At 68.9% G+C, this 905804-nt stretch carries 844 protein-coding genes, 6 tRNA genes, 1 other RNA gene, 2 pseudogenes and 2 riboswitches (2 of these 855 only partly in view); of the genes and pseudogenes, 445 read left to right on the plus strand and 408 right to left on the minus strand.

Annotation, left to right across the window (positions count from 1 at the left end; all coding sequences use genetic code 11):
- Together ACYVIO_RS08380 and ffs are read right to left on the minus strand one after the other, a co-directional pair.
- Positions 1 to 534: the 5' portion of a TIGR03620 family F420-dependent LLM class oxidoreductase gene (locus ACYVIO_RS08380; RefSeq protein WP_460650079.1), read on the minus strand. It extends 336 nt beyond the left edge of the window; 534 of the gene's 870 nt are visible here — the first part of the coding sequence; it begins with the start codon at positions 532 to 534; its stop codon lies beyond the left edge, outside the window.
- A gap of 128 nt (positions 535 to 662) precedes the next feature.
- Positions 663 to 759: signal recognition particle sRNA small type (gene ffs / locus ACYVIO_RS08385), an RNA gene on the minus strand.
- 130 nt (positions 760 to 889) lie between these two features.
- Between ffs and nadE the strand changes: the two genes are divergently transcribed.
- Entirely contained in the window at positions 890 to 1705 is an 816-nt protein-coding gene (gene nadE / locus ACYVIO_RS08390) for an ammonia-dependent NAD(+) synthetase (protein WP_460650080.1), read from the plus strand.
- A 31-nt stretch (positions 1706 to 1736) separates the two neighbouring features.
- Here the strand turns inward: nadE and ACYVIO_RS08395 are convergent, their stop codons facing one another.
- Positions 1737 to 2606, minus strand: coding sequence for an alpha/beta fold hydrolase (locus tag ACYVIO_RS08395; RefSeq protein ID WP_460650081.1), 870 nt, complete (start codon positions 2604 to 2606; stop codon positions 1737 to 1739).
- 94 nt (positions 2607 to 2700) lie between these two features.
- On the opposite strand from ACYVIO_RS08395, the gene ACYVIO_RS08400 reads away from it, so the two are divergent.
- Entirely contained in the window at positions 2701 to 3873 is a 1173-nt protein-coding gene (locus ACYVIO_RS08400) for an acyl-CoA dehydrogenase family protein (protein ID WP_460650082.1), read from the plus strand.
- 39 nt (positions 3874 to 3912) lie between these two features.
- Here ACYVIO_RS08400 and ACYVIO_RS08405 read toward each other — a convergent pair whose 3' ends face one another.
- Both ACYVIO_RS08405 and ACYVIO_RS08410 read right to left on the minus strand, forming a co-directional pair.
- Positions 3913 to 4311: an SRPBCC family protein gene (locus tag ACYVIO_RS08405; protein ID WP_460650083.1), complete on the minus strand. Its 399-nt coding sequence runs from the start codon at positions 4309 to 4311 to the stop codon at positions 3913 to 3915.
- Between the two features lie 2 nt (positions 4312 to 4313).
- Positions 4314 to 4781 carry a MarR family winged helix-turn-helix transcriptional regulator gene (locus tag ACYVIO_RS08410; RefSeq protein WP_460650084.1) on the minus strand — a complete coding sequence of 156 codons (468 nt, stop codon included), beginning with the start codon at positions 4779 to 4781 and terminating at the stop codon, positions 4314 to 4316.
- A gap of 142 nt (positions 4782 to 4923) precedes the next feature.
- On the opposite strand from ACYVIO_RS08410, the gene ACYVIO_RS08415 reads away from it, so the two are divergent.
- The 7 genes from ACYVIO_RS08415 (at position 4924) to ACYVIO_RS08445 (ending at position 13624) form a co-directional block, all read left to right on the plus strand.
- Positions 4924 to 6549: a long-chain fatty acid--CoA ligase gene (locus ACYVIO_RS08415; protein WP_460650085.1), complete on the plus strand. Its 1626-nt coding sequence runs from the start codon at positions 4924 to 4926 to the stop codon at positions 6547 to 6549.
- 120 nt (positions 6550 to 6669) lie between these two features.
- Positions 6670 to 7548 (plus strand): glucose-1-phosphate thymidylyltransferase RfbA, encoded by an 879-nt coding sequence (rfbA, locus tag ACYVIO_RS08420; RefSeq protein ID WP_460650086.1) that lies wholly within the window; start codon positions 6670 to 6672, stop codon positions 7546 to 7548.
- Between the two features lie 62 nt (positions 7549 to 7610).
- Positions 7611 to 8027, plus strand: coding sequence for a nuclear transport factor 2 family protein (locus ACYVIO_RS08425; protein WP_460650087.1), 417 nt, complete (start codon positions 7611 to 7613; stop codon positions 8025 to 8027).
- Positions 8028 to 8163: 136 nt separating this feature from the next.
- Entirely contained in the window at positions 8164 to 11397 is a 3234-nt protein-coding gene (locus ACYVIO_RS08430) for a DNA polymerase III subunit gamma and tau (RefSeq protein ID WP_460650088.1), read from the plus strand.
- A 518-nt stretch (positions 11398 to 11915) separates the two neighbouring features.
- On the plus strand, positions 11916 to 12386 hold the full coding sequence (locus tag ACYVIO_RS08435; protein ID WP_460650089.1) for a YbaB/EbfC family nucleoid-associated protein: 471 nt from the start codon (positions 11916 to 11918) through the stop codon (positions 12384 to 12386).
- Between the two features lies 1 nt (position 12387).
- On the plus strand, positions 12388 to 12987 hold the full coding sequence (recR, locus tag ACYVIO_RS08440) for a recombination mediator RecR (RefSeq protein WP_460650090.1): 600 nt from the start codon (positions 12388 to 12390) through the stop codon (positions 12985 to 12987).
- Positions 12980 to 13624: a DUF5063 domain-containing protein gene (locus ACYVIO_RS08445; protein WP_460650091.1), complete on the plus strand. Its 645-nt coding sequence runs from the start codon at positions 12980 to 12982 to the stop codon at positions 13622 to 13624. The genes recR and ACYVIO_RS08445 overlap by 8 nt, the downstream gene beginning before the upstream one ends.
- Here the strand turns inward: ACYVIO_RS08445 and ACYVIO_RS08450 are convergent.
- On the minus strand, positions 13524 to 14549 hold the full coding sequence (locus ACYVIO_RS08450; RefSeq protein WP_460650092.1) for an SLAC1 family transporter: 1026 nt from the start codon (positions 14547 to 14549) through the stop codon (positions 13524 to 13526). The two genes, ACYVIO_RS08445 and ACYVIO_RS08450, sit on opposite strands and share 101 nt — an antisense overlap.
- Positions 14550 to 14669: 120 nt before the next feature.
- Here ACYVIO_RS08450 and ACYVIO_RS08455 point away from each other — a divergent pair, with 120 nt between their 5' ends.
- From ACYVIO_RS08455 to ACYVIO_RS08470, 4 genes are read left to right on the plus strand one after another with little or no spacing between them, the layout of a single operon-like run.
- Positions 14670 to 16112, plus strand: a complete 1443-nt coding sequence (locus tag ACYVIO_RS08455; protein ID WP_460650093.1) for a protein kinase domain-containing protein — start codon at positions 14670 to 14672, stop codon at positions 16110 to 16112.
- A 52-nt stretch (positions 16113 to 16164) separates the two neighbouring features.
- Positions 16165 to 16821, plus strand: coding sequence for a hypothetical protein (locus ACYVIO_RS08460; RefSeq protein WP_460650094.1), 657 nt, complete (start codon positions 16165 to 16167; stop codon positions 16819 to 16821).
- Positions 16822 to 16856: 35 nt separating this feature from the next.
- Entirely contained in the window at positions 16857 to 17432 is a 576-nt protein-coding gene (locus tag ACYVIO_RS08465) for a TetR/AcrR family transcriptional regulator (protein WP_460650095.1), read from the plus strand.
- A 24-nt stretch (positions 17433 to 17456) separates the two neighbouring features.
- Complete coding sequence (locus tag ACYVIO_RS08470; RefSeq protein ID WP_460650096.1) at positions 17457 to 18656, plus strand: Cmx/CmrA family chloramphenicol efflux MFS transporter; 1200 nt, start codon at positions 17457 to 17459, stop codon at positions 18654 to 18656.
- Here the strand turns inward: ACYVIO_RS08470 and dinB are convergent.
- Positions 18631 to 19833 carry a DNA polymerase IV gene (gene dinB, locus ACYVIO_RS08475; RefSeq protein ID WP_460650097.1) on the minus strand — a complete coding sequence of 401 codons (1203 nt, stop codon included), beginning with the start codon at positions 19831 to 19833 and terminating at the stop codon, positions 18631 to 18633. The two genes, ACYVIO_RS08470 and dinB, sit on opposite strands and share 26 nt — an antisense overlap.
- Positions 19834 to 19934: 101 nt before the next feature.
- Between dinB and ACYVIO_RS08480 the strand changes: the two genes are divergently transcribed.
- Entirely contained in the window at positions 19935 to 21140 is a 1206-nt protein-coding gene (locus tag ACYVIO_RS08480; protein WP_460650098.1) for an MFS transporter, read from the plus strand.
- Positions 21141 to 22151: 1011 nt separating this feature from the next.
- On the opposite strand, the gene ACYVIO_RS08485 is transcribed toward ACYVIO_RS08480, so the two are convergent.
- A complete protein-coding gene (locus ACYVIO_RS08485) occupies positions 22152 to 22673 on the minus strand; it encodes an SRPBCC domain-containing protein (RefSeq protein ID WP_460650099.1) in 522 nt (173 codons plus the stop codon).
- Positions 22666 to 23079 (minus strand): ArsR/SmtB family transcription factor, encoded by a 414-nt coding sequence (locus ACYVIO_RS08490; protein WP_460650100.1) that lies wholly within the window; start codon positions 23077 to 23079, stop codon positions 22666 to 22668. The genes ACYVIO_RS08485 and ACYVIO_RS08490 overlap by 8 nt, the downstream gene beginning before the upstream one ends.
- 272 nt (positions 23080 to 23351) lie before the next feature.
- Between ACYVIO_RS08490 and ACYVIO_RS08495 the strand changes: the two genes are divergently transcribed.
- Positions 23352 to 24620 (plus strand): aspartate kinase, encoded by a 1269-nt coding sequence (locus tag ACYVIO_RS08495; protein ID WP_460650101.1) that lies wholly within the window; start codon positions 23352 to 23354, stop codon positions 24618 to 24620.
- Positions 24617 to 25717, plus strand: a complete 1101-nt coding sequence (locus tag ACYVIO_RS08500) for an aspartate-semialdehyde dehydrogenase (RefSeq protein WP_460650102.1) — start codon at positions 24617 to 24619, stop codon at positions 25715 to 25717. The genes ACYVIO_RS08495 and ACYVIO_RS08500 overlap by 4 nt, the downstream gene beginning before the upstream one ends.
- Positions 25718 to 25924: 207 nt before the next feature.
- Here ACYVIO_RS08500 and ACYVIO_RS08505 read toward each other — a convergent pair whose 3' ends face one another.
- The gene (locus ACYVIO_RS08505) at positions 25925 to 26917 is read right to left on the minus strand and encodes a TrmB family transcriptional regulator (RefSeq protein WP_460650103.1); all 993 of its coding nucleotides are present in this window, start codon (positions 26915 to 26917) and stop codon (positions 25925 to 25927) included.
- A 440-nt stretch (positions 26918 to 27357) separates the two neighbouring features.
- Between ACYVIO_RS08505 and ACYVIO_RS08510 the strand changes: the two genes are divergently transcribed.
- Positions 27358 to 28485: a trypsin-like serine protease gene (locus ACYVIO_RS08510; RefSeq protein WP_460650104.1), complete on the plus strand. Its 1128-nt coding sequence runs from the start codon at positions 27358 to 27360 to the stop codon at positions 28483 to 28485.
- On the opposite strand, the gene ACYVIO_RS08515 is transcribed toward ACYVIO_RS08510, so the two are convergent.
- From ACYVIO_RS08515 to ACYVIO_RS08540, 6 genes are all read right to left on the minus strand, one after another.
- On the minus strand, positions 28475 to 29929 hold the full coding sequence (locus ACYVIO_RS08515) for a nitrilase-related carbon-nitrogen hydrolase (RefSeq protein WP_460650105.1): 1455 nt from the start codon (positions 29927 to 29929) through the stop codon (positions 28475 to 28477). The two genes, ACYVIO_RS08510 and ACYVIO_RS08515, sit on opposite strands and share 11 nt — an antisense overlap.
- Positions 29913 to 30494, minus strand: coding sequence for a TetR/AcrR family transcriptional regulator (locus ACYVIO_RS08520; protein ID WP_460650106.1), 582 nt, complete (start codon positions 30492 to 30494; stop codon positions 29913 to 29915). The genes ACYVIO_RS08515 and ACYVIO_RS08520 overlap by 17 nt, the downstream gene beginning before the upstream one ends.
- Positions 30495 to 30608: 114 nt before the next feature.
- Entirely contained in the window at positions 30609 to 32549 is a 1941-nt protein-coding gene (locus tag ACYVIO_RS08525; protein ID WP_460650107.1) for a CocE/NonD family hydrolase, read from the minus strand.
- Positions 32550 to 32707: 158 nt separating this feature from the next.
- Complete coding sequence (locus ACYVIO_RS08530) at positions 32708 to 33235, minus strand: hypothetical protein (RefSeq protein ID WP_460650108.1); 528 nt, start codon at positions 33233 to 33235, stop codon at positions 32708 to 32710.
- Between the two features lie 54 nt (positions 33236 to 33289).
- Complete coding sequence (locus tag ACYVIO_RS08535) at positions 33290 to 34165, minus strand: NAD(+)/NADH kinase (protein ID WP_460650109.1); 876 nt, start codon at positions 34163 to 34165, stop codon at positions 33290 to 33292.
- 61 nt (positions 34166 to 34226) lie between these two features.
- The gene (locus ACYVIO_RS08540; RefSeq protein ID WP_460650110.1) at positions 34227 to 35222 is read right to left on the minus strand and encodes an SPFH domain-containing protein; all 996 of its coding nucleotides are present in this window, start codon (positions 35220 to 35222) and stop codon (positions 34227 to 34229) included.
- A gap of 78 nt (positions 35223 to 35300) precedes the next feature.
- On the opposite strand from ACYVIO_RS08540, the gene ACYVIO_RS08545 reads away from it, so the two are divergent.
- On the plus strand, positions 35301 to 35984 hold the full coding sequence (locus ACYVIO_RS08545; protein ID WP_460650111.1) for an NUDIX hydrolase: 684 nt from the start codon (positions 35301 to 35303) through the stop codon (positions 35982 to 35984).
- Here the strand turns inward: ACYVIO_RS08545 and ACYVIO_RS08550 are convergent.
- Complete coding sequence (locus tag ACYVIO_RS08550; protein ID WP_460650112.1) at positions 35981 to 36865, minus strand: carbohydrate kinase family protein; 885 nt, start codon at positions 36863 to 36865, stop codon at positions 35981 to 35983. The genes ACYVIO_RS08545 and ACYVIO_RS08550 overlap by 4 nt on opposite strands.
- Before the next feature lie 78 nt (positions 36866 to 36943).
- Here ACYVIO_RS08550 and ACYVIO_RS08555 point away from each other — a divergent pair, with 78 nt between their 5' ends.
- The gene (locus tag ACYVIO_RS08555; RefSeq protein WP_460650113.1) at positions 36944 to 37600 is read left to right on the plus strand and encodes an SDR family NAD(P)-dependent oxidoreductase; all 657 of its coding nucleotides are present in this window, start codon (positions 36944 to 36946) and stop codon (positions 37598 to 37600) included.
- A 69-nt stretch (positions 37601 to 37669) separates the two neighbouring features.
- Complete coding sequence (locus ACYVIO_RS08560) at positions 37670 to 38890, plus strand: alpha/beta hydrolase family protein (RefSeq protein ID WP_460650114.1); 1221 nt, start codon at positions 37670 to 37672, stop codon at positions 38888 to 38890.
- A gap of 15 nt (positions 38891 to 38905) precedes the next feature.
- Here the strand turns inward: ACYVIO_RS08560 and ACYVIO_RS08565 are convergent, their stop codons facing one another.
- From ACYVIO_RS08565 to ACYVIO_RS08600, 8 genes are all read right to left on the minus strand, one after another.
- Positions 38906 to 39535, minus strand: a complete 630-nt coding sequence (locus ACYVIO_RS08565; RefSeq protein WP_460650115.1) for a CoA transferase subunit B — start codon at positions 39533 to 39535, stop codon at positions 38906 to 38908.
- Between the two features lies 1 nt (position 39536).
- A complete protein-coding gene (locus ACYVIO_RS08570) occupies positions 39537 to 40325 on the minus strand; it encodes a CoA transferase subunit A (RefSeq protein ID WP_460650116.1) in 789 nt (262 codons plus the stop codon).
- A gap of 138 nt (positions 40326 to 40463) precedes the next feature.
- Entirely contained in the window at positions 40464 to 41498 is a 1035-nt protein-coding gene (locus ACYVIO_RS08575; RefSeq protein ID WP_460650117.1) for a hypothetical protein, read from the minus strand.
- A gap of 45 nt (positions 41499 to 41543) precedes the next feature.
- Complete coding sequence (locus ACYVIO_RS08580; protein WP_460650118.1) at positions 41544 to 42242, minus strand: carbohydrate-binding family 9-like protein; 699 nt, start codon at positions 42240 to 42242, stop codon at positions 41544 to 41546.
- Positions 42235 to 42753, minus strand: coding sequence for a hypothetical protein (locus tag ACYVIO_RS08585; protein ID WP_460650119.1), 519 nt, complete (start codon positions 42751 to 42753; stop codon positions 42235 to 42237). The genes ACYVIO_RS08580 and ACYVIO_RS08585 overlap by 8 nt, the downstream gene beginning before the upstream one ends.
- A gap of 17 nt (positions 42754 to 42770) precedes the next feature.
- Complete coding sequence (gene lipB / locus ACYVIO_RS08590) at positions 42771 to 43409, minus strand: lipoyl(octanoyl) transferase LipB (RefSeq protein ID WP_460650120.1); 639 nt, start codon at positions 43407 to 43409, stop codon at positions 42771 to 42773.
- A 69-nt stretch (positions 43410 to 43478) separates the two neighbouring features.
- Positions 43479 to 43552 (minus strand) — tRNA-Pro (locus ACYVIO_RS08595).
- 46 nt (positions 43553 to 43598) lie between these two features.
- Positions 43599 to 44534 carry a metallophosphoesterase gene (locus tag ACYVIO_RS08600; RefSeq protein ID WP_460650121.1) on the minus strand — a complete coding sequence of 312 codons (936 nt, stop codon included), beginning with the start codon at positions 44532 to 44534 and terminating at the stop codon, positions 43599 to 43601.
- 26 nt (positions 44535 to 44560) lie between these two features.
- Here ACYVIO_RS08600 and ACYVIO_RS08605 point away from each other — a divergent pair, with 26 nt between their 5' ends.
- Positions 44561 to 45028 carry a GatB/YqeY domain-containing protein gene (locus tag ACYVIO_RS08605; protein ID WP_460650122.1) on the plus strand — a complete coding sequence of 156 codons (468 nt, stop codon included), beginning with the start codon at positions 44561 to 44563 and terminating at the stop codon, positions 45026 to 45028.
- 58 nt (positions 45029 to 45086) lie between these two features.
- Here the strand turns inward: ACYVIO_RS08605 and ACYVIO_RS08610 are convergent, their stop codons facing one another.
- The 4 genes from ACYVIO_RS08610 to ACYVIO_RS08625 form a co-directional block, all read right to left on the minus strand.
- Entirely contained in the window at positions 45087 to 47480 is a 2394-nt protein-coding gene (locus tag ACYVIO_RS08610) for a penicillin-binding protein (protein ID WP_460650123.1), read from the minus strand.
- 253 nt (positions 47481 to 47733) lie between these two features.
- Positions 47734 to 50088, minus strand: coding sequence for an endopeptidase La (gene lon, locus ACYVIO_RS08615; RefSeq protein ID WP_460650124.1), 2355 nt, complete (start codon positions 50086 to 50088; stop codon positions 47734 to 47736).
- A 96-nt stretch (positions 50089 to 50184) separates the two neighbouring features.
- The gene (locus ACYVIO_RS08620) at positions 50185 to 51306 is read right to left on the minus strand and encodes an ArsA family ATPase (protein ID WP_460650125.1); all 1122 of its coding nucleotides are present in this window, start codon (positions 51304 to 51306) and stop codon (positions 50185 to 50187) included.
- Positions 51303 to 52253 (minus strand): ArsA-related P-loop ATPase, encoded by a 951-nt coding sequence (locus ACYVIO_RS08625; RefSeq protein ID WP_460650126.1) that lies wholly within the window; start codon positions 52251 to 52253, stop codon positions 51303 to 51305. The genes ACYVIO_RS08620 and ACYVIO_RS08625 overlap by 4 nt, the downstream gene beginning before the upstream one ends.
- Positions 52254 to 52315: 62 nt before the next feature.
- Between ACYVIO_RS08625 and ACYVIO_RS08630 the strand changes: the two genes are divergently transcribed.
- The 5 genes from ACYVIO_RS08630 (at position 52316) to ACYVIO_RS08650 (ending at position 55899) form a co-directional block, all read left to right on the plus strand.
- A complete protein-coding gene (locus tag ACYVIO_RS08630; protein ID WP_184801652.1) occupies positions 52316 to 52477 on the plus strand; it encodes a DUF4177 domain-containing protein in 162 nt (53 codons plus the stop codon).
- Positions 52474 to 52935, plus strand: a complete 462-nt coding sequence (locus tag ACYVIO_RS08635) for a RidA family protein (RefSeq protein WP_460650127.1) — start codon at positions 52474 to 52476, stop codon at positions 52933 to 52935. Before ACYVIO_RS08630 ends, ACYVIO_RS08635 begins: the two co-directional genes overlap by 4 nt.
- An 88-nt stretch (positions 52936 to 53023) precedes the next feature.
- Positions 53024 to 53821, plus strand: a complete 798-nt coding sequence (locus ACYVIO_RS08640) for an NUDIX hydrolase (RefSeq protein ID WP_460650128.1) — start codon at positions 53024 to 53026, stop codon at positions 53819 to 53821.
- Positions 53821 to 54609, plus strand: a complete 789-nt coding sequence (locus tag ACYVIO_RS08645; protein ID WP_460650129.1) for an MBL fold metallo-hydrolase — start codon at positions 53821 to 53823, stop codon at positions 54607 to 54609. Before ACYVIO_RS08640 ends, ACYVIO_RS08645 begins: the two co-directional genes overlap by 1 nt.
- 339 nt (positions 54610 to 54948) lie before the next feature.
- Positions 54949 to 55899 (plus strand): type IV toxin-antitoxin system AbiEi family antitoxin domain-containing protein, encoded by a 951-nt coding sequence (locus tag ACYVIO_RS08650; RefSeq protein ID WP_460650130.1) that lies wholly within the window; start codon positions 54949 to 54951, stop codon positions 55897 to 55899.
- Positions 55900 to 56180: 281 nt separating this feature from the next.
- Here the strand turns inward: ACYVIO_RS08650 and ACYVIO_RS08655 are convergent, their stop codons facing one another.
- Positions 56181 to 56858: a Crp/Fnr family transcriptional regulator gene (locus tag ACYVIO_RS08655; RefSeq protein WP_460650131.1), complete on the minus strand. Its 678-nt coding sequence runs from the start codon at positions 56856 to 56858 to the stop codon at positions 56181 to 56183.
- 184 nt (positions 56859 to 57042) lie between these two features.
- Between ACYVIO_RS08655 and ACYVIO_RS08660 the strand changes: the two genes are divergently transcribed.
- The 7 genes from ACYVIO_RS08660 (at position 57043) to ACYVIO_RS08690 (ending at position 63702) form a co-directional block, all read left to right on the plus strand.
- Positions 57043 to 59109 carry a hypothetical protein gene (locus ACYVIO_RS08660; RefSeq protein ID WP_460650132.1) on the plus strand — a complete coding sequence of 689 codons (2067 nt, stop codon included), beginning with the start codon at positions 57043 to 57045 and terminating at the stop codon, positions 59107 to 59109.
- Positions 59110 to 59154: 45 nt separating this feature from the next.
- Positions 59155 to 59940, plus strand: a complete 786-nt coding sequence (gene nth / locus ACYVIO_RS08665) for an endonuclease III (RefSeq protein ID WP_460650133.1) — start codon at positions 59155 to 59157, stop codon at positions 59938 to 59940.
- A 158-nt stretch (positions 59941 to 60098) separates the two neighbouring features.
- Positions 60099 to 60503, plus strand: coding sequence for a TlpA disulfide reductase family protein (locus tag ACYVIO_RS08670; RefSeq protein WP_460652073.1), 405 nt, complete (start codon positions 60099 to 60101; stop codon positions 60501 to 60503).
- On the plus strand, positions 60500 to 61267 hold the full coding sequence (locus ACYVIO_RS08675) for an NUDIX hydrolase (RefSeq protein WP_460650134.1): 768 nt from the start codon (positions 60500 to 60502) through the stop codon (positions 61265 to 61267). Before ACYVIO_RS08670 ends, ACYVIO_RS08675 begins: the two co-directional genes overlap by 4 nt.
- Entirely contained in the window at positions 61264 to 62436 is a 1173-nt protein-coding gene (locus tag ACYVIO_RS08680) for a MarP family serine protease (protein ID WP_460650135.1), read from the plus strand. The genes ACYVIO_RS08675 and ACYVIO_RS08680 overlap by 4 nt, the downstream gene beginning before the upstream one ends.
- 58 nt (positions 62437 to 62494) lie before the next feature.
- Positions 62495 to 62989 carry a SigE family RNA polymerase sigma factor gene (locus tag ACYVIO_RS08685; protein WP_460650136.1) on the plus strand — a complete coding sequence of 165 codons (495 nt, stop codon included), beginning with the start codon at positions 62495 to 62497 and terminating at the stop codon, positions 62987 to 62989.
- On the plus strand, positions 62986 to 63702 hold the full coding sequence (locus ACYVIO_RS08690; protein ID WP_460650137.1) for a hypothetical protein: 717 nt from the start codon (positions 62986 to 62988) through the stop codon (positions 63700 to 63702). The genes ACYVIO_RS08685 and ACYVIO_RS08690 overlap by 4 nt, the downstream gene beginning before the upstream one ends.
- A 32-nt stretch (positions 63703 to 63734) precedes the next feature.
- On the opposite strand, the gene ACYVIO_RS08695 is transcribed toward ACYVIO_RS08690, so the two are convergent.
- From ACYVIO_RS08695 to nhaA (ACYVIO_RS08705), 3 genes are all read right to left on the minus strand, one after another.
- Positions 63735 to 64523, minus strand: a complete 789-nt coding sequence (locus tag ACYVIO_RS08695) for an alpha/beta fold hydrolase (protein ID WP_460650138.1) — start codon at positions 64521 to 64523, stop codon at positions 63735 to 63737.
- Between the two features lie 113 nt (positions 64524 to 64636).
- Positions 64637 to 65038 (minus strand): phage holin family protein, encoded by a 402-nt coding sequence (locus ACYVIO_RS08700; protein ID WP_184801666.1) that lies wholly within the window; start codon positions 65036 to 65038, stop codon positions 64637 to 64639.
- A 72-nt stretch (positions 65039 to 65110) separates the two neighbouring features.
- The gene (gene nhaA / locus ACYVIO_RS08705) at positions 65111 to 66325 is read right to left on the minus strand and encodes a Na+/H+ antiporter NhaA (protein WP_460650139.1); all 1215 of its coding nucleotides are present in this window, start codon (positions 66323 to 66325) and stop codon (positions 65111 to 65113) included.
- A 286-nt stretch (positions 66326 to 66611) separates the two neighbouring features.
- Between nhaA (ACYVIO_RS08705) and ACYVIO_RS08710 the strand changes: the two genes are divergently transcribed.
- The 3 genes from ACYVIO_RS08710 to ACYVIO_RS08720 all read left to right on the plus strand — a co-directional run bounded on the left by ACYVIO_RS08710 (position 66612) and on the right by ACYVIO_RS08720 (position 69341).
- Positions 66612 to 67058: a CBS domain-containing protein gene (locus tag ACYVIO_RS08710; RefSeq protein WP_460650140.1), complete on the plus strand. Its 447-nt coding sequence runs from the start codon at positions 66612 to 66614 to the stop codon at positions 67056 to 67058.
- Positions 67059 to 67095: 37 nt separating this feature from the next.
- Positions 67096 to 68385, plus strand: coding sequence for an ArsB/NhaD family transporter (locus ACYVIO_RS08715; protein ID WP_460650141.1), 1290 nt, complete (start codon positions 67096 to 67098; stop codon positions 68383 to 68385).
- Positions 68386 to 68579: 194 nt separating this feature from the next.
- On the plus strand, positions 68580 to 69341 hold the full coding sequence (locus ACYVIO_RS08720) for a GntR family transcriptional regulator (protein WP_460650142.1): 762 nt from the start codon (positions 68580 to 68582) through the stop codon (positions 69339 to 69341).
- A 7-nt stretch (positions 69342 to 69348) separates the two neighbouring features.
- Here the strand turns inward: ACYVIO_RS08720 and ACYVIO_RS08725 are convergent, their stop codons facing one another.
- The 5 genes from ACYVIO_RS08725 to ACYVIO_RS08745 form a co-directional block, all read right to left on the minus strand.
- Positions 69349 to 69789, minus strand: a complete 441-nt coding sequence (locus tag ACYVIO_RS08725; RefSeq protein ID WP_460650143.1) for a hypothetical protein — start codon at positions 69787 to 69789, stop codon at positions 69349 to 69351.
- Positions 69786 to 70439 (minus strand): type III secretion system chaperone family protein, encoded by a 654-nt coding sequence (locus tag ACYVIO_RS08730; protein WP_460650144.1) that lies wholly within the window; start codon positions 70437 to 70439, stop codon positions 69786 to 69788. The genes ACYVIO_RS08725 and ACYVIO_RS08730 overlap by 4 nt, the downstream gene beginning before the upstream one ends.
- 95 nt (positions 70440 to 70534) lie before the next feature.
- Entirely contained in the window at positions 70535 to 72511 is a 1977-nt protein-coding gene (acs, locus tag ACYVIO_RS08735; RefSeq protein ID WP_460650145.1) for an acetate--CoA ligase, read from the minus strand.
- Positions 72512 to 72716: 205 nt separating this feature from the next.
- Positions 72717 to 72935: a hypothetical protein gene (locus ACYVIO_RS08740; protein WP_460650146.1), complete on the minus strand. Its 219-nt coding sequence runs from the start codon at positions 72933 to 72935 to the stop codon at positions 72717 to 72719.
- Between the two features lie 85 nt (positions 72936 to 73020).
- Positions 73021 to 73404 (minus strand): winged helix-turn-helix transcriptional regulator, encoded by a 384-nt coding sequence (locus tag ACYVIO_RS08745; protein WP_460650147.1) that lies wholly within the window; start codon positions 73402 to 73404, stop codon positions 73021 to 73023.
- A gap of 79 nt (positions 73405 to 73483) precedes the next feature.
- Here ACYVIO_RS08745 and ACYVIO_RS08750 point away from each other — a divergent pair, with 79 nt between their 5' ends.
- The gene (locus ACYVIO_RS08750) at positions 73484 to 74146 is read left to right on the plus strand and encodes an NAD(P)-dependent oxidoreductase (protein WP_460650148.1); all 663 of its coding nucleotides are present in this window, start codon (positions 73484 to 73486) and stop codon (positions 74144 to 74146) included.
- Positions 74147 to 74286: 140 nt separating this feature from the next.
- Here the strand turns inward: ACYVIO_RS08750 and ACYVIO_RS08755 are convergent, their stop codons facing one another.
- A complete protein-coding gene (locus tag ACYVIO_RS08755; protein ID WP_460650149.1) occupies positions 74287 to 76845 on the minus strand; it encodes a tetratricopeptide repeat protein in 2559 nt (852 codons plus the stop codon).
- Between the two features lie 169 nt (positions 76846 to 77014).
- Between ACYVIO_RS08755 and asnB the strand changes: the two genes are divergently transcribed.
- A complete protein-coding gene (gene asnB, locus ACYVIO_RS08760) occupies positions 77015 to 78859 on the plus strand; it encodes an asparagine synthase (glutamine-hydrolyzing) (protein WP_460650150.1) in 1845 nt (614 codons plus the stop codon).
- Entirely contained in the window at positions 78820 to 79293 is a 474-nt protein-coding gene (locus ACYVIO_RS08765) for a MarR family winged helix-turn-helix transcriptional regulator (protein ID WP_460650151.1), read from the plus strand. The genes asnB and ACYVIO_RS08765 overlap by 40 nt, the downstream gene beginning before the upstream one ends.
- A 3-nt stretch (positions 79294 to 79296) precedes the next feature.
- Here ACYVIO_RS08765 and ACYVIO_RS08770 read toward each other — a convergent pair whose 3' ends face one another.
- On the minus strand, positions 79297 to 80268 hold the full coding sequence (locus ACYVIO_RS08770; protein WP_460650152.1) for a superoxide dismutase: 972 nt from the start codon (positions 80266 to 80268) through the stop codon (positions 79297 to 79299).
- Between the two features lie 97 nt (positions 80269 to 80365).
- Here ACYVIO_RS08770 and ACYVIO_RS08775 point away from each other — a divergent pair, with 97 nt between their 5' ends.
- A complete protein-coding gene (locus tag ACYVIO_RS08775; protein ID WP_460650153.1) occupies positions 80366 to 81358 on the plus strand; it encodes an ArsR/SmtB family transcription factor in 993 nt (330 codons plus the stop codon).
- Here the strand turns inward: ACYVIO_RS08775 and ACYVIO_RS08780 are convergent.
- A complete protein-coding gene (locus tag ACYVIO_RS08780; protein WP_460650154.1) occupies positions 81282 to 81953 on the minus strand; it encodes a Pr6Pr family membrane protein in 672 nt (223 codons plus the stop codon). The genes ACYVIO_RS08775 and ACYVIO_RS08780 overlap by 77 nt on opposite strands.
- A gap of 109 nt (positions 81954 to 82062) precedes the next feature.
- Here ACYVIO_RS08780 and ACYVIO_RS08785 point away from each other — a divergent pair, with 109 nt between their 5' ends.
- Positions 82063 to 82884 (plus strand): hypothetical protein, encoded by an 822-nt coding sequence (locus tag ACYVIO_RS08785; protein ID WP_460650155.1) that lies wholly within the window; start codon positions 82063 to 82065, stop codon positions 82882 to 82884.
- 199 nt (positions 82885 to 83083) lie between these two features.
- On the opposite strand, the gene ACYVIO_RS08790 is transcribed toward ACYVIO_RS08785, so the two are convergent.
- From ACYVIO_RS08790 to pseB, 9 genes are all read right to left on the minus strand, one after another.
- Positions 83084 to 86695 carry a discoidin domain-containing protein gene (locus tag ACYVIO_RS08790; protein ID WP_460650156.1) on the minus strand — a complete coding sequence of 1204 codons (3612 nt, stop codon included), beginning with the start codon at positions 86693 to 86695 and terminating at the stop codon, positions 83084 to 83086.
- Between the two features lie 180 nt (positions 86696 to 86875).
- Positions 86876 to 88516 carry a solute symporter family protein gene (locus ACYVIO_RS08795; RefSeq protein WP_460650157.1) on the minus strand — a complete coding sequence of 547 codons (1641 nt, stop codon included), beginning with the start codon at positions 88514 to 88516 and terminating at the stop codon, positions 86876 to 86878.
- Complete coding sequence (locus tag ACYVIO_RS08800) at positions 88513 to 88854, minus strand: DUF485 domain-containing protein (RefSeq protein WP_460650158.1); 342 nt, start codon at positions 88852 to 88854, stop codon at positions 88513 to 88515. Before ACYVIO_RS08800 ends, ACYVIO_RS08795 begins: the two co-directional genes overlap by 4 nt.
- Before the next feature lie 104 nt (positions 88855 to 88958).
- Positions 88959 to 89759, minus strand: coding sequence for a class I SAM-dependent methyltransferase (locus tag ACYVIO_RS08805; protein ID WP_460650159.1), 801 nt, complete (start codon positions 89757 to 89759; stop codon positions 88959 to 88961).
- Between the two features lie 84 nt (positions 89760 to 89843).
- Positions 89844 to 90575 carry a cytidylyltransferase domain-containing protein gene (locus ACYVIO_RS08810; RefSeq protein WP_460650160.1) on the minus strand — a complete coding sequence of 244 codons (732 nt, stop codon included), beginning with the start codon at positions 90573 to 90575 and terminating at the stop codon, positions 89844 to 89846.
- On the minus strand, positions 90572 to 91435 hold the full coding sequence (locus ACYVIO_RS08815; RefSeq protein WP_460650161.1) for a hypothetical protein: 864 nt from the start codon (positions 91433 to 91435) through the stop codon (positions 90572 to 90574). The genes ACYVIO_RS08810 and ACYVIO_RS08815 overlap by 4 nt, the downstream gene beginning before the upstream one ends.
- Positions 91435 to 92907 carry a hypothetical protein gene (locus ACYVIO_RS08820; protein ID WP_460652074.1) on the minus strand — a complete coding sequence of 491 codons (1473 nt, stop codon included), beginning with the start codon at positions 92905 to 92907 and terminating at the stop codon, positions 91435 to 91437. Before ACYVIO_RS08820 ends, ACYVIO_RS08815 begins: the two co-directional genes overlap by 1 nt.
- Before the next feature lie 37 nt (positions 92908 to 92944).
- Positions 92945 to 94069, minus strand: a complete 1125-nt coding sequence (pseC, locus tag ACYVIO_RS08825; protein WP_460650162.1) for a UDP-4-amino-4,6-dideoxy-N-acetyl-beta-L-altrosamine transaminase — start codon at positions 94067 to 94069, stop codon at positions 92945 to 92947.
- Positions 94070 to 94073: 4 nt separating this feature from the next.
- The gene (gene pseB / locus ACYVIO_RS08830; RefSeq protein WP_184801701.1) at positions 94074 to 95057 is read right to left on the minus strand and encodes a UDP-N-acetylglucosamine 4,6-dehydratase (inverting); all 984 of its coding nucleotides are present in this window, start codon (positions 95055 to 95057) and stop codon (positions 94074 to 94076) included.
- A gap of 196 nt (positions 95058 to 95253) precedes the next feature.
- On the opposite strand from pseB, the gene ACYVIO_RS08835 reads away from it, so the two are divergent.
- Complete coding sequence (locus ACYVIO_RS08835) at positions 95254 to 96282, plus strand: PseG/SpsG family protein (RefSeq protein WP_460650163.1); 1029 nt, start codon at positions 95254 to 95256, stop codon at positions 96280 to 96282.
- On the opposite strand, the gene ACYVIO_RS08840 is transcribed toward ACYVIO_RS08835, so the two are convergent.
- Positions 96267 to 98516, minus strand: a complete 2250-nt coding sequence (locus tag ACYVIO_RS08840; RefSeq protein ID WP_460650164.1) for a hypothetical protein — start codon at positions 98514 to 98516, stop codon at positions 96267 to 96269. The genes ACYVIO_RS08835 and ACYVIO_RS08840 overlap by 16 nt on opposite strands.
- Positions 98517 to 98740: 224 nt before the next feature.
- Positions 98741 to 101068, minus strand: a complete 2328-nt coding sequence (locus ACYVIO_RS08845) for a hypothetical protein (RefSeq protein WP_460652075.1) — start codon at positions 101066 to 101068, stop codon at positions 98741 to 98743.
- 64 nt (positions 101069 to 101132) lie between these two features.
- On the opposite strand from ACYVIO_RS08845, the gene ACYVIO_RS08850 reads away from it, so the two are divergent.
- From ACYVIO_RS08850 to ACYVIO_RS08875, 6 genes are all read left to right on the plus strand, one after another.
- The gene (locus ACYVIO_RS08850; protein ID WP_460650165.1) at positions 101133 to 102128 is read left to right on the plus strand and encodes a glycosyltransferase family 2 protein; all 996 of its coding nucleotides are present in this window, start codon (positions 101133 to 101135) and stop codon (positions 102126 to 102128) included.
- A gap of 11 nt (positions 102129 to 102139) precedes the next feature.
- Positions 102140 to 103279: a dTDP-4-amino-4,6-dideoxygalactose transaminase gene (rffA, locus tag ACYVIO_RS08855; protein WP_460650166.1), complete on the plus strand. Its 1140-nt coding sequence runs from the start codon at positions 102140 to 102142 to the stop codon at positions 103277 to 103279.
- A 1-nt stretch (position 103280) separates the two neighbouring features.
- Entirely contained in the window at positions 103281 to 104042 is a 762-nt protein-coding gene (locus ACYVIO_RS08860) for an N-acetyltransferase (RefSeq protein WP_460650167.1), read from the plus strand.
- A gap of 191 nt (positions 104043 to 104233) precedes the next feature.
- Entirely contained in the window at positions 104234 to 106564 is a 2331-nt protein-coding gene (locus tag ACYVIO_RS08865; RefSeq protein ID WP_460650168.1) for a glycosyltransferase family 2 protein, read from the plus strand.
- The gene (locus ACYVIO_RS08870; RefSeq protein ID WP_460650169.1) at positions 106564 to 107394 is read left to right on the plus strand and encodes a hypothetical protein; all 831 of its coding nucleotides are present in this window, start codon (positions 106564 to 106566) and stop codon (positions 107392 to 107394) included. Before ACYVIO_RS08865 ends, ACYVIO_RS08870 begins: the two co-directional genes overlap by 1 nt.
- Entirely contained in the window at positions 107387 to 109159 is a 1773-nt protein-coding gene (locus tag ACYVIO_RS08875) for a hypothetical protein (protein ID WP_460650170.1), read from the plus strand. Before ACYVIO_RS08870 ends, ACYVIO_RS08875 begins: the two co-directional genes overlap by 8 nt.
- Positions 109160 to 109207: 48 nt before the next feature.
- On the opposite strand, the gene ACYVIO_RS08880 is transcribed toward ACYVIO_RS08875, so the two are convergent.
- Complete coding sequence (locus ACYVIO_RS08880; RefSeq protein WP_460650171.1) at positions 109208 to 109786, minus strand: TetR/AcrR family transcriptional regulator; 579 nt, start codon at positions 109784 to 109786, stop codon at positions 109208 to 109210.
- A 92-nt stretch (positions 109787 to 109878) separates the two neighbouring features.
- Between ACYVIO_RS08880 and ACYVIO_RS08885 the strand changes: the two genes are divergently transcribed.
- On the plus strand, positions 109879 to 110253 hold the full coding sequence (locus tag ACYVIO_RS08885; RefSeq protein ID WP_460650172.1) for a DUF4267 domain-containing protein: 375 nt from the start codon (positions 109879 to 109881) through the stop codon (positions 110251 to 110253).
- On the opposite strand, the gene ACYVIO_RS08890 is transcribed toward ACYVIO_RS08885, so the two are convergent.
- Both ACYVIO_RS08890 and ACYVIO_RS08895 read right to left on the minus strand, forming a co-directional pair.
- Positions 110254 to 111744 (minus strand): class I SAM-dependent methyltransferase, encoded by a 1491-nt coding sequence (locus ACYVIO_RS08890; protein WP_460650173.1) that lies wholly within the window; start codon positions 111742 to 111744, stop codon positions 110254 to 110256.
- A gap of 2 nt (positions 111745 to 111746) precedes the next feature.
- Positions 111747 to 112700 carry a glycosyltransferase family 2 protein gene (locus tag ACYVIO_RS08895; protein ID WP_460650174.1) on the minus strand — a complete coding sequence of 318 codons (954 nt, stop codon included), beginning with the start codon at positions 112698 to 112700 and terminating at the stop codon, positions 111747 to 111749.
- A 42-nt stretch (positions 112701 to 112742) separates the two neighbouring features.
- Here ACYVIO_RS08895 and ACYVIO_RS08900 point away from each other — a divergent pair, with 42 nt between their 5' ends.
- Complete coding sequence (locus ACYVIO_RS08900; RefSeq protein WP_460650175.1) at positions 112743 to 113219, plus strand: GtrA family protein; 477 nt, start codon at positions 112743 to 112745, stop codon at positions 113217 to 113219.
- A 277-nt stretch (positions 113220 to 113496) separates the two neighbouring features.
- The gene (locus tag ACYVIO_RS08905; protein WP_460650176.1) at positions 113497 to 113919 is read left to right on the plus strand and encodes a hypothetical protein; all 423 of its coding nucleotides are present in this window, start codon (positions 113497 to 113499) and stop codon (positions 113917 to 113919) included.
- A gap of 50 nt (positions 113920 to 113969) precedes the next feature.
- Here ACYVIO_RS08905 and pseI read toward each other — a convergent pair whose 3' ends face one another.
- Complete coding sequence (gene pseI, locus ACYVIO_RS08910) at positions 113970 to 115025, minus strand: pseudaminic acid synthase (RefSeq protein WP_460650177.1); 1056 nt, start codon at positions 115023 to 115025, stop codon at positions 113970 to 113972.
- On the minus strand, positions 115022 to 115546 hold the full coding sequence (locus ACYVIO_RS08915) for a GNAT family N-acetyltransferase (protein ID WP_460650178.1): 525 nt from the start codon (positions 115544 to 115546) through the stop codon (positions 115022 to 115024). The genes pseI and ACYVIO_RS08915 overlap by 4 nt, the downstream gene beginning before the upstream one ends.
- 188 nt (positions 115547 to 115734) lie before the next feature.
- Between ACYVIO_RS08915 and ACYVIO_RS08920 the strand changes: the two genes are divergently transcribed.
- The 3 genes from ACYVIO_RS08920 to ACYVIO_RS08930 are packed head-to-tail and all read left to right on the plus strand — an operon-like array spanning position 115735 to position 119164.
- Positions 115735 to 117300, plus strand: coding sequence for a glycoside hydrolase family 10 protein (locus ACYVIO_RS08920; protein ID WP_460650179.1), 1566 nt, complete (start codon positions 115735 to 115737; stop codon positions 117298 to 117300).
- Between the two features lie 18 nt (positions 117301 to 117318).
- Positions 117319 to 118251: an RNA polymerase sigma factor gene (locus ACYVIO_RS08925; RefSeq protein ID WP_460650180.1), complete on the plus strand. Its 933-nt coding sequence runs from the start codon at positions 117319 to 117321 to the stop codon at positions 118249 to 118251.
- Positions 118252 to 118276: 25 nt separating this feature from the next.
- A complete protein-coding gene (locus ACYVIO_RS08930; protein WP_460650181.1) occupies positions 118277 to 119164 on the plus strand; it encodes an alpha/beta fold hydrolase in 888 nt (295 codons plus the stop codon).
- An 84-nt stretch (positions 119165 to 119248) separates the two neighbouring features.
- Here ACYVIO_RS08930 and ACYVIO_RS08935 read toward each other — a convergent pair whose 3' ends face one another.
- Complete coding sequence (locus ACYVIO_RS08935; RefSeq protein ID WP_460650182.1) at positions 119249 to 121504, minus strand: hypothetical protein; 2256 nt, start codon at positions 121502 to 121504, stop codon at positions 119249 to 119251.
- Between the two features lie 158 nt (positions 121505 to 121662).
- Between ACYVIO_RS08935 and ACYVIO_RS08940 the strand changes: the two genes are divergently transcribed.
- The 6 genes from ACYVIO_RS08940 to ACYVIO_RS08965 all read left to right on the plus strand — a co-directional run bounded on the left by ACYVIO_RS08940 (position 121663) and on the right by ACYVIO_RS08965 (position 125606).
- Positions 121663 to 121887 (plus strand): hypothetical protein, encoded by a 225-nt coding sequence (locus ACYVIO_RS08940; RefSeq protein ID WP_460650183.1) that lies wholly within the window; start codon positions 121663 to 121665, stop codon positions 121885 to 121887.
- A 199-nt stretch (positions 121888 to 122086) separates the two neighbouring features.
- Positions 122087 to 122338 (plus strand): acyl carrier protein, encoded by a 252-nt coding sequence (locus ACYVIO_RS08945; protein ID WP_012918196.1) that lies wholly within the window; start codon positions 122087 to 122089, stop codon positions 122336 to 122338.
- A complete protein-coding gene (locus ACYVIO_RS08950; protein ID WP_460650184.1) occupies positions 122335 to 123591 on the plus strand; it encodes an AMP-binding protein in 1257 nt (418 codons plus the stop codon). Before ACYVIO_RS08945 ends, ACYVIO_RS08950 begins: the two co-directional genes overlap by 4 nt.
- Positions 123584 to 124330: an SDR family NAD(P)-dependent oxidoreductase gene (locus ACYVIO_RS08955; RefSeq protein ID WP_460650185.1), complete on the plus strand. Its 747-nt coding sequence runs from the start codon at positions 123584 to 123586 to the stop codon at positions 124328 to 124330. Before ACYVIO_RS08950 ends, ACYVIO_RS08955 begins: the two co-directional genes overlap by 8 nt.
- The gene (locus ACYVIO_RS08960; RefSeq protein ID WP_460650186.1) at positions 124314 to 124742 is read left to right on the plus strand and encodes a hypothetical protein; all 429 of its coding nucleotides are present in this window, start codon (positions 124314 to 124316) and stop codon (positions 124740 to 124742) included. Before ACYVIO_RS08955 ends, ACYVIO_RS08960 begins: the two co-directional genes overlap by 17 nt.
- Positions 124743 to 124802: 60 nt before the next feature.
- Positions 124803 to 125606, plus strand: a complete 804-nt coding sequence (locus ACYVIO_RS08965) for an LLM class flavin-dependent oxidoreductase (protein ID WP_460650187.1) — start codon at positions 124803 to 124805, stop codon at positions 125604 to 125606.
- Here ACYVIO_RS08965 and ACYVIO_RS08970 read toward each other — a convergent pair.
- The gene (locus ACYVIO_RS08970) at positions 125600 to 125875 is read right to left on the minus strand and encodes a hypothetical protein (RefSeq protein ID WP_460650188.1); all 276 of its coding nucleotides are present in this window, start codon (positions 125873 to 125875) and stop codon (positions 125600 to 125602) included. The two genes, ACYVIO_RS08965 and ACYVIO_RS08970, sit on opposite strands and share 7 nt — an antisense overlap.
- A 151-nt stretch (positions 125876 to 126026) precedes the next feature.
- Here ACYVIO_RS08970 and ACYVIO_RS08975 point away from each other — a divergent pair, with 151 nt between their 5' ends.
- From ACYVIO_RS08975 to ACYVIO_RS08985, 3 genes are read left to right on the plus strand one after another with little or no spacing between them, the layout of a single operon-like run.
- Positions 126027 to 126962, plus strand: a complete 936-nt coding sequence (locus ACYVIO_RS08975; RefSeq protein WP_460650189.1) for a sigma-70 family RNA polymerase sigma factor — start codon at positions 126027 to 126029, stop codon at positions 126960 to 126962.
- A gap of 13 nt (positions 126963 to 126975) precedes the next feature.
- Positions 126976 to 128181: a DUF2786 domain-containing protein gene (locus tag ACYVIO_RS08980; protein WP_460650190.1), complete on the plus strand. Its 1206-nt coding sequence runs from the start codon at positions 126976 to 126978 to the stop codon at positions 128179 to 128181.
- Positions 128182 to 128224: 43 nt separating this feature from the next.
- A complete protein-coding gene (locus tag ACYVIO_RS08985) occupies positions 128225 to 129181 on the plus strand; it encodes a helix-turn-helix transcriptional regulator (RefSeq protein ID WP_460650191.1) in 957 nt (318 codons plus the stop codon).
- 49 nt (positions 129182 to 129230) lie between these two features.
- On the opposite strand, the gene ACYVIO_RS08990 is transcribed toward ACYVIO_RS08985, so the two are convergent.
- Together ACYVIO_RS08990 and ACYVIO_RS08995 are read right to left on the minus strand one after the other, a co-directional pair.
- Entirely contained in the window at positions 129231 to 129959 is a 729-nt protein-coding gene (locus ACYVIO_RS08990) for a glycosyltransferase family 2 protein (protein WP_460650192.1), read from the minus strand.
- A gap of 56 nt (positions 129960 to 130015) precedes the next feature.
- The gene (locus tag ACYVIO_RS08995; RefSeq protein ID WP_460650193.1) at positions 130016 to 130699 is read right to left on the minus strand and encodes a class I SAM-dependent methyltransferase; all 684 of its coding nucleotides are present in this window, start codon (positions 130697 to 130699) and stop codon (positions 130016 to 130018) included.
- Between the two features lie 181 nt (positions 130700 to 130880).
- Between ACYVIO_RS08995 and ACYVIO_RS09000 the strand changes: the two genes are divergently transcribed.
- The 3 genes from ACYVIO_RS09000 to rfbD are packed head-to-tail and all read left to right on the plus strand — an operon-like array spanning position 130881 to position 134541.
- Entirely contained in the window at positions 130881 to 133154 is a 2274-nt protein-coding gene (locus ACYVIO_RS09000) for a hypothetical protein (RefSeq protein WP_460650194.1), read from the plus strand.
- Positions 133154 to 133717 carry a dTDP-4-dehydrorhamnose 3,5-epimerase family protein gene (locus ACYVIO_RS09005; RefSeq protein ID WP_460650195.1) on the plus strand — a complete coding sequence of 188 codons (564 nt, stop codon included), beginning with the start codon at positions 133154 to 133156 and terminating at the stop codon, positions 133715 to 133717. Before ACYVIO_RS09000 ends, ACYVIO_RS09005 begins: the two co-directional genes overlap by 1 nt.
- The gene (gene rfbD / locus ACYVIO_RS09010) at positions 133714 to 134541 is read left to right on the plus strand and encodes a dTDP-4-dehydrorhamnose reductase (protein ID WP_460650196.1); all 828 of its coding nucleotides are present in this window, start codon (positions 133714 to 133716) and stop codon (positions 134539 to 134541) included. The genes ACYVIO_RS09005 and rfbD overlap by 4 nt, the downstream gene beginning before the upstream one ends.
- A gap of 12 nt (positions 134542 to 134553) precedes the next feature.
- On the opposite strand, the gene ACYVIO_RS09015 is transcribed toward rfbD, so the two are convergent.
- On the minus strand, positions 134554 to 135162 hold the full coding sequence (locus ACYVIO_RS09015; RefSeq protein WP_460650197.1) for a TetR/AcrR family transcriptional regulator: 609 nt from the start codon (positions 135160 to 135162) through the stop codon (positions 134554 to 134556).
- 133 nt (positions 135163 to 135295) lie between these two features.
- On the opposite strand from ACYVIO_RS09015, the gene ACYVIO_RS09020 reads away from it, so the two are divergent.
- On the plus strand, positions 135296 to 136786 hold the full coding sequence (locus ACYVIO_RS09020; protein WP_460650198.1) for an MFS transporter: 1491 nt from the start codon (positions 135296 to 135298) through the stop codon (positions 136784 to 136786).
- A 221-nt stretch (positions 136787 to 137007) separates the two neighbouring features.
- On the opposite strand, the gene ACYVIO_RS09025 is transcribed toward ACYVIO_RS09020, so the two are convergent.
- The gene (locus tag ACYVIO_RS09025; protein WP_460650199.1) at positions 137008 to 137991 is read right to left on the minus strand and encodes a GNAT family N-acetyltransferase; all 984 of its coding nucleotides are present in this window, start codon (positions 137989 to 137991) and stop codon (positions 137008 to 137010) included.
- Between the two features lie 103 nt (positions 137992 to 138094).
- Between ACYVIO_RS09025 and ACYVIO_RS09030 the strand changes: the two genes are divergently transcribed.
- Complete coding sequence (locus tag ACYVIO_RS09030; protein WP_460650200.1) at positions 138095 to 138682, plus strand: TetR/AcrR family transcriptional regulator; 588 nt, start codon at positions 138095 to 138097, stop codon at positions 138680 to 138682.
- Between the two features lie 3 nt (positions 138683 to 138685).
- Here the strand turns inward: ACYVIO_RS09030 and argS are convergent, their stop codons facing one another.
- Both argS and ACYVIO_RS09040 read right to left on the minus strand, forming a co-directional pair.
- Positions 138686 to 140368 carry an arginine--tRNA ligase gene (gene argS, locus ACYVIO_RS09035; protein WP_460650201.1) on the minus strand — a complete coding sequence of 561 codons (1683 nt, stop codon included), beginning with the start codon at positions 140366 to 140368 and terminating at the stop codon, positions 138686 to 138688.
- 122 nt (positions 140369 to 140490) lie between these two features.
- Complete coding sequence (locus tag ACYVIO_RS09040; protein WP_460650202.1) at positions 140491 to 142713, minus strand: bifunctional glycosyltransferase/CDP-glycerol:glycerophosphate glycerophosphotransferase; 2223 nt, start codon at positions 142711 to 142713, stop codon at positions 140491 to 140493.
- Positions 142714 to 142903: 190 nt separating this feature from the next.
- Here ACYVIO_RS09040 and ACYVIO_RS09045 point away from each other — a divergent pair, with 190 nt between their 5' ends.
- Positions 142904 to 143686 (plus strand): Fic family protein, encoded by a 783-nt coding sequence (locus tag ACYVIO_RS09045; protein WP_460650203.1) that lies wholly within the window; start codon positions 142904 to 142906, stop codon positions 143684 to 143686.
- A 280-nt stretch (positions 143687 to 143966) separates the two neighbouring features.
- Here ACYVIO_RS09045 and ACYVIO_RS09050 read toward each other — a convergent pair whose 3' ends face one another.
- Positions 143967 to 144773, minus strand: a complete 807-nt coding sequence (locus ACYVIO_RS09050; RefSeq protein WP_460650204.1) for an HAD family hydrolase — start codon at positions 144771 to 144773, stop codon at positions 143967 to 143969.
- Positions 144774 to 145239: 466 nt separating this feature from the next.
- On the opposite strand from ACYVIO_RS09050, the gene ACYVIO_RS09055 reads away from it, so the two are divergent.
- Positions 145240 to 146937: a chitinase gene (locus ACYVIO_RS09055; RefSeq protein WP_460650205.1), complete on the plus strand. Its 1698-nt coding sequence runs from the start codon at positions 145240 to 145242 to the stop codon at positions 146935 to 146937.
- The gene (locus ACYVIO_RS09060; protein ID WP_460650206.1) at positions 146937 to 147857 is read left to right on the plus strand and encodes a TrmB family transcriptional regulator; all 921 of its coding nucleotides are present in this window, start codon (positions 146937 to 146939) and stop codon (positions 147855 to 147857) included. Before ACYVIO_RS09055 ends, ACYVIO_RS09060 begins: the two co-directional genes overlap by 1 nt.
- 4 nt (positions 147858 to 147861) lie before the next feature.
- Here ACYVIO_RS09060 and ACYVIO_RS09065 read toward each other — a convergent pair whose 3' ends face one another.
- Both ACYVIO_RS09065 and ACYVIO_RS09070 read right to left on the minus strand, forming a co-directional pair.
- Positions 147862 to 148311: an aminoacyl-tRNA deacylase gene (locus tag ACYVIO_RS09065; protein ID WP_460650207.1), complete on the minus strand. Its 450-nt coding sequence runs from the start codon at positions 148309 to 148311 to the stop codon at positions 147862 to 147864.
- Between the two features lie 4 nt (positions 148312 to 148315).
- Positions 148316 to 149524, minus strand: a complete 1209-nt coding sequence (locus ACYVIO_RS09070) for an MFS transporter (RefSeq protein ID WP_460650208.1) — start codon at positions 149522 to 149524, stop codon at positions 148316 to 148318.
- 71 nt (positions 149525 to 149595) lie between these two features.
- On the opposite strand from ACYVIO_RS09070, the gene ACYVIO_RS09075 reads away from it, so the two are divergent.
- Complete coding sequence (locus tag ACYVIO_RS09075; protein ID WP_460650209.1) at positions 149596 to 150498, plus strand: LysR family transcriptional regulator; 903 nt, start codon at positions 149596 to 149598, stop codon at positions 150496 to 150498.
- Here ACYVIO_RS09075 and ACYVIO_RS09080 read toward each other — a convergent pair.
- Positions 150462 to 151241: an alpha/beta fold hydrolase gene (locus tag ACYVIO_RS09080; protein ID WP_460650210.1), complete on the minus strand. Its 780-nt coding sequence runs from the start codon at positions 151239 to 151241 to the stop codon at positions 150462 to 150464. The genes ACYVIO_RS09075 and ACYVIO_RS09080 overlap by 37 nt on opposite strands.
- 86 nt (positions 151242 to 151327) lie before the next feature.
- On the opposite strand from ACYVIO_RS09080, the gene ACYVIO_RS09085 reads away from it, so the two are divergent.
- Positions 151328 to 152044 carry an SGNH/GDSL hydrolase family protein gene (locus tag ACYVIO_RS09085; protein WP_460650211.1) on the plus strand — a complete coding sequence of 239 codons (717 nt, stop codon included), beginning with the start codon at positions 151328 to 151330 and terminating at the stop codon, positions 152042 to 152044.
- Positions 152045 to 152149: 105 nt separating this feature from the next.
- Here the strand turns inward: ACYVIO_RS09085 and ACYVIO_RS09090 are convergent, their stop codons facing one another.
- Both ACYVIO_RS09090 and ACYVIO_RS09095 read right to left on the minus strand, forming a co-directional pair.
- Complete coding sequence (locus ACYVIO_RS09090) at positions 152150 to 153700, minus strand: glycoside hydrolase family 18 protein (protein WP_460650212.1); 1551 nt, start codon at positions 153698 to 153700, stop codon at positions 152150 to 152152.
- Between the two features lie 8 nt (positions 153701 to 153708).
- Entirely contained in the window at positions 153709 to 155448 is a 1740-nt protein-coding gene (locus ACYVIO_RS09095) for a glycosyl hydrolase family 18 protein (protein ID WP_460650213.1), read from the minus strand.
- 214 nt (positions 155449 to 155662) lie between these two features.
- On the opposite strand from ACYVIO_RS09095, the gene ssd reads away from it, so the two are divergent.
- From ssd to ACYVIO_RS09115, 4 genes are all read left to right on the plus strand, one after another.
- Positions 155663 to 156985: a septum site-determining protein Ssd gene (ssd, locus tag ACYVIO_RS09100; protein ID WP_460650214.1), complete on the plus strand. Its 1323-nt coding sequence runs from the start codon at positions 155663 to 155665 to the stop codon at positions 156983 to 156985.
- A complete protein-coding gene (locus tag ACYVIO_RS09105) occupies positions 156982 to 158142 on the plus strand; it encodes a TadA family conjugal transfer-associated ATPase (protein ID WP_460650215.1) in 1161 nt (386 codons plus the stop codon). The genes ssd and ACYVIO_RS09105 overlap by 4 nt, the downstream gene beginning before the upstream one ends.
- Positions 158139 to 158942, plus strand: coding sequence for a type II secretion system F family protein (locus ACYVIO_RS09110; protein WP_460650216.1), 804 nt, complete (start codon positions 158139 to 158141; stop codon positions 158940 to 158942). The genes ACYVIO_RS09105 and ACYVIO_RS09110 overlap by 4 nt, the downstream gene beginning before the upstream one ends.
- Positions 158943 to 159051: 109 nt before the next feature.
- Positions 159052 to 159867, plus strand: coding sequence for a type II secretion system F family protein (locus tag ACYVIO_RS09115; protein WP_460650217.1), 816 nt, complete (start codon positions 159052 to 159054; stop codon positions 159865 to 159867).
- On the opposite strand, the gene ACYVIO_RS09120 is transcribed toward ACYVIO_RS09115, so the two are convergent.
- Positions 159856 to 160923 carry an ArsR/SmtB family transcription factor gene (locus ACYVIO_RS09120; RefSeq protein ID WP_460650218.1) on the minus strand — a complete coding sequence of 356 codons (1068 nt, stop codon included), beginning with the start codon at positions 160921 to 160923 and terminating at the stop codon, positions 159856 to 159858. The two genes, ACYVIO_RS09115 and ACYVIO_RS09120, sit on opposite strands and share 12 nt — an antisense overlap.
- A gap of 94 nt (positions 160924 to 161017) precedes the next feature.
- Here ACYVIO_RS09120 and ACYVIO_RS09125 point away from each other — a divergent pair, with 94 nt between their 5' ends.
- From ACYVIO_RS09125 to ACYVIO_RS09150, 6 genes are all read left to right on the plus strand, one after another.
- Entirely contained in the window at positions 161018 to 161845 is an 828-nt protein-coding gene (locus ACYVIO_RS09125) for an aldo/keto reductase (RefSeq protein ID WP_460650219.1), read from the plus strand.
- A gap of 101 nt (positions 161846 to 161946) precedes the next feature.
- On the plus strand, positions 161947 to 162186 hold the full coding sequence (locus ACYVIO_RS09130; protein ID WP_460650220.1) for a DUF4244 domain-containing protein: 240 nt from the start codon (positions 161947 to 161949) through the stop codon (positions 162184 to 162186).
- A 51-nt stretch (positions 162187 to 162237) separates the two neighbouring features.
- The gene (locus tag ACYVIO_RS09135; RefSeq protein ID WP_460650221.1) at positions 162238 to 162645 is read left to right on the plus strand and encodes a TadE family type IV pilus minor pilin; all 408 of its coding nucleotides are present in this window, start codon (positions 162238 to 162240) and stop codon (positions 162643 to 162645) included.
- Complete coding sequence (locus ACYVIO_RS09140) at positions 162642 to 163016, plus strand: Rv3654c family TadE-like protein (protein WP_460650222.1); 375 nt, start codon at positions 162642 to 162644, stop codon at positions 163014 to 163016. The genes ACYVIO_RS09135 and ACYVIO_RS09140 overlap by 4 nt, the downstream gene beginning before the upstream one ends.
- 4 nt (positions 163017 to 163020) lie before the next feature.
- Positions 163021 to 163542, plus strand: a complete 522-nt coding sequence (locus ACYVIO_RS09145) for an NYN domain-containing protein (protein ID WP_460650223.1) — start codon at positions 163021 to 163023, stop codon at positions 163540 to 163542.
- 1495 nt (positions 163543 to 165037) lie between these two features.
- A complete protein-coding gene (locus tag ACYVIO_RS09150) occupies positions 165038 to 165424 on the plus strand; it encodes a hypothetical protein (RefSeq protein WP_460650224.1) in 387 nt (128 codons plus the stop codon).
- On the opposite strand, the gene ACYVIO_RS09155 is transcribed toward ACYVIO_RS09150, so the two are convergent.
- The 11 genes from ACYVIO_RS09155 to ACYVIO_RS09205 form a co-directional block, all read right to left on the minus strand.
- A complete protein-coding gene (locus tag ACYVIO_RS09155) occupies positions 165398 to 166639 on the minus strand; it encodes an MFS transporter (protein ID WP_460650225.1) in 1242 nt (413 codons plus the stop codon). The two genes, ACYVIO_RS09150 and ACYVIO_RS09155, sit on opposite strands and share 27 nt — an antisense overlap.
- A 162-nt stretch (positions 166640 to 166801) precedes the next feature.
- Positions 166802 to 167884: a LacI family DNA-binding transcriptional regulator gene (locus ACYVIO_RS09160; protein ID WP_460650226.1), complete on the minus strand. Its 1083-nt coding sequence runs from the start codon at positions 167882 to 167884 to the stop codon at positions 166802 to 166804.
- 161 nt (positions 167885 to 168045) lie between these two features.
- Positions 168046 to 168666, minus strand: coding sequence for a response regulator (locus ACYVIO_RS09165; protein ID WP_460650227.1), 621 nt, complete (start codon positions 168664 to 168666; stop codon positions 168046 to 168048).
- Positions 168667 to 168924: 258 nt separating this feature from the next.
- A complete protein-coding gene (locus tag ACYVIO_RS09170) occupies positions 168925 to 170175 on the minus strand; it encodes a CehA/McbA family metallohydrolase (protein ID WP_460650228.1) in 1251 nt (416 codons plus the stop codon).
- Positions 170175 to 171326, minus strand: coding sequence for an ABC transporter ATP-binding protein (locus tag ACYVIO_RS09175; RefSeq protein ID WP_460650229.1), 1152 nt, complete (start codon positions 171324 to 171326; stop codon positions 170175 to 170177). Before ACYVIO_RS09175 ends, ACYVIO_RS09170 begins: the two co-directional genes overlap by 1 nt.
- On the minus strand, positions 171326 to 172147 hold the full coding sequence (locus ACYVIO_RS09180; protein ID WP_460650230.1) for a carbohydrate ABC transporter permease: 822 nt from the start codon (positions 172145 to 172147) through the stop codon (positions 171326 to 171328). Before ACYVIO_RS09180 ends, ACYVIO_RS09175 begins: the two co-directional genes overlap by 1 nt.
- Positions 172144 to 173067: a carbohydrate ABC transporter permease gene (locus ACYVIO_RS09185; protein WP_460650231.1), complete on the minus strand. Its 924-nt coding sequence runs from the start codon at positions 173065 to 173067 to the stop codon at positions 172144 to 172146. Before ACYVIO_RS09185 ends, ACYVIO_RS09180 begins: the two co-directional genes overlap by 4 nt.
- Positions 173067 to 174494, minus strand: a complete 1428-nt coding sequence (locus ACYVIO_RS09190; protein WP_460650232.1) for an extracellular solute-binding protein — start codon at positions 174492 to 174494, stop codon at positions 173067 to 173069. Before ACYVIO_RS09190 ends, ACYVIO_RS09185 begins: the two co-directional genes overlap by 1 nt.
- 526 nt (positions 174495 to 175020) lie before the next feature.
- Positions 175021 to 175788: a ricin-type beta-trefoil lectin domain protein gene (locus ACYVIO_RS09195; RefSeq protein WP_460650233.1), complete on the minus strand. Its 768-nt coding sequence runs from the start codon at positions 175786 to 175788 to the stop codon at positions 175021 to 175023.
- 387 nt (positions 175789 to 176175) lie between these two features.
- Positions 176176 to 176601 (minus strand): hypothetical protein, encoded by a 426-nt coding sequence (locus ACYVIO_RS09200; RefSeq protein ID WP_460650234.1) that lies wholly within the window; start codon positions 176599 to 176601, stop codon positions 176176 to 176178.
- Between the two features lie 39 nt (positions 176602 to 176640).
- The gene (locus ACYVIO_RS09205; RefSeq protein ID WP_460650235.1) at positions 176641 to 178950 is read right to left on the minus strand and encodes a DEAD/DEAH box helicase; all 2310 of its coding nucleotides are present in this window, start codon (positions 178948 to 178950) and stop codon (positions 176641 to 176643) included.
- A gap of 171 nt (positions 178951 to 179121) precedes the next feature.
- On the opposite strand from ACYVIO_RS09205, the gene ACYVIO_RS09210 reads away from it, so the two are divergent.
- The 7 genes from ACYVIO_RS09210 (at position 179122) to ACYVIO_RS09240 (ending at position 187325) form a co-directional block, all read left to right on the plus strand.
- Positions 179122 to 179481, plus strand: coding sequence for an STAS domain-containing protein (locus ACYVIO_RS09210; RefSeq protein WP_460650236.1), 360 nt, complete (start codon positions 179122 to 179124; stop codon positions 179479 to 179481).
- 215 nt (positions 179482 to 179696) lie between these two features.
- Positions 179697 to 182000, plus strand: a complete 2304-nt coding sequence (locus ACYVIO_RS09215; RefSeq protein WP_460650237.1) for a sodium-translocating pyrophosphatase — start codon at positions 179697 to 179699, stop codon at positions 181998 to 182000.
- Between the two features lie 389 nt (positions 182001 to 182389).
- Positions 182390 to 183379 (plus strand): ABC transporter ATP-binding protein, encoded by a 990-nt coding sequence (locus tag ACYVIO_RS09220; protein WP_460650238.1) that lies wholly within the window; start codon positions 182390 to 182392, stop codon positions 183377 to 183379.
- On the plus strand, positions 183379 to 184134 hold the full coding sequence (locus tag ACYVIO_RS09225; protein WP_460650239.1) for an ABC-2 transporter permease: 756 nt from the start codon (positions 183379 to 183381) through the stop codon (positions 184132 to 184134). Before ACYVIO_RS09220 ends, ACYVIO_RS09225 begins: the two co-directional genes overlap by 1 nt.
- Positions 184135 to 184306: 172 nt before the next feature.
- Entirely contained in the window at positions 184307 to 185095 is a 789-nt protein-coding gene (locus ACYVIO_RS09230) for a DUF2785 domain-containing protein (protein WP_460650240.1), read from the plus strand.
- The gene (locus ACYVIO_RS09235) at positions 185092 to 185874 is read left to right on the plus strand and encodes a class I SAM-dependent methyltransferase (protein WP_460650241.1); all 783 of its coding nucleotides are present in this window, start codon (positions 185092 to 185094) and stop codon (positions 185872 to 185874) included. The genes ACYVIO_RS09230 and ACYVIO_RS09235 overlap by 4 nt, the downstream gene beginning before the upstream one ends.
- A gap of 14 nt (positions 185875 to 185888) precedes the next feature.
- Positions 185889 to 187325, plus strand: a complete 1437-nt coding sequence (locus ACYVIO_RS09240) for a DUF7059 domain-containing protein (RefSeq protein WP_460650242.1) — start codon at positions 185889 to 185891, stop codon at positions 187323 to 187325.
- Here the strand turns inward: ACYVIO_RS09240 and ACYVIO_RS09245 are convergent.
- The 5 genes from ACYVIO_RS09245 to ACYVIO_RS09265 form a co-directional block, all read right to left on the minus strand.
- Complete coding sequence (locus ACYVIO_RS09245) at positions 187319 to 188194, minus strand: hypothetical protein (RefSeq protein WP_460650243.1); 876 nt, start codon at positions 188192 to 188194, stop codon at positions 187319 to 187321. The two genes, ACYVIO_RS09240 and ACYVIO_RS09245, sit on opposite strands and share 7 nt — an antisense overlap.
- Before the next feature lie 54 nt (positions 188195 to 188248).
- A complete protein-coding gene (locus ACYVIO_RS09250; protein ID WP_460650244.1) occupies positions 188249 to 189805 on the minus strand; it encodes a GGDEF domain-containing protein in 1557 nt (518 codons plus the stop codon).
- Positions 189806 to 189824: 19 nt separating this feature from the next.
- The gene (locus ACYVIO_RS09255) at positions 189825 to 191339 is read right to left on the minus strand and encodes a GGDEF domain-containing protein (protein ID WP_460650245.1); all 1515 of its coding nucleotides are present in this window, start codon (positions 191337 to 191339) and stop codon (positions 189825 to 189827) included.
- A gap of 204 nt (positions 191340 to 191543) precedes the next feature.
- Positions 191544 to 192848, minus strand: a complete 1305-nt coding sequence (locus ACYVIO_RS09260; protein ID WP_460650246.1) for a cytochrome P450 — start codon at positions 192846 to 192848, stop codon at positions 191544 to 191546.
- A gap of 294 nt (positions 192849 to 193142) precedes the next feature.
- Entirely contained in the window at positions 193143 to 196826 is a 3684-nt protein-coding gene (locus ACYVIO_RS09265) for an NPCBM/NEW2 domain-containing protein (RefSeq protein WP_460650247.1), read from the minus strand.
- Positions 196827 to 197037: 211 nt separating this feature from the next.
- On the opposite strand from ACYVIO_RS09265, the gene ACYVIO_RS09270 reads away from it, so the two are divergent.
- From ACYVIO_RS09270 to ACYVIO_RS09295, 6 genes are all read left to right on the plus strand, one after another.
- Entirely contained in the window at positions 197038 to 198315 is a 1278-nt protein-coding gene (locus ACYVIO_RS09270; protein WP_460650248.1) for an alpha/beta hydrolase family protein, read from the plus strand.
- A 282-nt stretch (positions 198316 to 198597) separates the two neighbouring features.
- Positions 198598 to 201360, plus strand: a complete 2763-nt coding sequence (topA, locus tag ACYVIO_RS09275; protein ID WP_460650249.1) for a type I DNA topoisomerase — start codon at positions 198598 to 198600, stop codon at positions 201358 to 201360.
- A gap of 11 nt (positions 201361 to 201371) precedes the next feature.
- A complete protein-coding gene (locus ACYVIO_RS09280; protein ID WP_460650250.1) occupies positions 201372 to 201830 on the plus strand; it encodes a Fur family transcriptional regulator in 459 nt (152 codons plus the stop codon).
- Positions 201831 to 201923: 93 nt separating this feature from the next.
- On the plus strand, positions 201924 to 204719 hold the full coding sequence (locus tag ACYVIO_RS09285; protein WP_460650251.1) for a glycoside hydrolase family 2 TIM barrel-domain containing protein: 2796 nt from the start codon (positions 201924 to 201926) through the stop codon (positions 204717 to 204719).
- Between the two features lie 154 nt (positions 204720 to 204873).
- Positions 204874 to 205044, plus strand: a complete 171-nt coding sequence (locus tag ACYVIO_RS09290) for a hypothetical protein (protein ID WP_460650252.1) — start codon at positions 204874 to 204876, stop codon at positions 205042 to 205044.
- 60 nt (positions 205045 to 205104) lie between these two features.
- Positions 205105 to 205479: a DUF4913 domain-containing protein gene (locus tag ACYVIO_RS09295; protein ID WP_460650253.1), complete on the plus strand. Its 375-nt coding sequence runs from the start codon at positions 205105 to 205107 to the stop codon at positions 205477 to 205479.
- On the opposite strand, the gene ACYVIO_RS09300 is transcribed toward ACYVIO_RS09295, so the two are convergent.
- Together ACYVIO_RS09300 and ACYVIO_RS09305 are read right to left on the minus strand one after the other, a co-directional pair.
- The gene (locus ACYVIO_RS09300) at positions 205476 to 206069 is read right to left on the minus strand and encodes a biotin transporter BioY (protein ID WP_460650254.1); all 594 of its coding nucleotides are present in this window, start codon (positions 206067 to 206069) and stop codon (positions 205476 to 205478) included. The two genes, ACYVIO_RS09295 and ACYVIO_RS09300, sit on opposite strands and share 4 nt — an antisense overlap.
- 107 nt (positions 206070 to 206176) lie before the next feature.
- A complete protein-coding gene (locus ACYVIO_RS09305) occupies positions 206177 to 207496 on the minus strand; it encodes a hypothetical protein (RefSeq protein WP_460650255.1) in 1320 nt (439 codons plus the stop codon).
- A 125-nt stretch (positions 207497 to 207621) separates the two neighbouring features.
- Between ACYVIO_RS09305 and tmk the strand changes: the two genes are divergently transcribed.
- The 6 genes from tmk to ACYVIO_RS09335 all read left to right on the plus strand — a co-directional run bounded on the left by tmk (position 207622) and on the right by ACYVIO_RS09335 (position 215548).
- The gene (gene tmk, locus ACYVIO_RS09310) at positions 207622 to 209607 is read left to right on the plus strand and encodes a dTMP kinase (protein WP_460650256.1); all 1986 of its coding nucleotides are present in this window, start codon (positions 207622 to 207624) and stop codon (positions 209605 to 209607) included.
- Positions 209608 to 209726: 119 nt separating this feature from the next.
- Positions 209727 to 210896: a DNA polymerase III subunit delta' gene (locus ACYVIO_RS09315; protein WP_460650257.1), complete on the plus strand. Its 1170-nt coding sequence runs from the start codon at positions 209727 to 209729 to the stop codon at positions 210894 to 210896.
- Between the two features lie 359 nt (positions 210897 to 211255).
- Positions 211256 to 211915, plus strand: coding sequence for a DUF4190 domain-containing protein (locus ACYVIO_RS09320; RefSeq protein ID WP_460650258.1), 660 nt, complete (start codon positions 211256 to 211258; stop codon positions 211913 to 211915).
- A gap of 17 nt (positions 211916 to 211932) precedes the next feature.
- A complete protein-coding gene (locus ACYVIO_RS09325; protein ID WP_460650259.1) occupies positions 211933 to 212865 on the plus strand; it encodes a DUF4190 domain-containing protein in 933 nt (310 codons plus the stop codon).
- A 71-nt stretch (positions 212866 to 212936) separates the two neighbouring features.
- On the plus strand, positions 212937 to 214016 hold the full coding sequence (locus tag ACYVIO_RS09330; RefSeq protein ID WP_460652076.1) for a PSP1 domain-containing protein: 1080 nt from the start codon (positions 212937 to 212939) through the stop codon (positions 214014 to 214016).
- A gap of 14 nt (positions 214017 to 214030) precedes the next feature.
- A complete protein-coding gene (locus ACYVIO_RS09335; RefSeq protein WP_460650260.1) occupies positions 214031 to 215548 on the plus strand; it encodes an alpha/beta hydrolase in 1518 nt (505 codons plus the stop codon).
- 96 nt (positions 215549 to 215644) lie between these two features.
- Here ACYVIO_RS09335 and ACYVIO_RS09340 read toward each other — a convergent pair whose 3' ends face one another.
- The gene (locus ACYVIO_RS09340; RefSeq protein ID WP_460650261.1) at positions 215645 to 216265 is read right to left on the minus strand and encodes a hypothetical protein; all 621 of its coding nucleotides are present in this window, start codon (positions 216263 to 216265) and stop codon (positions 215645 to 215647) included.
- An 85-nt stretch (positions 216266 to 216350) separates the two neighbouring features.
- Here ACYVIO_RS09340 and ACYVIO_RS09345 point away from each other — a divergent pair, with 85 nt between their 5' ends.
- Positions 216351 to 216731 (plus strand): sterol carrier family protein, encoded by a 381-nt coding sequence (locus tag ACYVIO_RS09345; protein ID WP_460650262.1) that lies wholly within the window; start codon positions 216351 to 216353, stop codon positions 216729 to 216731.
- Here ACYVIO_RS09345 and ACYVIO_RS09350 read toward each other — a convergent pair.
- Positions 216683 to 217483, minus strand: coding sequence for a hypothetical protein (locus ACYVIO_RS09350; RefSeq protein WP_460650263.1), 801 nt, complete (start codon positions 217481 to 217483; stop codon positions 216683 to 216685). The genes ACYVIO_RS09345 and ACYVIO_RS09350 overlap by 49 nt on opposite strands.
- A gap of 159 nt (positions 217484 to 217642) precedes the next feature.
- Here ACYVIO_RS09350 and ACYVIO_RS09355 point away from each other — a divergent pair, with 159 nt between their 5' ends.
- From ACYVIO_RS09355 to ACYVIO_RS09385, 7 genes are all read left to right on the plus strand, one after another.
- Positions 217643 to 218932: an MFS transporter gene (locus tag ACYVIO_RS09355; protein ID WP_460650264.1), complete on the plus strand. Its 1290-nt coding sequence runs from the start codon at positions 217643 to 217645 to the stop codon at positions 218930 to 218932.
- A gap of 78 nt (positions 218933 to 219010) precedes the next feature.
- Positions 219011 to 219601 carry an RBBP9/YdeN family alpha/beta hydrolase gene (locus tag ACYVIO_RS09360; RefSeq protein WP_460650265.1) on the plus strand — a complete coding sequence of 197 codons (591 nt, stop codon included), beginning with the start codon at positions 219011 to 219013 and terminating at the stop codon, positions 219599 to 219601.
- A gap of 83 nt (positions 219602 to 219684) precedes the next feature.
- The gene (locus ACYVIO_RS09365) at positions 219685 to 220659 is read left to right on the plus strand and encodes a hypothetical protein (protein ID WP_460650266.1); all 975 of its coding nucleotides are present in this window, start codon (positions 219685 to 219687) and stop codon (positions 220657 to 220659) included.
- Positions 220660 to 220809: 150 nt separating this feature from the next.
- Positions 220810 to 220998, plus strand: a riboswitch (cobalamin riboswitch).
- A 24-nt stretch (positions 220999 to 221022) separates the two neighbouring features.
- The gene (locus ACYVIO_RS09370) at positions 221023 to 222051 is read left to right on the plus strand and encodes an ABC transporter substrate-binding protein (protein ID WP_460650267.1); all 1029 of its coding nucleotides are present in this window, start codon (positions 221023 to 221025) and stop codon (positions 222049 to 222051) included.
- Positions 222052 to 222218: 167 nt separating this feature from the next.
- Positions 222219 to 223187 carry a FecCD family ABC transporter permease gene (locus tag ACYVIO_RS09375; protein WP_460650268.1) on the plus strand — a complete coding sequence of 323 codons (969 nt, stop codon included), beginning with the start codon at positions 222219 to 222221 and terminating at the stop codon, positions 223185 to 223187.
- Positions 223184 to 224215: a FecCD family ABC transporter permease gene (locus tag ACYVIO_RS09380; RefSeq protein ID WP_460650269.1), complete on the plus strand. Its 1032-nt coding sequence runs from the start codon at positions 223184 to 223186 to the stop codon at positions 224213 to 224215. The genes ACYVIO_RS09375 and ACYVIO_RS09380 overlap by 4 nt, the downstream gene beginning before the upstream one ends.
- Positions 224216 to 224217: 2 nt before the next feature.
- Entirely contained in the window at positions 224218 to 225012 is a 795-nt protein-coding gene (locus ACYVIO_RS09385; RefSeq protein ID WP_460650270.1) for an ABC transporter ATP-binding protein, read from the plus strand.
- Positions 225013 to 225697: 685 nt separating this feature from the next.
- On the opposite strand, the gene pdxR is transcribed toward ACYVIO_RS09385, so the two are convergent.
- On the minus strand, positions 225698 to 227176 hold the full coding sequence (pdxR, locus tag ACYVIO_RS09390; protein ID WP_460650271.1) for a MocR-like pyridoxine biosynthesis transcription factor PdxR: 1479 nt from the start codon (positions 227174 to 227176) through the stop codon (positions 225698 to 225700).
- A 28-nt stretch (positions 227177 to 227204) separates the two neighbouring features.
- Between pdxR and ACYVIO_RS09395 the strand changes: the two genes are divergently transcribed.
- Genes ACYVIO_RS09395 through ACYVIO_RS09405 form a run of 3 tightly spaced genes read left to right on the plus strand, consistent with a single transcriptional unit; the run spans position 227205 to position 229672 of the window.
- Positions 227205 to 228005 carry a methyltransferase gene (locus ACYVIO_RS09395; protein ID WP_460650272.1) on the plus strand — a complete coding sequence of 267 codons (801 nt, stop codon included), beginning with the start codon at positions 227205 to 227207 and terminating at the stop codon, positions 228003 to 228005.
- Positions 228002 to 228175, plus strand: coding sequence for a hypothetical protein (locus tag ACYVIO_RS09400; protein ID WP_460650273.1), 174 nt, complete (start codon positions 228002 to 228004; stop codon positions 228173 to 228175). Before ACYVIO_RS09395 ends, ACYVIO_RS09400 begins: the two co-directional genes overlap by 4 nt.
- Before the next feature lie 9 nt (positions 228176 to 228184).
- Entirely contained in the window at positions 228185 to 229672 is a 1488-nt protein-coding gene (locus ACYVIO_RS09405) for a CYTH and CHAD domain-containing protein (protein ID WP_460650274.1), read from the plus strand.
- 27 nt (positions 229673 to 229699) lie between these two features.
- Here the strand turns inward: ACYVIO_RS09405 and ACYVIO_RS09410 are convergent, their stop codons facing one another.
- Positions 229700 to 230050, minus strand: a complete 351-nt coding sequence (locus tag ACYVIO_RS09410) for a cupin domain-containing protein (protein WP_460650275.1) — start codon at positions 230048 to 230050, stop codon at positions 229700 to 229702.
- A 75-nt stretch (positions 230051 to 230125) separates the two neighbouring features.
- Here ACYVIO_RS09410 and ACYVIO_RS09415 point away from each other — a divergent pair, with 75 nt between their 5' ends.
- Positions 230126 to 230590, plus strand: a complete 465-nt coding sequence (locus ACYVIO_RS09415; RefSeq protein ID WP_460650276.1) for a MarR family winged helix-turn-helix transcriptional regulator — start codon at positions 230126 to 230128, stop codon at positions 230588 to 230590.
- A gap of 32 nt (positions 230591 to 230622) precedes the next feature.
- Here the strand turns inward: ACYVIO_RS09415 and ACYVIO_RS09420 are convergent, their stop codons facing one another.
- The 10 genes from ACYVIO_RS09420 to ACYVIO_RS09465 form a co-directional block, all read right to left on the minus strand.
- Positions 230623 to 231153 carry a flavoprotein gene (locus ACYVIO_RS09420; protein WP_460650277.1) on the minus strand — a complete coding sequence of 177 codons (531 nt, stop codon included), beginning with the start codon at positions 231151 to 231153 and terminating at the stop codon, positions 230623 to 230625.
- Positions 231154 to 231364: 211 nt separating this feature from the next.
- Positions 231365 to 233008 (minus strand): solute symporter family protein, encoded by a 1644-nt coding sequence (locus ACYVIO_RS09425; protein WP_460650278.1) that lies wholly within the window; start codon positions 233006 to 233008, stop codon positions 231365 to 231367.
- A complete protein-coding gene (locus tag ACYVIO_RS09430; protein ID WP_460650279.1) occupies positions 233008 to 233346 on the minus strand; it encodes a DUF485 domain-containing protein in 339 nt (112 codons plus the stop codon). The genes ACYVIO_RS09425 and ACYVIO_RS09430 overlap by 1 nt, the downstream gene beginning before the upstream one ends.
- Positions 233347 to 233530: 184 nt before the next feature.
- On the minus strand, positions 233531 to 235066 hold the full coding sequence (locus ACYVIO_RS09435; protein ID WP_460650280.1) for a sodium/solute symporter: 1536 nt from the start codon (positions 235064 to 235066) through the stop codon (positions 233531 to 233533).
- A gap of 12 nt (positions 235067 to 235078) precedes the next feature.
- A complete protein-coding gene (locus ACYVIO_RS09440) occupies positions 235079 to 235519 on the minus strand; it encodes a hypothetical protein (RefSeq protein ID WP_460650281.1) in 441 nt (146 codons plus the stop codon).
- Positions 235516 to 236262, minus strand: coding sequence for a LytR/AlgR family response regulator transcription factor (locus ACYVIO_RS09445; RefSeq protein WP_460650282.1), 747 nt, complete (start codon positions 236260 to 236262; stop codon positions 235516 to 235518). The genes ACYVIO_RS09440 and ACYVIO_RS09445 overlap by 4 nt, the downstream gene beginning before the upstream one ends.
- 9 nt (positions 236263 to 236271) lie before the next feature.
- Positions 236272 to 237402: a histidine kinase gene (locus ACYVIO_RS09450; RefSeq protein WP_460650283.1), complete on the minus strand. Its 1131-nt coding sequence runs from the start codon at positions 237400 to 237402 to the stop codon at positions 236272 to 236274.
- Between the two features lie 17 nt (positions 237403 to 237419).
- Positions 237420 to 238154 carry a metallophosphoesterase family protein gene (locus ACYVIO_RS09455; protein WP_460650284.1) on the minus strand — a complete coding sequence of 245 codons (735 nt, stop codon included), beginning with the start codon at positions 238152 to 238154 and terminating at the stop codon, positions 237420 to 237422.
- Positions 238155 to 238211: 57 nt separating this feature from the next.
- Positions 238212 to 239336, minus strand: a complete 1125-nt coding sequence (locus tag ACYVIO_RS09460; RefSeq protein WP_460650285.1) for a hypothetical protein — start codon at positions 239334 to 239336, stop codon at positions 238212 to 238214.
- On the minus strand, positions 239336 to 240508 hold the full coding sequence (locus tag ACYVIO_RS09465; RefSeq protein WP_460650286.1) for a hypothetical protein: 1173 nt from the start codon (positions 240506 to 240508) through the stop codon (positions 239336 to 239338). The genes ACYVIO_RS09460 and ACYVIO_RS09465 overlap by 1 nt, the downstream gene beginning before the upstream one ends.
- Before the next feature lie 171 nt (positions 240509 to 240679).
- Between ACYVIO_RS09465 and ACYVIO_RS09470 the strand changes: the two genes are divergently transcribed.
- Positions 240680 to 242146 (plus strand): serine/threonine-protein kinase, encoded by a 1467-nt coding sequence (locus ACYVIO_RS09470; protein WP_460650287.1) that lies wholly within the window; start codon positions 240680 to 240682, stop codon positions 242144 to 242146.
- Here the strand turns inward: ACYVIO_RS09470 and ACYVIO_RS09475 are convergent.
- Positions 242143 to 243090 carry a hypothetical protein gene (locus ACYVIO_RS09475; protein ID WP_460650288.1) on the minus strand — a complete coding sequence of 316 codons (948 nt, stop codon included), beginning with the start codon at positions 243088 to 243090 and terminating at the stop codon, positions 242143 to 242145. The genes ACYVIO_RS09470 and ACYVIO_RS09475 overlap by 4 nt on opposite strands.
- Positions 243091 to 243174: 84 nt before the next feature.
- On the opposite strand from ACYVIO_RS09475, the gene ACYVIO_RS09480 reads away from it, so the two are divergent.
- The 4 genes from ACYVIO_RS09480 to ACYVIO_RS09495 all read left to right on the plus strand — a co-directional run bounded on the left by ACYVIO_RS09480 (position 243175) and on the right by ACYVIO_RS09495 (position 247512).
- Positions 243175 to 244500: a M20/M25/M40 family metallo-hydrolase gene (locus ACYVIO_RS09480; RefSeq protein ID WP_460650289.1), complete on the plus strand. Its 1326-nt coding sequence runs from the start codon at positions 243175 to 243177 to the stop codon at positions 244498 to 244500.
- 218 nt (positions 244501 to 244718) lie between these two features.
- A complete protein-coding gene (locus ACYVIO_RS09485) occupies positions 244719 to 245843 on the plus strand; it encodes an NAD(P) transhydrogenase subunit alpha (protein WP_460650290.1) in 1125 nt (374 codons plus the stop codon).
- Positions 245840 to 246145 carry an NAD(P) transhydrogenase subunit alpha part 2 gene (locus ACYVIO_RS09490; protein WP_077017778.1) on the plus strand — a complete coding sequence of 102 codons (306 nt, stop codon included), beginning with the start codon at positions 245840 to 245842 and terminating at the stop codon, positions 246143 to 246145. The genes ACYVIO_RS09485 and ACYVIO_RS09490 overlap by 4 nt, the downstream gene beginning before the upstream one ends.
- Positions 246142 to 247512, plus strand: coding sequence for an NAD(P)(+) transhydrogenase (Re/Si-specific) subunit beta (locus ACYVIO_RS09495; protein ID WP_460650291.1), 1371 nt, complete (start codon positions 246142 to 246144; stop codon positions 247510 to 247512). The genes ACYVIO_RS09490 and ACYVIO_RS09495 overlap by 4 nt, the downstream gene beginning before the upstream one ends.
- Here the strand turns inward: ACYVIO_RS09495 and ACYVIO_RS09500 are convergent.
- Genes ACYVIO_RS09500 through ACYVIO_RS09520 form a run of 5 tightly spaced genes read right to left on the minus strand, consistent with a single transcriptional unit; the run spans position 247431 to position 253885 of the window.
- Positions 247431 to 249272, minus strand: coding sequence for an ABC transporter ATP-binding protein (locus ACYVIO_RS09500; protein ID WP_460650292.1), 1842 nt, complete (start codon positions 249270 to 249272; stop codon positions 247431 to 247433). The genes ACYVIO_RS09495 and ACYVIO_RS09500 overlap by 82 nt on opposite strands.
- A gap of 1 nt (position 249273) precedes the next feature.
- Complete coding sequence (locus tag ACYVIO_RS09505) at positions 249274 to 250176, minus strand: ABC transporter permease (RefSeq protein ID WP_460650293.1); 903 nt, start codon at positions 250174 to 250176, stop codon at positions 249274 to 249276.
- Positions 250173 to 251168: an ABC transporter permease gene (locus ACYVIO_RS09510; RefSeq protein ID WP_460650294.1), complete on the minus strand. Its 996-nt coding sequence runs from the start codon at positions 251166 to 251168 to the stop codon at positions 250173 to 250175. The genes ACYVIO_RS09505 and ACYVIO_RS09510 overlap by 4 nt, the downstream gene beginning before the upstream one ends.
- 1 nt (position 251169) lies before the next feature.
- Complete coding sequence (locus tag ACYVIO_RS09515; protein WP_460650295.1) at positions 251170 to 252849, minus strand: ABC transporter substrate-binding protein; 1680 nt, start codon at positions 252847 to 252849, stop codon at positions 251170 to 251172.
- A gap of 43 nt (positions 252850 to 252892) precedes the next feature.
- Entirely contained in the window at positions 252893 to 253885 is a 993-nt protein-coding gene (locus tag ACYVIO_RS09520) for a LacI family DNA-binding transcriptional regulator (protein ID WP_460650296.1), read from the minus strand.
- 124 nt (positions 253886 to 254009) lie between these two features.
- On the opposite strand from ACYVIO_RS09520, the gene ACYVIO_RS09525 reads away from it, so the two are divergent.
- Positions 254010 to 256298 carry a beta-galactosidase gene (locus ACYVIO_RS09525; protein ID WP_460650297.1) on the plus strand — a complete coding sequence of 763 codons (2289 nt, stop codon included), beginning with the start codon at positions 254010 to 254012 and terminating at the stop codon, positions 256296 to 256298.
- A gap of 475 nt (positions 256299 to 256773) precedes the next feature.
- On the opposite strand, the gene ACYVIO_RS09530 is transcribed toward ACYVIO_RS09525, so the two are convergent.
- On the minus strand, positions 256774 to 257757 hold the full coding sequence (locus ACYVIO_RS09530) for a helix-turn-helix transcriptional regulator (RefSeq protein ID WP_460650298.1): 984 nt from the start codon (positions 257755 to 257757) through the stop codon (positions 256774 to 256776).
- A gap of 282 nt (positions 257758 to 258039) precedes the next feature.
- Here ACYVIO_RS09530 and purF point away from each other — a divergent pair, with 282 nt between their 5' ends.
- Both purF and purM read left to right on the plus strand, forming a co-directional pair.
- Positions 258040 to 259599 carry an amidophosphoribosyltransferase gene (gene purF / locus ACYVIO_RS09535; RefSeq protein ID WP_460650299.1) on the plus strand — a complete coding sequence of 520 codons (1560 nt, stop codon included), beginning with the start codon at positions 258040 to 258042 and terminating at the stop codon, positions 259597 to 259599.
- 114 nt (positions 259600 to 259713) lie between these two features.
- Positions 259714 to 260784 carry a phosphoribosylformylglycinamidine cyclo-ligase gene (purM, locus tag ACYVIO_RS09540; RefSeq protein ID WP_460650300.1) on the plus strand — a complete coding sequence of 357 codons (1071 nt, stop codon included), beginning with the start codon at positions 259714 to 259716 and terminating at the stop codon, positions 260782 to 260784.
- A gap of 242 nt (positions 260785 to 261026) precedes the next feature.
- Here purM and ACYVIO_RS09545 read toward each other — a convergent pair whose 3' ends face one another.
- From ACYVIO_RS09545 to ACYVIO_RS09555, 3 genes are all read right to left on the minus strand, one after another.
- Entirely contained in the window at positions 261027 to 261221 is a 195-nt protein-coding gene (locus ACYVIO_RS09545; protein WP_425842184.1) for a DUF3073 domain-containing protein, read from the minus strand.
- Between the two features lie 217 nt (positions 261222 to 261438).
- Complete coding sequence (locus tag ACYVIO_RS09550; protein ID WP_460650301.1) at positions 261439 to 262254, minus strand: ABC transporter permease; 816 nt, start codon at positions 262252 to 262254, stop codon at positions 261439 to 261441.
- A gap of 27 nt (positions 262255 to 262281) precedes the next feature.
- Positions 262282 to 263169, minus strand: coding sequence for an ABC transporter ATP-binding protein (locus tag ACYVIO_RS09555; protein ID WP_460650302.1), 888 nt, complete (start codon positions 263167 to 263169; stop codon positions 262282 to 262284).
- 143 nt (positions 263170 to 263312) lie between these two features.
- Between ACYVIO_RS09555 and ACYVIO_RS09560 the strand changes: the two genes are divergently transcribed.
- Both ACYVIO_RS09560 and ACYVIO_RS09565 read left to right on the plus strand, forming a co-directional pair.
- Complete coding sequence (locus ACYVIO_RS09560) at positions 263313 to 264524, plus strand: sensor histidine kinase (RefSeq protein ID WP_460650303.1); 1212 nt, start codon at positions 263313 to 263315, stop codon at positions 264522 to 264524.
- Positions 264521 to 265177 carry a response regulator gene (locus ACYVIO_RS09565; RefSeq protein WP_460650304.1) on the plus strand — a complete coding sequence of 219 codons (657 nt, stop codon included), beginning with the start codon at positions 264521 to 264523 and terminating at the stop codon, positions 265175 to 265177. Before ACYVIO_RS09560 ends, ACYVIO_RS09565 begins: the two co-directional genes overlap by 4 nt.
- A 128-nt stretch (positions 265178 to 265305) precedes the next feature.
- Here ACYVIO_RS09565 and ACYVIO_RS09570 read toward each other — a convergent pair whose 3' ends face one another.
- The 3 genes from ACYVIO_RS09570 to ACYVIO_RS09580 form a co-directional block, all read right to left on the minus strand.
- Positions 265306 to 266151, minus strand: coding sequence for a C40 family peptidase (locus ACYVIO_RS09570; protein ID WP_460650305.1), 846 nt, complete (start codon positions 266149 to 266151; stop codon positions 265306 to 265308).
- Positions 266151 to 266339: riboswitch (cyclic di-AMP (ydaO/yuaA leader) on the minus strand. Its footprint overlaps the gene before it by 1 nt.
- A 203-nt stretch (positions 266340 to 266542) precedes the next feature.
- Positions 266543 to 267547: a threo-3-hydroxy-L-aspartate ammonia-lyase gene (locus ACYVIO_RS09575; RefSeq protein WP_460650306.1), complete on the minus strand. Its 1005-nt coding sequence runs from the start codon at positions 267545 to 267547 to the stop codon at positions 266543 to 266545.
- Positions 267548 to 267566: 19 nt separating this feature from the next.
- Positions 267567 to 269387 carry a choice-of-anchor Q domain-containing protein gene (locus ACYVIO_RS09580; protein ID WP_460650307.1) on the minus strand — a complete coding sequence of 607 codons (1821 nt, stop codon included), beginning with the start codon at positions 269385 to 269387 and terminating at the stop codon, positions 267567 to 267569.
- Positions 269388 to 269563: 176 nt separating this feature from the next.
- Here ACYVIO_RS09580 and ACYVIO_RS09585 point away from each other — a divergent pair, with 176 nt between their 5' ends.
- Positions 269564 to 269926, plus strand: a complete 363-nt coding sequence (locus tag ACYVIO_RS09585) for a YciI family protein (RefSeq protein WP_460650308.1) — start codon at positions 269564 to 269566, stop codon at positions 269924 to 269926.
- Positions 269927 to 269980: 54 nt separating this feature from the next.
- Here ACYVIO_RS09585 and ACYVIO_RS09590 read toward each other — a convergent pair whose 3' ends face one another.
- Positions 269981 to 270166, minus strand: coding sequence for a YegP family protein (locus ACYVIO_RS09590; RefSeq protein ID WP_363667998.1), 186 nt, complete (start codon positions 270164 to 270166; stop codon positions 269981 to 269983).
- Between the two features lie 118 nt (positions 270167 to 270284).
- Between ACYVIO_RS09590 and ACYVIO_RS09595 the strand changes: the two genes are divergently transcribed.
- Positions 270285 to 270944, plus strand: coding sequence for a VOC family protein (locus ACYVIO_RS09595; protein WP_460650309.1), 660 nt, complete (start codon positions 270285 to 270287; stop codon positions 270942 to 270944).
- Here the strand turns inward: ACYVIO_RS09595 and ACYVIO_RS09600 are convergent.
- Complete coding sequence (locus ACYVIO_RS09600; protein WP_460650310.1) at positions 270922 to 271494, minus strand: GNAT family N-acetyltransferase; 573 nt, start codon at positions 271492 to 271494, stop codon at positions 270922 to 270924. The two genes, ACYVIO_RS09595 and ACYVIO_RS09600, sit on opposite strands and share 23 nt — an antisense overlap.
- Complete coding sequence (locus ACYVIO_RS09605) at positions 271491 to 272150, minus strand: TetR/AcrR family transcriptional regulator (RefSeq protein WP_460650311.1); 660 nt, start codon at positions 272148 to 272150, stop codon at positions 271491 to 271493. The genes ACYVIO_RS09600 and ACYVIO_RS09605 overlap by 4 nt, the downstream gene beginning before the upstream one ends.
- A gap of 84 nt (positions 272151 to 272234) precedes the next feature.
- Between ACYVIO_RS09605 and ACYVIO_RS09610 the strand changes: the two genes are divergently transcribed.
- Complete coding sequence (locus tag ACYVIO_RS09610) at positions 272235 to 273665, plus strand: MFS transporter (RefSeq protein WP_460650312.1); 1431 nt, start codon at positions 272235 to 272237, stop codon at positions 273663 to 273665.
- 9 nt (positions 273666 to 273674) lie between these two features.
- Positions 273675 to 274553, plus strand: coding sequence for an aminoglycoside phosphotransferase family protein (locus tag ACYVIO_RS09615; RefSeq protein WP_460650313.1), 879 nt, complete (start codon positions 273675 to 273677; stop codon positions 274551 to 274553).
- On the opposite strand, the gene ACYVIO_RS09620 is transcribed toward ACYVIO_RS09615, so the two are convergent.
- The 5 genes from ACYVIO_RS09620 to ACYVIO_RS09640 are packed head-to-tail and all read right to left on the minus strand — an operon-like array spanning position 274529 to position 277054.
- Positions 274529 to 275125: a class I SAM-dependent methyltransferase gene (locus ACYVIO_RS09620; RefSeq protein ID WP_460650314.1), complete on the minus strand. Its 597-nt coding sequence runs from the start codon at positions 275123 to 275125 to the stop codon at positions 274529 to 274531. The genes ACYVIO_RS09615 and ACYVIO_RS09620 overlap by 25 nt on opposite strands.
- Positions 275126 to 275163: 38 nt before the next feature.
- A complete protein-coding gene (locus ACYVIO_RS09625) occupies positions 275164 to 275409 on the minus strand; it encodes a type II toxin-antitoxin system RelE family toxin (RefSeq protein WP_460650315.1) in 246 nt (81 codons plus the stop codon).
- On the minus strand, positions 275406 to 275696 hold the full coding sequence (locus tag ACYVIO_RS09630) for a DUF6247 family protein (protein ID WP_460650316.1): 291 nt from the start codon (positions 275694 to 275696) through the stop codon (positions 275406 to 275408). The genes ACYVIO_RS09625 and ACYVIO_RS09630 overlap by 4 nt, the downstream gene beginning before the upstream one ends.
- A 9-nt stretch (positions 275697 to 275705) precedes the next feature.
- On the minus strand, positions 275706 to 276215 hold the full coding sequence (locus ACYVIO_RS09635) for a GNAT family N-acetyltransferase (RefSeq protein ID WP_460650317.1): 510 nt from the start codon (positions 276213 to 276215) through the stop codon (positions 275706 to 275708).
- A gap of 41 nt (positions 276216 to 276256) precedes the next feature.
- Entirely contained in the window at positions 276257 to 277054 is a 798-nt protein-coding gene (locus tag ACYVIO_RS09640) for a TolB family protein (protein ID WP_460650318.1), read from the minus strand.
- Between the two features lie 96 nt (positions 277055 to 277150).
- On the opposite strand from ACYVIO_RS09640, the gene ACYVIO_RS09645 reads away from it, so the two are divergent.
- The gene (locus ACYVIO_RS09645; RefSeq protein ID WP_460650319.1) at positions 277151 to 277441 is read left to right on the plus strand and encodes a hypothetical protein; all 291 of its coding nucleotides are present in this window, start codon (positions 277151 to 277153) and stop codon (positions 277439 to 277441) included.
- A gap of 7 nt (positions 277442 to 277448) precedes the next feature.
- Here the strand turns inward: ACYVIO_RS09645 and ACYVIO_RS09650 are convergent, their stop codons facing one another.
- On the minus strand, positions 277449 to 278291 hold the full coding sequence (locus ACYVIO_RS09650) for a nucleotide excision repair endonuclease (protein ID WP_460650320.1): 843 nt from the start codon (positions 278289 to 278291) through the stop codon (positions 277449 to 277451).
- Between the two features lie 2 nt (positions 278292 to 278293).
- Entirely contained in the window at positions 278294 to 278812 is a 519-nt protein-coding gene (locus ACYVIO_RS09655) for a nucleoside/nucleotide kinase family protein (protein WP_460650321.1), read from the minus strand.
- Positions 278813 to 279172: 360 nt separating this feature from the next.
- Here ACYVIO_RS09655 and ACYVIO_RS09660 point away from each other — a divergent pair, with 360 nt between their 5' ends.
- Positions 279173 to 280021, plus strand: a complete 849-nt coding sequence (locus tag ACYVIO_RS09660; protein ID WP_460650322.1) for a carbon-nitrogen hydrolase family protein — start codon at positions 279173 to 279175, stop codon at positions 280019 to 280021.
- Between the two features lie 51 nt (positions 280022 to 280072).
- On the opposite strand, the gene ACYVIO_RS09665 is transcribed toward ACYVIO_RS09660, so the two are convergent.
- Complete coding sequence (locus tag ACYVIO_RS09665) at positions 280073 to 280792, minus strand: hypothetical protein (RefSeq protein WP_460650323.1); 720 nt, start codon at positions 280790 to 280792, stop codon at positions 280073 to 280075.
- 55 nt (positions 280793 to 280847) lie between these two features.
- Here ACYVIO_RS09665 and ACYVIO_RS09670 point away from each other — a divergent pair, with 55 nt between their 5' ends.
- On the plus strand, positions 280848 to 281264 hold the full coding sequence (locus ACYVIO_RS09670; RefSeq protein WP_460650324.1) for a GNAT family N-acetyltransferase: 417 nt from the start codon (positions 280848 to 280850) through the stop codon (positions 281262 to 281264).
- Positions 281265 to 281314: 50 nt separating this feature from the next.
- On the opposite strand, the gene ACYVIO_RS09675 is transcribed toward ACYVIO_RS09670, so the two are convergent.
- A complete protein-coding gene (locus ACYVIO_RS09675; RefSeq protein ID WP_460650325.1) occupies positions 281315 to 282124 on the minus strand; it encodes a hypothetical protein in 810 nt (269 codons plus the stop codon).
- A gap of 220 nt (positions 282125 to 282344) precedes the next feature.
- Between ACYVIO_RS09675 and ACYVIO_RS09680 the strand changes: the two genes are divergently transcribed.
- Entirely contained in the window at positions 282345 to 282854 is a 510-nt protein-coding gene (locus ACYVIO_RS09680; RefSeq protein WP_460650326.1) for a GNAT family N-acetyltransferase, read from the plus strand.
- Here ACYVIO_RS09680 and ACYVIO_RS09685 read toward each other — a convergent pair.
- The gene (locus ACYVIO_RS09685) at positions 282761 to 283981 is read right to left on the minus strand and encodes a hypothetical protein (protein WP_460650327.1); all 1221 of its coding nucleotides are present in this window, start codon (positions 283979 to 283981) and stop codon (positions 282761 to 282763) included. The genes ACYVIO_RS09680 and ACYVIO_RS09685 overlap by 94 nt on opposite strands.
- Complete coding sequence (locus tag ACYVIO_RS09690) at positions 283981 to 284943, minus strand: hypothetical protein (protein ID WP_460650328.1); 963 nt, start codon at positions 284941 to 284943, stop codon at positions 283981 to 283983. Before ACYVIO_RS09690 ends, ACYVIO_RS09685 begins: the two co-directional genes overlap by 1 nt.
- 645 nt (positions 284944 to 285588) lie before the next feature.
- On the opposite strand from ACYVIO_RS09690, the gene ACYVIO_RS09695 reads away from it, so the two are divergent.
- Positions 285589 to 285981 (plus strand): hypothetical protein, encoded by a 393-nt coding sequence (locus ACYVIO_RS09695; protein ID WP_460650329.1) that lies wholly within the window; start codon positions 285589 to 285591, stop codon positions 285979 to 285981.
- Positions 285982 to 286059: 78 nt separating this feature from the next.
- On the opposite strand, the gene ACYVIO_RS09700 is transcribed toward ACYVIO_RS09695, so the two are convergent.
- The 5 genes from ACYVIO_RS09700 to ACYVIO_RS09720 form a co-directional block, all read right to left on the minus strand.
- Positions 286060 to 287562 carry an esterase-like activity of phytase family protein gene (locus tag ACYVIO_RS09700; RefSeq protein ID WP_460650330.1) on the minus strand — a complete coding sequence of 501 codons (1503 nt, stop codon included), beginning with the start codon at positions 287560 to 287562 and terminating at the stop codon, positions 286060 to 286062.
- Positions 287563 to 287752: 190 nt separating this feature from the next.
- Positions 287753 to 288415 carry a hypothetical protein gene (locus ACYVIO_RS09705; protein WP_460650331.1) on the minus strand — a complete coding sequence of 221 codons (663 nt, stop codon included), beginning with the start codon at positions 288413 to 288415 and terminating at the stop codon, positions 287753 to 287755.
- A 112-nt stretch (positions 288416 to 288527) separates the two neighbouring features.
- Positions 288528 to 289109 carry a dihydrofolate reductase family protein gene (locus ACYVIO_RS09710; RefSeq protein ID WP_460650332.1) on the minus strand — a complete coding sequence of 194 codons (582 nt, stop codon included), beginning with the start codon at positions 289107 to 289109 and terminating at the stop codon, positions 288528 to 288530.
- Positions 289110 to 289233: 124 nt separating this feature from the next.
- Positions 289234 to 290061, minus strand: a complete 828-nt coding sequence (locus ACYVIO_RS09715) for an alpha/beta fold hydrolase (RefSeq protein ID WP_460650333.1) — start codon at positions 290059 to 290061, stop codon at positions 289234 to 289236.
- 261 nt (positions 290062 to 290322) lie between these two features.
- Positions 290323 to 292458 carry an MMPL family transporter gene (locus ACYVIO_RS09720; RefSeq protein WP_460650334.1) on the minus strand — a complete coding sequence of 712 codons (2136 nt, stop codon included), beginning with the start codon at positions 292456 to 292458 and terminating at the stop codon, positions 290323 to 290325.
- Between the two features lie 154 nt (positions 292459 to 292612).
- Between ACYVIO_RS09720 and ACYVIO_RS09725 the strand changes: the two genes are divergently transcribed.
- The 7 genes from ACYVIO_RS09725 (at position 292613) to ACYVIO_RS09755 (ending at position 299386) form a co-directional block, all read left to right on the plus strand.
- On the plus strand, positions 292613 to 293746 hold the full coding sequence (locus ACYVIO_RS09725; RefSeq protein ID WP_460650335.1) for a sensor histidine kinase: 1134 nt from the start codon (positions 292613 to 292615) through the stop codon (positions 293744 to 293746).
- Between the two features lie 49 nt (positions 293747 to 293795).
- Positions 293796 to 294443, plus strand: a complete 648-nt coding sequence (locus ACYVIO_RS09730) for a response regulator (protein ID WP_460650336.1) — start codon at positions 293796 to 293798, stop codon at positions 294441 to 294443.
- Positions 294444 to 294585: 142 nt separating this feature from the next.
- On the plus strand, positions 294586 to 295032 hold the full coding sequence (locus tag ACYVIO_RS09735; protein ID WP_460650337.1) for a hypothetical protein: 447 nt from the start codon (positions 294586 to 294588) through the stop codon (positions 295030 to 295032).
- A gap of 336 nt (positions 295033 to 295368) precedes the next feature.
- The gene (locus tag ACYVIO_RS09740; RefSeq protein WP_460650338.1) at positions 295369 to 296787 is read left to right on the plus strand and encodes a hypothetical protein; all 1419 of its coding nucleotides are present in this window, start codon (positions 295369 to 295371) and stop codon (positions 296785 to 296787) included.
- Between the two features lie 5 nt (positions 296788 to 296792).
- Positions 296793 to 297140 (plus strand): hypothetical protein, encoded by a 348-nt coding sequence (locus ACYVIO_RS09745; RefSeq protein WP_460650339.1) that lies wholly within the window; start codon positions 296793 to 296795, stop codon positions 297138 to 297140.
- Between the two features lie 20 nt (positions 297141 to 297160).
- Positions 297161 to 298015, plus strand: a complete 855-nt coding sequence (locus ACYVIO_RS09750) for a hypothetical protein (RefSeq protein ID WP_460650340.1) — start codon at positions 297161 to 297163, stop codon at positions 298013 to 298015.
- A 285-nt stretch (positions 298016 to 298300) separates the two neighbouring features.
- Positions 298301 to 299386: a methyltransferase domain-containing protein gene (locus ACYVIO_RS09755; protein ID WP_460650341.1), complete on the plus strand. Its 1086-nt coding sequence runs from the start codon at positions 298301 to 298303 to the stop codon at positions 299384 to 299386.
- Between the two features lie 567 nt (positions 299387 to 299953).
- Here the strand turns inward: ACYVIO_RS09755 and ACYVIO_RS09760 are convergent.
- Positions 299954 to 300934, minus strand: a complete 981-nt coding sequence (locus ACYVIO_RS09760; protein WP_460650342.1) for a hypothetical protein — start codon at positions 300932 to 300934, stop codon at positions 299954 to 299956.
- Between the two features lie 437 nt (positions 300935 to 301371).
- Here ACYVIO_RS09760 and ACYVIO_RS09765 point away from each other — a divergent pair, with 437 nt between their 5' ends.
- Positions 301372 to 302439, plus strand: a complete 1068-nt coding sequence (locus ACYVIO_RS09765) for a hypothetical protein (protein ID WP_460650343.1) — start codon at positions 301372 to 301374, stop codon at positions 302437 to 302439.
- Positions 302440 to 302505: 66 nt separating this feature from the next.
- Here the strand turns inward: ACYVIO_RS09765 and ACYVIO_RS09770 are convergent, their stop codons facing one another.
- The 4 genes from ACYVIO_RS09770 to ACYVIO_RS09785 all read right to left on the minus strand — a co-directional run bounded on the left by ACYVIO_RS09770 (position 302506) and on the right by ACYVIO_RS09785 (position 307017).
- A complete protein-coding gene (locus ACYVIO_RS09770; RefSeq protein ID WP_460650344.1) occupies positions 302506 to 303522 on the minus strand; it encodes a DNA cytosine methyltransferase in 1017 nt (338 codons plus the stop codon).
- The gene (locus tag ACYVIO_RS09775) at positions 303519 to 305327 is read right to left on the minus strand and encodes an ATP-dependent nuclease (RefSeq protein ID WP_460650345.1); all 1809 of its coding nucleotides are present in this window, start codon (positions 305325 to 305327) and stop codon (positions 303519 to 303521) included. The genes ACYVIO_RS09770 and ACYVIO_RS09775 overlap by 4 nt, the downstream gene beginning before the upstream one ends.
- Before the next feature lie 164 nt (positions 305328 to 305491).
- Positions 305492 to 306169, minus strand: a complete 678-nt coding sequence (locus ACYVIO_RS09780; protein WP_460650346.1) for an HAD family hydrolase — start codon at positions 306167 to 306169, stop codon at positions 305492 to 305494.
- The gene (locus tag ACYVIO_RS09785) at positions 306166 to 307017 is read right to left on the minus strand and encodes a GntR family transcriptional regulator (protein WP_460650347.1); all 852 of its coding nucleotides are present in this window, start codon (positions 307015 to 307017) and stop codon (positions 306166 to 306168) included. Before ACYVIO_RS09785 ends, ACYVIO_RS09780 begins: the two co-directional genes overlap by 4 nt.
- Positions 307018 to 307223: 206 nt before the next feature.
- Here ACYVIO_RS09785 and ACYVIO_RS09790 point away from each other — a divergent pair, with 206 nt between their 5' ends.
- From ACYVIO_RS09790 to ACYVIO_RS09840, 11 genes are all read left to right on the plus strand, one after another.
- Complete coding sequence (locus ACYVIO_RS09790) at positions 307224 to 307472, plus strand: DUF6284 family protein (protein ID WP_460650348.1); 249 nt, start codon at positions 307224 to 307226, stop codon at positions 307470 to 307472.
- The gene (locus ACYVIO_RS09795) at positions 307469 to 308089 is read left to right on the plus strand and encodes a Pycsar system effector family protein (protein WP_460650349.1); all 621 of its coding nucleotides are present in this window, start codon (positions 307469 to 307471) and stop codon (positions 308087 to 308089) included. Before ACYVIO_RS09790 ends, ACYVIO_RS09795 begins: the two co-directional genes overlap by 4 nt.
- 8 nt (positions 308090 to 308097) lie before the next feature.
- Entirely contained in the window at positions 308098 to 308325 is a 228-nt protein-coding gene (locus tag ACYVIO_RS09800) for a hypothetical protein (RefSeq protein ID WP_460650350.1), read from the plus strand.
- Positions 308322 to 309173, plus strand: coding sequence for an ABC transporter permease (locus tag ACYVIO_RS09805; protein ID WP_460650351.1), 852 nt, complete (start codon positions 308322 to 308324; stop codon positions 309171 to 309173). The genes ACYVIO_RS09800 and ACYVIO_RS09805 overlap by 4 nt, the downstream gene beginning before the upstream one ends.
- Positions 309174 to 309175: 2 nt before the next feature.
- Positions 309176 to 311374, plus strand: a complete 2199-nt coding sequence (locus ACYVIO_RS09810; RefSeq protein WP_460650352.1) for a cell division protein FtsK — start codon at positions 309176 to 309178, stop codon at positions 311372 to 311374.
- A 194-nt stretch (positions 311375 to 311568) separates the two neighbouring features.
- The gene (locus ACYVIO_RS09815; protein WP_460650353.1) at positions 311569 to 311925 is read left to right on the plus strand and encodes a hypothetical protein; all 357 of its coding nucleotides are present in this window, start codon (positions 311569 to 311571) and stop codon (positions 311923 to 311925) included.
- Entirely contained in the window at positions 311922 to 313178 is a 1257-nt protein-coding gene (locus ACYVIO_RS09820) for a DNA cytosine methyltransferase (protein ID WP_460650354.1), read from the plus strand. Before ACYVIO_RS09815 ends, ACYVIO_RS09820 begins: the two co-directional genes overlap by 4 nt.
- A 27-nt stretch (positions 313179 to 313205) precedes the next feature.
- On the plus strand, positions 313206 to 314087 hold the full coding sequence (locus tag ACYVIO_RS09825; RefSeq protein WP_460650355.1) for a bifunctional DNA primase/polymerase: 882 nt from the start codon (positions 313206 to 313208) through the stop codon (positions 314085 to 314087).
- Positions 314084 to 315394, plus strand: coding sequence for a DUF3631 domain-containing protein (locus ACYVIO_RS09830; RefSeq protein ID WP_460650356.1), 1311 nt, complete (start codon positions 314084 to 314086; stop codon positions 315392 to 315394). The genes ACYVIO_RS09825 and ACYVIO_RS09830 overlap by 4 nt, the downstream gene beginning before the upstream one ends.
- 32 nt (positions 315395 to 315426) lie before the next feature.
- On the plus strand, positions 315427 to 315633 hold the full coding sequence (locus tag ACYVIO_RS09835) for a helix-turn-helix domain-containing protein (RefSeq protein ID WP_460650357.1): 207 nt from the start codon (positions 315427 to 315429) through the stop codon (positions 315631 to 315633).
- Positions 315630 to 316841 carry a tyrosine-type recombinase/integrase gene (locus tag ACYVIO_RS09840; protein ID WP_460650358.1) on the plus strand — a complete coding sequence of 404 codons (1212 nt, stop codon included), beginning with the start codon at positions 315630 to 315632 and terminating at the stop codon, positions 316839 to 316841. Before ACYVIO_RS09835 ends, ACYVIO_RS09840 begins: the two co-directional genes overlap by 4 nt.
- Positions 316842 to 316915: 74 nt before the next feature.
- Here ACYVIO_RS09840 and ACYVIO_RS09845 read toward each other — a convergent pair.
- The 4 genes from ACYVIO_RS09845 to ACYVIO_RS09860 all read right to left on the minus strand — a co-directional run bounded on the left by ACYVIO_RS09845 (position 316916) and on the right by ACYVIO_RS09860 (position 318705).
- Positions 316916 to 316988: transfer RNA gene (locus ACYVIO_RS09845), tRNA-Phe, on the minus strand.
- A gap of 46 nt (positions 316989 to 317034) precedes the next feature.
- Positions 317035 to 317111 (minus strand) — tRNA-Asp (locus tag ACYVIO_RS09850).
- Between the two features lie 59 nt (positions 317112 to 317170).
- Positions 317171 to 317243 (minus strand) — tRNA-Glu (locus ACYVIO_RS09855).
- A gap of 214 nt (positions 317244 to 317457) precedes the next feature.
- A complete protein-coding gene (locus ACYVIO_RS09860; RefSeq protein WP_460650359.1) occupies positions 317458 to 318705 on the minus strand; it encodes a hypothetical protein in 1248 nt (415 codons plus the stop codon).
- Positions 318706 to 318928: 223 nt separating this feature from the next.
- Here ACYVIO_RS09860 and ACYVIO_RS09865 point away from each other — a divergent pair, with 223 nt between their 5' ends.
- The gene (locus ACYVIO_RS09865; protein ID WP_460650360.1) at positions 318929 to 319279 is read left to right on the plus strand and encodes a metallopeptidase family protein; all 351 of its coding nucleotides are present in this window, start codon (positions 318929 to 318931) and stop codon (positions 319277 to 319279) included.
- A 3-nt stretch (positions 319280 to 319282) separates the two neighbouring features.
- Here the strand turns inward: ACYVIO_RS09865 and ACYVIO_RS09870 are convergent, their stop codons facing one another.
- From ACYVIO_RS09870 to ACYVIO_RS09905, 8 genes are all read right to left on the minus strand, one after another.
- The gene (locus tag ACYVIO_RS09870) at positions 319283 to 319408 is read right to left on the minus strand and encodes a hypothetical protein (protein ID WP_460652093.1); all 126 of its coding nucleotides are present in this window, start codon (positions 319406 to 319408) and stop codon (positions 319283 to 319285) included.
- Complete coding sequence (locus tag ACYVIO_RS09875) at positions 319381 to 320112, minus strand: polyprenol monophosphomannose synthase (RefSeq protein WP_460650361.1); 732 nt, start codon at positions 320110 to 320112, stop codon at positions 319381 to 319383. Before ACYVIO_RS09875 ends, ACYVIO_RS09870 begins: the two co-directional genes overlap by 28 nt.
- Positions 320113 to 320259: 147 nt before the next feature.
- Positions 320260 to 321288, minus strand: coding sequence for a LacI family DNA-binding transcriptional regulator (locus ACYVIO_RS09880; protein ID WP_460650362.1), 1029 nt, complete (start codon positions 321286 to 321288; stop codon positions 320260 to 320262).
- Between the two features lie 18 nt (positions 321289 to 321306).
- Complete coding sequence (locus tag ACYVIO_RS09885; protein WP_460650363.1) at positions 321307 to 323148, minus strand: CheR family methyltransferase; 1842 nt, start codon at positions 323146 to 323148, stop codon at positions 321307 to 321309.
- A 9-nt stretch (positions 323149 to 323157) separates the two neighbouring features.
- Positions 323158 to 323949, minus strand: a complete 792-nt coding sequence (locus ACYVIO_RS09890; RefSeq protein ID WP_460650364.1) for an ATP-binding protein — start codon at positions 323947 to 323949, stop codon at positions 323158 to 323160.
- Positions 323946 to 324950 (minus strand): chemotaxis protein CheB, encoded by a 1005-nt coding sequence (locus tag ACYVIO_RS09895; protein ID WP_460650365.1) that lies wholly within the window; start codon positions 324948 to 324950, stop codon positions 323946 to 323948. Before ACYVIO_RS09895 ends, ACYVIO_RS09890 begins: the two co-directional genes overlap by 4 nt.
- Positions 324951 to 325005: 55 nt before the next feature.
- Positions 325006 to 325398, minus strand: a complete 393-nt coding sequence (locus ACYVIO_RS09900) for an STAS domain-containing protein (RefSeq protein ID WP_460650366.1) — start codon at positions 325396 to 325398, stop codon at positions 325006 to 325008.
- A gap of 163 nt (positions 325399 to 325561) precedes the next feature.
- A complete protein-coding gene (locus ACYVIO_RS09905; RefSeq protein ID WP_460650367.1) occupies positions 325562 to 326935 on the minus strand; it encodes an LVIVD repeat-containing protein in 1374 nt (457 codons plus the stop codon).
- A gap of 97 nt (positions 326936 to 327032) precedes the next feature.
- On the opposite strand from ACYVIO_RS09905, the gene ACYVIO_RS09910 reads away from it, so the two are divergent.
- From ACYVIO_RS09910 to ACYVIO_RS09920, 3 genes are read left to right on the plus strand one after another with little or no spacing between them, the layout of a single operon-like run.
- On the plus strand, positions 327033 to 327671 hold the full coding sequence (locus ACYVIO_RS09910) for a DUF305 domain-containing protein (protein WP_460650368.1): 639 nt from the start codon (positions 327033 to 327035) through the stop codon (positions 327669 to 327671).
- Positions 327671 to 328414 (plus strand): SDR family oxidoreductase, encoded by a 744-nt coding sequence (locus ACYVIO_RS09915; protein ID WP_460650369.1) that lies wholly within the window; start codon positions 327671 to 327673, stop codon positions 328412 to 328414. The genes ACYVIO_RS09910 and ACYVIO_RS09915 overlap by 1 nt, the downstream gene beginning before the upstream one ends.
- Positions 328415 to 328416: 2 nt before the next feature.
- Positions 328417 to 329142 carry a DNA alkylation repair protein gene (locus ACYVIO_RS09920; protein WP_460650370.1) on the plus strand — a complete coding sequence of 242 codons (726 nt, stop codon included), beginning with the start codon at positions 328417 to 328419 and terminating at the stop codon, positions 329140 to 329142.
- A gap of 58 nt (positions 329143 to 329200) precedes the next feature.
- On the opposite strand, the gene ACYVIO_RS09925 is transcribed toward ACYVIO_RS09920, so the two are convergent.
- Positions 329201 to 331174 carry a tachylectin-related carbohydrate-binding protein gene (locus tag ACYVIO_RS09925; protein ID WP_460650371.1) on the minus strand — a complete coding sequence of 658 codons (1974 nt, stop codon included), beginning with the start codon at positions 331172 to 331174 and terminating at the stop codon, positions 329201 to 329203.
- A 265-nt stretch (positions 331175 to 331439) separates the two neighbouring features.
- Here ACYVIO_RS09925 and ACYVIO_RS09930 point away from each other — a divergent pair, with 265 nt between their 5' ends.
- Both ACYVIO_RS09930 and ACYVIO_RS09935 read left to right on the plus strand, forming a co-directional pair.
- Positions 331440 to 341108: a polymorphic toxin-type HINT domain-containing protein gene (locus tag ACYVIO_RS09930; protein WP_460650372.1), complete on the plus strand. Its 9669-nt coding sequence runs from the start codon at positions 331440 to 331442 to the stop codon at positions 341106 to 341108.
- 20 nt (positions 341109 to 341128) lie between these two features.
- Positions 341129 to 341572: an SMI1/KNR4 family protein gene (locus tag ACYVIO_RS09935; RefSeq protein ID WP_460650373.1), complete on the plus strand. Its 444-nt coding sequence runs from the start codon at positions 341129 to 341131 to the stop codon at positions 341570 to 341572.
- A gap of 72 nt (positions 341573 to 341644) precedes the next feature.
- Here ACYVIO_RS09935 and ACYVIO_RS09940 read toward each other — a convergent pair whose 3' ends face one another.
- Entirely contained in the window at positions 341645 to 342457 is an 813-nt protein-coding gene (locus ACYVIO_RS09940) for a CPBP family glutamic-type intramembrane protease (protein ID WP_460650374.1), read from the minus strand.
- Positions 342458 to 342604: 147 nt separating this feature from the next.
- Here ACYVIO_RS09940 and ACYVIO_RS09945 point away from each other — a divergent pair, with 147 nt between their 5' ends.
- Positions 342605 to 344593 (plus strand): neutral/alkaline ceramidase, encoded by a 1989-nt coding sequence (locus tag ACYVIO_RS09945; RefSeq protein ID WP_460650375.1) that lies wholly within the window; start codon positions 342605 to 342607, stop codon positions 344591 to 344593.
- Here ACYVIO_RS09945 and ACYVIO_RS09950 read toward each other — a convergent pair.
- Positions 344580 to 346082 carry an MFS transporter gene (locus ACYVIO_RS09950; protein WP_460650376.1) on the minus strand — a complete coding sequence of 501 codons (1503 nt, stop codon included), beginning with the start codon at positions 346080 to 346082 and terminating at the stop codon, positions 344580 to 344582. The genes ACYVIO_RS09945 and ACYVIO_RS09950 overlap by 14 nt on opposite strands.
- A gap of 23 nt (positions 346083 to 346105) precedes the next feature.
- The gene (locus ACYVIO_RS09955) at positions 346106 to 346816 is read right to left on the minus strand and encodes a hypothetical protein (RefSeq protein ID WP_460650377.1); all 711 of its coding nucleotides are present in this window, start codon (positions 346814 to 346816) and stop codon (positions 346106 to 346108) included.
- A 222-nt stretch (positions 346817 to 347038) separates the two neighbouring features.
- Here ACYVIO_RS09955 and ACYVIO_RS09960 point away from each other — a divergent pair, with 222 nt between their 5' ends.
- The 3 genes from ACYVIO_RS09960 (at position 347039) to ACYVIO_RS09970 (ending at position 348696) form a co-directional block, all read left to right on the plus strand.
- Positions 347039 to 347845, plus strand: a complete 807-nt coding sequence (locus tag ACYVIO_RS09960; protein ID WP_460650378.1) for a DUF4397 domain-containing protein — start codon at positions 347039 to 347041, stop codon at positions 347843 to 347845.
- Between the two features lie 8 nt (positions 347846 to 347853).
- Positions 347854 to 348480 carry a class F sortase gene (locus ACYVIO_RS09965; RefSeq protein WP_460650379.1) on the plus strand — a complete coding sequence of 209 codons (627 nt, stop codon included), beginning with the start codon at positions 347854 to 347856 and terminating at the stop codon, positions 348478 to 348480.
- Positions 348481 to 348570: 90 nt separating this feature from the next.
- The gene (locus tag ACYVIO_RS09970) at positions 348571 to 348696 is read left to right on the plus strand and encodes a hypothetical protein (protein ID WP_460650380.1); all 126 of its coding nucleotides are present in this window, start codon (positions 348571 to 348573) and stop codon (positions 348694 to 348696) included.
- A 21-nt stretch (positions 348697 to 348717) separates the two neighbouring features.
- Here ACYVIO_RS09970 and ACYVIO_RS09975 read toward each other — a convergent pair whose 3' ends face one another.
- The gene (locus ACYVIO_RS09975) at positions 348718 to 349338 is read right to left on the minus strand and encodes an L-threonylcarbamoyladenylate synthase (RefSeq protein ID WP_344176240.1); all 621 of its coding nucleotides are present in this window, start codon (positions 349336 to 349338) and stop codon (positions 348718 to 348720) included.
- A 119-nt stretch (positions 349339 to 349457) separates the two neighbouring features.
- Here ACYVIO_RS09975 and ACYVIO_RS09980 point away from each other — a divergent pair, with 119 nt between their 5' ends.
- Genes ACYVIO_RS09980 through ACYVIO_RS10000 form a run of 5 tightly spaced genes read left to right on the plus strand, consistent with a single transcriptional unit; the run spans position 349458 to position 352612 of the window.
- On the plus strand, positions 349458 to 350417 hold the full coding sequence (locus ACYVIO_RS09980; RefSeq protein WP_460650381.1) for a penicillin-insensitive murein endopeptidase: 960 nt from the start codon (positions 349458 to 349460) through the stop codon (positions 350415 to 350417).
- A gap of 12 nt (positions 350418 to 350429) precedes the next feature.
- A complete protein-coding gene (locus ACYVIO_RS09985) occupies positions 350430 to 351074 on the plus strand; it encodes a nitroreductase family protein (RefSeq protein ID WP_460650382.1) in 645 nt (214 codons plus the stop codon).
- Between the two features lie 31 nt (positions 351075 to 351105).
- Positions 351106 to 351624, plus strand: a complete 519-nt coding sequence (locus ACYVIO_RS09990; RefSeq protein WP_460650383.1) for a CGNR zinc finger domain-containing protein — start codon at positions 351106 to 351108, stop codon at positions 351622 to 351624.
- On the plus strand, positions 351621 to 352319 hold the full coding sequence (locus ACYVIO_RS09995; protein WP_460650384.1) for an AzlC family ABC transporter permease: 699 nt from the start codon (positions 351621 to 351623) through the stop codon (positions 352317 to 352319). Before ACYVIO_RS09990 ends, ACYVIO_RS09995 begins: the two co-directional genes overlap by 4 nt.
- Entirely contained in the window at positions 352316 to 352612 is a 297-nt protein-coding gene (locus tag ACYVIO_RS10000) for an AzlD domain-containing protein (protein ID WP_460650385.1), read from the plus strand. Before ACYVIO_RS09995 ends, ACYVIO_RS10000 begins: the two co-directional genes overlap by 4 nt.
- Here the strand turns inward: ACYVIO_RS10000 and ACYVIO_RS10005 are convergent.
- The 3 genes from ACYVIO_RS10005 to ACYVIO_RS10015 form a co-directional block, all read right to left on the minus strand.
- Entirely contained in the window at positions 352599 to 353111 is a 513-nt protein-coding gene (locus ACYVIO_RS10005) for a DNA polymerase ligase N-terminal domain-containing protein (protein ID WP_460652077.1), read from the minus strand. The genes ACYVIO_RS10000 and ACYVIO_RS10005 overlap by 14 nt on opposite strands.
- Before the next feature lie 59 nt (positions 353112 to 353170).
- Positions 353171 to 353995, minus strand: coding sequence for a SigB/SigF/SigG family RNA polymerase sigma factor (locus ACYVIO_RS10010; protein ID WP_460650386.1), 825 nt, complete (start codon positions 353993 to 353995; stop codon positions 353171 to 353173).
- A 220-nt stretch (positions 353996 to 354215) separates the two neighbouring features.
- On the minus strand, positions 354216 to 355088 hold the full coding sequence (locus ACYVIO_RS10015) for a LysR family transcriptional regulator (RefSeq protein ID WP_460650387.1): 873 nt from the start codon (positions 355086 to 355088) through the stop codon (positions 354216 to 354218).
- Positions 355089 to 355180: 92 nt separating this feature from the next.
- On the opposite strand from ACYVIO_RS10015, the gene ACYVIO_RS10020 reads away from it, so the two are divergent.
- From ACYVIO_RS10020 to ACYVIO_RS10030, 3 genes are all read left to right on the plus strand, one after another.
- Entirely contained in the window at positions 355181 to 355921 is a 741-nt protein-coding gene (locus tag ACYVIO_RS10020; protein WP_460650388.1) for a class I SAM-dependent methyltransferase, read from the plus strand.
- 50 nt (positions 355922 to 355971) lie between these two features.
- Positions 355972 to 356139 (plus strand): hypothetical protein, encoded by a 168-nt coding sequence (locus ACYVIO_RS10025; protein ID WP_460650389.1) that lies wholly within the window; start codon positions 355972 to 355974, stop codon positions 356137 to 356139.
- Between the two features lie 122 nt (positions 356140 to 356261).
- Positions 356262 to 357218, plus strand: a complete 957-nt coding sequence (locus ACYVIO_RS10030) for a TIGR03557 family F420-dependent LLM class oxidoreductase (RefSeq protein WP_460650390.1) — start codon at positions 356262 to 356264, stop codon at positions 357216 to 357218.
- A gap of 58 nt (positions 357219 to 357276) precedes the next feature.
- Here ACYVIO_RS10030 and ACYVIO_RS10035 read toward each other — a convergent pair whose 3' ends face one another.
- The 3 genes from ACYVIO_RS10035 to ACYVIO_RS10045 are packed head-to-tail and all read right to left on the minus strand — an operon-like array spanning position 357277 to position 358471.
- A complete protein-coding gene (locus ACYVIO_RS10035; RefSeq protein WP_460650391.1) occupies positions 357277 to 357552 on the minus strand; it encodes a DUF4235 domain-containing protein in 276 nt (91 codons plus the stop codon).
- Positions 357549 to 358031: a DUF3618 domain-containing protein gene (locus ACYVIO_RS10040; protein WP_460650392.1), complete on the minus strand. Its 483-nt coding sequence runs from the start codon at positions 358029 to 358031 to the stop codon at positions 357549 to 357551. The genes ACYVIO_RS10035 and ACYVIO_RS10040 overlap by 4 nt, the downstream gene beginning before the upstream one ends.
- Positions 358028 to 358471, minus strand: coding sequence for a phage holin family protein (locus ACYVIO_RS10045; protein ID WP_460650393.1), 444 nt, complete (start codon positions 358469 to 358471; stop codon positions 358028 to 358030). The genes ACYVIO_RS10040 and ACYVIO_RS10045 overlap by 4 nt, the downstream gene beginning before the upstream one ends.
- 131 nt (positions 358472 to 358602) lie before the next feature.
- Between ACYVIO_RS10045 and ACYVIO_RS10050 the strand changes: the two genes are divergently transcribed.
- A complete protein-coding gene (locus ACYVIO_RS10050; protein WP_460650394.1) occupies positions 358603 to 358974 on the plus strand; it encodes a glyoxalase superfamily protein in 372 nt (123 codons plus the stop codon).
- Between the two features lie 273 nt (positions 358975 to 359247).
- The gene (locus tag ACYVIO_RS10055; RefSeq protein WP_460650395.1) at positions 359248 to 359421 is read left to right on the plus strand and encodes a hypothetical protein; all 174 of its coding nucleotides are present in this window, start codon (positions 359248 to 359250) and stop codon (positions 359419 to 359421) included.
- 4 nt (positions 359422 to 359425) lie between these two features.
- Here the strand turns inward: ACYVIO_RS10055 and ACYVIO_RS10060 are convergent, their stop codons facing one another.
- On the minus strand, positions 359426 to 360559 hold the full coding sequence (locus ACYVIO_RS10060) for a serine hydrolase domain-containing protein (protein WP_460650396.1): 1134 nt from the start codon (positions 360557 to 360559) through the stop codon (positions 359426 to 359428).
- 58 nt (positions 360560 to 360617) lie between these two features.
- Between ACYVIO_RS10060 and ACYVIO_RS10065 the strand changes: the two genes are divergently transcribed.
- The 11 genes from ACYVIO_RS10065 to ACYVIO_RS10115 all read left to right on the plus strand — a co-directional run bounded on the left by ACYVIO_RS10065 (position 360618) and on the right by ACYVIO_RS10115 (position 374499).
- The gene (locus ACYVIO_RS10065) at positions 360618 to 361553 is read left to right on the plus strand and encodes a LysR family transcriptional regulator (RefSeq protein WP_460650397.1); all 936 of its coding nucleotides are present in this window, start codon (positions 360618 to 360620) and stop codon (positions 361551 to 361553) included.
- A gap of 94 nt (positions 361554 to 361647) precedes the next feature.
- Positions 361648 to 362388, plus strand: a complete 741-nt coding sequence (locus ACYVIO_RS10070; RefSeq protein ID WP_460650398.1) for an SDR family oxidoreductase — start codon at positions 361648 to 361650, stop codon at positions 362386 to 362388.
- 100 nt (positions 362389 to 362488) lie between these two features.
- On the plus strand, positions 362489 to 363382 hold the full coding sequence (locus tag ACYVIO_RS10075; protein WP_460650399.1) for an SDR family oxidoreductase: 894 nt from the start codon (positions 362489 to 362491) through the stop codon (positions 363380 to 363382).
- A 46-nt stretch (positions 363383 to 363428) separates the two neighbouring features.
- Entirely contained in the window at positions 363429 to 364361 is a 933-nt protein-coding gene (locus ACYVIO_RS10080) for an amidohydrolase family protein (protein ID WP_460650400.1), read from the plus strand.
- Between the two features lie 273 nt (positions 364362 to 364634).
- On the plus strand, positions 364635 to 366980 hold the full coding sequence (locus ACYVIO_RS10085; RefSeq protein WP_460650401.1) for an MDR family MFS transporter: 2346 nt from the start codon (positions 364635 to 364637) through the stop codon (positions 366978 to 366980).
- A gap of 57 nt (positions 366981 to 367037) precedes the next feature.
- The gene (locus ACYVIO_RS10090; RefSeq protein WP_460650402.1) at positions 367038 to 368345 is read left to right on the plus strand and encodes an SWIM zinc finger family protein; all 1308 of its coding nucleotides are present in this window, start codon (positions 367038 to 367040) and stop codon (positions 368343 to 368345) included.
- A 43-nt stretch (positions 368346 to 368388) separates the two neighbouring features.
- Complete coding sequence (locus ACYVIO_RS10095) at positions 368389 to 369780, plus strand: DUF5691 domain-containing protein (protein WP_460650403.1); 1392 nt, start codon at positions 368389 to 368391, stop codon at positions 369778 to 369780.
- Positions 369777 to 370859, plus strand: a complete 1083-nt coding sequence (locus ACYVIO_RS10100) for an ATP-binding protein (RefSeq protein ID WP_460650404.1) — start codon at positions 369777 to 369779, stop codon at positions 370857 to 370859. The genes ACYVIO_RS10095 and ACYVIO_RS10100 overlap by 4 nt, the downstream gene beginning before the upstream one ends.
- On the plus strand, positions 370859 to 373027 hold the full coding sequence (locus tag ACYVIO_RS10105; protein ID WP_460650405.1) for a DUF5682 family protein: 2169 nt from the start codon (positions 370859 to 370861) through the stop codon (positions 373025 to 373027). The genes ACYVIO_RS10100 and ACYVIO_RS10105 overlap by 1 nt, the downstream gene beginning before the upstream one ends.
- Positions 373027 to 374178, plus strand: coding sequence for a VWA domain-containing protein (locus ACYVIO_RS10110; protein WP_460650406.1), 1152 nt, complete (start codon positions 373027 to 373029; stop codon positions 374176 to 374178). The genes ACYVIO_RS10105 and ACYVIO_RS10110 overlap by 1 nt, the downstream gene beginning before the upstream one ends.
- Before the next feature lie 36 nt (positions 374179 to 374214).
- Entirely contained in the window at positions 374215 to 374499 is a 285-nt protein-coding gene (locus ACYVIO_RS10115; protein WP_460650407.1) for a hypothetical protein, read from the plus strand.
- Between the two features lie 44 nt (positions 374500 to 374543).
- On the opposite strand, the gene ACYVIO_RS10120 is transcribed toward ACYVIO_RS10115, so the two are convergent.
- Positions 374544 to 374885 carry a YciI family protein gene (locus ACYVIO_RS10120; protein ID WP_460650408.1) on the minus strand — a complete coding sequence of 114 codons (342 nt, stop codon included), beginning with the start codon at positions 374883 to 374885 and terminating at the stop codon, positions 374544 to 374546.
- Between the two features lie 134 nt (positions 374886 to 375019).
- A complete protein-coding gene (locus ACYVIO_RS10125; protein WP_460650409.1) occupies positions 375020 to 375472 on the minus strand; it encodes an SRPBCC family protein in 453 nt (150 codons plus the stop codon).
- A gap of 96 nt (positions 375473 to 375568) precedes the next feature.
- Here ACYVIO_RS10125 and ACYVIO_RS10130 point away from each other — a divergent pair, with 96 nt between their 5' ends.
- Positions 375569 to 376150 carry a TIGR03086 family metal-binding protein gene (locus tag ACYVIO_RS10130; RefSeq protein ID WP_460650410.1) on the plus strand — a complete coding sequence of 194 codons (582 nt, stop codon included), beginning with the start codon at positions 375569 to 375571 and terminating at the stop codon, positions 376148 to 376150.
- Here the strand turns inward: ACYVIO_RS10130 and ACYVIO_RS10135 are convergent.
- Both ACYVIO_RS10135 and ACYVIO_RS10140 read right to left on the minus strand, forming a co-directional pair.
- Positions 376119 to 377327 (minus strand): hypothetical protein, encoded by a 1209-nt coding sequence (locus ACYVIO_RS10135; protein WP_460652078.1) that lies wholly within the window; start codon positions 377325 to 377327, stop codon positions 376119 to 376121. The two genes, ACYVIO_RS10130 and ACYVIO_RS10135, sit on opposite strands and share 32 nt — an antisense overlap.
- A complete protein-coding gene (locus ACYVIO_RS10140; protein ID WP_460650411.1) occupies positions 377311 to 378354 on the minus strand; it encodes a glycosyltransferase family 2 protein in 1044 nt (347 codons plus the stop codon). Before ACYVIO_RS10140 ends, ACYVIO_RS10135 begins: the two co-directional genes overlap by 17 nt.
- A 70-nt stretch (positions 378355 to 378424) precedes the next feature.
- On the opposite strand from ACYVIO_RS10140, the gene ACYVIO_RS10145 reads away from it, so the two are divergent.
- Both ACYVIO_RS10145 and ACYVIO_RS10150 read left to right on the plus strand, forming a co-directional pair.
- The gene (locus tag ACYVIO_RS10145) at positions 378425 to 378988 is read left to right on the plus strand and encodes a TetR/AcrR family transcriptional regulator (protein WP_460650412.1); all 564 of its coding nucleotides are present in this window, start codon (positions 378425 to 378427) and stop codon (positions 378986 to 378988) included.
- Complete coding sequence (locus tag ACYVIO_RS10150; protein ID WP_460650413.1) at positions 378985 to 379845, plus strand: LLM class F420-dependent oxidoreductase; 861 nt, start codon at positions 378985 to 378987, stop codon at positions 379843 to 379845. Before ACYVIO_RS10145 ends, ACYVIO_RS10150 begins: the two co-directional genes overlap by 4 nt.
- Here the strand turns inward: ACYVIO_RS10150 and ACYVIO_RS10155 are convergent.
- Complete coding sequence (locus tag ACYVIO_RS10155; protein WP_460650414.1) at positions 379842 to 380849, minus strand: LacI family DNA-binding transcriptional regulator; 1008 nt, start codon at positions 380847 to 380849, stop codon at positions 379842 to 379844. The two genes, ACYVIO_RS10150 and ACYVIO_RS10155, sit on opposite strands and share 4 nt — an antisense overlap.
- A gap of 130 nt (positions 380850 to 380979) precedes the next feature.
- Between ACYVIO_RS10155 and ACYVIO_RS10160 the strand changes: the two genes are divergently transcribed.
- Genes ACYVIO_RS10160 through aceB form a run of 6 tightly spaced genes read left to right on the plus strand, consistent with a single transcriptional unit; the run spans position 380980 to position 389125 of the window.
- On the plus strand, positions 380980 to 382278 hold the full coding sequence (locus tag ACYVIO_RS10160) for an ABC transporter substrate-binding protein (RefSeq protein WP_460650415.1): 1299 nt from the start codon (positions 380980 to 380982) through the stop codon (positions 382276 to 382278).
- A gap of 6 nt (positions 382279 to 382284) precedes the next feature.
- Complete coding sequence (locus ACYVIO_RS10165; RefSeq protein ID WP_460650416.1) at positions 382285 to 383214, plus strand: carbohydrate ABC transporter permease; 930 nt, start codon at positions 382285 to 382287, stop codon at positions 383212 to 383214.
- Positions 383211 to 384026, plus strand: coding sequence for a carbohydrate ABC transporter permease (locus ACYVIO_RS10170; RefSeq protein WP_460650417.1), 816 nt, complete (start codon positions 383211 to 383213; stop codon positions 384024 to 384026). Before ACYVIO_RS10165 ends, ACYVIO_RS10170 begins: the two co-directional genes overlap by 4 nt.
- Positions 384023 to 385489: a hypothetical protein gene (locus ACYVIO_RS10175; RefSeq protein WP_460650418.1), complete on the plus strand. Its 1467-nt coding sequence runs from the start codon at positions 384023 to 384025 to the stop codon at positions 385487 to 385489. Before ACYVIO_RS10170 ends, ACYVIO_RS10175 begins: the two co-directional genes overlap by 4 nt.
- Positions 385486 to 387543 (plus strand): alpha-amylase family protein, encoded by a 2058-nt coding sequence (locus ACYVIO_RS10180; RefSeq protein ID WP_460650419.1) that lies wholly within the window; start codon positions 385486 to 385488, stop codon positions 387541 to 387543. Before ACYVIO_RS10175 ends, ACYVIO_RS10180 begins: the two co-directional genes overlap by 4 nt.
- Before the next feature lie 10 nt (positions 387544 to 387553).
- The gene (aceB, locus tag ACYVIO_RS10185) at positions 387554 to 389125 is read left to right on the plus strand and encodes a malate synthase A (RefSeq protein WP_460650420.1); all 1572 of its coding nucleotides are present in this window, start codon (positions 387554 to 387556) and stop codon (positions 389123 to 389125) included.
- On the opposite strand, the gene ACYVIO_RS10190 is transcribed toward aceB, so the two are convergent.
- The 4 genes from ACYVIO_RS10190 to ACYVIO_RS10205 form a co-directional block, all read right to left on the minus strand.
- Entirely contained in the window at positions 389107 to 389763 is a 657-nt protein-coding gene (locus ACYVIO_RS10190) for a Rid family hydrolase (RefSeq protein ID WP_460650421.1), read from the minus strand. The genes aceB and ACYVIO_RS10190 overlap by 19 nt on opposite strands.
- Positions 389760 to 391340 (minus strand): flavin monoamine oxidase family protein, encoded by a 1581-nt coding sequence (locus ACYVIO_RS10195; protein WP_460650422.1) that lies wholly within the window; start codon positions 391338 to 391340, stop codon positions 389760 to 389762. The genes ACYVIO_RS10190 and ACYVIO_RS10195 overlap by 4 nt, the downstream gene beginning before the upstream one ends.
- Before the next feature lie 137 nt (positions 391341 to 391477).
- On the minus strand, positions 391478 to 392281 hold the full coding sequence (locus ACYVIO_RS10200) for a S1 family peptidase (protein ID WP_460650423.1): 804 nt from the start codon (positions 392279 to 392281) through the stop codon (positions 391478 to 391480).
- 49 nt (positions 392282 to 392330) lie between these two features.
- Positions 392331 to 393254, minus strand: a complete 924-nt coding sequence (locus ACYVIO_RS10205) for an iron-containing redox enzyme family protein (protein WP_460650424.1) — start codon at positions 393252 to 393254, stop codon at positions 392331 to 392333.
- Between the two features lie 102 nt (positions 393255 to 393356).
- Between ACYVIO_RS10205 and ACYVIO_RS10210 the strand changes: the two genes are divergently transcribed.
- Both ACYVIO_RS10210 and ACYVIO_RS10215 read left to right on the plus strand, forming a co-directional pair.
- Complete coding sequence (locus ACYVIO_RS10210; RefSeq protein WP_460650425.1) at positions 393357 to 393557, plus strand: CDGSH iron-sulfur domain-containing protein; 201 nt, start codon at positions 393357 to 393359, stop codon at positions 393555 to 393557.
- Positions 393558 to 393620: 63 nt separating this feature from the next.
- On the plus strand, positions 393621 to 394370 hold the full coding sequence (locus tag ACYVIO_RS10215) for a GAF and ANTAR domain-containing protein (protein WP_460650426.1): 750 nt from the start codon (positions 393621 to 393623) through the stop codon (positions 394368 to 394370).
- Here the strand turns inward: ACYVIO_RS10215 and ACYVIO_RS10220 are convergent.
- On the minus strand, positions 394323 to 395150 hold the full coding sequence (locus tag ACYVIO_RS10220) for an EamA family transporter (RefSeq protein WP_460650427.1): 828 nt from the start codon (positions 395148 to 395150) through the stop codon (positions 394323 to 394325). The two genes, ACYVIO_RS10215 and ACYVIO_RS10220, sit on opposite strands and share 48 nt — an antisense overlap.
- 69 nt (positions 395151 to 395219) lie before the next feature.
- Between ACYVIO_RS10220 and ACYVIO_RS10225 the strand changes: the two genes are divergently transcribed.
- From ACYVIO_RS10225 to ACYVIO_RS10265, 9 genes and pseudogenes are all read left to right on the plus strand, one after another.
- Positions 395220 to 396188 (plus strand): TIGR03885 family FMN-dependent LLM class oxidoreductase, encoded by a 969-nt coding sequence (locus ACYVIO_RS10225; RefSeq protein WP_460650428.1) that lies wholly within the window; start codon positions 395220 to 395222, stop codon positions 396186 to 396188.
- Positions 396185 to 397858 carry an alpha-amylase family protein gene (locus ACYVIO_RS10230; protein ID WP_460650429.1) on the plus strand — a complete coding sequence of 558 codons (1674 nt, stop codon included), beginning with the start codon at positions 396185 to 396187 and terminating at the stop codon, positions 397856 to 397858. Before ACYVIO_RS10225 ends, ACYVIO_RS10230 begins: the two co-directional genes overlap by 4 nt.
- Positions 397859 to 397949: 91 nt before the next feature.
- Positions 397950 to 399959 carry a DUF1906 domain-containing protein gene (locus tag ACYVIO_RS10235; protein ID WP_460650430.1) on the plus strand — a complete coding sequence of 670 codons (2010 nt, stop codon included), beginning with the start codon at positions 397950 to 397952 and terminating at the stop codon, positions 399957 to 399959.
- Positions 399960 to 400027: 68 nt separating this feature from the next.
- Positions 400028 to 402145, plus strand: a complete 2118-nt coding sequence (glgX, locus tag ACYVIO_RS10240) for a glycogen debranching protein GlgX (RefSeq protein WP_460650431.1) — start codon at positions 400028 to 400030, stop codon at positions 402143 to 402145.
- Positions 402142 to 404559, plus strand: a complete 2418-nt coding sequence (gene treY / locus ACYVIO_RS10245; protein WP_460650432.1) for a malto-oligosyltrehalose synthase — start codon at positions 402142 to 402144, stop codon at positions 404557 to 404559. The genes glgX and treY overlap by 4 nt, the downstream gene beginning before the upstream one ends.
- Positions 404560 to 404563: 4 nt before the next feature.
- Positions 404564 to 406282 carry a malto-oligosyltrehalose trehalohydrolase gene (treZ, locus tag ACYVIO_RS10250; protein ID WP_460650433.1) on the plus strand — a complete coding sequence of 573 codons (1719 nt, stop codon included), beginning with the start codon at positions 404564 to 404566 and terminating at the stop codon, positions 406280 to 406282.
- 125 nt (positions 406283 to 406407) lie between these two features.
- Positions 406408 to 406596: a hypothetical protein gene (locus ACYVIO_RS10255; protein WP_460650434.1), complete on the plus strand. Its 189-nt coding sequence runs from the start codon at positions 406408 to 406410 to the stop codon at positions 406594 to 406596.
- A gap of 108 nt (positions 406597 to 406704) precedes the next feature.
- Positions 406705 to 407202, plus strand: a pseudogene (locus ACYVIO_RS10260) (class I SAM-dependent methyltransferase); the annotation flags it as partial.
- 12 nt (positions 407203 to 407214) lie between these two features.
- On the plus strand, positions 407215 to 408294 hold the full coding sequence (locus ACYVIO_RS10265) for a hypothetical protein (RefSeq protein ID WP_460650435.1): 1080 nt from the start codon (positions 407215 to 407217) through the stop codon (positions 408292 to 408294).
- On the opposite strand, the gene ACYVIO_RS10270 is transcribed toward ACYVIO_RS10265, so the two are convergent.
- Genes ACYVIO_RS10270 through ACYVIO_RS10285 form a run of 4 tightly spaced genes read right to left on the minus strand, consistent with a single transcriptional unit; the run spans position 408250 to position 413490 of the window.
- Positions 408250 to 409914, minus strand: coding sequence for a right-handed parallel beta-helix repeat-containing protein (locus ACYVIO_RS10270; protein ID WP_460650436.1), 1665 nt, complete (start codon positions 409912 to 409914; stop codon positions 408250 to 408252). The genes ACYVIO_RS10265 and ACYVIO_RS10270 overlap by 45 nt on opposite strands.
- Positions 409914 to 410561, minus strand: coding sequence for a helix-turn-helix transcriptional regulator (locus tag ACYVIO_RS10275; RefSeq protein WP_460650437.1), 648 nt, complete (start codon positions 410559 to 410561; stop codon positions 409914 to 409916). The genes ACYVIO_RS10270 and ACYVIO_RS10275 overlap by 1 nt, the downstream gene beginning before the upstream one ends.
- Positions 410558 to 411832 (minus strand): hypothetical protein, encoded by a 1275-nt coding sequence (locus tag ACYVIO_RS10280; RefSeq protein ID WP_460650438.1) that lies wholly within the window; start codon positions 411830 to 411832, stop codon positions 410558 to 410560. The genes ACYVIO_RS10275 and ACYVIO_RS10280 overlap by 4 nt, the downstream gene beginning before the upstream one ends.
- Entirely contained in the window at positions 411829 to 413490 is a 1662-nt protein-coding gene (locus ACYVIO_RS10285; RefSeq protein ID WP_460650439.1) for a BTAD domain-containing putative transcriptional regulator, read from the minus strand. Before ACYVIO_RS10285 ends, ACYVIO_RS10280 begins: the two co-directional genes overlap by 4 nt.
- Positions 413491 to 413543: 53 nt before the next feature.
- Here ACYVIO_RS10285 and ACYVIO_RS10290 point away from each other — a divergent pair, with 53 nt between their 5' ends.
- The 7 genes from ACYVIO_RS10290 (at position 413544) to ACYVIO_RS10320 (ending at position 424435) form a co-directional block, all read left to right on the plus strand.
- The gene (locus ACYVIO_RS10290; RefSeq protein WP_460650440.1) at positions 413544 to 414215 is read left to right on the plus strand and encodes a response regulator transcription factor; all 672 of its coding nucleotides are present in this window, start codon (positions 413544 to 413546) and stop codon (positions 414213 to 414215) included.
- Positions 414215 to 415474, plus strand: coding sequence for a sensor histidine kinase (locus ACYVIO_RS10295; RefSeq protein ID WP_460650441.1), 1260 nt, complete (start codon positions 414215 to 414217; stop codon positions 415472 to 415474). The genes ACYVIO_RS10290 and ACYVIO_RS10295 overlap by 1 nt, the downstream gene beginning before the upstream one ends.
- Before the next feature lie 61 nt (positions 415475 to 415535).
- The gene (locus tag ACYVIO_RS10300; protein ID WP_460650442.1) at positions 415536 to 417908 is read left to right on the plus strand and encodes a fibronectin type III domain-containing protein; all 2373 of its coding nucleotides are present in this window, start codon (positions 415536 to 415538) and stop codon (positions 417906 to 417908) included.
- A complete protein-coding gene (locus tag ACYVIO_RS10305; protein WP_460650443.1) occupies positions 417908 to 418870 on the plus strand; it encodes an AAA family ATPase in 963 nt (320 codons plus the stop codon). Before ACYVIO_RS10300 ends, ACYVIO_RS10305 begins: the two co-directional genes overlap by 1 nt.
- Before the next feature lie 38 nt (positions 418871 to 418908).
- Positions 418909 to 421140, plus strand: a complete 2232-nt coding sequence (locus ACYVIO_RS10310; protein WP_460650444.1) for a fibronectin type III domain-containing protein — start codon at positions 418909 to 418911, stop codon at positions 421138 to 421140.
- The gene (locus ACYVIO_RS10315) at positions 421140 to 422276 is read left to right on the plus strand and encodes a DUF58 domain-containing protein (RefSeq protein ID WP_460650445.1); all 1137 of its coding nucleotides are present in this window, start codon (positions 421140 to 421142) and stop codon (positions 422274 to 422276) included. The genes ACYVIO_RS10310 and ACYVIO_RS10315 overlap by 1 nt, the downstream gene beginning before the upstream one ends.
- Positions 422273 to 424435: a transglutaminase family protein gene (locus tag ACYVIO_RS10320; RefSeq protein WP_460650446.1), complete on the plus strand. Its 2163-nt coding sequence runs from the start codon at positions 422273 to 422275 to the stop codon at positions 424433 to 424435. The genes ACYVIO_RS10315 and ACYVIO_RS10320 overlap by 4 nt, the downstream gene beginning before the upstream one ends.
- Here the strand turns inward: ACYVIO_RS10320 and ACYVIO_RS10325 are convergent.
- Genes ACYVIO_RS10325 through ACYVIO_RS10335 form a run of 3 tightly spaced genes read right to left on the minus strand, consistent with a single transcriptional unit; the run spans position 424389 to position 426935 of the window.
- Positions 424389 to 425750, minus strand: a complete 1362-nt coding sequence (locus ACYVIO_RS10325) for a protein kinase domain-containing protein (RefSeq protein WP_460650447.1) — start codon at positions 425748 to 425750, stop codon at positions 424389 to 424391. The genes ACYVIO_RS10320 and ACYVIO_RS10325 overlap by 47 nt on opposite strands.
- 13 nt (positions 425751 to 425763) lie before the next feature.
- A complete protein-coding gene (locus tag ACYVIO_RS10330) occupies positions 425764 to 426321 on the minus strand; it encodes a hypothetical protein (protein WP_460650448.1) in 558 nt (185 codons plus the stop codon).
- Complete coding sequence (locus ACYVIO_RS10335) at positions 426321 to 426935, minus strand: hypothetical protein (protein ID WP_460650449.1); 615 nt, start codon at positions 426933 to 426935, stop codon at positions 426321 to 426323. The genes ACYVIO_RS10330 and ACYVIO_RS10335 overlap by 1 nt, the downstream gene beginning before the upstream one ends.
- Before the next feature lie 154 nt (positions 426936 to 427089).
- Here ACYVIO_RS10335 and eccD point away from each other — a divergent pair, with 154 nt between their 5' ends.
- Together eccD and eccB are read left to right on the plus strand one after the other, a co-directional pair.
- Positions 427090 to 428472, plus strand: coding sequence for a type VII secretion integral membrane protein EccD (gene eccD, locus ACYVIO_RS10340; protein WP_460650450.1), 1383 nt, complete (start codon positions 427090 to 427092; stop codon positions 428470 to 428472).
- 1 nt (position 428473) lies between these two features.
- On the plus strand, positions 428474 to 429898 hold the full coding sequence (gene eccB / locus ACYVIO_RS10345) for a type VII secretion protein EccB (RefSeq protein ID WP_460650451.1): 1425 nt from the start codon (positions 428474 to 428476) through the stop codon (positions 429896 to 429898).
- 62 nt (positions 429899 to 429960) lie between these two features.
- Here eccB and ACYVIO_RS10350 read toward each other — a convergent pair whose 3' ends face one another.
- From ACYVIO_RS10350 to eccCa, 3 genes are all read right to left on the minus strand, one after another.
- Complete coding sequence (locus ACYVIO_RS10350) at positions 429961 to 431691, minus strand: hypothetical protein (RefSeq protein WP_460650452.1); 1731 nt, start codon at positions 431689 to 431691, stop codon at positions 429961 to 429963.
- Positions 431691 to 432071 carry a hypothetical protein gene (locus ACYVIO_RS10355; RefSeq protein ID WP_460650453.1) on the minus strand — a complete coding sequence of 127 codons (381 nt, stop codon included), beginning with the start codon at positions 432069 to 432071 and terminating at the stop codon, positions 431691 to 431693. Before ACYVIO_RS10355 ends, ACYVIO_RS10350 begins: the two co-directional genes overlap by 1 nt.
- Before the next feature lie 61 nt (positions 432072 to 432132).
- Entirely contained in the window at positions 432133 to 436095 is a 3963-nt protein-coding gene (gene eccCa / locus ACYVIO_RS10360) for a type VII secretion protein EccCa (protein WP_460650454.1), read from the minus strand.
- Positions 436096 to 436243: 148 nt separating this feature from the next.
- Here eccCa and ACYVIO_RS10365 point away from each other — a divergent pair, with 148 nt between their 5' ends.
- Positions 436244 to 436555, plus strand: a complete 312-nt coding sequence (locus ACYVIO_RS10365) for a hypothetical protein (protein ID WP_460650455.1) — start codon at positions 436244 to 436246, stop codon at positions 436553 to 436555.
- A gap of 22 nt (positions 436556 to 436577) precedes the next feature.
- Positions 436578 to 436874 (plus strand): hypothetical protein, encoded by a 297-nt coding sequence (locus ACYVIO_RS10370; protein WP_363667727.1) that lies wholly within the window; start codon positions 436578 to 436580, stop codon positions 436872 to 436874.
- A 61-nt stretch (positions 436875 to 436935) separates the two neighbouring features.
- On the opposite strand, the gene mycP is transcribed toward ACYVIO_RS10370, so the two are convergent.
- Positions 436936 to 438213, minus strand: coding sequence for a type VII secretion-associated serine protease mycosin (gene mycP / locus ACYVIO_RS10375; RefSeq protein WP_460650456.1), 1278 nt, complete (start codon positions 438211 to 438213; stop codon positions 436936 to 436938).
- 119 nt (positions 438214 to 438332) lie between these two features.
- On the opposite strand from mycP, the gene ACYVIO_RS10380 reads away from it, so the two are divergent.
- Genes ACYVIO_RS10380 through ACYVIO_RS10395 form a run of 4 tightly spaced genes read left to right on the plus strand, consistent with a single transcriptional unit; the run spans position 438333 to position 453277 of the window.
- A complete protein-coding gene (locus ACYVIO_RS10380) occupies positions 438333 to 438716 on the plus strand; it encodes a YbaB/EbfC family nucleoid-associated protein (protein WP_460650457.1) in 384 nt (127 codons plus the stop codon).
- Entirely contained in the window at positions 438716 to 439069 is a 354-nt protein-coding gene (locus ACYVIO_RS10385) for a hypothetical protein (RefSeq protein WP_460650458.1), read from the plus strand. Before ACYVIO_RS10380 ends, ACYVIO_RS10385 begins: the two co-directional genes overlap by 1 nt.
- 35 nt (positions 439070 to 439104) lie before the next feature.
- Positions 439105 to 452760 (plus strand): WXG100-like domain-containing protein, encoded by a 13656-nt coding sequence (locus ACYVIO_RS10390; protein ID WP_460650459.1) that lies wholly within the window; start codon positions 439105 to 439107, stop codon positions 452758 to 452760.
- 13 nt (positions 452761 to 452773) lie between these two features.
- Positions 452774 to 453277: a hypothetical protein gene (locus tag ACYVIO_RS10395; protein WP_460650460.1), complete on the plus strand. Its 504-nt coding sequence runs from the start codon at positions 452774 to 452776 to the stop codon at positions 453275 to 453277.
- Here the strand turns inward: ACYVIO_RS10395 and ACYVIO_RS10400 are convergent.
- A complete protein-coding gene (locus ACYVIO_RS10400) occupies positions 453259 to 455304 on the minus strand; it encodes a penicillin acylase family protein (RefSeq protein WP_460650461.1) in 2046 nt (681 codons plus the stop codon). The two genes, ACYVIO_RS10395 and ACYVIO_RS10400, sit on opposite strands and share 19 nt — an antisense overlap.
- A 66-nt stretch (positions 455305 to 455370) precedes the next feature.
- Here ACYVIO_RS10400 and ACYVIO_RS10405 point away from each other — a divergent pair, with 66 nt between their 5' ends.
- Positions 455371 to 455829 (plus strand): GNAT family N-acetyltransferase, encoded by a 459-nt coding sequence (locus ACYVIO_RS10405; RefSeq protein ID WP_460650462.1) that lies wholly within the window; start codon positions 455371 to 455373, stop codon positions 455827 to 455829.
- Here the strand turns inward: ACYVIO_RS10405 and ACYVIO_RS10410 are convergent.
- Both ACYVIO_RS10410 and ACYVIO_RS10415 read right to left on the minus strand, forming a co-directional pair.
- Positions 455798 to 456661, minus strand: a complete 864-nt coding sequence (locus tag ACYVIO_RS10410) for a serine/threonine-protein kinase (RefSeq protein WP_460650463.1) — start codon at positions 456659 to 456661, stop codon at positions 455798 to 455800. The genes ACYVIO_RS10405 and ACYVIO_RS10410 overlap by 32 nt on opposite strands.
- Before the next feature lie 178 nt (positions 456662 to 456839).
- Positions 456840 to 458519: an ABC transporter ATP-binding protein gene (locus ACYVIO_RS10415; protein ID WP_460650464.1), complete on the minus strand. Its 1680-nt coding sequence runs from the start codon at positions 458517 to 458519 to the stop codon at positions 456840 to 456842.
- Positions 458520 to 458623: 104 nt separating this feature from the next.
- Between ACYVIO_RS10415 and ACYVIO_RS10420 the strand changes: the two genes are divergently transcribed.
- Genes ACYVIO_RS10420 through ACYVIO_RS10430 form a run of 3 tightly spaced genes read left to right on the plus strand, consistent with a single transcriptional unit; the run spans position 458624 to position 461029 of the window.
- The gene (locus ACYVIO_RS10420; RefSeq protein ID WP_460650465.1) at positions 458624 to 459952 is read left to right on the plus strand and encodes a sensor histidine kinase; all 1329 of its coding nucleotides are present in this window, start codon (positions 458624 to 458626) and stop codon (positions 459950 to 459952) included.
- The gene (locus ACYVIO_RS10425) at positions 459949 to 460578 is read left to right on the plus strand and encodes a response regulator (RefSeq protein ID WP_460650466.1); all 630 of its coding nucleotides are present in this window, start codon (positions 459949 to 459951) and stop codon (positions 460576 to 460578) included. Before ACYVIO_RS10420 ends, ACYVIO_RS10425 begins: the two co-directional genes overlap by 4 nt.
- A 49-nt stretch (positions 460579 to 460627) precedes the next feature.
- Positions 460628 to 461029, plus strand: a complete 402-nt coding sequence (locus ACYVIO_RS10430; protein ID WP_460650467.1) for a hypothetical protein — start codon at positions 460628 to 460630, stop codon at positions 461027 to 461029.
- Here ACYVIO_RS10430 and arfA read toward each other — a convergent pair.
- From arfA to ACYVIO_RS10470, 8 genes are all read right to left on the minus strand, one after another.
- Complete coding sequence (gene arfA / locus ACYVIO_RS10435; protein ID WP_460650468.1) at positions 461015 to 462514, minus strand: arabinosylfuranosidase ArfA; 1500 nt, start codon at positions 462512 to 462514, stop codon at positions 461015 to 461017. The two genes, ACYVIO_RS10430 and arfA, sit on opposite strands and share 15 nt — an antisense overlap.
- Positions 462515 to 462544: 30 nt before the next feature.
- A complete protein-coding gene (locus ACYVIO_RS10440; protein ID WP_460650469.1) occupies positions 462545 to 463369 on the minus strand; it encodes a carbohydrate ABC transporter permease in 825 nt (274 codons plus the stop codon).
- Entirely contained in the window at positions 463369 to 464307 is a 939-nt protein-coding gene (locus ACYVIO_RS10445; protein ID WP_460650470.1) for a carbohydrate ABC transporter permease, read from the minus strand. Before ACYVIO_RS10445 ends, ACYVIO_RS10440 begins: the two co-directional genes overlap by 1 nt.
- A 12-nt stretch (positions 464308 to 464319) precedes the next feature.
- Positions 464320 to 465642: an extracellular solute-binding protein gene (locus ACYVIO_RS10450; protein ID WP_460650471.1), complete on the minus strand. Its 1323-nt coding sequence runs from the start codon at positions 465640 to 465642 to the stop codon at positions 464320 to 464322.
- Between the two features lie 143 nt (positions 465643 to 465785).
- Positions 465786 to 466781 carry a LacI family DNA-binding transcriptional regulator gene (locus ACYVIO_RS10455; protein WP_460652079.1) on the minus strand — a complete coding sequence of 332 codons (996 nt, stop codon included), beginning with the start codon at positions 466779 to 466781 and terminating at the stop codon, positions 465786 to 465788.
- A 98-nt stretch (positions 466782 to 466879) separates the two neighbouring features.
- On the minus strand, positions 466880 to 467086 hold the full coding sequence (locus tag ACYVIO_RS10460) for a hypothetical protein (RefSeq protein WP_460650472.1): 207 nt from the start codon (positions 467084 to 467086) through the stop codon (positions 466880 to 466882).
- Entirely contained in the window at positions 467083 to 467328 is a 246-nt protein-coding gene (locus ACYVIO_RS10465; RefSeq protein WP_460650473.1) for a hypothetical protein, read from the minus strand. Before ACYVIO_RS10465 ends, ACYVIO_RS10460 begins: the two co-directional genes overlap by 4 nt.
- A gap of 94 nt (positions 467329 to 467422) precedes the next feature.
- On the minus strand, positions 467423 to 467818 hold the full coding sequence (locus ACYVIO_RS10470) for a VOC family protein (protein ID WP_460650474.1): 396 nt from the start codon (positions 467816 to 467818) through the stop codon (positions 467423 to 467425).
- Positions 467819 to 467879: 61 nt separating this feature from the next.
- Between ACYVIO_RS10470 and ACYVIO_RS10475 the strand changes: the two genes are divergently transcribed.
- Together ACYVIO_RS10475 and ACYVIO_RS10480 are read left to right on the plus strand one after the other, a co-directional pair.
- Positions 467880 to 468317, plus strand: coding sequence for a MarR family winged helix-turn-helix transcriptional regulator (locus tag ACYVIO_RS10475; protein ID WP_460650475.1), 438 nt, complete (start codon positions 467880 to 467882; stop codon positions 468315 to 468317).
- A 63-nt stretch (positions 468318 to 468380) separates the two neighbouring features.
- Positions 468381 to 469547, plus strand: coding sequence for a glycoside hydrolase family 75 protein (locus tag ACYVIO_RS10480; protein WP_460650476.1), 1167 nt, complete (start codon positions 468381 to 468383; stop codon positions 469545 to 469547).
- A gap of 6 nt (positions 469548 to 469553) precedes the next feature.
- On the opposite strand, the gene ACYVIO_RS10485 is transcribed toward ACYVIO_RS10480, so the two are convergent.
- A complete protein-coding gene (locus ACYVIO_RS10485; RefSeq protein ID WP_460650477.1) occupies positions 469554 to 470603 on the minus strand; it encodes an aldo/keto reductase in 1050 nt (349 codons plus the stop codon).
- Positions 470604 to 470710: 107 nt separating this feature from the next.
- On the opposite strand from ACYVIO_RS10485, the gene ACYVIO_RS10490 reads away from it, so the two are divergent.
- Entirely contained in the window at positions 470711 to 471748 is a 1038-nt protein-coding gene (locus ACYVIO_RS10490) for an aminotransferase class V-fold PLP-dependent enzyme (RefSeq protein ID WP_460650478.1), read from the plus strand.
- A gap of 48 nt (positions 471749 to 471796) precedes the next feature.
- On the opposite strand, the gene ACYVIO_RS10495 is transcribed toward ACYVIO_RS10490, so the two are convergent.
- The 9 genes from ACYVIO_RS10495 to alr form a co-directional block, all read right to left on the minus strand.
- On the minus strand, positions 471797 to 472234 hold the full coding sequence (locus tag ACYVIO_RS10495) for a MerR family transcriptional regulator (protein ID WP_460650479.1): 438 nt from the start codon (positions 472232 to 472234) through the stop codon (positions 471797 to 471799).
- Between the two features lie 220 nt (positions 472235 to 472454).
- Positions 472455 to 473651 carry a molybdopterin molybdotransferase MoeA gene (locus ACYVIO_RS10500; RefSeq protein WP_460650480.1) on the minus strand — a complete coding sequence of 399 codons (1197 nt, stop codon included), beginning with the start codon at positions 473649 to 473651 and terminating at the stop codon, positions 472455 to 472457.
- Positions 473651 to 473872 carry a formate dehydrogenase subunit delta gene (locus ACYVIO_RS10505; RefSeq protein WP_460650481.1) on the minus strand — a complete coding sequence of 74 codons (222 nt, stop codon included), beginning with the start codon at positions 473870 to 473872 and terminating at the stop codon, positions 473651 to 473653. The genes ACYVIO_RS10500 and ACYVIO_RS10505 overlap by 1 nt, the downstream gene beginning before the upstream one ends.
- A complete protein-coding gene (gene fdhF / locus ACYVIO_RS10510) occupies positions 473872 to 476682 on the minus strand; it encodes a formate dehydrogenase subunit alpha (RefSeq protein WP_460650482.1) in 2811 nt (936 codons plus the stop codon). The genes ACYVIO_RS10505 and fdhF overlap by 1 nt, the downstream gene beginning before the upstream one ends.
- Positions 476679 to 478214, minus strand: a complete 1536-nt coding sequence (locus ACYVIO_RS10515; protein ID WP_460650483.1) for a formate dehydrogenase beta subunit — start codon at positions 478212 to 478214, stop codon at positions 476679 to 476681. Before ACYVIO_RS10515 ends, fdhF begins: the two co-directional genes overlap by 4 nt.
- Positions 478211 to 478705, minus strand: coding sequence for an NADH-quinone oxidoreductase subunit NuoE family protein (locus tag ACYVIO_RS10520; protein WP_460650484.1), 495 nt, complete (start codon positions 478703 to 478705; stop codon positions 478211 to 478213). The genes ACYVIO_RS10515 and ACYVIO_RS10520 overlap by 4 nt, the downstream gene beginning before the upstream one ends.
- 70 nt (positions 478706 to 478775) lie before the next feature.
- Positions 478776 to 479441, minus strand: a complete 666-nt coding sequence (locus tag ACYVIO_RS10525) for a M15 family metallopeptidase (protein WP_460650485.1) — start codon at positions 479439 to 479441, stop codon at positions 478776 to 478778.
- Positions 479422 to 480399, minus strand: a complete 978-nt coding sequence (locus ACYVIO_RS10530; protein WP_460650486.1) for a D-alanine--D-alanine ligase family protein — start codon at positions 480397 to 480399, stop codon at positions 479422 to 479424. The genes ACYVIO_RS10525 and ACYVIO_RS10530 overlap by 20 nt, the downstream gene beginning before the upstream one ends.
- The gene (gene alr, locus ACYVIO_RS10535) at positions 480396 to 481580 is read right to left on the minus strand and encodes an alanine racemase (RefSeq protein ID WP_460650487.1); all 1185 of its coding nucleotides are present in this window, start codon (positions 481578 to 481580) and stop codon (positions 480396 to 480398) included. The genes ACYVIO_RS10530 and alr overlap by 4 nt, the downstream gene beginning before the upstream one ends.
- A 183-nt stretch (positions 481581 to 481763) precedes the next feature.
- On the opposite strand from alr, the gene ACYVIO_RS10540 reads away from it, so the two are divergent.
- A complete protein-coding gene (locus ACYVIO_RS10540; RefSeq protein WP_460650488.1) occupies positions 481764 to 482309 on the plus strand; it encodes a CGNR zinc finger domain-containing protein in 546 nt (181 codons plus the stop codon).
- Here the strand turns inward: ACYVIO_RS10540 and ACYVIO_RS10545 are convergent.
- Both ACYVIO_RS10545 and ACYVIO_RS10550 read right to left on the minus strand, forming a co-directional pair.
- Positions 482296 to 482928: a GNAT family N-acetyltransferase gene (locus tag ACYVIO_RS10545; RefSeq protein ID WP_460650489.1), complete on the minus strand. Its 633-nt coding sequence runs from the start codon at positions 482926 to 482928 to the stop codon at positions 482296 to 482298. The two genes, ACYVIO_RS10540 and ACYVIO_RS10545, sit on opposite strands and share 14 nt — an antisense overlap.
- A gap of 42 nt (positions 482929 to 482970) precedes the next feature.
- On the minus strand, positions 482971 to 484110 hold the full coding sequence (locus ACYVIO_RS10550) for an ROK family transcriptional regulator (protein WP_460650490.1): 1140 nt from the start codon (positions 484108 to 484110) through the stop codon (positions 482971 to 482973).
- An 87-nt stretch (positions 484111 to 484197) separates the two neighbouring features.
- Between ACYVIO_RS10550 and ACYVIO_RS10555 the strand changes: the two genes are divergently transcribed.
- Positions 484198 to 485001, plus strand: a complete 804-nt coding sequence (locus ACYVIO_RS10555) for a GNAT family N-acetyltransferase (RefSeq protein WP_460650491.1) — start codon at positions 484198 to 484200, stop codon at positions 484999 to 485001.
- Here the strand turns inward: ACYVIO_RS10555 and ACYVIO_RS10560 are convergent.
- A complete protein-coding gene (locus tag ACYVIO_RS10560) occupies positions 484998 to 485573 on the minus strand; it encodes a TetR/AcrR family transcriptional regulator (protein WP_460650492.1) in 576 nt (191 codons plus the stop codon). The genes ACYVIO_RS10555 and ACYVIO_RS10560 overlap by 4 nt on opposite strands.
- Before the next feature lie 36 nt (positions 485574 to 485609).
- Between ACYVIO_RS10560 and ACYVIO_RS10565 the strand changes: the two genes are divergently transcribed.
- On the plus strand, positions 485610 to 486008 hold the full coding sequence (locus ACYVIO_RS10565; protein WP_460650493.1) for a nuclear transport factor 2 family protein: 399 nt from the start codon (positions 485610 to 485612) through the stop codon (positions 486006 to 486008).
- 29 nt (positions 486009 to 486037) lie between these two features.
- Here the strand turns inward: ACYVIO_RS10565 and ACYVIO_RS10570 are convergent, their stop codons facing one another.
- From ACYVIO_RS10570 to ACYVIO_RS10580, 3 genes are all read right to left on the minus strand, one after another.
- Positions 486038 to 486742, minus strand: coding sequence for a GAF and ANTAR domain-containing protein (locus ACYVIO_RS10570; protein WP_460650494.1), 705 nt, complete (start codon positions 486740 to 486742; stop codon positions 486038 to 486040).
- 421 nt (positions 486743 to 487163) lie between these two features.
- Positions 487164 to 487634, minus strand: coding sequence for a nuclear transport factor 2 family protein (locus ACYVIO_RS10575; protein ID WP_460650495.1), 471 nt, complete (start codon positions 487632 to 487634; stop codon positions 487164 to 487166).
- Between the two features lie 142 nt (positions 487635 to 487776).
- Positions 487777 to 488088 carry a hypothetical protein gene (locus ACYVIO_RS10580; protein WP_460650496.1) on the minus strand — a complete coding sequence of 104 codons (312 nt, stop codon included), beginning with the start codon at positions 488086 to 488088 and terminating at the stop codon, positions 487777 to 487779.
- Positions 488089 to 488155: 67 nt separating this feature from the next.
- Between ACYVIO_RS10580 and ACYVIO_RS10585 the strand changes: the two genes are divergently transcribed.
- From ACYVIO_RS10585 to ACYVIO_RS10600, 4 genes are all read left to right on the plus strand, one after another.
- Entirely contained in the window at positions 488156 to 488755 is a 600-nt protein-coding gene (locus ACYVIO_RS10585; protein WP_460650497.1) for a TetR/AcrR family transcriptional regulator, read from the plus strand.
- Between the two features lies 1 nt (position 488756).
- Positions 488757 to 490652: a Na+/H+ antiporter NhaA gene (gene nhaA / locus ACYVIO_RS10590; RefSeq protein WP_460650498.1), complete on the plus strand. Its 1896-nt coding sequence runs from the start codon at positions 488757 to 488759 to the stop codon at positions 490650 to 490652.
- Positions 490653 to 490730: 78 nt separating this feature from the next.
- Entirely contained in the window at positions 490731 to 491186 is a 456-nt protein-coding gene (locus tag ACYVIO_RS10595; RefSeq protein ID WP_460650499.1) for a rhodanese-like domain-containing protein, read from the plus strand.
- Positions 491187 to 491237: 51 nt separating this feature from the next.
- Complete coding sequence (locus tag ACYVIO_RS10600) at positions 491238 to 491822, plus strand: dihydrofolate reductase family protein (RefSeq protein ID WP_460650500.1); 585 nt, start codon at positions 491238 to 491240, stop codon at positions 491820 to 491822.
- A 15-nt stretch (positions 491823 to 491837) separates the two neighbouring features.
- Here ACYVIO_RS10600 and ACYVIO_RS10605 read toward each other — a convergent pair whose 3' ends face one another.
- From ACYVIO_RS10605 to ACYVIO_RS10620, 4 genes are read right to left on the minus strand one after another with little or no spacing between them, the layout of a single operon-like run.
- Positions 491838 to 492347, minus strand: coding sequence for a tetratricopeptide repeat protein (locus tag ACYVIO_RS10605; RefSeq protein WP_460652080.1), 510 nt, complete (start codon positions 492345 to 492347; stop codon positions 491838 to 491840).
- A 7-nt stretch (positions 492348 to 492354) separates the two neighbouring features.
- A complete protein-coding gene (locus ACYVIO_RS10610) occupies positions 492355 to 494019 on the minus strand; it encodes an MOSC domain-containing protein (RefSeq protein ID WP_460650501.1) in 1665 nt (554 codons plus the stop codon).
- Positions 494020 to 494035: 16 nt separating this feature from the next.
- Positions 494036 to 494875, minus strand: a complete 840-nt coding sequence (locus tag ACYVIO_RS10615) for a pyridoxamine 5'-phosphate oxidase family protein (protein WP_460650502.1) — start codon at positions 494873 to 494875, stop codon at positions 494036 to 494038.
- Positions 494872 to 495459, minus strand: coding sequence for a CGNR zinc finger domain-containing protein (locus ACYVIO_RS10620; protein ID WP_460650503.1), 588 nt, complete (start codon positions 495457 to 495459; stop codon positions 494872 to 494874). Before ACYVIO_RS10620 ends, ACYVIO_RS10615 begins: the two co-directional genes overlap by 4 nt.
- A 55-nt stretch (positions 495460 to 495514) precedes the next feature.
- Here ACYVIO_RS10620 and ACYVIO_RS10625 point away from each other — a divergent pair, with 55 nt between their 5' ends.
- From ACYVIO_RS10625 to ACYVIO_RS10635, 3 genes are all read left to right on the plus strand, one after another.
- Positions 495515 to 496354: a DUF427 domain-containing protein gene (locus tag ACYVIO_RS10625; protein ID WP_460650504.1), complete on the plus strand. Its 840-nt coding sequence runs from the start codon at positions 495515 to 495517 to the stop codon at positions 496352 to 496354.
- 1 nt (position 496355) lies between these two features.
- Positions 496356 to 497093: an SDR family oxidoreductase gene (locus ACYVIO_RS10630; protein ID WP_460650505.1), complete on the plus strand. Its 738-nt coding sequence runs from the start codon at positions 496356 to 496358 to the stop codon at positions 497091 to 497093.
- A 67-nt stretch (positions 497094 to 497160) separates the two neighbouring features.
- Entirely contained in the window at positions 497161 to 497571 is a 411-nt protein-coding gene (locus ACYVIO_RS10635) for a VOC family protein (RefSeq protein ID WP_460650506.1), read from the plus strand.
- On the opposite strand, the gene ACYVIO_RS10640 is transcribed toward ACYVIO_RS10635, so the two are convergent.
- The 3 genes from ACYVIO_RS10640 to ACYVIO_RS10650 are packed head-to-tail and all read right to left on the minus strand — an operon-like array spanning position 497561 to position 500441.
- Positions 497561 to 498139 (minus strand): DUF3105 domain-containing protein, encoded by a 579-nt coding sequence (locus tag ACYVIO_RS10640; RefSeq protein ID WP_460650507.1) that lies wholly within the window; start codon positions 498137 to 498139, stop codon positions 497561 to 497563. The two genes, ACYVIO_RS10635 and ACYVIO_RS10640, sit on opposite strands and share 11 nt — an antisense overlap.
- Positions 498136 to 499350 carry a hypothetical protein gene (locus tag ACYVIO_RS10645; protein WP_460650508.1) on the minus strand — a complete coding sequence of 405 codons (1215 nt, stop codon included), beginning with the start codon at positions 499348 to 499350 and terminating at the stop codon, positions 498136 to 498138. Before ACYVIO_RS10645 ends, ACYVIO_RS10640 begins: the two co-directional genes overlap by 4 nt.
- The gene (locus ACYVIO_RS10650; protein WP_460650509.1) at positions 499347 to 500441 is read right to left on the minus strand and encodes a HesA/MoeB/ThiF family protein; all 1095 of its coding nucleotides are present in this window, start codon (positions 500439 to 500441) and stop codon (positions 499347 to 499349) included. Before ACYVIO_RS10650 ends, ACYVIO_RS10645 begins: the two co-directional genes overlap by 4 nt.
- Before the next feature lie 474 nt (positions 500442 to 500915).
- Here ACYVIO_RS10650 and ACYVIO_RS10655 point away from each other — a divergent pair, with 474 nt between their 5' ends.
- The gene (locus ACYVIO_RS10655; protein ID WP_460650510.1) at positions 500916 to 501311 is read left to right on the plus strand and encodes a VOC family protein; all 396 of its coding nucleotides are present in this window, start codon (positions 500916 to 500918) and stop codon (positions 501309 to 501311) included.
- An 18-nt stretch (positions 501312 to 501329) separates the two neighbouring features.
- Here ACYVIO_RS10655 and ACYVIO_RS10660 read toward each other — a convergent pair whose 3' ends face one another.
- The gene (locus ACYVIO_RS10660; RefSeq protein ID WP_460650511.1) at positions 501330 to 501806 is read right to left on the minus strand and encodes a very short patch repair endonuclease; all 477 of its coding nucleotides are present in this window, start codon (positions 501804 to 501806) and stop codon (positions 501330 to 501332) included.
- Between the two features lie 94 nt (positions 501807 to 501900).
- Here ACYVIO_RS10660 and ACYVIO_RS10665 point away from each other — a divergent pair, with 94 nt between their 5' ends.
- The 3 genes from ACYVIO_RS10665 to ACYVIO_RS10675 are packed head-to-tail and all read left to right on the plus strand — an operon-like array spanning position 501901 to position 509938.
- Complete coding sequence (locus ACYVIO_RS10665; protein WP_460650512.1) at positions 501901 to 503655, plus strand: ATP-binding protein; 1755 nt, start codon at positions 501901 to 501903, stop codon at positions 503653 to 503655.
- A 32-nt stretch (positions 503656 to 503687) separates the two neighbouring features.
- A complete protein-coding gene (locus ACYVIO_RS10670) occupies positions 503688 to 505004 on the plus strand; it encodes a hypothetical protein (protein ID WP_460650513.1) in 1317 nt (438 codons plus the stop codon).
- Positions 505001 to 509938 carry an FtsK/SpoIIIE domain-containing protein gene (locus tag ACYVIO_RS10675; RefSeq protein WP_460650514.1) on the plus strand — a complete coding sequence of 1646 codons (4938 nt, stop codon included), beginning with the start codon at positions 505001 to 505003 and terminating at the stop codon, positions 509936 to 509938. Before ACYVIO_RS10670 ends, ACYVIO_RS10675 begins: the two co-directional genes overlap by 4 nt.
- A gap of 410 nt (positions 509939 to 510348) precedes the next feature.
- On the opposite strand, the gene ACYVIO_RS10680 is transcribed toward ACYVIO_RS10675, so the two are convergent.
- Positions 510349 to 510879 (minus strand): DinB family protein, encoded by a 531-nt coding sequence (locus ACYVIO_RS10680; protein ID WP_460650515.1) that lies wholly within the window; start codon positions 510877 to 510879, stop codon positions 510349 to 510351.
- Between the two features lie 130 nt (positions 510880 to 511009).
- On the opposite strand from ACYVIO_RS10680, the gene ACYVIO_RS10685 reads away from it, so the two are divergent.
- The 4 genes from ACYVIO_RS10685 to ACYVIO_RS10700 all read left to right on the plus strand — a co-directional run bounded on the left by ACYVIO_RS10685 (position 511010) and on the right by ACYVIO_RS10700 (position 515559).
- A complete protein-coding gene (locus tag ACYVIO_RS10685; RefSeq protein WP_460650516.1) occupies positions 511010 to 511666 on the plus strand; it encodes a hypothetical protein in 657 nt (218 codons plus the stop codon).
- Positions 511667 to 511798: 132 nt separating this feature from the next.
- The gene (locus ACYVIO_RS10690) at positions 511799 to 512095 is read left to right on the plus strand and encodes a hypothetical protein (protein WP_460650517.1); all 297 of its coding nucleotides are present in this window, start codon (positions 511799 to 511801) and stop codon (positions 512093 to 512095) included.
- A gap of 134 nt (positions 512096 to 512229) precedes the next feature.
- Positions 512230 to 513213 carry an alpha/beta hydrolase gene (locus ACYVIO_RS10695; protein WP_460650518.1) on the plus strand — a complete coding sequence of 328 codons (984 nt, stop codon included), beginning with the start codon at positions 512230 to 512232 and terminating at the stop codon, positions 513211 to 513213.
- Between the two features lie 93 nt (positions 513214 to 513306).
- On the plus strand, positions 513307 to 515559 hold the full coding sequence (locus ACYVIO_RS10700; RefSeq protein WP_460650519.1) for an ATP-binding protein: 2253 nt from the start codon (positions 513307 to 513309) through the stop codon (positions 515557 to 515559).
- Here the strand turns inward: ACYVIO_RS10700 and ACYVIO_RS10705 are convergent.
- Positions 515546 to 516598, minus strand: coding sequence for a LacI family DNA-binding transcriptional regulator (locus tag ACYVIO_RS10705; RefSeq protein ID WP_460650520.1), 1053 nt, complete (start codon positions 516596 to 516598; stop codon positions 515546 to 515548). The two genes, ACYVIO_RS10700 and ACYVIO_RS10705, sit on opposite strands and share 14 nt — an antisense overlap.
- 148 nt (positions 516599 to 516746) lie before the next feature.
- Between ACYVIO_RS10705 and ACYVIO_RS10710 the strand changes: the two genes are divergently transcribed.
- Complete coding sequence (locus ACYVIO_RS10710; protein WP_460650521.1) at positions 516747 to 518585, plus strand: ricin-type beta-trefoil lectin domain protein; 1839 nt, start codon at positions 516747 to 516749, stop codon at positions 518583 to 518585.
- Positions 518586 to 518635: 50 nt separating this feature from the next.
- Here ACYVIO_RS10710 and ACYVIO_RS10715 read toward each other — a convergent pair whose 3' ends face one another.
- From ACYVIO_RS10715 to abc-f, 5 genes are read right to left on the minus strand one after another with little or no spacing between them, the layout of a single operon-like run.
- Positions 518636 to 519616, minus strand: coding sequence for an ABC transporter substrate-binding protein (locus ACYVIO_RS10715; protein ID WP_460650522.1), 981 nt, complete (start codon positions 519614 to 519616; stop codon positions 518636 to 518638).
- A gap of 32 nt (positions 519617 to 519648) precedes the next feature.
- Positions 519649 to 520500, minus strand: a complete 852-nt coding sequence (locus ACYVIO_RS10720) for an ABC transporter permease (RefSeq protein WP_460650523.1) — start codon at positions 520498 to 520500, stop codon at positions 519649 to 519651.
- Positions 520497 to 521408 (minus strand): ABC transporter ATP-binding protein, encoded by a 912-nt coding sequence (locus ACYVIO_RS10725; protein WP_460650524.1) that lies wholly within the window; start codon positions 521406 to 521408, stop codon positions 520497 to 520499. The genes ACYVIO_RS10720 and ACYVIO_RS10725 overlap by 4 nt, the downstream gene beginning before the upstream one ends.
- A 14-nt stretch (positions 521409 to 521422) precedes the next feature.
- Complete coding sequence (locus tag ACYVIO_RS10730) at positions 521423 to 522256, minus strand: hypothetical protein (RefSeq protein WP_460650525.1); 834 nt, start codon at positions 522254 to 522256, stop codon at positions 521423 to 521425.
- Between the two features lie 40 nt (positions 522257 to 522296).
- Positions 522297 to 523919, minus strand: a complete 1623-nt coding sequence (gene abc-f, locus ACYVIO_RS10735; protein ID WP_460650526.1) for a ribosomal protection-like ABC-F family protein — start codon at positions 523917 to 523919, stop codon at positions 522297 to 522299.
- Positions 523920 to 524166: 247 nt separating this feature from the next.
- Here abc-f and ACYVIO_RS10740 point away from each other — a divergent pair, with 247 nt between their 5' ends.
- Both ACYVIO_RS10740 and ACYVIO_RS10745 read left to right on the plus strand, forming a co-directional pair.
- Entirely contained in the window at positions 524167 to 526920 is a 2754-nt protein-coding gene (locus ACYVIO_RS10740; RefSeq protein WP_460650527.1) for a helix-turn-helix transcriptional regulator, read from the plus strand.
- Positions 526921 to 527033: 113 nt separating this feature from the next.
- Complete coding sequence (locus ACYVIO_RS10745) at positions 527034 to 528041, plus strand: hypothetical protein (protein WP_460650528.1); 1008 nt, start codon at positions 527034 to 527036, stop codon at positions 528039 to 528041.
- 7 nt (positions 528042 to 528048) lie between these two features.
- On the opposite strand, the gene ACYVIO_RS10750 is transcribed toward ACYVIO_RS10745, so the two are convergent.
- The 3 genes from ACYVIO_RS10750 to ACYVIO_RS10760 are packed head-to-tail and all read right to left on the minus strand — an operon-like array spanning position 528049 to position 531413.
- Positions 528049 to 529077, minus strand: a complete 1029-nt coding sequence (locus ACYVIO_RS10750) for an ArsR/SmtB family transcription factor (protein WP_460650529.1) — start codon at positions 529075 to 529077, stop codon at positions 528049 to 528051.
- A gap of 52 nt (positions 529078 to 529129) precedes the next feature.
- Positions 529130 to 530230: a winged helix DNA-binding domain-containing protein gene (locus ACYVIO_RS10755; protein WP_460650530.1), complete on the minus strand. Its 1101-nt coding sequence runs from the start codon at positions 530228 to 530230 to the stop codon at positions 529130 to 529132.
- Entirely contained in the window at positions 530217 to 531413 is a 1197-nt protein-coding gene (locus ACYVIO_RS10760) for an epoxide hydrolase family protein (protein WP_460650531.1), read from the minus strand. The genes ACYVIO_RS10755 and ACYVIO_RS10760 overlap by 14 nt, the downstream gene beginning before the upstream one ends.
- On the opposite strand from ACYVIO_RS10760, the gene ACYVIO_RS10765 reads away from it, so the two are divergent.
- Positions 531412 to 532362, plus strand: a complete 951-nt coding sequence (locus tag ACYVIO_RS10765; protein ID WP_460650532.1) for a helix-turn-helix transcriptional regulator — start codon at positions 531412 to 531414, stop codon at positions 532360 to 532362. The genes ACYVIO_RS10760 and ACYVIO_RS10765 overlap by 2 nt on opposite strands.
- 1831 nt (positions 532363 to 534193) lie before the next feature.
- Here the strand turns inward: ACYVIO_RS10765 and ACYVIO_RS10770 are convergent.
- A complete protein-coding gene (locus ACYVIO_RS10770; protein ID WP_460650533.1) occupies positions 534194 to 535222 on the minus strand; it encodes a hypothetical protein in 1029 nt (342 codons plus the stop codon).
- A gap of 384 nt (positions 535223 to 535606) precedes the next feature.
- Between ACYVIO_RS10770 and ACYVIO_RS10775 the strand changes: the two genes are divergently transcribed.
- Together ACYVIO_RS10775 and ACYVIO_RS10780 are read left to right on the plus strand one after the other, a co-directional pair.
- Positions 535607 to 536266 (plus strand): hypothetical protein, encoded by a 660-nt coding sequence (locus tag ACYVIO_RS10775; protein WP_460650534.1) that lies wholly within the window; start codon positions 535607 to 535609, stop codon positions 536264 to 536266.
- Between the two features lie 240 nt (positions 536267 to 536506).
- On the plus strand, positions 536507 to 537694 hold the full coding sequence (locus ACYVIO_RS10780) for a pentapeptide repeat-containing protein (RefSeq protein ID WP_460650535.1): 1188 nt from the start codon (positions 536507 to 536509) through the stop codon (positions 537692 to 537694).
- A 511-nt stretch (positions 537695 to 538205) separates the two neighbouring features.
- On the opposite strand, the gene ACYVIO_RS10785 is transcribed toward ACYVIO_RS10780, so the two are convergent.
- Positions 538206 to 538976, minus strand: coding sequence for a tyrosine-type recombinase/integrase (locus tag ACYVIO_RS10785; RefSeq protein ID WP_460650536.1), 771 nt, complete (start codon positions 538974 to 538976; stop codon positions 538206 to 538208).
- Between the two features lie 247 nt (positions 538977 to 539223).
- Positions 539224 to 539382 (minus strand): annotated as a pseudogene (locus ACYVIO_RS10790) (hypothetical protein); the annotation flags it as partial.
- Positions 539383 to 540057: 675 nt separating this feature from the next.
- Between ACYVIO_RS10790 and ACYVIO_RS10795 the strand changes: the two are divergent.
- The 21 genes from ACYVIO_RS10795 (at position 540058) to ACYVIO_RS10895 (ending at position 554918) form a co-directional block, all read left to right on the plus strand.
- The gene (locus ACYVIO_RS10795) at positions 540058 to 541341 is read left to right on the plus strand and encodes an SIR2 family protein (RefSeq protein ID WP_460652081.1); all 1284 of its coding nucleotides are present in this window, start codon (positions 540058 to 540060) and stop codon (positions 541339 to 541341) included.
- Between the two features lie 727 nt (positions 541342 to 542068).
- Positions 542069 to 543589, plus strand: a complete 1521-nt coding sequence (locus ACYVIO_RS10800) for an AAA family ATPase (RefSeq protein WP_460650537.1) — start codon at positions 542069 to 542071, stop codon at positions 543587 to 543589.
- Positions 543589 to 544443 carry a hypothetical protein gene (locus ACYVIO_RS10805; protein WP_460650538.1) on the plus strand — a complete coding sequence of 285 codons (855 nt, stop codon included), beginning with the start codon at positions 543589 to 543591 and terminating at the stop codon, positions 544441 to 544443. The genes ACYVIO_RS10800 and ACYVIO_RS10805 overlap by 1 nt, the downstream gene beginning before the upstream one ends.
- 34 nt (positions 544444 to 544477) lie before the next feature.
- Complete coding sequence (locus ACYVIO_RS10810) at positions 544478 to 545320, plus strand: phosphoribosylaminoimidazolesuccinocarboxamide synthase (protein WP_460650539.1); 843 nt, start codon at positions 544478 to 544480, stop codon at positions 545318 to 545320.
- A 2-nt stretch (positions 545321 to 545322) separates the two neighbouring features.
- Positions 545323 to 545514 carry a hypothetical protein gene (locus tag ACYVIO_RS10815; RefSeq protein WP_460650540.1) on the plus strand — a complete coding sequence of 64 codons (192 nt, stop codon included), beginning with the start codon at positions 545323 to 545325 and terminating at the stop codon, positions 545512 to 545514.
- A 67-nt stretch (positions 545515 to 545581) separates the two neighbouring features.
- Positions 545582 to 546349, plus strand: a complete 768-nt coding sequence (locus tag ACYVIO_RS10820; protein ID WP_460650541.1) for a GntR family transcriptional regulator — start codon at positions 545582 to 545584, stop codon at positions 546347 to 546349.
- 131 nt (positions 546350 to 546480) lie between these two features.
- The gene (locus tag ACYVIO_RS10825) at positions 546481 to 546798 is read left to right on the plus strand and encodes a hypothetical protein (protein ID WP_460650542.1); all 318 of its coding nucleotides are present in this window, start codon (positions 546481 to 546483) and stop codon (positions 546796 to 546798) included.
- Positions 546799 to 546845: 47 nt separating this feature from the next.
- Positions 546846 to 547160 (plus strand): hypothetical protein, encoded by a 315-nt coding sequence (locus ACYVIO_RS10830; RefSeq protein ID WP_460650543.1) that lies wholly within the window; start codon positions 546846 to 546848, stop codon positions 547158 to 547160.
- Positions 547161 to 547319: 159 nt separating this feature from the next.
- Positions 547320 to 547685, plus strand: a complete 366-nt coding sequence (locus ACYVIO_RS10835; RefSeq protein ID WP_460650544.1) for a hypothetical protein — start codon at positions 547320 to 547322, stop codon at positions 547683 to 547685.
- Positions 547673 to 548155: a hypothetical protein gene (locus ACYVIO_RS10840; protein ID WP_460650545.1), complete on the plus strand. Its 483-nt coding sequence runs from the start codon at positions 547673 to 547675 to the stop codon at positions 548153 to 548155. The genes ACYVIO_RS10835 and ACYVIO_RS10840 overlap by 13 nt, the downstream gene beginning before the upstream one ends.
- Positions 548148 to 548990, plus strand: coding sequence for an FtsK/SpoIIIE domain-containing protein (locus ACYVIO_RS10845; protein WP_460650546.1), 843 nt, complete (start codon positions 548148 to 548150; stop codon positions 548988 to 548990). The genes ACYVIO_RS10840 and ACYVIO_RS10845 overlap by 8 nt, the downstream gene beginning before the upstream one ends.
- Positions 548987 to 549193, plus strand: coding sequence for a hypothetical protein (locus ACYVIO_RS10850; RefSeq protein ID WP_460650547.1), 207 nt, complete (start codon positions 548987 to 548989; stop codon positions 549191 to 549193). Before ACYVIO_RS10845 ends, ACYVIO_RS10850 begins: the two co-directional genes overlap by 4 nt.
- The gene (locus ACYVIO_RS10855; protein WP_460650548.1) at positions 549190 to 549507 is read left to right on the plus strand and encodes a hypothetical protein; all 318 of its coding nucleotides are present in this window, start codon (positions 549190 to 549192) and stop codon (positions 549505 to 549507) included. The genes ACYVIO_RS10850 and ACYVIO_RS10855 overlap by 4 nt, the downstream gene beginning before the upstream one ends.
- On the plus strand, positions 549504 to 549812 hold the full coding sequence (locus ACYVIO_RS10860; protein WP_460650549.1) for a hypothetical protein: 309 nt from the start codon (positions 549504 to 549506) through the stop codon (positions 549810 to 549812). Before ACYVIO_RS10855 ends, ACYVIO_RS10860 begins: the two co-directional genes overlap by 4 nt.
- A complete protein-coding gene (locus ACYVIO_RS10865; RefSeq protein ID WP_460650550.1) occupies positions 549812 to 550111 on the plus strand; it encodes a hypothetical protein in 300 nt (99 codons plus the stop codon). Before ACYVIO_RS10860 ends, ACYVIO_RS10865 begins: the two co-directional genes overlap by 1 nt.
- Positions 550108 to 551157, plus strand: a complete 1050-nt coding sequence (locus ACYVIO_RS10870; RefSeq protein WP_460650551.1) for a hypothetical protein — start codon at positions 550108 to 550110, stop codon at positions 551155 to 551157. Before ACYVIO_RS10865 ends, ACYVIO_RS10870 begins: the two co-directional genes overlap by 4 nt.
- Before the next feature lie 100 nt (positions 551158 to 551257).
- Positions 551258 to 551500 carry a hypothetical protein gene (locus ACYVIO_RS10875; RefSeq protein ID WP_460650552.1) on the plus strand — a complete coding sequence of 81 codons (243 nt, stop codon included), beginning with the start codon at positions 551258 to 551260 and terminating at the stop codon, positions 551498 to 551500.
- Positions 551501 to 551529: 29 nt separating this feature from the next.
- Positions 551530 to 551781: a hypothetical protein gene (locus ACYVIO_RS10880; protein WP_460650553.1), complete on the plus strand. Its 252-nt coding sequence runs from the start codon at positions 551530 to 551532 to the stop codon at positions 551779 to 551781.
- A 139-nt stretch (positions 551782 to 551920) separates the two neighbouring features.
- Positions 551921 to 553483, plus strand: coding sequence for a replication initiator (locus ACYVIO_RS10885; protein WP_460650554.1), 1563 nt, complete (start codon positions 551921 to 551923; stop codon positions 553481 to 553483).
- 29 nt (positions 553484 to 553512) lie between these two features.
- On the plus strand, positions 553513 to 553710 hold the full coding sequence (locus ACYVIO_RS10890) for a helix-turn-helix transcriptional regulator (protein ID WP_460650555.1): 198 nt from the start codon (positions 553513 to 553515) through the stop codon (positions 553708 to 553710).
- Positions 553711 to 553712: 2 nt separating this feature from the next.
- A complete protein-coding gene (locus tag ACYVIO_RS10895; RefSeq protein ID WP_460650556.1) occupies positions 553713 to 554918 on the plus strand; it encodes a site-specific integrase in 1206 nt (401 codons plus the stop codon).
- A 42-nt stretch (positions 554919 to 554960) separates the two neighbouring features.
- On the opposite strand, the gene ACYVIO_RS10900 is transcribed toward ACYVIO_RS10895, so the two are convergent.
- A tRNA-Lys gene (locus tag ACYVIO_RS10900) sits at positions 554961 to 555036 on the minus strand.
- Between the two features lie 212 nt (positions 555037 to 555248).
- Between ACYVIO_RS10900 and ACYVIO_RS10905 the strand changes: the two genes are divergently transcribed.
- The 4 genes from ACYVIO_RS10905 (at position 555249) to ACYVIO_RS10920 (ending at position 557914) form a co-directional block, all read left to right on the plus strand.
- A complete protein-coding gene (locus tag ACYVIO_RS10905; protein WP_460650557.1) occupies positions 555249 to 555656 on the plus strand; it encodes a DoxX family protein in 408 nt (135 codons plus the stop codon).
- A 13-nt stretch (positions 555657 to 555669) separates the two neighbouring features.
- On the plus strand, positions 555670 to 556212 hold the full coding sequence (locus ACYVIO_RS10910; RefSeq protein WP_273482674.1) for a sigma-70 family RNA polymerase sigma factor: 543 nt from the start codon (positions 555670 to 555672) through the stop codon (positions 556210 to 556212).
- On the plus strand, positions 556209 to 556871 hold the full coding sequence (locus ACYVIO_RS10915) for an anti-sigma factor family protein (RefSeq protein ID WP_460650558.1): 663 nt from the start codon (positions 556209 to 556211) through the stop codon (positions 556869 to 556871). Before ACYVIO_RS10910 ends, ACYVIO_RS10915 begins: the two co-directional genes overlap by 4 nt.
- A 368-nt stretch (positions 556872 to 557239) precedes the next feature.
- Positions 557240 to 557914 (plus strand): GAF and ANTAR domain-containing protein, encoded by a 675-nt coding sequence (locus ACYVIO_RS10920; protein ID WP_460650559.1) that lies wholly within the window; start codon positions 557240 to 557242, stop codon positions 557912 to 557914.
- A gap of 195 nt (positions 557915 to 558109) precedes the next feature.
- Here ACYVIO_RS10920 and ACYVIO_RS10925 read toward each other — a convergent pair whose 3' ends face one another.
- On the minus strand, positions 558110 to 558349 hold the full coding sequence (locus ACYVIO_RS10925) for a hypothetical protein (protein WP_460650560.1): 240 nt from the start codon (positions 558347 to 558349) through the stop codon (positions 558110 to 558112).
- 63 nt (positions 558350 to 558412) lie between these two features.
- Positions 558413 to 559117, minus strand: a complete 705-nt coding sequence (locus ACYVIO_RS10930; RefSeq protein WP_460650561.1) for an ArsR/SmtB family transcription factor — start codon at positions 559115 to 559117, stop codon at positions 558413 to 558415.
- A gap of 65 nt (positions 559118 to 559182) precedes the next feature.
- On the opposite strand from ACYVIO_RS10930, the gene ACYVIO_RS10935 reads away from it, so the two are divergent.
- A complete protein-coding gene (locus ACYVIO_RS10935) occupies positions 559183 to 559818 on the plus strand; it encodes a flavin reductase family protein (RefSeq protein ID WP_460650562.1) in 636 nt (211 codons plus the stop codon).
- Here the strand turns inward: ACYVIO_RS10935 and ACYVIO_RS10940 are convergent.
- Entirely contained in the window at positions 559778 to 560575 is a 798-nt protein-coding gene (locus ACYVIO_RS10940; RefSeq protein ID WP_460650563.1) for an arylamine N-acetyltransferase family protein, read from the minus strand. The two genes, ACYVIO_RS10935 and ACYVIO_RS10940, sit on opposite strands and share 41 nt — an antisense overlap.
- Before the next feature lie 264 nt (positions 560576 to 560839).
- Here ACYVIO_RS10940 and ACYVIO_RS10945 point away from each other — a divergent pair, with 264 nt between their 5' ends.
- Positions 560840 to 561235 carry a RidA family protein gene (locus ACYVIO_RS10945; RefSeq protein ID WP_460650564.1) on the plus strand — a complete coding sequence of 132 codons (396 nt, stop codon included), beginning with the start codon at positions 560840 to 560842 and terminating at the stop codon, positions 561233 to 561235.
- Here the strand turns inward: ACYVIO_RS10945 and ACYVIO_RS10950 are convergent.
- On the minus strand, positions 561232 to 562128 hold the full coding sequence (locus tag ACYVIO_RS10950; protein WP_460650565.1) for a serine hydrolase: 897 nt from the start codon (positions 562126 to 562128) through the stop codon (positions 561232 to 561234). The genes ACYVIO_RS10945 and ACYVIO_RS10950 overlap by 4 nt on opposite strands.
- A gap of 43 nt (positions 562129 to 562171) precedes the next feature.
- Positions 562172 to 563044, minus strand: coding sequence for a LysR family transcriptional regulator (locus ACYVIO_RS10955; protein WP_460650566.1), 873 nt, complete (start codon positions 563042 to 563044; stop codon positions 562172 to 562174).
- Positions 563045 to 563162: 118 nt separating this feature from the next.
- Between ACYVIO_RS10955 and ACYVIO_RS10960 the strand changes: the two genes are divergently transcribed.
- On the plus strand, positions 563163 to 564098 hold the full coding sequence (locus ACYVIO_RS10960) for an MBL fold metallo-hydrolase (RefSeq protein WP_460650567.1): 936 nt from the start codon (positions 563163 to 563165) through the stop codon (positions 564096 to 564098).
- Between the two features lie 51 nt (positions 564099 to 564149).
- Here ACYVIO_RS10960 and ACYVIO_RS10965 read toward each other — a convergent pair whose 3' ends face one another.
- Positions 564150 to 564923, minus strand: a complete 774-nt coding sequence (locus ACYVIO_RS10965; RefSeq protein WP_460650568.1) for a GntR family transcriptional regulator — start codon at positions 564921 to 564923, stop codon at positions 564150 to 564152.
- A 100-nt stretch (positions 564924 to 565023) separates the two neighbouring features.
- On the opposite strand from ACYVIO_RS10965, the gene ACYVIO_RS10970 reads away from it, so the two are divergent.
- Positions 565024 to 566079 (plus strand): YeiH family protein, encoded by a 1056-nt coding sequence (locus ACYVIO_RS10970; RefSeq protein ID WP_460650569.1) that lies wholly within the window; start codon positions 565024 to 565026, stop codon positions 566077 to 566079.
- On the opposite strand, the gene ACYVIO_RS10975 is transcribed toward ACYVIO_RS10970, so the two are convergent.
- Entirely contained in the window at positions 566076 to 567893 is a 1818-nt protein-coding gene (locus ACYVIO_RS10975) for a glycoside hydrolase family 2 protein (RefSeq protein ID WP_460650570.1), read from the minus strand. The genes ACYVIO_RS10970 and ACYVIO_RS10975 overlap by 4 nt on opposite strands.
- 301 nt (positions 567894 to 568194) lie before the next feature.
- Here ACYVIO_RS10975 and ACYVIO_RS10980 point away from each other — a divergent pair, with 301 nt between their 5' ends.
- Complete coding sequence (locus ACYVIO_RS10980; protein WP_460650571.1) at positions 568195 to 568986, plus strand: epoxide hydrolase N-terminal domain-containing protein; 792 nt, start codon at positions 568195 to 568197, stop codon at positions 568984 to 568986.
- Here the strand turns inward: ACYVIO_RS10980 and ACYVIO_RS10985 are convergent.
- Positions 568966 to 569835, minus strand: a complete 870-nt coding sequence (locus ACYVIO_RS10985; protein ID WP_460650572.1) for an amidohydrolase family protein — start codon at positions 569833 to 569835, stop codon at positions 568966 to 568968. The two genes, ACYVIO_RS10980 and ACYVIO_RS10985, sit on opposite strands and share 21 nt — an antisense overlap.
- 61 nt (positions 569836 to 569896) lie before the next feature.
- Between ACYVIO_RS10985 and ACYVIO_RS10990 the strand changes: the two genes are divergently transcribed.
- The 4 genes from ACYVIO_RS10990 to ACYVIO_RS11005 are packed head-to-tail and all read left to right on the plus strand — an operon-like array spanning position 569897 to position 572393.
- A complete protein-coding gene (locus tag ACYVIO_RS10990) occupies positions 569897 to 570289 on the plus strand; it encodes an ArsR/SmtB family transcription factor (protein ID WP_460650573.1) in 393 nt (130 codons plus the stop codon).
- Between the two features lie 3 nt (positions 570290 to 570292).
- Positions 570293 to 571324 carry a serine hydrolase domain-containing protein gene (locus ACYVIO_RS10995; RefSeq protein ID WP_460650574.1) on the plus strand — a complete coding sequence of 344 codons (1032 nt, stop codon included), beginning with the start codon at positions 570293 to 570295 and terminating at the stop codon, positions 571322 to 571324.
- A complete protein-coding gene (locus ACYVIO_RS11000) occupies positions 571321 to 571653 on the plus strand; it encodes a hypothetical protein (protein WP_460650575.1) in 333 nt (110 codons plus the stop codon). Before ACYVIO_RS10995 ends, ACYVIO_RS11000 begins: the two co-directional genes overlap by 4 nt.
- On the plus strand, positions 571650 to 572393 hold the full coding sequence (locus ACYVIO_RS11005) for a class I SAM-dependent methyltransferase (protein WP_460650576.1): 744 nt from the start codon (positions 571650 to 571652) through the stop codon (positions 572391 to 572393). Before ACYVIO_RS11000 ends, ACYVIO_RS11005 begins: the two co-directional genes overlap by 4 nt.
- Here the strand turns inward: ACYVIO_RS11005 and ACYVIO_RS11010 are convergent.
- From ACYVIO_RS11010 to ACYVIO_RS11025, 4 genes are read right to left on the minus strand one after another with little or no spacing between them, the layout of a single operon-like run.
- Positions 572374 to 573609: an ATP-grasp domain-containing protein gene (locus ACYVIO_RS11010; RefSeq protein WP_460650577.1), complete on the minus strand. Its 1236-nt coding sequence runs from the start codon at positions 573607 to 573609 to the stop codon at positions 572374 to 572376. The two genes, ACYVIO_RS11005 and ACYVIO_RS11010, sit on opposite strands and share 20 nt — an antisense overlap.
- A 36-nt stretch (positions 573610 to 573645) precedes the next feature.
- Positions 573646 to 574392, minus strand: a complete 747-nt coding sequence (locus tag ACYVIO_RS11015) for an esterase family protein (RefSeq protein ID WP_460650578.1) — start codon at positions 574390 to 574392, stop codon at positions 573646 to 573648.
- 45 nt (positions 574393 to 574437) lie between these two features.
- Positions 574438 to 575568 carry an MFS transporter gene (locus ACYVIO_RS11020; protein WP_460650579.1) on the minus strand — a complete coding sequence of 377 codons (1131 nt, stop codon included), beginning with the start codon at positions 575566 to 575568 and terminating at the stop codon, positions 574438 to 574440.
- Between the two features lie 10 nt (positions 575569 to 575578).
- Positions 575579 to 576619: an alpha/beta hydrolase gene (locus tag ACYVIO_RS11025; protein ID WP_460650580.1), complete on the minus strand. Its 1041-nt coding sequence runs from the start codon at positions 576617 to 576619 to the stop codon at positions 575579 to 575581.
- Positions 576620 to 576706: 87 nt separating this feature from the next.
- Between ACYVIO_RS11025 and ACYVIO_RS11030 the strand changes: the two genes are divergently transcribed.
- The gene (locus ACYVIO_RS11030; RefSeq protein ID WP_460650581.1) at positions 576707 to 577045 is read left to right on the plus strand and encodes an MmcQ/YjbR family DNA-binding protein; all 339 of its coding nucleotides are present in this window, start codon (positions 576707 to 576709) and stop codon (positions 577043 to 577045) included.
- Positions 577046 to 577297: 252 nt separating this feature from the next.
- Here ACYVIO_RS11030 and ACYVIO_RS11035 read toward each other — a convergent pair whose 3' ends face one another.
- Together ACYVIO_RS11035 and ACYVIO_RS11040 are read right to left on the minus strand one after the other, a co-directional pair.
- Positions 577298 to 578038: a response regulator gene (locus ACYVIO_RS11035; protein WP_460650582.1), complete on the minus strand. Its 741-nt coding sequence runs from the start codon at positions 578036 to 578038 to the stop codon at positions 577298 to 577300.
- A 10-nt stretch (positions 578039 to 578048) separates the two neighbouring features.
- Positions 578049 to 579362 carry a sensor histidine kinase gene (locus tag ACYVIO_RS11040; protein WP_460650583.1) on the minus strand — a complete coding sequence of 438 codons (1314 nt, stop codon included), beginning with the start codon at positions 579360 to 579362 and terminating at the stop codon, positions 578049 to 578051.
- A gap of 196 nt (positions 579363 to 579558) precedes the next feature.
- Here ACYVIO_RS11040 and ACYVIO_RS11045 point away from each other — a divergent pair, with 196 nt between their 5' ends.
- From ACYVIO_RS11045 to ACYVIO_RS11055, 3 genes are all read left to right on the plus strand, one after another.
- Positions 579559 to 580260 (plus strand): M15 family metallopeptidase, encoded by a 702-nt coding sequence (locus tag ACYVIO_RS11045; protein ID WP_460650584.1) that lies wholly within the window; start codon positions 579559 to 579561, stop codon positions 580258 to 580260.
- A 21-nt stretch (positions 580261 to 580281) separates the two neighbouring features.
- Positions 580282 to 580665: a hypothetical protein gene (locus tag ACYVIO_RS11050; RefSeq protein WP_460650585.1), complete on the plus strand. Its 384-nt coding sequence runs from the start codon at positions 580282 to 580284 to the stop codon at positions 580663 to 580665.
- A 72-nt stretch (positions 580666 to 580737) separates the two neighbouring features.
- Positions 580738 to 581121, plus strand: coding sequence for a pilus assembly protein CpaE (locus ACYVIO_RS11055; RefSeq protein ID WP_460650586.1), 384 nt, complete (start codon positions 580738 to 580740; stop codon positions 581119 to 581121).
- Between the two features lies 1 nt (position 581122).
- Here ACYVIO_RS11055 and ACYVIO_RS11060 read toward each other — a convergent pair whose 3' ends face one another.
- Positions 581123 to 581812 carry a YqeB family protein gene (locus ACYVIO_RS11060; RefSeq protein ID WP_460650587.1) on the minus strand — a complete coding sequence of 230 codons (690 nt, stop codon included), beginning with the start codon at positions 581810 to 581812 and terminating at the stop codon, positions 581123 to 581125.
- Between the two features lie 151 nt (positions 581813 to 581963).
- On the opposite strand from ACYVIO_RS11060, the gene ACYVIO_RS11065 reads away from it, so the two are divergent.
- The 3 genes from ACYVIO_RS11065 to ACYVIO_RS11075 all read left to right on the plus strand — a co-directional run bounded on the left by ACYVIO_RS11065 (position 581964) and on the right by ACYVIO_RS11075 (position 585253).
- Positions 581964 to 582977 (plus strand): ornithine cyclodeaminase family protein, encoded by a 1014-nt coding sequence (locus ACYVIO_RS11065; RefSeq protein ID WP_460650588.1) that lies wholly within the window; start codon positions 581964 to 581966, stop codon positions 582975 to 582977.
- Entirely contained in the window at positions 582977 to 584377 is a 1401-nt protein-coding gene (locus tag ACYVIO_RS11070) for an aromatic amino acid lyase (RefSeq protein WP_460650589.1), read from the plus strand. The genes ACYVIO_RS11065 and ACYVIO_RS11070 overlap by 1 nt, the downstream gene beginning before the upstream one ends.
- Before the next feature lie 96 nt (positions 584378 to 584473).
- Positions 584474 to 585253, plus strand: coding sequence for a DUF2382 domain-containing protein (locus tag ACYVIO_RS11075; protein ID WP_460650590.1), 780 nt, complete (start codon positions 584474 to 584476; stop codon positions 585251 to 585253).
- Positions 585254 to 585313: 60 nt separating this feature from the next.
- On the opposite strand, the gene ACYVIO_RS11080 is transcribed toward ACYVIO_RS11075, so the two are convergent.
- From ACYVIO_RS11080 to ACYVIO_RS11105, 6 genes are all read right to left on the minus strand, one after another.
- Positions 585314 to 586081 carry a polysaccharide lyase family 7 protein gene (locus ACYVIO_RS11080; RefSeq protein WP_460650591.1) on the minus strand — a complete coding sequence of 256 codons (768 nt, stop codon included), beginning with the start codon at positions 586079 to 586081 and terminating at the stop codon, positions 585314 to 585316.
- A 50-nt stretch (positions 586082 to 586131) separates the two neighbouring features.
- Positions 586132 to 586917, minus strand: coding sequence for a D-2-hydroxyacid dehydrogenase (locus tag ACYVIO_RS11085; RefSeq protein WP_460650592.1), 786 nt, complete (start codon positions 586915 to 586917; stop codon positions 586132 to 586134).
- 167 nt (positions 586918 to 587084) lie between these two features.
- Positions 587085 to 588074 carry a hydroxyacid dehydrogenase gene (locus ACYVIO_RS11090; protein ID WP_460650593.1) on the minus strand — a complete coding sequence of 330 codons (990 nt, stop codon included), beginning with the start codon at positions 588072 to 588074 and terminating at the stop codon, positions 587085 to 587087.
- Complete coding sequence (locus ACYVIO_RS11095) at positions 588074 to 589195, minus strand: hypothetical protein (protein WP_460650594.1); 1122 nt, start codon at positions 589193 to 589195, stop codon at positions 588074 to 588076. The genes ACYVIO_RS11090 and ACYVIO_RS11095 overlap by 1 nt, the downstream gene beginning before the upstream one ends.
- A complete protein-coding gene (locus ACYVIO_RS11100) occupies positions 589189 to 590454 on the minus strand; it encodes a glucarate dehydratase family protein (RefSeq protein WP_460650595.1) in 1266 nt (421 codons plus the stop codon). The genes ACYVIO_RS11095 and ACYVIO_RS11100 overlap by 7 nt, the downstream gene beginning before the upstream one ends.
- Complete coding sequence (locus ACYVIO_RS11105) at positions 590451 to 591326, minus strand: 5-dehydro-4-deoxyglucarate dehydratase (protein WP_460650596.1); 876 nt, start codon at positions 591324 to 591326, stop codon at positions 590451 to 590453. Before ACYVIO_RS11105 ends, ACYVIO_RS11100 begins: the two co-directional genes overlap by 4 nt.
- Positions 591327 to 591505: 179 nt before the next feature.
- Here ACYVIO_RS11105 and ACYVIO_RS11110 point away from each other — a divergent pair, with 179 nt between their 5' ends.
- The 6 genes from ACYVIO_RS11110 (at position 591506) to ACYVIO_RS11135 (ending at position 596184) form a co-directional block, all read left to right on the plus strand.
- Entirely contained in the window at positions 591506 to 592516 is a 1011-nt protein-coding gene (locus ACYVIO_RS11110) for a LacI family DNA-binding transcriptional regulator (protein WP_460650597.1), read from the plus strand.
- A 21-nt stretch (positions 592517 to 592537) separates the two neighbouring features.
- Positions 592538 to 593512 (plus strand): hypothetical protein, encoded by a 975-nt coding sequence (locus ACYVIO_RS11115; protein WP_460650598.1) that lies wholly within the window; start codon positions 592538 to 592540, stop codon positions 593510 to 593512.
- A 516-nt stretch (positions 593513 to 594028) separates the two neighbouring features.
- Complete coding sequence (locus ACYVIO_RS11120; RefSeq protein WP_460650599.1) at positions 594029 to 594670, plus strand: hypothetical protein; 642 nt, start codon at positions 594029 to 594031, stop codon at positions 594668 to 594670.
- A 169-nt stretch (positions 594671 to 594839) separates the two neighbouring features.
- Positions 594840 to 595163: an ArsR/SmtB family transcription factor gene (locus tag ACYVIO_RS11125; protein WP_460650600.1), complete on the plus strand. Its 324-nt coding sequence runs from the start codon at positions 594840 to 594842 to the stop codon at positions 595161 to 595163.
- Positions 595163 to 595633 carry an SRPBCC family protein gene (locus ACYVIO_RS11130; protein ID WP_460650601.1) on the plus strand — a complete coding sequence of 157 codons (471 nt, stop codon included), beginning with the start codon at positions 595163 to 595165 and terminating at the stop codon, positions 595631 to 595633. Before ACYVIO_RS11125 ends, ACYVIO_RS11130 begins: the two co-directional genes overlap by 1 nt.
- Positions 595634 to 595635: 2 nt before the next feature.
- On the plus strand, positions 595636 to 596184 hold the full coding sequence (locus tag ACYVIO_RS11135) for a dihydrofolate reductase family protein (protein WP_460650602.1): 549 nt from the start codon (positions 595636 to 595638) through the stop codon (positions 596182 to 596184).
- Here ACYVIO_RS11135 and ACYVIO_RS11140 read toward each other — a convergent pair.
- From ACYVIO_RS11140 to ACYVIO_RS11150, 3 genes are read right to left on the minus strand one after another with little or no spacing between them, the layout of a single operon-like run.
- Positions 596177 to 597115: an ornithine cyclodeaminase family protein gene (locus tag ACYVIO_RS11140; protein WP_460650603.1), complete on the minus strand. Its 939-nt coding sequence runs from the start codon at positions 597113 to 597115 to the stop codon at positions 596177 to 596179. The genes ACYVIO_RS11135 and ACYVIO_RS11140 overlap by 8 nt on opposite strands.
- A complete protein-coding gene (locus ACYVIO_RS11145; protein WP_460650604.1) occupies positions 597115 to 598275 on the minus strand; it encodes an NAD(P)/FAD-dependent oxidoreductase in 1161 nt (386 codons plus the stop codon). The genes ACYVIO_RS11140 and ACYVIO_RS11145 overlap by 1 nt, the downstream gene beginning before the upstream one ends.
- Positions 598272 to 599816: an aldehyde dehydrogenase family protein gene (locus ACYVIO_RS11150; protein ID WP_460650605.1), complete on the minus strand. Its 1545-nt coding sequence runs from the start codon at positions 599814 to 599816 to the stop codon at positions 598272 to 598274. The genes ACYVIO_RS11145 and ACYVIO_RS11150 overlap by 4 nt, the downstream gene beginning before the upstream one ends.
- 69 nt (positions 599817 to 599885) lie before the next feature.
- Between ACYVIO_RS11150 and ACYVIO_RS11155 the strand changes: the two genes are divergently transcribed.
- Together ACYVIO_RS11155 and ACYVIO_RS11160 are read left to right on the plus strand one after the other, a co-directional pair.
- On the plus strand, positions 599886 to 600473 hold the full coding sequence (locus ACYVIO_RS11155; RefSeq protein WP_460650606.1) for a hypothetical protein: 588 nt from the start codon (positions 599886 to 599888) through the stop codon (positions 600471 to 600473).
- An 84-nt stretch (positions 600474 to 600557) separates the two neighbouring features.
- Positions 600558 to 601043, plus strand: coding sequence for a DnaJ family domain-containing protein (locus tag ACYVIO_RS11160; RefSeq protein ID WP_460650607.1), 486 nt, complete (start codon positions 600558 to 600560; stop codon positions 601041 to 601043).
- Here the strand turns inward: ACYVIO_RS11160 and ACYVIO_RS11165 are convergent.
- Positions 601036 to 603282, minus strand: a complete 2247-nt coding sequence (locus tag ACYVIO_RS11165) for a thiamine pyrophosphate-dependent enzyme (protein WP_460650608.1) — start codon at positions 603280 to 603282, stop codon at positions 601036 to 601038. The two genes, ACYVIO_RS11160 and ACYVIO_RS11165, sit on opposite strands and share 8 nt — an antisense overlap.
- An 18-nt stretch (positions 603283 to 603300) precedes the next feature.
- Positions 603301 to 603777, minus strand: a complete 477-nt coding sequence (locus ACYVIO_RS11170; protein ID WP_460650609.1) for a MarR family winged helix-turn-helix transcriptional regulator — start codon at positions 603775 to 603777, stop codon at positions 603301 to 603303.
- Between the two features lie 97 nt (positions 603778 to 603874).
- Between ACYVIO_RS11170 and ACYVIO_RS11175 the strand changes: the two genes are divergently transcribed.
- Positions 603875 to 605182 carry an MFS transporter gene (locus ACYVIO_RS11175; RefSeq protein ID WP_460650610.1) on the plus strand — a complete coding sequence of 436 codons (1308 nt, stop codon included), beginning with the start codon at positions 603875 to 603877 and terminating at the stop codon, positions 605180 to 605182.
- On the opposite strand, the gene ACYVIO_RS11180 is transcribed toward ACYVIO_RS11175, so the two are convergent.
- The 4 genes from ACYVIO_RS11180 to ACYVIO_RS11195 all read right to left on the minus strand — a co-directional run bounded on the left by ACYVIO_RS11180 (position 605140) and on the right by ACYVIO_RS11195 (position 608267).
- Positions 605140 to 605595 carry a GNAT family N-acetyltransferase gene (locus tag ACYVIO_RS11180; protein WP_460650611.1) on the minus strand — a complete coding sequence of 152 codons (456 nt, stop codon included), beginning with the start codon at positions 605593 to 605595 and terminating at the stop codon, positions 605140 to 605142. The two genes, ACYVIO_RS11175 and ACYVIO_RS11180, sit on opposite strands and share 43 nt — an antisense overlap.
- 12 nt (positions 605596 to 605607) lie before the next feature.
- Positions 605608 to 606282 carry a hypothetical protein gene (locus ACYVIO_RS11185; protein ID WP_460650612.1) on the minus strand — a complete coding sequence of 225 codons (675 nt, stop codon included), beginning with the start codon at positions 606280 to 606282 and terminating at the stop codon, positions 605608 to 605610.
- Between the two features lie 126 nt (positions 606283 to 606408).
- Positions 606409 to 607368, minus strand: a complete 960-nt coding sequence (gene ku, locus ACYVIO_RS11190; protein WP_460650613.1) for a non-homologous end joining protein Ku — start codon at positions 607366 to 607368, stop codon at positions 606409 to 606411.
- Positions 607369 to 607400: 32 nt separating this feature from the next.
- Positions 607401 to 608267, minus strand: coding sequence for a hypothetical protein (locus ACYVIO_RS11195; protein WP_460650614.1), 867 nt, complete (start codon positions 608265 to 608267; stop codon positions 607401 to 607403).
- A gap of 35 nt (positions 608268 to 608302) precedes the next feature.
- Between ACYVIO_RS11195 and ACYVIO_RS11200 the strand changes: the two genes are divergently transcribed.
- Positions 608303 to 608617 carry a mycothiol transferase gene (locus ACYVIO_RS11200; protein ID WP_460650615.1) on the plus strand — a complete coding sequence of 105 codons (315 nt, stop codon included), beginning with the start codon at positions 608303 to 608305 and terminating at the stop codon, positions 608615 to 608617.
- A 66-nt stretch (positions 608618 to 608683) separates the two neighbouring features.
- On the opposite strand, the gene ACYVIO_RS11205 is transcribed toward ACYVIO_RS11200, so the two are convergent.
- Positions 608684 to 608857, minus strand: coding sequence for a CsbD family protein (locus tag ACYVIO_RS11205; RefSeq protein WP_460650616.1), 174 nt, complete (start codon positions 608855 to 608857; stop codon positions 608684 to 608686).
- A 67-nt stretch (positions 608858 to 608924) separates the two neighbouring features.
- On the opposite strand from ACYVIO_RS11205, the gene ACYVIO_RS11210 reads away from it, so the two are divergent.
- The 5 genes from ACYVIO_RS11210 (at position 608925) to ACYVIO_RS11230 (ending at position 614619) form a co-directional block, all read left to right on the plus strand.
- Positions 608925 to 609968: a DNA topoisomerase IB gene (locus ACYVIO_RS11210; RefSeq protein WP_460650617.1), complete on the plus strand. Its 1044-nt coding sequence runs from the start codon at positions 608925 to 608927 to the stop codon at positions 609966 to 609968.
- Between the two features lie 100 nt (positions 609969 to 610068).
- Positions 610069 to 610674 (plus strand): flavodoxin family protein, encoded by a 606-nt coding sequence (locus ACYVIO_RS11215; protein WP_460650618.1) that lies wholly within the window; start codon positions 610069 to 610071, stop codon positions 610672 to 610674.
- A 51-nt stretch (positions 610675 to 610725) separates the two neighbouring features.
- On the plus strand, positions 610726 to 611049 hold the full coding sequence (locus tag ACYVIO_RS11220; protein WP_460650619.1) for a plasmid stabilization protein: 324 nt from the start codon (positions 610726 to 610728) through the stop codon (positions 611047 to 611049).
- A gap of 10 nt (positions 611050 to 611059) precedes the next feature.
- Positions 611060 to 612232, plus strand: coding sequence for a zinc-dependent alcohol dehydrogenase (locus ACYVIO_RS11225; protein ID WP_460650620.1), 1173 nt, complete (start codon positions 611060 to 611062; stop codon positions 612230 to 612232).
- An 8-nt stretch (positions 612233 to 612240) separates the two neighbouring features.
- Complete coding sequence (locus ACYVIO_RS11230; RefSeq protein WP_460650621.1) at positions 612241 to 614619, plus strand: phosphoketolase family protein; 2379 nt, start codon at positions 612241 to 612243, stop codon at positions 614617 to 614619.
- Between the two features lie 3 nt (positions 614620 to 614622).
- Here the strand turns inward: ACYVIO_RS11230 and ACYVIO_RS11235 are convergent, their stop codons facing one another.
- Positions 614623 to 615429, minus strand: a complete 807-nt coding sequence (locus ACYVIO_RS11235) for a sigma-70 family RNA polymerase sigma factor (protein WP_460650622.1) — start codon at positions 615427 to 615429, stop codon at positions 614623 to 614625.
- A 163-nt stretch (positions 615430 to 615592) separates the two neighbouring features.
- Between ACYVIO_RS11235 and ACYVIO_RS11240 the strand changes: the two genes are divergently transcribed.
- On the plus strand, positions 615593 to 616216 hold the full coding sequence (locus ACYVIO_RS11240; RefSeq protein WP_460650623.1) for a UdgX family uracil-DNA binding protein: 624 nt from the start codon (positions 615593 to 615595) through the stop codon (positions 616214 to 616216).
- On the opposite strand, the gene ACYVIO_RS11245 is transcribed toward ACYVIO_RS11240, so the two are convergent.
- On the minus strand, positions 616199 to 617161 hold the full coding sequence (locus ACYVIO_RS11245; RefSeq protein ID WP_460650624.1) for a TIGR03557 family F420-dependent LLM class oxidoreductase: 963 nt from the start codon (positions 617159 to 617161) through the stop codon (positions 616199 to 616201). The genes ACYVIO_RS11240 and ACYVIO_RS11245 overlap by 18 nt on opposite strands.
- 184 nt (positions 617162 to 617345) lie before the next feature.
- Between ACYVIO_RS11245 and ACYVIO_RS11250 the strand changes: the two genes are divergently transcribed.
- Positions 617346 to 617489 (plus strand): GPGG-motif small membrane protein, encoded by a 144-nt coding sequence (locus tag ACYVIO_RS11250; RefSeq protein WP_012918574.1) that lies wholly within the window; start codon positions 617346 to 617348, stop codon positions 617487 to 617489.
- 94 nt (positions 617490 to 617583) lie between these two features.
- Here ACYVIO_RS11250 and ACYVIO_RS11255 read toward each other — a convergent pair whose 3' ends face one another.
- On the minus strand, positions 617584 to 618075 hold the full coding sequence (locus tag ACYVIO_RS11255; RefSeq protein ID WP_460650625.1) for a hypothetical protein: 492 nt from the start codon (positions 618073 to 618075) through the stop codon (positions 617584 to 617586).
- Positions 618076 to 618202: 127 nt separating this feature from the next.
- Between ACYVIO_RS11255 and ACYVIO_RS11260 the strand changes: the two genes are divergently transcribed.
- Both ACYVIO_RS11260 and ACYVIO_RS11265 read left to right on the plus strand, forming a co-directional pair.
- Complete coding sequence (locus tag ACYVIO_RS11260) at positions 618203 to 618892, plus strand: NIPSNAP family protein (RefSeq protein WP_460650626.1); 690 nt, start codon at positions 618203 to 618205, stop codon at positions 618890 to 618892.
- 150 nt (positions 618893 to 619042) lie between these two features.
- Positions 619043 to 619960, plus strand: coding sequence for a serine protein kinase RIO (locus tag ACYVIO_RS11265; protein WP_460650627.1), 918 nt, complete (start codon positions 619043 to 619045; stop codon positions 619958 to 619960).
- On the opposite strand, the gene ACYVIO_RS11270 is transcribed toward ACYVIO_RS11265, so the two are convergent.
- Positions 619957 to 621114 (minus strand): tannase/feruloyl esterase family alpha/beta hydrolase, encoded by a 1158-nt coding sequence (locus ACYVIO_RS11270; RefSeq protein ID WP_460650628.1) that lies wholly within the window; start codon positions 621112 to 621114, stop codon positions 619957 to 619959. The two genes, ACYVIO_RS11265 and ACYVIO_RS11270, sit on opposite strands and share 4 nt — an antisense overlap.
- Before the next feature lie 223 nt (positions 621115 to 621337).
- On the opposite strand from ACYVIO_RS11270, the gene ACYVIO_RS11275 reads away from it, so the two are divergent.
- On the plus strand, positions 621338 to 621817 hold the full coding sequence (locus tag ACYVIO_RS11275; RefSeq protein WP_460650629.1) for a hypothetical protein: 480 nt from the start codon (positions 621338 to 621340) through the stop codon (positions 621815 to 621817).
- Between the two features lie 9 nt (positions 621818 to 621826).
- Positions 621827 to 622426, plus strand: coding sequence for an acyltransferase (locus ACYVIO_RS11280; RefSeq protein ID WP_460650630.1), 600 nt, complete (start codon positions 621827 to 621829; stop codon positions 622424 to 622426).
- 563 nt (positions 622427 to 622989) lie between these two features.
- Here the strand turns inward: ACYVIO_RS11280 and ACYVIO_RS11285 are convergent.
- Positions 622990 to 624645 (minus strand): FAD-binding dehydrogenase, encoded by a 1656-nt coding sequence (locus ACYVIO_RS11285; protein WP_460650631.1) that lies wholly within the window; start codon positions 624643 to 624645, stop codon positions 622990 to 622992.
- 88 nt (positions 624646 to 624733) lie between these two features.
- Between ACYVIO_RS11285 and ACYVIO_RS11290 the strand changes: the two genes are divergently transcribed.
- Positions 624734 to 626620 (plus strand): DUF5107 domain-containing protein, encoded by a 1887-nt coding sequence (locus ACYVIO_RS11290; protein WP_460650632.1) that lies wholly within the window; start codon positions 624734 to 624736, stop codon positions 626618 to 626620.
- A 165-nt stretch (positions 626621 to 626785) separates the two neighbouring features.
- Positions 626786 to 627190, plus strand: coding sequence for a hypothetical protein (locus ACYVIO_RS11295; RefSeq protein WP_460650633.1), 405 nt, complete (start codon positions 626786 to 626788; stop codon positions 627188 to 627190).
- Between the two features lie 156 nt (positions 627191 to 627346).
- Here the strand turns inward: ACYVIO_RS11295 and ACYVIO_RS11300 are convergent, their stop codons facing one another.
- Positions 627347 to 627979, minus strand: a complete 633-nt coding sequence (locus ACYVIO_RS11300; RefSeq protein WP_460650634.1) for a TetR/AcrR family transcriptional regulator — start codon at positions 627977 to 627979, stop codon at positions 627347 to 627349.
- Positions 627980 to 628124: 145 nt separating this feature from the next.
- On the opposite strand from ACYVIO_RS11300, the gene ACYVIO_RS11305 reads away from it, so the two are divergent.
- Both ACYVIO_RS11305 and ACYVIO_RS11310 read left to right on the plus strand, forming a co-directional pair.
- Positions 628125 to 629348, plus strand: a complete 1224-nt coding sequence (locus tag ACYVIO_RS11305; RefSeq protein ID WP_460650635.1) for a phosphatidylinositol-specific phospholipase C1-like protein — start codon at positions 628125 to 628127, stop codon at positions 629346 to 629348.
- Between the two features lie 5 nt (positions 629349 to 629353).
- Entirely contained in the window at positions 629354 to 629794 is a 441-nt protein-coding gene (locus tag ACYVIO_RS11310; RefSeq protein ID WP_460650636.1) for an OsmC family protein, read from the plus strand.
- Positions 629795 to 630247: 453 nt separating this feature from the next.
- Here the strand turns inward: ACYVIO_RS11310 and ACYVIO_RS11315 are convergent, their stop codons facing one another.
- Entirely contained in the window at positions 630248 to 631402 is a 1155-nt protein-coding gene (locus ACYVIO_RS11315; RefSeq protein WP_460650637.1) for an FUSC family protein, read from the minus strand.
- A 69-nt stretch (positions 631403 to 631471) separates the two neighbouring features.
- On the opposite strand from ACYVIO_RS11315, the gene ACYVIO_RS11320 reads away from it, so the two are divergent.
- Positions 631472 to 631975, plus strand: a complete 504-nt coding sequence (locus ACYVIO_RS11320) for a DUF5709 domain-containing protein (protein ID WP_460650638.1) — start codon at positions 631472 to 631474, stop codon at positions 631973 to 631975.
- 81 nt (positions 631976 to 632056) lie between these two features.
- On the opposite strand, the gene ACYVIO_RS11325 is transcribed toward ACYVIO_RS11320, so the two are convergent.
- Positions 632057 to 633382 carry a cytochrome P450 gene (locus tag ACYVIO_RS11325; RefSeq protein WP_460650639.1) on the minus strand — a complete coding sequence of 442 codons (1326 nt, stop codon included), beginning with the start codon at positions 633380 to 633382 and terminating at the stop codon, positions 632057 to 632059.
- A 54-nt stretch (positions 633383 to 633436) separates the two neighbouring features.
- Positions 633437 to 634627: a PucR family transcriptional regulator gene (locus ACYVIO_RS11330; protein ID WP_460650640.1), complete on the minus strand. Its 1191-nt coding sequence runs from the start codon at positions 634625 to 634627 to the stop codon at positions 633437 to 633439.
- 107 nt (positions 634628 to 634734) lie between these two features.
- Here ACYVIO_RS11330 and ACYVIO_RS11335 point away from each other — a divergent pair, with 107 nt between their 5' ends.
- Together ACYVIO_RS11335 and ACYVIO_RS11340 are read left to right on the plus strand one after the other, a co-directional pair.
- Positions 634735 to 635562: an SGNH/GDSL hydrolase family protein gene (locus tag ACYVIO_RS11335; protein WP_460650641.1), complete on the plus strand. Its 828-nt coding sequence runs from the start codon at positions 634735 to 634737 to the stop codon at positions 635560 to 635562.
- Positions 635562 to 636395 carry a poly(ethylene terephthalate) hydrolase family protein gene (locus ACYVIO_RS11340; RefSeq protein WP_460650642.1) on the plus strand — a complete coding sequence of 278 codons (834 nt, stop codon included), beginning with the start codon at positions 635562 to 635564 and terminating at the stop codon, positions 636393 to 636395. The genes ACYVIO_RS11335 and ACYVIO_RS11340 overlap by 1 nt, the downstream gene beginning before the upstream one ends.
- 45 nt (positions 636396 to 636440) lie before the next feature.
- Here ACYVIO_RS11340 and ACYVIO_RS11345 read toward each other — a convergent pair whose 3' ends face one another.
- A complete protein-coding gene (locus ACYVIO_RS11345) occupies positions 636441 to 639455 on the minus strand; it encodes an alpha-mannosidase (RefSeq protein WP_460650643.1) in 3015 nt (1004 codons plus the stop codon).
- Positions 639456 to 639636: 181 nt separating this feature from the next.
- Between ACYVIO_RS11345 and ACYVIO_RS11350 the strand changes: the two genes are divergently transcribed.
- The gene (locus ACYVIO_RS11350; protein WP_460650644.1) at positions 639637 to 640632 is read left to right on the plus strand and encodes a TAXI family TRAP transporter solute-binding subunit; all 996 of its coding nucleotides are present in this window, start codon (positions 639637 to 639639) and stop codon (positions 640630 to 640632) included.
- A 65-nt stretch (positions 640633 to 640697) separates the two neighbouring features.
- Here ACYVIO_RS11350 and ACYVIO_RS11355 read toward each other — a convergent pair whose 3' ends face one another.
- Together ACYVIO_RS11355 and ACYVIO_RS11360 are read right to left on the minus strand one after the other, a co-directional pair.
- Positions 640698 to 642068 carry a sensor histidine kinase gene (locus tag ACYVIO_RS11355; RefSeq protein WP_460650645.1) on the minus strand — a complete coding sequence of 457 codons (1371 nt, stop codon included), beginning with the start codon at positions 642066 to 642068 and terminating at the stop codon, positions 640698 to 640700.
- A 3-nt stretch (positions 642069 to 642071) separates the two neighbouring features.
- Entirely contained in the window at positions 642072 to 642737 is a 666-nt protein-coding gene (locus tag ACYVIO_RS11360; protein WP_012918592.1) for a response regulator transcription factor, read from the minus strand.
- 117 nt (positions 642738 to 642854) lie between these two features.
- Here ACYVIO_RS11360 and ACYVIO_RS11365 point away from each other — a divergent pair, with 117 nt between their 5' ends.
- Both ACYVIO_RS11365 and ACYVIO_RS11370 read left to right on the plus strand, forming a co-directional pair.
- Positions 642855 to 644879, plus strand: coding sequence for a TRAP transporter permease (locus tag ACYVIO_RS11365; protein WP_460650646.1), 2025 nt, complete (start codon positions 642855 to 642857; stop codon positions 644877 to 644879).
- The gene (locus ACYVIO_RS11370; protein WP_460650647.1) at positions 644876 to 645856 is read left to right on the plus strand and encodes a TAXI family TRAP transporter solute-binding subunit; all 981 of its coding nucleotides are present in this window, start codon (positions 644876 to 644878) and stop codon (positions 645854 to 645856) included. Before ACYVIO_RS11365 ends, ACYVIO_RS11370 begins: the two co-directional genes overlap by 4 nt.
- 214 nt (positions 645857 to 646070) lie before the next feature.
- Here the strand turns inward: ACYVIO_RS11370 and ACYVIO_RS11375 are convergent, their stop codons facing one another.
- The 3 genes from ACYVIO_RS11375 to ACYVIO_RS11385 all read right to left on the minus strand — a co-directional run bounded on the left by ACYVIO_RS11375 (position 646071) and on the right by ACYVIO_RS11385 (position 649106).
- Positions 646071 to 646721: a hypothetical protein gene (locus ACYVIO_RS11375; protein ID WP_460650648.1), complete on the minus strand. Its 651-nt coding sequence runs from the start codon at positions 646719 to 646721 to the stop codon at positions 646071 to 646073.
- A 163-nt stretch (positions 646722 to 646884) separates the two neighbouring features.
- Complete coding sequence (gene mgrA, locus ACYVIO_RS11380) at positions 646885 to 647919, minus strand: L-glyceraldehyde 3-phosphate reductase (protein WP_460650649.1); 1035 nt, start codon at positions 647917 to 647919, stop codon at positions 646885 to 646887.
- Between the two features lie 68 nt (positions 647920 to 647987).
- Positions 647988 to 649106 carry a phosphotransferase family protein gene (locus ACYVIO_RS11385; protein WP_460650650.1) on the minus strand — a complete coding sequence of 373 codons (1119 nt, stop codon included), beginning with the start codon at positions 649104 to 649106 and terminating at the stop codon, positions 647988 to 647990.
- A gap of 63 nt (positions 649107 to 649169) precedes the next feature.
- On the opposite strand from ACYVIO_RS11385, the gene ACYVIO_RS11390 reads away from it, so the two are divergent.
- The 4 genes from ACYVIO_RS11390 (at position 649170) to ACYVIO_RS11405 (ending at position 653917) form a co-directional block, all read left to right on the plus strand.
- Positions 649170 to 649790, plus strand: coding sequence for a flavin reductase family protein (locus tag ACYVIO_RS11390; RefSeq protein WP_460650651.1), 621 nt, complete (start codon positions 649170 to 649172; stop codon positions 649788 to 649790).
- A 982-nt stretch (positions 649791 to 650772) separates the two neighbouring features.
- Positions 650773 to 651294 (plus strand): ROK family protein, encoded by a 522-nt coding sequence (locus tag ACYVIO_RS11395; protein WP_460652082.1) that lies wholly within the window; start codon positions 650773 to 650775, stop codon positions 651292 to 651294.
- Positions 651295 to 651541: 247 nt separating this feature from the next.
- Complete coding sequence (locus ACYVIO_RS11400) at positions 651542 to 653089, plus strand: molybdopterin-dependent oxidoreductase (protein ID WP_460650652.1); 1548 nt, start codon at positions 651542 to 651544, stop codon at positions 653087 to 653089.
- 153 nt (positions 653090 to 653242) lie between these two features.
- Positions 653243 to 653917 (plus strand): fasciclin domain-containing protein, encoded by a 675-nt coding sequence (locus ACYVIO_RS11405; RefSeq protein ID WP_460650653.1) that lies wholly within the window; start codon positions 653243 to 653245, stop codon positions 653915 to 653917.
- Positions 653918 to 653945: 28 nt separating this feature from the next.
- Here ACYVIO_RS11405 and ACYVIO_RS11410 read toward each other — a convergent pair whose 3' ends face one another.
- Together ACYVIO_RS11410 and ACYVIO_RS11415 are read right to left on the minus strand one after the other, a co-directional pair.
- Positions 653946 to 655343, minus strand: coding sequence for a pyridoxal phosphate-dependent decarboxylase family protein (locus ACYVIO_RS11410; RefSeq protein WP_460650654.1), 1398 nt, complete (start codon positions 655341 to 655343; stop codon positions 653946 to 653948).
- 36 nt (positions 655344 to 655379) lie between these two features.
- The gene (locus ACYVIO_RS11415) at positions 655380 to 656291 is read right to left on the minus strand and encodes a DUF1444 domain-containing protein (RefSeq protein WP_460650655.1); all 912 of its coding nucleotides are present in this window, start codon (positions 656289 to 656291) and stop codon (positions 655380 to 655382) included.
- Between the two features lie 118 nt (positions 656292 to 656409).
- On the opposite strand from ACYVIO_RS11415, the gene ACYVIO_RS11420 reads away from it, so the two are divergent.
- Together ACYVIO_RS11420 and ACYVIO_RS11425 are read left to right on the plus strand one after the other, a co-directional pair.
- The gene (locus tag ACYVIO_RS11420) at positions 656410 to 656931 is read left to right on the plus strand and encodes an acyl-CoA thioesterase (protein WP_460650656.1); all 522 of its coding nucleotides are present in this window, start codon (positions 656410 to 656412) and stop codon (positions 656929 to 656931) included.
- Positions 656915 to 657574 (plus strand): ion channel, encoded by a 660-nt coding sequence (locus tag ACYVIO_RS11425; RefSeq protein WP_460650657.1) that lies wholly within the window; start codon positions 656915 to 656917, stop codon positions 657572 to 657574. Before ACYVIO_RS11420 ends, ACYVIO_RS11425 begins: the two co-directional genes overlap by 17 nt.
- Positions 657575 to 657577: 3 nt before the next feature.
- Here the strand turns inward: ACYVIO_RS11425 and ACYVIO_RS11430 are convergent, their stop codons facing one another.
- Positions 657578 to 658204 (minus strand): TetR/AcrR family transcriptional regulator, encoded by a 627-nt coding sequence (locus ACYVIO_RS11430; protein WP_460650658.1) that lies wholly within the window; start codon positions 658202 to 658204, stop codon positions 657578 to 657580.
- A gap of 37 nt (positions 658205 to 658241) precedes the next feature.
- On the opposite strand from ACYVIO_RS11430, the gene ACYVIO_RS11435 reads away from it, so the two are divergent.
- From ACYVIO_RS11435 to ACYVIO_RS11475, 9 genes are all read left to right on the plus strand, one after another.
- Positions 658242 to 659189 (plus strand): DMT family transporter, encoded by a 948-nt coding sequence (locus ACYVIO_RS11435; RefSeq protein WP_460650659.1) that lies wholly within the window; start codon positions 658242 to 658244, stop codon positions 659187 to 659189.
- Positions 659168 to 659653, plus strand: coding sequence for a MarR family winged helix-turn-helix transcriptional regulator (locus ACYVIO_RS11440; RefSeq protein ID WP_460650660.1), 486 nt, complete (start codon positions 659168 to 659170; stop codon positions 659651 to 659653). The genes ACYVIO_RS11435 and ACYVIO_RS11440 overlap by 22 nt, the downstream gene beginning before the upstream one ends.
- Before the next feature lie 25 nt (positions 659654 to 659678).
- Positions 659679 to 660914 carry a glycoside hydrolase family 3 N-terminal domain-containing protein gene (locus tag ACYVIO_RS11445; protein ID WP_460650661.1) on the plus strand — a complete coding sequence of 412 codons (1236 nt, stop codon included), beginning with the start codon at positions 659679 to 659681 and terminating at the stop codon, positions 660912 to 660914.
- Positions 660911 to 661264 (plus strand): YidH family protein, encoded by a 354-nt coding sequence (locus ACYVIO_RS11450; RefSeq protein WP_460650662.1) that lies wholly within the window; start codon positions 660911 to 660913, stop codon positions 661262 to 661264. Before ACYVIO_RS11445 ends, ACYVIO_RS11450 begins: the two co-directional genes overlap by 4 nt.
- Complete coding sequence (locus ACYVIO_RS11455) at positions 661261 to 661569, plus strand: DUF202 domain-containing protein (RefSeq protein ID WP_460650663.1); 309 nt, start codon at positions 661261 to 661263, stop codon at positions 661567 to 661569. The genes ACYVIO_RS11450 and ACYVIO_RS11455 overlap by 4 nt, the downstream gene beginning before the upstream one ends.
- Before the next feature lie 138 nt (positions 661570 to 661707).
- On the plus strand, positions 661708 to 662340 hold the full coding sequence (locus ACYVIO_RS11460; RefSeq protein WP_460650664.1) for a DUF47 domain-containing protein: 633 nt from the start codon (positions 661708 to 661710) through the stop codon (positions 662338 to 662340).
- A 2-nt stretch (positions 662341 to 662342) separates the two neighbouring features.
- On the plus strand, positions 662343 to 663341 hold the full coding sequence (locus tag ACYVIO_RS11465) for an inorganic phosphate transporter (RefSeq protein WP_460650665.1): 999 nt from the start codon (positions 662343 to 662345) through the stop codon (positions 663339 to 663341).
- 75 nt (positions 663342 to 663416) lie between these two features.
- Entirely contained in the window at positions 663417 to 664541 is a 1125-nt protein-coding gene (locus ACYVIO_RS11470) for an inorganic phosphate transporter (protein WP_460650666.1), read from the plus strand.
- Positions 664542 to 664554: 13 nt separating this feature from the next.
- On the plus strand, positions 664555 to 664788 hold the full coding sequence (locus tag ACYVIO_RS11475; protein ID WP_460650667.1) for a hypothetical protein: 234 nt from the start codon (positions 664555 to 664557) through the stop codon (positions 664786 to 664788).
- Here the strand turns inward: ACYVIO_RS11475 and ACYVIO_RS11480 are convergent, their stop codons facing one another.
- A complete protein-coding gene (locus ACYVIO_RS11480; RefSeq protein WP_460650668.1) occupies positions 664789 to 665325 on the minus strand; it encodes a hypothetical protein in 537 nt (178 codons plus the stop codon).
- A gap of 210 nt (positions 665326 to 665535) precedes the next feature.
- On the minus strand, positions 665536 to 666276 hold the full coding sequence (locus tag ACYVIO_RS11485) for a lysophospholipid acyltransferase family protein (RefSeq protein ID WP_460650669.1): 741 nt from the start codon (positions 666274 to 666276) through the stop codon (positions 665536 to 665538).
- A gap of 262 nt (positions 666277 to 666538) precedes the next feature.
- On the opposite strand from ACYVIO_RS11485, the gene thiC reads away from it, so the two are divergent.
- The 5 genes from thiC (at position 666539) to ACYVIO_RS11510 (ending at position 670786) form a co-directional block, all read left to right on the plus strand.
- Positions 666539 to 668167, plus strand: a complete 1629-nt coding sequence (thiC, locus tag ACYVIO_RS11490) for a phosphomethylpyrimidine synthase ThiC (protein ID WP_460650670.1) — start codon at positions 666539 to 666541, stop codon at positions 668165 to 668167.
- Between the two features lie 79 nt (positions 668168 to 668246).
- Entirely contained in the window at positions 668247 to 668489 is a 243-nt protein-coding gene (locus ACYVIO_RS11495; RefSeq protein WP_460650671.1) for a hypothetical protein, read from the plus strand.
- A gap of 1 nt (position 668490) precedes the next feature.
- Positions 668491 to 669459: a WD40 repeat domain-containing protein gene (locus ACYVIO_RS11500; protein ID WP_460650672.1), complete on the plus strand. Its 969-nt coding sequence runs from the start codon at positions 668491 to 668493 to the stop codon at positions 669457 to 669459.
- Between the two features lie 176 nt (positions 669460 to 669635).
- Positions 669636 to 670235, plus strand: coding sequence for a transposase (locus tag ACYVIO_RS11505; RefSeq protein ID WP_460650673.1), 600 nt, complete (start codon positions 669636 to 669638; stop codon positions 670233 to 670235).
- A complete protein-coding gene (locus ACYVIO_RS11510; RefSeq protein WP_460650674.1) occupies positions 670232 to 670786 on the plus strand; it encodes a hypothetical protein in 555 nt (184 codons plus the stop codon). The genes ACYVIO_RS11505 and ACYVIO_RS11510 overlap by 4 nt, the downstream gene beginning before the upstream one ends.
- Here ACYVIO_RS11510 and ACYVIO_RS11515 read toward each other — a convergent pair.
- Together ACYVIO_RS11515 and ACYVIO_RS11520 are read right to left on the minus strand one after the other, a co-directional pair.
- Positions 670783 to 671445, minus strand: coding sequence for an RDD family protein (locus ACYVIO_RS11515; RefSeq protein WP_460650675.1), 663 nt, complete (start codon positions 671443 to 671445; stop codon positions 670783 to 670785). The two genes, ACYVIO_RS11510 and ACYVIO_RS11515, sit on opposite strands and share 4 nt — an antisense overlap.
- Before the next feature lie 87 nt (positions 671446 to 671532).
- Entirely contained in the window at positions 671533 to 672402 is an 870-nt protein-coding gene (locus tag ACYVIO_RS11520; protein ID WP_460650676.1) for an RDD family protein, read from the minus strand.
- Positions 672403 to 672522: 120 nt separating this feature from the next.
- Here ACYVIO_RS11520 and ACYVIO_RS11525 point away from each other — a divergent pair, with 120 nt between their 5' ends.
- The gene (locus ACYVIO_RS11525; RefSeq protein WP_460650677.1) at positions 672523 to 672966 is read left to right on the plus strand and encodes a DUF2752 domain-containing protein; all 444 of its coding nucleotides are present in this window, start codon (positions 672523 to 672525) and stop codon (positions 672964 to 672966) included.
- A 70-nt stretch (positions 672967 to 673036) separates the two neighbouring features.
- Here the strand turns inward: ACYVIO_RS11525 and pstB are convergent, their stop codons facing one another.
- The 7 genes from pstB to ACYVIO_RS11560 all read right to left on the minus strand — a co-directional run bounded on the left by pstB (position 673037) and on the right by ACYVIO_RS11560 (position 681042).
- The gene (gene pstB, locus ACYVIO_RS11530) at positions 673037 to 673813 is read right to left on the minus strand and encodes a phosphate ABC transporter ATP-binding protein PstB (protein ID WP_460650678.1); all 777 of its coding nucleotides are present in this window, start codon (positions 673811 to 673813) and stop codon (positions 673037 to 673039) included.
- A 20-nt stretch (positions 673814 to 673833) separates the two neighbouring features.
- A complete protein-coding gene (gene pstA, locus ACYVIO_RS11535) occupies positions 673834 to 674757 on the minus strand; it encodes a phosphate ABC transporter permease PstA (protein WP_460650679.1) in 924 nt (307 codons plus the stop codon).
- A complete protein-coding gene (gene pstC / locus ACYVIO_RS11540) occupies positions 674754 to 675806 on the minus strand; it encodes a phosphate ABC transporter permease subunit PstC (RefSeq protein ID WP_460650680.1) in 1053 nt (350 codons plus the stop codon). Before pstC ends, pstA begins: the two co-directional genes overlap by 4 nt.
- 113 nt (positions 675807 to 675919) lie before the next feature.
- Positions 675920 to 677056 (minus strand): phosphate ABC transporter substrate-binding protein PstS, encoded by a 1137-nt coding sequence (gene pstS, locus ACYVIO_RS11545; protein WP_460650681.1) that lies wholly within the window; start codon positions 677054 to 677056, stop codon positions 675920 to 675922.
- Positions 677057 to 677353: 297 nt separating this feature from the next.
- A complete protein-coding gene (locus tag ACYVIO_RS11550) occupies positions 677354 to 677827 on the minus strand; it encodes a bifunctional nuclease family protein (protein WP_273482675.1) in 474 nt (157 codons plus the stop codon).
- 150 nt (positions 677828 to 677977) lie between these two features.
- Entirely contained in the window at positions 677978 to 678856 is an 879-nt protein-coding gene (locus tag ACYVIO_RS11555; protein ID WP_460650682.1) for an NUDIX hydrolase, read from the minus strand.
- A 23-nt stretch (positions 678857 to 678879) separates the two neighbouring features.
- Positions 678880 to 681042 (minus strand): RNA degradosome polyphosphate kinase, encoded by a 2163-nt coding sequence (locus tag ACYVIO_RS11560; RefSeq protein WP_460650683.1) that lies wholly within the window; start codon positions 681040 to 681042, stop codon positions 678880 to 678882.
- A gap of 87 nt (positions 681043 to 681129) precedes the next feature.
- Between ACYVIO_RS11560 and ACYVIO_RS11565 the strand changes: the two genes are divergently transcribed.
- A complete protein-coding gene (locus ACYVIO_RS11565) occupies positions 681130 to 682188 on the plus strand; it encodes an alpha/beta hydrolase (RefSeq protein ID WP_460650684.1) in 1059 nt (352 codons plus the stop codon).
- Between the two features lie 2 nt (positions 682189 to 682190).
- Here ACYVIO_RS11565 and ACYVIO_RS11570 read toward each other — a convergent pair whose 3' ends face one another.
- From ACYVIO_RS11570 to mshD, 4 genes are all read right to left on the minus strand, one after another.
- Positions 682191 to 682709, minus strand: a complete 519-nt coding sequence (locus tag ACYVIO_RS11570) for a hypothetical protein (RefSeq protein ID WP_460650685.1) — start codon at positions 682707 to 682709, stop codon at positions 682191 to 682193.
- 59 nt (positions 682710 to 682768) lie between these two features.
- Entirely contained in the window at positions 682769 to 683515 is a 747-nt protein-coding gene (locus tag ACYVIO_RS11575) for a PKD domain-containing protein (protein ID WP_460650686.1), read from the minus strand.
- Between the two features lie 158 nt (positions 683516 to 683673).
- Positions 683674 to 684282, minus strand: coding sequence for a DUF6318 family protein (locus tag ACYVIO_RS11580; RefSeq protein ID WP_460650687.1), 609 nt, complete (start codon positions 684280 to 684282; stop codon positions 683674 to 683676).
- A 211-nt stretch (positions 684283 to 684493) separates the two neighbouring features.
- Positions 684494 to 685402, minus strand: a complete 909-nt coding sequence (gene mshD, locus ACYVIO_RS11585; RefSeq protein WP_460650688.1) for a mycothiol synthase — start codon at positions 685400 to 685402, stop codon at positions 684494 to 684496.
- Positions 685403 to 685624: 222 nt separating this feature from the next.
- On the opposite strand from mshD, the gene ACYVIO_RS11590 reads away from it, so the two are divergent.
- Entirely contained in the window at positions 685625 to 687292 is a 1668-nt protein-coding gene (locus ACYVIO_RS11590) for a bifunctional metallophosphatase/5'-nucleotidase (RefSeq protein ID WP_460650689.1), read from the plus strand.
- Between the two features lie 65 nt (positions 687293 to 687357).
- On the opposite strand, the gene ACYVIO_RS11595 is transcribed toward ACYVIO_RS11590, so the two are convergent.
- Together ACYVIO_RS11595 and ACYVIO_RS11600 are read right to left on the minus strand one after the other, a co-directional pair.
- Positions 687358 to 687669, minus strand: a complete 312-nt coding sequence (locus ACYVIO_RS11595; protein ID WP_460650690.1) for a hypothetical protein — start codon at positions 687667 to 687669, stop codon at positions 687358 to 687360.
- A gap of 205 nt (positions 687670 to 687874) precedes the next feature.
- A complete protein-coding gene (locus ACYVIO_RS11600; RefSeq protein ID WP_460650691.1) occupies positions 687875 to 688588 on the minus strand; it encodes a winged helix-turn-helix domain-containing protein in 714 nt (237 codons plus the stop codon).
- Between the two features lie 142 nt (positions 688589 to 688730).
- On the opposite strand from ACYVIO_RS11600, the gene ACYVIO_RS11605 reads away from it, so the two are divergent.
- Entirely contained in the window at positions 688731 to 688991 is a 261-nt protein-coding gene (locus ACYVIO_RS11605; protein WP_460650692.1) for a MoaD/ThiS family protein, read from the plus strand.
- Positions 688992 to 689364: 373 nt separating this feature from the next.
- Here ACYVIO_RS11605 and ACYVIO_RS11610 read toward each other — a convergent pair whose 3' ends face one another.
- Positions 689365 to 690123: a class I SAM-dependent methyltransferase gene (locus ACYVIO_RS11610; protein ID WP_460650693.1), complete on the minus strand. Its 759-nt coding sequence runs from the start codon at positions 690121 to 690123 to the stop codon at positions 689365 to 689367.
- Positions 690124 to 690206: 83 nt separating this feature from the next.
- On the opposite strand from ACYVIO_RS11610, the gene ACYVIO_RS11615 reads away from it, so the two are divergent.
- A complete protein-coding gene (locus tag ACYVIO_RS11615) occupies positions 690207 to 691595 on the plus strand; it encodes a hypothetical protein (protein ID WP_460650694.1) in 1389 nt (462 codons plus the stop codon).
- Here the strand turns inward: ACYVIO_RS11615 and ACYVIO_RS11620 are convergent.
- From ACYVIO_RS11620 to arfB, 4 genes are read right to left on the minus strand one after another with little or no spacing between them, the layout of a single operon-like run.
- Positions 691549 to 692154, minus strand: a complete 606-nt coding sequence (locus ACYVIO_RS11620; protein WP_460650695.1) for a hypothetical protein — start codon at positions 692152 to 692154, stop codon at positions 691549 to 691551. The genes ACYVIO_RS11615 and ACYVIO_RS11620 overlap by 47 nt on opposite strands.
- Positions 692151 to 692729, minus strand: a complete 579-nt coding sequence (locus ACYVIO_RS11625) for a hypothetical protein (protein WP_460650696.1) — start codon at positions 692727 to 692729, stop codon at positions 692151 to 692153. The genes ACYVIO_RS11620 and ACYVIO_RS11625 overlap by 4 nt, the downstream gene beginning before the upstream one ends.
- Positions 692726 to 693343, minus strand: a complete 618-nt coding sequence (locus tag ACYVIO_RS11630; RefSeq protein WP_460650697.1) for a hypothetical protein — start codon at positions 693341 to 693343, stop codon at positions 692726 to 692728. Before ACYVIO_RS11630 ends, ACYVIO_RS11625 begins: the two co-directional genes overlap by 4 nt.
- 36 nt (positions 693344 to 693379) lie before the next feature.
- Positions 693380 to 693805: an alternative ribosome rescue aminoacyl-tRNA hydrolase ArfB gene (gene arfB / locus ACYVIO_RS11635; protein ID WP_460650698.1), complete on the minus strand. Its 426-nt coding sequence runs from the start codon at positions 693803 to 693805 to the stop codon at positions 693380 to 693382.
- Positions 693806 to 693865: 60 nt separating this feature from the next.
- Between arfB and ACYVIO_RS11640 the strand changes: the two genes are divergently transcribed.
- From ACYVIO_RS11640 to ACYVIO_RS11670, 7 genes are all read left to right on the plus strand, one after another.
- Complete coding sequence (locus ACYVIO_RS11640) at positions 693866 to 694294, plus strand: HIT family protein (RefSeq protein ID WP_460650699.1); 429 nt, start codon at positions 693866 to 693868, stop codon at positions 694292 to 694294.
- A gap of 45 nt (positions 694295 to 694339) precedes the next feature.
- Positions 694340 to 694786: a thioredoxin family protein gene (locus ACYVIO_RS11645; RefSeq protein WP_460650700.1), complete on the plus strand. Its 447-nt coding sequence runs from the start codon at positions 694340 to 694342 to the stop codon at positions 694784 to 694786.
- 306 nt (positions 694787 to 695092) lie between these two features.
- Positions 695093 to 695545 (plus strand): DUF4395 domain-containing protein, encoded by a 453-nt coding sequence (locus ACYVIO_RS11650; protein WP_460650701.1) that lies wholly within the window; start codon positions 695093 to 695095, stop codon positions 695543 to 695545.
- A gap of 11 nt (positions 695546 to 695556) precedes the next feature.
- Complete coding sequence (locus tag ACYVIO_RS11655) at positions 695557 to 696405, plus strand: sulfurtransferase (RefSeq protein ID WP_460650702.1); 849 nt, start codon at positions 695557 to 695559, stop codon at positions 696403 to 696405.
- Position 696406: 1 nt separating this feature from the next.
- Positions 696407 to 696703 carry a DUF1416 domain-containing protein gene (locus ACYVIO_RS11660; protein WP_460650703.1) on the plus strand — a complete coding sequence of 99 codons (297 nt, stop codon included), beginning with the start codon at positions 696407 to 696409 and terminating at the stop codon, positions 696701 to 696703.
- Between the two features lie 272 nt (positions 696704 to 696975).
- The gene (locus ACYVIO_RS11665) at positions 696976 to 698199 is read left to right on the plus strand and encodes a choice-of-anchor P family protein (RefSeq protein WP_460650704.1); all 1224 of its coding nucleotides are present in this window, start codon (positions 696976 to 696978) and stop codon (positions 698197 to 698199) included.
- A 265-nt stretch (positions 698200 to 698464) separates the two neighbouring features.
- Positions 698465 to 698812, plus strand: a complete 348-nt coding sequence (locus tag ACYVIO_RS11670) for a hypothetical protein (RefSeq protein WP_460650705.1) — start codon at positions 698465 to 698467, stop codon at positions 698810 to 698812.
- A 4-nt stretch (positions 698813 to 698816) separates the two neighbouring features.
- On the opposite strand, the gene dtd is transcribed toward ACYVIO_RS11670, so the two are convergent.
- Complete coding sequence (gene dtd, locus ACYVIO_RS11675) at positions 698817 to 699242, minus strand: D-aminoacyl-tRNA deacylase (protein WP_460650706.1); 426 nt, start codon at positions 699240 to 699242, stop codon at positions 698817 to 698819.
- Between the two features lie 94 nt (positions 699243 to 699336).
- Between dtd and ACYVIO_RS11680 the strand changes: the two genes are divergently transcribed.
- Entirely contained in the window at positions 699337 to 700167 is an 831-nt protein-coding gene (locus tag ACYVIO_RS11680) for a beta-keto acid cleavage family enzyme (protein WP_460650707.1), read from the plus strand.
- On the opposite strand, the gene ACYVIO_RS11685 is transcribed toward ACYVIO_RS11680, so the two are convergent.
- Positions 700104 to 700562, minus strand: a complete 459-nt coding sequence (locus ACYVIO_RS11685) for a hypothetical protein (RefSeq protein WP_460650708.1) — start codon at positions 700560 to 700562, stop codon at positions 700104 to 700106. The genes ACYVIO_RS11680 and ACYVIO_RS11685 overlap by 64 nt on opposite strands.
- Positions 700559 to 701836 carry a molybdopterin-dependent oxidoreductase gene (locus ACYVIO_RS11690; protein ID WP_460650709.1) on the minus strand — a complete coding sequence of 426 codons (1278 nt, stop codon included), beginning with the start codon at positions 701834 to 701836 and terminating at the stop codon, positions 700559 to 700561. The genes ACYVIO_RS11685 and ACYVIO_RS11690 overlap by 4 nt, the downstream gene beginning before the upstream one ends.
- Positions 701837 to 702159: 323 nt before the next feature.
- Between ACYVIO_RS11690 and ACYVIO_RS11695 the strand changes: the two genes are divergently transcribed.
- On the plus strand, positions 702160 to 702723 hold the full coding sequence (locus tag ACYVIO_RS11695) for a hypothetical protein (protein ID WP_460650710.1): 564 nt from the start codon (positions 702160 to 702162) through the stop codon (positions 702721 to 702723).
- Positions 702723 to 705155, plus strand: a complete 2433-nt coding sequence (locus ACYVIO_RS11700) for a hypothetical protein (protein WP_460650711.1) — start codon at positions 702723 to 702725, stop codon at positions 705153 to 705155. Before ACYVIO_RS11695 ends, ACYVIO_RS11700 begins: the two co-directional genes overlap by 1 nt.
- 378 nt (positions 705156 to 705533) lie before the next feature.
- On the opposite strand, the gene ACYVIO_RS11705 is transcribed toward ACYVIO_RS11700, so the two are convergent.
- Complete coding sequence (locus ACYVIO_RS11705; protein ID WP_460650712.1) at positions 705534 to 705896, minus strand: DsrE family protein; 363 nt, start codon at positions 705894 to 705896, stop codon at positions 705534 to 705536.
- 173 nt (positions 705897 to 706069) lie between these two features.
- Here ACYVIO_RS11705 and ACYVIO_RS11710 point away from each other — a divergent pair, with 173 nt between their 5' ends.
- Positions 706070 to 706564, plus strand: coding sequence for a heme-binding beta-barrel domain-containing protein (locus tag ACYVIO_RS11710; RefSeq protein WP_460650713.1), 495 nt, complete (start codon positions 706070 to 706072; stop codon positions 706562 to 706564).
- Between the two features lie 30 nt (positions 706565 to 706594).
- Here the strand turns inward: ACYVIO_RS11710 and ACYVIO_RS11715 are convergent, their stop codons facing one another.
- Together ACYVIO_RS11715 and ACYVIO_RS11720 are read right to left on the minus strand one after the other, a co-directional pair.
- Positions 706595 to 707275 (minus strand): response regulator, encoded by a 681-nt coding sequence (locus ACYVIO_RS11715; RefSeq protein WP_460650714.1) that lies wholly within the window; start codon positions 707273 to 707275, stop codon positions 706595 to 706597.
- Positions 707268 to 708524 carry a sensor histidine kinase gene (locus tag ACYVIO_RS11720; RefSeq protein ID WP_460650715.1) on the minus strand — a complete coding sequence of 419 codons (1257 nt, stop codon included), beginning with the start codon at positions 708522 to 708524 and terminating at the stop codon, positions 707268 to 707270. Before ACYVIO_RS11720 ends, ACYVIO_RS11715 begins: the two co-directional genes overlap by 8 nt.
- A gap of 193 nt (positions 708525 to 708717) precedes the next feature.
- On the opposite strand from ACYVIO_RS11720, the gene ACYVIO_RS11725 reads away from it, so the two are divergent.
- Positions 708718 to 710094, plus strand: a complete 1377-nt coding sequence (locus ACYVIO_RS11725) for a cation:dicarboxylate symporter family transporter (protein WP_460650716.1) — start codon at positions 708718 to 708720, stop codon at positions 710092 to 710094.
- Between the two features lie 60 nt (positions 710095 to 710154).
- On the opposite strand, the gene ACYVIO_RS11730 is transcribed toward ACYVIO_RS11725, so the two are convergent.
- Positions 710155 to 710982 carry an LLM class flavin-dependent oxidoreductase gene (locus ACYVIO_RS11730; RefSeq protein ID WP_460650717.1) on the minus strand — a complete coding sequence of 276 codons (828 nt, stop codon included), beginning with the start codon at positions 710980 to 710982 and terminating at the stop codon, positions 710155 to 710157.
- Between the two features lie 106 nt (positions 710983 to 711088).
- Between ACYVIO_RS11730 and ygfZ the strand changes: the two genes are divergently transcribed.
- The 5 genes from ygfZ to ACYVIO_RS11755 all read left to right on the plus strand — a co-directional run bounded on the left by ygfZ (position 711089) and on the right by ACYVIO_RS11755 (position 714965).
- Positions 711089 to 712093, plus strand: a complete 1005-nt coding sequence (gene ygfZ / locus ACYVIO_RS11735; RefSeq protein ID WP_460650718.1) for a CAF17-like 4Fe-4S cluster assembly/insertion protein YgfZ — start codon at positions 711089 to 711091, stop codon at positions 712091 to 712093.
- Between the two features lie 221 nt (positions 712094 to 712314).
- Entirely contained in the window at positions 712315 to 713316 is a 1002-nt protein-coding gene (locus ACYVIO_RS11740; protein WP_460650719.1) for an asparaginase, read from the plus strand.
- 132 nt (positions 713317 to 713448) lie between these two features.
- Positions 713449 to 713934: a helix-turn-helix domain-containing protein gene (locus ACYVIO_RS11745; protein ID WP_460650720.1), complete on the plus strand. Its 486-nt coding sequence runs from the start codon at positions 713449 to 713451 to the stop codon at positions 713932 to 713934.
- A gap of 28 nt (positions 713935 to 713962) precedes the next feature.
- The gene (locus ACYVIO_RS11750; protein WP_460650721.1) at positions 713963 to 714496 is read left to right on the plus strand and encodes a hypothetical protein; all 534 of its coding nucleotides are present in this window, start codon (positions 713963 to 713965) and stop codon (positions 714494 to 714496) included.
- A 112-nt stretch (positions 714497 to 714608) separates the two neighbouring features.
- Entirely contained in the window at positions 714609 to 714965 is a 357-nt protein-coding gene (locus ACYVIO_RS11755; RefSeq protein WP_460650722.1) for a DUF2516 family protein, read from the plus strand.
- A 137-nt stretch (positions 714966 to 715102) separates the two neighbouring features.
- On the opposite strand, the gene ACYVIO_RS11760 is transcribed toward ACYVIO_RS11755, so the two are convergent.
- Entirely contained in the window at positions 715103 to 715939 is an 837-nt protein-coding gene (locus ACYVIO_RS11760) for a L,D-transpeptidase family protein (protein ID WP_460650723.1), read from the minus strand.
- Between the two features lie 323 nt (positions 715940 to 716262).
- Between ACYVIO_RS11760 and ACYVIO_RS11765 the strand changes: the two genes are divergently transcribed.
- Positions 716263 to 716766, plus strand: coding sequence for a macro domain-containing protein (locus ACYVIO_RS11765; protein WP_460650724.1), 504 nt, complete (start codon positions 716263 to 716265; stop codon positions 716764 to 716766).
- Positions 716767 to 716797: 31 nt separating this feature from the next.
- On the opposite strand, the gene ACYVIO_RS11770 is transcribed toward ACYVIO_RS11765, so the two are convergent.
- Positions 716798 to 717379 carry a L,D-transpeptidase gene (locus tag ACYVIO_RS11770; protein WP_460650725.1) on the minus strand — a complete coding sequence of 194 codons (582 nt, stop codon included), beginning with the start codon at positions 717377 to 717379 and terminating at the stop codon, positions 716798 to 716800.
- Positions 717380 to 717516: 137 nt separating this feature from the next.
- The gene (gene typA, locus ACYVIO_RS11775) at positions 717517 to 719379 is read right to left on the minus strand and encodes a translational GTPase TypA (protein WP_460650726.1); all 1863 of its coding nucleotides are present in this window, start codon (positions 719377 to 719379) and stop codon (positions 717517 to 717519) included.
- A 371-nt stretch (positions 719380 to 719750) separates the two neighbouring features.
- On the opposite strand from typA, the gene ACYVIO_RS11780 reads away from it, so the two are divergent.
- Positions 719751 to 720389: a TetR/AcrR family transcriptional regulator gene (locus tag ACYVIO_RS11780; protein ID WP_460650727.1), complete on the plus strand. Its 639-nt coding sequence runs from the start codon at positions 719751 to 719753 to the stop codon at positions 720387 to 720389.
- Between the two features lie 56 nt (positions 720390 to 720445).
- Here the strand turns inward: ACYVIO_RS11780 and ACYVIO_RS11785 are convergent, their stop codons facing one another.
- Together ACYVIO_RS11785 and ACYVIO_RS11790 are read right to left on the minus strand one after the other, a co-directional pair.
- Positions 720446 to 721555 (minus strand): FAD-dependent monooxygenase, encoded by a 1110-nt coding sequence (locus ACYVIO_RS11785; RefSeq protein WP_460650728.1) that lies wholly within the window; start codon positions 721553 to 721555, stop codon positions 720446 to 720448.
- Positions 721556 to 721613: 58 nt separating this feature from the next.
- Positions 721614 to 722360: an SDR family NAD(P)-dependent oxidoreductase gene (locus ACYVIO_RS11790; RefSeq protein WP_460650729.1), complete on the minus strand. Its 747-nt coding sequence runs from the start codon at positions 722358 to 722360 to the stop codon at positions 721614 to 721616.
- Positions 722361 to 722436: 76 nt separating this feature from the next.
- On the opposite strand from ACYVIO_RS11790, the gene mshA reads away from it, so the two are divergent.
- From mshA to ACYVIO_RS11810, 4 genes are all read left to right on the plus strand, one after another.
- Positions 722437 to 723729 (plus strand): D-inositol-3-phosphate glycosyltransferase, encoded by a 1293-nt coding sequence (gene mshA, locus ACYVIO_RS11795; RefSeq protein WP_460650730.1) that lies wholly within the window; start codon positions 722437 to 722439, stop codon positions 723727 to 723729.
- A complete protein-coding gene (locus ACYVIO_RS11800; protein WP_460650731.1) occupies positions 723726 to 724214 on the plus strand; it encodes a type III secretion system chaperone family protein in 489 nt (162 codons plus the stop codon). The genes mshA and ACYVIO_RS11800 overlap by 4 nt, the downstream gene beginning before the upstream one ends.
- A gap of 10 nt (positions 724215 to 724224) precedes the next feature.
- Positions 724225 to 724971 (plus strand): phosphoglyceromutase, encoded by a 747-nt coding sequence (locus tag ACYVIO_RS11805; RefSeq protein ID WP_460650732.1) that lies wholly within the window; start codon positions 724225 to 724227, stop codon positions 724969 to 724971.
- Positions 724972 to 725145: 174 nt separating this feature from the next.
- Positions 725146 to 726465 carry a hypothetical protein gene (locus tag ACYVIO_RS11810; protein ID WP_460650733.1) on the plus strand — a complete coding sequence of 440 codons (1320 nt, stop codon included), beginning with the start codon at positions 725146 to 725148 and terminating at the stop codon, positions 726463 to 726465.
- On the opposite strand, the gene ACYVIO_RS11815 is transcribed toward ACYVIO_RS11810, so the two are convergent.
- From ACYVIO_RS11815 to ACYVIO_RS11830, 4 genes are all read right to left on the minus strand, one after another.
- Positions 726452 to 727285: an SDR family oxidoreductase gene (locus ACYVIO_RS11815; RefSeq protein WP_460650734.1), complete on the minus strand. Its 834-nt coding sequence runs from the start codon at positions 727283 to 727285 to the stop codon at positions 726452 to 726454. The two genes, ACYVIO_RS11810 and ACYVIO_RS11815, sit on opposite strands and share 14 nt — an antisense overlap.
- Positions 727286 to 727296: 11 nt before the next feature.
- The gene (locus ACYVIO_RS11820) at positions 727297 to 727944 is read right to left on the minus strand and encodes a TetR/AcrR family transcriptional regulator (RefSeq protein WP_460650735.1); all 648 of its coding nucleotides are present in this window, start codon (positions 727942 to 727944) and stop codon (positions 727297 to 727299) included.
- A gap of 38 nt (positions 727945 to 727982) precedes the next feature.
- On the minus strand, positions 727983 to 729056 hold the full coding sequence (locus ACYVIO_RS11825; protein ID WP_460650736.1) for a serine hydrolase domain-containing protein: 1074 nt from the start codon (positions 729054 to 729056) through the stop codon (positions 727983 to 727985).
- A gap of 64 nt (positions 729057 to 729120) precedes the next feature.
- On the minus strand, positions 729121 to 729291 hold the full coding sequence (locus ACYVIO_RS11830; RefSeq protein ID WP_460650737.1) for a hypothetical protein: 171 nt from the start codon (positions 729289 to 729291) through the stop codon (positions 729121 to 729123).
- A gap of 133 nt (positions 729292 to 729424) precedes the next feature.
- On the opposite strand from ACYVIO_RS11830, the gene ACYVIO_RS11835 reads away from it, so the two are divergent.
- On the plus strand, positions 729425 to 729940 hold the full coding sequence (locus ACYVIO_RS11835; RefSeq protein ID WP_460650738.1) for a hypothetical protein: 516 nt from the start codon (positions 729425 to 729427) through the stop codon (positions 729938 to 729940).
- A 53-nt stretch (positions 729941 to 729993) separates the two neighbouring features.
- Here the strand turns inward: ACYVIO_RS11835 and phoU are convergent, their stop codons facing one another.
- Positions 729994 to 730704 carry a phosphate signaling complex protein PhoU gene (gene phoU / locus ACYVIO_RS11840; RefSeq protein WP_460650739.1) on the minus strand — a complete coding sequence of 237 codons (711 nt, stop codon included), beginning with the start codon at positions 730702 to 730704 and terminating at the stop codon, positions 729994 to 729996.
- A gap of 205 nt (positions 730705 to 730909) precedes the next feature.
- On the opposite strand from phoU, the gene ACYVIO_RS11845 reads away from it, so the two are divergent.
- The 3 genes from ACYVIO_RS11845 (at position 730910) to ACYVIO_RS11855 (ending at position 733896) form a co-directional block, all read left to right on the plus strand.
- On the plus strand, positions 730910 to 732130 hold the full coding sequence (locus ACYVIO_RS11845; protein ID WP_460650740.1) for a sensor histidine kinase: 1221 nt from the start codon (positions 730910 to 730912) through the stop codon (positions 732128 to 732130).
- The gene (locus tag ACYVIO_RS11850; protein WP_460650741.1) at positions 732127 to 732804 is read left to right on the plus strand and encodes a response regulator; all 678 of its coding nucleotides are present in this window, start codon (positions 732127 to 732129) and stop codon (positions 732802 to 732804) included. Before ACYVIO_RS11845 ends, ACYVIO_RS11850 begins: the two co-directional genes overlap by 4 nt.
- Before the next feature lie 72 nt (positions 732805 to 732876).
- Positions 732877 to 733896, plus strand: coding sequence for an iron-siderophore ABC transporter substrate-binding protein (locus tag ACYVIO_RS11855; protein ID WP_460650742.1), 1020 nt, complete (start codon positions 732877 to 732879; stop codon positions 733894 to 733896).
- Between the two features lie 427 nt (positions 733897 to 734323).
- Here the strand turns inward: ACYVIO_RS11855 and ACYVIO_RS11860 are convergent, their stop codons facing one another.
- Positions 734324 to 734887, minus strand: coding sequence for a copper chaperone PCu(A)C (locus ACYVIO_RS11860; RefSeq protein WP_460650743.1), 564 nt, complete (start codon positions 734885 to 734887; stop codon positions 734324 to 734326).
- A 251-nt stretch (positions 734888 to 735138) separates the two neighbouring features.
- On the opposite strand from ACYVIO_RS11860, the gene ACYVIO_RS11865 reads away from it, so the two are divergent.
- From ACYVIO_RS11865 to ispF, 3 genes are read left to right on the plus strand one after another with little or no spacing between them, the layout of a single operon-like run.
- Positions 735139 to 735624, plus strand: coding sequence for a CarD family transcriptional regulator (locus ACYVIO_RS11865; RefSeq protein ID WP_112244668.1), 486 nt, complete (start codon positions 735139 to 735141; stop codon positions 735622 to 735624).
- 60 nt (positions 735625 to 735684) lie between these two features.
- Positions 735685 to 736380 carry a 2-C-methyl-D-erythritol 4-phosphate cytidylyltransferase gene (ispD, locus tag ACYVIO_RS11870; RefSeq protein WP_460650744.1) on the plus strand — a complete coding sequence of 232 codons (696 nt, stop codon included), beginning with the start codon at positions 735685 to 735687 and terminating at the stop codon, positions 736378 to 736380.
- Entirely contained in the window at positions 736377 to 736847 is a 471-nt protein-coding gene (gene ispF / locus ACYVIO_RS11875) for a 2-C-methyl-D-erythritol 2,4-cyclodiphosphate synthase (protein ID WP_460650745.1), read from the plus strand. The genes ispD and ispF overlap by 4 nt, the downstream gene beginning before the upstream one ends.
- Positions 736848 to 736970: 123 nt before the next feature.
- Here the strand turns inward: ispF and ACYVIO_RS11880 are convergent, their stop codons facing one another.
- Positions 736971 to 737921, minus strand: a complete 951-nt coding sequence (locus tag ACYVIO_RS11880; protein WP_460650746.1) for a nitrilase family protein — start codon at positions 737919 to 737921, stop codon at positions 736971 to 736973.
- 89 nt (positions 737922 to 738010) lie between these two features.
- On the opposite strand from ACYVIO_RS11880, the gene ACYVIO_RS11885 reads away from it, so the two are divergent.
- Positions 738011 to 738871: a LysR family transcriptional regulator gene (locus ACYVIO_RS11885; protein WP_460650747.1), complete on the plus strand. Its 861-nt coding sequence runs from the start codon at positions 738011 to 738013 to the stop codon at positions 738869 to 738871.
- A gap of 48 nt (positions 738872 to 738919) precedes the next feature.
- Here the strand turns inward: ACYVIO_RS11885 and ACYVIO_RS11890 are convergent, their stop codons facing one another.
- The 3 genes from ACYVIO_RS11890 to ACYVIO_RS11900 are packed head-to-tail and all read right to left on the minus strand — an operon-like array spanning position 738920 to position 745442.
- Positions 738920 to 740278 (minus strand): M1 family metallopeptidase, encoded by a 1359-nt coding sequence (locus ACYVIO_RS11890; RefSeq protein WP_460650748.1) that lies wholly within the window; start codon positions 740276 to 740278, stop codon positions 738920 to 738922.
- Positions 740278 to 744192: a Pls/PosA family non-ribosomal peptide synthetase gene (locus tag ACYVIO_RS11895; protein WP_460650749.1), complete on the minus strand. Its 3915-nt coding sequence runs from the start codon at positions 744190 to 744192 to the stop codon at positions 740278 to 740280. The genes ACYVIO_RS11890 and ACYVIO_RS11895 overlap by 1 nt, the downstream gene beginning before the upstream one ends.
- 59 nt (positions 744193 to 744251) lie before the next feature.
- On the minus strand, positions 744252 to 745442 hold the full coding sequence (locus tag ACYVIO_RS11900; protein WP_460650750.1) for a neutral zinc metallopeptidase: 1191 nt from the start codon (positions 745440 to 745442) through the stop codon (positions 744252 to 744254).
- A gap of 80 nt (positions 745443 to 745522) precedes the next feature.
- Between ACYVIO_RS11900 and ACYVIO_RS11905 the strand changes: the two genes are divergently transcribed.
- Complete coding sequence (locus tag ACYVIO_RS11905; protein ID WP_460650751.1) at positions 745523 to 747208, plus strand: DUF2207 domain-containing protein; 1686 nt, start codon at positions 745523 to 745525, stop codon at positions 747206 to 747208.
- Between the two features lie 57 nt (positions 747209 to 747265).
- Here ACYVIO_RS11905 and ACYVIO_RS11910 read toward each other — a convergent pair whose 3' ends face one another.
- The 3 genes from ACYVIO_RS11910 to ACYVIO_RS11920 all read right to left on the minus strand — a co-directional run bounded on the left by ACYVIO_RS11910 (position 747266) and on the right by ACYVIO_RS11920 (position 751753).
- The gene (locus ACYVIO_RS11910; RefSeq protein WP_460650752.1) at positions 747266 to 748423 is read right to left on the minus strand and encodes a neutral zinc metallopeptidase; all 1158 of its coding nucleotides are present in this window, start codon (positions 748421 to 748423) and stop codon (positions 747266 to 747268) included.
- A 726-nt stretch (positions 748424 to 749149) separates the two neighbouring features.
- Positions 749150 to 750277 carry a neutral zinc metallopeptidase gene (locus ACYVIO_RS11915; protein ID WP_460650753.1) on the minus strand — a complete coding sequence of 376 codons (1128 nt, stop codon included), beginning with the start codon at positions 750275 to 750277 and terminating at the stop codon, positions 749150 to 749152.
- Between the two features lie 120 nt (positions 750278 to 750397).
- Complete coding sequence (locus ACYVIO_RS11920) at positions 750398 to 751753, minus strand: neutral zinc metallopeptidase (RefSeq protein WP_460650754.1); 1356 nt, start codon at positions 751751 to 751753, stop codon at positions 750398 to 750400.
- A gap of 230 nt (positions 751754 to 751983) precedes the next feature.
- Between ACYVIO_RS11920 and ACYVIO_RS11925 the strand changes: the two genes are divergently transcribed.
- Positions 751984 to 753663 (plus strand): DUF2207 family protein, encoded by a 1680-nt coding sequence (locus ACYVIO_RS11925; RefSeq protein ID WP_460650755.1) that lies wholly within the window; start codon positions 751984 to 751986, stop codon positions 753661 to 753663.
- A gap of 15 nt (positions 753664 to 753678) precedes the next feature.
- Here the strand turns inward: ACYVIO_RS11925 and ACYVIO_RS11930 are convergent, their stop codons facing one another.
- A complete protein-coding gene (locus tag ACYVIO_RS11930) occupies positions 753679 to 754971 on the minus strand; it encodes a peptidase C39 family protein (protein ID WP_460650756.1) in 1293 nt (430 codons plus the stop codon).
- Between the two features lie 73 nt (positions 754972 to 755044).
- Entirely contained in the window at positions 755045 to 755602 is a 558-nt protein-coding gene (locus ACYVIO_RS11935) for a GNAT family N-acetyltransferase (RefSeq protein ID WP_460650757.1), read from the minus strand.
- A 370-nt stretch (positions 755603 to 755972) separates the two neighbouring features.
- On the opposite strand from ACYVIO_RS11935, the gene cysS reads away from it, so the two are divergent.
- Both cysS and rlmB read left to right on the plus strand, forming a co-directional pair.
- Positions 755973 to 757406 (plus strand): cysteine--tRNA ligase, encoded by a 1434-nt coding sequence (gene cysS, locus ACYVIO_RS11940; protein ID WP_460650758.1) that lies wholly within the window; start codon positions 755973 to 755975, stop codon positions 757404 to 757406.
- A gap of 2 nt (positions 757407 to 757408) precedes the next feature.
- Entirely contained in the window at positions 757409 to 758374 is a 966-nt protein-coding gene (gene rlmB / locus ACYVIO_RS11945; protein ID WP_460650759.1) for a 23S rRNA (guanosine(2251)-2'-O)-methyltransferase RlmB, read from the plus strand.
- Between the two features lie 214 nt (positions 758375 to 758588).
- Here rlmB and ACYVIO_RS11950 read toward each other — a convergent pair whose 3' ends face one another.
- The 4 genes from ACYVIO_RS11950 to ACYVIO_RS11965 all read right to left on the minus strand — a co-directional run bounded on the left by ACYVIO_RS11950 (position 758589) and on the right by ACYVIO_RS11965 (position 762977).
- The gene (locus ACYVIO_RS11950) at positions 758589 to 759470 is read right to left on the minus strand and encodes a S1 family peptidase (RefSeq protein WP_460650760.1); all 882 of its coding nucleotides are present in this window, start codon (positions 759468 to 759470) and stop codon (positions 758589 to 758591) included.
- A gap of 228 nt (positions 759471 to 759698) precedes the next feature.
- A complete protein-coding gene (locus tag ACYVIO_RS11955; protein WP_460650761.1) occupies positions 759699 to 760574 on the minus strand; it encodes a S1 family peptidase in 876 nt (291 codons plus the stop codon).
- Between the two features lie 153 nt (positions 760575 to 760727).
- Positions 760728 to 762362 (minus strand): DUF7800 domain-containing protein, encoded by a 1635-nt coding sequence (locus ACYVIO_RS11960; protein ID WP_460650762.1) that lies wholly within the window; start codon positions 762360 to 762362, stop codon positions 760728 to 760730.
- Between the two features lie 30 nt (positions 762363 to 762392).
- Positions 762393 to 762977, minus strand: a complete 585-nt coding sequence (locus ACYVIO_RS11965; RefSeq protein ID WP_460650763.1) for a TetR/AcrR family transcriptional regulator — start codon at positions 762975 to 762977, stop codon at positions 762393 to 762395.
- Between the two features lie 86 nt (positions 762978 to 763063).
- On the opposite strand from ACYVIO_RS11965, the gene ACYVIO_RS11970 reads away from it, so the two are divergent.
- The 12 genes from ACYVIO_RS11970 (at position 763064) to ACYVIO_RS12025 (ending at position 776312) form a co-directional block, all read left to right on the plus strand.
- A complete protein-coding gene (locus tag ACYVIO_RS11970) occupies positions 763064 to 764215 on the plus strand; it encodes an acyl-CoA dehydrogenase family protein (RefSeq protein WP_460650764.1) in 1152 nt (383 codons plus the stop codon).
- A complete protein-coding gene (locus ACYVIO_RS11975; protein ID WP_460650765.1) occupies positions 764212 to 764979 on the plus strand; it encodes an SDR family NAD(P)-dependent oxidoreductase in 768 nt (255 codons plus the stop codon). Before ACYVIO_RS11970 ends, ACYVIO_RS11975 begins: the two co-directional genes overlap by 4 nt.
- Before the next feature lie 293 nt (positions 764980 to 765272).
- Complete coding sequence (locus ACYVIO_RS11980; protein ID WP_460650766.1) at positions 765273 to 767453, plus strand: sensor histidine kinase; 2181 nt, start codon at positions 765273 to 765275, stop codon at positions 767451 to 767453.
- Entirely contained in the window at positions 767426 to 768094 is a 669-nt protein-coding gene (locus tag ACYVIO_RS11985; protein WP_460650767.1) for a response regulator, read from the plus strand. Before ACYVIO_RS11980 ends, ACYVIO_RS11985 begins: the two co-directional genes overlap by 28 nt.
- Before the next feature lie 197 nt (positions 768095 to 768291).
- Positions 768292 to 768855 (plus strand): hypothetical protein, encoded by a 564-nt coding sequence (locus ACYVIO_RS11990; protein ID WP_460650768.1) that lies wholly within the window; start codon positions 768292 to 768294, stop codon positions 768853 to 768855.
- A complete protein-coding gene (locus ACYVIO_RS11995) occupies positions 768852 to 770072 on the plus strand; it encodes a hypothetical protein (protein ID WP_460650769.1) in 1221 nt (406 codons plus the stop codon). The genes ACYVIO_RS11990 and ACYVIO_RS11995 overlap by 4 nt, the downstream gene beginning before the upstream one ends.
- Positions 770073 to 770198: 126 nt before the next feature.
- Complete coding sequence (locus ACYVIO_RS12000) at positions 770199 to 771392, plus strand: OmpA family protein (protein WP_460650770.1); 1194 nt, start codon at positions 770199 to 770201, stop codon at positions 771390 to 771392.
- A gap of 299 nt (positions 771393 to 771691) precedes the next feature.
- On the plus strand, positions 771692 to 772300 hold the full coding sequence (locus ACYVIO_RS12005) for a hypothetical protein (protein WP_460650771.1): 609 nt from the start codon (positions 771692 to 771694) through the stop codon (positions 772298 to 772300).
- A 27-nt stretch (positions 772301 to 772327) separates the two neighbouring features.
- Entirely contained in the window at positions 772328 to 774817 is a 2490-nt protein-coding gene (locus tag ACYVIO_RS12010; RefSeq protein ID WP_460650772.1) for a tetratricopeptide repeat protein, read from the plus strand.
- Positions 774811 to 775206 (plus strand): hypothetical protein, encoded by a 396-nt coding sequence (locus ACYVIO_RS12015; RefSeq protein WP_460650773.1) that lies wholly within the window; start codon positions 774811 to 774813, stop codon positions 775204 to 775206. The genes ACYVIO_RS12010 and ACYVIO_RS12015 overlap by 7 nt, the downstream gene beginning before the upstream one ends.
- A complete protein-coding gene (locus ACYVIO_RS12020; RefSeq protein WP_460650774.1) occupies positions 775199 to 775852 on the plus strand; it encodes a hypothetical protein in 654 nt (217 codons plus the stop codon). The genes ACYVIO_RS12015 and ACYVIO_RS12020 overlap by 8 nt, the downstream gene beginning before the upstream one ends.
- Before the next feature lie 187 nt (positions 775853 to 776039).
- A complete protein-coding gene (locus ACYVIO_RS12025; protein WP_460650775.1) occupies positions 776040 to 776312 on the plus strand; it encodes a hypothetical protein in 273 nt (90 codons plus the stop codon).
- A 62-nt stretch (positions 776313 to 776374) separates the two neighbouring features.
- Here the strand turns inward: ACYVIO_RS12025 and ACYVIO_RS12030 are convergent, their stop codons facing one another.
- Positions 776375 to 777337, minus strand: coding sequence for an ArsR/SmtB family transcription factor (locus ACYVIO_RS12030; RefSeq protein WP_460650776.1), 963 nt, complete (start codon positions 777335 to 777337; stop codon positions 776375 to 776377).
- A 273-nt stretch (positions 777338 to 777610) separates the two neighbouring features.
- On the opposite strand from ACYVIO_RS12030, the gene ACYVIO_RS12035 reads away from it, so the two are divergent.
- A complete protein-coding gene (locus ACYVIO_RS12035) occupies positions 777611 to 777883 on the plus strand; it encodes a type II toxin-antitoxin system Phd/YefM family antitoxin (RefSeq protein ID WP_460650777.1) in 273 nt (90 codons plus the stop codon).
- Positions 777883 to 778284, plus strand: a complete 402-nt coding sequence (locus ACYVIO_RS12040) for a type II toxin-antitoxin system VapC family toxin (RefSeq protein ID WP_460650778.1) — start codon at positions 777883 to 777885, stop codon at positions 778282 to 778284. Before ACYVIO_RS12035 ends, ACYVIO_RS12040 begins: the two co-directional genes overlap by 1 nt.
- Positions 778285 to 778959: 675 nt before the next feature.
- On the opposite strand, the gene ACYVIO_RS12045 is transcribed toward ACYVIO_RS12040, so the two are convergent.
- Genes ACYVIO_RS12045 through ACYVIO_RS12085 form a run of 9 tightly spaced genes read right to left on the minus strand, consistent with a single transcriptional unit; the run spans position 778960 to position 788156 of the window.
- On the minus strand, positions 778960 to 779895 hold the full coding sequence (locus tag ACYVIO_RS12045) for a hypothetical protein (protein WP_460650779.1): 936 nt from the start codon (positions 779893 to 779895) through the stop codon (positions 778960 to 778962).
- A gap of 7 nt (positions 779896 to 779902) precedes the next feature.
- Positions 779903 to 781033 (minus strand): hypothetical protein, encoded by a 1131-nt coding sequence (locus ACYVIO_RS12050; RefSeq protein ID WP_460650780.1) that lies wholly within the window; start codon positions 781031 to 781033, stop codon positions 779903 to 779905.
- Positions 781030 to 782154, minus strand: a complete 1125-nt coding sequence (locus ACYVIO_RS12055; protein ID WP_460650781.1) for a hypothetical protein — start codon at positions 782152 to 782154, stop codon at positions 781030 to 781032. The genes ACYVIO_RS12050 and ACYVIO_RS12055 overlap by 4 nt, the downstream gene beginning before the upstream one ends.
- A gap of 9 nt (positions 782155 to 782163) precedes the next feature.
- Positions 782164 to 783168: a hypothetical protein gene (locus ACYVIO_RS12060; RefSeq protein ID WP_460650782.1), complete on the minus strand. Its 1005-nt coding sequence runs from the start codon at positions 783166 to 783168 to the stop codon at positions 782164 to 782166.
- Entirely contained in the window at positions 783168 to 784175 is a 1008-nt protein-coding gene (locus ACYVIO_RS12065) for a hypothetical protein (RefSeq protein ID WP_460650783.1), read from the minus strand. The genes ACYVIO_RS12060 and ACYVIO_RS12065 overlap by 1 nt, the downstream gene beginning before the upstream one ends.
- A gap of 8 nt (positions 784176 to 784183) precedes the next feature.
- Positions 784184 to 785269 (minus strand): hypothetical protein, encoded by a 1086-nt coding sequence (locus ACYVIO_RS12070; protein WP_460650784.1) that lies wholly within the window; start codon positions 785267 to 785269, stop codon positions 784184 to 784186.
- Positions 785266 to 786381: a hypothetical protein gene (locus tag ACYVIO_RS12075; protein ID WP_460650785.1), complete on the minus strand. Its 1116-nt coding sequence runs from the start codon at positions 786379 to 786381 to the stop codon at positions 785266 to 785268. Before ACYVIO_RS12075 ends, ACYVIO_RS12070 begins: the two co-directional genes overlap by 4 nt.
- Positions 786378 to 786875, minus strand: a complete 498-nt coding sequence (locus tag ACYVIO_RS12080) for a SigE family RNA polymerase sigma factor (RefSeq protein ID WP_460650786.1) — start codon at positions 786873 to 786875, stop codon at positions 786378 to 786380. The genes ACYVIO_RS12075 and ACYVIO_RS12080 overlap by 4 nt, the downstream gene beginning before the upstream one ends.
- Positions 786876 to 786932: 57 nt before the next feature.
- Positions 786933 to 788156, minus strand: coding sequence for a DUF4032 domain-containing protein (locus ACYVIO_RS12085; RefSeq protein WP_460650787.1), 1224 nt, complete (start codon positions 788154 to 788156; stop codon positions 786933 to 786935).
- A 126-nt stretch (positions 788157 to 788282) separates the two neighbouring features.
- Between ACYVIO_RS12085 and ACYVIO_RS12090 the strand changes: the two genes are divergently transcribed.
- The 5 genes from ACYVIO_RS12090 to ACYVIO_RS12110 all read left to right on the plus strand — a co-directional run bounded on the left by ACYVIO_RS12090 (position 788283) and on the right by ACYVIO_RS12110 (position 794361).
- A complete protein-coding gene (locus tag ACYVIO_RS12090) occupies positions 788283 to 789290 on the plus strand; it encodes a LacI family DNA-binding transcriptional regulator (protein ID WP_460650788.1) in 1008 nt (335 codons plus the stop codon).
- A 224-nt stretch (positions 789291 to 789514) separates the two neighbouring features.
- Positions 789515 to 790894, plus strand: a complete 1380-nt coding sequence (locus tag ACYVIO_RS12095; RefSeq protein WP_460650789.1) for an ABC transporter substrate-binding protein — start codon at positions 789515 to 789517, stop codon at positions 790892 to 790894.
- A complete protein-coding gene (locus ACYVIO_RS12100) occupies positions 790894 to 791823 on the plus strand; it encodes a carbohydrate ABC transporter permease (RefSeq protein ID WP_460650790.1) in 930 nt (309 codons plus the stop codon). The genes ACYVIO_RS12095 and ACYVIO_RS12100 overlap by 1 nt, the downstream gene beginning before the upstream one ends.
- Positions 791820 to 792788: a carbohydrate ABC transporter permease gene (locus ACYVIO_RS12105; RefSeq protein ID WP_460650791.1), complete on the plus strand. Its 969-nt coding sequence runs from the start codon at positions 791820 to 791822 to the stop codon at positions 792786 to 792788. The genes ACYVIO_RS12100 and ACYVIO_RS12105 overlap by 4 nt, the downstream gene beginning before the upstream one ends.
- 28 nt (positions 792789 to 792816) lie before the next feature.
- Positions 792817 to 794361 carry a glycoside hydrolase family 13 protein gene (locus tag ACYVIO_RS12110; protein WP_460650792.1) on the plus strand — a complete coding sequence of 515 codons (1545 nt, stop codon included), beginning with the start codon at positions 792817 to 792819 and terminating at the stop codon, positions 794359 to 794361.
- Positions 794362 to 794413: 52 nt separating this feature from the next.
- On the opposite strand, the gene ACYVIO_RS12115 is transcribed toward ACYVIO_RS12110, so the two are convergent.
- From ACYVIO_RS12115 to ACYVIO_RS12135, 5 genes are read right to left on the minus strand one after another with little or no spacing between them, the layout of a single operon-like run.
- Positions 794414 to 794878 (minus strand): DUF4396 domain-containing protein, encoded by a 465-nt coding sequence (locus tag ACYVIO_RS12115; protein WP_460650793.1) that lies wholly within the window; start codon positions 794876 to 794878, stop codon positions 794414 to 794416.
- A gap of 1 nt (position 794879) precedes the next feature.
- On the minus strand, positions 794880 to 797114 hold the full coding sequence (locus tag ACYVIO_RS12120; protein ID WP_460650794.1) for a heavy metal translocating P-type ATPase: 2235 nt from the start codon (positions 797112 to 797114) through the stop codon (positions 794880 to 794882).
- A gap of 13 nt (positions 797115 to 797127) precedes the next feature.
- A complete protein-coding gene (locus ACYVIO_RS12125) occupies positions 797128 to 798126 on the minus strand; it encodes a hypothetical protein (RefSeq protein ID WP_460650795.1) in 999 nt (332 codons plus the stop codon).
- Entirely contained in the window at positions 798123 to 798347 is a 225-nt protein-coding gene (locus tag ACYVIO_RS12130) for a heavy-metal-associated domain-containing protein (RefSeq protein ID WP_460650796.1), read from the minus strand. The genes ACYVIO_RS12125 and ACYVIO_RS12130 overlap by 4 nt, the downstream gene beginning before the upstream one ends.
- Before the next feature lie 31 nt (positions 798348 to 798378).
- Positions 798379 to 798696 carry a metal-sensitive transcriptional regulator gene (locus ACYVIO_RS12135; RefSeq protein ID WP_460650797.1) on the minus strand — a complete coding sequence of 106 codons (318 nt, stop codon included), beginning with the start codon at positions 798694 to 798696 and terminating at the stop codon, positions 798379 to 798381.
- A gap of 230 nt (positions 798697 to 798926) precedes the next feature.
- Here ACYVIO_RS12135 and ACYVIO_RS12140 point away from each other — a divergent pair, with 230 nt between their 5' ends.
- Both ACYVIO_RS12140 and ACYVIO_RS12145 read left to right on the plus strand, forming a co-directional pair.
- Positions 798927 to 799880 carry an ABC transporter ATP-binding protein gene (locus tag ACYVIO_RS12140; RefSeq protein ID WP_460650798.1) on the plus strand — a complete coding sequence of 318 codons (954 nt, stop codon included), beginning with the start codon at positions 798927 to 798929 and terminating at the stop codon, positions 799878 to 799880.
- Positions 799877 to 800866 (plus strand): ABC transporter permease subunit, encoded by a 990-nt coding sequence (locus tag ACYVIO_RS12145; RefSeq protein WP_460650799.1) that lies wholly within the window; start codon positions 799877 to 799879, stop codon positions 800864 to 800866. The genes ACYVIO_RS12140 and ACYVIO_RS12145 overlap by 4 nt, the downstream gene beginning before the upstream one ends.
- 78 nt (positions 800867 to 800944) lie before the next feature.
- Here the strand turns inward: ACYVIO_RS12145 and ACYVIO_RS12150 are convergent, their stop codons facing one another.
- Positions 800945 to 802024 carry an ABC transporter ATP-binding protein gene (locus ACYVIO_RS12150; protein ID WP_460650800.1) on the minus strand — a complete coding sequence of 360 codons (1080 nt, stop codon included), beginning with the start codon at positions 802022 to 802024 and terminating at the stop codon, positions 800945 to 800947.
- A gap of 225 nt (positions 802025 to 802249) precedes the next feature.
- On the opposite strand from ACYVIO_RS12150, the gene ACYVIO_RS12155 reads away from it, so the two are divergent.
- Complete coding sequence (locus ACYVIO_RS12155) at positions 802250 to 803272, plus strand: LacI family DNA-binding transcriptional regulator (RefSeq protein ID WP_460650801.1); 1023 nt, start codon at positions 802250 to 802252, stop codon at positions 803270 to 803272.
- 486 nt (positions 803273 to 803758) lie between these two features.
- On the opposite strand, the gene ACYVIO_RS12160 is transcribed toward ACYVIO_RS12155, so the two are convergent.
- From ACYVIO_RS12160 to soxR, 5 genes are all read right to left on the minus strand, one after another.
- Complete coding sequence (locus tag ACYVIO_RS12160) at positions 803759 to 804091, minus strand: hypothetical protein (protein ID WP_460650802.1); 333 nt, start codon at positions 804089 to 804091, stop codon at positions 803759 to 803761.
- A gap of 144 nt (positions 804092 to 804235) precedes the next feature.
- Positions 804236 to 804586, minus strand: a complete 351-nt coding sequence (locus ACYVIO_RS12165; RefSeq protein WP_460650803.1) for a hypothetical protein — start codon at positions 804584 to 804586, stop codon at positions 804236 to 804238.
- Positions 804587 to 804737: 151 nt separating this feature from the next.
- Entirely contained in the window at positions 804738 to 805073 is a 336-nt protein-coding gene (locus ACYVIO_RS12170; RefSeq protein WP_460650804.1) for a hypothetical protein, read from the minus strand.
- 580 nt (positions 805074 to 805653) lie between these two features.
- Positions 805654 to 806295 (minus strand): snapalysin, encoded by a 642-nt coding sequence (snpA, locus tag ACYVIO_RS12175; protein ID WP_460650805.1) that lies wholly within the window; start codon positions 806293 to 806295, stop codon positions 805654 to 805656.
- 200 nt (positions 806296 to 806495) lie between these two features.
- Positions 806496 to 806969, minus strand: a complete 474-nt coding sequence (gene soxR / locus ACYVIO_RS12180) for a redox-sensitive transcriptional activator SoxR (RefSeq protein ID WP_460650806.1) — start codon at positions 806967 to 806969, stop codon at positions 806496 to 806498.
- A gap of 374 nt (positions 806970 to 807343) precedes the next feature.
- On the opposite strand from soxR, the gene ACYVIO_RS12185 reads away from it, so the two are divergent.
- A complete protein-coding gene (locus tag ACYVIO_RS12185; RefSeq protein WP_460650807.1) occupies positions 807344 to 809548 on the plus strand; it encodes a DEAD/DEAH box helicase in 2205 nt (734 codons plus the stop codon).
- Between the two features lie 50 nt (positions 809549 to 809598).
- Here ACYVIO_RS12185 and ACYVIO_RS12190 read toward each other — a convergent pair whose 3' ends face one another.
- Together ACYVIO_RS12190 and ACYVIO_RS12195 are read right to left on the minus strand one after the other, a co-directional pair.
- A complete protein-coding gene (locus ACYVIO_RS12190; RefSeq protein WP_460650808.1) occupies positions 809599 to 810690 on the minus strand; it encodes an aminotransferase class V-fold PLP-dependent enzyme in 1092 nt (363 codons plus the stop codon).
- Between the two features lie 197 nt (positions 810691 to 810887).
- Positions 810888 to 811478: a TetR/AcrR family transcriptional regulator gene (locus tag ACYVIO_RS12195; protein WP_460650809.1), complete on the minus strand. Its 591-nt coding sequence runs from the start codon at positions 811476 to 811478 to the stop codon at positions 810888 to 810890.
- Positions 811479 to 811625: 147 nt separating this feature from the next.
- On the opposite strand from ACYVIO_RS12195, the gene ACYVIO_RS12200 reads away from it, so the two are divergent.
- From ACYVIO_RS12200 to ACYVIO_RS12225, 6 genes are read left to right on the plus strand one after another with little or no spacing between them, the layout of a single operon-like run.
- Positions 811626 to 814814 carry a penicillin acylase family protein gene (locus ACYVIO_RS12200; RefSeq protein ID WP_460650810.1) on the plus strand — a complete coding sequence of 1063 codons (3189 nt, stop codon included), beginning with the start codon at positions 811626 to 811628 and terminating at the stop codon, positions 814812 to 814814.
- A gap of 27 nt (positions 814815 to 814841) precedes the next feature.
- Positions 814842 to 815459 (plus strand): YbjQ family protein, encoded by a 618-nt coding sequence (locus tag ACYVIO_RS12205; protein ID WP_460650811.1) that lies wholly within the window; start codon positions 814842 to 814844, stop codon positions 815457 to 815459.
- The gene (locus ACYVIO_RS12210; protein ID WP_460650812.1) at positions 815449 to 816798 is read left to right on the plus strand and encodes a GH1 family beta-glucosidase; all 1350 of its coding nucleotides are present in this window, start codon (positions 815449 to 815451) and stop codon (positions 816796 to 816798) included. The genes ACYVIO_RS12205 and ACYVIO_RS12210 overlap by 11 nt, the downstream gene beginning before the upstream one ends.
- A complete protein-coding gene (locus ACYVIO_RS12215) occupies positions 816795 to 818018 on the plus strand; it encodes an MFS transporter (RefSeq protein WP_460650813.1) in 1224 nt (407 codons plus the stop codon). Before ACYVIO_RS12210 ends, ACYVIO_RS12215 begins: the two co-directional genes overlap by 4 nt.
- A 10-nt stretch (positions 818019 to 818028) precedes the next feature.
- Positions 818029 to 818556 carry a gamma carbonic anhydrase family protein gene (locus tag ACYVIO_RS12220; RefSeq protein WP_460650814.1) on the plus strand — a complete coding sequence of 176 codons (528 nt, stop codon included), beginning with the start codon at positions 818029 to 818031 and terminating at the stop codon, positions 818554 to 818556.
- A 58-nt stretch (positions 818557 to 818614) separates the two neighbouring features.
- Positions 818615 to 819139, plus strand: a complete 525-nt coding sequence (locus ACYVIO_RS12225; protein WP_460650815.1) for a type 1 glutamine amidotransferase domain-containing protein — start codon at positions 818615 to 818617, stop codon at positions 819137 to 819139.
- Here ACYVIO_RS12225 and ACYVIO_RS12230 read toward each other — a convergent pair.
- Positions 819132 to 819989 (minus strand): LysR family transcriptional regulator, encoded by an 858-nt coding sequence (locus tag ACYVIO_RS12230; protein ID WP_460650816.1) that lies wholly within the window; start codon positions 819987 to 819989, stop codon positions 819132 to 819134. The genes ACYVIO_RS12225 and ACYVIO_RS12230 overlap by 8 nt on opposite strands.
- 69 nt (positions 819990 to 820058) lie before the next feature.
- Here ACYVIO_RS12230 and ACYVIO_RS12235 point away from each other — a divergent pair, with 69 nt between their 5' ends.
- Positions 820059 to 821072 carry an EamA family transporter gene (locus tag ACYVIO_RS12235; protein ID WP_460650817.1) on the plus strand — a complete coding sequence of 338 codons (1014 nt, stop codon included), beginning with the start codon at positions 820059 to 820061 and terminating at the stop codon, positions 821070 to 821072.
- Here ACYVIO_RS12235 and ACYVIO_RS12240 read toward each other — a convergent pair.
- The 3 genes from ACYVIO_RS12240 to ACYVIO_RS12250 all read right to left on the minus strand — a co-directional run bounded on the left by ACYVIO_RS12240 (position 821029) and on the right by ACYVIO_RS12250 (position 828247).
- The gene (locus tag ACYVIO_RS12240; RefSeq protein WP_460650818.1) at positions 821029 to 821598 is read right to left on the minus strand and encodes a dihydrofolate reductase family protein; all 570 of its coding nucleotides are present in this window, start codon (positions 821596 to 821598) and stop codon (positions 821029 to 821031) included. The genes ACYVIO_RS12235 and ACYVIO_RS12240 overlap by 44 nt on opposite strands.
- Positions 821599 to 821669: 71 nt before the next feature.
- Entirely contained in the window at positions 821670 to 827156 is a 5487-nt protein-coding gene (locus ACYVIO_RS12245; RefSeq protein ID WP_460650819.1) for an ATP-binding protein, read from the minus strand.
- 59 nt (positions 827157 to 827215) lie between these two features.
- Entirely contained in the window at positions 827216 to 828247 is a 1032-nt protein-coding gene (locus ACYVIO_RS12250) for a saccharopine dehydrogenase family protein (protein WP_460650820.1), read from the minus strand.
- 71 nt (positions 828248 to 828318) lie between these two features.
- Between ACYVIO_RS12250 and ACYVIO_RS12255 the strand changes: the two genes are divergently transcribed.
- Positions 828319 to 829257: a helix-turn-helix domain-containing protein gene (locus ACYVIO_RS12255; protein ID WP_460650821.1), complete on the plus strand. Its 939-nt coding sequence runs from the start codon at positions 828319 to 828321 to the stop codon at positions 829255 to 829257.
- Positions 829258 to 829278: 21 nt separating this feature from the next.
- On the opposite strand, the gene ACYVIO_RS12260 is transcribed toward ACYVIO_RS12255, so the two are convergent.
- The 4 genes from ACYVIO_RS12260 to ACYVIO_RS12275 are packed head-to-tail and all read right to left on the minus strand — an operon-like array spanning position 829279 to position 831677.
- On the minus strand, positions 829279 to 829644 hold the full coding sequence (locus tag ACYVIO_RS12260) for a hypothetical protein (protein WP_460650822.1): 366 nt from the start codon (positions 829642 to 829644) through the stop codon (positions 829279 to 829281).
- A 1-nt stretch (position 829645) separates the two neighbouring features.
- Positions 829646 to 830308, minus strand: a complete 663-nt coding sequence (locus ACYVIO_RS12265) for a DUF6766 family protein (protein WP_460650823.1) — start codon at positions 830306 to 830308, stop codon at positions 829646 to 829648.
- A gap of 22 nt (positions 830309 to 830330) precedes the next feature.
- A complete protein-coding gene (locus ACYVIO_RS12270) occupies positions 830331 to 830717 on the minus strand; it encodes a VOC family protein (RefSeq protein WP_460650824.1) in 387 nt (128 codons plus the stop codon).
- Between the two features lie 54 nt (positions 830718 to 830771).
- On the minus strand, positions 830772 to 831677 hold the full coding sequence (locus ACYVIO_RS12275; protein ID WP_460650825.1) for an NmrA family NAD(P)-binding protein: 906 nt from the start codon (positions 831675 to 831677) through the stop codon (positions 830772 to 830774).
- A gap of 58 nt (positions 831678 to 831735) precedes the next feature.
- Here ACYVIO_RS12275 and ACYVIO_RS12280 point away from each other — a divergent pair, with 58 nt between their 5' ends.
- The 4 genes from ACYVIO_RS12280 to ACYVIO_RS12295 all read left to right on the plus strand — a co-directional run bounded on the left by ACYVIO_RS12280 (position 831736) and on the right by ACYVIO_RS12295 (position 834980).
- The gene (locus ACYVIO_RS12280) at positions 831736 to 832116 is read left to right on the plus strand and encodes a MerR family transcriptional regulator (RefSeq protein WP_460650826.1); all 381 of its coding nucleotides are present in this window, start codon (positions 831736 to 831738) and stop codon (positions 832114 to 832116) included.
- A gap of 102 nt (positions 832117 to 832218) precedes the next feature.
- Positions 832219 to 833841 (plus strand): alpha-L-fucosidase, encoded by a 1623-nt coding sequence (locus ACYVIO_RS12285; RefSeq protein ID WP_460650827.1) that lies wholly within the window; start codon positions 832219 to 832221, stop codon positions 833839 to 833841.
- 10 nt (positions 833842 to 833851) lie between these two features.
- Entirely contained in the window at positions 833852 to 834244 is a 393-nt protein-coding gene (locus ACYVIO_RS12290; protein WP_460650828.1) for a VOC family protein, read from the plus strand.
- A gap of 196 nt (positions 834245 to 834440) precedes the next feature.
- Positions 834441 to 834980 carry a GNAT family N-acetyltransferase gene (locus ACYVIO_RS12295; RefSeq protein WP_460650829.1) on the plus strand — a complete coding sequence of 180 codons (540 nt, stop codon included), beginning with the start codon at positions 834441 to 834443 and terminating at the stop codon, positions 834978 to 834980.
- Between the two features lie 50 nt (positions 834981 to 835030).
- Here the strand turns inward: ACYVIO_RS12295 and ACYVIO_RS12300 are convergent, their stop codons facing one another.
- The gene (locus tag ACYVIO_RS12300) at positions 835031 to 835444 is read right to left on the minus strand and encodes a MarR family winged helix-turn-helix transcriptional regulator (RefSeq protein ID WP_460650830.1); all 414 of its coding nucleotides are present in this window, start codon (positions 835442 to 835444) and stop codon (positions 835031 to 835033) included.
- A gap of 51 nt (positions 835445 to 835495) precedes the next feature.
- Between ACYVIO_RS12300 and ACYVIO_RS12305 the strand changes: the two genes are divergently transcribed.
- The 3 genes from ACYVIO_RS12305 (at position 835496) to ACYVIO_RS12315 (ending at position 837542) form a co-directional block, all read left to right on the plus strand.
- On the plus strand, positions 835496 to 835891 hold the full coding sequence (locus tag ACYVIO_RS12305) for an SRPBCC family protein (protein WP_460650831.1): 396 nt from the start codon (positions 835496 to 835498) through the stop codon (positions 835889 to 835891).
- Positions 835892 to 835925: 34 nt separating this feature from the next.
- A complete protein-coding gene (locus ACYVIO_RS12310; RefSeq protein ID WP_460650832.1) occupies positions 835926 to 836489 on the plus strand; it encodes a hypothetical protein in 564 nt (187 codons plus the stop codon).
- A 108-nt stretch (positions 836490 to 836597) separates the two neighbouring features.
- Complete coding sequence (locus ACYVIO_RS12315; protein ID WP_460650833.1) at positions 836598 to 837542, plus strand: DUF1996 domain-containing protein; 945 nt, start codon at positions 836598 to 836600, stop codon at positions 837540 to 837542.
- A gap of 70 nt (positions 837543 to 837612) precedes the next feature.
- Here the strand turns inward: ACYVIO_RS12315 and ACYVIO_RS12320 are convergent, their stop codons facing one another.
- Positions 837613 to 838338, minus strand: coding sequence for a hypothetical protein (locus ACYVIO_RS12320; protein WP_460650834.1), 726 nt, complete (start codon positions 838336 to 838338; stop codon positions 837613 to 837615).
- Positions 838339 to 838673: 335 nt separating this feature from the next.
- Here ACYVIO_RS12320 and ACYVIO_RS12325 point away from each other — a divergent pair, with 335 nt between their 5' ends.
- On the plus strand, positions 838674 to 839225 hold the full coding sequence (locus ACYVIO_RS12325) for a sigma-70 family RNA polymerase sigma factor (RefSeq protein WP_460650835.1): 552 nt from the start codon (positions 838674 to 838676) through the stop codon (positions 839223 to 839225).
- The gene (locus tag ACYVIO_RS12330) at positions 839225 to 839938 is read left to right on the plus strand and encodes an anti-sigma factor family protein (protein WP_460650836.1); all 714 of its coding nucleotides are present in this window, start codon (positions 839225 to 839227) and stop codon (positions 839936 to 839938) included. The genes ACYVIO_RS12325 and ACYVIO_RS12330 overlap by 1 nt, the downstream gene beginning before the upstream one ends.
- 105 nt (positions 839939 to 840043) lie before the next feature.
- On the opposite strand, the gene ACYVIO_RS12335 is transcribed toward ACYVIO_RS12330, so the two are convergent.
- Together ACYVIO_RS12335 and ACYVIO_RS12340 are read right to left on the minus strand one after the other, a co-directional pair.
- Entirely contained in the window at positions 840044 to 840445 is a 402-nt protein-coding gene (locus tag ACYVIO_RS12335; protein ID WP_460650837.1) for a PPOX class F420-dependent oxidoreductase, read from the minus strand.
- 69 nt (positions 840446 to 840514) lie between these two features.
- Complete coding sequence (locus ACYVIO_RS12340) at positions 840515 to 841315, minus strand: NPP1 family protein (protein ID WP_460650838.1); 801 nt, start codon at positions 841313 to 841315, stop codon at positions 840515 to 840517.
- A gap of 208 nt (positions 841316 to 841523) precedes the next feature.
- Between ACYVIO_RS12340 and ACYVIO_RS12345 the strand changes: the two genes are divergently transcribed.
- From ACYVIO_RS12345 to ACYVIO_RS12355, 3 genes are all read left to right on the plus strand, one after another.
- Entirely contained in the window at positions 841524 to 842816 is a 1293-nt protein-coding gene (locus tag ACYVIO_RS12345) for a hypothetical protein (protein ID WP_460650839.1), read from the plus strand.
- 129 nt (positions 842817 to 842945) lie between these two features.
- Positions 842946 to 844010 carry an acyltransferase family protein gene (locus ACYVIO_RS12350; RefSeq protein ID WP_460650840.1) on the plus strand — a complete coding sequence of 355 codons (1065 nt, stop codon included), beginning with the start codon at positions 842946 to 842948 and terminating at the stop codon, positions 844008 to 844010.
- Positions 844007 to 845035: a CapA family protein gene (locus ACYVIO_RS12355; protein ID WP_460650841.1), complete on the plus strand. Its 1029-nt coding sequence runs from the start codon at positions 844007 to 844009 to the stop codon at positions 845033 to 845035. The genes ACYVIO_RS12350 and ACYVIO_RS12355 overlap by 4 nt, the downstream gene beginning before the upstream one ends.
- 21 nt (positions 845036 to 845056) lie before the next feature.
- On the opposite strand, the gene ACYVIO_RS12360 is transcribed toward ACYVIO_RS12355, so the two are convergent.
- Genes ACYVIO_RS12360 through ACYVIO_RS12370 form a run of 3 tightly spaced genes read right to left on the minus strand, consistent with a single transcriptional unit; the run spans position 845057 to position 847336 of the window.
- Positions 845057 to 845494 (minus strand): TIGR03618 family F420-dependent PPOX class oxidoreductase, encoded by a 438-nt coding sequence (locus tag ACYVIO_RS12360; RefSeq protein ID WP_460650842.1) that lies wholly within the window; start codon positions 845492 to 845494, stop codon positions 845057 to 845059.
- A gap of 39 nt (positions 845495 to 845533) precedes the next feature.
- Positions 845534 to 846292 carry an AfsR/SARP family transcriptional regulator gene (locus tag ACYVIO_RS12365; RefSeq protein ID WP_460650843.1) on the minus strand — a complete coding sequence of 253 codons (759 nt, stop codon included), beginning with the start codon at positions 846290 to 846292 and terminating at the stop codon, positions 845534 to 845536.
- Positions 846293 to 846325: 33 nt separating this feature from the next.
- The gene (locus tag ACYVIO_RS12370) at positions 846326 to 847336 is read right to left on the minus strand and encodes a DMT family transporter (RefSeq protein WP_460650844.1); all 1011 of its coding nucleotides are present in this window, start codon (positions 847334 to 847336) and stop codon (positions 846326 to 846328) included.
- 152 nt (positions 847337 to 847488) lie between these two features.
- Here ACYVIO_RS12370 and ACYVIO_RS12375 point away from each other — a divergent pair, with 152 nt between their 5' ends.
- Genes ACYVIO_RS12375 through ACYVIO_RS12395 form a run of 5 tightly spaced genes read left to right on the plus strand, consistent with a single transcriptional unit; the run spans position 847489 to position 851402 of the window.
- A complete protein-coding gene (locus ACYVIO_RS12375; RefSeq protein WP_460650845.1) occupies positions 847489 to 848424 on the plus strand; it encodes a patatin-like phospholipase family protein in 936 nt (311 codons plus the stop codon).
- Positions 848411 to 849262 carry an alpha/beta fold hydrolase gene (locus ACYVIO_RS12380; RefSeq protein ID WP_460650846.1) on the plus strand — a complete coding sequence of 284 codons (852 nt, stop codon included), beginning with the start codon at positions 848411 to 848413 and terminating at the stop codon, positions 849260 to 849262. The genes ACYVIO_RS12375 and ACYVIO_RS12380 overlap by 14 nt, the downstream gene beginning before the upstream one ends.
- 60 nt (positions 849263 to 849322) lie before the next feature.
- Positions 849323 to 849979 carry a TetR/AcrR family transcriptional regulator gene (locus ACYVIO_RS12385; protein ID WP_460650847.1) on the plus strand — a complete coding sequence of 219 codons (657 nt, stop codon included), beginning with the start codon at positions 849323 to 849325 and terminating at the stop codon, positions 849977 to 849979.
- 3 nt (positions 849980 to 849982) lie between these two features.
- Positions 849983 to 850861, plus strand: a complete 879-nt coding sequence (locus tag ACYVIO_RS12390) for an AfsR/SARP family transcriptional regulator (protein WP_460650848.1) — start codon at positions 849983 to 849985, stop codon at positions 850859 to 850861.
- 49 nt (positions 850862 to 850910) lie between these two features.
- Complete coding sequence (locus ACYVIO_RS12395) at positions 850911 to 851402, plus strand: GNAT family N-acetyltransferase (RefSeq protein ID WP_460650849.1); 492 nt, start codon at positions 850911 to 850913, stop codon at positions 851400 to 851402.
- Positions 851403 to 851457: 55 nt separating this feature from the next.
- On the opposite strand, the gene ACYVIO_RS12400 is transcribed toward ACYVIO_RS12395, so the two are convergent.
- The 9 genes from ACYVIO_RS12400 to ACYVIO_RS12440 all read right to left on the minus strand — a co-directional run bounded on the left by ACYVIO_RS12400 (position 851458) and on the right by ACYVIO_RS12440 (position 862800).
- The gene (locus ACYVIO_RS12400) at positions 851458 to 852882 is read right to left on the minus strand and encodes a glycosyl hydrolase family 18 protein (RefSeq protein ID WP_460650850.1); all 1425 of its coding nucleotides are present in this window, start codon (positions 852880 to 852882) and stop codon (positions 851458 to 851460) included.
- A gap of 179 nt (positions 852883 to 853061) precedes the next feature.
- Positions 853062 to 853772: a class I SAM-dependent methyltransferase gene (locus tag ACYVIO_RS12405; RefSeq protein ID WP_460650851.1), complete on the minus strand. Its 711-nt coding sequence runs from the start codon at positions 853770 to 853772 to the stop codon at positions 853062 to 853064.
- 265 nt (positions 853773 to 854037) lie between these two features.
- Positions 854038 to 854110 (minus strand) — tRNA-Thr (locus tag ACYVIO_RS12410).
- Between the two features lie 27 nt (positions 854111 to 854137).
- Positions 854138 to 855283, minus strand: a complete 1146-nt coding sequence (locus ACYVIO_RS12415; protein WP_460650852.1) for an MFS transporter — start codon at positions 855281 to 855283, stop codon at positions 854138 to 854140.
- A gap of 18 nt (positions 855284 to 855301) precedes the next feature.
- Positions 855302 to 858196: an AfsR/SARP family transcriptional regulator gene (locus tag ACYVIO_RS12420; protein WP_460650853.1), complete on the minus strand. Its 2895-nt coding sequence runs from the start codon at positions 858194 to 858196 to the stop codon at positions 855302 to 855304.
- A gap of 42 nt (positions 858197 to 858238) precedes the next feature.
- Complete coding sequence (locus tag ACYVIO_RS12425) at positions 858239 to 859534, minus strand: gluzincin family metallopeptidase (protein WP_460650854.1); 1296 nt, start codon at positions 859532 to 859534, stop codon at positions 858239 to 858241.
- A 132-nt stretch (positions 859535 to 859666) separates the two neighbouring features.
- On the minus strand, positions 859667 to 860722 hold the full coding sequence (locus ACYVIO_RS12430) for a DUF1353 domain-containing protein (RefSeq protein WP_460652083.1): 1056 nt from the start codon (positions 860720 to 860722) through the stop codon (positions 859667 to 859669).
- 33 nt (positions 860723 to 860755) lie between these two features.
- The gene (locus ACYVIO_RS12435) at positions 860756 to 861427 is read right to left on the minus strand and encodes a hypothetical protein (RefSeq protein WP_460650855.1); all 672 of its coding nucleotides are present in this window, start codon (positions 861425 to 861427) and stop codon (positions 860756 to 860758) included.
- A gap of 404 nt (positions 861428 to 861831) precedes the next feature.
- On the minus strand, positions 861832 to 862800 hold the full coding sequence (locus ACYVIO_RS12440) for a class I SAM-dependent methyltransferase (RefSeq protein ID WP_460650856.1): 969 nt from the start codon (positions 862798 to 862800) through the stop codon (positions 861832 to 861834).
- Between the two features lie 46 nt (positions 862801 to 862846).
- Here ACYVIO_RS12440 and ACYVIO_RS12445 point away from each other — a divergent pair, with 46 nt between their 5' ends.
- A complete protein-coding gene (locus ACYVIO_RS12445; RefSeq protein ID WP_460650857.1) occupies positions 862847 to 863491 on the plus strand; it encodes a hypothetical protein in 645 nt (214 codons plus the stop codon).
- Between the two features lie 153 nt (positions 863492 to 863644).
- Here the strand turns inward: ACYVIO_RS12445 and ACYVIO_RS12450 are convergent, their stop codons facing one another.
- From ACYVIO_RS12450 to ACYVIO_RS12470, 5 genes are all read right to left on the minus strand, one after another.
- Positions 863645 to 864289: a response regulator gene (locus ACYVIO_RS12450; RefSeq protein ID WP_460650858.1), complete on the minus strand. Its 645-nt coding sequence runs from the start codon at positions 864287 to 864289 to the stop codon at positions 863645 to 863647.
- Entirely contained in the window at positions 864286 to 865461 is a 1176-nt protein-coding gene (locus ACYVIO_RS12455) for a sensor histidine kinase (RefSeq protein ID WP_460650859.1), read from the minus strand. Before ACYVIO_RS12455 ends, ACYVIO_RS12450 begins: the two co-directional genes overlap by 4 nt.
- Before the next feature lie 3 nt (positions 865462 to 865464).
- Entirely contained in the window at positions 865465 to 867579 is a 2115-nt protein-coding gene (locus tag ACYVIO_RS12460; RefSeq protein WP_460650860.1) for an MMPL family transporter, read from the minus strand.
- 96 nt (positions 867580 to 867675) lie between these two features.
- Entirely contained in the window at positions 867676 to 868719 is a 1044-nt protein-coding gene (locus tag ACYVIO_RS12465) for a LacI family DNA-binding transcriptional regulator (protein ID WP_460650861.1), read from the minus strand.
- Between the two features lies 1 nt (position 868720).
- Complete coding sequence (locus ACYVIO_RS12470; RefSeq protein ID WP_460650862.1) at positions 868721 to 869857, minus strand: glycoside hydrolase family 99-like domain-containing protein; 1137 nt, start codon at positions 869855 to 869857, stop codon at positions 868721 to 868723.
- A gap of 184 nt (positions 869858 to 870041) precedes the next feature.
- On the opposite strand from ACYVIO_RS12470, the gene ACYVIO_RS12475 reads away from it, so the two are divergent.
- The 4 genes from ACYVIO_RS12475 to ACYVIO_RS12490 are packed head-to-tail and all read left to right on the plus strand — an operon-like array spanning position 870042 to position 875674.
- Positions 870042 to 871130, plus strand: a complete 1089-nt coding sequence (locus ACYVIO_RS12475; RefSeq protein WP_460650863.1) for a sugar ABC transporter substrate-binding protein — start codon at positions 870042 to 870044, stop codon at positions 871128 to 871130.
- Positions 871127 to 872155, plus strand: a complete 1029-nt coding sequence (locus ACYVIO_RS12480) for an ABC transporter permease (protein WP_460650864.1) — start codon at positions 871127 to 871129, stop codon at positions 872153 to 872155. Before ACYVIO_RS12475 ends, ACYVIO_RS12480 begins: the two co-directional genes overlap by 4 nt.
- On the plus strand, positions 872152 to 872922 hold the full coding sequence (locus ACYVIO_RS12485) for an ATP-binding cassette domain-containing protein (RefSeq protein WP_460650865.1): 771 nt from the start codon (positions 872152 to 872154) through the stop codon (positions 872920 to 872922). Before ACYVIO_RS12480 ends, ACYVIO_RS12485 begins: the two co-directional genes overlap by 4 nt.
- Positions 872923 to 872974: 52 nt before the next feature.
- Positions 872975 to 875674, plus strand: a complete 2700-nt coding sequence (locus ACYVIO_RS12490) for an apiosidase-like domain-containing protein (RefSeq protein WP_460650866.1) — start codon at positions 872975 to 872977, stop codon at positions 875672 to 875674.
- Between the two features lie 2 nt (positions 875675 to 875676).
- On the opposite strand, the gene ACYVIO_RS12495 is transcribed toward ACYVIO_RS12490, so the two are convergent.
- Both ACYVIO_RS12495 and ACYVIO_RS12500 read right to left on the minus strand, forming a co-directional pair.
- Positions 875677 to 881868 (minus strand): hypothetical protein, encoded by a 6192-nt coding sequence (locus ACYVIO_RS12495; protein WP_460650867.1) that lies wholly within the window; start codon positions 881866 to 881868, stop codon positions 875677 to 875679.
- A 145-nt stretch (positions 881869 to 882013) separates the two neighbouring features.
- A complete protein-coding gene (locus tag ACYVIO_RS12500) occupies positions 882014 to 882613 on the minus strand; it encodes a TetR/AcrR family transcriptional regulator (RefSeq protein ID WP_460650868.1) in 600 nt (199 codons plus the stop codon).
- Positions 882614 to 882723: 110 nt separating this feature from the next.
- Between ACYVIO_RS12500 and ACYVIO_RS12505 the strand changes: the two genes are divergently transcribed.
- Complete coding sequence (locus ACYVIO_RS12505) at positions 882724 to 883695, plus strand: aldo/keto reductase (protein WP_460650869.1); 972 nt, start codon at positions 882724 to 882726, stop codon at positions 883693 to 883695.
- A 128-nt stretch (positions 883696 to 883823) separates the two neighbouring features.
- On the opposite strand, the gene ACYVIO_RS12510 is transcribed toward ACYVIO_RS12505, so the two are convergent.
- The 3 genes from ACYVIO_RS12510 to ACYVIO_RS12520 form a co-directional block, all read right to left on the minus strand.
- On the minus strand, positions 883824 to 884567 hold the full coding sequence (locus tag ACYVIO_RS12510) for an SDR family NAD(P)-dependent oxidoreductase (protein WP_460650870.1): 744 nt from the start codon (positions 884565 to 884567) through the stop codon (positions 883824 to 883826).
- A 101-nt stretch (positions 884568 to 884668) separates the two neighbouring features.
- Positions 884669 to 885061, minus strand: coding sequence for an ester cyclase (locus tag ACYVIO_RS12515; RefSeq protein WP_460650871.1), 393 nt, complete (start codon positions 885059 to 885061; stop codon positions 884669 to 884671).
- 135 nt (positions 885062 to 885196) lie between these two features.
- The gene (locus ACYVIO_RS12520; RefSeq protein ID WP_460650872.1) at positions 885197 to 885847 is read right to left on the minus strand and encodes a GntR family transcriptional regulator; all 651 of its coding nucleotides are present in this window, start codon (positions 885845 to 885847) and stop codon (positions 885197 to 885199) included.
- A gap of 131 nt (positions 885848 to 885978) precedes the next feature.
- On the opposite strand from ACYVIO_RS12520, the gene ACYVIO_RS12525 reads away from it, so the two are divergent.
- Together ACYVIO_RS12525 and ACYVIO_RS12530 are read left to right on the plus strand one after the other, a co-directional pair.
- The gene (locus tag ACYVIO_RS12525) at positions 885979 to 886674 is read left to right on the plus strand and encodes an alpha/beta fold hydrolase (protein ID WP_460650873.1); all 696 of its coding nucleotides are present in this window, start codon (positions 885979 to 885981) and stop codon (positions 886672 to 886674) included.
- Between the two features lie 27 nt (positions 886675 to 886701).
- The gene (locus ACYVIO_RS12530; protein WP_460650874.1) at positions 886702 to 887367 is read left to right on the plus strand and encodes a trimeric intracellular cation channel family protein; all 666 of its coding nucleotides are present in this window, start codon (positions 886702 to 886704) and stop codon (positions 887365 to 887367) included.
- Here the strand turns inward: ACYVIO_RS12530 and ACYVIO_RS12535 are convergent.
- From ACYVIO_RS12535 to ACYVIO_RS12545, 3 genes are read right to left on the minus strand one after another with little or no spacing between them, the layout of a single operon-like run.
- Complete coding sequence (locus tag ACYVIO_RS12535; RefSeq protein ID WP_460650875.1) at positions 887364 to 888125, minus strand: isocitrate lyase/PEP mutase family protein; 762 nt, start codon at positions 888123 to 888125, stop codon at positions 887364 to 887366. The genes ACYVIO_RS12530 and ACYVIO_RS12535 overlap by 4 nt on opposite strands.
- A 25-nt stretch (positions 888126 to 888150) precedes the next feature.
- Entirely contained in the window at positions 888151 to 889149 is a 999-nt protein-coding gene (locus tag ACYVIO_RS12540) for a proline racemase family protein (RefSeq protein WP_460650876.1), read from the minus strand.
- Positions 889146 to 890225 carry a winged helix-turn-helix domain-containing protein gene (locus ACYVIO_RS12545; protein WP_460650877.1) on the minus strand — a complete coding sequence of 360 codons (1080 nt, stop codon included), beginning with the start codon at positions 890223 to 890225 and terminating at the stop codon, positions 889146 to 889148. The genes ACYVIO_RS12540 and ACYVIO_RS12545 overlap by 4 nt, the downstream gene beginning before the upstream one ends.
- A 77-nt stretch (positions 890226 to 890302) precedes the next feature.
- Here ACYVIO_RS12545 and ACYVIO_RS12550 point away from each other — a divergent pair, with 77 nt between their 5' ends.
- A complete protein-coding gene (locus ACYVIO_RS12550) occupies positions 890303 to 891301 on the plus strand; it encodes an aldo/keto reductase (protein ID WP_460650878.1) in 999 nt (332 codons plus the stop codon).
- Between the two features lie 67 nt (positions 891302 to 891368).
- Positions 891369 to 892220, plus strand: a complete 852-nt coding sequence (locus tag ACYVIO_RS12555) for a helix-turn-helix domain-containing protein (RefSeq protein ID WP_460650879.1) — start codon at positions 891369 to 891371, stop codon at positions 892218 to 892220.
- 174 nt (positions 892221 to 892394) lie between these two features.
- Here the strand turns inward: ACYVIO_RS12555 and lexA are convergent, their stop codons facing one another.
- A complete protein-coding gene (lexA, locus tag ACYVIO_RS12560) occupies positions 892395 to 893054 on the minus strand; it encodes a transcriptional repressor LexA (RefSeq protein WP_460650880.1) in 660 nt (219 codons plus the stop codon).
- Between the two features lie 78 nt (positions 893055 to 893132).
- Between lexA and ACYVIO_RS12565 the strand changes: the two genes are divergently transcribed.
- Positions 893133 to 893972, plus strand: a complete 840-nt coding sequence (locus ACYVIO_RS12565; protein ID WP_460650881.1) for a phosphotransferase — start codon at positions 893133 to 893135, stop codon at positions 893970 to 893972.
- 139 nt (positions 893973 to 894111) lie between these two features.
- Here ACYVIO_RS12565 and ACYVIO_RS12570 read toward each other — a convergent pair whose 3' ends face one another.
- From ACYVIO_RS12570 to ACYVIO_RS12600, 7 genes are all read right to left on the minus strand, one after another.
- Positions 894112 to 895377 carry an erythromycin esterase family protein gene (locus ACYVIO_RS12570; protein WP_460650882.1) on the minus strand — a complete coding sequence of 422 codons (1266 nt, stop codon included), beginning with the start codon at positions 895375 to 895377 and terminating at the stop codon, positions 894112 to 894114.
- A gap of 99 nt (positions 895378 to 895476) precedes the next feature.
- A complete protein-coding gene (locus ACYVIO_RS12575; RefSeq protein ID WP_460650883.1) occupies positions 895477 to 896052 on the minus strand; it encodes a hypothetical protein in 576 nt (191 codons plus the stop codon).
- 1 nt (position 896053) lies between these two features.
- Positions 896054 to 896587, minus strand: coding sequence for a DUF6286 domain-containing protein (locus ACYVIO_RS12580; RefSeq protein WP_460650884.1), 534 nt, complete (start codon positions 896585 to 896587; stop codon positions 896054 to 896056).
- Positions 896584 to 896925 (minus strand): Asp23/Gls24 family envelope stress response protein, encoded by a 342-nt coding sequence (locus ACYVIO_RS12585; protein ID WP_460650885.1) that lies wholly within the window; start codon positions 896923 to 896925, stop codon positions 896584 to 896586. Before ACYVIO_RS12585 ends, ACYVIO_RS12580 begins: the two co-directional genes overlap by 4 nt.
- Positions 896918 to 897100, minus strand: a complete 183-nt coding sequence (locus ACYVIO_RS12590) for a hypothetical protein (protein WP_460650886.1) — start codon at positions 897098 to 897100, stop codon at positions 896918 to 896920. Before ACYVIO_RS12590 ends, ACYVIO_RS12585 begins: the two co-directional genes overlap by 8 nt.
- A complete protein-coding gene (locus ACYVIO_RS12595) occupies positions 897097 to 897417 on the minus strand; it encodes a hypothetical protein (RefSeq protein ID WP_460650887.1) in 321 nt (106 codons plus the stop codon). Before ACYVIO_RS12595 ends, ACYVIO_RS12590 begins: the two co-directional genes overlap by 4 nt.
- Positions 897414 to 897911 carry an Asp23/Gls24 family envelope stress response protein gene (locus ACYVIO_RS12600; RefSeq protein WP_460650888.1) on the minus strand — a complete coding sequence of 166 codons (498 nt, stop codon included), beginning with the start codon at positions 897909 to 897911 and terminating at the stop codon, positions 897414 to 897416. The genes ACYVIO_RS12595 and ACYVIO_RS12600 overlap by 4 nt, the downstream gene beginning before the upstream one ends.
- A 124-nt stretch (positions 897912 to 898035) precedes the next feature.
- Between ACYVIO_RS12600 and ACYVIO_RS12605 the strand changes: the two genes are divergently transcribed.
- Together ACYVIO_RS12605 and ACYVIO_RS12610 are read left to right on the plus strand one after the other, a co-directional pair.
- Positions 898036 to 898623 carry an RNA polymerase sigma factor gene (locus ACYVIO_RS12605; RefSeq protein ID WP_460650889.1) on the plus strand — a complete coding sequence of 196 codons (588 nt, stop codon included), beginning with the start codon at positions 898036 to 898038 and terminating at the stop codon, positions 898621 to 898623.
- Positions 898620 to 899048 (plus strand): hypothetical protein, encoded by a 429-nt coding sequence (locus tag ACYVIO_RS12610; protein WP_460650890.1) that lies wholly within the window; start codon positions 898620 to 898622, stop codon positions 899046 to 899048. Before ACYVIO_RS12605 ends, ACYVIO_RS12610 begins: the two co-directional genes overlap by 4 nt.
- Here ACYVIO_RS12610 and ACYVIO_RS12615 read toward each other — a convergent pair.
- Positions 899045 to 899542 (minus strand): MarR family winged helix-turn-helix transcriptional regulator, encoded by a 498-nt coding sequence (locus ACYVIO_RS12615; protein ID WP_460650891.1) that lies wholly within the window; start codon positions 899540 to 899542, stop codon positions 899045 to 899047. The genes ACYVIO_RS12610 and ACYVIO_RS12615 overlap by 4 nt on opposite strands.
- Positions 899543 to 899583: 41 nt before the next feature.
- Between ACYVIO_RS12615 and ACYVIO_RS12620 the strand changes: the two genes are divergently transcribed.
- Complete coding sequence (locus ACYVIO_RS12620) at positions 899584 to 900489, plus strand: DMT family transporter (protein WP_460650892.1); 906 nt, start codon at positions 899584 to 899586, stop codon at positions 900487 to 900489.
- Here the strand turns inward: ACYVIO_RS12620 and ACYVIO_RS12625 are convergent.
- Positions 900455 to 900736 carry a hypothetical protein gene (locus tag ACYVIO_RS12625; RefSeq protein ID WP_460650893.1) on the minus strand — a complete coding sequence of 94 codons (282 nt, stop codon included), beginning with the start codon at positions 900734 to 900736 and terminating at the stop codon, positions 900455 to 900457. The two genes, ACYVIO_RS12620 and ACYVIO_RS12625, sit on opposite strands and share 35 nt — an antisense overlap.
- A 112-nt stretch (positions 900737 to 900848) precedes the next feature.
- Here ACYVIO_RS12625 and ACYVIO_RS12630 point away from each other — a divergent pair, with 112 nt between their 5' ends.
- Positions 900849 to 901553: an alpha/beta hydrolase gene (locus tag ACYVIO_RS12630; protein WP_460650894.1), complete on the plus strand. Its 705-nt coding sequence runs from the start codon at positions 900849 to 900851 to the stop codon at positions 901551 to 901553.
- Between the two features lie 133 nt (positions 901554 to 901686).
- Positions 901687 to 904542, plus strand: coding sequence for an AfsR/SARP family transcriptional regulator (locus ACYVIO_RS12635; protein WP_460650895.1), 2856 nt, complete (start codon positions 901687 to 901689; stop codon positions 904540 to 904542).
- 59 nt (positions 904543 to 904601) lie between these two features.
- Here ACYVIO_RS12635 and ACYVIO_RS12640 read toward each other — a convergent pair whose 3' ends face one another.
- Positions 904602 to 905804, minus strand: partial view of an AfsR/SARP family transcriptional regulator gene (locus ACYVIO_RS12640; RefSeq protein WP_460650896.1) — the 3' end only. Its footprint extends 1590 nt past the window's final position; only the last 1203 of its 2793 coding nucleotides appear in the window; its start codon lies off the right edge, out of view — the gene reads right to left on this strand; it ends in the stop codon at positions 904602 to 904604.

A 905804-nucleotide genomic window follows, 5' to 3' on the forward strand; every position in this document is an offset into this window, starting at 1 on the left:
GCCAAGGATGGCCCGTGCCTCGGCTGTGTAGTCCGCGGTCACTAGGAACGGGTACGCGCCGGCAGTCCGCTCGGCTGCGAGCTTCAGCATCCGCGGTCCGAGGGCGGCCAGCAGCCGATGCTCTGCGGGGACGCCGAAGCGCTGAGGCGCGTCCGGCCCGTCGAGCGGCTGCTGATCGCCCGATACACCGTCGAGTTGGTCGAGGTACTTCCCGAGCGCGGCCAAGGGACTCGGTCCGTGCGCCCCGCCGAGGCCTATGGTGAACCGGCCTGGCGTCTCCGCCTCGATCTCGGCGTACGTCGCCGCTACCTCGGAAGCCGGATAGCTGTCGATCGACAGGATGCCGCTGACGTACCTGATCGTGCTCGTCGCCTCGACCAAGTCCGTGATCGTCTGGAGTCCTGGCAAGGGTCCGCCGGAGAGCCAGATCGCTGGATAGCCCAGCTGCTCGGCAATCCGGGCCGCTTCCAGCGACTCCGGTGAACTGGTCAGCCCAGTGGTGATCCCGAACGGCCCGAACGACGGCTTGTTCATGCGGCCCACCTTAGGTCGCCGACCAAGTGCTCAGGCGGGTGGTGGGAGCGGGCAGCTCGAGCGGCACGGTTCGACCGGGAGACTCAACGGTTTCCGTTGCCAGGAGGACGCACCTGGCCGGGGCCGGACATAAGGATTCCCCGCGCACCCGGAAGAGCTCACTTACCCTTGCTGCCTTCCGGCCCTGGGGGAGTTGGGCGAGATACCGCCACGCGGGGAACCAGTCAAGAGTGTACGGGATCGTCGCCGCGGATCGGGAATCGGCTCCGGCGTGAGCTCGGGCCGGGGGTGGACACGGGGTGCCGTGAGCCGACTTGGATACTGGAGGCCGGGATTCGAACGGTGAGGGAGATCGATGAGCGAGGACCGTCGCTACCTGCAGGAACTGATCATCGCCGAGCTCGGGGTGTCGCCGTCGTTCGATGCGGACCTCGAGATCGAGCGGCGGATCGGATTCCTGGTCGACCGGCTGCGGCTGGCCCGCTCCTCGGCGTACGTGCTGGGGATCAGCGGCGGCGTCGACTCGAGCACGGCCGGCCGGCTGTGCCAGCTCGCCGTCGAACGGGTCCGGGCCGACGGACGTGACGCGAGCTTCGTCGCGATGCGGCTCCCCTACGGCGTGCAGCACGACGAGGACGACGCCCAGCGGGCGCTCCAGTTCATCAAGCCGGACGAGACGCTCACTGTCGACATCAAGCCGGCCACCGACGCGATGGTCGGATCGGTCGCCCACGCCGGACTCGGCGACCGGGCCGACTTCCACACGGGCAACATCAAGGCGCGCCAGCGGATGATCGCCCAGTACGTCGTCGCCGGCGCGCGCGGCGGCCTGGTCGTCGGCACCGACCACGCCGCGGAGGCCGTCATGGGCTTCTTCACCAAGTACGGCGACGGCGCGTGCGACCTGACGCCGCTCTCCGGCCTGACGAAGCGCCGCGTCCGCGCCCTGGGCGAACGCCTCGGTGCTGCCCCGGAGATCACCGGCAAGGTCCCGACTGCCGACCTCGAGTCCGACCGGCCCGGCGTACCGGACGAGACCGTGCTCGGGGTCACCTACGACCAGATCGACAACTTCCTCGAAGGCCAGGAGATCGAGCCCGAGGCGGCCGAGATCATCATCGGCTACCACCGCCGCACGATTCACAAGCGCGCGGTGCCGATCGCCGTCTGATCCTGCGCGGACCGCAGGGCGGGCCCGCAGCTCAGCGGAGCACGAAGTCGGTGACGACATCGGTGTACTCCGCGGGCTGCTCGGCGTGGACGAAATGGCCCGCGCCCTCGAAGAGGCGGTAGGTGCCCTCGGGGACGTCAGTGCCGAAATGGCGGATCTCCTCGGGGCTCGTGACCGGATCGTGCTCACCCTTGATGAGCAGGGCGGGTTGGGGCAGGCGGGCCAGCAATGGGACAAGCGACTCGTTGAAGCTGGTGCTCTGGGCAATGGTCTGGGCGAAGTACCCGGCGCGCTCCTGGATCTCCTCCGGGAGATCGCCGGCCGGGAGCACCAGGTCGCGGGAGGCTGGGCCGAGATAGATGTCCATCCGGCGCTCCCCTAGTTGCTGCAGCAGAGTGGTCCGATCGGTCCACATCTCGGTGGTCGCCGGGCCGGTCCAGGAGAGCAGCCTGTTCGCCTCGTCCAGCAGGCCGAGCTCCGTGAGCAGCGGTTTGGCGGACTCGACCAGCGTGCGGGTCGCCAGGACCATGTCCCACGGTGGGTTCTCGAAGACCACCTGGCTGACCGACGAGGGATGGTTCGCGGCGTACCGCAGCGCCAGGCGGCCGCCGTACGAGTGACCGAGGATCGCCCACTGCTCGAAGCCGAGCCGCTCCCGCAGCGCCTCGAAGTCCGCGATGACGATGTCCTCGGTGACCGGCCCGTCGATCGGGTCGGACTGCTGAACGCCGCGTTGGTCGACGCCGATCACCTGGAGCCGCTCGGCCAGTCGATCGCCTTGGAAGGCGAGGAAGTCGTACGACCCGGCGCCTGGGCCGCCGTGGATGTAGAGCAAGGGCGGAGCGTCGGCGGCGCCGCGCTGGTCGACGTACAGGCGGGTATCGCGAATCTCGGTCAACATGTGATCGAGAGTAGATCGGCCTAAGGTGGCAAAGAATGCACTCAGGAGGACTTCTTCAGGCATTCTTCCGGACGCAGAACCCAGGAGGCGTTGCATGGTCGACTTCTCGCTCACCGAGGAACAGCAGGCGATCCGGGCCACCACCCGGGAGTTCGTACGGCGGGAGCTGATGCCGCTGGAGAACGACGTCCTGCGGCGCGAGCGGGAAGGGCTGCCAGGCGTCGAGCCCGAGGTGGTGAAAGCCCTGCGGGAGAAGGCGAAAACCTTCGGGTTCTGGGGGCTGAGCACGCCTGAGGAGTACGGCGGGATGGACCTCTCGGCGGTCGACCAGGCACTGATCACGAGCGAGCTCGGGCGGACCTTCGTACCGTTCTCCTTCGGTGGCGAGGCCGACAACATCCTCTACGAGTGCAACGAGGAGCAGCGCAAGGAGTACCTGCTGCCGACCATCTCCGGCGAGCGCAGGTCGTGCTTCGCGATCACCGAACCGGGCGCGGGGTCGGACACGCGCGCGATCCGGACGACGGCGCGGCGCGACGGCGACGACTGGGTGATCCGCGGCGAGAAGACGTTCATCACCGGCGGCAACGAGGCCGACTTCGCGATCGTGATCGCGGTGACCGATGCGGAGAAGGGCTCGAAGGGTGGGTTCACCGCGTTCCTGGTCGATCGGGAGCGGGGCTGGACGTCCGACCCGATCGTGACGATGGGACAGGCGGTGCCGGCGACGCTCAACTTCGATGAGGTCCGGGTGCCCGCCGATCATGTGCTCGGCGAGATCGGTCAGGGGTACGAACTGGCGATGCGCTGGATCATGAAGGGGCGGTTCCTGATTCCGTCGCGCGGCATCGGCGCCTGTGAGCGGCTGATCGAGCTGGCGGTCGAGCACGCGAACAGCCGGGAGACCTTCGGGCGCGCGATCGGCGACAACCAGGCGATCCAGTGGATGATCGCCGACTCGGAGGTCGAGCTGGAAGCGGCTCGCTGGCTTGTCCTGTACGCCGCGTGGGTGGTCGATCAGGGGCGGCATCCGCAGCACGACAGCGCGATCGCGAAGCTGTACGGAACCAATACAGTCAACCGGGTCGCGGATCGCGTGCTGCAGATCCACGGTGGGATGGGCTACACGAAGGAGCTGCCGATCGAGCGGTGGTTCCGCGAGGTCCGGCTGTGGCGCATCTTCGAGGGCACGGACGAGATGCAGCGGCTGATCATCTCCCGAGACCTACTCCGCGGCTACCGCAAGCCGGGGGCGCACTTCCACTAGGGCTCAGGCCGTCACTAGGACTCAGGCCGTCACTAGGGCTCAGGCCGCGCGGGCGAGTTGGGTCAGGCGGTTGGTGAGGCGGCCGAGGCGGACTGCGGCGATTCCTCGGTATGCCGGACGCAGGATCGTGGCGAGCGGGCCGGACTGGCTGAAGGCGTGGGTGACCTCTCCGTCGGGGCCGATCATCCAGCTTGCGGTCTCGTGGAAACCCGGGACCTCCCAGACGAACTCGACGCGGTCCAGCTCGATCACGGTGTACTTCAGTTCGCCGGTGAAGCGCGGGCGGACCTTCAGCTTGTACGCCGTACCGACTGTCGGCGTGGTCGGTCCCTCGACGGAGACGAAGGCTTCGTTCCACTCGGGCAGGGCGTGCGCGTCGAGCAGTGCACGCCGGATCGCGTCCCGGGAGGCTGGGATGGTCGAGCTCGCGTACTCCATGGCTATTTCTCCTTCACGGTGTCGCGCCGGCGAGCCAGGGCCGCTCCGGCCGGGAAGGCCTCGGCGACGGCTCGTAGCGTGCTGATGGTTTCGTCGACGGGCAGCCCGACGACCAGGTCGTCGATCCGCCGGTGCAGCCGCTCCTCGGCCGTGACGATGCGCCGGCAGAGCTGACGCCCGCGTGAGGTGAGGCTGAGCGCCAGGTAGCGACGGTCGACCTTGTCGGTCTCACGCCGTACGAGACCTTGGGCGACCAGTCGGTCGACCAGGCGGCTCGGGCTCGTGCCGGTCTCGCAGACGAGCAGGCCGCCGAGCGCGTTGAGCGTCAGCGGGCCGTGGTCGCGCAGGACGCGCAGCACCTCGGCCTGTGACGGGGTGACGCCGAGCGGGCGGAGATCGGCGGCGAGCAGGCGATTTCCCTCGCGCTGGATCGCGAGCACCAGGTACCGCAGCTCCTCGGACGCCTTCACGAGAAACATATTACACGACACGTGTGTCATGTCATCTGTTGCTTCCGGCACCGCAACGCCCTGGGTGAGTGCGTGGAAAGTGCGCAGAGAGTGCGCGGTGAGGTCATGGTCAAGGCGCCACCGGAACTGGCACAGTGGGGCCATGAAGGGTCTGATGCAGGACTACCAGCTGTCCCTGGACACCATCTTCCGCCGGGCGGAGCAGTTCTTCCCGGACAAGACCGTGCACACCGGCGGCCCAGCGCCCGTGACCATGACGTACGGCGAGTGGGCCGCGCGGACCAGACGCCTGGGCGGCGTGCTCGACAACCTGGGAATCAGCGCCGACGGCCGGGTCGGCACGTTCGCCTGGAACTCGGGGCGCCACCTCGAGCTGTACTTCGGCGCGCCCTGCACCGGGCGGGTCCTGCACACGCTCAACATCAGGCTCTTCCCCGACCAGGTGGTGTACATCGCCAACCACGCCGAGGACGAGATCGTCTTCGTGGACCGTTCGATGCTGGGGCTGTTCCTCCCGCTGCTCGATCGGCTGCCGCTCTTGCGCCACGTGGTCGTGATGGACGACCTGCCGGCCGGGGCGCCGGGGGCCGAACTGCCGGACGACGATCGGTTCCACGACTACGAGGAGCTGCTGGCCGCGGCCGAGCCGGTCGAGTTCCACGTCGAGGACGAGAACCAGGCGGCCGCGATGTGCTACACGAGCGGTACGACGGGCAATCCCAAGGGCGTCGTCTACTCGCACCGGTCGACCTGGCTGCACTCGATCGGCGTACTGACCAACGCGGGGATCGGGTTGCACGAGACCGACACGGTGATGCCGGTGGTCCCGATGTTCCACGCGAACGCGTGGGGGCTCGCGCACGCGGCGCCGATGGCGGGGGCGAGCCTGGTGTTCCCCGGGCCGGACATGTCGCCGCAGGGGATCTTGAAGCTCCTGCAAGAACAAGAGGTCACGCTATCGGCCGGCGTACCGACGATCTGGCAGGGGCTGCTGCCGTTGCTGGACGGTGTCGAACTGCCGAAGCTGCGGCGAATCCCGTGCGGTGGGTCGGCGGTGCCGCTGGCGCTGTCGGAGGCGTTCCGGGAGAAGCTGGGCAAGCCGATCCTGCAGGCGTGGGGCATGACAGAGACCAGCCCGGTCGCGACGGCCTCGCACGTTCCCGTTCGCGATCAGGGTCTGCCGGAGGACGAGCAGGCGAAGCTGCGGGCGCGGCAGGGGTTGCCGTTGCCGGGAGTCGAGGTTCGGATCGTGGAGCCTGGGTCGACCGAGCCGCTGCCTTGGAATGACGAGGCGACCGGTGAGCTGCAGGTTCGTGGGCCGTGGATCGCGGCGGAGTACTACCGGCCTGACGCGGGCGTGGAGCTGAACACCGAGGACGGCTGGATGAAGACCGGCGACGTCGCGGCGATCGATCAGTACGGGTCGGTGCGGCTGGTCGACCGGACGAAGGACCTGGTGAAGTCCGGTGGGGAGTGGATCAGCTCGGTGGAGTTGGAGAACCTTCTGATGGCCCACCCGGCCGTGAAGGAGGCGGCGGTGATCGGCGTACCGCACCCGAAGTGGGACGAGCGGCCGCTGGCGTGTGTGGTCCTGCAGGAGGGCGAGTCGGCGACGGGCGAGGAGATCCTGGCCTACCTCGAGCCGCTGGTGGCGAAGTGGTGGTTGCCGGACGCGGTCGAGTTCATCGACGAAGTGCCGAAGACGTCGGTCGGCAAGTTCTCGAAGAAGGACCTGCGGAGCCGGTTCGCGGAGTACCACTTGGAGTGAGCGGAGGCCTCGGCGTCGAGGGTGTGGCTGGAGTTCGGCGTGGGTTGGATGCGGTCTGTGACGGGAGGGGACCAGTGGTCGATGTGGCATGGACACCGAACGTCGGTAAGGTGCGGTCGCATGCGAGGGATCATCCTGGCCGGCGGTTCCGGCACCCGACTGCACCCGCTCACGATGGCCGCGAGCAAGCAACTGCTCCCGGTCTACGACAAGCCGATGATCTACTACCCGCTGTCGACGCTGATGCTGGCCAACATCCGTGAGGTCCTGGTCATCACCACGCCGGACGACGCGGCGCAGTTCCAGCGGCTGCTCGGTGACGGTTCGCAGTTCGGGATGGAGATCTCGTACGCCGTACAGCCGAGCCCGGACGGGCTGGCGCAGGCGTTCCTGATCGGTGAGCAGTTCATCCAGAACGAGCCGGTCGCGCTCGCGCTGGGCGACAACATCTTCTACGGGCCTGGGCTCGGCGTGCACCTGCAGACGTTCAACGAGGTCGACGGCGGCGTGGTGTTCGCCTACCGGGTCGCGGATCCGACGGCGTACGGCGTGGTCGAGTTCGACGCCGAGGGCAAGGCGCTGAGCATCGAGGAGAAGCCGAAGGAGCCGAAGAGCAACTACGCGGTTCCGGGGCTGTACTTCTACTCCGCCGACGTCGTCGACATCGCCAAGGAGATCAAGCCGTCCGCGCGCGGTGAGCTGGAGATCTCGTCGGTGAACGAGGTCTACCTGGAGGCCAAGCGGCTGCAGGTCGAGGTGCTGCCGCGGGGTACGGCTTGGCTGGACACGGGGACGTTCGACTCGTTGATGGCGGCCGGCGAGTTCGTGCGCGCGGTCGAGATGCGGCAGGGACAGAAGATCGGCTGCCCGGAGGAGATCGCCTGGCGGCGTGGGTTCATCGACGACGACGGGCTGAAGGCTCGCGCGGACACGTTGGCCAAGTCGGGGTACGGCACGTACCTGCACGGGCTTCTGGAGGAAGACGGCCCGCTGGGCTGAGCTCGAACCTGGCGGCGTGATCTCGCCAGACGCGGCGGCGGGCGGGAAATACGGTCGTCGGCATGACGTCTGCGGGAGTTGTGCTGGAGCGGTTCTACCGGGCTGAGGCGGAGTACGTCGCTGGAGGTGGGCGCGGGCTGGCGGACTTCGGGCCGGTGGCGGCGTTGCTCGACGACGAGGTCTGTCTGTGGTCGCAGCCGGGGCTGCCGTACGGCGGGGTCTGGCGTGGCCGCGACGGGATCGAGAACTTCCTGGGTGAGTTCAGTGCTACCTGGTCCGGGCTCGACTTCTTGTCGACGCGGCAGGTTGCGGCCGGGGATCAGGTCGCGGTGCACCTGGAGGTTCGGTTCACGGCTCGGGCGAGCGGGCGGTCGTTGGAGACGTCGCTCGTCCAGGTGAACCGGGTTCGCGACGGTCTGGTGACGGAGTTCCGGCCGTACTACTGGGATCCGGCCGCTGTCACCGCGCTGGCGGGTTGAGCGAGCTGCGCGATCGCGGGAGGCGTTGACCGAGCCGTGTGCTGCGTGGGAGTTCTGGTGGGGCTGCGCGGTGTGCGGGAGACGGTTGGTACGTCGTACCGAGTGGAATCGCTGGGCGTGACGGGCTGGGGAGGAAATGTCGGCGCTCGGCGCTAGGGTTGCGGTCGTGGAAGCACCTCTTGCGTTGTACCGCCGGTATCGCCCGGAGACGTTTGCCGAGGTGATCGGGCAGGACCATGTCACGGCACCGCTGCGCAACGCGCTGAGCAACAACAGGGTGAACCACGCCTATCTGTTCTCCGGTCCACGCGGGTGTGGCAAGACCACCAGCGCGCGGATCCTGGCGCGGGCGATCAACTGCGAGAAGGGCCCGATCGCCGAGCCGTGCGGGGTGTGCAAGTCCTGCACCGACCTCGCGCGCGGTGGGCCGGGCAGCATCGACGTGATCGAGATCGACGCGGCCTCGCACGGTGGTGTCGACGACGCGCGGGACCTGCGGGAGCGGGCGTTCTTCGCGCCGGTCGAGAGCCGCTACAAGATCTACATCATCGACGAGGCGCACATGGTGACGACGCAGGGCTTCAACGCCCTGCTGAAGCTGGTCGAGGAGCCGCCGCCGCACCTCAAGTTCATCTTCGCCACGACCGAGCCGGACAAGGTGATCGGGACGATCCGGTCCCGGACCCACCACTACCCGTTCCGTCTGGTGCCGCCGAAGGCGCTGGGGGACTACATGGCGACCCTGTGCGAGGCCGAGGGCGTGGCGATCGCGCCGGCCGCGCTGCCGTTGGTGGTGCGTGCTGGTGCCGGGTCGGTGCGTGACTCGCTGAGTGTGCTCGACCAGCTGATCGGTGGAGCCGGGCCGGAGGGCGTGACGTACGAGTTGGCGGTCGCGCTGCTCGGGTTTACGCCGGACTCGTTGTTGGACGCGTGCGTTGACGGATTTGCGGCGCACGACAGCCGGGCTGTGTTCGAGACGGTCGAGAAGGTGATCGAGACGGGGCAGGATCCCAAGCGGTTCGCGGAGGATCTGCTGCGGCGGCTGCGGGACCTGGTGATTCTGTCGGCGGTGCCGAATGCGGTCGCTTCCGGGTTGATCGAGGCGGCGGAGGACCAGGGCGAGCGGCTGCAGACCCAGGCCGCTGGGATCGGCGCGGCTGAGCTGACTCGGGCCGCGGACATTGTCGCGGCAGGGTTGCTGGAGATGCGCGGGGCGACTGCGCCTCGGCTGCAGCTCGAGCTGATCTGCGCGAAGGTGCTGCTGCCGGGAGCTGATGACTCGACCAACGGGATTCAGGCCCGGCTGGATCGGATGGAGCGACGGTTCACGATCGGGGTGCCTGCTGGTACGGCGGAAGCGGCGCCGGCTGCGCCGGTTGCGCGGCCGGGTGGTACGGCGGCTGCGGATGGGCGTGGCTCGGGGTCGGCTGAAGTGGCTGGGCCGGGTGCTGGTCGGGGTGCGGCGGCGGGAGCTGTTGGTGGGCCGGGCGGGTCTGGTGCTGGCGAGTCGGCTGGCACTGGTGCAGCGGGTGCTGTTGGTGGCCCGGGCGGAGCTGGTGCTAGCGGGTCGGCTGGAGCTGGTGCGCCGGGTGCTGGCGGTTCGGCTGGAGCTGGTGCGCCGGGTGCTGGCGGTTCGGCTGATGGTCGGGGTGCTGGCGCGGACGGTGGATCGGCGGCGGGCGATGCGAGCCCGGCCGGAACGGCGGCGGGAGCTGCTGATGGCTCGGCGCCGGGTGCTGGTGGACCGGCTGGCGCTGCCGGGGCTGGTGGTTCTGGTTCCGGTGGTGGGGCTGGCAGTACTGGGGCTGGTACGGCGGGTGGGGCGTCCCCGGCGGGTGGCAACGGTGGAGCCGGTTCGGCGGGTGCTGCGGCTGGAGCTGGGCGTGGGGGTTCGGCGCCTGCGAGTGCTGGTTCGGGTGGTGGGAATCGGACTGGGGCTTGGGCTGATGAGTCCGGTTCTGCTGCTCCGGTGAGTGGTGGGCAGTCAACGGCGGCTGCGCAGGTGGCGCCGGCTGCGGCTGCGCCGGTTTCGAGCGGACCGGTGGGGCTGGCGGATGTTCGGCGGTTGTGGCCCGAGGTGCTGGAGGCGGTGAAGAGCAAGCGGCGGTTCGCTTGGATCATGCTCAGCCAGAACGCTCAGGTGATCGCCGTCGATGAGCAGATCCTGACGTTGGGGCTGGTGAACGCGGGGGCTCGGGAGAGCTTTGCGCGGTCCGGCAGTGACGAGATCTTGCGGCAGGCGATGATCGACACGATCGGGTTGAACCGGCGGGTCGAGGCAGTGGTTGATCCGTCGACCGATCCAGGGGCTGGGTCGGGAGCGGCGCCTCCGCCTGCGCCGCCGTCCGCGCCGCCTAGTTCGTCGTGGGATCAGGCTCCGTCGGTGGGTCAGCCGGGGGCCGGTGGTCCGGGTGCTGGTGGGTCGTACGGCGATGCTGGTGGTGCCGGCGGCGATGGGAGTGGCGCTGCGGGCTACGGCGACCAAGGTGGTGCTGCTGGTTCGCACGGTGGCGGCGCGGCCGGTGGTTCGTATGGCGGTGGTGCGGGAGCCGCGGGTGCAGGGACCGACGGGCTGGGCGCCGGAGGGTCGGGCGACGGAGGGTCGGGCTCTGGAGGCGTTGGTGCTGACGGGCCGGGCGCCGGGCCGGCTGCGCACGAGGCGCCGGGAGGTGGCGCTGGGGTCAATGGTTCAGCGGGGTACGGCGAGCCAAGCGGGACGAGCGGGGCCGCGGACGATGGGTTCGCTGGTACTGGCGGTGCGGAGGTCGCCGGTGCTGGTGCGAACGGTGCAGGTGGCGCGGCGGGCGGTGGCATTGCAGGCCCGGGCGCCGGAGGCGTCGGAGGCGCCGGGGCGGCTGCGCAGGAGGTTTCGGCCGGCAGCGGTAGCGCGGGCAACGGTGGCGCCGGCAGCGCCGGCAGCGCGGCCAGCGGTGGCGGCAGCGCGGGCAGCGGTGGCGCGGGCGGCGGTGGCGCCGGCTGGGGTGATGGGGCGGTTGGTGCGCCTGGCCCCGGAGGTGTTGGGGCCGCGGCGGGTGGGGCGGTCGCCGTACAGGAGTTTGCTGGTGAGGTGAGGGTTCCGCTGCAGGCGGATCAGCAGGCGGGTGGGCCGCCGGCTCCCTCGGCGGCGCCTGAGGTTGACCGGCGGGAGCAGGCCGCCAGCAAGCGGCGGGCGGCTGAGGCTGCGGTGGCGGCTGAGCAGGCGCGGAAGGCTGCGGCGGCGCCGGAGGTTCAGGAGGTGCCGTTGACGCCTGAGGAAGAGGCGATGGCGATCGGGGACGACGACGTCGTCCTCGAGGAGGACTCCCGGTCGCACACCGATCTGCTGCGGGAGACGCTCGGGGCTTCGATCATCAACGAAGAGCCGAACTAGCGAGGAGCCGAACTGAGGTTCGGCAGGTGCGGTCGCCGAGGTAGCCGGCGGCTTGGGGGAAGCAGCCCGTCCTGGCGATGGGCTGCTTCGGCATGCCCGCAGGATTGCCGGGGCGGGGCCGGCCGGCGAAGCGGGTCGGGGCCAGCAGGCCGGTGAGGCGGGTCGGGGCGGGCAGGCCGGTGAGGCGGGGCAGGGCGGGCCGGGCCGGGCCGGGAAGTGGGCTGAGGGCGGCTGGCGGCACGAGCCGCGTCGGCCGAGGCGTCGGCCGCAGGGCCCGGGTGCCGGCCGCAGGGCGCGGGTGTCAACAGGTTGTCCACAGGGTTGGGGACGGGGTGTGGATGAGAAAAGGCGGCGATGAGCGCGCTGAGGTGTGCACATGTTTTCCACATCTTGTGGATAAGTGCCGCCCACAGGGTGTGGACACATATCGGTTTCCGCTCGGTCACTGACCGGGGCTGGGGTTGTCGGAACGACCGGCTAGGCTCAGGGGCAAGCGGAAGAGTCCGACGGGAGATCGCGTGTTCGACGATGGCGGTGGGCAGGGCGGGGGCTTTGACATGTCCGAGCTGCTCGCACAGGCACAAGCGATGCAGAGCCAGCTGATGGAGGCTCAGGCCAACCTGGAGAACCAGGAGGTCGAGGGCACCGCGGGTGGTGGTCTGGTGACCGCGATGGTCTCCGGGACGGGCGAGCTGCTCAGCCTGACGATCAACCCGCAGGCGGTGGACCCGGACGACACCGAGACGCTGGCCGATCTGATCGTGGCCGCCGTACGGGACGCCTCGGAGAACGCCAAGGAGGTGGCGGCCCGCGCGATGGGGCCGCTCGCCGGTGGTCTGGGTGGAGGTCTGCCCGGATTCGGTGGCGGTGCTCCGGAGACCGTGCAGAGCAACGATCAGCTCCCCGGCAAGCAGTTGCCGGGCAACGACCAGGGCCCGAACTTCGGGTTCACGCGTCCGGGCTCCGAGCCCGGTCAGAACCCGGTCTGACGTGTACGAAGGGGCCGTCCAGGACCTCATCGACGAGCTCGGCCGGCTCCCCGGCGTCGGTCCGAAGTCCGCGCAGCGGATCGCGTTCCACCTGCTCGCCGCTGACGAGACCGACGTCCGCCGGCTGTCCCACGTGCTGATCCAGGTCAAGGAGAAGGTCAAGTTCTGCGAGATCTGCGGCAACATCTCGGAAGAGACGCAGTGCCGGATCTGCCGTGACCCGCGCCGCGACCTCGCGCTGATCTGCGTGGTCGAGGAGGCCAAGGACGTGGTCGCGATCGAGCGGACCCGCGAGTTCCGCGGCCGCTACCACGTGCTCGGCGGCGCGATCTCGCCGATCGAGGGCATCGGGCCGGACGAGCTCCGGATCCGCGAACTGATGCAACGGCTGGCCAGCGGCGAGGTGACCGAGATCATTCTCGCCACCGATCCGAACCTCGAAGGTGAGGCGACTGCCACGTACCTGAGCCGGTTGCTCAGGCCCATGGGGTTGCGGGTTACTCGTTTGGCCAGTGGACTACCTGTAGGCGGTGACCTCGAGTACGCCGACGAGGTCACACTCGGACGGGCGTTTGAAGGGCGACGATCGATCGATGACTGAATCAACCGATATTGCGGAACGCGCGTTGGACACCGACAACGAGGACCTGACCGAGTTCGCGGAGCAGATCGCGGACCAGGTGCAGAGCTTCCTCATCTCGGTGCGTGACATCGCGGCCCAGCCCGACGAGGACGGTGTCGACGAGGGACTCGCCTCGCTGCCGTACCTGCTGCTCGAGGTCAGCCAGCTGCTGCTGGCCGGTGGCCGGCTCGGTGCGTTCGAGGACTTCGTCCCGGCGGAGCGCTTCGAGAGCGACGCCGGACCGGATCCGGACCTGGACGCGATGCGCGACCGGCTCGCGGTGCTGTTCGAGGGACTCGACGAGTACGCCGAGGTCTTCGACCCGTACGCCGCGCCGCCGGAGATCACCGTCAACCGGCTCTCCGACGACCTGACCGCGATCGCGACCGACCTGGTGCACGGCCTCGCGCACTACCAGTCCGGCCGGATCATCGAGGCGCTGTGGTGGTGGCAGTTCTCCTACGTCTCCACCTGGGGCGCCGCGGCGAGCGCCGTACTGCGGGCCATCCAGTCGCTCATCGCCCACGACCGGCTGGAGCCGGCGCACGATCCGGAGACTGAGGCGTCCGACCGTGAACTGGTCGAGGTCGCCGAGGAAGCCGTCCAGCGCCGCTGAGCACGAGCCGCACGGACTGTACGGCGATCCAGCCGATCACCGCGGTCACGAGGACCAGTACGACGACCGTCAGGACGTCCGCGCCCGGTACTCCGGTCGCGGCGAGCCAGTGGATGCCGTACGTCCCGCTGGCCGCGGTGGTGAAGGTCAGGGCCCAGAAGCCCAGGCCGAACGGCAGCCGCGCGTACGTCGGGACCAGCGCGAGCTGCGCCAGGATCAGGAGCACGAATGCGCCGAGGAGCGCGTGCTGGAACAGGTCAGGCTTCCCGCCGTCGAGAGCGAACCAGGCGTTCCCGCCAACGGCCGGCGGCGCCGCGAAGATGGCCAGCGTCGGGACGAGCGCCGCAGGTAGCGCCGGCCGGAAGGCCAGGCGACCGAGCAGCACAGCGCCGAGCAGCAGCCACATCAGGATGCCGACGCCGAACGACCCGTAGCCGAGCCCAGGCAGTCCGACGGTCGCCAGACTCTGCCCGCCGATCAGACCGGCCGCCACAGTCGGCAGCAGGTACCCGGCGTGCAGCTGGTCGATGTCACGCTGGCGGACCAGCAGCCTGGTGAAGAACAGCGTCGCCACGGCCAGGCCGAGGACGAACATCACCAGTACGACGACCCGCCCGGCAGTCGGGGCGTAGTGGCTCAGCGCTGCGCCGTACAGCATGCCGGTGGTCGGTACGAGTGAGGCGAACGGGCCGAGGACCGGGTGATCGAGGTCAGCGAGCACCTGCTTCGGCGTACGGGCTCCGCGGAAGTAGCGGACCAGACTGATCAGCCAGACGGCCAGGGCGACCAGCCAGAGAACGTTGGCGGCGGCCCGGTTGAGCTCGAGTGCGTCGCTCGCGGCGGTCCAGGTACCGGCGAGGCCGGTCAGACCGAAGGCGATGCCGAAGTAGTTCAGCGGGAACGCCTTCACAGCCGGTGCGGTCATCACGATCATCCCTCTCCCAGAAAGCAAAATGACCAGTCGTCTCAACGGAGCGTGCGCAGGCCTCCGAATATTCCCCGGGGTGGGATAGCGTGAGTCGCCGGTGAGGCCGAGGAGGCGCGAGTGCAGCACGAGGACCCGGCGGTGGTCGGTCCGTTCGTGGTCCAGTCGCGGCTGGGCAGCGGTGCGATGGGGACCGTTCACCTGGCGCGGTCGCCGGGCGGGCGGCTGGTCGCGCTGAAGGTGATCCGGCCCGAGCTCGCCGACGATCCGGGGTTCCGCGCGCGGTTCGGACGAGAGGTCGAGGCGGTTCGGAAGGTCGGTGGAGCGTTCACGGCCGCGGTGGTCGACGCCGATCCGGATGCCGCGCGGCCGTGGCTTGCGACGGAGTACCTGCCGGGTCCGACGTTGCAGCAGGCGGTTGATGGGCAAGGGCCGCTGCGGCCGGACGGTCTGCGGTACGTCGCCGCGGGGCTGGCGGAGGCGCTGGTCGCGATCCATCGCGCCGGGGTGGTGCATCGCGATCTCAAGCCGTCGAACATCCTGCTCACCGACAACGGGCCGCGGGTGATCGACTTCGGCATCGCGCGGGCGCTCGAGGACGTGAACCTGACCGCCACGGGGATCGTCGTCGGTACGCCGGGCTACCTGTCGCCCGAGCAGATCACCGGCGGCGCGATCGGGCCGGCGTCGGATCTGTTCTCGCTCGGTGGAGTGCTGGTGTTCGCGGCGAGCGGGCAGGGGCCGTTCGGGCGGGGGCCGTTGAGCGCGATGATGCATCGCGTCGTGCACGAGGAGCCGCTGATTCCGCCGCTGCCTGATGACGTCGGCGGGGTGGTTCGCGGGTGTCTGCAGCGCAGGCCGGAATTGCGGCCGACGCCGGGCGAAGTACTGAAGGCGTTGAGTCCGGCGCATCCCGTTCCGTTGCCTATGGCAAGCACCATGCAGCTGCCCGCGCCGGCGCCGACGCGGGTGGAGCAGAGGCCGTTCGCGGACCCACCAGCTCCGGCTCGCTTGCCGATCGAAAGAGAGAAGAAGCAACCACCCGTACGACAAGTACCCGTCGGCCCTACCTTCACCACCAGCCGGACGTACTCGATCCTGATGTCCCTTTGGCTGTTGACGTTCACCATCGCCACCGGCCGGTTCTCCTCGTACTCCGCCGAGATGGGCTTCGGTGGGCAAGCCCTGGTCTGCTGGCTGATCAGCCTCGTCGGCCTCTGGTTCCTCGCCTTCCGAGTGCCGTTCCTCTTCGCCCGCAAAGTCCGCCTCGTCGTGAACGCCGACGGCCTGACCGCCACTCGCTCCGGCCGTACCGGCTTCGTCCCGTGGGCAGGCGTCTCGCGGATCCGCCTCGTCGGTCACTCCCGACGCGTCTGGCTGGTCGTCTGGCTCGACCCGGCCCGGGCCGCCGACCTGCCCGCGTCACCTCGCCGCTTCCACGGTGGTCACCGCGTCTTCCCGGTTGCGCACGGCGCCACCAGCCGCCGCCGGCTCCGCCAGATCGGCGAGCTCCGCTCCGCGCTCACCTGGTACGCCGGCCGCCTGTTCGACGAGAACCACTGATCCACCGGCGGTCGGTGATGGAGATGTCGGCACGAACCGGTTGAATGACCGGGTGTCTGTTCACGAACTGCTGCCCCGGCTGCCCGATGTCGCGACCGTACGGCGGATCAGCCGCGCGCTCGCCGTACTGGACCTGATCGTCTGCGAGGACCCGGCGTACCGGTACTACTCGTTCGATGCGCGCTGGTCGGCGACCGAGGAGGCCGCGCTGATGGTCGACGGGTCGGGCGACGAGTACTCGATCGTGTTCTCGCCGGACGGGGTGTTCGCGCGCGGGTTCGCGCACGAGTCGGAGATGTCGCCGTACGGGAACAACGGCGAGCTCTGGCCCGGGCTGGTCGACGGCCTCCCGCCCGAGCTGCACGCGGCGCGGGACGAGCCGGCCTTCCGGGACGACGAGGGCGGCGTCCTGAACGCGACGGTGTGCTTCTGGCGCACTCCGGAGAAGGACCGTTGGGTCTCCGGGCCTGTCGAGCCGAAGGGCGACGACGGCGCCGAGCGGCTCTTCGGGCTGCTGACCGAGGGACCGGAGGGCTATCTCACCTTCGCCGAGGAGTACTACGAGGTCGCGCTCGATCTGGACGCGATCCGGCACGTCTACGCGCTGATGCCGCTCTCGGAGTACGTCGTGACGATCCTCAACCGGAACCGCCGGCTGGGCGATCTCAAGGAGGACCTGGCCGAGATCGGCTACCCGAGAGAATTCTGAACTGATCGATCCAAAATCGTGCTAACCTGGTGCGCATGGCCAGACCCAGGACGTTCGACGAGGACGCCGCGACCGAGGCGGCGATGCGCGCTTTCTGGGCGCACGGGTACGAGGGCACCTCGACGCAGGACCTGTGCGAGGCGACCGGGCTCGGGCGGAGCAGCATCTACAACACCTTCGCCGGCAAGCACGAGCTGTTCGAGCGGTCGCTGGCGCGGTACATCGACCGCAAGACCGGGTCGACGCTGGAGCTGCTGGCCGGCGACCTGCCTTTAGCGGTCAAGATCCGGACGATGCTGGACGGCGCTGTGGACCCGCCTGTTGATGAGCCGGCCGGCTGCCTGGTGGTCAACTCGCTGATCGAGCTCGCGCCGCACGACGCTGTGATCGCCGAGCAGTTGCGGGTGGATGAAGAGATCCGCCTGATCGCGCTCACGACGGCCATCGAGGCCGGCCAGCGTGATGGGGAAATCGCTGCGGACAAGGACGCCCGCAGCCTGGCGCAGTTCGTCGTCGCGACGATCTGCGGGATCCGGGTGCTGGCGCGCGGTGGGACCGATCGGGCCGCGCTGACCGCGGTCGCGACGACCGCGCTGACCGCCCTGGTCTGACTGAACTTTCTGAGGGGACCTTCGATGCCGCCTGCCATTTTCGTGCTGGGCCTTGCGATTTTCGCCCAGGGAACGTCCGAACTGATGCTCGCCGGGCTGCTGCCCGAGCTGTCGAGCGACCTCGGCGTCTCGATTCCGACCACGGGGTTGCTGATCTCGGCGTTCGCGATCGGGATGCTGGTCGGCGCGCCGGTGCTCGCCGTCGTCACGTTGCGCTGGCCACGGCGTACGGCGTTGCTGAGCTTCCTTGCCGTGTTCGTGCTGGCCCACGTAGCCGGCGCACTGACGCCGAACTACGAGGTCCTGCTGGTGACCCGAGTCGTCGGGGCCTTTGTGTACGCCGGGTTCTGGGCTGTCGCCTCGGTCACCGTCATCGGTCTCGTGCCGTCGGATCGACGGGGTCGGGCGATGAGCATCCTCGCCGGTGGGTTGACCGTGGCAACGATTCTGGGGCTGCCGCTGGGGACAGTGATCGGCCAGCATCTCGGGTGGCGCGCGGCGTTCTGGGGAGTCGCGGCGATGTCGACGATCGCCATGGCCGGGGTCGTGGCGACGGTGCCGGGTGGTCGGTCGGCGAACAGCGTCCCGAAGATCCGCGACGAGTTCCGCGCGATGGCGAATCCTCCGCTGTGGCTGGCCTACGGGACCACGGCGTTGTCGGTCGGCGCGTTGCTGGTGATCTTCAGCTACCTGGCGCCGCTGCTGGTCGAGGTGACCGGGCTGAGCAGCGACTGGGTGCCGGCGGTGCTTGCCCTGTACGGCGTGGGCGCGCTGGTGGGCATCTCGATCGGTGGGCGGACTGCGGATGCGCGGCCGTTCAAGACCCTGTACGTCGGGCTCTCGGCTGTCGTGGTGCTGTCCGTCGTACTGGCTGTGTGGACTGCGCAGCCGGTCGTTGCTGTTGCTGCGATCGCGTTGCTGGGTGCGGCCGGATTCGCGACCAATCCGGCGGTGAACACGCGGGTGTTCAGCTTGGCCGGGGAGGCGCCGACGCTGGCGGCTGCGGTGAACATCTCGGCCTTCAACGTCGGGATCACGGTGGCGCCGTGGGTTGGTGGTTTGGCGCTCGACGCGGGGGCCGGGTACTCGGTGCTGGGGTGGATCGGTGCGGTGTTCGGGGTGCTCGCTCTGGTGACGGTCGTGGTCGCGGGGAAGCTGCGGGCCGTCGTACGGGACGACCTTGAGGCCGAGGTCGCGGTCAGTCCGGCAGCATCGGGACGGTGAGGCCCTGGTCGCGGCCGAGCAGGATGCCGCGGGTGATCGCGTTGATGCCGAACTTGTCCTTGACGTGGTCGAGGGCGCTGTCCAGCTCGTCGTTGCTGGCCTTGTCGAACGGCAGGGCCAGCTGGGTGGCGGACTCGTTCTGCAGATTGCCGACCGCGATGCCGACGAGCGTGACGCCCTGCTTCTCGATCATCGGCGTGGCCTCGGCCATCAGAGCGCGAGCGGTGACCAGCAGGGTGCGTGTGTGATCAGTTGCCTGAGGCAACGTATGGGAGCGGGTCGCGCGGGTGAAGTCGTCGAAGCGCAGTCTCAGCGTGATGGTCCGGCCCGATCGTCCGGCCGATCGCATCCGGCGGGTGACTCGGTCGACGAGACCGGCCAACACGGCGTCGAGGGTCTCGGGTGACTTCGGTGAGCGGCCGAGTGCGCGCTGGGATCCGATCGAGCGGCGGCGCTTGCCGACCTCGATCGGGCGCGGATCGCGGTTGTGGGCGAGGGCGTGCAGGTGTCGGCCGGACGCGCGGCCGAGCATCGCGATCAGTGCGGCCTCAGGCAACATCGCGACGTCGCCGACCGTCGACAGGCCGCGGGAGCGGAGCTTCTCGGCGGTGACTTCGCCGACGCCCCACAGACGCTCGACGGCGAGCGGGTGCAGGAACTCGAGCTCCTGGTCGGGCGGCACCTCGAGCAGGCCGTCGGGCTTGGCGACACCGCTCGCGACCTTCGCGAGGAACTTGGTCCGGGCAACGCCGACGGTGATCGGAAGTCCGACCTCGCTCAGCACTCGGGCTCGAAGCCTTGTGGCGATCTCGACCGGCGTACCGGCGATCTTGCGCAGGCCCGCGACGTCCAGGAATGCCTCGTCGATCGACAGGCCCTCGACCAGCGGGGTGGTGTCCTCGAAGACCTTGAAGACCGCCTTGCTGGCTTCGGAGTACGCCGACATGCGCGGCTGGACGACGATCGCCTGCGGGCAGCGGCGCATCGCCTGGCCGCCGTTCATCGCCGTTCGCACGCCCAGGGCCTTGGCCTCGTAGCTGCAGGCGAGCACGACGCCGGCGCCGACGATCACCGGGCGGCCGCGCAGGCGCGGGTCGTCCCGCTGCTCGACCGACGCGTAGAACGCGTCGAGGTCGGCGTGCAGGATCGTCGCCTCGCCGGTTTGGGGCACGAACATATGTTCGCATACACTGTCGGTGACAGCTAGGGATGGTATTTGTTCTGCGTAGGGAAAAATCCTGAGGCGGGGGGTTGAGGTGACAGGACAGAATGCGGTCCATGGACCTGTCGGCGTACCGCGCACTCTGGAGAACTCGTGGGGTGGCGTCGCTGCTGGCCTCGGCCTTGGTGGCGCGACTGCCGGTGATGGCGTCGGCGGTGCCGATGTCGTTCCTCGCGAAAGACGCGGCCGGGAGCTTCGGCTGGGCGGGCGTGGTCGCGGGCACGTACTCGATCGGTACGGCGCTGGGCGGGCCGATCTGGTCGCGGCTGGCGGACCGGCGAGGCGGCAAGTGGGTCGTCATCGGGACCGGGATGGGGTGGAGCCTGGCGATGTTCGTGCTGGCTCTGCTGCCGAACGATTGGTACCGGTTGATGCCGGTGGTGTCCGCGCTCGCGGGGGCGTTCGTGTCACCGATCACCGCGACACTGCGGGCGGCCTGGCCGCGACTGGTCCAGGGGCCGCGGTTGCGCGCGGTCTACGCGCTGGACGCGACCGCGCAGGAGGTGCTGTTCGCGATCGGGCCGATGTTGGGTGCTCTGGTGGTCAGCTTCGTGAACCCGCGGGCCGGCGTGCTGTCGGCTGCGGCCCTCGCACTGGTGTCGGTCTGGTGGTACGGCGTTCAGCAGCAGCCGGCGATGCGGCACGACGAGACCGTACGGCGGTTGACCGCGCCGCAGTTGCTCTGGCATCGGCATCGGTTGCCGTTGATCCTGGCGTTCGCGTTCTGTGTGACCGCATTCGCGTCGGTGTCGCTCGGGATCGTCGCGTTCGCCGACGACCACGGGAACCGGTTGATCGCCGGTGTCCTGGAGACGGTGTGGGCCGTTGGAAGCCTCGCCGGCGGGTTGATCGTCGGCGCGCTGCCGGGTCGACGGAACTCGTTCGTCTGGCGCCGTTCGCTGCTGGTGTCGGTCGGCATGCTCGCGTGTGTCTTCGCGACGTGGTCGCCGGTGTCGCTCGGCATCGCCCTGCTGCTGTCGGGCTGCGTCCTCGCGCCGACGGTCGGCGCGTTGTACGAGCGCCTGGGAGCGATGACGCCTGACTCGGTCCGCACCGAGATCTTCGGCTGGATGGGCAGCGGCGCGATGGTCGGCGGAGCCGTCGGCTCGGCTGTCGCCGGCCTCGTCGTCGAAACCTTCGGCGTCCGCTACGTCTGGCTACTAGCCGCAATCCTCACCCTGCTGGCCACACTGTCGCTGCTCCACATCCCACCCCACCGCCCGTCCGAAGAGGCGACGGTCGAAGAGGTAGCCGTCGCCTGAGCCGGCCGCACCGGTGGACAGCGCGGGGGACTGCACCTGCACGCCAATAGCCGAGCCCGCACCAACACCCCGCGCGTGCGGACACCGCACTAACACCTGCGTGTGCGCACACCACGTACGGCGTGAGCACGCCCGCCGCACCACCACACGCATCTCACACACGGCGCATGCGTCGCGTGTGTTGCCCGATGCCCACTCCGCCGAAGGCTCCACGTGCGTGCGCCGCTCACTCCGCCGAACGCACTGTGCCGATCCGGCATCCGCGGCAGAAGCCCACCCAGCACCCACGTCGCCTGTCCCCTCGCGCAGGCGTGACCTGCGCGCCGATGATGACGCCGAACGGCTCGTGCCCAGCCGCGCACGCGGTACGTCGCGCTGTCGGTCTACACCGACTGGCAGGTCGAGGACCCGCGCGAGCCAGGTGAGTTCGTGCCGGCGGCGCAGTTGCACGACACGGTCGGGGAGGTCGTCCGTGCTCCGCTCCGCACCCGGGTTGGCCTGCCCTGCACCCGCGTGCCACGTGCGTGCACGCGGCACGTGTCCGACTCTGCGCCCGCGTCGCTTGCCCCGCGCCCACGCGTCACGCGAGCTCAGCCGCGATCGCCACTCAGGGGGGGCGTGCTGGTTCTGCGGGTGGCAGCCAATGGGTGAGCTCGTCCGCGTTCGCCGTACAGGTCGCCGCCGTGCTCATCGCGGGGCTTGCTGGGTATGCCGGCAGGAGCCAACCGAGGTGTTTGGTGGCATCTCGGTGTGGTCTGTCCAGGGACTCGGATGCAGGGTGCGACTTTGTGCATGGGTCAGCCACGGGTGGGGGGTTCTCGGTGACTGGTTGGTGCACAGCGTGGGGCTTCGGTGGTGGTGAAGTCGGGTGCTGGGGCCGAGGGGGTAGCGCGTGCTGATGTGGGCCCCGGCTGCGGTGGACGGTGGTGCCGAGGGGGCGGTGCTGGGGAACTCGCTGGCTGGGTTGGGCTCCGGGGTGCGGGTGGCTGGCTGCGTGGAGTGCGGTTCAGGTCACGCTTGTTGGAAGAGGGCTTCCCAGATCGGCTTCAGGTGTTGCTGGGCGTCGGACCAGGAGACTGCTGCTGGGTCGCGGTCGGCGAGGAGGTGGGTGAGGCGGTTGAGGAAGTCCTCCCAGCCGTAGCCATACTCGACTGCTGTTTTCTCGGTCACCTGGGAGTGGGTGAGCGTCAGGACCGTGGTGCTGCCGTCGGGTTCTAGGTGGAGGTCGACGGTGGAGTCGGGCTCGCCTGGCCAGGTCCAGCGGGCCTGGAGGTTGGTGGGGGCGGCGCAGGCGGTGATGTGGAGGGTGGCGACGTCCTGGTCCGGTGGGGACATGGTCAGGTGGACGGTGCCGCCGGCCTCGCGGGTGCCGGTGACCTGACCTAGCCAGCGGCTGAGGCGGGATGGAGTGGTCCAGGCGGACCAGACGTCCTGGATGTCGGCGTCGTAGGTGCGTCGCAGTACGACGGAGTAGGTGTCGGCCGCCTGCGTGAGGCTGCGGGTGGTGCCGAGGAGTTGGCCGAGGTCAGGCATCGGGAGCCTCCGACGAGGATGCGGACGACGCGGACGACGAGGACGCGGACGACGAGGACGCGGACGACGAGGACGGCGGGGAGGACGCAGCCCGCCGGCCTCGGCGCAGCTCGGTGTCCAGCGCGTCCAGGCGGTTGGTCCAGAACTTGCGGTAGCGGTCCAGCCAGGCGTCGATCTCGCGCAGCGGTTCGGTGTCGACGGCGTACAGGCGCCTGGTCCCGTCGACGGTGACCGTCGCGAAGCCGTTGTCGCGGAGCACGCGCAGGTGCTGGGAGACGGCCGGCTGGCTGATGCCGAACTCGGTGCCGATGGTGGCCGCGATCTGCCCGGCCGGCAGCTGCCCGTCGGCGAGCAGTTCCAGGATCCGGCGCCGGACCGGGTCGCCGAGGATGTCGAAGGCGTGCATGCGCCCAGTATTTCAGTGATGACTTATATAAACAAGTGGTCCACTCCCCGGAAGGTCTTCGGTGCCGGGCAGTCACCGCCAGCGTTCCTGCGCGCCGTACCGCCGGCCGCCGAACGGGTGGCCCAGGTCCTGGTCAGGCAGGAGACAACGAGAAGGTCACGGCTAGAATGAGCCGAACGAACACGCCTGGTGCTGCCCCGAGGAAGCGACCGCACGGCGTAACCGCAACCAGTGTGAGCTGCTGGGGAACCAAGCTTTGAGGAGACACAGCTGTGGGTCGCGTCGTGCACAAGTACGGCGGTTCGTCGGTCGCTGACGCCGATTGCATCAAGCGTGTGGCCCAACGGATCGTCGCGACGAAGAAGGCCGGGAACGACGTGGTGGTGGTCATCTCCGCCATGGGAGACACCACCGACGAACTGATGGACCTGGCCCAGCAGGTCTCACCGCTGCCGCCGCCGCGCGAGCTCGACATGCTGCTCACCTCGGGTGAGCGGATCTCGGCCGCCCTGCTGGCGATGGCGATCGCGAACCTGGGCTACGAGGCGCGGTCGTTCACCGGTTCGCAGGCCGGCGTGATCACCACCTCCGCGCACGGCAACGCCCGGATCATCGACATCACGCCGAGCCGGATCGAGGACGCGCTGGCCGAGGGCCACGTCGCGATCGTGGCCGGGTTCCAGGGCGTCGCGCAGGACACCAAGGACATCACCACGATGGGCCGCGGCGCCTCCGACACGACCGCGGTCGCGCTGGCCGCCGCGCTCGAGGCGGACTACTGCGAGATCTACACCGACGTGGACGGCATCTTCACCGCGGACCCGCGGATCGTGCCGGCCGCGCAGCAGATCCCGATGATCTCCTACGAGGAGATGCTCGAGATGGCTGCCTGCGGTGCGAAGGTCCTGCACCTGCGTTGCGTCGAGTACGCGCGGCGCTACAACGTCAAGGTCCACGTGCGGTCCTCCTTCTCGCAGAAGGAAGGCACCTGGGTCGTCGATGCGAAGGATATTGAGAACATGGAACAGGCGATCATCTCCGGCGTGGCCCACGACCGTGGGGAGGCCAAGATCACCGTGGTCGGCGTACCGGACAAGCCGGGCGAGGCCGCGCGGATCTTCGAGACCGTCGCCAACGCCGAGACCAACATCGACATGATCGTGCAGAACGTCTCGGCCGTCGCCACCAACCGGACCGACATCTCCTTCACGCTGCCGCGCTCGGACGGTTCGCGGGCGATGTCCGCGCTGGCGCGGATGAAGGACGAGGTCGGCTACGAGCAGCTGCTGTACGACGACCAGATCGGCAAGGTCTCGGTGATCGGCGTCGGGATGCGCTCGCACCCCGGTGTTTCGGCGAAGTTCTTCTCGGCGCTGGCCGACGCCGGCGTGAACATCGAGATGATCTCGACCTCGGAGATCCGCATCTCCGTGGTCGTGGACGAGAACCTGGTGGACGCCGCCGTGACCGCGGCGCACACCGCATTCGACCTCGACGACGAGCACACCCAAGCTGTCGTCTACGGAGGAACAGGACGGTGACCCCGGTGAACGCTGCGGACTCCACGATCGACGAGCGGGCCGGCCTGCCCACCCTGGCGGTGGTCGGCGCGACCGGCGCCGTGGGCACGGTCATGCTCACGCTGCTCTCCACCCGCGAGAACGTCTGGGGGGAGATCCGGCTGATCGCGTCCGAGCGTTCCGCGGGTAAACGGTTGAAGGTCCGCGGCGAGGAGGTCGAGGTGGTCGCGATCTCCGAGGCCGCCTTCGACGGGATCGACGTCGCGATGTTCGACGTACCGGACGAGATCTCCGCGCACTGGGCGCCGATCGCGGCGGCCAAGGGCGCCGTCGTGGTGGACAACTCCGGCGCGTTCCGGATGGACCCCGAGGTGCCGCTGGTGGTGCCCGAGGTGAACGCCGAGGCCGCGCGCAACCGGCCGAAGGGCATCATCGCCAACCCGAACTGCACGACGCTGTCGATGATCGTCGCGATGGGTGCGCTGCACCACCGGTACGAGCTGGAGCAGCTCGTCGTCGCGTCGTACCAGGCGGCCTCCGGTGCTGGTCAGGAAGGCATCGACGCGCTGTACGACCAGCTGATGAAGGTCGCGGGCAATCGTGAGCTCGGCACGACGCCGGGCGACGTACGCCGGGTGATCGGCAACGCGCTCGGGCCGTTCCCGGCGCCGCTGGTGATGAACGTGGTGCCGTGGGCCGGGTCGCTCAAGGAGGACGGCTGGTCGTCCGAGGAGCTCAAGGTGCGCAACGAGTCGCGCAAGATCCTCAACCTGCCGGACCTGAAGGTGTCCGCGACGTGCGTGCGGGTGCCGGTGATCACGACGCACTCGCTGTCGGTGCACGCGGTGTTCGCGCGCGAGGTCGACGTCGACGAGGCCCGCGAGGTGCTGCGCGACGCACCGGGCGTGATCCTGTTCGACAACCCGGCCGAGGGCGAGTTCCCGACGCCTGCTGACGTGGTCGGCACCGACCCCACCTGGGTCGGCCGCATCCGCAAGTCGCTGGACGATCCGCAGGCGCTGGAACTCTTCGTCTGCGGCGACAACCTCCGCAAGGGCGCAGCGCTCAACACCGCCCAGATCGCCGAGGTCGTAGCCAAGGAATTCGTCAAGGCCTGAGCAGCAGTACGTCCAGCGCCCGGTGTCCCCTGCGGGGACACCGGGCGCTGGTGTTGGGTGGGAAAGGCGGTGCCGCCCCGAGGCCTGGCCGGCCCCGGCCTCCGGCCGGTCCCAGCCGGCCGAAGCTCCGCCTGGAGCGGAGGTTGATCGGAGCCGGCGACGAAGTCGCCAGGGCGGGGCGGACCCCTCCCTCACCCCTCCTCTTGTCTACAGCCAGTTCTCGCGGGCTGCGTGGAGGGCCAGTTGGAAGCGGGTGCTGGCTCCGGTGCGGTTCATCAGGCGTTCCAGGTACCGGAAGAACGTGCGGCGGCTGATGCCGAGGGTGCGGGCGATGGTGTCGTCGGCGGCGCCGGTGGCCAGGAGGGCCAGGAGGCGGCGTTCGATGGGTTCGAGGCGGTCGTCCTCGGCGCCGACCGAGGCGTGCAGGGGCAGGGCGTTGCGCCAGCAGAGCTCGAACATGCCGATCAGGGCCGTGAGCAGGCTGCTCGGGCGGATGATCAGCAGGGACCGGTTCACGTCGGTGTCGCGCACCGACATCGACACGAACGCGATCGAGCCGTCGATGATCGTCAGCTTCGCCGGTACGTCGGGCAGCACGCGCGCCTGCTCACCGGCCTCGACGCAGGGCAGGATGTTCTCGGTCAGGTACCCGGGCACCTCGACGGACTCCGGCGAGTAGACCACTCGGTAGGCGACGCCGCGGTTGAGCTGTTCGATCTCCATCTGGTTCGGCCCCGCGCCCAGGTAGTACGGCGGGGAGTCGATCGCCAGGATCTCGCGCTGCGCGCTGCCCTTGATCTGGTTGATCCGCTCGACGATCGCCGTCCCGCTGACCACCTCGATCAGGTGCGTGGTCGACTCGTTGTGCACGGTCCGGCGGAACTCGTCGTACGCGTTCAGCACCTCGATCCGGGCCTGCTTCAGCTCGGACTCGCGGCGCAGGGTCAGCGCCTCGAGGCCCGCGTCGGGAGGCACCGGCAGGAAGCGCGCGTGGTCCGATCCCGACCGTCGCGCCAGGCCGGCCTGGACCAGCCCGCCGAGTACGTCGTCGATGCGGACCCCGCGGCCGGCGACGGCCGCGTCGAGTTCACCGATCGACGAGGGGCCGGCCCGGAGCAGGTGCTGGTAGACCAGGATCTCGTCGTCGTTGAGCCCGAGCACGCGCAAGTGCTCGGCACGCTCCGTGTCGGTCGAGCTCATGGCTGTCCCCTCCCTCCCGTGCGCGGTCACCGTGGGCTACCGCCACTCCAGGGTAGAACGATCCGCAAGAGGCGGATCGTACTGTCCGTGTTCCGAGCACTGCACTGAGCGATATTTGTTGTCCTGTCAGCATTCTTGTGCCGTGTCACCATCTGGCCACCATTTCTGCGCAGTTGTGAGCGAGAATTGAGGTCCAGCAGCCCGGCGACGGACCACCTGAGCGCCGCCGGGCTGCTGTTCCAATTCTGGCCTGAGTTCGCGGCCGCGGCAGCGCCCCCCGTTTCGGTTGGGTCTCGATCCCGGCGCATCGGTGCCCTCGCACTCCCGTGCCATCACCGGCTGTGCCGGAGGGTGTACAAACTGTGCAAACCGCAGCAGTTTTCGAGGAGGCACCGCCCATGCTTCTGACCAGAATTTTCCGATCCGCCGTCTTGTGCGCGATGACCGCCGCCCTGGTCATCGTGCCCGCCCACTCGGCGAGCGCCGCGCCCACCTCCGCCCAAGGTGAGCCCGGTCCCCGAGTCGTCGGTGGAACCCGCGCGCTGCAAGGTGAGTTTCCGTGGATGGTGAGGCTGTCCATGGGATGTGGTGGTGCGATGTACACCAATCAGCTTGTGCTGACCGCCGCGCACTGCGTGGGTTCCACCGGCAACAACACGTCGATCACCGCGACCGTCGGTGTCGTCGATCTGCAGGACACGTCGGCCACGAAGGTGAAGTCGACGTACATCCACCGCTCGCCCACCTACGGCACGAGCACCGGTGGTGACTGGGCGCTGATCAAGCTGGCCACGCCGATCACCGGCGTCGCGACGCTGCCGATCGCCACCACCACGTCGTACGACACCGGCACCTTCACGGTGGCCGGCTGGGGTGCGGCCAGTGAGGGCGGCGCGCAGCAGCGGTACCTGCTGAAGGCGAACGTCCCGTACGTCGACGACGTGACGTGCCGGGATGCCGGCGACTACTACAGCGACCTGATCTTCCCGGCCGAGCTGTGCGCCGGGCAGATGGCCACCGGTGGCGTCGACACCTGCCAGGGTGACTCCGGCGGCCCGATGTTCCGCCGGGACAACTCGAACGCGTGGATCCAGGTCGGCATCGTCAGCCACGGTGACGGTTGTGCCCGGCCGAGCGCGCCGGGCGTCTACACCCAGGTGAGCACGTTCGCGTCGGCCATCGCCGCCGCGGCCGCGAACCTCGGCGGAGGCGGTCCCACCCCGACGTGCGGGCCGTTCAGCAACAGCGCCGACGTCAACATCCCGGATGCCGGCGCCGCCGTCACCAGCTCGATCACCGTGAGCGGCTGCACCGGGAGCGCCACGTCGGCGCAGGTCGCGGTCAACATCGTGCACACCTACCGCGGTGATCTGGTGATCGACCTGATCTCGCCCGACGGTTCGTCGTACCGGCTGAAGAACTCCAGCAACGACTCGGCCGACAACATCAACCAGACGTACACGGCCACCCTCAGCAGCGAGACCCGCAACGGCACCTGGAAGCTCCAGGTCCGCGATGTGGCCCGTGCGGACACGGGCTACATCAACTCCTGGTCGATCAGCTCGTAGCAGCGTCACCCGGTCGGCGTCTTGGTCGCAGCAGGGCCAAGGCGCCGATCGCGGTGAGCAGGATGGACAGGTACGCGAACCAGTCGCCCCAGCGGGTGTACGGCGTGCGCGCGATCCCTGGGTTCAGCTCGCCGACGAGCGTCACGGACTGGTTCGAGGCTGCCGGGAGTTCGCTGACCAGGCGACCGTGCTGATCGGTGAAGGTCAGTCGGCCCTTGCTGCCGTTGCGGGCGATCGGGATGCCGTTCTCGACTCCGCGCAGGAGTGCCATCCGGCTGTGCAGCCAGCCGTCGTTGTCGAAGTCGAGGCCGGGGACGAGCAGCAGGTCGACGCCGACCTTGCCGTACTGACGTGACAAAGCCGGGAAGTCCAAGTCCTTGCAGATCAGCACGCCCCACTGCTCGCCGTCCGGGCCGTCCATCAGCCCGAGATGGTCGCCGGAGGTGTACGGCTCGATGCCGGGGATCAGGTGGTGCTTGTCGTACGCCGTGGGCGCGCTGCCGTCGGGTGAGAGCACCAGCGCCCGGTTGTAGTCGTTGTCGCCGAAGACGGTCAGTCCGACGACGAGCACGACCTTGTTGCTAGAGGCAAGCTTCTGGAAGGAGTCGGTCAGTCCGGGCAGGGCCGAAGACTGGACGTCGATGATCTTCTCGGGCAGCAGTACCACCGTGGCGCCCTGCTGTGCTGCCGCCTGGATGCCGCGGGTGTAGTTCGCCAGGATCGACGGCCCACCCGGCGAAGTCCAGCTCGAGTCGTCGTCGGTGCTGTCCGACACGATCGCGATCCGGACCGGCGAGTGTGTGGACGGAGCGTCGTTCAGGCGCCAAGTGCCATAGGAAAAAACGCCCAGGGCAACAACCAACAGGCCGACCGAGGCCTGCAGCACGGCCGGTCGCCGTACGCCGGGAGCACAGCAGATCGCCAGTACGGCGGCGGGAAGCATCAGTAGGAAGGAGATTCCCCAAACCCCGGTGAGCGAGACGAGCTGGATCACAGGGCGCACATCGGCCTGCGTGTACGCGAGGCTGGTGAAGGCGCCGTGCGGTGAGGCCGTGGCGATCAGGTAGTCGCAGGCCGCCCAGCAAGCGGGCGCTGCGACCGCGGCAAGAACGAAGTGGTGGCGGACCGCCAAGGCGCGGAACAGCAGCACCGTCAGCGTGAACACACCGGCGAGCAGCAGCAGGAAGGCCAGCGCGGCCGGTGGCAGCTCGAGGTCCTCGAGCAGGTAGCGCCACAGGTTCGCCAGTCCGAGCGACCAGCCGGCGAAGGCCGTCAGCGCCGCCAGCCGGGCGCTGATCCGAGGCGCCAGCAGAAGGACCGGTACCGGCGCGAGCCAGGTCAGAGCGGGCAGAGTGTTGAGGCCGGACCCGAAGTACAGGGCCGCGCCGGTGAGCAGGACCGCCAGTACGGCGTACCGGCGGGGGTGGTCAGACACGGAGTCCATCGATCATCCTTTCGCCCAGGCTCAGGCACAGGGCGCGGAAGTCGTCGGCGGGCATGCCGATCCGGTCACCGTGGTAGAGCTGGATCAGGCCGTGCACGAAGGCGGCGATCATCAGGCTGGACTCCCAGATGTCGTCGTCGCGGAAGAGTTGCTGGTCGACGCCGGCCGCGATCGCGTCGGCGAGCAGCGTGAAGGTCGGCGAGCGACGTGCCTTGAAGTCGGCCGGGAACTGCCGGGCCTGGTCGCGCCGTTCGGTGAACATGTACGCGTAGAGCCGCGGCTGGGCCAGCGCGAAGTCGACGTGGTCGACGAGCATCTCGTGCAGCCGGGTGTCGGCCGCCGTACTGCGTGGTTCGGCGGCCCAGCGGGTCATCAGCTCGGCGAACGCGGCGTCGGCCACCTCGTGCAGCAACGCGTCCCGGTCGGGGAAGTACTGGTAGATCGCCATCGGCGTGATGCCGACCGCGGCGGCGACCCGGCGCATGCTGACGCCCTCGGCGCCCTTCTCGGTGAGCAGCCAGCTCGCGGCTGCCGTGATGCGGTCCTTCGTCGTCACCTCGGTCATACCGAGCATTCAACGGCAAATGCCTATACGGCGTATAGGGGAATGACCCTGAATCACCCCTGAACGCACCGCGACCCCCGATCCGCAGGGGATCGGGGGTCGCGACTGCTCAGATCAGCGTGAGGCTTCGACGAACTGGCGCATCAGCTCCACCGGGTCCTTCGAGGGCTCGGGCTGGGCCAGCGAGTCGGCCGGGATCCGGGACTGCGGGGTGTCCGCGGTCGCGAGGTCCGGAGCGTTGGTCAGCGGGAGGGTGAGGGACGACTTGGCCGGGTCGAGCGTGACGGTCGCACCGGTGAACGGGACCGACGGGTTGTCGGGCTCGACGGTGAGCACCAGACCGAGCCGGTGGCCGGCGGTGAAGACGACGTCGTCGGCGTTCAGCTCGAAGGACAGGTCGTACCACTTGCCGGACTGCAGGGACTCCTTGCGGTTCAGCGACTTGTAGTGACCGATGTCGGCCAGCGTGCGGACCGCGATCGACGCGTCGGAGACCGCCGTGTTGATCTGGGTCTTGGCGTAGCAGCCGGTGTCGAGGGTGTTGCCGTCACCCCAGCAGACGCTGGTGTTCGGCACGTTGGTGACGTCGCGGTAGCGGGTCGCCGTACCGTAGTCGACCAGGCGTGCCTTGATGCCTGCGGCAACCTTGTTGACCTTGACCCGGACGCTGACCTTGCCGGTGCCGGACATCCGGACCGACTGCTCCAGGTCGTTGCTGAGGAACACCGCCCGGTCGGTGCGCTGCGCGGTCGGATCCAGTACGACGGTGTCGGCGGACTCCTGGCTGGTCCCGGTGAAGCTGATCGGGTCCGACGAGGCGGCCGCGATCGACAGCCCGCCGGTCTTGGAGTTCAGCGGCTTGCTCAGGTTGAGCTTCGTCGTCTTCACCCCGGGAGCCGGCCAGCGCGGCTCGTCGACGAACGAACCGTCCTCACGCTGCACGGTCGCCTGCGGAGTCTTCATCACGTCGTTCTTCAGGCCCTGCAGCCAGTAGTCGAACCACGGGTGCAGCTTGTCCACCCACTCGTCGCGGAAGCTGAAGCCGTCCAGGTGCACGCCCTGGTGCAGGAAGATCTTGCGCGGCACGTTGCGCTTGGCCAGCTCGTCCCACCACTCGCCGAAGTGCCGGGTCTTCACGTTCTCGTCGCCGAGCCCGTGCACGACGTACACGCTGGCCTTCACCTTGCTCGCGTCGAGCCGGTAGTTCCGGGGGTCCCAGAACTTGCTGTACGAGCCGGTGCGGGTGTCGGAGTCCTGCTCGATCTCGCCGGTGAGCTCCTCGCAGCGCGGGGACGCGTCGTTGCTCACGTAGTCGTGCAGGAAGCCCATGTACTCGTCGTAGAAGGGCACCCCGAAGCCGCGGGTGTAGTCGTACCAGCTGGAGATCGCGGCGATCGGGACGATCGTCTCGAGGCCCTTGACGCCGGTGCTCGCGACGGAGTTCGCGATCGTGCCGTTCCAGGAGACGCCGATCATCCCGGCCTTGCCGGTCGACCAGTCGGCCTTGGCCTTCGCGCCGTCCGGGGTGTGGCCCGGGACGCGGTTGTTCAGCCAGTCGATCACGGCCTTGGTGCCGAGCACCTCGTAGTCCGCGCCGACGTCGCTGCAGCCGGTCGAGCGGAACGTGCCCGGCATGTCGACGAAGGCCACGGCGTACCCGCGCGGGACGAAGTAGTTGTCCAGCCAGCTGCCGTACACCTGCCGGGTGCCGGCGTCGTCGAAGTAGTTCTTCGGGTCGCCCGCGTAGTACGGCGACGCCTGGATGATCACCGGGATGTCGATCCCGGCCTCGGCCGCCTCACCGGGCCGGATGATGTCGACGGTGACCTGGTCCTTGACGCCGTTCGCGTCGGCGTCGACCCCCGGTACGTCGACCTGGATCCGCTCGTGGATCGCGTTGTCGTAGTCGTACGCCGCGACCGTCTGCGTCCCCTGGACGAACGGCTTGCTCGGCGGGCCGGCGGTCGCGGACAACGACGCGATCGGCGCCAGTGCCGCGGTGGCGAGCAGGGCCACTCCGGTACGGAAGGCCGAGCCCCTTCTGGATCTGCGCATGCGTGTAGCTCCCCTGTGGGCGGTGGGTGGAGCACGCCGGCCCTCCCTCGACAGGGCCGTTGTGGTGAACGCACCTTATGCAGAACGTGACACCGCTGTCAGCACAGATCTCACCCGAGTGGTCACCATCCGTGGAGATCACGGGAAATACTTCGCGGCTAGAACACACCCCAGGTGGCACCGGGCAGCGCGCCGGTGAAGGTGACGACGTAGCGATTCTGCGCCGCCCAGCTCTCGGCGGTGCGCGACAGCCGCTGGTTTCCCGAGTTGAGCATGTCGGTGCACAGCTTCTGGGCCGTCCCGCGCGAGGCCCACAGGGTCTGGATCATGCACTCCTCGGTGCCCTCGCGACCGAGCTTCACCGCGAGCACGAACGCTCGGTGCGCCGTCCAGGCGTTCCCCGTCAGGGCGCGGGCGAGGGCTGTCTGGTACGCCGGGAGCGGTGTCCGGAGCAGTTCGTCGTACGCCGCTCGTCCGCCGCGCCGGTCCAGCCAGTTGCCGTGGTCGCCGAGCAGGAGCGTCGTACTGGTGATCAGCGTGGTCGCGGCGTCGGCCTGGAGATCACCCTGCGAGCGCGGCCGGACAGCCATCGGGCGGGCCGACTCTCGCGGAGTCCGGGCCAGGGCGACCAGCAAGACGATTGCGCCGACGATGATCGCCACCACGATGACCAGGTCCCAGCTCACGGGCGCCACGGTAGCGATGATTCGGTCCGCGTCGGGAGCGTTGGCCGCTAGCTGTCAGCGGACCAGGCGCAGGCGGGTGTCGGCGACGGTGAGGTCGAGGCGTTGGCCCCAGGTGATGGTGAGGGAGTCGGCTTCGATGCCGTCGCCGAAGACGACCAGGTCGGCCTCGGCGGTGACGGTCAGGTGGTCCTGCGCGGTGAGGACGCCTTCGGTGTACGACGTACCGGTCGCCGGTGAGGGCCAGGCCTCGCGGACGAACCAGCACAGGGCCGGGTCGAGCGGGCCGGGCAGGGCGAGGTGGCTGCGGCGTTCCTGCCAGGCTGAGCGGCACCACCCCGTGGATCCTGTTCCGGTGCCGACCAGCAGGCCGGAGGACGACTGGCGTTCCTCCAGGCCCTCGGGCGAGGCGAGGCGGTAGCGGGCGGACTGGTGGGTCCGGTGGCCGACGTACACCTCGTTGAGCGCCAGCAGGCGCTGGCCGTCGTCGGTGCCGGCGACGACCATCGTGCGTTCCTCGACGTGCCGCGTACGAAGCAGGTCGGCGATCGCTTCCGGCGGGTGCGGCACCAGTACGCCGGGGTTGCGGGTCGGCTCCGGGTTGATGCCGATCACCGGCTGCCCGTCGAGGTACTTGGCGACGTTCGCCACCAGCCCGTCCTGCCCGACCGCGATCACCACGTCCTCTGGGCCGAAGACGAACCGATCGAGATCACCTCGCTCGGCCACCGCCCGCCGCCAGTCCAGCGGGACCGCCGCCGACACTGCGGCCAGCGCCTTTTGTTGGGCCTGGTGCCGATCGTCCAGCTCGGCCAGGTCCCGCCCGCGGGTCTGCAGGAAGAACCCGGCCTGCTGGCGAGTCCCATGCCGAGCAATGAGCTCGCTCAGCTCGGTTGCACGGTGCACGAGCACGGCCCTGGGAGGAAGGCTCATCGCGTGACTCCCTGTCTAAGCTGCCGACCGAGGTCAGCCTTCCGCCGACTTGGTGTGGTGGTCATGCGTTGTCGCCAACCAGCTTGCTGAGCAGCGGGGTGATCAGGTCCGGGGTCAGGTTCAGTGTTCCGATCTCCGGTAGGGCACCTTGCTTGACCGCCAGGGCCAGGATTGTCGCCTGGTCCATTTCGGCGTACGCGTCGAGCAAGGCCTTCTCCGCCGCAGCCTCAGCAGCACCGATCACTCGCTTGGCGTCCGCCTCCGCCTGGCTCAGAGCCCGCGTGCGGTTGGCGGCCGCCTCGGTTTCGATGCGCCCGGCGGCAGCGGCCTCGGTCGCCCGCTGGCGTTCGTTCTGACCCTTCTGTGTCACCAACTGCTCCTCGCGCCGAGCCAGCTCGATCTGGTTCTGCAGCTCGTTCTCCGCGATCGACCGCTCCCGCTCGACCGCCATCGCGCGGCGCTCGTACGTCGCCTTGTCGGCCGCCTGCTGCACCATCTCGCGGGTCGGAGTCTGCAACGCCCGCTCCACGTCGTTCTCAGCCCGTACGGCGACCACGCGCACGTCCTCGACGCCGATCCCGAGCCCGGTCAGCCGCTGGTCCTCGCGCAGCCCGGTGCTCACCGCCAGCCGCAGCGACGCCATCCCCTCGGACAGCGCCTGCGTCAGCGTCATCCGCGCCAGCAGGTCGAGCGCGGTCTGCTGCGCCAGCTCGGTCAGCAGTCCGCCGAGCTGCTCGAGCGGAGTCGCCCGCCACCTCCCCGTGTCCGGGTCGATCCCGAAGTCGAGCCGGGTCGCGGCCAGCGCGGGGTCGGTCACCCGGTACGTCACGGTCGCCTGCACCACGACGTCCTGGAAGTCGATCGTCCGCCCGTGGAACAGCAACGGCTGCTCGCGGTCGTCGACCGGCACCTCGCTCAGCGCCGAGTTCAGCGCCCGGAACCAGAACGCCTGCCCGGCGCCGTCGTGCACCAGCTTCCCGTTCCGCAGGTGCCGGACGTGGGTGGTGGGGTTCGCCCGCAGGTGGCTGATGAACCGGAACCGCGTGATGTCTGCCATCGCTCTGTCTCCTTTGTCGTCACTTTGACGATAAGGCTTCGGATCGCTTTTCGTCAAGGTGACGATTAAGGTGCTCTCATGGACTTCGACCCGATGGGTGTGGCCACCGACCTGGTGATCCTGACCGTCCAGAACGGCTCGTTCGAGGTGCTGCTGATCCGTCGCGGCATCCCTCCGCATCGCGGCCGCTGGGCGCTGCCCGGCGGTTTCGTCCGCGCGGGCGAGGGCCTGGAGAAGGCCGCCCGTCGCGAGCTCGCCGAGGAGACCGGCGTCGGTTCGGACCGGATCCACCTCGAGCAGGTGGCGACGTACGGCGAACCCGGGCGCGATCCGCGCGGTCAGGTGATCAGCGTCGCCTACCTCGCGCTCGTCCCCGACCTGCCGACACCGGTCGCCGGGTCGGACGCGGCGTCGGCGTCCTGGATCCCGGTCGCCGAGGTGCTCGACGATCCCGGCCGGCTCGCGTTCGACCACCACCGGATCCTCACCGACGCCGTCGAACGCGCGCGGGCCAAGCTCGAGTACTCGCCGCTCGCGACCGCCTTCTGCGCCGACGAGTTCACCGTCTCCGAGCTGCGCGGCGTCTACGAGGCCGTCTGGGGGATCCCGCTCGATCCGCGAAACTTCCACCGCAAGGCCACCCGGACGGAAGGCTTCGTCGTACCGCTCGGTGCGACCACCACTCGCGACGGCGGGCGCCCGGCGCAGCTGTTCCGTCGCGGCCCGGCGGCCACGCTCCATCCGCCGCTGACGCGCGGCTAACGGTTGAGCAGCATCAACTGTTCGGCGGTGATGAGGTCGGTGTGCGTGCCGGGGGAGCCGCAGGCCCACGCGCCCGCGATCGTGCCCGCCGTCGCGGCTTCGTAGTACGAGCGACCGTCCAGCCAGGTGGTGAGGAAGGCGGCGACGTAGGCGTCGCCGGCGCCGTTGGTGTCGATCACCGGGCGCCCCGGGAGGTCGACCGCGGGCAGGTGGACCGGGTCCTCGCCGCGGACGTACAGGTAGCTGCCGTCGGCGCCCGCCATCGCGACCACCACCTGCGCCCGCCCGCACGCGAAGATCCAGTCGACCGCCTTGTCGCGCAGCGCGCTGGTCGACACGAACACGACGTCGGCGCACTGGGCGAAGTCGCGGTGGTACTCGTGGTCACCGTCCCAGTCGTGGAGATCGGTCGACACGGTGCAACCGGCCGCCAGTACGTCGGGCAGCGCGCGCCGCGCAAAGTCCATGATCGAGACGTGCACATGGCGCGCGTGGTCGACCCACCCGCGCCACAGCTGCGGGTCCACCCGCATCCCCGCGGGGTGGCGTCCGTCGTACAGGGAGGTCCTGGTCCCGTCTGGCGCGACCAGGTTGACGCTGCGCCTCGTCCCGCTCGGGTGGACGACCGTCGCCAGCGGCAGTCCGAGCTCGTCGTACGTCGAGCGGATCCGCCGGCCCTCAGGGTCGTCGCCGATCACGTCGGCGAGGGCGGGCTGGAGCCCGAGCCGGTGACAGCCGAGGGCGACGCCGTGGCCGGTGTGGCCGACGTACGTCTGCACGGGCTCGACGTGAATGGTCTCCCAGTCCGGCAACGGCAGGCCGGGAACGCGCACGATGGTATCGATGCCAACGCCGCCGATCACGAACACGTCCAAGTCCATGGACCCATCCTCACCGAGCAGCACAAGACCTGGGGAGGGGTTGACCTCGACAGCTCTTGAAGTGATCTGCTTCTTTACATGAAACACGTATTGATCACCGGCGCCGGCCGGGACACCGGGCGCCTGCTCGCGCTCGCCTTCGCCGCGTCCGGAGCGCACGTGATCGCGACAGCCCGTACGGCGGCCGCCGCGGAGGAGACCGTCGCGCTCGTGCGCGCGGCGGGTGGATCGGCGGAGGCCGCCGTGCTCGACCTCGCGTCGCCGGAGTCGATCGCCGCGCTGGAGATCGAGCGGCTCGACGTACTGGTGAACAGCGGTGCGCGCTATCTGGAGGGTGACGCCTCAGCCGCTGACATCGCGGACACGATCGGCGGTGCCGCGATCGGGACGACGCTGCTCACGGAGCGTCTCCTGCCGTTGCTCAGGGCATCCGATCGGGCCGATGTGGTCAATCTGATCTCCGCCGCGGGCGAGCCCGGGCAGCACCGGTCGTCGGCGCACCCCGCCTTCTACGCGGCCAAGCATGCGCAGGCCGGCTACGCCGAGATCCTGTCCGCCCGCCTGCGGCCCGAAGGCATCCGCGTGATCTCGCTCTTCCCACCCGACTTCGTCCAGTCCGGCCCCCGCGAGGGCGGCGCCGAGCTGACCGCCCAGTCGGTGGTCGACTGCGTCCTGTTCGCGGTGGGTCAACCGCGCGACTGCTTCATCCGCGCCTTCCACTTCGAACAGCTCTGACTTTCGACAGGGGTCCCACCTGGCCTTCGGCAGCGGCGGCGACAGCTCGTCGAAGGGCAAGGTCGGCACATGCTCACTCGCCGCCTCCTCCTCACCGGCACCGCAGCCGCCCTCCTCGCCCCGTCTACTGCTACTGCTTCGGTACGTCGACAAGCTGTGCAACTGAAGTTCCCTCAACCGACTGGACCTTTTCCTGTCGGCACCACCGAACTTCATCTCGTGGACGCCGGGCGGGACGACCCATTCCTCCCCGGCCGTCCACGCGAGCTGATGATCAGCATCTGGTACCCAGCAGCCCGTCGCACCGACCAGGCGTCGTACCTCCCACCCCTCACCGCCCAGGTGTACGCCGAAGGCGCCGCGATCGCACTCCAACAACCGGCGGACGCAGTCGACTGGGCCGGCGCTCGCGTCCACGCCGGACTGTCAGCGCCGGTGAGCCGCAGCTGGGGCCGCCGCCCGGTCGTGCTGTTCTCACCCGGCTTCGGCGTACCGCGCGGCCTGGCCTCGATCATAGTCGCCGAGCTGGCCAGTCGCGGGTACGTCGTGGTCACCGTCGACCACACCTACGAAGCGGCGGCCGTCGAGTTCCCCGGCGGCCGGGTCGCCGTACAGACGTTGCCGCCGGAGCCGTTCTCGCAGCTCGCCCGGTCGACGCGCATCGCCGACGTACGACATGTGCTGGACGCCCTCCAACGACTGGCCCACGGGCACAACCCGGATGCCGACGCGCGGCGCCTGCCCAGGGATCTCGGCGAGATCCTCGACCTGACCCGCATCGGCGCGTACGGCCACTCGGCCGGCGGCATCACCTCGGCCGACGTGATGCTCGTCGACCGCCGGGTGAAGGCCGGCATCGACCTCGACGGCACCCTCGGCTACGGCTACGCCGATCCCGCCGACTGCCCGGTCGTCGCCCAGGGCCTCGACCGCCCGTTCCTCCTGCTCGGCGCCGGCGGCACCGGCCCGAACGGCGGTCCGCAGACTCACCGCACCGACCCGTCCTGGGGTCTGTTCTGGGAGAACTCGACCGGCTGGAAGCGCGACCTCAACGTCCCGCACGGGCAGCACTACACGTTCATCGACCACCAGGCGCTGATCCCGTGGTTCCAGCGGCACTTCACCGTCCCGCCGGAACTGATCGCCAACAGCATCGGCACGGTCGATCCGCAGCGGATCCTCAAGACGCTGAACACCTACATCCCGGCGTTCTTCGACCAGCACCTGCGCGGCCGTCCGGGCACCTGGCGCGACTCGCCGCGGCACCCGGACCTCCGATTCATCGCTTGACCGGCGTACGGCGGTCTACTGCTTGATCGGTGCCCCGGTCTTGTCCTGCAGCTCGTCGAAGGTGACCCCTTCGGCGAGCTCGACCAGCTGCAGCCCGTCGTCGGTGATGTCCAGTACGGCGAGGTCGGTGATGATCCGGTTGACCACACCGCGACCCGTGTACGGCAGGTCGCACTCCTGGAGGATCTTGTGCGACCCGTCCTTGGCGACGTGCTCCATCAGCACGATCACCTTCTTGGCGCCGTGCACGAGATCCATCGCGCCGCCCATGCCCTTGACCATCTTGCCGGGGATCATCCAGTTCGACAGGTCGCCGGTGGCCGACACCTGCATCGCGCCCAGGATGGCGGCGTCGATCGCGCCGCCGCGGATCATCCCGAACGACAGCGACGAGTCGAAGAACGATGCCCCCGGCAACGTCGTCACGGTCTCCTTGCCGGCGTTGATCAGGTCCGGGTCCTCGTCGCCTTCGACCGGGTACGGGCCGACGCCGAGGATGCCGTTCTCGGACTGCAGTACGACGGTGACGCCGTCCGGGATGTAGTTCGGGACCATCGTCGGCAGGCCGATGCCGAGGTTGACGTACGAGCCGTCCTCCAGCTCGGCGGCGGCCCGGGCGGCCATCTGCTCACGGGTGAGTGGCATCTCAGGCCTCCAGCTTCTCGCGCTGGGCCTCGTAGGCCTCGCGGGGTTGGACCGTGCGCTTCTCGATCCGCTTCTCGATGTCCTTGCCAACGGCAACTACTCGCTGGACGTAGACGCCGGGCAGGTGGATCTCGTCGGGGTCCAGCTCACCAGGCTGGACCAGCTCCTCGACCTGCGCGATCGTGATCCGGCCGGCCATCGCGGCCAGCGGGTTGAAGTTGCGCGCGCTGCGGTCGAAGACCAGGTTGCCGTGGGTGTCGCCCTTGAGCGCGTGCACCAGGCCGAAGTCGGTGGTGATCGACTCCTCCAGCACGTACGTCGTGCCGTTGATCTCCCGGGTCTCCTTCGGCTCCGAGGCCTTCGCGACCGAGCCGTCGGTGTTGTACAGCTGCGGCAGCCCGCCGTCGGCGACCTGGGTGCCGACGCCGGCGAGCGTGAAGAACGCGGCGATCCCGCAGCCGCCGGCCCGCAGCTTCTCGGCCAGCGTGCCCTGCGGCGTCAGCTCGACCTCCAGCTCGCCGGACAGGAACTGCCGGGCGAACTCCTTGTTCTCCCCGACGTACGACGACGTCATCTTCGCGATCCGCTTGTCGGCGAGCAGGATGCCGAGACCCCAGTCGTCGACACCGCAGTTGTTCGACACGACGCTGAGCCCGCTCACCCCCTTGGCGTGGAGGGCGTCGATCAGCTGCATCGGGTTCCCGCACAGCCCGAACCCGCCGACCGCCAGGCTCGCGCCGTCGCCGATGTCGTCGACCGCGTCCCGCGGCGACCCGTACGTCTTGTCCATCCGGCTGCTCCGTTGCAGTTCGAGGGCTCAGTCAGCTCGACTCTAACCAGCCCCGACCTCCCCGGCGACCCCCACTCGCTGTGGCCGAAACCACAGGCAGTACGCCGCCACACCCCGTCGTGTGTCCTCACTACATAGCTAAGCCGTGGCCTCAGCTGAGCACAGCAGGCGCAGCTCGTGAGCTGCTTCTTCCCGGGCGTCAACCAGCTCTTCCGGGCAAGTCCCCAGTACGACGCTCAAGTGCTCGCGGGCGCACACCAAGTTCCCGGCGTGCCGGGCTGTGCGGGCCAGGCCGATCTGGGCGGCGGCTGCCGCTTCGGCGCAGTCGGTGTGCTCGGCAAGCGTCAGTGCCCGCGTGAAGTCGGCTCGGGCGGCCTCCACAGCTCCCGCACGCAGCTGGAGGCCGGCACGCTCGCACAGGAGCAGCCCGGCCTCCTCCTCCAGCCCCAGCTCCTCCGCCAGCTCCACAGCCTCACTGGTGACCGGCAGGAGGTCGTCGGTGATCTGCCGCAGTCCGGTCAGCGCCAGGAACATCGCCCAGCGGTCCTCCAGCATCCGGAAGCGCGCCAGCGCGATCCGCAACGACTGCTCGGCCTCCGCCGGACCGATGTCGACCAGTCCGGGATACCCCTTGATCAGCTCGACCGCAGCCCGGGTCCACGCGTCCCCGTCCCGCTCGTGCCGAGCCAGTACGTCGGCAACCGTCGTACTGGACTCGAACGGCCCGAACACCAGCGACCACAGCAGCACCGTCACCGGGTACTTGAACGGCCCCACGCCATCCAGCACCACCTGCTGAGCCAGCTCCAGCTGCTCCTGCTCGGCCGACGAGGCCCCGTGCAGCACGGTGAGCAGGTACTCCTCCTCCAGCCCGGCCGGGACAGTCCGCCCGAGCATGCCGAGCACCCGCTCAGCAGCAGCCGACGCCTCGTCCTGCAGCCCGCGCGACCACCAGTAGCTCGACAGCCCGGCCACCAGCCGCAGCGCCATCCGCGGATCGCTCTCGCAGGCCCGCTCGATCGCGGCGACCACCTGGTCGCCCTCGGCCGCGGACCGGATCGCCGACCGCGGCAAGCTGGTTGCTGTGCGCAACGGATCCGGGTGCTCGACCAGGTCGATCAGGTACGACAGCTCGTCGTCGTACCCTCCGCCCCGGAACTCCACATCACTCATTGTCACCCCGGCGGGTTCACCGCCGGGGCAGGGGGTCCTAAACCGTCAGAACTCCAGCACGCCCCAGTGCTCGGGCTTGTGCATGTCGACCTCGCCCTGCGGCGACCAGACCCAGAAGTCCTGCTGCGAGCCCTTGCGGTACGCGCCGTCCACGACGTCGTGCGACCACTCGACCCGCATCAGGTTCATCCGCCACTCGTCGCCGGGCTTCGGCGGCATCGAGGCCTTGGTGTGCTGCGCGAGCTCGGCCCACGGGAAGGCCGCCTCGACGGTCCAGCCGGCGTCGGCGTCGCTGGGGTCGTTCAGCGTGCCGTCGACGTGGATCGCGGTCCGCAGGCCGGGCAGGTTGGTCGGGTCGATCGCGACGCCGCCGTCGGCGTACGGCTTGGGCAGCGTGAGCTCCCAGATCGTGCCGAGCGGGTTGATCTCGAACTCGTAGTAGTTCTGCCGGTCGCCGTCCGGGTCGACGAACAGCTCGAAGTTGTTCTCCTCGTACAGGAACGTGTTCTGCTCGGTCATCGTCGACCAGACGTGCGGCTCCTCGAGCCGGGCGCCGAGGTACAGGTACTCGTCGTCGTACAGCAGCTTGGCCTGGGTCTTGTACGCCGGCGCCGGCTGGTCGCCGCGGATGTCGACGAAGTCGCTGGTCCAGGCCGCCTCCGCCCAGGCCGGGTGGGTCAGCGTGCCGTCGATCGGCGGCGGGGTGGTCGTGCGGTGGGCCTTGTAGCGGGGCAGATCAGGCATCGGCGCGCTCCAGCAGTCCGGCGAGCAAGTGGGCGAGCAGGAAGGTAGTCGCAGTCAGGACCGGGACGACCAGCAGGGTCCAGGTGCTGAACAGATTGTCGGCGAGGAAACCGAGGACGACGAGCAGCATGAAGCCGACGCCGAGGAACGCGACCAGCCGCGGGTGCGGTACCGCGAGCCGGCTCAGCGCGGTCGCGCCGAGCACGATCGTGACCACGACGGTCAGCACGAGCAGCGGGAAACCCCAGGCGCCGCAGTTCGAGGTGTCGCGGAACCGTTCGCAGCCGCGCTCACTCAGCCACACCATGCCGATCGTGACGAACCCGGCCAGCACGCCGACCACCGCGAGGATGAGTAGCGGAGGCACCGGCGGTACGTCGAACCGCCAGGCTGGCTTCTCGTCGGTCTCCTCGACCTCGACGGGCGAGGCCGCCTCGTCTTCGCGGGCAGCGGACGTCTCGTCGTCCGCCCCCGGCAGCGGCCGGGTGACCTCGTCGTCGGCATCGCCCATGGCCGCAGGCTACTGGGTCAGACGGCTCCGAGGGTGGCTGCCACCGCGTCGCGGACCTCGGCGTCGGTGGGAACCGGCCGGCCCTGCTCGGCCGCGAGCTCGGCCAGGGAGACCATCGTGACGTCGTGCAGCCCGCAGGTCGTGAACGTGTGAAACACGTCCATCGCCGGGTCCACGTTGATCGAGAACCCGTGGCTGGTCACGCCGCGGCGGATCCGCATCCCGATCGAGCAGAGCTTGCGGTGGTCCTCGGTCCAGACGCCGACCAGGCTGCTCTCGCCGCGCGGCGTCTCCCGTCGTACGAGCGGGAAGCCGAGCTCACCGAGGGCCGTGATCAGGCCGTTCTCGACCCAGCGGACGATGTCGACCGCGCCACGCTGCTTGAGGTCGATCACGAGGTACCCGACCAGTTGCCCGGGGCCGTGGTACGTCGCGAAGCCGCCGCGGTCGACCGCCACTGCTGGGATCCCCGCCGCTTCGGCCGGGAGGTCGTCCAGCGGCGTCCGCGACCCGTAGGTGATCACCGGCGGATGGCTCAGCAGGAACAGCCGGTCTCCGGCCGTCCCCTCGGTCCGCTCCTCGACCCAGGACAGCATGTCCTTGGTGGCGACCTCGTACTCGACCTCGCCCAGATCCACTCGCTGCAGCACGCTCACCTGGCAAGGGTAGAACTGCCCAGAAAATGACTGAGGGCGGCGACTCTTGCGAGTCACCGCCCTCTTCTGTCGGGCTGACAGGATTTGAACCTGCGACCTCGTCGTCCCGAACGACGCGCGCTACCAAACTGCGCCACAGCCCGAAGCCGGAGTCAGCTTACATGCGCTGTGGGCTGGGACGAAATCGGGTTAATCACCGGTGTGAATCCGGGGGACTAACGTGAGCAAAGTCGCCTCCGGACGGCACGCGAACCGCACCGGCGCGTACGGCGAAGTGCCCAGTCCGGCCGACACGTGCATGGCCGCCTGCCGGCCCTCGAAGCCCCACGTGCTCAGGCCTTTGACCCGGGAAGCGTCCAGGTCGCAGTTGGTCACGAGAGCGCCGTACAGCGGCACCGCGAGCTGTCCGCCGTGCGTGTGCCCGGCCAGGATCAGCGGGTACCCGTCGCCGACGAACGCGTTCAGGACCCGCTGGTACGGCGCGTGGGTGACGCCGATCGACAGGTCGGCCGTGGGGTCGACCTCACCGGCCACCTCGGCGTACCGGTCGCGCTTGATGTGCGGGTCGTCGGTGCCGGCGAAGTCCAGGCGCAGGCCGTTGACCTTCAGCGTGGACTTCAGGTTGTTCAGGTCGGCCCAGCCGGCCTCGGTGAAGGCGCTGCGCATCTCCTCGAACGGCAGGTCCGGACCGTGCGGCTTGTGCTTCTGCTTGTTGGCCGGGAGCAAGTAGTTCACCGGGTTCTTGAAGTGCGGCTTCCAGTAGTCGTTGGAGCCGAACACGAACACGCCGGGCAGGTCGAGCAGTGCGCCGTACGCGCGCAGCAGCGGGAGCACCGAGTCGGGGGAGGAGAGGTTGTCGCCGGTGGTGACGACCAGGTCCGGCTCCAGCTGGGCCAGCTCGTTGACCCAGCGGATCTTCTTCTCCTGGGTCGGCATCAGGTGCAGGTCGGACAGGTGCAGCACCTTGAGCGGGTCGGCGCCCGGCGGCAGCACCGGCACGGTGAAGCGGCGCAGCGTGAACCAGCGCACCTCGATGGCCGCCGCGTACCCGACGCAGGCGGCTCCTACCGCGCCGATCACACCCGCGGTCTTCAGCGTCGTTGTGGCCAGCCCCCGGAAACTCATTGTTCCAGCCTGCCACAATCTTCCCTATGTCCAACTCCGAGCTGAAGCAACGCCTGCACGACGACATGACCGCGGCCCTCAAGGCCCGCGACGACATCCGCAAGTCCACGCTGCGGATGGCACTGACGGCCGTGACGAAGGCCGAGGTGGCCGGCAAGGAGGCCCGCGAGCTGTCCGACGCCGAGGTGCTCGAGGTCCTGACCGCCGAGGCCAAGAAGCGCCGCGAGTCCGTCACCGCCTACCGCGACGCCGGCCGTGCCGAGCTGGCCGACAAGGAGCAGGCCGAGGCGGACATCCTGGCCGAGTACCTGCCCGAGCAGCTCACCGCCGAGGAGATCGCCGCCCTGGTCACCGAGACCATCGCCGCCACCGGTGCCGCCGAGCTGGGCCCGCGCGGCATCGGCAAGGTGATGGGCGCCCTGCAGCCCAAGGTGAAGGGCAAGGCCGACGGCGGCGCCGTCTCCTCCGAGGTCAAGCGCCAGCTCGGCGCCTGAGTCACCTCCAACGACAAGAGGGCCTCCCCTGCTGGGGGAGGCCCTCTTGTCGTTCAGCTCAGCGCCGTGGGCAGTTCGGGAACTGCGGGTGCCACGGCGGGCACTGGGGATTCGGCTTCCCCGTGTTCGGTGGGTTCGGAGGCTGCGGACTGTTCGGCGGGTTGGGCGGCTGCTGGCCGTCCTTGCCGTTGGAGATGTAGATCGTCACCGACGATCCCTCCGGAGCGCCGTCGCGCTGCCGGGGAGACGTGTAGGCGACGGTGCCCGCGGTCTCCTTGGAGTCGACCTGGCCGGGGGCCACGGTGACCTGGAAGCCCGCGCCCTGCAGCCTGTTGGTCGCGTCCTGGACCGACATGCCGGTCACGAACGGCAGGTCCTTCACGTCACCGCGGATGGTCTTGTCGCTCGGGGCGACGAAGTGGGTCTCCGCGGATCCCTTGAGCGCGGCGCGCATCGCGGCTTCCCAGATCGGACCGGCCGTGCCCGAACCGCTCGGGTCGGCGATGTCGCGGCCGTTCAGCGTGTGGCCGTACATCAGGTTGGTGTACGGCAGTTTCGCGTCGGCGACCACCGAGGCCGCGGCCATCGTCGAGGAGTAGCCGGAGAACCAGACGGCCTTGTTGTCCTGGATCGTTCCGGTCTTGCCGGCCAGGTCGCTGGTGCCGAAGTTCAGCCTGTTGCCGGTACCGCCCGACCCCATGACCTCGTGCAGCACCCGGTTCACACCGTCGGCGACCGGCTGCTCCAGCGCCTGCGTGCACTCGACGCCCGGCGTCTTGATCGGCTTGCCGGCGGCGCTGGTGATCGAGGTGACGGCCAGCGGCTTGCAGTACTTGCCGCGGGCGGCGAAGGTCGCGTACGCGTTCGCCAGCATCATCGGGCTGACGTTGTCGACGCCGAGCGTCATCGAGATGACCTGCTGCAGCGGCTGCAGGGTCTGCGCGTCCTTCATGCCGAGCTTCGCCGCGATGTTCGCGACCGCGCACAGTCCGGTGCGCTGGGACAGCTGCAGGAAGTACGTGTTGGTCGAGGCCTTGGCCGCCTCGATCATGGTCAGGTCACCGCTGCGGGTCGAGTTCTTCGGGTGGTAGTCGGGGTCGCTGGTGGTCCCGGTGCAGGTCTTGAACTTGACCCCGCTCAGGTCGATCGGCGACGGCGAGTTGATCCGGTAGTTCAGCGGGATGCCCTGCTGGATCGCGGCGGCGATGGTGAACGCCTTCATCGTCGACCCGTTCTGGAACCCGCCGTAGCCACCGGGGTAGGTCTTCTCGACGTTGTAGTTGTACGACGTGGTGTGGTTCGTCCCGTCGCCGTACGGCTTGCTCTGCGCCATGCCCTTCACCAGGCCGCTGCCGGGCTGAACCATGGTGACCGCGGCGATCGTCGTGTCGGCCGGCTTCGACTTCGCCTTGATCGCGGACTCGGCCGCGGCCTGGATCTTCGGGTCCAGCGAGGTCTTCACGGTGATGCCGGCGGTCTTGATGTAGTGCGCCCGGCTCTTCTCGTCGGGGCCGAAGGCCGGGTTGTCGAGCAGCGTGGAGTACGCCCACTCGCAGTAGAACGGGTACTTCGACGCGGCGCAGCCGTTCGGGACCTTGTTGACCTTCTTCGGGTCGTAGACCGGGGTGCGGATCGCGTCGGTCGCCTGCTTGGCGGTGATGACGTTGAGCTCCTGCATCCGGCGCAGCACCACGTCGCGGCGGTCCTTGGCCCGCTTGGCGTTGTTGGTCGGGTCGTAGCCGCTCGGGTTCTTCACCAGGCCGGCCAGCATCGCGGCCTGGGCCAGCGTCAGCTTGTTCGCGTGGGTGGAGAAGTAGTGCCGCGCGGCGGCCTCGACGCCGTACGCGCCGTCACCGAAGTTGGCCAGGTTCAGGTACTTCTCCAGGATCTCGTCCTTGGAGAACTCCTTCTCGATCGCCACCGCGTAGCGCAGCTCGGCGATCTTGCGCTGGTACGTCGACGCGGTCGCCTGCTGGTACTCCTCGGGCGTCTTCGCCTTCGCGATCAGGCTCAGCTTCACGTACTGCTGGGTGATGCTCGATCCACCCTGCTGCACCGAGCCCTCGGACTGGTTGCGCAGCATCGCGCGCAGCGTGCCCTTCGCGTCCAGCGCGCCGTGGTCGTAGAAGCGGTCGTCCTCGATCGCGACGATCGCCTTGCGCATGATCGGGTTGACCTGCGCGAGCGTGATCGGCACCCGGTTCTGCTCGTACAGGTAGGCGATCAGCGAGCCGTCGGCCGCGACGATCTTGCTGGTCCGCGCCGGTGGAGCGGTCTTCAGCTCCTGCGGCAGGTCCTGCAGGGTCTCGTGGGTCTTCTCGGTCGTGAAACCGGCCAGTCCCGCGAACGGGATCGCGAGACCGGCGGCGAGTGCGCCGGACAGCACGCTCACCCCGAGGAACAGAACAACCGACTGGACGACGCCGCGGTCGCCCTTCTCCCTGACGCGCATGCGTCAGAGCCTACGGGATCGCCGAGCCACGCCGTAGTCGAGCATGTGATCTACGTCACGCCAACCTTCGGGACCCTTCAGACGTCTGCAGCGCACGCAAAGCAGCCCGTACGACGTACAGCCCCAACCCTGCCGCGAAAAATCATCCGAAAGGAGGACGGCCGACCGATCCACCGGGACAGGTGGGTCGGTCGGCCGTCAGGGGATTCCTGCTCCGGCCCGCCGGCCACGAGGGCCGGCGGACCGGGATCGATCAGGCGGCGTACTGCCGCGCGTCGACCTGTGCGGGGACCAGAGCCAGCTCCAGCACCTCGCGGACGTCGCTCACCGGGTGAACGGTCAGCTCCGCCAGGACGGACGCGGGGACGTCCTCCAGGTCCGGCTCGTTGCGCTTCGGGATCAGGATCGTGGTCAGTCCGGCCCGGTGGGCGGCGAGCAGCTTCTGCTTCACGCCACCGATCGGGAGCACCCGGCCGGTCAGCGACACCTCACCGGTCATCGCGACCTCCGAGCGGACCGGCCGTCCGGACAGCAGCGACGCCAGCGCGGTCGTCATCGTGACACCCGCCGACGGCCCGTCCTTCGGGACCGCTCCGGCCGGTACGTGGATGTGGGTGTTGCGCTCGGCCAGGTCACCGACCGGCAGTCCCAGCTCCGCGCCGTGCGAGCGCAGGTAGGACAGCGCGATCTGCGCCGACTCCTTCATCACGTCACCCAGCTGACCGGTCAGCGTGACACCGGTCGGACCGGTCTCCTTGTCCGCCAGCGACGCCTCGATGAAGAGCACGTCACCACCGGCACCCGTCACGGCCAGGCCCGTCGCCACTCCGGGCAGCGCCGTCCGCTCCGCCGACTCCGGCGTGAACTTGGGCGACCCCAGGTAGGTCTTCAGGTTGTCCGCGGCGACCGTCACCGATCCACCGAGGTCCTCACCGAGCGCCAGCTTGGCCGTCACCTTCCGCAGTACGCGGGAGATCGACCGCTCCAGCTGCCGTACGCCGGCCTCGCGGGTGTACTCGCCGGCGAGCAGGCGCAGCGCCGACTCCTCGACGACGACCTCCTCGGCGGTCAGACCTGCCCGCTCGAGCTGCCGCGGGAGCAGGTGGTCGCGAGCGATCACGACCTTCTCCTCCTCGGTGTACCCGTCCAGCTGCACCAGCTCCATCCGGTCCAGCAGCGGAGCCGGGATCGAGTCGAGCACGTTCGCCGTGGCCAGGAAGACCACGTCGGACAGGTCCAGCTCGACCTCCAGGTAGTGGTCCCGGAAGGTGTGGTTCTGTGCCGGGTCCAGGACCTCCAGCAGAGCCGCGGTCGGGTCGCCCCGGTAGTCCGCGCCCACCTTGTCGATCTCGTCCAGCAGCACCACCGGGTTCATCGAACCGGCTTCGGTGATCGCCCGGACGATCCGGCCCGGCAGCGCACCGACGTACGTCCGGCGGTGACCACGGATCTCGGCCTCGTCCCGGACACCGCCGAGTGCGACCCGGACGAACTTCCGGCCCATCGCACGGGCCACGGACTCGCCCAGCGAGGTCTTGCCGACACCAGGAGGACCGACCAGGGCCAGTACGGCGCCACTGCGGCGTCCACCGACCACTCCGAGTCCACGGTCCGCGCGGCGACGCCGTACGGCCAGGTACTCGGTGATGCGCTCCTTCACGTCGTCCAGGCCGGCGTGGTCCGCGTCCAGGATCGCCCTGGCCTCACGGATGTCGTAGCCGTCCTCGGTCCGCTCGTTCCAGGGCAGCTCGAGCACGGTGTCCAGCCAGGTGCGGATCCAGCCGACCTCGGGGGACTGCTCCGCGGTCCGCTCCAGCTTGTCGACCTCGGCGAGCGCGGCCTTGCGGACGTGCTCGGGCAGGTCGGCCGCCTCGACGCGAGCGCGGTAGTCCTCCTCCTCGGACTCGGCCTTGCCGTCCAGCTCGGCCAGTTCCTTGCGGACGGCCGCGAGCTGCTGGCGAAGCAGGAACTCACGCTGCTGCTTCTCCATCCCCTCCTGGACGTCCTTCTGGATGGACTCCGACACCTCGAGCTCGGCCAGGTGGTCCTTCACCCAGCCGATCAGCTTGGTCAGCCGCTCGGTGACGTTCGCGTTCTCCAGCAGCTCCAGCTTCTGGGCGTCGTTCAGGTACGACGCGTAGCCGGCCAGGTCGGCCAGCTCGGCCGGAGCGTTCACCTGCTTCACCGAGTCGATCACCTGGTAGGCACCGCGCCGTTCCAGCACGCTGGTGACCAGGGTCTTGTACTCGCGGGAGAGCTCCGCCGACTGTGCGTCGGTGATCTCGTTCAGCACCGTGGCGCCGACCCACAGGGCCGCACCCGGACCGGTGGTCCCGGCGCCGATCAGGACCCGGGCGGTACCCCGGATCACCGCTGCCTGGGCTCCGCCCGGCAGCCTGCCGATCTGCTCGATCTCGCCGAGCGTCCCGGCCTTCGCATATTTGCCGTCCAGGCGCGGTACCAGCAGCACCTTGTCCTGTCCGGACGCCTGCGCCGCGTCGATCGCAGCCCGGGCCTCGGTGTCGGCCAGCCGAACCGGCACGACCATTCCAGGCAGGACCACGACGTCGTCCAACGGCAGAACAGGAAGATTCAACGTCTCAGTCACGCTGTCACACCCTCACTTGAAGATTGAGTCTGACAGGCTCAACGGTGGACGTGACCTGGTCATTCCCGAGGGCTTTCGAGTTCGCTGACGGTGAAATCAAGCGGTCAGCAGGTCGCCGATCGTGCGGAGGCCGGTGAGGTCGTGGACGTCGTCGGGCAGAGCCGGGACGTCGACGGTCGCGATCGAGCGGTGGCCGCGGCGGAACCGGTCGGCGCGCTTGGTCTCGCCGACGACCTGCTGCATCCGGTCCGCGTGCAGCAGCAGTACGGCGGCCGTCAGCTCCGACTTCTCCGCCTCGGTCAGCTTCTCCGCGGCCGCCAGGGACCGCTCGGCCGACAGGTCAGGAGCGTGCGTGGTCGTCACGCGGTTCAGTACGACGCCCGCGAGCGGCATCCGCTCCTCGCGCAGCCGGTCCGTGAAGTACGAGGCCTCCCGGAGCGCGTCGTTCTGCGGCGCGGCCACGACCAGGAACGCCGTGTGCGGCTCCCGGAGCAGCGCGACGGTCTTCTCCGCCCGCTCCCGAAACCCGCCGAACAGCGTGTCGAAGGCCGCCGCGAACGTCTGGACGTCGGTCAGCACCTGCGCGCCGAGCACCTTGTTCATCACCGACATCGCCAGGTTCACCCCCGCGGACATCAGCCGCAGCGGACCGCGAGCCGGCGCGAGCAGCAGCCGCAGGAACCGGCCCTCCAGCAGCGAGGCCAGCCGCTCGGGCGCGTCCAGGAAGTCCAGCGCGGAGCGCGACGGCGGGGTGTCGACCACGATCAGGTCCCACTCGCCGGTCTTCTCGGCGTGCTTGTGCAGCTGGCCGAGCTTCTCCATCGCCATGTACTCCTGCGTGCCCGCGAACGACGACGACAGCGCGACGTAGAACGGGTTGGCCAGGATCTGCTCGGCCTTCTCCGGCGTCGCGTGCGCCAGTACCACCTCGTCGAAGGTGCGCTTCATGTCGAGCATCATCGCGTCGAGGCTGCCGCCGTTCGCGCCGTCGACGTCCTTGACCGCGCGCGGGGTGTTGTCCAGCTCGGTCAGCCCGAGCGACTGCGCGAGCCTGCGCGCCGGGTCGATCGTCAGTACGACGACCTTCCGGCCGCGCTCGGCCGCCCGCAGCCCCAGCGCCGCGGCGGTCGTGGTCTTGCCGACCCCGCCCGCGCCGCAGGTGACCACGATCCGGGTTTTCGGGTCGTCGATCAGGGCGTCCAGGTCCAGGGAGGTCATCCGCGCAGCTCCTCGGCCATGTCGAACAGGGCGCCGTGATCGATCCCGTCCGGGACCAGCCCGAGCTCGGTCACTTGCTTGCCCAGGGCATCGATCCGGTCGCGGTTCTCCCGCTCCAGGCCGATCCGTACGGCGTGGTCGCGCGCCTCGGCCGCCAGCGTGCTCACCATCTGCTTGCTGGACGAGATCCCGGCCGCCTTCAGGCCGCGCGCCAGCTCGGCGGCGGGCAGTTTCTCCTTCACCGCAAGGGCGAGCATCTCGTCGTCGAGCGGGCTGTGCCGGACCATGTTGACCACGATCGAACCGATCCGCAGGTCCAGCGCCTCGAGCTGCCCGACCGCGTCCAGGGTTTCCTGGACCGGCATCTCCTCCAGTAGCGTGACCAGGTGGATCCGGGTCACGTCCGAGCGCAACATGCCCATGATCGCGTCCGCCTGGTTGCGGATCGGGCCCATCTTGGCCAGGCCGGCGACCTCGTGGTTCACGTTCAGGAACGGGCCGATCCGGCCGGTCGGCGGCGCGTCCAGCACCACCGCGTCGTACGCGAGCCTGCCGTGCGCCTTGCGCCGCGTCGCCTCGTAGACCTTGCCGGTCAGCAGCACGTCGCGCAGGCCGGGCGCGATCGTGGTGACGAAGTCGACCGCGCCGACCTTGTCGAGCGCCTTCCCGGCGCGGCCGAGGTGGTAGTACATGTCGAGGTACTCCAGCAGCGCGGCCTCGGCGTCGACCGCGAGCGCGTAGACCTCACCGCCCGCGGGGCCGACGGCGATCCGGCGCTCGACGTACGGAAGTGGAGGTACGTCGAACAGCTGGGCCAGTCCCTGGCGCCCCTCGACCTCGACGAGCAGCACCCGCTTGCCCTCGTCGGCCAGTGAGAGCGCCATGGCGGCTGCCACTGTCGTCTTCCCGGTGCCGCCCTTGCCGGTCACCACATGCAGCCTCGCCATGGTCCCCAGCGTAGGACGTGGCCCACAGCACACCGTCCACGACGCCCGTTAGAGTCCACCTCATGAAGAAGTTCGAGTACTTCACCGCGCCGCTGCTGGTCCACTCGACCAAGGAGATCCTGGACAACTTCGGCCAGGACGGCTGGGAGCTGGTCCAGGTCGTCCCGGGGCTGAACCCGGAGAACCTGGTCGCCTACTTCAAGCGGGAGATCACCCAGTCATGAGCCACCCCGAGGAGAACCTGGCCGCGCTCGGGCTGAAGCTGCCCGACGTCGCCAAGCCGGTCGCCGCATACGTCCCGGCGGTCCGGACCGGCAATCTGGTCTACACCTCCGGCCAGCTGCCGCTGCGCGAGGGCGCCCTGATCGCCACCGGCAAGGTCGGCGGCGAGGTCACCCCCGAGGTGGCCGCCGAGTGCGCCCAGCAGTGCGCCCTGAACGCCCTGGCCGCCGTCAAGGCCGAGATCGGCGACCTGGCGAACGTCAAGCGCATCGTCAAGGCCGTCGCGTTCATCGCCTCCACCCCGGACTTCACCGGCCAGCCCCAGGTCGCCAACGGCGCCTCCGAGCTGTTCGGCCAGGTCTTCGAAGAGGCCGGCCAGCACGCCCGCAGCGCCGTCGGCGTCCCGGTCCTCCCGCTGGACGCCCCGGTAGAGGTAGAACTCATCGTCGAGGTCGCCTGACCTGTACGCCGTACGCCGGGCAGGGGAACAGCAGTCAGAGAGGGTACGAGTAGTGCGTGATCTGAGGTCTGAGCTTCTGTCCGGGCGGATGGCGGAGGTGGCTCTTGCTCATGTGCGGGAGGGGCTGACTCCGAGTGAGCCTCGGCCTGCCTCGACGGTCATCTTGCTGCGGGACACCTCTGCAGGACCCGAGGTCTACCTGCTCAGACGGCAGCAGTCGATGGCGTTCGCGGCGGGGATGACCGTCTTCCCCGGCGGACGCGTCGACGCGACCGACTCGAGCATCGCCGACTCCTGGTCGGGCCCGAAGCCCGAGTGGTTCGGGGAGCGTCTCGGGTGCTCGGCTGAGACAGCCGCGGCGTACGTCGCGGCCGCCGTACGGGAGACGTTCGAGGAGTCCGGCGTCCTGCTCGCCGGCCCCTCCACCGAGACCGTCGTCAGCGACACCACCGGCGCCGACTGGGAGGCCGACCGGGTAGCGCTCGAGGACCGCTCGCTGGGGTTCGCCGAGTTCCTTCACCGCCGCGGTCTGGTGCTGCGGGCCGACCTGCTCGCCCCCTGGGCGCACTGGATCACCCCCGAGTTCGAGCCGCGCCGCTACGACACCCGCTTCTTCGTCGCCGCGCTCCCACCCGGCCAGGTCACCCGCGACGTGACCAGCGAGTCCGACCAGGTCGCCTGGATGCGCCCGGCCGACGCAGTCGTGGCCGTCGACGCCGGCCAGATGCTGATGCTGCCCCCGACGTACCTGTGCTGCCGCGACATCACCCCGTACGCCGACGTCGCCGCCGTACTGGCCTCGGCCACCGACCGCCGGATCACCCCGGTGCAGCCGACCGTGCGGGTGGAGAACGACCAGGCCTACCTCGAGACCCCGGAGGCGTGATGACCGCCGAGCAGATCACCCCGTACGCCGCCCGCGTGCTCGCCGCGAACCCGGGCCCGATGACGCTCGACGGCACCAACACCTGGATCCTCCGCGCCCCCGACTCCGACCGGGCCGTCGTCGTCGACCCCGGCCCGCTGCTCGAGGAGCACCTGCGCGCCGTACTGGACGCCGTCCAGGCCGCCGGCGCGACCGTCGAGACGGTGCTGCTCACCCACAACCACCCCGACCACTCCGAGGGCGCCGCCTGGTTCGCGAACCAGGCCAACTGCCCGGTCCGCGCCGTCGACCCGGCGTACAGGATCCCGACCGACCACGCCCACGGCCTGTCCGAAGGCGACGTGATCGGCGCCGGCGACCTGCGGATCGAGGTCCTCCCGACCCCCGGCCACACGCTCGACTCGGTCTGCTTCTGGCTCCCGCAGGACGGCTCGCTGCTCACCGGCGACACCGTCCTCGGCCGCGGCACGTCGGTCGTCGCCCACCCGGACGGTGCCCTGGGCCCCTACCTGGACTCCCTCGAAAGCCTCCGAGCCTTCGCCAACTCACCCGCCGGCGTAGCCCGTCTCCTCCCCGGCCACGGCCCGGTCATCGACGACCCGGCCGGCGTCCTCACCTACTACCTCGACCACCGCCGCGACCGCCTCGCCCAGGTCCGCGCCGCAGTAGCCGCCGGCCACACCACCGCGGAAGCCATCGTCGAGAACGTCTACGCCGACGTCGACAAATCCCTCTGGCCTGCCGCCGAACGCTCAGTCCGAGCCCAGCTCGACTATCTGAACTCCTGACCCCGGCACCATCCCACCGCCTGACCCCGGCACCATCCCAACGCCTGACCCCGGCACCATCCCAACGCCTGACTCCGGCATCACCTCAACTCCCGATCCCGGCCCAGCCCGGTCCAGCTCCAGCCCTCGGTCCCGCTCCCACCCCAGCCGCAGCCCTCGGCCCAACTCCAGAGCCTTGAGCAATTTGGTGGGTTAACGCACCGTCTGGCCCGTTGGCCCACCGAAATACCGCTGGCCAACGGTCCATTTCGTGGGCCGACCCAGGAGATGGTTGGCGGTTGTCCACAGGAGGACCACAGGACCCAGCGGGGACCGGGCGGTTTCGCCGACCCTGGGGTGATGGATGCCCAACTGACGAGACTGGCCGGACGCCAGGGCGGGGTCTTCAGCCGGCGTCAGGCGCTGTCATGTGGCTATTCGCCTCGCCAGATCGCGCACCGCCTGGGCGATGGACGGTGGGAGCGAGTCCGCCACGGCCAGTACGCCGCGGCTGTCGACCTGAGTACGACAACCGCGTGGGATCGGCGGCTGATCCGGCACCGCCGCCTGGTGTACGCGGCCCTGAACTCGATGAGGCCCGGCAGCGTTGCCGTGAGCCACCAGTCGGCGCTGGTACTGCACGACGTCCCGATCTGGGGCATGGACCTGGCGGAGGCACATCTGACCCGGCTGAGCGATCAGCGGACCGGACTGGCGGCCGGCGTACGGCATCATCGCGGCCTCCTCGACCCAGCTGATCTGACACTGCTCGACGGCATCCTTGCCACCACACCGGCGCGAGCCGTGGTCGAAGCGGCGTGCACGGCGTCCTTCGAGGCAGCCGTCGTCGCTGCGGACGCCGTCAGCCGAACGAGCGAGAACCATCGGCTGGAGTTCGACCGGTTGCGCGATGTCACGGAGTTCTGGCCAGGCGGTACGACGGCCCGACGGGCGTTGGCATTCTGCGATCCAGCTGCGGAGTCGGTTGGAGAGTCTCGGCTGAGGGTGCTGATGCACGAGCAAGGGCTCCCGCGCCCGGTGCTGCAGGCGTCCTTCGAGGACGCGGCGGGCTTCGTCGGGCGGGTCGACTTCTACTTTCCGGAGCTGTCCACGGTGATCGAGTTCGACGGCCTGCTGAAGTACGCCGCAGGGTCGGCCGACGTACTGGTTCGCGAAAAGCTGCGTGAGGATCGGCTCCGCGGGCTGGGCCTGGAGATCGTCCGAGTGACCTGGTCCGATCTCGCGACACCAGATCGCGTCAGCGCGCACATCCGCCAAGCCTTCAACCGAGCTCACCGCGCCGCAGCCTGACCCCGTTCACATGGTCCGCCCACGCCTGCGGCAGCCGCTCGGCCCCTCTGTCGTTTGATGGGCCAACCCACCAAATAGCCCGTTGGCCCATCGAATTCCGGTGGGCCAACGGGCAAGTGCATGGGTTAACCCACCAAATTGCAGCGGTATGCAGAGGCGGGCGCTGGGCTGGTGCGGTCGGCGTGGGTGCAGGTACGGCGTAGTGGCAAAGCCGGGCGCGGCCCGGCGTGTTACCCGTACGGCGGATCGACAGCTGGGCGCCGGGCCCGGCGCCCGCACTGTCAGCGGGCTCGGCGCTGGAGGCGTTCTACGTCGAGGAGGACGACCGAGCGGGGCTCCAGGCGGACCCAGCCTCGGGAGGCGAAGTCGGCGAGGGCCTTGTTGACGGTCTCGCGGGAGGCGCCGACCAGCTGGGCGAGCTCCTCCTGGGTGAGGTCGTGGTGCACGTGGACGCCGTCGTCCGCCGTACGGCCGAAGCGGCTGGCGAGGTCGAGCAGCGCCTTGGCGACACGGCCCGGTACGTCGGAGAACACCAGGTCCGCGACGACGTCGGAGACCTTGCGCAGCCGGGACGCGAGCTGCAGCAGCAGACCGCGGGCGACCTCGGGACGCCCGGCGAGCCAGCGCAGCAGCTCGTCGTGGGTCAGCGACATCATCGACGCGTCGGTGACGGCGGTGACGGTCGCGGAGCGCGGTCCCGGGTCGAACAGCGACAGCTCGCCGAACATCTGGCCCGGGCCGAGCACGGCGATCAGGTTCTCCCGGCCGTCCGCGGAGGTCCGGCCGAGCTTCACCTTGCCCTCGACGACGACGAACAGCCGGTCGCCGGAGTCGCCTTCGTGGAACAGCACCTGGCCGCGACGCAGCCGATTCTCGGTCATCGACGCGGCGAGCGCGGTCGCTGCCTCCTCGTCGAGCTGACTGAACAGCGGTGCCTGTCGGAGCACTGCGGCGTCCACGAAATGGCCTCCTCGGACCTCTACTGCAAGCTTCGAAAGGGGCTGCGAGCCCCCTCGGCGCCGGGCAGAAAGCACCCGGCCGCCTCAAAACCGTACTTCCTCCGGTCACGGAACCGCCACGTAGGTCGCCCGGGACGCGCCGAGGAGCCCGTACGACGGCCGCCCGCACGGGGCAGGATGAGGCGTGCTCGATTGGCTGAGGAGACGGTTCGCAGGCGCCAAGGGTCCGGTCGAGCAGGGCCCGGACGTGATCCGTGAGGCGTGGCTGCTGGCCGAGCAGGGGGAGGTCGATCGGGCCGCCGACCTGCTGCGCGGCGTCGACGACGCGAAGCATCGCGGCGTACTGGTTCTCCTGCTCCGCAAGTACGGCCGCCTGGACGAGGCGATCCGGCTGCTCGAAGCCGATCCGGACGCCGATCAGGCCCGGCTGCGGCAGTTCGTCGGCGAACGAGGCGCGGAGCTCGTCCAGCTCACTCGTGGGCTGAACATCGGCATCTACCCGCCGGAGAAGACGACGGCGATCGACGACCTCCTCCTGAACGGGCAGCTCGACGAGGCGGTCGAGCAGCTGAAGGCGAGCCGGCTGCCTGCTGATCGGCCCAGGCTCCTGACACTGCTGCGTGAGCTCGGTCGGACCGATGAGCTGCGCTCGCTGGCCGACAACTCGGTTCGGCTGGCGACGCTTCGGGCTGAGGAGCGGGCTGACGACCTGCGGCCGCTCGCTGACGGTGGTGACGACGAGGCCCGGGTGCTGCTGATCCAGACGCTCGCCAAGCAGGGGGAGGTGGAGGAGCTGACGGCGCTCGCTGCCGGCGACGAGTACGCGACTGGGCTGCTGGTCGAGTTGCTCGGTCGGCTGGAGCGGGTCGAGGAGCTTCGGCCGTACGTCGCTGCTGGGAACACCCGTGCTCGGGATCTGCTCGTGGGGCTGCTGGTCCGGCAGGAGCGGGTGGACGAGCTCAGGAGCCTTGGTGACCCGTACGCCGACGGGAAGCTGGCCGAGCTGCTCGCTGGGCTCGACCGGGTCGAGGAGGCGGTCGCTGTACTGCGGGGGCGGGCTGAGGCGAGTGGTGCGGAGCAGGACTGGTACGAGCTGGCTCGGCTGCTGGCTGACCACGGGCGGCAGGATGAAGCGATTGCTGTGTTGCGGGACGGGCCTCGGGCGGCGCCGGACCTGCTGGTGGAGCTGCTGACGGGCCGGGGACGGGTTGACGAGGCGCTGAAGGTGCTGGACGCGTCGGACCAGCGTGGTGCGCCGAGGAGGGCGGCTCGGTTGCGGGCGGCGCATGGGCTGGTGGACGAGCTCCGGGCGCGTGCTGACGCTGGTGAAGGTCCGTCGGTCGAAGTGCTCGCCGCGTACTTGGCCGACCAGGGTGAGATCGACGAACTGTGCCGCCGGTCGGCTGTGGCCGACCAGCAAGTGACGGATGCCGCGCCGGCGGCTGATGCCGGGAAGCCGACTGGCGCCGACCGGCCCCCGGCGGCCGGCGATCTGCGGGCGGGCCGGATCTTCGGGAATCAGTTGGTGCGGGCGCTCGGTCGGTTGCGGCGGCTAGACGAGCTTGCCGAGCTGGCCGGCGGTGGTGATCGGATGGCCGGTCTGACCTGGTGGGCTGCTGTGCTGGCCGACGCAGAGGACGTCCCTGCGGCGTTGGCTGAGCATGCGGCGTACAGCACCTGGTACGGCGACGAGGGCCGGATGCGTGGCGTGATCGATCTGCTCGTCGAACAGGCCCGGATCGGCACCGCCGTCGAGTTCGCCCAGGCTCGCGTCGAGGCGGGCGATGCATGGGCGAGCGCGTGGGCGCCGCAGCAGGACCGGCCGGGGCTGTCCTCCTACGACGACATGCTCGCCACCAAGGTCGAGGCCGCCGTACGGGAGTTGCTGCCGGGCGAGGCCGATGGGCAGGAGCACGCGACCACGGCTCGGATCGCCGACGAGGGCTCCTCCTACTACGGCGACGTACGGGTCAGCATCCCGGCGCTCGGACACGTGCGGATCTCGCTGGCCTGCTGGCTCGTGGGGACGGATACAGCGCGCTACCTCGGCGACGACCCGCCGACCGAGGCGGAGCGGATGCTGCCGCCGGACGGTACGGCGATCACGGATCTCCGCTCGACGGTCGGCGTACTGGACGAGCTGGCGATCCGGCTGAACGCGATCGACCCACCGGTCCCGCACCCCGGCGGGCGGCACCTCACCATCAGCGTCCCGCTGCGCACCGCGCCGCTGACCGCCGTACCGGACTGACGAGCCGCGGATATCGAGTGGAGTGCCGCACGTAGGCTGGCCTGCATGACCCAGCGCGTCGCGGACCCCAATCCGCACCCGGTTCCGGCCCCGGTTCTGCACCCGCCCGTGAAGCTCCCGCGGAAGGCTCCGGTGTACGTCGACGAGACGCCGACGCAGCTGGTCCGGCGGGCGCGGAAGATGCACAAGGTGCTGACCGACACCTACCCGGACGCGCACTGCGAGCTGGACTTCACCTCGCCGCTGGAGTTGCTGGTGGCGACGATCCTGTCGGCGCAGACCACCGACGTGACGGTGAACAAGGTGACGCCGACGCTCTTCTCGCGGTACCCGACGGCGCAGGCGTACGCCGAGGCCGACCGCGAGGAGATGGAGACGATCCTCAAGCCGACCGGGTTCTTCCGCGCCAAGACGAACAGCCTGCTGAAGCTCGGCCAGGCGCTCGTGGACGACTACGACGGGGTTGTGCCGGGCACGCTGGAGGAACTGGTCAAGCTCCCCGGCACCGGCCGCAAGACCGCGAACGTCGTACTGGGCAACGCGTTCGGCGTCCCCGGCATCACCGTCGACACCCACTTCGGCCGCCTGGTCCGCCGCTTCGGCTGGACCACGGAGGAGGACCCGGTCAAGGTCGAGCACTTGATCGGCGCGCTGTTCCCGAAGAAGGACTGGACGATGCTGTCCCACCGCCTGATCTTCCACGGCCGCCGCCGCTGCCACGCCAAGAAGCCCGCCTGCGGCGCCTGCCCCATCGCCCAGTGGTGCCCGTCCTACGGCACCGGCCCCACCGACCCCGACCTGGCCGCCAAACTGGTCAAGGTCCCCGCGTGAGACACGCCCGTACGGCGGTGCTGCTGGCCGCAAGCCTTCTTCTGCTCACTGCCTGTGGGACCGAGAAGACCAGCAGCTCGCCGACGAAGGCTCCTGAGCAAGCGTTGGCTTGTGAGGTTGAGCCTTCCAAGCCGCCGGTCAGCGGCGGCCTACCTGATGTGAGTTTGCCGTGCCTGGGGGACGGTCCCGATATTCGGCTGGCTGACTTGCGTGGTCCGCTCGTGGTCAACGTCTGGGCGCAGTGGTGCGGCCCGTGTCGCGAGGAAGCGCCGTTCCTCGCCGAGTTGCAGAAGAAGTCCGCCGGGAAGCTGAAGCTGATCGGCATCGACTACGCCGATCCGCGGCGCGAGCTGGCGGTCGAGTTCGCCGGGCAGAACGGCCTCGCCTACCCGCACCTGGTCGACGCGGACAAGGCCGTTCAGCAGCCGCTCAAGGTCGGCGGACCGCCGTTGACCGCGTTCGTCGACCAGGACGGGAAGGTCGTCTACGTGCATCGCGGCGTACTGAAGTCCCAGCAGGAGCTCGACCAGCTGGTGAAGGACAAACTGGGGGTCGACCTGTGACCGCGACGACGTTCGACACCGACCTGCCGGCCTGGCTCAACCAGTTGCTCACGGCCTCGAAATCCGTTGATCCCAACGAGCTTTCGCGGTTCCTCCCACCCGACGACCCGGCCGTCCGCGAGTCCGCCGTCCTCATCTTGCTTGCCGACGGCAACGACACCGACGGTCCCGACGTACTGCTCACCGAACGCTCCTGGACGCTGCGCTCGCACGCCGGCCAGATGGCGTTCCCCGGCGGCCGCAGCGACGAGGAGGACGGCACCGGCGTCGAGGGCCTGATCCGTACGGCGTTGCGCGAGGCCGAGGAGGAGACCGGGCTCGACCCGACCGGCGTCGAGGTGTTCGCGGTGTGGCCCGCGCTCTGGGTCCCGGTCAGCAACTTCGGCGTCTCCCCGGTGCTCGCCTGGTGGCGCGAACCGTCTCCGGTCGCGGTCGTCGACCCGGCCGAGGTCGCCTCGGTGCACCGCGTCGCGCTCTCCGCGCTGGCCGACCCGGCGAACCGCGTCAACTGCGTCCACCCGTCCGGTTTCACCGGGCCGGCGTTCGTGATCGACGACCTGTTCATCTGGGGCTTCACCGCCGGTCTGCTGGACAAAATGCTGCTGCTCGGCGGCTGGGCGCGCGACTGGGACCCGGCTCACGTCGTACCGTTGCCCGACCGACTGGTCGAGGCGGCCTGGCGGAGTGAGGGGCAGCGGTCGCAGGAGGAGCGGCGGCTGACTGCCATCGAACACGACTTGGGGCGTCCGGAGGGTGTGGAGTGAGCATTCTCGATTGGGTGCTGGTGGCGGTCACCGTGCTGGTGGCCATCTCCGGGTACGTCGAGGGCTTCATCCTCGGTGCCTGCGCGACGCTCGGCCTGCTGGCCGGCGCGGCTGTCGGCGTGTACGGCGTACCGAAGATCCTGGACAACTTCTCGCCGAGCGTCGAGGTCTCGTTCGCCGCGCTGGTGCTGGTGATCCTGCTGGCCTCGGTCGGGCGGACGATCGGCGCGCTGCTCGGGTCGCGGCTGAGAAACAAGATCTCCTGGAAACCCGTCAAGGCCGTCGATGCGCTCGGCGGTGCTGTGCTGGCCGCCGCCTCGGTGCTGGTCGTCTCGTGGGTGCTCGGCGTCGCGGTGAGCGGTGCGCGGATCCCGGACGTCACGTCGGCGGTGCGCGGCTCGCAGGTGCTCGCCAAGGTCGACGAGGTGCTGCCGAACCGCGCTGACCAGGCGCTGCAGGCGTTCAACGACGTGGTGAACACCGATCTGTTCCCCCGCTTCCTCGACCCGTTCGTGCCGGAGCGGATCCGCGAGACCCAGCCGCCGGACGGCGGGATCGGTCGGACGCCGGCGGTCAAGGCGGCGTTCAGCCGGATCGCGAAGGTGACCGGCGTCGCGAACTGCTCGCGCGGTCTCGAGGGGTCCGGTTTCGTCTACGCGCCGCAACGCGTGATGACCAACGCGCATGTCGTGGCGGGCGTCGAGAACCCGAAGGTCGAGGTCGACAAGCGTTCGTACGACGCGACGGTGGTGCTGTTCGATCCCGAGGTCGACGTCGCGGTGCTGTACGTGCCGAAGCTGAACGCCCAGCCGCTGGTCTTCGACGACAGCGGCAAGGCCGACGCGGCGTCCGTCGTACTGGGGTATCCGGAGAACGGCCCGTTCAACTCCGAGCCGGCCCGGATCCGCTCGGAGGAACGCCTCCGCGGCCCGGACATCTACGGCGACCGCACGGTCACCCGCAAGGCGTTCTCGATCTGGGCCTCGGTCCGCCCCGGCAACTCCGGCGGGCCTCTCATCTCCACCCGAGGCACCGTGTACGGCGTCGTCTTCGCCGCCTCGGTCGAGGACAACCGCACGGGCTACGTCCTCACCGCCGCCCAGGTGGCCGAGGCGGCAGACCAGGGCAACAAGGCGACAAAGGAAGTCTCCACGCGTACTTGCACCTAAAAACTTCTTCCGGCGATGCAGCAGATCAAGTGGGCTGCGGCGTTGGGAGAGTGTGACGGTGACCAGCGAGGTGGCTTCGGGGTTCGACGACGTGGTGCGGTCGAGCGAGCGACGGCTGCTGCGGGTCGCGCTGATGCTGGCGGGGAACGTGCACACCGCCGAGGACCTGGTGCAGACCGTGTTCGCCCGCGCCCATCGCAAGTGGAAGCGGATCGGGCGGCTGGAGCACCCGGAGGCGTACCTGCGGACGATGGTGGTGAACGAGTTCCTCAGCTGGCGGCGCCGGCTGAAGAACCGCGAGCTGCCGCTGGCCGAGCTCGACGAGACACCGTCGACCGAGGACGTGAGCGGCCGGCAGGTCGAGCGTGACGCCGCCTGGCGACTGCTCGCGAAGCTGCCGCGCCGGCAACGCGCCGTACTGGTCCTGCGGTACTACGAGGATCTTCCGGACGACGAGATCGCGAGCGTGCTCGGCTGTACGGCGAGCACCGTGCGGTCCAACGCGGCCCGGGGCCTGGCGGCCCTGCGCGCCGACCTAGGAGCGACGAGATGACCAAGTCCGACGACGAGCTCGGCGACCTGCTGCGCGAAACCTTTGCGGAGAAGGAGAATCAGGTCGAACACTTGCCTGAGGCAATCAAGATCCCGTCGGGCGGGTCGAGGGCCGGAAGCCACGGCGTGTCGGGTGCCGGCCGATCCGGAAACCGCCGGTTCACTCCGGTGCTCGCCGGGGCGGCGGCGGTGGTGATCGTGTTCGGCGGCGCGGTCGTCGTCCGGCAGAACCTCCCGCAACCCACCAACTTCCCGGCCGCCACACCGAACACGCCCAGCACGAGCACAGACGACCCCCTGGGCCTCGCGCTGCCGGCTGAAGAGATCCGCATCTGGGCCGCCGCGGTCGCGGGCATCGTCGAGCGCGAACCCGGCGCCGCGACGTACTACGTCATTGATGCACCACAGGAGAACGAGGGCGGTGCTCGCGGCAAGCCCTTCACCGACGCCGAGAAAGCCGGGATCAGGACGCTGCTGGCACCGACGAAGGTGGAGTGGATCGCGAAGCGCCCGACGGCTGCCGACCCCTGCGCTCCGGACGCAGGCGGGCCGTACGTCAATGTCGGCTCGATCGTCCGGACCTCCGGCCACGTCGAGATCGACGCGGGCATCTGGCGCGGGTGCCTGTCCGCGCGGTGGCTCACCTTCCGCCTCGACCAGAAGGCCGGCGACTGGAAGGTCACCGGAACAGTCGGCCCGGAAGCGATCTCCTAGACCGTCCCGGCGACCCGTCGCCCAATAATCTCCTAGACCGTCCCCAGCCAGTCCAGCAGGACCTCGGTGAACTGGTCCGGCGCCTCCTCGTGCGGGAAGTGCCCGACCGTCGTCAGCACCTCGTGCCGCAGCGGCGCGGTGATGAGCTCCGGCGGCGTGATCCAGCTCGCCGGCGCGACAGCACCATCCAACCCACCATGCACCTGCAGAACCGGTACGTCGATCGGCTCGCGCATCCGCGCCGAGTACCGCCGCCCGTCCGTCCGCAGCCGAGACCGCACGAACCACCGGTGGTACTCCAGCGCACAGTGCGGCGCCGGCCAGACCTGCAGCGCCGCCCGGTACCGCCGCGACGCCTCCGCATCCGGGAAGTCCCCGCCCGGCGCAGCCCACGCCCGCAGCAGCTGCTCGATATGAATCCCGTCGTGCGCCAGCAACCGCCGCTCGGGCAGGATCGGCAGCTGGAACCACCCGACCTGAGCCGCCGCCCGCGGCCGCCCCGACCGCAGCAGCATCAACGGGTGCGGCGCCGACACAGCCGCCACCGCCCGGACCTGCCGAGAAGCCAGTACGGCGGCCGACCACGCGACGAACCCGCCCCAGCCGTGCCCGACCACGACCGCCTCCGACGCGCCGAGCGAGCGGATCACGCCGGACACGTCGGCCGACACCGTGAACGGGTCGTACCCGCGCGGCGTCTTGTCGCTCGCGCCGTACCCGCGCAGATCCATCGCGACCGCCCGGTACCCGGCCGCGGCGACGACCGGCAGCTGGTGCCGCCAGGCCCACCAGAACTCGGGGAAGCCGTGCAGGAACAGCACCAGGGGATCGTCCGCCGTACCGCACTCGGCGACGTGGAACCGGGCCCCGTTGGCCGCGACCAGGGCGTGCGACCAGGGCCCGTCGACGAGCAGGTCGGAGACTCCGGCGGGGCTCAGTCGCCCTTCCCGACCGCCTTGAGCGCCTCGACCGACTCCTTCGAGGTCTCGATCGCGCGCTGCGGGCCCTTCGCCTGGCCGAGCTGGTTCTTGCCGATCAGCACGAGGACGGCGGCGATCAGCAGGTACACCACCGCCACGATCAGGAACGCCAGCGCCGGGTGCAACCCGAGCGCGCTGACGCCGTACGCCGCGGCGATGGACAGCAGGATGATCGCGAGCAGCCCGAGGAACGCGGCGCCGCCGAACAGCCCGGCCCCGGTCCCGGCCTTCACCGCGGTCTTCTTCAGCTCGGCCTTGCCCAGCTCGATCTCGCTGCGCACCAGGCTGGACAGATCCCGGCTGGCGTTCGCGACGAGCTGCCCGACCGTCGGCTCGTCCTCTTGCCCCATCGACATGGCGCTCCTTCCGTCCCTGCCCCGACCCTACCGTCGCGTACGACGAACAGCCGGTACCCGCACCAGATCGGTTCAGTCGGCGTACACGCGGTTGCGCTTGAACAGCAGCACGGACGCGATCAGCGCGGCCAGCAGCGACGCGACCAGTACGGCGGCCTTCGCGCGCTCGACCTGGGCGATGTCGCCGGCGAACGCGAGCTGCGCGATCAGCAGCGCGACCGTGAACCCGATCCCGGCCAGCACCGAGACGGCCGCGACGTCGCGCCAAGCAAGGTCCGAGTTGAGCTCGGCGCGGGTGAACCGTGCCGTCAGCCAGGCTCCGCCGAAGACGCCCAGGAACTTGCCGACCACCAGCCCGGCGACGATGCCGATGGCGACCGGGTCGGTGAGCATCTCCCGGACCGCACCGCCGCTCAGTGTCACCCCGGCAGCGAACAGGGCGAACAGCGGCACGGCCAGCCCGGCGGACCACGGCCGCAGCCGGTGCTCGATCCGCTCGGCCGGTGCGTGGTGCTCGCCGGGATCGGCGACCACCCGGGTGACCAGGCCGAGCGCGACCCCGGCGATCGTCGCGTGGATGCCCGACTCGTGCATGAACCACCAGGCACCGAGCGCCACCGGGACGTACAGCAGTGGCGTCCGGATCCGGAACCGCTGCAGCACGGCGAAGACCGCGATCAGCGCCAGCGCGGCCAGCAGCGCGATCAGGTGGAACCCGTGCGAGAAGAACACCGCGATCACCAGAATGGCGCCGAAGTCGTCGACGACCGCCAGCGTCAGCAGGAACGCCCGCAACGCTCCCGGCAGTGAGGACCCGACGATCGCCAGCACCGCGAGCGCGAACGCGATGTCGGTCGCGGTCGGCACGGCCCAGCCCTCGGTCCGGCCGTCGGCCGCGGTCAGGTTGACCACCACGTAGATGATTGCCGGAAGCACCATTCCCGCCAGGGCGGCGACCACCGGTACGACGGCCTCGCTCAACTTCGACAAGGTGCCGACGACAAGTTCCCGCTTGAGCTCGACCCCGGCCAGGTAGAAGAAGAGGGCCAGCGCGCCGTCGGCCGTCCAGGCTTCGACCGTCAGCGGACCCAGCTGCACCTCGCGCAGGTGGTGATAGGCGTCCTGCCAGGGGGAGTTGGCCCAGATCAGCGCGATCACGGCCGCGCCCAGCAGCAGCAGACCACCGGTGGTCTCCGCGCGCAGGGTGTCGGCCAGGAAGGCGCGTTCACCGGCCAGGACGCGGGGGAACGCACGACGACGGCGGCGGACAGGCGTGACTCGGGGCATGAACAACCCTTTCGTTCCGGGATCGGTCGGACGACTCGCCGACCAGACTTCCCGGCACACCGTGTTGCGTTCGGCACCAGTCTAGGCGATCGGCGGTGATTGCGCCCGGCTCCTCGATGGGAGAGGCTTACCGCTGGAGCGCCGGGAAGTCTGGTCGGCAGTGCCCGTCCCCGACCGGGGTGCGGGCCGGTCGACGATCCTGGAGGCGCTGTGGCACGGCCCGAGTCCTGTCAGAAGGTTGTGAGTGACCTCACCCCGGCGCGCCACTGCCGCGTACGCTGCAGGAGTGCACGCAGAACAGATGGCCGAGGAGTTTCCGGTAGTCGGTCTGGACAGCGATGCGCTCGAGGCGGTCGAGCTGCTGGCCTCGCGCCGACTGCCCGGGCTGATCGTGGTCGACGAGAAGGGCAGCCCGTACTCGGTGCTCCCGGCTTCCCAGGTGGTCCGCTTCCTGGTGCCCAGCTACGTGCAGGACGACCCGTCGCTGGCCCGGGTGATCGACGAGTCGTTGGCCGACCAGGTCGCCGACAAGCTGAGCGGTGTCACGGTCCGCAAGCTCCTGCCGGCGGAGCACGCCGAACTGCCGGTGGTGAACCACGACGACACGGTGCTGGAAGTCGCGGCGATCATGGCCCGGCTGCGCTGCCCGCTGGTCGCGGTCGTGAAGGACAAGGCGATCACCGGGGCGATCAGCGCCTCGCGGCTGCTCGAGCTGGTCGTCCAGCCGCACTGAGCGCCGTACGGCCTCGTGGTCACCTGGAGGTGACCCGATGACCGTCATCGCGGTGATCGTGTTCGTGATCGCCTACGTGCTGATCGCGACCGAGTGGACCCACAAGCTGCTCGCGGCGCTCGGCGGTGCGGCCGTGCTGCTCGCGCTCGGCGTGACCGATTCCGAGCACGCGTTCTACTCGCACGAGACCGGCGTCGACTGGGACGTCATCTTCCTGCTGCTCGGGATGATGGTGATCGTCGGCATCCTGCGCCGGACCGGTGTGTTCGAGTACATCGCGATCTGGGCGGCCAAACGGGCCAAGGGGTCGCCGCTGCGGGTGATGCTGCTGCTCACCCTGATCACGGCGCTGGCCTCGGCGTTCCTCGACAACGTGACCACCGTGCTGCTGATCGCGCCGGTCACGCTGCTGGTCTGTGAGCGGCTCGGGATCAACCCGGTGCCGTTCCTGATCGCGGAGGTGATGGCGTCCAACATCGGTGGCGCCGCGACGCTGATCGGCGACCCGCCGAACATCATCATCGCCAGCCGGTCCGGCCTGACCTTCAACGACTTCCTGATCCACATGGCGCCGCTGGTCGTGATCGAGATGATCGTGTTCTGCCTGGTGGTGCCGTGGCTGTTCCGTGGCTCGTTCACGGTCGACCCGGCCAGGGTCGAGAACGTGATGCGCCTGAACGAGCGGGAGGCGATCGAGGACAAGCGGCTGCTGGTGAAGAGCGGCATCGTCCTGGCCGCCGTACTGGTCGGCTTCGTGGGGCACTCGGTGTTCCACGTCGAGCCGTCGGTGGTCGCACTGCTCGGCGCCGGCGTACTGGTGCTGATCTCCGGGGTCGCCACCCGCGACTACATGAGCGCCGTGGAGTGGCAGACCCTGCTGTTCTTCGCCGGGCTGTTCATCATGGTCGGCGCGCTGGTGAAGACCGGGGTGATCGGGACGCTGGCCGGCAAGGTCCAAGACATCACCGAGGGCCGGGCGCTGTTCGCGGTGATGCTGATCCTGGTCGTGTCGGCCGTCCTGTCCGGAATCGTCGACAACATTCCGTACGTCGCGACGATGAGCCCCGTCGTGCTGGAGCTGACCAAGAGCATTCCGGACCCGACCCAGGCCGATGCACTGTGGTGGGCCCTCGCGATCGGTGCGGACTTCGGCGGTAACGCCACCGCGGTCGGGGCCAGCGCCAACGTGGTCGTGATCGGGCTGGCGCTGCGGGCCGGGCACCCGATCTCGTTCTGGGAGTTCACCCGCAAGGGAGTGGTGATGATGGCGATCACGATCGTGGTCGCCGCGCCGTACTTGTGGCTGCGGTACTTCGTACTGGGTTGATCGGGCGAGCGTTTTCCCGTGCGGATCACACCCTCCGCCGCTCGACGCGGGGGCCTGCGTTTGCGAGGATGATCGCTGGCCGTCCTGGGGCTCCGGCCAGTACTGTCGGTGAACGGTCGACCGACCGCAACGATGACGAACGACCGAGTCCCGGCAACCGGTTTGCCGGCCAGATCCCCAGGGAACACGACACCATGGCCCGCCCAAGGAACAACCCCGGCGACCTCGCCGAGCTCCCCACCGAGCTGCGGACCGACCGGCCGAAGGGGGACCAGATCCGCGAGATCCTGGAGCGCCTCACCCGGAGCCTGTCGGCCGGGACCGTGCTGCCGTCGGAGCGGGTGCTGGCCGAGCGGTTCGGGGTGGCCCGGATGACGGTCCGCCAGGAGGTCGACCGCGTCGTCGCCGAGGGCCTGGCCGCGCGGCGTCCCGGCGGGGGCACATTCGTCGCCGAACCACGCCCGAACAAGCTGCTCGCGTCGTCGTTCAGCGAGGACATGCGCGCCCGCGGCATCACGCCCGGCGCGAAGGTCCTCGAGCACCGCGTAGGTGCCGCCGACGCGACCCTCGCCGCCGAGCTGGAGGTGCCGGTCGGCACGCCCGTCCTCCACCTCGTCCGCCTCCGCACCGCCGACGGCGAGCCGATGGCCATCGAGCGCACCAACCTCTCGCTGAACCGCTACCCGGGCCTCGACGCGCTCTCCTTCGACGAGCTCTCCCTGTACGGCGAACTGGCGGCCCGCTTCGGCGTCTCCCTCGGCATGGTCTCCGCCTCGATCGTCGCCGCCCCACCCGACACCCCCGAGGACGCCGCGCTCCTCGGCATCGAGCCGACCACCCCGTGCCTGATCATCACCTCGGCCCCCCGCACCGCCACCGGCGACGTCATCGAGTGCGGCCGCTCGACGTACCGCTCCGACCGCTACGACATCACCGTCGCGTACCGAACAACCTGATCAAGTATCAAATGTGCGCCGCGGCGACGCCGAGGGCGAACGCCGTGCCGGCGAGGGCGAGCATGATGGTGGCCAGGAGGCGCAGGCGGCGCTGGTACGTCGGGACCTCGGCTGAGGTGGCGAAGACTCGGTGGGGCCAGTGGCGCCAGGAGACGTGCCAGAAGATCGCGCTCGCGGCGAGGAGCAGGACGGCTTTCACGCCGTGGATCCACCAGTGGTCGGTGTCGAGCAGCAGCAGGACGAGGCCGCTGGCGGCGATGACGCCGATCAGGCCGAGCACCTTCCAGCGGTTGCCTGAGGCAATGATTATGGTGAGGGCCTCGCGGGACTCGGCGTCGCGGGCGTAGAACTTCGCGAGCTTCGGCTGGATGACGAACAGGGAGTAGGCCATGCCGCCGACCCACGCGGCGGCCAGGCCGGCGTGGAGGATGGCTACCAGGGCGGTCATCGGTACTCCTCGAGGGCGGGGAGCGGCAGGAGCGAGATCAGACCGGCCAGCCTGTCGAGGGTTTCGACCAGGTCGTCGGGCTTGGTGCGGGTGAAGATCGGGAACGTGGTGAAGAGCAGTTCGTTGTGCATCAGCGCCCAGGTGCGCAGCTTGCTCTTGCGCAGGTACTTCGTCAGCGCCGGGTGCAGGACCTGGGCGGCCACCTGCGGGTCGGTGTTCACCAGCCGGTACCAGCGGTTGAAGTTCGGGTTCGGAGTGATCGGCTCCGGCAAGCCTGTGACGTCGTACGCCGGGTCGACCTGCTCCACGATCTGGAACCACGGCACCTTCGCCGGCAGCTCGATCACCCACACCGTGTTGATCCGTACGGCGCCCGCTTTCGGCACCTCCCCGTCCTTCCAGGCGTCGCGCACCGCCTCCAGCGTGACCTGACGGTGGTAGTCGAACGCCGTGAACCGCAGCCCGTAGTGCCGCCCGCTGACCACCCCGAACGCGAGTTCGTCCTTCCCGCGCAGACTGAACGGCAACGCGTACCGCCACCGGTCCACCAGTTCAGGCCCCGCCGGCGCGAAGCCCCAGCCACGCCGGGCCGCCAACGCCGCCCGCTCGTCGTTGGTCTTCGAGATCCGCCGCGCCTCCAGGTTTCCCACCAGCTCAGGCTAGGGGGCGGTGCGGCTCACTTCGACCACACCCGAACAGCCTGTACGCCGCCGAGCTCGGCGGCGTACAGGCTGTGGGCGGTCGATCAGTCCTCGTCGGCCTTGCCGGACTCGAGGTTGGTCTTGATCAGGTCCATCACCGTGGAGTCGGCCAGGGTGGTGACGTCGCCGACCTCGCGGTTCTCGGCGACGTCGCGGAGCAGGCGGCGCATGATCTTGCCCGAACGGGTCTTGGGCAGCTCGGCGACGACCATAATCTGGCGCGGCTTCGCGATCGGGCCGATCTCCTTGGCGACGTGGTTGCGGAGCTCCTGTACGACGTCCGGCCCGCCGTCGCCGGCCTCCGAGCGCAGGATCACGAACGCCGCGATCGCCTGACCCGTCGTCGGGTCGGAAGCGCCGACCACGGCCGCCTCGGCGACCTTCGGGTGCGAGACCAGCGCCGACTCGATCTCGGTCGTGGACAGCCGGTGGCCCGACACGTTCATCACGTCGTCGACCCGGCCGAGCAGCCAGATGTCGCCGTCCTCGTCCTTCTTGGCGCCGTCGCCCGCGAAGTACACGCCCGGCCAGCGCGACCAGTACGTCTCCTTGAAGCGCTCGTCGTCGCCCCACAGCGTGCGCAGCATCGCCGGCCACGGCTTGTCGATGATCAGGTAACCGCCGGAACCGTTCGGCACCGACTTGCCCGCGTCGTCGACGACGTCGACGCTCACACCCGGGATCGCCTTCATCGCGGCGCCCGGCTTGCCGGACGTGACGCCCGGCAGCGGGGAGATCATGTGCATGCCGGTCTCGGTCTGCCACCAGGTGTCGACCACCGGCGCGTTGTTGCCGCCGATGTTCTCCCGGTACCAGATGTAGGCCTCGGGGTTGATCGGCTCACCGACCGACCCGATCACGCGCAGCGTGGACAGGTCGAACTTGGCCGGGATCTCCTTGCCCCACTTCATGAAGGTCCGGATCGCGGTCGGCGCGCAGTACAGGATCGAGACCTTGTACTTCTGGACGATCTCCCACCAGCGGCCCTGGTGCGGGGTGTCGGGCGTGCCCTCGTACAGCACCGAGGTGGTCGCGTTCGCGAGCGCGCCGTACACGATGTAGCTGTGCCCGGTGACCCAGCCGATGTCGGCGGCGGTCCAGTAGACGTCGGTGTCGGCCTTGAGGTCGAAGACCGCCCACTGCGTGTACGACGTCCCCACCAGGTAGCCGCCGGTGGTGTGCAGGATGCCCTTCGGCTTGCCCGTGCTGCCCGACGTGTACATCACGTACAGCGGGTGCTCGGCGTCGAACGCCTCGGGCGTGTGCTCCTCGGACTGCTTGCCGACGAAGTCGTCCCACCACAGGTCGCGGCCCTCGACCATCGCGGTCTCCTGGCCGGTCCGGTTCACGACGAGCACGTTGCGCACGTCCGGGCAGTCCTCGAGCGCGGTGTCGACGGCCGGCTTCAGCGCCGCCGGGGCGCCCCGGCGGTAGCCGCCGTCGGAGGTGATCACGACGCGGGCGTCGCAGTCCAGGATGCGGCCCTTGAGCGCGTCCGCGGAGAAGCCGCCGAAGATGACGGTGTGCGGGGCGCCGATCCGGGCGCAGGCGAGCATCGCGACCACGGTCTCGGGGATCATCGGCATGTAGATCGCCACGATGTCGCCGGGCTTGACGTTCAGCTCGAGCAGCGCGTTCGCGGCCTTGCTGACCTCGTCCTTCAGCTGGGCGTAGGTGATCTCGCGGGTGTCACCCGGCTCGCCCTCGAAGTAGTACGCGACCCGGTCGCCCAGGCCGTTCTCCACGTGCCGGTCGACGCAGTTGTACGCCGCGTTGAGCTTGCCGTCGGCGTACCACTTCGCGAACGGCGGGTTGCTCCAGTCCAGCGTCTGCGTCGGCTCGACCGCCCAGGTCAGCCGCTTGGCCTGCTCGGCCCAGAACCCCTCCAGGTCCGCGGCGGCCGTCTCGTAGGCGTCGGCCTTCACGTTCGCCTGCGCGGCGAGCTCGGCCGGCGGGTCGAAACGCCGTTCCTCGTGCATCAGGTTCGACAGCGCTGGGGACTGTGGCTCGGAACTGGTCACGGTCGCGGACTCCTCGTCGATAGCCGGTCGGCGCGCCCGGGCGCCGCCCCCTTTCTACCAACGGCAGACCACCCGCGGTACTGGTGGTTCGCTGAGTAGACCTCTTCCTGCGCCGAACGGGGCGTTCAGTGAACGACGTCACACCGCGGTCCGGCCTGAGGTGACGGGAACCGGATGAGGGCGTCGCGCATCGGATCCGTGCCGCCTACCGCCAGGAGATCCGATGCGCCAGCAAGCCCAGTACGCCGCCCAACCGGTCGCCCAGTACGCCGGGCAGCCGGTGCAGCAGGTTGTTCAGTACGCCGGGCAGCCGGTGCAGCCGGTCGTTCAGCACGCGGCCCAGCCTGCGGGCGGGCTTCCAGCGGACCACCCGTTCGCTGGTGCCCAGCGCCGCGTCTCCCGGGCGGCCCGGCGTCGGGTGCACAGCCGCGAGCGCCGCGTCCGCCGTACGCGGGCCGCCGCGTGGAGCCAGGCGCCTAGCTGGTGATCCCGGGCGTGGAGCCAGGCGCCTAGCTGGAGCTGGTCGCTGAATTGGTGACCTCGGCTTCGCGTGCGTCGAGGAGTTCGTCCCAGTGGTCGGCGGTCCAGCGGCAGGCGGTGCGGATCGGGCCGAGCATGCTGTGGCCGAGCGGGGTGAGCTCGTAGACCACGCGGCGTACCGGTACGGCGTACTCGGTGCGGCTGATCAGGCCGTCCTGCTCGAGGTGGCGCAGGGACTGGGTCAGGACCTTCGGGGTGACGCGGTGCAGCGGGACGCGGAGCTCGGAGAAGCGGCGCGGGCCGTCCTCCAGGCAGGCGATCACCAGGGCTGCCCACTTGTCCCGGCCGAACCGGAACGGGTTCAGCGTCGAGGGGCAGATCTCGTCGAACATGTCCGCGCGCAACGGCTCCATGTCACCAGCCTAGCCAGTATCCGGGCGGTAACCGCCCGTCCGTCTACCTTCGCCGGACACGACGAGAGGGGACCGGAAGATGAGCAGGATCCTGGTGTTCGGCGCCGGCGGACGGGCCGGAGGTGCGGCGGTCGAGGAGGCGCTGCGTCGCGGCCACGAGGTCACCGCCGCCGTACGAAACCCGAGCAAGTACGCCGCGGCCCGCGATGCGGCGACCACCCCCGGCGGTCCCCGCGATGCGGCGACCACCTCCGGCGGTGGCAGTCCGACGGTCGTCGCCGCCGACGTCACCGACTCCGAGGCCGTCGCACGGCTCGCGGCCGAGCACGACGCGGTGATCGCCGCCGTGTACGACGCAGCGCCCGACTTCTTCCCGCAGGCAGGCAAGGCCCTGGCCGAAGGAGTCGGCAACACCCGGCTGGTCTGGGTCGGCCTCGCGTCGATCCTTGCCACCGACAACGGAACGCTGCTGATGGACTCGCCCGGCTACCCCACGGAGTACCGCGCCTTCTTCGAAGCCCACCAGCAAGCAACCAACCGGTTGGCTGCTTCTGAGGCGGACTGGGTCTCGATCACCCCGAGCGGCGACTTCGACCACGAGAACCCCGAGCGCACCGGCTCCTACCGCTTCGCCCCGGGCAACGCGACCAGCCGCATCTCGTACGACGACCTGGCAATCGCCCTCCTCGACGAGATCGACAACCCGAAGCACCACGGAGTCCTCCTCGGCGTGGAGTCGTAACCCCGGGAGGAGCGCGCGCGGCGGCGGGCGAAGGGGCGTGGGCGGAGAGCGCGGGCACAGGGCGCGCAGCGGCGAGTGAGGGGCCGAGGACGAGGGGGCGCGCGACCGGCGCGCGGCGGCGAAGCGGGCGCGGCTCGCCGTCAGCCCAGGGCCGCGAGTCGCTCGCGCAGTTCCTCGGCTGCGGGCGAGCCCAGTTCGGCGTACAGCGTGATTGCCTGCTCGTAGTGCCGGCGGGCCTGCTCGATCTCGCCGAGGCTCTCGCGGGCTCGCCCGAGCCCCGCGTTCGCGCGGGCGATGTGGTCCGGCGCCCGGTTTTCCGTCGCGATCGCGAGCGCCTCGGCGTGCTGCGCGATGGCCTCGGTGGCCTGGCCGTCCTCGAGCATCGCCTCACCGAGGCCGTTCAGCGCCCAGACCTGACCGTCGCTCTCGCCGATCTCCCGGAAGATCGTGAGGCTCTGCTCGTAGCGCTCCGCCGCCTCGCGACGCCGGCCGAGCTGGAGCAGCGCCGTACCGATGCTGTCCAGCGTCGCGGCCTCGCCGCTGCGGTAGTTGAGGCGCTGCCAGATCTCCAGGGCGGTGTCGAGGGATTCCAGCGCCTCGTCGAACCGGCCGAGGCTGCCGAGGACAGCGCCGAAATCGCCGCGCGCGTTGGCCTCGCCGGCCAGGCTGCCGCTGGCCTGGTACAGCTCGAGTGCTCGCCGGTGCCGCCCGGCGGCCTGCTCGTAGAGACCACGGCGCTCCTCGATCTGGCCGAGGTGGACCAGCGCGCTGGCCTCGCCGGTGAGGTCTCCGGCCCGCTGGAACCAACTGATGGCCTCTTCGTGGTGCGCGACGGACTCGTCGTACCGGCCCGTCAGCTTGAGCGCGTTGCCGATCATGCCGAGCGCGATCGCCTGTCCGAGCGGATCGCCGACCTGACGGAAGAGGGTGAGTGCCTCACCGCAGTACTCGGTGGCCTGTTCCACGCGCCCGAGCGCGGACTCCAGCATGCCGAGATGGGTGAGGGCTCTGGCCCGATCGGCAGCGCCGGTGCGATCGGCGGCCCGCAGAGCGTTCCGGTGGACGGTCACCCCGTCCGTGTTGTGGGCGCCGGAGAAGTAGCGCACCAGCGTCGTCGAGAGCGCCGTCGCGTGCGCCGGCCACTCCCGGTCGGCCGAGTACGACGAAACCGCGACCAGCGTCACCCGCTCGGCGTTCAGCCAGTCGAGCGCGGCGGCAGCATCGGTCAGGACCGGCGCGGGGCCGGGAGCCGGCGCAACGCTCGGCCGACGCATCCGCTCCGACGGGTGCAGCACATTCATGGCCGCCGCGGCCGTCGCCAGGTAGTAGTCGAACACGCGGGTCAGCGCGGCCTTCCGCTCCGGCGGCCGTTCCTCGTCCCCGGCCCGTACGGCGGCATAGGCGCGGACCAGGTCATGGAAGGTGTACCGCCCCGGCGTGTTCGCCTGCAGCAGGTGGTCCTCGTGCAGTTCACGCAACGTCGTCTCGGCCGTGGCCAGATCTGTCTCCGTGAGCGCCGCGGCCGCGTAGGCGTCGAGATCCTGGCCAGGATGCAGCGCGGCGAGCCGCAGGAGTCGTTGGTGGGTGCTCGGCAGATGCTGGTACGACAGGCCGAGCGCGAGCTCCACGTCGCTGTCCATCCGGCGTTCCCGGTGTCGTTCCTCGAGCCGGTCGGCGTGATCGGACAGCGTCCAGCCGGAGCTGCCGCGGATCCGTCCGGCGACCAGACCCAAGGCCAGCGGCAGATAGCCGCACCGCGCAGCGATCCGGCTCAAGGCATCCGGATCGACCTCGAAGCCGGGCACGGCCTCAGCCAGGTAGTCGATCGCCTCCGCCGGGGTGAACACGTCGACCGCCACCCTGGTCGCGGCGTCCAGCGCGAGCAGACTCCGGCGGCTGGTGACCAGCGTCAGACAGCCCTCGGCGTACGGCAGCAGCGCGCGGACCTGCGCCTCGTCCGCCGCGTTGTCGAGCAGCACGAGGGTCCGGCTGCCGACCAGACTGTTGCGATAGGCATCGATCCGGGCGTCGGGCGAGGCCGGGATCTGATGCTCGGACATCCCGAGCAGCCGCAGGAATCCGTCCAGTACGGCGTGCGGGTCGGCCGGCGGCTCGGCCGGGTCAGGGTGGAAGCCGCGCAGGTTCACGAACAGCACCTGGTCGAAGGCCTTCTCGTCCGCGAGCAGATGTGCCGCGTGCACGGCCAGCTGCGTCTTGCCGACGCCGGCCATCCCCTCGATGGCCGAGACGACCACCGGACCGCCGGCCGTCAGTGCGGCCCGTACGGCGTCCAGCTCGGCAGCGCGGCCGGTGAACGCGGGCAGGTCCTCCGGCAGGCTGTCCTGCACCTTCACCTGGGCAGCCGCCTGCAGCTCGCCGGTCAGCACCCGCAGGGCCTGCCGCCACTCGTTCAGGTAGCCCGCGTCGTCGTGCAGCGTCCGCACGATCGCCAGGACGAGGTCGCTGCTGATCCGGCGGCGACCGGTCTTGAAGCTGTCGGCAACGGTCGACTTCCGCGCCAGCTCGTGCTCCGGACGTCCGGCGGCCCGCCAGTGCTTGCTGATCCGCCCGGCGATCGTCTCGTACGACGGGTTGCCGGCCCAGACCTTCAGCAGCCGCAACTGCTCGGCCAGCTCGTCCAGGCTCTTGGCCTGCCCGGGGTCGGGCAGCGCCGTGAAGGCGTCCGTCGAACTGTCCACGGTGGCGGTTCCTCTCGCTCGGGCGCACCGAGTCTGTCCGATGCCGCGGTCGTCGCGGGCGGCGGCTCGCTGCCCGAGATGAGCTACCTCACCTTCAGCGGCGTTGTCGTCACCGTCGGTGCGAAATACATTGGGCGCGAATGCATTTCTGCGACGACAGGAGAACCGCATGTGTGGCATCACCGGATGGGTGGCCTACCGGCGTGACCTGGCGGCCGAAAGGGCGACCGTCGACGCGATGACCGAAACCATGGCCTGCCGTGGGCCGGACGCGCGCGGGACCTGGTGGGCCCCGCACGTCGCCCTCGGGCACCGGCGACTGGCCGTCATCGACCTGCCGGGTGGCGAGCAGCCGATGACGGTCGACGTACCGGCCCGCGACGGCGGTACGACGACGGTCGGCATGGTCTACAGCGGTGAGGCCTACAACTACCTGGAGCTGAAGGACGAGCTGCGGTCCCGCGGGCACGCGTTCACGACCGACTCCGACACCGAGGTCGTGCTGCACGCGTACCTCGAGTGGGGCGAGGCGTTCGCCGAGCGGCTGAACGGGATGTACGCGTTCGCGATCTGGGACCCGCGCGAGGACAAGCTGGTGATGGTCCGCGACCGGATGGGCATCAAGCCGTTCTTCTACTACCCGACCGACGACGGCGTGCTGTTCGGCTCGGAGCCGAAGGCGATCCTCGCCAACCCGATCGCCAAGCCGGCGGTGGACGACAACGGGCTGCGCGAGTTGCTCACGATGAGCAAGACGCCCGGCCTGTCGCTGTGGGCGGGGATGGCCGAGGTCGAGCCGGGCACGGTCGTGACGGTCGATCGCAACGGCGTACGGAAGAGCACGTACTGGCGGCTCGAGACCCGGCCGCACACCGACGATCAGGACACGTCGATCGCGCACGTCCGCGAGCTGCTCGACGACATCACGCGGCGGCAGTTGGTTGCCGACGTCCCGCGATGCGTGCTGCTGTCCGGTGGACTCGACTCCAGCGCGATCACGGGCCTGGCCGCGCAGCAGCTCGCCGAGGAAGGCAAGAAGGTCCGCAGCTTCGCGGTCGACTTCGCCGGCCAGGCCGAGAACTTCGTGGCCAGTGAACTCCGCACCACGCCGGACACGCCGTACGTGCACGACGTCGCCGACCTGGTGAAGTCGCAGCACTCGGACATCGTGCTCGACAACGCTGCCCTGACGGATCCGGCAGTACGGCGTACCGTCGTACGCGCCAATGACGCGCCGCTCGGCGGGGACATCTTCAGCTCGCTCTACCTGCTGTTCAAGGCGATTCGCGAGCAGTCGACGGTCGCGTTGTCGGGGGAGTCGGCCGACGAGATCTTCGGCGGGTACCTGTGGTTCCACAAGGCCGAGGTGCAGCAGGCGAAGACGTTCCCGTGGCTGGCCTTCCGGGGGTTCCGGCGCAGCAACGGACCGGGTGGGCTGCTGCGCGACGACCTGCTGCGGCGGCTCGACCTCCGGTCGTACGTGCAGAGCCGGTACGACGAGGCCGTCGGCGAGATCGACCGGCTGGACGGCGAGAGCGACCACGAGTGGACGATGCGCAAGATCTGCTACCTGCACCTGACCCGGATGGTCCGCGTGCTGCTCGACCGCAAGGACCGGATGTCGATGGCTGTCGGGCTGGAGGTCCGCGTGCCGTTCTGCGACCACCGGCTGGTCGAGTACGTCTTCAACACACCCTGGTCGCTGAAGACCTTCGACGGGCAGGAGAAGAGTCTGCTCCGTGCCGCTACGCGGAACGTTCTGCCGTCGTCCGTTGCCACTCGCACCAAGAGCCCGTACCCGCAGACGCAGGATCCGGCGTACGTCGTCGCCCTGGCCGAGCAGGCGCGGCAGTTGCTCAGCGACGATCACCCGGTGTTCGCGCTGGCCGATCGCGCGAAAGTCTCAGCGAGTCTTCAGGGTGAATCCGCTGCCGATGCGCGGCAGAACCTGGAACAGTTGCTCTCACTGGCAACATGGGTGGACATCTACCGTCCCGAGATCCGGGCGGCCTGACCGACGGGGTGATCGTGCTGGACGAGAAGGCAGTCCACCTGATGGTGGCGATGCACCGGATCGTCCGGCACCTCCGGAAGACCGCGATGTCGACCTCGATGCACCCGACCCAGTTCATCGCGCTGCTGGTGATCGCCCGCGAGCAGCCGGTCCGGATCGGCACGATCGCGAACAAGGTGCCCTGCTCGCAGCCGACCGCGACCACGACCGTCGCCGTACTGGAGACGTCAGGACTGGTACGACGCCGGCCCGACACGCTCGACGGCCGGGCGACCGCGGTCGAGCTGACCGAGCAGGGCGCCGAGACCGTCGCGCACATGCGGGCCGACGCCGGGCAGGCGCTCACCGCGATCCTGACCAACCTCACGCCCGAGGACCGGGAGAAGGTGCTGGAGGCGGGCGAGATCCTGTACGGCGTGGCCGACGACTTGTAGGGCTCAGCGCAGTCCGGGGACGACGGACACCGTGTACGGCGGGGTGCCGGGCGCCACGTCGAGCTGGCTGTTGACCCAGATCAGCCGGTTACCGTCGCGGGCGATCGTGGTCGGAGTCGCTCCGGGCGCGCCTGGCTGGGAATCGGCCACGAGTGTTGCTCGGCTCAGGCTCTTGTCGAGCAGGGCCAGCCGGGTGACGTACTTGCCCGCGCCGGCGTTGTAGACGGCGTACAGGCGGTGTCCTTCGAGCAGGTAGCCGTCGCCGGAGAGGATGCCGTCGACCTCCAGCGGGCGGACCTGCTTGGTGCGAAGGTCGATCCGGTAGGTGAGGTCCTGGCCTTGCTCGCCGACCAGGAGGACCTTGCCGTCGCTGACGATCCCGTTGAGGAAGTAGGGGATCGGCTCGATCTTGTCGCGGGTCAGCCAGGGCTCGAGCTCGCCCAGGCCGCGCCGGGTGAGTCGCGCGCGCCAGATCTGGTTATGGGCGGAGTCGGTGACGTAGACGTGGTCGCCGACGATCACAAAGTCGTTGAGAAAGGCCCCTTCCTGGGCTGACCTCGTCACCAGGAGACGGCCGCGGGCGTCGTACAGGAAGAGCTTCGCGGTGCTCGCTCCGGCGACCAGGACGCGGCCCCACCGGTCGGTGTGGATGCCGGTCGCGGAGGTTCGCCCGTCGCGGCCCGGCGGCAGCCAGAGTCGCAGCCGCGGGTCGCGGACCGAGCCCTTGAAGACGGCGCCGGTGCCGACGCTGGTGACGTAGACGGTGCCGTCACGGGTGACCTCGATTCCTTCCGGGGTGTCGCCGGGAGTGGTCGACACGACGTACGTCGCGGGCCGGCCGGGATGGTGCTTGGCCTGAGCCGTGACGGGTGGGTCGTCCGCCGGCGGCCGGTCCGGCTGGTGAGCCTGGGCGGTGACCGGCTGGGCAGCGGCGACGACGGTGAGGACGAGGGCTGCGAGTACGCGGAGTCTCATCGGGTCAGGGTGGATCGCGTCCGGTGGTGCGGCGACCGGTTTCGGTTGGGGCCGAAGTACTCGCCGGATCGGCCTGCCGATGGGCACAATCGAGCCTGTGATCCGGATCCAGTTCACGGCGGCGGACCTCGGGCGGGTGGTGTTCCCGGTCGAGCCCGAACCGCTGTGGGAGGCGGCGCTCGCGGCCCGCGTGCTCGGTGACCGCGCGATCCCGCCCGTCGCGCGGCGCTGGCGGCGGATGGCCGGGCCGCGCGTGCGGCCGTCGATGCGGCCGCTGTTCAAGCTGATCGCGCCCGGTGGGCAGTTCCCGGACTTCCTGACGCCGGTGGTCGAGGCGCCCGGGCTGGAGCCGGCGGTCGAGGTGCTCTGCGATACGCCGGCCGAGGTCGTCAGGGACCAGCTCGGGCCGTGGCTGCCTGCGCAGGTGGAGCCGTTCATGGAAGGGCTGCTGGCTGGACGGGCCGGGGCGCGTCGTGCGCTCGGCCACGCCGTACGGGACTTTCATCAGCAGGTGCTGACGCCGTCCGGGAGCGAGCTCGAACGCCGGTACGGCGCGGACCTCGCACTGCGGTCCCGTGCGTTGCTGCACGGCGGGGTCGACGCGATGCTCGGCGGGCTGCACCCGGACATCACGTGGGCCGATCCGGTGCTCACGTCGTACGGGCTGAGCGCGGGGCCGACGCTCGACATCCGGCTGGAGGGACGAGGCTTGCAGCTGTACCCGTCGCCCTTTACCGCCGAGTGTCTGGCGCTGGACGTGCCTGGCCGGCGGCCGGTCCTGGTCTATCCCTGCGCGGACCTCGAGCTCGATGACCTCGACTCCGACGCACTGGCCGACCTGCTCGGCCGAACCAGGGCCACCGTGCTCCGATCTCTGTCGAGCTCAGCCAGTACGACGCAGTTGGCGCGCCGCTGCGGGATCTCGCTGGCCTCGACCTCCGACCACACTCGCATCCTGCGGGCGGCGGGTCTGATCACCACGCACCGGGCGGGCGGAACGGCCTTGCACTCGCTCACTCCGACGGGGCACCGGCTGCTGCAGACTCCGAATCGCCTGAATCTCGGCGCAGTTTGGAGTCCAGGGTCTTGAAGCCGGCCGCGAGCGCGATGCCGAGGACGAGCACGAACGTGGAGTTGCGGAGGGCAACGCCGAGGCCGAGGTCGTTGGCGTCGAGGAACGGATACGGGTACCAGTCGGTGAAGGCGCCCTGGACGAAGATGTAGACCAGCCAGGCGACGGGCCAGACGAACGCGAGCCCGACTGTTGCCCAGGACATCCTTGGGCGGGGGCCGAACACCAGCCAGCCGATGAGGGTCGCCCAGGGCGAGATGTAGTGGAACCCGATCGTTGCCGCCAGCGCCCACCCGGTCAGGTGCACCTGCGGCGCGAGCACGATCGCGAACACGAGTCCGGTGATCACGATGCCGAGCAGGGCGTCGAGATGCAGAACGCGCCAGAACTTGCCGTCGTACGTCGGCCTGCGGACGAGGACTGCCAGCGCCGCGAGGACGATCAGGTTGCTCTCGATCGTGAAGAAGCTGACCAGACGCCAGAGCCTGACCCCGATCGACTGACCGGTCTCCCCGGAGTTGGCGTCGGCACCACCGGTGAAGATCAGCACCAACTGAATCACCAACGAGACGACAATCACCACCACGATCGCCCCGCGCCATGTGCGAGCCACTGTCCCCGTCGTACCAGCCATCCCCACATCGTGCCCGCGGCCGCACGACACTGCTCCCCGCCACGCGGAAAACTCCGGGATTGCCCCGCGGTCCTGAGATCCTCACTCCATGCGCCGACTGCTGCGAAGGATCTTCCTCGTCGGCCCCTGCCGCCTGTACCAACTGGGCGAGTCCACCGGCGGGTCGGTCCCGTTCGTCTTCGTCTTCGCCCTCTTCGGCTTCGCCGCCGCCCTGGGCGGCATCTTCGCCCTGATCGCCGTCTTCACCGGCGCTTCCACCGAGGACTACTTCTTCACCGGCGCCATCACGGGCCTGCTCACCGTCACAGCCTGGGCTGCCTATTCCCTGCTGGTCATCGTCGTCCTCTGGGCCCGAGGTATCAGCCCCGCCACGTACGTCACCCTCCCCGCCTCCACGGGCAAGCACGCCGCCACAATCTCGGACGACCCCACCTGGCGCCGCCGAGGCGACCCGCTGATCCCGGCCGGCCTGAGCGGCTTCTTCGCCCTGCTGGCCGCCGCCTTCTTCGCTATCGGCTACTTCAACGCCGACCAAGGCCCGTTCGAAGCCCCCTTGGCCACCGCCCCTGCCCAGATCCTCCGCTACGACGACGGCCCCGCCGGCTTCGGCGACCGCTACCTGGAAGTCCGCTTCACCGCCAACGGCCAGGAAATCACCACCAAGATCAAAGCCGAAGACCGAGTAGAAGAATCCCGAGTCCCCGCCCCCGGCGGCACCCAGCAGGTCGAGTACGTCGTCACCAACCCCACCCAAGCCCGCCCCGCCGGCGCCACCCAGTCCAAGAAGTCAGACGCCCAAGGCAGCCTCTACTTCAGCTACGCCTGCCTAGCCCTCACAGCCCTCACCGGCGCCGCGTACCTGATCTCCCGCCACCGCCGCAGGGCAGATCCCGATCAACCCCAGCCATAACAGCCCGAAGTACGGGGCAGATGGCGAAGTGCCCTGGAAACAAGGGGTTTTGGCGGTACGGTCGGTGGTGCTTGGGGCAGTAGAGCTCTCTGAAGTGGGCTCGGCAGCCCACCGGACGGTGGGTGAGCCGCGTCGGCGTGCGAGGTACAGCGGAACGGCCGCCGACCTGTTGGTCGGCGGCCGTTCTGTTGGGGGCGGGCTAGTTGCGGGTGATGGTGAAGGTTGTGGTGGTGTTGCGGATGTCTACCGCGTTGTTGGTGAGGGTGAGGTTGTTGAAGACCGCGGTGCCTCGGGCGGGGCCCTCGCCGGGTTCGGGGAGTTCGTTGGCCCAGATGCCGAAGCCGGACTTGGCGTCGTAGGCGTCGCCGGACTTGCGGGCGCCGGAGATCGACACGTTGGTGAGGATGGTGTCGGCGACGGGGAAGAGCGGGCTGCCGCCGACGTAGTCGGTCTGGAACATGATGCCGGAGTACGTCGGATCGACGATGTCGACATCGGTCAGGCGGATGCCTTGGAAGATCTTGGTGGCGGAGTAGATCCAGATGCCGGGGAACGTCTGGGCTCCCCAGAAGTGGCCGCCGGAGCGGACCACCGAGATGTTCTCGAAGCGGGTGGGCGGTGTCGCGCCGAAGCCGGCCATCGGGATGCCGAAGTCGAGCGAGCTGATCGTGATGCCGGAGTACACGAGCGTGTCCGCGACGTACAGGTTGCGGAAGACGTTGTTCGTGCCGCCGTACACCGCGAAGCCGGCCGCCCGCCAGGTCAGCGTCGACGAGAGGTTCTCGAAGACGTTGTCCCGGACCTCGCCACCACCGGAATCGGTGGCGTTGAACAGGGCGAAGCTGTCGTCCCCGGTCGCGCGGGCGTCGTTGTTGCTGACGGTGTTGCCGGCCGAACCATTGGTCATGTTGATGCCGTCGGCAAACATGTTCCGGATCCGCGAGTTCTTGATCGTGGAGTTGTCGGTGTTGGCACCCCAGTACAGGCAGACCATGTGCTCGACCCAGATGTTGTCGATGGTCATGTTCGCGGTGGACGAGAAGTCGAACACCTTGCCCGGCCCGTCGATCCGTGAGGTGTAGTTGCCGAAGTAGGCGAAGCCGGTGAACGACGACCCGTTGGCCGAGGCCTCCGCGCGGAACCCGACGTCGGTGTTGTCCTGCGTCGTCGGCGCCCGGAACTTCGTGTACCAGGGGCCGGCGCCGAGCACCTTGACCGCCTTGCCGTAAACCTGGAACTTGCTCGACGTCTGGTAGTCACCCGGCGGCAGGTAGACGCCGACGAGGGTGCCGGTGGTGTCCATCCGGACCCGGTCGAGCGCGTTCTGCACGTCCTGGTGACCGAAGCCGGCCGGCACCGCGTACGTCGAACCCGGGTTCGCGGTCGGCGCCACCTGCTCGGTGTCGACGAAGTCGATCGCGTAGTTCGTGGTGTTCGCGGCGTCCTTCTGGAGCTTGATCTTCGTGCCCGCCGGGAAGGTCCCGTCGAGCATCAGGCTCGCCTCGTCGTAGATGTGGCGGGGATCGCCGCCCGGCGAGTTGCCCGGGCTCGCTTCCGCGCCGTACAGCCAGGCGTACTTCGAGGTCAGCGGCAGTGCCTTGTGGAACGCGCCGTTGACGTACACGTTGACGGTCGAGTTGATTCCGCCACCGCCGGCCGCGTCCGGGATGGAGAACCTGGTCACCAGCGTGTTCGTGCTGCCCCGCGTGGTGAACTCGACGAACGCGCCGTTCGAGTTCAGCGTGACGGCCTTCCGGCCGGACGCCTCCCCGGCGAGATCACCGATGGTCCGGTTCGGGCCGACCACCGTGGCGCCACCGCCGACGGATGCGTCCTCGGCCTCCAGGTGGTCGTACGGCATGTTCGCGCCGCGACCCACGAAGAACGGCCGCTCGGACGTGTTGTTGGTCCGCTTCACCGGCAGCTCGTTGGCATCGTCAGCCAGGACGACGCGGACGGAGTACCGCCCGTTCACCGCCGGCCAGCTTCCCAACGAAACAGCCGGAGCCGTCGCGCCAGCAGCGATCGCACCGGAGTACGACCCCGTCAGAGTCCGTACGACGGTGCTCCCGTTCAGCAGCGTCAACGTGATCCCGTGCGCCCCCGAGGCCGACGCGATCGACCCCTGGTTGCGAATGGCAACGGAGAACGCGACGTTGGTCCCGGCCGCCGGGTTGCCCGGCGTCCAGGTGACCGCGCCCGCCACCAGGTCGGAGCTCGCCACCGGAGTCACCACCAACGGCGATGCGCTGCTGGCCGAGTTGTTCGCGTCGTTCTGCTCGATGATCGTGTTCGCTTCGTCGACCTTCGCGCTCAGCGGGTAGCTGCCCGCGTCGCGGGTCCCGATCGACGCGGTCACGGTCGTCGAAGCGCCGGCCGCGAGTGCACCGACCGAAGCCGTACCGACCTTGGTCTCACCGAGGTAGAAGTTGACGTTGGTCGCGCCCGAGGCCGCCGTACCGGTGTTGTTGACGGTCCCGCGGACGGTGATCGCGTCGGTCTCGACCGGCGACGTCGGCGTCCACGACACCCCGGACAGCGTGAGGTCCGGGTTCGGGGCGGGCACGCCCATCACCTGGAGCTCGGCGACCTGGCCGCTCGGAGCGCCCGTGTTGCCGGTGAAGTTCAGCCGTACGTCGGCCGCTCGCGCGCCGATCGGGATCGTCACGGTGTTGCCGGACGACGGGCTGAAGTTGTACGACGCCGAGGCCGCGATCGTCGTGAACCCCGATGCGCTCTGCTCCCGGCCCAGGATCGAGAAGGTCTGCGTCCGGTTGCCCCACGCGCTGTCCGGGTTGAGCCGGACGACGACCGAGCTGAGGTCGGCGTTCGAGCCGAGCTCCGTGGTGAGCGTGGCCGGGTTGGCGTTGCCCTCCCAGTACGTCGTGACGTTGTCGTCGTTCGCGTTCGTCGCCACGAAGGTGTGCACGAACCCGGACGCCGTGATCGGCTTGCGCAGCGCGAGGTTGCTGCCCGGGCCGGTGCTGCCGCCGCGGGTGACGCTGTTGCTGTTCGGCGACTGGTTGCCCGCGGCATCTTTCGCCCGGACGAAGTACGTCACGGACGTCGAGGCCGGCTGGGTGTCCGTGTACGTCGTGACGCCACCGCCGAGGCTGGTGCGCAGCTGGCCGTTGGCGTACAGGTCGTACCCGGTGACGCCGACGTTGTCCGTCGACGCGGTCCAGGTGAGCCGGATCTGGCCGGTGCCGGGCTCGGTGAACGACAGGTTGCCCGGGGCGGTGGGAGCCTGGGTGTCACCGGTGGCCGGTCCGTAGACCTCCAGCTCGGACAGCTGACCCGCGGGCCAGCCGGTGTTCGCGGTGATCCGGATCCGGAGGTACCGGACGGTGGCCGCGCCGTAGTCGATGGTCACGGTGTTGCCGGGCGCGGTGAAGGCCCGGGACGCCGAGGGGGACAGGTCGGTGAAGTTCTGGCCGTCGATGCTGCCCTGGACGGCGATGGTTTGGTTGCGCGAGCCCCAGCCGGAGCTCGGCAGCTTGAGCACGGCCTGGTTGGTGCTGACCGAGGAGCCCAGGTCGACCTGGACCCATTGCGGGAAGGCGTTGTTGGCGCTCTCCCAGTAGGTGTTCTGGTTCCCGTCGGTCACGTTGGACGCGGCGTAGTTCTGGGTGCTGGTACTGGCCGAGGCGGCCTTGCCGGCGGCGAGGTTCGGGCCGGCCAGTACGGCGGCCGACGCGGTGCTGCCGGACGGGACGTGCTGGGCGGAGCCGAAGACGGGACCTGCGGACAACAGCAGGCTGCCGGCGAGCATCGAGGCGAGCAAGCGCCTCTTCACTGACTTGGTTCTCATGGGGCCTCTCCGGTGGGCGGGTGGTAAAGGCACAGAGGACTATCAAGAAATTTCTCAAAACTATGAAATTTTTGCGCAGCGCTGGCTTATTGTTACGGCAGCTTCACCGCAGCGTCAACGGCTCGAGGGCGCCACTCCGGTCGGAGCGACGCCCTCGAGGGGGTAGAGCAGCGGGACGGGTCAGTGCTTGGCGGCACCCTCCGCGCCGGCGCCGGTCAGCGCGCGGACGGACAGCTCGTTGTAGCGCAGCTCGCTGCCGCGGTCCTTGCCGACGAACGTGCCGATCACACCGAGCAGGAAGCCGAGCGGGATCGAGACGATGCCGGGGTTGGACAGCGGGAACCAGGAGAAGTCCGCGCCGGTGATCATCGAGGTCGGCGAGCCGGACACGACCGGCGAGAAGATCACCAGGACGACGGCCGAGATCAGACCGCCGTAGATGCTCCACACCGCGCCGGAGGTGTTGAACCGCTTCCAGAACAGGTTGAACAGCAGCGCCGGCAGGTTGGCCGAGGCGGCGACGGCGAAGGCCAGCGCGACCAGGAACGCGATGTTCAGCTTCTGCGCCGGGATCGCCAGCCCGATCGCGACCGCGCCGATCCCGATCGCGGCGAACCGGGCGACCCGGATCTCGTTCCTCTCGGTCACCTTGCCCTTGGCGATCACGTTCACGTACAGGTCGTGCGCGAACGACGAGGCCGAGGTCAGCGTGAGTCCGGCGACCACGGCCAGAATGGTGGCGAAGGCAACGGCCGCGATCAGCGCGAGCAGGATCGCGCCGCCGATCGAGTCGGCACCGCCGCCGACCACCTCGGCGAGCAGCACCGACGCGGTGTTGCCCTTGGAGGCCGCGACCGCACTGTCCTTGCCCGTGTTGAGCAGCGCCGCCGCACCGAACCCGAGGGCCAGTGTCATCAGGTAGAACGCGCCGATCAGGCCGATCGCCCACTGCACCGACCGTCGCGCGGACTTGGAGTCCGGCACGGTGTAGAAGCGGATCAGGATGTGCGGCAGGCCCGCCGTACCGAGGACCAGGGCCAGGCCGAGGGACAGGAAGTCGATCTGGCCGACCAGGTCCTTGCCGTACAGCAGACCGGGCTGCAGGAACGCCTCGCCCTTGCCCGAGTTGGCCGCGGCCGCGCCGAGCAGCTTGGACGGGTTGAAGTCGAACTTCAGCAGGACGAGGAACGTGATCAGCAGCGTGCCGGTCATCAGCAGCACGGCCTTCACGATCTGCACCCAGGTGGTGCCGCGCATGCCGCCGATCGTCACGTAGACGATCATCAGCGCGCCGACCAGCACGATCACGCCGGCCTTCAGGCCCTCGCTCTTCACGCCGAGCAGCAGGCCGACGAGCGACCCCGCGCCGACCATCTGGGCCAGCAGGTAGAAGATCGAGACGACGATCGTGGAGGACGCGGCCGCCGTACGGACCGGGCGCTGCTTCATCCGGAACGCCAGTTGGTCGGCCATCGTGAACCGGCCCGAGTTGCGCAGCAGTTCGGCGACGAGCAGCAGCGCGACCAGCCAGGCGACCAGGAAGCCGATCGAGTACAGGAAGCCGTCGTACCCGTAGAGCGCGATCTGGCCGGAGATGCCGAGGAAGCTTGCCGCCGACATGTAGTCGCCGGCCACGGCCAGGCCGTTCTGCGAGCCGCTGAACGAGCGGCCGCCAGCGTAGTAGTCGGCGGTGGTCTTGTTCTGCCGCGACGCCCACCAGGTGATGTACAGCGTCACGGCGACGACCGCGGTGAACAGCGAGATGGTCAGCGCCTGGTTGCCGGGCTCGGCGTCGGCGAGGGGAATCAACAGAGTGCTCACCGGCGGCGCTCCCTCTTGTACTTGGCGTTCAGCCCGCTCGCCAGCGGGTCGAGCTTGCGGTTCGCGAACCGGCCGTACACGAACGCGATCACGAAGGTGGAGACGAACTGCAGCAGGCCGAAGATCAGCGCGATGTTGATGTGCCCGACCACCCGCGTACTCATGAAGTCCCGGGCCCAGTTGTTGCAGGCCACGTAGGCCAGGTACCAGACCATGAACGTGATGGTCCAGGGCACCACGAAGTTCTTGTAGCGGCGTTTCAGCTCGGTGAAGTCGGCCGCGTCGTGCACCGCTTCGTACGCGCGGGCGTCCCGCTCGCGCACTGCGTCGTCTTCCATCTGCACCCCTCAGTCGGGAACGAACAGATGCACGTTAGCCCTCGGGGACGCGTTTGTGACCCACCGCGACCAAAAAGTTGCCGAGGGCGTCAGAGCGCCGCCGGTCAGAGCGGAGGCGCGACCGGAGCGTCGAGGCCGCGCTGGTAGTTGGCCAGGTCGCTCGGCCAGGTGCGGTAGCAGTTGGTGAAGTACGGCATCCGCAGCGGCTCCGGGGGACGGGCGGTGCCGTCGTAGATCCCGTCGATCTGCTCGAGCACCGACTCGCGGCGGGACTCGGTCAGCACCGAGACCCGCGAGTGCGACAGGGCGAGCTGGCGCAGGCCGCCGCGGTCCAGGTCGTGCCAGTGCCGGAACCGGCCGGTCTGCACCTGGGCGAACAGGTCCGACTGCAGCAGGATCGGCATCGGGTCGAACTGGTCGGCACCGGCCAGGAAGTCCTCACCGATGATCGCGCGGTGCAAGCGCCGTACCCACGGTACGACGGTGTCGTAGTGGTTCCAGAGCAGGCCCAGTACGCCGTTCGGCCGCAGCACGCGGGCGATCTCGGGCAGCGCCCGGGAGTGGTCGAACCAGTGGAAGGCCTGCCCGACGATCACCGCGTCGACCGAGCCGTGCGCGAGCGGGATCGACTCGGCCGCGCCGACCATCGTGTCGACGCCCGGCACCGTGCGGCACACCGCCAGCATCTCCTCCGACGGGTCGACCGCGACCACGTCGTGGCCGAGCGCGGCCGCGACGGCGGTCAGCTTCCCGGTCCCAGCGCCCAGGTCGAGCACCTGCAGACGACCCGGCCCGAGGATCCACGACAGCGCCTCGGCGGGGAACGTCGGACGGCCCGCGTCGTACGCGGCCGCCACGGCGCCGAAGGAGCGGGCGCGCTCAGGTCCTGGGTCGTCGGTGGTCATCACCGTAAATCATGCCGTAGGCGCGCCCGGTGACGTCAGGGCGCGCGGTAGGGCGTGTCTGCCAATCCTGCCGCGACAGGTGTTCTACTCTCCGAGTTTCTTCTGCTCGATGTGCTCGTTCATCGCGTGCAGCTCGGGGTGCTTGCCCATGATCGCGACCAGGTCGGCGCAGTTCAGGTCGGCCGCGTCGAACTCCTCGATGAGCGTCGTGAGCAGCTGACGGTCGTCCGGCGTGTCCAGCGTGAGCCGGTACTGCGAGCCGTCGCCGCCGTCCCACGGCATGTTCAGCAGCCGCATGTCGCCGGTCCGGTTCTGGTGCAGATACGACGTGACGTGCTCGCGGTCGGCCGGGATCGTCGCGTCGGCGTCGGCCTGCAGCAGGCGTGCACCGGAGAAGATCTCGTAGTCCATCCCGCGCGGGTAGGTCCGCTCGAGGCAGTTCGAGACGTACAGGTTGTCGGCGGCCTCCGCCTCGAACCGGTCCACGCCCTCGGTGATGACGCCCGGGTCGATCAGCGGGCAGTCCGAGGTGACCCGGACGACGCCGTCGAGTTCGTGCTCGCGGATCGCGCCCGCGAACCGGGCCAGCACGTCGAACTCGCTGCCGCGGAAGACCGGGAACCCGGCCGCCGTGGTCTGCTCGACGATCGGCTCGTCGTCGGAGTTCGTGGTGGTGGCCACGATCACCGGCAGGCCGGTCGCGGCCAGCCGGTCCAGGTGGTGCTGGAGGAACGTCCGGCCTCCGGCTTCGAGCAGCACCTTGGCCGGGAGCCGCGTGCTGGTGGCGCGGGCCTGGGTGATGATCCCGATCTTCATGACAACACCTTCGCAGTTCTGGGTCTGACCAGTATCGCCGGATCGGTCCAGCGGAACAGGTCACGGATCTCGGCCGGTCCGGCCAGGTGCTCGACGCCCAGTTCGGCGTCGGTGAACGCCTTGGCCAGGTCGAGCGGCACGTACGGCTGGTTCAGTTCCGGCCACAGGCGCCGGATCCGGGCCTGGCCGCCGAACGAGGGGTGTTCGTTCTCCAGCAGCATCGGGTCGCCGTACACGCCCGGTTGCAGTCCGATCGAAGCACCGTACAGCACGGCGGAGCTGAGCCGGTTGGAGGCGACCCGCCGGTGCTTGCGCAGCTCCTTGAGCTGCTTGAGCAGGAAGTCGGCGTCGGTCTTGCGCCAGTGCAGGCCCCGGTACCCGTGCGTGATCACCCGGAAACCGGCGTCGGTGTAGACCTGCTTGATCGCCTCGTTCTCGAACTCGTTCCAGTACAGGCAGACGGTCACCGGCCCGGTCTCGTGCTCGTTGATCGAGGCAACGATCTCGGCGTGGTCGCCGAGCACGTTCTGGCCTTCCCAGCCGTGGAACGGGTAGAAGATGGTGCCCGCGGCATCCGGTGCCGGCGCGGCCAGCTCGGGGTGCAGCTCGAGCAGGTACAGCCAGGCCGACCCGATCACCGAGTAGTTGCGCAGGCCCATCGACCAGCCGCGGCGGCGGACCGTGTCGGACCAGACGAACTTCGGCATCCCGGCCACGAACGCGGTGTTGTACGCGAACCCGTCCAGGATGTTCCAGCCGTGCTGCAGGTAGCCCCAGATGGTCGGCGGATCACCGGCCGGCAGCCCGGCGTACTGGGCCATGATGTGCGCGTGGCCGTAGAAGTGGTTGGCGTGGTGCATCAGCGCACCACGCGGCGGACCCGCTTGACCACCACGCGGGCCGGGTTCAGCACCGCCTGACCGACCCGGTACGGCTTGGAGCGCCGGATCCCCTTCAACTGACCCTCGAACCAGGTCGCCTGCGCGCTCGCGTCGGCCAGCTCCTGGCTCAGCCGGGCGATCGTCGCCAGCTGCTCCGTGCTGCCCTGCGGGCGGATCATCTCGTTGCTGTCAGCAACCGCGGCCCAGAGCTCGTCGGTGACGGTGATGCCTGCCATCGAGGCCAGTCGTGCGGTCAGGTCGCGCGGCGCGCTGCCGGCCGCCCACGGTTGCCGTGAGCCCGTTTCCAGCGAGCGCCGGACGAATCGCCCGAGTTGCGCCACCACGAGCGCGTCCCCGGTGCTCTCGAGCGCCGGTGCGGTGCCGAAGAGCCGGTACGACGTACCGTCGGCGATCACGTTGTCGGGCGAAGCGACCGCGGCTGTTGCCGCGTCCTGCGCGCGCAGCCACTCGACGTACGCCGGGACGATGCGTCGCAGCGCCGCGTGGTCGTCGATCCGGAGCGCGGTGAGCAACTCTTCCTCAACCAGCACTCCGCTGCCTTCCGGCACCACCCCGGCGGGCAGCTGTGCGGGGGCCGCGTCGGCAGCCCCGCCCACCACGAACAGCCAGGCGGGGGCCAGCTCGACACCCAGCCCGGCGGCGATCGCCTCCTGGGTCGTCCGGTACGGGTCGGTCAGCGTCGGTCCGCTGAACTTGGCGGCGACCGCGCGAGCGACCACCGCAGCCGCGAGCGGCCCGTCGACAGCGCTCAACCCCACCGAGGCTCCGACGAGGTTCGGGTAGACGGCATAAGTGCTGGTCACCGGCAGCTCAGCGGCTTCCAGCGCGCTCACCACAGACTTGAAGCCCGCGGGCGCCGCGGCGTCGCCGCGCACGTCGGCCGGCCAGTCCTCGTCGCGCGGCACGGTGACGGTCGGATCCGGCTGGACCAGGCGCTCGATGCCGAAGCTGTTCTCGGCACCGAGCAGGAGCTGTCCTCCCGGGGCGAGCCGAGATTTCAGCACCGCGAGCCCGTCCGCCCACGGCATCACCAGCGTATCGGGACCGATCAGTCGCGGTATCCCGTCGAGCGCCACGACCGTGTCGTACGACGCCTCGCCGTGCTCCGGGCCGAAGTGGTCGAGCGTGCCGCAGAAGACGCGGACGCCGAGCGCCTTCGCGATCTCCTCGGCGTCGGGCGCCGAGCGTGCCAGGACGTCGACCGAGGCCGCCGTCTTGGCGATCTGCTCGAGCAGCTCCAGCGAGTGCGGTCCGGCGACGAGCACGGAGTCGGTCGGGCGTACGGCGGCCGCCAGCAGCTCGGCCGCCACCGGCCCGCCGATCGCGGGACGGCCGTCCGACGGGTGCAGGTCGGACCAGTTCAGCAGCTCCCCGGCGATCATCACCGAGCGTGCTGGACTGGTCTCTTCCGAGGACTGGTCAGGGGTCACAGTGGTCAATTCTCTGACTCTCCGCAAAGAAAGGTGATCAGGAGACCAGTTTCGTCAGCGTCTCGATCACCCGATCGACGTCCGCGTCGGTCAGGTCGGGGAACATCGGCAGCGAGATCTCCTCGCGGTAGAACTGCTCCGCGTTCGGGAACATGCCGCGCTGGTAACCGGCCGCGGTGAACACCGGCTGCCAGTGCACCGGGATGTAGTTCACCTGGACGAGGATGCCGGCCGCGCGCAGGCCGTCGAAGATCTCCCGGCGGCGGCCTTCGAGGATCCGGACCGGGTACAGGTGCCAGGCCGGGTCGACGGTGTCGCGCTGGGCCGGCGTCCGGAGGCCGTCGACGCCCGCGAGGGCCTCGTTGTAGCGCGCGGTGATCTCGGTACGGCGCTTCTTGAACGCGTCCAGCCGCTTGAGCTGGGACAGCCCGAGCGCGGAGGCGATGTCGGTCAGCCGGTAGTTGAGGCCGTGCTCGTGCACCTCGTAGTACCAGGAGCCCTCGTCGGTGTGCTCGAACCGCTCGGTGTCGCGGACGACGCCGATGTGGTGGAACTCGTGCACCCGCTGGGCCACCGCCGGGTCCTTGGCGACGACCGCGCCGCCCTCACCGGTGGTCAGGTTCTTGGTCGGGAAGAACGACAGCGTGGTGACGTCGGCCAGGTCGCCGACCGGGCGGCCCTTGTAGGTGCCGCCGACCGAGTGCGCGGCGTCGCCGAGCGTCTTCGCGCCGACCCGGTCGGCGATCGCCTGCAGCGCGTCGTAGTCGGCCGCGTGCCCGGCGTAGTCGACGGCCGCGATCACCTTGGTCCGGTCGGTGACGACCGCCTCGACGGCGGCCGGGTCGAGCAGCGCCGTGTCCTCCTCGACGTCGGCGAACACGATCTTCGCGCCGAGCAGCGCCGCGCAGGACGCGGTCGCCACGAACGTCATCGGCGTGGTGACGACCTCGTCACCGGGCCCGACGCCCAGTCCGGCGTACGCCATGTGCAGGGCCGCCGTCCCGGAGGTGCAGCTGACGGCGCGGTGGCCGCCGGCCAGCTCGCCGATCGCGTTCTCGAACGCGGTGACGGTCGGTCCGGTGGTCAGCCAGTCACCGCGCAGGATCGCGCTGACCGCCTCGATGTCCTCGTCGCTGATCGACTGACGTCCGTAGGGCAGCATCGGCTCAGACGTCGCTCTCGAGGATCTTGGTGATCTCCTCGATCGTGTACCACTCCTCGTTGTTGTCCGAGGTGTAGTGGAACCCGTCCGCGACCGGTACGCCGTCGGCCGGCGCCTGGTAGCCCCACGTGGCCAGATCAGGCTGCAGCACGTAGCGGTCGCCGATCGCCAGGGCGCGGCGGCCTTCCTCCGGGCTGATCATCTCCTCGTGCAGCTTCTCGCCCGGGCGCAGGCCCATGTCGTGCATCTTGGCGCCCGGCGCGATCGCCTGGGCCAGGTCGGTGATCTTCATCGACGGGATCCGCGGCACGTACAGCTCGCCGCCCTGCATCTGCTCGAACGAGTCGACCACGAACTGGACGGCCTCGGGCAGCGTGATCAGGAAGCGGGTGCAGCGCAGGTCGGTGATCGGCAGCGACTGGCCGGCCTCGTGCAGGGCCCGGAACTTCGGGATGATCGAGCCGCGCGAGCCCATCACGTTGCCGTAGCGGACCACGCAGAAGCGGGTCTCGTAGGCGGCGGCGTAGTGGTTGCCGGTGATGAACAGCTTGTCGGCGGTCAGCTTCGTCGCGCCGTACAGGTTGATCGGGCTGGAGGCCTTGTCGGTGGACAGCGCGACGACCTTCTTCACGCCGGAGTCGATGCAGGCCTCGATCACGTTCTGCGAGCCGACCACGTTGGTCTGGACGAACTCCCACGGGTTGTACTCCGCGGTGTCGACCTGCTTCAGGGCGGCCGCGTGGACGACGTAGTCGACCTTGTGCATGGCCCGGTTCAGCCGCTGCCGGTCGCGGATGTCGCCGATGAAGAACCGCAGCCGGGGGTCGTCGCCGAACAGCTGGCGGACCTCCCACTGCTTGAGCTCGTCGCGGCTGAAGATGATGATCCGGCGCGGGTCCAGGTTGTCCAACGCGTAGCGGATGAACGCCTTGCCGAAGGAGCCGGTGCCGCCGGTGACCAGGATGTCGGAGCCGGTGAGGATGGACACGTCGAGTAGGACCCTTCTGAGGGGGACAGTTCCGGACAGCCGTGAAGTTCACACCCTTGACGGCAACTCCGTACGATAGCGGGCCACCCGTCGGATGCCTCAATCACCGGTTGGCCCGCCTGTGGACAGACGCCCCTTCCGCCCCAGAAGTTCGCCGCCGTCCCACGTGGTTCAGCTCACCCGGTACGGTCTGGGCGTGAACTCGCGGATCGGTGTCAGGTGTGACGTAGGCCCCAAGCGCGGGATCGGTCACGTGATGCGCAGTCTGGCGCTCGCGGAGGAGCTGGCACGCCGGGGAGCCGAGGTCGTGTTCGTCTGCGACAGTCACACGGTGCCGTGGGCGGACGAGCAGATCCGGAGCCGCGGGATCGCCGTCGAACCGGCGGTCTGGACCGCTGAGGAGCACCTGGCGCTGTTCGGGCGGCTGGAGCTGACCGCGGTGGTCTGGGACTCCTACGACCTCGATCCGGCCGTGTTCGCCGCCGTACGAGCGACCGGACTGCCGACGCTGGCGATCGTCGACGGCGGGTACGGCGGGGCCGTGGCCGACATCCTGGTCGACCAGAACCTCGGCTCCGAGCAGGACAGCCCGGAGCTGCCCGCCGGTGCCGTCCGGCTGGCCGGCCTCGACTACGTCCTCCTCCGGAACGAGATCCTCGAGCTGCGGCCCACCGAGCCCCCGACGGTCCGCACCAACCCGGTCCCGAAGATCTTCGCCTTCTTCGGCGGCACCGACGCGTTCGGAGCCGGCCCGTACGTCGTCCGAGCGCTGGCGGCCACCGGTCAGCCGTTCGAGGCGCTCGTGATCGCTCCCGGTGACGAACTGGCCGCCTCGATCGCCGCGGTCGACCTGCAGGACGGCCAGCACGTCGAGGTGATCGGCCCGACCTCCCAGCTGGCCAAGGCCGTCGTGGCCTCCGACCTGGTGATCAGCGCCTCCGGCACTTCCACCTGGGAGCTCCTGTGCCTGGGCGCGACAGCGGGCCTGGTCTGCGTGGTCGACAACCAGGTGATGGGTTACGAGCGCACGGTCGCCACCGGCGCGGCCGTCGGCGTCGGTGTCCTCTCCGACCTCAAGCAGGACCCCACCGCAGCTGCCGCCGTACTGGGCCCGCTGCTGCAGGACCCGATTGAGCGGGCCCGTCTAGCTGCGGCCGGCTACGAGTTGGTCGACGGCCAGGGGCGAGTCCGCGTAGCCGACGCCCTGTTTCACCTGATCTCGTAGATCGTCGCGTCCAGGGTGGCGTGGCGGAGGCGGACGTACTGCTTGAGGTCCGGGGAGACCAGTCCGGCGCGGTTGTCGGCGTACAGCCAGCGGACGCCGTAGCGGCGGAGTCGGTCGATGATCGCGGCCGACGGCGAGGTGAAGGCGGCGTCGTTGGTGGCCAGCAGTTCGCGGTCCCAGAACTTGAGCAGGCTGGGGTTGCCGCCTTCGGCGACGGAGATGCGGTTGGCGCGGTTGGTGTAGGCCCAGCCCTCGACGAGCATCTGGCGTTCGGACAGGGCCGCGATCCAGAAGTGGCGGCTGTCGCAGACGTCACCGCGCTGGACGATGCAGTGCGCGTTCGTGGCGACCAGGTCGTCCTTGCCCGTGTTCGCCTGCAGCCAGCGGGCCGCGTCGGCTTCGGCAGTGGTCGGACCGCCTCCGGCGACCTTGCCGTAGATGACAAGCGTCGCCTGGTCGGAGACGAGCGTCAGCAGGGGGAGTGAGGTCGAGCCGGCCATGCAGGCGGCGACCAGCGAGGCCAGTGCTGCGGTGAAGAGGCCACCACGGCGCTGGCCGATTCGCCACACGATGGCTACGACCAGTCCGGCCACCAGCAACGCCAGCAGGGTCAGGAGAAACGGCACCTTCACGCCGGACACGCCGTCCGACGCCACTCTGGCAAAGCCTGCGCCGAGCAGCCCCAGACCAGCCGCAGCAGCAACCAGTACGCCGCTCCGCCGGTCGCCCAGCTTGTCGGCCAGCCGGGCCAGCCCGAGGCAGGAAAGCACCGCCAGGAAGGGAAAAGCGGTCCGGTAGAAGTAGACCTGGCTGACCCCGGGCTGCGACGTCAGCACGCTCGCCGCGAAGCCGCCGATCGCGGCACCGGCCAGGAAGACCACACCGGGATCCCGCCAGAACCTGCGCAGGAACAGCACGCCGACCACGGCCAGACCCCACGCGGCCGTCGTCGTCACCGCACTGAGCAGCTGAGCGGCCCGGTCCACCCCAGTGCCGTGCCGGAGTGCGGCGTACGGCTGGAGCTGGATGAAGATCTGCGCCGGCTTGATCTGCAGGCCGGACGACTCTCCACCGAACACCACGACGGCCGCGGCGATGAAGATCACCAGCACGATCAGTCCGCCGACCAGAGCCCGCCAGGTCGACCGCCTGGTCGCCAGCCGGGCCATGAAGACCAGTCCGAACCCGCAGATCGCCAGCGGCAGGATCGTCGCCTTGGCACCGGACGAGGCCAGTGCGACCAGCAGGAACAGGATCCACCGGCTCCGCACCGGCTTGGCCCGCAGCAGGTCCACAGCCAGTACGGCGAGCAGCAGCGCCAGCATCATGCCCAGGTTCTGCGTCGGACTCAGGTACTGGCTCGAAGCCATCGAGATGTTGCCCAGCGAGATGTCGTGCAGCGGCTGCAGCGTGCCACCCACTCCAGCCAGCAGTACGGCGAACGGCCCGGCCCACACAGCGCCCGGATGCGGCTCCTCGCCAGGCTTCACCAGGAAGCGCTGCGTCAACGTGAACACCAGCGCGCAGCAGGCCAGCGCGAGCGGCACCCACAGCAGCGCGTACAGCAGGTTGGTCAGGTTGATCCCGGTCGACCAGGAGGTCGCGGCAGCCACCTGGTGGAAGAACGTGTGGTACTTCATCGGCTCGCCGAAGACCCACAGCGGCACGATCGGTACGTCGCTCTTGGCGCTCGCCGCCAGCGCCTGGTGGAAGGCCATGTCCGAGAAGGCCACGTTCGGATCCGTGTACGCCGGTGCGTAGCGCCCAGGGCCCTTGGCGTACATCAGCAGCATGACCAGGCCCGTGGACGCCGCCAGCAGCCAGGCGGTGATCGGCGCGAGCGGAGCCTCCACCCGGCGCCACACCCGTGCCCTGACGTCGCCGTCGATCACACCGACGACCAGGACGATCGGAGCCCACACCCAGGACCAGCGCTGGAGCCCGACGGACGAGCTGGCCAGGTAGACGAGCAGCTGAGCCGCCGTACCGACGGCGAAGCCGGCTGCACAGTCCTCGACCAGGTTGCGCCGGTAGGAGCCGATAAGTCGCCACAGCACCAGGCCGGGCAGTCCCACACCGAGCAAAACGAAGGCGGTGAACTTCAGCACGTCCAGCACCGGAGCGTGCCGGTCCATCATCACCAGAGCCAGCACAGCGACCGGTACGACGGCTGCAAGGCCGGCGATCGAGCCGGTGCCGCGTTCCCTCGGCCCGCGCCGCCTCGCCTTCGCCATGCGGGTCACCTTAGGGGGTGTCTGGTGATTCCCCGCCTACTGCGCGTCACTCGGCACGGCATCTCGCTGCACGGGAGCCAAGCTCACGATGCTTCGCATCGCCACGCTCGTCTCCCGCGCACCGAGCTACCGCACCGAGCAACTGCTCGCTACGGCGGGGAATCACCAGACACCCCCTAATCGGGCTAGACCACGAACAGGTACACGCGTGTCACGAACAGTGGTCACGGCAGTTCGTAGATCAGCGCGTCGGGCGTCGCGTAGCGCAGCGTTGCCAGCGTGTTGAGGTTCTGCGAGACAGCTGTCTGGGTCGGGTCGGCGTACAGCCAGCGCACGCCGTACTTGCTGCTCAGCAGCCGCAGGTTGTCGCGGGTCGGCGAGACGAACACCCGGTCGTTGTCCTCGAGCTTCTGCTCGTCCCAGAACGGCAGGCCGTTCGGGCTCTTGCCGGTCGCGGCGACCAGGTCGTTGATGGTGTTGGTGTAGCCCCAGCCCTCGACCAGCACGTGCCGCTCGGACAGCGCGGAGATCCAGAAGTGCCGGACGTCGCAGCCGGAGGCGTTCTTCATCGCGCAGTGCGCGTTGGTCGCGACCAGGTCGGATGGCGAGGTGTGGTCCCGCAGCCAGTGCGCGGCCTCGGTCTGGGTCTGCGTCGGGCCCAGCGGGTACTTGTCGGTCAGCGGCTGTAGCGTGACCTCGCGGTAGTTCAGCATCGTCTGCACGGGCAGCAGCAGCCCGGCACCCATGCCGGCCAGGACGAACGACGCCATGGCGATCCGGCTCGGTCGGCCACGTCGTTTGGCCAGCTTCCACAGCCCGGTGACCAGTCCGGCCACCAGGAGCAGGAAGAGCAACGTCCACAGCCAGGGCGCGACCAGACCGGTCAGCGTGCCGTCCGGACGGCGGAACGGCTTGCCCTCACCAGGGTTGGCGCGAGTGATCTCCCTGGCCAGGTACGTCGCGCCCGCGCCGCCCAGCACCGAAGCCAGTACGGCGATCCCGGAGCGTCGGTCGGCGAACCAGAAGACCAGCATCCAGGCACCCGCCGCGGCCAGCGCGGCGATGATCGGTACGGCGGTGCGGTGGAAGTACATCTGGCTGGTCCCCGGCTGGTCGGTCAGCACCATCCCGCCGAAGCCGGCGATCGCGATGCCGACCAGGAAGATCATCCCGGGGTCGCGGAACCAGCGGGCCGTCGTACCGGCCAGGACGAGCAGGCCGGCCGAGCCGAGCAGCAGCGACAGGCACACGATGATGCCGCTGGTCCACATGGCGCCGTGGTCGTACTCGCCCCAACCGACCTCCTTGGCCGTCAGCGGGTACGTGCCGATCTTGGCGAAGGTGACCCACGGCCGGACCGCGAGGCCGGAGGAGTGGTTGCCGAAAACCACCACGATCGCGGCCAGGAAGACCGCGCTGAGCACACCGATCAGGACCAGCGCGTTGACAGCGAACCGGCGGTAGAAGATCCGGATGAACAGCACCAGGCCGAAGCCGCAGATGATCAGCGGCAGCACGGTCGCCTTCGAGCCCGACGCGGCCACACCGATCAGGACGAACAGCGCGTAGCTGGCCGGCGAGCTCCGGCCGCGGAGCAGGTCCACGCCCAGCAGGGCCATCAGCGCGATCAGCCCGCCGCCCAGGTTCTGCGTGGGGCTGCCCCACACGTAGTTGGTCAGGCCCTCGGCCGGCAGGGTGACGTTCGGGTAGGCGTTGACCGTGCCGCCGATGCCGGCGACGGCGATGGCGAGCGGGCCGGCCCAGCGGGAGCCCGGAGCGATCCGGTCGGTCAGCGCGAAGATCAGTGCGCACCCGGCGAGCAGCAGCGGGATCCAGCCGATCGTGTAGACGAGGTCGGTCAGGTCCACGCCCGTCGCCCAGGCCGTGGCGGCCGTGAACTGGTGCCAGAAGTAGTGGTAATCCATCTTCTCGCCCTGCAGGTACGGCGCCTGCAGGGGGAAGTCGTACTTCGCACTGGCGGACAGGGCCTGGTGGAAGGCCATGTCCGGCGAGTTCGAGCGGGCATCGGCGTACGGCGCGGGCACCAGGTTCCGGTAGCGGCCGGTCGCGTAGATCGGGAGCACGCAGGCCCCTGCGATCAGCCAGGCCGTCAGTGGGTTGACCGGCCGTTCCACCCGGCTCAGGCAGCGCCTGCGCCAGGACGGTACGGCGACGGCCACCAGGAAGACCGGGACGATCCAGAGCCAGGCCCACTCCTGCAGGCCGATCGGCGCGACGGCCATGTAGACCAGCAGCAGGACGGAGACGCCCACCAGTGAGCCGGCGGCGAAGTCCTCGATCAGGTTGTGCCGGAACGGGCTGGCCAGCCGCCACAGGATGGTGCCCGGCACCGTGATGCCCAGGACCCAGAACCGCAGCAGCCGGACGATGCTGTCACCGGACGAGTGCCCGGCCATCAGCCAGATCAGCACCCAGGCCAGCGCGACGCCCGCCGCGACCTTGAGCACGACGGACAGCGCAGTCCGCCACGGGAACGGCTTTTGTTCTTGACGCGGCGGGGCACCTGGCAAGCTGGGCGCTCCGAGCGTCATCGTTGGCACGAAGGAAGATTAGCCGGGTCAGCCGGGCACAGTAGCCTCACGGGAGGAGGTGCCGATGCCGACCGCCGTTCCAGTGCTCTCTGTCGTCGTACCGATGTACGACGAGGAGGAGGTGCTGCCGATCTTCTTCGAGCGGATGCACCCGCTGCTGGACAGTCTGGGGATCAGCTACGAGGTGGTCGTGGTCGACGACGGCAGCCGGGACGCGACGGCCGCGCTGCTGACCGAGGAGGTCAAGACCTGGCCGCAGCTCCGGCTGGTCCGCCTGCTGCGCAACTCCGGGCACCAGGCCGCGCTGTCGGCCGGTTTCCGCCGGGCCCGCGGTGAGTACCTGGTCACCATCGACGCCGACCTGCAGGACCCGCCCGAGGTGATCGCCGAGCTGCTCGCTGCTGCGCGCGACCAGGACGTCGACGTCGTGTACGGCGTCCGCTCCGACCGGTCCAGCGACACCTGGGCCAAGCGGACCACCGCCCGGATGTACTACCGGCTGATGTGCCGTCTGGTCGGCCGGGAGATCCCGTTCGACGCCGGTGACTTCCGCCTGGTGTCGCGCCGCGTGGTGGACGCGGTGAACGCGCTGCCCGAGGACGGCAGGGTGTTCCGGCTGGTGATCCCCTGGCTGGGCTTCCCGAGCGCCGAGGTCCGCTACGTCCGGGCCGAGCGGGCCGCAGGGGTGACCAAGTACAACCTGCGCAAGATGCTCGGGCTGGCCTTCGACAGCGTCACGGCGTTCTCCGCGGCGCCACTCAGGCTGGCCACCTGGCTCGGTCTGTTCGGCGGGCTGCTGTCGATGGCGTTCGTGATCGGCGCCCTCGTGATCAAGCTGACCGGCCAGAGCATTCCCGGCTGGACGTCGACCGTTCTGGCCGTGGCGGTGATCGGCGCGATCCAGCTGCTGTGCCTCGGTCTGCTGGGCGAGTACGTCGCCCGTTTGTTCCAGTCCAGCCAGAAGCGCCCACAGTTCCTGGTCGGCTACGACAGCCTGGAGGATCCGGGCCATCACACGTACGCCGAGGCGCTCGAATCCAGCGATCCCGACCAGCGGTAGGCTCCCTCACCATGCCCGACCCGATCCCCTTCTCCAAGGCCTACCTGGTGGGCGACGAGCTCGCCTACGTGAACCAGGCCTTCTCCTCGGCCGCGGTCGTCGGCGACGGGCCGTTCACGGCCCGCGCGACGGAACTGGTCACCAAGCTGACCGGCGGGCTCGGGTCCCTGCTGACCACGTCGTGCACGCACGCGCTGGAGATGACCGCGCTGCTGCTCGACCTGGCACCCGGCGACGAGGTGATCATGCCCTCGTTCACCTTCGTCTCGACCGCGAACGCGTACGCGCTGCGCGGCGCCGTACCGGTGTTCGTCGACGTCCGGGCGGACACGCTGAACCTCGACGAGACCCAGGTCGCGGCGGCGATCACCGACCGGACCAAGGCGATCGTCGTCGTGCACTACGCCGGCGTCGCGGTCGCGATGGACGAGATCAACGCGATCGCCGCCGAGCACGGCATCGCGGTGATCGAGGACAACGCGCACGGCCTCGGCGGCACCTACAAGGGCCGCCCGCTCGGTTCGCTCGGCCTGATGGCCACCCAGTCGTTCCACGGCACCAAGAACGTGCACTGCGGCGAGGGCGGCGCGCTGGTCGTCAACGACATCGACCTGCTGCACCGGGCCGAGATCATCCGCGAGAAGGGCACCAACCGCAGCGCGTTCTTCCGCGGCCAGGTCGACAAGTACCGCTGGGTCGACATCGGCTCGAGCTACCTGCCGGCTGACCCGCTGGCCGCGTTCCTGACCGCTCAGCTGGAGCGGTTCGACCAGATCCAGGCGCCGCGCTACGCGATCTGGGAGCGGTACGAGCAGGAGCTGGCCGACTGGACCGCCGCGCACGGCATCGGCGTACCGACCGTGCCGGACGACTGCGTGCACCCGGCGCACATGTACTACCTGCTGATGCCGACCCACGAGCACCAGCTGGGCCTGATCGCGCACCTGCGCGAGCGCAACATCACCGCGCCGTTCCACTACGTCCCGCTGCACTCGGCTCCGGCCGGCGAGAAGTACGGCCGGGTCGGCCCGGGCGGCTGTGAGGTCACCGAACGGATCAGCGGCCAGCTGGTCCGGCTCCCGCTGTTCAGCCAGCTGACCGAGGAGGAGCAGACCCGAGTGATCGACGCGCTGCTCTCCTACGACTTCTGAGATGGGCTGGTACGACGCGCTGGAGGCCGGCGAGCTGACCAGCAGCCCCTCCGAGTACGAGACGAAGCGCTTCGGCGTCTCCGTCGACCGGGTGTCGGTTTCGGCCTCAGCCGGTACGCCGCTGGAGGAGGTGCTTGCCGCGGTCGACAAGTCCACGGCCGACGTCGTCGTCCTGCGCTACCCGGCCCGTGAGATCTCCTGGTTCGCCTCGCTGGCCGTCGGACGCCGTACGGCGATCCTGGCGGACTCCTTGGTCTACTGGTCACTCCCCGTAGGCAAGGGCCGTCGCCCGGCGCCGCTGGCCGGGTTCAACGCCGGGCTGGAGTCGTCGATCGACGACGAGCTGGTCGACGACCTGGTCGGGGACATCTTCGGCGACTACGGGAACCACTACTGCGCGAACCCGCTGTTCGACCGGGCGCTGGCGCTGGCCGGTTACCAGGAGTGGGCGCGGCGGAGTATCGCCGCCGAAGGTGCCGTCGTACTGCGTGGTCCGGACCGCCGCGTGCTCGCGCTGGCGACCGTGGACCAGCAGGCGTCCTGGACCGAGATCGAGCTGGCGGGCGTCGTACCGGCGGAGCAGGGGCGTGGGCGGTACGCGCACCTGCTGGCGGCGGTCGAGGACTCCAGCACCGCGCGGCGGCTGGTGATCTCCACGCAGGGTCACAACACGGGGGTCCAAAGGGCGTGGGCACGTTACGGTTTCGAGCCGGTTCACACCTTGTTGACAGTGCATTTGGTAAACAACACCGAAAGTTTCTGAGAAGATCCGCGCTGCCTCCACAGACCGCTCGGACGACTACTCAGCGGTGCTAACATGACCGGCGATGGATCACTGGTCGCCGCCCGGACCTTGGTTGCTCCGGCGCCGTGTGCCCAGGCAGCATCGGGTCAGGCGGTAGTGCCGACCAGGATGTCGACCGACCGCCGACTGAGCCGAGGAGATTTGCCGTTGTGACGCCGCGGCTGAGTGTCGTTGTGCCCTTCTACAACGTCCGCGACTACATCGGGGACTGCCTCGACTCGATCGCGCGGCAGACCTGGACCGACTTCGAGGCGATCCTGGTCGACGACGGATCCCCCGACGACAGCGCCGCGATCGCGCAGGACTTCTGCGACCGCGACCCGCGGTTCCGGATCGTCGCGCAGGAGAACCAGGGCCTCGGCCCGGCCCGCAACACCGGGGTCCGGCACGCCGACGGCGAGTACATCACCTTCGTCGACAGCGACGACCTGGTCACCCGGCACGGCTTCGAGAAGCTGATCCGGACCCTGGACAACAGCGGCTCGTCCTTCGCCGGCGGCAACGCGCGCCGGTTCAACAACAGCTCCGGCGTCCGGCCGTCCTGGATCCACCGGCTGCCGTTCGCCAAGGACCGGATCGCGACCCACGTGATCGAGAGCCCGGACCTGATCCTGGACCGGATGGCCTGGAACAAGGTCTACCGGCGGTCGTTCTGGGACGACTTCGGCTACGAGTTCCCGGCGATCCGCTACGAGGACTACCCGGTCACGCTGAAGGCGCACCTGGACGCGGTCACCGTCGACGCCCTCGCCGTACCGGTCTACTACTGGCGCGAGCGCGAGTCCGGCGAGTCGATCACCCAGCAGAAGTTCCAGCTGGGCAACATGGAGGACCGGGTCCACTCCGCCGAGATGGTGATGGACCTGATCGAGACCGGCGACACGCTGCGTGAGGTCCGCCGCCGGGTGCACTCGCACTTCACCCAGATCGACATGCTGACGCTGATGATGGCCTTCGGCGCCGCCCCGGCCGAGGAAGAGCAGAACCTGCTCAAGCTCGCCCGCCGGCTGATGGACCGGCTGGACGACTCGGTGCTGGCCCGCGCCCACAGCTACGACCGGATCCAGCACTCCGCGCTGGCCGCCGGTGACGTCGACCTGCTCCGCCGGCTGGCCCACTTCCGCAACGAGGGCGGTCTGCGTGGCGGTGCCCGGGCGCTGTCGCGGCCCGGCCGTCCGTGGCAGTTCGAGCACAACTACCCCGGCGTACAGGATCAGAGCGCTTCGGTGTCGAAGGAGCTCTACCGGCTGCCGATGAAGGACCTGACGCTGGCCACCAGCGTCCGCGAGGTCGGCTGGCTCGACGACGGCTCGCTGTCGGTCAAGGGCACGGCCGAGATCCGGCACCTGGAGACCAAGACGTCGTCCAGCCTGCGCATCGCGCTGGTCGTCGGCGGCGCGGAGACTCCGCTGGCCGTACGCCGGTACGACGCGACCGACACGCACGGCGACCCGGCCCTGGTGGGCTTCGAGGTCCGGCTCGACAAGGCGCTGCTCGGCAAGCTCAAGGGAACCGGTGCTCCGGCGCACTTCATGGTGCGGCTGAAGTCCGGCCGCCTGCGCCGGCACGGCAAGCTCCGTGGCCAGCGGCCCGGTAGCCCGGGCTGGCCGCCGGGTGCGTGGATCGACGGCACCAGCTGGGTCCAGCCGGGTCCCGGTGCCGACGGTGCCTTCGTGCTGCGCCGCATGGTCGACCCGACGCGCCTCACGGCCGTCAGCCAGACCGCGGACGCCCTGGTCCTGCAGGGCCGCGTCCCGGCCGACCTGGAGAACCCGAAGCTGCAGGTGACCCGGCCGCTGGCCGGCAAGGACCAGGAGCTGCCGCTGACGTTCAGCGGCGACGGACGCGACTTCAGCGTGCGGATCCCGGTCCGGCCGATCATCGAGGACACCAACCCCGACGACCCGTTCACCCAGCGCACCACCTGGGCGTTCCGGCTGGTCGGCAAGGACGACGAGAAGCTGCTGCTCTGGACCGCCGACCCGCAGGCCGTGCACCACCTGGCCGACGGCCGGATGGTCAGCCTGACCCGCTCCACCGGCGGGTACGTCAACCTGCACGAGGCCCCGCTCCGGCTGCCCGCCGAGCACGCCAATGTGGTTGCCGGAAGCAATGGTGTGGAACTGCGGATCGACGGTGCGGTGCTGGACGGCGACGGGTACGTCTTCAGCTGGCGGCGCTACCTGGACGACTCCGACGCCCACGCCGACGTCGCCTGCCGGCTCACGATCGAGGACGGCCGCTGGACCGCGAGTTCCGACCTCGTCGACCTGATCCCGGCCGACGCGGTGGTCAACTCCACGGACCCGCTGGCCAGCCTGGCCGACTGGATCCTCTTCGCGACCGGACCGGACGGCGCCGAGCACGCGGTGCAGTGCGAACCGTTCCTGTCCGCCCGGCTGCCGATCGAGGTCGAGCAGGCCGGTCACACCGCCGCGCTGCGCCCGCACGCCGGCACACTCCACCTCGAGGTCCGCTGATGCATCACCACAACCACTACTACGGCCAGGCCCACATCCTGGCCCGGTACGCCGGACTGGACGACGAGTACCCGCCGCGCCTGCGCGGCTACCTCCAGCACGGCTGGAACATCGCGGACGGCTGGAACCCGGTGCACGAGTTCTACGACGGCGCCTGGCGGTACACCTGGAGCGACGGACCCCGTCGCCGCGGGCACGCGCTCGGTCGGCGCAACTACGCGAGCATCGGCGCACCGTTCCTGTACCTGCAGGAGCTGGAGCCCGAGCTCGGCGCCGTACCGGAGGAAGAGCGCGAAGGCACGCTCTGGTTCCTCTTCCACGGCTGGGAGGGCGGCAAGATCCAGGGCGACCACAAGCGCCTGATCGACGAGATCCGGGAGACCGAGCCGGGCCCGGTCACCTTCAGCCTGTACTACACCGAGTACGACCGGCCCGAGGTGCGCAAGTCGTACGAGGACGCCGGGTTCCGGGTGGTCTCGTTCGGCCGCCGCGGGTTCTCCTACGAGGGCACCGACCCGAAGTTCCTCTACAAGCAGCTCGCCGAGCTGCGCAAGCACAAGCGGGTGGCGGCCAACCGGCTGTCGACCGCGATCTTCTACGGGATCGCCGCCGGCTGCGAGGCCGCGGTGTACGGCGACCCGATGGAGATGGAAGGCGAGAACCCGCTCTTCGGCGGGCAGAGCCGGATCGCGCGGCTGTGGCCGGAGATGCTGGGCAAGGAGCTGGACATGGACGCCGCCCGGGCGACCACCGACCTGGAACTGGGCGTGCCGTGGATGATGCCGCCCGCGGAACTGCGGATGTTGTTCGATTGGAGAGAGCGTGTCTGACAACCAGCTGGCCGTCGAGGTCGTCCGCGGTGAGATGCAGCCGTGGAGCGACTACTCCGGCAAGCGGGGGGCTGTCCAGGGGCCGGCGCTGCGCGCGCTGCTCACGGACGTCCTGCCCGACGGGGCACGCACGCTGATCGTCGGCCCGCACGGCGCCGACCTGGTCGAGGCGGTCGTGGGCAAGGCGTCCGAGACGACCCTGCTGGTCCGCTCGGTGTCCGACGCGGGTGAGCTCGGCGAGAGCTTCGGCAAGCGCCTGCAGGTCGTCGCCGGTGCGCTGGACGGTCTGGCCGAGGCCGGGCGTCCGTCGTACGACGTGGTCGTTGCTGCTGACGGTCTGGACCGGGTCATCGGGTACGACAGCCCCGACCTGACCTGGTCGCAGCGGCTGGACGCGCTGGCCGCGGTCTGCTCGCCGGATGCCGTTGTCGTGCTGGGCCTCGAGAACGAGTTCTCCCTGACGAACCTGCTCGACCGCCGCCCCGCCGACCAGCGCCACGGCGACGACGAGTGGCGCCCGCTGCACGACGACCCCACCCGCCCGGTCTCCACGTCGCAGCTGCTTGCTGAGCTGGACCGGGTCGGCCTGTCGGGTGCGACCACCTACGCCACCTTCTCGGTAGCCGAGACCCCGCACGCCCTGCTCTCCACGGACGCCGCCGCAGCCGCCCGCCCCGGCCAGCTCCCCACCCGCCTCGCCGCAGAGGCCCTGGAAGCAGCCGCGACGGTCGTCCCCCTCCTCACCCCCATCACCGACTCCGCCGAAGCAGCAGCCCGAGCCGGCCTCCTGGCGTCCACCCCCACGGGCTGGATCGCCGTCCGAGGCGGCACCCCCACCCACGCGATCTACGCCCAAACCACAGGCCACCCGGCAGTTCTTACTGCTGATGTGGATGGTGATGTGTGGAAGGTAGTAGTTGCTGGGGATGAGGTTGAAGCTGAAGGTGCTTTGGCTTTTGATTCTTCTGTTGTTCCTGCGACTGTTCCGGGTGGGGTTTCTGCGGAGACTCTGCTCTTCCGTCTGGCTGCTGCAGAAGACGTGCCGGGCTTCCGTGAGCTGGCCGGTCGCCTCGGCGACTGGGCTCGTTCGCAGACCAGCAACGTGCTTCCGCGCTGGGACGACGTGGTGGTCGACGGCGACAGCTTCGCGTTCGGCGTGTCCGCCTGGGTGACCGTCGCCGACGAGACCGAGCAGGATCGCCTCGCCGCCGCCTGGGCGCGCTTCCACGACCGCCTGATCGGCGCCCACCGCCGCCACCCGTGGCCGCCGTGGATGGTCGGCGACGACCTGGTGTCCGCCTGGCTCGCGATGTCCGGCATCGACGCCCCGCAGCAGACCCCGGCGACCACCCCCGACACCCCGTCGGCCTCCGTCGCCCAGGTTGCCCGAGGCAAGGAACTGGCGACCGCCCTGGCCACCGCCCTCGGCGTACCGTCCGACGGTTCGCAGACGCCCGACGTACGGACCGCTCTGGCCGACGCCGACCGCGCGGCCCAGGAGATCCACGAGCTCAAGGGGCAGATCTTCGGCCTGGAGCGCACCCTCGGCTTCCGCGACAAGGCCCTGAAGACCCGCGAGACGCGGCTGCGCGAGATGCGCACCCAGGTGCAGAAGGCGAACGCCGAGCGCACCAAGCTGAAGAACTCCAGGGCGTACTCCGCGGTGAAGCTGATCCGCAAGGCCGCCCAGATCCGCAACCCGCGCAAGTTCGCCGGCAAGGTCAAGCGCCGCGTGAAGCGCCAGCTCCGCAACAAGATGGGTTAACCAGTACGACGAACAGCCGGGTTCCCGAGGGAGCCCGGCTGTTGTGTTTTACGCAGGCTTGTCAGCGAGCCGGGAGACGAGGAAGTCGACGCGTTCCTCCTGCAAGGCCGCAGGGATGCGGCCACTCCCAGAGAGCACGGCCATCCCGTGCACCGCACTCCAGACAACCTCCGCGGACAGCTCACGCCGCTCGTTGTCCGCCCGGAAGCACTCGACGAACTCGTCGAAGCAGGCCCGCATCGACGCCGGCGTCTCGTCACTCGCGAACTTCAGCTCGGTCGGCAGCACGAACATCGCCTGGTACACCGCAGGCCGCGTGCTCGCGAAGTCCAGGTACTCATGGCAGACCGCGCCCAACAGGCTCGACCTCCCGGCAGCCCCCTCCCGCGCGCTACGCAGCTGGGCGGCCAGCAGTTCGAATCCTTCGAGCGCGACCGCGCTCACGATCCCGGTCATCCCGTTGAAGTGGCTGTAGAGCACGGGCTGGCTGTACTCGACGCGGTCGGCCAGCCGTCGCGTCGTCACCGCCTCCCAGCCCTCGGCCTCCGCGAGCTCGCGCGCGGCCGTGACGATCAGTCGGTGGCGGTCGGCCCGTTCACGTTCCCGGCGTTCGTTGACTGCGGACATGACCGAAGCCTAGCACTGCTAGACATTCTGTCAGAGATAAGGTTATCGTTGCTACATCATCTAGCGGTGCTAGCAACGAGGAGAACCACCTAATGATCACTGTCGCCACCGTGCTCGCCGGTCTGCTGGGCGTCGGCATCATCTTCATCGGCGTCAACGCCTTCCGGGCGCCGCGCGCAGCGGCCGGATTCGGCATTCCCAACACCCGGACCGACGACCCGAACTTCCGCGCCTGGCTGTCCGTGAAGGCCGTGCGCGACATCGCCACCGGCCTGTTCCTGTTCCTCCTGCTGGCCGCGGCCACGCCCGACCTGCTGGGCTGGTACCTGCTCGTCGCCGCCTTCATCCCGGTCGGCGACGCGCTGATCGTGCTGCGCAGCAAGGGCCCCAAGGCCATCGCGTACGGCGTCCACGCCGCGACCGCCGCCGTGATGGTCGTGGTCGGCGTGCTCCTGGTCGTCGGCTGACTAAGGCCGCCGCGCGACCAGGAGTTGATGCGTGTCGGGCCAGTCGACAGCCTCGCCGTCGACGGTAGTGAGTGAAGCGACCGGTGCGATCCGGTTGGTGATGACCCAGTCGTTGCGCCAGGGCTTGGACGACGGGTCGAGAGTGAAGCCGGCCGACTGGGCGATCGCGGTCCAGTCGGCGAAGCTGAGGCCGCAGAACTGCTCGTGGGTCTCGCTGAGCCAGTTGTCCGCGTAGTCCTTGCGGGTCAGGAAGTCCATCGCGTCCGCGAGGCGGAGGACCGGCGTACCGGCGCGAAGGCTGTACTCGAAGGGCACGCGGGCGTTGCGCCGGAAGTCCTGCGCGAACTGGAAGAAGCGGGCCCGCGTCGACAGCGTCCGCACATGAGCCGCAGGATCCGCCAACGCCTCGAGCTCGACCGGCTCTCCGTTGGCGCCGTCCGAATCATCAAGCGCCAGTACGACGGGCCGATCGGGCTCCGCCGGCCCGCAGACGTCGGAGTTGATCCAGACCCCGCCGGCCGCGGTGTGCGCGAACAGCCCGTCGACGAAGCGCTGAACGGTCTCGGCGCGCGAGCCGTCGGCGTACGACCAGATCTCGTGCGTCAGTGCGAGCGTGAGGGTCGTGTCGATCGACCGCGGCGGGAAGACGGCTGCACCGAGCATGTTGCGCTGGTAGAAGTAGACGTTCGGGTTGTGGAAGAACCCCTGCTCCTTCTTGTGCACGCACTCGGCGTACAGGTGCCGGGCGACCTCGACGCCGATCAGGTCGGACTCGTGGAAGCGCGGGTCGCCGTCGACCAGTTGCAGCGTCGCCCCGGTCGCGCAACCGATGTCGAGGATGCGGCCCGGGCGGACGAAGTCCTTGATCTGCGACCATTTCCGGTCCGCCGCCGTCTCGAAGGCGTCAGCGTACGTCTTGTAGTCGCGCGTCGTCGTCAGCCCGCCGTCGTCGCCGACGACCGGGTCGTTCACGCAGCGCCGGACCTGGGCGTCCAGCCGGTACCGGTCGAAGACGTCGACCGTCGCCGGGTGCGCCAGCGACCGCCACTCATCGTTGCCCGCAGCAATCATCAGCAGGACGTCCCACGGTCGGGCCTGATCGGGAGGCTCGACCCCGATCACCTTGTAGCCAAGGCGTTCGTACAGCTTCGCGACCTCCGGCGTCGAGCACGCGACGACGGTGTTCTCCGGCGACAGCCGTACGGCGTCGTCGGTGCCGGCCTCGATCGCCTTCACTGTCACCTCGGCGAAGTCGTCGGTCGGCGGCGTGTCCGTCACGCCGACCACCAGCGAACGCAGCCCGGTCGCCACGCTGAACCGCTCGATCGCGGCCTCGCGCCGGTCGAACGGGATCGGGTTGCGCTTGGTCGTGTGATGGTTCGCCGAGGTGACCGCCCAGACGACCGTCGTACCGGCCGGGGCGACCGAGCGCAGGAAGTCCGCTTGGTACGCCGTCAGCACGTGGTGGCGGCCGGGGAACAACAGGTACACGGTCAGTCGGTCTCGGTGGTGATGTCGGGGTGCGCGTCCCCGTCGGTGCGTTCGCGGATCACGTACGTCGGGCGTCCCATCGAGCCGGAGTGCAGGCGGCCGACGTACTCGCCGAGCACGCCGAGGGCGAGCATCTGGGCGCCGGAGAACAGCGCGACCATCGAGGCGATCGTCGTGAAGCCGGCGACCGTCGTCGCGCCGACGGCGTACTTGTAGATGATCACGCCGAACAGGCCGACGCCGAAAACCGCGCAGATGAAGCCCAGGTAGCCGACCAGGCGCAGCGGTTCGGTGGAGTAGCCCGTGATGAGCGTCAGGGCGTGCTTCATCAGCATCCAGGTCGTGTAGTTCGACCGTCCCTCGGCGCGATCCTCCATCCGGACCGTGGTCTGCGCGATCCGTGTGGTGGACCATGACAGCGCCACGTCGACCGACGCGTGCGGGCCGTCGAGCCCGTCGAAACCGTCCCGCAGGAAGGTCCGGAAGGCGCGGAACGCGCTGATCGACTTCGCGTTCTGCACCGACAGCGTCGAGGCCATCGCGGCCTTCACCAGCCGGGAGGAGAAGGACCGGACGACGCCGTGCTCCTCCTCCTTCGGTACGCCGTACACGAGGTCGATGTCGTCGGTCAGTGCGGCGAGCAGCACCGGGACCTGATCGGCGGGGTGCTGCAGGTCGTCGTCCATCGTGACGACCACCTCGTACTGCGCGCTGCGGACGCCGGCGATGATCGCATTGTGCTGCCCGTAGTTGCGGGCCAGGCGGAGCGCGCGGGTCTCCGGGTACTTGTTCGCCAGCTCGCTCGCGACCTGCCAGGTGTCGTCCGGACTGCCGTCGACGACAAGGATGATCTCGAACCCGGTGGTCGCCTCCGGCAGGACGTGCGACAGGTCCTCGACAAGGCGCGGGAGAGTCTTGGCGGACCGATAACATGGCACGACGACGGAGACGAGCACTGCTTGCCCTTCTGAAGACGAGGCGGCGGGGCTTCCGCCGCTGTGATTATCCCACTGCTGAGAGGCACTGCCATTTCCGTCGATCTTTCCGCCGTCACGCAACTGCCGGCGAAGCTCCTCGGCGACCACCGCGTCCGCTACCTGATCGTCGGCGCCGGCACGAACGTCCTGTACTTCGGGCTGTTCTGGCTCGGCTGGCACCTCCTCGAAGGCGACCTGCCGTACCTGGCCGTCACCGCCCTCGCCAACTTCACCACGGCGGTCGTCGTCTACCCGGCGTACCGCACCTTCGTCTTCAACTCCACCGCCGGCTGGCTCCAGGGCTTCGCCAAGTTCTACACGGTCTACCTGTTCGGCCTCGCCTGCTCCCTGATCGGCATGCCGCTCCTGATCGAGCTCCTGCACGTCCCCGTCCTCCTCGCCCAGGCCCTCGTCATCCTCCTGGTCCCGGCCGCGAGCTACCTCCTCCACCGCTTCTGGACCTTCCGAGACACTCCCCACACCCCAGTTGATGCGTAGCTACGCCCCGAAGTTGTCCTGCGCCCTGGTTCTGCTGCTCCTCGCGGGATGCACAAGCGCCCAGGCCGACCCAGAACCGACGCCGTCACCGACCGCCACTGTGACGCCGTACCCGACCCAGTTGATGCGCGACGGCATCCCGGCGCGGTACCGCTCAATCCCCCTCGTCCAACAGTGGGTGAGCTATCCGATCGACAACTGGCAGCCCCGGCCGGACCCGCTGGCAGGGCGCCAAGTCGAACCGGAAACCTGCCGAACCTTGATCAGGACCGGTGGTGTGACTGCGCCAGGAGCCTTCGTTCCGAAGAACACCCGAGCGGCCAGTGCAACGGGGGTGCGGGGTCCAGCCGTTGGTGGTGTCGAGCCGATCGTCCAGGTGGAGTTGATCCAGGTGACGGGCGCCGCCGCCGATCAGTATCTGGCCGAGTACCGCAAGGCTGGATCGGAGTGCTCCGACTTCCGGGTCACCGGTGGCCGTGCGTCGGTGGTCGAGCGGGAGCTGGCGGGGTTCGGCGAGCGGTCCCGCTACATCATCCGGACCTACCCGGTCGCGGGTAAGGCATGGAACGAGCGGATCCTCCTCTACCGCACTCCCCACTACGTCGTAGGGGTCAGGCTGTACGGCCCGGCGACACCGGAGGAAGATTTCGTCGTCTTCGCGCGCGAGGTTCGCGACAAAGCGAGCTCCAAGCTCGGCTGAGCAAACAAAAGGCCCCGGGCGATTGCCCGGGGCCCTTCAATTGCTGATGGTTACAGAACGTCCCAGGTCAGCGGGGTGCCCTTCGGGGTGTCCTGGCGGAACTCTCGGCCCTCGACCGACGTGAACGCGTCCGGGGGGAGACCGCCGGCCGGACGCACCGAGCGGACGTTGTCGGCGGCAACCTTTTCGCCGGCCTTGACGTCGCGGGTGACGAACAGCGAGCGGCGGAAGCGAAGCACGTTCTGCTCGGCCTGCTTCGGGCCGACGATCGGCTCGCCGAGGGCCTGCTGGGCGACCTTGGTGCCCTCGACCAGCGCCTTGACCTCGTCCGGCTCCAGGGAGAACGCCGAGTCGACGCCGCCGTCGGCGCGGGACAGCGTGACGTGCTTCTCGATCACCGTGGCGCCGAGGGCGACGGCGGCGATCGCGGCGCCGATGCCCATCGTGTGGTCGGACAGGCCGATCTGGACGCCGAGGGCGTCGCGCAGGACCGGGATCGAGCGCAGGTTCGACTGCTCCGGCGGCGCCGGGTAGCTCGCCGTGCACGACAGCACGACGATCTGCTCGTTGCCGGTCGAGCGGGCCGCGCGGACGGCCGCGTCGATGTCCATCAGCGTCGCGGAGCCGGTGGAGATGATGATCGGCTTGCCGGTCTCGGCCATCCCGCGGACCAGCGGCAGGTCACCGATCTCGTTCGAGGCGACCTTGTACGCCGGGACGTTCAGCTTCTCCAGGAAATCGATCGCCGTCGGGTCGAACGGCGACGAGAACGCCAGCATGCCGAGCGAGTTGGCCAGCTCGAAGATCGGCTCGTGCCACTCCCACGGGGTGTGCGCCTCCTGGTAGAGGTCGTACAGCCGCGCCCCGCCCCACAGCTCGTGCTCCGACGGCAGCCGGAAGGCCGGCAGGTCGACATCGAGGGTGATCGTGTCGGCGGTGTAGGTCTGCAGCTTCAGCGCCTGGACACCGGTCTCGGCCATCGCCCGGACGATGTCCTTGGCCCGCTCGATGTCGCCGTTGTGGTTGCCGGACATCTCGGCGATGACGAACGGCTGGTGCTCCGGCCCGACCGGAACGTGACCGAAGTTGATCGTGGAGGCACTCATGAGTTTCCCTTCGGCTTGCGCCGGTTGTTCTTGTTCAGGCTGATGGGCAGCACGGTGATCTCGCGACCGTCGCTGAGGCGCGTCTGAGGCTCACCCTCGACGAACCGGAACCGCCGGTTCATCTGCCGTACGACGGCGTTGTGCTCCAGCACCTCGCCGTACAGGTCGTCCAGCTCGAGCTCGTCGAAGGCGTACCCGGTGGCGTCCTTCATGACCTCGATCCAGGCCGGCAGCGTCTCGCCCCGCTCGGCCAGACCCTCGGCGTCCAGGAAGAAGCCCCACGCGCCGGTCCGCGGCGAACCGTCGAGCTCCAGGTCGAAGAAGTTGACCACGCCCGCGGCGACACCGTCGCGTTCGTAGATCAGCACCCGGCGGGTCGGGTCGACGCTCGCCTTGGCCCACCAGCCGAGGTGCTCGTCGGCGGTGATCTCGTGGGAGTTGATGCTGACCTCGCGGTTGGGCTGCTGGTTGCGCAGGTCCCGGATGATGTCGACGTCGCCGTCCGTGGCCGTGCGCAGCACCTGTTCCGCCCTCTCGTGTCCACCGGTTGGATCGGCCACCACGGTACCGGCTGCGTCCCACCCCGAGCGATCCGGTGGCCAGACCGCGATCCGATGACCCGATCAGGGATTCGCATGACACCTTCAAAGGCGGATCGAGATGTGTAACTATCTTTCGATCCCGTCCCGCAGAGTAGTCGGAGAGTGACATGAGAGTCTGGCGTGTGGTCGGAGTCCTCGGTGTGGCCCTGGGAATGCTGGTCGGCGGTCTCACCAGTACGGCGTCCGCCGCGCCTGCGGCCGGCTGCACGCCAGATGCGAAGACCCCGCTCCGGCAGTTCCGGGCCAGCTGGGTCTCGTCGGTCGTCAACATCGACTGGCCGTCGCGGACCGGTCTGACCGCGGAGCAGCAGAAGGCCGAGCTGCTCACCTGGTACGACGACGCCGTACGGCAGAACCACAACGCCGTCGTACTCCAGGTTCGCCCGACCGCCGACGCGTTCTGGCCGTCGGCCGTCGAGCCCTGGTCGCAGTACCTGACCGGCACGCAGGGTGGCGATCCCGGCTACGACCCGCTGGCCTTCGCGGTCGCCGAGGCGCACAAGCGCAACCTCGAGCTGCACGCCTGGTTCAACCCGTACCGGCTCTCGATGGGCACGAACCTCAACGCCCTGATTCCCACGCACCCCGCGCGGCAGCACCCGGACTGGGTCGTCACGTACGGCGGCAAGCTCTACTACAACCCCGGGATCCCCGCGGCCCGCAAGCTGGTCGAGAGCGCGATCATGGATGCCGTCAGCAAGTACGACATCGACGGCGTGCACTTCGACGACTACTTCTACCCGTACCCCGTCGCCGGCCAGGTCTTCGACGACGCGGCCACCTACGCGCAGTACGGCGCGGGCTTCTCCAACCTCCAGGACTGGCGGCGCAACAACATCGACCTGCTGATCAAGGAGCTCCAGCACCAGATCAAGGCCGCCAAGCCGTGGGTGAAGTTCGGGATTTCTCCCTTCGCCGTCTGGCGGAACAAGGCGACCGACGCCGAAGGATCGGACACCACCGCAGGCGTCCAGACGTACGACGACCTGGCCGCGGACACCCGCAAGTGGGTCCGCGAGGAGTGGATCGACTACATCGTCCCGCAGGTCTACTGGGCCGGCGGATTCGCTGCCGCCGACTACAACAAGATCGTGCCCTGGTGGGCCGACCAGGTCCGCGGCACCGACGTCCACCTCTACATCGGCCAGGCGACGTACAAGGTCGGTACGTCGACGCAGTCGCCCGACTGGGCCGACCCGGCCGAGCTGAGCGACCACCTGGCGTTCAACAGCGCGATCCCCGAGGTGAAGGGCGACATCTACTTCTCCGCCAAGGACGTCCGCGCCGACCGCCTCGGTGCGACCAGCTTGCTCAACAGCACCTGGTACACGCGTCCCGCACTGGTCCCGGCGATGCCGTCGCTCGACTCCCGCCCGCCGCTCCCGGTCCACGCCCTCAAGGCGTCGCGCACCACTGGCGGCGTGAAGCTGGACTGGCGGGCAACGTCCAAAGACACCACGTCGTACGCCGTCTACCGCCGCGACCTGCTGGCCGGCGACTGGTGCGGGGACAACGACGCCCGCAACCTGGTCGCGACACTGCGAGCCACAGGCGGTCAGCAGACCTGGACCGACACAACAGCCGTCGCCGGCCATCACTACATCTACCTGGTCACCGCACTGGACCGCACCTGGAACCAGAGCATCCCGCTCCCCGCGGCGGTGCTTCGGTAGCGAGCAATACTGGAGTACGTGGACGCCGACCTGACTCGCAGCGCCCAGGCTGGAGATGTTGCAGCACTGGGAACGCTGCTGGCCAGGCACCAGGCGGGCATGCGTGCGGTGGCACTCAGCCTGCTGGGCAACACCCCTGACGTCGAGGACGTCCTGCAGGACGCAGCGGTCACAGCACTCCGGCGGATCGGTGACGTCCGGCAGCCGGATGCAGTCGGCGCCTGGTTGCGGATGATCGTCCGCAACGCCTGCAGGACCCGGCTGCGCAGTACGACGTACCCGCTGTCCGTGGACGAGCTCGAGCTGGCGTCGCAGGACCCCACGCCGGAGCAGGCGCTCGACAAGCACGCCATGCGGGACTGGATCTGGCACGCGATGGACGAGTTGCCCGCTCCGACGCGGCTCGCGATCATGCTGCGTCACTTCAGCACCAGCATCACGTCGTACCAGCAGATCGCGGATGCCAGTGGAGTGCCGGTGGGGACTGTTCGCAGCCGACTCAGCCTGGGACGGGACCGGCTGGCCAAGGCCCTGCTCGCGACCGCTGACTCGGCCCACGGGGACGCCGGCGCCCTGGTGGCGGCGAGCGAGCGGGAAGCGCGGGAGACGCTGGCTGCGGCAGAGCGGGGCCAGTTTCAAGCCGTGCTGGCCGAGCGCTGGGCGCCGGACGTGACTCTGCTCAGCAGTCCGGAGCCGATGGTCGGGCACGACTTCCTCAACCGGGGCATGGAGTCCGACCTGACCGCAGGGGTCCGGCAGCGGGTCCGCCACGTGGTGGCGAGCCGGGACCTCGCCGTCTGGGAGATGGACCTGGTGAACTCGCCCGACAACCCCGAGCACTGTCCGCCCGCTGTGACCTGGCTGATGTCCCTGCGTGACGGACGGGTCCAGGACCTCAGGCTGTTCCACCCGGAGCCTGTGGCTGACCCCACACCGGAGCCCGTGAACTAACGCCGCGATTCTCCGTCTTGCCGGCATGACTACTCACACCATCGAGGTCGACGGCATCACCCAGCGCTACCACGTGCACGGCAGCGGACCGACCCTCGTCGCGCACTCCGGCGGCCCAGGGATCAACTGGGAGTACCTGCGGATGCCCGTCGTCGAGCAGCACCTGCAGGTCGTGTACGTCGAGCCGGTCGGCACCGGCGACTCCGGACGGCTCCCGTCCCACCCGCGCGGTTACGTCCGGGACCAGTACGCCGAGCGGCTGGCCGCTGTGGTCGACGACCTCGGCGTCGGCCCGGTCCACCTGCTCGGGCACTCCCACGGCGGCTTCGTGGCCCAGCACTTCGCGCTGCACCACGCCGACCGTCTGGCCGGCGTCGTCCTGTACGACAGTGCTCCCGCGACCGGGCCGGAGTTCGGCGAGGAGGCCGGCCGCAACTTCGCGGCGTTCGCCGCCCGGAATGCGAGCAACCCGGCGTTGGCGGAGGTGCTGGCCGTCGTCCAGGCGATGGGAAGCATCAGCAACGACGAGGAGTTCACCAAGGTTGCCCAAGGCATCATTCCGTCGTACCTGGCGGACTACTGGGGTCCGCGCGAGCAGGAGTTCGCGACGCTGCGCGCCGGCGTGGGCGGCACCTACGTCGAGGCGGTCGGCGCGGACGGTGCGCCGGACCCGATCGACGACCGGCCGCTGCTCGGCGGGCTGACGGTCCCCGCGCTGGTGATCGGCGGCCGGTTCGACCCGATCTGCGGTCCCCGGTGGAGCGAGGAGCTCGCCGCGCTGATCCCGGACGCCGAGCTGGTCTTCCTGGAGCACAGCGGTCACTTCGGCCACGTCGAGGAGCCCGAGGCGTTCGCTGCGGCGGTCACCGGGTTCGTGAAGAGTCGTGTGCCCCACCTCACAACGCCTCGGTGAACGCCGCCGGACCCGAGCGCCGTGTTGTGGGCATGACAGCACACAGCGTTCACAGTGGAGAGATCGAAGCCAACCTGATGAGGGCTAGCTGATCGGGGTGGAACCGGCGCCGACCCTTGGCGGGTAGAGCTGGTAGACGCGCACAGTGCCGGACTGGAAACGCAGTTCGGCCAGCTTCTCCAGGTTTTCCGGCGCCGGGTTCACCCGGTCGTCGGCGAGCAGCCAGCGCACGCCGTACTGCGTGCGCAGGCGGTCCAGCACCTCGCGGGTCGGCGCGGTGAAGGCCTCGTCGTTGACCTTCAGCTTTTCCTTGTCCCAGAAGGGCCCGTACGACGCCTCGGTCGAGGTGTGCACGTCGTTCGCCTTCGCGGTGTACGACCAGCCCTCGACCAGGACGCGGCGTTCGGCGTACGCGGGAATCCAGAACGAGCCGGTGTGGCAGCGCGGACCGGTCGGCGCGTGGCAGTGGATGTTGGTCGCGATCAGGTCGTCCGGACCGGACTGACGCCGGATGAACCGGGCCGCGTCGATCCCACCGGGAGCGATCGAGTCGTACGCCGTCTGCGGCGGGAACGCGAACTGCCGCAGGCCGACCACGGTCGGCGAGACGGTCAGCCCGAGCAACGCGCAGACGGCGATGATCGCCCAGGTCCGGGCCGTACGCGACCGCCGGCGGATGCTCAGGCCCAGGATGACGATGCCGGCGGCCGTCAGGATCACGGCGGCGGTGAGCGGCGCGGAGAAGATCCTGTCCAGGCAGCTCGTGTCCTGGCAGTCGCGGATCAGCGTCTTGGTCTGGGCTCTGCCCATGTAGATCGCTACGACGCCGATCGCCAGGGCCGGACCGACCACCAGGTACTGCCGGCGCTCCAGCGAGGCCAGACCCCATGCGGCGAGCAGAACCCCGTAGACAAAGGCGGTTCGGACGAAAAATACCTGAGCCTGGCTGTAGTGGTAGAGCAGGCTGGTGGCCGCGACGGCTCCGATCAGCCCGGCCAGCAGGAACACCACCATCGGGTCGCGCGGCAGCCGTCGCCTGATCAGCAGCGCGCCCGCTGCGGGCATCAGCCAGCCGATCACCACGGCCGCGGTCACGATGAGCAGCACCGAGCGGCCGACCGGCACCGACGGGTCGATGCCGCGCAGCATGCCGTCCAGCATGGTCCGGTAGGTCCCGACGGGCTTGTACTCCATGCCCTGGCTCGCACCGCGCAGTACGACGAAGAAGTTGAACGCGTACGTCGCCGCGACGGTCACGCCGAGCACCAGCGCGCGCAGGTTGAGGCGACGGGCCTTGATGGTCAGGTAGATCCACGCGGCGGCCAGTCCGGCGCCGTACACGGGCAGTGCGGTGGCCTTGCTGATCGAGAGGACGCTGATCAGGATGCCGGCCACCAGGAACAGTCCGGCGAGCTGCTTCCTGGTCTGGCCCGGTGGGCGCCGCAGGAGCTGAGCGGTGACGGCGATCAGCGGCAGCATGAGCACTGTGGAGAAGGCCTGCGTCGGGCTGATCATCTGGCCCATCGACAGCGGGCTGTCGTGGTACAGGGTGTTGGTGACCGTCCAGCCCCACGGACCGAGGTCTCCGGCGAGCACGGTCAGTCCGGCGGCGATCGGCGCGGCCAGTGCCCGGCCGGTGAGCACCATGCCGACTGCCGCGGCGGCCAGCGTGGTCAGCAGCAGGAAGGCGAACGGGACCACCCGCTGGGTCAGGACGTCCAGTTCGATGCCGGTGATCCAGTGCGCCGAGGCGATGTGGTTGTAGGCCATCCAGTGGTACGTCAGCGGCTCTCCGGCGACGTACGGGACCTGCGGCGGGAAGTGGTGAGTCAGCTCGGCTGCCAGCGACAGCTGGAACGGTGAGTCCGAGTTGGGACGCAGAGCGGCCGGTCCGTCGAGCGGGATGACCCGGGAGCCGACCCGGACGAACCAGGCCGCGACTACTCCGGCCACGACCATCACGCCGGCCACTGACCACCAGGGGGTCGGTTTGGTCGAGCGCGTCTTGCTCGGCACGGCCAGGAAGAGTCCGAGCGCCAGGGCGGGCATCACCAGCGCTGCCAGCGGGATGTCGAGCCAGCGGCCGAGCGGGTAGATCAGGACCTCGCAGGCCAGGCCGAACGTCGTACCGAGCACTGCGTCGACAGCGAACCAGCCGGAGCCGCCGGTCAGGCGCCGCCAGAACATCGTGCCCGGCACGGCGAGCACGACGAGGAAGTAGCCGAGGTACGCCGCAGCGACCCACGGCGGATGCGCCTGCAGCCCGACGAACCAGCCCAGCGGCAGCACCGGCAGACTCGCCAGCGCCGCCACCGACATCGCCCGGCCCGGTCGGCTCACCCCGTACTCCCTCCGCAGCTCCTGCACACGGAGAGAGACCCGTGGGCGACCAAAAGTTCTCCCCCAACGGTAGTCGCCCCCGAAACGTCACCGCCGAGCCGTTTACCCCATCGCATCACCCGCTTACCCTGAGTGAAGACCCGTGACAGGGAGGCACCATGCCCGCTCAGCACATCGCCGGCTTCCCCGTAGAAGAGATCCTGCTCGCCGCCACCGCCGCGGCAGCCCCACTCATCGCCCTCATCGGCTGGGAGATCAAAGACCGAGTCCGCCGCGTCCGCACCCTCGTCCGCGGAGAGAACAACGCACCAACCACCCATCGCGGACTGAACAACGCGCCAGCCACCAATGAACCCAACAAGTACCAGCCACCCGTCGCATGAATTGTTGGATCCAGCCCAGCACCCCGAGAGGCTCGCGCATCCCAACCCCGGGGCATATCTGCGAGCTTGCTCGCCGCCAGCCCCCGCCGACCCGCACCTCCCCACCCCACGCCAGCCAGGCAGGCAGAAAGTGACATCAACCACCGCGGGGGTCCCGCGAATCGTCGACCCCCAGTGTCTGACGCTAGAGTCTTGGCCTATGAGTGAGTTGACGCGCGCCCAGATCCGGGACCTGATGGGCGAGGTGATGAAGGCGCAGGGCAAGGAACTTCCCAGCGACGACAGCGCCGACCTGCGGGAGATCGGCTTCCGCTCCCTGGACTTCTCCGAGCTGGCCCTGCGGGTCGAGGACGAGATCGGCGACGAGCTGAACTTCGATGCTCCCGGACTGCGGCAGATCGCCAAGGTCGGCGACGTTCTGGACTTCATCGAGCAGCTCCAGTCGGCGTGACCGCGCAGCGTCGCAGCACCGCCCTGATCGGCGACGACAACACGGTCGTCGTCGGCGGGAAGAAGCTGACCTGGCGGACCCTGCACAAGCTGCCCCAGCTGCCGTCGCCGGCCGCGGTCCTGGTCGACAACGGCGCGGACGCGCTGGCCGCCGTACGGCATCACGCGGTGCACGGCACCGAGCTGCTGGTGGCGACGTCGTCCCGGGTCGACCTGGCGATGCGCGAGGAGCTCGGCGAGTCCGGCTTCGCGGTCGTGATCGCCAACGGCGACGAGCACTCGGTGACCCCGGCCCGGCTGAAGCGGGTCGAGGAGTCGGGCCGCGTCTGGCTGCTCACCTCCGGTTCGACCGGCCGCCCGAAGCGGATCGGCCACACGCTCGAGTCGCTGACCACCGTTCGCGGCAAGCAGCAGCCGCGCACCTGGCTGGTCCCGTACTCGCCGGGCACGTACGCGTGGTGGCAGGTGATCACCATCTCGCTGACCCAGGCCGACCAGGGCCTGGTCGTGATCGAGCCGTCCGAGCTGGAGACCTGGCCGCAGATCGCCGCCGAGCACGGCGTCACCGCCGCGTCCGGTACGCCGACGTTCTGGCGGCAGACGATCTTCCGTGACTCCGAGGCGCTGTCGAAGGTCCCGCTGGAGCAGATCACGCTCGGCGGCGAGCCGGTCGACCAGGCGATCCTGGACCAGCTGGCCGACCTGTTCCCGAACGCCCGGATCTCCTGGATCTACGCCTCGTCCGAGGTCGGCGCCTCGATCGTCGTCCACGACGGCAAGGCCGGCTTCCCGAAGGCTTGGCTGGACCGCGACCCCGACCCCGAGTCGGAGCGCCCGAAGCTGTCGGTCGACGGCGACGAGCTGGTGATCGCCTCCCCGCACCACGGCGCGGGTCTCGAGGGCGCGCACCGGACCGGCGACCGGGTCGAGTTCGTCGACGACCGGGTGCTGATCACCGGCCGGCTCGACACCGACGAGATCAACGTCGGCGGGTCGAAGGTGTCCGCGGGCCTGGTCCGCAACGTGCTGATGGCCCACCCGGCCGTCGCCTGGGCCCGGGTGTTCGCCCGCAAGGCCCCGCTGGTCGGCCGGATGGTCGCCGCCGAGGTCGTGCTGAACCCCGACCTCGGACCGGTCACCGACGCCGACCTCGTGCAGTGGTGCACGAACAGGCTGCCGGACTACGGCGTACCGCGCCGGATCCGCTTCCTGGCCGAGATTCCCCAGAAGGAGACCCTGAAAAGCGATGTCTGAAGTCACTCTGGTTCCGCCGTCGACCGTCGTACTGGTGTCCGGCGGCTCCCGCGGCCTCGGCCTGGCCATCGTCACCGGGCTGATCGACGCGGGCGTGAAGGTCGCGGCGTTCGCCCGCTCGGTGACGCCGGAGATCGCCGCCCTGGCCGAGAAGTACCCCGACCAGGTGCACGCCGGTGCGGTCGACCTGAACGACGAGAAGGCCACCCAGGCGTTCGTCAAGGAGGTCGAGGCCAAGCTCGGCCCGATCGACGGCCTGGTGAACAACGCCGCGATCGGCCAGGACTCGCTGCACGTGCACACCTCGGCGGACCAGATCGCGCAGATCATCCAGACCAACCTGACCGCGCCGCTGGTGCTGACCCGGTACGTGCTGCGCCGGATGATGGCCAAGGGCCTCAAGGGCCGGGTCGTCAACATCACCTCGATCTGCGGTCAGCGTGGCTTCCCCGGCCTGGTCGCCTACTCGGCCACCAAGGGCGGCATGGACTCGGCCACCCGGTCGATGGCCCGTGAGCTCGGCGGCCGCGTGCTGGTGAACTCGGTGGCCCCCGGCTTCTTCGCCTCGGACATGTCCGCGGTGCTCGGCCAGACCCAGCTCGACCAGATCGTCCGGCGCACGCCGACCGGTCACCTGACCGAGCCGGACGAGGTCGTCCCGGTGGTCCGGATGCTGCTGCTGGAGAACACGAACATCAACGGCCAGGCGATCGTCATCGACGGTGCCGCCGGTATCTGATCTGCTCGCGCGCGCCGAGTCCCACCTCCGGGTGGGCTCGGTCGCCGAGATGGCCGACGCGGTCACGCGGTCGCACCTGCCCGACTTCGCCTGCGTCGGCTGGTACGGCGAACCGCCGGCGGGCTGGTCCGTGGTCGTCGACGCGGAGTACGCCGACCAGAAGGTCCCTTCGCCGTTGGCGAAGCGCTTCGGGACCGATGAGTTCTGGGAGCGCTGGACCCGGTCGGAGTGCCTGTGCAAACTCGCCGACGTACCGATGCTGGCCTGGTGGCCGCAGCACGGGCTCGACGTACCGGCATCCTTTGCAGGGGAATGGCGGACGCTGGAGGTCGGGCCACTGATCGTCTCGGTGGCCCTCGCTCCGTCGACCGGGCGGGCGCCGAGCCTGGCGCCGTCGGTCGGTCCGGCTTGACCTTGCTGACTCGACTGGCAGCCCTTCAGGCTGGACCCGATCCGCGATAGGAACGGGTCCATGAGATTCGGGATGATCCTTCCGGGCGGCAGCGCGCCCGAGCAGCTCGCGCAGGCCGTTCTCGCGGAGGAGTCCGGCTGGGACGGCATCTTCGTCTGGGAGGCGGCGTACGGCGTCGATGCCTGGGGGCTGCTGAGCGCGATCGCGGCCCGGACCACCCGGATCAAGCTCGGCACGATGCTCACCCCGCTCCCGTGGCGACGGCCATGGAAGGTGGCCAGTCAGGTCGCGACCCTCGACCAGCTGTCGAACGGCCGGGCGATCCTGGCGGTCGGTCTCGGCGCGGTCGAGACGGATCTGCCGTCGACCGGCGAGGAGCTCGACCTGCGGACGCGGGCCGCGATGATGGACGAGGGCATCGACCTGGTCCGCACGCTCTGGGACGGCGGCCAGGCCTACCAGGGCGAGCACTACACGTACGAGTCCGTCCGGGACGACCTGACGGTGGTCGGGCGACCGGTTCAGGAGCGGATCCCGATCTGGGTGGTCGGTGCCTGGCCGCGGCCCAAGTCGATGCGCCGAGTGCTGCGCTGCGACGGCGTACTACCCCAGTACGCCGGGGAGGCGAGCCCGGCCGAGCTGACCGCGCTGCGTGCCTGGCTGAGCGAGCGCGGCGCCCGGCCGGAGCTGGACGTGGTGGCGGAGGGGGAGACCGACCCCTCCACCGCCGCAGCCGAGGTGAAGCCCTGGGCGGACGCCGGTGCGACCTGGTGGCTCGAGACGCGCTGGGAGATGCCGCACCACTCACCGGAGCGCATGGACCAGGTCAGTCGCCGTCTGGCCGCTGGGCCTCCCCGTCAGTAGCTGCCGACCCGGGTGGCCGGCTCTCGGTCGACTGGGGTGTCCAGGCGGTCTGCCAGTCCCTTCTGGAACTCCTGGAAGGCGGCCAGGTCCAGCAGGCCGTCGCCGGTGACGACGTGGACGAAGGTGACGCCGTCATCGAGGCGGTAGCTCGCGTAGGCCAGGCCTTCGGGCCGGGTCTCGGCCAGCCCGGCGAAGACCTTCTCGATCAGCCGCTGGTTCTCGTCGGCGGCGTCGACCTTGGTGCGATAGCGAATCACTGAGCTGCTCATGAGGTCCTCCTGGGTTGTGGTTGTCGCAGCTGTAGACCGCGCAGGGTCGCAAAACTCATCGCAGCGATGAGTACAGGGGGTGGGAGCTGTCAGTACGTGTAACGGCGACACTTTTCTGGAGGACGCAGTGAGACAGGGCAGAGATGCGGGTGTGAGCCTGGAGGACGAGTTCGCGCAGTATCGCGGGGGACTGGTCGCGCACTGCTACCGGATGCTCGGGTCCCTGCACGACGCCGAGGATGCGGTGCAGGAGACCTACCTGCGGGCCTGGAAGAGCTTCGACTCCTTCGAGGGACGTTCGTCGGTGAAGACCTGGCTCTACCGGATCGCCACGAACGTCTGCCTCAATGCCCTGCAGCACAGCAGCCGCCGGGTCGTCCCGTCCGCGCTCGGTGCGCCAGGCAACGACCCGAACGACCTGGAGGCGCAGGCACTGGAGACCAGTTGGCTGGAGCCGTTTCCTGACCTGCTGGACCCGGCGCTGGTGGTCGGCAACCGGCAGACCCTCCGGCTGGCGATGGTCGCGGCCCTGCAGCACCTCCCGCCGCGGCAGCGCGCCGTACTGATCCTGCGGGAGGTGCTGGCCTGGCCGGCGGCCGAGGTGGCCGACCTGCTGGAGACGACGACCGCAGCCGTGAACAGCTCGCTCCAGCGAGCCAGGGCCGAGCTGGCCCGGCTCTCACCGGCGGAGGACCAGTTCAGCGAGCCGGAAGAGCCAGTACGCCGTGCGCTGCTCGACCAGTACGCCACTGCCTTCGAGCAGGGCGATCTGGTCGCGCTGGAAGGACTGCTGACGGCCGACACCCGCTGGGAGATGCCGCCTGTACCCACCTGGTTCTCCGGCCGGACCAACGTCCTCAAGCTGCTGGAAGACAAGCTGCCGGCCGGAGAAGGCCGCCGCCTGATGGTCGAGACCGCCGCCAACGGCCAGCCGGCCTTCGGCGTCTACCTGCGCGGCCGCGACCAGGCCTGGCACGGCTACGCGATCCAGGTCCTCACGCTCAGCAAGGACGGGATCGCGGCGGTAATGGCGTTCCACCGGCCGGACCTGTTCGCGGCCTTCGGGCTGCCTGTCAGTAGGACCTGACAGACTGGAGAGTGTGAGTGAAGCGGAAGTACTGCAGGTCCTGCAGCGAGCGACGGTCGCGTTGCAGCCCGAGTTGCATCTCGCCGAGCTCGGCCGGTACGACGAGCAGGACCAGCAACTGGTCGACCGGGTGCTGCGCAAGTACCTGACCGACCTGCTGCGGACGAGCTGGGAGCGCGGCTGGACGCCGATGGACGTCGTGCAGCATGCTCGGCGGCGCCTGGAGCCTGGCGTTGAGCCGTTGCTGACCGCGCTGATCGCCGCCGAGCACCGCGCGTACAAGCCGAGCACCATCGACTCGCGTTGGTCCGATCAGCTGGCGGACCTGGGACTCCAGCATCCGTTCGACGACCTCGACCTGACCAACTGGTCTGCCGCGCAGCGGATCGGGCGCTACCTGGCCCTCGACCTGACGCTCCAGCTGGCCGCCTTCCTGTACGGGCTGCAGGGCATGGCCCGCCTGTTCCCGCTGCCCGGCACGGCCCAGCGCAAGGCCGCCAACCGCACGCAGCAGTCGGGGACCGACCGCAAGATGCTGGCCCGCGTCCGGGCCCTGCTCGCGAAGGCGGAGGCGACCGAGTTCCCCGACGAGGCGGAGGCGTTGTCGGGTAAGGCGCAGGAGCTGATGGCGAAGTTCTCGCTCGACCACGCGCTGCTCGACGCCGGCCCCGATCTCGATCTGCCCGACGACTCGGGCGCGCGCCGGATCTGGGTCGAAACCCCTTATGTGACAGCGAAAGCGCAGCTCGTCGGTGTCGTCGCCGACGCCAACGGCTGCCGGACCGTGACGCAGGACCAGCTCGCCGTCGTCACGATCGTCGGTGCCGACCTCGACCTGCAGCTGACCGAGCTGCTGGCCACGTCCCTGCTGGTCCAGGCCAACCGCGCGATGCTTGCCTCAGGCAAGCACTACGGCATTCGCGGCGAGTCCCGGACCCGCTCGTTCCGGCAGTCCTTCCTGATGGCCTACGCGCAGCGGATCGGCGAACGCCTGCAGGCCACCGCCGAGAAGGCCCGCTCCGCCGTCCCCGAGGTCGACCAGGACAGGCTCCTCCCGGTGCTGAGCCGCCGCGAGAAGCAGGTCGACGCCCTCTTCACCAAGCTCTTCCCCGAAACCGTCACCCGTCGTACGAGAATCACCAACGGCGCCGGCTGGCACGCCGGCCTGACCGCCGCCGACCTCGCCCAGCTCGACACCCACCGCCCGGTCACCCGCTAGCCTGGGTTCGCGGACGATCTGCTTCCGGGACACGGGGGATGGGATGGACGACGACGCGAGCCCGACAGCGAAGGCGTTGCTGGCGCTGGAGCTGATCCAGAACAGCCCGGGTATCACCGGCGATCGGCTCGGGCGGCGGCTCGGGGTGACCGATCGCGCTGCCCGTCGGTACGTCGGGATCCTGCGCGAGGCGGGGATCCCGATCGAGTCGACCTCCGGCCGGTACGGCGGGTACCGGATCGGCCGCGGGTTCCGGGTGCCGCCGTTGATGTTCTCGACCGCCGAGGCGCTCGGCCTGATGATGGCCGCGCTCGGCGGTCACCACAGCGTCTCCGACGTGACCGACCCGGCCGGCAGCGCGCTGGCCAAGATCATCCGGGTGCTGCCGACCGCCGTCGCGGGCCCGGCCGACGCGATCCGCGCGATGATCCCACCGGGGTCGCGGCTCGCGATGCCGGATCCGGAGATCACGGCGGCCGTCGTACGGGGGTGCACGGATCGTCGTCGGCTCCGGCTGGGCTATCAGCGTCGCGAGTGCGATGCCGAGCCGTTCACCATGGACATCGACCCGTGGGCGGTCAGCGTGCGGCACGGACGCTGGTACCTGCTCGGCTGGTCGCACTCCCGCGACGCGCAGCGGGTCCTCCGGATCGACCGGATCGTGTCGGCCGAGCCGCTGCCCGACACGTTCACCCCGCCCGAGGCACTCGACCCGGCGCAGGCCGTCCAGGACCACCTCTCCGCGGGCTGGCGGTACGAGGTCGAGATCGTCTTCGAGGCGAGCGCCGAGCAGATCGCCCGCTGCACCCCCGGCAGCCTCGGCCGGCTCGAGGATCTCGGCCCGGACCGCTCCCGCCTGGTCGGCAGCACCGACGACCCCGAGTGGTACGCCGAACGCCTGGCCTTCGTCCGCGTGCCCTTCCAGGTCGTCGAACCACCCGAGTTGCGCGATGCCCTCCAGGACCTCGCCGCCCGGCTCATCGCCGCCGCCAAGCCGTAGGAACGACGAAGCACCCGGTACGTCGTACCGGGTGCTTCTGAAAAACAGCTCAGACGGTCGCGCTGGCCGTCGTGGTGGCGCGGCGCGGGCGCCGGCCGATGGTCTTCAGCCGGGTCTTCAGGATCAGCCGGATCATCTCCAGGCCGAGCGTGACGGTCTTGCCGAAGTCGCCGGTCACCGACGAGACGCCGACCCGCGGGTGGTAGTTCACCGGGATCTGCACCATCCGCGCCCGGGTGACGACCGAGGTCAGCAGCATCTCCAGGCCGAAGGCCGAACCGTTCAGCGTCGCCCGGTCCGAGATCGTCTGGACGTGCTCGCGGGTGATCACCCGGAAGGTGCAGCCGACGTCGCTCATCGAGGCGGTGTTGAACAGCACCTCGAGCATCTTGGCCACCGCCCAGTTGCCGAACTGCAGGAACCAGCCCATGTTGGCGCCGTCCCAGATGAAGTTCGCCACCGTCCGGGAGCCGACCACGACGTCGCACTCGCCGGAGAACGACAGCAGCTTCAGCAGGTCCTCGGGGTTGAACGTGCCGTCCGGCTCGCAGACGCAGACCAGGTCGGTGTCGACCTCGCGCAGCCCGCGCCGGATCGCCGCACCGTAGCCCTGCGTGGTCTCGATGATCTCCCGCGCGTTGGTCGAGGCGACCTCCTCGGAGGTCCCCTCGGCCGCGTTGTTGTTGATCACCAGGATGTCGTCGACCACGCCGAGCTTGTCGAACCGGCGGATGACGTCGGCGATGCTGTCCTTCTCGTTGTAGGTCGGAAGGACCACGGACAGTGTTTTACCGTTGAACACGTTTCTGCACCTATCGGGTTTTCCGTCTTGGGTCAGCGGGACGCGACGACGAGCATCTGCCCGGCCAGCGGCTTGATCGGCGAGCGCAGGTACCACGGCACCACGAAGGTCAGGTTGCCGCCTTTGGACTTCAGCGTCAAAGGCATGAACTTCGCCTTCACCGCGTCGATCTTCCAGCCCTCGGCGACCAGGTAGTCCTGCAGCGACTGGTCGGTGAAGATCGCGACGTGGGTGAAGTCGTCGAAGTACCGGCCCGGGTTCAGCCGGAAGTTCGGCTGCATCAGGATCAGCCGGCCACCGGGCCGCAGCACCCGCTTGGCCTCGGCGAGCAGCCGGTTCGAGGAGTCGCGGTCCAGGTGCTCCAGCAGGTTCGAGGCGAAGACGACGTCGAAGGTGCCGTCCTCGAACTTGCCCAGATCGGTGCAGTCACCGATCACCGGCTCGACGTGCGCGGCGGCGGCGCGGTCCACCGTGCTGTCGAGGTCCATCGCGACGACGCGCTTGGCCTGCACGTTGTTCGAGAAGTCGCACCAGCCCGCCCCGAGCTCGAGCACCTCGGCGTCGGTGCTGACCCACTTCTGCAGGTACTTGCAGAGGTGCTGCCAGATCTTGGTCCGGTTCGCGTTGTGCGCCAGACGGGTTTCGAAGTAGTTCGACACGTACGTGCCGTCCGGCTCGCCGCTCTGCGGTGTTTGGGCGAGGGGATCGTCGGACAAGATAGCTCTCCTCGGAAGCGTGCGCCGTGCGCGCATCAGCGGGTCACCCTACCAGCGCGACGGGTTAGATGCCCCCCGACGCCGTCGGGTTGCCCTGGCGACGGGGCTATGCTGCTGCCCGACCCGGCCGCCGCGCCCCGGCCCGTGCACTGTGCGTAATTCCCGTTTGTCAGGAGCTTTGATGTCACAGACCGCCGAGTTGTCGTCCCCTGTCGCGACGACACCTCCGGAGAAGAAGACCGGATCGCGGTTCGGCCGGTGGCCCTCCACCGCGGTCAGTGCACTGGTGCTGCTGCTGGCCGTCGCGTTCTTCCTGACCACCGCCGTACGGGCCGATCTTCCTGCGAGCGCAGCGATTCTGGGCCTGCTGGGACTGGTGGTGACGCAGTTGCTGCCGGGTGTCCTGGTGTGGCGGTGCGTCCGTCCGAACCGGGGCTGGTGGATCGAGGACGTGATGATGGGCCTGGCCGTCGGCTTCATGCTGGCGATCGGGGCGCAGATCGTGGCCGGTCTCCTGCAGTGGCCGTGGCTCTCGGCCGCGCTCCCGCTGGCGCTGGCGGTCGTCCTGCTGGCGGTTCCGCGGAGCCGGGCCCGCATCCGCCGCGTCCGGACCAGCACCCTCCCGCTGTGGTGGATGCCTGCGGTCGCGGCGACCTCGCTGTTCGGCCTGCAGGACCTGCGGCAGTACTACCACCGTGAGCCGCTCGAGTGGGCCAGCGGTTTCCGGGCGCCGTACATCGACGCGTACCTGCACCTGGCGATGTCCGGCCAGCTCCAGCACCGCGGCCCGATCAGCTTTCCCTGGGTCGAGAACGCCCCGATGGCCTACCACTGGTTCAGCCACGCCTGGATCGCGCAGGTGGCCACGGTCTCCGGCATCGGCCTGGACGAGGTGCTGTTCCGCTTCATGCCGGCCCTGATGCCGCTGGCGATCGTCCTGGTCGTCGCGATCGCCGCCGTCCGGATCACCGGCGTCGCGTGGACCGGTCCGGTCGCCGCGCTGCTCTGCATCGCCGGCTCCGAGCTGAACCTGTTCGGCCTGACCACCCTGGGCTACCCGATGGCCCCGCTGTCGCCGAGCCTCGCGCCGTCCGTGCCGCTGCTGATCGCGATCGTGATCCTGCTGGTCTTCCGCTGGCGCAACCAGATGGGCCGGCTCGGCCTGCTGCTGATTCCCCTGCTGGCGTTGACGGCCTCGGGCACCAAGGGCTCGACGATGCCGCTGGTCGTGGCCGGTGTCGGGCTCGCCTTCGTGGCGATGATCCTGTTCGACCGCTCGCGGCTGAAGGGCTTGTTCCTGGACGGCGTACTGACGGCCGGCGCGTTGATCGTGGCGCTCGTGGTCGTGTTCCAGGGTTCGGATTCCGGGCTGCACGTCCAGTTCCACGACGCGGCGATGTCGACCCCGGCGATCACCCGGGTCGGCGCGATCACCACGACCTCGATGGCGTTCTCCTCGCTGGTCGCCGTACTGGCGATCCTCGCGCGCGGGACCGGCCTGCTCTGGCGGCTCAAGACCGCCGAAGGACGTCGCGACCCGGCGACCTGGCTGCTGATCGGCGGCGGATTCGCCGGCGCGGCAGCGGTCGCGGTCTTCAGCCACCCGGGCGCCAGTCAGTACTACTTCGCCCGTACGGCGGGCCCGCTGCTCGCGATCGGCTCGGCCGTCGGCCTGGTCACCATGGTCCGCGAGCTGCAGAGCCGCTGGTGGCGCGCGGTGCTGATCGGCCTGGCCTTCGGCCCGTTCTTCATCCTGCTGCCGATCTGGACGATCGGGCTGATCCAGCCCAACCACGGCGGCCTGATCCACGCGACCAAGATGATCCTGGTCGGCCTGGCCGTGCTGGTGGTCGCCGGAGCGGTCGCCTGGTTCCTCACCCCACGGATGCGGTTCACCGCGTTCTTCGCCGCGATCACGGTCGCGATCCTGGCCGGCGGCGTCACGATGGTGACCCGGATCCAGATCGAGGCCACGCCGGTCCCGGCGCTCAAGTCGGTGAAGCCGGAGGCGTACCTGGCGGTCGGTACCGAGCAGATCGCCGCGGCCCGGTGGATCCGGGACCACTCCGACGTGAACGACGTCGTGATGACGAACCGGCACTGCACGACGCCGATCGAGCCGAAGAAGTGCGACAGCCGGCGGTTCGTGGTCGGCGCGTACTCCGAGCGGCAGATGCTGGTCGAGGCGTGGACGCCGACCGTCGAGGCGAACAAGCTCGGACCCGACGGCCGGGACTCGATCACCGTCGACTACTGGAAGCCTGAGATCCTGCAGCTGAACGACAGCTTCATCGCCCAGCCGGACGCGGCCAAGGCCCAGCAGCTGAAGGACCTCGGCGTGCGCTGGATCTACGTCGAGTTCACCCGACCGCACGCGGACACGCTCGAGCCGTTCGCCAAGGAGCGCTACCGCAACGGCAGTGCCGCCGTCTACGAGTTCACCAAGGCAGGATGATGACCGGACCGACCCTGACCGAGACCAGCATCCCGGGTCTGCTGCACGTCGAGCTGCAGGTCTTCGACGACGGCCGCGGCTGGTTCAAGGAGAGCTTCCAGGCCGAGAAGCTGGAGAAGCTCGGCCTGCCGCACCTGGAGATCGTGCAGAACAACGTCTCCTTCAACGCCGAGGTCGGCGTGACGCGGGGGATCCACGCCGAGCCGTGGGACAAGTACATCTCCCCGGCGTACGGCAAGGTGTTCACGGCGATCGTCGACCTGCGCGAGGGCCCGGGCTTCGGCCGGCTGGAGACCTTCGAGCTGACGCCGCGGCAGGGGCTCTACGTCCCGCGCGGCTGCGGCAACTCGTTCTGCACGCTGGAGCCGAACACGGTCTACAACTACCTGGTCAACGCGCACTGGTCGCCGGACGCCAAGTACACGCTGGTCAACCTGTTCGACCCGCAGCTGAACGTCCCGTGGCCGCTGCCGAAGGACCAGCTGATCTACAGCGAGAAGGACGCCGGGCACCCGATGCTCGAGGACGTCGCGCCGATCCGCGTCGACTGGGACTTCTCGTGACGATCCTTGTCACCGGTGCCGGTGGGCAGCTCGGGAAGGCCCTGGCGGCGCAACTACCTGAGGCCCGGGCGGTGACGTCCGCGGACTTGGACATCACGTCGCGGGAGGCTCTGGATGCTTTCGACTGGTCCGGGATCAGCGCGATCGTGAACGCCGCGGCGTGGACCGCGGTCGACAAGGCCGAGGACGCCGAGAGCACGCTGTCCGCGTGGAACGTGAACGCGAACGGTGTCGCGAACCTCGCCTGGCACGCGCGCCGGCTGGAGATCCCGCTCGTCCACGTCAGCACGGACTACGTGTTCGGCGACGGCGAGGGGTTCCTGGCCGCGGAGCACCGGATCGACCCGCAGGGCGTCTACGGGATCACCAAGGCGGCCGGCGAGCTGGCCGCGCGGTTGAGTCCGACGTACTACGTGGTGCGGACCAGCTGGGTCTTCGGTGACGGACCGAACTTCGTGCGGACGATGCTGCGGCTCGGCGCCGACCGCGACGAGCTGACCGTGGTCGACGACCAGTACGGGCGTCCGACGTACACGGTGGACCTGGCGGCGGCGCTGGTCGCGCTGCTGGACAGCGGTGCGCCGTCGGGCACGTACCACGCGACCGGCGCTGGCGACGTGGTCTCGTGGGCCGACTTCGCCGCGGCGATCCTCGAGGGCAGCTCGTGCAAGGTCCGGCCGATCAGCTCCGAGGAGTACGCGCGGGGCAAGACGATCGCGCCGCGGCCGGTGAACAGCGCGCTCGACCTGTCGGCGCTGGAAGCGGCCGGGATCACCATGCGCGACTGGCGTGAGGCGCTCGCGGCGTACCTGAAGACGCTGTAGGCCTGGGCCTTCTCAGGCCTGGGGCTTGATGCCCGCGAGCACGATGTCGAGCATCCGCTCGGCCTGCTCCGGCTCGATGCCGGGCAGGGACGAGATGCTGCCGATCAGGCGCATCACGTCCATCAGCTCCAGGTCGGCGCGGACCGCGCCGGCCGCCTTGGCGGTGTCGATCAGCAGGCCGCCGGCGTCCTTGACGTTCATCTTGCAGGCTTTGAAGAACTCCGAGTCCTTGCCCAGGGCGCTGGTCAGCTCGTGGGCCAGGCTCTTCTTCGACACGTTGTACCCGACGAAGCTGCGCATCCAGGAGGCCAGCGCCTCGAACGGCGCGAGCTGCTCGTGGAACCCGTACGCCCGGTCGCAGACGGACTGGATCTCGTCCACGTAGACCGCCTCGAGCAGGGCACAGCGGTTCGGGAAGCGGCGGTACAGCGTCCCGATCCCGACCCCGGCCCGGCGGGCGATCTCCTCCAGCGAGGTGTCCGTCCCGGTCTCGGCGAACGCCTCGCGCGCGGCGGCGACCAGGAGGTCGTAGTTACGCCGGGCGTCGGCCCGGGTCGGCCGCAGATCGGGCAGCGGCGGCCGCTCGTGGGTCGTCGGAGCCGCTTGGGCGGGCGTGTTCATCGGACCTCCTCGCACCGATCTGAAGAATTCACTTGAAAAAGCGGAGGTGGCCTCCGTATCGTATCCGGAGGTGCACTCCACTTCCTCTGATCTCAACTCTAGCCCCTCCGGGGGAAGGAGCAAGTTCTCTCTTATGTCGGCTACCTCCGCTGCTCCCGCGCGACGACCAGGCGTCGTTCTCGCGGTGATCGTGATCACCCAGCTGATGGTGATCCTCGACGGCACCGTGGTGAACATCGCGATGCCCAAGATCCAGACCGCCCTCGACTTCAGCCCGGCCAACCTGTCCTGGGTGCAGAACGCGTACGCGCTGGCCTTCGGCGGTCTGCTGCTGCTCGGCGCCCGGGCCGGCGACCTGCTCGGCCGCCGCCGGGTCTTCATCACCGGCGTCAGCATCTTCACGCTCGCGTCCGCGCTCGGCGGTCTGGCTCCGACGGCTGAGCTGCTGCTCGCCGCTCGCGTCCTGCAGGGCATCGGTGGCGCGATCGCCGCTCCCGCCGCGCTCACTCTGTTGATGCTGACCTTCAAGGAGGGACCGGAGCGGATGAAGGCGCTCGGTCTCTACAGCCTGGTCTCGTCCGGCGGCGCCAGCATCGGCCTGGTGCTCGGCGGCATGCTGACCGACTGGGTCTCCTGGCGCTGGGGCCTGTTCATCAACATCCCGATCGGCATCGCGCTCGTGATCGCCGCGCGCCGGGTGCTCACCGAGACGCCGCGGGAGCAGGGCCGCTTCGACGTGGCCGGTGCGCTCACGTCGACGGTCGGCATCACCGCGCTGGTCTACGGGTTCATCCGCGTGGCCGAGGCGGGCTGGAGCTCGCCCGAGGTGCTCGCGTCGTTCGCGGTCGGGGTCGTGCTGCTGGTCGTCTTCGTCCTGGTCGAGCGCCGGGTCAGCCACCCGATCGTGCCGCTGCGGATGTTCAAGAACGCCGACCGGGTGGCGTCGTACCTGACCATGCTGCTGGTGGTCGGCACGATGTTCGGGATGTTCTTCTTCCTCACGCAGTACCTGCAGGGGGTGCTGAAGTTCAGCCCGCTGGCCGCCGGTCTGGCGTTCCTGCCGATGACCGGTCTGCTGTTCGCGTCGTCACGGATCGTGCCGCGGCTGACCGGCCGGGTCGACAACGGGCTGATGATGATCGCCGGTTCGGTGTCGGTCACGGCCGGCATGCTCTGGCTGACCCGGATCACCGTGGACAGCAGCTACCTCGGTGGTGTGGTCGGGCCGCTGATCCTGTTCGGCGCGGGCGCCGGTCTGATCTTCATCCCGCTGACCGGGCGCGCGCTGTCCGGCGTACCGGCTGAGGACGCTGGAGCGGCTTCGGGTCTGCTCAACGTCCTGCAGCAGGTCGGTGGCGCACTCGGCCTGGGCATCCTGGTCACCGTCTTCGGTACGGCGAGCCGCAACGCGACCCCGTCGTCGACGAACCCGGCCGACGCGGCCCGCGAGATCCTCACCGACGGCGTGCACGCCGCGTTCATCGGCTCAGCCGTGTACGCCGGGCTGACGCTGCTGGTGATCGTGCTCGGCGTCCGCCCGTGGGTCCGCAAGAAGGCAGTCCGCCCGGAGACCGCAACCGAGCCGTCCGCAGTCGAGCCGGTGGCTGTCGACTCGCACTTCTGATCCACCACCCACCCCAGCCGGCGTCCCGGACCCGACGCATACCTGTTCCTTCACACCCCCTGAAACAGGAGGTGTGGAGGAACGGGGATGGGGAGGGGCGCACACCTCTCCACCACTTCCGGCCGGTGCGGCCTCAGCCATCGCCGACCTTGTCGGCCGCATGGGCGCCTCGCTCGCCACCGCTCTGTTCTTTGGTTGTTGTACTGCGGGTGACGTTGGCTTCAGTTGATCGGTAGGCGGTGGGTGACCCAGGTGTTCTTGTTCGTGTAGCCGAGCCGTTCGTACAGACCGAGAGCACCGGTGGGGTTGTCCGCGTCGACGCCGAGCGACGCGCGCTGGAACCCTGCGGCCGCCGCTTCGGCCATCACCTTGGCCAGCACGAGCGCGGCCAGGCCGCGACCACGATGGGACCGCTTGGTGCCGACCTGACCGATGTACACCTCGCGGATCCCCGTCACCTCGGTGTCGGCGACGTACTCGTAGCCGATCGTGTAGGCGACCACCTCGTCGCCGTCGAGAACCAGGTACGCGAGCTCGGGCCGGAACGCCCGGGCGCCGGTGAACCAGGTCTTCCAGCTCTCCGGGCTCTTCGGCGACGAACCCCAGTGGTCCAGGAACACCTCGTTGTGGGCGACCCGCAGCAGTTCGTCGTACGCCGGAGTGAAGGTGACCAGGCGCAGCCCCTCCGGCACCGGCGGCACCTCGACCGGCGTACCGAAGCTCCGCTCCATCGTGAAGAAGTACCGGCAGGGCTCGAAGCCGAGGCCTGCCAGCAGCTCCAGGGCGCTCGTGTTCGTGTCGATCGCGCCGGTGTTGATCTCACCCTCGGCGTCCGGCTGCCGCTCGTGATGCAGCTCGGTGGCGCGACGGATCAGCCACGGCACCAACGCACTGCCGACCCCGCGTCCACGCCACTCCGGATGGACCGTGCCCTCGGTGTGGACCCGGTGCACATCCACCACCTCGTCCGGCCCGCGGACGACGCCGTACCCGACCATCTGCTCGTCGGACCAGACACCAACCGTGTCGCGCGCCGCGTCGAGCTTCGGATCGGCCAGCTCCTCGATCAGGTCGTCGGCGTCGTAGTTCTCCCCCTCGGCGTCCACCTTCTCCTTGGCCGCCAGCAACTCGGCCCACGCGGCCGCGTCGTTCTTCTCGATCGGCCGGACGTCCAGCCCGGCCGGCCACCCCTCGTCGATACCCATCTGCCGACGGTAAGGCGCGAACGATGCCGCGGCACCTTAATTACCGGTCAACCCCGTGGTGGCTTCCTTGACCACCCCATAGCTCCTGAGCAATGCTCGACGAATGGATCACGCATTGTCGGCAGAGGACCGCAAGAAGCAACTGGTCCGGATCGGCCTGATGATGCTGCGCGAGCAGCCGATCCACGAACTGTCGATCGACGCGATCGTGAGTGAGGCGGGGATCTCCCGCAGCGTGCTGTTCCAGTACTTCCCGAGCAAGCACGACTACTACCTCGCGGTGATCTCCGCCGCCGGCCGTCGGTTGTTGCGGCTGACCAAGCCGGACGGGAGCCGACCGCGCGACGAGCAGCTGCGCGAGATGCTGCTCGCGTTCGTCGCCTTCATCAGCCGCCGGCGCCGCGCCTACATCTCGTTCGTCCGCGGTGCCGCCGGTGGTGACGACTACGCGGTCGAGGTCTACGCGCAGACCCGCGGCACGATGGCCGACCGGGTCCTGAACCTGCTCGACGTTCCCGAGGCGGACCGCGTTACCGGCGCTCAGGAGCGGATGCGGGTGCACGCCTGGTTCGCGTACGTCGAGGACCTGGCGATCGAGTGGTCCGGCCTGCCCGAGGGGGAGCGCGAGCTCACCGAGCAGGAGCTGGTCGCCCACGCCGTCGAGGCGCTGCAGACCCTCCGCAAGCTCTGACCGTCACATCGCGTCCGGGGCGGCCATGCCCAGCAGTGCCAGGCCGTCATGCAGTACGGCGCGAGTCGCGGCGCACAACGCCAACCGACTGGTCCGGGTCTCGCCCTCGCTGGTGAGGACCGGACAGGACTCGTAGAACGCGGACAGCGCGGTCGCGACGTCGTACAGGTAGGTGCAGAGCCGGTGCGGCTGCAGAGTCTCGGCGACCTGCAGGACGGCGTCGTCGAAGCCGGCCAGTAGGAGGGCCAGCCGCTGCTCGGCGGAGTCCTCGAGCACGGTGACCTTGCTGTCGGTGGTGCCGGCCTTGGTGAGGAGCCGGCTCAGCCGGGCGTGGGCGTACTGCAGGTACGGGCCGGTGTTGCCGGTCATCGCGACCATCCGGTCCAGGTCGAAGACGTAGTCGTTGGTCCGGTCGCTGGACAGGTCGGCGTACTTCACCGCGCCGATGCCGACCGCCCGCGCGACGGCGTCCCGGTCGATGCCTTCCCGATCCGCGAGCAGCGTGGCGGCCCGGGCGACCGCCGCGTCGAGCAGGGAGACCAGGTAGACCGTGCCGCCGTCCCGGGTCTTGAACGGCTTGCCGTCCGGACCGAGCACCGTGCCGAACGCGACGTGCTCGGCCTTCGTTGTCTCAGGCAACCAGTTGGCCGCCCGGGCGAGCGCGAAGATCTGCTGGAAGTGCAGCGACTGCCGGTGGTCGACGACGTACACGATCCGGTCCGCGTGCAGGTCCCGGACCCGGTGCCGTACGGCGGCCAGATCGGTCGCGCTGTACCCGAAGCCGCCGTCGGACTTCCGCACGATCACCGGCAACGGCGACCCGTCGCGACCGGTGAACCCGTCGAGGAACGCGCACTGCGCGCCGTCGGACTCGGTCAGCAGCCCGGCCGCCTGGAGGTCGTCGACGATCGCGGGGAGGTCGGCGTTGTACGCGCTCTCGCCGACCACGTCGGCCTGCGTCAACGGCGACCCGAGCGACGCGTAGACCCGGTCGAACTCGGCCAGCGAGATGTCCACCAGTTGTTGCCAGATGCCCCTGGTCCCGGGGTCGCCGGACTGCAGTAGGACGACCCGCCGCCGGGAGAGGTCGGCGAACGCCGGGTCGCTGTCGAAGTGTCTCCGCGACCGCTGGTAGAGCTGCTGCATGTCCTCCAGGTCGAGCTCGTCGGCCGGCGTGCCTTCGTCGAGGAGCTGCTCGACCATCATCCCGAACTGGGTGCCCCAGTCCCCGACGTGGTTCTGCCGTACGACGTCGTACCCGGCGTACTGCAGAACGTTGCACAGGGCATCGCCGATCACCGTCGACCGGAGATGCCCGACGTGCATCTGCTTGGCGACGTTGGGCTGCGAGTAGTCGACGACCACGGTCTGCCCGTTGCCCGGCAGGCCCTTGGCGAGGTCGTTCACCCCCGCCGCCAACGTGCTCGGCAACAGAGTCAGATTGATGAAGCCCGCACCCGCGACTTCAAGTGTGCACAGGTCGTCCACCTCGGCCTGTGCGACCAGTTGCTCGGCGATCTGTCTCGGTGCTTGGCCGAGCTGCTTGGCCAGCCGCAGCGCAAGGCTGGTCTGGAAATGCCCGAACTCAGGCTTGGTCGCGGCCCGCAGTTCGGGATCGACCGTCAGGCCGAAGGCGGCGGAGGCGGCAGCGGTCAGCCGCGCGGACAGAACAGGAAGAACGGACATGAGAGGTCCTTGGAGAGACGAGGCACTGGAACAGGGCTGAGGTGTTCAGACAGTGCGTCGTCGTCGCAGGCCGAAGCGACCGCGCGCGGTCACCAGGCTCGTCGACATGCGGCCAGTATGCACTACGGCCGGTGCGCGGAGGGAGCAGGTTTCCGATCGGCCATCGGGATGATCGGCGGCAGTTCGGTCTCACCGAGGAACACCCGCCGTACGACGCGCTCGGCCGCGAGCCCGTCGTCGTACTCGCAGAACTTCTCCCGGAACAGCTGCCGGTGCTTGGCCGCCTCGGCCGCCGCGAACCGGCCGGTCTGCAGCGCCGAGAACAGCTCGTCGGCCGACCGCGCCACCAGCCCGGGCGGGAACGCGGTGATGTCGAAGTAGGTCCCGCGGGTGTTGTCGTAGGAGTCCAGGTCGTCGACCAGCAGCACGATCGGGCGGTCCAGGTTCGCGTAGTCGAAGCTGATCGACGAGTAGTCCGAGATCAGTACGTCGGCCGCCAGCATCAGGTCCTCGACCCGCGGGTGTTCGGACACGTCGACCACCCGGTCGGAGTGCACCTCGGGCGCACCCTTGGCCAGCGAGTAGTGGGTCCGGACCAGCACCCGCCCGTTCTCCCCGGCAGCCGTCGCCAGCCGATCCAGGTCGATGTGGATGCCGTCGCCACCGAGGTCGATCAGGCCGGCCGGCGTACGGACCGCGTCCTTCGCGTCCCGCCAGGTCGGCGCGTACAGGACGACCAGATTGGAGTCGTCGAAGCCGAACCCGGCCCGGATCGCCCGGACCTCGTCGAGCGTCGTGGTGAGCAGCCGGTCGTTGCGCGGGAACCCGGTCTCCAGCTCCTCGAAGTGCGACGGGTAGGTGCGCTCCCAGATCTCCGAGGAGTACCGGTTCGCGGAGATGTTGAAGTCCCACCGGTCGACCTGGCGCATCAGCTCGTCCAGGTCGAGGTCCTGGGCCGCCCGCGGGTACAGCCGCAGGTCGGTGCCCATCGTCTTCAGCGGCGTGCCGTGCTGGGTCTGCACGTGGACCTGCCCGTCCCGCTTGTCCAGCTCCTTCGGCAGGTTCATGTTGCTGACGAAGTACTTCGCCCGATGCACCAGCTTCTCGTACGCCGGGGAGCCGGCCACGACGTACTCGACACCCTCCGGGATCGCCTGGACGTGCTCGGCGTCGATCACCCAGACACCCCGCAACTGGGGGACCAGCTCGGCGGCCTTCTCGTAGATCGCCCGCGGGCTGCAGGCGTACTGCTTGAACCAGTAGGCGCCGTACAGCGCGAGGTTCGGGTCCGGGTCGCCGCGGTGCAGCAGCTTGCCGACCGCTTTGCGCGGACTCGGCACGTGCAGCACCTTCGAGCTCAGCTTCAGCGTCGAGTACGTCGCGTAGTCGTCGTGGATCAGCATCCAGCGTTTGAACCCGCGGCTGGTCCGGTCGGCGCCGTACCCCTCGGGCTTCCAGCGCTTGGCGAACCGGTGGGCGGAGTGGAAGAACTCGGCCCGGTCCTCCGGGTCCAGCCGCTCGGGCTTGGCCAGCACGGCCAGGATGTGGTCCAGCGACCGGTCGAACGCGAACTTGCGCCAGCCGGCCAGCTCCGGGTCGGAGGTGATGAACGCGTGCACCCGGTCGTACTGGTCGAAGATGTCGAACTGCCGACGGGTCCGGGTGGCGTGGATGTTCCCGCCGGTGCGGTGCTGCCGGTAGTGCACGACGACGCGGTCGAGGGTGGCGATCCGCTGGGCGGTCAGCATCGTCGAGTACGTCCAGGGCGCGTCCTCGTAGTACCCGGCGGTGAAGGCGAAGCCGTGCAGGGTGAGGAAGTCGCGCCGGCAGGCCTTGTTCCAGACCAGCTCGAGGAAGGTGAGGAAGACCGGGCGCTCGGCGGCGGTGAAGACGCCCTCGCCCTCGCGCGCGAACGCGTCGTGGCGCTGGTTGCGGACCACGCGGCCGTCCCAGAAGATCCGCTCGTAGTCGAAGATCACCAGGTCCGGGCGGCTGGTCGCGTCGATCCGCTCGGCCAGTGCCTGCAGCGAGCCGGGCGTGTAGAGGTCGTCGGCGTCCAGGAAGAGCACGTAGTCGCCGCGGCACTCCTTCAGCCCGGCGTTGCGGGTCGGTCCGAGCCCGATGTCCTCGGTCAGCGCGATCGCCCGCACCCGCGGGTCCGCTGCGGTGTACTCGGCCAGGATCCGGTCGGTGCCGTCGGAGCTGGCACCGTCCACCGCGATCACCTCGAAATCGGTGAACGACTGCCCGAGCACCGAGTCCAGGCACGGCCGCAGCCACGGTCGCACGTTGTGGCAGGGAACCACGATGCTGAACCGCGGAGCGGAGTCGGTGCTGCTGGCCATGGGAGGCCATCCTAGTGCCCCGTACCGGGCCTTCCGTTGCGCTAGCGGCGCCCAGGCACGCACCTCGAGGCAGCGCGAAAACGGCCACGATGGAAAGACATCGAGGCCGCTTCCGCGCCACCGCGATGCACGCACCTGAACACCGCTATCGCTAACGGAACGCCCGGCACGGGGCACTAGGGTCTAGGTCATGACTGCTGATGTCTTCGCGCCCCTGGCTGCTCTGGAGGGCGTCGGGTCCGCTGCCCGGGCGGCTCGGGACGCGGTCGACGTGCTGCTCCGGGACCGTGGTCTGCGGCGCGTCGGTTCCGACGCGACGGCGGAGGCTCTCCTCCGGGGAGCTCACGCATCGGCGACGCTGGCGGGTAGTCCGTCGACGCTGGAGGAGGTACGGCGGGGAGAGGGCGACGCGCTGGCAGCCGGTGCGGTGCGGATGACCGGTGAGCTGATGGGGCTGGCTCCGCAGGTCGACACTGCGCCGGTGCAGGTCTGGACCAGACTGCACCAGCTGGCGGCCGCCGATCTCGGCTCGGCAGACCAGTTGGGTCACCTGCGGACCAGTCGCGAGCCGCTGCCCGACGACATCCCCGGCCTGCCGCCGGCGCCGCCCGCCGACGTGATGTGGGAGCGGCTGAGCGGACTGGCCAAGGCGCTGACCACACCGACCACCGCGCCCGGGCTGGTCGTCGCGGCGATCGTGCACGCCGAGCTGGCGGTGCTGCGGCCGTTCCCGATGGCGAACGGACTGGTCGCCCGGGCGGCCGAGCGCTGCCTGTTAGTTGCCCGAGGCATCGATCAGGTGGCGGTCACGGTGCCGGAGGTCGGGCACCTCGAGCTCGGCGCGTCGTACCCGGGCGGACTGACCGACTACGCCGTACGCGGAGTGACCGGCGTCCAGAGCTGGCTGCTGCGCGAGTGCGAGGTCATCGCGCTGGCGGCGGAACGTTCACCGCTCAACAATCCAACCCAGTAAGGGTTTCCGGGCCGGACGTGCGAACGGCGCCCTCTCGCGAGAGCGCCGCCGCTGGCACGTCATTCTGGTTACCAGGCGTGCACCTTGTCTGCCGCCACAGGATCGAGCCTGGGTCGAGCTGCCCGGTTGGGATGGGCTGGTCGCCGCGTGGGTACCTGACTGCCGTGCAATTTTCTCTACCGGGACCGAAGTCCCTTTGCTGATTCCTTTGTACTCTCCAAACCCCTGTGGGGGAAGAGTTTGAGGGGTCTTGATCAAGTTGAGAAAGTTGATGTCACCTTCAGTTTTCGCCGCGGCGGGACCGCCGGCGGGCGGCGTACAGAAGAGCTCCGGCGGCCAGTCCGGCCCCCACGGCGGTCGCCGCGACAGCCGGACGGCGCGCCCGGTGGAGCCGTTTCGTCCGCTCCGCCAGGGCGACCGGCTCGCTGAAGTCGAGCACCGGCCAGCCGCGGCCGAGCGCCAGGCGGCGGAGGGCCTTGTCGGGGTTGACCGCGAACGGGTGGCCGACCGCGGCCAGCATCGGTTCGTCGGTGATCGAGTCGGAGTAGCCGTAGGAACCCTGCAGGTCATAGCCTTCCGCGGCCGCTAGCGCGGTGATCGCGGTCGCCTTGTGCGGGCCGTAGACGTACTCCTCGATCCCACCCGTGTACTTGCCGTCGGCAACTACCATCCGGGTGGCGATCACCCGGTCGGCGCCGAGCAGCTCGCCGATCGGCTCGACCACCTCGGCACCGGACGACGACACGATCACCACGTCCCGGCCGGCCGCGTGGTGCTGCTCGATCAGCGTCACCGCCTCGTCGTACACGATCGGCTCGACGATGTGGTGCAGCGTGTCGGCGACGATCGCCTGGACCGTCCGGACGTCCCAGCCTGTGCACATAGCGGACAGGTACTCGCGCATCCGCTCCATCTGGTCGTGGTCCGCGCCGCCGAGCAGGTAGACGAACTGGGCATAGGCGCTGCGCAGGACGGTGCGGCGGTTGATCAGGCCGCCGGCGTAGAACGGCTTCGAGAACGCCAGCGTGCTGGAGCGGGCGATGATCGTCTTGTCGAGGTCGAAGAAGGCGGCCGGCCGGTGCTCCATGGAGCGAGTTTAGGGGGCGATTTCTCGGGTTCGGCGAAACGCCGAGGGGCCCGGCCTTTCGTGTGGCCTGGTCTCCCGTTAGACTGTTGAGCAGTGTGACAGTGACACTGGTTCGAGAGCCCTGCCAAAGGGCTTCGGCGCCTGGTGGACACGATCTTGGTTGCAATAAAACTGAGATGTGTGGAGACCGGGATCGGGGGGTAGATACTCCTCGACAGTGGCAGACTGTCGCCTCCTGAACGGCCCCCGGCTCCTCCCCCCGAGCCCGTGGCCGAAGACGGCCCCCGGTCACCCCCCCGCCGGGGGCCGTCGCCTTTCCTGACGCAGGTGCTCCACGACTCTCAGATGCGGGCCGCGTCGATTTTGTTGCCGATTCTGTAAATTCTTCATTTTTTGTGAGCGTGAGAGCGTTCCCACTTTATGCAGGGTCTTGACATTGTAGTTGCCCCGTCACATTTTGTGTCTCATGACCCGCTCGCGAAGCCGCCGCCCCCTGGCCGCGATCATTCCCGCCGTCCTAATCGCCTCCGTCGGTCTGCTCCTGGTGCACGGCACCAGCTCGGCCGCGACCAACCTCGTCACCAACGGGACCTTCGAGACCGGCTCGCTGGCAGGCTGGTCCTGCTCCGCCGGGACCGGAGCCGCCGTCAGTGGCTCGGCCCGGACCGGCACCTACGCCCTCCAGGGCACTCCGACCTCCGGCGACACCGCCCGCTGCAGCCAGACCATCTCGGTCCGGCCCAGCTCGACCTACACCCTGTCCGCCTGGGTGAAGGGCTCGAACGTGTACCTGGGCTCCGACGGTGGGCCCAGCACCTGGACCACGAGCTCGACCTGGTCGCAGCTGACCACGACGTTCACCACCGGCGCCGGTGCGAGCACGGCGACCATCTACCTGCACGGCTGGTACGGCGTACCGGCGTACCAGGCGGACGACGTCGTGCTGGACGGACCGGGCGGGACCGGGCCGCCGCCGGACACGACCGCGCCGTCGACGCCGGGCGGCCTGACCGTCGGTAGCCCGACGTCGAGCTCGCTGCGGCTGAACTGGTCCGCCGCGACCGACGCTTCCGGTATCGACCACTACGAGGTGGTGCGGGGGAGCGAGGCCCCTGCGAGCGTGGGCAACGTGACCAGTTGGACGGCTACCGGGCTCAGCCCGAAGACCGGCTACAGCTTCAAGGTCCGGGCCTGCGACCCGTCCGGCAACTGCTCGCCGTACGGCGCCTCGGTCTCGGGGACGACGTCGGACGGGCCGACCGTGCCGCCGTCGTCGCTGCCGAAGCACATCCTCACCGGGTACTGGCAGAACTTCAACAACGGTGCCGCCGTCCAGCGGATCTCCGACGTACCCGCGGCGTACGACCTGATCGCGGTGGCCTTCGCCGACGCGGACGCCTCCCGTCCGGGCGGCATCACCTTCAACCTGGACAGCGCCGGGCTGAACGGTTACACCGTCGCCCAGTTCAAGGCCGACATCGCCGCGAAGAAGGCGGCCGGCAAGCGGGTCATCCTGTCGGTCGGCGGTGAGCGCGGGACCATCTCGGTCGCCAACGCGACCGCGGCGGCGAACTTCTCGTCGACCGCCCTGTCGGTGCTGCGCGAGTACGGCTTCGACGGGATCGACATCGACCTGGAGAACGGCGTCAACGCGCAGTACATGGGCCAGGCGCTGCGCAGCCTGCAGAGCCAGTTCGGCGCCGGGCTGATCATCGCGATGGCACCGCAGACGATCGACATGCAGTCGCCGTCGTTCGAGTACTTCAAGCTGGCGCTGGCGATCAAGGACATCCTGACCGTCGTCAACGTGCAGTACTACAACTCCGGCGCGATGAACGGCTGCAACGGACAGGTCTACTCCCAGGGCACGGTCGACTTCATCACCGCCCAGGCCTGCATCATGCTGCAGGGCGGCCTGCGGCCCGACCAGGTCGGACTCGGCCTGCCGGCGTCCACCCGCGGGGCCGGCAGCGGCTACGTCTCGCCGACCATCGTCAACAACGCGCTGGACTGCCTGACCAAGGGCACCAACTGCGGCAGCTTCAAGCCGAGCACCACTTGGCCGACGCTGCGCGGTGCGATGACCTGGTCGACCAACTGGGACGCCACCAACGGCAACCAGTTCTCCAACCAGGTCGGCGCGCACGTCCACTCGCTGCCCTGATGCACAGCTACCGCGCCGCTCCGGTGCTCGAGGCGCTCGGTGTCTGCTCGGAGGACGAGCAGCTCTACCGGGCGCTTCTGGCCCGGCCGGAATCCACTACCGCCGACCTGATGGGTTCGACGGGTTGGCCCGCTGCTCGCGTCACTCGGCACCTGAGGTCGTTGCTGAGCCTCGGCCTGGCGTCCCGTACGCCGGGCCGCCCGGCCCGCTACACCCCTGCCGTGCCGGAGGCAGCGGTCGAGCTCCTGGCGTTGCGGCGCCAGGCCGCGATCGTCGAGGCGCGGCTGGGCGCGTCGGTGCTCACCGCGGAGTTCCGTGCCGCGACGGAGTCCGGGCCGTTCACGGTGATCCATGGAGTGGAGGCGATCGCGCAGCGGTACCACCAGGCGCAGCAGGCCGCGCAGGCCGAGGTGGTGGTGCTCGACGCCGTACTGCCGCTGCCGGTGCGGGCTGCTGGTGGGGTGGTCTACCGGATGGTCTACGACATGGCGTTGCTGGTCGACCCGGCGTCGCTGGATGCGGCGCGGGCGGCCGGTACGTCGTGCCGCATGCTGCGCGACGTACCGCTGAAGCTGGTGGTCGTCGATCGGCGTGCTGGCCTGCTGCAGACGGGTGCCGACGTACTGGTCGAGCTGGGGCCGTCGTCGTTGCTGGACGGTTTGCTGCGGCTGTTCGAGCTGTTGTGGCAGCAGGCGACGCCGCTGGCCTTCGAGCCGTCCGACGGGCCGTTGTCGGCCGAGGACCAGCAGTTGCTGGCCTTGGCTGCGGCGGGGCTGACCGATCAGGCGATCGCGCGGCGGCTCGGCGTCGCGCAGCGGACGGTCGAGCGGCGGATGCAGCGGATCCTGAAGGCGCTCGACGCGACGACCCGGTTCCAGGCCGGGCTGCGGGCTGGGCAGAGGGGGCTGCTTACTCCGTGACGCTCTACTCGGTGACGTCTGCGACCGTCGCGTTGACGGCCTTGACCAGGGCCTCGGCGTCGACGGTCAGGCCGACGCCGTGGTCGCCGCCGCCGATCGAGATCGTCCCGGTGATTCGTTCGTCGGCGATCACCGGCCAGTCGTGCGTGCTGCCGAGCGGAGTGATCGTGCCGCGGACGTAGCCGGTCACCTCGAGGGCCGTGTCGGCGCTGGGCATCGAGATCCGGTTCACGCCGAGGAGGGTGCGCAGCTTCGGCCAGGCGATCTCGCGGTCGCCCGGTACCAGGACGAACCGGTAGTCGTCGTCGGCCAGCCGGACCACGATGGTCTTGATCAGCTTGGCCGGCTCGATCCCGCGGGCGGCCGCGGCCTCCTCGAGCGAGTTCACCCGGCCGTGCCGGGTCTCCTCGTAGGCGAGGCCGAGGGTGTCCGCCGCTTCTGTCGCTCGCGTCATGCTTCTAGCTTCTCACCCGGCTCGGCACCCGCCGGAGGGCCAGCGCCAGCAGCAGGGTGATGACGAACAGGGCCATGGCTTCTGCCGCCACTCCCGGCCAGGCCGCGTGAGTCCAGGCGGCTCCGGCGAGGCCACCGAACACCGACGAGCCCAGGTAGTAGGCGAACAGATAGAGGCTCGCCGCTTGCCCGGTCCCACCGCCGGTCGCGTGCGCCCGCGCGGCCACCCAACCGCTGGCGACACCGTGCACCGCGAAGAACCCGGCGGTCATCACCGCCAGGCCCAGCACGACCAGTGCGAGCTGGTGCGTCAGCGTGATCGCCACTCCGGCCAGCGTGACCAGACAGCCGATCGGGACGACTGCGCGCCGGCCGTAGGTGTCGGCCAGCCGTCCTGCGGTTGCCGACGATGCCGAGCCGACCAGGTAGACGACGAAGACCAGACTGGCGAGCCCAGGCCCGAGCTCGTACGGCGCTGCCGCCAGCCGGAAGCCGGTCGCGTTGTAGACGGCGACGAACGCGCCCATGGCCGTCGCCGCGATTGCGTAGAGCGCCAGAAGGGCCGGGTCCTTCAGCACCTTCCCGGTCTGACGCAGACTCGGTCGGGTCGCCGTGAAGTTACGGGACTCGGGCAGCAGCAGGATCAGCAGCACCGCGCAGGCGACTCCGAGTACGGCGATGCCGCCCAGCGCCGTACGCCATCCGCCCAGGTCGGCGAGGCCACCGGCGACCAGGCGACCGGTCATGCCACCGACCGCCGTACCGGCGACGTACAGGCCGCTGGCTCGGGCATGGCTGTCCTCGTGGACCTCTTCTCGGAGATAGGCCATCGCCACGGCGGGCAGCCCGGCGAGTGCGATGCCTTGGAGCCCTCTGAGCGCCAGCAGGGTCTGCCAGTTGGGCGCGAGTGCGCACAGGACTGCGATGGCCGAGGCTGCGATCACGGACCAACGCATGAGCTTCGTCCGGCCGAGCAGCTCCGAGGCTGGGCCGGCGATCAGGAGGGCGACTCCTAGGCCGAGTGTGGCCAAGGACACGCTGATCGCGCTCTGGCTGGGGGAGACGTCGAAGGCCGTCGCCAGCTCGGGGAGCAGCGCTTGGGTGCTGTAGAGCATGGCGAACGTGGCCAGGCCCGCGGCGAACAGGGCTGTGGAAAGTCTGCGATACCCCGGGGTGCCTGGGCGGTGGCCCGTCACCTTCATCGGGGTCTCCATGCTGTCGACGGTGCCAGACGTTCGGGCATACGTAAAATGTCTTGCTCGGCGGTAATCGATACGCTTTCTGCATGCATGTCGAAGATCTGCGCTGGTTCGTGGCGCTGGCCGAGGCCGAGCACTTGACCGCCGCGGCCGCCGCGCTGGGCACGAGTCAGCCGAACCTGTCGCGCTCGCTGCGCCGGGTCGAGGCGGCCTTCGGCGTCCCGTTGTTCGAGCGCGAGCACCGCGGCCTGCGGCTCAATCCGTACGGGCGGATCGTGCTGGAGGCAGCCCGGGCCGGTACGGCGGCGGTCGACGTCGCGCAGCAGCGGATCGACGCGCTGGTCGATCCCGACTCGGGCACGGTCCGGCTGACGTTCCTGCACTCGGTCGGGACCGGCGTCGTACCGGATCTGCTGAAGGCCTTCCGGGTGGTCGCTCCGACGATCCGCTTCGCGCTGCGCGAGCAGCCGTCGCACGACATCGTGCTCGACCTCTCCACGGGCGAGTCCGAACTGGCGATCACCGGACCTCGGCCGGATCCCACGGTGTTCGGCTGGCATCTGCTGCAGCGCCAGCGACTGTGTCTCTACGTTCCGCCGGGGCACGCGCTGGCCGGGCGGCAGCGCATCAACCTGGCCGAGGCGGCGGCCGAGCCGTTCGTCGGCATGCGGGCGGACTTCGGGTTCCGGCGGCTCACCGACGAGCTGTGCCGGGCCGCCGGGTTCACGCCGTCGGTGGCGTTCGAGTCGACCGACCTGACCACCGTCGACCGGCTGGTCGGCGCGGGTCTCGGCGTCGCCGTACTGCCTGGCGGGGCCGTCCGGGGGACGGAGAGCGGAGCGACGCCGGTGCCGTTGGCCGGCGTACGGGCTCGTCGGGACATCGGCCTTAGCTGGCGACTGCGCGGGACGCTCTCACCAGCCGCTGAGCGGTTCCGGGCGTTTGTCGAGGCTCAGCCGGCCAGCAACTTCGCCAGCTCGCCTGCGTGAGCCAGATGCGGGAAGTGGCCGCTGCCGGGGAGCACTGTGATCCTCACGCCCGGCTTGTTGGTCTCCAGCCACTGCCGGTACGGCGCGGGCGGCTCGGTGGCGGTCACGTAGTCGTAGGGCGCGTCGATCTTGTGCAGATCCGCTTCGCGCTTGGCCTCGAGTACGTCGGCCGGTGACTCCATCACCTCACGCCAGTAGCCGAGCAGCAGCTCCTGCGTCGGCCGGGTCGACGCGTGGATCAGATCCCGCGCCTCCGGCGGCAGCTGCTCGATGTCCATCCCGGCGAGCATCCGGTCCCACACCTCGCCGTACGCCGGGCTGTGCAGCGTCGGCTCGAGCTGGGCGAGCACATCCTTGAACGGGCCGACCAGCAGCGGCTGGTCCACGTTGACGACACCGGCGGTCGGGTACTTGCCGGCGTAGACCGTCGCCAGCGCGCCACCGATCGAGTGACCCACCAGGACCGGCTTGCGCAGCCCGGCCTCGACCACCGCTGCGTGCAGGACGTCGGCAACGTCACCGAGGTCGTACGACGGCTGCTTGGGGGAGTCCAGATGGCCGGGCAGATCGAAGGCGACGGTCCGCCGATCCGGGTCGAGCAATGCGAGCTCCTGGAGCATAGGAGCCCACTGGCGACGGTCGAAACCGAGCCCGTGCAGCAGTACCAGTGGCGGCCGTTCGTCCGTCGTACCAGCGCTGTCGGCGGCCAGGTCGCCGTAGTACCGCAGGTGGATCGTTTGCATGTCAATCAGCGTAGCCAGGCACCCCAGAGCTGCAGCTACGTGCAGAAGCGTTGCCTGGAGCTACCGCGGGTTGCCAGGCTGCCCGCATGAGACCGAGTCGACGACAGTTGTTCATAGCGGGTGCGGTGGTGGCGGGCTCGACCGTCGTGTCCGCGGAGACCGCCTTCGCCGGCGGGTACGGGTCGGGAGACATCGGCGACTGGCAGGGGCAGGGCAAGGCGATCGCGACGCCAGAACTCATCAATACAACGCTTCAGCGCGACGGGCTGTTCATGTTCGGTGACAGCATCTCGGTCCAGGACGGCAAGTCGCTGGCGACGCTGATCGCGACTCGGCTCAACGTGCCGCTGGCTGTACACAACTGGTCGGGCCGTCCGACGACGCCCGCCGTCGACGCCCTGGAGGCGTGGAAGACGACGTACGGGTTGCCGTCGCGGATCCTGATGGCGACGGGTACGAATGACATCTTTACGCCACCTGTCTTCGTCGCGCAGGTGGACCGGACGATGGCCCTGGTCGGACCCAGCCGGAAGGTGTTCTGGGTGAACGTCCACGCGTCCCGCAACGAGCTCGACGCTGCCACCCGGGTCGCGGACCAGCGCAACAGCGGCTGGATCAACCTGCAGCTGGCCGAGGCCCAGCTCCGGCACAGCAACCTTCGGGTCGTGCACTGGGCCGAGTTCCTGGCGAGCAAGATCTCGCGGCTGACGGCGTACCTGAAGACCGACGGCGTGCACACCACCGTCCCGCTCGGCCAGAACGCCCGCAACGAGCTGATCGTCCAGGGGATCGAAGCGGGCTGACCCAGACCCGGCCGGGTACACGGTCTCCCCAGATTGGAGCCCGGTCGTGACCGCCGCACCGGGGCAGAAGAGTGCCTCTCTCCTGCCCCGGTGCGTACCGGTCTGCTAGAACCCGGCGGTGATCCGGGTGAACTCCCAGTCCGGCTGCGCGATGCCGCTGCAGTGCGCGACCACACCGCCACCGGCGCAACCACGGTCCCGGTTGACCGACCAGAACGCGAGCCGGCCGAGGCCGTTGCTCTTGGCCCAGTTGGTGATGTTCTGCCAGGTCGCCGTGGTGGTCATCTCCTGCTGGTCGGACAGACCGTTCATGCCGGAGATGCCCTGGTGGGCGTAGGCCTGCGCGGTGGTCCAGCCGAAGACGGCCTTGAGCTTGTTGTTCAGGCCCTGCGACGCGCCGACCGTGTCGTTGTAGATGTTCGAGCTGCCGAAGTCGAACGGCATCAGCGTGAAGATGTCGATGTTCGCGCCGAGCGCCTGCGACCGCTCGATCAGCCGGTTACCGTAGTAGTTCGGGCCGGTGGTCGAGGTGCCGAAGGTCAGGATCGTCTGGATCCCGGGGTTGTTCTGCTTGACGATCTTCAGCGCGTTCAGGATCCGGTCCTGGACGACCTCGTTCTCGAACTCGTCGCTGTTCTCGATGTCGACGTCGACCGCCTTCAGGTTGTAGGCGTTGATCACCTGCTGGTAGGCGCCGGCCAGCGCTTCCGGCGTACTGCAGTTCGGGCCGAGCTTGTTGCCGCTCCAGCCGCCGATCGACGGGACGATGTCGCCACCGGCCGCGCGGATCTGGGCGATCGCGGTGGCGTCGGCACTGCCCTGCAGCGGACGGGCGCCGTCCCAGGCCGGGTTGCAGCCGCCGGACGACAGGATGAAGGCCATCGTGAACCACTTGATGCCGGTGGCGTTCATGACCGTGGTCGGGCTCGGCGGATTGCCCCAGCCCATGTAGAGGTACGGCGCTGCCCGGCGGGCCGGGTTCTCGGTGCCGCCACCGGTGGTGGTCTTGACGGAGATCGCGCCGCTCTTGGCGCCTTCACCGATGCTGTTGGACGCGCTGACCTGGTAGCTGTACGTCGTGTTCGCCGTCAGACCGGAGTCCGTGTACGACGTACCGCTGGGGCTGCCGACCTTCGTGCCGTTGCGGTAGACGTTGTAGCTCGTCGCGTCACCGGCCGCGGACCAGGAGAGGTTGATCGAGGTTGCTGACGGCGTACCGCTCAGTCCTGAGGGTGCACCGGGCACTGTGCCGCCACCACCGCCGCTGCACGAGCCGCCGTTGAGCCGGCAGGCTGCCAGACCGGGGAAGTTGCCGGGGCTGCCGTTGAAGCCGAAGGTGACGCTGGCCCCTGGTGCGAGCGGCCCGGCCCAGCTGGGCGGAGTGAACGTGTTGGTCTGGCCGCTGCTGGACCGCACGGCGTCCCAGGAGCTGCTGATCGAGTAGCCGGACGGGAAGTCCAGTGCGATCGACCAGGTGCTGAGCGGGCTGCCGGTGCCGTTGGTGACGGTCACCTTGCCCTCGAAGCCGCTGCCCCAGTCGGACACCTTGGTGAACGCGGCGGTGACCGGTGCGGCTTGGGCCGCCGGAGCGACGAGGAAGGACACGACGAGTGCTGCCGCGGCGGCGAGTGCCACCGAAAGACGTTTGGGTTTCATGATGCTCCTCAGACCTTTCCCCACAGCGCGGGGACGTTCGGGGGTTCCCAGCCGGCCAACGCGGTGTGGCCCTGGATGCAGCGGTAGGTGACGCCGTTGTACGAGACCAGCGAGCCGGTCGCGTACGCCGTACCCGGAGCCCACGGGGTCGCCGTCGGAGGCGTCGGGGTTGGGGTCGGGGTCGGCGTGGGAGTCGGCGTCGGGGTGGGAGTGGGCGTGGGCGTCGGGGTGGGAGTCGGCGTCGGGGTCGGCGTGGGCGTCGGGTTCGGGCCGCTGCAGCCGGGGGTGGACGCGTTGACGGCGTCGACGACGGCGTTGAAGAGCGTGACCTGCGGGTCGAGCGCCTCCATCGAGTACATCATCGCGCCGGCCAGCCCGTTGCAGTGCTGGTAGTCGGCCTTCGCCTTGATCGACTGGGCGTTGTCACCGGTCCAGAAGGTGCCGTTGCGGTAGAACCAGGACGCCTTCGTGGTGTCGTCGAAGAAGCTGTACGCCGGGTTGTCGACGAAGCCGGTGAGCTCCTTGTAGAAGGAGACGCCGGGGACGTTGCCGCTCGCAGCGCCGCCGTCGGCCGGGCCGGTCGCGGTCTGGTACTTGCCGTTCGCGGTGGCCGGTACGCCCTTCCATCCCCTGTAGTAGAAGGGATATCCGATCGTCAGCTTGTTCGCCGGGAACCCGCCGGGGATGCCGTACGCCGGGTCGCCGGTGGTCCACGCCTTCACCGCGCCGTCGACCGAGTACTTCGCCGTACCGGGCGGGATCGGCGTACTGGGGTCGTTCGGTGCCTGGTAGAGCGGGTCCTGGAAGTTGGTCGGCCCGGTGGCGTCCCAGCCACCGTGCATGTCGTACGTCATCACGTTGTTGTAGTCGAGGTACTGGCCGATCTTGTTCGTCTCGATGGTGGCGATCTTGTCCTGACCGGCCGGGGTGGCCGCGGTCAGCCACATCTTCTTCCCGACGCTGTTGCCGTAGGCATCGATCTGGTTGCGCAGCTCGGCCAGCAGCAGGGTGAAGTTCTGCTTGTCCGCGGCGCTGTAGTGGTTGCCGACGTGACCGTTCGGCGAACCGGGGTACTCCCAGTCGATGTCGATCCCGTCGAAGATCCCGGCCGCGCTGCCTGGGCCGCCGAAGCCGTCGACGACCGGCAGATTGCCCTTCAGGAACATGTCGACGCAGGAGCTGACGAAGGCCTTGCGCTTGGCGTCGGTGGAGGCCGCGTCGGAGAAGTACTTGGAGTACGTCCAGCCGCCGATCGAGATCAGGATCTTCAGGTTCGGGTGCTTGGCCTTCAGCTTCTTCAGCTGGTTGAAGTTGCCCTGGATCGGCTGGTTCCAGACGTCGCCGACGCCGTCGACGCTGATGTCGGCGCCGTAGGACTTGCCGTAGTCGGCGAACGCGTCACCGGCGCCGTCACCGGCGTTCGGGTTGGTCTCGTCCTGCGAGGCGGCCTTGTTCGCCATGAAGCAGGTGTGGCTGGTCGGGTGGACGTTGGCGAACGCGTAGTTGACGAAGTCCAGCTTCGCGGCCGCGCCGGTGGTGGACAGGGTCTTGGGGTAGAACGCGTTCGCGTAGATGCCCCACTGGGCGAAGTACGCCGTCTTCACGCCACCCGAGGTGGCCTGTGGTGCGGCTTGTGGAGCGGACGAGCCGGCTGGTGGGCCGGCGGTCGCCACCGAGATCCCCGCGGCGGCGATCAAGGCGGTGGCGGCGACTGTCGCCGTGCTGGCGAGTAGAGGCAGTCGAGGCATGGGCGGTCCTCCGGAGCTGAAGCAGTGCACGGTTGTCCAGCGGGAAGCATTTAGTTAAAGACGCTTCGAAAGGAACGGTAACTCTTGTCGGCCCGGCGGTCTCCGGCTCACGCTGGCGGGTTACCGCTGCTGACGGAAACCCGCCAAAGGGCCTTTGTCCACAGGGATTCCGTCACTGTCCGGAGGGGATGCGCTTTCACGGCACCTTGTAGGCATGGAGACCACACCGCTACCGGCGCCGGTTCTACTGGCCACCGCTGACGAGATGCTGCTGGACGACCTGCTTCGCCTCTCCGCCGCCGCGGAGGTGACCCCACACGTCGAGAAAGACCTCCTCGGCCTACGCCGCCACTGGCAGTCCGCAGCCCTGGTGGTCGTCGGCCACGACCTCGTCGACCCCTTCGCCCGAACCCAACCACCCCGCCGCCCCGGCGTCCTGGTAGCCGCCACCGCGATCCCGCCGCCCCAAGTCCCCACCGGCGCCAGGCTCACCTCCCCGCCACCGGCCGACGCGCCCTACCAACTCCCCAGCGGCGCCAGGCTCACCTCTCCGTCACCGGCCGACGCGCCCTACCAAGTCCCGACCGGCGCCAGGCTCACCTCTCCGTCACCGGCCGACGCGCCCTACCAAGTCCCCACCGGCGCCAGGCTCACCTCCCCGTCTTCCCGCGCCCCTTCCCACCCGCTCTTCCCCGTGCCCGACGATGCCTCCATCTTTCGCCGAGCTCTGGCGATCGGCGCCGAAGGTGTCTACCTCCTGCCGAGCGAGGAGTCTGCCCTCGGCGACCGCCTGGCCGACACCCTCGACGGGGGAGTGCGCGCCGCCACCACCTTCGCCTTCGTCGGCGGCTGCGGTGGCGCCGGCGCAACCACCCTGGCCGCCGCAGTCGCAATCACCGCCAGCCGCCGCGGCGTACGCACCATGCTCATCGACGGCGACCCACTGGGAGGCGGCATAGACCTCGCCTTGGGCAGCGAAACAGGCACCGGCGCCCGCTGGCCCGACCTCCTCAACGCCTCCGGCCGAGTCAGCGCAGCCGCCCTCCGAGCAGCCCTGCCTACCCTCGACGACCTGGCAGTCCTCTCCTGGGACCGCTCCGACGTCACCGCCCTCCCACCCGAAGCCATGCGCTCGGTCCTCGGCGCAGCCCAACGCAGCAGCGACCTCGTCGTCGTCGACCTCCCACGCCGTACCGACCCAGCCGCAGAAGAAGCCTTCGTCCGCTCAACAGCAACGTTCCTCGTCGTCCCAAGAGACGTCCGCTCCTGCGCAGCAGCCGCTCGCCTGGTCAGCCCGCTCCGCGAAGTCGCCACCGACCTCCGAGTAGTAGCCCGCGAGCCAGGCCTCGGCGGGCTCTCGGCAGTCGACGTCGCCAAACACCTGTCGTTGCCCTTGGCAGCCAAACTCCGCTTCGACCGCGACCTCCCTGCCCTGATGGACAAAGGCCGCTTCGACCCACGCCCTCGTGGCGCTCTCGGCCGCACAGCAGGCGAACTCCTGGACCTCTTCGGTCTGTACGGACTCCTCGCCGCATGACCGTCTCCATCGAGCTCCTCGACCGCGTCCGAGGCACGCTCGCCTCCCAAGGCGCCGACCCAACCCCCGCTCGCGTAGCAGCAGCCCTCCGCGCCGACGGCACAGTCTTCGGCGACTCCACAGTCCTGGAGGTCGTCGAAGCGCTCCGCCGCGAAGCCACCGGCGCCGGCCCGCTCGACCGACTCCTCACCGAACCAGGCATCACCGACGTCCTCGTCAACGGCCCCAACGAGGTCTACGTCGACCGCGGCTCCGGCCTCGAACGCATCCCCCTCCGCACCGGCGACGAACCCTCCGTCCGCCGCCTCGCCACCCGCCTAGCCGCCGCAGCCGGCCGTCGCCTCGACGACTCCAGCCCGTACGTCGACGTCCGCCTCCCCGACGGCACCCGCTTCCACGCGGTGCTGTCCCCGATCGCTTCCCCCGGCACCTGCCTGTCCCTCCGAGTCCCCTCCCGCAAAGTCCTGGCCCTCGAAGACCTGGTAGCCGCAGGATCCCTACCCCCAAAAGGAATCGCGGTCCTCCGCGACCTCCTCGACGCCCGCCTCGCCTTCCTCATCAGCGGCGGCACCGGCACCGGCAAGACCACCCTCCTCAACTCGCTGCTCTCGACGGTCTCCAGCACCGAACGCCTGGTCATCGTCGAAGACGCCAGCGAGCTCCGCCCCGACCATCCCCACGTAGTCCGCCTCGAGTCCCGCCCACCGAACGGAGAAGGCACCGGCGAGATCACCCTCCGAGACCTCGTCCGCCAGGCCCTCCGCATGCGCCCCGACCGCCTGGTCGTAGGCGAAGTCCGAGGCGCCGAGGTAGTTGACCTCCTCAACGCGCTGAACACCGGCCACGAAGGCGGCTGCGGCACAGTCCACGCCAACTCGGCCTCCGACGTACCCGCTCGCCTGGAAGCCCTAGGCGCTTTGGCCGGCCTAGCTCCTCAAGCTGTCCAAAGCCAAGTCTCCTCAGCCCTCCACGCCGTCATCCACCTGACCAGAGATCACTCCGGCCAACGCCGAGTCGCCGAGATCCGAGTCATCACCCGCACCCCGTCCGGCACCCTCACCACAGCCCCCGCCGTCCGCTTCACCCCCAAAGGCACCGTCGAACTAGGCGCCGCCGCCAACCACCTGACCCACCTGATCTCCAGGGCCGCAGCATGACCCCCGCCGTCCTCTCAGCCACTCTCACCCTCCTGGCCGTCCTCACCCTCATCCCCCGCCAGGGCAGAGCCCTCCACCGCCTCACCCGCCCCTCCACCGACGCCACCCACCTAGCCCACTCAGCCCGCAAAAGACTCATCCCCCTGGCAGCCGCAGTAATAGTTGCCCTAAGCATCGGCTTGTCCCTGGGCCTCTCAACCCTGGCCTCCATCCTGGTCCTACTCACAGCCCTGGCCACAGCCATATCCCAACGCCGAAAATCCCACCACCGCACCCAAGCAACGAAAAAACGCACCCAAATCATCCAAGCCTGCGACCTCCTGGCCGCGGACCTATCAGCAGGCCGCCCACCCCAAGAAGCCCTCGAAGGCGCAGCCGAGGCCTGCCCCGACCTCCGCCCCGCCGCAGCCGCCGCCCGCCTGGGCGGCGACGTCCCCGCAGTCCTCCACCTAGCCGCCGAATCCCCAGGCGCAGAAGCCCTGAAACCCCTAGCCGCAGCCTGGCAAGTCTCCGACCACTCCGGCGCAGCCCTGGCCACCATCATCGCCCGCCTGGCCACGTCCCTAAGAGCCGACGATTCCCTAACCCGCCAACGAACCACAAACCTGGCCGCCGCCAAATCCACAGCCCGCCTACTAGCCGTCCTCCCCCTCTTCGCCACCCTCCTCGGCTACGCCCTAGGCGCCAACCCCCTCGCCTTCCTAACCACCACCCTCCCCGGCACATCCTGCCTACTTGCAGGAACCGCCCTCTCCCTAACAGGCCTCCACTGGACCAACCGCCTAGCCACCACCCCCTAACCCCCGTTCGCCAACCACCCACCTCAACCACCACCCACCCCGTGCTCGACCTGTTTTGACTCACTTCCGGCCGCCGCGACCTCAGCCACCGCCAACTGAGTCCGGCCGCATGGCCACCGACCTCAACCCCCGGAGCAACATGCCCACCGCCCTCACCTCCCCACCAGCCGCAGCCGCCGTCTGCGCAGCGATAGCCGCAGCCCTCCTCACTCGCGGTCGCCCCGGCCCCCGCCGCCTCCGTCGCCCCACCCCAACCACCCACTCCACCTACCGCCGCCTCATCAACCGCCTCAAACCAACCCCACAACCCACCCGCACCCGCCGCCTACACCGCCTGACCGCCACCCTCCTCACAGCCGCCACACTCCTCCTCGTCCCCATCCCCTGGAGCCTGCTCCCAGCCGCAGCCATCTACCTGACCACCCCCACATTCCTCAGCCGCCTAGAACCAGCCGCAACCCGCAAACGCAACGCCCGCCTCTCCGCCGACCTCCCCCTGGCAGTCGACCTCCTAGCCGCCTGCCTAAGAGCCGGCCGCCCACCCCAAGCCGCCATCGCCACAGTCAGCCAAGCCATCGACGGCCCCCTCGCCACCCTCCTCGCCGAACTCGAACACAGACTCGACCTAGGCGCCGACCCCATCGACGCCTGGGACACCCTCCGCCAGGAACCCACCTGCGCACCCTTCGCCCGAGCAGTCCAACGAGCCCTCCGCTCCGGCGCCCCACTCGCCACAACCCTCGAATCCCAATCAGCCGACCTCCGCCAAGCCAGCCGCTGGACAGCCGAAGAACAAGCCCGCACCGTCGAGACCCGCTCCGTCCTCCCGCTAGGCCTCTGCTTCCTCCCCGCCTTCGTCCTCCTCGGCATAGTCCCCACCATTGCCACCACCTTCACCAACGTCTTCGCCGACCTAGCCCCCTAGCTCACCCTCCCCAGCCCCCAACAACCCCTCCGCCACACTCGTCCGCGCATAAAGCACCACCCGCCCCACCCGATGCCCTGTCACCAACCCCGCAGCCCGCAACGCCCCCAGATGCTGCGAAACCCCACCCGCAGTCAACCCAATCCGCTCCGCCAACTCAGTCGTCGACCGCGGCACGTCCAACTGCACAAGCACCTCAGCCCGAGACCGCCCCAACACTCCAACCACCCCAGCCGACGCCCGCCGTACCGACGTATCCCAAAGCGCCGCGACCCCACGCGCCGGATACGTCAACGACGGCTGCCACGGCGGAATCGTGCTCGAGTACACCGTCGGCCACACAAACGCCGACGGCGTCAGCAGCAACCCCTCCCCAGCCAACTCCCGTACGCCGTGAAACCGCCGATGCCGGATCCGCAGCGCCCCGTCCTTCCACCGCACCGACTCATCAAGATCCGAGAACAACCCAGCCGGCCCACCCTGCCCCAACCGCCGCGCCCGATACAGCAGATCCCCTTCCAGCAAAGCCCGAATCCGCCCCCAGTACGGCGCAAGCGCCACCTCCCAGTACGCCTGCAACTGCTCAACCAGCACCGCAACCCCAGCCCCCGGGTCGTCGTACAACCCCACCACGGCCTCCGAAGGCAGCTCGCCAGCCCGAGCCCTCCGCAACCTCCGCGGCAGCCCAGCCTCGGCCAACGACCCCACCGGATGCGTCCGCGCGTACGCGAGCACATCGAGATCCGCCCGAACCTGCTCAGCCTGCACCCGCGACAACGCCCCGAGCTCAGCCGCCAGATCCGGTACCGGCGCCGCCGGCGACGCCGTGAGGAAGTCCGGCGTGTACCAACTCCGCGAGTCGATCAGGTCGAAGAGCAACCCCAGTTCGAGCTTCTCCCGCGCGATCCGCTGCCCGGTCTCCTCCGCCCAGCGTCGATGGAAGTGCTGCGCCCGCGGGTTCTTCAGCAGTCGCACACTCGCGACGATCTCCCACACCGGCGACACCGCCAGGCGCGTCCGCGCCAGATCCTCGACCGTGAACGTGATCGTCAGCATGCCAACTCCTCGATTCAGTCTCAGCTAAATCATTTCAGAACCATCACCACGTCCATCCACGCTGAACCGATCACAGCTTGGGAGGACCAACCAGATGACCACCCCGACCACCCGTATCGGCGACCTCACCATCCACCGACTCGGCTTCGGCGCGATGCGCCTCACCGGCTACCGCCCGGTCGCCGATCGCACCGCGGCGATCCGCGTCGCCCGCCGAGCCGTCGACCTCGGCATCGACTTCATCGACACCGCCGACGCGTACGGCATCGGTGCCAACGAGGAGCTCCTCGCCGAAGCACTTCACCCGTACGTCGAACACCTGCTGATCGCCACGAAGATCGGCCACACCCGCCCGTCGCCAGGGGAGTGGAAGCCAGTCGGCCGGCCCGAATACCTCCGCCAGGCAGCCGAACTGTCGCTCCGCCGCCTCCGCGTCGAACGCCTCGACCTGCTGCAGCTCCACCGCATCGACCCGGCCGTCCCGCTCGAGGATCAATTGGGTGCGCTCGCTCAACTGCAATCCGAAGGCAAGGTCCGCCACATCGGCCTGTCCGAAGTCACCGTCAATCAGTTGGAGACTGCACGTCGCCAGGTCGACATCGTTAGCGTCCAGAACCGCTACAACCTGACCGACCGCGTCCACGACGACGTTCTCAAGTACTGCGAAACCGAAGGAATCGCCTTCATTCCTTGGCTTCCCATCGCCGGTGGCGACCATGCGACCTCGCGACTCCTGGCCGAGCTCGCCACCGAGACCGGCGCTACGCCATCGCAACTCTCGCTTGCCTGGCTCCTTCACCGCTCACCCGTCATGATGCCGATCCCCGGCACCAGCTCCGAGGCACACCTGGTCGAGAACGCCCAGGCCGCCGATCTCCGTGTGGCCAACGCTCAGCTGAACCGCCTCGACGCGCTTCGCTGACTTTGTCCCCAGCCTGAAGTCTCCTTCTGTGCAGGGGCTCCCGTCGCGGCATCTTGTCAGTAAGCCGTCCGGACAGCCCGGCCGCAGATCAGGAGATCCCCATGTCCCACCAGCTCGTCGCCACCCGCCGCACCCGCGCCGAACGATCCGCGTTCAGTCGCCTCCGACGTCGTACCGAACGAGGCGCTGCCACGGCTGAGTACGCCGTCGCCACGGTCGCCGCGTGCAGCTTCGGCGGCATCCTGATCGCCTTGCTGAAGTCCGACGCGATGATGTCGGTGCTCAAGGCAATCATCAACTGGGCTCTGCAGTCGGCGGGCATCGAAGGCGTCCAGGTCTGAGGGCGTACGTCGGCCCGGACCACCAAGGTCCGGGCCGGCTCGCCCGGTCCCATGGATCCCTCAGGCCGCCGCGCTCGCTGCCATCGCCGTCGTACCGCTGTACGACGTACTGAACACGGCACCGTCACCGCCGAACTCGCCCTGCTCTTCCCCGTCCTGATGGCGACGATCGTCGCCGGCGTCTGGGCCGTCGGCCTGGTCGTCACCAACATCCGCTGCATCGACGCCGCCCGCGACGTGGCGCGAGCCGTAGCCCGAGGAGAGACCGACGACACCGCGCAAACCATCGGCCGACGAGCCGCCCCGAAGGATGCCTCCATCGAAATCCTCACCACCAACGGCGAAGTCCAGGTGACAGTCGAAATCGCACGACGCCTCGACTGGCCCCTCTTCGCTGCTCTACCCGCTGTCCCCCTGAAAGCCCAAGCCACCCTGCAGTCCGAACCAGGAGAACAATGACCAGACCCCGCACCGACCAAGGCGGCGCCACCCTCCTCGTCCTCTGGACCGCCCTGTTCCTCTTCGCCGCAGGAACCATCGCAACCCTCTGGTCAGCAGTCTCCCTGGCCAGCCACCGAGCCACAGCCGCCGCAGACCTCACGGCTCTCAGTACAGCCCAAGCCATCCAATCCGGAGCACCCGACCCCTGCGCAGTAGCCCGCGACATCGCCACGACAAACCGAGCAACCCTGTCGACCTGCACCCTCACGGAAGACACAGCCACCATCAAGGTCGCCGTCCCCCTGAACCTCGGCGTCCTGGGCACTCCCACTCTCACCAGTACGTCCCGAGCAGGTCCCACCGACAACCCCACCCCAGAGGCAAACTGACCAAGTGACCACTCCCGACCCCAATGCCTCAGGCACGCCGACCTCCCACACCCCTGTCTTCCAGGCCCCCGACTTCGATTCCCCAGACCCGCGGCAAGCCGACCGCTCACCCAACCCCGCGGCCTCCGGCTCTCGCCCGTTGCTGGTCGTCGACGCAGCGAACGTCATCGGCTCCCGCCCTGACGGCTGGTGGAAGGACCGAGCCGGCGCAGCCCGCCGTCTCCTCACCAGCCTCGCCACGTACCAGCAAGGCCCAGGCGCCGACACCGACATCACCGTCATCCTCGAAGGAGCAGCCCGCCCGGCCGCAGACGCCATCACTCCCGACCAGGCCCTCCAGGTCGTCCTGGCCCCGCACTCCGGCGACGACACCATCGTCGACGTAGTCGCCGAGGCTGCCGCCGAGACCCCCACCCGCGAGATCACCGTAGTAACCGCAGACCGAGGCCTACGAGCCCGCGTAGAACCCTTAGGAGCCCAGACGACCGGCCCCAGCACGCTCTACGCCCTCATCGACCCCCAGTAACCGAAGCCGCTCCCGAAGCCGTCGCGGCAACCACACCACCTGAGCGACCGCGGCGACCACACACAGCACGCTCATCCCTCCGAGCACCGCAAACACGGGCGCGAAGACGTCCCCACCCACCGCACTCGCAAGAACCGCCGGCACCGGCAGAAAGCAGAGCGGCATCCACAAATAGAGCGCCTTCCGCTCAGGCGCCAACGCCAGCTGGTACCTCGCAATCCGAACGGCCGCATCAACAACGTCCGACTCACTCGGCACCGGCCCGCGCCGAGTGGCCCGATACCCAGCCACCTGAACCGCCATCGGCAACGCGCCCACCGCAGCCCGCACCTGTTCCCGCTGAGTCCGAGCGTGATGATCCACCAGCCCACCAGCAAGCCCGCCCACCAACACCCCACAACACAACGCGAGCACCCAGGGAGTGAACCCACCCACCCCCACCCCAACAACCAGCCCCACCAGCACGCCCACGACCGGCCCCAACCACCAACGAGCCCCGGTCAACCAAACGCTGTCCATGCCACATGGTCACCCACAACCACCCCACCCACCAGCGTTTCGACCACGGCCCCAAAGGTCGCGCTGTGGTCCGGCCCATCGGTAGCGTGAGTGCCCATCTGACGAGCACGACACAAGGCTCACAACAGCGACATCAGAACGACGACTTAAGCACGGCGGCCGATCGAACTCCTGAAGACCGCCCGCGCCGTCCCCCGGCGACATCGCCCAGCAGCACCCCGGCCACGGCAGGCCCAGCAGCACCCCGCTGCTACGACGGGCCCAGCAGCCTGTGAGGTTCTGCTGCAACTGCTTACGAGCGCTTGCAATCAAGGGTTCCTCCGCGCTGCTCGCGCCCCAAGGGATGAACGCCGAGGCGCCGCGCCCGACGCATCGCACAAGCAGCACGTGCTCACGGATCTGTGGCCTGAACGAAGCCGCCGTCGCATCAGCCGCGGTCGCCAGCGGCCAAGCGGCGCCGCTAGACCATCTCTTGGTCGGAGTATGTTCTGCCGCGTGCCGCGTGCCGCGTGCCGCGTGCCGCGTGCCGCGTGCCGCGTGCCGCGTGCCGCGTGCCGCGTGCCGCGTGCCGCGTGCCGCGTGCCGCGTGCCGCGTGCCGCGTGCCCGACCGTCGAAGGAGTCACCTTCGAACGCGACGGCGTCCCGGTCGAAGCGTTCCTGGCCGACGGTGCCCTCGCCACCAACCCGCTAGCCGCCGCCGACTACGCGGCCCTCCGTGCCGCGTGCCGCGAATCCCGACCGTCATTGGAGTCACCTTCGAACGCGACGGCGTCCCCGTCGAAGCGCTCCTGGCCGACGGCGCCCTTAACCACCAACCCCTTTAACCACCAACCCCTTTAACCACCAACCCCTCTAACCACCAACCCCTTAACCACCGCCGACTGCGCCGCCCTCCGTGCCGCGTGCCGTTTGTAGCCCTCGGCCTCGTTGCGGTCGTCGTTGACCAGGTCCGCGGTGTTCTGGTCGGTTGCAGGTGTGTGGCTGCTGCAGCGTGCGGTTCGCGCGCACGAGATCTTGGGCAGTCGGCAGTCGGCAGTCGGCAGTCGGCAGTCGGCAGTCGGCAGTCGGCGGTGGGTGTGCGGCGCGTGGGGTGCGGCGGCCGGCGACGTACAACGCGAAGAAGCTGGTCGAGGACGGCAACACGGCGGCAAGGGTTCGCCGGGGCACGAGGCCACCATCGTCGGTGACACCGCGCTGGGTGGTGGCTGGTTGCACATGGTCGGCGTGAAGGTCGGCAAGCGCGCGTTGGGGAACCCGCTGATCGGCGTGGGCAACCGACGGGCCCTGGACGAGCGGATGAACGCCGCGCTGGACTGCAGCGGCCCGGGTGGCCGGCTAGAGAGGGCCCTGTCTTGTCTCTGAGCGGGTTAGGAGAGCTAGGCCGATTACGGCTAGGAGGCTGAGGGTGGCTGGGATGAGGAAGACGTGGGGGAGGCCGAGGGCGGCTACTCCGAGGCCTCCGCTGGCGCCGCCCAGGGCGGAGGCTAGGGCTGTTGAGCTGAGGAAGATGGCGGAGGCGGTGGCTACGGCTGAGGGGAGGAGGCGTTGGGCGACGATGATGCCGAGGGCGGCGAAGACTCCCCAGACACCGCCCATCAGGATCTGGCCTGCGAACAGGCCCGCGGCGGTGGCAGTCGTGGCGAAGCAGATGTTCGCGCCCACACCGAACGCCGCGCCGACGAGCATCAGCCGCATCATTCCGATGCGGCGTGCCACCAGGACGGCCAGGGGCATCAGGAGGATCTCGACCAACGGCTGGATGCCGATGATCGCGCCACTGATTCCGGCGGGGAGGTGCAACTGCTCGTTCATGTAGATGGGGAGGTACGCGTACTTGATCGGCTCTCCCGCGTAGACGAGTACGTAGAGCCCGGTGAAGGCGAGCAGCGGCAACATCGCCCGTACGCCGGGAGCGCGGAGGTGCGGTTCGAGCGTCTGCTCCGTCGACGGTGGAGGCGGCCGGAGGAGTCCGAGCGGGACGACTTGGGCGAGGGTGCAGAGGGCTGTTGCGAGAAGCATGGTCCGCAACGAGGTCTGGGCTGCCAGGAAGGATCCGGCGACCGGCCCAATGACCCAGCCGCCGGTGAGCGCCATCCGGACGATGGCGACCACGCCGTCGTTGCTGGGGTTCGGAGACGTTTCCAGGCCATCGTGAATGGCGGCGAAGAGCTGCGAGGTCGCGGCGCCGGCGAAGCCGAGCACGATCGCGCTGATGGCGTACGGCATCCACAGCTGGGTGGAGAACGCGATCGCCAGCCAACCCGCGAATCCGGCTACGGCACAGACCCGGAACAGGCCCAGGCGTGCGCCGGTGCGGTCCGACCGTCTCCCGACCAGATAGCCGAGCACCGGCGCGGTCAGGCTGGTGAGGTAGTAGAGCCCAGCGGCTGTGAGTGAGGCGCCCAGATCGTTGACGAGGAAGGACGCGATCTGCGGTGCGGCTGCCGAGAAGCCGAGGCCGGACAGGAACAAGGCGATGGTGGCACCGCGGTACAACGGCGAGGTTAGCGTCAGCCGCAGCGCCGACGTACGCGCCGCCTGGGGATCCGAGGTCTGAGCCGGGTCAGCGAGTCCCACACGCGCTCCCCGCGTTCAGAAAGTTGAACCCGACGGTCCACCAGACCGTCGTGAATCCGTTGCACCGGCGACCAGACCGGGTCCGACAGGCCGGCCTGGAACCGAGCGCGCGATCGTTGCCCTCCAGCAGCCGCAGGCCGGCCGCTTCCTTCCCGATCGCGATCACCACCCCGAGCCGCCGTGGCGTCCGGACGGTCCGGGCGTACGCCGGCCTACGTCGGCAGCGGTCGTTGGGCGACGCCCGGTTGTCCGTTCCCGGGTGCTTTCCCGTACGACGAGATCGACCGGGAAGTGTTGCCGGTGGCCGTGCGCCGGCCCGCCGGCCAGGAGCAGACGTGCTGCGGTTGCGGCCATCTCCTCGACGGGCAGCCGCATCGTGGTCAGGGGCGGATTGCTGCAGACGGCGGCGATGCTGTCGTCGAAGCCGATGATGCTCACGTCGTCCGGGACCCGTCTGCCGCTCGCGGTGATGGCCTGAACGGCGCCGGCGGCCATCAGGTCGCAGGCGACGAACAGTGCGTCGATGTCGGGATGCTGCTCGAGCAACTGCCGCGCGGCGTCGTAGCCGCCCTCGCGTCGGAATTCGCCGTCTGCGCTCAGGTCGGCCAGGCCAAGACGTTGGGTCGCTTGCAGGTATCCGGCCCGCCGGTCGATGGCGCAGGGGTTGAGAGCCGGCCCGTTGATGGTGGCGATCCGGCGGTGGCCCAGTTGGTGAAGGCGGTTGACCGCCTCGTACGCGCCGCCGACGTTGTCGGCCTGCAGGCCGGGTACCGGTGAATCGGTGCGTACCAGCGAGACGGTACGGCGACAGCGACGGTAGAAGCGCGATGTGAGGGCCGGTGTGATGTCGGCGAAGATCGCGCCGAGCGTGGTGTTCGAGGCGATGTCGTCGAGTTCGTCGGGAGCAGTGTCCTGGCGGACCGCGTGCAGTCGCAGTTGGGCGTTGACGCCTTGGAGGACGGGCATCACACCCGCCAGGACGCGGCTGATGTACGGGTGTGTTCCGAGCCAGCCGACGCCAGGATCGGAGGTGACGACGATGACGTCGATGGCGCGCTGACGGCCGGTGGCCAGGGCGCGGGCGGTCTCGTTGGGCTGGTACCCAAGCTCCGTCACCGCCGCGTGGACCCGTTCGCGCGACGGGCCGGACGCCCCGGGCACGTTGTTGATCACGCGGGAGGCGGTCGCGCGGGAGACGCCGGCCAGGTGTGCGACGTCCTCGATCGTGGGTTTCAGCAGGCTCATCGGCGGTGCACTCTCCTCAGGGCGCGCTGGTGGCGCAAGGTGCATCGAACGGTAGACCTGAGAGCGCTCTCAGCGGGAGGAGCCCGCCTCTTCCTGCTGGAAAGATTTCGGAAGAGGAGTGGGCATCAGCTGGTGCTGCGGGGTGTCCGCTGTCGTGCGGGTCAGTCGTAGAGCCAGCCGTTGTGTTCGGCGATGGTGATGGCGTCGGCTCGGGTTCGGGCGCCGGTCTTGCCGATGGCGGACCAGAGGCGGTTACGGACGACGCGTTCGGAGACGGCGAGTTTTTCGGCCATGGTGGCGACGGTTCCGCCGTCGCGGGCGGCGCGGAGGGTGGTGGTTTCGCCTTCGGTGAGAGGGGTTTGGGTGTAGTGGAGGGTCTCGGCGGCGAGGTTCGCGTCGACGACGCGGAGGCCCAGGTGGACTCGGCGTACGGCGTCTGCCAGCTGGGGAGTGGGGCTGTTCTTGAGGGCGAAGCCCTTGGCGCCGGCTTCGAGGCCGCGGTGGAGGTGGCCGGGGCGGCCGTACGTGGTGAGCATGACGACTCGGCACTCGGGCATCGACGAACGGAGCTGGGTGGTGACGGTGATGCTGGCGTGGCCGGAGCCGGCGGTGTCGAGCAGCGCGATGTTCGCGCGGTGGCGTTTGGCGGCGGCGACGACGTCGTCGGTGCGCTTCAGCTCGGCGACGATCTCCAGGTCGCGTTCGCGTTCCAGTCCGCTTCTGAGGACGCCTCGGCTGAGGATCTGGTCGTCGACCAGCAGCAGCCGGATGCGGTCGGGCAAACGAGCCTCCGGGGTTCCGTCCGGGCGCCGGGGAAGTGCGTCCGGGAGGATGAGCAGGACTTCGGTTGAAGATCATGGATCCAGCTGGCGGATGCCGTCCACATCAACGCGGTATCTCTACCAGATTGCGACCAGATCGCGACCCACCCACCCCGTCACTTCTCTGGTGGTGCGCTGTGCATTCCTTCGTCCTTCCACCCAGATGAACAAGAGGCGTGGTGAGAGGACCTTGTACGGCGTGAGGCCCGGGCGGGGCGGTCAGTGGGTGACGGAGATGAACTCTCCCTCGTGGGTGGCTAGGACGTGGCCGCCGGGTTGGGTTGCGGGGAGGGTTTCGGTGGCGGTGCGGACTGGGCGGCGGGTGCCGTCGGGGGAGATGAGGACGGTGTTGGGGGCGTCCAGGACTACGAACTCATCCCCGTTGCGGAGGACGACCGGGGCGTTGTAGCCGGCGGAGATGGCGGTTCGGCCGGCTGCCAGGGCCTCCAGGGCTGCGGGGACCAGCTCGTCGGGGGTTTCGGCGTTGGTGTCTACGGCCAGCCAGGTGGTGGGGGCTCCGGGCAACGAGAGGGAGGACGGGTTGTGCCAGTCGCTGCCGCCGATGGGGGTGGTGGACAGGCTCCACGACTCCCACCAGGCGATGGGGCCGCCCCAGCGGCGGTCGAGCCAGGAGGAGTGCCAGATTTCGGCCAATGGTGGGTGGGCTCCCCACAACGGCTGGCGCCAGGAGCAGTCGCCGCTGAGGGGGTGGTTGATCGACAAGAGCCCACCGCGCCGCGCGACGTCGGGAACCCACTCCGCGGCTGGGCGGCGGAAGTCGATGACTCCGATGGCGCCGAAGGCGTTGGCGTGGCCGGACTCGGTGGTGACTTCCTGGCCGGGGATCAGGCCGATGCCGAAGCGGTTGCCCACCGACGGGAGCTCGAGGTGGTGCGCCTCGGTGTTGTGATCGGTGCAGGCCAGTACGTCGAGACCGGCGGCGACGCCCAGGGCGGCAAGGTTCGCGATGGGGGTGGAGCCGTCGGAGTGCAGCGAGTGGGCGTGGAAGTCGCCCGCGATCCACCGGAGGCCGTCGGCTGCGGGCAGCGTACGGCGGGGCGGGCGAGCCGGTACGGCGACAGCGTCGGTTGCTGCGGCGTACTCGGCAAGACCCGGTACGACGGAGACCGGGCCGGTGACTGCTTCGACGATCAGTTCGGCGCCTTCGACCGGGAGACGGTGGAGGCCGAGGACGACCCACCAGGTGCCTGGTTCGAGTTCGCCGGCCAGGTAGCCGGGGGTGGCGGCATCCCGCGTGATGGCGAAGGTCTGCCGGGCGCCGCCCGACCAGCCGCGCCAGCCGCCGGCGCCTTCGCAGCCGATGTCGATGACGACACCGTCCACCGAAGGAACCGTCAGCGTGACGAGCAGCCCCTCGCAGCCGGGCGGGATGTCGACCGGCAACGAGTGCCAGACCGACTCCGCCCGGTCGTCGAGAGTCCAACGGCGCTTGAAGGAAGTGACGGCCATCAGGCGTCCGCCACCTCGCCGGAGCTGGAGCGGGAGCCGGAGCGGGCATCCACAGCGATGGGCTGGCGGGCCAGCAGTTCGCCCGAGTCACGGTCGTACAGCAGCACTCGCTGAGCCGGAGCAGTGAGCACGACCGGAGCACCCGGCGCCGGCTCGTCCTCCTCGGGGACCGTGACGCCGATCAGGGTGCCGGCGCAGTCGACGGAGACCAGCGACGACGTGCCGAGGTTCTCGGCGACGACGACGGTGCCGGCGATGGACGGTCCAGCGCCGGAACCGGTGGACAACGTCAGGTACTCCGGGCGGATGCCGACCGTGACCTTCGCGCCCGACGGGACAGAACCAGTTGCTGCAGGCAAGCGTCCGCCGGCGACCTCGACCACACCGTCGGTCGCGCTGTCCGAAGCACCGACCTCGCCCTCCAGCAGGTTCATCGGCGTGGAGCCGATGAAGTTCGCCACGAAGGTGTTCGAAGGCCGCGCGAACACCTCGCGCGGCGACCCGAGCTGGACCAGCTTGCCGGTCTGCATCACCGCGATCTTGTCCGCCAACGCCAGAGCCTCGGCCTGGTCGTGGGTGACGAAGACCGTGGTGATCCCCAGATCCCGCTGTAGCTTCTTCAGGAACGTCCGCGCCTCCAGCCGCAGCCGCGCGTCCAGGTTCGACAGCGGCTCGTCCAGCAGCAGCACCTTGCCCTCGGACGCGATCGCCCGAGCCAGCGCGACCCGTTGCTGCTGGCCACCGGACAGTTGCCCGGGACGACGTTCGAGCAGCCCCTGCAACGAGAGCTCACCCGAGGTCTTCTCCGCGACGGTGGCACGCGTGGCAGCAGCGACCCGCCGTACCTTCAACGGGTACGTGATGTTCTCCGACACGGTCATGTGCGGGAACAGCGCATAGTCCTGGAAGACCATCGCCACCCCGCGCTTGCCCGGCTCCAGCCGGGTCACGTCAGCGCTGTCGATCCGGACCGTGCCTTCGGACGCGTTCTCCAGACCGGCGATCGTCCGCAGCAGTGTCGTCTTGCCGCACCCGGACGGGCCGAGCAGGGCGAAGAACTCGCCGTCGGCCACGCTCAGGTCCAGTCCGTCGACGGCGCGGACGCCGTTCGGGTAGACCGTTGCCAGGCCTTCGATGTCGATGCCAGCCATCAGCTCTTGATTCCTCCGTGGAAGCGGAACCCGTACCTCGAGTTCACCAACAGGTACAGCACGACGACCGGGATCGAGAACAGCAGCGAGAAGACCGGGATCACCGAGAGGTTGGCGCTGCCGCCCTCGTCGGTGAAGGTCTGCAGCAGTACCGCGCCGGGCTGCTTGTCGATCGACCGGATCAGCAGGAAGGGCACCAGGAAGTTGCCCCACGAGTTCACGAACGCCCAGACCAGGATGGTCGCCAGACCGGGCCGCGCCACCGGCAGGACCACGTCACGCAGGATCTGCGTGGTGGATGCGCCGAACACCCGGGCGGACTCCTCGTACGACTTCGGTACGGCGTCGACGAAGTCCTTCAGGATGAAGATGGCCGCGGGCAGCAACCCGCCGGTCATCACCAGCGCGACGCCGAAGCGGGAGTCGATCAGCCCGAGCTGGAACATCATCACGAAGATCGGCACCATCGCCGCCGTCCCGGTGACCACCGACGACAGCAGCAGAAGCCCGTACAGCAAGGCGTCCCGGCCCGGGATCCGGACCCGCGACAGCGCGTACGACGCCAGCGCCGCGAAAGCGGTCACGGCAACGGCGGTGGTCACGCAGATCAGCAGCGAGTTCACCATCGAGTGCAGCGCGTACGGGTGGTCGAGCGTCTTGCGGACGTTGTCCAGTGTCCAGTCCGGCCAGCGCACGCCGAGGCCCGGCGAGGCGTCGAACGGCGCGGAGGCGATCCACAGCATCGGGACCGCGAAGAACAACGTGATCGCGCAGATCAGTACGTAGAAACCGATCCGCCGTACGACGTACGCCGGGTTCACGAGCGCCTCCTCAGCAGTCGCAGGTAGAGCAGCGCGACCAGCAGGTTCGCGATCAGCAGCAGGAACGAGATCGCCGACGAGTAGCCGAGCTCACCGCCCTGCAGCGCGACGTTGTAGATGTAGACCGGCACGGTCTCGGACTCGTGGTTCGGGCCGCCCTTGGTGAGCAGGAACGGCGAGAAGTCGTTCGCGGTCCACAGCGAGATCAGCAGCGTGTTGGTCAGCACATGGCCCCGGATGTGCGGGAACACGACGTCGCGCAGCGTCTGCCAACCCGATGCCCCGACCATGCGGGCCGACTCCAGCTGCGACGGCGGGACCGCCTGCAGCGCGGACGAGTAGAGCATCATCGAGAACGCCGTACCCCGCCAGGTGTTGAACAGGATCAGGCAGACCATCGGGTACTCGATCAGCCAGGCCGTGCCCTGCTGGCCGAGGATGCTGTTCAGCGTCCCGGTGTCGCGGTCGAAGAACGCGATCCACAGGTACGCGACCACGGTCGACGGCAGGATCCAGGCCAGCAGCACCAGGCCTTCGACCGTACGGCGAACGGCCGGTCGCGCCTTCCGCATCGTCCACGCCAGCGCGAACCCGAGGATGTTCTGCCCGATGATCGCCGAGCCGAGCACGAACAACAGCGTCAGCCACAACGCGTTGTGGAACAGGGCGTCGTTCAGCGCCTTGGTGTAGTTCGACAGGCCGACGAACGACGGCGACACGGCCTCGACCCCGGTGAGCCGGTAGTTCGTGATGCCGATGTAGATCGTCCAGACCGCGGGGAAGACCAGGAACGCCCCGATCAGCAGCAGCGCGGGCGCGACGAAGCCGAGCGCCCGGCCGATGCCGAGCCCCGCGACGTCCTGGGCCGGCCCGCGGACCCGCGCCGGGCGTCCCGGCGCGGGTTCGGTGGTGACGGCCATCAGTTGCTGGTGACCTTGTCCTTGCCGCCGGCGGCGGACTCGACGGCGGTCTGGTACGCCTTGGCCGCGGCGTCGGGAGACTTGCCACCGATCACGTCGGCGGTCGCCTGCTGCAGCGCGGCCGAGATCTTCGGGTACTCCGCCAGGCCCGGCCGGTACTGCGTCAGCGGCAGCACCTTGGTGGCGACGAAGTTCAGCATCGGGTCACCGGCCAGCACCTTGGCGTTGACGTCGGTGCGCTGGGTGATCTTGGCGGCGCCGTTCAGTCCGGCCTCGACCATCTCGGCCGAGTTCATGAACTGCAGCAGCTCCCAGGCCTGCTGGGGGAACTTGGTGTTCGGGTTGATCGCGACCACGCCGCCGCCGGACATCGAGACGAAGTCCTGGCCCTTGACGCCCGCACCGGGCTTGGTGGCCGGGATCAGCGCGTACCCGACGGCGGTGTCGCGGTCGGCCATCTTGGCGACACCCTCCTTGGGCTCCACGACGCTGCGCCAGAAGTAGTCGCCCTCGAGCAGGATGCCGATCTTGTTCGCGGCGAACTCGGCGAACGACTTGTCCCGGCCCTTGGCCTCGCGCTGCAGCACCGGGTCACCCAGGCCGCCGCCGTAGATCTTCTGGTAGAAGTCCAGCACCTGGCGGGTCTGGGCGGTGTCGCCCAGCCACTTGCCGTCGGTGTTGATGCCCGCGCCGGTACCCACCAGCAGCGGCAGCACGCCCTGCATGGAGGTCGCCTCGCCCATCGCGGTGCCGCCGTTGATCTGGATCGGGGTCACCCCGGACAGCGTCTTCAGCTTCTGGCCGGCGGCCAGGATGTCGTCCCACGACTTCGGCTGCCAGTCGGCCGGCAGGCCGGCCTGGGCGAACAGCTTCTTGTTGAAGTACAGCACCCGGCCGTCGGTCCCGGCCGGTACGCCGTACCGCTTGCCCTCGAAGCTGCCGAGCTGCTGCACCGCGTCCGGGATCTGCTTCCAGCCGTCCCAGTCGTCCACCTTCGCGGCGTCGCCGACGGTGTCGGTGAGCGGCTTGACGTAGCCGGCCTGGGCGAACTCGCCGACCCAGATGCCGTCCATGTTCATCAGGTCGGGGCCGGCCTTGTTGGACAGGCTGAGCGCGAGCTTCTGCTTGTAGACCTCGTCGTCGGAACCGTCGCCCTCGAACCGGACGGTGACGTCGACGCCCTTGGCCTTCTGCGCCTCGACGAACTTCGGGATCAGGACGTCGGAGGTGAAGGTCGCGCCGGCGCTGTTCTTGCCGCCCTTGACCGAGTTGGCGCCGATCACCAGCTCGACCTTCTTGGCGTCGGCGTTGCGGTTCGTGTCCTGGTCGCCGCTGCCGGAGTCCGACGACCCCAGACAGCCGGTCAGCAGCAGCGCCGCGGCCACGCCCAGGGCGGCCGGCGGGATCACACGCGAGATGGGTCGCATCAGGAGAACTCCTTGCAGGGGAAGTGCGGGGGTACGCCGGAACACTTTTACACCCGCAGGTGACTTTGTGAAGACTTTTACCTGGTTGCCCAGGGCTACTTGGTGTGGCCATCCCAGGTCACGGCCGATCTCGTCAAATCCGGTACCACCGGGACGCATTGCGGAAGAGTTAAAGCTCCCTCGCGGTTCCGTCTCAAAGGGTAGCTGAGTAGATACAGACCGTGATGGCAGGAGGTAGCGTCATCGGCGTTCGGAACACTGGAAACGGAGGTGAAGGACATGCTCAGCAACCTGCTGTACGACCTTCTCGGTGGGGGTCACCACTGGCACCACTGGCATCACTGGCACGACTGCTGGTGGTGACGCGTCGGCGGTGACGGAAACCTCCGCTGACGCGCAAGCAGCGGAAACCTCCCGGCCCCGCCGACACGGATCTCCAGGCCAAACCATCGAACCGAAAGGAAAGGGCGGCCCCGACATCGTCGGGGCCGCCCTCCTCGTGGTGGCTGAGGATCCTCCTAGCCGGTTACTTCTGGGCCAGCTGCATCATCTGCTTCGGCATCACCGACATCTGCGCCGGCACCGGCGTCTTGCCCCGGACCAGTTCGAGCAGGCTGCCCGCGGCGCTCGCGATCGGCAGCGGCAGGGCCAGGCCCAGGGATGCCAGCAGCGCGTTCACGAGGGCCAGGACCGCACCCAGGATGTCGAGACCGGGCAGCGGCAGAGCCTTCCAGCCCTGGTTCGCAGCGCCCACAGCGGCCGACGTGCCGGTCGGCTGGGCCTGCTTCGCCTTGCCCTGACCCATCAGCGAGCTGAGTGCCAGTCCACTCGCCGCGTTGACGAACGACCCCGTCGACTCGTCGTAGTTCCACTTCTGCCCGTCGCCGTCCCGGCAGGGCAGCACCAGCACCGGTGCGTTCTTGGGCACCGTGACCAGGTCGGCCCCGGTGTCCAGGCAGGCGCCGCTCTTGGCAAGGGCGCCACCGACGCTCTTGCTCATCGCGACCTGCAGCTGGTTCTTTCCGGTGTAGACCCATTCCTGGGTCTTGCCCTCCTTGCCCGGAGCGCAGGCCATCATCACCGCCATCGGGATCTTCTCGGCGGCCACGAAGGTCAGGCAGTACCGCGTGTCGGCGCTGCTGGTGATCTGCTTCACCGCGCCGACCTCGACGATGCCCGGTGGGGCCGCCGTCGGGGCCGGTGCTGCGGCGCGGGCCGGCAGGGTGGTGGCCAGCGCGACGCTGACGGCCAGGACTGCGACACCGGTGCGACTGAGAATGCTACGGACGATCAAGACAACCTCCAGAGGTCGTGCCATCTCGCGGCGTCAGGTCGTCGGGACCCCGAGGCGCGGAGCGGGCCGGTTCCGGGAACCGCGGCAGCACCCCTTGCGCGTGGGGTGGTGCGACGGGTCTGTCCCCCGTGAGGAGGCGGTGTGGCCCGGAAGGCCGACGGTGACTCAACGCGACGTTGACGCCACGACCAGTAATGCACAGACCTCTGGATCGTGGTTACGGAGATCGGCCGGTACTTGATGCCATTGGCAACTAACTGCCAGGGCAAGGTTGTTGCGCAGGGCATCGAAATGCCGCTGCGTGCCGGTCGTGCGGCGGCTGTGCGGTGACCGCGTCACGACCGAGACAAACCGGCGTTCTGCGAAAGGACCTTCAGTTTCGCCCCGTCAGTGCGGCTGCCGGGTTTCGGGGCCCTCGGCAACGGTATGACGCTCCTCGGCCAGCCGCTCGTCGACCGGCGGTACGTCGGCCGGTACGTCGGCCGCGTGCTTCCCGGCGTGCGTGGTGTCGTCGGCGCCGACGGTCGTTGCGCTGTCAGGAGTCGTTGCGGTGTCCGGAGCCGTGGCGACCTGCTGGCGCAGCTCGCGGACCTCCTTGTGCCGGCGGTAGCCGCGACCGAGTCCCTTCTTCATCAGCCACAGACCGACGATCAGGACGGCGCCGGCGGCGGCGCCGAGGAAGAAGACGGTGGCCACGACGACGCCGAAGTCGACGCCGAAGACCTCCATCGTGGTCGAGGCGCCGGACGAGACCGCGACGCCGAGTCCGAACAGGACCGCGACGACGATCAGGACGATTCCGAGAACGGCCATGGTTTGCTGCCTCTCTTCCAGCAGCACCTGCTGGAGCCTTCAGGCCTCACTGCGGAGTAGTGCGGTGAGCAGCGCCACGGCGCCGCCCTTGTCGAGTGGGTTGTTCCCGTTCCCACATTTGGGCGACTGTACGCACGACGGGCATCCGTCCGTGCACTCACAGTGTGCTATCGCCTCCCGTGTCGCGGTCAACCACTCGCGCGCGGCGGCGTACCCGTGCTCGGCGAACCCGGCGCCGCCCGGGTGCCCGTCGTACACGAAGACGGTGAGCTGACCGGTGTCGGCGTGCTTGGCCGTCGACACTCCACCGATGTCCCAGCGGTCGCAGGTCGCGAACAGGGGGAGCAGCCCGATCGAGGCGTGCTCGGCCGCGTGCGCGGCCCCCGGTACGTCGTCCAGTCCGAGTGCGGCGACGGCGGTGTCCGGCATCGTCCACCAGACGGCCTTGGTCCGCAGCATCCGCTCGGGCAGGTCCAGCGGCTGCTCGTCCAGTACGTCGCCGGTGACCAGCTGCTTGCGCTGGAACGACACCACCTGGTTCGTCACCTGGACCCAGCCGCGGGACAGCTCCGCCGATCCCCAGGTCTCGGTCGCCTCGGTGGCCAGGATGTTGATCTCGGTGACGTCCCGGGCGAACGTCGTGTAGTCGGGCGAGGCCTGCTCGACGATCGCCGCGTGGTTCTCCAGGTCGAGCGTGCGGACCAGGTACGACTCACCGGCGTGCACGTAGACCGCACCCTCGTGCACCGACGCGTGGGCCGAGCCGCCGTCGACCGTCCCGAGCAGGCGACCGGTCTGGTCCTCGACGATCTGCACGGTCTTGCCGCCGGCCGAGCGGATGTCGATCGCGTCCACGGCCCGTTCCCGCCGGGTCCAGAACCAGCCGTGCGGCCGCTCGCGCAGCAGGCCCTGCCGGACGAGCTGAGCGATCACCGTCGGCGTCGTGGAGCCGAAGATCTCGTAGTCCGCGTCGGTCAGCGGCAGCTCCTGCGCCGCGGCGCACAGCTGCGGACCGAGCACGTACGGGTTCTCCGGGTTGAACACAGTCGCTTCGACCGGCCGTCCGAAGATCGCCTGCGGGTGCCGGACTAGATAGGTATCCAACGGATCATCCCGCGCGACCAGCAACGCCAGCGCGTCTCCACCAGCACGACCAGCCCGGCCTGCCTGCTGCCAGAGCGATGCGCGAGTGCCGGGCCAACCAGACAGCAGTACGGCGTCCAATCCGGCGATGTCGATGCCCAGCTCGAGTGCGTTGGTCGCGGCAACGCCGGTGAGCTCGCCGCTCTGCAGCATGCTCTCCAGCCGGCGCCGCTCCTCCGGCAGATAGCCCGCCCGGTACGCCGACACCTGCTCCGCCAGCGCCGGGTCGACCTCGGCCAGGTTGTCCCGGGCCGTCATCGCCACCTGTTCGGCTCCGCGCCGGGAGCGGACGAAGGCAACAGTGCGAACACCGGAGATCACCAGGTCGGTCAGCAGCTCCGCGACCTCGGCCGGGGCGGACCGTCGTACCGGTGCTCCGTTCTCTCCGCGCAGCGAGGTCAGCGGCGGCTCCCACAGGCCGAAGGAGATGCCGCCGCGCGGAGAGCCGTCGTCGAGCACCTCGACCATCGGCAGGCCGGTCAGCCGCTCGCCGGACACGGCGGGCTCGGCAACAGTTGCCGAAGCGCAGATGAAGATCGGGTGGGCGCCGTACTGCGCGCAGACCCTCCGCAGCCGACGCAGTACGCCGGCGACGTGGGCGCCGAAGACCCCGCGGTAGTGGTGGCACTCGTCCACCACGACGTACTGCAGACAGCCCAGGAACCTGGCCCAGCGCTGGTGGTTCGGCAGCAGCGACCGGTGGAGCATGTCCGGATTGCTCAGCACGTACGTCGCGTGGTCGCGGGCCCAGTCGCGCTCGGTCCGCTCGGAGTCGCCGTCCAGTGTGGTCGCGCGCAGGCCCTCGACCTTGTACTGCGACAGCGCGCGCAGCTGGTCGTGGGCCAGCGCCTTCGTCGGCGACAGGTAGAGCACCGAGGCGGCCCGCCGATGCGGTGACGCGGCATGCGCGATGCTCAGCGTCGCGAACGACGGCAACAGATAGCCGAGCGACTTGCCGGACGCCGTGCCGGTGGCAACGACGACGTGCTTACCGCTGTACGCCGCTTCGGCGGTGGCGACCTGGTGGATCCACGGACTGTTGACCCCGGCATCGGCCAGCTGACTCAGCACCTCGGGCGGGACCCAGCGTGGCCACTCACCCGTCCGGCCGGTCCTCGGCGGTACCTGCTCGACATGAGTGAGTCGGTCGATGCGGTCTGGACCGGAGGCGAGTCTTTTCAGCACGACCGCTGCCTCACCACTCATGCCGACGAGCCTAGCCCTCCCGGTACGGCGCGGGGAAAGGACCGTCAAGCGATGCACGAGCGAACGCCGCCGCCGGATGCACGCGGCTTTTCGCCCAGGTAGGTCGACGCGGCACGCACCGGGATGAAAGAGTTTTGCACGCGGCCCTACTCACGGTCCGTACATGGTTGAATGCAACGGTTCACGGGATCGGAGGCCGAAGTGGATCTGTCGCTGACGACGCGTCATGAGGGCGGGCGCACCGTCGTCGAGGTGGGTGGGGAGATCGACGTCTACACCGCGCCGAAGCTGCGCGAGACGATCGTCTCGCTGGTCGACGCGGGGCAGTACGACCTGGTCGTCGACCTGGAAAGAGTGGAGTTCCTGGACTCCACCGGGCTCGGCGTACTGGTCGGAGGACTCAAACGGGTGCGGACCCACGACGGGTCGCTGTCACTGGTCTGCACGCAGGAACGACTGCTGAAGATCTTCCGCATCACCGGCCTGACCAAGGTTTTCGAGATCCACCCGGACGTCGCCTCGGCGATCTGACCGGTCCGAAAAGGTGTCCTCGTCACTACCGTCGGTGACGTTTCCGCCTGTGGTCACAGGTGTTGCGTAGACCACCCTGTCAGCAGGTCTGGTCGAAGACCCGTTAGAGTGACCCACCGCGCCAGGTGATTTGGCGTTGTTTCGTATTCCCCAACCCTTCGGTTGCGGCAGGACGGGGGCCGTCATGCCCTGAGGGTTGCCTACAAGGAGGACGGATGTCCGCGCTTTCAGTACAAGCGGTGGATCTGTCGTCGAGCAACACCACGCTGGTCATCGTCGTCGGTGTGATCGCGGTCCTCGCGGTCGCGATCGCGATGGTGTTCCGCAGCCAGGTGCTTGCCGCGAACGATGGCACCGAGAACATGAAGACGATCGCCCTGGCGGTGCAGGAAGGCGCTTCGGCGTACCTGTCCCGGCAGTTCAGGACCCTGTCGGTCTTCGCCGTGGTGGCGTTCCTGCTGCTGTTCCTGCTGCCGGTGCACAGCGACGGCGGCAACGAGACCACGCTGAAGATCTTCCGGTCGGTCTTCTTCCTGGTCGGTGCGGGCTTCTCCGCCGCCATCGGCTACCTGGGCATGTGGCTCGCGACCCGGGCCAACGTCCGCGTCGCCGCCGCCGCACGGGACGAAGGACGCGAGCCCGCCATGCGCGTCGCGTTCCGGACCGGTGGAACGGTCGGAATGGCGACCGTGGGCCTCGGCCTGTTCGGTGCGGCCCTGGTGGTGCTGCTCTTCAAGGGTGACGCCCCGACCGTGCTCGAGGGCTTCGGCTTCGGTGCCGCCATGCTCGCCATGTTCATGCGCGTCGGCGGTGGCATCTTCACCAAGGCCGCAGACGTCGGCGCGGACCTGGTCGGCAAGGTCGAGCAGAACATCCCCGAGGACGACCCCCGCAACGCGGCGACGATCGCCGACAACGTGGGCGACAACGTCGGTGACTGCGCCGGTATGGCCGCGGACCTGTTCGAGTCGTACGCCGTCATGCTGGTCGCCTCGCTGATCCTGGGCAAGGCCGCCTTCGGCGAGCAGGGCCTGATCTTCCCGCTGATCGTGCCGGCCATCGGTGCCGTCACCGCGGTCATCGGCGTCTTCCTGACCAAGCCGCGGGCCGGCGAGAACGGTCTGAAGACGATCAACCGGGCGTTCTACATCTCCGCCGCGTTCTCGGCGGTGCTGTGTGCGATCGCCGCGTTCACCTACCTGCCGAGCTCGTTCGGCGACCTGACCGGCGCGACCGAGAAGATCGCCGCGCAGGACGGTGACCCCCGGGTCATCGCCACCGTCTCGGTGATCATCGGCATCGTGCTGGCCGCGATCATCCTGGCGCTGACCGGCTACTTCACCGGCACCGAGGACAAGCCGGTCAAGGACGTCGGCAAGTCGTCGCTGACCGGTGCCGCGACCGTCATCCTGTCGGGCATCGCGGTCGGCTTCGAGTCGGCCGTCTACACCGCTCTGGTGATCGCCGCCGCTGTCTACGGCGCCTTCCTGGTCGGTGGCTCCGGCGTGCTCGCGCTGTTCGCGATCGCGCTGGCCGGTGGCGGTCTGCTGACCACCGTCGGCGTCATCGTCGCGATGGACACCTTCGGTCCGGTCTCCGACAACGCGCAGGGCATCGCCGAGATGTCCGGCGACGTGGACGGCGACGCGGCCCAGATCCTGACCGAGCTGGACGCCGTCGGCAACACCACCAAGGCGATCACCAAGGGCATCGCGATCGCCACCGCCGTACTGGCGGCGACCGCGCTGTTCGGTTCCTACACGGACTCGATCTACGCGGTGCTGAACGACGCCGGCGACGCCGCGTTCAACACCGACGCGCTGGTCTTCGACCCGTCCACGCTGGTCGGCCTGATCATCGGTGCGGCCGTCGTCTTCATGTTCTCCGGGCTGCTGGTCAACGCCGTCGGCCGCGCCGCCGGTGCGGTCGTCTACGAGGTCCGTCGCCAGTTCCGCGACATCCCCGGGATCATGGAAGGCACCGGCAAGCCGGAGTACGGCAAGGTCGTGGACATCTGCACCCGCGACTCGCTGCGTGAGCTGGCGACCCCGGGTCTGCTCGCGATCGCGGCCCCGATCGCCGTCGGCTTCGGCCTCGGCGCCTCGGCGCTGGCCGGCTACCTGGCCGGTGCGATCGCGTCCGGCACGCTGATGGCGGTGTTCCTGGCCAACTCCGGTGGCGCCTGGGACAACGCGAAGAAGCTGGTCGAGGACGGCAACCACGGCGGCAAGGGTTCGCCGGCGCACGAGGCCACCATCATCGGTGACACCGTGGGCGACCCGTTCAAGGACACCGCCGGTCCGGCCATCAACCCGCTGATCAAGGTGATGAACCTGGTCTCGGTGCTGATCGCCCCGGCCGTGGTCGGCATGTCGAGCATCGGCGAGGACACCAACACCCCGCTGCGGATCGCGATCGCGGTGGTGGCCCTGGTCATCATCGTCGCGGCCGTGGTCGTGTCCAAGCGGCGCGAGTCGGTCATCTCCGACACCCCGGCGGAAGCCAACATCGCCGCCTGATCCACCCGCACCACCGCAACGGCCCGCCGGAGTTCTCCGGCGGGCCGTTGTGCTGTGTGGCAAAGCCTTTGCCTGGCTGTGTAGCTAAGCCTTTGCCTGAAAGGGCAGCCAAGTTCCGGAGTACGCCGTCAAGTGGCGGTGACTCCCGGTCTTTCGTCTCCGGCGCGTCGACTTTCGGCTGATGCCCCACGACCCCGTCGTACGGGATGCTCAGGGGGACGGTCAGGGACTTGCCCGATGGCTGCCGGGCCGATGGAACGGAAGACTCCATCCCCAGGTGGACACACCGGATCCGTCCCGGGTCCGATGCGACCGGGGGTCCCCGGCTCGATACTGAGATGGACTGCCCGCCCTGACATCCGGCGCGCTACCGAACGAGGAGTACGGCGATGATCGAGGCACAGAGCCTCACCAAGCGATACGGCGTAACCGTTGCCGTTGACAACCTGTCCTTCGAGGTGAAACCCGGCAAGGTGACCGGCTTCCTCGGCCCCAACGGGGCCGGCAAGTCGACCACCATGCGGATGATCCTCGGGCTCGACACCCCCACCTCCGGCGACGTCCGGATCGACGGCCAGCACTACGTCGACCTGAAGCAGCCGCTGCGCAAGGTCGGCGCCCTGCTGGACGCCAAGTGGGTGCACCCGAACCGCTCCGCCCGGTCCCACCTGGCCTGGATGGCGGCGTCGAACAAGCTGCCGCGGCAGCGGGTCGACGAGGTGCTCGACATCGTCGGTCTGACCGAGGTGGCCGGCAAGCGCGCCGGTGCCTACTCGCTCGGCATGTCCCAGCGGCTCGGCATCGCCGGCGCCCTGCTGGGCGACCCGGAGATCCTGCTCTTCGACGAGCCGGTCAACGGCCTCGACCCCGAGGGCATCGTCTGGATCCGCAAGTTCATGCACCGGCTGGCCGAGGAAGGCCGGACGGTCTTCGTCTCCAGCCACCTGCTGTCGGAGATGGCGCTGACGGCCGAGGAACTGGTCGTCATCGGCAAGGGCCGGCTGATCTCCCAGACCACCACCAAGGAGTTCGTCGACCAGGCGAGCGGCAACACCATCAAGGTCCGCAGCCCGCAGCTCGACCAGCTGCAGGACGTGCTGCAGCAGGGCAGCCTGGCGACCCGCATCGAGGACGTCAAGGACGAGGGCAAGGTCCTGTTCGTCGACGGTCAGGTGACCACCGACCAGGTCGGTGAGGCCGCCGCGGCCGCGGGCATCGTGCTGCACGAGCTGACGCCGCAGCGCGGCTCGCTCGAGCAAGCCTTCATGCAGATGACCGGCGACTCGGTCCAGTACCACGCGCACGACTCGCTCGAGGCCCAGGTGGCACCGCCGGTGCCGCCGGCCGAGGTCGTCGTGGCGGAAGAGGAGAAGAACTGATGTCCCTCGTCACCGTTGAGCGGATCAAGCTCTTCAGCACCCGGTCGCCCTGGTGGTGCCTGGCGCTCGCGCTCGTGCTGGCCGACGGCTTCATCACGCTCGGCTTCATCTTCACCCCGGACAACATCAGCCGGGACTTCCGGCCGGTCGACACCCAGGGCACGTACCTGTTCGGCATGATCGTGATGATGGTGATGGCCACCCTCGCGGTCACCACCGAGTACCGGTTCGGCACCGTCCGGACGAGCTTCCTGTCGGCGCCGAAGCGGACGCCCCTGCTGCTGGCCAAGACCCTGGTCGCGGCCGTGCTGAGCGGCGTCGTCGGCCTGATCAGCGCGTTCGGTGCGCTGCTGCTCGGCAAGCTGCTGGTCCCGGACGCCGACCTGGCGCTGAACAGCGCTGCCGACTGGCGCGGCGTGCTCGGCGTCGCCCCGGTCTACTTCCTGGCCGCGATCTTCGCGGTCGCGATCGGCATCCTGATCCGGCAGAGCGCCGGCGCGCTGGCGATCGTGATCTGCTGGCCCCTGCTGCTCGAGGGCATCGGCCTGGCGATCCCGAAGGTCGGCGAGTTCATCGGCGACTGGGGCCCGTTCTCCCGGGTCAGCTGGTTCCTGAACGGTGACCAGGGCGCGGTCCCCGGCGGTGGCGAGTCCACCTCGGTGATGTCGCCGGGCTGGTCGCTCGTGTACTTCGCCGCCTGGGCCATCGGCCTGCTGGTGGTCGCTCTGGTCGTCGCCAAGAAGCGCGACGCGTAGTACCCCTAGACGGCCGCCGGATCAGGGGACCCGGCGGCCTGCCACCCGGCCAGGCTGAGGGGTCTTGGCCGAACAGCCCGTGGAGTGTCCGCGACAACGGACACCCCACGGGCTGGTTGTCTGTTCGGGGTCTGAGTAGCGGCGTGGTTGCTGATTCGTTAGGTTCCCTCTCATGACCGACTGGGCGCGGGTGCGTGCTGAGGGTTTCGAGGTACCGGCTGATCGTCGGTTGACCGACTTGGTCGCGGAGCTGTCGGGGCTGCTGCGGTCCCCGGACCCGGTGGTGCGGGACGGGCAGGCGTACTCGATCCTGGCGACCTGGATCGCCAAGGGCGTGCTCGGGCCGGAGCTGCTGCGGGCGCTCGGCGACGAGATGGCCGGCCGGTTCAACGACGCCGAGATCCAGGCCCGGACGTTCGCGCCGCTGATCCTCGACTCGATCGTGTCGGTCGGAATCTTCGAGCCGAGCTGGGTCCCACCGTTCGAGCGCTGGTACGTCGCGGAGGAGGACCTGCGCGGGTACGACGCGAAGCTCGGCTGGCTGCACGCCGTCGCGCACGGCGCCGACCTGCTCGGCACACTCGGGCGGTTCCCGGAGGTGGAGCCGGTGGAGATGCTCCGGCTCGGCATCGGGCGCATCCTGACCCCGACGGACTACGTGCTGCGGGATCTCGAGGACGACCGGCTGGGCCACGCACTGGCGGTCACGCTGACCCGCGCCGACCTGCTCGAGACCGACGCGACCGTCTGGCTCGACCCGACCGGCCGGGCGCTGGGCAGTCCGCCGCCGGACGGCGTCCGCCCGGAGGTCACCAACACGATGCGCACGCTGCGAGCTGCCTACGTACTGGTCGACCAAGGCGTACGGATCGGCGACGCCGTGCACCAGGTCCCGCACCGCGACCTGGTCCGGGCCAAGCTCGCCGAGGTCCTGCGGATGGCAACGCCCTACTTCCTGTGACGGCTGTTCGCGACAACTACGTCCGGGTCGCCGAGGCGTACGACGGCAGGTGGGCCGACGTGCTCGCCGTCCACGCCAGAGCGGTCGCCGATCGGCTGCCGCTGACCAGTGCGCGCCGCGTGGCCGAGCTGGGCTGCGGACCGGGCCGCCTGCTGGGCCACCTGGCCACGCTGGCGCCCCAGGCCCGTGTGGTCGGCGCAGACCTCACCGAAGCGATGATCCGGCGCGCACCGGCCCAGTACGGGCGTGTGGTGGCCGACGTACAGGCTCTGCCGTTCGCTGCTGGGTCGCTGGACGCTGTGGTGATGCCGTTCGTCCTGTTCCACCTCCCTGACCTGCCGCGCGGTCTGTCGGCCGTACGACGGGCGCTGGCGACCGGTGGTTCGTTCGGCGCGACCACCTGGTCCGGGCACGACCCGCACCCGGCGTACGACGTGTGGGTCCGGGTGATCAACGAGTACGACGCTCCGCTGGACCCGTCGCCGCAGATGCCGTCCAACGACGTGACGTCGGACCCGGAGAAGCTCGCGGCGGCACTGGTCGCAGCCGGCTTCGGTCAGGTGGACGTGACGGTCGAGCACTTCCGTCGCGAGGTGACGGCCGCCGACTTCCTGGCCCACTCGCGGGTGATCGGGTCGATGGCCCGCAGGCTCGACCTGCTGCCGCCTGAGCGTCGTACGGCGTGCTTGGCGGCGGCCGAGCGAGCCCTGGCCGAGCTGGAGCCGGCGGACTTCGTCGAGTCGGGCACCATCCTCTACAGCACCGCCCGGGCCGCTTGAGCGAGGATGGGTCCATGAGTGACCTGTCGAGTGGTCTGGTGGATCGGCTGCGTGGACTGTTCGAGACGGCGGACTACACCGTCGAAGGCGTCGCCGAGCGGCTGGGCAGCCGGGCCAACGCGGCGTTGGGGCGTAACGAGACCACGCTGGCGTACCGGCAGACCAGCGGTGGCGACACGCTCGACACTTTGATCCGGCTGTTCCTCCTGCAGCGGCCGGTGCCTGGATCGCTGCTGGACAAGGAGATCCTGCCGGATTTGATTGCCCTGGGCATCGTTATTGCCGAGGGGGGCGAGATCCGCGCAGCGATCGACATCCGGCCGTACGCCGAGGATGACCGCGCTTGGTGGGTCGTCGCCGACCCGACGCCCGGACTGGACGGCCGGCGGGCGCCGATGCGGTCCGACTACGTGCTCGGGATCGCTCCGGCCAGCCTGAGCCTGGTGAAGCTGACCGTGCCGCTGAAGGTCGAGAGCGCGCTCGACCTGGGTACCGGCTGCGGCATCCAGGCGCTGCACCTGTCCGACCGCGCGAACCGCATCGTCGCCACCGACGTGAACCCGCGGGCCCTGCAGCTGACGCGCTGGACGGCTGCGCTCAACCGGGTCGAGCTGGACGTCCGTGATGGGTCGCTGTACGAGCCGGTGGCGGATCAGCGGTTCGACCTGATCGTCAGCAACCCGCCGTACGTGATTGCTCCGCCCAGCGACGGCAAGCTGACCTACCGCGAGACCGGGTTCGCCGGGGACGCTGTGGTCGAGCAGCTGGTCCGGCAGGCGCCGCAGCACCTCACTGAGGGCGGCTGGTGCCAGCTGCTGGCCAACTGGACCTGTGTGCGCGGCCAGGACTGGCAGGACCGCATCGCTAGCTGGACTGGCGACCGGTCCAGCTGGGCCGTACAGCGCGAGCAGCTGGACCCGGCGGAGTACGTCGAGCTGTGGCTGCGCGACGCTGGCCTGCACGGCCGGCCGGAGTACACCCAGCGGTACGACGAGTGGCTCGCCTGGCTGGACGACCAGCAGGTCGAGGCGATCGGTATGGGCTGGATCAACCTGCACAACGTCACCGGTACGACGTACGCCGAGCCCTGGCCGTACGAGATCGAGCAGCCGATCGGCCCGCACGTGCTCCACCGCTTCGAGCGCCAGGAAGGGCTGCCCGACGACCTGACCGGCCTGTACCTGAAGCTGGCCGAGGACGTCGTCCAGGAGACCGCAGGCCCGCCCGGCGCGGACGACCCGGCCACCATCGTGCTGCGCCGCCAACGCGGCATGCGCCGCGCCGAACAGGCCGACACCGTCCTGGCCGGCTTCGTCGGCGCCTGCGACGGCGACCTCGGCGTCGGCCAGATCCTCGACGCCCTGGGCACGATCCTCGACCGGGACAACCTGCACGCCGAGTACCTGCCACAGATCAGAAACCTCGTAGTGGAAGGCTTCCTGGACTACTGATCCGCGAAGTCGACGTCCTCGGCGGTCAGCCCGGGCAGCCAGACGCCGCGGATGTCGTCCACCATCTCCAGCAGGACAGCCTGCGCCCGGCCGAAGCCGGCGGAGAACCCCTGCCCGTAGCTGCTGCCGTGCGCTCCGGTCGGCGCCATGGTCCTGGCCAGCTGGTCGACCTCGGCGGCCAGCTCCGCCCGGGCCTGCAGCCGCTCGGGGGTCGGGTCCCAGTCCAGCCGGATCGTCTGCTCGAGCTCCCACAGCCGCTGCAGCTGCCGGCGCAGCTCGTCACGGTCGGCGATCATCTGGGCCGGCAGCGGCAGGCTCATCACGATCCCAGCGACCTGGACGGGCGTCGCGGGACCGCACTCGCCCAGTGCCGCGGTCAACAGCTGGTCGACCGTCGCGAAAGGATCTGGGTCGGGCACGATCACGTGGTGGGCGGGCCGGGTCAGGGTCGCGGTTCCGGGCTGGGGCTCGACCGAGGGTTTGTCGGCCAGGGAGTCCCGGTGCCAGTCCCTGAGCCGGACCGCGGCGGACCGCAGGCCGGCTCGCCGGCCGTGGGCGAACTCGGTGCCGCCGGAGACTCTGATCGACAGCACCCGGTCGGCCGCCTCGGCGAGCGCCTCCTCGAAGGACGTCGCCGACGACGGGAGCAGCCCGCGCTCGAGAAACGCGTGCACCTTCGCGGCCAGCGGAGTGACCGCCTCCAGCGCGTCCCTGACCTCGGCCCACTCGTACAGCCCGGGGATGTTCGAGCAGACACGGTTCGCCAGCCAGTCGACGTAGTCCTGCTCCTGCGGGCGCTGGTACAGCGAGTAGGCGATCTCGGTGAAGTGGGGGAGCAGTTCGGCGCGGAGGCGGGCCGGTAGGACCATGCCGAAGACCCTAGAGCCTGGGCGAGCTGTGGCGAGGGGCGTGACAGATACCGGTCAGCGCCGACGGCGCTTCTCGGCGTACATGCGGCGGTCGGCCTCGGTGAGGAGCTCGGTGATCGGGACGCCGTCGGTGCTGGAGGCCTGGCCGATGCTGAGGCGGAGCATGGCGAACCAGGGCTCGGCGGCGCTCGCCGCGATGCGTTCGGCGGCGGTGCGGATGCGTTCGACCAGTTCGCGGGCGCCGCGCTCGTCGGGGTTGTCGAGGACGACGACGAACTCGTCGCCGCCGGCGCGAACCACGACGTCCTCGGCGCGGGACTGCTCGGCGAGCAGCTGGGCGACGCGGCGCAGCACCTCGTCGCCGGAGGCATGGCCGTGGCTGTCGTTGACGACCTTGAGGTTGTCGACGTCGATCGCGATCACGGCGATCGAGCGGCCGGAGTCCAGCGCGGCGCTCATCCGCTCGTCCAGGGCCCGTCGGTTGCCGACGCCGGTCAGCGGGTCCTCCCGCGCGGCACGCCACTCGGCGTCGTGCCGGATCGACAGCTCGTGCGTCGCGAGAGCGCTTCGTACGGCGTACAGGCCGCGCAGGCGCTCGGCCCACCAGCCCCTGGTGATCGCTCGCGCGTACTGCAGGCCGGCAACAGCACCCGCATCACCCGACTCAGCAACGATCTGTACGCCGGTGTGCCGGACCAGTGCCTCGACCGGCGGGTCCGACGTCGGCGGCAGATCGGTGCCGGCCTGTGCGGCCGCCTCGATCGCGTTGTCGTGCTGTCCGAGGGCCGCGTACGTCTTGGCCAGGTAGGCCCCGGCGATCGCGGCCAGTTCCAGGTCGCCGAGCTTGGCGAGCTGGTCCCTGCAGTCCTTGAGGATCACCGCCGCCTCGGTCGGCTCGGCGTCGGAGTTGCTCGCCGCCAGCCACATCCGCCCGGCCATCGGCCAGTAGCCCAGCAGGTCCGCGCTGACGATCGCCTGGTTCGCGTCGGCCGCCCAGCGCCGGGCCTCGGAGCGCCGCAGCGCGATCTGCTCGTCGTACGACGAATCGCCCAGCCGCTCCATCTCGTGGGCCCAGCGCAGGTTGGACTCGGCCAGGTTGAGCCGGTCGATCACCGGAGCCTCCGGCAGCCCGAGCGGATCGCTGACGGTCGCCGCGGCCTCCTCGAAGTGCGGGATGCACAGCTCGAACAGCCTGAGCAGGTCGTAGGCGTAGCCGAGTCCGGTGTGGGCCCAGCTGGCCAGTCCGGCGTCGTGCGTGCGGGACAGGGCGTTCTCGGCCGCGACCAGGTCGGTGACCGAGTCACCGCCCTCACCGGTCCGGATCAGCGTCACGATCCGCAGCGCCAGCGCGTTCGCCTCCCAGCCGGGCTCGTCGATCGTGCGGGCGATCCGGATGCAGCCGTCGACCGCGTCCAGCGCCTCCTCGGCGTCGGTGCCGTGATGGGCCGCGACAGCACGGACGTACTCGGCCGCGGCGCGCTCCGCCGTCGGTTCCGGTCCGAGCTCGGTCAGCAGCCGGCGGATCTCCAGCATCGCCTCGGCCGGACTGCCCGACTGGGCGCGCGCCATCGCCTTGGCGATCCGCGCGGTCACCCCCGACGTCTCCCGCACCCACCCTCCACTTCCCAGTTCACCTGTTTCGGCGTTTGTCCTCGTACAGCCGGCTGTCGGCCAGGGGGACGAGCCGGTCCACCGGGACTCCTTCAGCGGTCGCGGCGTACCCGATGCTCAGGCCGAGCTCGGCCAGCCAGGGCTTCGCCGTCCCCGCCGCGATTCCGGCCACCGCCGCCCGGATCCGCTCGGCCAGCTGGTACCCGCCCTTCGCGTCCGGCTGGTCCAGCACCACGAAGAACTCGTCGCCGCCCGATCGAATCACGGCGTCGGTCGACCGGGCCTGTTCTACCAGCAGGTTTGCCACAACCTGCAGCAATTCGTCCCCGCAGGCGTGCCCGAAGGTGTCGTTGACGATCTTCAGCCGGTCCACGTCAATGGCCAGCAGGGTGACCGCGCGCTGCGAGTCGCGGGCCGCGGTCAGCCGTTCGTCCATCGCGCGGCGATTACCGATCCCGGTCAGTGGGTCCTGCCGGGCCGCGTGCCACTCGGCGTCGTGCCGCGCGGACAGGTCGTGCGCCTCCAGTGCGTACAGTACGGCGTTCAGCGCGCGCCGTCGTTCCTTCCACCACGCACGGGCCACCGAGTGCGCGTAGTTCAACCCTGCAAGGGCTCCTGGCTCACCGACGACCGCGGCCAGCTCCGACCTGACCTGCAGGACCAGCATCTGCGTCGCCGGATCGGCCAACGGGATCAGGTCGTCGACCGCCCGGGCAGCAGCGGCCTGGGCCTCCTCCAGCTCGCCCGACTGCTCCAAAGCCCTTGCCAGGTAGGCGCCGGCGATCGCCAGCCGCTCCGTCTCGCCCAGCTTGCAGATCTGGTCGCGGCACTCGGTCAGCTCCTCCACAGCGGCCGCCGGGTCGTCGACGGTCTGCGCGGCGGCCAGCCAGATCCGGGCGCTCACCCGCCAGTACTCCTGGTTCTCGTCGTCGACGAGGACCCGCGTGGCATCCCTTGCCCAGTAGGCCGCCGACGCGAGTCGCTCCCAGATCTCCTGCTGGTACGACGGATCGCCGAGCCGCTCCAGCTCGTGCGACCAGCGCAGGTAGGTCTCGGCCAGGTTCAGCCGGTCGATCGCGGCCGACTCGGCCAGCTCGAACACGTCGGTGTCGGTCTGGGTCGCGGCCTCGTAGTGCGGGATGCACAGCTCGAACAGCCGCAGTACGTCGTACGCGTAGCCGAGGCCGGTGTGCGCCCAGGCGGCGAGCCCGGCGTCCGTCGTACGGCTGAGTGCTGCTTCGGCCGCGACCAGATCGGCGACGGTGTCGCCGCCGCGGCCGCTGCGGGCGAGGTTGATGATCCTGATCGGGAAGGCGTTGGCCTCCCAGCCCGGCTCGTCGATCGCGCGGGCCACGTCCAGGCAGGCGTCGACCGCCGCCAGGGCCTCGTCGGCGTCGCTGGCGTGGTGGGCGGTGACGCCGCGCACGTACTCCGCGGCCGCGAGCGCGTAGCTGGGCTCCGGACCGAGCTCGGTCCGGATCGCCTCGATCTCGACGGCCGCGGCATGGTGACCACCGGACTGTGCCAGTGTCATCGCCGCCGCGATCCGGGCTGTGTGTGGACCCCCGTCCATCCCCATGGTGCTGCAGGCCCTCCTGGTCTGGACCAGCTCGCAGGGTCGAGCCGGACCGCCCATTGTGGTCCTGAGTGACCGCGCTGTCACGGGGTCAGCCGATTACCCGCCCCTGACTTGACGGAGTCTTACGAATCCGTTGCGTCACTAGGGAAAGTGAAACGTTCAGCCGGCCGCTTGACGGCTGCCGGCGGTCGCGTGCAGCTGGACCGGCAGCGACTCGACGCCGTACACGATCGAGAAGTCGCGGAACCGCAGCTGCTCCTCGGCGACCGCGAGCGACAGGTCGGGGAAGCGGTGGGCCAGCGCGCTGAACGCGGCCCGCAGCTCCATCCGGGCCAGCTCGGCGCCGACGCAGCGGTGCATGCCGTGCCCGAACGCGAGGTGCGCGGCCGGCACCCGCTCGGGCCAGAAGGTCTCGGCGTTCGGGCCGAAGATCTCCTTGTCCCGGTCGGCGCCCGACAGCGACACCGCGACCAGGTCGCCCTTCTTCACCTGGTGACCGAACAGCTCCTGGTCGTGCTTCGCGAACCGCGGGAAAGCGACCTGTACGACGGTCAGGTAGCGCAGCAGCTCCTCGACGATCGCGTCGACCGCGCCCGGCTCGTTCCGGATCCGGGCGAAGTTCTCCGGGTCGCGCAGCAGCACCAGCGTGCCGAGCGCGAGCATGCTGGCCGAGGTCTCGTAGCCGCCGAGGAAGACGCCGTCGGCCAGGCCGCCGAGCTCGATGTCGTCGATGGTGTCGCCCTGCTCGCGGATGATCGAGCCGATCAGGCCGTCGCCGGGGTTCTTGCGCTGCTTGCGGACGATCTCGAACAGGAAGTCGCGCGACTCGCTCGCCGAGCCGAAGACCCCGATGCCGCCGCCGGACAGGTCGAACCGGGCCGGGCCGAGCGCGCGGAACCGGTCGCGGTCGTCCTCCTCGACGCCGAGCAGGTCGGCGATCAGCAGGAACGGCACGTTGAAGGCGAAGTCCGCGACGATGTCGGCGACCGGGCCCTTGGCCTCCATCAGGTCGAGCTGGTCGTTGACGATCTTCTCGATCGCCGGTTCCAGCCGGGCCAGCCGGCGCTTGGTGAACTCCGGGGTGAGCAGCTTGCGCAGCCGGGTGTGGTCCGGCGGGTCGGTGAAGCCCAGGCCGCCGATGCCCTCGGACGGCTTGTTCGGGTCCGACGCGATCAGCGGGCGGATGTCGTTGCTGAAGTTGGTGCTGTCGGCCAGCACGGCCTTGGCCTCGGCGTACCCGCTGACCATGAACACGTTCATGCCGAACAGGTGGGCCAGCTTGTGCACCGGCTCGGTCTCGCGGATCCGTTCCATCTCCGGCACCGGGTCGAGACCCTCGCGGCGCAGCGGCATCGACACCTGACGGGGGAACATCTTCATCTTCGACAGGTCCAGACCACCTCTACGGCTGGTCCTGCTCAGCAACCGGCTGCCGACCCATTTCTTCAGGTATGTCGCAACCATGACTCCCACGCGCCCTCTCTGGAACAGCTGCCCGCCAACGACTCTGTCTGCTTCGAAAGTAGTCGTCGCGCGGACCAGAACTGATGGTGTTGGCACCACTTGGATGGTGGCGTTGGCACCACCATGGGAGGGGGCCACGGCCGTGCCAGCACGAAGCGTGTCATGCCGGAGGGCCCTGTTGCCACCGGAACCCACCTGTTGTTCCCCCTTACTGAGGGGCAGGTGGGTTCCGGGGGTGGTCTCAGGGAAAGTCCAGCCGAAAGACGGATGCGCTCGGGGGCGTTGCCCCTTCGGTCAGGAGTCCTTGCAGGTCAGCCGCGCATCGGCCCAGTCGGCGTGGTCGCTGGTGACACCGTCACCGGCATCGGTCACCTGCAGTGTCAGGTTCTCGCCGCCGGTGACGTCGACGGAGACCGGCACGGTCGGGGAGTTCCCGGTGAGCAGATCGGATGTGTACTTCACCACACCGTCGACGGCGACCTTGAAGCTCACCTTGCCACGGTCCTCCATCTCGTCGTCGACCCCGACCTGCGCGGTGAACGTGCTGCAGTTGCCGCCGAGCCGGACGCTGACCGAGCTCGGCGCGTGCGTACCGATGCCCTTTGCATACTGCGTCCCGGCCAGGGTGAGCGGTCCGCCGTCGCCGGCACCGTCCTCTCCGTTGCTCTTGTCGCGTTCGACCGGACCCCAGCCGTTGGCCGAGTCGGCCCACTCCAGGTCGCTGACCCACGGCTGACCGGTCGGTGCCGGAGGCAAAGGCTTGTCCGCGAGGGTGGCCGCGAAGAAGCCGAGACCACCACCGGGCAGCTTGATCGCCTTGACGGTCTTGCCCGCGGTCAGCGGTACGGCGGTGTAGAAGACCCGGTAGTCGGTGGTCGTGTTCGCCAGACCGCTCGCGGTGTAGCGGCCCTTCACCGACACTGCTTCCTTGGCACCACCGGTGGTGGGGTCCTGGCAGCACCAGTTCGGCAGTTGCAGTGGTGCCTGCGACTCGGTGCCGTCGGTGTAGATGACGGTGACGTTGCCCTTGGCATTCAAGCTGGCGCCCGCACCGAGCAGGGCCAGGTGCGAACCGCTGCCGGTGACGAGGATCGGCGCCGACTGGTTCTTCACCAGGTTGGCCGTACCGGGAGCTCCGGTCGGCCAGGTGAACTCGGCGCCCTGGACGGTGACCTTGGCGCCCGGGGTGTAGCCGGCGGTGGCGAGTGCTTCACCGTTGAAGCTGTTGCCGGAGCCGTCGAAGTTGCCCTGGGCATAGGTGTTCGCGTCCGTCACGCCGACCACGTTCGCTGCCTGGGACAACGACGCGTACGGCAGCTGGGCGGTCGCGACCGTGCTGTTCGTGTACGTCGCACTGCCCACCTTGTACGTCGCGTCGAGCCGCAGCGTGAACGCGGCGGGTTTCACCGACGCGGCCGGCGTCACCTGGAGCTTGGTGGTGACGGTCTTGCCCGGGTCGACCTTGGCGAACGTGCTGCTCCCGGTGGCGGTCCAGCCGGCCGGGAGGTTCGGGGCCAGCCGGACGTCGCGCATGGTCGTCGTACCCGCGTTCTTGAAGGTGGCCGTGACCTCGGTGGCCTGGCCGGGGGCGTTCCAGAGCGACGGGCTGCTGAGCTCCGGCGTACCGAACGTGTCCGTGACGGTCTTGCCACCACCGACCGAGGTGGTCTGCGACAACCGGACCGTGGCGGACTTGCTGGTGGAGATCGCGGTGGTCTTCACCAGTACGACGCCGTTCTCGTAGTACCAGCCGGAGGAGGCCGCGAGGTAGGCGTTCTTGCTGACCAGCTTGGTGAGCTTGCGGTTGTCGAGCGTCACGTCGCGCGGCGCGGTGCCGGTGTGGACGGTCAGCTCGTACGGACGGGTGCTCGGCTTGCCGGCGTACGAGCCGCGGCTCTCACCGATCTTCACCGTCACGTCGCCGCGACCGGTGGTCGGTGCGTCGACCTCCAGCTGCTGGTTGGCGGACTTGTTCTCCTTGTAGTTGCGGGTGACGCGGTCGTCCTCGTACAGGTTGAACGACGACTTGCCCTCGGGGTAGACGTCGACCGTCAGGCGATCGCCGAAGCCCTGCTCGGTGGCGGTGTTGATGCCGCTCTTCCACATCGGTACGACGGCGCCCGCCTTGGCGAACAGCGGCAGCGTGTCGAGCGGAGCGTGGTAGCCGTTGACCGTGGTCGGGCCCTGGTAGACCTTGCCGGTCCAGTAGTCGATCCAGCGGCCCTTGGGCAGGTAGATGCCGCTCTTCACCTCGTCGGCGGTCCAGCTCGGCGCGACCAGGAACTCCTTGCCGGCCAGGAACTCGTACTTGGCCGCGTCGCCCCAGGTGTTCGGGTCGTTCGGGTACTCCAGCACCAGCGACCGGTTCAGCGGAGCGCCGGTGCGGTGCGCCTCGGCGGCGTACGAGTAGAAGTAGGGCAGCAGCCGCTCGCGCAGCTTCAGGTACTTGCGGTTGATGGCCGTGTACGGCTCGCCGTACGCCCAGGGCTGCTTGTACGCCGGAGTGGCCCAGCCGGACATCGTCATCAGCGCCGGTGTGAACGCCTTCCACTGCAGGTCCCGCACGTAGCTGGTGGGGGAGCCGCCGAAGATGCCGTCGATGTCGCCGGCGCTGTAGGCGATGCCGGAGTTGCCGGAGCCGGTGATCGCGGGGATCTGCCACTTGATCGCGTCCAGCGAGCCGCTGTGGTCACCGGTCCACTGCACCGCGCAGCGCTGCGCTCCGGCCCAGCCCTCCACCATCCAGGCGAAGCCGCGGGCGTTGCTGTACTGCTCGATGCCGTCGTGCGCGGTGTCGCAGGCGCTCAGCGCGTACCGGTAGCCCGGGCCGACCCAGGCGACGTCCAGCTTGCGCACCCGGACCCCCGCCTCGCCGACCTCGGCCGGCTGGCGGTCCAGCGAGGACTGCGTCCACAGGCCCATCTGGATGCCGCGCTTGTTCAGCTCCTCACCGGTCTGCTTCAGCGGAGCGATCTCCCGCTTGCCCCACCAGGTGCCGTCGACCTGCTCGGACTCGGTGTTGTCGGAGTAGCCGCAGCCGTAGTCGTCGTTGACCAGCATCCAGCCGCCGGGCATGTCCTCGTCGCGGAACTTCTGGGCCACCTTCACCGCGTCCAGCGTGGTGGTCTTGACCGGGTGGACCTTCCAGTCGTTGCTGGTGTCCGGGTCGGTCGCGTAGTGGCCGCGGTTGTAGCAGTCGGAGTCGCCGTACTCGAGCCCGTAGACCGGTGGCATGAACGGCCGGCCTGTCAGCTCGGTGTAGCGGTCCAGCGAGGTCTTGAGGTCGCCGACGAAGTAGTACGCGTCGAAACGCTTCTCGTCGTGCTTGGTGACCACCGGGTCGGTGAACGCGTAGCTGCCGGGGCTGAAGGTGTTGCGCAGTACGCCGTACCCGGCGGTGCTCATGTAGTACGGCGACGCGTTCGGGTTGCCGCCGTCCTCCCAGTTGAAGTCGCGGGAGACGGTGACGGTCTGGTCGCGGTGCGAGAAGCGTCCGTTCTGCATGCCGCCGCCGAAGAACTGCTCACTGGCGCCACGGCTCAGGGACTGGCTGGCGTCGGTGTCGGTCCAGGACAGCGGAGCGGTCTCGGACCAGACCTGCTGGCCGTTGCTGCGGTAGAGGGAGAAGCGCAGCGGGGACTTGTTCGCGCGTACCTCGATCTTGCCGGTGGTCAGCGAGTAGTAGCTGCCACGGTCGCGCCAACTGGTCTTCGGCGTGGCGTAGTCGGTCTTGGCGACGATGTTCGACGCCGGGGCGGCCGGGTCGGTCGGCGGGGTGTTGGCCGGGTCGGTGAACTCGCCGTCCGGCGCGAGCCAGAGGCGGAACACGTCGTCCTTGACGAAGACGACGCGGACCTTCGCCGTACCGGCGGTCAGGGTGTACGTCGCGTTGTCGGCGGCGAAGGCGGTGACCTTGCCCAGAGAGGTGCCGGCGGCCTGGGTGGCGGCCGCCGACGTGCTGACCAGGGCTCCCGCCACCAAGGCCAAACAGGTCGTTGTCAGCAAAGCTGAACGTTTAAGGTTACGAAAGATGCTCAAGACGGCCTCACTTCAAGCAACTATGAACAGTTTTGCCATTGATAACTGATCGGAGGCGCGCTGTCACTAGCTCGGCTGTCATGAAGTTGAGACGGGTCCTCCATCGGACGGTGGATCCCCGGTGACAGTGCGTGAGGCGACGATGTTGCGCATGGCGAACTGTCGAAGGATCAACCAGGCGCTGGTCGGCGTACTGGCTGTTGCCCTGCTGTCCACGCCGCTGACCGCCCACGCGGACCCGGAGCCGCAGGACCCCGACTACACGCCGGTCACCTTCGACCTGCCCGAGCCGACCGGTCGCTACGACCTGGGCACCACCGAGCTGCACCTGGTCGACAACGCCCGGGCCGACTCGACCGCGCCCAGCGGCAAGCGGGAGCTGATGGTCAGCGTCTGGTACCCGGCCTCCGGGATCGGCCGGGAGGCTCCGGTCGCCAAGTACATGCCGCAGAAGACCGCCGAGTACGTCGGACGCCAGTGGTCCGAGGCGTTCTGGCTGCCGGGCACCGTGCTCGACTTCGCCAACACCGACACGCACGCCCGCGTCGGCGTACCGGTCCGGACCGGCAAGCACCCGGTCGTCGTGTTCTCGCCGGGGTACCCGTTCAGCCGGTTCCTCAACACGCAGCAGGCCGAGGACCTGGCCAGCCGGGGCTACATCGTGGTCAGCATGGACCACACCGGTGAGACGCCGGTCCAGTTCCCCGACGGACGGTTCGTTCCCGGCCACGACCCGGACCAGGCGCCGACCGCCGAACTCATCCACGACGTGGTCGACACGCGGACCGCCGACACGCGTTTTGTCCTGAACCAGCTCGAGCAGCTCAACGCCGGCCGGAACCCGGAAGCCGAGCAGCGCAAGCTGCCGTTCGGGCTGCGCAACGGGCTCGACCTTCGGCGTACGGGCATGTTCGGGTACTCGCTCGGCGGCTACACGGCCGCGAACACGATGCTGCAGGACCGGCGTGTGCTGGCCGGGGCGAACCTCGACGGCACGCTGTCGGACAGCAAGGACGACCACCTGGTCGGCGACGTCGCGCGCAAGGGACTGAAGCGGCCGTTCCTGCTCTTCGGCTCCGACACCAGCCAGCGGCTCGACCCGAAGGCACCGAACTACGACGCGTCGTGGGCGGCGTTCTGGAAGTCCCAGCAGGGCTGGAAGCTGAACCTGCAGCTGAAGGGATCGGAGCACTTCGCGTTCTGCGACTTCCGCTTCGTCTTCGCCCAGCTCTTCCACCACGTGTACGGCGACGACGAGCTGATCCCGATCGCTGTCGGCAAGCTGGTCGGCAAGGGCGACGAGACCCAGGCCGTCACCGCCCAGCGCGACTACCTGGCCGCCTTCTTCGACCAGACGCTCCGTGGCCGCCCCCAGTCGCTGCTGCGGAAAGAGTCGGGCAAGTTCCCCGCGATCGGTTTCGTCCGCTGAGCAATCGCGGTCTCGGCATCCGGGACCGTGCGGGTGCGCGCCTCACGTGCGGGCGAAGTACGAGGTGAGCCGCGGGCCCGGCACGGCGGCTTTCCCGTGCTTTCCGTCACCCGAATGCGGCTCGTGGCGGCGCGACCGGTTACCGTGCGTTGAGAAATGCGTTGCTGTCGGCCGTACTCTGTCTTCGGGCAGGGTCGGTGCTCGGGGTGGTGCTCACGGGGAATGAGCAGTCCGGCCGCAGACGTTGGTTGGGCGTACGGGCCGTAAACAGCAAGGAGCGCAGTGGCAGGGGCAGCAGGGACCAAGACATCGTCCGGAACCGCGGTACCGGGGACCGGGCGCCGACTGGTGATCGTCGAGTCGCCGAAGAAGGCGCGGATGATCGCCGGTTTCCTGGGTGCCGGGTACGTGGTGGAGTCCAGCTTCGGCCACATCCGGGACCTCCCGAAGGGGGCCGACGAGATCCCCGCCAAGTACAAGGGCCTCCCGTGGGCCCGGCTCGGCGTCAACATCGACGACCACTTCGACCCGCTGTACGTCGTACCGGCCGACAAGAAGGCGCAGATCCGCAAGCTCAAGGACCTGCTGAAGGACGCCGACGAGCTCTACCTGGCCACAGATGAGGACCGCGAGGGCGAGGCCATCGCGTGGCACCTGCTGGACGAGCTGAAGCCGAAGATCCCGGTCAAGCGGATGGTCTTCCACGAGATCACGCCGAAGGCGATCCAGGACGCGGTCGGCAGCGCGCGGCAGATCAACGACGCGCTGGTCGACGCCCAGGAGGCCCGGCGGATCCTCGACCGGCTCTACGGCTACGAGGTCTCCCCGGTGCTGTGGAAGAAGGTCATGCCGAAGCTGTCGGCGGGCCGGGTGCAGTCGGTCGCCGTGCGGATGGTGGTCGACCGCGAACGCGAGCGGATCGCGTTCCGCAGCGCGTCGTACTGGGACCTGGACGCCACGCTGGACGCCGGCGAGGGCAAGACGCCCCGGCTGTTCCCGTCGCGGCTGGTCTCGGTGAACAGCCAGCGGATCGCTCAGGGCCGTGACTTCGCCTCGACCGGTGAGCTCAAGGGCCAGAACACGGTCCACCTGGACGAGTCGACCGCGACCGCCCTGGCCGCGGCGCTGCAGAGTTCGCAGTTCACGGTCCGCTCGATCGAGTCCAAGCCGTACACCCGCAAGCCGTACGCGCCGTTCCGGACCACCACGCTGCAGCAGGAGGCCGGGCGCAAGCTCAACATGTCCGCCTCGCAGACGATGCAGATCGCGCAGCGGCTGTACGAGAACGGCAACATCACCTATATGCGTACCGACAGTGTCACGCTGTCGGACACCGCGATCACCGCCGCCCGGGCCCAGGTCCGCGAGCTGTACGGCGCGTCGTACCTGCCGGACAAGCCGCGGGTCTACACCTCCAAGGTGAAGAACGCCCAGGAGGCGCACGAGGCGATCCGGCCGGCCGGGGAGCAGTTCCAGACCCCGGCGCAGACCGGGCTGTCCGGTGCGGAGTTCCGGCTGTACGAGCTGATCTGGATGCGCACGATCGCGTCCCAGATGAAGGACGCGGCCGGGAACAGCGTCTCGATCAAGATCGACGCCAAGGCCTCGACCGGGGAGAACTGCGAGTTCACCTCGTCCGGCCGGGTGATCACCTTCCACGGCTTCCTGAAGGCGTACGTCGAGGGCGCGGACGACCCGTCGCACGAGACCGACGACCGGGAGACCCAGATCCCCGACGTGGCGCAGGGCGACGTCCTGCCGGCCACCGAGGTGATCGCCTCCGGGCACGAGACCAAGCCGCCGTCGCGCTTCACCGAGGCGACGCTGATCGCCCAGCTGGAAGAGCGCGAGATCGGCCGCCCGTCGACGTACGCGTCGATCCTGGGCACGATCCAGGCTCGCGGCTACGTCTACAAGAAGGGCAACGCGCTGGTTCCGGCGTGGCTGGCCTTCGCCGTGGTCCGGCTGCTGGAGGAGCACTTCACCCGCCTGGTCGACTACGCGTTCACCGCCTCGATGGAGGACGTGCTGGACGACGTCGCCGCCGGGAACCTGCAGCGCGAGGGTGTGCTCGGCCGGTTCTACTTCGGCGACGACGACCTCGAGGGCCTGCAGTCGATGGTCAGCGACCTTGGCGACATCGACGCCCGGGAGATGTCCACCTTCCCGGTCGGCCCGCCGGACAGCGGCATCGTCGTCCGCGTCGGCCGCTACGGCCCGTACGTCGAGGGCCCGGACGAGACCCGCGCGAACGTGCCGGAGGACCTGCCGCCGGACGAGCTCACGGTCGACAAGGCCAAGGAGCTGCTCAGCCAGCCGTCGGGTGTCGAGATCGAGCTCGGCGCCGTGCCGGACAGTGGGCTGCAGGTGGTCGCGAAGGCCGGCCGCTTCGGTCCGTACGTGACCGAGGTGCTGCCCGAGGACGCGCCGAAGAGCGCCAAGCCGCGGACCGGTTCGCTGCTGAAGTCGATGACGCTGGACACCGTCACGCTGGACGACGCGCTCAAGCTGCTGTCGCTGCCGCGCGTGGTCGGCAAGGACCCGGAGTCCGGTGACGAGATCACCGCGCAGAACGGCCGCTACGGCCCGTACCTGAAGAAGGGCACGGACTCGCGGTCGCTGCAGACCGAGGACCAGATCTTCGACATCACCCTCGACGAGGCGCTGAAGATCTACGCCGAGCCGAAGCAGCGTGGCCGCCGTGCCGCGGCGCCGCCGCTGAAGGAGCTCGGGGAGGACCCGGAGTCCGGTCAGCCGATCGTGGTGAAGGAGGGCCGCTTCGGCCCGTACGTCACCGACGGGGAGACCAACGCGACGCTGCGCAAGGACGACGCGGTCGACAGCATCTCGCTGCTGCGGGCGGCCGAGCTGCTGGCCGACAAGCGGGCCCGTGGTCCGGTGAAGAAGACGGCCAAGAAGTCGCCGGCGAAGAAGACCACGGCCAAGAAGACGACCGCGAAGAAGGCGGCCGCCAAGAAGTCCACGACCAAGAAGGCGGCGGCGAAGAAGACGACCGCGAAGAAGGCCGCCGCGAAGAAGTCCTGAGAGACTGGACCATGGCGCCGATCCGGAAAGACACTGCTCCGCAAGGGCCGGCCGAGGTCACCGCGCAGCGGCTGCGGGAACGCGGCGAGCGGGTGACCCCGGCGCGGCTCGCGGTCGTCGAGGTGCTCGCGAACACCGACGAGCACCTCAGCGCGGAGCAGATCGGCGAGCGGGCCGAGGAGCTGCGGCCGGGGATCCACCGGGCGACCGTCTACCGGGCGCTCGACGCGCTCGGTGAGTTCGGGCTGGTCACGCACGTCCATCTCGGTCGCGCCGGTACGACGTACCACCTGTCCGGCGAGCTGGCTCCGCGTCACCTGCACCTGCGCTGCTCCGAGTGCGGCAAGGTGCTCGACGCTCCCGGCGACACGCTCGACCCGGCCCGCCGCAAGCTCCAGCGCGACCTCGGTTTCAAGCTCGCGCCGGAGCAGGTGGCCCTGGTCGGCGTCTGCGCGGACTGCTCCGGCTGAGCTCTGTCACTGACCGGTTGCGGCCGGTCTGATGTGTCCATATCTGTTCGTCGGTGTGGATTCGTGAACAGAACAGTCGTAGGCTCGTCGTCTGTGACCTACGACCACAGTTATGTCGAAGACTTCGCCCCCGCCGCCGGAGTGCTGCCCCCGCGGGCCTGGCTGGACGACGACTCCGCCCGGGTCTCGCTGACCGGCGACTGGAGCTTCCGGCTCTCGCCGAGCCTGGCGGAGGCGCCCGACGATCTGAAGGACCCCGACACCAGCGGCTGGGACACCATCAGCGTGCCGGGCCACTGGCAGCTGCAGGGCTACGGCGCCCCGGCGTACACGAACGTGGTCTACCCGTTCCCGCTCGAGCCGCCGTTCGTACCGACCGACAACCCGACCGGCGACTACGTCCGGACCGTCGAGGTGCCGGCCGACTTCGCCGGGGCGCGGGTCGTCCTGCGGTTCGAGGGCGTGGACTCGCGGTTCGCGCTGCACGTGAACGGCGAGCTCGTGGGCTGGTCGTCCGGCTCGCGGCTGCCGAGCGAGTTCGACCTGACCGACCTGGTGACGCCGGGCCAAGAGGCCCGGATCGCCGTCCGCGTGCACCAGTGGTCGACCGGCAGCTACGTCGAGGACCAGGACATGTGGTGGCTGTCCGGGATCTTCCGTGAGGTCAACCTGCTCGCGCTGAAGCCGACCGCGCCGACCGACGTGTTCGTGCACGCGTCGTACGACGGTGGCGCCGGCACGCTCAAGGTCGACTCCGACGTCGCCGGGACTGTCGTCGTACCGGAGCTCGGGCTGGAGCTGCCGACCGGCGAGGAGACCACGGTCGCGCAGGTCGAGCCGTGGAGCGCCGAGAGCCCCAAGCTGTACGACGCGGTCGTCCGCACCGACGGCGGCGAGGTCCGGATCCGGATCGGTTTCCGCACCATCGCGATCGTCGACGGCGTCTTCACCGTGAACGGCAACCGCGTCCTGTTCAACGGCGTCAACCGGCACGAGGTCCACCCCGACCGCGGCCGCGCGCTGACCGAGCAGGACATGCTCGACGACGTCCTGATCATGAAGCGGGCCGGCATCAACGCCGTCCGCACCAGCCACTACCCGCCGCACCCGCACTTCCTCGACCTGTGCGACCTGCACGGCCTGTACGTCGTCGACGAGTGCGACCTGGAGACCCACGGCTTCGGCTACGAGCCGCAGGCGCCCGACCTGCCGAACCCGGTGATGGACGAGCGCTTCAAGCCCGACCTCGAGCTGCGGATGCGCCGGATGGTCGAGCGGGACAAGAACCACCCGAGCATCGTGCTCTGGTCGCTCGGCAACGAGTGCGGCATGGGCGACAACCTCAAGGCCATGTACGCCGTGGCCAAGGAGCTCGACCCGTCGCGGCCGGTGCACTACGAGCGGGACACGCATGCGGAGTTCGTCGACATCTACTCGCAGATGTACACCTCGCCCGAGGACGTCGCGAAGATCGGCGAGGACCCCACGTCGTACCGGGGACTGCCGTTCATCCTGTGCGAGTACGGCCACGCGATGGGCAACGGGCCGGGCGGGCTGCTCGACTACCGCGAGCTGTTCGAGAAGTACCCGCGCTGCCAGGGCGGTTTCATCTGGGAGTTCATCGACCACGGGCTGCGCAAGAGCGAGGACGGGCAGGAGTTCTACGCCTACGGCGGGGACTTCGGCGAGACCATCCACGACGGCAACTTCGTCTGCGACGGGCTGCTGTTCCCGGACCGGACGCCGTCGCCGGGCATGCTCGAGTACGTCAAGGTGATCGAGCCGCTGCGGATCGTTGCCGAGGGCAATGGCGTTGCGATCGGCAACCGGTACGAGGTTCTGGACACGAGTCACCTGACGTTCCGGTACGTCGTCGAGGTCGAGGGCGAGCGGGTCGCCGGTGGCGACCTGGCGGTGCCCGCGATCGCTGCGGGCGAGACCGCGTCGGTCGAGCTGCCGGTGCAGGAGTTCGCCTCGCAGGCTGAAGCGTGGGTGACGGTGACTGCCGAGCTGACCGACGGTACGGCGTGGGCCGAGGCCGGGCACCGGGTTGCCTGGGGCCAGGTCCGGCTGGACGAGTCGGCGTCGTCGGGTGCGAAGACCACCGCGCAGACCGGCTCGTGCACCGCACCTGACGGTGTCGCCGGGGTCCACGGGATCAGTGTCGGGGCGATCCGCAACGCGCGGCTCGACGTCTGGCGCGCACCGACCGACAACGACGCCATCCCGGGCGTGGCCGAGGCGTGGCGCGAGCAGGGACTGCACCGCGTCCAGCACCGGGTTGTGTCGGCCACGACGCACCAGACGGGCTGGAAGGTCGTCACCCGTACGGCGCCGCCTGCGCTGCAGTGGGGACTCGTATCCACCTGGGTCTGGAGCCGGCTGGAGGACGGGCTGCACCTCGACCTCACCGTCAAGCCCGAGGGCCAGTTCCCGGCGACCTTGCCGCGACTGGGGATCACCTTCGAGCTGCCGAAGGTGGACGGCGTCGAGTGGTTCGGCGCCGGACCGAACGAGGCGTACGTCGACACCCGGTCGGCGGCCGCGGTCGGCAAGTACTCCGCGACCGTCGAGCAGTTGCAGACGCCGTACGTGCGTCCGCAGGAGAACGGCCATCGCATCGACACCCGCTGGGCCGTGCTGACCGGTGCGCAGGGCACGCTGCGGATCGAGGCGGCGCCGGACCTGTTCGGCCTGACGGTCCGCGACTGGACCAGTGCGGACCTGGAGAACGCCAAGCACACGATCGACGTGAAGGCCGGCGACACGACGTACGTGACGCTGGACCTCGCCCAGGCCGGGATCGGCTCCAACTCCTGCGGCCCGGCCCTGGCCGACAAGTACAAGCTGCACACCGCGCCGGCCTCGTTGTCGGTGAAGTTCAGCTGATTCCGCACTAGCAAACCGCCTCCGTCGAAGTCCAACTATTCGACGGAGGCGGAATGCGTTGGGTGGCGGGAACCGGCGGGAGCCGTGCTTGCGTCCGAGTGGTCGTGCCAACCGGCACAGACCACAAAGACCGTTCCTGGGAAGGGAAACGAGCATGGCGAAGAAGTCTGTCGAGGAGCTCAAGGCGCAGTACAAGGGCATCCAGGAGTGCCAGTCCGAGATGTCCCGGGAGGGCATCTCGTCGAAGGAGCCGGCGATGAAGCAGATGGCCAACCAGCTCGGCAAGCTCGACAAGGAGATCAAGAAGGCCGAGCGGAGCCGCTGACCCGTCCCCCGCGCTCCCGCCGTCGGCGCGACGGCGGGAGCGGACCTTCAGGAGCAGCAGATGGCTGAGCAGTACAACCTGCACTTCCCGCACCTGGGCGCCTTCGTGGCCGACTGGCTGGTCGAGGCCTACGCCCGCAAGCTCGGGCACGCCTACGTCTGGTGCCCGGAGTGGTACCAGCACTTCGAGGCGATGAGCCGGCTGGACGCGCTCTGGCGCGCCTGGGAGGCGTTGCGGCACGACGGCGACACGGGCATGTCGGTGTGGTGGCGCGACCATGCCGACCACCACATGCGGTACCTGCTCGACCCGGACGGCCCGTTCGCCGGGTGCCGGCGCGAGCACACCGAGTTCCCGACGCCGGCGCTGCCCGTGATCGACCCACCCGAGGGCCTGTTCGAGGACGAACGCCGGCTGATCGCCGTACCGGCTTAGCTCTTCTTGGTGAGCTTCCAGAGGCCCGGCAGGACCGCGCCGGCGACGGCTGCCTTGATCAGGCCGCCGACGATGAACGGGGTGAAGCCGGCGGCGATCGCCTGGCTCGCGTTCAGGTGCGCGGTGACGGCGAGCCACGGGACGCCGACGGCGAAGATGATCGCCTGGCCGGCGACGAACAGCGGCAGCGCCTTCCACAGGGCCCGGTCGAGCTGGTGCTTGGCAGCCAGGCCGATCAGGTACGCCGCGGGCAGGAAGCCGACGATGTAGCCGCCGGTCGCGCCGCTGATCACCTCGAAGCCGCCGGAGGCCTCGCTGTAGAACGGCAGGCCGATCGCGCCGAGGATCAGGTAGAGCGCCTGGCCGGCCAGCCCGCGGTGCGGGCCGAGCGCGGCAGCGGTCAGTACGACGGCCAGCGTCTGCCCGGTGATCGGGACCGGCGAGCCGGGCACGGGGATCGCGATCTGCGCCAGCGCCGCGGTGAACAGCGCGGCGGTGACGACCAGCGCGACGTCGCGGGTCCGGGACCTGCCCAGAACGTCGGCGAGTACGAGCGGCCGCTGAGCGGGCAGGGGAACGGCGGTGGTCACGAAGCCTCCACATCGGTCGGCCGCCCGGCGTACGGACGGCCCTTCTGGATCAGACCGCCTCAGTCTGCATCAGCCGGACCCCCGCACGACCACACCTGTGTCAGTGATCACCTGCCGGACGGAGGCCCGATCCGCTCCAAGGTCTGCTCGACGACTCTGATGCCGTTCCACAGGGGGTAGTAGTCGGCCGCGAGCCGGCCGGCGCACCGCAGCTGCTCGGCCAGGTACTCGGTACGAATCCGTTCGAGCCGCGGAACGACCGGGATCGCGGCCGCACCCCACTGCGCCAGGCCCTGGATCAGCTCCAGGTCGAAGACTTCGAGACCACCGTGGAAGCGGTTCAGGCCACCGTCCAGGAACTCGACCTCGGCCGGTGCCACGCGGTCGAGCCGACGCGTGATCGCAGGCAGCAGCTCGTCGGCGTACCCGCGGAGGTCGGCGATCGCCTGGCCGAGTCCGTGCAGCTCCCGCCGGTTGTCCTCGATGAGCTCGATCAGCGGCGGCAGGGCGCGCGCGTCACCCGTCCTGGCCAGCGCCAGCATGGCCTGCGCGCGCAGATGTTCGTCCTGTGCGGCCGCGGCGACGGCGAGCTTTCCGGCCACCGGCCGGGTCACGCCCGGCGGGAGCCCAGCGAGGTCACGGGCGGCGGTCCGCCGGGCGTCGGTCCCGGCCTCCGGGTCGGCCGCGATGGCGGCGACGACGTGCATCAGCTCCACGACGTCCAGGGCATCCACCGCGTCCGCGTCCGGACGATGGCAGGCGCTCAGAACCGAGCCGGCCATCGAGCCGAACCCAGGCGGTCGCCACTTCCCGGAGGTGCCGAGGACGAAGCGGAGCTCCGCCGCGAGCTCGTCGTCCAGGGCCTCCAGAACTGCCAGGTGCGCGCCGTCGCCGAACAGCTCCAGGTACGGGTCGTAGGCGGGCGCCAAGGTCGTCGCCAAGGTGTCCACCAGCGCGTCGGGCACCTCGGCCCGGACGAACCGCGCCAGACCGAGCCCGGCCCCGAACTGGTCCAGCGGCGAGCTCGAAGTGGACGCGGTTCTGGCCAGCCACGCCTCGGCGGCCTGCTCGGCGTCCGGGTCTACGGCGGTCAGCCGGGCCGCCGCGAGCAACGCACCGAGCCTGACCCGCCGGTCCCGCTCGGTCCGCAGGTGCGCTCGCAGGTGGTCGACCAGCACGCCCGCGTCGTCCCAGCACCATTCGAACACCTGTGTGACCGCCGCGCGGACCTCCGGGTCGCGGTCCGTCAGCCGGGGCAGGAGCGTCGCCAGGTCGGTGCCGGCCGCGGTGACCCGTTCGGACCAGTCGGACGGCTCGGCCCGGCCGAGACCGGCCAGCAGCTTCGTCATCCCGCGATCGGTGAACGCGCCCAGGCAGTCGAGGCCGTCGGCGTCCTGGTAGAGCTCCTGCGCGGCGTCCGGGTTCACGGCACCAGCATGTCAGCGCCGATCAGGGCGCTCCCTGCGGCGGCAGGGTCCTGCCAGCCGGTGCCGGACCGCGATTCCACCCCGTACGGACGGAGCTGTCCGCCGGGCCGACTAGGCTCTGTGTCGTGCCGGAGCCGTACGACCCGTTGACCGATCCTGCACCGGCCCACGACGTGCGGGCGGTGCTGCGGATCCGGGCGTTCCGGCGGCTGTGGATCGCTTTCGGGCTGTCCAGCCTCGGCGACTGGATCGGGCTGCTCGCGCTGACCGCGATGGCCAAGAACTTCGCCGGCGACGACTACCAGGCGGCCAACTTCGCGATCGGCGGCGTGCTGTTCCTGCGCGTGCTGCCCGCGCTGGTGATGGGCCCGGTGGCCGGCTGGGTCGCCGACCGGCTCGACCGGCGCTGGACGATGATCATCGGCGACATGATCCGGGCGGCCTTCTTCGTCAGCATCCCGATCGTCGGCACGCTCACCTGGGTGCTGGTCGCGACCGTGCTGATCGAGATCGTCAGCCTGATCTGGGGTCCGTCCAAGGACGCCAGCGTGCCGAACCTGGTGCCCCGGCACCGGCTCGAGGCGGCCAACCAGATCAGCCTCGTCACGACGTACGGGTCGGCGCTGCCGGCGGCGGTGATCTTCACCGCGATCACGCTGGCCGGCCGCGGGCTGGGTGACGTCGCGATCGACATCGCGGTGTACGTGAACGCGGCGACCTTCGCGGTCTCCGGCCTCGCGATCATCTCCGTGGCCGAGATCGGCCGGGCCGGCTCGCACGACCACGAGGACCACCCCACGCTGTGGCGGACGATGGTCGAGGGCTGGTCGTACGTCACCGGTACGCCGGTGGTCCGCGGCCTGGTCGTCGGCATCTCCGGCGCCTTCGCGGCCGGTGCCGTGGTGATCGGCCTCGGGCGTACGTACGTCGAGGACCTCGACGCGGGCGATCCCGGGTACGGCGTGCTGTTCGGCGCGGTCTTCGGTGGTCTCGCGCTCGGGATGGGGTTCGCGCCCCGGATCTTCTCCGGGCTGTCCCGGCGCCGGCTGTTCGCGGCCGGGCTGGTCGGGTCGGGGGTCGGGCTGGCCGGGCTCTCGCTGATCCAGCAGATCGAGATCGCCACGATGATCGCGATCCTGCTCGGCTTCTGCGCCGGCGCCTCGTGGGTCTCCGGCCAGACGCTGCTCGGGCTCGAGGTCCCGGACAACCTGCGCGGCCGGACCTTCGCCTTCGTGCAGTCGGCGGTCCGCACGGTGCTCGCGCTGACGCTCGCGGTCGCGCCGTTCCTGGCCGGCGCGATCGGCCGCCGGACCGTGCACGTCGGGGACCGGTCGTTGAGCTACAACGGCGCCGCCCTGACCATGCTGATCGCGGCCGTGCTCGCCGGAGGGATCGGGCTGGTCGCCTGGCGGCAGATGGACGACCGGCCGGGCGTGCCGTTCTGGCGCGACGTACGGAAGAGCTTCGGCAAGACGCCTGGGGTGTATCCGACGACCGGTTTGTTCGTCGCCCTGGAAGGTGGCGAGGGCGCGGGCAAGTCGACGCAGTCCGCGCTGCTGGTGACGTGGCTGGAGGAGCGCGGGCAGCACGTCCTGCTGACGCGCGAACCGGGCGCGACGGACCTCGGCAAGACGCTGCGGCAGATCGTGCTCGACCCGGCGACCGGCGACATTTCGCACCGGGCGGAGGCGCTGATCTACGCCGCCGACAAGGCCGAGCACGTGGACTCGGTGATCAAGCCGGCGCTCAAGGCCGGGTCGGTGGTGATCACCGACCGGTACGTCGATTCCGCGCTGGCCTACCAGGGGTCCGGGCGCGATCTGGACCTGTCGGACGTCGAGCGGGTGAACCGCTGGGCGACCGATGATCTCCGCCCGAACCTGACCATCCTGCTGGACCTGCCGCCACGCAGTGGACTGGGCCGCTTCGAGGAACGCGACCGCATCGAGGCGCAGTCCGCCGACTTCCACGAGCGCGTCCGGGCAGCGTTCCTGGAGCTCGCCGCCGCCGAACCGCAGCACTACTTGGTGATCGACGCGACCCAGGACCGCGAACAGATCGCCCTACAGATCCAGGCCCGACTGCTCCCGCTCCTGCCGAAGGTCGGGTGACGACAGGTGCCACCGAAGAGGTTGGGGGCCCGCGCCTCGGCTCCCTCCAGCAAGTACCGGCCACCGATGTGGTGGGCGGATGAGCAGTGGTTGCCGGCCAATTCGAGGAGGCACGCCTGATGACTGTCTGGGATGACCTGGTCGGGCAGGAGCCGGCGGTCGGCGTACTGACTCGGGCTGTGTCGGGTGCTGCTGCTCGGCTGCGGGGGGAGAGCGGCGCGGCGACGGCGGGGATGACGCACGCCTGGCTGATCACCGGGCCGCCTGGCTCCGGGCGGTCCAACGCAGGCCGCGCCTTCGCGGCGGCGCTGCAGTGCGCGAACGAAGGCTGCGGCGAGTGCAACGGCTGCCGTACGACGCTGACCGGCGCGCACCCGGACGTGTCGCTGATCCGCACCGAGCTGCTGTCGATCCGGGTCAGCGAGATCCGCGAGCTGATCCGGCGGGCGGCGATGAGCCCGACGCAGGGGCGCTGGCAGGTGATGGTCGTCGAGGACGCCGACCGGCTCACCGAGCAGGCGGCCGACGCGCTGCTGAAGAGCATCGAGGAGCCGTCGCCGCGGACCGTCTGGGTGCTGTGCGCGCCGACGGTCGAGGACGTCGTACCGACGATCCGCTCGCGTTGCCGGTTGCTGGTGCTGCGGACGCCGCCGGTCGACGCCGTGGCGGAGATGCTGAGCCGGACGCTCGGCGTGGACGCCGCGCAGGCCGGGTTCGCGGCGCGGGCCGCGCAGGGACACATCGGGCGGGCGCGGGCGCTGGCGCGTGACGAGACGGTGCGCGAACGGCGTACGAAGGTGCTGGAGGTGCCGTTCGCGCTGCGGGACCTCGGAGCGTGTCTGAAGGCGGCGCAGCAGTTGGCGGAGGCCGCCAAAGAAGAAGCGAAGGCGAGCGCCGCGGCCGTCGACGAGAAGGAACGCACCGCACTCGAGCAGGCACTCGGCGTAGGCACCAAGGGCGCCAGGCCCCGCGAGGCCGCCGCTGCCGTGAAGGACCTCGAAGAACAGCAGAAGGCAAGAGCCAAGCGCTGGGAACGCGACGTGCTCGACCGCTCACTGGTCGACCTGATGGCGCTCTACCGCGACGTCCTGGTCGTCCAGACCCGCGCCGGCAGCGACCTGATCAACGCCGAACTGCACAAGTCGATCACCCAGTTCGCCGACCGCACCACCCCCGAACAAACCATCCGCCGCATCGACGCCCTGGCCGCCTGCCGAGAAGCCATCGAAACCAACGTGGCCCCCCTCCTGGCCCTGGAAGCCATGACCATCAACCTCTTCGAAGGCTGACCCGAAGAGGTTGAAGGCCCCCACCCCGAACTACAGGTGGAGGTGCAGGCTCCCGAGCGTGGGTGGGTGGGGAGCCGGAGGAGGGAGAGAGGGCAACGGCTGAGGAAGCTCCCGCCAGGCCCCTTCAGGCTTTCTTCGCCGGCAGCGGCGGGACGTTGCAGCTACGTCACCCGGCGATACAACGGCGACCAGCCACAAGACGCTCTTCGTGACATCAGCCACAAACACCCCGTAGAACCACCTGCTCAAGGGGTGAGACACGGGTCTGGGTTGCGGACTTGCTGTAACGAAGGTAGGGGCACCGGCGATGTCCTGGCTGGCTGGGGAACTCAGCCGCTGGCCCTCGCAAAAGGAACTGAATGACCCAACCGCCTCAGCCTGTCGAGCCTGTGCGGTCGCTGCCGTCGGCTGAGTCGTGGCTCGACGGGGTGCCGACGCCGACGCAGCGGCGGCTGGATCGCTTCGCGATCGCCGCGCTGGCCTTCAGCCTGCCCGGGCTGATCCCGGTCGGCATCCCGCTGGCGGCGGTCGCACTTCGGCGTACCAGGAAAGCCGGCACCCGCGGCCGACGCCTGGCGCAGGCCGCGCTGGCGATCTCCGGCTGCTGGGTGATCGCGATCGGCGTCGCCGCCGCCCTCGGCCTGTACGGCGAACGGCAGGCCGGAATCGGCCGCTCGGTCCCGATCGCCGACGTCCGGGTGATGCAGTGCTTCCACGCCGACCTGTCGGCCGACACCCTGCGGATGGTCACGATCGCCGACTGCGGCGCCTCCCACTCCGGCGAGGCGTACGCGAAGGTGACGGCGGCGATGACCGGCCTGTCGACGGAGCAGAAGGGCACGTCGGCGACCCAGCACTGCGCGACGGCGTTCCAGGACTTCGTCGGGACCTCGTACGAGCGCTCCGACCTGGACATGTACTACGTGGTGCTGGAAGATCAAGCTGTTGCTGATGGCAACGTACTGTGCATGGTGGGCGGGGAGCGCCTGGTGGGCTCCATGCGCGGCGCGCAGCGTTAGTCCTGGGGGAGAAGAACATGACACAACCGCCGTACCAGCACGACCCGAACCGGCCACAGGACCGGCCGCGGAGCTTCCCCTCGTACGCCGAGGAGCAGCGGCCGCAGGACGACGCTCCGGCGCCGTTCGTCCCGCCGTACTCGGCGCCGCAGCAGCCCCAGCAGCCGTGGTCGGCCCCGCAGCAGCCGTCGCCGTACCAGCAGCCTCCCCAGCAGCCGCCGCAGCAGCAGTACCCGGCGTACCCGACCCAGCAGTACCCGCCGGCCTACGGCCAGCCCCCGGTGCCGTACGGGTACGGCTACCCGAGCAACGTCCGCCGGACCAACGGCCTGGCCACGGCCGCGCTCGTCACCGGTCTGGCGAGCATCATCTTCACGATCGCCGCGCCGGTCGCGGTCGGCCTCGGCATCGCCGCCCTCGTCCAGATCAAGCGCCGCAACGAGGACGGCACCCCGCAGGCGGTCATCGGCCTGATCGTCGGCGGCGTGATCTCGGTGGTCGCCGCGGCAGTGATCACCCTGATCATCATCGGCTCCCAGTTGCCCGACGACGAGTACTCCAGCGGCGGTACGCCGGTCAGCTCGTCGGATACCACGGGCGTCTACATCGAGGCCCTGGTGGTCGGCGAGTGCTTCAACGACACCTCCGACGAGGACGAGGTCGCCCGCTCGTCCTGCACCGCCGCCCACGACGGCGAGCTGTACGGCGTGGTGACGCTACCGGCCCAGACCTGGCCGGGCGACGAGAAGGTCGGTGACCTCGGCGAGGCCGCCTGCGACGAGAAGTTCCAGACGTACGTCGGCATCGACGTCGACGACTCGGAACTCGAGCCGGTCGCCTGGTACCCGGAGCGGGCCGGCTGGAACAGCGGCGACCGCAACGTCTACTGCACGGCGTACGGCCCGTACGGCGACTCGCTGAACAAGACCGTGAAGGACAGCAAGCGCTGACCTGCCCGACCCCGCCCCGGCCTCGAGCTCCCGGGAGTTCACCGTAGATGCCCTAGTCTGGCCGCGTGGGCATGGTGATGGCGGTGTCGTTCGAGCGGTACGGACGGCTGTACTACCTGGACCCCGGTCCGCACCGGCCGCGGGTCGGGCAGAAGGTGCTGGTCCCGACCGACGACGGGCCCGAGGTCGCCGAGTGTGTGTGGGCGCCGCAGTACGTGACCGAGGAGATCGGCGGCTTGCCGCTGTGCGAGGGCGTCGCGACCGACGCCGACCTGCAGCGTGACGAGCAGAACCGCGACCGCCGCGCCGACGCGCGGCTGACCGCGAAGCGGCTGATCCGCGAGCACGGGTTGCCGATGAAGGTGGTCGGCATCGACTTCGTCGACCGGCGGGCCGACGTCGACCAGCTGGTGATCGTGTACTTCTCCGCACCGCACCGCGTCGACTTCCGTGAACTGGTCCGGGACCTCGCGCGGGGACTGCGGGCGCGGATCGAGCTGCGCCAGGTCGGCGCGCGCGACGAGGCCCGGCTGCAGGGCGGGATCGGGCCGTGCGGCCGCGACCTGTGCTGCGCGACGTTCCTGAAGGACTTCGAGCCGGTCAGCGTGCGGATGGCGAAGGACCAGGACCTGCCGCTCAACCCGCTGAAGATCTCCGGCGCGTGCGGCCGGCTGATGTGCTGCCTGAAGTACGAGCACCCGCTGTACCAGGAGTTCAACGCGAAGGCGCCTTCTGTCGGTACGCCGGTGGAGACACCCGCCGGAGACGGGGTCGTGGTCGGGCACAACGTCCCGAGCGACACCGTCGTCGTACGGCTTGCTGCATCTGGTCGCCGCTGTGCGTGCAGCCGTGCCGACGTGTGCTCACCTCGCCAGCAGTACGAGGCGAGCAGCACCACCACGCCGGACGCGCCGGCTGAGCTCCCGACCCCGGTGGTTCGGCAGGCCACGCCGCCGGAACCGACCGCGCCGCCGGAGCCGACCGCGGGTGGGCAATCCACGGACAGCGAGTCCACGGACCAGCAGTCCACGGACGGGGAGCCGGCCGCTCGCAAGCGCAAGCCTCGCCGGCGGCGGCGTTTGAGTGATTCGTCGACGGACACCGGGTCCACCAGCGCTGGACCGGACGACAACACGGGAGACGGCTCGTAGTGAAGACGTGCAGGGTGGTTGCAGGGCTGCTGGTCGTGGCGCTGGTCGGTGGGTGCGGAGTCGCAACGCGCGCCCAGGACGCAGACAGCGGCGGTACGACGGGCGGCGGCAAGCCGACCAACGCGCCGGCCGGACCGATCCCCGCCGGGCTGGAGAAGTTCTACCAGCAGACGCCCTCCTGGGAGCGCTGCGGCTCGGGCAGCCAGTGCGCGACGATCACCGTCCCGCTCGACTACACCAAGCCCGCCGGCGACACCATCGAGCTGCGCGCCCGCAAGGTCCCGGCCCGCGACCGGACCGGCAAGATCGGCACGCTCTTCCTCAACCCGGGCGGCCCCGGCGCCTCCGGCGTCCAGTTCGCCGCCGCGGCGTCGTTCATCCTCGGCCCGGCGCTGCTGCGCAAGTTCGACGTGGTCGGCTGGGACCCGCGCGGTGTCGGCGACTCGACGCCCGTGCGCTGCCTGGACACCGCCGAGCAGGACAAGTTCATCGCGACCGACGGCAGTCCGGACAACGACGCCGAGATCAACGAGCTGAACACCGTCTCGAAGGGCTTCGCCGACGCCTGCGAGCAGCGCTCGGGCAAGCTTCTGCCGCACGTCTCGACCGAGGACGCCGCGCGCGACATCGACGTACTGCGGGCGCTGGTCGGCGACGTCGAGCTGAACTACATCGGCTACTCGTACGGGACCTTCCTCGGTGCGACGTACGCCGAGCTCTTCCCGAAGAACGTCGGCCGGCTGGTGCTGGACGGCGCGGTCGACCCGGCGAAGACGGCCGAGGAGAACAACATCGCCCAGGCCAAGGGCTTCGACACCGCGCTCGACGCGTTCGCCGAGGACTGCGCCGGCCGCAACTGCCAGCTCGGCACCAGCAAGGCCGAGGTGCTGGCCGCGGTCGACAAGCTGCTCACCGAGACCGACGCGAAGCCGATCCCGACCGGCGGGGAGCGCGAGGTCACGCAGGCCCTGGCCGTGCTCGGCGTGATCTACCCGCTGTACTCGCGGGAGGCCTGGCCGCGGCTGGAGGAGGCTGTCGCCGACGGCCTGGCCGGCAAGGGCGCGCGGCTGCTGGCGATCGTCGACGAGAACACCGATCGCACTCCGCGCGGCTACACGACCAACGCGAACGAGGCGATCTACGCGGTCAACTGCCTCGACCGTCAGGACATCAAGTCGGTCGCGGAGGGGAAGGCGCTGGCCGCGAAGTACACCGCCGAGTCGCCGCGGTTCGGCGCGTACCTGCTGTGGGGTTCGCTGAGCTGCGCGAACTGGCCGGTGAAGCCGACCGGCAAGCCGCACTCGATCAAGGCGCCCGGCGCGAAGCCGATCGTCGTGATCGGCACCACCCGCGACCCGGCGACGCCGTACGGATGGGCGGTCGGTCTGGCGGGTGAGCTGGAGAGCGGTGTGCTGATCACCCGCGACGGCGACGGCCACACGGGCTACAAGGCCGGCAACGCGTGCGTCGACACCGCGGTCGAGAGCTACCTGCTGCAGGGCTCGCCCCCCGGTGCCGACCTCAGATGCTGACCGCCTGAGCCTGTACGACGTACGCGGCGCTGGCGACCTCGGTGTTCCGTGGCCGGCTGGGCGCTAGCGCCCAGCCCGTCGTACAGGACCCAAGCGCTAGCTTGGCCGGTTGTCGTCCGAGCCCGGCAGTTGCAGGGTCTCTGTGGCCCGCTCGAGTACCGCGCGCAGCCCGGCCTCGTCCTGCGGGCGGCCGCCGACGGTGATCTCGACCGCCGACCGGCCGCTGTCGCCCGCCGGGATCCAGCGCGACAGGCCCATCCGCGGGCCGCGGGCCTTGTCGGTGTACGTGTAGACGAGCGTGGTGTTCTCGGTGCTGAGCACCTTGTAGTCCGGCTCGTCGATGCTGCCCTGCCGGGCCGCGAGCAGCGCTGCCGGCGTCTGCTTGCTGCCGCGCGCGTCGAACCGGATCTGCCAGACGCCGGTCGAGTCGACGTACCGCGGCCTGGTGCCGCTCTGGCTGCTCTTCCAGCCCGACGGGATCTCGGCCGTGACCGGCGAACGGTCGCTGCCGAACGTCTGCGCGACGTACTGCAACGCATCGGGCTGGAGCCCGTCGGTCGCGGTCTGGCTCGGCGTCGAGGTCGGACTGGCGACGACGGTCTGCGCGGAGTCGTTTCCCGTTGCACTGTTGACCGCCAGGACGACGCCGAAGACGGCGACCCCGACGGTCATCCCGGCCAGTGTCGCCACCAGCGCCTGGTGCCTGGGCGTAAGCATCCGGACCTCCGCATCGCATTGTCGTCGCGCTTGATTATCGACCACGAAGGGGGCGGGAGCGAAACCGCGGCTACGCTGGCCCGTCGTGGACTTCGACACGGCGCTACGCCGGTACCAGGCAGGTGAAGCCGAACGGGCCGATCTCAAACTCCTGGTGAAACAACTGCTGAAGCTCCTGGTCGCCAAGGCCCCCGGCCACGCGGTAGAGGTCCGCGTCCCGCCGTACGGCGCAGTCCAGTGCATCGAGGGCCCCCGCCACACCCGCGGCACCCCAGGCGCCGTCGTCGAGATGCCCCCCGAACTCTGGATCGACCTAGGCCTCGGCCGAATCACCTGGCCCGAAGCCCGCGACAGCGGCAAACTCCGAGCCAGCGGCGAGCGCACCGATCTGAGTGCACTCCTGCCGCTGGTCGAGGACTACTTGCCGCCGGTGCCCGAGGACCAGACCGGCGTACGGCCGGAGTAGATGACCAGGTTGCCGTCGCCTTGCATCTGGAGGATGGCGCCCTTCTTGTTCGTCCGGCTCGACCAGAGGGCGGTCTTGCCGACGTAGACAACCAGGTTGCCGTCGGTCTGCATGATGGCGAAGGCGCCCTTCTTGGTGGTCTTGGTGGACCACAGCGGGGTCTTGCCGGCCTTGACCAGAACCAGGTTGCCGTCGCTCTGCATCTGCAGGCGGTACATGCCGTTGCGCGAGTAGAGCAGCTGACCGGTCTTCAGCGCGCGGCCCGGGCTCAGCGTCTCGATGACCGTCCAGCGCGACCAGTAGGCGTGCTTGGCGGTGTCGTACATGACCAGGTTGCCGTCGTCCTGGACGACCAGGCCGGACGGCTTCTTGCCGTTGGTGTTGCTGTGCCAGATCGCGCGGGTGCTGAGGAAGACGACCAGGTTGCCGTCGCGCTGCAGCGAGATCGACGAGCCCTTGACGTTCGTCGCGGTCGACCACAGGGCGGTCTTGCCCTGGTACAGCACGGCGTTGCCGTCCTTCTGCATGACGAACGTGTACTTGTTGTTCCACGACCGACGGTACTGCCCCGGGCGCAGGATCTCGCCGGGCTTCAGCGTGAACGGCACCCCGCTCTGCACCTGCATCGGCGCGGCGGCCGTCGTCGGGCTCGCGTTCGCGGCGACCGGCGCCAGCAGCGCCGTACCGAGTGCCACCGAGCCGGCGGCGACGAGGGCGAGGGCCCGGGTTCGGACCGTCGTGGTCGAGATCATCTGGTGTCCTGTCTGTGCTCCGGGCGCCGAGCCTTCCCCCGCGCCGTTGATGTTGACGCCGGCTGAGGCCGTTTGGTTCCGGTCCAGACCGCGTCCAGAGCCGACGGTAGGGGCGAAATAGGGTCGTCGCGGTGCGCCACCGGGTGCCACTATGTGCCAGTGGCAACAAGTTTCCGCGAGCGCGTGGACCGTCTGAAGGTCGATCTGACCCCGTGGCGGGCGTCCCGCGACTTCCGGATCCTGGTGATCTCGGGCTCGGTCTTCTTCCTCGGCGGCATGGTCGGGTACGTCGCACTGCCGTTCCAGCTCTACCAGCTGACCGGCTCCAACTTCGCGGTCGGCGCGATGGGGCTGGTGACGATCGCGCCGCTGGTGATCTTCGGCCTGTACGGCGGGGCGCTGGCCGACCACGTCGACCGGCGCAAGATGCTGATCCTGACCGGCATGGCGCAGGTGGTGATCTGCGCGGCCCTGCTGGCGAACACGCTGCTCGCGAGCCCGCAGGTGTGGGTGATCTACGTCTGCGGTGCGCTCAACGCGATCGCGTCGTCGTTGCAGCGGCCGTCGCGGGAGGCACTGTTCCCGCGCGTCGTACGGCACGAGGACATGCCGGCCGCGGTCACGCTCAACTCGCTGATCCTGCAGGTCGGCCAGCTCGCGGGGCCGGCGCTTGGCGGCGTACTGGTTGGGACGGCCGGTGTGATGTGGGCGTACGCCGTGGAGCTGGCCGGGCTGGTGATCGCGACCCTGCTGTTCATGCTGCTGGGGTCGTACAAACCGAGCGAGCACAGCACGCCACCGAGCCTGCGAGCGATCGGGGACGGGATCAAGTACGCGTTCCGAAGGCGCGACCTGCTCGGGACGTACGCCGTGGACATGGTCGGCATGTTCCTCGCGATGCCGATCGTGCTGTTCCCGGCGTTCGCGACCGAGGTCTTGAAGGAACCCAAGTTGCTGGGACTCCTCTACAGCGCGGAGGCCGTCGGCGCGATGCTCGCGACCCTGACCAGCGGCTGGGCTCGCCGAGTCCACCACCACGGCCGCGCGGTCGTGATCGCCACCATCACGTGGGGTGCTTCGGTCGGTGTCGCAGGACTCGCGCCGAACATCTGGTTCGCGATCGCGATGTTCGCGGTGGCCGGCGGCGCCGACATGGTCTCCGGCCTCTTCCGCGCCGTCATCTGGAACCAGACCATCCCCGACGAGATGCGCGGCCGCCTGGCCGGCATCGAAATGCTGTCGTACTCGCTGGGCCCCCTGGGCGGCCAGTCCCGCTCCGGCCTCGTCGCCGACCTCACCAGCGTCCGCACCTCCATCGTCAGCGGCGGCATCCTCTGCGTAGCCGGCGTCATCGGCACCGCGGTCTGGCTCAAGGACTTCTGGCGCTACGACGCCCGCACCGACGAACACGCGGTCCGAGAACGAGAACTCCGCGCCACCCCGGGTTAAGGCAGAGCAGGGAAAGATGCCGATTCATCCCGATCGGCTTGACCTTCACATTGGTGTGACCCCATACCGTCCTGCGGTATGACATCAGGGACAACCCGGCGACGGGCCTCGATCATCCATGGCTACGCGGCATCGCCTGAGGATCACTGGTTCGGTTGGCTGGGACAGCAACTCGAGGCGGACGGATTCTCGGTCACGATCGCGCGCCTGCCGAGCCCGCAGGAGCCGGACGCCGTGCAGTGGGCGGCAGCCGTGAGCGCCGATGTCGGGGTCCCGGACGAGGGCTCGATCATCGTCGCGCACAGCCTGGGGTGCCTGGCGGTTCTTCGGCATCTCCGGTCGCTGCCGGCCGGCTGGCGCCTGGGAACCCTCGTGCTGGTCTCGGGGTTCGTAGACCCGCTGCCCGCGCTTCCCGAACTGGACGGCTTCATCGGCGACGGCTGTGACGTGGAGGGGATCAGCGCGTACGTCGACCAACTGACGATCATCCGGTCGGACGCGGATCCGTTGGTCTCGCCTGCGCACACCGACCGCCTGGCCGGCCTGCTCGGGACCTCCGCAGCAGTCGTCCCGGGAGCCGGTCACTTCCTCGCTGCCGATGGCGTCGAGGCACTGCCTGAAGCCCTCGAAGCGATCACCTCGGACAGGAGCCCAAGTCAGGTCGGTTGAGGTACGGCAGCAGCCCGGTCAGGGCCTCGCGATCCTGCGCTACGCCGTCGGGAAGTAGCAGCTGCGGCTAGAGTCGGGTCACCATGCGTATCCGTCCAGTAGTTGTCTTTGCCTTGACCGGTCTGGCCGTCGCCGGCTGTGGTGGTGGGAGCGGTGAAACCGCGCCGAGTGTGCCGCCGCTGGTCTCGGTCAGTACGACGCCAACCGAGACACCGAGCGAGACCCCGTCGGATACGCCGAGCGTGCCGCCGACCGCGCAGGCCGCGGACACGTTGTGCGTGCGGATGGACCAGTCGCTGGTGCAGACGACGTTGGCCGCGCCGGCGGTGACGATCCCGCAGACGCCGGTGCCGGCCGAGATCGGGTTGCCCAGCTTCGACATCTGCGAGTTGGGGCTGAGCACGAATCCGGACGGACCGGCGCTTCGGCTCGGGGTTTCGGTGCTGACGGGGACCAAGGCCGACCTGATCGCGGCGCAGCGGGCGTACGCCGCGACGAAGGCCGAACCGGCGCGGGCGATCGCCGTCGGGCAGGGCGGCTACGGGACGAGCAAGTTCGCCGTGTTCTTGCTGGGCACGCATCTCTACAAGGTCGAGGGACCGGCGGCGACGCCGACCAAGTACGTCGTACTGGCGCAGGAGGCCGCGCGCCAGGCCGCGGGTCTGCCGGAGGCAGCGCCGCTGATCACCCGCACGGAATGCGACCGCGGGACGAACGCCGCCGCCAAGGTGATGGGCACCGTGGCCACGGCCCGCCGCGACAGCGCGACGCCCGCGGGCGACGTCGTCTGCGGCTGGATCACCGCGACCTCTGTGCTCTACACGACCGCCCGGCGGGTTCCCGACGCCGAGGCGGCGATGGCCGCGGTCCGCAAGGCGCCGACGTCGCAGTCGGTCCCGCTCGGCGACGAGGGGTACGTCGACACCGCCACCGGCCGCGGCACGATCCGCGTCGGCACCGACAAGATCGCCGACCTGGTCCCGCTCCCCGGCAGCAAGGTGAAGACCGACGACATGGTCACCTTCGCCCTCGCGATCTCCCCGCTCTACACCCGCTGACGCCTGTACGGCGTACGCGCCTGCCGATCGCCCTGCGGCGGCGGTCGCCTGTACGTCGTACGCGCCTCCGCCGATCGCCCTGCGGCGGCGTCGCCGACTGCTGCCGACGCTGTCCGTGGACCACGTGCTGCGACTGAGTCGCAGCGTGGGTTACGGTGTGGCGGTCGTGGTGTTCGGGAAGCCGGTGGAGTACCGGCGCGGCCCTCGCCACTGTGATCGGGATTGTCCGCTGAGCGTTCACCAGGTGTGAGACCACTGGCCCGGAGGGGCTGGGAAGGTCAGCTCGGCGGATGCGGTCGTCCCGTCAGCCAGGAGACCGGCCACGACGCGTCCCGTCCACGAGGTGTTGGAGGAACGGTCGCCATGGCCGTCGTACCCAAGGCAGTGCTTGCTGCCGTTTTCCTGTCCCTGATCGCTGCCTGCGGAACCGCCGGCGCCGACGAAGGTCCGAGCGCGAGCGCGACGACCGTGAAGAACTGCGGGCTCGACGTCACCGTCGACGGACCCCCGAAGCGGGTGTTCGCGGCGTACCAGCCGGCCATCGAGATGGCGCACGCGCTGGGCATCTCCGACCGCCTGGTCGGCACCGCGTTCCTCGACTCCGAGCCGCTGCCGGAGTACGTCGCCGCGCAGCAGGACCGCAAGTACTACAAGAACATGCCGAGCCGCGAGGAGCTGCTCAGCCTGAACCCGGACTTCGTGCTGTCCGGCTTCAACGACATCTTCAACGCGGCCGGCAGCGACGGCAGCTTCGGCAGCCGCAAGTCGCTGTCCGACCTCGGCGTCCAGACGTGGATCTTCAGCCCGCTGTGCCCGACCGCGGACGGCAAGGGCGACGAGGCGATCGACCCGTCGACGGTCTCGATGGACAACGTGTACGCCGATCTGCGCGACCTGGGCAAGCTGTTCGGCGCGAGCGACAAGGCCGAGCAGGTGATCGCGGACCAGAAGACGCGGATCGCCGCGGTCGAGGCGAAGGTGAAGAGCGCCGGCAAGCCGACGGTCGCGATCGTGCGGCCCGGGCTCGAGGGCGGCGGGATGACCGTGTCCGGTGGGCCGGACTTCGGCACGGTGCTGATCAAGCAGGCCGGTGGGGTGAACGCGTTCGCGGGGCTGACCTCGAAGCGGAACGTGAAGATCAGCGTCGAGGAGTTCATCAAGGCCGACCCGGACTACGTGCTGATCAGCGCCTGCTGCGACGCGACGCTGACCGAGGCCCAAGGGCAGCCGGACGTCGACAAGCTGATGACGAACCCGGCGTTCGCGAACCTGACAGCGGTCAAGAACAAGCAGGTCGTCCCGTGGTTGTTCGCGCACCACTCGGCCGGCGTCCGCGGCGCGAACTCGACCGAACTGATCGCGAAGATCATCCATCCCGACCTGATCAAGTGACCGCGCAGACCACTGACGGCCGACCGGGATTTGCCGGTCGGCCGGGAGCTGGCGATCGCACGGAGGGTCCTCGGGACGCTGGCGTTCGCCGGGGATCTGATGGCCGGCGCGGAGCCGACGGCTCTGGGGGCCTTCTGCACCACGGGCTGACGAAGTCCGGTGGGCTCGTGGTCGCCTTCGTCGTACTGCTGGCGGCTGTGCTGTTGTCGTTGCTCGCCGGTACGGAATGGTTCGCGCCTCGGGATGTGTATCTCGCGGCGGCCGACTTCACCGGGTCCGACACCGATCGGGTGATCCGGTACCTGCGCCTGCCGCGGACCGCGACCGGCCTGATGGCAGGCGCGGCGCTCGGCATGGCCGGCGCGCTGATGCAGGGCGTCACGCGCAACGCGTTGGCCGACCCGGGGATCCTCGGCGTCAACGCCGGTGCCGCGGTCGCTGTCGTCGCGGCGATCGGGGTCTTCGGGGTGACGAGCCTGACCGGGTACGTGTGGTTCGCGATGGGCGGCGCGCTGGTGGCGACCGTCGTGGTCTACCTCGTCGGCGCTCTCGGGCGCGGTGGGGCGACGCCGGTCAAACTCGCATTGGCCGGGGCTGCGTTGTCGGCCATGCTCGGGTCGGTCACGTCGGCGGCGACGTTGCTCGATCTGTCGACGCTGAACGAGTTCCGGTTCTGGGTGGTCGGGTCGCTCACGCTGGCGACCGGGCCGATCGTCGGTCAGGCGTTGCCGTTCGTTGCTGTAGGCATCGTGTTGGCGCTGGTGCTCGGCCGGTCGCTGAACCAGCTGGCACTGGGCGAGGAACTGGCGACAACCCTCGGCACCAGAGTCGGGCTTGTCCGAGTGCTGGCAGGACTCGCGATCATGCTGCTGGCCGGTACGGCGACCGCGATGGCGGGCCCGATCGGGTTCGTCGGCCTCGCCGTACCGCATGTCGCGCGAGCGATCGTCGGCGCGGACTACCGCTGGATCCTGCCGTACTCGCTCGTCCTCGCGCCGACGTTGTTGCTGCTCGCGGACGTGGTCGGTCGCCTGGTGGTCCGTCCGGACGAACTGCAGGTCGGCATCATCACAGCGCTGGTCGGAGCCCCGCTCTTCATTGCATTGGTACGCCGGCAAAGGCTGGCCGAGCTGTGAGCCGGGCTGTGCGGATCGGTCCTCTTTCGGGCCGGCTCGATCTCGGCGGGGTGGTCGTCACGCTCCTTGGTCTGCTGGGAGCTGTTGCTGTGGGCGCCTATTCCTTGACGATCGGGGACTACGAGATCCCGCTCGCACAAGTCCTCAGCACGCTCGCGGGTGACGGCTCGCTGATCATGACCGACGTGGTGGTGAACAACCGGCTGCCCCGAGTCCTCGTCGGGCTCGGCGTCGGGTTCGCGTTCGCCGTATCGGGTGCGATCTTCCAGCGGCTCGCGCGGAACCCGCTGGTCAGCCCCGACCTGATCGGAATCAACGCCGGCGCGGCCCTGGCAGCCGTCGTGGTGATCACGATCCTCGGCGCCAGCCCGTTCTGGCTGCCGGTCGGAGCGCTCGGCGGGTCGTTGCTAACGGCAATCACCATCTATCTGTTCGCCTTCAAACGTGGGGTTGCCGGCTATCGGCTGGTGCTGGTCGGGATCGGCGTCACCGCGATCATCGGCTCGCTCACGGCGTACCTGCTGACCCTGGCCGACATCTACACCGCCAAGAGCGCGCTGATGTGGCTGTCCGGCAGTCTCGCCGGGCGGTCCTGGGCGGAGGTGTGGATGATCGGGATCACCTTGCTGGTCCTCCTTCCCGCCGCCGTGGTCGCGTCGCGGCAGCTCCGCCTGCTGGAGCTCGGCGACGACCTCGCCCGGACCCTCGCCGGACGGGTCGAACTGTCCCGCGGTCTGCTGATCGCGATCGGCGTCGGCCTCGCCGCGCTCGCGACCGCTGCCGCTGGGCCGATCGGCTTCGTGGCGCTGGTCGCTCCGCAGATCGCGCGCCGGTTGCTGGCCGAACGCGCTGCCGGACTGCTCGCCTCCGGCGCGATCGGCGCGCTGCTGGTCGTCGCCGCCGATCTCGTGGCGCGCGAGCTGTTCGCGCCGATCCCGTTGCCCGTCGGCGTCGTCACGGCGTTCCTGGGCGCGCCCTACCTGTTGCTGCTGATGGCCCGAGCCAACCGCGTCGGCCGAGGAGGATAACCATGCTGCGCTCCGAGAACCTCAGCCTCGCGTACGACGGAACGCCGGTCGTGCACGACCTCTCGGTCGACATCCCGCAGGGGAAGATCACCGTGATCGTCGGCGCCAACGCCTGCGGGAAGTCCACGCTGCTGCGCGGCCTCGCCCGCCTGCTGGTGCCGCGCGGCGGGACCGTCTACCTGGACGACGTCGACGTACGCCGAATCCCTGGCGGGCAACTGGCCACGAAGCTCGGGCTGCTCCCGCAGCAACCGGTCGCGCCCGAAGGCATCACCGTCGCCGACCTCGTCGGCCGCGGGCGCCATCCGCACCAGCGGTGGTTCCGCCAGTGGACTCCGGAGGACGAGAAGGTCGTCACCGAAGCCCTCGCCGCCACCGGCACCGCCGACCTGGCGAACCGCTCCCTCGACCAACTCTCCGGCGGCCAACGCCAGCGTGTCTGGATCGCCCTGGCCCTCGCCCAGGACGCCGACACGATGCTGCTCGACGAGCCCACCACGTTCCTCGATCTGGCCCACCAGCTGGAGATCCTCGACCTGGTCCAGGACCTCAACCACCAGCACCACAAGACGATCGTCCTCGTCCTCCACGACCTCAACCTCGCCAGCCGCTACGCCGACCACCTGATCGCCCTCAAGTCCGGCCGAATCGTCGCCACCGGCAACCCCACCGAGGTCATCACCCCCGAGGTCGTAGAACAAGTCTTCGGCCTTGCCTGCGAGGTCATCCCAGACCCGCTCACAGGCACCCCGCTGGTCCTCCCGCGCCCACGCCAACCCATCACACAAGACACCTGACCCGAACCACCCCGACGCCCCGCCCCCACGCGCCACGGCACGCACACCCGCGGCACCCGCCGTCGCCGGAGTGGTGCTCGATCTGGCTGCCGGCGCGGTGATTGGTTGTGCACCGTTCAGCCGCTGGTCGGCGTTCGCCGGGGCTGGGCCGTGCACACAGTGCGTACCGCCGGGCGCGGATGGCGTGCGGGTGCGGACGTCCACCACTCAGCAACCTCCTCCGCACAAGGCCCGGCTGCTGATTCCAAGTAGCAACTGGTCTTCATTGCGGCCCTGTGGGGATTCACCGATGCCCACCACTGATCAACACCTCGGCACGCGGCGCCGGCCGCCGTCTCCAGGCGCGGAGCGGCCTTCGGTGGGGTGGTTGGTCAGTGGTGGGTGTCGACGGGGTGCGGGATGCCTCGCGTTGACCGAGCAACACCTGCCCCGATGGGGAGGCGTTGACCGAGCAACGCCTGACCCGATGGCGGAGGTCGTCTGCGGGACCCGACGCCCGCCACCCATCAACCTTCCGGCAGCGCGTCCTGGGCGCCGGCTCCAGGCGGGAACTGGCGTTCCGGTGGAGTGCTTGGTGGGTGGTGGGCGTCGACGGACTCGCGGCGGCTGCGGGTTGGCCTGCCGCACCGCCGAGGTGGAGAGGAGCGCTGTCCGTGGGCGGCGACTCGGGTGGGAGAAGGCGGGGCTAGAGCTGGGCGGCCAGGGATCCGAGGATCTCGATGGCTTCGGTGATGGCTGTGGGGGTGCGGGCGGCGTAGCCGAGGACCAGACCTGGGGGATGGGGAGTCTGGGTGTGCCAGCTGAGGGGGTGGGTTTTGATGCCTTCGGCGAGGGCCCGCGTGGCGAGGGTTACGTCGTCGAGGGAGGCGTCGGGGAAGGTGATGGTGAGGTGCAGGCCGGCGGCGGCGCCGTGGGTGGTGGCGGTGGGGAGGTGGTTGCTGATGGCATCGATCATGGCGTCGCGGCGACGGCGGTGGCGGCGGCGGGCGTAGCGGAGCTGGCGTTCGAGGTCGCCGGACTCCATCAGGTGGGCGAGGACGAGCTGCGGCAGGGCGGCGTTGCCGAGGTCGGCGAGGCGTTTGGCGGCGATCAGGCGGTCGCGGTACGCCGGTGGCGGGACCATCCAGCCGATGCGCAGCGCGGGGGCGAGCAGCTTGGAGACGCTGCCGGCGTAGATCACGTGGTCGGCGAGCATCGCGCGCAGGGCGGGGACCGGCGGGCGGTCGTAGCGGTGCTCGGCGTCGTAGTCGTCCTCGACGATCAGGCCGTCGGTCTCGGTCGCCCACTGGATCAGTTCGCGCCGGCGTTCGCCGTCGAGGACGACGCCGGTGGGGAACTGGTGCGCGGGAGTCAGCAGTACGGCGCGTACGCCGCTGCGGTGCAGCTCGTCGACGCGTACGCCGTCGGCGTCGACGGGGATGGGCGGGGTGCGCAGGCCGAGGTTCTGCAGATGCTGGCGGGAGCCGAGCGAGCCGGGGTCCTCGACGGCCAGCTCGTGGATGCCGTCGGCGGTGAGGATCTGGGTGATCAGGCTGAGCGCCTGGGCGACGCCGGCGACGATGATGACCTCGGCCGGGTCGACCTGGACGCCGCGGTAGCGGGCGAGCCAGCGGGCGACGGCGAGGCGCAGTTCCGGCGTACCGGCGGGGTCGCCGTAGCCGAAGGACGAGGCGGAGAGGCGGTCGAGGACCGCGCGCTCGGCCTTGAGCCAGGCGGCGCGGGGAAAGGCCGTGAGGTCGGGTACGCCGGGGGTGAGGTCGATCCGCGCCGGAGCTGCTCGCAGGGCGTCGAAGATGTCGACGCCGGGTGCCTGTACGACCACAGGAAGAGGAGATTCGGTAGAAGAAGTTGAGGTTTTGGTGGTGAAAGGAACAGCGACGACCGTCGTACCGGCTCTGCCCTTGGCGGTGGTGTGGCCGTCTTCGGTGAGGCGTTGGTAGGCCTCCGTCACCACACCTCGCGAGACCTGCAGGTCGGCGGCCAGGACTCGGCTCGCGGGGAGGCGGGTGCCCAGCGGCAACCGCCCGTCGGCGATCGCGGCGCGGAGCTGGTCGGCCAGCCACGTGGACAGCCCACCGACCGGCACGCCGGCGGTGCTGAGCTGCAGGAAGTCCGACCCCGCGGTTATGGACCTGCCAATCTGGCCCTGATTGGATCTACTCACCGGACCATTGTGCGCGCACGGTGGACTCATGGGAACCGACTACGTCCACGGCTACACCGACTCCGAGACCCGCCGCCTCAGCGATCAGGCGGACACGCTGGCCGAGCTCCTGCACGGCGGCACGCAGTACGCACCCGGCAGCCGCGTCCTGGAGGTCGGCTGCGGCGTCGGCGCGCAGACCGTCCAGCTGCTCACTCGCAGCCCGGGCATCGCGCTGACCTCCGTCGACATCTCCGAGGACTCGCTCGCCGAGGCCAAACGCCGCGTCGTCGCCAGAGCGCCGTACGGGCAGGTCGAGTGGCATCACGGCGATTTACACAACCTCCCGTACGCCGAGTTCGACCACCTGTTCGTCTGCTTCGTCCTCGAGCACCTGCCCGACCCGGTCGAGGCCCTCCGCACCCTGCGCAACCACCTCCGCCCGGGCGGCACGATCACGGTCGTCGAGGGCGACCACGGCTCCGCGATCTACCACCCGCGCAGCGACGAGGCCCAGGCCGTCATCGAGTGCCTCAACCGCAGCCAGGCCGACGCCGGCGGCGACGCGCTGATCGGCCGCCGCGTCCAGCCGCTGCTGACCGCCGCCGGGTTCACCGACGTCGTCACCGAGCCGCGGACCGTGTACGCCGACCAGACCGTGCCGCACCTGGTCGACGGCTTCACCCGCAGGACGTTCATCGCGATGGTCGGCTCGGTCCGCGCCCGGTCGATCGCCACCGGACTCAGTACGCCGGACGCCTGGGCGCGGGGGATCCGCGATCTCGAGCGCGCCGCCGAGCCGGGCGGGACCTTCCACTACACGTTCTTCAAGGGGGTCGGAGTGCGATGATCGCGCTGCTCGTCCTGGTCGCCGCGGTGATCGCCGCGCTGGAGTGGAACCGCCGACGGTGCGGCGCGCCGTCGTACAAGAGCACACCTACCGGCGGACGCGATCGCGATCGTGACCGTCTCTTGGACGATCTTCGCGCGGCCGCCGACAGGGCTTGCGCCGACTGGTAAAACTTGGGGATGACGCCGACCGAGCAGCTCGAGATCGAGACCAAGTACGACGTCGACGAGCACGCCATTCTGCCGGCGTTGCACGAGCTGCCCGGGGTCGATCGGGTCGAGCAACCGGTCGAGCTCGCGCTGGAGGCGGTCTACTTCGACACCGCCGGGCTGCACCTCGCGCAGAACAAGGTGACCCTGCGCCGTCGTACCGGTGGTGAGGACGACGGCTGGCACATCAAGCTGCCGGCCGCGCGCGGGCGGATGGAGATCCAGCACCCGCTCGGGCGCGCGGTCCGGAAGGTGCCGATCCAGGTCGTGCGCGCCGTCCGGGTGCACGTCCGCGACCACGAGCTCCTGCCGGTGGTGACGCTGGCGACACGGCGGATCGTGCACCGCCTGCTCGACGCCGAGGGTGAGGTTCTGGCCGAGGTCGCCGACGACCACGTGACCGCGACGGTCGACGGCGAGGAGCCGCAGACGTGGCGCGAGTGGGAGGTCGAGCTGGTCGGCGGTTCGACCGAGCTGCTCGAAGCCGCTGAGCCTGTACTGCGGGAAGCGGGCGCGAAACCGGCGTCGGGACCGAGCAAGCTGGCTCGCGCGCTGGGCGATCGTGTGCCGAAGCGGGAGACGTGGGAGCTGCCGGCGAAGCCGACGACCGCGGACCTGTTCCGCGCGTACGTGACCGCGCAGGTCGAGGCGATCCACCTGCGCGACCCGGAGGTCCGGCGCGACCTGCCGGACTCGATCCACAAGATGCGGGTCGCGACCCGGCGGCTGCGCTCGGCGCTGGCGACGTACCGGCCGGTCGTGGACCGCGAGGTCGGCGACGCGATCCGGGACGAGCTGAAGTGGTTCGCGGGTGAGCTCGGCGGGGCGCGGGACGCGGAGGTGCTGCGCGAGCACTTCCTGGTCGCGGTCTCGGAGCAGCCGCAGGAGCTGGTGATGGGACGCGTCGCGGGGTACATCGACGACCATCTGCGCGGGGTCTACAAGGAGGCTCGGGTACAGGCGCTGGAGGCGCTGGAGAGCGAGCGGTACTTCCGGCTGCTCGACACGCTCGACGAGCTGGTCGCCTCGCCGCCGCTGCTCGATGCGGAGACGAAGGCGAAGAAGCAGGTGCCGAGTCTGCTGAAGCACGACCTGAAGCGGATGAGCAAGTGTGTGAAGCGGGCCGAGAAGGCGGAGACGCTCGCCGAGCAGGACCACGAGCTGCACGAGACGCGGAAGGCGTCCAAGCGACTGCGGTACGCCGCGGAGTCGGCGGTGCCGGTGCTCGGTCAGGCCGCGACCGATCTGGCGGATCGTGCCGAGCAGGTCCAGGAGGTCCTCGGCGACCACCAGGACAGCGTGGTCGCGCGGGACCTCCTGCGGCAGCTCGCCGTCCAGCAGCATCTGGATGGTGGGAACCCGTTCACCTTGGGCCGGCTGCATGCCGCGGAGCAGTACCGCGGGGACCGGTCGCGCGAGGCGTTCCTGGAGCTGTGGCCGACGATCGACTTCAGCTGACCCGGCCCCACCTGCCCGCGCCCTGGATCAGCTGATCCAGGGCGGAGTTCCCCGGTCGGTGTCCTCTCCGGGGACCATGGCCTTGGCATTCCCGTAACCGGCGACGAGCGCAGCGAAATCGCCGGTCGCTGTCACCTGACGCTCGATCCCCGCCGGCAGCACGACGGCCTCGCCTGGCTTCAGCTCGACCTCGTCGGCGCCCACGCTGATCCGCGCGTGCCCGCTCAGTCCGGTCCACACCTGCTCGCTGTCCATCACGTGCACGGGCCCCTGCGCGGTCGCCTTCATCTCCACCCGCCAGACGCTCAGGCCCTCGCTGCCCAGCGTCGGTGAGGCGTACGTCGTCATCACGGCGTTCGGTGTCTCGGTCACTCGCATCTGCACTCCTCATTGATCGTCAACCCGGTTGACGAAAACAGTACACCGGGTTGTCGATCTGTCAAGATGGTCGGCATGGACCGTCACGGCTACGAGCTCCCCCTCCTGCTCGCCGGCGCCTTCCGCCGCATCATCGACGAGCTCCACCGCCGCCTCGCCGACGAAGGTCACCCCGACCTGCGCCCGGCGTACGGGTTCGCCCTGCAGGCCGTCGGCCGCGACGGCACCACCGTCTCCGAGCTGGGTCGCCGCCTGGGCGTCACCAAACAAGCCGCCACCAAGACCGCCGGCAGACTCACCGACCTCCGCTACGTCACCCGCACCCCCGACCCCGCCGACGCGAGGGCGATCCGCCTGACTCTCACCCCTCACGGCCGAGCGGCTCTCACCCTCTCGGCGCGGATCTTCGACGAACTCCACGGCGAGTGGAAGAAGTCCCTGGGCGCCGGCCGCCTGAGCGCGCTCGAAGACGACCTCTCGAAGCTCACCCCGAGCGACACTCCCACCCCGTTGGCGGATCTGCCGGGGTGGTTCCACTAGCAAGAGCCGTAGCCCCGAGCCGCCGCCTGGTGCTACCCGATCGCCTCGCGGATCGCTGCCCAGGGCAACGGTCTTCCGTCGCCGATGGAGCGCGGCTCGGCGAGCGGCCAGATGTGTTCGCCGTACAGGAGTTGCACGCCCACTCGCCGCAGGCCGGCCAGGTGGGACTCCCACGCGGGATGCCGGGCATGCGCCGCGTTCACCCGCGGGAACACCACCGTCGGCACGCTCGCGAGGCTCTCGCACAAGGTGCTCAACGCCTGGTTGTCGCCGAGGCCCAGGGCCAGCTTCGCGACCGTGTTCGCCGAGGCCGGTACGACGGCGTGCAGCACAGCCCGTGGGTGAGGCTGAGGTTCCCCCGGCAGCCGAGGCGTCCAGCGCACAGGAAGGCCGGTAACTGCTTCCAGCAAAGGGATCTCGCCGAGGTGGTCCAGCCAGGTGGCGGCGGTCGGAGTGAGGGTGACGGCGACCGTGTGGCCGGCCGCGACCAACGGCTCGACCAGCTGCTCGCGGAGATGCTCGAGGCCCCCGGCCGCGCTGGCGAACAGACCGATGGACTTCACGCCGCCATGCTGTCACGGCTCGGTGCGCGCGGGCCTAGAACCGGGTGTCGAACGCGACGAAGGGCCCAGTTGGAGGCTGGGCCCTTCGGGGGCGGGGGGCGGAGGTGGGGCTGTCAGGCAGGTTCGCGTCGGTTCAGCAGGACCTGCCTGACAGGGATTTGGGGCGAGGGCGCCGGGCTGTCACCCGTGATGGGACCGGCGCCCTCGCCGGTCAGTGCTGGGTGGCCTTCTCGGCGCCCGCGCCGGTGAGGGAGCGGACCTCCATCTCGGCGAAGCGGTCGACGTCGGTTCCTTCCTTGCTGGTCAGGGTTCCGACGATGCCGAGCACGAACGCCAGCGGGATCGAGACGATGCCGGGGTTGTCCAGCGGGAACCAGTGGAAGTCGATGCCGGTGTCGGTGATCATCGACAGGCTGGCGCCGGTCTTGGCGTCGACCTTGCCGGAGACGACCGGGCTGAAGATGATCAGGAAGATCGCCGAGCCCAGACCGCCGTAGATGCTCCAGAGGGCGCCGCGGGTGTTGAAGCGCCGCCAGAACAGTGAGTAGAGGATCGTCGGCAGGTTCGCCGACGCCGCGACCGCGAAAGCCAGTGCCACCAGGAACGCGATGTTCTGGCCGTTGGCGAAGATGCCGCCGACGATCGCGACCGCGCCGATCACCACCACGGTGATCCGGGCGACCCGGACCTCGCCGTCGCCGCTGACCTGGCCCTTCTTGATCACCTGGCCGTAGATGTCGTGCGCGAACGACGCGCTGGCCGTGATGGTCAGACCTGCGACCACCGCGAGGATCGTCGCGAAGGCGACCGCTGAGATCACGCCCAGCAGGATCTCACCGCCCAGTTCGTACGCCAGGAGTGGAGCCGCCGAGTTCGCCTTGCCAGGAGCGGCCCGGATCGCGTCCGGACCGACGAGCGCGGCAGCGCCGTACCCGAGGACCAGCGTGAACAGGTAGAAGATGCCGATGATCCAGATCGCCCAGCTGACGCTGCGGCGGGCCTCGCGCGAGTTCGGGACCGTGTAGAAGCGCATCAGGACGTGCGGCAGGCCCGCCGTACCGAGCACCAGGGCCAGGCCGAGCGAGATGAAGTCGAGCTTGCTGATCCCCGTCGCGCCGTACTGAAGTCCCGGGCTGAGCAGCTTCTCGCCGGCCGCCGGGCTCTTGTCGACCGCGGCACCGAGCAGGCCCGACAGGTTGAACGAGTACTTCGCCAGCACCCACAGCGTCATGACGCCGGCGCCGATCACCAGCAGCACGGCCTTGACGATCTGCACCCAGGTGGTGCCCTTCATGCCGCCCACGAGCACGTAGGTGATCATGATGGCGCCGACGACCGCGATGACGATGTTCTGGCCGGCCTTGCCGTCGATCCCGAGCAGCAGCGCGACCAGGCCGCCCGCGCCCGCCATCTGGGCCAGCAGGTAGAAGAAGCAGACGCCCAGCGTCGAGATGGCCGCGGCCATCCGGACCGGACGCTGCTTGAGCCGGAACGACAGCACGTCGGCCATCGTGAACCGGCCGGTGTTCCGCAGCAGCTCCGCGACCAGCAGCAGCGCCACCAGCCAGGCCACCAGGAAGCCGATCGAGTACAGGAAGCCGTCGTACCCGTTCAGCGCGATCGCTCCGGCGATGCCGAGGAACGACGCGGCGGACAGGTAGTCACCGGCGATCGCGATGCCGTTCTGCGGGCCGGTGAACGAGCGGCCGCCGGCGTAGAAGTCGGCCGCGCTCTTGTTGTTGCGCGAGGCCCGGATCACGATCGCGAGGGTGGCCACCACGAACAGCGCGAAGATCGCGATGTTGACCTTCGGGTCGCCGACGGTTGCCAGCGGCAACAGAAGTGGTGCGCTCATCACTGCTCCCCCTCGATCTGGTCACGCAGGTGCTTGGCGTCCGGGTCGAACTTCCGGTCGGCCCAGCGGACGTACACCAGCGTGATCGCGAAGGTGGAGACGAACTGGCCGAACCCGAACAGCAGCCCGACGGTGATGTTCCCGCCGACCTTGTGCGACATGAAGCCGTGCGCGTAGTCGGCGAGCAGGACGTAGAGGAAGTACCAGGCCAGGAACAGGCCGGTCATCGGGAAAACGAAGCGCCGGAAGCGGCGACGCAGTTCGGAGAAGTCCGGTGACAGCTGGACGTCTCGGTACGTCGTGAGCTCCGGATCGCCCGCACGACGCGTTTCACTCATCGCGGGACCTCCAGACGTGATCAGGCCGGGCGGAGTCCGGCGCGCGGGTTGCTGCTCCGTACTGTGGTCCAGCTCACCCGGCCCCGACAGCACCGACTGGCGTCGAGCGCTCAGCGGCGCACACCTCTCGACCGGCGGAAAACCGCACTGCGACGAGCGGTCGCATCCGTACGACGAACGGCGGTCAGCTGCCGGTGAAGCCGCGATCGACGTCGACGGCCTCGGGGGTGTGCAGGCGGACCATGCTGCGAGCGGTCCCGGCCGGAATGCGGGTGGGGGTCATCCGCGAGACGACGACGACCGTGGCGAAGGCGAGTGGCATCGTCCAGGCGGCGGGTTGAGCGATCAGGGCGCCGAGCCAGCCGCCCTGGGGTGGGCCGATCACGTTGACCAGTACGGCGGAGATCGCGGCGACTCCGCCGACGAGCAGCCCGGCCGCGGCGCCGACGGTCGACATGCGGCGCCACCAGATCCCCAGTACGAGCAGGGGGCAGAACGTCGAGGCCGCGACGGCGAAGGCCAGTCCGACCGTGTCGGCGAGGCTGAGCGAGCCGGTGAAGTTCCACGCGAGGTACGGGATCGCGATGGCCAGGACGGCGGCGATCCGGAAGCTGTTGACGGCCAGGTAGTCGCCTCCGGTCAACCGGTGCAGGCGATTGCGCAGCAGGTCCTGGTCGATCACGCCGGCGATCGCGACGGTCAGGCCGGACGACGTCGACAGGAACGCGGCGAAGGCGCCGGCCGCGACGAGCGCGCCGAGCAGATCGCCAACGGTGCCAGGGAAAATCCGGCCCGGTAGCTCGAGGACAACGGTATCGGCGGCCGTCGCGACGAGGTCGGGAGCGAAGGTGCGGCCGAGTACGGCGTACACGGGTGGGAAGAGGTAGAACGCGCCGAGCAGCGCGAGCACGACGACCGTCGTACGGCGGGCCGCTCGGCCGTCGGGGTTGGTGTAGAAGCGGACCAGCACGTGCGGCAGGCCCATCGTTCCGAAACAAAGGGCCAAGAGCAACGAGTACGTCGCGTAGAGCGGGTGGTCGCGACCGCCGGCGTGGGACAGCGGTTCGGCCCATTCCGAGCCGGCACCCTGCAGCGAGTCGAGCACACCGACCGGGTGGTTCATCGAGCGCCAGGAGATCAGGATGACGAAGACCGGCGCGGCCAGCGCGGTGAGCTTCAGCCAGTACTGGAAGGCCTGGACGAAGGTGATCGAGCGCATCCCGCCCGCGGCCACGTTGATCACCACGATGATCGCGACCAGCGCGGCTCCGACCGCGGGCGGCGCACCGGTCACGGTCTGGACGGTCAGCCCGGCGCCGCGGAGCTGGGGGAGCAGGTAGAGCGTGCCGATCCCGGCGACGAGGAACGAGCAGATCCGCCGTACGACGGCCGATTCGAAGCGGGTCTCGGCGAAGTCGGGCAGGGTGTACGCGCCGGAACGACGCAGCGGTGCGGCGATCAGGACGAGCAGCATCAGGTAGCCGACCGTGTAACCGACCGAGAACCAGAGCATGTCCGCGCCGTTCACCACGACGAGACCGGCGACACCGAGGAAAGATGCCGCCGACAAGTACTCGCCGCTGATCGCGGACGCGTTCCAGCGCGGCGTGACGGCCCGGCTGGCGACGTAGAAGTCGCTGGTGGTCCGGGAGATCCGCAGCCCGAACAGCCCGATCCCGATCGTTGCCGTGATCACCAAAGCGATCGCGGTCAAGCTCATGGCCGGGGACATCTACTGCCGCCCGACGAACTCGGTGAACTCGGCCTCGATCCGTTCGGCGTTGCGAACGTAGATCCGGGCGGCGATGTAGACCACCGGGTAGACGACGATGCCGAGCAGGACCCAGGGCAGCGGGATCCCGAAGACCGAGAACGTCCGCGTGGCCGGGACGAGGAAGAAGAGCAGCGGGAGGCTGCCGAGGCAGAGGACCGTACCGGCGATGACCGCGAGGGCCAGGCGGAGCTGGGACTGGATGAGAGAGCTCATGTAGACCTCGCCGACGCGGGTCTGCTCGTCGATCTCCCGCGTGCCGGTGTGTCCGCTGGTCCGCCGGGCAGCGCTCGTGCGCGGACTCGTCACCCGAATCCGGCGGGGCGCGTCGGGAGCGGGCCGGCGAGAGCCGTCCGCGGAGGCTCGGCGGGGCAGCTCCGGCGACTCGTCCGGCGTGTTCATCCGCGCAACGAGGTCGAGCGGACCAGAAGATCGCGGAGCTCTCGCGTGTGCCGCCGGCTGACCGGCAGCCAGTCGTCACCAACTCGTACGGCGCACCGCCCGCCGTCCACGCGCATCTCGTCGACGTGCGCCAGCGCGACCAACGTGCTGCGGTGGATCCGGGTGAAGCCGGCGTCGCGCCAGCGTTCCTCGAGGGTGCTCAGCGGGACCCGGACGAGGTGCGAGTTCTGCCCGGTGTGCAGTCGCGCGTAGTCGCCCTGCGCCTCGACGTACCGGACGGTCGAGCGCTGGACGAACCGCGTCACGCCCGCCAGCTCGACCGGGATCGTCTCGTCCTCGGTCTCCTCCGGCGACTGCACGACCAGCGGCCCACCCGCGTCGACCACCCGCCGGACCGCCTCGGCCAGCCGCTCGGCGCGGACCGGCTTCATCACGTAGTCGGTCGCGCGCAGCTCGAACGCCTGCACGGCGTGCTCGTCGTACGCCGTGACGAAGACGATCTGCGGTGGCTTGACGAACTTGGACAGGACGCGGGCCAGATCGATCCCGTCCAGCCCCGGCATCTTGATGTCGCAGAACACGACATCGAAGTCGGTGCCCTGCAGGAGCTTGAGCGCGTCCGGGCCGTTCGAGGCGGTCTGGATCGGGCCGATCCGCTCGTCCCGCTGCAGCAGGTAGACCAGTTCGGCGAGCGCCGGCTCCTCGTCGTCGGCGACCAGCGCGCGCAAAGGAGTGTCCGCCATGCGCACACACTAAGCCGACGCGTGCACCCCTGAGGAGTATTTGGGGACCCGGAAGCTGACCTTTGTCCCCGCTTCGACCGCGGTCTCGACCACCAGCCCGTAGGCGTCGCCGTACACCTGCCGCAGCCGGGCGTCGACGTTGCCGAGGCCGATCGAGTCGCTGCCGGACTGGCCGGACAGGGCGGCCCGGATCACCTCGGGGTCGCTGCCGGAGCCGTCGTCCTCGACGCTGATCTCCGCCTCCGAGCCGCGGTCCATCGCGCGAATGGTGATCTGCCCGATGCCGGTCGTGCCCTCCAGGCCGTGCCGTACGGCGTTCTCGACCAGCGGCTGCACGACCAGGAACGGGATCGCCACCGACAGGACCTCGGGCGCGATCAGCAACGAGACCGTCAGCCGCTCCCCGAACCGTGCCTGCTCCAGCACCAGGTACCGCTCGACGTTGCGCAGCTCGTCCGAGAGCGTCGTGAACTCGCCACCGCGCCGCAGCGCGTACCGGGAGAAGTCCGCGAACTCGAGCAGCAGCTCCCGCGCCCGCTCCGGATCGGTCCGTACGAACGACGCGATCGCCGCCAGCGCGTTGTAGATGAAGTGCGGGCTGATCTGCGCCCGGAGCGCGCGGAGCTCGGCCTCCATCGCCCGCGTCCGCTCCTTGTTGAGCTCGGCCAGCTCGACCTGCCCCGACACCCAGCGCGCGACCTCCTCGGTCGCCCGCACCAGCGCGGCCGACGACCGCGGGCTGTACGCGACCAGTACGGCGACCACCCGGTCCTCCGTCACGATCGGCGCGACCACCGCCGTACGGATCGGGCACTGCGGATCGCCGCACGCGACGTCGTGAGCACCCAGTACGGCGGTCCGCCCGCTCCGCAGCGTCATCGCCGCGATGGCCTTGGCGTCGACCCGGTGATTGCTCTCGTACGGCCCACCGACCCCGTCCCACGCCAGGACGCCGGACGAGTCGCAGATCGCGATCGCCGCCGTACCGAGCAGGTCCCGCAGGTGCTTGCTCGCCCGCCCGGCCGCGACCGGCGTCAAACCCTCGCGCAGGTACGGCGAAGCCAGCGAGGCGGTATGCAGGGTCGCATACGTCGCCTTGTCAGCCGGAGTCCCGAAATGCTTCCGCCGCCGCGCGAACATGCCCTGACGGTAGCCGGTCAGCCCTTCGTGCGGGGCGTGAACGCGGCCAAGGCCTCGGTGTCGGAGTAGTTGGTGCGGATGTACTCGTCGGCCCAGGCTGCGGCGTCGGGGTATGCGGACTCGGCGGCGACGCGGTTGGCCGCGGCGTCGAGGTCGATGGCCGTGCGGCGCAGCTGGACGTCGGAGCCGGTCAGGAGGGCCCAGCTCGGCAGCGGTGCGCCGTACGGCATGCCGACGCTGCCGGCGTTCACCACGAGCCGGCGGTCGAACTGGCGCGCGAAGGGCATGTGCGTGTGGCCGCAGACGACAGTGCGGACCTCGTCCGGCACGCCATGAAGCACGGACGTCCACCGGCTGACCGGACTGTCGACCAGCACCACCTCCTCGTCGTCCCGGGGAGTCGCGTGGCAGAACAGCGCGTCGCCGATGGTCACGCTGGTCGGCAGAGTCGCCAGCAACTCGACCTGGTCGGCCCGGAGCTGCGCAGCCGCCCACGGGCTCACCGGGTCGGGCGGGTCGAGCTGCTCACCCCGGGCCATCGACACCAGCTCCCGGTCGGCGTTGCCCCGCACCCAGACAGCCCGAGAGCCCAACCCCAGCAGGAGATCCAGCGTCTCGACGGGCTGAGGTCCGGCCGCCAGATCGCCTGCCAGTACGACGACGTCAGCACTCCGGACGTCCGGCTCAGCCAGCACGGCCTCCAGCGCGGGCAGCACTCCATGGATGTCAGCCAGCACAGCGATGCGTTCCATGCGATCCAGTCTGTCCCGTTGGTACGCCGTACAGGGTGCAGCTCTGCTAGGAGCAGACTAGTTGCCGAGTCCGATCCGGATCGGCCCGAGCGGAATGGCGGACTCGCAGGCACCGGTCGTGATCGTGCAGCGCAGGACACCGCGCGGCATCGACTCCCGGTCGTCGATCAGCAGCAGCACGTGCTGGTCGTCCTCGGCCAAGGTGTTGATGAAGTACGCGCCGGACCACTGGCGCAGCAGCGTCCCGTCCCGGGCGTCGAGCGCGGCCGCCGACGCACTGGCCCAGCCGTCGTCGTACGGCGGGGTGGCGATCGCGGTGCGACCGTCGGGGGTGAAGCTCTGGATCTCGAAATCGCAGGTGCGCCACAGGCTCCGGCCGGTGGCCAGTTCGTTCACCGTCGAGCAGGCCTTGTACTCGCCGGGGGCGGTCCGCAGTGCGACCAGCTTCCCGTCGCGACTGATCGCCGTCGGCGAGCCGGGCGTCGGGATCACCTTCGAGGCGGCCTCGCCGGGCTTCCAGGCGTACAGCTTCCAGCTGACCGCTTCGTCGGTCGGGCTGGCCCGGTAGTACACGGTGCCGTTCAGGTAGGCGAGCACCCGCACGCTCCACAGGCCGCGGACCACGAGCTTGTCCACCTTGCCGCTGGAGGCCTGCGAGTAGACCGTTGAGCCGGCGACGTTCAGTTCGTTCTTGCCGCGCGGCTGGGTCGAGTAGGCCACTGCCGACTGGTCGTCCGTGCCGCGCACGCTGATCACCTCCGGGACGTGCTCCCGGTCGCCGGTGATCTTCAGCTTCAGCAGTTCGCTGGTGCCCTGGTTGGTGGACAGCACGGCGAACGCCTCTTCGCCCATCCGGGTGTACTCCAGCACCGACGCACTTCCCGGTACGGCGACCGGTCCGCCCGCGCCGCCGCGGATCTCGCGGCCGACGCTGTACGGCACCTGGGGCTCGCGGCCCACCTTCAGCGTCGCCAGCGGCACCTTGACCTTGACCGGCCCGGTGTACACGGGGTCGCTGGACGGCGTCCCCGCCGTACCGGTCTTGACGGCCAGCGGCGACGCGGTGCCGGGATCGTCGCCCGAGTCCGGCCCTTGGCTGGTTGCCACCACTCCACCGATCGCCACGGCAGCCACGGCAACGGCCGTGACGAGCACGACCAGTCGCGTGTTGCCGGCGGCCATCAGCTACCGAGCCCGAACTGGTCGCCGGGGGTGATCGGCGTGGCCCGCTCGCAGGCGCCGGTCGGGATGTCGCAACGAATGATCGCGCCCTTGGTGTCGGGGCCGTCGTCGACCTCCATCAGCAGGTGCTGGTCGTCCTCGGCACGGACCTGCCGGAAGGAGACGCCGGTCCACTCCCGCAGGAGGGTGCCGGTCCTGCCGTCGAGCAACCAGGAACTCAGCGACGCGTAGCCGTCCTCGTAGGCAGGCCCGGCGATGGCCGCGGACTTGTCCGGCGTGAAGCCCTTCACCATGTAGTCGCACGTGCGCCAGAGCTTCTTGCCGGTGGCGAACTCGATGATGTTCGAGCAGCTGCCGGCGCCGCCGACGTCCAGCGCCACCACCAGCTCGCCGTCGGCCGACACCGCGACCGGCGAGGTGACGTTCTTCACCGCGGTCGCCGAGGAACGGCCGGGCACCCAGGTGTAGAGCTTGGGCACGCCGTCCTCCCGCGGGGTCGACGCGTAGAAGACCTTGCCGGCGGCGACGGCGATCACCTGCATGTTCCAGGAGTCGGGCAGGGTGAGCTTGTACTTGCCCTCGCCGCCGTCCTCGGCGTAGAGCGTGCTGCCGGCGAGCTGCTCGCCGGTCGACTTCTGCTTCTGGCTGGCGAACGCCGCGAAGCTCCCGTCGACCGCACCGACCAGCGAGGTCACGTCACGGACCTCGCTGCTCTCTCCGGCGTTGTTGGTACGGACCAGGACGAGGTCAGGCTCGCGGCTCTCCAGCACGTACGTCGAACTGCCGGCCTGGGCGGCCGCGATGATCCGGTCCTTGCCGGGCGCGGTGAAGGCCTGGTCCGCGCCGCCACTGACCTTGCGGCCGAGCGTGTGGACCAGTTGCGGGGCTCGGCCTTGGGTCAGTTTGGCCAGGGTCACCGCAACGGTCTTGGGACCAGTGACCCCAGGCTTACTCGCAGACGGTGGCTTCGGCGTCACGGACGGTGTCTTCGACGGCGTTGCCGGGGGCTTCGGGGTCGGCGTCGGTGCCGCGGTGGGCTGTCCACCCAGTGGACTCGCGCCGGCGTCGCTCACCTGCGGGCCCTGCCGGTAGGCGAACACGCCTCCACCCGCGACCGCGGCCACCGCGACCGCGGCGACCACGACGGTCAGCCGGGCGTTCAGCTGCCTCATCTGCAGGCTCCTTACACAACAGTCGTGGTCCAAGAGCAGTGTGCTGCACCACACGCCCTGAGTCGAAGCAGGGCCGGGACCGGGGTGGTCGATCCTCGGTGTGACGTCACAACTGAGTGTTTTGTTCGCTCCGGCGACGCGGTCGCAGGAGGGATCGAGCATAATGCGGGCATGGACCAGCCGCCCCGGATCGGCCGGTACTCCCTGGTCCGCCGGGTGGGTGCCGGGGGTTTCGCGACCGTGTGGCTGGCGCGCGACGAGCAGCTGGACGCCGAGGTCGCGGTCAAGATCCTGTCCGACAACTGGATCGACGAGGACGACGTCCGGCGCCGGTTCCTGGCCGAGGGACGCTTCCTGTGCCGGGTCGACTCGCCGCACGTGGTCGGCGTGCACGACGTCGGCGAGACCGACGACGGCCGCCCGTACCTGGTCCTGACGTACGCCGACGGCGGTTCGCTGGCCGACCGGATCAAGGCCGGGCCGATGGAGGTCGCCGACGTCGTCGACGTGGTCACCCAGGTCGGCAGCGGCCTCAAGCAGCTGCACGCCCGCGGTGTTCTGCATCGCGACGTGAAGCCCGCGAACGTGCTGTTCCGCAGCGACCCGTCCGGCGACCGCGCGATGCTCGGCGACCTCGGACTGGGCAAGTCGCTGGAAACCGTGTCCCAGTTGACGATGCCGGGCGGTACGCCGGCGTACGTGGCGCCCGAGCAGGTGATGGGTGACCGGCTCGACCACCGCGCCGACCTGTACTCGCTGGGCGCGGTCGCGTACGCCGCCTTCACCGGCCAGGCGCCGCACGGCGTGATCAGCCTCGGCGCGGTGATGCGGATCGACGCGCCGCCGCCGTCGATGAGCACGCTGCGCGCGGACGTCCCGGACGCGATCGACGTCGTCGTACGCCGGGCGCTCGAGCCGGACCGCGAGAAGCGCTGGCCGGATCTCGACAGCTTCCTCAACGCGTTGGACGAGGCGCACCGGACCGGCAAGGTCCCTGCCGGCCTGATCCCGGCCGACGAGCTGCCCGTGCCGGCTGGGCCTGGTGGAGTCGACCAGGAGACCCAGCTGGCGGCGGCTCCTGCTGAGGCCAAGACCGAGGGCGGGCCCGATGACGAGGCGACCGTCGCGGTCACGCCGGCACCGCGCCGGAACCGGCGGGCGGGCTGGATCGCTGCCGCGCTGGCTGTGATCCTCGCCGGTGGTGGTGGGTACGCCGGGTACCAGCTGGTGATGAGCCGGCCGGTCGACGTGGCCGAGAGCCCGGTGTCGGTCCAGGTGCCGCGCAGCTGGGACGAGAAGTCCGCGCAGAAGGACCCGTCGTTCGCCTTGCTGATCAGCGAGAACACCAAGGACTGGCAGCGCGTCGCGACCACGTCCGGGGTGTTCATCGGTGTGCTCGACCAGTCCGCGCTGCCGATCAACGGCACGGCGCCCAGCGGATGCAAGCAGTCCGGCACTGATACGCCGACGGCTGAGAACCCGCGGGTGACCTTCCGCTACGACTGCGACTCCGGCGCCAACGTGATGGAGCAGTACCGGCAGATCCCCGGCGACAAGCTGCTGCGGATCCAGGTGCGTGGCGACGACCCGCAGCAGCTGACCGACGTACTGAACTCCGTGACCTACAACGGCTCCTAGGGGACGAGCGAGGTCAGCGACGAGACCGTCGCCTTGTGCATTCGCGGGATCACGTTGAGGGTGGCCGAGTCGCCGCCGTACAGGTGGCTGGCGGATTCGTAGACCAGGTACGCCGTGCCGTTGTACTCGGTGATGCCCTCGGTCATGCTCGGCGCCCGGAAGCAGCTCAGTGCCGCCGCGTCCAGGTCCTTCTGGCCGCGCTTCACGACGTACAGGTTGCTGCGATTCCCGCGCCCGTACGACGTGCTGTAGACGAAGTGGCTCGCCGTGATCATGATGCCCTGGGTCTTGGTCGGGATCTCCCAGGCGCCGGCGAGGGTGGTCAGCGTGCCGTCGTCGGCGATCTTGTACTCGTACATCGTCCCGCGCCCGGTCTCGTTGAACGTCCCGGAGAACAGGGAGTCGCCGTAGCTGTTGAGGAACGAGGCACCGGCCACGTCCCGAGCGGTCCCGACCTGCGTCAGGTACGGCGTACCGGCCGCCTTCAGTGCGTCGCGCAGCTCGGTCAGGCGGTACTTGCGGATCGAGCTGCCGGCCCCGGAGACGAACGCCCAGCCCTTGCTGGTGGTGATGCCGCCGACGTGCGACTCGGCGATCGCGACCACGCCGACGGTTGAGCCGGTGGCCGGGTCGATGCCGTAGATCTGCGAGTCGGCGCCACCGCGGTACGACGCGACCAGCAGGAGGTTCTTGCCGCTGCCGTCCCAGTTGTACCAAGTGCCGGCGCCCTGCGGAGTGTGCGTGCTGAGGTTGGGAATGCTGTGGCTGTTGCTGAACCGGGCGTCGTACTTCTTCGACGCGGACGGGCCGTCGTAGAAGGTGCTGCCGCCGGTGGTGGCGGTGTCGCAACTGATCGCGGCGGTCGCGATCGTCGGTGCGGACACGGCCGTCAGCGCGGCCGCCGTGGTGAGCAGATTGGTCAGGATGGCTAAGGGGCGGGCCATGGTCGTTCCTCTCAGGTTTGGGCGATAACCTTCGGGAGCTGCAGGGTTGATAGTAAGTAATTAACGCGCAGTACGGTAGGGCGCATGACCGATCTACCTGCGGCGATCGACCGCGTTCTGCCCTCCGTCCGTGCCGACCTCGAGGACCTCATCCGGATTCCCTCGGTCAGTGCGGACCCGGCCCGTGCGGCCGACGTCCAGCGGTCCGCCGAGGCGACCGCCGCGCTCTTCGAGGCCGAGGGTTTCGAGGTGAAGATCGTCCGGGCCGGTGAAGGCGCGCCCGCGGTGATCGCGAAGAAGCCGGCGCCGGAGGGCAAGCCGACCGTGCTGCTGTACGCGCACCACGACGTCCAGCCGACCGGCAACGTCGAGGAGTGGACCTCGGAGCCGTTCGTGCCGACCGAGCGCGGGGACCGGCTGTACGCGCGCGGCGCGGCCGACGACAAGGCCGGGATCGCGGCGCACCTGGCCGCCGTACGGGCCTTTGGCAACGATCTTCCGGTCGGTGTGACGGTCTTCGTCGAGGGCGAGGAGGAGATCGGTTCGCCGACGCTGCTGCAGCTGCTCGACGAGTACGCCGACGAGCTGACCGCCGACGCGATCGTGATCGCGGACTCGGGCAACTGGGCGATCGGCCAGCCGGCGTTGACCGTTTCGCTGCGCGGACTGGTCGACTGCTACGTCGAGGTCCGGACGCTGAAGCATGCTGTCCACTCGGGTCTGTTCGGCGGCGCCGTACCGGACGCGCTGACCGCGCTCTGCCGGTTGCTGTCGACGCTGCACGACGACAAGGGTGACGTCGCCGTCGACGGACTGCACGCGAGCCGCGCGGCCGAGCTGGACTACCCCGAGGACCGCTTCCGTGCCGAGTCGAGCGTGCTCGACCAGGTCAAGCTGATCGGTTCGGGGTCGCTGGTGGACCGGTTGTGGACCAGGCCGGCGATCGCCGTACTGGCCATCGACGCGCCGCGGGTCGCCGACGCCAGCAACACGCTCGTCCCGGTCGCGCGGGCGAAGGTCAGCCTGCGCGTCGCTCCCGGTGACGACGCGAACAAGGCGATGCAGGCCCTGCGCAACCATCTGGAGCAGAACGCGCCGTGGGGCGCGCAGGTGACGGTGACGGACGGCGACATCGGCCAGCCCTGCTCGATCAACGCGCGCGGTGCGGCGTACGACGCGGCCCGCTCGGCGTTCGCGTCCGCGTGGGGTGTCGAGCCCGTCGACACCGGCATGGGCGGCTCGATCCCGTTCATCGCCGAGTTCCAGCAGACCTTCCCCAACGCGGCCGTTCTGGTCACCGGTGTGGAGGATCCGGACACCCGGGCCCACGGCATCGACGAGGGCCTGCACCTGGAGGAGTTCACGAAGGTGTGTCTCGCTGAGGCAACTCTTCTGCAGAACTTGGGCTGAGGTCGTGTCGGGCACTTCCCCGCCTACTGCGCGGCACTCGGTGCGGCAGCTCGCTGCACGGGAGCCAAGCTCACGATGCTTCGCATCGCAGCGCTCGTCTCCCGCGCACCGAGCTGCCGCACCGAGCACCTGCTCGCTACGGCGGGGAAGTGCCCGACACGACCTAAAGCACGGACCGGGCTTTCCGGCGACCCAGAGTTTGGCATAGGTTTCGGCGAGTGAAGATCGCAGTCGTGCGAGAGACCCGTCCGGCCGAGCGCCGGGTGGCTTTGGTGCCGGAACACGTCGTCAAGCTGGTGCAGCTCGGGTACGAGGTCGCGGTCGAACCCGCGGCCGGTGAGCGGGCGCTGTTCTCCGACGACGCCTACCGGGAGGCCGGTGCGGAAGTCGCCTGGGGAGCGGATCATGCCGCGACCGTGGTGGCCTCGGTCCAGCCGCTGGAGCGCGAACGCCTGCAGCGGCTGCACGCCGGGACGGCCCTGATGTCGTTCCTGCCGACCAACCCGCCGGACGTGGTCCGGGCCGCGACCCGGGCCAAGCTGACGGCGTTCGCGATGGAGATGATCCCGCGGATCTCCCGGGCGCAGGCGATGGACGCGCTGTCCTCGCAGGCGATGGTCGCCGGGTACCGGGCCGCGATCGTCGCGGCCGAACGGCTGCCCCGGTTCTTCCCGCTGAACATGACCGCCGCCGGCACGGTGCCGCCGGCCCAGGTGCTCGTCCTGGGCGCCGGCGTCGCCGGCCTGCAGGCGATCGCGACCGCGAAGCGCCTCGGTGCCGTCGTCAAGGCGTACGACGTACGGAGGGCCGCTGCCGAGGAGATCGCGTCGATGGGCGCGCAGCCGATCGAGCTCGAGCTCGGCACGCTCGACGGTCCGGGCGGCTACGCCCGGGAGATGACGCCCGAACGCGCCCAGCTGCAGCGCGAGCTGCTCGCGCCGTACGTCGCCGGCGCGGATGCGCTGATCACGACCGCCGCCGTACCGGGCCGGACCGCGCCGATGCTGGTCACCCGCGAGATGGTCGAGCAGATGAAGCCGGGATCGGTCGTCGTCGACCTGGCCTCCGAGCAGGGCGGCAACGTCGAGGGCTCGGTCGCCGGGACCGAACTGACGATCGGCAACGCGCTGGTCTGGGGCGGATCGAACGTCCCGAGCCAGATGGCCGGGCCGGCCAGCCGCCTGTACGGGCAGAACGTGGCCAACCTGATCACGCTGATGACCCGCAACGCCTCGTTCGACCCGGACTTCAGCGACGAGATCGTCGCGGGGTGCTGCGTCACCCACGACGGCAAGGTGCTGCACGAGCCGACCCGCGAACTCCTGGAAGGGAACCTCTCGTGACCGAGTCCATCGCGTTGCTGACGATCTTCGTGCTCGCGGCGTTCGTCGGCGTCGAGGTGATCAGCAAGGTGTCGGCGACCCTGCACACCCCGCTGATGTCCGGCGCCAACGCGATCCACGGCGTCATCCTGGTCGGCGCGATCATCGTCACCGGCCAGGCCGAGTCGGTGCCGGTCGTGATCGTCGGGCTGCTGGCCGTCGTCCTGGCCACGGTGAACATGGTCGGCGGATTCGTGGTCACCGACCGGATGCTGGAGATGTTCCGCGGTCCGGGCGGTCGTAAGAAGGAGCTGCACAAGTGATCCCCACCTGGGCCCAGATCGGTTACCTGGTCGCGGCGGTCTGCTTCATCGTCGCGCTCAAGGCGCTGTCGTCGCCGAAGACCGCACGGACCGGCAACGCGCTCGGCGCGGCCGGCGCCGTCCTGGCCGTGATCATCACGTTCGCGGCGTACAAGCCGGACAACCTGGTCCCGATCCTGATCGCGCTGGCGATCGGCACCGTCGGCGGTGTGATCGGGTCGCGGCGGGTGCAGATGACGCACATGCCGCAGCTGGTCGCGCTGTTCAACGGCGTCGGTGGTGGCGCCGCGTCGCTGGTCGCGCTGATGGAGCTCGGCGAGGTGCACGACGGCGAGACCGTCGCCGCGATCGCCACGGCCTTCACGATCGTGGTCGGGGCGATCTCGTTCTCCGGCTCGATCGTCACGTTCGCGAAGCTGCAGGAACTGATGACGACCCGCCCGATCACCTTCCCGGGACTGCCGGTGCTGTTCGTCGCCGGGCTGCTCGGCGGGGTCGCGGTGTCGGTGTGGCTGGTGTCCGAGCCGCGCGTGCTGGTCGGCGTACTGCTGTGCCTGCTGGGGCTGGCCGTCGGCGTGATGCTGGTGCTGCCGGTCGGCGGTGCCGACGTACCGATCGTCATCTCGCTGCTGAACGCGTTCACCGGTCTGACCGTCGCGGCCGGTGGGTACGTGCTCGGCAACACGCTGCTGCTCATCGCCGGAACGCTGGTCGGTGCCGCCGGTACGTTGCTGACCAAGATGATGGCCGACGCGATGGGCCGGTCGGTCTTCAACATTCTCTTCGGCGCCGTCCGCGGCGGCTCCACGCTCGGCGCAGGCACGGTGTCCGAACGGCCGGTGATCTCCGGCAGTGCCGAGGACGTCGCGATCCTGCTCGGCTACGCCCACCGCGTGATCATCGTCCCCGGCTACGGCCTGGCCGTCGCGCAGGCGCAGCACACCCTGCGTGACCTGGTCGAGGAACTCCAGGGCCGGGGCGTCAAGGTCGACTACGCCATCCACCCGGTCGCGGGCCGCATGCCCGGCCACATGAACGTGCTGCTCGCCGAGGCCCAGGTCCCGTACGAGCAGCTGCGCGAGATGGACGACATCAACGGCGACTTCAAGCAGGCCGACGTGGTCCTGGTCGTCGGCGCCAACGACGTGGTCAACCCGGCAGCCCGTACGACGCCGAGCGCGCCGATCTACGGGATGCCGATCCTCAACGCCGACGAGGCCCAGCGCGTCATCTTCCTGAAACGCTCGATGCGCCCCGGCTTCGCCGGCATCGAGAACGAGCTCCTCTACGACCCCCGCACGACGCTGCTCTTCGGCGACGCCAGGGAGTCCCTCGGCAAACTGCTGGCGTCGGTCAAGACGGTCTGACCCGGCGTCGGGATCGCGTCCAGGAGGAGTTGGGTGTAGGGATCCTGGGCGTGCTGGATGACGTTCAGGGTCGGGCCCGACTCGACGACCTTGCCCTGGTTGAGGACGAGGACGTCGTCGGCGAGCAGGCGGGCGCTGAGCAGGTCGTGGGTGATGTAGAGCATCGCGATGCCGCGGTCCTTCACCAGCTGGTCGAGCAGGGCGAGGATCTCGGCGCGGATGGAGACGTCGAGCATCGAGATCGGTTCGTCGGCGACCAGGATCTTCGGCTCGGGGGCGAGGGCCCTCGCGATGACGACGCGCTGGCGCTGACCGCCGGAGAGCTGGTGGGGGAGCTTGTCGAGGAACTGGGCGGCCGGAGAGAGGCCGACGGTTTCCAGGAGCTCGGCGGCTCGTTCGCGGGCCTCGGCTGTGGAGAGCTTGAGGTGGTTGCGGAGGGGGCGGGAGAGCGCGTAGGCGACCGTGCGGGTGGGGTTGAGCGCGGCGAAGGGGTCCTGGAAGACGAGCTGGGTGTGCCGCCGGTACGCACGCAGCTTCCGGCCCCGGAGCTTGCCGACGTCGGTGGAGCTTTCGAAAGTGATGGTTCCGTCTGTGGGGCGCTCCACGCCCGTCACCAGGCGGGCGATGGTGGTCTTGCCTGAGCCGCTCTGCCCGACCAGTGCGGTGACTCGGCCGGGCTTCAGGTCGAAGGAGACGTCGTCGACCGCCCTGTTTGCCTTGTAGGTCTTCACCGCGTTCCGGACCGTGAGGACCGGCTCGATCTCCTCGTCGTTGGTGCGGTCGGCGACGAAGGTGCGCGCTCGCCGGGCGTCGACCGGCTGCCCTTCCTCGACCAGGAGGCAGCGAGCGGTCCCAGGGCCGGCGGGGAGCAGGTCCGGGTGCGTGGTCGAGCAGGCGTCGACGGCGACCGGGCAGCGTGGGGTGAAACGGCAGCCCTCCTGGCGAAGCGCGAGGTTCGGCGGCCGGCCGGGGATGAAGTCGACGGAGATCTGCGACGCGCGCGGATCGGCGTACGAGCCGAGCAGGCCTTGCGTGTACGGGTGGAGCTGGTGGCGCATCATCGCCGCGGCCGGCTGGTCCTCGACCAGCTCACCGGCGTACATGACCATCACGCGGTCGGCCATCTCCATCACCGTGCCGAGATCGTGGCTGATGAAGAGGACGGCGAACCCGAGCTCGGTCTGCAGCTCGCGGAGGCGGTCGAGGATGTTGCGCTGGACAACCACATCCAGGCCGGTGGTCGGCTCGTCGAGAAGAACGAACCGTGGTTCGAGGGCGAGCGCCAGAGCCAGGGCGACGCGTTGCTTCATGCCGCCGGAGAGCTCGTGCGGGTAACGCTGGAGTACGTCGGCGTCCAGCGAGACCAGCTCCAGCAGATGCCGGGCGTCGCCGTCTCGCCCGTGCGCCGCGAAGGTGTCCGCGAACTGGGCGCCGACCGTGATCACCGGGTTGAGCGAGTTCATGCTGCTCTGGAAGACGGTCGAGATCTTTGCCCAGCGCAACGGCCGCAGCTCGTCCTCGGACGCGCTCGTGATCGTCGTACCGTCGAAGACGACCGATCCGCCGCTCACCGCGGCGGGCTTGTCCAGCAGCGCCAGGATCGCGTTGCCGAGCGTCGACTTGCCGCTGCCGGACTCGCCGAGCAGCCCGACGAACTCGCCATCGGCGACGTCGAACGACACTCCGTCGACAGCGCGGACCGGCGAGGAGTCGCGCGGGCTGTAGGTGACCGACAGGTCGCGGACCTCGAGCAGGGCCATCTCAGTCCTCCCTCAGATGCGGGTTGCTCAGGGCATCGACCCCGAAGTTGATCAGCGTCAGCGCGGTCATCAGCCCGGCGAACGCCAGGCCGGGCGCGACCAGCCAGGCCCACTGGCCGGTCAGCATCGCGCCACCGGTGTTGGCCTGGTTGAGCATCGTGCCCCAGCTGGTGGTGGTCGGGTCGCCGAGCCCGAGGAACGCCAGGCCGGCCTCGCCGCCGATCGCGCCCAGGCAGGCGCCCATGAAGCCGACGACGACCAGCGACGTCATGTTGGGCAGGATCTCCCGGACGATGATCCGCGCGGTCGAGTCCCCGGCGAACTTGGCCGCGGTGATGTAGTCGCGGGTCCGCAGCGTGATGATCTGCGACCGCTTCAGCCGCGCGCCGTACGCCCAGCCGGTGATGCTGATGACGAAGATGATCAGCCACAGACCCTTCACCGGCGCGTACGCCGCGAGCGTGATCATCAGCGGCAGCACCGGTACGACGAGCGCCAGGTTGATGAAGAACGACAGCACCTCGTCGACCGTCCCGCGCAGGTAGCCGGCGGTGAGTCCGACGGCCAGACCGATTGCCGTCGACAACGTTCCGGCCGCCAGGCCGACGACGAGCGACGTGCGGGCGCCGTACACGAGCTGGCTGAAGACGTCCTCGCCCTGCGCGGTCGTGCCGAGCCAGTTGCCGCCGGACGGGCCGATCGACGGGGTGAAGGTGTTCGCGCGTGGCGCGTACGGCGCGATCAGCGGCGCGAAGACCGCGATCAGGACGAACGCGCCGAGCATGATCAGCCCGATCCGGCACTTGCGGTTGCGCCAGAGGATGACGAACCAGCCGGGGACGCGCGAGGACCGGGAGGCCTCGACGGCGGCGACTTCCGCCTGCTCGGTGTCCTGGAGCGTCATACCGCCTCCTCCCGTCGTACGCGCGGATCCAGTACGCCGTACAGCAGGTCGGCGAGGAAGTTCGCGATCAGCACTCCGACGGTGATGAACAGGAACAGCGCCTGCATCAGCGGGTAGTCGCGGTTCGAGACGGCCTCGAGCATCATCCGGCCGAGGCCGGGATAGTTGAAGATCGACTCGACCAGCACGGTCCCGCCGAGGATGCCGCCGAGCGCGATCGCGAAGCCGGTCACGTTCGGCAGCACCGCGATCCGGGCGCCGTACGTGAGCGCGATCCGCCGCCGCGGCAGGCCTTTGGCGCGGGCCAGCCGGGCGTAGTCCTCGCCGAGGGTCTGGACCATGTTGTTGCGCATGCCGATGATCCAGCCGATCGGGCCGACGATCAGCAGCGACACGGCCGGCAGGATGCTGTGCTGGAAGGCGTCGGAGAAGAACAGCCAGGTCCAGCCCGGGTTGCTGCCACCGCCGTACCCGCCGCCGCTCGGGAACCAGTTGAGCGTGATCGCGAAGACGTAGATCAGCACCAGCGCGAGCCAGAAGAACGGCAGCGTGCCGACGAACGTCGAGCCGAGCGTGATCACCGAGTCGACGCGGCTGTTGCGCCGGTACGCCGCCCACGCGCCGAGCAGCGTGCCGACGACGAACGACACGATCTGGGTCACGCCGACCAGGATCAGCGTCCAGGGCAGCCCTTGGCCGATCATGTGCGTGACCGTGTACGGGAAGTACGTGTACGAGATGCCGAAGTCGCCTCGCAGGACGGCGGACAGGTAGTCGCCGTACTGCGTGAGCAGGTTGCCGTCGGGCGTGCCGAGCATCTTGCGGACGGCCTCGACCTGGGCCGGATCGATCGCCTGACTCTGCCCACCCAGCCGAGACACGATCGCCTCGGCCGGGTCACCAGGTTGCAGCCGCGGGATCAGGAAGTTGAGCGTGATCGCGGCCCAGAGGGTGGCCAGGAAGAAACCGGCTCTGCGCAGGAAGTAGCGCATGTCAGCTTCCGGCGGGCTTGAGGTTGGTCAGCACCAGCACGTTGTCACCAGGAGCGGCGTACGGGTTCTGCTCGTCAGGCCAGCCGACGGCCTTGTCGGTCTGGTACTGGAACCACTTGGCGCCGTACCAGAGCGGGATCATCGGGACCTGGTCGGTCATCACCTTGGCGAGCCCGGCGACGGCTTCCTTCTGCTTGGCCTCGTCCGTGGCCAGCCTGAGCTCGTCGAGCAGCTTGTCGGTCGCCGGGTCGTTCCAGCGGACGAAGTTGCTCGCGGCCTTCTTGCCGATCGGCGCCGACTGGTCGCTGCCCAGCGGCTCGGAGAAGTTGCGGAACATGTTGCAGGAACCGCCGTGGACGCCGAACAGCATGTCGTACCGGCCGACCGCGCGGTCACTCTCGTACGTCGGCGGGTTGGGTGTCTCCAGCGCGACGTCGAAGCCGAGCGCCTTCAGGTTCTGCACGATGATCTGCGCGGCCGAGACCCAGTCGGTGTAGCTGCCGGGCACCTTGAAGGTGAACTTGACCTGCTGACCGTCCTTGCCGAGACGCTTGCCTTGGGCATCCTTCGGGTAACCGGCCTGGGTGAGCGCGTCGTTGGTCTTCGCCGGGTCGAACGTGATCCGGCCTTCGTCGGCGAGACCCTGCGGCAGCCACTTCTCCTGACCGGGCACGACCAGCCCGGTCTGGCTCGCCGCCTTCACGTAGCCCAGCTGGGCCTTGGTGATGATCTGGTCCCGGTCGAACGCCGTCGTCATCGCCTTGCGGAACGCGAGGTCGTCGAACGGTGCCTTGGTCAGATTCATGTACGCCGAGATCGAGCCGCCCGGCGGGTACCAGTAGTGGTTGTTGTCCGGGTCGCGGTCGACGAACGCCTTCTTGATGTCCGGGACGAACATCGCGTTGGTGTCGTACTCGCCGCGGCTCAGCTTCAGCTGCTCGACCGCGCCGCCGGCGTCGGCCTTGTGGAAGCGGATCTCCTGCACCTTGACCTTGTCGGCCTGCCAGTAGTCGGCGTTCCGCTCGATCGTGAGCTGCTGGGGGTTGAACGACTTGACCTTCATCGGGCCGGTGCCGACCGGGTTCTGCGCGTTGACGAACTTGACCGGGTCGGACTGCTGCGACCAGACGTGCTCGGGCACGATGTAGATCTCGGTCAGCAGCGTGAAGGTGGACGCGCCCGGGTCCTTGAACTTGATCGTCACGGTCTTGGCATCCGGTGTCTCGACTGCGGCCAGGTAGCGCCAGATGCCCTTGACGTCGAGCGCCTGGTTCTTCTTCAGCAGGTCGAGGGTGAAGCCGACATCCTTGCTGCTGAAGGGCTTTCCGTCGTTCCACTTCACGCCGTCGCGCAGCGTGAAGGTCAGGGTCTTCGGGTCGTTCCACTTGAAACCCGTGGCCAGCCAGGGCTTCGGCGTACAGGAGAAGCTGTCGTAGACCATCAGCTTCTCGAAGACGTAGTCGACCGCGCCGAGTCTGGTCGCCTCGAGGTACGGGTTGTAGTTGGCCTGCGGAGCGGTGCCGCCGCCGAAGTCGCCGTAGTCGAGGAAGTCGACCAGGCCGTTCGCGGCCGTTCCACCTCCGCCGCTGCCGTTGGTGCCGCTGGTGCCGGTGCAGCCCACCAGGGCGAGCGTGGTCGCGACGGCGACTGCCGCCGTACGGAGGAAATTCGGGCGGTTCATCTGCCTGCTCCTGTCGATCGGGGCGGCCTCTTGGGCGGAGGCTTTACGGGCAGCCGCAGCTGCCGCGCAACACGAGTTCGGTGGTGAGGACGGTGTCCATCACCGCGCCCGGTCCGCCGACGCCCGCGATCAGCAGGCGTGCGGTGACGGCTCCGAGCTCACGGACGGGCTGCCGGATGGTGGTCAGCCCGGGCCGGACCAGCGAGGACATCGCGACGTCGTCGAACCCGGTGATGGCGACGTCCTCGGGGACCTTGAGACCGCGGCCCAGGGCGCCGATCAGGACGCCGAGCGCGGTCTCGTCGTTGGCGCAGACGATCGCGCCGGGATGCTTGCGTCCGGCCAGCAACTCACCGGCGGCGATCACGCCGTCGGACTGCTGCATGCCGACTCTGACCGGCGCCTTCGGAGGTGCGAGGCGTGCCTCGCGATGCGCTTGCAGGAAGGCTTCCCAGCGTTCGGTGACGTCGGGGGAGCCGTCGGGATTGCCGACGAACGCGAGCCGCCGGTAACCGTGGTCGAGCAGCAGATGCCTGGTCAGCTCCGCCACCCTGCTGTTGTCGGCCCGTACGGCGGGGATGCCGTCGAGCGGTTTGCCGGCCAGTACGACGACCGGCACCTCGGCGGCCAGCCTGCGGAGGGTCTGCTCCTGGATCGTGCCACCGTGCACCGCGATGCCGTCGACCCGGCCGGAGATCGCCAGGACGTCGTCGTCGGCGGCCGCACGGTGATGCGTACCGACGATGTGGACGCTGGCGCCGGCCTCCATCGCCTCGTACTCGAAGCCCTGGATCAGCTCGGAGAAGTACGGGCCGGACAAGCCGGGAAAGACCATCGCGACCGCGCCGTGCTTGCGCTCGGCCAGTGCTCTGCCGAGCTGGCTCGGGCGGTAGCCGTGCTCCTCGATCACTTGCAGGACACGCTCCCGGGTCTCCGGGCTGACCTGGCCGATCCCGCGCGAAACACGGGACACGGTGGCGATCGAGACGCCGGCGATCTCGGCGATCTCGCGCACCGTCAGCCGCTGGTTGCCCATCTGCGACCTCCCGCCGTAACGTTGCAGTAACCGGTTTCAGCGACCATAGGTGAGGAATCGGACCGGCGGCAAGAGGGAGCGCGTCGCGCTGTTTCCGCTGTCGCGGTTCGGTAGAGAGGTCACGATGAGGACTGTCCAGCTGAGCAGGCGCCGCTTGGTGATCGACGGGAAGCCGTCCCTGATGCTGTCGGGGGAGGTGCACTACTTCCGGCTCTCGCGGGCGGATTGGGAGTCGCGGTTGGACTTGTTGGTGGCCGCGGGGTGTGACGCTGTGGCGACGTACATCCCTTGGTTGGTGCACGAACTGCCGGACGGGTCTGTCGACCTGGTGGGGCGTACTTCGCCGTACCGGGATCTTGCCGGTTTTCTGGAGCTCGCGGCCTCTCGTGGGTTGTCGGTGATCGCTCGGCCTGGGCCTTTTGTGATGGCGGAGTTGAAGAACGAGGGGTTGCCGTTCAGCGTCTACGAGCCTGGGGTCGGGTCGATCGGGTGGGACTCGACGCCTGCGCCTACTCGGGACGTGGACTATCTCGCGCCGGCGTACTTGGCGTCGGTGAAGCGGTGGTACGGCGAGGTGATGCCGTTGCTGGCTTCGCGCTTGGCGCCTGTTGGCGGTCCGGTGGTGGCCGTGCAGCTGGACAACGAGGTGGGGATGTTGTCGTGGGTGACGAACACGCCTGACCTTGGGGACGCGGCGGTGGACGACTTCGGGGCTTGGGTGCGGGATCGCCTTGGGGTGAAGGCTTTCGGGCTCGAGGTCGACGATGTCGAGGGCTGGCGTGCTGGTGTGCGCTCTCCTGCTGCTGGATCGCTGGAGCTGCACCATGAACTGTCGGTGTTCCAGCGGGATCGGTACGCGCGGTACTTCGCCTTTCTGCGGCGTGAGGCCGAGTCGCACGGGGTGACCGGTGTGCCGTTCCTGATCAACCTGCACGGGACGGGGGAGGGGCGTGGACGCACCTACCCGATCGGGATCAGCCAGCTCTTCGATTCGTACTCGGGACAACCAGGGATGACGTCGGGGTCCGATCACTACCTCGGCGATCTCACGGTCGAGAACGTGGCGGATCTCTACGTGATGAACGCGTTCATGGCCGCGGTGCACTCCGAGGATCAGCCGTTGACGTCACTGGAGTTCGAGGCCGGCCTCGGGGACTACGGCGAGGACCTGAGCCGCCAGGTGCCGCCGTCCGCGCTGGAGCTGAAGACCCGTCTTTGTGTTGCCCAAGGCAACCGTCTGCTGAACTACTACCTGTTCGCCGGCGGCCACAACCCGCCGCTCGACGTCCCTGTCGGCGACGGCAACGACCGGATCGCCTTCACCGGCGAGCGCCACGGTTTCACCGCGCCGGTTGGTCCCGAGGGCCAGCTCAATCCGTCGTACGCGGTCCTCGCGTCGACTCTCGCGGATCTCCGTTCGTACGGCGACGTGCTGGCCGACAGTGACGAGGAGTACGACGACGTGGTGCTCGGCTTCGTCCCTGACCATTACTTGACGGAGTACTGCCACCCCGGCGACGACGTACGCCGCGAACAGGTCGCCAACCTGGAACGCTTCCGCGGCATGGGCCTGCGCGACGTCCTGGCCCGCTCACTCCTGCTGGCCGGCTTCTCCTTCCCCGCAGTGAACCTCCAGTCGGACTTCTCCACCACCCGAGTCCTCTGCCTGGCCTCCACCCCCACCCTCGCCGCCGACGTCCAACACCGCCTGGCCGACTTCGTCCTCGCCGGCGGTCGCCTCCTCCTGGTCGGCGCCCTCCCCACCCAAACCCCCGACGGCACCCCTTGCACCGTGTTGGCAGACGCCCTGTCCCTAACCCCCGGCGACCTGGTCAACGGCAGCCCCCACTACTTCCCCTCAGTCCGAGCCGCCGACTGGACCACCGCCACCGCCGAAGTCCGCGCCGGCGTCCTCCAGCCCCTGACCCTCACCCCACTCGCGACCGCCCCACTCGCGACCGCCCCACTCGCGACCGCCCCACTCGCGACCGCCCCACTCGCGACTACCCCACTCACGACCGCCCCGCCTGCGAGCCCCTCGTCGCACCCGCCTGCCGCAGGGGTCACCCACGAGGTCTTCGCCACGGATGTCTCCTCCAAGTCCCCAGTGGGGGTAGAAGTCCACGCCGGAAACGGCCACGCGCTCATCCTCACCTGCGACTACCCCGCCCACCTCCCCTTCTGGACCACCCTCCTGGCCCGCCTGGGCGCCTCACCCCGCCACACCCACACCGCCACAACGCCCGGCATCGTCCTCACCTCGACGACCACCCCCACCGGCACCCGCCTCCTCCACGCCCTCAACGTCAGCCCGATAGACCAGTCGATCGTCATCTCCCACCAAGGCACCCCCCTCTTCGAAGGCACCGAGCTAGCCCTCCCAGCCCGCTCAGGCCGCATCCTCCCGCTGTAGCCGGAAATAGCCGCTCGAGCCGCGCCCGGAGCGCCCACTCCGGCGCCTCGATTAGCCACGCAAAACCCCCGCGCGAACGCTCGGGGCTTTTGCCGTGCGCTTAGTCAGGCCCGAAAGGAGTCGTCGACCATGACCCACCCTCCGGCCCGATTGGCAACTTCTCGCCGCGGCGGTCTCATCCGAACCGGTCCAGTCCACAAATACCCCTGCGAGCCAATTCCTGACCCGATCCCTGCTGGGCCGTCCGAACCTCGGCTCCAACCGCCCGCGCCCAACCAGTACCCGACGAAACTCCTTGCAGGGCCGCGCAATTGCGGCACTTCTCCCGCCCGTCCCCAATAGCTCTCGAGCGACTCCGCGCTGCGGTCGGGACAATCATCCGCGGGCCCAAGCCATCATCTTTCGCGACGACCTGAATTCGTCGATGAATTGCCAAGAGTCGAGCCTGGTGAATTCGCCCAGTGCAATTCTTCGGTCAGACCCAGCCGCGCTTGGCGGCGGCTACTCCAAGCTCGAAGCGGGACGTTGCGTCCAGGCGGTCCGAGAGGTTGGCGGTGATGCGTCGCGCCGTACGGAGGGAAATGCCCAGCAAACGCGCGACCTGCTCGTCCTTGGCGCCGCCGGCGAGGAGGCGGAGGACCTCGGCCTCGTGCGGGGTGAGCGGTGACTCGTTGTCGCGGTCCTCGGGGGCGAAGAGGTCGCTGGCCTTCGACCAGTACGAGTCGAACAGGGCCAGGGCGACGGCCAGTACGGCGGGGCTGCGGTGGATGACGGCGCCGGCGCTCTCCGTGGCGGGGTCCAGCGGCATGATCGCGATCTCCTGGTCGATGATCAGGAGCCGCAGCGGCAGGGTCGGCGTCGCGCGGACCTCGTTGCCGCGCTTGTGCATGTACGCGGCGTACTCGAGCCCGGGCTTGGAGACCGTCATGCTCTGCAGGTAGACGCTGCGCATCTTGATCCCGCGCTCGAGCAGCGGCAGGTCCGGCGACTCCTCCGGCGGGGCGACGATGTCGTCGACGTGCGCGGGGATCAGGCCCCAGAAGCAGTCCTTGGCCTTCGCGCCCAGCTCCTCGATCCGGCGCGACGCGTTCGCGCGGCCCTTGAGGACTTCGACGTCGCCGCTGGTCCGGGAGGTGAGCAGCTCGTTGTACTGCTCGGCCATCACCTCGGCGGAGGCCGACGCCTCGGCCAGTTCGCCGAGCATCCGGTTCAGCTCGCTGCGGCGGCGTTCGACCAGGCCTGCCAGGCCGACGCGGGGGTGGACGGCGTGCTCGACGTCGGGGTTGGTCCAGGTCGGGACCAGAAGGTCGAGTTTCCGCAGCTCGTCCATTAGCTGGTGAACCTCGGTCAATGACCTATTCACTAGCGCGGCAATCTGCTCCGGCGTACTGTCTGGCGCGCGGAGGAGGGCGTGGTAGACCGCCGAGGTCGCCTCGTCCAGACCCAGCGGTTCCAGCACTTTCCACACCCTTCCAACGCTCGTTTGGAACCGACCATATACAGGGTGCGTCGATTTAGCGCGCTCAGTAGATGGTTTTGGATTATTTCGGAGGGGACTCGTAGTGATCAAGAGGTTTCTGGCCGTTGCGGTGTCAACGGCGTTGCTGGCCGGTGCCGCGTGGCTGACGGCGGGGTCGTCGACGGTGGGGGCGCCGCCCCCGGACGATCCGACCGGCGCGTGCATGAACTGCTGGTAGAGCACCTGGCCGGGCCGTCTGCAGCCGTCCCGTAGACTGCTGCCGTGGCTCGTGGCGATGGTCGGCTCACTCATGATCTCGACCCGCAGGATCTGGGTCCGCAGGACGCCTGTGGCGTCTTCGGAGTCTGGGCTCCTGGGGAAGAGGTCGCCAAACTCACCTATTTCGGGCTCTACGCTCTGCAGCACCGAGGGCAGGAGTCGGCCGGGATCGCGGTCGGCAACGGGAGCCAGATCCTGGTCTACAAGGACATGGGCCTGGTCAGCCAGGTCTTCGACGAAGCGACCCTGGCGTCGCTCCGGGGGCACATCGCCGTCGGGCACTGCCGGTACTCGACGACCGGCTCCAGCGTCTGGGCGAACGCGCAGCCGACCTTCCGGTCCACCGCGACCGGGTCGGTGGCGCTCGCGCACAACGGGAACCTGACCAACACCGGTGACCTCGCGGCCACCCTGGACGGCAGCGACTCCCTGGATCTCGGGCTGGACCTGGAGGTCGAGCACGCGAAGGCGAACGCCAAGCACGGCGCGTCCTCCGACACCGACATCCTGACCTCGATGCTCGCGGCGTACCCGGACCTGACGCTCGAGCAGGCCGCGGCCCGCGTGCTGCCGAAGGTCAAGGGCGCGTTCAGCCTGGTCTTCATGGACGAGTCCACCCTGTACGCCGCGCGCGACCCGCAGGGCATCCGCCCGCTGGTGCTCGGCCGGCTCGAGCGGGGCTGGGTCGTCGCGAGCGAGACCGCGGCGCTGGACATCGTCGGCGCGAGCTTCGTCCGCGAGGTCGAGGCGGGTGAGATCGTCGCGATCGACGAGGACGGTCTGCGCTCCACCAAGTTCGCCGAGCCGGACCTCAAGGGCTGCCTGTTCGAGTTCGTCTACCTGGCCCGCCCGGACACCCAGATCTCCGGCCAGCGGATCCACTCGACCCGCGTCGAGATCGGCCGCCGGCTCGCCCGCGAGCACCCGGCCGACGCCGACCTGGTGATCGCCACGCCGGAGTCCGGCGTACCGGGCGCCATCGGGTACGCGGAGGAGTCCGGCATCCCGTACGGCGCCGGCCTGGTCAAGAACGCGTACGTCGGCCGGACCTTCATCCAGCCCAGCCAGACCATCCGCCAGCTCGGTATCCGCCTCAAGCTGAACCCGCTGCGCGAGGTGATCGAGGGCAAGCGCCTGGTCGTGGTCGACGACACCATCGTCCGCGGCAACACCCAGCGCGCGGTGATCAAGATGCTGCGTGAGGCCGGCGCGAAGGAGATCCACGTCCGGATCACCGCGCCGCCGGTGAAGTGGCCGTGCTTCTACGGCATCGACTTCGCCAGCCGCGCCGAACTGATCGCCAACGGACTGAACACCGAGGAGATCTGCCGCTCGCTCGGCGCCGACTCGCTCGGGTACATCGACCTGGACACGCTGGTCGAGGCGACCACGCTGCCGAAGGACAAGCTCTGCCGGGCCTGCTTCGACGGGGTCTACCCGGTCGAGCTGCCGGACCCGGAGCGGATCGGCAAGCACCTGCTGGAGCTCCCGGTCACCGATGTGGACGGCCTGGCCTCGGTCGCCGGTGGCGCCGGCGCCGCGGACGCCCTGTCCCGCCCGTAACGGCAGTCCGATGACCCAGCTCCCGACCGACGCTCCCCAAGGGACCGGCCGGGCGTTGGGCGTTGCCGTACGACGTACTTCCGGGACGCCGTCCCGCCGACGAAGGAGAACACCGTGAGCCAGGGCGCGAGCTACGCCGCCGCCGGAGTCGACATCGAGGCCGGGGACCGGGCCGTCGAGCTGATGAAGGAGTGGGTGTCCAAGGCGACCCGTCCCGAGGTGGTCGGAGGGCTCGGCGGGTTCGCCGGGCTGTTCGACGCGACCGCGCTGACGGCGTACCGGCGGCCGCTGCTGGCCACGTCGACCGACGGGGTCGGGACCAAGGTCGCGATCGCGCAGAAGATGGACCGGCACGACACGATCGGGTTCGACCTGGTCGGCATGGTCGTCGACGACCTGGTGGTCTGCGGCGCCGAGCCGCTGTTCATGACCGACTACATCTGCACCGGCAAGGTGGTCCCGGAGACGATCGCGCAGATCGTCAAGGGCATCGCCGAGGCGTGCGTCGAGGCCGGTACGGCGCTGGTCGGCGGCGAGACCGCCGAGCACCCGGGCCTGCTCGAGCCCGACGAGTACGACGTCGCCGGCGCGTCCACCGGGGTGGTCGAGGCCGACGAGCTGCTCGGCGCGGAGCGGGTCAAGGCCGGCGACGTCGTCGTCGCGATGGCCTCGTCCGGCCTGCACTCGAACGGCTACTCCCTGGTCCGGCACGTGTTCTTCGACCGGGCCGGCTGGCAGCTCGACCGCGAGGTCCCCGAGCTCGGCGGCACCCTCGGTGACACGCTGATCACCCCGACCCGGGTCTACGCCAAGCACTGCCTGGAGCTGATCCAGGCGCTGAACGCCGACGGCGACCGCCCGCTGCACGCGATGTCGCACATCACCGGCGGCGGTTTCGCGGCGAACCTGGCCCGGGTGATCCCGGACGAACTCGCGGTCCGGATCGACCGGTCGACCTGGACGCCGGCGCCGGTCTTCGGGCTGGTCGGCCAGCTCGGCGACGTACCGCAGCTGGAGCTGGAGAAGACGCTGAACATGGGCGTCGGCATGGTCGCCGTCCTGGACCCGGCCGCGGCCGACCGCGCGATCGCCGTCCTGGCCGAGCGAGACATCCCCGCCTGGGTCTGTGGCGAGGTCAGCACCGGCACCACCGGCGTCGAGCTGCAGGGCGACTACGCGAGCTGAAGGCCGACGCCTGCGCCTGGGGACGACGAAGTGTCTCGTGGTCCAGGCGTGTGACTGCTCAGGTGGCGTTCACCGCGGGTGAGCGCCACCGTCGCAGACAGGTATCGCGTGCCACACCGGTGACTGCAAAACGGCAGGCTGACATGACCTGCGGTACCGGTGTGACAAACTCCGTCGGTCGAGCACAGCCGACTGGCCCAGGCGCCTAGGCGCTTGGACCAGTCACTGAAGCTGCTGTTGCTTTACCGACGGGGGTGGTAGTCGTCGGCGTCATCGCCGGCGTCTGTGTCGGCGTCACCGTTTGCAGAACGGGTACCGCCACCTTCGTCCCCGCCGGCCAGCTCTCGTTTGAGCTGGTCCAGGTCGGTTTCCCAGGTGCGGTACTTCAGGTCGCGAGCGACCTTCGTCTGCTTGGCCTTTGCACGGCCGCGCCCCATAGCGTCGACCCCCTCGCACAAGTCAACCGGGTACGCAGCGTGGCGCCCACGGATCAGTCGTCAGTAATCGTGGTTCTAGGTTACCCGGAGCCGGGGATCGACACACGCACCGCCCCCTGGTCGGACGCCCCCAGACCTCCGATGACAGTCCGGTGGGCCTGCCCGGTCCCCTCAAACCGGTCAGGCCCACCGCGTCTTTTGCGCTCGGGAGCGCTGTCTACTTCACCTCGCGACGTGAGCTTGACCACAGTCCGACGATGGTCGGCAGGACGACCCAGACCGCGACCGCGGTGAGCGTCTCGGGCAGCATCCCGTGCAGGTCACGCTCCGCGATCCGGCCGAAGGCGCCGAAGACGTCCAGCCAGTCCGCGTTGTCCTTGAACAGGGCCGGCCCGGCCAGCGCCCAGGCGGTCGGCGCCACGAAGAAGACCAGCACGGCGGCCGCGGTCTGCGCGATCAGGGCACCGAAGGCGGCGCCCATCAGGACGTTCAGCGCGGTGCTCAGGTAGGCGCCGGTGAGCGCGCCGCCCATTCCGGCGTACGTCGTACCGTCGCCGCCGACGGCTCCGCCGAGCGCGGTCGCGGCCAGGGCCAGGACAGCGGTGGCGGTCAGTACGACGGCGCTCAGCAGCACCGCGGAGGTGAACTTGGCCAGCTGGACCCGGACCCGGCGCGGCGACAGCGTGAACGTGGTCAGCGCGGTCCGCTGGGTCCACTCGCTCGTCATCGCCATCACACCGATGACGGGCAGGATCAGCAGCACACCGGTCGAGGCGGCGCCGAGGAACCCGTCGAACCGGGCCGGACCGTCACCCAGGTGGGTGAGCTCCCAGACCAGGGCGGCCACGGCGATGGCCAGGATGGCCAGGATCAGGACCCGGCCGCTCCGGGTGTTCACGGACTTACGCAGCTCGATGCCGACGAGCTTGGCGAAGGACTGGCCGCGTGCGGGCGGCAGGCTGGTCGATACGGCGTCGGCCCGGTGCTTGCCGGTGGCCGCGGGGGCCGGGGTGGTGATTTCCGTGACAGTCATGTCAGAAGCTCCTGGTGGAAGAAGTGGTCAGGCCGCGACGGCGGTCGGGGTGGTCAGCTGGAAGAACAGCTCCTCCAGGCCGGCGCTGTCGCTCTCGCGCAGCTCGAGCAGGATCTGGCCCGCCGCGGCGGCCGCACGGCCGACCTGCTCGGCGGTGGCGTCGACGCGCAGGGCGCCGTCCTGCAGCGGCTCCAGGCTCAGCCCGGCCGCGGTCAGTGCCTGGTTCAGGCCGATCGGGTCCAGGCCGCGGACCAGCGTGCCGCTGCCGGCCAGGAGCTCGCCCAGCGAGCCGTCGGCGACGATCCGGCCGCCACCGATGACGACCAGCCGGTCGACGGTCGCCTGCACCTCGCCCAGCAGGTGGCTGGACAGGATCACGGTGCCGCCCCGGGCGGCGAAGTCCTGCAGCAGACCGCGCATCCAGCGGATGCCCTCGGGGTCCATGCCGTTGGCCGGCTCGTCCAGGATCAGGGCGGCCGGGTCACCGAGCAGCGCGTTGGCGATGCCGAGCCGCTGCCGCATGCCGAGCGAGTACTGCCCGACCCGGCGCTTCGCGGCGCTGGTGAGGCCGACGGCCTCGAGCATCTCGTCCGCCCGGGTCTTCGGTACGCCGAGCAGGCTCGCGTTGAGCGCCAGCGTCTCCCGGCCGGTGCGGCCCGGGTGCTGCGCCGCGGCGTCCAGCATGACGCCGACCACGCGGCCGGGGTTCGGCAGGTCGGCGTACCGCTTGCCGTTGATGGTGGCGGTGCCGGAGGTGGGCGGGGTCAGCCCGGTCAGCATCCGCAGCGTGGTCGACTTGCCCGCACCGTTGGGCCCGAGGAAGCCGGTGATGCTGCCGGGCTGGACGGTGAAGGAGACATCGCTGACAGCCGTGGTGCTGCCGTACCGCTTGCTCAGGTTCTCGACGGTGATCATGTCCACTACTCTCGCCCGCCGGACCCCCGCGCCACATCGACCGACCGTCTCGACCGGCCCCCTACGAAAGTCGCCACAACTGCGACTCCAGGACCCCCGTGAGGGGGACGAAAGGTATGACCCAGCGCGACTAGGCTGACGGAGTGCAACGGGCGCGCGAGTGGTTCAGCTGGCTCCGCCGGCCGTACCGCCGGGTGCGCCGGTGGTACGACTGGTTCGTCCGGCACGCCCCGCGCTTCCGCGACCTGATGTACATCGGGTTCAGCCTGCTGACGATCGTGGCGCAGGCCGCGAGCACGGGTGGGTCGAAGGGCTGGATCACCAAGAGCTGGGTGGTGCTGGTGATCGGGGTGATCGCCTCGCTCGTGCTCTGGTGGCGGCGCAAGTACCCGATCACCGTGACCGTGATCGGCATCCTGGCGATGGCGGTCGGGCAGATCTTCATCCCGATGGGTCTGGCCCTGCTGACCCTCTCGATCCGCCGCCGCGACGTCTGGCTCGCCGTACTGAGCCTGGCCGGCTACGCGGCGTACGTCGCCTCCTCCTGGGACCAGCGAAGCGACGCGTACGTGCTCCTGTTCACCGGGCCGTTCCTGGTCGGCAGCTGGGTCGCGGTCGGCGCGTACGTCGGTGCGCGGCGCGACCTGATGGTGTCGCTGCGGGACCGGGCCGAGCGGGCCGAGGCGGAGCGCGAGCTGCGGGCCGAGCAGGCCAAGCTGGGTGAGCGGGCCCGGATCGCTCAGGAGATGCACGACGTACTCGCCCACAAGGTGTCGCTGATCGCCCTGCACGCCGGTGGGCTGGAGGTGAACCCGGCGGTCGGCCCGGAGAAGGTGGAGAGCTCCGCCGGGCTGATCCGGCAGACCGCCCGCCAGGCGATGGAAGACCTGCGTGAGGTGCTCGGAGTACTCCGAGCCGACGTGAGCGAGGACGGCGCCGACCTGGCACCGGTGCCGAACGCTTCCGACCTGGCCAGGCTCGTCGACGACTCGCGGGCAGCCGGTGTGAACGTTCGGAGCGAGCTGGACCTGCCGGACGGCGTACCGCCGCTGGTCGGCAGGACCGTCTACCGGCTCGTCCAGGAGTCGCTGACCAACGTCCACAAGCACGCGCGCGGCGCGACCACCGAGGTCGTCGTACGAGGCGCGGAAGGCGACGGCGTCACTGTGCGGGTGACGAACGTACGACCGGTCGCTGCTGGTTCACTGCTCCCGGGCTCGGGAGCCGGACTGGTCGGGCTGCGCGAGCGGGTCACCCTGTCCGGTGGTCAGCTGACCACCGGACCCACGCAGGACGGCGGCTGGCGGGTCGAGGCCTGGCTGCCCTGGTCGGACGGCAGAGAAGGAGAAGCATGACAAGGCTGCTGATCGTGGACGACGAGGCGCTGGTCCGGGCCGGGCTGAAGATGATCCTGGAGTCCGACGAGGAGCTCGAGGTGGTCGCCGAGGCCGAGGACGGCGCCGACGCGGCCGCGATGGTCCGCGAGCACAAGCCGGACGTCGTACTGATGGACATCCGGATGCCCCGGCTGGACGGGCTGGCCGCGACGCGGGAGATCCAGGCGCTGCCGGATCCGCCGAAGGTCGTCGTACTGACGACGTTCGACCTGGACGACTACGTGTTCCGGGCGCTGCAGGCCGGTGCGAGCGGGTTCCTGCTGAAGGACACCCCGCCCCGCGAGCTGGTCCAGGCCGTCCGGGTGGTCGCGGCCGGCGAGGCGATGCTGTCGCCGGCGGTGACGCGGCGGCTGATCGGGCACTTCGCTGCGGACCCGCGGACGGACCGGCAGCGGGACGCGCGGGCGCGACTGACCGCGCTCACCGACCGGGAGCGCGAGGTGCTCGCCACGGTCGCGAAGGGGCTGTCGAACGCCGACATCGGCAAGACGCTGTTCATGAGCGAGGCGACCGTGAAGGCGCACGTCTCGCGGGTGCTGGTGAAGCTGAACGCCACCAACCGGGTCCAGGTCGCGATCCTCGCCCACGACGCGGGGCTCCTGGACGAATGACAAAAGGAAACCGGCCGTGCGCCGCCGGAGGGGTGGGGCGGCGACGCACGGCCGGTTTCAGGTCAGCGACCGGAGGGGGGATCCGGTCTCGCTGACGGTCTGGACCGGGTCAGACCCGGTCCGGAGCCTCACTTGCGGCCGAAGGCCACGTTCGAGCTCCAGATCTTCGCCTTCGCGACCGGCTTGCCCGGCTTCGAGGCGTGCCACAGCGTGTTCGAGCCGGCGTAGATGCCGACGTGGTACACGCCGCCGCCACCGCTCTTGAAGAACACCAGGTCGCCCGGCTTGGCCGCCGCGCGGCTGATGTGCTTGGTGGCGCTGTACTGCTGACGCGAGGTGCGCGGCAGCTTCTTGCCGGCCTTCTTGTAGACGAAGCCGGTGTAGCCGGAGCAGTCGAAGCCCTTGGTCGTCGTGCCGCCGTAGCGGTACGGCGTGCCCTTGAGCTTCGCGGCTTCCTTCAGCACCTTGGCCTGGAAGGTCGTCGCCTTGCCGGCGCCGCCGTGCAGCAGACCGTGGCTGGCCGCGTAGAACAGCGAGCGCCAGGTGTTCACGGTCATGGTGCCGGAGCGGGGCAGGCCCACGCGGCGCTGGAAGTTCGCCACCGCGGTGCGGGTCGCCGAGCCGTACCAGCCACCGGCCGGGACGTCGAGGGACTTCTGCACGTAGCGGACGGCCGAACCGGCGTCGGCGTAGCGCAGCAGCGGCTTGGTGCTGATCGCCTTGTTACCCCGGGCCCAGGCGGCCGAGGAGGTCTTCGTGGTTCCCGCGTGGGCGGTGTCGGCCGGTGCGACGACGCTGAGCGCCGCTCCACCGGAGACGGCCAGGCCGACCGAGAGGACGGCTGCCGCGGCCCGGGGAGCCGAGGACTTGCTGGTCTTGCGGTGCTTGGCCAGCGTCCGTCCGGTCGGCCGGGTACTGGATTCGCTCGTGGTGACGGCGCGCAGAAGCGCTGTCCGTCGGGCAGTGACGGGCATGGTTGTCTCCCGACGCCTGCGGAGTTAGCTGTCGGGTTCGGGCTGGAAGTCGATAGCCCGGTCCGCTCCCGCGGACTTCACCCCAGGGACCCGGCCACTCACGGCCGGGACCCAACATCCTGGGTCCCCCACCTCTGCCATGGTTGTTCGAGGGGAACATGTGTGCCTGGCAGAGCTCGGCGTTGACACACATGCAGTTCGTCTAATTTGTCGAACCGCCGACGACTGTATAACAGAACGGTCACGACGCAAACCCTCAAATCCACAGGGACCCTCCCAAAAGCCCCTGAGTGGCTCTCTGACGGATCAGCGACCGCGGCTGAACATCTGGTGTCCTGAGCGTGTCTGAGCGGCATTCAGGCGGCCGTACAGCCGCTATCTGTGACCTGGGTCACATCGCAGGGTTGCGCTGTGTGACAACGGGCACAGTCAGTACCCAGGGCCCTTCGCCGAGCAGGTCCAGGAACCTCTCCAGGCCCACGTTCCCGCCTGAAAGCACCACTCCGACGCGCTCCGGGAGGCCCTCCACCCGGCCGGCCAGCAAGGCCGCCAGCGCACTCGCGCCGCTCGGCTCCAGGACGATCTTCAGCCGCTCGAACGCGAACGCCATCGCCGCCCGGATCTCGTCGTCGGAGACCAGCGCGAACGCCTCGACCAGCCGCTCGTTCACCACGAACGTCAGCTCGCCCGGCATCGAGACCGCCTGGCCGTCGGCGATCGTCCGCGGCACCTCGATCTCGATCCGGTGCCCGGCGGCCAGCGACCGGGCGTGGTCGTCGCCCGCGGCCGGCTCGACGCCGATCACCCGGATGCCGGGGGACATGACGGTCGCCGCGGTCGCACAACCGGCGATCAGGCCGCCGCCGCCGACCGGGACGAGCAGCGCACCGAGCGGCCCGACCTCCTCGATCAACTCCAGCGCGACCGTGCCCTGCCCGGCCATCACGTCGTAGTGGTCGTACGGCGGGATCAGCGTCAGCCCGCGATCCTCCGACAGCTTCGTCGCGAGAGCCGCCCGGTCCTCGGTGTAGCGGTCGTAGGTGACGACCTCCGCGCCGTACCCGCGGGTGGCCGCGACCTTCGTCGGCGGCGCGTCGGCCGGCATCAGGATCACCGCGCGCGTACCGGCCAGCTGCGCCGCCAGCGCGACCGCTTGGGCGTGGTTGCCCGACGAGTACGCCGCGACGCCGCGGGCGCGTTCCTCCTCGGTCAACCGGCTGACCGCGTTGTACGCGCCCCGGAACTTGAAGGCTCCGATCCGCTGGAAGTTCTCCGCCTTCAGGAACACCTCGGCGCCGACCCGCTCGTTCAGCGTGCGCGACGTCAGCACCGGCGTACGGTGTGCCGTTCCTGCGATCCGGTCGGCGGCGGCTTGGACGTCCTCGAAGGTCAGCATGAGGCTGAAACTACCTTGTCTAGCAGGAGATCAGCGTGTCCCCGATCCCCAGGCAGAAGTCCTTGCCCGGTCCGCCGTCGAGCACGTCCTTGCCCGGCCCGCCGATCAGGATGTCCTTGCCCTTGCCGCCGTACAGGATGTCCTTGCCGCCTCCGCCGAGCAGCAGGTCGTCGCCCTTGAGACCGCACAGCACGTCGTTGCCCGACGTACCGATCAGCAGGTCGCTGCCGTTCGTCCCGGTCTGGGTGCAGCTGGGACCAGGAGGTGCTTCGGCGAGCTCTGCCGCACCGGCTTCGCAGTTGGTGCCCTGTGGTCGAGCGATGCCGCGCTGGTCCGTAGTAAGTACAGTGCACGCGGCTGCTGGGACCAGTCCGTTCGCCGGACTCGCTGCCAGCGGCAGCATGGTGTGAGTGGGTCCGCCGTTGTCGGCCAGTGCGCCCAGCTGCGGGCTGCCGGCGTTGCTCTGGTCTCCGACGCCCGCCAGTGAGCAGGTGCCGTCGCCGTCCAGGTTGTAGCCAGTAGAAGCAGTCGCCAGCTCGATCGCGCAGTCGCCGGCGCCAGTACCTCCGGCCACGATCGAGCCGAAGGTGTGCAGCCCCGCGTTGGTGGCCACGTTGCGCCCGACACCGCCCGCCGTGTTGGACGAGACCGTCGCGTGGCGCAGGTAGACGTCGTGGTTGAGCGTGTAGATCCCACCGCCCGCGGCGTCCGCGCTGTTGCCCGTCACGGTCGAGTTGTCGACGCGGACCTCGCCCGTGACCGCGGAGATGCCGCCGCCCTGGCTGTCTGCGACACCCGACGCGGTGTTGCCGCTGATGGTCGAGCGGACGACGTGGATCTGCGCCGGGGGAGGCCCGCCGGTGTTCTCGATGATGCCGGTGCTGATGCCGCCGCCCGCGCCGGTCCGGGTGTTGCCGGAGATCGTCGACTCGGTCACCGTGACGACCGGCTGGTCAGCCGGCGCGTCCTGGTCGAACAGCACCTGCACTCCGCCGCCCTGACTCGTCCCCGCCGGGTGGTTGCCGGTGATGGTCGAGCCAGTGACAGTGAGGTCGCCGCAGGCCGAGCAGATGACTCCGGTGCCGCCGTTGTTGTCCACCGTCGTATTAGTAAGAGTGAACAGACCGGAGCCCTGCCCAGTAGTCCGTACGCCGTCGCCGCCGTTGTCGCTGATCGTCGAACCGGTCACCGTGAGCGCTCCGTCGGTCAGACCGACTCCGCGACCGGTGTTGTTCGCGACCGTCGTACCGGTGAGGTGCACTGTGCCCAGAGACAGTGCCACGCCCGTACCGGTGTTGTCGCTGACGCTGGAGTCGGTCAGGTCGAGTACTCCGCCGCCGAGCGAGCTGGCGAGCACTCTGCCCGTCCCGGCGTTGTTGCCGGTCGCAGCGGAGTCGTTGAGCGAGGCGTCGCCGTTGTGGCGCAGTGCAGCGCCGTCGACGTCGTCACCACCAGTCAAAGTGACCGCCTGCAAGGCGATTGAGCCGTCCGAGTCCAGTGCGTCGAGCACTCGCTCGCCGGCGCAGTTCTGGTCGATCGTCGACGCGTTGCCGTCGATGGTGAGCGGCTGCGCCGACGTGCTGTCCAGGTCGCCGGAGACGTTCGTGTCGTTGTCGCCGCACAGATTCAGCCCGTACGACGTGGAGGCGGCGAGCGTGATCGTGGTGGGAGTCGCGGCCGCGTTCGCCGCACTGACCGCTTCCCGCAGTGAGGTGAGCCCGTCGGCGCCGTTGACGACGTCGGCGGCGGTGGTGACGGTGATCGTGGCGGCCTGCGCCGGACTGGTCGAGACCAGCAGCGCGGCGACGAGTACGAGACAGGACAAGACGGCGCGACGCATCAGAAATCCCCCAAAGCCGTTCGCGGCTCCCCCAGCAAACCGGCTTTCCGAGACTTCACCGTGCCACAAGCATCAGCGTGGCCGCCAGAGTTCGTAGCATGTCAAGACGGGCGAGGCGGCTCCGTACTGAAGTCGAGCGGTTCCCACTCCGGGAGCCGGAACCGGAGGAGACACTCGTGAAGTACCTGGTAGTCCTCAACATCAACCCCGACGTGCTGAGCGCGCTGACCGAGGCCGAGCAGCAGGCGGTCTTCAGCGGGCACGAGAAGTTCCTGGCGACCGTGCAGGAGTCCGGCGAGTTCCACAGCACCGTGGCGCTGGCCGAGCCGGCCAAGTCGTCGGTGGTCAAGGTGCGCGACGGCGTCCCGGCCGTGACCGACGGACCGTTCGTCGAGGCGAAGGAGTTCCTGGCCGGCTACTACCTGCTGGACTGCGCGTCGCGCGAGCGGGCCGAGGAGCTGGCCGCGATGATCCCGGACGCCGGGATCGAGGGCCTCGGGGTGGAGGTCCGCGAGGTCGTCCACGAGCAGGGCCTCTAGACAGACCGGCGGCAGGGACTCGATGAGCCCCTGCCGCCGTCGGTTGCTGCTGGGTCAGGAGGTCTGGTCGTCGACCTGCGCGTCGCCGGCGTTCTTCTTGATCGACTCGATCCCGTTCAGCGCCGAGGCCTTGGTCTTGTAGCTCTCGCTGCTGGTCGCGATCACCTCGCCGTTGCCGGCCTTGAGCCGGAACCGGAACTCGCCCGACTTGTCCTCGTACAGCTCGAACTTGCCCGCCATAAGGAACCTCCCGTGTGATGGTCTGACGACCCTTCGGAGCGTAGTCCCCGGGTCACCTCGTGTCGCCCGACCGGCCGAAGCCTTACTGAGCCGTACGGCGTACGGTACGGTGTGCGGCATGACCGTCCGGACGATCCCGCTGCTGCCCTGCCGCGCCCTCGACGACGTGCTGCCGTTCTACGAGGCGCTCGGCTTCGGGCTGACCTACCGCCAGGACCGCCCGTACCCGTGCCTGGGCGTGACCCGCGGCGACGGCTTCGACCTGCAGTTCTTCGGCCTGCCCGAGTACGACGTGGAGAACTCCCTATTCAGCGTGATCGTCGCCGTCCCCGACACCCAGGCCCTGTACGACGAGTTCGCGGCCGGCCTGCGTACGGCGTACGGGAAGCTGCCGATCGCCGGTCTGCCGCGGGTCACCCGACCACGCCGCAAGCAGGGCGCTGGTGGGGGCTTCTCGCTCATCGACCCGGCCGGCAACTGGCTGCGGATCAGCTCGGTCGTCGAGGAGGCCGAGACCGGCGGCCGGTTCGAGCGGGCGCTACTGAACGCCGCCCGCCAGGCCGACACGCGCGGCGAGGAGACGGCGGGGATCCGCATTCTCGAGACGGCCCTTCGCAGGCATGACGACGCCACTGACGAGGAGCGCCTGCCGGTGCTGCTCTACCTGGCCGAGCTGCTGATCCGCACCGGCGGCCCGGCGGCAGCTGTGGTCGAGCAGATCGAGGCGGCCGGCTTTGCTGATCAGCTGGGCGACCTCAAAGAGCAGCTGGACGGTTAGCCCCGGGCCACGGACCAGGCGGCGGGCCGTCGGCGTCCGGGCGCTCTTCCGTCTCGGTCTTATAGGGCCGTAGGCCGCGCGCCTTGTAGTTGGCGAGTGCGTTGGGCCCGTCGAGCGTGTTGGTGTGCAGCCAGACGCGGGTGACCTTGCCGAGCTCCGGGTGCCGCTCCGGGAAGGTCCAGGCCTGCTGGAGTCCCACGGTGAGCAGGTGCCCGCCGATGCCCCGGCCGATGAAGCTGGGAAGGAGTCCGAAGTTCTCCACCTCGACCTCGGTGCCCTCGCCCTTCAGAGTGATGTAGCCGGCCGGTACGCCGCCGGCGTACGCGACCCAGGTCTCGAAGGCCGGTCTGGTCAGGTGCTCGATCCAGCGGGCCCAGTCCCACTTGAGCTTCTCGGTCCAGTGCCAGTCGCCGCCGACCGAGCTGTAGAAGTAGCGGGCGAACTCGGGGGAGACCTCTTCTACGCGGCGTACCTCGGCCGTGCCGTCCTTGGCCGGGCGTACGTCGTACGGGCTGGTCTGCTCGAGGTAGGTCAGGATGCTGACGGTCATGCCCCGCGGACACCTCGGATGCCGGCCACGACCAGGTCGACGCCGAGGGCGTAGTACTGGTCGGTGGAGGTCGGGCAGATCAGTGTGTCCGCGGCACTGGTGATCAGCGGGTAGCGCTTGGGGTCGAGAGCGCTGAGCGCCGCGCGCTTGAGTCGCAGGGCCTGCTCGCGGGCGACCGGCTCGGGGTCCTCGCCGGAGCCGGGCTCGGTCGTGACCAGGGTGATCAGCGAGCAGATCGACTGGCGGCCGACCTCGGCGGCGTAGTCGGTGTCGAAACCGCCCTCGACCAGCAGCTCCATCGTCCGCTCGGCCAGCTCCAGGCCGGGCTCGGCGATCAGGATCCGGCCCAGGGTCAGTCCGGCCACGCGCGGGTGCGGCCGCAGCGCGTCGACGAACGCGGTCAGCATCTGGTGCAGCCGCCGGTCCCACGGCTGGTCCGACCGCTCCGGCAACTCGATGTTGGCCAGCAGGCGGTCGCCGAGCGCGTTGAGCAGGTCGTTCTTGTCGGCGAAGTGCCGGTAGAGCGCCATCGGCGTCACCTCGTGCAGCTGCGCGAGCCGTCGGAGAGTGACCGCGTCCAGGCCCTCGGTGTCGGCGAGCTCCAGCGCGCTGTCGACGACCTGGGTGGGGTCGAGCCGCTTCGTGAGGGTGGGCATGTTGACAAGTTTACACCGTAGACCTAGCGTGTACGACGTCAGCGTACAGCGTATACATACGACGTAGACTCCTGTGAGGTAGTTGTGAAGCAACGCAGTCCCTGGGCCACCCTGGCGGTGCTGGCCCTGGCGCAGTTCATCGTGGTGCTCGACGTGACGATCGTGAATGTCGCGCTGCCCGACATCCAGGCCGACCTCGGCTTCTCGGCCGAGACCCTGCAGTGGGTCATCAGCGCGTACACCTTGCTCTTCGGCGGCTTCCTGCTGCTCGGCGGCCGGATGGCCGACCTGCTCGGCCCCCGCCGGGTCTTCATCGCCGGGCTCCTGCTGTTCGGCGTCACCTCGCTGATCGGCGGCCTGGCCACGACGCCCGAGTTCCTGATCGGTGCCCGCGCGGTCCAAGGACTCGGTGGCGCCCTGCTCTCGCCGGCAGCGCTGGCGATCCTCACGATGACCTTCGCGCACGGCCGGGAACGCAACATCGCGATGGGCGTCTGGGGCGGCCTGGCCGGACTCGGCGGCACCCTCGGCGTCGTCGCCGGCGGCGTACTGGTCGATTCGCTCAGCTGGCAGTGGGTGTTCTTCGTCAACGTGCCGATCGTGCTCGCGCTGGTCGCGCTGATCCCGGTCTTCGTGCCGGACATGCGTCACAACGAGGACCGGCCGCGCGGTTTCGACACGGCAGGCGCCGTACTGGGCACGGGTGGTCTGCTGGCGATCGTGTACGCCGTGGTCCGCGCCGAGCCTCGTGGTTGGGGATCCTTCGAGGTGCTCGGGTTCTTGATCGGGGGAGTGGTGCTGCTTGGGGCCTTCGTGCTGGTGGAGTCCCGCTCGAAGGCGCCGCTGGTGCCGCTGCGGCTGTTCCGGTCGCGCGCTCTGAGCGTCTCGAGCGTTTCGCTGGCGCTGAACGGCGCGGGCTTCCTGTCGATGTTCTTCCTGACCGCGATCTACCTGCAGCAGGTCCGCGGCGACTCTGCTCTGCAGGCAGGCGTGCACTTCCTGCCGATGGGCTTCGCAGCCGTCGCCGGGGCTGTTGCGGCATCGCAGTTGGTCCAGAAGGTCGGGACGCGGACGGTCCAGCTCGGTGGTTCGGTGCTCAGCCTCGCTGCGCTGGTCCTGCTGTCCCGTGCGGATGCCGGCGGCGCATACTCCGCTGAACTGCTGCCCGGCTTCATCCTCTTCGGGCTCGGCATCATCGGCGTCGCCGTACCGGCTCAGATCGCGGCGGTCTCCGAGGTCGAGCACCACGAGGCCGGCGCTGCCTCCGGTGCGGTCACCACGATGTACCAGGTCGGCGGCGCGCTCGGGCTGGCCATCGTCACCACGCTGTCCATCACCCGTACGACGGACGCTCTGGCTTCCGGCGTCGCCCAGCAGCAGGCACTCGTCGAGGGTTTCCAGCGCGGGATGCTGATCGCCGCGTTCTTCGCCGTCGCCAACGTGCTCGTCACGCTGGTCACGCCGCAGATCCAGCCCACCGCCGAGCAACTGACGGAGGCCGCGGCCGCCGCATAGGTTGTGCGGGTGATTCCCGCCGCTTTCGCCGAGCAGACCATCGCCCGAGAGGGTGCTCCCGGCCGGACCTGGATCGAACAGCTCCCCGGCCTGATCGAGCACCACCTCGGGCGATGGCGCTGTACGCCGACCGGGCCTGTGGTCCATGGCCAGGTCGCGCTGATCGTCCCGGCCGAGCGCGACGGAGATCCTGTCGTGCTGAAGCTCTCGTTCCCCCATCCGGGCAATCGCTACGAATCAACCGCCCTGGCCGTGTGGTCGGGCTCGGGGTCGGTGCGTTTGCTCGAGCGGGACGACGCGGACTTCGCGCTGCTGCTGGAACGGGTGTCGGGGGAGACGTTGTCCTCGGCAACCGAAGATCCGTGGGTGGTGGCTGGTGAGTTGGCCCGGCGGCTCGCCGTACCGGCTCCTCCGGAGATCCCGCGCCTGACTTCCACGCTGCCCGGCTGGTCCCGTCAGATGCTTGCCCAGAGCAAGCACCTTGGCCATCCGTTGCCGACTCGCCTGATCGATGCGGCGTTGGAAACCATCTCCGCCTTCGCGGACGATGCCACCGACACGATGCTGCACGGGGACCTGCACTTCGCCAACATCCTGCGCGCCGAGCGCGAACCGTGGCTCGTCATCGACCCGAAGGGCCTGGCCGGCAGTGCCGCCTTCGATGCGGCGACGATCGTCCGCGACCGGATCGACGAGATCTCCGACGACCTGTCCGCCGGCGTACTGCGCCGCCTCGCGACCTACAGTGAGGCCGCCGAGGTCGACCTCGACCTGTCCCGCCGCGCGACCCAGGCCCGAGCCGTCAGCTCAGCCCTGTGGGAACGCCTGCATCGCCAGCCTCGCGTGGGCATCGACCTGGCCGATCAGCTGGCCGAGCTGCTCGTGTGACCCTTGACGATCAACGTGCGCCCTGCGGTCCGCGTCGGCGGCTGCCACGTCTTGCTCACCACGTCTTCGAAGCCTTGGGCGGCCACCTCCTCGGCGAGTCCTTTCGGCGCCCACCGCTCGTGCACCGAGATCAGCACCCGCCCGCCCGGCTTCAGGATTCTCTTGATCTCGGTCAGCCCCGCGACCCGATCCGGCCACAACTGCACGTTGTTCACCGACAGCACCACACTCGCTGACCGATCCGGCCGATGCGTGTCCGCCGCCTCCCCGTGAATCAGCTCGACCTTCCCGCTCTCCACCAGCTCCCGGCACCGCCGCTTCGCCACCAGCAGCATCTCCTCGGAGGGATCCACCCCCACCACCACCCCGGCGTACCGAGCAGCCGCCCGCAACCCGATCCCAGGCCCCGGCCCGAGCACGACCACCTGCTCCTTGCCGTGCAGCCCCGCCATCCCCACCAGATACTTCTCAGTCGCCCCGTTGGCCCGGGCCATCACCCACCCACCAACCCGCCCAGCAGCCCCCTCCGGCCGAGCAAACGCCTTCATCAGCACCTCGTCCAACACACCCATAGCACCAATAACACCACGCTCCGTCAGCCGGAGGCAGGTCATCCCACCCAGGTCACATCGAAGATCCGGAGCAGCTCCCGATCTGTGTCGAGGTAGAAGGAGAGCAGCCCGAACGAATGGAAGGTGGTCTGCCGAAAGGCCGGCTCATCGGGGCTCAACGACAGGCTGTCCCACGGGGCGGAAACAAGCTCGGTAGCGCGCCGCACCAAGGCGTCGAAAGCCTCCGTCGGGAGGCCATTGAGCTGAGCAAGTGCGGTCGCGTGGAACTCCACGCGATAGGTCACGGCCGGTCAGGCCAGCCTGGTAGGACTTGGTCGGCGGGAACGAACTCGTCGTCGCGGCTCTCTCGGGCGGCGGCTGCCGCCTCGTCGAAGTCCGGTTGCGAGTAGGCGACCGCCCTCAGCTGCCACAGGTGCAGTACGTCGCGCAGCTGGCGAAACCGCCAGACCTCGTGCGCCGCATCCAGCGCCTGGTGGTACTCGGTCAGGAACTGCTCGTGCCAGCGCTGCGGCAGCACACGCAGGATCTCCGCGGGGTCGTCCCCGGGGCCCTGAACCGGCTGCGCAGTCATGTCCTCAGATTAACCGCTCGCCGACCCCGGGCGCTGCAGCTCATCCACAGGCACCGTCGGCAGGACGTAGGTGTAGCCGGGTTGGCCGGTGATCTCGACTTCGCCGGTGCGGACGAAGCCGACCTTGGCCAGGATCTTCTGCGACGCGACGTTGTCGACCGTCGTACGGGCGGTGATCTGGCGCAGTCCGTACGGCGTACCGAGGACCTCGCGCACACCCCACGTCGCGAGCCCGCGCCCGGCGGCCGACTCCGCGATCCGGTAGCCGAGCTCGGCCGAACCGTCGACGATGTTCACCAGGTTGACCCGGCCGACGATCCGTCCGTCGTCGACCAGCACGTGGAAGTGGTCGGTGCCGGCCTCCTGCATCGCCAGCACCGCCGCGTGCCGGGCGGCGAACTCCGCGAAGTACGCGTCCCCGCGGTCCGAGATCACCTTCGCGAAGTACGCCCGGTTCTCCAGCTCGAACCGCAGCAGCGCGTCCGCATGCTCCGCCGAAACCCGCTCCACCGACACCATGCGGCGAACCTACAACTCGGCCGGCGCCGTCCGCGAAGGAGTTATCGGACCGGGTAGGCGACGTACGCGAAGAACCTGCTGTCCGGCGACCAGCTCGGCACGTTCATCGTGCCCTGCCCGCCGAACACCGTCGCGATCTCGCGAATCTCCCCGTTCTCGAGCAACCGGACCCGCACGTCCTCGACGTCCGCCGGATGCCCGACCGTCCCCGGCGGGAAACTCACGTACGCGATCGCCGACCCGTCCGGCGCCGGGTGCGGGAACCAGTTCACGCGCTCGTCGTGGGTCAACTGCTCGATGGTTTCTCCGGAGATCCGGAACAGCTGCGCATTCGCCGAAGCCCGCTCCGAGTTGAAGTAGATCCATTCCCCGTCCGGCCCGAACTCCGCGCCGTCGTCCGCGAATTCGTCGTTCGTCACCGGTACGTCGTCCCCGCCGGCCGCCGGAATCGTCCACACGTTGGTGTTCCGCGCGCTGTCCATCCCGATGTAGGCCAACGTCGATCCGTCAGGCGAAACCCCGTGCAGGTAATACCGAAACCCCTCGCCCCGCTCATTGCTCACGCGCCGAGCAACGCCGGCGGTGACGGCGTACAAATGCCCGTCCTCCGCGGAAACGTAGTAGGTCTCCCCGTCCGGACTGATCACGTGGTCGTTGTTGATCGCCGGCACACCCCCGAGCGGGATCTCCTCCAACTCCCCACCCTCGACCGGCAGCCGGAACAACACCCCGTCCCCGTTGAGCACCAGCGACTTCCCGTCCGGCGACCAGTTCGGCGCCTCCACCAGCACTTCCGCGGAAGCGAAGACGAGGCGACTCACCCCCGTCCGCACATCCACCACGTGAACCTCAGCCGTCTGTCCCGCTCCAAGTCGCCGCGCCATGCCTCAAAACCTACCCGCGCGCACACTCCGGCAGCGTCTAGGCTCGATCCCGTGGAAGACCGCACCCAGATCTGGCACCTCAAGCGCGGCGACGAGTTGGTCGCCGACCTCGTCGTCATCGGCGCCGACTACCCCTGGCTCCAGGCCCACGTCGAGCCCACTCCCGCCTTCGACGAGGTCAAACACCTCTTCGCCGAGCTCGAGAGCAACGAAGAAGCCTGGGCCGAAGCCTCCGCGCAGATCCGCGCCACCCTCACCCTGGAATCTCCCGACGGCACTCCCGTCGCCGAGTACCTCCTCCACATCGACGGTGAGTCCGCCTGGTGGCGCTGGGTCGAGTAGTTCCCACTCAGCCCGTGATCACCGGCGTGATCTCCTCGCGCACCAGCCGCCGGTAGGTCTCCGCCTCCAGCACCCGTCCCCGTACGCCGTGCCGAAGCCGCCGCTCCCGCACCAACCTCGGCCCGCCCGCGAAGAACCGCAACGCCAACTCTCGATCCCGCCGCAGCGCCGGCATCATGAACGCCGGCCGCCACCTTGCCCCCAGCAACAACTCGTCGACCAGCTTCGCCCGAGCACCGCTCAGGAACCCGTGCAGCGCGGACCGCAACGCGTCGTCGACCACCACCGAGAACTCCTCCGGCGCCGACCGGGTAATTGCCCCAGGCATCAACTCGCCCGCACCACCACTTGCCCACAGCAACCGAAGCAACGCCGTGTACCCATCACTACAAGCAATCCCCAACGACGAGGCCACACCTTTCCCCAAGTGCGGAAAGCACCCGTAAGCCCGCCCCTCGCCAGACACCTCGGCCTCCAACCGAAAGCGCAGTACCCCCGCGGCCCTTTCACGCACCACCACGTAAGGAATCCGAGCACCCTGCCCCACCGCCGCGACCCCGCGCACCCCCGTGTTCGCGTTGTACGGCGGCCGCAACGCGAAGATCAGCTCCGACTCCCGCCAAGCCGCCGCCTCCTCGGAAGCAGCAACTTCCCAGACCACCCGCCGTACCAGGTCATACCTCTTCGCCAACCCCACCCGAGGCCCCTTCGCCGCAGCATGCTGCGCCAACCGCTGCCGAAGGCTTCCCGCCTTCCCCACGTAGAGCACCTCACCCGAAGCCCCCAAGAACAGATAGACCCCCGCCAGACCAGGCGCCGCAGCCGCAGCCTCCCGCAGCACTTCAGGCACGGCTAGATCCACCCAGCCTTCGTCAAGGCCTCCACCGCTATATCCGCAAGCGACCGCCCACTCGTCTCGACCACGAAGTCTGTAGGCCCCGATATATCCAGACTCGCCGCCAGCTCAACAGACCGTCGTACGAGCACCTCGTACGACGACCCGACCTCCCGCCGCCGTACGCGATCGGTCAGTACGTCGACCGACGCCACCAACCGGCACACCTGGATCTCAGCCCCCGGGATCGCCTCCCGGTACGCCGCCAGGTCGGCGTCCGCCTCGACCACGCGCGCGATGATCGCGCGATCGATCCCGCTCGCGGCGTAGTTGGCCCACACCGACGCGAGGTTCCGCAGCGCCGTTCGCTCGTTATAGGGATCGCCCTCGGCGTACGGCCAACTGATGCCGAAAGCATCGAGATCGATGACAGCGTGGGCGATGTCGCGGTCGATCAGCTGGTCGAACATCTCGTGCGCGACGGAGCTCTTCCCGACACCCACCGGCCCGCTCACGATCAGCACCGGCACACTCATCCCGATCACCTTCCCCAGTCGACGCAGTGACCCTACTCAGCCACGCCGAAGCCCGCATGCTGTTTGACGCCCCCGGCCGGCCTCGGTCAAGATGGAGGTCCGGCGCGGCCCGCGCCTCACCTTCGTCGACCGGCCCCAGCCCGGTCCTCCTCAGAAGGCAAAGGGATCCACGATCTCGGGCCGCTCGTCCTGGTCATCCGCCTCGGACGGGATCGCTGGGGGATCGCGGACGAGTGCGTGGAAGGCCAGATGACAGCGCACAGGAACTTCAAGCGACGGGTTCGAGCCCGCGCCGCCAAAACGGGCGAGTCCTACACGGCTGCCCTCCGGCACTTCCGTCCCACTCCTTCAGGAGAAGACATGCCGGAACACACCACCTTGCGGATCGCCGTCGCCCAGTCGACCGTCCGCCAAGACCCCACCGACGCCGACGCCCTCCGCGAGAGCGGCGCCGAGGTCCGCGCCTTTATGCGAGAGGCCGCGAAGGCCGGCGCCCGCCTTGTCCACTTCGCCGAAGGCGCGATCTGCTTCCCCAGCAAGCACGTCATGTCCGAACTCGGCCCCGACGAGGTCGGCAACTCCGACTGGTCCAAAGCCCAGTGGCAGGTCCTCGACGAGCAACTGGCAAGCATCGCCGCCCTCTCCGCCGAACTCGGCATCTGGACCGCGATCGCGTCCCTCCACCAGCAGCCCGACGCCCGCCCTCACAACTCCCTCTACGTCTACGACGACCACGGCAAGCTCGTCACCCGGTACGACGAACGCACGCTCTCCACCACCAAGCTCAACTACATGTACGCCCCCGGCACCAAGCCCGTCACCTTCGAACTCGATGGCTACCGCTTCGGCCTGGCGGTCGGCATGGACGCCCACATCCCCGAGATCTTCATCGACTACGTCCGCCAGGACGTCGACGCGGTCCTCCTCTCCTACGCCACCAGCGGCCTCTCCCAAGGCCAGGACGCCGTAGCCGCGGTAGCCCCCGCCAACGCCGCCATCAACCACTACTGGCTGAGCCTCGCCGTCTCCACCAACCCCAACCTCCCCGAAACCGCGGCCGGCATCCTCAACTCATCGGGCCAATGGGCCACCCAATGCCCGCTGGACGCGACCCCGGCCCTCACCACCTACGACCTCCACAAAAACAACACCCTCAACGAGTCCGCCCGAGCCTGGCGCCAAGCCGCCCGCACCCGCGTGACCTCCTAGCCCGTACGCCGGTCCGGGTGCCTCAGGCACCCGGACCGCATCGCGTCCGACTCAACGAATCGACGCGTGCCCGTCGTACCCCTCCGGCCCGGGAGCCACCTCAGCCGCGGCCACCCACCGCTTCCAGCTGGCAAGGCTCACCGCCATGCTCCGATCGTCGAGCACCGCGCCGACGTACCCGGCCCGCAGCCGCACCACCTGATCGCCTGACGCCTCGGCCTCCGCCAGCCGACTCCGCAACTCCGGCCCATCAAGATGCCGCGCCAAAGCGGAGTACAGGCGATCCTCACACCGCTGCGGCCGCCCGACCGCGCCCATCAAGAGGTCGGTCAACTCCCGCTCCCGCCCCAACGGCCCAACCTTCACGAACCCCCGCAGAATCCGCTGCTTCAACCCCCAAGGCGACCAAGGCGCCCCCGCCCGCCACTCCTCCGGAAACTCCGCTTCCCACCTCAGAAACAGCACCGCGTACGGCGCAAACTCCGTCTCGTCACGATCCGAATACCAGCAAGCCGAACCAAAATCCCCAGCCACGCTGTACACCGTCTGCTCGATCGCGTCTTCCTGATCCGCAAGCGCCTGCTCGTACAACGACGCCTTGCGCAGAGACCGCGAAAAGTCCGAACTCTGCCCATTCTGAAACCACAACGCATTAGACCGCCGCAGCCCCTCAGACCACTCCTCCACCAGCCCAGCCTGCCGCTCCAACGCAGCCAACCGCAGCCCAGAATCCCCATCCACCAACCCGAACAACCACTCACGCCCCTCCATCCCCGCACCCTAAACCTGATGCCCACGCGGCCAACATCGCGTTCCACTAGACCCCATGACCACCTACCGCCCAGCCACCCCAACCGACCAGCCCGGCATCCAAGAAGTCCTCCGCCAACTCCACCCCGAGGCCGCGTTCACCCTTCCCCAAATCCACCAACAAGCCGAGACCTTCCTAGCCACCCACCACACCAAGATCGTCGGCGTAGCAGTAGCCACCTTCACCAACTACGGCCACACCCCGTACGGCGTACTGGAAGAACTGGTCGTAGCCGAACCCACCCGCAACACCGGAATCGGCAAAACCCTCCTAACCCAAGCCCTAACCTGGCTCGAGTCAGCAGGCGCCCAAGTCGTCTTCGTCTCAGCCCTGAACGAAAGCGCAGCCGCCTTCTACCGCTCCACCAACTTCACCCCGTGCACCGGCCCCTGGCTCTTCTGGACCCCTCCACGAAGAGATCACTCCGCCTAGGCCCGGGGAATCCAGTTAGTCAGCTCCGGCTCGTCCCGTGATCCAGCGGCCTACTCGGCGGAGTCGTCGTTGGCTGGCCACTCGTAGAGACGGTTCGCGGGGATGTCGAGGTCGGGTGCGCACGCTTCGCCATTCACCACTGGAACCCGCATGAGCATCGCGAATGTCCCGTTCGGGAACCGGCTGGCGATGTACGCCGCGTTCCGCTCGCGTACCTCATCGGCCGTCAGCGCAAGGACGGACCCCACCACACCTCGGCTGTAAACGCCGCTGCAGATGGTGAGAGTGCCGTGCGGCGAGTACGGATTGGGCGACCGGGCAAGGAACGCGACGTCCTCGACCAGTTCGCGGGGTCGGTCGCCGTGCCAGGCGTCCTCAGTCTGATCCGCCGCGATCTGCTTCGCGCCAACAGCTTCCCCGTTGGCGTCATCGAGTTCCTTCCACACCGGACGGAACTCGCGACCGCCGGGCTCGCTCAATCGGAAGATCTCGCCGTTCTTCAGATCCGAGACCTCGACCTGCTGGATGGGAAGATCCATCAGCCTCATCTGCAGCCGGTAGGCGACCTGATTCCATCCGATCCCGCCGAGCACGACCAGATGGCCGGTCAGGTCTTGCGGAGCAATCTCTTCCGCCAGCCGACGCGTCACCCGCAGTTCCGGGTTGGAGGCACGGATCTGCCCCCACAGCTCGATCAGCGCATCAAGGTCCGCATAGCGGTAGGTCCGGGTGTAGTTGGGATTCCCTTCCTCGGCGAGCGGAGAACGACCTGCGACCGGGAGTTCCGGGCAGATGATCGTGATCGGACCGTCCTCGAAGGCCAGGATCGAGCCGTCGTACGGCTTGTCTGAAGACGCCAAGATCGCTCCCGGATGGTCGTCGGTCCACGGCCTACCCGTCCGGAGGCCGTACATCTGTGTACACCCAGGACGCCCCAACCTGAACTCCTCAGGTCAGAGCACATGACGTGCGGAGTTGGACGGTGTCAGGGGCATCGGTTCGGAGCGACACTCAGTGCCCGATTGCCGGTCTGTTCGGGATGGCCAAGACTAGGACCGCTGCGCCAAGAGAGGGGAGATCTTGGACGTCGAAGTGCTGACCGATGACGATTGGAAGCTCCTTCAGGACCTTCGATTGCGCGCTCTCGAAGATTCCCCGGACGCCTTTTTGTCGAAGGCCGATGCCCAAAAGGCCGGCGACGAGGCCTACTGGCGCGAACGGAGCACCCGTGATCTCTGGGTCGTCGCCCGCATCGGCCGGCAGGCTGTCGGGATGGCGTGCTCGGTGCAGGATCCCAAGCAACCGCCGGACGCACGGCACATCGAGTCGGTGTGGGTCGATGCAGATCACCGTGAGAAAGGCGTCCTCCGGGCGATGGTCCGGCATCTTGTCGAGTTGAAGCCGGACGTGCGCGACTGGTTCATCTGGGTCCTCGACGGCAACGTTTCAGCACGGGAGGCCTACGAGCATTTGGGCTTCGAGACCACCGGCGAGCGTCAAACGTTGGCCGGTGCGCGATCGGAAGAAAGAATGAGGCTCGGTGGAGCAGCTGGGATCCGCGGTCTCGACGGACGCGGTTCAGCGCCGTAGCCACACGAAATCCAGTGCGTGAGTCCGAGCTCGTTCATGGCCTCGCGTTCGCTGAGGACGGATCCACGAGTTGGCATGATTGCCTGCCAACTCTCCTGGTCGATCTGCCAGCTGTGGACGAAATCCACGCAGAGGTCGGGTGAGATCAGTTCCAGTTGTTCCGTTGCTCTGAGCAGAGACTTGTGGGCCGAAGTCAGGTCTGCCCCAGTTCTGTCCTCCACGGCCGACAGGCGACGGGATGTCTCCGCGATCATCTGGTACCGGTCTTCTTTGAAGAGTCGCCAATGACCCTTGCCGGCCGCAACCTTGAGCTGATCCCACCCAGGCGTGTCGCTGAACAACGCGTAGAGACCTTCGGCGAGAAGGTCGCCGAACTCCTCGCGAGCAGCTCGCCCGGAGTCCGCAAAGGGGTCGTACTCGTCCTGCTGCGCTTTCCCGATCATGGGGAGGGAGCGCGAGGCCGCCTGTTTCGCGAAGAAGAACCAGTCCTCGTTGTAGACATCAGGAAAGAACGACACCGCCGGATGCTGCGTGTTGACGCCCAGCACGGCGCCGCTCACAAAGACGTCCTGTCGAAGCTTTGCGAGGCGTCGCGCATGACAGACGACCGAGTTGTCCGGGAACTTGACGCTGGCCATCGCCGCTACCGGATGACGATCCAACGATCCGGAGAAACGCGATATGTCGCGTGGGCTGAGCTGCTGGATGTCGTCGTCGATGAAGAGGATCTTCTTCCAGCCACGCAGCCGGGCGAGGACCAGGCCGATGTTGCGTTTCAAACTCAGGTCACTGGAACGATCGGCACTGAGTTCGCGAAAGGTCTCGTCGGACGTCTCGTGGCGATGCCCGAGCAACTGGTACCCATCGAGGATGTCGACGACGAGCGCCCGCGCACCGAAGGTGCGCTCAACCCGCTCTGCGACCCTTTCCGCCTTCGCCTGCCGGCTGCACAGCACCACTAGCGGGACCGACAGCATCGCGGACAGTTCGATCAGCCGCTGCAGATTCGGTCGCGACGCCGGTACGACGATCGCGTCCAACCCGCTGTTCGTAGGCGACGGCGCAAAGGCCGACACGTCGCGCAGGAGTGAGGCGTGCGACGCCACATGTTTGGTGCCGTTGCTCATTAGACAGTCGCCTCATTGCTGGGAGACCACTCGTAGAGCCGGTTCGAGTTGATCTCGAGGTCGGGTGAGAGCGCCTCACTGTTCAGAACCGGCACCCGCAGCAGCAACGCGAACTCTCCACCAGGAAAACGGCTGGCGAGGAAGCTCTCGTTGCGTTCCCGTACGGCGATGTCGGTCAGAGCACGGACCGCCCCTACGACGCCGCGACTGTGAATGCCGTTGCAGATGGTGAGCGTTTGGCTGTGGTTGTAAGGGTTCCGCACCCTTGCCAGCAGCGCGACGTCTTCGAGCAGCTCGCGGCCGCTGGCGCCTGCTTCGTCCCACACCGGCCAGTAGTCACGACCGCCGTCCCCGCTGGTTCGAAAGATGTCGCCCGTCTTCAGGTCCTCGTGCTCGACCTGGGACACCGGCATCTCGGGTAAAGCCTTGAGGAATCGCCTCATGACTCGGTTCCAGCCGACGCCCCCCAGAGCGACAACATGGCCGGACAGATCATCCGCCACAACTTCTGAGGGCAGTCGATGAACGACGTTCGCGGTCGGGTTGCAAGCGCGAATGTGCCCCCACAGCTCGATCAAGGCATCCAGATCGGCGTACCGGAACATCCGCGTGTAGTTGGGGTTCTTCTCGTTCGCCATCGGAGGCCGCTCTGCCAGCGGTGCCTCGGGGCAGATGATCGTGATCGGATCGCTGTCGAAGGTCCACGTCGAGAGCTCGCTGGTCGAGGATCCGCCGGCACTGCTCGGTCCATGGACCGCATCGCGCAATGCGACAAGCTCCTCGTGGAGTTCCTGAAATCGCCCTCGCTCGTCCGAGGTCAGGTCGTCTTCGGATACGAGGTACGCCGGGGCAGTTGTCGATCGGTCCGAGCAGAAGAACAGCGCGTAGGAGCGGAGCCGTTCAGCAGGTGGCGGCTTGGGGTTGGTCTTGGACTCCCAGGAACTGATGGTCGCGACGGCCACCGAGGATTCCTGGCTCAGGGCGTGCGCCAGGTCCGCCTGAGTCAGCTTCGGCTCATGCGACGTACGAAGGCCGCGAAGCTTCGTGGCAAGTCGTGCGGCCTCTGGGGTAGGGGCCAAGATCACTCACTCCCGGGATGGTTGTCGGCCCACACGCGCGCGCGTCCGGTAACCGTATACATATCTACACCTGAAGTCACCCGAAGTACACCTCATCGGGCGGTGGCGCCGGAAGTCGCACTTGCAGGCGCTCAGAGCTGCCACTAGATCAACGGCGTACTGCCCGAAAGGTCACGGTTCAGTTCAAGCGAGTATGCGGCATTGCATTCGACTACACCGCGCTCTACTGTAATTACAGATCTTCAACTGGCTTCAAGGTGAAGCGAGTGATTGATGGTAGAGGAGACGACGGAACTCAAAGCCACGCGCGAGCTCTTGGGATCCGTCCGGGCAGATCTATCGCCCATCCGATGTCCTGAGCGACGCCGTTCTCGTGGCGCCTCCGTCCAAGTCCTCCGACGCTGGTCTTCCAGCGATCGATGGTCCTCACGTCTTCAGTGACCAGCACCCGTCAGGTGACAGCTCGTCCTCAGCGTCGAGGCTGCGAGCTCAACCTTTCGGCGCTGGAGTCTCCGTGGAAAACCGGAGGTGGTGACCATGTTGCAACGCATGCCGCGGCACAACACAGCCACGCGCAGTGCCTCTCATTCCGCCGTCACTTTGTGGACCCTGATGGCTGCCGATCTGATGGCGGTCATCTGGATGTACACCTTCGGGTCGTGGCTCGATCACTCGTCGCGGCTCACCGCCACGGCGACTCTTGGTGGCCACCACTGGATCGTGCTGGGCTTCGCCGTCGCGGGATTCCTGACGCTCGCGAGCCTCGCGATTCTGACCGACGGCTTCACGAAGACGACGCGCAGGCTGACCATGGCCGTCAACGCGGCCTGTGTCGTGTCTGTGATCGCCCTGGCCGGACTTGTCGCCTTCGTTCTGGTCGCCCTGTTGAGCCGACTGCTCTTCGGCAAGCTGAGGCCCTGACCAGTACGGCGTACGTCGGGCCCGTCCTCTCGAGAGAGGACGGGCCCGATCGCATTCAGCGAACGTGGATCGTCACCGTCACCGTTTGAGCACCGCCGGCAGCTTGGTGGTGTCGATCTTCAGGATCTCCCCGCTGTCCGTCTGCCCCGTGGGCGGCAGCACCTTCTGGTGGACGGTCCACTTCCCGGAAGGATCGACGACGATCGTGTCGATCCCGAAGTCGTTGTCGTTCGACACGTACAGCGTCCGCCCGCCGTCTGTTGTCGCGACGCCCTCGACCTTGTCGTGACCGAAGAACTTGCCCGTCGGGTCGAAAGAACTCACCAACGCGCCGACATTGACCGCCGGCTGCTTCAAGGCAACCTGCACCCCCGCGGCAGTAAGCGTCGCCAGCGCAGCATTGGTCGGCGCAGCGCCAACGAGAGCCTCAGGCGTTTGACCACCAACAGTCAGCCCACTGACGTCAGTAGCGCCCTCGATGTCGATCTCGTTCAGGCTCTTCTGCGCGAACGGCTCGAACCCGCCATCCCGCTCGTCCAGCAAGAACCGAGTGTTGGACACCGCGGTGATCTCACTGATCGCAGCACCGGTAGTCGCCGGGTTGTCCAGCAGGTACAGATACTGCTTGGCCCGATAAGTCCGCAGATCAATCGCGACGATCCGCACAGGCGCAACAGAAGCAGCCTTCACGCTCCGAAGATCCGGCTGCTGCAACGCGGACTGCATGACGCCCACGAGCGTCGAGCCGTCCGGCGTCACCGTCAGCCCTTCCATCCCCTTGTTCTTCACGCGATTCGCCAGCTCGGCCGGCAAATACCCGACGATCTTGTGCGCCGCGTTGTCCACACTGTTCCGGTACGGCGTCAGCCGCCCGATCTCGTATCCGTCGGCATCGAAATGCGTCACGTACGGCCCGTACTCGTCCGACACCCAGAACGTCCCGTCCCGCAACGCCACCAGACCCTCGGAGTCGTATCCGTAAGGATCGCGAGCAACAGGAACCGGCGTACCGCCATTGGCATTCGTCGCGTTGACGTCGTCGATCACTTCGCTCGTGTCATGCGGCGGTCGGCCGCTGTACTTCACGCCGCCCAAACTCCGAGGCCCCTTCAGCAAAACCTTCGAGACCAGCTCGGCCCGCCCGTCCACAAGCTTGAACTTCCCGAGCTGCGGCTGGAAGTCGAGCAACATCTCCGACTTGTTGCCATCGGGCGCATCAGCGTTCGGCCCCCGATCGGTCAGCCCGTAGAAATACCCCGGTACGGCAGCCAGTGCGGACCCATATCCCTCACCAGAAATCTCAGTAGTACTCCCACCCGGCCCCGCAACCTTCGCCAACGGCGCCAAAGCACCCCCGCCGGCCTTGCTGTTCCTGAAGACCTGTACGGCGTCAGTAGCCGTGTACGTAAAGCTGTCCGTCCCCTTGAACCCAGCCTTCGGCGTGTACACGAACGCCCCATCCGCGCCAACGGTCACAGTTCCGCTGGCCGGCGAAGAATTCCGCACGACAGCAGAGGCCCCGGAATCGTTCCGCAGCACATCCCCACTCACCTTGCCGTGCCCCGAGAACGAATCGCTCACGACCCGAAAACCATGCGGCCCACCGGCCTGACTGACCACCGCCCCCGCGGCGACCACAACAACCCCCGCCCCGATCGCGACCACAACCCGACCCCGCCCGCGCACAAAAAATCTCATACCCCAGAACTTCTCGCTCGCCGGTGAACACCGAACCGACCCCCGATGAACGTTGGCGCCCGGCGAACGCTCCTCAACGCTCCGAAGTCGGTCCGCCCCGCTCCGAAGTCGTCCGCAGCACCCCGACCACAGCGCCGACGAGCCACAGCCCGAACGCCACAGAGGCCATGCCCCCACTCCAGAAGCCAGTCAGACACAGCACCACCACGGCGTACGACGCCCAGACGGCCCACCTCGGCAGAGCGCGCGCCTGCTGAGCGATCCGCGTCGTCACGGCAACCAGTACGGCGCCACCGGTCATCCCGGTGAGCCCGACGAGAACCCCCGCCGTACCGAGCGCACGAGCAGTGTCCGGATCAGGGGTGAACTCGTCCGACCAGGCCGCGACCGCGCTCGCGATGTCGAGCGAAACCCCAGTGATCATCAGCCCGCCCAGCAGCGCCGCCGCCGGCACCACCGCATGCGCGAGCGGATCGTCCCCGGACAGCCGGTCCAGCACGCTCCGCAGCCCAACGGCGAACCAGAGCAGCAGCGCGACGCCCACGCCAAGCACCGGCAGCCCGACCCCAGCAGCGGCTTGCCGCCCGCCGTTCTCGATCCTGTCGAGGACCGTGGCATCCGACATGCCCGGGGCGTCGACGCCGACCAACGCACCCAACGTCACCCCAACAGCCAGCAGTACGACGGAAGCCGCGCCCGCCCATCCCGCCCGCCGAAGAGCTCCTGACTCGTCCATGCCGCCTCCCACGGACACGGGTGGGCCAGAGGTCCAGAATCCGGCCCTGCGACGCGAAGTAGCGCCATCCCGAGTGTGCGCGCGTACGGCGACACCAGCAAGACAGCTGGACTCAGCCGTGCAGGGTCGGTCGGTAGATCAGCTCCTGGATCCGCCCGTCGAACGTCCGGCTCTCGAGCAGCTCGAGGTCGAAGTCTGCCGCCCCCTGGAAGATCGGCTCGACCCCGGTCTTCCCGGCGAGCACCGGAAAGACCGTCACCTGGACCCGGTCGACCAGGCCGGCCGCCATCAGCGCCCGGTTCAGCGACATGCTCCCGTTCGACCGCAGCGGTACGTCGGACTCCGCCTTGAGCCGGGCGATCGCCTCGACGGCGTCCCCGCTCACGACGCTCGCATCCGGCCAATCGAGCGGCCCGTCGAGCGTCGACGAGACCACCGTGGTCGGCAGCGCCCGCATCGCCGCGTTGATCGGGTCGAGCGCCTCGGCCGGCACCTTGCTCGACCCGACCATCTCCGTCAGCAGCCGAAAGGTGTTGCCCCCGAACACCATCCGCTGCCCAGCGCCGTACAGACCAAGCCGGTGCTCCAGGAACTCAGGCCCCTGCTTGCCCCAGTACGGGCCCCAGTCGGCGTCGTCGTACGACGCGAACCCGTCGAGGCTGGAGTAGATGTCGAAGGTGTAGCCGGCGGTCATGGGATGCTCCTCGCGTCAGGCGGCTCAGCCAGAGCCTGCTCATCCCTGCGTCGAACACGAGTCCCCGGATTCGACAGAGAACCGCAGGTCACCCGGATTCCGGGAGACCTGCGGCGCAAGTGGGTCAGCGGGTGGCGCGGTCGGCCTGCTCGATGACCTTCGTGACGGGGCCAGGCTGGGTGATGAGGCTGAGGTGACCAGCCGGGACCCGGGTGATCCTGGAGTGGGCCCGGGTGGCCATGAACAACTGGGCCGTCGGCGTGATGATCAGGTCGCGGGTGCCGAGCACGTACCAGGACGGGATGCTTGTGTACGCCGGCGGACCGGAAGCGGTGGTCCCGGCGCTGAGCGCCCACGGGCGTTGCGACGGGTACAGCTGCTCGGCCTGGCGGCGTGGGACGCCGGAGGTGAACGACGTCACGAAGGTGTCGTGCTTCAGGTACAGATCGACGTCCCCCGCGGGCGCGCCCGGGTACGGGACGAAGTCGAAGACGGTGGCCGGATCGACCGCCAGGGCAGAGTCCGCACCGGCCAGGGAGAAGAGGATCTCACCTTCGGCCGGAGCGAAGGCATCGACGTACACGAGTGCCTTCACGTTCGGGTTTCCCGTGGCCGCGTTGGTGATGACGGCACCGCCGTACGAGTGACCGACCAGGACGATCGGGCCGGACACCGTGGTCAGGAAGCTCCGGATCGTCGCAGAGTCCGTGGTGAGGCCGCGCAGTGGGTTCGGTGGTACGCGGACCGGGTAGCCGTCGTCCAGCAGCCGGTTGACGATCTTCTGCCAGCTGGAGCCGTCGGCCCAGGCGCCGTGCACGAGTACGACGGTCGGCTTCGGTCCGTTCGGGTGCGAGGCCGCCGCGGGCGTCACCGCCGCGAACACCAGCCCCAGTACGGCGGCCAGCACCGTCAGCGCACGGAGAAGTTTGCCGCGCGCGAGCTTGTTCTGCATGAACAGGTCCTTTCGTCATGCGACTCTCGCCGGGAGGGCGTGGAGCAAGGACGAAGGTCGTGCGGGTGGTACGGCGCAGAACATCGCCGCAGGTCGTTGCCGTAGCGATCCATGTCCTGGCCGGGGTTCCGGAACTGATCCCCATCGTCCCGAAACCCTTGTCAAGCAACGGGTTCAGCGGCCGTGCCGCTCACGTCACCATAGCCCGACCCCGCCGATCTGACGAGACGTGCGATCGATCCGGATCGCACGTCCCTCACCTCAGTGAGCCCCGACCCGCTCCCCGTACGGCGTACTGGAGTCAGCGTCGTCCGGAGGCGCGGCCCGCCGGCCGAACCATGCAGGCATCCACCAGTTCGCATCGCCCAGCAACTTCATCAGTGCGGGCACGAGGACCAGCCGCACGACCGTCGCATCGATCAGGACGGCCGTGGCCAGCCCCAGCCCGAACATCTTGGCGGTCGGATCGTCGGCCAGCGAGAAGCTGACGAACACCGCGATCATGATCAGCGCCGCCGACGTGATCAGCCGGCCGGTGGTCGCGATGCCGTGGATCGTCGACGCGGTGTTGTCGCCGGTCCGCACGTACTCCTCCCGGATCCGCGTGAGCAGGAAGACCTCATAGTCCATCGAGAGCCCGAACACCACCGCGAACATGAACATCGGGATGAACGGCAGGATCGGCAGCGTCGTCTCCAGCCCGATCAGGTCCGCGGCCCAGCCCCACTGGAAGACCATCACCATCACGCCGAAGGACGCGCCGATGCTGAGCAGGTTCATCAGTGCCGCCTTCAGCGGTACGACGATCGACCGGAAGAGCACACTGAGCAGTACGACGGACAGCAGGATCACCGCGCCGATGAACCACGGCAGCCGATCGTTGACCTTGGCCCCTACATCGGCCAGCGTCGCCGTCTGACCACCGACATGAGCCTTCGCCGGACTGTCCCGCAACACCGACGGGAACACCTCCTCACGCAACCGCTCGACAGTCGTCATCGTGGCGTCGTCCTGCGGCCCGGTCGTCGGTACGGCGATCAGCGTCGCGACCCCCGCCGCCGTGTTCACCTCCGGCGTCGCGACCGATGCGATCCCCCGATCAGCCCGTACGGCGTCGTACAGCGGCTGTACGACGCCCGCATCGCGCGACACGTCGACCGCGATCACCAGCGGACCGTTGCTCCCAGCACCGAATCCCGTGGCGACCAGGTCGTAGGCCCGGCGCTCGGTCCGCTGGACCGGGAGCACGCCGTCGTCCGGCGTACCGACCCGGAGCGCGAGCACCGGCGCAGCCAGCGCGAGCAGCAGCACGGTGGCGCCCACGGCGTACGCGATGGCGTGCTTGGAGACGTGCCCACCCCATCGCCGCCAACCCGATCCAGGGGAGGTCCGCACCCGCCGTACCCGCAAGCGGTTGATCCAAGGCCCGGCCAGCCCCAGGAACGCCGGCAGCAAGGTGAGCGACGCGAGCACCATCGTCAGCACGATCAGCGAGATCGCGATCCCGCCGGCGGTCATGAACGGTACGCCGGCAACGACCAGCCCCAGAATTGCGATCACCACGGTGCCGCCGGCGAAGAGCACCGCCCGCCCAGCGGTCGCGACCGCCTGCCCGACCGCATCCTCGACATCCAGCCCGCGGGCGAGGAACTCGCGATGCCGGGTGACGATGATCAGCGCGTAGTCGATGCCCACGCCGAGCCCGATCATGCTGCCGAGAATGGGCGCCCAGCTGGGCAGCTCGATGAGATAGGTGACCAGCGACAGCGAGCTGATCGCGAGCGCGAGCCCGAACACGGCCATCCCGATCGGCAGTCCCATCGCGATGATCGAGCCGAACGCGAGCAACAGGACGATCATGGCCGCGATCAGCCCGAACCCCTCGGCGATACCGGGCTGCACTTCCTCGAACGCGTAGAACAGGTCGCCGCCGAGCTCGATCCGGAGTGGGGAATCCACCGCGGTCAGGGTTTTGAGCTGTTCGAGATCGCTCGGCTCGAGCTCGTCGAGCACCGGGTACTGAAGCCGGACGAGCCCGACCCGGCCGTCCGGCGAGACGACGGGATCGCCTGCCGACAGCACGTGCGGCAGCGCGGCCGCAGTCGCGCGGAGCTTCGTCAGCGCCGCCCGCAGCTCGGGTTCGGTGAGGGTCGCTTGTTCGTCGTACGGCGTGACGACGATCTGCGCGGTCAGCCCGGCCTGGTCCGCTCCCGCGGCCGACAGCAGATCGGTCGCGTACTGCGAGTCGACGCCGGGCGCCCCGAACGACTCCTCGAGCTTCTTGCCGAAGGCGCCGGAGGCCGCGACCACGAGCGCGGCGACGACCAGCCACGCCCCGATCACGACCCAGGGCCGGCGGGCGGCGTACCGGCCAAGCCTGTACAGGTTCGACGTCATCATGAATCCCTTCAGCCAGAGTTGGTCTCAGCCTGTGGCCGGCGGGCCGACCACACCTCGGGCGATGGGCCGGACTTTCCTCGGCCGATCAGCCGGGTCGCGTCCCGTACTTTGAGCCGATCCGCTCGGGGCCCGGAGTCCCTACGCTGTGGGCATGGTGAGAAACGCTCTTCGGTCGCTGCTGGCCGAGCCGCGAGCGCCGTACCCGCCCAGGCGGGTGTGGCGCGACTGGGTGCTCGTCGCCGGCCTGCTGATCGCGGCGGTTCTCGAGGGCGTACTCCGTACGGACCTCGTGTGGCGGCCGTTCGCGCTGGCGTTCGCACTGGCCACCGTCGGCGCGTTGCTGTGGCGTCGTACCCATCCTTTGACGGTGGTCTCGGCCGTGTTCGGCGCGATCATCGTGGTCGACATCGTGGCCCTGATCACCGATCGCGCGCCGTTCGGCCTCTACACGATGATCTGCGTGGTGCTGTTGCCGTACACGCTCGTCCGCTGGGGATCAGGCCGCGACATCCTGATCGGATTCGTCGTCGTCCTGGTGGCGATGGTGCTGGGAATCGTCAGTGACTTCACCGGGTACGCCGAAGCGGTCGGCGGCAGCATCTTCCTGCTGTTCCCGGCGACTCTCGCCGCCGCGGTCCGTTACCGATGGACCGCCCGGCTCCGCGAGCGGGACCAGGTCCGGCTCCGGGAGCGCGAACAGCTCGCCCGCGAACTGCACGACACGGTCGCCCACCACGTCTCGGCCATCGTCATCCGCGCCCAGGCCGGCCAGGCCGTCGCCGCCAGTCGCCCTCAGGCCGCCGTCGAAGCGCTCGCCGTGATCGAGTCGGAGGGGGCCCGTACGCTCGCCGAGCTGCGCACCATGGTCGGCGTACTGCGCGACGACGGCACCGCCGCGCTCGCGCCGCAGCCGGGTGTCGCCGATCTGCAGCGCCTCGCCGACACTGTTTCGCGTGTCGAGCTCACGATGTCGGGCAACCTGAACGACCTCGGCCCAGCCGTCGGCGCCGCGATCTACCGCATCGCCCAGGAGTCGATCACCAACGCCACCCGGCACGCGCGTCAGGCCACGCGCATCGAGGTCGACCTCACGTCGTACGACGAGACTGTGCGCCTGACCATCCACGACGACGGCGAGCCCACCACGATGAACTCCTTCGGCTACGGCCTCCCCGGCATGACCGAACGCGCAGCGCTCCTGGGCGGCACCCTTGCCGCCGGCCCCGACCCCCACCACGGCTGGACCGTCACCGCAGTACTACCCCGTACGGCGGTGGGCCGATGAGCCGCGCCTGTACGACGCCCGCCCTCGCTCCTCGTACGGCGGTCACCCGATGACCATCCGAGTTCTCGTCGCCGACGACCAGGACCTCGTCCGAACCGGCCTGGCAATGATCCTCGACGCCCAACCCGGCATCGAGGTGATCGCCCAAGCCGCCGACGGCCTCGAAGCCGTCGCCCTAGCCCGCCGCCAACGCCCCGACGTCTGCCTCGTCGACATCAGAATGCCCGGCCTCGACGGCATCGCCGTCACCCGCGAACTGGCCGGCCCCGGCGTCGTCGATCCAATCCCCATCGTCGTGATCACCACGTTCGACCTCGACGAGTACGTCTACGGAGCCCTGAAAGCCGGAGCGAGAGGCTTCCTCCTCAAAGACGCCGGCCCCGACCTTCTGGTCCAAGCCCTCCAAGCGGCAGCCAACGGCGACGCCCTGATCGCCCCCAAAATTACCGCCCGCTTACTCGCGGCCTTCGCCGCCCCCTCAACCCCGCCCCAACCCCAGGACCCCCTCACCACCCGCGAAGAGGAAGTCCTCCTAGCCACAGCCGCCGGCCGAACCAACGCCGAGATCGCCACCGACCTCCACATCAGCCTCAGCACCGTCAAAACCCACCTCACCAGCCTGATGCTAAAAATCGGCGCCCGAAACCGAGTAGAACTAGCCATCTGGACCTACGAAACCAACCGCATCCCCCGCTAGGAACCTTCGTCCCACGCGCGCTCCGCAGCCGCCTTCCGTCGCTCCGCTCCTCCAGGCGTCAGCTACGCCCGCCCCGGTTGAACTCCCGCGAGGCCTGACCTCGGCGTACCCTCGTCGCTCGTCCTCAGAGCCAGGAGCCCAAGTGATCAAGCTGTTCCGAAGGCGCACATCAGATTGCCGCTGCCAGCCGCAGTGGCCGGCTCTTGTCACCGAGCAGAACGGCTACCTCATGCCATGCTTGCCGGCCGAACACGGCAGCATCTGGACTCGCTCGAGCGGGCTGACGGCCTCCTGTTCCGCTTGTAGCGCGACCTATCCAGGAAACTTCGTCCTAGAACCAGGCACGCCACCCCCGTTCGACTGGGCCCGCGCGCCGAAGAACACCGTGTGCTCCTGCGAGCCACAGTGGCCACAACTCATGGTCATGCTCGACGGACACTGGTACCTCGGCTATCCAGGTCAAGGAGACCACCTCGTCGATGGCGCAGCCGAGGAGGCTTTCTGCCGCACTTGCGGCGCGTACTTCCTCGCGAAGCTGGTGATCGACTACGACGACCAATCACACCTCGTCGATCCAGAGGACCCGTAGGCAACCCCTGTGTCGTCCAGCCTGCAACTGATAGAGGATGCAGCCTACTCCGCACACCAGTGAAGTTGCGCACGGCAACATCCCCGCGATGGCCGGCACGGCCGAGCCAATGATCATCCGGCTCCATTTACGAAATGGTCCTGCGCATTCAACGATCGCTTGAGTAAACATCACTGAAATTGCACGACCTCTGGACCTCGCGGGGTGATCGCCGTACCGTCGCTGCGGTTGGGGGGAAATACCATGAAGGAATGTCATTCCTGTGGCGCGGCCAATCGGGCCGGGGCCACCTACTGCGGCACGTGCGGAGTACCGATTCCGGCAACGGAACGCGATATGGCAACGATGCCACCATCAGATGCCACCCGTTATCTTTGTGCGGCGGTCCAGCTGAACAGCAACCTCGCTCGTCAAGTCGTCCGCGACGTCCTGGACGAGGAGTTCAAGGCGCCGCCGTCGTCGCCCGATGTCGACCTGGTGCCGGTGATCCTGCACGCGATCGCGGCCCGGAAGCGGCAGTTCGTCCGTGATCTGCTGCTGACGCTTCTCCTGTTCACCGCGGTGTGGAGCCTCTACACCGCGAGGCCGCTCGTCTTCGTCGTGGCGCTTGCGCTCTGCTGGGTGGTCGTCGTCGGGGAGACGCTGGTGGCGACGTACGGCGTGGTCGCGCACGACCTGCACCCGGCACGGTTCCAGCCGGAGTTGATGCCGCGGCCGAGCGAGCCCGAGGTCCGCCGGCGACTCGAGCAGGTCAGCGCGGCCGCCCGCGGAAACGTCGGCGTCTACAGCGCGTACAGGCCTTTCGTCGGCAGTGGGACGACCGTGGACGCCTGGACCATGGTGCTCGACACCCACCGGGCGGCCGCGGGAGAGGAGGCCAAGTCCTTCACCGCGCTGGAGATCCACGACTTCGTCCGCGACCAGTTGCGCGACCTGCGGACCGGCGAGGTGACGATCACGGATCGCGTGTTCGTCGACGGTCGCGACATCCGCAACGACCAGCGGTTCCTGCCCAACCAACTGGCCGCACCGGTGGCCGCGATCGATCGCGCGTTGCTGCGCAGCCTGACGATCGAGCCGGAGGACCGGGCACGCCCGTACCTGTGCATCCAGATCAGCGGCTGGCAGGGCCAGCTGGTTCTCTCGACGTACCTGCGCTTCGTCGTGACGCCGCGCGAGCTGTTCGTCGAGGCCAGCCATTGCCTGCTCACGCCGGTGCGGGACGAGTTCCAGGAGGTCGACCGGCTGCTGCCGCAACCCACTGTGGGGCAGGCGTTGCGGATCGGCGGCCGCGCTCTTCGCCGTACGCCGGGCCATCTGTTCCGTGCACCGATCGCAACGGGGGCGCACGTGATGGGCGGCGCGACATCTGAGCTGCAACGGGTCAGGCAACAGCGGGAGATTCTCACCGCGCTCCGCTTCGACTACGGCGCTCCGATCAGCCCGCGGGAGACCGTCAGCGATCCGCGGTACCAGCGGTACTTCCAGAAGCTCGACCACGCCTGGTACACCGAGGTGATCAACAAGCGGCTGCTCCAGTCCCTCAACGGATTCCTCGAGTCCAAGGGGATCGACACCGCTGAGCTGAGCCAACGCCAGACGACCATCCTGAACAACGGCGTGTACGTCGCCGGCGGTGGCAGCGTCACGGCAGGAAGCATCGCCGCGGGGAGCGGCGCCCGGGCGACCAACGTGATCTCGAGAGTCGCCAACGCAGCCAGGCAGAGCGTCAACGAAGCAGTCGGAAAGAGCTGAAACCCGTGGAGAAGAACGACGGAATCCGGATCAGCGGAGGCCAGGTCTCAGCCGGGGCGATGGCAGCCGGCAAACACGCGAAGGCCATGAACATCTCAACGGTGTCGACCGCGTCTCTCGCCGACGCCCGGGCCGAGATGGCCCACCTCCTCGACCTGCTCCGCGCCGAGCCGGAGCCGCCGGGCCAAGCCGTCGAACTGGCCGAGCTCGCCGATCGCGAACTGGGGAAGGAAGAACCGGACAAGGGATCAGTACTGCGCCTGCTGGAACTGATCGCGTCCGGAGCCAAGTCGATCGCCTCGATCGGCACCGCGGTGACCGCAGTCCAGCAGGCGGTCGGCGCCATCCTGTAATTGTCCGGGGGGACGAACTGATGTCTGCTTTCTGCACCGTGTGCGGCAACCGCCGTACGGAAACAACCAACTACTGCACCCACTGCGAGGCCGGCTTCGAGGAATCCCGACCGACCCGCAGAACCGAAGCACCCGCCGGACACGAAGCCGCCTGGTTCGTCGGGGCGACGGTGGTCCTCGCCGTCGTCGTAGTCATAGGAATCCTCGGCACCAACGCCGTAATCTCCGACGCTTTGGAGAGTGCCAGCTCGATCGGCACCGGCAACTTCGGCGACGACGGCGACTCGAACGGCGACAGCAACTCGTACGGCGAGGGCAACTCGGGTGGCGACGCCTCCTTCATCGGCCCCGACGGCTTCATCACCCCGGGCTACGCGCCAACCTCCGAAGAACCAACCTGGTCACCCGCACCCACGGAAGACGAGACCACCACGGAAGCACCTCCCGAGCCGACCCCCGAACCCACCCTCGGCAACGACCTGGTCTCAGTAGCCCCCGAAGCCTCCCAAGATCCCGCCACCACCGCCGTAGTCGAGCTCCTCACCACGTACTTCGCAGCAATCAACAACCACGACTACCTCACCTACCAGTCCCAACAAACCCCCGCAGCCCAGAAGCTCCTGACCCGCCCAGCCTTCGCCACCGGCTTCCGCTCCACCGTCAACTCCGAGGTCAACCTGCTGTCCATCACCCCCACCACCGACGGCCGCCTGCTGGCCAAACTCACCTTCACCAGCACCCAAGACACAGCCGACGGCCCCCAAGGCCAAACCTGCACCCAGTGGTCCGTCAGCAAGTACCTGAAGGGCGAACCCCCAACCCTCCTGATAGACAAGGCCCCCAAGTCCTACAAAGCCACCCACAAACCATGCTGACGCAACGTGGCGGGCAGCGCGGCCAGCTTGACCAAGGCGGAGCGCAGACTGCTCACACGTATGGAGTCAACTACAAGGTCGTCGAAGTGCCCGACGCCGTACGCCGGGGAGCGGCCGACCTGCTTCTCGACTGCGGCCGACCTCTGCCGCCCTCGACTTTCGCGTAGCTCCCGGGCGTGATTGGGTCTTTCTCGAGGCCAACCCCAATGGACAATGGGCCTTCATTCCTGAGTTACGAGATCCCGTTGCCCACGCGATCACCGATTTCCTGGAGAGCAGTTGCCGATGAGCGAACGCCAGGCAGCTACGGATCTGGAGAAGATGGTCAGTGAGCTTGTTGCGAATGGCAACATCACTGATCCGCGGTGGCAGGCTGCTTTTGGCGCGGTGCCGCGGCACTTGTTCGTGCCTCGGTTCTATCGGAGTGATCAGCACGGCAGCTCGGTCGTGGACTCGACGTCGGGGGACCAATGGTTGTCGGCTGTCTACTCGGACGTTCATCTCGTGACGACCGAAGACGTCAGGTCTTCCTCGACGGCTCCTAGCTTGATGGCGACCGTGCTCGAAGCGCTTGAGTTGAACGGCGAAGAGCGGGTACTCGAGATCGGCACGGGGACTGGCTACAACGCGGCGTTGCTCTCGGAGAGGTTGGGGTCCGACCGGGTGACGAGTGTCGACATCGATCCTGACTTGGTCGCACAAGCTCGGATGAGGCTCGGAGAGGCGGGCTACACGCCGCTAGTAGCGGTCGCCGATGGCGTGGACGGCTATCCGGAGGCCGGCCTGTACGACGCCGTGATCGCGACTTGCCGGCTCGATTACGTGCCGGCGGCGTGGCTTGATCAGGTTCGGCCGGGTGGGGTCATCGTTACGCCCCTGGGCGCTGGTGTTGTGGCGGTTCGGAAAGGATCTACAGGCAACGAGGCGGCAGGGCGGTTCCTGCCGAACTCGGCGTACTTCATGCCGCTGCGGCATCAGCCGGAGCCGACGGCGATCGGCGAATTGATCACGCGTGCGCTGAACGGAGTTGGCGTTGGCCGGCCGCACCAGTTCGACACCTCGATTTACCGCGACAACGAGGCGCGGTTCTGGCTGGATCTGACGAACCCGGACGTCCGCACGATGACCATGGACGGTATGCCGGTGGCCTTCCGGTCGGACGGTTCTTGGGCGCGGTTCGTCGACGGCCTTGTGGTGCAGGGAGGCCCCGGTTCAGTGTGGGACGACGTCGAGGCTGCGCAGGGCGAGTGGTTCGCGGCTGGCCGTCCATCGCGTGATCAGTACCGGCTGACGGTCACCGACGCGGATCAGGTCGTCTTCCTCGTTGGCCGACCTGAGCCGGTGCACCGGCTGGAGCCATTGCCTGGGTGACGCATTGGGTCGGCTGAGGGGAGTGCAGCCGTCGCGATGACGTGAGCGCGATCCCGCCGAAGGAGCGGCCGGAATCGACGTGGTGTGGCGCGCGCGATAAGTGCGCAGAAGCGGGCGATAAGCCCGTAGCTCCGGCGCTAGCCGGGTACTCCCGGCGCAAGCCGGGCAACGCCTGCGCTAAGCAGGCAGCTCACCGCCGGCGATAAGCCGGAGGGTGGGCGGGAGTCGTGCGTAGCTGACGCCTGGAGGAGCGGAGCGACGGAAGGCGGCTGCGGAGCTCGCGTGGGAAAGAAAAATCCCCCTCCGGATGCCGGAGAGGGTTCGTGTGTGGTCAGGGGCGGTCTCGAACCGCCGACCTTCCGCTTTTCAGTTCGACACCAGTCCGCAAGGCTCTCGCAGGCGCGGTTGCCTGACGAGCCTCGCAAGTGGGGCCAATTGTTCGCCGTCGGTAGCCGTTGCGGTCATGGTTGCGGTCATCCTCGGGGCATGAGGTGGACAGAGCCGCCAGCCCAACTGCCAATCCCCCCGGGCTTAAGGCGTACTCGATTCCATCAGTTGCCAATGTGGCTATCGCCAGGGGACATCGCGGCCCTTTGGTGCACGTCGATCGAATATTGAGAAATCCAAGGATCTAACCCAATCCTGTATCTCGACGCCGTGGCCAGACTGAAGGAATTCTGCTGCCGAGCTCCAGAAGTCGAATGAGTATCGAGTCCCCTTAATTCTGAAACTCCAAGGAGAGTGAAAGGTATATTCTTGGCCGTTCTCATCATCGTTGACGTCGATCTCTACGAGATCGGAAGAAAATAGCTCCTGTGTAGAGTTATTAAAGGTCTGTTCTGCACCATATTTGATTCTGTTATCCACTTTTTCAAGGGGAACTCTGGGGCGGTTGCCTGAGGGATCGCCAAAATAATACGAACCATCGCTTGCATCGAAGCAGTGAACCCGCCAGACTCCGAGGATTTGTGACAACGTATCGAGGCCTGGTTGCGACAGGCGTTGCAGGCGCGACTTGGCTTCAGTGAGCGCTGCCATTAAGTCTTCCAGCTCATCGGGATCTTTGAGTCCGATCGATTCTGCCAAGCCGTCTCCTGTCGAGGCGTCGCTCGCATTGCGCAGCGAAATATCTATCAGGCCGGTCGCCGTCCGCACTCCAGTGAGCTCCTCTTCGACGGCATGTTCGACTGCCTCCGAAATCCTCGCTTCATGCACTAGCTTCATGGCGCGAAGCTTGGCAATTGGAAAATTTATTTCGCCCGTTTCCGCAGCATCGACCTCGCGGCCGTGTGTCGCGCACATCAACATCAAGTTGTCGAATGAGCGTCTCTCCTCAGGAGACATTGGACCCGCGCCGCGAGGACCGTCTGGCTCAGCGCCAACGATGTGCGCGACCGTACCTACCCATCCGCCTGAGTCGGAGATGAGGGAGAGGCCGCAGTCGGTCATGGAGCAGCGGCCACCGGACGCAAACATCAGCTTTCGCATTACGAGTGTTGAAATCTTTAGACGCGTTGCGTTCGACGACGACTTCTTGAGGTTAGCCACCCAGCAATCCTGCCACCTTGGGATGCGAACTGGAGCAACTGGGGACGAAGTCACTGAATGTGGGACGGTGACCGGCAAGTCCGATGGTGGTACGGCGCTCCGTGTCGGTCTTGCCAGATCCGCCGGTCAGGCTGTAGGTCGCGGTCGTGTACTGCGGTCACATCACTCCGGCGGGCAACTGCGGGAGTGGCCTCAATAGATCGTCGGCGCCGACGGCCGGGATCGCCCGCCGAACGCGGGGCCCGTGCGCGCTGCCGCCCTAGCTCCGCGGGCACACCCCCTGTGGCCTCCGTCTGCGGGTGCGAGCGGAGCGCTATCAACCCGTATAGGTCTGGCCGGTCCCTCCGCCGCCGAGAGGCCTACTCTCCGACAGAACGAGATTGGCCTTGGGGCTAGTCGAATGCCCGCCGAGCGAGTCAACATGGTCGGGGGGGCCTATGCGCGCAGAAGCGAGCAGTTCAACTGACGCTGTCGTCTTTATCGGCATCGTCGTCATCCTTGTGCTCGTTTGTATCGGCCTGGCGACTACGGGTGCGGGACGCCAGAGGCCAAAGGACTCGGTGCCGCTTCCGGCCCCCGAAGTCCTGTGGATTGAAATGAAGCGCGGATGGCCAACATCAAAATGCACTTTAGAAGCATGGGCTTTGCTCGAGTGGTTGTTAGCCGTCTCGCTTCCTCGACGTATTCCGCGCAAATTGCCATCAATAGATCTAGATCTGGATCAAATGGCCGCCAACAGGGCGTGCAAAGTTTTGCGAGCGGTGCAGGCAGTCGATGACTCAGAAGGGCTTTTGAAGGTAACGAAAACGGGACGATGGCTGATGCAGAATCAGGACGTGATGCTGAAGCACCGTAGGTACCGAGCCGCCGCCGCGAGAGATTCCCTTCTGGATTGGCTGTATCGCAACCCCGAACATGAAGGCGACATTACAGGGCTCCTGAAGTCGTCGCATCGATACTTTTTCCTCGACACGCTTCAGGCCACGGACTACAACTCTGCAATCGACTACCTATCTGAACGAGGTCTCTTGAGGACCGCAACTGGCAAAAATGGATTACAGGTACTAAAACTCACAGCCATCGGTGATGATTGTGCGCGCGATGAACTTGGAAGCGAGAAGTGGCTAGAGGAGAAGGGGTACATGATGATGCAGAACGGTGATCACATCACGACGAACATTGGGGTGAACAGTCAATCCCCAATCAACATCAAGAGCTCGCACGTTGATCAATCGAGCAACGTCCTGACTCCTGAATCGCAAAAAGAGGTATTGCAGGTTGTCGATGTTCTTCAATCGCTGCTTGCCCATCCTGACGCTGCGAGCAACAAGGGGGAACTCGTGCGTCTCCTCGGAGAAATGAAATCCGAGGTAACCGCAGAGATGCCTCACGCGGGTCGGGTCCGTGCAGTGTGGGACCGGCTGCTGCCAAAACTCATCGACAGCACGCCCTCCATCGCGAAGATCGTTGCCCAGCTCGCATTGCCCGATGTTCTAGGCAAATAGTTCAGGGGTCGTTGCCGATACGTGTGAGCGCGGATTGGCGTCGGCTGAGAGGATACTGCCTGAACCCTAGACTGTCTCTAGGATCGCCTCTCCAATCCGCTGGGCCAGTAGGGGCGGTACAGCGTTGCCTACTTGCCGACCCTTAGAAGTGATTCCGCCTGCGAACTTAAAGGTGCGTGGAAAGGTCTGGAGGCATGCGGCTTCACGGACGCTGATCGCGCGCGCCTGCGTTGGGTGACCGTAGCGGCCATTCGAGTAGCTCAGGCAACGTGTTGTCATTGCCGACGCCGGCCGGTCCCATGCGAGGCGGCCGTATACGTCGGAGTGCCCACGATGTCCCTGGTGGCAATCGAGCAGCAGATCGTCAGACCAGCTCTCACGTCCCTTGCCCTCAGCGGTCGCGAGGATGCGCCGGCGGTTCAGGGCTGAGAGCTGCATTGCTGCATGATCAAGGTCATCGGGATGAGTGTCACCGGCGTGGAGCTCCGGCAAGTCAGCGATCCAATCACGAACCGTCGCGGGTGCGCTTAGGCCTGGCCCATGAGTTCGCTGCGGAAGCGGGGCAACCCCGTGCCTCGATGCGACGATGACGAGACGCCTGCGTACCTGCGGAACGCCGAAATCGAGTGCAGCCAGAATCTCGGTGCCGACTGTGTAGCCAGCCCTCCGGAGAGAACGGATAAATTCGGCAAAGGGGCCTGATCGCCCCACTTTTTGCAGGCCGGGAACATTCTCGACAACGACATAGTCAGGCAGTAGGCCGACGACGAATCGCTGGAACTCTCGGAGTAGAAAACGCCGCGGATCCTTGGTTCCCCGTGACCTGTTCTGCTTCGAGAATGGCTGGCATGGAGCACATCCTGAGAACAGAATCGGGCCATCCGGCAGGAGATCCGCAATCTCTGACAGGTTGACGGTCGTGATGTCCCGCTCAAGGAAAGCTGCATCAGGGAAATTCAGCCGATACGTGCTCGCAGCGTCTGGATCATTGTCTAAGCCTACGGCGATCTTCATCCCGGCATCGCGGAATCCCAGACTGGTGCCGCCGCAGCCTGAGAAGAAATCCACCACGGAGATGGTCACTCGCTAGTCTCCAAACCATCTAGAAATGGCTTTACGCGTTCGCGAATAGTCTTGAATACTGGGTGGTCCAATTCTACCCTAGCCAGGGCCCTCTTCTGCTCGGCCAGGATGTCACTGGCTGAAACGCGATCCCACTCGGGAGGGGATAGCACATCGGTTGTGAGCTTGCACCAGTACTCCTTGGCCTCCGACTTGTCGCCATCGATCTCAGCCATCTCCATGAGCAGCGCTTCCGGTGTGCCACCTGGAAGATAGTCGAGGTGATTATGGGTCCAGTCGAGAATTTTTCGTCGCTGAACGGTCTTCTGGCCTGGCGATGACACGCCATTGGAGCCATCGAGGGAAAGCGCCGGTTCCCCATGAAGTAAGGTTTTCAGAACTGCCTCAAGATCGGCATCGGACACCGTGGCTGGTGTCGATGGGCGATCTGGGGTGGACTGGTCTCCGTCGAGCAGTACGAATGCGTTGGAGTTCGAGGATAGAGCAAATGATGGAACAAAGTTGGTGCTGATTGCCTCGGCGCCACCGGGTAGCGGTTCAATGTCAACAGTTGTGTTGATTGCCATTCCGAACGGTTCTAGTGCTCGCTCGACAATGGCGGCGGCTAGGAGATCCTCCACGTATATGGTCTTGACTTTGTCCAGTCTCACTCCGATTCGGAAGAATGCTTCTGCGGGTTCGGTGGACTGACTGACCAGGTCGATCTTCCCGTCGACCTCATTCTGCTGGAGCAGCTTGATCGCGTGAGCCGGCAGTTCCCGAATTATCTCGGGGGAGTGCGTCGATATCACGATCTGGTGCTTCTTCTTCTTGCATTCCTGACCCAAGAAGTCCATAAGACGCTGCTGGGCTTTCGGGTGCAGAGATACCTCGGGCTCGTCAAGAAGGATCAGTGAGTAATTGGTGGCGCTCATGACCTTCCTGACCATCACAGCAACTGCGAACTCGCCGCTGCCGGCGAATGCTTCCGAATAACGATGATCGAAGGATTTCAGCAGGACTGTCGTTCCTTCAATGCCGTAATATCGGTGCGTGATATACCGTATTTCACTGTATTTTCTGCCGAGGATCGCAGAGATTGCCATTAGCTGCTCGCCGGTGGCGGCAGATGCCACAACAACGATGCGCTCTCTCCTGTAGTAGTCATGCGACTCGCGCTCAGTCCGTATCGACTCCGCCAGGTGTGGAGAATTTCGGCGAACGACGTTCTTCTTTCGCCGAAGTAGGGTCTGTTCACGTTCTCGTTCCGTTGGGGAATGGAAGAAGTACTTATCGTACGCGGACAACTCAGACCGAAAGTCCACATAGATGACCTGTTTGTCGATACCTCTCCACCGTGTCTTAGCGCGTTCTGGTGGAAGCTCGTCGTCGTCCGTGACCTTCGGCATCCTCTCCATGTCGTCAGTCAGAAGCGGGCGCGATGGCTCGAAGTAGTCCGGGTAGGCCTTCTTGATCTGAGTTTGTACAGACTCGACGATCTGCCCTGTGCTTGGCGCTATGTATCCGTGTATAAATCGATGACGATCCCCATCGATGATGGGGTCGAGGGTCGTTGAGTACCAATAATTGCCGACATTGTTGTAGTCGGGGCAACCTTGAAGAGCCCTGAGAATTGCTGTCTTGTTGGTCCCGTTTGGGCCGACAAGGGCAGTTATTGGGTGAAGAAATTCAATTCTAAGTTTCGTTCGGAGATTTCTGTAGAAGGGAAATCTGATGTGCCGCAAGTACGGCTCCATCTTCCCTGCGGCTAATAGGTTTGCAAGGCTGTCGTGTGTTTTGGATGGCAACGCAATCACTCCCCCCACGGATCGTGAGGCGATCCGCTTAGTAGCAGATCGTAGCGGCGATGGACGGGCGGCGCGGTCACATCCTGGATACAAATATCGGATGACTCTGCGCTGACGGCCGTCTGGAGCAACTGCCGTGGCGCCCCGGCGTACTTGGGTTGCGGATGTCGCCGGCTGCTTCGTCAGTGGATCGACTTCGCCAAGGCAAACATCGTTGTCACGAGGGCGTCGGCTCCAGACTTAGTTAACGCCTCAGCCTTGCCGGGCTTATTGGCGTAGCCGACAGTCGGAACTCCCGCTGCGTGGCCAGCTTCTATATCGGTGGTCTGGTCGCCGACGAAGACGCATAAGGATGGCGCGGTCCCGAGCGTTGTGATGGCTCTCTGGATGAGGTGAGGGTCGGGCTTCATGAGTGTCGGGTCCGTAGCGTTTCGACCCACTACGAGAGACACACTTTCGGACAGGCCGATTCTCGTGAGGTACTCGAGGACGGCCTCTGCGTAGTTGTTGCTCACCACGGCCACTAGACGTTCACTAGCGATGCAGGCTGCGATGGATTCGGCTGCGCCGGGTGTTGGGCGGGCCGTCTCGATGGCTGTCAGTTCAGCCGTCTGGAGGGCGGCTTCTAGTCGCTGGGCTAGCTCGAAGTCGTCGGCCGCAGCCAGAAGCAGTTCGTGGGGGCTAGAGGCCTGCTCTAAGGCGGCCGCCAGCCCGCCGCGAATCTGGCGGGCCAGCCCCCGGAGCTCGTGGGTGATCTGTGGGGCTGGGTAGCCGTCGAACACTGAGCAGATCGGGCCGTCGAAGTCGAAGAGGATGGCTTCCGCGGTGCTGAGGATTTGTGCCAAGGGATCGGTGGTCACAGGTCGCGGACCTGCCCGAGGGTGCCCCAGAGGCTGTCGAACCAACGGCGTGCCTGTTCGACGTACTGCGAGCCTGTCGCGCGGTCGTCGTCGCTGGTGGAGTGGTGGAAGAGGACGGTGTCCTTGCCGACGGCATCGAAGGTGGGGACCGGCTCGCCGTCGATCTCGACGTCACGCTCGACGACGGGGTAGAAGCCGAAGAAGACCTCTTCTTCGTTGAGGGCGTAGAGCTTGAACATCATCGGGAGATTGACGACCCGTACTTCGGCGTTGACCTTGGAAACGAGACCCAGCTCGCCCAGCTCGCGGATCGACTCGAGGATCTGTCCGGCCGACCGTTGCGCGATGTGTTCCATGCGCGCTCTGACTGCCGGATCATCGCCGGGGTTCTCGCCGGCGCGCGATGGCACCGCCATCGGCTGAGCAAGGTCCGGTAGAAGCATCCGGATGGTGATGGCCTGGGGGGTGAGGCGGCCGCGCCTGATGCGGTCGATGGGCTCTTCAAGAGCGCCGAGGAGCGTCTCACCGGTCAGGCCGGCGAAGTCGATGGTGACTGAGTCCCGCTCGAAAGCCTTCTCGATGTGGGGTCGCAGGCCTACCGCCTGGTCGGCCTGCTCGCGCACGTACACGCCGCTGCCGACGCGCGACACGATCAGCCCCTCGTCTCGCAGGATCCGCAGGGACTGCTGGATGGTCATGCGGGCTACGCCGTACTGGGTGGCGAGGTCGTTCTGCGAGGGGAGTTTCTCCCCGGCCTTGAACTTGTGCGTGAGGATCGCCGCGCGCAGCGCGTTGGCGACCTGCTTGTACGGCGGGCGCGGGTCAGTCGGGTCTAGCTGCTGCTCCATGAGCCTGATTCTACTACCTGACTAGGCAGGCTAGGCGAGCTGTCCCGAAACCTTGACCTGGCTAGCCAGCCTATGTAACTTAGCCACATGACGACCTGGCTAGTCAGGCTAGTCAGATCGACACAAGCTTTGAAGTGACGCCCCGGCGGTTGCAGCCGCCGAGGCGCCTGGGTCGCACTAGTCCATTGCGTAGAGGAGCACAACCCGTGAACATCATCCCCCTTCCGGCCGTCGTCGACGACGAGCCGACCCCGGCTGATCTGGACGGTATCGAGCGTGAATGGCCGCTGCTGGCGGCCGAGCTGGAGCTGCTGGACGCCGAGATCTCGTTCATCAACGCGGGTCCGGCGGCGTCGGAGCTGGACCGGCGCCGGATCCGCCGTGCGGAGCACCGAGTCTTGGAGGTCGCCCGAGACCTGGCCGACCGCGCCCCGGAGTCGGAGGACGTGGCATGACTGGCGTCGATCACACGCATGAAGCCGTCCTGAACCTGAAGGACGCCGACGACGCACTGAGCGCTGCTAGCGAGTTGTACAGACTTCGCCGGGCGCAGGTCCACGCGACGCTCGCCTTGGCACAGCCGGTGAGTGACGGCGAGCTGGCGAAGGCGCAGAAGGTCCACGACTCGGTTGCCGGTTCGATCGGCAAGGCCGACGCGAAGGCCGGGTTCGTGGCGACTTTGAACACTGCCGTTCTGGCCGGTGTGGTGGCGCTGGTCCAGCTGGACCGTCTCGGGACTGCGGGGCGGCTGCTGGTGTCGTTGGGTGTGGCGCTGATGGTTGCGGCGGTGCTGTGCGCGGTGGCGGTGGTGTTGCCGATCTTGCGGGCTCGCCACACTAAGCACGGCAGCGGCAGCGTGCTGTACTTCGGCACCGTCCGGCACTACAGCCCCGATGAGCTGGCCGACCGGTTGGCCGGCGAAGACACCGCCCGCGAGATGTGTGCTCAGGCGGTTGTCCTGAGTCGGTTGAGCTGGATTAAGCATCGGCTGTTGCAGGTGGCCATGCTCGCCACGATCGCGGGGGCCGGCCTCACCGGTCTGACGCTGCTGCTGACCGGCGGAACCCGATGAGTCGCCGAGTGACGGGCTTGAGGGAGGTCTGGACCGAGCGTCTCGGTCTGGAGGCTCCCGCTGCGATCCCGGCCGAGCTGGAAGCCCGGCTCGCCAACCTGGTCACCGTCGTGACCGCTGACGTTCCCCCGTTCGGTTCGGCCGGCGCCGCTGTCGCCTACGGCGATCTGTGGGCGCTGACCGGCTTCCTCGCTGACGCCCGACGCGTCCTGCAGGGCAAGGAGATCCACGCATGAGCATCCCGCTTCGAACCACGTACCCGGTCCCGGTAGAGGAACTGATCCCGGCCGCCCGCAAGCTCGCTGACGAGACCGGCGGCATCCCGTCGCAGAACCGGTTGATGAAGCACTTCCGGATCGGCAAGGACAAGGCCAAGGCCGTCCGGTTGGCGCTGATCGAGGACGATGCCGCCACCCGGACCCACCTGGAACCGGTGCCGGACCTGCCCGATACCGAGGCTGACGCCACGAACGACGAGATGCCCTCCGCGGGGAGGGGGGAGGCATCTCCGCAGGTCACGGCGCCCGTAGAACCGGTGATTGTTGCCGAGTCCACCCCGTCCGAGGCGGTCCCGGCGGCTGTCTCTGACAGTGCCCAGCCGGTACGTACGTGGCCGGTCGTGTTGCTGGCGCTGCCGGCGTTTGTCGCAGTCTGGTCGGGGTGGGTCGGGCTCGGTGAACTTACCGGGTTCGGGGTGGTCCACCCGCTGCCCGGTATCGCGGACGATTTCACGATCAATTCCGCGATCACGCTGCCGATCGGTGTCGAGACGTACGCGGCGTTCGCGCTGCGGGTCTGGTTGTCGGGGCAGGTCCCGGCATCAGCTCGCCGGTTCGCGAAGGTGTCCGCCCTGTCTGCGCTGGTTCTGGGTGCGCTCGGTCAGGTCGCCTACCACCTGCTGGAGGCCGCCGGCGTGACCCGCGCTCCGTGGCAGATCACGACTGTTGTCGCCTGTTTGCCCGTCGCTGTCCTCGGCATGGGTGCCGCGCTCGCTCACCTGGTCCACGCCGGACCCCAACCGGCCCGCACGCCCAGCCGGTTCCGTCAGCTCCGTACCCGCCCGTTCAAGAACGGGGAGAAGTGACCATGACCGAGAATGCCAGCGAGATCCCCGAGCCGATCGACCTAGACGCGCACCGCGCTCGCCGCGACGACTCCACGCCGACGCCGGACGAAAGCGCCGACACCGTCGTCCCGCTGTCGGCCGCCGACGTCGCGGGGATGGACACAGCCTACGAAGTCGCCCTGGACGACGACACGGACACCGATCCCGGTGCGGGCAAGGTGCTGGTTCCTGTTGACACACCGGGTCTGGCGGTTCCCGTCACGCCGGGGGAGCGACTCCCGATCATCCCGGTTCACCTGCTCCCGCAGAACCTCCGGGCCACGGTTCGCCGTGCGGTGGCCCGATCCGGGCATGTTGCCGCGTTCCATGCGGTGCGGTCGCCTTGGTACGGCGCGAAGCTGACCTGGTTCGCCGGTCGCGGCTTCGCGCGGCTGATACGGAATCAGCTCAACTGGTGGTGGGTGCCGAACTCGTTCGCCCTTGAGCAGAAGGCCGCTGACGGCAACGAGCTCAAGGAATGGGAGAAGATCCACCGCGAGCTCAAACGGACCCGGCTGTGGCGTGGTGGCGTTCTGGCGGCGCAGAACGTTGGGCTTGCCATCAGTGCGCCGATCGCCCTCAACGCGGCTCCTGGCGCTGTCGTCGCCCTTGCCGGTGCTGGTCTGGTCGCTGCTGCGGCGCACTACGGCCGCCCGGCAGGTCAGACCCTGGTCGGTACCGCGGTCGTCGCACCCCGGTTCCGCAAGCTCAACTCCGACATCGTGCTGCGCGCCTACTACGCGGCCGGCCTGGGCAAGCCCGACCGGAGCGACCAGGAGGTGCGGTTCGGGTCGCAGATGTCCCGCGATGCCCGCAACACGGGGTCTCAGGTGTTGGTGGATCTCCCGTACGGCAAGGGCTGGACGGACGTGGCGAATTGCCGGGAGAAGATCGCCTCCGGCCTGGACGTCCACGTCAATCAGGTGTTCTTGACCCCGGACAAGACCAGCTCGCGCCGGCACACGCTGTTCGTGGCCGACCGTGACCCGCTCGCGGTCCCGGTGGGCCGGACGTCGCTGCTGGACTGCAAGCGGCGCTCGATCTGGAAGGCGTTCGTGATCGGCCGCGACGAGCGGGACGCGCCGGTCAAGCTGTCGCTGATGTGGAACTCGCTGCTGGTCGGCGCCCAACCCCGCAAGGGCAAGACTTACTTCGCCCGCCTGCTTGCCCTGTACGCGGCACTGGACCCGAACGTGCGGCTGATCGTGGTCGACGGCAAGAACTCGCCTGACTGGCTCGCGTTCAAGAAGGTTGCCCACCGCATCGTTTTCGGCACCCATCCCAACCCGAACACCGATGACCCGATCGAGACGTTCCGGGCGATCCTGGACGAGATCCTCGCCCACATCGACCACGTCAACTCGATCCTCACCACGCTCCCGGTCGAGCTGTGCCCCGAAGGCAAGCTGACCGAGGAACTCCACAACGACCCCCGCTACCCGGACCTGCACGTCCTGGTCTTGGTGATGGAAGAGTTCCAGGTGTACTTCGAGACCGAGGACCAGGCGGTCAACAAGGAGATCGCCGCCAAGCTCTCCCGCATCCAAGCCGTAGGCCCTAGCGCGGGCGTGATCATCGAGTCCAGCTCGCAGAAGCCGTCCGGTGTCGGCGCCGGCGACGTAGCCCGGTTGTTCAACCGGTACAGGGACAACCACACGCTGCGGTTCGCGCTCAAGTGCGGCAACCGGGTCGTGTCCGAGGCGATCTTGGGCGGCGACGCCTACCAGGAAGGCCTCGACGCAGCGACCCTGCCGGTCGGTGACGAGTACCGAGGCGTCGGCTACCTCTACGGCGCATCCGACGCCACCCCGACCGTACGGACCGAACTGGCCGACGCCACCGACGCGGACAAGATCCTCACCGCAGCGAGAGTGCTGCGGGAACGGCTCGGGCTGCTGTCCGGCATGGCCGCCGGCGAGGAGATGCAGCGCGGCTCCCGGGACGTCCTGGCCGACATCTTGACCGTGATGGGCGCCGACACCGCCGCGCACTGGGACACGATCGCCGGTCGGTTGGCCGACCAGATGCCGGAGCAGTACGACGGCACAACGCCCGATGCCATTAGCGCTCAGGCGCGCGGGTTGAACGTGTCCAGCGTCAACGTGAAGCGTGACGGTGCGACCCGCAAAGGCGCCAAGGCCGACGACGTCCGCGCCGCCATCTCTCGCCGCAACAGCTAACGGAGATCGACAGAGAGTCACCAAGTCGATAAGGGGAGTGGGGCGGATCAAGTAGCGGCCTAGCCGCTACCGGTAGCGGCAACGCTACCCGCCCCGCTACCCCGCAACCCTTACCTGATCAGGCCGTTTGTTCCCGCGTAGCGGGTAGCGGCCACGGCTCCTCACGCCCAAAAACAGCCCTCTGGAGGCTCCTCGTGTCCAGCACCCCCGCTACCGCTATCCCCAGTGCCGCTACCCACGGTAGCTACCTGGGTAGCGCCTCGATCGACCTCACCACCACTGTCCATACCGCCGGACAGATCGCCACCGTGGCACTCATCGTGACCGTTGCCGCCGCGTTCTACCTGCTGACCAGTGCTGTCTGGCCGTTCGGAAAGTGCCGCCGCTGCAAGGGTGCCGGCAAGTTCAAATCCCCGTTCGGCAACGCCTACCGCCACTGCGGACGCTGCGACGGATCCGGGCTGCGGGTCCGGTTCGGGCGCAAGGTCATCAGCTACTACCGGCGCACCCACTCAGCTGGCAGCAACTCGACCAGCAAGGCCAGCAAGTGACCGGCCCCGCCGGCCTGCACCTGGTGTCGCTGTGCGCCGGCATCGGCGGCATCGACCTGGCCTTCCACCGCGCCGGCATCCCGACTCGTGCGGCGGTCGAGATCGACCCGCACGCCCGCGGCGTCCTGGCCGACCGGTTCCCCGGAACCGTCCTGTTCGAAGACCTCACGAAGGTGACCGCCGATGACCTCAGAGCAGTTGGAGTTGTTCCCGACCGAACCGTTCTCGCCGCTGGCTGGCCGTGCCAGGGCAACTCCATGGCAGGCCGTCGCGGCGGCCTGGGTGATCCACGCTCAGGACTGTGGATGCACGTCGCGCGCCTGCTGGCTGAGCTACGTCCCCGCTGGTTCGTCGGCGAGAACGTCCCTGGCCTTCTGTCTGTCAACAACGGAGACGACTTCGGCATCATCGCCGGGGACCTGGCCGGGCTCGGGATGGAGTTCGCCTGGCGGGTACTGGACGCTCGCCACTTCGGAGTCCCACAGCGACGCCGTCGACTCATCGTTGTCGGACATCTTGGAGACCTCCGCGCCGCACCTGCGCAAGTACTCCTTGAGCCCGAAAGCCTGCGTAGGGATTCTCCGGCGGGCAGCCAAACGCCGACGCACCCTCCCGGCCGCGCTCGAGAACGCATTGACCCGGATCGCCGCGACCGCGCAGCACGAGCCGTCGGAGTCCTCGGAGACCACGCCCACACCCTGACCGCCCACGGGCACGACGCCAGCGAGGACGGCACCGGCCGCGGAGTTCCGGTCATCGGGTTCGCCTGGCAGGCCGGCGGCAACGCCTCCGTGGCCAACGCGATCGGCTACGACTCCGTCCCGACTATCCCTCGGTCGCAGACGATGGCCGTTGCCTACAGCCCCACCGTCGCCAACGCGCTGCTCAGCCATGGCGGCAACGACAAACACGACCCGACGATGATGACCTACGTCGCCCACCACGCCGCGACCCTCACCGCATCCGGCGACGGACGCGGTCACCGCCTCGACGCAGAGATGGCCGCCGGCGGGCACCTGATCGCCGACACCGATCTCATCGTGCGCCGCCTCACCCCACTCGAATGTGAACGGCTGCAAGGCCTGCCCGACGACTGGACCGCGACTAGCAACGGCGCCCATCAAGCCGACGCCCACCGATACAAGCAACTCGGCAACAGCGTCGCCGTCCCCGTCTTCACCTGGGTCGCCGACCGCATCACCGCCGAAGCCGTGGCGGAACTCGCCGCCGCGCCGACAGCCTCCGCCGCCTGATTCTCCCTACCCGAGAGGAACGCTCCCGTGACTGATCTGCTGACCGCCGCACTCGACGCCGCTAAGAATGGCTGGCCGGTGTTCATGCTCGCCAGATCCAAGCGCCCGGTAGCCAACTGCAATCCCTGCCGCGCTGCCGGCGCCGACCACGATCCCGCCAGCTGCGGGCACCTCACCTGCCACGGGTTCTACGCCGCCAGCACCGACCCCCACCGCGTCGCCGCGAACGTCGCCGCCGTCCCACTCGGACAGCTCGCCGTCCGCACCGGCGCCCTGTCCGAGCTCTTGGTGGTCGACGTCGACCCCGCACACGGCGGCACATCGAGCCTGACCGACCTTCTGGTCGAGGGCTTGTTGCCGCGCACGCTGCGGGTCGTCACCGGCTCGGGTGGACAGCACCTGTACTACCGCCATCCCGGACAGCCGATGCCGTCACGCCCGATGCCCGGCCGCAAGGGAATCGACATCAAGGCAGACGGCGGCTACGTCGTACTCCCGCCGTCGATCCACCACCGCACGGGCTTGCCGTACCGGTGGGCAACGGTCAGCGGGGCCGATGTGGGGGAGATGCCCCGCGCGCTTGTTGAGGCATGCCTGCCACCCTCGCCGGCCGACTCAGCTGCCCCGCGGACCAGCCCGCCACCTACGCAACCGGGCGGGGGCATCTCCCACCCCGACAAGCTGCTCAACGCTCACCTGGACGCTGTACGTCGTGCCGGGGAAGGTCGCCGACGCACGACGCTCTACGGCGCTGCTAGAGGCGTTGCGCGGATGGTCGCGGCCGGTGCGATCGAGTACGCCGCTGCCGTTGCCGCGCTGACCGGAGCGGGGCGCGAGGCCGAGCAGACCGAGCGCGAGATCAGAGCCGCCATCGCCGGCGGTTTTCGTGATGAAGGGATCGCCGCATGAGCAACCCCAACGACGACCAGGCCGACGCGGTCGACGGCGCCGAGCTGCTGGACGACGTCGCCGCCACCATCAGCCGATACGTCATCTTGCCTAGCACGTCCGCACTGATCGCAGTGGTTCTGTGGATCGCTGCCACCCACGCCATGAAGGCTTGGAACTGCGCCGCCCGGCTCGTCATCCGTGCGCCGGAACGGAGGTGCGGGAAGTCGCGGCTACTCGACATGGTCGAGGCGATGTGTCACCGGCCGCTGATCACCGTCAATGCGTCGCCGTCGGCGGTCTACCGGTCCATCGGCATGGCACCGAGCGACCCTCCGACCCTGCTGATCGATGAGGCAGACACGATCTTCGGGCCGAAGGCAGGCGACAACGAGGACCTGCGCGGCCTGCTCAACGCCGGACACCAACGCAACCGCCCGACCCTGCGATGGGATGCCAGCGCTCGGCAGACAGAGAAGATCGAGACCTTCGCCATGGCAGCTCTGGCCGGAATCGGTGCGATGCCGGACACGATCGAGGATCGCGCTGCCGTGATTCGGATGCGGCGCCGCGCCCCCGGCGAAACCGTTGCCCCGTACCGGATTCGCCGTGACGGGCCCGATCTCGACCTCCTGCGCCAGCGACTCAACCAGTGGATCGCCCCACACATCGACGCACTCACCCGAGCCACTCCGGAAATGCCGTTGGAGGACCGCGCCGCCGATACTTGGGAACCCATGATCGCGCTCGCCGATCTGGCGGGCGGGCAGTGGCCACGGGCCGCGCGAAAGGCCGCCGTAGCCCTCACCAGCGACCGCGACGCCGGCGACGAAGGATCAACACCGACCCGGCTACTCGCTGATTGCCGCACCGCCTTCCAGGACGCTGACGCACTGCCCACCGCTGTCCTGCTCGAACGGCTCTGCAGCGACCCTGAGGCGCCTTGGGCAACGTTGGGGGCCAACGGACTCACAGCCATGAGGATGGGCAACCTCCTGCGTGATTTCGAGATCCGCAGCGACACCATCCGCTTCACCACCGGCCAAGCCAAGGGCTACGTCCGCAGCGACTTCATCGACGCATGGAACCGCTACTGCCCGGAGCCGAAATCCGAGTCCGGGGAAGCCGTACCAGCCGTACCAGACGTAACACCGCAGGTCAGAGCCGGTACGGCTTACCCCATTGGTACGGCTCAAGCCGTACCAACGACCAAAGCCGTACCGCACCTGACCAGGGAAAACGAGGCTGGTACGGCTGGTACGGCTTGGGGTCCCCGACCTGTCCCGGACCTTTCGAATGACGCCCCCTCCTCTCGCGAGACCGCATGAGTACGCCCGGACAGAACGGAGCTGCAACCCGGATGAGCATGGTTCAGATCGCTGACGCGGAACGGCTGCTGATCACCACCGAAGAAGCTGCCGCACGACTGGGCATTCACCGCTCGACTCTCTACGACCTGATCCGGAGCCGAAAGCTGAAGACCGTCAAGATCGGCGCGCGCCGGCTAGTCCGGGTCTCGGCTCTGGAGGAAGCAATCCAACTCCTTGAGGAGGAAACCGCAGCATGAAGTCCGCGAATGGTGACGGATCGGTCTTCTACCGCCCGAGCAAGGATCGGTGGTTCGGTGCGGCCTACCTCCTGCAAGCCGACGGCACGTATGCGCGGCGGGAGGTATCCAGCAAGGACAGGGACACGGTCGTGCGCAAGCTTCGCGACCTGCAATCGAGGTCGGACAAGGGCATCCCTGCCGAGGCCACCGATTGGAACGTTGAAGCGTTCCTCAAGTACTGGCTGGAGCACATCGTGAAGCCGTCGAAGAAGCCGAAGACCCACCAGGGGTACGAACTGGTGGCGCGGGTGCATCTCATCCCCCACCTGGGCCGGAAAAAGCTGCACAAGCTGAACGGTGCCGATGTCCGGCTGTTCATGACGCGGATCCGAAATACCTGCCTGTGCTGCCTGCATGGGTACGACGAACGCCGCGGCGACAAGGCGAGGTGCTGCGCTGTCGGCAGGTGCTGTAAATGGCATCCGTCGGATCGGCTCGTGGAGCAGATTCACGCCGTGCTCAGGAACGCGCTGCAGGCGGCTGTTCGAGAGGAAGTCCTACAGCGCAACGTTGCCAAGCTGGTCCAGGTGGAAGGCGCGCAGTACGACACGAACAGGGGAGCGACTGAGGAACAAGCCCGCCTGTTGATGAAGGCGGCCAAGCCCACTCGGCTCTACGCGCTGTTCGTGCTGGCCCTGTTCATGGGGTTGCGTCGCGGCGAGCTGCTCGGCTTGAAGTGGGAGGACATCGACTGGGCAGAGAAGACGGTAGAGATCCGGCGCACGCTGCAACGGGTGGACGGTGCCTTGCAAGCCGTCTCGCCGAAGACCAGGAAGTCACGCAGGACGGTGCCGCTGATTGAGCTGTGCTTGGAGGTACTCAGAACCCACAAGCGGGAGCAGGCAAAGGAACGGTTGCTGGCCGGCGAGAAGTGGGTTGATACCGGCTACATCTTCACTACCGAGATCGGAACGCCGATCGAGCCGGACAACCTGCGGCGGACCTGGTACCCGCTGCGGGTCGAGGCCGGCCTAGGAGAGATGCGCTTCCACGACCTGCGGCATAGCTGTGTGACCTTGCTCCTACGGCTCGGAGTGCCGCCGCACATCGTCCAGGCGATCGTCGGTCACGCAGACGTCCAAGTGACGATGGCGATCTACGCGCATGCATCGCTGGAAGATCAGCGGAAGGCGCTCGCTCAGCTCGCGGAGCTGGTCGCCGGATAGGCGTTGCGGTACTGGTTGCGGTAATCGCGGGGGAGTCGGCGGATCTCAGACCGAGATCCACGCTCAGAAATGTGTGGTCAGGGGCGGTCTCGAACCGCCGACCTTCCGCTTTTCAGGCGGACGCTCTACCAGCTGAGCTACCTGACCGGGGAGAAAAGGCGGCGGCGGATGTTGGACATCCGCCGCCTTCTCCTGGCGACCCAGACGGGACTCGAACCCGCGACCTCCGCCGTGACAGGGCGGCACGCTAACCAACTGCGCTACTGGGCCAGGATGCTCGACGATGGTACACCATCTTCAAGCTGTTCAATTAATCGGCCTTTCGACCGTATCCCCAACGGGATTCGAACCCGCGTTACCGCCTTGAAAGGGCAGCGTCCTAGGCCACTAGACGATGGGGACTCGGACCCGCGGGAGCCGAAGCTCCAGGGACAGCCGTAAGCATAGAGGAGTCTTGGCGAAGGTCCAAAACGAGTTGTTGCCAAGGGGTTCGGCCCGCTGGGGAGGGGCTCGGGGGAGGGGGTGGCTGCCTGGAATCTGCCCCCAGAGTCCAGGCAGCCGATCGGGGAAAAACAGAGGAAGAGAGAGGAGGGAGCGGAGGGCTGGGGATAGGCGGTTAGCTGACTGTGGCTGCGGCCTGCTTTGCGGCTTCCAGGACTACTGCGTCGGAGGGAGCGTCAGGCGCCACGAGCCGCGGGAGCTGCTTCTCGAAGAGCCACGCGAACACACGCGACGGCAGCACCAGGGAGCGCGGCCAGACCGCCTGCGAGACCCCGTAGCCCCACAGCGCTGCCTTCACGCGCTGGTTGGGGGTGCCGTGGTGACCGGGCTCGGCGAAGCCGCAGTCGCCGATCTGGGCGAACATCGCCGTGAACAGCTGGACGCGCTTCCAGTTCATCCGCTCGCCGCGGACGTGGGTCAGGAAGTAGGCGCTGAACGAGTCCGCCATCAGTTCCGTACGACGGGTCGCCTCGGGCGCCGGCAGCGTCGAGTCGAACAGCCCGTCCTCGTACTGGATGTGGTGCCCGAACTCGTGCGCCAGGATCGCCTGCGTGGTGACGTCGCCGAGCCCGACCAGCCCGAACCCGTCGAGCACGCCGTCGCCCATCACGATCTTGTCGCCGACGGTCCCGATGCCTGGGACCGGCACGCCCTCGGCGGAGAACGCGTACGCGTTGAACGTGTACGCCGGGTGGTCGCCGTTCTTCAGCAGCGGGGTGCTGGTGATCTGCGTCTTGATGAAGTTCGCGGTGTTCTCGGACACGTCGAGCGGCTGGCCGTAGATCGTGGTGAACACCCGGGTCACCCGCGCGGTGTCGAGCAGCATCCGGCCGTGCGCGGGGACGAGCTGGATGTCCTTCGACTTGATGTCCCAGAACTTGCGCAGGCCGCCGAAGGTGTCGGTCGCCTTCTTCGTGTACGTCCCCTTGGCGCCGTACGTGAACTTGCCGGCCGGCTGCGGGAAGTAGACCGCATCCTGCATCACCAGGTCGAACAGCAGCACGTACAGCGAGGCCAGGGCCTGGTCGGGGGTCAGGTTCGCGAAGTCCGCGGTGACTGCGGCGACGACCGGAGGAGTGGCCGTCGAGCACTCGTAGTCGGTCGGGTCGATCGCGTCCAGGACGCGTTCGCGCAGCGGGCTCTCGTCCAGGCCGAGGCGAGCCTGTACGTCGGACGCGACCTTGCGCATCGCGGGGAGCTTCTCGGCGAGTTCGACCGCGATCGGCGAGGAGAGGCCGGCGAAGGCTGGGACAACGGCTGGGGCGGCGGGCGGAGCCGCGGTGGCGGCGAGGGCTGGCGCGGCCGTGAAGCCGGTCAGGACGGCGGCAGTGGTGACCGCCGCGGTCAGGAAACGCTTTCTCATACCGGATCTCCAGGGGACTGGCTCGGTCGCCGGGACGCGACCGGATGGCCGTCAGTATCCGCAGGTCGTAACGCCGGTTACGAGGCGTCGGGCTGGCGGAATCCGGCATGGCAGGAACCTGTCGCGGACCCGGAGCGGGGCAAGAGCCGGGCCGAAGCCGGCCCAGAGCCAAGCAGAAGCCGACGAAAGTACGCCGTGTGGTGCGCCTCACTACGCTGGGTCCGTGATCGAGATGAGCCGGGCGGATTTCGAGGTGCTGGTGGCCGAGGCGCTGGACGAGGTGCCGCCCGAGCTGGCCGGCCTGATCGACAACGTCGCGGTCTTCGTCGAGGACGACGCGCCGCCGAGCGACCCGGACCTGCTCGGCATCTACGAGGGCATCCCGCTGACCGAGCGGGGCAACTGGTACGGCGGGGTGCTGCCGGACCGGATCACCATCTACCGCAACCCGACGCTGGCGATCTGCGAGACCGTCGAGGACGTGGTCGACGAGGTGAACATCACCGTCGTGCACGAGATCGCGCACCACTTCGGGATCGACGACGCGCGGCTGCACGAGCTCGGCTACGGGTAAACCTCACGCGTTCGCGCGGAAAACTTGAGGCGCGCCGAGCAGCCGGTACGCCGCGCCAAAAGCCGGTACGCCGTACGACGTACCGGCCTGAACCAAAAAGATCAGGAGCGCTTGAAGAGCAGCTTCCACGGCATCAGGGCCGACTCGAGCTGGACCTTCAGGCTCATCTTCGACGCGCCGTGGGTGCGCTCCTCGAAGCGGATCGGCACCTCGGCGATCCGGAAGCCGCGGCGGACCGCACGGGTGTTCATCTCGACCTGGAACGAGTACCCGTTGCTCTGGATCGAACCGACGTCGATCGCCCGCAGGGTGTCGGCCTTCCACGCCTTGAACCCGGCGGTGGCGTCCTTGACGTGCAGCCGCAGGATCGTGTTCACGTAGAAGTTCGCCCAGGCCGACAGCAGCCGGCGGTGCCAGGCCCACTCGGCCGCGGCGGAACCGCCGGGCACGTACCGCGACCCGATCACCAGGCCCGCGTCCGTGGTCCGCAGCGTCTCCACCATCGTTGGCAGCACCGACGCCGGGTGGGACAGGTCCGCGTCCATCTGGATCACGATCTCGGCGTCCTCGGCGAGCGCGCGGGTGATCCCGGCGATGTACGCGCGGCCCAGCCCGTCCTTGGCGGTCCGGTGCAGTACGCCGACCTGCTCCGGCGCGGCCTTGGCCAGCTCGTCGGCGACGTCGCCGGTGCCGTCGGGGGAGTTGTCGTCGACGACCAGCATCTGCAACCCGGGCAGGTCGAGGTCCGCCAGCAGCTTGGCCAGCTCCGGCAGGTTCTCCCGCTCGTTGTAGGTCGGGACGACGACGATGATCTTGGAGGAGCTCTCGCCCATGGACAAATTCCTAGCTTCGGGGATCAGGACGCTATCGCATCAACCGGTCTAGGGCCCTGAAGGTGACGTTCCTGGCAGTGGATGTCGGAACCACCACCCTCAAAGTCTGCCTGATCCCTCAAGACCGCCCACGCCGGGTCCCCGGAATCAAGCCGGCCCGGTAGATCCCCGCACGACCAGCCGAGGCGCGATCCGCACGATCTTCCGCCGCGCGGGCAGTTCCCCGTGGATCCGGGCCAGCAGCAACCGCGCGCAGTTCCGCCCGAGCTCGACCGTGTGCTGGTCGACCGTCGTGAGCCCGGGTTCGACCAAAGACATCCACGGCACATCGTCGTACGCCGCGAGACTCAGACGCCGCGGCACCTTCAATCGTCGGCGCTTGATCTCCGCCAGCGCACCCTGGGCCAGCACGTTGTTCGCCGCGATGATCGCCGTCACCTCCAGCGAATCCAGCAGCTCCCGCGTCGTCTCCTGCGCCGCAACAGCGTCGAAGCTGGTGTAGACGATCAGCGACTCGTCGACCTCGAGCCCGCGATCAGCGTGCGCGGCACGGAAGCCCGCCAGCCGTCCAGCGCCCGTCGACCACTTGGTCTCGTCGATCAGGAACCCGATCCGCGTGTGCCCCAGGCCGATCAGGTGCTCGGTCAGCTCCCGCGCACCGGCCTTGTTGTCGCTCAGTACGACGTCGCTCCCGGACCGGCCCAGCTCGCGATCGGCGCAGACCACGTGAACCCCGTTGTCCTGCAGGATCCGCGGGCAGGCCGCGGTGACGGGCGTCACGATCACGCCCGGGACCCGCATCGCCAGCAGCGTCTCGGCGGCGCGCATCTCCTCGGCGGGATCGCCGTTGTCGTTCACCAGCACCATCTGGTACTCGGCCGCGCGCAGTTCCTCCTCGATCCCGGCCGCAAGGTCGGCGTAGAAGGGGTTTCGCAGGTCGGAGATCAGGACGCCGATCGACGTCGAGGTCCGGCTGCGCAGGTTGCGCGCGTTGTGGTCGAGCACGTAGCCGATCCGGGTGGCGGCCGCCTGGACCCGCTCACGGACCTCCGGCGAGGCGTATCCCCTGGTGTGCAAGGCCCTCGACACCGTCGAGGGCGACACCCCCGCCTCCCGCGCGACGTCCTGCACTGTTGGCCGTTTCACCGGCCCCGATGTCTTCCCCCGCTGAATCATGGGCGGAGTCTAGGGCCATCAGTTGCCGGGGGCTACCGTCTCCATCACCAGCAGTACGCCGCGCTGTCCGCCGTCCGGGCTCATCAGGGCGCTGCAGAGCAGCCGGACGGTGATCGACCGGCCGCGCCGGTTGACCGCTTCGATTCGTGCTTCTTCCAAAGAACCCGGTGTTTCGAGCGCCGAGCGCAGCAGCGGCCGAAGGATCTCCGACGGCAACCCGACGTCCAGGTTGAGCAGGTGCCGACCCTCGGCCTCGTCCCGGCGTACGCCCCACAGCTCCTGGGCGGCGGCGTTCCAGGCCAGGACGAGCAGCTCGGTGTCGACGACGATCACGCCGGCGGTGAACGCGGTCATCACCGCCTCGAGGAAGTCGTTCACGTCGTTCAGCTCGGTACTGCGTTCGCGGACCGCCTCGTTGATGATCTGCAGCTCGTCGTTGGTCGACTGCAGTTCCTCGTTCATCGTCTCGAGCTCTTCGTTGGTGGACTGGAGCTCCTCGTTCGTGGTCTCCAGCTCCTCCACCGTGGACTGCAGTTCCTCGTTGGTGGTCTCGAGCTCCTCGTTGGTCGACTGCAGCTCGGCGTTCGTGGTCTCCAGCTGGCGGTTGACCCGGTCGACCTCCAGCCGCAACGCGCGGGTGATGCTGACGTCGTGGAACACCACCGAGACCCCGAGCAGGTCGTTGCCGTCCGCCACCGGGTTCAGGTGCACCTCGAACCAGTGCACGACTCCGCCCGGCCGGTTGTACTCGACCTCGGAGATCCGGATCGGCTTGCGCTCGGCCAGGACCTGGTCGAGATGGCTGCGCAGCGACAGCGGCTGGTACGACACCTCCAGCTCGCGGATCGGGCGGCCGAGATCACGCTGGGACAGGCCGAACAGCGTCGCGGCCTGGTCGCTCAGCAGCGCCAGGTTGTCGTCGGCACCCACCACCAGTTGCGCGACCGGGCTGGCTGCGAAGGCCTGCTCGTGGAGGCGCTCGGGCAGGCCGCTCGGCTCGACGGGCTCGGGCCCGGTGCGTCCGATCGGCGTCGACCGGTGCGCCAGCCGGCGGAAGATCCGTTGCTTCAGGTCGACAGGCTCGAACAACCGGCTTCTGCCGAGCAGCATCTCGGCCCGGCCCAGGAACAGCACGCCGCGGGGGACCAGCGCGAAGTGGAATCGGTTCAGCACCCGCTGCTGGGTCTCGGCGTTGAAGTACATCAACGTGTTGCGGCACAGCAGCAGGTCGACGCGGGAGATCGGCGCGTCCTGGACCAGGTCGTTGCGGCCGAAGATCACCGTGCGGCGCAGGTCGGGGTGGAACACGAACCGGTCGCCGCGCTGCTCGAAGTACGCCGTCCGCTGCTCTTCCGGGACGCCGGCCAAGTCGCTTTCGCCGTACGACGCCTGCCGCGCCTGGGCGAGGGCCTCGTCGTCGACGTCGGTCGCGTAGATCTTCACCTGCTTGAGGTAGTTGTCGATCCCGAGCTCGTCGGCGAGCAGCATGGCCAGTGAGTACGGCTCCTGGCCGGTCGAGCAGCCGGTGCTCCAGATCCGCAGCGGGTCGCCCGGGCTGCGCTCGGCGAGCAGGGCCGGAACGACCTCGGTGCGCAGCAGGTCCCAGGCCTCGGGGTCGCGGAAGAAGCTGGTGACGTTGATCAGGATCGTGTTGAACAGCGCGGTGAACTCCTGCGGATCGACCTGCAGCAGGTCGAGGTACGCGTGGTGGCTGCCGATCCCGACCTGGCTCATCCGGTGCTGGATCCGGCGGAGCAGGCTGCTGCGCTTGTAGCCGCCGAAGTCGAAGCCGCGGGACTCGCGCAGGTAGGAGAGCAGATCCTCGAAGTCGTCGTCGGGCCCGGTCGGCTGGTTCGTCACCCCGTCACGCTACTGCCCGTTGCGCCAGCGGTTGTTGATTGCCGCCTTCGCGTCGGGTCCACGCAGCCGCAACGTCGCCCAGACGACCTTGCCGCCGGTCGACGTGGGATTCGCGCCCCAGGCGGTCGCCAGTGCGGTGACGATGCCGAGACCGAGCCCGTTCTCCCGGGTCGTGCTCGGCGGCCGGGGGACCGGGTACAGCGGGCTCTGGTCGGTCACCGCGACGGTCAGGAGCTGACGCCGCAGCTCGAGCCGCAGATCGGCGTCGGTGCCCGCGTGCCGGATCACGTTGCCGACCAGCTCGGACACGATCGCGACCGCGTCCTCGACCACTTCCTCGCAGTGCCACAGCTCGCAGGTCGCGGCGACGAACCGGCGGGCGACGCCACCGCTGTGCGGGTCGTTGACCAGTCGCAACCTGGTCAGCTGGCGGCCCGGCGGTCGATCGACCGAGGCGAGGGCAGCGGGCAGATCGCCGTACACCGGAAGGAAGCGGGCCATCGTCCGCGCGTGCTGCTGGACCTCGCGGGTGTGGTCGTCGCCGACCACCAGGATCAGCGGGGTGCCCGACCAGTCGGCCGCCTGCCGGGCGACCGCGGCGAACACGCTCAGCGTGACCGTCCGCGCCGGGACCAGGTCCTTGAGCAGTACGACGACCGCCGACGGCTGGTCGGCGACAGCCTTCAGCAGGTACGTCCGCAGCTGGGGTCCGGTCGCTACATCGAGTACGCCGGACGGCCGGATCACCACCGCCTCCCCGACGGTGCGCGTTCCGATCATCAAGGCGCTCGGCCTGTTCATCCGGTGTCACCGTCCTTCGTCGCCTCGGCGTCGCCCGAGGTCAGTCGGGCCCGGATCAACCGGGCGGCCGCGTCCGTCTCGTGCCCCGAAGCCACGTACCGCTGCGCACGGTTCTCGTTGCCCCGGCCTCGCGCCGTGTCCTCCAGCTGCCGGGCCAGGGCCGTCTTCTCGTCGAGGCTCCGTAGCGCGGTCCACAAAGCAGCCTGCATCCGATGGTCGGCGGTGGCAAGAAGCGCGTCCGCACTCCAGGCATGCCCGGCCTGGCAGCGGAATCCCTCGTGATCTCCGGCCGGTGCCGACAGCGCCCGGCCGCAGTCCGGACAGACCAGACCGACCGCCTGAGCCACCGACTCCGGCAACGACCCGAGCGCCTCCTGGTACCGCAGCATCGCGCCCGGCCCGTCCGACGCCCGGAGATCAACCGGTACGGCGAGCAGGCCGGCCAGCTGCTCGCCGATCGCGGCAGCGGACAGCACGTGGTCGGCACCGGCCGTCGCCAGGGCGCTGTCCGGCATGCCCCGGTAGGCCGCGTCGTCGGGGTCCTGAACGATCGCCAGACCGCCGGACGACCTGATCGCGGCCAGACCGGAAGCGCCGTCGTCCAGTACGCCGGACAGCACCACTCCGGCGACGAGCGGGCCGCGGGCGAGTGCGGCGGACCGGAACAGGGCGTTGATCGCCGGCCGGTGGCCGCTTTCGGTCGGGCCGTCGGACAGGACGGTGCAGTCGCCTTCGACCAGCAGGTGGTGATCCGGCGGTGCGACGTACACGTGTCCGGAGGTGATCGGCGTACCGTGCTCGGCCGCCGCGGCCGGGAGCTCACCGGCGTCGTCCAGGATCGAGCCGAGCACACTGCTGCCGCCCGCGGGCAGGTGCAGTACGACGAGAACCGCGGCCGGCAGCTCCGCCGGCAGGCCGGAGACCAGGCTGCGCAACGCCTCGACGCCGCCGGCCGAAGCGCCGATGACCACCAGATCCCGGTACGTGCCCGGTGAGTTCATCGCGGGGAGCCGGCCGCCCTGCTCATCCCCGGACGGTCCTTGCTCCCCAGCGAGATCATCGCCCGTCGCCACCTTGGCGTTCGGCGTCCTCGACGGAGGCGAAGATCCGGAACTCCTGGCCCAGACCGGTGATCGTCAGCGGCCGGTCGACCGGACGGCCGACGCCGACCAGGGCCAGCTCGATGCCGTACTGCGTGGCCAGGCGGCGGGCCTCGACCAGGTTGCCCAGGCCGGCCGAACTGCAGAACGTCACCGCGGAGACGTCGATCAGCACACTGCGCGCCGGTGGCGCGATCGCCGCCCGGATCGACTCCGACGCGAAATCGGTGGTGGCGATGTCGATCTCACCGGACAGCTTGACCAGCACGACGCCGGGGCGAAGCTCCTCGGTGACTGCGTCGAACGTGGTCCTGATCATCTCGCCGTCCTGGGAATCGGGCTGGCTCACGGCGGTCTCTCCCCCGGGCAGCCCCGCGAAACGCCGGTCGGTCCTGGCGTGGTGGGTGACAGCCCTGGTGTCACCGTATGCCGGATTGCTCCGGGGTCACAATGGCTGTACTGCCAGTGACCCCGGAGCGTGATGTAAGCGCTTAGGCAACTATGCGCTCGAATCAGCGCCGGAACGCGGGCTGGGTCTGGACGTTGAGCTCCTTCAGCTTGACCCGTTCGGCGGAGTCCGTCCGCCGGTCCTTGATCTTGAACACGTCGAAGGCGGTGACCGCCTCGGTGCCGTAGATCGCGCCGTTGTAGTAGTAGACCGACCAGTACCCACCGAAGGACGCCGGCTCACGCGGCGGACGGTCGAAGTACCCGATCTCCTTCGGATGTGCGGAGTCGGTGAAGTCCCACACCGAGAAACCGCCCTGGTACCAGGCCTGGACCATGATGTCGCGCCCCTTGGCCGGGATCAGCGAGCCGTTGTGCGACACGCAGTTCTCGTTCTCGGCCTGGTGCCGGTCGATCTTGTAGTAGCTGCGGAACTGCAGCTTGCGGTGCCTGATGTCGAAGACCGCGGTGGCGCCCTTGTTCGGCCCGACCTCGGTGTTGCACTCCGCGCCGCCACCGCCGCCGAGCTCGTCCATGAACACGACCTTGGTGCCGTCGCCGTTGAAGGTCGCGCCGTGCCAGAAGGCGAAGTTCGCCGAGTCCTGCACCTTGTCGATCACCTTCGGGCTCTCCGGCCGGGAGATGTCCAGCAGCACGCCGTCACCCATGCAGGCCGCGGCCGCGATGTTCTTGGCCGGGAACGCGGTGATGTCGTGGCAGCCGCTGGTCGCCGTACCGGTCTCGCTGCCCGGGAAGCCGCCGTCCGGGAACAGCACCGGCGAGGCCACCACGGCGGCCTGCTCGGGGTGCCGCAGCGGGACCTTGACGATGTCGATCCGGTCGTTCGGCGGCTGGCAGTCCGGGTACGTCGCGTTCGGGAAGTACGACGAGTTGTAGACGTAGACCGAGCGCTTCAGCTTGTCCGGGATCAGCGTGTGGGTGTGCGAACCGCACTTGGTCTCCACGGCCGCGACGTAGCGCGGGTTGCGGGGATCCTTGACGTCGAAGATCTTGATCCCCTCCCACGACTCCTTGATCGTCGGCGACTGCGCGACGCTCTGGCAGGAGTTGTCGCTGCGGGACGAGTCGGTGCTCAGGAACAGCAGGCCGTCGTAGATGCTGATGTCGTTCTGGCTGCCCGGGCAGGCGACCTGGCTGATCAGCGCCGGCTTGGCCGGGTTGGCGATGTCGTAGATCGCGAAGCCGGAGTAGTTGCCGACGTACGCCGTCTTGCCGGCGAACGCGATGTCGGTGTTCACCCCGCCGGCCAGCGGCCCGGTCATCGGCGCACTGGCCAGGTGGGTGATGTTGTCGCTCTTGGTCGCGCCGGTCTCCGGCGGCGCGGGGACCTCCGCGGAGGCGGCGCCGGCCAGGCCGGTCAGACCGGCGATCAGGGCTATGGAAAGGCTGAGACGGGCGAGCGTGCGTGGGCGGCGCATGCCGTGGTCCCTTCTGTTCTGTTGAATCGATCGATTGGCTCAGGGTATGCGTGATAGACACTGTGGGGAAGCGATTTGCCACGAAGAGTGAGGTGCTGTGAGGAACTTCGCCCTGCCACTGGTCGCCGTACTGGGGTTCGCCCTGGTGGGGTGCAGTTCGTCGACGCCCGAGGCCGCTCCGGCGCCGACCTCGACGGTCCCCGTCATCGTTCCCGGTACGCCGGGTGGCTCGAATCGAACGCTCGCCACGATGCCGTCGTCGCCGGCCACCACCGATCCCGACGACCTGACGTTCCTGAGCGACATGATGATCCACCACAGCCAGGCCCTGGTGATGGCCGACAAGGCCCGGACGGCCGCGGCGAATCCGCGGGTCAAGGCGCTGGCCGACCGGATCCAGGTCGGCCAGAAGCCCGAGATCGAGGCGATGCGGCAACTGCTCACCGAGCGCGGCGGCAAGGCGCCGTCGCTGGAGCACGTCGAGCACACCGATCACGCGGGCATGCCCGGGATGGCGACACCGGCCGAGCTGGCCAGGCTCTTGAACTCCACCGGCAAGGCCTTCGACACCCTGTTCCTGACCTTGATGATCAAGCATCATGAGGGCGCGGTGACGATGAGCGGCACAGCGATCGAGAAGGGCGCCGACCTGCGGATCGGCGAGCTCGCGCAGGACGTCAGCGTCACCCAGACCAAGGAGATCTCGACGATGCGGCGGTTGCAGAAGGAGCTGTGATGGGAGTCCTGGACGGCAAGGCCGCGCTGGTCACCGGCGGTTCGCGCGGGATCGGCGCCGCGATCGTGCGCCGGCTGGCCGCTGACGGCGCCGCGGTCACCTTCACCTACGCGTCGTCCGGGCAGGCCGCCGACGAGGTGGTCGCCGCGGTCAAGGACGCCGGCGGCCAGGCGTACGCCGTACAGGCTGATCAGGCCGACCTCGACGCGCTGCCCGCGCTCTTCGAGACCGCGGCCGAGCCGCTCGGCGGGTTGGACATCCTGGTCTGCAACGCGGGTCGGGCGATGGTGAAGTCGATGGCCGACGTCACGCCCGACGACTTCGACGAGATGTTCGCGACCAATCTCAAGGGCCCGTACTTCGCGATCAAACGGGCCGGCGAAGTGCTGCGCGACAACGGCCGGATCATCACCTTGTCGACGCTGAACACCAGCGTCCCGGGCCCCGGGATCTCTCTGTACGCCGCCACCAAGGGCGCGCTCGAGCAGGTCACCAAGGTCGCGGCCCGTGAGCTCGGCGGCCGCGGGATCACCGCCAACGTGGTCTCGCCCGGCGCGACCGACACCGACATGTTCCGCGACGCCAACCCGCCGGAGGCCGCCGAGCGCGCGGCCGCGTTCGCCGCGCTCGGCCGCATCGGCGTACCGGCGGACGTCGCCGACGTCGTCGCGTTCCTGGCCGGCCCGGACTCGCGGTGGCTCACCGGCCAGAACCTGGGCGCCAGCGGCGGCCTGATCGTCTGACCATGACCGTCACGGACCTGCTGGCCGAGATCGACGCCGCGGCGGACGCCGGCACGGCGGCGATCCTGTCGCGCTACTTCCAGGTCAAGCCCGGCGGGTACGGCGAGGGCGACCTGATGATCGGCGTCAAACTCTCCACGCTGCGCGGGATCATCAAGCCGTACGGGCGTGCTGACCTTCCGCTGGACGACTTGGAGCAGGCTCTCCACAGTCCGGTCCACGAGCACCGCCTCGCCGTCCTCTGCCTGCTCGCCGACCGCGCCGACCGCGCACTGAAACCCCGCACCGCAGACCCGGCCGACCTCGCCGCGATCTTCGACCTCTACCTGCGCAACACCGAGCACATCAACAACTGGGACCTGGTCGACTGCAGCGCCGCCGAGATCGTCGGCGGCCACCTCCTCGACCGCCCTGGCGACATCCTGCACACCCTGATCCGCTCACCCCTGATCTGGGACCGCCGGATCGCCCTCGTCGCCACCCACCGCTTCATCCGCGCCGGCGACAGCACCGACATCTACGCCCTCGCCCCCCAGGTCCTCGACGACCCCGAAGACCTGATCCACAAGGCCTCCGGCTGGATGCTCCGCGAAGCCGGCAAACGCGTCTCGCCCGACGAGCTGCTCGCCTTCCTCGACCAGTACGCCGCGAAGATGCCCCGCACGATGCTCAGCTACGCCCTCGAGCACTTCCCACCGGAAACCCGGAAGCACTACCGGAGTCTGTGAAACGAGAAGGTGGACCACCGCCCCGGTGATCCACCTTCTCGCCCGTCAGGTCGTGGGGTCAGGACACCTTGTGGGTGGTGAATGTCGGGTCGGCGGCCTTGGCGGACTTCGCCGCGAAGCCCTCGACCAGGTTGGTGGTCGCGACCCGGACCTGGAAGTTCTGGTTGTACGTCGCGATGGCCCACCTCTGGGTGGTACCGGCGGTGTAGACGAACGCCGTCGGGTCGCTGGGGTAGTCCTCCACGTAGCCGGTGGGGACCGCCTTGAACTGCGGGAACTGGCCCGAGCCCTGGATCAGTTCCTGGGCGAAGTAGATCTGGTTGTCGTCACTGCGGACGACGACCTCGACCAGCCCGGAGGTCGGCGACATGACCGCGGACGGCTGTCCCGGCCACACCTGCGCCGGGTCACCGACGCTGTCCCAGGTGCCGGTCCACGTCGTACCCGACACGGTCTGCTTCTGGGTCTTGATGTGTCCGTCGGCGTCCCGGGCGACCACGCGCAGCAGCTCACCGGGGTAACGGACGACAGACACCTTGCCGGTGAAGTTGCTCCCGCCGAGGCTGCTGAACGCCGAGAGGCCGGTACCGCTCCAGCTCGCCGACCAGAAGGTGCCGGCCGTGTCGCGGACGATCACCGTCAGCGTGGTGCCCGGCCCCTGCACGACGACCGGCGTCCCGGACAGCACCGGGCTGGTGAGCTTCGACCAGGGCACGAAGCCTGCCGAGAGCGGGGACTGCCGCTTGACCCACAGCGTCCCGTCGCCGGCCACCGCGAACAGTGCGAGCTTGTTCGTCGCCGGCGACTTCCCGGCGGCGGCGTCCGAGGCCATCAGCCCCGACCTGTCCTGCAGGGCCCCGACCAGCGGTGTGTCCGCGCCGGTCTGCACCTTCGACTGGATCCGGCTGTTGATGTTGTGCATCGAGATGTCGAGCTTGCCGTCGGCACCTTCGACCAGCGCCGGCGTACCGGTGTAGGCGTTCGGGCCGTTGAGCGCGGTCCAGGCCGTGCCGCCGAAGTCGGCCGGGTCGGGGGTGTGCCCCCACTTGGCCTGGCCGATGTTGTCGGTGTGGGCGAACTCCACCGCGCCGTCGGCTGACTGCAGCACGTTGAGCTGCGGGTAGCTCTGCAGCGGCACCGCCGGCGTGGCCGGGACGTACGACTTGGTCAGCTTGCACGCGTTCGAGGTGGCGAACACGTTCAGGAAGTTCTGCCAGCCGGTGCCGATCTGCCGGGCGTGCACGAGGAAGGTGTCGGTCTCGCGCTTGTACCGGTACTGCCTCAGCAGCCCGGCGGCGTCGATGCCGAGCAGGATGTCGGCACCGGGCGACAGCATCGTCTTGTACGTCGTCCAACTGCTGGCGCCGGTCTGGATGTAGTCCAGGTACCGGTCGCTGGTCGGCTCGAAGTGGTACCGGTGCAACGTCCCGTCGTTCCTCACGGCCTCCAGCACGCCGTCGCCGACGGCGGTGATCGCGGTGAAGTTGCCGAAGCTGTTGCCGACCGGCTGGACGCTGAAGGTGTTGGTGGCCGGATCGAGCCGGTACCGGCTCAGCTGGCCGTTGTCCTCGATCAGGTAGATGTCACCGCGGGCGTCCATGGTGATCTTGTTCTTGCGGGCCGGCTGCGACCAGCCGGCGAAGATCTTGCCGAGGTGCCGGAACGAGACGTCGAAGGTGCTGCCGTTCCAGTGGTACTGATAGGTGCCGGCAGCACTGATCGCGTAGAACCAGCCGTCCGGCCCGCCGAGGATCCTGCCGAACTGGTCCCAGCCTCCGCCGCCGATCTGGACCGGGTTGCGGGCCAGGATCGGCGTGGCGCTGCTGCTCAGGTCGTTGAAGTCGTAGCGCATCAGCGTGCCCGCGGCGGTCACCGCGAAGACGTTCTGCGCCGCCGTACAGGTGGCGTCGGCGTCGTCGGCCTGGGCCGGGACGGTCACGGCGGACAGACCCGCGCTGAGCAGGCCGGCGGTCAGTGCGACGGCGGCGAACCGCCGTCGACCGAGCAGGCGGGTGGACAGGGTGCGGAACATGGGAAACCCCCAGATCTCGGACGATCCAGAACTCGGACGATGCATGCGAGATGCCCGCCCCGAGCCGCATGCTCCAGCAGAACGGCGAGTCAGGGGAGACCGCCGGTCGGTCGCAGACTAGCCGGGATCGCCTTGTCCGGAAGGGTTTCTGCAGCAAGTTGCAACCGGCCATCAGATCGCTGGCCAGTCGGTGGTGGCGGTGCTAACTTCCTCGCGTTGTCGTCGCTCGGGGGACGAGTAGGACAACTCCGCTAGGGGATTCCACATGGCCGGATCGCTTTCGCGCGCCCACAAAAGGGCCGTTCGTCGTTGGTCGGCCAAGGGCCTGGCCGTGCTGCTGGCGTCGGCCGTCTGCGCCGGATCCGCCAACTTCGCCGCCGCCGTGCCTGAGCGGCGGGGCGCGGACGGTACCCCGTCGAACCACAAGGCGCAGCCGGCCCCCGAGCAGCGGGAAGGATCCGCGGACGGCCAGCCGCACGAGGTCGGCGAGAACCGCAACCACACGGTGCCGGCCAGCCTCAAAGCACGCTTCCCGGACCTGGGGGTCGGGAAGAAGCCGCCGGCGCCGACCAGCACGGTGAAGGTCCTGCCGCAGACGACGCCAGGAACCCCGAAAGGCTTCGACGCCCGGACCAGCAAGGAGATCCCGACCCAGCGCAAGCGGTACGAGACGACGTACGCGAACGCCGACGGCACGCAGACGACCGCAGTCACCACCACCCCCAGCAACTTCCAGCGCCCGGACGGCTCCTGGTCACCGGCCCGTACGACGCTGACCCGCACCAGTGGGGACTGGCGGAGCACGGGCGACAGCGTCACGTCCACCCTGGCCGCGCAGCTCACCGCCGGACTGCCGGTCGCCGAGGTCCGGCTCGCCGGTGGGCAGAAGGTCGGCTGGGGCCTGAGCGGCGCCCGGCCCGTCGCCGGTGTCCAGGCCGGGACGGACACCGTCCGGTACGTCGGAGTCGCGCACGGCGCGGACCTCGAGCTCAGCACCCAGCCCGGCGGTGTCAAGGAGACCGTGATCCTGCGGTCGAAGTCGGCCGCGCGCAGCTTCGTCTTCCCGCTGCACCTCGACGGGCTGACGGCACGGCTCGAGGGACGCGAGGTCGTCCTGGTCGATGCTCAGGGCAACAAAAAGGCCGTGATTCCGGCCGGGTTCATGGTCGACGCGACCGCGGCGACGTCCAGCGACGTGATCTACGAACTGGTCGACCAGGACGGCGGCCAGGCGCTGAAGGTGACGCCGGCCAACGACTGGCTCGACGCACCGGGCCGGGTCTACCCGGTCCGGATCGACCCGACGGTCAAGGAGCTGGAGTCCTCGGCGGCGCTCACCGTCCGGGACACCGGCAGCTATGTCGGCAACGCCGACTTCATGGTCGGCCGGCAGGGCGGCAACCGCGCGGCGGCGTACCTGAAGTTCCCGATGACCGACCTGGCGAACCACACGATCTTCGGTGCGCAGCTGCAGGTGAGCAGCTTCCGCGCTCCGTCCTGCACGCCTCGTCCGGTGACGGTCTACCCGGTCACCGGCGCGTGGACCCCGGATCCCAGCCTGAAGTACCCCGGGCCGGCGGTCGGTGCGGCGCTCACCTCCCAGTCGTTCGCGCAGGGCTACATCGCCAGTCAGCAGACCACGTCGAAGTGCAAGCCGGTTCCGATCGCCTTCAACCTCGGTGCGGCCGGCGCCGCCCTGGTCCAGCGCTGGGTCACCAACCCAGCCACGAACCAGGGCCTGTCGCTGCGTGGACCGGTCGGCGACGACGGTTCCTGGAAGCTGATCGCCGGTACGGGTTCGGACATCACCAACCCGCCGACGCTGTTCGTCACGCACTCGGAGTACAACGCGTCGTACCAGGTGCTCGGCCAGCCGAAGCCGCCGGTCCTGCAGAACCAGGAGGGCAAGCTCCAGATCCGGGTGAAGAACCTGAGCGCGGCCTCCTGGACACCGTCGCAGTACTACCTGAAGACCGTCGTCACGGACCTGAACGACCGGCAGCTGTACCAGTACCGCGGCGCGAGGCTGCCGGGCACGGTCGCGCGCAACGCCAGCGTCACGCTCGACGCGTCGATCAAGGCGATGAGCGCCGGGACCGGCGTCAAGCAGTACCGGGTCTACTTCACGATGACGAAGGTCGGCGGACCCGACTTCACCACCGAGCGGGTCAGCCCGGCGAAGATCGCGATCGAGGTCCGCAACCTGCCGCCGATCGTCGACCAGCTGTCTCCGGACAACGGGTACCGGACGCAGACGCTCACCCCGCAGCTGTGGGGCCGCGCCTTCGACGTCGACGCGAACCCGACCGGGATCACCTACAGCTGGGAGATCTGCGAGAAGACCAGTACCGGGACCTTCACCGGGTGCACGAGTACGCCGTACCAGGCCGCGAGCAACTACACGGTCCCGGCCGGGCGGCTGTCGTGGAACAAGGAGTACGCCTGGCGGCTGTCGGCGAAGGACCTCAACGGTGGCATCACCGTGTCGCCGCCGGCTCCCGAGCGGGTGTCGCTGCTCACCGACGTGCCGCAGCCCGAGATCACCTCGCGGCTGGCGAACTCGCCGACCGGCAGCGGCGACCAGCCGTTCGACCCGAATCTCGGCAACCAGCTGGTGTCCGCCGTCGACGCGTCGATCCCGGTCGCCGGGCCCGAGCTCGACGTCGTACGGACCTACAACAGCCTCGACCCGCGGCGGACCGGGGTGTTCGGCGCCGGCTGGTCGAGCAAGTACGACCTCAAGCTGGTGCCCGAGCCTGAGGGCAGCGTGCTGATCACCTACCCCGACGGCCAGCAGGTCCGGTTCGGCAAGAACCCCGACGGCAGCTACGTCGGGCCCACCGCACGCCAGGCCGGTCTCACCTTCGACGCCTCGATCAGCACCTGGACGTTCAAAGACGGCAACGCGAACACCTACACGTTCTCGTTGTCCGGCAAGCTGACCCAGATCAAGGGCCGCTGGGGCAAGCCGATGCTGTTCGAGTACGGGTCGGACGGCAAGCTGCTCCGGGTTCTCAGTCAGCAAGGAAACAACCGGTCGCTGACCTTCACCTGGAACGGCACCCGGATCGCCACCGTGAGCACGCAACCGGTCGACGGCGCCGCGTTGAAGTGGACCTACACCTACACGGGTGAGCTGCTGACCTCGGTGTGCGGGCCGGACGGCAAGTGCACGAAGTACGGCTTCGCGCAGGGCTCGCACTACCGGACCTCGGTGACCGACAGCAAGCCCGAGCTGTACTACCGGATGAACGACGACGGCACCGTGGCCGCCAGCGAGGTGACCGTCGACTTCGGCAAGGACAACGGCACGTTCAAGGGCGTGAGCAACAATGTCGCCGGTGGGCTGACCGGGTCCGGGGACACCGCGGCGTCGTTCACCGGCACGGTCGGGCCGTCGTACCTGAAGCTGCCGGACGGCGCGGTCCGCAAGAACCGCAACCAGTCCGTCGAGATGTGGTTCCGGATCGTCTCCAAGGGCCGGACGAACCCCTTGTTCGGCTACCAGAACGCCCCGATCGAGGGCGCGCCGACCGTGGGCCTGCCGGTGCTGTACGTCGGCACCGACGGAAAGCTGCGCGGCCAGTTCTGGCACGGCGCGGCGGCTCCGATCAGCACGACCACGACCGTTGACGAAGGCAACTGGCACCACGTCGCGCTCAGCTCGAACGGCGCGACGCAGACCCTGTACGTCGACGGCGCGCTGATCGGCACGAGCACCGGCCGTAACGTCGATCACCTCGGTATGGTCGCGAACCAGGTCGGCGCGGCGTTCGCCGCCGCCCCCGGCGCCTGGCCCGGCTGGGGCACGGCGGCCCGCAACTACCTGAGCGGCGCGGTCGACGAGGTCGCGCTGTACTCCAGGCCGCTCAGCGCGGACGTCGTCGCGGCGCACTACAAGCTCGGCCGGACCGCGTCCGACCAGCTCACGACCGTCGCCCAACCGAGTGGCAAGGTCGTCTCGTCGGCGACCTACGACACCGCGACCGAGCGGATCGCCGAGTTCACCGACGACGACGGCGGCCTGTGGAAGGTCGGCACCCCGGCACTCACCGGGAACTCGGCCGACCTCCGCCGGACCGTGGAGGTCCGCGACCCGGCCGACCGCCGGTACTTCTACGAGTACGACGGCATCGGCGGCTGGCTGCTGCGCGCCGGCGTACCGAACGGGCTGGGGACGCGCGAGGAAGATCTCCCTCCCGCGCCGACGCCCACGCCGACTCCCACCCCCTGCAACACCCCGGATCCGAACGACCCGCAGTTCTGCGTGGTCACCCCGGGATCCGGCTCGCAGGACCCGATTTTCGACTGGCACGCGTTGGACGGCATCGCGGTCCGCAGCTACGAGTACGACAAGTCGGGGCAGCTGCTCAAGACCACCAACGAGAACGGTGAGAGCGCGACCCTCGCCTACGACGCCCGCGGCAACAACACGGCGCGGACCACGTGCCGCAGCGGCGCGACCGACTGCCACACCAGCTACACGACGTACCCGCTGACCGGCCTGACCGACCCACTGGACCCACGGTGGAGCCTGCCGACCGAGTCCCGGGACGGCCGCGCGACCAGCGCGACGGACAACACGGCCAAGACGTCGTACACCTACCTGCCGCAAGGCGAGCTGGTGACCCAGGCCAGTACCGAGGCGGGGACGGTCAGGAACACCTACACCGACGGCACCGAGGTCGGGCCGACCGGGCTGATGCCGTCCGGACTGGTCCGCACCACGACTGATGCCCGTGGCGCGGTCACGACGTACAGCTATCACTCGACCGGTCAGCTGGCGAGTGTGAAGACACCGACCGGCCTGGTGACGAGTTTCGCGTACGACGCGGTCGGCCGGAAGACCAGCCAGACGCAGATCTCCGACGCCTTCCCGAGCGGCGTCACCACCACCTTCACCTACGACGCGGCGTCCCGGCTGAAGACCACCACCGGACCGGTCACGACCGACAAGGTCACCGGTGACCGGCACCAGCAGCGGGTCACCATCTCGTACGACGACGACGGCAACATGGTCAGCCAGGAGTCCGTCGACGTGATCGGCGGTGGCGAGCCTCGGGTCACCAGTTACAGCTTCGACGACCGCAACCGGCTGGCCCGGCAGACCGATGCGGGCGGCAGCGAGGTGCAGTTCTCGTACGACGCCTTCGGCAACCAGACGACGATGATCGACGCCAACGGCAACCGGTTCGAGTACGCGTACACCGCGCGCAACCAGATCGCCGAGGTTCGTCTGGTCGATGCCGACAGCACCGACGACACCGGGTACAAGGTGGTCCGGTCGGTCGGTTACGACGCGGTCGGCCGGCAGGTCCGGGAGACCGACGCGATGGGCCGGACCACCGAGACGCTGTACTACAACGACGGGCTGGTGAAGTCCCGGATCCAGAAGGACTTCCACGACCCCGACGGCAGCAAGCGCAACCTCGTGCTGGAGACCAACACCTACGACGGCGCCGGCAACCTGATCCGCCAGGTCACCGACAACGGCAAGACCACGATCGCCTACACCCGCGACGCGGCCGGCCGGGTGAAGACCAGCACGCTGGACCCGGGCGGGCTGGACCGCGCGACCACGCTGACCTACGACGTCGGCGGCAACGTGCTCAGCAAGGTCGAGACCGGCGACTTCTCCAACACCCACCAGCAGGTCTCGGGGCTCGAGCGCCGGACCACCTTCGGCTACGACGGCTTCGGGCGGCAGGTCTCGCAGACGAACTGGCTGGACGCGACCAAGGGACTGACCACCAGCTGGACCTACGACCAGCGCAGCCTGCAGACCGGCATCACGCCGCCGCGCGGCAACGAGTCCGGGGCGGTCAAGGCGGACTTCACTACGAGCTACGGGTACGACGAGCTCGGGCGGCGGGACGTTGTCACCCAGCCGAAGGTGAAGGTCGAATCGGACGGACAACCCGCGGTCGTGGCTGCTCCGGTGACCACGGTCGGGTACGACGCGTTCGGGCTGCCGGTGACGGCGAAAGATGCCCTGGGCAACGTCGGGACGACGACGTACGACAAGGTCGGGCAACCGGTCGAGAGCAGCGGTCCGTCGTACACGCCACCGGGCGGGACGGCTATCACGCCGAAGGTTCGGACGTCGTACGACCCGAACGGCAACATCGTCGCGGTGACCGACGCGCGCGGTGCGACGACGCGGTTCGGGTACGACCGGCAGGACCGGATGACGGTCCGTGACCAGCCGACCAGCACTGACGCCGAGCGGGCCGTGTGGCGGTTCGAGTACACCGGGAACGGTGACGTCCGGAAGACGATCGATCCGCTCGGCGGGATCACCGAGGCGACGTACGACGACCTCGACCGGGTGGTCACCTCGACCCAGGTCGAGCGGAAGCCGGTGACCGACAACTTCGTCACCCGGTACACCTACGACGACGCCGGACGGGTGCTCAGCACGGTGTCGCCGTCGGGTGCGACCAGCAGGACGGAGTACGACAGCGTCGGGCAGCCGACCAGGTCGATCGACCCGGCGAACGTGTCGGCGCAGTTCGGGTACGACTTCGTCGGCCGCCAGATCGAGTCGGTGGACGCGCTCGGCCGGACGCAGCTGTCGACGTACGACCTGGCGGACCGCCTGGTCGCGTCCAACAGCCTGGATGCGGCGCAGACGTTGATCCGCCGGACGACATACACCTCCGATGCCGACGGCAACGTACTGACGCTGAAGCCGCCGGTGGGGGCGACGGTTTCCTACACGTACGACGTGCTCGGGCGACAGGTCTCGCAGCAGGAGCCGGTCTCCGCCACGGAGACGCTGGCGACCAGCTTCGGGTACGACGCGGCCGGCAACCAGACCCGGTACACCGACGGGCGCGGCAACTCGACGTACACGAAACTGAACAGCCTCGGGCTGACCGAGTCCGTGATCGAGCCATCGACGGTCGCCCATCCGGCCGCCGCGGACCGGACCTGGACGACGGCGTACGACGCGTCCGGGAACCCGGTCAAGGCGATCGCGCCCGGCGGTGTCACACGGGACCGGGTCTTCGACGCGGCCGGACGGATGACCGACGAGAACGGTGCCGGCGGCACCGGCGTACCGGCCGCGCAGCGGAAGATCGGGTACGACGTGCTCGGCCGGGCCACCTCGGTGAACAGCATTGGGGCGGACAACGCGTACACGTACAACGACCGCGGGCAGATGCTCAGCGCCAACGGGCCGTCGGGGTCCGCGACGTTCTCCTTCAACGCCGACGGTGCCCTGGTCCGGCGAACGGACGCTGCGGGAGTCGCGGACTTCTCCTACACCAACGGCCGGCTGAGCTCGATCACCGATCCCGTCAGCCGGACGCAGCAGACGTTCGGGTACGACGCGGCCGGTGCGCCGAAGACGATCGGCTACGGGCTGGGCCGCACCCGCACCTTCGAGTACGACGCGTTGGGCCGGCTGAAGAGCGACGGGCTGAAGAACCAGGCCGGCGCGACGGTCAGTTCGGTTTCGTACAGCTTCGACCTCGACGACCGGTTGACCGGCAAGACGACGACGGGCGTCTCCGGAGCGTCGGCCAACACCTACGGCTACGACGACGCGGGTCGCCTCAAGACGTGGACCAGCGGTAGCAAGACCACGTCGTACGGGTGGGACGCGGCCGGCAACCGGACCCAGGTCGACGGCAAGACCGCCCGGTACGACGAACGCAACCGGCTGATCACCGACGGGACGTCGGACTACAGCTACTCGGCGCGCGGCACGTTGCTGTCGAAGACCAACGGGTCGACGACGGACGCGATGACCTTCGACGCGTTCGACCGGATGGTCTCGCAGGAAGGCCGCGGTTACAGCTACGACGGCGCGGACCGCCCGGTCGTCGGCAACGGCACGACCATGCAGTACAGCGGCTTCTCCGACGAGGTCGTTGCCGACGGCACCCAAATCTACGGCCGCGGCATCGGCGACGACATCATCTCGATCGCGCAGGGCGCGACGCAACGCCTGGTGCTCTCGGACGGCCACAGCGACGTCGTCGGCGGCTTCGATCCCGCGGACGGCGTACTGGGTGGTCTGCCGGACTCCCGCAGCTACGACCCGTTCGGCAAGCAGACGGCCTCCGGCGGCCTGTCGTACGGCGTCGGCTACCAGGGCGACTGGAGCGACCCGGCCACCGGCCAGGTCAACATGGGCGCAAGGTGGTACGACCCAGAGTCGGGGACGTTCGACTCACGCGACACGATCACGTACTCCGGTGGGCCGTCGGCGGCCGCGAACAAGTACGCGTACGGCAACGCGGACCCGATCGGCAACTCCGACCCCACCGGCAACGCCGCCCAGGTCATCATCATCCCGAAGCCCTGCAAGCCGAAGCCGCCCGGGGGCGGGACCGGTGGTGGCGACGACGACAATCTCCTGCTGATGGCCAGCTTCGCCCCGATGGCCCTCCCGCCGTGCAAGCAGCCGACCCCGGACCCGGAGCCGGAGGAGACCTGCGAAGACCGCGGCGACTGCACGTGTCAGCAGCGCGGTGACTGCAAGACGACGTGTGAACAGCGCGGCGACTGCAAGACCACCTGCGAACAGCGCGGCGACTGCCACGACGAGGGCCCCGGTCCTGAACCGAAGCCCAAGCCCAAGCCGAAGCCGAAGCCGGACCCCGCCGTGAAGGCGCGGGTGCAGCTGGAGAAGGCCGTCAAGTACGCCCCTCAACCCAACGCCACCGGCGTCACCAAGCCCCTCTTCAGCCAGGGCAACCCCCTGAACGGTGGCGGCGGCAGCCTCAAGGACCTCATCAAGGACGTCCGCAAGAGCGTCAAGGACCTGTACCAGAAGGCCGTCGACACCGTCGGCCCGATCGTCCACGACGTCGTCAAAACCCTGTCCGACCCAGTAGCCACCGCCGAGGCTCTCGCCAAAGCAGGCAACTGGGTCAAGGACCACAAGGGCGACCTAGGCCATGCGGCCTTGGATGTCATAGGCCTGATACCCGTGGTCGGCGAAGTAGCCGACCTCGCCAACGCAGCCTGGTACGCCGCCGAAGGCGACTACGTCAACGCCGCCCTCTCCGCGGCGTCAGCCATCCCCTTAGCCGGCTACGCGGCAACGGCGGCCAAGGGCGCCAAGTACGCAAACAAGGGCGTCAAGGCAGCCAAAGAAGCCAAAACCGTCAGCAAGGCCACCAAGGAAGCCGCCGAGGACAGTTGCAACTGCTTCCCGGCCGGTACCAAGGTTGCCACCGCGGGAGGCGACAAGCCGATCGAGGAGATCAAGGTCGGCGATCAGGTCTGGGCACGTGACCAGGTCACCGGCAAGTCCCACCTGCAGAAGGTCACGGGGCTGTTCCGCAAGCAGGCGGACGAGCTGATGACTATCAAACTCGTCGGTGGGGGCGAAGTCCCGGTCACCAGCGAACACCCCTTCTACACACCTGACCGTGGTTGGGTGGAGTCCGGCGATCTCAAGCCCGGAGACAAGGTCCTCCAGCGCGACGGCGGGATCGCTGTGATCGCCACGATCACCCACCGCAAGACAGCCACCACGGTCTACAACTTCGCAGTCGAGAACGACAACAACTACTACGTCGGCGCTTCTGGCCTGCTCGTTCACAACTGCAAGATCCGTACGGTCATCGACTGGGTCGACGGTACTGGGGCCGGTCCCTCTGACCTTCCGATTCGTGCTATCGGACCATGGACGTTGGGTGACATCGGCCGGGGTGCTCACGGCCTGCGGCCAAACCATCTGGGCGACCGCCTGGAGCTTCACCACGCGGATCAGATGCCGGGCTCGGCCATTCATGAACTCGATCAGTTGGTCCATCGTGGATCCGGCACGGACCTGCATCGAAACCTCGGCAATCAAGGTGTCACCGGTCCGATGCGCACCCAAGATACGCAGTTGCACTGGTGGTACCGTTCGCAAGAGCAGGGCTGGGGTCACTACGGACCAGAGGTCTGGTTCGACAACTGGCCCGGCTGAGATCCACAGGGAGACAAGGCGTGGAGTTCACGGACTTCGAGGCGCGGTTGGCCGACGTACGGAGTAGCCCATCGGTAGCAGGCTTGCCGGCGGAGATGCAGATGTTCGAGTTCATCGCTGCCACAGAAGAGCAACTGTTCGCAGTGGAAACAGCGCTGGGCGTCAAGCTTCCTGTGCAGTACCGAGAGTTCATGAAGCGGTACGGCGGCGGGCAGTTTCTCTTCGTCGATCTTCTTCCGGCCGTGTCGGGAGAAGATCGGGAGGACCTCATCAGTGTCAGTGAGAGCACCCCATCGGCTTTCGTCGCTGTAGCGCCGGTCGGTACTGGGGATTGGTGGGGATTCCAGGTCAACGACGGTGCCTGTGCTGATGCCGTCGACTTTTGGTTCCATGACGATAACGCCTTCGAGCCGGCGAACAGCGACTTCCTGGAATTCCTTGTCCAGAAAGGTCTTCAGCGCTAAGCAGTCCGGCATGTGTGGCTGTTGCGTGTCAGAGGCAAGGTGGCGTCGCAACGCCGAAATGTTGTCGTGGCATCACGTGTTGCCGATACCGGCTGCCGGTTGAGCTTGCGGGCGCAGTGCTGCGGTGCGGCGACGGAGGACGCAAAAGATGATTGCTGCCAGCAACAGGTAGGCCGGGATCAGGAGGACGGCGTCGGGGGTCTCCAGGTGCATCGACCAGCCGGCGTTGCGGGCTTCGCCGTACAGGGTTAGGCGGTTGATGGTGAGGAAGGTGAGGTGGGTGCCGATGGAGGTCCAGAGGGAACCGGTGGCGTTGCGGGCGGCGATGAGGGTGAAGCCGAAGAGGGTTAGTAGGAACAGGTAGGAGATGGGGTCTTCGCCGGGTGGGACGAGCCAGGGTTTGTGGGTGCTGAGGGTTAGGGCTGACTCGATGACTGAGGACAGGGCCGGGGTCACCAGGAAGAAGGCTGTGGTGATTACCGCTGCCAGCCAGGGGCGGGTTGTCGTGCGGAGGGTGCTGTAGGTGTGGCCTCGGAGGGTTAGTTCTTCGGGGAAGGCTTCCAGGAGTACGGCGATGGCGGCGTTGGTGATGAGGAAGCGGGCTACCTGGGCGGGGTCTACCGGGCCCCAGGTGAGCCAGCGGGCGAGGGTGCCGAGGGTGAAGAGCAGGGTGGCGCTGATGGTGGTGACGGCTGTGCCGAGGAGGAAAGGGCGCAGGGGGTTGCTGGTCAGGGCCAGGCGGCGGGGGTTTCGCCAGGGGCGGATCAGAGCGACTGCGATCAGGGTGCAGGCGAGGGCGGACAGCCAGTTGTCGGGGATGAGGGTGGCGACCGCGAGGGCGAAGGCCATTGCCACGGCGCCGTAGGCTGCGCGGATCCAGGTCATGCGTACGAACGTACAGCACGAGTGTGTCAAAACCCGGCGGCTGGTACGACGAGCGCTCCGGCCTGCTCAGGGGGTTTACAGGGAGCTAGAGGTCGCTTACTTTGCGGTGCAAAGGTGAGGGTTGTTCAGCTTTGACGGGAGTGGCTCATGTGGCGGAGTGTGGCTGTGGTGGGGGCGGTGGTGGCTGCCGGATTGGTGGTCGCGCAGCCTGCTGAGGCGGCGGAGCCGTACCTGGTGGGGAGCGGGATCTCCGACGTCACCGGGCCGGCGGCCGAGAACGGGATGATGGGGTACTCGAAGTTCGGTCAGAACACGACGGGGATCCATCAGCGGCTCCGGGCCCGCGCCTTCATCGCGGTCGATCAGAGCACCGGGGAGCGGGTTGCCTACGTCAACGCTGATCTGGGGATGATCTTCCAGGCCCAGCGGGACGCCGTACTGGCCAAGCTGCAGCAGCGGTACGGCGGCCTGTACGGCGACCGTAATTTGTTGCTGTCGGCAACTCACACGCACTCCGGCCCGGGCGGCCAGTCGCACAACCTGGCGTACAACCTGTCGATCCTCGGCTTCCAGAAGCAGGCGTTCGACGCGACGGTGGATGGAATCGTCGAGGCGATCACCGAGGCGCACGAGAACCTCGCGCCGGGCTCCATCACTCTCGGCCGCGGCCAGCTGACCAACGCGAGCGTCAACCGCTCGCGCGTAGCCTTCGACCAGAACCCCGCGGCCGACAGAGCCGCTTTCCCGCAGGCGATCGATCCCGCGGTCACCGTCCTCAGGTTCCAGCAGGGCGCGAACGAGATCGGCGCGATCAACTGGTTCGCGACGCACCCGACCTCGATCACCAACGAGAACACGCTGATCTCCCCGGACAACAAGGGGTACGCCGCCTACCGCTGGGAGCACGACCTCAAGGGCGTCCGCTACCTGAACAACGCCGACGGGTTCGTGGCCGCGTTCCCCAACACCAACGCCGGCGACATGTCGCCGAACCTCAACCTCCGCCCGGGCTCCGGACCGACCGAGGATCCGCTGACCAACGAGCAGATCATCGGCCAGCGGCAGCAGTCCGCCGCGCAGCAGGCGTACAACGGGCCGCGAGCAACCGTTGCCGGCAGCATCGACGCCCGGATGCGATTTGTCGACATGTCGGCTGTTCAGGTCGATCCGCGGTACACCCCGGACGGTCAGCCGCACCGCACCTGCCCAGGCGTCGTCGGTGTCTCGACGCTGGCCGGCAGCGTCGAGGACGGTCCCGGCATCCCGATCATCCCCGAGGGCGTGACCAACCCGTTCTTCGAGCTGCTCAAGCCGTTCAACGTCGACGTCCCGCCGTGGCTGATCAGTTGCCAGTCGCCGAAGGCACCCGCGGTCCCGACCGGCCAGCTGCAGGCGACGCCGGACGTCGTACCGATCCAGCTCGTCAAGCTCGGTCAGCTGCACCTGATCGCCGTGCCCGGCGAGGTGACGATCGTGTCCGGCCTTCGGCTCAGAAGGACGGTCGCCCAGGAGCTCGGCGTCCCGCTCGAGAACGTGCTCGTGCAGGGCTACGCCAACGCCTACAGCCAGTACGTGACGACGCCGGAGGAGTACCAGTTGCAGCAGTACGAGGGCGGCTCGACGCTGTTCGGCAAGTACACGCTCCCGGCGTACCAGCAGGAGTTCGCCGGGCTCGCCAAAGCCCTGAAGAGCAACGCGCAGATCCCGCTCGGCGCCCGCCCGCCGAGGCCGATCACTGCTGAGCTCAACCTGCAGACCGGTGTCGTCCTCGACACCCCGCCGTTGTTCAAGTCGTTCGGCCAGGTCCTCGCCGACGCGGCTCCGGCCTACCAGGTCAACCAGACCGTCAAGGTCGAGTTCGTCACCGGGCACCCCAAGAACAACCTGCACCGCAACGGCACCTTCCTCGAGGTGCAGCAGCTGAATGGTGGCCAGTGGCAACGAGTTGCCGACGACGGCGACTGGGACACCACCTACCGCTGGACCCGCGGCGGGATCGCGGACTCCAAGGCGACGATCACCTGGAAGGCGACCAGCCCGGGCACCTACCGGATCGTCCACCACGGCGACGCGAAGGCACTGAACGGCACGATCACGCCGTTCACCGGAACGTCGCGGACCTTCACCGTGTCGTAGACGGGCTGTTCGACAGCGGCGGCGACTCCAGCGAGCAGTGCCGGTGGGTCGTCGCCGCGACCGCCGTCGTACGACGCGACGTGCGATCGCCGAGCGTCACCCAGGCCAGTACGGCGCCCGCCACGGCCAGCACGGCCGAGATAACCATCGCCGTCATGAAGCTTTCCTTGAACGACATCGGGTCGCGGTAGGAGTCGCCGGTGATCCCCGCCGCCAGCGGGATCGCCGCGACCGCCATCAGCTGGGCGGACCGGGCGACGGCGTTGTTGACGCCGGATGCGATCCCCGCATGGTGGTCCTCGACCGAGTTGAGCACGGTCGCGGTCAGCGGAGCGACCGTGCACACCAGCCCGATGCCCAGTACGACGACGCCCGGCAGTACGACGGTCCAGTATCCGACGCCCGGCTCGATCCGGCGCATCAGCAGGAACCCGCCGGCCATGAACAGCGGGCCGACGGTCATCGGGATCCGCGCGCCGATCCTCTCGGACAGGCCGCCGGCGTACCCGGACAGCGTCAGCATCAGCAACGTCATCGGGAGCAGCGAGGCGCCGGCCGTGAGGGCGTCGTACCCGAGCACGGTCTGCAGGTAGACGACCAGCAGGAACGTCGCCGTGCCGAGGGCGCCGTACACGACGACGGTGACCAGGTTGGCGCCGGTGAAGCGGAGGTTGGCGAAGATGCCGGGCGGGAGCATCGGGTGCGAGCTGCGGCGCTCGACCTCGACGAAGGCCGCCAGGCTCACCACGCCGATCGCCAACGCGGTGAGCACCATCGTGTCGCCGAAGCCCCGGTCACCCGCGCTGATCAGGCCGTACGTCAGTCCGGCGAGACCAAGGGTCGCGAGCAGGCCGCCGGCGCCGTCGAGCTTGCCGGCCACGGTCTCGTCGCGGCTCTCCGGGATGTGGCGCAGCGTGACCAGCACGGTCAGCGCGGCGATCGGGAGGTTGAGCAGGAAGATGTACCGCCACGAGCCGCTGTCGACCAGGCTGCCACCGACGAACGGACCGATCGCCGCGGCGACCGACGTCAGACCCGACCACGCGCCGACTGCTTTGCCGCGGTCGGACGGCTGGAAGCTGGTCTGCAGGATCGCCAGGCTGCCTGGTGTCAGCAGTGCTCCACCAACGCCCTGCAGGACACGGCCGGCGATCATCACCTCGAGGTTCGGCGCGGCCGCGCAGACGGCCGAGGCCGCGGCGAACCAGATGACGCCGACCACGAACAGGCGGCGCCGTCCGAGCCGGTCGCCGAGCGAACCGCTCAGCAGGATCAACGACGCCAGCATCAGCATGTAGCCGTTGACGATCCACTGCAGACCGGCGATGTCGGCGTTCAGGTCCTCGCCCATGGCGGGCAGCGCGACGTTGACCACCGTGCCGTCGAGAAAAGCCATGCCGGAGCCGAGGGCCGTGGCCGCCAGCACCCAGCGGGCGCGCGCCGTACCGAAGGCGATCCGATCGGGTGAACCAGCCTGCGCGTCGACCATACCGACAGGGTAGGGCTGACAGGTCAGGGCTGCATCGGCAGATCCAGTTGCAGTACGGCGAGCGCCCGGTCGGCCGGAAGCCCCTGCTGGATCCCCAGCCCCGGCGGCTCACCCACAGCGCACCGCGTCTCGGTCATCAGCGGGCAGACCACGTTCAGCAGGCCGCCACCCGACACCGCGAGGTTGGTGGGCAGCGTGCCGTCCGTGGCGGCGGCGAGCGGACTGATCGCGGCCAATGCTCGCCCGATGCGCGACGGCAGGCTCCGCGCGGACGAGCCGCTCAGCCGGTACGTCAGCTTCAGCTCGGTCGCCGCAGTGTCCAGCGGCAGGTCCCGCGCCGCCTTCACGTCGGTGTCCGCCAGCAGTACCGGGTCGCCGTCGGCAACGATCTGCAGACTGGTCGCCTCGGGCTTGGTGCGAGCCATCAGGCCCTGCAGCCGCTCGCCCGACTGAGGCAGCCGCAGCTGCACCGTGTCGGTCGCGCCGCGCAGCATGACCTCCTCGGTCACGTCGAAGCTGCCGTCTCCACGCGGTACGGCGGTGAGCCGGATCCCGGGTGCGGTCAGGCCAGGTCCTTCGGCGGTCGGTGGTGGTTGCACCTGCGCGGCTCCGCCGCCCGCCGGCTGCTGGCCGGGACTGGGCGGAGTCGGGCCCGCCAGCTCGTTCGAGCAGGCGGTCGTTGCCATCAGCCCCACGATCAGTGCGGCGGTGGCCAGTCTTCGGCGTGCGGACATGCTGAATCACCCCAAGGGACCCGGCCACTTCCTCTGGTGGCCGGATCGACTTCCGCATACGATACGCCCGAATTGGCTTTGTCAGGCATTTTCAGGGGTGAATTTTCGAGGGGGCAGTAAATGCGGAAGCGGAAAGTGTTCAGGCAATTTCGAACAGTTGTCAGGACGTCTGAAAATGCGGCTGGGGGTATTTCGAGAATTCCGGGTCCGCATTATCGCAGGGTGATTTCGCTGGCGCTCGCGGTGATCGTCGCCGCAGTACCGGCGGTCCTCGCGACCCAGGCCGAGGCCGCGTCCGGCGGCGTGCTGTACGTCGTGCAGGGCCTGCCGGGCCAGTCCGTCGACGTCCAGGTGGACGGCAAGGTCGTGGCGCGGGGGGTCGCCGCGGCCAAGGTGGTCGGGCCGTTCTCGGTCCCGGCCGGGCAGCGCCGGATCACCGCTGTGGCGGGTGGAAAGACGCTGGTCGACCGCCGGGTCGCGGTGGGGGCCGGAAGCAACCAGGACATCGTGATCCACCGGCCGGCGGCACCGACCGCGGCGCCGGTGATCACCAGCTACCAGAACAAGCTCAGCGCCGTACCGAAGGACAAGGCCTCGGTACGGGTCGCGCACACGGCGGCGGTCGGACCGGCCGACATCCGGGTGAACGGAAAGGTGCTGTTCGCCAACGTGGCGAACGGAGAATCACTCGACGTAGTCGTTCCGGCTGGAACTTACACTGTCGAGATCGTTCCGGCGGGAGCTTCCGGACCGGTCGTTCTGGGTCCGGCGTCACTGCCGGTGAAGGCCGGATATCTGACCCGGGTTTTCGCGATCGGGGAACCGAACTCGAAGACGATGAACGTCGCGGTCGGGACGATTCGCCTGCCGAGCAGCGGATCGGGCAAGCCCGGCATGGTCGACACCGGGACCGGTGGTCAGGCGGTGGCCCTGATGCAGGACCGGCCGTCCTCGCTGCCCCTGGTCGCGCTGGCGCTGCTGGCCGGGTGCGCGTTGCTGGTGACGGTCCGGAAGGTGGTCCGTCGCTGAGGAGGTTCTTGCTCGGATTGCTCCTGATCCTGTGCGTGGCCCTGGAGGGGTGCGCCGCGCAGTCGGACGGAGCGGTCCCGAGTCCTGGTGCGGGCGGCGGTACGGTCACGGGGCCGCCGCCCGCCGAGAGCGGATCGGTGCCTACGGCAAGGATCGGTACGCCGGCCGCGAGTCAGCGGATCCGGTTCGTCCCCGCCGAGGTGGTGCTGCCCGGTGGCGCCAAGGCGACTGTCCTGCCGGCCAGTACGGTCGACGGGCGCCTCGTAGTGCCGGACGAGGTGCGCCGGGTCGGCTGGTGGGACGGTGGGGCCGAGGCCGGTGATCCGTTCGGCGCCGTCGTACTGGCCGGGCATGTCGACTCGGCGACCGAGGGCATCGGGTACTTCGCGCGGTTGCTGCGGATCAAGGTCGGCGAGACCGTGGTGCTGCACGGCGACGGGCGTAGTGCGTCGTACCGGGTGAGCTCAGTGGTCTCGGTGCCGAAGGACGCGCTGGCGACGCGGAGCGGAGCCTTCGACCAGGTCGGTGAGCACAAACTGTCCCTGATCACCTGCACGGGCGCGTACGACGCCTCGCGCGGCGGCTACGAGTCGAACCTGCTGGTGACGGCTGTTCCGGTGGGAATGGCCAAGTAGTCAGGTAGTTCACTGACCGCGCCCCGGAGTGGCCCCTGAAGTCGGGGAGCCGGTGTTCAGCTCCGGTGCGCGCCGGTGGATGATGTTGACATGACAAGTCCGACCGCACCCCCGGCCCCCGGAGACGAGCGCAGTGCTCGCCGGGCCCGCTGGCTGCTGGTCTTCGTGCTGGCCTGCCTCGCGCTGGCGATCTCCGTGATCACCTCGAGCTTTTAGGGGTGTCTGGCACCCCTAGATCTACTCGAACGGTGTGGGGTCTCCGGCGCCGATCCGGACGATCTCGGGGAAGTCCTCGGAGAAGTCGATCACCGTGGTCGGCTCGGTGCCGGCCTCGCCGGAGTCGATGACCGCGTCGACCTGGTTGTCGAGCTCTTCCTTGATCTCCCAGCCCTGCGTCATCGGCTCCTCGTGGTCGGGCAGGAGCAGCGTGCTGGAGAGCAGCGGTTCGCCGAGCTCGGCGACCAGCGCCTGGGCGACGACGTGGTCGGGGATCCGGACGCCGACGGTCTTCTTCTTCGGGTGCAGCAGCCGGCGCGGGACTTCCTTCGTGGCCGGCAGGATGAACGTGTAGCTGCCCGGGGTCGCCGCCTTGATCGAGCGGAAGACCGCGTTGCTGATGTGGACGAACTGGCCGAGCTGCGAGAAGTCCTGGCAGACCAGCGTGAAGTGGTGCCGGTCGTCCAGGTGCCGGATCGCCTTGATCCGGTCGATCCCGTCCTTGTTGCCCAGCGCGCAGCCGAGCGCGAAGCACGAGTCGGTCGGGTACGCGATCAGCCCGCCGCCGCGCACCAGGTCGACCACCTGCCCGATGGCCCGCTTCTGCGGATTCTCCGGATGCACATCGAAATACCTCGCCATACGTCCGACCCTAGCGCTCCGGCGCCCCAGACCTTGCGGTCGGGAAGAATCTGGCCGATGGTAAACGCGTAGAGGTTACTCATTGACGTGCCGTTCACCGCCCCGGATGGAGATCAGTGATGAGACGACTCGGCCTGATGCTGCTGGCGATCGCGCTGGTAGCGCTCGCACCGGCGCCAGCTCACGCCTACGCGAACGCCTTCTTCCCGACGCAGAGCAGCGGGAACCGCGGCGCTGACGTCCAGGCGATCCAGTACCTGCTGCAGCACCACGGCCAGAGCGCGCCGGCCGACGGTGTGTTCGGCGCTTCGACAGTGACCGCGGCGAAGGCGTTCCAGACCGCCAAGGGTCTCGGCTCCGACGGGATCGTCGGCCCGCAGACCTGGGGTGCGCTGGTCCCGACCATCCGTCAGGGCGACAGCGGCAACGCGGTCAAGGCCCTGCAGGTCGAGCTGAACGCCAAGCGACGCCTCAGCCTGCCCGTCGACGGCGTCTTCAGTACGGCGGTCAAGGACGCGGTGTCCGCCTTCCAGTCCCACGCCGGAATAGGGGCCGACGGCATCGTTGGCCCGATCACCTGGCGCAACCTGACCTGGCACTACGACTACCCGGACTTCGCCGCGAACCTGTGCGACCAGGACCCGGACGGCAACGGTACGGCGGCCAACTGGGCCGCGGCGGCAGCGGTTGCCCAGCTCGAGCAGGCGGCGCGGTCGTTCGCGGGGGCCAGTCAGGGCAAGGTCCCGTACGGCGACGCCGGCTTCGAGCACGGCGGCGACATCCCCGGGCACGGCAGCCACGAGGCCGGGATGGACATCGACGTCTGGCCGATCCGCACCGACAGCGCGCAGTGCACCGCGGGCCGGATCACCTGGCAGTCAACGACGTACGACCGCGCTGCGACACGCCAGCTCGTGCAGGCGATCCGGGCGGCAGCGCCCGGGCACGTGCGCTACATCTGGTTCAACGACCCGACGCTGATCAGTGAAGGCCTGACCGCCGAGTGGCCGGCGCACGACAACCACCTGCACGTCCGGTACTGCGAGAAGGTCCACCCGAGCAGCACCTACACCTGCTGACAAACTGGCAGGGTGACCACACTCGATCTCACCCCCGACGAATTGCTCACCACGACCAGGACCGTGCGCAAGCGGCTGGACCTGGACAAGCCGGTGCCGATGGAACTGATCCGCGAGTGCATCGAGATCGCGCTGCAGGCGCCCTCGGGCAGCAACCGGCAGACGTGGCACTGGCTGGTGATCACCGACGCCGACAAGCGCGCCCAGATCGGCGAGTACTACCGGCGCGCGGTCGCGGAGTACCTGGAGTCGTCCGGCGCGGCCGGGCGTCTGTACGCCGACGACCCGGATCGTGCGCCGGTGCAGAAGCGCGTCGGGTCGAGCGTGGCGTACCTGGGTGAGCGGATGGGACAGGTGCCGGTTCTGGTGATCCCGTGCCTGACGGCGAAGAATCTCCCGGCCGGGAACCAGGCCGGTTTGTGGGGCTCGATCCTGCCGTCCGCGTGGAGCTACATGCTGGCCGCGCGGGCGCGTGGGCTGGGTACGGCGTGGACGACGCTGCACATGAAGTACGAGGACGAGGTGTCGCAGCTGCTCGGGCTTCCCGAGGACGTCCGCCAGACGGTGCTGATTCCGACTGCGTACACGATCGGCACCGACTTCAAGCCGGCCGCGCGACAGCCGCTCGATGAGGTGCTGCATGTCGACAGCTGGTGACTAACGAGCAAAAGGCGTATAGCTTGTTAGAATGAGCTTCGAACCGGAACTGGTCGGCGGGCACGTGTTGCTCGACCTGCTCAACACGGTCTCCTGGCGACTCGACCCCGCACGGCGGATCGACCGGATCGCCGATCCGGCCGCGCGGGACGTGTGGTTGCGGGCGGTGGAGTTGCCACCTGGTGGTGACGGGCTCGAAGAGGTCCGGGAGACGGCGTACGACGTACTGCAGCCTCTGGCGGTGGGCGAGGAGCCGTCGGACGGCGAAGCGCTGCGCGTGTTGATGGTGGGCGCTGTCGCTCGCGCTCGGATCGTGCGGTTGAGTCCGCTGCGATGGCAGGCCGACGATGCGGCCGGTGAGTTGGCGCTTGCGGCGTTGCGATTGCTGGCGGACGAGGATCTGAGTCGGCTGCGGCAGTGTCAGGACAACGACTGCGGTTGGCTCTTCCTGGATCGCAGCAAGAACGGATCGCGTCGCTGGTGCAGTTCGGCGGACTGTGGGAATCGAGCCCGAGCCAAGCGCCACTACGCAAGGACGCGCGCCCGATGAGCGCCCGGAGGCGGATGGATCGGGCCGCGTTCATCGACGGGATGCGCCTCGGTGCCGGGCCAGGAGCGGCGGCATTCGTGCTGGCGTTGAGTTTTGGCGCCGAGGCGGAGGCCCGCGGCTGGGGGTTCGGGCTGCCGGTCGTGTTCTCGGCGTTGGCGTTCTCCGGGTCGGCGCAGTTCACCTTGCTGACGGCGCTGGCCGGCGGATCCGCGCTCGCGGCGATCACCTCAGCCGTGCTGATCAACGCGCGCTACCTGGTGATGAGCGTCGCGCTCAACGAGAGCCTCGAAGGCGGGCGCGTCCGGAGAACCCTTCATGCGTTGGCGTTGGCGGACGCTTCGTTCGTCGCCGCGCACCGGGACGACGGCCGGTACGACGCCGCGCGGCTGGTCGGCGCGAGCGTCCCGCAGTGGATCTTCTGGGTCGGCGGTACGGCGATCGGGGCGCTCACGTCGCCGTCGCCGGAGCTGATGCACACGCTCGGCCTCGACGTCGCGTTCCCCGCGTTCTTCATCATTCTCGCGATCGACGAGTTGCGGAGGTCGCGCCGGGCGTTCGTGGCGGCGCTGCTCGGCGCGACGATCGCGGGGCTGCTGCTCCTGGTGACGACTCCGGGCTACGCGCTGCTCGGGGCGACCGCCGCCGCGTTGATCGGCGTACTGCCTGAAAAGAAGGAGGAGGAGGAGACCGCATGATCAGGATCTGGCTGTCCGTGGTGGCCGTGACCGTGCTGAGCTGGTTGATGAAGGCCAGCGCGCCGCTGGTCATTGCCCAACGCAAGCTTCCGCAGTCGGTGATCAGGATGACCGCGCTGACCGCGCCGGTGCTGCTCGCCGGGCTGATCGTGACCGAGCTCGGCGGCAAGCAGCTCGACTGGACGCAGCTCGTCGGGGTCGGGACGTCCGGCGTACTGGCGGTGGCGAAGGTGCCGATGCTGGTCGCGGTCGCAGGCGGAATCGTCGCGACGGCGGCGATCAGGTTGCTGTAGCGGCCATCTCCTCGATGGTCAGGCCGCTGAGAACCGAGCGGGGCTCGGTGGCGGTCAGGTCGAGCAACGGGTCGGCGGACTCGTCGCGGACCTTGACCATCAGCCAGTCACGATCGGTGCGCGTGAAGGCCCACGTGCCCTGGAGCTTCACGCCGTTCAGCCGGAACTTCAGGTGCCCGCGCTCGATCGCCTCACCGGGCTCGACCAGCTCGCGCTGCTTGTCGCGGGTGAGGTTCGTGTAGACGCCGGCGTCCCAGACGATCACCGCGCCGCTGCCGTACTTGGCCTCGGCGTGCACGCCCTCGTACGTCGCGTACTCGAGATCGTGATCAGTGGTGAAGACGGCCAGCCGCTTCACGACGGGGTCGAGCGAGGGCCCGAGCGGCACCGCCCAGGATTTCAGGACGCCGTCCACTTCGAGCCGTACGTCGTAGTGACGGCGTCGTGCATCGTGCAGCTGCACCACGAAGACAGGTGCCTTCGGCAACGATGGCATCAGGGTCCTCCGCGGGTGGTTCGCCGTACAGCAAGTCTACGGCGAACCACACCGGGGAGGGATCAGGCGGCCGAGACGGCCGGAGGCTCGATCTGGTCCCGCAGCTTGTCCAGAATGCCGCGCAGCAGGCGCGAGACCTGCATCTGGCTGACTCCGATCTCGGCGCCGATGTCGGCCTGGGTGTGACCCTCGATGAAGCGCAGCTCGAGGATCTTGCGCTCACGCGGGGCGAGCTCGTTCAGCACCGGCTCGAGGACGGCGACCGCCTCGGTGCGCTCGAACGAGGTGTCTTCCTCGTCCGCGATGGTGTCGGCCAGGTTCGCGGTCGACTCGCCGTCGACCGGACGGTCCAGCGACAGCACCGAGAAGCAACCGTCGGCGGCGATCGCGGCCTCGATCTCGGCCACGTCGGTGCCGACCGCTTCGGCCAGCTCCTCCAGGGTCGGATCGCGCTGCAGGTCCTGGACGAGTTGCGGGCGGACGCTCGCGATCGACCCCTGCAGTTCCTGCAGCCGGCGCGGGATCCGCACGGTCCACGAGCAGTCGCGGAAGTAGCGCTTCACCTCGCCGCGAATGGTCGGTACGGCGTACGCGAGGAACGGCGTACCCGTGTCGGGACGGTAGCTGCGGGCTGCTTTCAGCAGGCCGAGGTAGGCGACCTGGTCCAGGTCGTCAGCCTCGACACCGCGGCCGCGGAACCGGCTCGCGATGCTGTGGGCGATGCCCAGGTTCAGCTCGATGGCTTGCTCCAGCAACGACTGCTGAAGGCTCTCGTCGGTGGTTTCGGCCCGGCGGGTGAGAAGTTCCCTGGTGGCCAGATCTCGGCGCTGCTTCGGATCGGTGCTCGGCAGCTCTTCGACGGTGGTGCGTGCAAGTACGGTAACCATGATTCTTGACCTCGCGACTATGAGTCACGGCGCGGCACATGTCTGGACCGCGGTCAATATCTGTGTGAGTCATTCCTACCCCATGGATCCCGAAGTTATGCATCCGACCTCGAACTCACACGAACCCGTTGCATCGTGACGTGCGTGAAACACGTGCCCCAGCAGGGAAAAGTCGCTGTGCGTGATCGGGCGGAGGAATTCTCACCTGATGCGTGACCGCTCAGTCGAGCGACCGCAGAACGCCGAGCGCGGCCGTCGGTGGATGCGCGGAGTCACGCCAGCGCAGGGTCCACGTGTACGGCGGTACGCCGGCCGCCAGCGGCTTCACCACGACACCCGCGGGCGCCGGGGTCGACAGCAGTCCGAGCGCGACGCACTCGCCGGCCTTGACGAGTTCGAGCGCCGAGCTGGTGCCGTCGGTGCTGGCCGGATGACGGCGTGGCTGGAAGCCCGCCGTACGGAAGCAACCGAGGACGAAGTCGTTCCACTCGGGCGCGAAATCGTCGCGCGGCAGGTAGTGCACCTCGTCGGCCAGTTCGCGAACGGCGACCGCGTCGACGTCGCTGAGTGGGTGGTCGGTCGGCAGCGCGATGCCGAGTGCCTCGCGGCGCATGACGCGTTGGACCAGGCCGTCGGCGAGATGAGCCGTCGATCCGCAGAGCGCGAGGTCGAGGTCGCCGCTGAGCAACCGCTGCTCCTGCTCGCGGCTGCCGCGACTGCTGACCTCCAGTCGCAGCGATGGAAGGCGTTCGCGCAGCCGGGCCAGGACCGCGCGCGGCGTGACCAGGTCGGTCTGCAGCACGTCGATCCGCAGGACCTGGTCGCGTCCCGCGGCGGCGGTCGCCTCCGCGACGCCCGAGCGGATCGCGGCGAGCGCGCTCTGCGCGTGCGGCAGGAAGGCGTCGCCGGCGGCGGTCAGGGTGACCCCGCGCGGGGACCGCTCGAACAGTTGCGCTCCCAGTTGGTTCTCGAGTCGGCGGATCTGATTGCTGAGCGCCGGCTGGGACACGTACAGCCGGCGCGCCGCGGCGGTGAAGTGCAACTCCTCGGCCATGACCAGGAAGTAGCGCACCAGCCGTAGATCGACGTCCATGTATTCCTCACCTGCAGGGATAACCAGAAGCTGTGACGTTAGTGCTCTTGCGTCTTGGACGTCGAGGGCCTAGAGGGCAGAACGTGAACCTTATGACAACACAGCGTGAGGAACTGCGGAGCAGCTGGGAGCGCCAGCAGGCGGGACACGAACCGGATCGCGAACTCCGCTTCGAGTTGATCCTCGAGTACGCCGAGACGCTGGCGGGTCCTCCACAGCGTGTGCTCGACCTCTGCTGCGGGCCTGGATCGCTCACTCGGCGGGTGCTGGACCGCTTTCCGGACGCCGAGGTGGTGGCGGTCGACATCGACCCGGTGCTGCTCGACCTGGCCCGGGACGCTTTTGACGGGGACGACCGCGTGACGGTGGTCGAGCGGCAGTTGGCCGCACCGAATTGGGATCGCGGACTGCCGACCGGCTTCGACGCGGTGGTGACGGCGACGGCGATGCACTGGATTCCGGCGGACGCGCTCGCTGGGGTGTACGGCGGGGTGGCGCGGGTGCTGCGGTCGGGCGGGGTGTTCGCCAACGCGGACCACGTGCCGATCGCCGAGCCGGTGCTGCGCGGGGCGGCGGATCGGATGCACGCCGAGCATTTGCGGGTCACGTTCGCGGAGGCGGAGGACTGCGACGGGTGGTACGAGCGGGCGTACGGCGATCCGTCGTACGCGGGGCTCTGGCACGAACGGGAGAAGCTGTTCGCGCACTGGGACGGCGACCTGCTCGAACGCGAGGGGTGGCACGTCGATCTGCTCCGGCGGAACGGCTTCGAGCGGGCCGGTGCGGTCTGGCGGCGGGGGAACGACGCGCTGATCGTCGCGATCCGTGCATGAGGTCGGCCGGGAGCGGGTACCGAGACGCGTCCAACAGGAAGGGGGACGTGATGACGGATCGTCCGGAAGAACTGATCGACGACCTGATCGACGAGACCCGGGGGCCGGAGGAAGATCCGCCGGCCGAGTCGACCACCGACGACGCGGCGGTGGACATCCAGTCCGACTCCGCCACGGGCGAGGACGGCGTACCGGTCACTCCTGAACCGCCTGACTGACTTGCCGGCTGGTGGCGGCCCCGGCGCTGTCTGCTCAACGCCGAGGCCTTGGGCAACCAGTACTTGCTCCCTTCTGGTGCCCAGGACGTCTTGTTCTATTCATCTTTCGGAGGTAAGGCTCGATGAAACTGGGGTTCAAGCTGATCGCCGAGGCGTACTCGCCGACGGAAATCGTCGACCAGGCGGTCCGCGCGGAGCAGGCCGGCTTCGACTTCGTCGAGGTCAGCGACCACTTCCACCCGTGGGTGTCTGAGCACCAGCACTCGGGGTTCGCGTTCTCGATGCTGGCTGCGGCCGCGGCGCGAACGTCGGCGATCGAGCTGGCGACCGGCGTGACCTGCCCGTTCATCCGGTACCACCCGGCGGTGGTCGCGCAGATGGCCGCGACCACCGCGTTGCTGTCCGGCGGGCGGTTCACGCTCGGGGTCGGCGCCGGTGAGCGGCTCAACGAGCATGTCGTCGGCCGCGGCTGGCCGGCGGTCGCTCAGCGGCACGAGATGCTGCGGGAGTCGCTGGAGATCATCCGGTTGCTGTGGAGCGGCGGCTACCAGTCGTACGACGGGAAGCACCTGCAGCTGGAGGATGCGCGGGTGTTCGACCTGCCCGACGAGCTGCCGCGGATCGCGGTGGCGGCGGGTGGCACGGATGCCGCGGAGCTGGCGGGTGAGTTGGGGGACGCGCTGTTCACGACCGAGCCGAACGAGGAGCTCGTGACGGCGTACCGGAAGGCCGGAGGCGACGGGCCGACGTACGCCGAAGTGCCGCTGGCGTGGGCTCCGACGGAGGAGGACGCGGCGGAGTCGGCGCGGAAGCTGTTCCGGTTCGGGGTGACGGGCTGGAAGGTGCAGGCCGAGTTGCCGAACCCGGTGAACTTCGACGCCGCGACCGAACTCGTGACGGCTGACCACATGAAGGAGCAGTTCGGGTGCGGGCCGGACGTCGGGCGGCACGTCGAGGTGACGAAGCCGTTCGCCGAGGCCGGGTACGACCACCTGGCGCTGATCAACGCGGGACCGGACGTGGACGGGTTCTTCGACTTCTTCACCAAGGAGCTCGGGCCGGCACTGCGCGAGCTGTGAAAACGACTGTGGCCCCTACCCGCATCCGGGTGGGGGCCACAGTCAGTTCGTGGATGGATCAGTCGCCGGGCCATTCGCCGGTCCAGCGTTCGAAGGCCTTGGCGCCGCCTCGGTCCACGGCTGCCTTGACCACGGCGTACACGGCGCCTTGGAGGGCGGCGGCCAGGAGGAGTTGGCGCCAGGGGTACTCCGACTGGAGGGCGTCGGGGGCGTCGTCCTCGTCGGCCACGCGCTTCCAGACCTGCTTGAAGATGGCGCCGGCGACGAGACCGCCGGCGATACCGGAGAGCAGGCCGAACGGGCGGTAGGCCAGCTTGACGGCTTTGGTGCTCACCGGTTGCGTCCCACGATCCAGGCGCCGACTCCCAGGGCCACGGCGCCACCGACACCGACGGCGGCTGCGGCCTTCGGGTGCTTGCGGCCGAGCTCCGGGACCTGCTTCGCCTTGGCGGGAAGGTTCTTCGCGTGCTCGGGCAGGTGCTTCGCGCGCTCGCCCATGCCGCCGGCGGTCACCTTGGCGCGTTCGCCCATTCCACCGGCAGTGGCCTTGGCGCGTTCGCTCATCCCGCCCGCGGTTGCCTTGGCGCGCTGGCCGGCGTTCCCGGCAGCCTGTACGGCGCGGTGCCCGGCGCTGGTCGCGGAGTCCTTGACCCGGCGCGGGACGTTCAGCTGGCGGCTCAGCTCCTGGACCGTGTCGGCCAGGTGCTGGCGCGTCATCTCCAGGTCGGCCCTGAGTGCTTCGACCTCGCTCATGTCGTCCGGCCGGGCAGCGGCGGTCCTGCGCGGCTTGCTCTGGCGCGTCGTGGTGGTCATGCGTTCTTCCCTTCCGGCTGGTGGCCCTTCAGTGCTTCGAGGTCGTCGTGCACACCGTGAACGGCGCTCTCCGGCATCGGCGGAGTCGCGTGGCTGACGTGCCGCTTGCCCAGCAGGGCGGCGACACCGGCGATCGCGAACAGCAGCAGCGTCACGATCAACGCCGCGAGCCAGGCCGGTACGGCGTACGAGAGCCCGACGATCGCGGTCGCGATCAGCGCACCCAGGCCGTAGAAGGCGAACGCGCCCGCGCCGCCGAACAGCCCGACGCCGAGGCCGGCCTCCTTGCCCTTGTCCTTGAGCTCGGCCTTGGCCAGCTGCAGCTCGTCGCGGACCAGGTGGCTCACGTCGTTGGTCAGCTGAGCGACCAGAGCGCCCACGTGCTCGTCCGGTGCGGTCCGCTGACCGTCCTGGTGGACGGCCGGGGTCTGCGTCGTCATGGTTGCCCTCCGTGTTCTCGGGTTGACGACCCGGTACCCAAGGCCGTGGTCGGCAACCAGGTGCACAGGTTCTGACCGTTTCCGCCGGTAAGTTGCCGAGTCAGGGACCAGAGCGAGGAGGGGAACGGACAATGGATTGGAAACTCGAGTTGGTGTCGGTACCGGTCAGTGACGTCGACCGGGCGAAGGCGTTTTACACCGACCAGGTCGGCTTTGTCGCCGACCACGACCACCAGGTCAGCGACGAGGTGCGGTTCGTCCAGCTGACGCCGCCGGGGTCGGCCTGTTCGATTGCCCTAGGCACCGGAATGGGCCAGGCCGAGCCGGGAACGGTGCGCGGGCTGCAGATCGTCGTCGCGGACGCGGCGGCGGCGCGCGAGGAGCTGGCCGGGCGCGGGGTCGAGGTCAGCGAGGTGCAGGAGTTCCCGTGGGGGAAGTTCGTGTTCTTCGCCGATCCGGACGGCAACACCTGGGCGTTGCAGCAAGTTCCGGCCTGGGGATAATTTCTGGCCAAAACAATCGGCGGCCGGTGATCGACCGCCGATTGTTCGCCGGAGTTCCTACAGGTCTTTGTTTTAAAGACCAATTCGAGTTACCGCTAGGGATGGTTCGGGGTGCGGTTGTAGGGTGGCCTTTGGTTGAGCAGCCAGCCGGTGCGCCCCAGCACCCGACGACTGTGGTCCCTCCCGAGGACGAACATGCCCGACCTGCAGCGCCACACCCGTTCCACCAGACGTCATCCACCGGTCTCCGCCCCTGTTCAGAAGTCAGGTCCCATGCCTGTTGCCACTCCCACCCGGCCCGAGTCGGTGCACGTCCGGATCGGCGGTCGCTGGATCGCCGGCGAGGCGCTCTCCCGCCGTACGGCGACCACCGGTGCTCCCGAGATCCTCATCAGCCACCACGGTCACCTCGTCTGGGTCGACCAGAACCAGGTCCGTACGCCGTAAGGCCTCAGCCCTCCGACCAGGCAGCCACGAGGTTGCCCAGGTCGGTCGCCGGGTCCGCCTGGCCCGGATCGAACCGGTTCTTGGTGAGCGCGAACGCGACGCCGCTGCGGTGGTCCACCCAGGCCGCGCTGCCGCCCATGCCTGGCATGCCGAACGTCGTCGACGTCTGCTCGGCGGTCGCGCCGAGTCGGCCGTACGCGTAGCCCAACGCCCAGACGGCAGGATTCCCGAACACCTCGTCGGTGCGTGAGAACGCGGGCCCGACGATCTCCTGCAGCAACTCTGAGGGGATCAGCTCGACGCTGACCGGCGATGAGTCGGGCCTGCCGACTGGGAAGTCTCGCTCGCCGGGCACCGGCCCCAGGAGGGCGGCGTACACCTTGGCGATCCCTCTGGCCGACGCGGTCGCTGCCGACGGCACGTCCGCACTCAGTACGTCGGCCCGGTTCATCGACGCGGGGCACGGGATCACCGCCGCCGGTGCCAGCCGCTCGTCCTGCGCCGCAGGCACCTCCGGTCCGTCCAGTCGCGCCACCCGACCGAGCGCCTCGACCGGCACCCCGAAGTACACCTCGTCCTGAACCCCGAGCGGTCCGGTCAGCTCCTCCCGCAGCACCTCACCGAGCGGCCGACCGGTTGCCCGTCGTACCAGCTCGCCGACCAGGAGCCCGAACGTCTGCGCGTGGTACGCCGTCTTCGTGCCCGGCTCCCACCACGGCTCGCTCGCCGCGATCGTCGCCGTCATCCCGTCCCAGTCGGTCAGGTCCGCGAGCGTCGTCGACGCCGGGATCGCCGGTACGCCGACCGAATGCGTCAGCACGTGCCGTAACGTCGCCCGGCCCTTCCCGTGCGCCGCGAACTCCGGCCACAGCTCCACGATCGGCTCGTCGTACCGGAGCACACCCCGCGCGACGAGCACGTTGGCGAGCGTCGACGTGACGCCCTTACCGGTGGATCCGCTGTAGATCGGGGTGTCCGCGAGCAGCGGTCGACCGGTCTCGAGATCGGCAACCCCGGCGACCGCATCCACCACCAGTTCGCCGTACCGGTAGACCGCGACCTGCAGGCCCGTCTCCGTGCCGGACGCGACGAGCCGGTCGATCGCGCGCTGGACAGTCTGCTGCAGAGAGCTGCTCATACCAGTCCCGTCGGAGTCGTCCCGGCCTTCTCGACACGGATGCTGCCAGACTCTGGGCGTGGAGCTTCGGCAGCTGGAGTACTTCGTCGCGGTGGCGCACGAGCGGAGTTTCACGCTCGCGGCGCGGCGGCTGCACGTCGTGCAGAGCGCGGTGAGCGCGGCGATCGCGTCGCTCGAACGCGATCTGAAGGTGACGTTGTTCGAGCGGTCGGCGCAACGCGTCGTACTGACGGAGGCCGGTACGGCGTTGCTGCCGGAGGCGCTGGCGGTGATGGACGCGGTCCAGGGTGCGCGGGACGTCGTCGACGAGCTCGGGGCCGGGATGCGTGGCACGGTCCGGGTCGGGCTGCTGCCGGGGCTCGGGCTGATCGACCTGCCGGCCGCGGCGGGCGAGTTCCGGCGCCGCCACCAGAACGTCGAGCTGCAGCTGCGCGTGGAGCCCGAAGGCTCGGCCGGTGTCATCGCCGGGCTGCGCAACGGTGACATCGAGGTCGGCTTCCTCGGCGTGGGCGCGGGCAGCGTGCCGCGTGAGCTCACCGCCTGGGAGTTGCTGCAGGTGCCGCAGGTGCTCGCCGTACCGACCGGGCATCGGCTGGCCCGCCGGCGTTCGGTCGAGCTGGCGGACCTGGCCGACGAGGCGTTCGTGGACTTCCCGCCCGGCTTCGGCACCCGGACGCTGATCGACCAGATCTTCGACGCGGCCGGGATCGGCCGGCAGGTCGTGGTCGAGGCGCTGGGCATCGACAACGGCGTGCAGTTCGTCCGGCACGGCGTCGGCCTGGGCATCCTGCCCGGCTACGCGGTCGCCGACGAGGAGGCGATCCGTGCGATCCCGATCAAGGGCCAGGACTTCCAGTGGTCGCTCTACATGGCGACCCTGCGCAAGCGGAAACCGTCGGTCGCGCTCCGGGCCCTGCTCGGGCTGGTCGTCGCCCACCTGCACCACCCACCCGGTACGACGCCCGGCCGGGACCTGATGGATCAACAGAACTGATCCACCCATCGAGTTGATTCGTTGGACTTGATGCATCCGGCGCGCGAAGCTTTTGGTGTCAGCACGAAACACCGAACTTCGAAGGAGCAGGACGATGACCGAGAACACCAACCGGGTGGCGATCGTGACCGGCGGATCGCGCGGAATCGGCCGCGAGACCGCGGCCCGCCTGGGCAAGGACCACTTCGACGTAGTGGTCGTCTACAGCGGCGGCAAGACCGAGGCCGAGGCGGCCGTCAAGGACGTCGAGCAGGCCGGTGGCCGCGCGATCGCCGTCCAGGCCGACGTGGCCGACGAGAACTCGGTCAGCGCCCTGTTCGACACCGCGGAGAAGGAGTTCGGCGGCGTCGACGTCCTGGTGCACGCGGCCGGCATCATGAAGCTCGGCCCGCTCGCCGACGTCGACCTGGCGGTCCTCGACGAGCACCTGCGGGTGAACGTCCGCGGCACCTTCGTGGTCGACCAGCAGGCCGCCCGCCGGCTGCGCAACGGTGGCGCGATCATCAACATCTCCAGCTCACTGACTACGCTCGCCCGGCCGAACTACTCGGTGTACTCCGCCAGCAAGGCCGCCGTGAACGCGATCAGCCTGATCCTGGCCCGCGAGCTGCGCGGCCGCGACATCACCGTCAACGCGGTCGGCCCCGGCCCGACGGAGACCGCGCTGTTCATGGAAGGCAAGCCGCAGGAGATCATCGACCGGATGATCGCCGAGCCCCCGCTGGAGCGCCTCGGCCAGCCCGAGGACATCGCCGAGATCATCGCCTTCCTGGCCGGTCCCGGTCGCTGGATCAACGGTCAGACCATCTACGCCAACGGCGGTTCCGCGGCCTGATCCGCCGCGGGCGCCCGCCCCTGCGGCGCCCGCACCCTCATCCTCTGGACCACACAGGCGCCGAGCCTGGTGATCCGCCTGCCCGAAAGGTAGTCCCGCCATGTCCAAGACCATCCTGATCAGCGGCGCCTCGAGCGGCTTCGGTGCCCTCACCGCCCGTGCTCTGGCCGACGCCGGCCACATCGTGTACGCCGGGATGCGCGACGTCGCCGGCCGCAACGCAACAGCGGCGGCCGACGCCGCCCAGTACTCCAAGGACAACACCGTCGACCTCCGCGCCGTCGAGCTGGACGTCAGCTCCGACGAGTCGGCCCGGCAGGCGGTCGCGACCGTACTCGCCGAGCAGGGCAAGCTCGACGTACTGATCCACAACGCCGGTCACATGGTCACTGGCCCGGCCGAGGCCTTCACCCCCGAGCAGGTTGCCAGCCTGTACGACACCAACGTGGTCGGCACCCAGCGGCTCAACCGGGCGGCGCTGCCGCACCTGCGGGAGCAGCAGGACGGCCTGGTGGTCTGGGTCGGCAGCTCCAGCAGCCGCGGTGGCACCCCGCCGTACCTGGCGCCGTACTTCGCCGCGAAGGCCGGGATGGACGCGATGGCCACCAGCTACGCGCTCGAGCTGTCCCGGTTCGGCATCGAGACCACGATCATCGTGCCGGGCTCGTTCACCCACGGCACGAACCACTTCGCGCACAGCGGTTCGCCGGCCGACACCGACATCGTCGCGGCGTACGAGAACCGGTACGCCGGGCTGATGGACCAGGTCAGCCAGAAGCTGCGCGAGATCGAGCCGGAGTGGGCCGACGTCGCGGAGGTCGCCCAGGCGATCGTCACGGTGGTCGGCACCGAGAAGGGCCGCCGGCCGTTCCGGGTCCACATCGACCCCTCCGACGACGGCGCCGCCGTGGTCAACGCGGTCGCCGACCGGGTCCGCTCGGAGTTCTTGCGCCGCGTCGGGCTGGACGACCTACTGCACCCGACCACCGCCTGACCGTGAGAGCGACCCGGACCCCTGACTTTCGACGGAGGTGAGACCGATGAACGACCTGATCGACGTGCACGCGCACTTCCTGCTCAAGGAGTACGTCGCCGCAGCCGAGCGGGCGGGGCACCTCCGGCCGGACGGAATGCCGGGCTGGCCGGTGTGGAGTGCGGCCAAGCACCTGGAGCTGATGGACCGGACCGGGATCGCCAAGTCGGTGCTGTCGGTGTCGTCGCCGGGGGTGCACTTCGGCGACGACTTCCGCGCCCAGGTGCTGGCTCGCCGGATGAACGAGGCCGCTGCGGAGGTGGCCAAGGACCACCCGGGCCGCTTCGGGTTCTTCGCCAGTCTGCCGTTGCCGGACGTCGCGGGTTCGCTGGTCGAGCTGGAGCACGCGTACGACGTACTGGGTGCGGACGGCGTCATCCTGAACAGCAACGCCGGCGGGCAGTACCCCGGTGACCCGTCGTGGGAGCAGCTCTGGCGTGCACTGGACGAGCGGGCCGCCGTGGTCTTCCTGCACCCCACGTCGCCGCCGCAGTGGCGACAGGTCTCGCTGGACCGGCCGCGGCCGATGATCGAGTTCCTGTTCGACAGCGCCCGCGCGGTGACCGACCTGGTGCTCACCGGGATCTTCACCCGCTACCCGCGGATCCGCTTCGTCGTCACCCACGCGGGCGGAGTCATCCCGCTGCTGGGCGATCGGCTCGACCTGTTCCAGGACACCTTCGCTCCCGCGAGCGACCTGCCGAGTGTGACCGAGCAGCTCAAGGACCTCTGGTACGACGTCGCCGGTACGCCGGTGCCGAACCAGCTGCCGGCCCTGCAGGCTGTAGCCGGTGCGGACCACCTGCTGTACGGCAGCGACCACTGCTTCACGCCGACCGAGGCTGTCGCCGATCAGATCGCCGCACTGGACCAGGCGGCGGTCGCCGAGGGCTGGCGGCCGAGGACCACCGCCAACGCCGTACGGCTGCTAGCTCGCTGAACGTGTAGAAAGCTTCGGCGGGCCCTGACAGCACCGCCGAAGCCTCCGGCTGTTGATCGCTCAGCAGTCAACGGATGTTACGTGCGTCCCGCCGCTTGGAACAGACCGAACAGTCCGATGGCTGACCCGGCATCCACCGTCACGCTGAGCTGGCTTACAGTTTCCTACTGCAACCAAATAGGCCTGGGTGAGGACCTGGAGGCCGTACTCCGCCCCGGAGCAGCCCGACCGGCTGCTCCGGCCGAACGATGCGTGAGGACGGATCCACCCCAGATGTCAGCCACCGAGACCAAGCCTTCCGCAGCGCTCGATCCTTCGGGAAGCGCGTCGCGCGCACCACTTGATTCCGCGGCGCCCGGTGGACCGGCGGCAGCCGCTGGAGCGGGGGCGCCTGCGCGGGGCGGTGATCCTGAGCTGACGCATCGGGAGATTCTCGAGATCCTGGTCGGGCTGCTGGCGGCGCTGTTCACCGCGATGCTGAGCTCGACGATCGTCAGCAACGCGCTGCCGACGATCATCGCGGACCTCGAGGGCAGCCAGACGCAGTACACGTGGGTGATCACCGCGAGCCTCTTGGCGACCACGGTCTCCACGCCGGTCTGGGGCAAGCTGTCCGACCTGATCAGCAAGAAGCTGCTCGTCCAGCTCGCGATCGTGCTGTTCGTGATCGGCTCGGCGCTGGCCGGGATGGCGCACACCGTGCCGTTCCTGATCGGTGCGCGCGTCCTGCAGGGCCTGGCGATGGGCGGCCTGATGGCGCTGGCCCAGGCGATCATCGGCGCCGCGATCCCGCCGCGCGACCGCGGTCGGTACTCCGGCTACATGGGGGCCGTCGTCGCCGTCGCCACGGTGAGCGGCCCGCTGCTCGGCGGCGTCATCGTCGACACCAGCTGGCTCGGCTGGCGCTGGTGCTTCTACGTCTGCGTGCCGCTCGCGATGATCAGCCTGATCGTCCTGCAGCGGTACCTGCACCTCCCGCTGGTCAAGCGCAAGGTACGGATGGACTACCTCGGCGCGATCCTGATCAGCGGCGCGGCCAGCCTGCCGCTGGTCTGGGTGTCCTTCGCGGGAACGCACTTCCCGTGGTGGTCGCGGGAGACGGCGTACTACCTCGGCGGTACGGCGGTGCTCGCGATCCTCGCGGTGATCGTCGAGACCCGCGCGAAGGAGCCGCTCGTCCCGCTGTCCGTCGTCCGGGAGCGGACCACGGCGCTGGCGATCGTGGCGAGCCTGGCGGTCGGGCTCGCGATGTTCGGCAGTGCGGTGTTCCTCGGCCAGTACTTCCAGATCGCCCGCGGCTACAGCGCGACCGAGTCCGGGCTGCTGACGATCCCGATGATGCTCGGCTCGTTCTTCGGGTCGGTCGGTGCCGGCCAGATGATCACGCGGTACGGGAAGTGGAAGCGCTACCTCGTGCTCGGCGGGCTGCTGCTGATCGGCGGCCTCGGCGTACTCGGGACGATCGACCACACCACGGCGTACTGGTATCTCGCGGTCGGCATGGGCGCGATGGGTGTTGGCATGGGGATGCTGATGCAGAACCTGGTGCTCGCGGTGCAGAACACGGTTGATGTCAGCCAGGTCGGTGCGGCCAGTGCATCGGTCACCTTCTTCCGCAGCCTCGGCGGTGCGGTCGGCGTCTCGGTGCTGGGTGCTGTGCTGGCGAGCCGGGTGACTGAGCTGATCACCAGCAACCTGCGGGCGCTCGGGCCGGACGGCGCTGCTGCTGGGCGGGCTCTGCAGGACGGGTCGGGGACGAGTGTGCTGGACGTGGGGTCGCTGCCGCCGCAGCTGGCGGACGTCGTACGGCATGCGTACGGCGATGCGACCGGGCGGATCTTCCTGATCGCTGCTGCGGCTGGGGTGGTCAGTTTGCTGGCGGTGCTGTTCATCCGGGAGGTGCCGCTACGGCGGACTGTGGCGATGACTGGTGATGGTGCGGCTGTGGGTGCGGGCCCGGGTGCAGGTGCCGGTGGGGGCGCGGGTGGGCAGGCTGATCTGGCGGCTGCGGCGGCGCCTGGTGCGGCGTCGACCGGTGTGGTGCCGGAGCCGGCTGACGACGCGGAGCGGGACGCGCTGGTCGCGCTCGGGGTGATCACCTCGGCCGAGCGGACCGCGCTCGAGCGCGAGCGAGAGGCCAGCGAGCGGGTCGCAGCGGCGGCGACGGCGATCCGGCAGATGCGGACCGATGTAGCCGACCTGTTCACGCGGGTCGACCAGCAGATCGCCGACCTGGAGCGGACGCTGCCGACCGTCGACGGAGAGCACCCGATGGCACCGGTGCTGGCCGCGCAGCCACAGGACGGAGCGTGGGTGGACGAGCTGCGCCGGTACGAGCTCAGCGTGCTCAGCGCGAGCCAGCGGACCGCCGACCACCTGCGCGAAACAGCAAAAACCGAAGCCGACGAGATCGTGTCGGCCGCGCGCACAGAGGAGGAGGCAATCCGGCAGAGGATTGCTGAGTTGGAGGCGGTTGAACAGCGCTTGCTGGGCGTCGTACGAGATGGTCTGTCGGAAACCCCGGCACCGCCTGCTGCTCCTCCGGCGTCGGTCAACGGGCACCGGGCCGGCAACGGGTACCCCAGCCACTACGAGTCTGAGCAGCAGGCCTTTGGCTGAGGTGTCCGTCCTGGATGGCATGCTCTCGTCTAGGTGTTGGCGAGAGCGGGGAGCGTTGTGGGGCCTTGGGATGTGGAGCAGGTGCTCGCGCTCGCGCCTGATCCTGCCTCCGCCAAGGCCGGGCAGGCGCAGGCTCGGGTGGCGAAGTGGTCCGAGGCCGGTAGCTCGGAGAGTGCGCTCTGGGGGTACTGCCAGGGCAGTGGCAAGTCGCCGTACCAGACGTCGGTCGACCTGAGCGGTCCGGCGTTCAAGTGCACCTGTCCAAGCCGGAAGTTCCCGTGCAAGCACTCGCTCGGGCTGATGCTGCTCTGGGCTGCCGGTGGACTGCCGGCGGCGGAGGAGCCTGAGTGGGTCGACAAGTGGTTGGCCGAGCGGAGCAATCGGGCTGAGAAGGCGGCTGAGCGGGCCGAGAAGAAGCCCGGTGAGGTTGCTGACCCGCTGGCGGCTCAGGCGCGAGCTTCGCGACGGGCTGATCGGGTGTCGGCGGGCATGGCCGAGCTGGAGAGCTGGCTGGACGACCAGGTACGCCGGGGGCTCAGCGGGTTCGAGCAGCGCGGGTACGAGGAGCTGAGTCGGCTGGCTGCGCGGATGGTCGACGCGCAGGCGCCGGGGGTTGCGGGCGCCGTACGGCGTGCTGCTGGCGTGGTGGGGCGCGGGCATGGGTGGCCGGGCGAGCTGCTGGAGGAGCTGGCGCTGATTCACCTGACGGTGTCGGCGCATGGTCGGCTGGCCGAGCTGCCGCCGTCGATGGCCGAGACCGTGCAGACGCGGATCGGGTGGACGGTCGAGACGGCGCGCGTGCAGGCCGAGGGGGAGAAGGTCGAGGACGACTGGTTGGTGCTCGGGCGCGTGGTGGAGCCCGACGACCGGTTGACGGTCCGGCGGCTTTGGTTGCGTGGGGCAACAAGTGGACGGTTGGCGTTGGTCCTGGCGTTCGCTCCTGCGGGACGTCGGTTGGATCCACTGCCGGCACGTCCTGGTGAGGTCGTCCCTGCTGTCCTTTCGTTCTACCCAGGTGCTCTTCCACTCCGTGCGCTGCTCACCCAGACCGCGCCACGCCTTCCCGGCACCAGACCTTCCGGCCTGTCCACCCACCAGGCGCTTGCTGCGTACGTTGAGTCATTGACCGCAGACCCGTGGAACGAGCGTTGGCCGTTGGTGCTGCAGGACGTCCGGCCGGCGCGCAACGGTTCGACGTGGGCTCTGGTGGATGACGAAGGAGCGTTGGAGGTCTTGCCGAGCTTCGATCCCTGGAAACTCTTGGCCGTCTCCGCGGGCGCTCCGATCACCGTCGCGGGCGAGTGGAACCGCGCAGGCTTCCGCCCGATGACAGTGTGGGACGGCGACAGAGCGGTGATCGTGTGAGCGCCCGCTGCCGCTTCACCCCCGCTGCACCGGAGGTGCGGCGATGAGGGGCTGGGATGGGCTCGTGTCCTCCGCTTTGCTCGGGACCGACCGGCGGCCTCCTGTGTTCGACGAGCTTCCTCCGGCGGTGGGAGAGCAGCTGACTGACGACGCCGGCCTGCTCGACGCCGCCGCGTTGGCGACGCTTTACAAGCGGGCGGGGCGCCTTCCCCTGCAGGGGATCGAGCCGTTGCGGGAGGCCGAGGGTGAGGACCGACCGCTGCCTCGGTCGAACGCGATCCGCCGGTTGGCGGCGATGCTGACCGGGTTTCAGTCGGCGGCACTCGGCGAGTGGCTGCGGATCGCCGAGTCGAAGGGCTGGGGGATCCCGCCGGAGCACCTGCCCGCGTTGGCTGACTACGCGAAAGGTCGCGCGGAGTACCGGCCGCTGGTCATCGCTGCCGCGGGGAGAAGGGCAGCCTGGCTGGCCGACCTGAACCCGGAGTGGCGGTTCCTGCACGAGGCCGTCAGTGACGACCCGGAGCTGTGGACCCATGGGAACGCCCTGCAGCGGCGGGCGTGGTTCAGACGGCTGAGGCAGAACGATCCGGCGGCTGCGTTGGAAGCACTCCGCGAGGTCTGGCCGACCGAGACAGCTGCTACCCGGCTGGAGTTTCTCGGGGCACTCAAAGTCAAGGTCAGCAAGGCAGACGAGGAGTTCCTGGAGCAAGCACTGGATGACCGGGCCAAAGAGGTTCGTCGTCTGGCGGCCGAGCTGCTGGCACGGATCGAAGGCTCGCAGTTCAGCGTCCGGATGGCTGATCGGGTGGGGTCTCATCTGATGGAAACGCAAGACGTTCTGGCGGTCACCTTGCCCGAGCGCGTCACCAAAGCGATGGAGCGCGACGGCATCGACCCGCAGGCGCACCCCGGCCTCGGGCGGCGGGCCGGCTGGCTCAAGCAGCTCGTCGCCGCAGCATCTCTGCCGTCGCCGGACCTCCTCCAGCTACCAGTGGAGGGCGTAGCGCCCGAGGTGCTCCAAGCAGCCTGGGCCGAAGCAGCAGTCCGCGACCAGAACGCAGACTGGGCCCGCTCCCTCCTCCTGAGCAACGCCGCCACCGACGGCAGGACCAGCGAGCTGCTGCGCGTGCTCCCGGAAGCCGAGCTGCCCCAGGCGATCGAGCACCTGCGGACCACCATCGACCTGTCCGAGCTGGTCGGCGGTCTCCCGGTCCCGTGGCCGGAGCCGGTCGCCGTACTGGTGCTCGACCTGCTCGCCAAGGCCGGCACTCACCGCAGCTGGGCCCGCTTGGCGAGCACCGCGGCGCGCGCCGTACCGCCTGAGGTGCTGAACCACCCGATCACCCGCGAGCCGACCGGTGAGGAAGACACCTGGCGCCTGCGGCTCGTCGAGACCCTGATTTTCCGTCGTGAGATGTACGAGGAGCTGTCATGAGCACCACAGCAGTGATGCGGCCGCACGCCGAGGACGAGTACGCCGAGGAGCTGGCCGCGCTGGTGGCGACGGACGACCGGGTGCGCCCGCCGGCCTGGCGGCTGTCGCCTGCGGCCGTGGTCACGTACCTGCTCGGTGGGCAGGCCGGCGACACCGAGATCACTCCCAAGTACGTCGGCCCGCGCCGCCTGATCGAGGTGGCCGTCGCGACGCTCGCTACCGACCGGGCGCTGCTGCTGCTCGGCGTACCGGGTACTGCGAAGACGTGGGTCAGCGAGCACCTGGCCGCGGCGATCTGCGGTGACTCGACGCTGCTCGTCCAGGGCACGGCCGGTACGGCGGAGGAGGCGATCCGCTACGGCTGGAACTACGCGCAGCTGATCGCGCAGGGGCCGAGCGAGGCCGCGCTGGTCCCGAGCCCGGTGCAGCGCGCGATGGCCGAGGCGAAGATCGCCCGGATCGAGGAGCTCACCCGCATGCCGTCCGACGTGCAGGACGCGCTGATCACGATCCTGTCGGAGAAGTCGCTGCCGATCCCCGAGTTGGCCGGCGAGATCCAAGCCCGCAAGGGCTTCAACGTGATCGCCACCGCGAACGACCGGGACAAGGGCGTGAACGAACTGTCGAGCGCGTTGCGGCGACGGTTCAACACCGTCGTACTGCCGCTGCCCGACTCCGCCGACGACGAGGTCGAGATCGTCTCCCGCCGGGTCGCGCAGCTCGGCGCCTCGCTGGAGCTGCCGCCGCAGGACAGCGCGCTGGACGAGATCCGCCGCGTTGTGACGGTGTTCCGCGAGCTGCGATCGGGCCGGACCGAGGACGGGCGGACCGCGGTCAAGTCGCCGTCCGGCACGCTCTCGACCGCCGAGGCGATCAGCGTGGTCACCGGTGGTCTCGCGTTGGCCGCTCACTTCGGCGACGGCGTCCTGCGCTCGTACGACGTGGCCGGCGGCATCCTCGGTGCGGTCGTGAAGGACCCGTCGGCCGACCGCGTGGTCTGGTCGGAGTACCTGGAGACCGTCGTCCGCGAGCGCGACGGCTGGTCCGACTTCTACCGGGCGTGCCGGGACCTGAGCTGATGTCTGTCCACCTGTTCGGCATCAGGCACCACGGACCTGGGTCGGCCCGGGCGCTGGTGGCTGCCCTGGCGGACCTGCAGCCGGACATCGTGCTGATCGAGGGACCGCCCGAGGCCGACAAGGTGGTCGAGCTGGCCGCGGATCCGGAGATGGTGCCGCCGGTCGCGCTGCTGGCGTACGCCGTCGACGACTCGACGCGGGCGGCGTTCTGGCCGTTCGCGGTGTTCAGCCCGGAGTGGCAGGCGATCCGGTTCGCGCTGGCCGGCGGCGTACCGGTTCGGTTCTGTGATCTGCCGGCGGCGCTGATGTTCGGCTCGTCGGAGCGGGAGCGCGGGTCGTCGATCGATCCGCTCGCGACGCTCGCCGCGGCTGGTGGCTACGACGATCCGGAGCGCTGGTGGGACGACGTGATCGAGCACCGGCGCGATGGCGCCGAGCCGTTCACGGTGATCGCGGAGGCGATGGGCGAGTTGCGGCGCGACGAGCAGGCGATGGGCCGGGAGGCGCAGCGCGAGGCGTACATGCGGCAGACGATGCGCAAGGCGATCAAGGAGGGCTTCGAGCGGATCGCCGTGGTCTGTGGTGCTTGGCACGTGCCCGCGTTGACCTTGCCGTTGCCTCCGGCAACTCACGACGCGCGGATCCTGAAGGGATTGGCCAAGCGCAAGGTCGCGTGCACCTGGGTGCCGTGGACGCACAGCCGGCTGGCCAACGCGAGCGGGTACGGCGCCGGCGTGACCTCGCCGGGCTGGTACCACCACCTGTTCACCGCGCCCGACCAGATCACCACGCGCTGGCTGACCAAGGTCGCGCGCGTGCTGCGGGCCGAAGACCTGCCGGTGTCGAGCGCGCACGTGATCGAGGCGGTCCGGCTGGCGGAGACCCTTGCTGCGTTGAGAGAACGGCCGCTCGCCGGGCTGAGTGAGATGACCGAGGCGACGCGCGCCGTACTGTGTGGCGGGAACGACGTACTGCTGGATCTGGTGACGCGCGAAGCGGTCGTCGGGGAGCTGCTCGGGACCGTGCCGGGCGACACGCCGCAGGCGCCGGTCGCGGCGGATCTGGCGGCACAGGCTCGGCGACTGCGGCTCAAGCGCGATCCGGCCGAGCGGGTGATCGACCTGGATCTGCGTAAGGAGAACGACCGGGAAAAGTCGCATCTGCTGCACCGGTTGAGGATTCTCGGGATCTCCTGGGGGTTGCCGACCTCGGACGACCGGCGGGCGCAGGGCACATTCCGGGAGATGTGGAAGCTGGCGTGGGATCCGGGGCTCGAGGTGGATCTGGTCGCGGCGGGTGCGCACGGTACGACGGTGGTCGGGGCGGCGACGACGGTCATGCTCGCGGCCGCTTCGGAGTCGTCCACGCTGGCCGCGGTGACGTCGGCACTGGAGCGCTCGTTGCTGGCGGATCTCGCCGAGGCGTTGCCGGCGTTGCTGGCGGGAGTCGACACGCGGGCGGCGAAGGACGCGGATGTCGGACATCTGATGGCCGCACTGCCCGCGTTGGCCAGGTCGGCGCGTTATGGCGACGTACGGGGAAGTGACACGGCGGGGCTGGGTGCTGTTGCCGAGCGGATGGTGGCTCGAGTGTCTGCTGGGCTCGGGCGGACGGTGCACGGGCTGGATCCGGATGCTGCGGCGTCGGTGCTGGAACTGATCGACGGCGTACAGGATGCGACTTCGCTGCTGTCGGAGGAGTCGCGGGAGATTTGGCTGCGGACGTTGGAGGGGCTGAGCGACCGTGGATCGGTGCCGCCATTGATCGGTGGGCGGTTGACGCGGTTGATGCTCGACACGTCGCGGGTGGATTCGGGCGAGGTCGCGCTGCGGTTGGGGCGCGCGTTGTCGCCGGGGACGCCGACCGGTGAAGCGGCGGGATATGTCGAGGGCTTCCTGGCGGGCGGCGGGTTGCTGCTTGTGCATGACGAGCGGTTGCTGGCCCTGGTCGACGGGTGGCTTTCCGGGATTCCGGACGACGCGTTCCTGGAGGTTCTGCCCTTGCTGCGCAGGACGTTCGGGACCTTCGCGAAGCCGGAGCGGCGGTCGATCGGTGAGCGGGCGCAGGCGCTGGGTGGTTCGGTCAAGGTAGTTGCCGTGGACGACGATCTCGATGCCGAGCTGGCCGCGTCGGTGCTGCCAACCGTGGCGCGATTGCTGGGGGTGTGATGGACGACGAGCGGTTGCGCCGGTGGCGGATGGTCCTCGGCAGCGAGGCCGATCCGGAGACCGGTACGTCGTTGTCGAAGGCGGACCAGTCCGTCGATGCCGCGTTGGCTGCCTTGTACGACGCGGAGCGGGGCGAACCGGGGACCAAGCGGTCGGCCGGGCTCGGGTCGTCGGCGCCGCGGGTGGCGCGGTGGCTGGGCGATATTCGTGGGTACTTCCCCAGTTCTGTCGTGCAGGTGATGCAGCGGGACGCCGTCGAGCGGCTCGGGATCACCCGGATGCTGATGGAGCCCGAACTGCTGAACGCGGTCGAGCCCGACGTCCACCTGGTCAGCACGCTGCTCGCGCTGAACGAGGTGATGCCCGAGGAGACCAAGCAGACCGCACGCGAGGTCGTCGGCCGGGTGGTCGCGGACCTGCAGAAACGCCTCGCCGAGCGAACTCGGGCGGCCGTCACGGGAGCGTTGGACCGGGCCGGGCGAACGAGTCGGCCGCGGCACGCCGACATCGACTGGGACCGGACGATCCGGATCAACCTGAAGCACTTCTCGCCGGCGCTGGGCACGATCGTGCCGGACCGGCTGGTCGGGTACGCGCGGCGTAATCACAGCGTCCAGCGCGACATCGTGCTGGCGATCGACCAGTCCGGCTCGATGGCCGAGTCGGTCGTCTACGCGAGCGTGTTCGGCGCCGTACTGGGGTCACTGCGATCGTTGCGGACGAGCCTGGTCGTGTTCGACACGGCGGTCGTCGACCTGACCGACCAGCTCGAGGATCCGGTCGACGTGCTGTTCGGGACGCAGCTCGGTGGAGGCACCGACATCAACCGGGCGCTCGCGTACTGCGAAACGCTCGTCGCGCGGCCGGCCGAGACGGTGCTCGTGCTGATCAGTGATCTGTACGAGGGCGGGAATCGGGAGGAGTTGCTGCGGCGGGCGCGCTCGCTGGTCGAGTCCGGGGTGCAGGTGGTCGCGCTGCTGGCGTTGGCCGACTCCGGCGCTCCGTCGTACGACGCGGACAATGCCGCCGCTTTCGCCGACCTGGGGATCCCCACGTTCGCCTGCACGCCCGACCTCTTCCCGGACCTGATGGCCACCGCCATCCGGCGCGAGGACATCGGCCAGTGGGCCGCCACGAACTTGGCGGAGTGATATAGTCACGATTACTTACTATCAAGGATGTTGACTATGTCTGTTGTTGAACTGACCCGCTTCAAGGCTGCTCGGCGCGACGAACTGCTCGCCGCCCGCCCGGCGATGCTCGCCGACTTCGCGGCGGATCGGACGGGGTTCCTGTCCGCCCGGCTGATCCAGCTCCCTGACGACGAGTGGCTCGACATCGTCGAGTGGGAGACCACCGAGGACTACGCCGCCAGCAGCAAGAAGGGCCCGAACCTCCCCGGCATCGCCGCGTTCTTCGCCGCGATCGACTCGCTGGTCGTTGCCGAGGAGGGCGTGCTCGCGCCCGTCTGACGCTCAGCTGTGGGCGATTGCCGCGTAGTACGGCACCGCCGGGGTCAGTCGGCGAGTTGGAGGATGTCGATCTCGGTGCCGGGGTCCACCTCGGCGAAGCGCAGCGCCCACTGGATCGCCTCGTCCCGGGAGGCGACGCGGATGATCGAGAGGCCGGCGACGAGCTCCTTGGTTTCGGTGAAGGGGCCGTCGAGGACTCTCGGCGGACCGTCCGGGAACGTGATCCGGGCGCCGTGCTTGCTGGGGAGCAGGCCCTCGGCCGTGAGCAGGACGCCGGCCTGGCGCATCTCCTCCAGGACCGCGTCGGCGCGGACGAGGATCTCCGGGTCGGGAGCCTGGCCGGCTTCCAGCGCGGGGTTGGTCTTGTGCATCATCGCGAATCGCATGGCACCTCCTCAGGCCGACCGTAGCGGGATCAGGCCCGCTTGTTCCATGGCGCGCCAGTACGCCGGGGGCCGAGGTACGTGGCGACCTCGGTGATCTCCTGCGGCGTACGGGCGCCGACGAGTCTGCCGGCGTCCTACCGCGGGACGTCGCCTCGCCAGGCTCCGGTTTCGGTTCCCTGGGACTCGATGAAGGTTTTGAAGCGTTGGAGGTCGCCCTTGACCCGGCCTTCGACGACGCCGAGCTTGTCGCCGACCTTCTCCAGGAAGCCTTCGGGGTCGATCTCCATCTGGGCGGTGACGCGGGTCTTGGCCGGTTCGAGCTGGTGGAAGGTGATGACTCCTGCGTGGTGCGGGCCGGAGTCGGACTTCCAGGCGACGCGTTCGTCGGCGTGCTGCTCGGTGATCGTGGCGTCGAACTCGCGGGTCGCGCCGCCCACCTTGGTGACCCAGTGGGTGTGCGTGGCGTCCAGTTGCCGGACCTCCTCGACCCCGTCCATGAAGTGCGGGAAGGACTCGAACTGGGTCCACTGGTTGTACGCCGTCGTGACCGGGACGTCGACGTCCACCGACTGCGTGATGCCGCTCATCGTGTGACCTCCTCGTCGGGTGCGAGCCACCCCGGTACCCCGCGCGCCCCGGCCCAGACGGTTCAGTTTCGGCTGATCGGGTGGTTAGGTGGCCCGATGGGAGACATCGGGGAGCGGTATCGGCGCCGAGCGCAAGCATTCGAGGCGAAGGTCGCGGCGGTGGAAGAGGGGGACTGGGGCAACCAGTCGCCCTGTGTGAAGTGGTCGGCGCGGGACGTAGTGGACCACGTGATCGCGATGCACGGGTACATGCTCGGGCCGGTGGGGCGTTCGTTCGGTGAGGGCAACGATCCGCTCAAAACGTTCCGGCAGGCCAGGGCGGCGGTGGAAGAGGTGCTCGACAACCCCGAGCTCGCCGCGCAGGAGGTCGACACCCCGACCGGCCGGATGACGGCCGAGGCACAGATCGATCAGGTCGTGAGTGACGACCTGGTCCTGCACGGCTGGGACCTGGCCCGCGCGACCGGGCAGAACGAGGCGATGGACCCGCAGGACGTCGAGCGGCTCTGGCGCAGTACGACGTCCATCCCGGCCGAGATGATGACGCTCTACCGCACGCCCGGTGCCTTCGGCCCCGACGTGGAAGTGTTCGGCCCGGAGGTCGCCGTACCGGAGGACGCTCCGCTCCAGGACCGCCTGCTCGGCTTTATCGGGAGGGATCCTTCAGTACGGCGCTGAGCTGGTCCGCCGCGTAGTACACCGAACTGTCCACACACACCGGCGCATCCCCGAGCCGCGCAGCCAGCGTCGCCGCGTCGGACGCCAGCAGCGCGTCCCCAAGATCCACGACGGGCTGCAGGTACTCGTGCCCCGGCAACTCAGCCACAGCGGTCTTGCATCCGAGCGCCATCCCCTCGAACAACGCCGTCGTCGACACACCCACCTGGTACGCCGCCGCCCGCTGCAACTCGACCGTCGACTCCGCCGACCCCGCCGACAACCGCACCCGCGACCCACCAGGTACGACGTAGTCCGTCTCGTGCTCGCTCGGGTGCAGCCGGAACACCACGTCCAGCTCCGGCCGCGCCGCCGAGAACTCGATCGCGAAGTCCAGCAGCGCCGGCCCGATCGTCCCTTGCGACAGGAACAGCACCTGGTCGTCGATCTTCAGCGACGCGTCAGCAGCCGGCAGGAACGGCGCCCCGATCACCGCGGTCGACATCCCCGCGGGCAGCTCGGCGACGGTCTCCCAGTACGAGCCGAAGCACCACAGCTCGTCCGGCTGGTCCGCGACCACCGGACTGCCCGGGTAGCTGTAGCCCAGGTGGTACGGGCTGATGGCGCCGTGCTGCAGCTCGATGACCGGTACGCCGAGGTCGCGGGCCGCGCCGGTGATGTGCTGGTGGAAGTACGACACCACGGAGTACACGGTCTTGATCCGGTGCCGCCGCAGCAGCGCGCGGTACAGCGTGCGCAGCCGCAGGTGCTTCGGGATCTCCCGCGCGACCAGCGCGCCGATCGGGACCTTCACGCCGGTCAGCGCCTCGAGCGCGTTCGCGATCGTCGTGGTCCGCGCGTCGATCGACCGGCTGCGGACCGCGCCCGCGGCCGAGGTGAAGAAGTCCAGGTTGCGGCTGCCGGCCAGCGGCGTCCCGTTGATCCCGGAGTCCAGCACCAGCGCCGACGACCCGAGCTCGGTGCGCAGCTTGTCGGTGTAGATCTCGATCCCGGCCGGCTTGCGCGGGTGCGGCACCACCAGGGCGTCGTACGCGCCGGAGGTCAGGAACGGGTTCTTCCCGACCACGCCGGCGACGTGCTTGCCGACCAGGCGGGCCTTGTCCGAGCGCGTCCGGCGGACCGGGTGCGGCTCGCCGTGGATCCCGCCGCGCTTGGTCAGCTCATGGAAGACGCGCATCCGGATGATCGGCCACGGGTGGGCGCCCTGGATCCGCCAGCTCAGCAGATCCAGCTCCCTCTCCAGCTGCCAGATCGCGTGGCACAGCGTCGCCACCGTCGGTGTGGTGCCGTTCCCGGTACTCGTCATGGTTGATCCCTACTATGCCCGCGAGGCTGCCGATGCCCGAGAAGAACCGGCGAACGGCCTTCAGCAGATAGGTCTTGCGTACGAGCACCAGACCGGCCAGGCCGTAGACGACGGCCGATCCGATCCGCGCCAGAGCATAGGCCAGCGCCTTCGCGACGCTGGCCACGCCCGGCCGGATCAGCACCCGGGAGATGCTGTCGCCGCTGCCGGACCGGAACGCGCGCCGGACCAGCCAGCGCAGCGTCGTCCGGGACGCGGGCACGTCCTCGGTGATCCGGGCCTCCTCGCACCAGACGATCCGGAACCCGGCCTGGTGCACGCGCAGGAAGAAGTGCAGGTCGCTCGACCCGGTGAACCGGAACGCCGGGTGGAAGGCCGGCGTGACCTGGTGGTACACCTTCTGCGCGACCAGCGTGTTGTTCGTGTACGCCTTGTTCAGCACGTCACCGGTCTTGTGCTTACCGGTCGAATCGTGCACGTCGCTGTACCGGTTCCAGGCCGGGGCGTCCGGCGGCAGGATGCCCTGGATCGGGCCGGTCACCACGTCGGCGCCGGTGCTCTCCCAGGCGCCGAGCAGCGTCGCCAGCCAGCCGTCCGGCGCGACCTCGTCGTCGTCGACGAAGATCAGCGCGTCGTCGTCCCAGCACATTTGCACCGACTTCTCCCGCGCGAACGGGATCCCCGGCTCCGGCTCGATCGCCGACTCGACCTTGTACGGGCCGGTCGACGCGGCAATCACCTCCGCGGCCGAGCCGGCGGCGTCGTTGTCGACCACGACGATCCGTACGGCGAACTCGCTGTCCGCGGGCAGCTCCTGGGCCTGCAAGCTGTCCAGCAGGTCCTTCAGCAGCTCGGGTCGCCGGAAGGTGATCACGGCGATCGCGACGGAGGTGCTCATGGCGACCGAGACTATCGGTCGCCGTACGGGGACACCATTCGAAGCTGTACCTCTCGGTACAGTGGGCAGGGTGGAGACAGTCGAACGGTTGATCCGGAGCACGCAGCAGCTGCTCTGGGAGCGAGGCTACGTCGGGACCAGCCCGAAGGCGATTCAGGCGGCGGCCGACGCCGGTCAGGGCAGCATGTACCACCACTTCTCCGGCAAGGCGGAGCTGGCGAAGGCGGCGATCGAGCGGTCGGCGTCCGAGCTGAGCGCGGCCGCTGAGGAGCAGCTGTCCGGTCCCGGTACGGCGGTCGAGCGGATCGCGCGGTACCTGCAGCGCGACCGGGAGGTGCTCAAGGGCTGCCGGATCGGCCGGCTCACCGCCGACCCGGACGTGATGGCCGACCCCGTACTGCGGGCGCCGGTCGAGGCCACCTTCCGGCGGATCCGCGAACGGCTCGCCGAGATCCTTGCTGAGGGCAAGCAAGCGGGTGAGTTCCCGCAGAGTCTGGATCCGGTGGCCACGGCGGCGACGGTTGCCGCCGTACTGCAAGGTGGGTACGTGCTGGCTCGCGCGGCGAACGACGACGAGCCGTTCGACCAAGCGGTGCAAGGGATCGTCCAACTACTGCAAGGAGTCGCCCTGTGAGGATCGGTGCCGTCTTCCCCCAGCTCGAGATCGGCAGTGACCCGGTGGTGGTCCGGTCCTGGGCCGAGACCGTCGAGCAGGCCGGCTACACGCACGCGCTGGCCTACGACCATGTGCTCGGCGCGGATCCGACGAATCGGCCGGGGTGGACGGGATACACCGACAAGTCCTTGTTCCATGAGGTTTTCGTGCTGTTCGGGTATCTCGCGGCGGTGACCACGCGGTTGGAGCTGGTGACCGGTGTGGTGATCCTGCCGCAGCGCCAGACGGCGTTGGTCGCGAAGCAGGCCGCCGAGGTTGATGTCCTGAGCGGCGGTCGGCTGCGGCTCGGGGTCGGGATCGGCTGGAACCAGGTCGAGTACGACGCTCTCGGTGTCCCGTTCAAGCAGCGCGGCGCCAAGCTCGAGGAGCAGGTCGACCTGCTCCGCAAGCTGTGGGCCGACCCGGTCATCTCGTACGACGGGAAGTACCACCAGGTCGAGGAGGCCGGGCTCAATCCGCTGCCTGCTCGTCAGATCCCGATCTGGTTCGGCGGCACGGCCGAGGCTGTCTTGCGTCGTACGGGCGAGATCGGCGACGGGTGGATGCCGCAGAGCAACCCCGACGAGGAGGCACGCGCTGCTGTCGAGCGCGTGCGCCAGTACGCCGTGGAGGCGGGCCGCGATCCCGCCGACATCGGGTTCGAGGCGCGCCTGTCTCTCGGTCGGGTCCCGGAGGCGGAGTGGCCTGCGTTTGCGCAAGCCTGGCGTGAGATCGGAGCAACCCACCTCAGCGTGAACACGATGGGCATGGGTCTGAAGAACCCGACGGACCACGCGAAAGTCCTGCAGGACGTACTACCTCTGTTGGAGAACTAAGCAGGCGTGTTCGCGGTCGAGCCTCTGACTACCAGCGGGCAGGGCAGGGTGACGATCTCTGATGGGCGGTCCGGTTCGGTGATGCGGCGGCGGAGCAGGTCGACGCCGGATTCGACGATGGCGTGGATCGGCTGGGCGACCGACGTGAGGTCGAAGGACTCCCAGGCGGCCAGGTCGGTGTTGTCGTAGCCGATCACCCACACGTCGTCGGGGACCTTCACGCCGAGCGCGCGGGCGCCGTCGAGGATGCCGAAGGCGAGCAGGTCGGTCATCGTGTAGATCGCGGTCGGCGGCTTCTGCTGCGAGAGCAGCTTCTGCGCGGCCGCGTGGCCGTCGGCGTGCGGGACGCCGACGGTGACGGTGTTGCGCGCCTTGATCTTCACGCCGGCCTCGTCGAGCGCGGCCCGGAAGCCGAGCTCGCGATCGCGTGACGTGTTCCCGGTGTGCTCCAGCCGGACCAGCCCGATCTCGGTGTGGCCCGCCTCGGCGAGATACCGGCCGGCGTCGTACGCGCCCTGCCAGTTGTCGCCGACGACCTGGTCGCAGTCCAGACCGTCGATCCCGCGGTGCAGCAGGACGGTCGGCGTACCGGACTCGACGGCCATCGTGTGCAGGGTCGAGTCGTACGTCGCCGAGGTCAGCAGGAACCCGTCGACCAGCCGTTGCTGCAGGACCTTGCTGACCGACTCCTCCGGGTCGTGCTCGATGTTCCACAGGATCATGTGCAGCCCGACCGAGCTGAGCACGCGGCCGATCTCGTCCAGCAGCTCGGCGTGGAACGGGCTGGTCACGCGGGTCATGAAGACCCCGATCGTGTCCGTGCGGCCGGTCTTCATCGCGCGGGCCAGCGCGTTCGGCGTGTAGTTGGCCTCCTTGAGCACCTGCAGAACGCGCGCCCTGGTCTCCGGATTGACCTTCGGATTGTTGGTCAGCACTCGGGACACCGTCGCCTGGGACACCCCTGCCAGACGTGCCAGATCCCTGCTGGTTGGTGGTCGACTCACCGTGGCCTCCCCTCGTGGTCGGACCCGAACCCTACTGAAGAGTGTGGTCCTTCGCCGTTGACCGGCGGTAGATCGGTGTGTATACGTATTCATTGTATACGTATTCATCCTTCGTGGATGGGAGATTCCGGTGCAGACAATCCCCTCCAACCTCAGCCGCCGCCGGTTCCTGGCGGGGCTGGGCGGAATCGCGGCCGGCGGTGTGCTGGCCGGCTGCGGTGGTGGCGGCAACGACGCGGGCGGTGGCGGCAAGGGCCTCACCTTCCTCAACTGGCAGCAGGTCAAGGGCACGCCGTTGGAACAGGCGATCCAGGCCCACGAGAAGGCCTCGGGCGCGACCGTCACGGTGCAGCCCGCGGTCACCCAGGAGTACGACACCAAGATGCGCACGCTGCTCGCCGGTGGAGCACCGCCGGACATCATGCGGATCAACGACGACTTCGTCCGCGGCTTCTCCGAGCAGGGCGCGCTGCTGGACCTGCGCCCGTACATCGAGAAGGACGGGCTCGACACCTCGCAGTTCGCCAAGGAGGTGTACGAGTTCCCGAAGCAACCGGACGGCTCGCACACCGCGTGGGTGGTCGGCTACGAGCCTCGGCTGATCTTCTACAACGTCGACCTGTTCAAGCAGGCCGGCGTACCGCTGCCGCCGACGACGTGGAGCGCGGAGGGCTGGCACTGGGACGACTTCGTCGACCGGGCCAAGAAGCTCACCGTCCCCGGCCAGCGGTACGGCGGACTGATCTACCTGGACACCGGGTACGAGCAGACGTTCACCGTCAACCACGGCAGCGAGACCGGGATCTTCTCGACCGACGGCACGAAGTTCACGCTGTCCGGTGACAAGGAGCTCGAGGCCCTGCAGTGGGCCACCGACCTGACCTGCAAGGACAAGGTGCAGCCGCCGTGGTCGTCGCTGCAGCAGGACAACGCCGAGACGCAGATGTTCGCGCAGGGCAAACTGGCGATGCTCTACGCGACCTTCGGCACGGTGCCCTACCTGCGCAGCACGATCAAGGACTTCACCTGGGACGTCGCGCCGCCGCCGGCCGACCTGCAGCAGAAGACCGAGTCCAGCGTGATCGTCTTCTGCATCCCCAAGACGGCCAAGAACCCCGACCAGGCCTGGGCCCTGCTGAAGTACCTGGCCAGTGAGGACGGCGGCCGGATCCTGCTGGAGGGCGGTTCGTTCACGCCGATCAACAACAAGGCCGCGGCCGAACTCGCGCCGAAGGGCAAGATGCCCGAGCACATCGGCCTGTTCGGTGAGGCGTCCAAGCACCTGACGGCGACCAACCAGACCAAGAACACGCTCGGCGCCCGGGAGCTCTACCGGCCGGCGCTCGACCAGGCCTACAACTGCGAGAAGCCGGTCGCCGAGGTACTGAAACAGATCACGCCGCAGGTGGAGACCGCACTGAAGGGCTGATTGCCAATGGCAACGTTATCCCTGACCCGCAGCCGCCCGGTCGCAGTGGCCCAGGCCCGCCGTGAACGCCGTAAGCAGAACCTGGTCGGCTGGTTGTTCATCAGCCCGATCGTGGTCGGCGTGGTGGTGTTCCAGTTCTTCCCGATCCTGGTCTCGATGGGCGCGTCACTGACCAGCTGGAACGGCATCTCGGCACCGAAGTTCGTCGGGCTGCAGAACTTCCGCGACCTGTTCGGCAACGACCCGTTGTTCGTGCAGACGTTCAAGAACACGATCTACTTCACGCTGGCCAGCATCCCGCTGACCATCGGGCTCGGTCTGGTGCTGGCCCTGCTCTGCTCGCGGCCGATCAGGGGCGTGGCGTTCTTCCGTACGGCGTACTTCGCGCCGTACGTGACGAACGTGGTGGCGATCGGGTTCGTCTGGTTCTGGTTCTTCCAGCCCGACAACGGCGTGATCAACGGGATGCTCGGCCAGGTCGGGATCTCCGGCCCGCAGTGGTTGTCGAGCTCGAGCTGGGCGATGCCGGCGGTGATCCTGGTGAGCGTCTGGCAGGGCATCGGGTACCCGATGATCATCCTGCTGGCCGGCCTGCAGGGCCTGCCGGAGGAGTACTTCGAGTCGGCCAGGATCGACGGCGCCGGGGCGTGGGCGCGGCTGCGGTACATCACGTTGCCCCTGCTGACGCCGCACTTCCTGTTCCTGCTGATCACCCAGTTCATCACGTCGTTCCAGGTCTTCGGACTGATCTACGTGATGACCAAGGGCGGGCCGGGACACTCCACCAGCGTCTACATCTTCAACATCTACCAGAACGCGTTCGGCTTCGGGAAGGTCGGTTACGCCTCGGCGATGGCCTGGATCCTGTTCGCGGTGATCGCCGCCGTCACGTTCCTGCAGTGGCGGCTGCAGAAGAGGTGGGTGTTCTACACATGAGAATCGCCACCAAGACCTCGCAGTACGTCGTGATGACGCTGTTCGCGGCGGCCTTCCTGGCGCCGCTGGTGTGGATGATCAGCGCGTCGCTGCGGCCGGAGGCGCAGGTGCTGTCGGTGCCGCCGCAGTTCCTGCCCAAGGACGCGCAGTGGGACAACTACCGGCAGATCTTCGAGCTGATCCCGGTCTTCCTCTGGAACAGCGTGAAGCTGGCCGGGCTGAACGTGGTCGGCATCCTGATCGTCGCCTCGATGGCGGGTTACGCCTTTGCCCGCTTGAAGTTCGCCGGCCGGGACATCGCGTTCATGGTGCTGCTGGCCACCTCGATCATCCCCGGGATCGCGTACCTGATCCCGCAGTACATCGTGTTCCGGCACATCGGCTGGGTGGACACCCAGTACCCGCTGTGGGTGCCGAAGGTGCTCACGCCGGTGTTCGCGACCTTCCTGATGCGGCAGTCCTTCCTCACCGTGCCGAAGGAGCTGGAGGACGCCGGCAAGATCGACGGCGCCTCAACGTTCGGCATCTACTGGCGGATCATGCTGCCGCAGACCAAACCGGCCCTGGCCGCGATCGGGGTGTTCACCTTCCTCGAGTCGTGGAACGACCTGTTCGGGCCGTTGATCTACATCAACTCCGAGAACCTGCAGACCCTGCCGGTGGCGCTGGCCCAGTTCCAGGGCGAGTACTTCACCCAGATCAGTCTGCTGATGTGCGGTGCGACGGTCTCCGTCGTACCGGTGATCGCCGTCTTCCTTTTCGCGCAGCGCTATTTCATCCAAGGCATCACGATGACAGGAATGAAGGGGTGAGCGACGTGCCGGACCGGCTCGTAGCCATGCAGATCGGAGCGGTTTCGTTCGTCGACGAAGGCGTCGACCAGACACTGGACATCCTGGCCGACCGGGGCGCGGTGAACGCGCTCTTCCTGGCCACGCCGACCTGGACCCGGGGCACCGGCGGGCGGCAGATTCCCGGACACCCGGTCCCGGACCACGGTGGTCAGGAGTATGACCTGGGGTGGGTCGGCGGCAACTACGCGACCACGCACCCGCAGTACTACGGCAACACGGTGCTCGGGTCGGCCGGGCAGGCGCCCGAGCACCCCGACCTCGACCTGCTCGCCGAGGTGATCCCGAAGGCGCGCGAGCGGGGGATGAAGTCGTTCGCCTGGATGGAGGAGAGCGGTGGCGCCAAGCAGCTGCGCACGTACCCGAACTTCGTCAAGGTGCTCGAGGTCGACGCATGGGGGAGGCCCGGCCGCCGGCCGTGCTTCAACAACCCGGACTACCGCAACTGGCACCTGAGCTTCGTCGAGGACTACCTGCAGAGCTACGAGCTCGACGGCCTCGCGTGGTGCTCGGAGCGGCCCGGTCCGCTGAACATGCTGATGCAGGGCACGGTCGACGTGGCCGAGGTCGGCTGCTTCTGCCCGCACTGCCGCCAGTTCGGGCGCGAGCGTGGGATCGATGTCGACCGGGCGATGCGCGGCTACCGCGAGCTGGTCGAGTGGAACCAGCGGGTCGGCGCCGGTGAGCGGCCGGCCGACGGCGCGTTCGTCGCGTTCTGGCGGATCCTGCTGAACTTCCCGGAAGTGCTGGCCTGGCAGACGTTGTGGACGGAGAGCCAGCGACAGCTGTACCGCGACATCTACGGGGTCGCGAAGGCGCTGTCGCCCGCCGTACAGGTGGGTTGGCACGTCTACCACAACATCTCGTTCAGTCCGTTCTACCGGGCGGACCAGGACTACGCCGAGATGGCGAAGTTCTCCGACTTCATCAAGGTGGTGATCTACAACAACTGTGCGGGGCCCCGGTTCTTCACGTGGGTGAAGAGCATCTGCGGCGCGCTGTTCGCGGACGCGGATCCGGAAGACGTCTACCCGTTGATGATGAAGCTGCTGCAGCTCGACGAGGGCTCGTACGACAAGCTGCCGCAGAGCGGTTTCACCGCGGACTACGTCCGGCGCGAGACCGAGCGGGCCGTCGCCGGCGTCGGCGGGCAGAGCCTGATCTACCCGGGCATCGACATCGACATCCCGGTCGGGGTCGCCAAGCAGCGCGGGCTGGAGTCGCCGCGCGATCTGGGCACCAAGATCAACTGGGACGACAACGAGGGCGACCTGACGCAGTGCTCGCGCGACAGCGTGCGCGACGCCGTACTGGCTGCTTTCGAAGGGGGTGCCGAAGGTGTCGTGCTGAGCCGGAAGTACTCCGAGATGGTGCTGGACAACCTGTCCGGCTCCGGCGACGCGCTGAAGAGCCTGGCCGGATGACCGGCGCACCCTGGTACCGGCGCACGCTGCGCTGGGCGCAGACCAACCTGACCGAGAAGGACCCGGCCCGGTACGACGCGGACTGGTGGCGCGGCCAGTGGCGCCGGACCAGGGTGCAGGGTGTCATCGTCAACGCGGGCGGCATCGTCGCGTACTACCCGAGCAAGTTCCCGCTGCATCACCGGGCGGAGTTCCTCGGCGATCGCGACCTGTACGGCGAGATCGTGGCCGCGGCGCGCTCCGAGGGCCTGACCGTGCTGGCCAGGATGGACTCCAACCGGGCCCATCAGCCCTTGTACGACGCGCATCCGGACTGGTTCGCTGTGGATGCTGCGGGTGAGCCTTATCGGGCCGGCGACTTGTACGTCGCGTGCGTGACGGGGCCCTACTACCGGGACTTCCTGACGGGGGTGCTCGAGGAGATCATCGAGCGGACGGCGCCGGACGGAATCACGGACAACAGTTGGAGCGGGCTCGATCGGGAGCACATCTGCTACTGCGCCAACTGCTTTGCTTCGTTCAAGGAGCTTGTGGGGCTCGAGCTGCCGCGGGTTGTGGACTGGGCGGATCCGGCGTACCGGCGGTGGATCCGGTGGAGCTACGACCGGCGGCTCGCCGTGTGGGATCTCAACAACGAGGTGACGCGGCGCGCGGGCGGGCCGGACTGCCTGTGGATCGGGATGAACGGGGGCGAGGTCGTTGCTCAGAGCAAGAGATTGCGGGACGACGTCGCGATCTGCTCGCGGGCGCCGGTCTTCTTCCTCGACTCGCAGTGGCGGCACGACGAGTCGGGGTTCCAGGCCAACGCCGACACGGGCAAGCGGCTGCACGGGTTGCTCGGGTGGGACACGCTGATCCCGGAGAGCACGGCGATGTACGACGCGGGGACGCCGACGTTCCGGCTCGGCAGCAAGCCGGCGCCGGAGGCGCGGATGTGGGCGGTGGAGGGGTTTGCCGGCGGGATCCAGCCGTGGTGGCATCACATCGGGTCGGTGCATGAGGATCGGCGGCAGTATGCGACGGCTGAAGCGCTGTTTGCTTGGCATTCGGAGTTCGAGAAGTACTTGGTGGACAGGAAGCCCGTCGCCACCGTCGGACTGCTGTGGAGTCAGCGCAGTGTGGATTTCCACGGCAAGGACGATCCGGAGGCGGTGAGTCAGTTGCCGTACCGCGGGTGGGTGGATGCGTTGGTGCGGGCTCGCATTCCGTACTTGCCGACGGCCTCGGTCGACTCGTCGTTTGCGTGTCTCATCGTGCCCAACATTGGTGTTCTGAGCGATGTCGAGTGTTCCGACTTGAAGGAGTATGTGGCGGCCGGTGGTGCGTTGATCGTGACCGGCGAGTCGAGCTTGTACGACGAGTGGGGAGACCGGCGGGACGACTTCGCGCTCGGTGAGCTGCTCGGCGTACGGCACAGCGGGGAGCGGCGGGTTGGTGGGTCGTCGGGGAGCTGGGAGACGTACGACAGCCACAGCTACCTGCGGATCGAGGACCGTTCGGTGGCCGACGGGTTCGACGGGACCGATCTGCTGCCGTTCGGTGGCGCGTTGGAGGTCGTGCAGGGAGAGGGCGCGTTGACGCTGGTGCCGCCGTTCCCGATCTACCCGCCGGAGAAGTCGTGGATGGCGGAGCCGCGGACCGACGTACCGGGGCTGGTGCTGGGTGAGCGGACGGCGTACCTGGCCGCTGATCTGGATCGGTTGTACGCCCGCTACCACCATCCGGACCACGGGCGGCTGCTGGCGAACCTGGTCCGGCGGTTCGCCGGGGAGATCCCGTTGCGGGTCTCCGGTGCCGGGGTACTGGACTGCCAGGTCTACCGGCAGGGCGAGCGGACCGTGGTGCACCTGGTCAACCTGGATCAGGGCGGCGCGTGGCGCGGGCGGCTGGAGGAGTTCACGCCGAGCGGGCCGTTCACGGTGTCGGTGCGGGCGAGCGGGAGCCGGGCGTCGCTGCTGGTCGACGGCGGGGAGGCCGCGGTGACGCCGGAGGACGGCTGGATTACGGTCGAGGTGGAACGCATCACCGATCACGAAGTGTTGGTCGTCGAGTAAAGGAGCACTGGTGGCAGTCGAGGTCACGGGACCGATGCACGAGCGGTACGAAGAGATCCTGAGCGAGCGGGCGCTCGCACTGGTCGAGCAGCTGCACCGCGCGCTCAACCCGCGCCGCCTGGAGCTGCTGGAGCGGCGCCGCGCCCGGGTCGAGGAGATCGCGGCGGGTGGGTCGCTCGGCTTCCTGGCCGAGACCGCCGCCGTACGGGAGGACCCGGACTGGCGGGTCGCCGAGCCGGCGCCGGGACTGGTCGACCGGCGGGTGGAGATCACCGGGCCGACCGACCAGAAGATGACGATCAACGCGCTGAACTCCGGCGCGAAGGTCTGGCTGGCCGACCACGAGGACGCGAACACGCCGCTGTGGGAGAACGTGATCGGCGGGCAGCTCAACCTGCTCGACGCGATCACGCGCAAGATCGACTTCACCAGCGACGCCGGCAAGTCGTACGCGCTGAAGCCGGACGACGAGCTGGCGACCATCGTGGTCCGGCCGCGCGGCTGGCACCTGCCGGAGAAGCACCTGCTGGTCGATGGCGAGCGGACGTCCGGCGCGCTGGTCGACTTCGCGCTCTACCTGACCGCGTGCGGACAGCTCCAGCTCGACCGCGGCCAGGGGCCGTACTTCTACCTGCCGAAGATGGAGTCGCACCTCGAGGCGCGGCTGTGGAACGACGCGTTCGTGCTGGCGCAGGAGTTCCTCGGCATCCCGCGCGGCACGATCCGGGCCACGGTCCTGATCGAGACGTACCCGGCGGCGTTCGAGATGGAGGAGATCCTGTACGAGCTGCGCGAGCACTCGGCCGGGCTGAACGCGGGCCGCTGGGACTTCATGTTCAGCGTGATCAAGACCTACCGGACCCGCGGCGCGGACTTCCAGCTGCCGGACCGCAACAGCGTCACGATGACCGTGCCGTTCATGCGGGCGTACACCGAGCTCCTGGTCCGGACCTGCCACAAGCGCGGCGCGCACGCGATCGGCGGGATGGCGGCGTTCATCCCGAGCAAGGACCCGGCGGTGAACGAGCAGGCCTTCGCCAAGGTCGAGGCCGACAAGACCCGCGAAGCCGGCGACGGCTTCGACGGCTCGTGGGTCGCGCACCCCGGCATGGTCGACACCTGCCGGGAGGTCTTCGACAAGGTCCTCGGCTCGTCGCCGAACCAGCTCGACAAGCTCCGCGACGACGTCACGGTCACCGTCGACCAGCTCCTCGACGTCGCCGGCACCCCCGGCGAGGTCACCGAGGCCGGCCTGCGCAACAACATCAGCGTCGCCGTCCAGTACCTGGCGGCCTGGCTCAAGGGCACCGGCGCCGTCGGCATCTTCAACCTGATGGAGGACGCCGCCACCGCCGAGATCTCCCGCTCCCAGATCTGGCAGTGGCGCCGCAACGCGGTAGTCCTCGACACCGGCTCTGTAGTGACGGCGGAGCTAGTCACCACCATCGCCGACGAGGAGATCGCCAAACTCGGCGACGACCCCACGGCGTACGCCGATGCCCGCGAGACCTTCCTGGAGGTCGCGATCGCCGACGACTACGCCGACTTCCTCACCCTGCCCGCCTACGAGCGCATGCCGTAGGCAGCGTCGACCTCCACTTCGACCAGCCAGCCGGAGACCGGGAGGTTCTCGATCTCCAGCGCGAAGCGGGACGGCCGGGCCTTGTTGACCACGAAGGGTTTGGCGGGCGCGGCCGTTCCGAGCGGGACCGGGATGTATTTCCCGGTGGTCAGGTCGGTGTTGGCGAAGTACTGCCGGTAGGCCCGGTTCCAGCCGGCGAAGTCGGCGGCGGCCGCGCCGGACGGGTTCTGCAGGAAGACCCGCATCGTGTAGACGTCGTCGTACGAGAGCCCGGCGGCTTTGAGGTTCTCACCGATCCGGCGCAGGGCGTTGATGCCCTGCGCCTCGGTGATCGTCACCCCGGCGGGCAAGGTGCCGTCGGGAAAGACCGCGGTGTCGACGTACGACGACTCACTGCCCGCGGGGGCGCCGGTGTTCAGCGCGGACGGGCCGAGGCCGGAGGTCTTGTAGGTGGCGGTGTTCGCCCCGATGCCGACGCCGTTGGCGATCATCGGGTTGGCCTGGCCGGCCGGCAGGACCGGTACGACGGTGCCCGGGCGGGGCGGCTTGGGGCGGTCCCACCAGCCGTTGGCGGTGGATGCGCCAGCGGTGAAGGTGATGGCGAGGACGGTGACGCCGGCGAGCAGCTTGCGTTTCATCGGCTGGTCACTCTCTGGTGGAGGGCGGTCACGGTGGCCCGGGCGGAGACCATCGCGCCGTGCTGCCAGGCGATGGTGTGGCTGAGGTGGTCGCCGGCGAAGTAGATGTTGCCGGTGGCATCGAGCAGGTCGGCGTACGTGCCGTCGGTCTGGGACGGCCAGCCGACCCAGGAGCCGCGGGAGTGCTCGGTGCCGGCCCAGTCGACCGAGAACGACGCCTTGATCTGCTGCCCGTACACGTCGCCGTGGATCTTGGTGCCTTGGGCAACGGCTCGCGCGAGCCGGGCAGCGGGGCTCAGTGCGCCGTACGCCGTCGCGTTGGCGCCGGTGTTGTAGTAGCCGATCACCGTGCCCTTGTCGCCGTGGAAGCCGCTCGACGGGTACCAGGTGTTGACCAGGTCGAGGTTGCTGTTGGTGATGCCGCCGTAGATCCGGTGGTCCTGCTCCCACCAGCGGCGGCCGTACTCGATGCCGATCTTGCCGGCGTTGGTCGGCCGGGCGTAGCGCAGCGCGGCCAGGATGTTCTCGGGCAGGTTGGACGGGACGGTCGCGGCGATGTGCGGCGGCAGCGCGCAGATGGCGAAGTCGGCCTTCAGTTCGCGCGGCCGCGACCCGGTGCTGTAGACGACGGTGACGCCGTCGGAGGTGTTGTGCAGGCCGAGCACCTTCGCGCCGTACACGAACTTGTCCCGGCCGATCGCCTGCTCGAACGCGTACGGGATCCGGTCCATCCCGCCGACCGGCTGGAACATCATCATCGCCTGGTCCCAGCCGAACTCGAACGAGAAGTAGTTCCCGACCCCGCTGGCCAGCACATCGCTCAGCCCGTACGGCGTGGCGGTGGTGCCGCCCTCGAGTCCGGCACCGGGCTCCACGACGTACCCGCGCCGCCCGTCGGTGCCGGTGTAGACGAAGCCGTCGGTCTTCGCCCCGATCGCGCCGAAGCTGCGCAGGAAGCTGATCAGCGCGTCCTTGTCGGTCGCGGTCAGCGCCGCGTCGAGCGCGCCCTGGTCGGTGGCCTTGGCGAGCAGCTCGGACACGTAGCCGTAGACGTCGGCCTTGGCGGTGCGATGCCGAACAGCCTTGTTCGACAGGGCTGTGGTGCCCTCGCGGTACAGGTAGGCGTCGGCGTTCTGGTTGACGAACGGTTCGATCGCGACGCCGAGCTCGCGGCAGTAGTCGAGCGTCACGTGGTGCTGCGGGATCCGGCCGGGGCCGGCGTTCATGTACTGGCCGGGCGAGAACCGGGCCGTCTGGGTGTTGCCGTGCAGGTCCTTCTCGACGGTCCCGTTGCGGACCGTCCAGTTCCGTCCGCCGGGACGCTTGCGGGCTTCCAGCAGCGTCACCTGGTAGCCGGCCTTGCGGAGTTCGTACGCCGAGGTCAGGCCGGCGATGCCCGCGCCGAGGATCACCACGTGCTTGCGGCCGCGGCCGTTCAGCTCGATCCGCGTCGGGGCGGCGTACGCGGGGGTCTCGGCGGCACCGGTCAGGCCGAGTGCGCCCATCGCGGAATACATCACACCGGCGCCTCCGGTGATGCCGACGTGCTGGAGGAACTGCCTTCTGGACTGCGCCATGCCATCTCCTCACTGAGCAGCTCTGGGGGTAGCTGCTCAGGAAGGTAATGACATGGCGTTTCCGCCCGATATCGGATCAGTGACCGACTGACACCGGACTCGTCAGTATTGTTACCGATTGACGAAGCTGTCCCGGATCACTTGCTGAACTGGGCCTTGAGGGCCTTCACGGCCGGGGCTACTTCGGCGTAGACGCCGGGGTAGCCCTTTTCTGCGCAGCCTTTGCCCCAGGAGACGGTGCCGAGGAGGCGGCCGTTGAGGACGAGGGGGCCGCCGGAGTCGCCCTGGCAGGCGTCTTTGCCGCCGTTCAGGTAGCCGGCGCAGATGTTGTTGGCGGCGGCGTAGCCGTTGTCGACGTACTCGGAGTTGCCGAGGCAGGTGGCGTCGCCGAGGTCGGGGACGGCGAGCTTGTGGAAGGTGTCGGAGGGGCCGGTGTTCTGGGTGTCGCCCCAGCCGAAGACGGTCGGGACGGCGCCCTTGCGGTCGGCCTTCGGGTTGGTCTCCAGGGCGATCAGCGGGACGCCGGTGATCGGCGTGCTGAGCGTCAGTACGGCGAAGTCGTTGCGGTTGAGCTTGTCGTCGTACCCGGGGTGGATCCAGACGTTGCTGACCTGGGACGTACGGCCGCCGCGAGTGTCGAGCAGCTCGGCGCGGCCCTGGACGACGGTGTAGGTGCCGATCGGCTTGGTCATGCAGTGCGCGGCGGTCAGCACCTTGTTCGGCCGGACCAGCGCGCCGCCGCACCAGCGGCCGCTGTCGTTGGCGGACCGCGAGTTGGTCAGCGCGATCGCCCACGGCGCCTCCGACAATGCCGCGAGTGTGCCGCCGACGATCAGACTTCGGTCCGTCCGGTCCTGCCCGGGCTGGTGGGTGGCCGCGGTCGCGACCCCCGAGATCGTGAGGACCAGTACGCCGGCGATTGCCGCGGCTCGCTTCAACATGCCTACGAACGTACTCTCTGTGTGCGTCCGATTGCGGTAGGCGACCGGGTCAGCCGGCGACCTGTCGTTGCTGTCCAGCGTGCCAGGTCGTCAGGAGGTGCTCGGCGACCAGGTTGTCGAGCGCGAGGCAGCAGGCGGCGCCAAAGAGGATGTCGGGGATCTTGTCCGGGTTCTCCTCGGCGTACTGGCCGCAGAGGTCGTGCGCCGCGATCTGTTCGTGGACGGCGTCCGCTTCGACGTGCTCGGTGAAGTAGCGGGCCTGTTCCTCGGTCGCGCCGAGCCGTGCGGCGCCGCTGGCGTAGCGGCGATTCGGCAGGGTGGACGTCATCTCCAGCGCGGCCAGGTGGCCGAGCAAGGCGCCGGTCCAGCGGCTGTGCAGGGCGAAGAGGGACATCGCGTTGGACAGCGCGAGGGTGACGCCGGGGACGTCCGGGACGTAGCGGCCGTACGTGTCGTCGAGGTCGAGCCAGCGCATCGTCGTACGGAAGAGCTCGGCGTGCATGCGGTCGGCGCGGCCGCCGCCGTACTCGTCGGCCTGGATCTCCACGAGGGCAGCCTTCACGGCGCCGTCCAGGCGGGGGATGCCGTAGCTGTGCGGGTCGGCTTCCTTGAGCTGGTAGACCGAGCGGTTCAGGAGGAACTCGCGGAACTGGTCGCGGGTGGCATGCCGATGGAGGTACGCCGCGAGCGACGGGCCGTCGTCCTCGTCGATCAGTTGGCGGAGCTGGTCGGCGACCGGGGTGGTTGCCGAGCGCTCCTGTTTGGTGAGCTGCTGGAGCCAACTGGTGAAGGGTTTCTCGAGCTCGGCGCGGAAGGCGAGGATCTGCGGGTCCCAGTCGGCGTCGGGGGCGATGCCGTCGAAGCCGCGGTAGTGCAACTCGTAGCAGCACCAGAGCGCGAGCTGGAAGTCGTCGTCGAGCTCGGGGATCGCGTCCGGCGCGGGCTGGTCGGCACCGCGGAGGCGGTCGATCACCCAACCACTGAGGGGCCCGCGAGGGGGTGGTAATTGCATCAAGTGCTCCTTTGAACCATCGGGTTCCCCGGTACCCCGATTCATGCCGGGTACCGGAGGGCCATGAGCGACTCCGTGATCCGCGCCTACCCCGACGGCCCCCTGATCGTCCGCGGCGATTTCACCCTGCAGGACGAGAACGGCGAGGAGATCACGCCCCAGCGAGGCACCATCGCCCTGTGCCGCTGCGGCCGGTCCGCGCTGAAGCCCCTCTGCGACGGCACCCACACCCTCACCCGCCGCGGCCCCCGCGCGGGGAAGTAGCCAGCGCCTTTTCGGGGTGGGTGGGGCAGACTGGCGGGTAGGGCTGGTTGGGAGGGGGAAGTGATGGAGTCGGTGCGGGTCGAGTCGGCGGACTTGGGGCAGTTGGCGGACGTGATGGCGGAGGTTGCCGCCTCGATGCAGTCGTCCGGGGATCTCGAGCAGACGCTCCAGGTGATCACCGAGAGCGCCGCCGGCACTGTGCCCGGGATCGCCGAGGTGAGCATCTCGCTGACCCGCAAGGACGGCCGAATCGACACCATCGCGCCGACCGGTCCGCTGGCTTCGAGGGCCGACCAGCTCCAGTACGACCTGCACGAAGGCCCGTGCGTCGACGCCGCGCTGGGCGAGCCGGTGGTGATGGTCGGCGACCTGGCCACCGACTCCCGCTGGCCGACCTTCGGGCCGAAGGCCGCCGCGCTCGGTCTCGGCGCTCACCTCGCGTTCCAGTTCCGCGCCGACCCGCACGCGCGCGGCGCGCTCAACCTGTACTCCACCGAGCCCTATGGCATCGACCAGGACTCGGTGCACCTCGGCAGTCTGTTCGCCGGCCAGGTCGCGGTGGCGATGGGCTGGGCCAAGCAGGACGAGACGATGTCCGAGGCCCTCTCGACCCGCAACGTGATCGGCCAGGCCGTCGGCATCGTCATGGAGCGCTACACCCTCGACGCCGACCGAGCCTTCGCCTTCCTGACCCGCCTGTCCCAGTCCAGCAACCTCAAACTCCGCCAGGTAGCCGCCGCCCTCGTCGAGGCAGCCAACGCCAACTCACAGCGAAACCAGCAGGACCGTCGCAACAGCACACCCCAGCCCTAGCACCTGCCGGCGGTTCAGCCGCTCGTGCAGGAAGGTCAGCCCGAGCACGACCGGCACAGCCGGGTAGAGCGACGTCAGTACGACGCTGATCGACAACGCCTCTGCCCGGGTCGACAGCAGGAACGCCGAGATCGCCGCAGTCCCCAGCACACCTGAGGCCACCGCCAGCCCAGCCGAGCGCCGACTCATCCGCAGCCGCTCCCGCCGTACGGCCAACGGAGCCACAGTCAGTACGGCGACCACCCGGTTGAGCAGCAGCGGCCAGAGCCCGGCCGCCTCGTTCGCACGCGCCAAAGCGACGTACTGCAAGGCAAACGCGGCACCCGACAGCAGAGCCCACCGAGCGCCGTCCGTAGTCCCACCACGAGGCCCGTCGGCGCTGGTCATCAACCAGAGCGCCGGAATCGCCACTGCGAAGCCACACCAGGCAGCTAGCCCGATCTGGTCGTCCAGCAGCGTCACGCCGATCAGAATCGGGATCGCCACCCCAGCGACGTCGCTCAGCGGCACCACGATGCTGAACCGTCCGACTGCCATCGCCTGGAACAGGAACGCGGCGCCCAGCCCAGTGCCCACACCGGACAACGCACCCCACCCCAGCGCGCTCCCACTCACCGACGGCGCCTCGACGTTCAGCGCCAGAGTCAGCACGATCAGTACGCCGCACAGCTGTCCGACGAACACCACCACCGCGCTGTGCAACTTGCGAGCAGCCAGGCCGGCGGCGAAGTCGGACAGGCCGAACGACAGTGCGGAGAGCAGGGCCAGTGTGATTCCCACACGTCCCGGGGTACCCACGCGCCGGAAACCTGCACGTGTGGCGGCGACTCTGCAGGGGCACGGGGACGTATGACTGTCTACGGCTTTCACGCCTCGCACGAACAGGTCCCGCCCGCCGACCTGCTGCAAGCGGTGGTGCGGGCGGAGCAAGCCGGCTTCACCGCGGCGATGTGCTCGGACCACTTCAGCCCTTGGAGCATTCGCCAGAACGAGTCGGGCTTTGCCTGGTCATGGCTCGGTGCGGCACTGCAGGCGACCAACCTGACCTTTGGCGTGGTCAACGCACCCGGCCAGCGCTACCACCCGGCGATCATCGCGCAGGCGATCAGCACACTCGCCTCCATGTACCCCGGCCGGTTCTGGGCCGCGCTCGGCACCGGCGAGGCCAGCAACGAGCACATCACCGGCGAGCGCTGGCCCCGCAAGGAGCAGCGGACCGAGCGGCTCGAGCAGGCGGTCGACGTGATGCGCCGGCTCCTGCGGGGCGACGAGGTCAGCCAGGACGGCCTGGTGACGGTTGACCGGGCTCGGCTCTGGACGCTCCCGACCGAGGTCCCCGCACTGCTCGGCGCAGCAGTCTCAGAGCGTACGGCGAAGTGGTGCGCCGGCTGGGCCGACGGCCTGATCACCGTCAACGCCGACCACGACACCCTGCGCCGCCTGATCGCGGCGTACAAGGACGCCGGTGGACGCGGAAAGGTCTGCCTGCAGGTGCATCTGAGCTACGCGGGCACCGACGAGGAGGCGCTGGCGATCGCCCACGACCAGTGGCGCAGCAACGTGTTCCCGCCGCCGTTCTGCTGGGACACCGACACCGCCGAGGCATTCGACCTGGCCGCCGAGCACGTGCCGCCGGAGGCGATGCACAAGACCGTGCACGTCTCGTCCGACCCGGGCCGCCACGCGGAGTGGCTCAACCAGTACGCCGAACTGGGCCTCGACGCGATCTACCTGCACCACGTCGGCCAGGAGCAGACGGAGTTCGTCGACACGTTCGGCGCGAAGGTGCTGCCGCAGCTGGAGGTGACCAGCCCGTGAGGTTGACCGAGACCGCCGACATCTGGTGGAAGAACGCCGTCGTCTACTGCCTGGACATCGAGACCTTCTTCGACACCGACGGCGACGGCCGGGGTGACATCCGCGGCCTGTCGCAGCGGAGCGACCACCTGGCCGAGCTGGGCGTCACCTGTCTGTGGCTGATGCCGTTCTACCCGACGCCGGACCGCGACGACGGCTACGACATCACCGACTTCTACGGCGTCGACCCGCGCCTCGGCACCCACGGCGACCTGGTCGAGCTGATCACGCTGGCACAGGACCGTGGCATGCGCGTGATCGCCGACCTGGTGGTCAACCACACCTCCGACCAGCACCCGTGGTTCCAGAGCGCGCGGCAGTCGCGCGAGTCGCCGTACCGGGACTGGTACGTCTGGCGGGACCAGCCGCCGGAGGACGCGGCCGAGGGCATCGTCTTCCCGGACCAGGAGACCAGCCTGTGGCAGTACGACGAGCAGGCCGGGCAGTACTACCTGCACCAGTTCTACAAGCACCAGCCCGACCTGGACATCACCAACCCGGAGGTGCGGGACGAGATCATCCGGGTGATCGGCTTCTGGCTGCAGCTGGGGATCTCCGGGTTCCGGGTGGACGCCGTACCGTTCCTGCTCGACACCAAGGGGGCGGCGGACCCGGAGAGCCTGGCGGACCCGCACGACTACCTGCGGGACCTGCGGGCGTTCATGAACCGGCGCAGTGGTCAGGCGGTGCTGCTCGGTGAGGTCAACCTGCCGTACAAGGAGACGCGGGAGTTCTTCGGGGACGAGGACGGCGACGAGCTGACCATGTGCTTCGACTTCATCGGGATGCAGAAGATGTACCTGTCGCTGGCCCGGCAGGACCCGGCCGAGCTGGTCAAGGCGATCCGCGAGCGGCCGGCTCCGCCGGAGGAGGCGCAGTGGGGCACGTTCGTGCGCAACCACGACGAGCTGACGCTGGACAAGCTCACCGACGACGAGCGGGCCGAGGTGTTCGCCGCGTTCGGCCCCGACAAGGACATGCAGCTCTACGATCGCGGACTGCGCCGGCGGCTGCCTCCGATGCTGGACAACGATCCGGCGCGACTCCGCATGGTCTACAGCCTGCTCTTCTCGCTGCCCGGTACGCCCGTGCTGTTCTACGGCGAGGAGATCGGTATGGGCGAGAACCTGGCCATGGAGGGCCGCACCGCCGTACGGACTCCGATGCAGTGGACCGACTCGGTCAACGGCGGCTTCTCGACTGCCGACGCGGCGGACCTGGCCGGTCAGGTCGTCACCGGCGACCTGTCCCCGGAGCACGTCAACGTCGCCGCCCAGCGCCGCGATCCGGACTCCCTGCTCAACTGGATCAAGCTGCTGATCCAGCGCTACCGGGAGACCCCGGAGCTGTCCTGGGGTGACTGCACGGTGCTGGAGCACGAGTCACCGACCGTGCTGGCACACCGCTCGGAGTGCGAGGGCGGCTGCGTCATCACCGCCCACAACTTCTCCTCCGACTCCGCCACCGTCACCCTGGCGGTCGCGGGCTCAGGCGTCGGCGTACAGGCAGTCGACCTGCTCCAGCCCGGTACGACGGAGGTCGCGGAGGACGGGACCGTCCAGCTCGAGCTGGAGCCGCACGGGAGCCGCTGGCTGCGGATCGTCCGGCCGGGCGATCGGTACATCCTGTGAAGGTGATGTGCAGTAAGTAGCAATACGCAGGCGTTAGGCCGGGTCGCTCTGAAATACTCACGGCGGCCGCCTGCCCTGTGAGGAGTTCTTTGTGAGGTTGTGGAAGATCGTTGTGCCCTTTGCGGTACTTGCGACGGGCGCACTGCCCGCGCAGGCCGCGGGGGACAAGACCGTCGAGTACCGCGGCTACGAGGTGACGGTGCCGGCCGACTGGCAGGTCGTCGACCTGGCCAAGGACCCGACCGCCTGCGTACGTTTCGACCGCCCGGCGGTCTACCTGGGCAAGAGCGCCGCCCAGGCAGACTGCCCGGCGCACCTGACCGGCCGGAGCCAGGGCCTCGTCCTGGAGCCGCTGACCAGGACTGCCCGTTCCACCCCTGGCGAGCTCCAGCAGGCGGTAGCTGACGCCGGTGTGCTCGCGACGGCGTACTACAACGCCGGTGGGGACCAGGCCGCTCGCGAGGTGCTCAGCACCGGCCGGGTGACCTCCAAGGCGACCCGGCTCGCTCAGCCTCGTGCTGCTGCCGCCACCCCGTCTGTGGTTGCCACTGGCAACCTGCAGGGCGGCTTCGCCTTCGACACCTGTACGGCGCCCAGCCAGACCGCCATGGACGCCTGGCTGTACCCGAACTCCGGCTACAAGGCCGTGGGCATCTACATCAGCGGTGAGCGCCGCGCCTGCGCCCAGCCGAACCTGACCCCGGCCTGGGTCGGCGCGAACGCCGCCAAGGGCTGGCAGTTCCTGCTGATCGACGTCGGCCTGCAGGCTCCCTGCAGCAACCTCTCCAGCCGGATGTCGGCCGACCCGGCCACCGCCCGCGCGCAGGGCCGGACCGCTGCCGCCAACGCGGTTGCCTCCGCCCAGCTGCTCGGGTTCGCCCAGCGCAGCGCGATCTACAGCGACATCGAGGCCTACACCTCCACCGCTGCCTGCAAGGCCGCGGTGCTGTCCTACCTGAGTGGCTGGACGCTCGAACTGAACACCCGCGGTTACGTCGGGGGCGCGTACGTCGCAGCGGCCTCCGGTGGGGTCGACCTGGCCAGCGCCTACAACAACACTGCGTACACCCGGCCGGACAACCTGTGGTTCGCCCGCTGGAACATGGTCACCAACACCACCGACGACAAGTACATCCCGGCGTCCATGTGGACCAACCGCCAGCGCGTCCACCAGTACCAGGGTGACCACTTCGAGACGCACGGTGGCGTGGAGATCGAGATCGACAGCAATGCGGTGAACCTGACCGCGCCTCCTGCTGCGGTCACCGGGTTCGACGCCACCGGGCAGTACTCGACGGCGACGCTCAAGTGGACCGCGCCGGCCGGCAGCCAGGTCATCGTCCGTCGCAACACCGGTACGGCGCCCCCGCCGCTCCCGAACGTCGGTACGGCGGTCTACACCGGCACCGCCGCCTCCACGACGGCCACCGGCCTGGCCAACGCGACCAGCTACGCGTTCCGCGCGTGGGCCAAGGACAGCACCGGCAAGATCGGTCCGGGCGTCGACACCGTGCTGATCGGCACCGGAGCGACCGTGGCGGCCAGTGCGCCGGCGATCAGCTACGGCGGCGCCGTCACGCTCTACACCCGCGCCACCCGCAAGGACTCCGGCGCCTCGCTGGCCGGCGTACCGCTGTCGCTCTACGCACGAGCCAAGAACAGCTCCACCTGGCGCGAGGTCGGCCGGGTCACCTCCGACGGCACCGGCCAGGCGTCGTCGGTGCAGAAGCCGACCGTCTCGACGGTGTACGCGTGGGGCTACAACGGGTCACCTGACCTGCTCGGCTCGCGCAGCGGCAACGCCACGATCGAGGTCAAGCCGACCATCACGGTCAACCTCGCCGCCGCGATCAAGCTGGGCACCACCACCCCGGTCTACGGCTTTCTGCGCCCGCAGCACCCCGGTACGACGGCGTACCTGCAGCGCCTGACCGGTACGGCGTGGCCGACCGTAGCGACGACGAAGCTCAACGCGACCGGCAACTACGGGTTCAGCATCAAGCCGGCCGCCCGCGGTACGTCGTACTACCGGGTCGTCTGGCTGGCCGACGCGGACCACGCCACTACCGTGAGTAGCGCCAAGGCGGTCGTCGTCAGCTGAGGTGAATTCGCGGTGGGAAAACACACCGCCGTTCTTCGAATGGGGGTAGGGATGGGTACCGTCGTCGCGTGCAGAAATGGCCTGGTCGTCCCTATCCCCTCGGAGCCACGTACGACGGTTCCGGTACGAACTTCGCGCTCTTCTCGGAGGTTGCCGAACAAGTTGACCTGGCACTGATCGCGGACGACGGGTCGGAGCAGTTGGTCCAGCTGACCGAGGTGGATGGTTTCGTGTGGCACGCCTACCTCCCCTCGGTCCAGCCGGGTCAGCGCTACGGCTACCGCGTGCACGGCCCGTACGACCCGGCCGCCGGGCACCGCTGCAACCCGTCGAAGTTGTTGCTGGACCCGTACGCGAAGGCCATCGACGGGCAGGTCGACGCCGACGAGTCGCTGTTCAGCTACCGGTTCGCCAAGCCCGACGAGCTGAACACGATGGACAACCGCGAGCGCACGATGCTCTCGGTCGTCACCAACCCGTTCTTCGACTGGGGCAACGACCGGCCGCCGGGGCACGCGTACCACGAGACCGTGATCTACGAGGCGCACGTCAAGGGCCTGACCAAGACGCACCCGGCGCTGCCGGAGGAGATCCGCGGCACGTACGCCGGGATGGCGCACCCGGCGATCATCGACCACCTGAAGGCGCTCGGCGTCACCGCGGTCGAGCTGATGCCGGTGCACCAGTTCGCCCAGGACGGGCACCTGCAGGAACGCGGGCTGTCGAACTACTGGGGCTACAACACGATCGGCTTCTTCGCGCCGCACAACGCCTACTCGTCCAACGGCACCCGCGGTCAGCAGGTGACCGAGTTCAAGACGATGGTCCAGGCGCTGCACGAGGCGGACATCGAGGTGATCCTCGACGTCGTCTACAACCACACCGCCGAGGGCAACGAGATGGGCCCGACGCTGTCGTTCAAGGGCATCGACAACGCGGCGTACTACCGGCTCGTGGACCAGGACAAGTCGCACTACTACGACACGACTGGTACGGGGAACAGCCTGCTGATGCGGCACCCGCACGTGCTGCAGCTGATCATGGACTCGCTGCGCTACTGGGTCACCGAGATGCACGTCGACGGTTTCCGCTTCGATCTGGCGGCCACGCTGGCCCGTCAGTTCCACGAGGTCGACCGGCTGTCGGCGTTCTTCGACCTGGTCCAGCAGGACCCGGTGGTCAGCCAGGTGAAGCTGATCGCCGAGCCCTGGGACGTCGGCGACGGCGGCTACCAGGTGGGCAACTTCCCGCCGCTGTGGACGGAGTGGAACGGCAAGTACCGCGACACCGTGCGCGACTTCTGGCGCGGCGAGCGGTACACGCTGGCCGAGTTCGCCTCCCGGCTGACCGGCTCCTCGGACCTGTACCAGGACGACAGCCGCCGCCCGCTGGCCAGCATCAACTTCGTCACCGCGCACGACGGCTTCACGCTGCGCGACCTGGTCTCGTACAACGACAAGCACAACGACGCCAACGGCGAGGGCGGCAAGGACGGCGAGAGCCACAACCGCTCCTGGAACTGCGGCGCCGAGGGCGACACCGACGACGCGGCGGTCCGCGGGCTGCGGGCCAAGCAGCAGCGCAACTTCCTGACCACACTGCTGATCTCGCAGGGCGTCCCGATGCTCGCGCACGGCGACGAGCTGGGCCGGACCCAGAGCGGCAACAACAACGTGTACTGCCAGGACAACGAGCTGGCCTGGGTGAACTGGGACCTCGACGAGGAGCAGGAGGACCTGCTGGAGTTCACCCGCGACCTGGTCCGGCTGCGCAACGAGCACCCGGTACTGCGGCGCCGGCGCTTCTTCCACGGCGACCAGGGCATCGACGGGCTCGGCGACCTGGTTTGGTTCACCCCCGAGGGTCAGGAGATGCAGGACGGCGACTGGAGCCGGGACGACGCCCGCGCGGTGGCCGTCTTCCTCAACGGTGACGCCATCTCCGAGCCGGACCCGCGCGGCGAGCCGGTGGTGGACGACTCGTTCCTGATCCTGCTGAACAGCGACCACGAGTCGCAGGAGTTCCTGCTGCCCCCCAAGGAGTTCGGCGAGGCCTGGTCGGTGGTGGTCGACACGATCCGGCCGACAGGTCGCGCAGAGGAGGGCGACCACCCGGCCGGCAGCACGATCCGGATCGAGGCGCACGGCACGATCGTGCTGACCCGTCCCCGGCAGGCCGCCGGATGACAGCGATCCCGCTGTCGACGTACCGGTTGCAGATCAACGGTGCCTTCGGGTTCGACGACGCCGCACGGGTGGTCGAGTACCTGCACGACCTCGGGGTCTCGCACGCCTACCTGTCGCCGATCCTGCAGGCGGCGCCGGGTTCGACCCACGGGTACGACGTGGTGGACCACAGCAGGTTGTCCGAGCCGGCCGGTGGGCGTCCCGCGTTCGACCGGCTGACGGCCAAGCTGGCCGACCACCGGATGGGTGCGATCGCTGACGTCGTACCGAACCATGTCGCCGTACCGACGCCTGCTCGGCTCAACGCGGCGCTCTGGTCGGTGCTGCGGGACGGGCCTGGCTCGCCGTACGCGGAGTGGTTCGACGTCGACTGGGGCTCCGGGAACCAGCCGCTGCTGATGGCGGTGCTGGGTAACCGGATCGGCAAGGTGCTGGCCGACGGCGAGCTGTCGGTCGACCGGAGCGGTGACGAGCCAGTACTGCGGTACTACGAGCACGAGTACCCGCTGCGCCCTGGCACCGAGCACCTGCCGATCGCTGAACTGGTGACCGAGCAGTGGTACCGGCTGGCCCACTGGCGGGTTGCTGACGAGGAGCTGAACTACCGGCGCTTCTTCGACGTCGACACTCTGGCTGCTGTCCGGGTGGAGACGCAGGAGGTCTTCGAGGCGACGCACGAGCTGCTGTTCGCCCTGCTGCACGAGGGCAAGCTGCACGGCTTCCGGATCGACCACCCGGACGGCCTGGCCGACCCCCGCGGGTACCTGCGCCGCCTGGCCGAGCGGACCGGTGGCGCGTGGGTCGTGGTGGAGAAGATCCTCGAGGGCGACGAGCAGCTGCCGCGTGACTGGCCCTGCGCCGGTACGACGGGGTACGACGCGCTGCTGCGGGTCGGCGGCCTGTTCGTCGACCCGGCCGGAGCCGCACCGCTGGCGGCGTACCACGCTGACCTGACCGGCGAGTCGGCCGACTTCGCGCCCGTGGTCGAGGAGGCCAAGCGGGAGATCGTGAAGCACGGCCAGTACGCCGAGGTGCACCGGCTGGTCGAGCTGCTGGCCCGGATCTGCCAGGACGACGTCCGGCTGCGCGACCACACCCGCCGGGCGTTCCACGAGGTCGTCGTCGAGCTGCTGGTGAACTTCGACCGGTACCGGGCGTACGTCGTACCGGGTGAGCCGGCGCCGGCCGAGGCGATCGCGGAGCTGGAGCACGTGGCCGAGCTCGCCCGGCGGAACCTCGACGAGGAGCAGCAGGAGACGCTCGACCTGGTCCGCGACCTGCTGCTCGGCCGGGAGGCCGGGACGGCCAGCCGGATCGACGAGCAGGCGCGGCACGAGCTGATCGTGCGGTTCCAGCAGACCTGTGGGCCGGTGATGGCCAAGGGCGTCGAGGACACCGCGTTCTACCGGTGGTTCCGGCTCAGCTCGCTGAACGAGGTCGGTGGCGACCCGGAGCACTTCGGCGTCTCGCCGGAGGAGTTCCACGCGTACGCCGCCCGGCTGAACGACCACTGGCCGCGCACGATGACCACCCTGTCGACGCACGACACCAAACGGTCCGAGGACGTCCGGGCCCGGCTCGGTGTGCTGTCCGAGCAGCCGGCTGCCTGGGTCGAGGCGGTCCGGTCGTGGCGGACGCAGTCGGAGGACTACCGCGGGCCCCTGCTCGACGGCAGCACGGAGTACCTGGTCTGGCAGACCCTGCTCGGGACGTGGGACGACGGGCCGCTGGCCGAGGAGCGGCTGCAGGCCTACCTGCAGAAGGCGATCCGCGAAGGCAAGCGGCACACCAGCTGGACCTCTCCGGACAGCGAGTACGAGGAGGCCGTGGCTGCCTTCGCCACCGCGGTGCTGGGCGACTCCGAGCTGCTGGAGTCCGTACGCCGGTTCGCTGACGCGCAGGCGCCGTACGTGCGCGCGGCGACGCTCGGGCAGAAGCTGGTGCAGCTCACGATGCCCGGCGTACCGGATGTCTACCAGGGCAGCGAGCTGGTCGACCTGTCGCTCGTCGACCCGGACAACCGGCGCCCGGTCGACTACGAGGAGCGCATCCAGCGGCTGGCCCGGCTGGACGGCGGTGGCGCTCCTCAGGGCTTGGCTGACGAGAAGTTGCTGGTGACGTCTCGGGCGCTCAGGCTGCGCCGGCAGAACGCCGAGGCCTTTGCGGGGAGCTACCGGCCGCTGCCGACGTCCAACGGGCATGCGGTCGCGTTTGCTCGCGGGGGCGCGGTGATCACGCTGGCAACCCGGCTGCCGGTTGCTCTGCACCGGCTGGGTGGTTGGGGCGACTCGACCGTCGTACTGCCGTCCGGTGACTGGCAGGACGTGTTGACCGGGCGCGCTGTGGGTAGTGGAGCGGCTCGGATCGACGAGCTGCTGGCTGAGCTTCCGGTGGCGCTGCTCGCGAGAGGCTGACCGCATGCACACCTTCTCTGTCTGGGCGCCTGACGCGTCTGTTGTTTCGCTGGTGCTGGGTGAGTCGTTGGTCGAAATGACGCTGACTGACGGCTGGTGGTCGGTGGAGGTGGCCGACGCCGGGCACGGGACGGACTACGCGTTCTCCGTCGACGGCCGCGACCCGATGCCCGACCCGCGCAGCGCCTGGCAACCCGAGGGCGTGCACGGGCCGAGCCGGGTGTTCGACGCGAGTCGCTTCGGCTGGAGCGACTCGGCCTGGTCCGGCCGGGATGTGCGCGGCGCGGTGTTCTACGAGCTCCACCTGGGGACCTTCACTCCCGAGGGCACGCTGGAGGCTGCGGCCGGTCACCTGGACTACCTGGTCGCGCTCGGCGTCCAGGTGGTGTCGCTGCTGCCGGTGGCGGCCTTCCCGGGCACGCACGGCTGGGGCTACGACGGTGTCGACCTGTACGCCGTCCACGCGCCGTACGGCGGGCCGGAAGCGTTGCAGCAGTTCGTCGACCGGTGTCACGCGGTCGGGCTGGCGGTCTGCCTGGACGTCGTCTACAACCACCTCGGGCCGTCGGGGAACTACCTGGGCTCGTTCGGGCCGTACTTCACCGACAAGCACACGACGCCATGGGGACCGGCGGTCAACCTGGACGACCAGGGCTCTCCTGAAGTCCGCCGCTGGATCCTCGACAACGCGCTGCGGTGGTTCCGGGACTTCCACCTGGACGCGCTGCGGCTGGACGCCGTACACGCTCTGCAGGACGACAGTCCGCAGCACCTGCTCGCGCAGCTCTCGCACGAGACGGCTGCGCTCTCCGCGGAGCTGGGCCGGCCGCTGGGGCTCGTGGCCGAGTCGGACCTGAACGACCCGGCCATGGTGACGCCGGTGGCCGACGGCGGACTGGGGATGACCGCCCAGTGGAGTGACGACTTCCACCACGCCCTGCACACGCTGCTGACTGGTGAGCGGGCCGGGTACTACGAGGACTTCGCACAGCCCGGGGTGTTCGCCAAGACGCTCACCCAGGTGTTCCTGCACGACGGGTCGTACTCGTCGTTCCGCGGGAAGGACTGGGGACGGCCGGTGGACCCGGGGAAGCACCGGGGGTCGGAGTTCCTCGCGTACACCTCGAACCACGACCAGGTGGGCAACCGCGCGCTGGGCGACCGGCCGGCGTTGACGCCGGGCCAGCTGGCGATCGGTGCGGCGCTGGTGATCACTTCGCCGTACACGCCGATGCTGTTCATGGGCGAGGAGTGGGGCGCGTCGACGCCGTGGCGGTTCTTCACCGACCACGACGAGCCGGAGCTGGCCGACGCGGTGCGGAACGGGCGGCGAAGCGAGTTCGCAGCGTTCGGGTGGGACGCCGAGGAGATCCCGGATCCGCAGGACCCGGAGACGTGGCGGTCGTCGGTGCTGGACTGGAACGAGGTGGACCAGTCGCCGCATCGCGAGCTGCTGGCCTGGTACCGCGATCTGCTGGCGTTGCGGGCGCGCAACGACGATCTGCGCGACGACCGGATCGGTTCGGCGTCGGTCGCGTCGGGCCTGGATTGGCTCGTGGTGAGCCGGGGATCGCTGCGGGTGGTGGTGAACCTTGGTGAGGAAGATCGGGTGGTTCCGGTCGACGGCGTTCCGTCGTACGAGGTGATGACTTTCGGTACGAGTGACCTGGTCATCGACGGAGTAGCGCTTTCCGGTCGTTCCGTGGCTATCTGGGCGGTTTGATCAGGAGCAACACAGTTTCGTCAATCCCTTGTGTTGCAGGGGTCTGGTGACGGACTGTGGGTGGGTACCGCCTGTTGAGAAGGCAGCAGGAGGGGGGTCACCGGGGGGTGACAGGGAGGACGGCTGTGAGCGTTGGAGGGACCGACACCTACTACGACTACGACGAGAAGCAGTGGAAGAGCAGGCGACTGGGTGGCGGACCGATCCGCCGCGGCCCGGTCTGCCCGGCACCACGCACCGAACACCAACCGGTCGAGCGCCGCGCCGCGAGCCACGACCGTAAGTCTCGGGACGAGAAGAAGGTCCTGAGCTAGCTCCGTCGGGTGGAGCGCACCTGTAGAACTATCAGAAATTTCTGATAGCTAGGTGCGCTTCACCGACGCGCCTCACCCACCCGGTGAGGTGCCCTCGTTGTCCACCTCGGCTGCGGGCTCGACACGCGCGTCCAGCGGCTCGACCCACCGGACTCGGTGCTCTGGTACGACCTCGACTACGCCGAGACCGTCGCCCTGCGCGAACGCCTGTACGACGAGCGCCCGTCGTACAAGATGATCGGGAGCTCGGTCACTCACCTGGACTGGATCGACGAGCTCCCCACCGACCGTCCCACCTTCGTCGTCGCCGAGGGCCTCACCATGTATCTCGACCGGATGGCCGCCCCCGCGCTCTTCAGCGCCCTCGTCCGCCGCTCCCACGCCACCCTCGGCTGGGGCGTCGACAACGCCCGCGAACTCGAGCCCCTGGGCCTCACCCCGCTCGACATCCTCACCGCCCCCGACTTCGTCCCACCCGGCTACGAGGACCGCCTCTCCCGTTCCCTCAAAGCCCAACTCCGGCTGACCCGAGCCGTCCCACCCCTGGCCCGCATGGGCCAGATCCTCCACTACTCCTTCGGCCCCGGCCTCTCACCCACCCGGTGAGATGCTGGCGCCGTGAGGACCATGCTGAAGACCTGGGGTGACGCGCTGGACCAGGACCTCGTGCTGATCGCCACCGCGTCGGCCGATCCGCAGCACTTCGACCGCCCGGCCATGCAGGCGTCGGCGGACTTCTGGTGCGACAACGCCTATCGCTTGTTCGGTGGGACCGGCGAGCTGCCCGACCCGCACGCGACCTTGCCTCCGACCCGTCACCGCGACTACCTCGGACGCGTCAGAGCGATACCCGAGCCGCTGTCACCGGAGGTGGTCGACGACTACGACCTGTCGACGGCGATCCTGCGTCGGCTGGTGGTCGAGCGGTCCGGTGGCGGGCTGTGTGGGCGGGTTGTGGTCGCCGTCGAGCGGCGTTTTGCCGGCTCCGCCGAGGAGCCGGCCGAGCTGGCTATCAAGCTCGGCCGGCTGAGCAAAGGCCTCGTGAACGTCGAGGACGTCGCCGGGCTCGAACTGCTGCCTGACGGTGGAGTGCGGCTGGGCGGTGGACTGCTGCGAGGTGCCGAGGCTTCGGTGTGGATCGACGACCAGGACTGGTACTTGTCACGCGCCGGGCAGGCCGCCGACGCAGTCACCCCACCGACAGTCCGGCCGGCGCGCGATCTTCCCCGCACCCGTCAGTCGCTGGGTGCTGCGGCAACGCATGCGGAGAACCTGGTGAGCAGCGCGATGCTGGAGGTCCGGGTGATGGCATCGTCGCCGGCGGAGGCGTGGATTCCGGTGAACGCGGTGGCGCGGGCGTTCGCCGGGGCCGGGCGGGACGTGGTCGCGGCGACTTCGGCCGTACGGCGGGAGGCGGCGTTCAGGCGATTGATCCGGCGGTGGACCGAGGCAGGCGGGGACGAGCTCGCGCCGTGGTTCCGGGGCGAGCCGATGCCCAGGCTGATGGCCGGCGGCGGGACCGACCTGCTGATGGTCGACTACGACGCCGGGAACTCGCGCCGGTCCGCCGTCGCCCACGTGCTGCGCGCCGTACCGGATCGAGCCCGCCAGCACCTGTCCACCGTCGAACGACCAGCAGGGCTCACGGTCGATCTACGGGCCTTCAGCAACGACCTGGAGAGGGTGGCCGGCGGCTGAGCGGACGTCGGCGGCGAGCAGGCTGCGTAGTTCGTCGGTGGTGGGCATGCGGCCCAAGGATCTGAGGCGTTGGGACTGGGCTTTGCGGATGGTTTCGACGAGGCGGCGGGCTTCTCGGGCGTTGCCGAAGTTGGGCGTTCGGGCGATCTGGTCGTAGTACGTCGTGAGCGGGTCGGCGGCGGCGGGGTCGAGGTGGTAGTCGCCGGCGGTGACCATGCGGTCGGTGATCAGGAGGAGCTCGGGGGCGGAGTAGTTCTCGAACTCGATGGTCTTGGAGAAGCGGGACGCGAGGCCGGGGTTGGCGTCGAGGAAGTCGTTCATCTCGGTCGTGTAGCCGGCCACGATGATCGCGATCTCGTCGCGGTGGTCCTCCATCAGCTTCACCAGCGCGTCGATCGCCTCCTGGCCGAAGTCGCCGCCGCTGCCCGCCGAGCGGGACAGCGTGTAGGCCTCGTCGATGAAGAGGACCCCACCGAGGGATTTCTCGAACACCGTCGCGGTCTTCTCGGCGGTGTGGCCGATGTACTGGCCGACCAGGTCGCGGCGGGAGACCTCGGTGAACTCACCGTGCGGCAGTACGCCGAGCGCCTTCAGCAGCTTGCCGTACAGGCGTGCGACGGTCGTCTTCCCGGTGCCAGGAGCCCCGGCGAAGATCAGGTGATGGCTGACCGCGCCGACCGACAGCCCGGCTGCGCGCCGCCACTCGTTCACCTGGATCTCGTCGACCAGCGCGTGCACCTCGGCCTTCACGCCTGGCAGCCCGACCATCTCGTCCAGGTCGCCGAGCAGTTGGTCCAGCGGCCCGTCGGTGTCGGTCGGCCGCGCGGACGCCTTCTCGATCACCTCGACTGCCGCACCGTCGGGAATCAGCAGTCCGGCCAGGCCGGTGTTCTCGGTCCGGCAGCCCTCGACCGTTCCGCCGCAGCCGGGAGTGAACGCGATCCCATGGCCGCGGGTGTCCTCGACGGTGACCCGGCGGATCGTCGCCGTACTGCCGTGCGCGACCCCGATTCCATCGGTGCCGGTCCGCGACACCGCGGTGTCGGTCAGCTCGGGACGGCTGTACTGGTACACGTAGATCCCGCGCCCACCGCACCCGCTCACCGTGCAACCACGGATCAGCGGATCGGAGCCCAAGGCAACGACTATCCCGTCGCCGGCGACATCGGAGACAGTCGTGTCGAGGATCCGGCCGCTCGCGCCCTCGACCACGATCCCGGTCTCGGCGCCGCTGACCGTGCACCGGTCGACGGTGAACGTCGTACTGGCGTGCACGCTGATCGCCGGCCGGCTCTTGCTGCGCACCTCGCACTGCTCGACGGTGAGCACGGTCCGCTCGACCGAGACGGCCAGGTTGTCGCCGGCCCGGATGTCCAGGCCGCGCAGGGTCAGCTCGCCGTCCACCGCGCGCAGCGTCGGCCAGTCCGCACCCGCACCATCCAGTACGACGGCGCCGCCGGCCTCGGCCTGCAGCGTGACGGCTCGCCCGCTCAGCTCCAGCGTCTCCGCGTACGTCCCGGCAGCGATCGCGACCGTGGCTCCGTCGGGCGCCTCGAGCAGAGCGGAGCCGATGGTCGGGTACGCGCCGGGACGGTCCGCGGCGACGGTGAGGACGCGCATCAGCTGGCCCGGTCCAGCAGCCAGCCGCGGTCGGCGGCCTTCACCCCGGCCTGGAACCGGCTGCGCGCACCGAGCCGGCCCATGATCTGCGAGACCATCCGGCGGACGGTCCGCACCGAGATGCCGAGCTGGGCGGCCGCGACCTCGTCGGTGACGCCGAGCGCGAGCAGCCGGAGCATCTCCCGGTTCCGCTCGTCCAGGTCGACGTCACCCGGTACGTCGCTGTCGGTCAGCGGGACCGCTCCCGGCCAGACCAGCTCGAACAGCCCGGTCGTACTGGCCACCGCACTGCTCAGCCGCAGTACGGCGACACTGCCGTTGGACGTGTCAGCAGGCAGTACGACGGCCTGCCCGTCGACGACCAGCCCGTTCAGCGGGACCTGCGGCACGGTCCGGACGGCCACACCGGCCACGGACATCGCCACGAGGTGCCGGCACAGCGCCGGCGCGGTGCGGGCGGTGTCGGGGTAGATGGCCCGGTACCGCACGCCAGGGCGAACGTCGCGCGGCCCGAACGCCGGACCGGCCGGCGACAGGTTGCTCATGGCAATCACCTCGTCCTGGGCGCTGGCCAGCAGGGCGGCGATGCCGTCCTGGGCGGGGACGTGATGGAAGGCAGTGGGACGGTGCAGAACGGTGACAGTCATGAGAGAGCGACCCCCAGAGGTAGCGTGGCGGCGACACCGGCGGTGTGCCGCCCGTCGAGGCGTTCCGGCTCCACTCCGAAGGAGCGAGCCAGTGAGGTGAGGACGTTGACCGCCGAGTCGAGCGTGGCCGGATGTGAGGCGGCTACGCGCAGTACGGCGTCGTGCTGGGCGGGTTCGGGACCGTCGGGCGGAGCCGTGACGGTGATGGCGAGCGTCTGCGCGGCACCGGTCGCCGTACCGGTCAGCGTGTCGACCAGGGCCTGGGCGAGCGGCCCCGGCAGGGCGGCGTACCCGGTGAGCCGGATACCGACCTGCAGGACCGGTCCGGCGGCCCAGGTGGACCAGCGCTCGCGGACCTGACCGCGGCCGGCGTTGGCGTGGGCCAGTGCGCCGATCGAGGCCAGTACGTCCGACTCGTCCAGCGGCATGTTCTCGACCTGCTCGCGGTCGAACCGGCGTACGAGACGGCGGACTGTGTTGGTGAGCACCTGGTTGACCTGCTCGTCCGTGGCGATCTCCGACGTGCGCTGTGCGGCCACGGCGATCCAGGCCCGCAGCGGCTGGTTCTGCTTGATGCCGGTGTGCAGGACGAGCTGCATCGACACTGCGACCGGCTGCTCGTCGACCGACTCGGTCAGCGCGGCCAGTCGCGGCAGCAGCTCGTGCTGCGCGTCAGCACCGACCCGGAGTGCCAGCAGGACTCCACCGGGATGGCTGAGTACGCCGTACGGCTGGTCGCGGATGGTCAGGGTGCTCACCGTGGTGCGGCCGAGGAACACGCTCGTGAGGTTGAGCGCGGTGTCGCCGGCGAGGTCGATCCGGCGGCGCCGGAACAGGAAGGTGAGCAGTACGGCGGCCCAGCGGTACAGCCAGAGGCCGCGGACCCGGACTGCGGTCAGGAGGACCAGCGTGATCGCCGCGGCGCTGGTGAGGATGAGAGTGAGCCGAGAGCCGGCTGTGGCGGCGCCGACGGCGAGCAGGGCGATCTGCCAGCAGACGACCTGGCCGACGCGGATCGTTCGTTCGGGGATCTCCAGCTTGTCGACCACCGGGGCTGGTGCGGGGGGCTGGTCGACCAGGTAGGAGCGTGCTGCTGCCGGAGCGGTCAGTGCGGTCTTGAGAGCGACTGGCTGCGGCGCGGGACGTTGTGGGGCCGCAGCAGTGCGGGCTATCGGCGTACCGATTGAGGTTGCTTGGGGAACGGCTCGTGCGGTCGGTGCATAGACGACCTGCTGCTCGGGAGCCGCTGCGGCCGCGGCCGGGGGCCTCATGCGACCCTCGGGTCGTCAGGGGTGACCAACTCCAGCTCGGCGCGACCGGTGAGCCGTGCGCGCTGCGCTGCGGAGAGCAGGTCGTCGGGGGACTCGGTGGCGAGCAGCAGCCGGTGCGCGTGGTCGCGGACGACCGGGTGCAGGCTGAAGCGGCCCGGTGCGGGCTCCGACACGAGGTGCTGGTCGAGCAGTTCGTCGATCATCGGTTCCACCTCCTGCTGGTCGGCGCCGAGCAGCCGCGCTGCCCGCCGTACGTCGAACTGCGGTGTGAGACCCAGCAGGCGGTAGAGCCGGCGGACCGGTGCCGGGAGCGAGTCGTAGACCGAGTCGAACCGTTCGAGCAGGCCAGCGAGGGTGCGCTGGCGGGCCGCCTGGTCGTCGAGGCGGTTGGCCAGGCGGGCGGCGGTCCACGGCGGGCGCCCTTCCAGCAGCTCGGCGAAGCGGCGAAGGGCTTCCGGGTGACCGGCGTTCCAGCGGAGGGCCTGCTCGCAATCGGTGATCCGTACGGCGTCGCTGTCGTCCAGTGGCTCGAGCGTGATGGCCAGGTCGCGGTCGAGCCCGGTCAGGCGGCGACGGCTCGTCACGAGAACAACAGACCCTGGGGTGTTGGGCATGAGGTCACGGACTTGGCCGGCGTCCTCGACGTCCTCCAGCACCAGCAGCACACGCTGGCCGAGTACACGCGGTTGCCCGGTACTCCAGATCTGAGCCTCCACATCCTGAAAGGCAGCGGCTGCTTCCAGCACGAAGGCGGTCTTGCCGATCCCGGCCATACCGTCGACAGAGATCACACAGACCCGCTCCGATGAAACGGCGGCCCGGACGGCGGCCAACTCTTGCTCTCTTCCAACAAACCCGGAGATCCGAACGGGAAGGTTGGACGGAACAAGTGCAGTGCTGGGGAGTGGCTGCTCCTCAGTGAGGATCTGCTGGTGGATCCGCGTTAGCTCGGCGCCGGGCTCGATGCCCAGGTCCCGGACGAGGACAGTGCGAGCGCGTTGGTAGGCAGCCAGCGCTTCGTGGCGGCGGCCCGTCTGGTGAAGGGCGGACATCAGACGGGTCCAGGCGAGCTCGCGCAGCGGGTCCTCGTCGGTGAGAGCCTTCAGCAGCGTGATGGCTTCGGTCGAGCGGCCGAGGGTCAGCGACGCGTCGGCGAGGTCTTCGCGCAGCGAGCGGTGGAGCTCGGTCAGCCGGTCGACGGCTGACGTCGCGTCGCCCGTCAGGCCGTCGTACGGGCAGCCGCGCCAGAGGCCGAGTGCACGCTCCAAAAGCGAGACAGCCTTGGCGGCCGGAGCAGTGCGCGCCTGGTCGGAGAGCTCGGCGGCCACGTCCGCGTCCAGCTCACCGGGAAGCACCCGCACGCGGTAGGCGCCCGGACGGCTCTCGATGCGCTCGTCCGGCAGCGCCCGGCGCAGCTGCCACGCGTAGGTCTTCAGGTTGCGCTGCGCAGACGCCGGCGTGTCCAGTCCGGCCCACACCGCGTCGATGAGCTGGTCGGTACTGACCCACGCGTTCCGGTGCAGCAGGAGCAGCGTGAGCATCGTCGCGGGCTTGCCGCCGGACACGTCCAGCGGGGCTCCGTCCGGGCCGTCGACCTCGAGCGGGCCCAGCACCCGGAAGGCGATCCGGGCCGGTGTGTGCGCTGAGTGACCGTTCATGACACATACGATCCGGGTGGACGATGACATTTCGATGACACGGGCGGTCCCGAGTGCGCGTACTGGTGGTAGAGGACAACGAGGACCTGCAGGTGGCGGTCCCGGCGGCACTGCGCTCGGCGGCGCTGGCGGTCGACCTGGCCGGTACGATCGCGGCCGCCGACGAGGCGCTGTTCGTGAACGCCTACGACTGCGTCGTGTTCGACCGCCTGCTGCCGGACGGCGACTCGATCCGCTATGTTCGCCACCGCCGGGAGCAGGGCTGGGCGGTCCCGGTGCTGTTCCTGACCGGCCTGGACACGCTGGCCGACCGGGTGGACGGCTTCGAGTACGGCGGCGACGACTACCTGGTCAAGCCGTTCGCCGTGGCCGAGCTGACCGCGCGGGTGCTCAGCCTGTGCCGCCGGGCCGGGACCGGCCGGACACCCGTACTGCGTTACACCGACGTCGAGATGGACACCGGCCGGCGAGAGGTCAGGCGGGGTGGTGTGCTGCTCGGCCTGACCGCCAAGGAGTTCGCCGTGCTCGAGTACCTGATCACCCGGCCGGACCGGACGGTGTCCCGCTCGGAGCTGATCGAGCACTGCTGGGACTCCGCCGCCGATCCGATGTCGAACGTCGTCGACGCGACCATCCGGCGGCTGCGCAGCAAGCTGCGGACCCCGGACCTGATCGAGGCGGTCCGCGGCCAGGGCTACCGGCTGATCAGCGCGGACGGCGTCTGATGCGCGGTCCGGCTGCGGAGCGACTGCGCCGCCTGCGCTGGTGGCTCACCGTCGTGTTCACGGTGATGAACACGATCGGCCTGATCGTGCTGGCCCCGCTGATCCTGCGGCTGGACTCGCAGCGCACCGAGGCCGACATCAGCAACCAGCTGGACGTCGTCACCGGCCCGGTGCTGCGGCTGGTCAACGAGAGCGGCGGCATCGACTTCACCGCGGTCAACCGCGACCCGCTGAACTCGACCTGCCCGCAGTTCGTCATCGTGCCGGGCGGCGCGACGCGGTTCGACCAGCACACCAGCCTGAAGGAATGCACGCCGATGGACCCCAAGGTCCTCGACGAGCTGGCCACCAAGGCGGTCAGCGACGGCGTGAGCCTGTCCGCCGACCGGAAGGCCCTCAGCGGCAGGCAGGTCCGCGTCGACGTCGAGCCGTTCCGCGATTCCAGCGGCAAGTACGCCGGTGCGGTGGTGGCCTGGACCGACACCCACGACGAGCTGGCCGCCCACCAACGCCTGGTCGTCACCGTGCTGCTGGTCTGCGCGGTCCTGATCCTGGCGGCCGCTCTGCTCGGCTACTGGGTCTCCGGCCGAGCAATCCGCCCTGCCATGGCCGCTCTCGAGCAGCAGGAGAACCTGCTGGCCGAAACAGCCCACGACCTCCGTACGCCGGTTGCCGCGCTCCGCGCCCTGGCCGAGACGGCGATGCAGGACCCCCACCAGCGCGGCGAGCTGCTGCCCCGGACCGTACGGCTGGCCGGCCGGATGGGCGACATCATCGACGGCCTGCTGGTCCGGGCCCGGCTGGCTGCCGGTGTCGAGCAGCTGAGCATGCAACTGGTCTGGCTCGACCAGCTGGTCGCCGTAGTCGTCGAGGACACCCCGTCGGACTCCGCCCGGGTCTCGCTGGTCACCGCACCGACGATGGTGCGGGCGGACCCGGTCCTGCTGCAACGGGCCATCGGCAACCTTCTGGACAACGCCATGCGGCACGGCCGCGCGCCCGGCGCCGACCAGGCGATCGTGACGGTCACGGTGGCCGACGGGCGGATCACCGTGGCCGACCAGGGCCCGGGGATCGACCCGGCGATCGGGGACGACCTGTTCGAGCGGTTCGCCGCGGGCAGCGGTTCGGCCGGGGCCGGGATCGGGCTGTCCGTCGTACGGTGGGTCGCTCTCGCGCACGGTGGCGACCTGAAGGTGCACAACGGCGACGAGGGCGGCGCGATCTTCGAGTTCCGGCTCCCGGTCGCCGAGCGCTGATGTTTCAGTCTGGATCGAATCTGGACAGAGGCTGTACCGGCAATGACCTAGTCTCGTCGCTGTGAGGTCTGTCACCGAGGCGTTGCGGACGGTCACGGGAGGCTCCCGTCGGGGGTCTCGCACGCCCTCCGCACGCGAGAACCGGCGCTCCCGCGCTGCGCTGGCCGCAGTGGTGGCGGGCTGTGTCGCGGTGACCGGAGTGGCCGTCGCCGGAGCCGGCAACGCGTCGCCCGGCATGAAGTTCAGCCAGCCCGGCCGGTACATCTACAACTCCACGGTCGGCAAGATCTTCCACGTCAACGGCGCCACCAAGAACGTCGACCAGGAGATCCCGCTGCCGGGCGCCGGACCGGGCACGCAGGTCGTCGAGTCCGACCAGAACGGCTACGTGCTGTCCCGCGGCCGCACCTTCCAGTTCGGCAAGTCGAGCCTCGACGTGGCGAACCCGCTGCCCGCGCCGGTCGACGAGCTGCCCGTCGTACTGGAGGCCGGCGGCGCCGCCTTCGCGGTCTACCGGCAGAGCGGCCAGATCGTGCGGTTCGGCGAGAAGGTGGCGACCGCCAAGGTCGGCGTACCGCTCGGCCCTCCGGTGGTCACCTCGGACGGCACGGTCTGGGTGCACCGGCCGGACAGCGGCCAGCTCTGCCTGCTGCCGCTGGACGCGGACCGGCTGGCCTGCCCGGCTGAGCTGCCCAGCGGCCACACCGGATCGCTGGCAGTGGTCGGAGCGAACCAGGTCGTCTTCGTCGACACCACCGGCCGGGAGATGTACGTCGTCGACGACGGTGGCCTTGGCCGCAAGGTGATGCTGCCGATCGCCGACCTGCCGCGGGACGCGATCGTCGCGCCGAACGATGTCACCGGCCGGCTGGCCATCGTCGATCCGCACAAGAGCCTGCTGCACCTGGTCGACGCGGCCGGTCTGACCAGCGGCAAGGCCGACGCACCTCCTGTCCACAAGCAGCTGCGTAAGGGCAAGTACGAGCGGATCGTCTCCTCCGGCAACAGTCTCGCGCTGATCGACGAGAGCACCGACACCCTGGTCACGCTGGACCGCAACGGCGACGAGCGGGCCGCCCGCAAGATCCCGCCGCCGTCCAAGGACTCCAAGGCCGGCCCGCAGGACCAGACCGGCCTGTACCGCGGCGGTGACTCCCGCCTGTACGTCGCCAGCCGCTCCGGCGAGCAGGTGATGGTCGTCGAGGACACCGGCGATGTGACAGCGGTCGACACCAACGCGGCCCGGCCGGACCAGCGCAAGACCCCGCAGCCGATCAAGCCAAAGGTCAAGCCCAGTACGCCGGACCGCCCGGTCCAGCCGCCGCCCACGACGCGGCCGCCGAAGCCGCCCACAACTGGTGACCCGAAGCCACAGGACCGGCCCACTGATCGTCCGACCGGCAGGCCCACCGGCAAGCCGGGCGACGACAAGCCGGACCAGCCCGACAAGCCTGACGAGCCCGCAGACCCGCCCACCACGGACCGCCCGAAGCCGCCGCCCGAGAAGCCGACCCCTCCGGCGAAGCCGACGGTGCAGGCGAGCCGCCCCGGTGCGCCGCGCAGCGTGTCCGGCAAGGCCGGCAACGGATCGGTCCAGGTGAGCTGGGACGCAGCCGCCGCCAACGGCGCCGCCGTCACGTCGTACACGCTGAGCTGGAACGGCGGCAGCGTCCGGCTCGGTGCGTCGGCCCGCAGCCGCAACGTCACCGGCCTGACCAACGGCACCGGCTACACGTTCACCGTCCGCGCGACCAACCGCGTCGGCACCGGCCCGGGCAGCAGTACGGCGCGCCTGGTGCCGTCCGGTGGAGCTCCGGATGCCCCTGGCAACTTCCAGGTCACCACGTCCGGCAGCAGCGTCACCCTGAGCTGGACCCGCCCGGACCTGAAGGGCACCACCCTGCAGGGCTACGACATCGCGGCCAACCCGACGGGGACGAGTGGCGGTACGGCGAAGGGTGACTCCACCACGTCGACCAGGGCGACGATCAGCGGGCTGACCAGCGGTGCGACGTACCGCGTCACCGTCCGGGCCACCACGACCAATGCCCAGGGCAACTATGTGCTCGGCAAGCAGGCGGTCCGGACGATCGTGGTCGGCGGTGGTGGCAGCAGCACGTCGCCACGCCTGACCGCTTCGCGCGGTGCGGCCACCACCCACGGCGGCGGAGAGCGGGCCTGCGAGGCTCCCGGCTGCGCCTTCATCCAGGTGGTCGGCCGGGGCCTGAAGCCCAACACGTTGTACGACTTCCAGCCGTTCACCACCCAGTGGCAGCCGTCCAACCCGGGCGCGCAGTTGCGCACCGACGAGAACGGCGAGATCACCATCGACGACCGGTTCGCCACGGATGCTCCCGGCCAGCAGGTCTGGGTAGTGGCGAGCGCGCCTGGCGAGAACGACGTCACGTCCAACAAGTTCACGTGGAGAAGCTGATGAGTGCGACGATTCCGCCCGGTGAGGCCTACCGGCTGGTCGCGGACAACCTGCAACGGGTCATCCACGGCAAGCCCGAGGTGGTCCGGCTGGCTCTGACCGCCTTGTTCGCCGAGGGTCACCTGCTGATCGAGGACGTGCCCGGGCTGGGCAAGACCACGCTGGCCCGCTGCATCGCGCGCAGCATCGACGCCAGCTGGAACCGGATCCAGTTCACCCCCGACCTGCTGCCCGGCGACATCACCGGCGTGATGGTCTACCACCAGGGCAGCGAGGCGTTCGAGTTCCACCCCGGCGGCATCTTCGCCAACGTGGTGGTGGCCGACGAGATCAACCGCGGGACGCCGAAGACGCAGTCCGCGCTGCTCGAGGTGATGGCCGAGCGCCGGGTCACCGTCGACTCCGTCACCCGCGCGGTCCCGGACCCGTTCCTGGTGATCGGCACGCAGAACCCGATCGAGATGGAGGGCACCTACCGGCTGCCCGAGGCGCAGCTGGACCGGTTCCTGATGCGGATCGAGATCGGGTACCCCGATCACGACGCCGAGGTCCGGATCGTGCTCGGCGACACCGGCCGGATCGGCCCGGACTCGCTCAGCCCGGTCATCGACGTACCGGCCCTGCGCAACGCGATCGCCGCCGTCCGGTCGGTGCACGTCGACCCGGCGATCAGCTCGTACGCCGTGAAGCTGGCCGCCGCGACCCGCGAGCACACCGCCGTCCGGTACGGCGCCAGCCCGCGGGGCAGCATCGCCCTGGTCCGCGCGGCCCGTGCCTACGCGGCCACGGACGGACGGGCCTTCACCACGCCGGACGACGTGAAGCAGGTCGCCCAGCCCGTCCTGGCCCACCGCCTGGTCCTCACACCGGACGCGGAGCTCAGCCAGCGGCCGCCGTCCTCGGTGGTCGACGAGGTCCTGGCCGCCACGCCGGCTCCGACCGCGAGCGTGGGCGCGGTCTGAGCAGTCGTAGTCCGAGCAAGTCGAACGGGGAGAAAAGCATGCGCAAGGTCCGCCCGGAGGTGCGAGCACGAATGGCGCTCGCTGCTGTCGTCGCGGGCTGCATGGCGGTGACGACGATCGCGGTCACCGGCGCCGGTGCGGATCTGAGCGGCATGCGGTTCACCCAGTCAGGTCACCTCGTCTACAACAGCACGCTCGGCAAGGTGTTCAAGATCGACGGCGGAACGAAGAGCGTCGAGGCCGAGGTGCAGGTCCCCGGGGCCGGGCCGGGCGCTCAGGTGGTCGAGACGGACAAGGACGGCTACGTCCTGGCGGACGGATCGATCATCGGGTTCGGCAAGTCCGACCTGCGGGTCGCCGACCCGCTCCCGGCGCCCGCACTGGAACGGCCGGTGACGCTGACCGCGGCCGGCTCGGCGTACGCGATCTACCGGCAGGCCGGGCAGGTCCAGCGGTTCGGTGAGAACCCGATGGTGGTCTCGACGGAGGGTCCGGTCGGCCAGCCGGTCGTCACGCCGGACGGCACGGTCTGGCTGCACCGCTGGAGCACAGGTCAGCTCTGCCAGCTGCCGATCTCCAGCGCCCGAATCGCTTGTACGGCGAGGATTCCGGCCGGGCACAGCGGCTCGCTGACGCTGGTGGGCGAGCAGGCCGTGTTCGTCGACACCACCGCACGGCAGATGCAGACCGTCGGTAGCAACGGGCTGGGCCGAACGGTCTCGCTGGCCGCGCTCGACCTGGGCCAGAGCTCGATCGTCGCGTCGAACGACGTCGACGGACGGATCGCGATCGTCACCAAGAACACGCTGCAGCTGATCGACACCGCCGAGCTGACCAGTGGCAAGGCGGACGCCGAGCCGGTGGTCAAGGAGCTCAAGCCCGGCCGGTACGACCAGATCGCCTCGTCGGGCGAGACGCTGGCGCTGGTGGACTCCGCCGACCAGAGCCTGGTCACGCTCGACAGCCGCGGTGGGCAGGAGAAGCGGCGGCCGATCCCGGCGCCGTCCAAGCTGGCCAAGGTGAAGCCGGGCGAGCGCCCCGGTCTGAGCCGTGGTGACGACTCCCGCCTGTACGTCGACAGCCTGGCAGGCGAGCACGTCCTGGTCGTCGACGACAACGGCGATGTCACCGAGGTGGAGACCTCCGGGCCGGTCAAGCGCAAGGGCGAGGACCCGAAGCCCGACAAGCCGACGCCTGACAAGCCGACGCTGCAACCGGTCCGGCCTGAGGTCCCGCAGAAGACCATCGAGAAGCCCGTCGCGCCCCCACCGGTCCAGTCGACCACCCGGCGCCCGGTGCAACCGCAGGGCACCAAGCGACCGGTCGAGCCGCCCCCTACCCGCAAGACCGAGCCGCCGGAGCCTCCGCCGACCCGCAAGCCGACTCAGCCACCGCCGAAGCCGACGGTGCGGGCCGGACGACCAGGTGCCCCCGGCAACGTGGCCGCCACCGCAGGCGACGGCACGGCGACGGTCACCTGGTCCACCGCCTCCGCCAACGGCGCACCGATCACGGCGTACGTCGTGTCGTGGGCAGGTGGCAGCCGGACGGCGACAGCGTCCGCGCGGCGGCTGGTGGTCTCGGGTCTGACCAACGGGCAGTCGTACACGTTCACCGTCCGCGCGCGGAACCGCGTCGGCACCGGCCCGGGGGTATCTGCCGCGAGCGTCACTCTCGGCGGCCCAGCCGACCCGCCGGTCGCCCTGCGCGCCACCGGGTCGTCCGGAGCGATCACGTTGACCTGGCGGCGTCCGAACCTCAACGGTGGTTCGCTGGTGCGCTACGGGGTCACGCTGGACGGCGACCCGGAGAACACGTCGAAGACCAGCTACCGGTGGACCGGCCTGGACAACGGCAAGCGCTACACGTTCCAGGTGCGCGCGGTCACCAATGTCCCGGGCCGCGGCCTGGTGATCGGGGCGCCAGCAACCGTCACAGGCGTCGCCGGTACGAGCGGCAGCCCCACATTGACGATCAGCCAGGGCCCTGCGTTCACCGAGAACCCTGACGACAACTGCCGGCCGGAGTACTGCCACTACATCCACATCGTCGCGCGCGGTCTGCAGCCGGGTGCCAGCTACACCTTCCAGGGCTACACCACCACCTACGGTGAGCTGCACAAGGGCGGTGGCGACCAACTGACCGCCGATGCCAGCGGTTCGGTCGTGGTGAACAAGTTCTACAACGACGATGTCGGCAACAAGGTCTGGGTCACCGTGGACGGACCAGGTGTCGAGCTCGAGTCCGACCACATCACCTGGGAGGGCTGATGCGTCCGACCGGGCGAGGTGTCGCCGTGCTGATCGGTTCTCTGCTGGCCTACGGCCTCGGGGAGCTGGCCGGCTACACGTTCTTCCGGGCGCTCGGCGGGATCGGCCTCGGAGCGTTGCTGGCAGCAACCATTCTGACGGTACGGCGCCCGCAGGTCTCCGTGCAGCGCGACCTCTCGCCCGACCGCGTCGAGCGCGGCCGCCCGGCGCTCGCCACCCTGCGCGTCCGAAACACCGGCACCCGCTGGCAGCCGTCGTTCGCGGCCCACGACTCGGCCGGCCCCGAGCGCCGCCAGGTGCCGATCCGCCGACTCGGCCCGGACAGCGAAGCGACGTACCGGTACGAACTGCCGACCTCGCGCCGCGGCCGGATCCAGGTCGGCCCACTGACCCTCGAGCGCAGCGACCCGCTCGGCCTGGCCCGCAACCGCACGGCGACAGGCGAGACCGCCGTGCTCTGGGTCCACCCGAAGCGCCACCCCACCCGCACCGTCGTCGCCGGGCGCCCGCGGCACCACCACATCGGCAGGACCGCTGACGACTCGCTGCGCGGCTCCGCGGACCTGCGCGACGTCCGCCCGTACGTCGTCGGCGACGAGGTCCGGCACCTGCACTGGAAGGCGAGCGCGCGGACCGGCCAGCTGATGGTCCGCGACTACGTCGACCCGGACCAGCCGCGGCTGACCGTCCTGCTCGACACCCGCACCGAACCATTGCCCGAGGCAACCTTTGAGGAAGCGGTCGAGGTCGCCGCGTCGATCCTGTTCGCGGCCTCGATGGCCGGCCACCGCTGCCGGCTGCTGACCTCAGCAGGCACCGATCTGGCCGCAGCTGGTGGAGCGCTGGCCTCCCGGCAGTTCCTGGACGAGCTGTGCGTGGTCCAGCAGAGCGACGAGCGCGCAGCACTCCTGCCGCGCGCTCTGACGACCGGAGCCTCGAGCGGCGGAGCAATCGTCGTAGTGACCGGCGCCCACGGTACGGCGAGCGACCTGGCGCCGCTGCTGGTCCGCTACGGCTCGGTGACCGTGCTGGGCCTCGGCCCGGCGCACGGCGTCGCGCCGATCCTCGGTGCCCGAGTGATCCTCGCCGCCGACGCTGCTGAGGCGCTGACGCAGTGGAGCGGGGTGATCGGGTGAGCACCCGCCGCAGGACTGCCGCTGCGCTGGCAGCCGTTGCCGTCGGAGGCCTGTGCTTCGGCCCGGTCTTCGGACTGACCTCACTGCTGTTGCCCGTTCTCGTTGTCTGCTTGGCCGTCTACGCAGTGACCGAGCTATGTCGCTACCGGCCGACCCTGCTGACCTGGCGACCGCTGCTGGTTGTCCTGGCCGGTCTGCTCGCCACCATCGAGACAGTGCTCCGCGGTACGACGCTCGCCGGGCTGCCGACCGGCGAGACCATCCGTGCGCTCGGCCGCGGGCTCACGGCTTGGCAGCTGACGCTGGAGTCGACCTGGCCCGCCAGGCCTGATCCGGACCTCGTGGTGTTTGTCCCGCTGCTCGTCCTGCTCGCCGCGCTGCTCGTCGTCGAGCTGCTGGACCGTACGCCGCCGCTGGTCGGCGTGCTCCCTGGCGTGGCAGTGGCCGGCATCTCCCAGGCCTACATCGCGCTGAGCGGATTCACCGCCGTACTGGTCGCTCTGGCCTTCGGTGCTGTTATCGCCGCGCTGCTGGTCCCCGACTCGTCGCGCAAGCCTCAGCGTTCCTTGACGCCGGTGATTGCCGGCGCAGTCGTGACGGTGGTCGCCATCGTCGGTGCACTGGCCGTCGGCGCTGCCGACCCGCTGGAGCGAACGCCGTACACGCTGCAGCAGGCGCAGAGCGTTGCTGCCCCGGCCACCCGGCAGGCCAGCCCGCTGGACGAGTTGGCCGGGCGGCTCGACAAGCGGAGCAGGGACACTGTGGTGTTCCGCTACCAGGCGCCCAGTCCGGTCGGGCGGTGGCGACAGGTTGCACTGGACAACTTCGACGGTGCCAACTGGACCACCGACCACCCGATCCTGCGGCTGGGATCCGAGCTGACGCCAGGACCCGAGGTGCGGGTGCAGGTCGAGCCGCAGCATGCCGAGGTCGAGGTGAAGGAACTGCGCGGGCCCTGGCTGCCTGGCCAGCTGCTGCCGTCGTCCGTGCACGGCGCGAGCGAGCCGCAGATCGAGCCGATCGGTGGCACGCTGCTGACCGGTGAGGTGCCGGACCGCTACGAGCTGACCTGGTCGAAGCCGAAGGTCGACGCCAAGCTCCTGCTGGCCTCGGGGATCGACCCGGACGCGCCTGGCGGGCTGGGCGACCTCGGCGCCGTACCGAACGAGGTGGCGGCTCTGGCCACCGACGCGCTGGCCGGTCGGCGGGCTACGTTCGCGACGGCGCTCGCGCTGGAGAGCTTCATGCGCAAGCGGTACAAGCTCGCGTCGACCGATCCGCTGCCGACCGGGCACAGCTGGCCGCAGCTGCGCCGGTTCCTGCTCGACAACGAGCCGGGGACCAGCGAGCAGTTCGCCGCCGGATACGTCGCGCTGGCGCGAGCGAACGGCATCCCGGCCCGGCTGGTCGTCGGCTTCCGTGCCCCCACGACTGCCGACGCAGACGGCTGGTACACGGTCCGGAACGCCGACGCGCTGGCCTGGCCCGAGGTGGCTGTGGACGGCGTTGGCTGGTGGCCGCTGGACCCGTCCGGCCAGGCTGCGTCAGGCAAGAGCGTCGCACCGGGTAGCGACACCGACGTGACGGACCAGGCGCGCCGGGAGGTGCCGCCGGTCAACGAGATCGAGGACCCGGAGGTCGCGCCGCCTACCAAGTCGTCCAGCGACAACCCCGGCTGGGACACACCCGATGTGCCGGTGCTGGGGATCTTCATCGCGTCGGCAGCGTTGCTGCTGCTCTGGCTGCTCGGCGTACCGCTGCTGAAGGCCCTGCGTGCAGTACGGCGTAAGCGGCGCCTGGGCAACGCCGGCGTGGTCGGGGCGTGGGCGGAGGCCCGCGACCGGCTGCGGGCGCACGGGGTGGCGGTGACCTCGGGCATGACCGTGCGGGACCTGGCAGTGGCCGCCGAGGACGTCACCGACGAGCGCGCCTCGGCCGGACTGGCTGTCGTGGCGAACAGCGTCGACCAGGCGCTGTGGTCCGGCGGTCAGGTGGGTCCGGAGGTCAGCCGGGACGCCTGGGCCGGCGTACGGGAGGTACGGCGTGGGCTGCGGTCCCGGCCGTTGGCGGACCGGCTGCAGGCGGCCCTGGAGCTGCGGAGTCTGTGGAGGCTCAGCGGCGGCGACAGGTCGCGCCGCGCAGTGGCTGCGGATCGCTGATGTAGACCGCCGTACCGTCGGTGGCCTGGACCTCGAAGCAGTACAGCAGGCCAGGGCTCACGCGGACGGTCATCGACGTCCCCGTGCCGCGGTAGGTGGTCTGGGCGTCCTTGCCGCCCTGCTCGGCCATGTTCAGCGCGTAGGTGAGCGGCTTGGAGCTGGTCCACTCCAGCTCGACCGAAGTGCCGTTGTCCTTGGGCGGCTTCAGCTCCAGCCGGACAGCGGGAGTCACCGACGGCGTCACCGCCGGCACCGACTGCGGCCGAGTCACCACGGGAGGCGGCGTGCTCTGCGGATCGCCCTTGGGCAGCAGCATGACCACCAGTACGGCGGCAAGCGACGCCGCGACGCCCGCGCCGATCAGCAACCCCTTGGAGGGCCGCCAGCCCTTCTCCCGTTGAGGTTTCGGCGGCCTGGCCAGCGCAACAGCCGCGACCTGCGGAACGTCCGCTACCCGCGCGGACGCCAGTTCGTCTCGGAAGTCGTCGAAGTCCAGGTCGTCGTCCCCGGTCTCCTGCGGTGCCAGCAGCAGGGCCTCGAACTCGTGGACAGCCTCCGCCGCGGTCGGCCGCTCGTCCGGCTCCTTGGCCATCATCCGGCTCAGCAGCGTGGTCAGTCCGGCCGGCACATCGCGACCGGACACAGCGGGGACGGGCTCACGTAGTACGCGCAGTACGACGTCGTCCGGCGTCTCACCCGGACGAACCGGGAACGGCGAGTGCCCGGCCAGCGCGAGGTAGAGCGTCGCGCCCAGCCCGTACACGTCCGCCTGCTCGGACAGCTCACCGTCCCGCAGCACCTCCGGTGCTGTGTACGCCGCATCGCCCATCAGATCGCGCGGGAACCGCAGCCGCAGCGCCAGCCCGAAGTCGCTCAGCGCAGGCTGCCCGCTGGCCCGCTCCAGCACGTTGCTCGGCGTCACACCGCCGTGGACCAGTCCGATGTCGTGCGCCTCGGCCAGGACCGACGAGAGGATCTGACCGAGTACGACGACGTCGCCGATCGGCAGCGGCCCGCCGGCGACCAGCTCACGCAGGCCCTGCGGGCAGAACTCCATCCGTAGCCCGGTCCGCCCGTCCGGCAGCTCGTCGAGCCCCTGGACGAGCACGATCGACCGCGACGACCGCAGCCCGGCCAGCTTCGCCTGCTCGACCTCGACACCGTTGTAGGTGCGCCGGTCCAGCGGCTGCGGGTAGACCTTCAGCACCATCGTGCGCCCACCGGCGACGGCCGGGGCGAGCAGGAACACGCTGGCCACCGGACCGTTCGCCCGCGGCACCAGCGCTTCCAGCGGGATCTCGGCCATCGCTGTCATCCTCGCACCTGCCTCAGGTCGCCGCAGCGACATCCAGGTAGGCGCAGCCGTTCGCGACCAGGTACCGCAGGTCTCCGAGTCCGTCGATCGGCCCGGCCGCTGACCGCACCTCCCAGACGTCCCAGAGCGTCGGCGCGATCGATCCCCACTGCCACAGCTCGTAGCTGCCGGCGTCCAGCACCGCAGCGGTGCCCAGCCCGGGCAGGCCGACGGCGAACTCGTCCGGCCGCTCCGGACTGTTCCCCAGACCGACGAACATGACCCCCAGCCGGTGTCCCCGCGCGAACTGCTCAACGTCGTCCGGGCTCGCCACCAGTCCCAGACCGGCTAGCTGCTCGAGATGCCCTGCAGCACCGGCGATCCCGGCCTGCTCCGCCTGGCCCAGCACGTCGGCCTCGGTCCACTTGTCCTTGCCGGTCTCGCGGAGCCCGTGGGCGAGCACCCAGGTGCCGAACGCGTCCTCCTCCAACCGGTGCTGCTGCCAGCCGACCCGGACCGAGTGCGACGGCGGTCCGTCCTCGGCCGCGCGCAGTCCGGTGTAGTGGCCGACCGGGAAGATCGTCGTACTCATCAGGCCACGCCTCTTCGGTCGAGGTACGCCGCGCGGACGCACAGCAGTCCGTGCACCGACCGGAGCATCCCGGTGAGCACCTCACGAGCCTCGGTCTCCTCCGGAGCGGTCACCCCGACCCGGCGGGCCACCTCGGCGGCGTCCTGGCAGGCGATCCACAAGTGCGGAGTCAGGTGCGCCCACGCCCACACGTCGTACACAGCACCGGACACCTGGGCGATCGGCTGTCCCAGCAGGCCGATCGTCTGCAGGTCGGGCTGCTCCTGGTCCGGTCCGAGTCCCATCAGCAGCGGTACCAGTTGGTGTCGCTGGGCGAAGTCGACGGCCGGCCCGGCCTCGGGGTCCACCTCGGCGAGCAGGCCGACCAACAGCAGCTGATCGGCGATCGCCTTGAAGTCGGCCGGGCTCACTTCCAGCCGCTCGGACGCGGCGGCGACCGACGAGCGCGTCGGGCGGTCCTGGTCGCCGGTGCCGTGGGCCAGCAGCCAGACGACGTACTCGGGATCGGACAGCTCGACCAGATTCATCCCGGCACGGATCTGCTGGCGCCGGCCGCCGTCGGCGGCGTGGAGCACCCCTACGTCGTGCCCGACGGGCATCAGCAACGGCTCCACGGGCGGCCTCCTCCGGCATCGGCTGGTTCGACCGACCGTAGCCAGCCGGGGCCGCTGGCCGGAGGGAGTGGCCGCAAGAGGTCAGCAGCGCCCGCCGGGGCCGTCGTACGCCGAAAGTGTGCAGTGGAAGGGAAGTGGACCACGGAAGGTTGCCATGAACATCACCGGACTTCTCCGCGTCACGGTCGCGACCCCGCAGCGCCGGCTCGACCTCGCGCTGCCCGAGCAGTCGACGGTGGCCGAGGTGCTACCCGGCGTACTGATGAAAGCCGGCGAGCACCTCGCCGACGAGGGCGCACCGGGCGGCGGCTGGGTACTGCGTCGTGCCGACGGTAGTGAGCTCGTCCTGGGCCGCAGTCTGAGCTCCCACCGGATCCGCGACGGCGAGATCCTGCACATGGTGCCACGGCAGCTGGAGTGGCCGGAGCTTGAGTACGACGACCTGGTGGACGCGGTCGCCTCGGGCTCAGGCCGGCTGGGTGCCGTCTGGTCGCCTTGGCACACCAGACTCGCCGGACTGGTTTGCGCGGCGGCCGCGCTGGTCGTGGTCGCGGTGACGATCCTGCGGATGGGTGCGCCGTGGCACGAGCCGGCTGGGTGGTTGCTGATCACCACGGTGGTGCTGGTCGCCGGTGCAGTGGCCCTGGCACGCGTGGTCGGCGACTCCGGAGCCGGCGCGATGGTCGGTGGCATCGCCTTGCCCAGTGCGGCTCTCGGCGGCGGTCTGCTGCTCGCCGGTACGGCGGCCTGGCCGGCGATCGGCGCACCGCAGGTCCTGGCCGGCAGCGCGGCACTGATGCTGGCCGGTGTCGGGTGCTACCTCGGGGTGGTCGACGGGGCGGTGCTGTTCGTCGCGGCTGCTGCCACCGGCGTACTGGGTGTGCTTGGTGGCTGGATCGGGACGTCCGAGGCGCTGGACAGCCGGGACGTCGCTGCGATCCTCGGTGCGGCGCTGCTGGCGTTCTCCCCGGTGCTCGCGTCGCTGGCGCTCCGAATGGGCAGGCTGCCGATGCCGATCCTCCCGCGGACCACCATGGACCTCGTCCGTGACGACCCGCTGCCACCTCGCAAAGACGTGTACGGCGCAGTGGTCCGGGCCGACGGCCTGCTGACCGGCATGCTCGCCGGACTGTCGATCGTGCTCTCGGTCTGCGAGGTCCTGCTGGTGATGGCGGAGACCAGGTCCGCAACGATCCTGGTCTGCCTGCTCAGCGCCGGAGCATTCCTGCGCACCCGGCTGTACCCGATCGTGAAGCAGCGACTGCTGCTGCTCATCCCGGCCGTGACTGGTGCGACCGGCCTGGCCCTGGGACCGTTGACCCGGCAGCTCACCGACCCGGTCGCCGTGATCGCCCCCGGCCTGCTCCTGCTGGCCGGCCTGGCCGTCTTCTTCGGGTTGCGCTACAGCAACCGCCGGCCCAGTCCGTACCTGAGCCGCTACGCCGAGGTCCTCGAGATCGTGGTGGTCCTCGCCCTGATCCCGGTGGCCGCGGCGGTGCTCGGCCTGTACGGCGTGGTCCGGGGCTGGGGAGGCTGAGATGGCGACCAGGAAGGACCAGCTGCAGTCTCACCAGTTCTCCGTCCAGCGGATGGTGTCGGCCTTGGTCACCCGCGAGACCGACCCGGAGCAGCCGCCGTTCAAGCGCCCACTCGCCGCCGCTTTCGGCGGAGTCGCGATCCTCGTACTGGCCTTGGTCGTGGCTGGGGTCTACGGCCTGATCGTGCCCGGCGGCAGCAAGGCCTGGAGCGGCGGCGATGTGGTCGTGGTGGAGAAGGAGACCGGGACGCGGTTCGTGTACGTCGACGGGCATCTGCACCCGGTCACCAACTACGCCTCCGCACTGCTTGCCCTGGGCAAGAATGGTGAGGTACGCCGGGTGTCGCGCCGCTCGCTGGCCGACGTACCCCGTGGACCGCTGATCGGGATCGAGGACGCTCCGGACGCGTTGCCGGACCGCAAGCGGCTGCTCACCGGTGGATGGACGCTGTGCTCCGAGCCCGCGCTCGACAGCAGCGGCGCGGCCAGCAGCGAGTCGGTGCTGATGGTCGGGTCCCGGCCGGGTGGCGCGTCCGCGATGGTGGACGCCGCGATGCTCGTCGAGGTGATCGAGACGCGTGACTGGTACCTGATCTGGAAGGGCTACCGGCACCGGATCCAGAAGTCCGACACCACCACGGTCGGCCTGGCGCTCGGGTCGGAGCCGTGGGCCCGGGTCGGCGCCGCGTTCGTCGCCGCGCTGCCCGACGGGGAGCCGATCGCGCCACTGGCGATCGCCGGCACCGGCAAACCGTCGTACGCGGTGCAAGATCGGGGTGGGGTGCGCATCGGCCAACTGTTCGTCGTGACCACGGCCAGCGGCGCGCGGCAGCACTACGTGGCCCTGAAGGACAAGCTGCGGCCGATCAGTGCGCTGCAGTACGACGTGCAGCGGGCGTACCGCCCGGTTGCCGCGGCGTACGGCGGGAAGTCGCCGAGCGCGTTCGAGATCGGGCTGCTGTCGCTGAGCCGCGCGGAGTCGCCGTCGACCGCCGCCGACCAGGGGCAGACGCCGCGCAGCCGGCCCAATTTCGTTGCTCCGCGCAACGGTCAGGGGACGGTCTGCGCGAGCTACCAGCCCGGTGATCCGGTGCCGTCGATCGCGATCGACGCCGCGATGCCGATGCGTGACGCAGCTGCGGCGACGGTCAAGCGCGGCAAACTCGGTACGGCGCTGGCCGACCGCGTCCTGGTCGAGCCCGGCGCGGCCGCCGTGGTCGAGGCGATGCCGTCGGACCAGGCCAAGGCCGGTACCGTCTCGGTGATCACCGACCTCGGCCGCACCTACCCGCTGGCCGACCCGACCCTGCTGGAAGCCCTTGGCTACAAGGGAGTCGTGCCCGTCCGCATCCCGGCCCAGCTGGTAGCGCGCATTCCCCAGGGCAGCGGCCTCGACCCCGCCGCCGCGGTCCGCCCGGTCCGCTGAACTCCCTGGCACGAAGAACCGGCCCGGACATCGGTTGATGTCCGGGCCGGTTGCCGTGCGGGTCAGGTGGCCAGGCGGCCGACCCGCTTCTGTGTCTCGACTGCCTCGGCCTCCTCGACCTTCCACAGCTCCTCGTCGAGCAGCTGGATGGTGTCGATCGGCTTGTCCCGCTCGTCCTTACGCCGCCGGTTGTTCACCGGGAGCATCGGGAACGCGCCGGGCAGGTCCCGCCCGGCCTTGCCGCGCAGGCCGACCGGCACACCCGGCGTCTCGTCCTCCTGCGCCTTGCGCTTCCGGTTCACCGGCCGGATCGCACCGGTGCCCGGCTTGCCGCCGCGACCGCTGCCACCGGCACCCGCCGCGCCGCCCATCGGCGGCATCATCGGCGAACCGCCCGCCGGCTGACCGCCGCCCGTACCGGCAGCCGTCGTACCGAGTGCCGAGCCGGAGCCCGTGGGCCCCCGGCCGACGCCGGTCTGGTTGGGTGGGGCGATCTGCTCGCCGGCCCGCGGGATCATCTGCTCTCCCCGCAGGTCGGCTCCGGTCTTGCCGAGGCCGAGGTCACCACCGCCGCCGCGAAGGCCACCCAGGCCGCCGCCACCGCCGAGGCCGCCACCTCCACCCAGCCCGCCGCCGGCCTTGCCGAGCGCGGGGAGCGGGCCCAGCTTGCCCTTGCCCACCAGACCCGAGCCGTTCGAGCCCTGGCCGTTGGTGCCCGACCCGATCGGCATCAGCGGCAGCCCGCAGGACGGAGGCAGGGGCAGACCGTTGTTGGGCAGGGTGGGTGTCGGGACGTTCGGAAGCCCACCGTTCGGGAGGGTCGGCAGGCCACCGTTCGGCAGCCCACCCGGTGGTAGCCGGGTCAGCTCGGTACCGCCAGGCCCGCCGGCCCCGCCAGGGCCACCGACCGGGTCCGCCGGTCCACTCGGAGCTCCACCGGCTCCACCACCGGGACCACCTGCAGCCCCACCAGGACCGCCCGTCGCGTCGGCAGGCCCACCTGCACCTCCACCGGGACCACCCGCAGCCTCACCTGGACCACCCGCAGCACCACCGGGTCCGCCGGCCCCGCCACCGGGACCTCCACCAGCACCAGCCGGACCGGCAGCAGCCGGATTGCCCGGACCACCGCCAGGCGGTACGCCGTTGCCGGCGCCCGGGCCGTCCCACACGAGCTGCGAGGCCGCGGAGGTGATCTGCTGGCCGGTGCCTTCGTAGATCGTGCCCAGCAGATCGAGTGCGTCCCCGAGACGAGCGACGGTCGGCCGGATCTGGTCGACGTACTGGTTGGCGATCTCGGACTCGGTGGCCACCATCGCGGCCCCGGGCTCGTTGATCGTGTTCGCCGCGTACTGACGGGCGAACTGGATCTGCCGGTCGGCCTCGGTCTTGATCACCGCGGCCTGTTCGACGGTCCGGGTGATGTTGTCGGCGAGCGAGGTCAGGGCGTTGACCACCCCGGAGCCACCGGACGGCCCCGAGGCCGGTCCGACGATTTTCCCGTGGGCGCTGGCCAGGGAGTTCGCCGAGCGCTCACTGCGCCCGCTGAACAGCTCCGCCGCGTCGTCCGTCCACGACGTCATCACCTGCTTGGTGGTTCGCGGAAGTTCCGTGGACGCGTCGAAGATGCCCTTGCCCGCCTCGGCCCACGCCTCCTTCGACGCGGTCACCGAGGCGACCATGCGCTGCTCGCCGGACGCGACCGTGAACAGTTGGTTGAGCGCCGCCTCCAACTGGTCCAGCGTCGTGGCACTCGTGACGCCGGCGCCGTCGTTGTAACTGGTCTTCGCCATCAGTTCCCTCCTGGGTCGGGGGTGACGAACCGTGGGTCGGTGGTGATCGGCCCGGTCGGGGGCTTCAGCAGCGCGTTCATCGTCGCGGTGTTCGCTGTGATCACGCCGGCGTAGTTCTGATGGGTCGCGCCGGCCGCGGACTGGTACCCGTGAAGGCCCTGCGACGTGGCGGTCATGAACTGACCGAGCGTCTGGCGGGCCTGCTGCTCGCTGGTGATGAACGCCGCGCCCTCGGCCATCGAGCTGACCCCGGTCGCGCCTCCGCCCTTCTGGGCCGCGGTGCCGGCGTAGTTGTCGAAGTTGCCCGCGACCGTTCCGAGCTGGCCGCTGAACGTACCGATGTCGTCGGTCTCGCGTGCACTGATGAATTCGCCTGCCATCGATCCTCCTTCTGCTGCGGTGCGGCTCCGGCCGCACCGGGGAACTGACGTCGGCCGGCCGTCACTCGGACCGGTCGTCCGACGGGGGATGAGTCAGCTGGACCAGCTGACTGTCGCCTTGCCGGTTGACCAGGAAGCCCCGGCCGGGCGGCAGTGGCTGGGCCCGCAGGCCGCCGAGCAGGATGCCCTCGTCACGGCTGCCGGACAGCTGCAGCCCGGGCGACCCGACCGCGCGGATCTTGGCCAGCACCGGTTCGAACAGGCCGCGCATCGCGCCGCCGGTCCGCCGTACGGCGTAGATCCGCAGCCCGATGTCGGCCGCCTGCGGGATGTAGGGCAGCAGCGGCATCAACGGGTGTCCTTCGCCGGTGGCGACCATGTCGTAGTCGTCGATCAGGACGAACACGTCGGGGCCCTGCCACCAGGACCGCTCGCGCAGCTGCTGCGGGGTCACGTCCGGCCCGGGCAGCCGTTCCTCCAGGATCTGCACCAGCCGGTTGATCAGGTTCTCGGTGACCTGGTGGCCGGTGCCGTAGCCCAGCAGGTTGGGGCCCTCGACCGACCCGAGCAGGCTGCGGCGGTGGTCGATGACCAGCAGGCAGGCCTCGTCGGGGGCGTAGGTCTCCGCGATCCGCCGGCTCAGCGTCCGCAGGAAGGCGGTCTTGCCCGACCCGGTGTCGCCGAGCAGGATGAACGTCGGGTTGGCGTTCGGGTCGAGCAGCACCGGTTCGAGGCTGCGCTCGGCGACGCCGACGGCCAGCCCGGCCTCCTTCGAGCTCGCGCCGTTGCCCGCTTCGTACGGTACGTCGGACGGCAGCAGGCGGACCTCGGGTGCCGAGACGCCCGGCCAGGCCTCGGTGACCGTCCGGACCAGTTGCGCCAGGCCGACCGAGACGCGCTCCTCGCCCTGCGGCTCGGTCAGCCGTGGTGCCGCGATGAGGAACTGGTGCCGCCCGGTGATGATCCCGCGTCCCGGCGCCCTTTCCGGTACGAGCGCCGCGGCCCGCCGGTCGACCATCGAGTCGATCGGGTCGCCGATCCGCAGCTCGAGCTTGGTGCCGCACAGGTCCCGGACGTTGGTGCGCAGGTCGAACCAGCGCGCCACACTCACCATCAGGTGGACGCCGTACGCCAGCCCGCGGGTGGCGATGTCGGCGAGCAGTTGCTCCAGGTCCTCGAAGTCGTTGCGGATCGTCGCCCAGCCGTCGACGACCAGGAACACGTCGCCGTACGGAAGGTCGGCGAGATCGCCTTGTCTGCGGCGTTCCCGGTAGGTCTCCATGCTGTCGATGCCGAGCTGGGCGAAGGTCTTCTCGCGCTCGGCCACGATGCCGAGCACTTCGATCACACTGCGGCGTACGGCGTTGACGTCCTGGCGCCCGGCCACGCTGCCGACGTGCGGCAGGTCGCGGATGCCGGTCAGGACGCCGCCGCCGAAGTCGAGGCAGTAGAACTGCACGTCGCGCGGCGAGTGCGTCAGGGCCAGCGCGCTGATCATGCTCACCAGGGCGGTGCTCTTGCCGCTCTGCACCGAGCCCGCGACGGCCACGTGACCACCGCCGGCGGACAGGTCGAGCAGCAGCGGATCGCGGCGCTGCTCGAGTGGGCGGTCGACGACACCGGCGACGATCTGCAGCCGGCCGGGCGTGAACCGGCCGATCGGGTACTCCGCAGGTCCGGTCGGCAGCACCGTGCCGAGCGCGGGCGCCTCGTCCAGCGGCGGCAGCCAGATCTGGTGCGCGGGTGTGCCCTTGCCCTCGAACCGGTCGACCAGAACGTCCATCAGGCTCTCGCCGATGGTCTCGTCGAACACGCCGTCGGGGTCGGTGACCTCGTCCTCGTCCTGCTCGACCGCGGGTGCGACGTACGCGCTGGAGTAGTCGAGCAGCTCCACGCTCTCGTCGCCGAGCACCGGCAGAGCACCAGGCACCGGACGCCGATGCACACCGGACACGTACGCCGAACGGAAGCGGTCCATCTGCTCGGTGCCGACCCGCAGGAACCCGTGACCGGGGGCGCGAGGCAGGTGGAACGCGTCGTTGACGCCGAGCACCGTACGGCTGTCGATGTCGGAGAAGGTCCGCAGGCCGATCCGGAACGACAGGTGCGTCTCCAGCCCGCGCAGCCGGCCCTCCTCGAGCCGCTGACTGGCCAGCAGCAGGTGAACGCCGAGCGACCGGCCGACGCGGCCGATCTGGACGAACATGTCGATGAAGTCGGGCCGGGCGGTGAGCAGCTCGCTGAACTCGTCGCAGATCACTAGCAGCGTCGGCACCTCGTCCAGCGGTGCGCCGGCGGCCCGCGCCTTCTCGTAGTCGCGCAGCGACGAATAGTTGCCTGCAGCCCGTAAAAGCTCCTGGCGGCGCAGCAGCTCACCGTTGATCGCGTCGGCCATCCGGTCGACCAGGTGTAGTTCCTCGGCCAGGTTGGTGATCACCGCGCTGGTGTGCGGCAGCTTGTCCAGCCGGGTGAAGGTCGCGCCGCCCTTGAAGTCGACCAGCGCGAAGTTGAGCGACCGTGGCGGATGGGTGATCGCCAGCGCGAGCACCAGCGTGCGGAGCAGCTCGCTCTTGCCCGAACCGGTGGCGCCGATCAGCAGGCCGTGCGGTCCCATCCCTTCCTGCGCGGACTCCTTCAGGTCCAGCTCGATCGGCTGTCCGTCCGACCGCAGCCCGAACCGGACCCGCAGCCGATCGCGGCTCGGCTTCGGCAGCCAGGTGTCCTCGGGATCGAACTCGAACGGGTCGCCGAGATCGAGCAGCTCGGCCAGACCGAGGTCGGCGCTCAGCGGTTGCTCGCCGTGCGCACCGGCCGTCAGCCGCAACGGGGCAAGCTGCCGGGCCAGGCCTTCCGCCGTACTGAGGTCGAGGGTGTCGGCCTCGCCGATCGGCTCCGCGCCGTCCATCGTCTCGGCGTGCATGGCGCCGTCGGCCTCGACGTCGAGACTGATCGCGCTGGAGTCGATCGCCCGCGGTGGCGGGAAGGTCAGGTCGACGACCGTCACGCCCTCCAGACCCGGGCCGGCCAGCAGGTGGTCGGACCCGTCGGCGATCCCACCGTCCAGTACGACGACCAGATGCGGCCCGGCGACCCCGCCCGCGGTGTCCGGATCGAACCGAGGGCGGTTCGTCAGCAGGTCGTCGAGCATCGCCTCCAGCGCGGTGATCGTCGGCGCGATCAGCCGGATCGGCCCGAGCGCGTCGCTGCGGTCGGGGTGGAGGGCGTGCGGCAACCACTTGACCCAGTCCCACTCCTCCCGGCGCTCGGCGCTCGTGCAGACCGCGATCCGCAGGTTGTCCGGCGCGTGCAGGGAGGCGAGCTGCGCGACCATCGCCCGGGCCAGCGACCGCGACCGGTCCTCGTCGCCGGGCAGGTAGATCCGCGCGAAGCCGGTCACCGCGATCGCCAGCGGCAGGTTCGACACCGTCGCGTATGTCGACACGAACCGGCGCAGCGCCAGGGCCGACAACGGCTCGAGCCGCTCCAGCGGCTGGGTGTCGGGCGGAACGATCGTCGTCGCCGGTCCTTGGCGGCCGACGCCGATCCGGGTGACGCCGAAGTCGGGGTCGTCCTGGCGGCGTTCCCACAACCGGTAGCTGCTGACCAACGCCCACAGAGATCGGGGATCGGGGTGCAGGTAGTGGAGCGTCTCACGCTGCTGGTCGACGGAACGGCCGAGCCGCAATCGCTGCTGGGCAAGGTGTCGCAGGTAGGTCCGCCGGGCCTGGCCCATCTCGACCTTGCCGGCGCCGCCGTTGCGGCTGAAGACGCCGGCCACGATCATCCCGATCATGGCCAGGCCGAACAGGCCGAAGATGACGTAGCGCAGGCTGCTCGCGATGCTGCCCGAGAACATCAGCATCATCGCGCCCATCATCGCCACCATCGGCAGCACCATCAGCATCTGCGTCCACTGCCGGCCACCCGGTTCCGGCACCTCGGGCGGCGCCTCCAGCAGCAACTCGCCACCGGGCAGTTCGGGCGCGGGGCGCCGCATCGGGCGACGTACCACCACTGTTGCCATCGTCAACCTCCACGGGTTCGCTCCGCTTCGATCATCACGGGCGTGACCGGGGACCGGCCGGTGGTGGCAGGAAGGTGTCGCCGGGACCGGGGCGGGGACGGCCGTCCCTACCTTGGCGGGAGGTACCACCACCAGGAAGGAGCAGAGGATGAGCGACTTCATCCAGGGTTTCACCGAGAGCATGACCCAGCACGCGAACCGCACCAACGCGTACGGGCAGGACCTGGGCGGCAACGCGACCCGGGCGGCCTCGACCACGATGGACCTGAACGGTTCGTGGCGCGGTCCGGGCTACACCGCCGCGTCGTCGGTCGGTGACGGTTGGCAGAGCGGGGTCCGTCCGCACCACGCGCGGGTGGAGAACCGGTCCGCCGGCGTCTCCGGCATCAGTTCGCAGTACGACAACACCATCGCCAGCAACGTCCAGGCGGTCAACAGCGTCGGTTCGCTGACCGCCTGACGAACCGGAAGGAGAACCACCGATGCCAGAGATCTATCAGGCCTTCAGCGGGATCGGCATGTCCGCGCAGTCCCTGCGCGGCGTCTCGTCGGACCGCACGATGATGGCCGAGGACGAACTGCGCGCGGCGAGCAACCTGGCCAGCGGGGAGTGGACCGACAGCGCGTCGGACGGCCACTTCGCCGCGACGCACCAGGAGGTCACCGGAACCCTCGGGGCCGCGGACCACGCACAGAACCAGGCGGTCAAGTGGGACCAGTGCGCCGCCGACGGAGCCAGCACCCTGGCCACCTGCCGGAGCATCGCAGCCAGCCTGTAACCGCACGCACGACAAGAGGCCCCGGCCGGGCGTTCCGGCCGGGGCCTTGCTGCGTTGGGGTTCAGGCGAACAGGCGCTCGGGTGGCAGTTCGGCGTCGGCGGCTGGGCGGCGGCGGACGATCTCCGTCCGTCCCGCGGCCCACCGCCGGCGCCGACCGGCGACCAGCAGCGCACTGCCGACCACGATGACGCCCGCGCCCGCGAGCGCCAGCCCGGTCATCCAGCGCGCCTCGGACCCCATGTTCCGCCACCAGGCCGCCAGTGCGAGCGCGTCGTGGTCCGGCGGCGCTGCCTGCATCGGCGCCAGGTCGCGCGCCGGCGTACCGATCATCGCCTCCGTCACCGCACGGTACGGATCGACGATTCCGGCGCCGTACTGCTGACTGTCCGCGCCCCCACGTGCCGGAGTAGCGGTCGCCTTCAACCGCTGGATGACCTGCTGGGCATTCATCTTCGGGTACGCCGCCCTGACCAGCGCCGCGCTCCCGGCCACGAAGGGCGCAGCGAAACTCGTCCCATCGGAGTACGCGTGACCAGTCCGCCGCGCCGCCGCCAGCACCGAGCCGCCGGGCGCCACCAGGTCGACGTACGGACCGAACTGCGATGCCTGCAACCGCGCGCCGCTGCTGTCGATCGCGCCGACGCCCAGCACGCCCGGGTACTGCGCGGGATAAGACGGCAGTACGCCGGGAACATCGCCCTGGCGGTTGCCGACCGCGGCGACCACCACGACGTCCTTGCGTACGGCGTACGCGACGGCGGCGCGAACCGGCGCCTGGTCCTGGTCGCCCGACATCGACAGGTTGATCACCCGGGCGCCCTGCTCGACGGCGTACCGGATGCCCTTGGCAAGGATCTGCGGGTCGATCAGCTCGGCCTGCCCGTTCTGCCCGGCCTCCCGCTCGCTCACCCGGACCGGCAGGATCCGCGCGCCCGGCGCGACGCCCTGGAAACCAACGCCCGACGCCTGGTCGGCCGCGATGATGCTGGCGACGCCGGTGCCGTGGGAGACGCAGTCGAAGTTGCCGGGCAGCGCGCCGACCAGATAGAAGTCGCGCCCGCGCAGCACCTTGCCCGCGCGGTGTAGCTGAGGATGATCGGCGTCGACCCCGGAGTCCACCACGGCGACGGTCACGCCGCTGCCGGTGCTGAACGGCCAAGCCCGCTGAGGTTTCAGTACTTCCTGGGCCCAGGGCAACAACCGCTCGACCGGCCGCCCGGGCTCGGGATTGCTGCAGGCACCGGGAGGCGGAGCCGCCGAGGCTTGGGCGACCATCGGGCCCGACAGCACGACGGCAGCCGAGATCAGCAGGACCGGAACGCGCCACCTCGTCTTCACCCCTCGAGGGTCCCGGAGGTCGTCTGCGCTTCGGACGCTGTGGCCGGAAGAGGTCAGCTCCCGTTCGCCGCTCGTACGGCGGGAATAGTGGGCGAGGACCAACGGACTGAGGAGGCGGAATGAGGTCTCGCGACGAGAACGGCGCCGGGCAGTCGCTGCTCGGCCAGCTGGAGGCCGCCGACCGCCGGCTGCGGGAGTACCGGTCGGTCAGCCAGGACACCGCGGGCACGGCCCAGTCCGACGACGGCCTGATCGAGGCCACCGTCGGCCTGTACGGCGAAGTGCGCGAGCTCGTCCTCGACCCGAGGATCTACCGGGCCGCGGACGCCACCGCACTGGCCGAGTCCGTCCGCGACGTGATCAACGCGGCCGTCGCGGACGCACAGGCGACCGCGGCCGGACAGCTGTCGTCCTTGTTTCCGGGCGGTCTGAGCGACCCGTCGGACCTGGCCTTCGAACCGCTGAACGCCGAACTGCGCAAGCACCGCCGAGGAGGATTGTGATGAGCCAGGGCCCGATCAACTTCGGCGGTGTCGGCGACATCGACATGTATCCCGAGGAGACCCGCGCGGCGATGCGCCGGCTGCAGCAGGCCGGGACCGACTTCGGGTCGCGCTGGAGTCTGCTCAGCGCTGCCATCCGGGTCGGCGAACTCGGATCGACCACCGGCTTCGACACGCTGAGCACAAGGTTCCGGGAGACCTACAACCCGGCGAAGCCGCCGATCCAGCAGGCCTCGGACGCCGCGAGCGGCAACGTCGGCGGGATGGGCAGCCAGGGCAGCGAGATGGTCGGCAAGTACGTCGAGTCCGCCGAGCGCGACGTGGCGCGGATGCGCTCGGTCGGCGACCTCTGAGCAGGCGTGACCACTCCTGACCCGGGCTGCTGACCGTGCCCGGCGCGATCCCGGAACCGACCACCGAGCTGTGGCTGTGGTTGCGGACCTACCTGGACGAGAACATCTGGCCGTCGACCGACGAGGCCGTCGTACTGCAACTGGCCAACGACTGGGGCTCGGCTGCCAAGGCGATGGAGGAGATGATTGCCGCCGCGGCCGCGGCCAACAACGAGCTGCCCGGCGTCTGGCCGGACTCGGCCGGGACGATCTACCAGCGCAACGTCGCCAGGACGCTGGACGACTACCAGACCATGGTCCAGGTCTACCGCGACATGGAGAAGCTGTGCCGCGACTTCGCCGGCCAGATCGCCGCGCTGCGGAACTCGATCATCGCCGAACTGGTCGTGAACGCGGCCCTGTTCGCCGCGTTGGCGATGTTCCCCGGCGCCGGGCTGCTGATGGGCCGGTTCGCCAGCCAGTTGGCGCTGCGGTTGATGGGCTACAGCCGCGCGGCGGTCGCGGCGATGGAGGCGCCGGCCGCGGTGGTCCCGCACGCACTCAAGTTCGCCGGCGAGCTCCTGGCCGAAGGGGTCGAGGAGATCGGGATCGACTTCTACGCACAGACGAGGAGCATCGCGGGCGGCTACCAGAACGGCTACAACATCAAGCAGATGCTGATCAGCGGCGGCGCCGGCGTGCTGGGCGCGGGCCTTGCGCCGGTCCTGAAACCACTCGGGCAGGCGGCCTCGATTCCGGCGGCCCGGTTGACCAACCGCCTGGGCGCACCGCCCGGAATGACCCGCACCGTCCAACAGATGACCAGCGCGTTCGTGGTCAACGGCATCACGTCGCCAGTCGCCGGTACGACGGTCCAGTCGCTCGCCGACGGTCGCCTCCCCACGCTGAGCGACTACGGCCACGCCATCGTCAACCAGGCACCACTGGCCGGAGCTCTAGCCTCCCAACGAATCGCCGCCCTCAACGGTGGTGTCGCCACCGGGAACTTCCTGCGCGGCAACGGGTTCACGCTGCCGCAGATGCCCGGCGGAGGCCACCCGCCGATCCCGGCGGCGGTCGGCGGCGGCCCGGGCGGCGCAGAGGTCGCGCCGGGCGGAACCGCCTCGGGCGGCCATCCCTCCAGCACCTCGAACCAGCCAGGCCCCGACCAGCCGGCTGCACAGAACCCAGGTGCCAACCAGCAAAACACTGGTAGCCCTGGGCAACAATCCTCCTCCGAGGTCGGCCAGAACACCGGAACTCAGGGCTCTACGTCCGGCCCTGCACCACAAGGCGCAACCAGCACCCCACCCGTCGGCGCTTCGGCCGGTAGCCAAGGCGCCCCCTCCCAAGCGCAGGCCTCCGGACCTGCCCAAGCACCGCCCGGCGGACAGGCCAGCTCCGCATCACATACGGCAGCCGGCCCTCAGAACCCAGCGGCTACCCAGAACGCGGCCGGTCCCCAAAACCAGGCGGGCACTCAGAACGCAGCCAGTCCCCAAAACCCAGCGGGGACGCAGAACGCGGCTGGTCCCCAAAACCCAGCCGGTACCCAGAACCCAGCGGGTGCGCAGAACCCAGCGGGTGCCCAGAACCCAGCGGGCACCCAGAACGCGGCCAGCTCTCAGAACCCTGCGGCCACTCAGAACGCCGCCGGCGCCCAGAACGCCGCCGGCACCCAAAACCCGTCGGGCGCCCAGAATGCGGCGGGGGCCCAGAACACGGCGAGTGCCCAGAACTCCGCCGGCAATCAGACTTCCTCGGGGAACCAGTCGGGCAGCTCCCAGAACTCTGCTTCACAGCAAGGCGCCCGTGCCCACCGAGCGGACTCCGACCAGAACGCTACGGACCTCTCCGATCCCGAGGGCACTGCCGCGGACCAGAACGCCGACTCGCAGCCCGCCACCAACAACACCCCTGACACTGTCGACGGGTCGCAGGACCCGGCCGGAGCCCCCACGCAGGACGGCCCGCAGGCACCGGCCGACCCGCCGGCGCACCCGGAAGGTCCGCAGGAACCGGTCGATCCACTCGGGCAGGACGGTCCGCTGGGGCCGGTCGATCCACCCGCGCAGCCGGGCAACGAGTCGATCGGCGACGGCAACCCCTGGTTCGATTCGTCGGTCCCGTTCGGCCCAGCCGACCCGAACGCGCCCGCGGCGACGTCCCAGCCGGCGTGGACAACCTGGCAGTCCTACGGCCCCAATCAGGCGCGCTGGCGGTACGACGCCAACGGCACGCCGCGGATGGTGCAGGCGAAGCTGGAGCGTGCCTACGACGGCTCCGGCCGGAACGCGGACGACGCGGCGGCCCGCCGCGAGGCCCGCGGGCGTGGCGTACGCGGAGACCAGGGCGGGCACGCCCTGGCCTGGCGGTTCTTCAAGCAGGTCATGCCAGGCAACTATTTCCCGCAGGTCGGCAACCTCAACACCGGCGCGTTCAAGAAGGTCGAGAACGAGATCGCGGCCTGGCTCGACGCCGGCCGCCACGTCGAGGTCACCGTGATCTTCCCGCCCGGCCAGGTGCGCCCGGACAGCGTCACGATCACCTACATCGTGACCGACCCGACCACGGGCCGCACGGTCTGGACCGGCGGCCGCAGCTTCGTCAACGCCCGCGGCGAGAAGTTCGCCCGCTACTCCACTCCGCAGATCAACGTCTTCGCTCCCGGCACCGACAACCTCTTCCACCGCCCCGACGACGACGATCAAGGCGGCGTCCCGACCACTCCCGCCAGCCCCGTTCCGCCCCTCACAACCCCCGACACCGCACCCACCCCAGAAAGCACGCCGCACGCCCCGACTAGTCCGTCGACCACAACCGCACCCACCCCAACCGCGCCGGGTACGCCGACCACCCTGACGCTCCCGGGTGAGACGACCACCCCGACGCCCCCGGCTGCCTCGACCACCCCGACGCCCCCGACTGCCTCGACCACCCCGACGCCCCCAGTTGCGCCGACCACCCCGACGCCCCCGGCTGCGCCGACCACCCCGACGCCCCCGGGTGAGACGACCACCTCGACGCCCCCGGGTGCCTCGACCACCCCGACGCCCCCAGTTGCGCCGACCACCCCGACGCCCCCGGCTGCGCCGACCACCCCGACGCCCCCGGCTGCGCCGACCACCCCGACGCCCCCGGGTGAGACGACCACCTCGACGCCCCCGGGTGCCTCGACCACCCCGACGCCCCCGGGTGCCTCGACCACCCCGACGCCCCCGGGTGAGACGACCACCTCGACGCCCCCGGGTGCCTCGACCACCCCGACGCCCCCGGGTGCCTCGACCACCCCGACGCCCCCGGCTGCGCCGACCACCTCGACGCCCCCGGGTGAGACGACCACCCCCGGCGCGCCGACGACTCCCGAAACCCACCTCGCCCCGGAGGTTCCAGCAGTTCCGGACCTCCAGGCTCCCGCCCCGGCAGACCCGGCGACCCCGCCGACCCCGGCAGACCTGGCGACCCCAGCGACAGCGGCGGACCCGGCGACCCCGGCCGACCCGGCGGCCCCGGCCGACCCCGCGGCCCCGGCCGACCCGGAGTCCTCGGGTGCGGAGCCTGGTCCGGCCGCCCCGGCCGATCCCGCCGGGTCGAGCAATCAGGTCGCCAACCCGGCGTACAGGCTGGAGCGGTTCCTCCCGGGGTGGGTGCTGGTCAGCCATCACTCCAGCGTGTTGCTTGATGCCCTCAGCAACGACCCTCGGCAGCTGGCGGTCGAGCTTGCTTCCGTCCAGCACGAGGGCAACGGCGTCTACCTGATCCAGACCAATACCGGACAGACTTTCCGGCTCGTCAAACGCGTCGGCCCTCTCCAGCTGGGGATCCAGCTCGAGTACTCCGTCCGGGTCGACGGCACCCCCACCGTCGACCTACAACTCTCCGACCGACTCACCCCGCACGAGGTGGCGCCCCTGCTCGCGCGGGTACTGGCCGAGTCGGCGGCGATCGTGCGTGGCGAAACCGACGGCCCCGCAGTGTTCCGCCCCGACAGCACTCCGCACATCGACGCGGTCCAGCAGATAGCAGACATCGGCGATCGCACCGAGCTCCGTCAGTACGGCCTGGACGAGCACCACGCCCAGCAGCAGGCCGACCAACTCCGCCGTACGCTCCTCCAAGCCGAGATCCGCAAACTCGCGCTCTCCATGGGGGTGGTCGACGGCCAGCCCAACGCCGACCTACTGCGCACCCTGCTCACCCAGGACGAACGCGCCGTCCTCGACCGCGTGGCCGACCGCGGCGAGGTGCTCGGCGACGATCGCGTGAGCCGCGGCGGCTACGTCGCCAAGGCGGTGCTGAGCTCGGGCTGGTCGTCGATCGTCATCGGTACGGCGGCGGCCGTGTTCACCGGCAACCCACTGGTCGGCCTCGGCATCGCGGTTCCGACGATGGTGAACGCCCTCGTCGGCTCGATGTCCGAGCGCTACCTCGACGCCCAGAAGCAGCCCGGCAAGAAGCCGGCGTACACCGAGGAGCGCGCGCAGCGCGACTTCGACTACCCAGGCCTGCACGGATTGCTCGACGGACCGGAGCAGTCCCGCCCGCCGCTAACTCGGATGCCAAGGGCAACCAAGTGGAGCAACTACCTCGTACGCCACACGACGCCGACCCTCGCGACGGCCGCCGTCGCCGGCGCGCTGACCCTGTTCGGCGTACCGGCGCTGTCAACCGCCCTCGTCATCGCCTCCTCGGCACTCGCCAAGTCCCTCGCCGAGCGCCTGGTCGACGTGAAGAAGCTCGACTTCCGCCTCCGCCGAGTCGACGCGACCGAACGAATCAGACTGTCCGACCCGGCCCTGTACTCGAACCAGCTGATCATCGAGCTGACCGAACTCCAGACCCGCCTCAACCGCGTACTGGCAGCCCTCGCGTTCCGATCGGGCATCGACCCGACCACCGATCCGGCGGTTTCCCTGCCGACCACCGACCCAGTCGTCTCCTCGTCGACCACTGACCCGGCTGCCTCCCCAACGACCACCGACCCGGCTGCGTCCCCGCCCACCACCGATCCGGCTGCCTCTTCGCCGACCGATCCGGTCGCCTCACCGCCCGCCGGCGTCACGCCCGTCCAGCCGCCCATCCCCGGCGCTCCGCCGTTCCGGATCACGTTGGCCGTACAGCTGATCGACAACGTCTCCGCCGCGGCTCGTCGCGTCTTCGTCGGCGGCCAGCAGGCGGTGGACGTCGACCCGACCGAGTTGGCGCGGCACGTCAGCGCGCAGGTCGAGGGGCTGCTGAACGCGATCGGGCCCGGGCTGTTCGGGTCGGTGGCCGGTGCGATGGGGGACAAGTACTTCATCAACCGCGAGGAGGCCGCCAACGACGCCCGCAAGCAGTGGGCGCGCGACGAGCAGGAGGCCGCGCAGGCCGAGGCACTCGCCGAGATCATCACGCCCCGTCTGGCCGAGCTGAGGCAGCTGACCGGACAGCTGGAGGAACTGGTCGGCGCTCCGCCAGACCTGGCGGCCCGCGCCGCCGACCGCAGCCTGCCTGCACCGACCGCCCCGCCTGTAGCGCCGCGGCCGTCCGGCCAGTCGTCGTTCACCGCGTACGCCGTCCAGGTGGCCGCCGCGGCGCTCGGCGGCGCGGTCAGCGCGATCGGGCTCGACCTGATCTTCGACCTGCCCGACCTCGGCGTCGTACTGACTGTTGCCGGTGCGGCCGGAGCGATGATCGGTACGCCGGTCGCGCGCTACCTGTTCCGCCGGACCGAGATCGACCTCCAGGCCCAGCTGGAGAAGGTGCTGGCCAAGCAGGCCGTCGACCGGGTCGGCCTGCTGGAGCAGCGGGCGGTGAGCCGCTACCTGGTCGAGCAGTTGGCGAGCCGAGCGGAGGAGATCACCGGCCGTGCGCGCCCTGTGCTGGTGCCCGGTGTCGTCGACGGGACTGAGTCCCACAACACGGACCTCGTCCGCTCCGCGCTCCGACGGGCGGAGCTGGACAATGTGCCGCCCGGTCGGCCGGAGAGCCCGTTCGATCACGACGCCAGGGCCGAGCGAATCGGCTTGCTGCAAACGATCGACAGCCTGTCCGCCGCAATCGACCGACTCCAGGCCCTCGGTCGCGGCGGTGGTCCGCTGGCCGACCTCAAGGCGAACCTCGCGCACGCGATCGGCCTGTACGAACAAGTTGCCGACAGCAATGGAGTACGGCGCGAGTTCCCGGATCTCGGCGCGGTGGACCCGCAGGCAGGCCGGCGGGTGGTGGGTGGCCCGACCGCCCAGGCCCGCGCCGCCGTCGAGCAGGCAATCCGCCGCCTGGTCGCCGAACCCACCGGCAAGCCGCTCCTGGCCGAACGCCTGCTCGCCCTAGAGCACCTGGCGTCCGCCGCAAACGCCGTCGACCACCACACCCTCCACGGCACGCCCGAGTCCCAAGCACTGGTCCAGACCCAGTTCGAAGAGGCCCTGGAGGAAGCCAACCGCCTGTGGAAGGTGGCAGGCAGTCCGCAGGGCCTGATCCTCCCCGCACTGAGCGTCGCCCCCAACGAGCCAACCGGCCGGCACCACGCCGCCGAACCAACCGGACGCCACCCCGCCGCCGAGCCAACCGAACTCCATGACGTGGACGAGTCGACCGGACGACACCATGTGGATGAATCGACCGGTCGCCACCACGTGGACGAGTCGGCTGGGCACGACGTGGATGAGTCGACCGGGCAGCACCACGCCGACGAGCCAACCGGGCAGCACCACGCGGACGAGTCGCCCCGGGGCCATCACGCGGACGGGTTGACCGGCCGGCACCATGAGCATCAGCCGACCGGACGCCACCATGCGGATGAGTCGGTTAGGCGGCACGACCTAGGTGAGTCGACTGGGCGGCATCACGCCGACGAGTCGACCGGGCGGCACCATGCGGACGAGTCGACCGGACGCCACCACGCCAAGGAGCAGGCGACCGAGTACGTCGGCCGGCATCGCCCCGAGGAGATTGCTGCTCCGGCACCCGACCGCTCGGACCTCGACGTCCGCACCGACCTGCCCGGTGGTCGCCACCGCGCACCGGAGCCCGCCGCGCCGGAGGCGACCAAGCAGCCTCAGCAGACCGAGCAGACCGAGCCCACTGAGCAGACCGAGCCTGCTGAGCAGACCGGGCAGACCCAGCCCACCGGGCAGACCGGGCAGACCGCGCTGACCCGGCCGACCGTGCCGACCGTACCGGCCGAGCAGGCCCTGCCGACCGAGCAGATCGAGCAGGCCCGGCCGACCGAGCGCGCTGAGCAAACCCCGCAGATCGGGCAGACCGCGCAGGCCGTGCAGGGCGAGCAGGCCGTGCAGGGCGAGCAGACCGTGCAGGGCGAGCACGCCGAGCTGGCCGGGCCGGTCGAGCAGCCTGAGCAAACCCCGCAGGCAGAGCAGCGCGGGCCTGCCGAGCAGGCCGGGCCTGCCGCCGACGTACCGGCGCAGCTCCCGCCAGGTGCGATCCCGCTGGAGGGCGGTGGGCACTACCAGGCGACGCTGCCCACCACTGCGCCGTCCTCGGACAACCCGCTCGATGTCGCGGCCGTACGTCGCGCCGCCGAGCGGATCGCCGCCCGCGCAGCCCGCCTCGCCGGCCGGCCGACGAGCACCGGGCCAGCGACACCCGAGCAGGCGCCTGCCGCGTCGGCGGCCACCGAGCAGACGACGCCTGAGCAGGCGAGTAGGGGGCCGGCGGCCACCAGTCGTGCTGCTACCGAGCAGGCGACGCCTGAGCTGGCGAGCTCTGGGCCGGCGACCTCCCAGCAGGCGGCACCCGAGCAGGTGGGCACGGGGTCGGCGACCACCAGTCCGGCGGCGGCCGAGCCGGCGACCCCTGGGCAGGCGACTGCTGAGCAGAGTGGGGACGGTCCTGCTGGGGCGGGGCGGACGGTGCATGCGCCGGAGGTTGGTGGTACTCGGTTTGTTGCTGAGGGGAGTAGCCAGGCGAGCTCGGGCTCGCTTGGTGAGGCGGTTCGGGCTGCTTTGGCGGCGAGCGAGGGTGACTTTGGTGGTCTGATCGTTGGGCGGCCGGGGCAGGCTGCCGAAGGGGTTGTCGTTGTTCAGACTGGCGATGGGCCGCAGTACTTCAGGGTGAGCCGTGCTGCGGTGCCTGCTGGACGGGTTGCTGCGACGACTGTGCGCGAGGGGACGGTGGGTCGGCCTCATCTCGTGCGGATCGCACCGACGCTGGCTGCTGATCAGTTGACTCGGGCGTGGGTGCACGAGATCAGCCATACGCTGCAGGAGAAGGCTGCTCCGCGCAGTCGGTTGCGGCGGCTGCTTCGGCGGCCTTCGGCGCACACTGTCGATCTCTGTGTGGCGGCGCAGTTCAACGAGTTCCGGCTGTTGAGTCGGCAGCTCTCCGAGGCGCGGACGGACGCCGAGATCGCCGCGTTGCGCCGGGACATCGAGGGCCTGGTTGAGGCGATCAGGCCGCGGCATACGCCGCCGCAGCTTCCGTGGATCGCTGGGCCGTTGCAGCAGGCCAGCACGACGGACGCCTTCGTTGCCGACGTCGCGGACCAGGTGAACGACCTTCAGCGGCAGCTGGACGAGCTGGATCGCCGGATCGCCGCCAAGACCGAGGCAGCCGACCGGGCAGCTGAGTCTGCCCAGCAGGCCGAGCAGACCGCGGCCGAAGCGCTGCAGGCTGCGGACTCGGGCCGGTTCGCGCGAGCGCACCAGGCCGGCAAGGAGGCGGCCAAGCACGCCGAGGTCAGCGCGTGGCACCAGAAGGTCGCCGCGGCGTACGAGGAAGCACGTCACCAGCTCAAGGCCGTTGCCGAGGGCTACCGTTCCCTACTAGCAGACACAGCGTTGACCACCGAGCAGCACGCATCCGCCGCGTCCATGACGGCGGAGCAGCGGGCCAACCAAGCGGCTGACCTGGTCAACAAGCTCACGGCGTACGAGCAGAGCCTCGCCGCAGTAGCACCGCCGCTGATCGCCCTCTCGAGTCTCATGCCGACCGACTGGCTGCCGCATCTGTCCGCGCTGACCAACCAGGCGAACGCCGTCCTCGCAGCCAACCGCGTCGACCACCGGTTCACCCCCGGCAGCCTCCAGCATCGGCTCAACGCGGAGTTCGGGCAAGCGGTCACCACCGACGGCGCGACTCTGCGGGTCGGTCACGCGCGCCCGATTGAGCTGCGGTTTCGGTTGAGTGTGTCCGACCTGATCGAGGTGCTCGACCCGTCCACGCGTGCGTCGGAGACCATGCTCGGGCTTCTGCCGCAGCCGTCGCGCAGGTTCGGGATCACGCAGAACGGCAAGGTCGGAGCAAGCGGCGCCTTCGGATTGAGCATGCTGACGCAGCTGTTCGGCGAGCACTCGTGGGTGAACGCCATCGGCCAGCTAGTAGCGGTCAAGGGCGAGCAGAGCTCCGGCTGGGGGCGCTCGGTCACCTCCAACGGCGCCCAGTACGGCCAGGACGGTGCTGTCGAGGACAACCGAGGCGAGTCCCTCCTATACGCCGGCCAGGCGAGCTGGCAAGTCCAGGCCCGACGCCCCGGCGAGCCCGACCGTCTCCTCGCCGACGTCACTGTCGACCGCGGTCAGGGCAAGGACGTCAATCGGCTGCGCGCGTGGGCCTCGCACGCCTACACCGTGCTCGCTCCGACGAAAACATTCACCAACGGCACAGCACCGTCCGGCCGCCTGCCCAACCACACCCTGACTTCGCTGGACGGCCTGCAGAGCCTCACTGACCAGGTGTTGTCCGAGTACGGCGACCAGCTGAGTCGCTTCGGCGACCAAGCCTCGCTCCTGCGCGAGCAGATCCAGTCGGCGATCACCAACGACCTCCCGTCCAGGCTGGCCGAGAGCACCGAGCAGTCGCTCATCCGCCCGCTGCAGGCCGATGGCCGCCCGGTCGGCCACCTAGAGGTCAGGACCGAGGCCCGCTACGAGCAGGTCGAACTGGTTGGCGACACCAGTACGGCGCACTGGCAGGAGCGCGTCCGCGTCGGCTTCAGCAACGCCAGCGGCCAGCAGAACTTTTCCGCGAGCACCACCCTCAACGCAACAGTCGGGTACGGCGGGCAGGCGCTGACCGACCTCGGCGACACCAGCATCGACCTCGGGCCGTCCGCCACCGGTGGCCGGTCGCTCAACCGGTCGGAGTCGCAGAGCGGTGGCGGCGTCGGCATCCACGTCGGCGTACAGCGCTACACCGGGCCGACGCAGGGCTACCGGATGGTGTTCGAGCACAAGGTGACTCTGGTCCTGGACGGTGAGTCGCAGGGCACGGTCACCGGTGACACCGAGGCCCTCGTCCGGCTGCACACCAACGACGCCTACCGGCACGGTCTGCCGGTCGCGGAGAGCGCGTTCGTCCACGACGAGAGCGGCAACCGGATGCTCGAGAACGGCGTGCCTGTACTGCGGGGAGACCCGCGGACCGGCGTCAACGTCCCCGGACGTCGGCTGGAGCTGCCGAACTGGCTAGCAGGCGGTACAGGTCGCCTCACCGGTGCAGGCCCCGGGCTGGCTCAGCAGGTGACCGGCGGAGAGCAGGCGCTCGCTGACCTGACCGAACCACTGACCGAGCGCGGGTACCTGCCGCCGCTCGACGACCAGGGCAACCCGGACCTCGCCAGGATGACCACCGACCCGCTGCTGCGCCAAGGACAGCTGCTCAACCTGACCGAGCTGCGCACCCAACTGTCGATCAATAGGCTCGAAGCCGGCTACGACATCGCCGTCCAGAGCGGCATCCTGGTGACGCTGACCAAGCCGGTCACCGGCCACGCGGCCGAGACCCTCACTCTGCGGATCAACCTCCGTACCGGCCCGCCGTCCGCGGTCGGAGTCACCAACGACGAAGCGATGGTGACGCTCAACATCGGCTCCGACTCCGCAAGCCGGACCGACGGTTGGTCGAAGTCCCTGCCCTGGAGGGCGTCCCCGCTCGGACTGACCCAGGACGGACCAGGCGGCGCGACCGCGTCGTCGGGCGTGTCGTACGGCCGCCAGGCGCTCGGCCGGGTGATGGGCTGGTTCACCGGCGGCACGGTCAACCAGGTCACGTTGGTCGAGAGCCGCTCGCCGGTCGCCGCCTTCGAGGTACCGCATCGACTCGAGGTGACCGAGCTCGGCGCCGAGCCCGTCGTACTGCACCGCGGTACGCCGGGAACGTCGGCGCGAATTCTGGTCGACACCGACCTGCTGCCCTCCACCGAGGTCACCCCCACTCAGGTAAGCGACGGGCCGGTCAGTGACCAGGTGCTCGACCGGGCGACGCTGGTTGCCCTGGACACCCATGAGCTGGATCGGCTGGTCCAGGAGCTAGGCGGCAAGGACCCGACCGCCCGGCACCACCTGGCGGCGTTCCTCGACCCGCGGCACCTGCTGGCCCATCCGGAGTGGGCCCGTACGACGTACCGCACGGACGCGCTGGTCCGAGGCGCCGGGCCGGTGTCCACCCGGGGCAGCCTGGCGGTGCACGGGCGGATCGGTGACGTGGTCCTGCTCGGTACGAGTGATGCGGTGGTCGGGGACATCAACCTCGCCCTCACCAGCCATGGCCTGTCGGCCGGCCGGAGTACGGGCGGCTCGACGTCGGCCAGCGTCGGTGCGAACGGCGACGGCCGGGGCGGGAAGCTGTCGGGGGAATACGGGACGAACACCTCGGCCTCGCGTACGGACCAGACCATCGCCGGCGTCGAGCGGCTGACGATCGAGGTCGGGCGGCACTACCTGTTCGCAGGGACCGCCGGCCTGGCGGTGACCGCCAACGGCAAGCCGGCCGCGGCTGACGCGACTGTGGTCTTCCAGGTCGCCGAGCGGGACGTCCTGCGCTTCCACCTGGACGGCGAGCTGACCCTGCCGCTGGCGCAGGTCGCGGACGCCGTCGAGCGGTACCTGAACGGCAGTCTGGAGCTGGACCGCCGCCTCGCCACTGGGCTGGTGCGGCAGTACCGGGCCGCGCTGGCCACTGCCGAGGCCGCAGGCGTTCAGGTCCCGCCGGTGTCGGCTTCGCACACGGCACGAGCCCTGCTGGAGAAGCTGGAACCGCAGCGGGGCAGGCCGACCCCGCGGAGCAAGTCCGCGCAGCTGGACCTCGTACTGGAGCAGGCCGAGCGCGTCGACGCGACCAGGACGGTCGAGATTCCCCAGCACTACAAGGAGAACCTGGGATCGAGCCTGGTCGAGCAGGCCTCGGTCACCGAGCAGGGGGACCAGGTAGCGCTGTTCGACAAGGTCCGGGCGCTCGTGAGCGAGCAGCTGGGCATCGCACCGGACAGCGATCCGCTGCTGGCCGAAGCGCTCGCCGCCGACTTCGTCGGCAAGCGCTGGTGGGGCCGGCTGGAGGACATGCTCGGCCCGGACGGCTTCGCCCGCACCTACCCGGTCGGACAGCCGGGCCAGTTCGGCGCGCAGCAGGTCGGCCTGCGGATCCGGGCCGAGTTCACCGACGAGGCGGTCTCGCTAGGGACCACCCAGAAGACGATCAGCATCGTCCAGCGCTACCTGTACGACGAACGCACAGCCAGCGCGACCAGCGGCCGGTCACTCGGTGCGGGCGTCGACGGCAGTCTGCAGGAGGGCCGGACAGGTTCTGCGGGCACTGACCGGACCGGCTCCACCGCAGTCGCTGTCGGGGAGCAGACCACCCGGCTGGAGCGGATCGCGACGTTCGACGGGCAGCACCGGGTCCGGCGCGGCCTGAAGTTCACCGTCGAGGTCGCGCCCGGGGCCACCGCGACTCCGGCGCGGAACCGCGTCGGCCGCGCCCTGTCGCGGAGCGAGTCGCCGCTGACTCCGCTTGCACCGGTGACGCTCAACGGTGAGGTGGTGCAGCTCATCCCGCTGCGGATGCTGCCGGAGACCGACAGTCCAGCGCTGCCGCGTCGTACCGACGACCAGCCGAACGGGTCGCTGAACGAGCGGGGAGTACCGGACGCGTACTTCGTGGAAGATGCCAAGAGCAACGAGTTGTCCGAGCTGGTCCTGCAGGAGCTGACCAAGCTGCTCGGCCAGGCCGGCATGCGCGTGCACCGGCCCGAGCTCGCGGTGATGCTCTCGACGGCGACGCTGAACGCGTCGTTCAGCCGGATGGCGCAGCAGGACGGGTTCGCCGTACTGCGGTTGCCGCTGCCCGGCTACGCGTCGCAGTCGGTCGAGGTCCGGGTCGGTGCGACGGTGGTGGGTGCGCAGCTGATCGGCGGCCCGGTCGACAGCGTCGAGATCGGTGAGGTAAACCGCAGCCAGCACACGGTGACCCACACCGTGACTTCCGGCCGGTCGCTCCCGGTGGACGGCGGCGCGAACCTGGAGGACGCGGGCAGCGGGGCGACGGGTGGGGTGACGGCGGGCGACCAGCTGGCCGACCAGACCAACGACGGCCGCGGCGTACGGCGTGAGCGCAGCCGGTTCGAGAAGGGGCGCGTGGTCACCGCCCGAGTCGAGGTCGAGTACGACGTACACCTGGTCAAGCAGGACCTGCGGCGCAGCGGGGAGGTCCGGGCTGTCCGGGAGACCGAGGTGGAGCAGACACCGCGGGGTGTCGCCTATCTGACGATGTTCGAGTCCGACTACCAGCAGCTGGAGCAGTTCCTGGCCGACGGCGGTCCGGTGGCCGAGGAGACTGTCAGCTACGCGGACTTCGAGGCGAGGCTGCGGGGAGAGACGGCGCCGCTGTACCGGGTGACCAACCTCGTCACCGACCTGGACGACGACGATGACGACGACGAGGATGACCGGTTCAGGTCATCGATCGTGCGCGCGGCCGCTCAGAATCCACACTGACAAGGTGTCGACCATGGTGCAGCCGCCTGCCCGTACGCGGGACGAGGCCTACGTGTACCTCGACCTGACACCGTGTCCCACCTGCGGGTCGGTCGAGACCGAGTGGCGGCACGCGCTGGCGCAGGTGGACGGCGAACTCGTCGCGGCGTACGACGGCACCTGCCAGGGCTGCTCCGCCGAGCGGGAGTACCTGTTCCAGCTGCCGGAGCGCGAGCAGGCCGGTGGCTTCGGCGGCCGGGAGCCGTCGGTGTTGCTCGATCCGGGACAGTGGCTGGAGTTGGCGGACCAGCTGATGGCGGCTGTACCCGCCGACGACCCTGACGCGGACGGAGAGATCGCGGCCTTCGCGACTGCCGCACTGGCCGAGGTGCTCAAGTTCATCCCGGCCGGCGCCGACAGCGTCCCGACATCAAGCTTCTGGTCGACCACCGGCAAGCAGAAGTACGACAACCAACCAGGCCGCTTCCGCCGCGACCGGCTGCAGGTCGTGCTCGACACCTACTCCGGCGTCAGCTGATCCCAGTCCGTCACGATCGGCGCCAGCTCACCCCTCAGCCACAGCGGCAGCTGATCGTGATGGTGCTCGTCGCCCAGGACGCCGGAAGCCCCCAGCGGCACGCTCCACCCGCTCTTCGTGCGGTCCCCGAGGTCCCACGCGTACCGCGCAGCCGAGGCCCGTACGGTCAGGTCGGTCGTCCCCGGCACACTCGACGTGGACCACACGCAGTGGTGGTCGCCGGACAGCGCGAGCTCGATCGGCTCCTCGTCGCGGGTGAACAGCGGCCCGCGGATCACCTGCACCGGCGACAATTGGTGGGTATCACCCCACGATCCACGCGGCGTCCTCGCGGCGACCTCTTCCAGCGAGTCCCGGAGCAGTGCGGCGAAGTCGATCTTCAGGTCGCTGGCGAGCAGGTTCTCCAGCGCGAACGACACGTGCGTCAGCAGATCGAGGTACGGCAGGAACATCTCGGTGGCGTCGACGTCGTCCAGCGCGGCAATCGTCGGGTGCGCGGTGATCCGGCGGCTCAGCGCTTTCCGGATCGCGGCGTAGCTGGAAGCCGTCGTACTGGACGCGTCCATCCGGCGGTCCCACTGCAGCAAGCGATCCCGCAGCGCGACAGCCTTGGGCGACAGGTCGGCCAGCTCGTGCAGCGGGTCGATGATGCTGCCGGCTGATCCCAGCCAGGTATCGGTGTGGATGGTCGGCATGTCCTCGACCGTCCACCCGTCCCGCGCGGTCAGCAGCTCACGGATCCGCCGATACCGGTGCGGCGCGGCGAACTCGATCCCGAGCGGCGCGGCCAGGTCCCGAGCGTTGGCCATCGCGACCACGCCGTCGACCGGTAAACGAGGCATCGGATCGATCCACCCGTCCCACTCGTGCTTGCGCTCCCACGCCGGTACGACGCGCAGCAGGTTCTCCGGATCCCGCTGCGGCACGATCCCGGCCGTCCGGTGCAGCAGTCCACCCGCGGTGTCCGCCGCGAGCACGACGTTGACCGGCTCGATCCACCTGTCCAATGCCTCGTCGACAGCCCTCACATCCGTTGCCTCAAGCAACAGAGGAAGCACCTCGAACCCGAGCCGCCCAGTGACCCGCGGCGGGTACCGCAGGCTGACACTTCGTGGGAAGTCCGGCCCGCCGATCACCACCGGACCCCGCGCCGTCTCGATCACCTCGACCGCGATGGCGTCCCGCCCGGCGATCTCCACCGACTCGGTGTGCACCACGGCGGGTTCCCAGCCATCCGGCCCGAGCGCTTCGACACCGTCCGCCGTACGCCGGAGTTGTTCTTCGTACAGGTCCTGGTAGTCGGCCGCCGCGTTGGTGATCGCCCAGGCGACGTCGCCGGTGTGGCCGAAATGCGCGATCCCCGGGATGCCCGGAACGGCCAGACCCACCACGTCGTACGCCGGACAAGCCAGCCGGATCTGCTGGTAGACGCCCGGGCTCTCGACGTACCGGTGCGGGTCGCCCGCGATCAGCGCCGTACCGGTCGCTGTCAGAGCGCCCGGGATCATCCAGCCGTTGCTGCCTGAGGTGTGAGGGCCCTCGGAGGTGAATACCTGCATCGCGTCGTCGCCGAGGTGCAACGCGACCTGCTCACGCCACAGCTTGGACGGGAACCCGGCGAACAGGATGTGCACAGCCATCCAGATCCCGAGCGGTGTCCACGGCTCCCACTCCTGCAGGGTCAGCCCGGTCTTGGCGAACTCCGGAGCGCGCGCGGCGCCGGCCGGAAGTCCCTCGTTGACGCCGGCGACGTACGCCTCGATCCACGCGCGGGTGTCGTCGTCGAGCGCCCGGAAGCAGCGTTCGGCGGTGTCGGCCAGGCGGGCCTGGCGGGCGAAGATGTCCCAGGCAACGGCGTCCGGACCGAGGAAGGCGGCGGTGGTCCCGAGCGTCTTGCGGCGCTGCGTCTCGATCTGCCAGGCGCGGTCGGTGGCGACGTTCCGCCCCTGCAGCCGGACCAGCGACAGCGGATCGTCAGCGCGCAGGTGTGGCACTCCCCAGCTGTCCCGGTAGACCTTCACACGCATCCCTTCTAGCAGACCGGCCACGACGTTGGCGGCGCGCCTGACACGTTATCGGGTTAGCGTGGAGTGGTGATCCGTCCGATCGACCCGGCCGACGCCGGGGTAGCGCCACGCCTGCTCGAAGTCCAGCACCGCGCGTACGCCGTCGAGGCCGCCCTGATCGGCTTCGACGGGATCCCGCCGCTGCAGGAGGACCTGGCCGGCCTGATGACGTCGACCGAGCACTGGCTCGGCTGCTTCGCCGACGACATCCTGGTCGCCGCCGTCGCCTACGAGTTCCCCGATCCCGAGACCGTCGACATCACCCGCCTGGTGGTCGACCCCGCCCACACCCGCAAGGGCCATGCGAGCGCCCTGCTCGACGCCCTCGACGACCTGGAGCCCCGCGGCCTGTCCCTGGTCTCCACCGGTACGGCGAACGCCCCGGCGGTCAAGCTGTACCTGGGCCGCGGCTACCACGAGTCCGAGCAGGTAGAGGTCGGCCCAGGCATCAGCATCACCCGGTTCCGCCGGGAGCGGGTGCTCTGACCGCACCGGCGTAGCGGTCGAGCCAGGCAGGCCAGGGGCGGAGGCCACCGGCGGCTGCGGCCAGTGCGGTGAGCACTGCCTCTGGCGTGCCACGGTCTGCTGGGTCCGGCGAGAGCAGCTGGCGGATTACGGTGCTGACCTCACTGTCCGGCAGATCAGCCCAGTCGTCAGGGCCCTTGCCAGTAAGGGATTCAGCCAGCGTTGCACCGAGGCCGTAGAGGTCCATGGGTTCGGCAACCGGCTGACAGGTCTCCTGCTCAGGTGCTGCGTAGCCAAGCGTCCCGACCGGGTGTCCGGCCGGTTGCAGTGAGCCCAGCCGTCGGGCCGAGCCGAAGTCGATCAGGACCGGTCGGCTGTCCCGCAGTACGACGTTCTCCGGCTTCAGGTCCAGGTGGGCTATGCCCCGCCGGTGCAGCGACAGGACCGCTGGCAGCAGCTGTGCACCGAGCAGAGCGGTCTCGGCTGGGCTGAGCGGGCCCTGCTCGTCCAGCTCGTCTGCCAGCGACGGTCCGTCGACGTACTCGAGCAGGACGTGCGGCACTGCGTCGCCGGTCCCGTCGGCGAGCAAGCGAGGCAGTGCGGGATGCTGATTGCCTGCCAGCGCTGCCGTCTCGCGCTGGAGGGTCTTCACAGCGCGGGGGTGCCTGATCTGGTGCGGCCTGGCCAGCTTGAGCACAGCCGGAGCCCACAGCACCGGCGACCAGACCAGCCAGGTCTCGCAGCGGTGTCCCACGCCGAGCCGTTCGACGGCCAGGGTCCCACCGGGCAACTCGCAGCCTTCGGCGGACTGCCAGACCGGCTGCTGGTCTTCGGCGTCGACTGCTTGCGTCATCGGAAGCTCCTGTCAGAGCGGTGGGTCGAACGGGCGGGCCCGCCGACCGTCTGAGCGGCGGTCGGCGGGCCTGGTGATCAGCTGCGCGAGCGGCTGCGGGACCGGCTGCGGCTGCGCGAGCGGCTGCGGGACCGGCTACGGCCGTGGTGCATGGTCGGCTTGATGCGGAGCATGGTGTTCACCTCCTTCCGCTGTCGTGAAGTACGCGAGTGGGCAGGGTGACGACCCGGTCGGCGATCGCCGCGAGGTCGTGGTCATGGGTGACGAGCAGGACCGTACGGTCGGCCGTTGTCGTCCGAATCGCCTCGATCACCGTCCGGGCCGAGGCCTGGTCGAGGGACGCGGTCGGTTCGTCCAGCAGTACGACGGGAGCCGTCGAGACCGCGGCCCGAGCCAGGGCGACCCGGCGACGCTGACCACCGGAGAGCCGCACGCCGCCTTCACCGAGCGGAGTGTCGTAGCCGTCCGGCAGGCGGCCGGCGAACTCGTCCACCAGCGCAGCCCGACCGGCCAGCAGGACACCGGCACGGGTCGCCTCCGAGTTGCCGAAGGCAATGTTCTCGGCAACGGTCGCGTCCAGCAGCCACGGGTCCTGCGGCACGAACGCGAACCGCTCGTGCAGGCTGCGCTGGGTGCAGTCGCGCAGGTCCACGCCATCGATCAGGATGCGGCCGGCGTCCACGTCGTACAGGCGAAGCAGCAGGTGCAGCAGCGTGCTCTTGCCGATGCCACTCGGCCCGAGCAGGCAGACCGTCTCACCAGCGGCAACCGTTAGGTCAAAATCATGCAATACGGGATGGGCCGTCTCGTAGCCAAACCCAACCTGCTCGAACCGCACGCCCTGCCTGATCGCCGGAGCCGGGCGTGCATTGGCCCGGTCGATGACAGCCTCGTCGCACTCCAGCACGTCCCGCACCCGAGTCGCACTGGCCCCCGCCTTGGCCAGTACGGCGGACAGCCGCGTCAGCCCACGCACAGGGGAGTACAGGTCCCGCAGATAAGCCAGTACGACGAGCAGCTGCCCAGTGGTGAGCAGTCCGGCCAGCACATGCTGCCCGCCGACGATCAGCACCAACGCCGTACCGACAGCAAGCACGATGTCCGCGACAGGAGTCCACCGGGCATCCACGTCGATCGCCCGGAGCTCCACCCCCAGTACGGCGCGGTTGCGCGTACTGAAGACCGCAGCTGCTCGATCCGCTCGCCCGAAAGCCTGTACGGCGCGCACGTTGCGCAGCAGGTCGGTCGTAGTCCCAGCCAGCCGCCCGGACTCCGTCCTGGCGTCCTGCTGAGCCGTTCTGATCAGCCGGCGCTGCCGCACAGCCAGTACGGCGAGCACCGGCACCACAGCCAGGCCGATCAAGGCCAGTCCCGGGTCGAAGGCGAACAGCAGCCCCAGTACGGCGGTCAGCATCACCGCGTCCGGCAGGAACGAAGTGGACACCGCGACCACGCCGTCCAGCACCCGGCCGACGTCGGTGGTCAGCCGCGAGACCAGCTCGCCGCTCCGCATCCGGTCGTGCCAGCGCAGGGACCTGGTCATGGTCTGCTGGAACATCGTTGCCCGCAGCCCTGCTCCGATCCGCTCGGCGGCCCCTTCGACGGTCCGCAGGCTGGCCATGTCCAGCAGGCCGATCGCCGCGCTGAGAACAACCGTCGCTACGGCAGCGGAGACCAGCACGGTCAGCGGGTTGTCCGGCGTACCGGACAGGGCGTGGTCGACCGCAAGGGCGAGCGGCCACGGGCGGAGCAGGACGACACCGACTCGCAGCACGACCAGACCGGCCGCTGCGGCGAGTGCAGGGAGCTGCACCCGGGCGGCAGGCCCGGCGACGGTGAGCGAGAGCGGTAGCTTCATGCCGACCACACTCGCCGCGCGCAGGTCGGCACGGGTAGTGGACCTTGGTACTAGGACTGTTGTCGGGCTGCCCGTCGGCGATGATCCGGTTCTACGATCCCCGCATGGTGAAACTGCGACGCTCGCGTGCGGACCGTGAACCGCTGTCCACGGTCGGACTGCTCGTCCGGTTCACCGCGGCCGGCCTGATCGTGCTGCTGTCCCTGGCGGCGCTGATCGCGTTCGTCGCGCGCCAGGCGGGGACCGAGCAGGCGGCGGAGTCGGCCCGGCAGGTCACCTACGTCACCGCGCGCGGAGTGGTCGAGCCGCGCCTGACCGCCGCGGTGATCGCCGGTCAGCCCGAGTCACTGCGGGCCTTCGACACCGCGATGCGCCAGTACGTGCTGCAGGCGTCGCTGGTCCGGGTGAAGCTGTGGGACGCCAGCGGGCGCGTCGTCTACTCCGACGAGCCGCGGTTGATCGGATCCCAGTTCCCGCTCGGCCCCGAGGAGGCCGAGGCGCTGCAGGTCCGCGGCAGCGTCGAGTCCGAGGTGAGCGACCTGAGCCGGCCGGAGAACCGGTTCGAGATCCCGTACCGCAAGTTGCTCGAGGTGTACGTCGGAGTGCGCGGCCCGAACGGCGAGCCGATGCTGTTCGAGGCGTACTTCCGCTACCAGGCGGTGACCGAGGCAGGGCAGGCCGCCTGGCAGCGGTTCGCCCCGCCGTCGCTGGGAGCGCTGTTGCTGCTGGAGCTGGTCCAGATTCCGTTCGCCTGGTCGCTGGCCCGGCGGGTGCAGCGGCAGCAGCGGGACCGGGAGAGGCTGCTCCGGCACGCGGTCGAGGCCTCTGACGCCGAGCGGCGGCGGATCGCTGGTGAGCTGCACGACGGTGTGGTCCAGGAGCTCACCGGGCTCAACTACGCGCTCGATGCGATGCGGCTAGGCAACCCCACCGAAGGGCAGCGGGCAGAGCTGATCGCCGACAGCGCGTCACGGCTCCGGGGGAGTATCGGGTCGCTGCGCTCGTTGCTGGTCGACATCTACCCGCCCAACCTGGCTGAGGAGGGCCTGGCTTCGGCGCTGGCCGAGCTGGCCGCCGGCCTGGAACGCGCGGGCATCGACGTACGGCTGGAGACGGAGGAGGCCGAGCACCTGCCGCCGGCTGTTGCGGCGCTGCTGTTCCGGGCGGCTCAGGAGGTGGTCCGGAACGTCGCCTCCCACAGCGGAGCGCGGGAGGTGCTGATCAGTGCCGGGCGGAGCGGCGGGGTCGCCACGCTGGTGATCGACGACGACGGGCGGGGCTTCGACGAGTCACGGCTGGAGGAGCGCAGTACCGGCGGGCACTTCGGACTCCGGTCGATCGGTGACCTGCTGGCCGAGTCAGGTGGCATGCTGACAGTCCGGGCCGCTCCCGGCCAGGGAACGCGCGTGGAGGTCGAGGTGCCAGTCGGATGATCCGGGTGCTGATTGCCGACGACCACGCGATCGTCCGGACCGGGCTGGCGCAGCTGCTGGGGACAGCGGACGACCTGGAGCTGGTCGGTCAGGCCGCTGACGGGTCGCAGGCGGTAGCAATGGCCGCCGAGCTGCAGCCGGACGTCGTACTGATGGATCTGTCGATGCCTGGTACCGACGGGATCTCTGCGACCGGGCAGATCGTCGCGGCGAACCCGGAGGCGCACGTGCTGGTGCTGACGTCGTTCAGCGACCAGGCGCGGATCCTGGACGCGCTGCAGGCCGGTGCCGAGGGCTACCTGCTCAAGCACAGCGAGCCGGAGGTGATCCTGGCCGGCATCCGCGAGGTGGTGGCGGGTGGGTCGCCGCTGGACCCGAAGGCGGCCCGGGTGCTGCTGACCAACCGGCGTGCGCCTGGTCCGGAGACCAAGCTGACCGGGCGGGAGCAGGAGGTGCTGCAGATGATCAGTGACGGGCTGCCGAACAAGTCGATCGCGCGCCGGATGGGCATCAGCGAGCGGACGGTCAAGGCGCACCTCACCAACATCTACCAGCGCCTGGGCGTCACCGACAGGACGCAGGCCGCGCTGTGGGCCCAGCGAAACGCTCAGCGCGGGGAGTACTAGTACCAAGGTCCGATAGCGCCCGGCGGCGGTGGTGGGTCACCATCGAGTCATGGAACAGAGCCCGGACACCCGACGCCGGCCCGTCGTACTGCAGACGGGCGGCACGGGCACGGAAACCGGCCGCCGCGGTCTCGGCCGGTACGCCGCCTGGGCGGGCACCGGCCTCCTCGGACTGGTCGCGGCCGCCGGTCTGGTGGCCGGCGGGACAGCGGTGTGGTCAGCCTTCGACCCCGGCACGACTGGTGAGTCGCCGGCGCCGCTCTGGTTCCCGCCGACGCTGGAGCCCAAGGCGGTCAGCACCACTCCGAAGCCCACCGTCGAGCCCAGCGACGACAAGGGCGGCCTCCGCACCCCGACCGCCACCGGGTCCACCACTGAACCCGGTGACGACAAGGGTGGTCTCCGCAAGAAGGACGACGACGACAAGTCAGGTCATTCAGGCAAGGGCTAGGGCGGTCCAGGAGATCGGCGGCAGGCTGATGGTCAGCTTCCCGTCCTCCAACCGCACCCCTTCGGCGTTGTGCGGAACGACCCGGTCCGGCTGAGCCGCCGAGTTCACCGCCAGGCGGTCGTCATCGGCCAGCGTCAGCGCCTCCTCGATCGTGGTCACACCGGTCCGGCTGACATCGACCGACACCTCGATCGTCTGGTCGAGCGACCGGTTGACCAGGAAGACCGCGAGCTTGCCGTCGTCGTACGTCGCGACCGCGTCGACCGCCTCGACCTCGCCGAACTTCTCGGTCGCGACCGTCGGCGACGTGGTCTTCACCTGCAGCACCTGACCGGCCGCCAGCCGCGAGGTGATCGCGAACGGGTGGAAGGTCGGCTGCCGCCAGGCCGGGCCGTCGGGCTCGGTCATGATCGGCGCGATCACGTTCGCCAGTTGCGCCAGGCAAGCGACCGCGACCCGGTCGCTGTGCCGCAGCAACGAGATCAGCAGGTTGCCGACGACAACGGCATCGGTGAGGTTGTACTCGTCCTCGATCCGCCGCGGCGCCACCTCCCACGCGTCGGGCGCACCGTCGGTCAGGCGCGAGCGGTCCTTGTACCAGACGTTCCACTCGTCGAACGAGATGTCGATCCGCCGCTTGCTCTTCAGCTCGGCGCCGACGTGGTCGGCACTCGCGACGACCGAGTCGATGAAGCGGTCCATGTCGACCGCCGAGGCCAGGAACGACGCCGGGTCGTCGTTGTCGTCGCCGTAGTACGCGTGGCACGAGATGTGGTCGACCAGGTCGTAGCACTCCCGCAGTACCTCGCGCTCCCACGTCCCGAACGTCGGCATGCCGGACCCCGAGGAGCCACAGGCAACGAGTTCGAGATCGGGCTCGACCATCCGCATCGCCCGCGCGGTCTCGGCCGCGACCCGCCCGTACTCGGTCGCCGTCTTGTGCCCGATCTGCCAGGGCCCGTCGAGCTCGTTGCCCAGGCACCACAGTTTGATCCCGTACGGCGACGCCGCACCGTGCTCGCCGCGCAGGTCCGACAGCGCCGTACCGCCCGGGTGGTTGGAGTACTCCTGCAGGTCGAGCGCTTCCTGGACGCCCCGCGTGCCCAGGTTGATCGCCATCATCGGCTCGACGCCGGCCTTCGCGCACCAGCGGACGAACTCGTCCAGGCCGAACTGGTTGGTCTCGATGCTGTGCCAGGCCAGCTCCAGCCGGCGCGGCCGGTCGGCCTGCGGGCCGACGCCGTCCTCCCAGCGGTAGCCGGAGACGAAGTTGCCGCCCGGGTAGCGGACCAGGGAGACACCAAGCTCCCGGGTCAGCTCCAGGACGTCCTTGCGGAAGCCGTCCTCGTCGGCGGTCGCGTGGCCGGGCTCGTAGATACCGGTGTAGACGCAGCGGCCCATGTGCTCGACGAACGTGCCGAACGTCCGGCGGTTGACCGGGGCCACGGTGAAGGAGGGATCGAGGATCAGTGAGGCAGAAGGCACGAGGGAATGCTCCTTGGAGGTTGGGATTGTTCAGCCCTTGATGCCGGCGTCGCCGACACCACGGACCACGTGTCGCTGGAAGAGCGCGTAGACGATCAGCAGCGGCAGTCCGCCGAGCACGGCCGAGGCCATGATCTGGGCGTAGCGCAGGCCGTACGAGCCCTGCACGTTGGCGAGTCCGACCGGGATCGTCATCATCGACGGGTCGGTGGTCACGATGAACGGCCAGAGGAAGTTGTTCCAGGCACCGATGAACGTGAAGATGCCGACGGCAACGAGAATCGGCCGCGACATCGGCACCATCACGCCCCAGACGATCCGCCAGCGGGTCGCGCCGTCCACCCGGGCGGCGTCCTCGTAGTCGCGGGAGACGCCGTCGAAGAACTTCTTCAGCACGAACACCATCACCGGCGCCACCACCTGTGGCAGCACCATGCCCCAGTAGGTGTCGACCAGCCGCAGGCTCGACATCTCCTGGAACAGCGGCACGATCAGCACCTGCGGCGGTACCAGGATCCCGGCGATCACCACGCCGAAGATCACCTTCCGGCCGGGGAACGTGGTCCGCGAGAACCCGTACGCCGCCAGTACGGACACCAGCAGGGTCAACACCGTCACCAGCACTGCGACGATCGTGCTGTTCACGAACCAGCGCAGGATCGAGCCCTGCTCGAGCACACTCTGGTACGCCGCGGACGTGGGTGCCGAGGGCAACCAGCTGATCGGCGTACGGGTGGTCTCCTGCTCGGGCTTGAGTGACGTGTCGAGGGCCCAGAGCAACGGAACCAGCCACAGTACGGCGAGCAGCGCGGCGCCGACCGCGATCGCGACCTTCGGGAAGCTGAGCCGGTTCATCACTGCGCCTCCTTCCGGCCGCCGAACAGCTTGAACTGGGCCACGGACACGATCACGATGATCGCGAAGAACAGGTACGACACCGCCGAGGCGTAGCCGATCCGGTAGCTGGTGAAGCCGCTCTCGTAGATGTACTGGATGATCGGCCGGGTCGCGTAGTTCGGGCCGCCGTCGGTCATCAGGTAGATCTGGTCGAAGATCTTCAGCGACGCGACCAGTTGCAGTACGACGATCAGCCCGGTGGTCCGGCCGAGCAGCGGCAGCGTGATCCGGAACAGCGTCTGCCGCCCGTTCGCGCCGTCGATCGAGGCCGCCTCGTAGACCTGCGCCGGAATGCCCTGCAGCGCGGCCAGGTAGAGCAGGAAGTTGAACCCGACGGTCCACCAGACCGTCGTGATCACCACCGCGAGCATCGCCCGGTTCTCCGCGTTCAGCCAGTCGATCTCGGCGAACCCGCCGGCCGTCAGCAGCCCGTTCACCAGGCCGAAGCCGGGCTGGTAGATCCACACCCAGATCAGCGTGATGACCGTGGCCGGCAGCACGAACGGCGCGAAGTACGCGAACCGCAGGAACCAGCCGAACACACCGCGCCGGTTGGCCAGCAGCGCCATCACCAGCGCGATCAGCACCAACGGCGGCGTACTCATCGCGGTGAAGACGAGGGTGTTCTTCAGCGAGTCCCAGACCGCCGGGTCGCCGAACAGCTCACGCCAGTTGGCCAGGCCGAGGAACTCCTGCTTCACCCCGGCCAGACTGGTGTTGAAGAAGCTGTTCCAGAGTCCGGCGAGCGTCGGCCAGAGCAGGAAGAACAGGAAGAAGATCCCGAACGGCGCGACGAAGAACAGGCCGCCCCAGCGCTCGGTCCAGGGCGGACCGTTGCGTGGCGGCTCAGCTGTGGAGCTCTTGGTACGAGGACGGGAGGGTGTCTGCACGGCCATGATGCGCTCCTGTCAGACCGGGGACGGAGTGTCGAGCAGCTTGCGCGTGGCGGCCTTGAACTGGTCGAGCGCCTGCTGCGGCGTCGTCCGGCCCGAGAACACCCCCGCGAAGGCGGCCCCCGCTTCGTTCTGCAGCTGCGCGCCCGAGCCGCTGAACCACGCGTCCGGGTCGAACAGCACGTCCGGCGCGACCGAGCGGTACTCGGCCTGCGGCTTCAGCTCCAGGTACTCCGGGCTCTTGACCACCGGCTGGTACGCCGGGATGTGGCCGCCGGCGGCCCAGTCGGCGCTGTTCTTCAGCATCCAGGCGATGTACTCGACCGTCGCGGCGGTGTCCTCGTCGCGCCGGGTCGCCTGGTGGGGCATCACGAAGGTGTGGGCGTCGCCGGCGAACTTCGGTACGTCGTACACGACCGGGAACGGCGCCATGCTGAACGGGAGTTTCGCGGTCTGGTACGTCGTGACCTCCCACTCGCCGTTGAAGCTCAGCCCGGCGTCGCCGTTGCTGAACTGCGCGACCAGTGCGGCGTAGTCGGACGACTTCGGGGTCAGGCCGTCGGCGGAGAGTTTCGCCATCAGCTGCAGGGCTTCCAGCGCCTTATGGTCGTCGAGGACGAACTCCCGGCCGGACTCGTCGAAGAACTCGCCTTCGAGCTGGCCGTACAGCGTCCACCAGATCCGCCACGGGTTGGTCGTCTCGACCGAGGCCGCGAACTTGCCGGTGACGTCCTTGACCGCCTTCAGCATCTCGAAGAACGCGTCGACGCCCTTGACCGGCTTGATCCGGCCGTCGGGGCCGAGCAGTCCGGCCTTCTTGCAGATCTCGGTGTTGTAGTAGAGGACGAACGGGTGCTGATCGAGCGGTACGGCGTACAGCTGACCGTCGACGTGGCACTTCTTCCAGGTCTCGGGCAGGAAGTCCTGCTCGGTGATCCCCGCCTGGGTGAGCAGGTCGACGGGGATCGGGTCGAGCATCGTGCTCGGGCTGAAGCCCTTCAGCCGGGACAGGTGAAGGGTCGCAACCTCGGGCGCGCGGCCGCCGGCGGCGGACATCGCGAGCTTGGTGTAGAACGGCGGTCCCCAGGCCAGCGTGTGCGCCTCGAACGCGATGTCCTTGTGCTCGGCAACGAACTTGTCGTGGATCTGGAGGAGGCGGGCGCCGTCGCCGCCGCCGAACAGGTTCCACTCGCGGACCCGGGCGTCACGGCCGAACGACCCGCAACCGGTGAGGGCGGCGGCGCCGGCGATCCCGAGGGCGCCGGCCAGGAGATGGCGCCTGGAGACCCCCGCTCGCGCGGAGGGTGGGGCGGACTGGAGTGGTTCGTGGGATGGCATCTTCGTGTCCTCCCGTGGGCGGTGGGGCACGCTTCTACACCGATGTAATACATCGGTGTAGAAGGATGATGCCCGGGCTCTCCGGAGGCGTCAAGACCTCGATCGGCTCCTGGCCGGATCTGGACTCGCGCGGGACGGTCGGGTCAGTGCCCGGCGGTCGACTCGCGGACGTGGAGCGCGTACTGGGCGATGATCTCGCGGTGCTCGGTGTCGTCGCCGTTCATCCGGCCGACCAGGATCTCGACCGCGGTCGCGGCGATCTGCGCACGCCCGGGATCAACCGTTGTCAGGCTCGGCGTGCTGTAGCGCGCCTCGTCGATGTCGTCGAACCCCGCGACGGCCACGTCGTCAGGAACCCTGACCCCGTGCTTGGCCAGCGCGCGCAATGCCCCGAGTGCGAGCGTGTCGTTCAGCGCCAGTACGGCGTCGAACTTCGCCTCCGATGCGAGCAACGCCTCCATCGCCTCGGCCCCGGTCGCGCGGTGCCAGGGCCCGGCCGGCATCGCGAGCTGCTCGATCGGCTCGACGCCGGCATCGGCCAGCGTCGCCGCGAACGCGTCGTACCGGATGGCCGCCGTACCGACGAGCTCGCCAGGATGCGTACCGATCACGGCGATGCGCCGGCGCCCGAGCTCGAGCAGGTGCTCGGTCGCGGCGCGGGTGCCGGCGACGTTGTCGATCATCACGTGGTCGACCGGGCCGTGGAAGATCCGTTCGCCGAGCAGCACCATCGGCGTCGAGGTGTGCAGGTGCTCGACGTCGTCGGGCCCGAGACCGAGCGGGCTGAACAGCAGTCCGTCGACCAGATGCCCGCGCGGACGCGCGAGTGCGGCGAGCTCGCGCTCGCGGATCGCGCCGGTCTGCTCGATCATCACCGTCAGCCCGTGCTCCTCGGCCGCGGTGATCACGGCGTCGGCGAGCTCGGCGAAGTACGGCAGGCTCAGCTCCGGGACGGCGAGCCCGATGATGCCGGTGCGACCGGACTTGAGGTTGCGGGCGGAGATGTTGAGTTGGTAGCCGAGCGCATCGATCGACGCCAGCACCCGCTGCCGCGTCTCCTCACGGATGAAGGGATAACCGCTCATCACGTTCGACACGGTCTTCGGCGACACCCCCGCATGCTGCGCCACATCCCGCATGGTCACTGCCACAGATAGCCCCCTCCGCGTCCGCCGATGCTGGTCAGAACACGGTAGTCCACCCGCGGGAAGCCGACCCGCGGACTAGCGCGCGGAGGTCAGCTCTGCTCGTCCTCGTCGGTGGCGGGCTTGTCCGGGTGGCGCGGGGTGTACGGCTGCGGGCCGGTGGACGGGCTGCCGGGGTGGTCGCGGCCGTCGAGGCGGCCGTCGGTGATCTCGACGCCTTCCTCTTCGAGGATCTCCTCGGTCTCCGCCTCGTCGGCCCGGTTCCCGGGGTGCGGTACTCCTGGTCGGTCGAAGCTCATCGATCGTCCTCCCTCTCAGGCCCGCGCCCGGCCGGCGGCAGAACGCCGTACGGCGGACGGTTCAGTGGAGTCAGCCTAACGCCGGTCCGCAACGCCTGATCGAGGATCGCGTCCTCGGGACGGCCGAGCCGCAGGCCGATCACGCAGGGTGGGAAATTGTCGGCGGCGAGTTGCTCGAGCTTGCTCAGGTCCTTGGTGGTCCAAGGCTCCCCGGCGTTGCGGATCGACTGCGGCAGTGCCATCGAACTCAGCTTCTTCTCTCTGTTGTCTTTCGTTGTCTTTCCACCCGGTGCCCCGCTGACGGCGAGCTAAAAGCATCAACGGAAAGAAATACGCTCAGTAAGACTGCAGTTCCAGCAGAGTGCCGTCGGGTGCGCGCAGATGGGCGGTCCGCAGATTCGGTCCCCACTGCGGGCGACCCTGCGCTGCCGCAACAAGCGCTGCACCGTGCTTCTCGACCACCTGTGCGGCGGCGTCCACGTCGTCGACCTTGAACACCAGCATCGTGCTCGTCGACGGCTGAACTTCGGGATCGAGCCCGAGCGCAGTACTCAGCCCGGCCCGTCCGAACAGCACCAGCGCGGCCTCGCCGCCGAGGTCCCAGTTCGCGTACGCCGCCTCCGGAATCACCTTCACTGGTTGAATTCCGAACAGTTCCACGAGGATCCCGCGGTAGAACTCGACCGCCGCCGGGAAGTCGTCGACCAGCAGTCGGGGGTAGAGCGCGTCCATCCACATCCTCCAAATTAGTGGGGAAGTACCAACGATTGGTTCGACCCTACAATGGACCGTCATGGAGACGCTGCTGGGGATGACCACGTTCGTGCTGCACAAGGTGGGCGTGGCCGGCCGGCGCGAGATCGCGGAGCGTCTGGCCGTGCGACCCGGCATCACGCTGTGGCAGTTCGCGGCGTTGGCCGAACTGGCTGACCAAGGTCCGTCCGCGCAGAGTGCGCTGGCCGGCGGGCTGGGGCTCGACCCGAGCGACATGGTCCGGCTGATGGATGAGCTGCTCGAGGACGAACTGGTCTCCCGTGAGCGCGACCCGGATGACCGGCGCCGGTACCGGATCGCGCTGACCGGGCTCGGGCGGCGGACCTTCACGACCGCGCGCAACGTCGTACAGAAGGTGGAGAACTCGACACTCTCCCCCCTGACGGCGACCGAACGGGCTCAGCTGCTCAAGCTGGCGGCCAAGGTGCATGCAGGTCTGAGGTCTGTTACTAAGTAACTACTGTATGTACTCTCCTGGGAGAAAAGTTTCGTTTTCGGGCTTTCATCTCAGGAGGATCCGATGCAGCAGCCGCCCCGCTCAGCGACGAAACAGACCTTCGTACCCCGCCTGGTGTTGCTGGTGGCAATCGCCCTGGCCGCCGTCGTGCCACTCGCTCTCGCGTCCTCGCCGCCGGTCGAGGCCGCCACCGAAACCACCGCGGCCGGGCCGACCGCCGCGCAGCTGAAGGAACGCGCCGCCGGGTGCGACACGCAACTGTCCAACGGCAAGTACGCGCACGACTCCGGCGGGACCCGCTCGGTCGCCGTCTGCGGCAGCGGCAACGCCGTGCACTGGACGGCGGACTTCGACGTCGACTGCGACGGCCAGCGCACGACCCAGTGCAACGAGAACACCGACCCGTCGTTCCAGCCCAACACCTCGTGGAACCAGTCGGACGGCCGCCCACTGAACTCGGCCGGCCTGCCGTTCATTGTCGTACCGCTGCCCAGCTCGACCTGGGACTTCCGCGGCGCCGGCATCGGCGGCGCCACCGTCGCCGCGGTCGTCTACCAGGACAAGGTCGCGTACGCCGTGGTCGGCGACCAGGGCCCGACCGGCATCGTCGGCGAAGGCTCGTACAAGCTCGCCCAGCAACTCGGCATCAACCCCAACCCCTCCACCGGCGGTGTCTCCGGCGCGGTCGTCACGTACATCCTCTTCCCCGGCGTGACGTCAGTCCCGATCGAGAACCAGACCGACGCCCTCACCAAAGGCCAGTCCGCCGCCACCGACTTCGTCAACAACACCCTGACCTGCACCGCCGGCAGCCTGAACTTCCCGGCGTACGACGTCCAGCAGTCCGGCAGCACCGGCCCGCAGGTCAACGCCGCCCAGTGCCTCCTGGGCCTGGACCCCACCGGCACCTTCGACCAGGCCACCGTCGACGCCACCAAGGCCTTCCAAACCCGAGTAGCCCTCCCCGCCGACGGCATCATCGCCCGAGCCACCTGGACGGCTCTCCTCTCGGCAGGCGACAAACCCACCCTCCGCAACGGCGCCACCGGCACCGCGGTCACCCGCCTCCAACGCTCCCTCACCGCAGCCCTCGGCCGCACCGTCGCAACAGACGGCCAGTTCGGCACCCTCACCGAAACAGCAGCCCGCGACTACCAACGCACCCGCGCGCTGGTAGTCGACGGGGTAGTAGGCCCAGCCACTTGGACGGCTCTGCAAGCCGGCAAGTAGAGGACCTCAGCCTGCTGAGCGGTCCGTGAGCGCACGGCGGCGCTTGGTCGGGTCGGTGAGAGCTACCGGCTGCCAGGCGCCGTCGGCTGGGTAGAGGTCGGTGCCGGGCGGGACGATTTCGTCGATGCGATCCAGCGTCTTGTCGTCGAGGGTCAGGTCGGCGGCCTTCAGCGTGCCCTCGAGGTGAGCCATCGTGCGGGGGCCGGTGATGACCGACGTGACCGCGGGGTGGGTGACGGCGAAGGCCAGGGCGAGCTCGGGGAGGGTGCGGCCCAGGCCTTCGGCGACCTCGATCAGCTGCTCCAACGCATCGAACTTGGCGGCGTTGGAGGGGATCGTGGGGTCGAAGCGGAAGGGCGTCAGTGCGGCTCGGCCGACGGAGAGGTCGACGGGCTGGTCCTTGCGGATCTTGCCCGAGAGGAAGCCTGAGGCGAGCGGGCTCCAGGTGAGGACACCCATGTTGAGGCGTTGGGTCGTGGGGAGCAGCGAGCGCTCGATGCCGCGCGCGAGCAGCGAGTACGGCGGCTGCTCGGTGCGGAACTTGCCGAGCCCCCGGCCTTCGGCCACGTGGTACGCCTCGACGATGTCCTCGGCGGGGAACGTCGAGCAGCCGAAGGCGCGGATCTTGCCGGCGCGCACCAGGTCGGTGAGCACCGACAGGGTCTCCTCGACGTCCGTCCGGTGGTCCGGCCGGTGCACCTGGTACAGGTCGATCCAGTCCGTGCCGAGCCGGCGCAGGCTCTGCTCGACCTCGTGGGTGATCCATCGCCGCGAGTTGCCGCCGCGGTTCGGACCCTCGCCCATCGGGAAGTGGACCTTCGTGGCCAGTACGACGTCGTCGCGGCGGCCCTTGAGCGCCTTCCCGACGATCTCCTCGGACTCGCCGGACGAGTACATGTCGGCGGTGTCGACGAAGTTGATGCCCTGGTCCAGGGCGGCGTGGATGATCCGGGCGCTGTCCTCGTGGTCGGGATTGCCGACCTTGCCGAACATCATCGTGCCCAGGCAGTGCACGCTGACCTCGATGCCGGTCGCGCCAAGAGTGCGGTATCGCATACGACGAACTCCTCAACTGTGGTGTGCCCAGAACCTAGGATCTAGACCGCGCTCTAGGTCAACCCATGCCTCGGGCCACCCCGTCCGGAACGAGCCTGGGAGTACGCATGACCGATGTCGCCGACTTCGCTCACCTCTGGGAGCCGCAGCCGGGCTGGCTGAACACAGCGTCGTACGGGCTGCCGCCGCGACCCGCCTGGGACGCGCTGCAGTCGGCCCTCGCGGACTGGCACGTCGGGGCAACGAGTTGGGAACCCTGGGACGGGTCGACGACGCGGGCGCGAGAGTCGTTCGCCCGGTTGATCGGTGCGTCCGCGGCGGACGTTTTCGTGGGCAGCACGGTCTCGGCGGCGGTCTCGCCGATCGCGAGCGCGCTGGCGGACGGAACGAAAGTGCTGACCGACTCGGTCGAGTTCACCTCGAACGTGTTCCCGTGGCAGGTGCATGCCGATCGTGGGGTCGAGGTGGTCGGAGCGCCGACCTCGGAACTCGTCGCGGCGATCCGGCCGGGTGTCGACGTGGTCGCGGTCAGTGTCGTGCAGTCGGCGACCGGTGAGGTGCTCGATCTTCCGGCGGTGATTGCCGCTAGCAAGGAGATCGGTGCATTGGTGGTGCTGGATGCGAGCCAGGCGGTGGGGTGGTTGCCGCTCGACGTCACCGGGGTGGACGCGCTGGTTGCCCACAGCTACAAGTGGATGATGGCGCCGCGGGGTGCGACGTTCGGCTACCTCTCGCCTGAGCTCCAGGAGCGGTGCCGGCCGTTGCATGCGAATTGGTACGCCGCTGATGACGTTCATGGTTCGTACTACGGGACGAAGATGGCGCTGGCGCCTGATGCTCGGCAGTTCGATCAGTCACCGGCTTGGTTCAGCTTCGTCGGGGCCGCGCCGGCGTTGGAGTTGCTGGAGGAGATCGGGGTCGAGAAGATCCACGCGCACAATCTCGGGCTGGCCAATGAGTTTCGGGCTGGGCTTGGGCTGCCGCCGGGTGATTCGGCGATCGTGAGTGCGGATGTGCCGGGGGCTGCTGAGGCGTTCAAGGCCGCGGGCGTGCGGGCCGCCGTACGGGATGGTCGGCTGCGGGCGTCGTTCCACGTGTACTCGACGCGGGACGACGTGCGGTTGGCTCTCGACGCGCTCGCCTGAGCTGACAGGGGGCCTTGGCGGTGGGACTACTTGGAGACGGCGGGCCGGCTACTGGTTTGCGGCGAGGGGGGAGTCCTCGGTGGCGACCGGGACGGTCCACAGGCAGTCGGCGGTGCCCTGGGTGAGGTGCTGCTGGTAGATCTCGACCTTGTGGGTGATGACCTCGTGGCACGCGGTGAGCGCAGCGAGTTGGTCCTCGACGTGCTGCTGGTGGCTCTGGAGGAGGGCCAGGCGCTCGGACTCGTTGCCGGGGCCCTGGCGGACCAGGTCGGTGTAGCGGCGGATGGTGTCCAGCGGCATGCCCGACGCGCGGAAGCGGATGCACATCTCCAGCCAGTCGACGTCGTCCTCGCTGTAGATCCGGCGGCCGTTCGACTCCCGCCGTACGGGCTCGGCGAGGATGCCTTCGCGCTCGTAGAAGCGCAGCGCGTGCACGCTCAACCCGGTCCGCTCCGCCACCTGCCCGATGCTCAGCCCCTCGTTCATCCAGCCAGGGTAACCGCGCCCGGGGAGCGTGGGCAGGTGGATTGTCGGCGACGAGCACCGCGCGGTGCCCGGTCCGTCGCAAGCCACTGTGTGCACCGCTCAGCCGTCGGATCGTGGAATCGGTGGCTGGGCGGTGCTCGAGGTCGCGCGCGATGGGAGGGGGCGTCCAGTACGCCGAGGGGGGTGGCCCTGGGGGCACGGGTTCAAGGGAGGTCCGGGGTCAGAAGGTCCAGGGAGTGGCGCCTGGGTCGAGAGACAGCAGGCGGGCGGTGATGGCGGTGGTCGGGCCGGGCTCGATGACGGCCAGGGCGTCGGCGGCGGCGGCGCCGCGGAGCATGGCGGAGCCGGCGTGGCCGACCGGTACGGCGCCTTCGGGGGTGACGCGGACGGGGACCAGGCGGGTGCTGGTCGGGTGGCCGGCGAGGCCGCCGGGGATGGGGGCTACGGGCAACGTTGGCAGAGGCAGGCCGCGCATCCGGTGCAGCGCGGCGACGCCGAGGGTGAGGAACGCGGTCAGCGCGGCGAACGGGTTGCCGGGGAGACCGATCACCAACCGTCCGTCGTCGAAGCGGGCCAAGGCTTGGGGATGTCCTGGTCGGCAGGCGACGCCGTCGATCACCAGCTCGGCGCCAAGCGCGGTCAAGCCCGCGCGGAGGTGATCCGCGGGTCCGGAGGCCGAGGAGCCGGACACCAGGATCACGTCGGCGTCGCACTTGGCCAACGCGTCGACCAGCGCGGACCGCGAGTCCGGAAGCTGCGTGACCGTCGTACAGGTCGCACCCGCACGCTCGATCAATCCGGGCAGCATCGGCCCGATCGCATCCCGCACCCGACCAGGTCCGGAGGCGCCGCGCTGCACGAGCTCGTCCCCGGTGACGAAGGCCGCAACCCGAGGCTTAGGGATCACCGTCAACCGATCAAGCCCCACCGCGGCAGCCAACCCAAGCACCGAAGGATCTATGCGGACACCCGCGGGAAGCAGTACTTCGCCCGCCACACACTCCTCACCAGCACGGCGAATGTGCTGCCCAGGAACAACATTTCCCTGAACTTCAGATTCAGTACGAATGGCAAGTTCGTCCTGCAGCACACCAGTCGTTCCGTCTGGGACAGTCGCGCCGGTGACGATGGCGTAGGCCTCACCTGGGGCCAGCTCCGGCAGGTCCGACGAGCCGGCCAGGATCGTGCCAACTACTTGCCAGGGGCCAGAGCCACTGACCGCGTAGCCGTCCATGGCCGAGCGATCCACTGGCGGTACGGCGGCAGGCGCGACGAGAGGCGTCGCGAGCGTCGTACCGTCGGCTGCCGACAACGGCAGCGACCGAGGGGGCAGTGCAGCCGCAGCCGCGTGGGCCAGCTCGCGGGCGACGTCCCAGGGGAGGGACGCCGCCGCGTGCCGGTGGCCGGGTCTTGGCACTACTGGCCCTTCAGCTGCTGGGCAGCCAGTGCCGCGACCGGGTCCAGGTCGTCACCGCCGGCTTCCAGGTGCGAGACCAGCGCGGCCTTCATCCGCGGGTCCCACACCGCCTTGATGTGGTTCGCGATCGTGGTCGCCGCGACGTCGGCCGGCTTGTGCGCGAACTGCCGCGCGATCTCGTTGGCCAGCCGGACGTGCGGCGGCAACGTGGTCGCGCTCATCAGTGGCCCACCGCAACGGTCTCGCGAGCGGCCGTGGACGGTTCGACGACCAGGTCGACCTGGACCGCGGTCACCTTGTACTCCGGGCAGTTCGTTGCCCAGTCGGAGTTGTCGGTGGTGATCACGTTCGCGCCCGTCACCGGGTGGTGGAACGTGGTGTAGCAGACCCCGACCGGGATCCGCTCCGACAGCTTCGCGTGCAGCGTGGTCTTCCCGACCCGGCTGGCCAGCGACACCGTGTCGCCGTCGGAGATGCCCCGGACTTCCGCGTCGTGCGGGTGCAGCTCCAGGATGTCCTCCGGGTGCCACGCGACGTTCGCCGTACGACGGGTCTGCGCGCCGACGTTGTACTGCGACAGGATCCGGCCGGTGGTCAGGATCAGCGGGTACTTGCGCGTGGACCGCTCGGTGGTGGGCACGTACATAGTCTCCATGAACCGGCCCTTGCCCCGCGTGAACTCGTCGGCGTGCATGACCGGCGTACCGTCCGGGTGCTCGAGGTTGCACGGCCACTGGATCGACCCGGCCTCGTCGAGCCGGTCGAACGAGACGCCCATGAAGGTCGGCGTGGTGAGCGCGATCTCGTCCATGATCTGGCTGGACGAGTCGTAGTGCATCGGGTAGCCCATCGCCTGCGACAGCTCGCAGATGATCTCCCACTCCTGCTTGCCGGTCTGCGGCGCCATCACCGGGCGGACCCGGTTGATCCGGCGCTCGGCGTTGGTGAACGTGCCGTCCTTCTCCAGGAACGACGTGCCCGGCAGCAGCACGTGCGCGAACTTCGCCGTCTCGTTGATGAACAGGTCCTGTACGACGAGCAGGTCGAGCGCGCCGAGTGCCGCGAACACGTGCGCCGTGTTCGGGTCCGACTGCGCGATGTCCTCGCCCTGCACGAACAGCGCCTTGAACGACCCGTCGATCGCGGAGTCGAACATGTTCGGGATCCGCAGGCCCGGCTCGTTCAGCAGCGGCGTACCCCAGAGCTGCTCGTAGACGTCGCGGGCGCCGTCGTCGGAGACGTGCCGGTAGCCCGGCAGCTCGTGCGGGAACGAGCCCATGTCGCAGGAGCCCTGCACGTTGTTCTGGCCGCGCAGCGGGTTTACGCCGACGCCCGACCGCCCGATGTTGCCGGTCGCCATCGCCAGGTTCGCCATCGCCATCACGGTGGTCGAGCCCTGGCTGTGCTCGGTGACACCGAGGCCGTAGTAGATCGCGCCGTTGCCGCCGGTCGCGTACAACCGAGCCGCGGCGCGAACCTCAGCAGCCGGTACGCCGGTGATCTCCTCGACCGCCTCCGGGCTGTGCTCCGGCCCGGCGATGAACGTCTCCCACTCCTCGAAGCCCTCGCACCGGGCGTCGACGAACGCGCGGTCCACCAGGCCCTCGGTGACGACGACGTGCCCGATCGCGTTGACGATCGCGACGTTGGTGCCCGGCGCGAGCGCGAGGTGATGCGCGGCCTCGATGTGCGGCGAGCGGACCAGGTCGGTCTTGCGCGGGTCGACCACGATCAGCTGCGCGCCCTGACGCAGCCGCTTCTTCATCCGGGAGCCGAACACCGGGTGGGCGTCGGTCGGGTTCGCGCCGATCACCAGGATCACGTCCGCGTCGTCGACGGACTTGAAGTCCTGGGTGCCGGCCGACTCACCGAAGGTCTGCTTCAGTCCGTACCCGGTGGGCGAGTGGCAGACCCGCGCGCAGGTGTCGACGTTGTTGTTGCCGAAGACCGCGCGGACCATCTTCTGGACGACGTACACCTCTTCGTTCGTGGTCCGCGACGACGTGATGCCGCCGATCGAGCCCTGCCCGTACTCGGCCTGGATCTCCCGCAGGCGGCGCGCGGTGAAACCGATCGCCTCCTCCCAGGAGACCTTGCGCCACTCGTCCTCGATCGAGTCGCGGACCATCGGCTCCATCACGCGGTCGGGGTGGTTGGCGTAGCCGAAGGCGAACCGGCCCTTCACGCACGAGTGGCCCTCGTTCGCGCCGCCGTCCTTGTACGGGACCATCCGGACCAGTTCGTCGCCGCGCAGCTCGGCCTTGAACGAGCAGCCCACCCCGCAGTACGCGCAAGTGGTGATCACCGAGCGGGTCGGCATGCCGAGCTCGATCACCGACTTCTCCTGCAGCGTGGCGGTCGGGCAGGCCTGCACGCAGGCGCCGCAGGAGACGCAGTCGGACTCCATGAACGAGACGCCGGCGCCGGCAGCGACCTTGGAGTCGAAGCCGCGGCCCTCGATGGTCAGCGCGATCGTGCCCTGCACCTCGTCACAGGCGCGTACGCAGCGCGAGCAGGCGATGCACTTGGACGCCTCGAAGTCGAAGTACGGGTTGGAGGTGTCGGTCGGCAGGTCCATGTGGTTCGCGCCGGCGTCCACGCCCGACCCGTACCGGACCTCGCGCAGGCCGGTGACGCCGGCCATGTCCTGCAGCTCGCAGTCACCGTTGGCCGAGCAGGTCAGGCAGTCCAGCGGGTGGTCGGAGATGTAGAGCTCCATCACCCCGCGGCGTAGCTTGCCGAGCTTCTCGTTCTGGGTCCGGACGACCATGCCCGGCCCGACCGGCGTCGTGCAGGAGGCCGGCGTACCGCGGGCGCCGTCGATCTCGACGACGCAGAGCCGGCAGGAGCCGAAGGCCTCCAGGTTGTCGGTCGCGCACAGCTTCGGGATGTCGACGCCGGCCTGCTTGGCGGCGCGCATCACCGACGTACCGGGTGGGACGGTGACGGCGATCCCGTCCACAGTCAGCTCGACCGTGGCCTCGCCCTTGCGGGCCGGCGTACCGAAGTCAGGTTCCTTGAGCAGGGTCATGCGTCGAAGTCCTCTCCGAAGTGGCGGACAGCACTGCGTACCGGCAGGGGAGTGAGTCCGCCCATCGCACAAAGCGATCCGTCGGTCATCAAGTCGCACAGGTCGTCCAGCAGGACGAGGTTCTTGCGCCGGTCCTGACCGGCCACGATCCGGTCGATGGTCTCCACGCCGCGGGTCGCGCCGACCCGGCAGGGCGTGCACTTGCCGCACGACTCCTCCGCGCAGAACTCGAACGCGAACCGGGCCATCGCGGCCATGTCCACCGACTCGTCGAACACGACGATGCCGCCGTGGCCGACCATCGCACCGGCGGCGGCGAACGCCTCGTAGTCCATCGGCAGGTCGAACTGGCCGACCGGGAGGTAGGCCCCCAGTGGCCCACCGACCTGGACGGCACGGACCGGCCGGCCGGAGGCGCTGCCGCCGCCGAGGTCGTTGACCAGCTCGCCGAGGGTGATCCCGAACGCCGTCTCGACGACGCCGCCGCGGGCCACGTTCCCCCCGAGCTGGAACACGCTGGTCCCGAGCGAACGACCGACCCCGTACGCCGCGTATGTCGCCGCACCGTTCGCCAGGATCGTCGGGATGGTTGCCAGCGACAACACGTTGTTCACCACGGTCGGCTTGCCGAAAAGCCCTTCCAGGGCAGGGATCGGGGGCTTCGCCCGGACCATTCCGCGCTTGCCCTCGAGGCTCTCCAGCATCGACGTCTCTTCGCCGCAGATGTACGCGCCGGCGCCGACCCGGACCTGCAGGTCGAAGGTCAAACCCGAGCCGAGGATGTCCTCGCCGAGCCAGCCGTTGTCGCGGCACGTCACGATCGCGGCGTTCAGCGCCTCGACGGCGTCGGGGTACTCCGAGCGCAGGTAGACGTAGCCCTCGGTCGCGCCGACGGCGTACGCGGCGATCGTCATGCCCTCGATCAGCACGAACGGGTCGCCCTCGATCAGCATCCGGTCCGCGAACGTACCGGAGTCGCCCTCGTCGGCGTTGCAGCAGACGAACTTGAGATCGGACTCCGCGCCGAGCACCGTGCGCCACTTGATCCCGGTCGGGAACCCGGCACCACCGCGGCCGCGCAGCCCGGAGTCGGCAACCTCCTCGACCACCTCGGCCGGCGTCATCGTCAGCGCCTTCTTCAGACCGGCGAAGCCTTCGTTGGCGGTGTAGTCGTCGACCGAGCGTGGGTCGACGACGCCCACGCGCGCGAACGTCAGCCGCTGCTGCCGCTTCATCCACGGCAGTTCCTCGACCAGTCCGAGGTACGCGCCCTCGCTCTGGGCTCCGCCCGTCAGCATTCCGGCGGCCACCAGACCGTCGATGTCCTCGGGCGCGACCGGGCCGTAGCCGACGCGTCCTTCGGGGGTTTCCACCTCGATCATCGGTTCCAGCCAGAGCATGCCGCGCGAACCGTTGCGGACGATCTCGACCGCGGCGCCCGCCGTACGGGCTGCCGCGGTGATCCGCTCGGCGACCTCGTCGGCACCGACCGACTTCGCCGCCATGTCACGCGGAACGAAAACCTTCGTCATCGTGCCTCCCCCAGGATCGCGTCGAGGCGGGCCGGAGTGACCCGGCCGTGGACCTTGTCGTCGACCTGTACGGCGGGGCCGAGCGCACAGTTGCCGAGGCAGAACACCTCGTCGACGGTCAGGCGGCCGTCGTACGTCGTCTCGCCGAAGCCGAGGCCGGTGGTGCGCTTGGCGTGGTCGGCGAGCTCGACACCACCGACGGACCGGCAGGCCTCGGCCTGGCAGATCCGCACGGTGGTCCGGCCGCCCGGCTCGCGCCGGAAGTCGCGGTAGAAGGTGACGACGCCGTGCACCTCGGCGACCGACAGGTTGAGCACGTCGGCGATCACCGGGACGTCGGTCTGGCTGACCCAGCCGAACTCCTCCTGCACAGCATGGAGAATCGGCATCAGCGCACCGCGCAGTCTGCGGCGCTCGGTCGCGATCTCGCGCACGCGGATCGGACGCCCGGGGTCGGGGGCGGGGAGAGAATCCGTGACTGGCATCGTCATACACCAACGGTCCCGGGCCCGGAGCGTGCGGTCAAAGCAAAGTTGCCTATCACGAGATAGGCGGCTGCTATCAATATGCAGTATGCAGAGGGCTGTATTTAGAGCATAGATCGGTGCGCTTATTTTCTTCAACAGGTCCGTAGATCGCGTGTGCCTGCTGCTCGCTGAAGGCCCAGTAGCGGTCGCCGAAGGACCAGTGCCACCACTCGGTCGGGTAGTTCACCAGACCCGCCGCAGTCAGTACGTCGGCCAGCAGTGCGCGATTGGTCCGGGCCTCCCGGCTGATGTTGGCCGCGTCGAAGAAGCACGCACCGTTCGACTGCTCGGGCGTCGCGTCGATCGGCGTACCCAGGTCGAACGGGCCGTGCTCGCCGACGAGCGTCAGATCGACCGCCGCACCGGCGACGTGCGGCGCGACCTCGACCGGGGAGACGAACCGGCTGGCCAGGACGTGCGCCTCGGCGTCGGAGATGCCGGGGTTGAGCTCGACCAGTTCGGCGCGGTAGCCGTCGTAGATCTCCTGCTGGGTCTTCAGCTCCCGCAGCCCTTCGACGACGTACAGACGGACGCCGGTCGGCAGGAAGCTGTCCGCGATCACGAGCCGGTCCGCGAGCCCCTCCCGGACGAGGACGCGGTCGCGCGCGAGCACGCCCCGGCCGTACAGGTCGACCAGTGGTTCACCGCTCTCGATCGCGGGAATCCGGGTGATCCGGTCGTCACTCAGCAGCACGGGCATGCGCGGTCTCCAGCAGGTTCTGTACGACGTCGGCGTAGGTCATCCCCGCGGCAGCCCACATCCGCGGGAACTGCGACGCGGGGGTGAAGCCGGGGAAGGTGTTGATCTCGTTGACCACCGGGCCGCCGTCGGCCGGGACGAAGAAGTCGACGCGGGCCAGGCCTTCGCAGCCGAGCGTCTCGAACACCTCGATCGCCGTACGGCGCAAGGTCGCGGCCAGCTCGGCGTCCAGCGGAGCCGGTACGACGAACTGCTCGCCGGCACCCTTCGAGTACTTGGCCGTGGTGTTGAAGAACGGCTGGTTCGGGTCGCTGTGGATCTCCAGCGCCGGTCCGGCGTCGACCCGGCCGTCGGGGAACTGCATCACGGCGAGGTCGATCTCGCGGCCGCGCATCTCCTGCTCGACCAGGACCTGGGCACCGTCGACCGAGGCCGCGATGGCGATCGCCTCGGTCAGCGCTGACGCGTCGGTGACGCGGGTGACGCCGTAGCTGGAGCCGCCGTTGTTCGGCTTCACGAAGACGGGGAAGTCGATGCCGGCCGCCTTCAGCTGCTGGTGCGCGACCTCGGGGTCGTTCAGGTCCGCGCCGCTGAGCGTGATGCCGGGTGCGACCGGGAGGCCGCGGGCCTGGAGGATCGTTTTGGTGAGGTGCTTGTCGAGGCCGACGGCGCTCGCGGCGACGCCGCTGCCGACGTACGGGACCTTCAGTTGCTGGAGGAATCCCTGGATGACGCCGTCCTCGCCGCCTTCGCCGTGCAGAGCCGGTACGGCGACGTCGGCGTCCTGGAGCAGCTCGATCGCCTCGTGCTGACCGTCACGCCAACTGCCGTCGGGCTCGATCACGAGTTCGATGACCGTGTGGCCGAGCTCGGCGGCGGCCTGGGCGATGCCTCCGCCGCTGGCCAGCGACACCTCGTGCTCGGGGCTCGCGCCGCCCATGATCACTGCGACCTTCACCGGGTTGCCTCCTCGTAACGACGCGGCACCCGGGACCCGAGGCCGGTGTAGATCTCGTGCGGAATGGTTCCGGCCCACTGCGCCCACTCGGCAGCGGTCGGTTCGCCCTGGTCGCCGGGGCCGAAGACGACGACGGGCTCGCCGGGTTCGATGGGGATGTCCCCGGCGTCGACGACGAACTGGTCCATCGCGATCCGCCCACGGATCGGCATCCGCACGCCGCGAATCAGCACGCTCGCCGACGCTCCCGCGCGCGCAGCGCTCGCGGCCCCGGGGCGGCCCCGCTCTTCCGCCCCGCCTCCAGTTCCTGCAGGTCGGGGGATGCCGTCCGCATACCCCAGCGGGATGAGAGCGACTGTGGTGTCTTTGGGCGTGACGTAGTCGTGGTTGTACGAGACGCCTTCTCCTGCTCGAATCCGACGGACCTGCGCGACCTTCGTGACCAACCGCATGGCCGGCCGCAGACCGCTGTCCAGCTCGTCGATCCCGTACAGACCGGCGCCGATCCGGACCAGGTTGCAGTCCGGCGCGTCGAGCGTGAGCGCACCCGCGGAGTTCGCCAGGTGGATGACGGACGGCTCGAGTCCCGCGCGCCGGGCCAGGGCGACCCCGGCGCGCAGGAGCTCGAGCTGGCGACGGCTGTGCGTCGCGTCGAGCTCGTCCCCGTGCGACAGGTGCGACCAGATACCGCGCACCTTGACCGCGCCGAGCGCCTCGTAGTGCGCGGCCGCGCGGGTCAGCTCGATCCACTGGTCCGGCGTACTGCCTCCTCGGTGCAGGCCGGTGTCCAGCTTGAGGTGGACGTGGTGCACGCTCGGCGCGGACACCACCCGCTGCAGCTCGGCGACGGTCGCCACGCTCACGTCGACGTCGGACAGCCACATCAGCTCGGTCGCGTCGTACAGCCAGGCCAGGATCGGTACGGTCAGGCCGGCCGCGCGCAGCTCCAGCGCCTCGTCGGCCCGCGCGACCCCGAGCCAGGTCGCGCCGGCGTCGACGGCGGCCTTGGCGATCTGCACCGCACCGTGGCCGAAGCCGTTCGCCTTCACGACGGCCATGATCTGCGTGCCGTTGTGCAACTGTCGCCGGTAGTGATCGACATTCGCCTTCACCGCGCCGAGGTCGATCGTCGCCTCCGCCAGGCCGAAACAGGCGCGGGCCGGGCTCTGGACCAGGTTCATGCCCATCATTGTTGTTTCTGGCAACGAGGTGCACATCGGATCGAAGTCGGAGTTGGCGACAATGCGCCTACGACCCTGGTAGCACACCGACCCAAGCCGAGCCATCCCTAAGGACGAGCGGGCTGCCCGATCGGGCGGTGTCATCAGTCATTCGTCGTTGATCCGGCCGATAGGGTTCGTCAGGTGGAGGCCACCGATCATCTGCGCGATTCGCTCAGCGCCGCCGTCGCGCTGGCGAACGTCTTCGGGGGTGAGTTCGCCCAGGGGCGGGTGCGTTCCGCTGGTGACGCGGCCGGAGTTGAGGCTTCGCTTCGGCTGACGACGCGGCGGATTCCCGAGATCGATCTGCCGACGTTCGCTCGCGGAGGCAGTGAGCTGTACGGCGTACTGCGGTTGCTGGTCGACGGTGAGGTGGATGCGGCGGCCGACGGGGTCAATGCGTTGCTCGAATCGACGCGGGCGATGCCTCGGCTGGTGCGGGACGGTGACGAGCCGTGGCATCTGCACTTCGTGAGCCCTGGGGTTTCGGCGGCCACTGGATGGCTGGCCGAGTTCGCGACGGCTGTTGCGATGGTGGTCGGGAGTAATTCGTCGCGGTTGCGGGAGTGCGGGGCGGATCGGTGCGACAACCTGTTCCTCGACACGACGCGGAGTCGGACGCAGCGGTTCTGCTCGACGGCGTGCCAGAACCGGACGAAGGTCGCCGCCCACCGGGCTAGGCGGCCCTAGCGGCCTTGGCGGTCAACATGGTTGCCTGGGGCACCCATCCGAGCTTGCGGTAGAGGGCGGCGCCTTCGACTGTCGCCATCAGGAGGCCGGTGGTCGCGCCGCGTTCGAGGGCTCGGCGGGCGAGGGCGCCCATGACGACGCTGCCTAGGCCTTGGCGGCGGTATGTCGGGTTGGTGTGGATGTCGTGCATGACCGCGTCGTTGCGGACGAGGGCCATCATGCCGCGGGCTGCTTCGTCTTCGGCGGCTGCTATGCGTACTCGCTCCAGCAGTTCTTCTGTTGTTGTTCGTACGGCGTACTGCGTGCTGCTCACCGGATGCTCGCGGAGGTCGATCGTCATCAGCAGGTTGCGCTCGTCGAAGAGCTCCAGACCAGCGGCCTGAAGCTCGGTTGCTGCTTCGTCGGCCTCGTGGGTGGTGACGGTCAGCCAGATCGGGCGGGCCGCGTGCAGGACCTCGTCGATCAGCGGGGCGGGCGTCGTACCGGGGAGGGCGAAGAGTTCGCGGTCGCGGTTCGGCAGACCGAGGGTGACGTCGAGGACGGTACGGCGGTCGACGGCCGGCGGGAGGCCGCGGCACAACCCCCAGCCGTACTGCCAGCGGCGGAGCAGATCATCCATGGGTAACTGTCTATCATGGTGTAGCCAGTTACGGCCAGGGTTTCAGCTGCCGAGCACGAAGGTCTGGATCGCGATCACCGCGGCGCCGCGGGCCCACTCGCTGAAGCTGGCGTCGAGCAGGACGATCGGCGGATCGGCCGCCTCGGGATGACGGTCGAGGTGCAGACCTTCGAGCAGCGCGTCGTGGGCGACGTCGACCAGGCGGACGCCCTCGCCGCCGAGTACGACGCGGTCGGGGAGGGTGAAGTTGGCGGCGGCCGCGACCAGGCGGCCGAGGGCTTGACCGGCGCGATCGATCACTCGGCGAGCGGCGGGGTCGCCCTTGGCCGCGAGGTCCAGGCATTCGTCGTACGTGAGCTCGCGGCCGAGCGCCTCGCTGACCTGGCTGACGATGGCGTCGGTGGTGAGCAGGGTGCTCGCGCAGCCGATGTGGCCGCGTTCGCAACGGAGGCCGTCGGCGAGCAGTGGGTGGTGACCGATCAGGCCGAGGCTGGAGTCCGGGCTGTCGACGATCTTGTCGTGCACGACCAGGCCGTACCCGATGCCGGCGCCGATGGTGATCAGGCAGAACCGCTCCGCACCACGCCCCGCGCCGAACCAGTGCGTCGCCTCGGTCAGTGCGGTCAGGTCGTTGGCGACAACCACCGGTACGTCGGTGTGCGCGCTCATCAGCTGACCGAGCGGTACGTCGTACCAGTCGAGGAAGGAGCCGGACCGCACCTCGCTCTTGCCGACCACCTGCCCACCGAGCGAGATCCCGAGCCCACTCAACTCGCCGTCCCTGTGCGCCGCCAAGGTCTTGGTCAGCGCGGCCACCGTCGCCGCGACCGCCGTAGGACTGTGATCAGGCAACGGCAACTCGGCCGAAGCGATCACCTCGGCCCTGAGAGTAGTCAGTACGCCGACCGCCTGATCCCCGGTCAGCTTGATCCCGACAAAATGATGAGCCGCCGGCACGATGTCCAGCGGCTGCGAAGGCCGCCCCACGCGCGGATCGGTCGGCCCACCCGCAACCTCGACCAGCAGCCCCGACTCCAGCATCGGCTTCGTGATCCGAGTCAAACTCCCCGGCGACAGCCCAACCCGCCGGGACAGCTCCGCCCGCGACAACGGCCCGTCCAGCAAAATCTCCAACGCGACCCGGTGCGCCGGCCCCGCCAACGGCTGCCACCCACCCGCCACCAGACTCCCCGTCCGCCGATTTCCACTTGCGACGCAGAATACGCAATCCCCCGCGAGGTGCGTTGTCGGTCGCGGCATGATGGCGGGGTGGAGCTGATCGAGCGGATCGAACGGGCCGAGACGGAGTTGGTCTGGAGTTTCGGTGACATCCCCGGACCCGGCCCGTCGCTGCTGGGGCTGACGCGCCGCCGCTTCGGCTCGGTCGTGGTTCTGGCGGCACCACAGGACACCTTGTCGTTCTGGTCCCAGGCGTCCGGGTTCGGACTGGACGGGCCGGTGACCTCGGCGGTGATCGGCGAGGTCATCGATCAGCTGAAGGCGGCCGGTTGTACGACGGCCGTCCTGAGCATCGCCCCGGGTGCGCTTCCGCCGGACTGGGACGCCATCGCCACGTCGTACGGAATCACCGCCGGCCAGACCACGGTCCAGGTCGCGCGCGTGGCCGGGCCCGTCGAGCAGGCGCCGTCCGACTTCCGCATCGAGCCGATCGGGCCGCAGCACGCCGATGACTGGGCGCAGCTGCAAGTGGACGCGTACGAGATGCGCGACGACGGTTTCCGCGCGATGCTCGCGGCGTACCCGGACTGGCCCGGCGCCACGGCGTACGCCGCCTGGGACGGCGACACGATGGTTGCCACCGGCTCCCTGCACGTCGTGGACGGCGTCGGCCGGCTGCGCAGCGGCGCGACCCACCCGGCGTACCGGGGACGAGGCGCGCAGTCGGCGCTGCTCACCCGCCGAACCGCTGACGCCTTCGCGCAAGGCTGCGACCTGGTCACCACGGGCTCGTACAAGCCCGAGCCCGGCAGGCACAACCCGTCGCTGGCCAACATGCTGCGACTGGGGTTCGAGGCTCTGACCGATCGCGCACCGCAGATCTGGCACTGCTAGTCGAGGGCGTGCAACACCAGCATCATGGCGCGTTCGCCGCCCGTGGGGTGGATGTACGCCGCGTGAGCGGCGGCAACGATCGCAGCCAGGTCGCCGCCATCGAGGTCAGGACGGACGGTCCCCGCGTCGCGGGCGCGGGACAGGAGCAGGCTCATCGCGCGGTCGAGGTCGGCGACCGGCCCAGAGGTTGCGGCTTCGACGTTGCCTGCATCGACCTGCAGCCGCGCGGCCAGTTTGTGGGCCGCCGCTCCTTCGGTGACCAGCCGCACCAGGAAGTCCCGCAGTGCCGACCCTGCGTCGTCGGACGAGGCGTAGGAGTTCGCCGCGACCACGAGGTCCTCGACCGCCGCGGCGAGCACCGCGTCGACGAGCTCGGCTTTGGTCCTGAAATGCCGGTGAACCGTGCCCGCGCCGACCCCGGCCCGCCGCGCGATCTCGTCCAGGGACGCGGTGAGCCCCTCCGCCACGAACGCCTCGCGCGCCGCGGCCACCACCTTGGCGCGATTGGCGACAGCGTCAGCGCGTTGGGGCCGCCTTGAAGCGGGGCGCTCGCCCCGTTTAGTGTTGGTCATCGTCCACATCCTTCCTCACCGATCACAGGAGCGCCGATGCCACTGACGACCGCAGACCGGCTGGCCATTCACGAACTGGTTTCACTGCACGGGCATCTCGCGGACGACCGGCGGTCCAACGACCTCGAGCTGCTGCTGACGCCGGATGCGTCCTATGACGTGACTGCCTACGGCCTCGGGATTGTCCGGGGGCTGGACGCGCTCACCGAACTGTTCAGCTCGGCGCCCGGCGACCAGCCTGTCGGGCACCATGTCACCAATGTGGTGGTCACGGCCGATCCTGACCTCGACAGCCGTGCCCAGGTGCGTTCGAAGGGGCTCTCGGTGATGGCGGACGGACGGGCGGGCAGCGTGGTGTACGAAGACGAGGTGGTGCGGACGACGAACGGGTGGCGAGTCAGCGCTCGCGTGGTCGTGCCCTCGCGACGTGCCTGACCTGTGTGGGCGCCTGCCCGGCGTACTGGTCAGTGGGGGAGTTTGCGGGTGTCGATCAGGTGCTGGGCTACGTCGCGGAGTTTGGTGTTGGTGTCTTGGGAGTAGCGCTTGAGGATGGCGAAGGCTCGGTCGCCGTCGACGTCGAAGCGTTCCATCAGGATGCCCATCGCCTGGCCGACCAGTTTTCGGGCGTCGACGGCCTGGGCCATCGTCTCCTCGTGGCGGGCGGTGGCGACGGCGATGGAGGCGTGGCGGGCGAGGATCTGTGCGATCGCCTCGTCGTCGGTGCCGAAGGCGTCCGGCTGGGGGCTGTAGAGACCCAGTACGCCGACCGACGCCGTACTGCCGGTGCCGGTGGTGAGAGGGACGTCGAGCACTGAGCGGACGCCGAGCTGGGCGACCTTGGCGGCCCACTTCGGCCAGCGGGGGTCGGTGGAGGTGTCGCGGATCAGGACGTTGGTACGTTCGCGCAGGGCCGTGACCAGCGGGCCGGCCTCGTCGTCGATCTGCAGGTCGTACACCTCGGCGACCACCGGATCGGTCACCGCCGCGACCTCCGGCCGGGATCCGCGCCGATGCAGCACGACACCGGCGTACGTACAGTTCAGCGCCTGCAGCGCGAACTGGACCACCGCGTCGATCGTCTCCTCGACCCCCGGCGCGTCGTGCAGCTCGATCGCCAACTGGGCGAACGCGTCGGCCGACGTCGGCACGACGGGGTCGAACTCAGCCATCCGGGCTCCAGACATGCGTCATCGTCAGGGCACCCCGTGGCTGGAGTGTTCCTCAGGGGACATCATGCAGGCAGAAGCAGCGGAACCGTTAGCCGGTTCCACGTCAAATATCCGCCTGGATTTCCGCCCGGCAGTCGAGCGCGAATCGGGCTGCCGTGGAGTCCCGGCGCGGGGCGCGCAGAGCGCTGGCGACAAGCCCGCCGCCCTCGGCGCCAGCCGCGCGCTGCGGCGCTAGCCGGGTACTCCGGCGCCAGCCGCGCACTCCGGCGCCAGCCGGGTACTCCGGGCGCCAGCCCGCAAGGCCTGCGCGAGCAGGCAACGTCCGCCGGCGCTAAGCCGGAGGGTGGGCGGGAGTCGTGCGTAGCTGACGCCTGGAGGAGCGGAGCGACGGAAGGCGGCTGCGGAGCGCGCGTGGGAAGAACTACAGGCCGAGCTCGGTGAGCCCGGGGTGGTCGTCGGGCCGTGGCCCTGGCGCGTCCCAGTGGAACAACCGGTCGGACTCATCGATCAGCTGGTCGTTGATGCTGGCCTTGCGGACTCGCATCAGGCCGTGGTTGTCGAACTCCCAGTTCTCGTTGCCGTGCGAGCGGTACCACTGGCCGGCGGCGTCGCGGCACTCGTACACGAACCGCACGGCGATCCGGTTCTCGGTGTAAGCCCACAGTTCCTTGATCAGCCGGTAGTCCAGCTCGCGCTCCCACTTCTGGGACAGGAACGCGACGACCTCGGCGCGGCCGGTGACGAAGGTGTCGCGGTTCCGCCAGGAGGTGTCCTCGGTGTAGGCCAGCGAGACGGCCTCCGGGTTGCGGCCGTTCCAGCCGTTCTCGGCGGCGCGCACCTTCTGGATCGCGGTGGCCTCCGTGAACGGCGGCAGCGGCGGACGATCGTTCATCGCGAAACTCTCCTCGGATCGAAGGACAACCCCCGGAGTACTGTATACAAATTGATTCGGATTTCAATCACCGGGTAGGTGCAATTCTCACCGGGATCGATCCAGCACGGCAGCCAGTCTCGCGAACCGGTTGAGCGATCCCTCAGCCCGCCCGGTGCTCCACCCGGCACTGCGGCCCAGCAGGCCCGGTCTCACACACCAGTACGGCGTCGCCCGACTCCTCCGGGTGCCGCCAAGGCATCACAGCCTCGCCAGCCAGCAGCGCGTCCAGCGTCTGCAGCTCAGGATCCCGAGTCTCCGAGTGATGCTCGTACCCCGCCGCGCCCAACGCGAGCGCCACCGCCATCCCGAGCAGGTTCACCTCGGTCGGCCGGTCCGGAGCCACCGATCCCTCGGCCGGCTCGAGCCGGACTCCGCTGCCGTCCACGTCCACGATCCGCGCTTCGTAGGTCATAGCGCCGAGCGTAAACCCAGCACGCCCCAGAAGTTTTTGGGTTGTGTATCCCAGTAAGCTCCAAGACATGAGGCTCACCAGCAAAGGCCAGGCCACCAAGCAACGGATCGTCCGTACGGCGGCCGGCCTGATCGCCGAGCACGGTGTCGCCGGCACGAGCATCGAGAACGTCCGTACGGCGGCCGGGGTGAGCGGCTCGCAGATGACGCACTACTTCCACGACAAGCGCAGCCTCGTCCAGGCTGTCGTCGGCCTCCAGGCCGACGCGGTCGTCCGCTCGACCGAGCTGGACAGCTTCGACGCACTCAGGCAATGGGCCAAGCAGCAGGTCCAGCACCAGATCGACAACCACTGCGCCGGCGGCTGCCGCTTCGGCTCCCTCGCGGGTGAACTGGCCGAGAGCGATCCGGCAACGCGGCGAGAGCTGGCCACCGGATTCGGCCGCTGGGAGATCGCGCTCCGCGACGGTCTGCAGGCGATGCGCGACCGCGGCGAGCTCAGGCCCGACGCGGACCCCGACCGCCTGGCGACGTCGCTGCTCGGCGCGCTGCAGGGCGGCGTACTGCTCACTCAGACGCACCGCGATCCCAAGCCGCTCGAGGTGACGCTGGATGCGATGCTGACCCACGTGGAGTCCTACGCCGTACGACGCGGGCAGGGGAACTGAGGTGTCCGAGCAGACCTCTCGGCTGAGCGGGCGTTCGTTGTGGACCCGCGGGATCGCGACGCCGATGCGGGCGTTCCTGCGGACCGAGGCGGGCAGCTCCGGCGTACTCGCGGCGGCGATCGTGCTCGCGCTGCTCTGGGCCAACCTGATGCCGGACACGTACACGAGCTTCTGGCACACCGACTTCTCGCTGAAGCTCGGCGACGAGGAACTGAGCCTCGACCTGCGCGAGTGGATCAACAGCGGCCTGATGACGCTGTTCTTCCTTGTCGTCGGGCTGGAGGCGCGACGCGAGTTCGACCTGGGCGACCTGCGCGAACGGAGCCGGTTCGTGCTGCCGGTCGTCGCCGGCGTCGCGGGGATGATCCTGCCGGTGCTGATCTTCGTCGCCTTCAACGCCGGCGGTGAGGGCTCGCACGGCTGGGGCGTCGCGATGTCCACCGACACCGCGCTCGCGCTCGGCCTGCTGGCGCTCGTCGGTCGCGGAGTGCCGGACCGGGTCCGGGTGTTCCTGCTGACCGTCTTCGTGGTCGACGACCTGATCGCCCTCCTGGTGATCGCGGTCGTCTACAGCGAGGACATCTCGATGATGCCGTTGCTGGCGGCAATCATTGCCTTCGGCATCATCTTCGCGCTGTCCCTGTATGGCGTCCGCAATCCCGTCGTCTACGTGTTCCTCGGCATCCTCACCTGGGCGGCGCTGCTGACCTCGGGGGTCGACCCGGTGGTCGCCGGTCTCGCGATCGGGCTGATGGCGCCGGCGTACTCGCCGGGCCGTGACGACCTGGAGCAGGCGAGCGGCCTGTTCCGGCTGTTCCGCGAGCAGCCGACGCCGGAGCTGGCGCGCAGCGCGACGCTCGGGCTGACGTCGACGCTGTCGCCGAACGACCGGCTCCAGCACTTCTACCACCCGTGGACCAGTTACCTGATCGTCCCGCTGTTCGGCCTGGCCAACGCGGGGATCCAGATCGACGTGGACTTCCTGGGCCGGGCTTTCACGTCGCCGATCACGCTCGGCATCATCTTCGGGTACACGTTCGGCAAGCCGATCGCGGTCACGGTCAGTTCGTGGGCGCTGACCCGCTTCACCAAGGGCAAGGTCAAGCCGCTGGTCGGTTGGGTCGGCGTCCTCGGCAGCGGCACGATCGCCGGCGTCGGGTTCACCGTGTCATTGCTGATCGCAACATTGGCGTTCGAGGGTGACGCACTGGCCGAGGCGAAGGTCGGCCTGCTGTCGACGCTGGTGATCGCGTCGGCGGTGACCTGGACGGTCTTCCGGCTGGCGAAGCTGCTCTCGCCGCCGAAGAAGGCGGCCGCGATGCTCGGTGACGCCGAGCAGCTGGTCGACCTCGTCGACGCTGTCGACCAGTACTGCGACCACGTCCGCGGCCCGGAGACCGCGTCGGTGACGCTGGTCGAGTACGGCGACTTCGAGTGCCCGTACTGCGGACTCGCGGAGACCGTCGTCCGCGACCTGCTCAAGGACGACGACCTGCGCTACGTCTGGCGGCACCTGCCGCTGACCGACGTGCACCCGCGCGCGCAGATCGCGGCCGAGGTGTCCGAAGCCGCGGCCGCGCAGGGCAAGTTCTGGGAGATGCACGACCTGCTGCTCGCGAACCAGGACAAGCTCCAGCCCACCGACCTGATGGGCTACGCCAAGCAGCTCGACCTGGACGACGACCGGATCCACGACGAGGTCAAGCGCCACGTCGCGGCCGGCCGGGTCGCGCGCGACGTCGAGACTGCCGATCTGAGCGGCGTCTCCGGCACCCCGACGTTCTTCATCAACGGCCAGCGGCACTACGGCGCGTACGACATCGAGACGCTGACCAAGGCGATCAAGACCGCCCGCGCCCGGGCACTGGTCGCCGAACGCAATGGCAGGAATTCGTAGTACGACGTCATTTCTGCCACTTCCGACGCCGTACGCCGGTCAGCCACGCTGGGGACTCCATCTCGTGAAGGAGTCCCCATGTCAGCTGTCCTCCAGGTCCCGCCGGCGCCGTCGCAGGCCGCCGTCGAGCACTTCGCCGCCCGGCTCGCCTTCGAGACCGACTGCTCCGACGTCGCCACGGACATCGGCGCCGGAGTCGACGGCTGGATGCTGATCGACACGCGCAGCCAGGAGAGCTGGGACCAGGGTCACGTGCCCGGCGCGATTCACCTGCCCACGCGGGAGATCCAGGCGCGCGCGGCGGCCGTCGTACCGGCCGGACTTCCTGTCGTCACGTACTGCTGGGGGCCTGGTTGCAACGGCGCAACGAGGGCCGCGCTGGAGTTCGCCAAGCTCGGGCACCCGGTGAAGGAGATGCTCGGCGGCTTCGAGTACTGGACCCGTGAAGGCCTTCCGGTGGAGACCAAAGAAGGGATCAGTCGCCGGGCGGTCGACCCCTTGGTCGCGCCGCGCGGAGTCGCCTGCGCCTGCTGACCGTGTCGAGAACGCTGGCCCGTCTCCGACGTAGCCGGTATGACAGAGAACATGACGGAACGCAGAGTGGTCGCGTGGACGAGTGTTTCCCTGGACGGGTACACCAGCGGGCCGGACGGCCCCGAGCACGACTCCTGGCTCTACGAGCACGCGATGAAACCGCAGACGACGGCGTACTTCGAGTCGGTCTGGCGTGGGGTCAGCACAGCCCTGCTCGGGCGGACGAACTACGTCGGCTTCCACAGCGTCTGGCCCGGGATCACAGCGGATCCGGAGACCGACGATCGGACCCGGGCGCTGGGCCAGTGGCTGAACGACGTGGAGAAGATCGTCTTCTCACGCACGCTGGAGAAGGCGGAGTGGAACAACTCCCGGATCTCCGACGACCTGGAAGGCACGGTCCGCGAGCTGAAGGCGCAGGACGGCGGCGACATCATGATCGTCAACAGCGTCAGCATCATCCAGCAGCTGCTGGCCGCCGACCTGGTCGACGACCTCCGGTTCGCGATCGTGCCGGCGATGGTCGGCGGCGGTCTGCGGCTGTTCGGCGAAGGGCTGCCGGAGTCGCGCTGGGCGCTGGCCGAGACGACCGCGCTCGAGCACGGCGCGGTCGGGCTGCACTACCGACGGAGCTGAACCAGTGCCCAGGGCTCAGTGTGAGGCGAGATAGTCCGCGTTGCCGCGGATGGCAGCCTCGTACCGCTTGAGCTCCGCGGTGTCGACGCGGTCGGCGATCACCAGCAGGAGCGAGGCGAGCGCCTTGTCCTTGCGGCCGGCCGCGTTGAGCGTGAGGGCCTTGAAGACCCGCAGCGAGTCCGACTCCGGGAACTCCTGGCAGGCCTTGGTGAACACCTCGAGCGACTCGTCGAAGCGGCCGAGGTTGCGCAGGGTGCTGCCGTACTGCAGCAGGCAGCGGCGCTTGGTGTCGCCGGTCAGGCCGGGCAGCGCGCGTTCGTAGTACACGATCGCGCGCTCCTCCTGGCCGTCGGTGTCGTACGACCCGCCGACCTCGTACAGCACGTACGGGTTGTTCGGGTGCTCGCTCAGCAGGTCCTCGAAGAACGCGATCGTCGGTGCCATGTTCGCTCGGTTCCGCCGTGCGAACGCTTCCTCGATGGTCGCCGCCAGCTCCGGCGTCAGGTCTTCACTCACGGCAACCATCATGCCCCTACAGGTCGATGACCACGTCGTCGGCCGGTCGTGCGCAGCACGGCAGCACCTGGCCGAGCGCCGCCGGCTCGAGCGGGTCGGGGGAGTAGGCGACGTCGCCTGCGACCAGATCGGTCACGCAGGTGTGACAGACGCCGGTCCGGCACGACCAGCGCGCTGGTACGTCGCACGCCTCGGCCAGCTCCAGCAACGAGCCGTACTGCTCCGACCAAGGCACCGACAGCCCGCTCCGGGCGAACGTGACCAGCGGGCCGGTGCCGGGCTCACCGGCAGGAGCATGCGGCGGTACGACGGTCTGCCCGACCAGTCCCGGGTTGATCGGCGGCAGCGTGCCGAACAGCTCGGTGTGGATGTGGTCGGGCGCGATCCCTGACTCGGCGAGGAGCCCGCGTAGGTCGTCCATGAACAGGGTCGGGCCGCAGATGTACGCCGTCGCGTCCTTCGGTACGCCGAGGGCGCGCAGCTCGTCGGGCGTCGGGCGGCCGTTCGCGTAGACGTACCGGTGCATCTCGGGGAGTGCGTCCAGCAGGCCGTCGACCTCGCTGGTGAAGGCGGGGTCGCGGGTCACGTGGATCCACCAGACCGGGCGAGCCTTTTCAGCGGTCGCCAGGGTGTGCAGCATCGCGAGGACCGGCGTGATCCCGATGCCGCCGGAGACGAGGAGGACAGGGCCATCGTCTTCCTCCAGCACGAAGTCGCCCCGCGGCGCCGCCACGTCCAGCGTCATCCCCGCGGTCAGCTGCTCGTGGATGTACCTGCTGGCCAGGCCGTCGCGCTTGACGCTGATCCTGTACGCCGTACCGCCAGGTGCTGACGAGAGCGAGTAGCTGCGGACGGCTGGGCCTGGCACTCGGACGGTCAGGTACTGGCCTGGCCGGTACGACGGGAGCTCGTCACCGCTGAGCAGGACGGAGACAACGGACTGACTTTCGCGCACCACTTGTTCGACCTTGAGCGGGCGGAAGCCTGTCCAGCCCGGTCTCGCTGCGCCGTCTCCGGCCGGCGCGCGGCCGGCTTCGTCCGCCTTCTCCACCAGCTCGCGGAACGACTGCTGCCAGCCCGGGCTCAGCGCCGGGATCCGCAGTGTCGCGCGCAGCTTCTCCTCGTCACGGTCCGGCAGGTACAGCAGCCCGTCGACGTCCGCGACCGACAGCTCCTCCGGACCGACCCGCGTCCGGACGATCTCGTCGCCCGCCTCGACCACGCCCTCGGTGATCACCCGCAGGTAGAAACCCGGCCGCTTGTGGCCGACCAGCAATGACGGCAGCTCGGGCTCACCCATCCGCATCCCCACGCGGTAGCACGTGACGCGCGGCTGGGTGACCTCGAACTCCGCCGTACCGATCCGGTACCTGTCGCCGATGCACACCTCGTGGTCGGGCAGCCCGTCGACGGTGAAGTTCTCCCCGAACGCGCCGTACTCGAAGTCGTCGCGACCGAAGTGCTCCTGCCAGTGCCGGTACGAGTCCACCTGGTAGACCAGTACGGCGCGGATCTCGCCGCCGTGGCCGCCGAGATCGCCCTGGCCGTCGCCGTCGACGTTCAGCCGGCGGACCATCCGCGGCCCGTCGACCGCCGACTTCCAGACGCCGGTGTAGACGGTCTTGCCCTGCCACTCGACGTTCTTCGGCATTCCCACGTTGAGTGAGACGAGCGTTGCCATCACGATCCTCCAGCGGTCAGACGGACCCGGTCAGCACCGACCGGACCGTGGTGAATCGAACGGCGCGACCAGTCTCCGTCGGCGCGTCCCAGTCGATAGTCGCTGTCCCGGACAGGTGAAGCGAGGCCCCGGTCGAAAAGTCCACGAACAGCAACGACGCGGTCGCGTCGATCGCCAGGTTGCCGAGGCTGTTGAACATGTTGTTGCCCGGCTGATCGGCCCACCACAGCTCGTCACCGTCCAGGTGCACCGTGCCGCCTTTGTGCGAGCTGTCGGCGCCGCGCTCGGCGTGCGTCGTACCGAGGAAGAAGGTGTCGGAACGCTCGATCAGTTCGCGTCCGAGCAGACCGTCGGCGACCTGGGTCGCCGGACCATCGGTTGCTGGGGGCAACGGCCTGGGATGGATGTACTGCGGGCAGTTGCCGTACGCCTGGTCGGCGGTCAGCTCCAGCGTGTCCGCCGTGCTGACGGTGAGCGTGCCGTTCACGCGGAAGCGGCGGCGGATCGCGAACTCGATCACGATCAGCCCGGCGGACTGGTCGGCCGGCATCAGGTGCAGCGGGTCGCCGGGCGGTGGCGCCGCGTGCACGGTCAGCGTCGTACCGGTTGCTTCGAGGAAGCCCGCGGGTCCATGAAGAGGTGAAGTCCACAGGCGGCCGTCGGAGTCGCGCCCGGTGATGACGGCGAACTCGCGCTGCGCGAGGAACTTCGCGGCGCCGCCGTCGAGCAGGGGTGGGCGCAGCATGCCTTCGAGGCGGGAGGCGTCGTACTCGACTCCGGCCTTGCGCTGGACGGCGCGCTCGCCCTCGTGGAAGCCGACGGCCTGCGCGGCGAAAGTCAGTCCGTGGGTCTTCATGAGTGCTTCCTCGTCTTCTCGTAGTGGCGGGCGACGCGGGTGCGGTTGCCGCAGATCGATCCGACGCACCACTGGCGACGCTTGTGCTCCGCCAGGAACAACATCGAGCACTCCGGGTTCGCGCAGCGCCGCAGCAGGGCCAACTGCTCCGCGTTGGCGAGCAGTTCGATCGTTTCGCGGGCGATCGACGCGAGCTTCGCGTTGCCGCCGTACTCGGAGTGGTAGCGCACCTCGAGCTGCCCGTCCGCGCCGAGCCGAACACTCTGCGGCGCCGACGCCGACGCTGCGTTCAGGTCCTCGATCGCGGTCGCCTCCGGCCGCCGGTCGGTGAGGTGCGCGTCGAGCACCTCACGCACCGCCGAGCGGATCCGTCGGGTCGCCGCGACGTCCGGCGTCGGGCCCTCCGGCAGGCGGCCGGCCTGCAAGGCCCACCACTTGTCGCGCTGCCCGGCCGGCTCCAGCAGATCGATGGTCGGGTCCGGCGCCAGCATTTCCGTGTCGACCAGGTCCAGAGCGGCGAGTCGCTCGCCGCCCATGCCGAAGCCCGCTTCCAGCAGCTCGTTGACATTAGGCCTTGTGCTCATGCCAGCAGTGTACTAATACTTATCTCAGGATTTCAACATTAGAAAGGAACTTCTCATGGGACTGTCCTGGCAACAAGGCCCGCTCGGCGGCGGCGCGATCGGCCGCTTCCTCACCCCCGAACCGCTCCCGGAACGACTCCTGTACGCCGAACGCCTGCGCCGCCGCATGCGCGTCCAGTACGCCGGTGAGTGGATCGCCGACAGCGAGGACGTGATCCTGCTGCACGAGCCCGGCCGCTACCCGGTCGCCTACTTCCCGCTCGCGGACGTTGCCGCCGAGGTCCTGAGCGAGGCGCCGCGCCAGACGCAGCACAAGGACCTCGGGACGACCACCTGGTACACGGTCGGCACGACGGATCGGGCCGCCTGGCAGCACGTCGACCTTCCGAAGTACGCCGACGAACTGGCCGGACGGGTCGCGTTCGCGTGGCGGGCGATGGACGCGTTCTACGAGGAGGACGACCGGATCCTCGGGCACGCGGCGGACCAGTACCACCGGATCGACATCCGGAACACGTCCCGCCGGCTCGAGGTCCGGGTGGGTGATCGCGTCGTCGCTTCCACGCTGCGCCCGGTCGTGCTGTACGAGTCGGGCTTCGCGCCGCGCTGGTACGTGGCACGCGAGGACATCGTCGACGGCGAGCTGACGCCGGTCGAAGGGCAGACGTTCTGCCCGTACAAGGGCATGGCTTCCTATTACGACATCGACGGCGCCGAGCGCGCTGCGTGGTCGTACGAGGACGCGTACGACGAGGTCGGCCGGGTGCGCGACCTGGTCTCGTTCGAGGCCGACAAGGTCGACGTCTTCCTGGACGGCGTCCAACTGCACCTCGAGCCCGGCCAGCAGGTCCGCCCGCACGGCGTCGACCGCGACATCACCGATGGGAAGCACTGAGATGACTCTCGAGAACCGCACTGTCCTGGTGATCGGCCGCCCGAGCGGCATCGCCGCCGCGACGGTTGCTGCCCTGGGCGCGGCCGGGGCTGAGGTGATCCTCGCCGGGCGCACGCTCGACCCGGTCGACGCCGGTACGCCGGAGGCGCGCTCGACCTCCGGCTCCGGGGCGGGCTCCGTTCGGCGGGCTCAGGTCGACCTGACCGACGAGTCGTCGATCGCGGCGCTGGCTGCCTCCCTCGGCAAGGTCGATCACGTGGTGTCCACCGCGTCGGCTCGCGCCCGCGGCGCGTTGGCCGACCTGCAGCCGGAGACGATCGCGTTGTCGTTCGCGACGAAGGTCACCGGTCCGATCCTGCTCGCGAAGCACTTCGCCCCGCTGATGCCGGCCGACGGGTCGTTCGTGTTCTTCTCCGGTCAGTCCGCGCAGAAGCCGATGCCCGGGATGCTCGCCGTCGGCGCCACGAACGGCGCGGTCGACGTCATCGTCCGCTCGCTCGCCGTCGAGCTCGCGCCGATCCGCGTCAACGCGATCTCACCCGGAACGATCGACACCGGCGCGTACGACGGCCTGGGCGCCGAGAAGAAGGCCGCGCTCTTCGCCGATCGCGTCAGCAGCAGCCCCGCCGCGCGAATCGGCACCGCCGACGACATCGCCGCCGCGGTCCTGTTCGCCCTCAGCAACACCTTCGTCACCGGCCACACCCTCCCGGTCGACGGCGGCGAAGCCCTCGTCTGACCCTCGCCCCGGCCAGGCAGCTCTCAGCCCCGTCGCCTGTTTTCCCTTCACCTCAAGGAGTTCCGCGATGTCCACCGATCCGCCGGTCACCCCCGGCTACCTCCAGTTCGAGCTCGTCCCCGTCCCGGTCCGCGACCTCGACCGCGCCAAAGCGTTCTACGCCGACCAGGTCGGCTTCACCCTCGACGTCGACGTCGAGCCGGCTCCCGGCGTACGGGTCGTGCAGTTCACCCCACCCGGCTCGTCCGTCTCCATCAAACTCTCCACCGGCTTCCCGAAGCTCGACATGGAACCTGGTTCGTTGCGCGGCCTCCACCTGGTCGTCGCGGACATCGATGCCGAACGCAACCGCTTGATCGCCAACGGCATCGACGTAGCCCCCGTCGAAGACGTCCGAGGCGTCCAGTTCGCCTACTTCGCCGACCCCGACGGCAACACCTGGACCCTCCAACACCTCCCATGGCGCCCTATTCGCTGACGCAGTCCGTGGCTCCGTTGCGCCATTGGTGGTTGTAGCGGGTCGGGACCTTGGTGGCGAAAGCCTCGACCTTGGTGGGGTCGAAGGCGTCGAGGAGTTGGAGGCGTTGCCAGCCGGTCAGCGCGATGCCGTGGCCGATTGCGGGGTACGGGGCAACGACCACGTCGCGCGGGTACCGGCGGCCGATGGACTCCAGGCGTTCGACGTCGGCAGGTGAGACGTCGTCGGCGTACTGGAGCAGCACGTGGCCGTGCTCGAGAATGTGGACCTGCAGTTCGGGCGTGATCGGGGAGCGGTAGATGCCGGGGATGACGACGCGTGGCGAGTGCGGGCCCGACGTCGGCGGCAGCGTTTTGTAGGGATCGTGGGGAGCACCCTGGTAGGCGATGTGGCGGTTGCCTTCGAAGGGCTGCGGCGTACCGGGCACCTCGTTGCACGGCAGGGCCTGCTTGTCACCGAACTGACCGAGCAACACACCGAAAGCAAAGCTCGACATCGTCAGCACGGACAGCGTGGTGACGAGGATGCCGACCAGTACGCCGTACTTGCGCTTCTTCGTGGTCTTCATCGGGCGGCCTGCCGGCGGTTGCGGACGACGACCCACAACGGCAGGAACACGTTGATCGAGGTGAACAGCAGCAGCACGACGCCCTCCCACCAGTACAGGCTCGCGAACGGCGCGCCGACCAGTACGCCGAACGCCCAGCCGAAGGTGACCTTTGCGCTCGGCAACAAGAAGTGCCACGCGAACCACAGCATCCAGGTGAAACCGGTCAGGTAGAGCAGCCGGTACCAGCGGGCGACGCGGAGATCCTTCGGGCTGGCGTCCCTCAGGATCACCTGCTCGTCGGGCTTGAGCCGCCGGACCAGCTTCTTCAGCGAGAGTCGTGTGACCTGGTGCAGGTTGCCGCAGCCCGTGGCCGTTGCCATCACCAAGTACATGTCGGTCCGCAGGTACGCGAGCGTCTGGAACGCGAGCTTGGCGATCTGGCTGAGCACGACCATCGCGAGCAGCCGGATCAGCCCCGGCGGCAGGTCGATCCACCCACGCGACCAGGCGTACCGCGGAGCAACAGCGGCGAACAGGATCACGCTGTCGATCGCCATCCCGGCCAGGAACGGCCCGTACCGCTTGGCCGGCGGCAACGCCCACAGCCCGGTGAGGTCGGTCTCCAGCACGGGGAAGATCCCGCGGCGTTCGACGCGCAGCCGTGAAGGGATCCCGACGGCCGCACCGGCGAACGCGTGCCACATCTCGTGCACGATCGTCAGGACGACGACCACCAGGTTGGTCACCAGCAGGCTGAGCACGATGTCGGGGAAGATAAAGGTGTCCTCGTACGTCGGCCGCAGGGACGGCTCGACGACGAACATCACCAGCGCGCCGACCAGGCACCCGGCGTACAGGACCCACGCGAACGGCGTGAAGAGCGGCCGGACGAGCCGGGCCTGGATGCGGGACACGGACCAGTGCTTGGCGGCCGCGCGCGGCTCGGTCGTGACGATGCCCGCGTCCAGCAGCACCTCGGCGAAGTCGAGCGCGTCGATCGCTTCCCCGGTCTCCCGTTCGAGCTCCTCACCGGCCTCGGCGACGGTCCGGCCCTGGGCGAACAGTTCAACGAGCCGCGCACCGATCTCCGGTACGACGACGAACGTGCCGGTCGCGGGATCGCCGACGACGTACTCGTCCTCGTCCTCGCGGCGCACGATCAGGTGATCGACGGCGAGCCGGCTGTCGCTCGCGAGCCCGGCGGGCCGCGTCGTCACTTCCTCGCTCACTGGCCGACCCAGCCGCAGGTCCCGCACTTCTCGCCGGGCGTCGGGCGGACGGCGTAGTGGTAGGTCAGGTCGGTCAGGCTGAGGTGGAACATCCGGCCCAGCGTGCTCGGCGGGATGCCGCCGAGGTGGTAGATCGCGTCGAGTGCGGCGAGGTGGCCGGTGAGGTTCGCGGTCGGGGCGATGACGGCGTGGCCCTGGAAGGGGAACAGCTCCTGAGGGTCGAAGCCGTGCTGGTCGACCAGCCGGTCTTTGACACTCGGGAGGCACGCTTGGCAGCAGGTCTGGCCGGGGACGAACAGGCCGACGACGGCCATCGGACCGGCGTACTGGGCAATCATCCAGGGAGTGTTCGTGCGCAGCGCGGCCTCGTTGGTCCAGTCGCGGATCTTGTCCATCGGCTGGTCGGCGCAGAGCACCAGCAGGTCGCGGTCGCGCATCAGGCGGGCGACGTCGTCGGTGCTCTCGACGCGCGTCTCCTCGCCGGTGACCGTGACGTGCGAGTTGATCGCGCCGAGGCGAGTGACGGCGGTCTGGACCTTCGGGCGGCCGAGGTCGTCCTCGGTGTAGAGCAGCTGGCGGGTGAGGTTCCCGGCCTCGACGACGTCGAAGTCGACGCAGTGCACGGAGCCGACCCCGGCCGCTACGAGCGACGACGCGACGGCGGATCCGGTGCCACCAAGCCCCAGTACGACGACGCGGCTGCGCTTGAGCTGAGCCTGTACGTCGTACCGGGAAGGACGTGGGGTCAGGTCGACCCAGGCGTAGTAGTTGAAGGCGCGGTCGTAGCGGTCCAGCTCGTCCGGGCCGAGCTCCGGCGGCGGTGGCGCGGCCGCGTCCTCGACGTACCCGGCGGCGATGATCGTCTCCAGCATGTCGGCCGCCTCGTCGGCGGTCAGCGTCGTGCGCTCGACCAGCTCGGCGACGATCCCGGTGCGGTCACGGGTCCCGTCCATCAGGCCGAGCAGCGTCCACAGGGCGCCGTCCTCGTCGTCGATCTCGGCGCCGATCCCGACCTGCCGGCCCCCGATGTTCACCAGCGTCGGCGTCAGCCGGACCGGCTTGTGGATCCCCTTGATCTTCGGTCGTTCCACGCGTCTCCCCCTCCCCAGGACCGGGCGCACCGGGGCGCGGGTGATGAGCCCGCGTCCCGGTGCCGGCTGAACTAGCCGCAGAGCTCGTTGCGGCAGCCCGGGTCCGAGATGATCATCGCGGTGGTCTCGAGCTTCTCCAGCTTCCGGACCATGATCTTGCGCGGCTCGGGCTTGTCGGTCTTCTTCTCCATGATCGTTCCTCCCATTTGGCAGTGGCGGTTTGCCGTCGTCATGAGAGCACCGCTTTTCCCTGCCGCACAAGGCCCGGTTCTCACGCAGCGTTGTCAAGCGAACGCATCATTGTGGTCGTTCAAATGCCTGCTTGCGGGTAATCCTTTGCTACGCAGGGATCGAGCGCCCGGCCCGCACCCCCGGCGCCGGTCCGTCAGCGGTTTCCCCGGTCATTGCCGCACGCAAAGGTCCCGGGTCGGCAATTTCCCACCCGGTCGCCCCGCGCGGGTCCAGAATCGGGGAATGAACGCCAACGTGCTGCAACTGCGACTGGTCGTCACGGCCCCCGACTACGCCGAGACGGTCGCCTTCTACCGTGACGTCCTCGGCCTGGAGGTCGAGGAGGCCTACACCTCCGAGGAAGGCAGCGTCACGATCCTCGGCGCCGGCCGGGCGACCTTGGAGATCACTGATCCGAACCACGCGGAGTACATCGACCGCGTCGAGGTCGGCCGCCGCGTCGCCGGCCAGTTCCGCGTCGCCCTGCAGGTCACCGACGCCACCGGCACCACCCACACGTTGACCGAGGCCGGCGCCTCGCTGATCGCGGCCCCGACCCGTACGCCGTGGAACTCACTCAACGCCCGCCTCGAAACACCGGGCGGAATTCAGCTGACGCTGTTCGAGGAGCTCGGCTAGCCGGGAGGCTGGAGTGGATCACGTGCGGACGAGGTTCGCTATTTGGTCGGCAACTGCTCCAGGTGCCTCGCGGATCTCGCACTCCCACACGCGCAGAGCGGTCCACCCCAGCTCTTCCGCAGTGCGAACGGCACGTCGATCCCTCGCCTGGTTGGCGCTCATCTTCTGAGCCCAGAGGTCGGCGTTCGGTCCGTTCCGCGGGGTCCACTTGTGGGTTTTGTGACCATGCCAGAAGCACCCATCCACCCATATCGCTAGGCGGTACCGAGGCAGCACGAGGTCGGGATTGCAGCCTCGCGCGAGCCGTCGGTGCAATCGAAACCGAAAGCCGCGGCGATGGAGCTCGCGACGGAGTTCCAGCTCCGGGACGGTGTCTTTGGAAGACCGCCCTCGGAGATGTCGTCCGCGCTCGGTGGCGACCCATCGACGTGCGGGATCCCCCGAACCTGATTCGCTCGTGCCGGCGACGTTGTTCGATTCCACAATCGTCATCATGCAGGGCGACACGTTCGATGATCGAGTCGCTACGAGGGCCGGAACACTCTGGTAGGTTCGCACCGGTTCGTAGGCGAGGGGATGGGGGGCGTCGATGACGCTCGAGGTCAATCAACACGTTGCCAAACTGCGGAGATTTCAGCCGTTTCAGACAGACAGCGCCGAACTGGTCTACGAGCACACCAATCCGAATGATCCTCATTTCGAGGCCGTCGCGCTCGAGTTTCTCACTGATCTGATCGAGCGGCCGGAAGTTCGCCTGATCGTGTTGACCGGGGATGCGGGACACGGGAAGACGAGCCTTTGCGCGCGCCTTCTGCAGCGGCTGGGGAGGGACCCGGTCGAGGCACACCAGACCATCCGAGATCTCGACACCAGCGCCGAGCCGATCGCCAAGACCGTCGGGGGACGTGACATCCGGCTCCTCACGGATCTCAGCGAGGTCGGGCGCGAAGAGGCCGCACCACTTCTGGCTCGCCTCGTCGAGCCCGTCGACGATTCGATTGCGATCGTCTGCGCGAACGAGGGGCATCTTCGGAGCTCGGTGAGCGCGGACGTCACGGGCCGTTCTCAGGTCATCATCGATACGCTGGTCAACGGCATTCAGTTCGGTCTCGTCGCAGGCCCCGATCCCGGTGTTCAGGTGATCAACCTGAACTTCCAGTCGACTGCTCCCGACGGCAAGGACGGCTTGGTGGGCTGGGCGACGCGTGAGTGGTCCGCCGACGGGCGGCGCTGGCGTTCCTGTCAGCGGTGCGACGCTCGAGAATCGTGTCCGATCCTCGCAAATCACCGCAGTCTCTCGGATGGTGATCACGGCGTACGGCGACGAGAGGGAATCCGGAATCTCTTCGCCGCCGCCGAGCGGATGGGAACCGTGATCACCACGCGTCAAGCGCTTGCCATCGTCGCGTACGCGGTCACAGGAGGGCTGGTCTGCGAAGATGTTCACAAGCGGTACACCAAGGATCGGTCGAGTGTCGAATGGCAGTATCGGCACCTGTATCACCAGGCACTCTTCGCTGACCGGCTGACGGTCTCGAAGCGTCGCCAAGTCCCGGCGTTCGCGGCGCTGCGCCGTCTCGACCCGGGATCGGTATCGCTGCGGGCGGTCGACGACACACTGGATCCCGACGATACGACGAGCCAGTTTCTTCCACCGCGCGTCGACGGCGGACGTGGCCCGCGATCGCGGCGCGAAGCGCAGCGTGAGTCGGAGATGATGAGGGCGTTGGTCGCCTACCTCCGTCGTCTGGACTACTTCGAGAGCGGCGACGCCCACCTGCGTCGCATGGGCTTGATCTCCGGCAGCGAGTTCGTCGCGATCGCCACCGGAGCGACGGCGAGTGTCGAGGTCCGCGACCGCCTCCTCCGAGGGCTGGAAGCGGCACAAGGAGTACGTCGGCCCGGCGAACCACCCGATTTCTTGGTTCTCGACCCAGCGTTCTTCTCTCATCGCAACCGAGCGGCCGTGATCGCCGAGCGGATTCACGGCCGCAAGGTGGATGTGCTGTCTCAGTTCGCTTACTGGAGAGATGCGGGCCCGGGCGTTCTCAGCCTTCCGATCGCTGTCGACTGGTCGAGCAGGGCTGTCTATCTCCAAGTCTCGGGGTCGCGCAAGACGATCACTATCGCGCTGGATCTGATGCGGTTCGAGTTGTTGAGGCGGTGGGCAGCCGGCCTGACCACCCGTGGCCAGTACGAAGCGGAGACGCGCAGCTTGACCCGCGCGCTAGCAGAACTCGTGCCGACCAGCTCGAGTACCGACGACATCGACGTCCTGGTCAACGGAGAGCGTCGCTCACTCACCATCGACGTCGGTGATCGTATTCGCTCTGGGGGAGCATGATGGCCGCGCACGATCGCGGAGGCGCGGACCTCGTGAAGGACGTCTTCGGAGTCAATCTCCAAGAGCAAGGTCGGGGCTTCTACGTGGCGCTCGAACTGCTGGCGATCATCCGTGGGGTTCTCAGTCACTCCCCGGACGAGCTCTTGTCGCCGAATGCTGCGCCGGTGACCTACGATCGCCACTCCCACGATCTGGCACGACGTATCGCGGTCGGCGACTCAGTGTCCGAGGCGGAGCTGGCGGTGGCTGTCCAAGGGGCGGACACGATGCAGACGTTGGAGGCCCTGCTCGGGTCGCTGCTGGTGGAGATCCCGGGCCGACGAAAAGCTCCACGTTGGTTCGCGGCGCACCTCTACCCGTTCGTCGGAGAGCTCGTCCACTACGACGCCGCGATGCGTCGGGGGAACCCTCAGATCGAGCGCTACGTGTTCCGTGACGGAGGCGGCTGGGCGTACTACACCCTTCGCACGGACGCCGATGCTGAGCGGCGGACCGCCACTCGGGGCGCGCTGACGGAACTGATCGCCGACAGTCAGACGTCGCTCGGGCGCGTCGCCTCGTCCTTGCAGTCTCACGATTTCGCCAGGCCGACACCGTTGCCGGACACGTCCGAAGGTGAGACGGAGACTTTCGGCTCGACGAGCCCGTGGCCGGAGCTGCTCCGCAGCGGAATCCACTCGATTGTCACAAGGACGGGTGCACCGAGAGCCAAGCGGATCGAAGGAATTATGCACTGGGCCCCATACTGTCTGGCGCGTCACGAACTTCACCTGGCTCGCCACCGGCTCGGGTTGGAGAGAGAGGCGATCTTGCTGGACATGACCCGTGACGCCAATCCTCTCCGCCGTCGGTCGCAGGAGCAGCTGGACGAGTTCCGTAGCCAGATCGCCACCTGTCTCACGAATCGAGCTTCCGAAAAACTCGCGGTGGCGATTGACGGAGGAGACGTGGAGGAGGCAGCACGATGGGAGAAGTACGTTCGACCGAACGCCAACTTCACGAGATCCCCGCGGGCCTTCTTCTCCGAGACCCTGGCAGCAGTGGGCGCATTGAACTCGACTGTCGGGCGGAGGCATTTCACGTTCAAAGCACCGTTGCTCGAGGCGCTGGTGGCTGCGCTCGTGCCTCATGGCCGTGACGAAGAGTTCTACACGTTCTGCGCTCGGCTCCACGTCGAGTTGGGCCTGGTTCTCGACGACCGCACAGCGAACTCGGCACAGCTCACGGAATCGATCGATGCTGGTGTGTTCGAGGTCAACGCCGACGCCTTCAAAGCACGTCTTCGCGCAACCGGACTGCTGACGCACTACTCCGACGCAACCAGCATCGTTCATGGAGATCAGCGATGAGCCGCGCGGTTCACGAACTCGTCGGGACGGTGGTGGCGATCACCGCGAAACGTCTGCTCGATCGACGCAGAAACTCGGGCCGTCCAGCATTACGCGTGACAGGTTTTGGTCATCCCGAAGTACTGGCTGCAGTTCGTCACCTCCGAGGGCCCGAGTCGCCGCCGAGCGATTTGGTCGTCAAAGTCGGCACGCGTCTACCGACCGACGGCCTCCCCGAAGACGTTCTCCTCCGCGAGGGACAGACGCTGACGTTCTGGCGCAATCAGAGCGTTCCGGCGATCGTGCTCTTCGACTGGGACGTTCAGAGCGATCAGGAGGGGCTCGCAGCTATCACCAGGCTGGACGATGTCAGTCTTCTGAACGCTCCGGATCGAGACGACACCGACGAGGTCTTCGGGGCAGTGACAAGGACCGCGTGGACTATGGCGGGTGGAGAAGGTGAGCCGTCGGCTCGTCTTCAGACGGTTCTCACAGAGGTACGCGATGCCATCGCTCCTACGGACCGCTTGTCGCTGAGGCGCTGGGCCGCCTACGTCTTGCAGACCTGCGAGTCGGTCAACAGAGCCTCGCTGCGCACACCCGACGTGATCAGCCGAGCGGCAGGAGGGAGCCTGTCCGAGCTCGGCCTCTTCCCGGATTCGGCACTGTTCGACGAACAGAGCACCGCTCGCTCGCGACTCACGAAGAATCTGAACGTCAGCGAATCTCGGCAACCGAGCGGCGCCGGCATCTCGGACGACGACGTCAGCGAGCGCATCGAGAGCGTCGATTTGCCAGCGACTCTGCTCGATTCTCTGGGGTTGACCGTCAGCAGCGCGAGAGCTCTGCTCCGTCAGGTATCGCCAGTTGGGCAGGACGCTCGCGCAAAGGTCGAGCTGCAGCTGTGGCTGCAACTGTTCGACAGAGCCCCGGATCAAAGAGGTCTCGGCGTGCTCGTTCGCGAGGACATCGGTCGGAACGCCTCCGAACGGGTCGCCGAGTTCGACGATCTCGAGGTCGAGCCTGGGCTCAACGAGAGTGACCAGGTAGCGGCGGAACGGTTCGTCCGAGCCGAGCCTCCGGACGGTTCGGCACCTCTGGTCGATCTGATCTCGGCGAAACTCCGCCGACGCGTCCAGAAAGTCGCCTTTCCGGACGCACAGCTGGCCCCTGACCCACTCCGCGCCCTCCTGCACGAGATTCACGTGCTCGACGACGGCGACGAACACGTGGTGGAACTGAAGCTGGACGGCATCGCCGATGCGGCCCCCTGGTCGCGGTGGCTCTTCGCGTTCCTCTACGGCCGGACGCTTGCGCGGGTGCAAGAACTGACGGAAGCCACTCGCCTTCGACTCAGTGTGGATCCCTGCCTTTTCGACCTGGAGCGCCCTGAGAACGATGGTTCCGAAGAGGATCTCGACGTCTCCGACGCCTGGGGTGGACTTCGCCTGGCTGTCGCAGTGAAAGGTGCGGGCGTGCGGCGGTTTCGCTGGGAGCCGCTTGGTGCGCCGGGCCTGCTCGGGTTCGGTGCGATGCTCAGCGGTGTGGCGTTCCAGCCCGGCCAACGTTTCGACGTCGGCTTCGAGGAGTTCTTCGAGCGTTTCCAACTCCCGAGGGACTGGGGGATGGCGGAGCTGGAGGAGAGTGACAGTCCGATCTCGACGCGCTTGGCGGCTCTACGCCGTGACCACGTTGCGAATTGGCGGGACGGGATCGACGCGGATTTGCTCGACGAGTACGTGACGGCCTGGGAGCCGATCATCAACGAAGCACGAACGACGTTGGTCCCGGCGAACTCACCGAACCAAGACCTGGCCGGGGTCGTTCTCACTGACGTCGTGCAGCTGGCGGGCGACCGACTCGTCATGCTCGGGATCCACCCACTACGACTTCGGTGGCTGACCCGGCACTTGCAGCAGATGACGCAGCTCCTCGTTCGTGCGATGACCAACGGCTTGAAGCTGAACGACGAGAACACAGAACTCTTCTTCGAATGGATTCAGCGGATCTCGCCGCACGGCACACCTCCGTTGGTCGTCGGGGAAGACGAAACCGTCGCGATCTCCGTGCGTGAGTCCGGATTCCATGAGGAGTACACGCCGATCAGAGGTCGAGCCGCACATGGCCGCGACTGGTTGGCAGCGGTCGACGACGCTGCCGTCGACGAGTTGGTGAAGGTTGTCGCGTCCTACCTCGACACATATCCTCACAAGCGAGACGGCCTCGCGCTCCTACTTCTGGATCGTGACGGCACCACGCAGTTACCCGTTCGGCTGGCTCGTCGCCTGCGGGCGCGGGTTTCCAGTGTCCGGCTGGAGCTGGTCGTACTCACAGACCGACGCAACCACCACGACGTAGTGCAGGCGTTCGATCGCGAGTTCGGCGACGAGGAACTCGCGGACGAGCGTCTTTTCCCCGATGTTCAGCTGATCCTGCAACACTGGACGCCCGATTCGGACGCACAGCTCGACGAGTTCGAAGACCGCATCGACCTCGTGTTGGCGCCAGCTCTGTTCGGTACGCGGACCACGCTCAACGCCAAGACCAGAGAAGCGAACGCCGGGCTGGCGGGCGCTTACAACCCGCTGCTGCATCGGTCGAGCCACGACCTTCAGGAGTCGAGTCAAAACGTCGTACGAGCCATGCTGCCCTCGCAACGGGATCCTGTCCTGGAGACCTGGTCAACGCTCTGTGTTCGCCACGACGCGCATTCGGCTGTCGCTCCTCAACAGGAGTCGAACACCGACTATTTCGAGATGCAGGTTCGCTTCGACCAGCGACAGCGTCTCTTCGTCGATCTCCATCGAGTCGCACACTGGGTCGTAACTCTCGACGCCTTCATCGGGCGAGACCAGATCGACGCGCTCGAGGACAAGCCGGACGTCATCTTGGTCAGGCCGGGCGTCGGCAAGAACGAGGCCTATACGTTGATCGTGAGCTCGGGGACCGGGCGCAGGTTCGTCGCCAGTCGGCTCAGTCGCAAATTGCTCGAGATGAATATCGCCACGCCGAGCACGGTGGCTCCCATCGCTCAGCGGCTCTACGAGGTCGGCCGCAACGTGGTTCCGGGAGCGGTTCTGCGTGCACTCGGTCTAGGGAGCGCCGCGAACGAGATCGTCGGTCTCGTCGCCAGTCGCTGGGCGGTCGAAGGTCTGGCGCCAGTCGTTTCGGAGCGACCCCACCTCGTGGTCTGGTTGAGTTTCGACGAGCTGCAGGACTGGTTCGGACGAGTGCAGCGAACGCGGGCTGACCTCGGCCGCTTCGTGTTCACGATCGAGGAGGACGACACCGTTCGGCTCGACGTACTGGTCGTAGAGTCGAAGTTTCGTCAGGTGTTCGACGCCGGCACCGCTGAGCAGCAGCTGGATCGTACGATCGCCCTGTGTCGGGCGGCGTTCGACTCCGGCGACGCTCGTCCAGACGATCGCGACTTCTGGATGCAGGAGCTCGCGGCGGCCATCGAACGAACCAGTGCATTGAGCCTCTCGGCTGCCGAGCTACCGGCACGCTCCCTGCACGAGCAGGGAAGGCAGTCGGTCGCGGCGACCATCATGGGTTCGATCCGCAGTGGTGAGCTCAGACTCGCTGATGTTCGTGGCGTGGCGATCGCCATCGCAGCTGGAACCGCGGATCCAGCTCCGGCAACGAGCGAGCTGGGCAGCCATCTTCTGCTTCGGCTCAATCGCCCGGAGCTTCTTAGAGCGATCGACGGCATCACTCGCAGCGAGGAGCCGACAGCGGTCTCGAGCGCCGAAGTCGCCGTATCGGCCGAGGCGACCGTTCCACGAGAAGGCGGCCGATCCGGAAAGAGCGCTGTGACGGCGACGCCGTCCACATCGCAGCCGTCGCCATCAGCTCCTGAAGAGGACGCGTCGACAGCAACCCTGGTATCGAGTCCTGAAGGGGGCCTGGGATCAGACGAGCTCCGGAGTCGGTACGAGCGGTTGCTGGATGTCCTCGATCAGCACAACGTTTCGGTTGTGCCGGCGGCCAACGATCCATGGATCGAAGGGCCGGGTTTCTACGTCCTCCGTGTCGCCCCGAAAACGGGCGTCACTGTTGATCGGATCGTCAATCGCGTCAGTGAGATCGCTCTGGCGCTCCAGCTCCCCGCTGGACTTCAGATCCGTTCGTCTCTCGATCGTGGAAACGTCGTGTTCGAGGTGCCGAAGTCACCCGAGGAGCGCTACCCCGTTCTCGCCCGTGATCTGTGGCAGCGCAGTCCGGTGGACGTCAGCAGACTGGTCGCTCCCATCGGAGTCGACATCGCCGGGCAGCTGGTGTCGATCGAGTTCTCGTCCGCAGACTCACCACACCTTCTGGTGGCTGGAACGACGGGTAGTGGCAAATCGGTCGCCCTGGAGACCATCCTGCACGGACTCTGTCGCTATCCAGCAGACGCTGTACGCCTGCGTCTCGTGGATCCGAAGGGGACAGAACTCCTCGACTTCGAGGACGATCCCCATGTGGACGGCACGATCGGGGTTCACTCGCAGGACGCGATCGATATTCTCGAAACCGCGGTCGAGGAGATGGAGTCCAGGTATCAGGCGATGCGGCCGGTCCGCGCCCGGAGCCTCGTAGACTTCAACAGCGGAGTCGGACCTGAAGAGCGACGTCCCTGGATCGTGATAGTTCTCGACGAGTACGCAGACCTTACGAGCGACCCTTCCGACAAGACACAGATCGAGGCGTTGCTCAAGCGCCTCGCCGCCAAGGCCCGAGCGGCAGGAATACACATCATCGCTGCCACCCAGCGGCCGAGCGCAGACGTCGTTTCGACAACTATCCGGTCGAACCTGCCGGCCCAGCTCGCCCTCCGGGTGAAGACCTCGACGGACAGCCGGATCATCATGGACGAGATCGGAGCAGAGGCTCTCGCAGGACAAGGCGACGCGTTCCTGCGGACCGCTCGAGGCGTCCAACGCCTTCAAGTCGCATGGGTGGACGAGTGACGTTGCAGTGGAGCGCGACCCTAGCGAGCCACCTCCGCTCCGCCCGGCAACGAGTGATTCGGGATGTCCAGGTGATCGGTCAAGGGGGCTCGACTGTTGGTTCGGCGACCCGTCCATTGCCGGAGCTCTCAGAGGGATGCCGGCCAGATCGCTTGTCCCGGCCGTGTGGGGTCGCTCCGCGACGTCGTGACTGGTTGACGTGGGCACCTACTCGGTCAGATCTTCGGGCTTGTGCCGGATCGCCTTGAGTCCTCGGCGTAGCTGAAGCTTCTCAAGGTGATATCGAGTTCGGAGGCGACGGTCAGGTAACGAGGGAATCGGCGGAGTAGTACTCGGCCGCGGACTCCTACTCTGTCGCTGATGCTTAACTCCGCGGTGGAACCCGCGGGCGAACAGTCGGGTAGCGGGATTCAGCTGACGCTCTTCGAGGAGCTCGGGGACTGAGCCCGGTAGAGGTCGCGCAGCAGCGCGATCTCGGCGCCGTGGTGAAGCAGCTCCCGCTGGACATGCAGCACGATCGCGACCACGGGCCAGCCTTCAGTCGCGGTGTCCTCGGTCAGCCCGTCGACACCAAGCCGCCGTACGCCGTCCATCCACGCGGCGTAGGCGTCGTCCAGTTGCATGAGCGCCTCGGCCGCCGTACCGGCGTACGGGAAACTGGCGAAGTCAACCGGCTCCCCACCAAACTGCGGCATCGCGCGCATACCGAGCAGCACCACAACCAAATGCCCGATCCGCCAGGAGATGGTCGTAACGGGCGCCGGCTCAGGCGGCGGCACAGCAAAGTCCGCCACGAATCGATCGCCATCAGGCCGCAGGTTCCAGGCGTCCGGCACCGGCTCCCAGAAGTACTCGTCGTCACCCAGACCCACCAACCGCGGACGCAGCTGGCTCGTCCAGTGGGTCTCGACCTGCTGACGAATCTGCGCGTTCCAATCCATCGCCGCAGTCTGCCGACGGACAGGGCCGAGGATCAAACACTTTCTTCAAAGTCGCGGAGGAGAGGGGTAACGCAAGAGCACTTTCCGCCGATAGGCCGGTAGACGCTGACACGCGTCGCCAGGGGGCGTTGTGGGGGACAAGAGAACAGACCGGCGTACGGCGTACGTGATGGCTGTTGCGGTACTAGGGGTGTGCACCGGCTGCGTCGTCAACGCGCCTGCGAGCGCGCCCGCGGTCAGTACGACGGCCGCCCCGGCTCCTGTGGTCATCACTGAGACGCCACCACCTGTGGTGGTCACCACGACGGCCGTTCCACCCGCGCGCAGTGTGTCCGCGAGCGGTCCTGGCGTCTACACCTTCACGCATGACGGAGTGACCGGCACGATCCAGATCCCCGCCGACCGACTGGATCCCCGCCTGCAGAAGTACGGCGACTACCGCCGGCTCGCGAAGGCGGCTGCGGTCACCTACTTGATCGCTCAGGTCGACAACCAGTCCGACGACAGCGCCAACCTGTACAAGGTCGTCGTCGTCACGGCTGCCGGTCAGCAGATCGAAGCAACCTCGATCGCCGACTACGTCGACCGCTGGCGGAACGCCTTCGCCGACGACGCCGCGAAGTACAACCGGGGGATCGAACTCTCCAACAACAGCCACTTCTACCTGCACCCCGGCGCCAAAGGAACCGCGATCCTCGCCACCAGCCAACCGATCACCTCGGTCCAGCGCGTCTTCGTCTACCCCACCGGCATCTACCCGGCCGTTGAAGCCCACAGGCTCAAGTGAGTGCAGTGAACTGACCTGCAGAGGATCACCAGCCGGTACGCCGGTTTGCCGCGCTCTGCCGGCAGCGACAGTGATTTGAAAGTGGGCTCTGTTTGGCTGCGGGGACAGCCTTCGAGACAGAGGAGTCGAATCGTGGAGATCAGACGTTCGCTGTTGGTCGCGGTGATGGCCGGCGCCATGGTGACAGGCGGTGCGGCCGGAACCGCGAGTGCTGCCGGGCAGCCCCCGGCCCCGGCGGCTCGCGCTGCCCCGGTACAGACCACCACTGCTGCACCGTCGGTCGAGTTGGCGTGGCGGTTCTATGCGTCGTACACAACCAAGGCAGGCTGCGACGGCCGAGGTCGCAAGGGGCAAGGCGGGGGCTGGACCTGGACGGCCTGGTACTGCGAGCTCTACTCCCCGGGCGTCTGGGACCTGTACGTCAACTGACCAACGCCGGCCCGCGGCCTCTCGGAGGCGGCGGGCCGGCGGGCTGTCAGAGGTCGGTGTTTTGACGGATGCTGGCGTGTGGCGGGGGCTGCTGGACTCGATGGTCTCAGCCCCTCGTGAAGCAGGAGAGTCAGATGAGTGAGTCGTACGACGTGCCGGATGCTGCGACGGATCTGCGGATCGAGCGGCGGGTTCGGGAGTTCCTGGCGGAGGTGAACAAGGACTCCTCGCCGTACTGGTTGTTGCCGGGGGAGCAGGTGCGGGGGACCTTGGCGGGGTTGCAGGCGAGTGTGGACGTGGATCTGGGTGGGGTGGAGGTCGAGGAGCGGGACGTCGAGGTCGACGGGGTGAGGGTGAAGGTCTGCATCCAGCGGCCGGAGGGCAGTAAAGAAACGTTGCCGGTGATCTTGTTCCTGCACGGCGGGGTGTGGATCGCGGGGGACTTCGGCAACCATCAGCGGCTGACGCGGGATCTGGTGGTGGAGACCGGGTACGCCGTGGTGTTCGTGGAGTACACGCCGATCCCGGACGCGGTGTTTCCGCGGCAGCTCGAGGAGTGTTACGCCGCGCTGCGGTGGATCGCGCAGGAGGGCGCGGAGGCGAGGCTCGACGCGTCGAGGATCGCGGTCGCGGGGAACAGCGTCGGCGGCAACCTGAGTGCCGCGCTCACGCTCTACGCGCGCGACCACGACGGCCCGGCGATCAAGGTGCAGCTGCTGCTCTACCCGGCGACCGACGCGCAGCTCGACACCGAGTCGTACAAGGAGTTCGCCGAGGGCCGGTTCCTGCCGCAGGCGTTCATGCAGTACGGCTGGGACACCTACGCGCCCGACGAGGCGACCCGGCACAACCCGTACGCCGCGCCGCTGCGGGCGCGGCCCGATCAGCTGCGCGGGCTGCCGCCGGCGATCATCCACACCTCGGGCAACGACATCCTCCGCGACGAGGGCCAGGCGTACGGGCACAAGCTCGACGAGGCCGGCGTCGATGTCGTGTCGGTGATGTACGTCGGCCAGATCCACGACATGGCGTTGCTCAACCCGATCCGCGACCTGCCGTCGACGCGGGCCGAGTTCCGGCACGCGGCGGCCGACCTGAAGCACTACCTGGAGGCGTAGTACCAGCGACGGGGTCGTTCGATCGCCGTAGCGGTCCCGTCAGGTTTGGCCTATCTTCACCCTGATGCCTTCCTCCCGCGGTAGAGGTGGTTGATGGGTACGTTGCCGGCCGAGTTGACCAGCTTCGTCGGACGCCGACGCGAGCTCGCCGACACCCGCGCCCTGCTCGCCACCGGCCGGTTGCTGACGCTGACCGGTGCGGGCGGGGTCGGCAAGACGCGCCTGGCGCTCCGGCTTGCGGCGCAAGTACGCCGTACGTTCCCCGACAGCGTCTGGTTCGTCGAGCTGGCCTCCGTCGACGATCCGGAGCTGGTGCCGAGAACCGTCAGCGCGTCGTTCGGGCTGCGCGACACCGACGACCCGGCCGCCGAGCTGGCGCGGTTCCTCCAGGACCGCAGCCTCCTGCTCGTCCTCGACAACTGCGAGCACCTGGTCCCTGCGTGTGCGGCGCTCGTCGGCCGGTTGCTCCGGGCCGCGCCCGGGATCCGTGTACTCGCGACCAGTCGTCACGTTCTCGGCGTCGAGGGCGAGCACCTGTACGCCGTACCGCCGATGCCCGTGGACGACCAGGCCGAGGACGTCGTCAAGCTCTTCGCCGATCGGGCCGTTGCCGTCGCACCCGACTTTCGCGTTGACGAAGACAACTGTTCCCGGATCGTCCAGATCTGCCGACAGTTGGACGGGATCCCGCTCGCGGTCGAGCTGGCCGCGGCCTGGCTGCGGGTGCTCGCGCTCGACGGCCTGCTGGCCCGGCTCGACGACCGGTTCTCGCTGCTCAACCGTGGTCGAAGTACGAGGGACTCCCGCCAGCAGACGCTCGAGGCAACTGTTGCCTGGAGCTACGACCTCTGCAGTCCGGAGGAACAGGAGCTCTGGGCAAGGTTGTCGGTCTTTGCCGGAGGCTTCGACCTCACGGCTGCGGAAGCAGTGTCCGACCAACCGGACGGCGTACTGGACCGGTTGGCCGGGTTGGTCGACAAGTCGATCGTCCAGTCCGAGAGTGGGACGCGCTTCCACCTGCTGGAGACCCTTCGCCAGTACGGCGCAAGCAAGCTCAAGAGCGGCGACGCCGTACGGCGAAGGCATCGCGACCACTACCTCCAACGAGCCGAGCGGTGGAGAGACGACTGGCGCCTCGGCGTCCGCCAGCTCGAGGTGCAGAGCGAGGCCCACGCCGAGCACGCGAACCTCCGATCGGCCCTGGAGTTCAGCCTTAGTACGCCCGACGAGCGCGAGGCCGGACTCCGGCTCGCCGCGTCCCTGCACTTCCACTGGCTGTTCTGCGGCCACGCCGCCAAAGGCCGGCAATGGCTCGAGCAAGCCCTCGACCTGAACCCCGAACCGAGCCGGGACCGAGCGTTGGTGCTCGGCGTCACGTCGTACGCGCTCAGTCTGCTCGGATACGCGTCGACCACCTACTCCTACGCCCGCGAGGCCGAGGCCTGGGCCCAGGAGAACGACGACCAGGACCTGCTCGCGCACACGGTGTTCCTGATCGGCTCGTACTACTTCCTGACCGGCGAGCTGGAGAAGTCGGTCCCGCTGTTCCGCGAGGCGCTCGCGACGCTGCCGAGCATCATCGGCCCATCGAGCAGTTTCGTCCGCCAGCTGCACTCCGCGCTCGCGCAGGCGGAGATCTGGCTCGGTCACCCGGAGGAGGGCCTGGCGATCGCGACCCGTGGGCTGGAGCTCTGCGACGAGTCCGGCGAGCAGTACGCCCGCAGCTCGCTGCTCTTCGCGACCGCGCTCAGCGAGTGGATGCTGAGCCGGTACGACGACGCCGCCGCGCATCTGACCGAAGGGATCCGCCTGGCGCAGCTCTTCAATGACGTCGCAGGCGCGGTGACCTGGATGGAGCTGCTCTGCTGGACCACCGCGGCCCGCGGCCGGTTCGAACGGGCGGCGGAGCTCCTCGGCGTGACCCAGAAGCTCTGGCCGATGATCGGCGGGCGGTCGATGCTGGGCTCGCTGCTGATGTCCGACGCGCACGAGACGTGCGAGCGCGACGTACTGGTTGCTCTAGGCCCTGATCGGTACGCCGCTGCGCGTGGGCGCGGGATTGCCGCGTCGAGCGAGTTCGACCAGGCCGTCACCTACGCCCTCGGCAGGGTCGCGGAGCCGGAGCCGAAGCCGGCGGCCGTCGTACGGGCTCGTGGGCCGCTCAGTGAGCGCGAGTACGAGGTCGCCGAGCTGGTCGCGGAAGGCCTGTCCAACAAGGACATCGCGCTCCGCCTGGTGATCGGCCGGCGGACAGCGGAGTCGCACGTCGTCCACATTCTCGACAAGCTCGGCTTCAGGTCTCGCAGTCAGATCGCCAGCTGGTTGACCGCGCTCAGAGGCCCTTAAGCGCCGGGGGTTCCGCGGTTGAGCCGCGGATGATCAGTTGGGTGGCGAGCTCGAGGTGCAGGGCCTCGGGGCGGTGGCCGTCGAGGACTCGCATCAGTTGGGTGACGGCGATCCGGCCCATTTCCTGCAGGGGCTGGCGGACGGTGGTGAGAGGTGGGTCGATCGCGCCGCTCAGGTCGATGTCGTCGAAGCCGGTGACCGACAGGTCGCCGGGGACGGCCAGGCCGCGTTCGCGGGCGGCGTGATAGGTGCCTACAGCAACTTTGTCGTTGAAGCAGACGACGGCGGTCGGTCGGGGGTGCTGGTCGAGCAGTTCACCGGCTGCCTCCCGCCCGTCCTCGATGGTGGGATGGACGTAACGGATCCGGTCCGGCGGCAGCAGGGTTTGGGCGGCGGCCAGCGCTGCCCGGTGGCCGACCATTCGGGCGTCTGTGGCCAGCCATTCCTCCGGGCCGGCGATCACTGCGATGTCGCGGTGGCCCAGGCCGGTGAGGTGGGCGACGACGGTGTTGGCGCCGGAGGCGTGCGCGGCCGAGACCGCTGCGATGTCCGGCGGCAAGGGCTGGCGTGGATCGACGACGACGAACGGAAAGCCCGAGCGCGACAAACCGACCAGATCGCGCGCCGACTCCGGCGGAAGGATGAGGATCGCGCCGTCGATGCCGTCCTGGTCCGGCAATCCGCCGAGTACGTCGTTGTCCTGGCCGGACTCGCCGGCGTCGAGCACCAGGCGGCGTCCGTGCAGGGCGAGCGTCTCCGCGATCGACGACACGATCAGGCCGAAGTAGTCGGTCAGCAGGTACGGGCAGCGGACGTACACCGCGCCCAGGTTCTCCGCCGGTTCGTCGCCGGCCGCGTTGTGCCGCGCCACGGCTTGCAGCACCAGATCACGGGTCCTGGGGGCGACGTTCACGCGGTCGTTCAGCACGCGCGAGACGGTGGCGATCGACACCCCGGTCTCCGCGGCGATGTCGCGCAGGGTGGCCCGGGGCTGCCGTTCGACCATCGCCGTGCCTCGACGCCCCCGCGACCCGCTCATCGGCGCAGTCTAACGGACTGTTGACGCCGTCACGGAGCTGCTGTTTCACTATGGAACAGAATTTGCAGCATGTTTCAGTTCTTGCAGTCCATGACACCTCAGATCGCCACGGGTCCTCGTGGTGATCGCCCGCCCCCGTAGGAGAGTCATGTCCTCACCCTGGAAATCACGAGTCCCTCGACGTCGGCGCGGCACCGTGCTGGCAGCGGCCGTCGCGGTAACAGCCGCCTGCCTCACGGTCCCGGTCCAGACCGCCTCGGCCGCCCCGAACGTCGCGGTCTGGCTGACCACCCCGAACAAGTCGAGCCTGCTCGGCCGGCAGGCCGACGTCAGCTTCGGCTCGGGCGGCGGCAGCGGCCCGACGATCTCGGTCAACCCGAACACGACGTACCAGTCGATGGTCGGCTTCGGTGCCTCTTTCACCGACGCCGCAGCATGGAACATCTTCAACTCGTCCCGCCGCAACGAGGTCATGAACGCGCTGTTCGACCGCGGCAACGGGATCGGCCTGAGCTTCCTGCGCCAGCCGATCGGCTCCACCGACTTCTCCCGCAACTTCTACACCTACAACGACGGCGCGGCCGACCCCAGCCTGTCGCGCTTCTCGATCGCGCACGACCAGTCGTACATCCTGCCGCTGGTCAAGCAGGCGCTCTCGCTGAACCCGGAGATCTCGGTGATGGCCACGCCGTGGAGCGCTCCGGCCTGGATGAAGGACAACAACAACCTGATCGGTGGATCGCTGAGCGACAGCCGGATCGGCGTGTACGCCGACTACCTGGTCAAGTTCACCCAGGCCTACCAGGCGGCCGGCGTACCGATCGACTACCTGAGCGTGCAGAACGAGCCGAAGTTCTCCCCGCCCGGCTACCCCGGGATGCTGATGACCGCGGGCCAGCAGAGCACCATCATCAACAACCTGGTCCCGAAGCTGCGCTCGGCCGGGCTCGACGCGCGGCTGCTCGGGTACGACCACAACTGGGACGACACGTCGTACGCGCAGACGGTCAACAACAGCGCCGGGAACAACGTCGTCGGATCGGCGTGGCACTGCTACGGCGGCAATCCGTCGGGTCAGTCGACGGTCCACAACGCCCAGCCGAACAAGGAGATCTTCTTCACCGAGTGCTCCGGTACGAAGTCCAGTGACGACGCCGCGACCTTCCGCGACTCGCTGCGCTGGCAGGGCATCAACCTGGCCGTCGGGACGACCCGGAACTGGGCCCGCAGCGTGGCGACGTGGAACCTGGCGCTGAACAATGCCAACGGTCCGGTCATCGGCAGCTGCGGCAACTGCACCGGCGTCGCGACGGTCGACGGCAACAACCTGGCGTACAACGCCGAGTACTACGTGCTAGGCCACCTGAGCAAGTTCGTCCGCCCGGGCGCGGTCCGGGTCGAGTCCACCGGGTACGGCGAGGGCGGGATCCAGAACGTTGCCTTCCGCAACCCCGACGGCACCATCGCCCTGGTCGCGATCAACAGCGGCGGCACCCAGAACTTCCAGGTCTCCTTCGGCGGCCAAACGTTCGGCTACCAACTGCCCGCCGGTGCGATGGCGACCTTCACCTGGCCGGGTTCGGGTGGCGGAAACCCGCCGACCGGCGGCACCGGCGCGATCACCGGTCTGGGCGGCAAGTGCCTCGACGTCACCGACGGCTCGACCGCGAACGGCAACCAGCCCCAGCTGTGGACCTGCACCTCGGGCCCCAATCAGCGCTGGACCGTCGGTAGCGACGGCACGGTCCGCGGTCTCGGCAAGTGCCTCGACGTGACCGGCAACGGCACCGCCGACGGCACAACGGTGCAACTGTGGGACTGCTTCGCTGGTCCGAACCAACGCTGGACAGTCTCGAACGGCACCCTGGTAAACGTTGGCAGCGGCAAGTGTCTGGACGTCCGCGGCGCAACGGCCACCGACGGCGCAAAACTCCAGATCTGGACCTGCACCGGCGCCGCCAACCAACGCTGGACAACACCGGCCTGAGCCCGTACGACGAAGAGCGGCGGTCCCGGAACCCCGGGGCCGCCGCGTTGTCAGGAAAGGTCGGCGACCGGCGTGGCCGGGTTGTTGTCGAGGGCGTTGGCCAGTTGGGGAACCAGGACGTCCAGCGCGTAGAGCAGCGCGTTCGGACCGCTGTAGGCCAGCGCGCCGGACAGCGGAGTCTTGAAGGTCGTGTACAGCGTGCGGTCGGTCTTCACCACGTCCAGGCGACCGAAGACCGGGCGCTTCAGCATCGCCGCCTTTGTCGCGCCGTTGATGAAGAGCACGTCCCGGTCGAGCAGGTCGACTCGTTCGTCGCTGATCTCGGCCTTCTCCTGCTGGGCGGCGAAGCCGAGAGCGTCGAACAACGCCCGGCGCGGATCCTTCGCGGGCAGCAGATAGTGCTGACCGTTCTCGGGGCCGAAGTCCTCCACCAGCACCTTGCCGGCGAACTCGGGATGGGCCTTCTTCGCCTCGTCCAGCTTCGCGTTCACCTTGTCCACCAGGGCCTGGGCCTCGGCCGGCTTGCCCAGCGCCTTGCCGACGGTCAGGGTCTGGACGTCCCACGGAGTCTGCTCGTCGTCGTACTGCTCGGACTGGACGACGGTCGGCGCGATCGCGCTGAGTTTGTCGTACGTCGCTTTGTCGATCGTCTCGTAGATCGCCAGGATCAGGTCGGGCCGCTGCTGGGCGATCGCCTCGAAGTCGAGCTCGGCCGAGAATGTTGTCGGGGGCTTGTCGCCGACGACGGCCTTCACCCACGGGTAGTTCGGGTACTCCTCGAACCACTCCCGCGTGCTCACCGGCACTTCGCCGAGGGCGAGCACGAAGTCCTGGTCGTTCCAGCCGGCCGTCACGATCCGCTGCGGCTTGGCCGGGATCGAGGTGGAGCCGAACTTGTGCTCGACAGTGACCGGCCAGCCCGCTCCGGTCGGGGCGTCACCGGCCGTGCCGTCGTCGTTGCTGCAACCAGCGACGACGGCCAGCAGAAGGACAGCCAGTACGGCGGTCAACCGCCGAGGGAGAGAAGACATGCAGGTAAGGTTAGCAATACCTAACTTCCACGTCAGAGATCCTTCCGGTTGAAGGACAGGGCGGCGAGGCACCAGAGCATGGCGACCCACAGGACCACCCAGGCGAGGTAGGCGGGGGAGAGGGAGGCGGGGCCGAGGAACGGGAAGGCGTTGGCGCCTTCGTCGGCGGTGAACTCGCCGAGGGCCGATGGGTCCTGAAAGGCGTGCATCGCGCCGCGCCAGAGGCCGTCGGTCGGCAGGAAGATGCGGGAGAGCGTGCCGATGCGGGCGATCGCGTCGTTGCCGAGCGAGGCGCCGATGCCGCCGACCACGCCCGCGACCCACGTCGTGCCGAAGAGGCCTACGGCAACTACTCCGGACGCCAGTGGGGACACGGCGGTGGACAGGAGCATCGCCAACGTCAGCAGGACTGTCGTCTGAGCGGCGAGGAGAGCCAGCGCTCCGGCGGGGTTGGGTGGCCAGTAGCCGGTCGTGGCGAGGACTACCAGACACTGCGCCAGACCGGCCAGTACGACGAAGCCGCTGCCGAAGACCACCAGGCCGAGCCATTTGCCGAGGAGGAAGGCGGACCGGCGTACGGGCCGGGCGAGTACGGTCAGCGCGATGCCGGACTCGGTCTCGCCGGCCAGCGTGGGGCCGGTGAGGAACGCGGTGCCCAGCGCCGCGATCAGGCTGAAGCCGAACATCACCAGGTTGAGCAGGATCGACGCCGTCAGCCGCGCCTCGCCCGAGGTGAGGTTGCCGCCGGACTCCGCGGCCAGGCGGGAGAATCCCCAGCCGGACAACGCGAGCAGCAGCACCGTAAGGATGCCCAGGGCAAGCAGTACGCGACGCCGCGAGGCTTCACGCAGGGTCAGGGCGGTGATCGTCAGGACTGTGGTCATTGGTCCGCCTTGCGCAGGATGCCGAGGAGACGTTCTTCCAGGGTGATGCGGCCCGGTTCGACGGCGTGGATCTTGACGCCCAGGGCTGCCAGGTCGCTGACCAGCGTGGGGACGGTGGCGTCGTCGTCGGCCGGAAGGGCGACGGTGATCCAGTCGCCGGACCGGTCGAGGACGGTGGTTTCGGCCAGCCGCTGCGAGGCCGCGGGCGTGACGTCGGTCAGGTGGAGCTTCAGCTCGCGTTGGCCGAGCAGCTCGGCGAGCGAGCCCGCGGCGGCGACCGTGCCGTGGTCGAGGATGACCACCCGGTCGCAGACGCGCTCGACCTCGCCGATCAGGTGCGAGTTGAGCAGTACGGCGACGTTGCGCGACTTCAGCTCGAGGACGATGTCGCGGACGTCGGCGCGGCCGAGCGGGTCGAGCGCGCTGGTCGGTTCGTCGAGGATCACGAACTCCGGCCGGGCGACGAGCGCGACCGCGAGACCGAGTCGTTGCTGCATGCCCTTGGAGAAGCCGCCGACGCGATCCTTCGACCGTTGCCCAAGGCCCACGAGTTCGAGGCATTTCTGCTGGTCGGCTTTGGATACGTCGGCGCGCGCGAGCCTGACGTGCAGGGTCAGGACTTCCGCCGCGCTCAGCCAGGGCTGGTAGCGGAAGAGCTCCGGCAGGTAGCCGACGCGTTCCCGAGCAGCCGGCTCGTGAGCCGGGCGACCGAGCAGTTGCGCCTGGCCCGCATCCGGCTGGACCAGGCCGAGCAGCATCTTGATGACCGTGGTTTTGCCGGCGCCGTTCGGCCCGAGCAGTCCGACGATCTCCCCGCGGCAGACTTCCAGCGACACATCGTCGACGGCCGTGCGCTTGCCGTACCGCTTCCGCAATCCCGAGCACTGCGCCGCGAGCTCGGTGCCCACGGCGACGTCGGCGCTCAGCGCAGGCTCCGCGCGACGTCGAGGACCTCAGCCTTGGAGAGCGAGCCGGCCACCGCGGTGACCACGCCGTCGGAGACCCACACAACTGCCGCGATCGCCTTGTCGCGTGTGGTCAGAACCGTTGCCTCGTGCCCGTTCACCTTCGCCGACGAGCTCGTCACCTGGTCGGCCGGGATCGGCAGTGGCAGCGTCGATCCGTCCGCGCTGAAGGTCTTGAGCTTCGCCGCGACGTCGGCGGGGATGCCCGGCAGCGACAGCAGATAGTCCCGCGCCGTCGCGAAATCGATCCCCGACGAGTGGGCTGTCGGCGCGATCGCGCGACCGACCAGCAGGGCCGGCAGGCCACTCGACGACTTCCACACCTGTCCGACGCCCGGGCCCGCGTCGAGGCGGATCGGCTGACCGTCGAGCGCGGCCGGGGCCTGAGGCACCTTCTTCCCGAGCGCAGCGGAGGCCTTCGCAGCCGAGTAGGTGAAGGTCACGCTCACCTTCCCACCCACCTGGTACGACGGTTCGCCGGTCACGCCGCTCGGCAGCTTGCTCACCTGCGGCACATCCAGACCCGACTGCTCCCCTGCGGCCGTCGCGTCCTTCACCTCGCGGACGCCGTCCGCGCCCGTCACCTTGACGTCGCCGTACGCGCGCAGATCCGGCAGCGCGACCAGATCCGCCGCGCTCAGGCTCACCGGCGCGACCTTCTCGGTCTGGAAGATCGGCAGCCAGTCCTTGGCCGCCGCCGTACCGGCTCCCGCCATCACCACAGCCACAGCCAGTACGGCGACCGCAGGCCGCGCGACAAGGGTCGTCAATCTCCGAGGCAGCTTCTCCATGCATTGAAGATCGCTCACTATCGATCGAATGTCAATAGATCTACGCCGCCAGCTGACCACCGCGCAGCTCGAGGGTCTGCCCCTGGAAACGGCGGGCGAGCATCCGGTCGTGCGAGACGACGATCAGCGCGCCCCGGTACGCCGACAGCGCGTTCTCCAGGTCCTCCACCAGGGCCGGGGAGAGGTGGTTGGTCGGCTCGTCCAGCAGCATCAGGTCGACCGGGCGGTGGAGCAACCGGGCGAGGTCGAGGCGGCGCAGCTGGCCGGTCGACAGCTTGCCGACCGGGGTGTGGAGGTCGTGCTGACGGAACAGGCCGAGGCCGAGGAGCGCGCCACGGTGTTCGTCCGGCGTACCGGGAAGGCCTCGGGCGTAGGCCCTGAGCAGCGACTCGTCGGGTTTCGTTATGACGGTCTGTTGCGGGAGCCAGCCGATCCGGGCCGGCCGTCGGACGTCGCCTTGGTCGGGCGCGAGATCCCCGGCCAGGACGCGGAGCAGTGTGGTCTTGCCGGCGCCGTTCGGGCCGACGATGTGCAGGCGATCGCCGGTCTTGATCTCCAGGCTGCGGACGTCGAGGCGGCCCTCGACCTTGACCTGGTGGAGATCGGCGAGCGTCCCCTTCGTGCCGCCGCCTTGGGGTTTCACCACGAACCGCATCGGCGCCGGCGGCTTCGGGACCGGGTTGTCCTCCAACCGTCGTACGCGCTCCTTGGCCTGCCGGACGCGCGCCGAGATCTGCTTCTCGACGCTGCGCTGATGACGCCCGGCCGCCTCCGCGTCGGACCGCGGCCCCGAGGCCAAAGTGGTGGCGGCCTTCCGGGCGAGATCCTTCTGCCGGGCCAGCTCCTGCAGCCACTCGTCATAATCCTGCTCCCACCGAAGCCGCGCGGTCTGGCGCGCCTGCAGGTAGCCGCTATAACCATTCCCATGCCGTACGACGACGTGCTGCTCGGCGTCGACCTCCCACAGCGCGGTCGTCACCCGCTCCAGGAAGACCCGGTCGTGGGAGACGACGACGAGGCTGCCGGGATGGTTGCGCAGCCGCTCCTCCAGCCACTCGAGCGCGGAGGCGTCGAGGTGATTGGTCGGTTCGTCGAGCAGGAGCAGCTGCGGCGCAGCGGCCAGGATGCAGGCCAGACCGAGTCGGCACTGCTCGCCGCCGGACAGTGATCCGAGCAGGCGGTCGCGTTTGATGGCAGCAAGGCCCAGCCCGTGCATGGCTGCCTCGACGCGCGCGTCGGCGGCGTAGCCATCGCGGGCCTCGAAGGCTTCCATCAGTTCGCCGTACCGATCGAGAACCGCCTCTAGATCCGCGGGCTCAGCCGCGAGCTCGCCTTCGGCCGCCCGCATCTTCGACTCCAACTCGCGCAGCTCCGCCAGCGCCTGGTCGACCGCGTCCTGAACCGTGTCACCCGGAGGCAGCTCCGGAGTCTGTGGCAGATAGCCGACCCCGCCAGGCACCTGCATCCGGACCTGCCCGCTGTCCGGCAGGTCGACGCCGGCCAGCACGCGCAGCAAGGTCGACTTCCCCGAGCCGTTCTCACCGATCACGCCGATCCGCTCGCCCAGCGCGACGGACTGGCTGATCCCGTCGAGCACGGTCCGTCCGCCCGGAGCCCGGACGACGTCGGCGAGCACGGCTTGGAAGTTGCTTGTATCCCTCATCAGATCTCACTTCTCGGTCGCAAGGACAGATGAACACCGAGAGAGGAGTCGCGACGCGGCGTGGTTCAGCGCACGAAGAAGGCACCACCGACACCGCCCGGACGCGGCAAGACAGCCGACAGCCCGCGACTCCCCGAAGGAATCAGACGAAGAAGTAGTAGTGCATCCGGAAACCGTAGCCGAGCAGGCCACTTGCCCGCGCCCTATTTACCTTCCCGCTCGGGCGGCGTCGGCGTACTGTCGAACGGTGCCACCAGGCCGTTCACGCGCCGGGATGATCGGGCGGCGAGATGAGTGTCGAGCCCTCGACGACCTCTTGGAGGGCGCCAAGGGCGGGCGCAGCGCCGCCCTCGTCCTGCGCGGCGAGGCGGGAATCGGGAAGTCCGAGCTGCTGCGGTACCTGTTCGAACGTTCCACTGGGTATCGCGCGGTGCGAGCGGCCGGCGTCCAGTCCGAGATGGAGCTGTCGCACGCCGGACTGCATCAGCTCTGCGCTCCGCTGCTCGGCGGTCTGGACCGGCTGCCGGGCCCGCAACGCGAGGCGCTCGCGACGGCGTTCGGCCTGCAGACCGGTACGGCGCCCGACCGCTTCCTCGTCGGCCTGGCGGTGCTGAGCCTCCTGGCCGATGCCGGAGGCAACCAACCGCTGGTCTGCCTGATCGACGATGCGCAGTGGCTCGACCGGGCGTCAGCGCTGGCCCTGTCGTTTGTCGCGCGCCGGCTGCACGCGGAGGCGGTCGTGCTGGTGTTCGCCGTTCGGGATCCGGCGCCGGACGAGACGCTGGCCGGTCTTCCCGAGTTGGTGGTGCAGGGACTGCCCGAGCGTAACTCCCGGGAATTGCTCGACACGGTGGTCACCGGCCCGCTCGATCAGCGGGTGCGCGATCGGATCGTTGCCGAGTCGCGCGGTAATCCGCTGGCGCTTCTCGAGTTGCCGCGCGCATCGAGTCCGGCGGAGCTTGCGGGCTTCGGGCAACCAGCCGTGCGGCCGGTGGCGTCCCAGCTCGAGCTGGAGTTCCTTCGCCGGGTCGACTCGTTGCCGGACGCAACGCGGCGGTTGATGTTCACCGCGGCGGCCGAGCCGGTGGGTGACGTGAGGTTGTTGCGGCGGGCAGCAGAGCGACTCGGCATCGATGTCGAGGCGGCCGCGCCGGGCGCGTCGGAGCTGCTGACGCTCGGTGCGCGGGTGCGCTTCCGGCATCCGCTCGTACGGTCGGCGGTCTACCGCGCCGCGTCCCCGACGGAACGGCAGCGGGCGCACGGCGCGCTCGCCGAAGCGCTCGATGCCGGCGTAGATCCCGATCGCCGGGCGTGGCATCGCGCGCAGGCGGCCGCGGGCCCTGACGAGGATGTCGCCGCGGAGCTGGAGCGTTCGGCCGAGCGCGCCCAGGCCCGGGGCGGTGTCGCCGCGGTGGCGGCGTTCCTCGAGCGCGCGGCGGAGCTGACCGAGGATCCCGTACGCCGTGCGCAGCGCGCGGTGGATGCGGCCCAGGCGAGGTTCCGGGCCGGCGCGTTCGAACCGGCGGCGGCTCTCCTGTCGACCGCTTCCGCCGGCCGTCCCGACGAGCTGACGCGCGCGCGGATCGACGTACTGCGGGCCGGAATCGCCTTCAACCAAGGCCGAGGCAAGGAGGCACCCGCGTTGTTGCTCGCCGCTGCGGGTCGGCTCGAGCAGCTCGACGTACCGACCGCGCGCGAGGTCTACCTGGAAGCGGTCTCGGCGGTGATCTTCGCCGGCCATCTGGCGCGCAACCCGGACTGGCGCGAGATGGGCGAGGCGGCCCGCGCGGCGCCGCCGGCCGAGAGGCCGCGCGCGACCGACGAGCTGCTCGACGCCCTCGCCGTACGGCTGGCCGACGGCTACGCGGCCTCGGTCCCGATGATCGAGCGGATCCTCGGACGGTTCAGCGACGAGGATGTTCCGGTCGCGGAATCGATGCGCTGGCTCCTGCTCGCAGGCGTCATCGCGGCGGACGTGTGGGACCTCGATCGCTGGCACAAGGTCACCACCCGGCACATCGCGATCATCCGCGAGGCCGGCGCCCTCGGCGAACTCCCGCTCGCCCTCGACTCGTCCGCCGTCACCCACGTCTTCGCCGGCGAACTCGCGACGGCGGCGTCGGTGATCGAGGAGGCCAGGACAGTCAGCGCCGCAATCGGTAGCAATCAGCCACCTTTCGGCGCGCTCGCGCTTGCCGCCGTACGAGGTCAGGAACGCGAGGCCCGCGAACTGATCGACGCCACCGTCTCCGAGTCCACGCTGTACGGCCAGGGACTCGGAGTCACCGTCGCGCACTACCACGACGCCGTGTTGTGCAACGGCCTCGCTCGGTACGACGAAGCCATCACGGCCGCCCGGTCGGCGGTCATCCACCCCGAAGAGTTCGGCGCCCCGCGCTGGGCCATCGCCGAACTGGTGGAAGCCGCCGTCCGAAGCGGCGCCACGGAGCTGGCCACGGACGCGTTCACCCAACTCTCGGCCGCGACCCAGCCCTGCCCGACCGACTGGTCTCTCGGTATCGAAGCCCGCTCCCGAGCGCTGGTCGCCGATGACCCAGAACCCTTCTACCGCGAGGCAATCACCCGCCTGTCGCGCACCCGCGTTCGAGTGCACCTGGCCCGATCTCACCTCCTGTACGGCGAATGGCTGGCCCAGCAATCCCGCCGTACCGACGCCCGGGAAGAGCTGACGACGGCCCACGAGATGCTCACGACGTACGGCGCCGACGCGTACGCCGAGAGAGCCCGGAGAGCCCTTCAATCCACCGGCGCCAAACTCCGCCCCCGAACTACCGCACCCGACACAGCCATGACCCCGCAGGAATCCCAGATAGCTCACCTGGCAGCCACCGGCCTCACCAACGCGGAGATCGGCACCCGACTCTTCCTCAGCCCGCACACCGTCGACTGGCACCTGCGCAAGATCTTCACCAAGCTCGGCATCACCTCACGCCGCGAGATCCCGGCCGTGCTCCCGCCGAACGCGGCCACCTTCGCCTAGCGACAGCATGACCTGCGTCACGTTGCCTGACCCGTGGCAGCCGTAGTCGTTCGACGCGTGCACCCCTCGGATGGTTGGGTTTTGACGAAATGACCACTCGGGAAGGAACTATCGTGCATTTCGTAGTCACCCGCCGCCGGGCCGCCCTCGCCCTCGGACTGGCAGGTCTGCTCGCCGCCGGAGCCACGACCGTTGTCGCGGTCAACGGGTCCGAGCCGTCGCAGGCCGCGACCCAGTCCACCGCGGGTGCGGTGTCGGCGACCCGGAAGATCACCTGCAACGACACCCCCGGCAGCAACCCGTTCTACGACAAGCCGTCCGCGTCGAAGATCTACGACGGTGCCTTCAGCAAGAGCGCGTCGCTGAAGCCGTACCTGGACAAGTACATCCCGCAGGGCATCGGCACCTGGTGGAACTGGTCCGGCAGCAAGAACCTGCTGCTGGTCGGCATGTACCACAAGGGCCAGCAGTCGATCATCGTCGGCATCGACCCGGCCACCAACAAGGTCGTCGGTTCAGTGAAGATCGCCGAGAGTCACGTCGGCGGCATCACCACCGCCCACGGCTGGGCGTTCGTCCAGGGCAGCACCAGCGGCATCCGCAAGTACAAGCTGTCCACGCTGGCCGCCGCGATGAAGAAGGGCGGCGTCCCGTACGTGAAGGCGACCGGCTCCGAGCGCAAGGTGTACGGCGCCTCGTTCCTGACCAGCTACGGCGACTCGCTGTGGGCCGGGAAGTTCAACGACAAGGGCCGCGACAAGATGTACGAGTACAAGATCAAGTCCGACGGCAGCCTGGTCACCACCCGCGGTCCGTGGGAGATCCCGACGAAGACCCAGGGTCTGCTGGTCACGAAGTCGCACTTCATCTACAGCACGTCCCTCGGCCGCGACAAGCTGAGCAACCTGTACGTCGTACGCCGCGGTACCGCGGACCTCGACAAGGCCAAGCTGAAGTGCTTCCGCGCCCCGAGCATGTCCGAAGGCCTCACCGAGTTCGGCGGCCGCGCGTACCTGGTCTTCGAGTCCGGCTCCTACGCCTACCGCGGTGACCCGAAGACGAAGAACGTGATCACCAACCTGCACAAGGCTTCGCTCTCGTCCCTCACCAAGCTGGTCTGACCTCAGCTCACCCCTCGGCAGCCTTGGCGGGCTGCTGGGGGTGGGCGTTGTCGCCGAGCAGGATCGTGCCGGCGGGTGTGATGCTGTGCATCGCCCGCCGGCTGCGGTCTGTCGTGACGAGGCCGGCCTCGCGTAGGACGCGGGCGTGCTCACTGGCCGCGCTGGCAGAGATTCCGCAGCTGCGGGCGAGGTCCGACGTACACATGTCCGTGCTCGCGAGCACGACGAGCATCGCGGCTCGTTTGCGGCCGAGCAGCTGGTCGAGCCTCGGCCGCGCGGGCTTGTCGTACGGCGTACAAGCATCGATCGGGAACACCAGCAGACTCGGCAACTGCTGCGCCCCGTCGAAGTAGTACTGCACCCCGGTCGCGAAGATCGACGGCGCGAGGACGAGACCGCGCCCGCCGGCGGGCCGTGGCTCGTGGACCGGCGGATCGCCGGGAACGTCGATGGTGATCACGGGCGAGTGCCAACGGATCCAGGGATGCAGGTTGTCGAGCATCCGACTGATTCCACCGGCCGCCAGATCCTTCATGCGATCCGCGATGAACCGCTGCGTCGCAGCCGCGCCCGCCGCAGCGACGCCGTCCCGCAGCCCGAGCTCGTGCAACTGCCGTACGCCGTCCACGAGCTCGTCGCGCGGCCGCGGGTCTTTCTCCGCCAGCCGTTCCGTCCATCGCGGCACGTGCCGCGGCAGATGCCTGATGGCAGCGTTCATCTCCAGCTCGAGCTGGTAGTACGCCGGCCCGAGCCGCCTTAGGCGCTCCAGCCCGTCGTCGAGATCCCCAGCGCCGACCGTCGGCAGGCACAGATCCACGATCTCGAACTTCGGCGACACGACCTCGAGCAACCGCCGTACCGGCCCGTTCCGCGCGACCCGCGGCGCGACTCCCTGGCGCCACTGGACCTGCCACCGCTGCACGCCGTACGGCGTAGTCGGACGCAACGTCCGCCCGGCCCACACGGTCTCGAGCACAGGCCCCGGCGGCACCAACCGAACGTTCGTCAGGTCGTCGATCTCAAGGCTGATCTGCACCACAGTCCCCTAGCGGTCGCACTGTGTGGCCCAGTATCCGCCGGGACTCAAATCACGACCACCTGACCTCGCGGTCGTCCAGCTCGGCAGCCGCGAAGGCCAGCAGTCGGTGCGCCTCGACCTCGATCGCGTCCTGTGCTTTTCGGGCAAGCCGCTCGAACGGGGTGACGGTGAGCGTCGCGGAATCCTTGCCCAGCAACAGCTTCCACGTACCGCGCACCGTGCCGTCGACGAGGACCGTCGCGGCCACGGTCGAGCCGATGCAGACCCGCTTGCGGTGCTCGTCGGGCATGATCCGGGTCCGGTCCGCGTAGGCGATCATCAGGTTGTCGAACTCGGGCAGCAGCCGGACCGGAGCCTCGACGTCGGTCTCGTAGGTCAGATCCGGCAGGTCGTACAGGCCGTCCGGGAACGTCGCCAGGTCCATCCGCTCGACCACCTCGCCGAGACCTCGTACGCCGGACCACTGCTGCATGTCGGCGACCGTTGCCGGACCGAAAGCCGTGAGATAGCGGCGGATCAGCTCATCGGGACCGTGCGGCGGGCCTGACCTTGCCGACGATCGCGGGCTGGACCGCTGGGGCGGCGCATTGCCCAGCCAGTCCGACGCCAGTGTGAACGGGGTAGCCCCACCGCGCCGCCAGATACCACTCGGCGGCGGGTGGACTATCGGCACCAGCAGCTGCGCCGACCATCCCAGCGCCAGCGGATCGAACTGAGGCCATCGCTCCGCGAGCGCCCTGCCCAGCTGAGTTCTGGTCAGGGTGCGACCGGCGAGCAGATCCTTGGCGCGGGTCACCAGCTCGTCGAGGTCGAGGCCGGCCGTCTGTTTCCCGAACGCCGCCTGGCGACTGCGGAGCAGAGTCGGCCCGACCAATGCGCGCAGCCAGCCGAAGTCCAGGGCCCTGACCAGGTGTTGCGTCCCGCGCAGCGTTGTCGACCGGACTACTCGGCGCTTGACCAGGCAATCGGTGAGGTCTTCGATCGCGAAGTCCGACAGCCTTGTCCACAGACCGACGTACGGCGCGTTCACAGCCTGAGCCTGTACGCCGACCAGCCGGCCGATCGCGTCGGCGGCCGACATCGGGTGGCGCTCGAGCAGCAACTGCCGCCCGAGCGTCACCCTGTTCAGCGTGCGGCTATCGGTACGCACCGAAGAACTCTCGCAGATCGCCGGCCAGCAGTTCGGGGACCTCCAGCGCCGGGAAGTGACCGCCGCGGTCGAACTCCGACCAGTGCGCGGCCATCCCGGTCGGGTCGACGAGCGTGCGGATCGTGTTGTCGGTCGCGAACACGGCGACGCCGACCGGCGCGCCGCCCGCCGCGAGGGTTCCGCCGGTCGCCGTACCGGCTTGTTCGACAAATGCGCGGAACGCCTGCATGCCCTCGTACGTGAAATGCGCCGCCGACGCGCCGGATCGGGTGAACCAGTACAGGCTGACGATGGTCAGCAGCTCGTCGACCGGTACGGCGTCGTCGCTCCAGTCGGCGAACTTCTCCGCGATCCAGGTCAGCTGTCCGACCGGCGAGTCGGTGATTCCGTAGGCCAGCGTCGAGGGCCGGGTGGACTGCAGGTGGAGGTAACCGAGCCCGTCCCGCTGGAACTCGTTGAACTTTTGCGCGCGTGCCTTGTCCTTCTCCGACAGCCCGTCGGTGGTGACGGGCGGACCGAAGGGGAACGGTCCCGGCCCGTTGATGTGCGTCGCCACGACACGGCCGGGCGCCACCATCGGCAGCATGCCCGTGACCCCTGCGCCGACATCGCCGCCGTGGGCCGCGAACCGCTCGTACCCGAGCCGAGTCATCAGCTCGGCGTACGCCGACGCGACGCGGAACAGATTTCCCCAGCCCGTCTCCTTCACCGGCGTCGAGAACCCGAACCCGGGCAGGGACGGAATCACCACGTCGAAGCCGTCCTCGACGAGCGGCTGCACCAGGCCGAGCAGCTCGGTAAAGGCGCTCGGCCAGCCGTGAGTGAGAAGCACCGGCAGCGCATTCGCTTTGTCGGACCGCACGTGGACGAAGTGAATGGTCTGCCCGTCGATCTCGGTCGTGTACTGCGGAAAAACGTTTAGCCTCGCTTCCTGAGCGCGCCAGTCGAAGCTGCTGCGCCAGTACTCAACCAGCTCACGAACATCAGCGAGCGGAAGCCCCCTCGTGGAGCCGATGCCCGGCGGCTCGTCAGGCCAGCGGGTATTGGCCAACCGGTTCGCGAGGTCGTCGAGGTCGGTCTGCGGAACATCGATACGGAACGGCTTGATCTCGGTCATGAAATCGAGGCTAGAACCCAATGCGGAAAGCTTCGTTCCGCATTCTGATGCCAAACTGTTGAGCATGCTGGACACCTCCGCACGGCTCCTCCGCCTGCTCTCCCTACTCCAGGCCCGCCGCGACTGGACCGGCCCAGCCCTCGCAGAGCGCCTCGAGGTCACCACCCGAACCATCCGCAACGACATCGACCGCCTCCGCACCCTCGGCTACCCAGTAACCGCCACCCCCGGCGCAGCCGGCGGCTACCGCCTAGGCGCCGGCGCCGCCCTGCCTCCCCTTTTGCTGGATGACGAAGAAGCCGTCGCTGTCGCCATCGGCCTACGCACGGCCAACACCGTGACGGGCATAGAGGAAACCGCCGTACGAGCCCTGGTCAAACTAGAACAAGTCCTCCCCAGCCGGCTCCGCCACCGAGTCAACGCCCTCCACAACGCCACGGTCCAAGTCCCCACCCGCCACCCCCGCATAGCCGCCGACGTCCTCACCACCCTCGCCGCAGCCTGCCGAGACCACGAACGCCTCCGCTTCACCTACGCCAACCACCAAGGCGAAGAGTCCCACCGCACAGTCGAACCCCACCGCCTGGCCCACACCACCGGCCGCTGGTACCTAGTCGCCTACGACGTAGACAAAGCCGACTGGCGCACCTTCCGGGTCGACCGCCTAACCCCCAAACTCCCCACCGGCCCCCGCTTCACCCCCCGCACCCCACCCCCCGACACCGCCAACTACGTAGCCCAAGGCCTCGCAAAAGCCACCTGGCACTACCAAGCCAAAGTCCGAGTCCACGCCCCCGCCGCCGAGCTATCCCAGCGCCTCCCACCCGGCATAGAAATCCTCGAGTCCACCGAGACGACCTGCGTCCTATCCGTAGGCTCAGACACCCCCTACATGCTGGCCCTCCACCTAGGCCTACTAAACGCCGACTTCGAGGTCACCGGACCACCAGAACTAATCGAAGAACTAGCCAAACTCGCAAGCCGCTACACCCGCGCCATCACCCCAACCCCGTAAGCGATCAGCTCATCCATCCACCGGGAAGTGGCCAAATGCAACTTCCTGCAACCGCATGGCCACCAGGCACTTCGTTGGACACACTCGTTCCTGCTCGACCCCACCCTGAGCACGAGAAAGCGAGCCCACCATGAGCCTTGCCCAAAAACGATCGCGGTCCTTGCCGCCGGTACGGCGGTAGCCGGCCTCAGCCGGTCCTCCGCCTTCGCAGACGCCCCCTGGGCCAACGACAGCTACAACATCTGCGCCCCAACCCCGTACGACTACCACCAAGGCCCCGGCTGGCCCTGCGTCAACAGGTCCTACGCCGGCATCAACTGGTACAACCGCACCGCCCACATCCAAGGAGCAGTCACCGACGACGTAGACCTGTGGTCCACCACCACCGTCTACTTCCAGGCCTTCGCCGGCAACAAGCTCGTAGAATCTACCAGCCGCAGGTCAGAACGAGCCTCAGTCTCCTTCAACTTCCCCATCGGAGACTCCACCCTCCCCGGCGGCATAGACCTCATCAAAGTCCAGGTCTGCCACGTCCGACCCCCCACAGACCCAGCCGGCAAATGCACCATCCAATACAACCTTTGGCGCGACTGACCCCTGCCGCTCCGCCCCAAACGCAACATCCCGCACGGCGGTCCCAGCAGACCCAGTCAGACTCGAACCGACAAACTCAGGCTCCCTCCGTTGCTGCCGCCACTGCAGTTCTCGCCCGGCACGGCGGACATCGAGGAGGCCAGGGGGTGGTTCGAGCAGTGCTCGACGCAACGCGGACTGAGCAAGACGTGGCACGCCAGTTCGGCGATCACTGCCTGTGGAGCTGAACCGCGAACGGGAGCTGTCCTGACTGATCGAGCCGACGATGCCGTTGGCCACAACACCGTTGCTCGACCACTACGCGGCAGGCATCGTCAAGTCGGCCAACCAACCGAAAACGATGTCGCCGGTCGCAGCCGTGCTGGAGTTCCTTGCGGCCGCGCGCCGCGAGGTTGAGAAGGTGCGAACGCCGCGGCATGCTTACCGCGACGTCGGCTGGAGGACAGGGCCGAAGGCGCCACCAACACCGCTCTGCTACAGGTCCTGCTGAGCGAGGCGCTAGAAACACTGACTCAGATCGCCAGCGACCCGCCGGGAAGCACGCACTCGATGCGTTGCACCGGTTACAGAAGAGCAAGAGCCTGCTCGACGATCCGACGTGGGTGGCCACCCAACAGGCCTGATGCCTGCTGCTACGTGCAAGCGAAGTCGCCGAGGCGGCTCAGGATCCGCACAGGGCGACGATGTACCCCGCGACGAGCGGGGAGCCTGCACTTTCGGCTGTGCCGGGCTCTCCAAGCGGAAGATCATTGACAAGGTCTGCGCGAACCGTTTGCCGTTCTGGTTGTACTCGACCTTGACGCCATTGTTTTGCAAGGGGCGTTGGTCGGTGGTCACGCGGACGTGGAGGTAGATCACCTCGTCCTTAGGGCCGGTTCGGCACGGGGCCAGGGGCGAGCTTGCTCGCTTGCGGAGCGACGCCGGAGGCGCCCTTGACGCGGGCGGGGCCGGGCCGTCCCTCTCCATGATTGCTAGCGGGGCGATGCGGTAGCCCAAGATCAGACGGCAGGTGCCAGGACCACGGGCGGGGGTTGGCCGGTCGACTGGCAAGACAGGGTGTATCGACACGGTGTCGATCGTTGATGGCGAGTTCTGCTGTTTGCGACCGGGGATCGAGGGCCTAGTGGTAAAGGCCGCGAACTCAAGCTACGTCCCCCAGCCGGAGGGCCACGAAACCTGAACGACCCTGCGGCCCTCACGGTCTTCAGCGAGGGCCGCACGCTTGGGCCTTCGGTAATTAGCCGCAGGTCCAGGTGACCGCATTGGTGTAGGGCTGCTCGTCGGCGTCGTACTCACCGATGAAGACGTCTCCGGCGAGCAGAGAGGCATTGGCACTGATCGCGACGACGTTGTCCCGGAAGGTGTTGTCGGCTGGATCGATCAGTCCCGGCAGATCCACGATGGTCGTGCCGGACCGGTATGCCGCGATCGGGGAATCGCGGCGGTGGCTGGCGACGACCCCGTTGGCGCTGACAGCCACCCAGTCACCCAGGGGGACGACGTTGGCGGTTCCGTTGGCGATGTTCCAGCGGACGCCCCCGTAGCCGACGCTCGGGGCGCTCAGCCAGCCAGAGGCCCAGTTACCCTTGATGTCGGTGACGCCAACGGAGGCATCGGCCCGGACAACGCCCTTGGGCATCGCCAAGTAGGCCCTGGTGCCGTCGGGGCGCCACATGTACGGCTTGGGCTTGCCGGAGTTGTCCCTCTCGGCCATCACCTCGCCGACGATGGTTCCGTCCTTGCTGATTTGGGTGGCGATGCCCCGTGCCATGCCCGTGGGCAGCGCCAGGTCGACCGGTCCGTTCCCGCCGGCGCGCCACACGACCGGAACAGTGGTGTCACCGCGATCGCGGCTGCCGACGATGTCGCCCTTCGCGTTGATCGCGAAGGCCTCGCCGCCCTCCGGGGTGGGCAGTTCGGACATCTTGCCGTCGCGCCAGACATACGGCACATACTTCGGGGAGATGAACGTGCCGCCGACACCGACGCCTGCGGCGTTGACGTCCCGAAGCGTGCCGTAGTCCCTGAGCATCGGTACTTCGGTGACTTTGCCGCCGCTGTACAGCAACTGCTTCGGCTTGGGGCCATCCGGGCCGCGCGAGACGGCGCGATAGGCGATGACAGAGCCGTCGTCGCTCATGCCGGTGACCTTCGTGGAGTGGTAGCCCGTGGGGATCGGCAAGCGCGCCATGGCGCAGGCCTGCTGCGTTGCGGCATCGGCCTCGGCGGCATGCGCTGGAGTTGCCACCAACAACCCGCTCAGCATCACTGCGCCTCCTACCAGTGCCCCCAGTGCACGTGCCTTCATTGGTCCTCCGAGAGAGCTGTTCGAGCAGGCTCCCGCCCGCCCGCTGAATGTGTCGCGACGGTACGAGTTGTCGCCGTCGTGTCCCTGCCCGTACCGCACCCGTACTAGTCGTCGCCGGCCGGTCGGCTGATGCCGAGTACGGCAGTCGTGATGACCGATTACCCGAGTCCTCGACTGCCGCACCTGGGCCCTGCTCATGGTGCGGGACGTGGTGCGAAACGACGGAGACGGATGAGAATCCTGCCGCCGATGACAGTGGCCGCGTAACCAGAAGTGCCTCATGGAAGCGAGCGACACGCTGAGCGTCCTCCTCGTAATGAGACCATCAGCCATCTCGCCTGTATGGAGCCCCGACTGTGGAGCCGGGACTGGGAGAGAAAGTCATCCGCAGACTCGGAGGGAGAAGTACTCGATGGAACCAGCGGTCCTGGCGGCTCTGATATCGAGCTCTGTCGCTCTGTCGCTCTGACGGTCGCCGTCATCGGAGTCATCGCTGCCGGACTCGCTCAAACGAGAGCAACCAAGGCGGCGCATGCCAGTGCCCTAGACCTGTTTGATCGGCAGGTCCAGCGCCAAAGGGATAGCGAGGAGGCTGACCGTAAGCTGCGATTGCAACTTGCGAGCCTGGATGATCGGAAGTCGACCTACGTGGCGTTCATGGCGGCAATCGACGCACGCGAGGAACTGCATGATGCGATGCAGGCGGCCGATGCGAAGGCGGAGTCTCAGGCTGATCCCACTGTCACGGTGATCGAGGAGAGAGTTGAGGCTCACCAGAGACATCTTGCAGCTCACGCCAACGTGCAGCAGGCTCTCGATCGCCTGTTGATTGTCGCGCCAAATGGCGTCGTTGAGTCAGCGGTCAAGTGGCTAGATGTTGTTCGACACGACGACGCGAACGAGGACCTGTTCGTTGATGCCCAGATAGTGTTCGTGAACGCCGTGCGCCGCGACTTGAACATCGTGAAGCCGATCCAGCAAGTGAAGCCCGTGAGCGCATAGCGTCGGCCTTGGCGGTGCCGCGCAGGTACAGATAGTTCGAAGACTGCTGACGGCGGATATCTACTACCTCCGGGGTTCGCGGGCCGGGACCCTTCCCTGGCCGCGCTACGTCCGATCTACTACTGATCCTCGATGGGGCAGTGGGGGTGCGGTATGACGCAGCGGGATGCGTGGCGGGGGCTGCAACACGGGTCGGTCGTCTTGGCCGGTGGACGACGAGACGGAGTCCGTCGACCTGGCGTGCCGGACCGCGTGACCGCCGATGTTGGCGGGTTGTCCCGCGCCGCGGTGCGGACCGCCGTGGGACTCTTCTTCGGCGCCGTCGCGGCTTGGATGGTCATCTCTGGGCTCCTGGCACGGAGATGGCCGTGGCAGCTGTACGGCGACCAAGCCTCCCAGTCTGACGTGCTGAAGCTTGCTCTGGGGGTGGTCGCCGCCGGTGGTGCCGCGATCGCCCTGGTTGTCAACTATCGCCGTCAGCAGCACCTTGAACGTGACGGTGTTGGCAAACGCGACCAGATCCGGCTGTTCACTGAGCGATTCGGAGCCGCCGCCGCCCAACTCGGTGGCGACAGGCCGGCTGTTCGGCTCGCCGGTGTATACGCCATGGCTGCTCTGGCCGATGAGTGGTCCACTCGACGGCAGCAGTGCGTCGATGTCCTCTGTGGGTACCTCCGCCTCCCATACACCGGAGAGCCTCCATTAGGCCACCCAGAACTAGTGGTCGAACAGCGTCACTATGCCGGCGGCACCATCCAACGCGCTGAAACCACCACCTATCAGACCGGCGAGATCCAGGTCCGCCAAGCCATTGTGGACACGATCCGCCAGCACCTTCGGGCCTACGCCGAGCAGAGCTGGAGCGACCTGACGTTCGACTTCACCGGTGCCACGCTCGTCAACGCCTCCTTCTCCGGGGCGACATTCTCTGGTGAACGTACTTGGTTCGACGGGGCGACGTTCTCCGGTGACTACACATTGTTCACGGGGACCGAATTCCGCGGCGACCGCACGTGGTTCGCCGGGGCGACGTTTTCCAGTGGCCGCACGTGGTTCGATGGCACGACGTTCTCCAGCGAGGACACCGTGTTCGAAGGGGCGGAGTTCTGCGGCGAGGACACCATGTTCGATGGAGCCGTGTTCTCCAGTGAGCAAACATGGTTCGCCGGGGCGACGTTCTCGAGCAACAGCACGTCGTTCGCCGGAGCGGAGTTCGTCGGCGACTATGCCTGGTTCGACGACGCAAGGTTCTCCGGCAAGCACACGTCGTTCGATGGGGCCACGTTTTCCGGCGAGTTCGTGTCTTTTCGAGACTCGGCATTTACTGACGTGGACGACGCACTAAATGAGGCGCGGATCGGCCCTCAGGAAATCCGCTGGGGACCGGTCCCATCACGCAGCGCCTGGCCTCCCGACTCCTCTGCATAGAGCGAAGCGAACTGTTCGACAGCCGTTATCAACGGAAGCCGGTCGGCGCTCGCCACCCGCGTAGTGGGCCGTCTAGGTCCCCGCCAGCCACAGGACTGTCCAGTTCGATGATCCGGTTGAGGCGGCCGAGGCGATGCTCTTGACCGATCTCCTTCTGCGGATGGTGCATCGCGCGGGACAGCGACTCGCGTAGCCAGCCTGACCTCGGCGCGGCGGTCAACGTTCGCAGCGTTGAGTGCGTACTGCGGGAGGGGCTGGGTCCGGCCGCGCGCGGACTATGAGTTGCGACCGAGCGCTAGTGCTCGAGGTGGCGTACTTCCGCTACGACGGCGCAGTGACCAAGCACGTCGTTGAACAGCTCACGGACCACGGTATGGTCCACGTCACAACCGTGACGAGGTTCCAGCCTGGCAGCCACATGTCGAGCTTGGAGGCACAGATCTAGATCGAATTCCCGCCGCGACCGCTCTTCACCACGACGACGACTTCGAGCAACCACCGGGGTTTGAGGTCACTCATGGCGACCAGGTCGCGGCATCCGGCTGGCGAGCAGGCCGGCGGCTCGCTTGTCGGATTCGGGGACCCAGGCGGCGTATACGCGAAGGGTTGTGGTTCCGCCGCCTCCGTGGCCTAGGCGTCCGGCGACGGTTCGGATGTCGACGCCAGTGCTTATGAGTTCGGTAGCTGAGTAGTGGCGCAAGGTGTGAAGGTGGCTGTCGATGCCCAGGCTTTTGCACATTCGCGCGTAGCGATGGGTTACGCCGTCGGGGTTGCACGGTTTGCTGTGGTCCGGCTCGTACGAGAAGACGTAGGCCGATTTGCTCGGGGGAGCTCCAAGCTGGGCCATGCGATCTTCGTAGGCCTGGCGGTGGGTAGCCAGGAGTTCTGCCGTGTCCGGGTCCAGCGCGTTGCGACGCATCTGGTGGGTCTTCGTGTCCTTCTCGAATTTCTTGCCGCGGCGTTGCACGTAGTTCCTGCGGAACTCGGCAACTGCGTCGCCGGTGAGGTGTAGGTCAGACCAACGGAGGGCCAGGATCTCGCCGCGGCGGCTGCCTGTGACCATGACCAGCCGCACGAGCATCCCCCACGCGAGGTCTTCTTCCCAGGCCCGCTCTGCGATTCGAGCTGCCTCAGCAGCCGTCGGCGGTTTGGGCTGCTTCGGCTTCGGCTTCGGCTTCTTCGCTGTCTCCGCTGGGTTGCTCGAGATCCATTCCCAGCGGACGGCCATGTCGAGGGCGCCCGTGATGATCGCATGTATCTGGCGCACACTCGACTGGCCCATCGGTTTGCATACGTGGGGTTTGCATTCGATAACTGTGCAGTTGGCGAGAGCGCAGTCGTGTTGTGCGAGGTCGCCCGCCGACGGTCGACCCGGCCGACGCCGATGCTTCACAAACGTGGCACTCGTGCGGACGGCTGGTGCGATGGTCGAGCATCGGCTGGCCATCGCAAATCGCGCTGCACTTCCGCAGCTTGTTGTAGAACTGTTCGATCGAGCGGGTTCTCAGCTCCGACACCGGGACGTCGCCGAGCTGCGGCCGGGTGCTTCGCTCGAAGTAGCCCCTGTAGCTGTCAAGCGTCGTCTCTTCGAGGTCGACCAGGTCGAGGTGTCGTTCTACGAGCTGGCTGACGGTTGCATTCGTGCGCGGCTGTCGACGTTCATCGACCTGCGTCTGGAGTCGACGCATCGCCTTCGCTGCCTCACGGCTTGCTTTGGGGGTGCCGGCCGGGAGGGTCTCCCGAAGGTAGTGCCGTCGCTTGGAGATGGGTCGTTCTCCGCCTATGCGACATCTCTGGTATCCCACTGGGCAGGATTGCCTGCTGCGCCTTGGGTGCGTGGGTGGCAGAGGCGGCAGTGGTTGTAGTGCCGGAGGAAGGTAGATGCCAGATGCTGCCGACAGATCCCGGAGGCCTCAGCAAGCCACCCTCAAGCCGCCAGTGCTGCTCTCGGAAGGCCGCAGTAGGCGCCCGCGCCGAAGGCGCCGGTGGTACTGCCGCCGCCGGAGGCGGTGTCCTTTTAACCTGGTAGGCCCCGTCGGACTCGAACCGACAACCCGCGGATTGGCGATCCACACCTGCCGACAGCACGCACTGACTGTTGGAGTTGCGGGCTGACCTGGGAACTCTCACGAAGCGTAGTCATCAACGGTTGCCGTCGCTTGGTAGCGCTTCGCCTCCAAAGAGGTGGTGAAAGGGGTGGCTTTGGGGCTCCTCCAAGCGACGGGGTGGAGGACCGGCTCGACGCGGGACCGAGCGTCCCACACAATCGACAGGCGCGGGACATCGCTAGGCATCGCAACTTTCGCCGATGTCCCCGGCAGCGTCTGATCTGTCATTCTTAAATTGCCAAGGTTGGGGTGGAGATGTCAGCAGGGGGAATTGTTCTGCTTTTGGGTGCTGGTGCGTCTGTTGAGGCTGGTCTGCCAGCATCATTCGATCTCACGGAGAAGATCACTAAGAGCATCGAAGGTGACCGATATTCCCGAATGATCGGGCTTCCTCACGCTCTTCATTTCGCCATCGGATCTCTTGTTGCCCATGACACTGCCCGCGGGGGCAGCGCTTTCGATGGTATCGACGTCGAGCGACTGTTCTCCGCAGTCCAGATGCTTTCCGATAGGGGATCGCTGGAAATCGCGCCATTCGTGGCCAGTTGGAGTGCTGGCTTAACTGCGATTACAGGGTCGAACCCGTACTCCCTCAGACGAAGTGTTGAAAGTCTTCGACGCGAATTCTTCACAGCGCGTCCGTCAGATGCGCGAATGGCTGAAATTTTTGCGCGGGCAGTCGATGAATCGTCATCCGATACCAAGGCTGACGCGGTCTATTCGCACCTCCAGGATAAAATGGTGGAGGTCCTGCAAGGTTGTCTTACACTCGACGGATCAACCGTAGACTACCTCTCGCCACTGCTATCCATTAACCGCGAGCGGCCGTTGCGAATTGCCACCCTGAATTATGATCGCTCAATTGAGTTGCTGTGCGCACGTGCCGGAAAGGAAGTGGCGACAGGGGTGACGCTTTGGTCGGGCGGGTATGACTGGGATTGGGAGGCGGGCGCTGACGTTCACCTACTGAAGCTCCACGGCTCTATAGACTGGATACTGGGAAAGAATCGCCCTGACGAGGATAGACTGCCTGATGAGAGGATTGTGGTGGGTCCACCGCCGCCTGGCGAATTGACTCACGGAGCACGGCCAGGCGTAGTATTTGGGCAGCGCGACAAGTTGCGCAGTGATGGGCCATTCCTGGCGATGCTTCGCGAGTTCGATCAACTTCTTCACGATGCTGACCATCTCGTGATCATTGGGTATTCATATCGGGATGCTCATATCAATGCTGCTCTGCGCAGATGGTACAACAATTGTGAGGATCCTCGCCTCACTCTGATTGACCTGAAGCTATTCGGATCGTGGAGTTCTGAATATGAGGTGAAGCTTCCATATTCCAATGATTCCTTCATCGACAGTCTGCTGGGGGCGATATCCGGCTCGCCTGTTGAGGGAAGTGACGCGAACTCACTCCGAGGACACCACCGAATCCTGCGGCTCGGGACTGGCGAGGCACTTGCTAAGCTCTTCGGGCCTGGCCCAGAATTGATGTCGGTAGCAGATCTACGCTCCGCTATCTCTTCAACCGGAGACTGACGCTTACGTGTCAACCGCGGCCAGTCCGCCGGATCGTCCCGATAGCTGCCGCCTGAGGTCCGGAGTGGCGCGGGTCCAGGGGCGAGCTTGCTCGATCGCGGAGCGACGCCGGAGGCGCCCTTGACGCGTGGCGCGTAGGGCCGTCCCTCCCACGATTGCTGTCGGGACGATCCGGTAGCCCCCGGTCAGGCGGCAGGCATGCCCTGCCCCGCACGGGTGGCCGGCCAATCGGAAGCAAGCGGTACGCAACAGGGTGTCGAACCGTTGATGGCGAGTGCCGCTGTCTTCGACCCGGCACCCTGTTGGCACGTGCGCGCCAAGCCAAGGGTCGCGCCGGGAGCGAAGCGAAGCGAGAGCGGGAGGCAGGCGGCCCGCCCTACGGTGGCGGCGCGCTTTCGGGGCCCTGAAGGGGCCCGTCTTGAAGACGTAGAGAAAGTTGTCAGATCGTGCTTGCATGCGGAGCCGTGCGACGAAAAGGTGGGCAATCTGTTGCAAGCATGGCCCAGCGGCCTCGTGCCGCAGCAGGGGGCGCGGAGGATGGGGGACGAAGTAGATGTCGGTAAGCCAAGGTGTAGCCCGATTAGCTCGGCCAGGTCGGCTTCGGGTGACCGAGTGGACGATTGGCGACTTCAAAGCATTGGAGTACGCGTCTCTGCCACTCGTCCCTTTGAGCGTGTTGTGTGGAGCAAACAGCTCAGGGAAATCGAGCTTGATCCAGAGTCTCCTCATGCTCGCGCAGAGCACCGAGGACGAGTTGATCCTCAACGGCCCGATGGTTCGGCTCGGGGAGCCGGTTGATGTTATCCGCTCCGGGAGCGAGGACATGACCGTTGGCTACACCCTGAGGGCCAGCCGTGATGAGCCGGTTGAGATGGCGGTCAGTATCACGCTGAAGAACAGCGATGGATTCCTGGTGGTCTCCGAGTTTTCGGCTGAGGTTGACGGAGAGCCTGCCTTCTATGCAACCAGTAAGAGAGTTCCCTCTGCAATCCGCGAGAAACTGATGAGCGGTGACGGATTCGGGGAAAGTTTGCTGAGTGTGAAATCTATCGATGGACGTGATGCTCCGTCGAAGACCTTCGTCACATTTAAAGGTATGTCGCCGGACCGTATCGTCCATCATCGCACCTATTCACAAGTATTCACGGATGTGACCCGGAACCTCCGAGCTGGGCTGCTTAGTGAGGATCCTGAGCGAAGCTTTGAGATATACGAGCAACTTTCGAATTGGCTTCGGCGCTCGGCAGAGGGGATACCAAAATCGCTTCGCCGCCTTCTCCCTGAAGGGCGGATGACGCCAACTTCCTTCATTGAGATGTCGGAAGATTTGGAGCCGTTGTTCGCGGTTTTTGCATCGCACATGGCGGAGAAAGATGAATGGGCGAGTATTCCTGTCGGAAGATTTGGCCACATTTATGGTCGTAGCGCGGGGCCCGCAGTGCCGCCCATCGGGGTCAGTCAGCTGCATACTCCGGCTTGGTACATCCTTGCGTCCGCTCTGGAGGGTCAGCGGTCTATACGTGAGAGTATTCGTTACCTTGGACCGCTCCGAGAAGAGCCGCAAGTAGTATCGCCCACCGGTGCGCGATATCGTAACCTGCCGGCCGGACCGAAAGGCGAGTACACAGCCGATTTGTTGGCACGGGAGAAAAATCGCCATATCCAGTACCGAATGGTCGGTGGGAGGGCGAGAAGAGATCCGCTTCCTGAAGCGGTGAGCCGATGGAGTTCTCAACTCGGGGTCGGCGATGCTGTCGCTGTGCAAGATCAGGGAAAACTTGGTCGGGGCCTGAGAATCAAAGTGAACGGTGTTGAGAGGGATCTCACAACCATTGGCGTTGGAGCGAGTCAAGTGCTTCCAGTGCTAGCCGTAGTTCTTTCTGCGGCATCAGGCTCGATTGTACTTCTGGAACAACCGGAGCTACACCTTCATCCGGCCGTTCAGAGTGAACTTGCTGACTTCTTTCTTTTCGCTCGACCGGATCTGAGAATTGTCGTAGAAACTCACAGTGAATACTTGATCACTCGCCTAAGAAGACGCATTGCTGAGGGCCGCAAAGATGCGGCAGCCGTCACAATTTTGTTCGCAGAGCAGGATCGAGGAGTTTCTGAACTGCGCAGAATTGAGATAAGTGACCTGGGTGATCTCTCTGTATGGCCGAAAGGGTTCTTTGATACCCAAGATGAGGAGGGAAGGGCGCTCGTCAGGGCGGCACGAAATACACTCGGCAAGCATAGGGGGGCCTAATGCGCATTCTCTTGGATCCAGCAATTTTGATACCGCCTCGTCGAAATGCCCGGCGAGGTGAATTGATTGACTTCTGGGATCGGATCCTCGCGTGGTCGAGTGATACGAGGATCGGTGTCGGCGATCTTTCGAGCGTATTTGCGTACGATTATTACGCCCGCTTCGGATATCCGGAAAATCAACTCGATGAGTTGCACGGTGCGCCCGTTAGGCAGGAGTATCGGCGAGCATTCAACCATCTGATGGCGCGGATTATTAAGCATGACCGAGAAGCTCACCGCGTGACTCTGTCGCCAGACTATACCGGGTTGAAATCCGCTGGCCGCGCGCTGGAGGCGGACGCAACAGGCACAGCGGGGGACGGTGAGGAGCATGTCGTCGCAATTGGCTCCGTTGAAACTAATTGGGACTTTGTTTCCGGGGAAGTGTCATTCGCGCCCCCTCCACCCCACAGCTTGCTGCTTTGTTTTAAGCCGGGTGATGAACTTCTTGCTGAGACGAAAGGGAAGATTGAATCCGCTTTCGTGGGTATGCGAGTTCACATCGTTGGCGGTAAAGTAGATGATCGCGTCTTGGCGCAGATTGCGGATGCGACAGGTGTCTCAGTCGACAAGATTCAATGGATCGAATCTGAGAAGGGCAAGCCTCCGCGCAAGTTGCGAAAGCAATGGTCTGGGCTAAAGCCTGGCAAGGACATCACTGTGTGTGTCACGGGCCGGATTGGTCACTCGCAGTCGGCTGTAGCCGACGAGGCCTCCGCCGCCTGTGGTGTCCCTCATCTGCAAGTCGAGCGAGCATCCGAGATCGCCAATAGTCTGTCCGAGTATGCACTCCGTGTCGCACAGGACGGCTAGTGGACTAGCGTCGGTGGTGTGCTAGAACAGTGCCGTGGAGCTGCTGCATAGAGGCAAGGTGCGGGACGTGTACAGCGATCGCCCGGGGGAGGTGATCCTGGTTGCGACTGATCGTGTGTCGGTCTATGACGTGGTGCTGCCTACGCCGATCCCTGACAAGGGGAAGTTGCTGACGAGTCTGTCGCTGTGGTGGTTCGAGCAGCTGGCGGACGTGATGCCTAACCATGTGATCTCGGCTACGGATGTGCCGGCCGAGTTCGAGGGTCGGGCTGTGCGGGTTCAGCAGGTCGACATCATCCAGGTGGAGTGCATCGCCCGCGGCTACCTTGCTGGGCTTGGATGGGATGCCTACCAGGAGTCCGGGAAGATCTCTGGGGTGTCGATTCCCCCGGGCCTTCGTGAGGGAGACAAGCTTCCGCAGCCGGTGTTCACGCCGACTACGAAGACTGCGCCTGAGGATGGACATGACGAGCCGATGACCTTTGAGGAGGTCTCGGAGGCTGTTGGACCGGAGCTCGCGAAGACGCTTGAGGCGAAGACGCTTGAGCTGTTCAGCAGGGCTACTGAGATCACCGCTGGTCGTGGTGTGCACTTGGCGGATACGAAGTTCGAGTTTGGGCTTGCGAAGGACGGGACGTTGGTCCTGGCCGATGAGGTGCTGACGTCGGATTCCTCCCGCTATTGGCGGGATGAGGACTGGAGGCCTGGGCAGCGGCAGGTCTCGTTCGACAAGCAGTATGTGCGTGACTGGGCTCGTGATCTGGGTACGTGGGACAAGACTCCTCCGGGTCCTGAGATCCCGGCTGAGGTCGTTGAGGAGACTCGTGCTCGCTACGTGGCGATGTACGAGCGGATTACCGGTCTGAAGTGGGAGTGACCATGCCGACCTGGGAAGAGATCCAGGAAGCTCGCCTGACTGACGTCCTCGAGCTTCAGAAGGTCCACAAGCGGCTGCTCGCGGCGAAGGAGCAGGGGATCGAGCCGGATCCGGCTGACGTCGAGGTTGCCCGTTCTGTTGCGGCGACTGGACTTGGCGGGACTGATCGGGTCAACGCGCGGGACGATTACTAGACCTCCTCAGGGCCTACCCCTATGCTGGTGGTGTTCTAGAACAGCGAGTGGAGCCTGAGGTCTAGTTATGCCCCCGAAGCTGGAGCGTCCTGCTCCGCCGTATCAGCAGATCGCCACCGAGATTCGCACCCGGATCTCCAGTGGTGAGTTGCAGGCTGGCGATTTGGTGCCGTCTGTGCGGTCGCTGATGCGCGAATGGGGTGTGGCTATCGCTACCGCTCAGCGAGCATTGTCGACACTGCGGGCTGAGGGATACATCAAGCCCGAGCGTGGTGTTGGAAGCATCGTGACGACCGAGGAGGAGCGCGGTCGAGCTGCCAACGACCGTGTCGACAACTCTCGGCGTACTGGCAAGATTTATCCCACCGGGAGCTACGCGAAGATCACTGAGGCTGTGATCGCTGAGGCCTCAGAGCAGGTGGCTGACGCGCTGGGGCTGAAGGTCGGTGACCCTGTCATCCGCCGCGTTCGGACGACCTTTCGGGCAGACGATAGGCCGGCCTCCGCGTCGACCTCGTACTACCGCGGTCATCTGGCAAAGAAGGCACCCCTGCTGCTGAGCGCTGAGCGGATCAGGGAAGGCACATTCGCGTACATAGCGAACATTCTCAAGCGCGAGATCGATGCGTGGCAGGACCAGTTCGAACCGGCGGCCGCCAGCCCTGAGCAAGCCGAGAAGCTGGGTCTGGACGAGGGTGCCCTCATCATGGTCGGACGCAACTGGATCTACGACGACACCGGCGACGTGCTGGAGTACGGCGAAAGCATCACCTTCGGGCGCGTGACTTACCGTGGCCGACTCGGCGACTCTCCCACCCGCGTTCAGCGGCCTTGACACTTACGCGTCAACGCTGAGTTACAAGCTCGTAGCGCTTAGTGCTTGCCGACGCGCGTCAAGTGTTCTAGTATTCGAACTAGAACACCCGCTCAACGGGAGTGGGTCGGACGCCTAGAAGGGGCGATCCCATGAACCTCAATGTCGACATCACGGGCAAGACGTTCACCGTCACCAAGGCTGTGGAGGAGAAGAAGGACCAGAACGGCCGGCAGAAGGCCGACAAGAACACCAACGAGCTGCTCTGGACGGTCCAGGTGATGGCGCTCGACGAGACGGGTGGCGAGGTGATCAACGTGACTCTGGCGGGCAATGCCATGCCGAAAGTCAACGTGGGCGCCGTCGTCACGCCGGTCGAGCTGATTGCCATGCCGTGGGCTACCAACGGGCGGAACGGTGTTGCCTACAAGGTGAAGTCGCTCAACGCGCCGGGTAACGCGAAGGCCTGATCTCCACTCGCTCCGTGATTCGTGCAACTGCTCAGCAAGGGGTAGTCATGTCGCAGCCGATGGAAGATCGAACCGTCACAGCGAATCAGGCACGGGCCGAGTACCTGGTCAAGTGCAAGCAAGTCGAGATGATCGAGACCGCGAAGCGGTACATCGAAAGCCTTCTGTCGAAGGCATTGCAGCGGTGTGAGCCGCTGGTCACGTTCCACACCGTCGGCGACACCATGTACGCCGTCGACGCAGTTTTCATGCTGTTGGACATGTACGCCGACGCTGAGAACAAACTCAGCGATCTCATCGCCGCCCGCGACTACAGCTATGCGGTCTGGCAGTCGGCTTCGGCCGAACCTCACCGCGGCTGACACGTACGTGTCAACGTCGCTGAACTACCGCTAGAAACCAAGAACGGCCCTCGAAGGGGCCGCTCCCTGGAACACCGACACGAAGCCGGGTCAAGGCCTCAGAAACCGTCCTGGCTTCGTGTCTTTCCTGACTCAACCCCCTCATCGGGAGGTCTTGTCATGCCCAAATCTACCCGCAAGCGCTCGACTGGTCGAGTATCCGGCCGTCGTGGCAGTGCCACCAGTGCTGTCGAAACCATCACCCGGCCGTCGCAGTCGCTGCCGGTCATCATCCTGCTGAGCATCTGGCGCTGGCGCTGGGAACTCATCACGCTCGCCACCGTCGCCTACATCGTCCACACCCACGGCGCGGCGATCACCAGCTACTTCGACTCCAACCCCGTGTGGCTCAACGCCCTATTGGTCATCGTCCTGAGTGGATGGATCTTCACCGACAACCTGGTACGCCGCTTCGCGCGTAACCGGGTCTGGTGTGTCATCACCCGGCACCGCGTCCGGCCTGCCTCACCGAAATGCGCACCCTGAACTGGTCGGGCAACCTGCCGTTCATCGTCGGGTGCTTCGCCACCAAGACCGGTCAGGTCGTCTGGCTGTTCATGCGTCCCGGCCTGTCGGCCGAAGACCTGGAAAACAAGGCCGAAACCTTGGCCTCCGCGTGCTGGGCACGCACTGCGGTCATCACCCGCTCGAACCGCAACGCCGCACTCGTACGCATCGACATCGATCGGCGCGACCCGCTGTCCAAGCAGCACATCGTCTCGCCACTGCTCAACGACACCAGCGACATGCCCGAAGCGGCCGTCGCAGACGACGCGGTCATGGCCTTCCTCGGCCCCGACCCCGCCTCTGAGGGCGCCACCGATCAAAGGCCGGCCAAAACCGGCAGCGGTGAAACCCGCACCAAGGCCTCGAAGACCAAGACCACCGCAGCCGTGAACGACGGCGACACCGTGGTGCTTGGCGCCAACGGAGAAGACGTGTCCGACTATGTCTAGCTTCATCCCCAAACAGGTGTTCCCCCGGCACAAGCCGGGGGCCACCCCCGCGCCACTCGGCGCACTGTCCATCTACGACCCGATGTACCTGGGACTCGACGCACGTGGCAAACGCGTCCACGTCACCCTCATGTACCGCAACATCCTCATCGGCGGTGAACCCGGCGCCGGAAAGTCCGTCGCACAAGGCAACTTCCTGGCTCACGCCGCACTGTGCTCGGATGTCGATCTCATCCTGATCGACGGCAAGATCGTCGAACTGGTGCCCTACGCACCGGTCGCCAAAGAGTTCGTCGGCAACAACATGCCCAAGGCGCTTCGTGTGCTGAAGGATCTGCAAGCAGATCTGGACGAGCGCTACCTGCACCTGGCCCGTAACGGCCGCAAGAAGATCGTTCCCGGCGACGGCTTCCGCGCCAAGATCCTGTTCATCGATGAGTTGGCCTACTTCACGGTCACCGTCGGCACCAAGGAACAGCAAGAAGAGTTTCGGGCCCTCGTCCGAGACGTCGTCGCCCGTGGCCGCGCCGCAGGCATCATCGTCGTCGCCGCAACCCAACGGCCCTCGGCAGACATCGTCCCTACCTCGCTGCGGGACCTGTTCGGTTATCGCCTCGCATTCCGCTGCGCCACCGACTCCAGCAGCGACATCATCCTCGGCACCGGCTGGGCTTCCCAAGGTCACACCGCCGTGGACATCGCACCCGAAGCCCTTGGCGTCGGACTCCTCCGAGCCGAAGGCGGATTCCCCCGCCGTCTCAAGACGGCCTTCATCAACGACAACCAGCACCGGCAGATCGTCCGCCGTGCTGCACACCTCCGGAGGGCCGCATGATCACCGTCAAACCCGTCTCCGCGGGGACACCCACCGCCGTCAACGACGGCAAAGGCAACACCGGCTGGCTCCACAACTGCGGAGCCTTCACCTGGTCACCCCACCAGCCCCACCGCTGCGGTGTCTGCTGGTCAGCCATGCGAAACGGCCAAGCCTTCAACGGCTCCTGGACCAAGGCCTACACCCTCCAGGAGGCGTCATGACCTTCTACGACGCCGACGGCGGCGAACGCGAAGACCGCATGATGATCGGCTACGACTTCACCGACGAGTCCGTGGCCGGCATAAATCTGGCCTGCAACGGCCGGACCCCGAAGGTCGTCATCGACCTCGGAGCCAACCCGATCGAGATCGAGCTCGTCACCGGCTCCGTCACCGCGATCAGCCACCTGATCGACGCCCTCTACGAAGCCCGAGCACTGCTCGAACACCACCAGGTCGAGCACGCCACCGACAACGCCGCGTGGACCCAAGAACCCCTCTACATCCCCGGCGACTGGACGGAGGACCAGCGATGACCCACACACCGTCGAGCCTGTCCGAGGTCTACGACCACTGGCTGAAGCTCCTCAAGGACAACAACGACCTCATCGAAAACGACGGTCGACTGCCCGAAGGCACCCGCGTCTGGACTCCCTTCGGAGAGCCAAGCACGTACGACACCCCGCCCACCTACTGCGCCCCCACCTGGGGCTGGTACCAGGGAATCGTCCTCGGCCAGGCCGAACCCCAGTGGTGGTTCGTGTTCTGCGGCTACGACGACCTGCCGAAGTTCTGTATGCGGCACTTCAGCGAACTCCGCATCGTCAACCAGGCGAACTGATGCGCGCGGCAACCAAACCGGGCAACCGGCGCCGCGTGACACGTAACTGTCAAGGACAACAGGCCATCCCGACCGACCTCGACACCACCCCGGCCCCTGAACCGGTGGCCAAGAAAACCCAAGCCAAGAAGGCCTACCGCACGCAGCGGGCCGACGACTGGGCACACGCAGCAGTCGGTAACCCACAGCCCTGCTTCCTGTGCGGATCTCCAGCCCTCCTGCGCGACCCCCACAACGGCCGCGCCTGCCACATGACCTGCGCCAAGCAAGACGCCATCGAGAAGGGAGAACAGTGGTGACTACCGAAGCTCTCGCACCCGTGGTCCAGGTTCCTGGCCAACTCGACCTGCCACAGATGCCGGCCGTTCCGGCTCCGGCCTCGAAGCCTGCGACCACCACCAAGCTCACCGGCTTGACCAACTCCAACACCAACGCCCTCACTGGCCTGACTGGCTGGGAGGTCACCAAGACCACCGCCACCTACTCCGGCAGCCCCACAGCAGCCCTCCAGGCCGTCCAGACCCACATGGACAAGGTCAAGGCCACCGAAGGCGGCAGAGCTACTGGTTACGCCTCACTCATCGCGGTCCGCAACAAGCTCCGCGAGTGCTCGACAGGAGCAAGCCACCCCGCCGTCACGGTCACCGTGAAGCGGGCCAAGAAGGCCACCACCAAGGCCCGTACCGGGTCACCGGCAGCGCGACTGACACGTAAGCGTCAAGACACCTACACCACCGCACACCTGGTCGCCGCACTCGAATCGGCATGGACCGCGATCCGCACCAACCACAAAGAAGTTCCGGCCGTCGTCATCATCGTCGGCTCCGGCACCGCCACCAAGCGCCCCAAGCACGGGCACTTCGCCCCGATCCGCTGGCAGCACGGAGACAACCAACTGTCCGAAGTGCTGATCTCCGGCGAAGGACTCCAACGTCCCGTGGGAGAGGTCTTCACCACCTTGCTGCACGAAGCAGCCCACGCCCTCGGGCACGTCCGCGAGATCAAGAACACCAGCCGCCAAGGCCGCTGGCACAACGAGAAGTTCGCCGAACTCGCCAAAGAGCTCGGCCTCGACACCGCCAAGGACGACAAGCACGGCTGGTCCGTCTGCACCCTCCGCACCGAGACGACAGCCACCTACAAAGCCGTCCTGGCCGAACTCAAGTCGGCGCTCATCGCCTACCGGCACCCCGAAGTCACCGGCGGCGAATCCAAGAAGAACAACAACAACGCGGTGGCCTGCGCGTGTCAGTGCCCCCGCCGCATCCGCGTCGCCAAAGCAGTCCTCGAACTCGGGGAGATCACCTGCAGCGTCTGCGAAACCACTTTCGAACCCGACGAGTAACCGCGGCTTCGTTGCTGGCTCCCACCTCTGGGCGAACCCCGGAGGTGAGGGCGAACACCGAACCCACCAAACAGCCAACGACAGAAAGGAAGCATCAGACGTGACCACCAACCAACACCGCGCCAACCAAGATCTCGCCGCCTGGCTCATGGGCTCGATCTTCCGCGCCTTCCACTGCAACGGCTGCGGCCGGCCAATCATCGTCGCCCGCACCGAATGGCTGAACCCCGTCTACGTCTGGTCGCTCACCGCCCGGCTCGGCACCCCTCTGATCGCCCACTGCCCCTACCAGCACTGCGACAACAGCATCACCCAGCACTCGACCGCCGTCGCCTCCCACTGAGCCACGACACCAACCGGAAGGACTCCACCATGACCGTCGACCTCAACGCCTACGCCGAACTCACCGCTCACCGCGACACCGCCACCACAACGTTCCTGTGCGACTGGGTCGCCAACGAACACCTCGGCGGCCACGACTGGTGCCCCACCGTCTTGGAACCCGGCGACGAATACGCCCTGGTCGTCATGGGCGACACCATCGTCGGCCGCTACTGCATCGGCTGCGGCTACCACCTGTTCGGCACCCCCGAGCTGGAGTCCGCGCCGCTTCCCGTCGCCTGACACGTAACCGTCAAGACGGCTCCGGCGCTGGCTGCTTAACGCCGAAGCCTCGACTACCCAGCACTCAACAAACTCCGGGCGGCCGTGCCGACCCGGTAGCCCCGGCAAACGGACCAAAACGTCTCGAAAGGAGGTCACCATGACCACCAACCCCAACCATGATCCACTGGACGTCCTGGGCGGCCTCCTGGGCGGTGTCGAGGTCATCTCCGAGCACAAGCACACCATCGATCCCGGGAAGCGCACGAACCCGACCTCAGGCGTTGAACAGGCCATCCAGCGCGCGGCGACCACCGCCAACTACGGCGAATGGCTCGACCACACCGCCTCCGCGGGCGGATGCGTCCGGCCGATCCAGCTACGCGGCGAAGCCCACGTCGTGTCCACCCGCACCGGCCGGATCATCTCCACCCGCCACACCGACGACATGCCCGACGGCGTCATCTACAAAGCCTGCGGCAACCGCCGCGCCGCCGTCTGCCCCTCCTGTGCAGAGATCTACCGCGGAGACACCTACCAACTCGTCCTGGCCGGACTCCAAGGCGGCAAGGGGATCCCCGCCAGCGTCACCCAGCACCCCTGCGCCTTCGTCACCTTCACCGCACCTTCGTTCGGCGCTGTCCACTCCGCCCGCAAGCACCGAGGCGGGGACGGGCAACTCCGCAACCAGGTCTGCCGACCCCGCCGCAACCCCGACCCGTGCCCCCACGGGATCGACCAGCGCTGCCACCAAACCCACCACGACGGGGAGAAGGTCCTCGGTAAACCGCTGTGCCTGGACTGCTACGACCACGACCACCAAGTCGTCTGGAACGTCTTGTCCGGCGAACTATGGCGACGCACTACCGAGCGCGTCAAAGACACCCTCCAGCGGTGGGGCAAACAGCACGGCCTCGCCATCAAGCTGTCATTCGGCAAGGTCGCAGAAATGCAGGCTCGAGGCGTGGCCCACTTCCACGCCCTGGTCCGCCTCGACGGCGTTAACCCGATCGCACCCCACGAGATCGCCGTACCCCACGCCTCCGCCGACTTCGCACTCCTGGCCTACGCGATCCGTCGCGCCGTCGAAGGCACCCGGTTCAGGTCCCTGCCCCACCCCGACGCCCCCAACGGCTGGGAAATCGCCTGGGGCCAGCAACTCGACCTACGCCCCGTCCGGCAGACCGTCGACGGAGTCATCACCGAAACCGCCGTCGCCGGATACCTGGCCAAGTACGCCACCAAAGCAGCCGAAGCAACCGGCCACTCATCCGCCAGGCTCACCAACTCCACTGTCCGCCGCTACACCACCCTCAACACCCACGCCGGCCGATTGGTCGACGCCTGCTGGCGACTCGGACGCCCCGGCTCCGACCTGGACGAAGGCGAAGCAGCGAAGAACTCCGCACGGCTGTCCTACCGGCGCCTCCAGAAGTGGGCACACATGCTCGGCTTCGGCGGCCACTTCTCCACCAAGTCCCGCCAGTACTCCACCACCCTCAAAGCCCTACGCGAGGCACGCGCGAACTGGCGGCAAGAACGCCACCGCACCGCCGACCACACCAACGACGTCGAAACCACCCTCATCGTCGGCAACTTCACCTACGCCAACACCGGCTGGCGAACCATCGGCGACGCACTCCTAGCCAACACCGCCGCCGCCAAAGCCCGCGAACACAGACGGCTGATCAAGGAACTGATTGCCGAGGACAACGAGAGCTGACACGTAACTGTCAACGAAGGAGGAACGGAATGTCTGTGCCGAAGCATCGCGATGAACGGCTGTGGAGTGTCGAGGACCTGTCGGAGTTCCTTGGCGTTCCGGTGCCGACTCTGTACCGCTGGCGGACAACTGGCTACGGCCCGAAGGGTCTGCGGATCGGGCGGTACATCCGCTACGAGCGCGAGGTCGTGTACTGCTGGCTGAAGTCGTTGGAAGGAGCGGCCTAGCCATGCCAAGACAGCCACTCGCGATCGGCACCTGGGGCCTCATCAGGACGCACGAGGTCACTGACTCCAGCGGTCGCAAGGCTTACAGAGCCATCACCAACTTTCGCGACTTCAACGGCAAGCTCGTCCGTATCGAACGGCGAGGCAAGACCAAAGGGGCCGCGAGGGCGAACCTGCAACAGGCACTCAGCGGGCGCGCGAAAATGGGGAAAGCAGGTAGCTGGACGCCTAGTCACCGATTCAGCGAAGTTGCCGACGAATGGGTCAAAGAGATCGAGGAACTGGTTCGGGATGGAGCCCGTTCCCCTGGCACGGTACAGATCTACAGGTCAGTCTTGGAGAAGCACGTTCGGCCCGCGCTCGGCGAACTCAGGCTGGTTGAGGTAACGACCGCGCGAGTGGACACCTTCATCCGCACGGTCAAAACAGACGTCGGGGTTCCCACCGCCAAACTGTGTCGGAGCGTGACCTCCGGAGTGATGGGGCTGGCTGTTCGAAGCGGTCCGCTTGACGTCAATCCCGTCCGTGAGATCCGCCGAATTGAAAGGCCGCGAGGAAAGAAGCTCGCACGATCGCTGACGATGAATGAGGTGGAACTCTGGCTCAAGGCCGTGTCGGATAACGAGCTCGCGGTCAGAAAGGACCTACCTGACCTGAGCCTGTTCATGCTGGGTACTGGGGTTCGGATTGGTGAAGCGTTGGCACTCACCTGGGCGGAAACCGACCTGTCGGCCGGTGCCGTCGACATCGAATGGACCATCAGCCGGATCACCGGTCAGGGGCTCGTGCGGCGGCCTACCAAGTCCGAAGCAGGGGAGCGGTCACTCGGGCTGCCTCGACGTGTCCACGACATGTTGCGCCGTCGCTTCGACGCTGGGGTCAGGCTCGATTGGCCGGTGTTCCCGGACAGCATCGGTGGGTATCGCGACCCGACGAACACCTTGCGAGATCTCCGGAAGGTCCGTGCTGAGGTCGCCTCCCTGGAGTGGGTCAAGTCGCACAACTTCCGCAAGACGCTCGCGACCATGCTGGACGATGCCGGCCAAAGCGCCCGTCAGATCGCCGACCACCTCGGGCACAGCCGGGTCTCGATGACCCAGGACGGACACCTCGGCCGGAAGATCAAGAACCCGCTCGTGGTCGAGGCGATGAATCGGGTACTCGGCAACGAGCCAGACGACGAAAAAGGTGGCAAAGGTGTGGGCTGAGCGGCTAGTCGCCGCGGTCATGTGCGCCCTGACCTGCGGTTTTGGTAGGCCCCGTCGGACTCGAACCGACAACCCGCGGATTAAAAGTCCGCTGCTCTGCCAATTGAGCTAGAGGCCCGGGTGTGGGGACCAGTGTGACAGGTGTTGGGGGTGGGGGGCCAACTGGAAAGAAGGATAGGACCAGTGGTTGAGGTGGTCTCGGACGGTGATCGTTGGATCACTGTCGGTTGAACCGGATGGGTGGGTGGGTCGTTCTCAGGGGGAGGAGCACCCTCGTCAGCGTGAGGCGGGTGGGGGTGTGAAAGCCGTCCATTCACCTGAGGAGTGAAGATGTTGGAGCGCTGGCAGGAGCAAGTGGTTGCTGTGTTCAGGATTGTTGTGGGGTTCTTGTTTGCCACTCATGGGGCCGCAGCGTTGTTCGGGGTGCTGGGGGTGGAGCGCATCACACCGTTGGTTTGGCCGTCGTGGTGGGCTGCGGCGATCCAAGGGGTAGCGGGGGCGTTGGTGATGGTGGGGTTCGGGACTCGGTGGGCCGCGTTGCTGTGTTCGGGGTCGATGGCTTACGCGTACTTCACGGTGCATCAGGTTGACGGGTTGCTGCCGGTGGAGAACGGTGGGGAGAAGGCGGCGTTGTTCGCGTTCGCGTTCCTGCTGATCGCGGTGCTCGGGAACGGCGGGTGGGCGCTGGAAAGTAGCCTTCCCGGCAGGAAGCGTGAGCCTGTGGCAGCCGGCGAGTAGCGGGTGCCGGGCCATGACGATCCACGACGACAGAGCTGGAGTGCCGATGGCCGACGACCGGGCGGCGCTTCTGCGTGAGCTGCACGACGTGCACGCGCCTGCGCTGTGGCGGTTCGTGGTCCGGCTCACGGGGGACGACCGGTTCGCCGAGGACGTCGTACAGGAGACGTTGCTGCGGGCGTGGCGGCGGCCGCAGATCCTGACCGAGGACGAGGCGGGGGCCCGGGCCTGGCTGTTCACGGTGGCGCGCAACCTCGTCATCGACGACCGGCGCAGTGCCCGGGTCAACCGGGAGGTCGCCAGCGACGACCTCCCGGAACGGCCGAGCGCCGACCACGCGAACGCCGTACTGGACGCGTGGCTGGTGGCGGACTCTCTGGCGCAGCTGTCGGAGGACCATCGCCAAGTGATCGTCCGGGCGTACTACGGCCGGCGGACCGTCACCGACATCGCCAAGGAGCTCGACATCCCGCCGGGCACGGTGAAGTCGCGGTTGCACTACGGAATGCGGGCGCTGAAGCTCGCGCTGCAGGAGAGGGGGGTGACGCAGGAATGAGCGATGAGTACCGGGACTGGGACGCGGCCTACCTGCTGGGCGCGTTGTCCGCGCAGGATCGGCGCGCGTACGAGGAGCACCTGCGCACGTGCGCGGACTGTTCGGCGGAGGTGGCGTCGCTGGCGGGCGTCCCCGGGACCCTGGCGATGCTGCCGGGGGACCGGGCGCTCGCCACGCTCGACCCCACGCCGCCCAACCTGTTGCCCGGCCTGGTCCGGGCCGTCACCCGGGACCGTCGTAAGCGGCGGTTCCGGGTCGCGGGACTGGTTGCCGCGACCGCTGCCACCGCAGCCGCGATCGGCGCGGTGGTGGCGGTCCCGCTGGCCCGTGAGGAACCCGAGGGGGACTACGTCGTCCTGGCGCAGACCGTCGCCAGCAAGTTGACCGCCGATGCCCGCCTGGTGGAGGAGCGGTGGGGGACGACGATCGAGATCAGTTGCCGGTACGACGAACTGGCGACCCCGAGCGAACGGGCCCGCGGCTACGACCTGTTCGTCACCGACCAGAGCGGCAAGACCACGATGATCGCGAGCTGGACGGCATCACCCGGTACGACGGTGCGCCCGGGTGCGACGACGAAGCTGCACCGCTCCGAGATCCGGGCGCTCGACATCCGCAGCTCGGACACCGGCCGGATCCTTCTGGCCGTCCACTTCTGACAAGGCTTCTGGCGAACGCCGGGCCAAGTCGGGGACAGCGTCTTCCACGAACGCGCATGACAGGTGCCGGAAGGGGCACCTGAGAGCAAGGAAGGGCCGGTCGCTCGAGAGGCAAGTCGTTCCAGGCCCCGGTGTTCAGACCCGACGCACCGGGGTCGCCTCACGTCCGGGACGCACCGCACGAACGCCCGGGACGCGACGCCCGAACATCCAGGGGCGGGACGCACAGAAGCCCGGCGGGTCGGTGTTAAAGTTCATCGCGGTTGGGAAGTCAGCCGGTGGCGCAGCATGCCGCCCGCAGTGATTTCGACCCGTTGAGGAAACACCCCGGTGAGAGCACCCTTCCAACCGTCGGGCGCAGTGGCCCGGTGAACGACGAGTTCGCCCAGGAGCTGGCCCGGATGGCCCAGGTCCTGCACGAGCAGCCCGATGTGGAACAAACGGCCGAACAGTTCCTCGAGTTCGTGCTGCCCAGGATCGGCACCATGCACGCCAGCCTGCTGCTGGTGCACCGCGGCGGCCGGCTGGAGTCGGCGACCGCGACCGACGCGCTGGTCGAGGAGGCCGACCGGGTCCAGGTCGAGACCGGCGAGGGCCCGAGCTTCAGCGTGGTCCAGGACGAGAAGAGCGTGGTCAGCGGGGACGTCCCGGGGGATCTCCGCTGGCCTCGCTGGTCCGAGGGGGTCGCCGGCGTCGGCTTGCACAGCGTCCTCAGCGTCAGACTCCGGACGCCGACAACAACCGTGGGAGTACTGAACCTGTACGACCCCGCGACCAAACGCTTCGGCCAGAACGACGACGTGATCGCGCAGGTCTTCGCCGACCACGCGGCGGTGGCGGTCTCCAACGCGCGCAGCGAGTCGACGCTGTGGCAGGCGATCGACGCGCGCAAGCTGATCGGCCAGGCGCAGGGGATCCTGATGGAGCGTTTCGACCTGAGCGACGAGCAGGCGTTCGCCGTACTGCGTCGCTACTCCCAGGACAACAACGTGAAGCTGCGGGACGTCGCGCAGCGGCTGATCGAGACGCGCAAGCTGTCCTGACGCAGAAAAGTTCCTGACGTGTGTAACACCGGCCGTGTTGTCACCGATACAGAGGGTGTAACGCTGGATCCCGCCCCAGGTCAACCGCCCGAAGGGCCTGGGGCGGGATCCGCTTTCGCACGAGGCGCCCGAAGTACCCGTTACACGCGAAGGCCCCCGAGGAGATCCTCGGGGGCCTTCGCGTTGTCGTTCCTCCTACGACGCTTGCTCAGTCGGTCGGTCCGACGCCGGCAGAGCGATCCGGTCGGCCGGTAGCCGTTCGGTTCGCTCGACGCCGTCGTCGCCCTCGTACTGCACCGTTCCGGTCCATCCTGTGTCCTCGTGCTCGCGGCCGATCAGCCAGCCGCGGCGCCACGCACCGTCAACCTGGACGACGACATGGCTGGGCAGAGGCAGGCTGGACACCAGTTCGGTGTCGGGCTCGAAACCAGTCATGGCCGAAGGCTAGGCGCTTTCGCCGACACTTGCCTCTCGAAGGTGTGTTCCCTGCTGCGAATCTCACACCCTGGAAGCGAGTTCTCGCACCACACCAACAGAAAGCCCTAGCTCGGTCAGCGATCCGGACACCTTCAACGCGCGTCCGCCCGGAATGCGGTGCACCCAGCCCTGCTCGAGCGCGTGCAGGCACAGCGCGGAGCCGACCGCGCCGGCCAGATGCGGACGGCGTTCGGTCACGTCGAGGCAGGATCGCACGAGCGGGCGGCCGCGACCGGTCTTGACCGCAATGCCGAGATCTTCCAGCCAGCGCGTGCCGTCAGGCGTCAACGCGAGTCCGTCGGACCAGTCGAGCAGGCCGCGTTCGGTCATCGTGTCGATGACGGCGATGCCGAGCCGGCCGGCCAAGTGGTCGTAGCAAGTCCGGGCCCGCGCGAAGGCGTCGCGGCGGCTGGCGCTCTTGAGGCTCGTAGCGATCTCCGTACGACGAGGAGCCAGCGCCGACAGCCCTTCCAGCAGTTGCGCGGTCTCAGGCCCGGCCAACTCGACGTACCGGTGCCGTCCTTGCCGTACTTCGCTGAGCAGCCCGCCTTCGACCAGCAGGTTCAGGTGCTCGCTGATCGTCGGGCGGGAGACGCCCGCCAGCTCGGCCAGTTCCGTTGCGGTCCACGCGCGGCCGTCGAGCAGCGCGAGGCAGACGGTCGCTCGCGTGCCGTCGGCGAGCATCCGCGCCCACGCGGCCAGTTCCTGCCCCTCGGTCGTCGTCATTCACCCATCGTGCCTCGCGGTCGGTTCGGCCAGGGCCGAAGCGATCCGGACCTAGGTTCGGCGGCATGACGCATCTCACCATCGAGCCCTCCATCCTGTACGCCGGTACGCCGGTGGCCCTGATCACCACGGACAACGGCGACGGGACCTTCAACCTGGCTCCGATGTCGTCGGCCTGGGCGCTCGGCGACGTCGTCGTGCTCGGTCTCGGCGGGGAAGGCCGGACCGGGACGAACGTGCGCAGCCGGCCCGAGCTCGTCGTCAACTACCCGTCGCCGGCGCAGTGGGACGCCGTCGAGCGGCTCGCGAGTCTGACCGGCAGCAATCCTGTGCCGGAGCACAAGCGTCAACGATTTCGGTACGAGCCGCGCAAGTTCGAAGCGGCCGGCCTGACCGAGCAGAAGTCCGAGCTGGTCGCGCCGCCGCGGGTCGGCGAGTGCCCGCTGCAGTTCGAGGCAACGGCGGTCAGTGTCGATTTAGATGCTGGCGGCAACTTCTTGCTCGTGCAGGCGAAGGTGCTCCGGGTCCACGCGGCCGCCGAGATCGTCGTACCGGGCACGTCGTACGTCGATCCGCGGGCCTGGTCGCCGTTGATCTACAACTTCCGCCACTACTTCGGTCTCGGCGAGCAGCTGGGCGAGAGCTTCCGGACCGAGACGCCTAGCGCTTCAGCAGCAGCCGGTCCAGCTCCTCGTCGTTGAGTACGACGTCGAGTGCGGCCAGCGCCGGGCCGAGATCGTCGGCGGTGAGCGTGCGGTGCTCGGTCCGGCCGTCGGCGTACTCGGTGGTGAGCTCGGTGCCGACCACGCGGCGGCTGACGCCGTCGGCGAGGCGCATCACGACGAGCTTGGTCGAGAACGGCGAGTGCGGATTGGTCGCGACGTAGTGGTGGTAGACGGTGTAGTCGATCAGGCGTTGCGGCTCGTCGTTCGAGGCGTGCTGGGGGATCCAGCCATCGGGAGTCTTCTTCGCCAGGGTCCAGGTGCCGGCATCGTCCGTCAGCCGGTGCTCCCAGCCGCCCTGATTGACGACCGCGCCGTCCTTGAGCGGCATCGGGTGCAGGATGCCGGCGCCGAAGCCGACATCGGCCAGCCACTCCTCGCCGTTCACGCGGACGAGCAGGTTCATGTGCGTCTTCGGCCCGGACTTGTGCGGCTGGACCCGCGCCACCCGGCGCTCGACCTCGAAGCCGAGCGTCTCCAGTACGGCGGCGAACAGCAGCGCGTGCTCGTAGCAGTACCCGCCGCGTTGCCGCGCGACGAGCTTGGCCTGGACGACATCGAGCTCCAATCCCGGATGGGTGCCGAGCACGACGTCGACGTTCTCGAACGGGATGCTCCGGACGTGCGCCGCGTGCAGCCTGTGCAGCGTTTCCACCGAAACGTCTCCGGCGGGCTGGCCGATCCGGTTCAGGTAGGCGGCCAGGTCGAGCCGCTCGATGCCCCACTCGTTGGTCATGGCGCCCATCTCAGCGGTTCAAGTCGACTTGAGGTCAAGTGCTCTCGCGGAGCGCGTCGACGAAGGCGACGGCACCACACGGCTCGTCGGCCGCCCGTGTCGCGACGTACACCGTGCAGCCGGTCCTGATGGAACCGTTTGAGGGTCAGTTCCATTGGCGGCAAGGTATGCCGCGAGCGCATGGCTCGTGTGCGGAGTATGCGCTGGTGCGATACGGGGCTCCCGGGTCAGGATGGAGGCCGGTTCACGATCCTGGAGGGTCTCTTGAGTCAGCTTTCCTACCCGCAGCCCGAAGGTGTTGCCGCGGGCAATGGGTACAGCCATGTCGTCACCGGGCCCGGACGCTGGGTGGCGATCGCGGGACAGGTCGCGCTGGACGCGGCGGGCGAGATCGTGGGGGTCGGCGATCCGGAGGCGCAGGCCCGGCAGATGTTCGCGAACCTGGCCGCGTGTCTGGAGGCGGCGGGGGCGAGCTTCGCCGATGTGGTGAAACTGAACCTCTACGTCACCGACATCGGCGTGCTGCCCGCCGTACGGGTGGCTCGGGATGCGTACGTCGACACAGCGAACCCGCCGGCCAGTACGGCGGTGCAGGTGGTCGGGCTGTTCCGTCCCGAGCTTGTGCTCGAAGTCGAGGCGTATGCCGTGGTCGCCGACTAGCGCAGCCGGTCGACGGCGTACCGGGTGGCCTGGCCGATGGCGGCGTCGACGCGGGGTAGGCGTTTGTCGGCGCGGGCGGCTCGGGTGAGGGCGGCGACGGCGACGGTCGGCCCGCCGGGCAGCTCGACGATGCCGACCTCGTGGCGCAGCGCGCCGAACGTCCCGGTCTTGCCGTAGACGCGGACGGCGTCGTGCGGGAACGCGGACGCGATCCGCTGGGTGAAGACCTGCTGCGCCATCAGCCGTTGCACGAAGGCGGTCTGGCCCGCGGAGAGCAGTTCGCCGGACCACAGCTTGGCGAGCAGCGTCGTCATGTCGCGGGCGCTGGTCGCCGAGCCGTTGGCCGCTTCGTAGACGCCGGACGGGTCGGTGGTGTCGTTGTCGGCCAGTACGGCGAGCGCGGCGTCGGCGTCGCTGGCTCGCGTACGGCGTACCAGCTCACGCAGGTTGTCGGCGGTGCCTCGGCGGACCCGGGTGCTGGTCAGGCCGGCACGTTGCAGGAGGTCGGCGACCTGGTCCAGGCCGACGACCTCGAGCAGCGCGTCGGCGGCGGCGTTGTCGGACAGGGCCATCGTCGACGCGGCCAGGTCGCGCAGGGAGAGGGTGACCGGGTCGCTGAAGATCGCGAGGCCGGTCGGGCCGGGCGTGCGTTCTGCAGGCTGGAGTGTGACCGCCTGCTGGGGATCCAGCGAGCCGCGGTCGACCAGGTCGGCGAAGGTGATGACCAGGGGGAGCTTGTAGACCGAGGCCATCGGTACGACGTGGTCGGCGTCGAGGGAGATCGCCTCGTCCGGGCGGTCCAGCGAGACCGCGTGGAACCAGCCGCGGGCGCCGGCGTCCTCGAAGATCGCGCGCAGGTGGTTCGCGGCGGAATCGCGAAGTGGGGCGCTCACCGTGTCACCGCCAGGGACTCGGCGCGTCTGCGGAGAGAGCCGCTCATGGCGTCACCGCCAGGGCCTGGGCGATGCGAGCCAGGGCGTCGGGGAGCAGCGCTGACGGCGTACGGGCAGCTGGCCAGACCAGGCGGAGCCGTACAGGCAGTGGGTCGTCGACGATCGGATGGCGGCCGAGCCCAGCCGCGTGCAGCGAGCGGTCCGGTGTCACCACGATCGCCTGCCCGGCAGCGGCCATCGCCAGAGCGGCCCGCTCGTCGGTGACCACGACTGTGCCGCCTGCTGGGCGGTGGAGATCCAGCGTGTCCAGCACCAAGTCCCTGGCAGCCGGCGCCTCAGCACGCGGCCGTACGGCGATCGGCAGCGCGTCCAGGTCGCGCAGCTTGAGCGGTACGCCGTCGTCAAGGTGCAGTGCGGTCGGCACCAGCGCCTCGGTCGGCAGGAGGGTGACCGGCCCAGCCTCCAGCCCGTCGAGCACAGCCGGATGCAGTACGACGGCCAGGTGCAGGCGACTGGACGTCAGCTGAGGCAGGAGCTGGCTGGTCGGCGCAGTGACGACGGTGACTCGCCCGCTGGGCAGTGCAGCGGCTACAGCGGCGCCGATGGCCGGCGGGACCTCCGACGTCAGGCCGAGGCGTACCTCCGGCCCCTCGGGGTCCTGAGCGCCCGCGGCGTGGTGGAACTCGTCGAGCGAGCCCAGTGCGCGCCGGGCGTACGGGAGGAGGGCTGCACCGGCCGCGGTGAGCTCGACTCGGCCGGGGCCGCGTTCGAAGAGCTTGGCGCCAACCAGGGACTCCAGGCGGCGCAGGCCCTGGGAGAGCGGCGGCTGGGTGATGCCGACGACCCGGGCCGCGTCGCCGAAGTGCTGCTCGTCGGCGAGCGCGACGAAGATTTGCAGGTGGCGTTCAGTGAGCATGACCCGGCTGACCTGGGGTGATATGTGCAGGCAATCGGATCATATGTAAGAGCATATTCGACATCGGTCCATCGCAAAGCCTTGACTGGGCGGCACGTCGAGGTGAGGAGAACTGGGGATGACGGTGAGCCGGAGAGGTGTGCTCAGAGGTGCCGCGGTCGCGGCGGTGGGTGCTGCCGGGACAGCGGCAGGAGTGCGGGCAGCGACAGCGGACGAGCCTGCAGTGGTCAAGGCGGGGCGGCAGCCGGTCGAGCTGACCTGGTGGGGCAACCACGCGTGGCAGATCCGGTCCGGGGACTCGGTCGTGCTGACCGACCCGTGGCTGACCAGATTCCGCACCGGCACCTACACGCCGGAGGGCGCCGACGACTCGACCCGGATCGTCAGCAAGCCCAGTGTGATCGACAAGTACGTCACCAAGGCCGACGCGATCCTGGTGCACCACGGGCACTACGACCACCTCCCTGATGTCCCGTACATCGCCCGCAAGACCAAGGCGACCGTGCTCGGCAACGAGACGCACCTCAACCTGCTGCGGGCGCTGCGCGCGCCGGGCGACCAGCTGACGCAGGTGGTCGGCGGTGAGTACCTGCCGTTCAAGGAGGGATTCACGGTGGAGGTGTTCCGGTCGCTGCACTCGTGTGGTGGCGCGCGGCACCAGTTCGCCTTCCCAGGAACGCGTCCGGCCGTCGTACCGCCCAGGCCGCGGACCATCGCCGACCTGGTCGAGGGCGGAACGCTCGCCTACGTGCTGACGATCGGTGGCCTGCGCATCCTCAGTCTCAGCACGGCCGGCTTCGACCCGGTCGCGCTGAAGGACCTGGAGGTCGACGTGGTCCTGGCCGCGCCCGGTGGAGAGCCCGGCGTGACGGACCGGCTGCTGAAGACCATCAAGCCCGTGCCGCTGGTGATCGCGACGCACTGGGACGACTTCGACGAGCCGCTCGACAAGCCGGCCGAGGACTGGGGTGGTCTGGCGAAGCTCGAGGCCTCGGTGCTCGCGGCGGGTGCCGAGTTCAAGAAGGTCGACCACCTGGAGTCGATCACCCTCTGAAAGCTTCACGCCGGGCGCACTCCAGCGGCCAACGCGCCCGGCGTGAACCACTCAAGCCAGGCTGGTCCCGGTCGCTGGAGTCAGGCGGTAGCCCTGGTGAGCGGAGAACTCCGCGGCCAGGGCGAAGCGGTCACCGCGTACGACGGTGTGCCGCCACTCGATCGGGCGCCCCTGGGCGTGGGCCAGGCGGTTGATGGAGAAGACCGCGGCACCGGCGGGACAGTGCAGCAGGGCCCGCTCGGCCGACGTCGGGTTGACCGCGCGGATGTCCTCACGGCCGTGGTCGAGGCGCAGGCCGGTACGGGCCGCGAGTTCGGCGTACAGGCTGGTGTGGCTGAAGTCGGCCTCGAGCAGGCTCTCCGCAACAGCGGCCGGGAGCCAGACGCGGTCGAGCGCGAGGGGTTCGTCGCCGGCGAAGCGGACGCGTTCGAGGTAGACGAGCGGGATCGACGCCTCCAGGCCGAGGCGGCTGGCGATCACGCCGTCGGCGCGGACGTCGAGGGCCCGTACGACGCTGTGCTGGGGCAGGCCGGACGCCTCGACCGACGAGAACAGGCTGTAGAGCGCGCCCATCGGCTGCCGGATCTCCGGAGCGGTCGCGACCCGCGGCTGGCGGCCGCGCTCGGCGACGATCAGACCGTCGGCGCGGAGCTGGCTGAGCGCCTGGCGGACGGTGTGGCGGCTGACCTGGTAGTCCTCGACCAGGGCGAGCTCACCGGGGAAGACGTCGTCGAACTCGCCGGCGCGAAGCCGACGGACCAGCTCCTCCTGGAGCTGCTTCCACAGCGGCCGGCCGCCGCCGCGGTTGAGCTTGCGCTCGGTCATCGAGGCCTTCCCGTCTGAGCCGTGGGTCACCCCGGCTTGCCAAATGTCCGGTCATCTCTTAGCTTAAATGTGCGTACATTTAAGAGCGAGGGGTCCCGGCGTGCAGATCGAGGTTAGGTCACCGGCGTCGTCACAAGCGGCGGCAAAACCTCATTTCGTCGAGCGGCTGCCGGGGCTGCTGGTGGTGCTCGTGCTCGCGATGGCGGCGGTGCCGCTCGGGCGGCTGGTGCCGGTGGTCGGCGGGCCGGTGTTCGGGCTGGTGCTGGGGGTCGTGGTCGGCTCGGTCGTGCCGGTACTGCGGGGTGAGTGGTCGCGGCCGGGGTACGAATTCGCCTCGAAGTTCCTGCTGCAGGTGTCGATCGTGGTGCTGGGCACCGGGTTGTCGTTGCAGCAGGTCGCGCGGGTCGGCGCCGGATCGCTGCCGGTGATGCTCGGGACGCTGGCGATCGCGCTCGGTGGGGCCTGGTTGTTCGGCCGGTTGCTCGGGGTGCGTGGGGACACGCAGATCCTGATCGGCGTCGGTACGGCGATCTGCGGCGCGTCCGCGATCGCCGCGACGACGGCGGCGATCGAGGCGAAGAAGTCGTCGGTCGCGTACGCGCTGGCGACGATCTTCACGTTCAACGTGGTCGCCGTGCTGGCGTTCCCGCCGCTCGGCCACCTGATGGGTCTCGGCCCGGAAGCCTTCGGCCTGTGGGCCGGTACGGCGGTCAACGACACGTCGTCGGTGGTCGCGGCCGGCTATGCGTTCAGCCAGGAAGCAGGCGATCAAGCGCTGGTTGTGAAGCTGACCCGCTCGCTGATGCTGGTCCCGATCGTGATGGGCCTGGTGATCCTGAAGTCCCGCCGGGACGCCGCTTCTGAAGGATCGGTACGACGCAAGCTTCCCTGGCGGCGGATGTTGCCGCTGTTCCTCGTCGGCTTCCTGGTGGCGGCCGGGCTGCGGACCGCCGGTTTGGTGCCCGACGAGCGCCAGGCGGACCTGGCGCTCGTCGGGACCTTCCTGATCACCAGTGCGTTGGTGGCCATCGGCTTGTCGCTGCGGGTGGGCGAACTGCGCAAGGCCGGGCTCCGGCCGCTCCTGCTGGGGGCGATCCTGTGGGTCAGCGTGAGCTTGGGGAGCCTCGGCCTGCAGTTGGCGACGGGGACGCTCTAGCCCTGCTGCTGCTCGAAAGCGGCCGCGCGGATCTGCACCTTGCGGACCCGCTCGACGTCCAGCTTGCTGGAGCGGTCGAAGCGGTAGATGCCGTTCTCCTCCTGGAAGACGTCGGTCAGCTGCGTGTAGCAGTAGCCGAACATCCGCGGGTCGTCGAGCAGTACGTCGACCAGCCCGGTGAAGCGGTCGTAGAACTCCGCCTCGTCCTTCACCCGCTGGCCGTAGCCCCACGACTCGGCCCGGTCGGTCCCCGCGAGCTGGACCGCCTCCGGGTTCCACCAGATCCCACCGAACTCGCTGCAGAAGTACGGCTGCCCGTTGTACGGCTGCGAGATCGGCCGGTCCTCGCGGCCACCGGTGTTGCCGTACGGCGCTCCGTCGGCCAGCCCGGCCATCTGCTTGCCGAACTCGACCGGGTCCTGCTCGTAGTTGTGCGAGTCCCAGATGTCCGTCTCCGGCACCCGGTGCGAGTAGCCGGACGCGTCCAGCACCGGCCGGCTCGTGTCGGCCGCCTTGGTGGCCAGGAACATCGCCCGGGTCACGTCGTCCAGCTGGGTGATCCGGTCGTGCAGCAGCTGGTGGGTCTCGTTCAGCGGGCACCAGCCGACGATCGACGGGTGGCTGTAGTCCCGCTCGACCGCCTCCAGCCACTGCGTCACGAACGTTGCGGTCGGCAACTGGTTGTTGTCGCCGGTGTCACCGACGCCTGCACCCCAGTCGCCGAACTCGCCCCAGACCAGGTAGCCCATGCGGTCCGCGTGGTAGAGGAACCGCTCCTCGAACACCTTCTGGTGCAGCCGGGCGCCGTTGAAGCCGGCCGCGAGGCTCAGCTCGATGTCCGCGACCAGCGCCTCCTCGGACGGCGCCGTCATCAGGCTCTCCGGCCAGTAGCCCTGGTCCAGCACGAGCCGCTGGAAGACGTGCTTGCCGTTGATCAGTACGGCCTGGCCGTTGATCGACACCGACCGCAGGCCGGCGTAGCTGGCGGCCTGGTCGACCACAGCGCCGTCGGCGTCCACCAGCTCCAGCCGTACGTCGTACAGGTGCGGGTCGGTCGTGTCCCACAGCCGGACGCGATCAGCCGGTACGGCGAGCACCAGGCGCGGCGCCAGGTCCAGGTCGGCGCGGACCTCGGCAGCGACGACCTCGCCGTCGCTGTCGGACAGTACGGCGCGGACCTTCCAGCCCGGCTTGTTCGCCGAGACCGGGACGGCCAGGTGGAATGCCGAGCCGGCCACGTCCGGGGTGATCCGCGGCCGCCCGAGGTGGACGGACGGGACGGCCTCCAGCCAGACGGTCTGCCAGATACCGGTGGTCCGGGTGTAGTGGCAGTCGCGGTTGAAGTAGATCGTGCTCTGCTTGCCACGCGCCTGCGACCCGTTCTTGCTGTCGCGGGCGCGGACCACGATCAGCGCCTCCTCGCCCGGTCCGGCGACGCCGGCCAGGTCGGCGCTGAACGGCGTGAAGCCGCCGCGGTGCCGGACGACCTCGACACCGTTCACCCAGACGGTGGCGTCGTGGTCGACGGCCTGGAAGTGCAGGACGGCGTCGTTGCCGGTCCAGTCGGCGGGGATCGTGACGGTCGTCCGGTACCAGACGGCTTCCTGGTAGTCGACGTCCTCGATCCCGGACAGTTCGGACTCGGGCGCGAACGGAACGGTGATCCGGCGCTCGAGCTCGCGCTCGGCCAGGCCGCGTTCCAGGCCGGAGTCGGACTTGTCGGCCTCGAACTGCCACTCGCCGTTGAGGTTCAGCCAGTGCGGGCGGACGAACTGCGGCCGGGGGTGCTCGGGGCGGGGCTGGGTGCTGGGCATCGAGAGGCTCCCGTGAGGTGTGCTGAGCAGGTCGGCGTCGACTTTACAACGTTGGAATAGGCGGGGCAACGGGTGGACGAAGAGTGGACACGGACGTCCGCACGGACCGGGCAACGTTGTCAATGGTTTGTCCTGCGGCAGAAGTGTCAGCAAGTTGTCAGCCCGTTCGTGCAACCCTTTCGGCATCGGTTCGTTCTTTGTCAGAAGAGGCAAGTCGCGGCCGAGGACAACAAACCGTCCGCCCGGAGCGTCATGCTGGTCAGCAGGGCTGTGCGAAGCGGGGAGAGGGAGAGGTCGATGGGTGGGAACTGAGCGCACCGCCGAGGTCCGTGAGCTGCGGCTGCGAGTGCCGCAGGGTGATCTCGACGCGCTGTACGACCGGCTCCGCGCGTTCCGCGACGGAGGTGGGTACATCGCCGCGGGCCTGGACCGGGTGGTGCCGGCGGCGTACGCCGACGAGCTGCTCGACTACTGGCTCGACGGCTACGACTGGCGCGTCCACGAGGCCCGGCTGAGCGCCTACCACCACTACGCCACCGAGATCGGTGGTCAGTTCGTCCACTTCCTGCACCTGCGGTCCGCGCATCCGGATGCTCGGCCGGCGCTGCTGACGCACGCCTGGCCGAGTGGGGTGATGGACGTGCTGGACGCGGCCATGCGGCTGGAGGTGGCCGGTAGCCATCACCTGGTCATCCCGTCGATCGCCTGGACCGCGCTGAACGGTCCGGAGGGCGGTTCGCCGAGCAGCCGGGCCGCGGCGGGCTGGGACGAGCTGATGTGCCGCCTGGGCTACGACGAGTACCAGGTGGGCGACGACCGCGAGGGCCTCGGCGCCACTCCGGCGTACACGGCTGTGTCGGAGGCGGTCGCGCAGCAGCGCGGGCTGGACGCTGCCGAGCTGGCGGAGGTCCGCTGGTTCAACGAGAACCTCACGGCGTTCAACGAGGGTCAGCAGATCTCCGCGCTGGTGCTGAGCACCGCACTGCTCGCCTGGAACGCGCAGCTGGTCAGCCTGGAGATCGACCGGGACGCACTGCTCACCGGGCTCACACTGGCCTGGTTCGCCTCGCAGCTACCCGTCGAGGAGCCGTAGGCCGTTCTCCCAGCAGACGGCGCGCAGCCAGTCGTCGCCCAGGTCCAGCCGCTCCAGGGCTTCCAGCTGTACGGCGTACTCGTACGGGATGTTCGGGAAGTCCGAACCGAGCACGACCTTGTCCTGCAGTGCCGCCATCCGCGGCCGGAGCTCCCGCGGGTACGGCGCCAGTGACTCTGTGAACGGGGTCAGCGCCATCGTCGTGTCCAGGTGCACGTTCGGGTAGGTCTCGGCGAGCGTCAGGTGCTCGGCGTACTCCGGCATGCCCAGGTGGGCGATGACGGCCGTCAGACGCGGGTGCTTGGCCAGTACGTCGCCCATCGGGCCCGGCCCGGTGTGACGGCCCGGGATCGGTCCTGACCCGCAGTGCACGACCACCGGGACGCCGGCCTCGGCCAGCTGTCCCCAGACCGCGTCCAGCTCCTCGTCGCGCGGGTCGTAGTCACCGACCTGGACATGCACCTTGAAGATCCGGGTGCCCAGCTCCAGCGCTTCCTTCACGTACGACGCGGCGCCGGGCTCGGGGTAGAACGTCCCGCTCGCCACGCAGCCAGGGGTCTGAGCGGCGAAGTCCCGGGCCCAGCCGTTCAGCCAGGCGGCCATGTCGGGCTTGTGCGGGTAGACCAGCGCGGAGAACCGGCGTACGCCCAACTGCCGCAAGGTCTCGACGCGCTCGAGAGCCGGCGTCCGGTACTGGACCGGCCAGGCGACGCCGTAGTGCTGCTCGGCCTGGTCGAAGTACGCCCAGACCGCGTTCATCACCTGGTCGGGCAGGAAGTGGACGTGCACGTCCACCAGCCCATCCAACCCCAGCCGCCGCCACCAAGCAGGCACTTCGTCGTCACGCACCCGAACACTCTAGACACGCTGATGTTTTGCAGGAACTACGTAGCTACGTACTATCCACAGTGTGGAAAGACCTGTGGATAACCGGCTCGCGGAGCTGGAACGGCGCGTTGCCGCGCTGGAATCCGCCCGGCTCGATCCACGGCAACGGCCGCGGCCGACGGGCGACGCAGGCCCGGCCGACATCCTGGAAACGGATTGGACCTCCCGGGCGTCGACGCTGGCCGCGCTCGGCCATCCGGTCCGGCTGACACTGCTCCGCGAGATCCTGAACGGACGAACGACGGTCAGCGCGCTCAGCGAGGTCGAAGGCCTCGGGACGAGCGGGCAGATCTACCACCATCTGCGGCAGTTGACGGCCGAGGGCTGGTTGCACACGCCCAGCCGCGGCGTCTTCGCCGTACCCCCGACCCGGGTGGTCGCGCTGCGCGCGATTCTGGTCGCCCTGGAGAGGTAAGGCATGAAGCTCACAGCCGTACTGCTCGCAGTCGCCCTCGCCGTCGGAGGCTGGCTGATCCGGCCCGGTGCGCTGCACCTGGCCGAGTCCCGGACGGGCGACACCGAGCTGCAGCGCTTCATCGACGACAACTACGAGGGCCCGGGCCACCGGCTGTCCGTCGCGGTCGTCGAGGACACCGCGACGCGTTTCGCGGGCCGCGGCACCGACGAGCACGGCAGCTTCGAGATCGGGTCGATCAGCAAGGCGCTCACCGGGATCCTGCTCGGTGAGGCCGTACGACGCGGTGAGGTGAAGCTCGACCAGCAGGTGGGCTCGCTGCTGCCGCTGGACGGGTCCGACGTCGCCAGTGCCACGCTGGAGGACCTGGCGACTCACCAGTCCGGTCTGCCGAACACGACCAGAAGTCCGCTGCCCGCGGCCCGGTCGTTGCTGGCCAGCCTGGCCGCGGGCAACCCCTACCCGTACAGCGTCGACCAGCTGCTCGACCAGGCCCGGTCCGCGAGCACCAAGGGCCGCGGCAAGCCGACGTACTCGAATCTCGGCGGAGCCCTGCTGGGCCAAGCCCTGGCCCAACAGGCCGGCATGGCCTACCCGGAGCTCCTGCAGGACCACGTCTTCCAGCCAGTAGGCATGACGGAATCCCGTACGCCGGTCAACGACGTCGGCGCGGCTCCTGACGGCTACGGCTCGGGCGGACGCCAGCAGGCGCCCTGGACCCAGACCGGCTACGCCCCGGCCGGTGGAGTCGTCTCCACCGCGTCCGACCTCGCACTGCTCGCCCGGACCCTGCTCAGCGGCAAGTACGTCGAAGCGCTGGCCCCGCGCCGCGACTTCGACGAGGATCGGGTCGGATTGTTCTGGCTGACCACTCCGCTTCCCGACAACCGCAGCATGGTCTGGCACAACGGCGGCACCGGCGGGTACCGCTCGTTCATCGGCATCGACCTGGAACGCCGCCGCGCCGTGGTCGTCCTGTCCGACGTCGCCGTACCGGTCGACGACTTCGCGACCGAGCTCCTGGAGGCCCAGTGAGAGACGTCATCCTGATCGCCTTGGCGGTCGGCTACCCGGTCCTCGCCCTCTGGCAGGTCCACACCCGCAAGCTGCGCGACCGCGCCGACGTACTGATCGTGCTGGTCACCGGAGTGCTCTTCCTGCTCATCGCCCGCGCTACCGCCGACTGGAACTCGCTGCCGTCCTGGCTCTGGCTCGTCGGCCTGGCCCTGATGGCAGCAGCGACCGCACTGGCCGGCTGGACCTGGTCGAGCCTGCCCTGGTTCAAGGCTCACCCAGTACGGCGTGGAGTCTCCACTGCTCTCCAGCTGCTCGTGGCCGGCGCCTTCTGCGCGGTGCTCCTGTGAACGACCTCGCCCGCGGCTGGGACGAGGCCGCCGCCGGCTACGAGCAGTACTTCGTCCCGCGCTTCCGGCCGTGGGTGGAGGCGGCCGTCGCGCAGCTCGGCGACCTGCCGCCCGGTCCGATCCTGGTGCCGTGCTGCGGCACGTTCCCGGAGCTGGACCTGCTGCTCGAGCAGTTCCCCAACCGGGAGATCGTCGGCATCGACCTGTCGGCCGGCATGGTCCGCCTGGCGCGCGAGCGCGTCGGAGGCCACGACCTGGTCAGCGTGATTGAGGGCGACGCCTCGACGCTCGACCCCCGCTGGCTCAACGCCTGCGGTGCGGTCGTCTCCGTCTTCGGCCTGCAGCAGCTGCCCGAGCCGGAGCAGGCGATCAGGTCCTGGTACGACGCACTGCGCTCCGAAGGCCGGCTCTCGGTCGTCTACTGGCCGTCCGTCACCGAGCAGACCGGCCCGTTCAGCCTGATCAAGGAGTTACTCCGCCCCGGCCAGTCCGATCCCGAGAAGGACTTGGCCAAGGTGATCGCGGTCGACCGGTACGAGCTGATCAAGTTCCCGATCACCTACACCGACGCGGCGGAGTTCTTCGAGGCCTACGCCCGCTCCGGCCCGATGCGCGCGACCGCGATCGCCCGCGGCGAAGCCTTCGTCGAGGACCTCCGCGCGAAGTTCCTGCAGCGGGCGCCGGAAGGTGAGTGGACCCACCACCCGGCAGCCCGCCTGATTACCGCGACTGGTCGATGACCCACAGCCCGGTGAGGCCGCGGAAGTGGGCGCGGAACTTCTCCTGCTCGTGGGCCGGGTAGGTTGCCGCGACGGTCTCGGTGAGGATGCGGTCGAAGTCGGGGCTCTTGACCCACTCGACCAGCTGCTCGTCGAAGTTCGGCAGGTTCTGGGCGCACCACTCCTGGTACTTGGCGGTCTCGAAGTGCTCGTCGGCCAGCTTCAGGTACGCCTCGATCTTGGCGTCGTAGTCGAGCGACTCGTCGTCGGCGATCGCGAAGTAGCGCTCGGTGTGGAGATCGACCTTCGTCCGGCGGCCGGTGGCGAGCGAGAAGATCGACCACTTGACCAGCGCGCCGATCGCCCACGGGAAGTAGTAGTGCAGCGAGGTGATCGCGACGTCGGGGCAGGCGTTGGCGTAGTCGATCGGGTGCACCGAGTCGCCCGCGACCAGCATCTCGCAGGAGTTGAACTCCCAGCCGAAGAAGGCGTTCACGATCCGGCTGATCGCGACCGCCTGGTGGCCGGCCGACGGGCTGAGGAAGTCGTGCGAGACGGCGTACCGGTTGTGCATCGGCTCGTCGGGGCGGAAGTCCATCACCATCGTCTCGGCGCCGATCGACAGCGCCCGGGCGAACTTCTCGTACTCGACCGTCGCTTGCAGGTGCATCAGCATCTCGCCGGACTCGTCGTACGCCGTGTGCAGGTCCTCGCGGTTGTTGATCCGCGAGACGCCGCGCCAGCCGCCGCCGTCGAACGGCTTCATGTACATCGGGTAGCCGAGGTCGTCGGCGATCGCGTCCAGGTCGAAGGTCTTGTTGTACTTGGCCGACGTGTAGGCCCAGCGGACGTTGTCGACCGGGTTCTTGTACGGCACCAGCACGGTCCGCGGGATCTTCAGCCCGAGCCGCAGCATCGCGCAGTACGCCGAGTGCTTCTCCATCGCCTGGAACGTGAACGGTGAGTTCAGCAGGTACGTGCCGTTCATCAGCGCGGCCTTCTTCAGCCACTCGCGCGGGTGGTAGTACCAGTACGCCAGCCGGTCGATCACCAGCTCGACCCGGACCGGGTCGTTCAGGTCGAACGGCTCGATGGTGAGCCGCTCGGTGCCGAACTCGTGCGTGGTGCCGGCGGTCTCCACCGGACCGACGCGGCGCAGCAGGGCTTCGAAGGCCTGCGGCCAGTCCTCCTCGGCGCCGAGCAACAACCCGATCAAGTGCTGAGAGCGGTCAGCCACAGTAGCTCCAAAGAAAGAAAGTGAAACAGGAAAGAGTCAGGAGAATCGGGGCAGGTGATGAGCGATCTGCTTGCGCCACCACGGCCAGTCGTGAGCTACGTCGTGTCCCCACAGGTCCAGCTCGTGGGGGATGCCCTTCGCCGCCAGCAGCGCGGCGGTGGCGCGGGCCGACGGCAGCGAGCCGGTCGGGTGCGTCTCCCAGTCGCCCTGCCCGACGGTGAGGACCAGGAAGATCCGGCTGCGCAGCCACTCCAGGTGGTCGCCGTCCAGGTTGGGCAGGTAGTCCACCGGGTTGTTGAAGTACGTCGCGTCGCCGCGGTCGCCCCAGGCGTGCCAGCTGGACGCGTCGTAGTTGCCGGACTGGCAGATCGCGATCGGGAACAGGTCGGCCCGCTTCAGCGCGAAGTTCAGCGCGTGGAAGGCGCCCAGGCTGCAGCCGGTGGTGATGATGTCCGCGGCGCCCGGAGTGTCCCGGCCGATCGCCGGCACCACCTGGTCGAGGATCCACGACTCGTACAGCCCGTGCCGGCGAGCGCGCTCCTCCAGCGGGATGCTGCGGTCGGACCAGCTCACGTGGTCGTAGGAGTCGACGCAGTACAGCTTCACCCGGCCGGCCTCGATCAGGTCCGCCACGGCGCCGACCATGCCGTTGTTCTCGTAGTCCCAGGCCCGGCCCTGCTCACTGGGGAAGACCAGGACCGGCCGGCCGTAGTGGCCGTAGCGGATCACTGTGCCCGGACGGTCCAGCCCCGGCGCGTCCAGTTCGACCTGCTCACGTTCCACGCGGCCTCACCCCTTCACTGTCCTGCCGGTAACCCTCGCACGACTTCAGGTCGGCTGTCTGGTCCCCGCGCGTCCCGCGACCGGTCCGAGCAGGGCGACGACTACAGCGAGTACAGCGACCCCGGCCAGGGCGGCAGGCAACGACCAGACGCTGGAGGCCGCGCCGACCGCGGCCGGGCCGAGCAGGAAGCCCAGGTAGGCGATCGTGGTGACGGTGGAGATCGCACCGGCCCGCCGCTCGGGTCCGGCCCAGGCACCGGCCATGCTGATGATCGTCGGCGCGCAGACCGACGTACCGAGCCCTGCGATACCTACGCCGACGAGTGCCACCCAGGCGTTGCCCGCTGTAGCGGCCAGTAGCGAGCCGACGGCTGCAACGGCGCCTCCGGCAACCAGTAGCTGGGCTGGGCGGAGTCGGGCGAGCAGTGCGTTGCCGCTGATGCGTCCGGTCGCTGCAGCTGCGGCAAACACGGCCGGCGCGCTCGATGCGAGACCAGGTGCCGCGCCCAGTGAGGTGTCGAGGTGTACGGCGCTCCAGCTCTGCCAGGCGTTCTCCACGACGTACGCGAGAGCGCAGAGCCCACCGAAGACGAGCAGGGCGGGCTCCAGACGTCGCCGCTTGGGCTTGTCGGCCTGGACGGCGACAGAGCGGGGTGAGTTCGGGTGGAGCAGCAGTACGGCGACCAGCGCGATCACCACGAACACACCGCCCAGCACCGGCAGAGCCCCGGCGCCTGCTGAGCGCAGACCCGCGGTGCTCAGGCTGGAGACCACCACGGCGATCGAGAACAGGCCGTGGGCCAGGTTCATCAGCGGCTTGCTGGTCTCGGCCTCGGCCGCCGTACCGGTCGCGTTGATCGCCACGTCGGTGGCGCCCGACGTCACGCCGAGCAGGAACAGGGCTGCACCGAGTGTGACCGCCGAGCCTGCGAAGGCCGGCAGGACTCCGCAGGCGCCGAACAGTACGACGACCACCGGCAGCACCACACCGCCGTACCGGTCCATCAGGTAGCCGGTGAAGCGCATCGAGACCAGGGCGCCAAGGCCGACCATGAGCAGCGCGCCGCCGAGCTGGGCGTCGCTGACGCCCGCCTCCGAGCGGACCGCGGGCAGGATCGCCCCCCACGCTCCCCAGAAGAGTCCGAACGCGCCGAAGCCTGCGAGTGTTCTGAGCACCCGCTCTACCCTAGGCGGCCCAGACCCGCTGCAGCAGCTCGATTAGACAGGGGTCGAAGGTGTCGCGCCAGGCGGTGAAGTTGTGCATGTCCGGCGACTCGTTGAAGTCGACCTCCAGGCCGAGCGTGGCCAGGTGCGCGGCCATCACGCGGTTGTTGTGCACGTTCTCCTCCGGCGTGCCGGCGGTCATCGCGATCTCCGGCGTGCTCGGCGCGGAGGTTGCCGCGAGCACCTGGTTCACGAAGCCGGTCACCTCGGCGTAGTACTCGAAGTCGGACTCCTGCGGGTCCGTGGTGAGCGTGAAGAACGAGCCCGACTGAAGGAACAGCCCGGCGAAGGTCCCGGGGTGGTTCCACTCGGCGTACAGCGCGGCGAGCGCGCCGAGGCTCGCGCCCATCAGCACGGGCTGCTTGCTCTTGTACTGCGTGGTGATCGCGGGCAGCACGTGCTCGACAAGCGTCTCCGCGTACGACGGGTTGGCGGCGTACCAGAGATTGCGCGACCCCGGCCGGACCAGCGCCAGCCGGAACGGCGGAAGCGTGCCCTCGGCCACCATCGCGCCGGCGAAGTGCGTGAGCCCGGCGTACATGGCGAACTCGGGCCCGTCGTGCGACAGCAGCAGCGGTAGCTCGAACGACGGCGCGATCCCGTCCGGCGCCCACACCTGGACGTCGACCGGCCCGACCGGTGAGGTCTCGACCGGCAGCGGAGTCAGCCCCGACGTGATCGGCTCGACCGAGATCCAGGCGGGCTCGACGTACCCGGGCAGCGGCAGCCACGAGTGCTCGCCGAACGCGCCGCCGACCACGCGCGGGTTGGTCGGGTCGGTCCGCATCCCGGTGTCGGCGACGTCGAACAGGTACTCCATCCGGTGCACCGAGGGCCGTGGGAGCCGCAGTTCCCAGCCGTACTGGACCGGTTTGAACTCCAGCTGCTCGGCCGCGAGCCCGAGCTCCTCCCACAGCCGTACGCCGGGCAGCGCGTGCTCGGGGTCGGCGAGGCGGAACACCACCTCGGCCCCCTCGACCGCGCTCTTCACCTCGTCAGGCATCCGACCACGGTACGTCCCACGCTCCGGAAGCCGGTCATCGCGTGATCACTGACACACCCTGTCAGCGTTTCGGCGTACCGTCGAAGGATGGTCGATCTCGAGGACATCCGCGCCGCGACCGCCGACCTGCCCCGCAGCTACGAGGTGCTGGTCCGTGACAGCATCAAGTGGCGGGTCGGGCAGATCGTCTACCTCGCGGTCTCACCGGACGAGCAGACGATGGGCATCGCGTTCCCCAAGGAGGAGCGCGATGCGGCGATCGCAGCCGAGCCGGACAAGTTCTTCCGGCCGAAGCCGTCGGACGAACGCTTCCGCTGGATCCAGGTCCACCTGGACGCGATCGACGCCGACGAGCTGCGCGAACTGGTCCTGGACGCCTGGTCGATGGTCGTCCCGAAGAAGGTACGCGCCGAGGTTTTCCGGTAGCCGTCAGTAGCCCTGGGCAACTATCTCCTCCCTGAGGATGAGGCCCCTGCGACCTGGGGGCGACTTCCGTCACAGCAGGATCGTCCCGGCGGCCGATGGCTGCGCGCCGGATTCCTTGCAGGCTTGGGGGTATGACCGGAGACTTCCTACCCCGCCGCCGCCAGGCGTCGGTGCTCAGCCAGATCCTGACCGTCCTGCTCGTGCTCGCCGTCGTCGCGGGTGTCTTCTGGCTCTTCTTTTAGACGAGCACAGTTAGGACTCCCACCGAACCTCGGCCTCACCCGGCCGGACCACCCCGGCCTCGTAGGCGACCACCACGGCCTGCACCCGGCTCGACAACCCCAGCTTCGACAAGACGCTGCTGACATGGGTCTTCACCGTCGTCTCGCTGACGAACAGCTTCGCCGCGAGATCCCGGTTCGACAGCCCGCGGGCCATCCACACCAGTACGTCGCGCTCCCGTTCGCTCAGCTGTGACAGCGCCCCGGTCCACCGCCCGGCGTCCTGCGGCGCCGGTGCGGTCTCCCCGCCGTTCCCGACTTTGCGCTCCAGCTCCACGCACCGCTCGAGCAGCACCCGCGTCGACGCCGGATCCACCAGCGAGTCCCCACGATGCACAGCCCGTACGGCGGACACCAGCAGATCCGGGTCCGTGTCCTTCAGCAGGAACCCCGAAGCACCGGCCCGTACGGCGCTCAGCACGTACGCCTCGTCGTCGAACGTCGTCAGCACCAGGACCGCGGGCTTGCTCTTCCCCGCCGCCTGGTTGGCGCGGGTGATCCGCTCGGTCGCGACCAGCCCGTCCATCACCGGCATCCGGATGTCCATCAGCACGACGTCCGGGTCGAACTGATCGACCATCCGCAGCGCTTCCTCACCGTCGCCGGCCTGCGCGACCGTGGTCAGGTCGGCCTCGTGGTCGAGAATCATCGCGAGCCCGGTCCGGATCACGCCCTGGTCGTCGGCGACCAGCACCCGGATCTGATCCGTCATCTCTGCTCACTCATCTCTGCGGCGGCAACCATGCCTGCACTCTCCATCCACCCAGTGGTCCAGCGGCCACGGCCAGTGTGCCGCCGACAGCCAGCGCGCGTTCGCGCATTCCGATCAGTCCGTTGCCGCGGCCGCTCTCGCTCCGCCGGGCGGTTTCCAGCACGTTCACCGGTGGTGGCCCACCGCTGCCGTTGTCGTCGATGGTCAGCAACTCGCCCTGCGGCCCACTCTGCCAGCTCACCTGAGCCGCCGAGGCCTTCGCGTGCACCATCACGTTGGTCAGCGCTTCCTGAATGATCCGTACGGCGGTCAGGTCGGTGGCGCTGGTCAGCTCGCGACTGCGGGTCGGGAGGTTCATCGTGACGTCCACCCCGACGGCCTTGAGCCGGTCGCCCATCCGGGCGACGTCGGCCAGGTCCGGCACCGGAGCGGTCTCGGCGCCGCCGCCGGGCGACGCCGTGTTGAGCACCCGGACCGTCTCGCGCATCGCGGTCAGCGCTTCCTTGCCGCTGGTGATGATCCAGCGGACCGCCTCGCGCAGGGCGGCCGGGTTCTGGTCGGCGACCCGGTCGGCGGCCTGGGCCCGGATCACCACCGCGCTCATGTGGTGCGAGACCACGTCGTGCAGGTCACGGGCGATCCTGGTCCGCTCGGCCGCCGCGACCCGCTCAGCCTCGATCTTGCGCAGCCGGACCAGCTCGGCGTTCCGGTTCTCCAGCACGAGGACGGACTTGCGGCGGCGCAGGGCGTTCGCGCCGAGCAGCACCATGCCGGCGATCAGCGCCTCGGCGAAGACGAACAGCGAGACGTCGATGTAGCCGTACAGGCTGTAGAGATCGCTCGGCAGGTTGCGGTAGCGCCGGCTGATCACGACGTCGGAGTTGGCCAGGACGAGCGCGACCACGGTCGGCAGCCCGATCATCAGCCCGGCCAGGCTGCCCATGGTGAAGAACAGACAGGTGAACCGCCGGACGCCGCTGGCCGCCGCGACGTACCCGACGACGAGCAGCGGGACGAGATGGATCTCGGACTGCAGGGCCGCGTTGCTGATCACCGGCTGCCCGAAGACGTGGAAGCCCGCCTGCGAGGCCAGGCCGGTGCCGGCCGCGGCGTACACGAAGGGGTAGAGCAGCGCGACGAAGACAAGCGTCGTCCGGGGCAGACTGCGGCCGCAGGCGACCGTGATCACCAGGAACAGGCCGGTCACCACCGAGACGCTCGGGTTGGCCGGGCGCAACGAACTGTCGCTGACCACCGCGAGTGCGAGGAACCAGCCGACGCCGATCAGCGCAGCGAGCAGCACATCACGCTGCAGCTGCGACATCCCCCGCCAAAGGCTCCACACCTAGCTCAGCGTAGTCGCGGCAATCAGTAACCGGTTCCTTCGCCCGAACGGGCAAAAGCTCCAACTTTAGGACGAGGTGACGCGTCGGACCTGCTACCAGGGTCCGACTTCCGGTCGCGCAGGACGGTCCCTGGGAGGGATGTGACCGGCGCCGTGAACCGAGAGGCTGTACCCCATGAACTACGAGGAGCCGCCGCGGCGGAGTCTGTCGGTCCGGGCCCGGTTGCTGTCCGTGACCGGGATCGCAGTCCTTGCCTCGTTGCTGGTCTGGCACGGGCAGCTGGCGGACTTCCTCGGCTTCGACTCGCCGGGGGACAAGGCACCGGTGATCGGCGGCGCGGGAGCGCCGGACACGAAGCCGCTGCGCGCCGACGACGACGTACCGAGTACGCCGGTCAGCAAGCCGACCGTCACCCCCAAGCCGAAGCCCAAGCCGACGAAGCCGCCGAAGAAGAAGCCGAAGCCGACCACGAGCGAGAACGGCCAGTACGACGAGGAGTCGACCGAGGGCATGTCCCCCAAGCTGCGGTCCCGGTTGCTGAAGGCCATGGCAGCCGCGAAGGCCGACGGGGTCAGCCTCCGGATCAACTCCGGCCGTCGCAGCGCCACCAAGCAGCGGCGCCTGCTGGACGAGGCGATCGTCAAGTACGGCTCGTACAAGGCAGCGGTCCGCTGGGTCCTGCCGCCGGAGTTCTCCGAGCACGTGAAGGGCCGCGCGGTCGACATCACGCCCGCGGCCGGCGCGAAGTGGCTCGAGCTGAACGGCTACCGCTACGGGATCTGCCGCCGCTACGACAACGAGCCGTGGCACTTCGAAGCCCTGACCACGCCGGGACGCAAGTGCCCGGCCCGCGAACCCTACGCACTCGCCAAATAACCAGGAGCGCCCGATATGACGATGACCATGCCCGTGACCAGCACCCGGCTTTCCACCCGTCGCCGCAATCGCCCGGTCGTTCCCGCGCTGTGGCGCCAGGTCGTCCGCGGCGGCGCCCGAGGAGAGGACCACGCCGTGCAGCCCGAGCCCGACCGGTCGGCGTACACGCAGCTGGAGATCTACGACGCCGTGCTGGCCGCCTTCGACCGGCGCGACGAGGTGCTCGACGTGATCGCCGCGGCCCCGGACCGGCACACCGCCGTACGGCGGGTGCGCGCGCTGCTCGCCGTCAGCCAGGGGCAGGCGGCCGCGGTCGTGGACCTGCCGCTGCACCGCTTCACCACCGGGACCCGCGACCGGATGCGGCTGCGCGCGACCGAGCTGCGCAAGGCACTCACCCGCTGAGGCTTCCGTCGTTTTCCTTGTCCGGACGCGCGCGAAGGTGTGGGGATTTGATCGGGCGAGGAAGATGGTTACGTGATCACACTCGAGCAGGCGAAGCGGTTGAAGAAGGCCGGCGCGCTCTGGGTGCCGGGCGCGGGTGACCGGTTCGTCGTCCCGGACCGGGAGATGGACGACGACGTGTTCGTGGTCAGCGACATGACCGTCGAGGTGCACGACTACCCCGGCGGCAAGGTGATCGGCTTCAACGGGACCACCGAGTGGGCGCTGGACAGCATCGAGCAGCGTGAGGTGATCTGGCTGCCCCGCGAGGAGCAGCTGCGCACGCTGCTCGGCGGGCAGTTCGTCAGCCTGGAGGCGACCGACGACGGCTACACGGTCCGCACCAAGGGCGGCTCGACGTCCGCTCCGGACGCCGAGCAGGCGTACGCCGACGCAGTGCTCGACCTGCTGGAGTGACTCAGCGGGCCGTCGGGCGCCAGTACTGCTTCTTGTCCTGGTCCCGTACGACGTAACCGAGCTTCGCGATCTCGCCGCGGAGCTCGCGCAGGTCCGCCTTGGAGTCGATGGATTTCGCCCGGGCGCGCAGGACGGCGTTGACCGCGGGCGGCAGCTCCGGGTCGTCCTCGACCCAGCGGCGGAAGCGATCGCCGTACGGGTCGCCGCCGTCGGACCACGGGTAGCCATGAGCGCGGAACGCGGCACCGATCTTGGGAGTGTCGCCCTTGAGCTGGTCGTGCTTCTCGCGAGCCAGTTCGAGCGAGTCGCGGTCCTGCAGGACCAGTTCCTTGCCGTCCAGGAAGACCGCGGCGACCCGCTCGCGCGGGATGACGGTGGTCTTCTCGTTCTTCAGCAGCTCGACGTCGTTGTTCGTGACCGTGATGCGCAGGGTGTCGTCCATCGCGATCGCGCCGAGCAGGAAACCGGCGACCAGGCCGACGGCGATCGTGATCAGCTGCACCCACCAGCCGTCCCAGCCGGCGATCGCCTCGAACAGGCCCTGCCAGGGGACCCAGCGCAGGTCGGCGGCCCAGTCCGCGATCCGCGGCAGGAAGAAGCCGAGCGCCCCGCCGACCAGCGGCAGTCCGCCGTACAGCAGGATCTTGTCGGTCGCCGAGTGCCCGACCACCGTCTTGGTGTCCGTCGGCATGGTCGTGCTCCCTTGGTCGCGGATCGTCACTGGTGATCGACGCTAACAGCGCGCCACGCCGGGGGTCAGCCGTTGAGACGGTTCGCGATACCGAAGTCGGTGCCTGCGAACCTGGTCGAGACCAAAGTCGCAGTACGAGAAGGAGCTCCGCATGGCTGAGGGAATCTGGTTGCGCTTCCTGTCCGGGCCCGAGATCGAGTCGCTCGGACTCACCCGGACGGAGATCGTGGACGCCGTCGAAGAGGCGGTCCGCGACCACGGCGAGGGGCAGACCAGCTTCGAGCCGCGGGTGCACCTGGTCCCCGACAACGGTGGGATCGGGCACTTCAACGTGCTCCGCGGGCATCTCAACCGGCTCGGCGAGCACGGCGTCAGCGGGGTCAAGGTGGTCGGCGACTTCGTCCCGAACTACCAGGTCGGGCTGCCGAGCGAGCTGGCCGTGGCGACGCTGTTCGACCCGACGACGGGCGTGCCGCTGGCGATCCTGGACGCGACGATGATCACCGCTGCCCGGACGGGGGCGATGACTACGGTCGGGGCGCGGCATCTCGCGCGGCGGGACAGCAAGATCCTCGGGCACGCTGGGGCGCGCGGTACGGCGTGGTGGAACGTGACGATGCTGGATGATCTCTTCGACCTGGAGGAGATCCGGGTGACGTCGCGGCGGCCGGAGTCGCGGGAGAAGTTCGCCGCGGAGCTGTCGGAGGAGCTGTCGACGCCCGTGCGCGTGGTGGCGACTGCTGAGGAGGCGTTCGACGGCGCTGATGTGATCGTCGAGGCGACGCGGTTGAACGAGCCGGAGGTGTTGTTGCGTACGGCGGCGGTGAAGCCTGGGGCGTTTGTTGTTCCGTACGGGACGGTGAGTGCGGTCGAGCTGGATCTGCTGGATGTGATCGACAAGGTGGTCGTCGACGACTGGCGTGAGGCGCAGTCGGGGCGGTTCGGGTCTTTGCGTCGGCATGTCGACACGGGGCGGTTGTCGCCTTCGTCGTTGCACGCTGAACTGGGCGAGATCGTCGCGGGTCAGAAGCCTGGACGGGAGACCGACGCCGAGCGCACGCTGCTGTGGCACCGCGGCCTCTCGCTGCTCGACGTCGCCATCGCCCACCTGATCCTCCGCCGAGCCGAGCAGTCCGAGATCGGCACGATGCTCAGGTTCCACTGATGCTGATCGAACGCGCTGAAGACCTCACGCTCGCTTCCCCTGGGCCCTTGGAGCTTTCGCCTGCCCTGCTGGCCTCCCTCCGCTTGAACCGCGAACGCCTGCTGGACGCGTTGTCCTCCGGGACTCCCGTCTACGGCGTGAACACCGGCATGGGCGCCATGAGCAAACGCCGCCTCGACGAGTCCGAACAACGAGTCCACCAACGCAACCTGCTCCTCGGGCGTGCCGTAGGTGGTGCCCCTTGGCTCCCGTACGCCGAAGCCCGAGCCGTCGTCCTCACCCGCCTCCGAACCTTCCTCACCGGCGACGCAGGAGTGTCAGCCGAGCTGTGTCTCCAGCTGGTCGCCCTACTCAACAGCGGCTACGTCCCAGCTATCCCCCTGGAGGGAGCAGGCTCCGCCGGCGAAATCATCCCCCTAGCCCACGCCTCCGGCCCACTGGTAGGAATCGGGACAGTGCTGGATGCCGAAGGCAACCTATACCCCGCAACTGAAAGTTCTTTTGAACTGGGTCCCAAGGAAGGAATTGCTTTACTGGCTGGCGTTCCGGGGGCTACTGGGCGGGTTTGGCTGCAGGTAGAAGCTTTGACTCTGTTGGTAGAGCGGATGGGGGAGGTGGCTGCGGGGGCTTTGGCTGTGGTCGGGGGTAGTCGGGATCCTTATGACCGGCGGGTGGGGCGGGGGGATGAGGTGTTGGCGGGGGAGCAGGCGAGGATTCTTCAGCTTGCTGGGGATGAGATGTCTCCGGTGGCGCTGCAGGCGCCGGTTTCGTTTCGGGTGGCGGGACAGGTGGTCTCGCATGTCAGGCGGACGGTTGTGCGGCTGGCGGAAGCGGTTGACCGTGGACTGGACGGGGTTACTGATTCTCCGGCGTTCCTGGAGGGCGAGTTCCTGGGGACTGCCGGGTTTCACGGGATCGACCTGGCGGCGCACTGCGATCACGTGGTGGCCGCGTTGACGCATGCGGCGGAGGTGTCGACGGCTCGGATTCATCGACTGTTGGATCCTGCGGTGACGGGGCTACCGGCGCAGTTGGCGCGCGTGCCCGGGCCGCAGGCGGGGCTCGTGTCCGTGCACAAACGCGCGGCGGCGACCACGCACGCGCTGCGGCGGCTCTCGTTGCCTGCGGCAATCGGTGCGATGGAGACGTCCAACGGGCAGGAAGATGTCCAGACCTTCACCTGGGAAGCAGCCGGAAACCTCACAACCGCGGTTCGGTTGGCGCGCGAAGTCGTTGCGGCTGAGTTGCTGGTGGTGCACCAGGCGTTCGCCTTGTCCGAGCGTGAAACGCCTGCTGGGCTGGAGGAATTGCACGCCGCCGTACAGGCGGTGGTTCCCCCGATCGACGCGGACCGCCCGTTCGGGCTTGATCTGCAGGCGATTCTCGACCACGTGATGTGAGTGCTCACGGCAACAGGTTGTTTGCCCTCGGTAACCGCGGGTACCCGGCCGTCGTACAGAAGTTGCCGTCGACAAGCAGAACGGGGATGAGTCCAGATGAGCACCGCGCAGGAACTGGAACGCACCATCGGGCAGGACGTCTACGACGTGGAGGGCCAGAAGGTCGGCACCGCCGCGAACCTGTACGCCTCCGACCTGTCCGGTGAGCCGGAGTGGGTGACGGTGAAGACCGGCCTGTTCGGCAGCAAGGAGTCGTTCGTCCCGCTGGCCGGCGCGCACGCCGAGCAGGACGGGCTGCACGTCGGGCAGCGCAAGGACCTGATCAAGGACGCACCGCGGATCGACGACCAGGGTCACCTGTCGGAGGCCGAGGCGAGCGAGCTGTACCGGCACTACAGCATGCAGGCCGGCGGGATGGACCGCGGGATGGCCGACGGCAGCATGCAGCCGGGGCAGGACATGCGGACGGGCAAGGCCGGCAAGAACAAGGACATGAAGGGCGCCGGCCGCGAGGAGATGATCCGGTCCGAGGAGCGTCTGCACGCGGGCACCGAGACGGTTGAGACCGGCAAGGTGCGGCTGCACAAGCGGGTGGTGACCGAGGAGCAGCAGATCACTGTGCCGGTCAGCCACGAAGAGGTGCACGTGGTCCGCGAGCCGATCGAGAACGGTCGCGCCGGCGGCAAGATCGGTGAGGAGGACGTCGAGGTGACGCTGCACGAGGAGCGCCCGGTCGTCGCCAAGGAGACCGTCGCCGTCGAGCGCGTCGGCCTGGACACCGAGACCGTCCGCGAGGAGCAGCAGGTCAGCGAGAAGGTCCGCAAGGAGCAGGTCGAGGTCGTCGACGACGCGGACCCCAAGCACCGCAAGCGTTGATCCCACGATTCCACGGGACCGCGGGCGCCTAGGACAAGGCGCTCGCGGTCCCGTGTCTTGTCAGCTGTGAGTGACTGTTACGCCGTACAGGGTGGTCTGGCCGTAGTTGGTCGAGTCGCAGGGGGACGAGTTCGTGCAGTTGGCTTGGGTGTAGACGCCGGCCTTGAAGTAGCCGGTGGTGAAGCTGACGGGGATCGTGGTCTGCAGGACGCCGTTGTAGTAGGCCTTGATCGAGCCGTTGCTGACGACGAACTTGGCCTGGAAGCGGGTGCCGAGCACGTAGTTGCTGGTGATCAGCTTGTACTTCGTGTCGTTGTCGCGGGTGACGTACAGGCTCGAACCGTCGATCCGGAACGTCGAGCGGTCGTTGCCGTCGTGGATCTGGCCGGCGACGACCTGGCGCTTGGTGTTCGGCAGGTGGTCGATCGACTGGTCGATCACCATCGTGTGGGTGCCGGAGTTCGACGACCACTTGATCTCGCTGGTGCCGTTGCTCTCCATCTCGCGCAGCTCGGAGCGGGCGTAGCTGGTGTTCGGCGTGGTCACGCCGTTGACGGCGTTGCGGAACTGCACGCCGCTGCACGACGAGTTCGGCTTGAACCACGGGTTGACGACGTACGTGTTCAGCCGCGGCCGGGTGATCTGCAGGACCTGGGTGCCGGACTGGTTCGGATCGTCCAGCGGGAGCTGGAGCTTCCACCGGCTCAGGTTGAGCACCTCGGCGGGGTAGGTGCACGCGGGAGCGGCGGTCGCCGTACCGGCGCTGGTGAGGGCGGTCGCGCTGGCGACGAGGGCGGCAAGAAGGGCAAGGGGGCGGGTACCACGCATGGTCGAACTCCTTCTTCGGGCGGTTTATGAGGCCTTGCAGAACCTCCGGGTCAGAACCACTGGGTCTTGTCCACGACGTTGATCAGTTCCTGGCCGGCGACGAACCGCCGGCAGTTCTCCACCAGTACGGCGTACCGTCGCTCGGCCTCGTGCGGGCCGGCGCCGGCGACGTGCGGGGTGAGGACGACGTTCGGTCGGTGCCAGAGCGGGTGGTCGGCGGGAAGCGGCTCGATCTCGTAGACGTCAAGAGCGGCGCCGCGGAGTTCGCCGGCTGCTAGTGCGGCGTCGAGGTCGTCGAGGCGGACTGTTGGGCCGCGGCCGACGTTGACGAAGAGCGCGGATCGCTTGCACTGCTTGAGGAATCGGGCGTCGACCATGCCTTCGGTGGTCGGCGTGTGGGGCACGGTCAGGATCACCAGGTCGGCATCGGCCAGCTGCTTGTCCAATGCCTCGACCGGATGCACCGCGCCGAAGCCAGGAGCCTCGGTGCTGTGGGCGTCGACGCCGGTCACCGTCGTACCGAAGGCCGCGAGCAACCGGCCGATCTCGGCGCCGACCGCACCGACGCCGATGACGAGAGCTGTTGCCTCGGACAACGGGATGACCGAGGTCGGGTCCCAGTCGGGGTTCCACTCCGCGCGGGTCTGGTCCTGGACGTAGCGGGGAAGGCCGCGGGTCAACGACAAGATCAGAGCGAGAGTGTGTTCGGCGACGTGGTCGGTGTACGTCGCTCGCATGTTGGTGACGACAAGCGGGTGGGCTACGAGTTCGGGGTAGTAGAAGCCGGGCGGTGGTCCGGCTTGCTGCGCTTGGAGCCAGCGGAGTTTGGTGGTCACGGCGAGAAGCTCGGCCGGAAGGACACCGTAGGCGGCATCGGCAGTGTGCAGTGCGTCCACTACTTGGTGGGGTGGTGGGGTGAGGACGGTTAAGCCGGGTACGTCGGCCATCAGGCGGTCCGCCCAGCCAGCTGTACTTTCCCTTTGAGGTGGGATCATGACCAGCTTCATGCTGACCTCGACTGGCCGGCCTCGAAGACCTCGTGCTGCAACGGTTCATCGGCGACGTACCGGGCCAGTTCTTCGGCCATCAGGCGGCCGTGGCGGCGGCGCTCGGTGTTGAGGGTGCCGGCGAGGTGGGGCGTGACCACCACGTTGGGGAGCGTGAAGAGGGGTGAGCCGGGGAGCGGCGGCTCGGGGTCGGTGACGTCGAGGACTGCGAACAGGTCCGGGCGTTCCTGGAGTACGGCGATCAGCGCGTCCTCGTCGATCAGCGCGCCGCGGGCGGTGTTGATCAGCGTGGCATCGGGCTTCATCGAGCGGAGGAGTTCGGTGTCGACCACCTTGCGGGTCGCGGGCAGGACCGGCGCGTGGAGGCTCACCACGTCCGAGGTGGCGAAGAGCTCCTCGAGAGAGACCAGGCGGACGCCAAGCGATGCGGCGACCGCCGGGTCGACGTACGGGTCGTAGGTCTGGAGCACCAGCTCGTGCCGGCCCAGCAGGCGAGCCGCCGCGCGGCCGGTGGCGCCGAGCGACATCAGGCCGACGACCGAACCGTTGGCGCCGGGCTCGTTGGTGGCTCGGGGCAACGACTCGGAGCGGGCGCGAGAGCCGAGCACGTACCGCCAGCCGTGCTTCAGCGCGTACAGCACCTGCGCGAGCGTGAACTCGGCGACCGACGCCGCGATCACCTCGTTCGCCGTCGTCACGCGCACGCCCCGAGCCCACGACTCCGGCGTCACGATCGCGCGGACCGACCCGGCGCCGTACAGGACGAGCTTCAGCCGAGGCGCCGAGGCCAGGAGTTCGGCGGTGAGTTGCGGGCCGCCCCAGGAGGTGACGAGGACCTCGACGTCTGCGAGCAACGAAGGAGTCAGATCACCAGGCGTCAGCGGTGGTGCTGTGATCTTCAACAGCTTCTCCAGAGCCGCGCGCTCCTCCTCGCCGTACACGTCGGGGAAGCGAGCCAGGTCCATCACGTAGAGACCGTTGAGCATCAGTTGACCTCCTGGACGGCAGCGCGGATCGCCCGCTGACGGGCCGGCGAGGCGAGGCCGGCGTGGTAGTAGCGCACCTCGCTAGCACCGGCTGCGACGAGTCGGCTCACCAGCGACGGCAGTTCGTCCGGACGATCGCCGAGAGCGTTGACATTGGCAACCAGCGGTACGTCGGTGCGAGCCGACTTGAGTCGCGCGATGGCAGGCTCGGCGTCGTCCCAGCACTTCAGCGTGTACGCCGTGGGAGAAGCGGACGACAGGTCGAGCCCGACGTCCGGCCCGGTGACCTGCGGATCATCGGTTGCCATCAGCAAGATCTCGCGATCGCCCGCCAGTTGGGTGATGTCCTGGACAAGTCCGCTGATCACGGAGGCCCGATGCTCGTAGAGAGCGTTGGCCAGCGCGGGGCCGAGGGCATCGACCAGGCTGTCTCCGGCAACCACACCGTCCTGCAGTTCACGGTCGACCAGCGTTCGGATGCGCACCGCAAGCTCGTCGACCGGCAAGACCTGAGCACACGCCGCGCACGAACAGATCGACAGCAGATCCCGCGCACACGGCGACAGATCCGCGCCGCCCGTCTTCTCGTGCGCACTCAAGTGGTCGAACCCGAGCCACCCGCACGCCTCCAGCATCAGTGCCGGTACGTCGTACTGCTCGCAGACCTCCCGCACCAGCGTCAGCGCGTACTCGCGGACGTCGGGCTGCGCCGGGCAGAGCGCGTGCGCGAACCGTTCGCCGTACGCGTTGCGCACGGTGAGATCCAGCGCGGACCGCCCGAGGATCGACGAGTGGGTGAGCACCATCCACGCCTCGGTCCGCAGCCCGGCGGCGGTGAGCGTCGCGGACGCCGTACCGAACCGGTCCTCGTCCTCGACCGCCCAGCTCGGCGCCGGCGGACGAAGCCGTCCACGCCAGCGATCCGGACGCAGCCGGAAGTACGCCGCAGCGTGCTCGGCGTGCACGACCCGATGCCGCGGATGCCAGGCGGTCGTCGCCCGAACCGAGTGGTACGCCGCCTGCAACGTCACCGTGTCGACGCCGAGTGACGCGATCCGCGAAGCGCCGGCCGGATCGCCGACGAGATCCCACGTGTAGGCGAAGGCGCCGTGCCTCACCACCGCGGGATCACCGGGTTCCAGTCCGGCTGGACGGCGCGCATCGGCGTGATGTCGTCGCGGGTGTCGAACCCGCACTTCTCGTACTGTTCGGCGAGCCGCGCCAGCGAGTCGAGGTCGAGCTCGACGCCGAGTCCCGGGCCGCTCGGGACCTGCACCGCACCATCCTTGAAGCCCAGCACGCCTTGAACAACGACATCCTCGACCAGGTACGGGTAGTGCGTGTCGCAGTCGTAGGTCAGCTCGGGCGTCGCGCCGGCCAGGTGGGTCATCGCGGCCAGGCTGATCCCGAGGTGCGAGTTCGAGTGCATCGACAGGCCGATCCCGAACGTCCGGCAGATCCCGGCCAGCTCGCGGGACCGCCGCAGCCCGCCCCAGAAGTGGTGGTCCGAAAGGATCACCTGGACCGCGTCGACCAGTACGGCGGGCTTCACGTGCGCGAACTCCGTCACACACATGTTGGTGGCCAAGGGCATGGAAACCTCGCGAGCAACCGCGGCCATCCCGTCGATCCCGCCGGTCGGGTCCTCGAGGTACTCCAGGACGCCGTCCAGCTTCTTGCCGACGGCAATGCTGCTCTCGACCGTCCAGCCGGCGTTCGGGTCCAGCCGCAAGGGGTGGTTCGGGAACTCGTCGCGCAGGGCAAGGATCGCGTCGGCCTCGTCCTGCGGCGGCAGCACGCCGCCCTTCAGCTTGAGCGACTTGAAGCCCCACCCGTCCACCATCTTGCGGGCCTGCGCAACGATGCCCTCGGCATCCATCGCCTCGCCCCACCCATCAGTCGGGTAGTCCGGCAACGGTGTGTGCCCAGCCGGCTTGAAGAACAGGTAACCGCTGTACGGAACGGCGTCACGAACCTTGCCGCCGAGCAGGTCGACAACCGGCCGCCCGAGCGCCTTGCCTTGCAGGTCCCAGCAAGGGATCTCGAACGCCGAAAGCACGGTCGAGATGGTCTTCTCGTCGCTGGCTTCACCAACGAGCCCGTGCGTGGCCAGCCCGGCGCTCGCGCCGAGGGTCTCGCGGATGATCCGCTCGAGCCCGTTGAGGTCGAGTACATCCAGGCCGGTGAGGCGGGGAGCGACCTTGCGGAGGGCGTTGAGGATCGCCAGGTCGCCGAACGTCTCGCCGAGACCGGTCAGGCCCTCGTCGGTGTGCACCTGCAGGATCGAGCGCAGCGCGTACGGCTGGTGCACGCCGTGGATGTTGCGCAGCGGCGGGTCCTTCATCGCGATCGGCGTGATGTTGACGTCGGTGATCTTCATGCGGCGGCCTTCCGGACGACGGTCAGTCCCTGCTCGAGGATCTGGTCGAGCTCTTCCAGGTGCTCCGGCAGTGGGTCGGTCAACGGCGATCGCACCGATCCGACGTCGACGCCGCGACGCCGTACGGCGGCCTTGACCAGCGAGACGGCGTACCCGGCGCCCTTGTCGCGGAGCTTGACCAGCGGCAGGTAGAACTCGGTCAGCAGCTCGTCGAGACCGGCCTCGTAGGCGTGCGCGATCTCGGGAGCGAAGCAGTGAACGGCCGAGGAGTACGCCTTCACGCCCACCGCGGCGTACGAGCGCGCGGTCACCTCGGCGGTCGGGAGTCCGTTGAAGTAGGTCAGGTCCGGCGCGACGGCCATCATCCGCTGCAGCAGGTCGAGATCGCCGATGCCGTCCTTGAAGCCCTGCACGCTGGGGATCCGGGCGAGTTCGGCGACCGAGTCCGGGGTGAAGACGGCGTTGTCGCGCTGGTACGCGATCAGCGGCAGGTCGGTCGACGCGGCGAGCGCGCGGAAGTGGTCGAGCAGGCCTTGCTGCGAAGGCTTGATCAGGTACGGCGGGAGAACCAGCAGGCCGTCGGCCCCGGCGTCGCGGGCTGCGGCGGCGTACTGCTTGGCCATCGCGGTGCCGTAGCCGGTGCCCGCGAAGACGGGGAGTGCGCCGGCGGTCTCGGCCACCGCGGCGCGGACCGCTTCGGCGTACTCGTCGAGCGTGAGCGAGAAGAACTCGCCGGTCCCGCAGCAGGCGAAGATCGCGGCCGGGCCGGCGTCGATCTGGTGTCGCAGGTGCTCGCGGTACGGCCCGAGGGCCAGCTCGCCGGCGGCGTCGAACGCCGTCACCGGGAAGGACGAGAGACGGTCCAGCTGCATGGAATCACCCTTCGAGTACTTCGGTAAGCGCTTGCCGATCGACGGTAGTCGCCGGTCGCGGCGCTGGCAAGGGGTCGTCTGAAAGCGATTTCAGGTCGGCTGACACGTTTCGCTGAGCGGCTGCGGCGGTTAGCCTGTGGCCTTGCGTGCAAGCGCTTTCTCAACAAGGGAGGACCGCCGTGCCGAGCCGCCCCGGCCGGCCGCCACGCGTCACGATCAGCGACGTGAGTACGGCGGCGGGCGTCTCCGCCGCGACCGTGTCCCGGGTGCTCAACGGGACCGCGCGGGTGGACTCGTCGCTGATGGATCGGGTGCACGAGGCGGTCGCGTCACTGGGCTACCGGCCGAACGCGGCCGCGCAGGGCCTCGCGCGCGGTGAGTGGGGGACGATCGGCGTCCTGGTTCCGGACCTGGCGAACCCTTATTTTCCGGACGTCCTGAAGGCGGTCTCCGCGGTGGCGCGTTCGCACGGGCGCCGGATGATGGTGATGGAGTCCGACGAGGACCCGGCCGTCGAGCACGACCTGGTCGAGGACCTGATGCGCTGCTGCGACGGCGTACTGCTGTGCTCGCCGCGGATGCCGCGCGCGGAGCTGGCGGAGCTGGCCGGGCGGAAGCATCCGATGGTGCTGTTCAACCGGATCGTGCCGGGGCTCGCGGTGCCGTCGATCTCGGTCGACTTCCACGGTGGGATGACGCAGGTGTGCGGGCATCTGGCGCAGCTCGGGCATCGGCGCGCGGCGTACTTGAGTGGGCCGTCGGCGTCGTGGGCGAACGCCGAGCGGCTGCGGGCTTTCGATTCGGCGCGGGCGTTCGGGCTGGAGGTGGAGGTCGTTGAGTGCGGGGCGACGAGCGAGGCTGGTTATGACGCGGTTGGTGCTTTGCTCTCGTCGGCGGGGGTGACGGCGATCCTTGGCTATAACGACCTCGTCGCGCTGGGGGCGCTGGCGCGGATGCGGGAGCTGGGCGTCGCGGTGCCTTCGGCGTACTCCGTGGTGGGGTTCGACGACATCTCGCTGGAGCGGGTCGCGCACTCCAACCTGACCACGGTGTCGGTGCCGCGCGACGAGCTCGGGCGGCGGGCCGGTGAGTTGCTGGAACAGCTGCTGGTGAACGGCGACGACGCCGAGCCGACGTACTTGCCGATGAGGCTTCAGGTCCGGGACACCAGTGGGCCACCGCCCCGATGACTCACGCCGTACGCTCTGCGCATGACGTCGACGCCCGGTGACGAGGCTGCCGCGCAGTACCCGGATCTCTACCAGGCCGCGACGCACGGACCGGCGACGTTTCGGCATCTCGTCCAGGCGCACCAGCTGGCGGCGTCGACCGATCCCGCGGCCAGTACGGCGGGCTTCTGGCTGATCCCGGCGCTGTCGGAGAAGTTCGCCGAGCTGCACGGCGGGATCGAGAAGGAGTACTACTGCACGGCCGTCGTCGGCGGATGCCTGCTGGCCAAGGACCGGATGGTCTACTCGATCCTTAACTCGCCGCCGCCCGAGCTGGTCGACGAGGAGATCGCCTGCAAGGTGATCGCAAAGGAAGCCGGGTACGGGCTGCGCGGCAAGCACGTCGTACAGCAGCTCGAAGAGGCGACCGACCATGCGTACTCCGGGCTGACGCGGGTGATGGTCGCCGCCGATCTGGTCGCGAGCAACGCTCCCGAGGAGGAGATCGCCGCCGCCGTCGCGGCCGCGAAGAACGAGATCGACGTCGTGAAGGCCCGCGTCGAGGTGCTGCTCCAACGGCAGGCGCGGCTCGAGTACTTCCAGGGTGTTCTGGCCGGCATCGTGCCGACGTTCCTGCTCGTCGTCTTCCTCGGCCTGGCCGCACACGCCTGGTGGCGCAGCGCTCTCGTCCCTTCGGCTCTGGTCGCCGCGGTCGCGATGTCCGCGCTTGGCGCGACGATCTCGGTCATCCAGCGGATGTCCAAGGGCTCGCTGGTCATCGACCACAGCGCTTCCCGCTGGCACCGCACGCTGCTCGGCGCCTTCCGCCCTGGCGTCGGCGCGATCTTCGGTTCGCTCGCCTATTTCACGCTTCTGGCCGGAATCCTCGCCGGTGGCTCCGCTGTCGGCACTCCCGCCTCGGTGGCAGTCTTCGCGGTCACCGGCTTCGCCGCAGGCTTCAGTGAGCGCTACGCCACCGACATGCTCGACTCAGCCGCCAAACTCATCGGCAAGTAGTAGCGGTCGCACAGGTCGGCGCAGCGCGGTCGCTGCATCCGTTCGCCGGGGTCAGCGCGAGCCGTGCGGCGGGTGAGCGGCGCCTGCGCGCGGTCCGGTGCGGCAATGCCTGGCCCGGCGCGTGAACCTGAGTTTCCTCGCGGGAGCGTGTACTCGGGCGACCCCAGCGCGCGCCTGCGCGTGCGCTGTACGGCGGTGCGCCAGCGCGTGGCCCGGCGCGCCGGCACCTGGGTTTCCGCGCGGTAGCGCGTACTCCGCGCGCCAGCGCGGTGCTTGAGCGCGGCAGCGCCTACTGAAGCGGGCGCTAGCACGCGTGCTGCAACTGGGTGGGCGGGAGCGCTGCGTAGCGCGCGACGGAGGAGCGGGCGTAGCTGCGCGTGGGATGGAAGTAGCTTTTGTGGGGGGTGGGTCGTTGGGGGAGTGGAGTCCTAACGGAAAGCTGACCTGGGCGGGGTTTGTCGGGGTTGGTGGATCCATTAGCCTGGGTCGGGTTTTCGTCGGCGAGGTGGAGGTTGTGTGAAGCGGTTCGTGGTACCGCCGAACTGGCCCACGCCGCCTCGCCGGAGCTGGGTGCCGCCCAAGACGTGGCGGCCTGATCCGGCCTGGCCGCCGGCGCCGGAGGACTGGGATTTCTGGGTCGACGGCAAGGGCAACGCGGTCCGCGGCCCGGTGGGCTTGTACGGCGGTCCGCCGCGGCGGATGGTGATTGCCGGAGCCGGCGGTGTCGCCGCTGTGCTGGTGCTCGCGCTGTGGGGACTGTCGACGTTCGACGGTGACCCTCCGCAGTCGCAGGCCGCGCCGATCCTCGACGATCGCAGCCCGACACCGTCGCTGACGCCGACCCCGTCCGCTCCGCCGACCGTCCGCCCGAGCACTCCGCCGCCGCCTCCGAAGACGACGGCCAAGCCGACGACCGCGCCGACCAAGACCCGTACGACGAAGGCTCCGGAGCACACCGAGGAGTCCGACCCGAAGCCGACGAAGACGACCACCACCACGCGGACGCCTCGCCCGCCGCGGACCACGCCGACCCGCACGATGACCCGCGAAGAGCTGCTCGCCGAGTACTGCCGCCAGCGCGACTGGCCCGCCGAGTGGTGCGACCCGGACAACTGGGAAGACCCCGACGACCCGCAGGGCGCACCCACCCACCGCTGAGCACTCGGGCTGCCGCTGACCAGGTGGCAGCTGTCAGCGTTCTCCGCGCGGGGACGGCCAGCGATGCCCACCGCTGAGCTGGTACGACGTACAGCCCCTCGCGCCGTTGACATCGGCAGCGGTCTCGGCACATCCTTAACCATATGGTTCTGAAACCAGGTGGTTATCGATGGATCAGCTGAGCGGCGTGTTCGGCGCGCTCGCTGACCCGACCCGTCGCGAGATCCTCTGGGCGCTGCGGCGCGGTGAGGCGACCGTGGCCGAGCTGGCCGCGCCGTTCGCTGTCTCGCAGCCGGCTGTCTCCAAGCACCTGAAGGTGCTCGAGCAAGCAGGCCTGATCACCCGCAGCCGCCGCGGCACCGCCCGGTTGAGCCATCTCGACGCGGCGCCTCTAAAGGCAGCGGCCGAGTGGCTGATCGACTACCGCGCCTACTGGGGCGAGAGTTTCGACCGCCTCGACGACCTGCTCGACGAACTCAAGGAGCAGCCCTGATGCAGATCGTCGCCGACCCCGGCGTCCCGCTGGTCCTGATCACCCGCGAGTTCAACGCGCCGCGTCGGCTGCTCTTCCGCGCGTACACCGAGCCCGACCTCGTGGCCCGCTGGCTGGGCCCGGCCGGCCTCACGCTGACCGTCAACCAGCTCGACCCTCGTCACGGCGGCCGCTGGCGCTGGACGCACTACGACAGCGACGGCAAGGGGTTCGTCTTCCACGGGCTGTACCACGGGACGCCGAGCCCGGAGCGGATCGTGCAGACCTACGAGTTCGAGCTGCATCCAGGAGTCGTGTACCTGAACACCATCACGTTCGAGGAGACCGACGGCGGCACCACCCTGCGGCAGAGCACGGTGTTCCCGACCGTCGAGGACCGCGACGTGTACGTCGAGGGCGGCATGGAGCTCGGCATTCGAGCCTCCATGGACCAGCTCGACGCGCTCGTTGCCCAACTGGTGAAGGAGTAGCCGTGCGTGAGTTGATCGTGGACATGTTCAGCACGCTGGACGGGTTCGGGGACGGTGGGCCGCAGTCGGCGGCGTACTGGGGGTACGACGGGCCCGGGCTGTCGGCGTGGGTGGAGCGGAAGCTCGCCGAGGACCACGTCATCGTGATGGGCGCGACGTCGTACCGGATGATGGCGGAGATCGTCCAGGAGGGCGACGACCCGTCGTTCGCGCGGATGGCCGAGCTGCCCAAGCTCGTGTTCTCGAAGACGCTGACCCAGCCGCTGAGCTGGGCGAACACGACGATTGTTAACGAGCCGCTGGAGACCGCGGTGCCGGCCTTGAAGGAGCTCGACGACCGGCCGATGGTCACGCTCGGCAGCCCGTCGCTGGTGCAGAGCCTGTTCGACGCCGGACTGGTGGATCGACTGCGGGTGATGGTGTTCCCGACCATGCACGGGCGCGAAGGCGAAGGGCCGCTGTTCACCAAGCTGCCGTACAAGCAGTTGACCTTGCTCAGCAACGAGGTGGTCGACGACCGCCTCATCGCACTGGAGTACAAGGTCAACTGAGGAAGTCGATGCTCCGACCGACCCCCGTCGCCTGCGCAGCCTGATAGACCGGCCAGGCGATCGCGAGATCCTGCCAGGGCAGCCCGACCGGCGCGTAGACCGTCACCTGCGCGGCGGACTCCCTACCAGGCTTGGCGTTCGACAGTACGTCGCCGAGCGTCGCGCCGATCGACGTCTCGTCCAGGCCAACGTTGCCCACAGCCCCCATCGCGGTCGCGAGTCGAACATCGTCGACCACCACGCGAGCCCCGGCGAGCAGGTCAGCGCCGACCTCGATCTTGCCCGGCTCGTCCGCGCCGAGCGTCGTGAAGTGCCGCCCGGGCCGGACGTCCGCCGCGGTCAGCAACGGCTCCCGAGACCAGGTCGCCAGCACGACGATCTCGGCGCGCGCAGCGACTCCGGTCGCGCTGTCGACGACCGCACCCGGGATCCCCGCCTGCGCCACGAACTCCTTGGCCCGCACGCGATCGACGTCGTACCCGACCAGATGCTCGACCTCGCGCAGCGCGCGCAGACCCCGGACCACCATCGCCGCCTGCGCGCCCGTCCCGACGACGCCGACCGTCCGGGCCGTCTTCGCCGCCAGTACGTCGGTCGCCAGCGCCGCCGCGAGCCCGGTCCGCCACGCGGTGATCGTCGCCGAGTCGAGAATGGCCAGCAGCGTCCCGTCCCTCGCGTCGTGCAGACAGACCACGCCACGCAGCGCCGGCGTCGCCTGCGGGAACTTCGCGTTGACCTTCACCGTGTACGCCGGAATGCCCGGGATCGTCCCCGGCAGCAGCGTGGTCGCCGTACCGGGGCCGGGCAGGTCCGTCCGGATCCGCTGCGGTTCGACGTCTACGGCGGCGGTGAATCCGGCCCGCAGCGTGCGCAGCACGGCCGGGATGTCGAGCAGCCCGAGGATGTCGGAGCGTTTCAGCAGCAGTGTCATCAGACCACGTTGAATTCCGCGCGAGCCGTCGCGTCGCGGAAGCGACGGGCGTGCAGTGGGGACACGTCGACGAACGGCGCTTGCTCCAGCCAGAGGTCCCGGATCACCTCGCCGACCGCCGGGCCCTGCAGGAACCCGTGCCCGGAGAACCCTGTGGCGTAAAGGAATCGGCTCACGTCGTCCGCCTCACCGATCAGTGCGTTGTGGTCGGGCGTGTTCTCGTACAGACCGGCCCAGCCGCCGGTCAGGCCGACGTCGAGCAGGCTCGGCGCGCGGCGCTCCATCGCTTCGGTCAACGCGGGCAGCCAGGCGTCGGAGCGATCGAGGTGGAAGCCGGGCTGCTCGGACGGGTCCGACATGCCGACGAGCAGGCCGGGGCCTTCGCGGTGGAAGTAGAACGTGCTGCCGAAGTCGATCGTCATCGGGAGGTCGTCGGGCAGACCAGCAACGGCTTCCGTGACGACGATCTGCCGGCGCAGCGGGGTCACCGGGAGCTCGACCCCGGCGTACTGGCCGACCTCGGCGGACCACGCGCCGGCGGCGCAGATCACCGTCGACGTCCGGACCGGCCCGAGCGTCGTTCGTACGCCGTGGATGTTGTTGCCCATGACATCGATCCCGGTGAGCGCGCAGCCCGTCACGAGCTGGGCACCAAGCCGTCGGGCTGCCGTCGCGTAGCCGAGCACGACCGACTCCGGCGAGCAGTGTCCGGCATCCGGCGAGAAGCACGCACCGACCAACCCGTCGGGCGAGATCAACGGCGCCAGCGCGACCGCCTCGTCGACCGAGATCATCCGGGTCGGCCCACCGGCCGCGTTCTGCAGGCGGGTGCTCTCCTCGAACGACGCCACCTGCTCGTCGGTCGACAGCAGGAACAGATACCCCACCTGATGCAGATCGATCTCCTGCCCAGGCCGTACGGCGAAGTCCTGGAACGCCCGCAGGCTGCGCGCACCGAGCGCGACGTTCACCTCGTCGGAGAAGTTCGCCCGGACCCCGCCGGCCGCCTTCGACGTCGACCCGGCACCGAGACTGTCCTGCTCGAGCAGCAGCACCCGTCGTACGCCGGCCTCGGCCAGGTGGAACGCGATGCTGGTCCCCATCACGCCACCGCCGACGATCACGACGTCGGCGGACTCGGGCAGCGTCGTCGGGCTCAAGGCAGCAGGAACCCGAAGTCGGCCTCGACCGTGACGGTGTCCATCTGCGCTTTCTGCAGCTTGCCCGAGTAGTCCCAGTTCAGCGACTGCCAGCGGGTGAACTGGTCCAGCACCCAGATGCCGCTCTGCCGCGACCCGTTGCCGGACTTGCCGTTGCCGCCGAACGGCAGGTGCGCCTCGGCGCCGGAGGTCGAGTTGTTCACGCTCACCATCCCGGCCGAGATGCCCTGCGCGAACTGGAACGCCTGCTGCGGATCGGTGGTGTAGATCGAGCTGGACAGGCCGTAGCCGGATTTGTTGCCCAGGGCAATCGCCTCCGGCAGGTCGCCGTACGTCGTGATGCCGACGACCGGGCCGAACGTCTCGTTCAGGAACAGCTCGTCGTCCGGCTGCACGCCGTCGACGACGGTCGGGTGGTAGAACAGCCCGGCCGCCGGATCGCCGACGAAGCCCTCGCGGGGGTTGTCCGAGGTGACCCGGCCGGTCTGGCCGAGCACGCGGTGGTGGTCTCCGATCCAGCCGAGCGACTTCTCGAAGCCGGCCGCGAACTTCTCGTCCAGCAAGGGACCGAACAACACGTCCTGCGTCGGGTCGCCCATCTTCGCTGCCGACACCGCCGCGGCGAACAGCTCGACGAAGTCGGAGTGCACGGCCTCCTGGACGATCACCGTGCCGAGCGAGGTGCACCGCTGGCCCGCCGTACCGAATCCGGAGAACAGCGCGCCCTCGACGGCCAGGTCGAGATCGGCGTTCTCGGTGATGATCATCGGGTTCTTGCCGCCGAGCTCGAGGCACGGGGTCTGCAGGTGCCGGCCGCACAGCTCGCCGATCCGGCTGCCGACCTCGCTCGACCCGGTGAACCCGACCTTGTCGATCAGCCCGGCGATCAGACTCTGCTCGAGCCCGGCGAAGGTGTCCGGGCCGTCGGCGTGCACGACGTTGAAGACCCCGGCCGGTACGCCGGAGTGCGCGAAGATCTCGAAGAACGCGTCGGAGACGACCGCGGAGTACTCGGCCGGCTTCCAGACCACGGTGTTGCCGCAGAGCAGGGCCGGGACGATGTACCACGACGGGACCGCGACCGGGAAGTTGCCGGCCGAGATCACCGCGACCGCGCCGACCGGGCGGCGGAAGGTGAACAGCTGCTTGTCCGGCATCTCCGACGGCACGGTCTGGCCGTACAGGCGGCGGCCCTCGCCGAGGAAGAAGTCGCAGGTGTCGATGATCTCCTGGACCTCGCCGAGCGCCTCCGCGAGCGGCTTGCCGATCTCGCGGGTGACCAGGGCGGCCAGGCGGGACTTGTTCGCCGTCATCAGGCGGCCGACGTTCGCGATCACCTGGCCGTGCTGCGGCGCCGGCAGCGCCGCCCATCCGGTCTGCGCCTCGCGGGCTGCTTTGGCTGCGGCGACGAACACCTCCGGACCGGCCAGGCCGATCTCACCGACCAGGTCGGCGGTGTTCGCCGGGTTGGTCGAAGGGATGGTGCGGAGCGGGTTCGCGACGCGCTCTCCGGCGACGACGGACAGGATGACGGACGACACAGGTGGGTCCTCTCGACGGGCGGTTCCGGTATCCGCCATCGTCCCATGTGAGCATGCACTGTGAGTGGCGTGCGGGTGACCGATGAGCAGATCGCGGCGATGTCTCTGCAGGAGCGGCGGGAGCTGATCCTGCGACTGGCGCCGGTGCCGGCCGGGTTGATGCCGGCGCGGCGGATGATGGAACGGATCCGGCGCTGGCGGTTGGTGCTGCTCCTGCTGTGCGTGGCCGCGCTGATCCCGTGGACGGTCTACCTCGCGGTCACGCTGCCGGAGCGGTACGAGGCGCGCAACTGGGTGGCGACGTGGGTCGGGTTCGACGTCGTCCTGACGATCATGCTGCTGCTGACGGCGATCTTCGGGTACCGGCGGCGGCAGCTGCTGTTCCCGACGGCGTTCGCGTCCGGCGTACTGCTGCTGTGTGACGCGTGGTTCGACGTACTGACGAGCCATCCGGGGTCGGACCTGCTGCAGGCGGTGCTGAGTGCGGTGCTGATCGAGCTGCCGCTGGCGTTCGTGCTGATCGCGGGGCCGTTGCGGCTGCTGCGGTACGTCGCTATTCGGAACGGGCTGGTGGATCCGGGGCTGCGGATCTGGCGGATGCCGATCCCGTTGCCGGAGCTGTGGCCGGCGTCCGCGGGGAAGAAATCGGGCTTGTGAAGGCATTCACAATATGGTTGGCTAGGAAGTAGTCCGGGCAAGGACCCGGGTGTACAGCGACCCCGAGAGCACCGGGAGGCGTCGATGACCGAGCGCAAGCCGCCAGGGATGAACACCCAGGACTGGGTGGAGCTCCAGATCAAGCAGGCCCAGGCACAGGGTGCCTTCGACGACCTGCCCGGCGAGGGCAAGCCGCTCCCGAAGCTGGCCGCGCCGCACGACCCGGACTGGTGGGTCAAGGACTTCATGCGCCGCGAGAAGATCGAGGCCGACGTCCTGCTGCCGCCGTCGGTCCAGCTGCGCAAGGAGAAGGCGCAGGTCGCCGAGAAGGTCGCGACGATGCGCACCGAGACCGAGGTCCGCGACTACCTGGCGGATTTGAACGAGCGGATCCGGATCCAGATCCGCGATGCGACGGGGGTGGTGATCCCGGTTGGGTTTGTGGAGGTTGAGCCGGTGGTCGAGCAGTGGCATGCCGACCACCCGCCAACGCCGCCGCGGGATCGAGCGGAGCACGACGAGCGGCCCGTACGCCGGCGCCGGTCGGTCTGGCAGCGCTTGTTCAGCTGAGTAGTTCTCGGGCTGCTTTTTCGATCGTCTCCTCGCTGAGGAGGACGTGTTGGGCGGCGGCTCCTAGGGGGACGAAGCTGTCTTCGCTGGTGACTCGGGCCATTCGGCCGGTGAAGCCGGCGTCGACCAGTGCAGCGAGGACGCCTTCGGAGACGCCGCCGGAGCGGCGGGTTTCGTCGACGACCAGGACTCGGCCGGTTGCGTTTGCTTCGCGGAGGAGGTCTTCGGTTGGGAGCGGTGCTAGCCAGCGCAGGTCCAGGACTCGTACGCCGGGGAGGCGCTCGGCGACGCGGAGGCTCATCGGGACGCCGTTGCCGAAGGTGACCAGCGTGAGGTCTTCGCCGTCGCCGTACGTGCGGCCGCTGCCGATCGGGACGTGCTCGGTCGGACTGTGCTTGCTCGGATAGGGCGCGAGCCAGGCGGCGTCGCCGTCCTCGTGCAGGTCTCGGCGGTGGTAGAGGGCGATCGGTTCGAGGTAGACGCAGACGGCGCCGTCGTGGCGGGCGGCCGCCGTACAGGTGTGCAGCATCGCTGCCGCGTCGTCCGGGCGGGACGGTGAGGCGATGACGAGGCCGGGGATGTCGCGCAGGACGCCGATCGCGTCGTCGTTGTGGAAGTGGCCGCCGAAGCCCTTCTGGTAGCCGTAGCCGGCGATGCGCAGGACCATCGGGTTGCTGTACTGGCCCTGGGAGAAGAACTTGAGCGACGCCGCCTCGCCACGGAGCTGGTCCTCGGCGTTGTGCAGGTACGCGAGGTACTGGATCTCCGGCAGCGGGAGCAGGCCGGAGACGCCGGCGCCGAGCGCAAGGCCGAGGATCGACTGCTCGTCGAGCAGTGTGTCGAAGACGCGGGCCGCGCCGTACGTCTTCTGCAGGCCGCGCGTCACGCCGTACACGCCGCCCTTGCGGCCGACGTCCTCGCCGAACACGATCGATTCCGGGTACGCCGCGAGGACGTCGGCGAGCGCGCGGTTGATCGACTGACTGAGGGTGAGAGGTTCTTCGGTGCCCGCCGGGGCGCTCGTCGCTCCGCTCGAGCGAGGGCTGCCCGTGGTGCCGCTCGCGCCGAGGATCTTGCTCGGGAGCGAGTCCTCGGGGACCTTCGCGAGGCGGAGCGGAGCGGCGACGGCTTCGGCGGAGGCGAGCTGGGGGAGGCCGGCGACCTCGCGGGCGAGGTCCATCACCTCGGCGCGCTTGGCCTCGTACCGGTCGATGATCTCGGACGGCGAGCAGCCGGCGCCGAGCAGGATCCTGGCCGTGCCGAGCAGCGGGTCGAGCTCCTCGTCGGCGATGATCTCGGCGGGCGACCGGTAGGCGGCCTCGACGTCGGAGCCCGCGTGGCCGAGCAGGCGGACCGTGCGGAGCCGGAGGAACGCGGGGCGGCGGTTGCGTCGTACGAACGTCGCTGCCTCGGTCGCCATCGTCAGGGTGGCGTCGAGATCGGTGCCGTCGGCATCGAAGTACCGGAGGCCGGGGCGCTGTCCGTAGGCCTGCTTGATCCAGCCGTCCGGGGTGCGCACGCTGATGCCGATCCCGTTGTCCTCGCAGACCAGCAGCAGCGGCATCGGAATGCCCTGGTACGACGCGTGCAGGGCGGCGTTGATCGCACCGGTCGCGGTCGAGTGATTCGCCGAAGCGTCCCCGAAGCTCGTCACCACCACAGCGTCCGCCGGCCAAGGCGATTCCACGCCGAGCTTGCCCGCCCGAGCGATCGAGAACGCCACCCCCATCGCCCGCGGCAGATGCGAAGCAATCGTCGAGGTCTGCGGAATCACCGCGAGATCATGCCGACCGAACACCTTGTGCCGCCCGCCAGAGATCGGCTCGGTGGTGGCAGCAGCCACGCCCAGGAGGATGTCGCGCAGTGCGTCCCCCGCCGCGCTGCGCGCGGCGGGGGACGGGAGGGGGAGGGGGCCTGGCGCCCCGCCTGCGCTTCGCGCGGCGACGATCTCGCCGGCTTGTGCGGCTCTTGCCAGGTAGAAAGCGCCTGAGCGGTAGTGCAAGAGAGCCGGATCTGTGGGGCGGAGGGCCGCTGCCACCGCTGCGTTGCCCTCGTGGCCTGAGGAGCCGATGGTGTAGAAGCCGTGGCCTTGGGACTGGAGCCAGCGGGCGGCCAGGTCGGCGTGGCGGCTGCCCAGCTGGGCGTCGTACAGGCGGTTGACGAGGTCAACGGGGTGCGCGGTCGGCGCGGGTTTCAGGGCGCGGACGCGTTCGGGGAACAGCTCGTCGACCTGACTCACCGCGCCACCTCCGGCGGCTCACAGGCCGCAGTCGAAGCCGTCGTCGTTGGGGTTCGCGTCGGCCAGTCGGTCCAGGATCCGTGATGCCCGTCGAAGCTCCTCACCCGGAACATGATCCGCGAAGAACGTCGCGACCACCGCATCGACCACGGGTTGGGCAGTCTTCAGTGCCTCCTGCCCGGCGGAAGTGAGCTCGGCCCAGGTCGCCCGGCGGTCGGTCGGCGACGTCGTCCGGACCACCCAGCCCTCCTTGTCCTCGAGCTTGGTGACCAGGCGGGTCGCGCCGCTGCGGGAGATCATCAGCTTCTCCGCCAGCGGCGCCATCCGCAGCTTCCCGCCGGCCTGGTCAAGCGCCCGCAGGACCTCGTGCTCGAAGTACGTCATCTTGGCGACACTGCGAAGAGTGTTGTCGAGATGCGTGAACAGCAGCGTGTCGGCGCGGTAGAGCGCCCGCCACGCGTCCAGCTGTTCGGTACTCATCTGCTGCGTTGCCATGGTGTCGAGTATACGGATAAACGGTTGACAGGTGAACTGTTGATCAAGGTAGGGTCCTGAGTGAACAGTTTCGCTGTCAACTCTTGAGGTGTGCATCGTGAGCAAGGTCGGTTGGAAGGCAGTCCGTCCGCTGCGGCACCGCGACTACCGCCTGCTGTGGACCGGGCTCGCGGTCGCGCTGCTCGGCAGCGGGCTGTGGCTGGTCGCGCTGGCCTGGCAGGTGATCGAGCTGGGCGGCGGCCCGGTTCAGCTGTCGGTCGTCACTACGGCGTACAGCATCGGCCTGCTGGTCTGCGTGCTGTTCGGAGGGATCGCGGCCGACCGGCTGTCGCAGCGCTCGGTGATCGTCGTGGCAGATTCCGTACGAGGGGTGGTGCTGCTCGGACTTGCCGCGCTGGCGCTGATCGGGCTGCTGGAGATCTGGCACCTGGCGACCGCCGCGGTGCTCGTCGGGGCCGGCGAGGCGTTCCTGATCCCGGCGTACACGGCGCTCGTGCCGCGGCTGCTGCCGCCGGAGGAGCTGCTCGCGGCCAACGGGCTGGAGGGCACGCTGCGGCCGCTCGCGCAGCAGGCGACCGGTCCGGTGGTCGGCGGTCTGCTGATCGCCGCGATCTCGCCGGGCGTCGCGATCCTGGTCGCCGGGCTCACGTACCTGTTCTCGGCGGCCTGCGTCCTGGCGATGAACCTGCGGCACGAGCCGGCGCGAGCCGAGGTGCAGGACGAGGCCGCGCCGACCGGCGTACGGGCGATGGCCGCGGATCTGCGCGAGGGCTGGAGCTACGTACGGCGTACGCGATGGTTGCTGGCGTCGTTGCTGTTCGGGACGTTCTTCGTGCTTCTGATCCTCGGGCCGCTGGAGGTGCTGCTGCCGTTCGCGATCCGCGACCAGCTGGGCGGGGATGCGCGGGAGTTCGGGCTGGTGATGGCCGCGTTCGGGATCGGTGGGGCGGTCGGCGCGCTGGTGATCTCGTCGCGCTCGCTGCCGCGGCGGTACCTGACCATCATGACGCTGATGTGGGGCGTCGGGGCGGTGCCGGTCGTCGTGCTCGGGTTCGCGCAGGAGCTCTGGCTGATGATGGTGGGCGCCGCGATCGTCGGTGCGACCGGGTCGGCGGCGATGGTGATCTGGGGGACGCTGCTGCAGCGCCGCGTCCCGGACCACCTGCGCGGGCGGATCTCCAGCCTGGACTTCTTCGTCTCGCTGCTGCTGATGCCGGTGTCGATGGCACTGGCCGGTCCGGCGGGTGCGCTGTTCGGGGTGACCGCGGTGTTCATCGTGGCCGGGGTCGGTCCGGCGCTGGTGTCGTTCGCGGTGATCTGGTTCGGGCGGATGCGCTCGGACGAGCTCGCGCACCCGCTCGATCAGGACGAGGGCGCGGAGAAGTTGATCACGGCCGAGGCCTGATCGCCGCCCCAGTCGATCGGCGTACGGCCTGTTTCGCGCCAGCCGGCCCGGGCGTAGAGCGCGATCGCGGCGGTGCAGTTGTCGGCGACCTCGAGCGTCAGGTCGAGCCCGTGGTCGCCGGCGACCTTGGCGGTGTGGTCGAGCAGTTGCCGACCGAGGCCCTGGCCGGTCTGCTTCGGGTCGACGAACAGTCGCTCGACCAGCGCCGCTCCTTCGGCCTTGGTCACCGCAACATGTCCGGCGACCTCGCCGTCGACGGTCACGACCCAGCAGCCGAGCGCGTCCGGCGGGGTCAGCCAGGCCTTGGGGTCGTCGGGCCAGTTGATCGGGTACCCGGCCGACTCGTGCACGTCCCGCAGCAGCACCACGCAGCTGACGAAGTCGGCCTCGGTCCGGGGTCTGATGATCGCCACCGGCCTATCAGATCATGCCGTCCCGGGACCGCGGTCGGGCAGCAGGTAGACGCCGGGGTTGCTCGGCGCCCCCGCCTCGATCCACTGCAGGAACCCCTCCGGGTTCCGCCGCTCGAACTCGTCCAGGCAGATCCGTCGTACCTCGGCCACCGCCTGCCGATCGCGCACGCCCGCTCCGGACGCGAGGGTCTTGGTGGTCTCGCGCCAGACTCCGCACAGCTCCTCGATGCTGAGCGGACACTGCAGCCGCGCGATCAGCTTCTCGTCCTCCAGCGCCTGGTCGGCGCTGAGGGTGGGCTCGTCTGTACGTCGCCCCCACGGCAACCGCCGACCGTCCCCGCGGACCGCACGATTCGAGAGCAACAGATCCAGCCCCGCGAACGCCGCTCCCGCGACGACGATGACCGCGAGACCAGCGGCACCCCACGTGAACAGCCGAGCCACGCCCGGCAGGCACAGAACGGCACCCGCGGCGTACCCGGCGATGCTCGCCGACGAGTGGTTGATCGGCTCGTCCGCCAGATGCTTGATCACCGCCGCCAACGGCCAGACCAGCGCGAACACGATCCCGATCAGGGCCAGCGCGGCCGCCGCGCCCAGCATCAGGACAGCGACCAGCGCCCCAGCCGTGCCGATCCCGGCACCCGCCGCCACCGCCGCCCGCTGCGTCCTCGGGGAAAGCTTCATCGCCGAACTCACTCGACTCGCACCGCGGAAGACCCTGCTGAATCCCCCGGCCGGCTCCCACCCAATCTCCACCCGGACCGCCGACAACACCAGAACGAACGACACCCGACCTAGGTTCCTGACGAGTCAGGCAGCCTTCTTCCGGGCCGCCTTCTTCGCGGTGCTCTTCTTGGCCGCGCCCTTCTGGGCAGGCGCTTTCTTGGCCGGCGACTTCTTGCTGGTCGCCTTCTTGGCGGGTGCCTTCTTCGCCGTGGACTTCTTCGCGGTCGACTTCTTGGCGGTGGTCTTCTTGGTGCCGCCGCCGGCTCGCCGAGCCCTGGCGGCCTCGACGCTGGCACGCAGCGCGGAGACCAGGTCGGTGCTGGAGGTGGCCTCCGGCTCCTCCTCGTTGAAGACGACTTCCTTGCCCTTGCGCTTGGTGGAGATCAGCTTCTTCACGCGTTCGGTGTAGCTGTCCTTGTAGTCCTTCGGTCGCCAGTCGCCGGCCATCGCCTCGATCAGGTCGGTGGCCATCTTCAGCTGTTTGCCGGACGTCTTGGACGGCAGATCACCGAGCTCCTTCGCCGGGTCGCGGATCTCGTCGGCGAAGAACATCGTCTCCAGCACGAGCACCTTCCCGTCCGCCCGGATCGTGGCCAGGTACTCCTTGCTGCGCATCACGAAGCTCGCGATCCCGGCTCGGTTGGTCTTGGCCAGGGCGTCCCGCAGCAGCGCGTACGACGACGCGTTCTCGGCGTCGGACGGCGCCAGGTAGTAGCCCTTCTGGAAGTGGATCGGGTCGATCTCGTCCAGGTCGACGAACGTGGAGATCTCCAGCGACCGCGACTTGCCCGGCGCGATGTCGGACAGTTCCTCCTGCTCGACCACGACGTACTCGCCGCCGCCGACGTCGTGGCCCTTGACGATCTTGTCGTAGTCGACCTCGCGCCCGGTCCGCTCGTTCACCCGCTTGTTGCGGATCCGGTCCGACGTCCCGCGCTGGAACTGGTGGAAGTCGAGCTGGTGCTCCTGCGTCGCGCTGTACAGCCCGACCGGCACCGACACCAGCCCGAAGTTGATGTACCCGCTCCAGATCGATCTCGCCATCACCAGCTCCTCTCCGGTGGGCAAGTACCCAGTTACAGCCGGTTGTAGCGCTTCCGCGCCTCGCGCGACTCCTTCTGGGCGTCCCGGGCGGTCTTCTTGGCCTCGTCGAGCTCAGCGGTCAGCCGGCGGACCTCGTCGCGGGCGTTCTCGAGCGCCTCCTGCGCGTCGGTCAGCTGCCCGTCGAGCTCCTCGACCGTCGCCTCGGCGCTCTCGGCCGCCTTCACCGCCGCCTCGAACTCGGCCTGGGCCTCGGCCTTGCGCTCCTCTTCCTCGCGCTCGGCCTTCTCGCGCGCCTTCCGCTCGGCCGCCGACTCCTGCTCGGCCTCCTCGACCTCGACCTCGCGGGCCTTGGTCCGCCGGTCCTTCGCCGCCTGCCGGCGCTCGTCGGTCAGGGCCGTCACGTTGGACGGCTCGCCGTTCTCGTCGACCACGCCGAACCCGACGTGCCGCAGCGCGCTGCTCAGCCGAGCTTCCCGTACGGCGTCGCCCGCGGCCGGGTCGACCAGGGCGGCGTCGAGGGTCTCGCGAAGCTTCTGCCCGACGTCCGCACTGACCTTCTGGCTGTGCTGGTCGGCCAGCTTGCCCGCGGCCTTGACCAGTACGTCGATCGCTTTGTGCCGCTTCGGCGTCAGCTCACGCAGCCGCTCGCCGTCAAGATCGGTCGTGGCTTCCCGGAACTCGTCGCCGAGCGCGAGCAGGTCGTCGATCTCGTCCGGCTGCTCGCGGCTCACCAGGTTCGCCAGCCAGGCGGCCACCGTCGGTTTGCGCAGCGCCTTCAGCCGGGTCGACCCCAGCTGGTCGCCGTCGGCCTTCAGCTGCTTGGCCAGCTCGTTGCGAGTAGCAATGAAGTCGGCCGCCGGTGCGGCGTACAGCGCGTCCGCCGCCTCCTCGAAGTCCACCCGGCCGACGCTAGCATCGACAGGTGCCCAGCGAAATGACGACGAAGCTTCTGCCGCAGTCCGAGCGCGAGGCGTTGGAGAACTTTCTCGACGCCCAGCGCATCGGGCTGATCCGCAAGGTCGAAGGGGTCAGCGACGAGGCGGGGCGCCGGGCGCCGACCGCGAGTTCGCTGTCGCTGATCGGGCTCGTCAAGCACGCGGCGACGTGGGAGCAGCGCTGGTTCCAGCTGGCCGTGGCCGGGCAACCGTCGCCCGACGGGTGGCCGGAAGTCCTCCCGAGCCGCGCGACGCGGCACGCCGGCCACGCCGACATCATCCGCGAGACCCTCGACGGCGCCCGCGGCCTCTAGGCGGACAGAGCGGATCCCCACCGCCCCGAAGGCGGTGGGGATCCGCGGGAAATCCGGGAGAAACCGTCAGTCGCGGAAGGCGTCCTTGGCCTTCTCGCCGGCCTGCTTCAGGTCGGCCTTGGTCTTGTCCGCCTGGCCCTCGGCCTGCAGGTCCTCGTTGTCCGTCGCGTCGCCGGTGCGCTCCTTGATCTTGCCCTTGGCGCTCTCGGCGGCGTTCTTCATCTTGTCTCCGATACCCATGACGTGCTCCTCTGCCGATGGCGTTCCTTGGTCGATCGGCGCCCCGGTGCCCTGGGCCGTCGGGTTCATGCATGCGGTCCGGGTACCGACCGGTATGCGGCTGCGGCGCTCGAACCCCGAGAAACCAGGCCTGTCCCGGAAGGGGCACGGCCGCGGTTTCAGCTACCACGACGAGCACGGGAAGAAGCTCGCCGACCCGGACGTGGTCGAGCGGATCCGCACGCTGGCGATCCCGCCGGCCTGGCAGGACGTGTGGATCTGCCCGTACCCGAACGGCCACATCCAGGCGACCGGCACGGACGAGGCCGGGCGGCGGCAGTACCTGTATCACGACGACTGGCGGACCTCCCAGGACGCCGACAAGCACGACCGCGTACGACGGCTCGCGCGCAAGCTCCCGGCGTTCCGGGAAGCCGTCGACAAGGACCTGAGCAGCACGGGGCTCGGCCGGGAGAGGGTCCTCGCGGTCGCGCTCAGAATGCTCGACTACGGCGTCTTCCGGACCGGGAACACCGAGTACGCCGAGGACAACGGGAGCCGGGGCGCCGCGACGCTGCTGCAGGACGACGTGAAGGTGCAGCGCGGCAAGGTGGTCTTCGACTTCGTCGCCAAGGGCGGGATCGAGCGGAAGCTGGAACTGGACGACGACCGGCTCGTGACCGCCGTACGGTCGCTGAAGCGCGCGCGGCACGGGATGGATCAGCTGCTCGTGTTCCGCGACGGGGACGGGTACCACGAGCTCGACGCGACGATGATCAACGAGCGCTTCCAGGAACTGGTCGGCGAGGACTACACCGTGAAGGACCTGCGGACCTGGACGGCGACCGTGCACGCCGCGATCGACCTGGCCGGCGCCGAGCCGCCGGAGACGAAGAAGGCGACCACCGCCGCGGTGAAGGAGATGCTCGCGGAGGTGTCGGGCCACCTTGGCAACACGCCGACGGTCGCGCGGTCGTCGTACGTCGATCCGCGCGTCGTCGAGCAGTACGAGCACGGCCGGACCATCGCGACCGCCGTCCGGCGGGTCGGCACCGATCTGAGCGACCCGAAGATCCGCGCCGCGCTGGAGCGCTCGGTCAACCGGCTCCTGGACCAGGACGCCCGCAGCTAGCGACACTCCCGGCCGGCGGGCCGCCGCCCTCCCCGCGCATGGGTGGCTTTCCGCGGGGAACCGGCGGGGCGAGCAGGGTTGTCGAGAGGGCGGAGCGGACATGCGGGCCTTGGTGCTGAACTGCACGTTGAAGGCGTCACCGGCGAAGTCGAACACGGACTCGCTCGCGGACGTGGTGGTGACCGCGCTGGAGAAGCAGGACGTTCAGGTCAGCCGGGTCCGGCTGGCCGATCTGGCGATCAAGCCGGGCGTGACCAGCGACGAGGGCACCGGGGATGAGTGGCCCAGCGTGCACGAGCAGCTGCTGGCCTGCGACATCCTGGTCGTGGCGACGCCGACCTGGGTCGGGAAGCCGTCGTCGATCGCCCAGCGGATGCTCGAGCGGATGGACGCGATGATCAGCGAGACCGACGACGAGAATCGGCCGGTGGCGTACAACAAGGTCGCCGGCGTGGTCGTCACCGGGAACGAGGACGGCGCGCACCACGTGATCTCGGAGATCGGCGGCGGGCTGGGCGACATCGGGTACACGATCCCCGGGCAGGCGTGGACGTACTGGAACAAGGGTCCCGGCCCCGGTCCGAGCTACGACGAGACCGGCTACGGCCACGACTGGTCGGCCAAGACCGGGCGGGCGATGGCGAGCAACCTGGTGGCCGTCGCGAAGGCGCTCCAGGCGACGCCGGTCCCCGCTCCGCCGGACTGATTACCGGCGGACCGGTCGGGTACCGGGCGACCAGTACGAAAGGAGTGCACGATGCCCGCAGGATCGAGCAAGAAGCGTGAGCGGCAGTACGAGCACATCAAGGCCGGGCTGAAGAAGAGCGGCCGCAGCGAGGACACCGCTGAGGAGATCGCCGCCCGCACGGTCAACAAGGAGCGGGCCCGCTCCGGCGAGGCCAAGCAGAAGAGCCGCAGCTCCACGCACGACATCTCGTCGGGCAGGCGGGGTGGGCTGCGGTCGCACAGCGGTTCGCAGGGCCGGACCAAGGACCAGCTCTACAACGAGGCCAAGCAGAAGAACATCAAGGGCCGTTCCACGATGAGCAAGGCCGAGCTGGAAAAAGCCGTCGGCCGCTGAGGGAGCGCACGTGAAGGCACTGACCTGGCAGGGCAAGCGCACGATCGAGTACGGCGACGTCCCGGACCCGACGATCGAAGAGGCGACCGACGCGATCATCAAGGTCACCTCGACCGGGATCTGCGGGTCCGACCTGCACCTGTACGAGGTGATGGCGCCGTACCTGGACGCCGGCGACATCCTCGGGCACGAGGCGATGGGCGTGGTCGCGGAGGTCGGTTCCGCGGTGACGAACCTGAAGCCCGGCGACCGGGTGGTCGTGCCCTTCCAGATCGCGTGCGGCAGTTGCTACATGTGCGACCAGGACCTGCAGACGCAGTGCGAGACGACGCAGGTCCGCGAGCAGGGCATGGGCGCCGCGCTCTTCGGCTACACGAAGCTCTACGGCCAGGTCCCCGGCGGCCAGGCGGAGTACCTGCGCGTTCCGCAGGCGCAGTACGGGCCGATCAAGGTCCCGGACGGGCCGTCGGACGACCGGTTCGTCTACCTGTCCGACGTGCTCCCGACGGCCTGGCAGGGCGTCGAGTACGCCGACGTGCCGGACGGCGGCACTCTCGTCGTACTCGGGCTCGGTCCGATCGGCGACATGGCGACCCGGGTTGCCATGCATCGCGGCCTGCGCGTGATCGCGGTCGACCTGGTCGCCGAGCGGCTCGAACGGGCCCGGCGCAACGGTGTCGAGACGCTGGAGTACTCCGACGACGTCGCCGAGGCGATCCGGACGCTAACGGACGGTCGTGGGCCGGACGCGGTGATCGATGCCGTCGGCATGGAGGCGCACGGGTCGCCGAAGGCGCGGTTCGCGCAGCAGGCGGCCGGGCTGTTGCCGGACGCCGTGCAGCGGAAGATGATGGAGACCGTCGGCGTCGACCAGTTGGCCGCGTTCTACCTGGCGATCGACGTCGTCCGTCGCGGCGGCACGATCTCGCTCAGCGGCGTGTACGGCGGGGGCGCGGACCCGCTGCCGATGATGACGATCTTCGACAAGCAGATCCAGCTCCGGATGGGCCAGGCGAACGTGCACCGGTGGTCGGACCAGATCCTGCCGCTGCTGGACGACAAGGACGTGCTCGGGGTGGAGAGTTTCGCGACCCACCACCTCGACCTGAGCGAAGGCCCCGCGGCGTACGAGATGTTCCAGAAGAAGCAGGACGGTGCGGTGAAGGTACTGCTCAAGCCTTAGGAGACTCAGTGCAACACGTCGACGCCACCCCGTTGAGCGACGAGGAGTTGCAGGGCCTCGACGCGTACTGGCGGGCTGCGAACTACCTGTCGGTCGGGCAGATCTACCTGCTCGACAACCCCTTGCTGACCGAGCCGTTGCGGCCTGAGCACATCAAGCCGCGGCTGCTCGGGCATTGGGGGACGACGCCGGGGCTCAACCTGGTCTACACCCACCTCAACCGGGTGATCAGGCAGCGCGAGCGCGAGCTGATGTACGTGATCGGCCCGGGGCACGGTGGGCCGGCGATCGTCGCGAACACCTGGCTCGAGGGCAGCTGGACGGCGACGTACCCGAACACCGAGCGGGACGCGGCCGGGATGGCCCGGCTGTTCAAGCAGTTCTCGTTCCCCGGCGGGATTCCGAGCCATGTCGCGCCCGAGGTGCCCGGGTCGATCAACGAGGGCGGCGAGCTGGGGTACTCACTCAGTCACGCGTACGGCGCGGCCGCGGACAACCCGGGCCTGGTCGTTGCCTGTGTCATCGGTGACGGTGAGGCCGAAACCGGGCCGTTGGCAACTTCCTGGCACTCGAACAAGTTCCTCGACCCGCGGCGGGACGGCGCGGTGCTGCCGATCCTGCATCTGAACGGTTACAAGATCGCCAACCCGGCGGTGCTGGCCCGGATCGGCGACGAGGAGCTGAGCGCGCTGCTGCGCGGGTACGGCCATGAGCCTTACCTGGTTGAGGGTTCGGACCCGGCGACCGTGCACCAGGCGCTGGCCGCGACGCTGGATCGTTGCCTGGACCGGATCGATGAGATCCAGCTCGAGGCTCGTTCTGCGGGCTCGGCGCCGACCAGGTCGGCGTGGCCGATGATCGTGCTGAGGACGCCGAAGGGCTGGAGCGGTCCGCACACCGTCGACGGCGAGCCGGTCGAGGACACCTGGCGGGCTCACCAGGTCCCGCTGTCCGGCGTACGGACGAACGAGGATCACCTGCACCAGTTGGAGGACTGGCTGAAGAGCTACCGGCCGGAGGAGCTGTTCGATGCCGAGGGCAAGCCTGTCGCTTCGGTGCTGGAGCTGGCGCCGAAGGCGTCGCTGCGGATGGGGTCGAGCCCGCACGCGAACGGCGGGCTGCTGACGCGCGATCTCGAGCTGCCGGATCCCGCGGAGTACGCCGTACCGGTGAAGGCTCCCGGGGAAGAGGACGGTGAGCCGACGAAGGTGTTCGGGCAGTACCTTCGGGACGCGTTCACGTTGAACGAGGAGCACCACAATCTCAGGCTGTTCGGCCCGGACGAGACCGAGTCGAACCGGTTGAGTGCCGTGTACGACGTGACCGGCAAGGCGTGGATGGGTGAGAAACGGGACACCGATCAGCACCTCGCCGCGGACGGACGGGTGCTGGAGATGCTCAGCGAGCACACCTGTCAGGGCTGGCTGGAGGGGTATCTCCTGACCGGCCGGCACGGGCTGTTCTCGTCGTACGAGGCGTTCGTGCACATCGTCGACTCGATGGTGAACCAGCACGCGAAGTGGCTGAAGACGATCAACCGGCTGGAGTGGCGGCGCAAGATCCCGTCGCTGAACTACCTGCTCACCTCGCACGTCTGGCGCCAGGACCACAACGGGTTCTCGCACCAGGACCCCGGGTTCATCGACCACGTGATGAACAAGAAGGCCGAGGTCGTCCGGGTCTACCTGCCGCCGGACACGAACACGCTGCTGTCCACGATGGACCACTGCCTGCGGACCCGGAACTACATCAATGTCGTTGTCGCGGGCAAGCAACCGCAGCCGAACTGGCTGGACTGGGAAGACGCCGCGCTGCACTGCGCGCGTGGGATCGGGGTCTGGGACTTCGCGTCCAACGACGACGGCGATCCCGACGTGGTGATGGCGTGCGCGGGCGACGTACCGACGCTGGAGACACTCGCCGCGGTCGACCTGCTGCGCGAACACCTGCCGGAGTTGAAGATCCGGGTCGTGAACGTGGTCGACCTGATGCGGTTGCAGGATTCGAGCGAGCATCCGCACGGGCTGCCCGGACCGGAGTTCGACGCGCTGTTCACGACCGACAAGCCGGTGATCTTCGCGTACCACGGGTATCCCTGGCTGATCCATCGGCTGACGTACCGGCGTACCGGGCACGAGAACCTGCACGTCCGGGGATACATCGAGGAGGGCACCACGACGACGCCGTTCGACATGGTGGTCCTCAACAACCTCGACCGGTACCACCTGGCGATGGATGTGATCGACCGCGTGCCGTCGCTGCGGACCCGCGCGGTGAAGGCGCGGCAGTACTTCGTCGACCAGCGCGTGCGGCACCGCGCGCACACCACGACGTACGGCGAGGACCTGCCCGAGGTCCGCGACTGGCGCTGGGGCGCCCGGGGATGAGCCTCAGCTTTGCGGTTGGGGAGCGCTGAGCTGTGAGCGGAGGCGTTCGAGGATGCCGCGGAGCAGGCGGGAGACCTGCATCTGGCTGACGCCGAGCTCGTTGCCGATCTCCTCCTGGGTGAAGCCGTTGCAGAAGCGGAGCTCGAGGATGCGGCGGTCGCGGTCGTCGAGGTCGGAGACGGCCGGCGTGAGGGTGTGCACGTTCTCGACCAGCTCGTAGCCGTCCTCGGCGTCGGCGACGGTCTCCATCAGCGTCGCGCCGCCCTCGGTCGGGCCGGGAGCGTCGAGGGACAGCGTGCTGAAGCAGCCGCGGACCGACGTCGCCTCGGCGACCTCGTCGGGAGCGGTGCCGAGCGCCTCGGCGGTCTCCCGGTCCGACGGGAGGTGACCGAGCTTCTGGGTCAGCTCCGGCTCGGCGGCCGCGATCGTGCCCTGCATCTCCTGGACGCGACGCGGCGGCCGGACGGCCCACGCGCAGTCGCGGAAGTAGCGCTTCAGTTCGCCGCGAATCGTCGGTACGGCGTACGCGAGGAAGTTGCTGGCCTCGTCGACGCGGTACCCGTTGGCGGCCTTGACCAGGCCGAGGCAGGCGACCTGCTCGAGATCGTCGGCGTCGACGCCCTTGCGCCGGTACCGGGAGGCGATCGAGCGGGCGATCGGGGCGTTCAGGATGACCACCTGGTCGAGCAGAGCCTGGCGCTCCGCCTCGGGCAGACCGTGGGCCTGCTCGAGAAGTTCTTGGGTGTGATCGGCGATCTGCTGCTTGCTGAGCGATTGCTGGGCGTGGGGCTTGACAGGTGCGATCGTCACGGGAGGAACCTCGTCGTGTCGTCCTGCGGGAGGCGGCGTCATGGGCTGAGCCACTTCCTCTCCACCAGACCAAACCCACGCGCCGCACGCAACCCCGCAGTTGTTACAGCTGTTTGAAACCTCAGTGGAATGGGCTTACCACCGCGCGGGCACCGGAGGGACTGTGAACGACTTCACTGGCGCCGAACAGTTCGTCCCGGCCCGCGGCGGCCTGCGCGGCCTGCGCGCAGCCCTGCCGGACTGCCGCGGCTGCGACCTGTGGGAGGACGCCGAGCACGCCGTACCGGGTGAAGGCCCGGCGCGGGCTCGCATGATGCTGATCGGCGAGCAGCCCGGCGATGTCGAGGACAAGGAAGGGCAGGTCTTCGTCGGCCCGGCCGGCCGGTTGCTGGACAAGGCGCTGGATGCCGCGGGCATCGAGCGTGACGACGTCTACCTGACCAATGCGGTCAAGCACTTCCGGTACGAGCGTCGTGGCAAACGCCGGATCCACAAGACGCTGGCCGTCGGGCACATCGTTGCCTGTAGCCCGTGGTTGGAGGCGGAGCGCGGGATCGTGAAACCGGCCCTGGTGGTCGTGCTCGGTGCGGTGGCGGCGCGCGCCGTGCTCGGGCCGGGGTTCAAGGTGACGCAGCATCGCGGGGAGGCGATCGAGTTGCCGGACGGTACGCCGGCGACCGCCACCGTGCATCCTTCGTCGGTGGTGCGGTCGGAGGAGTACCGCCGGGACTTCGGGCTGTTCGTCGACGACCTGCGGGCCGCCGCGGAGTTACTTCGTACGGCGTAGTTCGGGGAGGACCTCTTGGCGGTAGAGGGTCATCATGTCGATCGTGTGCGGGCCCATGTTGGCGACGTAGACCTCGTCGAAGCCGGCGTCGGCGTACGGCTTGAAGGCTTCGAGGTGGACGTCGGCCTTGGGGCCTGCGGCAACGGACTTCGCCGTGGCCTCCTTGGTGACGAGCTGCGTGGCCTGCTCGAAGTGACGCGGCGACGGCAGGACCTGGGCGAGCTCGCCGGGGAGGCCGGAGTTGCCCCAGATGCGGTGCGCCTGCTCGACGCCCTCGTCCTCGGTCGGGGCGTAGCTGACCTTGAAGCCGGCCTGGGCAGGCTTCGTGCCGCCGCCGTTCTTCCGGAAGCGGTCGATGAGTTCCTCGTCCGGCGAGGTGGTGATGTAGCCGTCGGCGATGCGCGCGGCGACGTCGGTCGCCTCCGGGCCGAAGCCGGACATGTAGATCGGGAGCGGGCTGTCCGGGCGGGTGTAGATGCGCGCGGTGTCGACCGTGTAGTGCTTGCCGTGGTGCGAGACGAACCCGTCCTCGGTCCACAGCCGGCGCATGATCTCGACGGCTTCCTCCAGCATCTCCAGCCGGACGTCGACGGTCGGCCAGACGTCACCGAGCACGTGCTCGTTCAGCGCCTCGCCCGTGCCGATGCCGAGCCGGAAGCGGCCGTTCAGCAGGACGGCGCTGGTCGCGGCGGCCTGCGCGATCACGGCCGGGTGGATCCGGACCGTCGGGCAGGTGACCGCTGTCGTCACCGGCAGCTCACACACCTGCGAGATCGCGCCGATCGTCGACCAGACGAACGCGCTCTGGCCCTGCTCGTCGTTCCACGGGTGGAAGTGGTCGCTGATCCACAGCCCGTCGAAGCCGGCCTCCTCGGCCAGCCGGGCCTGCTCGATCAACTGAGCGGGCGTGTACTCCTCGCTGGACAGGAAATAGCCGATCTTCACGGGGTCTCCTCAGGTCGCGGCGGTCTCCTGCCCGGTTCCCGGTGGGCGTGCCGCTATTCGCCGTACCGGGGACCGTTTGTCACCGGTAGTGGCGGGCACTGGATGTGTGGGCGGGTAACCGCTGCACGAAAGCACGGGGTACAGCCGCCGGGCAGATCGCCCGGCCGTCGAGAAAGGAACGACCATGGGCTTGGTGCTCTGGATCATCGCGGCGATCCTCGTCATCTCCGGAATCGTCTCGCTTGTTCGCGGCCAGCTCCTGATGGGCGCCGCACTGATCGTCGTGGGCCTGCTGGTCGGCCCGGGCGGTGTCAGCATCTTCACCTGACCTTGGGGAAACGCCTGAACGTCAGAGGCGTCGGGAGGGCCGCAGCCGACTGGGGTGCGGCCCTCTCGCCTTGTCCTGTGGGATTTAAGGCTTTTCAGGCCGGGCGCCGGAAGACGCGGCGGGCGGTGTCCATCCGCAGTTCCTCGAGTTCCTTGATCTGCTGCTCGGAGTCCGCGATCAGGGCGTCGAGCTCGGCGACGTCGAACAGCGGCTCCTCGTCGGCGAGTGCGCGCAGCACTCGCCAGCCGGCGCCCTTGCCCTCGACCGCGATCCGGAGCATCTCAAGCTCCAGTACGTCGCTCAGCGGTGACCGGCGTACCAGCTCACCGTTCGGCTTGAACCGGCCGAGCTTCTCCGCGACCCAGGCGCCGGCGTTCTTCACCGGGTCCGGCTTCGCGTCGACGAACGCCAGGTACTTGGCCAGGACGGTCCGCTCGTGCTCGACCTTCTCGGCCATCGCGGTGAGCGCGGTCCGGACGACGGCGTCGGTCTGCTGGTCGGCCGCCCGACGGAACAGCTCGATCCCGGCCGACGATCCGGCGTAGTGGTCCTGCATGTAGGTCGCGAGGCGTGCCTGGTCGATCATCGGCTCTCCTGGCTCGTCCCTGCCGTGGCCTGGTCGCTTGACGGGTACCCATTGTGCCCGGCCCGAATCACTGACAGCCGGTGGCAGGTATTGCCGGTTGACTGGTGGCTCGACCGAAGGAGACCTGATGGAGTGTTGTGCCGTGCTGGACCTGCGCCAGTACACGTTGTTCCCGGGGCGCCGCGACGAGCTGATCGAGCTCTTCGACCGGGAGTTCGTCGAGGGGCAGGAGGCGTACGGGATGCACATCGCCGCGCAGTTCCGCGACCTCGACGACGAGGACCGGTTCGTGTGGCTGCGGGGCTTCGCGAGCCTGGAGGCACGGGCGGAGGCGCTGAACGGGTTCTACTACGGACCGACCTGGAAGGCCCACGCGGCGGCGGCGAACGCGACGATGCAGGACTCGGACAACGCGCTGCTGCTGCGGCCGGTCGAGCTGGGGTCTGGTTGGCCGGCGCTGGACGCGCCTCGTGATGGTGCTGATTCCGGTGCGGTGGTCGTCGGTGCGGTCTACCACCGGCCGTCGGTCGACGACGGGTTCGTCGAGTTCTTCACGTCGGAGGTCGCTCCGCTGCTGCCTCCGCTGGTTGCTGTGCTCGAGACGCTGCCGGCGGAGAACAACTTCCCGGCGTTGCCGTTGCGGGACGAGTCGGTGCTGGTGTGGTTGGCGCGGTTCGACGACGAGTCGGCGTGGGAGGGGCAGCGGCTTTCGGAGTCGGCTGAGTGGCGATCCGTCAGCGCCGAGTTGGAGCGGCGGTGCGTCGCTCCGGCCCAGGAAATGCGGCTGCGGCCGACCTCGCGATCGCAGCTCAGATAAATCAGTTGCGCTGCCGGTCGGCGGTAGGCATCCTGATCGAGCTTGTGCGGCGACAATCGCTGCCTGGACCTGAGGAGGGCTGACGAATGGCTATCACTGTGCTGCGGCATGCCCGCGTCAGCCTCACTTCTCACTCCAGGAGCACACCAGTTGTCTTCCGACGTTTTCCGTACCGAGCACGAGCTCTCTGAGCTTCCCTGGACCGACCTGCCCGAGCAGCGGTCCGCCGAGTCCCTGGACGAGAACTTCGTCTTCCAGTTCGCCGAGGTCGACGAACGCCTGGGACCGGACCAACGCTGGACCACCTGGCTGGACGTCGAACGCGGCTGCCGTGGCCCGGAACCACGCCCTGACTGGGTCGTGACCGAGCAGGCCGCGATCGACACCGAGCTGGGCATTCTCAAGACCGGCAAGGAAGCCGACGTCTTCCTGCTCGAACGCGCCGTCGAAGCCATCGGCGACAACCCGGCCCGCTCGTCGCTGCTCGCGGCGAAGCGGTACCGGACCGAGGAGCACCGGTCCTTCCACCGCAGTACGGCGTACGTCGAAGGCCGGCGGACGAGGAACAGCCGTGACAGCCGCGCGATGGCGAAGAAGTCGACGCACGGCCGGAGCGTCGCCGCCGGGCAGTGGGCCTACGCCGAGTGGGACGCGCTGAACCGGCTGTGGACGGCCGGCGTACCGGTCCCGTACCCGGTGCAGGTCGACGGCACCGAGTTGCTGATGGAGTTCATCGACGACGGCGAAGGCGGAGCCGCGCCACGGCTCGCCCAGGTCCGGCCGTCGAAGGACGTGCTCGAGCTGTACTTCGAGCAGCTCCGCGGCGGCATGCGGGAACTGGCTCGGGCCGGGCTCGCGCACGGCGACCTGTCGCCGTACAACGTGCTCGCCCAGCCCGAGCGCATCGTGATGATCGACCTGCCGCAGGTGCTCGACATCGTCGGCAACCCGAAGGGGATGGAGTTCCTGCTCCGGGACTGCCACAACATGGCGACCTGGTTCACCAACCGCGGCCTGGAGATCGACGAGCAGGAGCTGTTCGCCGACCTGCTGTCGATGGTCTTCTAGATCGCCCTGTTCAGCAGGGGGACAAGAGGTGTCAGCCGGTCGGGGTAGGCGTCGACGAGACCGTCGACATGATTGCCTGCCTCGATCCGCTGGTACCTGTGGAGATGTCCCTTGCCTGCCTTGAGAACCATCGCTGCGTAGACGTCCGAGTCCTGGGTGATCGGGAGCAGGCTGTCGTAGGTGCCGTGGATCGTGGTCAGCGGTCGCTTGATGTTCCCGGTCAGGGCGATTCGTCGTACGGCCTGGTGTGCTTGGGGTCTGGTCGTGTAGTCGTAGTCGCCTTCTGTTCCTAGGTAGGAAGGGTCCAGCTCGGCGGCGTAGATGCGCTGGGTCAGCTTCCAGTAGACGGCGTAGTGATAGTCCCAGAGGAATTCTGACCTGCTGTCGAAGCCTGCGTTGGTGATCAGCTGCGGGTTTTGTTGCTCGTAGCCCCTGATCGCCGGCGGGAGGAACGTGAAGAGGTTCGGGCCCTTCTCCGTCCACAGCGTGCCTTCGAGATCAACACCGCGGGTGTAGAGCTCAGGATGATTCTCGAGCTGCCAGCGGACGAGATACCCGCCGTTGGAGATCCCCGCCGCGATGACTTCGCGGGGCTTTCTCTTGTAGTACTGGGCTACCGTCGCGCGTGCCGCTCTCGTCAGCTCGGTCATCCGCTTGTTCCACTCAACCATCGCATCACCGGGCCTTGTGCCGTCCCGGTAGAACTCGGCCCCGGTGTTCCCCTTGTCGGTCGCCGCGTAGGCAAACCCCTTCGCCAGTACGTCGTCCGAGATCGCCCTGTCGTTCGCGTACTGCGCCCTCACTCCCGGCGACCCCGCCACCACGAGCCCACCGTTCCACCTGTCAGGCAGCCTGATCACGAACTGCGAATCGTGATTCCACCCGTTGTTGGCATTGGTGCGCGAGCTATCGGGGAAGTACCCGTCGACCTGCGTCCCTGGAACGACCTTCGGCAGTGGAAGACCCGCGTGGGTGAGGCCCGCGTAGTCCGCCGGGTTGGTTCGCCCGCCGATCGTGCTGAGGTCCCGAAAGCAGGTCGTCTCGGCGTACTCGGCACCAGGGACTCTCACGTGCCGGCAGCCACCGGCCTCCGCCGGAACGGCGAGACCACTGGCCACCAGCACACCAACAACCACAGCAGCAATGCGACGCATGTGCCCTCCAGATCTCCGGAAGGCCCCAACGTACGAGCCGAAACCCCGCCAGATCAGGTGACCACAGCCCACACCCCACTCACGGCGGATGGCCCGTCACCACACCGACTGAACGCCGAACGGTGTGCTTGACCTGGGGAACCTACGGTCGCGAGTAGTTCTTCAGCGGACCCCGACGGTCCGGGGCTGAGGGTCGACCTCGTGCCCCGAGTAAATTGCTCCGGTGAGTAATGCGCCGCGCTGGAGGACCCTGCCGCGGTGGACGCGCTGGACCCTCGCGGTGTACCTCATCGGCTTCGTCGAGGGGGCGTGCGCTCATGTCCTGGATCTGGCCCGAGGTGGCATTCACGTCTACGCGTCGTTCGCGCCACTCCCGTTGCAGGTGCTCTTCGTCTGCCTGGTGGTGCTCGATCCGCTGGTCGTCGTGCTGGTGGCGCTCGTCCGCCCCTGGGGTGTCCGGCTGGCGTGTGCGGTGATGGCACTGGACGTGACGGCGAACTGGATCACCAACTGGCCGCAGCTCCAGGACGACCCGACCAGCCTGATCCGCCCGTACGGGCTGCTGCCGATCACGCTGTTCGGGGTGTTCGTGCTGGGTTCGGCGCTGCCGGTGCTGCGCGTGCTGAGGAGCAGCCGTTCGTTGAGCGATGCGGGGCGCGGTTCACGGAACCAGTCGACCGCCCGCGGAGCGGGTACCGCGTAGCCTCGCGGGGTGGCGGAGCTTCGTGGGCAGTTGAAGGTCTGGGGGCAGAAGTGGCGTTGGTACCAGCGGAACTCGTTGCCGTGGAACCGGGCGCGGATCCACTGGGAGTTGATGCGCCGCGAGGCGTTCGCGCGGTGGCCGTTGCACGGGAACGTGCTGGAGGCTTTGCGGGACGGGCGGCTCGAGGTCGGGGCCAACACGATGTTCGAACCCAACGTGTGGATCACGATGGGCGACGAGGGTCGGGTGCGGATCGGCGAGGGAACGTTCCTGAACGTCGCGGTCATGGTCGCGGCGCTCGACCTGGTGGAGATCGGCTCCCACTGCATGCTGGCGAACGGATGCTTCGTCACGGATGCCAACCACCGGTACGACGATCCGGATCGGCCGGTGCCGTGGCAGGGGTTCGAGTCCAAGGGGCCGACGCGGATCGGCGACAACGTCTGGCTGGGGGCGAACGTCGTCGTCACGAGCGGGGTGACGATCGGCGAGAGGTGCGTGATCGGCGCCAACAGCGTTGTCACGCAGGACATTCCGCCGTACTCCGTCGCGGCGGGCGTACCAGCGAAGGTCATCCGAGCCGTCACCTACTCGAAGGCCCGGCCCTGACCGCCAACGGCCTCAGTTGCTAGCACCTCCACCAGACCGTCGACCAAACCAATCAGCCGGTCTCACTCGGCGCCGGAGCGGCCTCGACGACACCGTGCCGCCGACTTCGGAAGGCGGGCAGCCGAGTGGGGAATTGAGCCGGGCCGGCGTCTGCCCAGCAACGTGAACAGCACCAGATGATCGTCGCGGTGATCGGTACGACGCTGTTGTAGCTTGAGCGCGCCAGCGCGCACTTGAAAGCGGGCGAAGCACGCGCACAGGCGGGCGCTAGCCCGCGAACAGGCGGCGCCAGCCGCGTACTCGAGGGCGTCAGCCCGCACTCATGTTGCAGGGTGGGAGCTGGCACCGTGCGAGCGCTAGCGAGCTGAGGCGCCCGCGTGGGTGGGAGCGCCCGTCAGCCGGGTGGGAATCGAGCTGGGCTGGCGGGCGATCACCTGTTGTTGCTTGAGCGCGCCAGCGCGCACTTGAAGCGGGCGCTAGCACGCGCACCTACTGCAAAGGGTGGGTGGGAGCAGGTCTCGGAGGGAGCGCTAGCGACCGGAGGGACCTGCGTGGGAATGAAATCAGCTGACTGCCCGCGCGGCTGCTCGGCCGGCTGTGCGGCCGGAGAAGAGGCAGCCGCCTAGGAAGGTGCCTTCCAACGAGCGGTAGCCGTGGACTCCGCCGCCGCCGAAGCCTGCTACCTCGCCGGCTGCGTAGACGCCGGGGAGAGGGGTGCCGTCGGGGCGGAGGACTCGGGAGGAGAGGTCGGTTTGCAGGCCGCCCAGGGACTTGCGGGTGAGGATGTTGAGTTTCACCGCGATGAGCGGGCCGGCTTTGGGGTCGAGGATGCGGTGCGGGGTGGCGACGCGGATGAGTTTGTCGCCGCGGTAGTTGCGGGCTCCGCGGAGGGCGGTGATCTGGAGGTCCTTGGTGAAGGTGTTCTCCAGTTCGCGGTCGCGGGCGACGATCTGGCGTTCGAGGTCGGGCAGCGAGATCAGGTCCGTGCCGGTGATGGCGTTCATGCCGCGGACCAGGTCGGCGAGGTTGTCCTTGACGACGAAGTCGGCGCCCTTGTCCATGAAGGCTTGCACGGGAGCGGTCGCGCCGCCGCGGGCTCGGCCGAGGACACCGCGGATGTCCTTGCCGGTCAGGTCAGGGTTCTGCTCCTGGCCGGACAGCGCGAACTCCTTCTCGATGATCTTCTGGGTCAGCACGAACCAGCTGTAGTCGTACCCGGTGGTCATGATGTGCTCGAGCGTCCCCAGCGTGTCGAAGCCCGGGAACAGCGGGACGGGCAGCCGCCTGCCGGTCGCGTCGAACCACAGCGACGACGGGCCGGGCAGGATCCGGATGCCGTGCATCGGCCAGATCGGGTCCCAGTTGCGGATGCCTTCGACGTAGTGCCACATCCGGTCGCGGTTCACGTACCGACCGCCGGCGGTCTCGGTGATCGCGAGCATGCGCCCGTCGACGTGTGCCGGTACGCCGCTGATCATGTTCTCGGGCGGCTTGCCCATCCGGGCCGGCCACTGCGAGCGGACCAGGTCGTGGTTGCCGCCGATGCCGCCGGACGTGACGATCACGGCCTGCGCGGTCAGCGCGAAGTCCTCCACCTCGACCCGCGAGCTCTCGACAGCGCGACCGACGGAGCTTGCCTCGAGCACCTTCCCCGAGACGCCGTCGACGACCCCGCCGGTGACGGTCAGCTCGTCCACACGGTGCCGGAAGCGGAACTCCACCAGCCCCTTCGCCACGGCCTCCCGCACCCGCCGCTCGAACGGCGCGACCAGACCCGGCCCGGTCCCCCAGGTGATGTGGAAGCGCGGCACCGAGTTCCCGTGCCCGTCGGCGTTGTACCCGCCGCGCTCGGCCCAGCCGACGACCGGGAACCAGCGAACGCCCTGCGCGTGCAGCCACGGCCGCTTCTCACCGGCGGCGAAGTCGACGTACGCCTCCGCCCACTGACTGGCCCAGTGGTCCTCGTCGTCGAGCCGGTCGAACCCGGCCGAGCCGAGCCAGTCCTGCAGCGCGAGGTCGTGCGAGTCCTTGATGCCCATCCGCCGCTGCTCGGGCGAGTCGACGAACATCAGACCGCCGAAGGACCAGTGCGCCTGCCCACCGAGCGAGGCCTCCGGTTCCTGGTCGAGCAGCAGCACCTTGCGTCCCGCGTCGGCCAGTTCAGCGGTCGCCGCCAGCCCGGCCAGCCCCGCTCCCACGACGATCACATCTGCATCCATCGGCCCATCCCCTCGCGTCGGTCGTCCATGGATACCAGACAACGGCGGTTGTAGACCGCAGGTGCGCAGTCTTGCAAGAATTGTCCGGGTGACGATCCTTTCTGCGCAGACTCTGACCCTGCCCGTCGCCGACCTCGGCGAGGAGAACCCGTTGCCGCCGCTGCGCGGTCACCGGGACCTGCACCGCGTCCAGAATGTCGACGAGCTCCCGGAGGATCTCGCCGAGAACATCCGGTACGGCGGACTGCGCAGCGTCCTGCCCTGCCTCGACCAGGACGGCTACGGCCGCACCCTGACCGAGCGGCCGCTGCCCGCGCTCGTCCTGGAGAACGACCAGCTCCGCGCGACCGTCCTCCCGAGCCTCGGCGGCCGGCTCTACTCGCTCGTCCACAAGCCGTCCGGCCAGGAACTGCTCTACCGCAACCCGGTGATCCAGCCCGCGAACCTTGCCCTGCGCAACGCCTGGTTCGCCGGCGGCGTCGAGTGGAACCTCGGCAGCACCGGCCACTGGACCGGCACCTGCTCGCCGATGCACGCGGCGCGCATCGAAGGGCCGGACGGTACGCCGGTCCTGCGGCTCTGGGAGTGGGAGCGCAGCCGCAACCTCGTGGTCCAGCTCGACTTCTGGCTGCCGGAGGACTCGGATCTCCTGTACGTCGGCGCGCGGATCCAGAACCCGTCGACGGACGTCGTCCCGGCGTACTGGTGGTCGAACATCGCGGTCGAGCAGTCGCCCGAGACACGGGTGCTGGTACCGGCGGAGGAGGCGTGGAGGTTCGGGTACGGCAAGAATCTCGAGCTGGTCGGGGTGCCGGAGTACGACGGGATCGATCTGACGTACCCGATGCGGCACAAGCGGGCGGTGGACTTCTTCTTCGAGCCGTTGCCGGGGCAGCGGCCGTGGATCGCGGCGTTGGATGCTGAGGGCAACGGGTTGGTGCAGGCTTCGACGGAGCGGTTGCGGGGGCGGAAGCTGTTTGTTTGGGGTGAGGGGCGGGGTGGTCGGCGGTGGCAGGAGTGGTTGTCGCCGGGGCTGGAGGGCCCGGGGTACTGCGAGATCCAGGCGGGGTTGGCGCGGACGCAGCTCGAGCACTTGAAGTTGCCTGGTGCAACTAGTTGGTCGTGGTTGGAGGCGTACGGGCGGGTGTCCGTGGATCCGGTTGCCGCGCATGGGGAGTGGAGTGCGGCTTGGGGTGCGGCGGACGGGGTGTTGGGTGGGCGGTTGGAGGGCTTGGAGGGGCGGGAGCGGAGTTGGCTTGGGATCGCTGATGCGGTGCCGGGGGAGCGGTTGGCAGTCGGTGCTGGGTGGGGTGCGCTGGAGTTGAAGCGCACTGGGTGGACGGTGTCGGAAGGGACACCGTTCGGCGAGGAGACGATCGGCGAGCGGGAACGGGCTTGGTGGCCGGTACTTGAAGGCGGTGCGCCGGGGGCGGAAGGTCGTGCGCCGGAGACGGTGGACGGGACTCTGGTTGCGTGGAAGGACTTGTTGGAGCGAGCCGAGGACAGTTGGTTGACCTGGTATCACCGGGGGGTTGCTCGGTGGTTCGCGGACGATGAGGCCGGTGCGGTCGACGCCTGGCGGGAGTCGGGGGACAACCCCTGGGCGCTGAGGAATCTGGCCGTGGCGACGGGCGATCTGGCGGCGTACGAGCGGGCGACCGAGCTGAGGCCTGACCTGGTGCCGTTGGTGGTCGAGGCGGCGACTGCTGCGCTGCAAGAAGATCCAGCCAGGGCTGGACGGATTCTCGATCGGGCGCCGGGGGACGATCAGCGGATCCGGTTGCTGCGGGTGCGGTACCTGCTGGAGATCGGCGACGCAGCAGCGGCCGAGGCCTTGCTGGACGAGGGAGTCGAGCCTTCCGGCGTACGGGAGGGAGACAACCCGCTGGCGGATTACTGGCGGCGGGCGCAAGAGCTTCTGGGAACAGCCAGGGAGGTGCCGGCGCGGTACGAGTTCGGGATGGCCGGCGACTGACGGCTACCTGGCGATCACCTTCGGCGAGTTTGTCAGGACGTGGGAACCAAGCACCTCATGGCGGCGTCTCACGAGTGTGCGGCGAGGGCCGCCGCAGGAAGTGACGAGAACGACGGTCGCGGAACTGCACAGGTCGCAGGGACCGGCCCGTCGGGGGTGAGTGCCATGTTGACGATCATTGTGTTGGGCGGATTCGGCCTGGTGCTGCTGGTCAGCGCATGCATCATGTCGGACGTGTTCGCGGGCGGCCGGAAGCAGCGTCCCGGACTCGGTGAGGAGAGGACCGCCGGTCGGGTGGTCCGGGTCCGCGGACCGATCCGCGGTCAGGTCGAGGGCGGTGCCCCGGCGGAGTACGTCGAGGTCGTCGTCGAGTACTACACGCGGCGCGGCGAGGGCCCGTACGAGGTCCACCGCCGGCTGCCGATGGGGAGCAGGAACCTGTACGCCGCGGAGGACCGGGTGATCGTCAGCTACGACGTCCGGGCGCCGCGCCGGGGCCGGATCGAGGGTCGAGTGAGCCACTGGCCGCAACTCGGACCGAGATCGTCGGACCCGGTCCCACAACCGTAGATTCCCGCACCACGAATCCCTCGCCCGACCGGCGAGGGCCTTGTCATTCCTGCTCGAGCCAGCTTGTCGCCTGCACATCTTTCAAGTACCAACCCCCGAGCGGTGGCTGGTACTTGAAAGACGTTGGCCTCAAACGGATGGAGGCCGGGGCTCGAGCTACGGCAGGTAGGGCTCCAGCAAGCGGTGCAGCGTCGGACGGCCCTGGGCCAGTACGACCTCCGCGTCCACGGGGTCCAGGCGCTCGGACAGGTGCGACAGCGCCTCGCCCATGGTGATGGTCAGCGTCACCGTGAGCCGGAACTCGCGGCTGTCGGTCGCGCCGAAGCGCTGCGTCAGCAGCTCGGCGAACTCACCGGAGTGCTGGTCGTCGAACTCACCAGGCGTCGCCTCCAGCTCCGGATCGCCCAGTCCACTCAGTACGACGGCGCGAAAGCCCGGGTCGGTCCGGTGCATCTCCCGGAACGTGTCCAGCGTGACGTCGACGGCCTCGCGCCAGTCCGCGACCACGGCGAGCCGCTCGCGGACGGCCTCGGTGTAGCGGTGCTGGTTGCGCCGCTCGATCGCCTGGATCAGTGTGCGCTTGTCGGGGAAGTACCGGTAGACGCTGCCGACCGCGATCTCGGCGCGCTTGGCGATGCTGCTGGTCGACGCGGCGTCGTACCCGCGCTCGACCACCTCGGCGCAGGCCGCGTCGAGGATGCGTTCGACCTGACGGCTGGCCCGGTCCTGGGTCGGCATCCGCCGCAACGGATACGCACCCGGCTCCTCACCAGCGGTAGTGGAGACCATGAGGTCATTGTGCCCCGCGAAGGGGGACAACGTTGCCATTCGCCGTCGTTCAGTTCGATGACAGGTTCAGGTCAGGTGATGTGACCTCCGGCTGGACACAATCAGGCTTGGCAGTCTGCCCAGATCGACGGAGGGGAACTCCAGCATGCGGATCAGCAGCAAACTCACCGCCGGCCTCGCGTCCGCGGCGGTCGCCGCCGCGGGACTCGCGGGTGCATCACTCGGCAGCGGTTCGAACGGCGACCGATCGAGCGGCGACCAGGCGAACGGCGTACAGGCGAACGGCGCACAGGCAGCAGCCGACAAGCAGCAGACCCGGTCCGCGCTCCGGATGAACCAGATCCAGACCCTCGGCGCGCACAACTCCTACCACCGCGAGCTGAGCGCCACCGAGAAGCAGGTGCAGCAGGCGCAGGACCCGGGCGCGGCGAACATCTGGTACTCGCACGCCTCGATCCCGCAGCAGCTGCAGAACCAGAACATCCGGGCCCTGGAGCTCGACCTGTTCCCGGACCCGGCCGGCGGCCTCTACACGTACCCGCTCATCCGGAAGCTGACCGGTCAGGGCCCGCTCACCGACCCGGAACTGGCCAAGCCCGGCGCCAAGGTCATGCACATCGCCGACTTCGACTACAACACCACGTGCCGGTCCTTCGTCGTCTGCCTGCAGCAGGTGAAGGGCTGGTCCGACCAGCACCCGGACCACGCGCCGATCGTGATCCAGCTGGAGCTGAAGCAGTCCGACCCGCGGATCGTCGCGGCCGGCGGCGTGCAGTCGCCGCCGTGGGACGCGGCCAACCTGAACGGCGTCGACACCGAGATCCGGTCGGTCTTCGGTGAGCGTCAGCTGCTGTCCCCGGACGACGTCCGCAAGGCCGGGCTGACGCTGGAGCAGTCGGTGCTGAAGAAGGGCTGGCCGACGCTCGACCAGGCCCGCGGCAAGGTGATGTTCTTCTTCGACAACGGCGGCGAGGGCGAGATCCGCGACCTCTACCGGACCGGCAAGCCGAACCTCGAAGGCCGGGCGGTCTTCACCCGCGGTCCCGAGGGTCAACCGGACGCTGCGGTCACGATGGTGAACGACCCGCGGGGCGCGAACCAGGCCGAGATCCAGCGGCTCGTCCGCAAGGGCTACCTGGTCCGGACCCGGTCCGACGAGCCGATGGCGACGGTCCTGGCCAACGAGACCAGCCGGGTCGGGATCGCGCTGGAGAGCGGCGCGCAGTGGGTGACCACCGACTTCCCGGTCGCCGGAATGGCCGCGCGGTACGACAGCGATTTCGTCGCGCAGCTGCCTGGTGGGGTCGCAGTACGCTGCAACCCGGTGTCCTCCCCGGCGTGGTGCAGGGGGAACGTCTCGGAAAGGTGAGTCCTGTGTCGGAGCACGTGGTCGACGTCAGCTGGAGCCGCGGTGAGCACGAGTTCACCTACCAGACCTACAACCGCGACCACGAGTGGCGCTTCGACGGCGGGGTGACCGTGCCCGGGTCCGCCAACCCGGCGTACCTGGGCAATCCCGGGCCGGTCGACCCGGAGGAGGCGTTCGTGGCGGCGCTGTCGTCGTGCCACATGCTCACCTTCTTGTCGATCGCGGCCAAGAAGCGGCTGGTGGTCGACGCGTACGACGACCACGCGGTCGGCGTGATGGCCAAGAACGAGCGCGGCAAGCTGGCGATCACCCAGGTGACGCTGCACCCGAAGATCGTGTTCGCCGGCGAGCAGCCGGACGCGGAGACCCTCGCGAAGATCCACCACCTCTCCCACGAGGAGTGCTTCATCGCGAACTCGGTGACGACGGAGATCGTCGTCGCCTGACCTCGGTGCGTACGGCGTTCGTCGTACAGAACCCCTGGAATGCAGAGAACCACCCGGCCCCTGGCCTGAGCCTCGCGCAAGCGGCGTCAGGACAGTGGTCGGGTGGTTCTGCGTGCACCGCTGTGGCGGTGCACTCGACGGAGCCGGCGGCGCCTCGCATGGGCGCCTCTGCGTTGGTGTGCGACATCCGTGCGGTCTACCTCGGTGGGGAAGACCGTCCGGGCGCGCCGCCTGGCTCCGTCCGTCCGGTTCGCGCCTAGTGGAGCTCAGCGGCGGCGTCGCTCCGGTCGTCGGGGGTCTCGTGCGGCTCGCCGTCGCGCAGCACGACCTGCTCGGTCGCGATGGCTGCCATCAGTCGGTGGATCGTCATGCCTGTGAGACGCACCGACCGCCCGGGTATGACGGAGATTCGGCAGAACTTTTCGATGTGACCTAGCGCACGTAGGGCGACGGCTACTTCTCGTCCAGGCCGTCCGCGCGGAGCGGGACCAGCTCGCGGGCTTCGTCGTACGTCGTACCGGTCAGCTCGAGCAGGTCGACGACCGTGGAGCGGATCTGGCCGAGCACGACAACGGCGGACAGCGAGCCGGGGATCGGCATCACCGCCGTACGGCGGCCGAGCTCGCCGAGGACGCGGTGGGCGGCGACGTCGGCCTGCGGCTCGAACAGCGACTCGGCGATCAGGCGGGTGCCGTCGGCGAGGCGTTCGAGGAGCATCGGGTACTCGGCGGGCATCTTCTCGTCACGCCAGACCGAGACGGCGCAGCGGCGGACCAGGACGCGGATGTTGCGGATCGCGCGGTCGAGCGGGATCACCAGGTCGGCGATCTCCTTCACCCGCCCGCGGTGCCGGCGCCGGAATGGCGAGAGGCGGACCACGGCGACGCCCTCGTCGGCGGCGCTGCGCAGGTCGTCGAGCAGGCCCTCGCTCGCCCGGGCGCGGCGCAGCGCGTCGGTGACGGCGTCCTCGTCGCTGTTGCGCAGGCCTTCGGCGGTCTCGATCAGGATCGCGGCCAGTTCGTTGAGTACGCCGGACGCTTGTTGCCTGGGGCGACGGATCGCCGCGGCGGGGGCGATGGTTGCCGCGGCGAGAGCGACGAGGCCGCCGAGCACGGCGTCGAGCCAGCGGTTGAAGCCGGCGCCCGCGTTGGGCATCAGGGTGGTGACGATCGCGGCCTGGACACCGGCCTGCGTGGTCATCAGCGTGCCGGCGCCGAGCAGGACCGCGACGCTCATCGCGAGCGCGATGACGAAGACGATCTGGACGATACCGGTGCCGAAGAAGCGGACGAACAGGTCGCCGACGCCGACCCCGACGGCCACACCGACCATCACTTCGGCGACCCGGCGCAGGCGCTGGCCGAAGCTGAACCCGAGGCAGACCATCGCCGCGACCGGGGCGAAGAACGGTTGCTGGTGGCCCACGACGTACCGGGCGATCGTCCAGGCGACGGCCGCGGCCAGGGCGCACTGGGCGATGAAGAAGCTGCGGCTCTGCCAGCGGTCGATCCGGCGGCGGACCGAGGCGCGGGAGCGCTGGGCGGCGTGCGGGGCGATGTCGTCGCGGAGCTCGCGCAGCTGATCCAGCGTCAGTCGGACCGGGTCCATGGGCCCATCATCTCCGACACGACCGCGCTCTGCCTTGATTCACACGGGTTGGAAGGTCAGGGTGGGGCCATGACCGAGAACAACCGTGAGGACTACGGCAGCTACAGCGTCGACGACGAGGACCAGTTGCAGCCGGAGGACACGCTGAACGACCGCGGCGTCGACGACCTGCTCGACGAGGGGTACTCGCCGCCCGAGAAGTGGTCGGCCGGCGAGGGGTTCGGTACGACGGCCGACGAGGCGCTGGAAGGCGAGACGCTGGACCAGCGGATCGCGCAGGAGGAGCCGGACGTCGACCCGTACGCCGAGGACGGTGAGAACGTCGGCGGCCCTGAGGTGGGGACCGAGCGCTCCGGCCGCCTGGTCGCGCCCGACGAGGGCGCCCACGAGGACGAGGACTCCGAGCTGACCGCCTCCGACGTCGGCTTCGACGGCGCCGCCGCGAGCGCGGAAGAAGCCGCCGTCCACGTGGTCGACGACGACGAGCCCTTCGAGCTGGACGACGAGGACGAGACCAACCTCGCGGACGTCCAGGACGTGGACCTCGGCGACGTGGGCGACCCGGAGAACTGACCCGGCCTCAGCCCACCGCAGGCCTTTTCAAGTCTTCCCCGGATTGCGGGGAAGACTTGAAATAGCTGTTGTATCTGATTCTCAGCGGTGGGTGGCTACTACCTCGCAGCCCCTCGACGGGACCAACGTGACGTTGCGGGGAGTTGCTGTTTCCGGGGCGGCGTCGACCGGGCGCACGTCGTACCGGGTGAGGACCGCTCGGAGGATCTCGGTCGCCTCCAGCACCGTGAAGCCGGCGCCGATGCAGCGGCGGGCGCCGCCGCCGAAGGGGATCCAGGTGCCGGCGGCCGGCGGGTCCTCGGACAGGAAGCGGTCAGGCCGGAACTCGGCGGCGGCCGGGTAGTTCTCCGGATCGCCGTGGACCAGCCCGATGGCGGCCATGATCGTCGTGCCGCGCGGCAGGCGGTAGCCGGCCAGATCGACAGTCTCGGTGACTCGCCGGCCGACCTGGTAAACGACCGGGTGGAGCCGCATCGACTCCTTCGTGATCGCCTCCAGACGCTCGTCGTCGCCCTCGTCGGCGGCCTGCTGCGCAGCGGTCAGTTCGGCGGGCATCCGCGCCAGCTCGTGAAACGCCCAGGCCAACGCCGTTGCCGTCGTCTCGTGCCCGGCTAGCAGCAGCGTCACCAGCTGGTCCCGGAGTTCCACATCCGACCACTCGCCAGCTGCCAGCAGCCGGCTGAGCACGTCGTTGCGCCCCGCATTGTCCGTACGACGGCGCGCGATCTCGTCGTACAGGATCTCGTCGACGCGCTTCTGCGTCTCCAGGTACGTCCGCCACGGCGGGTACTTCAGCAGCCGCGGGTAGAACCCACCGAGCATCGTGATCGGCCGGACCGTGACGATCTTCTCCACCAGCGGCCGCAGCTCGGCCAGCCGCGTCGAGTCGGTGACCCCGAACACGACCTGCAGGATCACCTCCAGCGTCAGCTCGCGCATCCGGTCGTGCAGCTTGAACGGTTTGCCCACCGGCCACGACTCGACGTCCGCCCGGGCCAGCTCGCCGATCATCCCGGCGTACCCGCGCAGCGCGTTGCCGAGGAACGCGGGCATCAGCTGCCGCCGCATCCGCGCGTGGTCCTCGTCGTCGATCAGCAGCAGCGAGTGGTCGCCCATGATCGGCGCGAGCACCTCGTTGCCCTCGCCCGCGTGCATCACGGTCGGCGGCGTCGTGAACACGTCCCGGATGTCCTCGGGCCGGCTCAGGACGACGCAGACGCGACTCGACGGCACGATGCGGATCGTGAACACGTCGCCGTACTTCGCCCGCATCCGCGGGAAGAACGTCTTGCGATGCGCGGCGAACAGCACCGTCTGGACCAGCGTCGGCAGCTTCGGGCCGGGCGGCAGCGTGCGGGCGGTCTGCCGGTCGAGCGTGCGGGCACCAAGCAACGGTGTCGGCGTCATGCCACCTCCCGGGTGAGGGCTGAGGTCTTCAACGCTACGACGGCCAGATGAACGTCAGCTTGCGTCGTACGCCGCCAAGGCCGCGACCAGTCGCGGGAGATGGTCGGCCTGGGCCGGATCGAGCCCGGTGAGCCGACCGACCTGGCGGAGCCTGTAGTCGACGGTGTTCGGGTGGACGTGCAGGTCCGCGGCGGTCTGGCGGCGGTTGCGGCTGTTGGTGAGGTAGCAGCGCAGCGTCGCGAGCAGGTCGGCCCGATCGCTCAGCGGCTGCAGCAGTACGGCGAGGCGATCGCGGGCGGGGCTCGGGCGGCTGAGCTGGTACTCGAGCACGAGGTCGTCGAGCTGGTACACGCCCGGCGGGCGGCGATGGATGCGCACCACTTCGAGCAGATCGCGGACCAGACCGACCGCTGCGGGGACTTGCTCGGGTACGGCGGTGGTGACGGACAGGAAGAGCTCGACGCCCGCGGCCTTGCTGAGCTTGGCGTGCAGCGGATCCACAGGTACTTGAGTCGGGAGAAGGACGACGCCGTCGGCGGGCGAGAGACTGGCCATCGCGCCGACGCGGTCGAGCTCCACGCGGATGCGGCGAAGCTTGCGGCGGGCAACGATCTTCGGGTCGACGCCGGGTTGCAGCTCGTCGGCGTGCGCGCCGTACGCGAGGCCTAGTACGACGTACTCGGCGGGCAGTTGCAGCCCGGCGCGACGAGCGGCCTCGGCCGCGGGTCCGCCGTCCAGGAGCGTGGTGAGCAGCGACTGGCGGCCGGCCTGCTCCTCGCCGGCGATGACCTGGCGTTCCTCGAAGTAGCTGGCCGAGACCGTCGCGGTGACCTGCTGGAGGAAGTCGAGGATCAACCGGTTGAGCGCCAGCGCGTCGGGCAGTTCCTCGGGCCGGAACCCGTCGGCGACGAAGTCCGCGCAGACCCGGCCGCCGAGATGGTACGCCGCGAGCAGTGCCTCCAGCGGGACGCCTTCCTCGGCTCGGCGGGCGGCGGACTCGCGGAGCGGTTCGAGCGTCGGGCCGGTCGGGATCACGCCGGTGCGGAAGGTCTCGGCGAAGGCGCGCAGGGTGCGCTCGGTGATCTGGCGGATGTCGCCCTGCAGTTCCTCTCGCGGCAGCTGCCCGTACAGGGGGATCTGGTGGACGAGGTGGTCGAGCACCTGGTCGACGAGTTGCCCGAGGTTTCCGAGCAGGACGCGGTCCACCGGTACGCCGTTCGCGGTCAGCGTCTTGTGATCCGTCACAAGCATCAACCCCGGAAGTCTGGGTGTGGCCCCAGCGACCTGGGGTGGGTTTGTGCTGGAACATTACTGGCAGCTGAGTGACAAAGCGACTGCGAAGGGTGATGAGGATGAGACGAGCTGCTTGGATGGCCGCGGTCGGCGTACTGCTGGGTGCTTTTGCACAACCGGCCGGAGCGGCCGAGCCGGTGGAGTACGTCGCGCTGGGGGACTCGTCGGCCGCCGGGCCGCTGATTCTGCCGCAGATCGACCTGGCCTGCCTGCGGTCCTCGGCCAACTACCCGCACGTCGCGGCCAAGGCGCTCGGCGCGAAGCTGACCGACGTCACCTGCTCGGGCGCGGTGATCCCGGACTTCACCGGGAAGCAGTTCGGCTTCGTACCGCCGCAGTTCCGCTCGCTGTCGGCGTCCACCGACGTGGTCACGGTCGCGATCGGCGGCAACGACACCGGGCTCGTCACGGCCGCGCTGTCCTGCATCAACCTGCTGCCGCCACCTGCCGGTACGTCGTGCAAGAGCCGCTTCACCGCCGGCGGCAAGGACCAGCTCGCCGCCCGCATCACGGCCACCGCCCCGGCGTTCGGGCAGGCGCTCGCGAACATCCGCCAGCTCGCGCCCAACGCGAAGGTCCTCGTCACCGGCTACGGCACCTACGTCCGCCCGAACGGCTGCTGGCCGACAGTCCCTGTGTGGGCCGTCGACGCCAACTACCTGCAGGCCACGATCGACCGCCTCAACCAGATGCTCGCCACACAGGCTGCTGCGCATGGAGCCCAGTACGTCGACCTCCGCACCCCCAGCATCGGCCACGACGCCTGCGCCCCACTCGGCCACCGCTGGCTCGAGGGCCTGGTCCCCAGCTCGATCGCCGCACCCCTCCACCCGTCGGCCCAAGGCATGAGCGCCTTCGGCGGAATCGTCGCCAAGGCAGCCCGCTGATGCGCGTCCGCAGAGGGTGGACGGCGTTGGCCGCCGCGGCCGCACTGATCGTCGGCGCGCCGTCGGCGCTCGCCGCGCCTCCGGTGCTGGCGGCACCCGCGCCCACGGTGTCCGCGGCGCCCGCGGCCGCGGGCGATCCGGCGTGGGCTCAGCCCGGACCGAGCGCGGTGAAAGTACAAGTACTACCGGCACACACCTTGTACTACCCGGCATCACTCACCAGCCGCGCGCCAGTAGTTGTCTGGGGCAACGGAACCTTCGCCGTCACCTCCATCTACGACGGGTTGCTCAGACATCTCGCCAGCCACGGCTTCATCGTGGCCGCGGCGAACACCACCTTCTCCGGGACCGGCGTCGAGATGCGCGCGGGGATCGACCTGCTCAGCCGGCTCGACCAGCAGCCGGGAAGCGAGTTCTACCAGCACGTCGACCTGCAGCACATCGGCGCCGCCGGCCACTCGCAAGGTGGGCAGGGCGCGATCAACGCCGGAGTCGACGCACGGATCGACACGGCGATCCCACTGCAACCCGGCCCACTCGCCGTCCCCGGACAACTGAAGGGCCCGGCCCTGTTCCTGTCCGGAGCATCCGACATCGTCGTCCCGGCTCCGCTGGTGCTCGCGATGTGGTCGCTCGCACCTGAAGGCGTCTACGCCTCGCTCAAGGGTGCCGACCACAACGAGACCACCGGCGACGCCGGCGGCTTCCGCGGCGTCGTGACCGCGTGGTTCAAGTACCAACTGACCGGCAACACAGCAGCCGCGAAGGAGTTCACCGGCACGGCGTGCGGATTGTGCACCGACGCGGCCTTCACCGGCGTACGGCGCAAATGACAAAGGGCCCCGGGCAACAATCTGCCCGGGGCCCCACAAGTCACCTCAGCTACGCGTGAAGCGGAGCGTCAGGATCTGGAACGGACGCAGCGCGATCGCCACGCCACCGTCGGCCAGCTCGCGCTCGGCCAGCGGCCGCTCGAGCAGGTCAACCTCGGTGACGGACCCGGCCGCGAAGCCCGGCGTCACGGTCGCCCGCGACTTGCCGCCGCTGGACTCGTACAGCCGGACGACGACGTCGCCGGACTGGTCGTCGGCCAGCTTGATCGCCTCGACGATCACGTTGCCGTTGCTGACCTCGACCAGCGGCGCGACACCCTCGGCACCGGTGACGACGCGCTCCGGCAGGTTGATCCGGTAGCCCTCCTCGATCGCCTCGGGGATCCCGGCGCCGACGACCAGCGCGTGGTTGACCACGTGCAGGCCCTGGTCGGTCTTCGGGTCGGGGAAGCGCGGCGCGCGGATCAGCGACGTACGGATGGTGGTCGTGGTGCCACCGTCCTCACGCGAGGTCCGGTTGACGTCGTGCCCGTACGTCGAGTCGTTGACCACGGCAACGCCGTAGCCGGGCTCGCCGACGTGCACCCAGCGGTGCGCCGCGATCTCGAACTTCGCCGCGTCCCACGAGGTGTTGGTGTGGGTCGGCCGGAAGATGTGCCCGAACTGGGTCTCCGAGGCCGACCGGTCGGCGTGCACGTCGACCGGGTACGCCGCCTTGAGGAACTTCTCCGACTCGTGCCAGTCCATCGCGGTCTCGATGTCGACCCGCTTGGTGCCCGGCCGCAGCCGCAGCGTCTGGGTGACCGTGGACCGGTTGAACGAGCGCTTCACGACGACGGTCGCGACCCCGTCGACGCTGCTGAAGTCGACGCTGTCGACCTCGGTGACGTCGCGGACGTTGTTCTTGTAGAACGAGTCGACGTCCCAGGCGTCCCAGTGGTTCGGGGTGTCGACGTGCAGCTGCAGCAGGTTCGCCGCGGTGCCCGGGGCAACGACCTCGCGCTCGGCGGCCACGTCGTACAGGGACGTGATCAGGCCGCGCTCGTCGACGGTGACCCGGATCAGGCCGTTGTCGAGAACGTTGCCGTCGATCGTCGCCGCCTGGCCCTCGCCGGCTGTGATGCCGGCGCCGAGACCGGCGACGCCACCACGGGTGTGCGGTGCGGCGTTGAAGACGATCTGCGCGTCACCGGAGCCGGCCAGCGCCTGCTGGGCCTTGCCGATGATCGCCTCGAGCTCCTCGGCCAGGCGGGCGTACGTCGCCTCGGCCTCGCGGTGCACCCAGGAGATCGACGAGCCGGGCAGGATGTCGTGGAACTGGTTCAGCAGCACGGCCTTCCAGATCCGGTCCAGGTCCTCGTACGGGTAGGCGTCCAGCTTGCCCGCGACCACGGCGGCGGCCGACCACAGCTCGGCCTCGCGGAGCAGGTGCTCGCTGCGCCGGTTGCCCTGCTTGGTCTTGGCCTGCGAGGTGTACGTCGCCCGGTGGATCTCCAGGTAGAGCTCGCCGGACCAGACCGGCGCGTGCTCGGCGTACTCCTCCTCGGCGGCGCTGAAGAACTCGGTCGGCGACTCGATCGTCACCCGCGGCGAGGACTCCAGGTTGGCCACCCGGCGGGCGGTCGCGACGAACTCACGGGTGGGGCCGCCACCGCCGTCGCCGTACCCGAACGGCACCAGCGACCGGGTCGCGGCGCCGTTCTCCTGGAAGTTGCGCTGGGCGTGCGCCAGCTCACGACCGGACAGGTCGGAGTTGTAGGTGTCGATCGGCGGGAAGTGCGTGAAGATCCGGGTGCCGTCGAGACCTTCCCAGTTGAAGGTGTGGTGCGGGAAGCGGTTCTCCTTGTTCCAGGAGATCTTCTGGGTCAGGAACCACTTCGAGCCGGACAGCTTCACCAGCTGCGGCAGCGCGGCGGTGTAGCCGAACGAGTCCGGCAGCCAGACCTCCTGGGTGTCGATGCCGTACTCGTCCAGGAAGAAGCGCTTGCCGTGCACGAACTGCCGGGCCAGCGCCTCGCCGCCGGGCAGGTTGGTGTCGGACTCGACCCACATCCCGCCCACCGGGACGATGGTGCCGTCGGCAACGGCCTTCTTCAGCCGCTCCCAGACCTCGGGGTAGTTGTCCTTCACCCAGGCGTGCTGCTGGGCCTGCGAGAACGCGAAGACCAGCTCCGGGTACTCCTCGGCCAGCGTGGCGACGTTGGAGACGGTCCGGGCGACCTTGCGGCGGGTCTCGCGCAACGGCCAGAGCCAGGCCGAGTCGATGTGCGCGTGGCCGACCGCGGACAGCTGGTGCGCGCTGGCGTGCGCCGGACGGCTCAGTACGTCGGTGAGCTGCGCGCGGGCCTCGGTGGCGGTCCCGGCGACGTCCTCGTAGTCCAGGGCGTCCAGGGCCCGGCTGAGCGCGCGCAGGATCTCCCGGCGACGCGGCTCCTGCGGCGACAGCTCCTTCTGCAGGCCGTCGAGCGCCTCCAGGTCCAGGATCAGGTTCCACACCTCGGCGTTGAACACGGCCAGGTCGGCGCGGGTCAACTGGTAGATCGGGGTCTCGCCGCGCTTGGCGCCGATGTCGACCTTCGCGTAGGCGTTGTCGAGCGGGATCTCCGGGTTGGCGGCGCCCTCGACGTAGAACTCGATCCGGTCGCCCGGCGAGGCCGCCGTACCGTCCGGTCCGAGGATCGACAGCGGCGCGTAGGTCTGCCGCGGGTGCAGGCCCTTCAGCGGTACGCCGGAGGTGGTGTGCACCAGGCCCTCCGCGGAGAAGCCCGGGCCGCCGCTGAAGCCGAGGTCGATCACGGCCTCGATCTCGGAGCCGGCCCACTCGGCCGGCACCTGGCCGCTGAACTTGAACCACGCGGTGCCCCAGGCGGGACCCCAGGGCAGGCCGATCGCCGCCGGCTCGAAGGTCTGAGCCAGGGCCTCGGCGGGGGAGACGGGCTCACCGGGTGCGTGCCACACCTCGATGTCCAGCGGAACGGAGGCGCCGTAGACCGCGGGGCGGATCCGCTCCCGCAGGGCGCGCTTGAGCCGCTCCTCGATCAGTTGCCGGTCGTCGTGCACGAAATCATCCTCCGCTGACGGGGTTTCCGCGGCCATCCAGGCCGACTGTGTTGACAACGCTGTCACATGATGCCCGGGCCCGTCCAGACGCCAGCCGTACCTCGGCCTCCCGCAGCGTCGATTCCCGGCCTTCGAAGACCGCGATGGCGTGCTCACCCCCGGCCCGACTAGGTTGTCCCTCATGGATCGTCCCCGCCTGCTGACCCGCCGCCACTTGCTGGGACTGGGGGCAGCGGCCTCCGGGGCCCTCCTCGTCCCAGGCTGTTCCCGTGGCCGCTCCGACGAAGCGGCGCCGGACGGCGCCGCCAAGCTCGCCACCGGCAACGCGGGCGGTGTGTACGACATCTACGGCAGCGGCCTGGCCAAGCTGGCCACCGAGCAGACCGGCGTCTCGATGACGTCGGTCCGTACCGACGGCTCGGTCCAGAACCTGAAGATGCTGGCCGCCGGGACCGCGGACATCGCGTTCAGCCTGTCCGACTCGGCCCTCGACGCCTGGGATGGCGCGCCCGGCACCGCGTTCTCCTCCGGGGCGCTGCGGTTCTCCGCACTGGCCCGGACCTACGACAACTACGTGCACGTGGTGGTGCCCACGTCGTCGAACATCTTCGAGCTGAAGCACCTGGCGGGCAAGAACGTCAACCTCGGCCCGACCAGCTCCGGGACCCGCGTGGTCGCGAACCGGATCCTCCAGACCGCCGGGATCAAGGTGGTGCCGAAGTCCCTCGGCCTGGAAGCCGCGGTGAAGGCCCTCGCCGTCGGGATCGACAAGCCGAAGGACGGCATCGCCGCCCTGATCTGGAGCGGTGGCCTGCCGACCGAACCGATCCTGGAGTTCCAGTCGACGATCGGCTTCCGGCTGGTCGACATCGGCGCCGCCGCCCAGGAGCTCGCGAGCCGGCGCTTCGGTGGCTACGTGCTGTCGTCGATCCCGCCGTCGGTCTACAAGCTGTCCAACGCGGTGCCCACCCTGGCGGTCCCGAACTACCTGCTGGCCCGTCGCGGCCTGTCCGACCCGTGGGCGTGGTGGACGGTGAACACGATGTTCCGCCGCCAGTCCGAGCTGCGCGAGATCCACCCCGAAGCCGGGTCCCTGGACAGCCGGTCCGCGATCGCGACGATGCCGATCCCGCTGCACCCGGCCGCGGAGCGCTGGTACAAGGAAAACCACGTCTGAGGCCCTGTACGACGACGAAGGGGCGGTGAAGGCCACGTGGCCCTCACCGCCCCTTCTGACGTCTGTCAGTCCTCGTAGTCGTCGATCAGCGGAACCCTGACCTCGATCACCAGACCGCCACCGATCGGCGGGCGGGCGACCACCCGGCCGCCGACGCGCGCGGCCTCGGAGCGGACGATCGCCAGGCCGAGGCCCGTACCGGGCATCTCCCGGTGGTGGGCGCTGCGCCAGAACCGCTCGCCGACCTTCTTCAGGTCGCGCGACCCGAGCCCGAGGCCGTGGTCGCGGACCGACATCACGACCTCGGTGCCGTCCCGCGTCACTGAGACCTCGACCGGCGGAGCGCCGTACTTGCTGGCGTTGTCGAGCAGTACGTCGAGGATGTCGTCCACCTCGAGCTCGGCGGCGACACCGCCCGGCACCATCTCGCCGATGATCAGCTCGAGGTCGTCCGCGGCGTACACGGCCTTCCAGCCGACCAGACGCTCCTTGACGGCCTGCGCGAGGTCCAGCGGGGCCTCGCTGCCCTCGATGTCCCCAGGGCGGTCAGAGCCCGCCAGGCGGGACAGCCGCTGCACGATCCGGCCCAGCCGGTCGATGTCGCTGAGCGCGAACCGCGCGGTCGGCGACAGCCGGGACAGGCCCTCGATGTGGATCCGCGCCGACGTCAACGGCGTACGGAGTTGGTGCGACGCGTCGGCGACGAACTCGCGCTCGCGCTGCCGCGCCTGGTGCAGGCTGAGGGCCATCGAGTTGAAGCTGTCGCCGAGCCGGCGCAGCTCCGGTGCACGGCCATCGGTCGAGACCCGGGTGTCGAGCGCGCCGCGGGTGACCTGGTGGGTGGCGTTGTCGAGGTCGTTCAGCGGCCGGAGCACCCAGCGGGTGACCGGGCGAACGATGCCGATGACAACAGCTCCGACCGCCATCAGCAGACCGCCGAGCAGCAGGAGCAGACCGTTCTGTACGTCGTTCCGCCCGTTCTCGGTCGGGACCCGCAGGACCGAGGCGCCGAGCACGCGGCCGTTGTTGACCACCGGGCGGGAGACGACCATCTCGCCGGACTGCCACGGCCACAGGGCCTTCGGCTCGGCCGGCAGCCGGCCGGACAGCGTGCTGTCCAGGACCAGGTCGATGTCCGGGTCCTTCACGTCGACACCGGACCGCGAGGTGGCGACCACCCGGCGGTCCACGTCGACGACGAACACGGGCGTGTTGTAGAGCTCGTGGTAGCGCACCGCCAGCTCGCGCAGCGTGGCGATGTCACCCGACTGCAGCGGCGACTCGGCCATCGTGGCGAACCAGTCGGCGTCGTTGCTGCGGGACAGGAACAGGTTGCGGGTCGTGTTGGTCGCGATGAAGTTGGCCAGGGGGACGGCCGCGACGATCGCCAGGATGGCGACCAGGGGGACGAGGGACTGCAGCAGGCGACGACGCAACGGTCAGTCCGAACCGAGGCGGTAGCCGACGCCGCGGATGGTCTGCACCAGCTCCGGGCGGCCGAGCTTGGCCCGCAGGCTGGCGACGTGGACGTCCATCGTTCGCGACGACGCTTCGAAGACGGACTGCCAGGCGTACAGCGCGACCTGCTCACGCGGCACCACCCGGCCGTGGTGCGCGGCCAGCACAGCTAGCACGTCGAACTCCTTGCGGGTCAGGCTGATGGGCTTGTCGGCGACCTGGACGGTGCGCGCCTCGATGTCCACGGTCAGATCGCCCACTGTCACCCGCGGGCGGGGTTGGAGCAGTCCGGTACGGCGCAGTACGGCGTCGATGCGGGCGAGCAGCTCGGAGATCGCGAACGGCTTCACCACGTAGTCGTCGGCGCCGCTGCGCAGACCGCGGACGCGGTCGGCGGCCTCACCGCGCGCGGTGACCGCGATCACCGGTACGTCGGACACCGTACGGATCTGCCGGCACACGTTGATGCCGTCGCCGTCGGGCAGTCCCAGGTCCAGCAGGACCAGGTCGCCAGGGTCCGCGGCGAGCGCGTCCGCCGCCGTCCGGACGTGCGTCACCATCAGCCCGTACCGGCGCAGCGCAGGTATCAGAGCATTGGCGATATCTAGATCGTCTTCGACCAACAAAATCCTGACGGCGCCGCTCATGCCGTGATCGTAGGGCAGTCGACGCTCACATGTGTCAGATCTTGGTAAAGACGTAGTCACGTGACTCCGCGCCGTGGTCGGCGACACTAGTCTCCGACCACGGGAGGGAACCGGAAGATGACTGTGAGTGTTGGTTCGGGGGGCGGCACCGCCGCGCTCTCCGACACCGAACTGGCCGAGTACGAGCAGGAGAAGCCCGCTCGGCGGCTGCGGCCTGCCCTGGATCTGGTGATCTCGGCCTGGTGCGCCGTCGTCAGCGTGGGTGTTCTGCTCCAGGTGTTCTTCCCGTTGTCGGCCGGCACGCAGTACTACTTAGTGATTTTTCTCGCAGCCGTCCTCCCGATCACTTTGTTGTGCTATCGGGGCTGGAAGGTGCCGGCGTTCCTGAACCCGTTCAAGGGGCGGACGCACGACGACCCCGGTGTCCTGGACTGGGTGCTGGCCGCGGTCGCGCTCGTCGTCTGTCTGTACCCGCTGCTCGACTTCGACGGCTTCCTGGAACGCCGCCAGGCACCGACCTCGACCGATGTCCTGGTCGGCGCGCTGCTGCTGGTCCTGCTGCTCGAAGCCTGCCGTCGTACGACGGGCTGGGTGCTGCCGGCCTTCAGCCTGCTGTTCATCGCCTACGCCTACTACGGCGGCTACCTGCCCTACACCTGGTCGCTGGCCCACCAGGGCTTCAACTTCGACGCGATCATCGCGCAGTTCACGATGGGCACGGCCGGCTTCTACGGCACCCCGCTCGGCGTCGCCGCCAGCTACATCGTGCTGTTCACCATCTACGGCGCCGTGCTCGACTACTCCGGCGCCGGCAAGTTCTTCATCGACCTGTCGTTCGCCGCGTTCAAGCGCAGCCGGACGGCGCCCGGCCGGACCGTGACGCTGGCCGGCTTCCTGCTCGGCAGCGTGTCCGGCTCCGGTACGGCGACCGCCGTGTCGCTCGGTACCGTCTCCTGGCCGATCCTGCGCCGCGCGGGCTACCCGCCCGAACCGGCAGGTGGAATGCTCGCCGCCGCGGGTATCGGCGCGATCCTGTCCCCGCCGACGCTCGGCGCGGCCGCGTTCATCATCGCCGAGTTCCTCCAGGTCTCGTACCTGACCGTGCTCGGCTTCGCGGTGATCCCGACGATCCTGTACTACCTGGGCATCCTGCTCGCGATCGAGATCGACGCCCGCCGGCACGGCACCACGTCGGCCGAGACCTCGACCCAGTCCGCGCGCAAGCTGCTGCTGCGGTTCAGCTACCACTTCCTCTCGCTGTTCGTGATCATCGGCTTCATGGCGGTCGACGTCCCGCCGTTCAAGGCCGTCGTGTACGCCGTGCTGCTGCAGATCGTGCTGTCGTTCCTCGACCGCGAGCACCGGCTGACCGCCGGTCCGCTGTTCAAAGCGCTTGCCCAGGGCACCCGATCGGTGCTGCCGGTGGCGGCCACCTGCGCGACCGCCGGCGTGATCGTCGCGGTCACCACGCAGACCGGCCTCGGGCTGAACCTGGCCGAGATCATCGTCGAGGCCGGCCGCGGGTTCACCGACGACCCGACCGTCGTACTGATCCTGACCGTCGCGCTGTCCGCGATCGCCGTACTGATCCTCGGCCTGGCCGTCCCGGTCACCGCGTCGTTCATCATCGCCGCGGTGATCATCGCGCCGGCCCTCGTGCAGCTCGGCGTCACCCAGGCCGAGGCGTACATGTTCATCTTCTACTACGCCGTGCTGTCGGAGGTGTCGCCGCCGACCGCGCTGGCCGCCGTCGCGACCTCGGCGATCACCGGTGGCCGGACGATGGCCACGATGTGGCAGGCCTGGAAGTACACGCTGCCCGCGTTCCTGGTGCCGTTCGCGTTCGTGCTCACCGAGAACGGCGCGCACCTGCTCGGCCAGGGCTCGTTCATCGGCATGGTCTGGACGCTGGCGGTGTCGATGCTGGCGGTCGCGGCGCTGGCCGTGGTCACCGGCGGCTGGATCCTGGTCGCCACCAGCTGGGTCGAGCGAGCGCTCTGCGTCCCGGCCGCGCTGCTGCTCCTCTACCTGGCGCCCGTAACCATCGCCGTCGGAATCGGTTTGCTACTTGTTGCCGTCGTCATCAACCTGGTCCGGCGGCAGCGCCAGGCCGGACAACCGGAAGGATCCGTCACTTCATGAGAACCCGACGCCTCCCCGCCGCCGTACTCGCGCTTGTCGCCGCCGTGTCGTTGGTGGCCTGTGGTGGGCAGCGTGAACCCGAGGCCGGTGGGGCCGGTACCGACGGCGGCCGGCTGACGATTGCCACCGGCAACACCACCGGCGTGTACTACCAGCTCGGCGGTGCGCTCGCCTCGGTGATCTCCGACAAGGTCGAGGGCTACCGCGCGACCGCCAGCGAGACCGGCGCCTCGGTGCAGAACGTGCAGGGCCTGGTCGCGGGCAACTACGACATCGCGTTCTCGCTCGGCGACACCGCCGCCGACGCGGTCAAGGGGCAGAACAGCTTCCAGCAGGTGCAGGACGTCGTCGCGCTGACCCGGCTGTACCCGAACTACACGCAGGTCGCCGTACGGGCCTCGTCCGGGATCACGAAGTTCGCGGACCTGAAGGGCAAGCGGGTCTCGACCGGCTCGCCGAACTCGGGCACCGAGGTGATCGCCCGGCGGCTGCTCGAGGCGGCCGGGCTCGACCCCGCGAAGGACGTCACCGCGCAGCGGCTCGGTCTGCCCGAGTCGGTCGACGCGATGAAGAGCGGCTCGATCGACGCGCTGGTCTGGTCGGGCGGCCTCCCGACCGGCGGCATCACCGACCTGACCACGAGCCTCGGCAACGGCGTCAAGCTGATCCCGATCACGGACCTGCTGCCGGCGCTGAACACGAAGTACGGCACGATCTATGCCGAGGGCACCATTCCGGCGGCGGCGTACAAGCAGCCGGGCGATGTGAAGACGATCATCGTTCCGAACGTGCTGCTGGTCCGCAAGAACATGCCGGACGAGCTGGCCGAGAAGCTGACCAAGGTGATCTTCGACAACAAGGACGCCCTGGTCCAGGTGAACGCGGCCGCCAAGGACATCACGCTGGAGAACGCGGCCAAGACCGACCCGGTCCCGCTGCACCCCGGCGCGAAGAAGGCGCTCGAGTCGCTCAAATAACTTCACACGCGCTCTCCCCCGCACACCAGGCGCAGCGGGGGAGAGTACCGGTCCCGTCCCAGTCCGTAGGCGCGGCGGGACGGGCCACACCCCTCCTCCGCTTCCAGGCGCTGTGGAGAAGGGACGCCCCCGCCACAACCAGGCGCAGTGGCAGGGGCACCGGCCGGACCAACCCGCGGGAGGCATCCCAAGGGTTGGTCCGGCCACCTGCTTTCTAGCTGCCGTTCCCCTCGGGGATCTGGGAGCCGCGCAGGTAGTGCGACAGCGCCGAGTCGCGCTTGGGATGAGCGTGGTAGTTGGTCGGTACGACGCGACCCTCGGCGCTGTCCCACGCGGTGTCGGCGACGCGCCACATCCGGTGCGCCATCCGCCCGGCCACGCCGGTGTGCGGGGAGAACGGATGCGCCCTGGTCGGCGCGACCTCCTCGGCGCTCAGCAGCCGCTCGGTCAGCGCGCTGACGTCCTCGCCGTCCATCGACTCACAGAGCTGCCGGCTGTAGTCGGCTTCCATCCGCTCGTGCTCGTCGAGCTGCCGGTCGATCACCTGCCACACCTCGTCCGGATGCAGATGCAGCACCCGGCTGTCGCCGTACTGCCGCGCCTTGAGGAACCGCAGCGACCGCTCCAGCTGCTTGACGTTCCCGACGTACGCCGCCACCAGGTACCGCCCGTCCGGCAGTCGCCGAACCTGCGGCAGCAACACGTCCTCAGCAGCCGCCAGATGCTGGGCCGCGATCGCGTAGAACCAGTCCGTCTCGTGCCGCCGCTGCGGCAACCCAGCATCCGCCTCGTGCGCCGGCGCCGCCAGCTCACGAATCTTCCCGTGCTCGTAGCCGAGCGCCACTTCAAGAGTAGAAGCGGTCATGGGAACCACCTCCTGGGGTTATCCCAAGCCTGTGCCCGGTTCCCACTACAAGCAACCACTCCACCACCACGCGTGACCGGTCCGTAAGGTCGCCTGCCTGTGGAAAGACTCTGGGGGTCACCAGGCTGTGCCCGGTGACCCCCAGGGTCAGGTGTCCGACCGATCAGTGGTCGGAGCTCTTCTTCCAGAGGTTGATGCCGGCCTCGACGGCGTCGGCGTCGATGGCGTCGAGCTCTTCCTGGCTGAACTTGAGGTTCTTGACCGTGGCCAGGTTGTCCTCGAGCTGGGCGACGCTGGAGGCGCCGATCAGGGCGCTGGTGACGCGGTCGTCGCGCAGCGTCCAGGCGAGGGCGAGCTGGGCGACGGACTGGCCGCGCTGCTTCGCGATCTCGTTCAGGGCGCGGACGTGCTTGAGGGTCTCCTCGGTGAGCATGTCGGTGCTCAGGGACTTGCCCTGGGCCGCGCGCGAGTCGGCGGGGACGCCGTCGAGGTAGCGGTCGGTGAGCATGCCCTGGGCCAGCGGCGAGAACGCGATCACGCCGACGCCGAGGTCGCCGACGGCGTCGAGCAGGTCCTCCTCGATCCAGCGGTTCAGCATCGAGTACGACGGCTGGTGGATCAGCAGCGGCGTCCCGAGCTCGGCCAGGATCGCGGCCGCCTCGCGGGTCTTCTCCGCCGAGTACGACGAGATGCCGGCGTACAGCGCCTTGCCGGAGCGGACGGCGGAGTCGAGCGCGCCCATCGTCTCCTCGAGCGGGGTGTCGGGGTCGAAGCGGTGCGAGTAGAAGATGTCGACGTAGTCCAGACCCATCCGGTCCAGCGACTGGTCGAGCGAGGCGAGCAGGTACTTGCGGGAGCCGCCGCCCTGACCGTACGGCCCCGGCCACATGTCGTACCCGGCCTTGGTCGACAGGATCAGCTCATCGCGGTACTTCGCGAAGTCCCGCGCGAAGTGGGTGCCGAAGTTGGTCTCCGCCGAGCCGTACGGCGGGCCGTAGTTGTTCGCCAGGTCGAAGTGGGTGACGCCCAGGTCGAACGCCCGGCGCAGGATGTCGCGCTGCGTCGCGAACGGCTTGTCGTCACCGAAGTTGTGCCACAGACCCAGCGAGATGGCCGGCAGCTGCAGACCGCTGCGTCCCGTCCGCCGATAGGCCATCTGGTCGTCGTACCGGTTCTCAGCTGCTGTGTAGTCAGTCACGATTCTCAGTCTGCACCATGTCGTGACAAGTCCGCGAACCCCTTGTATTCCAGCACAACCAGCGTCGATCAGACCCAGAGATCCACCTTCTTGATCAGGCTGCCCCAAGGCTCCGGTGGGTCCGAAGCGAGGAAGCGCAGCACGCCGAGCACCCGACTGGCAGGCGGAGCAGTCCAGTGCCGCTCGCCGATCCGCGGCGGGCCGGTCAGGTTCGACAGCCCCCACTGCAGGTGGAACCAAAGCACCGCCGCCTCCAGCTCACCGGTCTCGAACCGCACATCCGCAGCATCCTTGTACGCCGGCAGCACGCGATCCACGTCCCCCAGCCGAAGCTTCGCAAATTCCATCCCCCGCGGCCCCCACGCGGCATCACCCCAGTCGATCACCGCCACAAACCGCCCGGCGTCGTCCACCATCAGGTTCTGCGGAGCCAGATCCCCATGCAACAAAACCTTCGGCAAGTCCTCGCCGAACCGCCCCCGCAGCTCGCCCATCCACAACCCAACCCAACGCCCCGTCTCAGCATCGAGATACCCCCGCTCAACCAGTTCGTCAGCCGACCCACGCCCATCCCCGGAGTCCTCGGGAATGCTGCCTAGTTCTTCCTGGTGGACCCGGTGAATCAGGGCGACCTCTCGGCCGAGGGCTGCCCAGAACTCGGCGCTGGGCCGAGTCCCCACGGAGCCGCGCTGGGTTCCCACGGCGCCGGACTGGGTTCCGACGGAGTCGGAATGGGTTCCGACGGCGCCTGGCTGAGTCGCCACAACGCCCGGCTGAGCTCGTACGGCGCCCGGCTGAGTCACCACCACGCTGGGCTGAGCTTGTACGGCACTCGGCTGGGTTCGTACGGCGCCGGGCTGAGTTCTCGCGGCGCTTGCGTGGGTGACCAGGTCGTGGCCGTGGACGCGTTCCATCACGACGTACGGGCTGGGGATGTTGTCGAGGGGGATGGTGCCTTGGGCCACGATGGCTGGGGTGCGGACGCCGGCGGCGCGGGCGATGGGGATTACGGCCGCTTCCTTGTGGAGGTCTGCGATGAACGCGGGGGAGCGTGGGATTCTCAGGATCAGCGTGGGGCCCAGGCGGAAGACGTGGTTGGCTACGCCGCCGGGCAGTTCGGTGACCTGGGAGGGGTCTACGCCGTGGGCGGCGGCGATTGCTTGTGCTGCGGTCTGGATCGGAGTCATTGGTGCCAGTCTGCGGGGGAGTCCGGTGCGGGCCCAGTGGTTTTCGGGCGGGATACTGGGTGGGTGCGAGTTGATCTGGATCCGGACGTCGTTGGTGGCAGGGAGTTCTACGCGGCCTTGAACTCGGTGGTCGTGCCGCGGCCGATCGCGTGGGTCTCGTCGGTCTCCGCGGACGGCGTACTGAACCTGGCGCCGCACTCGTTCTTCACCGTGTCTTGCGTGCGCCCGCCGATGGTGCAGTTCACCTCGGTCGGCCGGAAGGACAGCCTGAACAACGTCGAGGCGACCCGCGAGTTCGTGGTGAACTTCGCGACCGAGCCGCTGTTCGAGCAGGTCAACGCCACCGGGACGAACTTCCCCGCGGGGATCTCAGAGTTCGAAGCCGTCGGGCTCACCACCGAGCCCTCGAAGACGATCGCGGTCCCGCGCGTCGCCGAGTCTCCGGTCGCCATCGAGTGCACCCTCCACACCACCCTCGAACTCGGCGACTCCACGGTCGTCATCGGCCGCGTCCGCCACCTGGCGATCGCCGCTGACGTGATGGACGGCGACCACCCCGACATCCACCGCCTCCGCCCGCTGGCCCGCCTCGGCCAGAACGAGTGGTCCACGATCGGCGAGATCCTCGACATCACCCGAATCCGCTACGACGACTGGCCCGGCCACTACCAGCAGACCGACTGAGCACGCGGGCCCTGCCGAGTAGGCAGGTCACCCGTTGCCCCGTCCCTACGTCATCCACCACCCGTTGAGCCGCACCGGTCTGACTCACCACCGTCCGGACCGTCCCGGCGGACCGCAACGCCGCCAGCAGCCCGAGAAGAACCCGCCGAAGAACCGCGCGGCCAAGAAGACCGCCGCCAGCACGTCCGCTGCGCCGCAGGCGACCGCTCCGGCCCTCGGGCCGAAGTCCGCCATGGTCAAGCTCGGCAGGCTCGGTCGCCAAGCTCCCCGAGCCGTCGATCGCGCTGGACCTGCGACGGCCGAGAGCCTGTGCCGCGAACGCGGTCTCAACCGCCGGCAGGAGCCTGTGCCGCAAGCACGGCCTCAATCGTCGGCGAGAGCGTGTGTCGCGAACGCGGTCTCAGGCGCTGGCGAGAGCCTGTGCCGCGAACACGGTCTCAACCGCTGGCGAGAGCCTGTGCCGCGAACACGGTCTCAACCGCTGGCGAGAGGCCTGCCTGGTCGACCGCCTTGGTCAGCTCGGCGGGCTCGGGCGTCAAGCTTCCCGAGCCGTCGATCGTGCTGGACCTGCGACGGTCGAGAGCCTGCCGCGAACCCAGTCCCAGGTGTCGGCGAGAGTCTGTGCGGCGAATACGGTCTCAGCCGTCGGCGAGAGCGTGTGTCGCGAACGCAGTCTCAACCGCTGGCTAGAGGCGTGCCTGGTCGACCGCCTTGGTCAGCTCGGCAGGCTCGGGCGCCAAGCTCCCTGAGCCCTCGATCACGCTGGACCTGCGACGGTCGAGAGCCTGCCCCGCGAACACGGTCTCAACTGCCGGCGGGAGGCTGTGCGGCGAACGCGGCCTCAACTGCCGGCGAGAGGCCTGCCTGGTCTCGCTGAGGAGGAGCAGGCGAAGCTGGAACGCTTTCCCTGCCGTGTCGGCTCCAGCTTGGGGAGCGGTGGTGAGTGCCGTGGGAGAGGACGCTGAGCGAATGGCGTGCCGACGTGGACGGGTGCGGCGCTGGGGCCGGTACGGCGCTGCACCTGATCGTTGAGGTCGGCATCGGCGGCATGCTGCTGGTGGACGGCGTGCCGGCGGATGGGGCGAGGGGGACTGCCGGGGACGACGGGCGCACGCCGTCCAGCGATCGCAGGGCGTGCTGCCCGTGTGGTGTCCGTGGGTGCTGGGATCTGGCGATCGACGGGCGGGCTCTGGCTTGGCACCTGGATGAGCCGGCGCCGGACGATCCCTATGCCTACGCCGACGAGCCGACGTGGTGTGGGGATGGGAGGGTGTCGAGCTGGCCAATGAGGCACGGCCGGGAGGGCTGGGCGACGCCAGTCGGCGTGGTGCGGGGTGCGACTGAGCCAAGCGCGACCAGCGCAATGCAAGCGTTGGCGACGGATGGAGCCCGGCAGCACGCCGGCAGCAGCGCCCGGCGCAGGGCCTGGAATAGCGCCGGCAGGAGTGCCGGGAGCAGTTGCGGCCGCCGCTGTCGTGATTGCTCTGGCTTGAGGTGGGCGTGAGCGCTGTTGGTGAAGGGCGGGCCGGGTGGCGCGGGTTTGTCGGGGTGGGAGGGGAGCGGGGTGGGGCAAAGGAGGTGGCGTCGGTGAGGAGTTGGCTGGGCTATGCGGGCGTAGGGGGAGTGATGCGCGGACGGGGATAGTGGCTGATTTGTCAGGGAATGCTTGAGGGGTAGGGGTTTTTGGGGAGGTTCTGAAGTTTTCCTGGGTGGCGACCTATCCGGGGGTGGAACGGGTCCGAAGTCCGGGTATGACTTCGCATCAGCGGATCCCTGCAGCGTTGGGTGGCTTGCTTGCCGCCGCGGCCGGTCTTGGCCTCGGTGAGTTGACGGCTGCTCTCGCCGGCGGGACGTCGCCGGTGGTTGGGGTCGGGACTCAGTTGATCGATCTCGCGCCTGGGCCGGCCAAGGACTGGGCGGTGAAGAACCTTGGTACTGCCGACAAGCCGATTCTTGTTGGTGGAGTGCTGGTTGCGGTTGCGGTGTTCGCGCTCGTGGCTGGTGCGGTTGGGGTGAAGCGGCCTCGCGTGGCGCTGGGGATGACGGTTCTGCTGGGGCTGTTGGCGATTCTTGCCGCGGCGACCGGGCGGTCGTTGGCGTCCAACGCGGTGGTGCGGGTGCTGCCGGGTGTCATCACGTTGCTGGTGGCAACTGTTGGGATGTACCTCGTACTGCGGACTCGCGGCTACCGGCTGCGGGGGAAGAGTGCGCCGACGGAGGCCGAGGCGCCCGCTGGGTTCGATCGGCGGAAGTTCTTGGTGACGACCTTCGCATTGGGTGCGGCGGGTGTCGCGGGTGGTGTAGTCGCTCGGGTCCTGCCGGCCGGCGTTGACGAAGCGACTCGGCGTGGGATTCGGCTGCCGGTGCCTGCGAGTCGGGCCAAGGCCCTGGCGAGTGGCGTGGCCGCGGATGTGCCGGGGGTCAGTGCGTTCACCACGCCCAACAAGTCCTTCTACCGTGTGGACACGCTGCTCACGGTGCCCAAGGTCGACCCGCGGAACTGGGAACTGCGCATCCACGGCATGGTCGACCAGGAGATCCGGCTCAACTTCGCCGATCTGCTCGAACGGCGCCTGATCGAGCGGGACATCACCCTGACCTGTGTCTCCAACGAGGTCGGTGGCCCGTACGTCGGGAACGCCCGCTGGATCGGCGTCCCGATCGCGGAGATCCTGCGCGAGGCCGGTGTCCAGGCCGGTGCGGACGCGGTGAAGTCGACCAGTGTCGACGGGCTCACCATCGGAACGCCGCTGGCCGCGCTGACCGACGGCCGGGACGCGATCTTCGCGGTCGGCATGAACGGCGAGCCGCTGCCCTTCGATCACGGCTTCCCGGTGCGGATGGTCGTGCCGGGCCTGTACGGCTACGTGTCTGCCACCAAGTGGATCGTGGACTTCGAGGTCACCAAGTTCGACGACTTCAGCGCCTACTGGACCGACCGCGGCTGGTCCGTCGAGGCGCCCATCAAGACCTCGTCGCGGATCGACGTCCCCAAGGGCTTCGCCCGGGTCAAGCCGGGACCGGCGGTCGCCGCCGGCGTCGCGTGGGCACAGCACCGCGGGATCTCCAAGGTCGAGGTCCAGGTCGACGACGGCCCCTGGCAGGAGGCGAAGCTCGCCGACGAGGCGGGGATCGACATCTGGCGCCAGTGGACCTTCCGCTGGGACGCGACCTCCGGCAACCACACGCTCACCGTCCGCGCGACCGACAAGACCGGACAGGTGCAGACCGCCGATCGTGCCGCTCCCCGACCCAACGGGTCGAGCGGGCTGCACAACACGGTGGTGATGGTCGAGTAACCGACGCCGCCGGACGGCGCCAACACCAACCGTCCCGCACCTGCTCCACCGCCGTCCCGATCGCGCGGGGCGCGCACAGATTTCCAGCACTACCTCTCTCAGCACCAAACCTCTCAGCACCGCAACAGCACCATCCAAAGGAGAACGATCGTCATGTCGAACACCCTGAAGCGCGTCACCATCTCCGCCGCCGCCGTGTCGTTGCTCTTCGCAACGGCTGCCTGTGGTGGTGGCGACGACAACTCCAACAGCTCCGGCGCCAGCACGCCGTCGACCAGCACCTCCGAGTCCACCTCGACCGAGCCGTCCGCGACGCCGTCGGCCGACAACATGTCCGGCCTCGTCGGTCCGGGCTGCGCGGACTACGCCAAGGCCAACGCCACCGGTGCCGGTTCGATCGACGGTATGGCTGCCGCTCCGGTCGCCAGCGCTGCCGCGGGCAACCCGCTGCTGAAGACCCTGGTCGCTTCGGTGTCGGGTCAGCTGAACCCGAAGGTCAATCTGGTCTCGACGCTGAACTCCGACCAGTTCACCGTGTTCGCGCCGGTCGACTCGGCGTTCGCGAAGATCCCGGCCGCGACGATCAACACGCTGAAGACCGACAGCGCGCTGCTGACCAAGATCCTGACCTACCACGTCGTCCCGGGCCAGCTCGACGCCACCGCGGTGGTCGGCAAGCACCCGACCGCGGAGAAGCAGGAACTGACCGTCACCGGCTCCGGCGACAACCTGAAGGTCAACAACGCCAACGTCATCTGCGGCGGCGTGAAGACCGCCAACGCGACCGTCTACCTGATCGACACCGTCCTGATGCCCCCGATGAGCTGATCGCAGCTCCCCACCGACCTGGGCGGTGTCACCTTTCATGGTGGCGCCGCCCAGTTCCATTGCCGGCGGCAATGATCGCCCGCACTGACGTGGCGACGTCGGCCTCGGTGGTGAGGTGGTTCGACACGGAGATCCGCATGTACCGCCGGCCGCGCCACGTCGTACCGCCCATCCAGCAGACGCCTGATCGCTGCACCTCCTCGACCACGCGATCGGTGTCGGTGTCCGAGCCGAACGAGACGAGGACCTGGTTGAGTACGACGTCGTTGCCGATCTCGTAGCCGGCCGCGCTCAGCTGGTCGGCGAAGGAACGTGCGAGGCCGCAGCAGCGGTCGACGAGATCGCGAAAGCCCATCCGACCCAACTCCTGCAAGCCGGCCCAGGTGGCCAGTCCGCGAGCGCGGCGGGAGGACTCGATGGCGTAGTCGCCGGGCTCGGGTTCGCCAGAGGCGACCAGGTACGACGCGCTGTACGCCAAGGCGTTCGCATGCGAAGCGGGATGGGCCGAGAAGACGAAACCGCTGTCGTACGGGAGATTCAGCCACTTGTGGCCGTCGCAGGCCCAGGAGTCCGCGCGTTCCACACCGCTGACCTGCGAGCGCAGAGCCGGACTGGCGGCCGCCCAGAGACCGAAGGCGCCATCGACATGGACCCAGCCGCCGTACTCGTGGACGAGATCGCAGGCAGCGCCGAGTGGATCTGCGGCGCCGGTGTTCACGTTGCCGGCCTGCAGGCAGACGATCAGCGGGCCGGTGTGATCGGCCAGTCGAGCCCGCAACAACTCCAGATCGAGCGCGCCGTTCGAATCGGCAGCCACCAATTCGAGGGATCGGGAGCCGAAGCCGAGTAGTCGCAGCGAACGGTCGATGGTTGCGTGGCGCTCTTCACCCGCAAGTACCCGGACCTGTGGTGCGCCACCCAGGCCGTCGGCTTCGACGTCCCAGCCCGCTTGGCCGAGCACGTGGTTCCGCGCGGCGGCCAGGGCGATCGTATTCGCCGATTGTCCACCAGTGGTGAAGCCGGCCGAAGCTGTCGCGGGGAGGCCGAGCAGTTCCTTCAGCCAGTCGGCGGCCGCTTGCTCGGCCGCGGCTGTGGTGGGCGAGAGCACGCTGTTCCAGGCGTTCTGGTCCCAGCCGGCGGCGAGGATCTCGGCAGCGGTCGCGGCGGGTAGTGCGCCGCCGACGACGAAGCCGAAGTAGCGCGGGCCTGCACTCGCGACGATCCCTGGGTCGGCGACAGCGATCAGTTCGTCGATCACCTCGGCGGCTGGTCGTCCGGCCTCCGCGAGTGGCCGACGGAAGTCGGCGCGGACCTCTGGGTACGACCTGGCCGCGTGGACCGGGCGTTCGGCGAGGGAGTCGCGGAAGGCGGCGGCGTGTGCTGCGGCGCGGGTGAAGAGCTGGTGCGAGAGCGACGAAGGCTGCATGGTCCGACTGTCCCATTCGGTCGAGGGGTGGGCGGGTCAGCTGAGAGTGCGCGTCAGGGCTTGGAGAACGGGCGTGAGGTGGATGGCCTCGAGGTCCTTGGGCTGGGTGGTGGCGGGATGCCAGGTCGCGTCGGCGACGTACTGGATCCAGGGCGTCAGTGGGCCGGGCTGGATCGCGTGGGCACGGAGGGAGAGGCCGAGCATGACGGCCAGGGCGGGCAGGATCGAGAGATCGGTGACGACGTGCACGAGCAGCAGGCCGCGCGCCGGGAGGGCGACGAGGACGCCGTGCGGTGGGTTCTCGACGCGGAGGCTTTCGCGCAGGACGGTGTCGAGGACCAACGCCCGCGAGGCGGCGAAGCTGGAACCGCCGATCACCGCAATGGTGGCGCCGTCGTGGTCGACGTACTCGACCTGGTCGGGAAGGCGACGGAGGTTGGCCAGGGCGGCGTCGAGAGCCTCGGCACGGGTCATGCCGAAGTCGGCGGGCTCAAGGTGGAGGGTGACGACGCCCTCGTCGTGAGTGGCCGGTACGGCGAGCAGACCGGGCAGGAACTCGGGTGTGCCTGCCGTCCAGGCAGGTGGCAGTGAGGTGGTGGGGACAAGTCGGGCGACGAGGTCGCGCACCGGATCGGTGGGTGGCGCGGGTGGACCGTGGCTGAGGTGCTCGCCGAGGCGGTTGAAGTGGTCGCTGACCAGCTGGGGCCAACGGTGTGGATGTTCGCCGGCGACGATGCGGGCAAGGTTGCTCAGCCCGGCGATCAAGGTCGCGTCGAGCGGGCCCGGCGACAGCAGCAGTGCGTCGGTACCGTCGAAGGTCGCCCGCAGCCCGCGCTCGCCGGCGGCGTCGAGCGCCAGCCGGACGAGATGTGCAGCCTGCGGCTCCGTCAACGGCGCCAGCGCGCAGTTGTTGCCTGAAGCCCGTTCCGGGGGATGGTGGATGGTCATGAGTACCTCCTCGCCAAAGAAAGTACGAGGATTGCGTCACCCTGGACGTGACGAGTTCGCGAGCTGTGGACAACCCGGCGGTTATCCTGCCCGCAGTCGAGTCCTAGGAGTGTGAGGTATGTCGGACACCCCGGCGTCGCGGCCGTCGTCGGCGGCCCGGCTCTCGCTGTCGCACATCACGGCGCAGAACGAGACGAACCTGCTCGGCACGGTGCACGGTGGCGTGATCATGACGCTGGTCGACTCGGTCGCGGGCGTCGTCGCGGCGCGGCACTCGGGAGGTCCGGCGGTCACCGCGTCGATGGACGAGATGCAGTTCCTGGTTCCGGTCCGGGTCGGCGACGTCGTGCACTTCACCGCCCAGGTGAACTGGACCGGCCGCAGCTCGATGGAGATCGGCGTCCGGATCACCGCGGACCGCTGGGACTCGGTCGGGCCGCAGGTGCACGTCGCCACGGCGTACCTGGTGTTCGTCGCCGTCGACTCCGACGGCCAGCCGCGGCACGTGCCGCAGGTCGAGCCGGAGAACGACGAGGACCGGCGCCGGATGCGTGAGGCCGAGATCCGGCGCAGTCACCGGCTGGCCCGGCGCAAGGCGATCATCGCCTCCCGCGAGGATCTCGATGACGCTGTTCACTAGCGCCCGGCGGCATCCGTCCGCCATCTTGCTGGTGGTCCAGCTGCTCGGCGTACTGGTCTATCCGGCGATGGAGGGATCACGCGCCGGCCGCGTCGGGTTCGAGACGCTGGGCATCGTCGTGCTGGTGCTGGCGGTCTTCTCGGTCCGCTCGACACCTGGCCTGACCTGGGTCAGCGTCTGCCTGGGCATCCCGGCGGTGGTGCTGTCGCTGGTCGACGCGATGCGTCCGACCGAGGCGATCGTGCCGATCTCGGGGGCCTTTCACGCGGCGTTCTACTTCTACGCGGCGTACAGCCTGCTGCGGTACATGCTGGCCGATCACGACGTCAGTGTCGACGAGCTGTACGCCACCGGCGCGACGTTCACTCTGGTGGCGTGGGGATTCGCGTACGTGTTCGTCGCCGTCCAGGCGCTCGACCCGGGCAGCTTCACCGCCGCGGTCAACCCGCAGCAGGACCGCTCGTGGATGGAGTTGTTGTTCCTCAGCTTCACCACCCTGTCCAGCACCGGGCTCAGCGACATCGTTCCGATCAAGTCCTGGGCGCGGTCCGTGGTCATGCTCGAGCAGCTCGCCGGTCTCGGGTACGTCGCGATGGTCGTCTCGCGGCTCGTCGGTCTCACTGTGGCCAAGCGCAGCAAGTAACCCTCAGCGGCGCGGCCAAGACGCAAGCAGATCACCGGCCGCTCGGAAGGCCACCTCGGGCGCGTGCTCCATCGCCGCCACCCGGTAGCTGACCAGAGCGCCTTCGTGCAGCAGCAGCAACCGATCCGCCAGCTCGTCCACCTCGTCGAAACCGGCCAACGAGGCCTGCGCGACGAACTCCGCCCGCATCCATTTCTTCTGCCCGACGATCACCGGCATCGCGGGGTGGTCCGGAGATGCCAGCTCGACGCTCGCGTTGATGAACCCGCAGCCTCGCTGCGACTCCGCCATCCACTCGCTCAGGGAAGCGAACAGCGCGAGGATCACCTCTTCGGGACCGGCGGGCTTCCGCCGCGCGAGCTGGTCGTCGAGGAACGCGTGCCACTGCCGGTTCCGCGCTTCCAGGTACGCCGCGATCAGCCGGTCCTTCGACCCGAACCGGTCGTACAGCGTCTTCTTGGTGACCTCGGCGGCGTCCGCGATCGCGTCCACGCCGACCGTCCGGATGCCCTGGGCGTAGAACAGCGCCGACGCGGCCGCCAGGATCCGCTCGCCGGCCGGCGTCAGCCGCTCGGCCGGGATCAGGGCACGCTCCACGAGCAGGGTGGATCTCAGCTGTTGGTCGACCATACTGACAGTATACCGACCGGTGTGGTTACGTCGAAGCATGACGGCCACGGAAGTCCTGCCCCGCACCACCTCGGTGGTCCCGCTGCTCGCCGGTGCCGGGTTCGTCGTGTTCTGGAGCTCGGGCTTCATTGGCGCCCGTTGGGGTACGACGTACAGCTCCGCGGTCGACCTGCTGGCCTGGCGGTTCCTGCTCGCCGGAACCGTGGCCGCGCTGATCCTCGCGATCCGCAGGCCGAGGATCAGTCGCGCGGACGTGTTCACCCACGTCGCGATGGCGTTCCTGACCCAGTTCATCTACCTCGGCCTGATCTTCACCGGGATCGACCACGGCATCCCCGCCGGGTTGACGGCGTTGATCGGTTCACTCCAGCCGATCCTGATCGCCACCGTCGCCGGACCGCTGCTCGGCGAGCGCGTGACAGCGCTGCAGTGGACCGGCCTGTTGGTCGGCCTCGGCGGAGTCGGCCTGGTCGTTGCCGACGACCTCGGCCACGGATCACCGTTGCTCTTCCTGCTTCCCTTCGGCGGACTGCTCGGCCTGGCTGCCGGGACGTGCCTCGAACGCAAGCGGAAGCCGCAGGCCCACCTGCTCGACGCGCTCTGCCTGCAAAGCCTGGTCTCCGGCGTCCTCTTCCTCGCCTTCGCCGCCGCGACTCAACAGATGACCGTTCCGCACGAACTCGGCTTCTACGGCGCCGCGATCTGGCTGGTCGTCCTCTCGACCACCGGCGGCTGGGGGCTCTACCTGGTCAACCTCCGTCTGTCCGGCGCGACCCGCGTCAGTTCGCTGCTCTACCTCGTGCCGCCGACGACGATGGTGCTGGCGTTCCTGATGTTCCACGAGACGATCGGACCGCTCGCCGTCCTCGGGATCCTCGTCTGCGCGGCCGCGGTTCTGCTGATTCGTTGGCCGAACGCCAAGCAAAGCGGGCGTCACGACCCTGAGATGGCTACGCTGCGGTCATGGCGGAACCCCGGTGGCTGAACGAGCAAGAGCAGCAGGCCTGGCGTGCGTTCATCGCGGCGCAGCGCGTGGTCAACGGGCGCATCGAGCAACAGTTGCAGCGCGACGCCGGGATGCCGCACACGTACTACGAAATCCTGGTCCGGCTCTCCGACGCGACTGATGGCCGGTTGCGGATGAGTGAGCTCGCTGTCGCCACGCTGGGGTCCCGCAGCCGTCTCTCGCACGCGGTGAACCGGCTCGAGCAGGTCGGCTGGGTCCGCCGTGAGGGGATCACGTCGGACCGTCGGGGTCAGGTCGCCATCCTCACCGACGCGGGCCGGGAGAAGCTGAAGGAGACCGCGCCGGGGCACGTCGAGACAGTTCGCTCGGCGGTCTTCGACCCGCTGTCCGACGAGCAGGTCCAGCAGTTGCACGACATCTGCGCCGCCCTGGTTCGCCACTCCGGTGGCAGCGAGGACAGCGCCACCTGGGAGTCGAGCTGAGGCTCGTCGGTCACAATGGGCGGCGATGAAGACTTTCCAGGGAGTCGCCCTCCTTACAGCTGCTGCACTTCTTCTGGCCGGATGCGCCGACTCGAGTACGCCAACCGCGGGGCCCAGCACGGCTCCTTCGTCGTCGGTGCCGATCCCGCCGCCGACGGACACGCCGCCGCCCGCGACCCCTTCGACGCAGCCGTCGAGCACACCACCGGCCACTCCGCCGGTCGGCTGCCTCGACCAGAAGCTGACCGGGCTGACCCTGCGCGAGCGCGCGGCGCAGCTGATCATGACGGGCATCACCGCGACCGGCATGACGTCGGCCGAGCGGACCGTCGTACGGGGTCGTAAGCCGGGCGGCATCCTGCTGATGGGTACGGGCGGCAGCCTCAGTCACACCCGTACGGCGATGGCCGCCGTGACCGCCGCGGCCACGGTCGACGGGATCAAGCCGTTCGTCGCCGCGGATCAGGAAGGCGGCAAGATCCAGCGGCTCAAGGGTTCCGGCTTCGACCGGATCCCGGCCGCGACCGTTCAGGGCGGCTGGTCCGCCGAGAAGCTCACCAGCCAGGCCACCCTGTGGGCCAAGCAGCTCAAGCAGGCCGGGGTGAACCTCGACCTCGCGCCGGTCGCCGACGTCGTACCGAAGTCCCTGGGTGACGACAATGCGCCGATCGGAGCCCTTGACCGCGGCTACGGCAGCGCACCGGGCCCGATCGGCGAGCACGTCGCCGCGTTCATCAAGGGCATGGACGCCGCCGGGGTGATGACCTCGGTCAAGCACTTCCCGGGCCTGGGCCGGGTCCGCGGCAACACCGACTTCTCCTCGGGCGTCGTCGACACCGTCACGGTCCGCGGCGACGCCGACCTCGCGCCGTTCGCGGCCGGGATCAAGGCGGGCAGCGACCTGGTGATGGTCTCGACCGTCACCTACACCAAGATCGACAAGACCAACCGCGCCGTCTTCTCGCCGGCGATCGTCCAGGGCATGCTCCGCGGTGACCTCCAGTACGACGGGGTGGTGATCACCGACGACGTCGGAGCCGCCGCCGAGGTGGCCTCCGTGCCGGCCGGGGACCGGGCGACCTTGTTCATCGACGCGGGCGGTGATGTGGTGATCACCGCGAAGGCCTCGCTGACCGCCACGATGGTCGACGCCGTGGTCGCCAAGGCCCAGCAGGACAAGGCGTTCGGCGCCAAGGTCGACGCCAGCGTGCGACGGGTTCTCACCCTGAAGCAGAACCGCGGACTGGTGAGCTGCGGGTGACCGCCGTACCGCCTCCTGTCGACGGCGTTGAACCCGACTACCGGTTCACCCTGGCCAACGAGCGGACGTATCTCGCCTACCTGCGGACATCACTCGCCTGTTATGCCGGTGGTCTGTCCGCGGTCCAGTTCCTCGACCTGGGCCCGGACCGCTGGGTGGCCAAGATCATCGGCATCGTCCTGGTCGGTGCCGGACTGGTCACGACAGCAGGCGCATTCCGCCGCTGGCAGGCGAATCTGGTCGCGATGCGTGGCGGCCGACCACTCCCGGTGACCCGGCTGCCGTTGATGCTCGGGGCAACGATCGTGGTGGTCGGACTGGTCGGCCTGTTGTTCAGCCTGTGGCGATGACCCGCGACCCCGGTCTGCAGCCCGAGCGCACGCTGCTCGCCTGGCGACGGACCGCGCTCGGCCTGGTCGCGAACGGTGTTCTCCTGCTCGCATCCGGCCACGGGACGTCAGGAGTCCGGACCGGGCTCGGCATCGTGGTCGTCGTACTGGCTCTGGGGTGCTGGGCCGCCGTGAGTGCCGTCTTCCGGCGGGCCGCAGGGTCCCACCCACCGAGCTTCCTGGGACAGCAAAGGGTGCTGCAGACCGCCGCCGGTCTGGTCCTGCTGGTGGGGCTTTTCGACCTGTACGCCGTGATCACACGCTGACACCGTCTGGTCACGGATTGGTCGCACTGAGTCAATGTGTTCACAATCTCGCGGTACCTTGCCAGGACGGATGCCAACTCAACGGTCCGTTGCCCCTAGCATGTTCACGGTTTGTCCCTCGTTCACCCGGAGCTTGAAGTGCCGTTACGTCTGCGTCCGAACGACCCGACGTTCTACGACCTTTTCACCGAGTCCGCCAACCACCTCGTCGACGGTGCCCGCATCCTGGCCGATCTGCTCGGCAGCACGGCGGGGACCGGCCTGGCGGCCAGTCACCAGATCGCCGCCCAGATGAAGGACGCCGAGCACGCGGCCGACGAGACCACCCACTCGATCATCCGCCGCGTCAACTCGACCTTCGTCACGCCGTTCGACCGCGAAGACATCTACCGTCTCGCGTCCGACCTGGACGACGTGATGGACTTCATGGAGGAGGCCGTCGACTCGATCCACCTGTTCAGCCTGGAGTCGCTGCCGGCCGAGGTGGCCGAGCAGATCGAGGTTCTGCAGCGGATGGCCGCCCTGACGTCGGAGACGATGCCGCGGCTGCGCACGATGAAGGACCTGGCCGAGTACTGGATCGAGATCAACCGGCTGGAGAACACGGGTGACGCCGTGCACCGCCGGATCATCGCCAAGCTGTTCAGCGGCGAGTTCGACGCGCTGACGGTGATGAAGGTGAAGACCGTGATCGACCTGCTGGAAGACGCGGTCGACGCGTTCGAGCACGTCGCCAACACGGTCGAGCAGATCGCCGTCAAGGAGAGCTGAGCGTGGAGCTCGCGCTCGTCATTGCCGTCATCGTCATCGCGCTGGCGTTCGACTACACCAACGGCTTCCACGACGCCGCCAACGCGATCGCCACCTCGGTCTCGACCCGGGCGCTGACGCCCCGGGTGGCCCTGCTGATGGCGGCGGTGATGAACTTCCTCGGCGCCTTCCTCGGCACCGAGGTGGCCGACACCGTCGGCAAGGGCATCATCACCACCCCGAGCGGCCAGCACGGCCTGGTGATCGTGCTGTCGGCGCTGATCGGCGCCATCACGTGGAACCTGATCACCTGGTACTTCGGGCTGCCGAGCTCCTCGTCGCACGCGCTGATCGGCGGTCTGGTCGGTGCCGGTCTGGCCTCGACCAGCGTCGTGCTGTGGTCGGGCATCGTCGACAAGGTCGTCATCCCGATGGTGCTGTCGCCGGCGATCGGCTTCCTCGGCGCGTTCGCGCTGATGACCGCGATCCTGTGGATCTTCCGGCGCCGGAACCCCGGCAAGACCACCCGTGGCTTCCGCCTGGCCCAGTCGCTGTCCGCGGCCGCGATGGCGCTCGGTCACGGCCTGCAGGACGCTCAGAAGACGATGGGCGTGATCTTCTTGGCGCTGCTCAGCACCGGGCACGTCCAGCCCGGCCAGGGCATCCCGGTCTGGGTGAAGATCTCCGCGGCGACCGCGATCTCGCTCGGCACCTACTCCGGTGGCTGGCGGATCATGCGGACGCTGGGTCGCCGGATCATCCACCTGGACCCGGCCCGTGGCTTCGCCTCCGAGGCGGTCGCCGCGACCGTTCTCTACGTGATGGCGATCGGCCTGCACGCCCCGGTGTCGACCACCCACACGATCACCTCCGCGGTGATGGGAGCCGGCGCGACCAAGCGGCTGTCCGCGGTCCGGTGGGGTGTCGCGAAGGGCATCGTCATGGCCTGGGTGCTGACCATCCCGGCGGCCGGTGTGGTCGCCGCTGCCTGTTACTGGCTGGCTCACCTGATCCTGGAGTAGCAGTTCACGGCCAGTTCACCCGGAAGGATTAGCGTCCGACGCGTTCCTGACGCCGCCCACTTCCGGGATGTGATCGTGATGGATCTGTCGTTCCTCGTCGTCGTGGTGATCGCCACCGCTCTGGTGTTCGACTTCACCAACGGTTTCCACGACACCGCCAACGCGATGGCCACGTCCATCGCCACCGGAGCGCTCAGACCCAAGGTCGCGGTCGGGCTGTCCGCCGTACTGAACCTGGCCGGGGCGTTCGTCTCCACCGAGGTCGCCAAGACGATCTCGAGCGGGCTGGTCGACGACGCCAAGGTGACCGTGCCGATCATCTTCGGCGGTCTGGTCGGCGCGATCCTGTGGAACCTGATGACCTGGTACGTCGGACTGCCGAGCTCGTCGTCGCACGCACTCTTCGGCGGCCTGATCGGGGCCACCTGGATCGCGGCCGGCAGCGGCGCGGTCAACTTCGGCACCGTGGTCCAGAAGATCGTCATCCCCGCCGTCGCGGCGCCGATCGTGGCCGGGATCGTCGCGCTGCTCGGCACGTACCTGGCGTACAGGATCACCCAGCGCGGCCGGAAGAAGACCGTCGACGACGGCTTCCGGGCCGGGCAGATCGCGTCCGCCTCGCTCGTCTCGCTGGCGCACGGCACCGGGGACGCGCAGAAGACGATGGGCATCATCACGCTGGTCCTGATCACCTCGGGCAGCCTCGCGCCGGGTTCGCGGCCGCCGCTGTGGGTGATCGGGTCGGCCGGCCTGGCGATTGCCCTGGGCACCTATCTGGGCGGCTGGCGGATCATCCGCACGATGGGCAAGGGGCTGACCGAGATCGAGTCGCCGCAAGGGTTCGCCGCGGAGACCAGCTCCACCGCCGTACTGCTGGCCTCGTCGCACCTGGGCTTCCCGCTGTCGACCACACAGGTCTGCTCGGGCAGCATCCTCGGCGCCGGCCTCGGCAAGCGCCTCGCTGAGGTCCGCTGGACCGTGGCCGGGCGGATGGCGCTCGCCTGGCTGTTCACGCTGCCAGCGGCCGCAGTGGTCGGCGCATTGGCCGGCCGGGTGGCCAACTCGGGCAACGCGGGCGTTGCCATCATCGCGGTGGCCGCCGCAGCTGCCGGCCTCGGCATCTACGTCGCCTCGCGCCGCAAGCCGGTCACCGCCGGCAACGTGAACGAGTACCCCGGCACCTCGGTGCCGGTGGCCTGAGAGGAGTCAGCGGATGCACATCGACTGGAGCGCACTCGGACAGGTCGCAGTGGTCAGCCTGATCTTCGGAGTCGGGGTGGCGGTGCTGTTCGCGTTCGGCGTGACCGCACTGTCGCGGCGAGCGGTAGCTGTCGACGAGAAGCGGTCGGTGTCCCCGGTGGACACGGCTGTCGCGGGGCTCTGCTTCCTGGCCTGCGTCGCGGCGGTGCTCTACGGGCTGTACCTGATCATCCCGCAGTTCCACTAGCTAGCGGTTCCAGCGGCGTACGGCCTTGACCATGTCCTTCGGGCGCAGGGAGCTCAGGTACGTGTCCCAGGTCGCGTAGAGCTTGTCGCCGAGCAGTCCGACGTCCAGGTACGCCTGCGGCCGTACGGCGACCACCCAGGTCGCCGCGGCCGCGTGGCCCTGGGTGAGCAGCAGGTGGTTCGAGGTGTCGTCGATGAGGCGCTTGGACTCGCCCGTCCGCCCGTGGTCCGGCAGCGCCCGGGTCGCCCAGCGGCGCAGGATCTCCGGGTCCTCGGCGGTCATCCGGGCCAGGTAGGTCAGCGGGCCCGGCCGGAAGCCGCGCAGCGGGACGCTGCTCAGGCTGCCGAGCGGGAACCAGCCGTTCGTGCAGCGCCGGCCGTTCACCGCGGACTCGATCTCGCGGGCCTGGTCCGGACGCAGTCCCTGGGTCGCCCAGGACAGGAAGAAGACCCCGGCGTCCGGGATCTCTTCCGCGATATGAGGGGCGACCTTCAACCGCCCCGGTTCGAAGAGGTGCAACTCCTCGGAATCGAACACCACAAACCTTCCCCCGACCCGCCTGGAACCGTCGGCCGGCGCCCCCGCCCGGGGAACCGTCGACCGTCGCCGAGAGGGACCCCCCAGGTCCAGCACGACAATCAAAGGCCTTTCGTACTCCCGAGTCAGCCCGGGGTCAAGGTCTTGTCCACTGTCGAAAGGAGCAGCCGGTACGTTCGTACAGGCTGGTCGTCGTACCGGCTGTGGTGGTCAGCGCTTGCGGCGCCGGGCCAGCTCCTCCTGGTCGAGGCGCTCGGCCTCCTCTGGCGTGGGCGCGCCACCGCCGTACGAGGCGGGCAGCCACCAGGCGCCGGCGGGCCGCTCGGAGTACGCCTTGATCGTCTCGTCGAGCATCCCGGCCATCGTGGTCCGCAGGTGCTCGGTCGCCTCCGTCGCGTCGTCCTGGCGGGTCACCGGGATCGGCGCGCCGACGGTGATCGACACGTTCTGGTGCCGGGAGAAGTCCTTCGGGTGGTCCTTGGTCAGCATCCGCTGGGTGCCCCACAGGATCATCGGGATCACCGGTACGCCGGCCGCCGCGGCCATCCGGACCGTCCCGGTCTTGAACTCCTTCAGCTCGAACGACCGTGAGATCGTCGCTTCGGGGAAGACGCCGACGATCTCGCCGGCCTTCAGGTAGCTCAGCGCCTGCCGGTACGACGCGGAGCCGGCGTCGCGGTCGACCGGGATGTGGTGCATGCCCCGCATCAGCGGCCCGGAGTACCGGTTGCGGAACAGCACCTCCTTGGCCATGAACCGGACCAGCCGTTTGCTCGGCTGCGCGCCGAAGCCGCCGATCACGAAGTCGACGTAGCTGATGTGATTGAGCGCGATCACCGCCCCGCCGGTCCGCGGCACGTGCTCGGTGCCGACCATCGTGAAGTTCAGGTCGAGCACCTTGAACGCGGTCTTCGCGAAGGCGATCACCGGCGGATAGACAATGTCTCGCATGGCTCGACGCTACCGGCCGCCGTCAATGACCTGCACCACCTGAACGACCGGCGACTCGCGGGATCCCGTACGCAGTACACCGGCGGTTGGCTATGGTGGGCGGCGGAAAGTCGAAACGCGGGAGCTCGCGCCGAAGCGGGCTGAGAGGGCGGCTGGACTGCGCACCCCTGGTGGACCGGGAGACCGGACCGGCCAGGCTGGGCGAACCGGTGTCGCCGACCGCCGAACCTGTCCGGGTAATTCCGGCGTAGGGAGCAGCATCGTGACAACCATCGGCAACAACTCCGTTCGCCCGACCGTCACCACCGGCCCCATCTCGGGCTCGGAGAAGATCTACCGGGGCGACCTGCGCGTCCCCGGCCGCCGCGTGAACCTCACGAACGGCGAGCACTTCGACCTGTACGACACCTCCGGGCCATACACCGACTCGGCGGCCGTGATCGACGTCCAGACCGGTCTGCCGCCGATCCGCGAGGACTGGGTCGCCGGGCGCGACCGGCTGACCCAGCTCGCGCACGCCCGGGCCGGCACGATCACCGAGGAGATGCGCTACATCGCGGTTCGCGAGGGCGTCGACCCGGAGCTGGTCCGGTCCGAGGTGGCCCGCGGCCGCGCGGTGATCCCGGCCAACCACAACCACCCGGAGTCCGAGCCGATGATCATCGGCAAGAAGTTCCTGGTGAAGGTGAACGCGAACATCGGCAACTCGGCGGTCACCAGCTCGATCGAGGAGGAGGTCGAGAAGCTGGTCTGGGCCAGCCGCTGGGGCGCGGACACCGTGATGGACCTGTCCACCGGCAAGAACATCCACGAGACCCGCGAGTGGATCCTGCGCAACTCCCCGGTGCCGATCGGGACCGTGCCGCTGTACCAGGCGCTGGAGAAGGTGAAGGGCGACCCGACCGAGCTGTCCTGGGAGGTCTACCGCGACACGGTGATCGAGCAGTGCGAGCAGGGCGTCGACTACATGACCGTGCACGCCGGCGTACTGCTGAGGTACGTGCCGCTGACCGCGCGGCGGATCACCGGGATCGTGTCGCGTGGTGGATCGATCATGGCCGCGTGGTGCCTGGCGCATCACCAGGAGTCCTTCCTGTACACGCATTTCGAGGAACTGTGCGAGATCCTGCGCGCGTACGACGTGACGTTCTCGCTCGGCGACGGGCTGCGGCCGGGGTCGATCGCGGACGCCAACGACGCGGCGCAGTTCGCGGAGCTGCGGACGCTGGGCGAGCTGACGAAGATCGCCTGGGCGCACGACGTACAGGTGATGATCGAGGGGCCCGGGCACGTCCCGATGCACAAGATCGCGGAGAACGTGCGGCTCGAGGAAGAGCTGTGCGGCGAGGCGCCGTTCTACACGCTCGGGCCGCTCGCGACCGACGTCGCTCCGGCGTACGACCACATCACGAGTGCGATCGGTGCTGCGCAGATCGGTTGGCTCGGTACGGCGATGCTTTGCTACGTGACGCCGAAGGAGCACCTCGGGCTGCCCGATCGGGACGACGTGAAGACGGGCGTGATCACGTACAAGATCGCTGCCCACGCGGCTGATCTGGCCAAGGGGCACCCGAACGCGCAGGACTGGGACGACGCGTTGTCGACGGCGCGGTTCGAGTTCCGGTGGGAGGACCAGTTCAACCTGTCGCTGGATCCGGACACCGCGCGCTCGTACCACGACCAGACGTTGCCGGCCGAGCCCGCGAAGACGGCGCACTTCTGCTCGATGTGCGGGCCGAAGTTCTGCTCGATGCGGATCACCGCCGACATCCGCAAGTACGCCGAGGAGAAGGGCCTGGACTCCGAGGAGGCCATCGAGGCCGGCTTCGCGGAGATGTCGGAGAGCTTCAAGTCCCACGACAAGAAGCTGTACCTGCCGCTCGCGGACTGATCGCTGTGGTGGCCCCGGGCAACAGGCCCGGGGCCACCCTACGATGGCGGTCCATCCTCTCGCCGCACAGGAGTCCGCCATGAGCCCGCAGGAACAGGCGAAAGCCGACCTCGCCGAACGCCTCGGCGTTCCCGTCGACGACGTCACCGTCGTCAGCTCCGAGGAGGTCACCTGGCCGGACAGCAGCCTCGGGTGCCCGCAGCCGGGGATGATGTACGCCCAGGTCCTCACCAACGGCAGCCGCATCGTCCTGAGCGCCGGCGGGCAGACCTACGAGTACCACTCGGGTGGACAGCGCGCACCGTTCCTGTGCGAGGGCTGACGTGCTGCTGAAGACGCACAGCCCGGTGCTGTCGCTCGCCTGGGACGGCGACGACCTGTTCGACGCTGTCGGGGGAGGCCGCCGCTGGACGCCGGACGGCACGGAGCACAGCGGGCACGTGTTGTGGGGAGAACTGTTCGACCGCGCGATCAGCCACGGCCCGTACGACGTCCTGTACGGCGAACGCGGGACCAAAGCCGTTGTGCTGAAGGACGGACGCCTGGTGCGGGAGCTCAACCGCAGCTTCTACCAGGCCGAGAACTACGACTACCCAGTTGCGCTCGGCACCTTGCCGGACGGGCGGGACGTCGTGGTGCACTGCCCGGACGAGTACAACATCCTGCAGGTCGAGGAGCTCGAGTCCGGGCGCAGGATCAGCGAGGGGGAACGCGATCCGGCCGACGTGTTCTACTCGCAATTGCGGATCAGCCCCGATGGGCGTCGGTTGCTGTCGGTCGGTTGGGTCTGGCATCCGTTCGGGCTGGCTCAGGTGTTCGACCTGGAGCGTGCGATCGCCGTACCGGCTGTGCTTGATGGTGACGGTGATCTGGTGCTGCCGATGGCCGAGGTCGCCGAGGTTGTCTCGGGGTGCTGGCTGGATGCCGACCGGGTGGTGGTTGCCACGGGCGACGACTCTCCGCAGCGGGCGGTGCTGGGGCCGCATTCGTTCGGGGTCTGGTCGGTCGGTGAGTCTGCCTGGTTGCACCGGCATCGGAGCGACCGGCCGCTCGGGACGGTCCTTGGGCAGGGCAACAGCCTGGTCTCGTTGTCCGGCTCCCCGCGGGTGCTGTCGGTCCGGACCGGGGAGGTGCTGGCGGAGTGGCCGGAGATCGAGGTCAGCGACCGGCAGACCTGCTTCGGCGTCGAGCACGAACCGACTCCGGTGGCCGCTCTGCATCCCGACGGGGATCGGCTGGCGATTGCGGTCGAGGACGGGATTCAGGTCCTTGGGATCCCTGACACGGAGTGAAGTCGGGCGGTGAGTCGGTGGGCGGACTGGACCGTTTTGAGCGGAGAATTGGGGAATCGGTGAGTTCGGGGATCGGTCACTGCGAGTGATCGAGCGAACCGGTTCAGGTTTTTTCCTTCACTCTACGTGAATAAGACTGTAGCCTTAATCTTGCGTCGAGAAGGAGGTGCAGGGCGGTGGTCTTCGTTCTCACGGTAGATCAGCGGGGCAGCGGCGGCGCGAGTGATCTCGTACCCGAGCTGCTGAACACGCTGAACCGGCGGCCGCGCCGGACCGGTCTGTTGCGCAAGTTCGAGCGAACGGCGGGCGACGAGGTGCAGGGCGTGCTGTCCGAGGCACGCGCGACGGTCGAGGTGATCGTCCAGCTGATCCGCGCCGACCACTGGCACATCGGTCTGGGCATCGGCGCGGTCGAGCAGCCGCTCCCGCGCAGTACCCGGGCAGGCAGCGGTACGGCGTTCTTCAACGCCCGGATCGCCGTCACCAAAGCCAAGTCGAGTCCGCACCACGTGAACGTCGTCGGCGACGACCCGCGGGTGGCCGACCAGGTCGAGAGCGTGCTCTGGCTGATGGCGTCCGTACTACGGCGCCGCAGCGAGCGCGGCTGGGCGGTGGCCGACCTGCTGGCGGAAGGGCTGACCCGCCGGGAGATCGGCGTGAAGCTCGGCATCAGCCAGTCGGCCGTGACGCAGCGGGCGCAGGCGGCCGGCTTCGCCGAGGAACAACGGGGGCGGCTGCTGGCCGCCGAGCTGCTCGCACCGGGTGCCGCTGCATGACGGCGGTTGTCCTCGCGCTCACCGTGGTCGGGCTGATCCTTGCCGTGGTGGCGCTGATCCTGCCGGCCGGGTCGACCAGCGAGATCGTCGTCAGCGGCTTCATGCTGGCCTGCCTGGTCGCGGACGGCGTCATCCTGCTGGCCGGCGACGGCATCACCGGCTGGAGTGAGGGCTGGTGGAACGTACTGCTCCTGGTCTCCGGCGCGTTCGCCGTAGCCGGTGGCGGCCCGCTGACCACGTCCGTCCTGTCCCTGGTGGACCGCAACAACACCAGGTCCCAGTCGACCCAGCAGGCCGGTGAGGTGCTGCGCGGTGGCGCGCTGATCGGTGCGCTGGAGCGCGGTGCGATCTACGGCTCGATGGTGGCCGGCTGGCCCGAGGGACTGGCGATCGTGCTGGCCATCAAGGGCCTGGCCCGGTATCCCGAGCTGCGCAGTCCGGACCAGCCGGCCTCCGTCACGCCGCAGGCGGTGGCGGAGCGGTTCATCATCGGCACGTTCACCAGCGTGCTCTGGTCGGTCACCTGTGCGGGGCTGCTGCTGTCCCGTTAGAGCTTGATGACGATGTCCGAGGCGACCTTGTCGTGCCAGGTCTGGTGCTTGTCGTCCCACAGCGGCCAGAGCACGTTCAGGAAGCAGAAGTTGTTGAAGATCAGCGCGCAGACCTCACGGCCGAAGTTGCGGCCCATGCCGATCAGCTCGCCGGTCTCGGGGGAGACGACCTTGAGACCGACCACCTTCTTGCCCAGCGACTGACCGGTGCGGCCCTGCCGGATCACCCGGTTCCAGATCTGGTAGACGATCGAGGCGATGTACCCGATCGCCATCGCGACACCACCGGCGTCGCTCATCTCCTCCATGTTGCCGCTCAGCGCGAGCGAGGTGATCACGCCGGCGACGATCAGGACGATCGCGATGATCGAGTCGACGATCGACGCGAGCGCCCGGGAGCCCCAGCTGGCCAGCTGGCCCGGCAGTGAGTAGTTGTAGCCGAAGCCGCCCCCACCACCGGAGTACGGGTTGTAGCCCGGCTGTGCCGGGTTGTACTGCGGCGCGTAGTTCCCCGGCTGGTTCGGGTACGACGGCTGGTTGGGATAGCCCGGCTGCTGCGGCTGTCCCGGATACTGCGGCTGGCCCGGCTGCTGCCCCGGTACGGCGGGGTACTGCGGCTGGTCCTGCGGGCGGTTCGGGTCGAACGGAGGGGTGCTCACGACAGTCCTTTCTACGACACCTTCGGGGACAGCAGAACGCCGTGGCCTCGACAGGCCACGGCGCTCGGAACGCAGACGGGTACGAGGTCAGAGCTTGACGACGTACGTGCTGTTGATCTTGTCCGCGAAGGTCTGCTTCTTGTCGTCCCACAGCGGCCACAGGTAACCCAGGTAGCACGGCAGGGCGTCCAGGATGTGGGTGATCTCGCGCAGGAACGCCTTGCCCACGCCGACCGGCTGACCGGAGTCGGCGGTGACCAGCTTGAGGCCGAGGGCCTTCTTGCCCCAGCTCTGGCCGGTCTGGCCCTGCAGGACCAGGCGGTTGTAGATCCAGAGGCCGACGCCGACCAGGCTGAACAGCAGGCCGACGATGGTGGTGCCGGCGCCGCCGTCGCCCGCGCCGGAGATCAGGTTTCCGATCCAGCCCGGGATGGCGACGATGATGCCGTCGATCAGCGAGGCGCCCACGCGGACCGGCCAGGTGGCCAGTTCACCGCCGGGGTTGCCGTAGCCGTAGCCGCCGTAGGGCTGCGAGCCGTACGGCGTCGCGCCGCTCTGCGGGTACCCCGGGTAGGAGGACCCACCCGGCTGTCCCGGCTGCTGACCGGGCTGCTGGCCGTACTGGCCGCCCGGCTGACCCGGGTACGCACCCGGCTGCTGCGGCTGGCCGTACTGGCCCGGCTGCTGGCCGTACTGCCCGGGCTGCTGCCCGTAGTCCGGCTGGCCCGGCTGTCCCGGCTGCTGGGGCTGCCCGTACTGACCCGGCTGCTGACCGTACTCAGGCTGCTGGCCGTACTGGCCCGGCTGACCCGGGTAACCGCCGGGCTGGTCCTGGGGCGGCTGGCCGTACTGGCCCGGCTGCTGACCGTACTGTCCCGGCTGGTCCGGTGTCTGATCCCCGTTGCCCTGGTTCGGGTCCTGGGGGTCGAAACCCGGTGGTGGCGTCGGAGTGCTCACGACGATCCCTTCTGATCTTCGTTGAGGAGTCATTGCAGGCTAGCGAGTCTGAGGCTCACCGGCCACGCACCGCTCCGGAGAGTCCGGATCACGGGCACCGAGACGGTTTACCGTGGATCCATGCATCCGGCACACCCTAGATGGAACGAGCGCGGCGGCGCCACGCCCGAGCCGCTGGACCGCCGGGTGCGTGGCCTGGCGGCGGTCCTGGCCGGGGGTGGAGTACTTGCCGCGGTCAACGGACTGTCGGGTGGACGGATCGGACTGCCGTGCCCGTTCCACGCCCTCACCGGGCTGAACTGCCCGTTCTGCGGGACGACGCGGATGGCCGCCGCCCTGCTCGAGGGCGACGTGGCGCGCGCCTGGCCGTACAACCCGCCCATGTTCGTGGTGCTCCCGGTCGTCGCGCTGGTGGTCGGTTACCTGCTGCTGGCATGGACGCTGGAGCGGCTCGGCCGGTTCCGCCTGCCCCGGCCGCGTCCGGGCGAGCGGTTCGCGCGGACGGCGCCGATGGTGTTCCTGGGCGTGATGGCGGCGTACGGCGTACTGCGGAATCTGGTCTAGATCCCTTCCAGGCAACGAAAAACGCCGCAGGCAAGGTCGTTGCCCGCGGCGCCTTCCAGGAAACAGCAGCTCAGCCGAAGCGGCCGGTGATGTAGTCCTCGGTCGCCTTCTCGGTCGGGTTGGAGAAGATCTGCTTGGTCGCGCCCATCTCGATCAGCCGGCCGGGCTTGCCGGTCGCGGCCAGGTTGAAGAACGCGGTCTGGTCCGACACCCGGGCCGCCTGCTGCATGTTGTGCGTCACGATGACGACGGTGAACCGGTCCTTCAGCTTCTCGATCAGGTCCTCGATCGCGAGCGTCGAGATCGGGTCCAGCGCCGAGCACGGCTCGTCCATCAGGATCACCTCGGGCTCGACCGCGATCGCCCGCGCGATGCACAGCCGCTGCTGCTGACCACCGGACAGGCCGGCGCCCGGCTTGTCGAGGCGGTCCTTCACCTCGTTCCACAGGTTGGCACCGTGCAAGGACTTCTCGACCACCTCGGTGAGCTTCTTCTTGTCCTTGACGCCGTTCAGCTTCAGACCGGACGCGACGTTGTCGAAGATCGACATCGTCGGGAACGGGTTCGGCCGCTGGAACACCATGCCGACCACGCGGCGGACCGCGACCGGGTCGATGCCGGTGGCGTACAGGTCCTGCTGGTCCAGCAGCACCTTGCCCTCGACCCGGGCGCCCGGGATCACCTCGTGCATCCGGTTCAAGGTCCGCAGGTAGGTGGACTTGCCGCAGCCGGACGGGCCGATGAACGCGGTGACCGAGCGGGGCTCGATCGTCATCGACACGTCCTCGACCGCCTTGAAGTCGCCGTAGTAGACGTTGAGGCCGCTGACCTCGATGCGCTTTGCCATATCGGTTCAGTACCTCTCGACTATTTGGACTTGATCGTGCTGAACCGTGCGACCAGGCGGGCCAGCACGTTGAGCAGGAGGACGAGCAGGATGAGGGTCAGCGCGGCCGCCCAGACCCGGTCCGCGGCCGGCTGCAGCGCCAGCTCGGTCCGGTCCTGGTTGATCATCGTCGGCAGCGCGCCCATGAACCCGTCGAACGGGTTCAGGTTGATGTTCTTGGAGTAGCCGACCAGGATCAGCAGCGGCGCGGTCTCGCCCATCACGCGGGCCAGGCCGAGCATCACGCCGGTGATGATGCCGCCGAACGCGGTCGGTACGACGATCTTGAGGATCGTCTTCCACTTCGGCACCCCGAGCGCGTACGACGCCTCCCGGAGCTCGTCGGGCACCAGCTTGAGCATCTCCTCGGTCGAGCGCAGCACGACCGGCAGCATCAGCAGTACCAGCGACAGCGAGACGGCGAACCCGACCCGGTTGAAGCCGAAGACCGTGATCCACACCGCGTAGACGAACAGTGCCGCGACGATCGACGGGACACCGGTCAGGATGTCGATCATGAAGCTGACCACCTTGGCGGCCTTGGTGCCCTTGCCGTACTCGACCAGGTAGATCGCGCCGAGGATGGCGATCGGGACCGCGATCACCGCGGTGATCAGGGACATGATCAGCGTGCCCATGATCGCGTGGTACGCGCCGCCGCCTTCGCGCCGTACCGTGATGCCGCGCTGCGACTCGCTCCACCAGCCGGCGTCGAACAGCAGGTGGTAGCCCTTGCTGATCACGGTCCACAGGATCCACAGCAGCGGGACCAGCGCGATCAGGAAGCACAGCGTGATCAGCACGCTGGCCAGGGTGTTGCGGAAGGCCCGGCTGCCGGACTTGCCGGTCAGGTCCAGGGCCTTGCCGTCGTACGCCGGACGGTTGGCCGCGAGAGTGGTGGTCACAGCGCTGCTCCTTCGCTCTGCGGCTTGTCGCCGATCCGCTTGATCCGGCGCGGCCGCTTCCCGCCCGGCCCGCTGCGCGCGACGATCAGCCGGGCGGCGGAGTTGACCAGGAAGGTCACCACGAACAGGACCAGACCGGCCGCGATGTACGCGCCGGTCTTCTCCGGCGAGTCGAACTCGGCGGCATTGTTGGCGATCTTCGAGGCGAACGTCTCGCCGCCGGCGAAGATCGAGGAGTTCCACGGGTCGTTGCCGTTCGGCACCGACAAGATGATCAGCACGGCGACCGTCTCGCCGAGCGCGCGGCCCAGTCCGAGCATCGACGCGCTGACCACACCGGAGCGCCCGTACGGCAGGACGGCCATCCGGATCATCTCCCAGCGGGTCGACCCGAGCGCCAGGGCGCCCTCGCGGTGCGCGACCGGCGTCTGGGCGAAGATCTCCCGGCTGATCGCGGTGACGACCGGCAGGATCATGATCGCCAGCACGACCGACGCGGTGAACACCACCCCGACGTTGTCGGTCGGCGGCTTCTCGAAGATCGGGATCCAGCCCAGCGCCGAGCCGATCCCGTTGATCACCGGGCGCAGGATCGGGGCGAAGAACAAGATGCCCCACAGGCCGTAGATGATCGACGGTACGGCGGCCAGCAGGTCGATCGCGTGCGACACCGGCGCGGCCAGCCGCTTCGGCGCGTAGTACGTCGTGAACAGCGCCACCCCGACCGCGATCGGGACCGCGATCGCCATCGCGATGATCGAGCTGATCACGGTGGTGTAGAACAGCGCGGCGATACCGAACTGCGGCGGGACCGCGCCGGGCTCCCAGATCCGGGAGAAGAGGAAGCTGCTCTCGTTCTTGGTCAGGGCCGGGATCGCCAGCGCCAGCAGGAAGATGCCGACGAACGCGACGATCAGGACCACCAGGGCGCCCGACCCGCGGGCCAGGCCGGCGAACAGCCGGTCGCCGAGGTGACCGACCGGCCCCAGCTCGACCTTCTGGTCGTCCCGCGGCAGGCCGGGCGGTTCCGTGCCGTCTGTACTACTCATGGGTGCTGCTCCAAGCGCCGGGTTGTAGGGGTGCTCCGGTCACGAGGCGAGCCCCGGCTGCCCGTAGGAGGGAAGCCGGGGCTCACATCACGCCGTACTGCGGTCGTTGCAGGTCAGCTGATGCCCTGGACGGCGGCGTCGACCTTGGTCCGCAGCTCCTCCGGGAGCGGCGCGTAGTTCAGCTCGGTCAGCGAAGCCTGGCCCTCGGTGCTGGCGAAGTAGGTCAGGAAGCTCTTCACCAGCGCGGTCTTCTCGGCCGGAAGGCCCTTGCTGCAGGCGATCTCGTACGTCGCCAGGATGATCGGGTAGACCCCGGCCGCCTTGGTGGCGTAGTCCAGCTTCAGCGACAGGTCCGCACCGGTACCGGCCGGCTTGGCCGCGGCCAGCGCCTTCGAAGCCGACTCGGCGGTCAGCTCGACCGGGCCCGCGCCTGAGTCGACCTGCGCGATGCCGAGCTTGTTGTCGACCGCGTAGGACCACTCGACGTAGGTGACCGAGTTCTTGGTGCTCTTCACGCCCTCGGCCACACCGGCCGACTTCTCCTTGCCGGCGCCGGTGCCGGTCCACTTCTTGGCCGGCTTGCCGGTCCAGGCGCCGCCACCGGCCGCCTGCAGGTACTTGCTGAAGTTCTCCGTGGTGCCGGACTCGTCGGAGCGGAAGAACACCGCGATCGGAGCCGACGGGAGGGTGACGCCCGGGTTCAGCTTGGCGATCTCCGGGGCGTTCCAGGTCTTGATGGTGCCCTGGAAGATCTTCGCGGCGGTCGGGCCGTCGACGATCAGCTTGCTGACACCGTCGACGTTGTAGGCGATCGCGACCGGGCCGATGACCATCGGCAGGTTCAGCGCCGGGCTGCCCTGGCAGCGCTTGGCCGCGGCGGCCGCCTCGGACTCACCGCCGTCGGCGCCCTCGGTCTTCAGCGCCGAGTCGGAACCGGCGAAGTCGACCTGGCTCGCGTTGAACTGCTTGATGCCCGCACCGGAACCGGTCGGGTTGTAGTTCACCGTGACGTCGGCGCACTTCTCGTTGTACTTGGCGATGACTTCCTCGATGGCGTTCTTCTGCGCCGAGGATCCCTCGGCGTTCAGGGTGCCCTCGGGGCACTCGGCGCCACCGGTGGAGGCCGAGTCGGAACCTGACGGGGTCGAGGAGCCCGACGGCTCCGGGTCACTGCCACAGGCGCTCAGAGCGAGGACGCCGAGGGAAGCCACGGCGACGGTGCCGACGCGGAGCAGGCGATTGACGGACACGAGAGTGTTGCCCTTCTGCGGGAATTCAGACTTTGTGAACTTCCACAGACGGTAGGGAGAGCAAGTGACCGCATGGTCCGTCGCGGGTGAACGAGCGGTGAACGGTTCCGGTAGCGCTCGCGACGGTTGGCGTGCCGCCAGGAGGCCATCAGGTGAACTGAGTTAAGGACCGTGACGCTCAGTGATTTCAAGCGCCTGTTGGTCACGGTCCGATATCAGCGCACGACCAGCGGACGCGACGCCGATGGCGTCACGGTGAGGTTCAGTTCGCCGTACGTCGTACTGCAGGCGAACAACTCAGCTGGAGAAGTCCTCCGGGGCGACGCCGTCGAGGAACTGGCGGAAGCGTTCGAGCTCGGCCTGCTCCTCCTCGGGAGTGGCGACGCCGGCCTCGCGCAGGACCTGCTCGGTGCAGCGGATCGGCGTACCGAGTCTGACGGCCAGGGCGACCGAGTCGCTCGGGCGGGCCGAGACGCGGGCGCCGTTGGCCAGCACGAGTTCGGCGTAGAAGACCGCGTCGCGCAGCTCGACGATCTCCACCGCCTCGATGTGCACGCCGAACGCCTCGATCAGGTCGCGCATCAGGTCGTGCGTCAGCGGGCGGGAGGGCCGCAGGCCCTGTTCCTCGTACGCGATCGCGGTCGCCTCCACCGAGCCGATCGAGATCGGCAGGTAGCGGTAGCCCTCGGTCTCGCGCAGCATCATCACGGGCGCCCTGTTGGGCGACTCCATCCGGATCCCGATCAGAGTCAGTTCGCGCATCGATGTCATGGTGCGGTCCCGGCCTCTCCGTGCCGCCGGCTCCCGGTAGGGCGCCGGTTTCCTCGGTAGGAACATACCCGGCAGGGCACACCGCACTCGGCGGCGACCCCGACTGTGACGATCTCTTTGCATTGGCGGGGTCGCGCGGAGTCACAGCCTTTACGGCGCGCTGAACCGTTCGTGGGCCACGCGCCCGTCGGCGAGCAGGTGCGCGACGACGAACGCGCCCGGGGAGAACTTCCCGACCGGCAGCCCGAGCTCCCTCGCCAGCGCGGGCAGCACGGGCCGGTGCGAGCAGACGACGGTCACGTGGCCGTGCTTCCAGGCGGTGCCGGCCAGGCCTTCCATCGCCTGCGCGTCCGCCTCGAACCCGCGCTCGGAGATCTCCGGGTGCAGGTGGATCTTGCGGCCGATCGCCGCGGCGTACGGCGCGACCGTGGTCGCGCACCGCTCCGCGTCGCTGCTGCGGACCCGGTCAACCCCGAGCGCGGCCAGTACGTCGACCAGCCGCTCGGAGGTGACCCGGCCGTGAGCAGTCAGCGGACGATCCGTGTCTTTGCCGTCCCAGTCCTTGCGCTTGATCGCCTCCGCATGCCGGATCAGGACCAGCGACGCGACCACCGGTACGGCGCGCTCGAGGTTGCGCAGGATGTCCACGTCCCGCGGGTAGCTGAGCCGGCCGGCGGCCTCGTCGGCCGGCAGCCACTCGATCCGGTCCACCTCGTCGTTCGGGACGAACTCGCCGTCGCCGCGGGTCTCGGCGGACCAGTAGTGCACGAGCTTCGGCACGGTCCCGCCGTTCTTGCGGACGTCGTACCGCTGGACGCCGAGGGACGGACCGAGCACGACCCGCAGGCCGGTCTCCTCCTCGATCTCGCGCTGCGCCGCGGACAGTACGTGCTCGTGTGAGGTCAGCTTGCCCTTCGGCAGCGACCAGTCGTCGTACCTGGGGCGGTGCACCAGCAGGACCTGCCGCGTGCCACGGCGCTCCCGCCACACGACACCACCCGCGGCGATCACGGTCGCCGGGTTGCTCATCGTCTCCAGCCTTCGGCCCTCGATCAGGCTTGGTTGGGATCGGCCTGGCGCCGCCGGCCGCGGGTCGCGATCAGGCGCTCCTGCAGGTCCCGCAGGGGTTCGCCGTCCGGACCGGTGAGCTTGGCCTGCCAGGTGTCGTCGGGCTGCAGCCACCACGACCCGGTCCGCTCGTCGAAGCCGAGGTCGAACAGCTCGCGCAGCTCGGTGATCTGGTCCTGCTGCTTGAGCTGGACCAGCACCTCGACGCGGCGGTCCAGGTTGCGGTGCATCAGGTCGGCCGATCCGATCCACACCTCGGACTCGCCGCCGTTGTCGAACCAGAAGACCCGGCTGTGCTCCAGGAACCGGCCGAGGATGCTGCGGACCCGGATGTTGTCCGACAGCCCCGGTACGCCGGGCCGGATGGTGCAGATGCCGCGGATCCACAGGTCGACCGGTACGCCGGCCTGCGACGCGCGGTACAGGGCGTCGCAAAGGGCCTCGTCGACCAGGCTGTTCACCTTGATCCGGACCCGGGCCGGGCGGCCGGCCAGGTGGTGCTGGACCTCCCGCTCGATCCGGTCCAGCAGCCCCCGGCGTACGGACTGCGGAGCGACCAGCAGGCGGCGCGAGCCGGTACTGCGGGCGAAGCCGGACAGGTGGTTGAACAGGTGCGCGATGTCCTCGGTGACGACCTTGTCGCTGGTCAGCAGGCCGAGGTCCTCGTACATCCGGGCCGTCTTCGGGTGATAGTTGCCGGTGCCGATGTGGGCGTAGCGGCGCAGACCGTCCGGCTCGTCGCGGACCACCATCGACAGCTTGCAGTGGGTCTTCAGCCCGATCACGCCGTACACGACGTGGCAGCCGGCGTGCTCGAGCTGACGGGCCCACTTGATGTTGGCCTGCTCGTCGAACCGCGCCTGGATCTCGACCAGGACCAGCACCTGCTTGCCGGCCTCGGCGGCGTCGATCAGCGCGTCGACGATCGGGGAGTCACCGCTGGTCCGGTACAGGGTCTGCTTGATCGCGAGCACGTGCGGATCGGCTGCGGCCTGCTCGATGAAGCGCTGCACGCTGGTCGAGAAGCTGTCGTACGGGTGATGAACCAGTACGTCGCGCTGCTTGAGCGCGTGGAACATGTCGGCCGGGTTCGAGGTCTCGACCTCGGCCAGGTGCGGGTGCGTCGACGGGACGAAGCCGGGGTACTTCAGCTCGGCGCGGTCCAGCGACGCGATGTCGAACAGGCCGCGCAGGTCCAGCGGACCCGGCACCTCGAACACCTCGGCCTCGGTGACGCCCAGCTCGGAGACGAGCAGCGCCCGGACCTTCGGGTCGATCGACTCCTCGACCTCGAGCCGGACCGGCGGACCGAACCGGCGCCGCAGCAGCTCTTTCTCGAGCGCGGCGAGCAGGTTCTCCGCGTCGTCCTCCTCGACCTCGAGGTCCTCGTTGCGGGTGACCCGGAACGTGTGGACCTGGGTCACCTCCATGCCCGGGAACAGCTGGCCGAGGTGCGTCGCGATCACGTCCTCGAGCGGGACGAAGCGGCCCTCGGCGACCTTCACGAACCGGGGCAGCAGCGGCGGCACCTTCACCCGGGCGAAGTGCTCGCCGCCGGAGTCGGGGTTGCGGACGACGACGGCCAGGTTGAGCGACAGGCCGGAGATGTACGGGAACGGGTGCGACGGGTCGACCGCGAGCGGGGTCAGGACCGGGAAGACCCGGTCCTTGAAGAACTGGGTCATCGCCTCGCGCTCGGCGTGCTCCAGCTCGTCCCAGCGGAGGATGTCAATGCCCTCTTTGACCAGCGCGGGCAGGACGACCTTGCGCCAGGTCTCGGCCTGGCGGTCCATCAACTCGCGGCTGCGGGTGAGGCTCCGGTCGAGCACCTCGCGCGGCATCAGACCGCTGGCAGCCCGTACGGCGACGCCGGCCGCGATGCGGCGCTTCAGGCCGGCCACGCGGACCATGTAGAACTCGTCCAGGTTGCTGGCGAAGATCGCCAGGAACTTGGCCCGCTCCAGCAACGGCACGCGGTCGCTCTCGGCCAGCTCGAGCACCCGCTGGTTGAACGCCAGCCAGCTCAGCTCGCGGTCCGAGAACCGGTCCTCGGGTAGGTCGCCGGCCTCCGTGATGTCGTACGGGGGCTCAACGTCGTACTCCCGGTTGTGCGACGCCAACAAGTCTCCAGCCACGTTGACCAGCATCCCATCCTTTGGTGAACGGTAGGTGGCGTCACGCATGTCCGGGCTGTGTCTGCGCGATCTCGCCGGTTGTTGCTAGCGTCACTCTTTGTGAACCCACGAGTGGACGCGCTGCTCCGAACCGTCCAGAAGGCTGTCCAGGGCCATGCCCTGACGCCGGTCTACGCCCTGCCCCCAGCGGTCCGGCACCGCCTGGCGGGAGCGCCGATCGTGATCGACGGCAACGTTCTCGACCCCGATCTGCAGCTCCTGCTCCGGCTCGAGGCCCTACTCCCGGGCAGCGGCACGCCGAAGTCGGTCGCAGCGGCGCGCGCCGGCCTGCTGCGCGGGACCGCGCTGGTCGCGGGCCCGCTCCGCGAGGTCCAGCGCGTGACCGAACTCACCGTCCGCGGCGCGGACGGCCAACTCGGCGCCCGCCTCTACGTCCCCCGTACGGCGGGCCGCGGGCTGCTCGTCTTCTTCCACGGCGGCGGCTGGGTCGTCGGCGACCTCGAGACCCACGACGCGTACTGCCGCGATGTCGCTGCTGAGACCGGTGTCCGAGTCCTGTCGGTCGACTACCGCCTCGCCCCCGAAGCTCCCGCGCCGGTCGCCGCCGAGGACGCCATCGCCGCCTTCAGCTGGGCCGTCGAACACGCCGAGGACCTGGGCGCCGACCCCTCGTTGGTCGCCGTAGGCGGCGACTCAGCCGGCGGCAACATCGCCGCGGTCGTCGCCCAGCAGTGCGTCGTCCGCGACCTGCCGGCCCCCGCGTTGCAGCTGCTCCTCTACCCCGCCGTCGACCTCGTCGGCCGCCGCCCGTCCCGAGACCTCTTCTCCGAGGGCTTCTTCCTCACCGAAGAAGAGATCCTCTGGTACCGCGAGCACTACACCCCCGATCCTTCGCTCCGCCCCGACCCCCGCGTCTCGCCCCTCTTCGGTCCCCTCGAAGGCCTGGCGCCGGCGTACGTCGTCACCGCCGGATTCGACCCCCTCCGAGACGAAGGCAACGAATACGCTCTCGCCCTGATCGCGGCCGGGGTCCCCACCACCCACCACCAGGAGCCGACCCTCATCCACGGCTTCGCCAACATGCTCACCCTGGGCGGCGCCACCCGAGCAGCCCAACTCCGAATTCACACCCACCTGAAGTCAGTCCTGAACCCCTGACCTCAGGAGTCTCTCAGCTGCACCTCGTACATCACCCAATCCCCACCCTTGGGCGCCAGGGCGATCTCCTCGACGTACTCCGTGGCTTTACTGACCACAGGGCTGGCACCAGGCGATCTCCGCGTCGTGTAGGTGCCAACGGTGACCACGGCGGATCCTCCAACCCGACCGTCTTCGCCATGGGTCAACTCCGACACTTCCTCGACCTTCTCCGCGTAGTCCCCGTCGATCCCGCCATTGACCACGTTCACGGCCGCGACGAAGTCCGCGTAATCCCGGCACCCTTCGCAGCCACCATCACTCGCAGCAAGCAGCCCAGCCGTCTCACCGGTCTTGGCAGCGTGGTTCATGAGGTCGACGTAGTGCCGGTAGAAGGCTTCCCCCGCCTCAAGCTCAAGCCCTCGGGCAGCAGGCGGACGCTCTGGAGCCTTGCTTGTGATTGACGGCGCCGACGTCGACGACGGCGTCGTCTGTTGGCCACCCGCTGCACAGCCGACGACCGAGAGCGCGCCGAGGCTCATGCACACAGTCCTCAAACCCCAACTCGGCCTTGGTCCGACGCCGGTCCGGGACACCGTCATCAATTCGGCGGATCCACCAGGACCGGTACGGCTTCCTGGATCTGGAGGGGTGTTGCGGGGCCGGTGATCGGGACGGTGCCGGTGATGTACTGCCAGCCGGTGCCGTCGACGTTGAAGCGGGCTGCGTAGTTGGTCGTCAGCGTGATGCTCACCGACGCGCGCTTCAGGTACTTGTGCGTGATCTCCTTCGCCGGATACGGCTTCCCTGGCGACTCGGTCGTCACCGTCGTCCCGTCGCCGAAACGCCAGGTATAACTCATCGGCGTCGCCTCGACCACCACGGGGAACCCGAGCAGCATCACGGTCGTATTCGACACTTTGGCCTGGTCGGTGTAGACGATCGTGTCCAGATTCACCAGGGTCTTCCCCGCGGGCTGCACCTTCACCCGCAACCCCGGGAATGCCACGTTCTTGGTCTCGCTCAGCACCTGCTCCCAGGTGACGTCCTCGGGCCGAGGCAAGTCCCGCTGAACTCCAACCGAAGGCGTCGGCTGATCCGGCTCCAACCGCTCAGCCTCTTCACAACGCGCCGGCCCCATCCGCCCGCCGCCATCAGCAGCCGGCAATCCGCAGATGCCGGTATTCAACCGGAACGGCGTGATGCGTTTGTTCGCCGCCGGCGTACGGATCTTCGACTCTGACTCGGATTCCTTGGAATCGCTATTTTTCGAGTCGGGTCTGGGTTCCTGGCGGTTCTGCTCCTTCTTGCTGAGGGTGACCGTCCCACCGGACTTGATGAGCTTCATCTTGCCTTTGGGTTTCGGTGGCGGCGTTCTCGTCAGTGCGCGCTCGTCCTGCCCAATCGTCATTGCCTGGTTCGGAGCCGCGGACGTGACCGTCGCGGTGCAGACTGTCCCCGAGAGAACGGTCGCAAAGGCCGCTACCGCTCCGATGGCTTTGACAGTCATCCGTCAGCCTCTATTTCGTACATCACCCAAGCGTTGCCGGCCGCGCTGAGGGTGAACTGCCATGTCTCCGTGTGGGCGTTCTTCTGGACCGGAGATGCTGACGGCGAGCTTCGCTCGACGTAGTTCCCGGACTGAACAGCCAAGGACCCGCCGATCCTGCCGGACGCGCCTTTGAAGATCTCCTTGACCTCGACCAACCGGTCGGCGTAGTCGCCGGCGAGACCACCATTCCGTCCGTTGACCTTGGTGAGATAGTCAGCCGTCCCTTTGCATCCCACGCAACCCTTGTCGCTGGCAGCCAGCAGTGGCGTGGTGTCGCCGGTCGCGTAGGCGAAGTTGAGCAGCGCGAGGTAGTGACCTAGAAATGCCTCGGCAGCAGAAAGCGAGAGGCCTTCGGCCGGCGCGGGGCGCTCCGGGGCCGTGCTCGCCTGTTCCGACGGGGTCGTTGTCGGCGAAGAGGACGACGGTGTGGTGGATGAACCAGTTGCCGGCGGGGGCGCCGTGTCCGGGCGGCCGGCTTCTGGGCTGCTGTTGGAGCAGGCCGCTAGGGCTGTGGTGAGCAGGCTGGCGGTGATGGTGGCCGTCAGCTTGTTGCGGAATGTCACGTTCGTCAGCCCTCCGTAGTCGACTGGTCGATCGTAACTGTCCGTGGGGGACCGGTGCGGGGGAGAAGCTGCAGGCTGTGGACAACGGGTTGGGGGCCAGGAGCCGCCCGGCTGGGGGGTGAGAGGCTCGGACGGCTCCTGGTTGGTGGTGGGACGACCACCAACCCGGTTTATGACGCGATGTGAGCGAGTGATTTCGGTGTGACACCGTTCACAGGGCGTACTGGACGTCCAGAGCGGCGGTGGTGAAGCCGAGGGACTCGTACAAACGGCGGGCAGGGGTGTTGGTGCCGTCGACGTACAGGGTGATGGCGTCGAGGCCCCGGGTCTCCTGGAGGTGGTGGAGGCCCTGGAGGGTGAGGGCCTTGCCGAGGCCGGAGCCCTGGTGGGTCGGGGAGACGCCTACGACGTACACCTCGCCCTCGTTGTGCTCGATCTTGGTCCAGTGGAAGCCTGCGACTTCCCCGGACGAGCGGTCGACGGCGAGGAAGAAGCCTTCAGGGTCGAACCATTCCTGGTTGAAGCGGTCGGTCAGGTCGGCGGCCGTCCACGCGCCCTGTTCGGGGTGGCTGGCGAAGGCGGCGGCGTTGACCTTCAGCCAGGCGGCGTCGTCCTGGCCGGGGACGAAGGCGCGGACCTCGATGTTGTCGGGCCAGGTGATCTCGGGGAGCGGTGCGCTCGTACGGCGTAAGAAGTACAGCTCGCGCGTCACCTTCAGGTCGAACGCAGCGGCCAGTTCGTCGGCGCCCGGCAGGCGGCCGTGGGCCCAGACGCGGAGCTTGTCGCGGCCGTGGTCGATCAGGGTGCGCAGCAGCGCCGTACCGGTTCCTTGGCGGCGAGCCGCTGGGGCGACGACGAGCTCGGCGGATCCGTCGGGGCCGAGGGTGGCGTAGCCGACCAGGTCGCCGGGAGTGGTGGCCAGGCCGGCGACGTCCAGGGTTCCGGGCTCACCGGCGTACGCGAGGACGTGCAGGTCGCCGTGATGCTCGCCGTCGAGGTGGAGCAGGGTCTGCTCGGACAGCGGGTTGACGTCGTCGCTCTGCGCGGCCAGGCGAGCGAGTTCGGTGACGGCGGCCGCGGTGGCCGAGGGCAACGGTGAGGGAACTGCTTCGAGAGTCACGTGAATACCGTAAAAGGTCCTGGCCAGTTCATCGCCAAGTCCTTGGACGGTCCACTACGTGTCAGGTAATTTCGCGGCACCGCATCCACTGCGGACCGAAACTACAACGGAGTAGACATGGCCTTCACAGGACGAGACAAGACGTGGTTCAGGGGTCCGCGGGCGGTTGCCCTGCTGGCTGCCGGAGCCGCGGTGGCACTCGGCTTGGCCACGGGGGGAACCGTGACCCAGGCTGCGCCGGCCAAACCGAAGCCGACGCACACCCAGATCAACCTGCTCGCGCTGAACGACTTCCACGGCAACCTGGCGCCCAACCCGGCGACCAGCTCCAGCGGCAACGTGAACGGGACCCCGGCCGGCGGCGCGGAGTACCTGGCCACCCACCTGGAGAACCTGCGCGCCGCCGCGAAGGCGCAGGGCCAGGAGAGCGTCACGGTCGCCGCGGGTGACCTGATCGGCGCGTCCCCGCTGCTCTCGGCCGCGTTCCACGACGAGCCGACCATCGAGGCGATGAACGAGATGGGGCTGGACGCCGCGTCGGTCGGCAACCACGAGTTCGACGAGGGCTGGCACGAGCTGCTCCGGATGCAGACCGGCGGCTGCCTGAACGACGGCGACGGGCAGAACAACCAGAACTCCTGCCCGGACAAGAAGGCCAAGTTCAAGGGCGCCGACTTCGACTACCTGTCGGCCAACGTGTTCTTCGACAACACCCAGCAGACCCTGCTCGACGCGTACACGGTGAAGAAGTTCAAGAGCGGCCAGAAGATCGCCTTCATCGGCATGACACTCGAGGCGACGCCGAACATCGTCACCAAGTCCGGTGTCGAGGGGCTGAAGTTCACCGATGAGGTCGAGACCGCGAACGCGCTGGTCCCGAAGCTGCGCAAGCAGGGCATCGAGTCGATCGTCGTGCTGCTGCACGAGGGTGGGCTGCCGAGCGACCCGAAGGCCTTCAACAGCTGCCCGGGGATCTCCGGCCCGGTCACCGACATCGCCAAGAACCTCGACCCGGCGATCGACGCGGTCATCTCCGGCCACACCCACCAGGCCTACAACTGCTCGATCAACGACCCGGCCGGCAAGCCGCGGCTCGTCACGAGCGCGTCGTCGTTCGGCAAGGTCGTCACCCAGGTGCGGCTGAGCATCAACAACACGACGCACGACGTCGACCGGCTGAACACGCTGGCCAACAACCTGATCGTCACCCAGGACGTGCCGAAGAACCGTGAGCTGACCAAGCTGATCACCAAGTACCAGGGCCTGGTCGCGCCGATCGAGTCCAAGGTGATCGGCCACATCACGACGCCGTCGGTGGTCCGTACGCCGGACGACTCGCAGGAGTCCCCGCTGGGCAACCTGATCGCGGACGCACAGCTGGCCGACCCGTCGACGGTGACCGGTGGCAAGACCCCCGTGGTCGCGTTCATGAACCCGGGCGGGATCCGGGCCGACCTGGCCTCGACCGGCGGCGCGGTGACGTTCGGGCAGGCGTTCACGGTGCAGCCGTTCAACAACTACCTGGTCTCGATGGACATGACCGGGACGCAGATCAAGGCGCTGCTGGAGCAGCAGTTCTCGGGGCCGAACCAGGCCGCGAACAAGGTGCTGCAGATCTCCGGGATCACCTACACCTACAACCCGGCCGGTACGCCGGGCGCGAAGGTGGACGCGGCGTCGGTGAAGATCGCCGGGCAGCCGATCGTGGACGGTACGTCGTACCGGATCGTGACGAACAACTTCCTGTCCGACGGCGGCGACGGGTTCCCGGCGTTCACCACGGCGACGAACAAGTTCTTCGGCGGGCTCGACATCGACGCGTTCGCGGCGTACCTGGCCGCGCACGACCCGTACACCCCTGGCCCGACGGACCGGATCAGCATCTCCTGATCAAGTTCTTCGGTACGCCGATCGCCCGGGTCGCCTTCTGCTGAAGGTGATCCGGGCGGTTGCGTTCAGAGGACGAACTTGAGGACGACGAAGGCGAGGGCCACGCCGGTGGAGATGGCGGCGCGGCCGGAGCCGATGCCGCGACGGATCCCGGTGCCGAAGACGGCGAGCGTGAGCGGGATCAGCATCACCAGCAAGGTGATGCCGGCCGCGTGGACGCCGACGTGCGCGCGGCTGCTGAGCAGCAGGCCGAGAGCCAGGGCGAAGGTCAGGCCGAGCCAGGTGGTCGTCTGGATCGGTCCGTCGGACGGATCGCTGCGATGCGTTGCGTGAGCAGCACCACCACCGCGGCGGTGCGAAGTCGGAGCGTGCGCCATCGGTCACCTTTCGTGAACAGACCGAATACGCAAGGTAGCACCCCGGCTACACGCCGGTCCAAGCCCGAAGTTGTGCAGCCTGTCGGCGGTCAGATCCGTTGCAGGGTGGGAAAGCAGCCGGAGGTGGGACGCGTGTGACTGGTGTGACTGATGAGGTGCGCCGTACGCCGTGGCTCAGTTAATCAAGTACGCCGTACGGCGTAGCTCAGGCCTTGGAGTCGGCTGTTTCGCGTTCCTTGGTGGTGGGCGGGACGACGAAACGGTAGCCGACGTTGCGGACGGTGCCGATGAGGGACTCGTGCTCGGGGCCGAGCTTGGCGCGCAGGCGGCGGACGTGGACGTCGACCGTGCGGGTGCCGCCGAAGTAGTCGTAGCCCCAGACCTCCTGGAGCAGCTGCTCGCGGGTGAACACGCGGCCGGGGTGCTGGGCGAGGAACTTGAAGAGCTCGAACTCCTTGTACGTGAGGTCGAGCGCGCGGCCGTTCAGCTTCGCCGTGTACGACGCCTCGTCGATGACGACGTCACCGCTGCGGATCAGTGTGGTCTCGGGGTCCTCGTTGCGGGCGGCGGCCAGGCGGCCGATCACCAGGCGCAGGCGCGCCTCGATCTCGGCGGGGCCGGCCGTGTCGAGCAGGACGTCGTCGGCGCCCCAGTCGGCGTTCACCGCGGTCAGTCCGCCTTCGGTGACGACCAGGAACAGCGGTACGTCGATGCCGGTGGTGCGGATCAGCCGTGCCACCCCGCGGACCGTGACCAGGTCACGGCGGGCGTCGAGCAGGACCGCGTCGGCGTCGGGCGCGTCCACCAGGGCCGCGACCTCGGACGGAAGGATCCGGATCTGGTGCGGGAGCAGGGCGAGGGAGGGCAGCACCTCGGTGGAGGCCTGCAGCGCGTTCGTCAGCAGCAACAACGTGCTCACGCTGTCTCCTTGTGCGGGTCGGCGGATCGCGGGTGAGCGATCCGGTCCTGAAGCACGTCAGGCCCCAACGGCGTCATTGCCGGGGGCCCGAGACACACTGGTGTGGAACAGCAAGCTGACATAATACTCCAGGAACCCTTCGATGAGTGAGGCGTCTTCCCACATGCCGGAAGTGACGATCAGATACTTCGCCGCCGCACGCGCCGCGGCCGGGGAGTCGACCGCGACCGCACGCGCCGGTTCGGTCAAGGAACTCGTGGGCACGGTCTCCGCCGACCGCCCGGAGCTGGCGCGGGTGCTCGGCATCTGCACGTTCCTCGTCGACGGCGAGCGCGTGGAGCTCACGGCCACGCTCGAGGACGGTGCGCTCGTCGACGCCCTGCCCCCGTTTGCGGGCGGCTGAGTCAGCCTTTGCCGCCGTACGCCGGAGGCTGTTGTGTGTCTGGTACGCCGCTGTGGTGGAGGTTGCCGGCGATGCGGCCGGGTAGGTCGGCGTCGGCTGAGGCCGCTGCGGCCGGAAGAGAAGAGCGTGAGGGGGTTCGCGTGCCTGTCGGTGCTGGACCGGCGGCTGAGTCAGCAGTTGCCGCCGCACGCCGGGGGCTGAGTCAGCGGCTGCCGCCCTTCGCCGGCGGCTGATTCTCTCTGGTACGTCGCTGTGGTGAAGGTTGCCTGCGATGCGGCCGGGGAGGTCGGCGTCGGCTGAGCCCGCAGCGGCCGGATGAGAAGCGTGTGGGGTGCCCGCGTGGGGGACGTGGTGGTGCTTGAGGCCTGGCGGGCTACGGGGCGCGGCGGGCGAGGTGGAGGGTTAGGTCGGCGTTCATCGTTACTTCCAGGGGGAGGATCTGGAGGGCTTCGGTGAGGGCCTGGACTCGGGTTTGCTCGGGGAGTTGCAGGTACGCCGAGATGGTGGACAGGTGGGCTACGTACTCGTGGCCGGGCATGGTGAGGCGGCGTTCGATGGTGGACTGGTGGACGTCGGTGAAGAGCGGGGAGCGTTCGAGTTCGGTGCCGGGCCATTGCATGGGGCTGTCCTCGGGGGTGCCGTCCGGCGAGGGGATATCGTCGGTCTCGAGGTAGGGGCGGGTGACGGCGCGGAGCGCCTGCTCGACGGCCGGGTCGGCCAGGTTGAGGGAGCCGCCGAAGGAGGCGAAGACGCCCGTCGGGTTGAGGAGCGCTGAGACGCGTTCCCATCGGCCCGCCGGCTCGGTCCAGTGGAGCGCTGCGGCTGCGAAGACGAGGTCGTACGTCGTACCGGTGGGCAGGTCCTCGAAGGCGCTCTGGAAGGCCGTCGCGCCGGGGACCTGGCGGCGTAGCTCGGCGAGCATGGCGGGGTCGGGCTCGGTCGCGGTGACTGCGATGCCTCGGGTGGTGAAGGCTCGGGTTGCTTTCCCGGTACCGGCGCCGATCTCCAGAGCTGTGTGGACTGGTGTTGCCGCGTACTCCAGGACCGCGTCGACCAGTTCCGGTGGGTAGCCCGGGCGGTAGCGCTCGTAGGTGGCTGCGACGGATCCGAAGCTGAGGGCTCGTTCGTTCACCGGTCGATGGTGCCAACCCGAAGGCCCGGCGGCTACCTGATTACGCGCGAGGACGGCCTCCTGGGCCGGTAGATTGCGCGGTTGTGGCACAGGACACGGGGACCCTGCTCACTACGGTGGGCCGGGCGGCGGGGTTGTTCGGGCGGGCGTGGCCTCGGCTGCTGGCCGTCTTCGTGGTTGCCGAGTTGCTGCATCGCGGAGCGCTGTGGGTCGCCGTGCAGGCAGGAGCGCGGGCGCAGGCGGCCGGGATCGCCGTACTGGCGTTGCTGGTGGTGATCTCGCTGGCGATGTACGTCGCGATGTTCCTGGTGCTGCGTGGTGAGCTGCCGTTCCACCGGCGGGCGGTGTCCGAGGGCGTGCTCGCGCCGGACGGCGTCGAGCCGGGCAAGGAAGCGGGGGCGGTCGACGCGCTGGCGTCGGCGTTGCTGCCGTTCCTCGCCTTCTACGCGGCGTACAAGTTCCTGCAGAGCGAGGCGCTGAACTACGAGTACCAGCTGGCCGTGCACAACCTGATGGACGATCTGGCCACCGGACTCAGCGGCGGCACGATCCAGCAGACGCCGACCGGACTGCAAGCCTTGTCGACCTGGCTGTTCATCGGCCTCGGCATCGCGGCGTACCTGCTGCGTCTGGGGTTCAAGAAGAAGCGCGACGGCGGCCCGGTCCGCAAGCTGTTCGTCACCTATCTCGAGGCGCTCTGGATCTTCGTCGTCGCCTACCAGGCCTCGGCCTACCTGCCCTCGCCGAAGGGGTGGCTGAAGGACCGGCAGCTGTGGGAGTGGGGCCACGACGCCTACCTCTGGGTGCTCGACCACGTGCTCGGCGTCGAGCGGATCCGGGAGATCTGGGACGCCGTCACCGGATTCGTTGCCGCAGGCATCGGTGATCTGTGGAGCGCGGCCGTGCTGCCGCTGATGTGGATCACGATGACCGCGGTGATCTACGGCCGGGCGGTGCCGAAGGCCGAACGGGTCGAGCAGCTGCGCTGGCGGTTCGACCGGATCAGCAACCGCTGGCAGCGCACGCCGCGGCTGGTCCAGGTGGCCGGCAACTCGATGGTGTCCGACTGGCGGGACCGTTGGCGGCCGGTCCGGGACGCGTTCCGCCTGGTCGCGCGCTCGGGGATCCGGCCGATGCTCGGCTACTTCCTGGCCTGGGCCGTCGTCACGTACGCCGCCGGCGCGGTCTGGATCCTGCTGCGCGACTACGTGATCGGGCCGCAGTCGCTGCAGTTCTGGAAGGTGATCGACGAGCCGATCGGGCTGGCGGTCGAGGCGCTGAAGATCATGCTGCAGATCGCGTTGCTGGCGGCGGCGTACGACCGGATGGTCGGCGGCCTGGCCGGTTACCTCAAGCCGCGGATCCGGCCGGTGCACCCGACCGGCGACAGTGGCGAGGACCACGGCGTCACCGACCTGACCGCCGCTACCTCGGGAATGCCAGGTACTGCGGAAGCCGGGTCTCCCACGTGATCGTCGGCCGGACCTCGGCGGCGACAGCAGTCGGTACGACGAACACCGCCACCGTCTCGTACGGCTTACCCGCGACAGGCTTCAGGAAGTACGGCGCGAGCTGCGGATCCCGCCAGCTCTGCGGCTTCTCGTCGTAACCACCCGTACAACCGGTCGGGCGGTCCTGGAACTCGTCGTCCAGGATCGACTCGTCCCAGGTCCGGCCGTCGTTCGCGCGTAGGTGCATGAGGCAACCGCCGAGCTTCTCCAGCTTGGCGACGTCGTCGACCTGCAGCTGGAAGTAGACGCGGATCCGCGTGGTGCCGTCGGGCAGTGGTGTGCCGGTCCGGTTCGCTCGCGGCGACGGGTCCGTCTCGACGCTCGCCGCGAACCAGGTGGCGTCCTGGTACGACGTACCGCCGGCCGCGACCTCGACCGCGTCGCGCGGTTCGCTGTCGTACCAGGAGTCGTAGTCGCTGCGCACCGACCACCAGCCGAGCAGCGGGATCGTGAGAACGAGCGACGCCAGGGCGATCGTGTTGCGCTTGATCCAGCCCGGACGGGCGCGGCGCGCGGTCATCGTTCCACCGCCGGGTTCAGGATCGCGACGTCCTCGCGCAGGCCGTCGAGCTGGTCCTTCGAGATCTCCAGCGCGATCGTTGCCTGCGGCTCCAGATCGGTGAAAATCTGCTTCTCCAGCACCAGCAAGGTTGCACCAGGCAACTGATCGGCCGGCATCTCGACGACCAGCGGGCCGCGGACCGGGATACCCGGCGCGAACTGGAAGCCGGTCAGGTCGCTGCGGTCCAGCTCGCTGCGGTTCGCCGCGGCGTACGTCGTACCGTCACTGGCCCGGATCCCGATCTTCTGCAGGTGGATCGGCTCGCGGTTCGCGGTGACCACGGCGTCGATCACGACGAAGTCGGTCAGCGTGTCGCGGTCCGGCGTCGTCCGCGGGATCCGGAGCTTCTTGCTGATCCGGACCTTCTCGACGGTGAAGTCGAAGCGTGGCGTGTGAACGGCCTGACCGGTGACGCCCTTGACCGCGATCGGCTGCTGGAAGTCCTTCGGGGTCGGCGTGAGCCGGTACAGACCGACGATCGCGACCAGGACGACGGCGACCAGGACTCCGTCGACGAGCTTGCGGCGGGTCATTTGGTGTTGTCCTTCACCGGTGAGGTCACCTCGGCGGCGATGGTGTCCTTGGTCCAGCTGTCGTGGTGGTCCAGGACCGACTCGCGGAACTCGTAGTGCTGGACGCTCAGCTTGACCTCGCGCGGGAGATCGGTGGCCTTGGGCAACTTCCAGACATAGGCGACGTCCTCGGCGTAGTGCGGGGTGAGCACCGGGTCCGAGGTCTGGTCGCGCAGGTTGGTGGTGCCGATCGGGCCGTCGGTCGGCTTGACGCCGTTGACGTCGAGCAGCCGGATCAGGTCGCGCGGCGGTTCGACGCCGGTCTTGTCGGTCAGTTCGAGCTTGAGTACGACGCCGATCAGGACACCGCCCTCGTCGGGGGTGAAGAGCGGTTTGAGGTCCTTGACGACGACCACCCGCTGCACGGTCACGCTGAACTGGCCGGCGTCGACGGCCGTCCCCGCGCCGACCGTGGGGGTCTCGTCGGCGGCCTTCGCGAGGCCTCCGAACGCGGCCGAGACCGCGAGCAGTACGACGACCAGGCCGATCACCCAGGTCCTGACCGACCGCCCCCGGACCTTGAGGTCCTTCAGCTCGGGCAGTTCCTCCCGTTCCCCGCTCCCCGTTTCCTGCACGGCCGAAGCGTATCCACGGCGAGGGGCGCCACGGGCTCAGTCGAAGGGCCGGCCGCGCAGCTTCTTCGTCTGGCCGCGGCGCTTCTTCTCGTCCAGGCGCCGCCGTACGGAGCCCTTCGACGGCCGAGTCGCCCGCCGCTGCCGAGGTGGCGCTGCGATCGCATCCCGCAGCAGGCTGGCCAGCCGGGCCCGAGCCGCCTCGCGGTTGCGCCACTGGGACCGGTGCTCCGACGCGGCGATCGTCAGTACGCCGTCCACCAGCCGCGTCGCCAGCCGCTCGAGCGCCCGATTCTTCAGGGGCTCGCCCAGCGCGGACGTCGCCGCCAGGTCGAAGATCAGCTCCACCCGGCTGTCCGCCGTGTTCACCGACTGCCCGCCAGGCCCGCTCGAGCGCGAGAACCGCCAGCCCAGCTCGGCCTCGGGGATCACCACCCCGGCGCGCACCGTCAGCCCTCCGTCCACACCCCCATTCAACCCGAAATCCCCAGGCCAGGCCTGCGCATTACCGCCAGACTGCTCCCCATGGACTGCGTCTTCTGCGACCTGATCGCCGCCGATTCCGCCCAGTGGGTCGCGAAGGAGCAGGCCGCCGTGGCCTTCTCACCCCTGCCCGGCTCGGAGATCGCGCCCGGCCACACGCTCGTCGTACCGCGCCGGCACTGCGATCTCGGCATCCTCGACGTCGGCCCGGACGACCTGGCCGCGACCACCGAGCTCGTACGCCGGGTCGCCCGCGCGATGGTCGACGCGCTCGGCGCGACGGGCGTCTGCGTGCTCAATGCCTCCGGCCCCGACTCCGGCCGGAGCCTCGACCACCTGCACTGGCACGTCGTACCGAGGTACCCCGGCGACGGCGACGACTCCTTGCCCTGGCCAACGGGCCGGTCGGCGCACCAGCTGGACGGCGATCCCCGAGCGCTGCTGGCGGCGGGGCTCATGTCCAAGGGGTGAACTGCCGCGTGGATCTGAAAGTGCAGCGACGTACTCTCGATTGCTGTGAGTACAGGGATTGTCGTGCTGGTCGCCGCGGTCGTTGCCGGGGTGCTGCTGAGCGTGCTCAAGACCTGGTACGACGGAAGGTTCCGCGCGACGCGCGCGGTGGAGAGGCGAGCGGTGGAGAACGGCGATCAGCTGACGGCTGACGACATCGGCATCGAGCTGGGGGAGCGGGCGACGTTGCTCCAGTTCTCCTCGGCGTTCTGCGCGCCCTGCCGGGCGACCCGGCGGGTGCTGGCCGAGGTCGAGGGCATGGTCGACGGCGTCCGCCACGTCGAGATCGACGCCGAGTCCAACCTCGAACTCGTCCGCCGGCTCAACATCCTGCGGACGCCGACGGTCCTGGTCCTCGACGCCACCGGCGACACCGTGACCCGCGCCAGCGGCGCACCGCGCAAGGCCGACGTGATCGCGGCCCTCGGTACGGCCGTCGCCCGCGCCAGCTGACCGGCGTAGTACACGCTGAACCGATTCACCCATCCCACATCGCGATCAGTTGTCTCAGGAAGTGGGACCACGGCTGGCGGGTCTCCGGGGTTTCCGTACTCTCGACACGTGGCTTACACGACATGGCTGACCAAGCGCAGGGCAGTGGACAACTGCCGCATGCGCTCGTCCCTGTGTCGATGCCCCTGACCAGGCGGCGTCCCGAGCGCTCCGGAACCGGCAGCTGAGCACGGTTCGGATGTACGTCGCCTCCCGCGGTACGCCGGGCGGGCAAGTCTCGATCCAGCTCCTTGTCGAGGAGTTCGTATGTCCCAGCAAGCGGCAGTCACCCCCCAGGTCGACCCGCGCGGACTCCGGTTCGCGGCGGCACTGACGACGGTCGTCCTGGCGCTCACGCTGATCCTGAACAACCCCTGGCCGCTGGCCGTCCAGGCCGTCGTGTTCGCGATCTCGGTCGCGTTCGGCGTCCAGGCGTCGCCGTACGGGCAGTTGTTCAAGCGACTCGTCCGGCCGCGGCTGGGCGCGCCGAAGGAGCTGGAGGACGCGGCCCCGCCGCGGTTCGCCCAGCTGGTCGGGCTGGTCTTCGCCGTGCTCGGCCTGATCGGTTACATCAGCGGCGCCGAGGTGCTCGGCGTCGTGGCCACCGGATTCGCCCTGGTCGCCGCGTTCGTGAACGCGGCGGTCGGGCTGTGCCTCGGTTGCGAGGCCTATCTGCTGATCCAACGCATTCGTACGCCAAACCCCGCAACTACCACCTGAGGAGCAGCACCATGAGCAGGGAATCCGCTCTCGTCTCGGCCGACTGGGTCGAGGAGCACAAGTCCGACGAGAACGTCGTGCTGATCGAGGTCGACGAGGACGTCTCGGCGTACGACGCCGGCCACATCGCCGGTGCGATCAAGCTGGACTGGAAGGACGACCTCCAGGACCAGGTCCGCCGCGACTTCGTCAACCAGGAGCAGTTCTCCGCGCTGCTGTCCGAGCGTGGCGTGAAGAACGACGACACCGTCGTCCTGTACGGCGGCAACAACAACTGGTTCGCGGCCTACGCGTACTGGTACTTCAAGCTCTACGGCCACGGTGACGTCCGCCTGCTCGACGGCGGCCGCAAGCGCTGGGAGCTGGACAGCCGCGAGCTGACCGACGAGGTGGTCAAGCGCGACGCCACCGAGTACGCCGCGAAGGAGCCGAACCTCGAGATCCGGGCCTTCCGCGACGAGGTCGAGAAGGCGATCGGCGTCAAGAACCTGGTCGACGTGCGCAGCCCCGACGAGTACGCCGGCCGGCTGCTCGCCCCGGCCCACCTCCCGCAGGAGCAGGCTCAGCGCGCCGGGCACATCCCGACCGCGGCCAGCATCCCGTGGAGCAAGGCGGCCAACGACGACGGCACCTTCCGGTCCGACGACGAGCTGCAGAAGCTGTACACCGAGGCCGGTGTCGACTTCGGCAAGGACACGATCGCGTACTGCCGGATCGGCGAGCGCTCGGCGCACAGCTGGTTCGTGCTGCACGAGATCCTCGGCCAGGAGAACGTCAAGAACTACGACGGTTCGTGGACCGAGTGGGGTTCGCTGGTCGGCGTACCGGTGGCGCTCGGCGACGAGCCCGGGGAGGCCTGACATGTGCGGAGCCAAGAAGGGCGGCCTTGACCTCAAGGGCGTCGACATCGACAAGGAAGCCGTGATCCAGGGCCAGGTCCTGCGCGGCGAGGACCCGGTCGGCGGCGCGTACGTGCGGCTGCTGGACTCCTCCGGCGAGTTCACCGCCGAGGTGCCGACGTCGGCGACCGGGCACTTCCGGTTCTTCGCAGCGCCGGGCAGCTGGACGCTGCGCACGCTGGCGCCGAAGGCCGATCCGGTCGACCGCCAGGTTGTCGCGCAGTACGGCGAGGTGGCCGAGGTGGCCGTCACGGTCTGACGCTCTGTACATTGATCGACCCTGAGGGGCCCGGGCCTTGCGCGCTCGGGCCCCTCGGCTTGTGTCCGTCGTACTGGTTGCCGGGCGCCAGTACTCGTACACCAGAAGTGCCGAAACACCAATATTTGCAGGGTTCTCGGCGCGTCAGGCAATTAAGTAACGGTTTGGTTACGGACTTCCTTCACCTCGTTACCTACTGCGACCGACTGAGTTGTGTCTGTGTCCTGGCCCGGAGTTTGGGTCACGTCATCACTCAGGGAGAAGAAGTCTTAATGAAGCCCCGCATCAACAAGAAGCTCGCTGCCGTGGGCGTTGCCGCGGTTGTCGGCGTAGCTTCGACGATCGCGCTCACCTCGGGCTCGGCGAACGCGTCACCGGTCTACGGCTACAACGGTTACTCGATCGGCACCGACGTGCAGGGCGGCATCGTTGCCAGCGGCCCGCAGGTCAAGGCCGAGATCAGCTGCACCACCGACGCGAACCGCAAGTCGCGCAACGACCTGGCGACCGCGAACGTCAACAACCAGGCGATCGCCAAGACCGTCACCACCGACACCTTCGCCTTCGCGGAGAAGCGCGGCAACGGCGTGACCTCGACCGCCACCGCGGCCGACATCCGCGTCGGTGGCCTGCTGCACCTGGTCGGCGCCAAGACCACGACCACCGCGTGGATCAAGAACGGCGTCACCTACTACACCGGCAGCACCACCTTCGCCGGCGTGAAGATCGGCGCCGTGACCGTTCCGTCGCTGCTCAAGGCCAAGCCGAACACCAAGGTCGCCGTTCCGGGCCTGGGCTACATCGTGCTGAACCGCGTCGGCGGCGTGAAGACCGACGCCGGCATCTACTCGTACGCGCAGGCTGTCGTCCTGCACGCCACGGTCAAGAACAAGTACATCCCGGAAGGTGTCGACGTCGCGGTCCTCAAGACCCGCGCCGAGGTCACCAAGCCGGCCACCGCGCTGGTCATCGGTGACGCGTACGCCACCAAGGCCAACGTCGACAAGCTGGTCAAGTCGGGCCCGACCTCCTACCAGGCCACCTGCCAGGGCACTGGCGGGCGCACCGACCGCGTCGCGGTCGGCGAGGTGAACATCCCGAAGGTCGCCTACGTCGGCGCCGCGTTCACCACCAAGCGGGGCGACATCGGCCCGAACAAGTCCTACGTCGACTTCAGCTCGCACATCGCGGGTGTCAAGGTCGCGAACCTGTCCATCGGCGCCATCGAGTCCTCGGCGTCCGCGTGGAAGACCAAGGACGGCAAGGTCGGTCTGAACTCGCACTCGACCATCGCCTCGATCAAGGTCGGCAACAAGGTCTACCCGGTCAAGACCGGTGAGAACGCCGAGCTGGAGATCCCCGGCATCGCCAAGCTGACCTTCAACCAGGTCCTGCGTCAGAGCCGCTACATCTCCGTCAACGCCCTGGTGATCGATGTCTACAGCCTGAACACCAAGGTTGTCGTGGGCCACTCGGCCGCCGGTGTGATCGGCTGATCCAGCCACACACCCTCCCTGACTGAGTCGAACCTCACCGATCCAGACAGGCACCAGAACGGCCCCGGCCGGATCTTCGGATCCGAGCCGGGGCTGTTTTCTTTGTCCGGTACGTCGGCAGCTTGCGGCCAGCGAACGCCGGCGGTCCGACCGCTCTCTAGCCTGACGTGATGAAGAAGCAGACCTGGGGCTGGCGGTCACCGGGCTCAGCGATCCCGCCGACCAGAAGCTGCTCCGGGGCTACAGGTCCTACTACGTACACGTCGTGATCCGGAACGAGTCCGCCGCGGATCTGACCGGCTACCGCGGGCCGGCGTTCCGCGGTCTCAGTCGCGGCAAGGATCCCCATCCGGGGTTCAGCCAGCTCGGCGTGGGATCGCCGGAGTGCCCCTCGCAGATACCGTGGGACGAGCTCGAACTCCCTCACAAGGGTTCGGTGGCCAACCTGTGCGTGAGCGAGGTCGCCCTTCCGGGCAATCCGATCACGCAGTTCGTCTATCAGGGAATCCCCTACGGTCCCGGACCGATCCCTGATGGCTCGGGAACCGTCGATGAGGAACCGGCGCCGGACTACAACGAGCACTACGACCTCGGTGGCATCACCTGGCAGTAGGTATTCAGGCGTCGAGGATGAGGGTGACCGGGCCGTCGTTGGTCAGGTGGACCTGCATGTCGGCGCCGAAGCGGCCGCGTTCGACCTTGGCGCCGAGGGATTCCAGGGCGGCGCAGAAGGCGTCGTACAAGGGCTCGGAGACCGGACCGGGAGCTGCGGCGCTCCAGGACGGGCGGCGGCCCTTGCGGGTGTCGGCGTACAGGGTGAACTGGCTGATCGCGAGGATCGGGGCCTGCTCGTCGGCGGCCGAGCGTTCGTCGCGCAGGATCCGCAGCGTCCAGATCTTCGCGGCCAGTGCCTTGGCCTTCTCCTCGGTGTCGTCGTGGGTGACGCCGAGCAGCACCACCAGGCCGGGCTGATCGATCGCCCCGACGGTTTCCCCCGCGATCTCGACCGACGCGTCCGTGACTCGTTGCACCACTGCTCTCATGGAACTCAGTCTGCCGTGCCGTAAATCGTCCGGTCTTCGGGGTGGATCACGACCGAATCTCCCGTTCATCGCCGACATCTGGCACGATTCGTCCATGACGTCGACGTTGATCACCGTTGCCCCGACCGGCGCCGAGACCGCGAAGGCGGACTGCCCGGCGCTGCCCACCACGCTCGACGAACTGGTCGAGACCGCGAAGCGCTGCGAGGCGGCCGGGGCCGCGATGATCCACATCCACATCCGGGACGCCGAGCACCGCCCGACGCTCGACCTCGGCCGGCTCACCGAGACCGTCGCGGCGGTCCGGGAGAACACGGCCCTGATCGTCCAGCTGTCGACCGGCGGCGCCGTCACCGATCCGTTCGAGCACCGGCTGCGCGTCCTGGAGGCGGCCCCGGACTCCTGCTCGTTGACGATGGGCACGGTCAACTTCGGCGACGACGTGTTCATGAACCCGTGGCCGTTCGTCACCGAGCTCTACCAGCTCACGCAGGAACGGCACGTCGTACCGGAGTTCGAGCTGTTCGACCTCGGGCACGTCGCCGCGCTGCACCGGCTGCTGGACAAATTCGGCCTGCCGTACGGCGGTCGCGTGCACTGCGATCTGGTGATGGGTGTTCCCGGTGGAATGCCCGGTACGCCGGACGCACTGGTTGCCGCGGTCAACGCTCTGCCGCCGGCAGTGACGTCCTGGGCGGCCACCGGCGTCGGCCGTACGACGATCCCGGTCGCGCTGGCCGCGCTGTCGAAGGGCGGGCATCTCCGGGTCGGCATGGAGGACACCCTGACCCTGGCGAAGGGGCAGCCCGTCACGCACAACGCGGAGCTCGTCGAGCGGGCTGCCGCCCTGGCGGCCCTGGCTCAGCGGCCGCCGATGTCGCCGGACGCCGCGCGCGAACTCCTGAACGTCGCCCGCCGCGACTGAACGATCGCGACGATCACCCCGACCACGATGATCGTGGCCTCTAGCAACAACCAGTCGCGGAGGTAGTCGCGCGGCAGCACGGTCGGGTTGACGCCCTTGCCCTGACGGATCAAGAGCGGGATCGCGACGAGGGTCGTGATCCCGACGTACAGGGCTGTCGTGCGTACGGCGCCGACTGTGCGGTGGTGGCCGGGACCGATCGACCATCGGGTCAGGAGCCATCCGGCCGCGACGGTGAGCGGAACGAGCAGGAAGTCGTCGGCCAGGACGGCACCGCCGAGCCAGAGCGGCAGGCGGATCAGCGCGTCGATGCTGAGGCTCTGCAGGAGAAGACGCAGCCCCCACAGGCCGAGTCCTACGCCGACGGCTGCCATTGCAACGCGGGCGATTCTCATGCGAGCACCTCCAGGCGGTGGACCCACTTGGTCTGCAGGACACCGGGGCGGTTGGGCGCGATGATCCGGGCCGGGAAGCCGTGGTCGAGATCGAGCTCGGAGCCGTTGAGCTTCAGCGCCAGGAGCGTGAGCGGGCCGGCGGCGAACTGGGGTGGGAGCTCGCTGGTCGCGTAGAAGCCGCCCTTCTCCATCGAGACGACGCGGACGGTCGAGTGGTCGGGGGCGCCGGCCAGGCGGAGCAGGTCGCGGATCCGGATGCCTTCCCAGCTGGCGCCTTGGCTCCAGCCCTCGACGCAGGCGATCGGGAGGTCGGACCGGCTCTGCTGCAGGGACCTGAGCTCGGCGAGCGACCAAGATAGTTGCTGAGGGCCACTGATGGTGAAGCGCCAGTCGGCGCCGACCGGTACGACGCCGGCGTCGTGGGCGGTGCGGTTGACCGGGAGGGACTGCGGGCCGACGTTGGGTTTGCGGGGTGCCAGGACGGCGATCGGGCCGAAGGCGGGGGCGGACTGGCCGACCGAGGCGATGCCGACCAGGGCTCCGGCGCCGGCGACGGTGCGGAAGAGGCCGCGGCGGCTGAGGCCGGTGATCTCGGCGGGGAGGGAGTCTCTGGTGTGCGCGGGCGCGGGCTTCGGTGCGTCTGCGTCGGTGGGCTGCTCCGCGAGAGGTGCATCGGCATCGGAGAGTTGCTTGTCGAGCGATGCTTCTGCGTCTTCCTCGGTGAGCGGCGCGTACGGCGTACGGTCTGCTGCTGTTCGGCTCCAGTGGGAGCGGATCAGCGGGAGCTTGACGGCGAGGTGCACGAGCAGGGCGCCGATGATGATCCAGGCCAGCGCGTAGTGCGTTTCCTTGAAGGGGAACGGCCACGGGTACCACTGCAGGGTGTTGAGGAAGCCGATGAACAGTTCGAGCGCCATCGCCGAGACCAGGACCAGGATCGACAGGCGTTCGAGCAGGGTGGCGAGCGCGGCGCGGCTCGGCGGCCACGGGGGCTTCTCGAACAGCTTCGGGTAGACGGTCCAGAGCTTTGCCAGCAGCAACGGAATCGCGACGGTGCCGCTGAGCACGTGCAGGCCCTGCGTGACGCGGTACAGGGACGCCGGGCGGGCGGGGATGTGCAGCCAGCCCGGCGTCGCCTGCTGGAAGTGGCTGAACAGGCCGGTCAGGAAGCAGACGACGACAGCGACCGCCAGCCAGCGGCCGATCACGGTCGCGACCCTGGGGTGGTGCAGCGCGGACCTGAACGCCGGCTGCGGAGGGCTCGGGAGCTTCATTTCTCCATCAGAACGCCTCGCGTGCCGATCCGCGGGGTGGTTGCGGTTACCGCCCGCGAACGGCCGGTACGCCGGCTTACGGGTCGGGGACGGATCGCGGCCGGGGCTGGCGGGCCGCGGCCGGATTGTTGTCGGATTGCAGGTTTTGCCAGGTCGCGAGGGGCGAGGTTGCGTGTAAGGGTGGTTGGTCGCGCGGGCCGGCGGGAGTGGGATCCGCCGGGCCTGTGGATACGTCGGAACGGGTGGCACCGATTCGGCTTAACCTGAGAGTGGTCCAGCCGGAGTGCTGTGGTCGAGGTCGTAGGTCGGAGAGGGGAAGGTCAGTGAGGACGCAGTTGCGGTCGCCGGACGAGGACGTGCGTGCGATGGCCGACCTCGCGGAAGTCGGCGACTGGAGCCGGCTGTGGGGCCCGCACGAGTCCGGGCCCGCCGGGATCCGGTCGCTGGTCGCGCGCGTGGTCGCCGCGACCGGCTGGCAGCCCTGGGCGCCCGGTGACATCGACCCGTCCGAGTACGCGTGGGGGCTGGTCACCCCGCGCGAGACCGTCATGCTCGCGCTGCCGGACGCCGTACTGCCGGAGAGCCCGCGGGGCACCTGGTCGGCGTACAACATCACGGCCGAGGAGGTCCGCGACGCCGAGGACCTGATGGACGACCACTGGCCTGACCAGTTGGCGCTGGCGCGGCAGCACTGGGGCGACCCGGTGTTCGTCGGGCCGGGCGACGATCCGCGGATCCCGGGCGAGTGGCGGGAACGGCGGCGGCACCTCGCGGTGTGGCTGCGGCCCGGCGCGGAGTTCCACCTGTACGCCACCCGGCTGCTGCCGGGTGAGGCGAATCCGGCCGCCGGTTTCGCGTACTCCGTCTATGCGAGCGAGGTGGCGTGATGGCGCGATCGATCGAGGAAGAGGTCTTCGAGGACCTCTACCGCGGGATCAAGCAGGCCGCGCGGATGGTGCGCGCGACGTTCTCCGTGCTGCGGCGGTTGTTGCGTGGTCGCGCCCGGGGGCGTCAGCCGGTCGGCGCGCCGGCGATCGACGGGCCGAGCAACAACGTCCCGCCGAGCAACGAGCCGGAGCTCAGCGAGCGGGAGGTCGCGACGCAGGAGCGGCACCTCAACCGCGCGGAACGCCGGGCGATGACCGAGGCGGTCCTCACGCACCTGCGCAACAATCCGGAGGCCAAGGCCCAGCTCGACAGCCTGACCGACCACCAGCGGCGGACGCTGCTGCACGGCCTGATCGAACGCGCCCTGGACGACGACGAGCTCCGCCCCGAGAACGCCGAGGAACGCCGCGAACTGGAGCAGGGTGTCGACGGTCCCGACGTCGACCCGCTTGACCTCGACGGCAACCGCGTGCTCGACACCCGCGACCGGGACCTCCGGGACCAGGACGTCGACCGCCTGAGCGACCGCGACGGCGACCGCGTCCCCGACAACCTGGAACGCGACCGCGAGGCCGCCGAGGCCGAGCGCGAGACGAGTGAGTCCGAGCAGACCGCGGACGAGCTCGAGCGCCAGGAGGAAGAGCGCGAGGAGACCCGCGAGGCCGAGGCCCAGGAACAAGACGGAGAACGCGAACGCCGCGACGGGCCGGATGCGCTTCCCGCAGCTGCGGCTGGAGCGGCCGTTGCTGAGGGCCTGGACGGCCCGGACGAGCCGGAGGCCGATGCAGCGGTGGACGGCCCAGACGCCGACCAGCCTGCGGTCGACGCGCAGGCCGAGGCCGAGCGCGACGGCCAGGACGTGGATCAGCCGGGGTCCGATGCACAGCCTCTGGCGGACCGTGACGGTCAGGCTGCCGACCAGCCGGAGATCGACGCGCAGGCTGCGGACCAGCCCGAGATCGACGCGCAGGCTGAGGCTGACCGTGATGGGCCGGAGGTGGACCAGTCGGCGGTTGACGCACAGGCTGAGGCGGATCGTGACGGTCCGGCAGTAGACCAGCCGACGGCCGACGCGCAGGCTGAGGCGGATCGCGATGGGCAGGAGACCGGGCAGCCGGCCGTCGACGCGCAGGCTGAGGCGGCGGATCGTGAGCAGGTCGACCGGGCTGAGGGTGACCCGCAGGTGGAGCAGGGCGAGGTTGCGCGCGACGACGTAGAGGTTGATCGGGCGGAGCCTGTGACCGACCCCGAGCAGGCTGACCGCGAGGCCGATCAGGAGCCTCAGGAGGTCGACCAGGCTGAGCCGGCGGTTGACCAGCAGGCGGCAGATCGTGATCAGGAGCAGCCCGATCGCGACCAGCAGGCTGAGCCTGACCGGGATCAACAGGCTGAGCCTGACCGGGACCAGCAGGCTGAGACCGAGCTGGACTCGCAGGAGGTCGACCAAGCCGATCAGCAGCGTGACCCGCAGGAGATCGAGCAGACCGAGCCGGACCGCGATCCGCAAGGAGTCGACCAGGCTCAGCTGGACCGGGATTCGCAGGAGGCCGAACAGGGGCAGCCTGTGGTGGACGAGCAGGCGGCGGACCGTGATCAGGTCGACCGGGCTGAGGGCGACCCGCAGGTGGAGCAGGGCGAGGCCGCGCGCGACGACGTACAGGTTGATCGTGAGCAGCCTGAGGTGGACCGGGCCGGTGTGGATCCGCGCGATCAGTCCGAGGTCGACCAACCCGAACCGGAACGCGACGGCCCCGAGCAGGACCAGCCCGAGCGCGATCAGGCCGAACGCGACCAGGCGGAGCAGAACCCCGACGGCCGGGACGAGGCTGAGCAGGATCAGGCGGGCCGGGACCAGGCTGAGCAGGACCAGCCTGGGCGGGATCAGGTCGAGCAGTCAGGGCAGGAGCAGCTTGCGCGGGAGCAGGCTGAGCTGGACCGGAACGACCCTACGGTCGACGGACCGGAGCGCGACCAGGAGGACCGCCAGGGACCCGCGGCAGAGCAGGACCGTCAGGGGCCTGAAGCGGATCAGGATCGTGAGGGACCCGGTGCAGAGCAGAACCAGCAGGACCCTGAGGTGGAGACTTCATCCCTGCCGACCGGTGGGGACCTGCGCGCCGAAGCGCAGGCACGCGAGGCCCAGAAGCCTTCAGGCCCGCTGGAAACACAGCTGGAAGCCGACCGGAATCGCGAGAACGCTCTGAGGAGTGGCGAGCAGGGTCAGGGGCAGCAGGGGTACAGCCAGCCGCTGTCCGACACCGAGAAGGCCAAGCTCGACTCCCTCACCCGAGGCGGCGTCACCGGCCCCGCCGAACGCGACCCCCGCGGCGACCGCCAACTCGAACCAGCCGGCCAAGCCGGCCGCACCCCCGGCGCCCAGCACCAACGCGACACCCAGCAGCCCTCCCAAGACCCAGAACGAACCCGCTAACCCCCAACGCTCCCGCCGTCCCAGAGACGGCGGGAGCAGACCTGTGCCCAACAAGCGGCCTGCACAGAAGCGCTCGTCGGGGGCCATCCGCACGGAACTGCCTGCTGAGGTAGCCGGTTCCTGTTCAAGGTCGCGGCTCGGGTCCCCGGTTCCTACTTGGGCGGCGGCAGCGGCCGTAGGTGGGATCGGTTGTCTGCCGGGATGCCGGGATGCCGGGATGCCGGGATGCCGGGACGGCGGGATGGCGGCGGGCGTGAGGCCGTGGCGCGCAGCGGCCAGCCGGGTGGGCGTACGGTCAAGCGGCAGGCCAGCCGGGCAGCTGGGCAGGCGTCTGGGCGTGCGGTTGAGCGGCCGGCCAGATGAGCAGGTCTGCTGCGGTCAGTAGACGATGGCTTGGGCGTTGTCCTGGAGGATTTCTTCGGTGAACGCCGGGGCGCCGGCTATGCGGGTGCCGGGGAGGAGGTCTGACTCCGTCAGGGCTCGGCGTTTGGCGCATTGGGTGCAGACGGTGAGGGTTCCGCCGGTGAGGACTGCTGACAGGAGGTCCGCCAGGGGTGCGGCGTGGGGGAGGTCGAAGGCCTCAGCCTTGCCGGGGACGGCGAACCAGACGGCTTCGCCGGTGAGCCAGAGGGAGACGGGGGCGCCGGAGGCGACGGCGGTGGCGGCTACCGTGAAGGCCTGGTTGGCGCGTTCGGGTTCTTCGGCGCCTGCGGTCAGCTTGATCACCAGCGTGCGGGACATCACGCCACCGTAGCCCAGGGCCCGCCGGGGTATCCCCTAGACTGGCGAACGTGCTGCATGTCATCTTCACGACCCTGCTGGTCCTGGTCAGTGTGTTCATGGCCTGGTTCTCGGCGTTCGTCGTCTACCGGCTGTACCGCGGCCGCAGCGCGAACTGACCCGGGAAACCACCGATGGCCTTCGAGATCCCGCAGGACCTGCACCCCGACCTGATGCCGCTCGCCTGGCTGCTCGGCCGGTGGGAGGGCCGCGGGCACGGCGACTACCCGACGATCGAGAAGTTCGAGTTCGGGCAGCAGATCGACTTCAGCCACAACGGCAAGCCGTACCTGCACTACGTCAGCCAGACCTACGTGGTCGGTGAGGACGGCACCAAGGAGCGTCCGCTGGCCGTGGAGACCGGCTTCTGGCGGCCCAAGCCGGACAACAAGCTCGAGGTCGTGCTGGCGCACCCGACCGGCTTCGCCGAGGTCTGGTACGGCGAGATCGAGGGCGCCAAGGTCGAGATGCGGACCGACGTGATCGCCCGGACGGCCACCGCCAAGGAGGTTGCCGCCGGTCACCGCCTCTACGGCCTGGTCAAGGGCGAACTGCTCTGGGCGTACGACATGGCCGCCGAAGGCCAGCCGCTCCAGCCCCACCTCTGGGCGACCCTCGTCCGGGTCTGACCTCCGTCAGATCAGACCTCCGTACGGCGTCTAGCTCTCCGACACCCAGCTGTACTCCACCTTCGGCCGCCCGCTGCGGCCGTCGTAGCGCTGTGTGCGCAGGGCCTGCTGCTGGTCGGCCAGGTGCTCGAGGTAGCGGCGCGCGGTGATGCGCGAGGTCCCGAGCTCGGCGGCGACCTCCTCGGCGGTCCAGCTTTCGCGGTTGCCGAGCAACTGCACCACCCGATCGAGCACCGACCCAGCCAGCCCCTTGGGGACTGACGAAACAGTTGCCGGATGCAACAGTCGGTCGACCTCGTCCTGATCGGCGACGACCTGACCGGCCTCAGCGGCTCGTCGCTGGCGGGCGTAGGCCGACAGTCGATCCCGCAAAGTCTCGAAAGCAAAGGGTTTCAGCACGTACTGCACCACGCCGATCCGCGCAGCAGCCTGTACGGCGGACACCTCGCGCGCCGACGTCACCGCCACCACGTCCGTGACGTTGCCCTGGGCGCGCATCCGCCGTACGACGTCCAGCCCGTGCCCGTCCGGCAGGTTCATGTCGAGCAGCACCAGGTCGATCTGGCCGTGCGACAACACGGACAACGCACGCGCTGCAGTCCCGGCGATACCTACACAAGTGAAGCCAGGAAGCCGATCGACATAAGTACGGTGTGCCTCGGCGGCCACCGGGTCGTCCTCGACCACAAGCACCCGCAGCAGGTCAGGCACTCGCGCTCACCGCCCGAGGCAGCCGCACGCGCACCGTCAGCGCGGGGATCTCGTCCAGCTCGGAGTCCGGGTCGACCATCAACGTCCCCTGCCAACGCTCGACCGTGCTGCGGACCAGCACCAGTCCGAGTCCGTGTCCTGGCTCGTTCTTCGTCGTCCAGCCGCGCTCGAACATCCGGGCCAGTTCGACCGACCCCAGCTCGGCGCCGGTGTTGGTCACCGCGAGGTCGATCGCGTCCGGCGTCGTACCGGCTTTCAGCTCGACGCGTCGGGGCGCCGGTCCGGTCCGAGCAGCCTCGATCGCGTTGTCGAGCAGGTTCCCGACCACGGTCACCACGTCCTGCGCGGGCAGCCGCGTGTTGAGCGCCTCGGAGCCGAGCTCCAGCGTGAGCAGTACGCCGCGCTCCTGCGCCTGCGACAGCTTTGCCAGCAGCAGCGACGCGAGCACCGGGTCGCCAACCGTGCCGACCACCCGATCCGTCATCGCCTGTGCGAACTGCAGTTCCGACACCGCGAACTCCCGCGCCCGCTCCGGCCGGCCGATCTCGATCAGGCTGACGACGGTGTGCAGCCGGTTCGAGGCCTCGTGGTTCTGCGCCTCGAGCGACTCGGCCAGGCTCCGGACCGCGTCCAGCTCGCCGAGCAGCGCCTGCAGCTGGGTGTGGTCCCGCAGCGTCACGATCCGCCCGGAGCGCGCGGGTTGCTGGTTCACCACGACCACGCCGAACGCGCCGAGGTGCAGTTCGTCGTACGCCGTACGCCCGGCCCTCAACAGGTCGGACAACGCGACCGGAAGATGCAGCTCCTCGACGGAGGTGCCGGCGGGGATCGCCTGAAGCCCGAGCAACCGCCGCGCCTCCTCGTTGACCAGCTGGACCCGTCCGTCGGCGTCGATCAGCAGCAGGCCTTCGCGGGCGGCGCGCAGTACGCCCTGGTAGAAGTCGAGCATCCAGGCGAGCGTCTGCGTCCCCATCCCGCGGGTCGCGCGGCGGACCCGCCAAGCGACCAGCGCGTTGCCCGCGATCGCGACCCCGAGCATCAGGCTGGCGATGCCGAGCATCGTCCGGGTCTCGGCCCGCAGCAGCTCGTCCCAGCCCGGGGGCTGCAGACCGGCGGCCGCGGCGTCACGGTCGGCCTGCGAGCGGGCGCGGCTGGCGAGCGTGATCCAGACCATCGCGATCAGCACCGCGACCGTGCCGGTCTGCAGCCAGAGCACCTGGCGCCGCAGCTCCCACGGCCGACGTTTCATGCCGACATTCTCCACACCACCGCCACCACTGGTAGTGCGCGGCATCTGTTCGCCGCCGTACGACGGTTCGCCGCGCGCCGAAGTGTGGGTGACGGCCGCGAACGATATGAACGAAATGCGCAGTTGTCCTGTGCGTCACGTCACAGTTACTCAGAACCGCCCGGAACCAGCTCTGCCGGCCAAGGAGCCTCGTATGTCGAGCACCGATCCCCGTCCCACCCCGGTCCGCAACGACCGGACCCACTTCCTCTACATCGCCGTCATCGTCGCCGTCGCCCTCGGTATCGGCGTCGGGTTCCTGTTCCCGGACTTCGCGGTCGAGCTGAAACCGCTCGGCACCGGGTTCGTGAACCTGATCAAGATGATGATCAGCCCGATCATCTTCTGCACGCTGGTGCTCGGCATCGGCTCGGTCCGCCAGGCCGCCAGCGTCGGCAAGGTCGGCGGCCTCGCGCTGATCTACTTCATCGTGATGTCGACCGTGGCGCTGGGCATCGGCCTGGTCGTCGGCAACCTGGTCCAGCCGGGGTCCGGCCTGAACCTGACCGACAAGCTGCGCGAGACCGGCCAGAAGCAGGTCGGCGCGGCGCACGAGACCACCACCGACTTCATCCTCGGCATCATCCCGAAGACGGTCGTCTCGGCGCTGACCGAGGGCGAGGTGCTGCAGACCGTCTTCGTGGCGCTGCTGATCGGCTTCGCGCTGCAGGCGCTGGGCTCGAAGGGCCAGCCGGTCCTGACCGGGATCGCGCACCTCCAGCGACTGGTCTTCAAGGTGCTGGCGATGATCATGTGGGCCGCCCCGATCGGTGCCTTCGGCGCGATCGCCGCGGTCGTCGGCGCCACCGGCGTGGACGCTCTGGTCAGCCTCGGCAAGATCATGATCGCCTTCTACATCACGTGCGCGCTGTTCGTGATCGTTGTCCTGGGCACCATTCTTCGGGTGGTCACCGGGCTGTCGATCTTCCAGCTGCTGCGCTACCTCGGCCGCGAGTTCCTGCTGATCGTGTCCACGTCGTCGTCGGAGACCGCCCTGCCCCGGCTGATCGGCAAGATGGAGCACCTCGGGGTGTCCAAGAGCGTGGTCGGCATCACCGTCCCGACCGGCTACTCGTTCAACCTGGACGGCACCGCGATCTACCTGACGATGGCGTCGCTGTTCATCGCCGAGGCGATGGACCAGCCGTTCTCGATCGGGCAGCAGGTCTCCCTGCTGGCGTTCATGATCATCGCCTCGAAGGGTGCCGCCGGCGTCACCGGCGCCGGCCTGGCCACGCTGGCCGGCGGCCTGCAGTCGCACCGGCCGGAGCTGGTCGACGGTGTCGGCCTGATCGTCGGTATCGACCGGTTCATGTCCGAGGCCCGCGCGCTGACGAACTTCGCCGGCAACGCGGTCGCCACGCTGCTGGTCGGCCACTGGGTCGGCGAGCTCGACCGCGATCAGGTCAAGCAGGTCTTCGCCGGTGAGGACCCGTTCGACGAGGCTGCTTTCGCCGCCGGGGACACCCACGCGGGCGACGTACCGGAAGCTGTCACGACAGGTCCTGAGACTCAGGACCGCACTCACTAGTCCAACCGTCCCACCCCTCAGCCAGCGCCCGTCAGCCACAGATGACGGGCGCTGGTGCCTTTACTGCCCAGCCAGGATCTCGACCACAGGTGCCAGCTCTTCCAGGTACGCCGAGTTCACGCTGATGTACGACGCACCGAGCACCTCGCGCCGCCGCAGCAGCTCGTCCGCCATCTGACGCGGACCACCCGGCAGCAGCATCAGCGAGTCGGTCGCCCGCAGTGCCTCCGGCTCCACGCCGGTCGCCATCTTCGTCCACGGCGGCAGCTCGCCGTCCCCGGCCGCGAACAGGTTCAGCGCCAGCTCGATGTCGTCGGCCCGGTCGCCCGCCAGCGTCCGCAGTTCGTCGGCGAGCTGGATCACCTCGGCAGGCGGCGTCAGCGCACCCTTCGCGATCGACACCACGTCGGCCCGCTCGGCAGCCAGCGCCAGCGACTTCGGCCCGCCCGCGGCCATGATCACCGGGGTGTGCCGATCGCCGTCCAGCTCGGCCAGGTGGTCGAGCGTCTCCCGCACCTGCTGCAGCCGTTCCGCACCCGTCCCGTACGGCAGCCCGAGCTTCTCGGCGAACTTGTCCGTCCCCGGCCGCCCGGTGCCGATCCCGAACTCGAACCGCCCGTCGGTCAGCACGGTGAGCGTGTGCGCGTCCCAGGCGGCGGCGTACGGGGTGCGCATCGGCGCGGCCGCGACGAAGGTGCCGACGCGGATGTCGGCGACCGCCGCGGCCATCGCCAGCGAGGGGAACGGCGACAGCAACTGCAGCCCGTCGGGCATCAGGACCGTCGAGTACCCGAGCTCCGCGGCCCGCCGTACGGTCTTCGTCCACTGGTCCGGGCTGCCGTCGGCCGGCGTGGCCACGATGCCGAACCTGAAGCGCTTGTCTGTCATCGTCCTGTCCTCTCCGAGTGGTACCTCCAGCCTCGCGATCGGGGCGGTTGTCCACATCCCACAGCGGGAGGCGTTCGCCGTACGCCGGGCGACGTACGCTGGTGACATGTCATCCACGCGCAGCCCCCTGCTGGACCTGCCCGCGGCGGTCGAGGCCGACGGCCTGGACGCCGGAGTCGCGGCGCACTACGGCTCGGACCTGCGCGAGCAACGCGCGCTCGCCCAAGGCCAGGGGTACGTCGACCTGTCCCACCGCGACGTGGTCACGATCAGCGGGCCGGACCGGCTCACCTGGCTGCACGCGCTCACGACCCAGTACTTCGAGGGCCTCGAGGCCGGTACGTCGACGACGGCGCTGCTGCTGTCCCCGACCGGTCACGTCGAGCACGCGATGTACGGCGTCGACGACGGCGAGACGTTCTGGCTGCACACCGAGCCGGGCGCGGCCGCCGCGCTGATCGAGTGGTTGCAGAAGATGGTGTTCATGACCCGGGTGGAGATCACCGACGTCACCGACCGCTTCGCGATCGTGTGGCGTCCGGGCGCGGCGCCGACCGAGGGGCCGCTGACGCGGTCCGGAGGCGACTCGCTCGGTGGGTACGAGGTGTTCCTGCCGCGGGAGGAGCTTTCGGCGTACGCCGAACTTGCCGGCCCGCCGGCGGGCGTATGGGCGTACGAGGCGCTGCGGATCGAGGCCGGTCACCCGCGGTTCGGACTCGACACCGACGAGCGCGCGATCCCGAACGAGCTCGGCTGGCTCGGCGTCGGCGTCCACCTGAACAAGGGCTGCTACCGCGGCCAGGAGACGGTCGCACGGGTGCACAACCTGGGCCGTCCGCCGCGTCGGCTGGTCCGGCTGCACATGGACGGCTCGGTCGATCACCTGCCGCAGCACGGGTACGCCGTACGGGCGGGTGAGAAGCAGGTCGGGTTCATCGGGTCCGCCGCGCGGCACCACGAACTCGGGCCGATCGCGCTGGCGCTGGTGAAGCGCTCGGTGGACAGCGAGGTCGAGCTGCAGGTCGTCGCCGAGGAGCAGCCGACCGTGACCGCGACGCAGGAGCTGATCGTCGACCCGGAGGTCGGGCTGCACGTCCGCAGCCGGCTGTGAGCCTGGGGCGTGTCGCCCGATCCCCCGCCTACTGCGCGGCACCCGGCACGGCATCTCGGCGCACGGGAGCCAAGGGCACGATGCTTCGCATCGCCACCCTCGTCTCCCGCACGCCGAGCTACCGCACCGGGCACCTGCTCGCTACGGCGGGGGATCGGGCGACACGCCCTCATCCCCAACTGGGGTTTTTGCTCCTGACTTCGCGGCCGTACAGTTCAGGCGTGACCGAACCTGTGATCGTGGCCGACGTCGTCCGCAGCGACTTCGTCGAAGGGCACCACCGCGGCTCCGTCGTGGTGACGAACCCCGACGGCGGCGTCGAGTGGTCGGTCGGCGTGGTCGACCAGCCGATGTTCCCGCGCTCGTCGAACAAGCCGATGCAGGCGCTCGGCATGCTGCGCCACGGGCTCGACCTGGACGGCCGGCTGCTCGCGCTCGCCGGCGCCTCTCACTCGGGCGAGCAGATTCATCTGGACGGCGTACGGGAGATCCTTGCGGGGGTCGGGCTGGACGATAGCGCGCTGCGGACTCCGGCGCAGTACCCGGTCGAGGACGCCGTACGGGACGAGTGGGTTCGCGCCGGGCACGGTCCGGAGCCGATCACGATGAACTGCTCGGGCAAGCACGCCGCGATGATCGCGACCTGCGTCGCGAACGGCTGGCCGATCCACGACGACGCGTTCGCGACCAGCCCGGACGGCGTCTGGGGTGCCGACGACTACCGGTCGCCGAAACACCCGCTGCAGCAGGTGATCCGGACCGCCGTCGAGGACTCGGCCGGCGAGAAGGTCTCGCACGTCGCGGTCGACGGTTGCGGGGCGCCGATCTTGGCGATCAGCCTGGCCGGCCTGGCGCGCTCGTTCGGACTGTTCGCGGCGGCTGAGCCGGCGACGCTGGAAGGCCGGGTCGCGGATGCGTTCCGGGCGTTCCCGGAGTACGCCAGTGGTACTCGGCGCGACGAGGCCGAGCTGATCCACGCGATCCCGGGCCTGTTCTGCAAGGTCGGTGCCGAGAGTGTGTACGCCGTGGGGCTGGCCGACGGCCGCGGCATCGCGGTGAAGATCGAGGACGGCAGCGCCCGCGCGCGGGCAGTCGTGATGGCCGCAACGCTGAAGATGCTGGGCCTGGACCACGAGGTCCTCGACAAGCAGCTGCACTTCCCCCTGCTGGGCGGGGGAGTGCAAGTCGGCTCCGTTCGACCGCACACGCCCGCCTTCGCCTAGGCCCCGGCTGCTTCGCCTCCTTCCCCCCGTCCCGCGGGCGGGACGGTGCTTTTCAGCGCCTGTCACTCGGGGTGAGCGGGCTCACCTGTGTTCTGCTTGCAATTGCAAGCACTCTGCTAGCACACTGGACGCATGGCCAGGTTGAGTGATCGTGCGGCGGACGCAGTGGGTTCGGTGGGGGAGTACCTCGCCGAGCAGCGGCGGCACGCGCAGTTGTCGTTGCGGCAGCTGTCCGACCTGGCCGGCGTCTCGAACCCGTACCTCAGCCAGATCGAGCGCGGGCTGCGCAAGCCGTCGGCCGACGTGCTGCAGCAGCTGGCCAAGGCCCTGCGGATCTCCGCGGAGACCCTCTACATCCGGGCCGGCATCCTCGATCCGGACGACGGCGCCGACGGCGCCCAGCGCGCGACCGGCGTGGTCGACGCGATCCTGCTCGACCCGCTGCTGAGCGAGCGGCAGAAGCGCGTGCTGCTCGACGTTTACGGATCCTTCGTCCGGGAGAACGCACCCGAGGACGATGTTCCGGCCCAGAAGACGGCTCAGCCCGTCAAGAAGACCGCGGCGGCGAAGAAGCCCGCGGCCCCCAGAACCCCTGCACGAAAAAGCACTGCCAAATAAACCCGTTCTGCTCCCGAGGAGAAGCCTGATGGCTACCCGTACCCCCGTCACGCCCCTGTACGTCATCGCCGGTGCCGGCGACCTGGCCGTGGAGAAGTTCCGCGCGGTCAGCGAGGACGTCACCGCCCGGTTCGCCAAGCTCGACCAGGACGCCCTGCAGTCGACGCTGCGCACCGAGCTCAACAAGCGCCAGGTCGAGCTGTCCAAGCGCCTCGAGGCGCTGGCCGCCGACGCGAAGACCGTCCCGGCCAAGCTGCGCGAGCTGCCGGCCGTCGCGCAGGCCGGTCTGACCACCGTCCTCGGCCAGGCCGAGGAGACCTACGACGACCTGGCCACCCGCGGCGAGGAGATCGTCGGCCGGATCCGCACCCAGAAGGCCACCGAGGACCTCGAGGCCCAGGCCAAGACCACGGTCAGCAAGGCCAAGGCGACCCGCACCACCGCGCGCAAGACCGCGGACAGCGCCACCCGCAACGTCAAGGCGACCGCGACCAGCGCCCGCAAGACCGCGAAGACGGCCGCCAAGGCCGCCGGCGACGCCGCCGCCAAGGTCGGCGACTGACCGTAGTTCCCGCGTGGCGCCCTGACGCCGTACGCCGCAACACGCCGACGGGTGGTCCGAATCTGCCGCTGAGCAGAGGTGGGCCACCCGTCTGCTTGTTAGGCTCGTACGCATGCTCCCACTCGCCACGTTCCCGACCCTGTTCCCGGGGTTCGGCAATCCGTTCGACGTCATCTGGTGGGTGCTGCTCGGCCTGAAGCTGGTCGCGCTGGTGGACGCCGCCTTCCGGCCACGCCAGGTGTTCGTCGCGGCGGACAAGCTGACCAAGCCCGGCTGGGTGCTGATCCTGGCGACGTTCTCGCTGTCGCAGATCTTCCAGGGCGGCTGGCTGAGCTTCTTCGGCCTGATCGGCATCGTCGCCGCCGGCGTCTACCTGGTCGACGCCCGGCCCGCCCTGCGCGCCGCCAGCGGCCGGGGCCGCGGCGGAGGCTGGGGCATCCGCCGCCGGCGCGGTCCGCGCCCGCTCTGATCCACCCACGCCCCTCGCCCCAGCCCCCGCCCCCCGCGCATTTGGTGGGTTAACCCACCAAATGGCCCCTTGGCCCACGGAATTCCGGTGGGCCAAGGGGCCAACTGGCGGGTTAACCCACCAAATGGACTGGGGCGCTACGACCGGTAGACGATCACCTTGTCGCCGACCTTGACCTGGTCGAACAGCCACTTGAGCTTGGTCAGGTCACGGACGTTCACGCAGCCGTGCGAGGCGCCGGCGTAGCCGCGGGCGGCGAAGTCGGACGAGTAGTGCACGGCCTGGCCGCCGCTGAAGAACATCGCGTACGGCATCGGGGAGTCGTACAGCTTGGAGACGTGGTTGCGGCTCTTCCAGCCGACCGAGAACGCGCCCTCGCGGGTCGCGGTCTTCTTCGCGCCGAACCGGACGTCGAACTGCAGCTTCACCACGCCGTCGACGACGTACCGCAGCTTGCGGGTGGACTTGTCGATGCACAACGCCGTCCCGGTCGCGCAGCGCTGGTCGAGCTTCTTGCCGTCGACCACGGGCGCGGGCGGGAAGAGCTCCTTCTGCGTCGGCTCGTGGGTCCCGGCCTTCAGCTGGTCCCAGGTGTTCTGGTCGACGTAGCCGAGCTCGGGAATCCCCTTGGAGGCCTGGAACTTCTTCACCGCGGTGCGGGTCATCGTGCCGAAGGAGTTGTCCAGCCACTGCTTGTCGAGCAGCTTGAGCTGGATCAGCCGCGCCTCGACCTTGCGGACGTCGGCGCTGCTGGCGCCGTTGCTCCACAGGGCCTTCGGGTAGATCGGCAGCTCACCGCTGACCTCGAACGGCACGGTCTTCAGATCGGTGGAGGCCGCCGGAGCAGCCGAGGCCTCACTTCCGGAACCGTTCAGTCCGTAAACCACCAGCCCGGTCGCCGCCGCGGCGACGACCATCCCGGCCAGCACATGCCGGATCGCCGACGCCTTCCGTACCCAGTTCCGCGCGCGCATTGGTGTACCCCTCGTTCAGCTTTTCCCCTGTACCTACTGGGACGTCCTCACCGGCCCAATGGTTGGCCCCCACCCACAACTGACGAGTCAGAGTAAATCGCCAACCACCGTCGGTACACCTGTCGTGAGCGACTCGTGACCTGTTGCACACCCAGTGTGTGCCTCCCAGTTCCCGCCTACTGCGCGGCACCCGGCACGGCACCTCGGCGCACTGGCGCAAAGCCCACGATGGAAAAGCATCGAGGGCTTCACTCCAGCACGCCGAGCTGCCGCGCCGGGCACCTGCTCGCTACGGCGGGAACTGGGAGGCACACACTGGCCGGATGGAGATCGTCCTGAGTACCGCCGACATCACCACGGTCCCGGCCGACGCGATCGTGAACGCTGCCCACCACGCCCTGCGCGGCGGCGGAGGAGTCGACGGAGCGATCCACCGGGCCGGTGGTCCGACGCTGCTGGACGAGCTGATCGAGCGTTATCCGAGGGGTCTGCCGACCGGCGAGGCGGGCTGGACGACGGCGGGGAAGCTGCCCGCGTCGTACGTGATCCACGCGGTCGGGCCGAATCACCGGGCGGGGCAGACGGATCCGGCGCTGCTCGAGTCCTGCTACCGCAACGTGCTGCGGATCGCGGACGAGCTCGGCGTACGGCGGCTGAGCCTGCCGGCGGTGTCGGCGGGGATCTACGGCTGGCCGGCGCGGTCGGCGGCGGAGATCGCCGTCGGGACGTTGCGCCGTACGGCGTCGGGCGTGGAGACGGCGACGTTCTGCCTGGTCGAACCCCGGCTCTACAAGGCCTTCCACACAGCAACGGCGGCCGAGGAGTAGTCCTCGACCGCCGTACGGAAAGTGCTGTTGATCAGGCGCTGTAGACCAGGATGCGGTCGCCGACCTTCACCCGGTTGAAGATCCAGGCGATCTTGTTCTTGTCGCGCATGTTGACGCAGCCGTGCGAGGCGCCGTTGTAGCCGCGGGCCTTGAAGTCCGACGAGTAGTGGATCGCCTGGCCGCCGCTGAAGAACATCGCGTACGGCATCGGCGACTTGTAGATCGACGAGACGTGGTTCTTGGACTTGCGCTGCAGCTTGAAGAAGCCGTTGCGGGTCGGCGTGCGCGGCGCGCCGAAGCGGGCGTCACCGGTGGCCAGCAGCTTCCCGTTGTACAGGAACGCGACCTTGCGGGTCTTCTTGTTGACGCAGATGATGCGACCGGTCATGCAGCGCTTGTCGAGGCGCAGCTTGCCGGGGACGAGCACGTTCTTCGCCGCCGGCTTGGCCGGCTTCTTCGCAGCCGGCGCCGCCGCCTGCACTACGACCGCCTTGGCCGCGGTCGCGGGCTTGGCCGACGGAGCCGCTCCCGCCGTACCGGTGGCAGCGAACACGCCGACCCCCAGCATCGCGACGGCCGTCGTGGTGGCGCCGAGCTTACGCAGAATCCCCATGAATCCTTGTCCCTTCCCCCAACTGAGTACCGCAAAATGATGTTGCCACTGTGTAGACGACGAAGCAGGCACTCCGGTTGGTCACGATCCGGAAAACTTCCCCCGTGGATCGCGACCAGCCGGTGAACCGCTGCTGATCAGGCCTTGTTCTTGCGGCCCAGCTTCGCGCGCTCGACCTGGGTCAGCGCGACCTTGCGGATCCGGATCGCGTCCGGGGTGACCTCGACGCACTCGTCCTCGCGGCAGAACTCCAGCGACTGCTCCAGCGAGAGCTTGCGGGCCGGGACCAGCTTCTCGAACTCGTCCGCGTTCGACCGGACGTTGGTCATCTTCTTCTCACGGGTGATGTTCACGTCCATGTCGTCGGCGCGCGAGTTCTCGCCGATCACCATGCCCTCGTACACATCGGTGCCCGGCTCGCAGAACATCGTGCCGCGCTCCTGCAGGTTCACCATCGCGTACGACGTGGTGACGCCGGTGCGGTCGGAGACCAGCGAGCCCGACGGGCGCGTGCGCAGCTCGCCGAACCACGGCTCGTACCCCTCGAACACGTGGTGCGCGATACCGGTACCGCGGGTGTCGGTGAGGAACTCGGTGCGGAAGCCGATCAGGCCACGCGCCGGGACCAGGAACTCCATCCGGACCCAGCCGGTGCCGTGGTTGGTCATCTGCTCCATCCGGCCCTTGCGGACCGCGAGCAGCTGGGTGACCGTGCCGAGGTACTCCTCGGGGCAGTCGATCGTGAGGCGCTCGACCGGCTCGTGGCGCTTGCCGTTGATCTCGCGGGTGACCACCTGCGGCTTGCCGACGGTCAGCTCGTAGCCCTCGCGGCGCATCTGCTCGACCAGGATGGCCAGCGCCAGCTCACCACGGCCCTGCACCTCCCAGGTGTCGGGACGCTCGGTCGGCAGCACCTTGAGCGACACGTTGCCGATCAGCTCGCGGTCCAGCCGGTCCTTGACCAGGCGGGCGGTGACCTTGGTGCCCTTGATCCGGCCGGCCAGCGGCGACTGGTTCGTCCCGATCGTCATCGAGATGGCCGGCTCGTCGACGGTGATGAGCGGCAGGGCGACCGGGTTCTCCGGGTCGGCCAGGGTGTCGCCGATCATGATCTCCGGGATCCCGGCGATCGCGACGATGTCACCCGGTCCGGCCGAGTCGCCGGGGACGCGCTCGAGCGCCTCGGTGATCAGCAGTTCGGTGATCTTGACCCGTTGGATGGTGCCGTCGTGCTTGCACCACGCGACCTGCGAGCCCTTCTTCAGCGTGCCCTCGTGCACCCGGACCAGCGCGAGCCGGCCGAGGAACGGCGAGGCGTCCAGGTTGGTGACGTGCGCCTGCAGCGGCGCGCCCTCGGTGTACTCCGGGGCCGGAACGTTCGCGAGGATCGTCTCGAACAGCGGCTCGAGGTCTTCGGAGTCCGGCATCCCGCCGTCGGCCGGCTGGGTCAGCGAGGCGCGACCGGCGCGGGCCGAGGCGTAGACGACCGGGAAGTCCAGCGCGGACTGGTCGGCGTCGTGGTCCAGCAGGTCGAGGAACAGCTCGTAGGTCTCGTCGACGACCTCGGAGATCCGGGCGTCGGGGCGGTCCACCTTGTTCACCACGAGGATCACCGGCATGTTCCGCGCCAGCGCCTTGCGCAGGACGAAGCGGGTTTGCGGCAGCGGGCCCTCGGAGGCGTCCACCAGCAGGACGATCGCGTCGACCATCGACAGGCCGCGCTCGACCTCACCACCGAAGTCGGCGTGGCCGGGGGTGTCGATGATGTTCAGCGTCATCTGCTCGCCGTTGGCCATCTTGTGCCGTACGGCGGTGTTCTTGGCCAGGATCGTGATGCCCTTCTCACGCTCCAGGTCACCCGAGTCCATCGCTCGCTCGTCGACGTGCTGGTGGGCTCCGAACGCGCCGGACTGCCACAGCATCGCGTCGACGAGGGTGGTCTTCCCGTGGTCGACGTGGGCCACGATGGCCACGTTGCGCAGGTCATTACGGAGGGGCATGCGGAAGCGCTCCAAGCAGTTGGACTAGCAAATCAGAGACAGGCAGTGGTTACTGAGAGTCAGGCGGTGGCTACGGCGGGTGTGGTGTCGCTCGTGGAGCCACTCGACTTACTGATCGACGCACTGCGCAGCCATCTCATCCTACCGGTGACCCCACGTGCCGGAGAAACCGGCCGCCGTCGCGGCCGGTGACGCTGTGTGCCCGAAATGCGGTTGAGCCTTTGACATTCGTTGACTGGACGTCCAGTCTGTACATGGGCGCCTGGGGAGGGGCCTTTGTGGAGGGGTACAACGGGGGGTCACAGCCCGGGAGTGCCGAGCACGAGGTGGGGGTTGCTCGGCCTCCGGGGCCTGACCAGGAAAGTAGAAGCGTGCCGCGGTCGGTCGCCACCAACCTGCAGATGCGGGAGCGCTCGCGTGAGCGGATCCTGAGCGCTGCGCTCGAGGTGTTCGCCGAGAAGGGCTACGAGGCCGCGTCGATCACCGACGTGACGGCCCGGGCCGGAGTCTCCCGCGGGCTGGTCGGCTACTACTTCGCCTCCAAGCGCGACCTGGCGGCGCAACTGCTGGACCGCTGGCTGGACGGGATCGCCGGCATCCTGGAGATTCCCGGTACGCCGGACGAACGGCTGGCCGGGATGATCGACGGCGCGCTGATGGCCGCCTCGATGACGCTCCCGGTGCAGCGGCTGGCGATCTCGCTGATGATGCAGCCCAGCACGCACGGCGTCTTCGCCGAGGTCGAGACCGAGAAGTCCGACCGGATGGCGCTGGTCGAGGACGCGATCCGGTCCGTCTTCGCCGCGCGCGGTGCCGAGGACCCGGCGGTCGAGGAGATGTTGCTCAGGGCAACACTCGAGGGCGTGACGGTGAAACTGGCGATCTATCCGGAGACGTTCCCGCTGGAGCCCATTCGGCGGCGCTTGTACGCCGGGTACAACCTCCCGGAGCCGAAGGAGCCGCTGCCGGTGTTCTCGCCTCCGATCGACCGCCTCCGCGCCAAACCCTGAAAGGGGGAGGAGAGGGCGTCTCCGCCCCGAGGCCAGCCGGCTGCGCCGGCGGCCGATCAGCTCGGGGTCGGGGGCTTCCAGTCCATGATCTTGGTGCCGGTGCGTTGGGCGGCTCCTGGCGGAGTCAGCTGCAGCATCGTGTTGCGGAGCCACTGGCCGCGGTCAAGGTGGGCACCGAGCTTGGCCATCTGGGCTGATCGGCTGACCAACTGCTCCGTCCGCCGATACCGCTGGGCCTGGTATTGCTGAAGGTCGAGGACTCCGACTGAGACCCCGTCCTCGAGAGCAGAGTTCGCTCCTTGGCCGAGCGTCGGCACCATCGGGTGGGCGGCGTCGCCGATCAGTACGGTCCGGCCCTCGACATACCGGGGCAACGGCTTGTCGAGCGTCCAGACGTCGTGACGGATCACCTGCTCTGTGGACTCCACCAGCGCGCGGATGTCCGGGGCCCAGGAGGCGAAGTAGTCGCGGGCCGCCTGCGACTCGTCGGGGAAGCGGTGCCCGGCCGGCAGCGCCACGTAGCCGTACCAGTAGGTCTGGTCCTCGCCGATCGCCAGCGAGCCGAACTCGGCGCGTGGGCCCCACACCATCGCGAAGTGATCGTCCGTGGGGCCGTCGACGACGGCGCGCCAGCTGGAGTAGCCGCTGTACTTCAATCGGATGGCGGGGAAGAGTTGCTGGCGTGTGACGCTGCGAATGCCGTCCGCGCCGACGACTAGATCCGCAGAAGCTTCATGGGTGCCGGCGGTCGAGTGCCAACTCACCTGGGCCTGCTCGCCGCCGGCTGTGCCGGGTCGTACGGAGGTGACGCGCGCGCCTGTGGTCAGCTCTGCCGCCGAAGCAGCTTCGACGAGAGCTTGGTGCAGCCGTTGCCGATGGATGCCGATCATCTGACTGCCGGCATCGGCATCAGGGGCCTTGAGCAACCATTTGCCGTCGGCCCGGCGAGTGCCCGCCGGGCGGACCGCAGCACCAGCCCGGCGTACGGCGTCGAGCGCTCCGATCGACTCCAGCGCGCGGGCGCCGTTGACGGTGACGGCAAGGCCGGCGCCGACCTCACCGAGTTCCGGAGCACTCTCCAGTACCCGGACGTCCCAGCCGGACCTCACCAGCGCGGCCGCCGCCGCGAGCCCCGCGATACCGCCACCGACCACGATCGCCTTCATGACCTCGACGATAGGAACCTATGAGGTCGCGCGCGTCCGTCGTACGGCGTATTCGCGACTACTCCTGGACTCGGTGCACCTTGTGCTGGGCCGCCTGGGCACGGGGGCGGACCGTGAGGCGGTCGATGTTGACGTGGGGCGGGCGGGACGCGACCCAGGTGACGATCTCGGCGATGTCGTCGGAGGTGAGCGGTTCGGCGACCCCGGCGTACACGGCGTCGGCCTTGGCCTCGTCGCCCTCGAAGCGGGTCAGCGCGAAGCCCTCGCTCTTGACCATCCCGGGCGCGATCTCGCAGACCCGGACAGGCTGGTCGTACAGCTCCAGCCGGAGCGTGTCGACGACGGCCTTCACCGCGTGCTTGGCGGCCGTGTACCCGCCGCCGCCCTCGTACGCGACCTGCCCGGCGGTCGACCCCATCACGACGATCGTGCCCTGGCTCGCGATCAGGGCCGGGAGCAACGACTTGGTGACCGCCGCGACGCCGATCACGTTCACTTCGAACATCCGGCGCCAAGCGTCCAGGTCGGCCTCGGCGACCGGCTCGAAGCCGAACGCGCCGCCGGCGTTGTTCACCAACAGGTCGACGCGCTCACCGGCGGCCGCGGTCAGCGCCGCGACGTCCTCGGCCGACGTCACGTCGCACTGGACCGCGCGCCCACCGATCTCCTTGGCCAGCGCTTCGACCCGGTCCAGCCGGCGGGCGGCGCAGACCACCTCGAACCCGGCCTCCGCGAGGTGCCGCGCGGTCGCGGCCCCGATTCCACTACTGGCTCCGGTAACCACGGCAACAGGACGACTCGTCATAGCCGCAGTCTTTCAAACCCTGACGGCGGACCGGTACGCCGTCTCATGCCGGAGCGCCCGGAGTTACGCTGGCGGCGTGACCCAACCCTCCGCCGACCGTCCACTTCGGCGGGTCGCGATGATCAGCCTGCACACCTCGCCGATGGACCAGCCGGGGACGGGGGACGCGGGCGGGATGAACGTCTACGTGGTGGAACTGTCCAAACGGCTGGCCGGGCTCGGCATCGCCGTCGACATCTTCACCCGCGCGACCTCGTCGGCCCTGCCCGCGAAGGTCGAGCTCGCCCCGGGCGTCACCGTCCGCAACGTCGCCGCCGGCCCGTACGAGGGCCTGGCGAAGAACGAGCTCCCCGCCCAGCTGTGCACGTTCGCCCGCGCGGTCCTGCGCGCCGAGGCGGTCCGCGAACCGGGCTACTACGACGTCATCCACTCGCACTACTGGCTGTCCGGCCAGGTCGGCCTGCTCGCCCGCGACCGCTGGGCCGTCCCGCTCGTCCACACCATGCACACGATGGCGAAGGTGAAGAATGCGAGCCTCGCCGAGGACGACGTACCGGAACCGCCGGCCCGGCTGCTCGGCGAGGAGCAGGTGGTCGAGGCGGCCGACCGGCTGCTCGCCAACACCGACGACGAGGCGAAAGAACTGATCGGCCTGTACGGCGCGCAGCCGGCCAAGGTCGAGGTGGTCAACCCCGGCGTCGACCTGGAGATGTTCAGCCCGGGCGACCAGGCTGCTGCCCGGCGTACCGTCGGAGTGCGGGAGGACGCGATCGTGCTCGCGTTCGTCGGGCGGATCCAGCCGCTGAAGGCGCCCGACCTGCTGATCCGGGCGGCCGCGCGGATGCTCGAACGCGATCCGGCGCTGCGCGAGCGGCTGGTGGTCGCGATCATCGGCGGGCCGTCGGGCAACGGGATGGAACATCCCGAAGCGCACGCGGAGCTGGCGCGACGGCTCGGGGTCGACGACGTGACGCGGTTCGTGAAGCCGATGGCGCGGTCGGGGTTGGCGGACTGGTACCGGGCGGCGTCGGTGGTGTGCGTTCCGTCGTACTCGGAGTCCTTCGGGCTGGTCGCGCTGGAGGCCCAGGCCTGCGGTACGCCGGTGGTCGCGGCCGCGGTCGGTGGGCTCACGACCGCGGTGCGTGACGGTGAGACCGGGCTGCTCGTGCCCGGGCACGGGGTCGGCGAGTTCGCCGACGCGCTGGCGCGGATCGCGACGGATCCGGCGGCCCGCGAGAGCATGAGCAAGGCCGCGGTCGAGCATGCCCGGGCGTTCGGCTGGGAACAGACCGCGGAGAAGACGCTGGCCGCGTACCGGACGGCCGCGCAGACGATGGCCGCCGAACTGGCGGCGGAGGTGGCCGGATGAGGGTTTCCGCCGCGGACGTGATCCGTCAGGTGCTGACCGAGAACGAGCTCGAGTTCACCGAGTCGACGCCGGGTGCGTTCGCGGCCGAGCTGCCGGGTGAGCGGAAGCTGAAGACCGGCGTCTCGCTGACGGTCGGCGCGCAGGCGGTGCACGTGCACGCGTTCGTCGCCCGGCGGCCGGACGAGAACCACGAGGCGGTCTACCGGTGGCTGCTGGAGCGGAACCTCAAGATGTACGGCGTCGCGTTCGCGATCGACCACCACGGCGACATCCACCTGGACGGGCGGGTCCCGCTGCACGCGATCACACCGGTCGAGGTGGACCGCCTGCTGGGCGCCGTACTGGAGTACGCCGACTCGTCGTTCAACACGATCCTGGAACTGGGCTTCGCCACCTCGATCCGGCGCGAGTACGACTGGCGGATCTCCCGCGGCGAGTCGACCCGGAACCTGGACGCGTTCAAGGGCTGGCTCGAGCCTCGATAACATGCGGGGTATGACCTATCGCCTGATCCTGCTCCGCCACGGCCACAGCGACTGGAACGCCAAGAACCTGTTCACCGGGTGGGTCGACGTCGATCTGAACGCCCAGGGCGTCGAGGAGGCGCACCGCGGCGGCCAGCTGCTGCTCGAGCGCGGCCTGCTCCCGGACGTGCTGCACACCTCGGTGCTGCGCCGGGCCATCCGCACCGCGAACATCGCCCTCGAGGAGGCCGGGCGGCAGTGGATCGACGTCCGCCGCTCCTGGCGCCTGAACGAGCGCCACTACGGCGGCCTGCAGGGCAAGGACAAGAAGCAGACCCTGGAGGAGCTCGGCGAGGAGCAGTTCATGCTGTTCCGCCGCTCCTACGACACCCCGCCGCCGCCGATCGAGCGCGGCTCCGAGTACGACCAGGCCGGCGACCCCCGCTACGCCGCCCTCCCGAGCGAGCTCCTCCCGGCCACCGAGTGCCTCAAGGACGTCGTCGAGCGCATGCTCCCGTACTGGTACGACGCCATCGTCCCCGACCTCCGCGCAGGCAAGACCGTCCTGGTCACCGCCCACGGCAACTCGCTCCGGGCCTTGGTCAAGCACCTCGACCAGCTCGACGAGCAGACGATCGTAGGCCTCAACATCCCCACCGGCGTCCCGCTGTACTACGAGCTCGACGAAGACTTCAACCCCATCACCAAGGGCGGCGAGTACCTCGACCCAGCCGCCGCCGCAGCAGCCATCGAAGCCGTGAAGAACCAGGGCCGGTAGGCAAAAACAGCACCAGCAACACGGCAGTACGAGAACCACAAGAAACAAGACAAAGACAAGAAATAGTTGGGTTGTCTTGGGTGACCGCAGGCGGGAAGACAAAGGCCGCCTGCGGTCGACGGCCGTGACACTCGCCGTAACGCATCGCCGCCGTTCGGACCGTACGGTTGGGCGGTGAGTTTTGTGCGGGCCTCGGTGCGGGCCGTCCAGCGCCTCTTGACCGACGACAACTTCGATCTCTGGTTGCTGACCGGTGCGGCCGGGGTGTTCACGGTGCTCGGCATCGTCGATGTGGCGAGCATGAGCGTGCTCAGTTCGGCGATCCTTGCGTTGCTCGCGGCGTTGGCAGTCGCGCAGATCCGGTCCCGGCGGCTGGTCGCCGAGATTGCCGACCGTACGCAGTCCGTCGACGTGCTGTTGCACGACTTTCCGGACGACCTGGTACGGCGTCGCGCTGAGGCCGACGACGTCCTGCTCATCGGGATCGCCATGGCACGCACGGTCCAGGCCGGGCGTGATGACTTCTATCGCGCGCTTGTTCGCGGTGCCCGACTGCGGGTTCTGGTGGTGGACCCGACGGATGAGGCGCTGGTCGAGCAAGCGGCGATGATGCGTCCGGTCGGCCGCGCGGCCCTGCTGGCGCAGCGGATCCGGACGACCCTGGACGAACTGACCGAGCTCAAGGCCAGTACGCAAGGCAACCTGGAGATTCGGGTCGCACAGTTCATCCCGCCGATCGGCGTCAATGTGATCCGAGACCGCGGTGCGGCGAGCGTGACCGTCCAGCAGCCGGAGCTCAGACCCGCTTCCGAGCCCGGACCGATCATGCACTTCGCCGAAGCCGACGGCGGCTGGTTCGCGTTCTACGCGCAGCAGGCCGAGCGGCTCTGGGAGGCCGGGACCGCGTGGCCGCCGCCGCCCGGCCGGCGCCTGAACGTGATCGCGCGTCCGCAGTTCGTCGCGTCGTTCGGCACCGAGCTGATCGACTCGATGAAGCCCGCGAAGGATCTGTTCATCACGGGCGTCGCGCGCAACACCCTCCTGGTCGAGAACTACAGCGAGTTCGAGCGCTGGCTGCGACGCGGCTGCACCATCCGCATGCTGCTGATCGAGCCGGCCTCGAGCGCGGTCGAGGTCGCGGCTGAGCGGTACTACGCGGAGCGGTCTCCACACTCCGCCCGGACGCGGATCGAGCAGTCCCTGCGCCTGCTGTCGGAACTGGCCACCTCGACCGGGGGCGCACTGGAAGTGCGACTCACGAGCCACCCGATCGCAGTTGGTGTCGTGGCCATCGACGGCGCCGACGGCGGTCACACGGAGCACTCGGCGCTCTTCGCGGAGTACTACACGTTCCAGGCGCAGGGTGAGCCGCGATTCGTGCTTCAGCCGCCCGACCCGTGGTTCGCGCAGTTCCTGGCCGAGGCCGAATTGCTGTGGGATGGTGCCCGGCAGTTCCCACTTGGGCCAGAACGACCTGCGGTTACGGCCGGGTGAGGTCGCCGGCGTAGGCGAGGTCCTTTTGGGTTTCCAGGTCGGTCAGGCGGGACTGGAGGGCGTCGTGGATGTGGTGGTAGGCGTCGCTGCCCAGGGTGATGCGGCGGGGAGCGGGGGACTGGTCGGCGGCGTCGATCATGGACTGGGTGAACTTGTCGGGGTCGCCTCGGAGTTCGAAGGTGCCGTCGGTCATGCCTTGGCGGACCTGGCCGGCTGCGGTTGCCTCGTAGGCGTCCAGCGGGGTGGCGAGGGTTAGGGCGGCGCCGAAGTCCGTGGCGGCGGGGCCTGGTTCGGCGATGGTGAGTTCGATGTTGAACTCGGCTACCTCCTGGGCGACTGCCTCGACGAAGCCTTCGATGCCCCACTTGGTGGCGTGGTAGGCGGCGAAGCCTGGGTACGCGTACTGCCCGCCCTCCGACGCGACCTGGACGATTCGGCCGCCGCCTTGGGCTCGCAGGTGCGGGAGGGCGGCGCGGATCAGCTGCATCGAGCCGATCAGGTTGGTGTCGATCTGGAGTCGGATCTGGTCGTCGGTGAGTTCCTCGGCGGCGCCGAAGAGGCCGTAGCCGGCGTTGCTGACGACGACGTCGATCCGGTCGTGCGCGGCGAAGGCGGCGTCGACGGTACGGCGTACGGCGGCGGAGTCGGTGACGTCCAGCTCGACGACGTCCAGGCGGTCGGCGTACTGCGTCCGCAGGTCGTCGAGTGCGCCCGTACGACGGAGCGTCGCGACGACGGTGTCGCCGCGGGCAAGCAGCTTCTCGGTCATCAGCCGGCCGAAGCCGGACGACGTACCGGTGATGAACCAGGTCTTGCTCATGAGGATCTCCTTCAGGAAGTCAGGCGGGAAAGGCCCGCGCGGGCGTAGTCGAGCACCCGGTCGACCAGCGCGAGCAGCTGCTCGGGGTCGGAAGCCGCGTTGCTCCTGCGACCCGTGGGCTGCGCTTCGGCGGTTTCGTACAGCTCGCGCAGGCCGGTGATCACGGTGATCCCGGCCAGCCGAGGCGCGAGCGCGTCAGGCGACAGATCGAGGTCCGCGGCGACGCCGGCGGCGATCACCTGCTCGTACCGGTAGTACGCCGCGCGCGCCCGGCCGCGGAGGTCATCGTCGGCCACGATCAGCTGGGACCGCAGCGCCCGGCGGCGCCATACCTCCGCCGACGCGCCGGTGGCGTCGAGGTCACGCATCGTCGACGCCATCCAGTCGCGCAGCGCGTCGAGCGTCGGCGTACCGGCCGGCTTGGCGGCCAGCCATTCGTTCAACGACTCGAAACTGAACGGGTCGTCGGCGAAGAGCAGGTCCTCCTTGGCCGGGAAGTGCAGCGTGACGGTCCGCACCGCGACGTCCGCGCGCTCGGCGATCGCGCTGATCGTGGTGTCCCGAAAGCCCTGCGCGGCGAACAGCTCCAGTGCGGTGTCCCGGATCAGCTCCCGGGTCCGCTCCTTCTTCCGCTGCCGCCGCGGCATCGTTTCTACCATGCAGGCAAAATTACCACGCCGGTAATTTTGCATCAAGGTTATGCCGTGAAGACCTCGCTGAGGAGAGCCGCCAGCGCCCCGGGGAAGACCTCGGCGGGGTTGACCTCGGCGTCGCCCATCGTGATGGCGGCGGTCATCGTGCGGGTGCCGTCGGGAGAGCTGTACATCAGGGCGCCGAAGCCGCCTGGGGCGCTGCCGTTGTGGTGGAGGACCGTGCCGGCGGCGCCGAGGTCCTGGACGAAGATGCCGAGGCCGTAGTCGATCGGGCCGACGCCGGTGCGCATCTCGGCGAGCAGCTCCGCGGGGATCAGCCGGCCGCTGTTGAGGGCGGCGAAGAAGACGTGCAGGTCCCGGGTGGTCGAGAGCAGGTCGCCGGCTCCGGCCAGGAGCGAGAGGTTCTGGCGGGTGACGTCCTCGACCTTCCAGTCGTCGCCGTCCTGGTAGCGGTAGTAGCCGTGGGCGTGCTCGCCCGGGAGGTCGGTGAGGTCACCCCGTACGACGGTGCCCGTCAGGCCGAGCGGCTGGGCGATGAGGCGGTCGAGCGTTTCGGCGTACGAGGTGCTGGTGAGCTGCTCGATCAGGAGGACGGCCAGCGTGTAGTTGGTGTTGGAGTAGCTCCAGTCCGCGCCCGGCTCGAAGCGCGACGGCTTGGCCAGCGCCAGGCGGACCAGCTCGATCGGCTGGTAGCTGAGGAAGCGGTTGTCGACCCAGTCCTTGCCGGTCGCGGGGATGCCCGGTGCGAAGGTGCCGTCGGGGTAGTACTCGCCCGTGTAGTTGAACACCCCGCTGGTGTGGTTGAGCAGCATCCGGACGGTGATCCGCTCGTCCAGCCCGAGGTCGGGCAGGTGACCGGCGACCGAGTCGTCCAGCGTGAGCTTGCCCTCGGCCACCAGTTGCAGGACCAGCGTCGCGGTGAAGGTCTTGGTGACGCTGCCGACCCAGAACGAACCGTCGGTGGACGGCGGCGTGGTCTCACCGAGCTTCCGTACGCCGGCGCTGCCGACCCATTCGCCGTACTGGTCGTTGTAGCGGAGCTGGATGCCGGCGAACCCGGTGTCGACGAAGGTCTCGAGGGCCTGCTGCAGGTCAGTGGTGATCGCTGTGGTGTTCATGACCGCAACTCTGGTCAGCCACGCTGACACCGCGCCGCCGTCGTACTGACACGGGCGCTGACACTCAGCCGGAGAGGGCCTCCGAGAGCCACGGGTTCTCCTGCTGCAGCTGCTCGAGGCGGGCCTCCAGCCGGAGCCGCTCGGCCTGCAGGTCCAGCGCCTGGTCGAGCAGCCGCCGCTCCACCGCGCGGGGTGTGTCCGAGGTTCCGGACGGGAAATCCTGGTAGAAGAACATCAACCCTCCCTCGTGCACGGCCGCAGGGCGACGGCCCGCGTCTACTCTGCGGGCCCCGTACGGCGTCCGGACGGATCCCGGACGAATCCGGACGGTTCCGAGGGACGGACAGCCTGCGACGAGAGGACCTGAGGTGAGTTCACGCGCTGGAGAGACCTTCGACGCCGACCGAGCGGCCGCGGAGGTGGTCGACCTGTCGGCCGCCCCGATCCCTGAGGCCGGCCCGACGAACGCCGAGGGCGACCCTGCGACCGGCGAGTGGACCGTCACCACCGGCGCAGGCTTCCGCATCGTTCCCCTCTGGGAGGGCGAGGCACTGACCGGCGTGTACGGCGCCGAGTGGTCCGACGCGACCGAAGGCGGCGCCGAGCACCTGAACGCCCTGAGCAAGGCCCTCGAGACCCGCTGGGGCCCGTACCGGACGATCCAGCTGCACGGCCCGCTCCTCCGCTGGCAGATGGACCAGCCGGTGGATCCCCTCTTCGAGGCCCTCTTCAGTGAGGACCTGTACGGCGACCTGCACGTCTGGGGCCCGCTTCCCACCGGCCGCTGGCTCGCCACCACCATCGGCCACAGCGACGGCGACGCACCCCTGATCCTGGCCGCCCTGGTCACCACCCAGCCGATCACCCAGCCCGAGGGCCCATGACAAACGGGTGGCCGCGGGCGAACTCGCCCGTGGCCACCCGTTGGTGACTGCGATCAGTTGTTGCCGTTCGGGGACGGGGCCGAAGCGCCGGCACCCGAGCCCGCGGCGGTGCCGCCGACGGCGACCGGGAGCTCGCCGGTGACCAGGTAGACGACCCGGCGGGCCATCGAAACGGCGTGGTCGGCGATGCGCTCGTAGTACCGGCCGAGCAGGGCGATGTCGACCGCGACCTCGACGCCGTGCGGCCAGGAGTCGTCCATCATCAGGCGGAACTGGTTGGTCCGCAGCTGGTCCATCTCGTCGTCGGTGGCCTCGAGCTTGTTGGCCGCTGTGACGTCGTGGGACTTGATCACGTCGCCGGCGGTGTCGACCATCTTGCCCGCCACACCGGCCATCTCCTCGATCACCGAGTGCAGGTCGGCCGGGATCGCGGCGGCGGGGTACCGCAGCCGGGCGATCTTGGAGACGTGCGCGGCCAGGTCGCCCATCCGCTCCAGGTCGGCGACCATCCGCAGCGCGGCGACCAGCATCCGCAGCTCGTTGGCGACCGGGGCCTGGCGGGCCATCAGCTCGAAGACCTTCTCCTCGACCCCTTCGCCGGCCGCGTCCAGCTGGATGTCGGCGGCGATCACTTCTTCGGCCTGCCGGATGTCGGCGCTCAGCAGGGCGGTGGTCGACCGCCGGACAGCGGTGGACACCGTCCTGGTCATCCGCTCGAGCTCGGCGAGGATGTCGTCGAGCTGCTCGTGGTAGGTGTCGCGCATTCTGCATCCGATCTGTGCTGTCCGGCCGATCCGGGCCGGAAGGGGGCGCGGGCACGGTTCAGTACCCGCCCACGGGGGACCGTACGGCGTCGAGGTTGCCGGACGGCGACGAGTGGTGAACGCGTGATGAACAGTTAGGACGCGTTCCGGTCATCCGGTGCTCATTCGGTCTTTCCCTGTGCTTTCCCCGCGTAGCATCGATGACGTGGACCCCACGCTGGCTGCGGTGCTGGGCGGCGTCATCGGCGCGGCCCTGGCTCTGCTTTCGCTCGGTGCGATGATGCTGAGCGAGCGTTCCCAGACCAAGGTTCCCGTCTCCCCGGACCCCGCGGTCCCCAGTGGCGTCGCCACCGTTCTGTCCGTACTGCGGTCGTCCGCGGTCGTGATGGGCCCCGAGGACCAGGTGCTGCAGGCCAGCGCCCCGGCGCACGTGCTCGGCATCGTCCGGGGCGAGCGCCTGGTCGTCGACGACCTGCTGACGATGGTCCGGGCCGTACGGCGCGACGGCGAGATCCGTCAGCAGGACCTGGAGATCGTCCGCGGCCGGCTCGGCGCGACCCAGTACGTGAGCGCCCGGGTGGCGCCGCTGGGCAGCCAGCTGGTGCTGGTCCTGGTCGAGGACCGGACCCGGGAGCGCCGGCTGGAGGCGATCCGGCGCGACTTCACCGTCAACGTCAGCCACGAGCTGAAGACCCCGATCGGCGCGCTGATCCTGCTCGCCGACGCCGTCTCGGAGGCCTCCGACGACCCGGAGGCGGTCCAGCGCTTCTCCGGCCGGATGCGGATCGAGGCCTCGCGGCTGAGCCGCCTGGTCAAGGAGATCATCGAGCTGTCCCGGCTGCAGGGCGACGACCCGCTGGAGAACCCGGGCCCGGTCGACATCAACGGCGTGATCGACGCCGCGGTGGACCGCTGCCGGGTCGACGCCGAGGACCGCGACATCAACATCATCGTGAAGACCGACCCGGACCTCGAGGTGATGGGCAGCGAGGACCAGTTGCAGATCGCGATCGGCAACCTGGTCGAGAACGCGGTCAACTACAGCCCCGACGGGACCCGGGTCGCGGTCGCCGCGCACCCGATCGGCGACCTGGTCGAGGTCACCGTCTCCGACCAGGGCGTGGGCATTCCCAGCAGCGACCTGGAACGCATCTTCGAACGCTTCTACCGGGTCGACAGGGCCCGCAGCCGGGAGACCGGCGGCACCGGGCTGGGCCTGTCGATCGTCAAGCACATCGCCTCGATCCACGGTGGCGACGTACGGGTCTGGAGCGTCGAGGGACAAGGTTCCACCTTCACCGTCCGGCTCCCGCTGCGGCTCGATCCCGCCACCGGGCAACCGACCGGTTCCACCAGCCAGGAGGAACCGGCCAACACCCTGACGCCTACCCCGTCAGGTCAGATCGCAAAGGAGACAGCTTCGTGACCCGAGTGCTGGTCGTCGAAGACGAGGAGAGCTACAGCGACGCGTTGTCGTACGTACTGCGCAAGGAGGGGTTCGAGGTCGCCGTCGCGGAGACGGGCCCGGACGCGCTGGACGAGTACGACCGGGCCGGTGCGGACATCGTCCTGCTCGACCTGATGCTGCCGGGCCTGTCCGGTACCGAGGTCTGCCGCGCGTTGCGGACCCGGGGCAACGTGCCGGTGATCATCGTCAGTGCCAAGGACACCGAGGTGGACAAGGTGGTCGGGCTCGAACTGGGCGCCGACGACTACGTCACCAAGCCGTACAGCCCGCGTGAGCTGCTGGCGCGGATCAAGGCCGTACTACGGCGCGGAGCGGACGTCGAGCTCCTGCCCGACACGCTTGAGGCCGGCCCGGTCAGGATGGACGTCGAGCGCCACGTGGTGACGGTGTCCGGGACCGAGATCCGGCTGCCGCTGAAGGAGTTCGAGCTGCTCGAGATGCTGCTGCGCAACACCGGCCGGGTGCTCACCCGGGGGCAGCTGATCGACCGGATCTGGGGCGCCGACTACGTCGGGGACACCAAGACCCTGGACGTGCACGTGAAGCGGCTGCGTTCCAAGCTGGAGAAGGACCCGTCCAACCCGTCGCACCTGGTGACGGTGCGAGGACTGGGCTACAAGTTCGAGGCGTGAGACCCCACCGGCCGCCCCGCCGGTGGGTTAGCTTAGGCTGTCCTTAGTTGATGCCAACTGAGGAGAACCGCCATGTCCTGGTCCCGTCGTACCCGCAGCACTGCTGCCGTCGCCGCGTTGTTGCTGTCGGCAACCGCGTTGAGCGCGTGCGGGAGTGGTGCCGACGACCAGGCCGCTGCGCCGTCCGGTGAAGCCGGCGCAGGGTTCCCGGTGACGTTGAAGAACACCTTCGGCGAGACCACCATCAAGGCGAAGCCGACGCGGATCGTCACGCTCGGCTGGAACGCGCAGGACGTGGTCTACGCGCTCGGCGAGACGCCGGTCGGGATGCCGAAGGTGACGTACGGTCCGACCAAGGACGGTGTCACCGCGTGGGACGCCGACAGGTTCGACGCGGCGAAGACGACGTTGCTCGACGCAACGGACAGCTACCCGTACGAGAAGATCGCCGCGCTGAAGCCGGACGTGATCCTGGCGCCGTACGAGGGCTTCGACGCCACGGTCTACAAGACGCTGTCGGGGATCGCGCCGACCGTCGCCTATCCCGGGGCGCCGTGGCAGACGACCTGGCAGGACCAGACCACGCTGATCGGCCAGGCGCTGGGCAAGTCCGCGGAGGCCGACAAACTGGTTGCCGGGATCAAGGACCGGATCGCGAAGGTCGCCTCGGAGCACCCGGAGTTCAAGGGAAAAACGATCAGCGTCGGGTCGTTCGGGGCCGACAACTACGTGTACACGCCGGGTGATCCGCGGGTGCAGATCCTGAACGAGATGGGTTTCGTGAACGCGCCAGGCGTGGTGAAGCTCGAGGAGACGAACACCAAGAAGGAGTTCGCGCTGCCGATCAGCAAGGAGAAGGTCGGCGACATCGACGCCGACGTGCTGGTCGCATACGTCGACGGGCTGACCGCGGCGAAGTTCGCGGCCGATCCCGTGTACGCCGCGTTGCCGTCGGTGAAGAAGGGCAGCGCTTACGTGCTCGAGGACCAGCAGGTGATCTCCGGGATGAGCTCGGTCAGCGTCCTGTCGGTCCCGTGGGTGCTCGACAAGATCGTCCCCGGCCTCGCGAAGGCGGCCGCCGCCGCGAACTGAGCTCCGCGCGGGCCGCTCGCACAAGACCGCCCGCCGGACCAGGTCCCACCCGGACCGGCGACCGATCCGCCGCCCGGAGGGACCACCCCCGTACGGCGCCCCTGGGCCACAGGACGCCGTACGCCGAACGGGCCGCCCCGCGCCGGGACGGCCCGTTCGCGCTGCTCCGGCAAGGCGGCACCGCCCGCTGTCCGCCCGCTGCCGTTTCCTCCCTGCGCGCATTTGGTGGGTCAACCCACCAAAGAGCCCCTTGGCCCACCGGATTTCCGTGGGCCAAGGGGCCAGTTGATGGGTCGACCCACCAAATGCACGTTGCGGGAATGCGTGCTGCGGGGTGGTCGCTGTGGCGTGCGGCTGGTCAGGAATGCCGACGGGCCGCCTCCGGTGGTGCTGGGGCGGCCCGTACGGCGTACTGCAAGCGGGAAGGTCAGCCGTGGCTTTCTTCGGGGGCGTCGTCGCGCGGGGTGGGGCTGAAGTGGTCGGTGGTGAGCACCGGGACGTGGGCGGTGATCGGGGCCGCCTTGGCGAAGGTGAGGACCAGCGTGACCATCGCGCCGGGCTTGCCGCCGGTGACGGTGAACGGCTTGCCGCTGGTCGGCGGCAGCGTCAGCGACGCGCCCGAGGCCAGCGTCATCGGGCGGACGTTGCCGACCGTGACGGTGGCCGGCGGTGCGGCCGGCTCGGCGCCTTCCTCGGTCTGCGGGGCGCCCGCGGCCGGCTCGGAGGCGATGCCGACGAGGGTGTCGTCGGTCTTGCCGGTGTTCACGACGGCGGCGTGCAGCTCGCCGGTGCCGTCCTCGGCGGCGAGCACCAGCAGGTTACGGACCGCGATCGAGCCCGAGGTGGCGTTGGTGCCCTCGGCGGGCTGGTACGGCTTCATGGTCTGCGCGTTGAAGTTCGCGCCGCAGGCCGCCAGTGCGAGGCTGAGCGTGACGGTGGCGCCGGCCGCGGCTGCGCGGCGAAGAGCCGACGGGGGCAACGTGATGGGCACTGGAATCCCTCTCCTGCAAGCTGTGGACGCCGTCAGGCTGCGGCCTCCGGCGCAGCAAAGCGTAGCGACCGGGCGCCCGCGGCTCGACGGCGGCTCCACCTTCTGGGGATGTCCCGGGCAACCATTAACCGCGCGCGAGGCATGCCGGACAGCGTTTGTCAAGGCGGGAAAAGGCCTCTGACCAGCGCAAACGCCCCGGACGGACCAGCGACTGCGTGGTAGTATTGGTCTTGGAAAGGGGCACGTGACATATGACTTTTTCAGTCGGCGAGACGGTTGTCTACCCGAATCATGGGGCAGCTGTTATCGAGGACATCGAGACCCGTCAGATCAAAGGTGAGGACAAGACCTATCTGGTCTTGAGGATCGTCGCTCAGAACGACCTGGTCGTCCGGGTCCCCGCGTGCAACCTCGATCTCGTCGGCGTGCGTGACGTCGTGGATCAGGCTGGTCTGGAGCGCGTCTTCGACGTGCTGCGGGCGCCGCACACGGAGGAGCCGACCAACTGGTCGCGACGTTACAAGGCGAACCTGGAGAAGCTGCACTCCGGTGACGTGATGAAGGTGGCAGAGGTCGTCCGCGACCTGTGGCGCCGTGAGCGTGACCGCGGTCTGTCCGCGGGCGAGAAGCGGATGCTGGCGAAGGCACGCCAGATCCTCGTCTCCGAGCTGGCGCTGGCCGAGCACACCAACGAGGACAAGGCGGAAGCCATCCTCGACGAGGTCCTCGCTTCCTGACCCACTCCAGGTCAGAACCGATCCGGATCCCGTGACCGTACCGCCCTGCGTGGTCTCTCGATGAGTACCGCGGCAATCATCCCGGCGGCCGGTCTCGGGTTGCGGCTCGGTGGTGAGGCACCGAAGGCGTTACGAGAGGTCGGTGGCGAATCGCTGCTGGTCCACGCGGTGCGTGGACTGTCCGCAGCGACCGCCGTCGGCCTTTCGTGCTTCGTGATCGCCGTGCCCCCGGGCACGGAAGATGCCGTCGGCAAGCTTCTTGACCCGTACGTCGGCGACGCCGACCTGCGGATCGTTGCCGGTGGCGCCGAGCGTACGGACTCGGTCCGGGCGGCGCTCGAACTGGTCCCGGTCGAGGGGATCGACTGCGTGCTGGTGCACGACGCGGCCCGGTCGTTCGTCCCGGTCGCAGTGATCGAGCGAGTCGTTGCCGCCGTACTCGGTGGTGCTCCGGCGGTGGTGCCGGTGATCCCGGTGACCGACACGATCAAACGGGTCGGTGCCCACGGCGAGGTGCTCGAGACCCCGGATCGATCGGCGCTGGTCGCCGTACAGACTCCGCAGGGGTTCGATCCGGAGTTGTTGCGCAGGGCCCATGCCGGCAACGGTGACGGGGCAACGGACGACGCGATGCTGTGTGAGCGGCTCGGCGTGACCGTGCAGACCGTCGAAGGCTCCGAGGACGCGTTCAAGGTGACCCGGCCGCGCGATCTGTTGCTGGCCGAGTGGATTCTGGCGGAGAGGCAACAACTGTGAGACCACCACGGGTCGGCACCGGGATCGACGTGCACCCGGTCGTCGAAGGCCGGGAGATGTGGCTGGCCGGATTGCACTGGCCCGAGGAGACCTCGGGGCCGGACGGACACTCCGACGGCGACGTGGCCGCGCACGCGGTCTGCGACGCGTTGTTGTCCGCGGCCCGGATCGGCGACCTCGGCTCGAACTTCGGTACGTCGGAGCCCGAGTGGGCCGGCGCCTCCGGTGCCACACTGATGGCCGAGGCCGCCCGCCGCGTCCGCGCCGCCGGCTACGAGATCGGCAACGTCGCCGTCCAGGTGATCTGCAACCGCCCGCGCTTCGCCGCCCGCCGCGAAGAGGCCGAGAAGGCGATGAGCACGGCCTGCGACGCCGAGGTCTCGGTCAGCGCGACCACCACCGACGGCCTCGGCCTCACCGGCCGCGGCGAAGGCATCGCCGCCATCGCCACCGCACTCATCTACTGACGGGCGGCGCAGGGGCGCGGACTCCGCCGCGGGAGCCTGCGCGCCGGCCAAGCACATCGCCCCGGCGGGATCGCCCACGGGATCAGCGCGAGGGTGCGCGAGACGCCGCCGCTGCCCGCGGGATCAGCTCGGGGCGTTGAACCGCACTTCGCGGGGTGAGAGTTCGTTGCCCTGGCGTTCGGTCAGCAGGCCGTAGAGCTCAGGTCGACGACCGCGGAGCCACCGCCGGCCGGTGGACAGCGGTACCAGGTCGAGGTCGAGATCGGCGACCACGACAGCTTCGTCAGCGACTGGGGTCTCGGCAACGATCCGGCCGTACGGGTCGAGCACCATCGCGTTGCCGGTCCTGACCTCGTCGTCGTCCCGCCCGACACCGTTGCTGAACAGCACGAACAGCCCGTTGTCGTGCGCCCGGGCCGGCAGCCAGCGCATCAACCACCCACGACCAGAAGCGCCGTTGAAGGCCGCCTCAACGGCCGCCGGATCCGTCGCCCGGTTCTCCCACACCGCGAGCGGGACCGGCGTCATCCCGTGCGGACTGACCGAGTTCGTCCCGCCGGTCTGGTGCGGCGCGACCAGCACCGTTGCGCCGAGCAACGCCGTGGCGCGGACGTTCTCCACCAGGTTGTTGTCCCAGCAGATCAAGATCCCCACTTTCACCTGCCACGGGGTGTCGAACACGGTGAACGAGTCCCCGCTGGAGATCGCCTCGTGCTCGAAGGCGTGCAGCTTGCGATGGACGTGCACGCTGCCGTCGGGCAGACAGACGGCGTACGAGTTGAACAGCCGCTCGCCGTCCGACTCGAGGAAGCCGACGCCGATCCCGGCGTCCAGCTCGCGGGCCAGCGCGCTGACTGCCGCGACCGACGGTCCGGTCCGTGACTCGGCCAGGGCACGGAGCCGCTCGACCGGTTGACGGCGCAGGTGCCAGTAACCGAGCAGACACATCTCGGGGAACACGACCAGCTGCGCACCGTTGTCCACAGCCTCGCCCGCCAGCCGGCGGACTGTGGACAAGTTGGTGTCCGGACGGTCGGGAACGGCTTCGAACTGGACGACGGCGGCACGCAGCATGGGCTTCTCCTCGGCGGTTTCCGCCAGGATCTCGCTGTTTCGAGCATGCCGTCCAATGATATCCACAGGGTTATCCATATCCTGTGGTTATGGAACTGCGGCTGCTCCGGACCTTCGTCACGGTGGCGCGCACGGGCAACGTCAGCGCCGCGGCGGTGGAGCTCTCGACCAGCCAGCCGGCCGTCACCAAGCAGTTGCAGCTGCTCGAGCGCCGGGTCGGCGCGAGCCTGTTCGTCCGCGGTCGCCAGGGCGCCCGGCTGACCGGAGCGGGGGAGGCGCTGCTGCCGGACGCACTGGACCTGCTGGCCCGGTCGGCGTTGTTCGAACGGCGGGCGGAGTCGGTCGCGGCCGGTGAGGACGGCACACTCGCGGTCGGCTTCGGCATGTCCGCGATCGAGGTCGCGCCGAGGGCGGTCGCGCTGTTCCGCGGCCGGCATCCCAGGATCTCGGTCTCCCTCGACGACCTGCCGTCGACGGTTCAGTGCGAGCAGTTGCTGACCGGGACGCTGCAGGCGGGCTTCGTCCGGCTGCCGGTGCCGGACGGGATCATGCGCCGCCGGCTGCAGCAGGACCGGCTCGCGCTCGCTCTACCGACCGGGACTCCGGAGCCGACCGACATCGCGTCGTGGCTCGACGGCCGCCCGCTGGTCCGGCTCAGACCACACCGCGGGCCCGGCCTGGATGGCCAGATCACCCGCCTGTACGACGACCTGGGTTGCCGCCCGTTAGTACTCCAGGAGGCCGACGACCTGCTGACCGTCCTGGCGCTGGTCGCAGCCGGAGTCGGACCGGCCGTCGTACCGGCTAGCGCAGCCAAGGTCGCGCCCGGCCCGGTGCAGCTGATCCCGCTGCGAGCCAAGAGCGCCGCCTGGTGGGTAGGTATCGCCTGGGTCGAGCGCTCGGCCCTGCTGGAGCGCTTCGTCGACGCAGCTACCGCCGCGGTGCAGTGACCGAGGCCCGGCAGGTCTGAGCGCCGGCAGCACCGCGGACGAGCCACCTCATCGGCGGCGTCGGCTCCGAGGGAGCGGGGGCAGCTCGTCCTCGTCCAGCCAGTCCGAGAAGAGCTGGTGGACGGCGTCAGGGTCATCCGCAGCAGCTGCCGCCAGGGCGATGAAGTCGTCGGTTGTCACCGAGCTGTGCCGATACGTCTTGGTCCAGTTGCGCAGCAGGTCGAAGAACGTGGTGTCACCGAGCAGCTGGCGCAGGACGTGCAGGGTGATCGCACCGCGCTTGTAGAGCCGGTCGTCGAACATCAGCTCCGGGCCGGGGTCCGACAGCACCAGGTCCTCGTCCAGCGACGCCAACCTGCTGTGGGCCTTCGAGACCTGCTGCGACGCCGAGAGCCCGCCGGACTCCTCCGACCACAACCACTCGGCGTAGCAGGCGAAACCCTCGTTCAGCCAGATGTGCTGCCAGGTCGCCGGGGTCAGGCTGTTGCCGAACCACTGGTGCGCCAGCTCGTGCGCGACCAGCCGCTCCGAACCGCGCCGGCCGTCCAGGTGGTTGCTGCCGAACACCGAGATGCCCTGCGCCTCCAGGGGAATCTCCAGCGGGTCGTCGGTGACGACCACCGTGTACGCCGTGAACGGGTACGGCCCGAAGAGCGCGCAGAACAGCTTCATCATGTCCTGCTGCCGGCCGAAGTCGGTCCGGAAGTCCTTGATCAGCGATTGCGGCAGCGCCGCGCGCTGGGTCACCGGCGACGACGCCAGTTCCAGTACGTCGTACCGGCCGATCTGGATGGTCGCCAGGTACGTCGCCATCGGCGCGGCCATGTCGTAGACCCAGCTGGTCCGGCTGGCCTTGGTCCGGCGCGAGACGAGCCGTCCGTTCGCGACCACGTGGTACGGCGAGTCGGTGGTGACGGTGATCCGGTAGTGCGCCTTGTCGCCGGGGTGGTCGTTGCAGGGGAACCAGGTCGCCGCGCCGCTGGGCTGGCTGGCGACGATCACGCCCTCGGTCAGCTCCTCCCAGCCGAGCTCGCCCCACGGGCTGTCGGCGGGCGCCGGGTTCCCGGCGTACTGGACGTCGACGACGAACTCCGCGCCGTCCGGGATCACCGCGGCGGGGGTGATGTGCAGCTTGCCGGAGCGGTGCGCGTAGCGGGCCGCGCGACGGCCGTTGACGGACACTTTCGCCACCCGCAGACCGACCAGGTCGAGGCTGAGCCGCGACAGCGCGTGCGTCGCCACCGCGGTGATCGTGGCCTTGCCGGTCAGACGGTTGCTGCTGACCCGGTAGTCGAGGTCGAGCTCGTAGGAGTCGACGGAGTAGCCGCTGTTGCCGTGCGAGGGAACGTAGGGATCACCCGCCGTATCGGCGCCCTGCTCGGCCCGGCCCTGGGAACCGGCGACCATCAACCCTGCCAGGGTGCGATCGGGTTGCCGGCCCAGCGAGTACCGGCCGGCACGCTCTCACCCCGCATCACCAGTGAGACCGGGCCGACGGTGGCGCCCGCACCGATCGACGCGGCCGGCAGCACGATGCCGTGCGGCCCCAGCGTCGACCCTGGGCCGAAGGTGACGGTGCTCATGGACATCACCCTGTCATGGAACAGGTGCGTCTGGAGAACGCACCCGCGATTCACCGTGGCCCCGTCGCCGAGCGTGATCAGATCGGCCTCGGGCAACCAGTACGTCTCGCACCAGACGCCCTTGCCGATCTTCGCGCCGAGCGTCCGAAGCCAGAGCGCGAGCACCGGCGTACCGGCGGCCGCGTTGGCGAACCAGGGGGCTGCGACCAGTTCGACGAAGCTGTCCACGACCTCGTTGCGCCAGACGAACGAGCTCCACAGCGGGTACTCGACCGCGCGGGTCCTGCCGACGATGACCCACTTCGCGACCGTCGCCATCCCGCCCGCGACCGCGCCCGCGGCCAGGATCACCGCGCCGGACAGCAATACGGTCCACCACGGCCCGAGCCAGACATCCAACGCCTGCAGGGCAAACAGCACACCGAGCGCGATCAGCACCGTGCACATCATCGGGACGAACCGGCACAGCTCGACCAGCGCCCGCGCGACCTTCAGCCGGTACGGCGGGTTGAAGGTCCGGCTCTGATCGCCCGCGACGGCCTGGCGGCGCAGCTTCACCGGCGGGCTGCCCAGCCACGACGTACCGGCCTTGGACTTCTTCGGCGCGGCCGACAGCACCGCGACCAGCCCGTTCTTCGGCACCGACCGGCCCGGCGCGGTCATCCCGGAGTTGCCCAGGAACGCGCGCTTGCCGACCTTCGCGCCGGCGACGTGCAACCAGCCACCGCCCAGCTCGTACGACGCGATCATGGTGTCGTCGGCCAGGAAAGCGCCGTCACCGACCGTCGTCATCTTCGGCAGCAGCAGCACGGTCGACGCCTCGACGTCGCGGCCGATCTTCGCGCCGAGCGCGCGCAGCCACCATGGCGTCAGCAGGCTCGCGTAGAGCGGGAACAGCAGCGTCCGGGCCGAGTCGAGCAGCCGCTCGGTCGCCCACACCTGCCAGCCGATCCGGCTGCGGACGGGGTAGTGCCCCGGCTTGATCCCAATTCCGAGGATCCGTACGCCGACCAGCGTCAGCACGGCCAGCGTCACGAAGCCGACCACCGTCATCAACGGGATCGCGGCCAGCGCCTTCAAGGCGGCGTCACCCAACGAAGCAGTCCCCTGGATGTACGTCCCCAGTACGGCGATCGCAGCGACCGCTGCGACGACCGGTAGCAACGACATCAGCGCCGACGCCACGCCGTACGCGAGAACCCACCAGGGCGCCCGCGCCGGGCGCTCCTCGGGCCAGGGGCGACGCGCGCGACCGACCCGGCTGGCGGGAGAACCGGACCAGCGCTCGTTCGACGGGACCTTGCCGGAGACCGCCGACCCGGCCGCGATCTCGGCGCCGCGGCCGATCTCCGCACCGGGCAGCAGCGTGCTGCGCGAGCCGATGACGGCTTCGGCGCCGACCTGCACCGCGCCGACGTGCAGCCGGTCGCCGTCGATCCAGTAGCCGGACAGGTCGACCTCGGGCTCGATCGACGCGCCACGGCCCATCGTCAGCAGCCCGGTCACCGGCGGCAGCGTGTGCAGGTCGACGCCGCGGCCGACCTTCGCGCCGAGCGCGCGGGCGTAGTACGCGATCCAGGGCGCGCCGGCCAGGTTCGCGGCGCCGGCCGCGTCGGCCAGGTTCTCCGCGGCCCAGAGCCGGACGTGCACGTTGCCGCCGCGCGGGTAGACGCCGGGCTTCAGGCCGCGCAGCAGGATCCGCGCGCCGACGACGGCGATGCCCATCCGGCCGGCCGGGGTGATCAGCAGCAGCCAGCCGACGAGGATCCACCACCAGGACACCGTGCGCATCCAGGGGTGGTCGCCGGCGGTCACGGCGAGCACGTTGTTCAGCGTGAACAGGTAGACCAGCCAGCGCACGCCGACCACGGTCTGCAGGATCAGCGTCAGCGCGGTCTGCAGGAGCTGCGTGCCTGGTGGCGTCGGACGGATCTCACGGATCTCGATCGGTTCGTACGTCGCTGTCGAGGAGTCCAGGCGATCGGCGAGAGCGCCGAGCCGCGGGTACTCGTAGATGTCCGCGACGGTGATCTCGGCGTACCGCTCGCGCAGAGCGGAGACCAGCTGCGCCGCGGCGAGGCTGCCGCCACCGTGCAGGAAGAAGTCGTTGTCGGGGCCGGTGACCTTGGCGCCGAGGACGGCGGTCCAGCGCTCGGCCAGCCAGCCCGCCGTACCGTCCAGCTCGGCCACCGGGCCGTCGCCGTCCATGCCGGGCAGGGGCCAGGGAAGCGCGTTGCGGTCGACCTTGCCGGACGTGCGCGTCGGGAGGGTGTCAGTGATCGCGAGCAGCGGGACGAGCGCGGCCGGGAGGGCCTCGCGTAGTCGTTCCGTTGCGGCCTTCTGGTCGAAGGACTCCTCGGCGACCACGTAGCCGACCAGGAGTTGGTTGCCTCCGGCACTGGTCCGTACGGCGGCCGCCGCGCCGGAGACGCCAGGCAGAGCCTGCAGCGCCGCGTCCACCTCGCCCAGCTCGATCCGCCGGCCGCCGAGCTTGATCTGCTCGTCGGCACGCCCCTGGAACAGCAACCCCGCTTCGTCCTTGCGGACCAAGTCGCCGCTGCGGTATGCGCGCTCCCAGCCCAGTGACGGCATCGGCGCGAACTTCTCCGCGTCCTTGGCCGGATCGAGGTAGCGGGCCAGGCCGACGCCACCGATGATCAGCTCGCCGATCGCACCCTCGCCCACCTCGTTGCCCTGGGCATCGACTACGGCGAGGTCCCAGCCGTCCAGCGGCAGGCCGATCCGGACCGGGCCTTCGCCGGTCAGCTGCGCACCACAGGCGACGACGGTCGCCTCGGTCGGGCCGTAAGTGTTCCAGACCTCGCGACCGTCGATCGCGAGCCGTTCGGCCAGTTCGGGCGGGCAGGCCTCACCGCCGAAGATCAGCAGCCGTACGGCGTCCAGCGCGTCGGCGGGCCAGAGCGCGGCCAGCGTCGGGACGGTGGACACAACGGTGATGCCTTGCGCGACGAGCCACGGGCCGAGGTCCATGCCGCTGCGAACGAGTGAACGCGGGGCCGGGACCAGGCACGCGCCGTACCGCCAGGCGAGCCACATCTCCTCGCAGGACGCGTCGAACGCGACCGACAGTCCGGCCAGCACTCGGTCGTCGGAGCTGATCGGCTCTTTCTGCAGGAACATCCGCGCCTCGGCGTCGACGAACGCGGCGGCCGAGCGGTGCGTGACGGCGACACCTTTCGGTACGCCGGTCGACCCGGAGGTGAAGATGATCCAGGCGTCGTCGTCGAGGCTCGGCCCGTCGGTGGTAGTTGGTGCGGTCCCACCAATCACCTCACCCGGCTGGGCCATCCGGGCGGAGTACGGGAAGTCGTAGTAGCCGTCCTCGTCGGGTCCGCTGGCGCGCTTGCTCGCGATCTCCAGGCCGTCGGTGACGACCGCGGCGACAGCCGCCTCGCCGAAGACGAGCTCGGCGCGCTCGGCCGGGTCGTCCGCATCGACCGGAACATAGGCCGCCCCGGCCTGCAGCGTGCCCAGGATCGCGACGTACAGGTCGTTGTGCCCGGACGAGATCCGGACGCCGACCCGGTCACCCGGCCCGATCCCCAACGCGGTCAACCGGGCCGCGAACTTGCCCACCTGGACGAGCAGTTCGCGGTAGCTGAGGCTGACGTGCGAGTCGTCCAGCGCGGGATCGTCGGGGTACCGGCCCGCGGTCTCGTGCAGGATGTCCACCAGGGTGCGCTCGGGTGGCGCACTGTCCCCCCGTCGCAACGTCACGCGCCGGATGATACGCCGCCGCGTTTAACCGCAGGGGAACACGACACCACTCAAGATGGTCACTTCACCAGGCTGGCCGGGGCCGCGAAGGTGTTGCAGGCCTTGGTCTCGCCGATGTTGAAGCCGTTCATGATCCAGAAGCCCTGCGTGCTGGCCAGACCGTGCGTGCGCTCGTCGGGCGGAGTGTCCTCGGACTCGCCGAAGCTGTGGCTGGACTGGAACTCGAACTCCTTCATCCGGTCGGTGAAGGGGTAGCTCTTCTCCACCGCCCGGCTGAACACCCCGCCCAGGCAGGAGGCCTGCACCTCGTTGCGGCGCGAGCTCTCCAGCTTCTGGCTCGGGTGGTCCTGCAGGTAGTAGGCCCGCGCGTAGAACAGCTCGGTGACGCCCTGGATGTGATGGCCGTACTCGTGCGCGATCGTCATCAGGTAGGCCAGGTCCTCCTTCGGCCCGAACGCCTTGTTCATCTGCAGCACGTCGGTGTACATCACCTGGTTGCCGTAGCAGTAGAACGCGAGTACCCGGCCGGACAGCGGGCTGAACTTCCCGCACGCGGTGTTGACCGGCTTGTCGAACACGATCAGGCCTGGGTCGGGCTTGTTCACGCCGATCTTGTTCAGCGCCGGACGCCAGGCGTCGTTCAGGCACTTGAACAGCTTCTCGTAGTAGACCTTCTGCGCCGCCAGGCTGCCGTCGCCGAGCTTCTGGGCCGGGCAGTTCAGCTCGCCGAGGCCACCGGCGGTGTAGAGCGCGCTGTTGACCAGGTAGTCCTCGGCGGTGCCCTTGTCCGGCTTGGTGGTCGCGGTCGGCACGATCGACGGGCCGCTGTTCTCGGGGATCGCCGTGCTGTCGGAGCTGTCGGTCAGGACCGAACCGACGACCGCCAGCGTGATGCCGACGAAGGCCAGCGCGAAGAAGCCGAGCAGGATGAACTTGGCCGCACCCGAGCCGCGCCGCCGCGGGGGCGGCTGGAAGCCGTTGAAGTGGTTCGGGCCGCCGTAGTGCGGCTGCGGCCACTGACCGGGCTGCTGCTGGTACTGCGGGTACTGGCCCGGCTGCTGCTGGTACTGGCCCTGCTGCCCGTACGGCGGCTGCTGGTACTGCGGCGGGTACTGCTGCGGCGGCCCCTGCTGCCACTGCCCCGGCTGCGGCGGAGGCAGCACGCCAGGTGGCGGTGCCGGCGGGCGGTAGGCCTGGTTGCCGTGCTGCGGACGGTCCTGGGGACGCCCGTAGTCGTACGGGTTGCTCACTGGTCGCAGGTCCCCTTCTGTGCCGGTGGCAGGTCGTCGCGGGTTCGCAGGGCGAACCGACCCGAGACTACTCTCACCCCATGTCACTGAAGCGCCGCCTCCTACCGGCTGCCCTGCTCGTCGCTCTGTCAGTCCCGTTCGTTGCCGTGGGCGTGCTGCCTGCCCAGGCGGCCGACGACAAGATCACGGCGTACTCCGCCGAGGCAACCCTGACCGGTGACGGCGTGCTCCAGATCAAGGAGACCGTCGACGTCACGGCTGGTGGCGACACCTTCGTCCGCACGCTGGCGACGCGGGTCCGCTCCAACGCCGACGACGACCGGGTCTACGACGTCAGCAACGTGTCGGCCACCGTGAACGGCCAGCCCGCCGGTGGCTTCAGCGATACCGAGATCGACAACGGCCGCCAGCTGTCCGTGCAGGCGTCCGGGCAGGCGAAGATCGTCTACACCTACGACGTCGACAATGTCGTGGCCGACTCCACCGAGGGCCGCGAGGTGAGCTGGCCGGTGCTCCAGGGCTTCGGGGCGGCGATCCCGAAGGCGACCCTGACGGTGAACGTCCCGTTCGCCACCTGGCTGACCTGTTTCGCCGGCCGGACCGGCTCGAGCATGCCCTGTACGTCGTACCAGCTGGGCGAGTCGGCAGAGGTCGTCATCGAGCAGCTGCAGGTGCCGGCCGGTGGCCGGGTCACCTTCCTGACCGGGCTGAGCGGCCAGGCGACGGTCAAGCCGAACGCCGAGTTCAAGACCCGCTGGTCGCTGCACCACGCCTTCACCGCCGACTCCTCGACCATCGGGCTGAGCGCGCTGCTGCTCGGGCTCGGCGTATTGGCCGCGGCCGCGCTGTGGTTCTTCAAGGGACGCGACGCCGGCAAGACCGGTGAGGGCGCGCCGGAGCGCCCGGTGCTGGACGGGGCCGACGGGCCGCAGTTCGCCGCGCCGGACGGAATCCGGCCGGGCCAGGTCGGCACCGTGGTGGACGAGTCGGCCGACGTCGTCGACATCACCGCGACGCTGCTGGACCTTGCCGTCCGCAACTACCTGACCATCGTCGAGCTGCCGCGCGAGACGCAGTTCGGCCGGCACGACTGGCAGCTGGTCCGGCTCAACGAGGGCGGGCCCGAGCTGCTGCCGTACGAGAAGGCCCTGCTCGACGCGGTCTTCGCCGACGGCGAGACCGTGCAGGTGTCGACGCTGGGCTCGTCGCTGCGGCCCCGGCTCAACCTGGTGCGCGAGCAGCTGTACGCCGACGTCGTGACGCAGGGCTGGTTCGCCAGCCGGCCGGACGCCGTCCGGAACCGCTGGACCACCGCCGGTCTGGTGCTGGTCGGTGCCGGTGTGGTGCTGACGATCGTGCTGGCCATCGCCACCAAGTTCGGACTGGTCGGGCTGGCCGTCATCCTGGCCGGTGTGGCGCTGTCGCTGGCCGGACAGGTCGCTCCTGCTCGTACGGCGCGCGGTGCCGCCGTACTGGGTCGAGTGGGTGGCCTGCAGCGGTACCTGGCCGACGAGACCTCGGCGAGCCTGCCGCAGAGCCACCGGCTGGAGTTCGCGTCCCGCTGCCTGCCGTACGCCGCTGTGCTCGGGCTGACCGAGAAGTGGGCGCTGGAGATCGCCGCCACCGATGACGACGACGACCCCGATGCCGGCATCGGCTGGTACTCCGGTCCGGAGAACTGGCACCTGTCCGACATCGGGGAGTCGCTGACGAGCTTCGTCACCACCTTCGGTGGAACGCTGACCGCTGCGCGTCGACTGTTCTGACGTAGCGAAGCCCCGGGATCCCTTGCCTGCGAGGGATCCCGGGGCTTCGTCGTACTGTCAGCTGGTGTACTGCGGGTTGGTGCTGAAGGTGTTGCAGTAGATCGGGTTCTTGAACGTGAAGCCGCGGGTCGACCAGCGGTTGTGGTTGACCTTCGAGCCGTGGTCGCGGACCTTCGGCCTGCTGAACTCGTCACCGGCGTTCGCGACCGCGAACTTCCAGTTGTTCAGCAGGTCGCCGCGCATCGGGATGAACGCCGCGTTCGCGCCCAGGTACGCCGAGCCGAAGCAGGCCGCCTGCAGCTCGCGCCGGCGCGACTCCAGCAGCCGCAGGTTCGGGTCGGCCATCGTCGCCTGGCGGGCGAAGCTGGCCCGGAAGATGCCGGTCAGCTGCTGGATGTGGTGCCCGTACTCGTGCGCGATCGTGTTCAGCATCCACGCCCGGGTGTAGGTCGGGTTGATCTTGTAGTTGTTGTAGTCGACGTTGAACGGCATGTAGATCGCCTCGTTCGCGCCGCAGTAGTAGCCGCGGGTGCCGCGCTCGGTGCCGCACGGCGTCTTCACCGTGTTGGCGTAGACGATCAGGTGCGGCGCGCGGAACGGCTGGCCGGCCTTCTTCAGCGCGAGGTACCAGGTGCGGTTCAGGCACGGCAGGATGCGCTGGTAGTAGGCCTTGGTCGCCGCGAACGTGGTCGGCCGGTACGCCGGCTCCACGCACTTGGTCGGCTGCAGGGCGCCGGCCGCGTAGATCTTGTTCTGCGCCACCACCTCGTACGGCGTGGGGACGCGCGGCTTGGGCTTCGGTTTCGGCGTCGGCGTCGGGGTGGGCGTCGCCGAGGGAGTCTCGCTCGGGGTCTCGGAGGGTGTCTCCGACGGGGTCTCCGAGGGCGTCTCGACGGCGACCGGGTTGGTCGGGGTGTCGTCGCCGGTCAGCTTCAGCGCGACCGTGACGCCGGAGCCGACGACCAGGACGGCGAGGGCCACGAGCATGACGAGCAGGCCCTTGGACAGCTGCCGCGGCTTGCGACGACGGCCCGGGCCCGGGGGCTTCGGGATCGGGATCGGCGGGTACTGCCAGGTCGGCTGACCGCCCTGGGGTCCGTTGGGCCCACCCTGCTGCTGCCAACCGCCACCGCCGGTGGCGCCCGACCACGGGTTCTGGGGTTGCTGGGGGCCGGTGTTGGGGCCGGGCCACCCGCCGGTCGGAGGAGGCGGCACCGGTCCGGTCGAGGCAGTAGGCCAAGACCCAGTGAAGCCACCGGCCCCGCCGGACTGCGCGGGGTCACCAGCAGGAGGATTTTGAGAGGAGTTGCCGACTGCGTGAGCACCACCGGTTGCTGCGTCGTCGCGGCGGCCCCAGCCGGAGTTGGGCGGGGGCGGGCCGTCGGGCGTGCCGCCACTGGTCGGCGGCACGGCGCCGCCGGCCGCGTGTGCGCCGCCGGCTCCCGGGCCACCCGGTGTCGCGCCGGTGCCGGTGTGGGAGCGATAGCCGCTGGTGTTGCTAGGCGGCGCCGAGTGCTGACCACGCGGCGGCTGAGCCGGCTGCCCGTACGGCGGTAGGTTCCACCCGGGGTTCCCGGGCTGGTTACCAACAGGCGGTTGGTTGGGCTGACCGCCCGGCTGACCACCTGAAGGCGGGTTGTTAGCTGACGGGGGTTGCGGCGGTTGACCACCCGTCGGCTGGCCGCCGGTTGGGTCGTCGCTCAGGCCGGGGGTGTACCACTGCGGGGCGGGCGGTGGCCCGGCCGGCGGTGGGGACGGGTGGTTCTGCGGCGGGGAGTCCGGCTTCAGGTACTCCTCGGGCTTGTCGGTGGATTCGGTCCACCAGCGGGGCGACTGGCCATCCCGCGGGGGCGTGCCAGGGTTGCCGGCGGGCTGTTCGCCCTCCGGCTCCGACGGCTCCCGCCCAGGGGGTGGATTCCAGTTGTCCGACATCGATACTCCTCACGAGACCTTGCTGGCCGAAGCCGTGAACGTGTTGCAGTTGGCGCTGTTGACAGTGTTGAAGCCCTGCGCGGCCCAGTACTGGTGACTGGTCCGCGCCCCGTGGTCCCGTGGGCCGCCACGGTTGTTCTCATCCCCGGTCTGAGCCTCGACGTAACGCCGGTAGATGGTCAGATCGAGGCCGGTGATCCCGTACGACGCCTTGTTGGCGCCCATGAACGCCGCCCCGAGGCAGGACGCCTGCAGCTCGATCCGCCGGCTCACCTCGAGCCGCGCGTCCTGGTCCGGCGCGTCGTACTCCAGCTGCGCGGCGGCCGGCAGGATCCCGGCCAGCTGCTGGATGTGGTGCCCGAACTCGTGCCCGGCGGTGTACGTCGCCCACATCCGCGAGAACGACCGGTTCGCGTCGTCCGAGGCCCGGTTCCACAGCTTGATGTCGTCCTCGAACTTCAGGTAGAGCGTCCGGTTCGCCGAGCAGTAGAACGAGGTCGGGGACGAGCTGGTGCACGGCGACAGCACGGTGCCGGCCCAGAAGATCACCCGCGGTGCGGCGTACTGGTCCTGCCCGGCGCGGACCAGTGGAGTCCAGGCGCGGTTCAGGCAACCGATCAGGTTCGCGTAGTAGGTCTGCACCGCCCCGGCCGTGGCCAGCGCGATCTGCGGCTCCCGGCAGTTCACCGTCTTCTGCACCCCGCTGCGGTAGAACCCGTCGGTCCGGACGATCGCTGCACTCTCCTGCGACGCCCCGGGCCCTCCTGGGGTTCCGGGCGGGCTGTCGTCCGGCTCGGTCGGTGCGGCGGTCGCGCTGGTCGGCGCGGCCCCCGGCCCGTACGACGGCGCGACAGTAGGCGCGTTGCCGCTGCGCAGCGTCAACGCGGTGATCACCACGAGCGCACCGACCCCGGCCAGCAGCAGCAGCCCGGCGAGCAGCCCGGTCCGGCGCTTGCGCGGCGGACCGCCGTGCCGGACGTGGCCGCCGTCGAAGTCGGGCCCCCAGCCCACCTTCGGCAACGCCGGCCCGCCACCCGGCGTACCGGGTAGTGGGTAACTGGCATAGATCGGTATCGAGCCGTCGGGCATCGGTCCCGGCGGTGCTCCTGGTGGTGCGCTCCAGTCCTGGTCAGACACGGTCGATCCTCATCCCCCCGGGACACACAGGGCGTGATCCGGACGGCCAGGCTATCCATCAGCACCGGCCCACGTCAGCACATTGCTGCGCCGATCATCCGCGACCACACCAAATACCGGCTACCGCAGGCGTGCCGACGGGGCCGTGAAGGTGTTGCAGGCGCCCGGGTTGCGGCTGTTGAACCCGCGCAGGGCCCAGTACTGGTGGTTCGGGGCGTCGCCGTGGTCGTTGCCGTAGTCGGTCACGTTGACGATCAGGAACCGCCACTGCTGCAGCGAGCGCCCGGTGACCGGGTAGGTCCGCTTGTTGGCGCCGATGAACACGTCGCTGAAGCAGGAGGCCTGCAGCTCCACCTTCCGGGTCAGCTCCAGCTCCTCCGCCCGGGTCTCCGCCTCGTACCGCATGTTGTGGTTGGCCTGGAGGATGCCGGTCAGGTGCTGGATGTGGTGGCCGTACTCGTGCGCGAACTGGTGCAGCATCCACATCCGCGCCCAGACCTTGTCGTACCGGCCGTAGTTGCCGATGTCCTCGCGCAGGTTCATGTAGATGGTCTCGTTGGAGCTGCAGTAGAACGGCGGGCCGGTGTCGCTCATCGTGCCGCCGCACGGCGACTGGACCGTCCCGGTGAAGCTGACCACGGTCGGCGGCCGGAAGGTCGCGCCGGACTTGCGGACCTGAGCGGTCCAGGCCCGGGCCAGGCAGGCCTTCAGCTGGACGTAGTTGGCGTTGGCCCCGGCGGTGTTCGCCGGCCGGGCGCGGCTCTCCTTGCAGCCGGTGCCGGGCATCACGCCGGTCGAGTAGACCCGGTTGCGGCTGACCATCTCGTAGTCGGTCGGCCCGCGGCGGACCGGCGGCGTCGTGGTGGTGGTCCGCGGCGCGGTCGGCTTGGTGACCGTCGGCTCGGTCTCCTGAGGCCTGGTCGGTACTTCGGTCGGCTCGGTCGTCGGACTGGTGGAGGGGTCCTCGGACGGGCTCGGCGAGTACGTCGAGACCGGGATGCTCGGGCTCGAGTAGTCGTCCGGGCCGTTGTGCTTGAGCGTGTAGCTGACAATGCGCAGGCCGAGGAACGCGACGCCGACGACGATCAGCGGTACGACGAACCAGATCGCTTTGCTCTTCTTCCGCGGCCCGCGCGGTCCCTGCGGACCACCCGGACCCTGCGGAGCACCCCAGCCGATCCCGTGCGGCAGTTGCTGCATCGGAGTGCGCGCTGTGTAGTGCGGCTGCGTCTGCCACGGCTGCGGCGCGAGCGGTCCTGGCGGCGGCACCTGTCCGGGGCCCGGGTAGCCAGGCTGACCCCCGTACGGCGGCTGCCCGCCCTGCTGCCCGCCGTACTGCGGCTGCCCGTACTGCGGCGGCTGGCTCTGCGGGTACTGGCCCGGCGGCGGACCCTGCGGCGGGCCCGGCGGTTGGTACGGGCCCTGCGGCGGCTGCTGCGGGTACTGACCAGGAGGTCCCCACTGGTTGTCGGACACGCGCGCTCTCCCATGCCCCGGCGGCGGTCACCTGCGCGGCTCGGGGCGCAGCCGCACCGCCAGACGCTATCCGAGTCCGGGCTCAGCCCGCTGCCAGCCCCTCCCGGTCCACCTGGCGGAATCGTTGCGTCAGGCACGAGTCACGGTAAGGTGCCCGTGCCAGCGGCCACTGCACGTCGTACTGCAGGGGGCCGATCTTCCTGACCCTCTCGATACGGTGTGATTGGGCGATGCGTCTACGTCTGCTCGGGGTATCCCTGTGCGCTCTCGGAATCCTGGTCGTGACCGGTGCTCAGGCCGGTGCGTCCGGTCTGGGGTCTGCCGCCGACCCGGTGGTGACCAACTACGACAGTGAGATCCGCGTGGACCGCGACGGTGCGCTCAAGGTCTCCGAGACGTGGAAGCTGAGCAACGTGACCGGGACCTTCACCCGGTTCCTGCTCACCACCGACCACCTGGCCGACGACGTCGACCACGTGCAGAAGATCGAGGACCTGCAGGTCAAGGCCGGCGGCGAGACCAAGAAGGCCGAGCAGAGCATCGACGGTGACATCACCTCGATCGCGGTCGAGGACGTCAGCGGCGACGCGCAGCTGGACTTCACCTACACCGTTCGCGGTGCGGTGGCGAGCACGCTGAACGGCACGGAGGTCCGGTTCGCGCCGTTGACCGGCCTGTCGTACACCGTGCAGGACGCCAACATCGTCTACAGCACCCCCGAGGTCACGCATGTGTTCTGCGTGGCCGGTGCGGTCGACAGCAACCACCCGTGCACGCTGGCGCAGCTCGGTGAGACCGCCGGGCCGACGTTCCGGCAGCAGGGCCTGCCGCCGGGCAACACGGTCCGGATGACGGTCGGCTTCCCCGAGGGCGAGATCGCCGCGAACTCGATCGTCGAGTACCGCAAGACCTTCAAGCGGGCCTTCTCCACCGACACCGCCCAGCTGGTCACCGCGCTGCTGGTGCTGCTGCTCGGCGCCGGCGGACTGCTCGTCCTGTACCGCCTGCGCGGCCGCGACCAGGTCGACCCGAGCCGCGTCGTACCGGCCTCGCTGTTCAGCCTCGGCCAGGACACCCGGATCGACTTCACCCCGCCGGCCGACCTGCGCCCCGGTGAGGTCGGCACGCTGATCGACGAGCGGATCGACCCGGTCGACGTGACCGCGACGATCATCGACCTCGCGGTCCGCGGCCACCTGACCATCACCGAGCTCGAGCACGCCAACGAGTACGCGCGGCCGGACTGGCAGCTCAAGCGGGTCGCGAACGCCCCGTCGGAGGAGCTGCAGCGCTACGAGAACGTCCTGGTCCGCGCGATCTTCGGTGACAACGACACCGTCCTGGTCTCCGAGCTCGGCCAGCAGGTCCGGGCGAACCTCGGCCAGGTCCAGGACGCCCTGTACGACGGAGTGGTGAAGCGCGGCTGGTTCACCGAGCGCCCGGACCGCACCCGTTCGCTGTGGACGACCGTCGGACTCGGCCTGACCGTGCTGGGCGTCGTACTGATCGTTCTGCTTGCCCTGTTCAGCTCCTGGGGCCTGCTGGGCATCGCCGTCACCGCCGTCGGCGTCGGCCTGCTGGTGATCGGCCGGCACATGCCCGCCAAGGCTCCGGCCGCCGGACGCGTGCTCGGCCAGGTCGCTGCCATCCGCGGCGAGCTGCTGGAGATGGACGTCAGCGAGCTGCCCAGCGACCAGCACGTCGAGCTCTGCTCCCGTGCACTCCCGTACGCCGTGGTCCTGGGCGGTTCGGAGCGCTGGATCGACGCCCTCGTCGCCACCGACGTGGACGACGACGAGGACGAGGGCTTCCCCTGGTACCGAGGACCCCGCGGCTGGCACCTGCAGCACCTGCCCGACTCGCTGCGGAACCTGACCACCAACCTGACCGGGGCCCTCTTCACTCGCTAACGCAGTACTCGGTGACTACCAGTTGTCCTGGGCTCCCGTCCGGGGCAGCTGCTTCCAGGCCGGGTGGATGACGTAGACCAGTCCACCCGAGTGCGGGACCCAGGCGTTCTCGAAGGCCTTGCGGTCGTACGTCGTACGGACCTCGTCGTTGCTCTTGATCAGGTGCGAGGCCGGGTCGTTGACCACCACGTTGCCGTTGCGGTCGAAGCCGACGATCACCATCAGGTGCCCGTTGGTCCCGTAGCCGGCGCCGGGCAGCTCGTCCTTCTCGAACGACAGCGACGCAACCAGCGGGATGCCGGCCTTGATGAACTGCTCCGCCTCGGTCAGCGAGCGCAGCCGGGTGACGAAGGCGTCGACCTTGCGCGTTCCGGCGTACGCCGTGTTGAAGGGCCAGTTGCCGGCACCGTCGTAGTCGTAGTCGAAGACCATCCGGGCCGAGTGGTCGACCTGCGGGTCCGCGTCGGCCGGGTCGACCCAGTCCGTCTCCCGCTTGCCCGGTCCGGCCCGCCAGTAGTCGAGCACCATCGCTGTGGAGGTCGCCGAGCACCAGGCCTCGCCGCCGTTGTCCCACTGCGGGTAGTGCCCGATGTGCGTCTCCTGCGAGTACGTCGGTACGTCGAGCACCTTGCCCCACGCGCCACCACCCGGGCTGACCGGCACGGTCTCCTCGTCAGGCAACCGGGACGCCATCGCCCCGACGGACCGGACCACCGGCGCCTGCCGGCTCCCGGCCTGGCGGAACAGCGTCACCTTGAGCCGCCAGCGGTCCAGCGAGTGCCCGTCGTTGGCCACGAAGGTGTCGACCGCGACGTCGCCGACGGTGTCCTCCTGGTCCGGCACGGAGGTCCGGTGGATCGTCCCGGCGGCGGTGTCGTCACCGCTGGTCCACCGGCCGAGCACGTACCACTTGGTGCTCGTGCCCAGGTCGGACCGGCCGGACATCGACACCTCGATCCAGGTCCCGGCCGGCGTGGTCGCGTTCCAGGACGCCACCAGCTCGGTCAGGCCGAACCCGGGCCGCACCTCCGGCGACACCCAGCTGGCCTGCTCGTAGGTCTTCGCGGTCCCGTCACCGAACGGATCGACGTACGCCGTCGTACCGGTCGGGCGGCGGAAGACCAGGTTGCCGCCGGCCATCGACGTGCCCTGGTGCTGACCGGACAGGAAGTCGACCGGCGAGGTCCACTGGTGGTAGCCGATGTCGCGGTGCGGCGGAGCCGGCGCGGCCTGGGACGGCGTGAGCGTGAGCGGTGCGACCAGTGCCGCGGCCAGCAGGGCGGAGGCACAGCGAGTGGCGGGGGTCATACTCTCCGACGATAGGGCACCCGCCGTGAATCTGTAACGGCCCACGTGTCGTGCGTGTTACTTCTTGCCTGAACTACTTCTTGTCAGGCCACTCTTCGGTGAGCAGCGCGTAGACCAGTTCGTCGCTCCACTCGCCCTTGAGGAACTCGTTGCGGACGAAGTGCGCCTCGCGCCGCATCCCGAGCCGCTCGAGCAGCTTCACCGAGGCGGTGTTGCGCGCGTCCAGCCGGGCGATCATCCGGTGCCAGCCGAAGTGCTCGAAGCCGAGCCGGAGCAGCTCCTTCGCGGCCTCACTGGCATACCCGTGACCGGCCGACTCCGGGTGGAAGACGTACCCGATCTCGCCGGCCTTGTGCTCGGCCGAGTACACGAACAGGGTCACCTCGCCGAGGTGCTGCCCGGTCTCGGTCAGCTCGACGGCCAGCGTCAGCGCCTGGCCGTCGGTGTCCATCGCGACGTCGGCCAGCCGACCGGCCAAGCCCTCCTTGACCTGCTCGGGGGTCCGCGCGTCGTATAGCAGGAAGCGCGCGACGTCCTCGTTGGACTGGAGCTTCAGCAGGTCGTCGTAGTCGGAGTCGCGGTACCGGCGAAGGGTCAGCCGGGCCGTGGTGATCGGCAGGTAGGCAGTCATCGATTCCACACTAGATAAGGCCGCAAGCGGTTTTCAGCGCACCTTGTCCGGAGTCGCCGTGAAGGTGTTGCACAGGGCAACGTTGCGGGTGGTGAAGCCACGGTTCATCTAGTACGGCCGGATGTACTTGCTGCTGTGCGTGCGCTCGGTGTCGTACTCGTGCGCCCCTGGACTTCTTCTTCGGGGGCGGCGGCCCCAGCCGAACGGCTGCTGCGGGGGAGAGGCTGGTCCTGAGGCTGGTACTGCGGGCCGCCGTACGGCTGCTGGTTCGACAAAGGTTCCTCCTCGGGAAGCACCGTAGCGGCCGTCCGGGTTCCCGCCTGTGGAGAATTTGTCAAGAGTGGTGCTCGATGACCGTTACCCTTGATCGGTGACTCTTCGCTTGTACGACACCGCGACGGCAACAGTGAGGGATTTCGTACCGGTCCATCCGGGCAAGGTCGGGATCTACCACTGTGGGCTGACGGTGCAGGGTGCCCCGCACGTGGGGCACATCTACAAGGAGGTCGTGTTCGACGTCCTGCGGCGCTGGCTCGAGCGCTCGGGGTACGAGGTCACCGTGATCGCCAACGTGACCGACATCGACGACAAGATCCTGGCCAAGTCGGCCGAGCGCGGCGTCGAGTGGTGGGCGCACGCCTACGAGTTCGAGCGTGAGCTGCACTGGGCCTACGACGTGCTCGGCTGCCGCCCGCCGACGTACGAGCCGCGCGCGACCGGTCACATCCCGGAGATGCTGGAGATGATCGGCGACCTGATCGAGCGCGGGCACGCGTACGTCGCGCCGGACGGCTCCGGCGACGTGTACTTCGACGTGAAGTCCTGGCCGGCGTACGGCGCCCTGTCGCACCAGAAGATCGACGACATGGAAGAGGCCAGCGACGCGGACCCGCGCGGCAAGCGCGACCCGCGGGACTTCGCGCTGTGGAAGGGCTGGACCGAGGGCACCCCGACGACCGCCTCCTGGCCGGCTCCCTGGGGCCGCGGCCGCCCGGGCTGGCACCTGGAGTGCTCGGCGATGGCCGGCAAGTACCTCGGCGACGAGTTCGACATCCACGGCGGCGGGCTCGACCTGCGCTTCCCGCACCACGAGAACGAGCTGGCCCAGTCGACGGCGGTCGGGCAGAAGTTCGCCCGGACCTGGATGCACAGCGCCCTGGTCACCGCGGCCGGGGAGAAGATGTCGAAGTCGATGGGCAACGGCGCCATCGTCCGCAACGTGGTCGAGCGGGTCCGCCCGATCGAGCTGCGGTACTACCTGGTGCAGTCGCACTACCGGTCCGTCGTGGAGTTCTCGTTCGGAGCGCTGGAGGAGGCCGCGACCGGCTTCCAGCGGCTCGAAGGGTTCGTCACCCGGGCGACCGAGGTGACCGGTGGCGTCGAGCCGTCGACCGAGCTCCCGGCCGAGTTCGGGGCCGCTCTGGACGACGACTTCGGTACGCCGGCCGCGATCGCCGTACTCTGGAACACGGTCAAGGACGGCAACAAGCTGGTCGCCGACGGCGACTCGCCCGCGCTGCGGGAGGCGCTGGCGTCGGTCCGGGCGATGCTCGACGTGTTCGGGCTCGACCCGCTGGCGGAGCCGTGGGCCTCGCGGTCCGGTGGCTCCGGTGAGCTCACCGAGGTCGTCGACGGGCTGGTCGGTGCGCTGCTGGAGCAGCGGCAGGCCGCCCGGGCCCGCAAGGACTACGCCGCGTCGGACGACATCCGTGACCGGTTGAAGGAGCTCGGCGTGATCGTCGAGGACACCCCGCAGGGGTCGCGCTGGACGATCGCCCCGCGCCCAACGAGTGAAGGAAACTAGACGTGCCAGGCAGTAGTCAGCGCAAGGGCGCCATCCGGAAGAAGCCGCGCGGGAACCCGACGGCCGGTTCCGGTGGCCGGGTCCGTCAGGGGCTGGAGGGCAGGGGCCCGACGCCGAAGGCGGTCGACCGGACCAAGCACCCTGCCCACAAGCGGGCCAAGGCCAAGGAGCGCGCCGAGAAGCGCACCACCACCGGCCGCCGTCCGTCGCGCAAGGACGAGGGCGCGACCGTCGAGTGGGTCTACGGCCGCAACCCGGTCGTCGAGGCCCTGCGCGCCGGCGTACCGGCCAGTGCCGTTTATGTTGCCGAAGGCACCGAACGTGACCCGCGGCTGCGTGAGGCGCTGCTGCTCGCCGTCGAGCGTGGCATCGCCCTGCTCGAGGTCCCGCGGATCGAGCTCGACCGGCACACCAGCAACGGCGCGCACCAGGGTCTCGCGATCCAGATCCCGCCGTACGAGTACGCCCACGCCGACGACCTGCTGCGCGCCGCGTACGACGCCGAGCAGGCGCCGCTGATCGTCGCGCTCGACGGAGTCACCGACCCCCGCAACCTCGGTGCGATCACTCGCTCGGCGGCCGCCTTCGGTGCCCACGGCGTCCTCATCCCCGAGCGCCGCGCCGCCCAGGTCTCGGCGTCCGCGTGGAAGACCTCCGCCGGAGCCGCGGCCCGCATCCCGGTCGCCAAGGTCACCAACCTCAACCGGGCCCTCAAGTCCTACAAGGACGCCGGCCTGCTGATCGTCGGCCTCGACATGGGCGGCGAGGTCGAGCTCCCGGACCTCCAGTCCGCGACCGACCCGATCGTCCTGGTCGTCGGCTCCGAAGGCAAAGGCCTGGCCCGCCTGGTCCGCGAGAACTGCGACATCATCGTCTCCATCCCGATGACGTCCGCCACCGAGTCCCTCAACGCCGGCATCGCCACCGGCGTAGCCCTCTACGAAATCTCCCGCCGCCGCGCGCAGTAGCCGGCCACGGACAACAGCGGGCCCCGGACCACTCGGTCCGGGGCCCGCTGCCGTTGTAGGCCAACACCTTCCAAGCACCGGCGGCCAGCCTCTCAAGCACCGCTCGCCACTCCTTCAAGCACCAGCGGCCACTCTTTCAAGTACCGACCACCTGTCGGGGGTTGGTACTTGAAAGATGTCAGGCGACGAGCTTTTCAGCCTGCCTGGGGAGAGGTCAGTAGACGTTGACGCTGTAGACGCCCAGCGCTTCCGGGACGGGCTGGAAGAAGGTGGTGCCGCCGGAGGAGCAGTTGCCGCTGCCGCCGGAGGTGAGGCCGAGGGCCACCTCGCCGGCGAAGAGGGCGCCGCCGGAGTCGCCGCCTTCGGCGCAGACGTTGGTCTGGATCAGGCCGGTGACGGTGCCTTCGGCGTAGTTGACGGTGGCGTTGACGCCGGTGACGGTACCGCCGTGCAGGCCGGTGGTGCTGCCGCTGCGCTGGACCTGCTGGCCGACGCTGGCGTCACCCGCACTGGTGATCTCCTGGAACGAGCCGTTGTAGAGGTTGACGTTGCCGGGCGGCTCCGTCGTACCGGCCGGGTACTTGACCAGGGCGTAGTCGTTGCCCGGGAAGCTGGAGCCCTGGACGGTGCCGACCGAGGTGCCGTGGCCGGAGTCGGCGAACCACTCGGCCGCGATGTTGCCGCAGTGGCCGGCGGTCAGGAAGTAGTACGACGACCCGTCGGTGACGTTGAAGCCGAGCGAGCAGCGGTACTGCCCGCCGTAGATGGCGTCGCCGCCGCTGAGCTTCTTGGTGAACTTGCCGGGCACCTTGGTCAGCGTGACCTGGCTGCCGAGGCTCTTGGTGACGGCCGTCAGGGCGTCGTACTTGGCGCCGGTGACGGTGTCGTCGTACGAGACGGTGACCTTGCCGTCGGAGCCGGTCGCCCAGGCGGTGCCGGGGATCGAGGCCTTGTCGGCGAGCGTGGACACGATGCTGTCGGCCGAAGCGATCGGCGTCGGTGCGGCGGAGGCCTGGGTGGCCAGCAGGGCGGTGGTGGCGGCGAGTCCGGCAGTGGCAACCACTGCGGCGACTCTGCGGACAGGACGAAGTGTCATGGTCAGCCTCCTCACGAGAAGGACGCATTCGGGGCGGACGCGTCCAGGTCGACCGAGGTAAGGCCTACCCACCGGCTCTGCGGGTACTCGAATCGGCGCACATCGTGAGGGCAATCCCTCATCCGGCCGAGCCGAAGCTATGACAGTACATAGTCCGGGAGTGATGACCGGGACAGCAGAACGCCCCCTGCTCCCGAAGGAACAGAGGGCGTTCGCGGAGGCGAGAGCTCAGTACACGCTCACGCCGTACCGGTTGAGGACCTCCACGACCGGCTGGAAGTACGTCGTACCGCCGCTGGAGCAGTTGCCGCTGCCACCGGAGGTCAGACCCAGAGCGGTGGTGCCGGAGAACAGCGAGCCGCCGGAGTCACCGCCCTCGGCGCAGACGTTCGTCCGGATCAGGCCGGTGACCGTGCCCTCGGCGTAGTTCACCGTGGCGTTCAGACCCGTGACCGAGCCGCTGCGCAGACCGGTGGTGCTGCCGCTGCGCCGGACGGACTGCCCGACCGTCGGGTTGGCCGCGCTGGTGATGTCCTGGTACGAGCCGTTGTACAGGTTCACGTTGCCGGGGTGGTTTGTGTACGACGTCGCGTAGCGGACGATGCCGTAGTCGTTGCCCGGGAAGCTGGTGCCGTACCGGGTGCCGAGCACGGTGGTCTGCGACGAGTTGGCGTACCAGGTGGTGCCCAGGTTGGTGCAGTGGCCGGCGGTCAGGAAGTAGTACGTGCTGCCACTGCGCACGTTGAAGCCGAGCGAGCAGCGGTAGCCGCCGGTGTAGATGGCGTCGCCGCCGCTGATCCGCTTGCTGAGGACGCCGGGCAGCTTCTCCAGGGTGACCTGGCTGCCGAAGCGCTTGGTGACGTTGGTGAGCGCGGCGAGCTTGCTGCCGCTCACGGTGTCGTCGTACGAGACGATGATCCGGCCCGACTTCTCGTCGGTCATCCAGGCGGTGCCGGGGATCGTCGCCTCCTTGCTCAAGGTGGCGGTGATGGTGCTCGCCGAGGCGATCGAGGCCTCGGGAGCCGCGCTGGCGGTGGCCAGCTGAACGGTGGTGGCGACCAGGCCGGCGGCTGCCAGCAGGGCCACGGTGCGGCGAATGCGCATGGTTGTGCCTCCTCACGATGAGGACGCCCGGGGCGGGAACGTCCTTGACTCAACCGTGATCTGTTCTACCGGAAACTGTCACAAAGTGCCCGGACGAACCCGGAGAGTAAGGGTTTCCCTTCGCGCGGAAACCGGTCGGTGCGGTGTAAAGGATTAACGGCCGATGTAGCTCAGGGTCCGCCGCAGCAGCTGCCGGTCCTGACCGAGCGCCGCGTGGTCGACGTCGACGGCCCAGCTCTCACCGTCCAGCCGGACGCTCATCACCCCGTTGTCGAACCACGGCCCGTACGCCGTACGCCAGCTCGCCGCGACGTCGTCCACCCCCGCCGACCGCGCCAGCTTGTGCAGCAGCGCGGTCATCCACCGGGTGTCGAGCAGCTTGTTGGCCAGCCGGACGTGCCGCGGGATCGGGTTCCGGAACGGCGACATCGTCAGTTGCCGGATCGCGGTCCCCGGGTGCTCGACCGCGTTCAGCCGGGCCTCGGTCACGTAGCTGCAGTGCACGTCGCCGGACAGCATCAGGATCGAGGCCGGCGGGTTCTCCTCCGAGACCAGCGCGGTCAGCAGGTCGGTCACGTCGTCGAACGACTTCCGGAACGACGCCCAGTGCTCCAGATCCATCCCTTGCCGGATCCGCTCACCGACCTTCGACCCACGCGCTCCCCAGGCACCGGACGAGATCGCCTCGTCCCAGCCCTCCAGGTGGTGCAGCCCCGGCGCCAGCAGGAACGGCAGCGTCGACGCGAGCAGCAGGTGATTGATCGGCGTCGTCGCCTCGATCGTGTGCCGCCGCACCCACTCCCACTCGTGCGCGTCGACCATCGCCCGCTCGCCCGGCTGCAGGTGCCGCGAGCAGCGCGAGTCGACCGCGACCAGCCGCACACCCCGGCCGAAGTCGCGGTAGAAGCTCCACCGCGTCGACGCCGGGTCCTCGTCGGCCTCCCAGGCAAAGGCATCCAGGTACGCCGTGCGCTCGTCGTCATCGCCCAGCGTCCGCATGGCCTGGTACGTCGAGTCCTCGGCCAGCTGCTCCGGCGACAGGTTGCCCAAGTGCTGATAGACCCAGTACGACGCGTAGGCGCCCACCACCCGGTCGTGCCACCACGGCTGCTCGGTCACCCAGCGCCGCCAGGTCAGCGACGTGTTCCAGTCGTCGCGCAGGTCGTGGTCGTCGAGCAGCATGCACAGCGGCACGGTCGAGAACAGCCAGCGCACCGCCGGGTGGATCCATGCGTCGTCGTACAGCCAGGTGTACTCCTCGAAGTTGCCGATCTCGTCCTGCACCTCCGAGCCGGGCCGTCCGCCGTGCGCCTCGCGCAGCTGTTCCAGTACGGCGTCCGACGGGTCGTCGGCGTACACCTGGTCGCCGAGCAGCAGGATCGCGTCCGGCCGCTCGTGGTCGGTCCCGGCCATCCGCTCGGCCAGTGCGACCAGTGCGTCCGGCCCAAAGTCCTTGAACCCCTGCTCGTCGAACGGCGCCGACCGCCGGCACGACCCGAACGTCAGCCGGAAGCCGCCGTCCGAGTCCGGCGTCCGGATCACGCTCGGCCCGTACGGCGAGTCCGCGAGCGGCCACACCCGCTCGCCGTCGCAGTGCACCTCGTACGGCGTACTGGCTCCCGGCTGCAGGTCCTCGATCAGGACCAGCGCGTAGTGGTGGCCGTGCACGGACCACGTGCTCGCCCGGTGGCCGAGGATCTCCACCTCACCCGGCCCGGTCGTCTCCACCCACACGGTCGCCCGCGTCTGGTCGACGTACCGCAGCAGCGGTCCCAGCTTCAGTTGCATCCCGAAAAGCTACTCCGGGGCGCAAATGCGTCAGTCGACGCGCAGCGAGTGCAGCACGAACGACGCGAGCTCGCGGTACGCCTCGGCGTCGTTCAGGCCGGTACGCCGGGCGATGTCGCCGCGCTGGATCGCCTGCATGATGTGCGCGACCATCTCCGCGGCGAAGCCGATGTCGACCTGCCGGAAGGTCTTGCTGGCGATGCCGTCCTCGATCAGCGTGCGGACCCGGTCGGCGGCGATCCGGGTGTTGCGCTCGTAGACCGAGCGGGCCGGCGCGAACGTCGCGACGTCGTCCAGGAAGGTCCGGCTGGCCGGGCGCAGCGCGTCGGCGACGGCGTTCAGGTACGCGGCGATCCGGCGGTCGTGCCGGGTCTGCCGGGCCACGGTCGCCTCGACCTGCGCGGTGGCGTTCTTGAAGTAGTGCTTGACCACCTCGACGGCGAGCTGTTCCTTGCTCGGCGCGAGCGCGTAGAGGGTGGTTTTGCTGCAGCGCAACTCGGCCGCGAGGTCGTCCAGGGTGAATCTGCTGAAGCCCTGCGTGAGAAACAGGGACAGGAGCCGGTCGAGCAGCTCGGACTGCCTGCGCGTGCGGCGTCCCGGGACGACTGTTGTCATATCGAGACAGCATAGAACGATACTCAGCTTGAGTCGACAGTATCAATACGAGTATCGTTCGAGTGAGCCGTTGAGAGGGGTGCCTGATGGCTGTCGACCGGTTGCTGCCGACCGAGGAATCCACCGACCTGCTGGCCTTGGTCCGAGACCTGTGCGAGCACGAGCTGGCGCCGTACGCGGCCCAGGCGGAGGAGTCCGAGACCTTCCCACGCGACGCCTTCCGGACGCTTGGCAAGGCTGGGCTGCTGGGGTTGCCGTACCCGGAGCAGTACGGCGGCGCCGAGCAGCCGTACGAGGTCTACCTGCAGATGCTCGAGGAGATCGCCGCTGCCTGGATGTCGGTCGGGGTCGGACTCTCGGTGCACACGATGACCAGCTACGCCATGGCGACGCTCGGCTCCGAGGAGCAGCGCGCGCGGTTCCTGCCGGACATGGTCGGCGGCGAGCTGCTCGGCGCGTACGCGCTGTCGGAGCCGCAGGCCGGGTCGGACATCAGCGGGATGACGACCAAGGCGGTCCGCGACGGCGACTGGTGGGTGCTGACCGGGACCAAGTCCTGGATCACCCACGGTTCGCACGCCGACTTCTACACGACCTTCGCCCGGACGTCAGCCGATCCGAAGCACGGGATCTCGGCCTTCCATGTCCCGGCGTCGTCCGCCGGGCTCAGCTTCGGGGCGCCCGAGCGGAAGATGGGGCTGACCGGGTCCACCACGACGCTGGTGAACTACGACCACGTCCAGGTCCCGGCCGACCACCTGATCGGCGCCGAGGGTGACGGGATGCGGATCGCGTTGTCCGCGCTCGACTCCGGCCGGCTCGGGATCGCGGCCTGCGCGGTCGGGCTCGCCCAGGCGGCGCTGGACTGCGCTGCGTCGTACGCGCTGGAGCGGAAGCAGTTCGGCTCGGCGATCGCGGACTTCCAGGGCATCCAGTTCCTGCTCGCGGACATGGCCGCGGCGGTCGAGTCCGCTCGTTCGACGTACCTGACGGCGGCGCGGCGGCGCGACCTCGGCCGGCCGTTCACGCAGCAGGCGGCGATCGCCAAGCTGATCTGCACCGACGCCGCGATGAAGGTGACCACCGATGCCGTCCAGGTGCTCGGTGGCTACGGTTACACCCGCGACTTCCCGGCCGAGCGCTACATGCGCGAGGCCAAGGTGACGCAGATCTTCGAAGGAACCAACCAGATCCAGCGCCTGGTGATCAGCCGCGACCTGCTCAGGAGTGTTCGATGAAGCTTGGCCCGTCCGACGTAGCCCTGGTCACCGGCGGAGGCTCCGGCCTCGGTGAGGCGACCGTACGACGACTGGCCGCGGCCGGTGTCGGCGTCGTGATCTGCGACCTCCCGTCGTCCGCCGGCAAGGCGATCGCCGAGGAGCTGGGGGAGCGCGTCGTCTTCGCCCCGACGGATGTTACCGACGAGGCCGCTGTGGTTTCGGTTCTGGATGCGGCGGCCTCTTTGGGTGACCTCCGCGTCGTCGTCACCTGCGCCGGCATCGCCACTCCCGGCCGCGTCGTCGGCCGCAAGGGTCCGTTGCCGTTGGCAACCTTCCGCCAGGTGATCGAGGTCAACCTGATCGGCACCTTCAACGTCCTCCGCCTCGCGGCCGAGCGCATGCTGGCGTTGGATCCTTGTGGAGACGGCGACCGCGGAGTCTTCGTCATGACCGCCTCCATCGCGGCGTACGACGGGCAGGTCGGCCAGGCGGCGTACGCGGCCAGCAAGGGCGGCATCGTCAGCCTCACCCTCACCGCCGCCCGCGACCTCGCCGACAAGGCGATCCGCGTCGTCACCATCGCCCCCGGCACCATGGAAACCCCCATGCTGGCAGGCCTCCCCGAGGAAACCCGCACCGTCCTCGAGCAGCAGGTCCCGCACCCGTCCCGCCTGGGCCGCCCCGACGAGTACGCCTCGCTGGTCGCCCACATCCTCGACAACCAACTCCTCAACGGCGAGGTCATCCGCCTGGACGGCGCTTTGCGGATGCCTCCGCGCTGAAGTAGCTCGACCACGCCTCGGTCGCCAAGATCTTTCTCTCGCAGGTGGGATCGGGGAACCAAGAAACCGGCTACGAACGGTAACGCCATCCTGCCCGAGGCGATACGTTCGGTAGAAGGTGGTCGGCCGGTGGGGGCCGGTGGCCGAGTTCGAGGGGGAGGCCTGTGGCGTCCGTGCCTGGACAAGGGGCATCTGGTCCAGCCGGAGACGCGGAACAGTTACTGAGCCAACTCGCACTCCGTTACGCCGCGACCGTTCATGCGGCAGTCGGGATTCTGTGCGGTGGTATCGGTTTGCTCAGCGCGCCGTCGCAGACACGCTGGTGGGCTGTTGCTCTCATCGGTCTGCTGACGATCTGGACCTGCTTCTACAGTTGGCGTCTCCTCCGTGGCTCCGCGGTCTGGCTGGTCGCGGCCGACGTCGCGGTGGTCTGTCTGGTCTGTTTCGCCGTCGGCATCACCGAGCGACCAGAGATCTTGGTGCTCGGTGCCGGATGGGTGATCAGCTGGGCGAGTTTTGTCTGCGTGTCGTACCAGTTGCACACCTCGCCCGTTGTCGGGTTCGCGGCGGTTGCGCTGATCGATCTGGCTCTCGCCGCCGGCCTCTGGAGCGCCGCATCGGAGTCGTGGCGCGGGTGGATCGTGAGCCTCAGCTGGCTTCTCATCTCCGCGGGGCTGGCGCGGTGGCTGTGGGTACTTGTGCATCGAGGAGGCGTTCAGGCCGACCTGGCCACAGAGGCGAGCGCGCGGCTGCGGCGAGAGCGCGAGGTTGGGCGGGCAGTCCGGACCGATGAGCAGCGCACCGTCCGAATGCTGCACGACACCGCGTCGACCACGTTGCTGATGATCGGCGCCGGGTACGTTCTGCCGACCGACGACTGGCTCCCTCAACAGGCCGCACGGGATCTGGCAGCTTTGTCACGGGTGCCGGAGTTGCAGCCGGCAACCGAAGAAGCTGATCTGTGCACGGCGCTGCAGGCGGTGGCGGGCCAGAGCGTAGTAGCCGTCAGTCTCGAGGCGCCCGCGCACCTTGTGCTCCCGGGCGATGTCGTCGCCGCGCTCGCCGGAGCGGTCCGGGAGGCGTTGGCCAACACACTGCGCCACTCGGGTGCGAGGGCAGTGGCCTGCGTCGTCGCCCGGCTCCCGAACGGGATCCAGATCGAGGTGATCGACCGGGGCACAGGATTCGACAGGACGACGGTTGGGGCAGCGCGACGCGGGGTCAGCCGATCCATCATCGATCCGGTGGCAGCGGTCGGTGGTTCGACGGCCATCGACTCCCAGCCGGGGCGAGGAACCGTCATCAGGCTCGTGTGGCTGTACGGTGCACGGTGCGAGCCGTCGGACACCACCAGCGCGGCAGGATGGCAGGCAGACTTGGCGGTCGCGACCAGTACACGCTTGCAGCGACGGCTCCGGCTCGCGACGGTGATCGTCGCCGCTGCGATCCTGTTCTTCCTCGCGCCCATGACCCTGTTGGGCAACCGATCCGAGTACCGGTCGATCGCGCCGCAGGCCGTCGCGTACGGACTTCTCTGTCTGGTCTTCGCCGTGAGTTGCGGATTCCTCATGATGAAGCGCGACTGGGGTCGTTGGCGGTGGGTGGCGCTGACCGTACTGGTCGGCGCCGGCCTGGTCAGCGCCGCCGGCATCGAGCCGACCCCGCACGCTCTGGCGAGCTACTGGTTCGTTGGCACCGCACCGTGGCTCGTTCTCCTGATCTTCGGCGAGCGACTGCGAGAGGTCGTCGTGATCCTGGTCGGGCATCATGTGGCCGCGATTCTGCGGATGCTGGTACTGCCGGTGGACGGCCTGGCGATTGGATATCTGCCTGGCATGGTCACCAGCGCCGGCTACGCGCTGGCGATCGCCGTCGCCACCTGGATGCTCGCCTCGTTGGCGGGGCAAGCCGCGCGCAGGCGTCGCGAGGACGAGGAGATCCGCATCTCCGACCAGCTCGCGCGACAGACCCACGAGAGTCGGCGGCAGCGGTACGTCGAGATCTCCACCACCGCCGGCCCGCTGCTCGAGGGACTGGCGAATCGGACGCTCGATCCGCAGGATCCCGCGGTAGGGCGGCGATGCGCGATCGAGGCCGCCCGGATGCGTCGGATCTTCGCTGAGTCCGACGAGGTCCCTGATCCGTTGCTGCACGAGCTTCGTGCCTGCGCCGACCTGGCCGATCGTCGCGGAGTGTTGGTGACGCTCGCGACCTCAGGGTCCTGGCCGGATCTTCCGAAGGCGGCCCGGCGGAATCTCACCGAGGCACCACTGATGGTCCTGGCGACCGCGGACAGTCAGGCCCGGGTCACGGTCGCCGGTACGGACGACGCCCTGTCGGTGAGCGTGGTCGCCGATTGCCCGGATCTCGAGTTACCACAACTGTCCGATCAGAAGGTGTGCCTGACGGCGATGCGTCGGGACGAAATGCTGTGGGTGGAGGCGCGATGGGACGCGAACGAGTGGTCGCGGTGATCGTCGAGGACCATCCGGCCACCACGGCCGGAGTCCGGCTGTGGTGCGCCGAGGCGAATCCACCGATCGACCTGATCGACCTGGGGAATCGCGTGAGCGAACTCTGGGTGGAACCGGCCCGCTCTGCCGATGTCGTGATCTTCGACCTCCATCTGGACGACCGTGGGCGTTCGCTGCCGGTCCCCGAGTACGAAGCACTCGGCAAGGTCGTTGACGCCGGACGGACCGTGATCGTCTACTCGTCCAGCTCACAACCTATGACGATCACCCGGTGCATGGACCTCGGTGTCTACACCTATCTGACGAAACACGAAGGGCCGGAGCACCTGGTGGAAGCGATCATGAAGGGGGCGGCTGACCTGCCGTACACCGCTCCGACGCTGGCCGGTGCGATTCAGGCGGACAACCGGGTGAAGCTCAGTACACAGGAGCGCGATGCGCTCCGCGCGTGGTTCCAGACCGGGTCCAAGCAGTTCGCCGCCGAACGGCTTGGTGTGTCGGTCCGAACCATCGAGACCTACATCGAACGAGCGCGGATCAAGTACGCCGCTCTCGGTCGGCCGGCGGGAAGCATGATGGCCCTGATCCGGCGCGCACTCGAGGACGAGGTGGTCACCGTCGAAGACCTCGCTGCCGAGTAGATCGCAGGACCAGGAGCGAAATGACGGTGTTTTCACGGACACCCCACAACGATTCTGCTCGCTAGCCTCCACAGCAGACGCGGACGACAGTTCGTCCGACCAAGTCCTGACCGTGGGGGGAAGGCACAACGATGACGCACGCGCGCAGGAAGGCGCTGGACGGGGACCGGCCACCGAGACCGGCCAAGATCGGACTGATGAGGCGGCTGGCCTTACGGCTCAACGGCCGGATCGATCGGCGACTGGGAGTGATACCGGCAGGCGAGCACACCGATGCCACCAGGCGCCGGCAGGAGCAGGCTCGCGACGGCGAACTGTCCGTCGAGCAATGGCGGATCAAGCGGTGTGAGGGGATCGACCGGAAGCTGGCGGAACTGGAAGCCGAGGTCGACGGGCGGTTGCAGCCGCCGCTCGACGTGCCGCCGGAGCACCCGTCCCCGCCGCAGGGGTTCCCGGGATCGGCGTGGACCGCTCGACGCGCAGGCGAGCGCGCCGCGGCGTGGGACGCGGCGGTGGCGCGAGACCGAGCGGCCGCCGTTCAGATCGCTGCGCTCAAGGCCGATCGGGAGACCGTGACCCAGTCGGCGCGAGCTGCAGCAGCGATGTGGCAGGTCTGGTTCAACGAGCAGGTCGCGATCTACGAACGGTCGCGGCAGCGGCGCCGGACGGAACCCGCTCGGGTACCGCCGGACTATCTGCGGGCGATGCTGTGCGAGATGCCACCCGACGTCGGTCCGGTTGCGACTGAGGGGGGACGATGAAGCGCAGGAGCAAGGACAGGGAACCGGAACCGGAGATCCTGACCGTCCACATCCCGAAAGCTGTTCCGATCCCCGACCTGCCCGACGCGGGCACGTTCCTGGACCTGGTCGAGCAGATGGCCCGGACCGACGCAGCCTCCGGCATGTACCGGGATGCGTTCCTCGCGTCCCACGGCCGGCAGTTGGTGGGCGAGGTACGGCTGACCGAGCAGCTCGCTCGGGCCCAACGAGACGTCGCGGCTCATCGGGCCGAGTCCCGAACGATCGCCCGCAAGCTGATTCGCGAACGGGTCGGAGATGCCCGTCGTGAGGAGCATGCCTCAGCGAACGGGAGAGACGAGCTGGACGAGGCCGAGCGGTCCGTCGCCGAACAGGGCGCCGTACTTCGCGGTGACGCTGTCGGCGTGGACGAGGGCAACTGGACGGATTCAACGGCTTTGACCCACCCAGGCAGTGTGCACGCTGCGCGATGGCGTGACCGGGGTGGCTCGGCGCTGTTCTATCTCGTGTTCGGCGGCGCGGAACTGTACTTCTCGTACCTGGCTCTCAAGCTGATCGGCGAGAACCTTCTGCACACGTGGATGATGGCTGTGGTCGTAGGTGCCGCAGTACTGTTCCTGCCGAAGTACGCAGGCCGTGAGGCTGCCTTCTTCCGGGCCACACGACAGCGACGTCACCTCGCGGTACTCGCCGGTCTGGTGGTCCTGCTCGGCGTGGTTCTGGTCGGTCTTGCCGATCTCCGGACGAAGTACGTCTTCGCGCCGACCACGACACCCGGCGGCAAGGTGACTCCGAAGCTGGCGACGACAGCAGGGCTCGACTCCGCACAGTTGATGATTCTCTGGCTCGCTGTGTCGATGGGAATCGCGGCGATAGTGCTGGTCTACTCGGCCCTGCGGACGAACCCGCACCGGGATGCCTACCGGCGAGCGCTGATTCGGCTCACGAAGGTCCGTGCACAGGTGGTCGAGCAGGAGGAGAAGCGCGCCGACGCGGTCAGCCAGTACGACGATCGGGTGACCGATGCGGCCGAGACCGACGCAATGTGGGCCCGCTTCGACGCGGGGCACTTCGAGCGGCTCGCGCCGGAGGCCATCGCGTCGTACCGGCAGCACCTCGCGCGGGCATTCGCCGATCCGGACATCACCACGGCACTCGAGGTCGGCCTGCCGAACCGGGATCCGGAAGATCTGTCCCTTCCGGCGAGCCGACCGTGATCCGGTTGCTCCGCTGGTCGATCACGCAACCGCGGACCGCGCCGAAGTGCCGCCACTGCAAGGCATCGCTGGCGACCTGCCGCGCCTGTGACGGCGAATGGCGGTCGGGGCCGTGCCAAGAGTGTGGTGTCGGCCTCCGGTGCGGCAAGCACCGTGCCTACTGGCACGCCTGATCATCGACTACTTCACTCACTGGAGACATTCATGCGTACGACATTTCGTACGGCGGTCGCCGGTCTGGCGGTCGCCGGACAGCTCCCGCTGCTCGCGTTCTGCGGGGCGCCCGATCCGCCGGGCATCGCGATCGTGGTGGGGCAGCACGCCAATGCGATCGTGCCCAGCCGGGTCCCTGAGATCGACAGCGCGATCGACGCGACCCGAAGTATCAAGGGCGCCAGGGTCATTGTGGTCCGGGCTGACGGCCAGCCCACCATCGCGTACGACGAGGAGCGGGCCGAGGGCAACGACAACACCATGGTCGCCGACCCGATCGCGACCGATCTCGAGCCCATCTTCGAACAGGGCAAGGCGCAGACGGCCGAGGTTGACCTGCTGGGTGCGATCGATGTCGCCGCCCGCGGGCTCAGCCGCAGCAAGGGACCGAAAAGTCTGTACATCGTCGATTCGGGGTTGCAGACGGCCGGTGCGCTCAAGTTCCAGACCGGCCTGCTGCAGGCGGATCCTGGCGAGGTGGCCGCCTACCTCCAACAGGTCAACACGTTGCCCGATCTACAGGGCATCACCGTCCACCTGGTGGGGATCGGCGCAGTGACTGCGCCGCAGCCGCCTCTGCCGGTCCCTGCTCGTCGACGGCTCGAAGCGATCTGGAAGGCCATCATCGAGGCCTCCGGTGCGCAACAGCCCGTGAATGTCGTGCCGGCGGCGCTGCAGCCTCGGACAACCAAGGTCGCGATGCCTACGGTAACGGTGGTACCCGTCGTGGCTCCGCCGCCGCCACAGCCGTGTCAGCTCAGAGCCGACACGTTGGGGTTCGAACCCGACCGAGCCGACCTGATCGATCAGGCCGCCGCCGTCGCCGTACTGCGGACCTGCCTGGCCAAGCTTGGGGCGGCGCGGCGGATCGAGGTGATCGGAACCACCAGTTCGGCAGGCACCGAGGAAGGCCGAGCCCAACTGTCACAGCAACGCGCCGAAGTGATCCGCGATTTGCTGGTGCGCCTTGGGATCGCCCCGGCCCGCCTCACCGCGCGCGGGATCGGGAACAACTGCCGTCCGCCGTGCGTCGTCGACCGGCACGACGGTGTTCTCGATCCCGTCCTGGCCGTCAAGAACCGGCTCGTCATCATCCGCGCAGGCTGATCCGAACCAACCGAAGGAGAAAGACCATGCCCGGCTACAACCCGAACTGCAACAACTGCTTCAAGTGCTCGACCTGCAACGGCGATGGAACGGTTCAGGTGCCCAAGTCGGGCAAGGGGGAGTCCGGCAAACCCGAGTTCTGGTACGAGCGCGCGACCTGCTCGAGCTGTCGGGGCGTCGGCGGCAGAGTCGGCTCCGGAAAGCACGACCACCGTTAGACACCGGCACGACGGCGCCCTCACTCGGTCACGGGGGCGCCGTCGTCCGTCCAACCGATCACGTCCTCAGGAGGCGGAGTCATGACGAAGCACGAGCCATCCTTCGATTCGTCGGAACTGACTCGGTACGCGGCCCAGATCGCGGAGCGGCGATCGTCGACGCCGCAGTCGACGGTGACCACCCGAACAGAGGAGACCTTCACTGTCAGGAAATGGCTGCGCTCACAGGAAGAGGTACGGATCACGACGACCGTCGATCCGGCAGGAGGCTGGATGCTGCTGGTCGATCCGGACGAAGGCACAGTCGACTTCGTCGGCCGAGGGCCGCAGGATGCGGTCACTGTCGGTTTCGAGGCGGGCCGGTTGATGCTCCTGACGATCGAGGGCGCACTGATGTGCTGCCGGTACTCGGTCCACTTCCGGAAGCCGTTGCTCACTGAGGGGTTCGTAGCCCACACCCTGACCGACCGGCGAGTGGCGTCCGCCCAGGACCTCGTGGACTTCGACGTACTGAACCGGGCGGAGTACGAAGACATCCACGGCTATTACGGCTCGCGTCCGGGGTGGCGGCGGGAGATCGGTGACCAGCGCGGCGCGCAGGTGGCCCACCCCGGCGCCGAAGTTCTGGGCGCTCTGCGGAACTTTGACGAAGGCTCCCGTTACGTTTCCGAGCTCACCATCAACTACTGATCACGAGACAACGACACAGGGGGTCGCATGGAGCGAGAACTGGGGTTGCCGGAGGGGTTCGAGCAGAAGGCACGAAGACTCCACGAGGCCTGGACCGCCGCGGCCGTGGCCGGTGCAGACGTAGTGGGTGACATGCCGGAGCCAGGACCGATCGCCTTGCGCGCCCGGTTCTGGGCGTTGCGTCAAGTGAGTCTGCCGACCGACCGGCCCGAGTCCTTCCGCACCGGCTGGGACGACTGGTGGAACGAGTTGATGCTCGAGTCACGCGGGGACACAGCACTCATCAGCAACGATCTGGCCATCGCTGCGGAGGCCTACGAGGAGCTGGCACGGATCGGCCGGATCCGTACGACGCACCCTGTGGTGTTGATCCAGGCTTTGATCGGGCTGGCTGACGTTGCGCGCCATCACGACGACACCGAAACCGCCGCAAAGATCTACGACGAGGCCTACGCCCTCGCCGTCACCACGGGAAGCACCTTCGGCCGGGTCCGCGTGCTCGTGCCGAAGGGGCATCTCCTGCGGCGGGCCGGCGCCGCGGAGGAGATGCTGACCGCCTTCGTCGAATGCGAACGAGAGGCACGGGTCCTCGGTGACCGCATCTACATCGCCAACGCCCTTGTGGGCCGCGGGGAGGCGCTCGGCCTCCTCGGTCAGCACGACGAAGCGGTCAAGGTCCTCTCGGAGGCGGTCGAGAATTTTCAGCAGCTCGGATCCTCGGTCGGGGTGGCCTCGGCAGCGATCCGGTTGGCCGACGTACTGCGGATGGCGGACCGCAAGGACGAAGCGATGCCGGTCCTCCAACTGGTCATCGACCTGGAGGACGGTCCGGTGGTCGAGGCGATCGACGCTGCGGACGTCCTGGCCGAGCTGTACAACCGGCGGGGGGAGTACGCGGCGGCCCGCCGTACCAGCTCGGCTGCGATCGAGCGGGCGCGAGAGCACGGATACCCGCGGTCCGTCGCGCACCTGCAGATGACGTTGGGACATTGTGAGCGGCTGTCCGGAAGCCCCGGCGAAGCCGCAGAACTGTTCGCGGCTGCGCTCGACTACTTCCAGCGGCGTGCGGACGACCTTGCGATGAGCGCCTACTGCCTTGGGGACCTCGCGTTGTGTGCCGAGGACGCCGGCGACCTCAGCGCAGCTGTTGACCTGAGGTTGCGGTCGATCACTTCCATCGAGCAGATGCGTGCTCGTCAGACCCGGCCGCGGTTCCAGGCGGAGTACCGGCAACGGTTCGGCCGGGTGTACCGAGGTGCGCTGCGCACCGCGGTGGTGGCCCAGGACCCTGCCGCGTTCGTCGCTGTCTTCGAAGGCCTCTGGGGTCGTCGGCTGGCCGGACTGACCGGGAAGGATCTCAAAACCGGAAGCGACCCGGTCGTGATCGCTCAGCTGCTCGCTCGTGCCGAGCGCAACCGATGGCGTCGTACTGCGGATCAGGAACTCGACCCGGCCGAGCGATTTCGGCGGGTCCTCGGCGGCGCGGCACTGGCCGGAGCACTGCCGGAGATGTTCGACGACTCGATCGGTGCGGAACTGGCCGCTGCCTACTCGCCGTTCGATCCCACCGAGGCACAGGGGCTGCTCACTCGGATCCCGGATGATGTCGCTGCTCTGCTGCTGGCCCCCGTACCCGAACAGCGCGGTGAAATCGCCTGGCTCGCCAGAACTCCGCAGGGCGAGATCACCCTCGGGACAGCCTTCCTGCCGGCGGTCGCCAACGATCTCCTCGATGTCGCCGTGAGCCGTGGCATGAAGAATCAGGTGGTTGCGGACGTTGCGCCGTTCGCCGCGCTGGTTCCGTCGTCGATCTCCGAACTGCCGGTCGGGACCAGGCTGCAACTGGTGCCTTTGGAGGATCTCTGGGCCCTGCCGTGGTCCGCGGTCCCTGCAGGGCACGGGATGCTGCTGGGGGAGCAGTTCGCCGTTCTCACCGCTCCCTCTCTCACGGTCGCGGACGTTGTTCGTTCGCGCAGTCAGGGAGCGGATCCGAAGAATCTCGAGATCCGTACCTGGATCGGCCCGGAGGTGAACTACCACAGGCTTGCGGGTCTCCGAGGGACAGCGACCGCGGTCGCTGGTCCCGAAGAAGCGCTGCGCGAGATTGTCGCCACCACTGTCGATGCCGTGGTCGTCGTCGCACACGGCCGACCGGCTGCGGCGCTCGGACACTATCTCGAGCTCGGCGAGGAGGTCCTGCTCACGCCTGCAGATCTGTTCACCGCGGCCACGCCGCGACGGTTGGGGCTGATCGCCTGCTGGGGTGCGCAGGTGCCGGGCGGTGGAACCGGGGACCCGTTGACCTTCGCCACCCTGGCGCTGACGAGATCGAGCGACGTCGTGGTGGCCAGGGTCAGCGAACTGGGCGACGACGCCGTCTCGAGCGCCTTTGTCGACAGCTTTCTGTACAGGGCCATGAGCCTCGATTGGCCGGAGGCGCTCCGTCGAACGACCGCAGAGAGAAGGAGCGACATCTTGTACCAGTGGGCAACGCTCACCATTCTCGGCTCATGGTGAAGTTCAGACCGGCCAAGGCGTCTCGTCCGCTGGGTTACGAGACGACCGATCCCGGTGGCTACGAATGGACGTTGAAGGCGTACGCGATGCTGGTCGACGGCACCTTGAAAGCCACGGTTAGCAATGTGGACGACGTTCTCGTCGCCGTGATCGAGGGAACGTGTCCACGGTGCGGTGATCACTTCTCCGAGTCTCGTGTTCTCGAGGCGCCGTTGGGCACGGCAGGAACACTCGGACCGGGTGGCGGCGTCGTCGACCAGTACGAGGTCCTGAACGTCTCGTGCGGCTGCACCGCCACGCATCCCGGCGGGCCAGCAGGATCGGCCGGGTGCGGCGTCTACTTCCGAATCGATGCACTCCGTCCACAGTCCGGCGGGGCAGATGGCTGACCCGGCGCCGTATCGCAAGCCTCCGGCACCACCAACGCAAGCAAGCGTCAGCGATGCCGAACACTGGAACGACGTCGTCGACAGATCGATCGACGAGGTTCGGACGTCAGCCGGCAAATGGCGCGACGGACTGGCTGCCGTCGTCGCCGTCATCACCGGCGCCCTCGTCATCGGAGGCCCAACCGCTCTGAAGGATCTGACGCCGGCGTTTCGGTGGTTGGTCGGTGGTTTCCTTGGGGTCGGGTACGCCGCAACCTGCGTCGGACTGCTGCTCGCGCTCCGAGCAGCAGCAGGCGCACCGCGGGTCGCTGAGTACCGCGAGGTCATCCACACCTTCCTGAACGTGCGAGCCGCCCAGGTCGCTGCCGCGAAGCATGATGCGGGACTCATCACTGCGGCCAGACGGTTCGTGTACGCCGCTGTCGTTCTGATCTGGGCGGGTCTGGTGCTCTGGTGGGCCGCTCCGTCTGCGGTGAAACAACCGCCTGCCTACCTGAAGGTCGAACTTGCCGTAGGCACGGCCTGCGGCAAACTGCTGAGCGGCGACCAGCAGATGGTGATCCTTCAGGTCGACGGCGAACGTGAAGCGCGACGAGTCCCGTTGTCCGAGGTTCGGAACCTGCGCATCGTCCCCTCGTGTGGTTGAGCCGGGGCGGCCCTGTGAGGATGCCGCTGGGGTATAGCTGGTCGGGGGCCGGGGAGCAAGAGCTTTCCGGTCTGGACCGAAAATGGTTGGTGCCTTTCGGGCTGTTCCGAACAGGGCTGCCGCCGGTCGGTCTCCGGGCGGCACTGTCGAGGTGTTCGGAGTTCGACCCTCACGAAAGGCAGAGCCCATGAATCTTCGCAAGCTGGTGTTCGGCGCCCTGGCCGGTGGCGCGCTCGCGGTCGGCGGCCTCGCCGTACCGGCCGCGCAGGCGGTCCAGGCCCCGGTGGCCTCGACCACGGCGTCCGTCGTGGCCGACAACTGGGAGTACGTCGGAGACTTCTTCTGGCAGTCCGACTGCCACGCGGCCGGCGCGGCGGGGACCAAGTGGAGCAAGTACAAGTGCATCGACGGCTCCGCGTTCCCCGGTGACGACTACGAGCTCTGGGTCGTCTACAAGTAGTCCGAACCCGCCCGGGCTCACCCCGACCGACCGCCAGACGGTCCGGGGTGAGCCCGACGGCTTTAAGAACCCAGCAATGTCCGGCCGGTCGGCTGGAGGGTGTGGGTGACGGCGGTGCCCGTACGCCGGGTGCTGATCAGGCCGGCGTCCTTCAGGATGCGCGCATGCTCGCTGGCCGTCGCAGGCGAGACGCCGGTCCGGGCGGCCAGCTCGGTCGTCGAGCAGCCGCCACGTGCGATGGCGTGCAGCACGTTGGCGCGGGTCCGCCCCAGCAGGCTGCCGAGCGCCTGGGGTCCTGCCGGGCCGGTCTCGGCCACGACTTCGGTCAGCGGCTGATGATCCACCGGGTACACCAGCACCGGCGGGCGGCTCGGGTCCCGCAGTGTGATCGGGTGCCGCCAGCAGAAGTACGACGGCACCAGCCGCAGTCCGCGCCCGTCGAGGTGCAGATCCCGTACGGCGGAGTGCCCGTCGTCGACCAGCAGCGTGGGCGACTCCCAGGTCAACCCGCGGTACTTCTCGGTGATCCCGCGCAGCCCTTCGGTGAGAACCGTCCGCGACCGTACGGCGAGGTCGTGCTCGACCTGCCGCCGAATCGCCACCCAGTGCGGCGCGACAGCAGTCCGGAAGTACGACCCCATCACCCGCGCCAACCGCGCCGGCCCGTCGGACCGCAGCAGCCCATCCGCCCACCGCGGAGCACTCGCAAGCTGGTCCAGATCGTCCCGAACCCGCCCCCGATCAGTCCGCGCAACCGCCGCCAGCCCGGCTTGAAGCCCCTGGCCGCCCTCCCAAGGCGTCAAAAAGTCCGGCGAATACCCCTGCGGCGGCGTCAGCTCCAGCAACTTCCGCACCTGGTCGTCAAGCCCAGCCCGAATCCGCCGCCGCCAAGCCCCGAACACCTGCGCCCCGTCCTCGGTCTGCGCCTGGTGCAGGCTCAGCAACAACTCCCACAACGGATCAGGCCCCGGCGCAAACGTCAGCCGAGCCAGGTCGTCAGTGGTGAAGTGCACCCGCAATGTCAAAGCCGCTCCCCAGGTCGTGAACACCCCAGCCGCCCCTCAGGCCGCCGCGGTCCTTCCCAGCGCGACCACACCCTGTCAACACCCGGTCACCATTCGCTAACCCCCAGCAGCGTCTCACCCCACCGGTTCACCCCACCGCGGTTGGGTGAGGAGGCCTTCTCGCCGAGACTGCCCTGTGGACAACCCCGTCAGCGGTGTCGAAACCTCGTACCTTCCCTGGCGACAACAACTTGGGAAGGCGGGTGTCAGACAAAGATGTACTACAATCTGTCCATGGCTGAGGTGCCGATCAGAGAGCTGAACCAGGAAACGGCCAAGGTGCTGGCGCGGGTGAAGCGCGGCGAGGAGGTCGACATCACCGAGCGCGGCGTGGTCGTCGCCCGGCTGGTGCCGGCCGAGCCATCGCCGATCGGCCGCCTGCTGGCCACCGGCAACCTGCGACCACCCCGGGCCACCGGCCCGCTGCCGCACCCCAAGGGCGACGTACGGACCACTCAGCAGTCAGGCGAGCTGCTCGAGCACCTGCGCGACGAGGAACGCCACTGATGATCTACCTCGACACAGCCGCCCTGGTGAAGCTGGTACGCCGAGAGGTCGCCTCGGATGCACTGGTCGACTGGCTGAACGCCCACCAGGATCGACTTCTGGTGTCGTCGGCCCTGGCCGAGGTCGAGCTGCCCCGCGCTCTCCGCCGCACCGAGCCGGACCTGCTCGCCGCCGTACCGGCGGTGCTGGCGCGCATCGCGGTGTACGAGATCGACGACCTGGTAAGAACCACGGCCGCGGCCTACACCGACGGCCTGATCCGCACCCTGGACGCAATCCACCTCGCAACCGCAGACGCCGTCCTCGGTGACGACCTGACCGCATTCATCACCTACGACCACCGCCTCCTGTCAGCCGCCAAGACCCTGTGCCTCCCCACCAAATCCCCAGGCGAGGACTGACGCGCCGTTGCTCCGAGCATCCCCAGAGCCAGCTCCGCTCCCGGCCCCCAGGGCCAAGCCCCAGCGAGCCCCACCCACCGGCGCCCCATCGCCTCACCACCTGGCCACGGCGACTCCGCCACACCGCCACCGGCGGCCGCGGCATCAGCCACCGCGGACTCAGCAGGCCGCACACCCGCCGATCGCCTCGACGGCCTCACCGCCCGGCTATGGCGGGGCCACCACGCCACCAGCCGCCACAGGCCTACCCGGCCGCGCGACCGAATGGCGGCGGCGTCACCACCTGACCACGGCGACTCGTCCACGCCACTACCCGGCCGCCGCAGCACCAGCCACCGCGGACGCCAGCCAACCGCAGCACCTGCCGATGCCCTCGACCACCTCACACCCGGCCGCTCGGCCCGCCGTCCCAGGCGACTCCTCGACCTCACTACCCGGCCGCCGCGGTGTCAGCCACCACGGACCTGTCCGGCCGCATCGCAGGCGACCCCCGGCCCTGCGAATGCCCCACTCTGGGTGGTCTCAGCCGAACGCGTCGGGTAGGGGTAGTTCGAGGGCTCCGGATCGACGACTGGCCGTGGGCGGCGGGCCCCGGCCCCACGGCCACCGGGAGTCCGGCGCCGAGCGAACAGGTCGACGACCCCGGCCTGCGAACCCTAATCTCCACGCTGAATCTCAGGGCTTTCGGAGCGGCGGTTGTCCGAAGACCAACTCGTACAGGCCGCTGTTGTAGGTGGTTTGTTGGTGGGGGCCGGCGAGGAGGGGCTGGACGACCGCGGGGGTGAGGCGGCGGTGGGTGGTGCTGTCGTCGGTGCCGTTGAAGTGGCAGCCGGCGTAGCGGACGAGGACTTCCTGCTCGCGGTTTCCGGCGCGGATCTTGAGGACGATCAGTTCGCGGCCGAGGATGTCGAGGCAGCTGAGGTCTTCGGGGCCGAAGCCTTCGGGGGCGGCGAGGATGGCTGCGGACAGAGCGGCTGCGGCGGGGCCGTGGAGCGCTGAGCTGGCGATCAGCGGGGCTCGGCGGTGCGGCCGGTTCCTGCTGATGGCGTACCGGCAGACGACGATCGAGTCGACGGTGCCGAGCGAGGCAAGGCCGCCGGAGTTCGCTGGGCGATCCTTCGGTTGATGGCGGCGCGCGGCGGCTGGGGAGGCGGCGATCGGGTGGTGGTCCGGCGGTACGGCGAGTGGATGGTACGGCGGGCAGCCATACGTGTCGGTGCCGTCGATGAGCCGGGCGGAGTCCAGGATCCTTTGGCGTAAGGCGTTGTCGTCGCTCAGGACGGTGAGGTAGACGCCGTCGACGACCCGGGTCTCCTCGGTCCAGCCGTGGTCTTCGGGTTGGACTCCTGGTTCCCGCGGGCCGGCGATGTGCGACGGGATCGGCCGGCCGCGTTTCCTGCGGTCTGCGTCGAACCACAAGTACGGCGCGCGGTACGGCAGGGGCGGGAGCGGGTCGCGGCAGCCGATGGCGCGGATGGCGCCGGGCCGACCGACGTACGGCGGGCGGAGTTCTTTGACCAGGCAGGGCGGGCTGTTGGTCGTGCCGTAGCGCCAGTTGTCGGGGACCTGGACCTCGACGGTTTGGTACGACTCCCAGCGCCAGCCGGTCATCTGTGGATCATCGCACGGGTGGTGGAGTGCCGATCAGGAGTTGGTCGAGGGCCGGGTGGGACTCGTTGAGTTGGTGGACGCCGAGGAAGAGCTGGCGGGCGGTGTCGGGGGTTAGCTGGCGCAGGGTTGTGCTGTCGTCGGTGCCGTTGTGGCGGCAGCCGTCGTAGCGGTAGAGGACGTCTTGGGAGTGATTGGCGCCCTGGACGCGGAGGATGAGGAGGTCGTGGGTGGGTTCGGGCTCGGGTGCGCAGCGTCGGGGACCGGACAGCGTTGGGCCGGTGCCGAGTGGTGCGGCGAGCAGGTCGCGGACCAGGTGGTTGGCGGCGGTGCCGCTCAGGCGGGAGCTGGCCTGGAGGCGGGCGTACCGGATGTCCTCGGGGCTGCCGGTGGGAGCGATTGGGAGGCCTTGAATGGAGTAGCGGCAGATGCTGACGCCGGTGATCTCGCCGACTGACTTGAGGCCGCCGTTCGCCGCTGGGCGGGCGAGCTGACGGTCGACCTGAGGAGCGCATCCGTAGCTGTCGACGGCATTGACGACGGCAGCTGTTTCGAAGATTTGCTGACGCAGTACGTCGTCGCCTGCGGTCACGGTGATCAGCTGGTCGCCGAGCTTCCGGGTCTCGCGAACCCAGCCGTCAGCCAGCTGTACGACGCCCGGCCGTTCGCCGTCGAAGACCACGGACGGTGCGACCTGTTGGGCGGGCTTGGGGGTCGGGCAGAGCTTGAGAGCCAGTCCTCGGTCTCCACCCGGCCGAAAAACCGTTGCCTCGGGCACCCAATCGTCCTCGGTGCAGTCCGGCGGGCCGACCCAGAGGGACTGCGCCCAGCTGTCCGGCACTTGCAGTTGGACGTCGGCGTACGTCTCCCATCGCCAACCAGGCTTGGCCGGAGCCGTCCCGCCGCCTGGCGGGACCGAGGCCGTGCCGCCGCCTGGCGGGACCGAGGCCGTGCCGGCACCCGGTGGGATGGAGGCCGTGCCGCCGCCCGGTGGGGTCGAGGCCATGCCGGTGGGAGTCGCGCCGGGAGGCGCCGTCGTACCGGCCGAATCAGCCTGGCTCGTCAGTGTGTTCGCCCCGAGGACCACCGCGCCGATCGCACCACCGGCCAGCAGCACCGCGCCAACCCGACGGCCGATCATCGGCCGGTCAGGTCGTGGATGATCGGCATGGTCGGGAACTTGGCGTACAACACCTTGCTGAGCGGGACCATCGTGTCCGTGGTGAGCCGCCGCAGTGTCGTGCCGTCGTCCGTGCCGTTCGACCGGCAGGTGGCGTAGCGGACGATGACGGACTGTTCGCCCTTCTCGCCGTACGCCGTCACCAGCAGATCGTCCCGGTCCTGCGGGTGCTCACAGTTGGACGACCTCATGACCGGTCCGACACCAGGCGGCGCCGCACGCAGCGCGTCGCCCAGTCGACGGGCGGTATCGCCCGAGATCTGGAGGCCGGCCCGGAACTCACTGGGCTCGCGCGGCAGCTGGTAGCTGTAGGCACACACCCGGATCGACTTCACCTCACCGATCGCGGCCAGTCCCGGCCCCGTGGGCCGCTGGTTGTCACCCAGTACGGCGGGACGCGCGACGCTGCAGCCGTTCGGATCCGTGGCGCCCATCCGCTCCGCCGAGTCCAGGATCCGCCGCCGCAGCGCGGCGTCGTTGCTGAACACGCTCAAGGGAACACCGTCGACGACCCGCACCTCCGACGCCCACCCGTGGTCGAACCGCGTGATCCCGGACTTGGCCCCGAACTCGTCGAACCACAGATGCGGAACCCGCTCGGCCGGCACCGGCACCGGCGGACAGCCGATCGTGATCTCCGGCCCGCGCCACGGCCGCCCGACCAGCGGCGTCCTGTTGGCGCCGTTCGGACCCGACCGATCCCCGCAGGACCAGATGCCCGAGTAGACGGTGTCCTCCCACCGCTCGGGCACCTGCACCTTCACGGTCCCGTACGACTCCCACCGCCACCCAGGCGCCGCCGCCGGCCCGACGACGGGAGGCGTCGATGCCTCAGCCCCGCCACCCGGATCCGCGCCGCCACCCTTGCCCGCCCCGCCACCGGGATCCGCGCCGCCGGCTTTGCCCGTCCCGCCATCAGTGCCCGCGCCAGCACTCGCACCCACGCCAGCACCCGCGTCGCCCCCAGTTCTGGGCCGCTGATCATCACCCGACCCATTCCCACCCACCGCCAGCACAGCACCCCCGACCACCAGCACGCCAACCCCGACCACAGCAGCGCCCACAGCAACGATTCTCTTCATCTCAAGTCCTCACAGGACGGGCCCGGGCGGGCCGATCAGCAGTTGGGTCATCACATTGGTGTGGCCGCGGGGCTCGTGGGCGCCGACGAAGATCACCTTGGCCGTCGCGGATGTTGCCTGGCGCAACGTCGTGCCGTCGTCGGTCCCGTTGTACTTGCACCCGTCGTACCGGTACAGCACGTCCTGATCGTGCTCGCTTCCGTCGACCCGCAGGACGACGACCTCGCCGCCGGGATCGGCGCCGCAGAGGCGCGAGTCCGTCACCGTCGGCCCGGTCCCGACCGGCGCGGCGACCAGGTCACGCACGAAACGCTCGGCAACGACACCGGTGAGCTGGGAACTCGCCTCCATGCCAAGAGCCCTCGGCGGGTACGGCGTACCGTCCGAACGGTAGATCGGCGCGCCACCCGCGTAGCGACACACGCTGACCGACCGCACGTCGCCGACCGAGCTGAGTCCGCCCAGGGCAGGCGGTCGCAGGAGCTCGTCCCGCGCCAAGGGCGACGCCGGATCGCAGCCGTAGCCGTCGACGGACGTGACGACCCCGGCGGTGCTGAAGATCCTGGCCCGCAACCCGTCGTCGGCAGCAGTCACCGTGATCAGCTGCCCGCCGATCAGCCGGGTCTCCTTGGTCCACCCGTCAGCGAAGCGAACGGTCTCGGGCCGGTCGCCCGCGAACATCACCGACGGCGCCACGTGCCGCGTCACCCGGCCCTCCGTCGGACACTCGGGATCCCCGAAGGTGGCGAGTGCGCCCGGCCTGCGGACGACCGGCTTCTGCTCGGTCCAGTCCGCGCCGCAGAACTTCACCCCGGCGTACAGGTCCTGCGCCCAGCCGTCCGGAACCTGGAGCTGGACGTTTCGGTGCGCTTCCCACCGCCAGCCGGGCGGCACGGTCTGCGAGTCGGCCTGGACTCCGACCGCCGGCTCGCCGTCGCCGAGCACGACCTTCCCGCCGACCCCCAACGCCGTGACCGCGACCACGGCCAGCACGACAGCTCCGATCGCCTTCATCACAGCACCGGTCCAGGGGTTCCGACGAGGAGCTGGTAGAGGACGTTGCCGTAGTCGACGGGCTCATGGGCTCCGGCGAAGATCACCTTGGCTGTCGCGGTCGTTGCCTGGCGCAACGTCGTGCCGTCGTCGGTGCCGTTGTGCTTGCACCCGGCGTACCGGTAGACGACGTCCTGGTCGTGCGCCGACCCGTTCACCCGCAGGACGACGACCTCGCCGCCGGGATCGTCGAAACAGGCGCGCCGGTCGGTCACCGTCGGGCCGGTCCCGAATGGTGCCGCGACCAGGTCGCGGACGAGGCGGCCGGCGACGTCGCCGGTCAGCCGGGAGCTGACCTGCATCGCGAGGTCGTACGGCTTGCCTCCGTGGTGAACGCCGGTGTCCCGCGCCAAGTGGTAATAGCAGACGCTGACCGACTCGACGTCGCCGACCGTCGTGAGCCCGCCGTCCGCCGGCGGTCGCAGGATCTCGTTCCGCGCGATCGGCGACCGCGGGTCGCAACCGTTGCCATCGGCATCGGTAATCACGGTGGCGGTGCCGAAGATCCTGGCCCGCAGGGCGTCGTCCGCGCTGGTCACCGTGATCAGTTGCCCGCCGAGCCGACGGGTCTCCTTGGTCCACCCGTCGTCGTACCGGACCACTCCGGGCCGGTCACCGGCGAAGGCGAGCGACGGCGCGACGTGCCGTTCCTTCGGCCTCGGCGTCGGGCAGGTGATCAGTCTCTTGGGCTCGCCTCCGCCGGGGCGCAGCACGACCGGCTTCAGCTCCACCCCGTCCAGGCCGCAGTTCGTCTTCCGCCCAGCCCCCAATGACTGCTCCCAGTCGGCCGGTACCTGGACCTGGACGTTCCGGTGGGCCTCCCACCGCCAGCCAGGCTGCAACGGCACGGCCCGCGGCTCCGCCTTGACCCCGACCGCGGTCTCGTCCTGGCCGAGCACGACCTTCCCACCGATTCCCAACGCCGCGACCGCGACGGCCGCGAGTGCGATCACCACGGACCTGCGCATCGTGAACCTCATTTCAGGAGGTTGGTGAGGAATGGACCAGGAGACTGGGGCCGCCCGACCGCCGTCACCAGCGGCTCGACGGCGGGCTTGGTCGGCACGCGGAAGTCGACGCCGTCGTCGATGTCGAACGGACCGCACCCGTTCAGCCGTACGACGACCTCCTGGGCACCGCGATCACTTCGCACCCGCAGGACGAAGACCTCGGGGTCGCCGGTGAGGCAGAGTGCCCCCTTGACGGTCGCGGGCCGATCCGGGTGCGAGGTCGTGAACGCGCCGCTCTCCGGGGCGGCCCGCAGGGCTGCGCCGACGTCGCGGGCCTGGTCGCCGCTCAGCGACGCGCTCGCGAGCAGCGGCGGGATCCGCGAGGACGCGGCGGACTTGTAGGCGCAGATCTGGATCGACTCGGCGGTCCCGACCGAGGCCAGGCCCTTGCCGGTCGGCCGGTACGACGGCTGAGTCGCGACAGCGTGCGCCGGAGCGCAGCCGTTGCTGTCGACCCCGTCGATCGTCCGGGCCGAGTCGAGCACCCGCGTGCGGACGGCAGCATCGGCTCCGAACACCTCGACCTGCAACGCCCCGACCGCCCGGACCTCCCTGGTCCAGCCGGCGTCGTACTGCTTCACACCAGGTGTCTCGTTGAAGGTGAAGAGCAGGTACGGCACCCGGTCGGCGAGAGCGGAGACCTCTGATCCGCATCCCATCGCGATCGTCGGGAGCGCACTCGGCCGCCCGACCCAACCGTCCCACGCCGGTCGCTTGCTCGCGCAGGTCGTCAGGCGTCCGGCACTGATCTCCGTCCACTGATCCGGGACCTGGACCTCGACGTTCGCGTACGACTCCCAGTGCCAGCCTGGTGGGGGCTGGGCGATCGACGCTGTCGGGCCGGGGGCGGCGGTCGGGTGGACCAGCGAGCGGATTCCCACGCCGGCCACAGCAACCGCAGCACAAGCCAGTACGGCGACGCCCGCCGACCGCGCCCGGCGGCGACGCCGCAGGCGCCGGTGGACCGTGCCGAGCAGCGTCGCGTCGGACGGCGCCGAGGCGGCGTGCGACTCGAGGCTTTCGGTGACCAGGGTCTCGGCCGGATCGTTCATCGGGGCAGCCTTTCCATGACCATCGGCCTCTGTCGCGGCGAGTAGAGCGCGTGGACCAGGGGTAGCAGCGCGTCCCGGGTCAGCTGCCGAGCGGTGGTGCCGTCGTCGATGCCGTTGTGGTTGCAGGTGTTGTAGCGGACCACCACCTCCTGCTCACCGGCGCTGCCAAGCACGGTCATCAGCAAGTCGTCGCGGAACCGCGTTTCGCAGTTGTACGGGTCGTTCGGGCCGCTCCCGGCCGGTGCGGTCCGGAGAGCGCCGACGAGCTGGCGGGCCTCCTGACCTGAGATCGCTGCACCAGCGAGCAACTCGGCCTCCTGTGGCAGACCGTCGATGCCGTAGCCGCAGATCCGCACCGCGTGGACCTCGCCGATCCCGTCCAGGCCGGGCCCGGTCGGCCGCCGGCCGTCACCCACCACCGGAGGTGGGGTCGGCGAGCACCCGTAAGCGTCCTTGACGTCGATCGGCACCGCCGAGTCGAGAATCCGCCGCAGCAGCTCGGGATCGTTGCCGAAGGCACTCAAATGCACACCGTCGACGACCCGGATCTCCTCCAGCCAGCCGTGATCGTGGCGGTACACCCCCGGCGGCCGGCCCCCCTGGCCGAACCAGAGGTGCGGCATCCGGTCGGCCAGTTCCGGAACGGGCCCACAGTCCTGCATCGTCACGGCGCCGCGCACGGGTCGCCCGACCTGCGCGGTCTTGGGGACGCCGGACGACGGCTGCCCGTAGGTGATCGGCTCGCAGGTCCACAGGTGGCTGTAGAAAGTGTCCGTCCAGCTGTCCGGGACCTGCACCTGCACGGTGTCGTAGGACTCCCAGTGCCAGCCGTCGTCGGCCGACCTGAACACCGCTTCGTCAGTAGGGAGGGACGCGGGGATCGAGGACGGCGCAGCCGCGGGAACAGGCCCGTCGCGAAGCACCCCCACACCGGTCACCGACGCGGCAACCGCCGTACAAGCCAGTACGCCGGTCCCGGCAGCGCGGACGCGGTGACGCCGGCGCATGCGGTAGCGGACGTCGGCGAGCAGGGTGTCGCCGCTAGGGGCGAGGTCCGCGTACGCCGTCAGCGCGCGGGTGATCAGGTCGCAGGGTTCAGTCGAGGCGTTCACAGCTGCTCGACCTCCTTCAGCGTTGCGCGCAGCGAGGACAGTGCGCGGTGGATCTGGGATCGGACCGTGGCCGCCGTGCAGCCGAGGATCTCGGCGATGTCGGCGTCCGGGAGGCCTTCGTAGTACCGCAGTACGACGGCCGCGCGCTGCCGCGTCGGCAAGGACGCGCACAGCCGCCAGACCGCGTCGGCATCGGCGTACGACGCCGCGTGGTCGTCACCGACATCACCCGCCAGAGCCGAGGGGTCGTCGACCGGCGTCTCACGCCGGAAGAACCGCCGCCAGCGCGAGATGTCGGCGTTGACGATGCACCGCCGGACGTAGGCGTCGGGATCAGCGCCGATCCGCGACCAGCGTGGGTACGCCGCGATCAGCGCGTCCTGTACCGCCTCCTCGGCCCGCCCGCGGTCCCGGGTGATCAGGTACGCGAAGCGCAGCAGCCCGGCACCCCGGTGCGACACCCAGGCGTCGAAGTCCGGTGGATCGTCTGTCATCTGGTCCCCTCCCACGTTCTAACCACGCCGGGAGAGGGCCAGACGTTGCACCCCGAGCTACTCGGAATCAGGTGGCGCGGTCGGCAGCGCCAGCTTCTCGTCGGGCTTGGCGGCCAGGACGTTGGCGACGTACGAGCGGGCGGCCTCCATCGTGTCGACCTCGTGGCCGGCCTGCTCGGACAGGAACCAGCGGTGCTCGAGCACCTCGTGGAAGACCTCGGCGGGCTCCAGCTTGCGCTTCAGGTCGCGCGGGACCGAGCGGACGACGGGCTCGAACACGTCGGTCAGCCACTCGTGGGCGACGATCTCCTCGTCCTCGTTCTGCTGGTCGGTCGAGGCGGCGTACGAGTCGAGGTCGTTGAGCAGGCGGCGGGCCTGGTTCTCCTCGACGTCGAGACCGGTCAGCCGCAGCAGCCGCCGCGAGTGGTGGCCGGCGTCGACGACCTTCGGCTGGATCCGGACCTGGCTGCCGTCCCAGTCGGTGATGATGTCGATCTCGGCGACGTCGAAGCCGAGCTCGTTCAGCCGCCGGATCCGGGAGTCCAGCCGGTGCATCTCGTCGGTCGCGAACTCCTCCGGCGCGGTCAGCTCGGCCCACAGGGCGTCGTACCGGTCGTTGATCGACTGGACCGTCTCCTGCGGGTCGATGGCCTCGTCGAGCAGACCGCCCGCCTGCAGGTCGAGAAACTCGCCGAACAGGTTGATCTCGGCGGTGTAGAGGTCGTGCGCGCGCTGCCCGTCGGAGATGTCCTGGTGCAGCTCGCCGGTCTCGGCGTCGACCAGGTACGCCGCGAAGGCGCCGGCGTCGCGGCGGAACAGCGTGTTCGACAGCGAGCAGTCGCCCCAGAAGAAGCCGAGCAGGTGCAGCCGGACGATCAGCGCGACCAGGGCGTCGATCAGCCGGTTCACGGTGTCCGGCCGGAGCGTGCTGGAGAACAGGGCCCGGTACGGCAGGGAGAACTGCAGGTGCCGGGTGACCAGGATCGAGTCGAGCGGTTCGCCGTTCTTGTCCAGCCGGTCGGTGATCACGCCGACCGGTTCGACCGAGGGGGAGTCCAGCCGCTCGAGGTCGCGCAGCAGGCGGTACTCGTGCATGGCGAGGTGCTCCATCACCTCCTTGATCGCGTAGACGCTCCCGTTCACGCGGACGAACCGGACCACGTGCCGGGAGATACCGCGGGGGAGCGCGACCAGCTGGTCCTCGGGCCAGTCCTCCAGCGGGACGTCCCAGGGCAGTGAGAGCAGACCGGTGTCCGGGCGGGTGGCGACGAAACGAGGCACGTCCCCCAGTGTGTCAGTTTCCTGCGGCGGAAGCGGGTGACCGGGGCAGGCCCGAGACGAAGATCTGCCACAACTCGAACGCAAGCGAACGCAAATACTTGCGGAATATGGCGTAGAGTTTGCGTCATGACTCGACGACTTGCTGAGGTGGCGAAGAAGGTCGGCGTCAGTGAGGCGACCGTGAGCCGGGTGCTGAACGGCAAGCCTGGTGTCTCCGAGGCGACCCGGGAAGCGGTGCTCACCGCGCTCGACGTGCTCGGGTACGAGCGGCCGACCCAGCTGCGCGGCGACCGCGCACGACTTGTCGGCCTGGTGCTGCCGGAGTTGCAGAACCCGATCTTCCCGGCCTTCGCCGAGGTGGTCGGCGGCGCGCTGGCGCAGCAAGGTTTCACCTCCTTGCTCTGCACCCGGACGGTCGGCGGCGTGTCCGAGGCGGACTACGTCGACCTGCTGCTCCAGCAGCAGGTGTCGGGCGTTGTCTTCGCCGGCGGTTTCTACGCCCAGGCCGACGCGCCGCACGCCCACTACGAGCTGATCCAGGAGCGCAAGCTGCCGACCGTGCTGGTCAACGCGGCCGTCGACCACCTGGGCTTCCCGCAGGTCTCGTCCGACGACTTCGTCGCCGCGGAGATGGCGATCGGGCACCTGCGCGCGCTCGGCCACCAGAAGATCGGGCTGGTTCTGGGCCCGCGCGACCACATCCCGTCGCGGCGCAAGCTGGAGGCGTTCATGGGGTCGCCCGAGGCGGACCCGGCGCTGGTCGAGCACACGATGTTCTCGCTCGAGGGCGGCCACGCGGCCGCGACCCGGCTGGTCAAGCACGGCGTCACCGGCATCGTCTGCGCCAGCGACATCCTCGCCCTCGGCGCGATCCGCGCGGTCCGCCGGGCCGGCCTCCAGGTGCCCGACGACGTCTCGGTGATCGGGTACGACGATTCGGCGATGATGAACTGCACCGACCCGCCGCTGACCACGGTCCGGCAGCCGATCGACGCGATGGGCCGGGCTGCCGTCGACATGCTGGTCGCGCTGATCGAGCGCGCCGCCGTACCGGCCGACGAGCTGCTGTTCGAGCCCGAGCTCGTGGTCCGTGCGTCGACCGCCCGGCTGAAGACCGACGCCGTCACCGTCTGACAACGAAAGTCACCCCGAAACACACCGAGTAACAACGCGACCACCGAGGGTGGAACAGGCCACGGCCTGTTCCACCCTTTTGCTGTACCCGCAAGTTCCGCAACAAAGTCTCGTTTTTGCAACTAGTGATCGAAGTATTGCGCACATCCGGTCGGGTTGCCTACGGTACGGACCACATCAAGGGGCGGGACTCGCCCTCGGCCGTACCGAGGAAGGGCAGATCGATGAGGACAACGAGCCACCGCAGGGCACTTGGCCTGTTGCTCGTCGCGGGACTGGGGCTGACCGCCGCGTCCTGCGGATCGGGGGACGACGAACCGGCCGCGCAGGGCTCCGGCGGCGCCGACCAGAAGGTGACGATCACCGTCGGCTGCCAGCCGCCGAAGAGCAACCCGAAGGAGCGGGCCGGCTGGGACGAGGACGTCGCGGCGTTCCAGACCGCGCACCCGAACATCACGATCCAGAGCAAGGACGCCTTTCCCTGCATCAACCCCGACACCTTCCAGGCGAAGCTGGCCGGCGGCACCCAGGAGGACGTCTTCTACGTCTACTACACCGACGTCCAGAAGATCATCAAGGCCAAGCAGGCCGCCGACATCAGCGAGTACGTCGGCAGCGTGAAGGCGCTCAACGACGTCCGCCCGGACGTCAAGGGCGTCTTCAACGACGGCGACAAGACGTACGGCGTCCCGCGCAACAACTACAACATGGGCCTGGTCTACAACCGCAAGCTCTTCACCCAGGCCGGGCTGAACCCCGACGCCCCGCCGAAGACCTGGGCCGAGGTGCAGGAGGCGGCCAAGAAGATCGCCGGGCTCGGCGCCGGCTACACCGGCTTCGGTGAGTACTCCGCCGGCAACACCGGCGGCTGGCACTTCGCGGCGTCGCTGTACGCCCGCGGCGGCTCGATGGTCAGCGAGGACGGCAAGTCCGCGGCGTTCAACAGCGCCGAGGGCAAGGCCGTGCTGGAGAACCTCAAGCAGATGCGCTGGAACGACAACTCCATGGGCAGCAAGCAACTGCTGCAGTGGGAGGACCTGATGCGCATGATGGGCTCCGGCAAGCTCGGCATGATGATCGGCGCGCCGGACGTCGTGCAGTCGGTGAACAACGACTTCCAGGGCAAGTTCGAGGACTACGGCGTGACCGCCGTACCGGAGTCCGAGGGCAAGGCGTCGCTGTCCGGTGGCGACGGCTACATGTTCAACCCGAAGGCGTCGCCGGAGAAGATCAAGGCCGGTCTGGCCTGGCTCGAGTTCCACGAACTCACTCCTGGTAAGGGCCAGTTCAACTACGAGCGCGCCAAGACCCAGGGCCGCCCGGTCGGTCTGCCGATCCCGGACCTGTACGGCGACACCGCCCCGGGCAAGGAGATCGTGGCCCTGCGCAAGCAGTTCGCCACCGTGCCGGTCGACCACTTCACGCCGTACGTGTCGGTGCAGGCGAGCATCACCAACAAGCTCGAGCCGCCGAAGGCGCAGGAGCTGTACGCCGTGCTCGACGTGGCCATGTCCGCGGTGCTGACCCGCAAGGACGCCGACATCGACAAGCTGCTCTCGGACGCCGAGGGCAAGGCGAACAAGATCCTCGCCAAGAACACCTGATGGCCACAGTCACCGCCAAACCGCTGGTGCGCCGCTCCCCGAACCAGGGGGCGGCGCGCCGCGCGGTCGGCAGGAACCTCACGGCGTACGGGTTCCTGTGCGGGGCGCTGATCTGTTTCGCCTTCTTCTCCTGGTACCCGATGATCCGGGAGATCGTGCTGAGCTTTCAGCAGACCAACTTCGTCGACCCGCCGCAGTGGGTCGGCCTGGAGAACTTCCGGACCGTGTTCGCCGACCCGGCGTTCCGGTCCGCCTGGCTGAACACCGCGGCGTTCAGCGGCCTGGCCCTGGTGGTCGGGTACGTCATCCCGTTCGTGCTGGCCGTCGTACTGAACGAACTGCGGCACGCCAAGGCGTACCTGCGGTTCGTCGTCTACCTGCCGGTGATGCTGCCCCCGGCGGTCGGGGTGCTGCTGTTCAAGTGGTTCTACGACCCGGGCTCGGGCCTGTTCAACCAGATCCTCGACGTCTTCCACCTCCCGCCGCTGGCCTGGCTCGACTCGACCAGTACGGCGCTGATCTCGCTGGTGATCGTCTCGACCTGGATGAACCTCGGCACCGGCACGCTGATCTACCTGGCCGCGCTGCAGTCCATCCCCGGCGACCTGTACGAGTCCGCCGAGCTGGACGGCGCCGGCCTGTTCCGCCGGGTCTGGCACGTGACCGTGCCGCAGACCAAGCTGATCCTGCTGGTGATGCTGCTGCTCCAGATCGTCGCGACCATGCAGGTCTTCATCGAGCCGTACCTGCTGACCGGCGGCGGCCCGGAGAACGCGACCGTCACGGTCGCCTACCTGATGTACCAGTACGCCTTCAACTTCGGCGACTTCGGTGGCGGTGGTGCGCTCGGCCTGATGCTGATGGTCGTGCTGCTCGTCTTCTCCGCGTTCTACCTGCGCGTCTCGCGCGACAACGAAGGTGGCCGATGACAACCACACTGCAACCCCAACCGGTGCTCCCGGCAACAGATCCCGAGCCGCCGGCAGTGCGCGTGCAGAAGAAGCGCAAGGGCACGGCGTACGAGACCCGCACCCTGGTCTCCCCGCTGTCGCTGCGGACCTGGCACGGCAAGCTGATCTACTGGACCGTCCTGGTCGTCGTGGTGGTCGGCTTCACGATCGCCTTCGTCTTCCCGCTGTACTGGATGGTGACCGGCGCGCTGAAGTCGCCGGACGAGCTGGCGCAGATCCCGCCGAGCTTCTTCCCCAAGGACTACGACTTCGGCGTCTACAAGGAAGCCTGGGACCAGCTCCAGCTCGGCGTCTTCCTGCGCAACACCGCCCTGTATGCCGGGGGCGCGTGGCTGTTCACGCTGCTGGTCGACGTGACCGCGGCGTACGCGCTGTCCAAGCTGCGGCCGTTCTTCGGCAAGCTGATCCTCGGCCTGATGCTGGCGACGCTGATGATCCCGCCGATGGTGCTGCTGCTGCCGACGTACCTGGTCGCCAAGGACGTGCCGCTGTTCCACTTCAACCTGCTCAACACCCCGTGGGCGATCTGGTTGCCCGCGGCAGCGAACGGGTTCTTCATCTTCCTGCTCAAGCGGTTCTTCGACTCGATCCCGCGCGAGCTGCTGGAGGCGGCCGAGATCGACGGCGCGTCCCCGGTCCGGATCCTGTGGTCGATCGTGCTGCCGGTGTCCCGGCCGATCCTCGGCGTGGTGTCGATCCTGTCGGTCGTCACGGTCTGGAAGGACTTCGTCTGGCCGCTGCTGGTGCTGCCGGAGACCGACAAGATGTCGATCAGCGTCGGCATCGCGTCGCTGTCCGCGCAGATGCCGCAGAACGTGCTGATCGCGGCACTGGTGATCGCGTCGCTGCCGACGATCCTGGTCTTCTTCGTGTTCCAGCGCAGCATCATGGCGGGTCTCACCGCCGGCAGCCTCAAGGGCTGATCCCCCCCAACCAAACCTAAGGAGAAGCATGTCGGAAACATGGTGGCGCGGGGCCGCGATCTACCAGGTGTACCTGCGGAGCTTTGCCGACGGCAACGGTGACGGGATCGGCGACCTGGCCGGCCTGCGCGCGAAGCTGCCCTACCTGGCCGACCTCGGCGTCGACGCGATCTGGCTGAACCCGTGGTACCCGTCCCCGATGGCCGACGGCGGGTACGACGTCGCCGACTACCGCGCGATCGAGCCCAGCTTCGGCACCCTGGCCGAGGCCGAGGCGTACATCGAGGAGGCCCACGCGCTCGGCATCAGAACCATCATCGACATCGTGCCGAACCACGGCTCGGACCAGCAGGACTGGTTCGTCCAGGCACTGGCGGCCGGTCCCGGGTCTCCAGAGCGTGAGCGGTTCCTGTTCCGCGCCGGGCGCGACGGCGGGCTGCCGCCGAACGACTGGCAGTCGATCTTCGCCGGCCCGGCGTGGACGCAGGTGCCGGACGGGGAGTGGTACCTGCACCTGTTCGCGCCCGAGCAGCCGGACTTCAACTGGCGCAACCCCGAGGTGGTCGAGGAGTTCCACGACATCCTCCGGTTCTGGCTCGACCGCGGCGTCGACGGCATCCGGATCGACAGCGCCGCCGTCCTGTTCAAGGACCTGGACAGAGTCGAGGAGTCCTACACCGACCACGACGAGGTGCACGAGGTGTACCGCGGCTGGCGGGCGATCACGGACGCGTACGAGGGTCGCTTCCTGGTCGGCGAGATGTGGATGCCGGACCAGGAGCGGTTCGCGCTCTACCTGCGCCAGGACGAGATGCAGACCGCGTTCAACTTCGACTTCCTGTCCCGCCCGTGGGACGCCGACGAGCTCCGGGCCTCGATCGACCTGACCCTGACCACGCACGTCCCGATCGGCGCACCGCCGACCTGGGTGCTCTCGAACCACGACGTCACCCGCCCGGTCACGAAGTACGGCCGCCCGGACACGTCGTTCTCGCACCAGGACCGCAAGCACGGCATGCCGACCGATCTCGTCCTCGGCGAACGCCGAGCCCGCGCCGCCGCCCTCCTGGCGATGGCGTTGCCCGGCGGCCTGTACGTCTACCAAGGCGAGGAGCTCGGCCTCCCCGAGGTCGAGGACCTCCCCGACGCGCTCCTGCAGGACCCGATCTTCGCCCGCTCCAACGGCACCGACCGAGGCCGCGACGGCTGCCGCGTCCCGATCCCGTGGTCCGGCAAGGAACCCCCGTTCGGTTTCGGCACCGGTACGCCGTGGCTGCCGCAGCCGGCCGACTGGAAGAACCTCACGGTCGAGTCCCAGCAAGCCGACCAGAACTCCATGCTCGCCCTCTACCGAGACGGCCTGAAGATCCGCCGTACCGAACTGGGCGACGGCGTACTGACCTGGCTCGACTCGGCCCCGGGCGTCCTCACCTTCACCCGCGACTCAGCCCTCACCTGCATCGTCAACCTCACCCCCGACGCCATCGACCTCCCCACCGGCGAGATCCTCCTGACCAGCTCCCCCCTGGAGGAAGGCCGTCTCCCGTCCGACACGACGGCCTGGATCCGCTGACAGTCGCGCCCGCGGAGGGCCACAGACCTCCGCGGGCGCGACTGTTCTTTTGTCAGTGGTACGCGTGCATCACCGCGTGGCCTCGGCCTCGGCCGATCAACCACCGATTCACCGGAACCGTGAGCACGAAGGCAATGGCCAGCGACGCGATCAAGCTGGCCCAGAACAGCACTGACGCCAGCCCCGCATCCATCGCGCCGGGCACCGCCAGGATGAAGCCGTTGTCCACGATCTCCATCGTCAGAATGCTGAGGGTGTCCGCGGCGAGCGCCACCTTCAGCGCCTGCTTGAAGGCGACGCCGGCGCTCAGGACCGGGCGGATCGTCAGCGAGTAGCCGAAGACGAACGCCAGGGCGATCGACAGGACGACCGTGGCCAGGTTGTGCAGGCCGAGCGCCGTACCGATCACCATGCCGAGGATCTCGCCGATCGCACAGCCGGTGAGGCAGTGGACGGTGGCGGAGATCGCCTGCTTGGTCAGCGCTTTGCCGCTGGGGGCAACGTGGTGGTGAGACATGTCAGTTCTCCGTGGTGAAGCGTCGGAGGCGGAGGCTGTTGGTGACGACGAAGACCGAGCTGAACGCCATCGCCGCGCCGGCGAGCATCGGGTTCAGCAGGCCGGCCGCGGCCAGCGGGATCGCCGCGACGTTGTAGGCGAAGGCCCAGAACAGGTTGCCCTTGATCGTGCCGAGCGTCCGTCGTGCGAGCCGGATCGCGTCCGCCGCCGAGCGCAGGTCACCGCGGACGAGCGTCAGATCGCTCGCCTCGATCGCCACGTCCGTACCGGTCCCCATGCTCAGTCCGAGGTCGGCCTGGGCCAGCGCCGCCGCGTCGTTCACGCCGTCGCCGACCATCGCCACGACCCGGCCCTCGCTCTGCAGCCGCTTGACCGCGTCGACCTTGTCGGCCGGCAGCACCTCGGCGATCACCTCGTCGATCCCGACCTCGGCGGCGACCTTGCGGGCGACCGCCTCGTTGTCGCCGGTCAGCAGCACCGGCTTCAGCCCGAGCGCCCGCAGCTGCTTGATCGCCTCCGCCGAGCTCGGCTTCACCGTGTCCGCGACCACCAGTACGGCGCGCGCCTTGCCGTCCCAACCGACCGCGACCGCCGTACTGCCCTCGGCCTCGGCGTGCTCCTTGGCGTGCGCGAGATCCGCCGGCAGGTACTGGCTCCACTCCTCCAGCAACCGCGTCCGACCAACCAGTACGGCGTGGCCGTCCACGATCCCTTGCACACCAAGGCCCTCGACGTTCCCGAAGTCCTCGACGGACGGCAGCTTGCCCAGCTCGTCAAAGGCGCCCCGGGCAACAGCCTGCGCGATCGGGTGCTCGCTCGAGTGCTCGAGCGCCCCCGCCAACCGCAGTACGTCGGCCCGCTGCTCACCCTCGGCCAGCAGTACGTCGACCAGATCCATCCGCCCGGTCGTGACCGTCCCGGTCTTGTCCAGTACGACGGTGTCGATGCGCTGCGTCGACTCCAGCACCTCCGGGCCCTTGATCAGGATCCCGAGCTGCGCGCCCCGGCCGGTCCCGACCATCAACGCGGTCGGCGTGGCCAGCCCGAGCGCACACGGGCAGGCGATGATCAGTACGGCGACCGCAGCTGTGAACGCGACCTCGACCGCCGACCCGTTCCCGAGCCAGAACCCGAGCGTCAGCAGCGCCAGCCCGATCACGATCGGCACGAAGATCCCCGAGATCCGGTCGGCCAGCCGCTGCACGGCCGCCTTGCCGTTCTGCGCGTCCTCGACCAGCCGCGCCATCTGCGCCAGCTGAGTGTCCGAGCCGACCCGAGTCGCCCGTACGACGAGCCGCCCGCCGGCGTTCACGGTGGCGCCGACGACCGCGTCGCCCTCACCGACCTCGACCGGGACCGACTCGCCGGTCAGCATCGATGCGTCGACCGCGCTGCTCCCGGTGACGATCACGCCGTCGGTCGCGACCTTCTCACCAGGCCGTACGACGAACTCGTCGCCGACGGCCAGTTGGTCGGCCGGGATCCGCTGCTCGACACCGTCCCGCAGTACGGCGACGTCCTTCGCGCCGAGCTCCATCAGCGCCTTCAACGCGGCACCCGAACGGCGCTTGGCGCGGGCCTCGAAGTACCGCCCGGCGAGGATGAACGTCGTCACGCCGGCCGCGACCTCGAGGTAGATCTCCTCGGTGCCGCCACCGCGCGACGGGATCAGCGTGAACGGCATCTTCATCCCGGGCTCGCCGGCCCCACCGAGGAACAGCGCGTACAGCGACCAGAAGAACGAGCTCAGCACGCCCAGGGAGATCAGCGTGTCCATCGTCGCGGCGCCGTGCTTCAGGTTCGTCCAGGCGGCCTTGTGGAACGGCCAGGCCGCCCACGTCACCACCGGCGCCGCCAGCGTCAGCGACGCCCACTGCCAGAAGTCGAACTGCAGCGCCGGAATCATGCCCAGGGCAATCACCGGTACGGCGAGCGCGATGCTCGCCCAGAGCCTTTCCCTGAGCGGCTTCAGCTCGTCGGTCTCTTCTGCTGTGGCCTCCTCACCCGCGGGTGCGGGCAGGGCGGCGGTGTAGCCGGTGGCCTCGACGGTGGCGACCAGGTCGTCGGTGCTGACGCCGTCGGCGTACGTCACCTTGGCCTTCTCGGTGGAGTAGTTCACCGTCGCGGTGACGCCGTCCATCCGGTTCAGCTTCTTCTCGACCCGGGCGGCGCAGGAGGCGCACGTCATGCCACCGATGATGAGCTCGACGGACTGCCCGGTTTCTGGGGTTGTCATGGAGTGCCTCCTCTCAGTGGCCGTGCGGAGTGGCGTCGTGCCCGGGGGTCGTGCTGCTGCTCGGCAGCGCGGTCGGCGGGACGATCGTGGTGCCGTCGGCGTCCACCGTCACGGTGAACTCGGCGGTGTGGACCGCGCCGGCGTGCTGGAAGTCCAGGAACAGCGAGTACGTGCCGGCGGTCGGGAAGGTGGTGCCGAAGGTGATCTGCGGCCCGCCCTTCATGCCCGGCTCGGCGTGCTCCGACGGGTGGTTGTGCAGGTAGGCGAGGTCGCCGCTGCGCAGCGACACCAGGTGACCGAAGGCGCCGAGGTACGGCTGCAGATCGGTGACCGGCTTGCCGTTCTTGCTGACGGCGAAGGTCAGCTCGGACTCCTTGCCCGCCTGGGTTTTCCCGGCCAGCGTCACGTCGTACCCGTGGATGGTGAAGACGCTCGCCGGCTTGCTCAGCGGGACCGGGATGTAGAGGCCGGACACGTTCACGTCCGTGCCGAGCGTGAGGGTCTGGTCGTGCCCGGCCGGCTGGAAGTCGGCGTACAGGCGCCAGGTGCCGCCGGCGGTGAAGCTGAACGGGATCGACCAGTTGCCTGCGGCATCCATTGTCGGGTGCACGTGGTGGAAGCCGGACAGATCACGCCGTACGACGATCAGGTGCAGGTCCTTCTCGTGCGTCTTCGTGTACTGCGTGACCGGCTTGCCGTCCGGACCCGTGATCGTGAAGCGCAACGGGGACTTCTGGCCCGGCTGGAAGAACGTGGCCGACGGGACCAGCGTGTAACCGGCCTGGGACACCGCGAGCCCGGGCGGCTGGGCGCTCGCGTCGCCGTGTCCCTCACCGTGACCGCCGGCCGGTTCCTCGGCCATGCCGTCCATGCCCGGGGAACCGGCCTTGTCCTGCGTCGGTTCGGCTGCCGCGATCGGGTCGACCGCGGAGCCGATCGCGAAAGCACCGGCGAAGGCCAGCACGAGCACGCCGGCGAACGCGCCGAGCCGGAGCGCGACAGCCCGGCTCATGCCGTCGCGCCCGTCAGCTCGTAGCCCGCCTCGTCGACGGCCTCGCGCACGGCGCTCTCGTCCAGCGCGGTCTCACTCGTCACCTGGACGGCGGACGTGCCGCCCGCGTTCAGGTCGATGGTGACGTTCTGCACGCCCGGGAGCTTGCTGAGCTCCTCGGTCACCGCGGAGGTGCAGTGCCCGCAGGTCATCCCGGAGACGGCGTACGTGGTGGTGGTCATCGTGGGAACTCCTCGTGTTGGTGGTGGTGGATCAGCTACGAACCAGGCGGGCGATCGCGTCGGAGGCCTCGCGGACCTTCTCCTCCGCCTCCGCGCCGCCGCGCTGGGCGGCCTCGACCACGCAGTGCGAGAGGTGCTCGTCGAGCAGCTCCAGTGAGAACGACTGGAGCGCCTTCGTCGCCGCCGAGACCTGGGTCAGGATGTCGATGCAGTACTTGTCCTCCTCGACCATCCGCTGCAGCCCGCGCACCTGTCCCTCGATCCGCCGCAGCCGCTTCAGGTGACTGGACTTCTCGCTGGTGTACCCGTGCACGTGCTCGGCGGGGGTTTCGGTCGGCTGGTCGGTCATCGTGGCCCTCTTTCCCTCACTGCTACCCCAGGGGGGTATGTCGACGCCTCGTAAGTTACCCCCTTGGGGTATCAGACGCAACCCCTGGACGATACCCCATGGGGGTAATTCGGCTCACTGCTCTCAGGCGGTGAACCAACCAAACTGGCAGTCTGTGCGTCTCATCGCGTTAGGGATGCGATCCATTGCGGGCTGTGAGCAACAGACCGTGCACGACGAGAAGGGGTGGCATGACGGACCTGGCGATCAGTACGCGGGGCCTGCGCAAGACGTACCGGACCCGGCGAGGCAAGCGGGTGGTCGCGGTCCAGGGGCTCGATCTGGACGTGCCGGTCGGCGGTGTGCACGGGTTCCTCGGGCCGAACGGCTCGGGCAAGACCACCTCGATCCGGATGCTGCTCGGGCTGATCCGGGCCGACGCCGGCGCGATGGCGCTGTTCGGCCGGCCGGTTCCCGAGCACCTGCCCGAGGTGGTGTCGCGGGTCGGTGCGATCGTCGAGTCGCCGAAGTTCTTCCCGGCCTTCACCGGCCGCAAGAACCTGGAGCTGCTCGCCGACGCGATCGGCGCACCGCGCAGCCGGGTCGGTGAGGTGCTCGAGGAGACCTCGCTCGGCGACCGCGGCAAGGACCGGTTCAAGACGTACTCGCTCGGCATGAAGCAGCGGCTGGCGATCGCCGCGACGCTGCTCAAGGAGCCGGACCTGCTGATCTTCGACGAGCCGACCAACGGGCTCGACCCGGCCGGTATCCGGGAGATCCGCGAGACGATGCGCGCGCTCGGCGAGCAGGGCCGCACGGTCCTGGTCAGCAGCCACATCCTGGCCGAGGTCGAGCAGGTCGCCGACACGGTCTCGATCATCGGCCACGGCCGGTTGCTCGCCTCGGGCTCGGTGGCCGAGGTGATCGGCAGCACCGGCAAGTCGACCGTGAAGCTCGCGATCGGCAACCAGGAGGCGGCGGCCGCCGTACTGACGCAGGGCGGTCTGACGGTCCGGGCCGAGGGCAACTACCTGTTCGTGGACGGCGCGGAGGACCCGGCCGACATCACCCGCCGGCTGGCCCAGCGCGAGCTGTACGTCGCCGAGCTGGTTCCGGTCCGGGCGGACCTGGAGTCGGTGTTCCTGGAGCTGACGGCCGACGAGGGGTTGGCCGCTGACGAGACGACCACGGGAGGCAAGCTGTGATCCGGCTGACGGGAGTCGAGCTGCGGCGGCTGGTCGCGCGCCGCCTGGTGATGCTCGGCGTGGTCGCGGTGCTCGGCGTCACGGTGCTGATGCTGGCCGCCACCTGGTGGAACTCGCGCCCGCTGTCGGCCGCGGAGCAGCAGAACGTGAAGGTCCAGTTCGAGCAGGCGCACGCCGACTGGGTGAAGAACCACGACAAGTACGACCAGGAGTGCCGCGACAACTACGCCTCCCAGCCCGACCCGAAGCCGTCGGTCGAGGAGATGTGCACCTACTCCGAGCCGAAGATCGAGGAGTGGGGCAAGCCGCAGACGGTCTTCACCGAGCTGATGCCGAGCCTGCTGCAGGGGTCGTCGTACCTGCTGGCCTTCGCCGCGTTCCTGATCGGCGCGAGCTTCATCGGGGCGGAGTTCAGCAGCGGCTCGATCGGGAACTGGCTGACCTTCGAGCCACGGCGGATGCGCGTCTACGGCAGCAAACTCGTCGCGGTCGCGCTCGGCATGGTGCCGGTCGCGGTGGTGACGCTGGCACTGTTGCTCGCCGGAACGTACCTGATCGTCTCCCAGATGGGCGTGACCACAGGCACCACCGGCAAGGTCTGGGGCAACCTGCTGGAGACGTCGGGCCGGACCGTGATTCTCGCGGGCGTGGCCGGCGCGCTCGGCGGCGTACTGGCGCTGCTGCTGCGGCACACGGCGGCGGCGATCGGCGTGATCATGGGGTACGCCGTACTGGTCGAGGGCATCTTCGGCAGCGTGCTCGTGTCGGCGCAGCCCTGGCTGGCCCGGCTGAACTTCGACGCCTGGGTGCTGCACGGCACGAAGTACTGGGTGAACAAGTGCACCACCGGCAACGACGGCTCGTACAACTGCGAGTCGATCGAGAAGACGCTCAGCTTCGAGCACGGCGCCTGGTACCTGGGTATCGGCGCGGTCGTGCTGATCGCGCTCGGCGCGCTGGTCTTCAACCGGCGCGACGTCACCTGACGTTACGTTTCGCCGTACGACGAACGCCGGCCCCGAGTGGAATCCACTCGGGGCCGGCGTCGTGCTGGTGCGAGACGGTCAGGCCGTCAGGCGCTCCTCGGTCGAGGCCGAGAACAGGTGCAGCTTGTCGGTCTGCGCCTCCAGGTGGATCAGCGAGCCCTTCTCGACGTTCATCCGCGCGCCGATCTTGGCCACGATCTGCTGGTGGTTGCCGTCGTGCTCGGCGGTGCCGTAGAGGAACGCGTCAGCGCCGAGCTCCTCGATCACGGCGACCTTCACCGGCAGGCCGTTGTCGGAGACCTTGAAGGCCTCCGGGCGGACGCCGATCGAGACCGTCTTGTCGCTGCCGGCCTTGGCCAGGATGTCGCGGGAGACCGGGATGGTGTAGTCGCCGAGCTTGGCGCCACCCTCGACCAGGTCCGCGGTCAGCAGGTTCATCGCGGGCGAGCCGATGAAGCCGGCCACGAACAGGTTCTTCGGGTTGTCGTACAGGTTCAGCGGGGTGTCGACCTGCTGGAGCAGACCGTCCTTGAGGACCGCCACGCGGTCGCCCATCGTCATGGCCTCGACCTGGTCGTGGGTGACGTAGACGGTCGTGACACCGAGACGCTGCTGGAGCTCGGCGATCTGCGTACGGGTCTGCACCCGCAGCTTGGCGTCGAGGTTCGAGAGCGGCTCGTCCATCAGGAAGACCTGCGGGTTCCGCACGATGGCGCGGCCCATGGCAACCCGCTGACGCTGTCCACCGGACAGGGCCTTCGGCTTGCGGTCCAGGTACTCCTCGAGGCCGAGCAGCTTGGCGGCCTCCATGACACGCTTGGCACGGTCCTCCTTGGAGACACCCTGCATCTTCAGCGCGAAGCCCATGTTGTCGGCGACCGACATGTGCGGGTAGAGCGCGTAGTTCTGGAACACCATCGCGATGTCGCGCTCTTTCGGCGGACGGTGCGTGACGTCGCGGTCGCCGATGTAGATGGAGCCCTCGTTGACCTCTTCGAGGCCGGCGAGCATCCGCAGCGAGGTGGACTTACCACAACCGGACGGGCCGACGAGGACCATGAACTCGCCGTCCTCGATCTCGAGGTTGAGCTTGTCGACAGCGGGCTTGTCAGAACCGGGGTAGACCCGGGTCGCCGCCTTGAAAGACACAGTAGCCATGACTGTTCGATCCCTTCACCGGCAGGAACGTGCCGGACGATCCGTAGTAAAGGCCCCCGGGCGGGGGTGCGCCCATCCTCACCTGCCCGGCTGCTCCTGACAAGGTTTACGCCGGAAGAGGTGTGCATAGTGTTCACCTTCTGGACAGGTCTGCGCAGTCGGAGTCTGCAAGATCTTGCAGGTTCTTGCTGCAAGGAGCAGCCCGGCTGGGTAGGGTGACCGGTCGTGAGCAGCAGAGCGAGGCTGGCGGACATCGCGGTCAAGGCGGGGGTCAGCGAGGCGACGGTGTCCCGGGTCCTGAACGGCAAACCCGGAGTGGCCGAGGAGACCAGACAGTCGGTCCTGACCGCGCTGGACGTCCTGGGCTTCGAACGCCCGACCCGTCTCCGCCGCCGCTCGGCCGGCCTGATCGGCCTGGTGATGCCGGAACTGATCAACCCGATCTTCCCGGCCTTCGCCCAGGTGATCGAGTCGGCGCTGTCGCAGCGCGGCTTCACGCCGGTGCTGTGCACCCAGTCGCCGTCCGGTGCGAGCGAGGACGAGTACGTCGAGATGCTGCTCGAACGCGGGGTCTCCGGGATCATGTTCGTCTCCGGCCTGCACGCGGACACAGGCGCCGATCACGCTCGGTATCAGGCCTTGGTCGACCGCAACCTTCCGGTCGTCTTCGTCAACGGCTGGCTGCCCGGGGTCGGTGCGCCCTTCATCTCCTCGGACGAGTACGCCGCGACGGAGCTGGCGGTCTCCCACCTGGTCGCCCTCGGCCACCGACGTATCGGCTTCACGTCGGGCCCCGAGCGCTTCATCGTCGTACAGCGCAAACTCGCGGGCTTCCGCACCGCCCTCAAGGCCCAACTGAGCCTCTCCGACGACGAGATCAACCACCTGGTCGAACTCAGCGTCTTCGGCGTGGAAGGCGGCCAGGCCGCAGCCCAACGCCTCCTCGACATCGGCGCCACGGCCGTCATCTGCGGCTCCGACATGATGGCGCTCGGCGTCATCCGAGCCGCCCGCCAACGAGGCCTGTCAGTCCCGGGAGACCTCTCGGTAGTCGGCTACGACGACGCCCCGATGATGGAATTCACCGATCCCCCCATGACCACAGTCCGCCAACCAGTCCAGGCCATGGCGCTAGCCGCCGTCCAATCCCTCCTGGACGAGGTCCGAGGCCACACCACCCCACGCACGGAGTTCCTCTTCCGCCCCGAACTCGTAGTCCGCAACAGCACAGGCCCAGTACGGGGATAGAGAACAAACAGAGGGCAAGAGAAGCAGAACCAAGGACAAAGAGCGGAAAGCCCAACCAAAGAACAAGAACGACAAAGAGCAAGAACAAAGACAGAGAAGAACAGTGCGCGAGGCCCGCTGTGGCTGAGGCCCTGCCGCGCTCTGAGGCAGGCGCGAGGACCGACTGCCATGTCAGATCCGGATCCGCACAGCCGAGGACGACCTGCCGCCCGGGCGGTTCCGAGACGGAGGTTCAGGGAGCGCCCGGGTGATGAGGCGGTAGCCCAGAGTCGGTGACGTGGTGCTCGGTGGCTGGGGGGAGTAGGTGCAAGACTGGCCGCGGGCCGCCGCCGGGACAGTCGGGCGAGGCGTACAAGTCGCGCGGGTCATCGCCCTCGATGCATGCGCGAACTGAGACCGCGCCGCGCACTTCTGGGAGTGGACCACGCGTACTCGGCCAGTGATCAATTAGCGACGCGATCGGTGATCCACCCTCAGTTTCGGGTTCTAGCTCTCGTTCAAATAGCTGAACTCCTTGACAAGTCCTGACACGCTATCGAAACACGCCTTCAGTGCTGCACCCCGTGGCGTATCTTCTTTGCCCATCCACAGCATCGCCAGTTCCATGCACCAATTGCCGAGTGGCTCAACATACTTCTGATACATGTAATCGTTGGGAAGGTCTGCGAGCGTGATATAGGTGCTGAGTACCGCGCGCGCCTTTTCGACGATCTCATCTCCCGCAGCGACTGGTGAGGCGACACTGCCCTCTATCACCCCTGCCTGTAGTTCGCCGATACGATCGGCTGCCGCCTGTAGTTCTTCGTTCGTCTTATACATCGATTCCGCCCCCTGGAAGTTGTCAGTATGCCTAAGCTTCAGGCGTGCTACGGCATAGATTCTCCGACAGTTGTTGGTAGCTCGCCTCCGTTACGTCACCACATCGTCGCCATGTCGGAGTACGTCGCATGCGGCCCGCCACAATCATCTGCCGATTGCGGCCGCCGCCTCCTCGGCGACCCGAACGCTTTTGGAAAGCGAAAGCGTATTTTTGATGCCGTGAAACGCTCTCGAAGCGCCGCCGTCGCCGAGTGCGATGAGTGTGACCTCTCGGTGCTGCTCACGATCGAAGACAAAAACCTGGACTGCCCAGGCTCCGGTGATTGTGCGCTTGTCTGCGACCAGTTCGACGTCTGCCGGGGCTTCGGTGTCCAGCAAACCATTCGTGCTCGACTCGATTGGTCCGAGGTTTGCGCCGCGGAAGACGTCTGCCAGCACCCGCTTGATCTGAGGCACCGTGGTTGACGTATTGAACGAGATCTCGTGCTGTTTCATCTTCTTGGCCTCTTATTGAGAGAATCGTGACGCGTGGTGTCAGTCACTGGCAGCATGCTTGCCGGTAGGACCTGGTCAACTCGTCCGCTGGAGGAGAGCCTCTCGGCGTCGAGTGGCGGCTCCGGGCTCACCGGGGAGATCGACCCAAGGTTCACCGGTTTGCTCGACCGATTGACGAGATTCGGCTCTTGACCTTTTCAACAGCGCGTTCGAGTTCTCGGATCTCGCTCGTCAAGCTGTATGAGTCGTTCGTGAAGCGCTTGTCGTTGCGAAAATCCTGCCCGAGGCGGGCAATGTCGTTCGTGATGGTGGTCGTGTCGCGCTTCATGTTGTCGAGGCGACGTCCACACTCGCTCAACGTCTGGCTGAGCCGTCGTTCATCGAGTGCCAAGGCTTGCTCCCCTGTAATTTCGGCAGGCAAAGACGCGATGTCTGCTGTGCCTTCGAATTCGCCGGATCGTGCTCGTGCCCCCCACGGCACCGGCATGTACAGGGTGTATCGGGGTTGGAGTCGATGTGTTACAGGATGCGTTGAGGTCGTCTATCCGTTGTGGATCGTCGGAGATGCAGCAGATACTGCGCGGATCGCACACTATGCTTCTCTGTCGCCACGCCGAGCCGTGCCCTCGTCCAGACATATCGAGGCTGTGTGACAAGCACGCGGGGATGCCGGACTAGCCTCTTGGTGAGGCAGATACTTGACTGAAGGTGGGCCGATTTCGGACGAGAGAACGTCCGTCCTGGGGTGCATCTCGAGAGGTTGATTAGTTTAGGAAAGTGACCGATCCGTCTCGAGCGCCGATCGGCTAGCGCGTATCGACGCGAGATGACCCTCCGCGCTAGGCCGGGCTGCATGTAGCCGAGTTCCTATGTTCGGTGGCGGCGAGCAAGTGCGGACGCGCCGTGGGGCGGGCGGCGCGTCCGCAACAGTTGGTCTCAGTGCGCGGCAGATGCCTGGCCAGCGCAGACCTTGCGCACTGTTGTTGCTCTTTCCTGCTTCCCTGTCCGGGGAGTACTCCGGCTCGGAACCGTCCCCTGCCGGGCGGTTCCGAGCCGGAGGTTCGGGGTCAGCGCTTGGCGAGGCCGTTGGCCCAGAGGGCGTTGACCTGGGAGCGCTCGGTGGCGTCGGGGTTGGGGTTGGTGCAGGACGGGCCGGGGCCGCCGCCGGACATCAGTTCGCTGCAGGGGCCGGAGTAGTGGTCGGGGAGGCCGAGCACGTGGCCGGTTTCGTGGGCGGTGATGCGCAGCGGGTCGTACTGCTGGGCCTGGGCGTAGTCCAGGAAGATGTAGCCGCTGCCGTGGCCGTCGGTCGAGGCGTACGAACCGCGCGGGTCGTTGCCCTCGGTGTAGTAGAAGTCGTAGTTGCTGCCCTCGACGAGGGTGACGTTGCTGACCGACGAGTTCCAGATCGACGCGCTGGACGAGATCAGGGACGCGAAGGTCGGGGCGTCCACGGCGTACGTGACGGTGACGGCGGCGAGCTTGTTGCCGGCCTTGGCCTGCTTGGCCCGGGCCGACTTCATCACGGCCTCGTAGAACGCCTTGGTGGCGGCGGCGTCCTGCGGCGAACCGGTGTACGCGGCGATCGAGGACGGCGAGCTGGTGGCCGGCGCGGGTGCCGATTGCGCGGGGGCGGCGGCGAAGGCGGGGACTGCCAGGGCCGCGGCGGCCAGACCGGCCAGCGAACTCAGGATACGGCGATGCGACATGGGAGGGCCTCACTCCGGATCTGTGGCGGAAAGCGACCAGCGGATCACTGATCGCTACAGACCGGGATGTTGCCAAGCCGGGACGCAATCCACACCAGATCGGGAAGAAGTCGGGGGTTAACCCTCGTTGGCTGTCACAGGTTCTATGACTGTCATAACTGCGCGCCTATGCCAGGAACGGATTCCGAACGGACGAGGTGCTACTCGCCCGGAATGCCGACATTGAGGATGCGTGCCCCAGGCCCGCGTTCTGCCAGGCGGTCGGACTTGTTGTACAGGTTGCAGCGCTGCAGGCTGAGGCAGCCGCAGCCGATGCAGCCGTCGAGGTCGTCGCGCAGGCGTTCCAGTTCGTCGATCCGCTCGTCGAGACGGCTGCGCCAGGATTTGGACAGCCGGCTCCAGTCCGCGCGGGTCGGCGTGCGGTCGTCGGGCAGCGAGTCCAGCGCCTGCTTGATCTCGGACAGCGCCAGGCCGACCCGCTGCGCCGCCTGGACGAACGCGACCCGCCGTAGCGTGCTGCGCTGGTACTGGCGCTGGTTGCCCGACGTTCGTCGCGAACTGATCAGGCCCTGGTCCTCGTAGAACCGCAGCGCCGACGCGGCGACCCCCGAGCGGCCCGCGATCTCCCCGATCGAGAGCCAGTGGTCCTTGCTGGGCACGTTCTCCTGCGACATGTCTTCACCCTAGGAGACCCGCGCAAGACCTGAAGCTCCCTTGAGACTTTTCCCTCCGTACGACGTACGCCGGGCGCCCGTCGACAGGGCGGAGACAGGGGGTGGTTGCTATCCGTGGTCAGGCTGGTCCCGGAGTCGGGGTATACTTTTTGGCGTCGGTGCGCGCGTCGCGTCACCAGAGCATTTCCCAGGCGCTCCGACCCGTCGGTTTCAGCAACCCGCTGAAGATGATCCGGCGACATGGGTGCAACGCGATGAGCACCCGCAGGTCGATGCCTAGTCTCCTGCCAGCACCAAATTCCGGCCACGCTTCGTGGCCGGCGCTTGTGTGTGGGCGGTCCGGCATCGGGCCGTGACGTTGAGAGAGAGTTTGCGTGTCCCAGCACCACCAGGACCAGTTTGTCCCGAACGACGGCGCTGACGCCGGTGATCGGGTGAAGAAGCCGCGCCACAAGAAGTTCCAGACCCAGTCGTACGGCGAGCGGATGGCCGCGGGCGAGGTCGCCCAGAACACCGCGTCCCGCGAAGCTCGTGGCGAGGTTCGCGACGACACCAAGCTCGAGCGCCGTGGCGGCCCGAGCCAGTACTCCGACCGTGGTTCGCGCGACGGCGGCAACGACCGTAAGTTCGGCGAGCGCGGCACCCGCGGCGGCGGCAGCAGCAACTACCGCGACAACCGGACCAACGGCACCGACAACCGCACCGGCGGCAGCAACTACCGCGGCGGTTCGGACAACCGGACGAGCGGCAGCAGCAACTACCGCGGCACGGACAGCCGGACCAGCGGGAGCAGCAACTACCGCGGGACCGACAGCCGGACCAGCGGCAGCAGCAACTACCGCTCGAACGACAACCGGACCGGCGACCGCCCCGTGAAGGGGTACCGCGCGGAGCAGTCGCGGACCGACCGCCCGGAGCGCACCGACCGGCCGCAGTTCGACCGCAACGACCGCGGCGGTGACCGTCCGTCGTACCAGCAGCGGACCGATCGCCCGCAGTTCGACCGGAACGACCGCAACGACCGTGGCGGCGACCGCCCGCAGTACCAGCGGAGCGAGCGTTCGGACGCCCCGCGTCGGGACGACCGTGGCGAGCGTCCGTCGTACCAGCAGCGCACCGAGCGCCCGCAGTACGACCGGACCGAGCGTCCGTCGTACCAGCGGACCGAGCGCCCGGCGTACGAGAGGACCGAGCGGACCGAGCGCGTCGAGCGTCCGGTCGAGCAGCCGGTCGACCTCGGCACGGTTGCGGAGGGCAATGAGTTCGCCGCCCTCGGCCTCGCGCCGCGTCTGGTGCAGCGTCTCGCCCGCGAGGGCATCGACAAGCCGTTCCCGATCCAGGCCGCGACCATTCCGGACGCGCTGGCCGGCAAGGACGTGCTCGGTCGCGGTCAGACCGGCTCCGGCAAGACCCTCGGCTTCGGGCTCCCGACGCTGATGCGTCTGGCCAGCGGCCACACCGAGTCGCGCCGTCCGCGCGGCATGATCCTGGTGCCGACCCGTGAGCTCGCGATGCAGGTGCACGATGCGCTCGAGCCGCTCGCCCACGTGATGGGTGTCTCGGTCAAGCTGATCGCCGGTGGCCTGCCCTACCCGAAGCAGATCGACGCGCTGCGTCGTGGTGTCGACCTGCTGATCGCCACCCCTGGCCGGCTGATCGACCTGTGCGAGCAGGGCGCTGCCGACCTCGGCGCAGTGGAGATCGCGGTCCTCGACGAGGCCGACCACATGTGCGACATGGGCTTCATGCCGGCGGTCACCACGCTGCTCGACATGACCCCGAAGGAAGGCCAGCGCCTGCTGTTCTCGGCGACGCTGGACAACGACGTCGACACGATCGTGAAGACCTACCTGAAGGACCCGGTCACGCACTCGACCGAGTCCGGCCAGGCCACGGTCTCCACGATGGAGCACCACCTGCTCGTCATCGAGCCGGGCCACAAGCAGTCGCTGACGGCCGAGCTGGCCAGCCGCGACGGCCGCACCATCGTCTTCGTCCGCACCAAGCTGGGCGCCGACCGCGTCGCCACCCAGCTGCGCGACCGTGGCGTGATGGCCGCGGCGCTGCACGGTGGCCTGACCCAGGGCGCGCGCAACCGCACCCTGGAGCAGTTCAAGGACGGTTCCGTACCGGTGCTGGTGGCAACGGATGTCGCTGCCCGCGGCATCCACGTCGACGACGTCGGCCTGGTCGTCCAGGCTGACCCGCCGGCCGAGCACAAGGACTACCTGCACCGCGCGGGCCGTACGGCGCGTGCCGGTGGCAAGGGTGCCGTCGTCACCCTGCTCCTGCCGCACCAGCGTCGGGGCATGATCCGGATGGCCGAGTCGGCCGGTGTCGCCACCGAGCCTGTGCGCGCGCGTCCGGGCGACGAGCTGGTGACCGAACTGACCGGCGGCACGCGTCCGTCGGGCTACCCGGTCAAGCTGCCCGAGCCGAAGCCGAAGCGTTTCGGCAACAAGGGCGGCGGCGGCAAGCGGTACGGCAGCAACCGTCCGAGCGGCCGGAGCTTCGAGGGCCGTGGCGGCGACCGCGGTCGTCGTCCGGAGCGCAGCGGCGGCAAGTCGTTCCAGCGCTGACCTGACGTAGAGGCCCGGTTTTCCCTGCACCCACAGGGGAAACCGGGCCTTCACTTGTCCAGCAGAGCCCAGAGTCGCGCGACCACGGTCGCGATCTCGGCCTCGTCGAGCGACACCAGTTCGAGCATCAGTTCGCCCGCGTCCTGCCGATCGGTCATCACGTAGATCGGCGGCGACCCGGCTTCCAGCTCGCGCGCCAGCCCTGGCGCATCGGCGACCTTGAGCAGCGCGCGCGACAGCGGAAGCGACGTCGGATCGGGCACGACCTCCGCGACCACTCCCGGAATCTCACCGGCCGCCGCGACGAAATCGGTCACCTTCGTCGCCTGATCAGCCGTCCACTTGGCCCGGTCCATCGCCTGCCACTCCTCCAGAGCAGCCAGTACGCCGACCACGGCCTCCTTTGAGGGCTTCATCCCGCGGCCGATCCCGTTGCCCTGGGCCCGCACGGCCTGGACCAACCGGCGCGACCCGGCAACCAGTCCGGCGGTCGGTGAACCCAGGTACTTCTGGCCGCTGATCAGCACCAGGTCCGCCCCGGTCGCCAGCAGGTCTGCCGTACGGGGGAACTGCCCGGCGCCGTCGATGATCGCCGGTACGCCGCGGCGATGCGCGGCGCGGACCGCGGCGGTCAGGTCCAGCGGCTCGCCGGACGTCAGCCGGGACGAGACGAGCATCAGGCAGGTGACGTCCGGGCCGTCGAGCTCCTCGTCCAGATCGTCAAGCCCACAACGGTTCTCGTCGCCCGCGAGCGTCACGTGGGCACCGGCCAGCCGGATCGCCTGCAGGTTGGACTGGCCGTAGTCGATCACGTGGTTGGCCGGCAGGACGACGCGGTTGTGCATGTCCTGGGCGTCCGGCAGTGCGGCGATCCGGCGCGGGTCGGCGCCGGCCATGCAGGCGGCGACGGCGAGCGTGATCGCCGCCGAGGTGCAGTGCACGACGGTCCCGGCCTGGGCGCCGGTCGCGTGCGCGATCGCGTCGCTGGCCCGGTCGCCGAGCTCGTCCATCACGAAGAACTCGGGGAGCGCCTCCGCGACCGCGCCGGCGACCGCGGCCGAGCTCCTGGACACCCCCAGCGGCGTGAACGTCCCGCGCGCGTTGACGACCTCGGTCAGCCGGTGCCGCTCATGGATGCTCATGATTTGATCACATTAGTGGTCACGCACCGTCAAAGGCGAGACCCAATCGGTACTCGGCGTTGCCGGGAGCGTGAAGTACCTGAGACGAAAGTGAAAAGCTGGGTCTTCGCTTGGCGGTGCTCGGGGCGGGGCTCCGTGGGGGCCGTGGTCGGCTGTTTCGACGCCCGCCGAGGTATGGTTGCTGGGAGCAACGAGCGTCAGGAGGCCAACTGCAGCAGGTGATCCACGAACGTCTCCAGCACCTGGACGGCGGCGTCGGTGTCGCGGTCGACGAGCCAGCCGAGGGTGATGCCGTCGGTGATCGCCAGCGTCATCCGGGCCAGCTGGCCGGGTGGGACCGACCACGACACGCCGCAGGCTTCCGAGATCTCGCCGAGGATCTGCTCGATGCCGGCGAGCTGGGACTCGCGCTGTTCGCGGGCGAGCGGCTCGGTGTCGGCGTTGCGCAACGCCCAGCTGGTCAGCTCGTAGGTCAGGAGCTGAGCCTCGGGGGTCTCCTCGACCAGCTTCCAGAATCCGACGAAGGCGTTGCGGACGCTGGACGGCAGGTCGGCGCCGGGGACGATCGCCGTACGGGCTGCCTGGACCTGGGCGTCGGCGATCACGCGGATCACCTCGTGCAGCAGCTCCTCCTTGGAGCGGAAGCAGTAGTGCACGACGCCGACCGAGATCCCGAGCTCCTGGGCGATCCGCCGGGTGGTGGTCGCGGCGAGCCCTTCGCGGGTGGCGACCTGGATCGCCGCCTGGACCAGCTCGGTACGGCGAACGTCGGCGGGCACGCGCGGCATCGGACTCCTCTCGACCGGAGCTCTCACACTAGACGGATCAGGTCAAGCGTCCAAGACTCTTGACCTGATGCTACTAGTGAGTCATCGTCAGTTTTCAGACATTTCCCCTGCCGTCATCGCTCGCCCCGAGTCTTTGAGGGAGGACCCGTGCCGTCCCGCCCAGCACACCGCTTCACCCTGCGCGCCGCCATCGCCGTACTCAGTGTTTCCGCTCTCACCATCGCCGGACTACCACCCCAGGCCCAGGCTGAAGCTCAAGCGGCTCCGCCCACCGACTACTGCGTCGGGCAGTGCTCCGACATCGTGCCGCCCGGACAGAACGGGAACGCGACGTTCACGGATCTGCTGCTGTTCAAGGGGTTCGGCGTTCGTCCACCTCACTTCAGCGACACCGTGAAGCCGTACGAGAAGCTGGTGTGGAACTCCCAGGGGATGACCGACGACAAGCTCTCGCCGTACTTCGACGACGCCTCGTTCGGCGTGAAGTCCGGTGACGTCGCGAGCACCTTCAAGCCGCGCGCCGACGTGACGATCGTGCGCGACAAGTCGCGCGGGATCCCGCACATCACCGGAACCACGCGTTCCGGAACGATGTTCGGCGCCGGGTACGCCGGGGCGCAGGACCGGCTGTTCGTGATGGACGTCTTCCGCCACCTCGGCCGCGGCCAGCTCACGCCCTTCGCCGGCGGCGCCCAGGGGAACCGTCAGTTCGAGCAGGAGTTCTGGAGCACCGCGCCGTACAACGAAGCCGACCTGCAGAAGCAGTACGACGACGCCGACGAGCGCTACGGCGCCGACGGCGTGAAGATGCAGCAGGACATCCAGGCCTGGGTCGACGGCGTGAACAACTACATCGACACCATCGGCATCGCCTACCCCGGCGAGTACGTCGCGCTCGGCCTCGCCTGGCCGACGCCGCGCTGGAAGGTCACCGACGTCGTCGCCACCGCCGCGGTCGTGGCCGGCATCTTCGGCACCGGAGGCGGCGGGGAGATGGCCTCCGCCCTCGCGCTGCTCGAAGCACAGGCCAAGTACGGCGTTGCCGAGGGCACCAAGGTCTGGGAGTCGTTCCGCTCCCAGAACGACCCCGAGGCGAGCACCACGGTGCACAACGGCGCCACCTTCCCGTACGGCACGACCGGCGCCAACCCGGCCGGCCGCGCGATGCCCGACCGCGGCTCGGTCACGCCGGAGCCGCTCGTCGTCGACCAGACGGGATCGGCCACCGCCAAGAAGGCTCAGCCCAAGAGCAGCGACGCCTTCAAACCTCCGAACAAGGCCCAAGGCAAGGAATCCCTGAAGGGCATCTTCGACAGCGGCGTCTTCCCCGAAGGCTTCGGCCCGAAGGGCATGTCCAATGCCCTGATGGTCTCCGGCGCCCACACCGAGACCGGCAACCCGATCGCGGTCTACGGCCCGCAGACGTCGTACTTCGCCCCGCAGCTCCTGCTCCGCCAAGAGCTGCAGGGCCCGGGCGTCAGCTCGCGCGGCGTCGCCTTCGCCGGGCTGAACTTCTACACCCTGATCGGCCGCGGCGCCGACTACTCGTGGAGCGCCACGAGCGCAGGCCAGGACATCACCGACACGTACGCCGTACCGCTGTGTGAGCCCGACGGCAGTACGCCGACCAAGGCCTCGACCCACTACCTGTTCCGCAGCACCTGTACGCCGATCGAGAAGCTCGAGCGCCACAACGCGTGGTACTCCAGCCTCGGCTCGTCGGAACCGGCCGGCTCGTACACGCTGGTCGCGCAACGGACGAAGTACGGCATCGTCAGTCACCGCGGCACGGTCGCGGGCAAGCCGGTGCTGTTCACCAAGAACCGTTCGACGTACGGCAACGAGGCCGGCTCCGCGCTCGGGTTCATGCTGTTCAACGACCCTGACCGGATCCATAACGCGCAGGACTTCCAGACCGCCGCGACGAACATCGGCTACACCTTCAACTGGTTCTACACCGACAAGACCGACATCGCGTACTTCAACTCCGGCGACAATCCCGTCCGCCCGAGCGGCGCGGACCCGAACCTGCCGACCTGGAGCAGCTACGAGTGGCAGGGCTGGAACCCGGACACCAACCGCGCGTCGTACACCCCGCCGAACCAGCATCCGCAGGTGGTCAACCAGGACTACCTGACCAGCTGGAACAACAAGCAGGCGCCCGGCTTCTCGGCGGCCGACGGGAACTTCGGCTACAACTCCGTCTACCGCAGCCAGCCGCTCGACGACCGGATCAAGGCGGTCATCAACGGCGGCCAGAAGTTCACCCGGGGCAAGCTCGTCGAGGCGATGGAGGACGCCGCTACGGTCGACCTCCGCGCCGACCAGGTCCTGCCGTACCTGCTGCGTGTCCTGAAGAGCGCACCGGTCACCGACCCGGCCGTCGCCGACGCGATCGCCAAGTTGACCGCCTGGCAGGCCGCAGGCAGTCATCGCAAGACGCCGAGCGAAGCGTCCAAGACGTACGACCACGCGGAAGCGATCCGCATCCTCGACGCCTGGTGGCCGCTGCTCGTCCCGGCCCAGTTCCGGACCAAGCTCGGACCTGAGCTGTACGACGCGTTGGTGCACACCCAGAAGATCGACGAGCGGCCGAGCGCGCAGGGATCGGCGTTCCAGAACGGCTGGTGGGGATTCGTCCAGCGCGACCTCCGCAAGGTGCTCGGCGACCCGGTCGCGACGCCGCAGCCGGTCACGTACTGCGGCGGCGGCTCGCTGAGCGAGTGCCGGACGGTCCTGTCCGACGCGCTCAAGGCCGCGACCCAGGTGCCGGCGGCAACGACGTACCCGGCGACCGCGGACTGCGCGGCAGGGGACCAGTTCTGCGCCGACCAGATCGTGCACCAGCCGATGGGCGGCATCACGCAGGACCGGATGGCGTGGGTCAACCGGCCGACGTACCAGCAGGTGGTCGAGTTCCCGGCCCGGCGCGGGGACGACGTGAGCAATCAGGCGCTCGGCAAGACGGCGACCGCGAGCAGTCACGAGAGCGGGCTGTTCAACTCGCCGCCCGCGAAGGCGGTCGACGGCGATCTCGGATCGCGGTGGGCGAGCAACTGGTCGGACCCGCAGTGGCTCAAGGTCGACCTCGGCAGCGAGCAGCCCGTACGCCGGGTGGTGCTGCGCTGGGAGTCGGCGTACGCGAAGGCGTACCGGGTCGAGGTGTCGCGGGACAACGTGAACTGGACCCAGGTCTTTGCCACCAGCAACGGTGACGGCGGGGTCGACGTGGTCCGGTTCCCGGCGGCCTCCGCGCGGTACGTGCGGGTGACGGGGACGCAGCGGGCGACGTCGTACGGGTACTCGTTGTACGAGGCGCAGGTCTACCGGCAATGAGTCGACCGTGCCTGGGAGGATGAGGGCATGAACCAGAACTTCCCTCCCCAGAACCCGAACCAGCCGCCGTACCCGCCGCAGCAGGGCTACCCGCAGGGACCCCCTCCGGGGTACCAGCCCCCGCCGCCCGGGTACCAGCAGGGTCCGCCTCCGGGGTACCAGCAGGGCCCGCCGCCTGGCTACGGCCAGGCGCCGGGCCAGTACCAGCCGACGCAAGCGTCGAACGTGCCGCACGTCGCGCCGGCCGGTTCGCCGTACCCGGTGCTGGTGTCGACGATGAACGACCTGCCCGGCTACACCGCGGAGAAGGTGTTCGGCGAGGTCTTCGGCCTGACCGTGCGCAGCCGCGACTTCGGCTCGAACTTCACCGCCAGCTTCCGCTCGCTCGGTGGCGGTGAGGTGCCCGAGTACACCCAGATGCTGGCCGAGTCGCGGCACGTCGCGGTGATGCGGATGTGCCAGATGGCGCAGCAGATGGGCGCCAACGCGATCCTCGCGATGCGGTTCGACTGCAACGAGATCGCGCAGACCATGAGCGAGGTGGCCGCGTACGGCACGGCGGTGATCGTCCGCAAGGCCGAGCCGCCGCGGCCGCAGGACACCTCGCCCCAGCCCGACGACGAGGATGATGCGAATGACAGCTGAGCTGCCGGACTTCGGCCCGGACTTCCGGTGGGGTGTCTCCACCTCGGCGTACCAGATCGAGGGAGCCGCGACCGAGGGTGGTCGCGGCCCGTCGGCCTGGGACAGGTTCTGCGCGGAGCCGGGCCGCGTGCTGGGCGGTGAGACCGGTGCTGTTGCCTGCGACCACTACCACCGGTACGGCGAGGACGTCGCACTGATGCGGGAGCTGGGCGTCGACACGTACCGGTTCTCGTTCTCCTGGTCGCGGATCCAGCCGGAGGGCCGGGGCGCGGTGAATGCCGAGGGCATCGGGTTCTACGACCGCCTGGTCGACGAACTGCTTGCCGCGGGCATCCAGCCGGCGCCGACGCTGTTCCACTGGGACACGCCGCAGCCGCTCGAGGACCTGGGCGGATGGACGCAGCGGGACATCACCGAGCGGTTCGCGGACTACGCCGCCTTGTTGGCCGCGCGGTTCGCGGATCGGGTGCCGCTGTGGATGACGATCAACGAGCCCGTCGTACTGACGATGATGGGGTACGCCGTGGGCGCGCACGCGCCGGGGCTGCAGCTCGGGTTCGAGGCGTTGCCGGTCGCGCATCATCAGCTGCTGGCGCACGGGCGCGCTGTACAGGCTTTGCGGGCAGGTGGGGCGGCCGCGATCGGTCTCGCGAGCAATCATGCGCCGGTGTGGGCGGCGAGTGAGGCCCCGGAGGATGTTGAGGCGGCCGGGCTCTATGACACGTTGATCAACTGGCTCTTCGCCGATCCGATCCTGCTGGGGCGTTATCCCGAAGGGTTCGCGGAGGCGATGCCCGGGCCGGTGGCTGAGGACCTGAAGGTCATCTCGACTCCGCTCGACTTCTTCGGGCTCAACCACTACGCGCCGACGCTCGTGGGTGCGCCGACCGGTGCTGCGGATGTTGGTGCGACCGATGGCATCCCGTTGCCGCCCGGTCTGCCGTTCGAGCCGCGCAAGCTCACCGGCTACCCCGAGACCGACTTCGGCTGGCCCGTCGTCCCCGAGGCGTTCGGTGAGATCCTGCAGATCTTCCGCAAGCGCTACGGCGACCGCCTGCCGCCGATCTACATCACGGAGAACGGCTGCTCGTACGACGGTGTCGACGACCAGGACCGGATCGCCTACCTCGACGGCTACGTCCGCGCCCTGAAGACCGCGATCGACGACGGCCTCGACGTCCGCGGCTACTTCCAGTGGTCCCTGCTCGACAACTTCGAGTGGGCCGCCGGGTACTCGCAACGCTTCGGCCTGATCCACGTCGACTTCGAGACGCTGGAACGCACCCCGAAGGCGTCGTACGCCTGGTACCGCGACCTGATCGCCAAGAGCCGAGGATGAGTACGGCCCTGGCCGAACCTGTTGTACCGGTTCGGCGTGGGTGGACCACCGCCGTTGTCCTCGCCAACGTCGGTGTCTTCGCTGCTTGGCTCGGACCCATTCAAGTGCTCCTGGCGAAGCAGTCCGAAGCTGTTGCGCCTGGCAACAAAGAGTTCGTGCTCGGGTTGGTTACCGGAGTCGGCGCTGCGGTCTCGGTGGTGGCCAACCCCGTCTTCGGTGCGATCTCCGACCGGACCTCCTCGCGTTTTGGCCGCCGTACGCCGTGGGTGTTTGCCGGGGGCATCGGGGGAGCGGTCGGGCTGCTGGTGCTCAGCGGATCGAGCGCAGTGCTGTGGATGCTCGTCGGCTGGTGCCTGGTGCAACTGTTCGGCAACGCGTTGCTCGCGGCCATCACCGCCGCCGTACCGGATCTCGTGCCGAAGAAGCAGCGCGGTGTCGTCGGCGGCTGGGTCGCGCTCGCCCAGACGCTCGGCGCGCTCGTCGGGGTCGGACTCGCCACCGTCGTCGGAGGGGTCGGCGGTGGCTACCTCGCGTGCGCGGCGTTCCTGCTGATCTCGGTCGTGCCGTACCTGCTCCGCAGCGGCGACCGCCCGATGGTCGAGCGCACGCCGCTGGTCTGGCCCGAGTTCTGGAAGGGGTTCTGGATCAGCCCGCGCCGCTTCCCCGACTTCGGCTGGGCCTGGCTGACGCGCTTCCTGCTCAACCTGGGCAACGGGCTCGGCACGCTCTACCTGTTCTTCTACCTGCAGGACGCCGTGGAGTACGACGACCCGGACGTCGGCGTCCTCGTCCTGACCGCGATCTACAGCCTCTGCGTGATCCTCACCGCGGTCAGCTCCGGCGCCTGGTCGGACCGCGTCGGGCGCCGCAAGATCTTCGTCACCGGCTCCGGCGTCGTGATGGCGGTGGCGGCCGCCGTACTGGCTGTTTGGCCGACCTGGACGGGCGCGATCGTCGGCGCGATCATCCTCGGGACCGGGTTCGGCGTGTACCTGTCGGTCGACTTCGCGCTGCTCACCGAGGTCCTGCCGAGCGCCCGCGACCGCGCCAAGGACCTCGGCGTGATCAACATCGCCAACTCACTGCCGCAGGTCCTCGCACCGGCGCTCGCCGCTCCGATCGTCAAGTACGCCGGCGGCTACCCGATCCTCTACGGCCTCGCCGCCGCGGTCACGCTGCTCGGCGCCGTACTGGTTCGCCAGATCAAGACCGTCGCTTAGTCTGGCGCCCATGCCGCTCTACTCCTTCGAAGGCAAGTCCCCGCAGGTGCACCCCGACGCCTGGATCGCCCCGACCGCGACGCTGGTCGGCGACGTGGTCGTCGAGGCGGGTGTCTCGGTCTGGTACGGCGTGGTGATCCGCGCGGACCTCGGCCGGATCGTCATCCGCGAGGGCGCGAACATCCAGGACAACTCGGTGCTGCACGTCGGCGGCGGCAACGTCTGCGAGGTCGGCCGCAACGTGACGATCGGTCACCAGTGCCTGGTCCACGACTGCACGATCGGCGAGTCCGCCCTGATCGGCAACGGCGCGATCGTCCTCGACGGCGCTGTCGTCGGCCCCCGCACCCTGATCGCCGCCGGCGCCACCGTCACCCCCGGCAGCCAGATCCCCGGCGAGTCGGTAGCCCTCGGCAGCCCCGCCAAGAAGATCATCCCCCTCGAAGGCACCGCGCGGTTGTTCGTGGACCACAACGCCGCCGTCTACCACGACCTGGCCCGCCGCCACGCGGAGTCGGTGGAGCTGGTGGAGGAGTAGCAGTCCTCCACTGGGGTACCGGGGCGGCTGATCGTCGTACCGGAGGAGGAGTGGGCTGATGAGCAAGAAGGTCGCGTTTTTGGTGGCGTCCGAGGGGATCGAGCGGGTTGAGCTGACCGAGCCGTGGGATGCGGTGAAGGCGGCTGGGCACGAGCCTGTGCTGCTGAGCCCGAAGACCGGTGAGGTGCAGACGTTCGACCACCTGACGGCTGCTGAGAAGCGGCCGGTTGATCAGGCGGTGGGTGACGTCGCGGTCGACGACTTCGACGCGTTGGTACTGCCGGGTGGCGTCGCCAACCCGGACGCATTGCGGACCGACGCGACCGCGGTCGCGTTCGTCAAGGACTTCATGACCTCCGGCAAGCCGGTCGCCGCGATCTGTCACGCGCCGTGGACCCTCGTCGAGGCCGACGCCGTCCGCGGCCGGCGACTCACCTCCTGGCCGAGCGTGCAGACCGACCTGCGCAACGCCGGCGCGGATTGGGTCGACGAAGAGGTTGTTGTCGACGGCAACCTGATCACCAGTCGCAACCCGGACGACCTCCCGGCATTCAACAAGACGTTGCTAGAGGCACTCAAATAGTCTGCTGGTAGGCCTCGCTGATCAGCGCGACGGCGTTCTGCGTCGACGGATGCGGATCCTGCCGAGGCCAGATCACCCGGACCGGCACGGGCGGCGCGTCCTGCAGCGGAAGGAACACCACCCCCGCCCGCCCGTACTGCGTCGCCGTGCTCTCCGGCGTGATCCCGACGTAGTCCCCGGCCGAGATCAACGCGAGCCAGTCGTCGACGTCCGCCGTGTGCTCGATCCGCGGCGCCGTACCCGCCGGCCAGAGCTCGGGGCTCGTCGTACCAGTACGCCGGTCGACCAGCACCGTCCGGCTCCGGACCTCGTCCAACGCCACCGACCGCCGCCGCGCCCACGGATCGTCAGCCGCCAGCACCAGATGCCGCCGCTCGACCCCGACCACCGTGCTCGCGTACGCCTTCTCGTCCACAGCAGTCCGTACGACGGCCAGGTCGCAAGCGCCCTCCGCCAGCCCGCCGGTCGGGGTGTTCGTCCGCACGAGCAGCAGCTCGACGTCCGGGTACAACGCAGCCCACCGCCGCTGGAACCCCGTCGTATGCCGCCCCAACGCCGACCACGGATGCCCGATCCGCAGCCGCGCATGCCCCGAGGTGGCCTCCCGCACCAGATCATCCACCTCGTCCAGCAGATGCCGAGCCCGAGTCACTAGCTGAGCCCCGGTAGCCGTCAAGGTGATGCTCCGACTGCTCCGATACAACACCCGTACGCCGAGCGCCCGCTCCAGCCCCGCCACCGTCCGCGACACCGCAGCCTGTGACACCCCGAGCACGATCGCCGCATCGGTGAACGTCCCCGCATCGACCACCGCCACCAGACACCGCAGATGCCGCAGCTCAACCTCCATACGCCCAGCGTATAGATCCACCACCAGATGCATTTTGCGCATCACGCCCCCAAGGCGCACCCTGCAAAGATGAGCAGCCCCGCCACGGCCGCACCCCAGCCAACGCCTCCTCACCGCCCCGCGCCCGCGCCGGACGGTCAGACCGGGCCGCTCGCCCCAGCCTCCACCACAACTCTTCCGGCCGCAGCGGCGTCGCCCCAGACGGCCGGGTCCGGCCGCATGCCCGCCGGGCAGCTGCGGGGGATTCTCCTCATGCTCACCAGCGGTGTCTCGAACCAGGTCGGCGCGGCAACAGCCGCCCTCGGCTTCCCCGCCCTCGGCCCCGCCGGCGTAGTCGCCATCCGCCAAGCAGTCGCCGCCGCCGTCATGCTCGCGGTCGTCCGCCCACCGCTCCGCACCTTCACCCGCCGCCAGTGGCTCCCCATCCTCGCCCTCGCAGCCATCTACGCGACGATGAACCTCACCCTCTACACCGCGGTCGATCGCATCGGCCTAGGCCTAGCCGTCACCCTCGAGTTCCTCGGCCCCCTCGCGGTCGCACTAGCCACCTCCCGGCGACGAGTAGACCTAGCCTGCGCCCTGATAGCCGGCGCCGCCGTCTTCGTCCTCATGCGCCCCCAACCGACGACGGACTACCTCGGCATCCTCTTCGGCCTCATCGCCGCCTGCTGCTGGGCCGGGTACATCCTCCTCAACCGCACCCTCGCCAACCGCCTGCCCTCAGCCCAAGGCGCGGCCGCGGCAGCAGGAGTCTCCGCCGTCGCCTACCTCCCAGTCGGGTGCTGGATCCTCATCCACCACACCCCCGCCCCCAAGTACCTCGCGTACGCCGCAGCAGCCGGCCTGCTCGCCTCAGCCGTCCCGTACCTCCTGGACATGCTGACCCTCCGCCTCGTCCCCACCTCGTTCTTCGGCCTGTTCATGAGCGTCAACCCGCTCCTGGCCGCCCTGGCCGGCTGGCTGCTCCTCAACCAACGCCTGGGAATCCTCGAGTGGGCAGCCATCACCGCGGTCATCACCGCCAACGCCACCAGCGCCCTCACCCCAACGCGTAGCTCGAAATCGTCACCCCAGCAGGCGTAGTCCTCGAAGCCGTCAACCGCATCGGCAGCGGCTCGGCCAGCTCCCCGAACATCTTCTTCCCCGACCCGATGACCAACGGGAACGTCAGCAGATGCAGCTCGTCGACCAACCCGTCAGCAAACAGCGTCCGCAGGAGATCAGCACTCCCGAAGACCACCAGATCCTCTGAGATCGCCAGGATCGACGCCACCAGATCGGGGCCCAGGACAACACTGTTCTCCCACTCAGCCGACCCAAGAGTCCGCGACGCCACGTACTTCGGCATCCGGTTCAGCGCCGCCACCGCCGGCTCGCTCTGATCCGCCGGCGCCCACGTCGCCGCGAAGGTCTCGTATGTCTTCCTTCCCAACAGCAACCCACCCGCACCAACCGTCGCCGCCTGCATGAACTCACCGACGACCTCGTCCGACCCCGCCGACACCCACCCGCCGTGCGCGAACCCTCCCGACCGGTCCTCGTCCGGCGACAACACGGACTGCACGACCCCGTCGAGCGACTGGAAGTTCACCACGCTGATCTTCGGCATCCCCCATGCTCACACACGCGAACAGCGGACCAGCCAGTACGTCGTACCGACCGATCCGCTGCTCACCGAACTCAGCCCGAGTGGTTCTCCAGCGCCGCGATCAGCTGCGGCCGCAGCTCCTCGGGCGTGACCACCTGATCGACCGAACCGACCCGCACAGCCCGCCGGATGTCGTGAATCCGGTCGAACTCCGAAGCGACCTCGCCCAGCTTCTCAGCCCGTACGGCGGTCCGTACTTCGGCCAGCTCGTTCGTCACCGCTGCCCGCTCGGCGCCCTCGGTCTCGCCGAGCCGCGTCGTCAGCGCCTTCACCCGCGGGTCGGCCGACGTCCGGTTGTTCACCTCCGCGGAGAACACCACCGCAGCCGCCGGCGCCCCACCGAGCACCGACGCGAACGAGCCCTCGACCGCGAGCACCGTCATCGACGGGTTCAGCGCCTTGGAGAACACCACGAACGCGCCACCGTGGTACCGCGAGACCACGCAGAACACGATCGGCCCGCGGAAGTTCACGATCGCGCGCCCGATCTCCGCGCCGTACTCGAGCTGCAGGTTCCGCATCGAGTCCGGTGACCCGTCGAACCCGGACAGGTTCGCCAGTACGACGAGGGGACGGTTGCCGCTGGCACCGTTGATCGCCCGTGCGACCTTCTTCGACGACCGCGGGAACAGCGTGCCCGCGGTGTACGTGTCCGGCCCGTCGGTGGGCGGGAATCCCCGCCGCGCAACGGGTTTCGACTCGATCCCGACCAGGCACACCGGCAGCCCGCCGAGCCGCGTGTCCGCGACGACCGCGGTCTCCGCGTCGGCCATGCCCGCCCAGCGTTCCAGCATCGGGTGGTCCTGGTCGGTGACCGCGCGCATCAGCGTGCGGATGTCGAACGCCTTCTTGCGGTCCGGGTTCGTCGCGGCCGAGAAGATCTCCCCGACCGTGCTGAACCCACCGTCGACCGGGTCGTGCGGGTACGACGTGACGTCGCGGTCGTGCGGGTCCGACGTCGGCGCCCGCCGCGGCCCGGGCTCACCCGGTACGACGTACGTGTGGTCGTAGTGCGCCATCAGGATGTCGCGCGCCCCGGCCAGGTCCGGCGCCCAGTACTGCGCCTCGCCGTTCGGGCCCATCACCCGGTCGTAGCCGCCGATGCCGAAGTTGTCCTCGGCCGAGACGCCACCGGCGAAGTCCAGCGTCTGCTTGCCGGTCAGCACCATCGCCGAGTCCGGCGTCATCACCAGGATGCCCTTGGTGTGCATCAGCATCGTGGCTTCGGCGTTCCAGTACGGCTGCGCGCCGACGTTGATGCCCGCGACAACGATGTTGATCTCGCCACCGGCCTGGGTGAACTCGACGATCCGCTTGAGCGCCTTCGCGACCCAGTCCATGTTCTCGGTGCCGGAGTCCATCGAGATCCGCGCGCCCGCGGACACCGCGAACCACTCGACCGGTGCCTTCAGCCGCTCGGCCAGGTCGAGCGCGCCAATGATCCGAGCGCACTCGGCCTCGGCGACCGCACCGAGCGCCATCGTCGGGTCACCGCTGAGTACGACGCGGGTGATGCCCTCGGGGTGGCGACGGGTCGGGGTGTTGATGACGCCGGCGATCAGGCCGGCCTTGTTCAGTCCGCGCGGCCGGTCGACCGGCACCAGCGCACCGGTGTCGTCCAGGTCGTGCTCGACATAGGTGCCTCCGGCACCGACCACCAGACCGGCGACCTCGTACGGGTAAACGGTGTTGCGGCGCCGGGCCTTGAGCACCTTCTGCGCGTAGTCGTCGAGCGGCTTGAGCCGCTCCGTCGGCGGGCGGACCACCTTCGTGACGACACCCGAACCGGGCTGGTACGAGAAGCGTCCGACCACCGGCAGCGCCGTACCGTTCGAGCCGGTCACCCGGCCGCTGATGATGACCTCCTCGATGCCCGCACCGGCGGTCATCGGCGCGATGTTGCGCTGCAGGGCGGTCAGCTCCGGGACCTGCCCGTCGACGACCGGCCAGATCGTCACCCAGACGTGGTTCATCTCCAGCCGCGCCCCGGCCGCGCCGCGCGCGGTCCGGGCCCGGCGGATGCCCTCCAGGCAGTTCGCGATCGCGCGCTCGACGTGCGGCAGCGCGGTGACCTTGCCCTCGTCGTCGCGGATCACGGCGAACTGGCGGACCTGCGCGAGTGCGACCAACCGCTCATCTGCCGGGTTGTCGCGAGCGACGCAGTGGTAGAGCAGCACGTCCTCGGGCGCGTCCAGCCGGGTGATCTTGAAGTCGTGCAGGCGCCACAGGTTGAGCCGGCGGCCGACCATCGGGTGCACGCCGCGGACGTTGTCGTCCTCGACGACACCGTCGGCCGACGGGCGGAACGTGAAGTACCAGACCTCACGACCGTTGCCCGGGACAACAGCCAGGGCAACGCGTCGTACGTCGGCAACGAACGGCAGGGCCGCCACGATGTCGCGCAGCCGGTCCGAGGCGTCCTGCGGCGATTGCGGCGTACCGGGCCAGGACAGGTACAGATCCGCGACGGCCTGGTGCCCGGCCGGCGCGGCCGCGACCTCGGCGGCCAGGTCGCGGACCAGATCGCTGCTCGTGTCGGCCAGTTCGTCGACCGTGCCGATCGTGGTGACCAGGTGGGTCGGGCGGTCGTCCAGCGTGTAGTCGGCGCTGGCGAACGCGCGCCCGTCGACCGTGGTGTTGCGCAGGTCGTGCAGCTCGTACTCGAGGTAGTGCCGACGGATCAGCACCTCCAGCATCGGCTCGACCGGGTGCACCCCGGCCTCGATCCGCTCGGCCAGGAAGCCGACGATCTGCTCGGGGATCGCGGCCAGCGCCTTCACCCGCTCGGTGCGGTCCGGTACGTCCGGGTCGTTGGTCAGCGAGTCCAGCTCGGCCGCGACCTCGGTCAGCACCTCCGCGCGGTCGGCGTCGACCTGCGGCTGGTCGAACCAGCGGAACCGAACGCTCCGCGCGAGGTCGCCGATCACCGGGAACCGCAGCTGCGTGGCGACCACGAGGTGATCCAGTACGGCGTACGCCTCGGCGTCCAAAGGGGCCTCAGGCATCGGTTCGGCCAGCCACTGCTGCAGCAGCGAGGTCATCAGCAGTACGTCGGGAGACGTGCGCTGCTGGGCCAGGAAGATCCGGAACACCGCGTCGGTCAGCTCGTCGCTGCGGTCCAGGTCGGTGACGCCGTAGTGGCCGAGCACGCGCGCGAGCCGGTCGCGGAACTGCTCCGGCAGCCCGGCGCGCTCGGCGTCCAGGGTCTGCAGGTACGTGTGGAAGTGCTCCTTCGGGCTGTGCACCCGCAGTTCGGTGTTGAGATCCTCACCGGCCGGCCGGTTGCGGCTCAGCTCGGCGAAGTCCGCGAACAGCCGCAGTACGCCGATCTCCTCGGCGACCGGCGGCTGCGAGAGCTCGGCGCGGGCGGACAGGTACTCCGAGAGCGTCCGGCCCTCGTCGCGCGGGTCGATGTCGAACCCGAGCAGCATGCTGCGCAGATTGTCGAGCCCACGGGCAGCCCGCTCGGCAGCGGTCGGCGGGATCTCGGGGATCGGCAGCTCCAGATCGACGCTGTCCGACACCTCGACCTTGACGTCCGCGTCGCCGACCGGCTCCAGCCGCAGCAGCGGCGCACCCGTTTCGACCTGGCTGCCGGTCGACACCGGCAGCTCCTTCACGATCGCCTTGAACGGCGCGTACAGCACCGTCTCCATCTTCATGCTCTCCAGGACGAGGACCGGCGCACCGGCCTCGACCTCGGCACCGGCGGCGACGGGAGTCGCGACGACCAGCGCCGGAGCGGGGGCGCGCATCACGCCGCCCTCGTCGCGGCTGACCCGGTGCGTGACGCCGTCGACCTCGACCAGGTGCACGGGACCGTGCGTGGCGGTGACGAGCCGGTACCGGCGGCCGGAGACGACCAGCCGGGCGTCGTACGCGTCGAGCCGGTCGAGCTCGACGTCGAGGTAGCAGAGGTCGTCACCGGTGCCGACGCCGACGCGGTAGCGGGCGGAGCCGATCTTCGCGACCGAGACCTTGTACGTCGCGCCGCGCAGCTTGAGCGCGATCGCGCGACCGACCTCGTGCTGGACCTGGGGACGGCCGCCGCGCGCGGAGTCCAGCAGGCGCTGGCGCTCGACCCGCTCGGCCTCCTCGTACGCCTCGATCGCGGCCGCGATCAGGGCGATGCCGGAGTGCCGGCGCAGGACCAGGCGGCCCTCCCCGCGGACCCGGTCGATCCAGCCGGTGTCGGCGGAGCCGTCGATCACCTCGGGCTGGTCGAGCAGGTCGAGCACGAAGCTCTTGTTCGTCGTACCGCCTTCGAGGACGACGGTGGTGTCGCCGACCGCGCGGCGCAGGCGTCCGAGCGCCTCGTCGCGGGTCCGGCCGTAGCCGATGATCTTGGCGATCATCGAGTCGAAGTCGGCGGGGATCGTGTCGCCCTCGCTGACGCCGGTGTCGACCCGTACGCCGGGGCCGGACGGCAGCCGCAGCCGAGCGATCCGGCCGGGGGACGGCGCGAAGTCGCGGTCCGGGTCCTCGGCGTTCAGCCGCGCCTCGACGGCGTGCCCGACCTCGACCGGCTGCGGACCTTCCAGCTTGTTGCCTGCCGCAACGTGCAGCTGCGCGCGGACCAGATCGAAGTCGGTGGTCAGCTCGGTGATCGGGTGCTCGACCTGGAGGCGGGTGTTCACCTCGAGGAACGCGAACAGCTTGTCGCCCGGGTGGTACAGGAACTCGACCGTGCCGGCGCCGGAGTACCCGACGGCGAGTGCGAGCCGCTCGGCCGAGGCCTTCAGTTCGGCGGCCTGGTCCGGCGCGAGGACCGGCGAGGCCGACTCCTCGATGACCTTCTGGTTACGGCGCTGGACCGAGCAGTCGCGGACGCCGAGCGCCCACGCCGTACCCTGCCCGTCCGCGATCACCTGGACCTCGACGTGCCGGGCGCCGGTGACGAGCCGCTCCAGGAAGACCACGCCGCTGCCGAACGCGCGGGCCGCTTCGTCACTGGTCCGCTGGTACGCCTCGCGCAGGTCCTCGTCGTCGCGGACCAGCCGGATCCCGCGGCCACCACCACCGGCCGTTGCCTTGAGCATCACCGGGTAACCGATGTCGTTGGCCGAGGCAAGCGCCTCGTCCAGCGTCGCGACCGCGCCGCGGCTCCACGGCGCGACCGGGACACCGACCTCCTCGGCGATCAGCTTCGAGCCGATCTTGTCGCCCAGCTTGCGCATCGCCTCCGCGCTCGGCCCGATGAAGGTCACGCCGATCCGGTCGCACAGCTCGGCGAACGCCGGGTCTTCGGCGACGAAGCCCCAGCCGACCCAGGCCGCGTCGGCCTTGGTCTCGAGCAGGGCCTTCTCGAGTTTGGCCAGGTCAAGGTAGGGGCGGTCGGCGGCCGGGCCGAGCGGGTAGGCCAGGTCGGCCTCGCGGGCGAACGTCGCCCCACGCTCGGCATCCGTGTACAACGCGACCGTCTCGACCTGGCTCCCCGTCTCGGCGTTGAGCTCACGGACCGCATTGATCAGCCGCATGGCGGCCTCTCCCCGGTTGACGATGGCGATGCGGTTGAACACCGGGCGGCACTCCTGTCGTCGGCAAAGCTGTCACCGCAAACATTCCCAGGCAGTTGCCCCTACCGTCGAGTCGGGGTCAGCTGTGCACTGGTTGTGACCGAAAGGAAAGGTTCCAGCGCCTGCAGGAAATCCGCTGCGTCGAAGAGCGCGCCGGCGGTGACCGCGCCTACTGTCCGTGTCCGGCCGGACAGGATCCGCTCGACCGCTTCCACTGCGAGTGGAGCACTTACGGCGTAAATGTCTCGCCCTGTTGCGGTTGCTCTGCGCTCGACGCCGTCGGCCCGCACGACGACGTCGACCACGAAGGTCTGGTCGGAGCGGCCGTCGGGGTCGCTCGCGGTCGGCGCCGGGGTGCTTGCGTCGGCCAGGTCCTGGGCGGCCTCGGTCGCCATGGAGGTGCCGACCTCGGGGATCTGCAGGTGGCTGGGAACGGTGACGACATCGGCCATCGTGAAGCCCTTGACGACCGTACGGCGGCCGAGTGGTGCCGGGAAGTCCCAGTCCTCCTGCGTCGGGGCCTCGTCGTGGTACTCCAGTACGCCGTTCGTGAAGCGGACCCGGCGTCCGTCGCGCCGATCGTGGCTGACCTTGCCGGCCGTCCGCGTTCCCGGTGTCGGGTGCCAACTGCTCAGCCCGTAAGCGATGTGGGCCTCGTCGGCCGCGGTCCAGTCGCCCATCGCGTGGGTGACGAGCAGGTCGCCGAGGCCGCCGAAGAACGCCATCGCGGGCAGGACGATCGCGCCGGCCTCGCGGGCCTTGTCGGCGTACTCGGTGAGGGTGCTGACGTTCGCCTCGATCTCGGCGGCGACGTCGACGTACGGAATCTTCGCGCGCAGTGCCGCGTCGATGACCGGGCCCGCGGTGAGGGCGAACGGGCCGGCGGTGTTGATCACCGCGTCGGCGCCGTCGAGGGCCCGGTCGAGGGCGTCCGGATCGTCCACCGCGGCGGGGCGGACGGTCAGGTCTTCGTACTCCTTGCTCAGTTTCCCGCCGTCGCGCCCTGCGACGACGAGGGTGATTCCGCGTCGGCGCAACTCGGCGACGACGAACTGTCCGGTGTGCCCGGTTGCTCCGTAGACCACGATCTTCATGGCTCCAGCCTCGCGGTCCGGGGTCACCGACCGTGATAGTCCGGAACGCCATCATGCGTACACTTTCGGACATGCACACCGTCGCCCTGGCCACCGCGGGCAATCTCCTGCACTTCGAGCTGGCCGTGGCGTACGAGATCTTCCGCACACCACCGCTCGATACAGCCGTCGAGGACTGGTACGACGTGGTGCTGTGCGGGCCAGGCGCCGTACGGGTCGGGCCGTTCCTGGTGGAGCCGTCAGACGGGCTCGAGCGACTGGCGACGGCCGACACCGTGATCGTGCCGGCCTGCGCGGACGTCGACATCCCGCCGCCGCCCGAGCTGGTGGACGCCGTACGGGCTGCTCACGACGCGGGCGCTCGGATTGCGTCGCTCTGCACCGGTGCGTTCGCTCTGGGCGCTGCCGGGCTGCTCGACGGTCGCCTCGCGACCACCCACTGGGCGCACACCGCGGAGCTCGCGGCCCGGCACCCGCTGGCCGTGGTCGATCCGGACGTCCTCTACACCGACAACGGCAACGTCCTCACCGCCGCAGGCAAGGCCGCTGCCGTCGACCTCTGCATCCACCTGATCGCGTTGGACCACGGCGCCACCGTCGCCAACACCGTGGCCCGCCGCCTCGTCATGCCACCCCACCGCCCCGGCGGCCAGGCCCAGTTCGTCTCCACCCCCATGCAACCGGCCGGCGACCACGCCCTGGCCGGCGTACTGGCCTGGGCCCAGCAACGCCTCGCCCAGCCCTTGGCCGTCACGGACCTGGCCCGCCACGCGAACCTCAGCCCCCGCCACCTGGCCCGCCAGTTCAACGCGGTCACCGGCCAGACCCCTATCCAATGGCTCAACACCCAACGAGTCCGCCGAGCCCAGCAACTCCTCGAATCCACCGACGAAAGCATCGAGTCAGTAGCAACAGCCACCGGCCTGGGCACAGCCACCACCCTCCGCCGCCAGTTCAAAAGAACAGTAGGAGTCCCACCCGACACCTACCGCCGCAGCTTCCGCGCCTGACCGACCCCGGCCGAGCCGCGCCTAGTCCACCCAGTCGAGCTGCGGCTCCGGAATCGCGAGCGCCCGCCCGTGCTCCTGCGCCTCGGCCCGCGCAGCCTGATCGCCACGCGGATACCTGAAGACCTTCCCCGGAAAGACAACGAAGATCTCGTCCGCGTTGTGAAAGTCGGCGTACCACCCCGGCTTGTCCAGCACCCCCTGAAGCTTGTCGGCGAGCGCCTCGACGTACTGGTCCTCGACGGCGAAGTCCATGATCGTCCACAACAACGGCTGCGCCGCACTCGCGCCGCTCACGGCAACCCGGTTCAGCTTGCTCACCACGAGCGGAATCCCTTCGAGCGTCGCACCCGTGCGCAGACTCTCGAGAATGATCACTCCGTCGTACATCTCAGTCTCCGGTTTGGGAGTTGGGGGCGTGGACTGGTTTGGACTGCGACGACGAGCGTTGGCGGAGGTAGATGGAGCCGCCGATGATCGCGGCGACGGCGAGGAACTCGCTCTGCCAGTTCTGGAAGGACTCGAACCAGAACTGGGAGGTGCCGAGGTACTGCGCAGCGGTGACGACCTCGCCGCCGTGGAGCTGCTGGTCTTCGCTGTAGGCCCGCGCGCCGGTGACGGCGTGCAGCCAGATGGACAGCAGGAAGCAGAGGCCGAAGGCGATCGCCAGGGAGTTCTCGTACAGCTTGAGGACCAGCGGCGAACCACGGCGTACCGGCCAGGGCGCGTCGGGATCGTCGCGGTGCGCCCGCGGGTCCTCGTCCTGCGGCGCGGGCTTGCCGATCGGGCGGGACTCCGAGGAGCCCTTCTGGACCAGGAAGACCGTCAGCAGGACGTACATGCCCATCTGCAGGAACTCGGACTCCCAGTTCTCGAACACCGTCTCACCGAACGACGCCGAACCGGCGTACTGGACGAGCGTCTGGGTCGGCTGCCCGTGTTCCATCAATTCGTCGTTCTCGTGCGCATGCCCGGTGAGCAGTACGCCGATGAAGAACAACGCGAAGAGAAGGAGATTCGCCAGCAGCAGGCCCCGCAGCTTCAGCCAGTTCACCGACCCATCATCACCCCGCGACTCAGTCGACGTGGATTACGCAGAACTCGTTGCCTTCCGTGTCGCGGAGGACGATGAAGTCGTGATGGTCGGGGTAGTTCCAGTCGTCGGCGCGGGTCGCGCCGAGCTTCAGCAGTCGCTCGATGTGCTGGTCGCGCTCGGCGGTGTAGAGATCGATGTGCACCGGCGCGGCCTCGCGCGGGATGTCCTCCGCGCGCTGGATCAGCACCGACGGCCCGTGCCCGGCCGGGTCGTCGAGCATCGCGAACTGGTCGCCGGTGCCGATCTCGTCGCCCAGCTCGTACCCGAGCGTCTGGCTCCAGAACGTCGCGGCCCGATTCATGTCCAGCGCGTTCACCACGATCGTCGCCAACCGCAGGTCGCCGACCGCCGCCGGTCTCTCACCCATTGCCACCTCCTTCAGAAGCTGGTTCAGCCCGCCGGTTTCCCGCGGTGACGGCGGTCAAACCCTGCGGCTGTAGTGCTTCTTGGCCCAGTCGGCGAAGGAGGTGAGGGGAATGTCGTACGCCGCTGCGAACGTGGGATCGGCCGTGCTCGCGCGCTCGTTCATCCCAACCTGGTTGTCCATCAACTGCGGGAGCATCCCGCGCGCCTTGCCCTGCTCGGCGCTGACCGTATCCACGCGCGTCGGCTCACCCGCCGCCGTCAGCGCCGCGGCCATCTCCTTGAGCGACAGCAGTTCACCGGCGAGCTCGACGACCTGCTCGTGAAACCGCGTCGGATCAGCGAGCGCGGCGGCCACCGCCGTACCGATGTCCGCTGGCGCGAACACCGCCAGCGGCTTGTCTGGGTCGATCGCGGTGACGACCGCCTCGCCGGTCAGGTTCTCGAACCAGATCGACGGCCGGACCAGGTTCGACGTGAAGAACGCCGGCCGGAACTCCGTCCAGGACCGAAAACCCGCGCCGGGCAGCGCGAGCCCGACCGCGGCCTTGCTGTGCCAGTAGTGCGGATCGCCCCACGCCTCGCCGCGCCCAGCCGCGGCCTCCTCGAGAAACGCGCCGATCCCCGCCACCGACGAGTGCACGAACTGCTCGACACCGGCCGCGCGGGCGGCGTCGACGAGATTCAGGCCGTTGATCCGCTCGACGTCGGAGCCAGGATCGTTGATGTCGGGCGACTGCAGCGAGAACACCGCCCGGACTCCACTCAGCGCCGGATCGAGCGACGGCCGGTCGGTCAGGTCGCCGACCACCAGCTCCGCGCCCGCGGCCTCGATCGCCCGCGCCGCGGCGGCGTCCGGCCGCCGTACCAGAGCACGAACCCGTACGCCGTCCGCCAAGAGCCGGCGAGCGACGATTCCACCTTGCTGCCCGGTCGCGCCGGTCACCAGTACTAGATCTGTCATACCGTCACGGTAAAACTTGACGTCGACGTCAAGGGCAAGTCCTGAGGAGGATCCGATCGTGCGCATCGGAGAGGTCAGTGCGAAGGCCGGGGTCAGCACGCGGGCACTGCGGTACTACGAGGAGCACGGCCTGATCCACCCCGACCGGACCGGCAGCGGCCAGCGGATCTACCCCGACTCGGCCGTCGAACGGATCCGCCTGATCCAGCAGTTCTACGCCGCCGGCCTGACCAGCCGCCTGATCGAGCCACTGCTGGCAGCGATCGACGCCCAGCGGCTCGAACCCGCCCTCGTCCAACGCCTGACCCATGAGCACGACCGCATCGCGCGCCAGGTCGCCGATCTCCAGGAGGCCGGCCGGCGCCTCGCCGTACTGATCGACATCGCCCACCACCCGCGCGAGACCTGCTCGTCGACCGAGCTCGATCCGCTGACCTGATCCGCCACGGCTGGAGGTCGGTGGTGGGGTCCACCTTTGGTCTCGCGTGTCGTGGTCCGTGGTGGGACTCGCGGACGGCGTGCTCGGGCCACGCTGGGAGGTATGAGCAGCGAACTCGGCGCGGCGTCCCTCGAGAAGAAGCCCCGGAAGAAGCATCGGATCAGGCGGTTCTTCGGACGGTTGTTGCTGCTGGCACTGGTGTTGGTGCTGGTGTTCGCCGGTCGGTCGATGCTCTGGTCGTGGCAGGACGGGCGGAAGGCCGAGCTGACGACGAGCGGGCCTTACACGGCCGAGCTGGACTCGCTCAAGAAGCATCCACTGCCGAAGTGGTTCGCCGACGCGAAGTTCGGCGTGATGATCCACTGGGGGCTGTACTCGGTGCCGGGGTTCGCGCCCAAGGGCACGACGTTCAACAAGCTGCTGGAGACGTCGTACGACGACGCGATGACACGCAACCCGTACGCCGAGGACTACGCGAACGCGATGAAGGACCCGGACTCGCCGACCGCTCGGTTCCACCGGGAGCACTACGGCGATGCGCCGTACAGCGACTTCACTCGGCAGTTCGAGGCGGGGCTGGCGCGTTGGAATCCGGACCAGTGGGCCGAGCAGTTCAAGGCTGCGGGTGCGTCGTACGTGGTCGTGACGGCGAAGTACGCGGACGGCTACTCGCTCTGGCCGACGGCGGTGCACAACCCGCATGCGCCGGACTTCCACGCCAAGCGCGACCTGATGGGGGAGTTGGCCGCGGCGGTGCGCAAGCGCGGGCTGAAGTTCGGCGTGTACTACTCCGGCGGTGTCGACTGGACCTTCCAGAAGAAGGTGGTGAAGACGCTCGGCGACTACGCGTACCTGCCGTACGGCGAGGACTACCGCAAGTACGCTGTCGCGCAGGTGCGGGAGCTGATCCAGCGTTACAAGCCTGACCTGCTGTGGAACGACATCTCCTGGCCGACCGGCTCGAAACGGTTGTACTCGGTGATCGCGGACTACTACAACACCGTGCCCGAAGGTGTCATCGACGACCGTTGGAGTACTGCGTCGTACAGCCGCGAGCTGCTCGGGCTGAAGCCTGCGCGGTGGAGCTTCGACCAGCTGATGAAAGTTGCCTTTAGCACCGAAGAAGGGGCTGGCAGCATCAGTACGCCGAAGGACGTGCCGCACAGTGACTTCCGGACGCCGGAGTACGCCGACTTCGACACCATCCAGCCGAAGTTCTGGCAGCAGGACCGGGGGATCGGCGGGTCGTTCGGCTACAACCGCGAGGAGACCGAGGCGGACTACACGAAGACGCCCGACCTGATCGCCGAACTGGCCAACGCCGCTGCGAACAACGGCGCGCTGATGGTCAACGTCGGTCCGTCGGGCGGTGAGGGGATGATCGTTCCCGCGCAGGCGTCCCGCCTCGGCGGCATCGGCGCTTGGCTTCGTGGCAATCGCGACGCGATGGACGGCACGCGACCTTGGACGCGCTCGACGACCACCACAGCCTCTGGCGAGAAGGTCGTCTTCACCACCAAGGGCGAGGACCTGTACGCCGTCGTACTGGGCTCGCCGAAGGGCGACATCGTGCTGAAGGACGTCGCGCTCGCGGGCAAGCCCATCCGCTTGGCGTCTGGCAAGGCCGTTGGCGCCACGGTCGCAGGCAACAGCACCACGCTCGACGCCGCGGGTGACGGCACCTACGCGCCGGTCTTCAAGTTCCGTGGTGCGGCCAGGCGCTAGGTTTGGATGCATGTTCGTGAGCGCGTTCGTGAACCTGTACACCAGCGACATCGACGCGGGGATCGGCTTCTACCGCGACCTGCTCGGCTTCTCCGAGACGTTCCGTACGCCGACGACCGGGACTCCCGAGCACGTCGAGCTGGTTCTCGGCGGCTTCAAGCTCGGCCTCGGCACTGTTGAGGCGGCCCGCAGGGTGCACGGGATCGAGCCGTCACCCGGCAGCTCGGCGATGCAGCTGGTGATCTGGACCGACGACGTCGACCAGGCGTACGCCGACCTCACGGCGGCCGGCGTACCGGGCTTGACCGCGCCGCACGACACGGGGAACAACAATCGCAACGCCCTCGTCCAAGACCCCGACGGCAACCTCGTCGAACTGGTCGCAAAACGCACCACCGACTGAGCGCTGCGGACGTCGGGAGAGTGTGCCTGGTCGGCAGCGCCTGACCGGTGGGGCTGCGGCTGATCAACCGGCAGTGCGGGCGCGCAGGGCGCTCAGCCTGCGGCCTCCCGGGTGGAGGGCGCCCCGGCCTCCACTGGGTGGAGGGGGCAACGGTATTCGGCTGCGGTTGGGGGGTGGCGGCGGGTAGGTTCGCGGGGTGGAGCGATATGCGGGTGACGTGCTGGGGATCGCGGACGAACTGACCGAGGCGTACGTCGAGGTGTTCACGGCGCCGCCGTGGGGGCATCGGGATCCGGGCGAGACACGTCGGGCGTTTCGGCAGCGGCTCGATGGGGACGCGCAGCGGGACGGGTTCGGGGCGTGGGTCGAGCGGGCCGAGGACGGGCGGATCGCGGGGTTCGTGACCGGGTGGGTCACGCCGGCGCCGTTCCGGACGGATCGGTCGTACGGGCAGGTGCTGGAGCGGCTCGGGGCGGAGCAGGTCGACGCGTCGCTCGTCGGCGCGTTCGAGATCGACGAACTCGGGGTCCTCGGCTGGGCGCGGGGAACAGGGCTCGGTCGACGGCTGCTCGCGACCGCGGCCGATCACCAGCCGTCAGGCGCTTGGCTGCTGACCTGGAACCAGGCGCACGACACGATCGCCTTCTACCGCCGTACCGGCTGGCACGAACCGCCCGTCAAGGGTCCGGAGAACGACATCGTCGTGTTCCTCTCGCCGAACCACCCGAACGCCTAGTCGCCGACGGTACGGCGTACGACCAGCGCTGCTCGAAGGCGGCGGACGGCCTAGTCCTCCTCGGCCAGGCGGGGGAGGGCGGCGAGCAGGTGCCGCCGCTCCGTCGGGCTCAGGGCGCTGAGCAGGTCTTCTTCCATCGCGCGGACATCGGTCTTGGCGGCCTTCAGGCGGGCCGCGCCCTCGGGAGTGAGGCGGACGGTGTGCGCGCGACGGTTGGCCGGGTCGGGCTCGCGGACGAGCAGGCCGTCGTCGGCGAGCTTGTCGAGCATCGGGATCAGGCGGGACTTGTCGTACCCGATCGCCTGCGCCAGCGCCTGCTGGGTCTCGGTCGGCTGCTTCGCGAGGTGGGTGAGCACGGCGTACTCCCACATGGTCAGCCCGTGGGCGTCGAGCAGCGGCCGCTCGGCCGCCATCAGCCGGCGGATCACCCGAGCGAACAGGGCCCCGAGGTCTTCGCGCTCCATTCGATCATCGTAGGCATTGTCCAATCGTAAGCAGGTGCATATGATAAGCACATGCCTACAAACATCACGCTCTCCCGCAGCATCGCGATCGACGCCACGCCCGCCAAGGTCTTCGCCTTCGTCGCCGACCCCCGCAACCTCCCGCTCTGGGCACCCGGCGCCGTCAAGTCCGTCGAGCCGGACGGCGACCTGTGGCTCTTCCACAACGGCGACTCCGCCCGCCCCGTCAACGTCCGTACGTCGGAGGAGCACGGCACCGTCGACCTGCTCGCCCCCGACGACCCCAGCGTCGGCGTCTTCACCCGCGTCGTCCCCAACGGCGCCGGCGCCGAGTACCAGTTCACGATGTTCTTCCCCGCAGGCTCACCCCAGGAGGCCGTCGACGCCCAGTCCGACATCATCGACGGAGAGCTGGTCACCGTCCGCACCTCCTGCGAAAACCAGTAGCACCAGGGGTTTTCGAGGGGTCACCCTAGGTGCCATGCACCTCACCTTCGAGCACGACCCTCGCGGCGAGTGCCGGACGTTGATCCGGCGCGCCGACGGTGCCGAGTTCGAGCTGACGTCGTACTCGCGCAAGCAGGTCGTGCCGCACGACCTCGTCCACGCCGTGATCGAGCGCGAGCTCGGCATTCCCGACGGTATCTACGGCTGCATCGCGGCCGGCGCGGTCTACAGCAGCATGACGCAGACCGGCGGGAAGAAGCGCCACGACGCGAAGGTCCGCAGCGACCGGATCCTCAAGGCGGCCAGGGGGATCGGGATCAGCGAGGCGCTCGTGGGGGTCTTCTTCCACGCGTACGAGCGAGGCCGTCCGCCGCACGTCGACGTACGGAAGGCCTGGGGCGTCAGCAACCAAGGACCCTGCCCGTACGGCGACGAGCAGATCACGCGGGCCGCGGACGCGCTGCGTGAGGTGGGCGCGACCTGGCGGGCGAGTGGCGAGCCGTTCGTCCTCCCCTGGCCGAAGAGCCTGCTGGCCTCCGACGGACCATCGTCCGGACGGCGGGCGCGTGGCCGGACGGGGCGCGGCGCCCGGGCCTGAAGGCGGCAGAAACTCGCAGATCTGCCAGCGGCCGGGGCTGATTCCGGGGCGGGGCTGCGTGCTACCTTCGGCGTCGGTGTGGCTGAGGGTTCAATGATTGGTGGAGGCATGCGGCGGTTCGCCTGGCTGGGGATCGTGGTGGTGGTCGCGGGGTGTGGGGTGCTGGGCGACGATCCCGGCGACGAGGCGATTCGGTACGTCGCGATCGCCGATGCTCCGGCGGCGCCGGTGGCGGTGGCTCCTACGGCGGACGGGTCGACCGGGGTCTGGCGGGTGGACTGCGGGCGGAACGAGGGCGCGATTCGTAACTCGGACAACCTGGTGGTGAATCCGGGAGTGGTCGGGGCGGCGCATCATCTGCACGACTACGTGGGGAACGTGTCGACGAATGCGTTCTCGACAGACCGGAGTCTTGCCGCGGCGGCGACGACCTGCCGGGGTGGGGACAGGTCGAGCTACTACTGGCCGGTGGTCCGCGTGCCCGGCGACAGCAGTGAGCACAGCGCTGATGAACATGATGCCCACGGCAACGAAGGGCGCGTGTTGCCGCCTGCGGCGGTGACGATCGAGTTCCGGGGCAACCCGGTCAGCGACGTCGTACCGATGCCCGAGTTCCTCCGGACCGCGACCGGTAACGCGCACGGCTTCTCCCAGGGCGGCAAGAACACCAGCCACCTGCAGTGGACCTGCTCAGGAGCGCGCGATCACGTCACCAAGGACTACCCGCGCTGCCCGGACGGCCAGCAGGTCATCCGTGCCTTCGACTTCCCGAGCTGCTGGAACGGCAAGTCCCTCGACAGCCCCGACCACAGCTCCCACCTGGTCTTCCCGACCGCGGCGGGTAGTTGTCCGCCGGCCACCTTCCCAGTGCCGCAGCTGCATCTCGAGGTCGCCTACACGGTGCCGAAGGACGCGGACTACACCGTCGACACCTTCCCCGAGGACGGCCGGAGCGCGATGGCCGATCACAGTCACTTCATCAACGTGATGCAACCGGCCCTGATGAACCGGTTGGTTGCCTGCATCAACAAAGACCGCACCTGTACCGCGTGAGTACGCCGTACAGAACGAAGCTCGGGATGGTCCCTGCCCCCAAGGACCACCCCGAGCTGATCGTGCCGGCTCAGTAGCCGGAGCCCGCCCCGGTGTTGGCGACGTCGGACTTGCCGCCCTGCGGGTTGAACGCGAACCAGGTCTGGCCGACGCCCTGGCCGAGGATGTCGCCCGGCACCTGGTCCTTCGCGAAGTAGTACGCCGGCCAGCCGTTGATCGTGACCTGGCAGGTGCCGTCCGGGCGCTCGACGTAGCTGACGATCTTCGGGTCGACGCCGACGGTGTAGATCTTGCCCGGCGACTTGACCAGCAGCGGCGGCCACTTCTTCGCGCACTCACCGAAGCAGGTGGGCTTCGACGGCTTCGCGGAGTCCTTGTCGAACCGGTACAGCGTCATGCCGCGGCTGTCGGTGACGACCTGGTTCTCACCGGCGTTGACCTGTACGGCCGGGCTGCTCTTACCGGCCTGGACCGGCGGGATCGGCGCCGCGGCCGGTCCGTCGAAGATCTTGACCTGGCCCATCGTGCGCTGCAGGGCGGCCGGCTGCGGCTCGTTCGCGGCGGCCTGCGGCTGCTGCGCCGGCTGCTGCGCGGGCTCCTGCTCGGCGGGCTCGGCGGGCTGGGCCGGCTCCTGCTCCTCGGGAGCGGACGTCGCAGGCGCCGGCACCGTGACGACCACCGTCGACGGCGCGGCCGCCGGTGCGGCGTCCGGCTGGTTGTAGTTGCCGCAGGCCACCAATGCGGTGAGACCGGTGGCGACGGCTGCGATCTTCAGCATCGTGCTGCGCATCTTCATGGGTGCTTCCCTCGAGCTCGGGCGGTCCCGTCGGGTCCGTTCAGCAGCACACACGGCGCGACGGTGCTGCCGGGTTCAGGTCTTAAGATGTGACGTGGATCACATTTTTGAGTGAACCCGAGCGGGGTCGAGATCCGTGTGTGAGGGGTCTGGATCACGTGCCGTACGAGGGGATGGCACGTGATCTCCGCGGGTCGCCCGTCGTACGCACCGACGGGCGACCGACCGCGGAGCCGGGCACCGTGGGTGAGAGGATCCGGGCGGCGCGAGCGCGGCCCGGCGAGACGGACCGAGGGAACGTTCCGCGCCGCGGAACCTGCGAGAGGTGGAAGCGAATGGCCGGGTTCATCACCCGACGCCGCCGCGAGACGGCGGACGAGGAACTCGTCCGGACGTTGTTCAACGAGCACGGCAAGGCGATGCTCGCCTACGCCACGCGGTTGACCGGCGACCGGGCGAGCGCCGAGGACGTCGTGCAGGAAGCGCTGGTCCGGGCCTGGCGGCACCTCGACGACCTGAGCAACGGCAAGGGATCGGTGCGCGGCTGGCTGCTCACCGTCGTACGGAACATCGTCACCGACCGGGTCCGGGCGCGGAACGCGCGACCGGCCGAGGTCGCCGAGAGCGAGACCACGGTGCCGGTGGAGCGCGACCACGCCGACGAGGTCGTCGACACGATGGTCGTCCTTCAGGCCTTGCACCGGCTGTCGCCCGAGCACCGCGTGGTGCTCGAACAGATCTACCTGGAGGGACGCAGCGTCGCCGAAGCGGCCGACGTACTCGGCATCCCGCCCGGCACGGTGAAATCACGGTCGCACTACGGGTTGCGCGCGCTGCGCGAGCACTTCCCGGCGGGACGGCACCTCGGGATGGAAGGAGTGGCCTGATGGCGACCGAGAACCACGCGGACATCGACGGCTACGTCGACGGTGAGCTGGACACGGCGGGGGCGGAGCAGGTCGAGCAGCACCTAGCGGGCTGTGAGTCCTGCCGGGAAGAGGTGAACGCGTTGCGTGAGCTCCAGAGTTTCCTGCAGGAGGTGCCGGCGGAGGCGTTGCTCGACGGTCCTCCGGACGACGCGGACCTGCTGCTGCAGCGGACGCTGCGTCAGGTACGGAAGGAATCGGCCGCTGCTGGATCGAGTCGCGGGCGAGTGGCCGCGGTGGCGTCGATCGCCGCTGTGGCAGCGGTCGCGGCTGTGGTTGGCGGGGTGCTGATCGGACGGAACTCCGTCGACGACCAGCCGATCGCCGGACCGGAGCCGACGCCGACCGCGAGCGCTACCGCCGTACCGGGCACGCGTTTCGCCAGCAGCGTCGACGCGCGGACCGGGGCTCGGTTGACGGTCCGGGTTGAACCGGCTGCCGGGTTCGTGCGGGTCAACGTCGCGGTCACCGGGCTGCCAGCGAACGAGCCGTGCCGATTGGTTGTCGTAGGCAAGGATGGTCACCGGGAGACCGCCGGCAGTTGGCTCGTCTCCGAGAAGGGCGCCGCCAACGGCACCACGCTGGACGGCACCGCGTTGATCGACCCGGACGATGTGGCCGCCGTACTGATCGAGAACACCGCCGGCCAGCAGTTCGTTCGTACTGCGGTCTGAGCCCGTCGACAGCGGGCGCTCCCGGGCGCCCGCTGTCGCGGTGCAACAACCTGCAGACCTACGCCGGCTGTCGTTAGGCTCGAGCTTCCCTGACTCGAGGCTGCGTCAGCTGGGTTCGCCGCGTTGGCTGGTGGTGCGTTCGACGAGGATGCTGGTCGCGTAGCGCGGGGTGCCCGGCGGTTCGACGTCGGACCACTCGCCGGCGTACTTCTCGGCGATCGCGCGTTCCAGGGTGCAGTCCGGGTCGACGACGAGGTCGTCGATGGTGCCGCGGAGCTCGAGGTAGTACGTCGGGCGCGCGGGCTCGACGATCACGACGGAGATCCGCGGGTTGCGGCGGAGGTTGCGGAGTTTCTGGCGGCCTTCGACCAGGCTGATCCGCACGCGGTCGCCGTCCCACAGGAACCACAGCGGGGTCGTCTGCGGGCCGCCGTTCTTGCCGATGGTCGACACGAACGCGACCGCCTGCGAGCTGAGCAGGTCGTGGAAGTCTTCGGGGATCGTCACCTCGACGAGCCTACGTTCCGTGCAGGCCGTACGCCGGGCGCGCGAGGGCGCCCGGCGTACGGACAACGACTAGGCCCAGGGGTCGAACGGGATGCCGCTGGGCTTGGAGGCGTTGAGGAGGTTGTGGAAGCGGTTGTCCTTGTCGGTGATCTTGATGGTGGCCGAACCGAAGTCGGCGTTCATCAACGTGTCGCGCAGACCGGTGCTCGGGTAGCCGTCCCAGCCGACGAGCGGCGGGTAACGCCAGTTGTGGTAGTGGTTCTCCGGCGGCTCGTCGTTGCCGTTGGCGAGCCGGAAGAAGTGCGTGCTCGCGCCGTCCTTGTGGTAGACGACCTTCGGGTGCGACCCGTCGAAGCGGACCTGTGAGCGCGGGTACGTGACCTGGCTGCTGTGCTGCGTCGTGGTCACGTACTCGACCTGGTTGCTGGCCTGGTTGATCCACGAGATGACGTGCTCGAAGTCGTGCCGGTGGCCGCCGAGACCGCTGCCGGCGACGGCCTGGTCCTTCTCGAAGTAGCTGGCGTACACCACCGCGCACCAGCCGTTGTTGCAGCTCGACCGCGAGTAGGTCTGGCTGTTGTCCAGGTCGGACTGGTCCCGGCAGCTGCCATTGACCGCGCCGGTCGTGTTGAGCCCAGGGTTGAGCGTGCCGTCGGCGCCGATCGCCGGCGTCGCGTAGCAGCCGTCACCGTCGTAGTCGTACGCCGGGGAGAACGACTGGTCGTACCCGCCGGCGTTCTGCGGCAACGAGGGCGGAGGTGCCGCGTACGCCGCGGCCGCGGAGGTGACCATCAGCGCGGCCGTGGCCAGCGCGACGCCGAGCACCCGGCGTCGGCGCTGCGGAGGGCGTGCGGAAGTGGGTTCGTTCATTCGACACTCTTTTCGAGAGCGGGGGCGGAAGTGAACGCCTCCGAGAATGACAGCCACCAGGCAAGTCAGTACATACGTCACGTGTCTACTGATTGACGCTACGTGAACATCAGACGCCGGCAACTCGCGCTCAACCTTTCGCTGGAGCCAGGGCGTCTTACTGGTGCCTCGGGGTGCGGGGCGTTCACAGATCTGGGGGATGGACATGATGCGTAAGTCTTTGGCGGCGCTGGCTGTGGTGGGTGGGCTGGCAGTGCCGGCGGTGGCGCAGGCGGCGCCGGCGGCGGTGTCCGAGGTGAAGGTGGCGTGGGCCGAGCCGGGCAAGGTGAAGATCAGCTGGACCGAGGCGGCGGGGATCGCGAACGACGTCTATCTCGAGGTGAGCGGCCAGCAGGCCGAGCGCATCGGTACGACGACGGCAGCGGGGGCGAACGAGCTCGTCGTACCGGTCGCTGCGTTGAAGCCGTCGCACGACGCGGCGAGCACGGCGCGGATCTTCGTGGCTGATCCGAGTACGGCGGGGGCGCGGTCGGCGAGCTTCGACCGGTACGTCCAGGGTGAGGCACCGATGCTTCCGGCCATGCTGCGGGGCGTCATGCTGTGGCAGTTCGACGCGGATCCGGCGCAGGACACGACGCCGAACGACCCGCTGGACAGCACGGCTCCGGCGAAGATCACGCCGCGGCTGACCCGGGTGAAGGCGGGCACCGCGGCCCAGTGCGATAACGTGTCGTTGCCTTCCACCACCGAGCGGTCCGGCAAGGTGCCGGCCCAGAGCGGCGCGTACTCGGTCGACCTGGTGCTCGCCAACGAGTGGGGTGAAAGCAAGCTGACCACCGTCCGGGCGCGCACCGCGTCGGTTCCCTTCAACACCCCAGCGACCGGCGTCTACGGCGCCAAGGTGACGATGACCGGTTCGATCGCGCCGAGCAAGCTGAAGAACCCGGCGGCGGGCGACTGCACCTTGGTCCCCGACGCCGTGAACCTCACCCGGCGCACGATGGCGCTGCACGGCCGGAACTCCCCGACCGGCGCCTGGTACGGCATCGGCGCCGCGCTTACCGATGCTAAGGGCAACTACCAGTTCGTGATCACGAACACCGGCGTCCGTGAGTACCGGGCGATCCTGACCGAGTCGAGCGCGTCCGGCACGGTAGACATCCAGTCGATCAGCGCCACCAAGGCGATCCGGGCCACCCCGCAGGTGCTCGACGCCCGGTTCCTGGACTCCGACATCACGCTCGGCCAGCAGCCGAACGCGACCGTCTCGGTGTGGCCGTTCTTCACGCAACAGGCCGCGCTGCAGTTCAAGAACGCCAGTGGCCAGTGGCAAGGACTGATGTACCGCACGCTGAGCGGGGGATCCGCGCAGAGCGGTCCGTTCGCCTTCAACCGGCGGGGTACGCACCAGTTCCGCTGGTGGGTCGGGGCGTCGGTCAGCCTTCAGGGGCTGCACGTCGACGCCGGCTACACCTACCCGTTCACGCTGACGGTTCGCTGAGTCCACCGGGGCGTCCCCGTCGTCGGTCCACGGACGGGGACGCCCTGGCATCTTTCCGCCTTTCGACCGAGGCTCAGATACGCCTTTAGGCTGACGCCCGCACCATGGTCGGGTGGATAGGTTTGCTGCATGAGTCTGTTGGCGGCGGGGGAGCAGCGTGCTGCCCGGGCACATATCGACCGGTTGTACGAGATCGATCTCCTGCGGATCTTCGCGGCGGTGTCGGTGGTCTTGTACCACTACCTGTTCGCCGGGTACTACAAGGTCGTCTCGCCGCTCGGCTTCGAAGCGCCGGGACTGCTGGCCCGGTACGGGTATCTCGGCGTCGACCTGTTCTTCATGATCAGCGGTTTCGTCGTCCTGCTGTCGGCCTGGGACCGCACGCCGCGCAGCTTCCTCGTCTCGCGCGTCGTGCGCCTCTACCCGGCGTACTGGGTGGCTGTCTCGCTGACCGCGGTGGTGTCGGTGCTGTTCGGCGCCGGACGGTTCCCGATCAGTCTGGTGCAGTATCTCGGCAACCTGACGATGTTCAACTCGCTGGCCAACCTCGAGAACGTCGACGTCGTGTACTGGACGCTCTGGGCCGAGCTGCGCTTCTACCTGATCATCTTCGCGCTGACCTTCTTCACGATCACGACGCGGCGGGTGAGCATCGTGATCTGGACCTGGCTCGGGCTCACCGCCGTCTACCAGCTCGGCGTCCTGCCGTCCGGCGCGGACCTGATCCTGAACACGCAGTACTCGCACTACTTCATCGCGGGGATGGCGTTGTGCATGATCTACCGGTTCGGGCCGCGGCCGTCCTGGCTGGTCCTCGTCGGGCTCTGCCTGGTCAACGCGGTGTATCGCGGCGTCCAGTTCGCGGGTGACGTCGAGAATCGCTTCCACACAACGCTGAACACGCCGATCGTGGTCGCGGCGATCGTGCTCGTCTTCGCGGTGATGCTCGCGGTCGCCCTGCGTCTCACGACGCGGCTGGCGCGCCCGTGGTTCGTTGCCCTCGGCGCCCTCACGTACCCGCTGTACCTGATCCACGCGCACATCGGCTTCATCATCTTCGAGCGCCTCGGCAACCAGGTGAACAAGTACCTGCTGGTCGGCGTCACAACCCTCGTGATGATCGTCGCGGCGTACCTGATCAACCGGTACGTCGAGAAACCGCTCGCGCCGCGCCTGAAGCGAGTCCTCCGATGAGGGCCCTGGGCATCGGTCTGCTGGTGCTTGCCCTGGTCACCGGATGTACCGGTGGCGAGCTCGAGGCGGATCCGCCGGTGCAGGCCGAGGGCCCGTCGTTGACCCTGGCCTTCGGCGGTGACGTCAACTTCGAGGGCAAGACCCAGGAGCTGCTGGAGAAGGATCCGGCGACCGCTTTCGGCCCGGTGGTCGACGAACTGAAGAGCGCGGACCTGGCGATCGTGAACCTGGAGACCCCGATCACCACACGCGGGACTCCTCAGGACAAGCGCTATCTCTTCCGTACCGACCCGCGCGCGGTGACGGCGATCAAGTCGGCCGGCGTGGACCTGATCAGCCTGGCCAACAACCACACGCTCGACTACGGCCAGGTCGGGCTGTTCGACACGATGTCCGCGGCCTGGCGAGGAGGACTGCCGACAGTCGGCGGCGGCCGCAACGCCGCGCAGGCCTACGCTCCTTGGCGTACGACGATTCGCGGCATCCGGGTCTCGGTCTTCGCATTCAGCCAGGTTTCGGACCTCGCCGAGGAGTGGACCGCGACGAAGAACCGCGCCGGGCTGGCGCTGGCCATCGATCGCCGCCAGGCCCTGGCCGCCGTACGGGCTGCTCGTGCGACGAGTGACGTGGTCGTCGTCGCGCCGCACTGGGGCTCGGAGCATGATCGTTGCCCCACAGCGGCCCAGCGGTCGTTCGCCGCGGACCTGTCGGCGGCCGGTGCTGATGTCGTCGTCGGCGCTCACGCCCATGTGTTGCAGGGACAGGGCTACGAGGGCAAGACCTTCGTTGCCTACGGCATGGGCAACCTGCTCTGGGGATCGGGCCTCCTGACCCCGGAAGACTGGCGAGGCGGCGTACTGCACCTCACCCTGCACGGCCGAACCGTTGTCGAGCGCAACTTCACCCCGACAACCCTGTCGCCGAAGACCCGACAGCCGGTCGAGTTCACACCCACCGAACGCGACAAGGAACGAGCCCGAGTCAACGGCCTACGAGACTGCGCCCAACTGCAGCAAACCCCTTGATCACTTGGCCGTACGCCGTCACTACGAGCCGTAGACCCGCTGTGGTGTGACGAAGACCGCGGCCCGACGGTCGGCCGCCATCACTCGGTCGTACTCGTCCCAGTCGTCGTGGGTTCCGCCGGCGGCGACGAAGATCTCCCGCAGGAGCAGCCGGAGCCGCTCGGCGTCGATCGCGGGATGCGGGTCGTCCGGCCCGATGATCTCGGCCTGCCCCTCGACCGCCGCCCATTGCCAGCCGGCGCGCACCGCCAGGTTCACCTGACTCCGCGCCCGGAGGTTGCCGAGCTTCACCTTCCCGTACGTCACGAACCCGACCACGGACTCGCCACTGACCGGGTGCTCCAGTACGCCGAGGTTGACCACCGAGGACTGGATGCTCGAATCGGCCCGCACCGTAGCCACCACCGCCAGCCCCTGCTCGCCCCGAGCCATCTCCGCAAACTCGCTCAACGTCGTCATCCCGCCATCACACCACGCCCTCCAAGCGTCGTACGGCGGTCAGGCGACGGAGCGGTGGGTGGAGGTGGTGGCGAGGATGGTCGCGTGGGTGGCGCGGAGGCTGGGGCCTGGGTCCAGGGCGAGGTCCTGGTCGAGGATCTGGGTGATTCGCTCGTACGCCGCCAAGGCCTCGGCGACGCGGCCGGCTTGGGTGAGCGCGAGCATCAGGAGTTCCCAGAGGCGTTCGTGGTACGGGTTCGCTGCTGTCGCTTGGGTGAGGGCGGCGATTGCTTGGTCGTGGTGGCCCAGGTCGATGGCCAAGGACCAGCTGTCCTGGTTGGTGATCGCACGTTGTTCTTCGAGCCAGGTACGGCGTGAGTCGAAGTACGGGCCGGTGAGGCTTTGGAGGGCTGGGCCGTTCCAGAGCGCCAAGGCGCTGCCGAGGAGCCGGGCGGCCTCGGGGAGGTCTCCTCGATCGCGGGCGGTGCGGGCGGCGGCTCTGGTTTTGCGGAAGACCGAGACGTCGACCATCGCGGGATCGACGATGAGCTGGTAGCCGCCGCCGGTGGATCGGATCTCGACTCCGTCGAGCAAGAGACGGAGCCGGCTGACGTACGAGCGCGTCGCCATCAGCGCGCTGCGGGGTGCGTTGGCGCCCCAGACCGCGCTGATGATCTCGTCGGTCGGGACCTGCCGCCGTTTGCTGAGCAGCAGCATCGCGAGGACGGACCGCTGGAGGTGGGAGCCGAGCTCCAGCTCGTGGTCGCCGTACCAGGCCTTGAGTGGCCCAAGCAGCTCGAACCTCACGCCATCGGTCATGTTTGACATGGTGTCAGCAAAGTTGAACCTGCGTCAATCAGATCGACGGACCGTAATATCCGGGCCTGTGGACGCCCGGGAACGCCGCCGCCGGCTCGTCCCCGAGCAGTCGGAACCTGTGGAGGAAGACCGCGCGAACGATCCCGGCAGGACGGCGAGAACCGCGCCGGTGATGGTGATGGCGGCGCCGACGATCTGGACGGCGGTGAAGGATTCGCCGATGAAGACGGCGGACGAGATCGTGCCGAAGATCGGGACGGTGAACATCATGATCGTCGCGGTGGCCGGGCCGACCGTGCGCAGGCCGCGGTAGTAGAGCAGGTATGCGATCGCCGTCGGGCCGACGGCCAGGAAAACCACGTTGGCCCAGGTGGACGTGTGGGTGCCGGACCAGTCGGTTGAGGGCAGGGCCGGGATCGCGAGGACGGCCAGGCCCAGCGCGCCGACGCCGGTTGCGTACGTCGTCGCGCGCAGCGGGTCCATTCCGGTGAGCACCTTCTTCGAGGCGATGCTGTACGCCGCCCAGCAGGCGGCCGCGGCCAGGTAAAGGAGCTCGCCGGCCACTCGGGATCCAGTGAGGGCGCCGCCGCCGATGCCGACGAAGAACACCCCGGCGCCCACGACGCCGAGGACGAGGCCGACGATCCGCAGCGGGGTGGCCGTTCCCCGGCGGGTGAGCAGCAACGCGATCGTGGTCAGGACCGGACTGAGCACCGGCACGATGACGCTGCCGTCGATCGCCGGGGCCAGCGAGATGCCCCAGAAGAAGCAGAAGTTGTACGCCGTGATGCCGATCAACCCGGCCGCACCCGCGACGCGCAGGTCGCGCCACGAGAAGCGGCCGCCGCCGGGGCGCACGAGCAGCAGCACCGCGAGGATGATCGCGCCGCCGCCGAACCGCAGTACGGCCGCCACCTCGTGGGGGAGTTGTCCGACGACGACCTTCGAGCAGGTGAAGGCGGTCCCGAACAGGACCATCGTGACGAGCAGGTACAGGTACGGGGCGGTCCCGGGGTTCGGTTCGTCGGCAGGGGAACTGGGCATGGGGCCTCGTCTTCGGTGGTTGGTTCCTCCAGGTCTACGCGCCGCCCGCAGCGGCCGTCTTGTACGTTCCTGACCTCGGTGACAGGGGTTACGGAACGTCGATCCACAACCGATTTATCGTTTGTTGACAGGCCCAGGTCTATAAAAGACGGGTGACCGATGTCCTAGAGCTGTTGCGCGAGCGCAAGCGCCAAGGCAGCACGCCCGGCGACCGACGCGACGACGCGCGACTGGTGCTGCTGATCGAGGGCGGCAGCTCGCGCGGCGCCTACTCGTCCGGTATGACCGTCGCGATCGAGCGACTGGGACTGCTGCCGATGTTCGACGCCGTGTACGGCAGTTCCGCGGGCGCGCTGAACGGCGCCTGGCTGCTGTGCGGCCGCGCGGAGAGCACGCTGCACGCCTGGTGGACCCCCGCGATCATGGAGACCACGATCAACCCGCGGCGCGTGCTGCGCCGGCTCCCGGTGATCGACACGCGTCACCTGATCCACACGGTCTACACCGAGGTCATGCCGATGGGCTTCCAGGAGGTGCTGGACAACCCCGTCGAGTTCCACCCGATCGCCACCGACGCGCTCACCGGTGATGCCGTCGACCTGCACGATCGCGTCGTCGACCAGGCGACGTTGCAGACCGCGCTGCGCGCGTCGACGGCGATGCCGTTCCTCGCCGGGGAGCCGATCGAGTTCGATGGTCGCGGGTACGTCGACGCCGGGCTGAGTGAGGGCATTCCGGTCCGTACGGCGCTGGCGCAGCAGGCGACGCACATCGTCGCGCTGCGCACCCGGCGTACGGACGAGACGTCGTCGTCCCCGTCGCGCGCCCAACGGATGCTGGTCGCGCGGTGGTTCGCGCAGCACGCGCCGGGGGCGTACGGGCTTTGGCTGCGCAGCAAGGAGATGAGGGCCGAGGAGGAACGGCTGCTGGCCGCGCATCCCGCGACGTTGCAGATCCGGCCGCCGCTCGGGAGCGCCCGGGTCGGACGAACCGAGCGACGCCCGGCGCCGCTCCGCGTCGCCGCAGAGACTGGGCGGGACGCGGCGCTCGGCGTACTGGAGGGTTGTGTGCCTTGTGACGTTGGGTGAGCCGAAGACCGTTGCCCTGACCACCGGAACCATCGCGTACGCCGAACGTGGTGCCGGTCCGGTGGTCGTGTTCGTGCACGGCCTGCTGGTGAACGCGAATCTCTGGCGCAAGGTCGTACCGGCGATCGCCGACGCCGGTTTCCGCTGCATCGCGCCGACCTGGCCGCTCGGCTCGCACTCGTTGCCGATGGCACCTGATGCGGACCTGACGCCGTCCGGAGTCGCCCAGCTGATCGCGGACTTCCTCGAGGCCCTCGACCTAACCGATGTCACAGTCGTTGCCAACGACACCGGTGGCGCGCTCACACAGTTGCTGATGGCAAATCATCCTGAGCGGGTGGGCCGGGTCGTGCTCACGCCGTGCGACGCGTTCGAGGACTTCTTCCCGGAGCCCTTCACGTCTCTCCCCAGCCGGGTCAGGCTGCCGGGCGCGGCGTGGATTCTCAGCCGGGCGCTGCAGTTGCCCGTCGTACAGCGGCAACCGACGGCGTACGGGTGGTTGTCGAAGCGTGGGATCCCAGCGGAGATCATCGCGTCGTACGTGCGGCCGATCTACGACAGCGCGGGGATCCGGCGGGACGCGCAGCGGTTCATCGCGTCAGTGCACAACAAGTACACGCTCGCGGCCGCGGAGGCGCTGCCCAACTTCACCAAGCCGGTCCTTCTGGTGCGTGCGGCCGACGACAAAGTCTTTCGCCCCGACCTCTTCGACCGGCTCCAAGCGACTCTGCCCGACGCCCGCCTGGTCACGGTGCCGGACTCGTACACGTTCGTCTCCGAGGATCAGCCGGCTGAGCTCGCCGACCTGGTCGTCGACTTCGCGAACCCGAGTGGCTGACGGTGTGTCAACTAGGATGACGTGTTGTTGAAATCACTGACGGGCTGTAGTGTCGGGGGCATGTCTGACTACGAGCCGGCCCGGAGTCGCAGCCGGCGGACGCCGCGTGTGTCGGGGGACGACCGTGAGCGGGCGATCCTGGATGCCGCGCAGCGGTTGCTCGGGGAGCGGCCGTTGCAGGACGTCTCGATCGACGACCTGATGAAGAGCGTCGGGATCTCGCGGCCGGCGTTCTACTTCTACTTCTCCTCCAAGGCCGCGGTCGTGCTCGCGCTGCTCGACCGGATGGCGGAGGCGTCGTTCGCGGCGACCAACGAGCGGTTCGAGGACGCCGGTGGTGATCCGTACGAGCAGTGGCGGTCCGCGATCCAGGCGTCGGTCCAGACCTGGGAAGAGCACCGGGCGGTCGTTGCCGCGGTCTCCCAGTCGCGAGCCGCGAACCCGGAGATCCGGGAGCTGTGGGCCGCGATCATGGAGCGCTGGGTCCGCCGGATCACCAACGCGATCGAGTTCGAGCGCGAACGCGGCGTCGCGCCGCCCGGCGTACCGGCCAGGGAGCTCGCGATCGCGCTCAGCCTGATGAACGAGCGGGCCATGCAGGCCGGTTCGATGGGCGAGGAGCCGTCGCTGCCGAAGGCACAGATGGTCGACATCCTCACGCAGGTGTGGGTGAACGCGATCTACCTGACGCCCAAGCCCCGCCGGCCCAAAGGCTGATCCATGGATCGGCTCACCCTGCTCGGGCCGCCGGGACTTCACCGGGGCGACGACGAACTGGATCTCGGATCGCCGCAGCAGCAGGCCGTGCTGATGATGCTCCTGGCAGCGAACGGCAGTTTCGTGAGCAGCGCCGCGTTGGTGGACGGGCTGTGGGGCGAGCACGCGCCGCCGACGGGTGAAACGGTGATCCGGACCTACATCTCGCGACTGCGTCGGCTGGTTCCGATCACCTTTCAGTCCAGGGGCTACGCGCTCGACGCGACGCAGTTTGCGATCGACGCGAGCGAGTTCGGTGAGCTGACCAAGGCGGCTCAGCAGGAGCGTCGCGAGGGCTCCTTCGCGGCAGCTTCTGAACGCTTGGAGGCTGCCCTCGAGCTCTGGACCGGTACGGCGTTGGCCGGCGTACCGGGGGATGCTGCCGAGCGCGAGCGGTTCCGGCTCGAGCAGCTGAAGCTGTCGGCGGCCCAGGAGTTGCTGGAGTGCCGCCTGGAGCTAGGGCAGCATGCGGAGGTCGTTGCCGAGGTCCCGTTGCTGATCCAGCGGCACCCGCTCGAGGAGTCGCTGTACGAGATCTACTTGCTCGCGCTCTACCGGAGCGGGCGGCGGGCCGAGGCGCTCGACGTCTACCGAATGCTGTACGACCTGCTGGCGAAGGAGTTGGGGATCCGGCCTGGCGCCGGCGTACAGGCTGTGCACGAGCAGATCCTGCGCGCGGAGGTCGGTGTTGGCAGGTCGGCTCCGCTGCGTCGGCTCTTCGAGGACGCGCGCGCGATCGGTCGGCGGGCTTGGTTGTTGACCGATCCTGCGGCGGACCTCGCGGACGCGCTGTCGACCGTCAGCGGACCGGTGCTGGTGATCGAGCTCGGACCGAAGACGTAGTACATCGATCGTCGACCGTTTGTGTGCAGGCGTTGCCGATGCTGGCACGGTGACAGTCAACGAGCTCGACGCGTTGGTCGTACGACGTACGGCCGCAGTGGATCAGGAAGCGATCGCGCGGATGCTGGCGGCGATGTCCGACGCGAATCTGTATCACCGGTTCCAAACACCGATCCGGAAACCGCTGCGGCATGCGCTGGTCCGCCAACTCGCCTGCCCGGACGGCGGCGCCTGGGTCGCCGAGCGCGGTGATCAGGTCATCGGCCATGCGATGTGGGCCTGGGTTCAAGGCGTCGCCCACCCGACCGCCGAGTTCGCGGTGATCGTTGCCGAGAGCGAGCAACATCGCGGTCTCGGCGAGCGTTTGTTGCGTGAGGCAACCGAACACGCGGCGAAGGTCGGCGCGACCCGCTTCCTGCTGATCGTCGGCGCAGCGAACGCCGCAGTACTCCGAACAGTCCGCCGTCACTGGCCGACCGCGACGGCGGAGTGGAACGGATCGTTGATCACCTTCACCATCCCCGCAGCGCAAGCACTCTGACAGCAGAACGCCCCGCCCCCGGAAGGCCGGGGACGGGGCGTCAGGAGGTTGCTGATCAGGCGGGAACGGTCCAGAGCTGGTTCGCCGAGCGGGCGCAGTCCCAGATCTGGAGGCGGGTGCCGTCGGCCGAGCTCTGGCCGGTGGCGTCGAGACAGCGGCCGGAGGACGGGTTCAGCAGGGTGCCGTTGGACTGGGGCTGCCAGCCCTGGGCGCCGGTGCCGTTGCAGTCGTACAGCTGGACCTGGGTGCCGTTCGCCGTACCGGCGGCAGCGACGTCCAGGCACTTACCGAGGGCCCGGATGGTGCCGTCACCGACGGTCCAGGTCTGCGCGGTGGAGGCGTTGCAGGTCCAGATCTGGACCGCGGTGCCGTTCGCGCTGTTGCCACCGGCAACGTCGACGCACTTGCCGCCGATGCCCTTGATCGGGCCGGTCTTACCACCGGTCGGGGGCTGGGTGGTGCCACCCGCGGCGTCGAAGATCGCGCTGACCAGCGAGGCGCTGCCGGTCGCGTCCTGGGACAGCTCCCAGTTCATGATGCCGCCGGCGTTCGCGACCGCCCACTGGGTCTTGCGCTTGATCGTCGGGACGCCGTTGTAGCAGTTCTGCGCGCCGTTGATGGTCACGCAGTCGACGTTGGCGTTGTTCGGGTTCATCGCCACGATGTCCTTGTACTGCGTGTAGTTCGGGCGGCTGTAGAACGGCACGCCGAGCACGGTCTTGTTCTTCGGCAGACCGCGGTTCTTCCAGAAGTTCGCCGCGGCGATCGACCAGTCGTAGCCCGCGTGCGGGTTGCCGCCGTCGTACGCCATGATGTTCAGCCAGTCGACGTACCCGAAGACGGCCGGCTGGACGCCGTTCGCGGTGCCACCCTCGGAGACGACGGCCGCGGTCAGCAGCTTGCCGTTGGCGTGCAGCGTGTTGCTCAGCTGCTGCATCAGCGCGGTGTAGTTGTTGCCCGAGGTGCCCGGGTCCGGGTACTCCCAGTCGATGTCGACGCCGTCGAGACCGTACTGGTTGATCACGCCCATCACGCTGTTCACGAACGTCGTCCGGGCGCCGGAGTTGCCCGCGAGCTGCTCGAACGCGGAGTCGTTGCCGTCGTTCCAGCCGCCGATCGCGAGCGAGACCTTGACGCCGGCGGCGTGGCCGCGGCTGACCAGCTGGGACAGCTTCGAGGTGTTCTCGATGCCCTGCAGTGTGCCGTTGGAGTTCGGCAGCGCGAATGCGTAGTTGATGTGCGTCAGCTTCGAGTACTGGATGGCGTTCACGTCGCCGGCCCACGACGGCATGTAGCCGACGCTGCGGAACCCGCTCGGCAAGGCGGCAACGGCGCTGGGGGCGGCGACGGCGGCCTCGGACTGGGTGGCGGCTCCGGCCGAGGGGGCGACGATCGCGCCGGCAGCGGCCGTGGCCACTGCCAGACCGGCGACGGCCCATCGGGTTCGAAGCTTGATCCAAGGTGAAGAAAAAGCCTTCATGGGGGCGGTTCCTTTCGGACGGGTCCTGGGGCGGTACCCCCGAAAGGTCAGCACGACAAACACGTCCTGCGGGACACCTTCCGGGGGCGGTCGTACGAAGGTGTACTTAAAGAAGAGATCTGACCGAAGTCGCGATCAGTGAATCGTGTTTCGCTCCGTGGCGTCAAGAGTTCACAGCGTTAAGAATCCACCCGGCGGCACCGCAGGTACAGGATCTGGGGAGCCTCCCGCCAGACCGCGCTGTCGCCCACCGGCTCGGCCAGGCGCTCGACGGCCAGGCCCGCCGCGACCAGCGTGTTCACGTACGTCGAGAGCGTCCGGTGGTACGAAACCCGGGGCAGGATCTCCCACCGGGTGACGCTGTCGTACGGGCCCTCCTCGAAGTACCGGCCGGTGACGCGACGCGCCTCACCGGTGGTGTGGTCGATCAGCTCGCCGTGCGACGGCGGCTTGGTGCACGGGTGCACGATCGACGCGACGAACCAGCCGCCGGGCTTCAGGATCCGCGCGACCGACCGCAGCGCGGGCTCCAGTTCGGGGATGTCCATCAGCGCCATGTAGCAGAGCGCGCCGTCGTACGACGTGTCCGCCAGTACGTCGAGCCGCTGGGCGTCGCCGTGCAGGTACTCGATCCCGCGCGGGCTGTCCTGCTCGAGCCGGCGCGTGTGGGCCAGCAGGGTCTCGGACGCGTCGACCCCGACGACTGTCGCACCGAGGTCGGCGAGCCGGCGGGTGTCGCGGCCCTGGCCGCACGCGATCGACGCGACCCGCTGACCGCGGACGTCGCCCAGGAGGTCGTCGAGGGTCGGATCGGTCAGGCCGCCGCCGTCGGGATCGATGGTGGCGTGGTAGGCGTCGGCCACTTCGTCGTACGAGCTCTTCAGGGTCATGGGCCGATTCAACCCGAGGACACCAAAGTATCAAGCCGTGCGAGTGCAGCAGCTCGAGCTCCAGGTGCCACTCCACGCCCTTGGGTGTCTCGCCGTGATCTGGAGCGGGATCGACCGGAAGATTGGCGTCGTCGACTGCAGTCACCAGACCGACAAGGGCCGACAGGACCCCAGCTGTGACGACCAAACTCGACACTTCTCGGACCAAAGCGGTCAGTTGGGGCCTTTTCTTCCATAGCCGCCAGGACATAAGCCCAGTTCAGAGAGCCGACGAGGGGACTCGAACCCCTAACCACCGCTTTACAAGAGCGGTGCGCTGCCAGTTGCGCCACGTCGGCGAGTGCTCGTCGATTGTAGTGGATGGGTCAGAGGGTGTGGCGGAGGGCTCGGGCTCCGGGGACTGCGATGAGGGCTATTGCGGTGAGGAAGAGGAAGGCTGGGGTGGGGTGGTTGACCAACAAGCCGACTGCTGTGGCTGCTAGTAGGCCGCCTAGGTTGCCTGCCATCCAGATCAGGCCGGCTGCTGTGCCTTCTGCCTCGCCGGTGCGGCGTTCCACTACCTCTAGGACTACGGGGAGGGCTGGGAGGAGTAGGAGGCCGATGGTGGTTATGGCTAGGTAGGCGACCAGGGTGCTGGGGGCTAGGGCTAGTAGTACGCACGCGATGGCTGTGGCAGTGAGGCTGATCGCCAACTGGGCTGAGGCGGCGTTGTGGCGGGAGACCCAGATGGGGATGGTGGCGCTGCCTGCGACGCCGGCTATGACGTTGACGAGGAGGATCGTGCTGGCGGTGCTGGCGGAGACGCCGGCTGGTTCCAGGAGGGGCTGGGCGAAGGTGGTCATCGCCACGAAGACGCCGAAGGGGAACATCGCCAGGACACAGAGGCGACGGATCAGGGGGTCGCTCCAAGCCGTGCGGAGGGCGTTGCGGTCGGGGCGAGAGACCTGGGGTTTGTGGTCTGCGGGGAGGCGTAGGGCGACCAGGAGAACGAGAGAAGCAACTACTGAGAAGATGGCTGAGATCAGTAGTACGGCGGGGAGCTGGTCGCCGTTGGCGAAGACGGCGGAGAGGACGAAGGCGATGACCATGCCGGCGAAGATGCTGGCTGTGCCGACGGCGATTCCGGCGGGACGGTCGCGGGCCGCGAGGTAGCGGCCGGTGATGCCGGTGACGGCGTTCAGGACCAGGGGCTGGGCGATCGACGCGACGATCTGGCCTGCCAGGAGCCAGGGATAGGTGTCGCCCAGGCGGATCAAAGCGCCGACAGCGGTCAGCAGGGCGCCTACCAGGAGGGACGCGCGGAACCAGCGGTCCAGGAGCAGGCCCGCGGGGATCGCCAGTACGACGTACAAGAGCGGGAAGACCTGGGCCAGCCAGCCGATGGCGTTTTCGCTGACGCCGTAGCGGTCGGCGGCGATGGTGGTGACGCCGGCGAAGTTGAGCCAGACGAGCTGGGTCGCGGCGCCGACCAGGGAGTACGCGACGATCGGCGTCCAGCGGCTGCGCAGCATTACCGAACAGTAAGGCCTTCATCGGCCAGTCGGCGAGCTTCCAGGGACTCGAGTTGTTGGTAGAGGGTGAAGGCTTGCTGACGGTACGACGTCGCAAGCTCGAAGGACCCAGTCAGGCGCAGGCAGTCGGAGAGACCGTCGAGGGCTCGGGCCTGGTCGAAGGCCGTGCCACTGTCGGCGACCAGCGCGAGAGCCCGGGGAGAACTCCTCGGCCGCGCGCCGATGGTTGCCTGCGGCGCGCAGCGTGCTGCCGAGGCGTAGCCGGACTTCTGCCTCGCCGTCGGCGTTGCCGGTCAGCGACGCCTGTTCCAGGGCGCGGTGGTGGGCGTCGAGTGCGCCGTCGATGTCGCCGAGCTGCTCGAGCGCGCTGCCGCGGATGGTCAGGATCTCCGTGCTGAAGCGCGGCGTCGTCGGGCCGCCGAGGTCCGCCGTACGCCGGATGGTCGCGAGTGCCTCGACCGGTTGCCCGAGGTCGACCTGGCAGCACGCGAGGAAGCTGAGCAGCCGGGCCATCCGGAGCCGGAACCCGCCCTTCTCCGCCGCCGAGTACGCCGCGCGGACGGAGTCCGCCGCCTCGGCGTACCGGGCTTGCGACCACAGGCTGATCGCCAGCGTGTGGTGGTACATCGTCGCGTTCCGCGGCGACAGTTCCCCCGACAGCGACAGCGCGCGGGTCAGCTCGGCGATCGCCTGCGCGGGGCGGCCGATCCGGAAGGAAGCACGTCCGCGCTGAGCCGTGGTGTAGGCCTGCAGCCGTACGTCGCCCAGCCGATCGGCCAGCGTGATCGCATGGTCGATCAGCCGGAGCCCGGTCTCCCGGTCGTTCACTGTGAGTTCGAGCCAGCCGGACTGGATCAGGAAGTAGATCTCGCTCGCCCGGTCCCCCACGCGCCTCGCGGCGGCGATCGCCGAGGCCAAGAGCTTGCTGCCGAGGTCGTTGCGGTCGGCAGTGAAGACGAACGGGTAGATCCCGAGCGTGAGAGCAACGGTGTCGGCCGGCCGATCGTGTGCGACCGTCCAAGCGACGGCGTCGAGCACGTTCTCGGCGTCGAGCCCGAGCCAGGCCTCGGCGTCCTCGGCGGTGGTCAGCGGGGGAAGCGCCACCGAAACAGAGGGCTGCTCGAACGGAGGATCACCCAGCAGATGGACGGCGGTCGCCCGCGCTGCCGCGGTGTAGTAACCGAAAAGCGCCCCCGGCAAGGAATCCCCAGGCAGTCCAGCGGCGAATTCGCGGATCAGGTCGTGCAGGCGGTAGCGCCCAGGACCGTTGTCCAGCAGCATGTTCGCGTCCACCAGCGCATCGAGCGCGACCTCGGCGGCCTCGACCTCGAGACCGGACAACGCCGCAGCGCCGTACCGGTCGAAGTCCCGACCAGGGACCAGGGCAACGAGCCGCAGCAACCCTTGCTGCTCAAAGGGAAGTTGCTCGTACGAGACCATGAACGCCGCCGTCACACTGCGCCCGTCGAGACTGAGCTCGGCCAGCCGATTGCCTTTGGCATCCATGCGGTCGTTGAGGTGCGCAACGGTCCAGCTTTTCCGGTGCCGCAGTTTGGAACCTGCGATCGACAACGCCAGCGGAATCCGGCCGCAGCGCTCGACGAGATCCGGCAAAGCGGGGTCGGAGCGTTCGCGACCCGAGACGGCCGAGACGAGGTCGGCGGCGTCGGAGTCGGTCAGACCGCCAAGAGCAAGGCGAGCGGAGACGTCGAGCGACGACAGGTGCCCTCGACTAGTGACCACCACCGCGCAACCGGGTGCTCCAGGCAACAACGGCTGTACGACGGAACCGCTCGGCGCGTTGTCGAGGACAACGAGTACCCGGCGACCAGCGGTCTCCGCACGCCACAGCGCCGCGGCCGCACCAAGATCACCAGGGATTCGATCGACACTGACACCGGCACCACGCAGCAGATGGTTGATCGCATCAGCCGCTGTCATCGGCGTACGGCCGGGCGTGTGACCGTGTAGATCGACGAAGAGCCGACCGTCCGGGAAGGCGTCCGCGACCGCCCGTGCCGCGTGGATCGCCAGCGTGGTCTTCCCGATGCCGGCCATGCCGTCGACACAGACCAGCGGCATCACGCCGGACCGGGTCAACGCTGAGGTCAGAACCTGCAGGTCGGCGGAACGGCCGATGAATGTCGAGCCGGCGTAGGGCAGTTCGTCGCGGCCCGTCGTCCGCTCGGCGTTGTTCAGGACCTGCCGATGGGTCGCGCGAAGGCCCGGCCCGGGCTCGACGCCGAGCTCGGCGATGAGCGCTTCGCGGGCGCGGGCGTAGGCGTCGAGCGCCTCAGCCTGCCGGCCGGCGCGGTACAGCGCGGTCATCAGCTGAGCGGTGGACTGTTCGTCCATCGGGTCGTCGCCCACCCGGGCCTTCAGTTCGGCGATCACCTCGGCATGCCGGCCGAGCTCGAGCTCGAGGTCGATCCGCTCGGCCTGCGTCTTCCGGCGCAGCTCGCTCAGCCGATGACGCTCGGACGCGACGTACCGACCGGGCAGTCCGGCCAAAGGCTCGCCGTCGAACAAGGCCAGAGCAGCACCGAACAGCTCCGCGGCCTCGCACTTGTCCGCCGTACGCCGGGCTTCCGCGACCATCGCCTCGAACGCGCTGACATCGAGCTGATCGGCAGCGAGATCGAGGACATACCCGTGGCGGGTCCGACGCAGCAGATCCCCGTCAGGCAACGCCTGCCGCACCCGATACACGTACGGCGCCACCACCTTCGCCCCACTCGCCGGCGCCGCATCGCCCCACGCCGCACTCAGCAGCTCTTCCGCCGTCAGCACGTGATTGGCGTTCAACGCGAGCACGGCCAGAACCGCCTGCTGCCGCACCGGCCCGAGGTCGAAGCTCTCCGACCCGGCAAACCCCCGCGGCACCCCCAGCAGTTCGAGCCGCAGCCTGTCCATACTCCAGTCTCCCCGACCAACGGCTCGCCAGGAGCGGAAATCTCACCGTTTGACGGCCGCAACCAGTGCCGGGTCGGTGATCTTGAAGTGCTTGGCCAGGGCTCGATCGCGGGCCGCGGGGTCGTCAGGCGACTTGGCGAGGTCGGCGTAGAAGGCGTTCAGGCGGGGAAGCCCGTACGTCGTGACGAGGTGCTCGACGATCAGCCAGCTGACGCCGTAGCTCTGTTCGTCGTAGTCGCCGTGGAAGACGCCGTCGATCGGCAGCACCTTGAGCTTCGGCAAGCCCTCGCGGCGGATCGTGCGGCGGTAGTCGGCGAGCCATTGCGTGTGGCCCTGCTCGGCGGTCAGCTTCATCTCGACGTACTCGGCGAAGCCCTCGACCAGCCACGTCGGCGCGCCGTGGCCGAGCGGCGACATCGCGGCGTGGGTGAACTCGTGCGCCAGCAGGAAACGGTCGGCGTCGGAGCGTTCGCTCGGGTGGATCACGATCCTGCTCCCGGTGACCTTGAACTGGGTCGCCTCGGGGTTGATCGGCGCGTAGTTCTGGACCGCGACGGCGGCTGCCGGGTGGCCGCCGGTCTGCCACGTGGCGTCGAAGGCGCGACCGTCGCCCAGGGCAACGATCAGGATCCCGGCCTGCGCCCGCCGCGTCGCTGTCCGTACGGCGGGAGTAGCGATCCGGGCCTCGCGCAACAACCGCCGCCCGTTCGCGCGTTCGGCCGGCGGCACGATCACCAGTACGCCGGGCCCGCGGACCACGTCGAGCGGGCCGAGGTCCCAGGGCTCACGGGTCTTGCCGCGATCGGCCTCAGTGGCCAGGTCGTCGTCGTCCACCAGCAACCACCGACCGTTGCGCTCGGCAAAGGTGTACCCAGCCGGCACGTAGCGCGCCGAGGTGTCGATCCCGTTGACCTGGACCAGCATCATGACCCGGAAGGCGTACGCCTTCGCGCCGTGCTGGGCCTGCGGTTCGGGCACCCAACCCGCCTCGCGGCGATAGGTCAGCGAACGCAGCCCGATCTTGCGCAGGTTCGTGTACTGCAACTGGTGCCGCGCCCGCAGCTTGGCGTTGCGCGGGTCGAGCTGCCCCAGAAAGGCTGGCAGCTTCCCACCGACCACCGCCGCCGCACGCGCCTTCAGCAACGCGTCGACCTGCGCGAGCATGCGGGCGTCGGTGTCGTCGACCGGAGCAGGCGACACAACAGTCGGCGTCGACGACGTGACGGCGCGCTCGTCCGGCCGTCGTACAGCCCAAGTCACCGCCGAAACCGCAACCGCCAGTACGACGACGCCAGCCGTCCACAGCACCCGTCGCCGGGTCCTGAAATCCCCACCCATGTGTTGTCTCCCCAGCCCACCCCACCCAATCCGCAAAGGCTACAGGTGGCATCAGTTCGTCAACGGGTGACACCGGTCAGGACGCGATGACGGTGTTGCCGCGGTCGCGGATCTCGTCGAAGCAGCCTTCCCTCAAGCCTGGCCGGACGCCGGCCCGGCTTCAGTTGCCGGCGGCGGATTCGCTGGTTGCCTGCCCGGCAGGCCACGGACCGGCGAGCAGAGGAGCTCGATCAGCTGGAAGAGAAGCGTCAATGCGGCGAGGACAAGCGTGACGTAGAGCAGTAGCGCAAGTGCGACGCCCACGATCAGGCCCGCTTTCCACAGGCGCCACCAGAGGACCGCCAGGAGGACCGGAAGAATCAGCGCGGCTAGAGCCCCGTGCCAAAACTCCGTCTGCCACGGTCGATCCCCCATGAACGATTCGCGCAGGTCGCCGATAATCGGCAGGTCATGAGGCGTGACGTCGCCTACGACTGGTATGCGCCGGTCACCTAGGACAGGCAGGGTTACGTGGCGCCAATCCAGGAAGTCGAGACTCGAGAGGATGCCGAGCATGACTATGTACAGCAGCGAGCCGTAGGCAGCCAGCCGGTAGTACGCATTCTTGAGGTGATTCGGTTCGACACTGCCCAGCCGACCAGCTTCTTCTCCGACCAGTGCTTTCGTCCAGGCACCCGCCTTGATGGTTGCCAAGGTGACGGCGGCCCACATGATCCAGCGACGTGGCGCGCTGGTGCCCAGGTCCGCCATGGCGTCACGGAAGATCTCGTCAGCTTGCATCCGCGTCACCGACCGGCCGTCCCTACTCAGGTAGGACTGCGACTCATCCGCGTTGAAAACCAGGCCGTCGTGGACCAGCGCAGCCGGCAGATGCGAACCGGTCCGTGGAATCAGCCAGGTGAAGAGGGTCGGCACTGATGTCAGGTCGGTGCGAAATGTCTCGCCGTCGGCCGGCACCGACACAGTGATCTCGTCATTGCCATCGATCCGGGCGCGGTAGGTAATCCTCTGAGTAAGCTTGAACATCTCCTTCGGCCGCTCCCAGGTGAACCAGAGAAATCGGTGGCCCGCCTTTTCCTCGGTACGTTCCAGCACCACCTTCATCTTGCTGATCGGATCCCAGATCGGTTCGTTGTCGCCAATGGGTCCGCCGTCGAAGAAGCGCTCAGGCTCCCTATGAATCGGCATGAGTTCCACCAGCTTCCCGCAGCATCGCCGGCTTCATGTCGAACCGGAGCCGATTCCCGCAAGGGCAGCTACGACAACGCCGAGAATCAAGCAGATTGCTCCGATCGCCAACACCGGCCCAGCAGAAATTGGGGGCCTTGGCACTCGTTGCTGAAAAATCGAGAACAGTTGCTCTTCGGCAGACCTGGCCTTCTGGAGCAGAAGCGCCGAGGGATGCTCCTTCGTGGCCAGGTCGTTCAATGCCTCAGCCGCTGCCTGGACAGCCATGGCGGTGCCTCGGATCACCCAATAGATCACGCCACCCGACGCGAGGGTGAGTGCTCCTGTGAGCGCTGCCGCGCTCTGGGCGGCACCCTGCTGGGCGGCATCGATGGTTCCCGACGCGAGACCCCACAGTTTGGAGGTCGACCACAGGCCGAAGGCGCCCAGCACACTCGACGCGATCCCGTACAACCAGAGCGCCGTCGTCAGCGGGCTTTGCTCTTTGGTAGCGGTTGCGAAGGCGCGCGCTTCCGTCGCGAGATCACCCGCACTTCGCGCCAACCCTTCGTGGATCGCCAAGGCCTTTGCCCGTGCTTCCAACTGGATGGCGATGACAATCCTGTCGACGAAACCCAGCGTTCTCGACTCGAGAACAATCTCCTTCCACAAGTCCATGACCTGATGATGCGGCGACTCGATCGCCGTCCGATCGACAATAGGCATCCTTTGTCTCCCCCCTGATCAAAGCCATCCCGCGAACGCCTGCCCGACCCCCCGGGCATCGACTTTCGCGCAGCGTGCAGCTATCGAGCTACTCGCATGCAACCGCCCCGCGCATGTCAGCAACCCCGACACGCGACTCGCTTTCTCCCCTACCCCCCGACCGTACGCGCAACTCTGCGTCACGAACAGTGCTGAAACGCGCGGGTCCTTGCGGCGCCCGAGGCTCAACCAACATCACGGACGGTGGCGGATGCCCTGCAGAACCGGTCGACATGCTTCGATGGCAGCTCCCCTCGTTTCCAAGGGGTGATCATGAGAAGTTCGCCAACCTGGCGGCCGCGCGCCGGGCAAGCGAGTTGGCGTAGCCGCCGAAATCGCCATCGCCGATCATTCGATGCAGTTTGTTACGGGTGCCCGGACAGGGATCGATCACCGGGCACCGGATGCTTCGTGGCGAGGAGGGCTCGTACCGGGACCTGCTCGATGTACGGCCGATGGGGATGGAGCACTTCCCGGAGTTCCGCTGCGATCTGTGGACGCTCCTTGGGGGAGGGGAGGCGGTCGACCGGTAGTGCGCTGTAGACGCCGCCGAGTAGGTGGTCGAAGTCGAGCTCGTCGGCATAGTCGAGCTCGACCTGGCTGACCTCGAAGCCGTTGGCTGTCAGGCTCTGGCGATAGCGCTGTTGCGTTGCGTTGTCGGTGCCGCAGCTGTTGGCTGGACGTGCGCCGAACCAGTTGGACAGCCATTCGCGTAACGCCCGTGACCAGTCCGAGTCCTGCAGCCACAGCGGGATGCCGTTGGCCACGACCATGACACCGCCTCCAGGACGCAGGAGCGGACCGACCGCGGCGAACAGCGCCTCATGGTCCATCCAGTGCAGTGCTTGTCCGATCGTCACAGCACCGACCGACTGTTCAGCCACCAGCGATCGCAGGAGCGGAAGGTCGGAGTCGCTGCCGACCATCCATGCCACATTCGTGACGCCCTGGTCCTGGGCGGCTGAGCGGGCGTGGGCCAGCATGTCTGGTTCGGGATCGACCCCGATCACGGCCCGAACGTGCGGGGCGATCGGTGTCGCCAGTTGCCCCGTACCACAACCGAGATCGATCACGAGATCGTCGCTGTTCAACGAGAACGCATCGACGCACGCGCCGATCAACCCTGACGGATAACCGCGGCGGTATCGGTGGTACAGATCAGCAACCTCGCCGCCAAACCCCAGATCCATCGTCTCAGAATGCCTCCTCACGTCGAGGAGCTGACAGGGCTTCTGCCACCGGCATAACGCCTGTCGGCCGTTCTTGAAACTGACCCTTCCACCACCGGGCCGGCACTGAGCGATGGAGCTGCGCCGGCTTCGAACGCGCGACATGGGATCCCGCGAGGTTGAGGGCCCACGGAGCAGTTAGCGTCGGTCCATGACGATCTGGCGGTCGGCCGATACCTGGCGGCGAGTGGCACAGAAGCAGTTGCGGCGTAGTCAGGCCGCCGTCGCGACGCAGAACTGGCGGGTCGCCACGGTCGCCAACCAGCGTGCGCAGGTGGCGATCGAGCGTGCTGACGCGGCGTCGGAGTTGACGTCGAAGGACGAGCAGGTGCTGGCGTCGTTGCACTACGACTTGACCGAGATCCACAGCGTCGGCGGTCATCTGTACGCCGCGTTGGTGCAGGCGGAGAAGGCCTGGCAGCTCTACCACCGGCTCGACCCGACCAGTGGTGATCCGGCGAAGGTGAACAACACCCTCGGCGGCGGGGACGAGCAGGCCGTTGCGCACGCGGCGGACGCGCTGGTGCGGCTCGCCCGGCTCAGGGCGATGCGGCTTGTGCAATCGCGGCAGGTGGCCGATGAGTACAGCCGGTCCTCCGGTCACTACCAGCCGATCGGCGGCCAGCCATTGAGTCCGGCCGATGTCCAGGAGCAGGCCTGGGTTCGCGAGCACGCCGACCTGGCCGTCACCGTCTACGAACGGCTGACGCGGATCAGCGCCCGGTACGGCGAACCGGACCTCGCCCGGGTCCGCAGCGGCCGCGACCGGGCCCTTGCCGCGTTGCGCGAACTCTGAGCTACGACGCCCCGGCGTACTCCAGAAGATCGTCGGCCCTCAGGTCTCTCCATCACGCCCTCGATCTTGATACTTGCCTGTGGCAATCGCTACAAGCCACGGCCGGGGCTCGAGAGGTCGAGCTGATCGTCGGTACGCCGCTGGACATCACACCTAGCGGAGCCCGGCTTCGTACGCGGCGATCACGAGATGGACCCGGTCGCGAGCGCCCATCTTCGCCAGGATGCGGGCCACGTGGGTCTTGGCGGTCAGCGGGCTGACGACCAGGTCGTTCGCGATCTCCTGGTTGCTTCGGCCCGCGGCGATGAGCCGAAGCACCTCGCGTTCGCGCGCCGTCAGGCTGGCCAACCGCTCAGGCGCAGGGGCGTCTGGGCGACCCAGCGCACGGGTGATGACCGCCCTGGTCGCGCCGGGCGACAAGAGCGCTTCCCCGGCCGCGACGGTGCGGATGGCGGCCAGCAACGCGTCCGGACGGGTGTCCTTGGGCAGGAATCCACACGCCCCCGCGCGAAGGCCGCGCAGCACGTTGGTGTCGGTCTCGAACGTGGTCAGGATCAACACCTTGCTGCCGCTCGATCCATCGTCAGCGATGATCTGCCGGGTCGCCTCGATGCCGTCGGTGCTCGGCATCCTGATGTCCATCAGGACGACGTCGGGGCGCAGGTCCCGGGTCAGCGTCACCGCCTCGTCGCCGGTGCCGGCCTCCCCGACGGTCTCCATGTCGTCAGCGGAGTTGACCAGCAGCGCGAACGCGCCGCGTACCAGAGTCTGGTCGTCGGCGAGCAGGACCCGAATCATGACGGCACCCGCCAGATCTCCGGCAGCGGCAGGCTGGCTCGTACTTCGAATCCTCCGGACTCGCCCGGGCCGGCGGACAGTTCGCCGCCGACGGCCTGTGCTCGCCCTGTCATCCCGGCGATCCCGAAGCCGGCCGGTGTCACGGTTGACTCCGGTCGCGCGGGTCCGTGATCGATGACCGCGATCCGCAGCCGGTGGCCGTTCTGGTCGAGTCGGACGGTCGCGTGCGTGGCCGTCGAGTGTCGAATGACATTGGTGAGTGACTCCTGGATGATCCGGTAGGCCACGACGGACACCGTCGACGGTAACTCGTCCGGGAGCCCGTCAGCCTCCACGTCGACCCGGACATCAGCCGCCTCGCCCATCTCCACCAGACGTTGCAGCTCACCGAGGTGGGGCGCCGGCTCGGTCGGCTCGGCCTCGCCACCATGCAGCACGTCCAGAACGGCACGCAGCTCGCGGAGTGTGGCCCGGCTCGTGTCCGACAGGTTGTGCAGCGTGCTGGACAGCTCCTGCAGCGACGTATCCCCGCCCCTCGGCAGCTGGTCGATCAGGTGCGCAGCGACGGACGCCTGGACGTTCGCGACCGCGAGGCCGTGCGCCAGTACGTCGTGCAGCTCGGCAGCGATCAGGACCCGCTCCTCGGCGACCCGCCGCTCGACCTCGTCGGCACGCTCCTGCTCGACCTTCGCGGTGACGGCGGCCTTCCAGTTTTCACGGAATCGGACAGCCAGCCCGGCAAAGAAGGCCATGAACAGCCAGCCGACGCCGAGCAGAGCATCGCTAGGTGCCCCCGACGTCTCGTCGGCCAGGACCGGCACGGTCACCGCGGCCACCGCCAGCAGGGCGGCGGCGGCCCGTCGCCGTGGCTCGCTGTACCGCGCCACGGTGAACGCCGCCACCAGTGAGGCCGGCATCGTGGCCTCGTGGGGATAGTCGAGGATGTGGTACGGCGTCGACACGGCGAGGACCGCGAGTACGACGAGGATCGGCGAGCGCCGGCGTGCCAGCAACGGCGCCGACATCGCGCCCAGGAGCGCGATCGCCCACAGATCCACGCTTCGCTCGCCGTCGAAATCCACCGCCTCGAGCGTGATCGCGACGACGACGCCGAGCACGAACGCCGCCGCCGCCAGCAGCCGATCGGCTACTGGCGGACGGAGCGCCATCATCTTTCACACAGTGTCATCGACACAGTCCTGTCCCGTGCGCCAGAGCTTGCTGGGCCACCAGATCCGCGAACCCAGCGACATCGTCAGTGCGGGAACCACGATGGACCGCACCAGCAAGGTGTCGATGAGCACGCCGACGGCGACCAGTATCCCAATCTCGACGAGCATGACGAGCGGCAGCGTGGCGAGCACCGCGAACGTCGCCGCGAGCACGACGCCGGCCGAGGTGATCACGCCGCCGGTCACCGCGAGGCCACGCTTGGTGCCCTCGACAGTGCCGTGCCGGGCGGCTTCCTCACGGACCCGGGTCATCAAGAAGATGTTGTAGTCGACCCCGAGTGCGACCAGGAAAAGGAAGCCGATCAGGGGTACCGACGGCTCCAGCCCGGCGAAACCGAGCACCTGGTCGAACAACAGGTTGCACAGTCCGAGGGCTCCGAAGAACGACACCACGACGGTGGCGACCAGGACCAGCGGAGCCACGATCGCCCGCAGCAGTAGCCCGAGGATGGCGAGCACCACCAGCAGGATCAGCGGCATCACCAGATTGCGGTCGCTCTTGCTGGTCTCGGCCTCGTCAAGCCTTTCGGCACTCGGCCCACCAACCAGCACGGCCTCACCGGCGACCTCGTGCACGCGCTCCCGCAGCCGCTTGATCGTTGCCGTCTCACCCGCACTTTCCGGCGAGTCGACCGGGATCACGGAGATCTCCACCCAGCGGTCACTGGCCCGGCCGATCTCGGCTTCGGCAACCCCCGGCGTACTTTCGACGGCGGCAAGGACCTCGCGGCTCTGGGCCGGCCGACTCATCACGGTGAGCGGCTGACCGCTCTGGTCGGGGTAGCGCGCCTCGATGAGCTTCGCCCCGGCCACCGACTCCGGTGTCGAACGGGCGAACTGGTCCAGCTGCGGAAGCGAGCCACTGGCACCGAGTGTGCCCAGCGCGAGACCGCCCAGGATCACCAGCGGCACCGCCCAGCTGACGACGCGGCGGCGAGCAACCAACTCGCCAAGCCGAGCCCACCGAGAACCAGCTGCGTGCGCCTCAACCCCGACTCGCGGCACGAACGGCCAAAAGACCCGGCGCCCGAGCACGACCAGCAGGGCCGGAAAGAGTGTCAACATGACGAGCAGCGTGGATCCGATGCCCGCCGCACCCACTGGGCCCAGACCGCTGGTGCTGTTGAGATCCGCAGCCAACAGGCACAACAGGCCGGCTACCACCGTCATCGCCGAAGCGAGGATTGCCGGGCCGGCCCCACGCAGCGCCGCCAGCATCGCGTCGATCGGCCGCTCGTGGTGGTGCAGCTCCTCGCGGTAACGAGACACGAGAAGCAAGGCGTAGTCGGTGCCCGCGCCGAAGACTAGGACGATCAGCAACGCCGAGCTCATGCTCGTCACGGTGAAGTCGAAGATCTGCGTGAGTGCGTAAACAACCCCCATCGACATGATCGCCGCGACCCCGACCGCCGTGAGCGGGACCAGCCACAGCAGCGGACTGCGGTACGTCAGGATCAGCAGGACCGCCACTACTACGGCAGTAGCGAGCAGCAACGTCGAGTCGACGGCATCGAAGACCTCGTCCATGTCGGACCCCAGCGCGGTCGGACCGGTGACATAGGCGTTCAGACCGTCCGGTCGGTCGGCGAGAAGGCCACGCGCATCCGCGGTGGCGCCGGCCTTCTCGTCGATCGCCTCGCGATCGAGCGGCAGCGCGTACATCACGGCCGTGCCGTCCTCGGAGTCGACGATCTGAGGCGGTACGGCGGTGTCGTTGCCGAATCGCTTCGCCAGCTCGGCCTGGCCGCGTACGACCGCCTCCCGATCGCCCGGTCGGAGGCCGCCGGGTCGTTCGTACGCGACCACGAGCAGGCCGTTCTCGCCGCCGGGCAACTCGGCTTCGGCCAGGAGCACCTTGGTCGACTGGGCGCTGGCCGGCAGGTAGTCGGCCTGGCCATCGCGGGTCACCGAGTCGAGCTTGCCGGCGAGTGAGTAGCCGCCCACCACCATCCCGATCCACACAGCCAGCATGAACCACGGCAGCACGGTCTTGGTCCGTGATCTCTTCGGTCTGGTATCGGCGCCGGTGTGGTCGGGCGCCCGTAGTTGGGAAGTCATGGTGATCACGCTGTCAAGCCGACGAGCCTGACGCGTCTGGCCACGGCAGACACTTCGCCGTACTCCGCACGGAGTACGACGAACGGCCGGGGCAGGTTACGGCTGGGAGGAGTTGCGGAGGATTAGCTCTGGAGTGAAGGTGATTTCTCGGTGGGGGGAGTCGGGGCTGTCGGCGCGTTCTGTGAGGAGTTGGGCGGCTGCGGTGCCTATTTCGTACGCCGGTTGGCGGATGGTGGTGAGGGGGACCACTGCCAGTTGGGCGTCGGTGATGTCGTCGTAGCCGACGATCGCCAGGTCGCCGGGGACTGACCAGCCGGTTCGGATGAGGGTGTTGACGATGGCTATTGCGATGAGGTCGTTGCCGCAGAGGACTGCGGTGGGGCGGGGGTGCAGGGCCATGATCTCGGCGGCTAGTTCGCTGCGTTCTCGGGCGCTGCGGCCGGTGGCGTCTACGCGGTGCAGGACCGCGCCGGAGCCGTGCTGTTCGATGGCGGCTAGCGCGCCCTGGTAGCGGGCCTGGATGACTAGCTCGCCGCCTGGGCCGCCGGCGAAGAGGACCTGGCGGTGGCCTTGTTCCAGGACGTGTTGCATGGCGAGCTTGCCGCCTAGGTGGTGGTCGAAGGTGACTCGCGACGTGGTCATCGCCATGCCCTCGCCGCCGACCACGACGATCGGCGTACCGACTGACTCCAGGTCGCCGAGGTCGGGCGGCATCGATGCGGTTGCGGAGATGATCAGGCCGCCGACGCGCATCTCTGCCAGGCTGCGGATGTAGAGCGCCTGGCGCTCGGAGTCGCCGGCGGTGTCGCAGTACACGAGGACGTCGCCGCGGCTGCGGGCCACGTCCTCGACGCCGCGGGCGATCTCGGTGAAGAAGGGGTTGCCCGCGTCGGGGACCAGCAGCCCGACGGTGTGGGTGCGGTTGCCGCGCAGGGTCCGGACCGCGCGGTTGGGGACGAAGCGGGTCACGTCGATCGCCCGTTCGATCCGCGCGCGGGCGTCGGGGGAGACCGTCCGGGTGCCGTTGATGTAGTTCGACACGGTGCCGAGCGAGACGCCGGCCAGGGCCGCCACGTCCTTGATGGTCACGTTCTTCGCCACTACCACCCCGTACGTCGACCTGCCCGGCAACCGTTCCATCCTAGTGCCCGAAGACGTCCCGGATCATTTCCAGGAACCCGTACCGGTGATGGGTGTCCGGCAGCAGCGCCGACCCCTCGGTCCACTCGTTCCAAGCGTTGACGGTGACGATCGGGTACGGCGGCTGGTGCCGTTCGAGAAACGCCTTCGCTTGCAGGAGGCCTTCCCGGAAGTCCGAAGGAGTCGGGTCCCAGACCGGTGTCCACGGGTAGCCGCCGCGGTCGAAGGGCAGCGACTGGTCGGTGCGCGGAGAGGCGTCCCAGCCCACCGTCACGTTCGGGTAGAACGGGACGTCGAGCTCCGCGGCGTACTTCTCGTACTCGGCGAACGCCGTCTCCCGCAACGGTGCGATGTCGGCGACCGGGAAGTCGAAGTCGTTCGCGTCGGCGTGATGGATCCACACGTACGACGTGGCGCTGCGAAACCCCAACGCCCGCACGAGTTCCCGCGGATCGCTCACCGTGATCGCGGCCGGCAGGACACCGATGCCCCAGACAACGGCATCGCAGTGGATCCCCGGATGACCGGCCCGTTGCGTCTCCTGCTCGAACCACCGCAGCGCGTCGGCGGCCGCCTCCACGCCGCCGAGTCCGGTGATCAGGTTGCCGAGCTCGTAGATCGAGAACCAGGGCCTGCCCTCGACGGTGAGGTAGTTCGGCCGGGAGAAGTAGTTGTCGATGACGTGCCGGGCCATCTTCTCGAACGCGGCGCGATCGATCGCCCCTCGCTTGAGCTGCCGAGGCGTGCCGAGCGCGGGATCGCCGTGCGGGAAGATGTCGAGCAGCTCGTGGTTGGCCCACATCAGGGCGAACTCGACGTCGTCGCTGTTGGCCGCGGACAGCAGCCCTTCGTCCAGGGCGCCCTGCAGGTACGGCCCGTCGTCGTACCAGTAGTAGTCGACCAGGAAGCCGTCGACGCCGTACTGCCGGGCGAGGTCGATCTGTGCTTCGGCCGCGTCGGCCGCCGACTCGTCGACGTAGCCGTCCAGCGGGACCCTTGGTTGCCGATGGCCCTCGAAGCGGGGTGCCGCCGAGCGCAGCAGCTCCCACTCGTCCCAGTCGGCGCCGAACCACCGCGCGTTGCGGGGATCGCGGTGCCACCCGGGGAAGTAGTAGGCGAGGACCTTCGGCCTGTCCATCGATCACGCTCCCAGCAGAGCATCGGGTTGAAATATTTCAAGGCTCACCCTAGGTGGCCCGCCGGAGCGCTGTCCAGGGTCGTTGGCCGTCATCGGACAGGCCTTCTTCGAGGTCTTGACGTCACTGGGAGGCGTCCATAACATCCGCTTGTTGAAACATTTCAACAAGCCCAAGGGAGAGTCCATGCGCTCGCGACGTACCCAGCTGGCCCTCGGCATCCTCGCCGCGTCCCTCGTGGTGACCGGCTGCTCGACGGGTGACCAGGAAGGGTCGTCGGACTCCGCCGGTACGACGGCGTCCACGGCCACTCACACCGCGGCGGAGGTCGCGGCTGCCACCGGGACCTACCAGGTCAAACCGTTGTTCGCGGTCCCGAAGACGCTGCCGAAGAAGTACCGGCTGGCGTTCCTGAACCCGGGCCTGAGCTACCCGTTCTTCGCGACCTGGTCGGACGGGATGAAGGACGCGGCCAAGTACTACGGCGTCGACCTCGACGAGGCCGACCTGAACTTCAAGTACGACACCCAGCTCGACCAGTACAAGCAGCTCGCGGTGAAGCTGCCGGACGTCGTCGGCTCGCAGCCGATGAACGACGCAACCTACAACCAGGCCCGGCAGGACGACGTCCGCCTGGTCCTGGTCGACGGTTCGTTCAAGGACGTGCCGAGCTTCGGCGTCGACGACCAGCAGGTCGGGGCGCTGGCGGTGGACACCATGAAGGCCGCCGCGAAGGCCAAGATGAGCGGAGCCTGGAAGGGTAAGAAGGTCATGGTGGCCGGGCTCACCTCGCCGAACTGCGGACCGTGCGACGCCCGGGTGAAGGCCGCGTTCACCCGCGCCGGCACCGAACTGGGGATCCCGGCCGCGAACACCGTCATGCTCACCCCGCAGGGCCAGGACCCGACCACCTCGGCCGGGGCCACGTTCAACGACTTCCTCACCGCTCACCCGGACGACGCCGTACTGATCGTCTCGTACGGCGACGAGCCGGTCGTCGGCGCGATCAACGCCGCCAAGGCGGCCAACCGCGACGGCGACGTCCTTGCCGTCAGCAACGGTGGAGACAGCGCCGCTCGGTTGGCGCTGCGCGACCGCAGCAACGCCGGGGTCCTGGTCGCCGCCGTCGACTTCCAGCCGTACGCCGAGGGCTGGAACTGGGTCGAGGCCGCGATCGCGACCGCGATGGGCAAGCCGTTCGAGAAGTTCGCCGTCGGCCGCGTGCTGACCGCGGCCAACGTCGACCAGTTCTACCCGGAAGACAAGACCAAATGACGACGGACACCACTGCGAAGACCGACCTGCTCCGCGTGCTGAACCCACGCCGCTCGGCCCCTGAGTCCGGCCGATCCGGGCAGCGCCGGGTCTCCGACCGTCTGCTCGACCTCGGCATCTACGTCGCCCTGATCGCCTTGGTCATCTACTTCGCCCAGGCCTCGCCGTACTTCCTGACCCAGCGCAACCTGCTGAACGTGGGCGCCGCGGCGGCGGTCACCGGCGTCCTCGCCGCCGGGATGACGATCGCACTGATCGCCGGTCAGCTCGACCTCACGGTCGGGGCGAACATCGCGCTGACCAGCGTCGTCGTGTCGCTTGCGATCGAGAGCCTGGGCTGGAGTACGCCGGCCGCCGTACTCCTCGGACTGGCGGTCGGCGTCGGGATCGGCCTGGCGAACAGCGTGCTCGTGGTCGGTGTCGGCATCAACTCGATCCTCGCCACGCTGGCGATGGGCATCGTTTTGCGCGGCGTCGCCCTGATCAGCACCGGCGGCCAGACCAAGCCGCTGACCGACCTGGCCCTGCCCGAGTTCATGCAGCTCCGGCCGCTCGGCGTACCGACGACAGTGTGGATCCTGATGACGGTGTTCGTCGTGTGCTGGGTGGTCCTCACCTTCACCCCGGTGGGCTGGCACATCTACGGCGTCGGCGGGAACCCGAGCGCCGCCCTGCGCGCCGGCATCAGGACGAAGTGGCTGTACGCCGGGGTGTTCGTCACCACCGGAGTCCTGGCGGCGATCGGCGGCATCATCACCACCGGGACGTCCAGCAGCGGCGGGCCCAACTACGCCAACGGCGCGGAGTTCGACGTACTGACAGCGGTCCTGCTCGGCGGGATCGGGCTGGCCGGCGGGTCCGGGCGGATCCAGCGCACCCTCGCCGGCGTCCTGCTGATCGGCGTTCTGAACAACGGGCTGACGCTGCTGTCGGTCAGCTCCTACTACCAGCAACTCGCCCGCGGCGCGGTGTTCGTTCTCGCCGTCGTCCTCGGCGCGATGGGCGAACGGCGGAGGGCCCGATGACCCAGACATCCACGGAACCGCTCCTCAGCGCACACGGTGTCGGCAAGCTGTTCGGTCACGTCCGGGCGCTCGAGCAGGTGTCGTTCGACCTGCGCCCCGGCGAGGTGCTCGCGGTCCTGGGGGACAACGGCGCGGGCAAGAGCACACTGATCAAGATCCTCTCCGGCGTCTACGACCTGACCGAGGGCGAACTGCGGGTCCGCGGCAACCAAGTGGTGTTCGGCAATCCGGCGGACGCGGCGGCCGCCGGGATCGCGACGGTCTACCAGGACCTGGCGCTGGTCGACACCCGGGACGTCGCCGCGAACCTGTTCCTGGGCAGGGAGTTCCGTCGCGGGCCGTTCGTCGACCGGCGGCGGATCTACCGCGAGGCCGAGCGGATCCTGGCCGGCCTCACCATTCAGCTCCCGTCGGTCCGGGTCCCGATCTACCTGTTGTCCGGTGGGCAGCGGCAGGCCGTCGCGATCGCCCGCGTCCTGATCGGCGGCGCCGACATCGTGATCATGGACGAACCCACCGCCGCCCTCGGCGTCCAGGAGTCCGAACGGGTCCTGCGCCTGGTCCGCGATCTGCGGGACGCGGGCAAGGCCGTCATCCTGATCAGCCACAACCTCCAGCAGGTGTGGCAGACCGCCGACCGGATCATGGTCATGCACCTGGGCCGGGTGGCCGGCATCCGCCGCCGTACCGACAGCTCGGTCGAGGAGATCGTCAAGCTGATCGTGTACGGCGAAACGCCCGCAACCGACGCTGTCGAAGGGATCTGACATGCCCTCGTTGTCGCGCCGCCGGATCGTCACCCGGCTGCTAGCTTGCCTTGTGACCCTTTCGCTGGGTGCCTTCGCTCTCGTCCCCGGCGCCGCGGCCGGCCCGCGGCCGGCGTCGTACACGGTCGAGACCTGGCGGTCGGTGGAGATCGCGCTGACCTCGACGGCGAGCTACGGCAATCCGTTCGCCGACGTCCAGGTCACGGCGTCGTTCCGCGGACCGCGCGGGCAGGTGATCACACGGCCGGCGTTCTGGGACGGCGGTTCGACCTGGAAGGTCCGCTTCGCGCCGCCGGCGGTCGGGTCCTGGACGATGCGCACCTCGGCGACCAACACCGCCGACGCCGGGCTCAACGGGGTGTCCGCGACAGTGCGGGCCGTTCCGTACCAGGGACAGCTGGCCGTCTACCAGCACGGCTTCCTCAGGCCGAGTGCGGACGGTCACTACCTCCAGCACGCCGACGGGACGCCGTTCTTCTACCTCGGCGACACGCACTGGATCCTCCCGCACGAACGCTTCGACACCTCCAACGCGCCGGGGGTCGCCTCGCAGTTCAAGTACGTCGTGGACAAGCGGGTCGACCAGGGCTTCACGGTCTTCCAGTCCGAGCCGATCTGGCAGCCGCACGGCGGGAGCCACGGTAGGCCGGACGAAGAACCGGCCGCCGATCTCACCGACGGGTTGTCGGCCGACGACCTGGCCGGGTTCGCGCGGATGGACCAGAAGTTCGGCTACATCGCCGACGCCGGACTCGTGCACGCCAACGCGATGGTGTCGTGGGTCGCGCAGCCGCACGACTTCCCCGGCGTGATGACCCCGGACTACATGGCGTCGGTGGCGCGCTACTGGGATGCCCGGTACGGCGCGTACCCGGTGATCTGGACGGTCGCGCAGGAGATCGACAACGACTTCTACGGGGTCTACTCCGGGGACGCGATGGCGCCGTGGGCCGCGGCGATCCAGGCGCTCGACGCGGCCGACTCCTACGACCAGCCGTTGATGCCGCACCAGGAGAACACCGAGCAGACCGCCGTCGGGAACTCCCGGTTCGCTGCCGAGCCCTGGCACGACGGTTTCGCCGCGCAGTTGCAGTACACCGACGGGTGGAACGTCGGACTGGCTGCCGACTACTGGGCCGCCGGCAAACCGAGCCTCGCCTACGAGACGCCGTACGAGGACTTCTGGACCGACGGACGGCATGCACTGAGTGCTCTCTACAAGTCCTACCTGCTGGGCTTCCGCGGTTACGGGTACGGTGTGTCCGGCCTCTGGAACGACGTGTACTCCGCGCCCGGCGAACCGCTGGACGCCGGCACCGACTACGAACTGCCCGCCCGGTACCAGTGGTGGTACACCGGCGCGAATCGGCAGACCGCCGATCAGTTGTCCCACGGCGTGCGGTTCTTCCGCGACCTGGACTGGTGGAAGCTCGTCCCCAGGTTCGGCGACGCGGCCTGGTCCGACTTCGGCGCCGGCTGCGACAACCTGCTGGCCAGCGACGGCGACAAGACCTACGTGGCGCTCTTCACCAGCCAGGGAACGGCGACCGGAACGATCCGGAAGCTCGACCCGGATCGCTACTACACGGGGGAGTGGTTCAACCCGCGCACCGGTCGTCGTACGCCGATCGACAACCGGCTCGAGGCGCCAGGCGGAAACCTGACCGTCCCCGTCCGTCCTACGGCGGAGGACTGGGTCTTGTCGGTCGAGCGCGGTGGACCGATCGGGACCCGGCCGCGACAGCCGGTCGCCGACCCGCCGGGCGGTTCGTACGAGGGCGCGCAGCCGGTGCGCCTCAGCACCTCGACGTCACGCGCGGACATCCACTACACGACGGACGGCAGTACGCCGACGACCTCGAGCGCCACCGGGCCGCTGCAGATCGCCGACCCGATGGACGTTCAGTTGCGCGCTGTCGCCACGCGATCAGGGCAGACCAGTACGGCGATGGTGGTGACCTTCCGGCAGCAGTTGCAGGACCAGGCCGCGGCGTCGACTCTCACCGCAAGTTCCGGTACGGCGGCGAATGTTGCCGATCGCAACCGATCGACGAGCTGGCGGCCGCACGGTGGTGAAGCCTGGGTGGAGGCGGCCTTCGGCGCCGCGACCTCGTTGGACAAGCTCATCGTGACTGGGTCGGGCCGTGCATCGGCGTACCGGGTCGACTATTGGGACGGCCAGGCCTGGCAGACAGCAGCCACCGGGTCCGGGCGGATCGGCCCGACCGGACAGGGAACCGTGCTGAGCTTTCCCCGGATCTCCACGACGAAGGTGCGCTTTGTCGTCGTACCGGATCGGAGGGATCCGCTCGCGATCACCGAGCTCGGGTTGTACCGACAGCCGCGCACCGACGCACCCGACCTCACGGTCGGCGGGACCTACTCGGCGAGCTCGACCTGGGACGCTCAGCAGGTCGCCGCGAATGCGTTCGACCACGACCCCGCCACGAACTGGCAAGCCTGCAACGGCTGCTGGGCCGACCAGTGGCTGGCCGTCGACTTCGCTCGGAGTACGACGTTCAACACGGTGACCGTCTCCGAGTACGGCAATCGCACTACCGCGTACCGGATCGAGTACTGGGACGGCACGAGCTGGCGGACGGCGTACGCCGGCACTGGAGGCTTCGGCCAGGAAGGCGAAACCACCACAGTGACGTTCCCCGACGTCACCGGCACCAAGGCCCGCCTCCTCTACCTCGCCGGCACCGGCAACGCACCGATCGTCTATGGCCTCTCGATCCAGCAGCAGTAGCTTCAAGAGGTCGCGCTCCCGGCGAGGTAGTAGCCGGCGATGTCGGCGGTGAGGTGGGCGGTGCCGGTGCTGTTGTTGGCCAGGGCGACTTTGCCGTTGGCTCCGACGCGGGCTACGACCAGGTTGGGGATGGTTTGGCGGGCGACGAAGTTGAGGTTGGAGGCGGTGGGCATGGTGGTGCCGTCGGGGTAGACAGTGATGTACCCGCCGGTGGTGGGCTGGGTGACGGTCGTGTTGAGGACGACGGCCGAGACGCCCGAGGCCGGTACTCCGTTGCGCGCTAGGACCGACAGGGGAACGACGCCGCGTGCGGGGACCGGACCGATGGCCGTGCCGATCGCGCTGCGGGTGTCCAAGGACCGCGAGGGTGCCAACGACACGAACGCGCCTGCGACCGTCGGAGTGCCGGCCAGGTAGTAGCCGGCGATGTCGGCGGTGAGGTGTGCGGTGCCGGTGCTGTTGTTGGCGAGTGCGATCTTGCCGTTGGCACCTACCCGGGCTACGACCAGGTTGGGGATCGTTTGGCGGGCTACGAAGTTGAGGTTGGAGGCGGTGGGCATGGTGGTGCCGTCGGGGTAGACGGTGATGTACCCGCCGGTGGTCGGCTGAGTGACGGTCGCGTTGAGGACGACGGCCGAGACGCCCGAGGCCGGAACTCCACCGCGGCCGAGGACCGACAGGTGTACGACGCCGCGTGCGGCGACCGGGCCGGCCGCCGCGCCGATCGCGCTGCGAGTGTCCAGTACTCGCGACGGCGCCAATGACGCGAACGTTCCTGCGGCAGTCGGCGTACCGGCCAGGTAGTAGCCGGCGACGTCGGCGGTGAGGTGTGCGGTGCCGGTGCTGTTGTTGGCCAGCGCGATCTTGCCGTTGGCACCTACCCGGGCCACGACCAGGTTCGGGATCGTCTGGCGAGCGGCGAAGTTGAGGTTCGAGGCAGTGGGCATGGTCGTCCCGTCCGGGAAGACCGTGACGTACCCGGCCGTGGTCGGCTGCGTCACTGTCACGTTGAGAACCACTGCTGACACACCCGACGCCGGTACGCCGCCGCGGCCCAGGACCGACAGGTGTACGACGCCGCGTGCGGCGACCGGGCCGGCCGCAGCGCCGATCGCGCTGCGGGTGTCCAGCACTCGCGACGGTGCCAACGACGCGTACGTCCCCGCCTCCGGAGGCGCCTCGCCAACCAGGCTGATCGCTGCCTGGGTCGACTGGGCTGTGTTGCTGGCGCCGTCGTGGGCCACGACGACGAAGCTGTAGGAACCGCTGGTCGGCGCTTGGAAGGTCGCAGATCCAGGGGTTGTCGAGGTGTGCCAGAGCCCGAACGCTCCGCCGTCCTTGGCGACCCGCAGTTCGTAGAGGACGACGCCGGCCGCGTCGTCGCTGCCCGTCCAGGTCACCGTCGCCAAACGCGGGTTGCTTTGCCCTGCCACGCTGACGGTGGCCGAGGGCGGCAGCTTGTCGAGTTTGTTGCTCCAGATCGGCGTCTCGATGGCCGGGTTGGTGTCGAAGACGATCGACGCCTTGTTCGTGACCACGGTCGCCGAGGGAAGCGACTTCAGGCGGACGCTGTACGCGACCCGTCCCTCTCCCTCGGGAGCGGTGTGGTTCGGCGGGAGGAAGCCGGCCAGGGGATCCTCCGGCGGTGCGAGGGTCTCAGGATCGAGGGACTGCAGCTCCCAGGTGATCAGGCCGGCGGTCGTGACGTTCGCTGTGGCGCGGACGAGCAGGTTCTTGGTCGGACGGAGGTCGATGACGTGGTCGATGGAGTGGTCGGCGTACGGCAGCTGGTACACGGTGCTGCCGAACCGGACCTCGCTGAACAGCACCGACGCCGGGTCGAACTTGGTGGTGTCGAGCTGGTTGGTGATCTTGACCGATTGCGCCGGCGCGGTCGCTGCCGGCAGGTTCTCGAAGTACACCTGGTACGACAGTGGTGTGTCGCCTTGGATGAAGCGTTCGTCGCCGCGACCGGCGGGCCCGGTGATGTCGTTGGGATCGAACGACGCGACCCCGCGCTGTTGCAGCCGCGACGACTCGGGCATGAGCAGGCAGTCCTGGATCAGGTCGTTGGCGGTGTTGAGCGATCCGATGATCCCGATGCCGGCCTTGGCGAACGCGGAGGGCGGATAGAGGTCGGTCGCACAGTCGATCGCTCCCCACAGGCCGCCCCACAGGTTGCTCGGGCTGAAGAAGCTGTCGCCGCCGTTGATGGATGCCATGTAGTTCGAGTAGAGATCGACGCCGTACGAAATGCACCCGCCACCCGGTACGCCGTCGGTGACGATCTCGTAGACCCCGCCGACGATCGCCGCGTAGCAGTCCTGTTCGGGGTTGTCCGCCGCGGTCCGACCGGCCTGGCCGCTCTGGCCTGCCGGCGCCATGCACTTGCCGGCGGACGCCGTGATCGCGTACTCGGTGGCCTGCGGTACGACGACCTGCAGGTCCAGGCGCACAGACCCTCCGGCCGGAACCCGGGCGACGACGAACGGGACGGTGATGACGCCGTCCTTGGTGAAGGTGTCGGCTTCCTGGTTGAACGTCGCCTTCGCGGTCGTGAGGTTGGTGTCAGGCCCGACCGGCTTGAAGAGGTCGGTCAGGGAGCTGATCGTGGCGCCTTCGGGGATGCCGCTGATCGTGATGGGCGTCGACAAGCCGTCCACGTTCCCGGTGTTCTTGACCACCACACTGACCGTTGTCGGCTGACCAACCCGGAACACGTCCCGGCCGACCAGCTCGGCGGTGATCACCGGAGGCCGCACCGCCTCGACCGTCACCGCGGACGGGACGGTACGCGTTGTCCCATCCAGGAAAGCGACTTCGAGGTTCCACGCACCGACCGCGGCGCTGGCCATGTCGAATCGCACTCCGCGAGCTCGGCCGTCCTCGGCGGCCTCCTCCGCCGCGCCGGTCACCGTGGCACCGCTCCGGGTCAGCTTTGCTGATTGCAGCAGCTGGAGGTCCTTCCCGCGCAGCAGCAGGGTGGCGACCCTGCCTGCACCGATCCGGGACGGCGTGACATCGGTGACGGTCGTGTCGGACTGGCCGCACGGAATGTTGTTGCAGGCAACGGAGAAGCTGTACGAGCCCGTCTGGGCGGCGTCGTACGGGTAGACCAGGATGGAGAACGGTCCGGCACCGCTCAAGGTGCAGCCGAACTCGGCACCGCCGGTACACCTGTTCACGCCGGTGGCGTCGACCACCGCCAGCCGATCCGCGACACCTGACGCGTGAATCGTGAGGTCGTCACCGGCGAAGCCCTGCAGGCGGTAGCAGTCGATTTCCCCGACGGTGCTCACGTTGCCCGCCACGGCGGGAAGGCCGAAGGCGACTGAAGGCAATGTCGTGCAGCCTTGTGGGTCGGTGGTGCGTTTGGCGGTGAGGTAGTAGGTGCCGGTGGAGGTTCGGGAGGAGTCTTCGACGACGAGGACGTGCTGGCCGGGTTCTTGGAGCAGGCAGCGTTGGTAGTCGCTGGAGGATCCGGAGCACTCCTGTCCGCCGGCGGGGTTGTAGACCCGTAGCGACGGGCTGAGGGTGCCGCTGACGCGAACTGTCCGGAACCAGTACGCACCATCTGCTTCGGCCTGGTCGCGGTTGAACGTGTAGCAAGTCGCGCGCAACGCACCCGAGACGGACCCGTTGATGCGTGGGGCGGTGAAGGACCACGCGGCCGGGTCGCCCAGTGGCGAGCAGCCTTGGGGGTTGGTCACTCGGCGTACCGCCAGCGTGTAGGCGGGTGCTTCGGTGGTGGAGTTGTAGGCGATGACTGTCCAGGGGCCGGTGCCGTTGAGGGTGCACAGGTTGCCTGACCAGATGCTGGCGCACTGCTCGGCGCCGCGACCGTCCAGGACCCTCCACTGGCCCTGACCGCTGGTGGAGGAGTCGACCAGGTTGACGACGTCGCCGGTGCTGACGTTGGGGATGGTGTGGCAGTCGATCTCGCCGGCGGTGCTGATCGTGGCCGAGATCGGGGTGGCGCCGAACGCGATCGACGGCAAGGGGGTGCAGCCCTGAGGGTCGGTGGTGCGTTTGGCGGTGAGGTAGTAGGAGCCCGTCGCGGTGCGCGAAGAGTCTTCGACGACGAGCAGGTGCTGCCCAGGTGCTTGAAGCAGGCAACGCTGGTAGTCACCGGAATAGCCAGAGCACTCCTGTTCGCCGGCCGGGTTGTAGACCCGCAACGACGGACTCAGCGTTCCGCTCACGCGGACCGCGCGGAACCAGTACGCGCCGTCGGGTTCGGCTTGGTCGCGGTTGAACGTGTAGCAAGTCCCACCCAACGCGCCGGGGACCGATCCGTTGAGGCGTGGCGCGGCGAACGACCACACGCCCGGGTCGCCCAGTGATGAACAGCCCTGGGGGTTGGTCACTCGGCGTACGGCCAACGTGTAGGCGGGTGCTTCGGTGGTGGAGTTGTAGGCGATGACTGTCCAGGGGCCGGTGCCGTTGAGGGTGCAGAGGTTGCCTGACCAGATGCTGGCGCACTGTTCGACACCGCGACCGTCCAGGATCCGCCACTGCGCCAGGCCGCCGGTGGAGGAGTCGACCGCGTAGACGACGTCGCCGGTGCTGACGTTGGGGATGGTGTGGCAGTCGATCTCGCCGGCGGTGCTGATCGTGGCCGAGATCGGGGTGGCGCCGAACGCGATCGACGGCAGGGTGGTGCAGCCTTGAGGGTCGGTGGTGCGTTTGGCGGTGAGGTAGTAGGAGCCCGTCGCGGTGCGCGAAGAGTCTTCGACGACGAGCAGGTGCTGCCCAGGTGCTTGAAGCAGGCAACGCTGGTAGTCACCGGAATAGCCAGAGCACTCCTGTTCGCCGGCCGGGTTGTAGACCCGCAACGACGGACTCAGCGTTCCGCTCACGCGGACCGCGCGGAACCAGTACGCGCCGTCGGGTTCGGCTTGGTCGCGGTTGAACGTGTAGCAAGTCCCACCCAACGCGCCGGGGACCGATCCGTTGAGGCGTGGCGCGGCGAACGACCACACGCCCGGGTCGCCCAGTGATGAACAGCCCTGGGGGTTGGTCACTCGGCGTACGGCCAACGTGTAGGCGGGTGCTTCGGTGGTGGAGTTGTAGGCGATGACTGTCCAAGGGCCGGTGCCGTTGAGGGTGCAGAGGTTGTTGGACCAGATGCTGGCGCACTGTTCGACACCGCGACCGTCCAGGATCCGCCACTGCGCCAGGCCGCCGGTGGAGGAGTCGACCGCGTAGACGACGTCGCCGGTGCTGACGTTGGGGATGGTGTGACAGTCGATCTCGCCGGCGGTGCTGATCGTGGCCGAGATCGGGGCAGCACCGAAGGCGATTGATGGCAGGGTGGTGCAGCCTTGGGGGTCGGTGGTGCGTTTGGCGGTGAGGTAGTAGGAGCCGGTGGAGGTGCGGGAGGAGTCTTCGACGACGAGGACGTGCTGGCCGGGTTCTTGGAGTAGGCAGCGCTGGTAGTCGCTGGAGGATCCGGAGCATTCCTGTCCGCCGGCGGGGTTGTAGACCCGTAGCGACGGGCTGAGGGTGCCGCTGACGCGAACTGTCCGGAACCAGTACGCGCCATCTGCTTCGGCTTGGTCGCGGTTGAACGTGTAGCAGGTCGCGCGCAACGCTCCCGAGACGGATCCGTTGAGACGCGGTGCCGCGAACGACCAGACGCTCGGATCACCTAGCGACGTGCAGCCCTGGGGATTTGTTACCCGTCGTACGGCCAGCGAGTAGGTGAATCCGGCAGCTCCGACTGCTGACACCTGAACCTGGTACGGCCCCGCGCCGTACAGCGTGCACAACGAGGTCGAGCTCGTCGAGGAACACACCACAGTCGTCGACGACGCGATCTGGACCCGTGGTGATCCCGTGCTCGAGTTCATGACAACGTTCACGACATCGCCGGCGACGGCCGAGAACTCGAAGCAGTCCACCTCCGACGTCGTCGACAGCGAGTCGGTGATCGGTGCCGCCGCGAATGACGTGCCGATCGTCCCGCCCGCACAGTCGGCAACCTGCCCGGCCGGCAGAACAGCCGGCGCAAGGGCAGGCTTCGACACCGACTCGGTGCTCGCGACCTGCGTCCGGAGCGGTCCGGCGGAGGCCTCCAAGCGAGGTGCGGCGATGGTGTCGCCGGTCTGCGCGGAAGCACTTGCCTGCTGCGGCACAGCGATCGCGACCGACACAAAAGTTGCTGATACGACCAGATACGTCAAAAGACGCATGATTCCCCCCGGCCCGTAGGCCTACTCCCGAGCTGCCACCCCTGACAGATCGTTGGCTACATCGCGTGACCACGGCCTGCCGTTACTGGACTGATCCGGTCGCGCGAAGATCCGCTGGCGTCGCTCCCGGCCAGCTCTGCCGGTGTTACGGGTGCCAGGCGTCGAGGGTGGTGTCGACGATTTCGTCGAGTTGGGCGTGGGTTAGGCCGTTGGCTGCCTGTACGGCGAGGCCGAAGGCGACCGTCATGACGTAGCGGGCGAGCTGGCGGGGGTCGGCGTCGGGCGGGAGGTCGCTTTCGTCGACGGCGCGTTGGAAGCGGTGTTCCAGGCGGAGGACGGCGTCGTTGCGCCAGTTGACGAGGAGGTCGTGGGCGGGGCGGCTGGCTTCGCTCGAGGCGAGGGCGCCCTGGACGCCTAGGCAGCCGGAGAAGGTCTTCGGCTCGGTGGTGGTGCGGGCTGATCCGCGGAGCAGGGCTTCGACGACGCCGCGGGCGGTCGGCTGCTCGAGGGCTTCGAATGCGTACGCGGACGGGCCCTCGGTGTAGCGGTCCAGGGCCTTGCGGAACAATTGCTCCTTGTTGCCGAAGGCGGCGTACATGCTGGTCTTGGTGATCCCCATCGCGCCGGTGAGGTCGGTCAGGCTCGCGCCCTCGTAGCCCTGCTCCCAGAACACCCGCATGGCGCGCTCCAGCGCCTCGTCGGTGTCGAATCCCCGGGGGCGTCCCATCACACGAGAACTGCTCATGCCTCGATTGTACCCCTCGGTACAGAAGTCGACTTGTGTACCGAGGGGTACCGATGTATCACTGTTCTGTACCGATTGGAACGTAACTGGCAGTTCGTGAAGGGAACTCTATGAAGAGCACGACGTTCGGAGGCCTGGAGGTCTCGCGGATCGGGTTCGGCGCGATGGGTATGTCGATGTTCTACACCGGCGCGGGCCGTCCGGAGGCGGAGTCGATTCGCACGATCCACCGGGCCTTGGATCTCGGGGTCACGCATATCGACACGGCGGAGCTGTACGGGCCGTACGTCAACGAAGAGCTGGTGGGCAAGGCTGTGAAGGGACGCCGGGACGGCGTCGTGGTGGCCACCAAGTTCGGGCTGATCTCGCACACCGGTCGTCCGGGGCAGGACAGCAGTCCGGCCAGCGTGCGCGTCGCGGTCGAGGGATCGCTGCGGCGGCTGGGGACCGACCACATCGACCTGTACTACCAGCACCGGGTCGATCCCGAGGTCCCGATCGAGGAGACCGTCGGGACGCTGGCCGAATTGGTTGCCGAAGGCAAAATCAGGCACATCGGGCTGTCGGAGGCGAGCGCTGCGACGATCCGGCGGGCGCACGCCGTCCATCCGGTGACCGCGGTACAGACTGAGTACTCGTTGTGGACCCGCGATCCCGAGGCCGAGATCTTGCCCGTACTGCGGGAGCTCGGGATCGGCCTGGTGCCGTACTCGCCGCTCGGGCACGGCTTCCTCACCGGCAACATCCGCAGCCTGGACGGTCTGGACGCCGATGACTGGCGCCGGACCAACCCGCGCTTCGCCGGCGGCAACCTCGAGCGCAACCTGGCCATCGTCGACGAGGTCAAGGCCATCGCCGACGAGGACAGAGCGACACCGGCGCAGGTCGCGCTGGCGTGGTTGCTGGCCCAGGGCAACGACATCGCGCCGATCCCGGGGACCACGCGGGTCGCTCGGGTGGAGGAGAACGTCGCCGCGGACGGGATCGGGCTCACCGAGAGCCAGGTCGCCCGGCTGAACGCGCTGAGGCCGGCGGTCGGTGAGCGTTTCGACCCGGACAACATGGCGGCCATCGATCGGTGACGCTGAACGGGCGCCGCTGCGACGAGGGTCCGCACCAGATGATCGGGCTGCCTGTCTGAAGTAGCGAGTGGAGGCCGGGGTCCGCCCGGTCGGCGTGGTGATTCGGCGCCGACCGGGCGGTCTCCGTTTCAGAGCTGGTTCTCGCCGCCGTCGACGTACAGGTTGGCGCCGAGGACGAAGCTGCTCTCGTCCGAGGCGAGGAAGGCCACGGCAGCCGCGACCTCTGCGGCGGATCCCATCCGGCCGACCGGGACGTTCGCGGCGAACTCCGCCTTGACCGCCTCGGCCCTCTCCTCGCCCACCATGCCGACGACTGCCGGGGTGTCGATCGAGCCGGGGGACACCGCATTGACGCGGATGCCTCGGCTCTTGAGCTCGTTGGCCCACGTCCGGGTGTACGAACGCAGGGCCGCCTTCGATGCCGCGTAGGTGCCGAACGCCTCCATGCCGTCGTCGGCGCGGACGGAGGAGTTCACGATCACCGAGGCGCCCTCGTTGAGCAGCGGAAGCGCCTTCTGCACGGTGAAGAGCGTGCCCCGGACGTTGACGCCGAAGATGTGGTCGAAGTGCTCCGGCGTGATCTCGTCGAGCGTCGCGAACGCTGCTGTCCCGGCGTTGGCGAACAGCAGGTCGAGGCCGTGGCCCCGGCTGCGGACCGCGTCGTACAGGCGGTCCAGGTCGGCCGGGTCTGCGATGTCACCCGGTACGGCGGTGGCGGAGCCGATGAGCTTGACCGCCGTCTCCAACTCGTCCTCGCGTCTGCCGGTGATGAAGACGTGAGCGCCCTCGGCGGCGAAGCGCTCGGCGACGGCCAGGCCGATCCCGCTGCTGCCACCGGTGACGATCGCTGTCTTGTTGTCGAACTGCCCCATGGTGCTGCTTCTCCTTGATGTTTCGGTACCGATTGGTACTGAAATCCGACAGCAGTGCTCCCGGACCGTGCGGTATTTGATGGGTGTGGGTCTTGCCTGACTCAGCCGGCGAGTTGCCGCTGGAGCGCCTCGGCGTCATGCAGGGCGGACATGGTCTGGAACTTGCCGTCGCGGATCCGGTAGATGGCGTACTCGACGATCTCGATCGACCGGCCGGTGGGAGCGGCCCCGAGCCATTCCTTGGCGGGGGTGCCGGTGTTGATCAGGCGGGCAGCGAGGCTGTCGCCGTTGAGGGCCAGTTCCTGGGTCTCCCAGTGGAAGTCGGGGACCGCGTCGACGATGCTGTTCAGTTGCGCGACGACGGCGGCGCGGGAGCTCGGCTCGCTGTGCAGAACGACGGATTCGTGGATGAACTCGTCCATGCGGTCGAACTCGTGCGCGTTGAGTGCCTCGATGTAGCGCTCGTAGAAGTCGCGGAGGTTGGTCTCGGGCATCGGTGTTCCCTTCTGTGGCCGCGGTCGGAGGACCGGGCTGCTTTCTCGTCGTGGAGTCGCCCGTGGTGGGCGTCTCGACGAGTGGCAACGCGAGTCGGCGTACTTCTATTCCGATCGGTACAGAAGTCTTGAAGGTCAGGCGGTTTCGTCGGCGGGGAGGCTGTGCCAGGTGTCGAAGGCCAGGGCCGCGGCGGCGTTGGCGTCGCCGGCTTCGACGAGGGTGATGAGCTGGTCGTGGCGGGTGACGGAGGTGGGGCCGTCCACGCCGAAGCGGAGGCGTTCGGCTCGGCGGATGAGGGGGTCGAAGCGTTCCAGGACTGCTTCCAGGGCCTGGTTGCCCAGGGCGGTGACGGGGATTCGGTGGAGTTCTTCGTCGGCGTCGAGGGCGGCGGTGACGTCGCCCGAGGTTACGGCTGCGGCGAAGCGCTTGTTGGCTTCTCGCATCTGGGTGACGTGGGCTTTGGTCAGTCGGCTGGTGACTTGGCGGACCGCCAGTTCGTGCATGGCGGCTACTACGTCCTTGGCGTCGCGGACCACCTGGATGTCGATGGCGCTGACTGTGGTGGAGCGGCCGGGCAGGGCTACGACCAGGCCGCTGGCGCCTAGGCGGAGGAGGGCCTCGCGGACCGGGGTTCGGCTGACTCCCAGCCACTCGGCCAGGTCGCCGTCCTTGAGTTGTTCGCCGGGGCGGAAGGTGCCGTCGACGATGGCGTCGCGGAGGCGTCGGTAGACGTCGTCGCGGAGCAGGGTGCGGTCTACGGCGGGGGTGCCCACGGGGATCGGCATGGCAACATATTGCACCCATCACCGCTGTTAATGCCTTATTTGCGCTGGGGCTTGTGAGTGTTCGAGCGGTGCAATATATTGCATATCAGAGGTGGCGACCGCCGGCTCGTGGTGGAGGAGAGGACCGGATCATGGCGATCAAGAACGTTGTGCTGGTGCACGGGGCGTTTGCTGATGGGTCGGGGTGGCGTGGGGTGTACGACGACCTGACGGCGCGGGGGTACCGGGTGTCGATCGTGCAGAACCCGCTCACCTCGCTGGAGGACGACGTCGCGGCGACCACCCGGGTGCTGGATCGGCAGGACGGGCCGACGATCCTCGTCGGACACTCGTGGGGTGGGACGGTGATCACCGAGGCCGGGGTTCATTCGAACGTGGCTGGGCTGGTTTACGTCTCGGCTCTGGCGCCTGACGCCGGGCAGACGACGGGCGAGCAGTACGCCGGGTTTGCGGCGACGCCTGAGTTCGTCATCGACGTGGTCGACGACGGGTTCGGGTTTCTCAACCACGACAAGTTCAAGGCCGGGTTCGCTGCTGACGCGAGCGACGCGGACGCCGCGTTCCTGCGGGACTCGCAGATCCCGATCAACATGTCGGCCTTCGAGACGCCGGTGAAGAACGCTGCCTGGCGGGACAAGCCGACCTGGGCCGTCATTGCGACGGAGGACAAGTCGTTCGACCAGGCGATGCTGCTGCACATGGCGACGCGGGCCGGCGCGAAGATCACCACCGTGTCCGCCAGCCACGCGCTGTTCATCACGCAGGCCGGGGTCGTTGCCGACATCATCGACGAGGCCGCGAAGGGCTCAGTGCGCGCTGAGGGGTGAGGTTGTTGCCGAGCTGGGGAGGGACAGATGGCGGTCAGCCCGTTTCAGGTGACGCTGTGGATTGAACTGCTCGCTGCTGGGCTCGGCGGGCTTCAGGGGGCGTTGTTCGCGGCGGGTGTGAGGGCCCGCCGGATCGACGTACTGGGGGTGATCGTGATCGGGCTGGCTGTCTCGCTCGGGGGAAGCCTGCTGCGGGACGTCGTACTCAATCGGCCGCCGGTTGTTGTCTGGAGCAACTGGTATTTGATGGTGGCCGGTGCTTCGGCCTTTCTGGGCATGGTGCTGCGGCCCGTAGTGGCGCGAGTGGACTGGCTGATCACCGTGCTCGATGCCGTGGTGATGGGGTTGTTCGGCGCGATCGGGGCGTCGAAGGCGCTGTCTCTTGGGGTGGGAGTTGCTGGGGCGTTGGTGGTCGGCGTCATCGCGGCGATCGGCGGCGGGATGCTGCGCGACGTCATGCTGAGCCTGCCGTTCTCCTTCCTGCACGTGGGGACCTTGTACGCCGTCGCAGCGGGCGCCGGCACCGGCGTACTGGTCCTGCTTGCTGAACTCGGTACGCCGATCCCGGTCGCGGGACTCGTCTGCGTGGTGGTGACAACGCTCGTCCGCCTGGCCGCCGTCCGCTTCGACTGGACCTTCCCGGAGCAGTTCGCCGTACGCCGCCCGAAGGCACCGCCGGCCAGTGAGTGTTAGTGCCAGGTGCTGAGTAGGTCGGTGACTTTTTCGGTGAGGGCGAACTGGAGGAGGGGGCCGAAGGTGATGCGGTGGACTCCGGCGGCCTGGAGTTCGGGGTAGGTGCCGGAGTAGGCGCCCTTGACGGGGTCGGCGGTGACGTTGAGGGGGCCGGAGAGTTCTGAGAGGAACGTCTTCAGGGCGTCGGGGCTGGGGATGCCTACGGGGTAGACGCAGCGGGCGCCGGCGGATTCGCAGGCCTTGGAGCGGTTGACGGCTTCGGTCAGCGGGTCTTCGAAGGTTTCGAGTTTGGTGATCAGGGCGTCGGTACGGGCGTTGATGACCAGGTCCACGTTGGCGGCGTCGGCGGCGGCGCGGAGGGCGGCGATGTAGTCGGCGTGTTCGGTGAGGGCACGCAGGCGGGACTCGGAGTGGACGGTGTCTTCGATGTTGATGCCTGCGGCGCCGGCTTCCAGAGTGCGCTCGACCAGTTCGGCGGCGGGGGTGTTGTAGCCGGATTCGAGGTCGGCCGTGACGGGGACGTCGACCGCGGACGTGATTCGGCGTACGCCGTCCAGCGCGTCGTCCAGGCTCATGCCCTCGTTGTCCTTCTGGCCGCGGGAGTCGGCCAGGGGGTGGCTGCCGATGCTGAGCGCGGGGAAGCCGGCGGCTGCGACGGTGCGGGCGGACCAGGCGTCCCAGACGGTGGGCAGGACGAGCGTCGTACCGGTGTGGTGGAGGCGGAGGAGTTCGCTGGCCTTTGCGGCGAGATCGGTCATGCCCCGAGCTTTACACAATGGGTGGCTAGCGGAGGGTGAAGCCGGTCCCCAGAGGGTCGTTCGGATCGAGGGTGAAGGTGGCCGTGCCGGTTTCGTACGCCGTGCCGTTGACCTCGGTGATAACGCCTTGCTGGTCGTCGGAGGCCACCACGCGAGCCTGGAAGGTGGTGTTGATGATCGAGTCGTGGCGGAGGGTTTGGTCGAGGGCGAGCCGGCCGTCGGCGTGGAGGAGGGCGACGCGGGCCGACGTGCCGGAGCCGCAGGGGGAGCGGTCGGCTTCGCCGTCGGCGAAGATCGTGAGGTTGCGTTGGTGGGGACCGTTCGGGGTTTGGCTGAGGTCGTCGTACAGGATCGTGCCGTAAATGCCGTTCAGGCGGTGGTCCGTGGGGTGCTTGGACCACTCGGTGTCGTTGAGGAGCCACTTGATCTCGCGGCCGATGGTGAGCAGGGCCGAGTAATGGGTGGGCGTGACGGACAGACCCAAGGACGCTGCGCTGACGGAGGCGTAGAGCGCGCCGCTGTAGGTGATGTCGGCGTGAGCAGAGCCTCGGGTAGTGAGGATCGGGACGTCCCGGATCACGACGTACGACGGAATGTTGCGGAAGGCAACATTTGTGACCACCCCGGCGGCGCGGGTGACTCGAGCGGTGACGCGGCCTGAGGGGACGTCGATGACGACGTCCGTGTCGCCGTCGCCGGCAGCGGGGACGCGGCCGGTGGTGACGGCCCAGGTCGCCAGGGCGATGGTGCCGTGGCCGCAGGCGGTGGAGTAGCCGTCCTTGTGCCAGAAGAGGACGCCGAAGTGGGCGCCGTCGTCGTCGGGCGGGACCAGGAAACCGCCGTACATGTCCGCGTGGCCTCGCGGTTCCTGCACGAGGAACTTGCGGACGGCATCGACCTCGGGCGATTGCTGGGCGAACGCCCGGCGGTCCAGGATCGAGGTGCCGGGGATCTCCGGGACGCCGGTCAGCGCGATTCGGAAGGGCTCGCCGGCGGTGTGGTAGTCGATGACGGAGATCTTCACGGGCGCTCGATGGTGGGAAGGGCCAGCCAGGCGGCGAGGTTGTCGAGTTCTTCGTTGACGGCCTTGGTGATCGCGCGCGTGAAGCGGACGTCGGGATGCAGAGCATTGACCTGCAGTACGCCGGCCTTGCGATCGGCCTTGACGTCCGCCTTCCCGACCAGTTGCGAGCCGTGCAGGATCGGAAGGGCGAAGTAGCCCCAGCGGCGTTGGGCGGCCGGCTTGTACATCTCCAGCGTGTACTCGAAGTCCCAGAGTTCCACGGCCCGGGCCCGGTTGTGGATCAGGCGGTCGAACGGGGACAGCAGCGCGGTGCGGCCGGTGAAGTCGTCGGCTGACGCCGTGGGATCGAGCTGCCAGATGCCCGGGGTGTCCTCGATCTCGACCGGTTCGCCGACCTCGCCGACGATGGCTGGCTCCACAGGGACCGCGGTGCCTTTCGCGCGGGCGATCCCCAGGGAGCGGAGGCGGCGCTCGTTCTTCAGGCGGGTGGCCTCCGCGGCAGAGGGGACGACCAGGTCGGAGGGATAGACGTTCTCGGCCAGGTCCCAGATGCGTTCGCGGGCGATGCGGCCGGAGATGGCGACCTGGCCGGTCGCCACCAGGAGCTCGAGCATGCGCGTGACGTTGCGGTTGTTGGTCCAGCCGGTGGATTTCCACGGGACCGGGCAGGTGTCGGGGATCTCGCGGGACGTGACCGGGCCGCGATCCCGCAGTACGGCGAAAATGTCCTGCTGGAAGGACTTGTTCGCCGTCATCCACTCCTGGAGGCTCGGGTGCAGGTCCGGGTCGGCCAGGTAGAGGCCGACATCGGTCATCGGGCGGATGAGTGCGTTGAACTCGAAGAGGGCCCGGTCGGTCTCGACCGCCTGCTTCAGCTGCTCCGGCTGGTACGACGGGCCGAGGCGGCTCCAGGCGACCAGGTCGGCGCTGGGCGCGACGGCGGCGGTCGGATCGATCTGCAGCAGGGTCAGCTGCTCGATCGTGGCGACCAGGTCGGTCGGCCGAGGCGCGTCGAGCAGTTGGGCCCGGACGGCGATCCGGCGGGCCTGGTCCCGGGTGAGGCGGCGAAGTCCCATACCCAGCAACCTAGTCCCGGTAGTCCTAGGTTGCGGGGGATCTGGTTGCCCCGAGTCGCGCGCGTAAGGCTCGGAGCATGACGGATTTCAGGCTCGACACAGTCAGACTCGGCACGGACGGACCGCTGGTGGGCCACCAGGGGTTCGGGGCGATGGCCATCAACACCGGGTACTACGGACCCACCGACGAAGCGGCCGCGCGGGCGACGCTGGAGCAGGCGCTCGAGGTCGGGGTCACGCTGTTCGACACGGCCGACGCGTACGGCGACGGGGCGAACGAGGAGTTCCTGGCGCCGTTCCTGGCCGCGCACCGCGACGAGGTGGTGATCGCGACCAAGTTCGGGCTGGGCGAGATTCGCCGTACGGGCTTGATCGTGAACGACGCGGACTCGATCCGGGCGGCGGCCGAGGCGAGCCTGCGGCGGCTCGGGGTGGACCACCTCGACGTCTATTACATGCACCGGCGGAATCTGGAGGTGCCGATCGAGGAGACGGTCGGGACGATGGCCGAGCTGGTGCGGGAGGGCAAGGTGCGGCACCTCGGGCTGAGTGAGGTGACGGCCGAGGAGCTGCGGGCGGCGTACGGCGTGCATCCGATCGTCGCGGTCGAGTCGGAGTGGTCGTTGTTCAGTCGCGACATCGAGGCTCGGGTGGTGCCGGCGGCGGCCGAGCTGGGCGTGGCGATGGTGCCGTACTCGCCGCTCGGGCGTGGGGTGCTGACGGGGGCTTCCGTTCAGCTCGGGGAGGGCGACGCTCGGAAGGACATGCCGCGGTTCGACGGGGACAACCACTCGGTCAACCGGGATCTGCTGGCGCCGTTGCGGGAGGTCGCTGAGGCTCGCCGGGTGACGTTGGCGCAGGTGGCGCTGGGCTGGTTGCACGCGCAGGAGCGGGTGTTCGGGGTGACGGTGGTGCCGATTCCGGGCACGCGGAGTAGCTCGCGGGTGGTGGAGAACGCGCGGGGTGTGCTGATCGAGCTGAGCGACGAGGAGTTGAAGAGGTTGGAGCCGATCGCTGCTGGGGTGGTTGGTTCGCGGTACGCCGACATGAACTTCACGTCGGCCGGGCGGGAGTAGGTTCGCCGTCCGAGCCTGGGTCTGGCAGACCCAGGCTTGGGGGATGGGTGCGACCTACTCTGGAGAGGTGAACGCTCAGCTTGGTGAGTTCCTGCGGTCCCGGCGCGGGCGGCTGGATCCAGATGATGTCGGGTTGGTGCAGCACGGGCGGCGGCGGGTTCCTGGGCTTCGGCGCGAGGAGGTCGCGCAGCTCGCGGGAGTGAGCGCGGACTACTACACGCGGCTGGAGCAGGGGCGTGGGCGGCAGGTTTCGGACGCCGTACTGGATGCGATCAGTCGGGCGTTGCGGCTGAATCCGACCGAGCATTCTTATCTGTACGATCTCGCGCGGCCGCAGCGGGACGAGCAGGTCGAGCGGCCGGTACTGCGGCCGACTGTGCAGCAGTTGCTGGAGAGTCTGCGGGATGTGCCGGCGATCGTTGTGGACTACCGGATGATGATCGTCGGTTCCAACGCGCTCGGTGCGGCGGCGTTCGGGATCACGGATGATCCGCGGACGCGGGATCGGGCACGGTTCTTCTGGCTCGATCCGGCGGCGCGGGAGTTCTTTGTCGACTGGGCCGGCGATGCCGAGACGATCACCGCCGAGCTGCGGTTGCAGACGGCTCGGCATCCGGGGGATCGGTGGTTGGCCGAGCTCGTGGGTGAGCTCAGTATTCACAGCGAGGAGTTCCGGACGTTGTGGGCCGATCACACCGTGCGGGAGAAGACGCAGGGGCGGAAGAAGCTGAATCATCCGCTGGTGGGGGAGCTGAATCTGGCGTACGAGCGGCTGGATGTCGCGCAGGACAGTGAGCTGTCGCTGATCACCTACCTGGCCGCGCCGGGGTCGCCGACGGCCGAGCGGCTCGCGCTGCTGGCGAGCTGGACGGCCGCGGCGGAGGTCCCGGGGATGGACCCGGGCGCTCGGCGAGCGTAGATCTGGGGCCGGTACTTGGTGACCGTGGGCGCGGGCCGGTGCGGCGGACAGAGCCGGCTGCGGAGCTGAGGCCGGTTCGGCAGGGTGCTCAACCGGGCGGCGGCATGCGCCGGCTGCGGAGCTGGGGCCGGCCCGGCAGGGTGCCCTACCGGGCGGCGGCATGCGCCGGCGGCGTCAGACCGTGCGGAGGACCGAGACCACCACGCCGAGGATGGTGGCGTTGTCGCCGTCGATGACCTCGTACGCCGGGTTGCGGGGCTCCAGGTAGACGTGGCCGTTGCGGCGGCGGTAGACCTTGACCGTCGCCTCCTCGTCGATCATCGCGGCGACGATCTGGCCGGAGTGGGCCTCGGACTGCTGGCGGACGACGACCATGTCGCCGTCGCAGATCGCGGCGTCGACCATCGACTCGCCGCGGACGCGCAGGGCGAAGACCGTGCCGCGGCCGGTCAGGTCGCGGGGGAGGCTGAGCTGCTCGTCGACGTGCTCGATTGCGGAGATCGGCGTACCGGCGGCGATGTCGCCGACGACCGGGACGGAGACCGAGTTGTCGGAAGCCGCGGCCGTGTTGTCGCTCTGGAGGAACAGGCGGACGTCGATCGGGCGCGACACCGACGTACCGCGCTGCAGGAAGCCTTTGTCCTCGAGGGCGGCCAGGTGCTTGCCGACCGAGGACGACGAGCGCAGTCCGACGGCGTCGCCGATCTGGCGGGTGCTCGGTGAGTAGCCGTGCCGATTGACCCAGTCGCGGATCACGACCAGGATCTGCTGCTGACGCTGCGGGAGCGATGCTGGGGCCAGGTGCTCGAACGGGTCGGCGTCATAAGTACTCACTCGCGGAAGCCTAGAGGGCCCCACCCCCAAAACCGTCGAGGGACTCGGGCGACCTCCCGCTGCTCGTACGGTGGGGTGATGTTGCCGATGGGGTTGTCGATGTTGTGGGAGCGGGACGAGCCGGAGCAGGCGTTGCGGGAGCGGTTCGGGTTCGAGGGGTTCGCGGCGGTGGGCGCGTGGGTGCCGGGTGTCCTGGCCGAGGTCTGGGGGATCGAGGTCGCCGGTACCGGGCGGATGGTGATCAGCGGGCCCAACGCCATCGTGTGGGTGGACACCGATCGGGGTCCGTTGGTGGTGAAGTGGTCGCGGGTGCCGGAGCTGTTTGGGCAGCTCGAGGCGTCGGCGCGGTTGTTGCGGGTGCTGGACGAGCGGGGTGTGCCCGTGGCGGCGCCGCTGCAGAGCAAGGACGGCCGCGTGCGTGTGGTGATCGACGGGCCGCTCGGCGAGCTCTCGGTGGCCGTGGTGCCGGAGATCACCGGGGACTGGCTCGACATCACCGACAAGGACGCCGTGCACGCGGCCGGAGTCGGCATGGCTGAGCTGCACAACGCATTGCGCGGGTACGAGGACGAGCTGCTGCCGATGACCAACCCGCGCGCGGCGACCGACTTGCCGCCGCTCGACGACGATCCGAAGCAGTTGGTGCACAACGACCTCCGGGCCGCGAACATCCTCACCCAGGGACCGAAGATCGTCGCGGTGCTCGACTTCGACGAGATCGCCTGGGGGCACCGGGTCGAGGACCTCGCGTACGCCTCGGTCTACCTCGCCACGCTCTTCACCGGCTGGGGCCCGACGCCTCCCGACGTACGCCGGACCCTTCGCGCCGGCTACGAGTCGGTGCGCCCGCTGAGCCCGGCCGAGGACGAGCGGTACGACGCCCTCGTCCGTTGGCACGAGCAACGCTGCGGTTTCTGAACCACCGTTCCAGCTCTTGACACACCGTTTTAGCGAGCGAAGGAACGTGGTCAGCTGCGAGGCGATCCGCCAACTGGACCCGGACCCGGCGCGGCGACCGCGTGCACCAGTGGTCGGCCGGCAGCTACCTCCCGGCCGGTCAGAGCGGGTGGATCGGGGTGACCTGCTGGGTGTGGATCAGCACGTCGTGCCACTGCGCCAGCGTGCCGCCGGTCATTTCGGAGGTCGGACCGAGGTGCGGGAAGCCGCGGGTGCGCAGCGGGGCGTTGAGCCAGGCGCGGGCCGCGGAACTCGCCGGGCGCTGGAGGTCGAGGGTGTAGTGCGCGTGACGGACTTGGCCGAGCGGGTGCTCGAACCAGGTCGTCAGCGGCGGCGGCATGTCGACCGGGCCGTGCATGGTGCCGTGGTCGAAGGTGAAGCCGATCGTGCGGTAGCGGTCGCCGTACTGACGACGCAGGTGGGAACCCGCGCTGGCGAAGGCGAATCCGGGGCCCGACGGGTTCGAGACCTCGAGGTCCGGCGCGTTCGCGGTGTGGGCGGCGGCCGCCCAGTAGACGACCTTCTCGCCGGTGAAGCGGACCCACCAGTCGAGGTTCTCGGCGGCGCGGGCGTCGCGGTAGGAGTAGTTGTCCTCCAGGCTGAACGCCTCGTAGAACGACGCGATCTGGCGGGCGTGGTGCAGCACTACGGCGTACGAGCGGCTGTGGTGGTGGAGGCTTTCCAGCAACGCGTGGACGGCCTGGGACTTCTGGATGTACGGCGCTTTGTCGGCGACCTCCTTCCAGTACCAGAAGACGTACTTGCCCATGTCGGTCAGGTGCGGGTAGATCGGCTCGAGCAGGGCGCGGACCTCGGCCAGTCGGTGCGGCGCCTGCTGGGCGACGTACGCGTCGATCGCGTCGTACGCGAGGTGCCTGGTGGAGAAGTACTCGACGCCGGCGAACCGGACCTTGTCGCTGTGCTTCGCGTTGTAGGTCCGCAGGTATTCGAAAACCGCGAAGACCTCCTCGGAGCGCCAGGCGTCGCTCATCTGGCCCATCAGCGCGCGGAGATCGCCGCGGCCGGTGAGGATGTACTCGTTCAGCAGCGTGCCGAGCGACCAGTCGTCCTCCCACGCGATCGCGCGGAAGCCCTGCTGCTCGATCAGGTGGCGCAGCGTGCGGTGCTTGAGGCGGGTGATCTCGGCGGTGTCGTGCGAGGCCTCGCCGAGCGCGACGATCCGGGCTCCGGCGAGCGGGCGTTTGAGGTGCCGCAGATCGTCGAGCGGCGCGTCGGGTCTGGTGGTGCGTAGCGGTGTGGCGTTGCGGGCGAGCCAGTCTTTGAGCGTGGGTTTCGTTGCGGCCGCTGGGATTGCCGGAGTGAGGGCGGCGGTGCCGAGGACGGTGAGGAAGGTTCGTCGATGCATGGTGGGCCTCCGGTCGTTGGCTCACCACGATCGCGGAGGCACACCCCTGCGGGCATCGGCCAGGAGGAGGCACCGGCCGTACGACGTACGGCGTACCGGTTACTGCACGCGCGGTACGGCGGGGGTCTTGTCCTGCCGGGCAACCCGAAGCTTCACCCGGCAGGACAAGTCGTCGCGGCCGACGAGCTGGAGCAGGTCGCGGCCGGTCTGTTCGGCGGCGGCGCGGACCTGGTCGAGGTCGGCGCCTGGTTCCAGTACGGGGTGCAGCTCGGCGACGAGTTGGCCGCGGTCGAGGAGGACGCGGCCGTCGGCCGAGCGGATGCCTGGGGTCTCGGCGAGCAGGTCGCCGGCGGCGGTGAGGGCGGCGTTGACGTCGGCGGTCAGACGGCCGGAAGCGTCGGAACCGGTCAGGCGGAGGCGGCCGTTGCCTCGGCGCGGGAGGTGACGGGCCAGCCAGGAGAGGCCGAGTACGACGAGCAGGAGACCGCCGAAACCTGTTGCCCAGGGCCACCAGTCGGCGGTGGTCGCGGTGGTGATCCAGGGCGAGCGGATGCGGTCGGGGGCGTCCGGGATCCAGTCCTGGCGCCAGGCGAGGGCGGCAGCGCCGGCTACGAGGAGGATGAGGCCGGCGACAAGCGCGGCGAGGCGGTCGAGGGCGATGATCGAGCGGCGCATGTCAGAGCTCCTCGGGGGTGATGTGGACGCGGATGCGTGGGGCCGGCTGGACGGACTGCAGGCGGGTGGCGACCGCGGTGCTGAGGGACTGGGTCAGCTGGACCGTGTCGGGGGTGACCGCGGTGGCGGTGACCTTGACCGTACGGCGGGAGGACTTGCTCGACGCGGTCGAGACCTCGCTCGTCGTACGGGCTGTGTCGGCGGCCAGGCGGGCCAGGTCGCCGGGGCGGATCCAGATGCCCGCGTCGCCGACGGCCAGGTGGGTCGGGCGGCGCGGGCTCAACGCGGTGGCGATCAGCCAGAGGCCGATCAGCGCCGCGGCGATTCCGGCGTACGTCATCCAGTCGGCCGGCTTCAGAACCTCGGCCTTCGTGGCGATCCAGTCGAGCCACGAGGACTCGTTGATCCAGCCGGCGGAGGCCGAAGCATGCTGGACGCCGGCGATGCCGAGGGCGATCACGGCCAGGCCGAGCAGGAGGCCGGCGGTCGCGGCGGCGGGAGCGGCGACCGGGCGCTTGGCTGATTGGTTGCTCACGGCAAGCTCCTGGGGAGTACGGCGGTGATCTCGACGTCCACCAGCTCGACGGTCAGGCCGGTGAGGTCGGCGACGATCGTGGCGACGTGGTCGCGGGTGGCGGCGGCGACCTCCGGGAGTGGGCGGCCCCAGAGGACCGCGAGCTGGAGGCTGAGGCGGACGCGGGTGCCGACCGTGTTCGACGTCGCCTTGGGCAGGCCGCGGCCGAACGTGGTACCGCGGTGGGTGACCTCGGCGATGTCCAGCGCGGCCCGTTCGGCGAGCTTCTCGATCGCTTTCGGGGTGATCTCCAGGCGCCCCCGCGCCCCTGGGGCCGGCAGGGTGGTGGTGTCAGCCACGGCCGCGGCGGGACAGGAGGTCGTCCAGGCCCTTGCTGCCGTCGGACAGGAACCGGCCGGCGACGAAGCCGACGGCTCCGAGGACGAGCGCGAGCAGGAAACCGGCGAACCCACCGGCGGCCGCCGCGATGGCGATCAGCAGTCCGGCGAACAGGCCGATGGTGGATGCGTTCACTGGTTCTCCTTGGTGGGGTGGACGACGTCCTCGACGGTGACCAGGACCGGCGTCCCGACGAGCGACTGGACCGTCGTACGGATCGCCTCGGCGGTGGCGCGGACCGGGTGGTCCCAGAAGATGCTGACGTGGACCTCGGTGTGGTCCGGGCGGATCCGGACGCCGGGGACGCGGCCGCCGGGCAGGTAGGTGGCGACCTCGCCGAAGACGCCGCCGTGCAGGTCGGCGACGCCCGGTACGGCGCGGGTCAGCTCGGCGATCCGCTCCGAGAGCTCCCCGCCGGTGGGGTCGGAGACGGGCGAGGTCGGGTCGGTCACTGGACCCGGCGTTCGGTGACCGGCTCGTCGGCGAGCTCGGTGTCGTCGTCCTCGCCCTCGAGGTGGATGTCGCTGACGGCGATGTTGACCTCGGTGACCTCCAGGCCGGTCATCCGCTCGACCGCGCTGATCACGTTACGGCGGATCGCCTCGGCCAGGTCGGCGATGCCGACGCCGTACTCGACGATGATCTGCAGGTCGATCGCGGCCTGCTTCTCGCCGACCTCGACCGAGACGCCCTGCGACAGGTTGGTCCGCGAGCCCGGGATCCGCTCGCGCAGCATGCCGACGGTGCGGGCCGCGGTGCCGCCGAGGTCGTGCACGCCGGTCACCTCGCGGGTCGCGATCCCGGCGATCTTGGAGACCACCTGGTCGGCGATCGTGGTCTTGCCGTGCTCGCTGGCCAGCGCCGAGGTGTCGACCGCCGGGCTCAGGTCACGCGACGGGACGGCCTTCGGGCCGGTGCTGGTGGTGCCGCTCGGGGTCTGGGTCATCGCACTGCCTCTCGGAAATGGTGCCGGTTCGAGGGGGTTCGGACCGGAAAGGTGTTCGGATCGTTCAGTGACTGAGTCGTGGCCGTGGGCACCGATGTCACGCCGTCGCACTACATTCACGGGTGTGAACAGGGTCACCGGCAGTGCGCGTGACGAACCGCGTGGTGACCTCGTCGTACCAACAGTGACCTCCGACGACTCGTTACGCCGCGCCGCCGCGCTGGGCGACACGGACGCGTTCGCGGAGATCCTGGACCGGCACGGTCCGGCGATGTTCCGGTACGCGCGCCGGTTGCTGAACGATCACGGAGACGCCGAGGAGGTGGTGCAGGATGCGTTCGTCGCCGCCTGGAAAGCGCTCCCCGACTTCCGTGGCGACTCGACGCTGCGGACCTGGTTGTTCACCATCACCGGGCGTAAAGCAGTTGATGTACTGCGCAAGAAGCGGCCGACCCCGATCGAGGACGAGCTGCTGGTCGACGTACCGGCGGCGAACGCCGATCCGGCCGAAGGCGCCGGACTGCTGCAGGCGCTGGACGCCGCGCTGGCCCAGCTGCCGTACCTGCAGCGAGCGGCCTGGCTGCTCCGGGAGGTCGAGCAGTTGAGCTACGCCGAGATCGCCACCGCTCTGAACACCACGCCGACGGTTGTCCGCGGCCAGCTCGCCCGGGGCCGGGTCGCGCTGCAGGACCGGCTGGAGGAGTGGCGATGATCGACGACATCCTGCAGCAGGCAGCAGCCGAGGCGCGCGCGTCCAGCGAGCCGGGCTGGATCGACATCTCGGCGTCCATCCAGCAGCGGCTCAAGTCGGTCACCCGACGCACCAGGCCGCTGCGGGCGGCTACAGAGACCGGCGCTCTGTTCTACGTCGCCGACCACGTTCTGATCAGCCAGCTGCGGCGGCGGATCGCCGCACTGCCCGGCTGCGAGCTGGACCGGGTGCGGCTGATCGGTGACGACGACACCTGCACCGGTGCGGTGGTCGACGTGGTTGTCACGACGTACGGGCAGGACTTGCAGGTGCTGGCCGATCAGGTGCGCTCGCTGGTCTACGAGGTGTTCACCGACCTGCTGGGGCCGGGGTTCGGTGACGACGGAGTGGACGTCACCATCACGGACCTGACGGTAAAGCCTTAGTCAGGCGGCTCCAGGTCGGTCAGCCAGGTCTTCAGCAGGGCCTCCAGCTGGCTGGTCTGCGCTGTACTCAGCCCGGCCAGCAGGCGCTGCTCGTTGGCCATGTGGGCGCTGAAGGCCTTGTCGATCAGCCGGCGGCCGGCTGGAGTCAGCCGTACGACGCGGCCGCGGCCGTCGGTGCTGCTGCGCATCCGGCGGACCAGTCCGGCCTGCTCGAGCCGGTCGACGCGCTTGCTGACCGCGCCGGTGGTGACCATCGTGTGCAGCGCGATCTCGCCGGGCGCCCGCTCGTACGGCGTACCGGCGCGGCGCAGGGCGGCCAGGACGTCGAACTCGCCCTCGGTCAGCCCGAACTTGCCGTAGACCACGACGAGCTCCTCGGTCAGGTGCGCCGCGATCCGGTGCAGCCGGCCGATCACGCCCTGCGGGCTGACGTCGAGGTCGGGGCGTTCGGTCTGCCAGGCGGCCTGGATCCGGTCGACGCGGTCTTCGCTCACCCGGTCAGCATATATCTTCCACGGAAGATATAGTGTCTTCCATGGAAGATAAATCGTGGCGCTGGCTGCTGGTGACGGCGATCGCGCCGATCGCGTGGGGGGCCAACTACTTCGTCACGCACGAGTACCTGCCGGCCGGCTATCCCCTGTACGGCGGGGTGATCCGCGCGCTGCCCGCCGGACTCCTGCTGCTGGCGCTGGCCAGGACCCTGCCGCGCGATGACTGGTGGTGGAAGTCGCTGGTGCTCGGTGTCTGCAACGTGGGCGCGTTCTTCGCGCTGATCTACGTCGCGTCGCAGCTGCTGCCGGTCAGCGTCGCCTCGACGATCATGTCGGCCACCCCGCTGACCATGGGCCTGTTCGCCTGGGTCCTGCTCGGCGCGCGGCCGTCGGGGAGGGCGCTGATCGGAGCGGTCGCCGGGATCAGCGGTGTCTGCCTGATGCTCGGCGGCGGGACCGGCGGCATCCGTCTGACCGGGGTGCTCGCATCGGTGGCCGCACTGACGCTGTCGTCCTGCGGCTTCGTGCTGGCCAAGAAGTGGGGCAGCGGCGGCAGCCTCCTGGCGACCACCGCCTGGCAGCTGGTCGCGGGTGGTCTGGTGCTGGTCCCGTTCGCGGTCCTCGTCGAGGGTGCGCCGCCGGCGCTCGACCTGCGGGCGCTCGGCGGTTTCACGTACGTCGTACTGGTGGCCACGGCAGGTGCGTACGTGGCCTGGTTCACCGGGCTGCGGCATCTGGACGCGGCCACGGTCGGGCTGGTCGGTCTGCTCAACCCGGTCACCGGGGTCCTGCTCGGTACGACGCTGGCGGGTGACCACCTGACGTTGGGTCAGCTGGCTGGTCTGGCACTGGTCCTGACAGGTGTTGCCCTGGGCCGACCGACTCGGCCGACCCGGAAGGAGCCTGTCGCGGTCAGCTCACCCTCTGCCGAGCAGTGCCGGGTGTGAGGGTCAGGTGCCGCTGCGGTGGCATTCGTCGGGTCGGGGTGAGCAGGCCGAGGCGCTCGGCGGCGGCACCGGCCTGGAAGCGGGTCTCGACACCCAGTACGGCGTACAGGTCCGAGATCCGGCGGGCAAGAGTTCGCGGGCCCAGCGACAGCCGTCGGGCGATCGTGGTGTCCGGGAAGCCTTGGGCCATCAGGCGCAGCAGCTGGCGCTGTTCCTCGCGCAGTTCGTTGTCGTAAGCGGTCTCCACGTTTCCCAGAGTCGCGGGCGCGAATAGACAGCCGATAGACGTCTGGTCGTCTATCCGGTGTGTAGGCCCGCGGAGCAGGCTGGCGCCGAGATCGAGCGACGGAGTGGAACAGATGACGACGCCCCACGAGCCAGCCGTTCTGCTGGTGCACGGAGCCTGGCACGGTGCCTGGTGCTGGGAGGAACTCCGCCCCGAGTTGCGGGTGCTCGGTGTGGACACGTTGGCGGTCGACCTGCCGAGTACGGGCGACGCCGAGCAGGGCCTGTACGCCGACGCCCGCGCGCTGCGGGCCACGGTCGACGCACTGGCCCGGCCGGTGGTCGTGCTCGCCCACAGCTACGGGGGATTCCCGGTCACCGAGGGACTGGCCGGTGCGTCGAACGTCGTACGGCTGATCTACGCCGCGGCTCCGCTGGCGGCGGAGGGGGAGCGGGCTGCAGGCGCCGCATTGGTGGAGGGCCGGTTGGTGATGCCGCCCGCGGACAGCGCCACGATGTACGGCGACCTGGCGCCGGACGAGGTCGTCCGCGCGGTGTCGCGGCTGCGCCCGCACAGTGCCCGGGCCTTCACCGACGTGCTGACGCATGCCGCCTGGCGGGACATCCCGTCCACCCTGGTCCTGGGGGACAGCGACCCGTGGATGTCCGAGGAGCTCGTCAGCCGGTCGATCGCGCGTGCCTCCGAGGTCCGGCGGGTCCCCGGAGGCACCTCGCTGTTCTACTCGGCTCCGGCCGAGCTGGCAGCGGTGGTGCACGACGTGGTGCGCCGGACCGAGCCGCGCCAGGCTGGCAAGGGATGTGTCGCCGGACTGGCGTGAACAAGACATCTACGCCGCGTTGACATGCTCCTGGAACGCTGGCGTGCTGCGCCGGGCCAGGGGGATGCCGCACGATTCGTGGGGTGTTGCACACTGGCAGTCGCGGGGATCGAGCGAGTGGGAGTGGAGGAAGGTGTCAGGGCACCTGAGGTTCGCCGTACTGGGTCCCGTCCGAGCGTGGCGGGGCGACCGCGAACTCAAGCTCGGGCCACCCCAGCAGCGAGCCGTCCTGGCCGTGCTGCTGCTCCGGGAGAACGCCCAGGTCTCGGTGTCGGAGATCATCGACGCGCTCTGGGCCGACGACATGCCCAGCTCGGCCGAGCACGTGATCCGCAGCTACATCTACCGGCTGCGCAAGGTGCTGGGCGCGGTCGAGACGGCTGATGTGGGTAGTCCGGCCGGTGTGGGTAGTTCGGTGATCGCGTCGGTCGGCCACGGGTACCTGCTGGCGACCGGGCCGGGGTCGCTGGACCTGGCCACCTTTCGCGAAGGGCTGAGCGCCGCGCAGGAGGCGAGCCGCTCCGGCGAGTACGCCAAGGCCGTGCTGCTGCTCGACGACGCACTCGGTCTCTGGCGCGGTTCGGCGCTGGCCGGCGTACCGGGGGAGTTCGCGGAGTCGCAGCGGATCCACCTGGACCAGCTGCGGCTGACGGCGCTGGAGGCGAAGGCGGTCGCGCAGGTCGAGGCAGGCGCGTACGGCGACGCCGAGGTGCTGCTCGACCAGCTGACGACCGAGCACCCGCTCAACGAGCGCTTCCGGGAGCTGCGGATGCTGGCGCTCTACCGGCACGGTCGTCAGTCCGACGCACTGAACGTGTACCGGCAGACGCAGGTGCTGCTGGCCGAGGAGCTGGGTGTCGATCCCGGTCCGGGGCTGCGGGCGCTGCACGAGCGCATCCTGCGGGGTGATCCGACGCTGGTGCCCAACCGCGCGGTGGTGGTCCCGGCGACGCCTGCGGCTGAGGATCCGGTGGTCGAGGTCGAGGGCGCCGTACGGCCGGTGCAGCTGCCGGCTGGTCTGCGTGGCTTCGTCGGCCGGCAGGGTGAGCTGCGGCGTGCGGAGAGCCTGCTGGTCTGCGAGGACTCCGACGAGATGCAGTCCGTGGTGGTTGTGACCGGGATGGCCGGCGTCGGCAAGACGGCGTTCGCGGTGCACTGGGCGCACCGGATCGCCGACCGGTTCCCGGACGGGCAGATCTACCTGAACCTGCGCGGCTTCGACCCGGCCCGGCCCACGCTGACCGTGCAAGAGGCGCTGATGGCCCTCTTCGACTCGCTCGGCGTCCGCGCCTCTCACCTGCCGGACGACGTGGACCGCCAGGCGGCGTACCTGCGCAGTCTGGTCGCGGGGAAGCGCCTGCTGATCCTGCTGGACAACGTCCGCGACGCCGAGCAGGTCCGCCCGCTGCTGCCCGGTGGCCGCACATGTCTGGTCATCGTGACCAGCCGCAACCAGCTACGCGGCCTCAGCGTGCACGATGGCGCCGGCATGATCGAGCTGGACGTGCTCTCGTCGCAGGACGCCCTGCACCTGCTCGACCGGCGCCTCGGTCCGGCCCACCTGCAGGACAGCACCGAGCTGGCCGAGATCGCCGAGCGCTGTGGCCGCCTGCCGCTGGCTATCGCAGTGGTCGCCGCCCGGGTGGCGACTGCTCCCCACTTCCCGCTGTCTGCCGCGCTGTCCGAGCTGCGTGATCAGCAGGGCGTGCTGGACGCGTTCATGGACGTCGACGCGGTCGTCGACGTCCGCTCGGTCTTTTCCTGGTCGCTGCAGGCGCTGTCGGAGCCCGCGGCCGAGCTGTTCCGGCTGATGGCTCTCCACCGCGCCATGTCCTGCGACGAGTCCGCTGCCGCGAGCCTGATCGGCCGTCCGCTTCCGCTGGTACGACGATTGCTCGGTGAGCTGCTCGCCGCGAACCTGATCTTCGCCGGCGAGCCCGGCCGGTACATGTACCACGACCTCGTCCGCCTGTACGCCGCCGAGCTGGCCGCCGGCCTGCCCGCCGACCAGCGCCGGGCCGCGATCCACCGGCTGCTCGACCACTACACGATCAGCGCCCAGAACGCGGACTTCACCATCAACCCGCACCGGCCGCAGGTCGACCCGATCGCGCCGCAGCCGGGCGTCGTCGTACTGGAGTGCACGAACTACGACCAGGCGTTCGGCTGGTTCGCGACCGAGCACGAGCCTCTGCTGTCGGCGATGAGCCTGGCGGTCGACGAAGGCTTCGACGAGCACGTGTGGCGGCTGGCCCGGGTGCTGGACACGTTCCTCTACCGGACCGGGCGCTGGCGGCAGTCGCTGGCGTCCGACGAGACCGGACTGGCTGCTGCCGACCGGCTCGGCGACCGGGTGCTGCAGGCGCGCTTCCACAACAGTCTGGGCCGCGGCCACGTCCGGCTGAAGCAGTACGACGAGGCGCACGCGCACTTGGTGCAGGCGATCTCCATGTACGAGGAGGAAGGCGAGACCGACCGGGCCGCCAACGGGTACGCCACGCTGGCCACGCTCGCGTCCGACCGCGGTGACGCCCACGAGGCGATCCGGCTGTACCGGCAGGCGCTGGAGCTGACCGAGGACCCGGTGATCCGGGCGATGGCGATCAACAACCTCGGCAACGCTTACTCGAACCTCGGCGACCACGGCCAGGCGCTGACGCTGTGCCTGGAGTCCCTGCGGCTGTGGGGCGAGGTCGGTGACCGGCACGGCGAGGCGAACACCTGGGACAGCGTCGGCCACGCGCACCACATGCTCGGCCACCACACCAAGGCGGCGCGGGCGTACCGGCACGCGATCGCGACGTTCGCGGAGCTGGGCGACCGGGTCAACCAGGCGACCACGCTGATCAACCTCGGCGACAGCCTGATCTTCGCCGACGACCCGGCGGGTGCGCGGGACGCCTGGACGCAGGCGCTCGAGCTGCTGGCCGGTCTGGATGATGCGGCCGCGGCGAAGGTCCGGGAGCGGCTGTCGGACCACTTGTCCTAGCGGACGCCGGGCTGTCGGACCACCTGTCCTAGCGGACGCCGGCTGTCGGACCGCTTGTCCTAGCGGATCCTCAGCGGCCCGGGTGCCGGCCAGAGGTTGCCGCCGACGGTCAGGTCGCCGAGCCGCGACCGCAGTACGTCGGCCGCCGGGTCGCCCAGGTCGTCGAGGATGCCCAGCGCCTCCAGCCAGGAGCGGTCCGCCTCGGCCCGGCGACCGGTGGCCAGCAGCAGGTCGCCGAGCTGCTCCAGCGCGATCGCCTGGAACGCGTGGTCGCCCATGGTGGCGCGGATGTCGACCGCTGCCCGGGCCGCGTCGATTGCCGACTCGTGCTCGCCGAGCCGGCCCCACGCGGTCGCGAGCAGGTGGAGGGCGCCGGCCTCGGCCCGGCGCTGCTCGACCTCGCGGAACAGCGCGCAGGCCTCGACTCCGACCGCCACCGCCTCGTCGTACTTGCCTAAGGCAAGCAATGTCAGCGCGACCTGGTACGCCGACTTGGCGGTGTTACCGGGCTGGCCGGTGGCCTTGTCGGCGACCTGTGCCGAGCTGCCGTAGGTCAGCGCCTCCGTGTGGCGGCCGGCGTCCAGGCAGACCGCCGAGAGGTTCCGCAACGTCGCGGCCTGGCCAGAGGGATCGCCTACCTGCTGGAAGAGCTGCAGGGCCTTCAGCTGCTCGGCGATGGCGTCCTCCTGTCGCCCGGCACCGCGGTGTGCACCGCCGATGCCGGAGTGGCCGTGTGCCTGGCCGATCAGGTCGCCGGCACGTTCTGCAGCACGCAGTCCGGCTTGCTGGATCTCCAGGATGTCCTGCCAGTTGTTGCCGCGGTGCGGGCCGGTCCAGGCGGCGTACGCGAACCTCCAGCCCAGGTCGTCGAAGTCCTGGTCGACGGCGAGCTTCGCCACGGCGACCAGGTTGCGCCCCTCGGTCTCGTGCCAGGCCAGCGCGGACCTGGCGTCCTCGATGAGCTCTGGCTCGCTGAGCCCAGCAGGGAAGGCGATTGCGGGCTCACCGGCCTGCAGCCAAGGCCTGGCGGCGACGGCGGTCTGCAGGTAGTTGTCGACCAGCCGGTGGAGTGCGGCCGACCGCAGCTCGGGTGGGTCGAGCTGTTCGGCCAGCTCAGCGGCGTACGTGCGCATCAGGTCGTGCAGCTCGTACCGGCCGGGTCTGCGGTTCATCAGCTGACTGGTGTCGACCAGCTGGTCGAGCAGGCGAATGGTCTGGCCGTGGGAGAGATCAGCCAGCGCAGCAGCTGCCGGTACGCCGAT

This window comes from Kribbella endophytica (genome assembly GCF_054781295.1).

Excerpts from the sequence above, each read along its gene's own strand:
- nadE (WP_460650080.1), top strand. The coding sequence starts at position 890 with ATGAGCGAGGACCGTCGCTACCTGCAGGAACTGATCATCGCCGAGCTC.
- ACYVIO_RS08395 (WP_460650081.1), bottom strand. The coding sequence starts at position 2,606 with ATGTTGACCGAGATTCGCGATACCCGCCTGTACGTCGACCAGCGCGGC.
- ACYVIO_RS08400 (WP_460650082.1), top strand. The coding sequence starts at position 2,701 with ATGGTCGACTTCTCGCTCACCGAGGAACAGCAGGCGATCCGGGCCACC.
- ACYVIO_RS08405 (WP_460650083.1), bottom strand. The coding sequence starts at position 4,311 with ATGGAGTACGCGAGCTCGACCATCCCAGCCTCCCGGGACGCGATCCGG.
- ACYVIO_RS08415 (WP_460650085.1), top strand. The coding sequence starts at position 4,924 with ATGAAGGGTCTGATGCAGGACTACCAGCTGTCCCTGGACACCATCTTC.
- rfbA (WP_460650086.1), top strand. The coding sequence starts at position 6,670 with ATGCGAGGGATCATCCTGGCCGGCGGTTCCGGCACCCGACTGCACCCG.
- ACYVIO_RS08425 (WP_460650087.1), top strand. The coding sequence starts at position 7,611 with ATGACGTCTGCGGGAGTTGTGCTGGAGCGGTTCTACCGGGCTGAGGCG.
- ACYVIO_RS08430 (WP_460650088.1), top strand. The coding sequence starts at position 8,164 with ATGTCGGCGCTCGGCGCTAGGGTTGCGGTCGTGGAAGCACCTCTTGCG.
- ACYVIO_RS08445 (WP_460650091.1), top strand. The coding sequence starts at position 12,980 with ATGACTGAATCAACCGATATTGCGGAACGCGCGTTGGACACCGACAAC.
- ACYVIO_RS08450 (WP_460650092.1), bottom strand. The coding sequence starts at position 14,549 with ATGACCGCACCGGCTGTGAAGGCGTTCCCGCTGAACTACTTCGGCATC.
- ACYVIO_RS08465 (WP_460650095.1), top strand. The coding sequence starts at position 16,857 with ATGGCCAGACCCAGGACGTTCGACGAGGACGCCGCGACCGAGGCGGCG.
- ACYVIO_RS08470 (WP_460650096.1), top strand. The coding sequence starts at position 17,457 with ATGCCGCCTGCCATTTTCGTGCTGGGCCTTGCGATTTTCGCCCAGGGA.
- dinB (WP_460650097.1), bottom strand. The coding sequence starts at position 19,833 with ATGTTCGTGCCCCAAACCGGCGAGGCGACGATCCTGCACGCCGACCTC.
- ACYVIO_RS08480 (WP_460650098.1), top strand. The coding sequence starts at position 19,935 with ATGGACCTGTCGGCGTACCGCGCACTCTGGAGAACTCGTGGGGTGGCG.
- ACYVIO_RS08485 (WP_460650099.1), bottom strand. The coding sequence starts at position 22,673 with ATGCCTGACCTCGGCCAACTCCTCGGCACCACCCGCAGCCTCACGCAG.
- ACYVIO_RS08490 (WP_460650100.1), bottom strand. The coding sequence starts at position 23,079 with ATGCACGCCTTCGACATCCTCGGCGACCCGGTCCGGCGCCGGATCCTG.
- ACYVIO_RS08505 (WP_460650103.1), bottom strand. The coding sequence starts at position 26,917 with ATGAGCTCGACCGACACGGAGCGTGCCGAGCACTTGCGCGTGCTCGGG.
- ACYVIO_RS08510 (WP_460650104.1), top strand. The coding sequence starts at position 27,358 with ATGACCGCCGCCCTGGTCATCGTGCCCGCCCACTCGGCGAGCGCCGCG.
- ACYVIO_RS08515 (WP_460650105.1), bottom strand. The coding sequence starts at position 29,929 with ATGGACTCCGTGTCTGACCACCCCCGCCGGTACGCCGTACTGGCGGTC.
- ACYVIO_RS08520 (WP_460650106.1), bottom strand. The coding sequence starts at position 30,494 with ATGACCGAGGTGACGACGAAGGACCGCATCACGGCAGCCGCGAGCTGG.
- ACYVIO_RS08525 (WP_460650107.1), bottom strand. The coding sequence starts at position 32,549 with ATGCGCAGATCCAGAAGGGGCTCGGCCTTCCGTACCGGAGTGGCCCTG.
- ACYVIO_RS08535 (WP_460650109.1), bottom strand. The coding sequence starts at position 34,165 with ATGAGCCTTCCTCCCAGGGCCGTGCTCGTGCACCGTGCAACCGAGCTG.
- ACYVIO_RS08540 (WP_460650110.1), bottom strand. The coding sequence starts at position 35,222 with ATGGCAGACATCACGCGGTTCCGGTTCATCAGCCACCTGCGGGCGAAC.
- ACYVIO_RS08545 (WP_460650111.1), top strand. The coding sequence starts at position 35,301 with ATGGACTTCGACCCGATGGGTGTGGCCACCGACCTGGTGATCCTGACC.
- ACYVIO_RS08550 (WP_460650112.1), bottom strand. The coding sequence starts at position 36,865 with ATGGACTTGGACGTGTTCGTGATCGGCGGCGTTGGCATCGATACCATC.
- ACYVIO_RS08555 (WP_460650113.1), top strand. The coding sequence starts at position 36,944 with ATGAAACACGTATTGATCACCGGCGCCGGCCGGGACACCGGGCGCCTG.
- ACYVIO_RS08560 (WP_460650114.1), top strand. The coding sequence starts at position 37,670 with ATGCTCACTCGCCGCCTCCTCCTCACCGGCACCGCAGCCGCCCTCCTC.
- ACYVIO_RS08565 (WP_460650115.1), bottom strand. The coding sequence starts at position 39,535 with ATGCCACTCACCCGTGAGCAGATGGCCGCCCGGGCCGCCGCCGAGCTG.
- ACYVIO_RS08570 (WP_460650116.1), bottom strand. The coding sequence starts at position 40,325 with ATGGACAAGACGTACGGGTCGCCGCGGGACGCGGTCGACGACATCGGC.
- ACYVIO_RS08575 (WP_460650117.1), bottom strand. The coding sequence starts at position 41,498 with ATGAGTGATGTGGAGTTCCGGGGCGGAGGGTACGACGACGAGCTGTCG.
- ACYVIO_RS08580 (WP_460650118.1), bottom strand. The coding sequence starts at position 42,242 with ATGCCTGATCTGCCCCGCTACAAGGCCCACCGCACGACCACCCCGCCG.
- ACYVIO_RS08585 (WP_460650119.1), bottom strand. The coding sequence starts at position 42,753 with ATGGGCGATGCCGACGACGAGGTCACCCGGCCGCTGCCGGGGGCGGAC.
- ACYVIO_RS08600 (WP_460650121.1), bottom strand. The coding sequence starts at position 44,534 with ATGAGTTTCCGGGGGCTGGCCACAACGACGCTGAAGACCGCGGGTGTG.
- ACYVIO_RS08605 (WP_460650122.1), top strand. The coding sequence starts at position 44,561 with ATGTCCAACTCCGAGCTGAAGCAACGCCTGCACGACGACATGACCGCG.
- ACYVIO_RS08610 (WP_460650123.1), bottom strand. The coding sequence starts at position 47,480 with ATGCGCGTCAGGGAGAAGGGCGACCGCGGCGTCGTCCAGTCGGTTGTT.
- ACYVIO_RS08620 (WP_460650125.1), bottom strand. The coding sequence starts at position 51,306 with ATGACCTCCCTGGACCTGGACGCCCTGATCGACGACCCGAAAACCCGG.
- ACYVIO_RS08625 (WP_460650126.1), bottom strand. The coding sequence starts at position 52,253 with ATGGCGAGGCTGCATGTGGTGACCGGCAAGGGCGGCACCGGGAAGACG.
- ACYVIO_RS08630 (WP_184801652.1), top strand. The coding sequence starts at position 52,316 with ATGAAGAAGTTCGAGTACTTCACCGCGCCGCTGCTGGTCCACTCGACC.
- ACYVIO_RS08635 (WP_460650127.1), top strand. The coding sequence starts at position 52,474 with ATGAGCCACCCCGAGGAGAACCTGGCCGCGCTCGGGCTGAAGCTGCCC.
- ACYVIO_RS08640 (WP_460650128.1), top strand. The coding sequence starts at position 53,024 with ATGGCGGAGGTGGCTCTTGCTCATGTGCGGGAGGGGCTGACTCCGAGT.
- ACYVIO_RS08645 (WP_460650129.1), top strand. The coding sequence starts at position 53,821 with ATGACCGCCGAGCAGATCACCCCGTACGCCGCCCGCGTGCTCGCCGCG.
- ACYVIO_RS08650 (WP_460650130.1), top strand. The coding sequence starts at position 54,949 with ATGGATGCCCAACTGACGAGACTGGCCGGACGCCAGGGCGGGGTCTTC.
- nth (WP_460650133.1), top strand. The coding sequence starts at position 59,155 with ATGACCCAGCGCGTCGCGGACCCCAATCCGCACCCGGTTCCGGCCCCG.
- ACYVIO_RS08690 (WP_460650137.1), top strand. The coding sequence starts at position 62,986 with ATGACCAAGTCCGACGACGAGCTCGGCGACCTGCTGCGCGAAACCTTT.
- ACYVIO_RS08700 (WP_184801666.1), bottom strand. The coding sequence starts at position 65,038 with ATGTCGATGGGGCAAGAGGACGAGCCGACGGTCGGGCAGCTCGTCGCG.
- nhaA (WP_460650139.1), bottom strand. The coding sequence starts at position 66,325 with ATGCCCCGAGTCACGCCTGTCCGCCGCCGTCGTCGTGCGTTCCCCCGC.
- ACYVIO_RS08715 (WP_460650141.1), top strand. The coding sequence starts at position 67,096 with ATGACCGTCATCGCGGTGATCGTGTTCGTGATCGCCTACGTGCTGATC.
- ACYVIO_RS08720 (WP_460650142.1), top strand. The coding sequence starts at position 68,580 with ATGGCCCGCCCAAGGAACAACCCCGGCGACCTCGCCGAGCTCCCCACC.
- ACYVIO_RS08725 (WP_460650143.1), bottom strand. The coding sequence starts at position 69,789 with ATGACCGCCCTGGTAGCCATCCTCCACGCCGGCCTGGCCGCCGCGTGG.
- ACYVIO_RS08745 (WP_460650147.1), bottom strand. The coding sequence starts at position 73,404 with ATGGAGCCGTTGCGCGCGGACATGTTCGACGAGATCTGCCCCTCGACG.
- ACYVIO_RS08750 (WP_460650148.1), top strand. The coding sequence starts at position 73,484 with ATGAGCAGGATCCTGGTGTTCGGCGCCGGCGGACGGGCCGGAGGTGCG.
- asnB (WP_460650150.1), top strand. The coding sequence starts at position 77,015 with ATGTGTGGCATCACCGGATGGGTGGCCTACCGGCGTGACCTGGCGGCC.
- ACYVIO_RS08765 (WP_460650151.1), top strand. The coding sequence starts at position 78,820 with ATGGGTGGACATCTACCGTCCCGAGATCCGGGCGGCCTGACCGACGGG.
- ACYVIO_RS08770 (WP_460650152.1), bottom strand. The coding sequence starts at position 80,268 with ATGAGACTCCGCGTACTCGCAGCCCTCGTCCTCACCGTCGTCGCCGCT.
- ACYVIO_RS08785 (WP_460650155.1), top strand. The coding sequence starts at position 82,063 with ATGCGCCGACTGCTGCGAAGGATCTTCCTCGTCGGCCCCTGCCGCCTG.
- ACYVIO_RS08790 (WP_460650156.1), bottom strand. The coding sequence starts at position 86,695 with ATGAGAACCAAGTCAGTGAAGAGGCGCTTGCTCGCCTCGATGCTCGCC.
- ACYVIO_RS08800 (WP_460650158.1), bottom strand. The coding sequence starts at position 88,854 with ATGGAAGACGACGCAGTGCGCGAGCGGGACGCCCGCGCGTACGAAGCG.
- ACYVIO_RS08805 (WP_460650159.1), bottom strand. The coding sequence starts at position 89,759 with ATGACCACCGACGACCCAGGACCTGAGCGCGCCCGCTCCTTCGGCGCC.
- ACYVIO_RS08810 (WP_460650160.1), bottom strand. The coding sequence starts at position 90,575 with ATGAAGATCGGGATCATCACCCAGGCCCGCGCCACCAGCACGCGGCTC.
- ACYVIO_RS08815 (WP_460650161.1), bottom strand. The coding sequence starts at position 91,435 with ATGCACCACGCCAACCACTTCTACGGCCACGCGCACATCATGGCCCAG.
- pseC (WP_460650162.1), bottom strand. The coding sequence starts at position 94,069 with ATGCTGCCCTACGGACGTCAGTCGATCAGCGACGAGGACATCGAGGCG.
- ACYVIO_RS08840 (WP_460650164.1), bottom strand. The coding sequence starts at position 98,516 with ATGGCGAAGGCGAGGCGGCGCGGGCCGAGGGAACGCGGCACCGGCTCG.
- ACYVIO_RS08845 (WP_460652075.1), bottom strand. The coding sequence starts at position 101,068 with ATGACGCTCGGAGCGCCCAGCTTGCCAGGTGCCCCGCCGCGTCAAGAA.
- ACYVIO_RS08850 (WP_460650165.1), top strand. The coding sequence starts at position 101,133 with ATGCCGACCGCCGTTCCAGTGCTCTCTGTCGTCGTACCGATGTACGAC.
- rffA (WP_460650166.1), top strand. The coding sequence starts at position 102,140 with ATGCCCGACCCGATCCCCTTCTCCAAGGCCTACCTGGTGGGCGACGAG.
- ACYVIO_RS08860 (WP_460650167.1), top strand. The coding sequence starts at position 103,281 with ATGGGCTGGTACGACGCGCTGGAGGCCGGCGAGCTGACCAGCAGCCCC.
- ACYVIO_RS08870 (WP_460650169.1), top strand. The coding sequence starts at position 106,564 with ATGCATCACCACAACCACTACTACGGCCAGGCCCACATCCTGGCCCGG.
- ACYVIO_RS08880 (WP_460650171.1), bottom strand. The coding sequence starts at position 109,786 with ATGTCCGCAGTCAACGAACGCCGGGAACGTGAACGGGCCGACCGCCAC.
- ACYVIO_RS08885 (WP_460650172.1), top strand. The coding sequence starts at position 109,879 with ATGATCACTGTCGCCACCGTGCTCGCCGGTCTGCTGGGCGTCGGCATC.
- pseI (WP_460650177.1), bottom strand. The coding sequence starts at position 115,025 with ATGAGTGCCTCCACGATCAACTTCGGTCACGTTCCGGTCGGGCCGGAG.
- ACYVIO_RS08920 (WP_460650179.1), top strand. The coding sequence starts at position 115,735 with ATGAGAGTCTGGCGTGTGGTCGGAGTCCTCGGTGTGGCCCTGGGAATG.
- ACYVIO_RS08930 (WP_460650181.1), top strand. The coding sequence starts at position 118,277 with ATGACTACTCACACCATCGAGGTCGACGGCATCACCCAGCGCTACCAC.
- ACYVIO_RS08940 (WP_460650183.1), top strand. The coding sequence starts at position 121,663 with ATGCCCGCTCAGCACATCGCCGGCTTCCCCGTAGAAGAGATCCTGCTC.
- ACYVIO_RS08945 (WP_012918196.1), top strand. The coding sequence starts at position 122,087 with ATGAGTGAGTTGACGCGCGCCCAGATCCGGGACCTGATGGGCGAGGTG.
- ACYVIO_RS08955 (WP_460650185.1), top strand. The coding sequence starts at position 123,584 with ATGTCTGAAGTCACTCTGGTTCCGCCGTCGACCGTCGTACTGGTGTCC.
- ACYVIO_RS08965 (WP_460650187.1), top strand. The coding sequence starts at position 124,803 with ATGAGATTCGGGATGATCCTTCCGGGCGGCAGCGCGCCCGAGCAGCTC.
- ACYVIO_RS08970 (WP_460650188.1), bottom strand. The coding sequence starts at position 125,875 with ATGAGCAGCTCAGTGATTCGCTATCGCACCAAGGTCGACGCCGCCGAC.
- ACYVIO_RS08985 (WP_460650191.1), top strand. The coding sequence starts at position 128,225 with ATGGACGACGACGCGAGCCCGACAGCGAAGGCGTTGCTGGCGCTGGAG.
- ACYVIO_RS09000 (WP_460650194.1), top strand. The coding sequence starts at position 130,881 with ATGTCACAGACCGCCGAGTTGTCGTCCCCTGTCGCGACGACACCTCCG.
- ACYVIO_RS09005 (WP_460650195.1), top strand. The coding sequence starts at position 133,154 with ATGACCGGACCGACCCTGACCGAGACCAGCATCCCGGGTCTGCTGCAC.
- ACYVIO_RS09015 (WP_460650197.1), bottom strand. The coding sequence starts at position 135,162 with ATGAACACGCCCGCCCAAGCGGCTCCGACGACCCACGAGCGGCCGCCG.
- ACYVIO_RS09020 (WP_460650198.1), top strand. The coding sequence starts at position 135,296 with ATGTCGGCTACCTCCGCTGCTCCCGCGCGACGACCAGGCGTCGTTCTC.
- ACYVIO_RS09025 (WP_460650199.1), bottom strand. The coding sequence starts at position 137,991 with ATGGGTATCGACGAGGGGTGGCCGGCCGGGCTGGACGTCCGGCCGATC.
- ACYVIO_RS09030 (WP_460650200.1), top strand. The coding sequence starts at position 138,095 with ATGGATCACGCATTGTCGGCAGAGGACCGCAAGAAGCAACTGGTCCGG.
- argS (WP_460650201.1), bottom strand. The coding sequence starts at position 140,368 with ATGTCCGTTCTTCCTGTTCTGTCCGCGCGGCTGACCGCTGCCGCCTCC.
- ACYVIO_RS09040 (WP_460650202.1), bottom strand. The coding sequence starts at position 142,713 with ATGGCCAGCAGCACCGACTCCGCTCCGCGGTTCAGCATCGTGGTTCCC.
- ACYVIO_RS09045 (WP_460650203.1), top strand. The coding sequence starts at position 142,904 with ATGACTGCTGATGTCTTCGCGCCCCTGGCTGCTCTGGAGGGCGTCGGG.
- ACYVIO_RS09050 (WP_460650204.1), bottom strand. The coding sequence starts at position 144,773 with ATGGAGCACCGGCCGGCCGCCTTCTTCGACCTCGACAAGACGATCATC.
- ACYVIO_RS09055 (WP_460650205.1), top strand. The coding sequence starts at position 145,240 with ATGACCCGCTCGCGAAGCCGCCGCCCCCTGGCCGCGATCATTCCCGCC.
- ACYVIO_RS09060 (WP_460650206.1), top strand. The coding sequence starts at position 146,937 with ATGCACAGCTACCGCGCCGCTCCGGTGCTCGAGGCGCTCGGTGTCTGC.
- ACYVIO_RS09065 (WP_460650207.1), bottom strand. The coding sequence starts at position 148,311 with ATGACGCGAGCGACAGAAGCGGCGGACACCCTCGGCCTCGCCTACGAG.
- ACYVIO_RS09070 (WP_460650208.1), bottom strand. The coding sequence starts at position 149,524 with ATGGAGACCCCGATGAAGGTGACGGGCCACCGCCCAGGCACCCCGGGG.
- ACYVIO_RS09075 (WP_460650209.1), top strand. The coding sequence starts at position 149,596 with ATGCATGTCGAAGATCTGCGCTGGTTCGTGGCGCTGGCCGAGGCCGAG.
- ACYVIO_RS09080 (WP_460650210.1), bottom strand. The coding sequence starts at position 151,241 with ATGCAAACGATCCACCTGCGGTACTACGGCGACCTGGCCGCCGACAGC.
- ACYVIO_RS09085 (WP_460650211.1), top strand. The coding sequence starts at position 151,328 with ATGAGACCGAGTCGACGACAGTTGTTCATAGCGGGTGCGGTGGTGGCG.
- ACYVIO_RS09090 (WP_460650212.1), bottom strand. The coding sequence starts at position 153,700 with ATGAAACCCAAACGTCTTTCGGTGGCACTCGCCGCCGCGGCAGCACTC.
- ACYVIO_RS09095 (WP_460650213.1), bottom strand. The coding sequence starts at position 155,448 with ATGCCTCGACTGCCTCTACTCGCCAGCACGGCGACAGTCGCCGCCACC.
- ssd (WP_460650214.1), top strand. The coding sequence starts at position 155,663 with ATGGAGACCACACCGCTACCGGCGCCGGTTCTACTGGCCACCGCTGAC.
- ACYVIO_RS09105 (WP_460650215.1), top strand. The coding sequence starts at position 156,982 with ATGACCGTCTCCATCGAGCTCCTCGACCGCGTCCGAGGCACGCTCGCC.
- ACYVIO_RS09110 (WP_460650216.1), top strand. The coding sequence starts at position 158,139 with ATGACCCCCGCCGTCCTCTCAGCCACTCTCACCCTCCTGGCCGTCCTC.
- ACYVIO_RS09115 (WP_460650217.1), top strand. The coding sequence starts at position 159,052 with ATGGCCACCGACCTCAACCCCCGGAGCAACATGCCCACCGCCCTCACC.
- ACYVIO_RS09120 (WP_460650218.1), bottom strand. The coding sequence starts at position 160,923 with ATGCTGACGATCACGTTCACGGTCGAGGATCTGGCGCGGACGCGCCTG.
- ACYVIO_RS09125 (WP_460650219.1), top strand. The coding sequence starts at position 161,018 with ATGACCACCCCGACCACCCGTATCGGCGACCTCACCATCCACCGACTC.
- ACYVIO_RS09130 (WP_460650220.1), top strand. The coding sequence starts at position 161,947 with ATGTCCCACCAGCTCGTCGCCACCCGCCGCACCCGCGCCGAACGATCC.
- ACYVIO_RS09135 (WP_460650221.1), top strand. The coding sequence starts at position 162,238 with ATGGATCCCTCAGGCCGCCGCGCTCGCTGCCATCGCCGTCGTACCGCT.
- ACYVIO_RS09140 (WP_460650222.1), top strand. The coding sequence starts at position 162,642 with ATGACCAGACCCCGCACCGACCAAGGCGGCGCCACCCTCCTCGTCCTC.
- ACYVIO_RS09160 (WP_460650226.1), bottom strand. The coding sequence starts at position 167,884 with ATGAGCCTGCTGAAACCCACGATCGAGGACGTCGCACACCTGGCCGGC.
- ACYVIO_RS09170 (WP_460650228.1), bottom strand. The coding sequence starts at position 170,175 with ATGGCCGTCACTTCCTTCAAGCGCCGTTGGACTCTCGACGACCGGGCG.
- ACYVIO_RS09175 (WP_460650229.1), bottom strand. The coding sequence starts at position 171,326 with ATGGCTGGCATCGACATCGAAGGCCTGGCAACGGTCTACCCGAACGGC.
- ACYVIO_RS09185 (WP_460650231.1), bottom strand. The coding sequence starts at position 173,067 with ATGGCCGTCACCACCGAACCCGCGCCGGGACGCCCGGCGCGGGTCCGC.
- ACYVIO_RS09190 (WP_460650232.1), bottom strand. The coding sequence starts at position 174,494 with ATGCGACCCATCTCGCGTGTGATCCCGCCGGCCGCCCTGGGCGTGGCC.
- ACYVIO_RS09200 (WP_460650234.1), bottom strand. The coding sequence starts at position 176,601 with ATGGCCGTTCTCGGAATCGTCCTGATCGTCGTCGCGGTCCTGTTCGGA.
- ACYVIO_RS09205 (WP_460650235.1), bottom strand. The coding sequence starts at position 178,950 with ATGAGTGGTGAGGCAGCGGTCGTGCTGAAAAGACTCGCCTCCGGTCCA.
- ACYVIO_RS09210 (WP_460650236.1), top strand. The coding sequence starts at position 179,122 with ATGCAACGGTTCACGGGATCGGAGGCCGAAGTGGATCTGTCGCTGACG.
- ACYVIO_RS09215 (WP_460650237.1), top strand. The coding sequence starts at position 179,697 with ATGTCCGCGCTTTCAGTACAAGCGGTGGATCTGTCGTCGAGCAACACC.
- ACYVIO_RS09220 (WP_460650238.1), top strand. The coding sequence starts at position 182,390 with ATGATCGAGGCACAGAGCCTCACCAAGCGATACGGCGTAACCGTTGCC.
- ACYVIO_RS09225 (WP_460650239.1), top strand. The coding sequence starts at position 183,379 with ATGTCCCTCGTCACCGTTGAGCGGATCAAGCTCTTCAGCACCCGGTCG.
- ACYVIO_RS09230 (WP_460650240.1), top strand. The coding sequence starts at position 184,307 with ATGACCGACTGGGCGCGGGTGCGTGCTGAGGGTTTCGAGGTACCGGCT.
- ACYVIO_RS09240 (WP_460650242.1), top strand. The coding sequence starts at position 185,889 with ATGAGTGACCTGTCGAGTGGTCTGGTGGATCGGCTGCGTGGACTGTTC.
- ACYVIO_RS09245 (WP_460650243.1), bottom strand. The coding sequence starts at position 188,194 with ATGGTCCTACCGGCCCGCCTCCGCGCCGAACTGCTCCCCCACTTCACC.
- ACYVIO_RS09255 (WP_460650245.1), bottom strand. The coding sequence starts at position 191,339 with ATGACACTGGCACAGTCCGGTGGTCACCATGCCGCGGCCGTCGAGATC.
- ACYVIO_RS09260 (WP_460650246.1), bottom strand. The coding sequence starts at position 192,848 with ATGGTTGCGACATACCTGAAGAAATGGGTCGGCAGCCGGTTGCTGAGC.
- ACYVIO_RS09270 (WP_460650248.1), top strand. The coding sequence starts at position 197,038 with ATGGCGAACTGTCGAAGGATCAACCAGGCGCTGGTCGGCGTACTGGCT.
- ACYVIO_RS09280 (WP_460650250.1), top strand. The coding sequence starts at position 201,372 with ATGGCGCCGATCCGGAAAGACACTGCTCCGCAAGGGCCGGCCGAGGTC.
- ACYVIO_RS09290 (WP_460650252.1), top strand. The coding sequence starts at position 204,874 with ATGGCGAAGAAGTCTGTCGAGGAGCTCAAGGCGCAGTACAAGGGCATC.
- ACYVIO_RS09295 (WP_460650253.1), top strand. The coding sequence starts at position 205,105 with ATGGCTGAGCAGTACAACCTGCACTTCCCGCACCTGGGCGCCTTCGTG.
- ACYVIO_RS09315 (WP_460650257.1), top strand. The coding sequence starts at position 209,727 with ATGACTGTCTGGGATGACCTGGTCGGGCAGGAGCCGGCGGTCGGCGTA.
- ACYVIO_RS09320 (WP_460650258.1), top strand. The coding sequence starts at position 211,256 with ATGACCCAACCGCCTCAGCCTGTCGAGCCTGTGCGGTCGCTGCCGTCG.
- ACYVIO_RS09325 (WP_460650259.1), top strand. The coding sequence starts at position 211,933 with ATGACACAACCGCCGTACCAGCACGACCCGAACCGGCCACAGGACCGG.
- ACYVIO_RS09330 (WP_460652076.1), top strand. The coding sequence starts at position 212,937 with ATGGTGATGGCGGTGTCGTTCGAGCGGTACGGACGGCTGTACTACCTG.
- ACYVIO_RS09340 (WP_460650261.1), bottom strand. The coding sequence starts at position 216,265 with ATGCTTACGCCCAGGCACCAGGCGCTGGTGGCGACACTGGCCGGGATG.
- ACYVIO_RS09350 (WP_460650263.1), bottom strand. The coding sequence starts at position 217,483 with ATGATCTCGACCACGACGGTCCGAACCCGGGCCCTCGCCCTCGTCGCC.
- ACYVIO_RS09360 (WP_460650265.1), top strand. The coding sequence starts at position 219,011 with ATGACATCAGGGACAACCCGGCGACGGGCCTCGATCATCCATGGCTAC.
- ACYVIO_RS09365 (WP_460650266.1), top strand. The coding sequence starts at position 219,685 with ATGCGTATCCGTCCAGTAGTTGTCTTTGCCTTGACCGGTCTGGCCGTC.
- ACYVIO_RS09370 (WP_460650267.1), top strand. The coding sequence starts at position 221,023 with ATGGCCGTCGTACCCAAGGCAGTGCTTGCTGCCGTTTTCCTGTCCCTG.
- ACYVIO_RS09385 (WP_460650270.1), top strand. The coding sequence starts at position 224,218 with ATGCTGCGCTCCGAGAACCTCAGCCTCGCGTACGACGGAACGCCGGTC.
- ACYVIO_RS09395 (WP_460650272.1), top strand. The coding sequence starts at position 227,205 with ATGGGAACCGACTACGTCCACGGCTACACCGACTCCGAGACCCGCCGC.
- ACYVIO_RS09400 (WP_460650273.1), top strand. The coding sequence starts at position 228,002 with ATGATCGCGCTGCTCGTCCTGGTCGCCGCGGTGATCGCCGCGCTGGAG.
- ACYVIO_RS09405 (WP_460650274.1), top strand. The coding sequence starts at position 228,185 with ATGACGCCGACCGAGCAGCTCGAGATCGAGACCAAGTACGACGTCGAC.
- ACYVIO_RS09410 (WP_460650275.1), bottom strand. The coding sequence starts at position 230,050 with ATGCGAGTGACCGAGACACCGAACGCCGTGATGACGACGTACGCCTCA.
- ACYVIO_RS09415 (WP_460650276.1), top strand. The coding sequence starts at position 230,126 with ATGGACCGTCACGGCTACGAGCTCCCCCTCCTGCTCGCCGGCGCCTTC.
- ACYVIO_RS09425 (WP_460650278.1), bottom strand. The coding sequence starts at position 233,008 with ATGAGCGCACCACTTCTGTTGCCGCTGGCAACCGTCGGCGACCCGAAG.
- ACYVIO_RS09430 (WP_460650279.1), bottom strand. The coding sequence starts at position 233,346 with ATGAGTGAAACGCGTCGTGCGGGCGATCCGGAGCTCACGACGTACCGA.
- ACYVIO_RS09435 (WP_460650280.1), bottom strand. The coding sequence starts at position 235,066 with ATGAGCTTGACCGCGATCGCTTTGGTGATCACGGCAACGATCGGGATC.
- ACYVIO_RS09440 (WP_460650281.1), bottom strand. The coding sequence starts at position 235,519 with ATGAACACGCCGGACGAGTCGCCGGAGCTGCCCCGCCGAGCCTCCGCG.
- ACYVIO_RS09445 (WP_460650282.1), bottom strand. The coding sequence starts at position 236,262 with ATGGCGGACACTCCTTTGCGCGCGCTGGTCGCCGACGACGAGGAGCCG.
- ACYVIO_RS09450 (WP_460650283.1), bottom strand. The coding sequence starts at position 237,402 with ATGTTCGCGCGGCGGCGGAAGCATTTCGGGACTCCGGCTGACAAGGCG.
- ACYVIO_RS09455 (WP_460650284.1), bottom strand. The coding sequence starts at position 238,154 with ATGGAACGCATCGCTGTGCTGGCTGACATCCATGGAGTGCTGCCCGCG.
- ACYVIO_RS09460 (WP_460650285.1), bottom strand. The coding sequence starts at position 239,336 with ATGGCCGCCGGCAACACGCGACTGGTCGTGCTCGTCACGGCCGTTGCC.
- ACYVIO_RS09465 (WP_460650286.1), bottom strand. The coding sequence starts at position 240,508 with ATGAGGCAGCTGAACGCCCGGCTGACCGTCGTGGTCGCCGCGGTCGCG.
- ACYVIO_RS09470 (WP_460650287.1), top strand. The coding sequence starts at position 240,680 with ATGGACCAGCCGCCCCGGATCGGCCGGTACTCCCTGGTCCGCCGGGTG.
- ACYVIO_RS09475 (WP_460650288.1), bottom strand. The coding sequence starts at position 243,090 with ATGGCCCGCCCCTTAGCCATCCTGACCAATCTGCTCACCACGGCGGCC.
- ACYVIO_RS09480 (WP_460650289.1), top strand. The coding sequence starts at position 243,175 with ATGACCGATCTACCTGCGGCGATCGACCGCGTTCTGCCCTCCGTCCGT.
- ACYVIO_RS09500 (WP_460650292.1), bottom strand. The coding sequence starts at position 249,272 with ATGGCCCTGCTCGAGGTCCGCGACCTGTCGGTCACCTACAGCCCGCGC.
- ACYVIO_RS09505 (WP_460650293.1), bottom strand. The coding sequence starts at position 250,176 with ATGACGCTCCAGGACACCGAGCAGGCGGAAGTCGCCGCCGTCGAGGCC.
- ACYVIO_RS09510 (WP_460650294.1), bottom strand. The coding sequence starts at position 251,168 with ATGCGCTACTTCCTGCGCAGAGCCGGTTTCTTCCTGGCCACCCTCTGG.
- ACYVIO_RS09515 (WP_460650295.1), bottom strand. The coding sequence starts at position 252,849 with ATGAACCGCCCGAATTTCCTCCGTACGGCGGCAGTCGCCGTCGCGACC.
- ACYVIO_RS09520 (WP_460650296.1), bottom strand. The coding sequence starts at position 253,885 with ATGGGCAACCAGCGGCTGACGGTGCGCGAGATCGCCGAGATCGCCGGC.
- ACYVIO_RS09525 (WP_460650297.1), top strand. The coding sequence starts at position 254,010 with ATGAGGACTGTCCAGCTGAGCAGGCGCCGCTTGGTGATCGACGGGAAG.
- ACYVIO_RS09545 (WP_425842184.1), bottom strand. The coding sequence starts at position 261,221 with ATGGGGCGCGGCCGTGCAAAGGCCAAGCAGACGAAGGTCGCTCGCGAC.
- ACYVIO_RS09550 (WP_460650301.1), bottom strand. The coding sequence starts at position 262,254 with ATGACTGTCACGGAAATCACCACCCCGGCCCCCGCGGCCACCGGCAAG.
- ACYVIO_RS09555 (WP_460650302.1), bottom strand. The coding sequence starts at position 263,169 with ATGATCACCGTCGAGAACCTGAGCAAGCGGTACGGCAGCACCACGGCT.
- ACYVIO_RS09565 (WP_460650304.1), top strand. The coding sequence starts at position 264,521 with ATGACAAGGCTGCTGATCGTGGACGACGAGGCGCTGGTCCGGGCCGGG.
- ACYVIO_RS09570 (WP_460650305.1), bottom strand. The coding sequence starts at position 266,151 with ATGCCCGTCACTGCCCGACGGACAGCGCTTCTGCGCGCCGTCACCACG.
- ACYVIO_RS09575 (WP_460650306.1), bottom strand. The coding sequence starts at position 267,547 with ATGCTGACCTTCGAGGACGTCCAAGCCGCCGCCGACCGGATCGCAGGA.
- ACYVIO_RS09580 (WP_460650307.1), bottom strand. The coding sequence starts at position 269,387 with ATGCGTCGCGCCGTCTTGTCCTGTCTCGTACTCGTCGCCGCGCTGCTG.
- ACYVIO_RS09590 (WP_363667998.1), bottom strand. The coding sequence starts at position 270,166 with ATGGCGGGCAAGTTCGAGCTGTACGAGGACAAGTCGGGCGAGTTCCGG.
- ACYVIO_RS09595 (WP_460650309.1), top strand. The coding sequence starts at position 270,285 with ATGACCGTCCGGACGATCCCGCTGCTGCCCTGCCGCGCCCTCGACGAC.
- ACYVIO_RS09600 (WP_460650310.1), bottom strand. The coding sequence starts at position 271,494 with ATGACCGTCAGCATCCTGACCTACCTCGAGCAGACCAGCCCGTACGAC.
- ACYVIO_RS09605 (WP_460650311.1), bottom strand. The coding sequence starts at position 272,150 with ATGCCCACCCTCACGAAGCGGCTCGACCCCACCCAGGTCGTCGACAGC.
- ACYVIO_RS09620 (WP_460650314.1), bottom strand. The coding sequence starts at position 275,125 with ATGGGTGTGTTGGACGAGGTGCTGATGAAGGCGTTTGCTCGGCCGGAG.
- ACYVIO_RS09630 (WP_460650316.1), bottom strand. The coding sequence starts at position 275,696 with ATGACTGCGCAGCCGGTTCAGGGCCCCGGGGACGACCCCGCGGAGATC.
- ACYVIO_RS09635 (WP_460650317.1), bottom strand. The coding sequence starts at position 276,215 with ATGGTGTCGGTGGAGCGGGTTTCGGCGGAGCATGCGGACGCGCTGCTG.
- ACYVIO_RS09655 (WP_460650321.1), bottom strand. The coding sequence starts at position 278,812 with ATGAGTGTGCCGGTGCTGATCGTGAGCGGGCCGGTGGGTGTCGGGAAG.
- ACYVIO_RS09660 (WP_460650322.1), top strand. The coding sequence starts at position 279,173 with ATGCCGGAACACACCACCTTGCGGATCGCCGTCGCCCAGTCGACCGTC.
- ACYVIO_RS09665 (WP_460650323.1), bottom strand. The coding sequence starts at position 280,792 with ATGGAGGGGCGTGAGTGGTTGTTCGGGTTGGTGGATGGGGATTCTGGG.
- ACYVIO_RS09670 (WP_460650324.1), top strand. The coding sequence starts at position 280,848 with ATGACCACCTACCGCCCAGCCACCCCAACCGACCAGCCCGGCATCCAA.
- ACYVIO_RS09685 (WP_460650327.1), bottom strand. The coding sequence starts at position 283,981 with ATGAGCAACGGCACCAAACATGTGGCGTCGCACGCCTCACTCCTGCGC.
- ACYVIO_RS09705 (WP_460650331.1), bottom strand. The coding sequence starts at position 288,415 with ATGGACGAGTCAGGAGCTCTTCGGCGGGCGGGATGGGCGGGCGCGGCT.
- ACYVIO_RS09710 (WP_460650332.1), bottom strand. The coding sequence starts at position 289,109 with ATGACCGCCGGCTACACCTTCGACATCTACTCCAGCCTCGACGGGTTC.
- ACYVIO_RS09715 (WP_460650333.1), bottom strand. The coding sequence starts at position 290,061 with ATGCAGAACAAGCTCGCGCGCGGCAAACTTCTCCGTGCGCTGACGGTG.
- ACYVIO_RS09720 (WP_460650334.1), bottom strand. The coding sequence starts at position 292,458 with ATGACGTCGAACCTGTACAGGCTTGGCCGGTACGCCGCCCGCCGGCCC.
- ACYVIO_RS09725 (WP_460650335.1), top strand. The coding sequence starts at position 292,613 with ATGGTGAGAAACGCTCTTCGGTCGCTGCTGGCCGAGCCGCGAGCGCCG.
- ACYVIO_RS09730 (WP_460650336.1), top strand. The coding sequence starts at position 293,796 with ATGACCATCCGAGTTCTCGTCGCCGACGACCAGGACCTCGTCCGAACC.
- ACYVIO_RS09740 (WP_460650338.1), top strand. The coding sequence starts at position 295,369 with ATGGCAACGATGCCACCATCAGATGCCACCCGTTATCTTTGTGCGGCG.
- ACYVIO_RS09750 (WP_460650340.1), top strand. The coding sequence starts at position 297,161 with ATGTCTGCTTTCTGCACCGTGTGCGGCAACCGCCGTACGGAAACAACC.
- ACYVIO_RS09755 (WP_460650341.1), top strand. The coding sequence starts at position 298,301 with ATGAGCGAACGCCAGGCAGCTACGGATCTGGAGAAGATGGTCAGTGAG.
- ACYVIO_RS09765 (WP_460650343.1), top strand. The coding sequence starts at position 301,372 with ATGCGCGCAGAAGCGAGCAGTTCAACTGACGCTGTCGTCTTTATCGGC.
- ACYVIO_RS09785 (WP_460650347.1), bottom strand. The coding sequence starts at position 307,017 with ATGGAGCAGCAGCTAGACCCGACTGACCCGCGCCCGCCGTACAAGCAG.
- ACYVIO_RS09795 (WP_460650349.1), top strand. The coding sequence starts at position 307,469 with ATGACTGGCGTCGATCACACGCATGAAGCCGTCCTGAACCTGAAGGAC.
- ACYVIO_RS09805 (WP_460650351.1), top strand. The coding sequence starts at position 308,322 with ATGAGCATCCCGCTTCGAACCACGTACCCGGTCCCGGTAGAGGAACTG.
- ACYVIO_RS09810 (WP_460650352.1), top strand. The coding sequence starts at position 309,176 with ATGACCGAGAATGCCAGCGAGATCCCCGAGCCGATCGACCTAGACGCG.
- ACYVIO_RS09830 (WP_460650356.1), top strand. The coding sequence starts at position 314,084 with ATGAGCAACCCCAACGACGACCAGGCCGACGCGGTCGACGGCGCCGAG.
- ACYVIO_RS09835 (WP_460650357.1), top strand. The coding sequence starts at position 315,427 with ATGAGCATGGTTCAGATCGCTGACGCGGAACGGCTGCTGATCACCACC.
- ACYVIO_RS09840 (WP_460650358.1), top strand. The coding sequence starts at position 315,630 with ATGAAGTCCGCGAATGGTGACGGATCGGTCTTCTACCGCCCGAGCAAG.
- ACYVIO_RS09860 (WP_460650359.1), bottom strand. The coding sequence starts at position 318,705 with ATGAGAAAGCGTTTCCTGACCGCGGCGGTCACCACTGCCGCCGTCCTG.
- ACYVIO_RS09875 (WP_460650361.1), bottom strand. The coding sequence starts at position 320,112 with ATGGGCGAGAGCTCCTCCAAGATCATCGTCGTCGTCCCGACCTACAAC.
- ACYVIO_RS09880 (WP_460650362.1), bottom strand. The coding sequence starts at position 321,288 with ATGATTCAGCGGGGGAAGACATCGGGGCCGGTGAAACGGCCAACAGTG.
- ACYVIO_RS09890 (WP_460650364.1), bottom strand. The coding sequence starts at position 323,949 with ATGAACAGGCCGAGCGCCTTGATGATCGGAACGCGCACCGTCGGGGAG.
- ACYVIO_RS09895 (WP_460650365.1), bottom strand. The coding sequence starts at position 324,950 with ATGAACTCACCGGGCACGTACCGGGATCTGGTGGTCATCGGCGCTTCG.
- ACYVIO_RS09905 (WP_460650367.1), bottom strand. The coding sequence starts at position 326,935 with ATGCGCCGCCCACGCACGCTCGCCCGTCTCAGCCTTTCCATAGCCCTG.
- ACYVIO_RS09915 (WP_460650369.1), top strand. The coding sequence starts at position 327,671 with ATGGGAGTCCTGGACGGCAAGGCCGCGCTGGTCACCGGCGGTTCGCGC.
- ACYVIO_RS09920 (WP_460650370.1), top strand. The coding sequence starts at position 328,417 with ATGACCGTCACGGACCTGCTGGCCGAGATCGACGCCGCGGCGGACGCC.
- ACYVIO_RS09925 (WP_460650371.1), bottom strand. The coding sequence starts at position 331,174 with ATGTTCCGCACCCTGTCCACCCGCCTGCTCGGTCGACGGCGGTTCGCC.
- ACYVIO_RS09930 (WP_460650372.1), top strand. The coding sequence starts at position 331,440 with ATGGCCGGATCGCTTTCGCGCGCCCACAAAAGGGCCGTTCGTCGTTGG.
- ACYVIO_RS09940 (WP_460650374.1), bottom strand. The coding sequence starts at position 342,457 with ATGACCTGGATCCGCGCAGCCTACGGCGCCGTGGCAATGGCCTTCGCC.
- ACYVIO_RS09945 (WP_460650375.1), top strand. The coding sequence starts at position 342,605 with ATGTGGCGGAGTGTGGCTGTGGTGGGGGCGGTGGTGGCTGCCGGATTG.
- ACYVIO_RS09950 (WP_460650376.1), bottom strand. The coding sequence starts at position 346,082 with ATGGTCGACGCGCAGGCTGGTTCACCCGATCGGATCGCCTTCGGTACG.
- ACYVIO_RS09955 (WP_460650377.1), bottom strand. The coding sequence starts at position 346,816 with ATGTCCGCACGCCGAAGACTGGCCACCGCCGCACTGATCGTGGGGCTG.
- ACYVIO_RS09970 (WP_460650380.1), top strand. The coding sequence starts at position 348,571 with ATGACAAGTCCGACCGCACCCCCGGCCCCCGGAGACGAGCGCAGTGCT.
- ACYVIO_RS09975 (WP_344176240.1), bottom strand. The coding sequence starts at position 349,338 with ATGGCGAGGTATTTCGATGTGCATCCGGAGAATCCGCAGAAGCGGGCC.
- ACYVIO_RS09980 (WP_460650381.1), top strand. The coding sequence starts at position 349,458 with ATGAGACGACTCGGCCTGATGCTGCTGGCGATCGCGCTGGTAGCGCTC.
- ACYVIO_RS09990 (WP_460650383.1), top strand. The coding sequence starts at position 351,106 with ATGAGCTTCGAACCGGAACTGGTCGGCGGGCACGTGTTGCTCGACCTG.
- ACYVIO_RS09995 (WP_460650384.1), top strand. The coding sequence starts at position 351,621 with ATGAGCGCCCGGAGGCGGATGGATCGGGCCGCGTTCATCGACGGGATG.
- ACYVIO_RS10000 (WP_460650385.1), top strand. The coding sequence starts at position 352,316 with ATGATCAGGATCTGGCTGTCCGTGGTGGCCGTGACCGTGCTGAGCTGG.
- ACYVIO_RS10010 (WP_460650386.1), bottom strand. The coding sequence starts at position 353,995 with ATGGTTACCGTACTTGCACGCACCACCGTCGAAGAGCTGCCGAGCACC.
- ACYVIO_RS10015 (WP_460650387.1), bottom strand. The coding sequence starts at position 355,088 with ATGGACGTCGATCTACGGCTGGTGCGCTACTTCCTGGTCATGGCCGAG.
- ACYVIO_RS10020 (WP_460650388.1), top strand. The coding sequence starts at position 355,181 with ATGACAACACAGCGTGAGGAACTGCGGAGCAGCTGGGAGCGCCAGCAG.
- ACYVIO_RS10025 (WP_460650389.1), top strand. The coding sequence starts at position 355,972 with ATGACGGATCGTCCGGAAGAACTGATCGACGACCTGATCGACGAGACC.
- ACYVIO_RS10030 (WP_460650390.1), top strand. The coding sequence starts at position 356,262 with ATGAAACTGGGGTTCAAGCTGATCGCCGAGGCGTACTCGCCGACGGAA.
- ACYVIO_RS10040 (WP_460650392.1), bottom strand. The coding sequence starts at position 358,031 with ATGACCACCACGACGCGCCAGAGCAAGCCGCGCAGGACCGCCGCTGCC.
- ACYVIO_RS10045 (WP_460650393.1), bottom strand. The coding sequence starts at position 358,471 with ATGACGACGCAGACCCCGGCCGTCCACCAGGACGGTCAGCGGACCGCA.
- ACYVIO_RS10050 (WP_460650394.1), top strand. The coding sequence starts at position 358,603 with ATGGATTGGAAACTCGAGTTGGTGTCGGTACCGGTCAGTGACGTCGAC.
- ACYVIO_RS10055 (WP_460650395.1), top strand. The coding sequence starts at position 359,248 with ATGCCTGTTGCCACTCCCACCCGGCCCGAGTCGGTGCACGTCCGGATC.
- ACYVIO_RS10060 (WP_460650396.1), bottom strand. The coding sequence starts at position 360,559 with ATGAGCAGCTCTCTGCAGCAGACTGTCCAGCGCGCGATCGACCGGCTC.
- ACYVIO_RS10070 (WP_460650398.1), top strand. The coding sequence starts at position 361,648 with ATGACCGAGAACACCAACCGGGTGGCGATCGTGACCGGCGGATCGCGC.
- ACYVIO_RS10075 (WP_460650399.1), top strand. The coding sequence starts at position 362,489 with ATGTCCAAGACCATCCTGATCAGCGGCGCCTCGAGCGGCTTCGGTGCC.
- ACYVIO_RS10080 (WP_460650400.1), top strand. The coding sequence starts at position 363,429 with ATGAACGACCTGATCGACGTGCACGCGCACTTCCTGCTCAAGGAGTAC.
- ACYVIO_RS10085 (WP_460650401.1), top strand. The coding sequence starts at position 364,635 with ATGTCAGCCACCGAGACCAAGCCTTCCGCAGCGCTCGATCCTTCGGGA.
- ACYVIO_RS10095 (WP_460650403.1), top strand. The coding sequence starts at position 368,389 with ATGAGGGGCTGGGATGGGCTCGTGTCCTCCGCTTTGCTCGGGACCGAC.
- ACYVIO_RS10100 (WP_460650404.1), top strand. The coding sequence starts at position 369,777 with ATGAGCACCACAGCAGTGATGCGGCCGCACGCCGAGGACGAGTACGCC.
- ACYVIO_RS10105 (WP_460650405.1), top strand. The coding sequence starts at position 370,859 with ATGTCTGTCCACCTGTTCGGCATCAGGCACCACGGACCTGGGTCGGCC.
- ACYVIO_RS10110 (WP_460650406.1), top strand. The coding sequence starts at position 373,027 with ATGGACGACGAGCGGTTGCGCCGGTGGCGGATGGTCCTCGGCAGCGAG.
- ACYVIO_RS10115 (WP_460650407.1), top strand. The coding sequence starts at position 374,215 with ATGTCTGTTGTTGAACTGACCCGCTTCAAGGCTGCTCGGCGCGACGAA.
- ACYVIO_RS10120 (WP_460650408.1), bottom strand. The coding sequence starts at position 374,885 with ATGCGATTCGCGATGATGCACAAGACCAACCCCGCGCTGGAAGCCGGC.
- ACYVIO_RS10125 (WP_460650409.1), bottom strand. The coding sequence starts at position 375,472 with ATGAGCGGCATCACGCAGTCGGTGGACGTCGACGTCCCGGTCACGACG.
- ACYVIO_RS10130 (WP_460650410.1), top strand. The coding sequence starts at position 375,569 with ATGGGAGACATCGGGGAGCGGTATCGGCGCCGAGCGCAAGCATTCGAG.
- ACYVIO_RS10135 (WP_460652078.1), bottom strand. The coding sequence starts at position 377,327 with ATGCGCGTCTTCCATGAGCTGACCAAGCGCGGCGGGATCCACGGCGAG.
- ACYVIO_RS10140 (WP_460650411.1), bottom strand. The coding sequence starts at position 378,354 with ATGAGCACCTCCGTCGCGATCGCCGTGATCACCTTCCGGCGACCCGAG.
- ACYVIO_RS10165 (WP_460650416.1), top strand. The coding sequence starts at position 382,285 with ATGGCAACGTTATCCCTGACCCGCAGCCGCCCGGTCGCAGTGGCCCAG.
- ACYVIO_RS10170 (WP_460650417.1), top strand. The coding sequence starts at position 383,211 with ATGAGAATCGCCACCAAGACCTCGCAGTACGTCGTGATGACGCTGTTC.
- ACYVIO_RS10180 (WP_460650419.1), top strand. The coding sequence starts at position 385,486 with ATGACCGGCGCACCCTGGTACCGGCGCACGCTGCGCTGGGCGCAGACC.
- ACYVIO_RS10190 (WP_460650421.1), bottom strand. The coding sequence starts at position 389,763 with ATGAAACGCAAGCTGCTCGCCGGCGTCACCGTCCTCGCCATCACCTTC.
- ACYVIO_RS10195 (WP_460650422.1), bottom strand. The coding sequence starts at position 391,340 with ATGGCGCAGTCCAGAAGGCAGTTCCTCCAGCACGTCGGCATCACCGGA.
- ACYVIO_RS10200 (WP_460650423.1), bottom strand. The coding sequence starts at position 392,281 with ATGTTGAAGCGAGCCGCGGCAATCGCCGGCGTACTGGTCCTCACGATC.
- ACYVIO_RS10210 (WP_460650425.1), top strand. The coding sequence starts at position 393,357 with ATGAGCGACTCCGTGATCCGCGCCTACCCCGACGGCCCCCTGATCGTC.
- ACYVIO_RS10215 (WP_460650426.1), top strand. The coding sequence starts at position 393,621 with ATGGAGTCGGTGCGGGTCGAGTCGGCGGACTTGGGGCAGTTGGCGGAC.
- ACYVIO_RS10225 (WP_460650428.1), top strand. The coding sequence starts at position 395,220 with ATGACTGTCTACGGCTTTCACGCCTCGCACGAACAGGTCCCGCCCGCC.
- treY (WP_460650432.1), top strand. The coding sequence starts at position 402,142 with ATGACAGCGATCCCGCTGTCGACGTACCGGTTGCAGATCAACGGTGCC.
- treZ (WP_460650433.1), top strand. The coding sequence starts at position 404,564 with ATGCACACCTTCTCTGTCTGGGCGCCTGACGCGTCTGTTGTTTCGCTG.
- ACYVIO_RS10270 (WP_460650436.1), bottom strand. The coding sequence starts at position 409,914 with ATGCGCGTCCTCACCGTCGCCGCGGACCGTCCCGGCGCGTACCCGACC.
- ACYVIO_RS10275 (WP_460650437.1), bottom strand. The coding sequence starts at position 410,561 with ATGACTGTCACCGTTCTGCACCGTCCCACTGCCTTCCATCACGTCCCC.
- ACYVIO_RS10280 (WP_460650438.1), bottom strand. The coding sequence starts at position 411,832 with ATGAGGCCCCCGGCCGCGGCCGCAGCGGCTCCCGAGCAGCAGGTCGTC.
- ACYVIO_RS10285 (WP_460650439.1), bottom strand. The coding sequence starts at position 413,490 with ATGAACGGTCACTCAGCGCACACACCGGCCCGGATCGCCTTCCGGGTG.
- ACYVIO_RS10295 (WP_460650441.1), top strand. The coding sequence starts at position 414,215 with ATGCGCGGTCCGGCTGCGGAGCGACTGCGCCGCCTGCGCTGGTGGCTC.
- ACYVIO_RS10305 (WP_460650443.1), top strand. The coding sequence starts at position 417,908 with ATGAGTGCGACGATTCCGCCCGGTGAGGCCTACCGGCTGGTCGCGGAC.
- ACYVIO_RS10310 (WP_460650444.1), top strand. The coding sequence starts at position 418,909 with ATGCGCAAGGTCCGCCCGGAGGTGCGAGCACGAATGGCGCTCGCTGCT.
- ACYVIO_RS10315 (WP_460650445.1), top strand. The coding sequence starts at position 421,140 with ATGCGTCCGACCGGGCGAGGTGTCGCCGTGCTGATCGGTTCTCTGCTG.
- ACYVIO_RS10325 (WP_460650447.1), bottom strand. The coding sequence starts at position 425,750 with ATGACAGCGATGGCCGAGATCCCGCTGGAAGCGCTGGTGCCGCGGGCG.
- ACYVIO_RS10330 (WP_460650448.1), bottom strand. The coding sequence starts at position 426,321 with ATGAGTACGACGATCTTCCCGGTCGGCCACTACACCGGACTGCGCGCG.
- eccD (WP_460650450.1), top strand. The coding sequence starts at position 427,090 with ATGAACATCACCGGACTTCTCCGCGTCACGGTCGCGACCCCGCAGCGC.
- eccB (WP_460650451.1), top strand. The coding sequence starts at position 428,474 with ATGGCGACCAGGAAGGACCAGCTGCAGTCTCACCAGTTCTCCGTCCAG.
- ACYVIO_RS10350 (WP_460650452.1), bottom strand. The coding sequence starts at position 431,691 with ATGGCGAAGACCAGTTACAACGACGGCGCCGGCGTCACGAGTGCCACG.
- ACYVIO_RS10355 (WP_460650453.1), bottom strand. The coding sequence starts at position 432,071 with ATGGCAGGCGAATTCATCAGTGCACGCGAGACCGACGACATCGGTACG.
- eccCa (WP_460650454.1), bottom strand. The coding sequence starts at position 436,095 with ATGGCAACAGTGGTGGTACGTCGCCCGATGCGGCGCCCCGCGCCCGAA.
- ACYVIO_RS10365 (WP_460650455.1), top strand. The coding sequence starts at position 436,244 with ATGAGCGACTTCATCCAGGGTTTCACCGAGAGCATGACCCAGCACGCG.
- ACYVIO_RS10370 (WP_363667727.1), top strand. The coding sequence starts at position 436,578 with ATGCCAGAGATCTATCAGGCCTTCAGCGGGATCGGCATGTCCGCGCAG.
- ACYVIO_RS10380 (WP_460650457.1), top strand. The coding sequence starts at position 438,333 with ATGAGGTCTCGCGACGAGAACGGCGCCGGGCAGTCGCTGCTCGGCCAG.
- ACYVIO_RS10385 (WP_460650458.1), top strand. The coding sequence starts at position 438,716 with ATGAGCCAGGGCCCGATCAACTTCGGCGGTGTCGGCGACATCGACATG.
- ACYVIO_RS10395 (WP_460650460.1), top strand. The coding sequence starts at position 452,774 with ATGGTGCAGCCGCCTGCCCGTACGCGGGACGAGGCCTACGTGTACCTC.
- ACYVIO_RS10400 (WP_460650461.1), bottom strand. The coding sequence starts at position 455,304 with ATGCGTGTGAAGGTCTACCGGGACAGCTGGGGAGTGCCACACCTGCGC.
- ACYVIO_RS10410 (WP_460650463.1), bottom strand. The coding sequence starts at position 456,661 with ATGACGCAAGCAGTCGACGCCGAAGACCAGCAGCCGGTCTGGCAGTCC.
- ACYVIO_RS10415 (WP_460650464.1), bottom strand. The coding sequence starts at position 458,519 with ATGAAGCTACCGCTCTCGCTCACCGTCGCCGGGCCTGCCGCCCGGGTG.
- ACYVIO_RS10420 (WP_460650465.1), top strand. The coding sequence starts at position 458,624 with ATGGTGAAACTGCGACGCTCGCGTGCGGACCGTGAACCGCTGTCCACG.
- ACYVIO_RS10425 (WP_460650466.1), top strand. The coding sequence starts at position 459,949 with ATGATCCGGGTGCTGATTGCCGACGACCACGCGATCGTCCGGACCGGG.
- ACYVIO_RS10430 (WP_460650467.1), top strand. The coding sequence starts at position 460,628 with ATGGAACAGAGCCCGGACACCCGACGCCGGCCCGTCGTACTGCAGACG.
- ACYVIO_RS10440 (WP_460650469.1), bottom strand. The coding sequence starts at position 463,369 with ATGAACCGGCTCAGCTTCCCGAAGGTCGCGATCGCGGTCGGCGCCGCG.
- ACYVIO_RS10445 (WP_460650470.1), bottom strand. The coding sequence starts at position 464,307 with ATGGCCGTGCAGACACCCTCCCGTCCTCGTACCAAGAGCTCCACAGCT.
- ACYVIO_RS10450 (WP_460650471.1), bottom strand. The coding sequence starts at position 465,642 with ATGCCATCCCACGAACCACTCCAGTCCGCCCCACCCTCCGCGCGAGCG.
- ACYVIO_RS10455 (WP_460652079.1), bottom strand. The coding sequence starts at position 466,781 with ATGCGGGATGTGGCGCAGCATGCGGGGGTGTCGCCGAAGACCGTGTCG.
- ACYVIO_RS10460 (WP_460650472.1), bottom strand. The coding sequence starts at position 467,086 with ATGAGCTTCGACCGACCAGGAGTACCGCACCCCGGGAACCGGGCCGAC.
- ACYVIO_RS10465 (WP_460650473.1), bottom strand. The coding sequence starts at position 467,328 with ATGGCACTGCCGCAGTCGATCCGCAACGCCGGGGAGCCTTGGACCACC.
- ACYVIO_RS10470 (WP_460650474.1), bottom strand. The coding sequence starts at position 467,818 with ATGGACGCGCTCTACCCCCGACTGCTGGTCGACGACTTCCCGGCGGCG.
- ACYVIO_RS10475 (WP_460650475.1), top strand. The coding sequence starts at position 467,880 with ATGGAGACGCTGCTGGGGATGACCACGTTCGTGCTGCACAAGGTGGGC.
- ACYVIO_RS10480 (WP_460650476.1), top strand. The coding sequence starts at position 468,381 with ATGCAGCAGCCGCCCCGCTCAGCGACGAAACAGACCTTCGTACCCCGC.
- ACYVIO_RS10485 (WP_460650477.1), bottom strand. The coding sequence starts at position 470,603 with ATGCGATACCGCACTCTTGGCGCGACCGGCATCGAGGTCAGCGTGCAC.
- ACYVIO_RS10490 (WP_460650478.1), top strand. The coding sequence starts at position 470,711 with ATGACCGATGTCGCCGACTTCGCTCACCTCTGGGAGCCGCAGCCGGGC.
- ACYVIO_RS10495 (WP_460650479.1), bottom strand. The coding sequence starts at position 472,234 with ATGAACGAGGGGCTGAGCATCGGGCAGGTGGCGGAGCGGACCGGGTTG.
- ACYVIO_RS10505 (WP_460650481.1), bottom strand. The coding sequence starts at position 473,872 with ATGAGCGCGACCACGTTGCCGCCGCACGTCCGGCTGGCCAACGAGATC.
- fdhF (WP_460650482.1), bottom strand. The coding sequence starts at position 476,682 with ATGACCCTGCTCAAGGAACCTGACTTCGGTACGCCGGCCCGCAAGGGC.
- ACYVIO_RS10515 (WP_460650483.1), bottom strand. The coding sequence starts at position 478,214 with ATGACGAAGGTTTTCGTTCCGCGTGACATGGCGGCGAAGTCGGTCGGT.
- ACYVIO_RS10520 (WP_460650484.1), bottom strand. The coding sequence starts at position 478,705 with ATGACGATGCCAGTCACGGATTCTCTCCCCGCCCCCGACCCCGGGCGT.
- ACYVIO_RS10525 (WP_460650485.1), bottom strand. The coding sequence starts at position 479,441 with ATGCCCGTGCTGCTGAGTGACGACCGGATCACCCGGATTCCCGCGATC.
- alr (WP_460650487.1), bottom strand. The coding sequence starts at position 481,580 with ATGAACCTGGTCCAGAGCCCGGCCCGCGCCTGTTTCGGCCTGGCGGAG.
- ACYVIO_RS10545 (WP_460650489.1), bottom strand. The coding sequence starts at position 482,928 with ATGGATGATCTGCTCCGCCGCTGGCAGTACGGCTGGGGGTTGTGCCGC.
- ACYVIO_RS10560 (WP_460650492.1), bottom strand. The coding sequence starts at position 485,573 with ATGACCAACACTAAACGGGGCGAGCGCCCCGCTTCAAGGCGGCCCCAA.
- ACYVIO_RS10565 (WP_460650493.1), top strand. The coding sequence starts at position 485,610 with ATGCCACTGACGACCGCAGACCGGCTGGCCATTCACGAACTGGTTTCA.
- ACYVIO_RS10570 (WP_460650494.1), bottom strand. The coding sequence starts at position 486,742 with ATGGCTGAGTTCGACCCCGTCGTGCCGACGTCGGCCGACGCGTTCGCC.
- ACYVIO_RS10575 (WP_460650495.1), bottom strand. The coding sequence starts at position 487,634 with ATGAACGATCGTCCGCCGCTGCCGCCGTTCACGGAGGCCACCGCGATC.
- ACYVIO_RS10580 (WP_460650496.1), bottom strand. The coding sequence starts at position 488,088 with ATGACCTACGAAGCGCGGATCGTGGACGTGGACGGCAGCGGAGTCCGG.
- ACYVIO_RS10585 (WP_460650497.1), top strand. The coding sequence starts at position 488,156 with ATGAGGCTCACCAGCAAAGGCCAGGCCACCAAGCAACGGATCGTCCGT.
- ACYVIO_RS10595 (WP_460650499.1), top strand. The coding sequence starts at position 490,731 with ATGTCAGCTGTCCTCCAGGTCCCGCCGGCGCCGTCGCAGGCCGCCGTC.
- ACYVIO_RS10600 (WP_460650500.1), top strand. The coding sequence starts at position 491,238 with ATGACGGAACGCAGAGTGGTCGCGTGGACGAGTGTTTCCCTGGACGGG.
- ACYVIO_RS10605 (WP_460652080.1), bottom strand. The coding sequence starts at position 492,347 with ATGGTTGCCGTGAGTGAAGACCTGACGCCGGAGCTGGCGGCGACCATC.
- ACYVIO_RS10610 (WP_460650501.1), bottom strand. The coding sequence starts at position 494,019 with ATGGCAACGCTCGTCTCACTCAACGTGGGAATGCCGAAGAACGTCGAG.
- ACYVIO_RS10615 (WP_460650502.1), bottom strand. The coding sequence starts at position 494,875 with ATGAAGACCCACGGACTGACTTTCGCCGCGCAGGCCGTCGGCTTCCAC.
- ACYVIO_RS10620 (WP_460650503.1), bottom strand. The coding sequence starts at position 495,459 with ATGAGCACAAGGCCTAATGTCAACGAGCTGCTGGAAGCGGGCTTCGGC.
- ACYVIO_RS10625 (WP_460650504.1), top strand. The coding sequence starts at position 495,515 with ATGGGACTGTCCTGGCAACAAGGCCCGCTCGGCGGCGGCGCGATCGGC.
- ACYVIO_RS10630 (WP_460650505.1), top strand. The coding sequence starts at position 496,356 with ATGACTCTCGAGAACCGCACTGTCCTGGTGATCGGCCGCCCGAGCGGC.
- ACYVIO_RS10635 (WP_460650506.1), top strand. The coding sequence starts at position 497,161 with ATGTCCACCGATCCGCCGGTCACCCCCGGCTACCTCCAGTTCGAGCTC.
- ACYVIO_RS10640 (WP_460650507.1), bottom strand. The coding sequence starts at position 498,139 with ATGAAGACCACGAAGAAGCGCAAGTACGGCGTACTGGTCGGCATCCTC.
- ACYVIO_RS10655 (WP_460650510.1), top strand. The coding sequence starts at position 500,916 with ATGAACGCCAACGTGCTGCAACTGCGACTGGTCGTCACGGCCCCCGAC.
- ACYVIO_RS10660 (WP_460650511.1), bottom strand. The coding sequence starts at position 501,806 with ATGATGACGATTGTGGAATCGAACAACGTCGCCGGCACGAGCGAATCA.
- ACYVIO_RS10665 (WP_460650512.1), top strand. The coding sequence starts at position 501,901 with ATGACGCTCGAGGTCAATCAACACGTTGCCAAACTGCGGAGATTTCAG.
- ACYVIO_RS10675 (WP_460650514.1), top strand. The coding sequence starts at position 505,001 with ATGAGCCGCGCGGTTCACGAACTCGTCGGGACGGTGGTGGCGATCACC.
- ACYVIO_RS10680 (WP_460650515.1), bottom strand. The coding sequence starts at position 510,879 with ATGGATTGGAACGCGCAGATTCGTCAGCAGGTCGAGACCCACTGGACG.
- ACYVIO_RS10695 (WP_460650518.1), top strand. The coding sequence starts at position 512,230 with ATGAGTGAGTCGTACGACGTGCCGGATGCTGCGACGGATCTGCGGATC.
- ACYVIO_RS10700 (WP_460650519.1), top strand. The coding sequence starts at position 513,307 with ATGGGTACGTTGCCGGCCGAGTTGACCAGCTTCGTCGGACGCCGACGC.
- ACYVIO_RS10705 (WP_460650520.1), bottom strand. The coding sequence starts at position 516,598 with ATGAGCGGGTCGCGGGGGCGTCGAGGCACGGCGATGGTCGAACGGCAG.
- ACYVIO_RS10710 (WP_460650521.1), top strand. The coding sequence starts at position 516,747 with ATGTCCTCACCCTGGAAATCACGAGTCCCTCGACGTCGGCGCGGCACC.
- ACYVIO_RS10715 (WP_460650522.1), bottom strand. The coding sequence starts at position 519,616 with ATGTCTTCTCTCCCTCGGCGGTTGACCGCCGTACTGGCTGTCCTTCTG.
- ACYVIO_RS10720 (WP_460650523.1), bottom strand. The coding sequence starts at position 520,500 with ATGACCACAGTCCTGACGATCACCGCCCTGACCCTGCGTGAAGCCTCG.
- ACYVIO_RS10730 (WP_460650525.1), bottom strand. The coding sequence starts at position 522,256 with ATGGAGAAGCTGCCTCGGAGATTGACGACCCTTGTCGCGCGGCCTGCG.
- abc-f (WP_460650526.1), bottom strand. The coding sequence starts at position 523,919 with ATGAGGGATACAAGCAACTTCCAAGCCGTGCTCGCCGACGTCGTCCGG.
- ACYVIO_RS10765 (WP_460650532.1), top strand. The coding sequence starts at position 531,412 with ATGCTGGACACCTCCGCACGGCTCCTCCGCCTGCTCTCCCTACTCCAG.
- ACYVIO_RS10760 (WP_460650531.1), bottom strand. The coding sequence starts at position 531,413 with ATGCTCAACAGTTTGGCATCAGAATGCGGAACGAAGCTTTCCGCATTG.
- ACYVIO_RS10770 (WP_460650533.1), bottom strand. The coding sequence starts at position 535,222 with ATGCTGAGCGGGTTGTTGGTGGCAACTCCAGCGCATGCCGCCGAGGCC.
- ACYVIO_RS10775 (WP_460650534.1), top strand. The coding sequence starts at position 535,607 with ATGGAGCCCCGACTGTGGAGCCGGGACTGGGAGAGAAAGTCATCCGCA.
- ACYVIO_RS10785 (WP_460650536.1), bottom strand. The coding sequence starts at position 538,976 with ATGGGCCAGTCGAGTGTGCGCCAGATACATGCGATCATCACGGGCGCC.
- ACYVIO_RS10795 (WP_460652081.1), top strand. The coding sequence starts at position 540,058 with ATGTCAGCAGGGGGAATTGTTCTGCTTTTGGGTGCTGGTGCGTCTGTT.
- ACYVIO_RS10800 (WP_460650537.1), top strand. The coding sequence starts at position 542,069 with ATGCTCGCGCAGAGCACCGAGGACGAGTTGATCCTCAACGGCCCGATG.
- ACYVIO_RS10805 (WP_460650538.1), top strand. The coding sequence starts at position 543,589 with ATGCGCATTCTCTTGGATCCAGCAATTTTGATACCGCCTCGTCGAAAT.
- ACYVIO_RS10815 (WP_460650540.1), top strand. The coding sequence starts at position 545,323 with ATGCCGACCTGGGAAGAGATCCAGGAAGCTCGCCTGACTGACGTCCTC.
- ACYVIO_RS10820 (WP_460650541.1), top strand. The coding sequence starts at position 545,582 with ATGCCCCCGAAGCTGGAGCGTCCTGCTCCGCCGTATCAGCAGATCGCC.
- ACYVIO_RS10825 (WP_460650542.1), top strand. The coding sequence starts at position 546,481 with ATGAACCTCAATGTCGACATCACGGGCAAGACGTTCACCGTCACCAAG.
- ACYVIO_RS10830 (WP_460650543.1), top strand. The coding sequence starts at position 546,846 with ATGTCGCAGCCGATGGAAGATCGAACCGTCACAGCGAATCAGGCACGG.
- ACYVIO_RS10835 (WP_460650544.1), top strand. The coding sequence starts at position 547,320 with ATGCCCAAATCTACCCGCAAGCGCTCGACTGGTCGAGTATCCGGCCGT.
- ACYVIO_RS10840 (WP_460650545.1), top strand. The coding sequence starts at position 547,673 with ATGCGCACCCTGAACTGGTCGGGCAACCTGCCGTTCATCGTCGGGTGC.
- ACYVIO_RS10845 (WP_460650546.1), top strand. The coding sequence starts at position 548,148 with ATGTCTAGCTTCATCCCCAAACAGGTGTTCCCCCGGCACAAGCCGGGG.
- ACYVIO_RS10850 (WP_460650547.1), top strand. The coding sequence starts at position 548,987 with ATGATCACCGTCAAACCCGTCTCCGCGGGGACACCCACCGCCGTCAAC.
- ACYVIO_RS10855 (WP_460650548.1), top strand. The coding sequence starts at position 549,190 with ATGACCTTCTACGACGCCGACGGCGGCGAACGCGAAGACCGCATGATG.
- ACYVIO_RS10860 (WP_460650549.1), top strand. The coding sequence starts at position 549,504 with ATGACCCACACACCGTCGAGCCTGTCCGAGGTCTACGACCACTGGCTG.
- ACYVIO_RS10865 (WP_460650550.1), top strand. The coding sequence starts at position 549,812 with ATGCGCGCGGCAACCAAACCGGGCAACCGGCGCCGCGTGACACGTAAC.
- ACYVIO_RS10880 (WP_460650553.1), top strand. The coding sequence starts at position 551,530 with ATGACCGTCGACCTCAACGCCTACGCCGAACTCACCGCTCACCGCGAC.
- ACYVIO_RS10885 (WP_460650554.1), top strand. The coding sequence starts at position 551,921 with ATGACCACCAACCCCAACCATGATCCACTGGACGTCCTGGGCGGCCTC.
- ACYVIO_RS10890 (WP_460650555.1), top strand. The coding sequence starts at position 553,513 with ATGTCTGTGCCGAAGCATCGCGATGAACGGCTGTGGAGTGTCGAGGAC.
- ACYVIO_RS10895 (WP_460650556.1), top strand. The coding sequence starts at position 553,713 with ATGCCAAGACAGCCACTCGCGATCGGCACCTGGGGCCTCATCAGGACG.
- ACYVIO_RS10905 (WP_460650557.1), top strand. The coding sequence starts at position 555,249 with ATGTTGGAGCGCTGGCAGGAGCAAGTGGTTGCTGTGTTCAGGATTGTT.
- ACYVIO_RS10910 (WP_273482674.1), top strand. The coding sequence starts at position 555,670 with ATGACGATCCACGACGACAGAGCTGGAGTGCCGATGGCCGACGACCGG.
- ACYVIO_RS10915 (WP_460650558.1), top strand. The coding sequence starts at position 556,209 with ATGAGCGATGAGTACCGGGACTGGGACGCGGCCTACCTGCTGGGCGCG.
- ACYVIO_RS10925 (WP_460650560.1), bottom strand. The coding sequence starts at position 558,349 with ATGACTGGTTTCGAGCCCGACACCGAACTGGTGTCCAGCCTGCCTCTG.
- ACYVIO_RS10930 (WP_460650561.1), bottom strand. The coding sequence starts at position 559,117 with ATGACGACGACCGAGGGGCAGGAACTGGCCGCGTGGGCGCGGATGCTC.
- ACYVIO_RS10935 (WP_460650562.1), top strand. The coding sequence starts at position 559,183 with ATGACGCATCTCACCATCGAGCCCTCCATCCTGTACGCCGGTACGCCG.
- ACYVIO_RS10940 (WP_460650563.1), bottom strand. The coding sequence starts at position 560,575 with ATGACCAACGAGTGGGGCATCGAGCGGCTCGACCTGGCCGCCTACCTG.
- ACYVIO_RS10955 (WP_460650566.1), bottom strand. The coding sequence starts at position 563,044 with ATGCTCACTGAACGCCACCTGCAAATCTTCGTCGCGCTCGCCGACGAG.
- ACYVIO_RS10960 (WP_460650567.1), top strand. The coding sequence starts at position 563,163 with ATGACGGTGAGCCGGAGAGGTGTGCTCAGAGGTGCCGCGGTCGCGGCG.
- ACYVIO_RS10965 (WP_460650568.1), bottom strand. The coding sequence starts at position 564,923 with ATGACCGAGCGCAAGCTCAACCGCGGCGGCGGCCGGCCGCTGTGGAAG.
- ACYVIO_RS10975 (WP_460650570.1), bottom strand. The coding sequence starts at position 567,893 with ATGCCCAGCACCCAGCCCCGCCCCGAGCACCCCCGGCCGCAGTTCGTC.
- ACYVIO_RS10995 (WP_460650574.1), top strand. The coding sequence starts at position 570,293 with ATGAAGCTCACAGCCGTACTGCTCGCAGTCGCCCTCGCCGTCGGAGGC.
- ACYVIO_RS11025 (WP_460650580.1), bottom strand. The coding sequence starts at position 576,619 with ATGCCTGACGAGGTGAAGAGCGCGGTCGAGGGGGCCGAGGTGGTGTTC.
- ACYVIO_RS11030 (WP_460650581.1), top strand. The coding sequence starts at position 576,707 with ATGGTCGATCTCGAGGACATCCGCGCCGCGACCGCCGACCTGCCCCGC.
- ACYVIO_RS11035 (WP_460650582.1), bottom strand. The coding sequence starts at position 578,038 with ATGACGGATCAGATCCGGGTGCTGGTCGCCGACGACCAGGGCGTGATC.
- ACYVIO_RS11040 (WP_460650583.1), bottom strand. The coding sequence starts at position 579,362 with ATGTCGCAGCTGCAGCGTGATGTGCTGCTCGCTGCGCTGATCGGCGTC.
- ACYVIO_RS11045 (WP_460650584.1), top strand. The coding sequence starts at position 579,559 with ATGAACTACGAGGAGCCGCCGCGGCGGAGTCTGTCGGTCCGGGCCCGG.
- ACYVIO_RS11050 (WP_460650585.1), top strand. The coding sequence starts at position 580,282 with ATGACCATGCCCGTGACCAGCACCCGGCTTTCCACCCGTCGCCGCAAT.
- ACYVIO_RS11060 (WP_460650587.1), bottom strand. The coding sequence starts at position 581,812 with ATGCCGACGGACACCAAGACGGTGGTCGGGCACTCGGCGACCGACAAG.
- ACYVIO_RS11065 (WP_460650588.1), top strand. The coding sequence starts at position 581,964 with ATGGCTGAGGGAATCTGGTTGCGCTTCCTGTCCGGGCCCGAGATCGAG.
- ACYVIO_RS11070 (WP_460650589.1), top strand. The coding sequence starts at position 582,977 with ATGCTGATCGAACGCGCTGAAGACCTCACGCTCGCTTCCCCTGGGCCC.
- ACYVIO_RS11075 (WP_460650590.1), top strand. The coding sequence starts at position 584,474 with ATGAGCACCGCGCAGGAACTGGAACGCACCATCGGGCAGGACGTCTAC.
- ACYVIO_RS11080 (WP_460650591.1), bottom strand. The coding sequence starts at position 586,081 with ATGCGTGGTACCCGCCCCCTTGCCCTTCTTGCCGCCCTCGTCGCCAGC.
- ACYVIO_RS11090 (WP_460650593.1), bottom strand. The coding sequence starts at position 588,074 with ATGCTCAACGGTCTCTACGTGATGGACCTGGCTCGCTTCCCCGACGTG.
- ACYVIO_RS11100 (WP_460650595.1), bottom strand. The coding sequence starts at position 590,454 with ATGAAGATCACCGACGTCAACATCACGCCGATCGCGATGAAGGACCCG.
- ACYVIO_RS11105 (WP_460650596.1), bottom strand. The coding sequence starts at position 591,326 with ATGCAGCTGGACCGTCTCTCGTCCTTCCCGGTGACGGCGTTCGACGCC.
- ACYVIO_RS11115 (WP_460650598.1), top strand. The coding sequence starts at position 592,538 with ATGACGTCGACGCCCGGTGACGAGGCTGCCGCGCAGTACCCGGATCTC.
- ACYVIO_RS11125 (WP_460650600.1), top strand. The coding sequence starts at position 594,840 with ATGGATCAGCTGAGCGGCGTGTTCGGCGCGCTCGCTGACCCGACCCGT.
- ACYVIO_RS11130 (WP_460650601.1), top strand. The coding sequence starts at position 595,163 with ATGCAGATCGTCGCCGACCCCGGCGTCCCGCTGGTCCTGATCACCCGC.
- ACYVIO_RS11140 (WP_460650603.1), bottom strand. The coding sequence starts at position 597,115 with ATGACACTGCTGCTGAAACGCTCCGACATCCTCGGGCTGCTCGACATC.
- ACYVIO_RS11160 (WP_460650607.1), top strand. The coding sequence starts at position 600,558 with ATGACCGAGCGCAAGCCGCCAGGGATGAACACCCAGGACTGGGTGGAG.
- ACYVIO_RS11170 (WP_460650609.1), bottom strand. The coding sequence starts at position 603,777 with ATGGCAACGCAGCAGATGAGTACCGAACAGCTGGACGCGTGGCGGGCG.
- ACYVIO_RS11185 (WP_460650612.1), bottom strand. The coding sequence starts at position 606,282 with ATGAAGCTTTCCCCGAGGACGCAGCGGGCGGCGGTGGCGGCGGGTGCC.
- ku (WP_460650613.1), bottom strand. The coding sequence starts at position 607,368 with ATGGCGAGATCGATCTGGAGCGGGTACATCAACTTCGGGCTGGTGTCG.
- ACYVIO_RS11200 (WP_460650615.1), top strand. The coding sequence starts at position 608,303 with ATGACGACGAAGCTTCTGCCGCAGTCCGAGCGCGAGGCGTTGGAGAAC.
- ACYVIO_RS11205 (WP_460650616.1), bottom strand. The coding sequence starts at position 608,857 with ATGGGTATCGGAGACAAGATGAAGAACGCCGCCGAGAGCGCCAAGGGC.
- ACYVIO_RS11210 (WP_460650617.1), top strand. The coding sequence starts at position 608,925 with ATGCATGCGGTCCGGGTACCGACCGGTATGCGGCTGCGGCGCTCGAAC.
- ACYVIO_RS11215 (WP_460650618.1), top strand. The coding sequence starts at position 610,069 with ATGCGGGCCTTGGTGCTGAACTGCACGTTGAAGGCGTCACCGGCGAAG.
- ACYVIO_RS11220 (WP_460650619.1), top strand. The coding sequence starts at position 610,726 with ATGCCCGCAGGATCGAGCAAGAAGCGTGAGCGGCAGTACGAGCACATC.
- ACYVIO_RS11250 (WP_012918574.1), top strand. The coding sequence starts at position 617,346 with ATGGGCTTGGTGCTCTGGATCATCGCGGCGATCCTCGTCATCTCCGGA.
- ACYVIO_RS11255 (WP_460650625.1), bottom strand. The coding sequence starts at position 618,075 with ATGATCGACCAGGCACGCCTCGCGACCTACATGCAGGACCACTACGCC.
- ACYVIO_RS11260 (WP_460650626.1), top strand. The coding sequence starts at position 618,203 with ATGGAGTGTTGTGCCGTGCTGGACCTGCGCCAGTACACGTTGTTCCCG.
- ACYVIO_RS11270 (WP_460650628.1), bottom strand. The coding sequence starts at position 621,114 with ATGCGTCGCATTGCTGCTGTGGTTGTTGGTGTGCTGGTGGCCAGTGGT.
- ACYVIO_RS11285 (WP_460650631.1), bottom strand. The coding sequence starts at position 624,645 with ATGGATGCAGATGTGATCGTCGTGGGAGCGGGGCTGGCCGGGCTGGCG.
- ACYVIO_RS11295 (WP_460650633.1), top strand. The coding sequence starts at position 626,786 with ATGTTGACGATCATTGTGTTGGGCGGATTCGGCCTGGTGCTGCTGGTC.
- ACYVIO_RS11300 (WP_460650634.1), bottom strand. The coding sequence starts at position 627,979 with ATGGTCTCCACTACCGCTGGTGAGGAGCCGGGTGCGTATCCGTTGCGG.
- ACYVIO_RS11305 (WP_460650635.1), top strand. The coding sequence starts at position 628,125 with ATGCGGATCAGCAGCAAACTCACCGCCGGCCTCGCGTCCGCGGCGGTC.
- ACYVIO_RS11315 (WP_460650637.1), bottom strand. The coding sequence starts at position 631,402 with ATGGACCCGGTCCGACTGACGCTGGATCAGCTGCGCGAGCTCCGCGAC.
- ACYVIO_RS11320 (WP_460650638.1), top strand. The coding sequence starts at position 631,472 with ATGACCGAGAACAACCGTGAGGACTACGGCAGCTACAGCGTCGACGAC.
- ACYVIO_RS11325 (WP_460650639.1), bottom strand. The coding sequence starts at position 633,382 with ATGACGCCGACACCGTTGCTTGGTGCCCGCACGCTCGACCGGCAGACC.
- ACYVIO_RS11335 (WP_460650641.1), top strand. The coding sequence starts at position 634,735 with ATGAGACGAGCTGCTTGGATGGCCGCGGTCGGCGTACTGCTGGGTGCT.
- ACYVIO_RS11340 (WP_460650642.1), top strand. The coding sequence starts at position 635,562 with ATGCGCGTCCGCAGAGGGTGGACGGCGTTGGCCGCCGCGGCCGCACTG.
- ACYVIO_RS11350 (WP_460650644.1), top strand. The coding sequence starts at position 639,637 with ATGGATCGTCCCCGCCTGCTGACCCGCCGCCACTTGCTGGGACTGGGG.
- ACYVIO_RS11360 (WP_012918592.1), bottom strand. The coding sequence starts at position 642,737 with ATGAGCGGCGCCGTCAGGATTTTGTTGGTCGAAGACGATCTAGATATC.
- ACYVIO_RS11365 (WP_460650646.1), top strand. The coding sequence starts at position 642,855 with ATGACTGTGAGTGTTGGTTCGGGGGGCGGCACCGCCGCGCTCTCCGAC.
- ACYVIO_RS11370 (WP_460650647.1), top strand. The coding sequence starts at position 644,876 with ATGAGAACCCGACGCCTCCCCGCCGCCGTACTCGCGCTTGTCGCCGCC.
- ACYVIO_RS11375 (WP_460650648.1), bottom strand. The coding sequence starts at position 646,721 with ATGACCGCTTCTACTCTTGAAGTGGCGCTCGGCTACGAGCACGGGAAG.
- ACYVIO_RS11385 (WP_460650650.1), bottom strand. The coding sequence starts at position 649,106 with ATGACTCCGATCCAGACCGCAGCACAAGCAATCGCCGCCGCCCACGGC.
- ACYVIO_RS11400 (WP_460650652.1), top strand. The coding sequence starts at position 651,542 with ATGACTTCGCATCAGCGGATCCCTGCAGCGTTGGGTGGCTTGCTTGCC.
- ACYVIO_RS11405 (WP_460650653.1), top strand. The coding sequence starts at position 653,243 with ATGTCGAACACCCTGAAGCGCGTCACCATCTCCGCCGCCGCCGTGTCG.
- ACYVIO_RS11410 (WP_460650654.1), bottom strand. The coding sequence starts at position 655,343 with ATGCAGCCTTCGTCGCTCTCGCACCAGCTCTTCACCCGCGCCGCAGCA.
- ACYVIO_RS11415 (WP_460650655.1), bottom strand. The coding sequence starts at position 656,291 with ATGACCATCCACCATCCCCCGGAACGGGCTTCAGGCAACAACTGCGCG.
- ACYVIO_RS11420 (WP_460650656.1), top strand. The coding sequence starts at position 656,410 with ATGTCGGACACCCCGGCGTCGCGGCCGTCGTCGGCGGCCCGGCTCTCG.
- ACYVIO_RS11425 (WP_460650657.1), top strand. The coding sequence starts at position 656,915 with ATGACGCTGTTCACTAGCGCCCGGCGGCATCCGTCCGCCATCTTGCTG.
- ACYVIO_RS11430 (WP_460650658.1), bottom strand. The coding sequence starts at position 658,204 with ATGGTCGACCAACAGCTGAGATCCACCCTGCTCGTGGAGCGTGCCCTG.
- ACYVIO_RS11435 (WP_460650659.1), top strand. The coding sequence starts at position 658,242 with ATGACGGCCACGGAAGTCCTGCCCCGCACCACCTCGGTGGTCCCGCTG.
- ACYVIO_RS11440 (WP_460650660.1), top strand. The coding sequence starts at position 659,168 with ATGGCGGAACCCCGGTGGCTGAACGAGCAAGAGCAGCAGGCCTGGCGT.
- ACYVIO_RS11445 (WP_460650661.1), top strand. The coding sequence starts at position 659,679 with ATGAAGACTTTCCAGGGAGTCGCCCTCCTTACAGCTGCTGCACTTCTT.
- ACYVIO_RS11455 (WP_460650663.1), top strand. The coding sequence starts at position 661,261 with ATGACCCGCGACCCCGGTCTGCAGCCCGAGCGCACGCTGCTCGCCTGG.
- ACYVIO_RS11475 (WP_460650667.1), top strand. The coding sequence starts at position 664,555 with ATGCACATCGACTGGAGCGCACTCGGACAGGTCGCAGTGGTCAGCCTG.
- ACYVIO_RS11485 (WP_460650669.1), bottom strand. The coding sequence starts at position 666,276 with ATGCGAGACATTGTCTATCCGCCGGTGATCGCCTTCGCGAAGACCGCG.
- ACYVIO_RS11495 (WP_460650671.1), top strand. The coding sequence starts at position 668,247 with ATGAGCCCGCAGGAACAGGCGAAAGCCGACCTCGCCGAACGCCTCGGC.
- ACYVIO_RS11510 (WP_460650674.1), top strand. The coding sequence starts at position 670,232 with ATGACGGCGGTTGTCCTCGCGCTCACCGTGGTCGGGCTGATCCTTGCC.
- ACYVIO_RS11525 (WP_460650677.1), top strand. The coding sequence starts at position 672,523 with ATGCATCCGGCACACCCTAGATGGAACGAGCGCGGCGGCGCCACGCCC.
- pstB (WP_460650678.1), bottom strand. The coding sequence starts at position 673,813 with ATGGCAAAGCGCATCGAGGTCAGCGGCCTCAACGTCTACTACGGCGAC.
- pstC (WP_460650680.1), bottom strand. The coding sequence starts at position 675,806 with ATGAGTAGTACAGACGGCACGGAACCGCCCGGCCTGCCGCGGGACGAC.
- ACYVIO_RS11550 (WP_273482675.1), bottom strand. The coding sequence starts at position 677,827 with ATGACATCGATGCGCGAACTGACTCTGATCGGGATCCGGATGGAGTCG.
- ACYVIO_RS11555 (WP_460650682.1), bottom strand. The coding sequence starts at position 678,856 with ATGAGCAACCCGGCGACCGTGATCGCCGCGGGTGGTGTCGTGTGGCGG.
- ACYVIO_RS11560 (WP_460650683.1), bottom strand. The coding sequence starts at position 681,042 with ATGCTGGTCAACGTGGCTGGAGACTTGTTGGCGTCGCACAACCGGGAG.
- ACYVIO_RS11570 (WP_460650685.1), bottom strand. The coding sequence starts at position 682,709 with ATGAGCCTCGGCGCGCTCTCGGTCGTCGGCTGTGCAGCGGGTGGCCAA.
- ACYVIO_RS11575 (WP_460650686.1), bottom strand. The coding sequence starts at position 683,515 with ATGAAGCTCATCAAGTCCGGTGGGACGGTCACCCTCAGCAAGAAGGAG.
- ACYVIO_RS11595 (WP_460650690.1), bottom strand. The coding sequence starts at position 687,669 with ATGGCGCACGCTCCGACTTCGCACCGCCGCGGTGGTGGTGCTGCTCAC.
- ACYVIO_RS11605 (WP_460650692.1), top strand. The coding sequence starts at position 688,731 with ATGAGTGAGGCGTCTTCCCACATGCCGGAAGTGACGATCAGATACTTC.
- ACYVIO_RS11620 (WP_460650695.1), bottom strand. The coding sequence starts at position 692,154 with ATGACCGCGCGCCGCGCCCGTCCGGGCTGGATCAAGCGCAACACGATC.
- ACYVIO_RS11625 (WP_460650696.1), bottom strand. The coding sequence starts at position 692,729 with ATGACCCGCCGCAAGCTCGTCGACGGAGTCCTGGTCGCCGTCGTCCTG.
- ACYVIO_RS11640 (WP_460650699.1), top strand. The coding sequence starts at position 693,866 with ATGGACTGCGTCTTCTGCGACCTGATCGCCGCCGATTCCGCCCAGTGG.
- ACYVIO_RS11650 (WP_460650701.1), top strand. The coding sequence starts at position 695,093 with ATGTCCCAGCAAGCGGCAGTCACCCCCCAGGTCGACCCGCGCGGACTC.
- ACYVIO_RS11655 (WP_460650702.1), top strand. The coding sequence starts at position 695,557 with ATGAGCAGGGAATCCGCTCTCGTCTCGGCCGACTGGGTCGAGGAGCAC.
- ACYVIO_RS11660 (WP_460650703.1), top strand. The coding sequence starts at position 696,407 with ATGTGCGGAGCCAAGAAGGGCGGCCTTGACCTCAAGGGCGTCGACATC.
- ACYVIO_RS11665 (WP_460650704.1), top strand. The coding sequence starts at position 696,976 with ATGAAGCCCCGCATCAACAAGAAGCTCGCTGCCGTGGGCGTTGCCGCG.
- dtd (WP_460650706.1), bottom strand. The coding sequence starts at position 699,242 with ATGAGAGCAGTGGTGCAACGAGTCACGGACGCGTCGGTCGAGATCGCG.
- ACYVIO_RS11680 (WP_460650707.1), top strand. The coding sequence starts at position 699,337 with ATGACGTCGACGTTGATCACCGTTGCCCCGACCGGCGCCGAGACCGCG.
- ACYVIO_RS11685 (WP_460650708.1), bottom strand. The coding sequence starts at position 700,562 with ATGAGAATCGCCCGCGTTGCAATGGCAGCCGTCGGCGTAGGACTCGGC.
- ACYVIO_RS11690 (WP_460650709.1), bottom strand. The coding sequence starts at position 701,836 with ATGAAGCTCCCGAGCCCTCCGCAGCCGGCGTTCAGGTCCGCGCTGCAC.
- ACYVIO_RS11700 (WP_460650711.1), top strand. The coding sequence starts at position 702,723 with ATGGCGCGATCGATCGAGGAAGAGGTCTTCGAGGACCTCTACCGCGGG.
- ACYVIO_RS11705 (WP_460650712.1), bottom strand. The coding sequence starts at position 705,896 with ATGTCCCGCACGCTGGTGATCAAGCTGACCGCAGGCGCCGAAGAACCC.
- ACYVIO_RS11710 (WP_460650713.1), top strand. The coding sequence starts at position 706,070 with ATGGCCTTCGAGATCCCGCAGGACCTGCACCCCGACCTGATGCCGCTC.
- ACYVIO_RS11720 (WP_460650715.1), bottom strand. The coding sequence starts at position 708,524 with ATGAAACGTCGGCCGTGGGAGCTGCGGCGCCAGGTGCTCTGGCTGCAG.
- ACYVIO_RS11725 (WP_460650716.1), top strand. The coding sequence starts at position 708,718 with ATGTCGAGCACCGATCCCCGTCCCACCCCGGTCCGCAACGACCGGACC.
- ACYVIO_RS11730 (WP_460650717.1), bottom strand. The coding sequence starts at position 710,982 with ATGACAGACAAGCGCTTCAGGTTCGGCATCGTGGCCACGCCGGCCGAC.
- ygfZ (WP_460650718.1), top strand. The coding sequence starts at position 711,089 with ATGTCATCCACGCGCAGCCCCCTGCTGGACCTGCCCGCGGCGGTCGAG.
- ACYVIO_RS11745 (WP_460650720.1), top strand. The coding sequence starts at position 713,449 with ATGGCCAGGTTGAGTGATCGTGCGGCGGACGCAGTGGGTTCGGTGGGG.
- ACYVIO_RS11750 (WP_460650721.1), top strand. The coding sequence starts at position 713,963 with ATGGCTACCCGTACCCCCGTCACGCCCCTGTACGTCATCGCCGGTGCC.
- ACYVIO_RS11755 (WP_460650722.1), top strand. The coding sequence starts at position 714,609 with ATGCTCCCACTCGCCACGTTCCCGACCCTGTTCCCGGGGTTCGGCAAT.
- ACYVIO_RS11760 (WP_460650723.1), bottom strand. The coding sequence starts at position 715,939 with ATGCGCGCGCGGAACTGGGTACGGAAGGCGTCGGCGATCCGGCATGTG.
- ACYVIO_RS11765 (WP_460650724.1), top strand. The coding sequence starts at position 716,263 with ATGGAGATCGTCCTGAGTACCGCCGACATCACCACGGTCCCGGCCGAC.
- ACYVIO_RS11770 (WP_460650725.1), bottom strand. The coding sequence starts at position 717,379 with ATGGGGATTCTGCGTAAGCTCGGCGCCACCACGACGGCCGTCGCGATG.
- typA (WP_460650726.1), bottom strand. The coding sequence starts at position 719,379 with ATGCCCCTCCGTAATGACCTGCGCAACGTGGCCATCGTGGCCCACGTC.
- ACYVIO_RS11785 (WP_460650728.1), bottom strand. The coding sequence starts at position 721,555 with ATGAAGGCGATCGTGGTCGGTGGCGGTATCGCGGGGCTCGCGGCGGCG.
- ACYVIO_RS11790 (WP_460650729.1), bottom strand. The coding sequence starts at position 722,360 with ATGACGAGTCGTCCTGTTGCCGTGGTTACCGGAGCCAGTAGTGGAATC.
- ACYVIO_RS11800 (WP_460650731.1), top strand. The coding sequence starts at position 723,726 with ATGAGGGTTTCCGCCGCGGACGTGATCCGTCAGGTGCTGACCGAGAAC.
- ACYVIO_RS11805 (WP_460650732.1), top strand. The coding sequence starts at position 724,225 with ATGACCTATCGCCTGATCCTGCTCCGCCACGGCCACAGCGACTGGAAC.
- ACYVIO_RS11815 (WP_460650734.1), bottom strand. The coding sequence starts at position 727,285 with ATGAGCAAGACCTGGTTCATCACCGGTACGTCGTCCGGCTTCGGCCGG.
- ACYVIO_RS11820 (WP_460650735.1), bottom strand. The coding sequence starts at position 727,944 with ATGGTAGAAACGATGCCGCGGCGGCAGCGGAAGAAGGAGCGGACCCGG.
- ACYVIO_RS11825 (WP_460650736.1), bottom strand. The coding sequence starts at position 729,056 with ATGAACACCACAGCGATCACCACTGACCTGCAGCAGGCCCTCGAGACC.
- ACYVIO_RS11830 (WP_460650737.1), bottom strand. The coding sequence starts at position 729,291 with ATGTTCTTCTACCAGGATTTCCCGTCCGGAACCTCGGACACACCCCGC.
- phoU (WP_460650739.1), bottom strand. The coding sequence starts at position 730,704 with ATGCGCGACACCTACCACGAGCAGCTCGACGACATCCTCGCCGAGCTC.
- ACYVIO_RS11855 (WP_460650742.1), top strand. The coding sequence starts at position 732,877 with ATGTCCTGGTCCCGTCGTACCCGCAGCACTGCTGCCGTCGCCGCGTTG.
- ACYVIO_RS11865 (WP_112244668.1), top strand. The coding sequence starts at position 735,139 with ATGACTTTTTCAGTCGGCGAGACGGTTGTCTACCCGAATCATGGGGCA.
- ispD (WP_460650744.1), top strand. The coding sequence starts at position 735,685 with ATGAGTACCGCGGCAATCATCCCGGCGGCCGGTCTCGGGTTGCGGCTC.
- ACYVIO_RS11880 (WP_460650746.1), bottom strand. The coding sequence starts at position 737,921 with ATGCTGCGTGCCGCCGTCGTCCAGTTCGAAGCCGTTCCCGACCGTCCG.
- ACYVIO_RS11885 (WP_460650747.1), top strand. The coding sequence starts at position 738,011 with ATGGAACTGCGGCTGCTCCGGACCTTCGTCACGGTGGCGCGCACGGGC.
- ACYVIO_RS11890 (WP_460650748.1), bottom strand. The coding sequence starts at position 740,278 with ATGGTCGCCGGTTCCCAGGGCCGGGCCGAGCAGGGCGCCGATACGGCG.
- ACYVIO_RS11905 (WP_460650751.1), top strand. The coding sequence starts at position 745,523 with ATGTCACTGAAGCGCCGCCTCCTACCGGCTGCCCTGCTCGTCGCTCTG.
- ACYVIO_RS11925 (WP_460650755.1), top strand. The coding sequence starts at position 751,984 with ATGCGTCTACGTCTGCTCGGGGTATCCCTGTGCGCTCTCGGAATCCTG.
- ACYVIO_RS11930 (WP_460650756.1), bottom strand. The coding sequence starts at position 754,971 with ATGACCCCCGCCACTCGCTGTGCCTCCGCCCTGCTGGCCGCGGCACTG.
- ACYVIO_RS11935 (WP_460650757.1), bottom strand. The coding sequence starts at position 755,602 with ATGACTGCCTACCTGCCGATCACCACGGCCCGGCTGACCCTTCGCCGG.
- ACYVIO_RS11950 (WP_460650760.1), bottom strand. The coding sequence starts at position 759,470 with ATGACACTTCGTCCTGTCCGCAGAGTCGCCGCAGTGGTTGCCACTGCC.
- ACYVIO_RS11955 (WP_460650761.1), bottom strand. The coding sequence starts at position 760,574 with ATGCGCATTCGCCGCACCGTGGCCCTGCTGGCAGCCGCCGGCCTGGTC.
- ACYVIO_RS11960 (WP_460650762.1), bottom strand. The coding sequence starts at position 762,362 with ATGCAACTGAAGCTGGGACCGCTGCTGCGGTACGTCGACCAGACGCGG.
- ACYVIO_RS11965 (WP_460650763.1), bottom strand. The coding sequence starts at position 762,977 with ATGACAACAGTCGTCCCGGGACGCCGCACGCGCAGGCAGTCCGAGCTG.
- ACYVIO_RS11970 (WP_460650764.1), top strand. The coding sequence starts at position 763,064 with ATGGCTGTCGACCGGTTGCTGCCGACCGAGGAATCCACCGACCTGCTG.
- ACYVIO_RS11975 (WP_460650765.1), top strand. The coding sequence starts at position 764,212 with ATGAAGCTTGGCCCGTCCGACGTAGCCCTGGTCACCGGCGGAGGCTCC.
- ACYVIO_RS11985 (WP_460650767.1), top strand. The coding sequence starts at position 767,426 with ATGGGACGCGAACGAGTGGTCGCGGTGATCGTCGAGGACCATCCGGCC.
- ACYVIO_RS11990 (WP_460650768.1), top strand. The coding sequence starts at position 768,292 with ATGAGGCGGCTGGCCTTACGGCTCAACGGCCGGATCGATCGGCGACTG.
- ACYVIO_RS11995 (WP_460650769.1), top strand. The coding sequence starts at position 768,852 with ATGAAGCGCAGGAGCAAGGACAGGGAACCGGAACCGGAGATCCTGACC.
- ACYVIO_RS12005 (WP_460650771.1), top strand. The coding sequence starts at position 771,692 with ATGACGAAGCACGAGCCATCCTTCGATTCGTCGGAACTGACTCGGTAC.
- ACYVIO_RS12010 (WP_460650772.1), top strand. The coding sequence starts at position 772,328 with ATGGAGCGAGAACTGGGGTTGCCGGAGGGGTTCGAGCAGAAGGCACGA.
- ACYVIO_RS12015 (WP_460650773.1), top strand. The coding sequence starts at position 774,811 with ATGGTGAAGTTCAGACCGGCCAAGGCGTCTCGTCCGCTGGGTTACGAG.
- ACYVIO_RS12020 (WP_460650774.1), top strand. The coding sequence starts at position 775,199 with ATGGCTGACCCGGCGCCGTATCGCAAGCCTCCGGCACCACCAACGCAA.
- ACYVIO_RS12025 (WP_460650775.1), top strand. The coding sequence starts at position 776,040 with ATGAATCTTCGCAAGCTGGTGTTCGGCGCCCTGGCCGGTGGCGCGCTC.
- ACYVIO_RS12035 (WP_460650777.1), top strand. The coding sequence starts at position 777,611 with ATGGCTGAGGTGCCGATCAGAGAGCTGAACCAGGAAACGGCCAAGGTG.
- ACYVIO_RS12040 (WP_460650778.1), top strand. The coding sequence starts at position 777,883 with ATGATCTACCTCGACACAGCCGCCCTGGTGAAGCTGGTACGCCGAGAG.
- ACYVIO_RS12045 (WP_460650779.1), bottom strand. The coding sequence starts at position 779,895 with ATGACCGGCTGGCGCTGGGAGTCGTACCAAACCGTCGAGGTCCAGGTC.
- ACYVIO_RS12050 (WP_460650780.1), bottom strand. The coding sequence starts at position 781,033 with ATGATCGGCCGTCGGGTTGGCGCGGTGCTGCTGGCCGGTGGTGCGATC.
- ACYVIO_RS12055 (WP_460650781.1), bottom strand. The coding sequence starts at position 782,154 with ATGAAGAGAATCGTTGCTGTGGGCGCTGCTGTGGTCGGGGTTGGCGTG.
- ACYVIO_RS12060 (WP_460650782.1), bottom strand. The coding sequence starts at position 783,168 with ATGAAGGCGATCGGAGCTGTCGTGCTGGCCGTGGTCGCGGTCACGGCG.
- ACYVIO_RS12065 (WP_460650783.1), bottom strand. The coding sequence starts at position 784,175 with ATGCGCAGGTCCGTGGTGATCGCACTCGCGGCCGTCGCGGTCGCGGCG.
- ACYVIO_RS12070 (WP_460650784.1), bottom strand. The coding sequence starts at position 785,269 with ATGAACGATCCGGCCGAGACCCTGGTCACCGAAAGCCTCGAGTCGCAC.
- ACYVIO_RS12080 (WP_460650786.1), bottom strand. The coding sequence starts at position 786,875 with ATGACAGACGATCCACCGGACTTCGACGCCTGGGTGTCGCACCGGGGT.
- ACYVIO_RS12090 (WP_460650788.1), top strand. The coding sequence starts at position 788,283 with ATGACTCGACGACTTGCTGAGGTGGCGAAGAAGGTCGGCGTCAGTGAG.
- ACYVIO_RS12095 (WP_460650789.1), top strand. The coding sequence starts at position 789,515 with ATGAGGACAACGAGCCACCGCAGGGCACTTGGCCTGTTGCTCGTCGCG.
- ACYVIO_RS12100 (WP_460650790.1), top strand. The coding sequence starts at position 790,894 with ATGGCCACAGTCACCGCCAAACCGCTGGTGCGCCGCTCCCCGAACCAG.
- ACYVIO_RS12105 (WP_460650791.1), top strand. The coding sequence starts at position 791,820 with ATGACAACCACACTGCAACCCCAACCGGTGCTCCCGGCAACAGATCCC.
- ACYVIO_RS12110 (WP_460650792.1), top strand. The coding sequence starts at position 792,817 with ATGTCGGAAACATGGTGGCGCGGGGCCGCGATCTACCAGGTGTACCTG.
- ACYVIO_RS12115 (WP_460650793.1), bottom strand. The coding sequence starts at position 794,878 with ATGTCTCACCACCACGTTGCCCCCAGCGGCAAAGCGCTGACCAAGCAG.
- ACYVIO_RS12120 (WP_460650794.1), bottom strand. The coding sequence starts at position 797,114 with ATGACAACCCCAGAAACCGGGCAGTCCGTCGAGCTCATCATCGGTGGC.
- ACYVIO_RS12125 (WP_460650795.1), bottom strand. The coding sequence starts at position 798,126 with ATGAGCCGGGCTGTCGCGCTCCGGCTCGGCGCGTTCGCCGGCGTGCTC.
- ACYVIO_RS12130 (WP_460650796.1), bottom strand. The coding sequence starts at position 798,347 with ATGACCACCACCACGTACGCCGTCTCCGGGATGACCTGCGGGCACTGC.
- ACYVIO_RS12135 (WP_460650797.1), bottom strand. The coding sequence starts at position 798,696 with ATGACCGACCAGCCGACCGAAACCCCCGCCGAGCACGTGCACGGGTAC.
- ACYVIO_RS12140 (WP_460650798.1), top strand. The coding sequence starts at position 798,927 with ATGACGGACCTGGCGATCAGTACGCGGGGCCTGCGCAAGACGTACCGG.
- ACYVIO_RS12150 (WP_460650800.1), bottom strand. The coding sequence starts at position 802,024 with ATGGCTACTGTGTCTTTCAAGGCGGCGACCCGGGTCTACCCCGGTTCT.
- ACYVIO_RS12160 (WP_460650802.1), bottom strand. The coding sequence starts at position 804,091 with ATGTATAAGACGAACGAAGAACTACAGGCGGCAGCCGATCGTATCGGC.
- ACYVIO_RS12165 (WP_460650803.1), bottom strand. The coding sequence starts at position 804,586 with ATGAAACAGCACGAGATCTCGTTCAATACGTCAACCACGGTGCCTCAG.
- ACYVIO_RS12170 (WP_460650804.1), bottom strand. The coding sequence starts at position 805,073 with ATGCCGGTGCCGTGGGGGGCACGAGCACGATCCGGCGAATTCGAAGGC.
- snpA (WP_460650805.1), bottom strand. The coding sequence starts at position 806,295 with ATGTCGCATCGCCGTATCCTGAGTTCGCTGGCCGGTCTGGCCGCCGCG.
- soxR (WP_460650806.1), bottom strand. The coding sequence starts at position 806,969 with ATGTCGCAGGAGAACGTGCCCAGCAAGGACCACTGGCTCTCGATCGGG.
- ACYVIO_RS12190 (WP_460650808.1), bottom strand. The coding sequence starts at position 810,690 with ATGAGCATCCATGAGCGGCACCGGCTGACCGAGGTCGTCAACGCGCGC.
- ACYVIO_RS12195 (WP_460650809.1), bottom strand. The coding sequence starts at position 811,478 with ATGCCGCGCGTGCCCGCCGACGTTCGCCGTACCGAGCTGGTCCAGGCG.
- ACYVIO_RS12205 (WP_460650811.1), top strand. The coding sequence starts at position 814,842 with ATGAACCAGAACTTCCCTCCCCAGAACCCGAACCAGCCGCCGTACCCG.
- ACYVIO_RS12210 (WP_460650812.1), top strand. The coding sequence starts at position 815,449 with ATGACAGCTGAGCTGCCGGACTTCGGCCCGGACTTCCGGTGGGGTGTC.
- ACYVIO_RS12215 (WP_460650813.1), top strand. The coding sequence starts at position 816,795 with ATGAGTACGGCCCTGGCCGAACCTGTTGTACCGGTTCGGCGTGGGTGG.
- ACYVIO_RS12220 (WP_460650814.1), top strand. The coding sequence starts at position 818,029 with ATGCCGCTCTACTCCTTCGAAGGCAAGTCCCCGCAGGTGCACCCCGAC.
- ACYVIO_RS12225 (WP_460650815.1), top strand. The coding sequence starts at position 818,615 with ATGAGCAAGAAGGTCGCGTTTTTGGTGGCGTCCGAGGGGATCGAGCGG.
- ACYVIO_RS12230 (WP_460650816.1), bottom strand. The coding sequence starts at position 819,989 with ATGGAGGTTGAGCTGCGGCATCTGCGGTGTCTGGTGGCGGTGGTCGAT.
- ACYVIO_RS12235 (WP_460650817.1), top strand. The coding sequence starts at position 820,059 with ATGAGCAGCCCCGCCACGGCCGCACCCCAGCCAACGCCTCCTCACCGC.
- ACYVIO_RS12240 (WP_460650818.1), bottom strand. The coding sequence starts at position 821,598 with ATGCCGAAGATCAGCGTGGTGAACTTCCAGTCGCTCGACGGGGTCGTG.
- ACYVIO_RS12250 (WP_460650820.1), bottom strand. The coding sequence starts at position 828,247 with ATGAAGATCGTGGTCTACGGAGCAACCGGGCACACCGGACAGTTCGTC.
- ACYVIO_RS12255 (WP_460650821.1), top strand. The coding sequence starts at position 828,319 with ATGCACACCGTCGCCCTGGCCACCGCGGGCAATCTCCTGCACTTCGAG.
- ACYVIO_RS12260 (WP_460650822.1), bottom strand. The coding sequence starts at position 829,644 with ATGTACGACGGAGTGATCATTCTCGAGAGTCTGCGCACGGGTGCGACG.
- ACYVIO_RS12270 (WP_460650824.1), bottom strand. The coding sequence starts at position 830,717 with ATGGGTGAGAGACCGGCGGCGGTCGGCGACCTGCGGTTGGCGACGATC.
- ACYVIO_RS12275 (WP_460650825.1), bottom strand. The coding sequence starts at position 831,677 with ATGACAGATCTAGTACTGGTGACCGGCGCGACCGGGCAGCAAGGTGGA.
- ACYVIO_RS12285 (WP_460650827.1), top strand. The coding sequence starts at position 832,219 with ATGAGCAGCGAACTCGGCGCGGCGTCCCTCGAGAAGAAGCCCCGGAAG.
- ACYVIO_RS12290 (WP_460650828.1), top strand. The coding sequence starts at position 833,852 with ATGTTCGTGAGCGCGTTCGTGAACCTGTACACCAGCGACATCGACGCG.
- ACYVIO_RS12300 (WP_460650830.1), bottom strand. The coding sequence starts at position 835,444 with ATGGAGCGCGAAGACCTCGGGGCCCTGTTCGCTCGGGTGATCCGCCGG.
- ACYVIO_RS12305 (WP_460650831.1), top strand. The coding sequence starts at position 835,496 with ATGCCTACAAACATCACGCTCTCCCGCAGCATCGCGATCGACGCCACG.
- ACYVIO_RS12310 (WP_460650832.1), top strand. The coding sequence starts at position 835,926 with ATGCACCTCACCTTCGAGCACGACCCTCGCGGCGAGTGCCGGACGTTG.
- ACYVIO_RS12315 (WP_460650833.1), top strand. The coding sequence starts at position 836,598 with ATGCGGCGGTTCGCCTGGCTGGGGATCGTGGTGGTGGTCGCGGGGTGT.
- ACYVIO_RS12320 (WP_460650834.1), bottom strand. The coding sequence starts at position 838,338 with ATGAAGATGCGCAGCACGATGCTGAAGATCGCAGCCGTCGCCACCGGT.
- ACYVIO_RS12325 (WP_460650835.1), top strand. The coding sequence starts at position 838,674 with ATGGCCGGGTTCATCACCCGACGCCGCCGCGAGACGGCGGACGAGGAA.
- ACYVIO_RS12330 (WP_460650836.1), top strand. The coding sequence starts at position 839,225 with ATGGCGACCGAGAACCACGCGGACATCGACGGCTACGTCGACGGTGAG.
- ACYVIO_RS12340 (WP_460650838.1), bottom strand. The coding sequence starts at position 841,315 with ATGAACGAACCCACTTCCGCACGCCCTCCGCAGCGCCGACGCCGGGTG.
- ACYVIO_RS12345 (WP_460650839.1), top strand. The coding sequence starts at position 841,524 with ATGCGTAAGTCTTTGGCGGCGCTGGCTGTGGTGGGTGGGCTGGCAGTG.
- ACYVIO_RS12350 (WP_460650840.1), top strand. The coding sequence starts at position 842,946 with ATGAGTCTGTTGGCGGCGGGGGAGCAGCGTGCTGCCCGGGCACATATC.
- ACYVIO_RS12355 (WP_460650841.1), top strand. The coding sequence starts at position 844,007 with ATGAGGGCCCTGGGCATCGGTCTGCTGGTGCTTGCCCTGGTCACCGGA.
- ACYVIO_RS12360 (WP_460650842.1), bottom strand. The coding sequence starts at position 845,494 with ATGACGACGTTGAGCGAGTTTGCGGAGATGGCTCGGGGCGAGCAGGGG.
- ACYVIO_RS12365 (WP_460650843.1), bottom strand. The coding sequence starts at position 846,292 with ATGACCGATGGCGTGAGGTTCGAGCTGCTTGGGCCACTCAAGGCCTGG.
- ACYVIO_RS12370 (WP_460650844.1), bottom strand. The coding sequence starts at position 847,336 with ATGCCCAGTTCCCCTGCCGACGAACCGAACCCCGGGACCGCCCCGTAC.
- ACYVIO_RS12385 (WP_460650847.1), top strand. The coding sequence starts at position 849,323 with ATGTCTGACTACGAGCCGGCCCGGAGTCGCAGCCGGCGGACGCCGCGT.
- ACYVIO_RS12390 (WP_460650848.1), top strand. The coding sequence starts at position 849,983 with ATGGATCGGCTCACCCTGCTCGGGCCGCCGGGACTTCACCGGGGCGAC.
- ACYVIO_RS12400 (WP_460650850.1), bottom strand. The coding sequence starts at position 852,882 with ATGAAGGCTTTTTCTTCACCTTGGATCAAGCTTCGAACCCGATGGGCC.
- ACYVIO_RS12405 (WP_460650851.1), bottom strand. The coding sequence starts at position 853,772 with ATGACCCTGAAGAGCTCGTACGACGAAGTGGCCGACGCCTACCACGCC.
- ACYVIO_RS12415 (WP_460650852.1), bottom strand. The coding sequence starts at position 855,283 with ATGCTGCGCAGCCGCTGGACGCCGATCGTCGCGTACTCCCTGGTCGGC.
- ACYVIO_RS12420 (WP_460650853.1), bottom strand. The coding sequence starts at position 858,196 with ATGGACAGGCTGCGGCTCGAACTGCTGGGGGTGCCGCGGGGGTTTGCC.
- ACYVIO_RS12425 (WP_460650854.1), bottom strand. The coding sequence starts at position 859,534 with ATGGGTGGGGATTTCAGGACCCGGCGACGGGTGCTGTGGACGGCTGGC.
- ACYVIO_RS12430 (WP_460652083.1), bottom strand. The coding sequence starts at position 860,722 with ATGCCGATTCATAGGGAGCCTGAGCGCTTCTTCGACGGCGGACCCATT.
- ACYVIO_RS12435 (WP_460650855.1), bottom strand. The coding sequence starts at position 861,427 with ATGCCTATTGTCGATCGGACGGCGATCGAGTCGCCGCATCATCAGGTC.
- ACYVIO_RS12440 (WP_460650856.1), bottom strand. The coding sequence starts at position 862,800 with ATGTCGCGCGTTCGAAGCCGGCGCAGCTCCATCGCTCAGTGCCGGCCC.
- ACYVIO_RS12445 (WP_460650857.1), top strand. The coding sequence starts at position 862,847 with ATGACGATCTGGCGGTCGGCCGATACCTGGCGGCGAGTGGCACAGAAG.
- ACYVIO_RS12450 (WP_460650858.1), bottom strand. The coding sequence starts at position 864,289 with ATGATTCGGGTCCTGCTCGCCGACGACCAGACTCTGGTACGCGGCGCG.
- ACYVIO_RS12455 (WP_460650859.1), bottom strand. The coding sequence starts at position 865,461 with ATGATGGCGCTCCGTCCGCCAGTAGCCGATCGGCTGCTGGCGGCGGCG.
- ACYVIO_RS12460 (WP_460650860.1), bottom strand. The coding sequence starts at position 867,579 with ATGACTTCCCAACTACGGGCGCCCGACCACACCGGCGCCGATACCAGA.
- ACYVIO_RS12465 (WP_460650861.1), bottom strand. The coding sequence starts at position 868,719 with ATGGAACGGTTGCCGGGCAGGTCGACGTACGGGGTGGTAGTGGCGAAG.
- ACYVIO_RS12470 (WP_460650862.1), bottom strand. The coding sequence starts at position 869,857 with ATGGACAGGCCGAAGGTCCTCGCCTACTACTTCCCCGGGTGGCACCGC.
- ACYVIO_RS12475 (WP_460650863.1), top strand. The coding sequence starts at position 870,042 with ATGCGCTCGCGACGTACCCAGCTGGCCCTCGGCATCCTCGCCGCGTCC.
- ACYVIO_RS12480 (WP_460650864.1), top strand. The coding sequence starts at position 871,127 with ATGACGACGGACACCACTGCGAAGACCGACCTGCTCCGCGTGCTGAAC.
- ACYVIO_RS12485 (WP_460650865.1), top strand. The coding sequence starts at position 872,152 with ATGACCCAGACATCCACGGAACCGCTCCTCAGCGCACACGGTGTCGGC.
- ACYVIO_RS12495 (WP_460650867.1), bottom strand. The coding sequence starts at position 881,868 with ATGCGTCTTTTGACGTATCTGGTCGTATCAGCAACTTTTGTGTCGGTC.
- ACYVIO_RS12500 (WP_460650868.1), bottom strand. The coding sequence starts at position 882,613 with ATGAGCAGTTCTCGTGTGATGGGACGCCCCCGGGGATTCGACACCGAC.
- ACYVIO_RS12505 (WP_460650869.1), top strand. The coding sequence starts at position 882,724 with ATGAAGAGCACGACGTTCGGAGGCCTGGAGGTCTCGCGGATCGGGTTC.
- ACYVIO_RS12510 (WP_460650870.1), bottom strand. The coding sequence starts at position 884,567 with ATGGGGCAGTTCGACAACAAGACAGCGATCGTCACCGGTGGCAGCAGC.
- ACYVIO_RS12515 (WP_460650871.1), bottom strand. The coding sequence starts at position 885,061 with ATGCCCGAGACCAACCTCCGCGACTTCTACGAGCGCTACATCGAGGCA.
- ACYVIO_RS12520 (WP_460650872.1), bottom strand. The coding sequence starts at position 885,847 with ATGCCGATCCCCGTGGGCACCCCCGCCGTAGACCGCACCCTGCTCCGC.
- ACYVIO_RS12525 (WP_460650873.1), top strand. The coding sequence starts at position 885,979 with ATGGCGATCAAGAACGTTGTGCTGGTGCACGGGGCGTTTGCTGATGGG.
- ACYVIO_RS12530 (WP_460650874.1), top strand. The coding sequence starts at position 886,702 with ATGGCGGTCAGCCCGTTTCAGGTGACGCTGTGGATTGAACTGCTCGCT.
- ACYVIO_RS12535 (WP_460650875.1), bottom strand. The coding sequence starts at position 888,125 with ATGACCGATCTCGCCGCAAAGGCCAGCGAACTCCTCCGCCTCCACCAC.
- ACYVIO_RS12545 (WP_460650877.1), bottom strand. The coding sequence starts at position 890,225 with ATGGGACTTCGCCGCCTCACCCGGGACCAGGCCCGCCGGATCGCCGTC.
- ACYVIO_RS12550 (WP_460650878.1), top strand. The coding sequence starts at position 890,303 with ATGACGGATTTCAGGCTCGACACAGTCAGACTCGGCACGGACGGACCG.
- ACYVIO_RS12565 (WP_460650881.1), top strand. The coding sequence starts at position 893,133 with ATGTTGCCGATGGGGTTGTCGATGTTGTGGGAGCGGGACGAGCCGGAG.
- ACYVIO_RS12570 (WP_460650882.1), bottom strand. The coding sequence starts at position 895,377 with ATGCATCGACGAACCTTCCTCACCGTCCTCGGCACCGCCGCCCTCACT.
- ACYVIO_RS12575 (WP_460650883.1), bottom strand. The coding sequence starts at position 896,052 with ATGCGCCGCTCGATCATCGCCCTCGACCGCCTCGCCGCGCTTGTCGCC.
- ACYVIO_RS12600 (WP_460650888.1), bottom strand. The coding sequence starts at position 897,911 with ATGACCCAGACCCCGAGCGGCACCACCAGCACCGGCCCGAAGGCCGTC.
- ACYVIO_RS12610 (WP_460650890.1), top strand. The coding sequence starts at position 898,620 with ATGATCGACGACATCCTGCAGCAGGCAGCAGCCGAGGCGCGCGCGTCC.
- ACYVIO_RS12620 (WP_460650892.1), top strand. The coding sequence starts at position 899,584 with ATGGAAGATAAATCGTGGCGCTGGCTGCTGGTGACGGCGATCGCGCCG.
- ACYVIO_RS12630 (WP_460650894.1), top strand. The coding sequence starts at position 900,849 with ATGACGACGCCCCACGAGCCAGCCGTTCTGCTGGTGCACGGAGCCTGG.